Raw genomic sequence first — 870,320 nt, forward strand, 5'->3', positions numbered from 1 at the left:
GGGAATTATGCTGGGAAAAGCAGAACAGGAATTTTTAGAATTTGCTGAAAAATCAGGGATTCCCGTTGCCTGGACGGTATTGGGAATGGGGGTAATCCCTACGGATCATCCACAGGCGGTTGGGATGGTAGGGATGCACGGAAATTATGGTCCCAATGTCCTTACCAATGAATGCGATGTCCTGATTGCAGTGGGAATGCGTTTCGATGACCGTGTTACGGGAAGGTTGGATGAATATGCTAAACAGGCAAAAATTATTCACCTGGATATTGATAAGGCTGAGATCAATAAGAATGTAAAGGCAGATGTGCCTGTTCTTGGAAATTGTAAACATACAATGCCGCTTCTCACAGCATTAGTTCAAAAGAAGGAACATCCGCAATGGCACAAAAGATTTAAAGATTACTATGTAATTGAAAACTCCAATCTGATTCATTATGAATTGTATCCTGAAGAAGGGGAGATTACCATGGGAGAAGTCATCCGGTATCTTAATGAGATAACAGCCGGTGAGGCTATTATTGTAACCGATGTAGGACAGCATCAGATGATCACCTGCAGATATTCCCGGTTTAATCATCCCCGGACTAATATTACCAGTGGGGGATTGGGAACGATGGGATTTTGTCTTCCGGCTGCCATAGGAGCTACCTATGCTGTAAACAAGCGCCCCGTTATCGCAGTAATGGGAGATGGAGGGGCGCAGATGAATATCCAGGAGTTGGGAACCATTATGCAGTACCATTCTGATGTGAAAATTTTAATTCTTAATAATGGTTACCTGGGAATGGTAAGGCAATGGCAGGAGCTGTTTCATGAAGAAAGATATTCGTCTGTTGATATCCAGAGTCCGGATTTTGTTCAGGTAGCAAAGGGATATGAAATTCAGGGAAGGAAAGTAGCTCAGAGGGAAGAGCTGAAAGAGGCGCTTCATGAGATGCTTGATCATAAAGGTGCTTTCCTTCTGGAGGTAATAACTAAAAAGGAACACAATGTATTTCCAATGATTCCCCAGGGGAAAAGTATTTCAGAAATTGTATTAAGTGCTACGTTTTAAAAAGGAAAAAATGAGAACAGAACATAAAGAATATACCATAACGGCATATACGGAGGATTATTTAGGTCTGATCGGCAGGATCAACGCTATTTTTTCAAGAAGAAGGATTTCTATGGTGACTTTTCATGTAGGACCCAGTGAAATAGAAAAAGTAAAAAAGTTTGTTATCATTATCAGGGAAACGGAAGAATCGGTTCAGAAGATTACCCGGCAAATGGAGAAACAAGTAGATGTATTGGAGGTTTATTATCATAAGAATCCATATCTGACGGTGATAGAATATGCCAGCTGATGGCGGAAGTTGGTTTGAAGGAAGTGCAGAGTTCTATTTTCCTGTTAAATGGTATGATTACATAAGGCTTCTAAAATAATACACTTATTAACAAAATAGCTACACCTGTTAATTAAAGCTTTGTTTTGAATAAAGAGAAGTTCATTTTTGAATATAAAAAAAATACTTATCTAATTCTATTATTATGAAAAATTTTAAAAAGCTTTCTAGAGTAGAAAAGATGAATATTAATGGTGGATTCACTGATATTCAGATTGAAGCATGCGGTGGTGCAGCTTATGTATGTTTCCGTGGAGGAGGAGCCTGGGGATGCTGGAGAAAACCGGGAGGCACTTGTTATGCTCCTTTACTTTAATCATGAATCAAAATAAAAAAGCACTGTCAAGCAGTGCTTTTTGTCTATTTTATGCTTTTTGAAAGATCAAGCATGGCTTCAATCGGTTTCAATGCTTTTAATCTTAAATCTTCATCAATAAGGATTTCAGGAAGCTCATATTTCATACATAAATACAATTTTTCCATGGTATTGCGTTTCATATAAAAACACTCTGAGCAGTTACAGCTTTCATCAAAAACCAGTGCCGGAATTAATTCTTTGTGTGGAGCCCGTTTTTTCATTTCATGCAGAATCCCTTCTTCTGTTGCGATAATGAATTTCTGACAATCATCTTTTTCCACATAGTTCAACAAAGCAGATGTGGAACCGATAAAGTGGGCCAGTTTCAAGACTGCTTCTTCACTTTCAGGATGTGCAATCAGTTTGGCATCAGGGTTATCAGCCAATTGTTTGGCAATTCTCTCCATTGAAAATGCTTCGTGTACTATACAGCTTCCGTCCCATAAGATCATATCACGTCCGGTTTTTTTTTGATAAATACCTTCCTAAGTTTTTATCCGGTGCAAAAATGATTGGTCTGTCTTTAGGTAGTGCTTCAATCACTGTTTCAGCATTTGAACTGGTTACAATGATGTCACTTTCAGCTTTAGTTTCAGCATTACAGTTGATGTAGGTAGCTACTAAAGCGTTGGGATATTGCTCACGCATTTTCCTTAATCCTTCTCCGGAGCATCCGTCTGCCAGGGAGCATCCGGCCATCGTATCCGGAAGAACTACTTTTTTAGTTGGATTCAGGATTTTGGCAGCTTCTGCCATAAAGTGAACGCCACAGAATACAATCATATCTGCGTTCGTTTCTTTAGCCTGTCTTGCCAGTTGTAAAGAATCACCAAGGAAATCAGCGATGTCCTGGATTTCTCCCGGCTGATAATAATGGGCAAGAATGACAGCATTCTTTTCTTCTTTAAGTTTCAGAATGGCTTTCACCAGTTCTTCCCCTTGAGGAATTGCAATATCTTTGATATCCAGAAATCCTTTTACAGGAATGGCAGATTTAGCTTTTTCTAATGTTTCGGTACTCATATCAACCTCAATTTTTTATGATCAGTTAGAGGTTAGAGATCAGAAGTTAGATTTTGAGAGTATTTATTACTTTCATCTTCCGGCTTCCATCTTCCAGCCGTTAGTTACTGATAAAATTTTTTATTAAACTTTCTATTTCTTTTTTGGCTACATCAAGATCTGTATTAATAACAACCTTGTCAAACTCTCCCGCATAAGACATTTCTTCTTCTGCTTTCTCTACACGGGTTTTAATGGTTTCCGCATCATCTGTATTTCTTGAAATCAATCTTCGTTCCAATTCTTCGATGGAAGGCGGCTCTATAAAAATGGACAAGGCCTTTTCACCAAAATATTTTTTCAAAGAAATTCCTCCTTTTACATCAACATCAAAAATAACAACTTTTCCCTGATTCCAGATTTTTTCTACTTCAGATTTTAAAGTACCGTAGTATTTGTCAGTATACACTTCTTCATATTCTACAAAAGCACCTTCTGAAATTTTTTGTCTGAATTGTTCGGGTGTTAAAAAATGATAATCTACTGCATGCACTTCATTTCCTCTTGGCTGTCTTGTTGTACAGGAAATTGAAAAAGCAAGTTCAGGAAATGTTTCCAGAGAATGTTTTACCAATGTCGTTTTTCCGCTCCCTGATGGCGCTGAAAATATAATTACTTTATCCATTTAGATTAGAGATTTTCAGATAAAAGAGCCAGGAAGGATCTCTTATCCTGAGGTCTATGGGCTATAATACGTTTAATGTTTGCTCTTTAATTTTTTCCAGATCATCTTTCATCATTACTACCAGCTTCTGGATCTCTGCATGATTGGCCTTGGAACCTAAAGTATTAATTTCCCTTCCGATCTCCTGAGAAATGAAGCCCAGCTTTTTACCGTTGAAAGATTCATTGTCCATTACTTCTTTATAGTATTTTAAATGTTGGGCAAGTCTTACCTTTTCTTCTGAAATGTCAAGTTTTTCCGTAAAGTAAGCCATTTCCTGGTAAAAACGGGTTTCATCAACATTTTCAAATTCCTTCAGGGACTTTTGATAGCGTTCTTTCACACTGATGATCCTTTCTTCTTCAAAAGGAATTACCTCTCCCAGATATTTATCAATATTCTGAATGTTTCTGTTCAGTTCCTCATGAAGGATACTTCCTTCGGTTCTTCTGAATTCCTCAAAGCGATCAATAGCCGTATTCACTATGGAAGCCAGCATTTCCCATTCGCCTTCCGTCAGTTCATCAGGTCTTGAGGTTATGGCATCAGGCAGTCTTACCGCCATTTTCAGATATTCGAAATCAGGACCGTCAGCGGCAATGGCCCGAAGTTCATTGATGTATGAATCAATCAGAGTCTTGTTAATTTTTACATCAGTGGATTCTTCCAGATTCTCCAGATTGATATAGCAATCTACCTTTCCACGGATAATTCTATCGTTAAGAATTTTTCTGATTTCAAATTCTTTCTCTTTATAACGTAAAGGAATTTTAATATTCAAATCAAAGCTCTTGCTGTTCAATGATTTAATATCTATAGTTATTTTTTTTCCTTCAAAAAACGTTTTCGGCTCTACCAAAGCCGGTCATTGATAAAATCATAGTTTTTTATTGTTCTACAAAGATAAACATTTAAATTAGCACTGTGAAATCTGTAAATATTACACCTGACCGATAAAAAATGAACGTGAACTGATGAAAAACCTGATTTCAGTAGTAGGGCCCACCGGGATTGGTAAAACGAGATTGGCAATTGATCTGGCTCAGCATTTCAATACAGAAATTATTTCCTGTGATTCCCGCCAGTTTTTTAAAGAAATGAAAATAGGAACAGCCGCACCTTCTGAAGAAGAACTGGCTGAAGCACCTCATCATTTTATCGGAAATCTTTCTGTAAAGGAATATTATTCTATCGGGCAATATGAAGAAGACGCCCTGCAAAAAATCAACGGACTTTTCAAGAATCATGATACAGTTATTCTCGTGGGGGGGAAGCATGATGTACGAAAAAGCTGTGATTGAAGGACTGCATGATCTGCCTGAAGCTAATGCCGGAAATCAGGAAAAACTTCAGAAAATCATGGAAGAAGAGGGAATTGAAAAACTTCAGGAAATACTGAAAGAACTTGATCCCGAATATTATAGTGTAGTGGATATTCATAACCACCGAAGGCTGTTAAGGGCAATCGATATTATCTGGCAGACGGATAAAAAATATTCTGAGCATATTGCTGTTTCGCAGGATGGCAGGGACTTTAATGTAATCCGGATCGGAATTGAAGCCCCGAGAGAAGAACTGTATGACAGGATCAACCGCCGGGTAGATATGATGATGGAAAAAGGATTATTGGATGAGGTAAAAGGTCTTGAAAAATTCAAAGGGCTAACTGCTTTAAATACGGTAGGGTACTCCGAACTATTTAAATATTTTGAAGGGGAATGGGATCTTGATTTCGCAGTTTCCGAAATTAAAAAAAACAGCCGCAGATATGCTAAGCGTCAGTTGACCTGGTATCGTAAGGCCAATGATATTCACTATTTGCAGCTAGGCTATTCCCAAAAGGATTTTGAAGAGCTGATTCAATGGATTACGGAACAGCTTCCGAAATAATGATCACATTAAAAATGCGGCCCAAACGAACCGCATTCAAACAATATAATTTAATTTACTACTTCCAACCGCCACCCAGCGCTCTGTATAAATCTACAATGCTGCTTAATCTCTGTCTTTTAATGGAAGCAAGGTTCAATTCCGCCTGAAGAGAATTTCCCTGTGCGGTAATCACCTCCAGATAATTGGCTGAACCTCCTTTGTAAAGAAGTTGGGCACTTTTAATCCCTTCTTTCAACGTTGCTGCCTGTTCGGAAGCTTTTTGTTCCTGGACTTTCAGATTTTCATTAGAAACCAAAGCATCAGAAACTTCACCTACAGCATTTAAAACAGACTGACGAAAAGCCAGTACATTTTTTTCTCTTTGTATTTTGGCTACCTCCAGATCCGTTTTCAACTGTCTTTTTTGAAAAATAGGTTGTGTGATTCCTCCTAAAACCGAACCGAATAATGAGGCGGGAATCTGGAACCAGTTGTCAAATTTAAATGAATTGACCCCTCCATTGGCCGTAATCTTTAAAGCAGGATACATATTGGCCTGGGCAATTCCTACCATCGCATTTGATTCAAGTAAGACCAGTTCTTGCTGACGTACATCAGGTCTTCTGCTGACCATAGCTGCCGGAAGTCCTGCAGAAATATTCCGGGGTAGGGAAGTGTCGGACATCTCAATTGTCCTGTTGATCTTGTTAGGGGTCTCACCCACTAAAATACTTAATGCATTTTCCTGAATCGCAATATTCTGCTCCAATTGCGAAATCAGGAGCTCGGTAGCCTGCTTTTGAGCAGAAGCTTGTTGGACCCCCAAGGAAGTGGTATCTCCGCTTTCCCACATTTTTTGTGTGATCAGTAGTGTATTGCTGCTCAGCTCAAGGTTAGATTTGGCAATGGCTAATTGTCTGTCAAGCATCAACAGATTATAATATCCCTGGGCAATTGCAGCCACCACCTGAGTCTGAACTGCCTTTGAACCTTCATAAGTCTGAAGATACTGCATTCTTGAAACTTCCTGCTGATTTTTAATCTTTCCCCAAATATCAGCTTCCCAGGAGAGGTTGAAAGCAGCATTATAATCTTCAACATGATTTTGCCCTAAAAACAGATTTAAACTTTGCCCGTTCATACTGTTTTTGGAAGGTTTTGAAATCTGTCCTGAAACTCCGAAACCTACATCGGGATATTGCATATATTTGGCCTGCTTCAGTTTTTCCTGGGAAGCAGCCACTTGTTTCAAAGCAATCTGAAGATCATAATTGTTTCTGATTCCTTTTTCAATCAACTCCTGTAAAATAGGGTCGCTGAAAAATTGTTTCCACTCCAGATTGGCAATACTTGCTGTATCTGCTGTTGCCGTATACTGGAATTTTTCAGGAAGCGGAAGCTCAGGTTCCGTGTATGCCAGTTTTGACACACACGAAACGGAACCTATAGCCAGTGCAAATGTTATAATAATATTTTTTACTCTTTTCATAGTTTTTGTTTGATAGACCTTTAATTATGCAAAAAATTGAGATTTTAACCACAGTTAACCTAAGTAACATTCAAGTTTTGTGACCTTTTTGTTTTCTTTCTTTAACCACAGATTACACAGATTTGCATAGATGTTTGTGGATAAGAAAACTGTGATTTTCTAAAGTTATGTGTACTTTTTTGTTCAAGCTTTTAGCGTAAAAAATAACTTAAGTGTTATAAAAATCTTTATGTTTTTTGGATATAAATTTCTTTTTCTTATTTAATTAATAGTAGAAGCTAAAAGTTCTTCTTCCATTTGTTTTTTCAGAAGTCTTTTTCTTTTTTTCTGCTCGGCATTTTTTTCATGCAGATACTGGAAGATTACGTACATTACGGGAATAATGAAAATTCCGAATAATACTCCTGTAAGCATTCCTCCCACAGTACTGTATCCAATGGAATGATTTCCTTTTGCTGATGCACCTTGTGTCCATACCAATGGAAGCATCCCTACGATAAAGGCAAAAGAAGTCATCAGGATAGGTCTTAAACGTAATCTTGAAGCCTGAAGGGCTGACTCAATTAACGATTTTCCTGCTTTTCTTCTCTGAACAGCAAATTCTACAATCAGGATGGCATTTTTGGCCAATAACCCAACAAGCATAATCAACCCGACCTGTACATAGATATTGTTATCTATTCCTGCCAGGCCTGTGAAAGCAAATACCCCAAAGATCCCTGTCGGAATGGTAAGAATAATGGCAAACGGAAGGATATAACTTTCATATTGAGCTGCCAGCAGGAAGTATACAAACAAAATACTCAACAGGAAGATAAACACGGTTTGTCCGCCTGTTTTGATTTCCTCGCGGGTAATTCCTGTCCATTCATAACCATAACCTCTCGGAAGGGACTGTTTGGCCACTTCTTCTACTGCTTTAATGGCATCCCCGGTGCTATATCCCGGTTTAGGAGTTCCGTTGATGGTTACGGCATTAAACAGGTTATTCCGGGTCACTGTTTCAGGTCCAAAAGTTCTTTTTAAGGTAACCAGTGTTTTAGCGGGAACCATCTCTCCGGATTTGTTCTTTACATAGATTCCTTCCAGGGAGTTAATATCCGTACGATAAGGAATATCAGCCTGGGCCATTACCCTGTAATATTTACCAAACCTGTTGAAATCTGAAACAAAGCTACTTCCGTAATAAATCTGCATTGTCTGCATCAGTTCTGTTACAGAAACTCCCAGCTGATTAGCTTTATCTGCATCTACATCAATGGTATATTGGGGATTTCCTGCAGCATAAGTGGTAAAGGCAAACGCAATCTCCGGACGTTTCATCAATTCACCGATGAATGCCTGGGTGGTGGTACCCAATTGTTCAAAAGAGCCATTGGTTTTATCCTGAAGCATGAATTCAAAACCGGAAACGTTACCGAATCCCTGTACAGTAGGGAAGTTGAAAAAGAATGCATTGGCATCTTTTACCTGGCTTACCTTTCCAGTAAGCGTTGCAGCGATTTGATCAGGATCTTTCATCTCACCGCGTTTATCATAATCTTTAAGCTTAATAAAACCTGCAGAATAAGGAGACGCGTTGGCGTTACTGATGAAGTTCATTCCGTCCGCTACCCACAAGTGGTTGGTTGCCTTTTCGCCATTAATAATTTTATCAATCTGTTCTGTCGCTCTGTGTGTTCTTTCCAGTGAGCTTCCCGGAGGAGTGTTTACCGCATACAATACAAATCCCTGATCTTCTGTAGGAATAAATCCTGAAGGGGCTTTTTTGATCATAAAAATACTTGCAGCAGTAATCACAACAAGACCACCAATAGCCACCCATTTATTTTTAATTAAAAACTTAAGGCTGTAAATATATTTTTTGGTCATGCTATTGAAGCTTGCATTAAATGCATTGAAAAATCTTGCTCCAAAACCTTTTTTGTGGCCGTGTTCACCATGTTCTCCCTGAGGATCATTCAGAAAAATGGCACATAAAGCCGGGCTTAATGTTAATGCATTAATGGCTGAAATCATAATGGCAATAGCCAGTGTAAAGGCAAACTGTCTGTAGAAAACTCCTGCAGGTCCCTGCATAAAACCTACCGGAATGAATACCGCACACATCACCAGCGTAATGGAAATGATCGCCCCGGAAATTTCACTCATCGAATTCATGGTAGCGTGTTCTACAGGCATTCCCGTTTGCTCCATCTTGGAATGAACTGCTTCTACGACTACAATGGCATCATCTACCACGATACCAATTGCCAGTACCAGGGCAAATAAGGTCAACATATTAATGCTGAATCCAAACAGCTGAAGGAAGAAGAACGTACCGATAATAGCTACCGGAACCGCAATGGCCGGAATCAATGTAGATCTGAAATCCTGAAGGAAAATAAATACCACAATGAATACCAGAATGAAAGCAATAACAAGCGTTTCCACCACCTGATGAATGGAGGCATCCAGGAAATCTTTCGAGTTATACATGATAATAGGTTCCACGCCTTTAGGCAGGGTAGTAGAGAGTACATCCACCTGTTTTTCAATTTCAGTAAGGATTTCATTCGCATTGGATCCTGCCGTTTGTAGAATGGCAAAACCAGCAACGGGTTTTCCGTCTACCCTGTTTGTCGCAGTATACGTATAAGAACCGAATTCTACCCTTGCCACATCTTTTAACCTTAAAAATGAACCGTCATTATTGGCTTTAATGGCTATATTCTCATAATCCTCACCTTTGTTCAGTTTTCCTTTATATTTAAGAATATACTCATAAGTTTCCTTACTTCCTTGCCCTAGGCGGCCGGGAGCTGCTTCAAGGTTGTGATCCTTGATAGCGTTAAGAACTTCCTGGGGAGAAAGGTTATTGGCAGCCAGACGGTCAGGCTTTAACCAGATTCTCATAGAGTAATCTCTTGTTCCGAATACCTGGGCCTGTGCTACTCCGGGAATACGTTGTATCTGAGGAATAACGTTAATTTTCAGGTAATTCTGTAAAAACAGTTCATCATATTGTTTAGGATCATTGCTGGTTAGACCCATAAACATAATCATACTGTTCTGGACTTTCTGTGTTGAAATTCCTGCCTGTACCACCTCCTGGGGAAGCTGGCTCATTGCCTTCGATACACGGTTCTGTACATTAACGGCAGCATTGTCAGGATCAGATCCTTGTTTGAAGTATACGCTTAGCGTCATGGTACCGTCATTACTGGAGTTGGAGGTCATATAAGTCATATTCTCAACTCCGTTCACGGCTTCTTCAATAGGGGTTGCCACAGAACGGGCCACTACCTCTGCATTAGCTCCCGGATAAAAAGCGGTTACCTGTACACTCGGCGGAGCAATGTCCGGGAAGAGAGCAATCGGCAGATTAAAGAGAGACAGTGCTCCCAATAATAGAAGGATTATGGAGATGACCGTTGAAAGTACCGGTCTTTCTATAAATTGTTTTAACATAAGAAGTTTATTTTTTTTATGTTGTCTGAACTTTTTTAAACATTAGAATCCGAATCCATCAGCATCTGGGAAGTTTTCACAAACTTACCTGAACTGAACGAACAGGTGCTGATCCCTTCCAATACCTTAAGGGTAAGAAATAATTAAAGTTCAGACTGTTTTTAAATAGTGTATTAAAATCTATTACAAAGGTTTTGCTCTTAATAAACTATCAGAAGAAATGGTCTTGGGACGGATAGATGCTCCGTCTTTGAGATTTCCTATTCCGGTGTAAACGATTTTCTCTCCCGGAGCCAGCCCTTCAGAAATAAAGTAATAACTGTCCGTTTTTCCTGAAATTTTAATCGGTTTACTTGTTACTTTCTGATCTTTTCCTAAGACGTAAACATAGGTTTTATCCTGAATTTCAAAGGTAGACTCCTGAGGAATAACCACTGCATTGGAAATCAGCTGCGGCATACGTACTCTTCCTGTATTTCCGGTTCTTAAAGTTCCGTGAGCATTAGGAAAAACCGCACGTACACTGATCGCTCCGGTGGTTTTATCAAACTGTCCGTCTACAATGCTCATTTTTCCTTTTTCAGGATAAATACTGTTATCAGCGATTACCAGCTCTACCATTGGCATATTTTTCAGCTTCTCCTCTAAGGATGCTCCAGGATATTTATTCTGGAAAGCAATGAAATCAAGTTCACTCAAAGAGAAATACGCATAAATTTCACTGATGTCAGACAGTAATGTCAATGGATTAGGATCTGTTCTGGAAATCAGACTCCCTTTTTTATAAGGAATTCTTCCGATGTATCCGCTTACAGGAGCTGTAATGGTTGTAAACCCTACATTGATCCTTGCATTTCCTACAGAAGCTCTTGCCTGGGATGCGGCGGCAACTGCTGCTGCATAATTGGCTTTTGCCGTTTTAAGCTGCACATCCGAAACGACTTTAGCAGACACTAAGGGCTGAAGCCTGTCCACTTCCACTCTTGCTTTCTCAATATTGGCATTGGCAACCTGAAGATTAGCCTGAGCCATATTCATCTGTTCACCATAGCTTCTTGAGTCTATTTTAAATAAGGGCTGTCCGGCTCTTACATACGCTCCTTCTTCTACGTAGATTTTATCCAGATATCCGTCTACCTGAGATCTGATTTCCACATTGTTTTTTCCTTCCAGTGCAGTAGGAAATTCCTGATAGGTAGTTGCAGGAGATGTGATAACGGTATAAACCGGAAGTTCAGGAGCTGGTGGCGCGGCATTGGAACCTTCCGCAGCCTTGGTGCAGCTTTGTAAAAGAATTATACTTGCAATAAGTACAATAAACCTTGTTTTTCCTGGTATTTTCATTTTGGTTTAATTTTTTTAATAAAGTGTTAGAGATAAGTAATGTTTCTTTCTAATAAATGCTGTTTTTTTTCCTAACAGTGTTAATAATTTGTTCAAAAAAAATTATAAAATCTTTAATGTCCGGTCAAATCACTAGTTTTCATAATTGAAGTCATTTTTTTAATGTTGATATATGTATAAAAGATAAGGTGTATCTGCGTTATATTTCCTAACGGTGTTAATTTATAAAAGAAAAATGTTTACCTTTACCTTTTGAATTGGTAAAAAAAAGTTGTGCATACCTGCTTTTATTTTAATTGTTTTAACTGAATATTTTAATTAACCATGTGTTAATTTTCCTAACGCTGTTAATTTTTAGTTCAAAAAAAAATTTATAAAGACTTAATAAAAGATGAAACTGTTTCATCCAAAGCCGTTTTATTCATTGTAGAAGGAATATCTGCAGTACGCATCATCATAATCGAAATCATACCGTGTACAGCAGAAAACAGGGCGTGGGACATATGACATGCATTATCTGTATTAGACCCGTTTTTCTTAATGATCTCGTAGGTGCATTCATAAATCAGTTCCTGGAAGGATGAAAATTCCTTTTTCATCTGGCCTTTTCCACAGCATTGCATCCCCAATCCAAACATCAACTGGTAATATTCCTTGTTTTTAAAGGCGAAATTCCAGTACGCATCTACAATAGCTACAAGTTGCTCTTCCGGAGTATCATATTTCCGCTGAGCTTTTAATAATTCTATATGTAATTTATGAAAGCCATCCAGAGAAATTTCAAATAAAATAGCTTCCTTATTTTCAAAATAATCATATACTACCGGTGCGCTGTATTCAATAGCGTCTGCTATTTTACGCATAGAAAGAGATCCCCAGCCCTCAGTTTTAGCCAAAGAAAAGGCAGCCTGCAAAATATTTGCACGGATGGATTCTTTTTCTCTTTGACGGCGTTCATGTAGACCCATGATATTTTTTACTAACGGTGTTAGCAAAACTACAAACTTTTTTAAGATATCTTCCAAATGATATTGAGACTTTAACATTTAATGAAAGGTAATAAAAAGATAAAAGTAAATGTTTGGAGCCTGGGAAAAGGAGTGGGGAAGCTATTTTGGAGTATTGAGCCTGGATTGAAAATTAAACAGCTGAAGTATAAAAAAATGAAAGCCGTATCATAGTTGCTTTTTGATAATTGGATAACTAATATCATCTTACCATATAAAACCAAAGAAATTTTTATCTTTGTAACCAAAGAAAATAGGATATGAACACCCCCTCTAATATGTTGGCACTGGGAACAAAAGCTCCCTTTTTTGAGCTTCCTAACCCGTCAAAAATGAATGAACTTCAGTCGTTGGAAGAACTGAAAGGAGAAAAAGGAACATTGGTTATCTTCATGTGCAACCATTGTCCGTTTGTTCTTCACGTGATTGATAAAATTAATGAACTGTACGAAGATTATAACGATAAAGGAATAGAGTTCATTGCCATCAATTCCAATGACATCGAAAAATACCCGGCCGATTCTCCTGAAAAAATGATTGAATTTCAAATCGAAAGAAGATTTGATTTCCCATACCTATTTGATGAAAGCCAGGCAATAGCAAAAGCATATGATGCAGCTTGTACCCCTGATTTTTATTTCTTTGATGATAAATTAGACCTTATCTATAGGGGACAGATGGACGATTCAAGACCCGGAAACAATAAGGATGTAACCGGAGAAGATTTGATTATTGCTTTTGAAAACCTTCTGGCAGGTGAGCCTCAGGAAGAAATTCAGAGACCAAGCATGGGATGTAATATAAAATGGAAATAATTTTACATTGAAAACGGAGAGTTAAAGTTAAAATTATTTTTACATTCTCTCATTTTCAATGAATATTATAAAGCTGTTCCTTCGCGAACAGCTTTTTACATTAGGTTTAATTACATTCAGGAAGCGATAGTAAATTGTTTTTTGTTGAATGATCAGCTTCAGTTTTTAAATATTGAGTACCATTGTACGTTTCAGCAGTGATAACTTTTGCTCTGTTTCCGTAGATGTCAGCAACATAAGCTTCTCCTTTTTTGTTTTTGATCCAATTGTAAATTTCTAACCTTGTGCTTTTACCTGTATTTCCATCTTCACCAATCCATCCTAAATAAGTAATTGCTAAGTTTGGGTTTTCATGAAAACCATTGTCTTTGTTGATACATGTGATTCTAATTGCCATCATTGTAATTTTAAATTGTTAGTAAATTATTTTTTTCGAAAATAATCTATGTTAGTTTCATACCCTTACGGTTTTCCATAAAATTACTTTTATAGATGGGATTCATTAAAAATTAGCTTTATTTTTAACTTCACTATCAATTTTCAAATCAACATTTATCTTGTCATCAGAATAGTTTTTAATAAATTCTGATGGTGTTTTTCCTGTATACTTTTTAAACATTCGGTTGAAATAAGTCACATTATTGAAACCACAACTATAACTGCACTCTGAAATGGTTTTATCCTGTGCCATCAGCAGACAGGCTTTGTTGATCCGGTAGCGGTTGACAAATTCTGTAAAAGTGATTTGTGTAGCCTTTTTAAAAAAAATTACAAAAAGCAGGAAGAGTAAGATTAGCCAGCCTGGCCACCTCTTCAATATTAATTTCCTTATCATAATGATGCTCCACATAGGTGAAAATATTCTCAAGACGGGTTTTATTTTTTGAAATAATGGTGTAAGGCATAATTTCTTTATTCAGAAGTTCATAATCTTTACATTGTGACAGTTCGAAAAGAATCTCAAGAAGGAGCAAATATCTTTTATATCCTTCCGTTTCCAGCATAAGCTTTAGTTTGGGAAGCATTGCTTTTTTTACCTTGTGGTGAAAATGGAGCCCGAATTTTGAAAGCTCCAATAAATTTTTGATGGATCTTGCTTCTACCTCTTGCTGGGGAAACTGAAGGATTTCTTCTTTAAACTGAAGTACGATTTCCTCATGCGGATCAATAGAATTGAGCCCGAATCCCGAGTGGGGAATATTGCTGCCGATTAATACCAGGTCTCCATGCGTATAATTACTTTTATGGTATCCTACATGACGTGTTCCGCTCCCAGAAATGACACATACCAGCTCAATTTCAGGATGATAATGATATTCCCATTTAAATTCTGAAATGGGAGAGTTGTTATGGATCATACGGAAAGAGCTTTTTTCATCAGGAATAACCCTTTCAAAAGTAACTTTCATTTAGTTAATCATATTTATTCACTAAAAATAGTAATTATATTAATATAGTTCAAAGATTCATTTATTGTGTTAAATTATTGTTAAGCCAAATGCCTCTATCTTAGCCGGTAAGAAATACTCTGAATGAACAATTTCAATATAAAGGCAGTTTTATTTTTAAATTATTTTGTTTTCGCCATCCTTCTGAATTCTGTAGGAACGGTTATTTTACAGGTACAGCAGAATTTTGGAATTTCAAAATCTTCTGCAAGTGTATTGGAAGGATTTAAAGATCTTCCGATTGCCATATGTTCTTTCATTCTTGCTTCATTTCTCCCTAAAATAGGCATTAAAAATTCCATGCTGATTGCTTTGCTGCTGGTAAGCTGTATGTGCTTTGTGATGCCATTTGCCAATGATTTTTGGTTTTTCAAACTATTATTTACCATTGTGGGAATTTCTTTTGCCCTGATTAAAATTTCAGTATTTACCTCGATTGGTTTAGTGACAGGTACGGATAAAGAACATTCCAGTTTTATGGGGTTTTTGGAAGGCTTTTTCATGATCGGAGTTTTAGCCGGAAATGTTTTATTCAGCCTATACATTGATGACCATAATCCGAAATCTACTCATTGGTTAAATGTATATTGGGTTTTGGGAGCGCTTTCCACATTGTCATTTTTATTCTTATTCTTTTCCAGGTTGAATGAAAAAGAAGCAAAAAGCGGGAAAACTGATCTGTTGGGAGATTTAAAAAACAGTGCAAGCCTGTTCAGTTATAAAAAAGTACTTTGCTTTCTGTTATGTGCTTTTCTTTTTGTGCTGGTAGAGCAAAGTTTCCAGACATGGACACCTACCTTCTACAAAGAAATTTTAAAACTACCGACTTCAATGAGTATTCAGGCCGGGGCTGTGCTGGCAGGAGCTTTTGCATTGGGAAGATTCTTATCCGGTTTTTTTTCCAAAAAATTCAGTTGGATCTATGTGGTTTCCTTTTGTGTGGCAGGCTTTGCTATTAGTTTACTTTTGGTTTTACCATTGACTCACAATATTCATATAGACATCAATACCAATTGGCTGAATGCCCCTTTGGTTGTGTATTTATTTCCTTTGATGGGAGGTTTGCTGGCCCCTATTTATCCCAGTATCAATTCTGTGATTCTGGCCTCAATCCCCAAATATTTACACAGCGCCATGTCCGGACTGATTGTTGTTTTTTTCTGCCATCGGAGGAACCATAGGCTCTGTTATTACCGGTTTTGTGTTTCAGGAATTTAGCGGGCAGCAGGCGTTTTTACCTTTCGCTGATCCCTCTTTCATTACTCATCACATCAGCCATTTTCATGAACAAATTAAAAATCAATCCTGAAAAATAAAATGAATAATCAATTTTATATCAACGAAATCCAAACTCTTTTTGATGATGTACAAAGATCAGAAATCTTTGAAGATCAAAAAATGATGACCGATGCCGTCCCGTTATTTCCGGTTGCTGAAATCAATGCCAAATATGAAGAAAGTAAAGTGACAGAAGGATTTGACCTGAAAGATTTTGTAATGGCCCATTTTGATTTTTTAGGAGCAAAAGTTTTTATCCAGAAACAGGATCACCTTCCTATTGAAGAGCATATTGAGAAGCTATGGGATGAACTGACCCGTACGGCTTACAAAGAAAAAGGAACCCTTTTAAAATTACCTAAACCCTATATTGTTCCGGGAGGACGTTTCAATGAGTTTTTTTTATTGGGACAGTTATTTTATCATGCTGGGATTACAGGTTTCAGGAAGAATAGAAATGATGGAAAATATTGTGGAAAACTGTTCTTATCTGATCCAAAATATAGGCTTTGTTCCTAATGCAAGCAGAACTCATTTTTTAAGCCGTTCACAACCCCCTTATTTTTCTTTGATGCTGGATCTGCTTTCTGAAACTACAGAAGACCAAAACGTCTATACCAGATATTATGATACGCTGGAGAAGGAATATGATTTCTGGATGAATGGAGAAGAATGGCTTACCAATGATGCAAGCATTAAAAGAGTAGTAAAAACCAAAGAAGGAGATCTTTTGAACCGGTATTATGATGCTGAAAATACCCCGCGTCCTGAAAGTTACCTGATTGATATTGAAGATGGCGGAAATACATCAGGAGAAGAGTTTTACAGAAATATAAGAAGTGCCTGTGAATCAGGCTGGGATTTTTCCAGCAGATGGTTTGCAGACGGAAAAAATATACAGACGATAGAAACGCTGAATCTGGCGGAAGTAGATCTGAATTGCCTTTTATGGCATTTAGAGACCACTTTGGCAAAATCTTCAGCTCTTTTACGTCTTCATGAAAAAGAAAAATATTTTACTGAAAGAGCAGCAAAGCGCAGACAGATGATCAACAAATACTTCTGGGATGAAAAAACAGAGAATTACAAAGATTATCACCTCAAAAAAAACACAAACACCCCGTCTGAACATATTGCTGCTCTTTATCCTTTATTCCTGAAGCTTGCAGATGAAAAACAGGCAGCAGCCGTAGCAAAAGTCATTTCCGAAAAATTTTTATACCAGGGAGGCCTTGTAACAACAACCCAAAAAACCGGTCAGCAATGGGATTTACCCAACGCCTGGGCCCCTTATCAATGGCTGGGTTTTAAAGCCATGAAAAATTATGGATTTGATGAGCTGGCAAAAAAAATCAAAAATAACTGGTGCCTGAACGTAGAAAGAGTCTACAAAAATACCGGAAAACTGATGGAAAAATACAACGCATTAGACACCGAAACAATAGCAGGCGGCGGGGAGTACCCTAATCAGGATGGATTTGGCTGGACCAATGGAGTGTATTTAAAACTGAAACATAACTGAAAACTAACAAAAAAATAGGGCTATGAAAAAAAAATCAATCTTTTTAATTGCCGCTACAGCTACATTGTATTTCAATAACGCTTATGCCCAGGAAACGCCACAGGATTCTGTGAAGGTTTCATCTATCGATCAGATTGTGATTACGGGAAACTCTAATCCAAAGAAAAAAATAGAATCCAGTACTGCTATTTCAACCTTTAATGCTAAGGAAATCCAAAAACAAAATCCAATCAGTGCCGCCGCATTGCTGCAGAGGGTTCCGGGATTTGCTGTGGAAACTTCAGGAGGTGAAGTAGGAAACAACCTTTTTGCCAGGGGAATTCCTTCAGCCGGAGCTTATGAATTTGTACAGGTACAGGAGGATGGTCTTCCGGTTTTCGAAGACGGAGCGCTTCAGTTTGCCAATGCAGACAATTTTTTCCGTGTAGATAATACGGTAAGCCGCCTTGAAGCATTACGGGGAGGTTCAGGTTCCATCTATGCAACCAATTCTCCGGGAGGGCTTATCAATTTTATTTCGAAAGAAGGGACCAACGATTTTAAAGGAACTGCCAAGCTTGAGACCGGTACCTATGGGCTCATGCGAACAGATCTTAATCTTGGAGGAGCGCTGATGAAAGATAAACTGTTTTTCAATGTTGGAGGTTTCTTCAGAACCGATAGCGGAATCAGAAAAACAGGTTTTAGAGCCAATAATGGAGGGCAGATCAGAATGAACCTGAAATATGTTTTTGATAAAGGATATGCAAAGGTTTATTATAAAAAGCTGGATGACAGGAATACATTTTACCTGCCTGTTCCTCTCCTGCAGGACGGGGATAAGCTGAAAGAATTCCCGGGATTTGATGCCAATTACGGTACCTACAGCTACAGGGCAATCGGTCAGCTTACTATTCCACAGGCAGGAGGAGGTTTCTTCAGCCGGGATCTTGAAAATGGAATTCATCCCAAAATGGATGTTCTGGGAGCAGAATTCAAATATGACCTGGGTAATAATTTCACCGTTGTAAACAAAACACGATATACCAATATTGATATGAACTATACGGGAATTTTCCCGGCCGGCGCACCCAAAACAGCTGCTGAATTTGCCAAAGGGATGGGAATGACCAATTATCAGTATTCATTGGTTAGCAATGGAGCAGTTGTAGACCCTGCCTATGTTCAGAAATTAGGTTTCTGGGCTATAGATAAGCAGATGAATAACTTTGTCAATGATTTACAATTCAATTATAAATTTGATAAAGGGAACGTAACCGCAGGTTTCTATAAATCAAACTGGAAGTCTCATCAATACTGGAACTGGAGCAATATCCTGACAACGGCTACGGACCGCCCGCAGCTGTTGAATTTAGTTGATACTTCACTTAATCCTTCTGATACCGGCTATTCTAAAACGTATAATGGAGTTACGGATATGTCTTTTCTGATCAGAGATTCCCAAATTCAGGGAAGCCTGAACGATTTGTATGTGAATGTGGACTATACTATTACGGATGACTGGAGTGTTAACGGAGGTATGCGCTATAGCAGGGATTACTATAAAGGATATGGTGTAAATACCACCGCTGCTAATCTTAATAATTCGGGTCTTACAGTTGATGGTACCCATAGCTTTGCAACTACTACGGCAGATGATAATATGGCTGTTCTGGGAAACAGGTATACATACTGGTATTATGATGTGAATAAAGTTTCTTATACATTGGCTTCCAATTATAAAATCAACAGGGAAAATGCATTGTATGCCCGTTTTTCCCATGGTTTCAGATCGCCGAATGAGGAAGCTTATTATAATAATATGTCAGATCTGAGCCAGATTAAACCGGTGCAGACCAATCAGCTGGAGATAGGATATAAATATTATTCCCGGACCTTTGATATTGCGGTGATTCCTTTTTATTCCACTCTTAAAAACCTTTCATTTACAGATGTATTCTCTGACGGAACTTCAGAAAACAAATTTGCCAATACTACCAACCTTGGGGTAGAGATTGAAGGGTATACCAGATTATTCAATAACATTCTTGAAGTCACTTTCAATGGAACCATTCAGAATCCAAAATATAAAGACTTCAGGGGAAGGAATCCGGATGGCTCCACATTTGATTATGATGGAAATACAGTAAGAAGAATGCCTAAATTTTATTTTAATATTTCTCCGGCAGTGAATATCACTAAAGAATGGAGGGCATATGTAAGTATGAATTATTATGGGAAACGATTCCAGAATGAAGGAAATACGGAAGATAATATTCTGCCGTCCTTTACAGAATTTGGGGCGGGGATGTCTTACCAGCTGGGAAAAATACGTTTTGCAGTTGATGGAACCAATATTTTCAATACCATTGGGATTACAGAAGGGGATCCAAGATCTCAAACCATGGGCGGAAGCAACATAAGAATGGCAAGGCCTATTATGGGAGCGGCTGCAAGAGCTTCTATTACTTTAGATTTTTAAAACTCTATTTCTTTATAACAATGAAACCGCCGGAATTTTCCTGGCGGTTTCTTTTTATGTTTTTCTTATAAAATCTGCGTTATCTGCTAAATCTGCGTGAGCATAATCTTTCGCTTGAAATCTGTGAAATCTTTACAATCTATGAACAATAAAATTACAGTACATCAAACTCTCTTTTATTTAAAAAACGGATTATACTGTTTTTCAAAACCAATGGTTGTAGGATTCCCATGGCCGGAAAATACCTGCGTATCTCCATCCAATATGAAAAGTTTTGTTTTTATGCCTTCTATCAGCTGTTCATAATTTCCTTTGTACAGATCTGTACGGCCAATACTTCCTTCAAAAAGAACATCTCCGGAAATCATGAATTTCTGGTTTTCATGATGATACACTACACTTCCGGGTGAGTGTCCCGGAACATGATAGATTTTAAATTTTTTCTCCATCCAGATCGAGTTCATCTCCTTCTTTTACATATTCAATATCTACTTTTACAGGATTTATATTCATCCCGAACCTTATTCCGCTGGCCTGCAGCATATCCAGGACTTCCTGATCTTCCGGATGCATATTTACAGGGACTTTGAATGTGTCAAAAGCCCATTGAAGTCCGAAGACATGGTCAATATGAGCATGAGTGAGAAGGATTTTCTGAATTTTCAGACCATTTTCTGTAATAAAGTTACTAATGGCCTGGGTTTCCTGTGCATTCATATTACCCGGATCAATCAACCAGGCATTTTTGTTTTCGTTGTAAATAATATAGGTGTTTTCGCTCGCAAAGTTAAATACGAAGCCTTGAATCTGAAGCATATCCGATATTTTTTATTCAAAAATACGATATTATTGAGAAAATGCTGATTTTTCGTTATCTTCGTCATAATGAAAACTTTGCGAATACTTTTACTTTCTTTTGGTGGGATGGTTTTTGGACAAAATATCCAGAGCATCCAGCTGTTTAATCCACAGACGAACGATGAAACTCCTGTTATCAAGTTCGGTGAACAACTGGTTTTAAGCTTTGATGATCTTACTAATGGCAGTGAGATTTACCGGTACACTATTAAACACTATGACAGGAACTGGAATGATGATAATCTGTTTTTTACTGAATTTGCCAATGGAAGTATGAACGGACTCCTTGATAAATTTCAATATTCATTTAACACACTGCAGGCTTATACCCATTACAAGCTGGTTTTTCCCAATGATAAAATACAGCCGAAAATTTCAGGAAATTTTGAACTCATTGTGTATAAAGACTCAGCAGATAAGCCTCTTTTTAAAAGAAGATTCTATATGGTGGAAAATGGGGCTTCTATGGCTTTGAATGTTTCAAGGATTTCCGATGCCAAAAAGCCTAATCTTAACCAAAGAGTAGAAGTAAAAGCTGTTTCAGCCGGAGGAGATCTTTCCTCTAATGTTAATTCTGTCAGCTTAAACCTGATGCAGAATAATAATCCGAATATGGTTATTTTTAATCAGAAGCCGAGCTCTGTTTTGGGGAATCAGCTGCTTTTTCAGCAAATGAACCTTACTTTCCCGGGAGATAATGAATTTTATTATTTCGATAATAAGAATATGAATATGGCAGCAGATATGGTTCGCTCAACAGAAATAAAAGATGGAGTTAACCAGACATATTTGCATCCGGTATGGGCTTTTCCGCTGAATTACCAGTATCAGCCTGACGTTAACGGGGCGTGGTATTACAGGAGGAATGACTTAGGAAGAGAGCGTGATGCAGAGCGTGAAGCAGATTATTCATGGGTACATTTTTATCTTGATTCGGAACCCGTGGATAAAGAAATTTATATTCTGGGAGGATTTAATGATTTTAAACCGGGTAAAGAAAACCAGATGCAGTATGATGCAGCCAATAAGCAGTATGTAGCCAGAATCTTTCTGAAACAAGGTTTTTATAACTATATTCTCGCTACGAAGGAAGCTGACGGGCCTATTAATTTTGGTGAGATAAACGGTAACTTCTGGCAAACGGAAAACTTATACCAGGCCTTTTTATATTATGCTCCGTTTGGAAGGAATTATGATGGACTGATTGGCTACGGAGAATTCAGAACACCTGTCAGAAAATAAATTATAACTTAAAATATAAAAATAAGTGAACAGACTGTCTTAAAAAGATGGTCTGTTTTTTTTATGAATACTGATAAAATGATTGTTAAGACAGCTATTTTAGGTTTATAAATGTAATGCATTACATAACGAAAAAAATAATTCACAAAGTGCTGATTAAAGTTGATTTTATTAATTGAAATTATTTTTATAAATTAAAATTTTATTTAATTATTTTATTTCTTTTTAAAATCATCATTGTGTTTTGTTTAATAATTTAAGCAATGTGTTTATTTTTATTTAAAATTTAAGTGTTTTCATTGTGGAAAATTTATAAATTCGTTATAATAATTAACAGGTATTTTATGAAAACAAAATTTATTTTACTAGCTGGTATTGCTGTCAGCTCTTTTGTCTTTGGGCAAGACAGACCATCCAAACTGATTCCGGGTAAAAGCGGATTACATTCAGATTTTATGAGATTCGATAAAAACGGTCCTGTTTTTCAGGGAAGTCCGGTTTTATTTGATGAGGTTTCTCAGAGACTTTCTCCCGGGCAAGCCCGTAAATTGGGGACAGAAAAAGATAAATTAGGCTTTGAGACGCATCGATTTCAGCAAACTGTTAACGGCATTCCTGTAGAATATGGAATGATGGCGGTACAGACGAAAGGAGGGAAAATAGTAGGACAATCGGGTAAATGGATCCTCAATACTCCTAAAGCTGTAGAGAAAGCAGCCAATATTTCTGAAGATATAGCATTACAAAATGCCTTATCATTTGTAGGAGCAGAAGCTTATAAATGGCAAAATAAAACGGAAGAAGATTTTATTAAAAAAGAAGCAGGCAACTCTGATGCTACTTTTGCTCCCAAAGGAGAATTAGTATATTATTCAGATCCTTCAGATGAGAATATGGCCGATTTAAAGCTGGCTTATAAATTTGACATCTATGCAGAAAAACCATTAAGCAGGCAATACGTTTTTGTAGATGCTAAAAATGGGAAAGTATTGGGAACAGACGCTATTATTCATGAAGTAAATACACCGGGAACAGCAACAACAGTGTATAGCGGCAGCAGAAGTATTATAACAGATTCATATAACGGAAGTTACAGGCTAAGAGAAACCGGAAGAAACGGCGGAACAGCAGTCGAAACTTATAATATGAAGAAAGGGACCAATTTTGCAAATGCAGTAGATTTCACAGATGCAGACAATAATTGGAACAATATAAATACCAATAAAGACGAATATGCTACCGATGCCCATTGGGGTGCTGAGATGACATTGGATTATTACTATACGAAATATGGCAGAAAGAGTATTGATAATAATAATTTTGCCATCAAATCATATGTTCATTATTCAACCAATTTATTCAATGCCTATTGGGATGGATCAAGAATGTTGTATGGTGACGGAAGTTCTACAACCAATGGTGGTAAACCGTTAACAGCTATTGATGTTTGTGGGCATGAAATTACTCATGGGATGACTTCCAAAACGGCCAATCTTGCTTATCAGAGAGAATCAGGAGCGTTAAATGAAGGCTTTTCTGATATTTTTGGAAACACTATTGAACGCTGGGCAAGACCTGCCAAAGCAAGCTGGACAATAGGAGAAGACTTCAATTACGTGATCCGGGATATGTCTAATCCTAATGCTTACAGACAGCCTGATACCTATATGGGAACCTATTGGAAAACAGCAACCACTTCTGGTTGTTCCTTTCCAAGTCAAGCTAACGATTATTGTGGTGTTCATACCAATTCCGGAGTGCTTAACTTCTGGTATTACCTTCTGGTAACAGGAGGATCAGGTACCAACGATAAAGGCTTTGCCTATAATGTGTCGGGAATCGGGCTCGACAAAGCAGCAGCTATTGCTTATAGAACCCTGACTACTTATCTTACTTCTTCTTCTACTTACGCCAATACAAGAACTTATTCTCTTCAGGCAGCAGCAGATCTGTATGGAGCAGGAAGTAATGAAGTGACTCAGGTTACAAACGCCTGGAATGCGGTAGGTGTTGGTGGAGGTACTTCACCGGCAGGAAAAACTGCAATTGCAGCAGATGCTCCGCTTTATACTATCAGTCCAAACCCGGCAACAGATAGATTTACAGTAGCATTTGAAGGGAAATCCGGAAAAGGAACTGTGGAATTAATCGGGTTAACGGGAAAAAGAGAGGTTTCTGAAAAAGTCAATATTGCTGACGGAATTAATAAACTGGAAATACAACTTCCATCAAATATTCTTCCTGGAGTATATGTTGTAATGGTAAATGGACAGAAAGCAGGAAACTTAATCAAAAAGTAAATTACTGTATTCACTAATAGAAAGGCCACACGATACTGTAGTATTTGTGGCCTTTTTTATTTTTATATGGGATGGTTTACACCAGGTAAAAGTCGTTTAGTTTTTCTTCGCAAAGTGTTTTTACCACTTCAATCCATCGGTCTTCATCATTCAGACAGGGAATGTAATGGAAATTCTCACCGCCACCGTGCAGGAACTGTTCTTTACCTTCTACAGAGATTTCCTCCAGTGTTTCCAGGCAGTCTGAAACAAATGCCGGGCAGACTATGGCCAGGTTTTTTATTCCTTTTTTACCAATTGTTTCCAGTGTTTCATCTGTATAAGGTTCAATCCACTTATCTTTTCCTAATCTTGACTGGAAAGAAACGATGGTTTTTTCTTTAGGTAAATTCAGTTTTTCAATGACAAGTTGTGTTGTTTTATAACATTGGTGACGGTAGCAAAACTGATGACTTGGATTCTCATCTCTGGAACAGCAATCGTTAAGATTACAGGTTTTGGTAGGATCTGTTTTATAAATATGTCTCTCCGGAACCCCATGATAAGAAAACTGCAGCGCATCAAAATTTTCCGGAAGCTTTTCCTTAATACTTTCTGCCAGACAATTGATATAAATATCCCTGTTGTAAAAAGGCTGAATATAATTGATCTTAACCTGTGGAAATTTCTTTTTCCTTACTTCTTCTGCTTTTTCAATAACGGTTTCCGTTGTACTCATGGCATATTGAGGATACAATGGAAAAAGAACGATTTCGGAAACTCCCTGATCTACCAGTTTCTGAATACCGGTTTCAATACTTGGTTCAGCATATCTCATCCCTATTTCTACAGGGACATCCACCAGTTTTTGAAGCTTTTTCTGAATTTTTTCAGTAATGACAATTAAGGGAGAGCCTTCTTCCGTCCATACCGTTTTATAGGCTTCGGCAGATTGGGCAGGTCTTGTTTTTAAGATAATTCCCCGAACCAGAAGTGCACGGAAAATCCAACGGTAATCAATTACCCTTTCGTCCATTAAAAATTCGTCAAGATATTCTTTTACATCATTTACAGCCGTGGATCTTGGAGAGCCAAGATTGACCAGTAAAATTCCTTTTTTATTCAATATTTTTATTTTTAATTATGACACGGATTCTGAAAAATCCGTTACCAATTGCAGTACTTTAGCAAAGGTATTGTTTTCAACTGAGCCATCAGGCTTTATTTTACCTTTTATCCCTTTTATCAAAAGCTGATGTTTGTCATTTATTTTTGCTCCCAACGTTGTTAAAAGCAATAATAACTCTTCATGCCCCTTCTCTCCACTGGCCGAACCCGTAATACATGCAACAGGTTTATCTGTAAAGACATTTGTGGAAACACACCATTCCAATACATTCTTTAATCTGCTCGGAATACTGAAAATATATTCCGGTGTAGAAAATATGACTCCCGCTGAATGTTGGATATCCTCTCTGATTTTCACTATCTCTTTGGGGATATTGACATCAGTGCATGAAGTATCAAAATGCGGAAAAGCAGACAGGTCATCATACATCTGGAAATGAATACCGGGATTTTTTTCCAACACCTGCTCCATAAGCTTCTGATTGCTGGAATTCTTTGTTGCACTTCCAATGATAACCAGGATCTTTCCGGGAGAATTCATAAAAATGTATTATCCGTTGACTGCCTCAACTCTTTCTACTAAATCCGGAACGAATTGTTTTAAAATATTCTCAATTCCGTTTTTCAGAGTCGCTGTAGAGCTCGGGCATCCTGAACAGGCTCCCTGTAAAAGCATTTTCGCAGTTTTGCTCGCTTCATCATATTCCATTAAGGAAATCTTTCCTCCGTCATTTTCTACTGCAGGAGCTACGTATTCATTTAAAATATCGGAAATTTTCTGTTCATCCTCAGTATAATCTCTGTTAATGATTTTTTCAACAGGACTTTCATGTTTCTGAGGCTCAAGGTTGGATATTGTGCCCCCGTTTTGCAGGTAATCAGCAATAAGAGAACGAACTGTCATCATTACCTGATGCCACTCCACGGAGTTATCTCTGGTAACCGCTACAAAGTTATCGGAAATGAAAACTTCCGTTGCGAAATCAAACTCATTGAAAATAGCTTGCGCCAAAGGTACTTCTTCCGCAGCATCCCTCGATTTCACTTCTACAAAACCATCTATCAGTAATTTGTTTGAAACAAACTTCATGACATTAGGATTCGGAGTCATTTCAGCATAAATCTGATACATTTCTTTTTTCTTCTGAAGATAAATTCTTGGATTTGCCAACAATTCATCTTCAATCACATTCTTCAGGCTTTCAGCTACATGTTCCCATTCGATGGTATCCTGTTTGGCTACTGCTACAAAATTGGCAGTAATGAAAATCCTTTCTACAAAAGGATAATTGAAAAGTTCCTGAGCTAAAGGAATTTCTGAGATATCTGAATTTCTGTCCAACTCCAAAGAACCCGGAATGAGATTATAATCAGCAACAAATTTCATTACTTTCGGGTTTTCGGTTGGTTCTATAAGTACGGTACGCATTTTTTCGTTAAATTTGAGATACAAAAATACGCATTAGAAGTTAGAAGCTGAAAATTGGGAGTTAGATTTTTGCTATCACTATAATTTAGAAGGTAGATATTGGAAATACAGTCTAGCAATTCACAATTTTCAAATTAGCTTAGTTTCAAATTTTCAAATTAAAATTATGGCACTTGTAAAAGAACTTTTAGGAAAAATACCTCAGATCGGGGAAAACACATTTTTAGCTGAGACGGCTACAATTATCGGAGATGTTACCATGGGAAAAGACTGCAGTGTTTGGTATAATGCTGTGATCAGAGGAGATGTTCATTACATCAAAATGGGTAATAAAGTAAATGTTCAGGATAATGCAATGCTTCACTGTACCTATCAGAAACATCCTTTAAATATCGGGAATAATGTTTCCATAGGACATAATGCCATTGTTCATGGATGTACAATTCATGATAATGTACTGATCGGGATGGGAGCTATCGTAATGGATGACTGCCTGGTAGAAGAAAATTCTATTGTAGGAGCCGGCTCTGTAGTGACTCAGGGGACTCATATCAAATCCGGGGAAGTATGGGGAGGCGTTCCGGCCAAAAAGATTAAAGATATTAACGCTCAGTTACTGGAAGGAGAAGTTAACCGGATTGCGGATAACTATGTAAAATATTCCTCATGGTACAAAGAAAATGCGAAGAATTACGAATTGTAATTGCTGGACAAGCCAATGTTGTCTACGGAATATCAATATAAAAAAGCTCCATCGGAAGATGGAGCTCTGTATATCAAGTCTTTATTGATTTGATATAGAACCTTTGCTGTTTTTTTTCGTCACCGTCCGGAGTTATCATCCGTATTTTTTCCTTCACACATTTAAGGGAAGTCGGAACCGGAACCACCGTACAGTCAGACGTGATATTATATTTTTCATTAAAAATTCTTACCCTGTCCGTATAGTCGTTAATTCTTGGCAGAATAGAATTCTCTATCTTTTTAGGATAGGCAATATATTGCTGAGGTCCGCCACAGGACTTTACCCCCATCGCTACAAATACCCAGTCGGAGGCGTCTGTACATTTTTCGCCTGAAGCTTCAGATTCTATAGATGCCTTTAGTTTATCGAGCTGTGCCTGATCATATTTCTGACTGTCTTCATCTGCAGGACGATCTGCGATATCTACAGGAAGATTGGTATTAAGATTTTTTGAAGTATTACAAGAAACAAGAATAAGTGTAGAACACAATACTACTGCCGGAATATGAAGTAAAATTTTTTTTTCACAATAAGTTTTTTTTCTTTTTTAAGAATTTTCAAAACTTATGCCAAGGTAAGAATTTCAAATTCATTTTCCGTATTTTTGAGGACGATGAATAATCATTTTTTTGACTTAATAGAGTACACCAACAGAAGTGTTTTCCTGACCGGAAAAGCCGGAACAGGAAAAACCACCTTTCTTAATGATTTTGTAAGGCGGACAAGAAAAAAACATATTGTTATAGCTCCTACGGGAATTGCAGCTATCAATGCGGGAGGGGTTACCATCCATTCCATGTTTGGTTTGCCCTTAAGAACCTTCCTGCCCACTACGGAAAGAATAGATACCAGTTTGGCCAATAATATTGCCGACCTGATGCCTCATTTCAAATACAGAAAAGACAAGCTTAAACTTTTGCGGGAAGTTGAGATTATCATTATTGATGAGGTTTCTATGCTGAGAGCAGACGTACTGGACATGATGGATTTCTCCTTACGTTTTATCAGAAGAAACAATCAGAGGTTTGGTGGGGTACAGATGCTGTTTATCGGGGATTTATATCAGCTTCCTCCGGTAGTAAGGGATGAACATGTTTTAAAGATGTATTATGACTCACCCTTCTTTTTCGATAGCCATGCCATTAAAGAAATTCCTTTGGTTACTATTGAATTAACCAAGGTTTACCGGCAATCTGACCAGGAATTCCTTAAAGTTTTAAATGCTATCCGGGACGGAGATACAGACAATATAGATTTTGATCATCTTAATGAAAGGTATGACCCGGATTTTGATATGGGCAAAGAATCTTATGTATATCTGTGTTCTCACAATAAAATGGCAGATGAAATCAACCAGGAAAAACTGGCAGAAATAAAAGCAGATGCCAGGACATATGAAGCAAAACTTGTAGGAGATTTTAAAGAAAACCAGTTTCCTAACGACCAGTTTTTAGAGCTGAAGGTAGGAGCGCAGATCATGTTTATCAGAAACGATGTTTCCGGAGAAAAAAAATATTTTAACGGAAAGCTTGGTGAAATTATTAGCCTGGATGAAGATGAGATACGTGTTGTTCTGGACGGCAGCGAAATGGAAATTACAGTAAAAAGGGAAACCTGGGAACAGAAAAAATATTTCCTGGACACCGAAAAAAATATTAAAGAAGAGGTTCTGGGAAGTTTTGAACAGTTTCCCATTAAACTAGCCTGGGCTGTTACCATTCACAAAAGCCAGGGATTAACATTTGATAAAGTGATTATCGATGCGGGTAAAAGCTTTACTGCCGGTCAGGTGTATGTTGCTTTATCGCGTTGCAGAACATTGGAAGGAATTGTTTTAAAATCAAAAATTACTCCGGAAGTCATTTTTAAAGATAACAGGATTCTTCATTTTCATACCGGCACCGTTGCCAATGATCATGTCGAGGAAATCCTGAATAGAGAAAAGTATGATTATAGTATCAGGAAAGTGCTTAGGACATTGGATTGCTTATGGTTTCTAAAAGAAGTTGAAAACTGGAATAACCTGTCAATTGTTACAAAAAATATCGACCACGTTAAAACCAACCAGTTGTATCTTCAGTTGAAGCATGAAGCAGTAACCCTCGGAAAGATTTTTGAAAAACTGGAAAGGATTATTTTCCAAAAGGTAAATAATTTTATCGGTGAAAAAGAGGAGTGGTCCGAAATAGAAAATAAAACAAAAGGTGCCGTTAATTTTTTCTTTACTGAAACCAGAAACAAGATTTTCGATCCTTTAAAAGATTTTTATGCTGAGATCAAAGGAGCTAAAGGATTGAAACAGTACAATGAAGAACTCAGAGACTGGCTTGAAGATATTGAAGAATACCTTAACAGTCTGAAAGAAATTCATTTGCTGGATACTAAACTGCTGGATGAAAAGAACGATAAAGAAGTCAGTCTCAAAATTGCTAAAGTTCCTTCACAGGTTTTAACCTTCCAATTATTTGAACAAGGAAAAACCATTGGTGAAATTGCTTTGGAAAGAGGGCTGGTAAAGGAAACGGTCATCGGACACCTTGCAAAATTTGCAGAACAGGGATTGCTGGATATTTCAAGAGTGATTACTTCGGATAAAATAAAAGCCTTTGAAACGGAGTTTTACAAGAAATCACACGAGACCTTAACGGAATGGAAAAATGCACTTCCCAGTCATTTTGAATTTAATGAAATCAGGATTCTTTTGAATCATTACAACTATAAAAAGGGGAAGAATTCATAAGAATTCTTCCCCTTTTTTGAAGTATATTAAGGGTACATTGCATTGATGGTATTGATATCACCGGTCGTGAAGCCTGTTCTGGTATAGGTAAAACTACTGCCATTGGCCCTGGTTATGGTAGGCTGTCCGTTTCTGGAATAAGAAGTTGGCCAGTACATCATCACCGAATTGATATTAAAAGGGCCAATATCCACTCCTGAAGTATACTTATCAAAGTTGTAGCTTTGTCCGCTTTGAATATTATCCCATAGGATCCGGACATACTGATCCCTGTCCTGACGGGTATGCTCATGATAAAGCCCTACGGTATGTCCCATCTCATGAATGACTGATCCTACAGAAATATACTGGTCCAATGAAATGGTTTGTACACCACCTCTGTATCCTATATGAGCCCACCCGTCTGATCCTGTCTGGCTTCCGAAAATAAACTGTACATAATTGCTCTGGTTAGTGCGGGCAATCCATTTGGTATTGGTATAAGAGTTATATTGATTGATCGCATTAATAATTTTGTCTCTGTTAATGGAGCCCATATTGCTGGCAATGGTATAGTAAATATTTCCTGAAGGCCACCGGGAGTAGCTTGCCCCGCCTTTTTTTTGAGAACCATCCTGCAGCTGTTCATCAGTCAATACAATATCACCCTGGAAGAAGTTTTTGCCGTCTTTTCTGACATAGGTAATTGGCTGGCCGTTTAATTGCCCTTTTCTAATCTCTTCTTTTTGCGACTGAACAGTGTTGATAACCGGATCATCATTGTTTTTATCACACGAGGATAAAAAGGCTACAGCCATATAACCCATGAAGATTATTGGGGAAATCAGTACTTTTGGTTTTGTTTTCATGATATTATTTTAAGATTTGTTGTTGAATACGAATGTAGTGATTAATTCCCTTATAAATGATTTATAGAGGTTGTTTATTTTTTATTTCTTTTACATTTGAATCCAACATACATCTGAGATAAGGTGCTGCCATAGTAAATATCATCATTTCTTAATAGTTTTTCTCTGAACTCATTCATCAATCCTATCAATTACAAAAAGTAACTAATGCGGTTTTTATATTTTAAATTTGCTTGGTTTTTCAAACCTAAAAAATAAGATTATGAAAAATTTTGAAATATCGGTTTTGGATCTGGCTCCCGTAAAGCAAGGGAAAAGTATCCACGATACGTTTCAGGACAGTTTATCTTTAGCAAACCATACTGAAAATTTACATTATAAAAGATTCTGGCTGGCAGAGCATCACAATATGGAAAGCATTGCCAGTTCTGCCACTTCAGTTTTAATTGGTTTTATAGCCAATGGAACCCAAAAAATAAGAGTAGGCTCCGGAGGGGTTATGCTGCCCAATCACAGTTCTCTGATCATTGCCGAACAATTTGGAACACTGGAGTCCCTGTTTCCCGGAAGAATTGACCTTGGATTGGGAAGAGCGCCCGGAACAGACGGGCTGACGGCCCAGGCGCTGGGAAGAAATCCGGCAACCATCAACGAAAAATTTCCTAGACAGATTCTTGAGCTTCAGCGGTACTTTTCCAAAGAAAATGCTGAATCGATGGTCCGGGCTATTCCTGGAGAAGGCCTGGATATTCCGCTTTACATTCTGGGATCAAGTACGGATAGTGCATGGCTGGCTGCTGAACTCGGTTTACCATACGCCTTTGCAGGACATTTTGCCCCGGAACAGATGGAAATGGCATTTAAGATTTATACTGAGCATTTTGAACCTTCCAAACAGCTGGATAAACCTTATATTATAGCTTGCGTGAATGGAGTGGCAGCAGATACTTCTGAGGAAGCTCATAGAATTTCAACAACCTTATTCCAGGCCTTTATCAATATTGTAAGAAACGACAGGAAGCCTTTTGCCCCGCCGGTGGATGATATGGATGAAATCTGGTCACCTATGGAAAAATCAATGGTGCTGCAAAAGCTGAGATATACTTTCATCGGCGATCAGGCAGAGATTACAGAAAAGCTTAAAGATTTCCAGGAAAGATTCAATGTGGATGAATTAATGATCAATTCACATATTTATGATCATCAGAAAAGGTTAAGATCTTATGAGATTTTCAGAAACTCCGTAAACTCTTTACCCAAAGCGTAATAAACCATTCATATTAATTGGCACATGCTTATTTTTATAAGTATCTTTGCAAAAATTTAAAAAGTAAAAATGTCTGATATTAAATTAAATACTATTCCGGAGGCGATAGAAGACCTTAGAAATGGTAAAATAATCATAGTAGTAGATGATGAAGACAGAGAAAATGAAGGTGACTTTCTTTGTGCTGCAGAGCTGACAACACCTGAAATTATCAACTTTATGGCACTGCATGGGAGAGGCTTAATCTGTATGCCGCTTCCTGAGAAAAGATGCGATGAATTAGGATTAGAAGTAATGGTAAGCCGAAGCAGCGATCCTAAGGAAACAGCATTTACCGTATCTGTAGACCTTCTGGGGAACGGTACTTCTACCGGTATTTCTGCAGGAGACAGGGCAAAAACAATTTTAGCTTTGATGGATGAGAAGTCTAAGCCTACAGATTTCATGAGACCCGGGCATATTTTCCCGCTTCGTGCAAGAAAAGGAGGGGTGCTGAAAAGAGCCGGACATACAGAGGCCGCTATTGACCTGACCCATCTGGCAGGATTGAAGGAAGGAGGAGTGATTTGTGAAATCATGAATGAAGACGGAACCATGTCCCGTTTACCTGAACTTCATGCTTTTGCTCAGAAACATGATATGAAAATTGTTTCCATCGAAGATTTGATCCATTATCAGCTTAAGAAAGGAAATCTTGTGGAAAGACTTGAAGAGAAAAAAGTAAAAACGTACTACGGTGATTTCGACTTTTATGCCTTCAGAGAGACTTCCAATGACCAGATTCATTTTGCTTTAACCAAAGGAACATGGACAGTAGATGAGCCGGTTTTGGTAAGAGTACAGTCGTCCGATTCTTATTTTGATGTATTAACAAGACTGAATAACGGTGAGAAACCTTTATTGGAAAAAGTAACCAATATGGTGAACGAAGCCGGAAAAGGAGCAATTATTTTCATCAACAATGTTTCCAATTCTGAAAATACATTGAGAAAATTACAGCAGTTCCTGAACTATCAGGATGGCCAGGAGCAGCATCCTACTTTAGCTTATAATTATAGAGATTACGGTATAGGCACACAGATTCTGAAGAATTTAGGAATCAACAAGTTTAAGGTAATCACCCAAAACCCTAATATCAAACCTCAGGTTGGGGGATACGATGTAGAGGTTACCGAGATGGTTCAGTTATAATATTTGCTAGTCAGTAGAAGCTCCGTAATGCAGTGAATAATATTGGCAAGAATATAAATAAAGGTTTAGGAGTTTTTCTAAACCTTTTTTTATTTTTAAACTATGATTGAGTCCTTAAAAAAGCATATCAGAGAATATGTAGACATTAGCGAAGAAAAACTGGATAAATATTGCAGCGCTTTCAGGCTTCAGAAGATGAAAAAGAAAGACTTCCTTTTAAAAGAAGGTGATATTTGCCAGTTTGAAGGATTTGTGGTGAAAGGTTGTTTTAAAGTATTTCATACTGATCATCATGGAGCGGAACAAATATTATATTTCGGTATAGAAAACTGGTGGGTTTCTGATATAGACAGTTTTATTAATCTGATTCCATCAAAACTCAATATACAGGCAATAGAAGACAGTGAGATTTTTCTTATTCCAAAAGAAAAGAAAGAAAGATTTTATTTTGAAATGCCTGAAGTGGAAAGATTGATGAGGCTCAAGTTTCAAATGTCAATTATTGCTTTACAGCGCAGAATTATTGATAACCTGAGCAAGCCTTCAGAAGAACGTTATCTTGATTTTCTGAAAGAGTATCCTCAAACGGCTCATCGTCTTACCAATATCCAGATTGCTGCATATCTTGGAGTTACCCCTGAATTTATCAGCAGAATCCGCAGAAAAATAGTAAAGAGCTGATGACAGACCGGCTTTCTGCATTTTTAAAATAAAAGTCACAAAGGATTTTGTATCTTTTGTGACCTTTATTTTTATAGTGAATTCTAAAGCGATATTTCGTCAAAATTTCTGAAACCATTCAGGAAATCCTTTACAGTCATTCTTTTTTTGCCTTCAAGTTGGAGCTCTTGTGGGAAATAAATACCATCTTCCGTATAGATTTTAAATTCGTTTTTTGAAATATCCAATGTTCCGGCTGGTTTTCCATGATTGGCAATTTCAAATTTACCCCCGAATATTTTCAATCCTTTTTCTTCCGCACCGATTTTTAAAGTGGTAAAAGCTGCGGGATAAGGCGACATCCCAAGGATAAACTGATGGATCTTTTTTGAAGGCGCCTGCCAATTGATTTTGGTATCTTCTTTAAAGATTTTGTAGGCATTTTTTGGATGTTCAACCTGTGGCTGAGGTTTTTCTTCGATGGCATTTTCTGCCAGCCCGTCCAAGGTTCTGACAACTAATTTTGAGCCCATTTCCATGAGCCTGTCGTGCAGACTCCCTGCATTTTCATCCGGTAAGATGATAAGCTCTTCCTGCAGGAGAATATTTCCTTCATCTATTTTTTCATTAATAAAAAAAGTGGTTGCGCCTGTTTTCTCTTCTCCGTTGATGATGGCATAGTTGATGGGAGCAGCACCTCTGTAGTCGGGTAGTAAAGAGGCGTGCAGATTAAAGGTTCCCATTTTAGGCATTTCAAAAAGAACTTTAGGCATCATTCTGAATGCCACGACTACAAAAACATCAGCATCTAATTTTCTGAGCTCTTCTAAAAACTCAGGATTCCTTAATTTTTCAGGTTGAAAAACGGGTATATTGTTTTCTGAAGCATAGATCTTTACAGGAGATTGATTTATTTTCTGGCCACGTCCACTCGCTTTATCTGCTACGGTTACAACGCCTACAACATGATGATGCGATTGATGAATAGCCTCCAGGCAAGTTTTGGCAAATTCAGGTGTTCCTAAAAAAAACGACTTTCAATGATTTCATGCTACAAAGATAAGTTTTTAGTTAATAGTTAAAAATTAAGAAGAAGGTGGCAAACGGTTTTTATTGTTTCGAATAGCGGAGTATCAGTGACTTGTTTTGAGCTTATGGTTGATGAGAAATAAGTAAATTTCATCAATCATTTATCAAAGATATCTTCATTGATTACCATTACTCATGGTTAAGCGCATAAGTCCTGAAGTTCAGCATTTTCACCTTCCCGGAATCCAGAAGAAAGATAAGGTTTTCTAAAATATTATTTTTAGAATGGTAGCTCAGCTGTACGGAAAGTTCTTCAATGGTAGAAGGTTTTTTTGCCAGTAAATTGATGATTTGCTGCGAAATATTCTTTCCGAAAATAGATTGTTTATTTTTTTCACATACCGAGCATTGGCCGCAATTTTTAGGATTTTTTTCACCAAAATAAGCGAGAATAAGTTTCATTTTACAATAATCATTGTTTTCTACATAAAACTTCATTTCTTCCCATTTCTGAATTTTATTTCTCTGAATATGTTCAAAGAGTTTCCAGTAAGCATTATTTACGGCTCTTTCGTCACGCGGTTTTAAAAATTTTACACTGGATAATGCACCATCAATATATTCAAGGTAATTTTTTTTGCTGAAGCTCTTTCAGACGTTCTTTGATCAAAGGAACGCTTACCTCGGTTTTGTTGCTTACCTGTTGCTCACTGAACATCACCTTATGCGTAGTAATTCCGGATACGGTGCGAAGAAGCAGTTCAATAAAATGAGCATCTTTTCTGGGTAATTGGTCTATTTCATCAGGTTTGATAAGCAATTCCAGAGAAGACAGGCTTTTGTTGTCATTGTAATATATGATTTCCTGGTTATGCAGAAAGTTTAATACATTGTTGATCTTCGCTTTTGAAAGCCTGGTGAAGTTTTGTATTCCTATAGAATGTAATTGAAATGTTTTTTCAGGCAATTCAAATTCGGCTACCTGAAAAATAGAGTAGAGGTAATTGATAATCTTTAAAAATTCTGCCTTATTAGGAATCTGGTTCTTTAAAATCTGGTCAAAATTCAGAAGTTCCTGTTTGTTCCAAAGCAGAAAGGCAAAACTATCCTTACCATCTCTTCCCGATCTTCCAATTTCCTGATAATAATTTTCAAGAGATGCCGCTGGAGAATAGTGGATAACAAAACGGACATTATCTTTATCGATACCCATTCCGAAGGCATTTGTGGAAATCAGGACATGGCTGTCACTATTGTTCCAGATCGCTTGTCTGGTATTTTTTTCCTTTGTTGTTAAACCTGCATGAAAATAATCTACATTTTTCAATTGATTTTTTTTTTAGGAACTCAGCCAATAATTCAGCTTCTTTCCTGGTTCTCACATATACAATCCCGGAATCGTTGGTATATTTTAAAATATCAAAGACACGCTGAAACTTGTCAGAAACCTCTTCTGTGAAAATTTTGATATTATCTCTTTTAAAGCTTTTCTGGAATATTGAAGGTTTTTTAAGTTCCAGTTTATTTCTGATTTCTTCAAGGACTTTGGGCGTTGCTGTTGCTGTTAAAGCCAGGCAGGGGATTTCGGGATTGTTTTTTCTGAAATCTTTAATATTCTGGTAGCTTGGCCTGAAATCCTGTCCCCATTCTGAAATACAATGGGCTTCATCAACGGCAATAAACGATAACGGAATATCCTGGATGTTTTGAATAAACTGAGTATTGGTAAGCCTTTCAGGGGAAATGTATAATAGTTTCGTAAGACCTTCCTTACAGCGTCCATAAATGGTTTCGGCATCATATTCATCCAGTTCCGAGGAAAGGTATTCCGCTTCTATGCCACGAGATTTAAGCTGATTAACCTGATCTTTCATCAAGGCCAGCAAAGGGGAAATAACGAGGCATGTTCCTTCTTTCAGCAAGGCAGGAAGCTGATAGCATAAAGACTTTCCGGCACCAGTAGGAAGTAAAACCAGGGTGTCTTTCTCATTGATAATTGAATTGATAATTTCTTCCTGAGCATCTCTGAAGCCGGTATGGCCCCAGAAATACTTAAGAGTATCATATTTTAGCTTTTGAAAATCCTGCGGAGAAATCATGTTGTAAAAATAAGGAAAGTATGATGACAAAAAAAGTCACGCAGGGCGTGACTTTCATATAATAGTTTAATAAGTTTATTATTTAGCTTCGAAATAAACTCTTCTGTTGGCTCTGTTTTTCCATTCAGGACATTTAGTAGCCGGTTCACATTCAGGATATTTAAGGTCTTTTTCACCTTTACCTATAGCTTTCAGTTTATCAGATTGAACTCCGTTCTTAATTAAATAATTTTTAACGTTATTCGCTCTTCTTTCAGAAAGTTTTTGGTTGTAAGCGTCAGTACCTCTTGTATCTGTAGCTCCGATTACGTTATAAGCTCCGCTTGAAGAATTGATATAGTTCACAGCATTGTTCAGAATTGGAGTATTGGATGGTAAAATTCTGTCAGAATTTAAATCAAACTCGATTCCTTCCAATTTCGTTTCTGTTTCTACTACAGGTCCTGTGGTAGTGGTAGGGCATCCGTTGTTTTCAACAGGTCCCGGAACCGTTACACACTTATCATAAAGGTCGATAACACCATCAAGGTCAGTATCAAGGGCAACTCCGGCTCCATCTACTCTTGCTCCTGCAGGAGTATCAAGCTGTCTGTCCCAATCGTCGCATACTCCATCATTATCAGCATCTCCTTTTTTACATACTTCGATATCCTGGTTTTTGTTGGCCAGAACGTCAAGTTTGTAATAGATTTCCTGAAGCGGATCATGCCACATTAAGTGAGATTCGTGTTTTCCTAATTTTAGTGAAAGACCTAAAGTTGCATTGAAGAAATTGTCGGAAACTTGCTCTGAACGCTTGTTGATTGCACTGTATGCATCTCCTCCGCCATCGAATTCATCATCACCGGTTACCACATACATCAATCTACCTTCGATGTCAATTCTTCTGTTAACTTTGAATTTCAACCCGGCACCTGCCTGCATAAACATAGATCCCAACTTGAAAGGCTTGACTTCCGTCATTAATCTTTGTCCTTTGATGTCTTTCTGATAAGCTCTGTAAGCAAGCGTACCAACACCTGCATATCCATGAAGTGCCCATCTGTAAGGAGAGTGGTTATCAACTCTTCTTAAAAGATTAGAGAAATTAACATCTCCCAAAATAGAGATTGCATCATACTGGGTTCTTGCTCCTACTGCCGTGGCATCAGGTGCAGTATCCTTAGTATTGAACCATCCTTGTCTGGTTTCTCCTCTGTCATATTGCAGCTTCAGGCCAAAAGCATGGGTGATGGCTTTATCAATACTTACATAGGCAGAATAGCCAAAAAGGTTTTTACCGTTCCCGTTTTTAATAGAGGTTAAATCAGATGATTGAAGAAGAGGAACTCCTGCTCCTACTGAAATAGACCAGTCATTAAATCTTTTTGATTGATTAGTAAAAGGGGAAACATTGGCAGATCCGGAAGAAAATGTGTTCGGATATTCTCCCTTTGAAACTGCCGTTGAGTCTTGTGCATAGCTGGCAGTAGGTAAAGCTAGAGCTAATGCAACAATTGCTAAACTTAATTTCATAGTGTTATTTTTTTAAGTTAAGTTATTTTAAATGATTTTTTTTCTTAATAATTATATTTGTATGAATTTTTTTCAGTTGGCAATACTAATCCTCCAATACTTTTGGAACATATTCCCTCTAAAATGATATAAAGGTATGTAAAATATTCCGTAATTGAAAAAAAAAAACCGAAAAGAACTATTCTTTTCGGTTTATATTATAAGAAATTATTTTTTCTTTTTCTTAGCGGAAGCTTTTTTTGCTGGCTTTTTAACCGGAGCATCTTCATAGTCTTTTTTCTTAATAGAATTCCATTCAGAGCTCTCCACAAATCTTACTGTAACTTTTCTGTCTGCTAATCTTTCTGCGTCTGAAGCAGTGGCAGGAACCGTAGCTTCTGCTGATCCTACACCTCTTGATTTTAAAACATCCTGACTAACTCCTCTGCTTTCTAAAGCAGCTACCACAGCAGCAGCTCTCTCTTTAGATAATCTAAGGTTGTAAGCAGCACTTCCTTTAATATCAGTATGCCCAGTCAGTAAATAATTACCTCCATTTTCCTTGATTATGGAAGCTGCCAGATCTAATTTACTATTAGATTCAGGTCTGATGGTCGCTTTATTAAAATTAAAGTAAATATCCTTAAGGGTTTTTTCTACTTCTACAGCAGTCTGGTTATTGTCTTTTTTTACCGGACATCCGTTGTTTTCAACAGGTCCCGGAACCGTTACACACTTATCATAAAGGTCAATAACACCATCAAGGTCAGTATCAAGGGCAACTCCGGCTCCATCTACTCTTGCTCCTGCAGGAGTATCAAGCTGTCTGTCCCAATCGTCGCATACTCCATCATTATCAGCATCTCCTTTTTTACATACTTCGATATCCTGGTTTTTGTTGGCCAGAACGTCAAGTTTGTAATAAATTTCCTGAAGCGGATCATGCCACATTAAGTGAGAATCATGTTTTCCTAATTTGAAGGAAAGACCTAAAGTTGCATTGAAGAAATTGTCAGAAACTTGCTCTGAACGCTTGTTGATTGCACTGTATGCATCTCCTCCGCCATCAAATTCATCATCACCGGTTACCACATACATCAATCTACCTTCAAGATCAATTCTTTTGTTAACTTTGAACTTCAACCCGGCACCTGCCTGCATAAACATAGATCCTAACTTGAAAGGCTTGACTTCCGTCATTAGTCTTTGCCCTTTGATGTCTTTCTGATAAGCTCTGTAAGCAAGCGTACCAAGACCTGCATATCCATGAAGTGCCCATCTGTAAGGAGAGTGGTTATCAACTCTTCTTAAAAGATTAGAGAAGTTAATGTCTCCCAAAATGGAGATTGCATCATACTGGGTTCTTGCTCCTACTGCCGTGGCATCAGGTGCAGCATCCTTGGTATTGAACCATCCTTGTCTGGTTTCCCCTCTGTCATATTGCAGCTTCAAGCCAAAAGCATGGGTGATGGCTTTATCAATACTTACATAGGCAGAATAGCCAAAAAGGTTTTTACCGTTCCCGTTTTTAATAGAGGTTAAATCAGATGATTGAAGAAGAGGAACCCCTGCTCCTACTGAAATAGACCAGTCATTAAATCTTTTTGATTGGTTGGTAAATGGGGAAACGTTAGCAGATCCGGAAGAAAATGTGTTAGGATATTCTCCACCCGAAGCTGCCATAGTGTCTTGTGCATAGCCGGCAGTGGGAACCGCCAATGCTAATGCAGCAATTGCTAAACTTAATTTCATCGTGTATTTATTATATGATTTTTCTTGCTGAAAAGTTTTTCAACTTTTTATTATGTTATTATTTAACCGGACATCCGTTATTTTCCACAGGCCCTGGAACGGTTACACACTTATCGTATAAGTCGATAACTCCGTCAAGATCCATATCCAACGCTACTCCGGCACCATCTACTCTTGCTCCTGCAGGAGTATCAAGCTGTCTGTCCCAATCATCACATACCCCGTCATTATCAGCATCTCCTTTTTCACACACTACAAAATCCGTAGATGCATTTTCCAATACATTGGTTTTGTAATAAGCTTCCTGCAGAGGGTCATGCCATGCCAGGTGAGATAAATGTTTCCCTAGTTTGAAAGATACCCCTAAAGTAACTGTCCATGCATTATCAGATCTTTTGTCATTGATCATATTATATTTTGATCCTGGAGTAGAAGGGTCGTAGTTATTAGCATCACCCCATCCGCCACCGTCGAAAGAGTCGTCTCCACTGATGAAGTACATGGTTCTTGCTTCTACGTCAATAAGTTTTGAAACATTATATTTCAAGCCTAAACCTCCCTGGTAGTAAACAGAGTTGATATCAAGATCTTGTTTGATAAATAACGGAACTCTTTTAGGGTTAGTGCTCCATCTGTTTTCATCATTGTCATGTAATGATGTTCTGTACCCCATAAGGCCAATTCCCATATAACCATGGAAAGACCATCTGTAAGGAGAATGATTATCCACTCTTCTCAATAAGTTAGAAAAGTTGATGTCTCCTAATAAGGAAATGGCATCAAATTGAGTAGTAGCGGTAGCTATTCCTGCCAATTGCCCTGCGGCACCCGGTAGTTGTCCTGTTTGTTTCGTTTCTCCTCTTGTATACATAAGGCTTAAACCGAATGTATGTGAAATTTGCTTATCCACACTGATGTAGGCATTATACCCCCATTTGGTATTATCCTTACGAAGTGATGTAAGGTCAGCATGAGCCATAAATGCCGGACCGCCTCCAACTGATATTGACCAGTCTCTGAAGCGTCTGGATTTATTGTCGAAAGGTTGTACATTAGCGGAGCCTGAAGAAAAAGTATTAGGATACTCAGTGGAAGAGTTTACTGCGGTACTGCTGTTTTGAGCCTGTGCGTAAACCGCGATTGGCAGTGTTGCCAATAATAATAAACCTAATTTCATACTATATGTTTTATGTTTTAAATAAAATCCTTTAATAATATTCTGGAAAACTCCCTTTCAAAAAGATGCTTTTTATGAGGGATTTCTAATCTTTCTGATTTAAAATTTAATTCATTATATTTAATGATATCAATATCTATTATTCTGTCGCTATAGCCACCAGATACTTTTGAATCATTAACTCTTCCCATTTCAGCTTCAATATTCTTTATACAATCAAGCAGTTCAATTGGTGAAAGATGCGTGAATATTATTGCTGCAATATTACAAAAAATATTGGAACTGACAAATTCTACAGGATCAGATATTAAAAATTCGCTGATTTGTGAAATTTCATTTCCTGCCGCACTTATTTTGTCTAATGCAAGCTCTAAATTTTTTTTTTTTGATCCCCAAGGTTACTTCCTAGTAACAAAACTACCTTTTGCTGCGACATATTGGAAAATTGATTGATTTATGAGAAGTTTCTTTAAAAATGTTTTGGCAAATATAGTAGCAATAATCATACTTTGCGCTGTATTTTTCATCTTTTTCATTATGATGCTTGTGTTCAGTGCTATGGGCAATGATAAATCGGTGGTGGTGAAAAAGAATTCTGTCCTTACGATTAATCTTAAAACAAATATTATAGATAGTCCTACTGAAGAGGAAGTAGGGTTATTTGGTCTTAATGCACAGAACAAAAGTGTTCTTCTTTATGATGCGTTGGAAGCTATTAATAAAGCAAAAACGGATGATCATATTAAGGGGATCAGTATTGAAGCGGATGATTTAAATGCAGGGCTTACACAAATTGATGATCTCAGGAATGCCATAGAAGATTTTAAAAAGAGTGGCAAATTTGTATATGCTTATGGGAACGGGGTTTCTCAATCATCTTATTATCTGGGATCCGTAGCGGATCAATATTATCTTAATCCTGCGGGAGGTATTGAACTAAAAGGTCTTTCTACAGAAGTTACATTTTTTAAAGACTTTGCAGATAAATATGGAATCGGTATTGAAGTGATCCGTCACGGTAAATTTAAATCAGCGGTGGAACCTTTTTTAAGGAATGATATTTCTCCTGAAAATAAGGAACAGCTAAGTACTCTTCTGAACGATCTCTGGAAAAACACTTCTAATAAAATAGCCGCTTCAAGAAAAATTGATACTGTACAGTTCAGAACAGTAGTGGATAGCTTATATGGAATGATTCCTGAGCTTGGATTGAAATATAAGCTTGCGGATAAGCTTATTCAAAAGACTGAATATGACAATCTGATCAAGTCTAAATTAAGTCTGAAAGAAAAAGAAAAATTAAATAAAATTTCACTGGCCAATTATATCAGCTCTTATGCCGATGATGAGAAGTCGGGGGAGAAAGTGGCGGTTTTATATGCTTCGGGGTCTATCAACAATGGGGATGGCTATAGTGATATCTATTCTGAACAATATATAAAATACATTAAAAAGCTTCAGGATGATGATAAAGTAAAGGCCGTTGTCTTCAGAATCAATTCCCCGGGAGGAAGTGCCAATGCTTCAGATGAAATTTTATTTGAACTTCAGCAATTAAAAAAGAAAAAGCCGTTGGTGGTTTCCTTCGGAGACTATGCTGCTTCGGGGGGATATTATGTAGCCATGGCCGCTGATAAAATTTATTCAGAGCCTAATACACTTACAGGGTCTATCGGAGTTTTTGGGGTAATTCCTTACTTTAAAGATATTGCCAATAAAAACGGGATCCGTTCAGATATTGTAGCAACCAACGCTAACTCTATGTACTATTCCGGGCTAAACGGGGTGACACCTTATGGCGTGAATATGATCACAAGAGGAGTAGAAGGAACATATAAAAGGTTTGTACATTTTGTAACGCAAAACAGAAAGCAGACTTTTGAGCAGATTGATAATGTAGGAGGCGGAAGAGTATGGAGTGGTACCCGTGCAAAGCAGATCGGTCTGGTAGATGAACTGGGTACTCTGAATGATGCCATAAAGTTTGCCGCACAGAAGGCAGGCCTGAAATCTTATAATGTAGATTCATTCCCTAAAAAAAATGTCTCCTTTTGAGCAGATATTCAAAGACCTGAATGAGGATGATGTTTCTGCAAGAATCATTAAAAATAAAATAGGGAAGGCCAACTATGAGATCCTGGAGCAGATTACAGACAAGAAGCTTCAGTCTGAAATCAAGATGTCCATGCCTTACCAGATTAAAATCGACTAACTAAATTATATTGTACACAAAAATCCCGGATCTGAATTTCAGATCCGGGATTTTATTTTTTTAATATTTAGCTTTTCTTCGTGGCCATTCCGTAAATCCAGAGGATAATTAAAGCTCCTCCGATAGAGAGAATCCAGCTTCTTGGATTCCAGAATGAGGTGACATCTCCCCAATGTAAAATGTAGACTCCTATAGCTCCTCCTATAAACGCTCCCAGAATTCCCAGGATGATAGTGATAAGCCATCCGCCTCCCTGAGTTCCGGGCATGATCATTTTAGCGATTGCACCTGCAATAAGACCGAATAAGATCCATGTTAATATTCCCATAGTTGCAAATTTTTTTAATTGTTAATATTTAAATTGATTTGTTTACTAATATAAGGGAAAACATGATATAAATCATCTTTTCTTGAAGAATGAGTCTACAAATTCCGTACCATTAAAAAGTTGCAGATCCTGCATTTTCTCGCCTACACCGATATATTTTACCGGAATCTGGAACTGGTCAGAGATTCCAATCACGACTCCGCCTTTAGCTGTTCCATCCAGTTTTGTTACAGCCAGGGCATTCACTTCAGTAGCTGCAGTAAATTGCTTGGCCTGTTCAAATGCATTCTGACCTGTAGAACCATCCAGCACTAATAAAATCTCATGAGGGGCATCAGGAATCACCTTTTGCATAACTCTTTTGATTTTAGAAAGCTCGTTCATGAGGTTGATTTTATTGTGAAGTCTTCCTGCTGTATCAATAATAACAACATCTGCATTTTGAGCTACAGCACTTTGCACCGTATCAAAAGCAACCGAAGCAGGATCGGAACCCATTCCTTGTTTTACGATAGGTACATCCACTCTTTCGCTCCAGATGGTAAGCTGGTCTACGGCTGCAGCTCTGAAAGTATCAGCAGCACCTAAAAACGACTTTTTTACCTTCAGATTTGAATTGGTGTGCCAGTTTCCCGATAGTAGTGGTTTTCCCAACCCCGTTTACTCCTACTACCATGATTACATATGGCTTTTTAGAAGTATCGATATTGCCGGTTCCTGCATGAGGATTTTCAAGTAACAGTCCGGAGATCTCCTCACGAAGAATTTTATCCAGCTCGCTCACTCCCACGTATTTGTCGCGGGCAACACGCTCCTCAATTCTTTCTATGATTTTGATCGTAGTAGAGGCCCCCACGTCGGAAGCAATAAGTACTTCTTCAAGGTCATCCAGCACTTCGTCATCTACTTTGCTTTTACCGACTACGGCTTTTGTCATTTTTTCAAAGAATCCCTGGCTGGATTTTTCCAATCCTTTGTCCAGTGTTTCTTTTTCTTCTTTTTTGAAAATATTTTTAAACCAACTCATAGTTTTAGTTTATTCTTATTTATTTTTAATCACTGCTGTGGCTTCCACTTCTATCAATACATCATTTCTGAAAAGAGAACTTACTTCTACAAGGCTGCTTACAGGAGGGTGTTGAATATTTACATATAAATCCCTTACCTTTCTGAAGCCTGCAGTCTGGGAAATATCTTTAATAAAAATTCCCAGTTTTACAATATCTTTTCCGGTTCCTCCATATTCTTTCAGAATGTTCTCTATATTTCTGAAGATCTGATGAGACTGCTCTTCTACAGTATTTCCTACCAGATTACCTTCTGCATTTAAAGGCACCTGGCCGGATAATAAAATCATCCTGGAGTTTCCGCAGTCGATACTTACGGACTGTGATAATCCCTGGATATTGAAAACTTCTGATGAATTTTTATATTCTATAGGGTTCATTGTTTTCTGACCGAATGAAAATAGAAAAATTACTGTGCACAACAGAGCAAGAATATTTTTCATATTTTACTGATTAATAATCTGGTGAGCAAAGATAACAAAAAAACTACCCAAAAGTTGAGTAGTTTTTTATATTGTAAATAAAGTGGAGATTATTTTTTCAAATAACCATCAACTTCGTCTGCATTCATTACTTTTTCTTCGAAAACGTAAGCTCCTGATTTAGAAGACTTCACCATTTTCACCACTTTAGTCATCTTTTTAGACTGACCGCTTTGTAGGGTTGCTACTACTTTCTTTGCCATGGTAAATTATATTTATAAATTACTTGATTTCTTTATGAACAGTATATTTCTTAAGAACAGGATTGTACTTTTTTAAGCTCTAATCTCTCTGTAGTGTTCTTTTTTATTTTTTTGTAGAAATGTATCTGGACATTCCTGGCATACCGCTTTCTTTGTGCTCTGTACATTCAAGGATTACTTGAACTCTGTTTCCTTTTTTTGCCATGATTCAATTACTTTTTAATCAATCCGTTTCTTACAGCTCTTTCCAGAGCCTCTTCGATTCCAATCTTGTTAATCACTCTCAATCCATGAGCTGATACTTTCAGTGTTACGTGCTTATCTTGCTCCGGAAGGTAAAACTTCTTCTCCAATAAGTTAATTTCAAAACGACGCTTCGTTTTGTTATTAGCGTGAGAAACGTTGTTACCAACCATTGCACGCTTTCCTGTTATTTGGCAAATTCTTGACATATCTCGATGTTCTTATTTGTATAATATTTGAGAGTGCAAAATAACGAAGAATTTTTTAGATAGACAAATCTTTTGGAATTTTTTTATAAATAAGTAACTGATTGATACTATTGATTTTTAAAATAACCCAATTGCCGTAATAAAGCGTCCCAGCAGGACTGATATATTTCATGCAGGCTTTTTCCGGAGAAAATAACTTTAAATTATATCTTTGTTTTTAATTAATCTAAATAAAAATAATATGAAAAGAATTTATATTTTTTTATCCATGCTTCCCGTTGGATTATCTGCGCAAAGCTTTACTGAAATACAGACCGGCATGAACAACTTCTATTATTCTGCAGCAGATGTTGCAGATATAGATAATAACGGGACATTGGATATTGTATTTAACGGGGCAATAGATTCTGATGGAGACGGAAATGTAGACACCAGCTATAACGAGGTGTATCAGAATAACGGCTCATCATGGTCCGGATATGCGGATCTCGGAAGCTATGCCACCCATCTGGGAGACATCAGGTTTATTGATTATAATAATGACGGACTTCCGGATATTATTTCTACCGGCCTCAGCTATATGGACATTGTTAATTACAAGCATTACAGATTTAAAAATACAGGAACCGGTTTTGTAAAAGAAGAAACGCTTCCGGGAAAGGTGTATGGTTCTATGGAAGTTTTTGATTTTAATCACGATGGGAAACCTGACTATGCCATTAACGGAGCTCAATATATCAACGGAGCAGGCTTTAAAAATACATTGGATCTGTACCAAAATACCGGGCAGGATTTTAATCAGATCGGTAATTGGATGGAAGGCACCCAGAATGGAAGCTTTAAAGTGGTAGACCTTAATAATGATCATCTGCTGGATCTTGTGATCATAGGAGCGGATGTGAACGGAGGACCTGTTTCTAAAGTTTACATCAACCAGGCGGGAGTATTGACTCATACACAGGACCTGAAGCCTCTGGCAAGTGGAAAGATAGATGTTGCAGATTTCAATGCCGATGGATTCCAGGATCTTGTTATAGTAGGAAAAGACGAAAATGACGACGGATATTTTGCTGTTCTGATGAATGACGGGACGGGAACATTCTCAACACAAGTGTTTGACGGACATGATATGTCTGATGTTTCGATAAGTACAGGAGATTTGAATAATGACGGATATTATGATTTTATCATTTCCGGAAATAAAAATTATAATGCCTTTGTAAAGACCTATATATATGACAGGGTAGGCCAGGAATTTACGGAAAGTTCGGCAACAGGAATATATGCACTGGGTGGCCCGGGACTTGTGCAATTATTTGATTTTAATAATGATCATCATCTTGATGTATTGCTGGGTGGATTCGACTGGGCAGATCCCGGGATGCCATCCCTCACCAGATTGTTTCAGAATACTTCGGCAGAAGTTAACTTAAAACCTATGCCTCCTGCTCAGCTGAATCTCACCAGAAACGGAAATCGATTTAATTTTACATGGAGTGGGGCTTCTGATGATAAAACTCCGGTTAATGCATTACGATACGAAATCAAGGTAGGTTCAGCACCGGGAGCAAAAGATATTGCCCAATATGTGGTAACAACCCCGTCATGGTTTCTTGATTTGGATCCGTCTGTCCAGAATATATACTGGAGTGTAAGATCAATTGATGCTTCAAAAGTATATTCTGATGAATCTATACAGGGAACTCTCGGGACGAAAGATATGAAACCTGTTGAAAGCCTGCTGGCAATATATCCCAACCCTGCCTCTGAAAAAGTGTATATTAAAGGTGAAAAGGTGCTGGAGGCTGAAATGTATTCAATGGATGGCAGGAAACTGGATATTATATGGAATGCAGACCAATCTATTGATGTTTCTCACCTGGCTAAAGGAATATATTTACTAAAACTGAAGATAAAAAACGAAATAACCACTAAAAAACTTACGATTAAATAGTTGAATTACTCTATCTTCTATCAATGAGAAAAGCCAGACGTCCAGCTGGCTTTTCTCTTTTTTTCAGGTGATTTTATTTTTGTTCGATGAGACGTTATCAATTTCTTGCCAATCAAACTAAATTTTCTTTGTCCTGTTTCTGAATTTTTCAATGAGGAAATAAAACAGTAAAAACCCTAAGGCAAATATGGAAAACCTTGAAAGAAGGTCCCCTGCTCTTGTATAAAAGGTCATTGTATCATATAAATTTATTTTTGCAAATAGAGCAGTCTGATCACCATAAAAAGTATCTGCTTCTATTTCCCCTTTGGCATTGATATGCGCTGAGATACCACTATTGGCAGCACGGGCAATTTCTCTCCGTGTTTCAATCGCTCTTAATTTGGCATAGGATAAAAGCTGTTTATGGCCTTCGGTAACGCCCCACCAGGAGTCATTGGTCATGATTCCTAAGAAATTGGCGCCTTTTTTAACATAATCAGTGACAAATTCACCATAAATGCTTTCGTAGCAAATAATAGGGGCCAATTTCCCTTTGTTATAAGGATTGGAGAAGGCCATTCTTTCTTTGTCTATCCCTAAAGAGGCGACTGTTCCTCCAAGATTGAGCATAGCATCCCCCAAAACAGGCTTCAGAACGCTCATATAAGGAAATATTTCAACACCCGGAACCAGTTTGCCCTTGTGATATACCTGAACTTTTTGATCAGGAGCAAGCTGAACTGCCGTATTGTAGCTACTCACCCAAACGCCATTGTTGACCTGGTAGGCTTCTTTAGGTAAGCTGGCCTGATCAAAATATAAACGGTGCGATGAAATTCCGGTAGCAAATACTGAACCCGGGTGTTTTGATAGAAAGTCTTTGAGATTATTTAACAACAAACTCTTTTCAAAACCCGTTTCAGAAATAGAGCCCCGTCCCGGAAGAGCTGTTTCAGGGGCAATATAGTAATCTATTTTGGTGGTTGAATTTTTTTCTGCCAGCGAAAGAAGATCCTGCTCTATCGTTAAGCTGTCCTTGGAATATTTCTCAGCATAAGGATCAAGATCAGGTTGTAGCAATAGGACATTTACCTGTCCGGAAGGCTTTTCATTAAAGTTGTTATACTTAACGATGGAAATGATCATAGGAACAGCGATCAAAGCTGCTATAACAGATGAATTTTTAATGAGCTCTTTTCTCTTTCTTCCTGCCTCCCATGTTCTTAAAGTATAAAAAATAAAAACGTTAGTCAGTAGAATCCAGAAACTACCCCCGGTGGCTCCTAAGGTATCATACCATTGAATCAGTTTCGGATAATCGGAGAATACGTTTCCTAAGTTCAGCCATGGCCAGGTAAGCTCCCAGCTCATGTGAAATTTTTCAAAACTCATCCAGATGGCGATAAGAAATCCTAATCCCCAATAGGTTCCCTGTGCGTTTTTATACCAATGATAACATTGAAACATCAATGCATATAACAGCGAATTGACAAGTACGGGAAATAAAACGGCCATTAAAGAATGACTTCCGTCAGGATTCTTTGAGCCATACAGCCATCCTGTGGTGACTACATTCCAGATTACAAAACAGAGATAGGAAAGGCCGAAAACAGCCCAGCTTTTTCTTTTGTAACCTGAGAATTTTGAAATCCCATGTTCCATCATGAGCAGAGGAACAAGAGCGAAAAATATAAAAAACGGAACTCCGTAAGTAGGCCATGAAACCGACAGCAGCATTGCTGAAATAAGTGTAAGCAGAACGTATTTCATTAAATTATTTTAACATACAAATTTAATGTTTTTGAAATGAATATATTAGCACTCCATGTTAAAGAAAATATATAAAATTGTTATTATTCCTTATACCCTGTTTTTGCTTTATCTGATGTTTCTGGGTATGGGCAGGTTTCAGTATGAAGATAACCTGATCAGGGTGGAACCGGTGTTTTCAACGATAGACTTTATTCAGAATTCCATTAGCTGGAAAAATGTCATCATGATTGTACTGGGGAATATTGTTATGTTTATTCCTTTCGGTTTTCTTGGCTGGATTGTTCCGGAACTAAAAAAATTTGAAAAGCTTACTTTTTGCTTTTATCTCATCCATTGTCATAGCAGAAGCGCTCCAATACTTTACAAGAATGGGGATATTTGAGGTGGATGATATTATTTTAAATACTTTTGGAGTCTATTTGGGATGGCTCCTGTGCAGGTATACTGAAAAACGGTTTAGCTGTTGAGCTCTTTAGCCCTTTTTTCAGCATTCAGAATTCCCAGTTTTAGAATTTCTTTAAATTGATTATCCTCAAATGTTTTTAAAGCAGCTTCAGTGGTTCCGCCTTTGGATGCAACATCTTTTATCAGTTCCTCAAGGTTTTTTTCCGAGTTATTGATGAGATGATAAGCTCCCAGCATGGTTTGCTTTACAAACAGTTTAGACAGGTTTTCTTCAATTCCCATTTCGATTCCCGCTTTGATCATGGCATCAATAATGTAATAGAAGTAAGCAGGGCCACTGCCCGAAAGGGCGGTAACTCCATCCAGGAGTTCTTCATTTTCCAGGTAAACAGATCTGCCGGTACTGTTCAGTAATCGTTCAATATTAATAAGTTGGCTGAAAGAGATCCCGTCTGCAGCAGTGTATCCGGTGATTCCCATTCCCAGAAGGGTAGGAGAGTTTGGCATTGCTCTTACAACAAGCGGATGATTCAGTGATTTTTGAATTTTCTCAATATTGATTCCTGCCATGATGGATAGAACCATTTGGCTTTCTTTTAAGGTAAATGATAAGTTTTGAGCCACTGTCTGAAAATCCTGAGGCTTTACAGCAATGATGATCAGGTCTGCATCAAGTTCCTTTACCATTTCAAAAGTGGAGATTTTTGATTTTGGGAACTCTTCTGCTATTTTGGCTGTTTTCGCTTGATTTCTGATGATCAGATGAAGATTTTCAGGTTTGATAAGCTCGTATTTCAAAAATGATTTTGAAAAAGAAAGTCCCATATTTCCGGCTCCAAGAATCGCTATTTTCATATTGTGCTTTTATTTTTTAGCTAAAATAAGAATTTATAGGGACAGGATATGGATTAAAATGAATGATTTGTTGTTAAAGGTCTTAAGAGTATTTTGTCCGAAGACCTTTCTCAATGTGATGACTTTCAGAAAAACCACAAGTGTACAAGTGAGTTCATCGGTATATTAATAGCGATTAAAAATAAAGTGTCCCGCAGGTTTCCATAAGTATCCCATCTCGTTATCTGTGAAATCATCGAGACAATAATTTTAGAATAAATAAATCTAACGTCTTACCGGTCAACTTAAGAATAAAAAAGGCTGAATTCAAATTGAATCAGCCTGTATGTTATATTATATTGACTTCCCGTTCCAGTTCTATTCCAAATTTTTCTTTTACGGAATTGATGATTTCTGTAGAAAAATCGAAAATTTCTTTCCCTGTGGCGTTTCCTGTAGCATTGATGATCACCAGGGATTGTAGTTGATGCGAGGCTACATTTCCGATCTGTTTTCCTTTCCAGCCGCATTGTTCAATCAGCCATCCGGCAGGAACTTTTACCTTATCTCCGTTAGGATATCCCTGAATATTTTCAAATTTTTGTTGCAAACTTTCAAATTGAGTTAAAGGAATAGTGGGGTTTTTGAAAAAACTTCCGGCATTTCCGATGATTTTAGGGTCGGGTAGTTTACTTTGCCTGATGCTGATCACAGCTTTGGAAACATCCTGGATGGTAGGATTGGTAATTCCTGATTTCTCCAGTTCAGATTGAATAGCTCCATATTCTGTTTTTATATGATGATCTTTCAGGGTAAGTTTAAAAGTAACTTCCAGAATAACATATCTGCCTTTTCCTTCTTGTTTGAATATGGAGTCTCTATATCCAAACCTGCATTCCTCAAGGTTGAATGTTGTAATCATCATATTGTCTAAATCCAGCACCTGGCAACTGACAAAAGTATCTTTGATTTCAGTGCCGTAAGCGCCGATGTTTTGCATGGGAGAGGTGCCTACGTTGCCGGGAATTAAGGAAAGGTTCTCGAGTCCGCCATAGTTTTTCTGAAGGCAGTAGCTTACAAATTCGTGCCAGTTTTCTCCTGCCTTTGCGGTGACAAGGATTTCGTTTTCATTGATGTTTTGTTCAGAAATTCCTTTTAAATCAAGTTTAATGGCAAGACCATTAAAATCTTTTGTAAGCAGGATGTTGCTTCCTCCTCCTAAAAAAAGAAGCTGAAGAGAATGAGATTTTGAGAAAGTAATGGCCTCTTTTAATTCTTCAATGTTGTTTACCTCAGTAAAATATTGTGCTTTAGCATCAACACTGAATGTATTATAAGGTTTTAAGGAAAAATTTTCTTGCATGTTTTATTGGTATTCTTTAGGAAGAATCAGGACTAACTGTTCTTTAAACTGTTGAAGTTGTCTGTAATGTACGGTATCTGCAAAAGAATTGACGTAGATATGAGACTTTGCCGGAGTACGTATCTGAAAAGTTTCATCAATTCCGTCTACCGGTTGTTGGCTTGGAGAGCTTTTGATATCGTCAAGATCATTCACATTGATTGGAGAGATAAGCCGTTTCCAGGTATCAATATTGATGGACGAAGCCCATTCTTTATGTGTTTTATTGGCTGTAGCCCCTTTTTCTGCGAAAACAGAATCTTTTGTGACTTTAACAATGGTATATTCGCCTAATGTACCACCGATATGGGACATACTGATAAAAGTTATTTCGTTTGAAGTCCTGTTGCCGGTAACCGGTACTGTTTCTTTTTTATCACAAGAGAAAAATGCCGACAGCAAAAGGATCGAAAACAGAATTTTCAGATATAATTTTTTTGTTGTCGGCATCATCTGTATTACAGGCTAAATTCTTCTCTGTATTTTTTTAGGGCATCTTTAAGGATTTCAGCACTTCTCTTCAGATCTTCTTCTTTCAGGACGTACGCAATTCTTACCTGTTTTTTACCTAGCTCGGGATCACTATAGAATCCTCCGGCCGGAGCCACCATGATGGTTTCGTTATTAAGGGAATATTTTTCCAGCAGCCATTGTGCGAATTTTTCAGTATCATCCACCGGAAGCTCTGCCACACAATAGAAAGCTCCTCTTGGTTTAGGACATATTACTCCCGGAATAGCATTCAGAAGATCAACTAAAATATTTCTTCTGTGGGTATATTCTTCCCTAACAGCCCTGATATAGGCACCATCGTTCTGGTGTGCTGCAGTAGCTGCAATCTGACCTAAAAGAACCGGGCTTAATCTTGCCTGGGCAAAAAGCATAGCGGCATTACGGATTTTTTTGGAACGGGTCACCATACACCCGATTCTTACTCCACACATGGAGTAACGCTTCGATTCTGAATCAATAACGATGCAGTTTTCGCTTAGCTCGGGAAAGTCAAGGATAGACACCTGTTGTTTTCCATCATAGACATATTCCCTGTATACTTCGTCAGAGATGATGACGATATCATATTTTAAGGCAATTTCGGCAAGCTTTTGAAGCTCTTCACGGGTGTAAAGGTATCCTGTAGGATTGCCCGGATTGCAAATGATAATTGCCCTTGTCTTTTCTGTTATTTTTTTCTCGAATTCTTCAATAGGAGGTAGTGCAAAGCCTGTATCAATGGTAGATGATACCGCTACTACATTTACATCAAAAGTGCTGGTAAAACCGTTATAGTTTGCATAGTACGGCTCAGGGATGATGACTTCATCACCTTCATCACATAAAGTGGAGATGGCAAAGTTAAGTGCTTCAGAACCCCCATTGGTTACAATGAAATGATCCGGTGTTATATCTGCAAAACCTAATGACTGGTAATACTCTGTAAGGGCTTTCCTGTATTCCAGATTACCCTCAGAAAGTGCATATTCCAATACTTTTAAATCGATGTTTTTTAAAGCATTTAAAGCTGTTTCCGGAGTTTCAATATCAGGCTGCCCGATATTAAGATGATATACTTTTATTCCTTTCTGTTTTGCTTGTAATGCAAAAGGAACCAGTTTTCTTACCGGCGATGGCGGCATGTGCAGTGCTCTGTTTGAAATGTTCGGCATTGTTCAAAAAATTTGTATGACAAAAATAAGATTTAATTTCTCAATAAGGAAATTAAGAAACAAGAAGAAGCCTGTGTTGCTTGTAATATTGCTTTTAATACACTAAAATATTTAATATTCGGAATACTGATGTTAGTTTATTTTTAATCATTAATTAAATATTTATTAATATTATTGTTTTTATATTGATATTTTTCTTAATTTCCAACACAAATGTAAATAATATGATAATAAATTTATTTTCCAGAGTTTTGCCTGTCATTACTCTTTTTCCGGCTTCTGTTTTGATGGCCCAGAATTATCAAACCATGCCTGTTGCTTCAGGATATACGGCTGATGTGATTGCCAACGGGGTAGGTTCTTCAGTAGTTTCTACCAATAATGACGTAGATGGAGTTTCTTACGCCTTTGTTGCTAAAGATTTTCAGCTGACATCCACAAGTCCAGCTATTACCTATGGTATTCCTGTTGATGGAGTTATTAATTCTGTGGTAACAGCAACGCCCGGATTGAGTTTTCAGTTAGGAAGTCTAAGTTCCAATAATTCCTTGAGACTAGCTGCAGTAAATGATTCAGGAACTTTAACATTTACAGCAGCAAAAGCAGCAATTAAATTGTATATGCTTGCTGTTAGCGGAAGTGGTACTTCTACAGTCAGTGTAGCAGTGAATTTTACGGATGGCACATCACAAACATTTTCAAATATCAGCCTTGCGGACTGGTATAACGGTCCTAACTTTGCCATCCAGGGAATAGGAAGGATTAAGAAACCGGGTGCAACTCCTGCCAGTGGTGATGACGTTCCATCCCCTGAAGGAGGAACAAATCCAAGATTATATCAGGCCGAGTTAGCTATAGATGCTGCGAACCAGGCGAAACCAATACAAAGTATAACGGTAACCAAAACAGGCGGCTCCGGTATACCGAATATTTTTGCATTTTCAGCAGATGCCTATTCAGATTGCGCTCCTCCTGTATTGCAGGCGGTTTCAGGGATAACAGCAAATTCTGCATTTGTTTCATGGACCGCTCCGGCCAGTGCTGTAAGTTATGATGTATATCACAGTACTTCCGGTACCGTGCCTGCAAGTACGGTAACACCTACCTATCCGGGAATAGCAGGTACAAATACCACTATAGATGGTCTTACTCCGAATACAACCTATTATTATTGGGTAAGAACGAACTGTAATTCAACAACGGGGCAAAGTGCCTGGTCTTTTGCCGGTACATTCAAAACGGCCTGTTCCACTTTTTCTGTACCTTATACGGAAAATTTTGATACGACCAGTACAGGTTCTTCCACGAATAGTAATGCCCCAAGTTGCTGGAGCTATCTGGAAAGTCCATCATTTACAGGGTATGGTTATGTAACGACATCTAATAATTTTTCAGCACCTAATGCTTATTATCTCAATAATTCAACAGCTACTACCGGGAGTCAGATGTTAGTTTCACCTCCTACTGTAAATCTTTCAGATGGTACCAAACGCGTAAGATTTTATGCCAAAGGAGGAACGAATGGAAATACGCTGTTAGTGGGAACTTTATCAAACCCTGCTGATCCGGCTTCTTTTACTCAGATTGGCTCCCCTGTTACTTTAACAACTACTCATACACAATATACTATTAATATTCCTGTGGGTACTGATTTGCAACTGGCATTTAAAAATGGTATGGGAGGTACATCCCGTTCTATTTATATTGATAATATTACCGTTCAGCAAATTCCTTCTTGTATTGAACCTACTGCTGTTACACCTTCGAATGTTACAATGAACTCTGCAACGATTGATTGGACAGCACCTACTTCAGCTCCGGCAAACGGATATGAAGTATATTACAGCACCAACAACACTGCGCCTACTGCTACAACTGTTTTAGATGCTACGAACTCAGTAACTTCTGCCACAACTTCTGCTCCATTAAATTCGTTAGCTTCCGATTCAAACTATTATGTATGGGTAAGATCTGTATGTAGTGCTACGGACAAAAGTATCTGGAGTGAAGCTGTAGCTACATTCAGAACAGGTTATTGTGTCCCTACATCTACCAATCAGAATTCCTGGATTTCTGCCTTCACCTCTACAGGAGCAATTACGGATATGGCTTATACATCTGCTTCCGGTGCGGCAGGAGGATATCAGAATTTAACTACATCCAGCAATAAAATTACCAATACCGCAGGAACCAGTACTTCAATATCTTTAACAGCAGGAGGTCCTACATGCGGATTCGGGGTTTGGATAGACTGGAATAATAATTTAACTTTTGAAGCTTCGGAAAGAATGTTTGTTACTTCCAACTATACAACAACTATTTCCGGATCTATTACCCCGCCGGCTGGAACACCTGCCGGAAATTACAGAATGAGGGTTTTGGCTGATTATAATTCTTCAGTGCCTTCAAACCCTTGTGCAGCGATGACGAGAGGAGAGGCTATTGATTTTATATTCGAAGTGGCTGCATCACTGGCAACTTCAGAAGTAAATGCAAAGAAAAAAGAAGCCGATTTATATCCTAATCCGTTTAAGGATATTCTGCATATCGGGAATACAAAAGATATGAAATCTGTAACCATTACGGATGTAGCGGGAAGAGTAGTAAAAGTGATAGATTACCCGGAAAAAGAACTTTATTTAGGAGATCTGAATGCCGGCCTATACTTAGTGACAGTGTATTTCAAAGACGGATCCCAATCTACAGGAAAAGCGATAAAGAAATAATTGTATTTGATCAATAATTCCAGGAGGTAGCTATATTGTATGTAGCTGCCTTTTTTATGAAAAATAAAATTTTTAACAAAATGAATTGTTGTTAATATCACCTCAACAGAAATTATAAGGTAAGGTTAAACAAAAAATGGTGTTTTTAAAACAATGCGTTTTGACAAGTAAATAATATTGTGAAATAATTGTATTTTAGAAAAAAATAAAATATGCAGATTCAGGCGGTTTCTATAGAAGATTATATTTCCAGGATTCCTGAAGAAAGACAGGAATCTTTCAGAAAACTTTTTGATACGATCAGTAATAATTTACCTGAGGGTTTTGAAGAAAACACAGGGTATGGTATGGTAGGCTGGGGTGTTCCCCTGAAAACTTATCCGGCCGGTTATCATTGTACACCGGGATCACCATTGCCGTTTATTAACCTGGCTTCTCAAAAGAATTTTATAGCGTTGTATCATATGGGGCTTTATTCCACACCGGAACTGTTAGACTGGTTTGTCTCAGAATACCCTAAATATTCCAGGAAAAAGCTGGATATGGGCAAATCCTGCGTCCGTTTCAAAAAAGTGGAAGATATACCTTTTGAGCTAATTGCCGAACTGAGTAAAAAAATGACTGTCCAGGACTGGATCAGTGTTTATGAATCCCAATAATAAAAAATAAAAAAATCCCTGAAATCTATACGATTTCAGGGATTCGTTTTGAATGAGGGAGACTAAAAGGGAAGCTGGAAGGAAAAGGCGGGAATAATTGTTCATTTCTCATGTCTTAAAAGGAAAATATTATAATTTTAAAAGGTTATTAATTGGCTCCTTAGTTATTTCCTGCTTTAAAACTTTTCTCTTCCAGCTTCCTTTCTTTCCGCTGTTTACAGCTCAATATCCCAGATTCCCGCTTTACGCTCAAGCTCAATTAAAGCTGCTGCATTATCGGCAAGGGCCTGATAGTAATCTTTTCTTATTCCGTTATAAGTTCTCTGTGCATTCAGGACTTCGAGGATGGAGCTTTCCCCTCTTTTATAGCTATACGTAATGCCTTCCAGAATGTTTTCTGCTTCCGTCAGCATTCCGTTGTGGAATTGTTTTACCTGCTTTTGGGTAGCTCTATATTGCTGATAAGCCTGCATCACTTCGGCTCGTATCCCCTGTTCGATCTGCTGATATTCAACTTCGGCACGGGAATGGACCATTTCTGCTATTTTCAGACCTGCATTTCTCCGGTTGGAAAATTTCAACGGGATACTAATGCCTAATTTTACAGCATTTACGGTAGGAGAAGGCGCTATTTCATTGGTAGCTTCAGTGTGGTGCTCGGCTCCCGCACTGATTCCAAGATCTATGACGCGGTTGGCCCTTTCAAGATTAATCTGGCTTTTGGTGACTTGTATATTTTGTTTGGCTGCCAATACATCTGCCCTTTCGTTCAATGCATGAAGAATTAAATCATCAAGGTTAAAATCCCTGTTAAAAGCGTTAAAATCTCCGGAAACATCCCTGTCTGCTATTTTCTGATCACTAAGAAAAACCGACAGATAGGTGAGAGCCTGTTGCCCGGCACTTTCGGCCTGATATACTTCATTGAGAAGGGAAGCTGCTTCTAATTTACTTTGTTTTGAAGTAATCAATGAAATTGTTCCCAGACGATACCGTATGCTGTCTGATTTTGCGAGCCGCACAATATTTTGATATGAATCCTGTTGTACCTCAAGTAACGCTTTTGCCTTTAATACTTCCACATATGCTAAACTGGCATCAGCCCGGAGGTTTCTGAAAAAATCCTGTAACTGTATTTTACTCAGCTCCCATTGGGTTTCAGCCAGGTTGATTCTGGCTTTTCTTTTTCCTCCCAACTCAAGAGTCCATCCGATGGAAGTTCCGTAAACGTGTCCCATATTTTTATTTACCCCGTTATTGGTAGTTTCCAGTTCCCATTGAGGATCAGGAAACATACCTGCAGACTGAACTGAAGCTTCTGCGATGCTTACATTGTACTTTTGAGAAGCATATCCAAGATTTTGCTTTCTGACGAGACTCAGGTATTCTTCAAAACGTAGAACTTCTTTCTCCTGTGCCTTTACTGTACCTGCCATGCTTAATATTGCAGCAGATATGATGATAAAATAAATACTAATCTTCATTGGATACCAGGTTTTGATTTTCATTGCGACGCTCAGCCATAAAATAAATAGCAGGCAAAATGAATAATGTTAAAACAGTAGAGAACATCAGTCCATAAACAATTACCGTTGCCAGCGGCCGTTGTACATCAGAACCGATACCTGTTGCCAGCGATGCCGGAAACAATCCGATGACAGCAACCGTTGCGGTCATCAATACGGGTCGGAAACGATCTTTTGCCCCTTGGGTTACGGCAGGTCTGAGAGCATATCCTTTTTTGCGCAGATCATTGATGTGAGAAATCATAATCACCCCGTTCTGAATGGCAACTCCAAATAACGCAATAAAGCCTACAGCTGAAGATACATTCAGAGACATGCCCCGTATATTGAGTGCCAGCATACCTCCAAATAGGGCCAAAGGGACAATAGAGATCAGTACCAATGCCTGCCTGAAATCACCAAATGCCCCATACAATAACAGAAACATAACAGCTAATGCCAATGGAACGATAAATGCCAGCCTGGAGTATGCCCTGCTCTGGTTTTCGAATTGACCTCCCCATTTGATGTGGTATTTTTCGTGGTCATACTGAATATCTTTTTCAATTGTATCCTGAGCTTTTTTCAGGAAAGAGGAAAGATCCATACCTCTTAGGTTGAGCTTTACAGTAAGGTGACGCTTATTCATTTCTCTTGTGATGGTACTTTCCCCGGTGCTTAATTTTACTTCGGCTACCTGTGATAATGGAATTTTAGCTCCGGAAGCTGAAGTCAGCATCAGGTTCCCGATTTTATCAGGAGTGTTGCGGCTATTTTCAGTATATCGGCAGGAAATATCATAAACCTTATTTCCGATAAAAATCTGGGAAATGGCTTTTCCACCCAATGCTACCTCGATGAGGTCTGCCACATCCGCTACATTCAGGCCGTATTGGGCAATTTTATCCCTGTTTGCAATAATCTGCAACTGAGGCAAAGGAGGCTCCTGGTCAATGGCAAGATCGGCTGATCCGGGAATTTTGTCCAATGTGTACAACACGTTTTCTGCAATTCTCCGGGTTTCTTTGAAATCTTCTCCATACACTTTAACTACCAATTCACTATGTGCCCCGGAGATTTTGTCCATGACCCCGTCAATCATCGGCTGAGAGAATCCCACGGTAAATCCGGGCATTTCTTTATAATCTTCAGCCAGTTCTCTGATCAAATCCGCTTTTGTTTTTCCGGAAGGCCACTCGCTGTAAGGTTTTATCCCGATAGAAACTTCGAAATGGGAGGCTGTCCACGGATCGGTACCGTCATCATTCCGCCCGGCCTGTATCATCATATAGGTAATTTCTTTATGTTTCAATGTCCTGGCACGCAGAGTGTCACTCATTTCCTTTGATTGGGCTAAAGAAATGCCGGGAGGTAATTGTACCTGTAGCCATATGGAGCCTTCATCCAGTTCCGGAAGAAAGTCTTTTCCTACCGTGTAGGACAGAACTCCTGCAGATAGCAACACAATACCTATGGGTAACATTACTTTCTTAGGAGCCTGGAGTATTTTTTCGATTCTCTTTCCATAAGCATTCCCTGTTTTTTCCAGCCATTTGTTGTGGTATAGCTTTCTGGGTTTCCGATAAATCACATAAGCCAATCCGGGAATGAGCAGTAATGCCACGGCAAGAGCTCCTAATAAAGCATAGCCTACTGTAAAAGCCATTGGGGTAAAAAGTTTTTTCTCTACCCTTTCAAAGGCAAACAACGGCAAATAAGCAGTCATGATAATAATCGTGGAAAAGAAGATCGGTTTGGCTACTTCAATCACTCTTTGGGTAATACTTTTTTCCTCCAGTATTTCTTCCGGGTTTTCCTCCCTCTTTTTTAAGATGGTTTCCAGCATCACAATAGCTCCGTCTACGATAATCCCAAAGTCTATAGCTCCAAGGGAAAGAAGGTTGGCCGGAATATCGGTAAAATACATCAAGATAAATGCAAACAATAAAGAAAGGGGGATTGTGATGGCCACCAATAATGCTCCTCTCCAGCTTCCAAGGAAGACAATCAGCACAATAATGACCAGTACAATGCCTTCAGTCAGGGTATGAGAGACCGTGCTGAGAGTGGTCTTTACAAGGTCGGTTCTGTCCAGGAAAGGATGGATTTTTACACCGGCCGGAAGAATTTCATTGTTTAATTCATCTACCGCCTGGTGAATTCCTTCAAGAACCTGTGACGGATTTTGCCCCCTTAATAAAAGTACGATGCCTTCAATACTTTCAGAGTAATTACGTTCCCTGTCTGTATATCCCAAAATTCCTTTTCTTTCCAGGTTCCCATACTTTAATGTTCCTATATCATTCAGGAAAACCGGAACTCCATTTTCGGTTTTTACAACAATCTTTCCAAGATCATTTAAATCCTTCACAAGGCCTATTCCGCGGATAACATATGCTAAATTTCCATGGGGTAGCATGCTTCCCCCGGCACTTACATTATTTCTGGAAATAGTTTCCGTAACTTCAGACAGGGCCAAACCGTATTGTTCAAGTTTATGAGGATCTAATTCTACCTGGAACTGGGTGGTAATTCCTCCGAAATTGGTAACATCTGCAATTCCTGAGACCTGTTTGATACGCGGAATAATGACAAACTTCTGTAAATCTGTCAGTTCCCGGAGGCCATGGTTATTACTTTCAATGATATAGCGGTAGACTTCGCCGATGGGAGAGGTAAGGGGATCAAGTCCGGGCTGTGCATCATAAGGCAGGGTAACATCTGACAACCTTTCCTGAATACGTTGCCTGGCCCAGTAATCGTCTACACCGTCATCAAAAACCATAGTAATAATGGAAAGCCCGAATGTACTTTTACTTCGCATGACATGCATACCCGGAAGGCCGTTTAGGGAACGTTCCAGTGGAATGGTGATTTGTTGCTCTACCTCTTCAGCAGCAAGTCCGGGTACCTGTGTGACAACCTGTGAGGTAACGTCTGCAATATCGGGATAGGCTTCAACGGATAATCTGGTCCATGAGTAATACCCGAAAAAGCCCAGTAGAAGGAAGAGGGCCAGCATCAGCCATCTCTTCTGTATAGAGAGTGTAAGTAATTGCTTCATAATTTTTGATTTTTGCTACAAAAAGCCTATCTCGCATCCGGTAGGTAGATCCCTCCTTCAGTTATTATGATTTCCCCGATCTTTAAGCCTGAGATAATCCTTGTCGTTTTCTGATCCGTTTCTCCGGTGGCTACCATACGTTTGGTAAATTGGTTTTTCCCTGTTTTTACCCATACATACTGTGAGCCGTCGCTTTGCATTAAGGCTGTTACAGGGATCATAATTGTTTTTTCAGGAGCTGTTGAGAAATTAACGGTAGCATACATTCCTGGTTTTAGCTTTCTGCCGGGGTTATCACATTCAATAAGAACCTTGATACTCCGGGTATTTTCATCTACCATTTCGTTAATATGATATACTTTTCCGGTAATATTTGTATCAGGATAGGCGCTTACTTTTACAGAAACATGGTCGCCGGTATTCACGAAACGGATATCTTTTTCCTTTACATCTCCGGAAATCCATACCCTGGAAAGTTCAGCAATAATAATAACAGGGTCGGCATCACTTTTCAGGTATTGCCCGTTTACGATTGTATTGGAAATAATTTCACCGTTAATGGGAGCTCTTACAATAAGAGGTTTTCCTAAACCGCCACCTTTACTGTTGTAGACTTTCAAGGCTGCAGACGCATTGGAAAGAGCGGTCTTCTTATTTTTAAAATCAGTTTCCGTCTCATCCAGCTCTTTCTGAATACCCACACCATGTCTTACAAGATCCTGTTGTCTTTTGTAATTTTTTTCTGCAAGCTGTACCTCGTTTAAAGCATCCGTATAATCTTTCTGGACTGAGAAATAGTCTGAAGAAAGAATTTCAAAAAGAGGGCTGCCTGCGGAAACATTCTGTCCCAGCTGAATAAACGATTTTGTAATTCTTCCTGAAAAAGGACTGGCGATTTCAGCATAATGATTGGGAATAGCCTGAATGGTCCCTGCAGACAGGATACCATCACTATGCTCTTGGCTGGTAACGACTGCCGTTTTAATCTTTTTGAAAACAGGGTTGCTTTCCGGTACAATAACATGTCCGTGTTTAAGGATAATTTCCTGTGTGTTATTTTTCCGGGATACTTCATCCTTACAGGAAGCTGTAAAAAGAATGATAATGCTTAAGAGTATTTTTTTCATGATCTTAATAAAGTTGAGTGCTGTTGCTGATTTTTTTGTTTTGCTTTTTTTTCTTTGCGATGACCAGCTTTTTAGTCCGTGCCTTTTTTTGAGAGGATAAAGAAGGCCTTAAAAATATATTTGTGGAAACAATAAAGAAAACGGTGATGACAGCTTCTTTGGGGTAGCCCAGGGCACATAATGCTCCTATTGAAGCAGAACACCATAAAGTAGCAGCCGTATTTAATCCGCGTACCGTAAGGCCATCTTTCATGATCACACCGCCGCCGAGGAAACCTATTCCACTGACGATATAAGAGGTGATTCTTCCGGCAGCATCACCGCCAATCTTAAGGGCAACCAGTACAAATGCTGCGGAGCCTATACAAACCAGGGTATTGGTACGTAAACCTGCATTTTTTTTTACGCCACTGTCTCTCGAAACCTATTCCGGCACCTAAACAGAATGCAGTTAATAAGCGAAGTGTAAATTCAAATGTATTCATAACTTTTCCTTTGAAAGCTTTAAGCTGTACTGGAAAAGTCGGTACAACTAAAGCATTAAGATTGATAATTACTGTAAGGATCTGTGTCCATGTGCTTTATTTTTTTACTGTGCAAAAGTAATGAGAGCGTCTTTTTTTTTACCGTTAGAAAAGCTTTAGAATAGTATTAGAAAAGTATTAGAAAAATGATATTGTGATTTTTTGATAGTATCATTTAATACGATTAATGTTATAAAATGAGATCTCCTTGCAGACTAAAGAATAAGGTGATCTCTGTATCCATTATAAAAGGCAAAATTTCAATACATTTGGAGCAAACTATTATAATGGTAAGTCGTGACTGTAATTTATAGAATAAAGTTCACTTACATCGGGAAATTTCTTCCCAAAGGTTGGTTTATGAATGTTAAATTTTAGAAATGAAAAATTCAAATATAGCGATACCCGCAACGCTTTTAGCAATTATCTGCGTACAGGGAGGTGCTTCTATAGCTAAACAGCTCTTTCCCCTTATAGGACCTATTGGAACCGTTACTTTAAGGATTGTACTTTCGGCTATTTTGCTTACTTTAATTAATCGTCCGAAATTTTTGCAGTTTACCGCGCAAAAATGGAAATATTGTGCACTGTATGGAATGGGTCTAGCTGCTATGAATCTTATTTTTTATATGGCCATTCAGCGGATTCCATTGGGACTGGCTGTTACAGTGGAATTTGCGGGCCCTTTATTTCTGGCGCTTGCCCTGTCCCGTAAATTGCTGGATGTCATCTGGGCATTACTGGCTTGTGCCGGAATATTGCTGATTGTTCCATGGCAGAGTAATAATGTAGATTTAACAGGTCTTGGGCTGGCTTTCCTCGCGGGAATGTTTTGGGCGGTTTATATTGTGATGGGCGGGAAAGTTTCAAAAATTATGGATGGGAAAGATGCTGTCACAACAGGAATGTTATTTGCAAGTTTGTTGATAATACCCTTTACCATATGGGATGGAGCGGTATTCAATCTTACCCCTGCGATCTTTATGAAAGGACTGGGAGTGGCCATTTTATCCAGTGCATTGCCGTTTTCATTGGAAATTTTGGCATTGAAAAGGTTACCTGCAAAGACGTTCAGTATTCTGATGAGCTTAGAACCTGCCTTTGCAGCCCTTTCAGGATTGGTATTCCTGGCAGAAGATTTAAGTTTCTTACAATGGATTTCCATTATTTGTGTAATTGCAGCCAGCATAGGAACTACTGTTTTCGGTAAAAGGGTCAGTCATTGATCAAAAACTTCCGGATTTTCAAAAACATAGTTCTTTTTACGGCCTGTATATAGCTTCAATTTTGCAATTGGAAAATAAAGCTATATACTAAACTCCACTGTAAAAACCGTGGCTTTATCATCCGATGCCACTGTGATAACGGCGTGATGAAGATGAATGATTTTTTCTGTGAGAAAAAGCCCGATTCCGTATCCTTTTTCTTTTTTTGAATTTTTCGCTTCTGTAAAAAGGTTCAAAAATATGTTCCAGATCTTCCTGCGAAATGATGATTCCCCTGTTGCTGAACCTGATGTGCAGTTTTCCCGAAAGTATTTTAACGTCAATTGAGCAGGTATGTTCGGGGGAATATTTGCATGCGTTATCTATAAGATTATTAAAAGCTACCTGAAGCAGGTATTCATTTCCTTGTATGATAAGCTGGCGTTCCTCTACAGTATCTTCAATATTCAATGAAACTTTATATCCGGTATTTTCTTTGATAATTTTGGCATAAGACTCCAAAAGGATTTCATCAAGGCGTATTTCAGAGAAGCTGATTTCATTGGGATCATAGCTTGCCTTGGCCAGATCCATGAGGCTATTGGATAATTTTGCCATATTCCGGGCATCTTCCAACACACGCTGTATGGTTTGCTGATATTCTTCGTGGGTTTGCTTTTTTTCAGAAGCCAGTTCCAGCTCTGTAATAATGGCTGATAAAGGAGTCCGCAGTTCATGGGAAATATTAGAAACGAAATATTTCTGAGCATCAAAAGAATTTTCCAGGCGTTCCAGCATGCCATTGAAACTCTGAGCCAGTTCATTGAGCTCATCGTTTTCTTTTGTTGTTTTTAATCTCCATTGTAACCTTCCGGCTGTAATTTTTTTAATCTGGCCCACCATTTCGCTCAACGGGCTTAGAGTTTTCTTGGAGAGGAATATTCCGGCAAGGTAAATGAGAACCAAAATACTGATGAAAGCCAAGACGCTGATGGTAAGAAGATGGGTAAGGTATTCATAGCCATATTGGTCATACGAGGCAGCTGTTACTGCATAAGATTTTCCGGAATGATGATACACTATCCCGATTACCTGCAGTTTTCCTGAAAAAAAGGTAATTTTCTTTTTCTGAAATATTTCGGAAAGCATTTCCCGGTCCTCTTTTACATAATCTACTTTGGCATCATCATGGTAAACAAGCCGGTTGTTGGAATCATAGATTGCCACCTGTACCTCATTCAGGGTTCTGTTGTTATTTTTGTACAATTTATGCATTTCCTGCTCAGGCAGTGAGCTTTGAAAAAAAAAGATCTGCTTTGGCTATAGCTTCATTTTGCAGCTCGCTGTAAAAAGACTTTTCCCGGGCTTCTTTTGATGAATAATAGATGGATACACTGTAAATACTTAAAAGCATTGCAGTGATCAGGGTAAAAAGCAGCGTAAGCCTGGTTCTTATTTTCATCTTTGTATTATACCTGTTCGTAATTTTTCTTTAAAATAAATCCCATTCCCGGCTTGGTGTGAATCAGTTTATCTTCAAAATCCCTGTCAATTTTTTTCCGGAGATAATTAATGTATACATCAATAAAGTTGGTTCCCGTATCAAAATGAGTTTCCCATACCTTTTCGGCAATTTCACTTCGTGGTAACACCCTTTCGGAATTTTCAAGCATAAATTTAAGGAGGTTAAACTCCTTCGGAGTTAATTGTATCGGAACCTGATTCCTGCTCACCAGTTTCTGCTCCAGGTTCATCTCAATACCTTCATAGGTGAGTACGGAGATTTTTTGCTGCCTTTGCTGCGAAAAAACGTTTCAGGAGAACCCTGATTCTTGCGGTCAGTTCCCGCATTTCAAAAGGCTTGGTCATATAATCGTCAGCTCCGGCATCAAACCCTTCCAGTTTATCATCCGTAGTTCCAAGAGCCGTAAGCATGATCATCGGAAGGTCCGGTTTTAAAGCTTTTATTTCACTGCAAAATTCAAGACCGTTTTTTTGAGGAAGGATAATATCCGTTATTATCAGATCGAAATCTTTCTGCAAGGCAAGCTTTAGGGCTGCTATTCCGTCATAGGCCATGCTTACTTCAAATCCGGATTCCTGAAGTCCTTTGGTAATAAGTCTGGAAAGCCTGTCGTCGTCTTCTACTAATAAAATATGTGGCATAAGAATATTCGGAATATTGGTTGGTATGAAAACATATCAATATACCAGACAAATGTAATGAATTCTATTTTGTAATTTTGACACTGAAATCATTATGAATGCAGGAATTTAAATTACTTTTTAATAGAGAAAGCCTACTGACAGGAATATTTTTTTGTTTGATTTTTCTGTTGGCTCATTGTAGCTCATACCAGAAATTATCCCTTCAGAACGGAGATTTACTTTTTGTAACAGCAAAAGGAACCGGACTTTCCGGAGCCATTAATAATGTTACCCAAAGACAGGAAACAATATCTTTTGATCATATCGGCATTCTTGAAAAAGAGGGCAATGAACTGTTTGTATTGCATGCAGTTCCAAAAGGAGGTTCTCAAAAACAACAGATAAAAGAATTTCTTAATGATCAGAAAGAAGAAGGACAGAAAGTGATAGTATACCGTCTGAAGCCTGAATTTCAGAAATCAATTCCACAGGCGATTCAAAAAGCGCATCAAATGCTTGGGAAACCATATAACTTTAATTATATACTGGATGAAAACTCGTTCTATTGTTCAGACTTTGTAGAAAGGGCTTTCCGGGAAGATCATATTTTCAAATTGGAACCCATGACTTTTATTGATCCTAAAACAGGAACTATCAATGCATTCTGGGAAGATTTTTATAAAAAGAAAAACCTGAAGGTTCCTGAAGGAGAACCGGGCTGTAATCCTAATGGCCTGGCTGGTTCAGAAAAGTTGGAAAGAATAAGGGAACTGTAAAATTCAAATGAAAGAAGCTGGAAAAAGCTTCTTTTTTTAGTTAAAATTCAAAAAATATTAGTCTACTAATTTGGTGGACTAATATTTTTTTTATATTTTTGTCACAGATTTAACGCAGAAAGCAGATAATCTGAAAGAGTTTAACCAAAAATGTTTAACGATGATTACACCTAATCCTAATCTGCAGGTTTTACAAAATAAAATAAACCTGCCTAAAAAAGAATTGTTATTGGAAATAGAGTTGAATGGCAAAATGAAATTTGAACATTTAATGCATATGATCTATAACCAATTAGGAATTTGTCACAGAGTGTTATCAGCAAATGTGGAATATGTGAACGGATACAGTTTTGGTTCGGTGCAGTTATACATCAATGTCAATTCAGAAGATTATCAGCAACTTGAATTCTACCTGAATAAAAATAAACTTTTGAGTACAACGGTGGAATATGTCTGCCGGAAATATTCTTGAGAGAGATTCATATAGTTTTAATTACTCAAAGTGTCTGGTATTTATTTACCGGACACTTTTTATACTTAAAAAACAAAGGCCTTCTACTGTAGCTACTATTTGATGTGTAATCCATCTCTTCCTCACGGGGGGATGATAATATTCGAAGATAAAAAAAGCGCCCGGATCACTCCGGACGCTCTATAGTAATAAAAATAAGTTTTAGATTCTTTCAATATCGGCACCAATGGCTCTCAATCTTCCATCGATATTTTCATATCCCCTGTCAATTTGTTCGATATTATGAATAATGGATTTTCCTTCTGCAGAAAGTGCTGCGATAAGGAGGGCGTTTCCGGCTCTGATATCCGGGGAAACCATGGTGGTCCCTCTTAAAGGGGTTTCCTGGTTTAATCCGATTACCGTTGCTCTGTGTGGATCACACAGAATGATCTGTGCTCCCATATCAATTAATTTATCTACGAAGAATAATCTGGACTCAAACATTTTCTGATGAACCAAAATGCTTCCTTTTGCCTGAGTAGCTACCACCAGGATGATAGATAACAAATCCGGAGTGAATCCGGGCCATGGAGCATCTGAGATGGTCAGGATAGATCCGTCAATGAATTTCTGGATTTTATAATGATCCTGGGCAGGAATATAAATATCATCGTTACGCTGCTCAAGTTCAATCCCTAATTTTCTGAAGGTGTTGGGGATCACTCCCAGCTGATTCCAGTTTACATTTTTGATGGTAATTTCAGATTTTGTCATGGCGGCAAGACCAATCCAGGATCCGATTTCCACCATATCAGGAAGCATGGTATGCTCAGTTCCTCTCAGGGAATCTACTCCTTCAATGGTTAAGAGATTGGAACCAATTCCTGAAATATTAGCCCCCATTCTGTTTAGCATTTTACATAATTGCTGAAGATATGGTTCACAAGCGGCATTGTAAATTCTTGTTTTTCCTTTTGCCAGTACGGCAGCCATGACAATATTGGCTGTTCCGGTAACGGAAGCCTCTTCCAGCAAAATAAATTTTCCTTTGAGTTCAGTAGCTTTTAAAGAATAAAAGTATTCCTCTTCATCGTAATTGAATTCTGCACCCAGCTCTACCAATCCCTGGAAATGGGTGTCCAGTCTTCTTCTTCCGATTTTATCACCACCCGGAGTCGGCATATAAGCTTCGCCATAACGGGCCAGCATAGGTCCCATCAGCATGATGGAGCCACGCAATTTAGCGCCGTCCTTTTTGAATTCGTTGGATTTTATATAATCAAAATTAACCTGATCAGCCTTGAAAGTATAATCTCCCTGTCCGTTTTTGGTAATTTTTACCCCGAAGTCCCCTAAAATTTCAATCAGTCTGTTCACATCATGAATATCAGGGATATTTTTAATTCTTACCTCATCATCGGTCAGCAAAACCGCACATAAAATTTGTAGGGCTTCGTTTTTTGCCCCTTGTGGAGTTATTTCACCCTGCAGTTTTTTTCCTCCTCTTATTTGAAATGTTCCACTCATTATTTTCTGTTTTTATGATTATGCTTTCGTTTGTTATTATTGTTGTTGTTGTTACTTTGATTTTTATTGCCGCTGCTGTTTTTGTTGTTTCGGTTATTATTATTTGTGTAATAAATTTTACTTTTTTCAAGAGAATCAATTCCGGTAAGATCTAACCTGTTTTCCGACAATTCCTTGAGATGCCTGAAAATAACATCGTCCGTTACGTGTTCCTTATTATAGACATTGTAAGACTTCTTCATATTGTTGGCAATCACCTCGATAAGGGCTTCTTTTTCATCGCCGGTTTCCAGTTCAATTGCTTTATCAATCAATTGAAGAATACTTTTTCCGTAAAATTTAAAATCTCCCTGAAGTTTTGGATATTCCATTTTTTTAGGCTTTTCTGCCAATTGTTCCCTGGTTGGAAAAGGATATGGGGATTCTACATCCAGATCATAATCTGCCAGAATAAAAAGATGGTCCCAAAGTTTATGTTTATAATTTTCTTCGTCGCGAAGTTGTGGGTTTCTCTGACCCATAAAATCGATAATGGCCATAGCCATTTCACTTCTTTCCTCTTTGGTAGGAAGTTCTTTACAGCGCTCAACCAATTGTTGTATAATCCTGCCGTATTCCGGCATATGAAGCTGAGTTTTTTGGGTATTGTATTCCATAGTATGCAAATATATGCATTAAAAGAAAAATTGTTTCGGGAATCTTAAAAATTTATGATTTTTTAATGAAAATTTCATCCATCCTTTCTGAATGTTTATTGGAGAAAATGAAAATATTTCTCAACGATTGGAGTTTATTTTTGATAAAAGTGTAAATTGGTTAATGAATTACTAATCAGATATTGATATGAAAAAAACACATTTCCTTCTTTCTTTACTGGCTTTAACCGTGATGAGCTCTTGCCGGAATAATGATGAATCAACAATCGAAGCTCCGGGGAAACAAGAGGTTCACAATAAAACAATTAATGTGACCCATCATGATGGGAGACCATTTAGTACAGGAAAAGAGTCTGTACAGGGAAAATTTGTATCCGGGCCCGGTGGAGGAGTTCTGATGCAGGGTTTTTATTGGGATGTTCCGGAAGGGGGTAATTGGTGGAATACCGTTAAAGATAAACTGACAGCCTGGTCGGATGCAGGCATTGGGGCAGTATGGCTTCCTCCTGCTTCAAAAGCTCAGAACGGAGCTTATTCCATGGGCTATGATCCCACAGATTATTATGATTTTGGAAATTTCAATCAAAATGGAAGTATCGAAACCCGCTTCGGATCCAGAACAGAGCTGGAGGCATTGATTACAAAAGCGCATGCAGAAAATATGCAGGTATATGCGGATATTGTCATCAATCATAACAGTGGAGGAAAATCGGAAGCCAATCCTTTTACGGGAACAAATACCTGGACGGATTTTTCCGGAATCGCTTCGGGAAAGTTTCAAAGAAATTACAATGACTTTTATAAAAATGCCTACGGAAATAATGATGAAGGTTCTTTTGGTGGATTTCCGGATCTGTGTCATGCCAATCCTCATGTACAGGACTGGCTCTGGGGCCGGGACGACTCTGTCGCAAAATACTATAAAAATGTAATGAAGTTCGATGGCTGGAGATTTGATTATGTCAAAGGCTTCGGACCGTGGGTAGTCAATACGTGGAACTCCAAGGTAGGAGGATTTTCCGTGGGAGAGCTTTGGGACTCCAATGTCAATACACTGGAATGGTGGGCTAATAATGCAAACAGTTCCGTGTTTGACTTTGCTGCTTACTATAAAATGGATGAAGCTTTTGATAATGGCAATTTAAACGCCCTGAATGACGATATGATGTGGAAAAGAAATCCTTATAAGGCAGTAACTTTTGTAGCCAATCATGATACGGATATCATTTATAATAAAATGCCTGCCTATGCCTATATTCTGACTCATGAAGGCTATCCTACCATTTTCTACAGGGATTATGAAGAATGGCTGAATAAAGAAAGAATGAACAACCTGATCTGGATCCATAATAATAAGGCAACAGGAACTACATCTATTCTTTATACGGATAATGACGAATACATTGCAAGACGTAACGGATATAACGGGAATCCCGGACTTGTAGTGTATATCAATACCTCTTCAAGCTGGCAGGAAAGATGGGTTGAAACCAATTGGAGCAGCCAACAGATTAAAGATTTTACCGGACACTCAAGCTGGTATCCTACAACTCAGGGGGATAAATGGGTAAAAATCCAATGCCCGCCGAATAGCTATTCCATATGGTCGGTTAATTTATAAGTAAAGGACAGATTCTATTGATATTGATTCCGCAGATGTTGCTGACAAACGTGGATCTCTTTTGTAAGAATAACATTTGCGGAATTTGTGAATATGCGGGATTATCAAACCTGGATAAACTTTTTCTTCTGATGCTCATCAGGGAGAAAGCACTTTTGATTGGCCAGTTTCATTCTGTTTTTTGAAATGATATCATAAAGTTGGTCACTCAGAAAGGCGGGTATAATTTTTCCAATAATTGAAAGTCTGTAAATTCCTCCCAGCATATTGGCAATTTCCAGGACAGCTTTTGACTTGATTAAATAATACTGATGCGGCTTCCAAAGATAAAGCGTGTTAAATACCTTCGTTTCTAATCCTCTTTCCGATAAAAATTGCTGTCCGAAACCGGATTGCAATGAAGCAAACATAAATTTGTCTTTTTTATCCCTTTCCAGAATCCACTGGACCCAGAAATTGCAGACACCACAATTCCCGTCAAAAAATACAATATGTTTATTTTCCCAGTTTTCCACAATTTCTATTTATTAAACATAATTCCTCTTTCAGTATCTTCTTTTATCTTATTAAAGTATTTAACCAAATCAGCACGCTGTTCATCCGTTAACTTTGCATTTTGATGTCCTATATAATAAGATTCAAGAGGCATTTCTTTTTTTTCAATCATTTCTATACACTCTTCTAATTTTTTGAGTTGCCTCTGAGGCTCATATACAGCAAAGGTAGAAAAAATTAAGATGTTTTCTGCCCTCATTAATGTGGTTTTTCAAAAACCATGAAGCCGGTGAAATATTTGCATACCAGGGATATCTGGTTTCATTGGAGTGGCAATCATAGCAGGAAGTACGGATGGTTTTGGCAATTTTATCAGGAGTTTTTTTTAATCTTCAGAAAATCCATACCCGGAGTTAAGGGAGGATTGGTTTTATCGATAGGAAAAAACTGGATCATAATAAAGGCTACCAGAATGACAACTAATACTTTTTTCATAGATGTTCATGCTTCTTATATAAATATAAAGATAGCTAATTTATTTTAAGATTGTATACCCGAAACAGGAAGAAGGAAGAATTGTTTTATAGCAATCATCAGATAAAACTTTTATAAATTAAGAATGTTGTTACTGTAAGTTTAATACTTTCAAACTTCTGGCTTTCAGGTTTGTCCGAAATTCTTTGAGTCATTCTAAATAGAGTGAGGTAATGATGTTTTCACTCAATTGATACAAAAAAAATCGCTAACTTAATACCACAATAATGTCTTTGAGAAAATGCCGCGGAAGTATCTAATTATAGTTTTTTACTATCATTGAAATAATAATTAATAGATTGTATTTATTGGATAAGGGTTGTAAGTTTGTCATGTCTTACAACAGAAAAGTTACTTAATCTGCATTAATCAATATAAAAATAAATAAACAACAATGGAAAAAGATTTGAATGACATCAGTAAATGTCCGTTTCACAACGGGACGATGAAAAAGAATGTAGCGGGAGGAGGAACTCAAAATCAGGATTGGTGGCCTGATCAGTTGAGAGTAGATATCCTGCGTCAGCATTCATCACTGTCTAATCCTATGGATGAAGACTTTGATTATGCCGAGGCTTTTAAAAGCCTGGATCTTGAGGCAGTTAAAAGGGACCTCCATGCATTAATGACGGATTCACAAGACTGGTGGCCTGCTGATTTCGGACATTACGGGCCTCTGTTTATCCGTATGGCGTGGCACAGTGCCGGAACGTATCGTGTAGGAGATGGCAGAGGAGGTGCCGGATCGGGACAGCAGCGTTTTGCCCCGTTAAACAGCTGGCCGGATAACGTCAGCCTGGATAAGGCAAGAAGGTTATTGTGGCCGATCAAACAAAAGTATGGAAGAAATATATCCTGGGCAGACCTTTTAATCCTTACGGGAAATGTTGCCCTGGAATCTATGGGTTTCAAAACATTCGGATTTGCAGGCGGGCGTGAAGACGTTTGGGAACCGGATATGGATGTGTATTGGGGATCGGAAAAGACATGGTTAGGTGGAGATGTGCGTTATGCTCACGGTTCCGAAGGAGTAGCAGAGGGACAGTCGGCGGTTCTTCCGACAGATGATAATGCAGATGGCGATATCCATTCCAGAAACCTGGAGAAACCACTGGCAGCTGTGCAGATGGGACTTATTTATGTAAATCCTGAAGGGCCGGATGGAAATCCTGATCCGATTGCTGCTGCTAAAGATATCCGTGATACCTTCGGACGTATGGCAATGAATGATGAAGAAACGGTTGCCTTGATTGCCGGAGGACATACTTTTGGTAAAACCCACGGAGCAGGTCCGGCTGATCATGTTGGCAAAGAACCTGAAGGTGCAGGAATTGAGCTGCAAGGATTGGGATGGGCGAGTACCTATAAATCCGGAAGCGGAAGAGATGCCATCTCCAGTGGTCTGGAAGTAACATGGACGGAAACCCCGACTCAATGGAGTAATTATTTTTTCAAAAATTTATTTGAAAATGAATGGGAATTAACGAAAAGCCCGGCAGGAGCTCATCAATGGGTTGCAAAAAATGGTGCTGAAATTATTCCCGATGCTTTTGATTCTTCTAAAAAACATAGACCTACAATGTTAACTACGGACCTTTCACTGAGACTGGATCCGGTATATGAAAAAATTTCAAGACATTTTTATGAAAACCCCGATGCCTTTGCAGATGCCTTTGCGAGAGCATGGTTTAAACTTACTCACAGGGATATGGGGCCACGTGCCCGTTATCTGGGGCCCGATGTTCCACAGGAAGAATTAATATGGCAGGACCCGATTCCTGAAGTAGATCATGAGCTGGTAAACGATTCAGATGTGGAAATTCTTAAATCGAAAGTTTTACATTCAGGATTAAGTATTTCCGAATTGGTATCTACTGCCTGGGCTTCAGCTTCAACTTTCAGAGGAAGTGATAAACGTGGTGGTGCGAACGGAGCCAGAATCAGGCTGGAGCCACAAAAAAACTGGGAAGTCAATAATCCGGTGCAGTTACAGAAAGTATTGGATGTGTTGCAGGGAATCCAAAACGATTTTAACGCTTCCCAAAACGATGGTAAGAAAATTTCTTTGGCAGATCTTATTGTTTTAGCAGGAAATGCAGCCGTGGAAGCAGCTGCCAAAAATGCCGGACATGATGTTAAAGTTTCTTTTGCCCCTGGAAGAATGGATGCCTCACAGGAACAAACGGATGTAGAATCTATGGGATATCTTGAGCCTGTTGCTGACGGTTTCCGGAATTACCTGAAAAGAAAATTCTCAGTATCCACAGAATCATTACTGATTGATAAAGCGCAGTTACTAACCCTTACAGCTCCGGAATTAACGGTGTTGATAGGAGGTATGCGTGCCCTGGATACTAATTTTGATGGTTCAAAACATGGAGTGTTTACCAATCGTCCGGGAGTTTTAACCAATGATTTCTTTGTGAATCTATTGGATATGAGAACACAATGGAAAGCGATGTCAGAAGATCAGGAATTGTATATAGGCAGCGACCGGTCAACAGGTCAGCCAAGATGGACGGCCACTCGTGCAGACCTTGTTTTCGGATCTAATTCTGAATTAAGAGCAGTAGCTGAAGTTTACGGAAGTGCTGATGCGCAAGGCAAATTTGTCAAGGACTTTGTAGCAGCCTGGACAAAAGTGATGAATCTGGACAGGTTTGATCTGATTTAACAGATGACCTTATTTATAAAAACTTAGAGACAGCAGGAATGCTGTCTTTTTATTTATCTTTCTGAAGAAAAAACTGGGTTTTATTTTCCAGGGTTAAGACCCCATGATCTTTCCCTTTTAATGTAATAGATCCGGTATGATTATCAAATCTGATGAATACACTGTCTTTTTTTGGCGGTAGGAGTGAAAAACAATTTCGCCTTTTCAGTAGCAATTCCTTTTTTATACATAATGATACTGTCAGGTCTTACTACAATATGGATATTCTCTTCCCGGATTTTTTCTTTTACCAATTGGTGTAATGCTAATTCTTTAAACTCACTTTTATCACTTAAATTGATAATATCATCCACTTTCCAGTTACCCAGAAACTGATCATTGGTTTGTTTCATGAAAGATAAACAGATAACGGGAATTAATAAGTAAGATATTTTTTTCATGTGGTAATACAGGTTAAAAATGGCAAGGGTTTACCCCTTGCCATCTGTTATATTTAAGAATTGTTCTTGATCACATCGTCATTTATCTGGATAAGTAAAGTCTTCATATCGCCATCGATATCTATAGTTTTTTTATTAATAACATCCTCTAAAAGGCCGTCAATATCTGTGCTTCCATTACCTTGTGTTGACATTTTTCCAACAAAGTGATAGTGATTACCACCACCTACTAAATGAACATCATAGTGGTTGATTGAGATTCCACCTAAACCTATTGAAACATCAACCCATCCGTAGATGTGCCAGGTCGTTCCATTAACGTCTTTTATGGTGTAATCCAATTCAATTTTTTTATAAGCATTGGCTGCAGTATAGTTTTCTTTTTCTGGTGTTGGAATTGTGGTATTCGCATATAATGATGCTACACTTAAAACGGTTGTTAATAATAAGATCTTTTTCATAGTAATTAGTTTTGTCCTCATTTTGTTCAGGCTAAGGTGAGAACTTTTTCTTAACCTGTTTTTAAAATTATTGAATTGGTGATACATTTTTTGAGTTGTTGTATAATCAACTTTTGTATTCAATTTTTTTTTACCGGTGTCTTTTACTTTTTGTTTCAAAGAGTTTTCGTCTGTTTTTTCTTTTGTCAATCGTACTTATTGTTGCAAAACAAATATTCTGAAAACCTACTTTCAAAAAAATATCCTACCCTACAATGAAAAAAGTATTTGCTTACTATATACTCGATCGGATTTGCTGTTAGCCGAGTATAGTACGTGCCAATGTGATATTGGCAAGAACTCGTTTTCATGGTAGTTTTTTTAATAATGATTGAATAAATATATAAAATATTTCATTATGTATGGATAAAAAATAATAAAAAAATAATTAAATATTGTAAAAAAATTAATTGTTTTTTTTATTTTATGCGGAATAAAATATAATGAAGGTTAGTGTTTTGAGGTAAATATGATATAGTCAATTATTCGTGGGAAGTAGAAACAGTAAATCATCCAGCTGTTATTATGATCTAACAAAATATAGTAACTACTAAGAAAGTATAACCCAGATACCATAAAATTAGAGTTACGGGATTTGTTTGTTAGATAAGTTTAGAACTTTGATAGGCGGTAGTAGGGAGAAGGTAGGTTTGAGTTTGAGAGTTTTTGGAGAGGTAAGAAAAGACCATACCCTTCTTTAAATGAAAAAATGCCTTGGGAAAAATTACAGTCGCTGGAACATGTTATCCCTATTTAGTCTGATGTTACTGCAAAATTTTGGGACTCGAATGAAGTAATATTGCTCAGAAATTATACTTACTTAAGTTATATCCTCTTTTATTTCTGGTATCTTCTATGGCTAAAAAAAAAACTCTCTTAATTTGTAGCGAATCTATTGTTATAGCACAATTAAGTGCAAAAATAAAATGATTGGCTTTACCTGTTTGTAGTAGAACCAATCATTTTTAGTTGAAGATATTGAGCGTGATTATTGTTTTGTAAAAATCAAATCTTTTGTTTCAGGAAGATAAATGGTTGTATCCAAAGTGGAAGGGCATTTACTTTCTGTTGTTGTAATATCATTTGGACGATATTCCCAGGAAAGTTGTGTGGTATTAACTTTTTTTTAATATTATTTTACCCCATCCAACATGACAGTTTGTGCCAGCATAGTTAAATAATACCTTAATTCCATTCTCAATAGCCCATTGACTATAAATTGTATGTAATAAATCAGCGTTAAATACTTTATTTTGAGTGTCTTGTAGAATTACTCCAAATGAATTTTTTAACAGTATAACGTATGGAGAGAGCGTCTATATAAATTTGTTTATCTCCAAAATCAAATAACTTATCATTTTCTTTAGAAATAAAAAGAGTAATTTGGTTACCATTATATGTAGCTGAGTACGTACCTGTAAAGGATTGAAGTTCATTATTTGTATCCTTTAAGTGTGATAAATTAGGAATATTATCGATTGACGTTATTAATGGAAAAGCCTGCTGAGCTTTACAAGAAATAATGTTTAGCATTGTTAATATAAGAGCTATTTTATATATTGTTTTCATATTTCATCATTGTGAAAAAGACTGTCATTAAAACAGTCTCTATCATTATTGTTTTGTAAATATTAAATCTTTTGTTACAGGTAAATAAATGGTTGTATCCAAAGTGGAAGGGCATTTACTTTCTGTTGTTGTAATATCATTTGGACGATATTCCCAGGAAAGTTGTGTGGTATTAACTTTTTTTTAATATTATTTTACCCCATCCAACATAACAGTTTGTACCAGAATATACAAAAATTATTTCATTTTTAGTGGGTTTTGTTCCAATACTATACAATTCTATCTTAGATGAAGTATCATTTTGTGTATCTTGTAAGATATTTCCAGATGAGTTTTTGACAATATATTTTACGATTAAAGCATCCATATAATAATTTTTCTGACCAAACTTTTCTAATTTATTATCTTGTTTGGTAATGTATAAGATAATTTCATTACCTTCAAAACTTGTCTTATAAGTCCCAATATAGGGAGCTAATTCATTGTTTAAATCTTTCAGATAAGAGTTTTGTGGAATTTCTTCATAATCTGAATTTAAGGGGAATGTTTGTTGTGCTTTGCAAGATATAAGACTTAAAAATAAAATTAGAATTACTACTATTTTGTTATATGTTGTTTTCATATTTAAATTTATTATTTTGATTAGTATTAAGGACAAGGAGTTGCTGTAATTGAACCAGTAATATCTTTTGTTACATTATATACTGTTCCATTAGGCTCTACACGCTGAAGGACTACCTTGTTGTCAAGTCCCATATTTGTCAAAGTATCAAAAAACAATTTTTCTAATCCTTTTTCATTTAAATCGCCTGCTGAATTGATATATGAAGTTCCACTAATGCTTGTGTTGGTTAATTTAGCCTCTTTTTTTTGATAATCTATTAAAATTTGTTTCATTTGTTCAGGTGAATATACAAAATTTGCTAATTCTGTTCCTGTACCTACATAACGTATTACATAATGTATATATTTAACGTTGTCAGGACAAGTGTTACAAGGTTCACCGGCAATCATACCAAAATAAGCATTTCCCACACCATCATATACGCTTTGTGCTGCTGCAAATCCAAATAAAGTATCCACGATATCAGGAGGCGAAAACATGTGAATTCCTGTAGCTGTATGATTGTGATAACCTCCATAACCATCTGTTATATCTTTAAATACAACCTGATGAGCAGAATTAATATCAGCAAGCACTACAGTTCCGTCTTTCTTTTCTTTAAATCCTAATTCTCCGATATTTGGATTAGTAACAGACAACTTTGCATTCCCTTTTACATTGTTAATGCCTTGTTGCACATTAGGTCTATTCAACATTACTTTTGTTTTTTCGCATGGTGATGCTTTGCTGGCTAGTGAAAATGTTGGTATTGTAGGAGTTCCTTCATTAGGTCCGCTTCCTAAGCCTCTTGTGTCACCAACGCTAGTACCTCCTCCGTTTCCTGTTCCGTCATCTAGACTTGTATCTGCTCCACAAACTAATGCTACTACAGTAAGATGTTGAGCAGGATAACCTCCTTGACTTTGCCAGTTGCAACTGCCCCAAGTACTTTCATTAGTTTGGTTATGGTCTCCAGTATAACAAGAAAAGTACATATCTACAGTTTGGTAAGAGCAGGATTCGGTACCTCCCATGCTTCTATTAGAAATTACTCCTCCGTATGTTCCTTTTGCGAGTTCAATAGCTGTGGTTTTACCTGCTGTTTTTACTCCTTTACCTGCAAGTAAATCAAATTTTTCCTGTGGTGTAAAATTGTAAGTTACTAAAAGTTCTTTATAAGTTCCATCAGGTAGTGAAGATAATACTAAATTTTCTAATGGCGCATTTTCAGGAGTATTTTCTCTAACCAGATTAAATGTGTAGGTATGGAAAGTTGGTCCGTATTCAATGTAAGTTACGTTGTCTGTGGCAATCGAAACTCCATTTGTGAAATCAACTGTTTTGCCTGATGAATTAGTTTTGATTTCTGTTAGATTGTTTTGTACTTTTTGTAATTCAGTTTTAAGAACTAATTTATGTTTACTTTGTTCCAAACGAATTGTTTGGGATGTTGGCCTGAATTGACCACTGTTGTTGTACGTTTCTTGTTCTGGTGTTAGTTCATTTCTACAGGAATATAACAAGAGCATAATGGTTACTAAGAAAAGTAACTTCGCAATAAATTTGTTTTTCATTATTTGTATAAAATTAAAATGTTATTTAGTTTTCTTGGCGACAAAGATATAAAAAGCACTCAATCACTTAATACGGGAAACCATATATTGTTTAATACAAATATATACCGTCAAAGCGACAAAATATGTCGTATTTAATTTATGATGTATCTTTCATTTTCTCAGCATTTTCCCGATTAGAGAGTTTGAGCTGATTAAGTGTAATTAGAGGATGATTAATTATGAAATAAACTTGTAGTATGTATTGGTACTATGTGGCAGTTTACATACAATCCCGTTCATCGGTATTGCAGAGATAAAATAAGCCTCAACCCAATAAGGTCCGGGCTCTGTTTTTTGCTATATTTTTACTAATTAACCCATGTCCGTTACTATTGTCTTTCCACTGAATCTGAGTTTCTGATACTTTTCTAAATTCAAAACCTTGTGTTGGCGGGATGATGCCGTATTTTTTACCTGATCCTGAAGCAAGCTATGATTTAAAACAAAAAACCACCCTTTAAAAAGGATGGTTTGTAGACCCACAGGGATTCGAACCCCAGATGACTGAACCAAAATCAGTAGTGTTACCGCTACACCATGGGTCTGTTTTGATGCCGCGAAATTAGAAAATTAATTTTAAATATGAAAATTTAAATTAAAAATTAATGCGTATAACAGCAGTATAAACGGCTTTAGGTATTGATATCCAAATAATTATTTTTAATAAAAAAATCAAAATAAATGAGACTTTTAATACTCAATAGCCTGAATTCGGATTAAGAAAGGTAATTATACAGGCTGGAAGCTGAAAAAGGCGTTGGAAGCTGTTTTCAGTTAATTAATAAAAGTTAAACGAATATTTACTTTTAAAGAAGAAATAACTTCCAGCTTCTATCTCCCGGCTTCAATTGATTAAACCAGAAATCCTTATACTGGGCATTAAATAATAAACCTTATCTTTGCAAAAAAATTGGGCTCCAAAAGTTGGAGTAACCCATTAATAACATATCCTGAGTAATAAAGGATTATTAAACATTTTTTTTTATGTCAAATATTGTCGCAATCGTTGGGCGTCCCAACGTAGGAAAATCCACGCTTTTTAATCGTTTATTGGAAAGAAGGGAAGCCATTGTAGATTCTACAGCAGGTGTAACCAGAGACCGTCACTACGGGAAATCCGACTGGAATGGTGTAGACTTTACCGTAATTGATACCGGAGGATACGATGTAGGAACTGATGATATCTTTGAGGAAGAGATCCGTAAGCAGGTACAGCTGGCGGTGGACGAAGCCACATCTATTATTTTTATGATGAATGTAGAAGAGGGGCTTACTGATACAGACCACGAAATTTACAGATTGCTGAGAAGATCCAATAAACCTATTTATATTGTTGTCAACAAAGTTGATTCAGCGAAGGAAGAACTCCCGGCAACAGAATTCTATCAGTTGGGTATTGAAAAATATTATACACTTTCTTCGGCTACAGGATCAGGAACCGGTGATTTGCTGGATGATATTGTGAAAGATTTCCCGACTACAGAATATAAAGATCCTTTTGAAGGATTGCCTAAGATTACAATAGCTGGTCGTCCGAATGTAGGAAAATCTACGTTGACCAACGCATTGTTGGATGTAGAAAGAAATATTGTTACTGACATTGCAGGAACAACAAGAGACAGCATCCAGACCCTGTATAACAAATTCGGACACGAGTTTGTATTGGTAGATACGGCCGGAATGAGAAAAAAATCCAAGGTGAATGAAGATCTTGAATTCTATTCCGTTATGAGATCTATCCGCTCTATTGAATATTCTGATGTAGTGATCATCATGGTAGATGCTACCCAGGGATGGGAATCCCAGGATATGAATATTTTCGGACTGGCTCAGAAAAACAGAAAAGGAATTGTTATTCTGGTAAACAAGTGGGATTTGATTGAAGACAAGCAAACGAACACAATGCGGGATTTTGAAAAATCTATCAAAGACAAAATAGGCCAGTTTCAGGATATTCCGATTCTATTCATCTCAGCTTTAACGAAGCAAAGAATTTTGAAAGCAGTAGAAGTAGCAATGGAAGTGTATGAAGACCGTAAGAAAAAAATCAAAACCTCAAAACTGAACGAGGTAATGCTTCCGATTTTTGAGCAAACACCTCCACCGGCCAATAAAGGGAAATACATTAAAATTAAATACTGTGTTCAGCTTCCTACACCTTCACCACAATTCGTATTCTTCTGTAATCTTCCGCAGTATGTGAAAGAACCTTATAAAAGATTTACTGAAAATCAGTTGAGAAAAGAGTTCGGATTTACCGGAGTCCCAATTGAAGTATATTTCAGACAAAAATAAAATGACTTTTCATAAAAACCTGGTGGGATATTCTTATCAGGTTTTTTTTATGCTCATACCTTATTCTTATTGACATCAACCTGCAAATTCGTTTTTTTAGTTGTAATTTTGCAGAATTAAAAATTAAGATCTTCATGCTTACTATTTTATCGCAACAATTTTCTCTTGTTAATGAATGGATTAATGAACTTCGAAACGTGGAAGTTCAGCACGATCGGATGAGGTTCCGGAGAAATATGGAAAGAATCGGAGAAATTGCGGCCTTTGAGATCAGTAAAGGATTAGAGCATAGAGAAGTTGAAATTCAAACTCCTTTAGATACCATCAAAAGCAGGGAGATTGCGGTACAACCTGTTATTACAACTATTTTAAGAGCCGGAGTACCCTTATTCGAAGGAATACTGAATTACCTGGACAGGGCAGATTGTGGTTTCGTAGCCGCTTACAGAAAACATGATGCCAACGATTATTTTTCCATTAAACAGGATTATCTCACCTGCCCAAGCATTGAAGGAAGACCGTTAATTGTTGCAGATCCGATGCTGGCAACAGGAGCCTCCCTGATTGAAGCCATCAAAGACTTATTGACGAACGGAAACCCTACCCAACTTCATATCGTAGCAGCAATTGCTTCGAGGCAAGGGGTAGAAACGGTTCAGAATGCTTATCCTGACGCTCAGATATGGGTAGGAGCTATTGATGAACAATTAACTTCAAAAGGATATATCACTCCCGGATTAGGTGATGCAGGAGATTTGAGCTACGGAGAAAAACTTCAGCGATAATTAAAGATCCGGATTGTATATAAAATCAATAATAAACTAGATCTTACTTTATCCATTGCGTGTTTTTATACCGGAAGTACGATCAGGGTATACATGAACCGATAAAGACTTCAGTTATCACTGATTATTTTAAAGATCCATCGCCATTACCAGAACACTTACTTTATTGTTTCCGGCATTTAAAAGCTCCCATGCGATAGATGAAACCGTATTCCCGGTTGTAAAAACATCATCAATCAAAAGGATATGTTTCCCTGTAACAGCCTGGGTAAGTGAGAAAGCGTTAGCTGTACTTAAACGATGCTCCCTGTCTTTCAATGCCTGTGCTTTTGAATAATGATTTCTTTTAATAAGTTCATGGTGGTACGGAATACCATATAATATTGATAATGTCTCTGTAAATAAATGAAGCTGGTTATATCCTCTTTCCTTTAATTTTTTCGGATGTAGCGGGACACTTACCATAAGATCCGGTGTTTTGTCTCTAAAATCCAGTCGTTCCGCCGTCCATTCCGCGAGTGTTTTTCCTGCCTTTTCTCTGCTTCTGTATTTAAGTTCATGAATGATTTTACGGCTTAAACCTTGTTCCTCAAACTGCATCAAAGCATAAGTGTTTTCAACAGGGAACAGCAATTTACACTTTTCCCTGACCGGATTATTGCCGGAAAAATCATAATGGGTAAAATGAATCTGATCAAAACATACATTACAAACCAGAAGTTCAGGGCTGATAATTCTATTGCAGTGAATGCAGCGGTTAGGGAAAAGTAAGTCAAGTATCATTGTGTGTTTTTGCTAAAGTTATGAAATACTTTCCTGCCGGAAAATACCTTTATCCATAGCTTGATATTCTTCAAATCTTTTTAAGGCTTATTTCTCAAACTCCTTCCGGATCTTTTCTATTGAATTTTTCATACTGAGATTAAAATGCTCTTTATCCAGTCTTACCGGAGGTGCCTGCCTTACTTCACAATCAGGTATACTGCAGGATTCACAGGTAACTCCTACATTAATGGTTTGAAGAGACGGTGATTTGATAAAACCTATCTTCTTGATGGTGTGCGGATTTAACAAAATGCCCAGACAATAGCTTCTGTTGCTTCCGTCTGAAAAAGGGTTTTTCTGAGAAGTGGAAATCACCAGGTAGCTGATGCCTTGATCTTTATAATGAGAGATCTGAGCACCGGTCAGGGTTTCATTTTCCTTCAGGTAATGAAGATTCTTTACAGCAATCCATCTTCTGCAATAGTGTTCATTGGTTGCATTGGCATGGGGAGCTTGCTGATGGTTGAGATGAAGTTCTTTTAAAATCTGGATTTTGTCCGAATCTTTCTTTTTTACCAGGCATAAGTAGAAAAGATCTTTAATTCCCATTTCAGCAGAAAGGATATTTGTAAGCCGGTAGTAAAAAGTTTCAGGGGAGTGGGTAAAACTGCTGATAAGTTCTTCAAAGTTTTGGGGCTCCCATTTATTGTGAAGAAAAAAGTCTGCGGTTTTTTCGATGACGGGTTCTTTTGATATTAACAAAGCTCCCGCAAAATAAGACGCATAAAAATTATTCAGAATTTCTTCAAAACTTCCGAAGTCAAGCCATGAATATGTGGTAGGACGAACTTTTAATTCCAACACATTAAACCCGATTTCTTTAGCCAGAATAAAGGTTTTCTGATCCTTTTCAAGTTTCCTGTTCAGAAGCAATAGTTTTTTTTCAGGCATAAACAGGGAACGGAGATGATCCAGGGTTCCGTATTTTTCAAAATCTTCAGACTGGATGCTGTAATTGAATTTTTCTGAAAGTATTTTTTCCAGAATGTCAGATTGTAAATTTTTATCAGTTGTAAGGTTGTTTTCCCGGGTAAAAAGACTTACTTTTTCTTCTATTTCAGGAAAATAATTATCATAAAGCTCCTGGAAAGATCTCAGTACCGCGAAGTAAAATCTTTCTTTTCCGAGATTATAATTTTGGGAAATTTCAATCAGGGCATTGATGAAAGCCGTTACTTTTTTGGGGGCATCACTGATGATGCTGATGAGGTTGTTTTTATTAATCCCGAATAGCTCTAAAGGGACCTCTTTAAAAAAATCAGACTGCAGGATTTCGTTAAACGGAGCGAGACTCTTATCCAGCTTTGTGGAAACGAGGTCGTCAAAAGTACATTGCAAAGCTTCGGAAAGCTGGATGATTTTGTCATGCTTGGGGTATTTTTTTCCGTTCTCGATTTCGTTGAGATAAGATTTTGAAAGTCCGGTTTTTACGGCAAGATCCTGTAATGACCAGTTTTTCTTTTGTCTCTGTTGTTTCAGTTTCAGTCCGAAAACCGTTTTGATAAAGTCGCTTTCTGAATTCATACTCAAAGATAAATAATAGATGCGATTATTCGCATAATAATTTTTTAATAAAAACAGCGAACGTTCGCTATTTGTGAAAATTTTTGTTTATGTTTGTAATATTAAATCACAAAATCAACAAGTTATGGAAACTAAGACTCAACTGAAAATAAAGGCAGGCAGGCAGTTTGAAGAAATTTTCACTCAGGATCTGATAGATTTCCTGGTAGCTCTTCATCAGAATTTTGATCGCCAAAGAACAGAACTTTTAGAAGAACGGAAAAAAACTCAGCAAAAGTTTGATCAGGGAATACTGCCCGGGTTTTTAAAAGAAACAGAAGAAATCAGAGCCGGAAGCTGGGTCTGTGCACCATTGCCGGAAGATTTATTAGACAGAAGAGTAGAAATCACCGGACCTGTTGACCGTAAAATGATTATCAATGCTCTCAATTCCGGGGCAATGACATTTATGGCTGATTTTGAAGACAGCAATTCGCCTACATGGGAGAATTGTATGGAAGGACAACTGAACCTTACGGATGCCGTGAACAGGACAATTGATTTTGTAAATGAAAAAGGAAAAGCTTATCAGCTTAATGAAAATACAGCAGTTCTGATTGTTCGTCCCCGTGGATTGCATCTTCCTGAAAAGAACATTGAAATCAATGGAGAAGAATCTTCAGGATCATTGATTGATTTTGGAATTTATTTTTTCAGAAACGCAAAAAGGCTTCTGGAAAGAGGAAGTGGTCCTTACTTTTACCTTCCCAAATTAGAACATTATAAAGAGGCCCGCTGGTGGAACGAAGTATTTGTTTTTGCCCAGAATTACCTGGGAATTCCTGAAGGAACAATTAAGGCAACTGTTTTGATAGAAACGATTACCGCTTCATTTCAGATTGATGAAATTTTATACGAATTAAAAGAACATAGCGCAGGTCTGAATTGTGGCAGGTGGGATTATATTTTTTCATACATCAAAAAATTCAGAAACCTTCCGGAATTTATTGTGCCGGACAGGGATCAGGTAACCATGGTCTCACCTTTTATGAATGCTTATTCAAAAAGAGTGATTGAGGGCTGCCATAAAAGGAATGTTCATGCTATGGGAGGAATGGCTGCACAGATCCCTGTGAAAGATAACGATGAGGCAAATGCCCTGGCTTTCGAAAAAGTAAGAAATGATAAAGAAAGGGAAGTAAAAAACGGGCATGATGGCACCTGGGTAGCACATCCTGCATTGGTTTCCGTTGCAAAAGCAGTTTTTGACGAGTATATGCCCGGCAAAAACCAGATTGATAAAAAATTTGAATACCATATACAAGAAGCTGATCTGCTTGAAATTCCCAAAGGTGAAATTACAGAAAAAGGAGTAAGGAAAAATATTAATGTGGGAATCCTTTACCTGGAAAGCTGGCTAATGGGAGTAGGAGCGGCCGCAATTTATAATCTGATGGAAGATGCAGCTACGGCAGAAATTTCAAGGACCCAGATCTGGCAATGGCTGAAAAACGAAGCCGTCTTAAGTGACGACAGGACCCTCACCCGGAATATGGTCCTTCAATGGGAGTCGGAAGAAATGTACAATATTGAAAAATATGTGGGAGAAGAACGTTTTAAAAACGGAAAATTCAACCTGGCTAAAGAACTTTTCAATGAACTGGTTTTCTCCGAGAACTTTGAGGAATTTTTAACCCTTAAAGCCTATCCGTTTATCTAATTATCCAATAGAAATACCAACCAAAAAAAACGCAATCAAACAGCTAATGACCAGCAATTGGTTAACATCAACAACTATTACATAACCTTAATCTAACAAATCCAAATATTATGAAAACAAAACAAGAACAAATCCAGGCTATAGAGCAAGATTGGCTGACTAACCCTCGTTGGAACGGAGTGAAAAGACCTTACACGGCAGAAGAAGTTTTAAAACTGAGAGGCTCTTATAAAATAGATTATACCATCGCAACGGAAATGTCTAAAAAGCTTTGGGAAAAATTAAATTCCCAGGACTATGTGGCGGGGCTTGGTGCATTAACCGGTAATCAGGCTGTACAGGAAGTGGATGCAGGACTGGAAGCAATATACCTTTCAGGGTGGCAGGTAGCTGCAGATGCAAATTTGTCCGGAGAAATGTATCCGGATCAATCTTTATACCCTGCGAATTCCGTGCCTTCCGTCGTAAAGAAAATTAACAATGCCTTATTAAGGGCAGACCAGGTTCAGTCAGTAAGCGGAACAGGAAATAAAGAATACCTGGTACCGATTATTGCTGATGCAGAAGCAGGCTTTGGTGGAAACCTGAACGCTTTCGAACTGATGAAGCAGATGATCGAGGCAGGAGCTGCCGGGGTACATTTTGAAGATCAGCTTTCTTCTGCAAAAAAATGCGGACACCTGGGAGGAAAAGTATTGGTCCCTACCCAGGAAGCAGTGAATAAACTGATTGCAGCACGTCTTGCAGCAGATGTATCAGGAGTTCCGAGCCTTATCATTGCAAGAACGGATGCTGATGCCGCAGACTTGCTAACCTCAGATATTGATGACAGGGACAAAAAATTTGTCACCGGTGAGAGAACTTCCGAAGGATTTTATGTAGTAAGAAACGGAGTAGAGCAGGGAATAGACAGAGGATTGTCCTATGCGCCTTATGCAGATTTAATCTGGATGGAAACTTCTAACCCTGATCTGGAACAGGCAAGAAAATTTGCAGAAGGAATCCATGCCAAATTCCCGGGAAAGATGCTTGCTTATAACTGCTCACCTTCGTTTAACTGGGCTGCAAAACTGAGTGTTGAAGAGATGTCTACTTTCCGTGAGGAGCTTGCCAAAATGGGGTATAAATTCCAGTTTATCACATTAGCAGGTTTCCACGCTTTGAACACAGCTATGTTCGAATTGGCTTTAGCTTATAAAGAAAGAGGAATGGCAGGATATTCAGAATTGCAGGAACGTGAGTTTGCCCTGCAGCAAAAAGGGTTCCGAGCGGTAAAACACCAGTCTTTTGTAGGAACAGGATATTTTGATGAAATCCAGAATATTGTTACAAATGGTTCATCTGCAACAGTTGCCATGAAAGATTCTACGGAAACTGCACAGTTTCATTAGTCATTTTTTCCATATTTTTTTGATGTAAACCTTCTCATTCTTTGAGAGGGTTTTCTCATAGGAGGCAATTCAAAAGTTACTATATTTGATGATCAATAGAATATGAAATAATGAAGTTAGTACATCAAAAGCAGATACAGGTGACTGAAGAACATATCGATCAGAATAATCACGTCAATAATGTGCAATATGTGCACTGGGTGGAAGAAATAGCAGCAGAGCACTGGGACCTTCTGAAACAGAAAACAGAATATGCAAATGATGCCTGGATGCTTTTAGACCACCATATTCAATATAAAAAGCAGGCTTACCTGAATGATATTATTACCATCAAAACATACCCGGAATCACCGGAAGGAGCAAAACAGCCCAGAAAAGTTGAGTTTTATTGTAATGACCGGTTGCTGGTGAATTCCAGTACCCTATGGGTTCTATTTGATCCGGAAACAAAGAAAATCAAGCGCCTGGAAAATGACTGGCTGGAAAAACTGACCTGATATTGTCATCCAAAAAATCATTGGGTAGCGGCTACTTTGCTTTTTGCTATCGTTAATCAAAAATAAAACTAATAACATGAAATTCTATTATTCAATTCTTGTACTATTTTTCGGCTTTTCGGGTTATGCCCAGGAGAGTTTCTATCGGTTTTCAGAGGATGTGAAAAAGACCATAGTAGAAGATACTACAAAACCAGGATCCTGGAGAAGTCAGATGGGAGCTACCTACTACTCAATAAGCGGGCAATATAAAAAGGCTCTGGAGAGCTGGGATATCACTTTCGGAAGGGTTAAAAAACTGAGTGCTGCCGATAGCCTGAAGTTAACAAAACTCATCCCGGTCAATGCAAAAGATTATATTATGGACCGGGCCTCCCATGAAAAAATAATCATTATTAACGAAGCCCATCACAATGCAAGTCATAGGAATTTTGTATCCTCGTTGCTCAAAGGGTTGTATGAACGTGGCTACAGATACCTGGGAATTGAAACATTACAGAATGACTCTTTAAACATTACAAAATTTGCAGATAGTAATAGCGGGTTTTATTCTCAGGAACCCGAATTCGGAAACTTTATTTACCATGCACTGAAAACCGGTTTTAAGCTTTTTCCCTATGAGAGTGAAGGAAATGGAAAGGAAAGGGAAATCGGGCAGGCTAAAAACATTTATGATTTTATGCAAAAAAACAAGGAAGGAAAATATCTGATTTACTGTGGTTATGAGCATGTCTATGAAGGAGTTCATACATCATGGGAGAAAACAATGGCAGGGAGACTTTCTGATCTGACGGGACTTAATCCTTTCACTATTGACCAGGTTCAGTTTTCTGAAAAAAGCCTTCCGAAATATAACGAGCCATTGCTGAGATGGATGAAAAATGCAGAATCTGTTATCCTGACCAATCCTGATCAGTCGGTATATAATGGAGAAGATAAAGAACTATTTACCGATGTTAAAATTATTCATCCCGTTACAAAATATATAAAAGGAAGACCCGGCTGGATGCTTAATGAAAATCGAAAATTTGTAGAAATTCCGGCTTCTGCAGTTACTCAATATCCGGCTTTGGTTTTTGCCTATCGTAAAGGAGAGTTTGAAAAAAAAGGTATTCCCGCTGATATCCTGGAACTTAAAGATTCAAAGGATAGCCATTTTCTGATTTTGAATAAAGGAAAGTACGAAATGATTATTAAAGACAGGAATTACAAAGTGATCAGCCGTTTTGAAAAAGTTGTACAATAAGCCTTGGTTATCGTTAAAATCCGGATTGGCTTATGTGATATATTAAAGCCCTGTTGAAATCGTTACAATAGAAACTGTCTTTTCTTTGTTAAACTGTTTTGTCATATCTTTGCATTATGATACGTATTACAAAAATTTTTTACATTCGAAACAGCTCACGTACTGTACAACTACGATGGGAAATGTAAAAATATGCATGGGCATTCCTATAAGCTGTTTGTGACAGTAAAAGGAAGACCCATTAATGATATAGAAAACCCTAAAAACGGGATGGTGGTTGATTTTGGAGATATCAAAAGTATCGTAAAATCTGAAATTGTAGATGTATGGGACCATGCGGTTCTTGTGAATGCTTTGTCTCCACATAAAGAGTTGGGTGATGATCTTGAAACCAGAGGACATAAAGTGATCTACTGCAGTTTCCAGCCAACCTGCGAAAATATGTTGTACGCTATAGCAGCCAAAATAAAATCAAAACTTCCGGACGGAATTTCTTTAGCTTATCTTAAACTTCATGAGACTGAGAATTCTTATGGAGAATGGTTTGCAGAAGATAACCAATAATTTTATCCTACAAAATTCAGGCGGTGTTAAAAACAACAATCAATCTAGAACCCGGAAAAAAAGTCTATTTTGCTTCAGACCAGCATTTTGGAGCGCCAACTCCTCAGGCAAGCAAAGTGCGTGAAGAAAAATTTATACGCTGGATGGATGAAATCAAAGAAGATGCCCAGGTTTTGTTTTTAATGGGTGATCTCTTTGACTTTTGGCATGAATGGAAGCATGTAGTTCCAAAGGGATATGTTCGTGTTCTGGGAAAAATTGCAGAACTGAAAGACCGGGGAATTCATATTTATTTCTTCGTAGGAAATCATGATCTGTGGATGAAGGATTATCTGGAAGAAGAAATAGGATGTACTGTTTTTTATCAGAAGCAATATTTCGAAATGGGAGGAAAGCAGTTTTTGCTGGCCCATGGTGATGGATTAGGCCCCGGGGACAAAGGATATAAAAGGATGAAAAAATTATTCACCAATCCTGTGGCCCAGTGGCTTTTTAAATGGCTTCACCCGGATATTGCCATGAAGATCGCATTGTATCTTTCCCAAAAAAATAAAATGATTTCAGGGGAAGAAGACAAGGCTTTCTTGGGAGAAGAAAAAGAATTTTTAATTATTTATTCCAAAGAAAAGCTGAAGACGGAAAAAATTGATTATTTCATCTATGGGCACCGTCATCTTCCAATGGTGTTGGATCTGGAGCCCGGCTCAAAGTACATTAATCTCGGTGACTGGATTTCTTACTTTACTTACGGGGTTTTCGACGAAGATTTTGAGCTGAAGGTGTTCGGAAAATAACATAAAAAAATTACCTCTGAAAAGAGGTAATTTCGAATGAGCCGAAGCCCATTCTGTTTTTAATCCATATTCCGAATAAATAATTGCAAAATTGTTACCAAAGTATGACTTCAATATTAAAAAAATATTAAATAAAAAATATTTTTATAGATAATTGTCTTATAATGAAGTTATAAGATGATAAAAAAATTATACCATTGAAAAATATATTCAATATACAGACAGAACAGGACTTCTTAGCTGAATCACTGAAAACGTTTCGTTATCAGTATGATCATGTTGAAATATACAGGAAGTTTGTTGATTTTTTGAAAATTAATCCTGATGAGGTAGATGGTTTGGAAAAAATACCGTTTCTCCCGATAGAAATGTTTAAAAATCATCAGATTCTGGATAAAAATGTAACAGCTGATCTTTTCTTTCAGAGTTCGGGAACGACCCGGATGAATCTTTCCAGACATTTCATTGCGGACCAGGGCTTATATGAAGAAAGTATTTATAAAAGTTTTGAACGGTTTATCGGCAAACCTGAAGACTTTATTTTCCTTGGGCTGCTTCCAAGTTACCTGGAGAGACAAAATTCATCATTGATTTACATGGTAGACTATCTGATGAAAAAAGTCTGACAGGCCGGAGAACGGATATTTTCTTTATAATCATGCCGATCTTTTTGACCTTTTAAATTCCCTGCGGGGTCAAAAGGTTATTCTTTTCGGGGTTTCTTTTGCGCTGTTAGACTTTTTGGATTATTGTCTGCAAAGTGATAAATCATTCAGTTTTCTGGAAAATTTAGTAGTTATTGAAACCGGTGGAATGAAAGGCAGAAAAGAGGAGATGACAAAAGATGAGCTTCTGAAGATTCTTCAGGATGGTTTTAAAACCCATAGGATTTATTCCGAATATTCTATGACAGAGCTTTTATCACAAGCCTATTCCCTTGGAAATAACGAATACGAATGTCCTGCCTGGATGAGAATCATGATCAGGAACGCAGAAGATCCTTTTTCATACGAAAAAGAAGGAAGAACGGGAGCTATTAATATTATTGACCTGGCCAATATCCATTCCTGTGCTTTTATTGCGACTCAGGATCTGGGGAAAATAACAGGAAATAAATTCCAGGTATTAGGAAGAATAGATCACTCGGATATCAGGGGTTGCAGCCTTCTGGTGAGTTGAAAGTGTATTGGAATACCAGGAAAGCCTGACATTTATTGTTAACTCTAAACAAATATTATACAACCTGTAAACAATGATCAAAATTGAAGAACTTGTTCACGCCTATATTTATTCCCATTGTGATTTTGAAAGAGAAATTGTATTGACGAATTATTTTCAGGGTGATTGGGAGGCAGACATGCTGATCATTGATGCTGCCGGATTCAGCCATGAAATTGAAATCAAGCTTTCAAAAAGTGATTTTAAAAATGATTTTAAAAAATCATATATCAATAAGGAAACCGGCGATCAGTTTTTAAAACATGATAAAATTTCCTGCGGGGATTATGTCTGTAATGCCTTCAGTTTTTTGCTTCCTATGGGTATGGTAGACCCGGCAATGATTCCCGGGCATTGCGGAATTATTGAATTTTATCACAATGCAGATACCTGGGAAACAGAATTTTACCCTGTTCGTGAGCCCAAAAGACTTCACGAAGATTCATACTGGAAGCTGAATGATAAAGATCTTTTCATCAGGAAAATGGCTCTTAATCTGCTTCAGCGGAAAATGGAAATTAAGGGGAAACATGAGGAACTTATTTTCAAAAATCCTTTTGACATTAAAAAGATAAAATAAAATCCTGCCGAAGACAGGATTTTTTAGTTGTTATTATTTTTTTATTTAATCTGTTATTTCAGCGGTATCTCTTTGAAGTAAGAATTTGTAAATCAATCCACCTACTACTCCCCCTAAAATAGGAGCTGCCCAGAACAGCCAAAGCTGCGACATGGCAAGCCCGCCTGTGAAAACTGCCTGTGACAGAGATCTTGCGGGGTTTACAGAAGTGTTGGTAATCGGGATGGAGATCAGGTGAATTAAAGTAAGTGCAAGCCCGATAGCAATACCGGCAAACTTACCATTAGCCCATCTGTCTGTTGCCCCCATAATCACAATAAGGAAAAAGGCTGTTAATAAAAACTCAGCAAGGAATGCTGCTCCCATACTGAACGCCTTTCCGTTGTAAACAGCTTCTCCGTAAAAATTGGTTGCAAACGCTCCCGGTTGTGAGAAGTCAACTGCTCCGGCACCATTAAGGATGGTGTATAGGCAAGCCGCTGCAACGATAGCTCCCAGACACTGGGCTACAATATAAGGGATAAGGTCTTTTGCCGGAAATCTGCCGCCTGCCAGAAGTCCGAAAGAAACAGCGGGATTGAAATGGCCTCCGGAAATGTGCCCTACAGCATAAGCCATTGTAAGAACAGTGAGACCAAAAGCTAAGGCAACTCCCAAAAGTCCAATGCCAATGTCGGGAACGCCGGCTGCAAAGACAGCACTTCCACAACCTCCGAAAACAAGCCAAAATGTGCCGAAAAATTCAGCAAAAAGTTTTTTTATCATATTGTTTATTTTTAAAATGTATCTCAAATGTAGAATTTATATCTTAAAATAAAAAGATAAATCTGAAAAAATATTTCAAAAATAAGAGAACAAAGATTGTAAATTCAATAAATTGGTTTAATGTTTGTTTGGGATTTGTTCAGATAATATTATGATAGAAACTGAAAGATACAACATAAATGTTTTATCTTTCGTTAGTAATTTAAAAGGATGGTTAATGAGAAAGTTGCTTTGTGTGGTCTTTGTGCCTTTTATTTATAACTTACATTATTCGCAGACAGCCAAAAAAGCTTTTCCCTGCTATGATCTTACATCGGTATTGAAAGTGGAACCAACAGCTTTATATAGGCCTCATATTGATGCATCGAAGAGCTTTGGGGTGCAATTGTTGAAAGATTCTAAAACAGTTCAGAAATATATCAATAACGGGAAGTTTCACAAGATTAAAAAGACCGGAAAGGGATACCGTGTTCTGAAGCTTGATTACAGCAGAGCTTATATGGTTTCTAAAGCTAAAGCTACCCTCGAAAAGATGGGGGCCAGATTCAGCAAAGACACGAAAGGCGGAACATTTACAGTTTCTTCCATTACGCGGACTCTTGAAGACCAGTGCAGGCTGAGAAAGGTGAATTCGAATGCTTCACTGGGAATAAGCTCACATAACTATGGAAATTCATTTGATATTTCCTATATAAGATTCAATAATGTTCTTAAATATAATCCGAAAATGGAAGCGGCGTTGGAGAAAGTTTTAAAGTATTATGTGAATGCTGGTAGAATTTATTACATAAAAGAAAAGCAACAAAGTTGTTATCATATTACTGTAAGGAATTATTAATTAAAATCTTACTTGCGTAGGATTTTTAGTTTATTTATTTTTATAAAACTAAAAACTACCTACATGACAACATTAAACATCGTAGATTCTATGCTTTCTGCAAAAGATTGTCAGGATGCAGCAGATGAATGGAGCAAATGCTGCTCTGATTTTCTCAGAATGAAAAATCTGATTCCCACCCATTATGTTTTTGAGATTTCCGCAGAACACCTTCAATGGATGACCGGATTTAAAGAATATCCGGAGTTTTGTGCTGCAATGGGTATATATAGTAATAAGCTGATCCTGATTCTTTATCCGATGGATGAAAAAGGAGTAAGAATTCCGCTGGAAAGCTATCCGTATAACAACCTTTGTGAACTAGGGCAAGATCTGAAACTGCAGGAAACCCAGCAATATACGATTGTTAAAAATGCAATCCTTTCCAAAGATCTTCAGAATATTAATAAAAATGCAGATATGGCCTTTCCTGTTTCTGCGCAACCTGTTTTGCCGCAGGATAAAGCGATAGAAGCGATTGAAAAATGGAGATATGAAGGACTGGACTGGCTTTACAGAGAATATAAAGAGAATAATGGTGAAGGAATATTTAAAAAATTCTATGTTCCTACAGCTGATTTATGCCTTTCGGATTCAACATTAACAGGGATTACATGTTCTTTTGGACTAAGATACAATGATATTTATGGGAAAATGCTGGTTACCCTGATTTTTATCTCCTTCCGTGTGGATCTTCAAAATGCTGAGAGTGCAGAAATCATCTCCAATACATATGACTGGGCAAAACCATGTCCGCCTGTATGCCGTATACCGGATGCAGGAATGAATAATTGGTAATTAGAGTGTAAGGATGGCTGATCTTTATAGGGCAATCTTATTCCTGAACTATGGACTGCTCCTGTCTGTTATACTACTGGGAGCAGTGAAGTATCGCATTTTAAACAATAAGGAGAAGCCCTATTTTCATTATATTGCTTTTCTTTTTTTTTATTGAATTGCTGAACCTTATTTTGCCTTATATTTTCAACCTTAATGATACTTCATTTATTTATCCTTTTTACATTGCCGGAGAATTTTTCTTATTGACAGCCTTATTTATCAGGAAACTGAACGTGCCTAAATACTACCTTCTTCTGGCCGCCGCCCTTGCTTCAGGTTTTATGATTTTAAAATATGGAGCAGGCATCCCTGCGAATGCAGACATTGTAAAAGTAATTTCCAACATCATCATCATTTGTCTTTCAGGAGCCATTTTAATCAGGGAAATTAAAGACAGTCCTTCTCAAAACCGGTTTTTACCGGCAGATGCCTGTATTTTTTTCTATTACTCTGTTTCTGTATTCTTTTTTATTGTTCAGCATCAGATTGCCCATCTGTCTGAAGATGATTATCTTATTATTCTCAGTGCCAATAATGTTCTTTCAAGTATTTTGTACTGTTCATTTTTATATATTTTTATCAAATTAAAGAAGTAACTTTAAATATTAACCTGCTGATACTTATAATTGTTACCATAGCAATTATAGTGTCTTTTATTTTGCTCGCCTACAGGGCTTTTATCAGCAGGATCATACAAGAGAAAAATACCCGGCATGAGGCTGAGGTCCTTCATCAGAAAAAGCTGGTACTGGAAAATATAAGGGCCCAGGAAGAAGAGCGAAAGAGAATAGCGGTGATGATTCATGATGATATCGGAAACCGGCTAAACATTCTTTCTTTATGGCTCAATAACCTGGATACAAAAGGAGATGAACTGATTAAGAAAAATATTTATACCCAGATGTCTTCCCTGATTGATGCAGCCAGAAGCATTTCCCATACCCTGTATCCCGTCAACCTCGAATCTGTAGGGCTGGTATTGTATGTGGAAGAACTGATCGCTAACCTTTCCCATAAAATCAATATTTCTTTACAGGTAATGCCCGGATACGAAAAGAAAGATCTTTTTATAGAAGTACAGCTATACCGGATTATCCAGGAGTTTACTACAAATGTTATCAGGCATTCCACAGCAACAGATGTATGGATCTATATAAAAGATTACCCGCAGAATATGGCGGTTGTAATCTCAGATAACGGCCAGGGCTTCGATTATGAACAGGTGAAAAAAGGAATGGGAATCAAGAATATTGAATCCCGTATCAAGTCTATGAATGCTGCCCATAAATGGAAAAATACTTTTTTAAATAAAGGAAGCCGTCTAATCATAAAAATTCCCAAAACATAATGAGTTCCCAAATTAAAATAGCCCTGATTGATGATGAACAGCTGATCCTGGAAGGAGTGAAAATGCTGCTGTCAAATGAAAAAAATATATCAGTATGCCTCACCTCAGATAACGGGTCCAGTTTTATAGAATCACTGGACAAACTTTCAAAACATGATTTCCCGGATATTGCCCTTGTAGATGTTCAGATGAAACCAATGAACGGCTTTGAGCTGGTAGAGATTCTGAAAGAAAAATATCCGGATCTTAAAATCATTATCCTTTCTTCCCACTATAAGACATCTATTCTTGGTTATATGGTGAAGCTGGGAGTCTCTGCCTTCCTTCCTAAAAATTCAAACAGGAAAACTTTTATTGATGCGATCACAATGGTAGATAAAAACGGTGTGTTTTTTACAGCGGAAGACCATCAGATGCTGTTTACTTATATGAATGGTTCTGCCAAGAAAAACTCACTCTTTGAAAGCGAAGATGAATTGTCTGAGCGTGAAAAAGACGTAGTAAAATTAATCTGCCAGGAATTTACCAACAATGAAATCGGAGAAAAATTATTTATCAGTCCCAGAACTGTAGAAAGCCACCGGCAGCGTATTCTTGAAAAAATTGGTGCCAGAAATACAGTAGGCATTGTTATTTATGCTATCGTTAATAATATCCATCCTTTAGAAAAAATATAATGGAGATTCCGTAGAAATACGGAATTTTTTATTTAGTACTTTTCACTCTAGCCTGGCTTTTTTTTTCTTCAGTTATTTTGAACGTTTTCCCTATAGGGGAATTTTAAATAGAATTGATCTATAAAAACACAAGCAGGATATGAATAAAAATAGTGATGGTAACAGTGTGATTTCTGTAGGTATTTTTTTTGATGATACAGGCAACAATGGCATGAACGTCCTGTCTCCGGATAAACTATTGGATAATAATGAAAGCTATTATGGTGCTTTTACTAATATTTACAAGTTATACAGTTTATTTATTGGAGATGAAAGATTATATATTGAAGGAATTGGAACGGTAACAGGAAGCGAAGATAATAATTTTGCCATGGCAACCTGTGCTAATCCACCTTATGGTAATGGCTATTCTTCTGATGATAAACTCCAGAAAGCAGAAAATTTTGTGCAGGAAATATTCAGCAGGGGCCATGGGGAATATCATTTTTATCTCTATGGATTTGGCAGGGGAGGAATGCTGGTGAGAACTTTTTGTAACCGGTTGTTAGCTCATTATTCTACAGAATATATCAAAATCAGGTTTTTGGGAGTTTTCGATACAGTAGAATCCAAGCCTTTCAATACCTATGATCTGAGCCTGTCTCAGAAGGTAGAACGTTCACTGCATCTTTGTGCCGTTAATGAATCCAGGTTCTTTTTTCCACTCACCGGTTTTTTTGAAAATTCAAAAGCCATGCTGGATCAGCAATACCGAAGTGGTGATGTCGTATGGAAAGAAATCTTTGTTCCCGGTGCTCATGCTGACGTAGGCGGAGGATACCTGGATGGGCCGCAATCAGTGTTTATTTCAACAGATTTTATCAATGCTGAAGATGTGAGGAACTATATTTCGGATATCAGAAATGCCAAAACCGATGCAGGAGGAATCCGGATCTGGGATGCCTTGCTTTCCGGTTACCGGATTAAGAAAGGAGACACCTATTCTCAGGCTTATATTACCAGGGATAAAGTTTACCATGATCTCTCGAAGGTATATGGAAAACTCATGCTTGAAGAAACCAATGACACATCAGTAGTTTTTAGTACAGATACTGGTCTGTACTTTGAACAGGGCAGTGGAAAACATGCCTTTCTTAGCCATTTTTATACAGAGCTCAGAAACTATGCAAAATACCTGTTGCCGGAAATGAAACCTGTATACGACTATGAAAAATTTACAAATTATATCCATATTTCTTCCAATTTCGGACTGTATAGTGAAGCTTTGCTGAAGAAATCTCATCAGGAAATTAATGCAGAACTGATCAATAACGGACTGAATGTTTCCAGCAGCACGGTTCTGAACAAAGATAACCAGACAAGACTTTCTGTAGAGCTTCACTTACCCGAAGATAGTTTTGTTGCAGATTTCCTGTATGGAACCAATGTTCCTAATAACGATATCTGGATCCGTTCTATTGTAAAAAGTACGGTTACCCAAAAAGTAATCCAATAAATATGTGTTAGTACTTTTCAATTTTAAATTTAGGTTATGAGGGGCACCTTTTTAAGGGTGTCTCTTTTTTTAGCCTTGGCCTCTGGTTTAATATCTATAAAAAAACGGCTCCATCCTAGAACCGTTTTGTGATATTTTTACAACGCAACTATGATTTTTTTTGAACCAGTTTATTTCCGATAATTGACGTCGTTCTTTAAATCTGTAATAAAAGAATCTATCATATCTTTTGTGATTCCCGGTCTGATAATGAGGTGGCTGAATGCACCATGAGCTGCCAATTGCCATTTATACTGGAGTGCCTTGCTTACGCGGGGAAAAATTATTGTAAGGGCGTTCGGATTGCGCAAGGCTTTAATTCCAAGATGGTTTATTTTGATCTGGGTATACGCCGCTAAATTAAGACACTCATTAAGCTGATGATGAATTCCTTCTGTACCAACGGTTCTGATCATATACCATATTATCAGAGGAGTAATGGCATTACGTGATCCGGTAATCGTATCATCTAAACTGTCCAGAACATCCACATAATTTGAAATTCTTTCTTTATTGTGCTTTAGTACAATGATTATTCCACAGGGAATAGGGGACCCTAGAAATTTATGTCCGCTTACAATAATAGAATCCGCTCCTTCACTAAAATCAAAATGCGGTTTTGGAGATAAAAAATTGGGCATAACTCCCACAAAATGCAGCATCACAGTGGATATAATATTTTTTTTACTTTGCATTTGCCTAAAATGTCCTGGATAGGTTTGATATCATCCTTTGCCTCCTTGAAGGTGGTCCCAATATTGGCAATGATGATTGCAGGCTGATCCTGATGGAGCAAGATTTTCTCTTCAAAATCTTTATAATCTATCTCTCCGTGAGGCTGGGATTTTACTTTTTGATAATTTAAGCCTAATATATCAATATTTTTTTCAATACTGTAATGGGATTCTTCAGAAAAGTAAACCACCCCTCCGGGATATAAACGCTTGGCTAAATAAAGTGCATAAAGATTACCTTCTGAGCTGCCATTGGTAACGTACCCCCAATAATTATTTTCCGGCGCCTTTAGTAAATTGGCAAAAAAATGGATGACCTCTCTTTCTATAGAATGCGTATTCATATGGTGAGACCCGTCCATATAAAACGGATCTCCGGCGTTGTTTACAGGATATTGAAGGAATTTATAAAGCAAAGAATAATCAAAGTTAAGTGTTACAGGATATCCCAATAGATGATTTTTTCTTTCTTGCAAATGATTTTTTAATTCATCAATTCTGTTTTTGTCTTCTGGTGTCAAGTTTTTCATGATATAGATATTTGTGTATCCTATAAAGATAATTGATAATTATTGTTTTTTCACTAAAATGAGAATAAAATTTATTAATATTGCCAGGATGCTGATGGATGACAGGTAAATAATTGGAGGTAATGAATAAATTCTGAATTAAAGATATATATCCGTCAGATTCTCCTATTCATTTCTTTTTCCGTATTTTTGCACCCGGAAATTCATACTCAGTATTAACTATTAATTAAAAAAATGCTTTCGGTTCAAGGTTTAGGATTACATCATTCGGGAAATTATTTATTTCAAAATGTAAATTTCACCATCAAAAAGGATGATAAAGTAGGTTTGGTGGGGAAAAATGGAGCAGGAAAATCTACTTTGTTGAAGATGCTTTCCGGGGAAATCAATTTCTACGAAGGGGATGTGGTAACCGAAGGAAGTATTACCATCGGTTTCCTGAAACAGGACCTTGATTTTGTAAAAGGGAGGACTGTCTGGGATGAAACCATGCAGGCCTTTGAGCAGATCAATGCATGGAAAAATGAACTTGAGGAGGTTAACCATCAAATGGCAACAAGAACCGACTATGAAAGTGATTCTTATACCGATCTGATTAATAAAATGACCGAGCTGAATGATCTTTTAATGAACCATGATGCCTACAATCTGGAAGGAGACATGGAAAAAGTTTTGTTTGGGCTAGGATTTAAGGCTGATGACTTTCATAAAATTACTGATGAGTTTTCAGGAGGTTGGAGAATGAGAATTGAACTGGCAAAATTACTTCTTCAAAAGAATGACATCATGCTTCTCGATGAGCCTACCAACCACCTTGATATGGAATCTATCATCTGGCTGGAAAACTTCCTGAAAGACTATCCGGGGGCTATTGTCCTGGTAAGCCACGATAAGCAGTTTATGACGGCAGTATGTAACCGTACTTTTGATATCAACAACAAAAAGGTGGATGACTACAAAGCCAATTATTCAAAATATTTGATCATGAGAGAAGATCGCCGCGAAAAACTGATTCAGGCTAAAAAGAACCAGGATGCGGAGATCAAACAAATGGAAGATAATATCAATAAATTCCGTGCAAGTGCTACCAAAGCATCATTTGCCCAGTCCCTGATCAAAAAATTAGATAAAATTGAACGTATCGAAGTGGATAATGAAGATGTTTCAAAATTCAATATCCGTTTTGTACAATCTATGGTTCCGGGGAAGGTGATTTTTGAAGCGGAAAACCTTGGAAAAGCTTATGGTAATAAGCAAATTTTTGATAATGTGGACTTTATTGTTCAAAGAGGAGACAGAATTGCACTTTTAGGGCAGAACGGGCAGGGAAAAACAACACTGGCCAAAATTTTGGCGGGAGATATTAAAGATTACTCAGGAACCTGGAATCTTGGACATAACGTAAACATCGGATATTTTGCCCAGAATCAGGAAGAAGTACTGACCCCGAATAAAACAGTTTTGGAAGAAGCAGAAGATGCTGCAACCGAAGAAACGAGACCCAGAGTAAGGGATTTATTAGGATCTTTCCTGTTCCAGGGAGATGCCGTTTCCAAGAAAACAAAAGTTCTTTCCGGAGGAGAAAGGAACCGTCTGGCCCTTTGTAAATTATTGCTTCGTCCTTTTAATACACTGATTATGGACGAACCTACCAACCACCTGGATATTCAGTCTAAAGAAATCATTAAGCTGGCATTACAGAATTTTGAAGGCACATTAATTGTGATTTCTCACGACAGGGAATTCCTTCAGGGGCTTTGTGATAAAATATATGAATTCCGTGATGGAAAAATGAAAGAATTCCTAGGGGATATCAATGAGTATCTTGAATACAGACAAAAGGAAACCATCAGAGAAATTTCTGCTGAAAAAGCTAAACTTCATCATGAAGAAGTAAAGGCAGAGCCAAAGAAAGCTGAAGAAAAACCTGTTGTCAGCAGTAACCAGACTTCTGGTATCATCAGTAAAGAACAAAAAAATATTCAGAATAAAATAAAAAAAGTTGAAGAAAGAATTTCCGATCTCGAAATTAAAATAGAAGAGATGGAAGCTTCTTTTGCCAAAGAGAATCCTTCCGAAGAAACTTTAGAGAAATACAATAAAGCCAAAGAAGAGCTGGATACAGCTTTACAGGAATGGGAATATCTTGGAACCCAATTAGATTAATGATATCAATGCTTCATACTCAATTATGAAGCATTTTTTGTAACTTGTTATGAATCATTTATACATATTGTCCGTAATCATATAAGTAATTTAATACAAGTTTGGCCTGACAATTAAATTATTTTCATAATTTTGAAGCATGATTAAAGAAAGCAGAAATTTTAAGAGTTTTATCTCCAGGCTATTGTTTGGAGTGTATTTCCTTGCGCTGCTTTCTCAAAGCTTTCACCATCATGACTCTGTGGATTATTTTAAGGCTTTTAACCTTAAAAAAACAGAGAACACAATGACGAAAGCCGCTACTAAAGAGAAAGCCGGCGACTGTCTGGCCTGCCACTTTTTGGCTACCGGACATTCATTAGCTCCTGAAGATTTCAGTTTTACTTTAGAGCACTATACTCATGAAGTAAAGCAGATTATTGCTATTCAGGAGAAAATCTGGTCTCAGACCAAATTCACTTTTCAGCTTCGGGGGCCTCCCGCAATTTCATAATTCATAGTTTCTACAGGGTTTAAGGTGCAGTGCCTTAAGTTTAATGTTACAAGTTTAAGGTTTAAAGCTGTTGGCAACACGATTGCTTTTTAGCTGCTAGTTGGTATTTATATAATAAAAACCTCAATCAGCTCTAATTCTAGCTCCTAATTCCTCATACTTTGTATAATTAACACCCCTTTCATAAATTTTAACGAAAATGTACCTGTTGAAAAGGTACGCAATCAATCTATTTACAATGAAATTGATATATTGCCTGTTGCTGATCTTTTGTGGATCAGTATTTACAAGCGCACAAAAAAACGTATACTGTAGAGGGAACCGTCCAGGACTTTCACGATAAGGCCATGTTGGAAAATGCAGTTATTAAAATCGGAAGCTTTACATCCAGAACCAATAAGGAAGGTAAATTTTCTTTTGATAAAATCCCTGCAGGAAAGTATACCCTCATTGCACAGCATCCTGATTGCAATGATTATACTGAAAATATAGGAGTTGATCGGGATATCCACTTAGCCATCACCTTAGAGCACCATACCGGTGATATCGAAACCATTACCTTGCATGGAAGCCACAAATCTAAAGGCTCTGTGGTAATGAAAACACTGGATAAAGCTGATATTGAAAGGAATTCTACAGAAAATCTGGGAAATATTCTTTCTAAAATTTCAGGAGTAGCTGTGCTGAAGACAGGGAATAACATTACTAAACCTGTAATTCATGGTCTCTACGGAAGCCGTATCTCCATTATGAATAATGGGGTGAAAATGGCAGAACAGGAATGGGGTGCTGAACATGCTCCTAATGTGGATGTCAATGATTTTGAACATATAGATGTTATTAAAGGTGCATCTGCATTGAAATACGGGAACGATGGAGTGGCCGGAGTAGTCCTTTTGGAGCCGTTACTGCCTCCTAAGAAAGATACTTTAATGGGAAATGTGAAGCTTTCCGGTATTTCTAATGGAAGAGGAGGGGAAATCTCGGCAAATGCCTTGAAGGCCTGGAAAAACCAATGGTTTGTTAAAGCCGGAGGAAGCTATAAAAAGCTCGGAGACCTTTATATTCCGCATCATACGCTCCAGAATACCGGAGCAGAAGTAAATTCCTTTAATTTTTCTTTTGGAAATCATAGCTTTATGCAAGGATTTGATATCTCTTACAATGGTATTAACCAGGAGTTCGGAATTTATAAGGGAGCACATTTAGGAAATAACTATGATGCTTATATGGCGATGAACTTCGGACAACCTTATTTTCTGGATGATTTCAGTTACGATATTGGTAATCCCAAACAAAATGTAGAGCATCACATTATAAAACTTTCCGCCTACAAGCGTTTTGCAGATTTTGGGAAAATTACATTCCAATATAGCTTTCAGCTGAACAGACGTAAGGAATATGACATCAGAAAAGGTGATCTGAAAGATATTCCTTCCATGGATTTGAGGCTGATAACACATTCAGCTTCTTTAACTCATCTTCTGGAACGGGCAAACTGGAGTCTGGAAAGTGGAATTTCTGCCGGATTTCAGGATAACTATCCCAATCCTGCTACGAAAGCAAGGCGTTTAATCCCTGACTACTACCGGTATGATGCAGGAGTATTTTCTGTATTTAAATATCGTTTCAGCCCTGTGTTGAATGCAGAAGCCGGAATAAGATATGATTTCAGCAGATATGACGCTTACAAATATTATGATGCCAAAGAATGGAATGATAAGTACGCCTCTGTATTTCTGCAGTTCTATGTACAGAAGAATGACAGCAGAATTTTAGCGCGTCCTATATTTGATTATCATAATTTTTCAGCCAATATCGGTTTGAATTATAAACCTTCTAAAGATTTTGATCTTAAATTTAATTTTTCAAGAATCAGCAGAACCCCGAATCCCGCAGAGTTATTTGCAGACGGGCTTCACCATTCTGCCGCAATTATTGAAAAAGGAGATCTAAGAATCAGACAGGAAGAAGTATATAATGCCAACCTGTCGCTTACAGGAAGATTGAATGTACTGAAAGGATTACAGATAGAAGCCAATCCGTACATTATGTTTTCGGATGGATTTATTAATCAAATGCCGGTAGACTTTCAGAATACAACCAGGGGAAGTTTTGCGGTATGGGAGTACCAGCAGGTAAAAGCCAGAATTTACGGAATTGATGCAGATGCACAGCTTAACATTCTGGATAACTTGAAATGGACAACCGGGTTCAGTGCGTTAAGGGGGGACGACCTTACAAAAAATGAACCATTGATCCTGATGATGCCGATGAACCTGAGAAATTCATTAGAATTTAAACTGAACAAACCTTACAATTTCTACGTTAGACTGGAAAATGAAAATGTATTTAAGCAGAATCGTTTCCCAATCAGGGACCAAACGGTGCAGTTTATCGAGGATAAAGAATTGGTGACGAGAGTCATTGATTATAGTTCCACACCGGCAGCTTATTCCATATTTAATGCGTCCATAGGTGCAGACCTATTCAAAAATCTGAATCTGAATTTCAGAATCAATAATATTTTCAATAAAGAGTACAGGGAATATCTTAACAGATTGAGATATTATATGCCGGAATCGGGAAGAAATGTAGTGCTTACTCTTAAATACAATTTCTAATTATTAATATTTAAAATTAAATTAAAATGAAAAAATTTTTCAACATATCACTATTATTATTGGCAGCCATTTTATTATTCTCATGTCGTGACGGAAGCAGCGATATTCCTGAAGATATCCACGAACATGAAGAAATAGGAAAAGTGGTGGTAACCGTAACCAATAAAGCGGATGGAAATGTACAGACGGTCAATGTAGTCAATGGAGAAACGGCCGACCATCTTCACCTTGATCAGGGCCAAACCTATACGGTAGCTCTTGATTTTCAAATCAAACATGATGACCACTATCATAGTTCAGATGAGATACTGGAAGAAAAAGATATGCACTTTATCACCTATAAATTTTCAGGTGCTGATATAAAAGTAAAAAGAACGGCGGATGACATTATAAGAACAGATGGTAAAAAACTAGGGCTTAAAACTGAATGGACAGTAGCAGCTGCGGCCACTGGTAAAGCTAATATTACCCTTGTACACGGGCCTTCCTCTGTGAATGATAATTCCCCTTCAGCAGACAATCAGCTTGGAAGTACTGTAGGCGGTGAGAGTGATGTGGATATCTTTATAGATTTTCACTAATATTTATCAAAAATAAGCTACACTGTCAATAGAACATATGTAGTTATATGTAATGTGGAAAGCCACTGATTTATTCAGTGGTTTTTTATTTAACAATTTTTGACGTTTTTAAGTTGATTTTAAATGAGTGATTTTCATAAAAATTTCCTATTTTTGCAACCTAAAATTTTAATCAATAATGAAGGTTACCGCACAAAACCATGATAACGTAAGTGCATTACTTACAGTAACATTGGAGAAATCTGACTACAAAGAAAGAGTAGAAAAGCAATTGATTAATTATGCTAAAAATGCGCAAGTTCCTGGATTCAGAAAAGGGAAAGTGCCTTTGAGTATGGTTAAAAAACAATATGAAGCTGGTATTGCATTTGAAGAAATCAACAAACAGGTTTCTGATGCTTTGAACAACTATGTTAATGAAAACAAATTAAGATTAGTTGGTCAGCCAATTCCTCAGCCCGTAAACGAATTCGATTACAATGCTGATCAGCTGGAAGTTGCTTTTGAAGTTGGGTATGAGCCTGAATTCACTATAGATTTAGCTAAATATGAAGCCCCTCACTATAAAGTAGAAGCTTCTGAAAAAAGAAATCAACAAGAGCATTGAAAACATGCAGAAGCGTTTCGCAGAGCAGGTTCCTCAAGATAAAATCACTAAAGATTCTTATATCGCTTTAGAAGTTTCCCAGGTTGTAGAAGAAGATGCTGAAGGGGAACACCACCACCATCCAAAAAACATTACCATTACAGCTGAAAACAAAGAAGCTTTCAAATTGGTAAAAGGTTTGAAAATGGACGGATCTGTAAAAGTGTCTAAAGAAACTCTAGCCGGAGATGAAGAATTAGCTAAGGAATTAGGATTCAGCAAAGAAGAAGTAGAGCACCTGCACCACAATGAAGTAGAAGTAAAAGTAAAAGATTTCTATTCATTAAACTTAGCTGAACTAAACGAAGAATTATTCGATAAAGTATACGGAGAAGGAAACATCAAGACTGAAGAAGAACTTAAAGAAAAAGTAAAATCAGAACTGGATGAATACTTCCAGCAAAATGCTGATGTTCACTTTGTGAATAAAGTATTGGAGCAGATTACAGAAAAAGAAGAAGTAACACTTCCTGAAGCTTTCCTTGTAAAATGGTTAATGTTCTCTAACCAGAATATCCAGTCTGAAGAACAGGCTAAAGAAATTCTTGAAGCAGAGAAAAACCAGTTGAGATATCAGATCATCGAAGGTAAGCTAATGACGGATAACGAAATCCAGTTAGATTATGCTGATGTATTGGCACAGGCTGAGCAATTGGTGAAAAACCAATTGGCCATCTATGGAATTCACCACCTGGGAGATGAAGAAATTCAGAAATATGCTGTTGAAATGCTGAAAGATCAGGAGCAGGTGAGACAAATCTCTTCAGAAGTAGCTATGGCTAAATTAAAAGATGTAATTCTTGAAAAAGCAAGCAAAAAAGAAACTAAAATTTCCCACGACGAATTTTTAGAAGAGCTTAAAAAATAATTATACACAGATATAATATTAAACCGTCAATATTGACGGTTTTTTTATTTTAATAAACGTAGGTATATATGTCAGCCAATATTCATATATTTATCCCCTAAACTATTATGTATATGAAAAAGATCATCATTCCATTTTTCTGCGCTGTACTTTTTTCCGTTCCGGCAGCTGCTCAGAAAAAAAGAAGCTGTTTCTGCTAAGACAGAAGCCGTAAAATCAAAATTAACGGCTAAAGAAGTTATTGATAATTACTTCAAAGCTTTAGGAGGAAAAGATAAATTGGAAGCTGTAAAGTCTATCGTTACAGATAACACGCTAAGCGTACAGGGAATGGAAATTACAATGACCACTAAAAAGATGGGAAATAAATTCAAATCTGTACAGTCGGTAATGGGACAGCAGATGGTTCAGCTTTTTGACGGGGAAAAAGGATATTTTGAACAGATGGGAAATAAGACAGATATTCCTGCTGACAAAATAGCTGATTTGAAAAAAGCAAAACCCATAGAAGCATTGGCCTTTGATCCTGCTAATTTCCAGAACGTAACCGTTGAAAAACTAGACGGAAAAGATTATAATGTACTTTCTTCTGATAAAGGGAAGTTTTATTTCGATGCGGCTACAGGACTTTTATATAAAACAATGGCTGGCGAAGGTAATGTAATAGTGAAAAGTTATATGACCGTAGACGGATTACAGTTTCCGGCAGAAGTAGATGCAGAAGGAGGAGGTCAGAAAGTAAATATCAAAACCACTAAAGTGGTCATCAACTCCGGAGTTACGGACGCTGATTTTAAATAAAATTACTTTTTTAAGATATAAAAACCGGGCATTACCCGGTTTTTTTAATATATTAATAACTTTTAACTCAACTTTAACTATAAAAATAGATTCGGTGATTTCCTTACCTTATGAATAATTGGTAGTTTTAAGCCGTAAATAATTAATACCATGAAAAACGTTTTTATCCTCATTTGCAGTCATTGTTTTGATGTCTTCAAATGTCTTTGCACAGAATATCCCTGTAGATCCTTCTGTAAGAATCGGTACCCTTTCCAACGGAATGAAGTACTACATTAAGAAAAATACATTACCTGAAAAGAAAGTGGATTTTCGCCTGGCTATTAATGCCGGATCTATTCTTGAAGACGAAAATCAAAGAGGTCTGGCCCATTTTATGGAGCATATGAACTTCAATGGGACGAAAAATTTTCCTGACAATAAACTAGTTGACTTCCTGCAATCTATCGGTGTAAAATTCGGACAACACCTTAACGCTTATACCAGCTTTGATGAAACGGTTTATATGCTTCCCGTTCCTCTGGATAAACCCGGTAATCTGGATGCAGGGCTGAAAGTGATGGAAGACTGGGCGTTTAATGCTACACTTTCGGATGAACAAATCAATAAAGAAAGAGGCGTTGTTTTGGAAGAATTAAGGCTTGGCTTAGGAGCTGATAAAAGAATGGCGGATAAGTATCTTCCGAAACTTTTGTACAACTCTCAATATGCCAACAGGCTTCCAATCGGAAAAAAAGAAGTGCTCGAAAACTTTAAACCGGATGTTATCAGGAAGTTTCACCAGGATTGGTACAGACCGGATCTGATGGCCATTGTAGTGGTAGGAGATATCAATGTGGATGAAGTTGAAAAGAAAATCAAAGATAACTTCAGTAAATATAAAAACCCGTCAAAGCCCAGAGAAAGAAAGACTTTTGACCTTCCTAACCATAAAGAAACATTAGTGGCCATTGAAACTGATCCGGACGCTACCAACTCTATGGTGCAGTTTATCATGAAAGATGCAGAGGCTTATAAACCCGATGTAACCATTGAGCAATATAATCAAAGTATTGTGGAAGGGCTTTCCACCACTATGCTGAATAACAGGCTGAAAGAACTTATCAATTCTACCAATCCTCCTTTTACTTTCGGATCCGTATATCATGGCGGAACGTATGCCAGAAGTAAAGAAGCGTTTCAGGGATTTGCCATGGTGAAAGAAGGGAATCAGCTTAATGCACTGAAAGTGTTACTGGAAGAAGTGGAAAGGGCAAAGAGATTCGGGTTTACACAATCTGAGCTTGACAGGGCAAAGGCGCAGATGCTTTCCAATCTGGAAAGATCTTATAATAACAGGGATAAAACGGAAAGCGATATGTTGGTAGATGAATATGTAAGAAATTTCCTGGAGCAGGAACCTATGCCGGGGATTGCCTGGGAATATGAAGATACCAAATCCTTCCTTCCAACAGTAACGCTTGCACAAACCAATGAGGTCATCAAGAAAATGGTAAAAGATGACAGCAGGGTAATTGTCATCACCGGTCCTAAGAAAGATAATATCTCTATGCCAACAGAAGCCATGGTTCTTAATACCTTTGAAACCGTGAAAATGGCAGATCTTAAGCCATATGAAGAGAAAGCAACTATTAAAAATTTAGTGAAACCTTTCAAATCAGAAGGGAAAATTGCTAAAACAGAGACAGATGACAAGCTGGGAACAACCACCTGGACATTGAGCAACGGCGCTAAAGTAACCTTCAAAAAAACTGATTTCAAAGATGATGAAATCGTGTTTACAGCAAGAAGCTTGGGAGGAAGTTCTCTGATTCCGGATGCAGATTTTAATAAAACCCAGTTCGCTTTTTCAGCTTTGACAGAAGCAGGAGTAGGAGGATTCTCTAAAGCTGATCTTACCAACTATCTGGCAGGAAAGCAGGTGAGCGTGAACCCTTCAGTAGGAACCCTGTATGAAGGAATTTCAGGGAGAACGAACCAAAAGGACTTAGGAACGGCAATGGAACTGATGTATGCCTATTTTACCAGCCTGAACTATAACCCCGCGGCTTTCAATGCTTACAAGGATAAGCAATCTGCCATGCTTAACAATCTATTGTCTAACCCACAAGCCTACTTTTCTAATGAGCATGCCAAGTTCATGAATCAGAAAAATCCAAGATTTATCGGATTATTCCCGATGGAAAAGGACTGGGCGAATACAGATTACAAAAAAGCATATGATATTTATAAAGAAAAATTTGCCAATGCCGGAAACTTCCAGTTTTATTTTGTGGGAAATATAGATGAAGCGAAATTTAAAAAATGAAGTCTTACAGTATATTGCAAGCTTGCCATCATCAGGAAAGACTACAGCTTTTAAGGATACCGGATACAGACAGTTGACCGGAGACTATACAAAAGTGTATAAAAAAAGGAAAAGATCCTAAGAGTATGGTGACTATCTCTTACAGTGGAGAAGCTCCTTATAATGAGAAGGAAGCACTTGCTTTATCAGCTCTTGGGGAAGTGGCAACCATCAAAGTGATCGAAAAACTGAGAGAAGATGAAAGCGGTATCTACGGTGGTGGAGCAAGAGGAGGCATGAGTAAAGTTCCTTACAGCAACTATAATTTCAGTATCAGTTTCCCATGTGGTCCTGAAAATGCTGAAAAACTGACAAAGAGCGCTATTGCCGAACTTCAGAAATTAATTGATAAAGGACCTGAGCAGAAGGACCTGGATAAATATAAAGAAGGAGAATATAACGACAATAAAACCGAGCTTAAAGATAATATGTTCTGGCTGAATTCTATCGCCAGGAACCAGTTAGATGGAAGTGATAAATATGATATCCTGAACTATCAGGATAAAGTTAAAGCTCTTACGGTAAAAGATCTTCAGGATGTGGCTAAAAAGTATCTTTCCAAAGGAAAAGTAATCGCAATGCTTATGCCGGAAGATGGCTGGGAAAAAGTTAAGAAAACTGATGCAAAAGCAGAAGTTACAGGAGCAACGGTTGTGAAACAATAGTTTTTAGCCTTGTTTATAATAAAAAACCGCAGCATATGCTGTGGTTTTTTATTTCATTCAAATCCTGACTGGTTAAGAACCATACTCTTTTTTCCATTCATCGGCAGCTTCGCTCAGAACGGTATAAAATTCTTCTCCATATTTTCTGATCAATGGTGTTTTTAAGAATTTATAAACCGGAACCTGAAGTTCTTTTCCAAGAGTGCAGGCATCACTGCATACGTTCCATTCATGGTAGTTTAAAGCCGTGAATGCAGAATATTCTGTAACTCTGATAGGATAAAGATGGCACGAAATAGGCTTTTGCCAGTCTACAGCACCGTCTTCATATGCTTTTTCAATACCACATTTGGTAATTCCTTTCTCATCGAAAGTCACATAAGCACACTCCCGGTCTTCCACCATGGGAGTAACATACATTCCGTCGTGTGGATCAGTAGTCCATGTCCCTTGTTCTTCAAGGGCTTTAATACCTTCCTGGGTCAGATAAGGTTTTATTTTGTCGAAAATACTGTCCAGTATTTCCAGCTCGTTTTTATCCAACGGAGCCCCTACATCTCCTTCCACACAACATGCACCTTTACACTTGGTAAGGTTGCAAACAAATTCTTCGGAAAAGATTTCCTCAGAAATCAATTTATCGTCTATCTGAATCATAATTTTTTAAAATAAGTCAAAAACGGTACCGGCCTTGAAGGTCAGCAAGCTGATAATGATAAGCCATAGGCTGGCTTCCTGCATCCAGTACTTCGGTAAAAATCTCATCATTCTGCTCAGGATAATACTCGATGGAAAAGCCAACAGCAGCAAATATTCATAGTTTTTATTCATATACAGAATAATCGTGATCAGCTGAGCAACAGAAAATACAAGCAGAAAGGTGTATTTATATCTGCTGATCGGGCTTTTCTTGTTGTAATTTTTAAAATGATCATATACTGCATAGATCAGCATCAGGACTACAGGAATCAAAGGTAGTAATTCTGTATAATCTGTCACAGGTTTCATTTTTCCGAATGGGAAATAATCTATATTCCAGGAAGTAAACTGTACAAAATACATCACGGAGAAATAGCTGAATGTGATCAGAATAATCCCCAAAAGAAACCTGAAAAGGTTCAGCCCTATTCTGGCAGAAGTAGCCACTACGTGAATGATCACAAAAACGGCCATAGGCCAGGTGGTAGGAAGGAAGATAAAATTCAGGGCAACAATAGCTCCCACCAGTACATATGACTTCTTCCTGATATCTTCATCTGCACTCGTCAAAAGAAGAATAAGAAAAGAATTGGTAAGCAGGGAAACCGCAATTCCTATATCTAAATTCCCCGGATACAGCCCAAAAATAAAAAAAGGTGTACAGGAACAAAGGAAGATGGGTCTGATAATTAAGCGCAATACTGTGAAAACAAAAATATCCCAAAGCAATTCCCAGAAAAGTAATCCCGGCAACAATTGCTTCGTAAGTATTGAAATTCAGTATGTTAAATATTACGACTACTAAAAGAAGGCAACCAATATAAACAGGGATTGAAAAAATATTGCTTTCTTTTGAAAGTAATTTAAACATTTTTTTATAAATTTGTACAAAGTTAATTTAAAAAAGGAAAATAATGACGTCTTTCTTTCTATTCTTAAGCAAAGTTTTCAAATGGTCTTTCGGTTTCTTTGATGCTTTCGGTAATGTTTTAAACTGGATCCTATTTATTGTTTGCTGTGTATTATTTACATATTGGTGCTATGTTCTGGTGGTTACACTAGGTGGTGACAAGGATAAAGACTATTATTCTCCAACGGAAGGTAAGCATCCTTACTATGATCCGAATATCTATAAAAAAGAAGGTTAATTAATTGGTTATATAGTAAAAAACCGATCAAATAATTTATTTGATCGGTTTTTTTATTACTAACGATTAAAATTTTCTGTTTTTAAGCATGAATAGGCAGTACTAACACCGGAACAGGCGAACTTTTGGTCAGCCCTTTAGTTAAGCTTCCGACAAATACATCATAAATTCCGCTTCTTCCGTGTGATCCCATCACAATATAATCTGCATTTTTTGCTTTGGCATATTCCAGAATGATATCTTTGGCAAGACCTTGTTTTAAAAGGTGCTCACAATCAATATCATGGGCAATTATCCTCTGCTCAATTTTATTAAGCTGAATAAGTTCCTCTCTGATCTCGTTGGCTTCCACTTCCGGAAAATACTGGAATCCCATATCACCGATAGCAAAGCCAATGTCTGATGGTGCTACATGGATCAGATAGATTCTGCCGTTAATCTGTTTTGCAAATTTTATGGCACCATCTACCAATTGGTCTGTTTTGTCCCCAAAATCTACGGGTAATATAATATTGATCATAACCTTTCATTTTGTTACCTAAAGATAGGAAAAATTTACCAGACTTTTGTGTTAAATACTTATAATATTCGGATATCAAGAATTTTTTCATCCTGAAGGTAAGCTTCCAGGATATCATTTTCATTTACTTTTCCTACTCCTTTCGGAGTTCCCGTGAAAATAAGATCACCTACCCTTAAGGTAAAATACTGAGAAGCAAAGGCAATAATATCATCAATATTAAATATCATATCTTTTGTATTTCCATCCTGCACCTTTTCTTTGTTTTTCAAGAGTGAAAAAGACAGTTTTTCAAGGTCATAATTTTCTTTTTTGAAGAAATTACCTACCACAGCTGAGCCGTCAAAACCCTTGGCAAGCTCCCACGGAAGTCCTTTGGACTTTAATTCACTTTGAAGATCCCGTGCTGTAAAATCGATTCCAAGGCTAAGTTCTTCATAATGTTTGTGAGCGGTTTCTTTCCGGATATATTTTCCGCCTTTTGAAATCTTAACCACAACTTCCAGCTCATAGTGGATATCATTGGAAAATTCGGGAAGGTAAAAATCATTTCCTTTTAAAACTGCTGTATCAGGCTTTATAAAAATGACAGGCTGTTCCGGAATCTCGTTTCCTAATTCTTTGGCATGTTCACTGTAGTTTCTTCCTATGCAGATAATTTTCATAATTTTTTATTTTATTTCAGATATTGACCATCTGATCGAAACACTTATATTTAAAAACAGACTCATATAATTTTTGAGGACTAACGGGTAAATTCATTTCCACAATAATAACATTTAAATGTATGGCTTGTCAGAAAGGAAATCCCAAAGAAGCTGGTTGCACTGTCGTCCCTGTAAATATGATTGGAGCCGCATCGGGGACATACAAAATCAAATCCGGGATGATCAATGGTGTGTTCTACCTCCAGGGCAAATTTTTCATTATCATGGTATTCCTGAAGGACTTTTTTTGCCTGCTCTATATCATCTTCAAAAACCTGAAGCTGGATGCCGCCTACAGCTTGAGAAAGCAGCCAATCCGATTGGATAAGCTGTTCATTCGCAATGAAACTGTTGATTCCGTTTTCAGCCAGTATCTGTTTGTCCCTGTTGGCTTCAAGGGCAGTTTCATAAAATTTAAAACGGACAAGATCAGACATTCTTAAAATTTAGCAGATAATTGAATTTTAGTAAATACTTTCTTAGTATACAGCGGGAAATCGGCATTCTGAAGCCACCCGAAATATCCTAAATCTTTCTGGAATATTACCTTTACACATTGTCCCTTATATTTTCCAAAATTAAAAACTTCTTCAAGTTTCTCATTGTATCCGATAAATCCGGCAAGGTCCGCATGTTTATTATGGAAGGTAAATTCACTTAAAGGGCCTATTTCATTAGGAATATCATCATATTTTCCCACCTGGGCATCCAATACCTCAAATGTGGCCATCACATCAGCTTCTGCAGAATGGGCATTTTCCAATGTTTTTCCACAATAGAACTGGTAGGCCGCTCCCAGGTTTCTGGGTTCTTTTTTGTGGAAAATAGTCTGCGCGTCCACTAATCTGAATTTGCTAAGATCGAAATCCATTCCCACCCGTAACAGCTCTTCTGCCAAAAGAGGAACATCAAACCTGTTTGAATTAAAGCCTCCCAGATCACTTCCGGTAATCATTTCCATGATTTTGGGAGCAATTTCTTTGAAGGTAGGAGCATCCTTTACATCTTCATCATAAATTCCGTGAATTTCGCTGCATTCTTTTGGAATGGGCATTTCCGGATTTATACGCCATGTCTTGCTCTCCCTGGAAGCATCAGGATTTACCTTTAAGATACAGATCTCAACGATTCTGTCTTTTCCGATATTTGTACCTGTAGTTTCCAGGTCAAAAATACAAAGCGGTTTATGGAGTTTTAAATTCATGTTGTTGATTAATAATTTGAAATGTGTTTTAATTTGAAAATGAGATTGTGTATTTATTTTAGTCTCATATGTATTTTTTATCTTCCGATACCTGAAGCTTTTATTTTAACTGGTTTTGAAAAACTAATGATACCAGCATATAATAAAGGACTAGTATCGGTATTCCCACCACTTTAAATAAGGCAATAATAATAATGCCGCCTATCAATAAAACAAGTTTGGGGTAATTATCTTTTAATTGCCTGGATTTGAATTTTATAGCCATCATTTTTATCGGACTGATCAAAAGCCAGGAGGTAAGGATGGTGAGTAAAATCAATAACAAGGCATTCTCAAACAGAAAGCTGAAGTTACCGGTTTCTTTAAAAGCGTAATACAAACCGAAAAGTAAAACGGTGTTGGTAGGAGTATTTAGACCTTTGAAATAATAACGCTGTTCTTCATCAAGGTTAAAAATGGCAAGTCTCAGACAGGAAAATACGGTAACCAGTAAACCTGTATATTTGATTTCAAAAGGTAAATGCATTCCCAGCAGCTCAGTTCCGAAAGGCTCCAGGGCTTTATACATCGTAAGGCCGGGAATCAATCCAAAACTCACCATATCCGCAAGAGAATCAAGCTGAAGCCCGAGGTTAGAGTTTGATTTCAGGGCTCTGGCAACAAAACCGTCAAAAAAGTCAAAAACTGCGGAGAGAACAAGACAAAGGGCTGTGGTCTGATAGTCTCCTGAAATAAGATGTATAGCACCTATGGAACCTGCAAATAAATTAGCTAGGGTCAAAGCGTTGGCCAGATTATTCTTTATAAAATCCATAACCACAAAATTACAGTTTTTAAAAATTACAGCTCAAAATAATATGGACTAAAAAATGCATTATAGTGATTTTGATGTAAATTTGCGGCATGAAATTTTTAAAAGGATTTAGAAAACAGGAAGTTCTGGTATTGCTTTACAGAATTTTTTTTAGCATATGTTTTTTATCAGATTGCCAGACTTTTGTTCTGGTATTTTAATAAAGACCTTATTAAAGTGGATTCCGTTTCGGAATATATAAAATTAGCCTATCACGGTACAGCTTTCGATACAACGGCTATTTTATATGTGAATGCCTTATTTATCCTTCTCAGCCTGCTGCCATTGGTGATCAATACTAAAAAAGGCTTTCAGAAAGTTCTTTTCTGGCTTTATTTTTTGACCAACGGATTGGCCTATGCAATGAACTTCGGGGATTTTATTTATTATAAATTTTCCCAGGCAAGGCTTACTTCAGCAGTATTTCAGGTGGCAGAGCATGAGTCAAACGTTTCAAAAACATTAATGATTTCCATCGGGCAACATCCTTTTGTACTGATCTGGTATATTGTTTTAATGGTGGTATGGGTTTTCCTTTATAAAAAAGTAAAGGTTGAAGATAAAAAACCGGTAAAACTGCTTCCTTACTTTTTGTATTCGATTGTTACCTTATGCATTACGGCCGTTTTGGTTGTAGGAGGGATCAGAGGGGACTTCAAGCATAGCACAAGACCTATCAATATGGTGGATGCTACCCGTTTTGTAACAAATCCGTTACAGGGGAACATGGTTCTCAATAGTACATTTTCTTTTTTCAGAACTTTAAATACGAATAATTTTAAAGAAGTTCATTTTGTAGATGAAAAATATATTGAAGATCATGTATTTCCCTACAAGGTATATGAAAGAAAAGTTGAAAATCGTCCTAATATTGTTATTTTCATCGTAGAATCTTTCGGAAGAGAATATTCCGGAGCTTTTAATAAAGATAAGAATATTAAAGATTACGTTTCCTACACTCCGTTTATAGATAGTCTGGCCACTCAAAGTCTTATTTTTCCCAACACTTTTGCCAATGGAAGACAGTCTATTCACGGAATGAGCAGTGTACTGGCAGGAATTCCGAGCCTTACAGATGCTTTTACAGGATCTCCGTATTCCAATCAGAAAATTCAGTCTATTGTTTCCGTTTGTAATGATCTGGGGTATGATACCTCTTTTTACCACGGGGCACCCAACGGATCGATGGGTTTCCTCGGATTCGGAAATATCCTGGGATTCAAACATTATTTTGGAAAAACAGAATATAATCATGATGAGGATTTTGATGGAATGTGGGCAATATGGGATGAGCCCTTCCTTCAGTATTTTGCTAAAAATGTGGGAAAAAAACAACCTTTCATGGCTACAGTATTTACCGCTTCCTCACATCATCCTTTTAAAATCCCTGCAAAATACAACGGGAAATTTAAAAAAGGCAGAATAGAAATGCATGAGCCGATCCAGTACACGGACTATGCCATTAAAAAGTATTTTGAGACCGCTGAAAAGCAGCCCTGGTTCCACAATACGATTTTCGTTTTCACCGGGGATCATACCAACCAGGTGTATTATTCTGAATATGAACGGGCAATGAACCGGTATGCTGTTCCTTTGATTTTTTATTCCCCCAACCCTGATTATCAGCTCAAAGGAATCAGCCAGGAAACAGCACAACAGGCAGATATTTATCCGACACTGGCAGACCTTATCGGCTATAATAAACCTATCAGAAGCTGGGGGAGAAGCCTGGTAAGCAACAAAAACTATCCCTCTATTGTTGTAAATTCTGATGGAAGCACCGAACAGTTTATTATCGGAAACTATATGTACCGTTTTGACGGAAAACAAATCCTCGGAGTCTATGATAAAAGTGATCTGGGACTTGAAAAAAATCTGATAGACCAGCTGAAAACTGCCGAAGTTGAAAAAGGAAAACAGGTAGCGAAAGCCTGGTATCAGGATTATATGGATAGGGTAATCAACAGGAAATTGAATTAGAAAGAGGAGGAAGAATGAGGATGACAACTTTTTGATAAAATGTCTGACTGTTTATCATCCGGAATTTGGATTTTTTATCACTGCTTTTCCTGCCTTCTTTGCTTCCTTATGCTTTGTATAATAAAAGTTTTTGTTTGTTGAAAATTAATTTATATTTTTATCAATACTTATAAAAGAATATTGTATAAAATTAAAACGATAAGAAATATGAAAAAAATAATGTTAACATTCGTCCTTTCCCTGTTCAGTGTGCTTACCTTTGCACAGATAGAAGGAAAGTGGAAGACTATAGATGATGAAACAAAGCAGGCTAAATCCATTGTTGAGATATTTAAAAAATCAGACGGAAAATATTACGGAAAAGTTTCACAGTTACTGATAAAGCCGGCTGATCCTAATTGTACAGCCTGTAAAGATGACAGAAAAGGGAAACCGATTGTAGGATTGGAAATCATCAGAGGGCTGAAAAAAGAAGGGGATGAATTTACCGGGGGTAGTATTACCGATCCTAAAACAGGGAAAACCTACAAATGCACGATTACAAGAAGCGGTGATAAGCTTAATGTAAGAGGATATCTGGGATTATCATTATTAGGAAGAACCCAGGTTTGGGAAAAAGCAAACTAATCAAGTTTAAATAGAATTTTAAAGATGGCATTTCAGCAATGAAATGTCATTTTTTTATGAAAACTACAAAGAACTACGCTGCAAGGAAATTTCTAAAAATAATAGAAGTATAGGTTAACGTTCTTTATGCTTCAATAACTTGTCTGTTTTAAACATCACGTCTTGAATTATTCTTAATATTGGAGCGTCTTGTTCAAATGAGATGCCTTTTTGTTATGTGTATAATAAAAAAAACACTATTTTTGTACTCTAAATTTTTCAAGAAAATATGGCAGAATATACTTTTCGTGAGGTAATTGCACAGGCAATGAGCGAGGAAATGCGTAAAGACGAATCCATCTACCTGATGGGGGAGGAAGTTGCAGAATATAATGGTGCATATAAAGCTTCAAAAGGAATGCTGGATGAATTTGGTCCGAAAAGAGTAATCGATACTCCGATTGCAGAGCTTGGATTTGCAGGAATCTCCGTGGGAGCTGCAATGAATGGAAACAGACCGATCGTAGAATTTATGACATTCAATTTTTCACTAGTAGGAATTGATCAGATTATCAATAATGCAGCGAAAATCCGTCAGATGAGTGGTGGACAGTGGAACTGTCCGATCGTTTTCCGTGGTCCTACCGCTTCAGCAGGACAATTGGGAGCTACACACTCTCAGGCCTTTGAAAGTTGGTATGCCAACTGCCCGGGGCTTAAAGTAGTGGTACCTTCCAACCCTTATGATGCAAAAGGATTATTGAAAACAGCAATCCAGGATAATGACCCTGTTATTTTCATGGAATCTGAGCAGATGTATGGAGATAAAATGGAAATTCCTGAAGAAGAATATTACTTACCAATAGGAAAAGCAGATATCAAAAAAGAAGGTACAGATGTTACCTTGGTTTCTTTCGGTAAAATCATGAAGCTGGCTATCCAGGCTGCTGAAGATATGGCTAAAGAAGGTATCTCTGTAGAAGTGATCGACCTTAGAACAGTTCGCCCTCTTGATTTCGATACAATTTTAGAATCAGTGAAGAAAACAAACAGACTGGTTATCCTGGAAGAAGCATGGCCGTTTGGTTCAGTATCTTCAGAAATTACTTATATGGTACAGCAAAAAGCATTTGATTATTTAGATGCTCCTATCAAGAGAATTACTACTCCTGATGCGCCTGCACCTTACTCAGCAGCATTGTTTGCAGAATGGTTCCCAAAACTTGAAAAAGTAAAAGAAGAAATCAAAAAAGCGATGTACGTGAAATAATTATAGAGAAAAACTTCCGAAAGGAAGTTTTTTCATTTATTATATTCATGAAGAAAAGTTCTTAGGGTCATAAAATTGATATAAATTTGCGCTTTTAAAAAAATAAATTGGCTGATATGGCAGAAGTTACAGAAGGCGGTCATCATTTTGACTTAAAGAAGCTTTCATTTGTAGGCGTTATAGTTTCTCTTGGAATCGTTTTCGGAGATATTGGTACGTCACCGCTTTACGTAATGAAAGCAATTGTGAACGCAAGAAAAGAAGGCGCCGCTATGCCGTTTGATGAATACATTGAAGGAGCTTTATCGTGTATCATCTGGACGTTGACGCTTCAGACTACCCTCAAATATGTAATCATTGCTCTTAAAGCAGATAACAAAGGGGAAGGTGGAATCCTTGCTCTTTATTCATTAGTAAAAAAACTGAAGAAAAAATGGCTGTATGTGGTCGCCATTATAGGAGCATCCACATTGGTAGCCGATAGTGTTATCACTCCTTCCTTAACGGTGATGTCCGCTATTGAAGGTCTGAAAATCTACAATCCCGAAACGCCTGTTGTTCTTATTACATTGGTGATTTTATTTGTGATTTTTGTCGTACAGCAGTTTGGAACCGCTTCCATCGGAAAGTTTTTCGGCCCTGTTATGGTGACGTGGTTCCTGGTTTTAGGAGTTTCCGGATCTCTTCATATATTTGATCACATTGAAATTCTTAGAGCATTCAACCCGATATATGCCTATAACCTGATCACCCACTCTTCAAGTGCCATTGTTATTATGGGGGCTGTTTTCCTTTGTACAACGGGAGCAGAAGCTTTGTATTCGGATCTGGGGCATTGTGGTGCAAAGAATATCAGAATCAGCTGGGTATTTGTTAAGCTGATGCTTATTTTAAACTATTTGGGACAAGGTTCATGGCTGCTTGATAATTATCACCAGGTGCACAACGGAGTAAATCCTTTCTTTGGAATAATGCCTGAATGGGCCGTTTTACCAAGTGTAATCCTGGCCACAGCAGCAGCTATTATTGCGAGTCAGGCGGTTATCACCGGGTCATTTACCATGTTCTCGGAGGCAATGTCTATTTCTTTCTGGCCTAATCAGCATATTGAATATCCTTCAGGGATTAAAGGACAGATGTATATTCCAAGAATCAACTGGGGATTAATGGCTTTTTGTTTTATCGTCGTTGTATTCTTCCAGAAGTCAGAACGCATGGAAGCCGCTTATGGATTGACGATTACCATTACCATGCTCATGACAACCATTCTCCTTTTATTCTGGCTGAGCAGAACAAGGGTGAGCAAAATTTTTTATTATAGGTTTTGCCATTGTTTATCTGTTCCTTGAATCAGGTTTCTTCTACGCAAATGTGATCAAATTTGTAGACGGAGGTTGGCTGACAATGGTGTTAGGAGGATTTATTGCAGTTTGTATGTATGCCTGGTATAACGGACGATTAATTAAGGCCAACTTTATCCAGTATGTGAAAATAGAAAAGTATGTTTCTATTCTTAAAGATATGAAGCTGGACGAAACCATTCCTAAATATGCAACAAATCTTGCTTACCTGAGCAGGGCGAAAAGAAATGATGAAGTGGAATCTAAAATTATTTATTCCATTATTAAAAAACAGCCGAAAAGAGCAGATCATTACTTTATCCTAAGTATTGTAAACCAGGAAGATCCGTACACCTTTAAATATACTGTAGATGAAATTCTTCCCGGAACTGTTTATAAAATAAACTTCCTTCTTGGATTTAAAGTAGACCGGAGAATTAACGATTACTTCAATATGGTTTTAAAAGATTTAATGGCTGATGGGACCATTCCGTCAAGAAGCAGCCATCCGTCTTTAAGAGCTCACAATATCCCGCCGGATCTTAAGTATGTGATTATAGATAATACCTATATCAACGATATTCTTTTGACGGTTAAACAGAAAATTACCCTTAATATTTACAATTTTGTGAAGTATATCGGAAGTGATGATTTTAAAGCCTGGGGAGTATCTTCGCATAACGTTGAGGTAGAGTCTGCTCCTATTACGGAACTTACCGTTTATGATAATAAGATCGAGCAATCCGGGTATTTCCGTCACAACTCCTAGAGTATCTGAGCATGATATCTATTTAAATAAAAAATCAATAAATTTGTAGATAATTTTTTTTAATGGATACAATACAAAAAGAAAAAAATATAGCTTTGATCAAGGATGTTTTAAGAAACTACTTACTGGAAAAAGGGTTTAGAAACACCCCTGAAAGATATACGATATTAGAAGAGATTTATAATATGGATCATCACTTCAATGTTGATGATCTGTACCTTCTGATGATGCAGAAAAAAATATCATGTTTCCAAAGCTACAATTTACAACACTATTGAAATTTTCCTGGATGCGGGCCTGATCCGTAAACATCAGTTCGGAGAAAAAACACTGACCTCTTCATCTTATGAAAAGTCTTATTTTGATAAACAGCATGACCATCTGGTAATCTACAAAAAAAGACTCCGATAAAGAAATTGAAGAAATTATTGAATTCTGTGACCCCAGAATTCAAGGAATCAAAGAAGCCATTGAAGATGCATTTGGCGTAAAAATTGATTCTCATTCGCTATATTTTTATGGCACTAAGAATGACTAATTAATGAGAATAATCCTTTTTCTGTTACTTTTTTATCTCTACGCTCAGTTTTGCGCAGGATAAAAACTCCCGTGAAGAGAGATCCCTATCTGCAGACTCCTTCATCGGCCCGGCCTGTCCAGACAAAGCCTGAAGATAAAGTAAAAATCATCCACGCAGATAAAATTATAAAAGACCCTGAAAAATATGACGGCAATCAGTACTTCACAGGAAATGTTCAGATTGAACACCAGGGCTCTGTTCTTACAGCAGATGAAGTCATCCTGTATAATGAGGAAAACTTTGTAAAAGCAATCGGAAATACAAGACTTCAGAATACCGACGGCTCCGTAATTACTGCAGGAGAGATGGAATATGACGGGAATACCCAGAAAGGGGTTGCCCGGAAAAATGTAGTGCTTACAGATCCGAAACAAACCATTAAGACAGATATCCTGTATTATGACAGGATCTCCAATCAGGCCTATTTTAATACCGGAGGTACAATCTCGGACGGACAGAATATAACCTATACCAAATCGGCTACGTATTTTCTCAATACCAAAATAGTAGATCTTACCGGAAACGTAAAGATAGATACTCCGCAGTACATTATTGAAGGACCTAATATCAAACAGAATCAAAATACAAAGGTTGCCGACTTTACCGGACCAACAACCATTACCAACAAGGCTAATCCAAAAAACAGGGTATACACGGAAAGAGGAACTTATAAGATGGAAACCAAGGAAGCCTTCCTTAATAAAAATTCCAAGATTTTTTATAATGATAAAATCCTTACAGGGGACGATATGTATTATAATCAGCTGAGTGGCTTTGGAAAAGCAACCGGAAATGTAATGCTGGATGACCCGAAAGAAAAAAGGTATATCAAAGGAGGCTATGGAGAGGTTTTTGAGAAAAAAGACTCTGCCATGATGACTAAAAATCCTTATGCGGTAAAAGTAATGGAAAAAGATTCCATCTATTTTGCTGCAGAAAAAATTATCTCTTATCAAAGACCGGATTCATCAGATATCAAGGTGAAAAAAAAGCTATTTGAGAGCATATAAAAAAAGCGCGTGTCTATAAATCCAATGCTCAGGGAAGAGCAGATTCCATTGCCTTTAATGAAACAGATGGAATCATGCATATGTATACCCAGCCCATTCTGTGGAGTGGAGAAAAACAAGTGACCGGAGACAAAGTAGAAGCTTATTTCAATACCAAAACTGAAGACATAGACTCTTTAAAAGTTATTGGTAATGCCTTTGCGATCAGCAAAGTGGATTCTTTAACATTAAAAGATGAATTCAACCAGGTGAAAGGAAAATTCATGACGGTTTACTATGAGAAAAATGCGATCAAAGAAGCGAAGGTTATCGGAAATGCGCAATCTATCGTGTATGTAGATGATACGGATCAGGAAACAAAGAAGCCCGAAAGAATCGGGATTACCCTGTCTGCTTGCGGGATTATAGGTGCCTTGTTTGAAGAAAGGGCTCTGCAGATTATTTCCTGTAGTATAGGTGCAACTTCAGATACCTATCCGATGAGCAAAATAGAACCGGCCAGAAGAAAATTCCCGGATTTTAACTGGAATACCAAAGATAGAATCAGAAAATGGCAGGATATTCTTGTCGATAGTCCTAATTACGAAGAAATAAAATACTCTGCCGATACCGAGCTCTATGATAAAGCCCAGGAAGCTGTGGAAAAAGAAAGAGCGAAAGAAGAGGCTAAAAAGCCGAAGAGAGTAAGAAAATAATAAAAGAACCGCTGTATCAAGCGGTTCTTTTTATAATCATGCGTTGTTGTCCCGTATTAAAATTGTATAAGTTTAAATGAATCAGCAATTATATTCTAATTTCCTTGCTTCTATGTAGTTGCTCCTTTATTCCTTACTGAATGTATGGGTATGGTTCCGGTCTTTGATTTTTAAATAATAAACTCCTTTTAACAGGTTCTGAACAGATATTTTGCTGTCCTTGATATTTCCTGACTGTATCAGTTGGCCTGTAGTATTGTAAATTTCATATTTTTGATCTTTCATCCCCTTAATGCTGATAACATCTTTGGCAGGGTTAGGATAAATAATATCTGATAACTGGTTTCCTTGGGTTTCTTGGGTGTTAAGGGCTGAAAACTTAAAATTCTGAGCATAAATGCTTTCTTCTGAATCCGAAGCCTTTTTTTCATGGAATACAATTACATTTTGTCCGTTAACAGGGGCAAGACTGGTAATGCCGGATTTTGCGGCAGGATAGGTTGCCATTGGGAAATGTTCCTGGGCCCAGCTGAAATCACCGGAGTTATTCAATGATACCACATTCAGGGAAATTGCATTAGAGTTGGGATCTGTATTTTTTTGTATGATAAAAAACGGATTGTCATTGATCAGGTATAAATTTCCTGCGTGATGCCTGAGGCTACTATCTATCGGATATATCTGTTTTGCGGTATTGGTCAGGAGTCTTGCCCCGGTATTCTTATCAAATTTCTGAACAAATTCACCACCTAGATTCTGGCTTGGATTAGCATAATGTGCAATAGCCCATACATGTGGTGCGCCGGGAGTCATTGCAGCTTTGATTCCTAGCTGGAAATTAGAAGGGTCGGTCGTGAAATTAACTCCATCCGCACCCCATGGAAGAGTTCCGTCGGAATTGATCTTTTGAAGGTAACCATACAAGGCATTATTATCTGATCCGATATAAGCACAGTAAACAGTTGTTCCGTCAACAACAATGCTATTATATTCCCCGACTGACGACGTTACTTTTGTTGAAACCTGTTTAGGAGCGTTCCAAAGAATAGTACCTTCATGATTGATTTTTTGGGCAAATAAGTAAGCATTTGTTCCACCGATTGATTGATTAAAAATGATTTCATATTCATTGTCAGAGACTTTAAAAAGACCTACCGGATTGGTTTCTTTAGAGAGATCATCAGACTTGATGTCAACGGGTGCTTGCCATACAGCTTGTCCGTTTGAATTAAAGCGTTGTACTTTTGTATATTTTTGAGTTATGGGAGCGTAAGCTACCATAATATCCCCTCCTGATAAAGGCAGAATCTTGGGCAGGGCAGCTTCTCCCAGCATAATACCGTTAGGCCATACCGAATTTCCTTGCGGGGTTATTTTAAATACATATCCGGCGTTTCCTGCTCCCGTTCCCGTTACCCCAATATATAAATTGTCGGAAGAATCGATCGCGGTTCCTTCTACAGCAAAATACGTAGACATCGGAATTTGATTGCTGATCATGATGCCGTTATTTCCCAGCTGCTTATTTCCGTTCTGGTCCAGAATCTGAAGCCATAATTCATAATTTACAGGAGCATTTACTTTCTTCCAGTAGGTCACATATGTTTTCCCGTCGCTCATTGCCGTTGGAAATCCAAAAACTTCGGAGTTGGTATCAACTACCTTTACATTCTGACCAGTATCAGGATTCCATTGAGATCTTGCCGTTATCATACCGGCCAATACTAAAATACTTAAGAATAGATTTTTCATAATATGTGATTTTTTTATATTACTAAGTTAGAGAATTAACTATTGCCTCTAAATGCTCCGGCGTGTTAAATAATGTCAATTCTAGTTGGTGTTTTATAATTCAGATTAATTTTAAAAAATAATTTACTTATATCTATGTATGGTGATTAAATATTAATAGAAATGCTTTTTAAGGTAAATTATAATCAATAGAAAATTTTCATTTGAAGCTTATTCAAGGTTATTATTTCGGGATTTGCAGAATCTTTTATAGCTTTGCTGAAATTTTTTGAAGACGATGGAAATGCAAAAAGATTTCTTTATATATCAGGCACAAACCACAAAATTTGCAGCCGGCTTTGAAGTTGAAAAAAGCTGAAGGAAGCTATATCTATGGGACAGACGGTAAACAATATCTGGATTTTGTAGCCGGAGTTTCAGCCAATACATTGGGACACTCGCATCCGAAGGTTGTTAATGCTATCAAAGAACAGGCAGATAAATATCTTCACGTTATGGTATATGGCGAATATGCACAGGAAAAGCCTGTTGCATTGTGTAAGCTGCTGGCGGAAGCAACACCGGATCCTTTAGAAATTACTTACCTGGTGAACAGTGGGGCAGAAGCAATCGACGGAAGTTTAAAGCTGGCAAAAAGATATACGGGAAGAGAAGAAATTGTTTCTTTTAAAAATTCATATCATGGAAATACCCACGGGGCACTAAGTGTGTCCGGAAACGAAACTCATAAACGGGAATTCCGTCCCCTACTGCCTATGGTTACATTTATTGAATTCAATAATGAACATGATTTTGATAAAATTACAGAGAAGACAGCATGTGTTATCCTGGAAACCATTCAGGGAGCGGCAGGATTTCTGGTGCCTGATAATGACTATCTGATTAAACTGAAAAAAAGATGTGAAGAAGTAGGTGCCCTTTTAATTCTTGATGAAATTCAGCCGGGATTCGGAAGAACCGGAAAGCTGTTTTCTTTTGAACATTTCGGAATCGTTCCGGATATTTTGGTGATGGGGAAAGGAATGGGAGGTGGAGTGCCTGTGGGGGCTTTTATGAGTTCCCGGGAAATTATGGAGACCCTGTCCCATTCTCCGAAGCTCGGACACATTACTACCTTTGGTGGAAACCCTCTAATTGCAGCGGCAAGCTATGCTACCTTAAAAGAAGTTATAGAAAGCGGTTTAATGGATGAAGTTGCAGAAAAAGAAAAATTATTCAGGGAATTACTGATCCATCCAAAGATTAAAAACATTAACGGGAAAGGATTGATGCTGGCCGTAAATCTCGGAAGTCCTGAATATACTTTAGACGTTGCAAAAAAATGCATGGATAAAGGACTGATCGTATTCTGGCAGCTTTATCGAAATGAATATCTGAGAATCTCTCCCCCGCTTACCATATCCCTGGAGGAAATCAGACAAGGTTGTCAAATCATCCTTGATATTCTTAACGAAAATTAAATATAAAATCTCTCCCCACCGGAGAGATTTTTTTATGTATTGCATGCTTGTTTTAATGGTTCATACTTAACATAATACATATTTAAAATCTCTGATAAATATCATGCAGATCCCTTAAAAAAATAATTGCTTTTTTGTGTAATAAAAAAATTAATTTATATATTGCGGGACGATAAAAACAAAGATTATATGGCGAAACATAAAGTCCATTACGAATTTCCAATGCATTGTTTATCAGAGATTTTGTATGAATATCTGGCCACTGCGGAGGGATTGTCTGAATGGTTTGCGGATGAGGTAACAGAGAAAGGCGATGATTTCTTTTTTAGCTGGGGGGGAGGCCCTGCTGAAAAGGCCACTTTGATCAGATATAAGCCTGAAGGTTTCGTGCGTTTCAGATGGGAAGAAGACGAAGGCACTAAGAACTTCTTTGAAATGACTATCGTAATAGATGATATTACAGAAGACTTGTCTCTTAATATTACAGATTTCTGTGAAGATGGAGATGAAGAAGAAAACGCAATGTATTGGGAAAATCTTATTGAGAATCTCAGAATAAAATTAGGTGCAGCATAATGCTGGTCTGTATTAAATGATAAAACTGATGAACGATTTATCGTTCATTATTTTTTTGTAAATAAATTGCATCAAAAATTGGAAAATCAATATTTTACATCGGACGAATTAAATGTAAAGAACAGATCCTTTCTTTGGGGAGACTCAGTGAAGGTATCTTTCTTTGTGAGAAACGGAGAATTAATCATGGATGAAGAATGTTATTTCTTCCTGATGGCTTCCATGAGAAAGATGAGAATGAATATCCCCCTGACTTATACCCTGGAGTTTTTTCAATCACTTTTCCAAAAAGAAAGTATAGAAGGGAAAGGAATAAAAAACGGAATTATCAATTTCCTGGTTTTCAGAAATAATGATGGGCCTACCCTGGCAAAATCTTCAGTTTCCTATTTTTATGAAATAACGGAAATGGAAGATGTGCTTACTGTTCACCAGAGGCCACTGGAATTGGATTTGATTAAAGAAATCAATGTAAACAATAACCTGTTGAGTAATATCAGGGTTCATTGTCCGGAAAATATTTATGGAGGGATCTATGCTCAGGAAAATGATCTGGATGATGTTATCCTGCTTAACCCTAACAAAAGGATTGCCCGTACTACCACAGGAAATTTATTGTTTCTCGAAGGAGATGTTATTAAAATTCCAAAGCAGACAGAAGGGGCCTACATTTCTCCGTTAATGGAAAATTTTTGTGACTTTCCTGCATAAAAATAACCTTGCAGACATACAGGAACACGAGATTATTGCATTTGAATCTCAAAAAGCAGAAGAAATTTTATTGATTTCTGATGAGAAAGGCATATTTTCTGTTGGTAAAATTAGAAATAAAACTTTTGACAATACCCGTTTCTTGAAACTCGTAGAAAGCTGGAAGAAAAGTTTTAATTAAAATTGACAAACCCGGTAAACAACAAAGTTCCGAAAGTCCTTTACCGGGTTTTATTCTGAGTAAATCAGAAATTGTTTCTTATTTAGTTTTCATTGATAATCTCAACGAATTTTTGTGCAATTTCCTGTTGCCCTTTTTTACTGGTAATATAGGCTCTGTCTGAAGAATTATTGATAAATCCAAGCTCTACCAGTACGGCAGGTGCCTTGGTTTCTCTCAGTATATGGAGATTACGCTCTTCAATTTTACGGACGTTGAATTTTTTTATAGATTTTTCCTGCAAGCTTCTTTGAGTCTTCAGAATTTTGAACAAATACTTCAACTCCATGGTTAGGAGTTTCTTCCTGTGGAGACCTGTTCACATGAAGGGAAATAACCATCTCAGGATTCAGTTTATTGATTTGATCAGTCCTTTCAGAAAGGGTTGGATGGCTATCACCATCCCGGGTTAAAATAATCTCATATGCATCCTGATTTCGATTGATCTTCTGAATTTCCCTGGCAATATCCAATGAAATATCTTTTTCAGAGAATTGACCAAATACAACTCCATGATCGTTACCGCCATGACCAGCATCTATGACAATATATTTTTTGTTTACAGGAACAAATGAAGATAAAAGAACCGTAGAAAACACTGATAAAGTAAGTAGTTTAATCCCTTTCATTTTATTAGTAATTTGGTTTTTCAAATAACGGGAAAACTTTCTTTAAAATTGGTTAAGATAATCTTAAATTTTGTTAATTATGTTGCGGAATTTTGAACGAAATAATTAGTTTAATGAAATATCCTCAGGAGAATTGGCCCAGAGAAGAAATTCGCCGCCAAGATTCTGCATAATTGATTTCCAAAGGGTTTGGTCATTGGGAAGCGTATAGTCAAGATTATAAACATCCACTACTGTCCACATTTTTCGCTGAACTTCAGCATCCAGTTGATTAGAAGCCCATCCTGAATATCCTGAGAATATTTTCACCTGGTGTATGTCGAGATCATTACTTAAAACGGCATTAATGATATGCTCAATATCTTCGGTAAGATAGTATTCATCGGTGATTTCAGTGTAAATATCAGTCACTTTTTTCCCTTTTACAATAAAAAAAACTTTATCATTTTCCACTGGCCCACCATCATATACTTCAATTTTGAAATCAAAAAAATCTTTGAATTTATTACTCATCTGGCTGTTTTTTTTTATTCAGTATCAAACCAAATGCACCACTTTCATTATGTTCAATGACCAATACTACCGATCTTGAAAAAATATCACCGGAAATGTCAGGGGTGGAGATTAATATTTTACCTTTGTATGAGTGATTCATACTCAAATTTAATAAAAAATATTTATGGAAAACCTGCATGATAAAAGAAAAGTTTACGGTAAAGCCCAACTTATTGAAAGTGAGATCAAACAGAATCCGATTGAGCAGTTTAGAGACTGGTTTTTGGAAGCAAGTGAAAGCGATATGATTTCCGAAGCAAATGCAATGGCCGTTTCTACAATAGAAGAAGATGGGTGTCCGAGAACCAGAATGGTTTTGCTTAAAGCCTATACCCATGAAGGTTTTATTTTTTATACCAATTATAACAGCAGGAAGGGGAAGGCTATTGAAAACAATCATAAAGCCTGTCTTCACTTTTTCTGGCCGAATCTGGAAAGACAAATTATTATTAAAGCTAACCTGGAAAAAGTTGCTGATAATCTGAGCGATGGCTATTTTCACTCAAGACCTAAAGGGAGCCAGCTTGGAGCTGTGGTTTCTCCGCAAAGTGAAGTGATTCCTGACAGGGATTTTTTAGAAAAAAAGCTGAAAGAACTCGAAAAAGAATATGAAAATACTGAAGTTCCAAGACCCGGGCACTGGGGAGGATATATAGCAAAACCATACGAAATCGAATTCTGGCAGGGAAGACCTAATCGGTTACATGACAGAATTATCTATCAACTGGAAGACCTGGATTGGAAAATCTCCAGATTGGCACCTTAATCCGGATTTGAAGGTTAAAAGAATCATGTTTTAAAAACACTATATCAATAAAAGCAGGCTTTTGCCGGATCAGAGGTAAAAGTTGGGGACATAATAAATTGGGTCTGAATATAAGAAATTCTGTTCATTATTGATGAGTGTCAAAATTATTGAGATCTTTTTCACGTAAAGTTTAAAAAAATAATGTTCTATTTCAAGTAGGCAAAGAAGGCAGCATAGCTGCTGACTAAGCGCATGCAAAGTCTTCGCTTCATCAGAATCGATTGAAGATCGATTCATTTCTTAGCGTACTTAAAATAAAGAATAATCAAAAAGAAATCTTTGCGTGAATTTTAAAATTAAATAGATCTAAATATTATATGCCCCCAACTTTTGCGCTTGATCTAAAAAAAGATTAATAAACAATAGCGGATCAGTCTCAAAAATTGGATATAATAAATTGGGGTCTGAATATAAGAAATTCTTTCATTATTGATTAGCATCAAAATTATTGAGATCGTTTTTCACGCAAAGTTTTAAAAAAAATAATGTTCCATTTTAAGTAGGCAAAGAAGGCAGCATAGCTGCTGACTAAGCGCATGCAAAGTCTTCGCTTCATCAGAATCGATTGAAGATCGATTCATTCTTAGCTTACTTAAAATAAAGAGTAATCAAAAAGAGGTCTTTGCGTGAATTTTAAAATTAAATAGCTCTAAATAGTATAAGCCCTCAGATTTTGCGCTTGATCCCTTTTACCTGCTTATTGTATTTTGTGTATTAATACTGTATTGCTAGTTGTTATGTACATAAAAAGGCTGTTTCTTAGAAACAGCCTTTTGAATTTTTGTAATCTGAATGATTATTTTTTCTTAGCTCCGGAAACTGCATTGGATAAATCAGCTCCAGCTTTGAATTTAGCAACTTTTTTTAGCAGCAATTTTTAATTGGTTTTTTTAGTTGCAGGGTTGATACCTTGTCTGGCAGCTCTCTCAGCTACTGAGAAAGTACCGAATCCTACTAAAGAAACTTTTCCGTCTTTTTTCTTTAAAGTAGAAGTTACGTTAGAAATAAAGGATTCTAAAGCAGCTTTTGCTGCAACTTTAGTGATTCCTGCATCTTTTGCGATTGCGTCGATTAATTCAGACTTGTTCATAATTTTTAATATTAAAGTTAGTTCGTAATTATAGCAAATATAATACTATTTTCTAATTGTGCAATTTTTTTTATTAAAACTTATACAATTTTTTTTACTTTTCAGTGAAAACAGTTAAAATATGATAATTCCGTTTTTCACGAAAAATCTACGTTACGGGTTACTAAAATCATGCCAAATGCTTATGTGTATTGACTTTAGCGAAAAGTTAATATTGTTTCCTGTATTTATTAAATCCTAAATTGTGTATAAAGTATTAATGTTTTTAAGGATATGGTTGTTAATTTTATAAGTAAAATTCAAAATTTTTTATGTTTCGCAAAATTAAACTGCTGTGTTGATGGGAGTTTATAAATAATAGCGAAAGTCTGTTTTATGAATTTTTATTAATAAATTTGCAGTATGTTAATAGAAGTTTTCAAATCCAAAATCCACAGGGTAAGAGTAACAGCCTCAGACCTTAATTATATAGGAAGTATAACGATTGATGAAGATCTTATAGAAGCTGCCGGATTGGTAGTGGGAGAAAGAGTCTATATCGTGAACGTAAATAACGGAGAACGTTTTGATACCTATGTTATCAAAGGAAAAAGAAAATCAGGAGAAGTATGTCTGAACGGACCTGCAGCAAGAAAGGTACAGAAAGATGATATTATTATCATTATTGCTTATGCACAGATGACTCCTGAAGAGGCGAAGGATTTCCAGCCTAAAATAGTTTTCCCGGACGAAAAAACAAACCTTCTTACCTGATCCATGGAGAAAACATCAAAAAGTCCTTTAAAGTCAATACTTACAATCGTAATATCGCTTGCTTTTGCAGGCTTTTTTTTATGGCTTGCTTTAAAGGGACTGGATTTTAAAGTAATCCGGGCGTCATTAGCTAAGGCCAACTATCTCTGGGTATTGTTTGCTGCAGTATTCGGGCTTCTGGCCTATTGGTTCAGGGCGATCCGCTGGAATCTGATGCTGGAACCTATGGGGCATAAAATTTCCGATTCCAATGCACTCTGGTCTATATCATTCGGGTATCTGATGAACCTTACCATTCCCAGAAGTGGGGAGGTGGCAAGGGCAACCGCTTTATATGGGGTAGAAAAAGTCCCTGTAGATAAATCTTTCGGAACAATTATTCTGGAAAGAGTGGTAGATTTAGTTTGTATGTTGGGGTTCTTAGGGCTGACCTTGCTGTTTAAATATGATGCTATTTTGTCTTTTTATAAAAACTCCGGTATTCAGATCAATCCTAATAAGATTTTGCTGGTACTTTTGACCCTGGCAGTAGGGAGTGTTCTTTTTTTCGTGTATAAAAAGAAACTTGCAGGTGTTCCCTTTTTAGGTAAAATAGTAGGGTTTATCGATGGAATTTTCCAGGGACTGGCTACAATTTTTAAGCTGAAGGAGAAAGGAAAGTTCATACTGTACACACTAGCCATCTGGATTTCTTATTATTTTGCAGCCTATCTGGTATGCTTTGCACTTCCTGAAACGTCACAATTTACCCTGGCAGATGGTTTTTTTTATCATTGTAGTGGGTACCTTAGGGATGATTATCCCGGCAAGTGGAGGGATTGGAGCTTATAACCTGGCCATGAAATATGGCTTTATGGCACTATTCCTCTCGGTGGGTAAAAGCGCTGATCTGGGAGGAGAAATGGGACTTACCTATTCATTTATTTCTTTACCGCTTCAGATTGTAATCATGCTGGTAATGGGACTTATTTCTATCCCTATGCTGGCAAAGGCACGTAATGCCGCTGTTGCAGATAAAGATTTTTAATTACTGAAGCAATACATTATATTTTTTAAGTCCGGTTTTGTGACCGGACTTTTTTTATTGCAATTTTTTAATTCCCGGGAAATATAGTATTGATGATATTTTTAATAAATGATTTGGTTAATTCATAAATCGGATTTATCTTAAGGCAAAAAAATAATTTATAGCATAAACAATATGGCAATTAATTTACAAAAAGGACAAAAGATTGAAATAGGGTTGACTAAAATGACAATAGGGCTTGGCTGGGATCCTAATGAAGGAACGGGCTATGATTTTGACCTGGATGCTTCTGCTATTATGATCGGTTCCGACAGGAAATTAGTGGGTGAAGAATATTTTGTTTTTTTATAATAACCTGAACTCTCCGGATGGTGCACTTATCCATACAGGAGATGACCCTAACGGAAAAAATAGTGACGGTGATGATGATGAAGCCATTATTGTAGACCTGGATAAAGTAGATCCAAGAGTACAGGAAATCCTTTTTGTAGTCACTATAGAAGATTTTGAAAGAAGACGACAGAATTTCGGACAGGTAAGAAATTCATACATCAGAGTAGTGGATAACCAGACCAACCAGGAAATTGCAAAATATGAACTGGATGAAGACTTTTCTATTGAAACAGGAGTAGAGTTTGGAAGATTGTACAAAAGAAACGGAAACTGGAAGTTTGAAGCTTCGGGAATAGGATACAGGGCAGACCTGGGTTTTTTCCTTGAAAAATATTATAAAGGACAGATCATTAAATAACCATTCACAAAACGATAATTATGGCAATTAATTTACAGAAAGGACAGACGATAGATTTAAGAAAAAACGATCGTGGAGAAAGTGTTTATGATCTTTCCAAGGTAACAATCGGTTTGGGATGGGATGTAAGAAAGCAAGGAGGAGGATTCTTTGGGAAATTATTCAGTAAAGAAGCCGAATATGATCTGGATGCAGTAGCATTTCTTTTGGATGGCAATGGAAAAGTAGCCAATCTGGGAAAAACAGTACAAACCAGCGATGGAAGGCAAGTAGGACTGTATCAGGGGGACATTGTTTTCTTCAATTCGATGCAGCACCCAAGCGGAAATATATGGCTAACAGGAGATAACAGAACCGGTGCCGGAGAGGGAGATGATGAACAAATTATTGTTAAATTGGACCAGCTGGACCAAAGCTACCAGAGAATAGTGTTTCTGGTGACCATTTATCAGGGGAGAAGGAATAACCAGCATTTTGGAATGATTGAAAATGCATTTATCCGTGCTGTAGATGCCCGGGGAAAAGAAATTACAAAATACAGCCTTTCAGGTGGTGCCGGCATGAACGGAATGTGTGCCTTGGTTTTTGCAGAAGCATACCGTCACAACGGGGACTGGAAATTCCGCGCACTAGGCGAACCTCATTCTACAGATAATTTCATTGATATTCTGAAACAGCACTACACATACTCAAATTAATGTAAGCCGGTTGCACCTTTTTAATCCCTTTACTATTTATTTAATAATTTATAAACCTGAAAATTCCATAAAGTAGGAATGTTCATCTTCTCCCACTATCCTGAATCCCAGTCTGGTATATAAATTTTGGGCTTTATTAGTCTTTAAAACACTTAAGGTTACTATTCTTCCGGTTTCAGATGCTTCACGGAGGATTTGGATTAAAATATTTCTTCCCAGTCCTTTACCCTGTTGACCGGGATCTATCTGGAGTTGCAGAATATCGATATTGGTATCGGCCCTGTTCACTTTCAGAAGGCCAATGGGACGGTTGTCCAGAAAGATAATACTCGCCTTGTCAAACTGATAAAGAATCCTTTGGAGAGCTGTTTCCCGGTCTGTAGGAAGATTGGATTCGGCATAATGCGGAACCATGGTTTTTATCCTGAGGTCAAGAAGGTAATCGATGTCTTTTTCTGTAGCTTTTTGATAGGTAACGGGTGCTTTCATAGTTTTTTTGAATTCGAATTTCAGGCCATACTTTCCCTGTTGAGAAGAAAAATCAATAAGAATCTACAATGACAATTCTGGAATTTTTTTCAATATCAATCTTTAACTTCATTTCTATGGCTTTGCTTAGAAAAACATTAGCATAGTAAATGGTTTGTGAATAAGGCCCATCATTATCATTAGAGGCCATATCGATAAGGAAGTTTAATTCATTTTCAACGACTTCAAAGAGGTGAGAATTGTCTTTATTTTCAATCTTAATGGCCTCAATAATTTTTTCTTCTTCATCAGTCAGTTGATCATCATTGTCATTAAGCTTACTTTCAATGATCCTTTTCATAACGAGAATGACATAATCATTGAACCGTAGAAAATCTTCGGAAAGTATATTAGCACCACCATCATCTCCCTTTATTTCATCAAGAGGAAAATACTCAGTATAATTTCCATATTGAAACATATAAGCAGTACATACTGTTTTAGTGGGAAGTTTAAAAAGTTCAATAATTCCATAATGATTGTATAAGCTTTCAATCTGTTTCATTGAGGTATTCCAGTCTTCCTGTTTAGAAAGGTTATAGATATGATTGCTCAAAAATAGAGTGATTTCAAACAAATCATCAGGTGTAAGAAGGTTAGCATCGGTTCTGATGATTTCCAGAATACTGCTGAAGCTCATATTATAGGTATTGAATTCCTTATTTCGGTCTTCAATAAACTTTTTAAATGTTCCGGCGTGATAAGTTCTGTGCTGAAGATCCTCATAAAGATTAGCCGCTGCTTTTTCTTTATTGAACATATAAATTGAAGTATGTCTTCCCATGAATTAGTTTGATATATATTGGAAATTTCTTTACTTTCTATGGTTTTTCTTAATCAAATGTAATATTTCTTTGCTGAAGATAAGTTTCATCAATATTTTCTCTTTCAATATGATCCGGATGCATTGTAATTTTTATCAACTCTTCATCACTGTAAAAGCCTGCCAGAAATAATTCATTCCCTATTATTTTTACCCGTATGGTAAGGGCATCGATCAAGATCTCTTCGTTCCGCAACGTGTGGATATTAAAAATAAACAACCTTTGATAATGCTTATCCTTGTATTTTATAATCAGATAATTTTCATAAAAGTATAAAAGACAGCCCCGGAAAGTTGGCTGCTCCAGCGTACTTACGGGAGGTTTCCAGGTAAGGATTTTTTTATCCCTGAGCCTGATCTGAACTTGCTCTTTTCCCGCTTCATTGCATTGCCACCACGCAGTATCTCCATGGTTATTGGTCGTTGTTTGGTGAGGGAATACAGTGTTTTCCACAGACTCAGGATGGGGCCGGATCATTGTCTGCTCGCTCAGTTCCATATTCATAGGATCTTCCAATAGCTCTTCGTTGATCTGCTTAGGGATTTCAGTTTTCGCCATTATTTTAAGTTTACAGGGACGAATATATAGATTTAATTGGACTAAAGCATATAAAGAAAAGCTTAAATAAAAACCGGAAGTACTCAATAGTATTCTTCCGGTTTCATATCCTTTTATACCAGCTGAAAGAAGTTTCTTCTGCCAAGTTTTATTTTAATCCCTTTTAAAAGTTCAATTTTCTGGTCGGGATCTGAGACTTTCACCGAATTGATCTGAACTCCTCCGCTTTGGATGAGTCTTCTGACAGCTGATTTGCTGAGGTCATTCTTCAGTTGATGGCAAAGTTCAAGAACAGTCATTGTATGTTGAGCATGTTTCAGTGTACTGATTGAAACAGGTTCAAAACTTTTCTCATCAAAATTTTTATTCTGAAACTGATTATTGAAGAACAGTTCTGCACTTTCAGCCGATTCATCATCATGGTATTGGCTGATAATATTTTTGGCAATCAGTTTTTTGATGTTCATCGGATTTTCCCCATTCTCTATTTTAGATTTTAAACTGTTTTTCTCTTCAGCAGAAAAGTTTGTAGTAAGATCTATAAACTCCTCAATCAGAGCATCCGGAATAGACATTGTTTTACCAAACATTTCATTAGGCTCATCAGTAAGCCCGATGATGTTGTTCAAAGATTTGCTCATTTTTTCTTTTCCGTCAAGACCCTTCAACAAAGGCATACACATCACGATCTGGGCAGGCCGTTCATAGATTTCCTGCAGCTGCCTGCCTATCGTACAGTTGAACAGCTGGTCTGTACCTCCCATTTCAATATCGCATTCAATTTTCACAGAATCGAACCCCTGGAGAATCGGGTATACCAGTTCATGCATGGCAATAGGTGTATTTTCTGTAAATCTTTTATTAAAATCATTACGGTGCATCAGCTGGGCGACGGTCACTTTTGAAAGCAGCTGAATAACTTCTGAAAAGTCAAGGGCATCCAGCCAATCGGAATTGAATACAATTTCTGTTCTTTCAATATCAAGCACCCTGGAAAGCTGATTGATATAAGTCTGTGCATTATGATGTACTTCCTCTGCACTTAAAGGTTTTCTTGCTTTATTTTTTCCGGTAGGATCACCGATTCTTGCAGTAAAGCTTCCTACGACAATAATGATTGTATGGCCAAGGTCCTGAAACTGTTTCAGCTTTTTGAGAACCACGGCATGACCCAGATGAAGATCAGGTGCAGTAGGATCAAAACCTAGTTTGATGGATAATTTTCTGTTTTCTTTTTGGGCCTGTGCTAATTTTTTCTTCCAGCCCGTTTTCCGGCAGGATGATAGCAACATTTTCTTGTAATGTATGGATCATGATGAATAATTTAAAATGAAAAAGCCCGGACATGTACTGTTCGGGCTCTATATATAATGTTAGATGATTTTAATGGATTACAGATATAGAAAGTCTTCCCGAACGATAGCCCGGAGTATAATATTCACTGAAGAATGGAAGACGCAATATGCTGTTGAGATGTTTCATTGCAGTTGCAAATATAAAAAGTTTTTTCGGGGAGATCCAATATTTAAACCATTAAGATATTAATTTGAACATATCCGGTAAGTTGACTTAATCAATTTACCTTTTATGAATCTTAATGGTTTAAAATAAAGGTTCAAAACAATTTTACTTACGATTTTGAAGCGAATACCATGCCATATAATCCTTAAATAATAAAATAATCCCTGAAGAAGGTATCATACTATTTCTTTTTTAAAAATGGGTTCCACTTACTTTGTTCATAACGGATTGATCATAGGTATTCTGAATTTGCGCTTTCCATATTTCCAGGTTTTCAGAAGTTGCTCTATCGGCCTTGTCAAAAAAGAAATGTTGTATAATTTCAAAACCCGAATATAGGAAGATTCCTTTGTCAGAAGTTAATGACAGAGCTTTATCCATTCCGGAGGATTCATACTCTTCCCGGGATTTCCCGTGGGTATTGATAATAACTGCTTTTTTTCCTTTTAAAAGACCTTTTTGTATCCCCTGATCATACCGGTAGGCAAACCCATAGCTGAAAACCCGGTCAATATATCCTTTCATCATGGCAGGCATCCCGGTCCACCAGATGGGGTAAATAAAGGTAACATAATCAGCCCATGCAATATGAGCCTGTTCAATACCAACGTCTTCCGTTACTTTTCCTGCATATTGGCCCTGCATGTCTGCCAGAGATAGTACCGGATCAAAAAGAATCTGATATAAATCCCGGACTATAATCTCATGCTTTTCAGATTCAAGGACTTTGATGACATGATGTAAAAGATGGTGATTTAAGCTGCTTTCATTAGGGTGAGCATAAATTATTAAATGTTTCATTGTGCTGTTTTTAAAATTAACAGAACAAATGTAGAACAGCAGGTTGTTTAAAAATTGTAAGAAAACGAAAAGCTGTTATTCAATTCCCGGATTGCAGATTGCCTGCTGGAACTTCAGGTATTGGGCGGGGGAAATATGTAAGAAGTGTTTGAAATCATGAATGAGCTGGCTTTGATCGTAATAGCCGCATTGTTCAATAATATAAAACCATTGGATTTTATTTTGCTTCCCCGTTTCTTCTTCTATGATCTTTATAGCTTTTAAAAAACGGTAATAACGATTGATCTCTTTCACAGAATACCCAAATTGCTCTTTCTGCTTTCGTTGAATATTCCTTTCAGTCTGTTGGGTTTGCTCAGCAATTACCTTAATAGGATTCAGCTGGTTATTTCCGAAATGGCTCAGAAGGAGCCCTGTTGGGTCCTGTGCCTGCAGATAAGGTCTGCAGAAGTCTAAGATATGATGCACCCGGTCCTGGGGAGAGGAAATGTCCGCCAGTTGATGCCATAAATCTGTAAAGCAATTTTCTTTCAGCAATTGATCCGGATGTACCGCAGATTTGTTTTCAGGAGGAAACTTCCCAAAAAACCTGAAAAATGCATCCTGTTTAAAGTTGGCAACCAGAATTGAGGTTTTCGAAGGAAGCGTATAGTCAAAAGCTTGCCTTACCGGTCCGAAAACCATGCATTGATCAACATGCAGGTTAATGTTTTCACGGGTAGTCATCATTGCTTTTTCTCCAAAACAGAACAATAAAATAGTCTGGTAGGTAGGAAGCAGCGTTTTGGTCACCGGATTCGGGGAAATATTTTCAGCAAAATAAAAATGAGTGAAGATATTTTCAAACTCTTCAGGAACAGTGATTTTACATTCATGATATTCTGAAGGCAGATCCTGCATAAGCTATATTTTAGATTAACGTTTACTATTTACTGATGGTGAAATAAGAAACTGCCGGACTTCCCGCAGATATGTTCCTGTTCTGGTGCTCATGTGTTATTGAATGTATTTCTGTTGGTAAATGTCCTGCTGTTCAGTAGTGAGCAGGGGGTAGAAAAGATTCATCTGCAGTAAGGTATAATGCTGTATAGCTTCTTTTTCTGTGAGTTTGGAAATCAATCTGTTATGGGTGATCCAATTATCTGCTATCAAAAACACCTGCGCCGTCAGACTGTCCATAATGAAATCCGGAATATCATCTCTCATAATATTGTTTTTTTGAAAGCTTGAGAAAATCTCCTGAAACTCCTCTTTTCTGCTTGCATTAATAGCCTCATAATGACTTTCGATCTCTGGGATCTTCTTTAAAATATCCACAAAATTCATGAAAATGAACCGGTAAGCATAGAAGATCTCAAAAGTGGAAAAAGTAAACTGGTAAAGATTGTCCAAAGTTTTATGCCCGGTTTCTTTCATCTTTTTCATTTGGTCATTCATTTTAAGGGTAAGGGCTGAAAAGAGAATTTTAATAATATCCTCAGAATGTTTAAAATGATAATGCAGGTTTCCTGCACTTATATTAAGTTCAGCCGCAATATGGCGTGTGGTAGTGGTATTGTAGCCTCTTTCATTAAATAGTTCCAATGCCTTAGACAGAATCTTTTCCTTGGTTTTCATGTTCCAAATATAAGAGACTTTTAAATACTATTCCTAAAATTAGAACAATTGTTCTAATTTATTTATATTTGTATCAGAAAATCTAATCAGAATGGAAGTGAAAAGAAAATTTGACTATGAGTCTGCAGAAAAAAACGAAAGGGAAAATGAAAATACAACGCAGGACATGATGGCAAAAATCCTGCAGGTAATCATAGGCTTTATCATGGCAGTGCTGCATATGTAATGAAAAAAGGAATCTCATATTGGTTTTTACTGGGTCTGGCAATTTGGATTGCTGTTCTGCTGCTGAGAAAATATGGCGTCTATATTCCGGTTATCAATGATCATTGTACAGATCTTATTTCGGTCCCCATGTATTGTTACCTGATAGAATACCTCATGAATAACACCATGGGATACCAGTGGAAACCTGATCTGAAGTTTGTACTGACTTCTTGTGTTTATCTTTCTTTTTTGTTTGAAATATTATGTCCTCTGTTATCAGATGTTTTTACAGGAGATGTTTTGGATGTATTGGCCTATTTTGCTGGGGGAATGGCTTATTATCAAAAAAGAATGAAGTCAAAACCACATTTAAATGAGTAACGATCTTCGGTTCATACTTGGTTTTATACAAGACAGTTTTAAAATTTTTTATGATAGATGAACTTGTCTCCCCGAAAATGTTAAACAAGCGGAAGCAACACAAGCTGATAAAAGCCTTACGGTTCTCCTATTGGTTTTCCAACCGGATAATAGAGCCTTTATAAAATTTTGTAAGATCATACAAATCGGTGAAATAAAGCTGAAGCTCAGGGCTGGTCTTTTCCACGATATTTTTGGTGCTGAGCTGGTTTTCAGCTAATCGGTATAAAGATTCATAATCCGTTTTAAGGTAGCTTGAAAGAACATTTTCACCCTGTTGCTTATTCGCCATTTCTGTAAGAAATATGCCATAGATCAAAAATTGATTGAAATGTTGAGCATTTACAATAAATCCCAGGTCTTGATGCATATTTTTTTCATAATCTGAAAGAATCTCCAGAAAGCTGTTTACATGTATCGTTGAAGGAATCTCATAAAAAAGATCAATTCCATTGATAAAAAGCTGTGTTTTGATTTCTTCACGATCCGATGGGTAAAGAGTGCTGAACCAGGAAAAAATATGTAGGAGCTCTTCTTTGGTCAGCTCTTCCACCGAATCTTTTACCTTATCCTTAATAATTTCAAGATTCGTATTTCGATCCGTTTGTAAAAACTTCAGAATATTTTCTTCTTCACGACACAATTTATTGTACAAATTAATTTTGGCAACAGTAGGATTTGTTTTGATGAAATAAAGTTCTTCTGGCATAGCTTTTTACAGAATATTTTTTTTATGAATCGTAATTAAAGATACAAAAATATGTACAGACTTACTTTTAAAGTATTATGCACTGAATTGTACTTGATTGCCGGCTATTGATCAAATGGTTTGATTGACATGCTTAAAAAAGCTTTTTAAGAAAATTAAACGGAAATAATTTAAAAATAGATAGATCTATCTATTTTTTATACCTTTGTTAAAATTTTCTGTTATGAAAAAAGAAAAGGCAAAAGAGAGAATTCTAAGGGTAGCCTCTGAATTATTTTACAAACAAGGATATAATTCCACAGGAATCAATCAGATCATCGCTGAAGCAGATATTGCGATCGGGTCATTGTACAATCATTTCCCTTCTAAAAATGAGCTGCTTCAGGCTTATCTTATCAGGGAAGAACAGCATTGGTTTGAAGGATTTGAGAACAGTGTTGTCAATAGCTCCGGTCCGAGGGAAAAAAATTTTCAGTCTTATAGAATACAGGAAAAAGCTTCAGCGGTCTTCTGACTTTTCAGGATGTCACTTTATTAAAATTATTTCTGAATTAGGAGAAAGTAATCCTGCTATTGCTGGTTTTGTAAAAAAGCATAAAGAAAAACAAAAAGAACTGATCTTTACTCTCGTGAAAGAATATGGAGAATTAAAAGAAAATTTTGATCCGGCTTTGATTACTGAAAATATATTCCTGTTAATGGAAGGCGCAGTAGTGACTTCCACTATAACCAGGAAAAATGACTCTTTTGATCAGATCAAAAAAATAATTCAGGGTTTATTACCCTAATTTTTTTTAAAATTAAAAAATAGATATATCTATATAGAAATGAATTCTAAATTACTGAAACTGTTCGTGGTGCTGTCCGGCCAGTTGCTTACGATAATGGATATCTTTATCCTTAATGTTTCCATTCCCTCCATTCAGAGGGACCTTCACGCTTCCAACGGAGAAATGCAGATGATGATTACCTCTTACCTGATTGGTTTTGCTTCTTTTCTGATCACCGGCGGAAGATTGGGGGATGTGTACGGGCGCAAAAAAATATTTATCACCGGAATGCTTTTTTTTTATGCTTAGCTCGTTAGCATGCGGACTTTCATCCGGAGCTGTTCTGCTTGTTGTTTCAAGATTTGTACAGGGAATCAGTGCTGCAATAATGGCACCGCAGGTTTTGTCGATCATCCAGGTTTTATTTCCGGATCATGAAGAGAGAACAAAAGCCATGGGCTGGTATGGAATTACGATTGGGATTGGAACGATCCTGGGACAATTTCTGGGTGGATATTTTTCTTCACTAAAAGGTTGGGAAGAACCATGGAGACTTATTTTCCTTATCAATATTCCTATTTGTCTGATTGCCGTTTTCTGCAGTTTCAGGCAGTTGGAAGAATCCACGGTGAGGAACAAAAAGTCCTTTGATATTTGGGGTGTTCTTGTACTTTCAGCAGGACTTTTCCTTATAACGTATGCGTTGACAGCTTCTGAGGAGAAGGGAATGGATCTTCAAAATGGAATAATGATGACTGTTTCAGCGGGAATATTAATATACTTTGTGAAAGAACAAAAAAATAAGATGAAAAAAGACAGATCCTATCTGATTGATTTTGAACTCTTCAGTCTTAAAAATTTCAATCTGGGCATCATCGCTGTTTCTTTCTTTTTCATTATGCTGGATTCTTATTTTTATATTCTGTCCGTATTTTTTCAGGATGGATTAAAGATCAGTCCGTTAATGGCTGGTGAGATAATTGTTTTTCAGGGGCTGGGATTTATACTGGCATCAGTATTTTCAGTACAGCTGATTTTAAAATATGGAAAAAATGCTCTGATAGCAGGGCTTATAGTCATTATTGCTGTTCTTGTTCTTCAGGTGTTTCTTTTCAGGGTATCAACCGGCTTCTATATGTTTTGCCTGCTTTTATTCTTACATGGATTGGGAATAGGTACTGTTATTCCTTCACTGGCCAATATTGCGTTATCCGGGATGTCTGAAAAACTGACAGGAAATGCATCAGGCGTTTACAATACCTTCCAGCAGATTGCAGCCATCATTGGTATTGTAGCCGTAGGAGGCCTCTTTTATTATTCTCTCGGAGATCAGCCTTTAACCGGAAATTATCATCATGCCTTTTCCATTGCTGTATTAATTAATGTGCTCTGCCTGCTTTTTGTAATCGTTGCCGTTCTCAGAGTTCCGGATAATGTATTGCCTAAAAGAAAAACTTGAAATAAGCGCTGTGTTTGGGATAAAAACAGTTATTTCTTAAGGCTTTTTACTGGATTTTAAATTCATTCAGCGTTATTCTGGCAATATTTCTGGTGATTTCAGTAGGAGAGTGGCAATCACAGTTACTGAGTCCTATAACGTAAATATCTTCTCCGGGAATATAAACGCCCATACTTTTGAATCCGAAAACACTTCCGCCATGTTCACGGTCCGGAGCTCCATCCATTTCTTTCAGATGCCATCCGTATCCATAGGTAAACTCTTCACCGTTGTTCAGTCTATATTTCTGAAAGGCTTTTTGGGTTTCCACAGGGTTGAGCAGGAGATTCTGATTTAAAGCCTGTTGCCATTTCCAAAGATCATCCACTGTAGACATCAATGAGCCGGAAGCATAAGGAATACTGAAACTGATAACTGTCCTATTGACAAATCCCTGTTCTTTTTTATGGTAACCATAGGCTCTTTTAGGAATAACCTTTCTGTCAGAAGCATAATATGAATGAGTCATTCCTGCCTTGTCAAAAATATTTTTTTGAATGAAATTCTCATAGGTATCCCCGGAAACGAGCTCTATAATATAACCGAGCAACACGTATCCCGAATTGTTGTAATCAAACTTTTCACCCGGAGCAAAATCAACAGGCTCATTTTTGAAAAAATCTACCATCGCTTCAGGTTTCATTTCTTTTTGAGCAATGGAAGAAAGTGCTTTCATTTTGGTAAAATCCTTTATTCCTGAAGTATGGGTAAGCAAATGATGAATCGTAATTTTGTCACCATTGGGATAATCTTTACTATATTTTGAAACAGGATCATTCACATTCAGTTTCCCCTGTTGTTCCAGCATTAAAATAGCCACAGCTGTAAACTGTTTGGTCATGGAACCTATCTGAAAAACCTGGTCCGGGGTCATATCAGTATCAAGTTCCAGATTTGCTTTTCCAAAGGCCTTTTTGTAAATACTTTTACCTTTTCTGGTAATCATAAAAACACCTCCGGGTTCATTTTTATTTCCAAATTCAGTCAGGATCAGGCTGTCTATTTTCTTTTCATAGCTTTTGGCAAGTTGCTGTGCATCCATTGTATTTATAAAAAATGGAAGTACAATAAGGGCGGTGATCAGTTTTTTTTAAAATCATATTTATACTTTGTTATGCAAAGATATAATTTATTTTAATTACTATGTTATACAATATAGTAGTTTGTATTGTTAATAATAACGAAGAATATTTATTATTAAAATATTACGATTACTATTAAAGCAGATACCCTCACAGAAACCTTACCATTTGCAGACCATCCGTACGTTGCTGAAATAAAGAAGTTTGATGTTGAGAATTTTTATAATGAGACCCTTGTCACTATAGTATAGGGGAAGTACATCTGTATTTCAATAAAAGTTATTTTTCGGCAGAGATAATTAACATCATCGGGCGTCGGAGTTCTTCTTTCATCTCAGGAATTTCCTTCAGCATTTCCGGACCTGGTTGAGGTTCGACAATTTCTTTGATTCTGAAACCATGTTTTAATAAGGTATTTAAATAAGAAGTCAGCGTTCTGTGGTATTTGATTACATTTTCACCCAGGAATGTGGTGTTTCTTTTCCCTTCAAGAAAATAGCGGTCAACGGGCCAGCATGTTTTCTGTCCGTCTTTGTCATAAACCCAGTCCTGCCCACCTTCAGCTGTAAACACGGGATGCTCTACTGAAAACACAAGATGTCCGCCGGCAGTCAGCCATTGATAAATATTTCCTGCAATCGTTTCAAAGGACTCTATATAATGAAGCGTTAGTGAACTCAAAACCAGGTCAAAGCTATTGCTTGGATAAGTAACATCCTCCAGGGCCATTCTTTCATATTGAATACCTTCAAGCTGATTGATATCTTTTGCTTTGGCCAGCATTTTTTCTGACAGATCAATTCCGATAACAGATGTAGCTCTATTTTCTATGGCATAGCGGCAATGCCAACCAAAGCCGCAGCCGAGATCAAGAACTTTCTTTCCTTTAAAATCCGGCAGCATAGTTCTCAAAGTATGCCATTCTCCGGCACCTTCCAGACCCAGCTGTGACCGGAGCATTTTTTCATATTGATCAAAAAAAGAAGGATCATCGTATTTATTTTCTTTCATAATACAGTAAATCTGTTGTTTTTAATTAGCAGATAAACTCTTTAAAAATTAAAGATTATCGTATCAGGAGTAAGCATATTTACTTTTGATTTTCCTGCATCGCTTTAATTAACCTGTTAGTTCTTTTGTCTGCTCTTGCATTATTCAATGATAAGACAGCCCAGATAGCAGCCGGAAGCCACCCGATCAATGTGATCTGTAAAATCAGGCAAATAATTCCTGTGATGATTTTTCCACGAACCATAAAAGACAGGAACGGAAGTAAAATGGCTAGTAACATACTTTATTATTTTAAAATATAAATATACTGATTTTCAGTGATATCTGAATTGCCTGATCAGGTCTTTCATTGTCTTGTCGGTTTTCATCAGCTCTCCTTGCGGAATCTGGCCATTAAGGTAAGTGAACAACAAATCGGTGACCCAGCTGTTGTCCATATGATGAACATAATAGGCACATATCAGCCCTATGTCATCAGAAATATAAGCCGGCAAATCTGATGAACCTGTTATTTTGAAAGTTAAAACAAATATTTCCTTTCGGATCTCACTGATCTTATCTTCAGTTTTAAGGTCCATTATCCGGTCTTCAACAGCTTGATAAGCTTTCATCCACAAGTCTGAAAATCCGGCATCATCCCTGTTATCTAAAATAGTATCAATATTTTCGGAAGGAATATTGCGAAGAGCAGTTTTTAACGACTCGTTAAAAAACTGCTTCTAATGTATTAAGTTCTTGTATAATCATTACAGGAAGTATTTTACCCAAAGGCTCTTTTCAATAAGCTTTCCACTTTCGGTTCACTTCCTCTGAAGCTTTTATAGAGTTTCATAGGATCTTTGGTTCCTCCTGAAGAAAGCAGTACTTTATATTTTGCAGCAATCTCAGGATTAAAAATGCCATTTTCTTTAAAATACTGGAATGCATCAGCATCTAAAACCTCAGCCCATTTATAGGAATAATATCCTGCAGAATATCCGCCCTGGAAAATATGGGAGAAACTCGGGCTCATGGCAGTTTCAGGGTTGATGGGATAAAGGGTGGTGGCTTTGGTGTACTTATCCTCGAACTCTTTTATACTCTCATTTTCTAATTCTGCTACTTTCGTATGGTAGTTCATATCCAGAAGGCCAAAACCCAACTGTCTTAAGGTCTGATATCCTTCCATGAAATTCTTAGACTGTTCTATTTTTTCAATTTTTTCGTCGGGAAGAACTTCTCCCGTCTTATAATGTTTTGCAAATGTTTTTAAGAATTCAGGTTCGTAGCAGAAGTTTTCCAGGAACTGGGAAGGAAGTTCCACGAAATCCCATTTCACAGAAGTTCCGGAAAGGGTTGGATATTGAGTATCTGCCATCATTCCGTGAAGTGCATGCCCGAACTCATGGAACAATGTGGTAACTTCCTGGAAAGTCAGCAAGCTTGGAGTATCTTTTGTCGGTTTGCTGAAGTTGCAAACAATAGAAATATGCGGACGTGAATTTTCACCGTTCTGTTTGTACTGATTTTTATAGCTGGTCATCCATGCGCCAGCTCTCTTTCCTTTTCTGGGAAAATAATCAACATACAGGAGCGATTTGTAAGTTCCGTTTTCTTTCACTTCATAGACTTTTACATCCTCGTGGTATTTAGGAATATCTGTTCTTTCTTCAAAAGTCAGTCCGAACAGTTTCCCTGCCAGTCCAAAAACGGCATCCTGAACCTGGTTTAGCGGGAAATAAGGTTTCAGTTCCTCATCGTTAAGGTCAAATTTCTGTTTACGGAGCTTTTCAGCATAGTAGGCATGGTCATAGCTTTGCATGTCTTCAATTCCGTCAGCTTTGGCTAAAGATTTTAATTCTTCAATTTCTTTATCAGCATATGGCTTTGCTTTGGTTAAAAGCTCATTTAAAAAATCAAAAACTTTTGCCGGGGATTTTGCCATTCTTTCTTCAAGAACGAAATCTGCATAATTGGTATATCCTAACAGCTCTGCTTTTTGCTGTTTTAAATCAAGAAGTTCTTTGATGAGGCTTTGGTTGTCATATTCTCCGCCATCAAAAGATTTTTTACCATTGGCTAATGCCAGTTCTTTCCTTAATTCACGGTTTTCAGCATAGGTCATGAAAGGGAGGTAGCTCGGATATTGCAGGGTAATAACCCATCCATCCAGGTTTCTTTCTTTGGCTTCTTCAGCGTACTGATCAATAATCGCTTCCGGAATCCCTGCCAGATCTTCCTTACGGGTGATATGTTTGAAATAAGCATTGGTTGAAGCCAGCACATTCTGTCCGAATTGTAAAGATTTTAAAGAAAGATCCATGTTGATTTTCTTTAATTTTTCCTTGTCTTCTTCATTCAATAATGCCCCGCTTCTCACAAAACCTTTATACGTTTCATCCAGAAGCATTTTTTGCTCCTCATTAAGGTTATATTTCTCCCTTTCATCATATACTTTTTTGATTTTGTTGAAAAGGGCTTCGTTCTGGGAAATTTTTGAGGAGTGCTCTGTCAGGATAGGAGAAACCTCCTGTGCAATCTGCTGAATTTCATCGCTGGTTTCAGCCGAATTTAAATTGAAAAAAATATTGGAAACCACGTCCAGCTGCTCACCCGAATAGGCTAATGCTTCAATGACGTTTTGAAAAGTAGGGGCTTCCGGATTATTAACAATAGCATTGATTTCTTCTTCTGATTGTTGAATTAATTCCTTGAAAGCAGGAAGATAATCTTCGTTTTTAATATGGGTAAAAGGAGCTGCGTGGTATGGAGTATTAAATTTTTCAATTAAAATATTCATTTTTTTCAAATTTTATTTAGAGTAAATGTAAGGATTCATCGTGAATCAGAACTGCAAAGCTCAAAAATAATGCCTGAATATCCTGATGTGACAAAAATGCCTTACCTTTAATTAATCTTGTCATATGGAAAGAGAGTATGCAGAGTGAATATTTAATTTTGGAAACAGATTGGAGACATCGTCATTACGAGTAATAATTTTAAATAGATAAACTATGAAAACATTCTTGAAAATTATCGGTATCATTATCCTGCTGGTTGTAGTATACGCTGTAATTGCCATACTATTCTTCAGCAAAGATTATCATTATGAGAAATCTGTTGTCATTAATGCTCCAAAAGAAAAAGTATGGCAGCATGTAGGTTCTTTAAAGGCATACAATAGCTGGGACCCATTTTCGAAGGAGATCAAAAACTTTTCTGTTACTTATTCGGGAGAAGGAGATAAAGTAGGTGATTCTTACCATTGGAAAGGAGAGGGTAGTGAGGGAGAGCAATCTGTTACCGAAATTGTGCCCAATGAAAAATTGGGTACACAGCTTCACTTTATCAAACCTTTTGACGGAAAGGCGAAAAGCAATATTGTATTAACCCCGGACGGGAACGGAACAAAAGTGACCTGGATGATTGATAATGAATTAACCACCATGATGAAACCGATGAAGCCGATGATGGACAGTAATATGGATAAAATGTTTGGCCAGGGATTAGAAGAACTTAAGAAACTGACAGAAAAATAAAAATAGAAGCCTTGTTATTTTGCAAGGCTTTTTTTTATGGACAAATACGGATATTCTTTTTGTTTTTGCATAAAAAAATTGATTGTTTTATAAAAAAGTAAAAAATTATAGATATTATTTCAAAAAAATATTATCTTTATATAAAGAATCGATTGTATGGAGAAGATTGTATTTGAAAAAAGCGATATCAGGAATTTTGTAAAAAATGACGATCGCTGAAAAAAATTGAAAAACTTAAAAAATTTTATTGAATTCACTCTGGAAGCGAGCCGTGATATTAAAAAGACTCCGAAATATGATAGCATGAGAGAAGAAATGCAGGAGGAAATTTATCAGATGCAGCGGCAACTGGGTGCACTGAATGACCTTAAAAGGAACATGGCAAAAGTTTTAAACACTGCTACAGACAGGGTTCAGCTGGGTTCCCTGGTGATCACCAATAAGGCCCGGTTCTATATTTCAGTTTCGTTAGGAGAATTTTTCTTTGAAGGTGACAGATTCTATGCAATATCTCCGGAGAGTCCTATGGCGAAAAAGATGATGGGCATGAAACCAGGGGCTGCTTTCACCTTAAATAATATTCACCAGGAAATTGTAGAGGTGTTATAATATGGCGTGAGAAAGCTATAATGCAGCAGGATGAGCAGAAGGTCTGTTAATTTCAGTTTTTGCTTACCGGTTTTCACTTTTCATACCGCTTTTTTTTAATTTTGCATCTATGAACAAAGCAGACGTTTTAAAAGAAATCATAGAGCAACGAAGAAGTATTTTTCCAAAAGATTATACAGACGCAGAAATTTCCCAGGAAGTCATTGATGAAATTTTACATTCAGCCACATTAGCTCCCAATCATAAACGTACAAAACCATGGCGTTTTAAAATATTCAAGGGAGAAGAAAAAGCTCAGCTGGCTTTGGAAATGCAGGCCATCTATAAATCTACTCAACCCGAACAACTTTTTCTGGAAAAAAAATATAACGATATAGGCTTTAAAATTAATAAGGCTAATGTTGTTGTGTCTATTGTTGTTAATTTTAGCGGAATGGTTCCGGAATGGGAAGAAATTGCAGCGACTTCCATGGCGGTACAGAATATGTATCTTACTTGTACAGCCAATAATATCGGATGTTACTGGAGCTCTCCGGGAATCGTCAGTCATCTGAAAGATTCTTTAACGATAGAAGAAAATCAGAAATGTCTGGGACTTTTTTATATGGGAAATCTGGTTTAATAGCCCTGATTGAGCGGCCTGTCTGAGCTCTTTTTCTTTGCAAAAGAAAAAAGCGAGTAGCGAAAGCAGGTTCCCGGCTTCTGGGAAAAATAATTTGAATATATAAAACTTTTTACCTGAAGCTTTTTACTTCAAACTTTTTTATTATCTTTGCACTCTTAAATATTTAACTGGGACGAGTTCCCGTAAAATTCAAACATTATGTCAGTAAAAATCAGATTACAAAGACACGGTAAAAAAGGAAAACCTTTTTTCCACATCGTGGTTGCAGATTCAAGAGCTAGAAGAGATGGTAGATTCATCGAAAAACTAGGAACTTACAACCCAATTACTAACCCGGCAACTATCGAATTGAACGTTGATTCTGCTGTGAAGTGGTTAAACAACGGTGCTCAGCCTACTGATACTGCTAGAGCTATCCTTTCTTACAAAGGTGCCCTTTACAAAAAACACTTACAAGGTGGTGTAGCTAAAGGAGCTTTTGACGAAGCTGAAGCTGAAAAAAGATTCAATGCTTGGGTAGAAGCTAAAGATGCTAAAGTACAAGGTAAAGTAGAAGGATTATCTAAAGCACAGGCTGATGCTAAAAAAAGCTGCTTTAGAAGCTGAAGCAAAAGTAAACGAAGCCAGAATTGCTGCAGCTGCACAAGCTGAAGCTGATGCTAAAGCTGCTGAAGAAGCTGCAAATGCACCTGCTGAAGAAGTTACTGAAGCTACAGAAGGAGAAGCTCCTGCTGCTGAAACTGAAGAAAACACTGAAGCTTAAGAACAAAACCTTGTTATGCGTAAAGAAGATTGCTATTTTTTAGGTAAAATCACACGCAGACATGGACTTGCGGGTAATGTGATCCTTAAACTGGATACCGACCAACCCGAGCTTTACAATAAACTGGAATCAATATTCGTTGAAATCAACGGATTATTGGTTCCATTTTTTATTGAAAGATCATCATGGAGCAAACTAGATGCTCTGAATATTGCATTCAAAAATTCCTCTGAAGCAATGGTAGACCAGGTTTTAGGTAAAAGCGTTTACCTACCTCTCTCTACATTGCCTAAACTTTCAGGAAAACAATTCTACTACCACGAGATTATAGGGTATAATATCCTTGATGAAAATAATAATGACTGTGGTGTTATCCGATCTGTAAACGATCAAACTGCTCAAAATTATTTCATTCTGGGATTTGAAGGCAGGGAAATTGTTATTCCATTGATCAAAGACTGGATTCTGGAAGTCAACAGGGAAGAACGATTCATTAAAATGCAGCTGCCGGAAGGCCTGATGGACGTATTCCTGGTTCCATCTAAAAAAGACGAATAATTGTCTTCTTGCTCTGCTAACTTTTGACTTAGTTCTTCAATCTGTATATATCCTTATTAATTAAAGAGCACCTTCTTTTTCCGGTTTCCGAATTCATTCAATGGTTTTGAATTTTTTTGACCTGGTGCTTAAAATAGCTTAGGAAATCTTCTCGTTATATATCGGAACAAAAAAGAGTATTATTGCTTACTTTTAAACAAAATATTGTTGTTTAAAATGACACAATCATTACTATATAATATTGTAAAATTTTTTCTTCAGTTCTTTTTTTTAACAATCCCATTTTATAGTAAAAGGAATTATCCTGTGAGAATATGATGTCCCACGCTGTCATCACGGATAGAATATTAAGGAAACAAAAATAATGGAAAAAACCGATTTTCTTTAAATAAATTGGAATAACTGAGGGGGAATACTGCTTTAATGATGCTGATTTTCTTACTTTGATATCAATTGAAAATTTAAATGTATAATTATATAATGTGTTTATTATTAATATTTTGTGTTTTGTTGAGTGAAAAATATACATCTATAAATTTATGAATCTATAGAACATTCATTTGCAGATGTCTTCTTCTTACTGCATCTTTGCTTCAAGGTAGAAACACAAAAATTTATCATCTTGTTGTAGGTGGACTATACTAAGAAGAGGAAGTAATTAATGTTCAGCAAAAAAGAAAAATATGAAAGCAATTATTTAAAAAAGTTAGGTATAAAATGTATTGATCATTAAAAATCATAATCGAGTAAAGGAGAAAAAATTGAAACCATTAGAAAGGTCTGTGGAAATATTCATATGATGATTGAATAAGACAAAACTAAAATTTGAAATTATCACTTAAAAACTAATAACTATTTCCATACATCAGAAATGATGAAACCTAAGAATAAGTAAATCTATTCTTTCTTAAAGTGATAAAAGCAATATGTTGAGTGCAGATCAAAACGGATTTTTCAAAATTCAGAAAAAGTATATAGAGCCATAGAATTATACCTTAAATGAAGAGTAAGGGATAGAATAAGAAGGTAATTTTCTGAAAAAAGTACAATACTTAGATAAGTGATTTAAATGCAGTATAACAATCAGGTTATGCTGCATTTTTGTAATATTGTCAGTATTATTTTATGCGGAAGTTTTATCATCCACGGATGAAAATGCCAGCGATTTATAATATCTAAATAAATAATCATATATTATCATCTCAAACAATCTTTGATTTGAAATAAACATTCTGTTGATATTCATATGAAATATACTTTGAAATAAATTCTTTAAAGGTATATTTAGCGATTGATTTTCATTGTGATGGATGATGTGCTGCAAAGCATGAGCGGATTCTTCAATATAAGAAATAATTGTATTTCTTTCTTCTGAAAAATCTTCTGACTGAATAAAATCTAAAAATATGGGTTTAAAATTCCTGTATTTTTTATCTAATTGTGAATTAAGATGTTTATCTGCTCTGAATTCTTTTTTGAAATGAATATTGAAATCCTTAATCCAGGACAATTTTTCCTGTACAGAGAAATGAATTTTATTGAAGATTTGATCAATATAGAACATCGTGATCATAATTTTTTCTTCATCGTTATACGAGAGGCACTCTAATGTAAATTCACTATTAATGCAGAATAATGTTTCTACATCCTCAATGGTATTTTGTCCATATCTCTCTATTTCTCTCTGATAAGAGTCTATTAAAATATTTGAGATTTCCCCACTGTCTACATACTGCTGTAATGCTGTCTTGGTTTTATCAAACACCTCATTGTTGTTGATTTCAAATCTTATCCTTAGGTGAGGGTTAGGGTCATTGTACCGAACGAAAAACCATTTTGAAATAGACTGTTGTTGACGAAAATATTCTGTTAAAGGCTGTATCACTTCTTCCAGAATGATATCAGCCGTTTTTACTCCTGTATAAATTTTAAGATATAACCATTTATCTCCGGGAGCGAATTTTCTCTCTATCATGATTTTCTGTTCTTATATTTCGGTCATTATACATTGAAAAAATAAACTGATGCATAAAATCATTATTTTCATTATAGAGAAACTCTTCAATGACTATTGTGTTCAGTTTTTTTAATCGTATCGATAAAGATTTTTACCAGATCGTAATTTTCAAGATTAATGGTAAGTTTATTATCAGATTGTACCCATTGTATCCATTGCGGGATTTGTCTTTTACGTCTCCAGTTTCTTATTTCCGATAATAACTTTTCCTTATTTTCTGCTTCATAATGTTTGAATATAGAAGATTGAGCCATCTCTTTTTCTGTAATTTTCCAGGATGCTTTTGAGAGGACTATATTTTTATATTCAACGCGTGGTAAAAAATTGATATATTTTTTTCAGATCTCCCCAGTCAAAATAAAGATTTGATCTTATGTTTTGGGAATGCAGATCACATAAAAAATGATAGGCAGGTAAAGGGTTAGAGGAGTAATTGTGAGAGTTTGTTAAATAAGGCTTAACTTCTTTGTTGAGCTTTTTAGACCTTAAAATAATTTTATCATTTAGTAAAGAGATGTATAAATCCTCCAAAGGGATCTGATTTTCTTCAGGTAAAACAGACTGTGCGAGAAAAGGGATTTCATATCGGCGTAGTGTAGGTCTTCTGATTACATTTCCTATTCTTGCTTCCGGTAAATGAATAACTTCAGCTAATATATAGTCTGTATTGAGCTTTTCTTCTTTTTTTGTAATTTTTTTTTGTTAAGTTTTGTACTTCCGACTTTTCTGAGCAAAATCTGGCTAAAAGATTGGCAGCACTGCTTCCAAGTCCGCCATTTAAAAAAAGTTTTTCCTGATTGTTTTCTGAAATAATTTCAGCTACAAAAGAGATGGTATCTGGAAGATCATCCCAGCTTTCTTTAAAATCTTCAAGATCATCATGGCATAATTCTATTTTATGCGCATTGTCTAATAAAGCTTCCTGAATTTTTTTTATTTAAAATCTGCTGAAACGGATTAAGTTCAATCTTGAGATTATTTTTTTCCTGAGCTAAAAAAGGTTCTATATCTTCAAGATAAGGATGTAATCCTTTGGCGGGAATATCTTGTCTGTAGCCAATTCCTATTTCGGTATCTAGAACATAAGCTAAAGAAACTTCTTGTTTTTCAAATCTTTTGTGGAAGGCATTCTTAAACCTTTCCAGATAAGTATCCTGTTGATATAAAGAGATTTTATTTAAAAAGCTGATTGCTTCTTTTAATTGTTTTTTCCAATATGATGCTAAAGAGAATCTATCTTTAAAGTAGAGGTCGGTTTGAAACAGATATTTTTGATCGTATTCGGCGTTGAATGATCGTATGGATTTTTCAATTTCAGAATATAAAGAAAAGGAATTTCCGATTTTTCGGTCTGCTTTAGTCAGGTTATTTTTTATAGAAATGAGAGTTGCTGCTTCATCAGTTGCTTCTATTCGGTTCAAGATACTGATAATATGATCCAAAAAGTCATGGCCTGAAACAACAGGTTCCAGTTCACTTACCAGAATCTGGTGGTCTATAAGTTCTTCAATAAAGTCCCTTGCTTCTTTTTCCGTGATTTCTTCATTGACCAGGATTTCTGAAATTTGCTTTATGGTCTTACCCGATTTTGAAAAGCACAATATACTCTGTAACTCTTCAGAAAGGTGAGCCGAAGAAATAATATAGTCCCTCTTTCCATTGGTGTATTCATATTCCACATACCGGATTCTGTTTCTGATTTTATAGATGCTGTTATTGGGGGTAAAACAGCAAACGATTTCTTATTTTAGGTGTTTTAACGAAATGCCCCGATAAACTAAACAGGAAATGCATATCCAGTTTAGTATCCCTAATAAGATTGTTGCTGATAAGTTCATCTTTTTTTAAGAAAGAACCTGAAGATCCAAATTTCCCTAGTCCAACTTCAGTAAATAAGCCAAAAGGAATTGAGCGGGTGCTCATCCTGCTATAGTATTTTAATAAGCTGTTTTTAAGCTTTTGATTTTTATGGAGTAACAATTCTTTTTCTGAGCTGAGCCATTTATTAAGTTCCCCATGGAGATAAGGTGAGGCCAGATAGATTGCTTCCTGAAAAATAGGATCAGAGTAGATTGTTTTTAATTCGGTATTTAAGATCTCATCCTTACCTGTTATTTCCTGAAAGTCTTTTCGTGAAAACAATGGAGTACGGAAAACATACTCATCAAAAAACTGATAAGGAAAACGGGACATCTATTTTGCTGGATTTTTTTTAGGTTGATAATCCGGATGACCTAGCTGCCAAAACATAAATGCGAAGATATCTGATAAATTAGAATATCTTTGAGCTACAGGAATATCACCACCATGACCTCCTTCATAATCAATGTTTAAAAGGATAGGATTTTTGGAGACATTGTCAGCTAACAACTTAGCTGCAAACTTAGTAGACTGCCATGGAGAAACTCTCGGATCATTCATTCCGGCGCAAACTAACGTAGCAGGGTATTTTTTCCCTTTTTTAATATGCTGATAAGAATCCATTTCTAATAATCCCTTAAACTCTATTGAATCATTTGGATTGCCATATTCTTTGATACTGGTTGCCTGAATACCATTATTCTCAAATCGGGTTGTATTCAGTACTCCCGATTCTATTACTGCTGCTTTAAATAATTCAGGTCTTTCCGTTATTGCCCTTCCTATGGCAATTCCCCCGGCACTGGCTCCCCAGATAGCAATTTTTTCTGGTGAGGTAAACTTCCTGTCAATTAAATATTCAGCACTGGCAATCAAATCTTTCCAGGTATTAGGTTTTTTATTTTTTTTGCCGTCTATATGCCATTGAGCCCCTTTTTCTCCTCCTCCTCTTACATGTGGAACAGCGACGATACCTCCCTGGTTTACCCACAACAGATAGCTTTTTGCAAAGAAAGGTATTGCAGACTCTCCAAATGCACCATAACAGTCCATAAGTAATGGATTTTGTCCGTCTCGTTTACTGTTTTTATTGTAGATTAAAGAAAGTGGTACTTCTGTTCCATCATAAGATTTTATGGAAAGCTCTTCTACAATGATGTCTTTAAATTCCGGGAATTCTATAATTGGCAGAAGGTTTTCTTGTGTAAAGGTTCTGGTAGATAAATCATACTTAAATCGTTGCTCGTCATTTGCCCATCCTGAACAGCTTATCCATACATCAGAGAAATCCTTTCCTTTTGATTGCAAATCTATACTCCCAGATACATAGGGTAATTGGATTGGAACCTCTTTACCATTTCGATATAAATATAATTTAGCTTCTACCCCGTTTTTTGTGGTCACATAATAAATGCCATCTTTTGTAAGGACGTACTGATTGATAACCTCATCCTTTTTTTCAGGAACCAATACTTCAGGTTCCTTAAAGTTTCTATTGGTAAAATTGGTTTTACACAATTTGTAATTAGGAGAATTATATCCTGATAAAAAAGTAAATATCATTTCCTGATACTCTTATTGTAAATGCCTTACTATCTTTATCATACAGCAACTTCCAATCCTTTTTGTGCTGTAACAGGTCCTTTTTTTCAATATAAAATGCCTTTCTGAACTTTTCTGCATCCACAAGGATTCCTATATAATACTGATCTTCCGGATTGAAAGTTAATATAGCAGGATATTCGGTTTTACTGATGTTTAAATCGGGATTGTTGGTGCTTGAAAATACATCATGCAGTACTTTAGGGTCTTCTCCTATCTTATAAAGGATAGCCTGCGTATTTTTTCTGAAATCCGGTGATTGTAAGTCAACAACCGGATAATAAACATAAAAAAAGCCATTATTGTCATCCAACCATTTAATACCACCAATATTGGCAGGGTTGGTATTGATAATAGTTTGCGGATAGATACTTTTTTTATCTACATTCATTACAATGACCTCCGACAGTTCTTTTCCTCCCTGAGTCAATGAAATAGCTACTTTGTTTCCATCCCAGCTTGGACTTACAAGGTTAATAACAAAGTCTTTTTTAGAAGCATCTGTCATTTTTTGGGAGGAAGTAAAATTTGCCGGATCAAAAATCAGAATTTCCTTTCCGGCAAATCCATTTCTATAGTAGACTTTTGCCGTTTTCTCTCCGACATTTCTTTTCAAATAAAAATATTTATTATTTCCGGTTATTTTTAGGTCGGATAAAGTATAGCCTTCTCTTTTATCAAACTCTAACCTTTTATTTAAATAATAGTTTCTATTAGGTATTGCGTTTAATACAGAGATGGTGAAATCAGATTGAGATTTCATCCAGCTTATTACTTTAGGGTCTTGTAGATTTTCTAAGTTTCTGTAATCATCAATTATTTTTATACCAAAATGATTATCTGTAACAGGAACTGGCTGAAATAAATTGTTGGATTGGGCACCTAAAAATACACTCGAAAAAATAGTAATAAATATTTTATATTGCATGTAAAGACTATTTAGTTTTAGGTCTTGGTTGACCTATTCCGTCATCAATGCCAAGACTTCCATCGTCACCATTTGCACAGCCATCCAGATTTTGTCTACCATGGCCACCGTGTATTTTGTGAAGATTATGAATTTTTGCCATTTGTAACTTTTTCAAAGATAATTTTTTTTCAGGGAAATTTTTATTTTTCATTTTCGAAATAATTTAAATTAGTTCACAAAGAAAATAATATTATCTCGATTTTATAAGAAACATATTAATGAATTCATGAATTTACCGATAGTTTTCTTGATTTAAAGTACTTAATTTCAATATGTTGTATTTAAAATATTTTATTTTTACCTATACCTTATTTTTTTAGTAAATAAACAATATTTTTGTAAAAAAATGTGGGGCAAAATGTTGAAAATAAAATTGTTTCTCCTATTTAGCATTGTATGCAATTTCTTATATGCACAAACAAAGAATATTGAGGATATCGAAAAAGGTATTTCAAAAAATTACACCTATGAGGAATTGGAAAATGAATTCTATGATGGTAGAACAGGAGATGTTAACAGTAAAATAAGTATAGCAAAATACTATCTTAAAAAAAGCTAAAGCTGAAAAAAATAATACTCAAATTGCGGAAGGGTATGTAATGTCACATTATGATGAAACTTTTCCGAACGCATTAAAGTATCTTGATAGCTTACAGGCTATCACAAAAAAATTCCAGGGAAAATTATTACCCTGCCAGAACTTACTTATTAAGAGGAAACTTATATTTTAAGGCTGATAACCTTCAGGCAGCACTAAATAATTATGTGCTCGGGTTAAAATATGCAAAAGCAAAAGAAAATAAAAAGACAGATTGCCATTGCAGAGATTAGTATTGCCTATTTAAATAATTTTATCGGAAAGCATACAGAAACAGCCAAAACTCTTAAACATTATTTGTACAATGTTGATTATCTTGATGAAGGTGAGCGTGAACATCTTAAATTAAATTTAGCAGATGCCTATATAGAAATTAATAATATGGATTCTGCCTATGCATTAATACAGGACGGTCTGATTTCTTCTAAAAAAAATAAAGATATTTACAGGTATCATCAAAATCTTGGGCTACTTGGATTTTATAATTTAAAGTTAAAGAAATATAATATTGCAGTAGAAGACCTGTTACAGTGTAAAAATTATTTTTTTGCAACGAAGGATCAAAGTAAGAGAAATCAAAATTATACGCTCTTAAATCTGGGAAAGGCTTATGCAGGGTTAGAGAATAAAGCTAAAGCAATAGAAAATTTCACTAAAATTGACTCTTTGGTTCTTAAAACAAATTATGTTTTTCCTGAACTTAGAGAAGTCTATACCTACCTCATTGATTATTATAAGGAGGCAAAAGATAAAGAGAAGCAATTATATTTTGTTGAGAGGTTTTTAAAGGTTGATCATATATTGGATTCTCAATTCAGATATATATCCAGGGAGCTACCAAGACGATATGACACGCCTAAACTACTTCAGGAAAAAGAGCTCATTACAGATGAGCTTAAAAAAGAAAAGAACGTTCTTTTATATTGCTCTGGGTTTTCTGATAGTAGTTCTTTTATTGTTTATCAATTTTTATTTTAAGTATAAAAAATGCTGATAAAAAATACAGAAAAAATTGCTCAGGATCTGATTCAGTCTGTGCATGAACATAAGCTTGAAAGTGAGACTGAGATAAAAAAAGAGGAATTACCGGATGATCTTTTACCACAAAATATAGCAATCACGGAAGAGAAAACCAGTAAGACTATTTCTGAAGATATTGTTCAGACCATATTAAAAGAGCTTGACACATTCGAACGTAAAGAGCAGTTTTTAACCAAAGGGATTACTTTGAGCAGTCTTGCAAAGAAACTAAAGACGAATTCTAAATATTTATCAGAGGTTATTAATACGTACAAAGAGAAAAATTTTGCTGCTTATCTCAATGATCTTCGCATTGATTATGCGATCAGCAGATTGGCAACAGATCGAAAATTTCGCTCATATAAAATACCTTTTATCGCAGAAGAGTTAGGGTATAATAATGAACAGGCATTTACGATGGCTTTCAAAAGAAGGACCGGAACTCCGCTTTCTATTTATCTTAAAGAAATTGAAAAATTAGCTAATTGATATTTTAATCAGCTGATTTTCATTTGTTTGTTTTTATGGATTCATGGATTTATAAATATAATTTCATGAATCTATAAAGTATTCGTTTGTATAGTCATTCACCTTGCTGCATCTTTGTTCCAGGTAAAAACACAAAATTTATGTTTTTGTATGTGTACAGTACAAAAAGTAAATATAAAAACTGCTGATCAGCAATCCCATGTCAGGGCTTATATGACAAGAATATGTATTAAACTAATAAATTCAGAAATGACAAACAGATTAGAAAAGTTCAAAGGACATGAGTTAACTAAAAATCAATATGCTCAGGTTCATGGTTCGAGATCAAAAAGTGTTCAGATGCTTGATATGGGAGGACCAATGTGTGCAGAAGTTACTACCATTGACAGAAATAATGGTACCATTGTTCAAAAAAATTAGATACGTAGAAAGCAACGGAAATTAAAAAAACATTAATTATGGAAAAATTAAAGCAAAATCAATTAAATTCACTGGCAATGTCTAAAGTAGTGGGAGCCAGATCTAAAACTGTAGTACAAGGCACTGCTGATGATGGTACTTGCCTTTCTATTACTTATATTGATAATAATGACGGTTCTCTTCGTAAGATAAAGGTACAAGAGTGCTAAAAAATAGCTGTTGAAATGAAAAAAAATAATCTTATTTTTCTGTACCCTTAGTGTAGGGTTGCTGTATTCTCAAAAAAATACTTCTGATGATTTTACATGTTCTCCTTACTATGGGAATTTCAACAGCGCTAAACTTAAATATCATCAAGGATCAACAGACTTTGTACTTTTGGATTCTTTAATTCAGAAGGCGTTGTCAACAAACAGCAAACCATTGTCTGTTGATCTCTTTTTTTCATTGAAAGTGTATGCGAAAAATTGTAGAGAAGATCATTTTGTAGCTGTTTCTGAAATGCTGCTGAAAAACGGATTGAATATTAATACTATTCTGAATGAAGTACCTTCCTGCATTAGTAAGAACGGGATCAAAGAAAAGCTGAAAAATATTATTCCTTATAATAAGGACAATGCCATTGCAAAGCTGCTTAATGAAATACATGATGATGATAAAAAAATCGCAATCTGTACTCACGAGTAATAAGAAAAGAGAAGAAATCAATAATAAGAATTATACTAAGCTTATTGGTATTATTAATCAGGTAAAAAAATGGCCCGGAATTTCGGTAAGTGGTCAGGACCTAAATATATATCACGTGGATATATCTTATGATTTTACACAAGCATTGCTTCACTTTAATCAGAATCAAATTGAAACTTTAATGCCTTACTTAAAAGAGGCTATAAAGAATCAGGAGCTTAGTCCATACCATTTTGCAAGAATCTATGATTATTATTATATCAAAAAAGACTACGGATGAGTCATTAAAAGAGGCTCTTAAAAAAAAATCCGAAAGACCTGTTAGGAAACTCGAAACAACAACTACCGGGTATTATTTCCAAACAATTTTATGGAATTTATAAAAGTAATGACCGCAAAGAAATTTATCCAGCTGTTATTGATCCGGATAAACTGAAAGAAAGGCGGGAAAAAATATGTATGATTGGCGATGATTTAGAACTAGATTAAAATCATCTGCCGTAAAAAGCTAAACACAGATGGTTCTAATCTTTAATCCTGAAAATAATTTTACCAATTACAAACTTTTTGATTTATTTATAGCTCACCATATTTGTTTTGAAGTTATAGATCCCACAAAGATTTATTCTATTTCAATAGAACAGAATCACGAAAGTCCTACCGTTTTGATTATAAATGAAAAAAGGATTTTTTTAGATTCAATCAGTTGTATATTCTCTTCATCCTCCAACCTTAATTTATGCATGGACTTTGATGATTCTGATTTTAAAGAATTCAGCAAAGAAGAAGTGTTATTGTTCTTAAATTCAGAATGGCGCAAAATAAATGAATTTATCGCTTTTATATTACAAAAAATACCTCATTTATCTATTCCATACGATAATGAAAATAAGCTGAAAACAAATGAAATAGCAAAAAAAATAGGGTTTAGGATACCTGATTCAATTATTACAACTCATAAAAGAGATATTGAAAAATATTTCTCTGAGAGGGCTCAGAAAACCTTTGTAGCAAAACGTGTCAATGATTTTTTATCGGGGACAACTCAAAAGGGTGAATATTTTCAACACGAAAGTATTGTTCTGAGCGATAAAAGTATGGATTACTTCCAGGAGGTTTTATTCCCTTCTACATCACAAGTGCTTGTTGACTATATAATTGAGGTTCGCAGTGTATATATTGATGGGGGTATCTTTTCTGTAGCCAGACATCTGAAAAGCTCTGATGTTGATATGCCGTTTGTTCTGGATACATCTATTCAATCAAAAATCATAGTACTTATGAGGGAATTGGGGCTTACGTTTGGTTCTATAGATCTGCTTATTGATGATTCCAATAACTATTATTTTTTAGAAATTAACCCTCATGGCCAATATGATATCATCGAGGTTCTAGGGGACTTTGATGTTTACAACAAAATATTTGAATTTATTTATGAAAGAGAAAAGTCTGCTCTTTGCAACAGTTAAAAAAGTATCAAACTCTAAAAAATAATGAGGAAACAGAAAAAAATACTCATTAAACAAAAAAAAAATTACTGTGAAAAAAATATGGAAACCAGTCTGTGCTTCCATTAAACTATCATAAAAATATCTCTCAAATAATAGATCTGTAATGAAATACTTTTTAAGAGCTGATGTAATACCCTGTAAAGGATTTACCAGAACAGCTTTAATTGATATCGTCAATTCCGAAGTTTCTTTTTTAGATAATAGCCATTATGATACTGTACACCAATTGTATAATATGGGGGTAGAGCTGATGGATGAAAATTTGTTATCCCTTTTACAAGCAGACAATTATGTAATAAAGGCGGAAAATATAGATCATTTTCCAAGAATTTCATTAAAAAAAACAGAATCTGTATTTTCAATAGACAATTGTATTATAGATTATAATAACCATTCTACATATAATGTTGTTCATATATTGCAGCAACTGGACGATCTTAACTGCAAATATGTCCAACTAAGATATTTCGATTATTCTGATGAAATTTATAAAGTAGTTGATTATTTGAATGAAACAAAAAGTTTCATTCAGAATGTCGAAATTATCATTAAAAAGACTCATAACCATTTCCAGAAACTGGAAAAATTATTTCATGAAAACCTGAGAATAAATAAACTTATTCTTTTTAAAAGTGAGAATACAGGAGTATTAAGTTTAAGTCAAGGGCGGATTTTCATTGAAGTTCAGGATGATATAGCTGATTGTAAATCCTGCGGGATAATATCAACAAACGGTTTTTTCATTAATAAGTATCATGTTAAAGAGGCAAATAATTTTAATACTTGCTTGGCAAAAAAAATAAGTATTGATGTGACAGGAAATATTAAGAATTGTCCTTCTATGCCAGAATCCTTTGGATGTATTGAAGATACCACCTTAAAACAAGCGCTGGGTAAGGCTTCTTTTAAAAAAATACTGGAATCTTACAAAAGATCAAGTAACGATCTGTAAAGATTGTGAATTCAGGTACATTTGTACAGACTGCAGAGCATATACAGAACGTAGCCATTTTAATGATGAAGGACTGGATATCTCAAAACCATTAAAATGTGGATACAATCCCTATTCGGGGGAATGGGAGGAATGGAGCCAAAATCCATTGAAACAAGGAGCTGTTGAATATTACGGAATGCAGAGGCTGAGAAAGATATGAAGCTTAGAAAAACTTTTCCCTTTTATCGTCAACCGGGAGCCAAAGACTGTGGACCTACCTGTCTTCGAATCATTTCAAAATTTTATGGTAAAAATATACCTTTACAAAAGATCCGTAATCTTTCAGAAACGAATCGTGAAGGAAGTTCTCTGCTGGGTTTAAGTGAAGCCTCAGAAAAGATAGGTTTTCGATCTATTGGAGTTCAGATAAATTTCAATATTCTGATCGAAGAAGCTCCATTGCCATGTATTGTCCACTGGGAGAATGAACATTTTGTAGTTGTCTATAAAATAGATAAAAAGACAGATCGGATTTATATTTCAGATCCCAGCTATGGACTGATTAATTATACGAAGGAAGAATTTATCAAATCGTGGATTGGTGAAAATGCCAATGAAGAAACAAAAGAAGGAATTGCCCTCATCTTAGAAACGACACCCGAATTTTTTCAATCAGAATTTGATGAGAAAGAAAGCAAAGCCAGTTTTTCTTTCCTGTCCAGGTATTTATTAAAATACAGGTTGCTTGTGATACAGCTTGCATTAGGGCTCTTGGCAGGAAGTTTACTATCTCTGATTTTTCCTTTTCTTACTCAAAGTATTGTGGATGTAGGAATTCAAAATCAGGATATTCATTTTATCTATTTGGTCCTGCTTGCCCAGGTTATGCTTTTTATAGGAAAGATGGGGATAGAGATGATCCGGAGCTGGATTTTACTTCATCTTTCAGCACGAATTAATATTTCCATTATTTCTGATTTCTTTATCAAGCTCATGAAACTTCCTATCAGTTTTTTTTGATACAAGAATGACCGGAGATATTATGCAGAGGATAGAAGACCATCACAGAATAGAACAGCTGCTGACGAATTCTTCGCTTAACACCTTGTTTTCTTTGGTTAATCTTGTAATTTTCAGTATCGTCCTTTTATTTTACGATTATCGTTTATTTCTTGTTTATATCATCGGTTCAGTTCTTTATATTGGGTGGATTACCTTTTTTTTTAAAGAAAAGAAAAGAGCTCGATTATAAAAGATTTTCGCAGGTTTCTGAAGAGCAGAGCAAAGTGATCGAGCTTATCAATGGAATGCAGGAAATTAAAATGCATAATGCTGAAAAGCAAAAACGCTGGGATTGGGAATTCTTACAGATAAAATTATTTAAAATCCGGATAAAGTCTCTATCATTGGAACAATGGCAATCTGTGGGAGGAAATTTTATTAATCAGATAAAGGATATTGTTGTAAGTTTTCTTTCTGCAAAACTGGTACTTAGCGGTAATCTGACTTTGGGAATGATGCTATCTGTACAGTATATTATTGGCCAGCTTAACGCACCATTGCTGCAACTGATCGACTTTATTAAACAAACTCAGGATGCTAAAATATCACTTGAACGATTAGGTGAAATCCATGATAAAGAGGATGAAGAGAAAAAAGATGAGGATTATATCTCCGAAATTCCCCAAAAAGATATTGAAATTCAGAATCTGTCATTTAGATATGTAGGATCTGACTCTTATATATTCGAAGATTTAAATCTATCAATTCCTTATCACAAGACAACTGCGATTGTAGGAGCCAGCGGAAGTGGTAAAACTACACTTCTAAAGCTCTTAATGAAGTTTTATGATCCTAACGAAGGTGAAATTAAAATAGGGAATACCAATCTGAAAAATATTTCACCACGTGCGTGGAGAAATCATTGTGGTGTAGTAATGCAGGAAGGGTATGTATTTAATGATACGGTGGCCAATAATATTGCTGTGGGGGAAGATTATGTGGATAAAACCAAATTACGAAAAGCAGTAGAAATTGCTAATATTAAAGATTTTATTGAAAGTTTACCTTTAAGTTATAATACAAAAATAGGGAATGAAGGAATAGGAGTAAGCGGAGGGCAAAAACAGAGAATGTTTATTGCAAGAGCTGTATATAAATCTCCGGAAGTCATTTTATTTGATGAGGCAACATCTGCTCTTGATGCCAACAATGAAAAAGTAATCATGGAAAATCTGGAACAGTTCTTTAAAGGAAAAACAGCGATTGTCATTGCTCATAGATTATCTACGGTAAAACATGCGGACAAAATTGTTGTCCTGGATCATGGAGAAGTGGTGGAAGAGGGTAATCATGCACAATTAGTGGCCTTGAAAGGCGAATACTACCGACTTGTAAAAAATCAATTGGAACTTGGAAACTAAAAAAGATATATTAGATGATCTGGAACTCCGTTCTGAAAATGTTCAGGATGTTCTTTCGCAGCCACCACATTGGATGATCCGCTGGGGAAATACAGTTATATTTATTATCCTGCTGCTTATTTTAGCAATGAGTTATCTCATTAAGTATCCCGAGTTTGTACCGGCACCCATTATTGTAACATCTCAGAATCCACCAGAAAAGCTGGAGGCTAGGGAAAATACCAAAATTGAAAAAATTTTTGTTAAAGATCATCAAAAGGTGCAAAAAGGACAAAAACTAATGGTTTTGCAATCCGCGGCGAACTATCAGGATATATTGAAATTACAGGAAATAATTGACTCTTATACTGCTACTAGTATGAATTCTTTTCCTATCAATGAAACCTCTCATTTTAAATTGGGTGAATTGCAGGGGGATTATAATAGTTTCGCAAAAGCTCTTCAGGATGAAAAATTATTTATAAAATTGCAACCGTATCAACCAGAGAATATTGCTGCTGATCAGAATATTGCTGAATACAGAAAAAGAATAAATACCCTTAAACAGCAGAAAAGCCTTGAGCTTTCGAAGTATGAACTGGCTAAAAAGAACTATGGACGATTTCAGGACCTATTTAATCAGGGAGTAATTTCAGCAATGGAACTTGAAAATGAAAAAATAAAGTTTTTACAGGCTCAACAGAATCTGCAGAATATTAATATTTCTTTATCCCAAACAGAAGAAGGAATCTCTAATTCTAATAAGGCCAAAAGCGGAACGTCCATCAATACAGAAAAAGATAAGATTAATTATTCTTCGCAAACATTGCAGCTATTTGAACAATTAAGAAAATCCTTACGAAAATGGGAGCAGAGCTATTTAATCACTTCATCTACGGATGGGATCGTAAGCTTTCAGAAATTTTTTGGAGAAAATCAGTTTGTAAAAACCGGAGAGGCCATATTATCTGTTTTACCTGATGATAAACAGGCATTAGTGGGGAGAATGTCTATTCCTTCCGTTAATTCAGGGAAAGTAAATGTAAACCAAAAAGTATTGATTAAGCTTGATAACTATCGTTTTCAGGAATATGGCATTGTGGAAGGGAAGGTCCTTCATGTTTCTTTAATTCCAAATGCTGATGACAAAGGAAATTATTCTTATTATGTGGACGTTATCCTTCCTAAAGGACTGAAAACAACTTATAATAAAAAATTTACCTTTTGATAAGGAGCTAAGGGGGAACGCTGAAATTGTTACTCAGGATTTGAGATTGATTGAACGATTTTTTTTATCAGATAAGAAAATTACTGGGCTATCAGACTTAAATGCGGTATATAAAAAAATGGTTTAACCATCATTTTACCTATACCTAAATAGACGAAGATAGCTTTGCAGCTCAAAGATATATATTGAGAATAATAATCTGATTGTTTAAATACCAGATAAATGATTTTTTAAAGACGGCACAACCATGAAGTTGCGCTGTTTTTTTGTAACTTTGCCAACATTAATTTTTATATAAAAAAATTTATCATCAACAAATGAAAAAGCAAACGATCAAAGAAATCCTGAAGGATTACAAGAAAGTATTACATCATGACATTACAGTTTACGGATGGGTAAGAACCTTCCGTGCTAATCGCTTTATTGCACTTAATGATGGTTCTACGATTAATAATTTGCAGATAGTTGTTGATTTCGAAAATTTTTGATGAAGAACTTATCAAAAAAATCAGTACGGCTTCTTCCCTTAAAGTAGTAGGTGAAGTAGTGGAAAGCCAGGGAGCAGGTCAATCTGTAGAGATTATTGCTAAAAAGATTATCATTTTAGGGGATAACTTTACCGACGATCTTCAAAGTACCATTCTTCAGCCTAAAAAACATAGCCTGGAAAAACTTCGTGAGCAGGCCCACTTAAGATTCAGAACCAACTTATTCGGTGCTGTTTTCAGAGTGCGCCACGCTGTTAGTTTTGCCGTTCATTCATTCTTTAACCAAAACCAGTTTTTCTATATCAATACGCCGGTAATCACGGGGGCTGATGCGGAAGGAGCTGGAGAAATGTTTGGAGTAACCAATTTTGATCTGAACAATATGCCAAGAACGGAAGATGGCGGAATTGATTTTACACAGGATTTCTTTGGAAGAAAGACCAACCTTACGGTTTCAGGTCAGCTTGAGGGAGAAACAGCAGCCATGGGATTGGGAAGAATTTATACTTTCGGACCTACCTTCCGTGCTGAAAATTCAAACACAACGAGACATCTTGCCGAGTTCTGGATGATTGAACCGGAGGTTGCCTTCAATAACCTGGAAGATAACATCGACCTTGCCGAAGATTTCTTAAAATATGTGATCCAGTATGTATTGGATAATTGTAAAGACGACCTTGAGTTCCTGGATAAACGTTTTGCAGAAGAGCAGAAAACAAAGCCTGAAAAAGAAAGAGCAAAAGAAGGTCTTATTGAAAAGCTTCAGAATGTTGTAGCTAAGCGTTTCAAGCGTGTAAGTTATACAGAAGCCATTGAGATTTTATTAAATTCAAAAGAAAATAAAAAAGGAAAATTCGCTTATCCGGTGGAGGCCTGGGGAGCAGATCTTCAGTCTGAGCATGAAAGATATCTGGTTGAAAAGCACTTTGAAAGCCCGGTAGTATTATTTGACTATCCGAAGGAAATCAAGGCTTTTTATATGAAACTGAATGATGACAACAAAACCGTTGCCGCAATGGATGTTTTATTCCCGGGTATCGGTGAGATTATCGGAGGATCTGAAAGAGAGGCCAGATTAGATGTATTGAAACAGAAAATGGCAGATATGCATGTAGATGAGCATGAGCTTTGGTGGTATCTTGATACCAGAAAATTCGGTTCTGTACCTCATGCAGGCTTTGGATTAGGATTAGAAAGACTTGTTCTTTTTGTAACGGGAATGACTAATATCAGAGATGTAATTCCTTTCCCAAGAACACCGAAAAGCGCTGAATTCTAGAACAATAAAAAAAGCCTTAATGAGAAATTAAGGCTTTTTTTATTCTTTAATAGTTTATTATGTTGAGATGTATAATGCAAAAATCATGCTAAATATACTTTTTATCAAATAAATTTATTAAATTCGTAGAATATGTTATGTTAAAACGCAAATACGAATATGCTTAAACAACACTTACAACTCAAATTAGGACAAAAGCTGGCCCCTCAGCAGATCCAGTTGATGAAGCTTATCCAGCTTCATACTCTTGAATTTGAAGAGGAGTTGGAGAGAGAGTTAGAAGAAAACCCTGCTTTGGAAATTGTAAAGGAGGATTCTAAAGAAGATGATTTTTCTTCTCTGGAAGACGCTTATCAGGATGAGGGTACAGAAAGCATCGAAACAGATTTTGACGTCAATGAGTATCTCTATGACGATGAACCAAGCTATAAAACTGCATCCAGCAACTATTCTCCGGACGATGAGGAATTTGATAATGAAAGCCTTTTAACAGAAGGACAGTCGTTATATGATTATTTAATGGAACAAATCCATCTTGTCAATATCAATGATGAAGACCTGAAGATTGCGGAATATCTTATTGGAAACCTGGATACCGACGGTTATCTGAGAAGGGAAATCAAATCTATTGTTGATGATCTCGCTTTCTCACAAGGAATCTATACTACCAAAGAAAAAGTAGAGGATGTCCTCGAAAACTATGTTCAGAAGTTGGATCCGCCTGGTGTAGGTGCCAGAGGCCTTCAGGAGTGTTTATTGTTACAGATAGAGAAGAAGGTAAGTTCGGACAAAGCAGTGTCCCTGGCAGCTAATATTCTGAGAAACCAGTTTGAAGCTCTTACCAATAAGCATTATAATAAAATCATCCAGAAATATGATATCGAAGAGGATGACCTGAAAGATGCACTGGATGAAATTTCAAAATTATCCCCGAAAGTAGGAGGAAACTTTGATACACAAACCATTACTATCAATCAGGAAATCATCCCGGATTTTGTAATCCAGGTGAAAGACGGACAGGTAATTCCTATGCTTAACAGCAAAAATGCACCTACTTTAAGAGTATCTGAAGAGTATAAAGATATTCTTACTACTTATTCGCATGATAAGAATTCATCTGAACATAAACAGGCTGCATTGTTTATTAAGCAGAAGCTGGACGCTGCCAAATGGTATATTGATGCTATTAACCAGCGTCAGAATACCTTGCTGCAAACCATTACGGCAATTGTCAAATTCCAGAAAGATTATTTCATCACAGGAGACGAAAAATCCCTGAAGCCGATGATTTTAAAGGATATCGCAGATATTACGGGATTTGATATTTCTACGATCTCAAGGGTAGTGAAAAGCAAATATGCCGATACTCCTAACGGAATCATATACCTTAAAGATTTATTCTCAGATAGTCTGACTAATGATGATGGAGAAGAAGTTTCCACAAAAGAGATTAAAACCCATCTTCAGGAAGTGATCAACAAAGAGAATAAGAGAAAACCGCTGACAGATGATGCGCTGGTGGTGATCTTAAAAGAACAAGGCTATAATATTGCCAGAAGAACAATTGCGAAATATCGTGAACAGCTCAATATCCCCGTAGCTAGATTAAGAAAAGAACTTTAATAATAAAAAAGCATTTCAAACCGAAATGCTTTTTGTTTTTTTACTTTGTTTAAAAGTGAAGTTGCTTTTAATACTCTTAACTTTAAGGATAAAATTAAGCCTTATGACTTTCCAGCCCTAATTCTCTTATGGAAATTTCCCGCATTTCAACCTTTCGTATCTTGCCGGAAATAGTCATTGGAAACTCGTCAACAAACTTCCAGTATTTTGGTATTTTATAATGGGCAATCCTGCCTTTACAGTATTCCAGCAGTTCCTCTTCAGTAATATTGAATCCTTTTCTTACTTTTACCCATGCCATCACTTCTTCACCAAATTTTTCACTGGGCACTCCAATGATCTGAACATCCAGAATATGAGTATAGGTATATAAGAAATCTTCAATTTCTTTAGGTGAAATGTTTTCGCCACCACGGATAATAAGATCTTTAATTCTGCCGGAAATGGTAATATATCCGTCTTTATCCATTACTGCCATATCTCCGGTATGCATCCATCGGGCATCATCCAGTACCTTTTTGGTATTTTCAGGATCATTCCAGTATTTAAGCATGACAGAATAGCCTCTTGTACAAAGCTCACCGTGTTCTCCACGGTTAACTATTCTTCCGTTTTCATCGATGATTTTTATCTCAAGATGATCCTGCACCGTTCCCACTGTACTGATTTGTTTTTCCAACGGGGTGCCGATCAGGGTTTGAGTAGAGACGGGAGATGTTTCCGTCATTCCATAACAGATACTCATTTCTTTAATATTCATCAGGTTTTCCACCTTTTTCATAATTTCAGGAGGACATACTGATCCTGCCATAACACCGGTTCTTAAGCTTGAAAAATCATAGGTTTCAAAATTTTTTTACTGCTAATTCTGCAATGAACATGGTAGGCACTCCGTACAGAGAGGTGCATTTTTCATCAGAAACAGTTTTCAATGTGATATCCGGATCAAAACTGTCATTAGGAATCACCATGCAGGCACCATGGGAAGTACAGCATATATTCCCGATGACCATTCCGAAGCAATGATAAAATGGTACAGGAATGCAGACCCTGTCTTTTTCCGTATATTTTAACCGTACCCCGATAAAATAACCATTATTCAAAATATTATGATGGGAGAGAGTGACTCCTTTGGGAAATCCTGTAGTTCCTGAAGTGTATTGGATATTAACGGGATCATCAAACTGAACATGTTCCTCAAAGCTGTGGAGGACTTCATCAGAAATATCCTGTCCTTTGTTGACAAATTCTTCCCAGTTGTCGTCGAAGAAAATTTCATGCTCAAGGGAAGGACATACTTCTTTGGCATATTCCACCATCTCTTTATAATTGCTGGTTTTAAAATGTAAAGCCGAAAAAATAAACCTGATTTCAGACTGGTTGATCACATAAGTAAGTTCGTGTGTCCTATAGGCCGGATTGATATTCACAAGAATGACACCTATCCTGGCAGTAGCATATTGTAAAAGTACCCACTCATATCGGTTTGAGGACCATATTCCGATACGATCCCCTGCCTTTGCTCCCAGGAATATCAATGCTTTTGAAACAGCGGTTGTCTGATTGTAAAATTCCTGATAGGTAGCTCTGTAGTTTTGATGTACACAAACCAGGGCTTCTTGATGGGGGTATTTTTCTACAGTATTTTTAAGGTTTTTTCCGATCGTTTGTCCTAACAATGGAACCTCGGATGCTCCATAGACATAAGATAAAGGCATAGTATAAGATTTGGTTAACTAAAATTAACAAATATATCTTTAACTACGAACAATATACATTAATTTTCCTGTGAATCAATCTCCTTAAGCTGTTTCAGATTTTTATCAAGCTTTTTAATAATACTGCCATAAACAAGTCTGTAATATAACCAGATCATGGATACAGCCAGCAAAGTACTGACAACAATACCAACAATAATAATGGTAAGATTGGAGTTGGTAGGCTGAATATTCTGAGAATTTAAAGTATAAAATATAAATGCTATCAATACAAAGGTAAACGTAAGAAGCAAAACGATACTGATCAGGATAAATGCATTCACTGTTTTTTTGAACTTGATGATTCTCGTAATGAATCCTTTCAGGTTTTCTTCAATTTTGATTTTACGATAATTCTGATAAAATTTCAGCACAAAATACGCTGTAATTAATAAACTCAGAATTTTTATTGCTAAATAAACATGGCCAAAATTACTTTCCACCTCAGGAGCCTCCTGCGCTCCCAGCCTTTCCAGCACATTTCGGAAACTGTCAGATTCTTCTTCCTGAAAGAAATAGAATAATCCCAGTACGGAAAAGAATAAAAATTCAACAACACTGATCCAGAAAATATATTTCACATAATTACGTGACTTCTTATTCAACATCTGAAGAATCTCACGGTTGTCATATTTCGGCTGGACAGGCTGCTCCTGCCATGTTTTCTTAAAGCTATCTAAATCAAATTCAGGCATATTTTTCCATCTGTTCTTTAAGGGTTTTCTTTAATCTGTTCATTTTTACACGTGCATTAACCTCAGTGATCCCAAGGTTTTCTGCAATATCCTTGTAAGGCAGATCGTCAAGATACATCATGACAATGGCTCTTTCTATATTGGGAAGAGTCTTGATTACAGTATATAAAAGTGATATTTGTTGTTGTTTTTCATCATCGTCTTCCACAAAATCTCTGTGGTTAATGTCCAGTTCATTCGTTGGAAGGCTTTTGCTTTTTTTTTCTGAAGAGGGTAATGGCAGTATTAAGTGCAACACGGTACATCCAGGTAGAAATTTTGGAATTTCCTTTAAAAGAATCATAGCTTCTCCAAAGCTGTAATACGATTTCCTGAAAAAGGTCCTCTTCATCTTCAAGAGAATTCGTATATAAGCGCGAAACTTTGATAATCAGACCCTGATTATCTTTGATAAGCTGCGCAAACTCTTTTTCTCTGGAATTCATAGAAATATAATGCACGAAGATAATAATAATGCGGTAATTGGTGAAGAATAATTATGGCAAAATAGTAAAATGGCGAAAAAGCTTAATGCTAAAGAAATTAAGCAAATTTTTTAAACATAAGAATCCATAAAAAGCTTTTAGTATCCGATCACTACAATTTATTTGATTTATTGTCTTTTTGTTCTTTCTTTTTTCCGCCTCTCCAAAATTCCGTATCTTTGCATCCGCGAGAAAGTCGGCCTGTTGATTTCCCGTTCTACGGGAGGTAGGAAAGTCCGGACACCATAGAGCAGCAAAGCGGATAACATCCGTCACCCGCGAGGGTAGGACAAGTGCAACAGAAAGCAGGTACAGTTCGGCTGTAGTGAAACCAGGTAAACTCTTTGCGGTGCAATGGTAAGTATATCGGTTCTTTTCAGTAATGGAAATAGGGGCGGCTCGTCCTGAAAGCCGAGGGGTAATCAGCTCAAGTCTTGCAGTAATGTAAGGCGTAGATAAATAACAGGCACTTCTTCGGAAGTACAGAATCCGGCTTATAGATTTTCTCGTGTTTTTAAGTTATTTAGAGATAAATATGATCAAAGCTTCCTGATTCGATTGGGAAGCTTTGATTATTTATTCATTTTCAAGAGTACTTTTAGCATCAATGAGGCCTTGCTTTTCTTTGTCGGAAAGTTGCGGATATTTCAGGTTCATTTTTTCCAGCGTATCTATAATGATCTGTATTGCTGCTACTCTGGCAAACCATTTATTGTCAGCAGGAAGTACATACCACGGAGCATAATCTTTGGCGGTTTCGTTGATTGCGGTCTCATAACAATCCATGTATTTGTCAAATAAAGCTCTTTCAGGAAGGTCTCCTGTAGAGAATTTCCAGTTTTTTTCCTGTTCGTTGATCCTGTCAAGAAGCCTTTTCTTTTGTTCATCCTTCGAGACATTCAGGAATATTTTAATAATAGTGGTCCCGTTTTGTGAAAGATGCTTTTCAAAATTTCGGATGCTCTCATACCGGTTTTCCCAGAATGTATTGTCAAAATCTTTTACAGAAGACCATGTTTTTTCACTTAAATTATATTCAGGGTGTACTTTGCAGACTAATACACTTTCATAATGGGAGCGGTTAAAGATTCCTATCATTCCTTTCTGTGGCAGTGCAAGGTAATGCCTCCATAAAAAATCGTGGGAATATTCTTTGGAGCTAGGTGTTTTAAAGCTGGTGACATTACATCCTTGTGGATTTACTCCGCCGAAAACATGTTCTATCATACTATCTTTTCCGGCTGCATCCATCGCCTGCAATACCACTAAAAGAGACTGGCTTCCGTCAGCATAAAGCTTCTCCTGCAATTCACGGAGTTTTTCCTTTTCCTTAATTAATAACTGAGCTCCTTCTTCCTTGGTAAGCTTTCCTTTATATGAGGTAGGTGTTTTTTTAAATTGAAAATTTTCCATTTTAATTTTAAAATCATCTGAGAAATTGGTGTCCATATGTTTTTTTATTTAAAGATAAAAGATAAAAAGATAAAAAAGATAAAAAGATAAAAAAGATAAAAAGATCTTATTGTTAAATAACTATTATCCATCCGGATATCAACATCAATAGGAGGGCTTCAGCCCAGCCCAATAATTATTTAAATATAACAAAAAACCGCCTCAATAGAGACGGTTCCTTTATTTTTTTTAGTAAAGATTACTTCGCGGCAGCTTTTTTTAGCTAGTTTCGCAGCTTTTTTTCTCTGCTTTTGCAGCTTCTTTCTGCTCTGCAGGAGTCAGTACTTTTGGCTCAGGAGCATTAGGGTCTACATTACCTTTAATGTAGATTACGCTTCTGCTGTTAGCAGGGTCATTAGAGAAAACTTCAATCATTTTGTTGAAAGGTCCGTTAAGAGCAGTGTTGTATCCAACTTTGATCTTAGCAGATTTTCCCGGCATGATCGGATCCTGACTAAATTCTGGTGTAGTACATCCGCAAGATGGTTTTACATTAGAAAGGATTAAAGGCTTATCACCTGTGTTCGTTACCGTAAAGAATCTTGTACCATCGGCATTAGGTTTAATATTACCGTAGTCGAAAGTAGTTTTATCAAACGTAATCGTTTGTGCAGATGCAAAGGCAAATGTTCCGAATAATGCAATTCCTGCGATTAATTTCTTCATATTCTTGAATGTTAATATGTTTGTTAGATAAGTTTTGTGAAACAAAGTTAAAAATTATTTTAATTCATGCTTAAAAATTTTTTTCTTTAGACTATTTTTGCAAATTGTAAGCCAAAGAAATAGAATTTATGCAGATTTCAGAAAAATATAATCCACAGGAAACAGAACAAAAATGGTATAACTACTGGTTGGAAAACAAATATTTCCATTCAGAGCCTAATGACAAACCACCATATACCGTGGTAATTCCTCCGCCAAATGTTACAGGGATTTTACACATGGGACATATGCTGAACAATACCATTCAAGATGTTCTGGTCCGTCGTGCAAGAATGCGAGGGTTTAATGCCTGCTGGATTCCGGGAACAGATCATGCTTCCATTGCTACCGAAGCTAAAGTTGTTGCTAAACTGAAGTCTGAAGGAGTCAATAAGTCAGATATTACCCGTGAACAATTCCTGGAGCACGCCTGGGAATGGACCCATAAGTATGGGGGAACTATTCTTGAACAGCTAAAAAAAATTAGGATGTTCATGTGATTGGGACAGAACCCGTTTTACCATGGAGGATAAGCTTTCTCAGCAGGTGATCAGGAGCTTTGTAGACCTTTATAATAAAGGACTGATCTATAGAGGCTACAGGATGGTAAACTGGGATCCTGAGGCGAAAACCAATATTTCTGACGAAGAGGTTATTTTTAAAGAACAAAACGGAAAACTGTATTTCCTTAAATATAAAATTGAAGGGTCAGAAGAGTTTCTTTCAGTTGCAACGACGCGTCCTGAGACTATTTTTGGAGATACGGCAGTATGTATCAACCCTAATGATGAGAGATACGCCCATCTGAAAGGTAAGAACGTAATTGTCCCGATTGTCAACAGAGTAATTCCTATTATTGAGGACGAATATGTAGATATTGAGTTCGGAACGGGAGCTTTGAAAATCACTCCGGCACACGATACCAATGACTACGAGATCGGACAGAAGCATCAGCTCAAAATGATTGATGCGCTAGATGATGATGGAAATCTGAACGAACATGGTTTACATTATGCAGGGAAAAACAGATTTGAAGTCAGAAAACAAATCGCTAAAGAACTGGAAGAAAAAGATCTTTTGTTAAAGTCAGAAGATTATGTGAATAAAGTGGGAACTTCTGAAAGAACAGGGGCTGTTATTGAGCCTAAGGTTTCCGTTCAATGGTTCTTGAAAATGTCTGAAATTGCTCAGCCTGCACTGGATGTCGTGATGAATGACGAAGTGAAATTCTATCCTGAGAAATTTAAAAATACCTACAAACACTGGATGGAAAACATCCGTGACTGGAATATTTCCCGTCAGCTTTGGTGGGGACAGCAGATTCCTGCCTACTATTATGGCACAGGAGATGAAGATTTTGTAGTGGCTGAGACTAAAGAAGAAGCTTTGGAACTGGCAAAACAAAAAACAGGAAATCCGGAATTATCAGCAGAGAACCTCACTCAGGATAATGATGCATTAGACACCTGGTTCTCTTCATGGTTATGGCCGATGTCTGTATTTGATGGGGTGCTTGATCCTGATAATAAAGATATCAATTATTATTATCCGACTTCAGATCTGGTTACGGCACCTGATATTATTTTCTTCTGGGTAGCAAGAATGATCATGGCCGGACTGGAATACAGAAAAGAAGTTCCGTTCAAAAATGTATATTTTACAGGAATTGTAAGAGATAAGCAGAGAAGGAAGATGTCAAAATCTTTAGGAAACTCTCCGGATCCGCTTGAACTGATGGAAAAATATGGTGCAGACGGGGTGCGAGTAGGTATTCTGTTGAGCTCTGCTGCTGGAAATGATCTCCTTTTTGATGAAGATCTGATGCTTCAGGGAAGAAACTTCATGACGAAGATCTGGAATGCTTTCCGTTTGATCAATATGTGGGATCATGAAGACAAAACGGCTAATTTAACGGAGAACCAGACAATAGAATGGTTTGAAAATAAATTAAATAAAACAATTGCAGAAATCAACGACCAGTTTGAGAAATTCAGAATTTCTGATGCACTGCATCTGATTTATAAATTAATTTGGGACGATTTTTGCGGATGGTACCTTGAAGCAATTAAGCCTAATTACGGAGAAGGTATTTCCAAGGAAGTTTACCATAAAACAATATATTTCTTTGAAGAGCTGATGAAACTGCTGCATCCTTTCATGCCTTTCTTAACGGAAGAATTGTGGCAGACTATTTCGGAGAGAAATATTGAGGAAGCTTTGGTGATTGCCCAACAGAAAGAAGCCGGTGAGTATGATGAGGCTATTATTAAAAACTTTGAAACCGCGTCAGAACTGATTTCAGGAGTTAGAAATTACCGCCAGACAAAAGGAATTTCCCCGAGAGAAGCGGCTGAGGTTTATACCAATGCATCAGAATTTGCGAATGAGGCGATAGTAAGAAAACTGGCTAATATTTCTGAAATCCATTTCGGACAGAAAACAGATAAGCCAAGCTTTACATTCCTGGTAGGAGCTACTGAAGTTTCTATTCCTTTAAGCGAAAACCTGGACCTTGGTGAAGAAAAAGCCAAAACGGAGGAAGAATTAAAATATTTAAAAGGATTTTTAGTTTCTGTAGAAAAGAAACTTTCAAACGAAAAGTTTGTTGCCAATGCCAAACCTGAAATCGTGGAGGTAGAACGTAAGAAACAAAAAGATGCTCTTGACAAGATTGCGATCCTGGAAGAGAAGCTGAAAAGTTTGTAATTAAAAAATCAATCAGGTAAATTTCCTGAAAGTATACATATAAAAGAAGGCCGGTTGAACTAGTCTTCTTTTATATGTTTAATGATATCAATCAAGCGGTAACGATTGAGAAACAAGTGAAAGGCTGGTGTACAAAGAAGCAATTATAAATGATAATTGGGATAAATTAAAAGAATTGTCTATTTGTCAAAATGAATTCATTCTGATATTTTTAGTAAAGAAGATCAGGAAGACCCGGGCTCTACTCAGCCTGACATAGAGAACAAATAATAAATTAAATGACACATATAGAAAACATACAAAAATTATTTTCAAAAGACTTTGTGGAAAGTCCGTTGCTGGAGAGTTTTGAGGTGGGGAAGATTTACCTTTCCAGTGGGAAACTGGTAGCTTGTGATCCCCTGATCACCAATGATATGCTGCCTTTTTCTACAGAATTTCCAAAAGGAGATTTTCCTGTTATTTTGCATAAAGAGAGAGACAGCAACTGTGTTGCCTACTCGGAAATTATTTTCAATACAGGAGAAATCACAGAATGGAAACTGGCAACTACTGCAGGGCAGCATGTAAAAGATTTAGCGGAAGGAGAAGTCTTCGGATATCCTGTAGAAAGTGGAATGGGTTGTTTTATGGATGTGGAGACCCAGGCTAAGCTTAATGAACTGGAGCAAAAACTGTATCATAACAAAGGAGTGGATTTTATGGGAATCTACGAGGAATTTTTCCATGAGCACTTTTTTGATGAGAACGGGGCGATAGATCAATATGCCTTCCTGAAGCCTTCAGAATCACACCCTGGAACCATATTTGCTTTTGAAACCGGGTATGGGGAAGGTTTTTATGCAAGCTATATCGCTTACGGTAAAGATCAGACCCCGGTAAAGATAATTACTGAATTTATTGAAATAAGTTAATTAAAAATAGTTATTTTTGAGAAACCATTTTGGAGTGTTATAAACTTAAACCAATATAAAACACAATGAAATTTTCATCAGAGCAACCCAAAATTATTGTTGTAGGAAGTTCCTCAATAGACCTGGTTTTGGAAACCGAAAAACTTCCTTTACCTAATGAAACTGTTTTAGCTGTTAATTCAGACAGTTATTTTGGAGGTAAAGGAGCCAATCAGGCAGTAGGTACCGCAAGACTGGGCGCGAGTGTCTATTTTATCGGCTGCGTGGGAATGGATCCTTTAGGACAGCAGATTATGAGAAACCTCGTGGGTGAAAATGTCAACGTGGGGTTTGTTCATGAAACCGATAAAGAATCTACAGGAACTGCTTATGTGACAACTTCCAACGGAAATGCTGCTATTGTAGTGGTTCCTGCGGCTAATAAATATCTGAGTAAGGCACATATAGATGAGGCAGACCGGTACTTTCATACGGCAGATATGGTTTTGGTACAGCTTGAGGTTTCAATGGATGTTGTAGAATATACCGTTAAAAAAGCCAAGAAATATGGTATAAAAGTAGGCTTGTATGCTTCACCTGCGATGAGAATCAGCAATGATATTATTGAAAATGTTGATTTTATTGTAGCAAAAAGCAGTGAGCTTTATATCATTTTTGGAGAAGAGAAAAGAGAGGAGATTCTTACCAGATATTTTAATAAGGTGTTTGTGAGAGATGATACCAATTCTACTATTTATTTTGATGGGACAGAAATGAAATATTACAGAAATGATAGGGATGAAACCGTTTATAAGATGGGAATGGGAGACGCTTTTACTTCAGGATTTGCCATTGCATTGTGTCATGGAAATTCTGTAGAAGATTGTGTGAAGTTCGGAAACGAAGTTTCATCACGGGTTTCAGGAGGTAAAGGATCACAGACAGGACTACCCAGAATATCAGATTTCCTTTCTTAAAGCTATTTACAACATATCAAAAGTCTGAAACTTAACATAAAAATATAGGTAAAATGTCCACTTTTATAGTGGATTTTTTTCTTTTATACTATGGAAAAGCTAATACTCACCACTGAAGACCATGTTCCGTTAACAGCCCACCTTTTCCGTCCGGAAAAAAGCAATGGAAAACTACTGCTTATCAATTCGGCTACCGGAGTGAAACAGCAGGTCTATTTCTCATTTGCCCAATATTTTTCAGAGCAGGGATTTACGGTACTTACTTATGATTATAGAGGAATAGGGCTTTCCAAACCCAAAAATATGAGAGGCTTCCGGGGCTCTATGAGAGTATGGGGAGCGAAGGATTATAAAGAGCTCACCCGGTATATTAAAGTAAAGTTCCCGGATTACAGGAAGTATTGTCTGGGCCATTCTGTAGGAGCATTGATCTTAGGCATGAATAAGGATTCTGAAATGTTTGAGAAGTTTATCTTTGTGGGAACCCAAAAAGCTTTCGTGGGAAATCTGAAACTGAGGACAAAAATTGAGGCTTACCTGGGATTCGGGGTCGTTCAGCCGATAACAACTTCACTGCTGGGATATTTTCCGGCACATTGGTTCGGACTTGGAGAAAGTCTCCCTAAAAATTGTGCATATGACTGGAGAACCTTAATTTTAAATAAAAAATCTACCAACCGGTTGTTGGAGAAAACTGATAATTATTCTAAAAATTTAACACAGAAGGTATTGGTACTTAGAGCAGAAGATGATGTATGGGTGACGGAGAAAGGAGTTGAAAGTTTATTAAACGAAACGTATCCTAATATGAACCCGACATACAGGCTCGTGAAAATTTCAGAATCTGAAAAAAGAGAAATCGGACATGTTAATTTTTTTAGAAGCTACAATAAAAAACTTTGGGATATTATTTTAAATGAATTGATAGATACATGAAAAGTACAATTGACAACACTATAGAGTTTGTAAAAGAAAAATTAGAAGGGGCAGAAGCCGGACATGACTGGTTTCATATCGAAAGGGTCTGGAAGCTTTCCAGGAAAATTGCGGAAACTGAAGATTGTGATCATGATGTGGTAGAGCTTTCGGCACTTCTTCATGATATTGCCGATCCTAAATTTCATAATGGAGACGAGACCATTGCACCAAAAATATCCAGAGAATTTTTAGAACAACAAAATGTGCCTGACGAAACTATTGAAAAGATATTGTTTGTGATCAACAATATTTCGTTTAAAAACCGGGATCAGGCTCCCCAAAATCCCCCTATTGAACTTAAAATTGTTCAGGATGCCGACCGTATTGATGCCATTGGGGCAATTGGTATCGCCAGAACATTTAATTTCGGAGGATTTAAAAATAATCTGATGTATGATCCTGAAACACCGCCTAACCCGGGTATGACGAAGGAGCAGTATAAGAAATCTAACGGAACGACTATCAATCATTTTTATGAAAAGCTGTTGCTTCTTAAAGATTTAATGAATACTGAAAAAGGAAAAAAGTTAGCAGAGGAAAGGCATGATTATATGCTGAATTTTCTGGACCAGTTTTATAGAGAATGGAATGTAGATTAACATTCTCCTGAAAATTCTGAAATCAGTATCTTTGCAGTATGGTATTTATCATTTTGGTTATCTTCTGGGCTTGTGTACTTTCTCTGATTTTATATAAAGTAAAATCGGGAAGGGCGGCAAAATGGGCCAAGCTGTTCCGTATTCTGACCGTTGTTTTCTCAATTTCAATTTTTACCTACTGGTTTATCAAGAAAAGCGCTGTGGCATTTGTAGATAATTCGGTAGGGCTCCAGGTAGTAAATAAACTTCCGCAGACACTGGATTTTTATCTGATCATTGTGGAGAAAGTAGATAATAATGTTGTTCTTAATCCTAAACATATCGGAAAAATACGTCCCGAATATTATAGGATTGAATACCTGAAAATGGATAAATCTGATGAGTACTGGGTAGCAGGGTATCTGGGGAAAAAGAATCTTGTTTATTTTTCTCAACATTCTGTTCCTAATAAAAATATTGATCAGATTGTGGAAGCTCAGAATTATATCAATCAAAGTGTGAAACTTTCAGAAGCAGCAAAAAAGCAGGTGGATGCCTATAATTATGAAAATACAAAAGTGGGCATCTGGATTACGCTGGATTTTCTGCTTTTATTCCTGAACCTGGTATTGCTCCTGAAGAAAAATAAATGATAAGATCATCCTTTACATAATAAGCAACGGGTAGTCTATAATGGATTACCCGTTGCTTATTATTAGGGATAGTCCAGAATCTGCATAATTTCTTCTTTATGTTCCTCCGGACAGTTTTTAACCAGTTTATCCTTATTTTGTTTACTTATCTGTTCAGGTTTGAGCCATTCTACGTTATTAGAATTAAGGCTATGGTGGTCATATATTCTTTTTATACGGTGATCTTCATAAAAAGTATATTCATCGGCAAGCCAGCTGGTGGCGATACTGATTCTGCAAATTTCCTTTTCCATGATGTTTTTATTTTAAAATATCTTATTGGGTAAATAGGATATTTTTAAATGTATAAAAAAATATGATATGAAAGGGTGAATGATCAGTTTAATTTACCGTCAGGCAACCTGAAAGGATTCTATGCTCTATTTTAATTGACAGCTTTAGCAGACAATAATCATTAAAATTAAAAAAGTGTCCCTGTACTTTCGGTTGCCATTTGTGGAATATGGATATCGGTTTTCCATTCCTCATTCATTTTTTTGATAAAATAAGCCGATAAAAGAGGAGACGCCTTTTCAATATTCTGGTGTACAAAAAAGTAGAGGTTCTGAAGTCCTTCATTTTTCCATTTTGTCAAATGCTTCAGCCAATCATCCAGTCTTTCATAGTCACTTTCTGCATTGGCCCCTACATACCGGATAAATGCATTGGGAGTGGTAAGGCGCATATGAAGCATATCTCTTCTTCCGGCAGTATCTACGATGATATTGGTAATATGATGGGCTTCAAAGAGTTCACACGTTGTGTTGAGGATTTCTTCGTCTGTAAACCATTCTGTATTTCGGAGTTCTATTGCCAAAGGGACTTCTTTTGGCCATTCTTTTACAAATTTTTCCAGCCTGTCATAATCTTTCGGTTTAAAATTATCATGAAGCTGAAGAAAAGCCATTCCCAGTTTTTCATCAAAGTTCATAACTGCCGAAGCGAAATGAGTGACGGGATCCGTAACGTCAATCAATCTTCTGAAGTGGGAAACCGTATTGGTAATCTTGGGGAAGAATTTGAAATGGTCCGGAGTTTTTTCTTTCCATGTTTTTACCTGGTCCGGAGTTGGCATTCCGTAAAATGTAGCGTTCAATTCAATTGAATTAAACTGGGTTGCATAGTAAGTAAGTTCGTCTTTTGTTCCTTTGGGATAGAATCCTTTGAGATCCGTTTTGTTCCATTTGGCACATCCTATAGAGATGTTTTCCAATCCCTTTTTATTAAGATTTAAAATTTCTTTGGTTCGGGGATGGTCTTCAGGTAGGGTAAAATCTATTATTGAGGGATCTTCTACTTGTCCGAATTTCATATCTGTAACTTTTAAGGTTAAACTCTTAACACAAATATAACCCAAAACCATAGAGAAGACTATGGTTTTAGGACAAAAAAATATCTGATGTTGTTTATTCCTTGATTATTTTTTTGATGAGGTGTGTTTTTTCCGTTTTTATTTTCATGATATACAGGGCGTTGGAATAGACAGAGAAATCTATGGTAACAATATTCCGGTCAAAGTCCTGATTGAAAATGAGTTTTCCCTGGGGGTCAAATATTTTTATATTTTCTATGCGCTCGTCAGACTGGATCTGCAGAACATTTTTTACCGGATTGGGAAAAACTTTGATGCCGGCCTTAAGCGCAGTTTCCGGATTTTTTTCACGTTTTGTATTTCCGCAATTGGTAGTAAAACTAATATCCGGATACATAGATTGCAGGTCATTGAACTCAGCATCATCTACACACATGGATAAATTGAAATTGTACCCTGAAAAATCATAAAGTTCTGCTATAGAACCATTCCTTATATTGACATTGGTTAAGCCGGGCATGTTTGATAATGAAAGTGCTGCTATATCCGGTGAATTGGAAAAATCAAGCTGTGTAATCAGCGGGCAATGGCTGAAATTTACATTTTTAAGATGAGTATTGTTTGAAGTATCTGCGTGTGCCAACAAAGGGTGTCCGCTAACATTAAGATTTTCAAGATTGGTATTGGCCGGCATGTTTACCGTAGTAAGCAGATTATTCCATAAGAGGTCCAATGACTTCAGGGCTGTGCACTCAGAAACATCCAGGCTTGTTATCCCGGTCATTTGTATAATGACTTCTTTAAGACCGGAACATTGTTGTATAATGATCTTATTTAATTCGGGAAAGGATCCTCCGTTTACATAATAATTTCCGATGGTCAGTGATTGCAGCCCCTGACAGTTCTGCAGATCCAGTTCTTTCAGTCCGGAATTATTTTTGAACTCAAAATTTGTGAGAGCAATACAGTTTTCAGTAATAATTTTTTGGAGATTGTCATTTCCAGGCGTCCCAGTAGTTTCGGATCTGTCCGCTTTCAATGTATGAAGGTTCGGGAGATTACTGACGTTCACCGTATTCATATATCCGCAGGAATTGGTAATGTCTATATGCTCCAGTGCTGTGGCTGTACTGAAATTGATCGTATTGGTGATGGGTTGATTAAACGCTTTTACTATTTTAAGTTGGGGAAGTCCTGCGAGGTTTAATGAAGTAACATTTCCAAAATACACCCCGGATGTAGTTGTATAACCATTTCTATTATAAAAAGAACAATCAAGCTCTTCCAGACGGGTTAGTCCTGCATTCGAAAAATCGATGGTGGTGGCGTTGATTCCTTTTAATTTTTTCAGGTTGCTGCACCCATTGATATTGATTGCCGTAAAATAAGCACCCTGGCTGTAGTAATGATCAGTGTCTGCTATAATTTCTTCCAGATTGCTACAGTTATTGGCTATGAGTTGGATTCCGTTCTGACTATAGGTTTGATTGCCGGCTGAACCACTGATTAGAATAGAAGTCAGTGAACCTAGATTAGGAAGATACAATTTTTCAAGCCGATAACATGAATTAAAACGGATAGAAGTAATGGTTGCATTTTCAATATAAAGTTCTTTGACCGCTTTGGAGTCCAGGACGATGTCTCCTGTAAGTTGCGGACAATTTTTTAAACTTCAATATGGTTTCATTGGTGAGATAAGGGTTAATAGCAGGAAGAAACTGATTAATGTCCTGTACTGCCGCACAGCTATCAAATGAAAAGTCAACAGGGACGGCCTGCCAGGTTCCTGTATGATCAATATATCCACCACTTCCTGTATACAGGACTTTTTTGATTTTTTGATTATTGGTAAAGCTTATAACAGCAGATTGGGTATCCCGTACATAGAGCTCTTCGAGGTTGGTAAACAGGAGGGCATCAGTAATGTGCCCGGGAAGAGCACCGGGTGGGGGATTTCCACCGGCATCTATATTCAGAATCTTTACCTGGAGGGCTTCAGAATATTGAATTTCACCGTCTCCATTGGCATCTATGGCAATAGGATTTCCGTTGATGTCTTTGGCAATCTGATTACCGGGGGTAGAGCTTAATAGTAAAGTCTTAAACTTTGAATCGGTAAAATGAAGGGTCTGGGAGTAAGCTAATGAAGATAAGCCTACAGACAGGGTAAGTAAAAATTTTTTTTCATGGCTTGTATTTTTTAAATTATCTTAATTTATATTCTTGGGAACTGTATAACAATAAGATAGTGCTAATTTAATTCTTTTTTTTTTGTTTCAAAGACTAAAATGCTGATATTGTTTTTTTTATTGTCATTTTAGCTGGTGTGATTATGTAAGCTGGTATTATTTTGCGATTAAGTTTTTTTTTAAGAAAATGTTAACCATTGTGTTACGTAATGTTAATTTTATGTTACCACACTTCTTTGATGTGAAATCTAATTTTACACCAGATTTCGTAGCAATAAAAAATATGAAGAAAAAATTGATCTGTGCTTTTGCATTATTATCTTTTGGATTTGCATTTTCACAGGAAACCAGTTCAAAAATCTTTGGAAGATTAAAAGGTGTTTCTTCCGAAGTTGTGGTAAAAGTAGTACACGTTCCTACCAACAGTACTTTTGAAACCAGAAGTAATAGCAAAGGACAGTTTAGTCTGGATAATCTACAGCCGGGAGGCCCTTATACCATTGAAATTCTGGATGGCTCAAAGGTTATTTATGAAAATACCAATCTTCAGCTCTCATTGGGCAATAATGACTTACCTGTGGTAGAAATTGACGGTAAGGAAAAAACAATTGATGAGGTAAAGATTACTTCTAAAAAAACAGCTGTAAAATATGGAGTAGGGATCAATCAGGCACAGATTTCAGGATTACCCAATATCAACAGAGGGATCCAGGATGTAACCAAGCTGGTTCCGCAAAGTGCCAATAATTCTTTTAACGGAACCAATTTCCGTTATAATAATGTGACAATAGACGGCTCTATTAATAATGACGCAATTGGATTTAGCCCATCTTTGGGAGGGCAGACCGGAACTTCAGGAATGCCGGGAAGCAGTACCCGCTCCAATTCTATAAGCCTGGATGCGATTCAGGATGTACAGGTGTATATTGCTCCTTATGATGTGAAACTTGGGAATTTTCTGGGCGGAAGCATCAATGCAGTTACACGAAGCGGAAGTAACGATGTAACCGGGTCATTATATGTGTATGGAAGAAATGCATCAATTACGGGGAGTAACCGGGTTGGGGATAATTCTAAAATGCCTAAAGATTTTTCTGATTTTATTTACGGGGGAAGGGTAGGCTTGCCGGTGGTAAGAGATAAAGTATTTTTATTTACCAATCTGGAATACACAAAAAGAACAGATCCGGTATTCTATAATGCCAATGATCCTAACGCGCTGGTTAATGAAACCGTGGCACAGCAGATTTCAGATTTTGTACGGAGTAAATATGGATTTAATGCAGGAACCTTCAATCAGTATAATAATTTCTCGGAAAGTTCTAAACTCTTCAACAAGCTGGACTGGAAGATTAATGATAAACACACCTTATCGATTAAAAACAATACTGTATTTTCACAGGCTTCCAATCTTGAGAGAGATGGTGCCAACTTCAGATTCTCAAGTATGGATTTTGTGCAGAAAAATACTGCCTCTACAACGACTCTTGAGCTGAAAAGCCGTTTTAATGATAAATGGAGCAATAATTTGGTGCTGGGTTACTCTTCGATTCATGATTACAGGGACCCTACCTCCAGTAATCCTATGTTTCCACAGGTGGAAATTGCTTACAATGGAGGAACCATTTTGTTAGGAAATGACAGGGAGGCTACAGTCTTCAATATGAAACAGAAAACGTTTGAAATTACCAATAATCTTACCTACAAAACAGGACATCATACCTTTTTGCTGGGAACCCATAATGAGTTATATGCTATCAATTACGGTTTTGTAAATGCTTTAAATGGGAGAATTTCTTACAAAAGCCTTTCGGATTTCTATAATTCTAATCCGGCAAGGATAAGAGGAACCTATCCGTTCAACGGGGACAGCCGGGGAACCCTTTTTGACAACCCGTACGCCCAATATAAGGTCAATCTCCTTTCCTTGTATCTGCAGGATGAAATTAACTGGGGCAGGCTAAGATTATCACCGGGTGTGAGAGTTGATTATACGGATTTACCGGATAAGCCACAATTAAGCCCATTGGTAAACAATTCTCCACAGGATCCTAATTATGGGAAAACCTATAGCTATACTCCGTTAAGTCAGCTTACCAATACTTATCTCAATAAACCGACCTTATCACCAAGACTCGGATTCACAATTGACCTTACGGAGAACAGATCTATGGTATTAAGAGGAGGTTCAGGTATTTTTGTCGGCCGGATTCCGTTTGCCTGGTTAGGATATGCTTATTATAATGACGGGGTAGGTTTTGGAAGCTATGATTATAATGCGCCTACAGCAGCACAGCTGGCGGCCAACGGAGATCCGTTGGTAGGAGCTAATTTCCCGAAATGGCAGAATTCTTCAAAAGTACAGGTAGACCTTATTGATAACAACTTTAAAATGCCTCGGGTATGGAGGAGCTCTCTAGCGTACGACTATACTCTGGCAGGATATAAACTTACATTAGAAGGGATTTATACCAAGGTACTGTATGATCTGAAATTCCAGCAGGTGAATAAAACGGATAATGTGACGTATTACAGCTATGATGTCAATCACGAAATGCCGGTCTATACCACCAATATCAACAGCAATTTTTCTAATGCTTATCTTTTATCCAATACTAAAGAAGGATACCGTTACAATTTGACGGCACAGCTTTCAAAATCTTATAATTTCGGATTCAATTTCTTTGTAGCATACACCTATGGTGATGCCAAAGATATTACGAATGGTATCCGGAATTCTATGGAAAGTAACTGGCAGATGAACCAGTCTCTGACTCCTAACGATCCTAAGCTGACCACCTCTAACTTTGCAATCAAAAACAGAGTGGTGGCAAACCTTGGGTATGCCTTTACTATTTCTAAATCCAACAGGCTGTATACCAATGTATATTTCAATGCCCAGTCAGGTAACCCATTCACTTGGGGATTTGTAAACAGTACGATTGCCAATACGGGACAGGCAGCCGGACTTGCTTATATCTTTAAAGATGCTGCTGAAGCTGCAAAATATATCGTTCCAATAAAAGATGCCGCAGGGAATGTGCTGGTAACAGCTCAACAACAGGTAGCAGATTATGAAAATTTTGTAAATAGCAATAACTACCTGAGATCAAGAAGAGGAACTTTTACAGAAAGAAACGGAGATTTTACCCCTTGGAATATTCAGGCTGATATCAGGATTATGGACGAAATCAGACTGAGTGAGAAGTCGAAGAATACATTACAGATTTCTTTAAGTATCATCAATTTTACCAATCTTCTGAATAAGGATTGGGGAAAAGTGTATTTTGTTCCTAATACCTTCAATTCTACAGCGAGCGTAGGGCTTACCAAAACAGGGAATATTGCTGCCGGACAGCCTTCGGCCGGTGATCCTACCTATAATTTCAGAACACCGGGACTTCCCTATACGATTGATCAGTTTGCATCAAGATTTCAGGCACAGCTTGGAGTGAGATATAATTTCTAATTACTGTTTTTTACTTTATACTATTCTTTTCAAAGGTCCGGATTTTCTTTCCGGGCCTTTTTTTTCATTGAAAGATATCACCTTTTTCTTAGGAGGATTTATACAGTAGACATTTGATGATAATATTTGGAAAACTCTCAAAAACTGTGATTAGGCATAATTATGGAATAATAGAATATGGAAATAACAAAAGCATGCCAGCCAGGCATGCTTTTGTCGATATGTTTATTTATTATTTGAAGTTTAAGCTTCGCAGCTTGAACATGATACAAAATTCACCATCATTTCTTTAGATACTGAAGAGCTTCTTTGATAGTACAAAGTTTTTACTCCCTTTTTCCAGGCTTCTATATAAAGATAGTTTACATCTTTTACAGGCATTGTGGAAGGAATCTGAAGATTCAATGATTGTGCCTGGTCAATATATTGCTGTCTCTGTGCCGCCTGGGAAATGATTTCCATCGGAGAGATCTCTTTAAAGGTTTTGAAAACAGCTTTTTCTTCCGGAGTAAGCTCATTCAGGTGCTGTACAGATCCATGGTTCAGCATGATGGTTCTCCATGTTTCCTCATTATCCAGCCCTTTTTCTTCTAATAATTTTGCCAGGTATTTATTCTTACGCATAAAGTTTCCTTTAGCCAGACCTGCTTTATAGTAGTTGGAAGAGAAAGGTTCGATCCCCGGGGAAGTTTGTCCCAAAATAGCTGAACTGGAAGTTGTAGGAGCAATAGCCATTGTTGTGGTATTTCTCAATCCGTACCCTTTCAGTACTTCCGGTTCTCCATAGATATTGGCAAGTTCACGGGAAGCTTGTTCAGCCTGTTCTTTAATGTGTCTGAATGCTCTCGCATTAAACTGAGTCGCTTCAAAGCTTTCAAACGGAATCATATTCTTTTGCAGGTAAGAATGGTACCCTAAAACTCCTAATCCAAGAGCTCTGTGACGCATAGCAAAGTTTCTTGCTCCCTGCAGATAGTAGTTTCCTTCAGTCTTATCGATAAATTCTGATAAAACAGCATCCAGGAAGTAAACAGCCAGTTTTACGGCATCTGTATCTTTCCATTCATCATACAGTTCAAGGTTCATTGAGGACAAGCAGCAGATAAAAGACTCTTCCATAGTGGATGGAAGCATGATTTCAGAACAAAGGTTACTTGCGTTTACCGTCATTCCCAAATCTTTATATACCTGTGGCTTATTTCTGTTAACATTATCTGTAAAGAAAATATAAGGAAGTCCTTTTTGCTGGCGGCTTTCAAGAACCCTAGCCCATATTTTACGCTTATCCATATCACCGTCAATCATATCCTGCATCCAATAGTCCGGCACACATACTCCGGTAAACAGGTTCTGAATAGGGCTACCGATATCTTTAATGGATAAAAATTCTTCAATATCTCCGTGGTCAATGTCCAGATAAGCAGCAAAAGCTCCTCTTCTCACACCTCCCTGGGAAACGACATCCATTGCTGTATCAAATAACTTCATGAATGAAACCGCTCCTGAAGATTTTCCATTGTCTGTTACTGCAGTACCTCTGTTTCTCAGTTCTCCAAAATATCCTGAAGTACCTCCACCGATTTTTGTCTGCATGATCACTTCACCCATTTTGTGGGTAATCCCTTCAATACTGTCCGGAATATGAACATTGAAGCATGAGATGGGAAGACCTCTCTGAGTTCCCATATTAGCCCATACAGGGGATGAGAAGCTGATCCATCCTTTTGTAATCATTTCTTTGAATGCCGGCTGAAGCTCAGGTTTGTATAACCTTTTTGCAGCAGCAGTGGTGATTCTGTCGATTGCTCCGTCTACCGTTTCTCCTTTCAACAGATATCCTCTGTTCAGCATCTGCTCAGACTCTTCATTGAGCCACCATATATTTGAATTTTGCTCTTCCATAGATGTTATATTTTCGAATACCGGAGAGATAATAACCCCACTCCGGTATTTTGTTTTTTTATAGTATTGGTTGTAAAATTTCTACTTTATGGGAACCGTTCAGCCCGCTTTCATCTCTTAGTTTCTGAAACTCTTTAAAAGAGGGTATATTCAAAACCTCACGCTGAGCTTCTTCATTGATGTAGTTTGAGTAATGTACAAACGTAACGCCGTCTTCTTTTACAAAAACCTTATATTCAAATGCGGATTGATCCAGGTTTTTAAAATCGTTCAAAAACTTTTGAATATTCGCTTTGTTTTCAGAAACAAATTCAGGTTTCACGGTGTAGCTTACGATTACATTAATCATCTTTTTTATTTGTGCATTAAATTCATTGTACGGGAAATGGAACTATCCCTAATACCATCTGTTTTGACGCTCGCTTCGCTCGCGCTTTTTTTAAAACAAATCGTTCGCTGTAATACTTTTATCGTGTTTTGTATAGTCCACAGGTCTTTTAGCGAAGAAATCATCTAATGAATTGGCAAAAACTTCTTCCTCGAACCATACCATTGGTCTGTATTGCTCAGGAGTAATGTTGTATCTTGTTTTCATGTTGATTTTCTTCAGGCTGTCATCTACACGGTATTTCATGAAATTTAACAGGTCTTCTTTAGAAACATTGTCGATTTCACCCAATTCAAAGATCCAGCTAAGGATATCTCCTTCTCTTGCGATGGATTCGTCAACAAGGGTGTAGATATCTTCAATATCGCTGTCTGTTAATAAATCAGGTTGTTCCTCGCGGATTTTGTTGATGAGGTAGATTCCTGCATTGGCATGGATCTGTTCATCTACAGAGGTCCATGCAATAATGTTGGAAACATTTTTCATGAATCCTTTAAATCTTGTGAAAGAAAGGATGATGGCAAACTGAGAGAAAAGAGAAACGTTTTCTACCAGGATACTGAATAACAACAATGCTGAAACGTACTCTTTGGGAGTGGCAGAATTCGCATGTTTCAGGGCGTTCCCTAAAAACTCGATTCTTCCTTTAACGGCAGGAATTTCTATAACGTTAAGGAATTCATCATTATATCCCAGTACTTCTAATAAACGGGAATAAGCTTCAGAATGACGGAATTCACATTCTGCAAAAGTAGACCCTAATCCATTGAATTCCGGTTTTGGAAGGTGGTTGTATAAATTTCCCCAGAATGTCTTTACAGACACCTCGATCTGTGCAATGGCTAAAAGCGCATTTTTCACAGCATGTTTTTCATGTGGTTCCAACTGCGAATGAAAATCCTGAACATCTGCAGTAAAATCCACTTCTGAATGTACCCAGAACGATTTGTTGATGGCTTCCACAAATTGAAGAACCTCCGGGTATTCAAATGGCTTATAGCTTACTCTTTTATCAAAAATTCCCATATTAAAATATCTTTATAATTAAATAACTCAGACCTCTGTGGATAACGTTCAGAAAACATATAACTTATTGTTTTTGTGTTGGTTGTGAATAAAAGTTATTCACATTGTAAGTTTGTGTTTCCGATCAGAATCTAAATACAAAGTTCGAAAAAAAGAACTGATTTTAAAAGAGGTAAATACTAATTGACTGACTTTTAGCTGTAAAAGTTTTCCACATTTACATGAAACAGGCTCGAATAATAGGCTGGAGAGCAATCTAAGGCCGAAATGACTGGAAAATTAAAGTTAGAGTTAAACACTTTTATATAATATATTGTAAATAAAGGGCTAATTGGTTAAACAAAAAAATATTTGAATAAATTTTTAATCTTGTAACAATTTGAAAATAAGATCTACTTATTGGGTATAAAACATACATCACTTAATGTTAGTAATTCAGGATTTACATAAATCATACGATACGGGGAAAAGCAAGCTCCATGTTCTTAAGGGGATTAATCTGAATATTTCAGAGGGCGAGTTTGTTTCTATTATGGGAAGTTCCGGTTCGGGAAAGTCTACACTTCTTAATATTATCGGTATTCTGGACGAAAAAGATTCAGGGACTTACGAATTGGACGGGGTGCCGATTGAGCATCTCTCAGAAGTAAAGGCAGCGGAGTACAGAAGTCGGTTTTTGGGGTTTATTTTTCAGTCATTTAACCTGATAAATTATAAAACAGCTTTAGAAAATGTAGCCCTTCCTTTGTATTACCAGAATGTACCCAGGAAAGAACGTAATCAGAAAGCATTGGAGTACCTGGAAAAAGTAGGCCTGGCACAATGGGCGAATCACCTTCCGAGTGAGCTTTCGGGAGGGCAGAAACAGAGAGTGGCAATTGCAAGGGCTTTGATCACCAACCCTAAAGTAGTATTGGCGGATGAGCCCACCGGTGCCCTGGATTCAAAAACAACTCATGATATTATGAAGCTCCTTCAGGATATTAACAATGAAGGAAAAACAATTATCGTAGTAACCCATGAGCCTGATGTGGCAGCACAAACCAAAAGAAATGTTGTGTTGAAAGACGGTATCATTGAAAGTGATGAGTTTATCAAGCAGGTTGTACTGTAGGCAATTTGATAATTTGAAATGAGATAATCTGAAAATTTAAGGTTTTAATTTTTCAATCTTTTAATATTAATAAAAATGTTTGACCTAGATCGTTGGCAGGAAATATTCAGTTCTATCCGTAGTAATATACTCCGGACGGTGCTTTCGGGATTTACGGTAGCCCTGGGATTGTTTATTTTCATTGTGCTTTTCGGGATCGGAAAAGGACTGCAGAACGCATTTTCCGAGGGATTTGCAGGAGATGCCAAGAACCTGATATCCATTACTACAGGAAAAACAACTTTAGCTTACAAAGGATTACAGTCTGACAGGAGTGTAACATTGAATAATGCTGACTACGATTTCCTGATCAATACAGATAAAGAAAAAGTAGGCTCTTCAAGTCCGAGATATAGTGCCAGTTTAATGGTGAAATACGGAAAAGAGAGTGGTATTTATCAGGTTCATGGAGCAGAGCCGGGCGAACAGGTTATTGAAAACAGAACAATCATTGACGGCCGTTATCTTACTCCCAGGGATCTAACCAATAAGCAGAATGTAGCGGTCATCGGAAGAATGGTCCAGAGAGATTTGATCAAGAACGGAAGTCCGGTAGGAAAAGAGCTGGACATTAACGGGACAATGTTTAAGGTAGTGGGCGTTTTTTCAGATGAAGGAGGAGACTGGGATGAAAGACACATCACAGTTCCTATTACTACCTTACAGCAGATGAAAAAAGGATCTGATACGGTAAGTATCGCTTATATATCATATAGTGATAAGCTGACCCCTCAGGAAGCCATTACGTATGGTGATGAGTTAAAAGATAAATTAAAATCAAGAAAGAATGTTTCCCCCGATGATGAAAATGGAGTACGCGTTTGGAATAATGCAAAAAACATGAACGATACCTTTACATTTATGGCGGTCCTTACGGCGATAGTTGGCTTTATAGGTCTGGGAACATTGCTGGCCGGAATTATCGGGATCAGTAACATTATGGTGTATATCGTAAAAGAAAGAACCAAAGAAATCGGTGTGCGGAAAGCCATCGGAGCAAAGCCCCGCGGGATTGTAGCGTTAATTGTTCAGGAAAGTGTTGTGATTACGGTTATTTCAGGATTCGTTGGCGTTGGTATTGGTGTTTTGGCTTTGAATTTAATTGGAGACAGTCTCGAACAGTTCTTTATTAAAAATCCAAGCGTAGGCTGGGGAACCATATTAATGGCATTTATTGCACTGATTTTCTCAGGATTGGTTGCTGGATTTGTTCCTGCATACAGGGCTTCAAAAATTAAACCGATAGAAGCATTGAGAACGGAATAATTAAGATAAAAGAAAAAAGTTCAGAAAGACAAATAGAAGAATGATTGAATATACTATATAACTCATAATTCAAAAAGGTGAATATCATATTTAAAAAAGATACTTGGCAGGAGATCTATTATTCATTGAGGAATAATAAACTTCGGACATTCCTTACCATGATTGGGGTAGGATGGGGAATGTTTTTGTATGTAAGCCTTCTTGGAGCTGCAAAAGGAATGGAAAACGGATTTGATAAACTGTTTTCCGGGTTCGCTACCAATTCCATTTTTCTCTGGGCACAGAAAACTTCTATTCCCTATGAAGGATTTCCCAAAGGAAGAGAAGTCCATTTACAGTTGTCTGATATGGAAATGCTGAAAAGAAAAGTGACAGCAATTGACTATATCTCTCCCCAAAATGCAAGAGGAAGTTTTACCGGGACTCCGGGGGAAGCGATGTCAAGAAACGGTAAAAACGGCACCTATTCTCTTACCGGGGACTATGCTGTAGGAAATAAAATTTCAGAAAAGAAACTCATTTTCGGACGTTACATCAATGATGCGGATGTTTCCGGAAATAAAAATGTGGTGGTCATTGGTGAAGAAATTTATAAAAACTTTTTTGATTCCAAGAAAAAAGAGAACCCGATTGGAAAATCTATTAATATCAAAGGTCTTTTCTTTAATGTAATCGGGGTTTTCAGAGTAAAGAAAGGAGGAGGTTTTGAAAATGATCAGACAGCGTTTATTCCACTGTCAACATATACAAAAATGTATAACGCCGGAGAGCAGATTGATCTGTTTGCTATTGTAAGTAAACCCAATGCTAACGTAGGCTCTGTAGAACAGGACGTAAAACAGGTATTAAAATCTAAAAATAAAATTTCCCCTGAAGATACCAATGCTTTTGGTAGTTTCAATTTAGGAAAAGAATTTAAAAAGCTGACAGGTTTCCTTACCGGAATGCAGCTGCTCACCATTATTGTAGGTACATTAACCATTCTTGCCGGGGTAATTGCCATCTCGAATATCCTGCTGATTACCGTGAAAGAAAGAACAAAAGAAATAGGTATCAGAAGAGCACTGGGTGCAAAGCCGTCTGAGGTGAGAAATCAGATTTTATTGGAAAGTGTAGTGATCACGCTTTCTTCAGGATTACTGGGGTTTATGTTCGGGATCTTTGTTTTAATGATATTAAATGCTGTCACTCAAGGGCAGGACTCTTTCCCCTTCTATAATCCGACGGTGAATTATGGGAATGTTTTCGCAGCAATGGCAGTGATGGTTATTTTAGGATTGGTGATCGGAATGATTCCCGCACAAAGAGCCGTAAAAATCCGGCCAATTGAAGCGTTAAGGACAGAGTAATTAATTTGAAAATACAATTATTTGAAAAATTTAAAAATGAAAAATCAACTACAAAAGATTGAGTAATGTTAAATCTTTCAAACTTAAAATAAAAAATAAACTATACATATGAAAAAGAAATTCACTTGGAAAAAAGCCATTTATATAGTGTTGGGGCTTTTATTTGCAGTGGCATTGTTCTCAGGGATTGGCTATCTTATCAAATCGAATTCTCAGGAAGGAGAAGCTTTCCTTACGCGTAAGCCTAATGTTCAGAATATGGATGACAAGGTAATGGCTACAGGAAAAATTGTTCCAAAAGAAGAAATTGAAATCAAACCGAATATTACAGGAATTATTGATAAAATTTTAGTGAAGGAAGGAGATAAGGTAGAAATCGGACAATTGATTGCTACGGTGAGAATTGTTCCCAGTATTTCTGAAGTAAATGCCGCACAACAGGAAGTTCAGAATGCCCAGCTTCAAATCAATAATGCCCAGATGAATGTGAGTAATATGCAGAAGCAGTTTGATATGCAGGACAGGCTTTATAAACAGGGTGTGATTTCTAAACAGGATTTCCTCAACTCACAACAGCAATTGTTTACGCAACAGCAGAATCTTAAAAACGCTCAACAGCAACTGAATACGGCACAAAAAAGATTGCAGATTGCAAAAACCGGAGCCACTCCAGAACTTCAGGGACAAGGTCTGGCAACAACACAGATCCGTTCAAAAGCTTCAGGAACCGTTCTTGAAGTACCTGTAAAAGTAGGGAGTCAGGTGATTGAAGCCAATAACTTTAACGCCGGAACAACTATTTGTTCAGTAGCTGATTTGAATTCTTTGATTTTTAAAGGAGAAATAGACGAAGCCCAGGCCGGGAAACTAAGCCAGGGAATGGATATGAATATTGTAATCGGAGCTTTACAGAATAAAACTTTCCCGGGCAAGCTAACAATGATTGCCCCTAAAGGGAAAGATAATGCAGGAACAATCAAATTTCCTGTAGAAGGGAATGTGGAAAATCCCAATAATGAATATATCAGGGCCGGATTCTCTGCCAATGGAGAGATTGTATTGAGCTCTCAGAAAAATGCATTATTATTGGATGAGTCTTTGGTTCAGTATGAAAAGAAACAAGGAAAAGATGTTCCTTTTGTGGAAGTAAAACAAAAAGACGGGAAATTTAAAAAAGTATACGTAAAACTTGGTGCCAGTGACGGAATTAATGTTCAGATATTACCAGGCTCAGGAATTGATAAAGATTCTGAAGTAAAAGTTTGGAATCCATCCGATAAAGACAAGGAAGAATTAAAAGAAAAGTCAAAGAAAAAATAATAAACTAACACTATAAGTTTAAACTGTTGAGTCCCGGAATTCTTTTTCCGGGATTTTTTGTTGCTGTACCAGGTATCTGCGCTATTAAAAGGAGCCAGATCCATATTGATATAAGGATTCAGGATGAAATTAATGAATTGAAAAGCAGGTATTAACGGATAATTAACTACCATTAGATCGAAAAGATTTAAGGTTAAAGAAAAAATATTTACCTGGGAAATCTGATTATGATTGAATTATTTATACGGTATTTTATTGTTAATGGATGTTGTTGTAAATTTTTACTTTTTACAGCTGTTTTTTTCTTTAATTAAACTATTGTTTAGTAAAGGTCAAGGTTGGCTTTGGTTTTTCTTATCTGTAATTTTACGTAAAAACACACTGATATGAAAAACACAATGTTAATACTTGTGCTCTTTTTGTTATCTTCATGCAAGGGTAACAAAGATAAGCAAGGAACTGATATACCGTTAATTCCGGTTTTTACTGAATTGCAAAATAAAGCGAAAGCAATATTTGGGGTCTTACCTGGTTGGGTAGACAGTCCGATCAGCCCTATAACGGATGAAAAGATACAATTAGGAAAAACTTTATACTTTGATCCTGTTCTTTCTAAAAACGGGACTCAAAGTTGTAATACATGTCATAACCTGAGTACCTATGGCGTTGATAATAAAGCTTTCTCTCCCGGAGATGCCGAGGGTACGATCGGAGTAAGAAATTCCCCTTCCACTTTAAACGCCGCACTTCATACCGCCCAGTTTTGGGATGGAAGAGCAAAAACTCTCGAAGAACAGGCGGGTAAACCTATTTTGAACCCTATAGAAATGGGTATTCCGGACGAGAAGTTTGCTGTTGAAAGGCTTAAGAACAGCGAAAAATATAGAAAAATGTTTGCCAGTGCTTTTCCTGAAGACAAAGATCCTGTCAACTGGAATAACCTTACCATAGCTATTGGAGCCTTTGAAAGAAAACTGATTACTCCTTCCCGTTTTGATAAGTATATTGCGGGAGATGATAAAGCCATAACTGATAAAGAAAAGCAGGGTCTTCAGGATTTTATTGATGTAGGATGTATTACCTGCCATACCGGTCCTGCATTAGGAGGCAACTCTTTCCAGAAATTCAGAGTGTATAAGGAGTATTGGAAAGAAACCAAAAGTGCTAAAATAGACGCTGGTAAATCAGATATCAGTAAAAATGATGCGGAAAAATATATGTTTAAAGTTCCTTCGTTGAGAAATATTGCTAAGACCGCTCCTTATTTTCATGATGGAAGTGTTAAAGATTTAAAAGAAGCAATCAGGATTATGGGTAAGATACAATTGGATAAAGAATTAACACCGGACCAGGTAGATAATATATTTGCATTTTTTGGTTCGTTGACAGGAGAATTAAATCCGGAATTAGCAAAAGCACCTCAATATCCTTAATTCTCATGTAATATGAAGATATTTTAAGTTATATACATCTTTTTAAATTAGTAAACCGGTTCTTGAACTTATAGTTTAAGAACCTTTTTTATATGTTAAATGTTAATGCAATTATGTTGCGTTATTTAAATTTATACTAACTTTGTCACTTAAATTGATTTAACATGGAAAATAAAAATTTTGAGGTCATTATTATAGGAGGAAGCTATTCCGGGTTATCGGCAGGCATGGCTTTAGGAAGATCACTAAGAAATGTATTGATTATTGATAACGGAAAACCATGTAACAGGCAGACTCCTTATTCTCATAACTTCATTACTCATGATGGAAAAGCACCGGGAGTTATTGCTGAAGAGGCAAAAGAGCAGGTGAAAAAGTATAGTACCGTTAAGTTTCATCACGGGACTGTTGTTGAGATTAAAAAAGTCTCTTCCGGTTTTGAAGTAAAAACGTCAGGTAATGAAGTATTTTTTGCTAAAAAACTGATTCTGGCGTCAGGAATAAAGGATATAATGCCCGATATCCCCGGTTTTTCAGAATGTTGGGGAATTTCTGTATTACATTGTCCCTATTGTCATGGATACGAAGTGAGAAATGAAAAAACGGGAATTCTTGCCAATGGAGAAATGGCTTTTGAATTTTCAAAGCTGATTTTTAATATGACTAAAGATCTGGCTTTATTTACCAACGGGCGATCCCTTTTAACAGATGAGCAGACTGGAAGACTTGCAAAAAATACTATAGATGTATTTGAAGATGAAATTGAAAGAATTGAACATACAAACGGATTTATTCGGGAGATTATTTTTAAAAGTGGTAAAGCCCATTCATTAAAGGTGTTGTACGCAAAAGTTTCCTTTGAACAAAATATTAATGTCACGGATCTAGGTTGTGAATTGACTGATCAAGGGTTTATTAAAGTGGATTTTATGCAGAAAACCAACATCCCGGGAGTTTTTTGCTTGTGGAGATAATGTGACAATGATGCGCTCTGTTGCTAATGCTGTTGCTCAAGGGAATTTTACCGGAGCAGTAGTCAATAAAGAGCTTTCAGAAGAAAATTTTTAGTATGCGTAATATAGATTATTATAACATGAGAGATATTGCTGATGAAACTTTATAAATAATAGAAGTCCGCTTTTATAAAAAAACAGACTTAAAATCATATTTCTCCATACCAACATCTCAATGAAAATTCCGTACATTTGGGGTGGAAAATTTCAAAAACTAAAAGTAAAATGGATATTATTTTCGACCTGATTGAAAAGGAAAGACAAAGACAAACCCACGGATTAGAGCTTATTGCATCAGAAAATTTTGTTTCTGAAAATGTAATGAAGGCAATGGGAAGTGTACTGACAAATAAATATGCTGAAGGATATCCCGGGAAAAGATATTACGGGGGATGCGAAGTCGTAGATGAGGTCGAAACGTTGGCAATCAACAGAGCTAAAGAACTTTTCGGAGTAGACTATGTAAATGTTCAGCCACATTCCGGATCTCAGGCGAATGCTGCCATTTATCTTGCTGTTTTGAAACCGGGAGATAAAATTATGGGAATGGACCTTTCTATGGGAGGCCACCTTACCCATGGTTCTGCTGTCAACTTTTCAGGGATTCAATATGAAGTAGTTTCTTACGGGGTAGAAAGAGAAACCGGTCTTATCGACTATAACCAAATGAGGGAAGTAGCGTTAAGAGAAAAACCTAAAATGATGATTGCAGGTTTTTCAGCCTATTCAAGAGATCTTGATTACGCTAAATTCAGAGAAATTGCTGATGAAATAGGGGCAACCCTTTGGGCGGATATTGCTCACCCGGCAGGTTTGGTAGCCAAAGGATTATTAAACTCTCCGTTTGAACACTGTCATGTAGTGACAACCACTACCCATAAAACATTGAGAGGGCCAAGAGGGGGTATGATCATGATGGGAAAAGATTTTGAAAATACCTACGGTCATAAAACTCCAAAAGGAGAAATTAAAATGATGAGTCAGGTATTGGATGGCGCTGTATTTCCTGGTATACAGGGTGGTCCTCTAGAACATGTAATTGCCGGTAAAGCAGTGGCTTTTGGGGAGGCTTTGGATCATCAGTTCGAAACGTATGCAAAGCAGGTTAAGTCCAATGCTCAGGCATTATCAAAGGCAATGATTGACAGAGGTTTTGATATCGTGAGCGGTGGTACCGATAATCACCTGATGCTTGTAGACCTTAGAAACAAAGGGGTTAATGGTAAAGAAACAGAAAAAGCACTGGTTCTTGCCGATATTACGTGTAACAAAAATATGGTTCCTTTTGATGATAAGTCGCCGTTTACAACGTCAGGGATCAGATTAGGAACTGCTGCCATTACAACAAGAGGTCTTAAAGAAAATGATATGGATACTATTGCAGGGTTAATCTCTGAAGTGGTAGATAACATCAAAAATGAAGAAGTACTTGCTTCTGTAAAAAAGAAAGTTAATGAGTTGATGGAAGGAAAAGCATTATTTAACTACTAATATTCATTACTATATTATATAGAGAATGAGCCTTGGCTCATTCTTTTTTTATCCACATGGAAAAGAAATCATTTACATTTGATGAGATTAAGCAGAAACTGGTGAACTACTGTGTTTACCAGGATCGTTGTCATGCAGAAGTGGAGCAGAAAATGAAAGAGTTTCTGCTGATTGATGAAGCAAAGGAAGAAATTTTGCTTTATCTGATGAAGGAAAATTATTTAAATGAAGAACGTTTTACCCGGAGCTATATCAGGGGGAAATTTTATATCAAGCATTGGGGTAAGACTAAGATAAAAATGCATCTCAGACAAAAACAGATTTCAGAGAAAATGATCAGCTCCTGTTTTGATGAAATAGATGAGGATGATTACAGGAAAACCATTGTGAGGATCTATGAGGATTATTCTTCCAAACAGAAAGGACTTAAAGAATATCAGAAAAAATCGAAAACGATAAAATATTTGATAAGCAGAGGCTTTGAATATGAGAAAATAAATGATATTTTTGACTGATCATTTAAAAATTCTAAACACATACAGATTGGAAGAAAAGAAAATTTGGTTGTCCCCTCCTCACATGGGAGGAAATGAGTTGAAATATATACAGGACGCATTTGATTCAAACTGGATTTCCCAGTATGGTTTGAATATTGATGAGTTTGAAAAAAAAAATTGAAGACTATCTGGGAAGCAACTCTTTTGTTACAGCCTTATCTTCCGGTACAGCTGCAATACATCTGGCTTTGAAGTTATTGAATGTCGGAGAAAATGATTTTGTTATTTGCCAGTCCTTCACTTTTGTTGCCTCTGCCAATCCCATTCTTTACGAAAAAGCAATACCTGTTTTTATTGATAGTGAAGCATCTACCTGGAACATGTGCCCGAATGCTTTGGAAGACGCTGTTAAATATTGTTTACAACAGGGAAAAAAGCCTAAAGCAATCATCACTGTTTCTCTATATGGAATGCCATTTATGGTGGATGAGATTCTTGAAATATCAAGACGGTATGAGATACCAATTATTGAAGATAGTGCGGAAGCTCTGGGAAGCCAATACAAGAATAAGCTTTGCGGTACTTTTGGAGACCTCTCCATTATCAGTTTTAATGGAAATAAGATCATTACCACTTCCGGAGGAGGAATTCTGATCTCCCGGACCTCATTTGACAAAACCAGGGCACTTTATCTTGCTACCCAGGCAAAAGAAAAGAAAGATTATTATCATCATTCAGAAATAGGCTATAATTACAGAATGAGCAATATTTCTGCTGGGATAGGAATAGGACAATTGGAAGTTCTGGAAGATAGAATTCAAAGAAGGAGGAATAATCATGATTTTTATCAATGTGTTTTTGAAAATTTTGATGAAATAAAACTTTTTGAAGAACCTAATGAAGATTTCTTTTCCAATTACTGGCTTAATACAGTCACCATTGAAGGAAATAATTGTATAATAACAAAAGAAAAGTTAAAGAAAATATTTTCTGAAAATAATATAGAAACCAGATATTTATGGAAGCCTATGCACTTTCAGCCGTTATATAAGAAATATAAATTCTTTGGAAGGGATCTCTCTGGTACGCTTTTTGGTAGTGGGTTATGTTTACCGTCAGGGTCTGATTTAACTGATGAAGACAAGGATAAAATAATGGATATTTTGATGAAAATTAAAATTTAAATTATTTTTAATTTTAAAACGATAGAAAGAATTTTATTTTAATTTTGCATTTGCTTTTAAGGCCAATTTTAATCTTGTACCAAAATATAAATATGAATACAAATAAAGACAATGTACAATTCTCTTAGAAAAAAAATATTTGGAGGAGATAATGTTGTCAATCTCTCAGACGTAAGATATTTGCCTAGATGGATAATACTTGTAATAGATATTATTATTCTGGTTATATCTTTATTCCTATCAACTTATATCATAGAAAAAATTACCCAAAGGGAATTTATTTATCATAATGACAAAAGTATCATTTTTGCTTTTATTATATTGATAAATACCATTTTTATGTATGTGTTCAAGACATACGCCGGAATTATCAGACACTCTACCTTTATAGACCTGTTTAAACTTTTTTGTTTCTTGTTTTTGTACTATGTTTGTTATTGGCACAATAAACATTGTATATTTCTGGATCACCGGAGGAAAGTTTATTCTTACACCTTATCTTGTACTATATTTTGTCATTTCCTTTATGGGATTATTTCTCTTTAGATTATATGTTAAAGAGTTTTTCCATATCGTAAGGGAATATAGAAGAAGTGCATTGAAAAAAAAGAATTCTGGTATTAGGAATAGACGAGCAATCTATTGCCATAGCAAGAGCCATTCTGGATAACCCGAATCTGCCATATCAGGTTGTAGGATTTTTAACACAAAGAACAGACTCTAAGAGAGCTTCACTTCTTGGGAAGCCAATTTATGCTAAAGAAAAAATTGAGCATAGTACTAAAGAGGATCTCGTTGTTGATGGTATTATCATTGTCAAGGAAATGATGGCTAAAGATGAAATGAATTCCTGGGTCAATTTATTTTTAGAAAAGGATCTTAATATCTTTAAAGCACCTTCCGTGCAAAAATTAAGAGATAGTGATCTGGGAGGTTCAATCAGAAATCTTCAGATTGAAGATTTGTTGAATAGAAAACCAATAAAAATAGAAAATGAAGAGGTTAAAAGCCGTCATTATGGCAAAACTGTATTAGTAACAGGTGGAGCGGGCTCTATTGGAAGTGAGATCGTAAGACAGGTTGCACAATTTACACCCTCACTAATTGTAGTATTAGATCAGGCTGAAACACCATTATATGATATTGAGCTTGAAATGAAAGACAAGTTTCCTCATATCAGGTTTAAGTTTGTTTTGGCAGATGTATCCAATATACATAGAGTAGAACCTTTATTTCAGACCTATAATTTTTCAATGGTTTATCATGCAGCAGCCTATAAGCATGTTCCATTGGTTGAAGAGAATCCTAATGAAGCAATACGTGTCAATGTTTTAGGATCGAAAAATATTGCACTTTTGTCTAGCCGATACAAAGTTAACAGATTTGTGATGGTTTCTACAGATAAGGCGGTAAACCCTACGAACGTAATGGGAGCTTCTAAACGGGCTGCGGAATTATTTGTTCAATCATTACAACATGTAGAAGGAAATACTACTAAATTTATTACTACCAGATTTGGAAATGTATTAGGGTCTAACGGTTCTGTTATTCCCTATTTCAAAAAACAAATTGAAGCAGGAGGACCGGTTACCATTACTCATCCGGATATTGTTCGGTATTTTATGACCATACCGGAAGCCTGTGAATTAGTTTTACAGGCCGGGACTATGGGAACAGGTGGGGAAATTTTTGTTTTTGATATGGGGGAGCCTGTAAAAATTTTAGATCTGGCAAGAAGAATGATAAAGCTATCAGGCTTTGAACCTAATATAGATATCAAAATTATTTACACGGGTTTAAGGCCAGGAGAGAAACTGTATGAAGAGTTACTAAGCGATAATGCGAAAACACTTCCTACTCATAACGAGAAAATTATGGTTTCTAAAGACCCTACAATGTCTTTTTCAGAAATAGATAATCTCGTTAATCAAATTACAGAAGCTTCTATAAAAAAAAGAAAAAGTAGAGGTCGTAAGAATATTGAAAACGATTGTTCCGGAATTCAGAAGTAATAATTCCATTTACGAAGCACTGGACAAATAGAAAAATAATAAATGTATATTTGTACAATTTTTAAAATACAATGAAAGGTAAAATATTAGCCATATCACTAGCTTTTTTGCTGGTTTCTTGTAAAACTAATCAGAATGCTCAGAATGATTTAAACTATATGCAAAATATAGAGCAAATTGCTATTGAATCATCTGCCAAGAATTCTGGTAATACAATACAGACGGGTGATCAATTGGTCATTATGATCACAGCAAAAGATATGGACGTTGTAAAGCCGTTTAATCAAAATTATTCTTCTTCTGAAGTAATTAATGGAAATAATTTTGCCGGGGGAAATACGCCCGGACAAGGGACTTCTACTATATCAGGACCTACATACATTGTGGATAGTAATGGAAACATAGATTTCCCGGTTATTGGTTCTTTAAATACAACAGGGAAATCTCTGGTAGAGTTTAAAGATGAATTAAAAGATAAAATAAGCCAATATGTTATTAATCCAACAATAAGTGTAAGGCTTGCTAATTTTAAAGTTACGGTTTTAGGTGAAGTAAACAAACAGGGAGATTATACAATTGCTAATGGACAGGCAACAATTCTGAATGCATTGGGACTTGCTGGAGATCTGACAATGTATGGTAAAAGAACAGATGTTTTGGTAATAAGAACTGAAAATGGTACCGTTACTCATGGTAGAGTTAATTTACAGGATGCCAACCTGATTAATTCTCCATACTATCATTTAAAACAAGGAGACGCTATTATTGTTTCATCAAATAAATCAAGGGATTTAACAGCTAAGCAGAATCCCAATACAGGACTTTATCTGACAGCCATCTCTATTGGAGTTACAGCTATTGCTGTCGTTATAAGTTTATTTAAAAAATAAAAATTAATTATACGTTCCCATTATATTTACAAAATTCTTAATTTTTTAATAGAATCACAAAAGAATGAAATCATATAGAATAGCTGTTATTGGACAAGGATATGTAGGGCTACCTTTGTCATTAGAGTTCGCAGAACATTATCCTGTTCTAGGTTTTGATATTAATGCAGAAAGAATTAATCAGCTTAATAACGGTTATGATATAACATTAGAAGCAGATACTGAAAAATTAAATGAGAGATTAAATCATTATAAAAAGTCAGATGGGAAAATTGGATATAAAGGAACAAATGACTTACACGAAATTTCAGATTGCAATATATTTATAGTAACAGTTCCGACCCCTATAGATAAATATAATGCTCCAGATTTAAAACCTTTACTGTCAGCTTCTAAAATGTTAGGGGAAGTTATTAAAAAAGGAGATATTATAATTTATGAATCTACTGTTTTTCCGGGATGTACTGAAGAAGAATGCGTTCCTATTTTAGAGAAATATTCTGGATTACAATTTAATAAAGATTTTTATGTAGGATATTCTCCTGAAAGAATTAATCCGGGAGATAAAATAAACACTTTGACAAGTGTAAAAAAGGTAACATCAGGATCCACCTGTGAAGTAGCAAATGAGGTAGACAATTTATATAAAAAGATTATTATAGCAGGAACTCACAAAGCGCCTAGTATTAAAGTTGCTGAGGCTTCTAAAGCTATTGAGAATGCCCAAAGAGATGTAAATATATCTTTTGTGAATGAGCTGGCTTTAATATTTGACAGAATGGGAATTGATACTAATGACGTTCTTGAGGCAGCAGGAACAAAATATAATTTCTTAAAATATAAGCCAGGTTTAGTCGGCGGACATTGTATTTCTGTAGATCCTTATTATTTAGCTCATAAAGCTGAGCAATTGGGATATCATCCGGATGTTATTTTATCAGGGAGAAGAGTGAATGATTCTATCGCAAAATTTATAGCCTCCAAAGTGGTAAAATTATTAATAGCCAAAAGTAATATTATCAAGAATTCACAGGCTTTAATTCTTGGGATAACTTTTAAAGAGAACTGTCCTGATGTCAGAAATACAAAAGTAATAGATATTTATAATGAATTGGTAGATTATGGAATTGAAGTCGATATTTTTTGATCCATGGGCCAATAAAATAGAAGTCAAACATGAATTCGGAGTTGATATTCTTGATCAGCTTCCGGAAAATAAAAAAATATGACTCTATTATCATTGCAGTATCTCATAAAGAATTTCTCACCTTAGATTTTGAGAAATTGAAAAAAGAAGATAGTGTTATTTTTGATACGAAAGCCTGTGTGGATAGAAGTTTGGTAGATGCAAGGCTCTAATATTTTGATTATAAAAACTAATTAAAACCTGTTGTTAAATATAACAACATAAAAAAATTGTAAAATTTAAAACTAAATAATGGATAATCCAGTTATTGACGAATCAGAAAAAGAAATTAATATCCAGGAAATTATAAAACCCTATTTAAGAAACTGGGTATGGTTTATTATTGTTCCACTCATATGTTTAGTGGCAACTTACTTTTATTTAAAATTTGTAACTCCTATATACAATATTCAGTCATCAGTATTGATAAAAGATGCCCAAAAAAATTCTCCCGTAAGTGGAGATTTTGGCGTTTTAAAGGATTTGTCCGGATTTGGTGGGATGGGAACGAATAGCATTGATAATGAGATTGAGATTTTCAAATCTAAAAAACTTATGTATGAAGTTGTAAAGCAGAATAATCTGCAGACCTCAATATATACAAAAGCTAAGATAAATGATAAAGAACTTTATAAAGATACTTCACCGATAATTATCCAGGTTATCAATGAAAAAGATTATGCAGAAAAAATCAATCCTGTGGGCATTAAAATTTCCGGACAGACTATTGTTTTAACAAGTGATAATTTCCCGGAAATTAAGGCACAGTTCAATAAAATGATTAGTCTTCCTTACGCAAATTTATTAATTATCAGGAATAAATCATATAAGCCTAAGTCTGCAGATGTGAGTAATATGTATTTTACTTATGCCCCCTTGGAAGATGCAGTGAATTATTTTCAAAAAATAGTAAATGTAAGCTTAGTCAATAAGGATGCAACAGTTATAGGATTATCATTAAAATACCCCAATATAGATAAAGCCAAAGATATCGTTAATACTTTGGTGAAAGTATATAACAATGATGCGATTAATGATAAAAATTCAGAGTCGCAAAAAACCAAAGACTTTATTGATGATAGAATAAATATTATATCAAAAGAACTGGGACAGGTTGAAAACGAAAAGGAACGTTTCAAGTCCAGTAATCAAATTACTGACTTGACTACAGAAGCTAAGATTAATCTTGAAACTTCTGCTGGGGCAAGAGCTAAACAGCTTGATTTGGAATCACAACTTGAGTTAACCAATGCTTTGATTGATTTTATGGGAAGACAGGGCAGTACTCAGATTTTGCCTGCTAATGTAGGTTTAAATAATCCAACTGCATCTGCAAATATTACAGCCTATAATCAGCTCGTTTTAGAAAGAAACAGATTGCTTGAAAATGCTACGCCGCAAAACCCTATAATCATTGATCTTAATAAACAAATCACTTCACTCAGAAGTTCCGTATTGGAAAACTTGGTGAAAAGTAGAACAGGATTGCAACTAGCTAAAAATCAATATCAAGGTGAACAGGACAAAATCAGTTCAAAAATCACCAAAATTCCTGTTCAGGAAAAAATGTTCAGGAGTATAGAAAGACAGCAGCAAATCAAAGAGAATTTGTATTTGCTTCTTCTGCAAAAAAGAGAAGAAACAGCAATTTCGCTAGCAGTTACAGCAAGTAAGGCTAGAATTATAGACTATGCTTATGCATCTCCTGGTCCTGTTGCTCCTAAAAAAATGCTTTTTCTGGGAGGCGCGTTGGTATTTGGACTTATTCTACCTTTTGCTTTTATTTACCTTAAAGAAATACTTAACAATAAAGTCAAAAGTAAACATGATCTGGAAAGGCTTTCTCATGCCCCTGTATTAGGAGAATTACCAAGTGTTTTAAAAGGGGAACCGGATATCGTACAGGTTAACGATATTTCACCAATGGCAGAGGCTTTTCGTATTTTAATTACAAATATGAACTTTCTATTACCTAAAAAGGATAAAGGAAAGGTTGTTTTTGTTACTTCTACAGTAAAAGGAGAAGGAAAAACCTTTATTTCTGTTAATTTGGCTTTAACCCTGGCAACTCCTAATAAAAAAGTGATCATTATTGGTTCTGATATACGTAATCCTCAGCTTCAGCGTTATAATACTGCTCGAAGAGGTCTGGTGGGTCTTACCGAATATTTGTATTCAGATCAGACAAAATTAGAAGATATAATACATGTCACTTCATTCAATCCGCATTGCGATGTAATTTATTCAGGAATGATTCCTCCAAATCCTACAGATCTACTGAGCAATGGAAGATATGAAAAGCTATTAGATGATTTGAAAACTAAATATGACTATATCATTATAGATACGGCTCCTTTGTTATTAGTTACAGATACGTTCTTATTTGCAGATTTGGCAGATGCTACAGTATATGTTACAAGGTCTAGATACACAGAGAAATCTCTTATTGAATTTGCCAATAGCAATATTGATAGTCATAAAATTAAAAATGTTGGTTTTGTTCTTAATGATGTAGATAAAAATTATTATGGATATGGGAATAAATATGGTTATGGTTACTCAGCTAAGGAAAAAAAACTGGCTGGAAAAAATTAAAGAGAGATTGTAATGCATAAAATTATTAATGTAATACTTTCAGGAGGAGTTGGTAGCAGACTTTGGCCTTTATCCAGAAAGCACAGGCCTAAACAATATCTGAATATTTTTGGAGATAAATCCCTTTTTCAGTTAACAGCTATTAGAAATATTAACCTATGTGATAATTTAATTGTAATAGGTAATACAGACAATTTTGAATTGTCTTCTGAGGCCTTAAAAGAGATTAATATAGACCGGTATGGTCAGATAATAGAAGCATCACCAAGAAATACTGCTGCAGCAATTGCTTTTGCTGCATTTTCTGCTGATAGAGATGATATTTTGCTCATTACACCATCAGATCATTTGATAGAAGATGAAGATGAATATGAAAGATCTGTTAATGAGGCAATTAATCTGGCAAAAAAAGATTCAATTGTCACCTTTGGATTAATTCCAACTAAGCCTGAAACTGGGTTTGGCTATATTCAGGTAAAAGGAAATAATGTATTAGGATTCAGAGAAAAACCTAACAAAGAAACCGCTCAGGAGTTTATATTGAATGGGAATTTTTTATGGAATTCTGGGATGTTTTGTTTTAAAGCCGGAATTTTTTTAGAAGAACTTAAAAAGTATCAGCCTGATGTTTATGCAAAATCAGAAATTGCTTTTAATGCAAAAAACGGAGATAGCCTTCCTCTTGAAGAGAGTATGGACATTCCGTCCATATCTGTAGATTATGCAGTAATGGAAAAGACAGATCGGCTTAAGGTTGTTAAATCAAATTTTAAATGGTCGGACATGGGATCTTTTGAATCTCTGTACAACTATTTAAAAATCAATGGTCATTCAACAGATGAGCATGGTAATATGGTGATAGGAACAAATATTCATACAGAATTTTTTAGGGATCAAAAAAAAGCATTCTGGTTGTTACACATGATGCTATTTTAGTTCTGAAAAGAGAAAAAGCTCAAAAAGTAAAAGATATTTATGAAACCATAGAAAATCAAAAATTGAAATAATATGGAGGCAAAAATTATCAATCTTCCAAAGATTATAGACAAAAGGGGTAATTTATCTTTTTTTGAGGGAGATAATCAGCTTCCTTTTAAAATTGCCCGAACGTATTGGCTATATGATGTCCCAGGAGGAGAAACCAGGGGCGGCCATGCTTTTAAAGAACAGCAAGAGTTTATTATAGCTCTTTCCGGAAGTTTTGATGTTATTATTCATAATGGAATTTCAGAACAGAGATTCTCTTTGAATAGATCATATTATGGACTATATATTCCTAATATGTATTGGAGGAAATTAGAAAATTTTTCGACTAATTCATTGGCTTTAATTGTGTCAGACAGATTATTTGATGATAGCGATTATATAAGAGATTTTGTTGAATTTAAAAACTTAGTCAATGGAGAGGTATAAAAAAAGCATCAGTATTTGATTGTGAAATAATTGATTTGCCTATTGTTCACAACGAATCCGGTAACATTACAGTGCTTGAAAATAAAAAAAAATATTCCTTTTGATATTAGGAGAATATATTACTTATATGATGTTCCAATGGGGGCAGAGCGGGGAGGCCATGCACACTATGAGCTTCATCAATATATTGTTGCGGCAAGTGGGTCGTTTAAATTTCTTTTAGATGATGGTGAAAATAAAAAAGAATTTTTTTTAAATCACCCTAATAAAGCTTTATATATTAAGCCGGGTATCTGGCGTGAAATGAAAGATTTTTCTAGTGGGAGTATTTGCCTTGTACTTGCCTCTATTGAGTACACTGAAGAGGATTATATTAGAAATTATAACGATTTTTTAAATTATAGAACAAATGGTTAAAATTCACCCACTCTCAGATGTTCAGTCCGAAAATATAGGGGATAACACTTCGGTTTGGCAATTTTCTGTAATTTTTTCAGGCGCAAGAATTGGGGAAAATTGTAATATTAATTGCCACGTATTTATTGAAAATGATGTGGTTATCGGAAATAATGTTACTATAAAATCTGGAGTTCAAATTTGGGATGGAATTACATTAGAAGATAATGTTTTTATAGGCCCAAATGTAACTTTTACTAATGATTTGGTTCCCCGTTCAAAACAATATCCGAAAGCATTTGAGAAGACATTCATCAAAAAAGGAGCTTCTGTTGGAGCTAATTCTACAATTATAGCTGGAAATGTTATTGGTGAAAATGCAATGATAGGTGCAGGAAGTGTTGTTACTAAAAAACATACCTCCGAATACCGTATGGTTTGGTAATCCGGCAAAACAGAAAGGAACAATTGATCAGAATGGTGTAATTACTTATTCTTAAAAAAATACGAAAAATGATTAAATTCTTAGATTTACAAAAAATAAATCTGGCTCATCAAGCCGAAATTGAAAATAGAATGCTTAATGCATTCCGTTCAGGATGGTATTTACAAGGTAATGAACTAAAAGCCTTTGAAAATAATCTGGCTCAATATATTGGTGTGAAGCATGCAATTGGCGTTGCAAATGGACTAGATGCACTTCGTTTAATTTTAAGAGGGTACATCGAACTTGGCATTATGAAACAAGGCGATGAAATTTTAGTGCCTTCTAATACTTATATTGCCTCTATTTTAGCTATTTCGGATAATGGTTTAATTCCTGTTCTTATAGAACCTTCAATAGATACTTATAACATTGATATTGACAAGGTTGAAGAGAAAATTACTGAAAGAACCAAAGGGATTTTAATTGTTCACTTGTATGGTCGGGTAGTTTATTCATCAAAATTAAAAGATATTGCAAAGAAACACAGCCTAAAAATTATTGAAGATAATGCACAGGCTATTGGTGCAAAATGGGAGGATACCAAAACAGGAAATTTAGGGGATGCTTCAGGCTTTAGTTTTTATCCTGGGAAAAATCTTGGTGCTTTAGGAGATGCTGGCGCAGTGACAACAAATGATGATGATCTTGCTGTAACTGTCAGAGCAATAGCTAATTATGGGTCTAATAAGAAATATGTGAATATTTATAAGGGCTTAAATAGCAGACTAGATGAGATTCAAGCCGCTGTTTTAGATGTGAAGCTACAATATATTGATGCTGAGAATGAAATAAGGAGAAGTATTGCCCAAAGATATGTTTCTGATATCCAGAATCCAAAGATTATTTTGCCTGACTTTCCTTCGAATAAAGAGGAGCACGTTTGGCATCTTTTTGTTATAAGAACAGAAAACAGAAACCTTTTACAAGAATATTTATTAGAAAATGGTATTCAAACCATTATTCATTATCCAATTCCTCCCCATAAACAGGAAGCGTATAAAGAATGGGAAGGATTATCATTCCCCATTTCCGAGAAAATTCATGAAGAGGTGTTAAGCCTTCCAATAAGCCCGGTCATGAGTAGTGATGACGTGAATAAAGTAATAAGTGTTCTTAATGCATTTTAATGTCAGAAGACAAATCATCATATAAACAGATTTTTAAAGCTACTTCAATTTTTGGAGGGGTGCAGGTTTTTAATATCCTAATTTCTATCATCCGTTCCAAATTCATTGCTGTATTGTTAGGTCCAACAGGGATGGGAATCGCTGGATTATTATTATCAACAGTTACATTAATGTCTTCTTTAACCTCTTTTGGCTTAGGAGTTAGTAGTGTTAAAGATATTGCAGCTGCCCATGAGAGCAAAAAGAACGAAGAGCTATTAAAAAATTTCCGCTATTTTAAATAAATTAGTTTGGATAACAGGTCTTTTAGGTACCGTCCTAACTTTAGTTTTATCACCTCTTTTATCCAAGCTTACTTTTAATAATTATGAATATACCTGGTCATTTATTCTATTATCAGGTACCTTGTTTTTGGGCCAACTTACTTTAGGAAAAGATGCCGTATTACAGGGAACAAGACAGCTAAAATGGCTGGCTTCAGCTAATATGGTAAGCTCAATTGTTTCATTAATAATCACCTTACCCTTATATTATTTTTACGGATTAAAGGGAATCGTTCCAGGGATGATCGTAATTTCCTGTTGTACATTAGTAATTACCCAATTTTTTTACGGTAAGCTCAAATTAGTTCTGCCACAGGTTTCAAAAAAAGAAACCTGGGAAAAAGGTAAATCTATGTTAAAAATGGGTTTCTTTTTGAGTTTAAGTGGTTTAATTATAACCGGATGTGCCTATATAATGAGAATTTTTATTACAAAAGTTGGAGGTTTAGCCGATGTTGGTTTTTACAATGCAGGTTTTGGAATTCTCAATTCTTATGTAGGAATTATTTTTACTGCAATGGCTACAGATTATTATCCACGTTTATCAGGAGTAATAAATGATAAGGTAAAATTTATTTCTGTTGTTAATCAACAGGGAAATGTAGCCTTGCTTATACTAGGTCCAATTCTCACCGCCTTTATAGTCTTTATTAATATTGCTATTATTATTTTATATAGTAAAGAATTCTTATCCATCAATCTGATGATACAATATTCAGCTATAGGATTTTTTTTTTAAAACTGCTTCATGGTTGTTGGGATTTGTTGTTTTAGCTAAAGGATCAACAAAATTATTTTTTAGATGTGAACTTGTGGCCAATCTTTACATTACCATCATGAATTGTGTGGGATATTACTATTGGGGATTACAAGGGTTAGGTATTTCATTTATTGTAGGCTACATTTTGTATTTATTACAAATGCTATATGTAACACAGAAATTTTATGGCTTTTATTTTGAGCCTTATTTTATAAAAGTATTTATAATTCAACTAGCTATTGCTTGTTTAGCACTCTGTTGCATAAGGTTAATTGATAATACTCTTGTTTCTTATATTTTAGGTAGTATATTGATTGCGATAACAATGGTTTTTTTCTTTATATTCTATAAATAAAATTATTAATGTTAAGGAGCTAATATCAAAAATAAAAAGAAAATAATTAATGATCCTTTTTGTAAATCAGAATTAATAGAAAATAGTAAAAAATGAATCCACTCGTTAGCATATTAATACCATCCTATAATCACTCAAGGTTTATAACAGAAACATTAAATTCCGTTAAAAAAGATACCTATACCAATAAGGAAATTGTTATAATAGATGATGGGTCTAAAGATGATTCTGTACAAGTTATACGCGAATGGATTAAAAATAATCCCGATAATAAGATTACCTTTATAAATAGGGAAAACAGGGGATTATGCGCTACTCTTAATGAATTATTAGAAAATGCTAAAGGAGATTATGTAGTGCTTGTTGCCAGTGATGATCTCCTTATAAATAATACAATTGCTGAAAGAGTGGATATTCTGCGCAATAGTGATAAAATGGTTCTTTTATCTGATGCTGAAGTTATAGATAGTCATGGAAATATAAGCCATCAAAGCGCATTATCAGATTTTCATAAAGCTGACAAGGACAAATATCGTGATGAACAAAATCTCTTAGATGAAATTATTTTCAATTTTTCAATTTCCGGAGCTGTTTTAATGGTTGATGTTAATATTTTTAAACTGATCGGAAAATATCCTGAAGATTTAAGAGCAGAAGATTTATATTTTTATATAAGTGCAGCAGCTAAAAATAAAATATTATTTTATGATAAAATAGTTTCAAAATACAGGATTCATGAAAGTAACACATCGGGAGTAAATCCGGAATTACTGCTTGCTGTATTAAAAACATATAAAAGATTATTTTTTAAAATTCCAGGTTTTACAAGAAAATTAAAACTCTTGAAACGTATGGCAGGGCTTTTTATAAAGACGCCAAATATTGCTAAAAAGTTATAAATTGAATAATATGATAAAGTTCTTGAGAATTATCAATTCATATAGATTGAAAATAATTTCGGACCTACGGGCTACCAAGAGGCAGATAGAATGGCGTTTCAATAATAAACATAATTCTACAACGCTTTCCCATAAGGTTAAAAATTCTGATATAATTAAAGTAGGAAATGAATCATATGGAGAAATTATAACAGAATCTTATGAAAATTCTCATGAGGGATTGCAAATAGGAAACTATGTCAGTATAGCAAGTAATGTAATATTTGTTTTAGGAGGTAATCACCAATTAAGTACTTTTACTTCTTATCCGCTAAAATCAATGTTTATAAAAAAACTCGCCGGAAGATGATGCCCAATCTAAAGGAACGATTATTGTTGAAGATGAAGTTTGGATTGGCAGTAATGTTATAATACTTTCAGGTGTAACATTAGGTAAAGGATCAATAATTGCAGCGGGGAGTGTTGTCACAAAGAGTGTGGAGCCATTTAGCATTGTAGGAGGGAATCCTGCTAAGATAATAAAGTTTCGTTTAAGCGAAAATTTGATTGAAAAAAGAAAGAAAAATTGATCTGTTGAAAATATCTAAAAAGGATATCATAGCGAATATAGATTTATTTTATTCAGAATTAACAGAAACTAACCTACAAGAAATAATAAACTTAGAGAAGGAATGATTTCAATAATTATAGTTAATTATAATACAATGCAACTCACCATTAATTGCATTGCAAGTATTTATAATTATACAAAAAATATAAATTTTGAAATAATTGTTGTTGATAATGCATCTTCAGATAATTCAGTACCCCAAATACGAGAAAAATTTCCTGATGTAAGAATTGTTGAGGCTGCTGAAAATTTAGGTTTTGGTAGAGCTAATAATTTGGGAGCTTCATTAGCAAAAGGAGAATATCTTTTTTTTCTTAATTCAGATACTGTTTTTGTTGAAAATTCTTTATTTAAAATATTAGATTTTTTTAATAAGAATGAAAATGATTTGAATATTGGGGTCTTAGGATGTTTGATGATCGATGAGAATAATGAAGTTAATGGTTTTGGGAGCACCTTCCCCAGTGTAGCGTCTTTCAACCGGGAAATTATAAAAAGTATCCCTATTGTAGGCAAATTTATAGAAAATAGTACAACTGACTACAATCTTAACCAAGAATACTTTGAAGTTGAATATGTCCTAGGTGCTGATATGTTCATGCGAAAAGCTTTATTTGATACAGTATCAGGTTTTGATCCTAACTATTTTATGTATTATGAAGAAAGTGATTTACAACTCATAATTTCCAGATCTCAATATAAAAACTATATTTTTACTGGTACGAAAATAATTCACTTAGAGGGAGGTTCTTTTACTGAAAAAAAGAAGATTTCAAATTTTAAAAGAATAATTGTCCATACAAGTAGGGTTTACTATGCTAAGAAAAATTTCCCTAAAGATTATTATAAGTTTAAAATACTGGATATTAGTAAGTTACTTTTGAGTATTTTTAATTATAAATATAGGTTTACAGAAAATTTAAAGTATATCACAGATATAATTAAGAAATATTAATTTATGAAAATAGCAATATTAGGAAGTAAGGATTATGATAGCTTAGAGTTTCATATTCATGATTCACTTAAACATTTAGGGCATCAGATTTTCCACATTGATATTAAAGATGTGGTGAAAATTCCTTATCGTTATAATTATTGGGGAAGAAAGTTATTTATTAAATACGATGAATATGTGTTTGGAAAAATAGCAAAGCGTATTGTAGACGAAACTCCTGATTTAGTTATTTGTACATATAGGTTTATCCATCCAAAATGTATAGAATTTATCAAAAAGCAGCTTAAAAGCACATTGGTAATACATATCAATCCGGATCAATTAACAACTTTAGAACATCAGCAGATTTTTATATCTCCATATGATGCTTATTTTACAAAGGATCCGTTTATGATAAATTTTATGAAAAATAAAATGGGACTAAATACTTTTTATTTTCCTGAAGCATTTAATGAGCGGGTACATAATTTCGATGTTAAAAGTAAAAAAGACTTAGAAGAAAGAATAAATATTGATGTCGTGTGCTTTGGAACAATGTATCCCTACAGAGCCAGAATGGTGGAAAAATTGATTGATGCAAAAATAAATGTTAAGCTTTTTGGAACACCAGACAGAAGATTTCCTCTGAATAAAATAAATGCCAAATTTCAAAATGAATTTATTACCGGAAGTAGGAAAGCTGAAGTTCTGTTAGGATCCAAGATTGTATTTAATAATTTTCATTATGCTGAAGTTCAGTCCGTGAATGCTAAATTTTTTGAAATTGCCGGTATTGGTGCTTTTCAGATTTGTGATTATAAACCTACATTAGAAGAATACTCAATTATTCCTCGTGAAAAATTTACTTTCAATACAATTGATGAATCTATCGAATTGATTAAATATTATTTGAATCATCAAGAAGAAAGACACACATTGGCTGATATACAGAAAAAACATTTTCTGCAGAACCACACTTATGATATAAGGATGAAACAATTGTTTGATTTACTAGGAGTTTAATGGAGGTTTATATTATATTTTCAATAATTCTTTTTATATTTTCCTTTTTAGAAATTTTTAAATTAACAAAAGGAAAACTAAAAAACGTATTTCTATTTGTTTCATTTTTAGGGGCCGTTTTAATTATTGGTGGTCGGTGGTATACAGGAACGGATTGGTTTGTTTATGAATATTTGTTCCACGAATCTAAGTCGATAGATGATGTACTTGAAATATGGAGTACTGAAATTGGTTACGGAATTTTAACCTGGCTTGTAAGATCTGTTACAGATAATTACTCAGTCTTTTTGTTTATCCATGCGATTATTTTTTATGGATTATTAATTACTTCATTTAAAAAGATTGTACCCTATCCACAAACCGCTTTTTTTTACTACTTTTTATCAAATCTGGGTTTTGTAGGCTCAAACAGACAATTATTAGGTGTTGTTTTCTTGCTTTTTGGAATAAGCTTTTTACTTAATGAAAACAAGAAAAAGTTTATTATATTATTGATAAGCAGTTTTAGTTTTCATGCAACAGCTTATTTGGGAAGTGTTTACTTCTTTTTAAATAGGTATCTTTCAAAGATAACTATTATTTTAGGTATCTTGCTTGCCTTTGCTTTTGGTATCTCACCAATCCCTTTAAAAGTCTTTGGTTCGTTAGGGGCTCTTAGTGATCATTTTATGACTAAAACTGAAGACTATTTAAGCAGTGCTAAGTCTGATGCAGCCTCCTATGGATTAACTGTTATGGGAGCGTTTAAAAGACTTTTATTTTTCTTTCTTTTTTTTGCTCTCAGAGAAAAGCTCATTCCCCGGTTTAAAAACTATAATTTATTCTTTAATGGATATTGGGTTGGAATTTTAATTTATTTATTTTTCTCCAATTCATTAACTGTAATGGTAAGTAGAGGAAGTTTATATTTTAATCTCATGGAGTGCTTGTTAATTTCTTCTATTTTTATTATTCTGAAAAAACCAACAAACAAGTTTCTGTTTTTAATAATTGTATATATCCTTGGAATAGTATTAATGTACCAGTCAATTGGGGGATACCCTGACTTATTTGATCCATATAAAGGTATTTGGTATAATACAGATTATTTTAGAAAAATGCATTAAAAATAAAATATGAAAGTAGTATTTTTAGATAGAAAATTTAATCCTAATGAAATAAGTCTTGAAAAGCTTTTTGGTTTTATTAAGAAGAGTATTTCAAGCAAAGGAATATATATACAAAATATAGAAAATCCCTTTGGAAATGGCATTATTAATTTATTTAAAAGTATTTTATTTTATAGGAAATCAGTTAAGAATGATTCTATAGTTCATATTACAGGACAAATACATTTTGCTGCAATAGGTCTAAGAACGAAAAAAATAATAATAACTGTACACGATTTAGGACTTTATAAAAACTGGTCCTTTATGAGGTTTTTAATTTTTAAAATTTTTTGGATATATCTTCCATTTCGAAGGGCCAAAGTAATTGTTGCAATATCGGAAAAAACAAAGCAGGAAATTGCACAGATTATGCCGTCTGTGTTAAAAAAAAGTAGTTGTCGTTCCCAATTGCGTTACAATAGACATAGCAAAAGATATTGTAATAAATAGGGAAACAGTAGCGAAAGTACTTATAGTAGGTACACGCGAAAATAAAAATATAAAAAAATTCAATTAGTGCGTTGCATAATTTACAGGTCGAAGTTTTTATCGTAGGTAAATTAGAAAAAGAATATGAAGACCTGTTGCATTCAAATAAGATCAGGTATAAGAATTATTTCAATATCAGTGATGAAGAGCTAAAAATTTTATATCAAAAAGCAGATGTTTTATTGTTTGCCTCTATTTATGAAGGTTTTGGTCTGCCTATTCTGGAAGCCCAGGCACAAAACACTCTTGTCGTAACATCTAACATATTACCCATGAATGATGTTGCTGGTGAAGGTGCAATTTTGGTCGATCCTAATTCTATTGATGATATTAAAAAAGGACTCAATATTGCATTAACTCTTTCTAACGAAGAAAAAAATAGAAATGATCAGGAAAGGCAAAGAGAACCTAAAACGATTTAGTGTTGAAAATATTTCTAATCAATACATTAATATTTATGAGAAACTATAGCAATTTAATTCTGGGATTCCTATTGTTATTTTCAGTCTTAATTTTAGGACAGAATAAGACATCAATTATTGGAAATCAAAAATGGGTAGTTTCTTTAAAGGATTTCGGAGCAAAGGGTGATGGTATTTCAGATGACAGTGATGCTTTTCAAAAAGCAATCGATTTTTGCGAAACAAATAAAAGAAAAACATTGTTTATACCATTTGGTAGATATTTGCTGAAGAATAGTGTTAGTTTTAAAAATGGAGGAGTACAGCTTATAGGTGAAGGTGCTTTATTAAGAGAGGAAAGTTGGGTTAATGTGGAAAATAAAGCTAATAATACTGATAATATAAATAGCAGTGAATTTATCATTCCTAAAAATAGTACAGGAATCATTTTTGATAAAAATGTAAGAGATCCTATTAGAATAGCGGATATTCAGTTTAGAACTTTACAAAGTAGACAAACCGGGAATACTACAGCAATATTATTCAAATCCGAATGGGGAGGACCTACATGGCCTTTTATTATCGAAAGATGTCACTTTACAGGGTTTAACTTTGCCATAAAGTTTAGTGCACAGAATCAATATTTAGTTGCGTTTATACAACTTAGACAAAATGCATTTAATCAAAATGATGAATGTGTGTTTTTTTCAGATATTCAATCTAAAGGCGGTCCGGTTGGAATTAGAAACCTGGCTTGGGGGTTTATCTTTGAAAATAATATGTGCCATGATAATTCTAGAATTATCAGAGGAACTTTTGCTAAAGGAGAGGTAAATATCCGGAATAATAATATGGAAGGGAATATAAAATATGCTGACGGCAAATCTCCAGATTACATTGTAGATATGGAAATAAGCAACGCAACTGTAAATTTTGAAGGGAATCACTTTGAATCTGTTATTTCGGATGCAGTATATGTTTCCTCTGTTTTTAAAGATGGCAAAGGAATATATCTTCCTTTCAACAATACGACCGCTTTAAATCCGAAAAATAAAATTTTTATAAAAGGAAATAATTTTGATGGGATTTCAAATAATTATAAAGCATTTACATTAAAAGGAATTTTGGTTTATAATTATGATCAGGTAGATTTATTTTTAGATCAATGTGATTTGCGTATAAATGAAAGCAATGAAAAAAATATTTTTTTAACAGAATTTGCAAAAGAGAATGGTACAGTAATTAAAATCCCAATTAATACTAAAAAAGATACAGATAATAATCCTAGCAACAAAAAAGAAACATTGGCTAAGTATTTAAATGCAAATAGGCAATTTAAAAAAGTTACTGCATTTAATTTAAACGAAAAATTAACGAATGTAAAACCAGTAAAAGCTGAAGATAAATACTTAGTTGCTAATATTGAAGTAATAAATGAAATCGGGACTATGTTTTTAGGTTGGTCAACTACATTTGTAATTACTTATGAATTAAATAATGTAAAAAAAACTATCTCTAAATCAGTAAATGGTAATTATGGATTTAAACAAGGTAAGAATTTTAATATGGCAATAATCCCTAATTTTCTTCCTAAAAATGCACAAAATGCTTATTTTACTGCAATGATGGATTATAATAAAGATGTTTTAGCGAATACACATTTTTATTATAGTACAACTTCGGAATTATTTGTATCCCAGAATCCTGTTTTTGCATCAACAAGATAGAAAATGAAAAAAAATATAATTGTTTCAGGCGTTAATTTCTCAGAAGGCGGTCCATTAACTGTTATGAAGTCAGCACTAGAATTTTTAGATACTAGCCCCATTATAGCAGAGTATAATGTAATTGCACTTGTACATTCAAAAAAACTATATGATAACCTGAGGAATATTGAACTTTTAGAATTTCCCCATGTAAAAGAAGCATGGAAAAACAGAATTAAATTTGAATATTTTGAATGCAGAAGTTTATCGCAAAAACTAGATAGCCACCTCTGGTTGAGTCTACATGATATTACTCCAAATGTAATTTCAGAAAAACGTGCGGTGTATTGTCATAATGCTTCACCATTTTACAAACAGAATTTGTCTAACTTTTTAAATAATCCCAAGAGGTTTCTATATACAAAATTTTATAAACAACTTTATAGAATAAATATTCATAAAAAATGATTATGTAGTTGTTCAACAAAAATGGATAAAAGATGCGTTTTTAAGGCTTTTCAATCTTAAAAATGAAAAAGTAGTTGTAGCTTTACCTAATCAGGGAAAAGGAAATACTGAAAATGTAATTAAAAATTTTGCAGATGTAAAATCAAATGATTTTGTTTTTTTTTTACCCTGCTTTTCCTCGTGAATTTAAAAATTTTGAAATTATTTGTAAAGCAGTTGAAATATTAAAAGCAAAAGGAAAACAGAAGTTTAAGGTTAAATTAACAATTGATGGCTCAGAAAATCCCTATTCTAAAAATATTGTTGACCGGTTTTCTAAAAATAAAGAAATTGAATTTGCAGGATTATTGCCTAAAGATGAAGTTGAGGATAATTACGCTTTAGCAGATTGTTTAGTTTTTCCGTCAAAATTAGAAACCTGGGGTTTACCTATTTCAGAATTCAAAAAATATCATAAACCAATGCTGGTTGCTAACCTGCCCTATGCCTATGAAACTGTTGGGAACTATAGCAAAGTTCATTACTTTGATGTATTAAACGAACAAAAATTAGCAGAAAGTATGTTAGCTGTAATGGATGGAAGTATAAAAATATACTAACAAGGGAGATGTAAAATACGAAGAACCACTTTGTAGAAGCTGGGATGAGTTATTCAAATTATTATTAAAATGAATTTATTTAAAAGATATAGCATAATTGGATTGCTCCAAGTAATTATTTTTTAAAATAAGAAGCTTTTTTGTTTTTAAAAACGCAAGGTTAATAAGGTTTCCGATAGACATCAGAGGTAGAAAATATATATCAGTATCTAAAGGATTCACTACTGGAGTAGGGTGTAGAATTGAAGCTTATCCTGAAGACAACAAAACAACTTTATTCTTTGGAGAAAATTTTCAAATGAATGATTATGTGCATATTACGGCGATGGAAAAAGTTCAGATAGGAAATAATGTGCTTTTTGCAAGTAAAATCTATGTGTCTGATTGTTCACATGGTAGCTATGCAGGTGATAACAATGATTCTTCTCCTGACTCTATTCCGCATGAAAGGAAATTATTTTCAAAGCCAGTTATTATAGAAGATAATGTTTGGCTGGGAGAGTTTGTTTCCGTATTACCTGGTGTAACTATTGGTAAAGGTACAATAGTGGGTGCTAATTCTTTGGTTTCCAAAAGTCTGCCTCCATATGTTATAGCGGTAGGAATACCTGCAAAACCGATAAAAAAAATTTAATTTTATTACTAACAATTGGGAAAAAATATAAATACAATGAAAAATATACTGATTACAGGGGGAAGTGGTTTTATTGGAAGCAATCTGGCACTTAAGTTAATAGAAAAAGGGTACAATATCACAATTTTAGACAATCTTTCACCTCAAATTCATGGTGAAAACCCTGAAGTCACATCACCTTTATACCAAAGTATCAAAGATAAAGTGAATTTTATTAAAGGAACCGTAACTTCAAGGGAAGATTGGGAAAAAGCACTTACCGGGCAGCACGTTGTCGTACATCTGGCAGCTGAAACAGGAACGGGACAGTCTATGTATTGTATAGAAAAATATACCGAAGTAAATATACAAGGAACTGCCATTATGCTTGATTTATTGGCTAATCATAAAAACACAATTGAAAAAGTGGTCATCGCTTCTTCCAGATCTATTTACGGGGAAGGGAAATATCGTCATCCTGAACTGGGGATTGTTTATCCTTCCCATAGAAAGGAAAAAGATATGCTAAACGGAGACTTTGAAGTGAAATATCATGATGGTAAAATACTGGAATTGCTTGCTACAGATGAAAATTCAAAGATTCATCCTTCTTCCGTCTATGGAATTACCAAGCAAAACCAGGAACAAATGATTATGACGGTTTGTCCTACTATTGGAATTGCACCTGTAGCATTCAGATATCAGAATGTGTATGGCCCCGGACAGTCTCTTTCCAATCCATATACAGGTATTTTGTCTATATTTTCCACACAGATCAGAAATGGAAATGGAATCAAAATCTTTGAAGATGGAAAAGAAACAAGAGACTTTGTTTATATTGATGATGTGGTAAATGCCACTATTCTTGGGATTGAAAAAGAAGAAGCGAATGGGGAAGTTTTCAATGTAGGAACAGGTGTACCTACTGATGTCCTGACTGTTGCTAAAACCTTAATCAGTTCTTACGGAATAGAAGTTCCTGTTAGCATTACAGGAAACTTCAGATTAGGGGATATACGCCATAATTTTGCTGATCTTTCTAAAATAAATTCTAAACTAGGATTTGAACCTTCTGTATATTTTGAGGAAGGGATAAAAAATTTTTCAAGCTGGGTGCTTAAACAGGAAATTCAGGAGGACAAACTTAACAGTTCTTTAGAGGAGATGAAAGCAAAAGGTTTGTATAAATAACGAAAGTAAAAGATAAATGCTTCAGGGAAAAAATATTTTATTAATCTCCATCAAATTTTTTAATTACGAAAATTTAATAAAAAATCAGTTGGAAAGCATGGGCGCAAAGGTGGATCTGTTTGATGAAACGTCCATCAAATTCCTTTTTTAGCAAAGCTATAATTCGTATAAAGAAAGAAATATATTTCACTAAAATACATCAATATTTTAAGGAAATTATTGAAAAGATCAGAGATACGAAGTATGATTATTTTCTTTTAATCAAAGGAGAAGCTACCCCTAAATTTTTTCTGGATTTTCTAAAGGAAAATAATCCGGGGATTAAGTTCATCTTTTATACCTATGATTCCTTTAAAAACAATTCCAATGGGCTTGATATTCTGAATTATTTTGATAGCCGGTTTACATTTGATAATCTGGATGCCGTTGAATATAAAATGAGCTTTAGACCTTTATTTTTTGCTCAGGATTATGGAGAACTTAACGGGAAAGATGAGAACAATAAGTACGATCTGGCTTTTATAGGAACTGCTCATTCTGATCGTTATTCGATTAGCGAGCAGGCAAAAGCATGGTGCAGCAAACACCAGTTAAAAATGTTTACATTTTATTATTCACCCAGTAAAATTCTTTTTAAATATAAAAAGGCTACCGATAAGAATTTTAAAAATTTTGACTATAAAAATATTTCATTTAATAGCTTGTCTCACCATGAAATTATTGATGTTTACCGTAATACAAAAGTGATTCTGGATATCAATCATCCGGGACAGAATGGATTGACAATGAGGACGTTTGAGACTTTGGGAGCAGGTAGGAAATTAATTACCACCAACCCTAAAATCAAAGAATATCCTTTTTACGACCCTCAGAATATTTATGTCATCGAAAGAGGAAATATTGTATTGGAGGAAAATTTTTTTAAATCAGACTTTAAAAATATTAATTCTGAGATCAGAGAAAGTATGTCATTAAAAGGATGGGTAAATGAAGTATTCGGTCTCTCATCTATTAAACATTGGGAACAGGTCTTAAAAAAATAATATGAATATATCCGTTTTAGGAGCTTCAGGCTTCGTCGGTAAGAATCTTATTAAAGCCGGTCTACTGGATCATAACTTTCAAGGAGCGTCTCTTAGGGATCCTTCCTGGAAGAAAAATGTGGAAACTTCAGAAGTGGTGATTAATTTAATCGGTAAAGCACACGATCATCAGGGAACAGCTTCTGAAAATGATTATTATTTTGCTAATGTGGAGCTCGTTAAAGAAATATTTAATGTGTTTATATATTCCAAGGCTAAACTTTTTATACATATAAGCTCAATAGCTGCATTAGAAGAATTTGAATCTCAAATACCATTACAGGAACAAAGAGATTGTAACCCTGTTTCTGTATATGGTAAAACAAAAAGAGAGGCGGAGAAATGGCTTTTAGAACAAAAACTTCCAGAGGATAAAAAAGTAATTATATTAAGACCACCTATGATCCATGGGCCAGGAGATAAAGGAAACCTGGGACTACTATACAAGATCATTTCAAAAGGTATCCCATATCCGTTGGAATCATTTGATAATAACAGGTCATTTTTATCGATTGATAATTTTAATTTTTATATCTCGGAAATTATTAAAAATAATGATAAAATGATATCCGGAATTTATCATATTTGCGATGATGAGCCAATTTCAACTAAAAGTATTATCACCATCATCAAGAACGTAACCCATAAAAAAAACAATCAGCTTATCCATCCCTAAATCTGTAATATTAGGAATAGCAAAAATAGGAGATATTCTTCCTCTCCCTATTAATACAAAAAGAGTGAAGAAAATGACAAGTAATCTATTAGTCTCCAATCAGAAAATAAAATCAATATTAAAGATTGATAAAATGCCTATAACGGCCGAACAGGGACTTGTTAAAACCATAAAAAGCTTTCACTCAAAATAATGGAATATATCTTAGTTACAATCATACTGTTTATTTCAATTCTGATATACTTCAGAATTGCTGACAAATATAACATTATAGATAAGCCGAACCACAGAAGTGCACATACACAAATCACACTAAGAGGAGGAGGAATCATTTTTCCGATAGCTTTTATTGTTTTTTGTCTATTCAACATCAAAGAATCTGTTGAGGAATACTGGGCTTTTGGTTTGGGTTTACTGGCAATTTGTACCATAAGTTTTATAGATGATATCAGAACATTATCTAATAAAATAAGGCTTTCTGTTCACCTTGTTTCGGTCATTTTGTTATTATATTTTACAGGGGCATTCAGTTTGATGCCTTTTTGGGTATGGCCAATTCTATTTATATTGATTATCGGAACTCTTAATGCTTATAATTTTATGGATGGAATTAATGGTATGACGGGTACCTATAGCCTTGTGACATTAAGTTCACTAGCTTACATTAACAGAGAAGTGATTCAGTTTACGGACAATAATTTTATTTACTACCCTCTATTAGCTTGTTTGGTTTTCTTGTTTTTTTAATTTCAGAAAAAAAGCAAAATGCTTTGCAGGGGATGTCGGAAGTATGGGAATAGGATTTTGGGTTATAGGGTTGATCACTTTGCTCATTATGAGAACAGGAGAATATAAATATATACTCCTTTTAGCTATTTATGGGATGGAAGTGGTGCTTACCATCATTGAAAGAATATTGTTGAAAGAAAATATTTTTGAAGCTCATAGAAGACATTTATATCAGCTTTTCGCCAATGAAAAAAAAGTTTCTCATTTAGTGATTAGTAGCGTTTATTCGATTTTACAATTGATGATCAATGTCTTTTTAATCCAGTCACAACTTCCTATTTGGGCTATTGTCCTGACTATTTTTATCCCTACTGGAGCTTTATATCTGGGATTGAAATTAAATTTAAAAAAGAAATATAGTTTATAAAATAAATAACACTTAATATGAAAATAAGAGAAACTCCTTTAAAGGACTGTTATGTAATAGAACCAACAATCTTTGAAGATGACAGAGGTTACTTCTTTGAAAAATATAATGAAAAAAAAATTTGAAGAATTAACAGGTATGAATGGTCATTTTGTACAGGATAATATTTCAAAATCGTCCTATGGAGTATTAAGAGGATTACATCTGCAAAAAGGTGAACATGCGCAGGCAAAATTAGTATCTTGTCTGGAAGGTAAGGTTTTTGACGTTGCTGTAGATCTTCGCAGAAATTCTCCAACTTTTGGAAAATGGTATGGAATTGAGCTTACCCCTGAAAATAAATTGCAGTTATATGTTCCAAGAGGCTTTGGACATGGTTTTTCTGTATTAAGCGAAACCGCCATTTTTTCTTATAAATGTGATAACTTTTATAACAAAGAATCGGAAGGAAGTGTAATCTGGAATGATCCGGATCTTAATATAGACTGGAAGCTACCTTTAGATATTGTACAGCTATCAGATAAAGATAGGGGTTTGCCAACATTTGCCGAAGGAAACTTTTAATTAAAATATTGAAAACCACTTTTCTGAAGTGGTTTTTTATTTTTTTTGATTTCTGCTCTGTCAATATTTCGTATCTTTGCAGACTCAAAATCAAAAAGATGCGTACAAAATCTGTAGGGAAGAAGAAAATCAATGTAGTTACTCTTGGATGCTCCAAGAATGTCTATGATTCTGAAGTATTAATGAGCCAGCTGAAAGCCAATGGTAAAGAAGTGGTTCATGAAGATCGTGGTGATATTGTTGTGATCAATACCTGCGGATTTATAGATAATGCTAAAGAAGAATCCATTAATACTATCCTTGATTATGTAGAAGCCAAAAACAGGGGAGAGGTAGAAAAAGTATTTGTTACAGGATGCCTTTCCGAAAGATATAAGCCGGATCTGGTAAAAGAAATTCCGGATGTAGATCAATATTTTGGGACCAGAGATTTACCCGTTCTGCTTAAACATCTTGGAGCAGATTACAAACACGAACTGGTGGGAGAAAGACTTACAACAACTCCCAAGCATTACGCATATCTTAAAATCTCAGAAGGATGTGACAGGCCATGCTCTTTTTGCGCTATTCCCTTAATGAGAGGAGGACACGTTTCCACGCCTATTGAAAAATTGGTCTCTGAAGCTCAGAAGTTGGCTAAGAAAGGAACAAAAGAACTGATTCTGATTGCTCAGGATCTTACTTATTACGGGTTGGATCTTTATAAAAAAAGAGCCCTCGGAGATCTTCTGAAAGAATTGGTAAAAGTAGAAGGAGTAGAGTGGATTCGTCTTCATTATGCATTTCCAAGCGGTTTTCCGGAAGATGTATTAGATATCATCCGTGAAGAACCAAAAGTATGTAATTACATAGATATTCCGCTTCAGCATATCAATTCCGATCTTTTGAAATCGATGAAGAGAGGAACAACTCATGAAAAAACAAATGCTCTTCTGGCTAAATTCAGAGAAAAAGTTCCGGATATGGCTATCAGGACTACCCTGATTGTAGGGTATCCCGGAGAAACAGAAGAGAGGTTCCAGGAATTAAAAAATTGGGTAAAAGAACAAAAATTTGACAGATTGGGATGCTTTACCTATTCCCATGAAGAAAATACAACAGCTCATGTACTGGATGATGATATCCCGCAGGAAGTAAAAGAGGCCAGGGTAGAAGAGATTATGGAGCTGCAATCACAAATCTCTTGGGAAAAGAATCAGGAAAAAATAGGGAAAACATTCAGGTGTATCTTTGACCGTAAAGAAGGAAACTACTTTATAGGAAGAACGGAATATGACTCTCCTGATGTGGATAATACGGTTTTGGTTTCGGCAGAAGATACCTATATTTCTATAGGTGAATTTGCCAATGTTATCATCACTTCAGCTGAGGAGTTCGACTTATATGGAGAATTAGTATAAAAAAAGAACAATAATTGCTAATTATAAGACAATATACTTCATTGCTTCACATATACTAAAAAAATATGAATAAAATTTAATATATGTGTTTTTATTTAATTTGAATTTATATTGTTGTTTATCAGGTTTTTATGTGATATTGTTGTTTGTATTTTTTAATTTTCTTTCATGAAAGTATAAAAAATTAAAAAATTATATCTTAAATTTGCGCCTGAAGCAATGTTTTTAAATCATGTGCTTTCAACAAGTTATTTATTAATTTGATGCTGAATACACAATAAGTTGAATTATTTTTGTGTATCTTAGCTCCAAGATGATAAGCGCAAGTTGATATGCATCTTCCTTTTTGGAAATATTGATGGAAAATAATGTAATTAAAATCTTTAAAAACTTATGAAAAAATTTTTATTAACAGCAACTATGCTGGTTTGCCTTTCGGCACTTTCCAAGGCTCAGCAAGGGCGTGTAGGGATTAACACAACCACACCCGCCGCAACATTAGATGTAGTAGCTAATACTGCAGATAATACAAAACCTGATGCCGTATTGGTCCCTCGTATGACAAGAGCTCAGCTGGCTGCTAAAGATGCTGCCTATGTAGCTGAACAAAACGGTGCTCTTACTTTTGTTACCACTATTGATGGTACTGCTACTGCTAAAACTACAAACGTAACAGCAGTAGGGTTCTATTACTATGATGCTCCATCTTCCACATGGAAAACATTAGGAGGAGGTGCTGCACTTCCTACTCCAACTTACAGAACTGTAGCTGGAGCAGCGCTGGTTACACTTTTACCAAGTGATGTTGGGAATGTAGTTTTATTCTCAGGAGGAGTTTCAGGTGATATCAAATTACCAACTCCGGATGCTTCTATGGTAGGGAAAAAACTGACAATTGTTGAATTATCAGGTATTTCACAGAACTTAACAAATCAAAACGCAAACTACAAGACTAATACTTTCTCTAGTCTTCAGCAGTTTGGTTCTGAATTTATTACAGACGGAACAAACTGGTATTCCCTTGCTGGTCAATAATCAAAATACAATAATTTATTAAATTAATTAAAGATGAAAAATTTAAAATATATCGCTGTAGCTTTGATTATTTCTTCTGTTGGAAATACGCTTTCAGCACAAATTAAAGGTAACCAGGCATATTCAGGTTCAAGTATTCCCGTATCATCAGCTTTCATTGATGCTTCAGTTACAAATACAGTTAATAACGCGAACTTAGGTAAAGGTTTTATTTTCCCTAGAGCAGATCTTACCCAATTGGTTTTAGCTAACCAGGGTACTTTATATAATGCATCGAACAACCCGAACAGATTTGACGGGATGATTGTATATAACACAACAGCGGGTAATACTCCTGCTACAGGTTCAGGTGTAGGAAATCAGGCAGTAACTCCAGGGTTCTATTATTTCTCAAACCCAGGAAGCCCTACTTCCACTACAGGTGGACAATGGTTGCCAATGGGTGGAAACAATAGCAGTGCGAAAGTAAACATTCTTCCTACTGAAACTGTTACCAATACATTAGTAAATAATGCACAGGTATATGCTATCAAAGGAACTTTTACTACAACAGGTAACTCTACGGCAGTAAATATTCCTGCCCCTGCCGGAATGACGTCTCTGTATGGTATTACAATTTACAAAGCCGGTACTAATGTAGTGTATGATAGAAGCTTGTATTCTTATACCGTAGCAACTACTGCAGGAAACGCTATTACAGGATCTCCAAGTATGTCTGTCGTTTATCCGGCTGATACTTATGATTACGTATTAGAATATTTAAAATAAAAGAATTTATTTAATTACATAAAAAAAACCAATGAGTCTCTCATTGGTTTTTGTTTTTTATTATTAGAGATCAAGAGTTTGGATCAGTTTCAAAAATTGGAAGCTAAGCAAAGTTTAGTTAATGAATAGAAAAATGTTTGAAGTTAAGAATTAGAATTTACTGATGAATATTCAATAGAAACGGACTTAGTCCGTTTTTGAAAATTATATCTTCCATTAGCTTAAGCCAAAACTTAATGAGAAACCCCTGTTATTGGGAAAATCTCCTATGTTGTGGCAGCATCATTGAGCTCTCATAAATGTGATAGATTAAATTTACCAATGGTATAAACACAAAGAGCATTTTTTGTAAATGAGCTAGAAAGTAATAAAGTCACTAGAAAGATTAAATGAAGCAGGTTCTATTTTTTGTAACCCTTACAATATAACACAGAAATTCTTTGTGTGAAAAGTAAAAGATACAAAGTACAAATATTCTAATTCCCCCAACCTTGCATCTAATCCGGAATTTAGCAATAATGTATGCTTTTATATACTGGCTGATTCATTTCAAATGTGTACTGATCAGTGTCGGCCATACATTATAAACAGACAAAACTAAACGGTTTTTAACGAAATTATGTTGTATTTAACTTATTGTTATTCAAATGTTTATAAAAGTTAATTTTTTAAATTATGCACAAAGTAGTTAATTATGTTAACTTTTAAGCTGTTTTTTTAACGTTTTTTAACAATACACCTGAAAACGGCTATTAAAAGGAGATTACAAGGATTGTTAACATATAATTTGGTTTTTATTAACGCTTTTTAACTTTTCGGCTGTGGACTTTAGCAGATTCCTGATACTTTTGCTCTGTCAAAAACCAATAAAAGTTCAAAGTGATGAAAAGATTCATTCTCGTAATCATAATGATGATTTCAACCTTAGGTATTTACTCATTTACGAATAATGCCTTAGATGCGAAAAAAACAAGTTATGCATCGTACTACCACGATAAATTTAACGGTAGAAAAACCGCCAGCGGAGAAATCTTTGATAACTCAAAGTTTACCGCAGCCAACAGAACGCTTCCATTTGGAACAAACATTAAGGTAACCAACCTTAGGAATGGTAAAGAAGTGATAGTAAGAATTAATGACAGAGGACCTTTCCATTCATCAAGATCTTTAGACATGTCTAAAGCTGCGTTCGACGAAATCGGAGATATCAGTAGAGGTACAATTCCGGTGGAGTATGAAATTGTCGATTAATTTTATGATTTAAATTAATAAAAACCAGCTGAAAAGCTGGTTTTTTGTATTTATGATTATTATTTGTTTTAAATGTCTAGTTCCAATAGTGCAGGGCAATGATCAGAATGTACCGCTTCTTTTAAAATAGCGGCTCTGCTTAATTTATCCTTCAAACTATAAGAGGTGAAATTATAATCCAGTCTCCAGCCTTTATTCTTGGCTCTGGAATTCTGACGGTAGCTCCACCAGGTATAATTATCAGGTTCATTATTAAAATATCTGAAGCTGTCAATCAGTTCGCATTCGTTGATGAAATTGGTCATCCATTCTCTTTCCATAGGAAGAAACCCTGATACATTTTTTAAGCGGACAGGATCATGGATATCAATTGCCTCATGACAGATATTAAAATCTCCGGATATGATTAGGTTGGGAATCTCTTTTTTCAGATTTTTTATATACTCTAAAAAGTCATGGCAAAACTGCATTTTAAAATCCAGTCTTTCAATATTGGTGGCAGAAGGTACATAAACTGAAATAGCAGAATAGCCGTCAAAATCAGCACGGATAATTCTTCCTTCGCTATCGTAGCTTTCAATACCACAACCATACTCTATATGATTAGGTTTGATTTTTGAAGCAATTCCCACCCCGCTGTAGCCTTTTCTTATTGCAGAATGCCAATAACTGTGATATCCTAGTTTTTCCAGGCTTTCAATATCAATCTGATCATTTCCGGCTTTACTTTCCTGGATGCAGATGATGTCAGGGTCGGCAGCTTTTAACCAGCCCAGGAAATCTTTGGTGAAAGCAGCCCGGATTCCGTTAACGTTGTATGTAATTAATTTCATGAGTCTTTTATAAAGAATTTAAAAATTTTCATTGTAAGGCACTCTACTTGGCATAAGTAAGTGAAATAACAAGCATGACTTATTTTTTACGAAGATATGAACTCTTGAAGACTATAAAAAAAGAAGCGGAAAAAATCGATCGATTTTTTCCGCTCCAAACCCAATATTAAATAAACTATGAAAAAAACTACTTGGGTTCTAAAATGCTTATAGGAATAATACACTCTTCCAGTGAAATTCCTCCATGTTGATATGTTTCTTTATAATAATTTACAAAGTGATTGTAATTCTTCGGATAGGCAAGGAAAATATTATTTTTGGCAAAAATATATTTAGAGCTGAGATTTCCTTTTGGCAGGAACAGTTTTTCCGGGTTGGTGATAGCCCATACATCACTATCATCATAGGTTAAGCTTTTACCGGTTTTATAACGGATATTGGTAGAGGTTTCCCTGTCTCCTACCACTTTGCTTGGCTTTTTTACATAAACAGTTCCATGATCTGTTGTGATCACCAATTTATATCCGTTTTCAGCCGCTGTTTTGATAATTTTCATCAATGAAGAATTTTCAAACCAGTTGAAGGTAAGGGACCGGAAAGTTTTATCATCACGGATAAGCTGGTCTACAATATGATTGTCCGTTTTAGCATGGGACAGGATATCAATAAAGTTATAGACAATAACCAACAGATCATTGTTCTTATGCTGATTAAAATCGTCGTAGATTTTTCTTTCAAAATCAGCATTCAATACTTTAAGATATTTCATGGATTTGGATCCAAGACCGATCCTTTTCATCTGGTCTTCCAGAAAATCCCGCTCAAATTCATTTTTGTTTCCTTCCTCATTATCATTAAACCATTTTTCAGGAAAACGCTTCTCAATTTCTGATGGCATCAGGCCGGCAAAGAATGAGTTTCTTGCATATTGCGTAGCAGTAGGAAGAATACTGTAATAGTAGTCTTCTGATATTTTATTGTAATATTTTGTAAATAAAGGTTCAATAACTTTCCATTGATCATAACGAAGATTGTCAACCATCAATAAAAGCACTTTTTCTTTTTCAACCTCAGGTTTTACTTTCTCTTTGAAAAGAGTGTGACTCATGATAGGTTTATCTGAATCTGTAAGCCAGTTTTCGTAATTCTTTTCAATGAACTTGGCAAACTGGATATTGGCTTCCTCCTTTTGTGATTGTAAAAGATCAGCGAATTCATTGTCTGCAACCTTATCAAATTTGATTTCCCAACTGAGAATTTTCTTATAATACTCTGCCCAATCCTGGTATGTTCTCAGGTAAGAAAGTTCCATCGAAAGGTTTCTGAATTCCTGCTGATACTGCAAAATTGTTTTTTGTTCAACAAGGTTTTCCTGTTGGAGATTTTTCTTTAATGAAAGAAGGATCTGATTCGGATTTACCGGTTTCAGGATATAATCGGCAATTTGGGAGCCTATTGCTTCTTCCATAATGTGCTCCTCCTCGCTTTTGGTAACCATTACTATTTTTAAGGAATTATCTTTTTCCTTAATCATAGGAATTGCTTCCAGTCCGGAAATGCCCGGCATATTCTCATCAATTAATGTTAATGCAAACTTCTCAGAATCCATAAGCTCTAAAGCTTCATTCACATTATTAACAGGGGTTACCTGGTAACCCTTTTTTTCTAAAAAATACGATATGAGGTTTAAGTAAATCTATTTCATCATCGATCCATAATATCTTTTCTGACATAATTTATTTTTTACATGGTTATTGTATCAAAATGTTGACCAAATCCTTTTAAAATCTCACAAATTAGGAAGATTAAAAGTTAAATATTAGTTAAATGAAAATCCATATCAGGACATCCTGTATCTGCACTATTATTCATTGGTTTTTATGTAATGCAAAGCTCTTTCCAGAACTTCGTCTTTACCTTCTTTAAGCCCCTCTATAGTCGGTCTTACAATGATATCCGGAATAATGCCGATTCTTTGTGTTTCCCTGCCATCGGGGTAATAAGCCCCGAGACCTGTAAAGCGGGTGTCAAGACCTGCAATTTTAAAAGTAATGACATCTCCGTTAGCTCCGGAAGTATTGCTGCCAATCACTTTGGCTTTCGGATGCTGCTTTAGCATCATTACGGTTGTTTCAGCCTGGCTTTGGGTACTCTCGTTTACCAAACGACTACATTTCCTTTATAGTATTCAGGATTATTCCTCCCGATACTGTTGGTGATGCTATAAAACTTCCCGGGATAATTGGTTTCAGGAAAATTAAACCGGTAATAAGGGACGGTTGCGGGTAGCAGTAATCTGCTTAAAGGAATAATGGTCTGTCTGGGATAATTTCTGAGATCAAATATAATAGATTGGGCAGACTTCAGACTCCCGTACATTTCATCCAGATCTTCCTTTTCAATGATCCCCATATCCACGTAGCCGGTTTTCTTTTCAGGATCAATGAATTTCCACTTGGCGGGAGCTATACTTTTTTCAGTGATAATATCCTTACTATAATAGGTTTTCGCAGTTACCATCAAGTTTTGCCCGCTCCTTTCGATTTTCATGGCCACGGAATCTTTAGGACTCATAAGAAAAAAGTTTTTTACTTTATGGAGTTTCCCCCACGAATTGGATGCAGGTACATATTGTGCAAAACTGTTAACCATTTCCGGGATGGTTTTACCTTCAATATCATAAATCACATCTCCAATGTTCAGCAGGCTTTTTTCGCGAAAACGGGTAGAATTGATTTTCGTAACCAGCAATTTCCCTTCCGCATAAGAATATTCTACAGGAACTTTTCTGTTTCCATAAAGAGAAAGACTGATATGTTTTGAGTAAAGATAAGCATGGGAATCATCAGTTTTTGCAACTAATTCGGCTAAAGCCAGATGGTAACTTTCATCATTGTTTGCCAGAAGGAATTTAGGGATCATTTCCGTAAGGACATCATTCCAAGGCTGGTCCGTTTCGTATTTATAAGGGAAAAAATACTCAATATAATTCCAGTATCTGAATAGCTCCAGCAGAGCAATTGACTTAGAAGTATACCCAGCTCCGTAAGACTTTTCATTCCGGAAATATATTTTTCTGTTTCCTACACCGAAATAATAATGATCTCCGGTATTCCTGTTGTTTTCGATATAGTGGAGTTTTTCAGAAATTTTTTTTACTAAAAACATCAGAATTGTCGATCCAGCCCAGGTCGAAGTTTTTTAAAAAATAGGACTTTCCCTCAATTACTTTACATTTTTTGCAGGCCGGAACATTTCCCAGGCTTTCAATCCATTGGGAATACAATTTATTTAAAGCTTTTTTATCATTAATCTCTTTAAGTTCATCTATTTTATGGAGCAGTTGTCTGTCCCATTCAAGGTTGCCCTTTGCCACACTGGGATGATAATATTTGAATGTTTTTAAACTCCATTTCTTCTCAAAAATTTAATAACCACTCAAATTTAAAATGCCTAACTTTGTTTACTAATTATGACGTTGCAATGCAGAATAAGCTAAAGATCATCAACGATCCTGTTCACGGATTTATCAAGATCCCACACGAAATTTTATTTGATATCATTGAACATCCTTACTTTCAGAGATTGAGAAGAATCGGGCAGACCGGACTTTTAAACCTGATTTTTCCGGGAGCCACCCACACAAGGTTTCATCATGCACTGGGAGCGATGCATTTGATGTTTACAGCATTGGAAACATTAAAGCAGAAAGGAGTAAAAATTTCCGAAGAAGAAGAAAAAGGGGCAATGCTGGCTATTCTGATGCATGATATTGGTCATGGTCCCTTTTCCCATGCCTTGGAAAGTATGCTGATGGATGACTGGCATCATGAAAACCTTTCGTTATTATTGATGAATAAGCTGAATGATGAATTTCAGGGACAATTATCTGTCGCTATTGAAATGTTTCAGGGGAAATACCATAGAAAGTTTTTTAATCAGCTGATTTCATCTCAATTGGATGTAGACCGGTTGGATTATTTGAAAAGAGACAGTTTTTTTACAGGCGTATCGGAAGGGAACATCAACACACAAAGGATTATTTCAATGATGAATGTCTGCGAAGAAGGAGAGCTGGTTATTGATGCAAAAGGAATTTATTCTATTGAAAACTTTCTAACGGCCAGAATGTTTATGTATTGGCAGGTATACTATCATAAAACCTCTGCTCTGGCGGAATACCTTTTGGTAAAAATTCTGGAAAGAGCCAAGCTTCTGGTTTCCCAGGGAATAAACCTTCCGGCTACTGAAAATCTGAAATACTTTTTATATCGTGAAAAAAGCGCTGCAACAGATGAAGACATCGAAAGATTTACCAGGCTTGATGATAATGATATTATTCATGCGATGAAAGAATGGCAGCATTCGGATGATTTTATTTTATCATATTGGTGTGCTTGTGTGATCGGGAGAAACCTTCCGAAAACTATCATTTCATCCCATCCGTTTGATAAGGAGGTGATTGCTGAAAAAATAAAAAAGACTAATGAATTTTTCGGAATCGGCAATGGTGAAGCACTGGTACATGAAATTAAAAGAAAACTGCTGCCTTACAATACCGAAAAACAGCCCATTTATTTACTACAGAAAAATGGAAAAAAAACACGGCTGCATGAGTCGGAAGATCAGCTTTTATCAGGTTTAATGGTGCATAAGACCACAAGATATATCCTCATGTTTCCAAGGGATATTTCCCGGTAAGATTCTTAAAAATTATTAAAATTTACGATCTGAAATTAAAACATGTTTGCAAATTCTAGAATTTCTTATCTTTGCAGAATATGGAATTTACAGCTTCGCAAATTGCAAGTTTTATTGACGGAAAAATAATAGGTGACGAGAACGCACTTATTAAAGGGGTTTCACCAATCGAAAATGGGGAATCAGGACATCTTTCTTTTATAGCACAAGATCGTTTTTCTCATTTTTTAGATACCTCAAAATGTTCCGTTATTATTGTTTCGGAAAAACTTCTGGTTAAAGATACTTATACTCCTACCTTAATCGTTGTAAAAGATGCCTATCTGTCTTTCCAGGTTCTGATGAATTTATATCAGGAGATGAAAGGAAGAAAAGAAGGTATTGAAAACGGATCATCTATTCACGATACAGCCGTAATAGGTGATAAAGCTTATATCGGGGCGTTTACCTATGTTTCGGAAAAGGCTAAAATAGGAGAAGGATCACAGATTTATCCTCATGTATATATAGGAAAGGGAGTGAAAATCGGTAAAAACTGTAAAATAGACAGTGGAGCCAGAATTTATGATTACTGTGTCATCGGAGACAATTGTGTCATCCATTCCAATACGGTAGTAGGAGGGGATGGATTTGGTTTTCAACCAACAGCGGAAGGGTTTAAGAAAATCCCTCAATTAGGAAATGTCATTATTGAAGATGATGTTGAAATAGGGTCAAACTGCAGTATAGACCGGGCTACAATCGGTTCTACAATTATTGGGAAAGGAACCAAAATTGATAACCTGATCCAGATTGCCCATAATGTGAAAATCGGTCAGAATAACGTGATTGCAGCACAGGCGGGAATCGCAGGTTCCACTACAATAGGAGACTGGAATCAGATTGGAGGTCAGGTAGGAATTGTGGGACATATTAAAATAGGAAATCAGGTGAAAATTCAGGCTCAGAGTGGTGTGAATTCCAGCGTTAATGATAAAGAAACACTGTATGGATCTCCGGCAATTAGTTATAATGACTATTTGAGAAGCTATGTTCATTTTAGAAGTTTCCCTGAAATTGTAAGCAGAATAAATAATCTTGAGAATAACTCAAAAGATAATACTAATGAGTGATATGCAAAAAACACTCCAGCAAGAGGTAACTCTTTCTGGAATTGGTCTTCATACGGGTAGAGAAGTAAAACTTACCATTAAGCCTGCAAAAGAAAATACAGGTTTTGTATTTGTAAGAACAGACCTGGAGGGAAGTCCCCAGGTGGAAGCAGATGTAAATTATGTTGTAGCAACAGAGAGAGGAACAACATTAGAGAAACTGGGAGTAAAGATTACAACTTGTGAACATCTCCTGGCAGCTTTAGTAGGTTGCGATATTGATAACGCAATTTTAGAAATGGATGCTTCCGAACCCCCGATTTTAGACGGATCCTCGAAATTCTTCGTAGAAGCGATCGAAAGCGTTGGGGTAGTGGATCAAAATGTAGCCAGAGAATATCTGGTAATTAAAGAAGTTCTTACGTACAGTGACCCGGCAACCGGTTCGGAGATCACAATTATTCCTTCAGATACTTACGAAGTAACAACAATGGTAGATTTTGGCACTAAAGTGCTGGGAACCCAAAATGCCACCCTAAAAAATATTTCCGAATTTAAAGACGAAATTTCTTCTGCAAGAACCTTTAGTTTCCTGCACGAGTTGGAAATGCTTTTAGATCACGGATTAATCAAAGGAGGAGATATTTCCAATGCCATTGTCTATGTAGATAAAGACCTTACTCCGGAAACTACAGAAAAACTGAAAAAAGCATTTGGGAAAGATAATGTTTCTATCAGGCCTAACGGGATATTGGATAATTTAAATTTAAACTATCCGAATGAAGCGGCAAGACATAAATTACTTGATGTAATCGGTGATTTAGCTCTGGCCGGAGTGAAAATAAAAGGAAAGGTTATTGCCAACAAACCCGGGCATTATGTAAATACTCAGTTTGCAAAAAAATTAAACCGTCAGTGGAAATTGCAGAAAAAGAAAAAACGTTCCGGACTTTGATTTAACCAAAGAGCCGGTATTTGATATCAACGGCATTATGAAGCTTATGCCTCACAGGCCTCCATTCTTATTGATTGATAAAGTCCTTGAACTTTCTGATTCTCATGTTGTAGGTTTGAAAAATGTGACAATGAATGAACCTTTCTTCGTAGGACATTTTCCTAAGGAGCCTGTAATGCCTGGTGTTCTTCAGGTGGAAGCGCTGGCACAGACCGGAGGTATTCTGGTACTGGCAAGTGTTCCGGATCCTGAAAACTATTCTACTTATTTTATTAAAATCGATAAAGTAAAATTCAAAAGAAAAGTAGTTCCGGGAGATACCATTATTTTCAAAATTGAATTGATAGAGCCGATCAGAAGAGGTATCGTTCATATGCAGGGATACGGATATGTAGGAGATACAGTAGCAGTAGAAGCAGAGCTAATGGCTCAAGTTGCAAAAAATAAAGTTGATTAAATGATTCATCAATTAGCAGCCGTAGATAAAACGCGCAAAAATCAGCAAAAATGTAATTGTAGAACCTTTTACAACAATTGCAGGGGACGTAGAAATTGGAGAAGGAACATGGATAGGCCCCAACGTTACCATCATGGACGGAGCGAGAATTGGAAGAGATTGCAAAATCTTTCCGGGAACAGTTATTTCTGCCATTCCTCAGGACTTAAAATTTGATGGAGAAGATACACAGACAATCATTGGTGATAATACAACTCTGAGAGAATGTGTAACGGTAAACAGAGGAACCAAGGCATTAGGATATACAAAAGTAGGAAGCAATTGCCTTATCATGGCAACTTCGCATGTCGCTCACGACTGTATCATAGGAGATAACGTGATTATTGCGAATGGCTGCGGTATTGCCGGACATGTGGAAATCGGGGATTTTACCGTAATGGGCGGATTATCTGCCGTTCAGCAGTTTGGTAAAATCGGAAAACATACCATGATATCCGGCGGATCTTTGATCAGAAAAGATATTCCTCCTTATGTGAAAGTCGCCAGAGATCCTATCTCTTATGCAGGAATCAATTCTGTTGGTTTAAGAAGAAGAGGTTTTTCCAATGAGAAAATTTTTGAAATTCAAAAGATTTACAGGGCTATTTTCCAAATGAAAATGAACGTTTCCCAGGCTTTGGCATACATTGAAAAAGAAATGTTACCTACTGCTGAGAGAGACGAGATTCTTCAGTTTATCCAGAACTCACCGAGAGGTATTGTAAAAGGATACGGGACAAGTAAAGACAGCAACTAAAGAAATACCAAGGCAAAAGGCAAAGAAAGTTGAAAATGCAGATTCTGCAAATTTGGTATTCACCATGGCCGGTTAAAATTTAATAAAAACAAGATAATATAATTAATGGCAACAAGTAACGATATCAGAAAAGGGCTGTGCATAGAGTATAGCAATGATATTTATAAAGTAATCGAGTTTCTTCACGTAAAACCGGGTAAAGGACCTGCTTTCGTAAGAACAAAATTAAAGTCAGTGACTAACGGTAAAGTAATTGATAATACTTTCTCTGCCGGGCACAAAATTGATGAAGTAAAAGTAATCACCAGAAAATTTCAGTATCTGTATGATGATGAGAACGGATTCCATTTTATGAACAATGATGATTTCTCTCAGTTATATATCAACAAAGAAATGATCGAAAACTCCCAGTTTATGAAAGCCGGGGAAGAAGTAACAATCATTCTGAAAGAAGCTGATGAAACTCCGCTTTCCGCTGAACTTCCGCAATCAGTATACCTGGATGTGATTGAGGCTGATCCGGGAGTAAAAGGAAATACAGCAACCAATGCTCTTAAAAATGCAATCGTTGAGACAGGAGCAAGAGTAATGGTTCCTTTGTTTATTGAGCCGGGAGACAGAATTAAAGTAAATACTGAGGACGGTAGCTACCTGGAAAGGGTAAAAGAATAAATAAAATTTACATAAATTCGGTTTGCATTAGCAGTCCGAATTTTGTTTTATAAGAAAATCTATTGTTATGAGATTTCATTCTCCACAAAAGCTTAAAACGATAGCTGATTTAATAGGCTCAAAATATATTGGCCCGGAAGACTTTGAAGTACTGGGAACCAATGAAATTCATAGGGTAAAACCCGGGGATATTGTTTTTGTTAATCATCCCAAATATTATGATAAAGCATTAAACTCTGCAGCAACTGTTATTCTCATTGATAAAGAAGTAGAATGCCCGGAAGGCAAAGCGCTTCTGGTTTCTGATGATCCTTTCAGGGACTTTAATGCAATCAATACCCATTTTACCAGAATATACAATTTTACGGAAGAACTTCACGATGTTGAAATAGGCGAAGGGACAAAAATTCATTCTTCAGCCGTCATTGGTAATAATGTGAAAATTGGAAAGAATACCCTTATTTTCCCAAATGTTGTCATAGGGGACCGTACGGAAATCGGGGATAATGTCATTATTCAGTCCAACACGGTGTTAGGAGGCGACGCATTTTATTACAGAAAATTAAACGGAAACTTTGACCGACTGATCTCTGTAGGAAATGTAATCATTGAAAATAATGTGGAAATCGGAAATGGCTGCACGATAGACCGGGGAGTTACAGACTCTACCATCATAGGAGAAGGCTCTGTTTTGGATAATCAGATTCAGATCGGACATGATACCGTTATCGGTAAAAAATGTCTGATAGCCTCTCAGGTAGGAATTGCAGGATGCTGTATCATAGAGGATGAAGTTACTATATGGGGACAGGTAGGCATTGCTTCCGGTAATAAAGTCGAGAAAGGATCTGTACTTCTGGGAAAAACAGGAGTGAACAGGGATCTGGAAAAAGGTACCTATATCGGAATGTTTGCAGAAGATTTTAAAACATATCTGAAAAAAGAAGTAAAGCTGAGAAATCTCAAATAAACAATTCCAAAGGTTTTATCCGAAATCAAAGAAATTTGAGTAAATTTGTGAGCATTAATAAAATAATAAATAAATTAAAACAACAATAAAATGTCAATTTTAGTAAACAAAGATTCTAAAGTAATTGTACAAGGATTTACTGGAAACGAAGGTACTTTCCATGCAGGTCAGATGATTGAATACGGAACCAACGTAGTAGGTGGTGTTACTCCGGGGAAAGGAGGTAGCGAGCACCTTGGAAAACCGGTATTTAATACAGTAGCTGACGCTGTTCAAAAAGCAGGAGCAAACGTAAGTATCATTTTCGTACCACCGGCATTCGCAGCAGATGCTATCATGGAAGCTGCTGAAGCAGGGATCAAAGTAATCGTATGTATTACTGAAGGAATTCCTGTAGCTGATATGGTAAAAGTAAAGTCTTATATCGCAGACAGAGACTGCAGATTAATCGGACCGAACTGCCCTGGAATCATTACTTCTGAAGAAGCTAAAATTGGTATTATGCCAGGTTTCGTTTTCAAAAAAGGTAAAGTAGGTATCGTTTCAAAATCAGGTACTCTTACTTACGAAGCTGCTGACCAGGTAGTAAGAGCAGGTTATGGTATTTCTACTGCAATCGGTATCGGAGGGGACCCAATCATCGGAACTACTACAAGAGAAGCATTAGAGCTATTTATTAACGACCCTGAAACTGATGCTGTTGTAATGATTGGTGAAATCGGTGGAGGATTAGAAGCTGAAGCAGCAAGATGGTACAAAGCAAGCGGATCTACTAAACCGGTTGTAGGATTCATCGCCGGACAAACAGCTCCAAAAGGAAGAACAATGGGACATGCCGGTGCTATCGTAGGAGGTGCAGAAGATACAGCTCAGGCTAAAATGGAAATCATGAGAGAAAACGGTATCAACGTTGTAGACTCTCCTGCTGATATTGGTGCTACTGTAGCAAAAGTTCTAGGATAATTTTATAAAACCAAACCATATATGAAAAAACTTTTATTAGCCTCAGCTTTGACTTTTTCCGCTTTATCATTTGCTCAAATTCAATGGAAAAGCACACGATTTGGTCTTACCGGAGGTTTAAACTATTCCAGAGTAGCAAATGCCCACAATCCCTCCGGCCCTAGATACACTGCACAAGGTGGAGCTTTGGCCATGATCCCGGTAGGGAAGGCAAACCAATTCTTTATACAACCGGAAGTATTGTACTATGGTGCAGGAGAAACCGGGAAGGATAAAGATGCAAAAGGAAAAGACGGTTATGATGCGGTGTATGCCAATAACTATCTGAGTGTACCTTTATACTTTAAAGGGTATTTTTCAGAAGCTGAATCGGAATTCTTTGGGTTATTAGGCCCTAGATTTAATTTTTTATTAAGTCAGAATGTTAAAAATGCTCCTGTAAGCAGACCTTATTATGACCCGGATGTTGCGGATCCTACCAACCCGGCTGTGAATGGAAAAGCGAAAAGCTTTAACTGGGGAATAGGATTGGGAGTAGGATATAGCTATAAGAGACAATTGGAACTTGCTGTTAAATATGATCTTGGTCTTTCAGATACTTTCCCTGGCCTTGCAAAAGAAAAAGGAGGAACTGATAAGAAGAAATCAGAACAGGTTTTAGCACTTACTCTAAGCTACATATTCAAGTAAATACTGTATTCAGAATATAAAAAATCCCGGAAATTCAATTTCCGGGATTTTATTTTATATGTATTTCTAAGAATGAGCGGTTATTTTTACAATAACTAGCCATTATTTTAGCCTCTGATCCACTTCCAGAGCTCTTTTAACGTTGCTTTGTTCCCATACATCAAAATACCTACCCGGTAAATTTTCCCTGCCAGGAAGATCATGAAAATAGTAGTCCCCAATAATAGGGCTATAGAAAGAACAAGCTGCCATACCGGAACCCCGAATGGTATTCTTGCAATCATGGCAACAGGTGATGTAAAAGGAATGATAGACAGCCAAAAGCCGAGTGGACCGTCAGGATTATTCATCAGTGAAAAGCTGCCATACATACCCAGCATCAGAGGCAAAATAGCAAATAAAGTAAACTGTTGCGTTTCTGTTTCGTTGTCTACAGCCGAACCAATAGCGGCATAAATTGAACTGTAAAAAATATATCCTAAAAGGAAAAAGACAATAAATACAAAAATAATCAACGGAAAATTCATTTCCAGTAAGCTATGAGAGATCTGGGTTGCAAGCTGGGTAATATCCAGTTTATCGGCTAATTGTTCGTTTCCGCCCGGAATATTCTTCTGAATAGATGAAAAACCGGTATTTAAAACCAAGGCTCCGATAACAGACATGGTGATCCAGATAATAAACTGCGTAAGGGCAACGAAAGTTACCCCCAGGATTTTTCCCATCATCAGCTCAAAAGGTTTAACAGACGAAATAATGATTTCCACCACACGATTGTTCTTTTCTTCCAGAACACTTCGCATCACCCGTACCCCATAAATAATGATGAACATAAAAGTTACATACATCAGAATCATGCTGAGTCCTGTTTTTACCCCGAAAGCAAGATCAGAATCCTCCTTGTTATTATCTGAAACATTAATCGTTTTCAAACTGAATCCTTTATCAAGATCAATCAGCTGAGCCTCCTGGATGCCTAGTTGTTTGATTTTTTCTTTTTTAATAACATTGCTGATATCAGAAACGATCTTCTGTTTCGTATCCAATCCTATTTTGCTGTTGATAACCAGTCTTGTTCCGGTTTCCAGCTCATTGAAGTCCTGATTTTTCAGTTCCGGCAAAATAAGGATGCCATCTAAAGACTCATTTCCTTTTAAATTATTGATCTTTGACTTTTCGTCTGCAGCAGAAACAAATACATAATTGAGCTTGTCGTTAGACTGGAGTTGGTTGGTAAACAGTCCGCTTTTATCAACAACTTCTATAATGCTGTGGGATTCATTGGCTTTAAACATAAGCCCGATTACTGCTCCGAAAGCAATGATTAAGATAGGAGCAAGTAAAGTTAAGATGATGAAAGACTTCTTCTTAACCTGTGTAAGAAATTCCCTTTTGGTAATTAAAAAAATATTATTCATAAATTAAGAATGGTTACTTACGGCATTAATAAACACTTCATTCATACTCGGAATTCTTTCGTCGAATGACCGCACTTTCCCTACATGGATAAGATCCAGAAGAATATGGTTCTGATCAGTTTCATTCTTCAGATCAAAAGAGACAAGATTGTTCTCATGAGCAAGATTGAAAATTTCATATTTATTCTTAAAACTTTCAAGATGATCATGATTTACTTCAGAAAGAGTAATTCCAAAAATATTTTTTTTAAATTTTTCCCTTACGTCAAAAACTCTTCCATCTATGATTTTTTTTGAATGATTAATCAGGGCGACATAATCACACATTTCTTCCACGCTTTCCATTCTGTGGGTAGAAAGGATAATGGTGGTTCCGTTGTTTTTGAGGTCAATAATCTGATCTTTAATTAAATTTGCATTTACGGGATCAAAACCGGAGAAAGGTTCATCCAGAATCAAAAGATGCGGACGGTGGAGAACAGTCACTACAAACTGAATCTTCTGCGCCATCCCCTTGGAAAGTTCAGAGAGCTTTTTTTTCCACCATTGATCAATATGAAGTTTGTCAAACCATTTTTTAGCCTCATTCAGAGCCTCATTTTTACTCATACCTTTAAGCTCCCCGAAATAAAGGATCTGGTCTCCCACACTCATATTCTTGTATAAGCCCCTTTCTTCAGGCATATAGCCGATATCTTTAATATGAGCGGGATTCAGCTTTTCTCCATTGATAAAAATATCTCCGGAGTCGGCCTGGGTAATCTGATTGATGATACGGATGAAAGAAGTTTTCCCGGCCCCGTTGGGTCCTAAAAGGCCATAGATGCTGCCTTTGGGAACATGGATGCTGAAATCATCCAGGGCGACCTTTTTTCCGGCATTATAGGTCTTTTTAATATGTTCAGCTTTTAACATTAAATTGTTCTTTTACAATTGGTATAAAAAAGTCCTGAAAGTTACGGAAATATTAAACAGGATCAATGTAAAAGAAAAAATCCTGATGATTATCAGGATTCTGTTTTATTGTTTTACGATTTGAGTTACCTTTTGCGTGTTGTCACTTAAAATATATCGGATCAGATATTTTCCCGGTTTCAATTTTTCAATATTGATCTCCCCGGAATTCATATTGACAGTATAACTGGCAACCTGCATACCCAAAATGGAATAAAAAGTCACACTTTTGATTCTTAAAGAAGAATCCTTTGCCTTTATGATAAGATAATCCTTTGCAGGGTTTGGATAGGCAATCATTACTCCATCATCAGATTTCTGTGAGATGGAACCCGGCTCTTTCAGCTGAGCTTGTAAATTGTTGGAAAACCCAACAAAAGTGCCTGCAAATAAAATTAAAAGTAAAAATTTTTTCATCAAATTTATAATTTCTCGAATATATATAACAAATGTAATAAATTCTACAATTTCATACAATAGTTTTTTATAGAACTTGTAGTAAATTTGTAAAAACTTATTCAAAAAGTATTCCAAAATGATACATTCAAGAAATAGAAGACTTAGAGTTAATGAATCTATCAGAAGTCTGGTAAGAGAAAATGTGCTTACAACTGATGATTTTGTAATGCCGATCTTCGTAATGGAGGGCGAAAACAAGCAGGAACCGATTCCGTCGATGCCGGGAATTTTTAGGAGGAGTATAGATCTGACGGTAAAAGAATGTAAGGAATTATTTTCTTTGGGCGTAAAAGCTGTCAATTTGTACATGAAAGTGTCAGATCATCTGAAAGATAATACCGGAAAAGAAGCATGGAACAAAAACGGTTTGATGCAGAATACGATTCGGGCAATCAAAGATGCGGTTCCGGGAATGGTGGTTATGCCGGATGTTGCGTTGGATCCTTATTCTGTTTATGGTCATGATGGAATCATTGAAAATGGGAAAATTCTAAATGATGCAACTAATGATGCACTGGCCAGAATGTCTGTATCTCATGCAGAAGCAGGAGCTGACATGGTGGCACCCAGTGATATGATGGATGGCCGGATTTTGGTCATCCGTGAAGCATTGGAAGAAAGCGGATTTACCGATGTAGGGATTGTAAGTTATGCTGCAAAATATGCGAGTTCTTTCTATGGACCATTCAGAAGCGCTTTAGACAGTGCTCCGAAAGATGATATGGAGATTCCGAAAGATAAAAAAACTTATCAGATGGATTTTCACAATTCCCGTGAAGCATTAAATGAAGTATATAAAGATATTGAAGAAGGTGCAGATGTGATCATGATCAAACCGGGACTTCCTTATCTGGACATTGTTGCCAAAGTACGTGAGGCGATTGATCTTCCGATTGCTGTTTATAATGTAAGCGGAGAATATGCCATGGTAAAAGCTGCCGCTCAGAACGGATGGCTGGATAATGATAAAACAATTATTGAAAACCTGACGTGTTTCAAAAGGGCAGGAGCAGATATGATCTTTACCTATTTTGCCAAAGAAGCGGCCATGATTTTAAACAAATAATTCATAAGAAAATAAAAAACACCTCCGGATTGAGGTGTTTTTTTATAAATTATACATGGGATTTATAACCAGCCTTTTCTTCCATAAACATAAGTGTCATCAAATTGCTTGTCACTCATAAAAAGATAAAGAATCCCTTCTATAAATGGAATAATAGAGGCTGCTCCCAATGTTACAATATTAAGGATGATCTGAATAATACCTTCTTTGGTATACCCCAGATAGAATTTATTTAAAGCCAGCCAACCTACAAGAATTCCCAAAATTGCCGCAGGAATTTTCTTTTCCGAACGATAGGGAATACCATTTTGTTGGTTTGGGTTGTTTTCTGTTTTTGTATAACCGTAATTTTCCATTTCTTGCTATTTTGTAAATGATTGATATGTTTCACGATAAGTAGCCTGAAACGATAAAAAGTTACAGAAGCTAAAAGACAGAAATGAATTGCCATTTTGTTTTATGCCGGCATGGAGTATCAGGCTGAAAAACTGATAGGATTTTACCTGGAACCGAAATTATAAACCCGCTTATTTACGATTTTGCTATTTTACCTTTTCCTTATTTTGCCTCTCATTAAGTTTATATTTTTGATATATTTGCTCCATGATTTTACGAGGAGAAAATTTAATCAAGGAATACGGTCCTAAAAAAGTTGTAAAAGGTGTTTCCGTACAGGTTCAACAAGGAGAAATCGTTGGTTTGCTGGGACCTAACGGGGCAGGAAAAACCACATCGTTTTATATGATCGTAGGGTTGGTTAAGCCTACTTCAGGGAAAATTTTTCTGGATAAGCAGGAGATTACCACTGATGCCATGTACCGCAGGGCCCAGAAGGGAATCGGTTACCTGGCACAGGAAGCTTCAGTTTTCAGAAAACTATCCGTAGAAGAAAACATTATGGGAGTTTTACAGCTGACCAAACTTTCAAAACGTGAGCAGCAGATCAAATGTGACGAGCTGATCGAAGAGTTTTCTTTACAGCATGTCCGTAAAAACAGGGGAGATCTCCTCTCCGGTGGAGAAAGGCGTAGGACGGAAATTGCCCGTTGTCTTGCTACCAATCCCAACTTTATCTTGTTGGATGAACCTTTTGCCGGGGTAGACCCGATCGCGGTAGAAGATATCCAGAAAATTGTAAGAAGCCTGGTAGATAAAAATATCGGTATTCTGATTACCGATCACAACGTTCAGCAGACTTTAGCCATTACCAATAAAACATATATCATGTTTGAAGGGAAAATCCTTAAAGAAGGACTTCCGGAAGATCTTGCCAACGATCCGCAGGTAAGAGAAGCGTATCTTGGTGAAAACTTTGTGTATCAGAGTATTTTGGATAAGCCGAAAAAGAAGAAATATGCCTATAACATCTGGGCAGGTAATTTTGATTCAAAAGCCCAGCTACAGGGTTTTGTAAGTGAACATTTCAAACAGTTTGATGACCTGAGGCTGATGTATGGTTTTGAAGATATCAGTTTTGCTTCATTGGCCAACTCCGAAATTGAACATATCTTTAATGAAGTGGTCGATAAGAATGCCAACAATTCTTTTGTTTTCCAGAAGAAAGAGATCAACAGCCAATATTCTATGGAACAGGCAGAAGCTGAATCCAAAGGGGCAAGTAAGCCGGAATTACATTATCTGACTACGTATATGTATGAAGGGTAATGATAAATTTCAATATTCTTTCGGGATATTGAGATGGAAATTAAAAAATAAAAACTGAAATTAAGCAACTTATTTAGCTGAAAATAATAATAAAAACGTACCTTTTCTCTTGAAAACGGTACGTTTTTTAGTTTAAATAATGCTATGGCAAAACCTTTCAACAGAACAGTTACTTTATTCGGAATTTACAAACAGCTGGTCCCATTTATCAGACCTTACCGGTTAATGATTTATGGAACATTATTTTTAACCTTTCTGGGAGCATTGGCTGCCCAGGTCAACCCGATTGTTCTGAAGTATACGGTGGATGAAGTAACCGAGCTTACCCATCTTCCTCATCCGATGTCAGAAGGAATTCATATCCTCATCATTATTTCCATTATTTTATTAGGAAAGGAGCTTCTCAATATTTTTATTAATTTCGGACAGAAATTCTATGGTGAAAAGATCAGGATTAATGTAAGCTCTGTGCTGGCACAATCAGCCATTGATAAAATCCTGACCTATCGGGTAGCTTATTTTAATGATGAGAATCATGAGTCCGGGAAGCTGCAGATCAGGATTGACCGTGGAATTGAAAGCCTGACCAAGCTGGTCCAGAATTTTTTTTATTGATATTCTTCCTCTTTTTTCCAATGCCATTATTGCGCTGGTTATTATGTATATGCAGAATATCTATGTAGGAGCAGTATCCACAATCATTGTTCCTATTTATTTTTATATAAGTTCACTACAGGCCGGAAAATTAAGCGGGGTTCGCCGGCAGCTCAGAAACCAGAGGGAAAAGAAAACATCAGGACTTTTAAACCTTATCAACTCCATTATGGTCATTAAGAGTTTCGTAAGGGAAAAGTTTGAAGGTAAAAAGCAATATGACCTTCAGATGCAGCTGATGGAAAGCCAGATGTTTACAAGGAAAACAAACTTTATTTATGATGGGCTGAAAACTTTTATTGAGCAGTTCGGAGTCGTTTTAATCATTCTGTTGACCGTATACCTTGTGCTTGATCAGCAGATGACCATTGGGGCAATTATGCTTCATATTATGCTTTTTAATAATGTTTCGGCACCCATCCGCCAATTGCACAGGATCTATGATGATATGAATGATGCCATGATCTATGCCGAAGGATACTTTGACATTCTTAATGATGATGATGAAACAGAGCCTAACGGAAAATTTGTAGAGCAGAAAATAAAGGGAACTTTTGAACTGAAAAATATTGACTTTACCTATCCTAATGGTACAAAAGCACTCCACAATGTATCGATGAAAATTGAAAACGGGAAAACAACCGCACTGGTTGGATTGAGTGGTGCAGGAAAGTCAACGGTGATTAACCTTTTATGCAAATTCTATCTGCCGGACTCCGGGGATATTTTGCTGGATGGTGTCAACCTGAATGAATATAACAATACTTTTCTCAGAAGTGATCTGGGATTGGTGTTGCAGAGAAACCATATTTTCCAGGGAAGTATTGAAGACAATATCCGTTATGGAGATATGAATGCCAGCTTTAAAGAAATTGAGGAAGCGGCCAAAAAAGCATATCTGCACGAACAGATTATGGACCTTCCCGATGGATACCAACATGATGCTACGCAGCTGTCAGGCGGTCAGCAGCAAAGAATTGCCATTGCAAGGCTGTTTCTCAAAAATCCACCTATTATTTTTCTGGATGAACCTACAGCAAGTCTGGACGCGATTGCCACAGAACAGATTAAAAATTCCCTGGATGCTATTAAAGAGGGAAGGACGGTAGTAATTATTTCTCATTCCCTGTCCCAGATCCTGGATTCGGATACCATCTATGTTATGAAAAAAGGACGTGTGGTAGAAAATGGAACGCACGATGAACTATATGGCAAAGACGGAGTGTATCGTGAAATTTTTGATGCTTCCGCACGGAGCCTGAATCTGGATAAATTGGTCAATACATATAAAGAAAATTAAATAAGCTCAACTGTACAGATGAGCTCATTATTTAACGTCAGTTCGGAATAAGAATTTCTGATTTAGTTAGGTGGAAGATGGAAGCTATGAAGGTCATAAAAACAAAGCCATTCATCTTTTTTGTTTAATGTAAAATCAATTGGGGGGGCCTGTCAATAATTAAAACTGAAAGTCACTTCCAGTATCCCTCTTTCAACTCCGGCCCTTTATACTTAATTTTCTTAACCTCAAGTTATTTAGTTAGTTTTTTCAGAAACCTGATATGCTCCCACATCTGCTCCAAAAGCAATATTGATTCTGTTGTAACTGTTAATGGCAATAACAGCCATTGTCAGATCTACCATTTCCGTTTCTGAGAAATGCAGGCTTACTTTTGAGTAGATTTCATCCGGAACTTCTTTACCATGTAAAGCTGTTAATGTTTCCGCCCACAGTAATCCTGCTTTTTCTTTGTCTGTATAAAACGAGCATTCCCTCCAGGCACTTACCAGGTAGATTCTTTGCTCGGTTTCCCCTTTAGCCCTTAATTCTTTAGAATGCATATCCAGGCAAAAAGCACATCCGTTCATTTGGGAAACCCGGAAATATAACAGTTCCAGAAATGAATTGTCCAAGGAAGAATGTTGTACCTGAAAACCCATGTTGTGAAGTGCATTTACAGCTTTGTTCCCCATTGCAAATGCGTTGATTCTTTGTGACATACTATTGTTTTTTAATTATTATGTGACAAATGTAAAACTGAATTTTCCGCATTTTTTTTACAAATGATAAATAATATGAAGAAAGAATTTGGAAGCTGAGCTGGAAGATATTATGGGACAAATTATATATATTCAGCTTACAATAGTTTTGCTCTTCCAGCTTTCGTTTTCTTTTCCCTCAAAGTTTCCGGGCTCTGATCCTGCTTAATGAAACCTGGGTAATTCCGATATAATCGGCAAGATCTCCAAGACTGATCCGTTGAATAAGGTCAGGTCTTTGCTTTAAAAAATTGATGTACCGTTTTTTACCATCATCCTCCAGCATTTCACTGATCCTTCCCATCATATTCACGGGAGCTTTTGAGTAAAGCTTGCTGAAAAGTGTTTCTGCAGAATGATTGTTTTTACAAAGCCTTACCACAACATCTTTATGGATACGGAGAACCTGAGTGGGTTCCAGGGCAACAATCATATATTTGGAAGGATTACCCGTTAGAAAACCGCTTAATTCTGTAAAAAATGAGTTTTCCGAAAAAAATGTCATGATAAAATCCTTATCCCCATTGTCAAAGAATAATTTGACCAGCCCTTTTTCGATAAAATAAAAATAACGGCAGGTTTCATCAGCCTTCAACAAATAATCTCCCTTTCTGTAATTCCTGAGTTCTAAATGGGAGACCAGCTCATCCATAACAGTCTGATCCGGCTTAAAAATATTCTCAATAGTTTGAATGAATGGAAGGTGGTGCATAAACAATGAAGTCAGGTTCAAAAAATAAATTTAACAAAAAAGCTGATACTTTTATAAGTCATACCTCAAAAAAGAATTTTAGTTTTGTTGACAGAAATGAATGATCACTACCTTAAGAAACTCGATCGGGTAACCGCTATTCTTACCCAGTTACAGTCTAAACCTGTTGTGAGAGCACAGGATCTGGCTGAAAAATTTGATGTGAGTATCAGAACCATTTACCGCGATGTAAAAACATTGGAAAACGCAGGTATTCCTATTGTAGGAGAAGCTGGAAACGGTTATTCTTTAATGGACGGATATAAACTTCCTCCCGTGATGTTTACCAAGGAAGAAGTGCTAAGCTTTATTACTGCCGAAAAGCTTATGCAGAAGTTTTCTCATCAAAGCCTGGGGGAGCATTACCAGACTGCTATGGAAAAAGTACGTTCAGTATTGAGATATTCAGACAAAAACCTGATCAGTAATATTGAAAAGCAGATTGATGTTTTTAATGTGCATGCGCAACCCGGGGATTCCCTGAAAAATGTGATCCCTATTATTCTGGAGAGTATTGCAGAGAAAACCCAGTTGACGATAGAGTACCAGACGGTAGATTCCAGGGTGACGACCAGGACAATTGAAACTGTAGGGGTCTTCTTTGAATTTAATTTTTGGTATATCATGGCCTATTGTACCCTGAGGAATGATTTCAGACAATTCAGAATCGATAGGATTTTAAAAATTTCCAAAACACAAAACCCTTTTCTGCAGGAATACGGACAGGTAAATGATTATCGGAAAAAATCCCACGGCCAAAAGGAAAAAGCCAGAATTTTGGTAGATAAAAAAATCATGGCCCATCTCGTAAATTCTAAAAGATATTATGGATTAATCGAAGAAGTAGAAACCGCTGAAGGAGTAGAACTGATCTTTGAAACAGAATGGATTAATGATGGATTTCCACGCTGGCTGGTCACTTTTGCAGATTATGCAACGGTCTTAGAGCCGGAAAGCCTTCGTATAAGACTGAGCGAGCTTCTGATAAAGATGTCTGAGAGGCATAAATAAACCCCAACAGAGTAATTGTTGAGGTTTAAAGACTTAATTGAGACAAATAAATGAAATGGTTTGTGAAGTAAAAAGACCCTTACTAGAATCTCTCCCAGAAAAATGGCGGCTCAATACCTAAGGCTCTCAGGTAAACATACCCCTGTCCACGGTGATGGATCTCATTATCTATGAAATAAAGGATGTTCTGATATACGGGAAACTCGTACTGCCCGAACAGGTTGAAAGTTTCCTGGAAGCGTTCTGCAGAAATCTGGTTGAAATAATGGTTGATTACCTCCGTTTCCTCATCCCATTTTTTTAAGATCTCTTCCTTTGTTTTGGGATTAAAGCTCTCTTCATTATAGGCTTCCATATTATTTTCAATAATTCCTTTTAGTGCAGGTCCTGCAATACTGATTAATTCTACTGCCAGTTTTGCAAAAGGTCTCATGCCGGCTACTGAAAATTCAAATAACTCTTTTTTCAGGAAAGCTCTCAATCACTCTCCTTGTCAGGTTTCTGTGGCCTTGCCAGTGCTCTAATAACTGTTCTGTGGACATGAATTGTTTAGTGGCTGTTGCTGTAGTTGTCATAATTGTATGGTTTTTGTTTGTTATTGTTGATACAAAGATAAAATGGGGTTATGACAACAGTTTGTCAGCAGGATTTTTAGAGATTAAAAAAAAATATTTTTTCTGTTAAAATATCTGCATCTGCTTTTCCGTTAAAAGAAAAGTGAATTAATAAAAAAGAAATTGACCATTAACTGAATTGCATTATGAAGAAGTATATTTTGCCCGTTATAACGGCATTTTTATTAATATCATGTAATAAAATCGAAGAGAAAATAGATCAGACTGTACAAAAAACAAAAGAAACAGTGCAGCAGAAAGCCCAGCAGGTAGTAGAAGAAAGCGTTAAAAAAACAGTGAACGAATCTATTAATTCTCTAACCAACTCTAAAGATGTTAAATTTAACACGGTTTTTCCTGGTACAGGAGCACCCGTAATTTCTGATGAAAAAGGAAAAAAGTTCAAATTTCCTACTGGTTCTGAAGGATATGTCTTTAAATATAAAGCGGATATTGCAGCGCTGCTTCCTTTTTTGGAAAGTCAGCCTACTACCGATGAAAGTAAATCGGATAAAAAAGCCCGTAAGATTGATGGGCAAAGTATCATAGATAAAATAAGTCTTGCTTCAAAATTTCTTCCCGAAAATACTTTTGACACCCGTTTCCTGGATGAAATTAAAACCGATAAAAGCATTCAGTATTATAAGCTGAAGAGGTTTCCAAACAGCAGTACACTGATCTACAGCCCCACCAGTCAGACCATCATACAATACGTAGAGGTAAATAAATAATTTGGATATGGCCGGTTTTTCCCGGCCATTTTTTGGACATTGTAAGTGGGGAGGAAGTATCTCAATGTAATATTTTGTAAGAAACTTTTGTGGCCTTTTGTGGTTAATCTTCTCCAAAATGATTGTGTGCACATCATGCGAACATTTTTACTTTTTACATTGTACAAAAAAAAAGTATTTTAGTAGTATGAAAATTTATACAAAAACAGGCGACAAAGGGCAAACGGCATTGTACGGTGGAACGAGAGTTTCCAAAGCCAGCGCAAGAGTTGACAGTTATGGAAATATAGATGAACTGAATTCATTTATTGGAATTGCCAAAAGTCATATTGAGGATGAAGAAGTTTTAAAGCAATTAAAAAAAATACAGTTTGATCTGTTTACAGTAGGCTCGGAAGCTGCAACACCGGTGGATAAACTGATGTTGGCAAACGGGAAGTCACGTCTTCCTTTAATTATTTCCGAAGCAGAGATTGAGGAACTGGAACAATGGATGGATGCTTTTGATGAAAAACTGGAACCCCTTCAGTATTTCATTCTCCCCGGAGGCGGAAAACCAGCAACGTTTCTACATGCAGCAAGAACCATTTGCAGAAGGGCAGAACGCTCTTTGGTATTTCTGAATGAATCTGAGGAAGTACGTCCTGAATTGATCAAATATTTAAACAGGCTTTCAGATTATCTTTTTGTGCTGGCAAGATACGTTTCCAAATTGAATAATGAACCGGAAGAATACTGGAATCCGAATGAAAGATAAAGTATTGCTTTTCATCAATGGAGATGCACCGGAATCCTTTCCGGATCCGGAGAATTATGACCTGATCGCCTGTACGGACGGTGCCTTTCATTATTTAAAAAGAATAGGGTTCCCGCTGGATAAACTGGATTTTATTTCAGGCGATTTCGATTCTCATTCAGGTACAGATGAAAATATTTATCAGGAAAAATTTATTCATACCCCGGATCAGGATAAAACGGATTTCCATAAGGCTTTGGATATTATTGCTGAAAAAGGAGGTAAAGCAGTCGATATTTTGGGAGGTAGTGGCGGAGAGCAGGACCACTTTTTAGGAAATCTGACGGTAGCCTATGCTTTTAAAGATAAAATGAATTTGAAATTTTACGACGAATTTTCAGAATATTATTTTATCCCCAAAAGCTTTACCATCAATGGAGTTCAGGATAAAATGATTTCATTATATCCATTCCCTTCTGTAGAAAATGTAACCACAAAAGGATTAAACTGGCCTTTACATAACGGAAGCTTAAGTATTACCTCAAGAATCGGAACAAGAAATTTTGCGATTGAAGATGAGGTTTCCATCGAATATGAAAAAGGGGACCTGTTGATTTTTATCGGAAAAAATTATTTGTGATAGGATTTAATAACCCAACAAGTAATTCAAATAGAAACGGGCTTTAGCCCGTTCAATAAAAAAATAAATTCCATTGGCTTTAGCCAAAACTTAAAATAAGAAGCACACTTAAGTTTGCTGAAAATCTTTTCCTGCTTAAGTGTACTTTTAAGCTTACTTAAGTAAACTAAAGTGTTATTATAAAAACTTTCGTACCTTTTGTGTTAAATCCCAAAAACTTTTGAATACATTAATCAAAATATCAGTTCTCAGCATATCACTATGCTGTATATTCTCATGCAAAACACAGCATTTTGAAACCCCGGAATATGGTAAAAATGAAACGGAAAAAGTTCTTAACATCAAAAAGGTTTATAATTTCCGTACAGTAGGCAATATTAAAAATACGGAAGGGAGAGCTTTAAAAGAAGGTATGCTCTACAGAAGTGCCCATCTTCATCAACTTAAAAAGAAGTCTTTTGATGAGTTTGGAAAACTGGGAATTGCTGAAATTATAGATTTAAGAAATTCAAAAGAGATTTTTGAAAAACCGGATCATCTTCCAAATGGGATCACTTATAAAAAATACTCAGCCTTTGAAGATCGGGGAGATCAGCTTGCCCAGGCAAGAAAACTGGTACTTAAGGGAAAGGTTAAGGCTTCGGATGCGGATAAAAGAATGGTGGATTTCTATCGTGAGTACGTAACCGAAAATCCGGAAACCATAAAAACAATTATTGCAGAGATCCTGGAAGCAGATCATCCGGTATTGTATCACTGCACGGCAGGAAAAGACAGGACAGGAATAATCACAGCCCTGATTTTAGCCATTCTGAAGTTTGACGAAGAAACAATTTACAACGAATATCTTTTATCCAATAACTACAGAAAGAATCTCGTCCGGAAAAGACTCCACCTTGCCGGAAACTTACATTTTCTATATCCCAAAATGGATTTGCAGGTACTGGAAAAACTGAGCTGGGTGGAAAAACGATATCTTGATGCTGCTTTTGGGGAAATCAATAAAAAATATGGTTCTACGGATGCTTATATCCAGAAGGTATTGGGTATTTCAGATGCCAAAAGAACTGAATATATCCAAAAGTTTACCTATTGATTATCAGAGATAAATTTTTGTAAGATTCAATATTAGGAGCTAATTTAAAATTATAATAATTTTAACACCTAAAAATGAAACTTTTTTAGCAATTTTGCATTTCTTAATTCACTTGTTTAGAAATGAAAATAAAATACTCGGAACTTATTGATCAGACATTATATTTTCCTACAGAGGAATTTAATGTTTCTGAGAACAATTTGTTGTTTCACGACATTCCTTTGATGGATGTTGTTGAACAATTTGGCACTCCGCTAAAGATTAGCTACCTGCCGAGAATTTCTCAAAATATTCAGAAAGCGAAAGGCTGGTTTAAAGAAGCTTTTGAGAAAACCGAATATAAAAAGAATTATACCTACTGCTACTGTACAAAATCCAGTCATTTTAACTTCGTATTGGAAGAAGCCCTGAAGAATGATATTTCCATAGAAACATCATCTGCGTATGACATGGATATTGTAAAATCCCTTTATGAAAAAGGTAAGGTAGATAAGAATATTGAAGTGATCTGTAATGGTTTTAAAACCGATGATTATCTGGCTAAAATTTCAGATATGATCAATAACGGATTTGAAAATATTACCCCGATTCTTGATAATTACAGAGAGCTGGATAAGCTTACAGAAAGTATTGATTCTACTTTTGATATAGGAATCAGAATTGCATCAGAGGAAGAGCCGAAGTTTGAATTCTATACCTCAAGATTAGGGATCGGATATAAAGATATTATTCCTTATTACAGCCAGAAAATTGCAGAACATCCGAATGCAAGGTTGAAAATGCTTCATTTCTTTATCAATACAGGAATTAAGGATACGGCATATTACTGGAACGAATTGTATAAATGTCTTCGTGTATATGCGCGTCTGAAAAAAATTGCTCCTGAAGTGGATTCTCTGAACATCGGGGGTGGTTTCCCAATCAAAACCTCTTTGAACTTCGATTACGATTATCAGTACATGGTAGAAGAGATCGTTTCCCAAATCAAGAAGTTCTGTGAAGAAGAAGGAGTAGAAGAACCTAATATCTATACGGAATTCGGAAGCTTTACCGTAGGAGAGAGCGGAGCCAACCTGTATAAAATTATTTCTCAGAAACGCCAGAATGACAGAGAAAAGTGGAATATGATCGACTCTTCTTTCATGACGACTCTTCCTGATACGTGGGCCATATCAAGACATTTTATCATGCTTCCGCTGAACCGTTGGGAAGATACCTATGAACGGGTATTTTTAGGTGGTCTCACATGCGATTCGGACGATTATTATAACTCTGAACAGCATACCAACGCAATCTATCTGCCGGTTTTCAGTGATACCAAGCCTTTGTACATCGGATTCTTCCACACGGGCGCATATCAGGAAACAATCGGTGGTTATGGTGGGGTACATCATTGCCTTATGCCTCAGCCAAGACACATCCTGATCCAGAAGGATGAGAACGGTGAGCTTCAGTATGAAATTTTCCGTGAAAAACAAGAACCGGAAGATGTATTGAAGCTTCTTGGGTATAAATAATCCTGTAATCAGTAGGAACGGGCTTTAGCCCGTTTAATTAAAAATTAAAAATTCGATTGGCTTTAGCCAAAACTTATACAAAACAAAAGCTCTCAGATTCTGAGAGCTTCTTTATTTAAAAAATATTTTGAAATCTTGTCCAATACTAATTCTTCATAATCCATCACAACCGTATCCGCGAGTGTATAATCCTGATTTTTGGAATGTGGACTTCTGTATGCAGCACAGAAAATCCTGGCTCTGTGGGCAGCAAGAATTCCATTGGTGGAATCTTCGATGACCATACAGCTTTCAGGAGCTTCACCAGCCAGTTCTGCGGCCAGAAGGAAAACTTCAGGGTGAGGCTTGGATTCTTTCAAATCAGCACCACTGATTTTTCCGCTGAAATATTTCTCCAGTCCGAACTTCTCAAAGACCATATTGATTGTCGTCATGGTGGCTGAAGAGGCAAGTACCAGCTTTATCCCGTTTTCATGATAATGTTCAATCAGTTTTCTGACCCCCGGAATTAAATCAAACTCATCGTCATTATAGAAATAATCTTTGAAATGAGCTCTTTTGATATCAGCAATGGCCTCATAGGTATGGCTTAGATTATATTGCTGAATTAATGTTTCACAAACTCTTTTAGTAGAAGCGCCTGTAAAAGAGGTGTATAAATCTTCGGAAACTGTAATTTCCAATTCATCAAAACGTTTTTGAAATAAGCTTTTCTATGCAATGGTTCTGTGTCTACAATAACTCCATCCATATCGAAAAGAACAGCTTTTAAAGACATATTCTAAGTTTTTCACAAAAATAGGAATTTGAGTTGAAAGAGGAAAGTGAACAGATCGTTAGGGAAATATCAGTTCGTAATTGTTTAGTTTTTAAATAGAAAAAAGTAGGAAGCCAGAAGAGGGAAGCTGGAAGTTATGGTAGAATAAGTTTTACTGTAACTATGATAAATAAATTGAAAAATGCTGATAAAATTGAATTCAAATTGTTTTTTTGCTCTTTATGACTTCCTTATTCCAGCCTCCAGCTTCCTAACATATATATATCATTCACAAACTCTCCACACTCTTTCTCTCCAACTCGTAAACTCTTCGTATCTTTGCTGTCAATTACAATATTAAAAATATTAAAATAAAGCATGAGAACATACGCAGGAATTCCAGAAGAAAACGCAACGTTGGAGAATTCAAAAGTAATGTTGCTGACAGTTCCTTACGATGGAACTTCAACATGGGGAAAAGGAGCTGATAAAGGCCCTGAATTATTCCTTGACGCTTCTGAAAATATGGAGCTTTATGACATTGAAACGCAAACAGAACCCTATCTTGACGGAGTATACCTGGCAGGAGAAATTACTGAAGACTCAAGTCCGGAAGCAATGACAGAGGCTGTTTATCAAAAAACAAAGGAGCTCTTGGAAAATGAAGGAAAGGTGTTTACCTTATTTGGAGGAGAACATTCTGTTTCTATTGGTTCTATTCGTGCAGTAGGGGAAAAGTTTGAAAACCTTACCGTTCTTCAGTTAGATGCTCACACAGATTTACGTCCTGAGTTCCATGGTTCTACTTCTAATCATGCTTGTGCTGTTTTTGAAGCCAATCAGAAACACAACCTGGTACAGGTTGGAATTCGTTCTATGGATGCTGAAGAAGCCCAATATCTTCCGGAAGGAAGAGTGTTTTTTGCCCATGAAATTGCGAATAATGAAAATTGGGTGAATGATGTGTTGGAAAAAGTTTCAGGAAATGTTTATATCACGATTGACCTGGATGCTTTTGACCCTGCTATTGCTCCATCTACAGGAACTCCTGAACCAGGAGGATTACAATGGTATCCTACTCTGGAATTATTAAGAAAAGTATTTGAAAAATGTAATGTAGTAGCATTCGACATTGTAGAGCTGATGGATTCGCCAATGGCAAAACCTACCGCTTTCCTTGCGGCTAAGCTATATTATAAAATGCTTGCCTATAACCATATTTATAATAACAACTAAGATTCCGCAAGAATCGGATTTTTTCTGCCGTATATTCTTTGGAAATTTGTGAGGTAAAACAAAAGTAAAATGTCCACACAAAATCAAATAGATTATAACAGGATTGCCAAAGCGATAGAATATATCCGGAGCAATTTCAGGCTTCAGCCAAGTTTGGAAGAAGTGGCAGAGAATATTCACTTGAGTCCCGCTCATTTTCAGAAGATTTTCACAGATTGGGCAGGAACAAGTCCGAAAAAATTTTTACAGTTCATCAGTCTTGAACATGCTAAAAATTTATTGAAGGAAGAAAAAGCAAGTATTTTTGATACCGCTTATGAGACAGGACTTTCCAGTACCAGCAGATTACATGATCTGTTTGTAAAAATAGAAGGAATGTCTCCGGCGGAATATAAAAACGGTGGAAAAAGCCTCAGCATTCATTACAGCTTCTCCGAAAGTCCTTTTGGAACTCTATTGGTAGCCTCTACCGAAAAAGGAATCTGCTATATGGCTTTTGAAGACGATAAAAATAGAGCATTAGGGAATCTTAAAGGTAAATTCCCTAATGCATCTTTTTCAGAGAAACAAGATGCTCTTCAGCAAAACGCATTGTCTATATTCAATAAGGACTGGACAAAGCTCAATACCATCAAACTTCACTTAAAAGGTACTGATTTTCAGCTTAAGGTATGGGAAAGCTTATTAAAGATTCCTATGGGAAAACTATCCACCTATGGTAACCTGGCAGAAAAGATAGGAAGTCCGAAAGCGTCAAGAGCCGTAGGAACTGCCATTGGAAGCAATCCCGTAGCCTTTCTTATTCCTTGTCACCGTGTCATTCAGTCTACAGGACATCTTGGCGGATACCGGTGGGGTAATGACAGAAAGCAGATGATTGTGGGCTGGGAAAGTTCACAGGTTTACTCTTAAGGTATTTTTTTAATCATAAAATCACGAAGAATTATAACACTTAAGTTATTTTTAGCAATTGCTAACTGTTTTAGAAGTACACAAAAATTTTCTGAAAATCTATGGTTTTCAATTATTTTATTAAACAGGAAAAATCCCTTGGGATGGCGGAATCTTTTTGCCGGGTGGTCTTATTATAATTTCAGACCTTTCCAAAAACATTACGTAATTTGTAATACTCAAAACAAAAACAATGCTGAGTCTGTTTGATGAAATACCAGAGTATTCTTTAAGCCTTCTTCCGCATGACGGGATGGTGTTGTACTATGGCAAAATCTTCTCAAAAGAAGAGTCTGATATCTATTATGATTACCTGTTCAATCATATTCCATGGGAAAATGATGAGGCTGTCATTTTTGGAAAATTAATACTGACCAGGAGAAAGGTAGCCTGGTTCGGAGAAAAGCCATTTGAATATACGTATTCAAAACGGACAAAGTATGCAAAATTATGGACTCCGGAATTATTGGAATTAAAGAAAAAATGTGAAGAAGTTTCAGGTGAAACTTACAACTCCTGCCTGCTTAATTTATACCACGATGGAAGTGAGGGAATGGCTTATCACAGTGATGGAGAAACTGATCTGAAAAAGCACGGCGCCATTGCTTCTCTCTCCTTTGGAGCAGAAAGAAAATTTTTATTCAAACATAAGCAGACTAAAGAAAAAGTAGAAATATTCCTGGAAAATGGAAGCTTACTGATTATGAAAGGAACAACCCAGGACAACTGGCTTCACAGACTTCCACCAACAACCAAAGTGAAAACTCCAAGAGTGAACCTTACTTTCAGAACAATTGAAGAATAAAGACTCTCGCAGATTATGCAAATCACGCAGATTCTAACGCAGTCACCTGTGAAAATCTATGCCATCTGCGGGAAATACTCTTCTTTATTTAAAGAATAAAAATTCTCGCAGATTACACAAATCACGCAGATGTTTAACGCAATCATCTGCAAAATCTGCTCAATCCGCGAGAGTATAAATAAAAACATTGACAAGGCTGCGTTACCTGTTAAATCAACGAGAGATAAAAACAAAAAAGCTGTTCTTTTGAACAGCTTTTCAATTTATTTTAAGATATCAGCTTCAATAGAACTGTCACCATACACTTTAATAAATGCTTTAGTATAATCTTCCTTGGAAGCGAAATTTGGATTTTCCAAAAACTTTTGTGGGTTAACAGCAAATAACGGGAACCATGTGCTGCTGATCTGGATCTGGATTTTATGTCCTTTTTTGAAAGTATGAACTACATCCTGTAGCCTGAAGTTTACTGCTGTTTTCTGGTCAGGAATTAGTGCTTCTCCTTTCTCTCTGGTATTTCTGAATCTGGCAGGCATAATTTCACTTCTTACCATCTGATGATAATTTCCGTAAATAACACCTTCTTTCTTTTCAATAGGTTTAAAATCTTCAGGGTAAACATCAATAAGCTTCACGGCGAAGTCAGCATCGGTAGAAGAGGATGCGATATTCAGTTTTGCCATGATTTCTCCGGCAAACGTAATGTCTTCTGTCAGAACATCCGTGGTAAATGTTAATACATCAGGTCTTCCCACAGCAAAACGCTGATCTTCTGACATATAGTTTCTGGGAGTGAAACCATTAAAATCTTTAAGATGATCCGAACTCAGAACCGGATTTCCGGGATCACTGTAATATTCGGAATACCCTTGCCCCGCAGTCTTTTTTAATGTTTTATCCGATAAATAAAAATTGATTTTCTGAGTATTTTTAGGAGGATAAGAAGCAAATTCTTTCCATACTTTAGCTCCGGTATCATACATCAAAGCTTCAGGAAGCCCGGCATCTTCTTTGGTGTTTCCCTTCAGATAATGGGTAAAGAACTTTGTTTCTACGTTTTTCTGATAATAGGTCGCGATACTGTCTCCGAAATACGTCTCACTGTGGAAATGTTTCCCTTGTTCCTGAGACCATCCGCCATGAGAGAAAGGGCCCATTACAATAGTATTTTTTTGCTTTAGGGCTGGTTTTTTCAATCGTTTTATAAATATTTAAAGGGCCGGAAAGGTCTTCAGCATCAAACCAGCCTCCTACAGTCATTACAGCATGATTAATATTTTTAAGATGTGGAAGAAGGCCTCTTTTTTGCCAGAATTCATCATAGTTAGTATGATTCATAATTTCCGTCATAAAGAAATTATTTTTGTAATATTTTTCATAGCCATCCTTTAAGGTACCAAGCTCCCTGTAGAACTTCAAACCGTCTTCAGAAGTTTGTTTAATGAAAGAATCCATATACCACGCTTTGTTTTCCGGTTTGGTTTTTTGAACGCCAAAAACAGGAAATGTTCTGAAATACCCCAGCATAAATCTTCCATTGTGCAGAAAATCATCATTCCAGAAATCAGAAATGGGGGCCTGGGGAGAAGAGGCGACAAGTGCAGGATGCTGTGCCAATGTTCCTACAGCAGTATAAAAACCAGGATAAGAAGTACCAAACTGGCCTACCTTACCATTGTTATCTTTGATGTTTTTCAATAACCATTCGATGGTGTCATAAGTATCAGTACTTTCATCCACATCTTTTTTTGTTTTGTGCTCCACCTGCGGGGTCATATTGGTAAAAGTTCCTTCACTCATATACCTTCCCCGTACATCCTGATATACAAAAATATATTTGTCCTTCATCAGATAGGGGTTAGGTCCTATTTTCGTCTTATATTCATTTTCACCATAAGGAGCAATGCTGTAGCAGGTTCTCTGCATCAGGAAAGGATATTTATTTTTATTGGAAATATCTTTTGGAATATAAACTGCTGTGAAAAGCTTAACGCCATCCCGCATTGGGATATAAAATTCTTTTTTAGTAAAATTATCTTTAACAAAATTATCCTTTTGCTCGGTATTTTGGGCTCTCCCGAAAAAGAAAAATAGAATAAATAAAACTGAAATTTGGGTTTTCATAAATAAAATTTACGGCTAATTTAAAAATAAAAATACTCTTTTCGTAGTTTACCATATGAATCTTCTTTTAAAAAGAGAATATGATTGAATTTCTATCGGATAAACATAGTTTAGCAACTTATTTGGCTAAAAAAGTTCAGGTTTTCAGAGAACTTTTGTATACTTATCAAATAGTTAGAGTAACTTAAAAATAACTTAAGTGTTTAAATCTTTTGTGGTTAAAAAAACATTTGCCTAGAATGATTAGTAAAATAGCCGGGGAAATTCCCGGCCATATCTGAAAAATATATAAAAGTATGGTGTTTACATTTTTTTGCCGGCAAATTTATTCAGCTTCATGCTAAGTGAAAACATAATATACCGTCTCAGGATGAGATCTTCACGGTCTTCAAAATAGGAGTCTGTAATTGTTCTTCTTACACTCTGGTTTTGATTCAGTACATCATAAATTTTCACCTTTGCAGTAAATTGTTTTTTGAAGAAAGAATAGCCCAGACTGGTATTCCAGAAATAAAAATCCTTTTTGAAACCGGGAGCAATATTGGAGCTGGTATTGTATTCAAAATCATTACCTAATACAAACCTGCTTTGGAACAGGTAATTGGTTAATTCAAGCTTTAACGACTGGTTTGCCGTATTGATCTTGTCAATACTATAGTTGGTATAATTGGAAAAGCTGTATCCAAGGCGGTACGACGGTTTAATGGTCATTTTATCCCTGATTTCATAAATAAGATTTAATCCGGGGTTAAGATTATAGGAGTTGCTTGTGAATGACTGTCCGTTGATAAAACCATTATTGTAAGCATACGTCATATTGAATCTCGGGCTAATGGTCAGTTTATTTTGTTTCCATTTAAAAGTTTTGCTGAAACCACCACCGGCATTGAAATTTTTTATTTCCACTTACATTGTCATAGGTAACAATCTGCTTTCCGGCGTCGTCATATTTGGTATAGTTGATAATATCATTATTTCGATAAGTAAAACCAATATTGATATAATAATTGATATTTTTGATTTTATTGAAATTGTTGAAATACAAATACATACTGTTGGTCCACGTATTTTTCAAATCCGGATTTCCAGTATAGGTGATCAACGGATTAGATTCATCCTTATAAGGTGTTAATTGTTCCGCGCCGGGGATTGTAAAATTGGAATAATTATACAGGCTTATATTTTTACCTTCTGCCAGCTGATAGTAAATATTGATGTTATATCCGGGTAAGGCAAAATTTTTCTGAAGATTATATTGCTGTCCGTTGAAAATGGAATTTACTTTCATATCTGTAATATCCAGATTCATGGAAGCCCAGAAATTAAATTTTGTTTTGCTGACCTGGAAGGTAAGTTCAGGAGTAACCTGATTTATCCTTTGTTTCATGTTATTCGAAAGCAGCTGGTTATACTTTGAGTATTGGCCCGTTGCATCATCAAAATCATTAACATCTCTCAAATCATGGGATGATCGCGTTCCGTACTTTAATTGAAGACTTATGGTCGCTGAATCAGAAACAGGCTCTGTGTAATCTGCACTGAAATTGAAATTATTATTCTGGCTTTTATTTTTCGTCAACTGGTCCCGGTTATCCATCGTATTTCCTGAATTCTGATAAAATGTATTCTGGGATTGATTTAAATTATTCCTTTGAGACTCAGCAATAGAACTGTTGATATTGGCAGAAACAACACGGCCTTTCTTCCTGAATCTTCGGGTAAAATAAATAGAAGGAGTAAATGAATTGTTTTCCGACTGATTATTTGAGTAGGAACTGCTCTCGTTTACAAGAATGTTGTCTCTTAATGTAGAAGACTGTGAAATATTACTGTTAAAACTGCTTGATTTGGTAAATCTCGGGGAAACATAAATATTGGTTAAAGAATCCAGCTTAACCCTTGCTGAAGTATCAAAATTATATTGTTTGGATTCACTTTTTCCATTATTTTCAGATCTGGTCTGAAGAGAATATTCAGGAAGAAGGGTCGTTCTTGAGACCTTTGATTGTGTTTCCGAATCGGAATCGGAAAACATCAGGCTGAAGGAATCAAGATCGGCATCTTTCCCTAATTTATCACTGTAGTTCAAACCTACGGTAGTAGAGGTTTGTATTCCTTTTGTACCTCCCTGACCCCCGCCGGAAGATGAGCCTCCCTGCATCATCCATGAATTCCTGCCGCTTCCCATACTGTCAAAAACTTCATCCCGGGAAAAACCCTGTGAGTTGATATTATTGGAAGAAGCCAGAAGGCTTATTTTGGTATCTCCCTTGAAATAGCTGACCAGTCCGCTGGCTTCATAACGTTTATCTGAACCATAGCCAACAGTAAGTCTTGAAAGCAATCCCTTGTTTTTCTTTTCATCAATATTGAAATTAATGGTGGTTTTTTGAGATTTTGGAGTTTTTCCGCTAAGTTCTTCTTCCTTTGTTTTGGTTGTTGTAAACTGAATATTTTTGATAATATCTGCAGGAAGATTTTGTAAAGCAATTTTCCCGTCTTTGTCAAAGAATGGTTTGCCGTTGATCATAATCTGGTCCACATCTTTTCCATTGACGGTTATTTTCCCGTCATTGTTGATTTCCACACCCGGGATCTGTTTCAGAAGCTCTTCAATTTTGCTGTCAGGACGTACCTTAATGGACGAGGCATTAAATTCTATGGTGTCTTTCTTTATTTTTACCGGTGATACGGTGATTTTTACTTCATCAATAGTAGTCACCCTGTTTTTTTTATCCAGTTCAATATCTCCTAAAGACAATTGCTGGCTGATCTTTTCAAATTTTTTAGAGTAGGAAGATAATTTTTCAGCATCAATTTTAAGAATGGAAGGTTCCTTTACTTCATCAATTTTTAGCGAAAATTTGCCTTCTTTATTGGTTGCAGTATAGTTGATAATAGATGAATCTTTCTCCTTCAGCAGATATACCGTAGCATTTTCTACTGGCTTTTTTTCAAAGTCAGAAACTTTTCCGTCGATATATAATTTTTGAGCATGTATGATCAGGACATTGAAAAGCAATACCAGGAGTGCTAAGAATTTCTTCATTGAATCTTTTTTCAAAAGGCTAAAAATATAAAAAACATCCCCAAATAGGGATGTTTCTATAAAAATATTTTAAAAAAAAATGCTTTTTTATTGAATTATGCTCTCAAATATCTTGAATAAGCGTACCCTTCCTGACCGTCAGCAGTTTTTACTTTCCACCAGTCATCAGATGTCTGTTCAATTAAGGTTACAGAAGACCCTTTTGCTGCTTTACCTACAACGGCAGCTTCAGTGGAAGGCTCTTGTCTGATATTCAGGTTAGACTCATCAGTAGCTACTGTTAAAGAAGCTCCTGAAGCAAGACCTGCTACCTGTACATCAATGTTGATATCTGAAGCAGAATACGTAGAATCGATAGCTCCTAAAGCATTCCATACAGCATCTTTAGCCGCAGTATTGGAAGCATTTCCGGAAACGTAAAGAATTCCGTCCTGCTCCTGAACCTGAAGATTTGAAATTCCTGCAGATTGTGCTGCAGAAACCACACTTGAATATTTATCTTGTAATTCGCTCATTTTAAATTATTTTACAATTAGGTTATTGTTATACTTCCCGATTTTCAAAGCATCTACAGATTCTTTGATTTTTCTGGCCTGCTGACCTGAAACATTTCCTGTAAGCGTAAGCTGTCCGTTTACTACTTCTACTTTTACAGAAGGGAAATCTTTTACAGCATCCTGAACTTTTTTTCTGAACTGCAGGATCTACAGCAGAAGTAGTCTCAACTGGGGCAGGAGCTGCAGCAATAGTCGACATATCCATTACATCTTTTACTCCGTTGATCGCTTTTAATTTAGCAATCATCGCATCCTTAGACTGTTGATCTGCGAAAGTTCCGCTTAAGTGTGCTACACCTTCTTTTACTTCAACAGAAGCATTGGGATTAGAAGTTACTACAGTTGTAGCCTGAGTCTGAAGATCGGCATCAGAAACTTTCTTTTTACAAGAAACTGCCCCGAAAGATACAGCTACAGCTAATGCAGCCATTGCGATAGTTTTTTTCATATTGTATATTTATTAATGTTGTTATACAATCAAATGTAATAATAAAATTTGTACCAAAGGAATAAAAATTCAATAAATGTTTCTTAATTTTTTTACAATATTTTCTAAACCAGGGATTTAATTTTTATGTTTCAGAAACTTAATATACTATTCATCTGATTTGAAGGAAAATCTCCTGCCAATTGAAAAACCATTATATTTGCGCAAATTGAACTATATATATGAAAGGACAAAATAAACTTTTTATAGCAATTATCATTGCTCTTATCCTGGGAGTAGGAATCGGAGGGATTGTACACGTGAAATATCCGGAAAGTGCCGAACCCTTCTCCAAGAATATAAAATTGCTGGGAACTGTTTTCATCAGATTGGTACAGATGATTATTGCCCCTTTGGTTTTTACTACTTTGGTGGTGGGAATTGCCAAAATGAGTGATATCAAAATGATCGGAAGAGTGGGTACAAAAGCGATGCTTTGGTTTATTTCAGCTTCTTTGATTTCCCTTTTTATCGGGTTGATCCTTGTGAACTGGCTGGAACCGGGGCATGTTACCAAATTACCGATTCAGGATGTTGCCTCAGCTGATGAATTGCTTAAAAGCAGTAAAAGTTTTTCCCTGGAAGACTTTGTAAAGCATATGATTCCAAAAAGTTTATTTGAAGCCTTTGCAACCAATGAGGTACTGCAAATTGTCGTATTTGCCATTATGTTCGGTGTAGCATTAGCCAATTTAGGAGAAGAATATGCCCAGCCTGTGGTAAAACTTTTTGATATTATCGCCCATGCTATTCTTAAAATGGTGGGATACATCATGTGGTTTGCCCCATTTGGGGTATTGGGAGCTATTGCAGCCGTGGTGGCGACCAATGGTTTTGAAATCTTTAAAGTCTATGCCATTTATTTAAGAGATTTTTTCTTTGCCATAGGAGTACTCTGGGTGGTTCTTTTAATAGTAGGATATTTTATTTTAGGAAACCGTCTTTTTGATCTGTTAAAGAGAATCAAAGAGCCTTTATTGATCGCTTTCTCTACCACCAGCTCAGAAGCCGTATTCCCGAAATTGGTGGAAGAGCTAGAAAAATTCGGATGTAACAGCAGGGTAGTATCATTTATTCTGCCTTTGGGATATTCCTTTAACCTGGATGGAAGTATGATGTATATGACGTTTGCTTCGATCTTTATAGCTCAGATCTATGGAATTGAAATGACCCTTGGGCAGCAGATCACCATGCTTCTGGTGTTAATGCTTACCTCAAAAGGAATTGCAGGAGTTCCGAGAGCATCACTGGTAATCATTGTAGCCACATGTTCCATGTTCGGAATTCCACCGGAAGGAATTGCCCTGATTTTACCGATTGACCATTTCTGCGATATGGGAAGAAGTATGACCAACGTGTTGGGAAATACATTGGCAACTTCTGCCGTTTCCAAATGGGAAGGACAGTTAACCGAACCTTTAGATAAAGTTTAAAATTTATGAGTTTAACAGACTTATCATCATACAAAAGCCATATTGAAAAATATGGCTTTTCAGTTATTAATGCAGTGTTTTCTGAGGAAGAAGTTGCTCAGATTATCCATGTTCTGGATAACATCGATACTTCAAAAGAAAATTTCAGGAAGTCTGAAGATCTATTTGCAATCAGACAGTTTTTAAAAGAAGTTCCGGAAATTAAAAACCTCATCTTCAATGATAATATTAAAACAATCATTACAGAGATCTTTGGTGACCGGTATTTTGTAGTAAAAAGTATCTATTTTGATAAGCCGGAAACCTCTAACTGGTATGTTGCCTATCATCAGGATCTGACGATTTCTGTAGATAAAAAATTTGAATTATCCGGTTTTGGCCCCTGGACTACGAAGCAGAATCAATTTGCTGTACAACCGCCATTAGATATTTTAGAAAACATCTATACGATCAGAATCCATCTGGATGAGACAGATGAAAATAACGGAGCTTTAAAAGTGGTTCCCGAATCTCATGCTAAAGGAATTTACAGACCCGAAACAATAGACTGGACGGTAGAGACTGAAGAAATCTGTAAAGTAGAAAAAGGAGGGGTAATGCTTATGAAACCTCTTACATTACATGGTTCAAACAGAACAACCAATGGAAAGAAAAGAAGAGTGATCCATATCGAATTTTCAGATAAAGAACTTCCGGAAGTCCTGCAATGGGCAGAAAGAATGATTTAAGAAATTTTATTGTACTAATATTCTTTGTTCGCAAAGGCGTTTTACTCAGCTATGATAGTATTTTTGCTGAGCGAAGTTCCTTTGCGAATTTTTTTTATAATCAATGATTTACTTTTTATCTGACAGAAATTTCATCCACAAAAATAAAGGTTTCACCACCGGTTTTCTGATGCCATCCCGGATGTTTTCCGAAATAATAAGCCTTTACTTTAAGATACCTTGCTTCGGTAGGAAGAATTTCAGTGGTAAAATCCTTGGTCTGTACTTTTTCATCTTTAGGATCAAGATTATTGTCGATTTTATCTAATAGAAAGAAATCTTTTCCGTTCATAGAAGCATAATATTCCACTTTTTTAGGCATCAGGATCAAGGCTTTGCTATCCTGAAGATAAGTAGACGTAATTTGAGTGATTTGCAAAGGGGACTGAAAGTCAATTACCGCTTCAAAATTCTGCCCCAGATATCCCTGCCATTCTCCTTTTTTCCAATCTAAATCACCTCTTATTCCGTCGATTAATGCAAATTTTCCGGTAGCTGCATATTGAGGAGTAACTTTTGAAAGGGTAGTGATCTCCCAATAATTGGGTCTTCTGTTGAAATTAGCTGTTGCTATTGAGCTTTTTTTTCTTTTCCTTTCTGTATAAGCTTGAATCTGTGTCGTTCTGCTAATGATGAAAGGCTTCTTGTAGGCTGTAAATTTCTTTTTTTTTATTGACATCACCTGCATCCAAAGTCATATAATAGATTTTGTCACCTGGGTTCTGTGAAGTGATCTCAACTTTGGTAGAAAAATCAAAAATTCTGTCTGCTTTAATGATTGGGGAAGCAACGGCCTCCTGAGAAGTAGGTGTCAGAATTTCGGTTCCTTTCAAAGAATCCGCAGGTTGAGAATGATGTTGAGCATTCAGAATCTGGATAAGCAGTAAAGACAATGCAAGCAGTCCTTTTTTCATGTTTTATATTATAATGGATGAGTAAATCAAGTACAGTACCAAATAGGAAATGAAAGGGTGTGAAATTGAAATGGTGAGGCTGGAAGCCGGAAGAAGGAAGCTGGAAGTACTGTTGGGTTATGGAGAAATGGTAGTGAGTAGATTGTATTTAACTGATAAGTTTAAATATAGTTTTTCTTTATTGGACTGGAAGCCGGGAGAGGGAGGCTGGAAGTAGTGTTGGGTTATGCATAGCTTACAGTCTGTGGATTGTAATTAATTGCAAGGTTGGTAAAATCTGGTTAAAAAAATATTATTTGCCTGTCGGCTTCAATAACTCCCATCTTCCAGCCTCCATTTTCCTTGCTCTTCTTGTAATAAAAACCATTTACCACTTGTCTTATATAAAACTATGATTATCAAACTACATGAAGAAGATTTTACTTTCAGCAGTTATTCTGTTACCGGCAGCACTTTTTTTCTCAAACGATCACAGGGAAAATTACTCAAACCGGGAAGGCTGTTTCCTATGTTGAAGTGATCGCTGTAAAGGATCAGAAAAAGCAGACTGCCATTTCTGATGAACAAGGAAATTACTCAATGAAGCTTTCCGAGAACGGGAATTATAATATTAAACTGATACAGGACGGAACTGAAGTTTCTGTTATGGACATTGCTATACAAGGTGACGTGAAACAGGATTTTTTTTATTGAAGAGAAAAAGGAAAAGCAAATTGAAGGAGTAACCCTCACGGCCAGAAAAAAAACTGATTGAAAGAAAGGCAGACAGGCTGGTTTTTAATGTTTCCAATTCTGTAGCTTCTCAGGGAATGGATGGTGCAGATGCGCTTGCTACAACACCATTAGTGAAAGTAGATGAAAATGCCGGAGTTTCTATTGCAGGAAAAAGTGGAGTATCAGTGATGATCAATGACAGGGTATTAAACCTTTCCTCAACAGAACTTGTTACTTATCTCAAGAGTTTAAGATCCGAAAATATTGAAAAAATTGAAGTGATTACTGCTCCACCTTCAAAATACGAGGCTCAGGGAAACAGCGGCCTTATTAATATTATTCTGAAGAAAAATCAAAATTTGGGTTGGAACGGAAGTCTTACTACCAGTTTTCAGCAGCAGACCTATTCCGGGTTTTCTAATAGTGCTACCATCAATTATCAGAATGAAAAACTGCGTTCTTCTTTGAAATTAAGACAAAGTAAATATGAAAAGCATTCTTTTGAAAATTATAGGATGACAGGAATAGAGGGACTTAAAAGTCATGATGACAGAAGGGATTTTGGAGACGGCCTTGGAGCGAATCTGAGCGTTGACTATCAGTTAGGAAAGAAATCCAATGCAGGTTTTATCTATGATTATGGATTCGGACATTCCAATATGGATATTGAAAATACTTCGGATTATTTTCAGCATGATCAGTATACCAATACTTTGTTTACTGATGCAGAACACAGAGGAAAATCAATCCAGCAGACCATCAGTGCTTATTATGACATTACATTTGGAAAACAGGATAATAAATTAAGTATTACAGGAAATTATTTTTCAAATCTTCCCAAGACCACTATTGATTTTGCAACTATAGAAAATTCCGGAGATGAATTTATTGTACGATCACCATCGGTCGTAGATTATAAAATTTATTCAGGACAGGCAGATCTTACCTTTCCTTATGAGTTTGCAAAGACTGAAGCGGGGGTAAAGTTTACTAATTTTGATAATAATTCCAGTATTTTTTATCAGAATCTTGAAAATGGAAACTATGTGACCGATGCTTTGAAGAGTAATGAGTTTAAGTACAATGAAAAAAATTATGCTGCTTATTTCAGTCTCGAAAAATCATTTAATGAAAAATGGTCAGCAAAAGCAGGACTTCGCTATGAATATTCTACAGTCAACGGAAATTCCCTGACTTCCGGACAGCAATCGGAAAGTTCCTACGGGAAATTTTTCCCAATCGCTTATGTGATGTACAAAAGTGATGAAAGCAATACTTTCAGCCTCAATTATTCCAAAAGGATCAACAGGCCCGGATTTCGTGCAATCAATCCTTATCGCTGGTATATTAATGTAAACTCTTATTTTACAGGGAATCCTTTTTTGCAGCCTTCTATCAACCATAATTTTGAATTTTCCCATGTGTATAAAGGGAAATTATCCACTACATTGTATTTCCAGAGAACATTGGATGGTTTTGGGCAGCTGGCTAGTTTATCCGGAGAAAGCAGAACAAGTACTTTTTTTAATTATTACAATCAAAACAGTATAGGTGCAACCATAAATTATTCAGACACCTTTTTTAAACGTTGGGAAGCTAATTACTCTGCAGATTTATCTTATATGGATATGAGAGTTTTTACTACTGATGCTTCTTCTAAAAAAGGATATGGATATGATTTTGACATTCAGAATAATATCTCACTTAATGAAAAGAAAACGGTTCAGCTTATTGCCAATTACTGGTTCCGCCTACCTTCTAATTCAGGAAATATTCGTTGGGATTTTGTAGGAAATTTTACAGCAGGAGTAAAGATGAGTCTGATGGATAAAAATCTCCAGGTTAATGTCATTGTGTCGGATATCTTTAAGCAATCAAGAAGTAAAGGGGAAATATTTTATACTACCGGCTCTCACTATTTTAATAATTATTACGATGCGAGAAGGCTTACTGTATCTGCAACTTATTCATTCGGGAATAAAAAGGTAAAAGGAACGAATCGCAATGTCAATTTTGATGAAAAGAACAGAGCGAATTAATATGAAAAGATGGAAATCATGATTAATTGTAAACGCTTAATAAGAGTAATCAGAGGAAGGTAATTTATGATAATTATGTTTATTAAATTTGACGCAAAGATCTTACAGTATAACTGTAATATTTTGAGGAAGCAAAGAGTGGAATCAATTTCATTGATTCTTTCCAAGCGAGCGCATGACGACATAGCTTCATCAGCGACAAAGTCGTTGTCTCAGCTCCCTTACAAATAATACATAATCTAAATAAAAAGCTTTGCGTTTAAAAAATATAATGCAAATTATGTAACATTTTTATAGTCATCTGGTTAATTGAAAGGTTGAACATAACTTCCGACTTCCTTACTTCTACACTTCACCCTCAAACAAGTCATTAAGATATTCCACCTTATGATTCTCCTGCCTTGTAGTTCCCAGGTATTTTTTCCATGCCTGAGATTCATGGTAAACAATGCCCATTTCCCAAACGCAGTACGTAGGGAGGTGGGTTTTATTTCTGTCCCAGATCTCGAATTTTCCGGTTCCGTCATAATAAACACTTTCCCATAATTCATTTTCACTTCGCCAGGTACAGATTAACAGAAGGTAGTTTTCACCACATCTATGCATAATGACGAATCCAAGATCTTCAATATTCTGAAAGTTTTCATTGGCGTTTTCAATACACATTTTAGCATTTTGAATGTCTTGTGAAGAAACTTCAGCAGGATCTTGAGCCAGATCATACCATTTGAATCTGGTCTTCCCTACAGTGAATATTTCTTTTGGCAATGCATATTTAGATGGGTAAGCAGTAGTTTTCATAGATTTTGTTTTGGTGATGGGCGATTCCTCATGATGAAAAAACAGGATAAACAAAATTTTTTAATGATCTGATTTATCACCTGAGGTTATAGATTTTATTGATTCTAAATTATTAAAAAAATCCGTAAATTTGTGAACAATTTATATTTAGTATGTTGACGAAAGAAAAGGTTCAGGATTTCCTTAAAGAAATAGAAGTAGACGACTTGGTGAATAATCTTCAGATCATGGGCAATGATGTATATATTGACATGACAGCTCATTCGCCTGCTATGCACGAAAAGAAAAAGCTGGAGGCAGCAATGAAACAGGCTTTTGCCAGTGAGTTTGGAGAAAATGTTCATTTAAAACTTAAAATCGTTTCTCCGGAACCTAGCGAAATTCAGCAAAGTCAGATTAAAGGGAAACAAATTCCCGGTATTCAGAATATTATTGCCATAGCTTCCGGAAAAGGAGGGGTAGGTAAATCTACGGTTTCTGCAAATATGGCAGTGACATTGGCTAAAATGGGTTTTAAAGTAGGATTATTGGATGCCGATATTTATGGACCATCTGTTCCTACCATGTTCGATACAGAAGGAGAAAAACCAATTTCTGTAGAAGTGAATGGGAAAAATTTAATGAAGCCTATCGAAAATTATGGTGTGAAAATGCTTTCAATAGGATATTTTTCCGGGGCCAATCAGGCGGTAGTCTGGAGAGGTCCTATGGCTTCAAAAGCTTTGAACCAGATGATCAGAGATGCAGCCTGGGGAGAATTGGATTTCTTATTAATAGACCTTCCTCCGGGAACGGGAGATATTCATTTGTCTATTATTCAGGAAGTTCCTGTAACAGGAGCGGTGATTGTAAGTACCCCTCAGCATGTTGCCCTGGCAGATGTAAGAAAAGGTATCGCGATGTTCCAGATGGAAAGCATTAATATTCCGGTGCTTGGATTAATAGAAAATATGGCGTATTTTACTCCGGAAGAACTCCCTGAAAATAAATATTATATCTTCGGGAATCAGGGCGCACAATATCTGGCGGAAGATTTAGGAATTCCGGTACTGGGAGAGATTCCTTTGATCCAGAGTATCAGGGAAGCAGGAGATGTAGGAAGACCGGCAGCATTGCAGGAAGGTTCCAAGATTGAAGAAATCTATACTGAAACGGCCAGAAGAATGGTGGAGAGCTTAGTTGAAAGAAATAAAAACCTGCCTCCTACTGAAGCTGTGAAAATTACGACGATGGCAGGATGCTCGCCAAAGGCAAAATAATAAAGATTTTCAATTAATTTTGAAAAAAACCGAATTGAACTGAAAAAATATGGAAACAAATATAACGCACGAAGATACAGTAACAAGAGTAATGGAAGCTCTGGAAAGCATCAGGCCGTTTTTGAATAAAGATGGAGGTGATATAGAGCTTATTGACGTGAAAGATAATCAGGTTTTTGTAAAACTTTTGGGTAACTGTTCCGGATGTTCACTGAATTTTTCAACCCTGAAGTTGGGGGTTGAAAATACCATCAAGCAACATGCCCCGGAAATTGAAAGAGTCATCAATGTAGAGTAAAAATTATATCTGATATATTTTAAAACAGGTGTTCATTTATGGATACCTGTTTTTTTATTGGTAGATTCGTGCAGAAAAGAATCTCCTGTGGTTTCCCGTCTGATAAGGAATAAAGGAGGTCCTATCTGTAGAGTAGGACCATGTTTGTCGTTGCTGAAATACTGTCCGGTACCGTTTACAAAATCTAGGCAGATGACAGACCTTTTTAGCCGGTAGCTGTTAATCATTTTTTATTTCAACGAGATGAATACAAAAATGAACTTATGTTTGACAACTATTTTAATGGAATTAAGAAATGTTTAAAAAACAGGTTCTTTTTAAGAAAAAAAATAAAATACGATACAGATAAAAAAAGTTTGAGTTTATTATTGAGCATGTTTACCTGAAAAATTTAAAATCTTCCCGGACTTATTCCCTTCCAGAGGATGTTTCTGCATATAGAAAAATCCTGAAACGGCAGTCAGAAGCAAGAGTACAAAAATAACCAGAACAATTCTTTTTACCATATCTCTCATATCGCTAAATTTTTAATGTCTCTAATTTCTAAAGTAGATGTAGGATATCCTTTTTGTGTGGCATTGATCATAGCTCTACCTACTTCGTGTAAAGTTAATAATTTTGACGGTAAAAAAATAGGAAAAAGATAAATAAAAGGTTTGAAAAACCATTTTATATTCAATTGACCGTCAACAGGTTTCATAAATCCGGGTCGGAAATTGTAGACTCCCTTAAAATTCATCTTTTTTAAGGCATTCTCTGTTCTGCCTTTAACCCTGGCCCACATCATTTTTCCACTTTCCGTACTGTCTGTGCCTGCCCCGGAAATATAATTGAAAACCATTCCGGGATTTTGGTTCAGCATAGCTTTTGCTACATGCAGGGTCATATCATAGGTAATTTTTGTATAGTCTTCTTCGTTCATGCCTATACTGCTGATTCCGGCACAGAAAAAGCAGGCATCATACCCTTTTAGCTTTTCATCATTGATATTGATAGATGCAAAGTCAGGAACAAGGTATTCCTTAAGTTTGGGATGGTTCTTGCCGGAAGGTCTTCTGCTTATACTTAAAATTTCAGAGACATCGGGATTCTCAAGGCATTCCATTAAAACACCTTCTCCCACCATTCCCGTGGCCCCTGTAATCATTATTTTGATTGAGTTCATAGTTGTATTTTGATACTCGTATGACGACCGGCGAAGAGTTTTTACTTTAAATTATTGTAATTTTTTTGATAAAAGATAAAAGATAAAAGATAAAAGATAAAAGATAAAAGATAAAAGATCTTGTTACTAAAACTCAAATACTGACCCTATCTTCCTGATGGGTTAATGGGGGAGTAAGCGCAATCTGTTCGCAGAATAAAACCCGGACAAAGATTTGCCCGGGCTTGAATTATTAAAGTTATTTTTTATGCTGTAACTGGCTGTAGATATTCTGAATCAAGCCGTCGGCTACAGAAATTTTAGGAACAAAGATCCTGTTGATGTCAGACCAGGACATGATATTATTGAAGATGCTCAGAGCATGCACCAATACATCAGCTCTATCCTCCCTGAGGCTGTATTTGGTCATTCTTTCTTCTACTGAAAGCTCATTGAATTCTTTGTAAACTTTTTTAAGATGAGAAAGAGTCATTGGTTTTCCGTCTTTGGTTTTGCTCATAGAGAATACCTTATTGATATTTCCTCCGGAACCAATAGCTACAATCGGCTTTTTACTGACAATATTCTTTTTGACCTCATCTTTCATTTCTTGCCAGTTATCCGTTGTAACCAGGTTATTCAGTAAACGGATGGTTCCTATATTGAATGATTTTTCATACACCATTTTGCCGTTCTCATAGAAAGTAAGTTCGGTAGATCCGCCTCCCACATCAATGTAAAGGTATGCAAATTCCTTGTCAAGTCCTTCTGCTACATGGTTTTCATAGATCAAAGTAGCCTCTTCATCCCCGGAAATGATTTCTATATTGATCCCCGAAGTCTCCTGAACCTGTTTAATGATGTCATTTCCATTGATGGCATCCCGCATGGCACTTGTGGCACAGGCTCTGTAATGGTCTACCTTGTAGATTTTCATCAGATCACTGAATATTTTCATGGAATCGATCACCATTTTTTCTCTTTCGCTTCCTATTTTCCCAATGGTGAAAACATCCATTCCCAGCCTCAGGGGGATTCTCAGAAGGTTTAGTTTAATGAATTCCGGTTTTTTGTTATTTATTTTTACTTCATTAATAAGAAGCCGGGCTGCGTTACTTCCTATGTCTATCGCTGCTATCTTCATTTCGGTGGGTTTTGGCTTTTAAATATATATAGGTTTCTATTTGGGATCGACACTCTTTTTTATCATTTCTTATGTATTCATTACTCAGCTTTTTGTCTAAAATTCTTGCCTTTACATTATCTCTGAGCTGAATATCAAGAATGTCTTTCAGTTCTTTTTTAAGGTTTTTATCGGTAATTTTTGCGGCAGCTTCAATTCTGTAATCAAGGTTCCTGGTCATCCAGTCAGCGGAAGATATATACATGTCTTCAGATCCTTTATTATAGAAATACATAACTCTGGCGTGTTCCAGGTATTCATCCACAATACTTATAGCTTTGATTTTTTCTTTAAAATCCTTTTGATTAACAGCACAATAAATTCCTCTTACAATCAGTTTGATGACCACTCCTGCTTTGGCAGCGTCATACAATTTTTCAATCAATGACCTGTCGCTTAAAGAATTTACTTTGACAATAATTTCCGCTTTTCTTCCGGCTTTGGCTTCTTCAATTTCTTTATCGATGTGATGAACAATTTTTTCACGCATAAATTGAGGACATACCCATAAATTTTTGCATGTTTTCAACACCGGAAGATAATCGTCTTTTGGTTTTTTCAGGACATTGAATACCTTATTGATGTCTGCCATAATGCCACGGTCAGAAGTCAGTAGCAAATGATCCCCGTATATTCTTGCTGTCTTTTCGTTGAAATTTCCGGTGCTTACAAATCCATATTGAATGGTCTTGCTGTGGGCCCTCTTTTTAATAACACAAAGCTTGGCATGTACTTTTTTGTTGGGAAGGCCTACCAATACCGTAATTCCTTCAGGTTCCAGCATTTCTTTCCACTCGAGGTTGGATTCTTCATCAAATCTTGCCTGAAGTTCCAGCATGACAGTAACTTCTTTACCATTTCTTGCGGCATAAATCAATGCATTAATGATTTTAGAATTACTTGCCAGGCGGTACGCTGTTATTTGTATGGATTTTACATCCGGATCCATGGCAGCTTCCCGGAGAAGATCAATTACAGGATTGTATTTGTGATAGGGGAAGGTCAGCAGTACATCCTCCTTTAAAATAACGTCAGTCACTCTTTCCCCATGTTCAAATGCCTGGTGTGTGAAAGAAGTTCTTTCTACAGGCCTTTCATAAGCTTCGAAAACCTCCGGGAAATCCATAAAATGCTTGAAATTATGAATTTTCCCTCCCGGAATAATGCTGTCTTTTTTTAGTCAGGTTCAGCTTTCTGATAAGAAGCTCCAGAAGAGCTTTATCCATATCTTTATCAAATACAAAGCGGGTCGGTTTTCCTTTTCTCCGGTTTTTAAGGCCTTTTTCTATTTTTTCGGCAAAAATTGGTACGGATATCATTGTCCAGATCCAGCTCTGCATCTTTGGTTACCTTGAAAGCGTTAGCTGCAAAATCATCATATCCGAAGTAAGAGAAAATATGTGGCAGATTAAAAGTGATGACATCTTCCAGCAGCATTACATTTTTCTCCTCCGGATCTTCAGTAGGAAGTAATACAAACCTCCCTACAAAGCGGGAAGGAATTTCAATAATGGCATAATTACTGGAATACTGCCAGTCTTTTTTTCTCATGGCCACACCCAGATAAAGACTTTTATCCCTTAAATAAGGCATTGGCGTATTTTCATGAAGCAGAATAGGAATAACATTGGATTCCACTACTTCATCAAAATATTTTCTGACAAAGTCTTTTTGCTTCGCTGATAAATTCCTGGAATTTTTAATGAATACTTTATGGTCAGCCATCTCAGCCTGGATTTTTTTCCAGGTTTTATCGAAATTCAGCTGTTGTTTCATCACAATTTCATTGATGCGCTGCAAGATTTTGGAAGGCGGCTGATAAAATGACTCAGCGATTACTTTTTCTTTAAAATCCATAGCACGCTTTAATCCGGCAACACGTACCCTGAAAAACTCATCCAGATTATTGGAAAAAATTCCGAGAAAGCGTATTCTTAAATGTAAAGGGACTTTTTCATCCATGGCTTCCTGTAAAACCCTTTCATTAAAGGCCAGCCATGTAATATCTCGTGGATTAAAGTGTAATGACATTCTTAAATGTATATATTTTATCAAAATTAATAATTCAGAAAGTTTCTATCCCTATTTATAAGATTAAACTTTGATTAATTTTAAAAGACCGTGGATATTTCTATGGTTGTAATATGGCTGTTTTTGGAATGTGATTGAAAATCAGGGCTTTTTTTGTATTTTTAATAGATAAAACTTATACCATGATAAAAAACAGTTTCTTACTACTATGTTGTGTCATTTTTGTCCAGGCCTGTGCCCAGACGAGAAAACTGGAAGATGGCAGAAAAGTATTGACCAAAAAATATAAAAATAGTAAAAGGTTCGATCGGTCAATATATAACGATATTCATACAGATTATTTTTATCAGAAAATAGACTATTATATGGCTGATAAAAATTACAGTAAAATAAGAGATATCGGAAAGGATGTAGACCGGAGAATTCAATTTTATGATAACGGACGCATGAGATTTTTAAGTTTTAAAATGGATGAACCGGATCCGGAAAAAACGGGGATGCGCGGCGTCATTTATCTTAAAAATGGAAAACTGAAAATTGATACCCAGGAAGCTGATCAGGGCGGTCGTGTTTTTAAAGGAACCTATAGCGCTAAGGTAGAAGGTGACAAATTGTATATCCTTCACGATAATTTTTTAATTCCTCCATCAGAATATGTCTGCTATGTCTACCAGAAATCGGAAAAAATCCCTGAAAATTGGAAACAATATAAGGCAGACTGGTAAGCTTCCCGGTAAGATGTTTATTAAAATGATCTGAATCTAAAAAAAATAAAATGAAAAAAATTATTCTAGTATATACATTATTATTATCATTTTCAGGATACGGACAATATGTAGAGGTTATAGAAAAAGGTAAAAAAGAAAATCTTAGCCCGAAAGACTTTATGATTCCGCTCAAGGAAACGGAAGAATATCAGTCAGCTTTTGTAGGACGATATAGAGCCTATTATCCGGATACGTATATCGGACATTTGTTTACGGCCATTGCAGAAGAGGCAGAAAGGAAAGGGGCCAATGCCTATCATATTGTCAGCTATAAAGAAGGAGGCCAGCAGAATGATTCTGAACTTGTATTGGATACTTATTCTATTGAAGAAACTGAAATAGATAAAGTGAGCGGATCTCTTGAAAAAAATGTGATTTATATTTTTGGGGATCCTTCTACAAAAGAGAACAGTGCTTCAAATTTTAAAATAAACGGAGAAAAGAGAGAAGTGAAAAATAATGCGCTTGTAAAAGTGGTATTGAAAGAAAATGAAGAAGTAAAAATAACCAAAGGAGGCATTACGGGAATGTCTATATGGGTAAAATGGAAACCTGAACAGTTTAATAAATTTTATAGTTTTTCAGGCTTAGGCGTGGATGGAGCAGGATTTGGCAGCAATGGAGCGTCCATAGTATTCAATACGGGCAGAATATTTCCGGTAGACAGGGATTTAGGATATTTCCTGATACAGGTTTTAAAGGAAAGCAAATAAAGCATACGGGATCTGTAAACAAACTGACACATCCGGTCTTCAAAAAAAGAAGTTTTTTCCTGATTATAATTCCAAAAACCTCGCTATACAGGGGTTTTTATTTTTGTACTGTCATTTTGTCACAAATCTTTGAATGGTATAGATATTGAGAAATTGAGAGTGTAAAATAAATTAAAAATAGAAAAAATATAAAATATTATGAGTAAAATAATTGGAATTGACTTAGGAACAACCAACTCTTGTGTTGCTGTGATGGAGGGAAAAGACCCTGTTGTTATCCCTAACGCAGAAGGTAAAAGAACAACTCCTTCTATTGTAGCTTTCACAGAAGATGGTGAGAGAAAAGTAGGTGATCCTGCAAAAAGACAGGCTGTAACGAATCCAAAGAAAACTGTATACTCAATCAAAAGATTTATCGGTACTCATTTTAAAGATGATGGAAGTGAGATTGCAAGAGTACCTTACGAAGTTGTAAAAGGTCCTAATGATACTGTAAAAGTAAAAATCGACGATAGAGAATATACACCACAGGAAATTTCTGCAATGATTCTTCAGAAAATGAAGAAAACAGCTGAAGATTATCTTGGACAGGAGGTAACAAGAGCGGTAATTACTGTTCCTGCCTACTTCAATGATGCACAAAGACAAGCTACTAAAGAGGCTGGAGAAATTGCAGGACTTAAAGTAGAAAGAATTATCAATGAGCCTACTGCTGCAGCATTGGCATATGGTCTTGATAAAAACCATAAAGATCAAAAAAATTGCAGTGTATGACCTTGGGGGTGGTACTTTTGATATTTCCATCCTTGATCTGGGTGATGGTGTATTCGAAGTATTGTCTACAAACGGTGATACCCACTTAGGAGGTGATGATTTTGATGATGTGATCATTAACTGGATGGCAGATGAATTCAAAGCTGAAGAAGGAGTAGACTTAAAAGCAGATGCTATTGCTCTTCAAAGATTGAAAGAAGCAGCTGAAAAAGCAAAAATCGAATTATCTTCTTCTCCTCAGACAGAAATCAACTTACCTTATATTACGGCTACAGCTACAGGTCCTAAACACTTAGTAAAGACCTTAACCAAAGCTAAATTCGAGCAACTTTCTGCTGATCTTGTAAGAAGATCCATGGAGCCTTGTAAAAAAGCTCTTCAGGATGCAGGCTTATCAACTTCTGATATTGATGAGGTAATTCTGGTAGGTGGTTCTACAAGAATCCCGATCATCCAGGAAGAAGTAGAAAAATTCTTCGGTAAAAAGCCTTCTAAAGGAGTTAATCCTGATGAGGTAGTAGCAGTAGGAGCTGCAATTCAGGGAGGTGTATTAACAGGAGATGTGAAAGATGTATTACTTCTTGACGTTACCCCACTTTCTTTAGGTATTGAAACTATGGGTTCTGTATTCACTAAATTAATTGAAGCGAACACTACAATCCCAACTAAGAAATCTGAAGTATTCTCTACTGCTTCAGACAACCAGCCGGCTGTAAGCATCAGGGTAGGACAAGGAGAAAGACCAATGTTCAACGACAACAAAGAAATCGGTAGATTCGATCTTACAGATATTCCACCGGCACCAAGGGGAGTTCCTCAGATTGAAGTAACCTTCGATATTGATGCTAACGGTATCCTGAGCGTATCGGCTAAAGATAAAGGAACCGGTAAAGAGCAGTCTATCAAAATCCAGGCTTCTTCAGGTCTTTCTGACGAAGAAATCGAAAGAATGAAAAAAGAAGCTCAGGAAAACTCTGCAGCAGATGCCAAAAGAAAAGAAGAAGTTGAAATCTTCAATAAAGCAGACGGATTGATCTTCCAGACTGAAAAACAATTGAAAGAATTCGGTGATAAACTTTCTGCAGATAAAAAAGCAGCAATTGAAGCAGCTCACGGAGAATTGAAAACCGCTTTCGAAGCTAAGAATGCTGATGATGTAAAAGCTAAAACAGAAGCTTTAGATGCAGCATGGATGGCAGCTTCAGAAGAATTGTATGCAGCAGGCCAGCAAGCTGAAGGAGCAGGAGCACAGAACCCTGGAGGTAACAATGCAGGAGGTGCCGATGATGTACAGGATGCAGACTTCGAAGAAGTAAAGTAATTATTGACTAACAACAGTTAATAAAATATATAAGAAATCGCCTTAGATAGCTATCTAAGGCGATTTTGTTTTTGATATCCTGACCTTATGTTTTTATTGGTGTCGTCTGCCAGGTTCATAGAAGGCTTTTTATAATTGCTCAGGCATTTTTTTTAATTATAAGGTGGCTAATGAAAACTGATAATAAATAGTATATTTGAGAATTGGGCATAAAAATATACATATGAAAATAAAGTTTATCTTTTTTTCTTTATTACTATTCAGTTTTGCAAATTCTCAGATTATTTCTGGAAAAATTATTTCTAAAGAAAATAATCAAGTGATTCCTTATGCGAGAATTGGAATTGAAAATGAAAACAGGGGAGCACTTACAGATGAAAATGGAAATTACAGCATTGACTTATCCAATATTGATACATCTAAGAAAATAATCGTTCAGTTAGGAGGTTATCTTTCTTTTGAACAAATTGTCAAAGATTTTATCAATTCAAACAATCATACTATTATTCTTAAAGAAAAAGTCAACGAAATTGCTGAATTAAAAATAAGCCCAAAAACTTTTGAAAGTAAAAATATTGGAGTCAAATCAAAAGCAAAAAAAATGCTTTACGGGTTTAGCTCGAATGGTTCTAATCAGGCAGTTTATAGGGAATTTGCAATCCCATTTTCAAATAAAAAAAGGTTGAAAATTGAGAAAATCCATCTTAATATAGCAAAGTTTAAAACCGATAAGCCTATAGTTCTCAATTTCAATGTTTACTCTAATAAAAAATAAACAACCTGCAGAGTCTATTCTTTTGGAAAACCTTACCACAGAAATAACGGAAGATAAAATTATAGACGGGACATTTACTTTTGACCTAAATAATTATTCTGTTTGGGTTGATAAAGAAGATTTTTATGTCTCTGTACAGGTTATGAGTGGGTTTAAAGGTGATTTTGGCTTTAGTGCGGCATTATTGAGAACTGTTTTTGAAAGAACTTTTTACAGCAATTGGGAAAAAATAACGGCAGGAAGCCCGGCCATTAATATTGATGTAAGGATTGAAAAAGAAAAACGGCCTGCAACATAATATACTAGATATAGAAATGTATTTTTAATTGCCGGAGCTATAAGCTTTTTCTACTTGTATTCTGCTGTTTTGTCTGTTGAGAACCTGGATTACAATTTCCATTTTAAAGAAAGATTAACCACCCTTCCGTCTATAGGAGCCCATAGCGGATTAAAGGTAGGGTTACTGATATTTCCCGTATACAATGCTTCTTTACGGCTTTGTCTGTAGTCTAAAAGGTTCTCACAATTGAGAACAACAGTAATATGATTTCCGATCTCTTTAGAAACCATCGCTGCCATAAACAGGTAAGAAGGTGTTTTGGTATAATCCATCCTGTATTGCTGCCCTGTAAAAGAAGCCTCCACTCCAATTTTCCATCCGTCTTCAAGTTCCTTTATCGTAGTCATGGCAAATCTGTGTTTCGGTGTAAGTGGAATGAACTGGTTATCCTGAAGAAACGTATATTTTGCCATCGTGAAAGTGTAGCCTATATAAAACTCCCACTCATCAATATCTCCTTTGATATAGGTATCAAATCCTTTCGATACAACGGGAGAAGCTTCGTTGATAAAGAAAACCTGGTTATTCTGATCAGTATGCCCTATAACCGGACGGTTGATATAGGTTAAAAAGAAGGCCTGATTGATAAACAGTGCATCCCCATTGTCCAGTTTCTTTTTATAATTAAATTCCAGATTGTAGCCCACAGATTTTTCAGCCCGGGTATTTTTCATATCAATTGGACGGATATTTTCCAGGGAATAATCTATCATTTGTGGTGCTAGAGCATTGGGTACTTTGTATCCCAGCCCGATTCCTCCTCTTGCTGCCCAATGGCTGTCAAAGTGATAAATAGCTGCAATACTTGGCAGAAAGAAGCTTCCGTAATTGTTGGTGAAATCATTACGAAGTCCGGTTTCTACAGTCATTTTATTAAATTTCAGCGTATTCTGCAGAAAAAGCCCAAAACTGTTGTTCTCAAATTGCGGAACCTGGAAATACATAAAGTTTTGAGGAACAAATTTGCTTCCCTGAAAATCAGCACCCAGCACCCAATTCATATTTTTCATAGGCCGGATGTAAGTAAGCTCTGAAAAATAGCTGTTTTGTTTAGCGTTCAGAAAATTATCATTGCTGCTGAACTTCCTGTTGAAATTGCTTAAACTGTTTTTAAACTCAATTTTAGAATCGTCATTCAGTTTTTGCTGGTACAATATTTCATAGGTATTTCTTTGCAGCTTATTTTGTTCAAAATATTGATGGATATTATCAGAATTTTCTTTAATAACCTGCATATCACCACCTACATTTTTATCAAAACTTCCACTCCAGCCCAGGCTGATAACGGCGTTTTCAGATGGATAAAAAAACAGTTTGGGATGAATTACTAAGGAACGTACCTGTGGTACATCCGAAAAGCCGTCTTTATCCACATCCTTTGCATTTTGATGAGTAACACCGCCAAAGAATGTATAGCCGATCCAATGGTGCCTTTTTGAAGCGAAGAAATTAAGATTTTTTTCATCAAGAGTAGAGTAGTTGACAAGAGCAGTCAATTCCTGTTTTGCAGCCGGTTTTCTTGAAATCATGTTAACCAGTCCACCAATAGCCCCACCACCATATAATGTGGAAGCTGATCCTTTTATTAATTCGATCTGCTGTAAATCAAGAGGAGGAATGTTCAGTAAACCTAATCCGCCGCTGAATCCGTCAAACAGAGGCATTCCGTCGCGCAATACCTGGGTGTAACGACCATCAAGACCCTGGATCCTGACATTAGAGTTTCCTGATACCGCACTGCTTTGCTGGATCTGAACTCCGCTGATATCACCAATGAGACTTCCGATACCTGCAGGTTTAATCCCGCTTTCCTCAGCCATTTCTTCTTTTCCTAATATTTCTACTTTTTGCGGCGAATTTTCTGCCTTTTGCGTAGTTCGGGTAGAAGCAATAATAGTAACTTCCTCAATGGCATTTTCCTGAGTTTTAAGAGTGTCCGTTTTCTGTTGGCCAAATGCCGGTACAGTGCTTGCCAGGGCAATAGGCAAGATGAGCTTTTTCATTGGATAATTTTGTGTAAAATTAAAATTATTCAAAACTCTTTTTTTCAAAAGGACTTAAAATTTGCTTAAAATTAAGAATTCATATATGTGATGTTTATATAAGCTTGATTTTTACTCACTTTTTTGTATAAAAAAACGTTTAATCTCAATGTTTACCGGCTTTTTAATTGCCTGATTTTATCATATTGATGTATATTTATCCCTTCAATTTTATCCTCGGAAATACAAAATATATGAAAAAGGTTATCGGTATAATAGGTCTGGCAGTATTGGCGAGTTGTAACAATTCTGGCAGCAAAGAACATCAAAAAGATGAGCTGAAAGAAGAAAAAGCTTTATCCAAAGAAAGAGAATCAGAATCTTCCCAGGGCAGGATTTCTAAAGAAGAAGCTGTAAAGTTGGCAATGAAACAATTTGATGCCTATTTACCCAAAATTCTTAAGACTTATGATGGAGTCATTGATCTTCAGGATCCTCATGTTGGGGATTTTACCGGGGATGGGATAGAAGATGTAGCGATTTACTGGAATATTGCACCTGAAGGTGGAAATGCTCTGATAGGACAGGGATTATCATTATATAAAAATGATGGACATAAAGTGAAGGTGATCGCCGGATATGAACCGGATTACCTGTTTGCCTTCGATACTATCAAAAATGGAAAAATCATTGTAGAAAAACTGGAGTATGCTGAAGATGACGGGAGATGCTGCCCTTCGATAAAGACTAAACATGCCCTTACCATTTCGGGGAGTAAAGCGTATTAAATGGAAGCGATAATCTGGATAAGATCATTTTTGATAATTAAAACATAATTTAGCTGATTATGAAAGATCAGCAAAAGCAGGTTAAAAACAAATGAAAGACAGATATCTGGCTCTTCTGGCTATTGCCGGAATCGTATGTTTACTGAGTTATACTTCTAATGATCCTACAGGATATACAATGGAAGAACTTCGTGATTTATATAGCAGTGGAGACCCGTCCAAATGGCCGGCACCACACTTATTTAATGAAGCTAAAGAAGGTTTTCAGGATATAGGTCCTTTACCTGAAATGAAATTTCCTGATGATAATCCTTATTCCGAAAATAAAATGGAGCTTGGAAAAATGTTGTTTTTTGATCCGAGATTGTCCGGAAGCGGAAAGATTTCCTGTGCCAGCTGCCATAATCCGGAAACCGGCTGGTCTGACGGAAATCGTGTTTCTTTTGGCCATGGCCGGCAAACCGGCACCAGAAATGCTCCTACTATAGTCAATATTGGATATGCCAGAACTTTTTTTCTGGGACGGACGTGCTGCAACACTGGAAGAGCAGGTAAAAGGACCCATAGAAAATCCTGTAGAGATGAATTTTCACATGTCATTGGCAACGAAAAATATTAAGGATATTAAAGGATATAAACCTTTTTTTGTGAAAGCTTTCGGAAACGAAGAAGTGACTGAAGAAAAGATTACCAAAGCAATAGCCACCTTTGAACGTTCTTTGAAAAGTCCGCCCTCGCAATTTGATCAACTGGTTTCCGGGAAAAAAGATGCCTTGACAGACTCCGAATTGAACGGCCTTCATTTGTTCCGTACCAAGGCCAATTGCATAAATTGCCATAACACACCCTACTTCTCTGATCAGAAATTCCACAATTTGGGTCTTACCCATTACGGCAAAAAGTATCAAGACCTTGGCAGGTATCTGGTTACCCAAAAAAATGAAGATGTGGGAAGGTTTAAAACACCGACACTCAGGGAAGTGTCTGGAAACAAGCCGTATATGCATAACGGGCTTTTTCCTGAACTGGCTAATGTTATCATGATGTATAATGCAGGAATGGGTCAAGAAATACCGGAAGGACACCAGATCAACGATCCAAAGTTTCCTCATAAATCTGCAATGATTGAAAGGCTTAATTTAACGGATGAGGAAGTTTTTGATATTGTAGCCTTTTTAAAGACCTTAAACAGTTACAAATACAAAATGCCCCCTCCGGTGTTACCTAAGTCATAAAAACCACAGTAACTTTTACTGTGGTTTTATAATCGTCTTAAAGAATTTCCACTTCTTCCGGTACTACAAAAAGAATGATACAGCCGTGCTCAGATTTTACAGAATGCTTAAAATTTGGCGGAGTATACAAGTAATCTCCTTTTTCAAGCCGGGCTCCGGCAATAGCAGCATCACCTTCCATAATAAATAGCTCCTCTCCGGCAGGATGATTGAGGGCAATTAAAAAATATTGCTTGGAGGTATGGTGTCTTGTGGGGCATCTTGTTCAAATGGTGGCTCTGTTGCTGTAGACTCGTGTACTCGATGTATTAGCTATTCAGATGGAGCAGCTTGTTACAATTCACATGATCAAAGTATACATGTACAAGATTGTTATTTGATATTAATATCTTATTAAGAAAGCAACGATTTTATAAGTCGTTGCTTTTTTATTATAATTTGAGAAATTGTTATATTTAAAATTAAGCTCTTGAAAATGAAATTATATTAAATAAAAAAACAGCCTTTTTTGAATGGAATATCAAGAATTTAATTTTGAATCTTATGTAAAGCTATATTATAAAGCTTTATAATAATATTCAATATTACTCCATAAAACCTGATCTCCCGATTTTATCATTTCAGAAGGAGTGGTAAACAGGATTCCAAACATATTGTCATATTGTGTCATACCGAAAGATACGTTCTGAACAACTGTAAGGCCATTACCGTTATCTCTCGGTTCACGTTTCATGTACTGCAATGTTCTCTTTAAAGTAAAAGTGGAGCTCTTTTTTATTAAAATCACCTATATACCTACTCTTCGAAGCTTTATCATTAATCAATACGGAATCGTTGCTGATTCTGATATTATAGACCGCATCAGCAGAATTTCCGGCAATCATTTGTATAGAGCTGTTTTTAAGATCAAGAACAATTCTCTTCCATGCCGGTTGCTGATAGGTACTCCAGTAACTGCTCAAGAAAGATTCCTGAGGAAGAGTCTTACTCCCGGATGTCCCTGTATAAAGAATAGTTTCCTTTACTGCATAACTTTTGAAATCAAAATTGGTACACCTCTTTTTCAATCGGTCTCGGATCTTCAATCACATTGTCATTATTTCCACATGAGATCAGCGACAGTGATATCAACGCAGCATAAAATGGGTATTTCATCGGTACTTTTTTACAAAAATAGGGGTTTTGCACGTAATAGTGAAATAGAATAAAGTGAAAGCTGCCTGTAATACAGCAAAGGCGGAAAAGTAAAAAAGGCGAAAGGTAAATTTAATTACCTTTTCGCCTTTTGTTTTTAAATTATTTCCCAAAGTACATCTGATCCTGTTTCTGCTGTTCATTATAAATAATCTGAAAGCTTACAGGCATATACTGGTAAAGAAGTTTCCAATGTTGGATCTTGGCATGTTTTTTAAAACTTTCAAAAGATCTTACAAAGAGATTTTCAATCACGGTTCTTACATAGGAATTCCCATTTCTGTAGATCCAGTCCATCAGTTTGATATGATGGGCAATAATATTGATCTTGGATTCCTGCAGCAGGTCTTTCAGATAATTAATGGTAGCCTGTATGACACCCGCAAAATTGTCCTGAACAGACAGCTGCGTGATTTCATTGCGAAGTGGCGGATAGAAAAATTTTAAGTATTCAACAGCTATTTTTTGATTAATAGTTTGCATTTGTACTTTCATCATAATTAAGAATTTTTCAAACACTTTTTATTGCAGCGAAATGTATACCAAAATTTACAGACAGGCTGCAAAAATAAATACACCGGCAATCACGGCGAGATGAATAAGTAACACCTCTGTATTATGCCTGTTAGTCGTGTTTTTCCATGTTTTCCAGTCTGAAATTCTTCTGATTTTCGTTTTCATAATCTATTGATTGTGAGTTATTTTTAATTTTGTTTAATTTAAACACTTTGTAATGAAACGGGTGAAAAATGTAACAAAACGTTTATATGCCATGACTGTAAATTTGTCTTGAATAGGTGTTCCTGAGATTATCAGAAATATGGCTGAAAATCATTTTCCTGTATTCTTTACTGCAAAATACGGTACAATTGTCCAGTGAACAGATAAAAGTATTTTCAATTGCATTCTTTAATACAGGGTCTCCGTCAGTATAAATTTTGTCCATTTTTTGTAAACTTCTGAACAGAAGATTCCTGTCATTCTGGCGGATCATATTTTTAATACGGTCCGTAAAAGTCCGGATGATACTGTACGAGTTTTGAATTGTAATGTTTTTTACTTCATTTTCAAAATCGGGAACCACTTCTGTGATTTCCTGTACGGCTTGTAAATAGTTCATAGTATATTAAATATGGTTTTGTTCCAACAGTTTGATGAAGGCTCCAAATAGGAAGATGATTAAAAAGGCGATAAAGAGAAGATGATAAGGTTTCAGCCATTTTGGGGTTTGTGGACCTCTGCTTTTTAATCTTCCTAATTTGTCTATGCGGTTCAATGTCTTCAAGTCCATTTTTTTATGTTTTGAAAATGATGATGCCAATGGTATACCTTTGAATTTGATTGTTGTTTAATATATTGATATTCAATTATTTTTATACTTTTTGATAATGGTTTTAATTGGAAAAAGCATTTCAAAATGATAAGGATTTTATCAAAATGAATATGAAATATGAAGAGGTAGTAAGGTATGCTTCAGAAGAAACAATTCATTGTTTCCATTCTTTGCTCACTTACAATGAATTATATTTCTTTGCGTCTATTTTGAAGGAACTCCCAATAAGATTTTAACATAAAGATTAGGAACCTTTTTGATGAACCACAAAAGAATTATAACACTTAAGTTATTGATCAGCTTAGTGAACTTTTCAGCTGTATTATTTTCAACTTGTAAGGTGAAAGTGTTTAAGAAAATAAAAACTTTTGTGTCTTTTGACTTCGTCGAATCTTCGATTTGTAGTTTAAAAAAATTCAGTTTCATGGGAAGGATAGAATGAATATCTTTGCAGTCCAAATATTCAGAAAATGTTTTCAAAAATAATAGTACACAGAGTAGGTAATAAGATCAACGGAGATTCTTTAACGCTTTCCCAGGAGGAATTGAAGCTGGAGGAAGGAATGGCAGAACTGCTGGAGGATTACTTTTTAGGATCATTCAAATCAGAAGAGACTTTTCATTTTTATAGTGATACCTATCTGGTGAACAATCCGGTTTACAGTGCTGTATCTGAAATTTTTGATGATAAATCCAAATTTATATGGGAATCTGAAAATATCGCAAAACACCTTTTCGAAGCGGCTGAAAATCCCAGGGTTCAGAGTGGGGAGTTGTTTATTGTACTTTTTGAGGATGAAAGTGACCGTCCGGATAAAGTAGATAAAATCGGGATTTTCAAAACTGAAAAAAGGGAATCCTTCCTTAAGATTAATCCTACAGAGGAATCTTTTGACATTGAAAAAGATCAGGGAATCGGTTTGTCTAAAATAGATAAGGCAGCATTAATCTACAACAATAATAAAGAAACAGGATATGTACTTTCCGTAGTGGATAACAACAAAAACGGGGATATGTATTACTGGTTTGAAGATTTCTTAAAAGTAAAACAGCGTGACGACGAATATTTCCATACCCAGGAAGCTTTAATGGTGTATAAAGATTACATCACCAAGCAACTTCCCCAGGAATTTGAGGTTTCAAAGGCTGATCAGGCAGATTTCCTGAATAAATCAATTAACTTCTTCAAAGAAAAAGAAGAATTTAAACTGGATGAATTTGCTAACGAAGTATTGGGTGACGAGCATGTAATTGAAAGTTTTGTGAATTTCAAAACAGATTATGAACAGGATATGCAGGTGAATATTGCTGAAGAATTCCCAATTAGTGAAGCTGCGGTAAAAAAGACTCAGAGACACTTTAAAAGTATCATCAAATTAGATAAAAATTTCCATATTTACATCCATGGAGACCGGCAGAAAATTGAAATGGGAGAGGATGATAAAGGGAAATATTACAGGCTTTACTTCGAGAAAGAAGTATAATTGAAGAGCTTTAGAGAGTTGGAGGCAGGAGGCTGGAAGTTATGAAGGCCATAAGGACTGCTATTTATTTTTTTTATCTTCTTTTAGGTAATATTAATAAGGTTGTTGACGGTCAGTCATGATAACGGAAAGTAACTTCCGGCTTCCATCTTCCAGCCCATAATTAATAAATAATATCATAACTTTATTGCTGTTTACAAAACAGGAGTTATGAAATTTATGATCATTTTCTGGGGAATTTTCCTTTTCTTTTTCTGCGTACCCTTCCCGATTTTCATTTATATGATGACGGAGGATCTTGCAACAGAACCGAGAAATTCATTGGCTGTGAGCTATGGATACCTCGGTTTTTCTTTATTGATATGGTTGTATATTCTTGCGTTTTTCGTTAATAATCTTTTTATTAAAACTTTTAAACAGAAAAATACCATTCACTCTATTCTGAGAAACGGAATCCCGAGGGAAGCAAAAGTTATCCGTTATCAGCTTCTGAAATACATTCCCAAAACCAATATGAATGTCATTCAGATTGTTCTTTCATTTCCCAATCTTAGAAATACGATGATTGAGCATGAAATGATGTTTCACGATTCCAAGCCTCAGGAGAAAAGATTCGATGCTGGTAATACCGTAAAGGTGTTGCTGAACCCCGATGTATCCCAGGAACCCTATTTTATTTTAAATGATCAGAAAGTAGGATTCAATACTTCAGGGATGATATTAAGAACAGCTTTTATCATATTATTAATTGCTTATATTATCGGATTATACTATTATTTCTACATGCGGGAATCTTTTGATTTTGGCTGGAGGTTTCTTACTTTCATGCATCCGATTATTTTCAGTGGAGTAATGACAATTATTTATGTATTGGTTTTCCAGCTGATTGCAGGAAAGTTTTTTTAAGAATAAAAAAGAAGAACAAATTCTGTTTTCCGGAAGAAATGCTGAGGCTGAAATCATTAGTGTAAGCCAAACCGGCTTAATGGTAAATGATCAGCCGGAAATTAAAATCCAGGTCAGTTTCAAAGATTTCAGAGGGAAGGAACATATTGCCGTATATAAAAAGATCGTAAGTCTTTTGAATCTTTCTTCAGTACCTAAATATGGCAGGATAGAGATACTTTATGATGAAAATGATCCCGGTAAAATTATGATTCCGAAAATATTTTAAAAGGTCAGAAGCTGGAAGCTGGAAGAGGGAAGTTATTTTCCATTATAATTACTGATCATTCACATTATCAATTTAAAATTTAAAAAAGAGAAAAAGCTATGCTTTATGACTTCCATAACTTCCAGCCTCCCTCTTCTAACTCAGAAATCTTTATTCAAAACGAGCATTATTTGTATCTTTATTCCCAAAGCCGATCCTATGAAAACAACTATTATCGATTTATCCAAACCTATTCAGTACAATGCAGGAGATCCTTGGTTTATGAGAGTGAAAATTAAACATAAACCTCACAGGAAATCCCATTGGCTGATCCGTTTGGCTTTGAATCTTCCTTTCAGGCTTTTTCCTAAAAACTGGACAGGATGGGCAGATGATACGATTAAAAATATGGGACTTCATGCCACCACTCATATTGATGCACCTTGGCATTACGGACCTTTGGTGGAAGGAAAACCTGCGAAAACGATCGATCAGATTCCATTAGAATGGTGCTATGGAGATGGTATTGTCATAGATTGCAGCCACAAGGAAGATTTTGTCGCCATTACAGTAGATGACCTTAAAAAAGATCTCCACAAAAACGGAATTACTATTCAGGAAGGAAATATTGTTTTAATCAGAACTGATCGGGACAAGTTAATGGGAACTTCAGACTTTGTAGAAAGGGGCACCGGAATGAGCCGTGAAGCTACGGAATGGCTGATTGATCAAGGGGTAAAAGTAATGGGAATCGATCAGTGGGGTTGGGATCTTCCCTTGAAATTTATGGCTAAAAAAGCAAAAGAACTGAATGACCCTGAATATTTCTGGGAAGGTCATCGCGTAGGAATAGAAAAAGAATATCTGCATATAGAACAGCTTACCAATCTCAAGGCACTGCCACCTTCAGGCTTCAAAGTCTGTGTATTTCCGTTAAAGATTGTGGGTGGTTCTGCAGCTCCGACAAGAGTAGTGGCCATGATGGATTAACAAAAATCGATCATGGACAAAACTTGGTGATATTTTAGGAGATGTAGTGGATATGCATTTACTTAGAAAGAATCAATGAAATTGATTCCATCTTTTGCGCCCTTGAAAATATAAGACAATGTGCTAAAAACTTTGCATTACATTAAATTTCACAAATTTTAGCAATATTTTCCTCAGCTTTTGAGACTGATCCATAAAAATTCATTATAAAAATAGAAAGAGCAAACCTGCATTTGCAAATTCGCTCTTTCACATAGCATCATTTTTAGCATTCTTCCTTTACTTATCCTTTTTTATTGAAAAATAGGGCTCTGTTGTATTCAAAATTCATCCTGGCTATATTCAGTACGGAAATTCCCTGAGGACATTCCACTTCACAGGCTTCGGTATTGGAACAGTGGCCAAATAATTCGGCATCCATCTGGGCGACCATGTCCAGAACACGTTTGCTTCTTTCTTCCTTTCCCTGAGGCAGGAGCGCCATATGGGTGATTTTGGCAGAGGTAAATAAAGCTGCACTTCCGTTTTTGCAGGTGGCAACACAAGCGCCACAACCAATACAGGCTGCGGAATCAAATGCTTCTTCTGCGGTTTGATGAGTAACAGGAATGGCTGTAGCATCAGGGGCCTGGCCGGTATTTACCGATACAAAACCTCCGGAAGATATAATCCTGTCAAAAGCAGAACGATCCACCTTTAAATCTTTTTTTACCGGGAAAGCTTCAGCTCTAAATGGCTCTATCAGAATAGTTTCACCATCTTTAAAAGACCTGAGGTGAAGCTGGCAGGTTGTTGTATGCTTTAAAGGACCATGGGCAATGCCGTTGATCATCATTCCGCACTGTCCGCAGATTCCCTCGCGGCAGTCGTGATCAAACTCTACGGGTTCATCACCTTCAATGATCAGTTTTTCATTCAACGTATCCAGCATTTCCAGAAAAGACATGTGAGGGTTCAATCCTTTGAGGTCGTAATTCACCAGCTTTCCTTCACTTTTTCTATCTTTCTGTCTCCATATTTTAAGATGTAAATCCATAATTTTTGTTTTTCTATTTATAACTTCTTACCGTTGGCTGAATTTCTTCAAAGATTAAAGGTTCCCTGATCAGTTCAGGTTCGCCATTTTCACATGTCCATTTCCATGCAGAGATGAATTGATATTCCGCATCATTTCTCATGGCCTCGCCATCGGGGGTCTGAAATTCTTCCCGGAAATGTGCACCACAGGATTCATTACGGGTTAGCGCATCATAGCACATTAGTTCACCTATCTCAAAATAATCGGCAACGCGGCCTGCTTTTTCCAGTTCAGCATTCATTGTATTGCCCTGTCCGGAAACCCTTACGTCTTTGTGGAATTCCTGTTTTAGTTTTCTGATCTCCTGAATGGCATATTGTAATCCTTTTTCATTTCTGGCCAGCCCGCAATAATCATACAGTAACTTTCCTAATGTTTTATGGAAATAATCAACGGTTTTGGTTCCTTTGATATTCATTAAATCCTGAATCTGCTTTTTAACCGCATTTTCAGCCTGTTCAAACTCAGGGGTATCCGGGGAAATTTTTCCGGTGTGAATCTCATCTGCTAAATAATTGGCAATAGTATAAGGGGCAATAAAATACCCATCTACAGAAGCCTGTAAAAGAGAGTTAGCTCCCAACCTGTTGGCTCCGTGATCTGCAAAATTGGCTTCACCTAAAGCAAACAGTCCCGGAATGGTAGTCATTAATTCATAATCTACCCAGAGTCCACCCATAGAAAAATGGGCAGAAGGAGAGATCATCATCGGTTCTTTATACGCATCATATCCGGTAATTTTGAGATACATATCGAATAAATTTCCATATTTTTCTTTGATTTTTTCTTTTCCCTGTTCCTTAATAGCCTTTGAAAAATCAAGATACACGGCATTTTTCAATGGGCCGGTTCCGTAGCCTGCATCTATTCTTTCTTTTGCTGCACGGGATGAAATATCTCTGGGAGCTAAGTTCCCGAACGCAGGATACCTTCTTTCCAGATAGTAATCTCTTTCATTTTCCGGAATGTCATTCGGGGCTCTGTTTTCATCCTGTTTCGCAGGTACCCAGATTCTTCCGTCATTACGCAATGATTCGGACATCAATGTTAATTTGGATTGATAATCTCCGGATTGCGGAAGGGAAGTAGGGTGTACCTGGATCCAGCTTGGAGAGGCCATTAAGGCTCCTTTTTTTATGAGCTCTCCATATCGCAGAGCCGTTACATCCCATGGCTAATGTCGACAGATAATAAATCTTTCCATAGCCTCCGGTTGCTAATATGACAGCATGGGCGGCATGTCTTTCAATTTCTCCGGTATCTAAATTTCTTACGATAATTCCTCTTGCTTTGCCGTCAATAGTGACTAAATCGAGCATTTCATGTCTTGAAAACAGCTGTACGGAACCTTTTCCGACCTGTCTCATTAAAGCCTGATAGGCTCCCAGAAGCAATTGTTGTCCGGTCTGTCCTCTGGCATAGAAAGTACGGCTTACCTGAACTCCGCCGAAAGACCGGTTATTAAGATAGCCACCATATTCCCGGCCAAAAGGTACGCCTTGCGCTACGGCCTGATCGATGAGGTTTAAAGAACATTCTGCCATCCGGTATACATTGGCTTCACGGGCACGGAAATCTCCGCCTTTTAAGGTGTCTGCGAACATACGGTAAACACTGTCCCCATCATTTTTATAATTTTTGGCAGCGTTTACACCTCCCTGTGCCGCTACAGAATGGGCTCTTCTGGGGCTGTCCTGAAAGCAGAACGATTTGACGTTATATCCCATTTCCCCCAATGAAGCTGCTGCAGAACTTCCTGCCAGGCCTGTTCCTACTACAATAATATCAAGTTTTTTGCGGTTGGCAGGATTGACCAGTTTAGCTTTCTTTTTATAGTTATCCCATTTTTGTTCCAACGGGCCTTGTGGTATTTTTGAATCTAAAATCATAATGAGGTTTTTATTGGTAAGTAAAAAATACATAAACAGGCATCAGGGCAAAACCTAAGCTGATGATGATTGAATAAGCAATTCCTACGGTTTTGAACCACTTTACAAATTTAGGATGGTATAACCCGAGTGTCCTTACGGCACTGTGTATCCCGTGGATCAGGTGATAACATAGGGCAACCATGGATATTACATAAATAATCACATACCACCATTCTTTAAACACCGTTACAACAAGGATATACAGGTCCTTGTTTCCATTTTCATCAAGGGGTGGATTTCCAAATTTGTAGATATACCAGAAATTTTGGAAATGGATGACCAGAAAGATCAGGATCAATGTTCCAAGAATACCCATATTCCTGGAAGCCCATTGGCTGGCTCTTCCGCGCTTGTCATTCTGGTAAACGCCACCGGATTTTTTATTTTTCAGGGTAATCACCAGTCCATCTACAGCATGAAGAATGATACTGGCATACAAAATATAAGAAACTATTTTGATGATGATATTTCCTGATAAAAAATGCGAATAGGCATTGAATTGCAGATGAGCCTGATCCCGGGGAAGAAAAAGTTGAAGATTTCCGAGGAAATGAATCAACAAAAAGAATCCCAAAAAGAGCCCTGTAAGGCACATCAGCATTTTTCTTGACAATGTTGATAACATAGATTTGATTTAATAATTAATAATATCCTAAAACTTTCATCCATAGACCTCCTACAACCATATAGATGATTAATAATACAATTCCTATTTCAAGCCCCCGAAGCCACCAGGCTTTCAGGTCAACGTATCCGCTTCCGAAGAATACCGGGGCAGGACCATGGCCGTAATGGGTAAGCACCCCATAGATTGACCCCATGAAACCGAGCATCATAGCTAATAACATAGGCGGTATCCCAAGAGAAACTCCCACCCCAAGTAATGCTGCATACATGGCCGCTACGTGAGCAGTAGCACTTGCGAAAATATAGTGACTGAAGAAATAGACCACAATAATAACCGGGAAGGCCACCTGCCAGTTCAATCCTCCGATCTGAACTTTAATAAGGTTACTGAACCAGCCAATGAAGCCCAATTCATTCAGAGAGCTTGCCATCATTACTAAAACAGCAAACCAGACAATGGTATCCCAGGCCCCTTTTTCACCTTTTACATCTTCCCAGGTTAACACAGAGGTTAATAGCAATAAAGTTAATCCGATGAATGCTGTAGTGGTGGCATCAATAGAAAGCGCTCCCCCAAAGATCCATAGGAATAAAAGAATGAAGAAAGCCAAAAGCATCAACCATTCATTTCTGGAAATAGGTCCCATTTCTTTTAATTTCTGAGCTGCCATTTTCGGAGCATCTCCTGTTTTTTTCAATTCAGGCGGATACAGTTTGTATAAAACCAAAGGAACGACGAAGAATGCAACCAGCCCCGGAAGAAATCCCGCTGCAGCCCAGGACATCCAGGTAATATCAATACCAAGGTTGGCAGCAAATTTCTGACACATGGGATTACTCGCTGTTCCTGTAAGAAACATGGAAGAAGCGATGAGGTTCATATAATAGCTGTTCAAAGTTAAAAATGAACCGAGTTTTCTATGGGTTTCAGGCTTTTCCGGAACGGAATCAAAGCTGATAGCCATAGATTTCATAATAGGATAGATGATTCCTCCCCCTCTTGCGGTATTACTTGGAATAGCAGGTGCCAGGCAAACATCAGCAAGTCCTAATCCGTAGGCTAATCCCAATGAACTTTTACCGAAAACCCTGATAAATAAAAAGGCAATGCGGTTTCCTAATCCTGTTTTAATAAATCCTCTGGCAATAAAGAATGAAATTCCGATCAACCAGATCACCTTATCTCCAAATCCGGAAAGTGCTTTGGTGATTGATTTTCCGGCATCTCCGGGAGCCACAACCTGTGTAAGCGCCGTAAATCCTATGGCCATCATACACATGGTGCCCATGGGAGCTGCCTTTAAAATAATTCCTAGAATGGTTGCTGCAAAGATGGCGAACAGGTGCCATGCATTCTGGGCAACTCCTTCCGGTGCAGGAATGAACCAGATGATTAATGCAACGACAAATGTAATCGCAACGTTTTTGATATTAATTTCTTTCATGATAGTAACTATTTATCGGTTAAAATCTACTTTGTACCTGGACGATGAATAGATTATTGTTGTATTGTGATGTGTTTTCTACCTGATGTTTGTAACGGTCAAACTGCACTCCCAACTGAATTCTTGCCCCATAATTTTTCAGGAATTCCAGTCCGAACATGGGAGTAATGGTTTGCCTTGGATTTGAATTCATTCTGAAATTGGTATCCAGGTATTCATACCGGCAAGACAGTTCGAAAGCGCTGAGGTTTTTGTGATTGATCTCATACCTGATATTTGGAAGGAAATAAACTCCCCGGATCAGATACTGATCAGGATTATCAGGACGTAGCTCCGGAGCAATGGAATTGTACAGGACATGATTAGTAGCCTGTTTGGCTTCCAGCTGCATATCCAGACTCCATCTTGGATCAAATCTGACCAATGAGCTTAGATCAATTCCCAGAGCATATACCTTTTTACTGAAAACCTCGCCAATACCTCCATTTAATCCGACATTAAAATTATATTTCTTAGATAAACCGAAAACCAGCCTTGTGGAGTATTGCTTTCCATTGTCATTATCATTAATCTGATTTTTTCCGTTTCCGTTGACTACAGAAACCGCATATTGAAAAGGAATTTCACCCAGCTGAAGCTGTCCAGTCGCAGACATTCCGATCTGAAAACTTGTCCAGCCCAGTTTCCCGAATTCCGTATACTGATTAGACCAGTCTAAAGATTTAATGATGTCGATAGGATATGTTTCCTCAATACCGAACCAGGGCCTGAACTGTCCTGCCGTCAAAGCCAGTTTGGGACTGAAAGTATATTTCAGGTAAGCATTTTCAAGAACCCTGCTTTTAGGGTCATTTTTAAAATCTGCAAGATTAGCCAAAACGACAACTTCCGTACGTTTGCTGATCTGTGCCCGTACCTGGACCCGCATGTATTTAAGCATGAAATTGTTATCGGTTCCTGAACCATCAGAATGATGGAGACCGTTCACATCAACATCTTTACTCATCCCTACCAGGTAACGTGCCTGGAAGAGCCCTTTGATCTGGAGCTGCGGATATTTTATATTGTCTTCCGGTGGTTGTGGTTTGATTTGCATAGAGTCCTGTATCTGTGCATGGGCTGATAACCAGCAAATAAGAATGCAGAGTATCAGGCTTTTCTTTTTTGAATGAAAAAAAGGCCATATCTTTTGTTTTTAATGAGTGTTTTAGCTTAGTCCTGAAGACTGAATGCTGCAGATGAGTGTGTTCCCACAAGTTGACGGGAATTTTGTAAACCGGGTGGTGAAAACGGTATTTTGTGAGCTTTTGAGGAAACACGGCCGCCGGTTTGTAATGGCTTCCATAATCCTGGAATAAACATTAATGGGAACTTTTTCATAGTAGTATTATTTGAATTGTAAAATTATATTGAAATTATTGTGAATATTTCAATTTATTTTCAATTATATCTGTTATTTGATGATATAAATTTAGCAAAAAAGGTTTGAATAACATAGATATGTAAACCAATAATATTAAATTTATGTTATGAATCATAGTTAAATGGTTAAAACACTATTATTGGGAAATTTTTTGTATATTTTAGAAAAACAGTATTAAAATAAGTTAAAAATAAAAAATGTTTTAACGCGATTTTTATCTTTTGTATTCCATAATTGACAGGAGAATAGAAGTAAGAAAAATGTTAAAAATTGATTTTATAAAATAGAAAGCTGTTCAAAAAAGAGTTATCTTTGATTAATATACTGAAGAGATATATGAATTTTGTAGAATGCCATGAAGAACCTATCCATATTCCGGGCCACATACAGAGTTTTGGTTATTTGATTGGCATTGATGCGGAATCCCATTCCATTACTTTTTTTTAGCAGGAATATATCGGATATATTTACCATCAGGAGTTCAGATGAGCTGTTTGACAAAAAAACTTACGGACTTCCCCGAAAGTTTTCAGACTATCATAGATTCCGATATCTATACTTCATTGAATAAATTTACCAGAAGAGAAAATGAGACTTATTTCGACAAGATTTTTATTGGAGGCAAGGAATATCATTTCTCGGTTTTTAAAAGTGGACAATATATCTTCCTGGAATTTGAAGAAGTTTTGATCAACCCCGATAAAAGAATTTCCAATAAATATGATAATTTTTATGCTATAGATAATGAACAGGATCTTTGGAACCATTTACTGGAAACCCTTTCAAAGGTAGTGAACTATGATCGTATGATGGTGTATAAGTTTATGATGGATGGTTCGGGAAAAGTGATTGCCGAAAAGAAAAATGAAGATATGGAAAGTTTTCTGGGGCTTCATTATCCTGAATCGGATATTCCTAAACAAGCAAGGGAGCTTTATTTGAAAAAAAGGAAAAGAATATTCAGTAATATTGATGCTGATAGGATTCCCATTCTAAGCAAAGCAAAAGTAGAAATAGATCTTACATTTGCTGCATCAAGGGCCATGTCTCCTGTGCATGGGCAATACCTCCGGAATCTAGGAGTTTCTTCCAGTTTTAGTGTTTCAATTATTATTGATAATCATCTTTGGGGGCTGGTAACCTGCCAGAACATAAAACCTAAGCATATTGATCTTGAAGACAGGGTGCAGGCAGGGATTTTTACAGCTTTGGCTGCGAATGCTTTTTCATCATTTAAATCTAAAAGTGAGTTAAATTATCGTGTGGAACTCAACGGGAAATTATCCCAACTAAAGACAAATTTCCTAAAGCATAATTACTTATTTGATTCCTTGGTAGAGAATAAGACGGAGATTAAAAATTTACCGGAGGCAAACGGTCTTGCTATTATTTCGGATGAAAATATTGTAACAGAAGGAATAACACCCGCTTCCCCGGTTATTAATACTATTGCCCAATGGGCCTTGGAAAATACGGAAGGTCCTGTTTATGTGAACCGTAGTTTTCTTAAACACCACGGTGAAGAGCTGGACCTGCCCGATAATGCTGCGGGAATTATTATTTATTTTATTGAAAGAGAAAAAAAGGAAATGCTGATCTGGTTCCGTAAAGAATTTGATGAACACATCAACTGGGCGGGAAATCCGGAAAAAAAGGTTGAGGTGTTTTCTCAAAACGGAGAAGACAGGCAGATGATCTCACCAAGAACATCGTTCCATATTTTTACAGAAAATATCAAAGGGCATTCAAAGAGATGGAATTCCAGAAATATTCAGGCAGTACAGGCAGTGAGGGACCTTATTCTGGAAACATCGCACAAGAATTATATTACTATTAAAAGGCTAAATGATGAGCTCAAAAAAGTGAACGAAGAGCTGGATAGTTTTTCTTACACCATTTCTCATGATCTGGGTACTCCGTTAACGGTGATGAAACTTAATGCTCAAATGCTTTTAGGAAATCTTGCCGAAGACTCTGAGAAGAGCAAAAAAAAGATCAATGCAATTATTGAAGAAATCGACAATATGGCAGAGATGATGCAGGATGTTTTACAGCTTAGCCGTGCCAAGCACAGTGAATTGCAGCTCGAAAATCTAAGAACGGCAACTACTATTCAAAAGATTTCTGAAAATGCAAAAATCACCTACGGCAATCCGAAAAGTGAAATTATCATTAAAGAATGTCCGGATGTATTGGCTGATAAAACCATGCTTCATCAGGTATTTTTAAATATTATCAACAATGCTGTAAAATATTCTTCCCACAGGGAACAGCCTAAAGTGGAAATTGAGGGTACTGAAGAAGGGCAGATCATTATCTACAGAATTTCGGATAACGGAATCGGAATTCCGGAAGAGGATAAGCCTAAAATGTTTAAAATCTTCAACAGGATGGATAATGCAAAGAAATTTAAGGGAAATGGAGTAGGGCTTTCTATAGTTCACAGGGTTATGAAAAGGATAGGGGGAAGTGTGGATTATGAAAGTAATAAAGAAGGTACCTCTTTCATTTTAACGTTTAAAAAGCCTTACATTTGAGAAACTTTTAAAACGTTATTATGGTATCAGAATATCTTAAACAAAATACAGCAGATTATCACGATGCTGCGGAGAAACTCTTTAATTCCGAAAAAATTTTTAACAAGACCTTCACGCTGGAAGATTATAAAAAAATCATCCATACCAACTACCTGATGCTTCTTCACAGTGAAGACCAGATATTCAGCAGACTTTCCGGTACATATGCCGAAAAGTTACAGCTTGATGACAGAAAAAAGCTTGCTCTTATTGAAAAAGACCTTGAAAGCCTGTCTTTGAAAAGTCAGTCAGTTTCCCATGATCTTGAATTTAATAATGTACATGAGGCTTTAGGAGCAATGTATGTCATCGAAGGATCTACTTTGGGAGGGAATGTGATTGCTAAACAGCTTTCCAAAACAGAAGGTTTTGATGAAGTTACCTTCAATTTTTTCGGATGTTACGAGGAAAATACCGGCCCTATGTGGAAAAATTTTAAAGAGGTTCTGGATACTGAAGTGACTGAAGAAAACTACAATGAGGTGTTATCAGGAGCCCGAAAACTGTATATGTTTTTGCTGAACGTCAACTAATCTGGTTTAATTCTAATTAAGTTTCTGAAAAATTGCGCATTTTTTCAGGAATTGTTAAATTTGGGGGATTTCAAATTTAAACTTAACTAACAAAAAATAATTTAAAAAGTAACAATATGAAAGTAACTGTAGTAGGTGCAGGCGCTGTAGGAGCAAGCTGTGCAGAATACATCGCAATGAAGAACTTCTGTTCAGAAGTAGTTTTGGTAGACATTAAAGAAGGGTTTGCTGAAGGTAAAGCTATGGATTTGATGCAGACTGCATCGCTTAACGGATTTGATACAAAAATTACAGGAACAACAGGAGATTATAGCAAAACTGCAGGCTCTCATGTGGCGGTAATCACGTCAGGTATTCCAAGAAAACCAGGAATGACAAGAGAAGAGTTGATTGGTATCAACGCAGGTATCGTAAAAGAAGTTACTGAAAACTTAGTGAAACATTCTCCTGAAGTAATCATTATCGTGGTTTCTAACCCAATGGATACTATGGCTTATCTTGTTCACAAAACTTCAGGTCTTCCTAAACACAAAATCATCGGGATGGGAGGTGCATTAGACTCTGCAAGGTTCAAATACAGATTAGCTGAAGCATTAGAAGCTCCAATTTCTGATGTGGACGGAATGGTAATCGCTGCTCACAGTGATACAGGAATGCTTCCATTATTAAGCAAAGCGACAAGAAACGGAGTTCCTGTAACGGAATTCCTTGATGAAGAGCAACAAAAATACGTAATCGAAGAAACTAAAGTAGGAGGGGCTACCCTTACAAAACTATTAGGAACTTCTGCCTGGTATGCGCCGGGTGCTGCAGTTTCTGTAATGGTTCAGGCAATTGCATGCGACCAGAAGAAAATGATTCCTTGTTCTTTGATGCTTGAAGGAGAATATGGTCAAAATGATATTTGTTTAGGGGTTCCTGCAATCATCGGAGCAAACGGAGTAGAGAAAATCATCAACGTAACATTGACTGCTGAAGAACAATTGAAATTTGCTGAAGCTGCTAATGCAGTGAGAGAAGTGAATGGAGATCTTAAATTCTGATTCATCTAATTTTATATAAAAAAACGGTATCCCTTCGATACCGTTTTTTTTATGTTTCGGCGCAGCCAAAGGCTGCGCCGAAACAATTTTTATTATAAAAAGCATACACCAAGAGATCGCACGCTATCTTTTTTATATCCCTTGTAAAGTGTTAAGCAAGCTTTGCAATTTTTTCAAATAATTCAGGATAACTGACAACCAGGCCATCTGCATCAACCAGAATATCAGCTTTAAAATCAGTCTGGAGATTGTCATAGTGATAAGTATCAGGGGCAATTCTTGTATATTGTTGCGATACAGGTTTTATAATATTATTCAGAACATCAATATAAATGACTTTGATTTCCTGTGAACCGTTTACCGGAAGTTTTAAGTTATTGATGGGTAGCGTATTGGTGAAGGGTGTCAATGAAATGTCGATGTAGATAAAGCCTTTTAAATCAGGATTTATACTATTATTGATTTCCCATTCATCCTGTATCTTTTTTCCTTTTAACGTATGTTTTACTGTATTGATTTCAGATTCAATGAGGAAATCCAGAGTATTCCAGTCTTTATCAATAGTAATATGATAATCTATAGTGTAGATTGAATCATGGTAACGGCCTATGATTCTTGAGTTTGCAATATGATTCCCATTTTCTTCCTTCAGTTTGAAATATTCAAGTGACTGGAAGGCAATTCCTTGCCAGATTAATGTTTTCATTGTATTTTAATAGTTAAAAAATTTTTTATTAATAAAATTCTTTGTTTTATGAATTTGCTTAAGGTTTCTGGTTTTCCGTATAAAGTGTTTATACTTTTTTATTTTTAGGAATTTTTTAAAAGAAGTATCACTACCCAGGTTTGGAGAATCAATTGGATAATGTTTATTATTCCGAGAACAGGATTGGTGCTTAAATGGTTTACTAATGTTGGAATTCCGATGAGACCTAAGATAAAAAAAATGATAAACAGATACCTGGCTACTTCATTTCCTTTTCCTATTATATATCCTATTCCGAAAACAAAGGCAGTTATGGCTATAGAAATAACAATAGCCAGACCTGAATTCAATTGTTCCGATGTCCAGATCAGGCTTGCAATTCCTGCAGCTCCCGATAAGTAGATGAGATTGGAGGCTTTCGTATAGTTAGGATGTATTGTTATTGTTTTATTTCCTTCAGTTATAGAAAGTATGGTATTGATGTGTTCCTGCTCGTCATGGGTAAATGATCTTCCTCTGGATTGTAAAATTTCATAAGCATATTGAATGGCTTGTGGAACAAATTTACTGTCTGGCTTTATATATTGTTCAAGCTCCTGATCCGACATTTTTTCTAACACATTTTTTCTGGTATCCATCTGTAAAGATTATTTTTTCCGAAATTACTGAAATTGTATCAAAAAAAATAAGAGAATACTGAGGAAAGTAGTAATTAAAAGAATTTATTTGCCGTCTTTTTTCCTAATTTTATTGATCTAAAACATATTACAAAAGATTAATTGATACTATATTATGAAAAAAATAATTTTCACTTTGTCTCTCATTCCCATCGCATTTCAAGCTCAACAAATTGTTCGTCAGGATCCAGAAATTGTAAAATATGTATCACAAGTTAATACAGATTCACTAAAGGCACATATTAATGCTTTGGTAAGCTTTGGAACCAGGCATACCATGAGTTCTGCCACAGATCCTAAAAGGGGGATCGGAGCCGCAAAAAAATGGGTATTGAAAAAGTTCAGGAATTATTCGAAAAATGCGGAAGGAAGAATGGAAATTTTTATGCAAAGCCAGCTGATCCAGCCTGACGGCAAAAGAATCGATCGTCCTACCGATTTAGGAAATGTTATCGCTATCATTCATGGGACCAATCCCGATGATAAACGGTTGTTTATGATGAGCGGACACCTGGATTCGAGAGTAACCGATGTCATGAATATAAAAGATAATGCCCCCGGTGCCAATGATGACGGCAGCGGAGTAGCCGCCCTTATAGAAAGCGCAAGGATATTGAGTACTTCTAAATTTCCGGCAAGTATTGTATTGGTGGCTTTTTCAGGGGAAGAACAAGGCTTATTAGGATCAAAAATGCTGGCAGAAAAAGCGAAAAATGAAGGCTGGCAATTAGAAGCCCTGCTCAATAATGATATGATTTCAAACAATCTGAGCAGTGAAACAAATCTTATCAATGGATATCAGCTGAGAGTCTTTTCAGAAGGACTACCTCAGTATGAACTGGATACAAAGGCTTCCGAAATCAGAAAATTCGGTTTAGAGAACGACGGAGATTCCAGGCAACTGGCAAGGTACATTAAAGAAGTGGGGGAGCGTTATACAGATAATTTCCAGGTGAAATTGATTTACAGAAATGATCGGTTTCTGAGAGGCGGCGACCATACTCCTTTTGTGGAAAAAGGATTCCCCGCAGTACGGCTGACGGAGTTTAACGAAAACTTCAATCACCAGCACCAGGATATCAGAAAAGAGAATGGCGTTCAGTATGGAGATTTACCGCAATTTATGGATTTTGATTATTTTAAAAAGAATGTCGGGATCAATATTGCCGTTCTGGCCAATCTGGCAAAGTCACCTTCAAAACCTGAAAATGTAAAGATTGAAGCGGATAAACTTACCAACTTTACAACTCTTTCCTGGGAAAAACCTCGATCGGTAGAAGTAGCAGGATATTATGTGCTGATGCGTGAAACAGATGCCTCAATATGGCAGAAAAAAACCTTTACCAAAGAAAATTCCATCAGTTTGCCTTATTCTAAAGATAATTATTTCTTTGCAGTACAAGCGGTAACCATTTCTGGAAATGAAAGCCTGATTGTAGTGCCGAAAGTGAAGTGAATAAAAAAAATGTTATGAAATATCAACAGGGAGTGGCTTTAGCCGCTTCCAATATACATACATTATCCGCGCTATAGCCAAAACTATTCTATATCTAACGTCATGAAAAGCGCTATTTCTTCCGCATTGTCATAAAGCCTTGTATTCACCCCCGTAATATTGAAACCCATCCTTCTGTAAAACTGTATGGCAGGGTAATTGGTGTTTTGGGTTTCGAGTTCTATAACCCGGCAGTTTAATTTCCTGGCTTCTTTCACGGCATTTTTAATCAGCTGTATTCCTACTCCCAGTCTCCTGTATTTTTCGTCAATCAGGATGTTTTCAATATAGAAACTGTTATTCCATGTTCTTTGCTCACAGATGATCCAGCCTATCAGTTCATTATTAATAAAAGCACCAAAAGAATGACCTTTTTCAATGATAAGATTAAGCTCTTCAATATCTTCACTACCGGTTTCCCAGACTTTGGTGTAAGGGAAAGATTTTTCTCTTAATGAAAATTCAAAAGACCCTGCATATTCGATGGAAGAAACTGAATATATCCTGTCTGTTGTATAACCGTTATGTCCCCATGTGAGGCTGGGATTATCGGTCAGTTTCAGTAGTTTTTTTTATATCCATAGAAAAGGTATTATTGATTTTACCAATAGTTTAACAACATTATTGGCATGTTATCTATATCTTGTAAAAAAAACTGTGATGACAGTCATCTTCAGGAAATCTAGGCTCAGGATACTTCTGAATCACAGCTGTAGATTGATAAATTTATATAATAATCAAAATTAAGTAAAATTTCATACTCTAAAACTTTCAAAACCCCTAAATTTGTGGTCAATAAAAATTTACTTGGATGCTTAGGAATATTTCAATTGCGGCAGCTACTTTCTTGTCCGTAATTACAATCAATGCGCAGAAGAACAAAAATTCTCAATTAGAAAGACCTAAATTGGTAGTAGGCCTGGTTGTAGACCAGATGCGTTGGGACTATTTATACCGTTTTTATGGTAAATACGGGAACGACGGTTTCAAAAGACTCTTGAATACAGGATATTCTTTAAATAATGTACACATTCCTTATGTTCCTACCATTACCGCTTTAGGACATACATGTATCTATACGGGATCTGTTCCGGCAATCCACGGTATTGCAGGAAATGACTGGACAGATAAGGAAACAGGTAAAGGGGTATACTGTACTGCTGATGAGAGCGTTCAGCCGGTAGGAACTACCAATACCAAAACCGGAAGCCACTCTCCGAAAAACCTTTGGTCTACAACGGTAACCGATGAGTTGAGGTTGGCAACCAATTTCCAGGGAAAAGTAATCGGGGTTTCCTTGAAAGACCGGGCTTCTATTCTTCCGGCAGGACACACTCCTAACGGGGCTTTCTGGTTTGATGACAGCACCGGAAACTTTATCACCAGTACATGGTATATGAATGATCTGCCTCAGTGGGTAAAATCATTCAACGCTCAGAACTTACCTGAGAAATTAGTTGCAAACGGCTGGAATACCTTGCTTCCGATTAATCAGTATACGGAAAGCGCACCAGACAATTCCCCTTGGGAAGGATTATTGGGAAGTGCGAAAACCCCTACATTCCCTTACAATGATCTAGCCAAAGATTATCAGGCTAAAAAAGATAATATCCGTTATACCCCTTTTGGAAATACATTGACGTTGAAGCTGGCGGAAGCTTCTGTAGAAGGTGAAAAACTGGGTGGAGATGCTATTACTGACTTTTTAGCTATCAACCTGGCTTCAACAGATTATGCCGGGCATAAATTCGGGCCTAATTCAATCGAAGTAGAAGATGTTTATATCAGATTGGATCAGGACCTGGCAGAGTTTTTCAAATACCTGGATTCTAAAGTGGGTAAAGGAGAGTACACCGTTTTCCTTTCTGCTGATCATGGAGGGGCTCATTCTGTAGGATTCCTTAAAGAACATAAAATTCCTACAGGTTTTTTCGGAGAAGGAGCTGAAAAAAATCTAAACCAGAAACTTAAAGATAAATTTGGAGCCGATAAACTGATCAATGCAATTGATAATTATCAGATTTATTTTGACAGGAAAGTTTTGGCAGATTCTAAACTTGAGTTGGATGATGTAAGAAACTTCACTGTTAAGGAACTCGAAAAAGACCCAACTGTTCTATACGCTGTTTCGGTAGACAAGGTTCAGGAATCCAGTATTCCGGAGCCTATCAGGCAGAGAATTATCAACGGGATCAACAGACAGAGAAGTGGGGATATCCAGCTGATTTCCCACGATTCTATGCTTCCTCCATATTCTAAAACCGGAACCACACACAGTGTATGGAATTCTTATGACTCACACATTCCATTGATCTTTATGGGGTGGGGAGTTCAGCATGGAGAAAGTAATAAAGCGTATCATATGACGGATATTGCCCCTACAGTTTCTTCATTGTTAAAAATCCAGTTCCCGAGTGGAAATGTTGGAAATCCTATTACAGAGGTTATGGGAAAATAATCAACTGTATTATCATACGGCAAAAGCAGCTTTCAATACCGGAAGCTGCTTTTTTATTAAAAGACCTTTTTGCAGCAATTCCGGTTTTTGTGCAATACATTTAAAAAGCTATCTTTGCAAAAAATTTTGGTTTCCAGTATATTGGAATGAAAAGGGAATCGGGTGTAACTCCCGGACTGTCCCCGCAACTGTAAATCGCAATAAAAGTTTCTGCTTTGAACCACTGTGTAATAACGGGAAGGTGCAGAAAGCGAAAGTCAGGAGACCTGCCAGAATGATAATCAAAATATAATGCTTTCGGAGGAAAAGTAAAAAGTATGGGTATAAAACGATCTTTAGTACTGCTTTTTTCGTCTTATGGTTGCCTTCTTCTGGCACAGGAAAAAAGTATTGATACTATTTATGTCTTCGACAACCAAATGAACAGGGTGAAGCTTTTTCATCCGGTAAATACCATCTCAGCTGAAGAGGTGGATAGAAATTCTACCAACCTTTCAGAATTATTAAGGTTTCAATCACAGGTTTATATCAAAGAAAACGGACGTGGTGCGGTTTCTTCTCCGGCGTTCAGAGGAACTTCTGCCCAGCAGACTGCTTTTGTATGGAACGGAATCAATATCAATTCTAATTTTCTGGGACAGGGAGATATCAATAATATACCCCTGTTCGGATATGACCAGATTGGTATAAAAGCAGGTGGCGGTAGTGTAGTCTATGGAAGTGGAGCAATCGGAGGGAGTATTCACCTGAATAATATCCTGGATTTTAATAAAGGTTTTCATGGTTCGGTATTTTCAGAAGTAGCATCCTTTAATACCTTTAATAATTTTGTGAAAGGTTCTTACAGCAATGAAAGATTCAGCTTTAAGGCATCCGGAAACTATTCTGTAAGCCAGAACGATTATGAAGTCAGTGATCTGGATTATATCAACAGAAACGGTAATTACTATAATACAACCTTCAATGTAGGTGCGTCCTATAAAATAACGGATGATCACAAGATTTCGTGGCAAAGTCAGTTTTTTGACTCTTCACAGCATTATCCCGTATTTGAAGAAACCGCAACAAAGACAAAATATAAGACCCAAAGCATAAGGAGCCTGATCGCCTGGGACTGGAATGCAATAAAGTTCAGCAACGCCTTCAAAGCAGCCTATACAGAAGAAAACTTTCAGTATTTCGGAGCGTTGGACCTTCCCAAATCCAGTGGTGGTACAGGAAAAAATTATATTTTGAAAAATGATTTTAATTATTTTCTGAATTCAAAATGGAACATTAACCTTATCGGGGAATTTCAGGTGAACAAAGGAGAAGGCTATAAAAGCGGAATTGCTGATGTAAGCAGAAACGTAGGTTCCGTTTCCGGATTATTAAGGTATTTTGCTACAAAGAACCTGCGTTTTGAAGGAGGATTTAAAAAAGATTTTGTGGAAAATGTCACATCTCCGGTCATGTATTCATTTTCAGGGAAATGGAATACCTCTCACTGGTATAATCTGGGACTTAACTTTTCAAAAAATTTCAGGTATCCTTCCTTTAATGATATTTATTATGAGCCGGGAGGTAATAAAGATTTAAGACCGGAAATTTCTACCCAGGTGGATATGAACAATGAGTTTAAAATTGGAAGTTTTAAGCTTAATGTGACGCCTTATTATATGAACATTACGGATCTCATTGTCTGGCTGCCTACTGCCAATGGATATTGGCAGGCCTTTAATGTTAATAAAGCAGAATCTTACGGACTGGAATCCCATCTGTCTTTTTATCAGCAATTTGGTAAGCATAGGATCAAAGCCAACGCAGGCTATTATTATGCAAGATCAATTGATAAGGAAACTCAGAAACAGAGACCTTATATCCCAATGCACAGGGGAATGGCGGGTATTGATTATGAGTATGGTTTCTTCAGATTTTTTGCACAGGGATTAATAAATGGTCTTACCTATACAACCAGTGATGAAGAGCGGAAAACAGCGATTGACCCCTATTTTATTTTAAATGCGGGAATGTCAGCAACGATTTCTAAGAAATATACTTTAGGGTTCAAAGTGAATAATGTTACCGATACTTATTATAAAACGGTTTCTTTTTACCCTTTGCCTAAAAGAAATTACAGTGTGTATGCCGCAATAAATTTTTAAAATTAAAATTGAATATATATGAAACTAACCAGACTTTTAACTGTATTTTTTGCATTTGTACTATTGTTCAACATTTCATGTAGCAGCGATAGTAATGAGATTCCGGTACCTCAGTTAACGTATCAGAACGGATACTTTATTGCCAACGAAGGAAATTTTAACAGCAATGGTGCTAACGTAATGTTTCTTACAAGAGACTTGGCGTTAAAGCAGGATGATATTTATGGTTTTAACAACAAGACCGGGAACAATTCCAATGAAATATTGGGAGATGTTCTTCAAACGATAGCTATTAATGGAAAATACGCTTATCTGGTTGTCAACAATTCAAACAAAATTGTGGTGGTAGACCGTATCACTTTTAAAAAGGTAGCCGTAATCACTGATCAAATCAATAATCCAAGAGGAATTACTTTTGCCAATGGATTTATCTACGTTTCCAATACGAATTTCTCGACAGGAGTATATAGTGTAACGAAATATAAAATCTCTGACTTTTCATTTGTAAGCAAGATGGATTTCACCGAGGTGGCTGATAAAATTGTAGAAGCGGGAGGTAATGTTTTCGTTCAGAATGCTTCATCAGGATATGGAAACAAAATTACCTATATCAATACTTCCAATGATGCTAAAACGGAAATTACCATTCCAAACGGGCAGATTGGTAGAACAGTTTCCTATAATTCTGATGTGTATACGATTTCAGGAACAGCAACAGATTCTTATATCTATAAGATCTCAAGCACAGGAGCTCTTAGCCCGGTGATCACATTAACAGGTATTGCAAACGGGACAAATCTTCAGATTGATAATGGTAAATTCTATTTCAGTTCAGGAAATAAGATTTATACAACAAGCGTAACGGCTCCAACAGTTCCTGCTAATGCGTTTATTACAGTTCAGGATAATGGACCTGCTTATTTTGTATTATATGGTTTTTCAGTTGTTGATGGCAGAATTTTTACCTCAGATGTTAAAGGCTTTAAAGCCAATAGCGAAATGTCAGTATATTCCGCAGCTACAGGAGCTAAAATATCCTCTTTTAACACAGGCGGTTTAGGAGCTAATAGTGCTGTAGTAAATCCATAGCATAAGGTACAATACAGTATAAAAATATAATTTTTTATTTTTTTCATCATTTGTGTTTTTTTCCGGCCGGCTTCGTAGAAGCCGGCCGGCTTTGTTTCTTACTTGGATGAAAGCCTCAATACAACTGCCGGATGTTCTCATCCGGCAGTTGTATATTTCGTTATAATGTTAAAGATTATATGGTCAATCCTAATTTTTCAGCTTCAGCAATCACAAATTTTTGTAGCTTCTTCCTTTTCATTAGGAATTTCTCCTTCAAGAATGGCTTCTTTTACTTTCTCTTTTAAAATACCGATCTCGCGTCCCGGTTTAAGATTAAACATCTCCATAATCTCTTCCCCGGAGATAGGAGGCTGAAAGTTCCTTACCTGGTCTTTTTCCTCAACCTCTCTGATTTTTACTGCTACGTATTCGAAATTCTTTTTAAATTTCTCCTGTTTCTTAGAGTTTTTGGTGGTGATATCTGCTTTGCAAAGAGTAAATAAATCCTCAAGGTTTTCTCCGGCATCAAAAAGCAATCTCCTTAATGCTGAATCTGAAGCGTCATCCGTGATAAGGGCAATAGGGCGGGATGAAAGCTTTACCATTTTCTGGACATATTTCATATCACTTCCCAGTGGCAGTTTCAATCTTTGAAAAAGTGTTTTTACCATTTTTGAGCCCAGAAATTCATGTCCGTGGAATGTCCATCCGGTTCCTTCAACAAATTTCTTTGTGGGAGCTTTCCCTATGTCGTGGAGAAGTGCAGCCCAGCGCAACCAAAGATTGTCTGTATTTTCAGAAATATTATCTACAACTTCCAGAGTGTGGTAAAAATTATCTTTATGGGTTTGCCCTTCCACTTCTTCTACTCCTTTAAGGTCTATCAGTTCAGGAATAATCAGTTTTAAAAGACCGGTTTGTTCCATCAGCTTTAATCCTGCAGAAGGTTTTTCAGACAACATGATTTTATTGAATTCAACCATGATTCTTTCCATGGAGACAATTTTGATTCTTTCTGCTTCCTGCCGAATGGCCTGTAGTGACTTTTCTTCAATATTAAAATGTAAGGTCGAAGCAAAACGAACGGCTCTCATCATCCTCAAAGGATCATCAGAATAAGTCTGTGCAGGTTCCAAAGGTGTTCTCAGGATTTCTTTTTCCAGGTCTTCAACACCATTGAACGGATCAATTAATTCGCCGAAATTATCCTTATTCAGAGAAATAGCCATCGCATTAATGGTGAAGTCTCTTCTTTTCTGGTCATCTTCCAGTGTTCCGCCTTCTACCTCCGGTTTCCTGCTATTTTCAGTATAACTTTCTTTTCTTGCCCCTACAAATTCAAGATCAAGTTCCTTGTATTTGATCATAGCCGTTCCATAGGTTTTGAATACGGAAACTTTTAACTTGGGATCAATATCATGGGCAACAGCCTGGGCCAGTTCAATACCGTTTTGCTCGGTTACAAAATCAATATCCGTAGAAGCTTTTCTTTTCATCAGAAGATCCCGTACGTAGCCTCCAACAATATATACAGACTGGTTATTCCTGTCTGCAGCCTCAGAAATTATTTTGAAAAGTTTTAAATTTTTGTTTTGATTAAGATTAATTTTCATCGTTAGTAATAGCGTCAATTTCTATCTTGCTGCTCATTTAATCGTAATGGGCATACATTCTGTTAATTTTACCTTCTTCATTAAAAAACATAACTTCAACAGCATGTTTATCCATAATAGATTTATAAAATAATGCAACTGAACCTACTCCTGCTGTTGATTGTATCAATTCGAAATGGAGATCCGGAAATTTATCCAAAGCTTTCTGCCAGTAATCACGAACAGTATTTTTTCCCTTTAATGAACTTTCTTTACCTCCCGTTGCCATCGCAATCATAGGAGTTGTAATTTCAATATCATCAGAATAGTGAGAGAGGATACTTTCCAAATCATGAGAATTCCAGACAGAAATCCACTCACGGGCAAAATCTTGATGGTTCATAACATCTGTTTTATAGTTGAAGTTTTGCAAAGATAGAACTAAAAAAAAGAAATCCTGCCGATATGAACTGACAAGACCTCAAAAATGCAAGAATCAATGTAGAATTTTTATTCCCGAAGAACTTTAATCCTGTTATCACTCCATATTTTAATCACCGAAGAGCCTGAATACTTTGAAACTTTATCCCTGTCTTCTTCTACGGCATAGTCAACAAGTTTAATCATTTCAGGGGAAATGTCAGAAAATCGTAACGGACTTTTTTCACCGCTGAAATTAGCTGATGTTGAAACCAAAGGCTTATTCAGTTTGGTTATCAGTTTTTTGCAGAAATCATTCTTTACCAGACGGATTCCGATACTGCCGTCTTCTGCAAGTAATTCTTTAGGAAGGCCTCTCGGATTTTCGTAAACAATAGTTACCGGTTTTTCACTAAGGTCAATAATCTCCCACGCCATTTCAGGGACATCCACCAAATCCTGAAGCCTCTTCTCAGACTCCACCAAAATGATCATGGATTTGTTTTTTTCACGTTTTTTTAATGTCAAAGATTTTTATTGACAGCCTCTGTATTGGTAGCATCACAGCCAATTCCCCAGATGGTATCTGTAGGGTAAAGAATAGTTCCGCCGGATTTTAATATCTCGATAATATGTTCCATAATTGTATTGGTTCAAACGAATGGATAAAGGTAGAGAATCTGTGTTTTTCAGGCAAAAAATTAAGATATAAATGTCGGTGTTTTTAAGTTTTGGCTAAAGCCAATGGATGGTTATTTAAATGAAAAGCGGACTAAAGCCCGCTTCTATTGATAGTTAATATTGTTGGTGTAGATACATAAAAAAATAAATGAATAATTGTGTTATTCGTATCAATAGAAATGGGCTTTAGCCCATTAAATAAAAATCATATATGCATTTGGCTTTAGCCAAAACTTATTATATTTTGAAATTGTATTTTTCAATAAATTCCTTGTATTCGTCCATAAAACTTTTCCTTTGATGATGTTTTTCCTGATTTTTAATATAATTCCTCACGGAACCTATCATCGACTCTGAAACAGAAACAGCAAAATATTCATCCTGCCAAGAAAATTTTCCTCTTGTCAATTGATTTTTATTGATCCAATAAGAAGATTCACCTTTTAATAACTGTACAACTTTTTCTATATTTTGATCAGACCTTAAAGAAATCAAACAATGACAATGATCTGAGTAACCATTAATCATATCCAGAAAAATTCCTTTTTCCGTAGCATATTCCTTAATGTGTTTCCAAACTTTTATTCTTAAGTTAGAAGTAGAAAGTAGTGATTCTCTGTTTTTCGTTGAGAAAACAAGATGGATATAAATTTTGATAAAAGACATTTGTGTTGTTTTTATCAAAAATAACAACTTTTAAGTTTTGGCTGAAGCCAATGGATGGTTAATTTAATGAAAAGCGGGCTAAAGCCCGCTCCTAATAATGTTTAATATATTGATTTATATCAAGAATAATGAATAATTGTGTTATCATAACAATAGAAATGGCCTTTAGCCAAAACTTATTTTGATTCTCACATCCATCCCAATTTTGATAAATATCTTTCCTCAATAATATTCAGGTGGTGATAATTGTGGCCTATAATCAACTTTGCAATGGTTTCTACGGAAATTTCATGACCATTGGCAATACCCGTATTTTGTAAAGCAGAAGGGTGAAGGGTTTCCAGGAGAATCCGAGAGGATTTTCTTACAAGCTTATATTCTTCCAGCAAAGATTCTAAAGTTCTTTCATCAGCAAAAGAATGGTTTGCATATTCATTTTCATCAAATCCCGGCAGATTGTTTTTGTCACCTCTTGCAAAGGCTAATATTCTGTACTGAAATACCCTTTCCGTATCTGATAGATGTAGCAACAGTCCTTTAAGGGTCCATTTCCCTTCAGCATAAGCGAATCTGGATTGTTCTTCAGTAAGGTTGGAGTAAATTCCTACTGTTTTTTCTTCTGAAATTTTTAATTCAGCTAGCCAATCTCCGGATGGAATCTGGTCTAAATATCTTTGGATATATTTTTGAAAATCTGTCATGTTGTTTTAGGGGGTAAGTTAAAAATACAAGGGAAATTTGCGCTTATGAATTGCTCCACTCGTAAAAATTTACAGAATCATAAAGTTCAAAGCCACAAGCCGGATATAGTTGGTTTCCGACCTCATTGCTTTTAGCTGTTTCCAGTAAAATACCGCAGGCTTTGGATGATCTGCACAATTCTTTAGATTCGTTAATTAGTTCTTTAGAATAGCCTTTGCCTCTATAATTCTCATTGACATACAAGTCATTGAGCAGCCAGTAACGCTGCATTCTGGTAGATGAAAATATAGGGTATAACTGTACAAAACCTGTCAGCTTTCCATTTTCTTCCGCAACAAAAATTTCGGAATCTTTATTTTCAATTCTTTCCCGGATAAAATTCTCTGCAGCAGGGATATCAGATGGCTTATGGTAAAAAACTCTGTATTGGTCGAAGAGTTTTGCGAGTTCCGGCAAATCGGAAAGGATTGCCTTCCTTGTATTTTTCATGTAATTGGTGGTATGATAAAAGAGAAGGGATATTTTATTAATCCCCCTCTCATTATTTTTGTTTTTTAAGAAAAAGCTTTTTTCTAAATCTGCAATAAGATCTTCAGCGTCTTCAATACCTACACTTAAACGAACCAAATCATCAGTAATACCAAGCTCGGCACGTTTTTCAGCAGGGATGGAAGCGTGAGTCATTAAAGCAGGGTGATTGGCTAAGGATTCCACACCTCCTAAAGATTCAGCTAAAGTAAATACTCTTACCTTTTCTAAGAATTTAATAGCATCTTCTTTTTTTCCGGATTTGAAAGTGAAAGATACCATTCCTCCGGACTCCTTCATCTGGGATTTCGCCAATTCATATTGAGGGTGAGATTCTAATCCGGGATAGATTACTTTATCTACTGCAGGGTGGGTTTCAAGATATTGGGCTACTGCAAGGCCATTGTCGGAATGTCTTTGCATTCTTAATGCCAATGTTTTGATTCCTCTCAGTACAAGATAAGAATCATGAGGTCCTAAAATACCGCCACTTGCAAACTGTATAAAGTGAAGTTTTTCTCCCAGTTCAGCATCTTTAGCAATTAATGCACCTGCAATAACGTCAGAATGTCCTCCTAAATATTTTGTCGCAGAATGCATCACAATATCAGCGCCCAGATCAATAGGCCTTTGAATATAAGGTGTTGCAAAAGTATTATCCACTGCCACTAAAATATCTTTTCCTTTAGCAACCTCTACTACGGCTTTGATATCTACAAGTTTCATCAATGGATTCGTAGGGGTTTCTACCCAGATCAGTTTGGTTTTATCTGTGATTACCTCGGCAATTTTGGAAGCATCATCAAAATTAACAAACGTAAATTTCAGCTGATACTTTTCAAAAAGGCGGGTAAACATTCTGTATGTTCCTCCGTAAAGGTCATCTACAGCAATCACTTCATCACCGGGATTTAATAATTTCAAAACACAGTCAATAGCGGCAAGACCAGACCCGAAAGCTAATCCTCTGGCTCCGTTTTCAATGCTTGCCAGGGAATCTTCCAACGCCTGTCTTGTAGGGTTGGCAGCTCTTGAATATTCGTATCCGGAATGTACTCCCGGGCTTTTTTGTGCAAATGTAGAGGTCAAAAATACAGGAACATTTACAGAACCTGTTGCAGACTCATGATGCTGCCCTCCGTGAATTACTTTGGTATTAAAGTTCATAATATTTTATAATTTTTCAATGTAAGAATGTACCAAGTTACCAATATTTCAGGATTGTTACATCGGTAAATTGATACCCCGTTACATTTTTATTTTATTGCTGATTTTACCGCAAACTCTTCTGCAATTTCTTCCATCCACTGTGCCACATCTTCTTCACCGGTAGCTCTCTGATAGGTGTTTCCTAAAGAAATTAAGATCTGGTGAATAAACATTTTCATTTGATCTACAGGCATTTCCTTTGTCCAAAGGTCAATTCTTAAGGCTTCCATTGCTTTATCATCCCATACAGAGATCATCGTTGCTTTTGTTTCTTCCTTTTCAATTCCCCCGTCCTGTGCATTCCAGGTAATATTTTCAGGAATGTGATTTTCATCCAGCTCTACATCTATCGTAATCTGAGTTTTTCTCATATCAATCTAAAATTTTCCGCAAAGTTAATACTTCTTAAGCTTATCTAAAATTTCTGTGAAGTTATCTTTGTCAGGAAGTGGAGTATTAAAGTTGGAAATTTTGATCTCAGTGCTCACCATAACACAATTGGAATAGACTGAATTGCACAGTGTGTATAACTGTATTATCGTCCCGTAGTCTGAATTACAGGATTTTGGAATTTTTTGTTTCCGGATCATTAAGTATATTTGGATGGAATGTTATCCGGACTGATTGATATGATTGAATATTACTATAATGACGATATTGATTACTCCTGGTGTCGTTTATGGAACCTTTCAGAATGGAAAGCTGTAGATTGAAAATAGTAATGGTAAGGATTTTTTGTTTCGCAGGCTCAGAAATCTCAAAAATCTCTTCGCCAGGCTTTGCTAATGATATTAAAAGAAGAAGACCTTTGTAAAGTACAAAGGCCTTCTGGTATGAGATTTATTATTTTGCTATAGTGGGTTTATATCCGGACTGGTTAAAGATAGTTGTTGCATCCATTTTCAGGAAGTCCGTCAATTTTGTTTCCGGTTTTTCTTTCAGGTAAGCTTTACAAATCTGCCATCCGGTAAAAATTCCGATCTGTGGTGAAGATTCATTATCAATTTCGGTATAAAACTTAGAGAACGGTCCCGGAGTAATAAAGCGTTCACCTAATCTCGGGTCATCTCCGAAAATAAGATTGTTTTCTACAAAATAGTTCCAGATATTAGCTTCATTGGATTTTGCCCATTCATATTGCTTCTGGGTGTAATTCATCTTTAGATAATCAGGAAAATCCGGTAAAAAAGCATCCTGGAGAATCATTACTTTCCCGTTCAGTATCATCTGATCAAGAAATTTTTGGTGATCAGCCGATTCTGTGACAATGTTTTCAGCAAAAATCTGAGAAACCTTGGGTACAATATTCTGAGGATTCATAGATTTTTGAAAATACAGTTCCAGCCCTTTGTAATAGGAATTTCCATCTCCCATAAATCCAGATACGTCAATAAACAAAAGATTGCCCTTCTGATCATAAAAAACGGGATCCTGAGCCATCTGTAAAGCTGATGAAAACAGATAAACTTTAGGATTTTTAAACTGAGGAAAATAATACTGGATGTGAGAAAATAATCCCTGCAGCTCTTTTTGCAGCTTGGTCTGATCTATTTTTCCAATGGCTTCTCTATAAATTTTGATTTCGTCTGCATCCGCCCTTCTTTTTTCAAAATCTGTATCTGAAACTGTTCCCTGGAACCATGGGAACCGGGCTTTAAACTGATCCAAAGGTACTTCAGTATTGTAAAACTCTTTGGATATATCAGTTATCTGAACTTTTTCAGGAGAATTTTTTATTTCTACCTTCCATTGGTTTTCAGGTTCTTTTTTACAGGAAGACAGTCCTAAAACTAAAATAGAATAAAGCGTAACAAATCTAAAAATCTTCATTATTTTTACATGGAAATTAAACACACAAAAATAAGGATTAAAACCACAATCCATGATGAAAATTAAAATATTTGCCGGGCTTTTTTTTTATTTCAGCTTTTTCTTCCGGTTACGGGCAAAAGCTTGATTTTAAAGATAAAAACTTTGAAAAGGCTGTTCTTGAAAATTTTGATGTGAATAAAAACGGAGTACTTGAGCAGGTGGAAGCCGGAATGGTTACGAATTTATTTCTCGTTCAGAAAGGAATTGCATCTGCGGATGACCTTCACTTTTTCAGGAATGTTAAAATGATTGTGCTGGATGAGAATACGATTTCTGATATAGCGGTAGAAAATCTGGAAAAACTGGAATTGTTTTCGTGTACAGGCTGTAAAATAACCTCATTCAAGGCAGGAAATTTAAAAAATCTGGCATCACTGTATCTGGACAACAACCTTTTGCAGGGAATTTCATTGAAAGAAACTCCAAGAATTGATCAATTAACATTATCTTTAAATCAGCTAAAGACGATTGATGTGTCTCAGCTTAAAAACTTAAGAAAATTAAATATTGAACATAATAGTATCCGGAAAATCGATATCTCCGGAAATCCTGCCCTGCAAACCCTGAATGTAGGAGGGAATAAAATGAAGGAAACAGACATCAGAAAAGGAATGAAAACAGATGTCACGATTTTTGGAACAGGAGAATGAGAAGTATCATGAAGATAGAAACTAAAAGACTTATTTTAAGGGAGCTCGAAGAACCCGATTTTGAACGGATGTTTCTCATGGATTCCGATCCTGAAGTGATGAAATATCTTGGTAAACCCGTAACGAGCGTTGAAGAATCAAAAGAAGCCATCAGGATGATCAGGAAACAATATGTAAAAAACGGAGTTGGAAGATTAGCGGTCATTGAAAAAGAAAGCGGGCTGATGATAGGGTGGAGTGGATTAAAATTATTAAAACAGCCTGTTAACGGGTATGTTAATACTTTAGATCTCGGGTATCGGTTTATACCTGAGTTCTGGGGTAAAGGCTACGCAATGGAAACAGCAATAGCATCCCTTGATTATGGATTTAACGAATTGGAGGCAGATACTATTTATGCCTATGCTGATTCAGAAAATACAGGATCTGATTATATTTTAACAAAATTAGGCTTTGAAAATACTGGAGAATTTGAAGATGCCGGTGTAAAGTGTTTCTGGTATGAATTAAAACGTGAAAAATTTTTAACTAATGATTACAATACGACAGGAAGAAAAAAAAGATGAGCAGCAAGTTTTTCAACTTATAGAAGAAGCTTTCAGAAATATTGAACATACCGATCATCAGGAACATTTTCTTGTTGAAAAATTAAGAAACTCTGAAGCTTTTATCCCGCAATTGTCATTGGTGGCAGAAGATGAAAACGGAGAAATTGCCGGCCATATTTTATTTACAAAAATTAAAATTGAAAACGGTACATCATCCTTTGAATCACTGGCTCTAGCCCCTGTTTCCGTAAAACCGGATTTCCAAAATCAGGGAGTTGGAGGAAAATTAATTGTTCATGGCCATCAGATAGCCAGAGAATTAGGGTATACATCAGTAATTCTTATCGGACATGAAAATTATTATCCGCGGTTTGGTTACGAAAAAACAAGTAATTTTGGGATTTCTTTTTCATTTGAAATTCCGGAAGAAAACGGGATGGCAATAGAATTGGTAAAAGACGGGTTGAAAAATGTAAAAGGTGTAGTAAAATACCCTAAAGAATTTGGAATAGATTAAAAAAATAAACAATAATGCAGACACAAAAAGTTATAGATCATATAGTGGCATGGCTAAAGGACTATGCAACAAAGGCCAAAGTAAACGGATATGTAATAGGTGTTTCAGGAGGAGTCGATTCCGGTGTGGTTTCTACCTTAGCAGCCATGACAGGTTTAAAAACATTACTGATCGAAATGCCGATCCGCCAGAAAGCAGATCAGGTAGATCGTGCAAAGGATCATATGAACGACCTGAAGGCAAGATTCTCCAATGTAGAAATGATGTCTGTAGATCTGACACCGGCTTTTGAAGAACTCTATAAAACTTTTGATGTGAAAGATGATGTATATCCAAATGAGAAACTGGCTTTTGCCAATACCAGATCCCGTTTGAGAATGCTGACCCTTTATTATTATGGACAATTAAACGGGCTTTTAGTGTGTGGAACAGGCAATAAAGTAGAAGATTTCGGCATTGGTTTTTATACCAAATATGGAGACGGCGGGGTAGATGTTTCTCCAATTGCAGACCTGTATAAAACTGAAGTATATACTCTTGCCAAAGGCTTGAATCTGATTAAAAGCATCCAGGAAGCCATCCCTACAGACGGGCTGTGGGATGTGGACAGAACAGACGAACAACAGATTGGGGCATCCTATCCGGAGTTGGAAAAAATTCAAAAAGAATACGGAACTAAAGCTGCTGAAGATTATGAAGGCAGAGACAAAGAAGTCTTTTTAATCTTCGACAGAATGCATAAAGCAGCAAAGCATAAAATGGAGCCTATTCCGGTTTGTGATATTCCGGAAGAATGGAGAGATTAGGATAAACAGATCAATGTACAGTTTACACCATGACTGTTATATTAATAAATTGTTATTATGAACAATAAAATAAGAGCAGTACTTTTTATGTCTCTCGGGCTTCTTTTCGGGATGTCTGTGATGTATGTCTATAAAAACTTTATTGAAGATAGAAATAGCCGGACCAATACTGTAAAAACAGAAACAGTGAACTATGGAAGTACAGCGGCTTCAGATCAGCATACCGCAGAAAATACGGATTCCATTGAAAAACTGACGGAAGAAAAGACCGTGATCAATTATGTAAAGCAAAACCGCAGATTACCGGATTATTATATCACAAAAGGGGAGGCCAGAAGACAAGGGTGGAACCCGTCAAGAGGGAACCTTTGTGAGGTACTTCCCGGAAAAGCTATCGGTGGCGACAGATTCGGAAACAGGGAAAAGAGATTGCCGGAGGGAGAAAAATATTTTGAGGCAGATGTCAATTATCATTGTGGCAGCAGACAGGCAGACAGAATAATCTTTACTAAAAACGGAGATGTTTACCTTACTAAAAATCATTATAAAACTTTTGAAAAGCAGTAAATTATTGTGAATGACTATAAGGCTTTGAACATAGCTGAGTAAAGATGAAGCAATCTCAAATGAGACTATAATTAAATATAAGAGATATGAAGACAATATATATAGATTTTACAGACATAGGTGATTATGAAGATTTTTATACCCAATTAAAGGAAAAAATTCAGCTTCCTGAACATTTTGGTGATAATCTTGATGCACTTTTTGATACCATTACTGGGGATCTGGAAATGCCCCTCCACCTTGAATTCGTTAATATGACCGTAGATCAGCTTGAAATTTTTGAAGACCTGCTGACAACTCTGGAAGATGCTGAAGAGGAGGTGGAAGATTTTAGCTTCAGCTATTATCTGGAACAGTACGAAGACGATGATGAAGATGCGGAAACTGAGGATTAATTAGTAACAGATAAATAAAATAGAGAGATTGTTTGAAAATGAAACAATCTCTTTTTATGTTTGCCACAAATGCCTGATGGAATGATTCGTGAGTTACAAATTAAAAAAAAACAGTAGAATTTCCGCTGATTTGATCAGATGGTATTCGTTTTTTATAATTTGTTTTTCACGCTGTTATAGAAAGGTCGAATCAAAATAAAAAGGTAACAGATCCTTCACAGCATGTACCTTTACCACTTCTTCATTCATGCTTGAAAAATAAAGGTCGATATTCTCATTCTGCTTCGTTTCATACTCAATTAAGCTTTGACGGCATGCTCCGCAGGGTGGAATTGGTGGCGTTTTTTTCGTGAGAAGATTTCGGACCACCTACGACAAAGATCTTTTTCACCTTTACATTAGGAAAATTGGCTGCTACCCAAAAGAGAGTCGTCCTTTCTGCACAAAGACCCGAAGGAAAAGCTGCATTTTCCTGATTGTTGCCAGAGTATATTTCTCCGTTTTCAAGCAATACGGAACATCCTACCAGAAACTGTGAGTAAGGAGCATACGCATTTTCACGGGCTTCCTTTGCTCTTTTGAATAATTGATTTTCAATATCATTCAGTTCACTGCTATTTTTAAAATATTCGTAACTGATCTGTATGTCTTTTTTCATATATTGTAGACTAAAAAAAGGGGGGGTAAAATTACTTCTTTTTAATGAAGTAGGCAATTATTTTATTCTTCTGAAAATCATGTTGAATTTTTTTAAAAAAAATAAAAATGCTATATACACCAATACAATTCAGGAATGTAGAGTTGAAAAACCGTTGGGTAATGTCTCCTATGTGTATGTATTCCTGTGAAAACGGCCTGGCTAACGACTTTCATTTTGTACATTACGGAAGCAGGGCACAAGGGGGAACAGGATTAATCATGGTAGAAGCAACAGGTGTAGAGCCCAAAGGAAGGATTACTAACCATTGTATGGGAATCTGGAATGATGAACAAGCTCAGGAACTGCAGAGAATTGTAGATTTTGTGCATGCACATTCAGAAAGTAAAATAGGAATCCAGCTGGCCCACGCCGGAAGGAAAGGTTCTACCTGGAATAATAAGCAAATCTCCGTTGAAGAGGGCTGGGAAACCATCGCTCCGAGTTCTATCCCTTATCATCCGGCAGAAAGGATTCCACACGCGTTAAGTACCGATGAGGTAAAAGAGCAGATCCTGAATTTTAAAAGAGCAGCCGGAAGAGCTGTAAAAGCCGGTTTTGATATTATTGAAATCCATGCAGCACACGGATATCTTATCCACCAGTTTCTATCACCATTATCCAATATCAGAACGGATGAATATGGCGGAAGTTTTGAAAACAGAATCAGGTTTCTGATTGAAATTGTAGATGCCGTCAATGAAGAACTGAATGAAAATACAGCACTCTTTGTAAGAATTTCGGGAACAGAATATGCGGAGAATGGCTGGGACCTTGAAAGTAGTGTAACATTGGCTAAAGTTTTAAAAGAACATGGCGTAGACCTGGTAGATGTATCAAGTGGAGGAAATATACATGGAGCGAAAATTTCTGTTTTTGATGGATATCAGGTTCCTTTTTCTTCACAGGTAAAAAATGAAGCTTCCGTTAAAACAGGAGCGGTAGGTTTAATTACCACAGCAGAACAGGCAGAAGAAATTCTTCAAAACGGAGAGGCCGATTTGATCTTCGTGGCAAGGGAAATTCTAAGAAATCCCTACCTTGCCGTACAAGGCTCATTTGAAATGAAAGAAAACTGCTTTTTCCCTCATCAGTATACCAGAGCTAAAATTTCTTCATAATGGAATAAAACAGTATAGAAATGGAGATTGAAGATTTCATGCTGACCTGCCCCAGTAAGAAATATCTGGGGATAGAATGTCTTGGGTGTGGTGCTCAGAGAGCCATTCTGCTGGTCTTTGAAGGAAAGTTTTATGAAGCGTTTAAAATGTATCCCGCAGTGTATACATTATTACTGTTCTTCGGAATATTGGCGTTAAGCTTCATTGACAGGAAAAGGAAATATGGCTCCGTTTTATGGATAATAATTACCATCAATCTTGTTATTATGATAACTTCTTATTTTTATAAGCATTACTGACCATGCTTTTTTTAATTTTTCACATGACTCAGCACTGGAATAATCGTAGAATTACGACAATTTATAAAACAATGGTCTGAAAATTTTAAAAACCGGATCCTGAAGTCTATCTTTGTTAGATAACACTTTATAATCTATACAGGAAGAAATCATTAAGAAATATGGCAGGAAATTCAAGAGGAATCTTAAAATTCAATGGAGGAGAAGGTCAGAAGTTATTAAAGCTTAATTACAGTGTTTCAAGAGCTACAGATGTTTCAGGACGTGTAGCATCTGACCCGTCAAACGCACTTATTAAAATAACAATTGAAGCAACAGAGAAATCTGATATTCTGGAAACCTTACTCAACAGTAAATACAAACCGACTACCGGAGAAATTAATTTCAATAAATCCCACGAAGAAGGAACATTGATCTCCCTGAAATGGGAAAACGGATATGTAATCCAACATGAAGTGGATTTTGATGCTATCGATAGCAATAATATGCTGATCAGCTTTGTGGTGAGTGCAGAAAGCATCCGTTACGGGAGTTCCTATTATGAAGGGTTTTGGCCATTAGGCTAAGCCTCTTATTATAAAGAATAAAAAAGACTGGTCCTTACTCAGAGACCAGTCTTTTTTTATTAAAATGCTTATTTATTTTACGATAAACTGCATTGTAGCATTATCCAGTTTCAAAATATAAATTCCCTGTTCAAGATTTTTAATTTTGATGGAATTTCCATTCCTGAAAGGTCTGTCGATAGATTGAAGCGCCTTTCCCTGCAGATTGTAGATCTCTGCTTTTTTGATACCCTGAACATCACCTTTTACAAAAATTTCCTGGTTTGAGATCGGATTGGGAGAGATTTTATAAGTAGCCGTTTCCGGGGCAATTGTCTGAGCCTGTCTTGCAGCCGTTCCTGAGTAGCAGGTCCATTTAAGATCATCAATAGCCACCCTGTTGCTTGTGGAATTATTAACCAGGCTTACCGTTACATTACCGGAAACATTTATATTATTAATTGTAGTTGTTGTTACTGTTGCACTGTAAGGAATGGTTCCTACTGTCGTCCCATTTACTTTCACGTCGAAAGTTCCGTTATTACCGGAAAACTTCAGTTGAGTGGTAACAGTTAAAGAACCGATTCCATTGCCGGAATTGCCTGAAGTTAAAGAACCGCTTCTCACAGTGATTGCTTTATTGCTGATCGTCTGATCGGTTCTGGCATCTGTTGCTGTCCATGAAATTCCTCCGTTGCTCCATGTTCTTGTTAAATATGAAGAAGTGCTGGCTGTAGGAATGGTTTCAAAAGTTTCATTCACACAACCTGTAGACGGAAACGTCGTTCCTGAATCAGTAGTTGCTGAAACGGAAGAACTGTTCGGAGACGAATTTCCAGCAGCATCTTTTGCTACAACATAGAAATTATAAGTTGTAGAAGGGGCTAGGCCAGAAATGGTTGCAGAAGGAGAACTTACCGTAGTTTTCAGACTGCCATTCATGTAGACGGCATAAGAAGTAACTCCTACATTATCCGTAGCGGCAGTCCAGGAAAGGGAAATGCTGCTTGATGTCTTTCCGGTTACATGTAAAGCGGTAGCTGCAGTTGGAGCCTGTGTATCATTGCTTGGTTGCTGAGAACCCCAGATCAGATTTACATAGCCTGGATTATCAATAAAAGGATTCCGGTTACCCTGATAAGTATATGATGCATTATTTCTATTGATCTCTGCCTGAGAAACAGGATCCTGATTATGCCATGCCAAAAGAACATTCAGCTCCCATGTCTGTAATCCCGGGAAGGCTGTGCTTCCCAGCATATTTCCTGAAGAAAAGCTTGAAAGTTTACTCTGGTAGCGGGTTACGAAATAAAAAATCATACGGGCTACATCTCCTTTAAACTCATCAATCGGCTCAAAAACCGTTCCTGAATATCCCGAAGAAGCAGAAGTACCAAGTTTTGAACCATTCATTGACGTAAATGTGGCTGATCCTACTTTTCCAAAAGGATAATTGCTTCTCATGCCATTCACCTTTCCGTCGGTAGCTCTGATAAAATGAATGTCGGAGACCATTGGAGCGGCCTTGCTGAAAAAACTTTGAGGGATAATATGTTCTCTGTTGTAGCAGTTTCCTTCCGTGGAATAAGTCCCGCATTGATTACTTCCCGGAGTATATTGGTAAGGATCAGGCCCTGTAGGCTTTTCTGAATAGATATCAAGAATAGAACCGTCGTTTTCGTAATTCTTATCAATATCAGTTGTTTTATAAGCGGTCCACAAACCATTGTAGCCTTTATCTATATGACCGTTGGTAATGATAGTACTTAATGCTGTTTTGAGTGCCGCACCACTTAGTCCGTTTGCAGAATTATAATAACCTGCCGGAGCCTGTGCATTGGCAAGTCCCGTAAGTCCCGCAAACACAGAGAATAAGATAATTTTTTTCATATTAATATACTTTTTAGCAAGAATACTACATTTTTATGAATAAAAAATTACATTATGGTTAATTTTAAATGTAGGACACTTCGGTTGATCTATTATAAATGATATTTTTGTTAAACATCAATAGGGGTGAGCTTCAGTCCTATAGATAGAGCCTGAATTTATTTTACAGCATCTTTGCCGGTTTTCAGCATAATGTAGATGATCAATAGGAGAGGGCTTTAGCCCGCTCAAATAAATAGATCAAAATTCCATTGGCTTTAGCTAAAGCTTACAACAATATTCATAACACATCAAAGTTTGGCATAGCTATTTTAGGCAAATAAAAAATGCCGATACAAATTGCATCGGCATCTATAATAATGGTCAATTTTATTTTCTTTGAGGCGGATAATTTTTCATAATTTCGGCCATGATTTCGGGAATCTGTCTTTGTTTCGCTCTTGGTGAATCTACGGAGATCCCGCTTCCGATGCCCTGCCATACCAATTTGTTGGTTTTCGCATCGATAAGATCTACAACCAATGCCCCTTCATTATAATTGCTGGTCCAGGTTCTGTTCATACCAATACCCCATCCGAAAGGACCACCCCAGCCCCACATTCCATAAGGAGAACTGGAAGTGATATCTGTGATTTTTTTTATGATTAGCTTTTACGTTAACAATAAGATCCGGGTTTTCTCCGGACTGCAGTCCTTTACTTTGAAGTTGTCTTGAAAGCTCATTCAAAACCCTGTCTTTATCAATATCATTCAATTTTAAATCATCAATTCTTATTTTATACGTTTTATAAGAATTGAAATTGGCTGTTTCAGCATAATCTGAACGTACCTGAAAAGGGCTACATGACGTTAAACCTAATGTAGCTGCTGCCAACAAAATAAAAATATATTTTTTCATTTTATTTATTTTTTTTTATCATTTTTAATGAATGTATCAGTCTTTTTGTCGTACCCGTAAGGACAGTGCCTGCAGCCGCTTTTACAGCAATATCCTCTTTTCAGATGGAATTTTTCCGTAAAAACTTTATATCCCTGTTCATTATAGTAAAAGTCCTCACCTTCTTTGATGTCAAAATGGGCCATAAGTTAAACGTAAGTCAAAAAACTTTTTATATTTGTTAGTATGATAATTGTATGCCAAAAGCCATTAAAAAAGCTAAAAATTAATGGCATTGCTCTCTTTCCCTTTATCTTCGTTAGGAAACCCGAAGATAAGGAAAATAAAATACTTATCAATCATGAAAAAATCCATTTGAGACAACAGCTCGAGATGCTTATTATTTTCTTCTACATTTTTTATGTTATTGAATATTATTATTGGTTTTTCAAACTTAAAAACGCAGATAGGGCTTATCAAAGAATTTCTTTTGAAAGAGAAGCCTATGCCAAAGAACGAGATTTGAGCTACCTCAGGAAAAGAAAATTCTGGAACTTCAGAAAATACCTTTAGACTGACAGATAATATTTTTGATGAACGTCAATAGGAGTGGCTTTAGCCCGCTCAAATAAATAAAAATATGAAAATACTTCTGGCTTTAGCAAAACCTGAACTTAACCCAAAATTCATCATCATAAAATCATTATAATAAGCAATATTTTCCGCAAATAATCTTTTGTTAATTTTGCAATAATAATTATCAGCAGACAAAGTTACAATGCTATTACAACTCCCGACAGAAACCATTCCCATCCAGGAAATACCCATCGACAAAAATGTGAGGCTCTTTATGAAAAGGGAAGACCTTATTCATCCCAGTATTTCAGGGAATAAATATTGGAAACTGTTTTATAATGTCAATAATTATCTGAATCAAAATCCTGAAAGCCCTTATATAATTACTTTCGGAGGGGCATTTTCCAATCATATTGCAGCTGTTTCAGCAGTAGGGAATCTGGCACATATTCCCACCTTGGGAATTATCAGGGGAGAAGAGCTACAGCATAAATGGCGCGATAATCCAACCTTGCTTTTTGCCAAGAGAAACGGGATGAACCTGAAATTTGTCACCCGGGAAGAATACCGCCATAAAGAAAAGTTAACCGAATTTTTACAACACGAATTCCCTGAGGCACTGATCATTCCGGAAGGGGGAACCAACCCGGAGGCCGTGGAAGGCGTCAAAATGATGCTCAATGAGCAAACAAAAGATTTTGACTATCTTTGCACTGCAGTCGGAACGGGAGGAACTATTGCCGGAATTTCAAAATTTTGTGAAGAAAATCAGAAAGTTATAGGGTTTAAGGCAGTTGATGACTCATCATTGGAAAATAAAATATTTGAATTAACTTTGAAACGGAATTTCAATCTAATAGATTCAGGTTTTGGCGGTTACGGTAAAATAAGTGATGAGAATGTTAGTTTTATCAACGATTTCAAAGAGAAATATAACATTCCTTTAGAACCGGTTTATACAGGAAAAATGATGCAAAAGGTTTTTGAGATGATTGATGAAAATTATTTTCCTGAAAACAGCAGGATTTTATGCTTTCATACAGGTGGATTACAAGGGATTGAGGGGGCTAATCTGCTTTTAGAAAAACAATATAGAAATTTAATTATATAAGTAAATTGAAAAACATGAAAAGACTTTTCCTATCAATAAGCCTTTTAGTTTTATCAAAATTTTCAGCCCAAAACGTGGGCAACTGAAGATCAGTATATCCAAAAATTTGCAAAGTACGCTGTAGAAGAAATGGAAAAATACAAGATTCCTGCTTCTATTACCCTTGCACAAGGTCTTTTGGAGACCGGCGGCGGGCAAAGCAGACTAGCTCTGGAAGGGAAAAACCACTTCGGTATAAAATGTAAAGAAGACTGGACGGGGAAAACAATGAAGCATACGGATGATGCCCCTAATGAATGCTTCCGTGTATATGAAGACCCAAGGCAGTCTTATGAAGATCATTCTATATTTTTAACCACCAGAAAATACTATGCTAATCTTTTTAAGCTTGATATGAAAGATTACAAGGCATGGGCCCATGGTTTGAAAAAAGCGGGATATGCAACCAATCCGCGTTACGCTTCCATTCTGATTTCCAAAATTGAAAAATACAGACTATACGAATTCGACAATACCAGTTCTAATGAAGTACTATATGCTGTTCTTAAAATGTATCCTGATCTGAAGGATGACAGGACTTTCATGGCGCAGTTAGACCCGTCAAAAACGGTGAAAAAAAACTAAAGAACCTGTAACGGTGGAAGTTCCTTACAAACAGACTTCTTATGCACAACAGCAGAAAAGAGTGGAAAGGATCAAAACAAAAGCTGAGATTCTCAATTCCATTCTTATCAAAAGCCATCCGAACGATGGTTTGAAATATATCATCATTCCTGAAGATACCAACGTACAGTTTATTGCCAATAAATTCAAAGTAAGCGAAAGCAGACTGATCAAATGGAATGAACTGCAGGGAAATATCCTGAAGAAAAACGATATTATTTTCCTTGAATCTAAAAACTCTTCAGGAAATACGGCTACTTACAAAGCGGAATCAGGCGAAAATATGCATGATATCGCTCAAAAATTCGGAATCAAATTACATAAATTATATGCCAAAAACAGAATGGATGAAGGACAACAGCCTTCTGCAGGGCAATTGATTTATTTAATAGATAAAAAACCAAGAAACTAATTTTTTGTTGAGAGTTTTGTTGACAGTTAGCTGCCAACTACAACTGTCAATCCACAACTAAAGTATATATGAAATACCAAAGAAGTTCGGCTTTATTTGATGAAGCCTACAAATACATTCCGGGTGGAGTAAATTCCCCGGTTCGGGCGTTTAAATCAGTAGGGGGAGTCCCTGTTTTTATGAAATCAGCAAAAGGGGCTTACCTTACCGATGCGGATGATAACACTTATATTGATTACATCAATTCCTGGGGGCCAGCCATCTTGGGGCATACGCATCCTGAAGTTCTGGAAGAACTGAAAATCCAGGCTGAAAAAGGGTTCTCTTTCGGTGCTCCTACAGAACTGGAAACTGAAATTGCTAAGTTCATTATCGAAAATGTTCCGAATATCGACCAGATCAGAATGGTTTCTTCCGGTACAGAAGCATGTATGAGCGCTATCAGATTGGCAAGGGGATATACGGGAAGAGATAAAATTGTAAAATTTGAGGGATGTTATCATGGGCATTCAGATTCATTCCTGATTAAAGCAGGAAGTGGAGCGGCAACATTTGGTAATCCGAATTCTCCGGGGGTAACACAGGGAACAGCTAAAGATACATTATTAGCCCGTTATAACGATTTTGAACAGGTGGAAGATTTGTTCCGGCATAATCCGGGAGAGATTGCAGCAGTAATCATTGAGCCTGTAGCCGGAAACATGGGATGTGTGCTTCCTGAGAACAATTTCCTGCAAAACCTGAGAAAAATCTGTGATGAAAACGGGGCTTTATTGATTTTCGATGAGGTAATGACAGGTTTCAGATTAGCATTCGGAGGAGCACAGGAGCTTTTCAATGTAAAGGCTGATTTGGTAACTTATGGAAAAGTAATTGGTGGAGGACTCCCGGTAGGAGCTTTTGCCGGAAGAAATGAAATTATGGATCACCTGGCTCCCAAAGGAGGAGTATACCAGGCCGGAACTTTAAGTGGAAATCCATTGGCGATGAGAGCAGGATTAAAAACCCTCCAATTGATTAAAAATGATCCTGAATTTTTCAACAGATTGAATAAAACTACAGAAACTCTGGATTTTGAAATCGGAAAAATTTTAAATGAAAAAGGAATTGCTCATAAAATCAATAGAAAAGGATCAATGATGTCTGTATTCTTCCATATCAACAGAGTTTCCAACTTTGATGAAGCCCAGGAAGCCAACCATTCATTGTTCAATAATTTCTTCCATCAGATGCTGACCAACGGAGTGTATCTTCCGCCAAGCGGCTATGAAACATACTTCATCAGTGATGCTATCAAAGATAAAGAAATTGATATGACACTGGAAGCCGTAAGAAAATTTGAATATTCAAATAAATAATAAAATATTGAGAACTATAATGGCTGTATCTTCTTCGATACAGCCATTATTTATTATTGGTCTGTAAAACTATTATAAAGTACCATAGCAAAACAGGCACATCCATCGTCCTTCTCCATTGGCCGCCTCAGCATCGAAGATATAAAGCCCTTTGCTTTCAATATACTCTCTTTGACTTAGCTTGTCTCCTCCGGAAGTATTCGTGATATAGAGTATTATACCATCCTGTTCCATTCCATATAAATGATTACCTTTCATTGTAAGTTCTGCAAGTGTCAATCTCGGGGGCAATAATCCGTCAATAGTTAAAACTTCTTTTTTGGCAGTAATGTCAAGGGTAGCTTTAGGTTTATCCGTATTAATGCCTGTTTGTGCAGATAAAAAAGAGAATGTACATATTGAAATAATGCTTAAAATGTTTTTCATAGAATTTTTTTTGCAAAAATAAAGATTATGTAAAATATCTTAAATCCTGAACAGCTACTTTTATGGAATAAAGAAATATAAATCATACAGATTTTGTAATAAACCGTACACTTTGTTGATGGCAGTTCTTTTTAATTTTGTCATAAATAGTTTGGAAATGAAGACCTCAGACAATAGCATATCACGTAAGGATTTTATCAAACATTCAGCGTTGGCAATGGCCGGATTGACTTTAATGCCTGGTATTATGACAGCATCACCACTTTTTAATGAGAAAAATAGTTTGACAAAAGGAAAATTAAGCCTTAAGAATGTTCGTCTTGAGACGGGATTTGAATATGAGGAAGGAGAAGTTACAGCAACGAAAACCGGTCTGTTTTATATAGAAGTTGATAATGGAAAAATTACAAAGGTTTCTCCTAATGAACCTGATGCAAAAGCAATAGACGCAAAAGGTTTCCTGATGCTTCCGGCATTTAAAGATATGCATATTCACCTGGATAAAACCTTTTATGGAGATAAATGGCAGGCTGTGAGAAAAAGAACAGGAGGGGTAAAGGGGATGATAGAGCTGGAACAGAAAATGCTTCCCGAAATGCTGAAAAATTCAACATTCAAAGCTGAAAAAATGATTGAACTATTGCAGTCAAAAGGAACTTCCTACGCCAGAAGCCATGTGAATATTGAGCCTACTTCAAAACTGCAGTCATTAAAAAATCTTCAAAAGGCTTTAGAAAATAAAAAGAAAGGTTTCGAAGCTGAACTGGTGGCTTTTCCACAACACGGAGTTTTTTATACAGATTCAGTACCTTATCTGAAAGAGGCTGCAAAAATGGATATTGACTTCATTGGCGGAGTAGATCCATTCAATGTGGATGGTACTATTGAAAAAGTAATAGACTTTACAATCCAACTGGCTTTAGATCATAAAAAAGGAATAGATATCCATTTGCATGAGACAGGGGATTCAGGATTGAAAACCGTAGAATACCTGATTAAAAAAGTCAGTGAGAATCCTTCTTTGAAGGGGAAAACATACTTAAGCCACTGTTTTATTTTAGCCAAATTAGAAGCGGCAAAGCAAGAAGAAATTGCTGAAAAATTAGGAGAATCCCAGATCGGAGTTGTTTCTACGATTCCTTTCGGGAGATTGATCATGCCGATCCCAACCTTATATAAACATAATGTAACGGTATTAACAGGGAATGACAGTATTGTAGACCATTGGAATACCTTCGGAACGGGGAGTGTCCTTCAGAAAGCTAACCTGATGGCACAGTTGTATGGGTATTCAACAGAGTTTTTATTGTCAAGAAGCCTCAAGCTGGCAACGGGAAATATACTTCCGCTGGATGATAAAGGAACGCAGAAGTGGCCTAAGGCAGGTGATCAGGCCAATTTTGTGTTATTGGATGCAAGCTGCTCTGCTGAAGCAGTATCCAGAATTTCAAATGTGGAATCATTGGTGCATAACGGAAATATTGTCTTTTAATTCAAATGGAAAAATGATGAAAGTCTTATTGTTTCTCCTGGCATTTGGAAGCCTGGGTGCCTGTGAAAAGAAGTCCGCTAACCACTCAAAAGTAAATAGGATGCAGGAAAAAGATATTGTCAATCTGGTAAAGAAAAATGATATTGTTGCCGTAAAATCTGCTTTGAATACTGGTGCAGACATCAATACCCAGGATAAAAGAGGACGTTCTTTACTGCTGATTGCAACAATAGGAAAACAGGTCGAAATGGTAAAGCTGCTTGTATCTCATAAAGCAGATGTGAACCTTCAGGACAATCAACTGGATAGTCCGTTTTTATACGCCGGGGCAAGTGGGCAGACGGAATTGGTGAAATTATTTCTGGAAAACGGGGCCCGTTTTGATGTGTTCAACCGATACAATGGTACCGCTTTGATTCCGGCATGTGAACGCGGACATGTGGAAACGGTGAAAGTTTTAGTGAAAACAAAAGGTTTTCCGGTTAATCATGTAAACCGTTTGGGATGGACTGCCTTAATGGAAGCGGTCATTCTTGGAAACGGGACGCAAAAATATCAGGATATCGTACGGATTTTAAAAGACAACGGAGCGGATATCAATATCCCGGATCATTCGGGGAAAACTCCCTTGCAGCATGCGGAAGAATTAGGATTTAAGGAGATTGCCAGGATTTTAAAATCATAAAGAGACCTCTATTGTAAATATTGGGAAGCAAATGTATTCAGTAAGATTAAAAAATTCTCGCAGATCCAGGACATAAGGCCGATAAATATAAAATCTATGTAAGCTGCAAAATCAGCGGGACAACATAAAATAATATGGTACCACAAATGAAATTTTTATTTTCAAACCATATTTGAATAGGATATAATTCAGAGATATAATTTAGTTGTGTTTTTTAACCACAAAAGATTCAATATTGTTTCTTTTGTGGTTGTTTTAATTTTTTCTCCCGGGAATTTATTAATTTTAGGAGAAATTCAGGTAGCGTGAGTTATCATACAGATTATTTTCCCATTTTAGGAATCCAGGAGTTTAGTGAGAACCAGCTTAGCGGCTGTCATTTGCTGTTTAACGAACTTCACGGAGCGCGTTCTATTGATGATCCCCATAAACATGACTTTTTTATTATCAATCTTTTTGAACACGGAGTAGGTTCCCATACCATAGATTTCACCGAATATCAGGTGAAAGACCATCAGATTCATCTCGTTTTTCCTGATCAGGTTCATCAATGGATCATTGAAAAAGAAACGGTAGGCTACCAGCTGATGATCAGCAGGGATTGGTTTGAAAGTTTTTTACCCTCATTACGCTTTTCGGCATCTTATTATCAAAACCATCCTGTAATTAATCTTTCCAGAGAAGTTTTTGAAACCTTTTTATATGAGTTCCGGGCGATTCAAAAGGAATTAAAAGGCGGGAAAATCTTTTGGGAACTGATTCAGAAAAGAAGCGAACTGATAGGTTTGCTGGTAAGCCAATCTGTAGAAGGCGCTTTTAAGGATTTTGAAGTATACAATTCGAATCCTATTATTTCCAAATTTTTACATCTTATTGATGAACACTTTAAAACAGAAAGATCAGTCTCCTTCTATGCGGATAAACTCAATATATCTGCCAATTATCTGAATATTGTCTGCAAAAAGAACCTTAATACTTCTGCATCCTCACTGATTCAGGATCGTATTTTGCTGGAAGCCAAGCGCCTTTTGAAGGTTTCCGAGATGTCGGTAAAAGATATTGTCTATGACCTCGGCTTTTATGATCATGCCAGCTTTTCAAAATTCTTTAAGGCCCAAACAGGAATGACCCCGTCTCAGTTCAAGGAATAATTTATACAACACAAGACATAATTGATACACCGGTTTTGAACAGAAGCCGATGTAATTTTGTATAGTTAAAAAATTAAATCATGCAATTTCCCTATCAATTAACTGCAAAAGGAAAATACTCCCTGAAAAATGTACGCCTGGAAACAGGTTTTGAATACGAAAATGAAGAGGTAACCGGAACAAAAACAGGCCTTTTCAGTATTGAAATTGAAGACGGAAAAATCAAATCGGTAAAAGTAAACGACCCCGCTTCCAATGCAATAGATGCTAAAGGCTTTTTAATGCTTCCGGCGTTCAGAGATATGCATATCCATCTGGATAAAACTTTATACGGTCTTCCATGGCAGGCACTTTCTCCCAAAAGAAAAACGGTGAAAGATATGATCGCTTATGAACAGGAAATCATTCCTGAACTGTTAAAAACATCAGTAGAAAGGGCAGAGCAGCTGATCAGCCTCCAACAACATTACGGGACCCATTTTGCAAGAACCCATTTCAATATTGATCCTACTTCAGGATTGAAATCGCTTGAACATCTTGAACAGGCCCTTGAAAATAAGAAGGATTCTTTCAAAGCAGAGCTTGTTGCCTTTCCTCAGCATGGAGTTTACTATACAGAATCGGCACCTTTGATGAAAGAGGCTGCAAAACTGAAAAGCGTAAGTTTTATCGGTGGACTGGATCCGTTAAGCATCGATGGAAGTATCGAAAAAGTAATGGATTTTACGGTTCAGCTGGCTTTAGACCATAAAAAAGGAATTGATATACACCTGCATGAGATAGGTGAATCCGGGATGAAAACGATTAACTATCTGATTGATAAAACCATTGAAAATCCGGAACTTCAGGGGAAAACCTTTGTAAGCCATGCTTTTGCCCTAGCGCATCTTACTCCAAAAGAAACAGAGCAGATCGCTGAAAGACTGGCACAAGGAAAAGTAGGTATTGTCTCTTCCGTACCATTTAAAAAAACTATAATGCCTGTTCCTGTGTTGAAAAAATATGGGGTAAATGTTCTGATCGGAAATGATAATGTACAGGATTACTGGAGTACTTTCGGGTCAGGAAATATGCTGCAGAAAGCCAATCTTATTGCTGAATTGTATGGTTATGCAACAGAATTTGCATTATCAAGAGCTTTACAGTTTGCGACTCAAAGCATTCTTCCTCTGGATGATAAAGGAAACCAACAATGGCCAAAAGCGGGAGATGAAGCTGCTGTTGTTTTAGCAGATGCCTCATGTTCAGCAGAAGCAGTTTCCAGAATGTCTGAAATAAAGGCCCTGATGCATGACGGGAACCTGTTCTGGAGAAAGTAAATCATATAGTATATTTTTTTATACACTTGTTTTTTGTAATTGCCATCGGTATTTCCGGTGGCTTTTTAATTCCAGATAAAATCAAAAAAGCCATCAGAAACGTTCTGATGGCTTTTCTATTGAAATAAAGAAACTAGTTATTGTAAAGCTGCTAAAAGATTTACTCCGTCTACGGTAGCCCAGGCTCCCGGTACCAGAGAAACTTTGGTAACTGTTGCAGTGTTTGTGAATGTTTTTACACTGGCAGGTGTATACGCATATCCCCAAACTCCAGCATTATCAGAATTTAAGTAGGTAAGCGGTTCCACTTTTATTTTTCCTGTATTAAACTGGCTGGTCTCTGTAGGAGCATCCTGAATTAATACAGAATATGCTTTTTGAGTACCAATATTTTTATATCCACTGATGTAAACATTGGAGAAAATACCCGTTCCCTGCTTTTTAAACTGAATGGCTGAAATTTCTGGAGAATTGGCTACTTCCGGATTTGTATTAGCATCTCTGATCAATGTAATATTGGAAATTTTCGGAGCTGTATTATCTACGTTGCTGGAAGCTTCAATTTCCATTCCGAAGTTTCCAACACCTGTTTGAAATGCATACCAATTTGTATTGTTTTGTCCGCTCCATGCATCCTGCCAATCGAATGAATCATCATAATTACCATAAGATACAATGTTTTTGGCACTTACAGTTCCTCCGAAGAATTCATACCCGTCATCTGTTCCTTTATAAGTAACAAGGTTTTCTAAAGTTGTTCCTGCACCTACAGCATAGAATGTCATAGAGTTAGTCTCAGAAGTACCGTCCCCTATTTTTTTACCTGCATATTCTACTCGTACAAACTTCATTGTTCCTGAATTGGAATTTGGATCTGTTCCTCCATAATATACATTATTACCATCTTCAGAAAGTGCTTGTGTATTTCCATTGATTGCCTTGATTGGAGCATTTCCATATAATGTGATACCTCCCCAATCACCAGGAGTCTTAGTAGAAGTTGTGAATACAATTGGTTCAGATGCAGTACCAACAGCGTTGATTTTTCCGTCCTGAAGAACTACAAGACCACTTGTTTTAGAAGTAGAAACATTGAAAGTTGCTCCTGCCTCAATAGTGATGGTAGCATTATTTGTTATTTTTACAATTCCGTCCAGGGTGTAATTTCCTTTCTTAATAAGAATATCCTTTGTAATAGTTCCTGATAAAGTTCCACTTCCGCTTAATACGCTTTCAGTAGTTCCGGGAGTAACGGGAGTACCATCTCCTAATCCATCATTAACATCAATAGTACATGAATTTAAGGCTAATGTTAACATAGCAGTTAACGATAGTAATGATAAAACTCTTCTTTTCATTTTTATACTTTTTATACTTTATTTTTTAATTAATTTTTAGAACGTATATCCTACAGTCATATTAAAGGTCACCCCTCTGAAATAGTCTGTATACGTATTGATTCCGTTCGTTTGTACATTATAATAGCTCTTGTCTCCTAAAAGAATTCGGTATCTGTTATTTAAAATATTTCGGACACCTAATTTTATGTTCCAGTTTTTAGTAATTTGTTCCTGGTAGACGAAATCAAGCTGATGGAAAGGTTTTTCATAGAAATTATCAGATCCTGATGTTCCTACAGCATAGATTTTGGAGCCGGAAACATTATATACAAGAGATAAAGTTCTGCTTAAATTATTTTTGGTTTTTGTTTCATATTTTAAGTCTGCATTGATGGTGTAAGGTGAAGCACCCTGAAGTCCTCTTTTTTCCAGCTTTCCTGTATAAAAATTCGGATTGGGTTGTTCGAGTTTTAATTGGTCTTCACTTCTTTCAACATTGGTATACATAAAGGTGGCGTTTGCACCTAATGTAAATTTATCCAGAGACTCAGATATTCTTCCCAGGCTTACGATTCCTTCCAATTCAATTCCGGCCAGATCAGCCTTTTTAGCATTATAGAAAGTAACGGTAACTCCGTTTGCATCTCCCGAAGAAACAAAAGATCTTTCGATAGCGTTGTTAATTCTTTTTGCAAATAAGTTTACTGCAAACAACTCCTTGTTTGTAGGGAAGTATTCCCATTTTAAATCAAAATTATAGTTGTCACTCAGTTTAATATCCGGATTACCTTTGATAGTTTCGTTATCAGGGTTGATATATGAAATTTCCATCGTTTCAATTAAGACAGGACGGGTTACTGTTTTACTGAAAGAAAATCTTAAATTGTTCTTTGTATTAAGTGCTTTTTTGATGGAAAGAGAGGGTAAGAAAAGGTTTCTTTCTTTATCCAAGTTTGTTTTTCGGGCCGCTCCCTGCTCAGAGAAACGAATTAACGTCATATCGTTTTCATATCTTCCTCCGATGAGAATGTCCCATGTTTCCGAAGGCTTGTAGTTAAAGTTAATATATCCTGCATTAACAAACTGATACATACTTGTGAAGAAGCTGGAGGCATCAGTTTCTTCCTGGAAAAAGAATCTGTTGTTTGCCAAATCCTGATTAAACTTGGCCTGTGGAGAGTCTTTATCAATGATAAAACTTTGTCCCGCAGTACCATTAGGTTTTCCGAAAAGGAATCGGTAAGACGTTTTTTCTAAGATCTGCAAAACCGTTATATCCAATGGATAGCTGCATTGGGAAGTCTTTTTTGTCCCCTTTTTCTCCCAGGAATACAGAGTACTCGCCATATGCCGAGCCATAGAATCTTGAATTTACATCCAGGTACTGTCGGATAATGTTATTCCCTCCATAGGCTAAAAGTAGTTGATTATCTGGTAAGGCATTCCCATTCAAGTCTAAACGGCTTCCTTCCAGAATTTTTCTGTCAGGCTGCTGATAATTATTGATTACATAACTTCCTCCGGCTTTTACCTGATGTCTTTCACCAATTTTCTGGGAACCGGTTAGCTGTATATTAAGAAATCTGGATAAATCCTGTTGGTTGGTACGGAAAAACCCGATGTTTTTATTCTGAACCTGATTATTTTTATATCCGTAATAATCTTCAATAATATTATTAACATTCTGAAGATACATGGCGTTCAAATTAATTGCTGTACCTCTGTTCTTATAGCCTATCCCTAATAATGCGGATGATTCTATCTGATAGTTATATTGCTTTCTTAACAGGTCGTTATTCAGATTGATGATACCTCCGAAGTCTTTAAATTGATTTTTTGCTCCTTCTTTATAGGAAAATTCCGAACTTTGATTTAATGAAAATAAGAATCCAAGATTTCCGTTTTCCCCGGCTTTCATTTTTTGCACTGTAGTGAAACCAATACTTGTATTAGGCATTGATTTTACATTGTCTACATTCCAGCTATCTTTAAACTGAGATAATGATTCTTCTCCTGAGAATCTGTAGTTACTAGGTCTTGAATCTCTAATAGCTGAAGGAAGTTTTTTGTCCCTGGAGTTCAGTCCAAGATAACCAGTAAATCCATCTGCTCCTTCTGAAACCTTAAATCCGTCTTTGAAAGTACTTACGGTATTTACTCCAATACCAAATTCCACCTTTGTAAACGGTTTATCAATCGTAAGCGTTTCAATATCAAAACGTAGCACCTGCAAAATCTCCGTAAAGGTTGGAGTTGAAAGTCTTGTAAATATTCAATTTACCTACAACATCCGTTGGAAACTGCTTTAAAGCAATAATTTTCTGGAAAGGGTTGTTGGAAGGGGAGCCAAGGCCATTAATTAATAAATAGTTGTATCGCTCTTCAAGCCCTCTTACGAAAAGCCCTCTTCCTTCTACCGTAGTGATTCCCGTTACTTTGGTAAGTCCCTGCTCTACGTTGGAGATCCCTTTTCTGGAAATCTCTTCAGCACTCACAGCCTGTTTCTGAATAATCGCTTTCTTTTGTTCTCCTAATACGGCAGTTTCCGTTTTCTTATTACTGCTTCCCTGGATAACAACACCATCAATTTTTTTTCTCCTTAGTGATCGTGTCCTGCTTCGTTTCCTGAGCATAAAACACTGATCCAGATAAAAATAAGACTGCAATGCTAAGTTTATTAATTTTCATTCTTTTACTTACTTTATTTACTAGATTCTTTCGGTGCAAAGGAATAAAAGATTGATGGGGTAAATGGTTTAGTAAAATTTAATTTTTTTTTTAACTAAACATTAAGAATGAGCTATTATTGTTAACTTTATGTGAACGATAATTAAATTATTAATCTATCATTCAAAAATGATTAACTTTGAAACCGTAAAAATTTGAAATGAGCCAAAAGAAAATACTCTTAATAGACGATGAACTGGATATTTTAGAGATTCTGTCTTACAATTTAGAAAAAGAAGGTTATGATATTTATACGGCTACCAATGGTAATGAAGGTATAGAAAAAGCGAAGGAAATTATTCCGGATCTTATCTTACTGGATGTCATGATGCCGGAGAAAGATGGTATTGAAACCTGTCAGGAACTTCGTAAAGTGAAAGAGCTACAAAAAACACTTATCGTTTTCCTTTCTGCAAGAAGCGAAGAGTTTTCCCAATTGGCAGGATTTCAGGCAGGTGCCAACGACTATATCGTAAAGCTGATCAAACCGAAAATCCTTATTTCCAAAGTAAATGCTTTGTTACAGCTGACCTCTCAGGTCTCTGATAATGCGAAACTGATTGAGATCGGTGACCTGGTAATCGATAAAGATAACTTCAGGGTATCTAAAAGCGGGCAACAGTTTCTCCTGCCTAAAAAAGAATTTGATTTACTTTATCTTCTGGCCTCCAATACGGAAAAAGTTTTCAAAAGAGAAGAAATCCTGGAGAAAGTCTGGGGTAACGATGTGATTGTAGGAGAGAGAACTATTGATGTCCACATCAGGAGATTGAGGGAAAAGCTGGGGATCAATACTATTCAGACCTTAAAAGGAATAGGATATAAGCTTATCGTTTAATCATTTTAAAATCCTAACTTTACGTTCAATAATTAAAACTTTGTAAAATTGAAATTTTACAGGCTTACTCTCGTTGCCTCTTGTCTGCTGACATTGGTAATGCTTTTTCTGGTGGTCATTTTTGACTCACTAAAAGATATCTATTACGAAACTCCCCAGTTTAAAACAGGACTTTTAATCTGCGTTATCCTGATCTTTATTATCAATTGTGTCGTATTGGAGCTCCTCTTCAATTATTACGGCAGAAAACAGGTTAAAGGACTTTCAGAAATTCTTCCCCAGGGAATCGTTAATAACAGCGATGAGAATATTACTATCAAAGAATTGGGAGAGCGCTTCTCAGACCTGAACCAGCAGAAAGTAACGGAAATTGATATGATGAAGGAGATGGAAAGTTACCGTAAAGAATATATCGGAAACGTTTCCCATGAGCTTAAAACCCCTTTATTTTCTATCCAGGGATACGTGGAAACCTTAAGAGACGGAGGAGTAGATAACCTTACCATCAGGGATAAATACCTGGAAAGGATTGACAAGTCCGTTGAAAGGCTTATTGCCATTGTTACCGATCTTGATATGATCAACAGGCTGGAAGCGGGAGAAATCAATCTTACTATTTCAAAATTTGATGTCAACCTGCTGATTAAAGAAATTTTTGACCTTCTTGACCTTGAGGCTGAAAAACGCAATACTACACTACAGATTCAGACCCTCCATCCGCAGATTTTTGTAGAAGCCGATAAACAAAAGATTTCCCAGGTTTTTATTAATCTTATTTCCAATGCGATTCATTATGCCAACAGGCAGGAAGCTAAGGTGATCGTAAAAACCAGTGTTTTGAAAAATAAAGTTCTGATAGAAGTTATAGACAACGGGATGGGAATAAAACCTGAAATCCTGCCAAGAATTTTCGAAAGGTTTTATCGTGTGGAAACCAGCCGGAGCAGGAGGGAAGGCGGTTCCGGGTTAGGATTGGCTATTGTGAAGCATATCCTTGAAGCTCATAACGAAAACATTACCGTAGAAAGTGTTTACCTTGAAGGTACCAAGTTCAGTTTTATGCTTGAAAAAAGTAAATAATTCCGGCAAAATGTAAGAAAAAAAAATATTTTAAAAAATTCAGAAATATTTTTTTGTCACATGTCATTTATTATATATTTGCACCAGAGATTTATCATAATTATAAAGGCAAAAAAGTAATTTAAGAAACTGATATGGTTTACAAAATCCGCGTAATATTAGATGCGAAAGAGGATATTTTCCGTGATATTGAAGTCAAGGGAAAACAAACGTTATGGAACTTACATTTAGGAATTAAAAGCGCATTCAGTCTGCAGGGAGACGAGCTTTCTACTTTTAATCTGTTAGAGGATGACGGAACAATAGTGAAAAGCGTGCCATTGGAAGATATGAGTGATGATGGTGATGGGGAGATTATGTCGGATATTTATATTGATGAGGCTTTTGAAAGTGTAGGTAACAAAGCACAGTTTCAATATGGACTTCTTGATCTTTGGGAGTTCTTCTGTGAGCTTGTAGAAGTAATTGAAGAAACTAAAGGAGTTAATTATCCAATTACGGTATACAGGTTTGGAAATGTCCCTTTAAAGGCTCCTAGCAAAAACGGAAGTGCCGGCGGAGGTAAAAAGAAGTCAGCAATGCCTTTGGTAGATGATGAGTTTGGTTTCGACGATGACTTTGTAACAGGAGGAAATTTTGTAGATGAAGATGACAGCTTCGATGATGAGGAAGAAGAAGACTACAATGATGATGTCTTTGATGATGAAGATGACAATGATGATGAAAGATAATCAACCAAATATTGGCCCCGGGTTTTTAACCCGGGGCTTTTTTATGGTGCAAGGTGAATATAGAAAGTTGAAAGATTTTTGCTTTTTGCCTGAAAAACAATCCTTACTTTTGTTAAAAATAGATTAATGAAAAAATTAATTTTATTAGCTATCATTGGTCTGGGAATTGTTTCCTGTACCACTCAGAAAAAAAGAAGGAAAATGACAGAGTTGCCAAAAGAATGGAAACATACTACTAATATCTATGAAGTAAACATAAGACAATATACTCAGGAAGGAACTTTCAAAGCTTTTGCAAAAGAAATGCCCCGGCTGAAATCGATGGGAGTGAAAACCCTTTGGTTTATGCCTATTACTCCTATTGCCCAGCAGAATAAAAAAGGAAGCTTAGGAAGCCCGTATGCAGCAGCTGATTATACTTCTATTAATCCGGAATTCGGGACATTAGAGGATTTTAAAGCCATGGTTAACGAAGCTCATCGCCTGGGCTTTAAAGTGATTATTGACTGGGTTGCCAATCATACCGGCTGGGACCATATTTGGACCAGGACACATCCGGAGTTTTATTTAAAAGATCCGGACGGAAGCTTCCACAGGGCGTCCGGAATGGACGATATCATCGAATTGGACTATAAAAACCAGGAAATGCGTCAGGAGATGATAGACGCTATGAAGTTTTGGGTAAAAGAAACCGATATTGATGGCTTCAGGTGTGATCTTGCTTCTTGGGTGGAAGTAGACTTCTGGGAACAGGCCCGTCCTGAGGTGGAACAACTAAAACCCCTTTTCTGGTTAGGAGAATTCGATGAATTGGAAAGTCCTGAATATGGGAAAGTTTTTGATGCTAGCTATTCCTGGAAATGGATGCATAAATCCGAAGATTATTACAAAAAGAATGAACCTCTTCAGGAGTTAAAAGATTTACTGGTGCAATATTCCAATATCGGAGATGCCTCTATGAGAGCATGGTTTACAACGAATCATGATGAAAATTCCTGGAATGGTACCGAATATGAAAAATATGGGGTCATTACAAAACCTATGGCTGTATTTTCTGCAACATGGAATGGGGTTCCGCTACTTTACTCAGGTCAGGAACTTCCCAATATGAAACGGCTGGAGTTCTTTGAAAAAGATGCTATTAAATGGAGCAATACTTACCAGATGGCAGCATTCTATAAAACATTGCTGGACCTGAAGGCATGTAACCCGGCTTTAAGAGGAGGTGATATCAATGTTACCACTTATCTGCTGAATACAACAGCTAATGATAAGATTCTGGCTTATGTGAGAAAGAACGGGAAAGATGAAGTACTGGTTGTCCTGAATATGTCGAAAGAAGCTGTCAGCTTTAGCATTGAAGATGAGCATGTATCAGGAACCTTCAGGAATGTTTTTGAAAAAACTAAAAGAAATTTCAACGAAGGAAAAGATTTCAACTTCCAGGTTTCAGATTATGCCGTATTTGAAAAATAAATTCAAAATTATTACAATTTTGGCTCTATGATAGTTAGGCTAATTCTGCCGAAATAAAACCACAGCTGCAATGAACAAACAGGACATATTAAACATTGTTACCATAAAAATCAGGGATAAAATTCATTACTTTGAAAATCTCATTGCCGGAACCCGGGCTTCCAATAATGATACAAAAAGCTCAATGGGAGATAAGTATGAAACAGGGCGTGAAATGCTTCAACAGGAAATCAATAATCTTCAGCGTCAGCTTAATGAGGTTTTGAGTCAATATGCTGTGTTGCAAAAAATAAATGCAGGCCCCGCTGAGAAAGTTCAGAATGGGGCTATCGTGAAAACCAATAAAGGATTGTTTTATGTTTCCGCTTCTATGGGAGAAATTATGTTTGAAAACCAAAAGATCATGACCGTTTCTGCAGAATCCCCTCTTATTAAAGCCATGTTTGGCAAGAAAATGGGAGAGACATTTACCATCAACAATATGACTCAGAATATTGAGAATATCTGGTAAATCTCAGAAATATGAAACTTAAAAATTTACTTCTTTTTGCCTTTGTATTGGGCAGTCTCGCAATCAATGCCCAGGTTCGTGCTACCGTTTCAGGAAAAACCTACGATCTGGAAATGGTAAAGCTTACTGTAGAAGGTTTTGTTATTACCCTGAATGCTGACGGATCAATTTCCGATTTCAGCGCTCCCGATCTGAACGGGAAAGTTGAATATTATGACGATGCCGTTTTTGATAAAATTAAATACGGGAAGCTTAAAAGTATAGGTGGTGTAAAAATAGATTATTGGGAGGATTCAGCTTTTAATAATGAACGAGCCGGCAAACTGAAAAGCATAGGAAATATTACTGTTGACTATTGGGATGATTCGGCGTTTACCAGGGAAAAGGCTGGTAAGGTGAAGAAAATAGGAACCCTTAATGTAGATTACTGGGGTGACGATATCATGGATAACAGCAGGTGGGGGAAATTAAAAACAATAGGTGATATTTCCATAGATTACGGAACGAAGGATATCATTGATCAAAGCAGATTCAAGAAGCTTATAAAATTTGGTCCGGTGAAGCTGGATTACTCGGATGATAAGTTTATAGATAAAAACAAATACGGACAGCTAAAGTTGATTCAGGGAAATAGTAAAGATGTGAGTGTATCTGTACTGTAGATATATTATTATCGGGAACTTTCCCGCAGGGATCAGATACTCAGACATCTAATAGAAAATGAGTATCCCTTGCATATAAAGCATTCATAAAAAGGGATGCTTTTTTTGATCCTTTTTAGTAAATTTGGACCATAAAATTTCCTTACATGCAAAACTACTTAGATCTTTTACAACATATCTTAGACAACGGAACCGATAAAACAGACAGAACCGGTACCGGTACAAGAAGTGTATTCGGATATCAGTTGAGATATGACCTGTCAAAAGGGTTTCCTCTGGTAACCACTAAGAAAGTGCATTTGAAATCGATTATCTATGAGTTGCTTTGGTTTCTGAAAGGAGACACCAACATCAAATATCTTAAAGACAACGGAGTAAGTATCTGGGACGAATGGGCAGATGAAAACGGGGACTTAGGCCCTGTATATGGAGCGCAATGGAGAAGCTGGACCGGAGCTGACGGGAAAATTGTAGACCAGATTACGGAAGTTATTGACCAGATTAAAAAAAATCCGGATTCAAGAAGACTTATTGTTTCAGCATGGAATGTAGCTGAAATTCCGAATATGGCCCTGGCTCCTTGCCACGCCTTATTCCAGTTTTATGTAGCCGATGGAAAATTGTCTTTACAGTTGTATCAGAGAAGTGCAGACGTCTTCCTTGGAGTTCCGTTCAATATTGCAAGCTATGCTTTATTACTGATGATGGTAGCACAGGTTTGTGAGCTGGAAGTTGGAGATTATGTTCACAGCTTTGGAGATGTTCACATTTATAACAATCATTTTGAACAGGTAAAAAAACAACTTTCAAGAGAGCCTAAACCGCTTCCGGTAATGAAGTTGAATCCTGAGGTTAAAAATATCTTCGATTTCGGTTTTGAAGATTTTACGTTGGAGAATTATGATCCGTATCCGGGGATTAAAGCTCCTGTAGCGGTCTAATATCAATATATAATATAAGGAAGTGGAGCTATAAACTCCACTTTTTTTGTAACTTTAAGAACGAATTTTCTACCTATTTATCATGAAATCACTTAAAATTAGTATTGAAGAAAATACAGATGCAGAAAAACTGAAAGAAATTTTACTTCAGATTAAAGGAATTGCTTCTGTAGACATTATAGACGAAGAAAATCCTGAAAGTGAACTGAAAAAAGCTTTTGCCAAAACAAAAGAACAGTTGAAAAAAGGAGATTACGAAACCCTTGTTAACGATATTTTTGATATCATCATAAAAAAATAATTTAAAAATAATAAAGTAGACAGATGAGAAAGGCCATTTTATCGATTGCAATCCTTGGAATTTTATTTTCCGCCAACGTAGCAGCACAAACCGAAACTTCAGGAAGAGAGAAAATATACAGAGCTACTCATACCAAAGTAACGGAACTAAAGCATACCAAGCTGAAAGTAAGTTTTGACTATCAGAAAGAGCAGATGAATGGGGAAGAATGGCTTACCGCCTCACCCTATTTTTACCCTGCCAATGAACTGATACTGGATGCCAAAGGCATGCTTATCCATGAGGTGGCTCTTGAAAGCAATGGCAAAAAATCTCCCTTGAAGTACGACTATAAAGACGAAACTTTAAAGATCAGTCTTGATAAAACCTATCAGAAAAATCAGGATTATACTGTATATATTAAATATACGGCCCGCCCGAATGAAGTGAAGCAAAAAGGAAGTATGGCAATTAATGATGCAAAAGGACTTTAATTTATTAATGCTCAGGGAAAAGAACCTGACATGCCTACACAAATCTGGACCCAGGGAGAAACGGAATCTTCTTCTGCATGGTTCCCGACTATTGATAAACCAAACCAGAAGACAACCCAGGAAATCTATATGACCGTTCCTGACAAATATGTGACCCTTTCTAACGGGGTTTTGAAAGGGTCACAGAAAGAACCAAACGGACTTAGAACAGACCACTGGGTGATGGATAAAAGACATTCCACCTATCTTTTCTTCATGGGAGTAGGAGAGTATGCTATTGTAAAAGATAAATGGAGAAATATTCCGGTTGACTATTATATAGAAAAGGAATACGAGCCTTATGCAAAGCAGATTTATGGAAATACTCCGGAAATGATTGAATTCTTTTCTAAAAAACTGAACTATGATTATCCATGGCCCAAGTATGCACAGATTTCAGGAAGAAATTATGTGAGTGGAGCTATGGAGAATACAACGGCAACACTCCACGGAAGTGATATTCTTCAAAAACCGGGACAGCTTATTGATGAAAATACATGGGAAGATACCATTGCCCACGAATTGTTCCATCATTGGTTTGGAGATCTGGTTACCGCAGAAAGCTGGAGCAACCTTACCGTAAATGAATCTTTTGCCAACTATTCCGAATATCTATGGAACGAATATAAATATGGGAAAGATCAGGCAGATTATCACCTGATGTCTGATGTGAACTCATACATTCATAATCCATCTGATTTCAAGAAAAACCTGGTAAGATTCAACTATGATTCCCGGGAAGATGTGTTTGATCTGGTGACTTACCAGAAAGGAGGAGGAATCCTGAATATGTTGAGAAACTATCTGGGTGATGATGCCTTCTTTGCCGGAATGAATGATTATCTCAAAACCTATGAGTATCAGAATGCAGAGGCTCATCAATTGAGACTTTCTTTTGAGAAAGTTTCCGGAAAAGACCTGAACTGGTTCTTTAACCAATGGTATTTTGGAAGTGGAAATCCAAAGATCAATTACTCATTTACTTTTGAACCGGTGAAAAAGCAGGTTGCAGTAACGATTAACCAAACCCAGGATCAGCTGTTCGAGTTTCCTTTGGCTATTGATGTATATGATAATGGAAAACCGAAGAGGTACAATGTATGGGTAAATGCAGAAGCCAGAAATACATTTAATTTTGACGTTTCGAAAGCTCCGGATCTGGTGAACATTAATGCAGATGGAGTTTTACTGGCAGATATTACAGATACCAAAACTCCTGAACAGAATTTACTGCAGTTTACAAATTCTAAAGAGTTTAAGAGCAGGTATAAAGCCTTAACAGGAATAAAAGATCAGGTTGGAAAAAGCCCTGCTGCTACAAAGTTATTAGCAGCAGCATTGAAGGATCCATTCTTTAGGATAAGAATTAAAGCACTGGAACTGACGGATCTTACCAATTCCGAGCAGATGAAAGCACTGGGAGCAGAAGTAGAAAAGCTGGCAGCCAATGATCCCAAAACATTGGTACAGGCAGCTGCTATCGGAGCTCTGGCGAAAACAAAAGATAAAAAATACCTTCCGGTCTTTGAAAAAGGAGTCAATGCCGTTTCCAATGCTGTGAGAGGAAATTCTTTAAGTGCAATATTGGGTATCGATCCATCAAGAGCCAATAGCCTGGCAGATAAGATTGATTTGAATGGAGCGTCAGATGAATTACTGGCACTTTTCCTTCCCGTTGTTGTTAAAAATAAAATTACTTCCCAGATGACCTATATTGCGCCTTTAGCTGCATTTTATCCCTTTGTTAAATTCCAGAATCCTGAATTGGGAAAAACGGCAGAAGAAGGATATAACTGGATTATGAGTTCAGATAACCTGAAAGCGGTTGAAAGCATTACTAAAATGCTAGGTTATGCCAAAAACCAGATGGCAGATAATCCACAGGCCAAAATGATGATTGTCCAGATGCTGAAAGACGGATTAAGCAAAAAAATGGAATTACTGAAACAAAATCCACAGAAAGCAGAAAGTATCAACAAACAAATCGATGCTTTGAATAAGGCGATTGAAAATTTTAAATAAGCTGGAAGTTATGAAGATCAAAGATAATTTTTATCTTCTTTAGGAGTAAAATCAATTGTAGCATGACTGTCAATAATTAACTAAAGTAACTTCAACCTCTTTGTTGATCTTCCACAGTCTTACTTTGTTAACCCAGGCACAGATAAATAAAAACAGCATTGCAGACTTGTAATGCTGTTTTTTGTTGTTGAAAAAGTAGAGTTATTAACAAGGACTTAAAAAGTGGTCATATTAAAAGGTTATTCAGGCTACATTTTATAAATTCGTATAAAAATTTATATAGAATGACTTTTGGAATTGAGGCAGCAAGCTATTATGTGCCTGGTTTGTATTTGGAGATCAATGATTTGGCAGAGAAAAGAGGAATAGAACCGGCGAAATTGGAAAAAGGATTGGGATTGCATAAAATGGGATTACCGGATGTACATGAAGATGCAGCAACCTTTGCAGCGGAAGCATTACTGAAACTTATTAAAGATTATAACATCAATCCGAAAGAAATTGCAAGGGTGTATCTGGGAACGGAAAGTGCGCTGGATGCAGCAAAACCTACAGCATCTTATGCTGTACAAATGGTGGAAAAAGTCCTGGAGAAAGAGTTTGGAGAAAGATGCTTTAAAAATTGTGATGTTGTGGATATGACTTTTGCCTGTGTAGGAGGGGTAGATGCTTTGCACAACTCCCTGGATTTTGTAAGGGTAAATCCGGATAAAAAAAGCTGTGGTCATCGCCAGTGATTATGCAAAATACGAACTGGCTTCCTCAGGTGAGTATACACAGGGAGGCGGAGCTGTAGCTTTGCTGGTTTCTTCAAAACCGGATTTATTGGAAATTGAAAATAATTGGGGAGTAGCATCAGAAAGTGTTTTTGACTTTTTTAAGCCAAGAAGATCATATAAAAAAGACGATTTAAAAAATGCTCCGGCCACCTATCCGGATAGCATTGAAATTTTTACCGATGAGCCTGTTTTTGATGGTCAGTATTCCAACCAATGTTACCAGGATAGAATAAGGGAAGCTTACAATCATTATAAAGAAATAACGGGAAAAGTAAAACCTTATGAAACCTGGAGATACCTGATCTTTCATCTTCCCTATGCTTTTCATGGGAAAAGAGTTTTTACAGAGATCTACAGCCTTGAAAACGGACTTTCTTATGAGTCTCCGGATGAGCAGAAAGCTATAGCCAAATCCGAAGATTACCTTCAGCTGATTCAGCATAAAATTGAAAAGACACAAAGAGCTTCTTCTGAAATAGGGAATATGTATACTGCTTCTATTTTTATGGCATTACTTTCTGCTTTACAGATTTCTTTTAATGAAAATGAAGAATTGTCCGGAGAAGAAATAGGATTCTTTGGCTATGGGAGCGGTTCAAAATCTAAGGTTTTTTCTGGGAAAATCTCTCCGGACTGGAAAAAGGTAGTTGAAAAATGGAACTTATTTGAAAATTTAAACAAGAGAATAGCCATCAATTTTGAGACCTATGAAAGATTGTATAGAAAGCAGCTGAAGCAATCTGTAAATCCGGATTATAAAGGATTTGGGTTAACTTCTATAGAAATGGAAAATCCTGTTTTAACGGGCGCCAGATATTATCACTGTAAAGGTTGATATTATTACTTAAAAATGATTAAAAGCACTTCTCATGTTGAAGTGCTTTATTTTTTTTATGTTTTTGTGGCTCATTTGTTACTGAATTGATATAATTTTTGCTGTTTATTTGTGGTTTTATGATATTGAGTTAAGGATTTTATTTATTAAGATTTCTATTATTTGTTATTTTTTTTTCATATTTTTTTTCGAGTTCTATGATACTTCTTAAAATTTTTTAAAAACTTTCTTAAAAATTCTGTTAATATCTTTTAACGAAGAAATTTTTTTGTTTTTTTTACAATATATCACTTCTTTGTTGAGCATTCTTGTTGATTTTTAACGGAAATCATACTGTTTAATTAATTGTATTTCAATGCTTTGTAAATTGAAATTGTTAATATTAATTAACATATTTGTTTCTGAATATATTAAAATCTGTTAATTATGAATGTGAAATTAAAAGTACTAAGTGTCGGTGCCTTGTTCTTTATTGGGCAGGCTGCATGGGCGCAGAAGGCTGGTAATGATACTATTCCTAAAGAAAATAAAATTGATGAGGTAATTATTACCGGTTCTTATGGAATAAAAATGACCCCTGAGCAGTCCTCTGGCTCTTTGGTTAAAGTATCGGGAAATATTTTAAATAAACCTTCTGCAGTATCAATTGATAATGTTTTGCAAGGAACGGTGGCAGGGTTAATGTCAAGTGCTAGTTCTGGGCAACCGGGAGCATCTACAATTACATTGATTCGGGGAATCTCTTCATTGACTTCTGGAAACGATCCTTTGTATATTATTGACGGGGTGCCGGTGCAATCCGGCGATGTTTCCGGAGCTTTAACAACTCAGAATGCTTTATCTTTAATCAATCCAGCTGATATTGAGGATGTACAAGTTTTAAAAGACGGCGTTGCAACAGCTATTTATGGGTCAAGAGGTGCAAATGGGGTTATAATCATCACTACCAAATCAGGTAAAAAAGGAAAATCCAACCTACAGTTCGTTAGCGAAATAGGGACTGCAAATATTGCTTTTGACAAATTAAATATGTTAAATGCTCAGGAGCATGTTAACTATCTGGGACAAGCCTTATATAACAGGTACCCCAATACAGATCCAGTAAATGGATTTGCAGATCTCCAGGAAGCTACTGATTATGGTAAAACCCAGATATTAAAGTGGGATGGCGTTACTGATACTAATTGGAGAAAATTAACCAGAAGAAACTCTCCAATCATGAATAGGTATAATTTAAGTTTTTCAGGAGGTTTTCAGGATTTTACAATATATACTTCATTAGGATACTTAAAACAAGAAGGTCTTTCTTATGATGCTGTTTTTGACAGATATACAGGCACTATTAAAGCAAATTGGAAAGCTACTGATAAATTAAATATAACGCTGTCGACCAATTTGTCAAGAACTATACAGGCAGGTCCATCTGATGCATCATCGTATGCGAACCCGATTTTCTCTGGATTATTGCTGTCACCAACGCAAAATCCTTATTTAGATGATGGTAATTATAACTTAAATTTAGTATATCTGAATCCGCAGTTTAATCCATTGGCATTAACTGGAACAAATTTGACAAAAGGAACATTTGATAAAGTACTTACATCATTAAATATTGATTATAAAATATTACCTTATTTAACATTTAATTCAAACTTTGGTATTGATAATACATCAGGAAACGAGTTTATCTATTGGAATCCGGATTTTGGTGATGGGTATGAGCCTTCAAATACTAATGGAAATGGATATTACTTTAAAAGCATAAGGAATTTCTTTACCTGGAACTGGTATAACTTTTTGAATTTCAATAAGACATTTGCAGGAGTACATGATATTTCGGCTTCCTTTGGTATGGAGTCTACCAAAAGAACGCTGGAATATAATACTTTTACAAAAAGAGGTTTTCCTGCAGGTTCAAGAATTCGATATGCGGATGCTGCTGCAAATGTAACAGCTGCAACCGGCCGAACTGACGCCTGGACGCTTGTAGGATATATTGCAAGGGCATCATACACATATAATAAGTTTGCCACCATCACAGGGTCTGCCAGAAGAGATACATATTCGGGATATACAAAGGCAGGGAATTTCTTTGGTGTGGGAATCAGTTTTGATTTAGGAAAGATGAATTTTTTACCATCTTTTATTAATACATTGAAGTTAAGAGCAAGTTATGGAGAAAATGGAAATCAAGCTGCAACTCCATATGCTAAATATCCTCAATATAGCCTATCTGGAAATTATCTTCAAACAAATGCCGGATTTATATCAACTCCTGGAGCTCCAGATGGATTGATATGGGAAAAATCTAAGAAAAGAAATATAGGACTAGACTTTTCATTAGGCAAAAAAGGAAGCTTTTATGGAACATTTGATGTTTATTCCAATATAAATCCAGATCAGGTTTACGATGTTCCAATTTCTCCATCTACAGGTTTCAGTTCAGTCATTAAAAACCAGGCAGAAGTTAAATCTAATGGATTTGAAGTTTTGTTAGGATATCGGATAAATACTGAATCATTCTCTTGGGATATCAAGGGGAATTATTCTTATAATGATTCTAAAGTAACTTACATAAAAGGAGATCCTACTCCGACTGTCATTCCCGGCTTAAAGGCTTTTTTTCCAGGACACAATCCCTCTGAATTTTACACCAGATTATGGGCTGGTGTAGATCCATCTAATGGTGATCCATTATGGTATGTTGATGAAACAAGAACTGCTACTACGAATGACCTAAACAAAGCAAAACTGTCTTTTACCGGTCAAAAAGCTTTGCCAACGCATGTTGCTAGTTTAATCAATGAGTTTACTTATAAAGATTTTAAGTTTTCATTTATGATTAACTATCAGGGAGATTATTCAGTATGGGACAGATGGGGATTTGTTTATGAGTCAGATGGAGCTTTTCCAACAGTAAATACAACTACTGCAGCATTATATGATTCATGGAGTCCTTCTAATCCCAATGCTTCAATGCCCAAACAAATGTATAACGGTAATAGATCTTCAAACACAAATTCTACAAGATATTTATATAAAGGAGATCATATCAGATTAAGAAATGTGGAGCTAGGATATACATTCAAAGGCTCTATGCTTAATATACCAAATATTAGAGGCATTTATACTTACGTAAGGGGAGTGAATTTATATACGTATGCGTTTGATAAAAGACTTCGTTTTGATCCTGAAGCAAACTCGAACGCATATGATTATACTGTGTCTAATTTGGGTGTTTTTGATATGACACAACCCAATATGAGACAGTTCGTTTTCGGTGTACAAGTTGATTTTTAATTATTTAAGGTGTAAAAATGAAAAAAATAAAAATTTTATTAATATTATTATCTGCAATTATAGTAAGTTCTTGTAAAAGTGATTTTTCTGAGGAGCTTCCCCCAGTAACACTTCCTCTTGATCAGGCAATTACTAATGAGATGATATTAAATACAGCAGTTAACGGTTTATACGGTCTTTGCCAGACTAATGGGGATGGAACACTTAATTCTTATGGTGCTTTATTGCCAACATTACAGGAACTACTTGGTGATAATGCTTTTGTAGCGCTAGTAAATTCAAATAGGTTTTCAACTACAAGAGATCCTAATCTTACCTTTTATACTCAAAATAATGGAGACATAGGAACGTTGTGGAATTCATTGTATAAAATTATTGCAAATACTAATTTTGTTATTAGTTATGAAGGTAAAATTCCCGATGATCCTAATACTCCAGGAACACCTGGTAATTTGTTTGGACAGGCGTATGCTATAAGGGCTATGGCGTTTCAGACATTAGTAACATTGTATAGTGATAACTTTAATGGCTCAAATCCTGACCTTGGAGTTCCGCTACCTTTACAATTTAAGCCTGGAACAAATTTACCTAGATCAAGTGTAAAGCAGGTATATGATCAGATTTTTTCAGATCTTACGAAGGCAAGCACCTTAATTGGAACTAATAATGGCAATAAAAAGCTCAATGGAATAGCTGTTGACTTACTATTTTCAAGATATTATCTGGCGGTCAAAAATTATGGTCAGGCCAATATATACTCTCAAAAAGTTTTAGATAATGCGGCTTATACTTTATTGCCTTCTTCAGGCGTCGCAGAATTTTTTACGGTAGCAGGTGAAACTAGTAAAGAAATAATTTTCCAAGTTGATTATAATGCACTGGATTTGCCTGGTGCCAATGATGGAATTACTTCAACCTGGACTTCTACAGGAAGATATAAACAAAATTATGCTACCCAAACATTCTTTGCTAAATTAGGAGGGAATGATGTTAGAAAGGGAACATGGTACAGAAATACAGGATATGTGCAGACTTTGAATGATAATCCAAAACCTGTAGATGTAATGAAATATACCGTAAGTGATAGGGATGTTGTTGTATTAAGAAAAACAGAAGCAGTTTTTAATCAATTGGAGGCACTTTATTATATAAATCCTACGGAAGCTTTAACCAAATTGAACGTGTGGATGAAAACTTACAGGGATCCCGATTATACTTATGCCGGTACAGGAACAGATTTGTTAAAAGAGATTTTAATGCAAAAAAATCTTGAAATGTTTTTAGAAGGTTTTAGATACAGTGATTTGAAAAGAAATGGAATTGATTTTAAAAACCCGCAAACACAAGTTGAACTTACCACTTCAAAAGTACAGTTTAAATCTTTTCCTTTACCACAATCTGAACTTAACACTAATACCCTGCTGTCACAGTATCCCGGTTATTAATTAAATAATTTTAATACATATTGCATAAGAGAGAATATATTTAAAGGTATTCTCTCTTTTTTTATTTAAATATTTTTATCGATAGCAATAATGAAACTAATGATAAATACTGAATTATTCTGTTATTTAAGAAGAAAAAAATACTTTTCCATTTCACAATCAAAAACAATTATAATCAAAGCCTTAAAACTGTCAATCTTGTTGTTAAATTTAATGGAAAATTAATTTTAATTTTATGGAGCAAGTTAAAAGAGAGCTTTTTTTAGGTTATTATCCTCTTTTTTTAACAAAAATTTAGTGTTGTTTTCCTTGTTTTTAGTTTAAAAACAGAAAAAAATATTTTGAAATTTTTCTTTAAAATAAGAAATAAGGTTTAAATTATTCTATATTTTTAATTAATTAATGTACTTTGGTTTTAATTTTACTTTTTCTTAAAATTCTATTAATATTCCAAATGCTTTATTTTTTGTTAATTTTTTTAAATATAATAAAATGTATTCTTTACGTTTTTTTTTGAGATCGTTGTGAATATTCCCTTTGTAGATGCGGGTTTTGGGCTTTTAATAAATTGATGTTGTAGATATTTATTAACATATTTGTCACTTGAATATATTAAAATGTGTTAATATGAATGTGAAGTTACGTGTTTTGACAGCCGGAGTTTTGTTTTTTACAGGACAGGCTGCATTCGCTCAGGAAAAAGACTCTAAGAAAGACAAGGAGACTAAAATTGAGGAAGTAGTGGTGTTAGGATATAGCAAAACGGCTACGAAAGCTAAAACTACAACATCTTCGGTAACAGTGGGTGCTGAAACTTTAGAAAACAGACCGAATATCTCTGTGCTAAACTCAATCCAGGGTACTGCTCCGGGGATTGTAGTGAATTCAGCATCAGGGTCTCCGGGTTCTGGTAAATTCAATATCCTGATCAGAGGTGCCAGTTCCCTGAATGGTTCTACAGATCCTTTGTATGTTGTGGATGGGGTGATCACTTCCGGATCTCAGTTTAGAAACTTAAACTCTTATGATATTGAAACATTCAGTATCCTGAAAGATGCTCAGGCAACAGCAATATATGGAAACAGAGCTGCGAATGGAGTAGTGGTTATTACAACAAAAGGTGGGAAGTTTAATTCCGGGCTAAAAGTTTCTTATGACGCTTTGAGTTCTTTCAGTAAGCTACCTAATGCGGACTACAATATGGCAAATGCTCAGCAATTGTTACATCTTCAAAAGAACTTACAAACCGGTTTAGGTAAAACCTTATCTCGTGATGAGATTAACAACTGGGGAGTAGATACAGACTGGAACAAACAGTTTACCCGTATTGGTATTTCCCAACAACATAACTTGTCAATTACCGGAGGTGGCGAAAACATCAATAACTTTTTATCTTTAGGATATCTTGATAGTGAAGGTACGGTAAGGTCTACAGACTTCAAAAGGTTTACCATGAGAAACAACCTTAACGGTAAGTCTAAAGATGGAAAATTATCCTTCGGGGCTATCATGGGGTTAGGATATTCGAAAAGAAACCAGCTGGATGATGAAACCAATACAGGTATTGCCAATAACACGCTTCAGAACCCTTTATTCGGGGGAGTTCTTTCAAGACCATATATCGGACCATCTCCCTATGCTAATGGACAGGAGTTATATAACGCTATCAAAGGAGATGCGTCTAACAACAGACAGTGGATTCTTCAGGATAACATCAATGGTGGAATCAGAAACAGGTTTACAGAATTAAGTATCTCTGCTAACGCTAACGTAAACTATAAAATTACAGACTACTTGAGCGTTGGAAACAGAACAGGAATCGAGTATAAACAGTATGAGAGAATTTTTGCAAGATCTCCACTAGGATACCTTTCTATCAGTGTTGCTAATTCAGATGGATCCAGATATGGAGGGAATGAAGACTTCACTACAACAAGAGATTTAACATTCAACAGTATTACGAATATTACATTCAATAAATCTTTTGGAGATCATACCATTACTGCTGCTGCGTACTTGGATTATATCAAAGCTCATGTCAGTACAACTTCTCAGAGACAAAATGGTCTGAATCCATTACAGTGGGAGTTTGGTGCAGGAACAGGTTATATTCCTTTTAATCCCGATACACCAAACATTTACAGACCTTCTAACAGTGCTTCAAAAGTAACAGCCGGTACATTAGCTTACTTTGCAACAGTGGACTATGACTTCCAAGATAAATATGGGGTAAGTGGAGTTGTAAGAAGAGATGGTTCTTACCGTTTCCTTCCTACCAACAGATGGGAGACTTTCTGGTCAGTAGCAGCAAGATGGAATATCGACAAAGAAGATTTCATGGCGAATTCAGGATTCAGATTGCTTAAGTTAAGAGCATCGATCGGTACTACCGGTAACCAGAATTTAGGAATTGCTACGGATAACGGTAACCCGTTAGCTTTACTTCCAAATAACTTCCTTGACTTATATAACGGTTTCTCAGGATATCAGAATATGTTAGGGTATAATTTTGTTAACTTATCAAACCCTTACTTAGAGTGGGAGCAGGTGAAACAAAGCAATATTGGATTAGATTTCAACTATAAAGGATTGATTGAAGGTAGTGTTGATTACTATCAGAAAAGAACATCAAGAATGTTCAATGATCTTCAGAAATCATCAGTTACTGGATACTACTCAATCAGAGGTAACGACGGAGTCCTTGATAACAAAGGGATTGAAGGATTGATCAAATATAATGTGATCAGAAACCAGGATACCAAACTATCTATTTTCGCCAACGCAGCATACAACTCGAACAAGATTGTTTCCATGAATAGCGAAAACCTTGCAGGAGATGTGGTAAATGCTATTGGTGGACCTGCCGGACAATATCAGTTATATACCTATGTTGGGGTAAATCGTGATAACGGAAACTTACAGTTCCTTGACAAAAACGGAAACATTACTGAAGCTCCAACCTCTGCAGACAGAGTGTTAACAGGAAAATCAAGATATGCTAAGTTTACAGGAGGTTTCGGATTCAATTTCCAACATAAAGGATGGTTCCTTGACACATTATTCTCTTTCCAGCAAGGAGGATGGATCTATGACAACTTACAATCATGGATTATGGACCCAAGTGCTGCTGCCAACAGAAACCTTTCTGCTGACTTACTGAATGCCTGGACTCCTGATAACAGAGACACGGATGTACCTGCCTTGAAAGCGAGTAACCTAAGCTTAGGTTCTTCAGACAGATTCTTACACAGATCAGATTTCATAAGACTGAAGAATATTACAGTAGGATATAACTTTAGCAAAGATCAATTAGGTAAATTGCCGGTAAGAGGTATTAAAGTATTCGTTCAGGCAGAAAACCTTTATACATGGACAGATTGGAAAGGATTTGATCCGGAGCCGATTACTTCGTATTCACTAAATGTTTATCCTAACCCAAGAACCGTATCTGTAGGTTTAAATGTTGATTTTTAATTGAGAAGAATTATGAAAAGAATTATAAACACAATATTAGTTGTAGCCACCTTATCCTCTGCATCATTTGCATTAACCAGCTGTCAGGATGCATTGGATATAAAGCAGCCGGGAGAGTTACAGGAACAAGACCTGTATACCAGTGTTGCTAACCTTAATGAAGTTTTAAACGGATCTGTATACGCTCAGTTGGATCCGATTGATGAAATTTATTTTACCGCTGTATTTACAGACGAAGTAAAGCCGGGATCTGGTAGTGGAGGACAGGAATATACATTGCACAGACATTTCCTTGATCCTTCCAGCCCTGTTATAACAGGAGGTACAGTAGGTACCGTTGCAAGTGATGGAATCTGGTTGAACAATTACAGAGTAATCAACAGAGTGAACAGACTACTGGAAGGGGCAAAGAAAATTACACCTGCTTCTGCAACAGAGCAAAAACAATATAATGAAATTCTTGCGCAGGCAAGAGCAATCAGAGCATATTGCTATGTACAGTTAGAGGCATATTTTTCTAGTGATATGAAAAACCCTAATGCTTTAGGAGTTATTCTTCTGAAAGATATACCATCTACAGAAGCTCAGTTACCAAGAGCGAAAAACCAGGAAGTATATGACTTCATTAATGCTGATTTAGATTATGCAAGAGAGATCTTAAGCAACGCTACAACTCCAAGAAGATATTTTGCTGATAAGAGTTTTGTAAATGCTGTTGCTGCTCGTTTTAACCTTTACAGAGGAGAGATGGCGTTAGCAAAGAAATATGCAGAATTGGTAATCAGCGGCTCAGGCCTTTCTCTTACGGCAGCAGGACCAATTACAGGAACCAATGCTCAAGTTCCAGTTACTGAAGCTGATGGTTCTGTTTTCCAATCCGGAGATTTTACTGAACCGGAGACTACTGACAAATGGGATATTGCATTCTACGGAGGAATTGATGAAAAAACTGGAAATGGTATTGTAGGAGGATCTTTCAACCCATACAGAAGAATGTGGGCTGATTCGGATAACGGTGAGACTATCTTCTCTCTTAACAGACTTCCTCTAGGAGCCGGTGCTGCTATTGGTGGGAAGTGGAATACAAACCAGTCCAACATTAAGGGATCTCCAATGTGGTTCTGGGGAAGAAATTTATATAACTTGTTCCAGAATATTCCTGGTGATATCAGAAAGTATGCCTACGTTGATCCTTCATCAAAACCAAATACTGATTACGCTAATGCAGCAGCGGGAGCTACCAGAGATGATGCATTGGTGATTGACAAGTACCCGGGAAAACTAAGTACATCAACCAGAAATGACATTAAAGTTTTCAGATTGTCAGAGATGTATTTCATTATAGCAGAAGCTGAGGTGGCAGCAGGAAACCTTACGGCAGCTCATGATAAAATCCAACAAGTGAGAGAGGCAAGAAATTTCAAGGGAGCAGCGATAACACCTGCTTATTCAACTGCACAATTAGCTTATGCTGATATCTTGAAAGAGCGTAGAATTGAATTGGCACTTGAAGGACATCGTTTCATTGACCTTAAGAGACTTGGGGGATTGGCTAATGCTAGCATGGACAGAAATGACACGGATGATATCATCCCGGTTAAAAACCTTGTAAATGGTGATTACCGATATACATTACCTATTCCAATTAAGGAAATTTCGGCTAACCCGAATGTAAAACAAAATGATGGTTACTAATCATTATTAAAAATAACCCCGGAGTTTTACTTCGGGGCTTTTTTATATCCGTTTTCTAACGGATTACCCCAGGGTTATTCTCTGAAAATCCCGTCAGAAAAACAGTTTCCTTGATGGTGTTTTTACTGGTAAGTAATTCTTTCGCTCGGTTTATCCTCATTTTACTCTGGATGTGACCGACGGATTTTCACTGGAAACTCCTTTAGGCAAAACATTTAAGATTCATTACAGACTTTTTACGCCTAAAGAATATAAAAACCTGGAACCTATGCAGCGAAGCGAATAAGCAATAGAGTTTCCGTTAAACAATCAAGAGAAGTCAGACCTTCACAAACCGGTTGACAAACATAGCGGCAACAACATCTCCTACCGCATTCAAAACTGTAGCCAGGGGATCTACCAAGGTTCCGATGATCATAACTGCGGGAATTGCCTCCTGAGGGAGCTTATACACTGAGATCATTAACATTTCCCCAATATAACCTCCATTAGGAATACCACCGGCTACGATGCTCACAAAAACCGTAATTCCTAAAGCTAAAAGCAGGTTGGCCGGATCAAAAAAATCTTTCCCTATAATTAAAAATGCCACATAAATTTTAATAATGGAAGACATGGAAGATCCGTTTTTATGAAGTGTTGTCCCGATAGGAATAACCAGATTGGCTATTGAACTTGGAATACCTATTTTTGAGGCAGCTTGCAGGTTTGCAGGCATTGTGGCAAAGCTGCTGCAGGTACTGATAGCTGTAAGGGTAGGGTAGATCGCATTTGTCCAGAAACTTTTAACCCCTTTCTGACCGTTCGCCATGAATGCATAAATAGAAAAAAAAGACAATGAAGTAGATAATTCCTGCAATATAATATAACCCCAGCGGTTTAGCATAAAACCCAAAAAGCTGCGGACCTAATGTAGCAACCTGATAAGCAAAATAAGCTCCCAAACCAATAGGCGCAAGCTTCATAACCAATAAAAGCAGTTCCTTCATAACTTCATATCCTGAAGCAATAAAAACCCTGAAAGGTTCTCCTCTCTCCCCGGTTTTTCTGGCTGCAAAACCTGTTAAAAAAGCAAATACCAAAAGAGCCAGCATGTTTCTCCTTGAGAACAGTTCCGTGAATTCTCCTACCGTAAAGAAACTTACAATCCGGTTTCCCCACGTATCATTGTCGGCAGCTTCTGCTATTAACTCTGAACTGCCGGAAACTCCCGAAACAGGAAACAGGTAGACAGCACAAATTGTAAAAATAGCAGCCGTCAGAATAAAGAATAAAAATGTAAGAGCCATCACAAGGATGATTTTTCCAAACTTAGATTGCTGTTCCAGCGAAGCGATAGAATTGGAAACGGCAAAAAATACCAGAGGAACTACACTTACAAAAAGAAGATTAAGAAAAATGTCTCCCAATGGCTTAATGTATTCTACAAAACCTGGGGCTACAATACCAATAATGCTTCCAACGATAATTCCTAATAGTAAAAATATAATTCCGGAATAGTTTTTTAATACCTCTTTCATGCAGGGCTTTTTATCAAAGATAGGTTTATTTTTAACATTTCTTTATACAATTTTCAGACCTAAAATTCATAAATTTGAGTAAACATCGTTTCTATGGCTTATATAGATTACTATAAGATTTTAGGCGTAGATAAAAGCGCAACCCAGGATGACATTAAAAAAAGCCTACCGAAAACTGGCAAGAAAACTGCATCCGGACCTTAATCCTGACGACAAAGAAGCTGAAAGAAAATTTAAGGAACTCAACGAAGCTAATGAAGTACTCAGCAATCCCGAAAACCGTGCTAAATATGATAAGTACGGAGAACATTGGAAACACGGTGAGGAATATGAAAAAGCCCAGCAACAACAAAGACAGTACCAGCAGCAAAGCCACTATGACTATGGAGGAGGATTCTCAGGAGCGGATTTTGGAGAAGGTGAAGATTTTTCAGATTTCTTCCAGAATATGTTTGGGGGTGCGGGCGGAGGCTTTGGCAGAAGTTCCCGGGGAAGTGCCTCAGGGAAATTCAAAGGACAGGATATACATGCTGAATTGAATTTAAATTTAAGAGATGCCGCAAAAACTCATCCGCAAACTTTTGAGATCAATGGCAAAAAGGTAAGAATCACAATTCCTGCGGGAGTTTACGATGGCCAGCAGATCAAATTGAAAGGCCACGGAAATCCGGGAGTAAATGGTGGCCCGAACGGAGACCTCTATATCACATTTAACATTCCGGTAGATCCCAATTTTGAAAGGATTGGTGATGATCTGAAAACGAAAGTATCCATAGATTTATATACAGCGGTTTTAGGAGGTGAGGTTAAAGTCAATACTTTGGAAGGAAGTGTTAATCTTAAAGTGAAGCCGGAAACCCAATCCGGGATTACGGTAAGATTGAAAGGAAAAGGGTTTCCTGTCTATAAAAAAGAAGGACAGTATGGTGATTTATTTGTAACCTATGAAGTAAAGCTGCCTACCAACCTTACAGAAAAGCAGAAAGAACTTTTTGAACAATTGAAAAAATTCCTAGGTCATGAGCGAAAGAATATCACGGGAAGAACTCGTAAGAATATATAATATAGAAGTCACTTTTTTTGACGAATTGGTAGATTACGGCCTGCTTCATGTACAGACAGAAGATAACATCCGTTATTTAATGTATGAAGATTTACCTGAGCTGGAGAAGTTTGCGAATTGGTACTATGATCTTGAAATTAACCTGCCTGGTTTAGAAGTAATTCATAATATGCTGAAAAAGCTGGAAGCTCTCAAACGAAGAAACAGAGAGCTGATGAATAAACTTTCTGCCATAAATAATGAATATGAAGATATTTAGTTTAGTTTTGTAGCTTTTACAACAAACTATATACAAACTATGAGCGAGGAAAAGGTGATCAGACTAAAATCAGACAGAAAGAATTTTGAAGATATTTATTTTAATGGTAATCAGGGCAGTCTGCTTTTTTCGCCTACCACAAAAAGCAAGACGATAACAACTATTGCTGCAGCTGTTGTTGTACTGGTCGTCTTTCTATTTAAAGATAGTTTAGGTAAAGATAATGTAGGTATTTTATACTTTTTAAGTTTTATACTTTTACTTTGCGCTGTTTTTCTTTCTGTAAGCATCAACAAAGTTTCAAGATGGAAAAAGCAGGTTAATCATTACCTGAACCTCATTGAAAACTGTACAATATATGAGATCAGGTTTGATCAGAAATTTTTTTACCATCAACATTGATGGAGAAAAAGAAACCAGTGAGTGGAAAGATTTTGAGCATTTTGAGGTTAATGAAAAATTTATTTCCCTCGATGGAAAATACAGTTACATGTTTCCAAAGAAATCAATGAGTGATAAGGAATACAGTTTTCTCAAGAAAACATTGAAAGAAAATATCAGACAATAAAAATAAAAACGGAACAAAATTTTGTCCCGTTTTTTATTATATACGAATGGCTTTTTGCCTATAATAATTCGTTATCTGCTTTCTTAGGCTTCCTTGCTTTCTTCCAGCCAGCCCATTTCCTTCATCCACTCATCATTGTAGATTTTTCCTACGTATCTGGAACCATGGTCATGAAGCAAAACCACAATGACATCATCTTTGGTAAACTGCTCTTTCATCTGAACAAGAGAAGCAATAGCACTACCGGCAGAATATCCACAGAAAATTCCTTCTTCTTTTGCCAGCTTTCTTGCATAGATAGCTCCGTCTTTATCCGTTACCTTTTCAAAATGATCAATCACCGACATATCATAGTTCTCAGGGATAATATCTTCCCCGATTCCTTCTGTAATATAGGTATAGGCATGATCATAATGCAGTTCCCCGGTTTCATGGAATTCTTTCAGAATAGAACCATAAGTGTCTACTCCAATTACCTTAATATCCGGATTTTTTTTCTTTGAAAAAAAAGTCCCACATCCCGTAATGGTACCTCCGGTTCCGGCACCTACCACAAAATGAGTCAGCTTGCCTTCTGTCTGTTCCCAGATTTCAGGTGCTGTAGATTCATAATGAGCCGCTCTGTTGGATAAATTATCATATTGATTTACATACCATCCGTTTTCCGTTTCTTTAGCCAGTCTTTTGGAAACTGAATAATAAGAACGCGGATCAGTTGGTTTTACATCAGTAGGACAAACGATTACTTCAGCTCCTACGGCACGAAGAATATCACATTTTTCTTTTGATTGCTTAGAATTGGTCACAAAAATACATTTGTATCCTTTGATGATAGCAGCCAGTGCCAGTCCCATTCCTGTATTTCCGGAAGTTCCTTCAATGATGGTTCCTCCCGGTTTTAGTCTGCCATCTTTCTCGGCATCTTCTATCATTTTAAGAGCCATTCTGTCCTTTACGGAATTCCCGGGATTGAATGTTTCTACCTTTGCTAAAACCAGTGCAGGAAAATCTTCTCCCAATACTTTGTTAAGTTGTACTAAGGGTGTATTTCCTATAGTTTCAAGAATATTTTTTGCGTATTTCATAAATGTTTTATATGCGGTGCAAAGATAATGCTTTTAAAATTATCCATACCTTAGACTGATAGATGGATGCTATATATTGAAGAGGATTGATCAACAATATTTAACAGCAGCCTGTTTTTAATTTCTAATTATATTTAATGGCTTTTACCGGTGAAATCTTACTGATCAGATAGCTGGGAATGATCAAAGCCAGCCCGGAAATAATCAGGATCCCTACGGAAATAGAAATAATAGCGATTGGGTTGAGGTCCACAGGAACCGTACTCACATAATAATTTTCAGGATTGAGTTTGATTATTCCAAAGAATTTCTGAATCAGGATAAGTCCCAGTCCAATGGCGTTTCCGTATAAAAGCCCCGGAATCATGATGATCAGCGTATAATTGATGAAGGTCGCCCTAATCTGGGAATTGCTTGCCCCTAAAGTTTTAAGAAGACCAATAGAATTAGTTCTTTCAATAATAAGAATTAAAAGAACCATAATAATATTAATTACCACAACAATCAGCATAATAATGATAATCAAAGCAATATTGGTATCGAAAATACTGATCCAATCAGTAATTTGAGGGAATTTTTCAGTGGCTTTCTCTGCATAGTTTTTATAACCGATCAGTTTCTCAATTTCAGGGAAGTCTTTATCAATGTCATTGACATTTTTAAGGAAGATATCAACACCTCCGATTTCATCAGGTTTCATATCCTGGATTTTTCTTACGTGATTGATACCACCAATGACAAATTGATCATCTATCATTTTGATGTCGGTCTTGAAAATTCCGATAACCCTGAATTTCCGGTAGATAGGTTTCTGGTCGGTTTTTGAAAATACGGTAACAATACTGTCGTTAAGTTTAAGATGAAGATCATTGGCCACCTTTTGTGAAATGGTAACATTGTTATTGAATCCTTTTTCAGTCACCTTAGGAGTAGTTCCTGCAATGAGAAATTTTTTAAATCTTGCGCTGTCAAAATCTTTCCCGATTCCTTTAAAAATAATTCCGGCAAAGCTATGCTCATTCCGCATAATTCCCGTTACTGTTGCATACTTCTGAACACTTTCCACATCCGGAAGCTCTTTTATTTTAGGAAGATTTAACCCCTGATTATCAAGAACGGAAGTGTTGTATGAAGAATTGGATCGGGTAGATCTTACAGTAATATGACCGCTGAAATCTGCAAGTCTTTCCTTAATAGCTTTTTTAGAACCAAAACCGGTAGCCACCGTGATTAAGGATACAATGATCCCTAAAGCTACAGAAAGTCTGCCAATGAAGATGATAACCCTCGAAAGGTTATTTTTGTTATCTTTGGAAAATGCTATTTTTCTAGAGAAATATAAAGGAAATTTCAAGCTTATGAATTTAGATTTCAAAATTAAAAATTTACTTCTGATTTGCCTAATTTTTTTAGGAGTATTCAACCAATATTATTCTCAAATTCAATCTGATTTTAAAACCGGAGCAGATCAACCAGAGTTGTATTTACCATTGTTAAAGGGTAAAACAGTAGGGGTGGTTACCAATCAGACGGGGTTGATGAGTGACAAAACCCATGTAGTAGATTTTTTAGTTAAAAATAATATTAAGGTTAAAGCTATTTTTGCCCCCGAACATGGTTTCAGAGGAGATGCTGATGCCGGTGCAAAAGTGAAAAATGGCGTGGATGTGAAAACAGGAATCCCGATTGTTTCTTTATATGCCAGCAACAAAAAGCCGAAACCCGAGCAATTAAAGGATATCGATATAGTTGTTTTTGATATCCAGGATGTAGGGGTAAGATTCTATACTTATATTTCTACTTTGTCTTATTTAATGGAAGCCGGTGCTGAAAATAATGTTGAAATTATGGTTTTTGACCGCCCTAATCCGCATGATGGTTATACGGATGGGCCGGTTCTGAAGAAAAAGTGGTCCAGCTTTGTGGGAATGCATGAAGTTCCTGTAGTATATGGGTTAACGATAGGGGAATATGGGAAAATGGTGAACGGAGAAAAATGGCTGAAAAATGGAGTACAGGCAAAATACACCCTTATTCCGATGAAGAATTATCATAAAAAAGAGCGTTACGCAATGTCAGACAGGCCATCACCAAATTTGCCTAACGATAAATCGATTAACTTATATCCAAGTTTATGCTTCTTTGAAGGTACCCAGGTTTCTGTAGGAAGAGGTACAGATTTGCCTTTCCAGGTTTATGGTTCTCCATGGACACAAAGTTTGCCTTATCAGTTTACGCCAAGGCCTAATTTTGGAGCTAAGGATCCTTTCCTGAACGGAAAATTATGTTTTGGAGAAAATCTTTCCAACTATCCCGGGGATTTAAGAGAATTAAACCTTGAGTGGGTAATAAAAGCTTATAAAGCCTATAAAAACCCTCAACAGGATTTCTTTTTGAAAAACCTATGGTTTGATACATTAGCCGGAACCGATGAGCTCAGGAAACAAATTATTGCTGGCAAATCGATTCCGGAAATTAAATCTTCATGGAAAAAAGATCTGGAAAATTTTGAAAAAATAAGAACCCGATACGTTATTTATAAAGACTGATTAATCAAAATTTTGAGGCGGGTTTTTATCATTTTTTCCTTTATTTAAAATGAAAAGCCCAACTGTTAGCCCAATCACCCCTGCAAAAGCAGTAAGCAGGGCTCGTTGTAATTTATCAGGCAGATCATTCCCTATATAATTCATTAAAAAAAGGATCACAAATGTGATCACTGAAATGATAATATGATTTCTTCCTAATAACTTCATTGTATTATTTTAATTTATAAGAGATCATTATGCCTCCCCTGTAAGGAATGATTTCTCCGCTTCTGTTAACACCATCTGTTCCATCATAGCGTTTTCCGGTAGTGCTATCATATCCTTTGTAAAAACCTTGAGATGTACCTATTGTGGCGTAAACGTCAAGATTCCAACGGTCAGATAACTGGAATTGGTAACCTCCTGTTACCCCCAGCATAATTGAAAATCCTTTTTGATAAAGATTAGAACTATCAAGGAATTCTCCTTCATTGGTAACATAGGTGCCGCTCCAATAATTCCATTTTTGAAGATTAAAAGCAGAAAGACCAATATTAGCTCCTATATACCAATGTTTAAAAGCTTCCTTGAAATAATATCTTCCTTCTATGGAGGCGGAATAAATCTGTAATTTATGCCCTGCAAAAGATTTCCATGGTGAGATAAAGATATCTCCCTGAAGGGTGTACTTAGGCTTTATTTGTTTTTCTATCCCAATATTTAGTATTCCTATTGGTGCAAATAATGCATTCCCTTTTATGTATAAGCTCTTTTGATTTTCCTGTTCCTGAGCAGTTAGGGTTCCTATTGTTAAAAGGGTCAGGATACTTCCTGTTAATAATTTGTATTTCATCAATGTGTTATTTTATTTAATAGTTCTTCCGCCAGTTTGGAGTCCTTGTTGCTCTGAACAGCTATATTTTTTGCCATTTCTGCGTAATTTTTTGCCATTTCTTTATTGCCGGTAAGAAAATAAAGCTTTGCAAGAATATAAGTGTTTTCAGATGTCTCTCCCCTCATAACAGATTTTTCTGCCCATTCTGTAGCTTTCTTTAATGAAGCTGGTGTTTTGATATGATCAACGAATACCCAAGCAGCTCTTAAAAGTTCATTAGGTTCGAATGCATCAGCGTTTTTATAATACTCTAAGGCTGCCTTTTCATATTCCGGGAAATTGGCGTTTTGCTCATAATACGCAAGCTTTGTCTGATTAAGTTTTGTTGTGGCTGCCTGTTGTCCTACCAATGGTATGGCAGATTTCATGAAATATTCTTCATTGATCCTTTTGTTTTTTTCATCAATGGATTGCTCCACTATTTTGGATAACTTCAGCTGTGCGTCAAATTCTTTATAGGTTTCTTCCGGAAGGTATTTAATAATTTCAGCCTTTCTGGAAGTGAAGGCAGCATAATTACTGTCTTCAGTTGATTTTAAAAAATATAAAAGAAAACCAATTTCCTCTTTTGAAAGCTCTTCCGTCTTTTTTTTTGTTTTCGAAATATCTTTCAGAAGCTTTCTTGGCAAAATCATAGTCTGAAGAAGAGTTTAACTTCATAATATTGATCAGAAACTCAGGATCTTTTTCTCCGCTGGTAAACCGGTCTCTCAGAGATCCTTTCTTGTTACCCGGGGAATTGATGTCCTGCGCCATAGCGATGAACATACTTTCTTCCATATAACCGGTATTTCGTGACACCAGCTCGCCTTCACCATTTAGAAAAAGATAAGTAGGATAGGATCGCACCCCGAATTTTGCAGCAATATCCCTTCCTTCTCCTTTTTCCATATCAAATCTTGCATTGATAAAGTTGGTATTATAATACTCTCCGACAGATTTCTGAGTGAAAACATTTTTTTCCATCAGTTTGCACGGTCCGCACCAGGAAGCATAGGCGTCAATAAAGACCAGTTTTTTTTCCTTTTTAGCCTTTGCAATGATATCCTTGAATGGTAATTCCTGAAATTGGATGGACTCTTGGGCAGAGACGATTACAGTACAAAAAATAGATATCCCGGAGATGAGCTTCTTCATTTTTCAAATAAGATTTGTAGGCGAAGATAATTAATTTTCAAAATATAAAAAGATCAATCTGCAATTGATACCGCTATATTAACTAATTTTAAGACTATCAAACAGCAATTGTTGTAAATGAGTAATGTTTACAGTGATAAAAAATAATTCACTTTATAGTCCTCAATACTTTGTTATAATTTTGCAACTGCTTATTTATATGTGGAAGTAATACAACAATTTAGAGAATCTTGACGATTAATTTTAAACACGCCTTATCCCGGAAATCTATTTATATTACTGCTTTATCTGCCTGCTTAATTGCTGTGGCAGCATTGGCTATTCTGAGTTTTTTAATCACCCGTGATAGCCAGAAAAATACAGAAGACTTTGCTAAGAAGACGTTCTTCCGGAAATATGAATCTATAGAAAAAGAATTCAAAAATATTGAAGACTATCAATATCTGTTACGGGCACTGATCCGGAAAGATGGTTTACAAAATTATAAAGACTATTCCTCGGTATTGAATGACCTGAATAAAAAAACGCAATCTATTAACGGATAGCTGGTATTACTATGAAAATAAAGCAGCTGGAAAATCTGAAAGAGATGGTTTTTTATCAGACATTTTCAGGAACAAGAAGGATATAGAAAAAACAATTACTTTAGAAAATGATGGGGCTGGAGATTTCAGGGATATTTTGGTTACCCATAAAGACAGTTTGTTTTGGGTGAGCTATGATTCTCTGATTTTACCTGATAAAAATGTCCTGTATTATGGATCTACAGTAAGTTTGGATGACCTTCACCAGTATTTTATCAATGTAGATAAAAATTCTAATACCTATGCGTATGTTTTCACCAAAGAAGGCATTTGCATTACCCATCCTGAGAAGAAATATTTAGGAAAGAATATTTTTGAATTTACAGATATTAACCCAAAAGACACTGTATGCAGTACAAGCAGGACCGGATATACCCAGGGAACTGCCACTTCTGAATATCTTGGGGTAGAAGTCACCCGCTTCATAAAACCATTAAAAACGGATAATTTTGAAGGATATACAGTAGTGAACCATGTCAATTTCATCATCGATGAAAATGTATATAAGATTAAAACCTATACAACCTATATTTTTCTGGCGGCTTTATTTCTTATTGTAACCGTTTTTATTTTATTTCAAAGAGCTGCCAATGTTGCTTACCAGGAAAAAGAAAAAATTCAATCAGAAAAGAATCTGTTATTGATTGAAAATGAAAAAATGCATAAAGCGGAAATAATCAACCAGCTTCAGCAGCTTAAAAATAATATCAATCCGCATTTTCTGTTCAATTCCCTGAATTCTTTATATATGCTCATTGGAATTAATAAGGAGAATGCTCAGAAGTTTACCATGAATCTTTCCAAGATCTACAGATATCTTATTGTACCTCCAAAAGAAAATATTGTTTTGGTTTCGAAAGAAATTGATTTTATCCGGAAATATATGGAGCTTTTGAAAAGCAGGTTTGATGAGGAACTGAGATTCGAAGTCATTATTAATGATTCCAAAAGCCTGGAAAAACGTATTCCTTATCTGTCACTTCAAATCGTTACGGAAAATGCAATAAAACATAATGTTGCCACCATAGATCACCCGCTGGAAATCATCATTAGTATTGAAGAAAACGGGATTGTTGTGAAAAATACCTGGCAGCCTAAAACAGAACTTGTGCAAGGAGAGAAGTTTGGAATTAATTATTTAACTCAAATTTATGAATATTTTAGGATTAATTCTCTTAATATTTCTGTAGATGGTGAATATTTCATATGTTTTTTGCCGCTAATGAAGTGAAATTGAAAATCCACTCACTCCCGAAAAATCACCTTTCACTCCCTAATATGATCTATATGATTTTGTATACCTATAGCTTTGCCCGCTGAAACTAAGATATTTACTATTTGGAATGAATCGGATTATTGTAATGAAGAATTACAGACTGGCTCTGTATTTAGGACTTGCTATGGCATCGCCGGCAGTTCTGGCACAGAAAAAGGACACTGTAAAAACAACGAAGGAAAAAACTGAAAAGACAGAACTTTCATCATCAAAAAAAACAAAAAAAATTGAAGACCTGATCAAGAAAGGTACCTATAAAAAAGGGCTTTTCAATACAATTCAGGTAAAAACAGATGTTTATTTTGAAATTCCTGATACTTTAATGGGACGTCAGTTTTTGGTTGTCAACAAACTCTCCCAGGTCCCTATGCAGGTGAATGAAGCAGGGTTGAATAAAGGGATGAATTACGAAAATAAAGTGATTTCCTTTCACCGGGATACGGTAGCCAGAAAAGTTTGGGTTAAAACTTCAGTGGCAAAAGTGTCTTCTCCTAAAAATGATGCTATTACAAAATCTGTAAAAGACAATTTTTCAGAATCTGTCATTGAAGTTTTTGATATTGAAGCTCAAAACAATGATTCTACGTCGGTAGCCATTAAAGTGAATAAAGTCTTTGATGGTAACCAGAAAAGCTTTAATGACGTTCTGGCGAACGTAGGTCTTGGTGGATCAGTGAAATCAAGCCTTTCTTATATCGAAGGCGTAAAGACATTTCCTAAGAACCTTGTTGTTAAATCCCAATTAACCACTTCTGTAAACGAAGGAGGTGTTGATCTGCCGGTGACCTTAGGAGTAACCACTAATCTTGTACTGCTTTCTGAAACCCCGATGAAACCGAGAATAGCCGATCCGAGAGTGGGATTTTTCAGCGAAAAACACTGGGCCTTTAATGATCAGCAGCAAAGAATGGATGAAAAGTTCTTTATTACCAGATGGAACCTGGAACCTAAAGATGAAGACCGTGAAAGATACTTAAAAGGAGAACTTGTTGAGCCTAAAAAGCCGATTGTCTATTATATTGACCCGGCAACCCCAAAACAATGGCGTGAAAAAATCATTGCGGGAGTCCACGACTGGCAGGTCGCTTTTGAGCAGGCAGGTTTCAAAAATGCCATAATAGCCAGAATGCCGGATGAAAAAGACGAAGATTTTGATATTGATGATGTAAGATATTCGGTAATCACGTATGCTGCTTCTCCTAAATCAAATGCGATGGGGCCTTCAGTAGTGGATCCGAGGAGTGGTGAAATTATCGAAGCGGATATCATCTGGTGGCACAATGTGATGACTTCCCTCCAGGAATGGATGAGGATCCAGACAGGGCCTATAGATCCCAAAGCAAGAGGAAATATATTCAGCAATGAGCATATGGGAGAGGCTATCCGGTTTGTATCATCCCACGAAGTAGGACATACATTCGGATTGAAACACAATATGGGAGCCTCCTTTGCCTTTCCGGTAGAGTCCCTTCGTTCAAAAGAATTTACAGATAAAATGGGGGGAACGGCTCCTTCCATCATGGACTATGCACGTTATAATTATGTGGCTCAACCAGAAGATGGTGTTACTGCCATTACCCCTAAAATCGGTATTTATGACAAATATGCCATAGAATGGGGATATAGGTGGTATCCGGATGAATTTTCCGAAAAAAAAGCATTAAGAAGCCTCATCGAAAAGCACCAGGATGATCCTATGTATTTCTATGGTGAACAGCAAAACTACCTGGAAACAATCGATCCGCGTTCACAATCGGAAGATTTGGGTGATGATGCAATGAAAGCCAGTGAATACGGAATGAAAAACCTGAAGGTAGTAGTCAATAACCTTTTAAAATGGGCTTATGAAGACGGTAAAGATTATACAGATGCGGGCAAACTGTATTTGGGGGCTATCGGGCAATGGGATCTGTATACAGGTCATGTCATGGCGAATGTAGGAGGAATTTACCTGAATAACACGGTTTTTGGTAATAAGAAAAAAGCATATGAAGCAGTGCCTGCTGAAACCCAGAGAAGGGCAGTAGATTATCTGATTACAAATTCAATTAATCTTCCGGAGTGGTTATTCTTCAATCCGATTACTGAGAAAACCTATCCTGTTAAAAATTCACCAATGGGGCCATTTGAGCAGACTCCATACACTTTAGCAAGAGGAATGCAGTATGCCAATATCTATTCTTTGTTTGTGGACGACAGGCTATTGAGATTACTTGAAAATGAATTGAAACATGAAGTCTCAGGTTCAAAAGAAGAAATCTATACGGTGGAAAACCTATTTGACCAGGTAAGAAGTGCCATTTTTAATAAAAGAGGAAGCCTTACAATTCTTGAAAGGATGACACAGAAAAATTATGTGGATGCCCTGATTGTTTCAGTGAATAAACTATTTGAAAAAACAGCTGTGAAAAGCCTGAAAACCAGTGAAACACTGAATATGCCGTTGATCTGCAATTATCACGAAGCAGATAAGAATCTCAGAAATATTAATTATTCATCCATGAAAAGGGTTTCTGAAGTAACCACTTATAAAAGGGCAGAGCTGCAAAAAGTACTGGACTTGCTGAACAGGACCAGATACAAAGGAGATGAGGCTTCCAGGGCTCATTACACAGACTTAATCATTCGAATTGAAGAGGCTTTAAAAAAATAATCAACTATGAAGAAATCTCTAATACTTTTACCTCTTTTGGCGGCTCAGGTTGCACTGGCCCAGGAAAAGAGAACCATTACCGGAAAAATAGAAGATGGAAATACCTCTGCTGTCATTACAGGAGCATCTATAAAGATTGAAACACAATCTGTGTCTACTAAAACCGAGCTGGACGGGATTATTGAAAGCGTATCTGTGGGTACTGTAACCGATAAGGACGGGAAATTTATTCTGGAAGTTCCTGCAGATACCAGATCAGTATTGGTGAGTTATCCGGGATATGAGTCCAGGACCATTCAGATCAGTGAAGGGAAAACCAATTATATGATAAGGCTGACTCCTGAAGTTTCAGATAAAAATAAAATACAGGAAGTTATCATCACCGGATATCAGAAGATTGAAAAGCGTAAGCAGACTTCAGCAGTTTCTACCGTTAAAATGGATGCAATTACCCAGGCCGGGGTTGCAAGTGTAGATCAGATGCTGTCAGGCCAGATCGCGGGGGTAGCGGTTACTCCTGAAACAGGATCCCCGGGGAGTCCTGCAAAAATCAGAATCCGTGGAACAGCTTCTTTATCCGGTCCGCAGGATCCGTTATGGGTGATTGACGGGCTTCCTTTAGAAGGAAACGATGTTCCTAATTTCAGTGATAAAGATAATATTGACCAGCTTCAGAATTTTTCTATTGCAGGACTGAATCCTAATGATATTGAAGATATAACCATCCTTAAAGATGCTGCAGCTACTGCAATCTATGGAGCAAGAGCAGCAAACGGGGTTATTTCAATTACAACCAAAAAAGGGAAAAAAGGAAGTCTAAAATTGAATTTCTCCGCAGATACCTTTGTAACTGCCCGCCCTGATTTTGGCAAGCTTAATCTCCTAAATGCATCGGAGAAAGTTGATCTTGAACTGATGCTTGCCAGACGTACCGATTTAACCTATCGCGCTGATAAAGGGGAAGTGATGAGAATTTTAACTCAAAACGGGCAACTTGATGCCTTCAGAAATGGTGGTTTGGATGCATTGAATTCAATGACCCGCCAGCAGATAGATGGTTTAAGGAATAGCAATACGGATTGGGGAAAATTATTGTATAGAAACGCCATCAACAGGCAGTACGGTTTGAGTGTTTCAGGAGGTAGTGACCGTGCAGACTATTACTTCTCATTAGGATATTATGATGAAGAAGGTACAACGATAGGAACAGGTTTTAAGCGTTATAATCTGACCCTGAAAAACAACTATAAATTAAGCGATAAACTAAACGCAGGAATCTCTGTTTTTGGGACCCAAAGTGAGCGTGAGTCATTTGTTACGGATGCTGATGCGTCTATTAATCCTGTAAATTATTCAAGGAATGCCAATCCTTACCTGACTCCTTTCAATGCGGACGGAAGCTACAGGTATGACAGAGATATGGATGGTTTTGATGACCGGTATATTCCTTTTAATTTCCTGGAAGAAAGGGAAAATACCAGCTATACCCTGAAAAACAACTCATTGAAGGCAATATTGGATTTAGAATATAAGGCTTCAAAAAATTTGAGATTCACTTCTCAGTTAGGTATTCAGTATGATGCCAATAAAACCGAAAAGTATGCTGCTGAGAATACGTATTTTACCAGGAAAATGAAGGAAAATACCCGCTATTATAAAGATGGGGGATACCACTATTTCTTACCTGCCGGTGCGGTAAAACAGAACTGGGATAATGATTTCTTCCAGTATAACTGGAAATTACAGGGAACATACAGTACCAAAATTAATTCAAAGCATGAAATTGATTTAATGGCAGGAACTGAAATCCGTAAAACAGAAGATAATACTACGGTTACAAGAGCATTCGGGTATGATCCTGCAACGAGAAGGGCTACAGCAATTGTTTTTCCGAATTCAAGCTTTGCAGCGGACAAAAGGTATGAAACCTATCGTGAAAACCCGCCAATAGAGAATGCATATGCTTCTATGTTTGCTACTGCTTCTTACACCTATGATCAGAAGTATACATTTTTCGGAAGTGTAAGATATGATGGAACCAACCTATTCGGGGTTAATAAAAAGTATAAATACCTGCCAATATGGGCTGTTTCAGGATCGTGGCTGGTGACCAAAGAGAATTTTATGAAAAATATTTCTGCAATTTCTAATCTTAGATTCAGGGCTTCCTATGGTCTTCAGGGAAATATTGACCGTAATACTTCACCTTTCTTTATTGGAGAATATAATGACGCAACGATTCTCCCGGGGATGAAAGAAGGAATTATCAATGTAATCAGCCCTCCGAACGATAAGCTTCGCTGGGAAAAAACAACCAACGTCAATTTTGGTGTTGACTTAGGATTGTTCCAAAACCGTATCAATCTTACCGCAGATATTTACAATAGAAAGGGAACGGATATGATCAGTATGAAAGAAACCCCGCTTGAAACAGGATTTGAATATACAATGATGAACTGGGGGAGTTTAACGAACAAAGGTTTTGAGTTGGCATTGTCTACAAGAAATATCAATAAGGATCATTTCAAATGGACCACTACTATTAACTTTGCCCATAATAAAAGTACAGTATTAAGTGAACAGCCTCGTGACAATTCTTTGCTTCCTTCCAGGGAAGGTCTTCCGGTAAATGCTGTTTTCGCTTTGAAAACAGCGGGAATGGATGAATTCGGAAATCCAATGTTCTGGAAAGGGGATGAAAAAGTATCGGCAGCAGAGTTTTTCAAATTATATGATGTATACGAAGATTTTCTTCCGGGGCAGCTTGTAGATACAAAACTTTCAAATGCTGAACTGAGAAATCTTTTTACATACGTGGGAGATAGAGACCCGAAATTTACAGGAGGGATCATCAATACCTTTAAAATACACAATTTTGACCTGACTGTTTCTGCAACGGTCAATCTGAAGCAGACTGTAATGAGAACACCTTCCTACCGCGGAATGGAATTAGACAGAGGGCGAAATTACACACGGGATATCTACGAAGCTGGTTCTTCTCTTCCGGGAATTACAAGCCCGGATATGGAGACTAACCCAAATGGATGGATGGCAAACAAATGGTTTGCGGGAAACCGTTCCAATGCTTACAGCCTGCTTGATGTTTGGGCAAAGGAAATCAGCTATGTAAGAATCAGCAGTATCCGTTTGGGATATACCCTCCCGAAGGAATTTACAAGTCCTATGGGGATCAGCAGTCTTAGGCTGAGTATTGAAGGACGTAACCTGTTTGTATTCAGTAACGGGTACAAAGGATATTTTGATCCGGAAACCTATGGTAATATTTATGCACAGCCTATTACCAAATCAGTTACAGTAGGCTTTAATGTTTCTTTTTAAAACTTGAAAAATGAGAAAAATAACTACATTCATAGCATTAGCAGTCATTAGCTTTACTCATATAGGTTGTGACCGTTTTTTGGATATTCAGCCTGAAGGGAAAATCATTCCTGCTACTGTTGAAGATTACCGTAAAGTACTTACATCAGCTTACTCAAAATACCCGGTTCATAAATCATTGACAGCACTTCGTACTGATGAAGTGAATCTTGATGAAAACGGAATGGATTTTATTTCTTACCGTGAAATTGCGATGTGGAAAGACTCCAATAACGATTCCTCATCCACGGAGTTTCCCTGGGTAAGTTTTTATGCCGTGAATTTTTATCTGAATCAGATCATCAATGAAGGCAGTAAGACGATGAAAGAATCTCCCGAAAAAAATCAAATTCTTGCAGAAGCCTATGCACTCCGGGCTTATTTATATTTTGATATGGTTAACCTCTACGGGAAGCCATACAACAGTGCTACAGCTTCTACAGACAGGGGAGTGCCTGTCAGTCTGGAAATTGACCTTGAGCAGGTGCTAAAGCCTTCTTCTGTACAGGAAGTCTATCAGCAGGTTCATGCGGATATTCAAAAAGCGGAGGGGCTTATGGTAGAGCAAAAACAGTCAGTGGGTGTCAACTATAGATTTTCAAAAACAGCATTAATGGCTTTCCAGGCACGGATTGCTCTCTATGAAGGAGACTGGAGCAAGGCGTTATACTATGCTGATGAGGTATTGGTTGTAAAAGGAGACCTGACGGATTTGAATACAGCGAATACAGTTCCCAACCATTATGCCTCTCCCGAATCTATTATGGCTTTGGATAATACATGGGATAATTCTATTAAGAACCTATGTTTTGTGTCTCAGGATCTGCTATCATCATACAATAGCTCTACAGACAAAAGGTTTGGAATCTATTTTGAAAAAAATGGGAATAAATACAAGGTCATTAAAGGAGGAAGCTCGGATTTCAGGGTGTCTTTCAGAACGGCAGAACAGTATTTTATAAAATCTGAAGCATTAGTAAAGCTGAATAAAATGAGCGAAGCTAAAGAAACACTTCTTAAAGTTTTGAAGAACAGATATACACCGGACGGTTTTACTGCTGTGCAAAATGCAATGTCTTCAATGAATTCGGAAGCGTTCATGAATTTCATCATGGATGAGAGATACAGGGAATTCGCCTTAGAAGGACAACGCTGGTTCGATTTAAGAAGGACAAACCAGAAAAAAATAAGCCATATGATTAATGGTAAGGAATATATTCTCCAGCAAAATGATCCAAGATATACCATAGAATATCCGATGAGTGCGAAAAAGAACAATCCTAATTTATAAAATTTCATATTAACATTCCTGAAACCGCCAGAATTTAACCGGTCTGGCGGTTTTTTTGTATTTTTGTAAGGTTATGAAAATTGCCATTATAGAAGACGAATTGCTGGCTGTTAATTATCTGAAAGGCCTTTTAGATAAACAAGACATTGTCCCCGTCACTGAAATCGTAATTCTTCGTTCTAAAAAGCAGGCAATAGAATTCTTCGGGAACAGCTCCGCTGATCTTATTTTTATGGATATTCATTTAGGGGATGGGATGAGTCTGGAAATCTTTGAGCAGGTAGAATTGTTTACCCCTGTTATTTTTATTACGGCATTTGATGAATATGCAATGAGGGTTTTCAAACATTTTACAATCGATTATCTCCTGAAACCTTTTGAAGAGGAAGATCTCCATCAGGCGTTACAGAAATTTGTTTCCATCAGGAATAATTTTGATCCGGAACTTACCCTGAAATCAATATCTACCTTACAGAATAGGAGCTCTGAAATCATGAAACGGTTCATGGTAAGAGAAGGCAATAAGCTTAAATCTATAGACGAACATCATACCGCTTATTTCTTTGCTTCCGGAAAATACCTTTTCCTTACTACAATGGATAATCAGACCTATATTTATGATGATACAATTAAGGATATTATTCAGAAACTGAATCCACAGGTCTTTTTTTAAGGTAAACCGGAAGTTTATCATCAATAAAGAAGCAATTGCAGAAATTATCAAACACTCAAGCCAAAAAGTAGAATTAAAACTTTCTCCCAAGCCTGAAGTGAGCGATGAGGTGTTTATCAGTAAAATGCAGATTACTGAATGTCTGAACTGGCTGAAAAATTAAAAAAGGCCTGAAACGGTCTTCGGGATTTTATCATCAATACAAAACTAACATTTACTTCAATTTTAGGTATATTTAAAATAATGAATATACTGATAATTATAATATTAACTTTACAATAAAATTATACATTTAATCCTGTTCGGAAATACAATGTTAAGATAGCTAATCATAATGTTAGTGATGGTTTTAGAAAATATATTGTACAAATTATAAATTTATGAAGTTTATTTTGAGCAATTTAATTATTCAATAACATTGATGGATTAGTAAAAGAGATTAACTAATATATAACCTTAATGAAAATAAACGAAGACTTTATAAAAGAACTGTTGGTCTTTAAAGCCCAGAAAAATCCCGATATGAATGGTGGTCCCAGCAATATCCTTTTGTTTAAGAATTATCTGAATACCATGAAACAATGGTGCGAAACATTAAATTTTGATTTTTCATACAACCTCATGCGGTATAAAGATCGAAATGATCTGATCCGGATCTTATTTCCTGAACTTAGAAAAGAATTACTGGATATAGATTTTTACAGGCTCAACCTGCTTGAAGGAGTTTCCATCAATATAGATCATAGATCCTTTGATTATTTATATCTGTATTATTACATTTACTGGAATATATTAAGGGCAGAATATCCAACTGTTTTTGAACCTTATTTTCATTTGCCCCACCCATATGAATCTGCTTACAGACTTTTGTCAAAGGGTAGTGTGCAGTGTTTTGAAGGATACTTAAGTGTAAGCGTAGATAAATTTTTATTACGAAGTAAGCAAAGATCCCGCTAGTGTAGATTTTAGTTTACCATCTATGGATGATGGGTTTATGGAATATATTGATGCCCAATATAAATTACTGGTACCCGAAGGGAGATACGTAACTGATATATTTGATCAGGAAAAAGTTAATGCAATGTGGGCAGAGTATCAGTCATTATCAGAGAATTCATAAGTTGATTTTTCTTTGAAAACATCCCGTACAGATTAAATATAAGGAATAAAAAATGGAAATTAAAGTTTTCCTATCTGAGAAATAACCTGGGATATCTGTAAATATGGGATATGTGGGAAAAGTCTAGAGTAAATTTTGAGACATTGAATGGGTAATTTTGATTCATCCAAAAGTTTCTTTTGAAAGTCTAAAAATGAGAACAAGAAAAATATATTTTGAATTAAAAAATAATTCATTTGTTGAATCGATTTTGGAACATACTCTTTAATGATGTATTATTCTACACAGATTGATAATCAACGAAATAAAAAAGTTTTTGATGCCACCCTTTCTGAATGGGCATATCGGGTTAGTTACAATATTTCCGAAGGAATTTATACTAGTGATAATGATATAGCTCATTTTGTAACTGCAGATATTCAAGAGGCAATAAACTTTATTGATAGTCAGGTTATTCCTACACTGGAAAATGAATTCTTTAATTCTATTCTTCAAAAATATGGTGGACAGAATAACTTTGAAAATACTGTTTATTACCAAAGTACAGAGTATTTAAAAATATTAAGTATCGGAGGTGAATTTTATGATGATAATAAAGAAGTTTTAAAATACTACTTTATAGAATTAAGAAATTTATTTCAAAATGCTCTTAATTTAAATATGCCATTTGAAACTTGGGTAGATTAGTGATAGAGGAGTATAGGTTAATAATTGATAACCTATTCATCTTCCTGAAACATTACAACACCACAAGAAACTAAGTAAATGCCGAAAGTAAAGTAAAGGCGGAAGTTATTAAATGAAACGACTAAATTAAATGTTGATAGAGGAATTAATATTCCTACTGTGATAATGTTGCTATCCAGGGTAAGTTGGAAGCCGAAAATGTAGTAATTATCCTATAACAAAAAAACCTCTGACTAATCAGAGGTTTTCAAGTGGTTTCTCCAGGAATCGAACCAGGGACACATGGATTTTCAATCCATTGCTCTACCAACTGAGCTAAGAAACCATTATATTTTTGTTTGTCTTACTTCGTTGTTTTAAAGTGATGCAAAAGTAGCAAGTTTTAGTATACAAAGCAAGTATTCATCGCACTTTTTTTGAGTAAAGCTAAAACTTACTGATTCTCAGTTGTATTATTTTCCTGTTCTTTTCTGATTTGTTCGCTCATCTCTTCCAATACCGGTTTAATGGTGTTTTCCGGAAGATCACTGATCCGGATATACATCAATCCATCGATTGCATCATTGAAATTAGGATCTACATTAAAAGCAATCACTTTTGCATTTTGCTTGATGTATTTTTTGATCAGAACAGGCAATCTTAATTCCGGTTCAAGATCATCAATAATCTTGTCAAGTTTATTCAGGTCGGATTCCATTTCTTCAAAGAAGATATTTTTATCCCTGTCGCGCAATTTGACCTTGTATTCATTCCTTGGGGTAATGTATTGAGCCACTGCGGAATCAAAATAATTGGAACGCATAAATTCAATCATCAGCGATTTTGAAAACTCTGAAAATTTGTTGGAGATGCTTACTCCTCCCATCAGAAATTTATGGTCAGGATTTCTCAGGCAGACATGTACAATTCCTCTCCATAACAGGAAAAGCGGAAGAGGTTTCTGCTGATATTCCTGACAGATGTAGGCACGGCCCATTTCGATTACCTTTTTAAAGAAAGGATGGATGTCCTGTTCAAATTCAAATAAAGAACTTGTATAGAAACCTTTGATGCCGTATCTTTTCATTACCTCTCTGCCCAGTGCCATTCTGTAGGCTCCTGCCAGTTTTTTCTCGCCATTGTCCCAAAGGAAAAGATGGTGGTAATGCTTGTCATATTCATCCAGGTCGAACGGAAGGTTACTTCCTTCACCTACTGCACGGAAGGTAAGTTCCCTCTGGCGTCCGATTTCCCTCATAATAGAAGGGATTTCTTCATAAGTAGTAAAGTAAATTTCATAATTTCCGTTGCTGAACAACATTTTATCCGTTCCTCTCAGTTTATCAACGTCTTTGATAATGTCTTCTACAGGAGTTTCATCAATAATGTTCTGAACAATATTTTCTTCTTTTAATAAAGGAAACTTTACGGATAGATTCTGAAGATTAATGCTTTGCGCAAGGGATTTTCTCTTTTCATAATAAGATTTCATCATATATACCTTACGTTTCAGGAATTCTCCGAGCTCCTCAATGGTTTCCATTTCGTCCATTGCCTTTACGGCGATTGGTCGCCCGATTCTGATTCTGATGGGTTTTTCCCTGTCATTCATCATTTCTGCAGGAAGCATCAGGGTCTGTAAATTCGGATGCAGTTTAGCAACCTGATAAAACAAACGGCTGTTTTTGGCATGGAAATACATAGGAACTACCGGCACTTTAGCCATTCTGATGAGCTTAAGTGCCGTTTTTTCCCATTCTTTATCTAAGATTTCCCCATAAGGATTGTTTTTGTTGGAAACTTCTCCTGCAGGGAAAATACCTACGCAGCCTCCGTTTTGTAAATGCTTGAGGGTTTCGCGCATGCCCGAAGAACTGCTGTAAGCTTCTTTTCTGTTTTCAAACGGATTTACAGCGATTACGTATGGAGCCATGGGCTTGATTTTATCCAAAAGGAAATTACCCATTACCTTGAAATCAGGACGAACCTCTGTAAGAATTTTGCACATCAGGATCCCGTCAATAGCACCCAGCGGATGATTGGAAACCAAAACAAACGGTCCTGTTTTAGGAATCTTCGCTAAATCTTCTTCAAAAGCTACATAGCTTAGATTTCTTTCTCTCACAAATGAGTCGAAAAAGTCTTTACCTTCCTTGTCTTTTAGTTTATCGTATAATTTATTTACTTCATTTATTTTAGCAACGCTCATCACAGCAGATGCTACAGGATTCTTTAGGAACCCCAGTTTACTTAAGCCGGAAGCTTTGATCAGATCGTTTTTCGAAATTAAACTCATGTGTGTTTAGTCGCAATTAATATTATTGTGTTACCATTTGAAGTGTATTCTTGGAAATTTGTTCCAATAATACATTTTTTTCCTGGTAAAATCTATCAATATGATCCATCTTCGCATTTCTTACTGTGAATAAAGATACATTTTTTAATTGCTTCAGTTTTAAAAAATTTCTGAAGCTCCTCGTTAAGTTCCTCAAGGTGATTAAACTTATCCTCCAGGCATAAGGCCAGGGAGATAGCAGAGTTCTGCATCAGGGAAACTTTGATTTTATATTTGGATAAATACCCGAAAATTAAGCTCATATGATCCTCTGCAATGAAAGAAAAATCCCTTGTAGAAATTTTTAACAGAGCCTGGTTTTCTTTTAAAATATAAGTTTCTTCCTGTTGATTCTTTTCTGAAGCCCCTACTTTAGTTCCCTCTTTCGTAGGATCTACAAAAGACTTTACATAAAAAGGAATGTTTTTTTGCTGTAAGGGCTGTAATGTTTTCGGGTGGATGACGCTTGCTCCGTAATAAGCCATTTCAATTGCCTCTTCATAAGATATATGGGAGAGAAGAGATACATCATTAAATTTTCTCGGATCTCCTGTCATTACTCCCGGTACATCTTTCCAGATCGTCATGGCTTCTGCATTTAAGCAATACGCAAAAATAGCCGCAGAATAATCTGATCCTTCCCTTCCTAATGTTACAGTGAAATTATTATCATCCGAACCGATGAAACCTTGAGTAACATAGCAAATCTCGGGATTTAAACTGGAAATAAACTCTTCGGTCTTCACCCAATCCACAATCCCTTCTCTGTATGCACTGTCTGTTTTTACATAATCCCGGGCATCCAGCCACTGATTGGTAAACTGAATTTCATTCAGGTATTCACTCACAATCTTTGTTGAAATCATTTCTCCGCAACTCACCACTTGGTCATACACGAAGTTATAATTAGGAGATTTATTTCTCCTTAAAAATGAGTCGATATCATCAAAAAAGAGATTGATTTCCGCAAAAACCGCATGATTTTCAGGGAATAGTCCTTCCGCAATCTCAATGTGTTTTCGTTTTATCTTTTCAATCTCAGCTTGATAGTTATCCTTCTTGAAATAAAGTTCTACAACTTTTTCCAACTCATTTGTCGTTTTGCCCATTGCCGAAATTACCAGCAAACACTTGGCAAATCCCTGGCTTTTTAAAACCATGGACACATTTTTCACACTGTCAGCGTCCTTTACAGACGCTCCACCAAACTTGAAAATTTTCATTAAATTGTTAAAAATAAAATTGTTAGATAAAAATTACATGAGTTTTTTACGGACGTCAAAATTATAAATTTACAACGAGATATGAAATAGCCTGATAATCCGATGAAATTAAGATTTCCTTAAAATCCAATAATTCCTCACATAATCTGAGGTTTTGCTAACCTCAGACAACAAATCTGAAGATATCTTTATCTGTCTTTATTCAACATAATGAGAATTTTTTATATGTATTGTGTTGATATACAGTCTTTAATCTCTTTTATAATTAAATTTTCCTAATGTGATAAATTTTCCGAAATTTGGGGAAAACATAAAAAGTAAAATATGTCAGATCAATCATTACAGACGCTAGGAGAATTTATTATTGATAAACAGGAAGATTTTCAGTATTCCACAGGGGAACTCTCCCGTCTTCTAAGTGCTATAAGGTTGGCTTCAAAAGTGGTAAACAGAGAAGTAAATAAAGCCGGGCTTGCCGATATTTTAGGTAAATCCGGAAATGAAAACATTCAGGGAGAAGAGCAGCAGAAACTGGATGTTCTTGCCAACGAAATATTTATTACTGCGCTTTCCCAAAGAGAAGTGGTGTGTGGTATCGCATCAGAAGAAAATGATGACTTTATCGATATCAAATGCGGAGAAAACGGGCATTTAAGTAAATATGTCGTATTGATTGACCCTTTGGATGGCTCTTCAAATATTGATGTCAATGTTTCCGTAGGAACGATTTTCTCCATTTATAGGAGAGTTACTGAACCGGGAACTCCGGTACAGCTGGAAGACTTCTTACAGAAAGGAGTGAATCAGATTGCCGCAGGATATGTTATCTATGGTTCTTCAACAATGATCGTGTATACAACGGGTAACGGAGTAAACGGATTTACGCTGGATCCTTCCTTGGGAACCTACTATCTTTCTCACCCGAATTTAAAGTTTCCGGCAAGCGGAAAAATTTATTCCATCAATGAAGGAAACTATATCAAGTTCCCTCAGGGAGTAAAGAATTACCTTAAATACTGCCAGATGGAAGAAGGTGACCGCCCTTATACTTCCCGATATATTGGTTCCTTAGTAGCGGATTTCCATAGAAATATGCTGAAGGGAGGAATTTATATCTATCCTTCTTATTCGCAGGCTCCGAACGGTAAACTAAGATTATTATATGAATGTAATCCTATGGCATTCCTTGCAGAGCAGGCTGGTGGAAAAGCAACAGACGGATTCAGACGGATTTTGGAAGTAGAACCTACAGAACTTCACCAGAGAATTCCGTTTTTCTGCGGCAGCATTGAAATGGTAGAGAAAGCAGAAGAATTTATGCGTATTGACAGCGTAAAATAATGAAAGCATCATATTTTAAATACTTATTACAATTTAAGCGCCCGAGTGGAACATCTCGCGGCGTTTTTGTTTGATAAGGAAACTTTCATTCTGGAAATTTCAGAAGAGGGTAAGAAAGGAACAGGAGAGTGTGCAATTTTCAGAGGGTTGAGTTTTGATGACAGACCAGACTATGAAGACCGGTTAAAATGGCTTTGTAACAATATTACACAAGATTCTGCCTACTTAAAAGAGGAATTAAAGGATTTCCCATCAATATGGTTTGGATATGAACAGGCTCTTTTAAATTTAAAAAACGGAGGCAACCTATATTTTCCGAGCGAATTTACGGAGGGAAAATCCGCCATTACCATCAATGGTCTGATCTGGATGGGTGATGCCGGATATATGGAAGAACAGATTCAGGACAAACTGGAAAAAGGGTTCCATTGTATTAAATTAAAAATAGGAGTCAATTGGCAAGAAGAACATATTATCCTTCAGAAATTAAGGAAAAAGTTTTCTAAAGATCAGTTGGAATTGCGTGTTGATGCCAATGGAGGTTTCAGCAAAGATGAAGCGGTAATTGTTTTGCAGCAACTGGCAGATTTGGATATTCACTCCATTGAACAGCCTGTTAAAGCTGGACGTTGGGATGATATGGCCGGATTATGTGCTACCACGCCTACGCCGATTGCTCTGGATGAAGAATTGATCGGTATAGTTGATGCAGAAGAAAAGAAAAGGCTTTTAGAATGTATAAAACCGCAGTATATTATCTTAAAACCAGCTTTAGTGGGTGGGTTTTCCGGTTCAGATGAATGGATTTCTTTAGCCGAAAAACAGAATATTGGCTGGTGGATCACCTCTGCACTGGAAAGTAATATAGGATTGAATGCTATTGCCCAGTATACTTTTACCAAAAAAAAATCCGATGCCTCAGGGATTAGGTACCGGAGCTTTATTTGTCAATAACTTTGAATCACATCTTGAACTCAGAAACGAGCTGTTGTGGTTCAGAAAATAAGCAACATAACCAGGATTAAAGATTATTCCAATGTCCAGCACTCTGTTGCCTGATCCGGCTTCAGTTCATACAGCTAATCAAACATTTATCATGGAATGAGCATTAGGAACTAATTCCTGCAATAGAATTGTAGGAATTAATCTCCGGTACGGTAATAAGCTGAAGTAGTAATGCTAGGCTCGGATATCTATAATTTTATAAGTTATTGTCCCTTATTTAAATCACATCTTTTACGAAAATCGCTTTCTTGATATATTTTACGATATGAGAAAGCTTTTTTTTAATCTGTTTCATGATAAAAAAATTGTAATTCCCTTGTTTATGAATTGGCAATCTCTGTGCCAGTCTCATAGGCAAGAATAAATTTAACATACGGTTAACTTTATTAAGCTAATTTTACGTCATTGTTAAGCAATAATTGTGAAAATGTTTTCGTTATTTTTGATTCTATTGGTGATTAAATTCCTATCTATTCCGTATAAATTTTGGAAAATATCACTTTGAACCTGCGAACTTGAAAGGTATCCCCAATGATTTCCCACTTCAAATTTAAAGCTGTTTAAAAGGTCGTCTTTTACAAACGTACAATCAATAATGGAAACAATATCTTTAAATGGCTCAATATTGCTGGGTCCGTTTTTACCAAGTCTTGGGGTAAGGATATTTTTGGTAAACTGTGAAATCCCCAGAATAACATCCTGCCTGTTCAGATAAACAGAAATCCGGTTAGCCAATAAAGGTAGTTTATTAAATGAATTTTCGGAGTCTTCAAATACTTTATAGGTAACATCGGCATTCAGCAGAATGACCTGATCAATTACCCGTAGGATGTTTTCGCTTTTAAGACTGTACAGCATGCTTTGAAGTACCCTGTTTCCCATAGAATGAGCCATAATATGGATCCTTTGATTGCATGGGGCCAGGTCGCGGCTGGAAAAAATATCTTTTAGGAACTGAGTGTAGAAATAGAATAATCTTAATAATGAGGTTCCGGAATTAATGCTTGATGCCTTGTCATCAAAATAAGTCAGCGGAACAAGGCTGCTGGAGGCCGGCCAGCTTACAAAAAGGATATGTTCTACGGGAGAAGCTGGATTGTCAATGAAGAGTTTTTTCAGATCAATTATAGCTTTTAACTCATCATCGAACGTATAGGCATAGCCATGAATGAAAATTAATACATCACTTCTGTCCTTTGCTGACGACATATTTTTGTATAATTCATAGAACATCCGTTGTGTTCCACCTAAATTATTGGCTGTTAATACTGATGGTTTTATGCCTTTTTCACTGAGTAAAACGTCAAGTACTTCCTGGTATCCTTGTTTTTCGGGTTCGGAGAAAAGTTTGTAATCTAGAATATTCCTGTTGGTGTAATCTTTCTTTTTTTTTTGCCTGGGCACTGGGTTCTTTGTAATTGTCGAAATTACATTTAGCAATCCTGAAATTGGGGATTGAGTATTCGTCGTTGGAAAAAGAATCGACCCTTTCTCCTTTATAACGTACAATCTTCCGATTGCTTAGTATATAAACAGCCATGATTTTTAATTTGTTACAGTGGTTTTTAGTTTTGCTCTAAATTAATGAAAAATACTGAATTAGCAATTAATAAGCTTTTAAATTATGACTTTCATAAAGATTTATTTTTCCGTAACTTTGTACCACTTTTTTTGCATAAAATAAAAGCAACTTTAATGGAAGAAGAAAAAAAATCACTCAATTTTATTGAGCAAATTATAGAAGATGATTTGGCAAACGGACTGAAAAGAGATCAGATTCGTTTCCGTTTTCCCCCTGAACCGAATGGATATCTGCATGTAGGGCACACAAAAGCCATCTGCATCAATTTTGGTTTGGGTGAAAAATACAATGCTCCCGTAAACCTTCGTTTCGACGATACGAATCCTGAAAAAGAAGAACAGGAATTCGTAGATTCTATCAAAAAAGACGTTGAATGGCTTGGGTTCAAGTGGGATAAGGAATTGTATGCATCAGACTACTTCCAGCAGCTTTACGAATGGGCAGTGCAATTGATTAAAGAAGGAAAAGCTTACGTAGATGAGCAGCCGTCTGAAGTTATTACAGAGCAAAGAAAGAATCCTACAGAGCCGGGAATAGAATCTCCATATAGAAACCGTCCTGTTGAAGAATCCCTTGATTTATTCGAAAGAATGAAAAACGGTGAATTCGAGGAAGGGGCAATGTCACTTCGTGCAAAAATCGATATGGTATCGCCTAATATGAATATGCGTGACCCTGTGATGTACAGAATACTGAAAAGGCCCCACCACAGAACAGGTACCGCGTGGAAGATCTATCCTATGTATGATTGGGCTCATGGTGAATCGGATTACCTGGAGCAGGTATCTCATTCGCTATGTTCATTGGAGTTTGAAAATCATAGACCTCTTTATAACTGGTATCTGGAGCAGGTGTATGACGAATCCAAAGTCGCTCCAAAACAAAGGGAGTTTGCAAGGATGAATGTTTCCTATATGATCACTTCCAAAAGAAAGCTGCAAAGGCTTGTAGCAGAAGGAGTAGTGACAGGATGGGATGATCCGAGAATGCCTACGATTTCGGGAATGAGAAGAAAAGGCTTTACTCCCACGGCTATCAGGAACTTTATTGAAAAAGTAGGTGTAGCAAAAAGAGAAAACCTGATCGAAATCCAGTTGCTCGATTTCTGCGTACGGGAAGACCTGAATAAAGTAGCAAAACGTGTAATGACGGTTGTAGATCCTGTTAAATTAATAATAGAGAACTATCCTGAAGATAAGGAAGAATGGCTGGAGACCGAAAATAATCCGGAACAGGAAGATGCAGGAACAAGGGAAATCCCTTTTTCCAGAGAATTATATATTGAACGTGAAGACTTCAAAGAAGAAGCGAACAATAAATTCTTCAGACTGAAACTGGGTGGGGAAGTCCGTCTAAAATCAGCATATATCATTAAGGCGGAAAGGGTAGAGAAAGATGAAAACGGAGAAATCACGACCATCTATGCTACTTATGATGAAAAAAGTAAGTCAGGAAGTGGTACAGAAGAAAGTTTAAGAAAAGTAAAAGGAACTTTACACTGGGTATCCGCAAAACATGCGATTCCGGTGGAAGTAAGAATTTACGATAAACTGTTTACCGTTGAACAACCGGATGCGGAAAAAGATGTAGACTTCTTAAACTTTATTAATCCTGAATCTGTAACAACAGTTCAGGGCTTTGCTGAACCGTCTTTAAAAGATGTTGCGGTAGGGGAACCTCTTCAGTTCCAGAGAATAGGATATTTTACGAAGGATCAGGATTCTACGGATACAAATTTTGTATTCAACAGAACTGTGACCTTAAAAGACTCTTATAAGCCGGAGTAAAAATATTTATATAGATAAATAGGACAGGGCTTAATTTTTAAGTCCTGTTTTTTATTTAAGCAAGAAAGTACAAATATTTTACAGATCTCACGGGCCGGTTTGGGGAGATTAGTGAGGAAAATATATCAGATTGCTACAACATACAACAAATACAAATTATTAATAAACTTAAATTGTGAAAATAATAAACATATATACGAACTCATTCAAGGGACTCTCACAAGAGAGCTGGATGCTGGCACTGGTAATGCTTATCAACAGGGCCGGTTCTATGGTACTGCCGTTTCTGGGAGTTTATATGACAGATCATTTACATTTTAGTATTGAAAATTCGGGGATTGTACTCAGCTTTTTTGGGATTGGATCTGTTATTGGCTCCTGGCTGGGAGGAATGATTACCGATAAAATAGGAGAGTACAGGGTGCAGAGTCTGAGCTTGCTATTAAGTGTACCTTTATTTTGTTTGATTCCGCTTTTTACAACAGAAGCAGGACTGGCGGGGATCATTTTAGCCCAGAGTATTGTAAGCGAAACCTTTCGTCCTGCCAATTCGGTAGCGATCACCAAATATGCAAAACCTGAAAATATAACACGAGCTTTTTCATTAAACCGTATGGCTGTCAATCTGGGTTTTTCTATAGGTCCGGCACTTGGAGGGATATTATCGGCTATTTCCTATGAATTTTTATTCTTTAGCAATGCCTTGGCTGCTTTATTGGCGGGATTGATGTACATCTGGTTTTTCAGAAAACGTACGAGACTGGCAAGGCAGGAAGCAAGAGAAGTAAAACAGATGATCATTATTAAAAAGGAAAACTCTCCATATAAGGATGGAAAATTTTTTAGTTTACAGCCTGTGTTGTATGCTGTTTGCCATTTGCTTTTTTCAGCTATTCAGTACATTAACTATCTTCTATAAAGATACAGCACATTTAAGCCAGCAGAATATCGGGTATATACTCGGATACAGTGGCTTCCTGATTGTATTGCTTGAAATGGGATTTGTACAGCTGGCAGAAAAGTATTTTACATTGGCCTTTACTATGTTGACCGGAACTTTTTTTATGTGGATTTTCATATGCTATGCTTGCCTTTGATCATAGTATGGTTGTTCTTTTACTATCAATGACTTTGCTTTGTATCGGAGAAATCTGGACATTGCCCTTTATGTCAACCATCACTGCATTACGTTCGGGAGAAAACAATAAAGGAGCCTATATGGGTTTAAACGGAATGTCTTTTTCACTGGCATTTATTGTTACTCCCTACGTCGGAACTTTGATTGCCGATACATTTGGATTTAATATACTATGGATAGGGACAGGAGTACTGGCTGTTATTATTGCAATTGCTTTTTATTTTATCATTCCCTGGATGCTGAAAGATAAAACCAATGCTGGAACCCAGGAAGGGCTGATATAAAATACTTGTTATGCATACATAAACTCCGGCTGGGCATGCCCAGCCGGAGTTCTTTGATTAATAATTAATGTGAAGATGAAATTATTTAATAATGATTTTTTTTGTAATTTTTTTGTCACCGGTACTGAATACCATGATATAATTCCCTTTAGCAAAGTTTGTCAGGTTTATTTGAGAGGCATTTGTAATGCCGGCCTGGCTATGAACCAATCTTCCTGCAATATCAAATATATTTACCTCTGTAGTCGTATTCTTCTTCATTAGAATATTGAACTTTCCATTGGAAGGATTAGGATATACCTGGAATTCATCGTTTTCCAGGGTAAGATCATTTACTGCTAGTGTAGAGACCGTTTCCCTGCTACAAAGTTCGATCGCGGCTGAATTTACCATTCCTGATGAAGTCGTATTAGATGATACATCTACAGCTCTTATAATCCAGTTTCCACTTGGATTTTGGCCATAATATTTGCTTAAGTCCAATCTTATGGGTTCTATTCTTACGGGTATAGCAGCATTAAGGTTGTTACAATTTATGGCTGAAGACTCTCCCTCCTGATCGAACGTTGCTTTAAGAATATTTTTTCCCGGACAGTTTGAATACCAGAAAATCTGATTTTTTTGATCGCTGGGTGCTTTAAGTGTTAATGCAATATTTTCTAAATCCGTATAGGAAAGATCCATGACTACATTTATATCTTCAATACTATTATTTGTGGAAGGAATAGTAACATTCATGGTTGCCGGTGCATTAGGAGCTATAGGAATCGGGCCGTTTACGGGATAGCGTGTACAGTTCATGGTTACATTATAATTGATAGCAAATGCAGGGCTTGCCGCATAATAAATATTTCCGACAGATTCTACAATAATGTAAGCTTTTTGTGAAGGGGTAGAAGGAATGGTGATCATTTCTTCTCCATCGTTAGCTGTATTGGAAACAAGTGGGGTAAAGGTATTTCCACCGTCTGTTGAAATCAGGATATTAACAGACTGAGTGCTAATAGGAGCCGCATTGGTTCCGGCTACATCCCATTTCAGGAGATGAGAAGAACCTGAAGAATAATTCTGATTTAAAGAAATGGAAGTAATCTTGAACGGGCCGGCATTTTCATTTATACTTACGATAGCTTCATCAGATGCCGTTTGTCCTCCTTCTGGAGCGTTATCCCTTACCAGGCTTATAAACTTCATATTCCGGGCAACATCAGACACCATATTCCAGGTGCTGTATAAGCTGCCGTCCAATACTTCTTTAAAAGGCGGGAAATGGCGTGTCGGGCTTGTAACAGGTGGGTATACTCTGAAGTTGGGAGTAGTTGCAGATGTACGGTCCGGGAAAGTATAGCTCCCAATGAGCACAAACGGGGGATTAGGGGCGGAGATATCAGCCTCTTCCCAGGAATATGTGAGATTATTATTATCAGGATCGCTGGCTGTGGCGGTAAGTTTAAAGGCAGTTCCCTTAGGAATAGTGTAATCTTGTCCGGCATTTACCGTCGGAGGATTATTGGAAATGTTCACCGTTGTAGCACAGCTGGTCGTTTTAATGTATTTATTGATTTGGCTGATACTGTAATGCAAAAACTGATTACTGTGTTTATCTGCTACATCGTAGGTACCTGTAACTCCGGGATAGCCCATAATTGTTGTACCACTTCCAGGCTCTCTGTTGGCCCCGGTTTCAGGACTGTTAAAAAAAATACTAAAGTCAATATTCTCCGGTCTGGAAAAAGTGTGATTAGCTCCATATTGATGTCCCATTTCATGGGCAATTACCATAGCATAGATAAATCCCTGCGGTCCTGTACCGTTTACGGGACCGGCATAAGCACTTCCCTTCTTCTGGTCTACCTTTCCATTGACAATTCCCTGGCTGTTTTGACATACCGAGGCGATCATCCCTGCATTTCCTCCTCCTGTCTGATTGGTAAAGATAATGCCTATATCATAATTAGCTTCTCCGATAACATTGGTAAGTGTGGTTTGTACCTGATCATTAAGCGTGTTGGTAGAGGTGGGATTGTAGGGGTCTGTATTTTTATCAAGATAAATAATCTGCTCATTATTAGGGATCAGATTCATGTGGATGGAAAGATCGTTTTCATAAACCGGATTAATGTAGCTCATCAGGTCATTGATGGCCGCCAGGGAATTAGCTACAGTGCTTCCATGATATTCACTGAATTCTCCATCTACGGATACTGCCAGACGAAAAGTCCTGAATTTCTTATCATCGGTATTATCAGTAGGAAAATTATTCTTCTGGGCATTGTTTTTTCCTTGGGTAGTACAACCAATATTGTTGCTGTTCGGAAGCAGGTCGGGAACAGCCGGGCTTACCAGATAAACGGATTTATCTGTTGTAGCCGGTTCTATAACCACAGGCTTTTTATCCTGGTAAAACAGGATCATTTTTATGCCTGCCGGAGAGAGCCCGAAACTAATGGTGTTGCCCGGATTTTTAACGGATATCCCCCTATATGATTTGATATCCGGAAATTTCTTCGCCAGTTCCGGTGACATATTTGAGGTTTCATAAACGCGGTATCTTTCAAAACCTCCATCTAATGCAGGGATGTCAATCACCACCTGAGAAATAATTTTCATGCCCGTTTCCGAAACAGGAGCCGATTGTAATACGGTTTTTAACCGATTGAGTTCTAATATATAGGCGTTCGAATAATCAACTCCTATATTCCTTTTTGCCTCAATCAGATTTCTTTCATCAATCTTCGTTTTTTTCCAGAAATTTTGTCCGGATATACTTTGAAGTCCTGTCAAAGCAAACGCCAGAAATAAGTAGATTTTTTTTTTCATGTTTTTGATCTTTAGTGTTTTTTTGTTAAAAGTAAAAAAAATATCTCTTACCTATGAAATATATTTTTTTATGTTAAATAGTTGATTGTTAATGTTTTATTGCTATTTTTTTAGCGTCTTGATAAATTAGATTTAAAAACACATGGTTAAGTTTTTTTTAAGTTTTAATTTTTCTTATAAATGATATTTAATGGCTAAAAAAATAAACAGCCTTATGTAGACTGTTTAATTGCTTATGGTAATAGCTCCTCTTCCTGTATTGGAAATAGAAGAGATAAAAACGATCAGAAAAAAGCTTATTTTTTATTGAGAAGAATATTGTTAATGATCATTTTTGCATGAATTCTGGAGTTTTCTATAAACCAGAGATGGGTGTCTTTTCCTCCACATACCACTCCTGCAAGATAAAGATTAGAGATATTGGTTTCCATAGTTTCAGGATTATAAAATGGATTAAGGCCGTCACCCTGCAGTTCAATTCCTGAATTTTTCAGAAATTCAAAATCAGGAAGATACCCTGTCATGGCCAATACAAAATCATTGTCAATCTCATGAATCTCATGATTCTGATCTTTAAAAACCACTGTGTTTTCTTTTATTTCAATCATATCCGAGTTGAAATGGGCGATAATGCTTCCTTCTGCAATCCGGTTTTCTATGTCCGGCTTTACCCAATATTTAACACTTTTTGAAATTTCCGAATGCCGGATGATCATTGTTACTTCCGCACCTTTTCTATATGTTTCGAGGGCTGCATCCACCGCAGAATTGCTTGCACCTATTACGACAACTTTTTGCCTGGCATAAGGATAAGGTTCCGTATAATAATGCTTTACTTTGGAAAGATTTTCACCGGGTATATTCATCAGGTTGGGAATGTCGTAAAAACCGGTGGCTATGATTACATTTCTGGCCCGGTACTGAGCTTTTGTAGTACCAACAGTAAACAAGTTATCTTTTTTTGAAACACCCAGCACTTTTTCATACAGGCGAATATTTAATTCTTTTTGCCGGGCAATACCCTGATAGTATTCCAAAGCTTCCTGTCTGCCAGGTTTAGGTGCTGTAGAGATAAAAGGAATTCCGTCAATTTCCAGTTTGTCTGCCGTTGAGAAGAACCTCATATATAAAGGGTAGTTGTATAGGGAATTGACAATAGTTCCCTTTTCAATGATGATATAGCTGAGGTTATTTTTTTGAGCCTCAATAGCACAGTTTAATCCGATCGGTCCTGCTCCTATGATGAGAATATCCAATACTTCCATAAAACAAAGGTACGATGTAATTTGTATGTATGGTAGCTATGGCATCAGTTTTGGTGTTTTTTGACCCATTACAAAAATTAATTATGAAAAAATTACTTATTTCAATGTTAATCCTCGGGACGCTTGCAGCCTGTAAAAAAAAGTGAAACAAAACCTGCCGTTCAAACAGTTGATTCTACAGTTCAGGCTGGTACAGACAGTACCAATGTCACACAGAATAAAGTAAATAAGGAAGAATCCTTGAAGAAAGCCAATGATGAGGTGTTACAGGCTTTAAAGAATAAAGATTATAAAACTTTCGCTTCTTTTATCCATCCGGAAAAAGGAGTCCGGTTTTCGATGTATGCTTTTATAGCTCCCAAAGAAGATAAAAATTTTTCAAAAGCAGATTTTGAAAAATACCAGCCTGCTAAAACCTTATTTACCTGGGGCTCTCAGGATGGCTCCGGTGACGCATATAAGGCAACGATTAACGATTACCTGGCAAAGTGGGTTTTCTCTAAAGATTATACCCAATCCCAATATTCTGTGAATAAATTTATAGGAAAAGGTAATTCCCTGAATAATTTAAAGGAAATATATCCTAAAGCAGACTTTACAGAAAATTATATCAAAGGAACGGAAAAATATGGTGATATGGACTGGAAAGCATTACGGCTTGTATTTGAAGAGTTCCACGGGAAATATTACCTGATTGCAGTGGTGAATGATCAGTGGACAATATAAAAGCTGAAAGCTGAGTGTGGGAAGCTGGAAGAATTTTCAATGCTAGAAAACATTTGTAGTCCTCAATTACAATTATTTTTCGTGGTTCATATCTTTCTGCCTCCAGCTTCCAACTTCCTTTCTTATAAAATGTTACTTAGCTGCTTTGTTAGATTTTTTCTTGAAAACTGTTCGATATGTTGAGTGTTTTCAGAAAGATCACCGTTTTTCCAAAGTTCAAATTTTTCCAGGATAAATTTTTTAACCGATTCCGTATCATTGTAGCTGAAATGTTTACCGGCATTGGTTTCCTCCAGAATTTTGGCAACATCTGCCTGATCAGGCCCAAATGATAAAATTTGTTTTCCCGAAACGAGGTATTCAAATATTTTCCCGGGAATAATCCCTTTTGAAGACTCATTAGGGAAGTTGGTGATCAGCAGCATATCCGAATTCCGCATTTCTTCAACAGCTTTGCCGTGTGAAAGATATCCGAGATTCAGAATATGATCTCTCAACCCTGAATTTTCAATAGAGCTCAGGATCTTATCATCAATTCTTCCCGCAAATTTTAATTTGAACTGAGCTGCAAACTCTTCATTCTCTTTTACCATTTCATCAAGAACTTTCCAAAGATTTTCCGGGTTCCGGAGCTGCTCCAGTACGCCAATATAACTTAAAGTAAAAGCCTCCGGATGACTCTTCAAACTTACAGCTTCATCTTTTCTGCCCGCCTTTTCACCAGCATCACTTTCATCAAAGCCGTTGGTGATACAAACTGCATTAGCTCCTGCTTTCCGGAAGTTTTCTGCATCGGTATAGCTTGTGGCTAAAGTGATATCTGCATTTTTAAATACTGTGCTTTCGAGCTGTCTGTGTTTTTTATCAGAGCCTTTCGTTAATTTTAAATGCTTATAATAAGAAATCTCCGTCCATGGATCCCGAAAATCTGCAATCCATTTCAGGCCTGGAAGTTTGTTTTTCAGTCCCAGCCCGATCAAATGTAATGAATGTGGTGGACCTGAAGTGACAACAACGTCTATTTTGTTTTCTTTCAGGTATTTTTCTAAAAAACGGATAGAAGGTTTTACCCAGAAAACCCGGGCATCAGGAATGAAAAAGTTCCCCCTTACCCAAATGGATAACCTGGATTTCCAGCTTTGATTTTTGCCTACGTCAAATTGTCCTGCCTTAAATTTTTTATTGCTCTTGTTCAGTTTTTCAGCAAGCTGATAAGGTTCCCATATTTTGGTCCTTACTATTTCTATATTCCCGGGAATGTCCTTCATTAAACTTTCGTCCAGCAACGGATAGTTCGGATTTTCCGGAGTGTAAATAACAGGCTTCCATCCAAAATCAGGCAGATATTTGGCAAACTTCAGCCATCTTTGAACACCAGGGCCTCCCGCAGGAGGCCAGTAATAGGTGATAATTAATATTTTCTTCTGTTCCATTTTCTGAGTCATCTGTCATCCTGAATGACATGATGCAATATTGGATTAAACTTTTTATTCTGCTAATGTTTCCTTTTTCTTTTTCCTGTTCATCCAGAAGATTCCCAAAGCGGCCAGTGCAATGAATAATCCGAAGCTTAAAAGGGAAATCCATTTTCCTTTTTCAATTACTTCAGGTTCAAATATCATTCTGATATGATGGTTTCCTGCCGGAACATGTACAGCACGAAGCAGGTAATCTGCTTTGATATAAGGAACTTCTTTTTCGTCTACCAGTACTTTCCATCCGTGAGGATAATAAATTTCAGAGAATACCGCCAGTTGAGGAGTCTTAGACTGGGATTTAAATTCTAATTCATTAGGCTGATACCGGGTAAGGTTGATAAATGCTGTAGAATCTGCCTGAACCGGTTTATTGTCAAAATAAGACTTATCCGAAGAGGCAATAACAGCAGTTTTCTTACTGTTTATTATTCCAATGGATTTTATTTCTTCATTAGGAGTATTGACAAATTTCAGGTCGCTTACAAACCATGCGTTCCCGTTGGCTTTTGGATTCGGAACAGCCTGGGGTTGTTCAGGTCCGCCTACTACCCAATATTTGGCATTCAAAAGATTAAGGATGTTAGGAACTTTTACAGAATCCATTACCTGGAAATATTCGTTGATCACATCATCATATCTTCTCAGTTTCACCGCATGATATCCTCCGATTGAAGATTTGAAGTAAGAAGTATTGGTCTCACTGAATGTTCCCAGAATGTTATTGAAAATCCGGTAATGTGTTTTATCTTTTTCAGCAATGGTTTCCAATGTTTTGTTGACATTTACATCCGATAATACTGATGAAAGAGCAGGATTAGCCTGGACTTTTTCAACCAGAAGATCTGAACTTTCCGTCTGGAAGGGATTTTCAGCAAAGATTTTGTCAACATAATTTTCATCGTTCAGATAACGTCTGTTTACCGTCCATAAGTCAAATAAGCTTACCATTCCAATAATGATCAGCACAACATTCTGACTTAGTTTTTTCTTCAAACTTAAGAATAGGGCCGCCGCCGCAATGGCAACGTATAAGAAAGCCTTTATCGCATCTGTTCTGAAAAGTTTATACCTTTCATCTACAAGATAATCGAGCAGGAAAGGAGGGAAATAGGTCTTTTCATTGTCAGTAGCAAATCCCAGCAGTGATTTTCCGAAGATTAAAAGGATTATTAATATCCCTAATGTTCCGGCACTTACGTAAGTGAGTATTTTTTGTTTGTATTCCTCTGTTAATTTTTCATCCGTAAAGAAATTGTATAAGCCCAGAATGGCAATCAAAGGAAATAATAATTCCACTACCACTAAAATAGAAGAAGGAGCTCTGAATTTATTGTAAAACGGTACGTAATCAATAAAGAAGTCCGATAACGGCATAAAGTTGCTTCCCCAGGCCAGTAAAATAGTTAATATTGAAGCCCCGAGAATCCAGTAACGGTACTTTTTGTAGGCAAAGAAGAATCCTAGTACAGCAAGGAAGCATACGATCGCTCCCTGATAGGCGGGTCCTGAGGTTCCCGGCTGGTCTCCCCAGTAGGTCATGGCACTGAATCCTTTGGAGATCCTGTCCATTTCAGCTTGTGAGCCTACATTTTCCTGAACGAGTTCCTGCACCCTGTTCATCATTTCCTTTCCTTCCGGCTCCTGGCTTCCTCCTCCCATCAATCTTGGGATAAACAGGTTTAGGGTTTCCAGTTTTCCATAACTCCACAACAGCATACTTTCTTTATCCATTCCGGATTTCCCGGAGGTATGGCTGTCATTCGTTAAAATCTGTTTCCCACGGACCGTCTCTTTTACATACTCGGAATTGGCCATAATTCTTTGAGAATTCATTCCCACTCCTATGATGCATGAAGCAGCAACAATTCCCGAGGAAATCAGAAAATGTCTCATCGACGTTTTTTTTTTCTGTATCGCCCTGATCAGTTCAGAAAGGAATAGAAATCCTAAAGCAATAAACAGGTAATACGTCATCTGAGGGTGATTGGCGGCAATCTGAAGACCCATGAAAAGGGTAGTTACAATGAATCCCCAGATATATTGTTTCCGGATATAAACCAGTAAAATACCGGCTAATAAAGGGGCAAAGTATTCAATGGTATTGACTTTACCATTGTGCCCTGCTGCAATAATAATATAAAAATACGTGGAAAGACCGAAGAACGTAGCTCCTAATAAAGCATACTTCCAGTTTCGGACTACAACCATTCCTAAAAGGAAAAAACCTGCAAAAAGCAGGAATAGATAATTAACCGGCCTTGGCAGGAAATTGAGATTGCTGTCGATTTTTTTGATGATATCGCCTTTAAACTGGCTTCCCATCTGGTAAGTAGGCATTCCTCCAAACATGGAATCACTCCAATAGGTTTCGTTGCCGGTATTAGCTCTATAATCGAGCAATTCTTTTGCTCCTCCTCTGTACTGCACGATATCATGCTGGAAAAGCTGTTTTCCTGTAAATACAGGGGTGGAATATAAAAATGCCAAAACTATAAATACAACTAATGAAATTGCAATATAAATTATGTTTTTATTTTTCGCCATGCTGGTTATTATCTTTTATTTCTTGGAAATTTTACCTTTTGTCATTACTCTCTTTCACCTCCTCATAGTCTACGGTCTCCGCATCCCAATTAAGGCTTTGCTTCTTATTCTTATTTGAGTTATGGATATCCTGATGCCCGTTATTCTGGTTGTTATGATTGTTGAACCGGTAACTGTAAAAAGTCTTGAAGAAAATCCTTTTCAGAATATTCCAGACAAAGAATAGAATAATCGCAGTGAGTATTAACTCAAGAATGTACTTCATAATGTTAAAATTTAAAGTTGAAAGATTAAGGTTTAAAGTTGGAGATTTTTTAATTTTTCTCAGCCCTCAGCCTTTAAACCTTTCTCATTCAAATTGTCTCAATTATTTTGCAGAAGGATTTACCATCACTGAAGAGTTTGAAACACTTTTCATAGACTGGGACTGTTTCCCGTCTGAAATGGTTTCAATCTGCGTTGTTTTTACATTGATATTTTGGTTGGTAATCCATCCCGTATTTTCATCAAATTTAATGGTTCCGTTCTGAACAAGTTCACTGCTCAGGCTATGAGTGATAGGTCCCTGGGCTTTCTTTTCAGTTTTCTTAGGGATTCCTCCCGTTACGCCGATTTCTGCAGTTCCGTTACCTAAGCTTTTTAATACATAGTTTGAAGTTACTTTTACACTTCCGCTTGGATCGGCATTTTCGGAAGTCGTCCATTTTTCACCTACTTTTACTCCTTTTTTAGGAATAATGGTTAAATTTTTATTGAACTGATCTTTCAATACCTTTTCATTAAAAGATTCTTTAAGGCTTGCCACTACACTGGCTTTCTCGTTGGCATCTTTAATAATAGTCCCTACAGCGTTGGAAACTTTGGTGTAAACCGCATCGAAACCTGTGATAGAAAGGACATTTCCTTTTGTATCCATTTTCATGGCCAGTTTATTTCCGGTAAGGGCCCTGTTGACGTTCCAGATCATTTTAAGCTCATCTTCCTTCGGGACAGGCAATTTGGTATCTACCACAATGGTTTTTCCCTGAGCAGACTGAGAGCTTCTTTTTGCTACAAGGTTAAGGGTCATGTCATATACATTTCCTTTGATATCATCAACGGTAAAGTTCATCTCGTCTGTAGATTCGCTGGTTGCGGTGATGGATTTTCCCTGAGGATCCGTCATTGTTTTTACATCCCTCTGGTAGGTTGTAAGAGGGTATGTTTTTCCTTTTTCAAGCTTAAAAGATTGCTTAATAATTCCAGCTGAATCTCTGATAGCCGGATTTTCCGCAACTTTTGCTACAGAGTCGGCAGGCACTTCCACCGTTACTGTTTTACCGGTTTTAGGATCTACTTTTGTTATTTTAGCGGTTTCTTTTTTACAAGATACAAGAGCTATAGATGAGATTAGCGCTAATGCTGCTATGTTTTTCATTTTCTAATTTTTTTAATTTTACTACTATTTTATAGGTCTTCCAGAATTTTTTTTGATTTCGGGGATACCATATTTGACTTCAAGTTCAAAGGTATTATCCCTCTTTTTGTTCATAACAAGTCATTAGGCGTGCAGAATCTGTACCAAATTCTGTTTCCGGCATATTTTCAATTGTATCCGGTAAAGATCGTCATAAAATTTATTTTTTAATCAAAGATTGGAGAGAGCAGTCATTTTCTGCCTCACCGCCTCATATAATATTGCTCCACAGGCAACTGAAACATTCAGCGATTGAGTTTTCCCCTCAATAGGAAGCTTTATTTTTTCATCTGAATGATGCAGAACTTCTTTTGAAATCCCCGTTTCTTCATTCCCCATAACAATGGCACATGGTTCAGTGAAATTAACATCATAAATTAACTTCTGGGCTTTCTCGCTGGCAGCATACACGGAAATTCCGCTCTGTTGCAAGAAGTCTACCGTGTGGGCAAGATTGTTTTCTTTGCAGATTTTAATATTATAAATAGCTCCTGCCGATGTTTTAATAGCATCGGAATTGATAGGTGCAGCTCCTTTTTCAGGAATAACCACAGCATCGATGCCTACACATTCTGCAGTTCTGCATATCGCTCCGAAATTCCTTACATCTGTCAGTCTGTCCAGGATCAGCAGGAAAGGAGTTTTTCCTTCCTCAAATAATTGCGGAACAATATCCTCCACTTTATGAAACGGAACATCTGAGATGAAAGCCACTACTCCCTGGTGGTTTTTTCTCGTGAAGCGGTTAAGTTTTTCAACCGGAACATAATTGGGACGGATTTTATTTTTCGCTAAAATCGCTTTCAATTCAGCATAAATAGGACCCTGAAGTGCATTTTGCACAAAGATCTTGTCAATCGTTTTTCCCGCTTCAATTGCTTCAATTACGGGACGCAGCCCGAAAATAAAATCGTCTTTCATTGAGTTGTTTAAAATTTATGTTTAAGGTTTTTGGGTTCAGGAGTGGAAGGTTCATAGTGTGTGAGGACTACAAACTCCCAGCCTCCTTTCTTCCAGCTTCCTTTTTAATATTTTTCTCCTAAAATAGCTCTTTTCTGTGCCATCGCATATCCATAATGCAGGCTTTCATGCATATTGTTAAAGATGATGGCATCCTGGATGCTTTTCAGATCCATTCCAAAACTTGTGGTGTAAGGCGTATAATCCGAAAAGAAATCACTGTCATAATCTTTCATTAAAATTTTTGAAGTTTCAGTGAGTAAAAATTCCAGGTCTTCCACCTCAGATTTTTGTACATTCAGATTCGGTAAAGTTCCTTTCTTATAGGTTTCAATCCAGTATTTATCAATTCTGAAAGGATTTCCGCTAAGGTAATAATGCAAAAGCTGCTGGGTGGCAACAGTGTGTGCAATATTCCAGTAAATATTGTTGTTGAAACCATCCGGAATCAGCAACAAATCCTCGTGGGAGGTATTTTGCAGAATATCCAGGAGGTTTCTCCTTACTTGTCTGTGGGCTTGAAAATGATAATTCATTTTGCAGAAATTTTAATCACCAAAAATAGTTTAATAAACTGGAAACGACAATTTTTTGGCTAAAGGATTAAAATAAACGCTGTTAATCCGTGAAAAATACACTATGGATCATTTCTTCTTTTTAGATAATTTTGAAGTTGAAAAGCTATTTTTAAGCACTTTAGAATTGATAAAATATAAAAAATATACTGACAGTCTCAAACATGAACTTACCTGTAAGATACTGACAAGAGGGTGGATGTTGTTTGTAGACTTCTATACTCTTACGGTGTGACGATGTGTTATTTCTTTATGATTTTGTGTTTAAAAGAAGTTCCGTCTTTCAGGACGATGTTCAAAAGGTAGACTCCCGGGCTGTACGCTGAAAAATCGATTTTGTTTTTTCCGGAATTCCCGGTCAGTTTTCTTCCGTCTATGCTGAAAATGGTTATTGAGGAAACTTCTTCTTTTGATGCTATATTCACAAAGTCAGAAGTAGGATTGGGATATATATTGATATCTATTGTTTTCACATCTTTTACGTGTAAAGAGGCATTGCTTTTTCCCTGCATATAGACGGACAGGTAAACCTCTCCCTGCTGTTGGTTAAAAACGGCGGCAGGAATTGTATGTTTTAACGTATGGTTTCCGGCGGTCATATTGGCTAAGGTAAAACTTCTTATAGGAACAGAATTGCCCGGGCACCAGTTGTTCCATGAGGTCCAGTTGTCAAAAGTCTTTGGAGCGGCTCCGTAGATTCCGTTTCCCTGGGTATTATAAACCCTGAATGGTTCACAGGAAATTCCTCCCGGAGTATAGGTCAGTACCTGCACATCATCTATGTAAGTGTAATTTTGTCTTCTGATATATTCTTCACCACCGGCATTCGCACCATGCGGAGTGGATATTATAAAGAAACGGGCATCGGTAACCGGAGCAGGAATATTAAACGTTACCAGCCTGACTGTTTCTCCGGTAACATCAGTGCTGTTGTAATTATTAAGTTTATTATAACTTAGCAGGGGAACCAGGTTGTTAAAATCTGTAGGGGTAGCTCCTGTGTCAGTTGAGAAAAAGGTAAGTGTTCCGGAAAAAACATCAATTCTTCCCGCGCATCCTGCCACCTGGCTTTGAGCTGCATACGGAACCCCGAATACATCCAGTTCCACATACAGGTCATAAGCGCTGCGTAATCCGGTATCGTGAAACACACTGTACAAATTACTGATGTCATAGGTGTATGGAACTTCCGACGGGGTACGGTTTTTATTCATAAAAGGAGTAATGTACCTGCCTATTTCGATTCTTTTTACATTAGGATCATTCAGGGTATAAGCAGATTGGTTTTTAGGAACCATGGCTAAAAAAACTTCTCCCAAGCGATCATAATTATCACATAAAGCACCTATGGTTACCCTCATGGCAATTTTTGCTTTAAAAGAGTCCAGTTCGGCATCTGTAAGTTTCCTTGCATATCTTGCATTGTTTAGCCTGATCAAACCATTAGGTACAGGGTTGGATACTGTAGCGGCATAACCGTCATAATAGACTGCATCCGAAATCACATTGGTCATGGTAGTTTGTGACAGAACAGTATTTACAATGAAAATGCTTATAAAAAATAGCCTTTTATACATATTGTGTGTATTTAGTGTAAATATATTAAATATGTATCAAAATTACCTTTAATTTATTTTATTTTTATATTTAAAGTATTTTTGTTATTAAGTGTTTAAAAATGCAGTTAATTGTGTAGGTTTTGATTTAAATTATTTTATGATTTAAATTAAATACATGTAAAATATTCTTTTATTAGCCGGATATCTATATTTATTATTAAATTAGCATGATATTCACGGCTAATGTTATTAATAATGAAAAGAATTTTACTTTTGTGTTTGTTTTTTGCAGTGATGGGGCTGAGGGCTCAGATCAACATCAATATCGGAAGCTCCGAAGTTGGTACTGCACCGGTAAGCAGCTTTTTTTCCTATTCTTATGTACAGCAGATTTATCCTAAACAGGAAATCAATGCCGGCACACCAGGGAGTATTACAGGTCTTACATTTTATATAGATCCTTCATCAACTATTACAGAGTCCTCAGACTGGACGGTTTATCTTGGTCATACTACAAAAATGGCTTTTGCCTCCGGTACAGACTGGATTCCGGTATCTCAGCTTACACAGGTATTTGCAGGAACAGTGACTAAAAGTAATAATAAAGTTCAGGTAAACTTTACAACCCCTTTTGCTTATAACAATATTGATAATTTAGTTATTGCAGCCAGAGAAAATGCATCTAATATTGATATTAATAACTTTGATGAAGCTTTCCATGTTTATTCACACCTTCCGAATTCAACACTGTATTACAAAGGAGATAGAGCCGTGGTAGATCCTGCTGCTCCACCTGGCGGAATAAGAGCGGGTTATAAATCTGCTGTTACCCTTTCAGGACTTACAGCAAATGCTACTCCCGCCTGTCCCTTTATTACGTATCCGGCCAATAATACACAGAATGTTGCCCTGTCTCCCGGTATAGCCTGGCTTCCTGTTTCCGGAGCTGATTCTTACAAAATTTCATTGGGAACCAATCCCGGAGGGACTGATATTCTTAATCAGCAGGTAGTATCCGGAAATAGCTTTTCACCTTCCACAGCCCTTGTGCCGGGGATGAGCTATTATCTGAAAATTACATCGGTTGCAGCCAATGTGACCTCTTCGGGTTGTTCTGAATTAACCTTTAAAACCGTTCCTCCCGTACCTGCAAATGATGCTTGCTCAGGGGCTTTTCTGGCTTCTGCATTTCCTTATACCTATACACAGGATGATGCTGTATCTGCAACGAACAATGCAGGAAATATAAGCGTTTGTTCAGTGTCCGGGAATACAGGGATGAATGATGGTACCTGGTTTAAGTTCACGGGAGATGGAAGTCAGTACACCATTACGGTTACAATGCCTTCAGGAAGTAGCTTTGATCCTGAGGTAGGTGTATACAGCGGTAGTTGCAGCAATTTATCTTGTGTAGACACCGTGGATAATGCCGGAGGAGGTGGTGCGGAAAATATAACGGTTACCACCACTGCAGGTGCTGAATATTTTGTGAATGTAGGTGCTTACGATGATACAACTGATGCTCCTGAAGGTACATTTACGATTACCATAACTAAAATTTAGACGTTTCATTGCTATTTCAGCCTTACTGCAAATTCAACATTATAAAAGTAGTTTGCAGCATTTTTTATGCTGATGATAAAGAAACACAGGCAAATAACAGAGGTTTGAAATTTATTTATTGACAAGAGATTCATGACTATAGGCTGAATACATTGTCAAACAGGGAATATTTAACAAACTTTAACTCAAAAATGGCATTGATTGTGTTGATTAATGCAAGTATTTATCAGAAATTTACCACCTATTTTAAATCAAGCTATGTCAGATACATATCAAGCTGAAGATATCCGCCAATTGACGGAAAAAGTAAAAGAAAAAAACTACTTATTTTCTCTTCTGAGACAGGAAATCAACAAAGTTATTATTGGGCAGGAGTATATGGTAGACCGCCTTTTGGTAGGACTTCTGGGAAACGGGCATGTTCTTCTGGAAGGAGTGCCCGGACTGGCTAAAACTTTAGCGATAAAAACGTTGGCAGATGCTGTTCATGGGGAATTTTCAAGAATCCAGTTTACACCGGATCTTCTTCCTGCAGACGTTGTGGGAACAATGATCTATAACATCAAAGACAATGATTTCTCTATAAAAAAAAGGGCCTGTATTTGCTAATTTTGTCCTTGCAGATGAGATCAACCGTGCTCCGGCAAAGGTTCAGTCTGCTCTTTTGGAAGTGATGCAGGAAAAGCAGGTGACAATAGGCGATGAAACGATGAAGCTTCCCAAACCATTTTTGGTATTGGCAACGCAGAACCCGATTGACCAGGAAGGAACTTACTTGCTACCTGAAGCGCAGAGTGACCGTTTTATGCTGAAATGTACCATAGATTATCCCGCCTTTGAAGATGAAAGACAGGTAATGAGGATGGTGTCTACCTCACATCAGCCGGAAGTAAAGCCCGTTATTTCACTTCAGGACATTGTAGATGCAAAAGAATTGATCAACCAGATTTACCTGGACGAGAAAATTGAGAAATATATCCTGGATATGGTTTTTGCAACACGTTATCCTGAAAATTACGGACTTTCCGATCTTAAAAACTATATCAGTTTTGGAGCGTCTCCGAGAGCATCAATTAATCTTGCCATTGCTTCAAGGGCATATGCTTTTCTTAAAGGAAGAGCCTTTGTAATTCCTGAAGATGTAAAAGCGTTGGCAAAAGATGTATTGAGGCATAGAATGGGTTTAACCTTTGAAGCAGAGGCCGAAGAAATTTCAACAGAAGAGATTATCAATAGAATATTAGCAAAAATTCAGGCACCATAATGAGTGAAGTTGTTATCAGAAAAGCGGTTCGGGAGGATTGCGCTTCCATGCTGAAGCTGATCAGGGAACTTGCGGAATATGAAAAAGCATTACATGAGGTCACTATAACACTGGAAGAATTTACAGAAGATGGATTCGGTGGATCGCCGGTCTGGGGAGCGTTTGTGGCAGAACTGGATAACGAAATTGTTGGGATTTCACTATATTATGACCGGTATTCAACCTGGAAGGGAAGAAGACTGTATCTGGAAGATCTGGTAGTCACGGAAAGAATGAGAGGAAGGCAGATCGGAAAACTTTTATTTGACGCCACTTTGGAATATGGAAAATCCAATCATTACAGTGGAATGGTATTCCAGGTATTGAACTGGAATGAGCCGGCGATCAACTTCTATAAAAAGTACAGTCCGAAATTTGATGACGAATGGCTGAATGTTTCCATTGAGCTTAAAAATGAAAAGTCAGAAACTATAAGTTAGAGCGGAGATATATCAGTTTAGATCTACAACCCGGGATTTATAAACCACATACCGGATCCGCAACTTAACATTCAGTATTAAATTTGAAATTTAAACTCATCTATGCAGATAAAAGATATTGTAAAAAAAGTAAAGCAGATAGAAATCCGTACCAGAAAAAAGACGGAGGCTGCTTTGATGGGACAATATCACAGTGCCTTTAAAGGGCAGGGAATGACTTTCTCTGAAGTACGCCCTTATCAGTTCGGAGACGAAATCCGGAGAATAGACTGGAATAAGACGGCGCGTTTCCGTGAACCGTTTGTAAAAGTAATGGAGGAGGAGAGAGAACTGACAATGATGATTCTTGTAGATATTTCTGCTTCGATGGATTATGGGACAAAAAACCAGCTGAAAAGAGAATATGTGGCTGAAATTGCTGCCAGTCTTGGATTTTCGGCGGCAGGAAATAACGATAAGGTAGGATTGATCCTGTTTGCCGATAAAGTGTATAAGGTGATACCACCTCAAAAAGGGAGGAAGCACATTCTTTCGATCATCAGTAATATTTTGACAGCAGATTATGTTCCGGCAGAATCCAAAATAGATAAGGCGCTGGAATATATGATGGGAATCTTTAAAAGAAAATCTCTGGTTTTCCTGTTTTCAGATTTTGAAGATGAATATGATTCCAAGATGCTGAGAGTTGCTTCCAAAAAACATCAGCTGCTGGGTATGAGGGTATATGATGAAAAAGATAATGAAATTCCTGATGTGGGATATATACGCTTGTACGATGCAGAAACAGGAAAACAAATATGGGCCAATACCTCCAGCGCCAGATGGAGATATACTTTTGCAGAAGCACAGAAACAAAAGCTGAGAGCATTGGAAGAAGATTTTGCAACCAGTTCGGCCAGTTTTATGAATGTAAATACAGGTACCGATTATTCAAAACTATTATATAATTATTTTCAAAAGAAGTAATCAAAAGGATTTATACTAATTGAAACTTAAATTGGGAAACAAAACGCAGGCATTGAGAAAAATACTTTTAATATTATCTTTTTTAATCTGTTCGAATGCTTTTTCACAGATATTATCTTCCAATATTGAGAAGAAAACAATTGCTTTAGGAGAAGTGAATCGTCTTGTGATAAAGATTGATAACCTTCATGAGCAGCAGGTGATTTCTGCCCCTAAAAATGAGTTGCTTCCGTTTCATTTTGAAGAAATCAAAGACAGCATCGGGCAAAATGCCAATACCTACGAAAGGAAAATAGAATTTGCGGTGTTTGAAGAAGGAAAATTTACTATTCCCGAACTGGAGTTTAAAGTAGATGGCAAAATCCTTAAGACAATCCCTTATGAGCTTGATGTTATTAACACTGCCCAGAAAGCAGATCAGATTAATGATATCATGAAAAACAAAGAGGTAAAACTTGATGTGAAAGATTATTGGGAGCTGTATAAATTCTATATTCTGGCTGCTATAGCCCTTATCGCTCTGATCATTGCCATTATCATGGTGGTGAAATGGGGCAAGAAATCAAAAAAATCCCCTGCTGTGGCAACTAATCAGACACTCAAGGAGTTGGATTCACTCAAAAAGAAACGGTATATTGAAGAAGGTAACTATCGCTCATTCTACGTTGAGCTGATTGATATTTCCAGAAAATTTATTACCCGACAGTATCGTCTTCCGGCAGATGTGCTTCTTACCGATGATCTTATAGAGGTAATGAAAAAGAATAATACGATTTCTCTGGATAATGAGAAAGTGGTGGAAGAAGTATTCCTGAGAGGGGATTTGGTAAAATTTGCCAAAACCTTTCCGGATCAGCAGACCATGGAAAAAGATTTTGCAGACATCAGGGAGTTTGTGAAAAAATCGTCAAAAGATTTAGAATTCGAAAACTTAAGAAAGGATGTTTAATTTTGAGTTTTACAGTCCATGGTTTTTATTGCTTTTCTTGCTGTTTATCCCCTTGCTTATTAAAGATGCAGGCAGACAGAAAAGAAAAGGGGTAAAGGTTCCCACGATTAAAAATATGGATCATGACGGAGGCATCCAGGTTGTTCTTTTTTTACTGAAGATCTCAAAATATATTATCCTTTCAGCATTGATCATTGCCATGGCCAGGCCAAGGACATTTACGGTTTCACAGGACAGAGACGACACGAAAGGAGTGGATATTATGCTGTCGATAGATGTTTCGCTGAGTATGCTGGCGAAAGATCTTAATCCGGACCGTATTACTGCGCTTAAAGATATTGCGATAAAGTTTGTTCAGAAACGTCCGAATGACAGGATCGGGGTGGTGGCTTATGCGGCTGAAGCCTTTACAAAAGTTCCTGTTACATCAGACCATCAGGTTGTGATAGATGAAATTAAAAATCTGAGTTCTGATGGGCTGGAGCCGGGAACCGCTATCGGGGAAGGCCTTTCCGTAGCCGTAAATCATCTGATTAAGAGCAAAGCCAAAAGTAAGGTGATCATCCTGATGACGGATGGGGTAAGTAATATTCAGAATGCCATTCCGCCCCAGATAGCTGCGGAACTGGCGAAAAATAACAATATCAGGGTATATGCAATTGGTATCGGGACCAATGGATATGCATTGATGCCTACTTCACAGGATATTTTTGGAGATCTTATCTTTACGGAAACAGAAGTGACGATTGATGAAAATACGTTGAGAGAAGTAGCGCAAACTACCGGAGGAAAGTATTTCAGGGCTACTTCAAACAGCAGTCTTGAAGAAATATATAATGAAATCAACCAGCTTGAAAAATCTGATGTAAAGGTATCCAAACTTTACAATTATGAAGAATATTTCAAAATCTTCCTTTGGATTGCCTTAGCGATGCTGGTTTTAGATGCATTATTAAGATGGGTGTTTTATAAAATTGTAAGCTGATGAGTTGGTCGTTAGGAAATTATTGGTATTTATTTTTACTGTTGCTTCTGCCGCTGTTAGCGTTTTTTCTGATCCGTTTTTTAAAATGGAGGCATAAAAGAAAGGAAATTTTTGCAGACAGCCAGTTTCATGATGATTTATTTGAAAAAAAGTCAGGATTTACAAAGTTTTTTCCGGCACTTTACCTATTGGGAACCTTATTTCTGATCTTTTCCATTATTGATCTTTTAAACGGTTCTGAAGAAGTGAAAAGCACCCAGAAGCTGAATAATGTGATCTTTATGCTGGATGTTTCCAATTCAATGAATGCGGAAGATATTGATCCGAGTCGTCTTGCAGAGGCTAAAAATCTGATGATAAGCACCATGCAGAAGATGAAAAATGATAAAATCGGAATCGTCATTTTTGCCGGACAGGCTACTTCAATAATGCCCCTGACGACGGATTATAATTCAGCTGAAACCTATATCAGCGGGATTGAAACCAATTCTATGCAGATCCAGGGTACGGATTTTCTAAAAGGTATGCAGGCTGCTGTAGAGAAATTTAAAAATGTAAGTAAAGGATCAAGAAAAGTCATTTTATTAAGTGACGGCGAAGATAATGAAGGGAATGATAATGCTGCCATAAGGCTCGCCAACAAAGAAGGAATCAGTATTACCTCCGTAGGAGTGGGTTCTGATGAAGGAGCACCGGTTCCGGAGTATGTTTTTGGACAGCTGATGGGATATAAAACCGATGTTAACGGTGGAACGGTGATCTCTAAAAGACAGACGGAAGCTTTGAGAAAAATGGCAGAATCTACGGGAGGAAGCTATATTGATGGAAATAATATCAATGAAGCTCCGGATAAAATTATTGATGCTGTTAACAGAAAGTCTTCCGGTGCTGAAACCCTGGTAAAATCACAGAATGCCAATCACTATTACCAATATTTTTTAGCTGTTTCTATTTTATTTTTCTTTTTAATTTATATTTTTAATCCTAAAAAAGATTTTAATGTGTAGTTTTCTTTATTGTTAATCGGTATTATAAGGCGGTACTTTAACCCAATTTTAACAAATAAAGCTCTGTTTATTAACATATAAAGGAATAATTTTGCAAGTAATGAATACTAAAATCATATTTTTGTCGTTTATTGTTGTCTTTTCTTTCTCAAACTTCTTGTTCGGGCAGGAAAATTATAGAACGCTGGTTCATGAAGGCAATCAAAAATTTGACGGTAAAGATTATGATGGAGCATCCTCAAAATATATGGAAGCGGTAAAGTCTAATGACAAAGATTTTACAGCCCATTACAATCTGGGGAATGCTTTGTATAAAAGTAAAAAATATGAAGAGGCCAAAGCTGAGTTTGAAAAGGCTCAACAGCTTTCACAAACTCTTCCGGATAAGGCAGCAGCTCTTCACAATCTGGGGAATACCTATATGCAGATGAATCAGCCCGAAAAAGCCGCAGACTATTATAAAAAGGCGCTGAAACAAGACCCATACAGTGAGGCAACCAGAAAAAATTATGAAATTGCCAAGCTGAAAGAAAAAGAGCAGCAGCAAAAAAAACAACAAAATAACTCAGGAAAAGGCGGCGGCGGTAGTGACCAGAATAAAGGTGATGATCAGAAAGGTGACCAGAAAGATCAGAAGGATCAGGGAAACGGTCAGCAGAACGAAGGAAAAAGTGACCAGGGAAATAATCCTCAGCAAAATCAGAATGAGGGAAAAATGCCGAAGAACCTTGAAAATGCAATCTTAGATAAAATCAACGAAAAAGAAAAAGAAACCGCCAGAAGGATTTTAAATAAAAATTCTTATTCGATGCCTCAGAGCAACGAGAAAGATTGGTGATGAAGAATAAACTGATTTACATATTGCTTACTCTGGCGTCCGTAATTGCTTACGGACAGGTAAATCTTAGTATGGAAGCTGATAAAAACGAATACGGAGGTAAAGATATTGTCAACCTTACGATTGTTTTAGAGCTTAACGGAACTGATCTTGAACAGCAGACAAAATTCCAGTTACCGGACCTTTCAAAATTTAATATTATCGGAAGCGGATCTTTTACCAATACCTTTATAGATCCCGCTACCAATACCCAGATTATCCAGAAAATATCCAGAATAGCCCTTGAACCGAAGAAAAAAGGTAAAATAAAAATAGGGTCAGTACTGGTTACGGTTAATAATAAAATTTATAAGACAGAACCTTTCGATGTTTCCATTAAGGATATTGCTGATAAAAGGTCACTGGCAGGCAATACTTCCAACGAAGTTTACCTGAATATGGAAATAGAAGACAGGGAAGTTTATCAGGACCAGCCTACCGTAGCTGTTTTAAAAGTTTATTCCAGAAGTATTGATAACCTTAGAAAGGTAAAGAACATCCGTCTTCCGCAGCAGGATAATATCAATGTACATCCTATCAATTTTAATAAATCTGAAATAGATCCCTCTGGTTATGGAAATATGGCTTCCCAGGTTTTGGCGATGTTTATGGTATTTCCCAATGAAGCAGGATATGTAGAAGTACCTTCCGTATCTGCATCGGTAAGCACTTATTCCAGTAAGAACAAAATTGTTTCCAATAAAGTAAAACTGAATGTTAAAAAGCTGCCGGAAGGAGCTCCCGATTATTTTAAAAACGCTGTAGGAAACTTCAAAGTAAATGTTTATAATGCTTCCAAAGAAAAAGCAGAAGCTAAAAAACCTTTAAACATTGTTATAAAAGTTTCGGGAGAAGGAAACCTTCCGGATATGGAGCTTCCGAAGATTGAGCCGTCTCCGGACTATGAGATTTTTACCCCAAAAATCACTTCCAGGGTTTCACCGGGAACTACAGGAATGAAAGGCGAGATTCTGGCCAGCTATGTGGTGATTCCTAAAAAGACCGGAACTATTTCTATCAGGACCGAAAAATTTGCTTTTTTTGACCCTGAAAACAAAGAATATGTAGATCTGGGTCAGAAAACACTGGCTCTGGATGCCCTTTCCCACGAACAGGTGATGGAGGCCCGCTCTACAGTGGAAAAAGTAAATGAATATACCAATAACCTTCTTGAAACGGTTAATACTCCTGTTTTAACCACCACTTCATTTAAAGTGAAAGAAAAAAGTAAATTCCACTGGAGTATTCTTTTAATTAATATAGGGATTCTTTTAGGCTTATTTGCTGTTTATCTGTTATTTAAGACTTGGCAAAAAAAACGAACATTAGTTAGAGAAACCGTACCTTCAAAATCTTTGGGTTCTGTGGCCGAAACAGAAAAAGAAATCAGGGAATTGCTGAAAACGGATATGAATGATTATTTCAGCTATCTTGAAAATCTTAAAGATAACGGGGAGTTTGAAAAGTTTTTTGTAACGCTGGAAGAACTTGACCACGAAGTAAGAAAAGAGTATTCCAAAGCTACTCCTGCCGAGTTTAAGGCTTTTCTGGAAAGCTATAAAGGTGCTTCGGTTGCAGAAGACTATGCAAAACTTCAGCAGAAAATCCAGATAGAAAAATATGCTCCTGTGAAATCCGATGAAGGAATTGAGGAACTTTTGAAAGCAATTGTTAATTTATATTCACAAATTAGCAAATAATCAGTTTATTTTCATATTTTTGCGAAATTTTTAATTACAAAGAGATGGAAATTTTTGATGGTTTCTCTTTTAAAGAGATTGTTACCAGTTTTATGGTTCTTTTTGCCGTTATCGATATTATCGGCTCGGTTCCTGTTATCGTAAGCCTTCAGCAGAAGTTCGGGCAGATTGAGGCCGGTAAGGCTGCCATTACTGCGGGAGCAATCATGATTGTATTTTTATTTGTAGGAAATAAAATCTTAAAGCTGATCGGCGTAGATGTTAATTCATTTGCCATTGCCGGAGCTTTTGTGATTTTTGTCATAGCGTTGGAAATGATTTTAGGAATTGAAATCAATAAAACCACGGAAGCAAAGGCCGCATCTATTGTTCCCATCGCGTTTCCTCTGGTAGCAGGCGCCGGAACTTTAACAACAGCCCTGTCTCTTAGAGCTGAATTTCATGATATTAATATTATTTGCGGAATTATTCTTAATACAATTTTCGTATATTTGGTGCTGAAATCAGCGAAATGGCTGGAAAGAAAAATAGGGGATGCTACTTTAATGATCCTTCAGAAAGTTTTCGGAATCATCCTACTAGCGATTTCAATTAAATTATTTACCGCAAACTTTGCCCAATTGGTGCAGAATTATATTAATTTTTAAGAGTCATGAAGAAGTTTTATAAAGTATTTTTAGTAATATTTATTGTATTCGTCGCCATCAACCTTTATGCTATCAACTGGCAGACTGATATCTTAGCCGATGAAGATAACCTGAAATTTGTATTCTCAGCAGCAGCAGGAATTATTGGCCTTATCCTTCTTTTTGTAATGGATGCATGGAGCAGGATAGGAGTGAAGAAATAACTAAGCAATTCAACTAGTCAATATAGCCTTTTTCATCATCTGGAAAAGGTTTTTTTATGCTATAAAGTGCCAAGGCTATGAAATTACAAGGTTTTTTAATATGGCTTCAGATTTGAGCTCAGTTTCAATCCATTCTTTTTCAGGATTGCTTTGAGCAGTAATTCCTCCTCCTACAAAAATGTGAATAGCATCTTTATAAAGTCTGGCACACCGGAGGTTAACAAAATACTGAATATTTTCTTCTGTTTCCACCTTAATATATCCGGCATAAAACTCACGCGGGAACTTCTCGTACAGTTCGATGCTTTTTTTGCAAAAGTCTTTAGGAATACCACACACAGCAGGAGTGGGGTGCAAATCCTGAATAAGGTTATCAAGATCTTCAGGTTTTATACTTGTTTTGAAATCTGTACGTAGATGCTTGATATTTCCGGAAATATGGTCATAGGTTTCCGATTGGTAGACATGGTCGGAATAATTCCTAAGAATATCCAGAATATAGGTGGTAACAGGTTTTTGTTCTTCAATTTCTTTTTCAGACCATTCTTCTGAAACGGGAAGGGTGCCGGCCAGAGCCATCGTTTCAAATTCGTGAGTTGTTTTATGAAACTTCCCCAAAACTTCGGAAAATGCTCCCATCCAGGCATTTTCTCCATCATTGAATACATATCTGAATGCATTTGGATACGAGGAACATACATTTTTAAAGCTTTCATTCAGATCAATCCCGTTAAAATTCCTGAAAATTTTTCTTCTGGAATAAACCAGTTTAGGAAGGCGGTTTTCTTTAATAACATTGATAACCTCCTGTAGGGTCCGGATATATTCGGTTTGAGTCTCCTCATTAAAATGATTTTCATCCTTCAGCAGATCGTTGGTCATAAGACCGGTTACCAGATTCTGTTCCGGTACATCAATAATTTTTCCCTCAAAATGAATCTGAGACAGTGTGTCAAAAGAGTGAAAACTTACGGATTGTACAGATGAATCTTGGTCTGTGGAATATAATTGTTCGTCGAATGGAAGTTTGAAATAAATCATTAGCTATGGATGGATTTTGAAAACCACTGTCCGGATATATAAAGGAAACTCCGGGTTGATTTTCCTTCTGCAAAGGTATTACTAGTCTTAAAAATGTCAAAATTAAATGGCCTTTTTTTAAGCATAAATTTTGAAATCAAGAGATTGAAAATAAAAAAAGACTCAAAAATTTGAGCCTTCTGTTTTATTCTTAGGATTTATTATCTGTTGATGATATTGTTGGTCATCGTTGTATGATTAATGAGAATTCCTTTTTCATCCCTGATTTCTATTTCAGAAACATGCATGGTTTTACCTTTCCTGATAAAGCGGGCAGTAGCCGTTACGATTCCGTCTTTTTTACTTCTAAGGTGATTGGAATTGATATTGGTACCTACACCATAGTATTTGTCTCCGTCGATAAAGATATTAGACAGGCTTGAACCTAATGTTTCCGCCAATACACAGCTTGCTCCTCCGTGCATAATCCCGAAAGGCTGATGGGTTCTTGGCAAAACGGGCATTGTAGCGGTAAGGGTTTCATTTTCGAGATCAATATCAATGAATTTTATTTCGAGGGTTTTTGCCAGGGTAACATCTCCCCAGTTATTAATAAATGCCAATATTTCTTCTTTTGTCTGACCTTTCATTTTTTTATAATTGATAAATGTTAATAACGTGTGCAGATTATTCCCCTGTACCCGTGATATTAGGATTCCAGTTGGCCGGAACCTTTGGAACGATATCATTTTTTATATAATAATCCTGGATCTCCTGCATTATCTCTGCAAAAGGAACTGAAGCTATTCTCTCATAAGGAATGGTATAACCCAGGTAGACGATTTTTCTTTTAAAGTCTCCTGCTGCCAGTACAATAGGAACTTTTGCCGCCAGCGCCATATGATAAAAACCTTTTCTCCACTTCGGAACCCAGCTTCTTGTCCCTTCAGGAGTGATAACAAGGCTGAAGTCTTCTTTAGCGAATTGATGAGCAACGAAGTTCACAAGGTCATTTTTCTGGCTTCTGTCGATGCCGATACCGCCAAGTCCTTTTACAATTCCACCGTACCATGCTTTGGTATGGGCATCTTTAATGATGATTTTCAGGGGTTTTTGTAGTGACCAATAAGCAAAGTTACCCAGAATGTATTCCATATTATGGGTATGAGGTGCTACCACGAGAATACATCTGTTCAGGTTGTTGACATCGCCCTGGAGAACGACTTTCCAGCCTAATAATTTTAACATCAGTTTGCCTATCAGCTTTTTCATAAATTTCAGGGGTTAAAAACAAAAAAGTATAACCAAATATTGGTTATACTTTACAAATATATTGAAATATTATTGCTCTTAAAACAAACCGTTAATTAAATCTACGATTTTCATTACGAATTCTAGTGCAAACTGTATCATAATAATGGTGTTTTTTGTTGATTGGTTATTAAATTTTTAACAGTACGAAATTAAAACAATTTTTTCACATAGAGAATTAAATAGTATGATTTCTTTCAGTTTCTGAGAGAAGAAGAGTGTGAATTTCAAACGGTTGCTTTCCATTCACACCTTCTGCCACTCTCTGAAGTTAATTATTTAGTCTGTATGGAAATTTCGTTTTTTCCGTCCTTGATTTTGATGTCCACATCTTTATTGATTTTCTTGATGTCGGATGCTACAGAATCAATTACTTTCTTAGCCTTATTATTAGGAACTTTTTTTACCATTGATAATAATACTGTCTCTGTCATTAGAGTCGTATTCTATGCTGGAGCCGTTTACAGTAATTTTATTTTTTTCGATCCTGATACCGTTATGGTTTTCCTCTTCGTTCTGATCTTCATCATCGATGCCATCTCCATTTAAATCCCCATTGAAATGAATCCCATTTTTCTTTAACGGAATTACCACCGCTTTTTGAGGAACTACAAGTTCATAATCTACCCTGTAATCTCTGAATCTTTGCTCATAAGGATATTTAAAATAGTTAGGAAGCAATACCTTATTGTTTACGATTTCTACCGGTACATTCAGCTGAATTGGATAGTTGTAGCCGTTTCCTTCTTTCCTGATGATCAGATAAGGGGTTTTGATATCAGCTTTTCTTGTTACATCCACAGAAATATAATCTTCTTCATACACTGATTTTTTATCAGAATAGATGTCATTATCGTAAGCTTTAAAACTTTGTGGGATGCTTACCTGTTTCACGTCTACATATACAGTGTCAGAAGTAGTGTTGATGGCTACATTTTCAATATCCTCTTTGTTGCCTTTATAGATCAGGTTTTTCTTGGCCATACTGATTCCGAAATAAGTTCCCAGTCCGATCAGAAGAAGGAATAACCCGCCAACTAACCAACCAAGATTTCTCAGTTTTGTTTTTGGAGAAAATATCTTAATGCTTAATAGGCTGAAAAGGATAGCAGGAATTAAACTTCCTATAATCATGATAGCAGCCAGTACTTTATCCAGACCGTTATCATCCATATAGAATCTGATCTGATTGGCTCCAGGAAAATCGGTATCCATCCCGAAAAGGGCAAATAATACAAATACTCCGATGATACTTCCTACTGCCATCAATACTGAGAATGCACCGATGATATATTTGAATACATTCCAGATTCCGCTTCCGGCATTGCTGATGTAAGGTTTGTTTTCGTTATATATTTCTCCGACCCTCTGAGTAGATTCATTGGCAAACTGCACCAATTTATTAGACTCATTCTTAAGATTGTCGAAGTTCATAGGCTTTCCCTGCATTTTCAGGAAATCAGATGCGGTTTGTGCTTTTGGCAGTACAAGCCACAGGATAAGATAGAGCAGTAAAATGACCAAAGCACTTCCGGCGGCCGGGATCATGATAAGGAAAACAACCACCCAGATAATTCTCATAGCAGTAATATCCATACCAATATACTGGGCTAATCCTGCGCAAACACCGGCGATTTTTTGTTTTTCCGGATCACGGAACAGTTGCTTTTTACCTGAATAGGCGCTATCTGCATTATTATTTTTACTTGTTGCTTTTTCAGAAAAATAGGCTTCTTCCTGTTCTTCGATCTTTTCAGGACTTCCGATCTGTGCGATCACTTTTTTCTACGTCGGTATCGTTGATTACTTCACGTTTTCCCAGAGAATCTCTGAAAATTTCCACCATTCTGATTTCTATGTCATGCATTACCTCATCTGCTTCGGAAGCGTCCAATGAGCTTCTCAGAGCGTTCAGGTAATCGCTGAGCTTTATATATGCGTGTTCTTCTATTGTAAAAGAAAAACCTGCGAGTCCTATTGAGAGTGTCTTGTTCATAGCTTTTTTTAATTTTGTTGAGTGATTTGGTTGACTGAGGCAGTCAGTTCATTCCATGTATTGAGAAGTTCATCCAGAAAAAGTTTTCCTTTTTCTGTGATCTGGTAATATTTTCTGGGTGGTCCTCCAGTGGATTCTTCCCATCGGTAAGAGAGAAATTCTCCATTTTTAAGTCTTGTGAGAAGGGGGTAGAGGGTGCCTTCCACTACATCCAGTTTTCCTTTTTTCAGTTCATCGATAAGGTCGGAAACATACATTTCGCGATGGTTGATGAGACTTAAAATACAGAATTCCAGAATTCCTTTTCGCATTTGCGCTTTGGTATTTTCAGTATTCATCTTTGATAAGTTTGTTAATTAGTTATATTTTCAGAGTAGCTCCTAGCTAGACGAGCTTATTCTGATTCTACATTACAAAGATATGTAAATAAAATGGTATTATGCAATACAAAGTAGTGTATTTTTTCAAAATAAAAATTTAAAATACTGATAATCAGAAAGATAATTTTTAGTTTAAATTATGGATTAATGACCGAATGCTCGAAAAAGATAAAAATAATGTGGAAATGGAGCGGGCTAGTTGTGGATTTTTGAAAATAAGAATAGTATATAAAATTCAAAAAGGTGAATTCCAATAGAGGTGAGGAACATATTTTGAAATCGGTAGCGGTATTCGTATTTTTGTCAGGAAGCATTACATAAAATAGAATTCATGTTTGCCACCGGGAAAATTCGGGTTGTTGCAGGATTTTTACTACAGAATATGCCGTAATCGCTAATAATGGGTTGGATGCAGTCTTTGAAAAGGAAGACTCATGAAGATCAGATAAAGGTAACAGTCAAAGAAAAGATCAATAATAAATGGATGACCAGAACAAAGGTATATCCGGCAGATCAATATAACAGAAAATAAAAAGTAAGATGAAGATTCAGAAAGAAATCGATTTTATCCTGGCAGTAGATGCTTTGAAAAATGTACAGCGAAGAAATTACAATGCGGATGATTCCCGGAGAGAAAATACAGCAGAACATTCCTGGCAGATCATCATCCTTGCCCAGATACTGTATCCGTATGCAAAAAACCGTGCAGACATTGACTTATTAAGGGTGATAAGAATGCTTTCTATTCATGATCTGGTAGAAATAGAAGCAGGAGATACTTTTCTGTTTGATGAAAAAGCAATGGCAGGAAAGTTTGAAAGAGAAAAAATATCTGCCCGGAAAATCTTCGGAATTCTGGACGAACCGCTACGAACGGAGTTTTTTAACTTGTGGCTGGAATTTGAAGAAGAGAAAACCCCGGATGCTATTTTTGCCTGTTCTATTGACAGGATCATGCCCTTTATTCTGAATTCCCATACTTCAGGTAAAAGCTGGACGGAAGCAGGTGTTACCGAAAGACAAATCAGGAATATGCTTGAAAATGCAATCACCAGGGCTTCGGATGAAATGGGAGAGGCTTTTGAATTGCTGTTAAGCAAAAATCTGGAAACAGAAAAAGTACTGAAATAGGACTTATCTATTATAAGATGATGAAGACTCGGGCGCCTTTGGCCTGCCCGAGTCTCTCTGGATTATTATAGTATTTGAATTGGTTTCTTGAATTCGTCAATAGCAACAAAAGTAAAATCCCCTACAATTGCTTTTTCTCTTTCGTAAGAATACATCTGTTCCGTAAAGATTTCAACATTTACTTTCATACTTGTTTTTCCAACGTGAGTTACCTTACCGATCAGTTCTACAATCGTTCCTGCAGGAATAGGCTTTTTAAAATCGATTTTATCGCTGCTTACGGTAACCACTCTTTTTCTGGCAAAACGGGTAGCGGTGATAAAAGCCACTTCATCCATCAGCTGCATAGCCGTACCTCCGAAAAGGGTATCATAATGATTGGTTGTGTTGGGGAAAACTGCCTTGAAGATTTTGGTCTCTGATGCTTCAATTCTTTCTTCTGTTGTCATATTTCATTATTAATTAAGGCGAAATGAAATCGGATTAAAACAACAGAATAATAACAGGAACAGATATATTCCTGAAAAAATCCATCAGATCAATCAACTTCAGATCGCGAAAGTTTCTTGTTTACAGAAATAGGCAGGTCTCCTGACTTGTAACATCTTTTATCCCCTTCCCATGCCTCGCATAGTGGATCTCTTGATAAAGACCTTAGTTACTTACAGTTGCGCGACAGTCCGTGATTTTCACACGGTTCCCTATTAATCTGCGGTTAGGCAGAACCCATTTCTTTGATGAATAAGCGGTAAAGCTTTTTCGGGACAAAAATACTGAAATTATTCCGGACTGTGATAAATAATCTGACTGATCACTCTTCCTTTCTTGATCGTCCAAAGACTGGTGTATCTGTTTTCCCCGGAGCCATTAATCATATAAAGAAAAATATTGTCATTGTCCAGAGCCGTTACGCCTACATTTTCAAAATCCATGGTAGGCTGGAACATATTTTTAATCGCTTCCCTCACAAAAACAGAACCCCGTCCCGGTTGCTGAACTCTGATAGACTTGATTTCAGTCATACCTTCCGGGATATCATTGCCGATTCCCCAGGGCTTTACCTTATCAATGGTGAGAAGTTTTCCCTCCGCATCCTTTTCTTTTTTGCGGTAACCGGCATTGGAAGGATAAATGTCGATAACTACCTTACTTCTTTGGGAAATAGGGATTTTAGGGTCGGAATTGTCTGTGAAAATAAGGGATCTTCCGTTTTTCGATTTGGAAGGGGTGTATTGGGGGAGCTGATCCACAAAGGCAATACGCTCTTTATTCACCATTCCTTCTTTGTCTAATGTTTCATACCGTACAAATGGTTTATCCTCATCCTGCTTTTCAGGATATTTAATCCATATCCACTCTGTTTCTCCGGGAGCCGGCTTTACATAAACAAAAACATCACCTTTACGCATACGGATCTTGTCAACAATCTTCCTGTAGTTGTCTTTATGTACACGGACATTGGCATATCCTTCCTCAGCCTTTACCACTCCGAAAGGAACTTTATTCTGGCCTTTAACGAATGCTAAAGAAAAAAGACTGAAAGCAGATAGACAGAATGCTTTGTTTATTGAAATCATTATTACAAACTTTTGATTTTCCAAATATATAAATTAAATGCTTTTGGGAAGATAATTATACTGCTGCAGTTCTTTTAAATCTTGTATTTGTTTAAGATAGCCGGCTGAAAGAAGATAGATTTTGTCTGAAATATCCAGAACATCCCGGTAATGATGATCAGAAATTATAAAGCCTTTATTGGTCTGCTGACGTATTATTTTTTTCAATTCTTCAATAATTTTAGGAGAAAGACTGTGAAAGGGCTCGTCAAGCAATATAAAATCTGCTTCCGAGTGGATGATTAATAAAGCTTCAACTGCTCTTAGTTCACCTCCGGAAAGATTTTTGGGTTTTTCATCAAGGAAATTCCGGATCAGGTCTGATGCAGAAAGAAGATCAGCATTTTCTTTATTACAGAAAAGATGGATGAGTTTCTTTACGCTTTCATTTTTAGGTAAAAAGGAAAATTGTGGGAGATAGGCGATTTTGTTTTTTCTGTCAGATAAGGTTTTCAAAACCTTTCCGTTGCACCTGATATATTGGGAATCGCTGCCGGTAACTCCGGCAATAATTTTTAATAAAGTAGATTTTCCGGTTCCGTTTCTTCCCAAAATGCCGGCAATGTTACCGATTTTGCACTCCAGGTATATATCCTGCAGGACTTTTTTATCAGTAAAGGATTTTGTAACGCTATCAATATGGAGTGTGTTCATAGAAATCCGATTAAAAATTTTTACAGCTACACTGAATGATAAAGTAATACCCCAGAGGAATATCCTGGAAAATCCGAAATGAGCATAAAAGTGGTATTCGTTTTTAAGTCTTAGCTCGTAAATGAAATAATGAAGAAGAGGGAATATCAGAACAATGCTTAATCCGAAAGTCTGAACGTTAAGTGAAAATAAAAAAAACGAGCAGAAAAGAAAAAAGTATCGTTGGAATGATCAGCTTTTTATAAAAAATCCAAAGAACAGAAAAGTTTTTGCCCATAGCTGTGAAACGTAAATTTTGATAAAAATAAGAAATAGGAGATAAAGAGCAAAAAGAAAGAGAGCATCCTTAGAAACTCTCTTCATTATTGGTACCAATTCATTTTTAAAGTGGATTAAATTCTCTCAAGCTCATCCGCATCAATGGTTGTTTTGAAAGTTCCGTAATTGACGATGACTTTGTTTCTTGAAATCTTTTCAATAGTGCCTACACTCGTACTGCCTGTAATACGAACACGCTGGCCTACTTTCATCCATAGGGCACGGTCACTTTTACGCTGTTCTTCCAGCTTTTCGTTGGTCTCCGCAATCTTTTCAATCACTTCCTCCTTTTTCAGCTGCTGTGTGATCTTTCTCTTCACAACCTGCAGGCGTTTCGATTCATCTTTATCAGCTCCCAACTTTCTGAATTTCTCCTGTTCCAGCAATTTCACAAAATCCTTCACTACATCTTTTCTTGACTTCCCTTTGGTATAGCTGTCAATAAATGCTTCAATTTTGTTCCCGAACTGAAGCTTGCGGTGTTCCTCTTCATACAATTTCTGAAAGTTGAAAAGCTTCTGCTGAAGCTGGTCATTAAGCTTTTGAAGGTTATCACGCTTATCTTCCACAGACTCCTTTCTTTCGGCAAGATCGGATTTTAGTTTTTCAACTTCAAATTTCTCCTGCTGTAGTTTTACAATGGTTTTATCAAGATTGACAATGTCATGTTCTACTTTTTTCTTGGCAGAATGGATGATAAATCTTGGGATCCTGTTCTTTTCGGCAACTTCAAAGGTAAACGAGCTTCCTGCCTGTCCTACTTCCAGCTTGTACATTGGTTCCAATGTTTCTTCATTGAAAAGCATCGCTGCATTCTGGGCATTAGGAAGTTGCTCTACAACCAGCTTAATATTGGTGTAATGCGTTGTAATAATGGCAAAACTCTTTTTATCATAAAAGTATTCCATGAAGCTTTCCGCCAGGGCGCCTCCCAATTCCGGATCAGATCCCGTTCCGAACTCATCAATCAGTAAAAGCGTATTGGCGTCTGCCTCCCGGATAATTCCCGACATCTTTTTCAGCCTGGATGAATAGGTTGATAAATGATTTTCAATAGATTGGTTGTCACCAATATCGGTCATTACTTTATCAAAGAAAAACATCTCGGATTTAGGATGCACAGGTACTAAAATACCACTCTGGATCATCAGCTGTAATAGTCCTACCGTTTTCAGGGTAATTGATTTTCCACCGGCATTAGGTCCGGAGATACAGATGATCCTGTTGTGTTCCGTTAAAGTCAGGCTTTGTGGGAAAATAGTTTTGTTTTCAGCTTTGTTTCTCAGCCATAGAAGTGGGTGAAAGGCATCTTTTAATCTCAAGGTTTTGTGACGGTTGATCTTGGGAAGAACTCCATTGATCAATTCAGAAAACTTAGCCTTGGCCCTGGTAAGATCAAGATCAAAAATATAGACCTGATACCTCCAAAGCTGGGGCTGGAATTCTGCCAGCTCTGCAGTGAGTTTCCTGAGGACCTTGTCAATTTCCTTTTTCTCTTCCTCTTCATTTTCCCGGAGCTTAAAATAATGTTTAACAACACTGTCCGGCTGGATATAAGTAATAGAGCCGGTTTTTGAAATTCCCAGTGTCCTGCCCGGAACCCTTTTCTTAAACCCTGATTTTACCGCTAAAACTCTCTGATCATCAATAATCGTTTCCCGTATATCATCCAAAAAATCACTTTGTCCGTAAGTGGTAAGAGCACGGTTGAAATTCTCCTGGATGGCTTTTTTAGCATGCTGGATTTCTGTTCTTAAGCCTTTCAATGCGGGTGAAGCTTCATTTTTTACTTCACCAAACCGATTGAATACTTTGTCTACCTTATCAATAATCTCTTTCCTGAATTCCAATACAGAAACTTCCTCCATTAAAGTAGGAAAAGTTTCAGGCATGGTAGGAAAGAACTTTTGTAATCTTCCGATTTGTTCCGTGATGGCTTTTATTTTGATGAAAGCATTGTTTTCCAGACGGTAATTTTCAATCAGCATCAGTTTCAGCTCACTTTCAATATCTTCATATTCATCAAACGGAATCGCATTTGAACTTTCAAAACTCGACAGGTATTCCGACGTTTTTTTTTAATGAAAGCTCCGCTTCGTCTATTTCCATCGGACGAAGTTGAAGAATCTTTTCCCTTGTTTTCGGAGAATACGCAAATGGTGAGATTTCCGCGAGCAATTGCGAAAACTCTAATTCGTCTAAATCTTCTTTATCTATATACACAATTGCAAATTTAGTGAGAAAATGTGAATGTTAAGGAGGTGGATGTTTGAAAATGAGTTAATTTGAAAGTCAGGAAATAAAGAGATACAGGAATTCGATGTGTTTTCAAACAAATGATTTTGGTTTTATTACATTTGAAAGATGAAACTTGAAAGTGAGCGACTGATTTTAAAAGAAGTTAATGAGGCACATACAGAAGATATTTTACGGATCAGAAGCAATGATCTCATTAATCAATATGTTAAAAGAAAGTCCCCGGTATCTAATTATGATGCCCTGGAATTTATTTTACACATTAAAAGGAAAGCCCGGGATAATGAAATGATATTTTGGGGTATTTCCTATAAGGATCAGCAGGATCTTATCGGAACCATTTGCCTGTGGAATTTTTCAGAAGACAGGAAAATAGCAGAAACAGGATATGAACTGCTTCCTGAACATCATAAAAAAGGAATCATGTCTGAAGCACTGGCATCGGTTTTACATTTTGGATTTAATGCCTTACATTTACAGGAAATTTTGGCTTTTACCCATAAGTGTAATAAGGCTTCTCAGGCTTTACTTTTAAAACACAGGTTCGTTTTAGAGGAAAACAGAACAGATGAGAAGAACCTTGAAAATGCCATTTTTAGTTTAAAAAAAGATGCGTTAATTTGTTAAAACTTTTTTATTTTCAAATTAATCTCATTTCTAAATTTTCAAATTGAAGTTATGACCTGGACAGAAGTGTTAGCCCCGATCAAGAAGACAGAATACTTTAAAACCCTTTGGGAGAAAGTAAAAAATGAATATGAAACCACGAAAGTTTTTCCACCGAAAAACCAGATTTTCAGAGCACTGGAACTCACACCTTTTGATGATGTTGAGGTAGTGATTATCGGACAGGATCCTTACCATAATGACCATCAGGCAAACGGATTGTGTTTCTCTGTTTCTGAGCAGGTAGCGGCACCGCCATCCCTTAAAAATATTTTTATTGAGCTGAAAGATGATGTAGGTGTGGTGCGCACTTCTAAAGAATTGGACGACTGGGCAAGACAGGGCGTTTTGCTGTTGAATGCCACTTTAACGGTTCGTGCCCATTCCCCGAACTCCCACAAAGACCTTGGATGGGAGAAATTTACAGATTTTATTATCAAGGAAATATCAGATAAAAAAGAAAATGTAGTGTTTGTGCTGTGGGGGGCTTTTGCACAAAAAAAAGCCGAACTCATTGATCCGGCTAAACATTTTATTTTGAAATCAGCGCATCCGTCGCCATTTTCCGTTCACAGGGGCTTTTTTGGAAGCAAGCCTTTTTCAAAAATTAATGAATATCTTATTTCCAAAGGAAAGAAACCTATTTCCTGGTAGGGTCTGAAGCATCCCTGGCAGAAGTGATGGTAATTCCGATTTTATATTTTCCGGCAAGTGCTTTTGTTCCTTCTGATTTCGGATATGGAGCCACTTCCTGCAAAGTGAATTTTAACCCGTTGAAGTTGGCGGATTGATGATAGTTTTTCGCAGGAAAGTCCGTGCTGGCCAGATTTAACGTCACGGGTCTGGTTGCTATTCCCATAACTTCAACCTGGGCAAGGGCTGCACCGGCCCAGATACAGTTTACTCCTTCCGGGCACCGGCTGTCTTCAGAAACACCTTTGAAAGTCACATTCATCTGATATTCTTTCAGGAATTTATTTTCTCCCTCATTGAAGTAGATGATTCCTTCATTACGATCGGCAGTTTTTATGTCAGTGGTCATTCCGGAAGATGTGGTATTTGTTTTTACTTTCTTTTGGGCATCACAGCCTGTTAATGCTAAAATGCCCAGACTCAATATAATGGCTTTATGGAACATCATTTCTTTTTTATTATATAATATTAAACATATTAAGAAGTACTACCAAAAACATTGCCACGCCTACTACGAAGCTGAAGCCGGTGCCATAAATAAATCCGATGAATGCTCCTTTTGTAGATCGTAATGCTTTATTCATATCTTTACTGTCATGAAGAAGCTCACCGATAAATACACCGGCAAACATTCCAATCAAAAAGCCCAGCGGAATGGGAAGAAAGATTCCTACAATGGTTCCGACTACAGAACCGATGCTTCCCCAGCGGGTTCCTCCGTATTTCCTGTTAGTTTTTGCAGGAATAACATAACTTAACACCACAGATGCTGCCGTAAGAATACTGAACGCCCAGACATAGATCATTGGCAGATCAGCATCCGTCCCGAATTTATAAATCAGCAATCCACAGATGCTTAGCAAAAGCCCGGGCAAAACAGGAAGAAATGTACCCAGTATTCCTACAAACAATAAAATAAGGCATAGAATATTAATAATCGTTGTATCCATTCTTTTAAATATAAACGAATATATGAAACCTTAACCATTCAACAAATAGGCCTAAATATGAAAATACAGCAGATTTTTTAAATGATTTAAGGAAAATTTATAATCAGCTTAAAGTTTTGGGATGAAAATTGATAGCGAATAGTAACATCATCATCCTTAATTTTATAAATTTGCTGTAATGAAAGATGAAATACAAGATACCAGAGATTTTCTGCAGAATATCAGCGATCAGATCCATTATTTTGTGAGGGATCACGTATATCCTGATCTGGCACTTCCTATTCAGATTTTGCTGAAATTTATATTTCTGGCAGGAATGATCTATATTCTGGATTTCGTTTTTAAACTCATTGTCAATACTATTTTCAAATTCTTTTTTGATAAAGAAGAATACCCTGTTTTAAAATCAATCTATGATTCAAGGATTACTAATTCTGTAGTACACTTAGGAGCCTTGAACTTTGCGGGGTATGCCTTGTTTTCCGTCTTCTACAGGCACCCGAAAAGCTTTGCATTACTGGAAATAATTGTGGGAGTATCTACTATTTTTGTGATAGCAGGATTATTATTTAGAGCATTAACAGCTTTTAGAAATTACTTTGTAATTAAGCAGGATTATTACAAAATCATGACGCTTAATGCTATTTCGGAAACTGTAAAAATATTTGGGATCTTTGTACTTTCCGTAATTGGAATCTGTCTGATTTTTGGAATTAAAGGTGGGACAATTTTAGGAAGTCTTGGGGCAATAACGGCGGTTTTGGTTCTTGTTTTCAGGGATACTATTCTGGGATTTGTTACCGGGATTCACGTAGCTACTTCTAAGAATCTGAAAGTAGGAGACTGGATCAGCATTCCCAAATACAGTATAGAAGGAAATATTACAGAAATAAGCCTTCTCACTACAAAAATCACCAATTTTTGATAAAACGGTTTCCACCATTCCTACCTATGATTTCCTGACTACGGAGATCAAAAATATGCAGGTAATGTCCGAATCCAATACCCGTAGAATTAAAAAATCCATTTACTTTAATATCAATTCTTTTAAATTTCTTACGGACGAAGATATTGAACGGTTAAAGGAAATTAATTTAATTTCAGATTACCTGGAAGAAAGAACATCTGAGATTAAAAAAGAAAAAGAAAGCCTGATTCATAAAGATAAAGTCATCAACGGGAGACAGCTTACCAATATCGGGGTTTTCAGATATTATGCACAACGGTACATAGAAAATGATCCGGATGTCGAAAAAAATGCAACCAGAATGGTTCGTCAGCTGGAAATCACTCCACAGGGTCTTCCGCTTGAGGTGTATTGTTTTACCAATGATTCCCAATGGGAGCGTTTTGAGCAGATCCAGGCAGATATTTTCGATCATTTGCTGGTGGCATCAAAGGAATTTGATCTTCAGGTGATGCAGGTGAGTGTAAAAGTGTAGAATTAGAAACCAGATGTAGTGAGAGACAGGCTCTTAACATCTGATAAAAGACATAATAAATATAAAAAATTTAATAGTGATAGAGAAGTGAAATATTGAAATAATGGCTAATTGGTCAAACTAATTTCTAACTTCTCATATCTAACATCTCAATAAAAATGACAAAACTAAGCGTAAACATTAATAAAATTGCGACATTAAGAAATGCAAGAGGAGGGGATACACCCAGTGTTACAGAAGCGGCTGTAAGGATTCAGGAATTTGGGGGACAAGGAATTACCATTCATCCAAGACCTGATGAAAGACATATTACCAGAAAAGATGTCTATGATTTGAAACCATTGGTTACGACTGAATTCAATATTGAAGGAAACCCACATCAATCCTTTATTGATATGGTGCTGGAAGTAAAACCGGAGCAGGTGACGCTGGTTCCGGATGCAGATGATGCCATTACGTCCAATGCGGGATGGGATACAAAAAAGCACCTGGACTATCTTACTGAAATCATCAGTGAATTCAAAAATGCAGGAATCCGTACTTCTATTTTCCTTGATCCACTGCCTGAACTGGTAGAATATGCAGCGAAAACAGGAGCTGACAGGATTGAGCTGTATACTGAAGCTTATGCAAAAAATTATCCCATCAATAAAGAACAGGCTATAAAAGCTTACTATGATACAGCGGTGGCTGCCGGCAATGCGGGATTGGGTATTAATGCGGGACATGATTTAAGTTTAGATAATTTAAAATATTTTGCAGATACAATTCCTAATCTGCTTGAGGTTTCCATAGGGCACGCTTTGATATCGGAAGCCCTTTATATGGGATTGGAAAATACAGTCCAGGCTTATCTGAAGAGACTGGCAAAATGGTAAACGGGAGGCCGGAAATTGCTACTAATAAGCTACAGTCTGTAATTTTACAGCCAGTTCTAAAACAAAACTTCATTAGCTTTTACTATCTGCTTTCCGGTTCTAATTCTAACTTTTATTAAAAATATGGAAATTTTAAATTCAAAAATATTCGGTGAAAATATAACGTCCACACCCCTATTAGTATTTCACGGATTGTTTGGTATGCTCGATAACTGGGGAAGTTTTGGGAAAGACCTGGGAGAATATCTTCCTGTACACCTGATTGATCTCAGAAATCACGGAAGAAGCTTCCATTCTGAAAATATGAGCCATGACGATCTTGCAGATGATATAGCCCGGTATATGGATCATTATGGGATTCAGAAAGCTCATGTGCTGGGGCATTCGCTGGGAGGAAAAGCGGTAATGCAGTTTGCATTACAATATCCGGAAAGAGTAGACAAACTTATTGTGGTGGATATTTCACCAAAAGCTTACCCTCCGCATCATCAGGGTATCATTAAAGCATTGGAAACAGTAGATTTCAATACCGCAGGATCCAGGAATGATGTGGAAGCTATTCTGAGCCAATATATTCCTGAAAAATCTACCATTCAATTTTTAACTAAAAATCTGTATTGGGATGACAATAAAAAATTAAACTGGAGATTTAATCTGAAAACCCTTTCTGAAAAATATAACGAATTTGTTTCCAATGCTGTTAAATTCGGGGTTTTTGAAGGAGATGCATTATTTATTGCAGGAGACCGCTCCAATTATATTTTGCCTCAGGACGAATACGGGATCAAACAGCAATTTCCCAAAGCAAGGATCGTGACCATAAAAAATGCAGGACATTGGGTTCAGGCTGAAAATCCGGCGGATTTTGCTAATGTTGTAAAGGAATTTCTTGGTTTGATTTAATTTTTTACTTTGATATTTGGTTTTGTGTTAAAATTTTATTAAAATTTGTTTTTATTTCCCTATAAGTTGAAAATTTTGTACTTTGGATTACCAAAAAAATAAAAATATTAACTTATGAAAAACGGAAACTCAAAAAAGAAGCCTTTTTTTGCTACTTTCTTAGAAAAACAGATTAAAGATCCTGAAACTGTAAAAGGAGGAGACGCTACTTCTGTACTTTTAGATGACGTTACTTCAGTGATTAAAGATTCAATTACCACTTCAGCTCTTGAAGATAGTGTTTCGCGTCCCGGAAGTGAAAATGTAACGATGAAATTTCCGTCGGACAGCGACGAAGCAGGAGACGTAGTATAATTCAGACCTAAATTAAATCATTATATCAAATTAAAACTAAATCATTATGAAAAACAAGAATTCAAAGAAGAAGCCGTTTTTTGCATCATTTTTAGAAAAGCAGCTTAAAGATCCTCAAACCGTAAAAGGAGGTACAGACATCTCAATTCCTGAAAGGGACGTGATCACAAAACCTGAAATCGACAGTGTAACATCTCCGAAAGATGATATGATGCATACCATGAAATACCCGTCTGATGGCGATGATGATGTTCAATACGTATAATAATCTTTTATATTAAGTATAATAACTCAATCATAGAAAGGGAAACTTAATGTTAAGTTTCCCTTTTTTATAAAGCCCGGCAAATGATTCTCTGCATTACCCACTCAAAAGATTTTTACAATATTGACCTCTTTTTTGCCTATCTCAGCTCTAAAAATATTCCTTATTTCAGATTGAATTCTGACCACCTGAACCATCTTCAGAACATAAGTGTTAATGAAGATTCATTTGAACTGACAGATGAATCAGGTAACCGGATCCATTCTGATGATATCAAAGGGGTATGGCACCGGAAAGCGTGGAATATAAGCGTTCCCGAAGAACTGGATGGAGAATACGAAAAAATTTTCATCAAAGAATACGGGAGTCTCCGGTATAATCTGATGACCATTCTAGAAAATATTCCATGGGTAAACCCCTATGAAAAGGAAAGAAAAGTGGATGGAAATAAAATGTTTCAGCTGAAAATCGCCAAAAAAAATAACCTGACCGTTCCTAAAACCATCTTTTCGAACGATGAAAAAAAGATTATTGCTTTCTTTCATCAGCATTGTCAGGGGAAAGCAGTGGCCAAGCTTCATAGTGTTGTTGCCAAAACGATGAATGGAGAAAGCCAGGTTTCCACCATGGTGATTGAAAAAGAAACTTTAGGCTATCTCTCGGATATTGAATATTGTCCGATGATTTTTCAACCCTACATTGATAAAGAATACGAGCTGAGGATCATCTATGTGGACGGAGAATTTTTCACAGGTAAAATCAATAACAGTGAAAATGCAGACTGGAGAGTGACCCGGGACGGCTATTTTTGGTCTGCCTATGAATTGCCTGACGATATAAAAAACAGTCTGGCTTCTATGATGAAAGAAATGGGACTTTATATCGGGGCTATTGATATGATAAAAGGAAAAGACGGAGGCTATTATTTTCTGGAAGTCAATCCACAGGGAGAATGGGGAATGCTGCAGAAAGAACTGGGCTTTCCGATAGCAGAAAGAATTGCTGATAATCTTATAAAAAGAATCAACTTCAATGAATAAAATATTAATTATAACACATACTGCGGATAACTTTTCAATTGAAAAAGTAACGGAGTATATTGAAAAAAATAACTGCCAGGTAATCCGTTTTGATGTGGATCTGTATCCTTTGCAAAATAAACTGTCAACAACTTTTCAAAACGGGGAATGGGTTAGTATTCTTGAAACTCCCGAAGCCCAATATCGTTTAGATGATATTTCGGCAATATGGTACAGGAGAGCCTATAATATCGGGAGCGGCCTGAAAGAAGAACTGGATGCCAAATTTTACGGGGCTGCCATGGGGGAAATCCGGAATACCCTTTTTGGCTTTATTGAATCGGTGGATACGTATTCACTGGGTAAGCCGGGCATTTACAGAAGACTGGACAGTAAAGAAGAACAATTGAAAGTAGCAGATAAATTGGGACTTACTATTCCGGATACCTGTATAACCAATAATCCTGATGTGGCAAAAAAATTTATTCTTCAGCACCGGAATGTCGTCGCCAAAATGCAGACCGGTTTTGCCATCACTGAAGATGGGGTGGAAAGTGTTGTTTTCACCAATGTAGTGAGCGAAGATAAGCTGGAAGAACTGGATACGCTTTTATATTGCCCGATGCAGTTTCAGAAAATGATTGAAAAGAAAAAAGAACTTCGTATAACCATTGTAGGGAGGGATGTGTATGCCTTTGAAATTGATTCACAGCAATTTGAAGATGCTAAGGTAGATTGGAGGAAAGATGGAGTAAACCTGCTTGATAAATGGGTAAGAACCGAATTGCCGGGAGATATTGAAGAAAAACTGCTGGAACTTCTGGATATTTATAACGTGGATTACGGGGCTATAGATATGATTGTTTCTCCTGAAAATGAATATTATTTCATCGAGATCAATGCCGCAGGAGAGTTTTTCTGGCTGGATAACCTTACGGAAGGGAATTTAATTTCTAAAAGTATTGCAGATGTCCTTTGTGACAAAGCACCAAGAAGAAATAATATGGTGATGGCCTGATCACAGAATATTTTAACCTTAAAGTCCTGAAAGTTTTATACTTAATTCTTTCAGGACTTTTATATTTTACGGTGGTAAGAAAGCAATGGGCTCTAAGTTTACTCAGAGTGATAATATTGGTTAAATAAAGTTGAATTCTGCTTTAAAAATCGCAAAATTTGCAGAAGCAGTTTTTCAGAGAACTTTTACAAGGAAAATGAATCATTGCCGGATAGAAAATATTGTCATATTTTAGTCAGCAATCAAGTAAAATAATTAATGATTTTTGTAACGGGTGCAACCGGAATCCTGGGGAGGGTCATCGTCCTGGAACTTCTTAAAAGAGGTAAACATGTACGGGCTTCCAAAAGACCGGGCAGCAATTTAAACGAAGTAAAGCATTCCTATAGCTTTTATACAGAAAATCCTGATGATTTTTTTAATAAAATCGAATGGATGGATGTGGATTTTGATGATCCTGATTCTTTACAGAATGCTTTAAAAGGTGTGGAGGATGTATATCACTGCGCCGCAAAAGTAAGCTTTCATCCTAAAGATGAGAAGGAAATGTACCATACCAACATTAAAGGTACGGAAAATCTTTTGTATGCCTGTGAAGGATCCTCAGTTAAAAAATTTCTGCATGTAAGTTCTGTTGCTGTTTTAGACAATTTTAATGAGAAGGGGGAGCTGGACGAGGATTCAGATTTCAATCCCAAGCTGGAACATTCCGCGTATGCTATTTCCAAACACTTGTCAGAAATGGAAGCCTGGAGAGCCTCAGCCGAGGGATTAAACGTAGTGATTATCAATCCGGGAATGATTGTCGGAAGCGGAAACTGGAACCAGAGCAGCGGAGAGCTTTTTTCTACCTTTGAAGATAATAGTTTTACATTTTCGGGCGGATCAGCTTACGTGGATGTAAGGGATGTTGCCAAAACGGCTGTAGAACTGATGGAAAATAATATTTTCGGGGAACGGTTTATTATCGTTGCTGAAAATAACAGGTATGCAGATCTCGCCCAACAGATCAGAACAAGATTAGGTCTTAAAGAGGCGAAAATACTATCCGGATTCCAATTGAATATCGGAAGGTTGGCCAATGCCCTTTTCGGATGGTTTATTCCGAAGCTGAGGATGATCACCAAATCGAATATTGAGGCAATATCTTCATTCAACACCATTTCCAACCAAAAAATTAAAGAAAAGCTGGGGTATCAGTTCATTCCTGTGAAAGAAAGTATAGACTTCCATCTTAACAATTATATTAACGACAAAAAGCTGAAGAAATGAATCTTGCAGAGGCAATTATCCTTAAAAATGTAGAAAAGCATCCTGTAAAAGCCGCCATTGGTTTTAAAAAGAAAGATGAAGCCTGGAAAGAGCTGAGCTGGAAAAAATTCAGTGAGATTATTTTCAAAACAGCAAATGCGTTAAGAGATGCAGGTGTACAGGAAAATGACAGAGTAGCCATCTATTCTGACAATTCTTCAGAATGGATGATTTTTGATCTGGCTTCCATGGCTATAGGAGCGATCACAGTTCCGATATACTCAACCAATAATGGGGAACAGGCAGAATATATCATTAATGATTCAGGATCTAAGATTGTTTTGGTAGGAAACCAAATGCAGTATGATATATGCCTGGAACTTTTGGCTAAAGAAGAAAATAACCTTGAAACCATTGTTGTTTCTAAAAAAGCAGTATGGATCAAAAAGGAATTCAATAGCTTTTATCTTGAAGACTTTATCGCAAAAGCTTCTCCTAAACTGGAATTTTGCAAAAAAGAATATGAAGATACTGCAACATTGATTTATACTTCCGGAACCACCGGAACCCCGAAAGGAGTAATGCTTACCCATGGTAACTTTATCAAAGCTTTCGATTCTCATTTTGAATTTTTTAAATTTAAAAACTTCGAGGAAGAGCTTTCGCTGGCATTCCTTCCCTTGAGCCATGTTTTTGAAAGAAGCTGGAGCTTATTGTCTTTATATGGAGGAGCAAGAGTCTACTTCCTGGAAGACCCCAAAAACGTAGCAAAAGCATTGGAGGAAGTAAAACCTACAGCAATGTGTGCCGTACCGAGGTTTTTCCAGAAGGTATATGCCGGAGTCCTGGAAAAAGCGGAAGAAGGTTCCTCATTAAAGAAAAAGATTTTTAACTGGGCATTGAAAACAGGATGGGAGACCGCGGAGCTAAGAAGAAATGAAAAGCCGGTTCCTTTCGGATTAAAAATTAAAGAATCTGTAGCAGACATGCTGGTCTTCAGCAAAATTAAAGAAAAAATGGGGGGAAGATTATGGTTTTTACCTTGTGGAGGGGCCTCTTTGTCGCCTGAAGTCACCCGCTTTTTTGAATCTGTGGGAATTCACGTAACAGTAGGGTATGGCTTGACAGAAACTACGGCAACGCTGACCCTTTTTCCTTTAACCCACTTTGAACATGCTACCAGTGGAAAACCACTTCCCGGGGTAGAAATCCGTATCGGAGAAAATGATGAGATTCAGGCAAAAGGAAATGGAATCATGAAAGGGTATTACAATAAACCTGAAGAAACCCGGAAAGTATTCACGGAAGATGGTTGGTTTAAAACCGGTGATGCCGGAAAATTTGACGAACACGGAAACCTGATTATTACGGATAGGATCAAAGATCTGATGAAAACTTCCAATGGAAAATATATTGCCCCGCAACAGATTGAAAACCTCCTGACCAACAATAATTTTATTCAGCAGATTATGCTGGTAGCTGAAGGAAGGCAGTTTGTTTCTGCATTAATTGTTCCGAATTTTGAATTTTTACAGGATTATATTAGGAAGAACAATATTCCTTTCACGAATTGGGAAGATGCGGTGAAAAATGATACCGTGAACAGCTTTTATAAAGAAAAAATTAAAGAATTGCAAAGCCATCTGGCAGATTACGAAAAAGTGAAGAAATTTACTTTAATGCCGGCAGAATTTGACATCAATACAGGAGAGATTACTCCTACATTGAAGGTGAAGAGAAACGTGGTTTTGAAGAAATATGCAGATATTATTGAAAAGATGTATTAACTGACTTGTAAACTACAAAAGTTACAAAAATTTTTGAACTCTTAAGTTTTTGTAAAAACCTTCAACTTTACGAATATCACAATTGAAGACGTTACAACTCTCCTCTTCCGGAGCAGGCGAAAATTCGAAGAATTTTTGGCGGAGTAGCCAAGTCTCAATCACTTAAATATATTATGACAACACAGGAATTTATAGGAAATCCCAACTTTACTATTCAGACACAAACGGTCTCAGAGAGCTGTCCGTCTAATATTGCCCTTATCAAATATTGGGGAAAATATGCAAATCAGATCCCTGCCAATCCAAGTATCAGCTATACTTTGAATCATTGCAAAACCAATACATCAATGGAGTTTTTGGCTGATGAACCATTTTCGGTACAGACTTTTCTGGCAGGAAATGAAGAGGTAAAATTTGCTGAAAAAATTGAAAAGTATTTTAGAAATATTGAACAATACCTTCCATGGATTCTGAAAGGAAAATATATCATCAGAACAGAAAATACCTTTCCACACAGTTCAGGAATTGCCAGTTCAGCCTCAGGATTTGGAGCCATTGCAAAATGCCTGATGAAGCTTGATGAAACATTTGCGGGAACATCTTCAGCTGAAGAATCTTTGAAAAAAGCTTCATTTTTAGCAAGACTTGGAAGCGGAAGCGCCTGCAGAAGTTTGTATAACGGACTTATTGTCTGGGGAAAAACAGATGAGGTAGAAGGAAGTTCCGATCTTTTTGCGGTGCCTTATCCGGAAACTGAAATTCATGGAATATTCAAAAATTTCAATGACTGGGTTTTATTGATCCATGAAGGTCAGAAAAGCGTCTCTTCTACTGTTGGACATGGCCTGATGAAAACCAATCCTTATGCGGAAAGAAGGTTTCAGGAAGCAAGGGAGAACTTCGTTCCGATGAAAGAGATCCTCAAGACAGGAGATATGGAACAGTTTATCAAGCTGGTAGAACATGAAGCCCTTACCCTGCATGCGATGATGATGATGAGTGATCCTGCTTTTATCCTGATGAAAACAGGAACACTGGAAGTCATCAATAAAATCTGGGATTTCAGAAAGGAAACAGGATTGCCTTTATTCTTTACACTGGATGCCGGTGCTAATGTTCACCTTTTATTTCCCAATGATGGTTCCGAAGAACAGATTAAAATATTCATCGAAACTACATTATTACAGCACACCCAGAAAAATGGGGTGGTAAAGGATGTAATGATATTTTAAAAAATTAAAAGTGGGTTTTGACCCACTTTTTTATGTTTACTCTTTAACGATCGCTTCCCGATTGCCATCTTCCTGCTTTCCTTCCTCTATCATTATTTCTGCTTCTGCTTTTTCTTCGGAAGTTGCCGTTTCTATTAGCTCTTCCTGTTCGTCATTGTGATGGTCTATGAAAAATTCACAGTACACCGGCAGATGATCCGATCCAAAATTTTCCAATGTCTTCAGCTGTTTAATAAAAATATCTTCGCTGTGAAACATCAGGTCAATAGGAAACCTCAAAAGCCGGTATCTGGCATGAAAAGTGGAAACAAAAGAATGCCCGACCCTCGGGTCGATCAGATGACTTGTTTTTCTGAAGAGTATTGATGATCTTGACCAGGCAACATTATTGAAGTCTCCTACTACAATGACCGGTTTTTTGATATCCTTTACACGCTTGGCGGTACTCAGCAGGTCACCATCCCTTTCCTTGGAGGTTTCTTCCTCTGTAGGACTTGGCGGTGGTGGGTGCACGCCAAAGAAAACAAAAGAAAATCCATCGCTTGTTTTCATGTGAATTTCAATACTCGGAATGTCGTCTGCCACAAAATAATGAGTTCTGGCTTCCTTAATTTCAATCCTGGAATAGAAATGCATTCCATAGGTGTTTTCAAGAGTTACTTTATGCTGGTAGGGATATTCTTTTTCCAAAGGTGTCATTGCCTTTTCCCAATCGCTGTTGCTTTCCATTGTCAGGAAGAAATCCGGGCTGTACTTTTCAATAAGTTTACAAAACCTGTCATATTCCTTATTGAACTGATATACATTGGCAGAAATAAAATGTAGCTTTCCGGAGGATTTGTAACGCTGTTTATGTTTTTTTTACAGGATACAGACGGGTGTACCTGATGAGAATGTGGCTGTGATGAACAAACAAGGCAAGCAGAAACCCCTGATAATACCATATATATTCTTTAGAATCAATGATAAATCCTAGCAGAAAAGTGAAAAATATAAGATAAGTGACCTGTATTTTAGCAAATTCGGGGACCCGGAATATCCAGTGGGAATGCTGAATTTTTGGAAGGATGGTCAGTACGAGTAAAAGGATGACCAGAATTATATAAATAATCCACATACTAAATTCTTTGGATGAAATAATTTTGTTACAATTTATGAAAAATGATTTTTAAAATTTAATAATCCATTTAAATTTTATTTTACCTATTTTTATTTGTTTAAATGTATCTTATGAATAAAATAGCAGGACTCTTTATCCTGATGAGTATTTCAGGTTTCGGTCAGCAGAATCAGGATGTTGAGAAGCCCATACGAAACCTGTTTCTTGGTATGAAAAATGCAGATGCTGAACTGGTAAAGTCAGCCTTTACAGAACATGCAGTCCTTCAGACAATAACGAAAGATGGAAGTGTAAAAGGGGATAGCCTGCAGGATTTCATTACTTCGGTTTCCAAATTTTCAAAGGGAGACCTTGAGGAAAGAATTACAATAGAGGCTATTCATACAGATGGAAACCTTGCCAGTGTATTTACGCCTTATTCTTTCTACTTAAAAGGAAAACTCTCTCATTGCGGAGCCAATAGTTTTCAGTTGGTGAAACAGAATAATGAGTGGAAGATTCAATACATTATCGATACGAGAAGGAAAGATAACTGCAAGGAAATAAAATAAATAAAAATTCTTACATGAAAATCCATCATATTGCAATTATTTGCTCTGATTATCAGGTTTCTAAAAAGTTTTACACAGAGGTTTTAGGGTTGGATATCATCCGCGAAGTATATCGTAAAGAACGTCAGTCTTATAAGCTGGACCTGGCTATTGGTGAGCATTATGTGATTGAGCTGTTTTCTTTTCCCGATCCTCCTGCACGCCCTTCCCGTCCGGAAGCCTGTGGCCTGAGGCATCTTGCTTTCTCTGTGGAAAATGTAGCAGAAAAACGAAACGAGTTGCTTGCTAAAGGGCTGGAGTGTGAGGAAATCCGCATAGATGAATTCACAGGAAAAGAGTTTTTCTTTACCCAGGATCCTGATCAGCTGCCGCTGGAGTTTTATGAAATGTAAAGTTAATGCGCGTACCCTGCAAAAAAGCTCACAGCCATAATTGCGAGAACAATTGAGGAAATGACTACATAGACGTAGTCTTTTTCTTTTAAATAGCCTATTAAAGCAAAAACAATCCTCATTAACGGAGTGAAAATCAACAACAGGATTCCCAGTTGGATAATAGCCATCCCTTCTCCTTTACATAAAGACTCCCAGAAATGGGTCCATACTTTTTCTGAAGAGCTTCCCATATCCAGGGAAGTGTATTTTTTTGGCATTTCAAAGCCTTCGGTAAACAGCTTGATAAACCCGATCAAAGAAGTAGCTACAGACAGGATAACGCCTAATCTTAGAAGATTTCCTACAGAGCGGTTCAGATCTACATCTGTAAAATTCTTTTTCATTATCTGAAGCTTTTGGTAATACCGTTATACATCATATATACAGACAGGATGGTAATGACAATAGCAAAAAATACTTTCAGCTTTTTTGTTTTTGAAACCATCAGGGTTTTGGAACCGATAAAACTTCCTACTACCACTCCAATCAATACAGGAGCTACAATAACAGGAATAATTTCTCCCCTCTGGAAATAAATCAACGCACTGGCTACAGCGGTTACCCCAATCATAAAGTTACTGGTTGTGGTAGATACTTTGAAAGGTAATTTCATCATATTATCCATCGCCAATACTTTCAGTGCTCCCGAGCCTATTCCTAAAAGTCCGGACATCGCTCCGGCAAACATCATCATCAAAAATCCCGGAACGGTATTTCTTGCAGAATAGTTTTTCAATATTCCCTTATCAGGAAAGGTACCGTAAAGTTTTAGTTTATCTTCCAGACTGCCTTTTATCAAAGGTTCCTGATGATCAGGCTTTCCTTTTAAATTTAAAATCACCGTTAACAGAAGAATGCTCGCAAAAATAATCCCGATGGTATTCGGATTAAGCATTCCTGAAACCAAGGCTCCGATAATAGCTCCGGCTGTAGTGGCTATTTCAAGGAACATTCCGATTCTCATATTGGTAAATCCTTCTTTCACAAATGCTACTGCCGCACCTGAGGAAGTTCCGATAACAGAAATAAGTGAAGCTCCGATAGCATAATGCATAGGAACACCAAAGCCCAGTGTTAATAAAGGAATAATGATAACTCCTCCTCCTAAACCTGTAAGTGAGCCTAAAAGACCTGCTGAAATGGCGCCAAGGAAGAGAATGATAATTTCTGACATGATACAAATAATGTTACAAATATAAAATTATTGTAGTAGTCTTCCAAACATTTGAAAAAGATAAATTTAACGTATTTTTGTATGCATGAAAAGTGAAATGAAATTATTTTATGTGATCCTTGGAGCAACACCCAAGGGGAGAAACATCGAGCAGCACGATGTGTTTTTTGGAATTGCGGAAAGCCTGAAAGACCTGGTTCCCGATATGAAAGAGTTTTGGAAGGAAGCAGAAGGTAAAATCCATGTGGACTGTTATCAGGAAGTGAGGTTTGCAGACGGATATGAAGTAAAGATCGTAGAGAAAGGAGAGGAAACATCAGAACATCAGCTGTACTTTCTTAATCTTGGAGGGTATAAAAAAGGTTTTTTTGAAGAGTTTCATGAGCAGCATTTAATGGTGGGACAATCCATGGGGGAAATTGTGAAGAGGGCAAAAGAAACTGAATTCTATCAGACAATGGGATTTGAAGGAGCCGTAAGCCATATTGATGATAAACATGGAGTAGACATTGATGATATTTTCAATGTTAATGATATCCTTCCTCAAAAAATGAAAGAAAAATATTCCATCGTCCTTCAGAAGTCTGATGCAGGCAATCAGGGAAACCTGATGGGGCTGGGATACTTAAAAATTGATAAAATTCAATAAGAATACAATCTAATATAAAAATAGAAAATGAAAATAGGAATTCTGGGAGGCGGACAGCTGGGAAGAATGCTGATACAAACTGCGTTGAAGTATGATGATGAGTTTTACACACTGGACCCTGCTTCTGACGCTCCGTGTCATAATATCTCATATTTTACACAGGGAAATTTCAACGACTATGAGACGGTGCTGAACTTTGGAAAAGATAAAGATGTGGTAACCATTGAAATAGAACATGTAAATGCAGATGCATTGGCTGAGCTTGAAAAACAGGGCGTAAAAGTAGTACCCAATGCCAGTATCATCAAGACCATCCAGCAAAAAATTCTACAGAAAGAGTTCTATAAAACCCATGATATCCCAAGTCCGGAATTTCAGGTAGTATGGAATAGTGAAGAAAAAATCATCATGCCATTGCCTTTTGTTCAAAAAATGAATACGGGAGGCTATGACGGAAAAGGCGTTCAGGTCATTAAAACAGAAGAAGATTACCAACATTTATGGAAAGAAGCTTCAGTAATAGAAAGTCTTGTAGACATAGATAAAGAACTTTCCGTGATTGTTGCCAGAAACGAAAGAGGAGAAACCAATACCTTCCCGGTTACGGAAATGGTTGCCGACCCCAAACTGAACCTGCTTGATTTTAACGTGTGCCCGGTACTCCTGACTGAAGATGTTCAGCGCCAGATAGACTCTATTACAGAAAAATTCCTGAATGCGGTCAATTCTCCGGGATTGTTTGCCATCGAACTGTTCCTGGATAAACAAGGAAAGGTATGGGTGAATGAAACCGCTCCGAGATTACACAATTCCGGACACCAAAGCCAGGAAGGGAATACGAATTCACAATTTGAGCAGATGTACCGTGTAGTGAAGAATCTTCCTTTGGCAGATACGGATGCAATCACTTATAGTGGGATGCTGAACCTTGTAGGAGCAGAGGGCTATGCCGGTAAAGTAGTATATGAAGGCATGGAGGAAGTACTTAAACTTCCGGAAACCTATGTGCATTTGTATGGAAAAACCGAAACCAAACCAGGCAGAAAAATGGGACACATTAACGTGCTGGCTGATTCCAGAGAAGAACTGATGGAGAAATTGGTGATGGTAAAAGGAATGGTGCGGGTAATTTCAAAATAATGGATTAAAAAAATATAAAAAGGCAGCTGTTCCATAGGAGAAGCTGCCTTTTTACTTTGAATATCATTCTGTTTTCTTGCAGGTTGAAGATGATATGGATGTGTTGGAACCCCTGAAAGAAATATGAAATACATTCAATAGACACGGGCTTTAGCCCGCGTATCAATAATATCCATTCAATTTGGCTGTAGCCAAAGCTTATAGCAATATTTTTGTATTCGTATTTTACAGAGCAGGAACTCATCCTTTTAACAGGCCAGTCTGTCTAAAAAGGTATAGCCAGTATTCTGCCTTTATATTCTCCCTTTTCAATAATAAAAAGAGCAGCATAAGCTCCGGCACCTTCCGAATTATTCATCATAATGTAGAGTGTATCATTATGAAGATCAACATAACACCGGGTGGATTCATTGTTTACATTAAATAAATTTTCGATATCCTTTTGAGGAATTTGAATCGTTTTGTTTCCTGTCTGTATTGTAATGGATTTATAATAGGTCTGAGGCACCAGACCATCGGTACCCCAGATTTCCTGACCTTTATACTTCTCTAATAACCGGTCATTACCGGCTGTTACAGAAGAAAAATCCTTTTTATGTCCCGGATAATCAAACGGTCCGGAAAGGATACTTACTGTACGGTTTCCGGATTTAAATACAGCATTATCTGTATTTTTTACTGTTGATGGAACTTCAGTATAAGATTCAATAAATTTTACTCTCGAGCGGTGAATATACCCGGTAAGAGGTTTTTCTTTTTTATGGCTGTAATCAATATTAAGCCAGCTTTCATCGGGATCTTCGGAAAAGATGTAAAGAATCTCTTCCGAGTTGATTTTCCCTATGATATTACTTTTGGCATCTGCATTTTTCCTTACGTTGACATAACCGTCTTTATCTACAACTTTTGCAAACTGGGCAAAGGAGAGCTGTGTACTTAAAGCTGCCAGGAGAAGGAATATTTTCTTCGTTTTCAATGTTACGGATTTTATTCGGCAAAAATACTTGTTAATGATTATTTGAAGATCTTCTGAATCACATTTCCGATTTCTACAAAATCTCCATGATTTCCTACGGAACGTATTTCCGGGCTGTTTTTATCATATTCGGAGAAGGGGAAGATCAGCAGGTAATTGTTATCATTCAGGTATCTGTTCAGGAGTTCAGGGATCAGTCTCATCCTTGGAATGTAGGATTGCATTCCGCGTTTTGCCATAAAAATAATCAGGGCTTCATCTGCCTTAAGCTGGGTAGCGGTTTTTTCACCATCCTGCCAGGTATTCATAATGATAAATTCTGCTTCTATATTGGCTTTTTTAATGATTTTCTGAAGGATGTCCACAATATTTTCAGGAGCATAAAAAACCATGGTTGCACCGGAGTTTCTGGCAATATTCCATACCCGCAGGAGAGCATGGAAAAAACCTGCTTCCTTATGGGCGTTTTCAGGAATCATTACAGCATATTTTTTTTATTGTAGACAAGGGTTGTGCTGCATGGTATACCAATACATTCACGTCATCATTCTGGAGGTATCCGTTGTATAAATTATATACGAAAGAAGGGGAGAAGCCCTTTTCATCTTCCAATCCGATAATAAGATCGGTAATATTCTGTTCTTTGATAACGTTATTTACCCCGTTGATCACGTCATTATCATATCTTTTAAGAGGCTGTAGCTTTACATCGGCAGCTGCGGCAGTATCTGTTGCCTGATGAAGAAGTTTTTCAGCATTTTTTACTGAAGATTCATTTTTATCTTCATTGATCACGTTCAAAGCAAACAGATCTTCCGTATTGGAATGGGCTTTTATCAGTATTCCCAGGTTTACCATCCTCTCTACAGTTTCCTCATGATTAATAGCGAGAAGGATATTTTCTTCTTCATGGCTATCCCCGGAAACAGTATCTTCATTATCACTTTCTGCAATTTTCTGGGCACTTGCCATGGAAATAAAGGATGAAATGGTACAGGAAATCAGGATAAGTAAAATACTTCCGTTCAGGACATGTTCATTCAATAATCTTACCGGTTCTCCGGTTTCTGTTTCAGAAAGAATAATATTATAACCTACCATTACAGAGGCCAGTGTAGCAGCAGCAGAGGCGGAGCTTAATCCGAAAATCAGTTTTCCTTCCTCTTTGGTAAGGCGGAAAGTTTTTTGGGTAGCTACTGCAGAAAGATATTTTCCGCCAATAGAAGCAACAAGCATAATTGCGGCTACCTCAAGTGTTTCCCAGCTTTTAAAAAATACTTTAAAATCAATCAGCATTCCCACACTGATCAGGAAGAAAGGAATAAAGATTGCGTTTCCCACAAATTCTACCCTGTTCATTAAGGAAGAGGTATGCGGGATGAGCCTGTTTAAAGCAAGTCCTGCAAAGAAGGCTCCAATGATGGCTTCTACACCTGCCAGTTCGGCAAGCAGTGCTGCCAGATAGATCATGACCAGCACAAAAATATATTGTGAGATTTTATCATCTACTTTTTTGAAAAACCACCGCCCTATTATCGGGAATACTATAAGTACAATTAAAGCAAAAAGTACAAAAGAAACGGATAAAGTAACCCAAAACTCTGTTCCTACATCTCCCTGCGACATACCAACAATCACAGCAAGTACCAATAATGCCAGGATATCAGTAATCATGGTACCGCCCACAGTGATATTTACTGCTTTATTTTTGGCAATTCCCAGCTTGCTTACTAAAGGATAGGCAATCAGGGTATGGGATGAAAAGAGGCTGGCAAACAGGATAGAAGTAAGCATTGAAAAATGGAGCAGGTAGTATCCTCCCAAATATCCTAAAACAAAAGGAACAGTAAAAGTATAGATTCCAAAAGTAAGGCTTTTCCATTTGTTTTTCTTGAAATCTCCCATATCAATTTCCAGCCCTGCCAGGAACATAATATAAAGAAGTCCCGTAGTTCCCGTCACTACAATACTGCTGTCTCTGGAGAGTACATTGAAACCGTTGGGTCCTATAACAGCACCGGCGATAATGAGTCCCAGTAAATGAGGGACTTTAATTTTATTCAATAGCAGGGGAGCCGCAAGAATGATAACCAATACTAACAGGAATTTCAGTACCGGATCTTCTATGGGAAAACTCAGATTGTGTATACTCAGTAAAATCATATGTGTTTATTTGGTGGAACGTACTAGTTCAACAGAGAATTTAGCATTACAGCCATCAGAAGTAATGGTTCGGATCCCTTTGATTTTGTTATCGGAAATGTCATTAAGAACAACATTCATTTCTACATTCTTTTTAGCAGTAGAGTCCGTTTTAAAAGAAAGTCTGATCTCATTATTTTCAAATTTACCGGAATATAACCTTACCAGGTTATTGTTATTGATAATCTTGGTAACAGGCTGTGTGGAATCATTATCGAATTCCCAGATATCGGTTCGCTGATCACCTACTGCATAATCGCTGCAATTGGATTCCGTACAGATTACTTTTCCGTTCCAGGAACCTACAATCTCGGACGGCCATGCAGCAGCAATTATTACAGAATCTTTTTTAGCAAAGATACTGTCCTTCATTTTCAGGAGGGCCTGGTATTCGGATTCTTTCTTTGCAAATAATTTTTCTTTTTCAAGTAATTGTTTCTCCCTCTCTGTCAGGTTTTTCTCTTTTTCTTTGTAATCACAGCTTATCAAAAGAAAAGAAACCGCAGAAAGAATAAAAAAATGTGTTTTTCAGCATGTCGTATAGGTTGGGTATACAAGATAAGAAAAATAGAAGAAATATGAAAATTCAAGGCAGGAAAACGCCATATATTAAGACATTCCGGTCTTTGATGCTTACAATATCCATATGATAATAAGGATATTGTAAGACCAGTTTCCGTTTCATTTTATTGGGGCAGTTTTTGTTTCTTAAACATTTCAGGAGTATAGTTAATAATAAAAACACCCAGGATAATGAGTAAAGCCGCGATAATAAATTTAAAGGAAATGTGTTCTCCAAGGATCAGCCAGCTTAAGAATATTGAAATGACAGTATTGATATAGGCCAATATCGAAACCTGGACAGGTGAAACTTTGGTGAGTGCATAATGAAATGCAAAGAAAGCTGCGACAGAGCCAAATATGGATAAATAGAGCATCGCAGAAATACTTTTAAGACTCCAATTACCAAAATTATAATTTTCCGAAAACAAAAAAGCAAAAATAAGCTGAACAATTCCGGCAAACAGGAACTGATAAAATAAATTCAAAGAAATATTTCCGCTATGGAGATTTAGTTTTTTGGTAAAAATGGTTCCTGAGGCCCATCCTGCGATGGCTATAAAAAGAAACAGAATTCCCATGGCATAATCCGGGTTTTTAAGATCATGAATACCATCCCAGAATATAAAAACAATACCTCCGAAACACATCATAACTCCTGCAAAAGCCCTCCAGCTGAATTTTTGAAGACCTAATGCCAAACTGCCTAAAAATACAAGGATAGGAGAGCAGGCGCTTATCAGGGAAGTCAGGCTGCTGGTTACTTCCTCCTCCGCTACCGTGGTCATTCCATTAGCGATTACCAGCATGAGCAGGGAGAATATAATCTGGTACCTGAGGTTTTTCCATCCGATCCATTTAAATTCTTTCCTGTAAACAAGAATAGAGAACATAATAAGAGAAGCAAGAAACTGACGGATTCCTGCTACAAACCATGCGGGAATAGTCTCTACCGCAACCCGTATCGATAAAAAAGTAGTACCCCAGACAATAGCTACGGTACATACAGCCAGTGTAAGTTTATAATCTTTCAAAATTTAATGTGGTGTAACAGCAAATATATCCCTTTTAACAGGAATTATTATGGATACAGATGCTATAATTTATAGGAGTACAGATGAAAAATCTACGCCAAAAAAATATGTATTAATTATTTAAATTTTAAGAAGTAAGTCTATTGAAAAAATAAATTCTTTAAGTAGTGTAATCATGAAACCGGTGGTGATGTTTTTGTAGTTCATCTTTACATATTTATTTTTTATCTTTGAGACCTCTAATAAATTGAAGAATGGTAGGAATTATTATGGGCAGTCAGAGTGATCTGCCGATCATGGAACAGGCTGCGAATTTTCTTAAAAGTCTTGATATTCCATATGAGCTGACAGTGGTTTCAGCCCACAGAACACCGGAAAGAATGTTTGATTATGCAAAAACAGCTAAAGAAAGAGGACTGAAGGTAATTATTGCAGGAGCAGGAGGCGCAGCACACCTTCCGGGAATGGTGGCCAGCTGTACAACCCTTCCTGTGATCGGGGTTCCTATTTTGTCCAGTAATTCTATTGACGGATGGGATTCGGTTTTATCAATTCTTCAGATGCCGGGGGGAATTCCGGTGGCTACAGTAGCTTTAAACGGTGCTTTGAATGCCGGTATCCTGGCTGCCAAGATTCTGGGAAGTGCTGATCAAAATGTAGCCGGAAACCTGCAAAAATACCAGGATTCTTTAAAAGATAAAGTATTAGGAACTGTTGATGACATTAAGGCACAGCATCCGAATCATTTTGATCAATAATGTAAACTGAATATGTAAAAAGCCTCACTATTACTTAGATGAGGCTTTTTTATTGTTTTGATCAGTGTTCTAAAAAAATTCCAGCCCGGATAGATCAGTATTATTCCTGGATCATATTGTCTCGTGTATTTTTTTGCACGGCAATAGCTCCAAAAAGTGCCAATAGAAATGCGAAAGCATAAAATCCTTTTTCACTGGGAAGGATGGTGGCATTCCAAAGACCGATGGCCAGCAGCACAATGGATGATAACGTGGCAAACCAGCAAATCCCATAATAAATGTCTGTTACCTGGATATTTTCTAACCGGTCCCGAACCGCTTTTTGCAGAGATACAACAGCAAATAAGCCATACAATAGGATAGTAAAATAATATCCTTTTTCATTAAGCTCCATTTCAGCTCTGGCAAGGCCTGTAATGAAACCAATCATTCCTGCTGCCAATGCTACCCATGATGCTGCGACAAACGCATTTGATACTCTTTGTTTTTTCATGTATTAATGTTTGTTTAAAGGGGGTAAATATATTCAATTTTTAGGAATATCAATAGGTGAAAGTAAAATTATGGGTAAAATACGGATGATAGACACCGTTGAATATATTGCATTCCATGTAATTTAGAATGACAAGTTTCGGCTAAATCCAAGATGTTTTTTATTATATTTTAAGCGGACTTTAGTCCGCTTCTATTGAATGGATTCTCACCTTAACTCAAAATTCAAAAAGGTTATATCTAGCCTCGATAGCAGCGGTTACCCCACAGCAGGTATGGATTTTAGCGTTGGAGCGAGGAGTATGAGCGGATAGCGAGAATAGCTCCTAAAAAATAAAAGACCTTCCAAAATATTGAAAAGTCTTTTATTTATAATTAAGATTAAAATCTTAGTATCTGTAGTACTCAGGCTTGAATGGACCTTTTACATCTACTCCGATGTACTCAGCCTGCTCAGGGGAAAGAGTTTCAAGCTCTACGCTTAATTTTTTAAGGTGTAAAGCTGCTACTTTTTCATCTAAGTGCTTAGGAAGCATGTATACTTCGTTTTTGTAAGCTGCGGAATTGGTCCAAAGCTCGATTTGCGCCAAAGTCTGGTTAGAAAAAGAGTTAGACATTACGAAGCTTGGATGTCCTGTAGCACATCCTAAGTTAACCAATCTTCCTTCTGCAAGGATGATTACTTCTTTACCTTCAATGGTGTAGATGTCTACCTGAGGCTTCACTTCAGATTTCGTGTGACCATAGTTTTTGTTTAACCAGGCCATATCAATTTCGTTATCGAAGTGTCCGATGTTACAAACGATTGCCTTATCTTTCATCTTAAGGAAGTGTTCTCCCCTTACGATATTGAAGTTACCGGTAGTGGTAATGATGATGTCTGCATTGTCTACTACGGTATCCAGTCTTTTTACTTCATATCCGTCCATAGCAGCCTGAAGCGCACAGATCGGGTCGATTTCTGTAACGGTAACGATAGAGCCCGCTCCTCTGAATGAAGCAGCAGTACCTTTACCTACGTCTCCGTATCCGCAAACTACCACTCTTTTTCCTGCCAGCATTACGTCTGTAGCTCTTCTTACAGCATCTACTGCAGATTCTTTACATCCGTATTTGTTGTCGAATTTAGACTTGGTTACAGAGTCGTTTACGTTGATAGCAGGAATTACTAAAAGTTCCGTTCTTCATTCTCTCATATAATCTGTGTACTCCTGTAGTTGTTTCTTCAGAAAGTCCTTTAATATCTTTTGTGAATTCAGGATATCTGTCAAACACCATGTTGGTTAAGTCTCCGCCATCATCCAAGATCATGTTCAATGGTTTTCTTTCTTCCCCAAAGAATAACGTCTGCTCAATACACCAGTCAAATTCCTCTTCAGTCAGACCTTTCCATGCATACACAGGAATTCCTGCAGCAGCAATGGCAGCGGCAGCGTGATCCTGAGTGGAGAAGATATTACAGGAAGACCATGTAACCTCTGCTCCTAAAGCTACTAGTGTTTCGATAAGCACAGCTGTCTGGATGGTCATGTGAAGACATCCTGCGATTCTTGCTCCTTTGAGGGGTTGGGATGGTCCGTATTCTTCACGGATAGCCATCAAGCCCGGCATTTCTGCTTCTGCCAGGGTAATTTCTTTTCTTCCCCATTCTGCCAGGGTGATATCCTTTACTTTATAAGGAACGTATTGTGTTGTAGTACTCATATGTAATGAATAGTTTTTAAATTCAATTGATAACGAACTGCAAAATTACAATTAAAAATTAAGATAAAAAAACGACAATCGGGTTCTGCTTTAAGAGATTATACATAGATTAAGAATCGCCTGTTGGTTAGGATTGTTTTTGCAGATAAATAAAAACAAGCCTCTTTCGGTTTCAGACTTCCGGTTTTTCTTACCGTTTTCTCTTTCCACATCTTTTTACTACTTTTATCGAATAAAAAAACAATGCCCCTTTACCGAGATTTTTCTGATGATAATGCCACTATCCTTGTCTGGAAGTATGACGAAAGTGAAAACCTTGATATCCATGAACTTCTGGAACCTGAAAATGCCGAAAAGGTAAAAGATTATCATCCCAAAAAACTTCTTGAAGTATTGATGGTGCGCAAACTTCTGAAAGGGTTAAAACCAGATTCCAAAATTCTGTATAAAGAAAGAGAGCCTTTTCTTTCACCTAAGGATGCTGAAATCTCCATTACCCATTCTTTTCCTTTTGCTGCTATTGCTATTTCTAAGAATAAAATAGGAATAGACGTGGAGAAATTCAACCCTAAAATTTTAAGGGTCATTGATAAATTTACCTACGAAAATGAAAGAGGATTTATCCCGGAAGATAAGGCTGATACTTTTTACACCATTATCTGGAGCGTAAAGGAAAGTATGTACAAGATCCATCATTCAAAATACTGGTCTTTGAAAAAAAATTATGAAGTAAAACCCTTTGAATTAAAGCATCTTCATAAAATAAGCTGTCGTGTATATGACGACCAATTTTCAGATGAATTCAAAGCCAGAGTAGAGTTTTTTGATGACTACTGTTTTACGATTGTGGAGGAGTAGATGGTTTCTGTTTTAATAACTGCCGTATGGAAACAAGGTGTCCAAAAAGAACGACAGGAACAATAAATGTAGGGAGCCAGCTAAATGGAAAGTAAAGTATGGCAATATTAGGCTGGTGAAATGCAATCTTTTGTAACGGAGATGGCGCTGAAAGAAACGCAATTAATACTATATTGAGCAGTAGTGCAAGACTTAGAATATTCCAGCATACAATAAAATTTCTACTTATTTTTGATATTCTTATTCCATAATAAGCAATAAACGGAGCCGAAATACCTGCGAGAATATCAAAGTTAATTCCTTTAAATGTCATAAGTTCAGGCACCGTTTTGTATAGGAATAGCTCATATAGAATTATTTCAACAAAAATTCTTATTGTATTTAGATAAGTAATATGCAAAAGTGACAGGTGATCAATAAACAATTTTCCTTTTTCCAGATTAAAAATAAAAATCATAACAAACACCGGCGGAAGGATCCCAAACAATACAATTTTTGGGGGCAGTGAATTTAAATCACTATTATATACACCATTCAAAGATAAAGCTGCCTGAATCATCAGCCAACAGAACAGGATAAGAAAGATTATTCCTGCTTTTGACTGTATAATTTTTGAATCAGAATTTTTGACTGACCAGCAAAATAGCAGTAAGGTCACGAAAGTGATGATTCCAAAAAATAATGAAATGTGAATTGGCAGTTTTTCCATGGTTTATTTTTAACTAAGATATTACAATTAGCCAAAAACCGGATTGCCATAGGACAATTAACAAAATATAAAGTATTAGGATTCTCCTACCTTTTCAGCCCTGTATTTTTCAATTACTTTTCTCTGTTCTTTGGCAACATCATAGATCAGTTCAAGAATATCATGGATGTTTTTAAGCTCCGTAAGATGAGAAATCTTGTCGGGATCCCTCCTGTCGATGATATCATTTTCCTCAATTTCAGTTTTTCTTTTCAGAAGCATATCTTCAATGGAAGAATCTTCAGGTTCAAGACGGCTTTCCATCCTAAGAGCTTCAGTAATATTCTCCCCGTTCAGTAAAGTTGAGGTTTGCTGCATTTCGGCTTCAATTTTTCTGCTCCAGCTTTCAGCGTCTATTTCAGGATATTGCTCATTGCTTTTAGAATATTGAGACAAAGAAGCCGTATAAGCTGTGATAAGATGGGAGGTGGCTACAAACTGATGAACGACTTCCAGTTTTTTCTGCTGGTTCTTGGGATCGGAAATCATTCTTTGAAAATTATCGGAAAGGTTGGCCAGGGAAATGATCGCATTTTTCCGCTTTACCTTATAATCTTCAAGGTCAAAATCACCCTGTAAAAACTTAGAAATAACACTTTGGAAATAGATGAGGTTATCTGCAGCAGATTTTTTCATCAGATCCAGGTTTTGGGTATGCTCCCAGACAGGCAATATAATATATGATACAGCAAAAGCGATGATTCCTGCAATTGCAGTATCTAAAACCCTGTCTTTGAATATAATGTCTATTTTTCCGGGGTTTAAAAAATTGAAACTCAGGAAAACATAAATGGTCATAAATAATACGGCCCAATAATAACGTCCTTTCAAAAAGCTGAAACACATGATCATGCTGATCAGTAATATGGCGAACAATATTCCGTTAATATGGATAAAATGCAGAATTATATAAGCTATGACAGCCCCTGTAATAGTTCCGTAAAGACGCAGAAGATTTCGCTTCTTGGTAATGGAATAAGCCGGCTTTAAAATGGCGGTAATCGTAATTAATATCCAGTAGGTATGCCCCAGTCCCAGAAAATCGAACATAGAGAAAAGGTAGCCCAGCAGTAAAGCGGTTGTAATCCTTATGGCATGACGAAAATGGGAAGAAGATAAAGAGATATTATTCCTTAAAACCTTAGCATTAAGTTTGGGCTCATTGGGCATGAACTTCTTTAAGTCTAATCCGGTGGATAAACTTTTTGCCAGTTTTACATTCTGGGAAAATACTTTATAAATTTCGTTGATCTCTTTGGTAATTTCATTGATGCGCATCAGGATCTGGCGCAGGATCATGAAATTTTCCAGGTTGTCGGGAGATAATTGTTTATTTCTGAGCTCGAAATAGTGATAATTGAGGTTTTTTAGTTCAAGCTCAAGATTGAACATCGGCTTTGCGCGGGTACCGCTCTGAAGAGCAATCCCGATATTGGTAATTTCTTCAGCCAGAAGGTTGAGATAATCATGAATATTGACCAGGATCATGCTGTCTTCAAAGCTTTGCTGCAGTTTCTGATAATCACTTTCAGAAGTCATCAGCTTTTCATGAAGGTCCATAGAATTCAGGAACATCAGCATCAGCAAACGGCTGGTGGTAGTAGATTCATTAACAATTGTCCTTGTTTTGAAAACCGTTTCCCTGGTGTCTTCCTGCAGGTTTTTGATTTCAATCTGTTTGGCAATAACCTGGGTAGTAAGCTTATTAAAATCAGGATTTTTCTGGTAATAATTGGCTTTTATCTTTAAAAATTCAGCCAGCTGAAGGTAGTTTTCTCCAATCATCTGACCTGCCAGCTTATAAGGACGAATGGTTGTTACAACAAGAAATATAAGCAAAAACCAGATACATCCGCAGGCAAAGATAAGCAAGCTCTTTAAGATATTGCTTCCGGTAAGATGTCCGTCAATAAAGATGGCGAGTACCACCAATGATAACGAACCTACGGCAGCCAGCCTTTGCCCGTATACTCCAATCAGGGAAAAAAACATTCCGAATACAATAATCTCAAGAAGTACCAGGATTTTGAAGTTCATCACCAAACTGGCAATAAGTGCCACAAAAACAAAGCAGCAGATGGCAAAGGCAAGAGCGTTTCTCCTCCGGATAAAAGGTCCTGGCTGATCGGTAAGCGCTACGAAGCTGGTCCCCAGAGGAAATAAGAAGTATTCTTTTAAAATGCCGAAGTGGGCAAGGACCAGGCAAGGCAGAACAGTAGCTAATGTAATTCTGATTGCAGAATATACATATTGACTGGTTACAAATTTTTTAAGCTCCGCCGAATAGTTCATACTACAAAAATAGCCATTGGATTTAAAAAATCGCCATAAAGAAGAAACTTTTGTACACTTAAATGTTATTTTTTTACCTTGTTAATAGTTAGTTTTCAAAGTGGATATAAGTGAAATCAGGTATTGCGAATATACAGTGGTAAAAAACATTAGACCGGAGATTATTTTATATTGTTCAAAAGATATTGTAATCCTGCTGACGACCTTTGTTTATGCCCTGGGATAGGGATTATCAGCCGGGTAACTGATTATTGGATAGTCTTAAACTCATATTCCACCATATGCCCTTGCCAGTCTTTTTTATATCCTGTAAGCTGTTTTCCTTTGTATTGTAACCGGAATCCTTCTAAAAAATGATCTTCCGGAAGTTTTCCGGGATAGAATAGAATGATCTTGCCATCTGGTTTTTGTTTCCAATTGGCCTTGATTTGGTATTTGACAGATTCACTGCATGACCTTACATTTTTTTCTGTGATGGAAACCTGGTTGTTTTTAAAGTTCAATAGGAGATAGATCGTATATCCGGCACAGGGGTCAGGTTCGCTCGTCTCTTCACAGACATTTCCTATGACGGTTTGAAAATTTTTTATTGATAAGATTAGTTTGTGAGAAACAAACGGGGCTGCTTAGTATTGTCAAAAATATCAGGATATTTTTTTTTCATCTTTGGTATTCTTTAACAAAAAAGCCTCATGATCATGAGGCTTTGTATGATTGATGTTATCTTAACGATCATTGTTTGATGTTTCGTCTCCTATATTCCAGGTAAGACCAAAACGTAAGGTATTATCTAAAGCTGTATTGATTTTAGACATGTTGATCAGGTAAGACAGATCAAGGGCAAACGAACGGTATTTTAACCCAATACCGGCAGTGGCAAACTGTCTTGCTCCCTGCTCTTCACTTTCATGGAAGTAACCTCCTCTTACGGAGAAAGCATTATCATATGAATATTCCAGGGCGCCACTATACATGATGCTGTTTTTATTTTTGAAAGATTTCCCGATACCTGCCATTACACCCACATTCGGAATTTCGTATCTGGGTTGTCTTGTATTAGGGTCTATACCTACATACTCAGATCCCGGAACTAAAAGTTTCGAACCTTCCACACTGATTCCGATTCTGTTCAGGTCATCCAGGTACATATCATATCCAACTCCTAATCTTGCCATTGTCGGCAGGTAGGATCTTGATTCTTCATTTCCTGTATAATCAAGTTTAGGACCCAGGTTCTGGACAGCAAAACCTGCGTTTACTTTACCATCATAACCTCCGATACTGGAGAATCTTGGAGAAGTATAGTATCCTGAAATATCTACTGCAAAAGAGTTGGCCGCTTTAAGAGTGGTGTCGGTGTTGAATCCGCCGGCTAAGTCAGAACGAATGAATCTACCTGTCACTGCCATGGAATAGGAGTCGGAAAGCTTCATGCCGTAAGCCACATCAATGGAGAATTCATTGGGTTTTGATGTACCCATCGAAGCTACTTCCGTACCTACCAATTGAGTAAGATCTACCTGCCCCATATTGAAGTAATAGATACTTGCAGAAATGGTAGATCTTTCTTCCTGTCCCAGGAATTTATGAAATGCAGCGTATAATAAGAATACATCATTGGTAAGTTTCCCCATGTATGGCGTATAGTTAAGACCAATGGAAGAACTTGAGCTGCTAAAAGGATATTTTGCGGCGTTCCAGAATTGAGAAAAAGCATCCGAAGAGGTTACTACCCCCTGGTCTCCCATACCTCCTGATCTTGCATCCGGTGCAATTCTTAGGAAAGGAGCTCCGGTCAATACTGGGCCTACTTTACCTAAATCTTGCGAATAGCCTAGAAAACCAGCACTTAAACCAAATCCTAAAAGCAGTTTAGTAGTTAAATTCATATGTTGTCTTTTATATATTATCAGTTTTTTATTAATTTTATTGTCTATGTATTATTTAATTATTTCAAAAGTACCATTTTTTCTACAGCTGTAGCACTTCCTTTGCATTTTTCTTGATTTTGACTTTTTGCAAATATCTTAAAAATATACGTACCTTTTGCTACTGTAGAACCAAAATCATCTCTTCCGTCCCATTCTATAGCCTGGCGAGGAGTTCTAAAGCCTTGCAGGAACGGTTCCGCAACTACCGCCTGTGATAATGTTCTTACCAATCTTCCGGTAATTGTATAAATCTGTACATTCACATTTAAGATGTCATCACAGTTGTGTTCAAACTGAATGTACGTTTTATTGGTAAAAGGATTAGGCCAGTTCAGCGGACGGTTAATAGTCAGATGCTGATCAGATTCATCCTTAACTTCAAAATTTAACGTAGCAGTTGTTGAATTATTGTTTATGTCCCAAACTTTAAATGTGAGCTGGTGTTGTCCAATAGCTAAATTTTTAAATGGATAGGTTACATTTCCTTTTTGATAATCGGCAAGCCCCGGATTCAGGCATCCGTTTCCTTCTCCTGCAGCATAGAAATCATTTAAAACAACAGTATTAATAATTTGCCCGTCCAGATACACTGTAATATCGTGCCCCACACCGGATCCTGTAGAATTAATTCCCGTGTCATCCGTAAGGCAGGCAAGAAGCATTGGATTCTGATTGGTAATTCCTCCGTCTGCAAAATTGGTATTGTTCATATATAATTTTACTTTCGGAGGCTGGTTGTCATTCACTCCGTTAGGATTGATATCACCTACCTGTACTGCCTGGTTATTGAAAACATCGGTAACCTTATTGTCTGCATAGGTCAATATTCTTCCTTCTCCAACAGCATAATTGATGTCTTTAGGAACATAGAACTCTGCAGTGAATACGCCGTTTACGGCAGTACCTGCAGCTTTTACAATAGGACTTCCTTCCTCTGTATAATTTAAGACAGGAGATAGGGCCCCGTTGTTATTTAAGGTTTTTTTATTTAATCTCTTATCAAAGATATTAATGGAGACTCTCCCGTTAAAAGTATTGTTTAACGTACCATTCGGATTGTTGATATGACCTTTGATTTTTACAAAGTCCAATCCACGGATTAATCCCGGAACGGGAGTTTCAATATTATCAATCACCAAAAGCCTTTGCGGTCTGCTTAGCTTCATGGCAGGATCCCCCAGAAGGTTGACCTTTAAATGATTACTGTTGGCTCCTTTTTGTTTTTTAGCAATTAAATGGGCATATCCCAGGGTATCAAAATCATCATTGGTTAATTTAAAGATATTTTTAGTATAAATATCCGTAAAATCACGTCCGTAATCTACCCCGATGGCACGGCTGGAAGTAATCATGGCGGCAGCTCCTCCCTGTTTTAATTTAATAAACTGTTCGCCTGCAGAATAAGTGGCAGGGTCATCCCATAACGTAAACTCACAGGTAATGGTAGAAACAAAAGGGAATCTGCTGTAAATATTTGAAAAATTATTGGAATTCTGAATTTCCGTACTGGTCAGTACTCTCTCCTGGGCCCAGCCATTGATTCCTCCATGTCCGAAATAGAATAAATATAAGCTGTTTCCGATTGCATTGGTAATCCCCTGGGTGACCTGAGGGAATCTTGGTCCTGCCGCAGTACTTTGAGCAGGGAAGGCGTCCATATATAATTTTCTTACATTGTATTCCTTAAGATCCTGCTGCCCCGGTTGTTCAAAAATATTGACCAACGTATTATTCATTACATCATGGAAAGGACTTCCTCCATCCCGGTCATCATCCACCACAAAATCAAGTTTCATCCGCCATTCCCCAAAAGGACTGGATTGCCCGGAATGGGAATTATAATAGGCAAGAGTTTTGCTGATCATATCACCGGCTTCAGAGACATTGGCTGCGGGAATCCTTCCCACAGGAATATCCGGAAGGTTATTTTCAATAACGGATGCCGTTTGGGGCTGGGTCATTACAATATAGTCGTCGGTCACAAAAGAGGAAATAACATCTGAGGAATATTCACTCTGGTAGGAGGGAACTACATTGGTATTATTGGGAACCCTGTTTTTATAATCAAAAGAAGCGTCCCCGAGGATAAACACATACTTTAATTTTCCTTGTGTGGTATTGAGCTTCGTTACGAAATCCCTTATTGCAGTAAGATCTTTGCTTCCGCTTCCAAACTCTTCATAGATTTTATTGACATCTACTATTTCTACTTTATAATTATTTTTCGTCTGATGATAACTTGCCAGTCTCTGAGCTTGCCCCATCATTTCAGGAACCGTCAGGATCAGGTAATCTACATTCTGTAACGCAGAGAGGTTTTGATTGTTGACCCTTCCTACAAACTGGGGAGTGAAAGCAGCATCAGAACGGAATGCTACAAATTCATTATTGAAATACTGGTCGGAAGCAATATAACCAAAACTAAAAGTACCCGCTCCCGCTTTATTTACCTTCCTGCTGGCATTGGTGATATCGGTAACATCCCAAACCTGTTCTATATTGGAAGCATTGGAAATGCTGAAACCATAGTTGTTGTTGCTTCCGCTTACAATTGAGTAATCCCTGAAGTTCATTTGTGAACCGTTAAAGGTCAGGTTTTCCTTATATTGTACTTCTACATAATCCAGGTAGAAGACTCCGTTGGGGTTTACAGAAATATTGGGGTTATATGTAAAGGTAATCTGATTTCCTGTCAGGTTGGATATAGTCCCGAAATATTTTATTGGGAAAAAAACATATCCGTAAGTAGGCGTATCTGCAGGAACCGTATAGACTGACGGGTTTTTATCATTGATTTTGATTTCAATCGTATTCTGCTGTGCAGTGGAACCTATGACCCTGGTACCGTACCTGATGACATCTGTTGCCTGTATAGGAGAATTGGTCGTAAGTGTAATGGTCTTTTCCGTGCTGAAAGGAGCATCTTCCACCCAGGTTCTTCCTACTTTCATAAGATTCTTCTGATCATTATTGATTACCTGATAGCTGTCATATCTTGTAATCAGTTGGGCAGGAAGGTTGACATCCATGTTCTGAACTCTTTTTCCGGCACCTTTATCGAAATTAATATAATAGTAAGAAAAATCTTCGTATATATTTTTTACATTCTGGCTCCGGTCGGATCTGGTATCTGTTCTTTTAAATCCATTTCCATTGCTGGTACTGTATAAATTGTATCCGTCAGGACCCTGTGCATAGAAGAGAGCATAATCCTGATCATTCCATACCCCGTCATCTTCTCCCACTACCTGAATGGCATTTTCCTGCAGGGCATCATACCGTGGATCCTGGTTAAATTCAGGAAGCATAATTCCTCCGTTTCCATAAATTCTGAAATTTTTAGGATTAACAGATGCTGGATTAATTCCGTTATCCCTTAAAAACTGTGATGTAATTTTAAATATGCCGGACTTGTCAACCTTTATTTTATAAAAGTTTCCGCTGGATAAAGGATTATTGGTGGTTCCTATTTTGTTGACACCGCCTGTCATATTTAGCGGAGCTGAAGCTTCTGAAACATTGAAAGAAGATAATCTCTGAACACGCCCGTTCACATTTTTAAATAGAGCAACGTTGATGCTGGCATACCTTTCACCATCTACCGTATAATAGGAAACATCAGCAATATCATAATCCGGTAACGTGCTTTTTTCCAATTCGAACAAGTCTCTGTTGGAAACACTTTCCCATGCCAGATCAGAAACTTTCAACTGCTTTTCTCCAATTTTTTGTTTAGTTACTATAAAAACGTTATTTTGGCTAAACGAAAACCCCTCATTTTTAAAAATAGGGAGATTTAATTTTGTATCGCCAAAATCCTGAATTTTAGAGCCATTCCATTCTATGGTGTTTCTTTGAGCGTAAAGTGTTGATGCAAAAGCGATTAAAGATAAAAGCGTAATTTTTCGTTTCATGTTTACTATTGAAATTGCTAAATTACAAAATAAATGAAAAATTTAGAATTAAATTGTGATACAATAAAATTAATTTGTTAACGTTTTTCAAAAAAATCAAATCTTTATTTGATTTATTGAATAATTTATTTTTTCTTTGTACTTTGAAAATATTTATATCGACTATGAAAAAACTAAAGTTGTTTTCATTAATAGCATTGAGTTCTACACTTGCATTAACCAGCTGTGGCGGATCAGGGACCAGCAAAGGTGGCGGTACCAAAAAATTTGTCAGTAAAACAGGTTGGAAACCAAACGAAAAACAGGGTTGGTTTTTTGCAGGAAAGCAACAGAAGCAGAAAGGTTGGCCGGGAATGGTATATGTAGAAGGTGGAACTTTTACAATGGGATTAGTGAAAGATGATGTTATGCACGATTGGAATAATACACCACGCAGAATGCAGGTAAGTTCATTCTTTATCGGAGAAACTGAGATTACTAACTACGAATACCGCGAATACCTTACATGGTTGAAGTATGTATTCCCTCCAAGCGACCCTAGCTTCAAGGAAATCTATAACGGTGCTTTACCGGATACCTTGCTATGGGACAACAAATTATCTAGAAACGATTATAATGAAACTTATCTGCGCTCCCCGGAATTTGATTACTATCCGGTAGTGGGGGTTTCCTGGACCCAGGCAAACAGATACTGTGAATGGTTGACAGACAGAGCCAACGAAAAGGCTTTGATGCAGGCAGGTGTCATTGCAAAGGATCTATACATCAATGAATCCAACAACCAGGGAGGAACCGCATTCAATATGGATAAATTCAAATCGAATGATCCTGAGATGCAGGGATATATCAACGAAAAAAGATTGCAGCAAAAATCCGGTATGAAAACTACCAACCAGAGATTATTAGCTGCCAACAGAGCTCCGAACGCTGCAATGGTTCAGAAATTCAGACTTCCTACCGAAGTTGAATGGGAATATGCAGCTCTGGGAATGGCTAAAAATAGAGAATATAACCAGTACCTGGGTAAAAAACCTCAAATCGAAAGATTAAGAGGAACCAAAGGAAGAGACAGGGGAATGTTCCTTGAAAACTTCAAAATGGGTAAGGGTGATTATTCAGGAATCGCAGGATGGAAGAATGACGGATCTGCACAAACTTCAGATGTAAGACAATATCCATCTAATGATTTAGGAATCTATGGTATGTACGGTAACGTTGCAGAATGGACTGCTGATGTATACAGACCTATCATCGATGAAGATTACAACGACTTCAACTACTACAGAGGAAACATGCCTCAGGCTATTGTAAGAAACGGAGACGGAACTTACAAAATGATTGATGAGGGAACGATCAAATATGATACCCTTGCTGATGGCAGATTAGTATACAAAGGTCTTCCGGGACAATTCGAAAGAGAAACAATTGCTGATTACAGAAACTTCAGAGATGGTGACAGACAATCTTCTTTAGAGTACTACAGAGCTTCAGATTCTACTTCTTCTTTCGATATGTATAACTCTCCTAAAAAGAGATTTATTGTTGACGGAAACGGTAGGGTAAAAATGATGAAGGATACCAAAGACAGAACTTCAACAATTTCTAACGACATCAGGGTAGTAAAAGGAGGTTCATGGCAGGATACTGCATATTGGCTGGATCCGGGACAAAGAAGATATAAAAACCAAGGAAAAGCTTTCGGATGGATTGGCTTCCGTGTAGCACAAGATGCAAGGACTAACGACAAGAGTAGAACTCGAAGATAATATTTATCAAAAAATACTTACAAAAAACCTTCTGAACTTTCAGAAGGTTTTTTTATTTTTGAGCCATGAAATCGCTTTGGACTAAAAAGTATTATACACTCGTATAGCGATTGCATCAGACCTCTTAATAATATATATTTCCACATGAATATAGAACAGTTTTATCCTTTATTCTTACAGGCCAATAAAGTGACTATCGATAGCAGAAAAATCGCACAGAATGATATTTTCTTTGCCTTTTCGGGGGAAAATTTCAATGCCGCTACTTTAGCAGAAAAGGCGATCATTGACGGAGCTTTGGCAGTAATTGTCGAACAGCCTGAATATGAAAACAAGGATAAAAATATTTTCTGTGTAAGCTCTACCCTTGAGTTTTTACAGCAACTGGCAGTTTACCATAGAAACCGGCTTACGATTCCTTTCATCGGACTGACAGGAAGTAACGGGAAAACAACGACAAAAGAACTGATCCATGCTGTGCTTTCAGAAAAGTTTAATGTTCAGTATACCTTCGGAAATTTAAATAACCATATCGGAGTTCCCTTAACAATTCTTTCTGTTAAGCCTGAGCATGAGATAGCCGTAATAGAAATGGGTGCCAATCATCAAAAGGAAATCGAATTTTTATGTACCCTGTCACGACCTGATTTCGGGTATATAACAAACTTCGGAAAGGCACATCTGGAAGGATTTGGTGGTTTTGAAGGGGTTATCAAAGGTAAATCCGAATTGTATGATTACCTTAAAAACAACAATAAAACGATTATCGTTAATGAAAATGATCCTATTCAAGTTGAGAAAACCGCAAACTACCAGCCTGTAATTACTTTCGGGAAAGAAGGATCGGATTATAATTTTGAGTCTTTTACCGATGAACATTTTGTAGGGTTGGTGTATCAGGGAACCAGAGCCGTATCAAAATTAACGGGAGAATATAATTTTACCAACCTTTGTGCTGCAGCAAGCCTCGGCCTGTATTTCGATATCAGCTTTGAAAAAATAAAACATGCCATAGAGCAGTATGTTCCAACAAACATGCGTTCACAGGTAGTGAAAAAAGAAGGAAAAACAATGGTGCTGGATACGTATAACGCCAATCCGAGTTCAATGGCTGCATCTTTAAAGAATTTTATCACTTTTGAGGGCCGTAAAACCATTATTATCGGTGATATGCTGGAACTGGGCTCTGAAAGCGAAAAAGAACATCAGGATATACTAAAACTGGCTCAGGAACTGGGTTTTGATGAAATCATTACAGTAGGAAAACATTTTAAGGCTGTTCATCATTCAGATCTTGCTTTTGAGGATACTATGGCTTTAACCGAATATTTAAAACTGAATACCATTCAATCCGATAATATCCTGCTAAAAGGATCCAGGGGAGTAGCATTGGAGAAGGTGATTGAGTTTGTTTAGAGAAAGGAAGCTGGAAGCTGGGAGAGGGAAGTTATTGAAGTTGAGAGTATAGCTGGATTTCTTTCTAATTTAATTATCGGTTTTTGTTTGGAGAAAGGAAGCTGGAAGCTGGAAGAGGGAAGTTATGGAAGTGGAGTATAGCTGGATTTCTTTTTTTGATTTAATTATAGATTTTGCTGAAGATTGGAATTCTTGAAGATGGATGAAGAGCATCCCTGTTGATACATACAACAACCTTAAGAATTTTCGTTAAATAACCGCCAGAACTTAACCGGCGGACAGTACTTCCATCTTCATTCTTCCAGCTCCCCGCCAAAAAAATACCAGAGTTCCCTGTGCTTGAATTTTTTCATTAAATGTCCCTCAGAGCTAACCGCTGGACAGTACTCCCATCTTCATTCTTCCAGCTCCCGCCAAAAAATTACCGTTACTTGTGTTTGAATTTTTTCGTTAAATGACCGCCAGAACTTAACCGTCGGACAGTACTTCCATCTTCATTCTTCCAGCTCCCCGCCTAAACTATTTCTCCGAATCCCAAAATTCTTTGACAATAAGCTTAATATTCTGGAATGTACTTGGAAAAACCTCGCTCTCAATTTGTGGAATGGTTTTCCAGGCAACTTCAGTAATGCCTTCTTCTATTTGTGGTTTTGAAGTATCTTCACCATTAAAGTTCATTTCAAACCAGTGTGTGCATTTTAAGATTTTCTCACCATTTCTTTCTATATAAATATGGTAGGTTGTATTGATGAACTGTACCAGTTCTACATCCTTTAGTCCTGTTTCTTCTTCAATTTCCCTTACGGCAGACTCTTCCCGCGATTCTCCTTTTTCCATTTTCCCTTTGGGAAGATCCCATTTGCCCAGTCTCCTGATAAATAAGATTTTTCCTTCAGGATTATTGACAACTCCTCCTGCGGCTTCTATAATCCTGAACATCTTCTGGAATTCCTGCCATATTTCATCAATATTCTCACCGAAAACGTTTAAGTTCCTTCACCGAAGTATTCTCTAAAAGATCCAATGCAATCTCTAAAGTCATGTAACTTTCATACCTAAGCTTCTTTTCAAGGTCCTCAGGATGCTTAGATAGTAATAATTTTTTTTTCGTTGACAAAAACTTTATACATTTGTAAGAATTAAGAATTTAAATACAAAAATAAAAAATGAATTTAGAAGGACGAAAAATTATTGTCAATAAATCATCGAAAGAACTGGTTGAGCTGCTGAAGTCACCTGAAAATTATAAAGAATTTATGCCGGATGGTCTTCAAAAGTTTGAAACCAGAGATAACGGATTTAAATTTGGATTACAGGGAATGCCTGAAATTGCATTAAAAATAGATGAAGTTGATGATCAGAAAGCAGTATTAAAATCAGCAAGTTCAAGTTTGGATTTTTCATTGACAGCTACATTAAATCCTATCAGTGAAAATCAGACGGAAGTTCAGATGTTGTTTGAAGGAAAATTCAACCCATTCATTAAAATGATGGTAGAAAAACCATTACAGAACTTTATCAATACCCTGACAGATAAGATCGAAGCCTATAAATAATATATTAAAAAACCTTCAGCAATGAAGGTTTTTTTTGATTATGAGTTACCACACTTTGTGGCCTCTATGGTAGTTTTAACGGCTGTTCATTTGTTCCTGAATTTCTCAACTTTGCGCCTGATCCCGGAATTGTTGAAAAATAATTACAGCATAATTCCCGAGCAATGATCTGCGATACTTCCTGTGGCCGAAGAAAGAACATTGATTTCGTTATTCATTCTTAAAACGCCCATGAAGGCGAAAACTAAAGCCTCTTTATGTTCTATAATTTCTTTCACTGGAACAATAACTTCCGCAGATGTTTTACCCTTTATTTTTTCAATTAAAAAAGTATTGTAAGCTCCTCCGCCGGTAAAAAGAATATTCCTGATATTATAACGGTTGATCACGGTTGAAATTTGCTGGGCAATATGTTCTGTAAATGTTGCCAGTGAATTCTGGGTTTCTATATTTTCAAGTATGGGGAAAATATACTGGTTACACCATTCTATTCCCAGGGATTTTGGATGGTGCTGCCCATAGAAATCCAGTGAATTTAGCTTAGCTAACAAAACCTCGTCCACTTTTCCCTTCCGGGCAAGATCGCCTTGTTCGTCAAAGCTTTTACCCAGCTGCTGGGCCAGTTTATTTAAAACAATATTGACGGGTACAATATCAAAAGCTATTCTTTTGCCATTGCATGTCAGAGATATATTTGAAAAGCCGCCTAAGTTAAGACAGGCATGATATTCGGGGAAAAGCAATTCATCCCCTATAGGAACCAGCGGAGCCCCGTTTCCATTCATCAGTATATCCTGACTCCTGAAGTCATAAACTACAGGTAATCCGGTGGTGATTTTGATGGCACGGCCATCCCCGATCTGAAGGGTGAATTTTCTTTGAGGTTGATGAAAAACGGTATGGCCATGTGAGGCAATCAGACTGATGTTTTCAAGCTGGTACTTTTCTATAAACTGTAAAACCTGTTTTCCAAGATAGAATCCATATTCTGAGTGAAGCTCCAGTAATTCTTCTGCAGAAAGATGAATGGCATTTCTGAGCTTGCTTTCCCAACTTTCGGAGTAGGGGATAGTCTCTGTTTTCAGGATCTGAAATGTCCATTGTTCTTGCTTTTCAAATTCAGCAAGGCAAATGTCTAATCCGTCTAAGCTCGTTCCGGACATCAATCCTATAGCCAGGGTTTTCATAAATCGGGATTTATTTTTTATTTTCAGAAATTCTTTTTGAGCTGAAATCTCCGGAATTGTTGTAGAAGGTATATTCAGAAAAGTCATCCTTGGCAGTCATTCCATTGGCACCTACCAGAGTAGAACCGTCTTCCATCGTTACATACACCGTATCTTTAGTATAAATCCTGTTTTTTCTCTGGTCCCAGTAAATACTTTGCATGGCAAATTTTTGTCCTTCATTTGTGGTAATCCTCACATCCCCTTTTGCCTCGTAAAACTTTTTATAATCATAGAATTTAGCATACTTAGCTTTAATGGTTCCCGGGACGTTGGGCTTTTTCTTATCAAAAAACTGAATATCGATTCCTTTTCTGGCTACGGTATAAGCACTGTCTATTAGCTCATACTTTTCAATAATCGGAGCCTTGGCCTTTAATGTTACAAAACCGGAATCCCGTTGTACAATATTGGCATTGTTAATGATTTGTGAAGGGAAATTCTTACTTTGGTTTCCTTTGGCTTTGGTAAGATCTTCTTCACAGGATGTCAATATAAAAAATATAGCACAACTAAAAAGGCATGCTATATTTTTATATGATATTTTTTTAAAGAACTTCATTCTAGTTGTAAAGGGCTTTTCTGAACCACTTATCGGCAAAGTTAAAGCCAATTTTCAGATTGATGAAATTCTGGTTAATCAGGTTGTTTTTAAGAGTTCCCCTTTTACCAACTTCCACTCCAATTTCCAGTCCGCTCATCCTCGTAATACTACTGTTTTTGAATGGCAGCATCACACCGGCAGAAATACCGAATTTATTGATACTGGTTCCATTAGGATCAAGTTGTCCGTTTCCATTGATTGCCAGGTTACCTCTTTCATAGAAAGCACCATATCTGTAGATTACTCTTGAGAAGTAGCTTCTGAAGTTGTTGTAGTTTGGCAGGTACCATCCTCCGGCAGAAATTCTGTATGTATCCTGGAAGTCCCTGGTCTGGCCGAAATAAGTAATACTTTCTCCTTTTTTATAATCAAGCTGTCCTGAAACGAACCAATGGTTTTCACTTCCATATCCTACCCCCACAGATGCCTGTAGCGGAAGAAGGTTTTTAGAACTTACGCTTTTTTGCTCTATAATACTTTCATTTGCTTTTGTTCCGGCTGCATCAGTATACCTGTATGTGCTGTTGGTATATTCGGTGGTCATATTACTGGTGTTCCCGAAGGTTGCAGTAGCACCTATTGTAAATTTTTTGTCGGTACGGGTATTTAAAGTCTGATAGCTTGTACCCAGGGTAAAATTAAAATTTCTAACCCTGTTTTTGGTTTCATAACCATTAATGAATTCTGCATTTGCAGCACGGAACTCATTAAGATCATATAAATCCCCAAAATATAAATTGGCTCTCGCCCCTACTGAGAATTCCTGATTGATTTTGTAGGAAACTGCTACCTGAGCCGTATTCAGAGTACCGCTTCCTTTAAACGCATTCTGGTAAGCATTACCATCTACCGTTTGATTGGTTGTTATATCATAACTTTTGGAACTGTATGGTTGATAGGAAAGCCCCATCTTAACCTTTGAAGATAAAGGAAATGCCAAAGCAATATTAGAAAGATAAGTAGAATGCTTTGTAGATTTCATATCGTTGTAATTCGATTTGAAATAATTGTTTTCATTGGTAGCTTCCAGCCTGATGCTTGTAAGTTCAAAGTTGGCATTATTTGCAGGGTTTGCAAAGTTGAAACTACTGGTGAAATCACTTATAAAAGCCGTTGAGATACCTCCCATGGAAGCAGTTTCTATCGTATTATCATATTTTACATCCCCGATTCCGTATGCCGCATAAGGAGAGTTACTTAGACTCTGTGCATTTAGAAAATATCCAACTGATATGAATGATACTACAAAGATTTTTTTCATTCTTTATTTTTAAAACAATGCGCAAATATCTTAAATATTAATGAATTGTAAAAATTATATGTGGTTAAAGTTTGTTAAGGCTTGTTATAATGGGAAATTTTGAACGTTTAGGCGATTATGAACATGAATTTTTATTCAGGGAATTGTGAATGGTCCAAGAGCTTTGCCAGTGAACTGACGAACCGGCTCGTTTAAGAGAATAAAAGGCTGGAAGCAGGATGAAGAGGGCAGAAAGTTACTTTATCATTACTGAAAGTCTGCAATACGTTTAAACTTACTTTGAATAAGATAAACTGATGAATAGTTATCCTTTATGGCTTTTATAACTTCTATCTTTTAACTCCCGGCTTCCAACCTGATTAATTTATTCACTATTGATTTTCTATAGCAAAAATTGAGCATTGTATGGTCTCTTCTTCTCCAGTTTTTTTATCTTTGGGACATGAATTGGGAGAATATCGCCGGACAAGATTATCTTAAAAAACTTCTCAGGGACAGCATTGCTGAAAACCGGGTAAGCCATGCCCAGCTTTTCGTAGGAAAAGAAGGATATGGAACATTACCTATTGTATTAGCTTATGCACGCGAAATTTTAAATCAGGAGAATGAGCATGCTGCCTCAAAGGTGGAACATCTTAACCATCTGGACCTGCATTTTAGCTTTCCTGTTTTTACAGATAATAAAAACTCATTAAGCAAAAATAAATTTGAAGAATTCAGGGAAATGATTCTGGCAACTCCATATGCAAGTTATGATGACTGGGCTGCCTTTCTGGAATCTGAAAATAAACAGCTTTTTATTTCTGCAGATGAAATTGATGATCAGAACCAAAAATTCTCCCTGAAAAGTTTCGAAGGAGGAACTAAAATCCTTATCGTCTGGAGGGCTGATAAGATGAATGTGGCAGCTTCCAACAAATTTTTAAAATTTTTGGAAGAACCTCCGGCAAAAACAGTCATTCTCCTGACAGCAGAAAGTACCAATGATATTCTTCCCACCATTCTTTCCAGAACACAGGTAGTTGAAGTTCCGAGAATTAAAGATGAGGATCTCGAAAATTACCTTACAAAGAATTTCTCCGTTTCCGGAGAAAAAGTGCGGGAAATTGTTCATGAAGCTCAGGGAAATCTTAATGATGCCGTTAAACTATTGAATTCAGGAGATAAAACGAATGAGTTTGAACAGCTGTTTGTACAATGGGTCCGGGACGCGTTTATGGTAAAAAAGAAACCGGAATACCTTAAAAGCATCATTTTCTGGGCCAGGGAAATTGCAGGATGGAACAGGGAAAAACAGAAAAATTTCTTAAATTATTGCTCTGAAATTTTCAGGCTGGCATTGCTTCAGAATTACCAGTCAGAAGGCTTGGTGTATAAAAAAATCAATGCCAATGGATTCAACTGGACGGGGTTTTCAAAATTCATCAGTGGAGCGAATATCGAAAGTATCCTGGAGGAAATAAATACTGCTGACCTTCATTTAACCCGGAATGGCAATCCTAAGATCGTTTGGACAGATCTCGGAATAAAGCTGTCAAGATACATTCATAAAAACGTATAAAATTTTCACCAGGGAGGGAGCTATCTGCTGAATTTTAAAATATTCATAAAAGTCCGGGTAACAACCGGACTTTCTGATTTCTATACATTTCGGAAACTTTTGAGTTTACATTTGTCCTTTACAATAAGCTGTTTCCATTTATTTCTAAAATGATCACAGTTACAGCCAGAACCTTAACACTTATTGATTGGTTATTTCTTTGTCCTTGAGGCTTTAGTATATTTAAACAGGACTGAAGGATTTCTATGAAACTTCCGGGTCATTATTCAACATTATTAAACAAAACTATAGTATGAAAACAATCAAAACTTTTGCAAGTCTGCTTCTTTTATCAGGAGTGGGTTTTTCCGTTTCTGCTCAGAATGTATGGACAGGTACCACTATACCGACGACTACTTCCGGAAATGTGGGAATAGCCAATGCAACTCCGGCTTCACGCCTGGATATCAATAGCAATTCTTCGGTTTCTGCATTGAAAATAACGCACGGATATAAAGCCATAGTTGGCAGTAACGTCCCCAATATTACGGAAATTTATACCTATCCCACTAATCTGCTTCCAACTCCCAGTCCGTCATTGATCAACTGGCTGACCTACGGTGGTGTTTTCGGATTGCGTTCTTTATCTAATACAGTGAATGAAGACAGAATGATGTATAATGATAAAGACGGGAACTTAAAATCATCCAACCTGATTATGTATTCAAGTCCTTCTTTTGGTAATGGGACACTTATCAATTCTATCAGAGGAGTTGCCTATTTAAATTTCCTGAATGGAGGTAATGGCTCAGGATGCGGTTTTTGTACCATATCAGGAGGCAACAATGGAATTTATATAGCCGGGTTGGGAGTAGGTACTGATGCCTCTTCTACCTTTGCATTGGATGTGTACGGTACTGTTCGGGGGCAAGCCTTTGTTACCACTTCTGATAAAAGGTTAAAAGATAATATCAGACCTTTAAAAGAAGGGCCTTCCGGCTTATTGAATATCAGTTCGTATTCATACACTTTAAAAAATAAAAATCAGAATGGAAATACCTACAGAAATACAGACACTGAAAAACTGCATTTTGGTTTTATGGCACAGGAAGTGGAAAAGGAGTTTCCTAACCTTGTCAGCAAAGATGAAGAAGGAAATTATGCGCTTAATTACATTGAATTTATACCATTATTACTTAATGAACTGAAAGATCAGAAAAAAGAAATTAATGAATTAAAAACTAAAATGGAAGCCATGGAAGCGAAGATCAGTACTCTTTCAGAAGGAAAAGCGACGCGGGCATTGAATGAAAAAACTCCGGTACCATATTCATTAGAGCAAAATGTTCCCAATCCTTTTAACCAGGAGACCGTTATTAAGTTTAATGCTGAGGGTACAGATCTTAAAATCGGCATATACGATCTCGGAGGGAGACAGCTTCAGACTATTCCCGTCAAAAAAGGGGAAAGGCAGATCAGTGTTTCTGCCCGTATATTGACTCCGGGAACCTATATTTATAACCTGATAGCAGATGGTAAAGTTGTAGATTCTAAAAAAATGATTGTTACAAATTAAATCCTTTTATCTTAATTTCTAAGCAAGACTCCGGCAAACGCCGGAGTTTTTATTTAAAGTCTCGTTTTCTCGTTGCGGCTGACTTTCTAACAGCTTTAATAAGATGTCAACAATATTTATTTTTTTCATAGAAAACGTCTTCTGTCAGTAATATATTAAATCTATATTAAAAAATCAATCAATCGTTTGATTTTCTTTAAAACTTGTGTAAATTTGCGCCCTGAAAATAGAAGTGATATGATTTCAAAAGAAGAAAATATATTATTTGCAGCTGAAAAACTTTTTGCAGAAAAAGGTTTTGACGGGACTTCCACCAGGGAAATTTCCAGGGCGGCAAATGTAAATATCTCTATGATCTCTTACTATTTTGGGTCAAAAGAAAAACTTTATGAGAAGCTGGTAGAATACAGGATGAATGAAGGGCAGTTTTTCTCAAGGGATATTGTTGAAAGAACAGATCTGAACGAATGGCAGAAGATTGAAAAAATAATAGATCAGTTTTCCAATAGAATAAGAAACCAGAAATGTTTTTACAGGATTATGCAACGGGAACAGCTTCATACTGACAACCCGCAGATCGTAGCATTTTTGAAAGAAACCAAAATGTCATTCCTTTCCATGTACTCCCGGATACTGGAGAGTGGATTGAAAAGCGGTGTTTTTACAAAGAATCCCCCTATTTATCTGCTGCATTCCACAATAAGCGGAACATTATTTTATGCGTTCAATGCCAAAGAAATGTACAAGGAATTCCTGAATAATACAGAAGATGAGGAGGTTTTTGATGCAAAATTTTATACAGAGCTTAATAAACATATAAAACATTTACTAAAAGACCTTTTAGGTTATGAAGAGAATAAATAACTCAGTGATTGCATTGGCACTATTCATAGGAATAGCCAATGTAAATGCTCAGGAGAAAAGAATCCTTTCTCTTGACGAAGCTGTGCGGCTGGGAATCCAGAACAGCAAGAATCTTAAGATCGATGCAGCCAAAATTGAAGAGGCTACTGCTGATCTTTTGGAAGCTAAAAACAGACAGTTGCCGGAATTGAAAGTCTCCGGAAGCTATATGTATCTTCCGATAAAACCCAATGTGGATATTAAATTACCCGGTGTTTCAGGCGGAGCAGGAGGGCCTGAAATCCATCAGGTCCTTTACGGATCTGCCAACTTAAGCGTTCCTATTTACAGTGGCGGCCGGATTAAATATGGGATCCAGTCTGCAAAATACCTGGTGGAGGCAGCAAAGCTTAGTACAGAAAACGATAAAACAGCAATTGCCTATAATGTAGCTCAGGCTTACAACAATTTGTTCAAAGCAAACCAGTCTATCAAGGTTTTTGAAGAAAACCTGGCTGCTTCCCAAAAAAGAGATGAAACTTTCCTTAAAATGGAAAACAACGGATTAATTGCCAGAAACGACAGGTTAAAAGCAAACCTTCAGACTTCAAATATTGAACTTCAGCTGTTGGAAGCAAGAAATAACTACAATATTGCCAATATCAATATGGATTTGCTGCTGGGACTTCCTGAAACAACTGAAATAGAAGTGGATCAGAATTATATTGAAGAAGGAGCAGATATCAAACCCGTAGATTTTTACGTAAATCAGGCCAGAGAAAACCGCAAGGATTTACAGGCTTTGGCCCAGCAAAGAAAAGCAGCAGAATTGGGAACAAGGGCTGCAAAAGCTGAAAATCTACCATCCATAGCCTTTACAGGAGGATATGTAGCAGCAGACATTCCGAAATTTCTTACCGTATATAATGCTGTGAACGTGGGAGTCGGAATATCTTATAACCTGTCCAATATCTGGAAAGAAAATTCATCATTGAGGCAGTCCCAGGCCAGAGAAAAACAATTGGCGGCTACGGATGAATTACTGAATGATAATATTAAGCTTGACGTCAACAGGGAATATCAGAATAATGATTATTCAAAAAAGAGAATTTCAGTTTTTGAAAAATCTGCGGAACAGGCTAATGAAAATTACAGAATTACCAAAAATAAATACGACAACGGCCTTGCTACGATGACCGAGTTATTGGATGCAGATGCAGCTCAGATTGCTGCCAATATCGGGGTAATCAATGCAAAAGCAGACGCTGCATTGGCGTACAGAAAACTATTACAGACAACAGGAACTTTAACAATTAAATAATCAGATCGAAATCAACATGGAAAATAATAATACACAGGCAGCTGAACCTAAAAAGAAAAAAAGCTTAGTTTTTCCTATCATTTTAGCAGCTGTAGTAATCGGAGGAGGAATCTATGGTTACAGAGCCTATACTTACGGGCAGTACCATGAAGAAACCGATGACGCTCAGATTGCTTCGAATATGGCCCCGGTAATTTCTAAAATATCCGGATATGTGGCAGAAGTAAAGGTAAAAGACAACCAGTTCGTTAAAAAAGGCGATACCCTGGTAATTCTGGATAACAGGGACCAGAAGATGGCTCTTGAACAGGCACAGGCAGCTTTGACTACAGCCAGAAGCAATATTTCTACTGCGGAAGCTACCACTACTGCTACTTCTAAAAATATCAACAGTTCAGAGGCAGCTGTAGCAACGGCTAACGCCCAGATTGAAGCGGCAAAGGTAAACGTATGGAAAACTTCACAGGACCTGAAAAGATATGCCAACCTTGTAAAAGATCATTCTATAACGGAGCAGCAATATGAGCAGGCTCTGGCGGCAAAACAATCTGCAGATAAACAGCTTCAGGTGTTGGTTGAGCAAAGAAACCAGATCGCTCAGCAGACCACTATTGCATCTTCTCAGACTGCAGCTAGTTCACAACAGATCAGTGTAGCCAATTCTGTAGCCAAACAAAGAGAGGTGGATGTGGAAAATGCCAGATTAAATTTGTCATATACTGTAATCTTGGCTCCTGAGGATGGATACGTGGGAAAAGTACCAACACAGGCAGGTCAGTATCTGCAGGCAGGAGCCCAATTGTTTGCTTTGGTTAAAAATGACCAGAAATGGGTAGTTGCCAATTTTAAAGAAACCCAGGTAGATAAAATGGTGGAGGGACAAAAAGTGAAAATTGAAATTGATGCTTTCCCAGATAAAGAATTTGAAGGAGTGGTAAGCTCATTCTCTCCGGCAACGGGAGCTACATTTTCAATATTGCCTCCGGATAATGCGAGTGGTAACTTTGTAAAAGTTGTTCAGAGGCTTCCTGTAAAAATTGATTTTGTAAACCTTGATAAGAATATTGCAAAAAGATTGAGAACAGGAATGAATGTGAAAGCAGAAGTTTCGCTTAAATAGTCTTCATGTACTTATGTAGTGTATTAATAGCTGATTTGAAATAAAATCAGAAAGGTTGATCAATAGAACTTCGCTTAAAATAGCTAAAGCCAAGTCTATTAAGATCATTAATACATCGTACATTTTACATTCATACAAACACTCGTACAAAACTTATGCAAGAATCATTAGTAGAATATGGAGCCAGGAGGGTAATCATTACGATTACGGCGATCCTTTGTGCTTTGCTTGAAATTGTGGACTCCACGATTGTAAACGTTGCCCTTAACGAAATGAAGGGTAACCTGGGGGCCACTCTTTCCGAGGTAGGCTGGGTAATTACCGCTTATGCCATTGGGAACGTAATTATTGTACCGATGACGAGCTGGCTTTCCCAGCAATTCGGACGTAGAAATTACTTTGCGGCCTCCATTATCATATTTACCGTATTTTCATTTTTATGTGGAAATGCTACCAACATCTGGGAACTGGTATTCTTCAGATTGATGCAGGGAATCGGTGGAGGAGCCTTATTGGTTACCTCGCAGACGATTATTACAGAGTCTTATCCGATTGAAAAAAGAAGTATGGCTCAGGCTATTTATGGTTTGGGGGTGATTATCGGGCCTACGTTAGGGCCACCCCTTGGAGGATATATCGTGGATAACTATAGCTGGCCGTATATTTTTTATATCAATATTCCTATCGGGATTGCAGCAACTCTGATGACACTGCAATTTGTAAGAAGTCCGAAATATGCTGAAAAACGTAAAGTTTCGGATGTTGACTGGATTGGGATTGCCTTACTGGCTGTGACCGTAGGATCACTGCAGTTCATTTTGGAAAGAGGCCATGAAGAAGACTGGTTTGCCAGCGGAATGATTGTAGCCTTTACCGTAGCAGCTGTGCTGGGATTTATATTATTCCTATGGAGGGAGCTTACTTTCAAGTATCCGATCGTAGAGCTCAGGGTATTGAAAAATGGTAATTTAAGAATCGGAACGGTGATGTCATTTGTGTTAGGGTTTGGATTGTATGGTTCCACATTCATCGTTCCGCTTTATACACAGAGTATCCTGGGCTGGACGGCACTTCAGTCCGGAGCGTTAATGATTCCTGCCGCCCTCACGACAGCTTTCATGATGCCTATTATCGGAAAATTGCTGACAAAAGGTGCCAAACAGCAGATTTTAGTTTCCTTGGGATTGTTTATCTTCTTTATCTATAGTTTCTGGGGGTATAAAATTCTGACCCCTGACACCAGTAAAGATGCTTTCTTCTGGATGTTGATCGTACGGGGGGCAGGCCTTGGGTTATTGTTCATTCCGATTACCTCTTTGTCATTGAGTACCCTGAAAGGTCAGGAAATTGGTCAGGGAGCAGCCTTTACAGGAATGATGAGACAGCTGGGCGGATCATTTGGTATTGCAGCAATTACTACTTTTATTGCCAATGCCGGCCAGAAATACAGGAATAACTTAATTTCCCACCTGGACGAAAACAGTTTTGATGTTCAGCAAAGACTGAATGCACTGAAAGCAAGTTTTGTAGCTAAGGGAATGACCCCTGATGCAGCAATGAACGCTGCTTATAAAATGCTGGATCTATCCGTAACCAAACAGGCAACAGTATTGTCGTATATGGATGTATTTCTTTACCTCGGCGTAATATTTTTAATATGCATTCCGTTTATCTTGTTTATTAAAGAAAGAAAAAGTAAAGAAAAAATAGATTTGAGTGAAGCCATGCACTAAATTATAAAACCTTCGGAAGTTTTCGAAGGTTTTTTTATGCTGCAATATTAACGATGTGTTATTTTGCATTAATAAATTGTAGATTTTTCAATAAAGCAATATCACCTGTTGGAGAATTTATTTATTTTTTTTAAATTTACAGTACCAAATGCAAAAATATGAATAGATTCCCTCACCTTCAGCATACCTTTTCAAAAGGTAAATACCGGCGTTTTTCCAACGGCGTTTTTTAAGGCATACCAATTGATAACATTATTGATAATATCTACCTCTGTACCGGATAAAATATTATCTGCTGTCTGCAACCCTATACCATATGCTTGGCAGGTTTTATTATAAAAAACATTTATTTTTTACAAGATAATGAATGGATAGCAGGGAAGTCACAGCTTAGGAAATTAACCCTGTATTCCTTTTAAAAACTATAAACTAACGACATCATGAAAACCAATCATAACAGTTATGATACTCCTGGGCAGAGCTCTGTCAGCATAGAAACTTTTCCTATGAATGCAGGGAAACTACCAGAAACGTTTGTTGCCTTATCAGACTTCCGGAAAAATGATATTTACCTTCCCGGAATGGACAAGGAGCAGATCATTTCAGATTTTTTTCCTGGGACTTTCACAGAACTGGTTCAGCGTCTCTCAGATATAACAGGCGGATTCTATGGAGGATTGCTGAAAGAAGTTGAAAAAAATATGGGCAGTGAAGCGGTTGACAAACTTTCGAGTGCTTTCATGTATAATCTGGGGTCTACAATGGCTTCACGGAACTTAGCCGCAAAACCCCATCTCAAACCCGGTATTCCTGCGGTAGCAAAAATATTAATAGGAGCAGTTTTTACATCCAGTCCCGAATATAGTTTCGAGTTTAAAGAATTAAATGATCACAAAGTTGAATTGTTGATACAAGGAGTAGACCGCTACCACAAAATTGCTCAAAGTCTTGACATTGACAGACTGTTAAAATGGCCGGTCATAAAACCTTTTGTACAAGGTGTTTGCGATACTATGGGGCTGGATGTTTTACTTGAAATGAAAGTATTGAAACTTCATTCAGATAGCTCCTGCTGTTACTTAACTACCATATCCGGGAAATAACAGATTCTTGATTTTAAAATTCAGTAATGGCGGACTTTAGCCCGCCATTACTCTATTATAATCCGTTATTGGCTTTAGCCAACACTTAAAAATGATAATTTACTGGATGTTTTCAGTCCATTCAACACCACTGATATCAACCAGTTTTATCGCATGTATTTTATCTTTTTGAAGAATGTCATCAATATTCACTGTGATATCTGCTCTGGCACCAAGTGGAACAACAAGACTGTATTTTCCCGGCTTTATTTTAGCAACATACTGATTACGGATATTTCCTTCAGGAAACTTTGAGAGTTGCCGGTAATCCCATTCTTTTAAAATATTTCCGTCTTTATCCAGGATATGGATTCCTATCACAAAAGATCCGTATACATCAGCTCCTTCAGTTCTATAAACCTGAAATTGCAAATCCGGATGGTGAAGTGAGATATTGGAAATCTCAAGTTCAGGTTTTACAGATTTATTATGCAATGTTCCCCACACGCCTCCATGAAAGTATTGATTGGTATACAAAGTAAGGGCAAAGATGAGAAGGGAACCTGCCAGCACAAAATGTTTCAGATTAGGAACAGGCAAAATCCCTGAGCCCAGCCAGCAAAACCATTTTTTCTGAGTAAATTTCCTGTTGGTTCTGATAAAATAATGATCCATAGAGTAGGGCCCGCTTCCTGTGAGGAATAAAACAAAGCCTCCTGCAATCCCAAGAACACCTATTTGCCATTCATCCAGACAAGTGGTTCCCAACCACCCGGAGCCAAGCAGAATTCCTAATGCCAGGCTGAAAATCCCTATACTCATCAGCCGGGTAAAGAAGCCTAAAATGATAAACAATCCCACAATGGCTTCAATTATGGTAAAGATCATCATAGACCGCTGTAAAGCATCAGGATGGGTTACCAGATATTCAATAACAGGTTTTATTCCTAAAGCGTTAGGCAAAAAGTGATTGAATTTTTCTCCGATATATCCCTTTTCGTCGGGGATAAGTTTGTTTTCAAGGACAAGTCTGCGCCAGAATGCTGAAAAATAGGTCCACCCGATTACCATGCGGAGGGATAAAGTATATAATCCTGCCAGATCATAAGACCGGCTGTTTGTAGTATGTTTCATTGAAATTAATATTGTATTGTAAAAAAACTGATTTTAAATTGGCTTAAAAAAATTAAACCAGATTAAGCTTCAGTCTTTTATATAAAATATATTTCGGTGGGCTGTTTCCGGTAGAACGGCCTGAGTATTTATTGAAATTGAGATTTTCTTCCTCTATATTTTTTACTGTAGCATTAAGGTCTGGAAGAGATCCTTTGTATTTGTATTTTGCTTTAGCTTTTGAAATAGTTACGGTGGAGGAAGTGGTAGGAGTATCACAGGTTAAGGAAAGTCCTGTGGTGGTTTTTACTTTATTAAGGCCACTGATGTACTGGATGTCAAAAATATCAAGAAGATCTCTTTTTAAAGAGCATGGCGATAATGAAAACGCCAATATAAGCATCGTGATGATTGCTTTATACGTCCTGATATGGATACTGGTACCTGGCATTATTACAAAACTACACTTTATTTTAATTTGAGTTCAATAAATCTTAAAAATTCTCAACACATAAACAGTGGGAACAGGTATCAATGAGCTTAAAGATTTCCGGAGAATACTCTGTGATTTTTTCCATAGAAAAACACCGCGGCAAAAATTCTTTGAATTTTTGCCGCCCCTTCGAGAGGAGGAAAATTTTCTTACTTTCATAGGTAATTTCATGCCTATATAACTCCCATCTTCCAGCCTCCCGCTTCCTTTCTTTAAAAATAAACCCTACTGACTAACAGTTGTCACAATCCCGGCTTATCTTTATGCCATTATTTTAAACTTTAAAACAGCATACTGAGATGAGTTATTGTTTAGCTATTGAAGCAATGAAGCCTGAAAGCAGAAAAGAGCTGCATAAAAATTACCACGATAACTATTATGGATTCCCGATCCATGATGATAATGAATTATTTGGCAGACTGATCCTGGAGATCAACCAGGCAGGTTTGAGCTGGGAAACGGTTTTGAAAAAAGAGGAGAGTTTCAGGAAGGCCTATGATAACTTCGATATTCACAAGATTGCTGCGTACACAGAAGAGGATCGTGAAAGGTTGCTGAATGACAGTGGTATTATCAGGAATAAGTTAAAAGTGAATGCAGCAATTGAAAATGCGAAAACTATTATTGAACTTCAGAAAGAATTCGGGTCATTTGAAAAATGGCTGGAGTATCATCACCCTAAAACTTTACCCGAATGGATGAAAATTTTCAAAAAAACATTCAAATTTACCGGTGGGGAGATTGTAAATGAATTCCTGATGAGTACCGGATATCTGGAAGGTGCCCATGCTGAAAATTGCCCCATTCACTCAAAAGTTTTGGCTCAGAAACCTTTGTGGAAAATAATAAGCAACAGATAACTTAGACTTATGGAATGATAAATGGAATCTCATACAATAACAGGCTCACTTGTCATTTCATATAGTTTTAGCTTTTAGACAGGTCTTCTTTATGGGTTATTTCTTTGTGCTCTTTTCCCCATTTTTCAAATTCCTGTATAATGGGTCTCAGTTTATACCCGATTTCGGTAAGCTCATATTCTACTCTTGGAGGTACTTCAGCAAAAACCGTCCTGGTAATAATTTTGTCTGCTTCCAGCCTACGGAGCTGTAAGGTAAGCATACGCTCAGTAATATTGTGAAGCTTTTTTTTGAGCTCCCCGAATCTCATTTTCCCATTAATCAGATAACAGCAGATGGCAAGCGCCCACTGACCACCGATGATGTTGGATGCATAAACTTCCGGACATTCGTCTGCAAGAGCTTTTTTATTGGCAAAATTGGTTGAGGTTTCCTTTATTTTGGTCATTACTTACATTTTTTATAGTACCATACAATTGGTTGCTAATGTACGAAATGTAGGTTATGTACCGTAATTTTGCTGTAGAAATTTAAATATAATGAAGACTTTAGTGATTGTAACACACCCTGACATTGAAAAATCTGTCATCAACAAAAGATGGATTGAAGAACTGAAAAAATACCCTGAAAAATATACCGTTCACCAGCTGTACGAAGCTTATCCTGATGGTAAAATTGATGTAGCGAAGGAACAGACACTTATGGAAGCTCATGATACGATTGTGTTCCAGTTTCCATTTTACTGGTTCAGCAGTCCGCCACTTCTGAAACAATGGTTAGATGAAGTTATTTTGCATGGCTGGGCTTACGGAAGCAACAGCGGCTATAAACTGGCCGGAAAAAGAATGACTTTGGCTGTGACTGCAGGAATTGATGAAGAAGGATATTCTGCTTCAGGAAAATATAAATATACAATGAAGGAACTTTTCAGGCCTTATGAGCTGACCTTTGATTATATAAAGGCAGAATATAAAGAACCATTTGTTTATTACGGGATAGAACGTCACTCTTCGGATAAATGGATTGAAAAGAGTGTTCCTATGTATCTTGATTTTTTGAATACACTTTCGACTAGTAGCTTTGGTCAAGGTAAATTGGCCCTTCATAACTGCCAAGATTCTCTTTAATGTTCATCATGATTCCGGGAATATATTCATAACCTCCTTCAAGGAGATGTGTCATTTCATTACGGTACATGTAATCATGGTCCTGAAGATAGGTATTTAAATGTTTTTCTGTACTGATATGAAGATTAAAAGACGTGTCAAACTTTGAGATTTCAAGTGATTGTCTCATTAGCTCTACATCCGGAGAATCCATATAAACAGCTACTTTAAAGGAAAGAAGAATAAGGTAATCAACCATAAGCAGAAGATCATTACTGCTTAAGATCCTGTCAATTGTCAGTTCCTGAGCATGATCAAGAAGCGGAATATAAAATTCTTCAATTCCCATTGCTGTAACTGAAAAGAGAAGCGGAACTTCATAGCGGGTAGTCAGATGCCAGATGCTGATGAATCCATGATGGGCAAATATTTCTTCATCTCCTTCATGATCATTTTGATAATACCAGGTAAACCAATCAAAAAGAGCAGTAAATTCTTCGTTTTCTAAAGTATAATTTTCTTGCTGAAGTTTTTTCAGAATACTTTCATAGGATATAGCAGAAAATTCAGGTTCGCTCTTCAGAAAGTCACGAAAGCTTCCAAACCTTTTATCAATGGTCTCCAGAAACACATCAGGAAGACTTGTATCTGAAATTTTTGGATACAGGTTTTCTTTGATTTTAACTTTATCAATCTTGTATAATTCTATAAACCCACCCATAATTGCCGTTATTTTGATTTGAAAAAAGAGTCGGTTTCGTAAGAATATTTGTACGCGGGCAGCACTTTTAACATTCTTTTGAAATCTTTTTGCCTATACGCCAATATTCCGGCTTTGGTTTTGAAACGTTCCAGGCTTTTTGAGCTGGGAGACTCAATGAAACTTATTTTATTTCTGCAAATGAGACATTGGTCGTCAAACACCGATTTTCGATGACAGACCATACATTTTTCAAAATGATTGCAAATATTATGGATTTCCCTGTATTGATGCTCCGTAAGCAGTTCTTTTGGAATCTTTGTCACCAGCTTGAAGAAATTACAGGAATCACTATGGAATGAGATTGTATCATGTTCATCGTATTCTTTTTCCAGCTCTTCCTTCTCGGTTAATTTGCTCAAGGTAATACCAAAAGAATGATCATCAGTGACCACAAATTCTATTCTTTTGATTTCTGTCCATAAAACATGTTGAAACTTGTTACGATAATAAGTGAAACCAAACTTATTGATATTTTTGATTCGTCTCTTTTTTAGTATTTTAAGTTCGCATTTTCTGCATAAAGGTTCTTCCAATGATCCGGACACTTGTTTTTTGCTTCCACAGGAAGAGCAGGTTTCCCCGTATATATTCAAATATTTGTTCAGAATGGAATGCAATAGCTCATGAGCATCCGTATGGAATCCTTTCATGGTAAAAGAACCCCATGAATATTTATAATATATCGGCTGTTGATAGGTCCATCCATTGGCGGAAAGTTCTGCAAACATTCTTTTTGCTTCCTTTCTCCAGCCTATATACAGATCTTCCATGAAATATCGGATGTATAAATGTTCATTCAGGTTATTGAAATTGTAATTCCTGTCCTGTAATTCTTCCCGGACTGCTTGTAGGTATTCTTTTGAGTAATAATACTGGTCCATGAAAAAAAGATAAGCAAGCCTTTCAGTTGTTTCTTTTTTCAATGAATTTTGTATCTCCATGGTGTGTAAGTTTTCGTGAATCCAGATTTGTTCCGAATTTTTTGTGAACGGTTCACGTCATTATTCAAACCTCTGTTGATTCTTTGGGCTAAAATACTTAAAAAAAACTTACCCCACCGTCGGTGTATCCTCTTCCTTCAGTATTTTTTTCTCCTTCATGGTAAGCATCATGCGTTCATCTTTGTATTTTTCCCAGTCAAATTGATTAAGGAAGTCAAGGGCTGCCTGAAAGCCTCTGTTGAAAAGATCCTCTTTCTCTTCCTGCTTCATAAAGAAATTCAGCCAGCTGCTGGTGCCACAATTGACGGTTTGTATACTGTATAAACGATAGAAACTATGCTTGGTAAGAAAGGTTTTATCATTAAACCCTTTTAAAGTACTGATAATATTTCCGGCGTAGCTGAAAGGAGTTTTAAGGATTTCCCCGCTGGTTTTTCCCTTTTCAGAAAGAAGATCAGAATCACTTGTCAGCTGTACCCCGAAAAGAGGCATTCTGGGATAAAAAACTTCATCAGCATGAAACAGATCAATAGGAAAATTGGAAATGCTGCCACCGTCAATAAAAACTCCCACAGGATTAATGTTTTCCTGTTGGGTATTCATCCAGAATTTCCAGGCATACTTCACAGAATCTTCATCCTTATTAATTCTTTTCTGAAAAGGCTCAAAGAAAAAAGGAACAGACATGGATGCCCTCACAAATTCTGCCGGGCTTATGTGTTTCAGTTCCTCTTCAGACCAGTATAAATTAGCCATAGTAGGCAGCTCTACCTTTATTTTGGCATTGATATCCGTAGTAATGATAACATATTCCGACCGGAGGAGATAAAATGGATTGTTTTTATAATAATCATTATTAACTGCACTGTCATAAAAAATCTTATATCTTGTCTGATCAATATGTTCCAGATTTTTAGCTTTGATTTTTTCAATACCCGCTAAAGTAAGGTTATAATATTCCTGTCCGTTCCCATACCGGTAGCTGAGGTTGAGGCCATACTCTTTTTGTATAAACTTTTCATTGAGATTTGCTACCGTTTTGATTCCAAAGCTATCCAGAGCTGTTTTCATCGTATTCAGAAAAACATTTCCCGGGTTAAGCCCGCTGTTCTCTTTTCTGAAATTGTTGTATAATTTTTTGATGCAGAAAAAAAGAATAACTGCCGGAATCAAAGGGATTAAAAACATTAGTTTTGCACTCAGAATGCTTTCTGAGGGAGCAGCAAAGGGGATGCTGATAAGAATAATGAACAAAATAACTGCAATGATAGCATTGATCCTGAAGAAATTTTTATTGTTGAGCATCGCATGCAGCGTTGTTTTTACATACGTTTTCCCATCCATAAAATCAGCAAAATCCCAGCTGAACAGAATTTCTTTGATTAGCTCACTTTTAGGCTCTTCCTTTGTTTTGCAGGCTGCAATAAGCATGGTATTGATGGCTCCGGCACTGGTTCCCGCTACTTTCAAAAATCGGATCCCGAAGATTTCCAATCCATAAAGATAACCTACCAGGGCGCTTCCCCAGACACCGCCTCCTTCCTGTACAAATTCTATATACTGATTGCCCTCCGCATCCAACAGATCAGAAAATTCTTTGGCAGAAATATTCCCGTGCAAAGCAGCAAGCTTGTCTTTAGACGCCTGTGAAAGGGAATCATCTTCCAGAATTTTATTAAGGGTTTCAGTTTTCATAGGCTTAAGTTTTTTGCTTGTAATCGTTTTTACAGGTCATTACGAACCATAGGAGAAGCAATCTCTAAATTACTATTTATTTGGACACCCTAAACCTGTTTATTAAAGATTGTTAATAGCCAGGATTGATGACAAAGAAAAAATCAGAGATTGTTACTTAAGATCAATAAGATTAGGCACGATATTCAATAATCATCTGCGTAATCAGTGAATCTGCGAGAAATATAGAATCTATCTGTAAAAATCACCATTGTCTGCGTCTCACATAAATAAACGTACTGATAACAACCAGTGCCATACCTCCTAACGTAAAGTAATAGCCATATTTGTGATGAAGCTCAGGCATATTATCAAAATTCATCCCGTAAACCCCGGCGATGAATGTTATCGGTAAAAAATATACTGAATAAATAGCCAAAACTTTCATCACCTGATTGGCTTTCTGATCAGAGAGTGCAAGAAACATGGAAATAAGGTTGGTAATCTGGGCGTTTAAATGGTCAAAATCCGCAACTACATCTTTATGCTTGTCTTTTAAGTCAACAATCTGGGAATCCTGTAAATTTAATAATTTGAATTTATCAATGGCATCCGTAGAAATAACCAGAACCCGGGAATTGAGTCCCGATTTTCGTTTCAGCTTGTACAACCTTCTGATCTGGCTGGTATGATTGGTGTTTTTCAGGAAGATTTCATTTTCAATATTATCCATAGTTTCCAGCAGGCTGATAGATTCATCATCAAAACTTTTCATAATTAAGATGGCAATCATTAACGCAACTTTTTCCGGAGTTGTTTCTTCCTGTGATCCTGTAAGCTTTTTTTTTCGTTTCAGAAATACTCCTGGTTTTCATCCTGTGAATGGTGATAATCGTTTTGTCCAGCAAAAAAATCGCAATTTTTGTACTGATATCACTGATTGTGTTGAGGTTTTTTTCGTTCCAGTTCCGTGCTTTCACGAAGAAGGAAAAATTTCACACTACCATCTTCTTCATATTTCGGAAGGTGATTGGGATCTATGGTGTCTTCCAGAAGAAGATTGTTGATTTCATATCGTTCATGAAGGAATTTCAGGTCTTCTGCAGTAGGAGCCTCTACATCTACCCATTCGCAGTGGGTGCTTCTGTATATTGTATCAATTGGCATAAAGTAAAAATACTAATATTTTGAAATACTATGTGTTAAATAAGTTCTATCTTTGCCAAAATTATAAAACTATATGATTAAAAGTACAATAAAAGGTGTGGGATTTTATGTTCCAGATAACGTTGTTACAAATGATGATTTAGCCAAACTAATGACTACTAATGATGAATGGATTACAGAGAGAACAGGCATCAAGGAACGAAGACACAGAAAAAACAGAAATGATTCCCAGGAGACCACTGCATATTTAGGTTGTAAGGCTGCTGAAAAAGCGCTTGAGAATGCAGGTCTTACTCCCAAAGATATAGATTATATTGTGTTTGCAACCCTTTCTCCCGATTACTATTTTCCCGGATGTGGAGTATTGCTGCAGGATATGTTAGGCTGTGATACCATCGGAGCATTAGATGTAAGAAACCAGTGTTCCGGGTTTGTATATTCTATGAGTGTCGCCAATGCATTCATTAAATCCGGGACTTATAAAAATATACTTGTTGTAGGAGCAGAAGTTCATTCTTTCGGATTAGATTTTTCTGACGAAGGAAGAGGGGTTTCTGTAATTTTCGGAGATGGGGCAGGAGCCGTTGTACTTTCTGCAACTGAAGATGAAAATGCAGGAGATATTCTGGCTGTAAATATGCATTCTGAGGGAAAATATGCAGATGAGTTGTGCACGCAGTTCCCTGGTTCTAAATTCGGATGGAGTGACAGAATGAGAAAAGAACCTGAACATGTGACGAATAAAGAAGTTTACCCGATTATGAATGGAAACTTTGTCTTCAAGCATGCAGTCACAAGATTCCCGGAAACGATGATGGAAGCGCTTAATAAAGCCGGAAAGACTGTTGAGGATCTGGATATGTTTATTCCACATCAGGCTAACCTGAGAATTGCACAGTTTGTTCAGGAGAAGTTTGGTTTACCGAATGATAAAATATTTAATAATATCCAGAAATACGGGAATACTACAGCTGCTTCTATTCCAATTGCTTTAAGCGAGGCGATCGAACAGGGAAAAATTAAGAGAGGGGATCTGGTGCTTCTTTCTGCTTTCGGAAGCGGGTTTACATGGGGAAGTGTCCTTTTTGAATATTAATAGAAGACAACGAATCACTGTATTTGCTTTATTTGTGTACTAAAAGCTATCCGTAAACATCTGTGTCAATCTGTGTCATCAGTGGTTAGAACTCCACCACAAAGTCTCAAAAGTTTTGAACACTTTAGTATTTTAAGTTAAAAGCATTGTGTTGAAGACAGAATCATTTTCCGATATCTTAAAATTAGAAACAAAATCTAAGAGCTAAGGGGATTTATACAATAAAAAAACCGCAGAGTCTCCTGCGGTTTTTGCTTTTTATATTATTATAAGCTTTTCAGTAATTTTTCAGTGTCTGAAAAATCCTCTCCGGTGCTTTTTGCCAACTCAATAGACTTTTCAGCCCATAGTTTGGCATTTTTCTTATCCCCGATTTTATTGTAAAGATTAGCCAGTGTATCTGTATTGGCGTAGTTCTGGTCTTTCTTTACAGATTCCTGCGCCCAGGCAATAGCTTTTTCCAAAGAAGCCTTATTGTTTACATTTTCAAAGAAGTTCCATGCAAGGGAATTCAATTCTTCAGAGCTTGCAGCAGAAGTATCTTTATACAACTCAAGGATCAGTTTTTCGTACGCAGGAATATCCTTATTCTTTAATGCCCTGTTAGCCTTCATTCTTTTATAGATCTTCTCAGCTTCTTCTTTGCTTAAGAATTTCTGGGCTTCAGTCATAAAATAATTATCATTCCAGGTTTTTGTATCCGCGTTATAGGCCTTTTTGGCAACAGTATTCAGCTTTATGTTCTTATCGAATTTTTCATACTTATCTTCAGGAAGAAACTTTATGATATCGGCTTTCTTTTCATGGAAAATGGTATACAGAGGACTGTCTGTACTTTGGGTACCTGAAAGCAACATCTGAATATCTTCCTGATCAAGTGTTGTTTTTTGCTGGAAATAACGGTTCATGACTTTTCCTGCAAAATCAGCATCATTGTACATGGTAAGTCCTGCAAGATTTTTCAAAAATTTCAGGATCTTTTTCACCGTTTTCAAATTTTTGCTTTAAAGCAGTAAGCCTTTTGTTAGGATCTTCTGCATCCTTTGCAAACTGGATAAAGTCTTTTTCCTCCACGTATCCTAATGTTCTGTGGACAGCTTCACCATCTCCATTGATAAATAAATAAGTTGGGAATGCCTTTACATTATATTTTTTTGCAAGGGCTATTCCTTCTCCTTTTTCCATATCAATTTTAGCATTAATGAAATGTGAGTTGTAATAATCACCCACACTCTGAAGGGGGAAAATATTTTTTACCATCAGTTTACATGGTCCGCACCAGGAGGCATAGGCATCTACAAATACCAGTTTGTTTTCTTTTTTTGCTTTCGCCAGGATAGTGGCAAAGTTACTGTCTTCAAATTTGATTCCCTGTGCCAGCGCCAGGGCTCCTATCAATAAAGAAGAAAATAATGCTATTTTTTTCATAAAAACTTTTTATTCATTCACTACAAATGTAATAAATATGATGACAATTAAGTTGATCAGATTAAAAATAATTCTTTGGGAAGGTTGATTTTATGACAGAGTATATCTGATAGGAAAGATGATCATTTATTATTTTGAGCTTATTATTAAAATTAACATAAATGGCTATTTTAGTTTAAATGATTAAATTACAGTTGAATATTTTAATAAAAAATAAAATATTAGTAGTTTTGTAAAAAACAAAAAGACACCCAGAGAAGAAATGATGAATTATTATAAAAATAATAATTTGTTTTTTTATGTCTAAAAATTTACTGCAGCTTTTGTTTTTGCTTGTCACAGCAAACTCCTTATTAGGACAAAAAAAGAATAATTTCGATCAGATCTGTGAAAGAACCTCTGTTGTTACTTCCCATAAAGATTTACCAAAAGCAATCAGAACTGCTGATTCTCTCTATATATCGGCACAAGAACCATTGGAAAAGGTAAAGAGTCTTATACTTTCTTCAGAATTGTACCATTTTGGCGGAGATTTTAAAAAAGCAATCTGTTATAGTGAAAATGCGTACTCTCTCATCAATCAGATGAATGACCAGGAGTGGATGGCTTATGTGAGCAGGCTCCTGGCCAGGCAGTACCGCCAGGTAGGTCTTCATGAAAGATCAAAAAAATATATTGTAAAAGGATTAGAAGCTTCCCAAAAGATCAGTGATAGACACAAGAGTCATGAGATGGCAGGGCTGCTCAACCAGGAAATGGCTTACTATGAAATGGAGCAGGGAAACTATTCAGAGGCTATACGGTATATTGAAGTTTCATTGAAGTGTTTTGAGAAAATAAACACCCAGAATGAAGACAGGACCGAAGCGGCTTCCTATCAGTTGTTGGGCGATGTGTATTTTAAGCTTAATGATTATGCTGTTTCTGAAAACTATTACCGGAAAGCTGAAAGACTTCTTACAAAGGGAAGCTGCATTCTGGGCCTGGTTTATAATGGTTTGGGGGGAATCCGCCTGAAACAAAAAAACTGGGAAGATGCTGAACTATATCTTAAAAAAGCTGAGAAAATTGCTGATACATCCAGAAGCATCAAACTGAAAAAAGCTGTTTATTCTAATATTAATGATTACTATGAAGGAACCGGTGATAATTTTAAAGCTTCCTTATATGCTGTGAAATATGTAAGGGCCTACGATAGTATTTCGGCCCGTAACCACGGATTTGTATTGAAAAACCTGGAGCCTTCAGAAAATAAGAATAACAAAAAGAGCAGACTCAATATCGTTAAAAATACAACCATTATAGTTTTGTTGGTATCCTTAGTTGGTTTGATCACTTTCTTTAGAACCAGGCAGAAAAGACAATACTCAAAATTCAGGAATATTATAAGAGCCCGTTTACAACCCATAGCCAATAGCGGACAGGTGCTGAAAAAAGCAGATAACCTGGAATTTTCCAATATTTCAGTAGAGGAAATAGATGAAAAAGACAGTGAGGATGACCGAAAAAGAAACGAATCCCTGATGACCTCCGAAACAGAATCCAAATTGCTTGAACTTCTCGAAAGCTTTGAAAAAGGAAACCTTTATAACAGTAAAGGAATGTCTCTTTCTTTTCTGGCCGGTGAACTCAGCACCAATACCAAATATCTTTCCTATGTGATTAATAAGCATAAAAATGCTGACTTTAAAACGTACATCAACCGGTTAAGAATCAATTATATTGTAGATAAATTGATTAATGATGAAAAATACAGACAATATAAAATAAGTATTCTGGCTGATGAATGTGGTTTTTCTTCCCACAGCAAGTTTGCAACCGTATTTAAAGCTGTTACTGATTTCTCTCCTTCAGCCTATATTAAATACCTTGAAGCTGAAAATCAATCAGCTAAAAATGGTTAATTTCCTGAAAATAATTAAAAAATTAGTTATTTTTTTTAACTCTATCTTACTATTTTCATGAAAATGGATAACCTATTATTTCTCTTAAGCAGTCTGCTAACCTATCTTTGCGCCAATCTTACGGAACTATGATCATCATCACTCTCTTGGTATTTCCTTATTTGAAGAATAGCTATTTCTGAGATAGCAGAACAAGGGAATCAGCTATAAATTTAATAAGGAGCTGGTAATTATTCATTATTTTGAGATATAATACCTTTTGTATATCTGAATTATACCAAGGGAAACATCATACAATCGGGGCTGATTGCCCGGTTTTTTTTCAGTCAAGTTTTTTTTAAGTGCAAATCCACAGAATATCTGTGGATTTGTGGTTTATTTATGACGGGCACTGTCTGTTTTTGTTTTTAAGGTATCGGCAGCGATGGGTGCCGGTTCAGAATTAGCTACAGCTGAATCTCCCATTTTGTTTCGCAAAGATTCTTTATTGTGTTCATCTTTAAACTCTTCTCTCTTTTCTTTATTTTGAGCACAGCTTCCCAAGAAAAGAAGACCTGATACAGCTACTATCCAGATTTTTTTTCATACTATTTTTATTTTTTTTGATGTTAGTCTAATCAAATATAGTAAAATATTAATATTTTTATTGATGATCAGATCCATATTATGATAAAATTGTTTTTAATGTAATAAGAGGAGTGAAAAAATATGATGCTATGCATATCAAATCATCAATGAAAAAATAAAGAGAACAATACTCAGTTGATCTTAAAAAATAAAACCATGAAAAAAATACTTTACCTGCTGCCCCTGCTATTATACACTTTTACGTTGAGCCAGGAGCCAAAAGAAAACCTTAAGGGAATTGATGAAGAGATCAATGCCATCATGAAAGATTATCAGGCTGTAGGAATATCCATAGTAATTGTCAAAAATAATGAGGTCACTTATTCTAAAGGTTATGGATACAGGGATTATGAAAATAAACTTCCCGTAACTCCCAATACCGTTTTTAGCATCGGAAGCAATACCAAATCATTTACATCCGCCTTAATAGGTATGTTGGAAAGTGAAAAGAAAATATCCATTCAGGATAAACCTTCACGATATATTCCTTACCTGACATTTTCTACAGATAGAATGAACAATCTCATCACAATCGAAGATTTACTGGAACACAGAAGCGGATTGGGGAGTATAGATGGAACCTACATTTTCTTTCCCGCATCTAAACGTATAGATCTGATGCAAAGACTTCCCTTTATCAAAGAAAATGGAGAACCTAAAAATAGCTGGAAATACAGCAATTTTGGATATCTCATGCTGGGAGCTATTGCAGAGCAGGTAAATGGTAAAAGCTGGGATGATCTTATCAGACAGAAAATCTTTGTTCCTTTAAAGATGGATCATAGTAGCACATCTGTCGATGAAATGATAACACAGCCTGATTTTTCCTACCCGTATGGACTTTACCAAAAAAATATTGAGAAAGTACTGTTTCAGAGACCTGAAAATGATAAACCGGGAGCTGCGGTTAACAGTTCTGCAGCTGATTTGGCCAACTGGATCAGACTTTGGTTAAACTATGGAAGTTTTGAAAAACAAGAGCTTATTTCAAAAGAATACATAAGAAATGCAATGAGTGCCAAAGTCATGATTGATGGCGCTCCTCCGGCCAGTCCGGATGCCAAAAATTACCTGTTTGGTTGCGGGTATGGTTGGCTTACTCAGGTTTTCAAAGGTCATTATAAGGTGTGGCATGCTGGAGGAGTATCAGGCTTCAATTCTAATATTTTTCTATTTCCGGCTGAAAAACTGGGGATAGCCGTTTTAAGCAATCAGCAGAATTCCGATATATCCAATACCATTGCCAATATGATTTCAATCCGTATGCTTGGGTTAGATCATGGCAAACCTTATTCCTATGAAAAGAGTATAGGTGATATTGCCAAGCCGCATAAAAGAATCCGGACGGCTATCAATGAAAAGAAAAAGCCAACCCATGATCTTGATTTATATTGCGGTGAGTATTTTAATAAAGGATATGGAACATTAACGATTGTTAAAGGAGGAAATAACCTGTACGTCCGTTTTCCAACTTTCAAATTTCTATTGATGCACCGGCAGTATGACCTTTTTGCTTCAGAATTAACAGAAGAAGTTCCACAGCAAATGAATCCTGATTTCGATTTTAATTTTACCCTGGATGATAAAGGAGACATCAATGGAGTTACTATGGATATGCACGGTGGAATTACATTCAGGAAAATAAAATAGTACTGTAGATGCTTTATGTTGTAAGCCTACTATAAAAAAACTAAAATAAATAAAAAATCCGCAGAGCTTTCATCTGCGGATTTTCCATTTTAAGTTAAACGTTTATATTAATTATTTGACAGGAGTCTGTGCCATGGAATCTATTTTTGTCTTGATGGTATCAGGAAGGACCTGTTTTGTATTCATCGTATCAGTGGTAGCAGGTGCTTTTCTCGCTTGCTCTGCTGCTGCTGAATCACGGTTACCCGTTGACATTGTCGATTCTTTGGTTCCACAACTCACTGCAAATATTCCTATTCCAATGGCTGTCAGCAAAAACTTTTTCATAACTATTTTATTTTGGGGTGTGTTAGAAAAAAATCAACAATTATTCCTAATAAGGTTTATAAATGGTAAAAAAAAGGTAAAGTTTGTTAAAATATGTTAGGCTTAGTTCTGTTTATTATTGAACACATGTCAATGTCATTAGATTTCTAATCTATACTTTTCTTTTGTTCAAATTCTTTAAGAGAATGGAAATAATAGTTATTCTTGTTTTTGAAATAAAGTTATCAACTACATAATAAGTCCAAAACCCTTTATTATTCTAGATTTTGCTTTGAACATTTTATAATATATTTTTTATTATCCAATAACTTTTCCTGAACTTCATCGAAGTTGCTGTTTTTTAAAGATACATTCATTTTTCTAGGTATCTTGTATTGGCATTTTTCAGTCATTAGTTTTTCACTTAAGGGATTCGTTCTTGAACTTAAAAGATAAGTTAAAAACCAATCCATTTTAACTTTATCATAGCTAAAATACAATATATCAAAGTCAAGATACTTTGGTGCATATGTAAATTTAATATGGATAACATTTTTTATTACGTTGATATTTACGCTCCCTGACTCTGCTTTATAATTTGAGAAAAAAGATATTGTATCATTTTTCTTGTTCTTATTATTTTTTGCATATTCAAATACCAAGTTATTGGTTATAGAATCTTTATAAATAACATCCTGAGATTTATCTAAATTTAAATCCTTTTTAGCAATAATCTGATATTGTGCATTACTAAATAAGGATAATAGTAGGAGCACAAGTATTTTACTTTTTAGAAGTATACAGTTCATTCTTTTTCACTAAGTGAATATACATTTCATTACATTCCTTAAAACGTACAAAAGGATTCATAGAATTTCCTGAGTTTTGAATAGAGATGGTATCCTTATCAAACATTGCACTTATGCCATTTCCCAAATCCAGATAAGTTACATGATCTTCTTTGGAAAGTTTTACAATTCCTTTTATTCTTTTATTTTTACTTGTATTAAAGGAGAAATGATTGTTAGATTCTATTTTTAAGCTGAGTTTGCATTTAGATTCACTACAAGAATAATTGCCTACAATATTTTGAGAATAGGTAAAATGAAAAGCCAGTAAAAATAGAGCAATGAATGCTTTAATCATCATGTTTTCAATTTTGGAATGTTTTTTCCAGTTCTAATTTCTGATTTCAGTCTATATTTTTCTTTTGTTCAAATTCTTTAAGAGAATGGAAATAATATTTATTCTTGTTTTTTCTGAAATAGAGTTTATCACCCACAATACTATTCCCTAAAAAAGTTCGTTTAATTACTAAAATATTTGTCTTACAATTGGCGGTGATGTCTATTGGGGCGTTATTCCAGTAATTTACAGTTTTTATATTTACATCTTTCCCCAGCCATTTATTTTCTTTTTTATCTATGAGTAACCATGTACTATCGTTACTTACTTTCTGGTGTAATATGATATTTTTGTTTAATTTTTTATTCCATATCTGTATCTTTTGGGCATTAGTAATAATTCCAATCAGAATAAAAATCAGAAAATAAAAAAGTTTAATTTTTCTTATTGCTACAATTTTCATATTTCATAATTTCTTTAAGGTCTGCTACATATTTAATTCGTTCTTTTAAACCATTAGGCGATCTTACTTTTCCATTAATTCCTTGAGATACATATAAGGTGTTATCTTGATCTGCAGCTAGATTCATATTAACTCCGATAGCATTAACTTCATCATCGTTTTTCCAATACCATCCGGCAGAATCAAATGCATATTCAATATTTGTTACCAATAATTTAGCAAAAGGAATAAGTTTCTCGGTATAAAATTTTTTTATTTTTTAAATTTTCTTTGGTGCCATAAACCTTATTGTAATATTTTACATAATTATAATCATGAGTGAGTTGCATAAAACCTCTTCCTTGAAAATGATAACCACCACTATAATTTGATGGAGTATTTGCTTCTGTCCTTCCTTCAAATGTAGCCCTAAATCTATGAGACTCATGATAGGCTTGGGCAATAAAATGAATTTTTCTAATACAACTATTTATATCATAGGTTTTAAGCAATTTGTTTATGATATCTGTAACTTTTTCATAAGTTGAATCATCCACTGATAAATGTTCCGCTCTTTTTATGTCTGATTGATTTGCAAATAATAAATCTTTAGTGTTAATCATGTCATAAACACTTAAAGAAACTTTTTTGAAAACAGTTTTCTTTATACCATTTACTTCTTCAATTGTTTTCCTGACTGTACTGCCTATAATTTCCCCCTTTCTTAATGCAATGACAATGTCCTTTATTTCATTAGGTGTAAAATCCCTATTACAATAACATTTTTTTTCATTTTTTTCTGTATTTCCATCATCTGTTGTTCCGTCTTTTCCAAAACCTTGTAATATGGTCTTTTTTTGACTGGATAATTCCAGGTTTTGTTTGGTAGCTTCAATGATTACCTTTTCTGATTCTTCATGAGATACTTTGCTTATTGAAGTATAATTATTGGTAACTTGTATATTGATATTTTTTTGCTTTTTTTTATAATAGCCATACTAATAGTTTTAATAGATTAAATTTTTTCATCATGATATATTCTTATTAAGATTATATTACAACAAAAGCTGTCTAAAACTTCATTATGCGCTATATAAGCCTCCAGCTCCTTTCAGAGTTTGAAACTTTTTTTTCCATCATATATTTGTGTAATATTGAGTATATATCACTAAATATAGATAAAAAAATAATATCAAAGGTCAAATTTTAATAGAAATGTCATGGATTATTTGATATTAAAAAGCCCCGGAATCGAAATTCCGAGGCTGTATTGAAAAATAGGTAATCATTATTCATTACCTGTTTTATTACTTATGATTATCCCAGATATGGATATTTGTAATCTTTTGGAGAAACAAAAGTTTCTTTGATACTTCTTACGGAAGTCCATCTGAGAAGGTTCATTTTAGAACCTGCCTTGTCATTTGTTCCTGAAGCTCTGCCACCACCGAAAGGCTGTTGTCCTACTACAGCACCTGTAGGTTTATCATTGATGTAGAAGTTTCCTGAAGCATTTTCCAATGCTTTAAAAGCTTCATTAATTGCATAACGGTCTTGTGCAAACACAGAACCTGTCAATGAATAAGGAGAAGAAGAATCAACAAGTTTTAAGGTTTCTTTCCAGTCCTGATCTTCATATACATAAACAGATAAAATAGGTCCGAAGATCTCTTCTATCATACTCTCATATTGTGGGTTTGTTGTTTCAATAACTGTTGGGTGTACAAACCATCCTTTAGAATCATCATATTTACCGCCAATAGCTACAGTAGCTTCACCGGAAGCGTTAGCCCTGTCGATATATCCTTTACATTTTTCGAAAGAATTTTTATCGATTACAGCGTTTATGAAATTAGACGGATCTTCAGGAGAACCAATTTTGATCGTGCTCATCTGAGCTTCCATTACTTTTTTCACATCAGCCCAAAGCGACTTAGGAATATAAGCTCTTGAAGCAGCAGAACATTTTTGTCCCTGGTACTCGAAAGCTCCTCTTACCAATGCAGTAGCTACTGCTTCTACGTTGGCAGACGGGTGAGCGATGACAAAGTCTTTACCACCGGTTTCTCCAACGATTCTTGGATAGGTTCTGTAGTTATGGATATTATCACCGATCATTTTCCACATTCCCTGGAATACTCTTGTGGAACCTGTGAAGTGAAGACCTGCAAAATCAGGGTGAGCCAATACTTTTTCAGCCGTTTCTTTTCCGTCTGTAAAGATCATGTTGATAACCCCTGCAGGAAGACCTGCTTCAGTTAACACATCCATGATTACTTTTGCGGAATAGATCTGCTTATCAGAAGGCTTCCAAACCACCACGTTTCCTAACATGGCCATACAGGTAGGAAGGTTCCCTGAAATCGCTGTAAAGTTGAACGGAGTAACTGCAAAACAGAATCCTTCTAATGGTCTGTATTCTACACGGTTCCAGATACCATTGTCAGAAACAGGCTGTTCAGCATACATTTCTGTCATAAACTCTACATTGAATCTTAAGAAATCAATGAACTCGCAGGCAGAATCAATTTCAGCCTGGTGTACGTTTTTAGATTGTCCGATCATCGTTGCTGCATTAATCACATCTCTGTAAGGGCCAGCTAAAAGGTCAGCTGCCTTTAGGAAAATGGCTGCACGTTGTTCCCAACCTAGTTCATTCCATTCTTTTTTAGCTGCCAATGCCGCATTGATTGCGTCATCCACATGCTGCATACCACCCTGGTAATAGAATCCGAAGTCGTGAGCATGATCCTGAGGAGACTGAAGCTGTACTTTTTTTATCGGTCTTTACTTCCTTTCCGTTGATGATCATTGGAATTTCCACTTTTTCAGCCCACATCTTTTTATAAGTACTGATAAGGCTTTTAACTTCCGGAGATCCCGGCTCATAAGAATTTACCGGCTCGTTTACCGCTAATGGTACTTGCGAAATTGCTTTTGACATATTACGTTGTATTATTTTTTAATTAAAGTATATACAAATTTACGATATTTATAAGGAAAGAAAAAATGCAGCGTATTTTTGTAAATAAACTTATTATTGAGCTGATTAAGAATGTAAAATGCTTTTTTAATGGTAAAATGTTATAAATATTTAATACATCCGTTCAATCCTTTGCACAAAAGAAAAGTAATGTTGTGCTGATATAATTACAGGAATAAGGACAATGTAATATTTGTCATAGTTCATAAATAGCTGTTAAGTGCTGTAAATAAGGTATTTATGATGAAATGTAAAATTTAGTTAAAATTATATTTGTTGCGATTTTGAACATTTTAAATAATTTTTTTGATAGCCTGTGATTACAGATTAGTCTAATTTTACACATTATTAACAGTATGAAAAAAAGAGTCCTATTTTTCTCTTTTGTGATATTTTTCTCAGCGTTGTGTACAGGTCTTTTTGTACATAAGGTAAAGGCTCAACCATACTCCGATCTTTTATCAAAAATCCATCTTCTTCAGCAAAAATCGGATCAGCAGACCCAGCCTGAAATCTATAGTTTTTCAGATGGGCAGGATGTACAGGATTCCAATGACTGGGAGAAAGTGAAATTTGATTATTCAATACTTGCACAGCAGTGGCTCAATTACTTCTTTGCGAAATATACTTTTAATACTCCGGTTGCGGTCGTTCAAAACCGTATTTATATTACAGCACCAAGGTACATTCTGTATCATGCCCTGCAAATAGCGGGTTGCTAAACTCATTTTTCAGTTTTTAATGATTCGTTATGGTTTGTATTCTGTAATACTGATCCGTAAACATCATTTCCCTTTTTACATTTTTTTGAACCGATCTATTTGTCTTTTCAGAAAGGCAAACAGAATATAGTTTGTCCAATTTTTAAATAAAATACTATGCACTTAACACCTCGAGAAACAGAGAAGCTTATGCTATTTCTGGCAGGAGAACTCGCTCTGAAAAGAAAAGCGAGAGGCCTTAAATTAAATTATCCGGAATCAATCGCATTAATCAGTCACTTTTTGCTTGAAGGAGCAAGAGATGGAAAAAAAGTAGCCGAACTGATGCAGGAAGGAGCTAATCTTTTGACAAAAGATGATGTAATGCCCGGCGTGGCAGAAATGATCCACGATGTTCAGATCGAAGCTACATTCCCTGACGGGACAAAGCTGGTAACCGTACACAACCCAATCCGTTAATCCTATTTTATCATGATACCAGGAGAAATTTTTGTAAAAGAAGGCACTATTATCTGCAATGACGGCAGAGAAACTGTCAAAATCAAAGTAACCAATACAGGAGACCGTCCCATTCAGGTAGGTTCCCACTTTCATTTTTTTTGAAGTTAACAAGGCGATGAGTTTTGACCGCGGGAAAGCTTTCGGAAAGAGACTGAATATTGTAGCAAGTACTGCAGTACGTTTCGAGCCGGGAGAAGAAAAAGAAGTGGAATTGGTAGAAATAGGAGGAACCAAAAAAGCAATGGGCTTCAATAACCTTGTTGATGGACAGGTAGATTCTGAAGATCAGAAAAAAATAAGCCTTGCAAAAGTTCAGGAGTTAAATTTTAAAAATCAGTAAGATGAGCTTACACGTAGACAGAAAACAATACGCCAATATATTAGGTCCTACAGCCGGAGACAAAATCAGACTGGGAGACACTGAAATTATTATTGAAATTGAAAAAGATTTCACCCATTACGGAGACGAAGCCGTTTTTGGAGGAGGGAAAACCGTACGTGATGGTATGGGACAGAATGTTACCGCCAAAAGAGATGAAGGGGTTCTTGATCTTTGTATCACAGGAGCCGTAATCATCGATCACTGGGGAATTGTAAAAGGAGATATAGGGATTAAAGACGGTAAAATCGTAGGAATCGGTAAAGCCGGTAACCCTGATACGATGGATGGAGTATCTCCTAACATGATCATTGGTGCTTCTACTGAAGTCCACGGTGGAAAAGGATATATCGTAACTGCCGGAGGAATTGATACCCACATCCACTACATCTGTCCACAACAAATTGAAACCTCTCTATACAGCGGAATTACTACCATGATCGGAGGAGGAACAGGTCCAAACGATGGAACGAATGCCACAACAGTAACTCCGGGGAAATTCAACATGCAGAAAATGCTTGAAGCAGCAGAAGAATATCCAATGAACTTAGGTTTTTTTGGAAAAGGAAACTGTTCAGCAGAAGAACCTATCGAAGAGCAGGTTGAAGCCGGAGCATTAGGGGTGAAAATCCACGAAGACTGGGGAGCAACACCCGCAACCATTGATGCTGCTTTGAAAGTAGCAGATAAATATGATGTTCAGGTTGCCATCCACACCGATACTTTAAATGAAGGTGGATTTCTTGAAGATACCATGAGAGCCATCAACGGAAGAGTAATCCACACTTTCCACACGGAAGGAGCTGGTGGAGGCCACGCGCCGGACATCATTAAAGCTGCCATGTATCCAAACGTATTACCCGCGTCTACTAACCCTACACGCCCTTACACAGTCAATACTATCGATGAGCACCTGGATATGCTGATGGTTTGTCACCATTTGAGCAAAAATATTCCTGAAGACGTGGCATTCGCAGATTCTCGTATTCGTCCTGAAACCATTGCAGCAGAAGATATCCTGCATGATATGGGAGTTTTCAGTATCATGAGTTCTGACTCTCAGGCAATGGGCAGACCAGGGGAAGTTATCACAAGAACCTGGCAGACGGCAAGCAAAATGAAGGAGCAGAGAGGTGATTTAGCTGAAGATAAAGATAGTGGAAACGATAACTACCGTGCAAAAAGATATGTGGCTAAATATACCATCAACCCGGCCATCGCACATGGTATTTCAGAATATGTAGGATCTGTAGAAGAAGGAAAATTAGCGGATTTGGTAATCTGGAAACCAGCATTATTCGGGGTTAAACCTGAAATGATTGTAAAAGGAGGATTTGTAATTGCTGCTAAAATGGGAGATCCTAATGCATCTATTCCAACGCCACAGCCCATCATCTACAGAAATATGTTTGGAGCCCACGGAAAAGCCAAGTATGGTATTTGTGCCAACTTCGTATCTCAGATCTCTATAGATAATGGAACTATCGCTTCTTACGGATTAGAAAAAATGATCCTTCCGGTGAAAAATTGTAGAAATATTGGTAAAAAAGACCTTATCCATAACGATAAGACACCTTTAATTGAAGTGAATCCTGAAAATTATAAAGTAACAGTGGATGGTGAATACATCACTTGTGAACCGGCGGAAAAACTTCCCTTAACACAGTTGTATTACCTGTTCTAAGATAAATCTTATCCATAAAACCTAACAGGTTTTTAAAACCTGTTAGGTTTATTTAACAACAAAAAAAGATTTACCAGGCAATATTTAAAAATAATTATAGAACTAAGTTTAGAATGAAATACTTTAATAAAACAGTTTTTTCCTTTGCCATAGCCGGAATTACTGTGCTTTCAGGAAATCTGAGCGCTCAGTTTTTAGGAGGGCATAGGCTGAAGAGTGATGAAGACGGGCCCAAAGGACAATTTATGTTGTATGGTTCATTGGATTACTCAAAAGTGACTACTCCAACAAACAGCAGCAGTACCGTTTCGAGTGCACCGCTTGGGGTTGGATATTTTATCAATAATAATGATCTTATCGGGGTTAATTATGCTTATTCTCAAAATTCTGTGAATCATGATGTTGTATATAAACAGAATGAAGCCGGAATTTGGTACAGTCCCTCATTAATGTTGGGGAAATACTTTGTATTGATCGGGCAGGTAGATGCTCATTATGTTTGGGGACAGCAACAGGCAACAACTGCTGATGAGATGCAGAACTTTAACGGGTTCCGTCTTCGTGCTTATCCTTTGATCGGGATATTATTAGGTGGGGGTTGGGCCTTGAAATTCAAGTTTGCAGAACTTTCAATGCTTCAGACCAAAACCAAAGAAGAAGGTTGGACAAAAAGCTATGTGGCTGGAATCAGTGGTTCAACATTCGGAGTTGGTATTTCTAAAAACTTAGACTTCAGAAAAAAAACAGCTAAAAATGATCATTAATCAAACCATAGGAAATCTTACCGAAAACACTACGGGAAAATATATAGATTATCTGGATCTTGAATGGTTTGAAACCACCAAAAGAATTCAGCGTAAAAAAACCAGAAATGGTGTAGATGTAGCCATCAAATTTCTAAAAGAAGGCCAGCGTCTGCGTGAGGGAGATATTCTTTTTGAGGATGCAGAAAAAGTGATAGCCATTAATGTTCTGGAAACAGATGCTATCGTAATGACACCGGGTTCTCTATTGGAAATGGGAACCGTATGTTATGAAATCGGAAACAAACATATTCCGCTTTTTATTCAGGATGATAAAGTATTGCTTCCATTTGAAATGCCTATGTTCAGATGGCTGGAAGCAAGTGGTTTTAAACCGGAAAAACAATCCGTAAAACTGCTTAATCTTCTGAAATCCAATGTAGAACCTCACGGACATGGAAGTCTGGGCTCCACAATTTTTACTAAAATCTTAAAAATGGCCGCTCCGAAAAATGAATAATCATATGAACATCAGTTTTTTATCAGGATTACTGCATCTTGCAGATCCCACACTTCCGATCGGTGGTTATACCCATTCCAACGGACTTGAAACTTATGTACAGGAAAGAATTGTTCATAATGTAGAGACTGCCAGGGAGTTTGTACAAAACATGCTTCAGTATAACCTTAAATTCAACGACGGAGCTTTCGTAAAATTGGCTTATGAAGCAGCGGAAAAAGGTGATTTGCAGGCTCTTTTGACACTTGACAATGAGTGCAATGCCGTAAAATGTCCAAAAGAAATCCGCCAGGCGAGCCAGAAATTAGGCTTAAGACTGATCAAAATTTTCAAAAGAAGAGAAAGCTTTCCTTTCATGGAAGCATTTGAAAAAGCCATTCGGAATAAAGAAGCTAATTCTCATTACTGTATCGTATTTGGAGTCTATGCATATTTGATGGAAATTCCTTTATACGAGGCCTTACTGGGATTCTATTATACTTCAGTGGCAGGAATGATAACCAATGCCGTAAAGCTGGTTCCGCTGGGGCAACTTGACGGGCAGGACATCTTATTCGCTTTATATCCTGTCATGGAAAAAACAGTTTGGGAAACAATGGAAATGGACCGGGATATGGTAGGCCTTTGTAATACAGCTTTTGATATCAGATGTATGCAGCATGAAAGGTTATATTCAAGACTTTATATGTCATAAAAAATGAAGAGATGAAAGGCAAATGACCAGAACGTAAAATCCTTTGCTGATTGCAATACCCTTGTGATCTCGAAATATTCTCAATCAGTTAAATCTTAGCACTACCAGCGTTAAAAAAATAAAAACAAAGTAAAATTTAAATAAAATGGAAAATAGAAAATATATAAAAGTAGGAGTGGCAGGCCCTGTAGGATCAGGAAAAACTGCCTTACTGGAACGTTTAAGCAGAAAATTATTCGGGACTTACGACCTTGGAGTGATAACCAATGATATTTATACCAAAGAAGATGCTGAATTCATGGCTAAAAACAGCCTTCTTCCCCATGACAGGATTATCGGGGTAGAAACAGGAGGCTGTCCTCACACTGCAATCCGTGAAGATGCCAGTATGAACCTTGAGGCGGTAGATGAACTGGCAGCGCGTTTTCCGGATATTGAATTGGTGCTTATAGAAAGTGGTGGTGATAACCTTTCTGCAACTTTCAGCCCCGACCTTGCCGATGTAACCATTTTCATCATTGACGTTGCAGAAGGAGAGAAGATTCCCAGGAAAGGAGGTCCCGGTATTACAAGATCAGACTTATTAATCATCAATAAAATTGACCTTGCCCCACATGTAGGTGCCAGCCTTGAAGTAATGGAAAATGATGCCAGAAGAATGAGAAAAGGAAATCCTTTCGTCTTTACCAACCTTAAAACCGATGAAGGACTGGATAAAGTAATAGGGTGGATCAAAAAATATGCACTCCTTGAGGAGATTGAAGAACCGAACCTGGTAAGATAAATGGACAGTCGTTTGAGTATAATTGCAGGATTCAAAGGTGGAGAATCCTATGTGAAAGATCTTTATGTCTCACTTCCTTTCAGGGTTGTTTCTGTTGGGCAGAGAAAAAATGACAAAAAACTCTATCAGATGGTCATGAGCTCCTCTCCGGGAATCCTGGACGGTGACCGTTATCATCTGGATATTACCTTGGAAAAAGGTTCTTCCCTTCAACTGCAATCACAGTCGTATCAACGACTCTTCAATATGAAGGATAAGGCACTTCAGGAACTGAATGTAACCATGGAGGAGGAGACTTCTTTCGCTTATGTTCCTCATCCTATCGTTCCCCATGAAGATTCTAATTTTAAAAGTAAAGCCCATGTTCATATCGGCAAAAACAGCCAGATCATCATCAGTGAGATCATTACCTGTGGAAGAAAACATTATGGCGAGGTTTTCAAACTGAAACGTTTCCAGAATCTCATGGAAATTTACCATAACCACAAACTTGTGGTGAAAGATAATGTGGTGATTCAACCGGATATGATCCCGATCAGCAGTATCGGCAACCTTGAACAGTATACCCATCAGGGAACTTTAATCTTCTACAGTACCAAAGAAAATGTAGATAAAAACGGATTGATTGAAGAGATCGTTGAAGCAGCCGCTCCGCATCATGAAGATATGGAGGTCGGAGTCTCAGCGATGGAAGACAACGGATTTGTAGTAAGAGCTTTAGGCCATGGGGGAGAGTTGATGTACAACTTTTTCCTGCATGTTCAGGAAATCCTTTGGGCTTTGGAATAAAAAATATCAAAAGTTTCATTCGATTTGAAGATTAGGATGAAACCTTATAGGTTTTTAAAACCTATAAGGTTTAGATGGTGCCTTATCACCCAAAGAGGTTGATTATCAGCGTAATCTTCAAAATCTGAGAGAGCAATATTCAGTAGAAGCGGGCTTTAGCCCGCGTCAATAAAAAATCTTCCATTGGCTTTAGCCAAAACATAAAAAAGGAATTAAAAATAGAAAATGGATAGTACAGTTTGGGCACTTCTTTTGAGTGCCGTTTCAATAAGTTTCATACATACCGCATCAGGGCCAGATCATTATCTGCCTTTCATCGTCATCTCAAAATCCAAGAAATGGAGCGGAATGAAAACCGCAATATTAACGGTGGTTTGTGGACTTGGACACGTTCTGAGTTCCCTGATTCTCGGTTTTATTGGAGTGTTTTTGGGCTGGCAGCTTAATAAAATTTCCTGGTTTCAGGATATCAGAGGAAATTTCTCGGGATGGGCATTGCTGATTTTTGGTGGAGTTTACCTGGTGTACGGCCTTATTCAGGCGATCAGAAATAAACCTCACAAACATTTTGATGTGATGGGTGATGATGTTTATGTGTATGAACATAACCACAGTGAAGTGGTAATGCCTCAGAAAAGAATAAAAGTAACACCTCTTGTCCTCTTTATGATTTTTGTAATGGGACCAAGTGAACCTTTAATTCCTTTATTATTCTACTCAGGAGTAAAACATTCTATGTCTGAAATTGCTGTTTTGGTTATTTCCTTTACTGCAACTACAGTCCTTACAATGTTGGGAATGGTGCTTTTAGGGCGCTATGGTTATTCAACCTTATTCAATACGGAGAAACTGGAAAGATATATGGGCGTGGTAAGCGGTGCTGTGGTAACAGTCTGCGGAGTCGGGATGGTTTTTCTGGGGTGGTAAACAAGTAGGAGGATCCGGAGCTTGAGAGTGGAATATTTAAAGTTCACGATTACTATCCTTATTATTTATCATTCACATATAAAACAAAATTGCTATTGGTCTCTAAGCTCTATAATGTCTTTCATCTCCAGGCCTTTTGTCTCTTTACTACCAGCTAACTACAATCATTAATACAATTAAAAAAAACTATGAACGAATTTTTTAAAAAAATCCCTTTTATCGATAACATTTTAAAAGGAGTCGGGCAGATTATGCTTCAGGAAAACAGATGGACCGGACTTCTGTTTCTTATCGGTATTTTTATGGGAAGCTGGCAATGCGGTGTTGCAGTATTAATTTCAACAGCAGCCGGGACCTTTATAGCCATGAAGCTGAAATATGACAGTTCTGAAATCAATGCCGGGTTATATGGTTTCAGTGCTGCCCTTGTAGGAGTAGCATTGGCTTTTCTATTTGAAACAACCTTGCTGATCTGGGTTCTTATCGTATTGGGAGGGGCGTTGGCAGCCATTATTCAGCATTTCTTTATCAGGAATAAAATTCCGGTATTTACTTTTCCTTTTATTGTGATTACATGGGTACTGGTATTTGCACTGCATCATTTTACCCATATTCCACCGTCTGCACTGCTGAGTGCCGAAGTAGTATCTTCAGAATATGATGACTTTCTTACCTGTACCAATGGTTTTGGTGAAGTAATATTCCAGGGAGGAGTACTTTCGGGAATGATTTTCTTTGTTGCTGTATTTATCAGTTCACCGATAGCCGCTTTGTATGGTTTGGCAGCATCTATTCTTGGTGCCGGATTATCACAGCTGAACGGAGAGCCTGTTAAGGAGATTCACATGGGATTATTTGGCTTTAATGCCGTTCTTTCTGCTATTGTATTTTCAGGGATAAAAAAAACGGACGGTTTATGGGTGCTTATTGCCGTTCTTTTAACAACAGTCATTGATGACTTTCTGATTGATCATCATTGTCTGGATGCTGTGGGAGGTGTATTTACTTTCCCATTTGTAGCAGGAACCTGGATCACCCTTTTAATCCGGAAGATACTTCTTAAAGCAAAAAGATAGCGTTTGAAGGCAGGGATTGTCAAGCCAAATTAAAGTTCAGATATGGGATTTAAAAGTCTTTCACGAATGATTGACAATTCATTTTTTAAATGTCTTATTTCTTCAATCTAATCTAACCATTAATACATTTTACATTGTTCATTTTACAAATGACAATACAATTCTATAAAAAATAAAATGAAAATAACTAAAATAGCAGCCGCTTTTCTTATTATGACATTCAGTGGAAAAATGATGGCACAGGAAACAGAAAAACAATTGTTAATCAAAGATGCTGATGATAAATTCCCCATTGCAGATGCATTGGTAAAATATGACCACGGAAACAGCCATACACATACCGGAACAGATGGTACTTTTGCCATTCCTGCTACATCACTTCCCGATACACTGGTGATCAACCGCCAGGGATACGATGAGGTAAAATGGGTAGTGACCAACGATGAAGATAAAAATAAAGTTATTTTTTTACAGCATAAGCCTTTTCAGATTTCTGAAGTAGCCATTAATCACAGTTCGTTTTTATCAGCGATTACAAAAGTGGATTTGAATAAACTTCCGGTTAATTCAGCGCAGGATCTTTTGAGAAAAGTGCCGGGATTATTTATAGCGCAGCATGCAGGAGGTGGAAAAGCCGAGCAGCTTTTTTTAAGGGGATTTGATGCCGATCACGGTACCGATGTAAGTGTGAATGTAGACGGGATGCCGGTAAATATTGTATCCCATGCTCATGGACAGGGATATTCCGATCTGCATTTTGTGATTCCTGAAACAGTCAATAATATTGATTTCGGAAAAGGAGCGTATTATATGGAACGCGGAGACTTCAATACAGCAGGCTATGTTGATTTTCAAACTTATAATGGATTGAAAAACAGTATGGTAAAATTGGAGGGAGGATCATTTAATTCAAAAAGAGTATTGGGAATGTTTAATATTTTGCATGACGATCTTGGCAGAAAAAATGCCTATGTCGCAGCAGAATACAATTATACAGATGGTCCTTTTGATGTAAAACAGAATTTTAACAGGGTCAATATTTTCGGGAAATACAACCAATGGCTGACGGATAATGATTATTTTAATATCCAGTTTTCAACATTCAGTTCTTCATGGAATGCTTCAGGGCAAATTCCGGAACGCGCGGTAGATGAAGGAATCATCAGCAGATGGGGAAGTATTGATCCTACTGAAGGCGGGAAAACTTCCAGAACAAATATTCAAATGAATTTTAAGCATATTATTTCTCCTACCGAGCAGATAGATGCTATGGCTTTTTACTCAAAATATAATTTCAACCTGTATTCTGATTTTACCTTCTACCTGAAAGATAAAGACCATGGCGATGAAATCCAGCAGACAGATGGTAGAAATATTTATGGAGCCGAAATAAAATACACCAAAACCTTTTCTTTACCGGATAGCTCCCTGAACTGGTCTTCAGGGGTCGGGCTAAGAAATGACGATATCAATACCTTACAGTTAAACCATGTTTATCACCGGGATTTATTATTAGATAAGATGTCTGATGTGAACGGAACGGAAACCAACCTTCATGCGTATTCAGGCCTGATCTGGAAAACAGGTAAATGGACGATTAATCCGGCGGTAAGAGTAGATCATTTTATCTTTAATATACACAATCTGCTGGATCCTGAACAATTACCTTCCGGGCAGTCAAAAGAAGCAACAAGAGTAAGTCCAAAACTGAATTTCTCTTATGCCCAGAGTGATAATGTAATGTGGTTCCTGAAAACCGGGATGGGATTTCATTCCAATGACCTGAGGGTTGTGGTTCCCAATAAAAATGACAATACCCTTCCATATTCTATCGGAGCAGATTTCGGAGTAAGATTACACCCGTTCAGCTCATTAATTATTACCCCGGCAGTATGGTGGATGGACCTGCAGCAGGAATTTGTCTATGTAGGAGATGATGCAGTGGTAGAGCCCTCCGGAAAATCAAGACGTTTCGGTGCTGATCTGGGAATCCGTTTCCAGCCATTGGAAAATTTTTACCTGAATGCGGATATCAATTATTCTCATGCAAGATTTATTGAAGAAGAAAAAGGACAGGATTATATTCCGTTAGCACCAGTAGTTACAAGTACAGGATCTGTAAACTGGGATTTCCTGAATGGATTTTCATTAGGACTTCAATACCGTTATCTTGGAGAAAGACCGGCAGTAGAAGATAACAGCATTAAAACAAAATCGTACTTTGTTAATGACTTGATGCTTTCTTATAACCGTCAAAAATGGGGGGCAAATATTCAGCTGAACAATCTTTTCAATGTAAAATGGAATGAGGCCCAGTTTGCCACAGAAACCCAATTGAAAGGGGAAGCAGAACCTATTACAGATCTTACCTATACACCGGGAAGTCCATTTGGAGTAAGAGTTGGAGTGTACTATAAGTTTTAGAGTGAGAGAGTGGGAGAGTAAGAGGGTTTGAGAGTAAAGCGATTTTCAAATTAACACATTCTCAAATTTTCAAATTCTCTCCCCTTTACATTATAAATTTTGTCTAATTTTAATTAATCATAATAACGGATATGGAAGTATTATCCAATTTTCAATACAAAAAGCTTTTTCTCCCGAATATCACGGAGAAAATATTAGCTAATAATGCGGATATACAGCTTTACCGGATAGAGAATTATCTTAAAGGAATCCTGATGCCGGTGATTCCGTACCGGACAACTTTTAACTTTATTATTTTCGTTACCAACGGGCATATCAAACAATATCTGGAAAATAAAGAATACCACGCTGAAAAAGGAGGTGTCATTTTTATCAAACAGGGAACCATAACGGCTACTGTTGAGCTGTCTGATGACATTGAAGGTTTTTTCCTTGCTTACGAAAATAATATTCTGTCTGAACAGGAATTGCCCAAGCATAAAAGCAGCATTTTCTTTATGACCCCTTTCCTGAATCTTGATAGTCTGACTTATGAAACCATTATGCAACTTCTTCCCATCATGGAGCAGGAATTATGGCTGAACAATCTCAATATAAATGATGTAGTGGTTACTATGCTTCATCTGATCCTGATTAAAATGCTGAGTACAGACTCCGATACCCATCATAAATCTGCAACACGGCCTATGGAACTTTCCCTGCAGTTCCGGGATCTTTTATTCAAATTCCATGTAGGAGAAAAGAGAGTTGCTTTTTATGCAGATAAATTATCGGTAACAGAAAGTTACCTGAATAAATGTGTGAAAAGTGTAACACAAAAGTCCCCGAAACAGTGGATTAATGAAATTGACATCAATTATAGTAAGGCATTGCTGCATTCAAGTAAAGACATTGCAGAAATTGCCTACGAATTGAATTTTCATACCGCATCCCATTTTACCCAGCTTTTTAAAAAAATAGCGGGGATTACACCGAAGGAATACAGGACACAATTTTTGAGTAATAGGGTGATGGGGTAGGCAAATGGGCTGGAAGCCGGGAGAAGGAAAGCTGGAAGTTCCTGAGAGCTTGAAAAAGCGATTGTTGTTTTTTAACAGATTTATATTTGTCTATCATTTATTCATGCCATCTGTCATTCTGACGAAGGAAGAATTCCATATATACTAAATTTCCCTTTTGTTAGAAATCAAAAATCCAATGATCATAATAACATGAATAATTAAAATAGCATCCGGTTAATACTCGTCCACTAGCACTTCCAGCCTCCAACTTCCCTCTTCCAGCCAAAGTTCTACATCTTCTCATTTTCCAAAATCTTAATCACCAGTTTTTCCTCCTTCGTCAGGTCAGCTTTCCCATCGTTTTCCTCAATAACTTCCAGTTCATCAAGGTATTTTTTGATCGTATTGTTCTCATAAAGATTGATGACTAAAGGATGCACATAATACTTTTTACAGACTGCTGTGGTATTACCCAGATGTTCGGCGACAATATCCAAAGCTTCCTTTACTTTCTTTTTATATTCGGTGTTGTTTTCGGCATATCCGATCTCCTTAAAAGCGATCAGCGCACTCACCGTTCCGGACCATGTCCTGAAATCTTTAGCAGTAAAATCCTCTCCGCTGATTTCCTTGATGTATTCATTCACCATCCCCGAGTCTATAGAATGACGGTTTCCTTCATCATCAAGATATTGGAAAAGCTCTTTTCCCGGGATATCTTTACATTTCTGAACAAGCCTTGCCAATCTTTTACTTCTGAGATCAATATGATGTACAATGCCTTTCTTTCCTTTAAATGAAAATGTGATTTTCTGACCTTTAACTTCAACGTGTTTATCTTTTAAAGTAGTCAGCCCAAAGGAGCCATACAGTTTTTCGTAGATATTATTACCAATACGGATATTGGTTCTTTGCATAAGGCTGACGATGAGGGCCAGGATTTTCCGTTTTTCAAAATTTCTCAGAGCAAGATCCTGTTCTATATGGAGCCTGATTTTAGGTAATGCATACCCGAACTGAAGCATTCTGTAGAATTTTGTATGATTTCTCAGAGCACTCCACAAAGGATGATAACGGTACTGCTTTCTTTTTTTAGCGTCAAAACCGGTGGCCTGAAGATGTCCGTTTTCCAGGGCACAAATCCATACATTTTCCCACGCCGGAGGAATAACAAGTTTGTTGATTCTTGTAATCTCATCTTTGTCTTTGATTTTTTCACCATCCTTATAGTAGGAATATTTTTTTCCTGTCTTTTTCCGGGTAATTCCGGCCGTTTCTGCATCGGTGGTATATACAAGATGTACCGCCTTTGCAGAAGCCTCCGGGTCCTTCATTATTTTAACAATTTTTGCCGGCTTTAAATGCGTAATAATTTCTATCTCTGTATTCTTCTCCATAAAACATGGTTAAGAGTTTTTACCCTTCGAAAAAATAAGTAAAAGAATCACTACTATCACACAGACCAGAAAAATTCCCCACCACATTCCGGCTTTAAAAATTGTTTCTACTGCTTCACAGCTCGTTAATGTCAACAAGCTTACTATCATAATACTGTAAATGCTCCATTTTTTCATAGCTTAATATTTTTGTGTGAGTATCAAATTCTGAGTCGGTCGGCTCTCCAGTTTTTAATCGATCTTTTGATCTCGTCTCCTGAAATGTTTTCGTGAAGAGCTCTATACAAAAGTTCTTTGAATTCTTCATCATCAGCAAATCTCAGAGCTGCTATCTGATCAAATTTTAATTTTCCAACAGTTTCTTCAGATCTGTTATTAAAAATTTCAAAATATCGTTGCCTGAATTCAAGGATGACAATACGGTTCTGAAGTCCCAATGCATAATGCTGTCTTGTCATGAATGTCAGATAGAAAAGCAGAAAAATAACAATAGAAAATAATATCCATGTCAGCTTATTGGCCGGATCATCCCATACTTTATAAATCCCATAAACTTCCAATACAATTAATAGAGGAAGGTATATAAAATGGTGAGGCGGATAAAATTTTCTGTGATTGTGGTAATTCTGCTGTTTCATGAGATGAAATACAGCAATAATCTTTCCAAAAAATGTTAATTAATAATTTAATAGGTTTTATGGTGTGAAAAAATGTTCTGTTTTTATAAATTTGATGGAAATTTTATAATTCAACACGTGAATGAGCAGGTTTTACATAAAAAATATTTTATTTTATTGTAACCACAGATTTCTCAGATTTTCACAGATGTTTTATGCATAACTTTGGCACGCAGATTATGCAGATCCCGCAGATTAGTAATAAAATCTTGGTTTTTTACTTCTGTGTAATTCTCACGTTATGCTTTAACTTAAAAAACTAAAGTGTTCAAAACTTTTTATGCTTTGTAGTTTAGCTTTAAGTATAAAATCCATACTATTGATTCAAAACTTTATGGCCTTGCACTTTTCGAATGATCATTAATGAAAAAAAATAACAGATTATTAAGGAAAATAGGCAGTATATTTAATTTTTGACTTTAAATTTTTTGTAACTTTCGGTGTTTAAAAAAGAAAAGAATGACTTCAAAGGAAAAAGTTGCTGCGCTTCGTGAAGAAATGCAGAAAAATAATGTTGATGCATTTATAATATATTCTGCGGATCCGCATATGAGTGAATATCTTCCTGAAGAATGGCAGGAAAGAGCATGGCTTTCAGGATTTCTGGGCTCTGCCGGTTTTGTGGTAGTGACCAAAGACAAAGCAGGGCTTTGGACAGACGGAAGATATTTTACACAAGCAGCCATTGAATTGGAAGATTCAGGAATCGACCTTTTCAAAGACGGAATGGAAGGAACGCCTCATTATATCGATTGGATTATTTCTGAAATTCCTGCCGGAGGTAAGGTGGCTGTAAATGCTTTAGCCGCATCTCATGCCAATTGGGAACTGCTTTCCCAAAAACTGAATTCGAAAAATATTACACTGGTAGATATTCCACTTTTAAAAGAAGTATGGAAAGAAAGAGGTACCCCGTCTGCTAATCCTATATTTATACATCCTGTAGAAAGAGCCGGTAAGCCGGTGGTTGATAAAATTTCTGCAATCCGCCAGAAAATGGAAGAGCAGGAAGCAACGGTTCATATCATTTCGAGCCTGGATGATGTAGCATGGACCTTAAACCTAAGAGGAAGTGATGTACAAAGTAATCCTGTATTTTTGGGTTATATTGTCATCACCAAAAATGATGCTGTTTTATTCACGGGATTAGAAAAACTGGATGTGGAAGCCAGAAAGCAAATGGATGATTCTTTCGTCAAGATGATGCCTTACGAAGAGTTTTACCATTACCTAAAAGGGTTTAAAAATGAAAAAATACTGGTTTCTCCCAACAGTAACCAGCAGATTTTTGAAACGTTAAAATCAGACAACCAGTTTATTAAAGCCCCGGTTCCGGGAAACCTGATGAAAGCGCAGAAAAATGAGACTGAGCTGGAAGGCTTCAGGAAAGTAATGGTAAGGGATGGTGTGGCGATGGTAAAATTCCTTTACTGGCTGACTCATAATGCAGGAAAAGAAGCTATGACCGAATATTCTATCGGAGAAAAACTAAGAGATTTCCGGGCACAAGGCGAGAACTTTGTGGGAGAAAGCTTTGGTTCCATCGTAGGATATAAAGATAATGGTGCCATTATGCACTATTCTGCTAAGAAAGAAGGAAGTAAAGAAGTAACCAATGAGGATACAATCCTGGTAGATTCAGGAGGTCAGTATCTTGAAGGAACTACCGATATTACAAGAACTTTTGCGTTAGGTACTCCTTCTGAAGAGTTCAAAAGAAATTCTACTTTGGTGTTACAGGGATTGATCCGTTTATCCATGGTAAAATTCCCTAAAGGAACAAAAGGAGTACATCTTGATGCTATTGCAAGGCTTCCGCTATGGATGGAAGGTAAAGATTTCAACCATGGTACAGGACATGGGGTAGGAAGTTTTATGAACGTACATGAAGGACCTCAGAATATCAGAAAAGACCTGAACCCGCAGGAACTTCTTCCGGGAATGGTACTGTCCAACGAACCTGGATACTATCTTGAAGGACATTACGGAATCCGTCATGAAAACCTTATTGCCGTAAAAGAAGCGGAAAAAACTATCCACGGAACATTCTATGAATTTGAAACTTTGACATACTGCCCGTTCTTCAAGGATACAATAGTGAAAGAAATGTTGTCGGAAAAGGAAATCGACTGGCTTAACTCTTACCATAAGGCTTGTGAAGAAAAATTAGCCCCTTACCTGGAAGGGGAAGTGAAAGAATGGTTCCTGCAATTGGTAAGTCCTCTTTAATAGAGGGTAAGTAACAATCAGTTTACTACTCTAAAGATCGGACCTTAAACGAATAATTGTTAGATAAATTAAAAGTCCTGTAAGTGTATCTTGCAGGGCTTTTTTTATCATGCAACCGTATTTTTACGGATAAATTTTCAGTGATTACCCTGAGGTACGGGAAAAAGAGGCTTATTATCTTTGAACAACAAAAAACATCATTTCATATCTTCATATATAACTTAGTAAATTCAAAACGGTAGTAAGATCATCTCGTCCTGAGATGGTCTTTTTTATTTTCATTCTGGAAATATAATTGTAATAAGGAGATAATGGATCAGATGCAAAAGTTGGAGAATCAGACTATTTATACCTTACCTTTAAAACTTAATGCAAAGGGTTTTTGTATTCCTATTATATGGTAAGAATGCAAAGGTAGAATCAATGAAATACAGTTTATTCCAATGATTAATTTTTATGAGAGCCGGGAAAACTGAAATAAATATTCTTACAGCAAAAAGACCGGAAATTGCTGAGACTTTTTAATCTTCAAAAAAATATTCAGCAATTTCCGGTTTTTATAGCCCTTTCCTGCCTTCTATCCAATATGCCTGTGATTTGATGCACCTCGGAGAAACTCCTTTAGCCTTAAGAAATTTTCTGATTAATGACATCCGGCCTCCGTTTCCGGTAAGATAAAAAGTAACACTATCATGAAAAACGGCTTCTTTTTCTTCTCTCAGAAAATCGGTAAGGGCTTCTATTACTCTTATGGTACTGTTTTTAGCACTATGATACCCGTACAAATTCAGCTTTTCAAGAGCAGAGCATTCTTTCAGCTCGTGGAGGCATATAAACAAAGCTTTGGATTCTTCTGCCGCTTCTTTAATGGAAAGTGAGCTTCCCAGTGAAGTTTCATCTCCTATTGAAAAGTGAATTTTGGCATCGTGTTCAAAAAATCTCTTTCCTCTGGGCATTAACATTTTTATAGAATCTCCTGCAGATAGTCCATTTACAAAAACGTGTGCCCACAGAAGTAGTGTCGTGAAGATGGAATAAAACATCAAAAGTTCCTTCTGCTCTGTTGAAATTAAAAGGAGAATAATTACGGAAATCCCTTTCATTGATTCTTATACCTATTGCATAGGCTGGTTCAACATGAATATCCTGAAGATCACCTGCGAAACGTATACGGCGAAGGTTATTAGTGATGTTTTCTATATGGATGACGGTACATTCTTTAAATTTTGAGGACCAGATATTTTCTACAGTATCATTGATCCATTTTGGTAAACTTGGCATAACTAATTTTTATTGCAAAGGAAGCTTCAAAATTAGAATATTGCTATAGCGGGTTCAGGGTATTAATTGGACATTTCGTGGTTTTAGTATAAACTGAAATCAACAATGGGGACTGGAGACATTGAGCCGGAAGAAAGAAGTTGTGTTTTTTTACAACACATCTGAGGATAATAAAAATATAGTGGTTGTGATGGTATTCCAGCTTCAGTTTTTGTTCTGATTGTACCTGTTTTGGTTCGCATTCCTGAAGGCCAAAGGCGATTGGTCTTCCAGTTTCGAAAATAAACGGCTAAAATATGTATGGTCACTATATCCCAGTTCATAAGCGATCTCTTTTACGGTAAGATGAGTAAATGCCAGTAGACGTTTGGCTTCAATTAAAATTTCCTGATGAATCCAGTGCTGGGCGGGCTTACCTGTTACTTCACGGATCGCTTCTGTAAGGTATCCTCTGGAAATAGCAAGCATTTCAGCATAGTCAGATGGACTTTTCAGGGTTTTATAGTTTTGCCTTACCATGATTTTAAACTCCCGTGTCAGTTGTAAAGAACGATTTTCAGAGGCAGCCTGAGAATTGTTTTCTTTTGAATAAATAAAGGCAAACATCCCTATAAAAGTATGAAGCAGAGACTGAATCACAGAAAAACCTTCTTTGGAAGCCAACATCTCTTCCGTATAAAAGGAATGGAGGATAGCGGCAGCGTTATTGAATTTTTCTACCCATGCTGATTCTACTTTCAGAGGACGTATTTCTTCCAGAAATTCTTCAAAAACAGAACGTACAGCATCCGGAACCATATCAGATTTTACAGCCACAAACCACCCGTTCACATTATCCATTAAAAGCCCCTGGTGTACCTGTCCCGGTAATACACAGAAGATAGTAGAGTTTTTAGCTTCAATGATGTTGAAGTCTACCATCATTTTTACATGTCCGCTTTCCATGAAGGTAAATATATAATGGCTGTCACGGTGTATTCCTTTATCCATAAGGATATTTTCCGCATAATACGTATGCTGATCTATTCTTTTTATATGGAACCGATGCCTGGAAATATCACTCAGATCATAGGTGGGAATGGTGTGCTTCATTTTTTTGAAACTGATTTACAAAACTACAATAATACATAAGATCTGTTTTAATTTACAACATAAAAATTCCTGTGGTAACAGTATTATTTGTCATGTTTTATTAATTGTGTCCGTTGTTTGCACAGGCGGAATACCGATCAATACAATCCCCAATATTGAAAAAAACGTAAATTAGCCAGTACAATTAAAGCAAATTTTCCAATACGCCATGTCCAGACTAAGAGCTGCAAGAGAACATAAGAATCTGACTCAGGAAGAACTTTCAGAAAAGTCCAGAATTTCTGTAAGAACCATTCAAAGGATTGAAGCATTGGAAATAGAAGAAACGGCATTACAGAATGTTACTGTAGCTCCTGAAGTTAATGATGAGGTAGGCAGTAAAGTCATTTCTGAGGTCGAGGAAGAGCAGGTGTCTGAGGTCAATTACTACCCGTTAAAATCATCAACCTTTCTTCGTTATTGTTATCAGCTAAAATATAATCTTTAATATTATGGTATACCGAGGAAAATTACATGTAATTATTTTTTTTATTTCTGTTTATCAATCTTTTTTCCCAAAACCAGAGGTTCATTTATGAATATGAATATATTGCAGACTCTACTAACATTCAGGATAAAAGGAACGAGCTGATGTATCTTGACATTACTCCCGGATTTTCCAGATTCTATAGCGGTGCAACCTTTAAAAATGATTCTATTGCCAAGGCAATTCTGGACAAACAGATGAAAGCAACAGGAAAAAATTGAAAATACGCAGCAATCGGCAACCTCTAAGAGTAATACCATTAAATATACTGTCATTAAGGATTATTCTGAGAATAAACAGTTTTTTATCACCAGAATGGGGCGCACAAAATATAATGTATCAGATAACCGGATTATACAATGGACAGTTCATCCCGAAAAAGATAAGGTTAAAGAATATAATGTCCAGAAAGCAACAGCCGATTTTGGAGGCAGAAAATGGACGGCATGGTTTTCAGCCGATATTCCGGTTCAGGATGGTCCTTATAAATTCAGAGGACTTCCGGGTTTGATCCTGAAAATACAGGATGCTACAGGAAGCCATTCTTTTACGTTAGCCGGAATAAGAAAGCTTTCAGACCAGGAAATTGAAAATATGACTCCTACAGGAAATTTTGTTTTTGATTTCGGTGATAAAGCAGATATTGATTTTCCCAAATATAAACAGCTTTTTTCAGAAAGCAGGAATGATCCGGCCAAATCATTACGGGTAACTCTTCATGATTTGGATAAAGTAAATGTGAATGGAACAATGGTAGATAAAAACGCCTATATCCGGGAGAGAGAAATGGAGATGAAGAAAGCAATAAAAGAAGATAATAATAGCATAGAGATAGATATGCTCCGGAAATAACTTTAAGATAGTATTATACCGGAAGAGCCTTTTTCTGCAAGAAAAAGCTCTTCCGGTATTTTATGCCAATATCCTATTTTACTTTTTCCAGAAGATATAATTTGGCTCCGGAAAATGCCAGCTTAGGCATCAGGTTACCTTCCAGCACCATAGTTTTACTGTTGACATCAATCACTGATATATAATTATTGGAATTGTATTCAATATAGTTTTCCCTTTCCTTAGTGATAGGGTTTTTCCCGAATTCCATTTTGTATTTTACCCAATCTTCATCCTGTGAGCTGCAGTGTACCGGCTTGAATTTTGATTTTTTAGCTTTAAAAATAATCTGGTCAAAGCTATCCACACAATCTGAGGTAAATGAAGCTTCCGGATTCTGATCTTTGGTAAAATCTTCAAAAGAGCCTTTGTAAACCCCTACTACCTTCCAGGTTCCATCAATACGGTCTTCATCTATTTTTCCTTTTGCTTTACTTACCGCCCAGCTGATGCCATTCACGGTTCCTTTTACTGCCTTATAACCTAAATTTACAGCACCGGACACTACTTTAGTGGCAGTTCTTACCACACAAGAATTTAACACCAGAACAGTTGAAGCCAGAAATATTATTTTTCTCATATTGTCAAATTTTTTACGAAGATAATATTTTAACTTTTAATAAAGCTGTGAATCTGGCGAGGGTGTGAAGTGGAAAAATAGGCCGGAAAGTATATTCTACTGGGAAAATACTGTTAAATATTTTTCCGGCATCCACATAAAGCATAAAACTAACGTCCCGATCAGTAGTAATGATAAAATGAATGTAGCAACTTTGAAGCCATCCAGTCGGAATTCTTTATCCTGATTTCTTCCGGAACTGTGAAATCCGGCAAGTGCATCAGCACCGGCATACGGCTGATTTCCCATCCCATACATCCTTTCATTGGGTGAAGATAGAGCAGAGAGGGATTCTATATTTTTATTTTGACGGATACTATCTGCAAATGACTGTTTATTTTCCTGATGCCTTTTTTTGGCTACTTCTACTTTGCCATCAGATTTAAGATACCGGATAACTTCTTCTATTTTTCCTGAATACTGGTTATATTCTTTATTAATGATTTCAATACCGTTTTTGGACTCTTTTATCCTGGCTTCGTTTTCCTGATGGCGTTTTTCATTTTGTGCGATCTGCCTGTTGAGCTCCTCAACCAGTTTTGTTCTTTCATCTTTTAATTCTTCTCTTTCCTTTTCCAGGCCAGTGATAGCATTTTGAAGAGCTCTGCGTCTTTCTTCTTCAAGAAGATCAAGTTCCTTTTTAAAACCATTGGCATCTACAATTTTAAAAATCCTTTTCTGCTTTACAAACTCTCCGATTTCATGGCTCTGGGTAAAATAAATAGTATCATAAACGTTTAAAAGATCAATGGCTTTGCTGAAAAAGATCTGCAGTTGCGCAATGTTGGTTTCACAATATACAACAAGGTAATTATTGCCGGATTGACTGAAATCAACTTCATTCACCTCCCGGACATTAAAACCTATTTTATCAAAATCTTTGGGTTTTTGAATGGAAAAATGATCAGAATGATTGACGGTAATAGTTCCCTCTGAAAGGTTATTTTTCTCAAGATGCCTCTGAAAGTCATTCAAAGCATTAATGATAAGCCCTTCGGAAGCAATTTTATTAACAAAAAGTAAGCTTGAGCCTATAAATGTACCGCCTCTGTCAGAATTCTGTTCCTTAGCAAAGGTGTAAACAGAATAGGAGATGAGGTTACATCCGGCGGCATAATCCTTCCGGATAGAGTAGATGTTGCTTTGAGGAAACAACTTAATAGCATCGGTTTTTAAATCAAAAGTCCTGATTTCCCTGGCAATATTCTGGTTTCCCCCCAGAAAAAAGGTTTGCCTGAACCCATTCGGATTGCCGAAAGTTCCGAATGCAGAGAAAAAATAAGTATTATCCATTAATTTGTAAAACTAAATTTTATACGTTCCCAGAATGTTCCTTCGTAATCCAGATCATAGCCCACAATGCTTCTGTACAGCCATTTTGCAAGGACTTCAGCCGTGGAAAGGTTCAATAAATTGATTCTCTCACTTCCTGTGGTATTCTGAATGCTTCCTATGGTATAATAGGTCTTGCTCAATCCATAAGTATCTATGCGTTGTGAGGTCATCGGAAGGTGTTCAGAAATAAAAGCATCAAGAGCTTCAGCACTTTCCACATCCATTCTTCCGGATTTATCCCATTTGGAAATGACCAGAATAGCATTCACGGATTTTAAATTTTTGCCTTTTCTTTCCAGTTCATCCAGGAATTCATTGATTAAAGAATCGTCTTTATAGGCTGTTTCATAACTGGTAACAATGATGAATGTAAGAGGAATATTGGCATTAAGAAAAGTTTCTATACTGCTGTGGTAGCTTCCGCCCCTGCGGATGTCATTGTGATTTTCCCCGGAAGTTTCCAGGAAAGTAAGATCTATCGGAACTACTCTTTTTGATCGGTTATTCGGTTCAAAAACAAGATCCAAACGGGTTACCTGATCCCTTGTGGTTCTGTTGGGAAGCACGCCCTGTCGGATATTTTCAAAAAAATCAGAAAGAAGGACATTTGCTTCCCTGGAGTTCGGAGTTCCCAGTTTGGGTCTCAAAACACCTGCGTAAGACCGGAGATAATACAACATGGAAGACAGAATTACAGACTTTCCGGATTCTGCTGTTCCGAAGAAAAAAACAAAATTACTCTCTTTATTTCTGATGTCGTTGGAAATGGTTTTGGCAATTGGCACGAAGTCTTCTTTTGTGTCATTTTGAAAGTCAAAAGATAACGGTTTCAGCGTTTCTTCCGTTTCAAAAGACAAAGGCTTTAAATGATCATTAGTTTCCATGGTTTAGTTGTTAGGGATGATGGTTTTACCGCTTCTTTTATTTGAAAATACGCTTCTGCCGCTGTTTCCGTTATAGCTTCCCGAATCTGTTACCAGTAAAATGATAATAACGATCACGAAATCAAGTAAAATACAGCCGGCGAGTACTACAAACTGGTACATTCCGAAGTTTTTAATGGCATGTTCAAAGGCAAAACCGATTTTGCCAACCTGTTGGGTCTTTGAAACGATGGGTTCAAAATGTATTTTATCATTTCCAAGAACCGTCTGTGCGCGGCTTCCCAGTTTATTGTAATCAGAAAGAGATTCGTCAATTAACCCCTGAGACAGGCCGTCTTTTTCTTTTTTGGATAAAAGCAGAAGATCCTGGATATTTTTATTCCATTTAAAGGCGGCATTATTAATGTCGGTTTTCAAGGCTCTTTCTTCAGGAGAAAGATCTGAAATGATGTTATCAATCTGTTTTCCCATTCTTTCGGCAAGATCCTCATAGTCTTCACCTACAGGAGTCAGGAGATCTACCTTTTGGCCGGTTAATCTTTCAATATCCTTAATTAACAGCTGGGCACGCGTTCCGATTCCCTTATTTCCGGGATCTTTGATCTGCTCCATCATTTGTTTTTTCTTGATCTCGATATTTTGAGTGGTTGCTTTATTGTATTTATAGCTCAGCTTGGATTCCACATCATTTTCAAGAGCCGTAAAATTTTTATTGATGTCCCGAAGTTCATCTGTATAAATATCCGTTTTCATAAACCTTGTATAGAGGGCATTAAAATTCGCAATGAAGCAAAATGAGGCTATAAAAATATAAATACCTACAAGGCTTCCGGTAGGTTTCCCGGCAAGTTTAGCGTTTCTCAGCATCCAGCACAGGAATAAAAGAAGCAGTGATAAAACCAGGGCAATCACAAAGGATGCCGGGCCAAAAATCTGTTGCAGTCCAATCCAGGTCTGGTAAAAGCTTACGCTGATGAGTAATAATGCAAGAATTCCCAGAAAAAGATCTGCAGGGGTCATTTTTTTATTCATAATGTTATTCGTTGTTTTTTGAATGAGGTTAGATAAAAAACATTTTGTTTTATAATGCCGAAACTACAAACAACAGGTTAAAGAAAATTACGGGAAACCGTAAGGGGAAGGGCTTCTGATATAGCCGGAATGGTATTTATGAATTTATTCTCACGCAGATTTTACAGATATCGCAGATTTTTAAGATCAAAATGCTTAATACTGTGATTTTACGGAAAAGCTAAAGAAGGATGTAAATAGAATTGCTGTAAAGATTTTTTAGACGCAAAGATATAGTGATTCGGGAGGTTTATTTTTAAGGAGGCTAAGATTGCGGTAAACCGCCGATGAAGCGTGAGGATATTATGCATACGCTTAGTAAGAATCAATGAAATTGATTCAACTCTTTGCCCCCTTGAAATAGTACAGTACTAATATAAAATCTTTGCGTTTATAAAACCTCTCAAAATTTTAGCTACGAATTCACGGATTTTTTATCCATTCGTGCATTAGTGGGCAAAAAATATTTTCAACTATTTCTAAGTTTTTGTATTAAAACCTGTACATATCTGTAGTTTTAAATTATTTTTTTTAAAAACGCAAAGGTTTAAGGGGAATAATGGATATTTTAAGGAAGCTAAGAAGCGCGACTTTGTCGCTGACGAAGCTTTATATCTATTCGTATGCTTAGTAAGAATCAATGAAATTGATTCAACTCTTTACTCTCTTGAAATAATACGGTATGAATATAAAATCTTTGCGTTTATAAAACCTCTCAAAATTTTAGCCACGAATTCACGAATTTTTTATCCATTCGTGCATTAGTGGCCAAAAAATATCTTAAACTATTTCTAAGTTTTTGTATTAAAACCTGTGCATATCTGTGGTTTTAAATTATTTTTTTTAAAAACGCAAAGGTTTAAGGGGAATAATGGATATTTTAAGGAAGCTAAGAAGCGCGACTTTGTCGCTGACGAAGCTTTATATCTATTCGTATACTTAGTAAGAATCAATGAAATTGATTCAATTCTTTGCTCCCTTAAACTTTTACGGAATGAATATAAAATCTTTGCGTTTATAAAACCTCTCAAAAAAATATCTGTGCAGATCTGTGGGTAAAGAAATTATTTCTCTTCAGCCTTTAATTTATTCACCAAAGGGTTAGCATACATCGCCAGGAAATACTCTTTAGAAACAGGATCAGACGGATCAATACGCATTTCTAATCTTCGGATGAACAATTGTTTTTCCTGTTCTGTATATTGAGAAGCATAGGCGTTTGTATTGTTGAGCAGATCGTAGGCTATATATTTTGTAGGCCAAAGCTTGTAATTCTTAATGATGGAATCATCAATCAACTGTGCAATAGCCTGCAGCTGCTTGTTTTTATTCTCAATCGTAGCGGCAATATGATCCAATTCAGTATTAATAACATCACCGGCATGGATATGAATTCTTTTCTTTTGCCCTAAAATTCCGCTGAGTATGGTATTAAAATCCTCGTTTTTTCCTTTGATGTATTCCTCATCCCTGTGTTGTGCCAGGAGTTGAGGCATTTTTAAAGAATCTGTAGGATCGTACTCATAGGAAATGGAGATAGGAACGATCTTTAATGTTTTAAAATAATCTATCAAAGGCTGGTCTCCGACTGCCATAGCCAGCATTTTTAAAACTCCTTGCTGAGTGGCATCATTCCCGTCTTTAGCACGGCCTTCACGCTGGGCAATCCATACAGAGCGGTTTTCCTGAAACAGCTGTTCCTTAATATACTCAGACATCGTCTGTGAGCTTGTAAGCTGCTCACGAAGCGGCAGGCCTCTTTGTACCAAAAAAGTTTCGGTTCAGTTTAGCCAGAACGTTTAAGAAGTTTTTGCGAACCAGGTTATCTCCGATGGCAGAAGCGGTCATAATATATCCTCCTTCCAACAGTACAAGATTAAGCAGTGAAGTATCCAGTACAATATCCCTGTGGTTTGAAATGTAAAGATAAGGGGTATTTTTATCCAGTTTATCAAATCCGGAAGTAGTTAGGCCTTCAGAACTTTTCGCAAGAATCTGGCGAACGGCATAGGCTACAAATTGATGCTGGAAATCACTAATGGAATGCACATTTTTAAACTGTTCCAGCCAAACCTGCTCATCCACGCCGGGAAAAGTAAAGGTCATCAGTGCTTTCATCATCGGATCACGGGCTACACTCTGCAATCTTTCATTCACTTCATGATCATGAAAATACCGGATTTCATCAAACTTCGACATGCGGTTACTTAATAAATTAAAACTTTGCAAAAGAACGAAAATTTATCGAGGGATGGGCATAAAGGATGTTAAAGTATTATGAGGGGCGTAGGAGTTGGGAGGATAGAAGCATTGAGGATAATGAGTTTGATTTCATTAACAAGAAATTGTAGTAAAATCCCCTCAAATTATTATTTGAAGGGATGATATTATTACACTTGCAAATTGGTTAACTGAATCCCCTGTTCGTTTTTCCATTCTAAAGGACCGCTTGCTGATCTCGCTAATGTAGCGGCAGCTGCCCTCGAAGAGGATGTAAAAATGTAATCTTTTGTTAATTTATAAAAGCCATTTTCCGGTTCAAGTATTCCTTCTGAAAGCATTTTATTCCGTTCCAGTACAATGCCTTCAGATAATGATGGTTGTTCTGTTACCATAAAAAGCGAGTCTTTATATACGATAAAGCCTTCAGTGGAAGGGCTGCCTTTACTGCTGGCCCCAGCTCCGTTTTTACAGAATAAAATCAGTTGGTTGGCTTTATCCTGCTCAATAGTTTCTTCCACAGATTCAAATATTTTATGCCCTAGTGAAGCCGTTAATATTTTGATATTGGATAAAAATTCTTCCAATTCTGCCTGTTCTGCTTCAGAGAGTTCTGGTCGGGTAGGGATATTCTGATTAATAGTATAACGTTCTGCGTGGATAGCCAGTTCATACAAACGGTTCTCCAGGTATTTAACACCTGCTTTGTTCAGATATTGATCCTTGCTTCCAAAGAATAGTACTTCATTCCAAAATTCTTTATTGGCAATATGGCTTGCAAGGCGATCTGCAATTACTTCTGCTTCGCCAATATAGGCAGCATCTTCATTATTATCTCCTTTACCAATCAGAATATAAACGCCAGGCTTTCTAAATTCTGTACGGCTGCTGAATTCTCTTACTTTGATACGGGGAACTCTGATGCCTATTCCCGTCCAGTTGCTGAGTTCTGCTGTAGTAAGACTGTTTGGGGTGCCATCTACAAAGAACAGGCGTATAGTTTTTCCGAAGGTGTTCATGGATATAGTGATAGCGAATGTTTTTGTTGTTCTAAATTTAAAAGTAATTTCTTCGTGTAAATATAATCAAAGTAAAGGTTTTAATTAAAATAATAAACTGTAAAAGTTGCTTTAATAAAAAGAATTTATTGATTTAATTGTGTGATTTTAGAGATTATCTTTATAAATATTTTTCTATATTTAAAACTTCATAAATGTTGATTTATCATGGAACATAAAATACATCAGGGCCGCAATGTAAAACGATTCAGGGAAATGCTGGGCATCAAGCAGGAAGCATTGGCTCTTGACCTTGGGGACGACTGGAACCAGAAGAAAGTTTCTCTGCTGGAACAGAAAGAAATTATTGAAGACCCTTTACTGAAAAGAATTTCTGAAGTATTGAAAATTCCGGTGGAAGCGTTTCAGAATTTTGATGAGGAGCAGGCAGTGAATATTATTTCTAATACGTTTGGGGAGAATGCTTTCAGTAATTCATTTAATTACGGTACAATTAATTTTCACCCTATTGAAAAAATATTGCAGTTGCATGATGAGAAGATTGCTCTTTATGAGAGGATGCTGAAGGAGAAGGAGGAGATGATGGGGAGATTGGAGAGGTTAATTGAGAAAGGATAAACTAGACAAATATTATAAATAAAAAGCTCAACTAGAAATGTTGAGCTTTTTTCTATTGTTTTAATCTTCTACTTTTATTTGTCCGTTCATTAACATAGGCAATAACCAATCTCGGAGAGTCGCAATCTCTTTGTTTTGTATAATATTATTTAGAATTTTATCATAAAATGTTTCAATTCTTCTATTGAAATTTTTTGCGACAGAATTATCAGGTAAAACTATATTAGCTTCTTTTAAAAACTTAAAATGTCTTGCATAGCCATAATTTGATAAATCAATTTTATTTAAAGTGTAATAAAACAAAAATTGAGGCATTCTTGAATTATTACTAAATAATATCTGTGTACCGTCTGCACCTCTTGCAAAATCAAAATTAATTAATTTTAAGATTCTTGTATGATCACCAAATACTATTGCTGGTTCTTTTAAAATTGAGATTTTACTCTGAATGTTATTGGTATAGCCTGCGATGAAATGTGTACTTTGGTCAATTATAGGAATTTTACCAGCTTCTAAATAATCCTTTGTATTAATTTTAACATTAAATCCATGATTTTTTAATACTGAGCTTACAGAAGTTACCTCCCAGTTTTCAGGAATTTCTCTTTTCAATAACTCGTTATAAACCATTTTTCCACCTGAAGATTTATAAGGTTTTCCATCTTCATTAGGGAAATCAAACTGTATAAACCAGTAGTCATATAGTGTTTTGGCTATTTGTTCTAGTTCTGCATTGATGCTGTTGTTGAGCTCTATTTTATCGTCTAATGCAGATAAAACAGAGGCAATTTTTTTGTTGTTCTGTTTTTGTTGTGGGTACTAATATCTCTTGTCTTTTTAAAGCACCTTCATTTACTCTTTTTCTTCCAGATGTGCCTTCCATACAGCTAATTGCACGTTCTCTAAATAAAGGACTTCTAGCTAAATAATAAATGAATTTAGAATCAGAGTTTTCATTTTCTCTTAGTACAATAAATTCAGAAGAGCCAAATGCAACTTCGCCTTCATTTAAATTATCAACATACGCTGTTTTTCCATTTTCAAGACAGGGTGTAATTTTAGCGACTAATGTATCTTTGTTACGGAATTTTGGTCCAGCAGAATATTCTAGATTTTCAGATCCATTAATTTTTCTTTGAAATATACCTAGTTTATCCATTCCAATTTTCCTTGCAATTGAGCCTTTTTTTATAGATTCATGAGGATTAAAATCAATGAATTCACCAATAGAAATCTGTTTCCAATTACTCATATTTCAATGTTTTTAACTGATTCTGAATTTCAACATCTAATTCATTTCCTCGCCTAAATAATGAGGTCAATCGGTTTTCAAAACCATTCATTTTTTCAGCAAATTCATTTGGTGTAATATCTATATATTCAATCTTTACTTCAAAATATTGTCCCGCTGAGAAAGAATAGTTTTTAGCTTTTATGTCTTCAGTTTTTACAACAATAGAAAAATCTTCTATAGCCATTTTATCATTCATAGCAGAGATTATCTTTTGTTCTTCTTTCTTGGTTAAAACAGTGCGCTGATTTTTACCTTCTTTCACAATCTCGCCTAGTTTAGAGGCGTCTACTAAAACTATGTGCTCATTATCTGCATTTTTTATCAAAAAAATAGAATAGAAACATTAGTTCCAGTACTTGCAAAAATATTACTAGGCATACTTACTACACCACGTAACCAACCTCGTTCAATTAAAGCTTCACGTATTTTCTTTTCAATACCACTTTGGGCTGTGATAAAACCTGTTGGAACAACAATTGCCGCTTTCCCTTTTTCCGAAAGGCTATGCATAATATGTTGTATAAATAAAAGATAAATTGCCATTTTATCTTTGTCTTTTGCTGGTATTTTTGGTACACCCGCAAAAAAGCGAGTTTTGTAGGTATCTGTTAATAATTTTGCTTGATAATCTGAGAAATCCAATTTAAACGGTGGATTTGAGACGATATAGTCAAATTTTTCAGTCAAATAAGAAGAACTTAAAATAGTATTTCCTTTTATGATATTCGGAATAGAATGCGAAAGATTGTTAATGATAAGATTTAATCTCAACATGTTTGCTGATTTCTGAGAGATATCCTCAGAATAAATGCTACAGTTTTTTTTCTCCAATAGCGTGTGCTATATTCATAAGAAGTGTTCCTGATCCTGCACTGGGATCATATACTTTCACACCATTATCTTTTTCAGTAACTAAAATTGCAGCCATAATTCTTGCAACTGCATGTGGAGTATAATATTCTGCGTATTTTCCTCCAGAATCTGAGTTATAATCTTTGATCAAGTATTCGAAAATAGTAGAGAAAAAGTCGTATTTCTCAGAAAACATCTTCTCAAAACTTACATCAACAATTTTGTTAAGTAAAGCTTTACAAAATGCATCTCTTTGCGAAACATCACGGATATATTGACTCAAATCGTCAAACATTTTTTCTTTTCCCCCGCCTTCAGATTTTACAGCGTATAAATGCTCGTTATCTGCATTTAAGCTCCGTAAAGTTCCATCAAAATGAATTTCTGCAAAATTTTCTGCTCCATTTTTATTATAGATATAAGAAATCATTTGTTCAGGCTTCATTTTAGCAGCTTTTGTCCCAATTCTTCCCAACAAAAACTTCTGTTCAGATTCAGATAAAGCTTGATATGCTTCCTGAAAATTTTCAGCCTTTGCTAATTTGGGATTTGCTTTCTTTGCTTCATATATAAATTTATCATTCAAATATTTATATAAAAATACTTGAGTAATAATATTAAATTCGCTTGCATCATTTCCTAAACCATAATTTGCACAAACACTCTTTAGCCCATCAATCAGTGATTTGGTTTTGGTTACAAATTCTTGCTCTGTCATTTCTCTTATTGGTAATTAAACTGGTAAAGATACTCGTTTACAATTAAGTGATTAATTTTTTCTGTGGTATCAAAATCTAATTTTAGATTCTGCTCATCTATAAATTGTTGAATAACAATACTTAAAACTTCTTCTTTAAAATAACTCATCATTTTGCATTAAGTTGATATTTTTTTAAGAAAATTCCATCTACAACACTTCTCGTTTCCATAAGTGCGTTATAAAATTTGTATTTCTTTAGCAGATATAGCCTTATTCTCTAATAATCGTTTATGTAATCTCACATATTTTTCATCTCCTTCATATTTATCTTTCAAATTATTGTTCTTTCGATTAAGTTCTTTAACTTCATCATAAATCCTGGATAAAATAGCAATGTTTTCCCTCATATCTTCCTGCGAGACTTCATCTAAATTTTTTATTTTTTAAAAATACGCTCGAGCTCTTCTCTAAGAGAAACAAATTCGGGAGAAGCCTGATCAAAATTTCGTTGTAATTCTTCTCTTGTTTTTCTTAATTGATCTTTTAATTTATCCGCCAAAATCATTTCTTCTTCAGAAATTTTCTCAAACTGAAAGAAAATATCTTCCAACGCTAAATTTATAATATTAGAGGTATCTGAATCCGAATTAATATCTTCAACTAAATTGAGCATGTCCAATCTACTTTGAGCCACTTTCAATAATTGATTTAGCTTATAAAAATCTAAAGCTTTTAATAAATCTGCTTCATCTTGGAAGCGAATGATATTCTTTAGCTCTCTTGCATCATTAAGTACTTTGATTAATTCAATAAGCCTCGTTTTATCCTTAATTTCATCCGTTTGCAATCTGAAATTTTCAGCATTGTTGATATCAAAATGAAATAATTTTTCTTTAATATTTATTATATCTGTTTCAATTTCTTCACGTGTTTTAAATAAGTCACTATATGACTGCATATCATCACCAAGTTCTTGTTGCAGTTCTTCAAAATAATTCTGATTGGTTTCTTTAAATTCTTTAGTGATGTCTGCAAAATCTACAACATGCCCAAACCTATACTTTTTATATGGACGATTTACGCGAGTAAGTGTTTGCAAAAGATTATGATTTTTAACAACACGCGCGAGATACAGCTTTTTTAACCGTTTGGAATCAAAACCTGTTAAAAGCATATTGTATACAAAGAGCAAGTCAATTTTACCTAATTTATAAGCAGAAATTAAATCTTTTCGTATTGACTTATCATTTTCATCATGTAAGATTAAAGAAGCTGTTAAATTTTGTCGATTGGTAATTTTATAAGACGCTCTTGGCTCAGCCACTATTTTTTCAGACTCAGTTTCTTGTTTTCCAAATTTATTTTCAAAAAAATGAAATAATTCTCTTGCTTGATCTGCACTATCACAAACTACCATACCTCCTAAAGTATCATCTTGCCAATATTCTCTAAAAGAATATAAGTCCTCTAAAATATACTCCAACATAGGCTCAACGAACTTTGGATGCGCAAAAATTTCACTTTTTGAAATATCGCCTTTTAAAACTTTAATTTGCTCTATAATATCCTTCATTTGCATACTATATTTGGTCGCAATAGCTTCACGAATTAATCGCAAAGTATATCCATCCGCTATTGAAGCATTGTAATAGTACTTATGGATGTAATCTCCAAAAATTAATTTAGAATCATATTGTTTCGCCACCTCTCTTAAAAGTGGAGTTCCCGTAAGTGCAATCTTTACTGCATCTTGATCAGATTTCAATAAATTTAATAAATAACTTCCTTTAGGATTGTAACTTCTATGAGCTTCATCAATGAAAAAAAACTCGCTGAATATTGAGATCATAGTCAATTTTTTCAATAGCAGTACTATCTTCTGTAAATTTCTGAATATTAACTATTGTAATTTCTAATTCTCCTGAATTATTTTGCAATGCAGCCACTTTCTTCATATCAGCAACAAAATCTGCACGTGAAGCAATCATTTTCGAAAACAAGCCTCTTTTTGAAAATTCGTTATTAGCTTGAATAGCAAGATCTAAACGATCTACGATAAAATAGAATTTTGGGATTGTATTTTTTTTCTGGTAATAATCTGTCAGAAACCTAACATTGTAAAAAGCTAAAGCTGTTTTTCCAGAACCCTGTGTATGCCAAATAATACCTTTTTTGATACCATCATCCAACTTTTTTGCAATGGCTTTCGTTGCAAAAAATTTGTGGATAACGCATAATATGTTTTTGAATTTCTTTAGAACCATCTGGCTTTTCTTCCTCAACGTATGCAATGGCATACCGAAGAATAAATGCAAGTCTGTCTTTGGAAAGTAATGAAGTTAAAATTCTATTGGTAGGTTTATTATAATCCTTATTTGTAATAAACTCATCCGTATGTTTAATTGCAACTATATTATTATCTTTAAGAATCAGGTTCTCTAAATCCTGATTTTCGGGAACTAATATTCTTGTTAAATCTAAATTTTCTTCTTCCCTGAAATAATTAAAATAAACATCCTCTTTGGACGGCGTTCCATAATAAGCGCCCATAATAGGCTCTATTACACCATCTTCATATTCCATGTTATTGGAAAATATCATGAGCTGTGTAATATTGGTGAATGCATTAAATGCTTTTAAAGAAAATCGCTTATTTATTCTTTTTCTTTCAGCTAAAATGCCTTCCTTATTATTAGGTTTTTTTACTTCAATAAATATCAAAGGTAATCCGTTAACAAGAACTGTAATATCAGGACGGAATTCTTCATCACCATTTTTGTATGCTAATTCTGTAGTAACATGAAAAAAGTTATTGTTAAAATTTTCGAAATCAATTAGTTTTGTACCTGAAGTGTTTATTAAAGACTTATAAAACCCCTTTCCAAAGTCATCATATTTTAGTTTTAGAATTGTTTCATCTAAAATTTTTTGAACTTCGTGCTCTGAAAGTGACCTATTAATCTTGCTAATACTTTCTTTAAATATATCTGGAAAAATATTATTTTCCTCAAGTCTATTTTGTTTATTTCTAGGAATATATTGATAACCAAGTCTACAAAGATGTAGTATTGCTGGGATTTTTACTCTTGAATCTTCGTTAAATGCCATTAGAAACTTTCTCTGTTATTGTTTTGTGTCAACAAAGATAAGATTCCGTCTTTCTTAAATGAAGAAATATGGCAAGGAATTTCTATTTTTCCAATGTTAAAGTTTTATTATCAATATTTAAGAACTTAGAGTATTTATTAAGTGTCCAAATTAACTAAATTCACCCTCCTACACATCCACCTCCTCAACCTCCACACTGGCAAATACACAAATACCACAGACAGCACTCCTGCCAATATCCCCACAACAACAGCCATCGCAGTAGCATCCAGCTTATAATCCTTAGAAAAATTATACTGTCCTAAGAAAAGCATCGCTAATACCAGAGAACAGGTAATCACACCATGCAGAATACTCAGCTTGGTCATTAACTTTTTAATATTTAACTGTTCATCTACGGTAAACTCAATAGCGCCTTGTCCGGCGGCATCGGTTACTCTTTTGATGATGTCTATGGTGAGGACAACGGGGAGAAACAGGGCCATGGGTAGGGTAAGGCGGGCCAGATTTTGTTCGCCGGAGAAAAAATGGGTGTAGCCTAATTCTTTGAAGCTGGCATAGGCAATGATGAAATTGAAAAATACATTCGGAAGGACATAGTAAATTGTACGCTTGATGAGAAAGCGTTTAAGGGTGGTTTTTTTGAGCTTTTTGGGCGGCTTCGGCTTAAATTTCAATTTCATGAGGTGGTCATTAGCGCTATGGCTTTCTCTTTTATTTTCGCGGCTTCCGTTTTGGGAAGGAAATCTTCGTTGGACAAAAATATAAAATCCATCTGATGGTTGTAGGTACTCGTCACCAAAGTGTTGGAGTTCAGCCACGGGAAGGCTACCGTAGGGCTGAAAATGGTTTCAATGCTGAAGTTTTTGTACTCGTTCGGGATGTTGATCCTGCCCATATTGGAGAGGGTTACATCATGGCCGCCATTGCTTGATTTAAGCATGGAGATCATCCGGTCTACGATCGGGTGCATCTGTTCACCCATCCACAGCAGTTCGCGGGCTTCCATTTTTCCTATTTTCTGAACAAGGTCTTCTTTAATCTGCTTGGCATTGTTCAACAGATCGGAGCTTCCTTTTTTAATAGCAAGGTCCACCGTTGGGGCAAAGGCAAATAAATGATCCTCTTTAATCTCCGGAATAAAATGGCGAACATCTACCGGGCTGATGACTTTCCCTTTGGCTTCTTTCCCTTTTACTTCCCGGAATGCCTGCATGAAGGCAGAACAAAGCAAAGCATGTACGGAAATGCCATTGGCTTTACATCTTTCAGTGATTTGAGTCGTAGTTGCCGGATCCAGTTTTTGGTGAAGAACATAGTCTTTTCCAAGGTTTCTCTTCTTACTTTTTTGTTGCAGCATAAAGAAGAACCTGGCAAAGGTCAGATAAAGTCTGGCTTTGAATTTTTTACTTTTGACATTAAAGTGGGAAGGAAGAAATTCATCCACAGAAGAGAAAGGCTCATAAGGTTCCAATTCCAAAGAAGGATTATCCAAAAGCTGAAGAAGTTCCTTCATTAAGGTCACTCCGGTGGTTCCGTCTGAAATGCAATGAGGGATGGCCCAAAAGACTTCAGAAACATTCTGTCCTCTTACCCATACTACACGGGCAAGCGGTGTTTTCTCTTCCTCAAACAAGATTTTCCATTCTTTCTGAGACTCGGTAAGCCAGTCTTCATCTGTTTTTCTTTCTACAATGCGGAGTGGGATAGGAGCGATGTCTTTTTCTTCTATAAAAAAGGGGTATTTCTCACTTTTAGAGTCTATAACCACTCTTAATAGCGCATGTTTCTGCTGGATTTTTTCCAGAGCAGTTTTAAAATTCTGCTCCGGAATTTCTCCTTTTATTTTCGCTGCAAATACGCAGTTTACAGGGGTTTCGGGATCTACATACATGATCCTTTCCACCATCATTAGTTTTCTTTTGATCATGATACGGCGATATATTCCAGTTGCAGCTTAATAATCTTCATGATTTCATCACGGATGGCCAGGGCATCGGTATACGGCAAATAGCCTTCACTTCCTACAAATGAAAAATCCATTTTCCCACGGTAGGTAGAAACGACCAGTGTAGTGGTATTTCCCAGCGGACCAATCACAGACGGACTGAAAATAGTATCTACCGAGAATTCTTTATACTCATGAGGAATCTGAATGCGTCCTAGGTTGGAAAACATACAGTCATTAGATGATTTTCCGTTCTTTAAAAGTTTGGTGAAATTATTCAGCGCATCATGGCCGGATTCCATCACCATCATGGTAATATAAGGGTCAAGCTTAGAAGTTTTACGTTCTACAGAAGCCTGTATCGCATGTAAATTCTCTATAAAGCTCAGCTTTTCATTGGCAGAAACTACGATCATCAATCCAAAAGCAAAAATATGATCGTTTTTGATCTGGGTAGCAAAACGTCTGATGTCTACAGGGCAGGACACTTTATTGAAAGCTCCGGCTCCTTTTACTTTTTTGAAAGCCTGAAGTAAAGCAGCACTTAAAAACGTATTCACGGTAGCGCCATTGGCTTTGCAATAGGAAATCAGTTGCCGGCTTACGGTTTCATCTACTTTCCAATTGATTAAATAGTCATTTTGACGGTCAATAGATTTTTTACCGGTAGGAATAACCTTAATGGCTGTAGCCGCTAATCTTCCGATGAATTTGGCTTTTAATTTTTTCTTCCGGCTGTTTAAAATATTAGCAGGAACTACATCCTGAATACCTAAAATTGGTTTTTCTACCCCAATGTCAGCCTTTGGATCATCCAATACTTTTAAAAACTCATAAAGGAAAGCCATTGCAGAACCACCATCACATAAACAATGGTGGAACGCAAAAAGCATGTCAGAAACGTCTTCCCCCTTGATCCAGACAAACCGGATAAGAGGTGATTTTTTAGGATCGAATAAGGTATTCCATTCCCTTCTGGATTCTTCCTGCCACTGATCTTCTCCTTGTCTGGCAATAATTCGCACCGGAATGGAGATCGGGTTTTCAGGAACATCAAACCAGGGGATATTTTGATCATCGTGAGCAATAAGCGCTCTTAACCACGGATGTTTTTGCTGGATCTGAGCCAAAGCCTGCTGGATATCCTTCAAAGTAAAGGTACCCCTGAGCCTGAAAGGGATCACCGCATTGAACGGTTCTGTTCCGTCTCCCAGTAACATTCGCTCACCAAATAATAATCTTCTTTTAATAGGTTGGTTCATAGGCTATACAGACGCTAATGTGGAATGTTCCTGTACAAAGTTTTCCAGTAATTCTACCGCTTTATCATTACCTCCGGCAAGATTGAACGTGTTTTGAACTTCCTTCGCGGCAGCTCTGTATTTAGGATTTTCCAGTAATTCAAAAACGGTTTCACGAAGCGCTTCTACACGCAGTCTCTTGTATCGGATGCTGATTCCACAGCCTGCCTGCTCAATTAATTTCGCAATATGGAAATGGTCATAAGCAATAGGTGTGATCAACATCGGTAATCCGTTACGGAAGGTATCATTCACCGTATTGAAACCACCGTGGCAGATCACCATATCCATTCTCTGCATCACTGCTGATTGAGGTACGAAGCTGTTCACAATAAAGTTCTCCGGCCATTCTTCAAAGATTTCCGGTGGAGTAGCGGCAACAATGGTAACCGGCTGGTCTTTAAATGCTGCGATGATCTTTTCGAAGAAAGCTTTTCTGATGTCTACCAACAAAGTTCCCAATGATACGAAGATCTTTGGTGTGGTAGAAGCATTTAATTTATCCCAGTCAAACGGAGCATCGTTGGGACGGCCTTTTACCGGGCCCACAAATTTCATGTGCGATGGTACGGTATCAAAACCTGCAAAAGCCTGTGAAGTAAAGACCATATTCAGTTTATGGGAATGGATGTAAATCCCTTCCTCATAAATACCTACTTCTTTTTGTAGATCTTTGATCAGGTTTTGCTGCCATTCCCAGATTTTAGGAGCACTTTTTTCAGTATCTCCCATTACATCCGGTGGAACAGGCGTTGTGGTTACACAAGGAATATTATGTTTATGAGCGAAAAGGGCACCTCCGAAAGTAATACAGTCATTCACGATCACATCGGGCATCCAGCTTTCTGTTAATCGCGTTAATCCCGGCATCATCATTTTAGCAAAAGGAACATACGTTTCTTCCAGTGCTAACTTCATCACTTCAGGACCTGAACAGGCCGGACCATCATCCTGTCTTTTTAAAATACGGGCGATTTCGTCCTGATAAGGAATAAGATCTTCTTCCGGATAGTAGTAAGAACCACCTTCCGGAATATGTTTGCTGTCTAAAGGGGTAATTCCGAACCATTTTACTTCGTGGCCACGGGCAATCAGACTGGCTCCCACACTTAACGTAGGACTCACATGTCCGAAAAACGGGGGAACAACGAATAAAAATTTAGACGGTTTTTCCGGTTTTGAAGCCTTTGTGATGGCTTCTTCCAATAAATTAGCTGCGGTAGATGCTCCTCCTGCTTCCATAAAAGATTGTCCTACTTTTTGAGCCGCCTCACGGTAGCTTGGGTTATTTAAAATTTGTTGTACTGCTTCTCTCAGGTGATTGGCTTTAAATCTGTTGAAATTAAGTCTTTCCCCTGCTTCCGTACGCACCACACGTCCTGCAACGTGCGACTGGTCATACGCAATCGGAATCACTACTAAAGGAATCCCGTTGGATAAGGTTTCAGAAACGGTATTGTGACCGCCATGGCAAACCACCCCATCAAGATGAGGTAACAGATCCAGTTGCGGAACCTGCTGATACACCATAAAGTTGTCCGGCCACTGCTCGAAAAGCTGCGGATCTGAAACCACGACAACCGTTAAATCTTCGTCTTTAAAAGCATCTACTACCTTTTGGAAGAATGCTTTTTTATGATCGTGATCGAAAGTAGTTCCGATGCTTACTAAAATCTTTTTGTTGGTGGCACTTTTCAATCTGTCCCAATCAAATTCACATGAGATACGACGCTCTGTAAGAACTGGTCCCGTAAATTTATATTGAGAAGGCAGATCCTCCATGTCCCCAAAGAAATACGTTGAAGTTAAAACAAGAGTCAGAAGATCTGAAGTGGCCAGAGAGCGCTCTTCATGAAAACCTAGTTCTTTCTGTAAATCGATGATTTGATTCACTTCCCATTCGTGAACTTTAGGCAGCTCATTCATGATTTTAATGGCAGCCGGAGCGGTAACGGAAGTTGCACAAGGAATTCCTAATGCTTTTGCAGCTACCGGAGCCGCAAATAACTGATGGTCACCGATAATCAAATCGGGTTGGTAGGTCTTTAGTAAAGCCACAATTCCATTATAGCAATGTCTGTTCAGTGGAATAAGAACTTCTTCGTAAAGGAACTTCACGCTGTCGATTCCGTAGACTACTTTTTTGGAAATTATATCGAGATATTGTTCGCTTTCTTTCTTTTCTTCATCGGTCTGATCGTATTGGATCAGTAATAATTTTCCGCCCTCCGGAAGTTTAGCCTCTAAAGTTGGGTCAAGGCTGATCCATGCTACTTCATGCCCTCTTTCCAACAAGGTAGCACCGATGCTTAGGGTAGGATTCACATGTCCTGTTAAGGGGGGAACTATAAATGCAAATTTAGCCATGGTTCTTCGTTAAAATATTAGATAAAAACTGGGCGATCGTCTCTGCAATAAGCTGAGGTTCCTGAATCGGAATGTTGTGATCGCCGGAAATCAATTCAAGTTCGGATGAACCGATTTGAGCCTGCAGCCATTCTCCTGTAGGTCTGCAGTTGGAATCCGCACCGTAAAGCAATAACGTAGAAGCTTTCAGTTGATTGAAATCTGCTTCCCCAAGGAAATGTTTTTCCTTAATCATATCTGCTTTGATGCTGGTTTGATTAAACAGAAACTCATACATACGATGGTTCTTTTCCATTTGTCGTTTGCCCATCTGGACTTTGGTGGTATCTGTAAAATTGGCTACATAATGTTCAAGGAATTCCTTGCTGTATTCATCAATGATGTTACGGGCTTTTTCGTCCTGAGGATCCGGAGCTTCCATCACCACCAGTTGATTAACACGTTCAGGATATGTTAATGCTGTTTTCAAAGCAATAAGACCGCCGAAGCTATAGCCTGCAAGATGTACTTTTTCCAGTTGAAGGTGATCTATTAAACCTATCAGATCGGATGACATGTTGTCAAGGTCGTATCCATCCAAAAAGCGTTCACTCATACCGTGACTTTTCAGATCGTACATCACCACATGGAAATGTTTTGCCAGAATGGGGGCAATATTAAAATAATAAATGGACAGGTTACTGAACATACCGTGGATTAAGACCACGGTTTGTTCGGCTCCTTTATTGAGTTCCTGTATATGAACTTGCCTGTTATTGACAGTGATTATTGGCATTCGTAGATATAATTGATGATCATACTAAGGTCAAGATTAATAAGCTGGTCAAGATCCATAGAAGATAACCAACCTGTAAAGTCGATCTGATCGCCAAAATGCGCCTTGATCTTTTCAGAGAAAGAGACAATCTCGATGCTGTCCATTTCAAGATCTTTGGTGAATGAACTTTCCGGAGTAATATCCATCTCCTCTACAAATTCAGCCCCTATCACTTCAGTAATAAAACCTTTTAATAAAGTAAAAAGTTCTTCGTGGTTCATTTTTAATGTTGCGTTTACAGTGTCCATCCGATAATATAATTTTTATGTTTAACAGTTTTGATTTCAATGTTGTTGATCCACAAGTGATCGTCTTTTATGTGTTCGACTTCGAAGGCTTTTGGATTCCCTTTCAATCCGGTTCCTAAGAACTTTCCGTAGGCTTCCTTCGCTACCCAGAAACGGGTGGTCCATTCTGCCTGGTCTTTTCCTTTTAATAAGGCTAATTCATGGTCTGTAAATACCAGATCATAGAATCCTTCGCTGCGTTCTTCCATGATTTCCATATCGATTCCTACAGATTTGCCGTATCTCGCAATTCCCACAGCATCTTTTCCTTTGTGAGCCAGTGAAATATGGATGTTTTCTGTAAAATCACTGATGAGGTAAGGTTTCCCCACTTCATCGGAACGGATCTCAAAGGTGATCGGGAAGCAGGCATGATTTTTTTCCTTGCGGAGAAGATTTCTCACGGCATCTTTCACCGCAACACGGCTTACCATCCAGTTTTTCTTCTTGTTGGGTAGCAGTTGCTGGTGATGCTGTTTTTCTGTCTGGTTGAAATATCTTTTCAGGATAAAATCCCATGAAGCCACTCTGGTATACGCCTGGTGGAAGAAAAATACTTCAGGAGCAATCTCTTCAGAAAGACGGTTATGCAGTGGCGACATGGAAACATTCCATAAAGCGGCATCAATTTCCAGTCTTCTGTTCTGCCAGCCTGTGATGGCGCACCATACTTGTCCGTCTCTTTTCAGAATGATATCTGCAATGGCAAATTCATCATTAAGCTCAGTCAGCATACAGGTACATTCAAAAATGCCATCCTGATCGTGCATATCTCCAAAGAATTCAATGTCTCTGATCTTCACCGGGAAGGCGATACGGTCTTTCACTAAAGTAAGCTGCAGCCAAAGCCCGAATAACTGTCCGGCATTATCCAATAGAGATCCTTTTCCACCATTTCCTTTGATTTTTCCAACGATTCCTTTGGTTCCAACCGCTGAAACTTCAGTAATTCCCTGGTATTTTTCTCCATGGAACATGTGGGCGTCATAGATTTCTTCAGGGGTTCTTTCAATCGGTAAAAGATCACCAATGGAAAGGTTGAATGTTGGAGTAGGAACAGCTGAAGATTTTAAGATCACTTCAGCATTGGCGAAGTTTTCAATATCCAGATACGCATGATTTTCACCGCGCCATTGCCCTTTCACGGTTTTCTCAAAAGGCTGGGCAACGTTCATCCATTGGAATACACTTACATTCATGATTTTATGAACCTGTGTTCCCGGGATTTCTGCTTCTGCAATTTCTGCAAGCTGCTCAAAGATCATGGTCATCGGGATTACCGGTTCCATATCCGCTACATGAGTCCATCCTTTTGGCTGTCTCAATAAGCTGTGGTCAATCAGGTATGGATGACTTTCAAGCGTAACATACAGATCTTTTGAGAAGGTTGTACTTCTCGGCGCTTGTGGAGCGGCATATTGTGCTACAGGAGCAACCTGAGCAGGACGTGGTATCGTAATTTCCGGACGGTTCTGGAATAAAGTAAGAACTTCTTCCTGCATACGGATCATATCGTTAACATTATCCTGGAATGCCTGTACGAGCGGATGACCACTTTTCGCAGTCATGGCTGAAGCCGAAGCAGTATATTGTTTTGGTGTTTCAAAGGCTTGAGCTAAAGCTTTTACTTCTTTAAAGTTTCGGATAATAGGGGAGCCTAATTCCAGTTTAATGCCTTTTCCTGATACTTTTTTTGATTGCTGCTGAACTTCTAAGAAATCAAGAGCAACGGTTTTCCCTTCTACAAATAATGAAGCGACAACACGTTGTAACTGTGCTAATGCAGAACGGGTAGGAACACTGGAAGGAATGGTGCTGAATGCTTTTCCTTTTAACGTATCATCAATAAATCCGATAAGTCCGCCGGTACCTACCTGGATGAATACTCTGGCACCTTCTTCATATAATTTATCTGTCAGTTCACGGAAACGAACAGGCTCTACCAAATGCTCTGCACTCAGTTTTCTGATCGCTGCCTGATCTGCCGGATAAGGTTCTAAAGTCGTAGCAGACCATAACGGAATTTTTGTTTTCTGGAACTGTGCTTTTTCCATTCCGGCAAGGATCACATCCAGTTTATCTGCGATAAAAGGAGAGTGAAATCCGGATTGAAACGGCAGTAACTGATGGAAAATCTGTTTTGATTTTAGCAACGGAATCAATTCATCCAATGCCGCATTGCTACCGCAAAGAATGACCTGATTAGGACAATTGTCATTAGAAATATACAGGTCTGAAATTTCTGAAATAAAAGGCTGTACCACATCAATTCCGGCACCGATGGCAATGAATTTGGAATCTTTTAATTCAAAAGTTTCCGGATTCAGCACATCGATTAGCGCTTTTACAGAATTGGCTTCTGCCAGCTCTGAGGAATATCCTGCCAACCATTCTCCTAAACTGTGTCCTGCATTCATATCCGGGATGATGCCCAGTTTTTTCAATGAATTGTCAAGGATACTGCAGTTGTTGAAGATGTTTAAAGCATCGGTTAAAAGCCCTTCACCTTCGGTTTCTATAGGTGCTGCTAATCCGAAATAGCGGCTTACACTTTCCACTTCACCTTTTGCGAGTCCATCCAAACCAGGGAATACAAAGGCTACTTTCCCGCCATCTTTTAATAATGGGGTAGAAGTGTACCAGATGTCCTGCTTGTTTTTCCAGATCAGGTTTTTAGAAACAATTTTAAGGGCTTTTTCTATTCTTGCAGGCGTAGGATCGAATATGGCTACTCTGAAATCTCCTTCTCCTAAAGTGGTATCATTATTTTGTAATGCAGAAACCAATTCTTCATGCGTAGGTCTGGCCAATAGCAATACCTTGTCTTTTTTAGGCATATCATAGCCTTCAAGAACAACATGAGCATTGATTCCTCCAAATCCGAAGGCATTAACGGCTGCTACTTTTGGAAGTCCAGTTTTTGACCAGTTTTTGGCTTCCTGTACCGGTTCAAATCTTGTATTCTGCATTTCCGCAGTAGGATTCTCACAGTACAATGTTGGTGGTAAGGTATCATGGTATAAAGCAAGACAGGTTTTAATCAATCCTGCGATTCCTGCAGCCGGCATGGCATGCCCGATATTAGATTTTACAGAACCGATTCCAGCCACTGGAGCTGCTTCTTCTTTTCCAAAGAACTGAGCTAAGGTCTGAAGTTCTGTTTTATCTCCAAGCGGAGTTCCTGTACCATGGGCTTCAAGATACCCTACTTTATTTTTATCCAGATCAGCATTGATCCAGGCTTGTTCTAAAGCTTTCAGCTGACCTTTTACGGATGGACTCATTACACTGGTTCCGTTACCGTCACTACTTACGCCCACTCCTTTAATCACAGCATAGATTTTATCCTGATCGCGAACAGCGTCTTCCAATCGCTTTAACACGACGAAACCACATCCTTCGCCAATCAGTAATCCATCAGCATCCCTACTGAAGGGCTTGATCTGCTGTTGACGGGACATGGCTCCCAATTGAGCAAAAATACTCCAGAACGCAGCATTTTGTCCGGTGTGAACACCTCCGGCGATCATCATATCGGAACGTCCTCTCTGAAGTTCCTGTACAGCGTGATCTACAGCGATTAAAGCACTGGCACAAGCAGCATCCACGGTAAAAGCAACGCCTCCAAGGTCAAAACGGTTGGCTACCAATGACGCTACCAGATTGGGAATTAATCCCATGGCAGTATCAGCTGCGAAACGTCCTTTGCGTTCCTGGAAAGCATGTTTTACTTTTTCAATATCAGCAGAAGATACCTGAGGCAGCAATTCCTGCAATAAGGAGGAAATCTGTTCTCCGGTTCTTACAATTTCAATGGCACGGGTAGCTCCCGGCCCGGTATAGTTTCCTTTCCCGATGACAATTCCGGTCTTTTCAAGGGAAGTATTCTTTTGAAATACTCCGGCATCTTCCAAAGCTTTCTGAACTAAATCAAGGGTCAGTAAATGATCAGGTTCTGTTCCTTCCACCGCTAGGGGTAAAATCCCAAAAGTGGTAGGATTAAACTCATAATCAGGAATAAACCCGCCCCGTTTGCAATAGAAACGATCGACAGGGTTGGTGGCGTCACTAAAATGCACCGGATCTATCCTATCTGCCGGAGCGGATTGGGTAGAGTCTACTTTATTGACAATATTCTGCCAGAAAGTATGGGCATCCTGCGCCCCGGGAAAGACGCAGGATAGTCCAACTACAGCAACATCTGTTTTTTTCATGTTTAGTGTATACAGAGGGTTACCAATTATTTCCTGACATGATAAGCACCTGGCTTTCAGTTCCGTATTTTATTTCGTTAAGGAAGATTTCTTTTCCTTCATCCAATGGGATCATGGAAATTCCTCTGCGTTCGTATTCAGATTCAAGGGTGGAAGAAACCATTCCGGCACCTTTCCAAGGTCCCCAGTTGATAGAGATTACTTTTCCTTGCAGTCTTTTATTCAGAGCGTTAGCGTAATCATCCAGTACACTGTTGGCCGCCGCATAATCTGTCTGGCCTTTGTTACCATATACGGATGCGATACTTGAGAATAAAACAACGAACTGGCAGTCTGTGCGAAGTTGTTCAGCCAATACACGAAGTGGTTTTACTTTGGTATCGAATACACGTCCGAAAGAAGAAGTTGTCTTTTGTTTGAATAATTTATCTTCCAAAAGACCTGCTCCGTGGATCACTCCATCTAAACGGTTGTATTTTTCGTAAATACTGCTGATTAAATTACTTAATCCTTCTTCGTCACAAAGGTCTAGAGATTGATAAATAATAGTGTTTCCAAGCGCTTCCATATCACGGATTGTGCGTAGGATCTGGTTGTTTTTGAAAATTTTCGTGGTTTCTTTTTCGATTTCAGCTGGAGAGGTGAATTTTCCGGACTTAATCAAATAAGCTCTGATTTCTTCCTTAGTCTTCATTCCTTCAAATTCTTTAGCAGAAGCTTCATTTCTTGGATCTGCTGATCTTCCTACCAAAATATAAGTACATGGATACGCCTGAGACATATGTTTCACCAATTCTGCTGTGATTCCCTGTGCTCCGCCTAATACCAGTACTACTGATTTCTGATCTAACTGAATGTGAGCTTCGTTTAAACTCGTTGACAATGGAGAAGGGATGATATCGACCTTATGTCTTTGCTCGTTTTTTATAGATTACCTCAGCAGGTTTATCGTTTGTTAAGATTTCCTTTAAAGTAATATCAGCGATCTGATCTACTTCCTGAGGAGTGCTTAAGCTGATGAATCTGCAAGTAGTATGATCGAATTCTCTTGCTAAGCTTTTGAAAAGTCCAGGATAACCTTGGTGATGACGCAATACACTTACATCATTGATTTCCTGGATATGAGCTGCAATATCAGAGATTAAATACACCCATTTTGCTTTATCAAAATCAAGTTTTTTAATTAAATCAACATGATCGATGATGCTTGGTTTATCGGTTGCTGAGAACAGGTCTAACATAATTAATCCATCAACATGTGAAAGATCTTTGTCTGCATCTACCAATTCTACTATAGCTCCGTGTTTTTCCAGTTCAGCTTTAATGGCTGAGGTTTGTTGAGTGTCATCCTGAGTGATGGCAAACTGTTTCCCCTGAAGGATTTCTGTATTTTGTACAGAAGAAGCATCTGTAGGCGTGATGTCAAAACGCAGACGTGATAATACATTATTGGTTGCTTCAGGGGTATTAACTTCCTTTGCTTCATTTTTTGTTTCGTTGGTGTCACCGCTCATTTCACTGATCCAGCTTGCCAATCCGCGAAGGGTTTTAATGGCTGCCAGTTTTTCCATTACATCATCAGCCTGTTCAAGGTTTTCACCGAAACCGATCTTGTTTTTAAGATCAGCAATGATTTCCATACGCTTGATAGAATCGATGCTAAGGTCTGCTTCCAAATCTAAATCTAATCCTAACATTTCTTTTGGATACCCTGTTTTTTCGCTTACGATATTCAGGATAGCATTTTGAAGGTCTTCCAGTGATAAAGCAGATTTTGCTTGTGGTTTTGAAGAGACCTCAGGTGCAGTTCCGTTTTTTTCAGGAGTTGCTGCAGCTGTATCTGCTCCTGAGAATTCAGTAAGCCATGATACTAATCCGCTTAGAGTTTTGATGGCTGCCAATTGCTCCATCACCATATCTTCATTGGTATTTCCGTTGGCTAATGTTCCTAATTCGCTGCGAAGCGTTCCGATGATTTCCACTCTTTTGATAGAGTCGATACTTAAGTCTGCTTCAAGATCCATTTCCATACCCAGCATTTCCTGCGGATATCCTGTTTTATCACTTACAACCTGTAGTAATAATGCTTTGATATCTTTTGTTGGAGCAGTTTTTACAGCAACAGCAGTAGCAGCCACAGCAACGGTTCTTTCCTGTTGAACTGCTTGTACAGGAATTGTACGTTCAGGAGCAGGAGCCGGCATTGGAGTATTGTAAACAGGCATTGGATTCACCTGAGGATTCTGTCCCATAAAGGAAAGCATCACATCACGTTGTGCCTGTATCATTAATTTCATGCTGTTTAAATATTCCTGCAGCATACGTTCTGCCGTAGATAGGCTTTCCGGTGCAGGAGCTTGCGTATTATGAGTAGTAAAATTGTTCATGGGAATAGGGTTTATGATAGGGAGTGCACCATTAGCAGGCAATGAACCTGTTGTCGGATGTGCAGCTTGTCCGTTAACACGCCAGATGGCTGGGCTTTTCTTATACAGTTCAGGCTGATTGATATCCACAAGCTGAACGAAACGGCCATCGAAAAGTTTCTCAATATTGAAGCTTCGGCCTGTTCCTAAATACTGTGCTAACATGCACAATAAATGAGTGAACTTATTACGGCTGCTGTCTTCAACATATAAAGTCAACTGGTCTTTTTCAAGACATGATTTTGCCAATCCTGTAAGGACTTTTCCAGGTCCTACCTCGATGAAGATTCTTGCTCCGTCGTTATACATCGCCTGCATCTGTTCTACGAATCTTACAGGCTGTACCAAATGGTCAGTCAGTCTTTCTTTAATGTCTGCAGGATTCGAAGGATATACATCTGCCGTTGTATTAGACCATACAGGGATCTGCATTTCCTGGAAAGGAACGTCTTTTAATACATCAGCATATAATTCTTTTGATTTTGCCAATAACGGGCTGTGGAATGCACAGGCAACTTCCAGTTTTTTAGCAGAAATACCTTCCTGTTTAAGCACTTCCAATAGTTTATTAATCGCTGGTGTACTTCCTGCAATAACACATTGAGTAGGGGCATTGAAATTAACCGGATAGCATCCTTCCACTTTAGCAATAATCGGTTGTAAACGTTCGTGAGTAGCACTTGCTGCTAACATCGAACCCGGATCTCCGCCTTCTACTGAATTTAGGATAGATTGTGCCCTCTGGATACTTAAATCAACCAATTGATCTTCTGGAAATACACCTGAGAAACATAAAGCCGGTAATTCACCATAGCTGTGACCTGTCAGCATATCAGGAATAATTCCCAATGATTCTAAGAATTTGGCTAATGCAAGATCAACAATTCCTAAAAGAGGTTGTGCTAAACGGGTATCTTTAATGGTTTCTTTTTGTTGCTTTAAATCTGCTTCATTGAAGGTTGTAGAAGGGAAAACAACTTTTTCAAGCTCAGGATAATTGTCGATAATCTTACGCATAGCCGGGAAGACTACGAACAGATCGCGGGCCATATTGATTCTCTGGCTTCCCTGTCCTGGGAACGTAAAGGCTACTTTTCCTTCTTTTTTACTGACAGTGAAAGTATCTTTAGTTTCTATTCCTAATAATACCAACTCAATCTTCATCATCAGATCTACAGCAGTATCAGCTACGATACTGAACTGGATTGGTTTCTCTGAAACAATACTTAAACTGTAAGCAATATCTTTTAATGGAATCTCATCATTGATTTCCAATAATGTTTTGATCTGGCTTGATTGTCCTTTTGCTTCTTCATAAGTATCCCCTCGGAATACAAATAGTTCTGAAGGCCAGGATTGCATCGCAATAGAATCATCTTTTTTCGGATGGTTGGCAATGACGGTGTGGAAGTTGGTTCCTCCAAATCCGAAAGCACTGATCCCCGCATATCTGTTTTTTTCCGTCCATAATCCTGTTTCAGCGTGGAAAGAGAATGGACTTGTCTGTGCATTATAATAAGCGTTTGGTTGTTTAAGGTGAAGGGTAGGAGGTTTCACCCCATGGTAAACGGCAAGAGAAGCTTTGATTAAGCCTGCTAATCCTGCAGCACACTTGGTATGTCCGATCTGGGTTTTCACAGAACCTAAATGAGTCTGTCCCGGTAAAGCCCCTGAACGGCTGAATAAGTTAGTCAAAGCACTTAATTCTGTTCTGTCTCCAACAACAGTTCCGGTACCGTGAGCCTCTACCAGTCCTACGGCAGCCGGACTGATTCCCGCCTGGGTATAAGCGCGTTCAAGGGCTCTTACCTGGCCTACTTTTCTAGGGGCTGTTAGTCCAAGAGCTTTACCGTCACTGGATCCGCCAACACCTTTGATGACAGAGTAAATACGGTCGCCATCGTTGACGGCATCTTCATATCTTTTCAAAACAAGGATGGCGATTCCTTCTCCAAGGGCAATTCCGTCTGCTTCACTGTCAAATGTGGCACATCTTCCTTTTCTGGAAAGGGCATGAGTACTGGAGAACATCAGGTAATCGTTGATTCCGTTATGTAAATCCGCACCTCCGGCAAGAACCATATCAGATTTTCCTAATACAAGTTCCTGACAAGCCAAATCCAGTGCTGCCAAAGAAGAAGCACACGCTGCATCTACCGTAAAGTTTCTACCGCCTAAATCAAGACGGTTCGTAATCCTACCTGCGATCACATTGGCCAGAATACCCGGGAAAGAATCCTCTGTGGTATGGGGGAAGGCTTCTTTTACTTCTTCGTGAAGTTCTCCGAAGACTTGTTTATAATATCCTCTGAAACTATAGCTGTTGGCAAGGTCATTACCGCCTTCGGCTCCGATAATTACAGAGATGTTTTCTCTATTAATGTGTTTTTCACCATATCCGGCATCTTCCATAGCACGTTTTGCTACCAATAAAGTAAGCAATTGTGTAGGCTCAATAGCAGCAAGAGATTGTGGCGGAATTCCGAATGCAAGCGGATCAAAATCAATTTTCGGGATGAAACCGCCCCATTTGGAGTGAGATACATCCGCTTCATCTGAATCCGGTTTGTAATAAAGGTCTTTATTCCATCTTTCATCCGGAACTTCGGTAACGCTGTCTTTTCCTAAGATGATATTTCTCCAGAATTCATCCAGGTTTTTAGCACCCGGGAAAATACATTCCATTCCTACGATAGCGATATCCAATGGTTTTTCGCTGGATGCAGGTAATCCCGGTAATTCAGCATTCTGAATATATTCGTTGTTATTGATACTAACGTTTTGGTGAAGTTCTTCAAGGGTAAGCACTTTGTTGTGCATGGTGGCAATCTGCCCGATCATGTACATTCCAAGATCCAGCTGATCCTCTTTAGGAATGTTGACCAACTGATCTCCCTGACGTTCGATTCCTTTAGCAGCAATTCTTAAACGGCCTACGTTAAGTTTTTCCAGCTTTTCCCAAACTTCTTTTTTATCTGTTCCGGCTGCTAAAAGCTTAGCTTTCTCAGTATTGAAATGGTTAGCAAAGGCTGTATTTAAACAACGGGTTTCGTGGCCCGGAGCTGTTTCTAATAAAACGGTATCCTTAGCCTGCATCGCCTGTAACTGGAACTCTTCCTGGATGGCACCTGTTTGTACAGCTTCCTTTGTGTACAGATAAGCGGTTCCCATCAATACCCCCACTTTTACGCCTCTGGCAGCTAGTGGAGCGGCCATGATAGAAACGAATGCTGTTGAAAAATCATTATGGATTCCACCCGCGAAAAATACACTGATGTTTTCCGGATGATCTTCTTTTAATATACGTTCAATCTGTTTTTCCCAAAGAACCATGCTGGATAGCGGACCTACGTGCCCACCGCATTCACGGCCTTCAAATATAAAGCTCTTAGCTCCTTCTTTAAGGAAAATGTCTAAAAGGGCAGGAGACGGAACATGTAAGAATGTCTTTATACCTGCTTTTTCAAATATTTTAGCCTGTGCCGGTCTTCCTCCTGCGATTAACACTACAGGTGGCTGGGCTTCAAGGATGTAAGAGGTTTGTTCATCCCTTAATTCCTGAGGGGCAAACCCTAGAATTCCTACTCCCCATGTTTTATTACCTGCAAGTTCTTTGGTTTCCATTACCAGAGACTTTGCAGAATTTCCTTTCAATAAAGATAAGGCAACAAACGGTAAGGCTCCCGCTTCTGCTACTGCATTGGCAAATCCGGGAACATCACTTACGCGGGTCATTGGTCCCTGTGCAATTGGATATTGTAATCCAAGTTCCTGTGCTAATGGATTGTTCTGATCGATCACCTGAAGGGCTTTTGCCTGTTTCAGGTGGCCATGCATGGCTTCTTTCAATCCAAAAGCAAGCCTTTTCAATGTTCTGAACTCTTCATACAGGTCTGTTGCCAGGGAAATATCCTGACCCATTGGAATGTAGCTTTTGCTGATGTCAAGATCTGTAAAATACTGTTGAAGATCTTCAGCGGTAATATCATCCGGTAATGAAGGTGAATTGGGCCTTACCAATACTCTGTGATCGGCAATGATTTTAGTTTCAGTTCCGTTAAGTTTTGAACATAAATCTTTGATGTCCTTTGGAACAGAACTTTCGGGGAATAAGGCCAGTTGGCTGTCCAGTACAACACCTGTTGCTCCCAAAGCTTTTACGGCTGCGGCAGTATGGAGTCCTATTCCCCCCTGTACCCACACCGGAATGCTTTTGATTTCATTGATAATGCGCTGGAACAGTACAAAAGTTGATTCATAGCCGATGTGACCTCCTGCTTCATTTCCTTTGATGATGATTCCTTGAGCTCCTGATTCTTCAGCCTTTTTTGCCTCCTCTAGGCTGGTTACCTGATAAATAATATCCAGATTTAAGTTTTGAGGAACGGTCATTCCGAATGGTAAGATCGCAAATCGTACATTCTCCGGAAGTTGAAGTGCTGAAAGTTTTTCATTAGAAACATAAACACCGTAAGAAGGTAAGTTCGTTTCTCCAAGTTGACTGAGGGCTGCCTGGGCGGTCATTAACTCTTGGCCTAAGCTGAGGACAGGAAATATACCCGCCTGATGCAATTTAGGCATAAGGTTGACATCCGGCTTTTCAAAAGGCGTTAGTCCAATAATGGTTAAGTTTTTCATGGCGTGATATGTTAGTAAAATTTTATAAAATTCATAACCCTTTGAAATAAAGAGCAATGGCTGTTATAAAATCATAAAATTGGTTTTTATTATATTTTTAATTGTAAAGGCTGTTTGTTGATAATTTTTCAACAGTATGTGGTTGGCTCTAAAGTGATTAGAGTTAGGATTGGTGTCCGGCTTTTCAAGAGGCATCAGCCTTATAATGGTCAAGTTTTTCATTGCATTTAGTATTAAAATAATAATATGCGGGTTGTAACAAAAAAAATCAATATAATGAGCATAAAGAGACTTTGTTTGTTACGGGTGAATAAAAATAATAAAATTATAATACATCTTTAACCATAAATGAAATTTTGGTAATAATTTTTTAACAAAAAAATATTGATTATTCAAACTTTATTAAAGTATATAGTTTATTCTCTTATTCATCAGAAATAGGTCGGCACAATCCATGTAACTATAAATATAACTAATTATAGTTAAAGAAATGTTAAGCAAATATAGAAATAAAAAAATAAAATATTTCAATATTAAGAGATTTGTTTTTTTGTATATTACGAAATGATAATATATCTGTACAGGTAAATAAATCGTTAAAAGACCTCATTTAATTCATTAAAAATACTTGCTTTTTTTTGAATAAAATGAAATAAAGAAAGGGAGAGTTACGGACCGAAAGTGGTGATTTTAAATGAGAAAAGCCAAAGAAAAATGAGCCGGAAAATAGGAGTTATTATGAAAATAAAAATTCAATGTAAAGATAAATTACTTGTTAATTATTTACTATAATAATAACAATTATCAATAAAATTATTTTATAGTTTCAATAACTTGAATAAATAAGAGCTATTGTTAATTTTTCATAAAAAAACAAGCCGGATATATAAAATCCGACCTGTTTTATAGAAAAGCTTTTACTATTTAGCCTGTAAATATGAGATTAAACTTTAAGAAAAATTAAAATATACTTAAACTATATTGTTTAACCAGATCCAGAATCATATGATATCCTGCCAGTGAATTTCCATGTTGGTCCAGGGCAGGACTGAAAACACCAATACCCATTTTTCCCGGAACACTTACCGTAATTCCTCCTCCAACACCCGACTTACTCGGAAGTCCTACCATTCTGGAATATTCACCACTGAACTCATACATACCGGCAGTAAGCATTTGTGATTCTATCAGTTGGGCGATATCTGCATTTTTATATTGGGAATCTCCGTCGAACCTGACGCATTGGTTGGCAAAGAAATAGCCTATTTTAGCCAGGTCTTCAGCTGTTAATTCAATAGAACATTGTTTGAAGTAATTGTCCAGCTGATCTTCATTTCCTGAAATCAATCCATTATTTTTCATCAGGTAAAACATTCCGCGGTTACGGTGTCCCGTTGCTTTTTCAGATTCATAAACAGACTTGCTGTAATCAATGCCCGGATTTTTGGTAATGTACCGAACCATATCCAGTACCTTAAGAAAAGGCTTTTCACCCTCTCCGGAGATTAAGGAAGTGGTAAGAATTGCCCCTGCATTCATCATGGGGTTTAGCGGCTTACCGGTGGTTTCAAGATTGGAAAAATGGTTAAAAGGCTTTTCAGATCCAAAATACCCCATTTTATCGAAAACATTCGCTTCACCTTTCTCATTTACTGCGATCATCAGGGCAATGATCTTTGAAATGCTCTGCATGGTGAATTTCTTATGTACGTCTCCGGTATTCAGTATTTTGCCATTTTTATCTACAACCGAGAAAGCAATAGCTCTGGCATCCATTTTTCCCAGCTCAGGAATATAATCAGCAACTTTACCCTGGGTATAATATCCCCTGTTTTTTTCCAGGATACTGCTTAATGTTTTTTTCTGACAAGGTTGAAATATCAGCCGTTTTCTGGGCATACATTACAGTGTTTAAAGAAAGAAAAGCGGCTATGCACAATCCTTTTGCAGAAAATAAAAAACTATTTTTTCTCATAGTGAAGATCTTCGAATACATATTGATAATTACATCGGAAAACAAAGATAAAGTATTTCACCTTCGTTGGCAATTTCCTTTACCTATTCATTTTAAAATGTCGGGCAAAAGAGATTTGAGCTTACTGATACACCGGTTAACAGGAGGTTTAAATCTATAATAACCGGATTTCGTTTTCATACTGACATGCTGTTGTCATTACTTCTTTTTATATTTGAGCAATACAACAATAAATAAAATACCATGAAAACTGTGGTAAAAAGACAAACTATACATGTCAATAAAAGAGCAGATTGGCGGGAATGGCTGGAGCATAATCATTTATCGGAGCAATCAGTCTGGGTGATTTGTAATACCAAAAAATCCGGTCTTCCTACAGTAGATTGGACGGTACTGGTAGATGAGGCGCTTTGTTTTGGCTGGATAGACAGTACAAGAAAAACGATTGATGAAGGATCTTTTATGCAGTTGTTCAGCAGGCGCAAGCCTCACAGTACCTGGTCAAAAATCAATAAAGAAAAGATTCAAAAGCTTATAGATAGTAAACTGATGACAGAAGCGGGGTATAAAGTGATTGAAACTGCAAAACAAAATGGTTCCTGGGTGATTTTAGACAGTGTTGAAGAACTGATCATTCCTGATGACCTGAACGAGGCATTTAAAAAATACTGTGGTTCAGAAGAATATTTTTTAAGTTTGAGTAAATCGGTGAAAAAGATGTTGCTGCAATGGATTGTCCTGGCTAAAAGACCGGAAACGCGTAAGAAACGTATTGAAGAAATAGCAGAACTGGCGGGACAAAAGAACAGACCTAAGCAATTCAGGTAGCTGCTTACCGGCGATTTCTTATTTTTGTGGAACAAAACGGACGGAACTTCTCAAATATGGACAATATATTTTCTGACAACACTCAAATTGGAACAGTTTCTACCTTTTCTGAGCTGGTGAATACTCATTTCCAGGGGATGATAAATGCCCTTTGCTGGTACAGGACTTTAGATGGGGATTTTAAAGAAATTGTTTCTAAACTCCGGTTAGAAGATACGATCACAGAAATTTCCGTGGAAGACCTCTTGACACTGGAATTATCAGAAAAAGGGGAGAGGGCAAGAGAGGTTATATTGAATGATATACAGGCATTGACGGATTTCGGGGCAGCTCCTTCCCTGAACCTGCTTAAATGTTATGAACGGGATCAGGAATTTGATTTTATTTCAACTGATGTGTATTCCTATCATGTTGATCGTTCGCCTGTTGGTACGGACACTTTTTTTATGTACCTATTATGGGGCTGCAAGCGATATTCTTCCCAACCATCAGGCAGAGCAAAAGATTCTGATTCCGGAAATCCGTGAAAAGCTTAAAGAATTACATGATGGTCCGGAAGAAGAATTTGAAGACTTCCTGAAAGACGGCTTCTTTGATCTGCATTATCAGCCTAAGCCCGGTGCGGAGCCTGTTAATTTAGGATTAGGACATCTTTGGAGGTTAGCTGTGGACCATCCTGAACAAAAAGTTTTACCTTGCGTGCATCGCGCTCCTGTTGAGAATGAAGGTGAATACAGGTTGCTTTTGATTTGTTAAGTATTTTTTGATTGGTATCTCCTACTTTTACTCAAAGGTAGTATTTGATGAATATTCTCCTGCTTTTTGAGTCTGTTGGCTTATAAATTGTTGCTATACCTGCATTGAATTTGATAACCAATGACTAGATCGATTGTAATTTTAATTTTCTGTTTAAGTGGTTTCTTTTGTTTACATGCACAGGAAAAGAAAGATTCACTGTATTATAAAATAGAAGAATTTTCAGATAAAAGAAAAGTCACGAGATTTATTCATCGTTTGATATTCCGGAGAGAAGCAGATTCCACTTCTGTGAAATCCAGGATGGAAAAACTGACGCAGGTGGCCTATAATAAGAAATATATCAGAAATGTCAGGATAGAAACAATAGATCCTTTTGGATACGGCTCGAAAGATCAGAAAGAAAAATTAAAATGGTATGATTGGCTGGCAGATCATCTTCATCCTACTACAAGGGTTTCTACTGTTGACCATTATTTGCTTTTTAAGAAAGGGGAAGAATATAATGCTCAGAAGATCTATGAGTCTGAACGTTTGCTGAGGGCAATGCCTTTTGTAAACAGGGTTCATATCAGTGTTTCCGACAGTACTTCCGGCAAAGATTCAATTGATGTTGTGGTAAGGGTTCTTGATTCCTGGAGCCTGAAACCAAGGCTGAGCTATTCAGGGAGTACAATGGGCCTGGGACTTACCGAAGAAAATGTACTAGGTTTAGGGCATACCTTTGATTTCCTTTACAGAAATGATTCCAAAGAAAAGCAGAACTATCTTTTAGGAAGTTATACTGCTTATAATCTTTTTGGTTCTTACATTAATGCCCAGGTTCTTGGAGAACGGGATTTTTTCAGGAATGAAAGGGTTAATTTCAATGTCAGAAGAGATTTTTTCTCTCCTTTAACAAAGTGGGCGGGAGGTTTTACTTTCGAATATTTTATGCGGCATGTTTTGCTTCCGACAGAAGCTGATACTCACTTTCCTGAAGTTCAGATCAAAGTGTATAATCAGGATTTGTGGGGTGGTTACCAGATACCGGTTTCATCTGATCCCGGTGAGAAAATTTTCAGCAATATTGCCATCATAGGGAGGTTTCAGAATTACAGGTATAAAGACAGTCCCGGAATTGATCAGTATAAGTATTTCAGCTCTTACAACAGTTTCCTGATTTCTGTGGGATTGATTAACAGAAAATTTTCCGTTCAGAAGAATATTTTTCAATATGACCTACCGGAGGATATTGCTTATGGCAATTCATTAAGTTTTACTGCAGGAGGTTTATCAAGGGATAAAGTAGTGAACCCCTATGTGGGAGTTTCCGCATCTTACGGTAATTTTACAAAGCTGGGGTATTTTACTGTAAAGGCCCAGTTCGGAAGATTTTTTAATGAAGACAGCCGGAACCGTGAATCTTTCCGTCTGGATGGAACGTACTTCACGCCTCTTATGGATTGGAAATTTGCCAAAGCGAGGCATTTCTTTTCCCCGACTTTAGCGTTAGGGAATCCACAGCACAACTATTCCTATAAAGACAGGATCAATCTTTCTTCTCCGGATGAATTTCCCGTTTACAATTCAGATTTTATCGGAACAAAAAAACTGGTATTGAGATACCAGCTTCAGCTTTTTATCAATAAAACCTGGAAGAATTTTCATTTTAGTCCGTATCTGACAATGGCGGCTGGCTGGCTGGGGATGCCTGATGATAAACTCTTGAAAACAAAGACCAATACAAAAATAGGTATTGGAGTTTTAATTAATAATCCTTTTCTGGTTTTCAACAGAATTCAGATTTCATTCATGTATTATCCTAAGGTTCCTTTTGATAATCATTCGGTTTTTGACTTTAACAGTAACAGGAATAATCTTTTACCGATGAACAGTTTTGCGACGGAGGTTCCTCACTTCGTGAATTTTGGTAATTAATTGTATTCTGGAAAATAATTGTTTTATGGACTCACCGGAATATCTGTTTAAAATGTCAGAAATTTTGTTATTCATGGATAATGTTCGCTAGTCTGAATTTTAAACTGTAAATAAGGCCATCTTATAAAAGACAGCCTTAACTCATCGGTGTGTTAATAGAACCTTATTACTATTGATCTTTAATTTTAAAACATTACAAACCTATTTTCTTTTTAATCTGTTCAATTTCGTTCATTAAATTCTTGTTCTCAATGTTTTGTTTATCAATTATATCCTGTTGTCTGAGGATCATGTTTTGCTGTTCCTGTATTGCTCTCGTCAGAACAGGAATCAGTTGGTTATAATTCATTCCATAGTTCTCTTCGTTTCCTTTTGGTTTTTCTACAGCTTCAGGAATAATTTTTTCCATTTCCTGGGCTATAAAGCCAACCATATGTTTTCCTTTACCGTCTCTCCAGTTGTATTCAACCGGTCTCATTTTCATAACTGCTTCCAAACCATACTGAGTGTTCTGAATATCCTTTTTAAGACGCAAATCAGAAGTTTGTATCACTCCGTTTACGGCATAAATTGCACTCCAGCGGTTTGTGGGTACTCCGCTTGAAAAGATCCCGTCCAGAGATGGAACAATATGATCAGTAAATCCAATGTATCCCTCACCGGAAAAATCCAATGTAACACATGTTCCACAAGGCGTGGAATGTAAATAGCCAGGAGTTATAGTAAATATTGCTGCATTGGCTCCGGAAGTGTCTTCAATTCTTAAACCATTATAAGCTCCGAAATCCGGACTGGCTAGGTGGAACCTGCCTACAGGAGAGGAAGTCCCAATGCCTACAGCACCAGAGGAAGAAAATGTAGTTCCAAATGCAGTACCATTGATATTTAATGCATTTCCGTTATTAGTAATTGTTGTTCCCTGAGAAAGCAGACCACCCAGTCTGACATCAGCGCCGGAAATTGTTAACCCGTTACTTGCGGTTATACTATTATTAGTTATAGTACCTTCCCATGTTGTTGCAGAACCCGTAAGGCCGGTATTAATAAGCTGTAAACTTTGATTCGCAGCGATAGTTATATTTGTACTCCCATTAATCTTTTCTGATCCTGCAGGAGTTACTGTAATATTAAAGGGTGTATTGTTTTTTATTGTGTAGACACGTCCTTTAAAACTGCCGGTTCCGGTAACAGATGCAGGAAGAGTAAATACACCATCGGATGTTCCATTATACGAAATAAAAAAAATCTGAAGGGCTTACCGCATAATTAGGAAGTGAAACTACATTGTATGTGGCAGCAAATGATCCATTGACATCCAAAGTAGAACCAGGTGCCGAAGTATTGATTCCTACATTTCCTGCCTGTGCTGAAACTACAGTGCATTTTAGACCCGCTAATAATGCAATAAAAAGAATGCTTTTTTTCATTAATACTTTTTTTATTTAACGTTAATTTAAGATAGCTGAATAAGAAGTAAGTTCTTAACTATTGGGATTAAGTTTGTTGTGCAGCATACTGTTCTTACTCAATGCGAATTTAGTTACCCCTGTGATGGCAACAAAAGATTATTTGTACACATTTTTTTTACAATGTTGTGCAGACTTGTTTACAAATTAAAGATGGACACAGCAACTTGGCTATTATTAACAAGTGATGGTTTGGCTACATGGTCTTCCACAGTGACAGCGGCATTTGCCACTAACTGGACTTCATACGGAGGAGCAGCTGGTGAATCCATCACGGGTGGATCCGAACTTTTATCTTGATTTTGTGAAATTTCAGAACTGATTTTAAGATCCCTCTGATGAATATTGATTCTCAAAGCATGTAATGAAAAAAAGAGGCTGTCTCATTTTTAGAGACAGCCTCTTTTTTTTAATTGATGAAATATATTTCCCAAAGTGGGTTTGTTACAATGCTTTACTATTCAGACCTGTATCAGCAACTTTTGTCAGCAACTTATCGCATTTTTTTTCCTCATTCAGGGTTGCCAGAAGATTTTTCAGGCATGTATTTTCCTTAAGGACCTTTGCGTAGGCTGCAAGTGTTCCATAGGTTGCGATTTCATAGTGTTCCACTTTTTGTGCAGCAGCTATTATCCCTGCATCCCTTACAGTTCCCGGCTCTGTTTCTTCCATGATACTTTTTCCTTCATCAAGAAGTCCTTGCATGGCGTCACACTTTTTTGCCTGAGCTCTTTTTTTCAAGGATTTAAAACATTCCTCAAGTCTTTTTACATGGATTTCGGTTTCCATAAGATGATTTTCAATAGCCTGCTTAAGTTTTTTATCGGTTGCATTCTTATGCATTTTAGGTAATGTTTTAACCAAGGCTTTTTCCGCCCAATAAATGTCTTTCAGACCATCTTCAAATAAATCTTTCAGGCCTTTTGCAGCGTCCTTTTTGGCTGGAGTTTTTTGTTGTTTTTTTTAGCTGAAACTGATTTTGCAGGTGCTTTTTTTGTTGTTTTCTTTGTTACGGTTTTAGTTGCCATAATATTTTGGATTTAGTGTAATTATTTTAATTGCTGCAATTCTAGGGCCATTTGTGTCAAAGGTTCACGGTCAGAATGGGTATATATCACTTTGATCAGCATAAAAATGTTGTAATATGAAAAGTATTTGGCCAACTTTTAATTAGCTGTTTTTTCATCCTTAGATAAGACAGGGGCTTTTAGATGTCGTTTGTCATTGACTTTCAGGCTGATGGTCAATTTTTTCTGAGGAGGGATAATAGTTGAAAATTACAATGATAATTTTAATAGTGCTTCTAGGGGAGATTTACCATTATTCTTGATTTTATCATTATTTTTCAAAACTTATTTTAATTAAATACATAATTATATTTGTATATTTTTATGAATTTATTTTTATTTTTAAATTTAATTTATTAACTTTATATCAAACTAATCCAAAAACTATTTACTATGAAAACCTTTAAGCTTTCTGTATGCTTATTGCTATTAAGCATCTTCATTCTTGTAGTTAAATCGTGTTCAACAACCGAAGAAAGGGAATCTGTTACCAATCAAAATGAGATTAATAAAGAATTTGTAGGAAAAACTTCTCCGGGCATTACCGAAGACGAGTATCAGCAAATGATGCGGAACTTAAGAAGTGATATCGATGATATTCTTAATGAAACAAAGCCAGACAACTTAACCCTACAGGAGTATAAAATCAAACTCATTGATGGCAAGTTGTTTTTGCCTCAAAGTGCTCAGGAGCGAATCCTTAGCAGTTCCCAAAATCTGGCCAATTATGGAAGAGAATTAGCTTCCATAAATGATATTGATATAGATGTGAATGATGATTCTGAAGTTTTAGCGTTAGGCGGTTTATATTCTCCTGACGATGATCTTGGCAAGACATTTACTGGATTTGCCCGTATAGTTTCACAAACAGGCAGTACAATCCAAAAAAGTACGAATACTTTAACATGGGGTGAAGTTGGAGAATGTGCCGCTGTGGCAATTGGTGCTGATGCTTTATGGGCATTGGGAGGCTCTTCAGCAGCTACATGGGGTGCGGCAGCGTTAACAAGAGCATTTACTGCTGTTGCTAAAAGATTTTTAGGACCTATTGGTGTCGCCATTGCTGTGGTATCTTTCGGAGTTTGTATCGCCCAACAGGCAAATGATTAAAAGATGGAAATAGCATTATTACCATTGATATTTTATATTCTTAGTATAAGAATCAGAAACCTGCAGGAGGCTATTAAAAGAAAGCAAAATGTAGGATATGAAGCTATGCTTTTGCTTACAATAACTTTTTTAATACTTGGTCTGTTATTCTATATCAGGTACATCATAAAATAATATATTGCTATACTTATCAATCATAAAACAGAAGGCTGGGAAATTTTTCCAACCTTCTGTTTTTTCTTACTGTTTGATAAGGAAAATGAACTTTCCACTTACAGATTATAAAAAAGGATCGTAAAATCTGTTGTGCTGCAACTATTGGATTGCATTTCTTTTTATAAAGTTCAAAGTGTCAGGGAGTAATGGCTTTTTTATTCTTTCTCCACTGAATAAATCAAATACAGAGCCTTCGGTGAGGATGTGTCCTCTCAGATTTTTTTTATAGACAGAGGTTCTTTTTTTTTGCGCATTTGTTATTAACATTTCTTGCATTCACCACCATCACGGAGCTGTTGCCCATACAAGATGCTCTGTATCCTTTTTCAATAATGAATGCCATACCGGCATTTATTCCTATCGCCAAACATTCCTGATGCTGAATAACGGCATCCACTAAATATGTAAATCTTGTTCCATGCCTGAATTTCGTATCAATAATGCAGTTATTAACTAATCCCAAACCTGTTACCAGGTTTCCTTTATCATGGAGTACCAATCCCGGAAGGTACATTCCTCCTGCATTAATTCCGGCAATGGTAAAGTTTTCTTCGTGCAGATATTTTTTGACCAGCAGATCCGGTATTGATGAATCTTTTAGGATTTCAGAAAAATGCGGATTATCAAAAACAATTATTTTAGCCTCTGAAATTCTTGAATAATAAATGCCTAAATCTTCCTTTTCCCGGAGAAAAATACAACCAATATTATTGTAGCCTTCTTTTTTTAATGCTGCATCTTTACCACCATTTTCTAAATGATCTGAAGTTGTCAAAATTTCAATGCGTACAGTTTTTTGTTCTGACGACCGGGTAAGAATTTTCAGTAACAGATCATATGGTGTCAGCCTGCCCTCTGATTCTTCATCAGTTTCTTTATCATTGCCGCGAATGATAATGATTCTGCCTTTAGGTGTTATTGTACTTTCCATTTTATGTAAATGATGGTATTGTTCGACATGATTCATCGCCTCTCACACATGAGTTTAATAATGTATCCGGAATTTTCCGGATACCTTTCTTACTGATGAATGTTGCTGATGAATTTTTATAATGATTATGTTTGGTTACATCAAACTTAGTTACGAAAAAACCTAAAATTTATGATGCTAATCACAATGGCTGACTAAAGATTACTTAAAAAATAATGAACAATGACAATAATTTTGTAATTTTAAATATATAATCTCACAGTATGCTTAAAAAATTCAATCTTGCATTCCTGGTTTTCCTTTTGTTGATTTCTTGTGAGAGAGACAGTGAGTTCAGCAATGGCTCAGGCAATTATAACCATACCCGTTCTGTAGGTTCGTCTGCTAATGATTTGCTGAATAATAGTACCTATAATGCATTGGTCATTGAAATACTGTATATGCCCGGGTATGCACCTGATGCCAATGCCATAGAGTTGGTTAAGAACTTCCTGTCAACATTCCTTAAAAAGGAGGGAGGAATAAGCATTATACAAAAAAGAAATTGCAGGAGCAACTTCTGCCAGTTTATCAGTGGAAGATATCAGATCAATTGAAAATTCAAGCCGGACGGCTTTTACCAATGGATCTACAATGGCTGTGAGCATAATTTATACAAATGGGCAATACTATGCTAATGCCAGTACACTGGGAATAGCCTATCGTAATACCTCTATCGCTTTGTTAGGAAAAACAATTCATGATCATTCAGGAGGCTTTGGACAAGTTAGCCGGACAAAACTTGAAGCTACTGTATTGGAACATGAGTTAGGTCATTTACTGGGACTTGTTGATCTGGGATCCCAAATGCAGGTCAATCATAAAGACGCAGCCAATGGCAATCATTGTGATAATAAGAATTGCCTGATGTACTATGCTTCAGAAACTACAGATATCCTGGGCTTCCTTAACACCAACAATATTCCTCAGCTTGATACGAACTGTAAGGGTGATTTGACGGCAAACGGAGGAAAATAACCGCTATTTGTTTAATTTAATGAGAAGGATATGCACTACTCAGGTTTTTATTTTTACCGGTAATAAATGAGAATCAGAAGACGTAGTTTGTCGTGAAGTTGTAATGGGTTGAAAAGTAATAGATTATAGAATTAATTACTGACCTGATACAATGGAAAACACAACTAATAGTCTAAATTTTGCTCATCATAAATATCATTTTTCCAATAAATTTGGAAAGCTGTGTTAAAATATTTACAGTATGATTATCGATGAAAATCTTTTACTGCAAAATGGAGCTGTGTACGCGGATTATTCCGCAAGGGAATTTATTTTTCAAATGGGGGACAGGCGCATTATTATTTTCAGATTGTAAACGGAATTGTAGAGGTGAATAATTATCATACGGACGGTAAAGAATTTACCCTCAATATTTTAACAGAGGGGCAGAGTATCGGAGGGAGAATCATTACTTTTTAATGAGAAAACCTATCCTATGAATGCTGTTGCGAAAACAGACACCAGAATTTTGAAATTGGCAAGACCGGATTTTCTTGCCATGCTGGCTCAAAATGAGAAACTGATCTTTACATTTTTTCAGCGCCTTTCTGACAGGCTATACTATAAATATATCATGCTTTTCAATAATTCTTCGGCTGATCCTATGGTTAAGATAAGGTCCCTGATGGATTATTATCGGTTTCCGTTAACGACATTGGATGAACAAGCATTGTCACTTTGACATTATCATGAAATTTTGACAGTTTTTATGAAAAAAATTCACCTTTCTTGAATTGGTATTTTTTTTGAACCCGATCTGTTAGCAGCTGGCCAGCTGATGTTTAAATAATACATTGTTTAACTTTAAAAGAGCATTATTATGAATCTTATTAAAAGAAATTGGAGCAACATGCCAGGAGTTCCCAATCTTTTCGATGATTTTTTTTAATCGCGAGCTTTTTAATTGGGGAAACAATAATTATTCATCTACAAGTACGACCGTTCCTTCAGTGAATATTATGGAAAATGCTGACGCATACGAAGTACAGGTAGCAGCTCCGGGCATGGAAAAAAACGATTTTCAGATTAAGCTTGATGGAAACCTTTTGACAATCTCTTCATCTAAACAGGATAGTTCTGAAACCAAAGAAAAAAACTTTACCCGCCGGGAATTCAGTTATCAGTCATTCCAGAGAAGTTTCGAATTGCCTAAAGATGTTGTTGATCAGGAGAATATTCAGGCAAAATATGAAAACGGCTTATTGAAGCTCACCATTCCAAAGAAGGAAGAAGCGAAACAAAAGCCTCCTCGTTTGATTGAAATTACATAATGTGTGATAGTATAGATGAAACAAGCCCCGAACGGGGCTTGTTTCATCATCAAAATGAGCCTGTAACCAGTGCCGGGAACCCACATCTGTTATGGGTTTATACTTTAGTCAGATGCTCGCAGTAATGATTTCGTGGAAGTATTCAGGCATGGATCCGGCATACAGTAAATAGCCTAAACTTCAGTTTATAGCACTTTTTTTTCAAAAATGGTAACCTTCTACAATTAAAACTAATGCTATAGTACAGAGAATATGCTTTGGTCAGTATGTATTTTGTGTATAACAACATTGGGAATGATGTTTTTGCTGAAAAAGCTGAAACAGCCCTATCTTATTGCTTATCTTATAGCAGGGATATTGCTTGGTCCCTATGCATTAAAACTCTTTACCCGGCCGGAAGAAATAGAAATGGTTGGCGAAATAGGAATATTGCTGCTTATGTTTTTTGTGGGCATGGAAATTAATATTCCGAATAAAAAGAGCTTAATAATCAAGCCGTTATTGGCACAAGGTATTAAAATACTCCTGAGCCTTCTTTTTGCCTATTTCATTGGTAGGTTCCTTGGGCTTGATTATAAAAGTATTGTACTTATTGCCATGCTTTTTACATTTAACAGTACTGCTGTTGTTGTCGAATTTTTGAAGAAGCATGGAACAATACATACCGCATTCGGGATTGTTATCCTGAATATTTTATTGTTGCAGGATCTTCTTCTGGCTCCGGCTTTAACAGTATTGAAATTCTGGAATGGTGAAGATTTCAGCCTTTTAAACCTTATATTTCCTCTTGCGATCTGCTTGGCTATTTTCTTTATATTCAGAAAAATCAGACATTTCAGGGAAATCAGGTTTTCATCTTCATTTTTAGAGAATGATCATGATTTACAGGTTTTTTCCGGGCTTTTTATTTGCCTCGGATTCGGTTTATTAGCCGAAGTAATGGGGATGAGTGCCGCATTGGGGAGTTTCATGGCTGGAGTTTTGGTAGGGAAAATGAAAGTGTTTCATTGGCTTGAACATTCACTGTTGCCCTTTAAAATTTTCTTCGTTTCATTATTTTTTGTATCCATAGGGCTGCGTATGGATATTCCTTATCTTTTGTCTAACTATAAACTTATTATTTTAGGTACCTTGGTTGTGCTGGTCAGTAATAGTATTATGTCCGCTATTTTTTTCCGGGCATTAAACTTTAAATGGAAAGATAGCCTGTATGGAGGGGCATTGCTGTCACAAACGGGAGAATTTGGAATTCTTGCACTTTCCATTGCCTATAAGACTAATATCGTGGAATATGAACTTTATAAGGCCGGATTAGGAATCACGTGCCTGTCATTGCTGTTTTCAACCCTATGGATTAATCTTGGAACAACTTTTAAAGGACATAAAAAGAATAGTATTAAAGACAAGGCTTAATCATACAATTAAAAATATGGGACCGAACATATAAAAATTCTTTGCTGCATAGTACAATAATATCTTCATTGTGAGTTCAATCATAAGTCTATATAATTTCAGGCTGTATTTTTGTAACACCATAATAGTTGTAGTTTCCTTCTACTCCTACAACTTTAACCCTCCTTAATAAGAGGGTTTTATTTTCATAAGATTTTAATGATTAAGAATAATCTTACTCATTATGATCTGTTGCAAATCATTACTATTCAGCATATACCGTCAGATTTTGTGGGGAGATTTTACTTTAAGGCTGCAATTTCAGTAATATTTGTGCACATAAAACTCATGACCAGGGTCATAAAATGACAAATTACAGATCTGTAATTTAGAAAAAAATTGTAGTATTATGAAAAAGAATTTATTTGACCGATTTGCGGATTGGGCTGTATGCTTCACAGGAAGTGCAGGGGCTTTTATAGGAGCCAGTTTATTGGTTATCATCTGGGCGGCTACGGGGCCGATGTTCAGATTTTCTGAAGTCTGGCAAATGGTGATCAATACCGGAACTACTATTATTACTTTTCTGATGGTATTTCTGATTCAGAAAGGGCAAAACAAGGATTCCAAGGCTATCCAGATTAAACTTAATGAGCTTATTGCCAGCCATAAGCAAGCCAGCAATAAAATTGTAGATATTGAAGACCTTACTGAAGAAGAACTTGATGAACTTCATAAGTTTTATGAAAGAATTGGAAAGACTCCTAAAAAAAGATCAGAATTATCCATAAACCACTCTGATGATGAATATAATAAAACCCGTTATAAATAAATCCTGATATGAGGGATATTAAACGGTTTTAAAATGTAAGGTGGCAAAATTTTAAATGAACAAGCATGCATACTTATTTAAAATAAATTTTTTTATAGTATAATTCATTTCTAATCAACTACCTTTAGTACCTGAATGGAACTTATGAAAAATATTATAATACTTCAATATCAACGTAACCATAAACTCCGTTTAATAGAATAGCGATAGTATTAACATTCCAATGTCTTAATTATTTATTTAAAGAACATTAAAGTTAGAGCAAATTGATGTTCATAAGCCTCTTGTTAAAATAACAGGAGGTTTTGTTGAATAGCTGATTTAAAATTGAAGTATATTCTAAGCATAAAAAAACAAAAGCAAACATTTCATGAATAGTAAGATCATAGGTGTGGGTAACTGCATTCCGTCAGAAACAATAACCAATCTATATTTTGACAAGCATGTTTTCCTGGATGACAAGGGTATCCTCTTAAAAGATGATAACTTTTCCCTTAGTGAGAAGTTAAAGAAAATAACAGGTATCGAGGAGAGAAGATATGCCAGTGGTGATCAGGTAACATCTGATCTCGGACTCATTGCTGCCCAGGCTGCAATAGAAGATTCTAAGATAGATCCTGAAACGTTAGATTATATAATTTTTGCCCATAATTTTGGAGATGTCCGCTTTGGGACAGTACAATCTGATATGGTGCCGAGTCTTGCCGCAAGAATTAAACATTCGTTGAAAATTAAGAACAATTTTTGTGTAGCTTATGATGTAATATTTGGATGTCCCGGCTGGATTGAGGGAATAATCCAGGCAAATGCCTTCATAAAATCCGGGATTGCCAAACGATGTCTGGTAATAGGGGCTGAAACACTTTCCCGCGTGGTAGATATCCATGATAGAGACAGTATGATTTATGCAGACGGGGCCGGAGCAGTGATTCTGGAAGGGAATTCTGATGATGATTCCGGCATAAAAGCCCATTTATCTTCGTCTCACACCTACAAGGAAAAAGATTTTTTTATATTTCGGGAAGTCTTATAACGGAGACCGTTGCTCGGATACCCGGTATATTAAGATGGATGGACGGAAAATCTATGAATTTGCCCTGCTCCATGTACCCGAAGCTATGAAACAGTGTCTGGATAGTAGTGGTTATTCTATCCATCAATTAAATAAAATAATTATTCATCAGGCCAATGAAAAAATGGATGAAGCAATTGTTGAAAGATTTTATCGGTTGTATAATGAAGCCGTTCCCCAGGATATTATGCCGATGGTAATACAAAAGCTTGGTAATAGCAGCGTGGCAACTATCCCGTCTTTACTTACTAAGATTTTAAAAGGTGAATTACAACAACACAAAATAAAGAATGGTGATATTGTATTGTTTGCTTCGGTAGGAGCGGGAATGAATATCAATGCGTTTGTTTACAAATTCTAAAAAGCTTTTTAATCAATTATTTTGACGGCTGTTTCTTTTGAGCTCCCTTTCAATTTCGTTGCATCTTTGGTATTTGAATAAAAACAATTATCTAAAGCTTCCTGCTAAAGGCTGATGTATTTGTTTTTATTTTCCTGAAAATCCCGCGATGGTCTGAATTTTGCACTCGGTAACACGCCAATTTTACTAAGATTTTTCATACAAACTACATCAAAAAAATATAATATGATTATCGATGAAAATCTTTTGCTCGAAAATGGAGCTGTTTATGAAGATTATCCCGCAAAGGAAATTATCTACCAGATTGGTGATACACCTCATTTCTATTTCCAGATTGTGCGGGGGACGGTAGAATTGAACAATTACCATGAGGATGGTAAAGAGTTTACGCTAAACATTCTGTCTGCCGGTCAAAGCATAGGGGAGTCTCTTCTCTTTGGAGATAAAAAATATCCCATGAATGCGGTAGCGAAGACTGAATGTAAGATCTTAAAGCTGGCGAAATCTAATTTTCTTTCGCTGATCTCAGAGAACCGGGAAATTATGTTTGACATGTTCCGGCATCTTTCGGATCGCTTGTTTTACAAGTATATGATGCTTTTCAACAATTCGGCTACAGAACCGTGCACAAAAATCAGATCCCTGATGGATTATTACAAGGAATGTTCACGCTTTCAGGATCAATATACCTATGCTGTACCTCTTACACGACAACAAATTGCAAATCTGACCGGTCTGCGTGTTGAGACTGTCATCCGCGCTGTAAAAAAAAATGGAGCAGGAAAATCTTCTCAAGCTTGAAGGACGGCAGATATTATATTAATTTTAAGTTTGTATTCCCCGATAAGCCTGCCATTGGCAGGCTTATCGGGGAATTATCAGTAGAGAGAGGGTCATAATACTTTGTTAGCTGTAATTGCCACCATTACTACTTTCTGATTATTTTCCTCGTTTCAGTTTTTCCATCTTTGAATGTAATTGTAAGAAAATAGATTCCGGAAGGAAATACTGAAATATTTATTTTATCGGTTTTTTTAAATGTAGCAATCTTTTTCCCTTCTGTATCGTTCATTTCTATTTTTGTTACTTTATCTCCATTTTTTATGTTCACATAACCTGAGCTGGGGTTAGGATAAATATCAACTTTCTTATCGGCTGTCACATCTGCAGTGCCTAATGTAAGTGTATTTTTACCGTAACTAAGAGCACGGCTATAAACCACGGGAAGCCCTGCAATGGCAGTCTCTGAAAAACCGATGGTTAATAAAGCTCCTGCATAATCTGATGAAATCCAGGTATAACCAACGAAGGTTGTATTGGCTGTTGGACCACCTGCCGTATTACTGGTTATATTTTTTTCCACTTTCACTCTCAATGTATTGGGAAATGTTCCCAGAGCCGTTTTGAGTGTTCCGTAAGCATCTACAGTAACGGTATGTGCTCCCGTCTCTGTCACTGATGCCGGAGTACTGTGCCCTGCCCAAGAATCTGTAAAGGTTTGTAAATAAGTAACCGGGAATTTTAGTTCCAGCGATGGATCGGTATAGGTATAATAAGTAGTTACTCCATTATTTATGGATTTAGTTCCAAGAGTTGAAAGTTCATTATTAGCATACTTGAAATAGGCATAATTTTCCGCCCCGCCTGATGCAACAGATGCAATAATTTTGTTAGCCTGATCGAAATCAGAACAGTTGGTATTACCGGCCGGGCAGTCATATCGTGTCTGTGTAGTTGTGATGGCAGATGTATACTGAGAAAAGTCCCATGAGACATTAGTACCGGATGGTCCGGGAGTTAAACTACCCAATTGCGTGAAATCTACCGCATAATAGGTAAGAGAGCCAGGCTGTACAGCATGGGCAGCTGAAATAACCGGTTGTGCACCCATTTTTGCCATGATAAAAATTAAAAGAGTGAAATATAACTTTCTCATAATGTTTTTGTTTTCATAATTATAGGATTCAATGATCAATGCTTACTTTACAGTTTTGGCTTGCTGTTATATCTTTTCAAATAAATGAACAAAAGCCTCTTGACTAATGAAACATCCATGTGGTACAAATGCACAAACAAGTATAAAAACACTCTGGATATTCCATTTGACTGTTTTCTTTTATATTATTCTGCTTTATTTATTTTCTGTTCCCAAAGAAGATTATCCTTTTTGTCAAAATACTTTATGCCTACAAATTTTAAACTATCTTTATTTTTAAATAAATCGCTATTGGGTTTTCCAAATCCAAGTACAAGTTTCCCATTGGCGTCCTGAAGGATTAAAGCTCGTGTACCGTCAGAGAGTACTGCAGCATGCAAGGCCTCCCTGCCATTGCCTGGATCATCTAAACCCAATGCAACTCCGCTTCTTCCGTCTTCAAATGTGTGAGTACCAAAACCACCCACTTCCATTCCCTTATTGTTATTTAAAAGAATACCTGTAGGTAAAAAAATTCTCCTCCCAACATTCGGGTCTGATAATTGCTCACCGAGTTGCATTACATCTATTCCCTTGTCATTCAGGAACACTATTCCATAAGCAGAATGTCTATATTTTTTATACCATTCCATGTATTTGTTTGGGTCTTTGGGGTAAATGTCGTTTGCAAAATATTTTCTTACTAAACTGGTATCTGTCCTGACTCTATCTACTGAATGCGGTATAGGGGCTCCAATCAATATTCTATCTTTACCATTTTCGTCTTCAATGATAATCCCTTTAGTTCTAATTAAATTAACTTTATAAGCTTCGGTAAATCCTAAGCAGAAAACAGCAATAAATACCAGGCTTACAAACCCTATAAAAAGCTGTTTCATCCTTTTATACCGCTTTTCAATCTCTTTTAATTGTTTTAATATTTCGTTTTCCATTTTTAGTTTTTTTTGTGGGCAGATTTATCTTATAACAAAATTATTATTGCATACGAAGACAAGCAATCCCAATAGTTGGCTATTTTTCATATCACTGAAAACAGGGATTTTATAGTTATGTGTATTAATTCTTTTTATCGAAAGTTGTAAACTTGTACATAATAAAAATAATGTTCCGAGCTTTATTACTTATTTTCCTGCTACCGTTGTATAGCATGGCACAGCTGCAGTGGACCGATTCGGGCTACGCCGATAGTTTGCAAAATGTCTTAAACAGCCGCACCACGAATAGTGTAAAAGCAGAAACTAATTATCTGCTTTGCCAGCATTGGTCATACCGCGATACCATAAAAGCCAAACAGTATTTGCAGGCTGGTCAAAAAGCTGCAAAAGAGTCTACATTCTTAACAGCGCTTTATTATTTTTATGAAGGCAGCCTTTATCACAGCCTTAATCCTGAAAAAGCGGCTTTTGATTATTTAAGGTCCGACTCGTTATTGGCCAAAGAAGCCATACCTAAAGCACACTATTTTAGGGCAAAAGCACTATTTAATTATGCCTTGCTTTATGAGGACAAAGACAATACAGGTGCTGCTGTGGATATTGTTTTGAACAAGGTTATACCCATAGCAAAAAAAGCTGGAGATCCGACATTGCTCGGAGAGAACTATATGTATGCCGGGCAGTTTTTTCAAGGTGCAGGACAGCATAAAGTAGCGGCACAGTATTATATGCAGGCAATACAACAACTGCAAACTACTTATAAAAAAGTCGATTCTCTTCAGAGTGTATGTATATGCCGCCCAAAATTACTGCCAACTGAAAAGAATGAACGATACACAGGCAACGCTTGAAAAGGCAAAAGAACTTCTTCCGTTTTTTACCAATACGAAAATGCTGGCAGAATACTACGAGGTGGAAGCCCTGTATCTATGGAAAGGAGAAAAACAATTTTTGCGAGCTCACCAAAGCCTTGACAAAGGAATGGCAATAGCAAAAAAACTGGATGAAGAATATATCTATAACAGCCTGCTATTTTCAAAATACAACCTATATATGGCCGAGGGTAAAAATAGTCAAGCCATCCAAGTATTACACATGCTAGCAAAGTCTGCGTTATACCTGCTTAAAGCAGAAAACAGGAAATCTGTTTATAATGGCCTTGCTCAAAACTATGCCGCCATTAACAACATGACACAGGCTTATCGATGGCAAAAGAAATATGCTGAAACAAGTGATAGTCTTGCTGAGAATAGATTGACCAAAAATATTAATGAACTGGAAATAAAATACCGGACGACAGAAAACCAAAAGCGCATATTTGCTTTGGAAGCAGAAAAAAAACAGGCGATCCTTGCCAATAAAAATAACCGGCTTACTAATGGGCTACTTACCGCAGGTTGCTTTTTACTTGTTTGTATTGCAGCCTACTCTATAATACTGTATCGTAAAAACAAAAAAAATTTCGGTACAACAACTAAAAGATATTCGACAGCAACAGGAAATAAAGCTATCTCAGGCTATGTTACAATTGCAAGAAGAGGAGCGGAGTCGTATAGCGCGTGATTTACACGATGGCGTAGGTAGCATGCTTGCAGGGATTAAAATAAATCTTTCGGGCATTGCTGCCAAAGTAGATAAACCCTATATCCAGTGCATCAATGATACGATGCGTCAGTTGGACAATTCGGTAACGGAACTACGCCGTATTGCCCACAATTTGGTGCCGGATATATTACTACGCTACGGATTGGAAGAGGCTTTACAAGAATTGGCAGAAACCCTTATCTCTCCAAAGACCTCCATTGATTTGCAGTGCCTCAATATAAAGACAGATATAGCTATTGGCATTCAGCTTTCCATCTACCGAATTATACAGGAGCTGCTCTCCAACGCCGTTAAGCACGCTGACGCTAGCAACATACTGGTGCAATGTAGTCAGAACGAGCATATTTTTATGATTGCAGTGGAAGATGATGGAAAAGGACTTGATACCGAAGATACAGGTGCCCACAGGGGTATTGGTATTTCTAATATTAAAAACAGAGTGGCATACCTGAACGGCACCGTCAGCTACTCTCGTGGAAAAAACCGAACAGGAACCATTGTAAATATTGAACTGTATGTTACAGCATAAAATAAAAATAGCATTAGTGGATGATCATCCGATGGTGGCAGAAGGCTTGGGCAAGGTATTGTCATCGGTGGAAAACATAGAAATTACAGGCTGTTTTTTTGATGGACACAGCCTGCTTCGGTTTTTAAGGCATACTGCCGTAGATATGGTGCTACAGGATATTACGCTGCCAGATATAGACGGCATTGTGCTTTGCAAAACTATAAAACATAACTCTCCTAAAACGATCGTGCTGGCCTTTAGTCATCACCACAACCGTAAAATTATTATGGATATGCTCAACAACGGCGCTAACGGTTACCTGCTCAAAAATGCCTCTTTGGAAGAACTGATAAATTGTATTGATGCCGCACTACGGGGAGAAATAGTATTTAGCCGGGACGTGAAGGAAATTATTGCCTCGCCACAATTGTCAAGTGATCAGAAATCCATACGCCTTACCAACCGGGAAAAAGAAGTACTGGGCCTGATTGCCGCCGGTAAAACAACCATGCAAATGGCGGATCAATTATTCATAAGTAAATTTACGATAGAAAGCCACCGCAAAAACCTGCTGCAAAAATTTGAAGCCAAAAATGTCGCTGAATTAATAAGGATAGCTGCGGATAAAGGATTTTTGTAATGGATATATGTTTCTATTCAATTAAACCTACACTAAGAAAACAGAACATATTCACATACAAGACACCCGCTGCTGTTTTGGACTACCGTTTAGCTAGGTATAAATATTTTATCTTTAAAATCAACTAAATTGACATCATTATTAATTGTTACAATTAACGGATAATATTTGCTAATAGGAGGGTTGACGTGGCCAATAGAATCTATCACAAATTCTAGATCACCTTCTTTATTGATAAATTTTTGTCCAATTACAATTGTATCTCCTTCAATAATCTGAATATCCATAATAGTTTTTGGAGGTGTAGTTAATTTAAAAATGTTAGTTACCTTTATTTTCATAATTTACTATTCTAAGTTCTTCATTAAAAAATTCAAGCCTTTCTTGGCTAGATCAATTTCTTCCTATGGAAGCTTCCATTCTGCTCTTTCTATCAATTCTTCCGCAGCTTCTTTTTCCATTAGGTTTTTAGCCCATGCCCATGCATTTACCTGTTCTATATTGAGCAGCATAAATCAATTCTTCATAAACTGCAGAGACAGTAGCATTTTTATCTAAAAGATCAATTTCCATTAAGTAATGTATTGAATTTTAATCCTATCTGTTTTCTTGAAGCAATATGCTCAAAAGATTCATTGTCATATAAGAGCCATATAAATTTAGTGGAGGACAGCATAATATCAAAGACTTGCAATTATTTTTTTTCTCAAGGATAGTTGCAAAAATGTATTGAGGATTATTCGGCTTCAGGACAGGGAGCAAACCGTTTCAATATTGATTAATCTCTCAGCTTGCATACATCCTCTCCAACAGCAATACTGCCCACATTATGTATTATTACTCAATCCCAATTTTAATTTTTCTGAAAGCTCTTTGTCAATCATCAATACTACCAAATGTCTTGGGAAGTACAGATGTCTAATGAAATTAAAAATGTCGAAAATTCAATTCTTCAGACAAACTGATTCTCTTGCAAATTATAATATAATGGACAGAATGGAAAACTTAATGTAAAAAGAGTTAGCATTACAGTTATTAAGGACTTTAAAATTCGTTGGGTAAACTGTCTATGAATAGAACAAAATGACCAGTTTTTCTTAATAGTTCAAATCGAAATATTTACCATAAATTTGTTTGGACCATGAATAGGGTTCAACTAAGAAGCATACAGATTAAATTTATAACAAATTTTATATGACAATAGAAGAAGTGTTTCAGGATAAAACCATTAAGGCAAAAGGCAAGGTATCAATCATTGGAGATTGGTTGATTAATAAGGAATTGCCTGTTGATGAATTGATTGTATATGCCGAAAAACAAAAAGCAATCGATAAAGCCACATGCATAGAAGCGTTGGAATATGCAACGAAGAAAAATCCAGAAATTGCTGATGAAAATACCTTTTTATACGTGACTCAATCACTTAAGAATGATGAACCACGTATAAAATGGGAAAGTGCAAAAGTAATCGGAAATGTGGCGAAATTATTTCCGGATGAACTGACAAAAGCCATTAAAAACCTGCTTCCAAACGCAGAAAGTACGGGAACTGTGGTTCGTTGGGCAACTGCTTATGCACTTGCTGAAATACTAAAGCTTAAAACGGACAATAATAAAACACTGCTTTCAAAAATCGAAAAGCTTTCAGAAAAGGAAGAAGATAACGGAGTAAAGAAAAAGTACTTGGATGCTTTGAAAAAAGTAAACAAATAAAATTTCGACTTACAGGCCATGACTGGTAATTTGAGAGGAGTCCTGTGATCTGTGCAAACCTAAATGAAGAATCAGGTTTCAAATTTCAGGTTATGTTTGGTGAAAACTCTCAACAGTGAACTATAAATAACGATTCTAATTATACCTTGTTAATTAGACATTTAAAAAAAATTGTGAGTGGGCTGTTCTTCTCACCATTCTCTATGATGATGGCAGAAACAGGAATAATCGATAATCCGAAGGATACTTCTATATACAAATAAATGAGGCCGTCTCACAGCTCGTGAAAACGGCCTTTTTTGTGAAATTTTCATGTATCCCCTGTACGAGAAAGGTTTTCGTTTAAACGATTCTCAGCTCACATTATCTAGTTGTGATACACTTTCATTGTTATACGATAAGAATTAGAATTAGCTGGTTGCTAATAATTCTATTGTAAGTAAACAATGTGGGATGTGGCTATCATCTTTGATAAAAATCTCATTGATAAACTGGTAGGTGTTTTTTGAACTTTGGATGATAGATACTTTTACGGAACAGGAGATATCGATTGGGATCGCTTTTGATACGGTGATATCAATATTTTCTACACGCAGTATTTCCATCTGGTGTTTGTTTAGCCATTCAATATTTCCTTTGAGGATGCATTTATACAGGTATGCTACCGCAACCAGTGGATAGTCAGGGAAATGACCTAGACAATGTTCATAAGAGAAGGGAGTTACTTCCATTGTGAAAGTGCGGTTATGCTCCGAATCGAATACTTTAATCCCAGGCAGGCTATCTAAGGCGGTTGCCGATGCATTGGCAGTTTTTTTGAAGGCGGCAAAGCGGGTTTCAAAAAAAGGTGCCGGAAGTATATAAAAAGTATGGTTGAAACTATATAATAACTGATCATTTTCATCAACAATTTCAGCTAGTGCAGAACCTGCGCGTTCGGAAGCGATATGAGAACGGATATGCATGGTTAAGTTTGAGGCATCCTCCATCATGCCATAGCGGATTGTCCGGATCTTATCGCCAAGTAAGTATTTTCCGCGTACCTCTGGAAATAACCTGGCCAGGTTGTATTGGCCGAAACATGCCGAAATCCTGATCAGTTCGCCCATTTCGGATAGCATATACTCATTACCGGAACCCAAGGGAATGGACAGTACTTCTCCTGAAATGGAAAATGGTGTTGCTTCGGGTTCAAAAAAAGGGGGTGTCATAAGCGTTAAAATGTCTTTGATCATAGTATAGATTTTGAAATTTGTTTAGAAATAGACCGTTCACTTAAAGTCATTTTAATTTCATTGACACAGTAAAGTAATGCGGATGAAATTTTTTCTTGATCTACTTGATTGGATGGACTATAGGCTTTAAGTGCGGTAATGGCAAATATTCTAGTAAGAATTTTTCCTGATAGGACAAGTTCCAGGTTACCAGAAGGACAATAATTCAGTTCATTTCTTAGATCCTCAAGATGTATGGCTGCGGCATGTGTATATCCTGACTCGTTAATCAATGTCCAAAAACTTTTATTTTTTTCTACTTCTGTTTTGTGCAGAAACTCCTTTGCTAGATAAAGTGAGAGTACATCATTAGGAAAAGATAGCATCACGAATGCCTGCGCATCATCCGCTGCTATTGCTGCGATATTGTTGTCAGCAGCATATCGGTAGCCATTGGCGCCACAGATGGTTTGGTAGTGCATGGCTCCGGTGAGCATTGCATCCGATGCCATAACTTTTATGCACTGTGCCGGAAATATCTCTCTTTTTCCTTTGGGATAAGTCGAGAAAGAATTGAGGACATAATTGAAAAGTGCTTCACAAATGGTCCTGCATGCAGCAATATTGCCCAGCCTATAACGCACAAAATCAATATCCTTTAAGTGGCCATCTGGGGATGCTCTCGAAGAAACATACTTTTCAGATTCCTCATATATCCTGGAAAGAAATCCTTTTCCAAGGGATGCAAACTGCTGCCATGTTGGGATGACCAGCTGGTAAATTTGAGGAATTCCTGTGCCAGAGAGATTCAATCTCCGATATTCGGGAATGAAAACATCCAGCTTGTTAGCACCAAAATCAATTTGATGAAGACCTTTAGAGGCATAGGTTTCGACAGTACGGAATCCTCCTTCCTGGTTCTTATGAATATAGAAGCCAAAAGCTCCCGCTGCAACGGGCTGATCTTTATTTTTTGCTGTTATTAACCACCAGTCCGCATGTCTGCTAAAACACTGCCAGTGCTTGCTGCCCCTTATCCTGAATCCGCCATCTACTTTTTCAGCGACAGTCTGCATAAGACTCAATCCAGATCCTGCTTTGGGTTCGATTATAGCTATTCCTCCCTGGCCGTTATTATTCAAAAGGTCATGTATGACTTCATTTTTTAGATCCTGGGAGCCATATTCGATCACATTGTCCGCGAAAAGTAACGTCGATACAATAAGTGACATGGCAAGCCCCAGATTGTGATATGCAGCTCTGTTTATCATCATAGTCAGATCTGCTTTACTTTCCAGACCATTATGGCTTTTTGGGATAACAGGAAGATAAATGCCGGCTGTTACCAGCTTGTTCCATTGGTCTTTTGAGATACTTTCCTTTTGATGATGAACATAATCAAATAAATGGAAATGGGAACAGATTTTTTTCGACGTTGTCGTGTGATTTGAGCGTAAATTGTTGCATTATATTTTTTTTGGTAGTTGTATTATTTTCACCGTATCGTAGTTAGCTTGCACGCAATTTGAAGCTTAATATACAGCCTATTGAAAAAGAATAATTTTTAATAGGTTTCATGGTGTTTGTCTTTATATGGTGAATTATTTGGTAAAAGTATAAAACCGGTCTATAAAAAAAATTATCATATATCATATTTTAAATAAATTATTTTCAATATTTTTTTTATATTTATATAATAAAATATATTTATAAAACAATATGTTAAAAAATTTTAATATTATAATGATGTTGATTTGAAAATTCAATAATTCAAAATGAAAAATTGCTGGACTTAGGTTGTGTAATAGTAGAACAGTATCTTTCGGTCAGGGTAGGAGATAGCTGATAATACGCCAGGGTGGAGGAGTAAAAATTACCGGCCCTGGTAAGAACTATTGGTAAAAGCTTGTCTTGCCCAATTCTGACAGGTTCAGTACTTGCAATAGGATTATATAATAGCTAATCGAGGGTTTTCAGTTCAAAATAGTGCTCAGCAGTAGTAGGGCAGGAAGGAACAAAATTTGCGGTTCTGAATGGAATCGCCCATTGGTAGTTTGTACGCTTTTTTTGCGTAATCATAGTTGCATTTAAGGGGTGATAGAGATATAAATGCATTAGGATAAGTGAAGTTATCTCCGTGATAAAAAATGTTATGAATCGGTTTTGGGAGACAAATGGAGGACAAAACAGACCAAAACAAACCAATTTTTGCTAAATTACAATCAAAAACATATTTTTTAATTATTGATTTTAGCTGTTTGGATTGTTTTGGTTTACTCCGTTTTAATATTTATTTCCCAATGCAGAATTTCGAGAAGATATTTCCTAAAATTTCGTTATTTGTCACTTCACCTGAAATTGTCCCGAGGTGCTCTAATGCATTTCTCAATTCATAGGCCAGCAATTCTGTAGAGATCTGGAAAGAAATAGCTTCTTTTACTTTGTTGACGGCATCCAGGGATTTTTGTAAGGCTTCAAAATGACGTTGGTTAGTAATTACCACATTGCTTTCTTCAGATTGTAGCTGTTCTACATAAGAGGATAGTTCATTTTTTAGATCCTGGATATTCTGGTTCTCAACCGCGGAAATTTTAATAAAATCAAATTCATGAGCAATGGCATCTCTGAAAACGTCTTCTATAGCTTCGTATTGAGTAGGGATAACTTCATCAATCTTTGTAGCACAAATGATTAACTTCAGGTCTTCTCTCAATAAAGATCGGATCATTTCGATATCGTCCGAAAAATCTCTGGTAGCAGCATCTGCCAGATAAACCAGAATATTGGCATTTTCAACTTTTTCTTTGGCCTTTTTTACACCGATAGCCTCTATTTCATCTGCCGTTTCACGAAGTCCGGCCGTATCAATCAATCGGAAAGCATGACCCTTGATGTGTAAGACTTCCTCAATAGTATCCCTGGTGGTTCCGGCAATACTGCTTACAATAGCTCTTTCTTCTTTGAGAAGAGCATTCAGAAGTGTGGATTTGCCTGCATTGGGTTTTCCGATGATGGCAACGGCTGTTCCATTTTTAATGGCATTTCCGTATTGGAAACTTTCAATAAGAGAATTGAGCTTCAACTCAATTTTATTCAATAAGCTGTTTAAGGCAGTTCTGTCTGCAAATTCTACATCTTCTTCTGCAAAATCCAGCTCAAGCTCAATGAGGGAGACGAAATTAAGGAGGTCTGTTCTTAATAACGAAATTTCATTGGTAATACCACCTTTCAATTGATTAATGGCCACTTTTCTGGAAGCCTCATTTTCGGAGGCTATTACATCAGCAATTGCTTCTGCCTGGGATAGGTCGATTCTTCCGTTGATAAAAGCGCGAAGAGTAAACTCTCCTGCTTTAGCCATTCTGGCTCCGTTTTTAATCAGGGTTTCAAGAATACGCTTTCCAATATGCGGTGAGCCGTGGAAAGCAATTTCCACAGAATTTTCTGTAGTAAAACTTTTAGGGGCCAGAAAAATTGATAACATGATTTCATCGATAGCTTCATCCCCATCCATAAAATATCCGTAATGAATGGTGTGGGATTTTTGTTTTTCCAGTTTTTTTTGCCGGAAAACTTTTCTGTACTATGGGTAATGCATCATCGCCGGAAATCCTGATAATGCCTAAAGCACCTATTCCATTGGCTGTAGCCAGTGCACAAATAGTATCGTTATTCATGCTGCAAATTTACGTTTTTTAAACCTAATTTACAGTCTTGGATTATATACATTATCTATTGTACCGATGAGCAATAATAAAAGATTATATATAGAAGTTTATTTTACTTAATAAAGCCGTTGAGGATCATAGTGTAGTATATGTGTAGAATAGGTGTATTCATTGAAAATATTTTAATTTCTATGAATTATTACAAAATTTCTAATCAATAGCTCTTTTCTATTAAGTTATATTTTAATGCTGAAAAGTAAATATTATATTGTTTTTTTAAATAATAGTTTATTTTTAACAATATAATTGAATTATTTGTATTTTTATTATAATGTTATTGTGTTGATTGTATTTGTTTTAATCTCAACCTGGTGAATTTTATTTTTTTCACAAAAATAAAGATTGCTATCATATTTTAAGAATATTTAAAAATTAAACACCAGTTTGGTATATAAATTGTTTATTAGGCCCTCGGTAAATATAATAATGCTATGTAATTATTATTAAAATACGAATAAATTGTTAATTTAGTCTAAAACAATATGAATAACTTAATTTTTTCTAATATTAATAAGAAATTTATTTTTTTATTAATCCTTGCATTCTACAATGTTATAAGCGCTCAATGTATTCCGTATACCGGGCAGGTTATGGTCACCGGAAATACATATTGTCTGAATGGAAACCTTAGTGTAGGAACTACAATTGACATTCCTTTTGGAGCAACTCTTATAATTCAGTCTGGTCAACTGCAGTCTGTAAATATAGGTGTGAACGGAGTATTGGATATTAGTGATGGTGCCAGTGTAAGATCCACTGGTTCTATTACCATTGGGACATTTGGAACTCAGCAAAGCTCAAAAGTTAAGCTGGGTACGAAATCATTTTTATCGCTTACCGGGTCTGTTAACCAGGGAGATCCGTCTTTTATGGGAGCATTCCCGGGAACAACCTCTACACTGGAAATGGGAACAAATAGTGTGGTGGAGATTTGTGGTACTTTCAGTCAGCAATCTACGACCTATCCGTTTGTAAATTATGTAGGACTTCCTACCGGAAAAGCTTATTGCATTGCAAAAGCTGATGTAAGTGGTGGTGGCGCAGGATCCGTTCTCAGTAATGACAGTCAGATTATAGCTATTGCAATGGGACCTGTAACAAATCTTGGTCCCGGTAATGCCAGTTTCTGTGGCCCGAATGCAACAAAATCAATGTGTCCCGCTTTATGGCCTGAAGGTTTATCAGAAGACAAAAAACGCGTGTGGTAATGCTCCTGTTATCATTGATGATATAGATGGAGTGTGTACAAAGCCGGCCGCTTCAGGAACACCGGATAGCTTTACTAAATTCGGAATTACTGTGCAGGAAAAGAGCAGTGTATGGCCGGAAAATATTCCCAATGGCTTTCTTGCTATGGAAGCTAAAGGAAAAGGGTTCGTTGTTACCAGGGTGCAGCATGTAAGCCAGACACCGCAACCCGGAGATGCTATTGCTGAACCAAAAGAAGGGATGCTTCTTTATGATATCCAGGATAAATGCATTAAGTTGTATAATGGAACTGAATGGAAGTGTATTCAAAGAAGCTGTAACGATTAATCTCATAATTTGTATACGATGAAAAATATAAAAAATATAAGTATAGCAGTTGCCTTGGTTGTTTTCAATTTTTCCTTTGCTCAGGTGGCTATCGGAAAAGATGTTGTGGAAGGAAGCAGCACTGTTTTGGATTTTAACAATGTTCCAGGAAACACAAAAGGATTGATTCTTCCGGCAACATCAGGGCTTCCTGCGGGAGCTTTGGTAAATGGAACATTTATTTTTGATGTGACCGATAATAAAGTAAAAGTTTACGAAAATGACACATGGGTGCTTTTATCTGATGCAGGAAACTCAAGTGCGGTTGTAATTAATAATTCAGCTGAAACAGGAAACGGGGTGATCGTTGGAGCCTCGTCTGCCAGTGCGGATGGAGTATTGGTGTTGGAATCACCGGATAAAGCAATGGTGCTTCCAAAGGTGGCAGCGCCTCACGTTAATGTTAAAAACCCTTATCCGGGTATGATGTGTTATGATACTTCCAGTAAAACACTCGCTATATTTGATGGGGTGGTTTGGAATTACTGGAAATAAAACAGAAATATCAGTAAATAATCCAAAGATAATATTGTTGAGCAGCTATAGTTATGTATAGCTGTTTTTTTTTATGTGTCATGACCTGTCTGATAAAGTATTTTAAGCTTAGGGGATAAAAAAGAGAGATTACACAGGGATGGATGTAATCTCTCAGAATAAAACAAATAACGTAAGTTTATATCTTAAGTGGTGAATGAATGAAAATATTCTGGTTATGATATACGGCTTAAGATATATTTCATCGTAAAAATTGTGTTAATAGGCCTCTTTTGTTGTGTGTTTGTTATTGTTATTTGTTAGCTTGTAAATAAATCCCGCCCCTCCTGATTTCATCATTTGTGTTTTGTTTTCATTTGTGTTGTTAATACTCTTTGTTAATCTGAAGTGTAGAGGGGCAGATTTAAAAAAAATTAAAAGTTTTAAGGGTTTTGTTTTTTTTTCAGTTTTATTTTTTGTTTCAATATTTATACGGCAAACATATTCTTAATGCTGAAAATTTCCAAAAAAACACATACGACATATCTATACTACATCTACATCCTTCAATGTAATTATTTGATTTAAAGTGTTTTAAAATTTATTTTATTCTGATCTTGTAACCAGTGTAGTGTAATGAAAAAGTAAAATTCCATTAAATAATATTATTTTTTGTCTAAAACAAATGCTCCTTTTTAAATAGAAATTGAAGTTTAGGAGTATATTTTTATATTTATTGTTGTGACCGGAAATGGATTTTCAAACTTTTTTTATTTTGGCTGTTGACGAATTGTGCTGCACAACAATGTATATTGGATATAATAAAAAACCTGCTGTTAGGCAGGAATATAAGAGAGGTCAGTATATTAATAATAGTTATAGAGAGGTGAAAAAACTGTAAAGGTCTGTTTCTGAAGGGATATTGAGTTTTTTTCTAAGTCTGCCTTTCTTGGTTTGTACAGATCTGTGCTGGATATAGGTGATATCAGCAATGTCCTTTGATGAAAATCCAAGCCAGATCATTGCACACAAAGATAATTCGGATTTTGTAAGCTGTGGATTGATGTTTAAAATACTTTGAAATAAATCAGGGTTAACTTCTTCAACCCTTTTAACAAAATCAGGGTCATTGGTCTTTGCCAGCTGTAATAACTCTGTGAAATCTTCTTTGGAAATTCTTCCTTTTGTTTCTGCTTCTGTGTCACACTTCTGTAAGTTCCTGCTTTCAGATTTTTGTTTTTTATTTCTCATATATAGGAAAATGGAAACTCCCAGAATAACCGTTATAAAACCTATGGAAATGAAGATGATATTGAAATTGTTTTTATTTTTCTTGTTAATGATTTCGCTTAAAGAAAGGTCTATTGCTTCGTTGCCAGATGATTTAAGGGTATTGTCTATCTGTTCAGCCTTTGAAGAATAAAATTCCTCCATGTCTTTATTGTTCAGCTTTTGATAGTTAGCTGCAATTTTTTGATAAATGAAAGGAAGTTTATTGATTCTTTTGGTTTTGACCAGGATTTCAGCTGCTTTTTTTATAAAATTCAGCTGCTTTTTCATATTCTTTTTTTCTCAGAAAGAAGGTCAGCATAATAAGAATACACAGTACCTTGTCTTACTGTACCAAACTCTGAAGATTTAAGAAGAGATAATGCCTTAGTGTTGTAAAATGTAGCGGAATCAATATTCCTGGTCTGCAGTAAATGATAATGGCCAAGCAACGAGCAGTTGAGGGCAGACGGGTCTATACTGAATCCTTTGTGGTAGTAGATTAATGCAGAATCTTTATTGATAGAGAAGATGAAATCAGCTCTCTGTTCATATGAGTTACTTAATAACCAGCTTCTTTCATTTAATTTTTCTCCATAATAAATAGCCTTTGCATTGTAACTTAAAGCGGTATTTTCCAGACCGGTGACGTAATTGAGCTGCCCATATTCATGGTAAAGTTTAGCATAAAGAAAATTATCATTAAGGTGATTGATGATGTTGCTTGCAGATTTGAGGTAATTGTGGCTGGTTTTGTATTGGCCCATGGTGGCATACATATTGGCAAGGTTGATATAGCCTAATGCTTCCCCTTTTTTATACCCTCTTTCTTTTGACTGTTTAATCGCTTCAATATTCAGGGCTATAAGTTCTGCATCTTTTCCTTCCAATCTTAGTTTTTCATTTTTATTGAGCAGTGTATTGTTGATTTCGTTGATATCTGTTTTTTTTGTTACAGCTCCAAAGAAAAATTGCAATACAGCATAATAAAAGTACGCTGCGCTGGTCACTTACATATTTCATATTGTTAGTAAGGATTTGTTTTTTTGAGGCAGGACAAATGGGCATAAATTGGATTTTATGCAAAGGGTAATGTAAAATGCCGGCAACTGATCCCAATTGCCTGAAGTAATAAATTTAATACTCATCATCTTTTTGTTGTTAGTAAATCTGCCGGTATTGGCAAATAAGTCCTACTAAGATAGTAAAAAAAAATAATGAGTCAATAGTATAAATGATTAATTAAGACTGCAGATAAATGATTTTCGTGAAAATGATTTATATAATCTGAGGGCTTTCTTTAATACTGTTCATAACGAAAATACTTTTTGTCTGTCCGATACCGTCAATCTCTGAAAGTTTGTTGACAAAAAACTCATGGAATTCATCCATATTAGGTGAAAGGATTTTAAGCATAAAATCGAAATCTCCGCTAATATTATAGAATTCAACAACCTCTTTTAATTTACCTACTTCCTCAATAAATTGACCGGCTGTTTTTTTATTGTGAACATGTAAAGCAATCATGCAGATAACCATCATTCCTTTATTGACCTTTTTACGGTCTACAATAGTGGTGTACTCTTTAATAATGCCTGACTTTTCCATCCGCTTTATCCGTTCGTGGGTAGGAGTGGGGCTGAGATTAATTCTGGCTGAAATATCACGGACGCTCATTTTTGCATTTTTTTGAAGGAGACGGAGGATAGAGAGATCTTTTTCATCCGGATGGTAGTTTTCTGTTGCCATTTGTTCTGTTTTTATTGAATTAATTCGATAATTAAGTGTATTTGTTCTTTTGGACTAATATCATTTTTGATTTTGTTCCAAATTTAAAGTAAAATTTTCACATACGTCCTGTTAATATTAATTTTGCAGGAAATTTGAATATATGGATACAAGGAAGAATATAATATTAATTTTAGCATCGGTAGGAACTTTTGTAGAGGCTTTGGATATTGCCATTATTAATTTAACAATTCCTCCTATTCAGGAGCAGTTTCATATTGACGCCGGAACAGTTCAGTGGTTGCAGACGTTGTATGTATTATTTTTCGGAGGATTTCTGATTATCGGTGGAAAGCTAGCTGACCAGATCGGACGAAAAAAGATATTCCTTCTGGGAGCTTTTATCTTTATGTTGACATCATTAGGGGCCGGTTTATCCGCGAATTTTGAAGTGCTGGCTGTATTTCGCGCCTTACAGGGATTGGGGGCAGCATTTGTAATGCCGGCAGCCTTATCCATTGTAACCAATACTTTCAGAGAAGAGCAGGAAAGAAACCGTGCAATCGGTATTTTTAGTTCTTTTGCAGCAATTGGCTCGGGGAGCGGTCTTTCCGTAGGAGGAATTATCAGTACTTACTTAAGCTGGCATTGGGTATTCCTGATTAATGTTCCTATTCTTTTGATAACATTAATTTTATCATACTATTATCTGCCGGCAGACGAGAGCAATGAAAAGGCCCAGAAAACTGATGTGGTCTCTGGTATATTAATGGTGTTGGGACTATTAAGTCTTACCTATGGAACGCATGAGCTTATCCATATTAAAGAACACCCTTTTCTGATAGCTGGGTCATTGATCATAGCGGTGGTTCTTTTGATTATGACTTTCTACCGATTGAAAACCGTAGCTGAGCCATTATTTGATTTGAAGCTGTTTAAACACAGATCTTTAGTGGTTTCTAATGCTGCTTTTTTTACACTGGGGGCATTTTTTTATCGGCTTTTTGTTTCTGATTTCATTAATGCTGCAAAAAGATATGGGCTATAGTGCTGCATCTGCAGGATTGATGCTCGTTCCGTTTAGTATCTTGTCTGCTTTGATGGCTAAATTTATATTACCTCATATTTCAAAGAGATTAAACTCTTCACAAATGGGAGTTCTGGGGTGGCTTTTCATGTTAACGGGAGGTTTGTTATTGCTGATATCTGTGTATGTGGGGCATCCGTTGGCAGTCGTCTTGCTGGGTGCGGCTTGTATTTCAGGAATTGGGATGACATTTTGTTTTACGGCGCTTTCTGTATTGGGAATTCAGGATGTTGAACCGGCAAATTATGGATTGGCATCAAGTTTGAGTTCTACAAGCTACTTTCTGGGTGCCGGAATAGGATTGTCTTTCATGACATTAATGAGTCAGATTTTTCCATCGGAATTTTCGGTAGGAAGCCTGAATATTGTTATTTTGATCGGCTACGCTGTTGTAGCACTTGGAATATTATTCTATTTTATATTAAAAAGCTTAAAAATGGAACAGGCAAAAATAGCTGTTTCATCATAAGCGGCCTTAAAATTACACAAACTATATGAGGAAAGAATCGGCACGGGTGCCGGTTCTTTTTTTATAAAGAAAATCGCAAAAAAAGCGGAAGGAGCCAATAAGTAGGATGAATTCTTTGTATACTTTTCTTATTACTTTCCACTATTTCGCTTTCCTTTTCTACTTTTGTGTCATGAAAATTCAAATCATCAGTGATCTTCATCAGGAATTTGGAAATACTGAATTATATTTCGGTAACTCAGATGTTGTAGTATTGGCTGGAGATATAAATCTTGGGACAAAAGGGATAGATTGGATTAAATCTAAAATCTCTAATAAACCGGTAGTATATATTTTGGGTAATCATGAATACTATAAAGGCTCATACCCAAAAACACTTAATAAAATTAAAGATGCTGCCCAGGGTTCATCTATTTTTGTGCTTGAAAATTCCTTTGTAGATATTGATAAAGTACGGTTTCATGGAGCTACATTGTGGACAGATTTTTCCATTTTTGGAAATCCGGTTCAATATGGTATGTTATGTCAATCGAAAATGAATGATTATAAAATGATCAGGAGGGATCCATCTTATTCTAAAATGAGAACCCTGGATACTTTTAAAATTCATCAGCTTTCAAAATTATGGCTGGAAGAAAGTCTTGAAAATTCAAAAGAATTTAAAAATATAGTGATTACCCATCATGCTCCAAGTATTCAATCTGTTCCGGATCAATATAAGGAGGATCCGCTAACGGCAGCGTATGCATCCTGCCTTGAAGATTTGGTGATAAAATATCAGCCATTATACTGGATTCATGGACATATTCATACGCCATGCAGGTATAGTATTGGAACAACGGAGGTGATTTGTAATCCCCATGGCTATATTGATGAAAAATACAATGGTTATGAGAAGGAACTTATTATTGAAGTTATCTAAGGAGTTGAGCAAAAGCCTAAGTATAACAATTGATTTGTCTTTGAAGTTTATTGTGCATTACGGAGCTTTTTAAGCATATTTTGAAGACTTTTGGTAATCTATTGATAAGTGTTTATATACTGGCAGTAAAATATTCGTATATTTTGTAATAAGTATTTTAAATTTTAGATAAATTTTAATTTCATAATAAATGTTTTTTTTAAGAATTTTTATTATGAAAGTAATTCATATTACATTGCTTTATTGAAAAATTTGCATTGTTTTGGATTTATGTTTGCGTTGTATGTTTGTATCTTGTTGGGAATTAAGTATTTATTTTATTTTTTTTTCACATTTTGGTGTAACAAATTCCTTATGATAGTGGTCTTATAGAATAAACTATAATTTCATGAGACTAATATTATTTCCCATAGCATTATTAACCGGCTTTTTGACTTTGGCCCAAACTCAGGAGAAGAAAGATACTGCAACAAAGCAGAAGGAAATTGAAGCTGTTACCCTTGTTGCAAGGAAGCCTACCGTAGAATCTAAAGTAGACAGAACGGTTTTTAATGTTGCAAACAGTGCTATTCTCGCAGGGAATACAACATGGGATGTTCTTAGGATGACCCCTTTGATAAGCATTGATAATAATGATGCTGTAAAAAGCGGAAGGACAGAACGTTACAGTATATATTAATGATAGAAAATCAGTCTTTACCGGTAAAGAATTAAAAGAATACCTGAAGACAATTCCGGCAGATAACCTGTTGAAAATCGAAGTAATTACGAGCCCGTCGTCGCGCTATGAAACTTCAGGATCAGTAATTAATATTGTTCTTAAAAAAAGGGATGATGAAGGATTGAAAGGGAGTATATCCCTCAACAACAGGCAAAGTACCAAAAATTCACAATACACGAATTTTAACCTGAATTATCACAAAAAGCGTTTTACCCAGACTTTTATAGGAAGCTATAATGACGGTGCATATGTCAATAAGAATGAGATTCTTAATAGCCGGTATGAAAATGACAGGGTATCCCGATTAAGTCTTGAAACAGTATCCCGAAACGAAAGTCCGTCCCTTTCCTCAACTTCTGAATTTGAAATCAATGATAAAAATAATATCGGACTTGTTCTGGAATATTATCAAAACCGAAGCTTGTCATTTGGAGAGTCGGAGGGGTCAGAATCGATGAATGGTACCCTGAAAGATGCTTTTAATCAGACTCAGAATACATGGGGCTTTGGCCGGAATTTAGGGACCAATCTTTTCTATAAATATTATGATAAAGAAAAGAATAAAATCTTGGATATCAATGTCGGAACAAATTACTCGGGGAATAATGGTGATAATCTGATTAATAAAACAGGATTGTCAAATGTTCAGGAGTTGGGGGTAATCAGCAATAATGAAATGCGGAACTACTATCTGAAGATAGATTATACCCAGCCATTGGGGAAATCGGGAGGAACTCTTGAGGTAGGAGGGAAAACTGATTTTAATAACCACGCTATCCTTAATAACCTTTATGGGTTAAGTATGAATGACCAGAATTCAGAATATTATAATCTTGCGAGAAACGACAGGTTCCATTATGAGGATAATATCAGTTCTCTGTATGCCAATTATAGTAAAACATTTTTCGAAAAACTGGAAACGAGAATCGGCCTCCGGTATGAGTATATTGATTTTAAAGTAAGGCAGGATGTGGCAGGCACTGAGAGGAGGGATTCATACGGAACTTTTCTTCCTAATCTCTTGCTGAAATATACTTTTTCGGATAAATATGATGTGAGTCTTACTTATAACCGCAGTATCTGGCGACCATGGTATTCGGAATTCAATCCGTTCCTTGTTCCTGATATCAACGGAACGTATTCCAGAGGAAACTTATACCTTAATCCCAATCCGAATGACAGACTTTATCTGAAATTTGGAATTTTGAAAAAATATTTTATTTCTGCAAGGTATATGTACACGAATCAGGATTACTGGACAACCTATGTAACAGAGAATGGAAGAACGGTTTCTCTTCCGGGGAATTTTGATGGGAAAGTTCAGAAATATTACCTTTTTGCCAATACCAATCAGAATTTCCTGAAAAATAAGCTGAACGTGAATGTGGGATTTGGATGGTATTATATCGATAATAAAGACTTCAATGAAAAGAATCAGCTGGGAGCTAAAAACTATATCAGTTACTGGGGTGGATCCGCAAATGTATCTTATACCAATCTTTTCAATAAGAACATTAACATAAGTGCATGGATGGAGATTGCGAATCAGAACAATGGGAATTCATATGCCAATAATACCAATGTTTTTCATAATATTTCAGTTACTAAAATATTCCCTAAAACACAAATGGAGCTCAGTATGCAGCTGATGAATATCTTTAAAAGGCCTTATGGTGATACCACAACGTACAGCCCGGATGGAACTTTTAGAGAATATTCAAAATGGGATTGGTATGGGGTTGCCCTTACTTTTGTAAAGCGTTTCGGGAACCAGAAAGTGAAAGAGAATACCAAAACAGATGTGGAAAAGAATTCCGGAGGTGGAAAATAAACAGAATTTTGTAAAATATAAAGCAGGTTCTGTTTGGAATCTGCTTTTGTTTTGAGCTTTAACCCCACGCAATTAAAAAGATTTCGCAGATGTTTAAATGTCAGGCTAATAAATAAAAAAACAGATTCTCATTCAGGAATCTGTTTTTTGAATTTTCAATTATGAAAAATTATTGTAATGTAAATTTCACTTTTGTTTTAATTGCATCTGAAGAATTACCAATATGAGCTTCAAAATCACCAGGCTCAGCTATCCAATCATGTTTGCCGGCATCAAAAAAGCTTAGAGCTGTTTTATCAATTGTGAAAGTAACCTCCTTCTGCTCTCCGGGGTTCAAATATACTTTTTCAAAACCTTTCAGTTCTTTTACAGGGCGGGGAACAGAAGATTTTAAATCACTGATATAAAGCTGGACAACTTCAGCGCCTGCCTTTTTGCCGGTATTTTTTACGTTCACTGTAAAGGTAATGGTATCATTCCGGGAAATGGTTGTTTTATCTGCTTTTGCTTTTCCAAATTCAAATGTGGTATAGCTCAATCCATGTCCGAAACTGAACAATGGCTTTATATTTTTAGTGTCATGCCAACGGTAGCCTACAAAAATACCTTCATTATAAGTAATATTGATTGGGTTTTTCTGATCTTTCCCTTTTCCTGCTGCCAACTCATCCTTTTGTCCGGGATATTCTCCAAGTTGATGGGCTGAATTGTCTTCAAGTTTTACAGGGAATGTGAAAGGAAGTTTTCCTGACGGGTTGGTATCACCTGCTAAAACGGAAGCGATAGAATTGCCTGCTTCAGAACCTAAATACCAGGCCTGAACAACTGTGGGAACTTCCCTGATCCAGGGCATAGCTACTGCATTTCCTGATACTAAAACTACAGCCAGATTTTTATTCACTTTGGCCAGTGCTGAAATAAGCTGATCCTGATTGTAAGGTAATCCGTAACTTTTCCTGTCATTTCCTTCACTGTCCTGGAAATCTGCCTTATTAAGACCTCCCACGAAGATGACATAATCCGATTTTTTTGCCAATTCTACAGCTTCATTGAGCAATTCAGCCTCAGAGCGGGTATCTTTCAAATCCTGCCCGGATTTCACACCATTATATTCACCTCCCGTATCCCCTACATAGCCTCTCGCATACTGTACCTGTACCTGCTTACCAAACCTTGATCTGATTCCATCTAAAGGTAGAGTTTCATATTTAACCTTTAATGAAGACGAACCTCCACCTACAGTCATTATTTTAATGGCATTTTCTCCGATAACTGCTATTGTTTTTGCTTTATTGATATCGATCGGAAGAACATTTCCCTGGTTTTTTAATAAAACAATACCTTCTTCGCCAATTTCTCTGGCAACAGCTCTATGCTCTTCAGAAGCAATGTTTCCGAAAGGCTTGTTTCGATTCATTGTGGTTTTATAGGCAAGGTGGAGCAGTCTTGTTACTTTGTCATCAAGTTCCTTGGTTCCTACTTTTCCTGCTTTGATCAGGTCAAGATACGGTTTTGCGAGATAATAGTTGTCGTAGGCATTTTTAGTTCCCGCAGAAAGTCCGTTGGTCCATGATCCGAACTCAAGGTCAAGGCCATTGTGAATGGCTTGTTCTGTATTGTTTACAGCACCCCAGTCGGATACCACAACGCCTTTATAGTTCCATTCCTTTTTTAAAATGTCATTTAAAAGATACTGATTCTGGCTTGCATATTGACCTTTGTACATATCATAAGCCCCCATAATTGTCCAGGAATCTCCCTCAGTAACAGCTGCTTTAAACGGCGGAAGATAAATTTCATACAGTGTTCTGTCATCCACATTGACATTGCTGGTGTGACGGAACATTTCCTGATTGTTAAGGGCAAAATGTTTTACAGAAGTTGCTACCCCGTTAGATTGCACTCCTTTGATATAGGGAACAACCATCTTTGAAGTGAGATAAGGATCTTCCCCCATATATTCAAAATTCCTCCCGTTCAAGGGGGTTCTGTAAATATTAACCCCTGGTCCCAGAAGGATATCTTTTTTTCTGTAGCGGGCTTCCTCGCCTAAGGCTTTTCCATAATTCCATGACATTTTTTTTATTCCATGTGGCAGATAAGGCGGTCAGGGCAGGATAGGCGATAATAGAGTCATTGGTCCATCCGGCCTGATCCCATTCATCCCACATGACTTCAGGTCGTACCCCATGAGGACCGTCTGTAGTCCAGAATTCCGGAATCCCTAATCTTGGTACGCCGGGGGAGCTAAATTTAGACTGCGCATGAAGCATGGCTATTTTCTCCTCCAGTGTCATTCGGGAAAGAGCATCCTGGACACGCTGTTCTACAGGCTTTGATTCATCTAAATAAACGGGTAGGGTAGTGCTCTGAGCCATATAAGAAACAGAAATAAAGGTGAATATACTTACGATGGCGGTTTTCTTTAACATAATGCCTTTTTATTTTGATTGAAAACAAAAATAAAGAAAATTTTTTATTTTCTCAATTTGAGATAATAAAAAATACCAATAAAAAAACTACTTCCAATCCGGAAGCAGCTTTTATATTAAAGTTGTAAGTGCAAAGAAAGTGAACAGGTAGCAGGGACTTCGCTACTACCAACCTTTCACCGCACCTCCTTTGAAAATTTCTTTTGCTTTCTTTTCTACGGCATCAGATTCATAGGCCTTGACGAAATTCTTTACTTTCTGGCTGTTTTTGTTGTCTTGCCTTGCAACGATCACATTCACATATGGTGAATCTTTATCTTCAATGAGAATTCCTTGTTTTTCAGAATCCAGACCGGCCTGGGCTGCAAAATTGTTATTGATAATTCCTACTATAACATCCCTGTCATCCAGAACTCTTGGGATCTGTGCACCTTCAATCTCCATGATTCTTAGTTGTTTCGGATTTTCAATAATATCAGTAACTTTAGGTAGTAAACCGACACCATCTTTTAGTTTCAACAATCCGCTTTTTTGCAATAAAAGTAAAGAACGTCCTCCATTAGTGGGGTCATTGGGAATTACGATTGTGTTTCCTTCTTTTAGCTCTCCAATATTTTTAATCTTTTTTGAATAGGCCACAATTGGGTATACAAAGGTATTTCCTACAGGTGCAAGGTTGTACCCCCGCTGTTTTGACTGCTCGGTTAAATAAGGAATGTGCTGAAAGGCATTGGCATCAATATCCCCATTGGTCAGGGCTTCATTAGGAACCACATAGTCATTGAAAGGAATAAGTTCCACTTCAAGATTGTATTTTTCTTTAGCCACTTTTTTGGCTACTTCTGCAATTTCCTGTTCAGGTCCATAAGTGATGCCTACCCTGATAAAGTTGGGATCATCTTTTCTTCCGGAGCAGGCACTGAATAACAATACTCCTGCAGCTAATATTCCTAAGATTTTTATTTTTTTCATTCTTTTTATTTTAATGTTTTCTCAAACCCTCATAAATGCTATCTGTGATCAAACCGCTTTGAAAATTTATCTCCGGCAAATTGTATGATAAAAACCAAAAGAACAAGTAATATCAATACCGTATTCATAATCACAATATCATAGCCAATATAGCCATACTGATAACCAACCTGGCCTAATCCACCGGCACCTACAGCTCCTCCCATAGCAGAATATCCAACCAGGGTAATTAACGTAATCGTTGCATTGTTGATTAATGAGGGAAGAGCTTCGGGAAGAAGTACTTTCCTGATAATCTGGAAAGGGGAAGCTCCCATTGCCCTTGCTGTTTCGATTAAACCATGTGGAACTTCAATTAAGCTGTTTTCTACCAGCCTTGCAATAAACGGGGCTGCACCTATACTGAGAGGAACCAATGCCGCGTTGACCCCGATGGATGTTCCAGCCAGAATTCTTGTGAAAGGAATCATCCAAACGATCAGAATGATAAAAGGAATGGCACGGAAAATATTCACGATAACAGATAAAATCCTGTGGTACAACACATTTTCCAGAAGTTGTCCTTTTCTTGTTAAAAACAGCAGGATCCCAACCGGAAGGCCTAAAACAAATCCAAAAAAACCGGAAACAAATGTCATATAAACCGTTTCCCATGTCCCTTTTGCCAAAAGGGCAATTACCGTATCACTAAGCATATCCTTTTACTGTATTTTGAATTTTATTTTGATTGAAATAATAAATAGCCTGCTGGTTTTCCTCAGTCTTCCCCTGGAGCTGTAGCAACAGCTTTCCAAAGTTCGAATTCCCGAAATATTCTACCTCGGCTTTCAGAAGTTTACAAGGAATTTTATATTGATGATGTAATGTTGACAGGATTTCTTCAACACTGATGTTTGCGTTAAGCTCTAATTCAACAAGAGGAAACAGTCCGTCTTGGGGTTCCTTTTGTATTCTGCGGGTAAGCTCTTGGGGCAGGATCATAATGTCTGAATTTATAAATTGGCGGATCACAGGATTTTCCCTGTTGGAAATGATCTCACTTAAAGTTCCTTTAGCTAATAATTTTCCGTGGTCTATCACAGCAACATGGTTGCATACTGTTTTGATGACCTCCATTTCGTGAGTAATCAGAAGAATGGTAATGCCCAGCCTTTGATTGATATCTCTCAACAATTGCAGGATAGATTGTGTAGTTACCGGGTCAAGGGCACTGGTAGCTTCGTCACAAAGAAGCAGGTGAGGGTCATTGGCTAATGCCCTGGCGATGGCTACTCTCTGCTTCTGACCTCCGGAAAGGCTTTTGGGATAATCGTTGGCTTTATCTTCAAGACCTACAATTTTCAGCAGTTCGTATACTTTTTTATGAATCTGTTCCTTGCTGAGACGGTCAAGCTCCAAAGGAAGGGCTACATTATCAAAAACAGTCCTTGAGGAAAGCAGGTTGAAATGCTGGAAGATCATTCCTATTTTTTTGCGTTCTTCCGCCAGTTGTTTTGAACTTAATTGGGTAAAGTCTTTTCCATTAATGATAATCTGACCTTCATCAGGTCTTTCCAGTAGATTTACCGTACGGATTAGCGTACTTTTTCCGGCACCGGAAAAGCCGATGATTCCTACAATATCACCCTTTTCTATATTGAGGCTTACCTGATCCAGCGCTTTGAAGGATTGCTTTTTCTGATAAAATGTTTTTGAAATGTTCCTGATTTCTATCATTTTGTTGTTTATGCTATATTAAACAGGCTGATATCGTTTGCCTGGCTTATTAAAAAATCTTCTTAATCTTCTTAGTTTAACTTTTGACCGTTTTGAAAGCTTGAAGTACTTGGTAACATTCGTCAGAAGTACTCCCAGCAATATAATTGATAAACCATATAGCTGGCTTCCATTGATGCTTTGATGGGCTACAATCCAGCCTGCAATCACCGTGACAATAGGATTAATATAGGTATGGGTGCTTACCAGCGCAGCGGGTTTTACGGACAAGAGCCAAATGTACGACAAATAAGCGATTATAGATCCAAAGAATATCAAAAATAGAACTCCCAGCCATGCCGGTAACGGAATTGCTGAAACTGTAAAACCAACCCATTCTTTTCTTAAAAAAGCAATCAAAAAGGAAGCTAAACCCGCTATGATAAGCTGTTGAGCGATGTTCATAAAAGTAGACTGTGAAGCCGGATTTTTTTTCGAATACAAAGAACCCAATACCCATGCTACGGAGCTTAATCCCAACACAACAAATGCCGTAATACGGAGTTGGCCGTTCGCTACAATATGAGCTGCATTAGAGTTCACACTTCCCTTTAGAAATAATACCAATCCTACAAATCCAATGACCAACCCGATCGGGATAAATTTATCTGAAAAATAATATTTCCAATTCTTTTTATCAATTGCAATAAACCAGAACGGCCCGGTAGCAATAGAAATGGCAGCTTCTGACGCTGTCACATACTGCTCCCCCCAGGCCACAAGCCCGGTTCCGCCTGTAAGAATCAGAATTCCGGTAATAGCATTCTTTTTCCAGTTGATCAAAGAATTTGCTTTTTCCCCTTTCGACAGGAGATATCCAATCATCAAGATTCCAGCGACCAGAAATCTCAATCCTGAAAGAATGAATGGTGGAAAACCCTTCAAGCCAAATGAAATAGCTAAAAACGTAATTCCCCATATTACATAGATGTTCGTAAATGCCAATGGAACCAGCCATTTGTTTTTAGAATTGCTCATTTTTATTTTTTTAATGTTGTTCAGTTCAATAAAAAAGACCCTGCGTTATTGCAGAGCCTTTTAAAATATGTCATATAAAAGTAAGGTCATCCACAATATTCCCGATGTATAGGCATACAGATACACATCATTATATTTTTGATGCTGTGTTTATGTTTTGAATTATTTTTAAATTCTAATGCCATTTTATTTTTTTCCGGAATATGTTTGCAAATATATAATTTAATTTTTATTAGTCCACTAAAAAAGTAGGCTTTTTGTATATTAAATTACCGTTAATATTGTTTTGTGTTGATTTTGAATGTTTTAAATTTTATTTTTATTTAAAGTATTATATGTTTCAAATAGTAAATTAAAAATTGTAGTGTGGTAATGATTCATTTTTAAATAAATGAGCATTGTGAAAAAGATAAAATTAATTTAAATTTTTAAGAATTATTTAATGTGGTAGGGCTTGTTTTTTTAGAGCCAGATTTTGAATAAATCTAAAAATGAGGCTTAATTGTTTGCTACCATAAAGGGAGTATTATTTGATAGGATAATCAGGGGAATTTTTTGTAATCTTCAGCTATCGGCTTTAGGAAAGTGAACTCTTAACTAAATTAGCTTAAGTCAAAAAAAATCCCGATTTTTGCACTCCTTCAATAAACCTGAGTTCATGAAATTATGTATTGCCGAAAAACCAAGTGTTGCCAGAGATATTGCCAAAGTATTAGGTGCTACTACACCTAAACAAGGCTATATGGAAGGAAACGGCTATTGTGTGACATGGACCTTCGGACATCTTTGTACCCTCAAAGAGCCTCATGATTACGGACCACAGTTCAAATCATGGAATTTGTTTTCACTGCCGATTATTCCTAGCAGTTTCGGAATAAAGCTGATTCCCAATAAAGGCGTTGAAAACCAGTTTAAGGTGATTGAAAAATTAGTTGAAAACTGTGACGAGGTTATCAATTGTGGGGATGCCGGGCAAGAGGGAGAATTGATTCAGCGTTGGGTATTGCAAAAGGCAAAGTGTAACAAACCAATACAGCGTTTATGGATTTCTTCCCTGACGGAAGAAGCTATCAAAGAAGGTTTTGCCAATCTGAAGCCTGCTGAAGATTATAAAAATCTTTATCTGGCCGGAAATGCCAGAGCCATAGGAGACTGGCTGCTGGGAATTAACGCAACCAGGCTTTTCACCAAAAAATTCGGGGGGAATAAGGCGGTGCTTTCCATCGGGAGAGTGCAGACTCCCACTTTAGCCATGCTGGTTCAGCGTCAGAAAGAAATAGATGCCTTTACCGTAGAAGAATACTGGGAACTGAAAACCAAATACCGGGATGTTATTTTTAATGCCGCTATTGATCGGTTAAAGACCCTGGAACGTGCAGAAAAAGGACTGGAATATCTTAAAGTAAATCCTTTTGAAATCGTTTCTTTTGAAATTAAAGAAGGAAAAGAAAAAAATCCGCGACTTTTTGACCTAACCGGGCTCCAGGTGGAAGCTAACAAAAAATACGGATATTCGGCGGAGAATACACTTAATTATATTCAGAGTCTCTACGAAAAGAAACATGTAACCTATCCACGTGTAGACACCACCTATCTATCCGAGAGCTTATATCCGAAAATAGAAGGAATTCTACAAAAAATGTACCCTTACCAGGATCTGATTGCTCCATTGCTGGAAGCTCCTATTCCAAAGTCTAAAGCTGTTTTTGACGATACAAAAGTAACCGATCACCATGCCATCATCCCTACAGAAGTTCCGCCGTCTCAAAACCTGAGCAGAGAAGAAAAACTGATTTATGATCTGATTGCCAAACGTTTCATTGCTGTTTTCTATCCGGAATGTAAAATCTCAAATACCCTGGTAGAAGGAAAGGTAGGGACTATTCCTTTTAAAACCAGCGGAAGGCAGGTCCTGGAGCCGGGATGGAGAGCTGTTTATGCAAAGGAACCCAAAGAAGAGTCTGCAGATAAGGAAAAGGAAAAAGAAGAAGAACAAACCATTCCTGAATTTGTAGTGGGAGAAACCGGTCCACACGACCCTATGATCCACCAGGGAAAAACATCACCTCCGAAACCTTACACTGAAGCAACCTTACTGAGGGCTATGGAAACGGCGGGAAAGCAGGTAGAAGATGAAGAACTGCGCGAATTACTGAAAAACAATGGGATCGGAAGACCATCCACCCGTGCCAATATTATTGAAACCCTTTTCAAAAGAAAATACATCGAAAAGAAAAGAAAAAACCTGTTTGCCACCCAAACCGGAATCCAGCTGATCGATACCATCGAAGACGAGCTTTTAAAAAGCCCGGAACTGACCGGTGAATGGGAATTAAAACTTCGTAAGATTGAAAAAGGCGAATATGAGGCCAATCTTTTTAAAGAAGAACTTATTCAGATGGTAACAGAACTTACTGAAAAAGTGGTGTATGGAAAAGGAAAAGTTATTACATTACAGGAAGAAGAGAAAGAACAGGTAAAGGAAAAGAAAAAAAGAGAACCTGCCCAGAAAAAAGAACTTCAACCCTGGGAAGAAACTCAATGTCCGAAATGTAAAACACACAATCTACTCAAAGGAAAAACAGCTGTCGGATGCTCCGATTTTAAGAATTGTGGTTTTAAAATCAATTTTGAAATCTTTGGAAAGAAACTTTCTGATAAACAGTTGATGGATCTCATTTTAAAAGGAAAAACTTCAAAACTGAAAGGCTTTAATGCACATCCCGACACATTGACAGAAGGAGTTCTGGTTCTGAGTGATGATTTCCTGATATCACTTTCTTAGTTTAATCAGACAATTTTAAAGCTTAAACATTTACGTTTTTTGTGGTTAATAAAAGCATAAACATCTTTGTTAATCTGGGACATCTGTGGTTAAAATTAAAACCACAAAAGTCACAAAAGTTTTAAACACTTAAGTTTTTAGAGTTAAAATGATAACGCTGAAAAAGTACACATAAGTTTTAAAAATCAAAGGTTTTTATAAAATCTGCTGTATCGTCATCCGAACCCAATACCAGGAAACTTTCCTGCATTAACTGACTTTCTTAATCTTTCATTTTTTCCTTGTTAAATCAATCTTTACCTTTACCTTCAAATTGAAGAAAAATGACCCCAGAAAAAAAGAAACTCATTACAGACAGCTTCCATCGGTCCGAAACATTAAAATTTTACAGGGCAGAATTACTGGAAGTGGAAACCGATTTCATTTCCATGAAAATTCCTAAAATGGAATTGATGACCAGAAAAGCCGGAATGTTTAATGGAGCTATGATTGCCTCCCTGGTGGATGTTTCCTCAGGATATGCCGCAGTAAGTCACTATGAAGAAGATTGTTATGTAGTGACGGTAGAATTAAAGGTTAATTATCTTCGTCCCGCGATGGGAGATGCACTGGTTTCAAAATCTTATGTGGTTAAAGGAGGAGCAAAAATTAGTGTGGTCAGAACAGAAATTTATGTTTTGGATGAAAAATCCGGGTCGGAAAGTCATTGTGCTACTTCTTTGGTGACGATGATGAAAATAAAATAATGAAAGAGCTGTAAATATTAACTGAACAGATAAATTAGTTAAAAATAATTTCTTGAAAATGGAATGGCTTTTGCTCCATATACCCCATCACTATTAAAAAATTAAAAAAATGAACTTACTTATCCGATTGTTTATTACGGCAATAGTTGCGTACCTTTTAACTAAAATTTTACCGGGAGTCCAATTTGAAAGCTTTTCTTCAGCTATTATTTTTGCGATTGTACTGGGAATCCTGAATATCTTTGTAAAACCGATTTTAAGTCTGTTTGGCCTTCCGCTTACTATTATTACAGTTTGGGCCTTTTGCCTGGTGATTAATGCAGCCATTATCCTGATTGCAGATTATTTTATAGATAGCATGGTGGTAAATGGTTTCTGGTGGGCACTTATTTTTAGTATACTTTTGTCAATTGTAACTTCTTTGGCCAATTCAATGTTTTCAGACGGAGATTAATTAACTCACATACACTTACAGAAGCCCGTTGGTAATATACCAGCGGGCTTTTTTTGTTGATAATTTTTAGAGGAAACCCGGATTCGGAGAGTACAATAAGAAAGCTTGTACGTTTATGAATTAACTTCACCTTCTTTATCCGATTTCTTCACCTTTCTTTCAACTTTAATGTTAATTCTTTCGGTAATTTTTATTTTAAACACTAACTTTGGCAATCTTTGAATTTAATAAAGGAATTATGAATCCGGAATGATTTATAATTCCGCTAAAAATGAATAGTAACATATGAAACTTAAGTACAGTCTGCTGGCTCTGGCAGCTCCGCTTTTAATGAATGCACAACAAGTAATGACGCCTGAAATTCTTTGGACTTTGAAAAAAGTAGGAGTACAGGCAGTTTCACCGGATCAGGCTTCTCTTATCTATAAAGTAGGACAGGTGGATCTGAAAACAGAAAAAACAAAAAACGAGAACTATTTCCTGAATGTTCTTAATCATCAATCCACGAAAATTGATTTTGGTAAAAAATCTCTCATCCAATGGGATAAAAATGGGATTTATGCTCAGGAAGGAGATAAAATTTATCTTTCCAGAGATACAGGAAAAACCTGGAACGATTTTTATACCATCGGGGAAGCTGATAATATCGTGATTTCTCCGGATGGAAAAAGAATTGCTTTCAGCAAACAGGTGCTGGTAGAAAAACTAATGGGGAAAGATAAATATGCAGACACTCCAAAAACTACAGCCCAGGTCTATACTGATCTGAATCACAGACACTGGGATTACTTTAATGAAGGAAAATACAACCATATATTTGTTGTGAATACAGCAGATAAAGTAGAGGCTGCAAAAGATCTTCTCGAAGGTAAAACTTGGGATTCTCCTCAGAGACCTTTTGGTGGAACGGAAGATTTTATCTGGAGCCCGGATTCTTCACAGCTTTTATATGTTACAAAACCTAAAAGCGGAAAAGAGTATGCAATAAGTACCAACACGGATATTTTTGCTTACGACATGGCTTCAGGAACTACAAAAAACCTTACAGAATCAAATAAAGGTTACGATGTAAACCCTAAATTCAGCCCGGATGGAAAGTCTTTGGTTTGGCAAAGTATGGCCAGAGATGGTTATGAAGCGGATAAAAATGATATAAAAATCATGGATTGGAAGAGCGGAAAGACCACTAACCTTACAGCCGGCTGGGATGATAGTGTTTCCGGGGATGTTCTTTGGGGAGCCGATTCAAAAACAATTTATTTTACGGCAGCCTACAGAGGAACAAAGCAGCTTTTCTCCCTGGATTCAAAATCAGCAAAAGTACAACAGATTACAAAAGGGGATTTCGATGTTAACGAAATTTTCACCGATAATAAAACCTCACTCTTAGTAGGAAGAACAGATGTAAACCATGCTACGGAATTATTTTCTGTGAATCTTAAAAATGGGGAAATGAAACAGGTTACCGAAGTGAATAAAGATACCTATGCCAAGCTGGCGCAGGGAAAATCTGAACTTAAAATGGTAAAAACTTCGGACGGTAAAGAAATGGGAGTATGGTTCCATTATCCACCTAACTTTGATCCGAATAAAAAGTACCCGACTTTAGTTTACTGCCAGGGAGGCCCGCAATCTGCATTGACACAGTATTTCAGTACCAGATGGAATTTTGCTTTAATGACGGCAAACGGATATATCGTAGTAGCACCTAACAGAAGAGGAATGCCAGGCTGGGGGACAAAATGGAATGAAGATATTTCCAGAGATTGGGGAGGACAGCCGATGAGAGATTATCTTGCCGCTACAGATTACGCCAAGACCCTTCCTTACGTAGACGGAGACAGGGTAGCAGCTGTAGGAGCAAGCTATGGTGGGTACAGTGTGTTTATGTTAGCAGGGATCCACGAAAACAGATTCAAAAACGTTTATCGCACACGATGGATTGTTTGATATGAAATCATGGTATCTGACCACTGAAGAACTTTGGTTTGCAAACTGGGATATCGGTTCTCCGTGGGAAAAGCCTCAACCAAAAGCCTATACAGAGTTCAATCCGAGCAATTTTGTAGAAAAATGGAACAAACCGATTATGATTGTTCAGGGAGGAATTGATTTCCGTGTTCCTTATGAACAAGGGCAGGAGGCATTCCAGGCTGCCAAATTAAGAGGATTGAAATCTAAACTGGTCTATTTCCCGAACGAAAACCACTGGGTACTTCATCCGCAGAACGGGTTGGTATGGCAGAGAGAATTCTTCGATTGGCTGAAAGAAACATTATAAAAAACATCAATAGAGCGGGCTTTAGCCCGCTTTTTTATGGTAGAAATTCCATTGGCCTTAGCCAAAATACATATATTTGAATATGCAAAACCGTATTTTTTCATTTCCTCCCATTATCGACTCTCAATCTCAAATTCTGATCCTGGGTTCCATGCCGGGAGGCAAATCACTGGAAAAACAGCAATATTATGCACATCCCCAGAACACATTCTGGAGGATTATATTGACATTGGTAAACGAAGAATTTACGGAAGACTATGCCCAAAGAATTGAAACATTAAGAAAGCATCATATTGCCCTCTGGGATGTCATAGATTCCTGCGAAAGAAAAGGAAGCCTGGATTCTGAAATTAAAAATGAAGAGGCCAATCAGATTGCCGGCCTGCTGAAAGCACATCCGAATATCAAAGCGATTTTTTGTAACGGCGGAAAGTCTTATAAAAACCTGGTCAAATTGTTGGGAAAGGATAATGATTTACCTGTTTTTTTACTGCCGTCAACCAGTCCGGCTTATACCATTCCATTTGAAAAGAAATTAGAGGAATGGAAAAAGATTCTTGGTTTTCTAAAATAAAACTCTCCAGATTAGTGTCAAAGCTTTTTTATGATTAAATTTTAACCACAGATGACTCAGATTAACACAGATGTTTACGGATAATTTTTTATCGCTGATTATCCGGGTATAGCTGATTACAAAAAATCTTCGATTTTTAAACTTCTGTGCCCTTTCAACGCAATGCTTTTAACTTCAAAAACTGGGTGCTTCAAAAATCTTTTGTAGTTTTATTAAGTACCCAAATACTCCCTTAATCCTTTTAATAGCTCCAATTGATTTTTTGTTCTGTCCAGATTATGGTCCGGATGGGTGATAGAATAGTAGGTGCTTCCATTCAGGTAATCAGTTAAAAAACGAACTTCCTGGATATAAATGGCCACCTGAGCAGCATAATCAAGATGGGCAGATTCTTCCGGGGTTAATTTTTCTTTCAGATAAAATAGGAATCCTTCTTTTACAGCCTCATACATTTCAGGATTAAAATTGTTTTTGGCGCTTCCGTCATCTTCATGGGTAGTATTGGTATAGGACTGGATCATCGTTCCAAAATCATATAAAAGCGTAGAAATCATCATCGTATCCAGATCAATGACAGCTAACGGATTATGGTTCTGATCGAAGAGGATATTGCTGATTTTTACATCTGCATGAATGATTCTTTTGGGAATCTGATTGCTTTTCTCCATTTCTATCCATTGATCAGGTAAGGAAAGAAGCTGATTGGTAATCTCTATTTCAGCCTTTGCACTTTGTTTTAAATGAGGAGCCGCACTTTCCAGTGAGCTTTTATAATCCGCAATTCTTTTTTCAAAATTGAGAAAATCAGGAAGGGGAGCTTCTATAGCAGGCAGCTTTTCAGTATTTACAGTGGTAAGGAAGTAACTGAAGGTTTTAGCCGCCTCAAAAGCAGTCTGTAAAGAGGGAGCGGTAAGAAAGGTAATGCTGTTTTCTACAAAATTCAGCATGCGCCATGACTGATCATTGGCATCTTTTACCAGAAATTTATGGGAAAGAGAGGGAATTGGTTCTATAATCTGAAATTGATAATTATTTGACCTGAGAAGTTCATTAATTATTAAATGATTGTTGATCACAACTTCCGGCTGTTTAAAAACATTATGATTAATTTTTTGCAGGATAAATTTTCTTCTCCGGTCCTTATCTTCCAAAAGGTAAGTTGTATTGATCAGTCCATCTGTAATAGGAGAAAGACTGTAATTCTCTGTACCGATAAATTCAGCGACAATATCTTTTATTTCCATAAGTCTTCCGGATATCTGTTCTTTTGAATTTCTGTAATAAGGAAATTTTTAATCACTTTTTTATCATCAGCATACGTAACACCCATCCATTGGGAGGGGGAAGCTTTTACCAATACTTTTATTTTGTTTTCGTCTATCATTCTCTGTACGGCAGAAGGAATATAAAATTCCTGTTCAGGCATTGGAAGAGACTCTATGAAATCATAAAAATAGGCTTCCAGGGCACAGAAAATATTGGGGTGAAAAATAAAAAAATTCATAGATACTAAGGTCCCGGGATCTAATCTGATGTTCTTTCCATTTTCAGAATAAATGATCGAATCGTTGATTTTCTGGATGGAAGTTTGTTCCTCAACCTTGATCAGAAAGTTGTCAGAATCTAATGTACATATTCCTCTTGCTACAGCTCCATGTCCGCTCAGGGTTGTATTTACAGGATAAGCAATCATTCCAAACTGCGATTCTGAAATATGTTGGTGGTCAATTTCATGTGCTGCCAGCTGATAAGCTTCTTTACCATAAAAATCATCGGCATTGATCATGACAAAAGGCTCCTGTATTGCATACTTGGCACAAAGAACGGCATGAGCGGTTCCCCATGGTTTTTCACGTTCCAGGTAATCAAAGCCTTGTATCGGGATACTATTCATTTCCTGATAAATCCATTGCAATTCAAATTCTTTTTCTTTGGCTATACCGTTCAGCCGCTCAATATAGCTCTGGGGAATTAATGAATTGACAATAATGACTACTTTACCAAAGCCTGCTTCCAATGCATCAAAGATAGAATACTCCAGGATCGGGGATCCGTTGTCAAGTATTCCATCTATTTGTTTTAATCCTTTATACCGGCTTCCTAATCCGCCTGCCAATATGAGTAATGTTTTCTTAGAACTCATCGGTCATTCCAAATACAGGTTTACGGGTTTTCCATTTTCCATTGGTAAAATCAGGGATATCTACAACCTGTCCGCCTTTAGCAATAGATTCTTCACTCAGCGGGGTGATGGAATACCATAAAGCAAGGTCATACACATCCATAGGGAATTCTATATTTCGTTTGATGCATTCAATAAAAGTATTCATCACAAAGAAATCCATTCCTCCGTGTCCTGCTCCTGCTGCAGTATTTTCAAATTTTTTCCACATCGGATGATCATATTCTTTCATCCATTTTTCAGTATTCTCCCAGCGATGGGTATGGTTCATTGTTTTTTCAAAATAGATATGTCCCTGGTTGAAATCTCCCCAGCCGAAATCCTGCCATAATCCTTCAGTTCCCTGTACTCTGAATCCTAAATCATAAGGTCTCTGCAAGCTGGTATCATGTGTTAAAAGAATGGTTTCCCCGTTGGCACACGCAATCTGAGTGGTTACAATATCTCCCTGATTAAATTTCACTTTCGCATTCGGATGATTTTCTCCTCCTTTAGGATGTTCTACGATATATTTATGAAGCCCTACAGATTTTGAAGAGAAAGAAGACAGTCTCGTGAGACGGTTCCCACGGTTGATATCCATCATCATAGCAACCGGTCCCAGCCCATGAGTAGGATATAATTCTCCATTTCGTTTTACATAATGCTCCGTTCTCCATTTGGCTTCACTGAAACCTTTATCACCAAACTCTGCTCCTGAGTTATAAGGGGTGATTCCGTCATTGAAAAGTACTCCTCTCAGGTCATGCTGATAACCGCCTCTTCCATGGACTAGTTCTCCAAACATTCCTTTGCGCACCATGTTCAGGATTGCCATAATATCCCTGCGGTAGCAGACATTTTCCATCATGAAAATAGGAACTTTGGTTTCCTCGTATACTTTGACAAACTCCCAGCAGTCCTGCAGTTTTATAGCTCCCGAAACTTCCATTCCCACAATCTTTCTGGCGCGCATGGCTTCCACACCCTGAGGAAGATGCCATTCCCATGGAGTAGCAATGACCACAGCATCTATTGTTTTGAGTTTTAAAAGATTTCGATAATCATATTCACCGTTAGAAAATTCCTGGGCAGCCGGCTTACTGTTGTCTTTTAATATCTTTTGTGAAGCAGCCAGCATTCTTTTATCCGGATCTGCAAAAGCTACGATTTCCACATCACTGCGTTTGGCAAGCAACTTTACGTGTTCCTGTCCACGAAGTCCGACACCGATAAATCCTACCCGGACTTTTTTTATCAGTTTTAAAATCATTTGAATATGCGAATAATGAATTGGGTAAAACCAGAGCACCAAAACCTGCCAGGGCAGCAGTTTTAATAAAATTTCTACGGGAAGTATTATTGTCCATCTAATTTTTTTTCTAAATATATTAAAACTTTTGCAAACTGTGATGTAATGGGCGCTGAGAGTTCAATGTAAGGAGAGTAAATGAGTGATCCCACTTTCCGGTTGCTGATGATTACCGTATCGTATTGCCAAATAGGCATGCCCCTTGATTACTGATTAATCCATGCTCTTCTCAGAGCCAGCTGTTTCGGGTTGGGATTCGGTGACAGACTTATTTTTTCCTGGTTTTCGTCATAGGTAAAACCCACTTTGGCCAGATATTCCTTTAGAGGAACAGGCTGAGAACCTTCTATGAAGTCTTTGAAAAACGCCCGGATTTCAGGGAAGGTCATTTTTGTAATTTCGTCAAAAAGTTCATCATCGTTAAAATACTTGCCTTCGCCATATTTTTGCATCAGTTTCAGCATCAGGTCCTGGGTACCTGTTTTTCCCCCGGAAAGTTCCCGTAATCTGATATCCAGGCACAAACCCAGTAATGCTCCTTTCTGGTAAAAATTCATATATTGATCCTGTTTTTCCATTGCATTTTTACTGAGCTCTGTAAAAGATAATGTGTTATCAAATTCTTTCATATTACGGATCTTTTTCTTCAATACTTCTTTCAAAATCATCCAGGCTGATCATTTTTTTGTTTTATGGGCATATGAACCGTGGCATATTCAGTCATTCCTTCATAGAGCCACAAATGTCTGGACAGGGTAGGGTTCAGAAAATCATAATGTTGGATTTCTCCCGAATGGATGTTGAGAGGAGTAATGATATGGAAAAATTCATGTGATGCAACCCTGCGCAGGGCATCGGAAAGGAAATTCATGCTTCCGGAACGGTACAGGCAGACGGTGGATTTGGAATGTTCCAGCCCGTCTCCCAAATAACCCTCTTCCCGGGAAGCTTCATAGTAGATCAGAAATGCATATTTGTCTACCGGCAATTTTCCCCCCAGATAAGCCTGCTGATTTTTTTAAGATATTCTGGATTTCATCAGCTATCTTTTTTGAATAATGCCTTTCCTTTTTATTATAGAAAGACACCAGTACTTCGGTATTGCCTACTTTGAGCCAGGTGGTATCAGGGATACAATAGAGAACAGGAGAGTCTACCAATTGCCGATAATCCTTGGCCCAGACTCTGTCTGTAATTTCATTTATCTTTTGATAATCCAATGCAGAAGAGGCGTAGAGATCCTTATTTTTGATGATGTTGAGATGGTAGGGGTTTTCCTTTATTTCTTCAAAATAGCCTATCAGAGAATTATAATTGATGACGAAGACACTATCTTTTATAAACATACTGCCGGCAGATCTGGCTTCGTGCGTATCTTTTTCCAGAGAGTCCCAGCCGTCCGCCACCTGGTAAGATATTTTGTTGACGTTTTTCAGATCATGCACCATCCAGCTGTTTGTATCCAGGCGTTCTGTCTGTACTTTCTTGCCATTTTTTATCCGTGGCGACAAACTGGGAAATGTATTGTCCGAAATTCATCGCCTGGTAAAATCCGGGAATCAGCTTAGGGATGATAAACTTACCTTGTTTAAGATTGTTTTTAGGTGGAGTAAGAGAAACTGTAACTTTATCATCGGTCATATGAAGAAGGTCTATGGTATACTCATAATTTTTTTCCCGAAGATTGGGCAATCATTGTATTAGGGAATATAACGAGTACAAAAAGTAACTTTATAAAGTTATTCATTGGTTGTTATTTAGTTATTACGAAAATACAAAATTGCCCATAGTGAAGTTGCCTTATTTTTCTGTAAAATAAACTTCTTCATAAGGTTGGATGAGTACCCATCCGTTTCCTGAGAATTTCATCTGGAACTCTTCTCCGCTTCCTCTTCCGATAAGGCTTTTAAAAGATACATTGGTTTTAAGTTCAGGGCTGAGGTTTCCGGACCATGCCACCGTAGCATTGGGATCTGTAAATACAGGGGTGTCAGGAGTTACAAGCAATGTCAGGGGATCCCCGTGAGTGGTAATTGCAATATGTCCGGTTCCTGAAAGCTTTACCTGGAAGAGTCCTCCTGACATCATTCCTGCAATACTTTTCAGCATAGTAATGTCGCTTTTCACACTCTGTTCATGAGCCAGAACATCATTCCCGTTTACACATACAGACTCATTATTCAGATAAAGAATACGTACTTTCTTCCCTGAATCTGCCACATACAGTTTTCCTGTTCCCTCGGCCTTCATCAGTTTGGCACCTTCTCCGCTGATTGCTTTTTTCAAAAGATTCCCTATACCGCCTGCCAGCATGCCCTGTCTTTCAAAATTGATATTACCTACATAACTTACCATACTTCCTCTTTTGGTCCATACGGCCTGGTTGTTCAGGTTAATTTCTAAAAGATGCTTGGTTTCCAGTTCAAAATAATCTCTCTGCTGTGGATTCTCTTTTGTCTCATTGATAAATGCTTCTATTGAATACTTGCTCATAATTATATTTTTTGATGTGTTGCTTTAATAACGATTGATGATCTGGTTTGCAGAAAGCTAAAATAAGCCTTTTTTCTTACCCCGGAGCCCCGTAAAAATACGGTTTTATGTTTCATTGTAAATAATACTTGACAAAGGGGGTATGAATATCGTATATTTGCACTCCGAAAATTACACCATGTAATTTCAATAATTTTTAAACCGTAATTTAAAAAATGAAAACATCAGATTTTAATTTTGATCTTCCTGCAGAATTATTGGCAGAACACCCATCAGAACACAGAGACGAAGCCAGATTAATGGTACTTGATAGAAAAACACAGACTATTGAGCATAAATTATTCAAGGATGTAGTGGACTATTTTGATGAGGATGATTTGTTTATCTTCAATAATACGAAAGTTTTCCCTGCACGTCTATATGGAAATAAAGAAAAGACAGGTGCTAAAATTGAAGTTTTCCTTTTAAGGGAGCTTGATAAAGAAACCAGAGTATGGGATGTATTGGTAGATCCTGCAAGAAAAATCAGAATTGGTAACAAATTATTCTTCACTGAAGATGAATCTTTGGTAGCTGAAGTAATTGATAACACTACTTCAAGAGGGAGAACATTAAGATTCTTATTCGATGGTTCTTACGAAGAATTCAGAGCAAAACTTAAAGAATTAGGAGAAACCCCACTTCCAAAATATATCAAAAGAGCAGTAGAGCCTGAAGATGCAGAAAGATACCAAACCATTTATGCCAAAGTAGAAGGAGCGGTAGCTGCCCCTACAGCGGGGTTGCATTTCTCTAAGCATTTGATGAAAAGATTGGAAATCAAAGGAATCAATTTTGCAGAAGTTACCCTTCACGTGGGATTGGGAACTTTTAACCCGATCGAGGTAGAAGACCTTTCTAAGCACAAAATGGAGTCTGAAGAGATCATCATCGATGAGAAAAACGCTGAAATCATCAATAAAGCGGTGGATGCTCACAGAAGAGTCTGTGCAGTAGGTACTACGACCATGAGAGCCTTGGAAACTTCAGTTTCTTCAAATAAAAAAATATCAGCTTTCAACGGATGGACTAACAAGTTCATTTATCCTCCTCACGAATTCGGAGTTGCGAATTCAATGATCACGAACTTCCACACACCGAAGTCAACTCTGATCATGATGATTGCTGCATTTGCCGGAAGAGACTTCGTCATGCATGCTTATGAAGAAGCCGTAAAAGAAAAATATAAATTCTATTCTTACGGTGACGCAATGTTAATCCTATAAAAAAGTAAAAAGAGCCAGGTTAAAAGTAGTACACGTCGAAATATCAGACTTAAAAACTTTTCACTTTAACCTGGCTCTTCAATATTATGAAAGATATCCGTACATTATCACTAGACCAGCTTAAAGACTATTTTGTGTCTTTAGGAGAAAAGCCGTTTCGTGCGAAACAGGTCTATGACTGGCTATGGAGTAAAAACCTCCATTCGATTGATGAAATGACGAATCTTTCGAAAAATCTTCGTGAAAGAATTTCCGAAGAATACACCATTAATCCTGTTTCTGTCGATCTTCTTCAGAAAAGCTCAGACGGAACCATCAAAAACGGAGTGAAACTTCACGACGGATTACTGGTAGAATCTGTTCTTATTCCTACAGAAACAAGAACTACAGCTTGTGTTTCCTCTCAGGTTGGCTGCTCATTAAACTGCGAATTCTGCGCTACAGCAAGACTGAAAAGGATGAGAAACCTTGAAGTGGCTGAAATTGTAGACCAGGTTGCCCTGATTGACAGCCAGAGTAAAATGTATTTTGACAGGCCACTTTCCAATATCGTATTTATGGGAATGGGAGAGCCGATGATGAATTACAAAAATGTAGTGGAAGCGATCAGGAAAATTACCCAGCCGGAGGGGTTGGGGATGTCTCCAAGAAGAATTACCGTTTCCACATCAGGGATTCCGAAGATGATGAAAATGCTTGCTGATGAAGAATTGCGCGTGAAGCTGGCCTTGTCACTTCATTCTGCTATCGAATCCAAACGTAATGAGATCATGCCTTTTTCAGATAAGTTTCCGTTGACGGATATTATGGAAGCTCTTCAATACTGGTATCAGAAAACAGGTTCCGTAATTACTTTTGAATATTGTGTATGGAAGGGTATCAATGATGGAGATGAAGATATCAAAGCACTTATCAGATATTGCAAACAGGTTCCGTCTAAAGTGAATCTTATTCAGTATAACCCTATCGGTGACGGGAAATATGACCAGTGCAACAAACAGGCTGAAGAAAATTATATCAGACAGCTTGAAAGTGCAGGAATAACAGTGATGGTCAGAAGAAGCCGTGGAGGAGATATTGACGCTGCCTGCGGGCAGTTGGCCAACAAAACAGCGGATTAAAATTTCCTTAAAAAAAACTTAAAACTCTCTTAAAACATTCCTTAAAATCCTACCTTTGCATAAAATTATGTATGATGATGGATTTTCTTATGAGCGAGGATGGGCTGGAAAATGTGTATGCGTGGGCCATTCCGCTACATGCAACGGTTATTTTAGCTGAAATGATTTATAGCCATGTTTCCGAAGCCAAATTGTATAGTGGTAAAGATCTTGCAACAAACATTTATCTGGCTTTGATGAATTTCGGCCTGGACCTTATCATGAAGGCTTTCGCCATGGGGGTAATGTTTTTCTTTTATCACCATAGGATTTTCTCATGGGATCTTAGCATCTGGTATCTGCTGGCTTGTTTTGTTATTACAGACTTCGCCTATTATGTGTTGCATTATGTAGATCACCGTTCCCGGGCATTCTGGGCGGTTCATATTACCCACCACAGTTCAGAATTTTTTTAATCTTACAACAGGCTTCAGAAGCCCTGTGCTGCAGCCGCTTTACCGGTATTTATACTTTTCACCGCTGGCATTCCTGGGGTTCAATCCTTGGCATATTATGGTAGCCTATGCGATCGGACAGGTATATGGAACATGGGTACATACACAAACTGTGAAAAGTATGGGTTTCCTGGAACATATTTTAGTCACACCTTCTCACCACCGTGTGCATCATGCATGTAATGTTAAATATCTTGATAAAAACATGGGCATGTGTCTCATCATCTGGGACAAGATATTCGGAACCTTTGAAAAAGAAGACCCTAACGTTCCCGTAAAATATGGAATCTATCCTAAAATGCCGGATAACAGACCGGATACCGTGCTTTTTTATGAATGGAGGAAGATCTGGAAAGACCTTAAACAGCCGGGATTGACATTCAGTGACCGCATTAATTACATTTTTAATTCTCCGGGATGGAGACATGATGGAACCGGGAAAACGGTCAGACAATATCAGAAAGAATATTTTGCAAGACAGGCAAAAAAGAAAGAACAAAAGGAAAATCTTGAAAAGCAGGTATCTGCCTAATTCAATATTTATATCAATAGAAATCTATAGGACGGGCTTTAGCCCGTTTTTTTGTGGAAAGAAGAGACTGCAAAGGCAAACAGGTAAGCGTACAAATGGTTCCTGCTAATAAAAATTTTTTTATAGATTATTTACAGCCACTAAATAAAAGAAACGTGGTTTGCGGCTGAGCATTTTTTGTCCGTTGAATCTGAACACCGTCTCCTCATACTTCCATTTAAACAGAATGCTTATTTTTGCCTTATGAAAAAAACTCTTCTGCTTTTTAGCTGTATTGTTTTCCAAACTGTATTTTCACAACAACTTGACTTCCTGAAAATAGGAAAGTACAGGCTCGGTTATCTGGATGATAAAGTCCGGGAAACTTCCGGCCTGACTATTTTTAACGGAAAAATCTACACCTTTAATGACAGTGGGAATGCTCCGGAACTTTTTGAAATCAGTAAAACATCAGGAGAAGTGGTAAAAACTTTACCTGTAAAAGGCAAAAATACAGATTGGGAAGCGTTAGCCAATGACGGAGCGAATTTCTATATTGGAGACTTTGGAAACAATGACGGAAGCAGGAGACACCTTAAGATCTTTAAAGTTCCTGTTCAAAATGACAGCCTGCGAAATGATCAGATTAAGGAGATCTTGTTCCATTATCCGGAACAAACCGATTATATTTCCAATTACTTTAACACGGACTTTGATGCTGAGGCAATGATTTTTGCCCACGGAAAACTTCATCTCTTTACCAAAGAATGGGCATCAAAAGGAACAGTACACTATGTGTTAGATCCTGAAATTTATGAAAAGCAGGAAGCTGTAAAAACAGAATCCTATAGAACCCAATATATGGTAACGGATGCGGCCTATTTTGACAAAAAGCTTTATCTGGTAGGATATACAAAGAAAACAGAAGTGTTTTTATATATTTTTACAGAGACTGAGCCGGGTGTATTTTTTAAAGAAAGCCCCAGAAAGTATTATCTGGGAAGTGCTACGGCAATCGGTCAGATTGAAGGAATAGCTGTGGATGAAAAAGGAGTGTATTTTTCAGGAGAAAAGTTTAAATATTCAATGATCCGGGTAAAACCATCTTTCTATTTTGTTCCCAAAGAAAAACTAGGAGATTAATTTTCCCTTAAAATTGGCCGAAAAAAATTATCTTTGTGATATTAATAATTATTCATCCAGCATTCGCAGATTGTGGCAAAAAACATTGTAGAAGAAATCAAGCAACCGATTAACGAAGAAATGAAACTTTTCGAGCAGAAGTTTTATGAATCGATGCAGAGTAAAGTGCCTTTACTAGACAAAGTAACCCGTTTTATTGTTACAACCAAGGGAAAGCAAATGCGTCCTATGTTTGTCTTCCTTTGTGCCAAAACTGGTAGGAGATGTTACGGAAAAAACCTATCGCGGTGCTTCAATGATTGAGCTGATTCATACCGCTACTTTAGTACATGATGATGTGGTGGATGAAAGCTTTAAAAGAAGAAATTTTTTTTTCTATCAACGCGTTATGGAAGAATAAGATTGCCGTATTGGTGGGAGATTATCTTTTGTCAAAATCAGTATTGTTATCTACAGATCACAAAGATTACGATTTGCTTGGAGTGATTTCGAGAACCATCCGTGAAATGTCGGAAGGAGAGCTGCTTCAGTTGGAAAAAGCAAGGAAACTGGATATTACGGAGGATGTTTATTATGAAATCATCCGCCAGAAAACTGCTACTTTAATTGCGGCTTGTTGTGAAATCGGGGTACTTTCTAACAGTACCGATGAAAATCTTGCCAAAAAGATGATGGACTTCGGAACCTATACCGGAATGGCTTTTCAGATTAAGGATGACCTCTTTGATTATCTGAGCTCTAACGTGATTGGTAAGCCGGTGGGGATTGATATCAAAGAACAAAAAATGACACTGCCTCTGATCTATACTTTAAAAAAAGCCGATGAAAAGGACAGGAAATATTATTTTAATACAATAAAGCGATATAATAACAATCCCAAAAGAGTTAAAGAGCTGATAGAGTTTGTAAAAAGTTCCGGAGGATTGGAATATGCAATTACAGTCATGAAAGATTTTCAACAAAAAGCGAAAAATATTCTGAATGAATTTCCGGATTCTCAAGCAAGAAAATCGCTCCACAGTATGCTTGATTACGTAATAGAACGAAAATTTTAAATACAATCATTATATAAATCGGAATAGATCATATTCCGATTTTCTTTTATAGAGAAGTATTTAGAATTTCAAAAGTTATTAATTTCAATTACAAGTGAGATAAATAATGATTTTATACTATTATATATTGCAAAAACAGAATAAAATTAATTAGAGTATTTTCAGCGTTACAATAATAACAGCTAAAACTATACAAAATAAGGCGATTAAAAAATAAATAATCTGCAATAGACTCAAACGTATATTCCCGCTTTTCACTTTTTGTTCTAATGGCCAGAAATGAAAAAAAACAGCTGAAGGCAAAAAGGATGCTGGCAAAACCGGCAAATTCGTCTAAATATGTACCCTGACTGATTTTAGTGATCTTCAGGGAGGTGATGATAATCAGGGAAAAGCCCAAAAGATTGCTGGATGCGTTCAGAATATGAGGCGACTTTTTTTCCATCTTTACAATTTTTTTTCAAAATAAAGTACAATTTTTTTTATTATCAAATTTTTAAAAAAGATTATTAAAAATTAAAATTAATTTAAAAAGTGTATATTAGCAAAATACTTGAAGAATAAAAACTTTTATACTTAGCTATGCAAACAACTTATATTGAAACACAGCAAATTTCCTTTCAAGATTTTAAAAATCAGATACTTGAGGATTACAAGTTGGGAAGGGTTTCTCGTGAAATGTCGTATCTTGGAAGAAGAGAAGTACTTACAGGAAAAGCTAAATTTGGAATTTTTGGCGATGGTAAGGAGCTGCCTCAGTTGGCAATGGCGAAGGTTTTCAGAAATGGAGATTTCCGTTCAGGGTATTACAGGGATCAGACTTTTGCATTGGCAGTAGGTGCTTTAACGGTGGAAAGCTTCTTTGCACAGATGTATGCAGATACAAATGTGGAAAGAGAGCCCGCTTCAGCTGGAAGACAGATGAACGGTCACTTTGCAACAAGAAGTTTGAATGAAGATGGAAGCTGGAAAGATCTTACGGCACAGAAGAATATTTCTTCCGATATATCCCCTACGGCAGGACAAATGCCGAGATTGTTGGGATTGGCACAGGCTTCTACCATTTATAAAAGTGTAACATTTGAAGGATCTGAAAAGTTTTCGAAAGGAGGAAATGAGGTTGCTTTTGGTACCATTGGAGATGCTTCTACAGCAGAAGGTCATTTCTGGGAAACATTAAATGCAGCCTGTGCACTTCAGGTACCTATGATTGTTTCTATATGGGATGACGGATATGGGATTTCGGTTCCTACGAAAAATCAAAGAGCAAAGGCAGATATAAGCGAAATGCTAAGCGGTTTCCAGAGAAAAGAAGGGGAAAAACAGGGATGTGAGATTATCCAGGTAAAGGCCTGGGATTATCCTGCATTATTGGATGCTTATGCTAAAGCAGAACATTTTGCAAGAACAGAAAGCATTCCTGTAGTGGTTCACGTGGTGGATGTTACCCAGCCTCAAGGCCACTCTACATCAGGGTCTCACGAAAGATACAAAAATGAAGAACGTCTTGCCTGGGAAGCAGAATTCGACGGATTGGCAAAATTCAAGGAATGGATTCTGAATTATTCTATTGAAATTGACGGAAAAGAAGAAGTTATCGCTACAGCTGAAGAACTGGATGCAATAGATGAAGAAGCGAAAAAAACAGCAAAAGCAGGACAAAAAGCTGCCTGGGACAACTATCAGAAAACTATTACAGACTTAATTCAATCCATTTTACCTTTAGTGGAAAACCTTAAAGGTCAGAATGCTGAAGTAGAAACTTATATTAACCAGTTTAATAAATTGGTTTCCAAAGCTAAAAAAGATGTCTTCCATTTGGCAAGAAAAGTGTTATTGGCTACAAGGGGAACTAATTCTGCGGAAAGAAACCAGCTGATGCAGAAATACAATGAGGTAGCTGAAATTGAAAAAGATAACTATTCTTCTCACCTGTATTCAGAATCTCAATGGAAAGCTGAAAATATCAAAGAAATCAAGCCGGTATATTCTGACAGTTCTGAAGAGGTAGACGGAAGAGTAGTGATCAGAAACAATTTCGACAAAATTTTCTCAAAATATCCTGAAACCTTAATCTTTGGTGAAGATACCGGAAACATCGGTGATGTAAACCAGGGATTGGAAGGAATGCAGGAGAAATACGGTGCATTGCGCGTCGCTGATACAGGGATTCGTGAAGCTACTATTTTAGGCCAGGGTATTGGTATGGCGATGAGAGGTCTGAGACCGATTGCTGAAATCCAGTACCTGGATTATGTTCTTTACTGTTTACAGGGAATGAGTGATGACCTGGCCACTGTACAATATAGAACTAAAGGAGGTCAGAAAGCTCCTCTGATCATCAGAACAAGAGGACACAGATTAGAAGGGATCTGGCATTCAGGTTCTCCGATGGCAGGAATCCTGAACCTTTCAAAAGGTATTTTAGTATTGGTTCCAAGAAACCTTACGAAAGCAGCAGGTTTCTATAATACAATGCTTCAGGCGGATGAGCCGGCCATTATCGTGGAATGTCTGAACGGATACAGATTGAAGGAGAAGCAACCTGATAACCTAGGTGAATTTACAGTTCCTGTAGGAAAAATTGAAGTGACCAAAGAAGGTACAGATGTTACTTTGGTAACTTATGGCTCTACATGGAGAATTGTAACGGAAGCAGCCAACGAACTGGAGAAATTAGGAATTTCTGCAGAGGTCATTGATATTCAGTCATTGATTCCTTTCGATTTATCTCATGAAATTGCTGAAAGTGTGAAGAAAACAAACAGACTGGTAGTAATTGATGAAGATGTGGAAGGAGGAACTACAGGATTTATTTTACAACAAATCTTAGAAAAGCAAAAAGCATTCAGATATCTTGATTCAGATCCATTAACCATTTCTGCTAATGATCACAGACCGGCGTATGCAAGTGATGGTGATTACTTCAGTAAACCATCTGCAGATGATATGGTAGAAAAGATTTACGCGATGTTTAACGAAGCTAATCCTCAGAAATATCCTGCGATATTCTAATTGAAATAAAAACAAACACCCGGGCTTCTAGAGTTTCTGAAAGCCCGGGATGTTTTAAGGAGTTCCTATAAAATAATCTAATGATCAGGTTAAAAAAATAAGACTATCAAATATTGACAGCCTTATTCATTTCTTTTTTTAATATAGCACAATCTCTCGAATGTACTCCTTTCACCTGATATTTTGCTTCCCATTCTTCCAGTAAATATAAAATAGGCAATAAAGCCAATCCTTTTTCTGTAAGAGAATATTCCACTCGTGGAGGGAGTTCTTTAAATTCTTCACGGATAACAAGTCCGTCCGTTTCCATTTCCCTAAGCTGATCGGTCAGTACCTTTCTGGAAATGACATTAATACGTACTGCTAATTCTCCGAAGCGCAGCTTCCGATCCTTGATCACCAGTACAATAATAGGTTTCCATTTGCTTCCCAATGCGGCCATTGCCTTGCCTAAAGGACAGCTGTATTGCATTAATTCATTCTTTTTCATAGGAAGATGTTCATTTTTAGCTTATACCAAACGGGATTTCATCCGTTACTTTGATGTTACTAATGTAAGTTACTGCAAAGTTACCACTATTTTTTTTATTAAGAGATACAAAAACGAACTATTATTAGTTACTTTGTGTAACAATTATAAAACATACATTTAAATATGAGCACATCATCATTATTTAAACCGTTTCAATATAAAAATTTACAACTTAAAAATAGAATCGTAATGGCTCCGATGACCAGAGCACAATCTGATAACGGAGTCCCTACTCAGAAAATTGCAGATTACTATGGTAGAAGAGCTGCTTCAGAAGTAGGTTTAATTCTTTCAGAAGGTACCGTAATCAACAGGCCAGGGTCAAAAAACCTCCGGAATATTCCTGATTTCTACGGGCAGGAAGCTTTAAACGGCTGGAAAAATGTAATTGATACCGTTCACCGGAATGGTGGTAAAATGGGACCACAAATCTGGCACGTGGGAGATACCAGAATGTCTGAAGAATATCCTCTTGTGGCAATGGAAAAGGCTTCTACCATGACGATCGAAGATATCCAGGATACCATAGCACAGTTTGCAGCTTCTGCAAAATCTGCAAAAGACCTTGGTTTTGACTGCCTTGAAATTCATGGAGCACATGGATACCTGATTGACCAGTTTTTCTGGGAAGTAACCAATACCAGAACGGATGAATACGGTGGTAAAACCCTGAAAGAAAGAAGCAGATTTGCCGTAGATGTAGTGAAAGCAATCAGGGCTGCAGTAGGAGAAGACTTTACTATTATCATCCGTCTTTCACAATGGAAACAACAGGATTATACAACTAAATTAGCGCTTACTCCAAACGAAATGGAAGACTGGCTACTGCCACTGAAAGAAGCAGGAGTAGATATTTTCCACTGCTCACAGCGTCGTTTCTGGGAACCGGAATTTGAAGGCTCTGATTTAAACTTTGCAGGATGGGCCAAAAAAGTTACCGGCCAGCCGACAATTACTGTAGGATCTGTTGGCTTGAACGGTGATTTCCTGAATGCCTTTGCGGGCCAGGGAACTGAAAAAAAGGACTTATCTGAGCTGATTAGAAGGCTGGACAATGAAGAGTTTGATCTTGTTGCGGTAGGAAGAGCCATCTTGCAGGATTACGAATGGGTAAAGAAGATCAAAGATGGGAATACTGAAGCCTTACTCGATTTTTCAGCGGAAAGTATGGGGGTATTATTTTAAGGTAAATATTTATTATTTCCATTTATTAGCATAATTCACTTTATTTTATATTTAATTTTCACCTATTTATTAAGAAACCCGGTTTCAGAATCCTGAAACCGGGTTTTATTTTTAGTCCCTGCATTGTATGCGGCTCCTAACTGCATTTTCACAGTGTAAGTAAGCAAAAAAACGCTAAAGAGCTTTGCAGAGTCCTTAGAAAATAGTAATCTGTAAGAATACAAAAAACAAACGCGCTCCCGGATTTTCCGGGAGCGCGTTCTTAACAGATTTAAATATCTAAAACTACCATCTCAGAAATGGCAGAAGTGATTTCTTATAAACCAATATTTTTAGTAGGTTTCAATTGCTTCAGAATGCTTTTTGGAATTGCATTTTTGTGAACCAGAATCGCTGTTGATTTATATTCCACATATGGTCTGGTTACATAAAGATATCCTGCAAAATCATTGGTAACTCCCCATGAATTTTTCACCATATAATATTCTTTACCGGTCTGGTCTTTTGCCAATCCTACGATATGCATGCCGTGATCATCAGTTGTAGAAAGGTTGTTAAGTGCCTTCTGGCGCATATCTTCAGTGATGGTTTTATCTTTTTTGGGCTCTGTGAATAAAGTTTGCTTGTTTTCAGCTGTGATCTGGTCCAAATCCATATCAGGAACATAAGCAACCCCGTTTTTGTAAGAGAAGTAGGGTTCAGAAACATCAGTAGCCCAACCTACAGAATAGCCTTTGGTTACTGCATTATCAATAATAGCCGTAAGGTCTTTCATCGGAACGTTCCAGTCAGAATCATGGCTCCAGTTATCAGGAATCGGAACTACAAATTTTTGATAATACGGATAATCCTTGTAAGAAGAGATTTCTACATAATCTTCAGGATTAATCCCTACAACTTCTTTGGCAAATGTTTTCGGAGTATAATTTTTTCCTTCATACGTAAAGTTGGCAGGCACTTTTCCTAAATACTCATCAAGAATAGCATCTACGGAATCCATCCAGTTGTCGGTTAGTTTTCCTTTCGATGAAGCCTGAACAAGGCTGTCCAGGACCGGTTTCAATTTACCCTGCATTTCTTTGAAGTTATTCGTAGTCTGGCCAGGTTTTAACCCTGAATATACATCCTGCGGAACCGCTCCGTATTTTTTATACATGTTGATGACATCATGAAGTTCACCACCGTCACCCCAGCTGATAGCGCCGTTATTTAAAACATAAAGCTTGGCTTTATCATGGTATGAATTTCTTGCAGTGAAAATTTCAGCAAGATCTACAGGTTTTTTGCCCATTCTCTGCATTTCAGATTCAAGGAAAGAGTTTCCTGAATAGCTCCAGCAGGTTCCTGATGAACCCTGGTTCTTTACTGAAGTCGCTCCAACGTCCTTTAGCGTAGTGAATTGGAAATTAGCATTTTGAGAGTGATTGTTTTTTTAATTTGTTGATGAGGTCATCCTGGGCAAACATCATACTTCCTGCAGACAAAACAAAAAGTAATGACGCAATTTTTACATTTTTCATTACTATAAAAAGATTATTTGTATTAATAGTCGTTATGTATAGAGATTTGTTACAAAAGGAAAAGTTAAATCTGAAATTGAAATTTTTTGTAAAAAATGCAGGAAAGATAAACCTTCAAATAAAATTTAAAAAGTAAATAATTGAAATTGGTAATGGTTCTGGAAAGTGACATATTATTTTCATCTTCATTTTGGGTTTTCTCAGCCTTATTATCTTTCTTTGTCTTTTATTGAAAAAGTTAACCATGTTTCCAACCCATCTGAACGTTTTTTGCATCTATACAAGTATAACGCCTCACTATGGAAAGAGAATTACTATTAGAATGTCAACGTAACAACCGCAATGCGCAGCGGAAAGTTTACGAAAAAATGGCGGGCAGACTGTACTCTGTCTGTAGACGCTATTTAAAAAGAGATGAGGATATTGAAGAGGTATTGGCTGATACCTTCTATAAAATCTTTATGAAAATCGGCCAGCTCCGGAATCTTGATACATTTGATGCATGGGCAAGGAAGATTGCCGTCAATGAATGCCTGCAGAAACTGAGAACAGATAAAGCATTATTTATTCCTTTGGAAGAAAGCCTTGTGAATGCTCCGGAAGGGAGTACAGAGCATATTTCTTTTGAAAAAGACATACTGAATCTTCTCAATTTCCTACCTGAAGGCTGCCGCGCTATTTTTAACCTTTTTGCCATAGAAGGATACCCTCATAAAGAAATTGCAGCGATGCTTTCCATTAGTGAAGGAACATCGAAATCCCAACTCAATTTTGCAAGGAAAAAATTACAGGAACTTTTGATCAACCAGAACGTTTAAACTTTTACAACAATGGAAAATAATCATAATATAGATCAACAATTCAATGAAGCTTCGAAGCTTTCAGAAGAGCCGACAGTATTTCCCGGTTTTGAAAAAGTTTGGACTGCAGTTGAAGAAAAGCTCGATAAGAAAGAAGAAAAAAAGAAGAGTATTCCTTTCTGGCTTCCCTATGGAATAGCTGCAAGTTTGCTGATAGGGTTAGGAACGTTTTATTTTCTGGATAAAAATGATAAGACAGAACCTGTACAGCCGGCAATAACTGGGAACGATAAGAACTCCATGCCTGCAGAACAAGTTAAAAAGATTGATAGCACAATAAAATATCATCTTCAGGATAAAACTATTTCCCCTTCAGTACCGGTCATTGCCTATGAACCTGCTTCTGTTACAATAAAAGAACCTCTTTCTTTTTCTTCAAAACCGGTTTTACCGGAAGTTCAGGAAAATAGTTCCGGAGATGAAAAGATGTTGCATGAAGATACTTTAAAAAGGCAAAACATTGAGGAAGTTGCCATGGTTGCTCCCCGAATGTCAATTCGGAAAGAAACAGTTGTCACCAATGCATCAACAATGCTGATTGCTTCTACAGACAAGGAAGTAATGAGACCTTCAGCATCAGTAGCTCCTCTGAGAGGAAGTATAGCCGGAATAGAAACCTCTTCCGCTACCAGGGGAAAAGAAGAAATACGCATCCGGGGAGCGGCGGGTATTGATGGCAGGTTTACAGGTCCCTTATATGTTATCGATGGAATTCCCGTAGGGCAAAAAGGAGGAGTTCTTTCCATGCTGGAATCTGAAAAAATTAAAGAGGTAAAAGTAATCAAAGGGACAGAAGCTGCAGCTTTGTATGGAAGCCGGGCTCATAATGGAGTGGTAATCATTACCACAACAGGATTGTCTCAATCAGAAGTGGAAGTATTGAAGAAAATGGCTTCAGAAAGCAGTGGGGAAACTATAAAAGAACCTGAAGAACCGGAAAAAGAACTTCCGGAAGCAGGTCAGCTGACCGCCGGAGAAGTCAATGATTTTTCTAAATGGGATTATTGGAAGGATATTGCAGCCCCTTCTCTTGACCTGTATAAACAGACATGGAAGTTGTTTCCGGACAGGAGGGCGTCTGTTCAACTGGTGAATAAAGACGGTAAACCGGTAGCAGGAGAAAGCCTTACATTACTGGATGACAGGAAAAACGTGATCTGGGAGTCTGTTTCGGATAATCTTGGAAATGCGGAACTATGGATTGGGGCCATGATGAATGAAAACCTTTTGAAAATGAAGCCAAGGAAGTATTATATAGCTGATGAAACAGGACAAATTATAAGCACGAATGTTAAGGAATTTAAAAACGGCCAAAATCTGATTGTACTAAACAGACCTTGTTTGGAAAAACGTACATTGGATCTTGCTTTTGTAGTAGATGCCACAGGCTCTATGGGAGACGAGATTTCTTATCTTCAGTCTGAGCTTTTGGATGTTTTGAAAAAAGTGGAAAGCAAGCTTAAAGGGACAAAAGTAAGATATGGTTCAGTTTTTTACAGAGACCAGGGTGATGAGTATGTAACGCGTAAATTTGATTTTTCAGATAACGCTGAAGAACTGGTGAGCTTTATTAAAAAACAAAAAGCAGCAGGTGGGGGAGATACTCCTGAAGCTGTGACAGAAGCACTTCAGATTTCTATTGATGAATTGAAATGGAGCAGTGAAAATTCAACTAAAATCATGTTTTTAATTCTGGATGCACCACCTCATCAATCGGAAGAAAATACAAAAAAGCTGTATGATAAAATAAAAATGGCAGCTCAAAAAGGAATTACTATTATCCCGCTGGCTGCCAGTGATACAGATAAAGAAACAGAATACCTGATGAGGACTTTTGCTTTGCTGACCAACGGAACCTATACTTTCCTTACCAATGACAGCGGAATTGGAAATCATCATATAAAGCCCTCAGCAGATTCTTATGAAGTGGAAAAACTGAATGATTTATTATTGAGGCTGATTCTCCAGAGAGCCACTTTACCGAAATGTGGACCAGGAATTTCCAATGAAAACATCAATAAGAAAATGGAAACTGAAATACATAATCAGAAGAATACCCAAACTGTAGTGTTCCCTAATCCGACAAAAGGGCCTCTACAAATAAAGACAAAAAACAGGATTGAAGAACTTTTCGTCTATGATGTGGCGGGTAAAATTATCATGAGAAGAGAAAACCTTGAAGCAGATAAGAACACCATTGATCTGACCTCTTATCCGCAGGGGGTTTACCTGGTCCGGGTGAAAACCAATGCAGAATGGGAAACGTTTAAGATCATTAAAAATTAGGATATAAAGCAGGCATTCACAGGATGTCTGTTTTATTTTAAAATTTATTTTCAAAAATTATTGAAAATTCAAAAAATATAATTACATTTGTATCAGACATTAATTATATACAGATGCAGCTTTCAGAGGCAAAAGAAAAATACATTCAGACCTGGGGTACTTTTGCGACCAATTGGGGAATCAACCGTACAATGGCACAGGTACATGCATTGCTTTTGGCAAGCGGTAAGCCTTTATCTACTGACGAAGTAATGGATGAGCTGGAAATTTCAAGAGGAAATGCCAATATGAATCTTCGTGCTTTAATCGATTGGGGTATTGTAAGAAAAGAATTTATAAAAGGGGACCGGAAAGAATATTTTGTAGCTGAAAAAGATGTGTGGTACCTCTTTAAACAGATTACCAAAGAACGAAGAAAGAGAGAGATAGAACCGGTAATTTCCTTCTTGGAAGAATTAAAAGATATTGAAGACAAAGATTCAGAGGAAGCAAAAGAGTTTATCAAATTGATGAACGATTTTAGTTCTGTAACCGGAAAGATCAATAATATTATGGATCTTGCAATCAAAAGTGATGATCACTGGCTGGTAGGGAAAATTACCAATTTATTAAAATAGAAAGGGGATGTAAATCCTTTTTTATTTCAAATAAATTTTCAAAAATTATTGAAAATACAAAATATTTAAAATGTTCAATATTCTTTCATATATCATTTTTCTGGGGATCACTTCCTACATCACCATCCATGTGGGAAAGAGATGCTACTGTGAAGGAAAAGCTTATCTGAAATACCTGCTCCACGATGAAAGCCTTTGTCTCACTATTAACAGGATCCTTCTTGGGAGTTATTATCTGCTGAATCTTGGTTATATCGCAATAAGCCTCGCCTCCTGGGAAAAGATCAGCAGTCTGGAAGAAGTGGTGACAATAACTGCAGTCCGGACCGGAAATATAATCCTTATTCTTTGTATTCTGCATTATCTGAACCTACTGGCACTCTATTTTTTGAGAAAAAAAATAACCTTAAAATAATATAATTATGACAGCTACAGTTTTAACCGCCACGTACAACTTTTCAGCGTACATGATTTATTTACCCATTGTCATTACCCTTACGATTCTGGTATCACAGTTTTTGTTTAAAAATTCCAAAGCATTTATGATCGATATTTTTCACCAGAAGAAAGATATTGCCATGGCTACAAATTCACTTTTTAAAATTGGCTTTTACCTTTTAAACATCGGTTTTGCTTTATGTATTATTGAGTTTTTTCAGATCGAAACCGTAGAAAGGCTGGTAGTGGCTTTAAGTAAAAAGATCGGAGGTTTTTCCATTTATCTCGGACTGATGATGATTTTGAATTTGTTATTGTTTCTGAAAGGCCGTAAACATGCTTTAAACAAAGAAAAACAAATCAATATAAAATATGAAAACCCTGATATTTAAAATCTGGATGTATGTTACTTTCAGATTGCAGCACAAAAGAACAAAAGGTGATTTCCTGAATTTATAAAATGAAACACAGTGGGAACCTTAAGTAATTTTTTTAGGTTAATGATTATCTGTTCAAGCAAAATAAATGTTAAAATATGCCTCGGATTTATTTAGAAACCCTGATTAATGCCGATATAAACATCGTTTTTGATCTTGCCCGGAATATTGATTTACATCAGAAATCAACAGCAAGAACCAATGAAAAGGCAATTGCAGGACGTACCTCAGGACTGATTGAAGAGAATGAGACCGTAACCTGGAGAGCCAGACATCTGGGAGTATATCAGCAACTGACTACTAAGATTACCAGCATGAAAAAACCGGAACAATTCACCGATGAAATGCTGAAAGGAGCTTTTAAATCAATGCATCATCAGCATATCTTTAGAAAAAAGGAGGACAAAACCATAATGATTGACATTTTTGATTTTGAATCTCCATTGGGTATCATAGGAAGTTGTTTCAATGCAGTTTTTCTTACCGGTTATCTGAAGAAATTTCTGTTAGAACGGAATGAATTAATAAAAACCACAGCAGAAGCCGGAAATTCTAAAGTGAATAACTAAAACACGACAAATGAATTTTTTAAAAGCAGAATGGCGCAAATTAGCCATTATCAATTACGAGATTAACCCAGAAATCCTGATGAAATATCTTCCTGCAGGAACAGAACCGGATTTTTATAAAGGAAAATGCTACCTCAGTGTAGTTGGTTTTATGTTCTTAAATACAAAGCTGTTAGGAATTCCTATTCCTTTTCACCGGAATTTTGAAGAGGTAAACCTCAGGTTTTATGTAAAGAAAAAAGAAAACGGGACCTGGAAAAGAGGAGTGGTTTTTATCAAAGAAGTTGTTCCCAAACCAGCTTTAAGTTTTGTAGCTAACGCTGTCTATAAAGAAAATTATCATACCATGCCGATGAAGAACCTCATTCATGAAAAAGAAAATGAACTGCTGATCAGATATTCATGGAAGGATAAAACCTGGCACTCCATTCAGATCACTGCAGAAAATGAAGCAAAAACTATGGAAGCCGGTTCAGAATTCGAATTTATTACAGAACATTACTGGGGATTTACGAAGAAAGAAAACCAGACTTCCACTTATGAAGTCTGCCACCCGAAATGGAAAAGTTATCCGGTGAAAGATTATCAATTGACACTTGATTTTGCTACAATGTACGGAAAAGACTTTGAATGTCTGAACTATCAGGAACCCATTTCTGTAATGCTTGCAGAAGGTTCTGAAATTGAAGTGAAAACAAAGAAAAGTACTTTATAAAATTAAAAGAAAACTTAAATTTTAAAACCCCTGAAAGATGAAAATAATCATAGCAGGCGGTACAGGCTTCCTTGGTGAAAATCTGGAAAAATATTTTACAGAAAAAGGAAATCAGGTATATATCCTCAGCCGGAACCCTAAACGTCATAACGAAATCTGTTGGAATGCAAAAACAACAGGAAAATGGGTAGATATTCTTGAAAATGCAGATGTTTTGATCAACCTTACCGGGAAATCTGTCGATTGCAGGTATCATGAGAAAAACAAACAGGAAATCTATTCTTCAAGAATAGACAGTACCCAGATATTGCAGGAAGCTGTTAACCGTTGTCTGCATAAACCAAGAATCTGGCTGAATGCCAGTTCGGCAACAATTTATGTGCATTCCGAAAAACATTTGAATACAGAAGCAAACGGCATTATAGGAGATGATTTTTCAATGAATATCTGTAAGAGTTGGGAAGAAGCTTTTTTTACAACAAAACACAGCGAAGTAAGAAAAGTGGCATTAAGAACTTCCATTGTGTTCGGTAATAACGGTGGAGCCCTTCCCAAGCTGAAAATGATTACTAAAATCGGTCTGGGAGGAAAGCAGGGACGGGGAAATCAGATGGTAAGCTGGATTCATATTGATGATTTTTGTAAAGCCGTAGAATGGATAATCAATAATGATCACATTTCAGGAGCAATCAATATCACAGCTCCCGGTCCTGTAACCAATGAAACATTGATGATGACACTCAGGAAAAAGTTACAAATTCCGTTTGGACTGAATGCTCGGGTATGGCAGCTGGAAATAGCTTCTCTGTTTTTGAACACGGAAACCGAATTATTACTGAAAAGCCGTCACGTTTATCCTGAAAAACTTCTGCAAAGCGGATTCCTGTTTTCTTATCCCGATCTGGAATCTGCGATGGAAAACCTGCTGAAATCATAATACTTGCGGATCTGTAAAAGGATAATTAAATTAGCGGAAACTATTTCCGTAATGCCTGTAAGACAAAACTCCAAAAAACTGTTCTTTTTACCGCTTTTGATAAGCTCTGCTCTGTTTTCTCAGGCACATAATGTATCGGACGGATATCAGAAACCGGAAGATCCTCTTGTTATCAGAAATCTGGAAGAATGGCAGGACCTGAAGTTCGGACTGTTTATGCATTGGGGAACCTATAGCCAATGGGGGATTGTTGAAAGCTGGAGCCTCTGCCCGGAAGATGAATCGTGGACCCGGAGAAATCCTGAACACGGAAAGTCGTATTATGAATATGTGAAAAATTATGAAAATCTTCAGAGCACTTTCAATCCGACTCAGTTTGATCCCCAGAAATGGGCAGACGCCGTAAAGAAGGCCGGAATGAAATATGTGGTTTTTACAACAAAGCATCATGATGGTTTTGCGATGTTTAATACCAGGGAGTCGGATTATAAAATAACCTCATCCAAAACACCGTTCTCAAAAAATCCTAAAGCGGATGTCACCAAAGAGATTTTCAATACTTTCAGGAAAGAAGGTTTTAAAATTGGAGCATATTTTTCAAAACCCGATTGGCATTCCGATGAATACTGGTGGTCTTATTTTCCTCCCAAAGACAGAAACGTGAATTACGATCCCACAAAATATCCTGAAAAATGGGATCGCTTTAAAAAAGTTTACGTTCAATCAGCTGAATGAAATTACATCCAATTATGGTAAAATAGATATTCTCTGGCTGGACGGAGGATGGGTCCGTCCTTTCCGTACCATTGATCCGAAAGTAGAATGGCAGCGCACCATCAAAGTAGAACAGGATATTGATATGGACAAAATCGGGAATATGGCCCGTAAGAATCAGCCGGGAATTATTATTGTGGACCGTACCGTTCCCGGGAAATGGGAAAATTATGTCACACCTGAGCAGGCCGTTCCCGAACATGCACTTTCTATCCCATGGGAAAGCTGTATTACCATGGGAGATTCCTTTTCTTATGTTCCCAATGACCATTATAAATCGTCTCAGAAAATTATAGAAACCCTTATTAAAATTATTTCAAGAGGGGGAAATTATCTGATGAATATAGCTCCCGGACCCGGCGGGGATTTTGATGCCATTGTCTATAACCGGTTGAAAGAAATCTCCGGTTGGATGAAGATTAATCAATCTGCTGTTTTTGCAACAAGGACTTTGCCTCCTTATCATGAAGGTGATTTTTATTATACCCAAAGTAAAGACGGTAATACACTCAATATATTCCATCTGGATGAAAAAGCGGAATATCAGGCACCGGCGGATCTTTCCTTTTTACTCCCCGCAAAATGGACACCAAAGTCATTAACAATTCTGGGAGTTTCATCCAAAGTTCAATGGGAAAGAAAAGGAAACAGGATCTATGTGAAGCTTCCGGAAGAGAGAGCAGCACTAAAATATGCCACAGTGATCCGGATCAGACGGTAACCGGAAAGTAAAAAAGAGCAGGAATACACCTGCTCTTATGAAAAAGAAGCTGATTAATTTAATACTTTCGGGCTAATAACAGGTTGAGAAGGAAAGTTCCGGCCCAGTTACTGTTGTTTCCATTAATTCCGATAAAATCAATACGGGCAACAGATACCGTTAGCCTGGTTTTTCCCCCGGTTCCGTTGTTGGCAAGGCTTACAAACGATGCTGTAAATACATCAGGAAAGCTGGAATTATTTCCTGCTGTGAGAATCGGATACATATTATTGACATTGAAAGGAGCACCTTGATATTCATACACAATCATCATTCTGCTGGCATTCGCATAATTGGCGGTATGGGCATATGTTGTAGAAGATTTGCTCACTACCCACCATGTATCTGTTCCTGTTCCGGTATCATAAGCGGTATTGGTATGATTGGTCCAGTCTGCAACCGGTGAGGAAGCATTGGCATGAGGCGGTATGGAAAGCTGTGCCCCATAGATTTCCACATTACTTGGCTTAGGAAGAACCGTGAAAGACATATCCCAGGTTCCGCCAGCAGTGTTACTGTTGTTCACCACTTCAGCATAGGCTCCCGTAGGAATTACAAAGCTGGCAACGGGAGTATTATCGATTCTTAAAGTATTACCACTTGAAGCCTGAAGAGTAATGCCGGACGCAGATATATTTTTGATTTTGTAAATTCTTCCGGTATAACTTGTTGTTCCGGTTCCGATAACAGGAAGCGTAAATGTAGTATTTCCGGTTCCGTTGTAAGTTATATAATGATCTGTTGCCAGGATAGAGTAGGTGGTTGCTGTAACTTCTTTGTAGCCGGCTCCCAGTGATCCATTAATTGCTAAAGTACTGTTGGGTGTTAAAGTATTAATACCAACCTGGGCATTTAAAAACAGTCCCCAAATCAAAAAAATTGAAAAGATTTTTTTCATATTATTTGTTTTAAATTGTTATTAATATAAAATTATGAAAAATCAGTTATATGTAATCTTTGCTTAAGATTTTTATTGCACTTGAATAAATCATAATTTAGTGATATTTGTAATTGAAACTCCAAAGGATAGAAACTTTTGAACATTCTGTAATATATTCGTATAAATTAGTGGGTATTACCAATAATTTTAACTTTTTAAATATAAATCATAAATAGAGTTAAATAAGATAAGTTGGCAGAGAGATGTAATTATTGGTATGATCTATGCATTTAATTATTAAACCGAATGAATTCAATTAATTCATTATCATTAATTGAATTCATTTTAAAATATGAACATTATGAAAAAGTTATTTATTTCAACATTGTTGTTATTAGGTTTATCATCCACTATTTTTGCCCAGAAACATCCTCCGGTTCCTCCACATCCGTCAAAAAACGAGATGATTAACCTTAAGATGAAGGAACTGGATAAAAAGTACAATACGGAAAAGAAACTGATCCTGAATCATCCGCTTGCAACCAAACAAATGAAGAGAGATCAGATGAAAGCTTTGAATGAAAGGTATAAAAGAGAGAAACAATTGTTAAGAAAGGTAAGATAGAATAAAAAAAAGAGCATATTAATTTGCTCTTTTTTATTTTAAAGTAAGCATTGTCTTTTCATTATGATATTGAATAAGAATATACTCTCAGTTATTGGGTCGGAACAGCCGTTTCTCTACATTTTATACGGCAGTAGACAGAGGAAATCAGGTGTTTTTCTATTGAATAATAATTTATAGTGAGCATGGACAGAAAATCAGAACAAACATCCCTGTGCCATATTAACAATGAAAAAATAAGGTTTGGTATTCAGTAAATATGAAAACAGAGAAGCATCAAACATCCAATATTTTTCCTTAAATTCGCATAAAAATTTTTAAAGTAATGAATTACGATATTATTGTCATTGGAAGTGGTCCTGGTGGATATGTTACTGCGATCAGAGCAGCACAATTGGGTTTCAAAACCGCAATTATCGAAAAAGAAAACTTAGGAGGAATCTGTCTGAACTGGGGATGTATTCCAACAAAAGCTTTGTTGAAATCTGCTCAGGTTTTTCATTATATCAACCATGCTGAAGATTATGGTTTGAATAAGGTTGAAGCAAGTTTTGAGTTCCCGAACGTTATTCAGAGAAGCCGTGGGGTTGCCAGCAAAATGAGCAAAGGGATCGAGTTCTTAATGAAAAAGAATAAAATTGACGTAATTCTGGGTACTGCAACAGTACAGAAAGGTAAAAAGGTTTCTGTTACTGATAAAGATGGTAAAGTAACTGAATATTCAGGAAACCATATTATCATCGCTACAGGAGCGCGTTCAAGAGAATTACCCAACCTACCACAGGATGGTAAAAAAGTAATCGGATACAGACAGGCACTTTCTCTTCCTGAGCAGCCGAAATCTATGATTGTTGTGGGTTCAGGAGCGATTGGAGTAGAATTTGCCGATTTCTATAATACAATGGGAACAAAAGTAACGATTGTAGAATTTATGCCAAATATTGTTCCTGTAGAAGATGAAGAAATTTCTAAGCATTTAGAAAAATCCCTGAAAAAATCAGGAATCGAAATTATGACCAATGCTTCAGTAGAAAGTGTTGATACAAGCGGGGAAGGCGTAAAAGCTACCGTAAAAACAGCGAACGGAAACATTACGCTTGAAGCTGATATCCTGTTATCTGCTGTAGGTATTGCTGCCAATATCGAAAACATTGGTTTGGAAGAAGTAGGAATCCAGACAGACAAAGGAAGAGTATTGGTCAACGAGTGGTATGAAACTTCTGTACCGGGTTACTATGCAATCGGTGATATCATCCCGACTCAGGCCTTGGCTCACGTTGCTTCTGCAGAAGGAATCACTTGTGTTGAGAAAATCAAAGGAATGCACGTAGAAAAAATCGACTATGGTAATATCCCTGGATGTACATATTGCCACCCTGAAGTAGCATCTGTAGGTCTTACCGAAAAACAAGCTAAGGAAAAAGGATACGAAATCAAAGTTGGTAAATTCCCTCTTTCTGCAAGTGGAAAAGCTACGGCAAACGGAAATACAGATGGATTCATCAAAGTAATCTTTGATGCTAAATATGGAGAGTGGTTAGGATGCCACATGATTGGTGAAGGCGTAACGGATATGGTGGCTGAAGCTGTTGTAGCAAGAAAGCTGGAAACTACAGGCCACGAGATCATCAAGTCTATCCACCCGCACCCAACCGTTTCTGAAGCTATTATGGAAGCTGCTGCCGCTGCTTACGGTGAGGTAATTCATATTTAATTCTGATACAATATTATATAAAACAAAAGCTCAGTTTTCTGAGCTTTTTTAATTAATCACATAAAAAAAAATAATCTTTTCAGTAGGGATCTTTTGCTTTACTTCTGTTTTTTCCCAGGAAAAAGAAAACAAAAGATATTTCCCGGCAGAATATGTTTTGAAAAGTGCCGGTGACACCATCAAGGCTAAAGTCCGGAATACCGGCATGTATACCAACAAAAAATACTCATTTGCTACCATCTTATTCAAAATGAAAATGATGGATGAAAATGGAAATACAACCTGGGTTCCCATAGATAAGGTGAGGTATATAAAAATTGTAGATGAGAATAAGCTGCCTCATGAATATTTTGCCTCAACGGATAAATTTATTCAGGAAAAAGGATTGGTTGAGGTGGTTTATGAAGGAAAAAACATCAACTGGTATAAAGCGTTTGATAATTCGATTCTATCACCAGGTGTTCAAATTATTTATTATCTGGTAGATAAAAATAAAAATATTCTCTACCAGGAAAAGCCTTTCAGTGACTTCAGAAACAATTTAAAAAAGCTGTTTAAAGATCGTCCGGATCTTCAGGAAAAACTCAAATCGGCGAAGACTGAAAAAGAACATGCAGAGCTTTTACAACTGTATGACGAAGCATTAGAGTAATTTTCAGGATGAAATTAAGCACTTTGTAGTCTTCTGTTCAAAGGAGAAAGCAAAGGCTGACTCTTGTTTTTGTTAAAATAATTTTAAAATCGGCATATTTATAAAAATTAATCTGATTATCTCACTCTGTTTTCTTAAATTTATTCTATGAATTTTGATAAAGTAGGGCTTGTATTATCAGGAGGCGGTACCAAAGGGATCGCTCACGCTGGAGTATTAAAATTCTTGGAAGAAAAAAATATAGAAATTGACATTCTGGCCTGCTGTAGCGCAGGTTCTATTGTAGGTTGCCTCCATGCAATAGGAAAAACGCCAAATGAAATCATGGATTTTTTCAATTCTGTGTATTTTTTTAACTGGAAACATTTTACATTTAATCAACCGGGTCTTGTTTCTTCTATTATATTCAGGAATTATCTTAAGCCTATCTTTCATGATATGAAATTGGGTGATTTGGATATAAAAGTGAAAATTGTAGCCACCGAACTGGTTTCAGGAACACAGAAAATTTTTGATGACAACTTTGAAATTGTGGACGCAATTATAGCGTCATGTTCTATTCCGGGAGTTACCACTCCTTATATAATCGGGGATGAAATGTATTGTGATGGAGGAGTACTGAACAATTTTCCGGCAGATATCATCAGAGACGAATGTGACCGGCTGATCGGTGTATTTGTATCCCCCCCGAATGAAGCGAAAATTCAGGACCTGAATTCAATCAAAGCTATTGTATCCCGTTCCTATGACCTGCTTTCTTACCGGGTTGAGAAAGTGAAATTTGATTATTGCGACTGGTTTATTTCCTCTCAGAAATTAGCAGGCTACGGAACCTTTGAACGGAAAAAGGACAGGCTGGAACAGATTTTTAATATCGGATATAAAGCGGCAAAAGAAAGTTATGAGAGTAGCCGTTTCCTGACCCACCTGAGACAATCCGGAACATAAAAATAAAACCTGCACATCGCAGGTTTTAATTTTTAATTCTTAACAATCTGTCCGTCTTCCCTTACCACTTCACGGTCGTTTTCATCTGTTACGGTTAATGTATAAGGGGCTTTTTTAGCAGAATCTGTAAGATAATTTCTCCATACTTGATAAGTGTGGCCGGCATTACTAAAGCTGATATAATAATTGCCTCCGCTGCCATCAGGGATAAGTTCTCCATCACTGATAATCATACTGGGTTTCGCTGTAATTTTTGAATTGGCATTCCAGGATTGATACAGGTATTTACCGTTTGGCTGTTTATCGATTCTTATTTTAAACTTTTTAGTTTTAATAATCACTGTCTTAGGTACTTTTTGGAAAGTAGCATGAGAGACGGTGGTATTGGAGTTATCCGGAATCTCTTTGGCGTAGGCAAAAGAAAATTGCGCTAAACAGAAAGTTCCTAATAAAAGCTGTCTGATCATGATATTGGTTATTGGTTAACAGTTCAGATTCCATCAAATATGAAGCCATTGTCCTGTGAGAAATAAAATTATATGTTCACTGAGTAGTGCTTTCAAAATTTCACACAGATGACGCAGATTGACACAGATGTTTGGGGGTATTTTTTGCTCTCGCTTTTGGTAGTTTAAATCAAAGGCAGATCCTTTAGTGTTAGTTTGAAATTGCAGTATAGCTTGCAAAAGCCTCTTCCAGACTGTTGAATTTCCCTTTAAATTCATCAATAGGGCAGTCCTGGAGAATATTTCCTTTATGGATAAGAATAACCCTTGAACAAAGCGCTTCTACTTCCTGCATAATGTGTGTGGAAAGTAAAACTGTCTTCTGCTGGCCAATTTGCTTCACCACATTTCTGATTTCAAGAATCTGATTCGGGTCTAATCCATTGGTCGGTTCATCCAGGATCAACAGATCCGGCTGATGGATGATGGCTTGTGCCAGGCCTACACGTTGTTTGTACCCTTTTGATAATTGGCCGATTTTTTTTGATTTCTCAGGAGTAATTCCTACCAGTTCAATAACTTCTTCTACTCTGGATTCAGGAATTTTATGAATGTTGGCTACAAACTGAAGGTATTCTTTTACATACATCTCCAGATAGAGCGGATTGTTTTCAGGAAGAAAGCCTATTTTTTTCTTGGCTTCAATCTCGTGTTCCGTAATATTTTGCCCGTTAAAGATAATCTCACCCTGATCAATTTTTAAAGCCCCAACAATAGATTTCATTAGGGTTGACTTTCCGGCACCGTTAGGGCCCAGCAGTCCAATGATCTCATTTTTGTCAATGGTAATATTGATGTTGTCAAGAGCTGTCTGTTCACCAAATTTTTTAGTTAAATCGATTATCTGAAGCGGCATAATTGTAATGTCTTTCTGCAAAAATAAAATAAAAAAACTCATCCTATAGAATGAGTTTCGCAATATTTATAAAATAAAATTATTTTCTTGATTTTTTCCCATTGCTACCTGAAGCCGGTGCAGCGGTAGAGGCCGTATTTGAGCCCGATTTAGCAGGATTGTGGTTCATACTGGCAGGTTTATCATACAAAGCATATTTACCATTGGTTCTGCCGAAGATTTTCTCCACTTGTTTTTGTGTTAAAAACTGTGATTTTCCTATATATTTCCGGTTTTTGTTGATGATCTGGATAAACTGTACCGTTTGTTGACCATAATTTCTTTCGTAATGAAGCTCAATGATATCATTAGGAAGCTCCAGGATAATATTTTCAGTTGGAGCAGATATAAATCCATCCATAATCAGTTTATATAATCCTGATACATCTCCGTTCAGGTTTTGAAATGAAAAAGATCTGATGGTATTCAGGTTACTGGTATTCCGATCCTGATAGTTGATTGTAAATTTATCTTCCTTTTTATAGAGACCAACGGAATTATCTTTACCAATTTCTACTAAACTTTCATTTTTCAACACTTTAATCTGTGAGAAAACTGAAATACTGAACATGCATGTAATAAGTAGAATTATTTTTCTCATGGAATGAATTTTAAACGTTTTAATAAATTGGTGCACATAAACTTACTAATAAAAAAAGCTAAAAAACAAATTTTATTCGTTCAAACAAAAGTAATACTTTTTTTTTAATATCCATCAGGAATAAGCCGTAGTTGTTATGCTGAACTGATAAGATTTAATATTTTGAAAATTAGCTAATTATAAATTCGCATCAAAGAACTGCAGTGATAAGTGACCAAAGGTAATATAATATTAATATCGTATAAGGTATTGAAAAACAGGTTGAAATAACTAAAAATTAGTTTTAAATTAATAATTGTTGACAAAAAAGGTTAAAAATTTACCTGAAAGCGATAAGCTGCTATAACACAGTTTTATATTAACTTATTTTTTGACAGTCCTGAAATAAATACATCAAACCCTTTTTTATAGCTTCTCCCTACGGGAATCCGGTACTTGTCTATAAGTATTTCATGATGATTGAAGGCTTTTACATAATGAGAATTGATGATAAAAGACCTGTGGATCCTAACAAAACCTTTAGACGTAAGAGTGACCTCCAGATCGGTTATTTTTGTTTTTGAAACAAGACACTCATTAGTGTGTAAAAATATTTTGATATCATTCCCGCAACTTTCAAAATATACAATTTCCGGAAGGGCAATCTTCCGGTACATAGCATTTGTCCTGATAATGATATAATCTTCATCAGGATCGGTTTTATTCCTTAAAACACGCTCTACAGCTTTGAAAAAGCGATCAAAAGTAATGGGTTTCAAAATATAATCTACTGCCTCCAGTTCGAAACCCTCAATGGCAAAATCACGATAGGCTGTGGTAAAAACAGTTTTTGGCTTTTGTGACAGGGATTTTAAAAAATCGATTCCATTGAGATGGGGCATCTGGATATCCAGGAACATCAGGTCAATATTCTGGTTATGAAGTATTTTATAGGCTTCTATGGCGTTTTCAGCTTTTCCCACCAATTTTTAGGTGATCTATTTTGGAAATATGATTCTCAAGCAATGCTGATGCCAGAGGCTCATCATCCACAATAATACAATTAATCATAATGTGACGGTGTCGTTATTTCTACTTTAAAAATATTGTTTTTTTGCGAAACCTGGAATGTGAATTGTTCATGATAATAATGTTCCAGCTGTTTTCTGATATTCTTCAATCCGATGCCATTTTTAGGGTCTTTGTCCTGATGATCGGTATATGTATTTTCAATACTGAAAAATGAATGGGCAGTATGGGTTTCTATATTGATCTGGATGACTGTCTGATCAGTATTCATTCCTGCACCGTGTTTGAAAGCATTTTCTACCAGGGTGAGGTAAAGAAGCGGAGGTATGGTATTGTAAGAATTGAATACGGTTTGTTTGTTTATTTTTAACCTTTCATGCGTATATCTGAGGCTTTCCAAAGCAATATAATTATCAATGATATTGAGTTCATCAGAAACCGGAACCCATTTTTTCTGTCCCTGATATAAAATGTAATCTAAAATATCCGAAAGCTGGCTGATGGATTGAGAAGTTTTTTCTGAATGGCTCAATGAAAGAGCATAAATATTATTTAAAGTATTAAACAAGAAGTGCGGATGCAGCTGAGATTTGAGAGCTTGCAGTTCCAATTCTGCCTTTTCTTTCTGTAATTGTACGCTGCTTTCCTTTTCATTCCTGTATCTGATGAAAAACATGACTGAAATAAAAATAAATGCTCCACTGATAACAGGAAATGTATAATGAAGTAAAAGGTACCCGATATCGGTAAAAATACTGGTAAGACTATCTTTTGGCTGATTGATAAACAAAGGCTCAGCTAAATAGACTATGAAAATCCTGTTAATGACGGAAATAATATAAAGGCAGAGAAGAAGATATGCTGAAAATTCTATATACTTTTTCCTGTCCAGGAAATATCTGATGAGGATAAAATAAATGATATTCGCTCCCAGGATTTGGAATATCCAATGGCAGAAATGATAGATGGTAAGCGTTATAAAATTTTCGTTCTCATATTCACTGTAGCTGCGTACTGTTCCAAATAAAAATAAAGCTATCCAAAAAAATAGCTGGAAATAGAACATTTGTCTGAAATAAGCTTTCGTCATCCTCAAAAATATAAAATCTTAAAGCATAACAGATGTAAAATATGCCAAATAACATTATGTAGTGATCAACAGCAATGTTCTGTATTCAAACGACTTGGTTTGTCATTGACAGGGGATAACTGGTTTTCCGCATTATGTATTCAAAAGTAATCTTGCTTTTAAAGAATATTTGCAGTAAAAAATAATATGGCAATACAATGTTCTGAAAGATTGTATGGATTAGATCATCTCAGGTCCCTGGCAATTATATTGGTTTTAATGTACCATTATCGTGCATTTAAGCATCCGGACTGGATTGATCACATAGGGCAGTTTGGGTGGACGGGAGTTGATCTGTTTTTTGTGTTAAGTGGCTTTTTAATTTCCAGTCAATTATTTAAAGAAATGGAAGACAAAGGAAACCTTCATTTGAAAACCTTTTATATAAAACGTTTTTTTCAGGATTATCCCTCCTTTCCTTTTCACTCTTTTCCTGTATTTTACATTTCCTTTCTTTCGGGAACGGGAATCTTTACCACCCTTATGGAAATTTATCACGTTTACTCAAAATTATGGATTAGACGTTATTCATAAAGGAACCTTTTCACATGCATGGTCATTGTGTATCGAAGAGCAGTTTTATTTGTTTCTTCCTATGCTGCTTTGGATGTTAAGAAAAGTAAAAATGTTTCAATATATGGTGGTTTTTACCCTGGGTATTATTCTCTTCTCTCTGATAATCAGAATGATAACATGGAATGAATTAATGAAGATTCCTGATCGGAATTCTCTGGATTTTTGGAAATTATGGTATATGAAAATTTATTATCCGACTCACTCACGGCTGGATGGCCTTGGGGTAGGGGTTTTAACAGGATATACAATGCAATACTTATCAGGAATTAAAAAGAGTATTCACCGTAACGGAAATATACTTTTTCTGGCTGGACTGACCTTATTGGGGATTTCATTTTGGATGTGCCGGGAACAAGCTTCAAAGGAAGCATCAACATTTGGATTTATATTAGTTGCTGTAAGTTACGGTATTATTGTCCTGGCTGCAGTTTCAGAATCTTCATTTCTTTACCGATGGAAATCCTCTGTTACTTTGCAGCTGGCAGGTTTGTCTTATGCGATCTATCTATCCCACAAGGGAATTATTCATATGGTACAGGATCTCCTGGAGTATTTTAATATTCAGACCTCAGGTAATGGCAGCCTTTTATTATCCCTGCTGGCTTGCGTCGTTGGTGCGGTTTTCTATAGATGGGTTATTGAAAAGCCAATGGAAAAAATTAAATACAGGATCTTAAGAGATGAAAATAAAGTATTTCCAAAGAAAATCAATTAAAATAATACAAGTCTTCCGGAGAGGAAAAGAGCAGGTAATGTTGAATTTCAAAATAAAACACAGATGACCCCGGGTATCTGTGTTTTCATTTCTTATAGCTGAAATGCTATGAAATATGTTTTAGAACGTTATTTTGAAACAATACTTTTCAAAACGATATTTTTGATGGATGCTTCCTTAAAGCTCCAGTACTCACGGCTTTCGGGCATTTGATTTTCAAGAATGATCAGACTGGTATCTGTGGAAGGAAAGTATACATTTAGACAGGTAAAGCCGTCTCCCAGACCTGTAACCCCGTAATAATCAAGACCTGCTTCCCTGATAATCCTTACATTATAGCCAAATCCCATACTTTCCTTCCCAAAAACATTATGCTGCGAGGTGGTGGATGCTGTGAGCATCTGCTTCTGAAACCTGGATGAAAGAAGTTTACCTTTAAACAATGCCTGGTTCCATTTTGACAGGTCCTGTACAGTAGAGATAATACCTGCCGCAGGAGCTATGTCCTCACTTAAAAATGTTTCTTCCACTTTTGTGAATTGATTTTGATTGTTCATAAAACCGGGTACAAGAGATTGATTATCCGAACTGTTGAATACGAACGTTTTTTTCCATGTTGATCTTTTTGAAGAGAGCGTTGGCTAGTTCCGTAAAACTTTTCCCCGTAGTATTTTTTAATATTTGCCCTAAAAGGATATAGGAAAGGTTACCATATTTAAACTGCGAACCCGCTTTGAAGGCAGAAGGTTTATGAGTATCCACAATACCATGGGTATGGTTCAGAAGGTGGTGGATCGTCACCGAGTCAGCCCAAGGCATTGTAAGTGAAGGAAGGTATTTTTTGATGGGAGTTTGCAGGTCAAGCAGCCCTTTTTCAGCGGCCTGCAGAACTAGGACAGCAGTGACCTGCTTTGAATTGGACATAATCTCAAACTGATCATCAGTTTTTAAAGGAATCTTTTTTTCAAAATCTTTGTAGCCATTGGATTTTAGATACTGAATTTTACCATGTTGGGAAATCAGGACAACCCCATTGAACTGTATAGGGACGGAAGCCGTTATAATACTATCAATTTTTTTTGTATAAGAGGCAGTTTCCTGGGCTTTTGCAATAAAAGAAAGCAGTAATGAAATGGCAAGGGTAAAATATAGTTTTGTTTTGTTCATAGGTTTTTCTATTAATAATACTTGTTTTGGGAGTATAATAAGTTATTAAATGTCTGGTAAATGTTACAATTGCCAGAAAGTTTACTATTTCCCCCAGGCTAAGATTTTTCCGATTGAAGTATGTATTAATCAGTTCGTTCACAAGAGAGGTATAAAAAAATCATATACTACATCTTTGGATTTAAGTTTAGTTTATTTATTAATCCTGTATGAAATTTTGATTATTAAATGATTGATTATTATTGGTTTTATTCTGTATTCTTTTTGTTGAGGGATATTTGTAGGATGTGTTTTTTCTGTAGTACGTATCTGTTTTATTATTTTAGTCAAAGTTTTTTTATGTAAAATATAGTATTGGTTTATTTATTATGGTTAAATTTTTTATTAGTAATTAATTTATGGGTATTAATTTCCTGAAGAGTGTATATTTTATTATAAGTATATCCTGTTTATTTCTTTTAAACAGCTGTACGGGAAATAATCTGTCGGTAACCAATTTTGATTATCCGCTACTTCATGAAAATGAGGTATTACGTCTTGCCGGTAATTATAGCAAATGCATGCTTCTGAATGAAGAATACCTGCAAAAAGCCCGGAAATATGAATATCATGACGGTGAAGCCCTGTGCTATATCAATATGTCTAATATATCTGTGAGTATCGGAAATTATAAAAAGGGTCTTGTGTTTCTGAAAAAGGCAGAAACGGCTCTCCAGAATTCACAAAATGAAGCACTTAAGGCAAAGCTTTTTCAGGAGTATGGACAGCTGAGTAAAGTTACCGGTTTATATAAAAATGCCCTGAAATACAATTCTAAAGCTCTTTATTACACTAAAAAATGTGCTCTCAGGGATAAAAGAAACTATTTCCTGAACAGGGTATTTTCAAACCGGGGAGATTTTTTATATGATGCCGGAAGAAATGATTCGGCGCTGATCTATTTTCACCGGGCAAAAAGTGTTATCAATACACCGCTGGTTAATTGTCTGATTGCCAAACATCACTTACTTTATACCGGGCTTGCGGATTCGTCAAAAGTCTATGTCGACAGATCATTGGAGCTTATAAAAAAAAGATACCATCTCACCGGATTCCCAACAGGGAATGGTATACAGGGTAGCAGGTGACTATTATAAAAGCCAGGGACATTATGAGGAAGCGCAGGACTTTTTATCAAAAGGCTCTTCATGTATTTTTACAAACCAAAAAGGCATATAATATTCCTTTCATTTACCAGTCGATAGCTGAGGCTTATAAAGGAACGGGAAATAAGGAAAAGGAAATTGAGTTTGAAAATAAGTACCTGGATGCAAAAGCAAAGTTATCTGATGACCAGAATGAAACAGTAAATCTTCTGATTGATAAGGTGTTGGCAGAGAAAGAAAATGATGTTGAAGTGTTCAAACTAAAATTATTTGTGGGTTCGGCAGTATTAATATTGATTCTTATCATTGTGTTTACCCTGAAATATAGAAAAATGATGAACAAAAAGAGCCGGCTGAGAGAACAGACCACCATTTTAAAGAATCAGACTGAGCTTTTAACCAATGAAACGGAACTGCTTGCCAGTAAGGTAAATGAAAGCTTCAATGCTCTTGTTCAGCTTGCTAAAAGAAATGATTCTGCTTTTCTTACCCGCTTTCAGGAGGTATATCCTGATTTTATAGAGAAGCTGTTGAATATTAATGAAGATTTATCAGGGGCAGATCTGCACTTGTGTGCAATGATCAAGCTTAACTTCAGTTCAAAGGAAATTGCCACCTATATGTCTATCCTGCACAAATCTGCCCAGCAAAAAAAATACAGGCTGAGAAAAAAGCTTAATGTTCCCAGTGGACAGGATCTTTATGTTTTCTTCCAGGGATTGGATTCCTGAAGATTCCTGTATTGCTGATAATAAAATAGAATATATTTTTAATGTTTGTAACCTGGAGCTGTCTTTTACAGGCGGTTTTCTTTGTAATATACTGCGAGTACTTCCTTTTTACTGATAGAGCTTTATTAAAAGTAGAAAATGAATATTATTATCTTTTAATCTGTAATCATAATGATTCCTCATGTAGATTTTTTTTTAATTACAGGGATGTATATTCGCGAATTTCCTTATACTACAAAAACCAGTTTTCAATAAATTTTTCAAGTATAAAAGAGTTTAAATCGAATGATTATGTTCATTTTAAGATTTCTTTAAGAAAATAATTAATTGTTAATCAGTGTATTGTATGTATTGAAGGGTATTTGTAGAATGTTCTTTTTTGGTCGCTTGATTTCATTTTTTTGAAATTTATACTAAAGATTAAGAAGTGTTTTAATGAAAATAATAATGTTGCTTTGCTTCTGATCTTTTAATCTAAACTGTTTTAATTGACTACACCAACTATTAATATTAAATTATGAGAAAAAATTTAGCAATATTGCTCCCGGCATTGTTTTCCTGTAGACCCCCTGCTGCCAATCCCCAATCAACAGATATCAGAAGTAAAACTCATTCTGGAATAACCTCTGCAATGCAACTGTCTGGCGGAGACACATTGGAAGTCCTTTACAAAAGGTACCAGGCTTAATCAGATTCTAAAAACACATTACTACGAGTTGTTATTCTTCAATCTGAGCCTGTGTACATTCCCTCTTACAGGGTGATGAGATTGAGTTTTTACAATAATCTATAAGCCAGAGTATAGCATTTAAATACTCCGGCATTTTTTAAAACTGAGAAAAATATGTTATACAAAGAGATTCATATAGGTGAGCTTATTAAAAGTAAAACAGAGGAAATGGAAGTTACTATAAGGCATATTGCCGAAGTTTTCAGAATTCCTGAGCATACCGTTTTAGAAACGTTTGGAAAAAAAGAGATTTCTACCGGAGAACTTCTCAAATGGTCTAAACTGTTGAGATATGATTTTTTCAGGATATATTCCCAGCATTTGATTCTTTATACACCACAATATGCCAATCCGGTTAGAAAGAAAGAAAAATCCCAGCTTATGCAGTTCAGAAAAAATATTTATTCTGATGAACTTATCGAATTTGTATTGGAACTGGTCCGGACAGGGAAAAAGACAAAACAGGAGATTATAGATGATTACAGAATTCCCAGGACAACACTTTACAAGTGGATCGCAAAACATCAGGTAACATCTGATCTGTAAATAATACTGAAAAAATAATTAGGAAGATGAAAGATACATTAAGACCCAATTATAAACAACTTTATATGGATATGCTGGATTGGAAATATCCTGAAAAAAAAAGAGATTTGTGAACAGGTTCTCAAGAAAAGAAAACTGGAAGCCCTGGATATTATTACGCTGAATGAGATCATTTTCGGAAATAACAAAAGCAATCAGAAGCGTAAATCCTATGATAAAAAATTCTATTATTGAAATTTTAAATTATCAGAAAAAAAAATCCCTGCAGTAATAAAGAACTCTCACTCTTATTTAAGATGAGCAGAAATACCATTACCAGATGGAAACGGATGTATCCCTGATTTCAGATTTCAGTTCCCTCCCAATAATTAATACTTGTTAATTGATCTCAGAATGCATATTCTGAGATTTTTTTTTGAATACTATCTGACATTACTGTAGACGTTTTTAGTGACAAGTTCAGAGTAACGTTTATGATTGTAATCATATAATACATTAAACAATTGTTTGTATTTTTATAATGATTCTACAGGATCCGTAGCGTATTCATGTGCAATTGAACAGAATAAATACAATTTCTTGACATGGAAAAAATACATAATAAACACGAGATGTCCCATTCATCAGAAAATACAAAATCTTCTTCAATGTATATGCGTTTTGTTGTGATGGCTGCAGCTATGTTTGTCGCTATGTATTTTATTATGTATGCTATGATAGACGGTTGGCAAAATCTGATCCTGAATATCAACAATCTTTATATGACCCTCCTGATGATCTCTGCAATGCTGCTTATCGAATTGCTGGTGATGAACCCCATGTATGTGAATAAGAAAATGAACAGGATCATCATACTCATTTCTGTAGTGATTGGAATCTTTTCCTGGTTTGGAATCAGAGAACAGATGTTTGTGGGGGACAAAGAATTTGTGAAAGGAATGATACCTCATCACGCTGCCGCCCTGTTAATGTCTGAGAAAACAAAGCTTACGGACCCGGAATTGATAGAACTGCAAAAGAATATCCTTGAATCGCAGGCTAAAGAAATAGAGTTGATGAAGCGGAAACTTGATGAATTTAAAAAAACAGGCAGATAATTACAGTAATAATATCATTTTAAACCCCGGTTTTATTTCCTTATCCTGTCAGATTTAATAAATTAGCGGCTAAAACGGTTTAAAATCCGGGCCACTAATAATATACCTATGAAGAACTCCCGTACTGAAATTATTAAAGGTAACATAAAACATCTGAATGCAGGATCATTTTTGATGAAGAAAACGCTAAACGCCATTGTGCTATTTATGATGATGCTGGTATCGGTTACCGGCTCCGGACAGGCCCGTAATGCAGCATTTGGCAATATATACCGCCAGATAAAGCAAAAGAATTTTTTCAAAGCCCGTGATCTTTTTGCCGGATCCCGGCAAGGCCTTACTACGGAATATCAGTATTTTACTGAAGCAATACTTGATAATGCTTTTAACAAACCTGAATTATCCAATGATAAAATTTTACAACTGGAAAAGTCAAAAGTGGTACTGCCGGATTCATTGATGCTTAAAATATGGCATATAAAGGAAGACAACTGCATGAAGCAATATGATTATTCCGGGGCAAAAAATGCGGTAAAGACTGTCCTTAGCCGGTATAGCAATCTGCTTTCGGAAGGAGAGATAAAGGACCTGAAAAATAACCTTAAAATCTGGACTGCGCTTGAAAATGAACCGCGTCAGAGAATTTCCATTAATGGAGGAATCCGCATTAAGATGGAAAAAGATGTAGCCGGATTAAAAAATCTGAAAATAAAGGTAGGAGAGGACGCAATGAACTTTATTTTTGATACGGGAGCTAATATTTCTACTGTTTCGGTTTCCACTGCCAGGCGCTTGAACATGAAAATTATTCCTGCAGGTATTGATGTAGATGCTATTACCGGTATCTCAGTAAAAGCAGATCTTGCCGTTTGCAAAAAGCTGGTATTGGGAAATGCAGTCATAGAAAATGCCGTATTCCTTGTATTTGCAGATAATGCGCTTAGTTTCCCGCAGATTAATTATCAGATTAATGGCATTCTGGGATTTCCTGTGATTGAGGCATTGAAGGAAGTACAGATTACCCGGGATGATTATTTTACAGTACCTGAAAATGAAACAAAGATAAATACACCGGCTAATATGGCTATTGATGGTCTGTCTCCTCTGGTTTTTATAGATGGCATGCATTTTACATTTGACACCGGAGCAGATCACACGATTTTATATGCTCCCTTTTATGAGGAAAATAAAAAGGAAATAGATAAAAAATACAAGATTACCAAAATCGGTATGGGGGGAGCAGGAGGAAAAATTGAACATGAAGGTTTTAAAGTAGATCATATATTCCATATTTTGGGAAAACAGGTTCCTCTCAGAGATATCAGCTTATTAAAAACCCGGATTAATAAAGAAACAGTGTATGGAAATATTGGTCAGGATGTAATCCGTCAGTTCAATACCATGACCTTGAATTTTGAGCAGATGTTTATCAAGTTTGATTAGGAGCTTTACCACAATATGTGGAAAGGAGTCTGAATCAACTTTTTTTTATTCTGAATTAATCTTTGCAGATAAAATCTAAATTATCAGGCCCTGGAAAGTTGAACAACGGATCAAGCGCAAAAGTTGGGGGCATATAACATTTAGATGTATTTAATTATTAAAATTCACGCAAAGATTTTTTTTTGTATTACTCTTTATTTTAAGTAAGCTAAGAAATGAATCGATCTTTAATCGATTCTGATGAAGCGAAGACTTTGCATGCGCTTAGTCAGCAGCTATGCTGCCTTCTTTGCCTACTTGAAATAGAACATTATTTTTTTTTTAAAAAACTTTGCGTGAAAAACGAGCTCAATAATTTTGATGCTAATCAATAATGGACAGAATTTTTTATATTCAAGACCCAATTTATGTCCCCAATTTTTGAGACTGATCCTGAACAACTCTATTGGTTTCTGGGTTTCATTAAAAAAAGGCACCATTTTAAGCAAATGGCGCCTTACATAGAATATATTAAAATAATTGTAAAGGTTTTCAGCGTTCTATCTAGTCATTCTGTTGGATTTGTGGGTTATTATTAATCTCTTTATTAGGAATCTGGAATTTAAATTTATCAGGTGTCAGGTTAAACCTGCCAAAAGTATGATTGGTTCCGGTGTACACTCTTTCTAAAGGAAAATTTAACCTCTTCATATCAAACCATGCATACCCTTCACCCCAAAGTTCTATTCTTTTTTGAAGGATAATTTCATTAATCAGTTCGTTTCCTGATTTTACAGACAGGATATAGGCTTTATCCCTTTTGGACGAAATATCAAATAATACCTGTCTGGCTTCGGTTTCCCTTCCTTGTCTGGCCAATGCTTCAGCTTCTATATAATACAGTGAGGAAGCCCTGATGTAGATATAATCTCCTTCAAAAAGGCTTGGATCCTTAAATTTCCAGCTTACATAGGCCGGATAATTTTTAGTTTTTCCGTTGAATGTGTATTGGGCACTCTGGCTTCCGTTGAATACCTTTTTACGGTAATCCGTTGCTGGAATAGCTTCGTAAAGACGTTTATCAATCAACTTACGGATTTGTGCCGCACCGGCATACCCTTCATTGGTATTGTCAAACATTGAAAAGAAAGAAGCATAATAATTCCCGATACTCATGGTGGAAATGGTATTATGGAAGCCCCATATCACTTCAGGGTTATTGATATTGGAAAATCCGGTAGTGGTATATTCACTCTCAGTCATCAAAGCGATGCCTTCTTTACTTTCTGCAGCATACTGAGCTGCTTTTTGGTAGTTTCCGGTTTGTAAATATACCTCAGCAGCAATAGCTTTAGCTGTTCTCTGATCGATCTGGGCTTTCGTTGGCCGTGCAAAGCTGTCCAGAAGCTGGATAGATTCTTCAATATCCCTGGTAATCTGTCCGTATACTTCCGATACAGTGGACCTGGGCAATCCCTGGCTAGGGTTGCTGCTTGTAAGAACCAATGGAAGCCCCGGGTCAGATGGATGCCCCTGGTAATCATTAGCATAAAAACGAACCAGATAAAAATAGGAATAAGCCCTTAGCGCAAGCAATTGCCCTTTGATAGCCCTGTTTTTTGAACCCGTATCTTTCTGTAAATCGTCAAGTAATTTATTAATAACAAATATCCTGGCATAAAAAGTAGTCCATACAATCTCTGAAGCTAAATTACTGGCATTGGTTGCTTCATAATTATAAAACATTCCCAAATGCTGGTTGGTAGACTGTATCACGTCATTAGACATCAGGTCTGCACCGGCTTTTATAGCCATGATTCCAAAATCAGAGTGAGAGGTAGTGCCTCCGGCGCCATTGCTGCGAAGATCAAGGTAGATTCCTCCTAATATTTTTTCAGGGCTCGATGAATCGTTATTCAATTGCTCTCCGGAAATATCCCCGTCCGGCAAAGTATTCAGATCATTGGCGCAGCTTGAAGTAAGAAGGCCAATAGCTATGGTTGCTATAAAGTATTTTATTGTTTTCATAAATTTTTTTAAAAAGTTAATTTAAAGCCTAACGAGACACTTGATAACAGGGAATATTTGTAAGAATCAGAAACCCCGGTTAATGATGCTCTCGGATCATATCCTTTCCTCTTTGACCATAAATAAAGGTTGTTTCCTGTCAGATATACTTTTAAACCTGATAATCCTGCCTGCTTTGCAAATTCATCAGATAACTGGTATGATAAAGTGACGTCCTGAAGGCTGATGTAATCTGATTTTATCAGATATAATGTTGAATTCCCGTTTTGATTGGTAGAAGTTAAATCTACCCGCGGTAAGGCTGCATTGGGATTTTCCGGTGTCCAGGTTTTATCCAGGTCAGTAGAATAGTTGGACCCATACGTATCCGAATGGAATAAACTTCTGTAAATATCATCATACCCATATCCGCCCAACTGATACGCAAAATTAACGGAAAGGTTTAGCCTTTTATAGGTAATATCCGTTCCGAATCCGCCATATACTTTAGGAATAGCGGATTTTCCCGTGTTATAATCAGTGGCTTCCTTATAGTTGTTGGTAATCGTTCTTTCCTCTTTCAGAGTGGCAGGGTTGATCGAAGTCCGGTACCATAGGGCATCTCCGTTTTCCGGATTTATCCCTGCAAATTCTTTAAGGTAATAGGTATACCGGTCTCCGCCTTCCGTCAGGATAAACAATCCTGTAACGAGTCCTGTACCTCTCTGTTCTGCAGGTAATCTTGTGATTTTATTTTTATAGTGAGTAGCATTGGCATAGAAGCTCCATTGTACATTTTCATTGCGGAGAATATCCACATTGACATTTGCCTGTACTCCGCGGTTGGTCATGTCACCTATATTTCCATATTTCACATAAGAACCGGAATTGGACGGTGGAAGAGGAAGGGTGTAAATCATGTCTGATACTTTTCGTTCAAAATAATCAGCATTTAATGACACCCTGTTGTTTAAAAGAGAAATTTCAAAGCCGGCATTCAGGTTTTTGGACGTTTCCCATTTTAAATCCTTATTCCCTTGTTTTTTAAGGGATAAAACAGGCTTGCCATCACCGAAATTGTTAATTCCATATATATCCTGATACGCATAATAATCTCTTGTGGAGTTATTCAACAGAATATTATCATTTCCCTGCTGGCCATAAGAAACTTTTAATTTTAAAGCATTGATGACGGTATTGTCTTTAAGGAAATCTTCCTTAGCCACATTCCATGCTGCTCCTAACCCGTAAAAATTTCCCCATCTGCTCTCAGGAGAAAATACAGATGAACCGTCTCTTCTGACATTGGCATTAAAGAAATATTTACCATCATAATTATAAAGCAGTCTTGAGAAATAACCTTCTACTGCATATTCGTAACCACTTCCGGACAGGTCTGTTATTTTCACGGCATTGTCAAAAGACCATGAATCCGGTAATAAAAGTTGTTGCTTTGTTCCTGATATTCCTTCGTTTTTAATTTTATTTAATTCATGACCGATCAGGATATTGAAGCTATGCTTGTTGAATCTCTTCTGATAGGTGAGCAATTGCTGGTGGTTCAGGGTATATCTGAACTGTGAGCCTCTGGTAATTGTACCGCCTACTGATGATGAGGTGCCTCCTTCCGTATTTCCGAACTGAAGGTTTCTCAGATTTTCCAGATACGCTCCAAAATTATAGGTAAAATCCAATCCTTTGATGATCTCATAATTCAAACCAAGATTGGCATTGGCAATATTACTTGTAGTCCGGGACTTATCTTTTTGCAGATTGCCAACAGGGTTCTCAAAAACGGCATAGGATCTTGTGGCTCCGTTAGGACCTTGTCCGTCTCCATAATCATACAGGGCGTTTCCGTAACTGTCATACAATCTTTGGTAGTTATCGTCCCTTAAGAAGACAGGGTAAAACGGTGAGATATTTCTGGCAAACTGAAATGGGTTGGAAAAGCCTCCTGTCTCCCCAAAATCCTGTTTGCTATAAGTATAAGACAGCGCGGTGGTTAATTTTAATTTAGGAGTAATGGTATAATCCAGGTTGGATCTGATTCCGAATCTTTCAAACCCGGAAGAGATAAGGTAACCTTTATCATCCAGATAATTTAAGGACGTATAGGATTTTACCTGATCACCGCTGGCATTAATCCCCACATTGGCTTCTCTTCTCAAGGCCGGTTTGAAAAGAAGCTTCTTCCAGTTATCCTGATATAATAATTTTGCATCAGGATTAAAAGAACCGTCCTGCCTGATCAATTGACTGAAAGGAACATTATAAACATTATAGCCTAGTTTGCTTAATGCAGCAAGTCCCACATCATGGGGTGCAGGGCCGGAAGGAACAGCTCCAGGTTGCTTTAACCTGGCAATTTCACCAATTCTCGCCCTGTTGTAGAAAGCGGTATAATAATCCTGTGGTGAGGTATACACCGGATAATCCTCAATGGATCTGAAATTAACCCCGGTTTTCACATCCACATCCACACTCAGTTTTTTATTTTTACCTCGTTTGGTATTGACAATAATGACGCCGTTGGCACCTCTGGAACCATATAGAGCGTTGGAAGAAGCATCTTCAAGGAAAGAAATACTTTCAATATCTGATCCTGCAATACTGTTCAGGTTTCCACTATAGGGAATCCCGTCCAAAACGATCAACGGATCACTGGAAGCGTTAATGGAGCCAATTCCCCTCATTCTTATTGTAGGCTGTGAACCGGGCTGCCCGGAGGAAACTACCTGTACTCCTGCTACCTTACCTCCGATTCCCTGAAGGACGTTTCCGTTTTGAAGATTAGACAGGTCTTTTGCCTTTAATGATTGTACTGATCCGGTGATCTCTTCTTTCTTCTGTTTCCCAAAAGCTACCACCACCACTTCTTTGATGGCATTTTCCTTTGAAAGGCTGTCTTTACTTTGTGCAAAGCCATATTCAGCGAATAAAAGCAGGGCCAATACACCAAGTTTGCATTGTTTTTTTCTCATTATATTATCATCTTTAAGGTTTAAATTGAAAGGGTGTATTACTGTTGACCTCTCCGGTTAAGGATAAAGAATTCCCTGCCTCCTTTTTCAGGAGGTTTATAATGCGTGGGAATGTTAAAATTTACAGGAGATGTGCCCGGATTAAATCAGGATTTGAATAATGGGCTTTAATTCCTACAGTAATGTGTATTTCTTGAAATTATGACATTATCATAGTACACATACACATCATAGATTCATAACACATGTTTTTAGAAATGACAGGGTGTTGTGAAAAGCTATTCTTTGTGCAACCTTCAGGCTGAACAGCTGCAATAGCTATGATGGTGAACTGGTAAGAATCAAAGTCGTTCTTATTCATGAGAATAAAGTTTTATTTTTTTTAACTGTTTCAAAATTATTTAATAATTCACAAACGCAGCCCAAAAGAGGATATGAGATAAATCATATTAGTCTACTAAATTAGTGGGTTAATTATTGTTGAAACTTTTCTTTGTTATTATTCGTTTGATAATCAATATTTTGATGTTTTGTTTGAAGTGCTGATAATTATTAACAAAATTAAATTCTGTACTGTGAATTAAAATTAACAATACAAGTCTATTGTTTTTATAGACTTTTTGTTTATTTTATAACCTCAATAGAATGGACTTCAGCCTGCTCTAAAGTATAAAATAACTTCGGATACAGCAGTCCGGAATTCCAGTTTCCTGATAAAAAAAGCCATGGTATTATTTTACCATGACTTATAAAAAAACCTGACTTATAAAACCGGTGTTTCCGGATTATTTTTGATTATTATCTATTGGGCAAATTTATTTTGTGGCGGGTACTTATAACAACAAAACAGGGAAAGATTATTGAATTTATGCCATCATAGTTGGGCGAGAAATAAACTCGCTGATATTTTTATAAAATTGTTACTAGTAATTGTTAATCAGTGTAATGTGTTTAATTGCTTAGTGAATAATTTCAGTAATTATTTCATTAAATTAAGAATTTTTAAGGAATTTTTTTTAATTTTAACATCATAATGAATTGACTTCTGATGATCAAAAGTTTTTCCCTGATATCTTTATTATTGTCAATATTTACTTTCTATCAATTTCCTGCTCAGACTTCGAATCTGAAGAATGAAGAAAAGCTGATTATGGGGCAATATGATAAAATTGAGTACAATGATGTCGGCCGGATCACCAATATGGATGATATCCGCAAGGTAGTTGACCAATCAAAAAAAATCAATTTCAAGCCGGGAGAAATCAGAGGGCTGGTTCTTTTACAACGGAACGCGTTGCGAAGAGGAAATTATACCCTTTCGGAGAAGTACGGCGATGAAGCAGAATCTTTGGCTTACGCTGAAAATGATAACTATTCGCTAAGCCTTATTCAACTTAACAGGGCATGTGTAGCAATAGAGCTCGGATTATATCCTGAAGCTAAAACTATTCTGGAAAAAAAAGAATATGGAGAAAAAAATTGGTAATAAGGCCAACAGGAATATTTATTTCTCCAATTCCTATATGCTTCTTGCCGGGATATATTCGAGGACAGGAGCTAAAGATTCCATGCTGTATTATACCAGGAAAAGCCTTGATGCCATTGAGGCAACACCTTTGGCTGGTCTGACAGATTATCAGAAGGTCAGGTATTATTATCTTGAGATATTTCAGCTGATGAATATGGGAATTGCTTATGCCTTTCATCCTGAAAAGCCCAGAGTAGATCTTGCAGAATCTTACTTCCGGAAAGCACTGGCATATTCGGTAACACACCCGCAGTATTTCAAGCTATGTGATATTGAGGTATATGAATCTGTAAGCGCATTTTATTATAAAAAAAAGGAGTATGAGAAAAGCATAGAATTCTCAAAAAAAAGTTTTGGAACTGGAAAGGATAAAGAAGAAACCGGAAGAAAGGCTGGCAGCTTATGAAGGGATTAAAGATGCCTATAATGCGCTGGGAAATTCAACGCAGGAGCTTAAATACCTGAAATTATATACCGGTTTGAACGACAGTATTAAAAATGCACAGAAAGTCACGGTGATCAATCAATCCAGGAAAAAAATAAAAACTTTTAGAGATGCATATAACGAGAACCGGCTTATTATTGCTTTGACAGCTTTAGGGATTATATTACTGATCATTGCCATAGCATGGAAGTATAACAGAAAAAAAGAATATGAATACCGTAAAAAATATGATGAGCTGATCCATGGCCTTAACCGTGAAAAGAATCAGCCCGATGAGGTTGATGGTAATAAGGATCAGGGTATTTCCAATATTTCTTCTGAAACGGAAAAAAAACTTTTAAAGAAGCTGGCGGCATTTGAGAACTCAGACAAATTCCTTAAGAAAGGTATCAATATTGCGTATTTGTCCCATTTTCTCAATACCAATCCCAAATACCTGTCAGAGATTATCAGAGAACATAAATCCCGGAATTTTAATACCTATATCAATAGTTTAAGAATCAATTATATTGTTCATCAATTATACAATAATCCCAAATACAGAGAATATAAAATAAGCTATCTGGCAGAAGAATGCGGATATGCTTCACCCCAGGTTTTTGTCATTGCTTTTAAAAAAGAAAAGGGGGTGACGCCTTCTTATTTCATTAATCAGCTGAATGGCAGTACAGTAAATATAGGGCTCGGAACATAATATAAGGCACATCGTTACTTGCGTACACGCAGGAGTTTCCCTCAATAAAAATTTATTACAAGCTTAATAACCCTCTAAAAATATATTTGAACATGAATAAAAAAAATTTAACAATCCTCGGATTGTTATTGTATTCCCTGCTTTTTTCCCAGTCTGTAAATACTAAACCGGAATTAGCTGCTAATAATTCTTCTTCAATAACGGCCAGGTTAACAGATACCGATGGAGATGGAATAGCAGATGATGATGACAGGGATGATGACAATGATGGTATTCCTGATGCATTGGAATGTCCCGGACAGTTTTATTGGACAGGGCCTGTTACGTTTTCTGCCATAGATAATAATATTGCTACAGGAACAATCAACGGCGTCGGTTATACCTACACATCAAGCCAGCCACTGGGCTCAACCGGAAATGTTTTTGGTTATGGTAATTTTCCCGCTTCGTATGGTGTGCCTAATAATAACCCCACGATTAAAAATACACAGGCTACCACCAACACATTAACGTTTGCCTCACCGATGACAGATCCCGTATTGGTTTTTTCATCGATTGGGAGCGGGGTTCTGTCTGTACCTATTATATTTGATAAACCTATAGAGATTATATGGGCTTCTGCAGGAAATACTTTAATTGTAAATTCCCCTACCCAGATAACCGGGCGGGAAGGCTATGTTATTCTCAGGATTCCCGGAGTGCATACCAGTGTTTCCTTTAATTATACGGTAGCAGAAAACTGGGCCAATTTTACTTTTGGAGCCACTTTACCGTTGCCTTGTGACTATGACGGTGACGGTATTCCCAATCATCTGGACCTTGATTCTGATAATGATGGTTGTGTGGATGCATGGGAAGGAGATGAAAATGTTACGGTGGCACAATTGGTGGATGCAGGAGGAACCGCAACAGTAGGACCCGGTTCTATTGCGCCTGATAAGAATATCTGTGCCAATGCTTCGTGTGTCGACTCACAAGGGATTCCGCTTCTTGTTAATGCCGGAGGAGCTGCTGATAGCGGAGGAGACCAGGGACAAGGGATAGGAAGCTCTCAAAATATCAATGCATGCAGCAGTTGCTATAAGCCTGGTATCACAGGAGGAGCTGCCCTTGATACAAAGTTGGGAATAACCGTTTTGGGAAGGGCCGGAAGTGGGAATACAGACAACTGGCCGATGGTAAGAAAAGGAGGCTGGCTGGCTTTGGAAGCCAAAACTAAAGGATTTGTTTTAAACAGGGTACCTTTTGATACGTCTGGTAATCCTGTTGGAATTTCTCCTTTAAATTTTGTTGAAGGAATGACCGTTTATGATGCTACAAACAATTGCCTGAAAATTTATACTACTAAAGATAACGGTACGAGTTTCGGGTGGCATTGCATTAATATTCAAACCTGTCCGGATTAATAATAAGGTCTTATTTATTTTAATAGCTCTGATTTAAATTATTTGAAATGAAAAAAACAATTACAATACTGTCATTATTCCTTCTTAACCAATATTTTGCACAAGTTGCGATTGGTAAAGATTCGATAAGCAATTCCTCGGTGTCTCTTGAGTTCTCCAATGGTAGCCGGGGGCTTATTCTTCCCTGGATTACTTCTGCTGCTTCTGCGATAGGAGCTGTAGATGGTACATTTATTTATGATGTTTCAGATAAAAAAGTAAAATACCGTCAGGCCGGTACCTGGAAAGATTTAAGCATAGATACTACAGGAACCGTTAATACTGTTTTACAAAATTCTAAAACAGAATTAGCGGGAGCTAAAATAGTTATCGGAGGCAATGGAAATACAGATACCACCGCCGGTATTCTCGTTCTGGCAGACCAGGATAAAGCGATGATCCTCCCCAAAATGGATACCCCGCATCTGAATATTATCAATCCTGCAGCCGGAATGATGGCTTATGATACAGCCACCCATCAGCTTGCTGTTTTTAACGGAACGGTTTGGACTTTTTGGAAACCCTGATTATTGGGGATAAAAATTGATAATGCAATAGAGCTGTCTCCCTATGAGATAGCTTTTATTTTAGCCATTGTTGTTGGTTTTTAGGATTGAAATTCTTTTTACCAGAAAAAATAATTATATTTTTGAAGATTATTGTGAGTTGCACCTTTCTTTATTCAAAGTGATACATATCACCATGTGCAACGTGAATCCTACTATTATGATGAGAAAATATTTTACTTACGCTCTGCTTTTAGGTCCTCTTTTGGGAGCGCAGAATAAAGAGACTGAAAATTCCGTTTACCAGCAAAACTGGGTGGTCTCAGAGAAGGAGAATGAAGCATTGGCATTTGATGCTGACATCCGTTTATCTGAGTCTGAACTTACATTAGATAAAAAAACTGTTCCGGTTAAGAAAACAATTCCTTGGCGAAACAGAAAAACAAAAAATCCCTTTATATAATCTTTCTTTTAATGAAATAAAACCGTTAATAGAAAGTAGTACACTGTTTAAGATTATCCAGGACATGCCCAAAGGAGGTTTGCTGCATACCCATAGTGGGGGAGTAACCGATGTAAAATGGGTAATTGCAACGGCAAGGAAATACAAAGAATGCTACGTTTATGATCAGAAAGACAATGACCGGTTTATTTTTGGGCAGCTGGCTTTTTTTGAAAGCGGGAAAGTGCCGGAAGGGTTTGTAAACCTCGATAAAAAATTAACTTCAGATGCTCACTTTGAGAAGGAATTACAAGAGCTTCTTATTCTGAAACGGGATAATCTTTGCAATTATAACAATTATTGGATTGAATTTGAAAAACGCTTTAAAAGAATCAGCTTGTTATTGCCTTACCGTCCGTTTTTTAAAGAATATTATATAAAAGGATTTCAGGATTTAGCCAAAGATAAAGTACAGCACGTGGAAATCAGGTTTATCTTTGATGAACTTTACGATTTTCAGCATGGAAAATATCCCGTAAAGACTTCCGTCACCGATTTGCAGGAGATTGTTAAAGAAGTCCGTAGGTCTAATCCCCGGTTCAGTCTGAAGTTAATTTACTCCAGCTTTAAATTCCTGGATCCGACAGCGATTGATAAACAACTCGAAATGGCTTTTCAACTTAAAAAAGAATTCCCGGACATGATTTCAGGTTTTGATCTTGTTGCTGATGAAGCGGCCGGGCATAGTATCAATTCTTTCCGGAACAATTGGGCAAAGCTGAATGAGCTTAATAAAAAATATGGGATAGAGCTTCCTCTTTTCCTTCATGCCGGTGAAAGCAACTCTGTCTTTAATAAAAATGTGGTGGATATTTCATTGTTGGATAACCAAAGAATCGGACATGGCCTGAACCTGATTTATTTTCCAAAAACCATGGAGCGTATCCGGAAGCAGGGAAAATTGGTTGAAGTAAGCCCGATCAGCAACCAGATCCTGGGCTATGTCAGTGATTTAAGGAACCATCCGGCAAGGGTTTTATTAAGCAACGGCATACAGTGTTCTATCAATAGTGATGATCCGGGTGTTTATGGGTATGAAGGCCTGAGTTACGACTTCTGGATGGCTTTTGTATATTAGGAGCTTGATGTGAAGGCCCTGAAAAAACTGGTTTTCAATTCAATAAATTATTCTTCGCTCAATGATGGGGAAAAAAAGGAATCTGTTGATTATCTGAATAAAGAGTGGAATGAGTTTGTTCAAAAAATTAATTTAACGGTAAACTAATGCATCATAAGAGGCAGTATCAGGTACAACAAAGAAATTTGTAGTAAGAAGACCTGATCATTTTAAAGCACTCTGAATATCTCCCTTCATTATTCTGAAGGAAAGTATTTTGTGAAAGAGCAGGCACAGTATCGCGTAAGCAGCTTATTTTCAGATCAACGTGAAGGCATGTATTGTGTAGCTGGTCTGAAATTTGTATTCAAAATCGTTACATTGGATTTTGTAAACCATAATAATTGATGTTTTAAAATGGTGTTACAATAGGTAAAATGTACTGCATTGATAAATAAATTTATTTTAAATGCATTTACAATAACGAACACTTACCACATAAAAATAGTATTATGAGAAATTCCATTTTAACAGTTTTTGCAGCAACAATGCTTATGGTTGGCTGCAAAAAAAATGAAAGTACGGCTGGCTACCAGTCGACAGACACTCAGACAGTAAGTCCTGCAGTTACCGATAAGGACTCGATCAAACCAGCCGATAGTGCAGCTACTAATACAGCTACAACGGTTTCCCTTAGTGAACAAGATAAAAAGTTTGCCGATGCTGCAGCAAAAGGAGGGATCATGGAAGTCATGATGGGACAGCTTGCAGAAACCAATGCTTCTAATCCGGCCGTAAAAGCATTAGGTCAGATGATGGTAAAAGATCATACCAAGGCCAATGATGAGCTTAAACAATGGGCATCCAAGGCAGGTTATACCTTACCAAGTGGATTAGATGCAGATAAACAAAAGAAATATGATGAGCTGAAAACTAAAAAAGGAACAGAGTTCGACCGCAAGTACACCGAGCTTATGGTTGATGACCACAAAAAAGACATAGAAGAATTTAAAAAACAAAGTGCTGACGGTACAGAAACATCCCTTAAATCTTTTGCCAGTAATACACTTCCAACTCTGGAACATCATTTGAAAGAGTCGGAAAAAGCGAAGGCTGCGGTGAAATAGGATATGATCAATGAGTATGTATTAAGACGCATACAATTCATTTACAGAGTAAGCTCTTCTTATCATAAGAAGAGTTTTTTTTATAATCTGTAAACAGGGATTTCAACGTCTGTTTAAAACCGCATCGCCTTGTCTCCTTTGGAATTTAAGAGTACCATACTTACTTCTGAATTAGTTATCAAGCCTGTAAATAAACTCCTCAATTTCCATTTGCCTTGCATTGGCGAAACCCGTATCAGAACCGATTCTGTTAAAACCACATTTTTCCATGACCTTCTGAGAACCAAAGTTGTCAAAAGCTACCCGTCCAAAAATTGGCCTGGCAGTCTCTATCTTGAGAAAGTCTTTCAATGCTGTTGTGGCGATACCTTTCCCCCAGAAATTTTTATCAATCCAATAGGTGATTTCCGCATTACCTTCCATGACAAACTTTGCGATACTTCCGGCGATAGCATTATCAACCATAATAGTCTGGTTGTTGATGGTTGGATCATTCAGAAATTTAGTGTACTTAGCCAGATAGGATTCTTTATTCTGGGATTCCTTTGAGGTAAATGCAGCCAGATGATTGGCTTCCTCATCAAGCTGAAATTGAAAAAGAACCTCTAAATCAGCAACGACTGTTGGCCTGAGTTGTATTTCATGTTGGATATCTTTCATGTTATGAGATTGGTTAGTCTAACTTCAAATATAGAACATGTTTAATTTTTTACCCTATGTTTCTAATTAAAATTTAAAAATATTTTATTTTTAAACATTAAGATACTTGATCATTGCTCTTATTCCTTAATTCTGAAAGTAAAATAGTACCGGAATCAGAAATTTAATACAGACTTAACACTGAAGTTACCCAAATAAAACCGGAATCCGGTAGTTTCGCAAGCAATTCACAATATTGGTAAGCCGTACCATATCTTATTAAATGTATAAAAACCATGATTAAAAAACAACTACCAGGATGGATACTTATGCTTGCAATGACAGGCATCGGATGTCAGAATAATCAATTGACTTCAGCCTCAATGGAAGAAGAATTACCGGCAAAGTCTACTACCAGCAAGGCCGCTGCATCAGAGGTCAGTGTCAATCCTTATGTAGACACCAGCGCTTATATCAATTCGGGTTTTAGCTTTTTAAATCCTTCGCAGGTCAATAAAAACCGGCAGGCCATTGGCGGAAATGCCTATACCGAAGTCTACGGTTTCAATATTCCGGAAGAAAACAGAGTGAGGGGAATCCGCTGGAACACCGATGACGAAACCACCTCCATCTGGCGGCCACAGGGAATTGCAGGATTTACCAAAGATGGCGTTCGCTACCTGCTGGTGAGCTGGTATGCAAAAGATGATGCTGAATATAAAGGTTCCCGCATTACCCTGATTGACATCAGCCCGAGTTCAAGCACCTATCTCACGTACCGGCATATCCTGCTGGTACAGCCTGATATTCCGGCAGGTACTACAACCTATACGCAATATAGCTCTTTCGCTCCCTTGAAAGTACACGCTGGTGGAATTGCTTATTTTAATGGGAAAATATATCTCAGCAGTACCAATCTGGGCGTCCGGATATTTGATCTGAATAAAATTATTGAAGTCAGTACAGGGGACACTACCAATGACAAATGTGGTAAAGATGCGAACGGTAATCTGTTTGCCTTCAATTACCGGTATGTATTGCCTCAGACAGGGTATCAGAAAATCAACAATGCCAGTCCTTTTTCTACCATACAGGTTAATGATGAAGGGACCCAGCTATGGACCGGGCAATACTATGCGGGCAGCGCTGATGCTTCCATTGTTCCTAAAGTCTTTGGTTTTCCTATTAACGCAAGTGGAACGATTCAAAATTCAGGAATTGTTACCATAGCGCCCAAAAACAGTCTTTTTGCGGATAATCATGCTCATGGCATCCAGGGAGTATTCCGGAAAGGCAACAGGACATGGCTTTCCTGTACCGGATCTCCAAGCAATTCCTATGGTTCCAATGCAAGGCTGGCAAGGTATACCGATGGAGCCGATGATACGGTACGTTACCGTTGGCCTTATGGAGCAGAATCCCTCTACTACGAAGCCCAATATGGCTATTTGTGGAGCCTGACGGAATATGAACCCAATGCCGGAGCCCAGAATGGTAGCCAGGTCAACCGGTGCATATTTGCCGTTGATTTTTCAAAGTATGAGTAATGCAGAAGAAGCAGCTTCTTGGGATTATAAGGAATTTATGTAGGGGTGGTCTGGTTTGTCAGAATTGTTTTTAAAAAAACTCTCCGAAATCAGTGACTTCGGAGAGTAGTTAACTTTATTACCGGTTTCTATTTCACTGCAAGCTGCCAGGTTTCCTGTATTCTGCCTCTGCTTTTCAGAAGTTCCAGCTGCTTGGGTGTGCCTGTCTCGAGTAATTTAGGTAAGCTGCTGAGCTTTTCAAATTCCGGTTCATACTTTTCAATAATCCTGAATCCGTTATCATGAAAGAATTGCTCAGCCTGACCAAAAGATTCAAAATAATTTTCATGAACATTGTTCTTTTTGAAAAAGGTATTCCATTTTTTATCGCGATCGCTTCCAAGGGTATGGGTTTCGTGTTTCAGGTAAATATCTGCGGTTACCCATGTTCCTCCGTTCTTGTTCAATAGGGAATGGATATTTCTTAAAATACGGCGTTGGGATTCACGGTTAAAATACATCAGTAAGCCTTCATTAATGATCAGTACTTCACTGCTAACTGCCGGAAATGATTTTTCATCCAATGCATTCAGATCCAGAAACTGCAGATTGGAGGGCACGGTTTCCCCCATATTTTCCAGCATGCCGGTTTTTGCTGTGATGATGGAATTCAAATCAGTATCAAGATATGTTGTATTGATATTACGGTGTGCATATTCCAATCCTCTTAAGGAAAAACCCGCTGATAGTTCCAATACAGTAGAGGCAGAGGTTTTTTCGAGGAAATAGTCCAAAGAACGCGAGCGCATTTCAAAGTGAAGTACACTTGCCTGGAATCCGAAATCCTCCTTCAGTGCTGCCGGAGTATCAATATTGAAGTAATCTGCTATCTTTTTTGCATAAGGTATGGTGTCCGTTTCTGCTTTAAATGCCATGAGTGCTTTGGCGGTGTCTGTTACTTTTTCTAACATAATCATTGAATTTTTCTGCAAAGTAACGGCAACCGGATGCCGGAAAATAGGAAAAAACAGACCTCATTTATTTCCTGATAAACTGGTTTCCCAGTTTGTTGACCTTTTTCATGAATTGATGAGGTTTTGTAAGCAGAATCTTACGGAAGTTCATGATGAAATGAGACTCATCATAAAAAAAGTCATAAAGTTCACTTTTATTTTCCCGTTCCTCATTTCTGATATAGCGGTTGTAAATTTCATGAAACCTTATTATAGATACATATTCCTTTGGAGTAATGCCCACCTGTGCTTTGAAAAGCTTATTGAGATGACGTTGTGATCCCGGAATATGTCCGAATAGCTCTTTAATGAGGATATTGCCATTGCAGGCATTGATTTGGTTTATGATTTCTACCACGCGCTGATCCGGGGTATATCGTATCCTTTCAATGATCAGACCGGTAATTTCGGCTACTGCCTCATGCAGGTTTCCCGTGAAGGAGGCTAGGAGCTCTTTTCCGTCAAGATTCCTTTTAGATAGGGATTGTACTTTATTGACAAGTAACGGGAGTTCCTTTCCTTCTATAGCATAATATCCGTATGGCTTGAAACTGATGCCTATTGAGTGAACAGGCTCAGTTCCTTTGAGTTCAATTTTTGAATTGTGCTGGCCCACCAAATGTAAATCATAGAGTGGATGGTGGTAGGAAGTGTTTTGAATAATATGCTCATACTGTCCCTGGTAATTCCAGATCAGTATCCAGCGTCCGGTGGGAATGACTGCTGCCTGTTCACAATAGTCCAGCCGATCCGGGCTCTCAAAAGACCAGATGGATTCCACATAGGGTTTCAGGGGATCCGGTATAGGATAATATTGCATCATTATCAATATGGGTGTTAAACCCGGATAGGCTTTATTCGAGACAAATTTAGGATTATTTGCCTTATTTGATATTATGACTCTTGAAGGGCGGCAGTTTTGAGAAGGCAGCTTTATAAACTAACGGAGAAGAAACCAGATTGAAGCAGCAATTCCGGCATAAGCAGTAACCGTAATAATATCTGCTATGGGTTGTGAAAATCGTTTTTCTGCAATTTTCTCTCCATTGATCTGGTTTTTATGGAATTTCAGAATTTTTTTAGGATTATGAACCGGGTGTGCCACCAGGCTGTCGCTTTCCCACTTGTCAACTATTATTTTATAGCTCCTGCCTTCAACGTTAATTTTAACGTTTTTATTAGGGGTCAGCTTCTCCTGGATGTTGACAGGAACAGGCATTTGCTGTGCGTTCAGGTTCTGGGATTCAGCTGTTGTACTTTTCATTGGCGCAGATACACTATTAACAGGAGCTGAACCATTTTTAGATTCTTGCTGATTGCCGGTTGTTGTATCCACCTGTTTTTTTACCTGGTAGGTATAGCAACTGGTAAGAGAAAATAATATAATGATGAGATAAAGATTCTTTCGCATTAGCCAAATTTAATAATTAAACGGAAAATTTAGTATTTTCTTTTGAAAGATATTGTTAAAAATAACCTCCCGCTGTCGAACAATTGTATTGTGGTCTTATTCAATCACTTTTCATACAGTTGTTTTTATAGTGTCTGATTTTATAATACAAAAACCACATGAAGGATTCATGTGGCAGCGAGGTAGCCAATACAGCTATATCATTGGTTTGTTGTTTCTTTATTTTAACTTAAAAAAAGCTTATTCTATCCATAGGTGTCCCATAGAATAAGTCCTGGCTTTCCCTGCCACAATCACTCTCTCGTTTTTGTTTTCACAATAGAGTTCGCCACCTCTTTCTGATAGCTGGCGGGCAAAAAGTTTATTTTTCCCTAATCTTGATGACCAGAACGGAATAAGTGAGCAGTGTGCGGAGCCGGTGACAGGATCTTCAAGAATTGAGGACTGCGGCGTAAAATACCTTGAAACAAAATCACTGTCAGTGCCTGTTGCTGTTACCACAACACCACCCGGGTCCAGATTGATAAGATCAAAAATAGATCTTTCAAGCCTGATTTTTTTAATGTCTTCTTCAGACTCATATACCAGGACGTAATCCCTTGATTTGAAAACTTCCTTAGGTTGTATATTGAGGGATCTGGATATGATATCCGGAAGAGCTGATGCTTCAGGCATTCTCGATGGGAAATCCATGTAATAAAATCCATCTTTAACCTCAACGGTTAGTTCACCGCTTTTGGTCTCAAAAACGATTCTGCTGTTTTGATAATGTAAGATGGAAGCCAGGCAATGAGCCGTGGCAAGGGTAGCATGTCCGCATAGGTCCATTTCTATTTCCGGGGTAAACCATCTCAGGTGAACGCTATTGCCGGTATCAATAAAAAAAGCTGTTTCTGCCACAGCATTTTCACGGGCTATTTTTAAGAGAACCTCGTCTGGTAACCAGGTCTTCAATGGAACAACACAGGCTGAATTTCCCTGGAAAATATTTTCTGTAAAAGTATCTATTTGAAATAATTCTAACTTCATAATGAGAGTTTTTAGTATATATTTATTTTTCGGTTAGCTTTTGGGATGATTGCTTTTGTTTTTTAAACGCTGAAAAACCTTCTGAAGACTCACTTTTTTTCTTTTGTTTTTGAAGAAAATAAAGGATGCTTATTCAATAATTTTAGGGTAGGTGATTCAAAGTCCCAGCCCATACTTTTTTCAAGAAAATAAAAAACAGCCCCATCATGGGTTGTAATTTCAATGAAATACGCTGGAAATTTGTTCAAAGCATGTCTTACGGGTATAAAGGCTACTTCTTTTATCTGTTCAGCAGGATAGAGGAGTTCATTAATGATGAGACCATTACCGGTTAGAAAAACATTGGCAAGAGAAAGGTTTTTTCTCAGTATCCAATAATCTGATGAACATACAAAAACCAGAAACAGCAAACATATAATACCTGTACAGGCCAAATAAAAAGGCTCTTTTTGTTCGGTAAAAAAATAAAGTGATATTGAAACTATTTGAATAAAGATAACAATGAATCCATACCTGAAAAAGAAGAATTCGAAATAACCTGGATTTAATTTTTTCATGAATAATAGTGTTGGTTTTTGCTGCATTGAGCTGTCAGAAAATGCATTTAATTCATAAAAATACGAAAGTTTAGAGGAATATATACTCTGATATTTCTCAAGGCTTGCAGAAAAGTCTGTTTTATAGATAAAAAGTCTGCTTGCGGGAGCAATTTATTGAATAACATCCATTATGGGTCTGTAGAGTTACATCTAATTTGTTTTCGAATTATATCTATAAGGTTAAGGTCTTATATATGAGGTATATATGATAATTTTGACCTTATTTAATATGAAAAAACAAAATTGATATATGAAGCTTAAAATGCATCGAAAAACTATTTTTTATAATAGCTTGCCAAGCATTTTAAGTTCACCGAAAATATTATAATCCACGAATACCGGTTTTATTTGGGAAATTATTCCCGATTGAGACTGTATCATATTGCTGATTTAGTATTAAGGCCTTACTTACCATAATTCAAACCTAAAAAACAAACAAATGAAAGAAAAAATACGTTTTCTGATATTCTCCTGCGGAGTGTTTTATTCTTGTGTTAATCCATTATTCTCTCAAGTAGGGATTGGATTAAAAAATCCTCAAGGGGCTTTACATGTAGATGGTGCTAAAGACAATGCCGTTACGGGAACTCCAACAGCAGCACAGGCAGCCAATGATGTTATTATTAACAAAACAACAGGCTTTGTTGGTGTGGGAGTGTTTAATCCTCAGGTAAAAATGGATATGAGATCTGCAGGAACCGAAAATGCCTTAGGTCTCAGCACTACTACAATGAGTGCTGTAGATGCCGGTGCAGGAGCAGTGAGGTATGATGTTGCCAATATCCCTGTAGGGCCCAAAATTGAAGTTTCGGATGGAATGGTTTGGCATAAAGCTTATATAGCTCCTCAAAAAGCAGTAGTAGTAGCCCGTAAAATATCGACTCAATCCATAATACCAAATTCAGCTACCAATATCAACAATTGGAATGTGGTGCGGGACATGAGTAATAGCTTTGATGCTTCTTCAGGTATTTTTACCGCTCCCCGTGATGGTACCTATACCTTTCTATTAACATTTAACTTTAATGGAGCCGTAATTAATGACGGATCCAGAGTAGAATCACAATTTTACAATACTACAACCAACACAGTACTGGCATCTGTTTACAAAACTTTCGGACAATCTATGACCGGTACTGCCGATGATGCCAATTCTACCCGATCTACCCAGGCCGGAGGATCAAGTACCGTAACTCTTACTTTACTTGCAGGGACAAAAGTAGCAACCAGGCTTTGGCATAATCTTGTATCAAGTGGTTCTGTGGAACTCAGAGTGACTACTAACCCTGCAGACCCTACAAATCCTGATGATGGATTTAACAACTTAACCATTATAGAACATTAAAAAATAGATGATTATGAAATTGAAAATTCGTTTTGCATATCAGGTAATGACCTGTATTCTATTTTTTTCTTCGGTTAAGATATCAGCCCAGGTAGGCTTTTTTACCGATAAGCCTGTGAAATCATTGCAGATTGATGCTGCAAAGGATAATGGATCCACCCCTGATGCTTTAAAATTGTCTAATGATGTAGTGGTAGATTCAAACGGGAACCTTGGCGTAGGGATTTTAAACCCTGTAACCAAAGTAGATCTCCGTTCACCGGATAATAAAGGGCTTATTGGTTTAGGAACCGGTACACAAACGCCTGCTGAGGCTGGTGGCGGCGCAATACGCTATAATGTAAATGGCTTTTTAGAATATTCTGATGGTGAACAATGGATTGCTTTACCTCTTACAGCACCTACCAAAGCCCTTGTAAATGCCAGTAAGAGTACTGTTCAGAGTATCGGTAGCGGTTCTACAGTTTATATATCAGACTGGACCGAAACTGTAGACCTGGGAACAACACCCAATGGAGATTTTAATTCTTTAACCGGTATATTTACGGCTCCTCGTGATGGTTTTTATCTGGTATCTTTCAATATCACTTTAGCGAATGGTACTATTCCAAAAAATACTTTTATAGAGACCGCAATAGAAAGCAATCGCAATACCGAGAATATTCAGACTTTTAAAACAGTCAATTCTTATCCTGCATTCCAGGCTGGGGCAGTCAGTAATTTTATAAGTGGTAACTGCAATGCGATCTTTAATCTTAAAGCAGGAAATACCATTAAGTTTAGTGTCAGGCACAATATAGGTTCTGCGAGAAATACCCTGAATGACGGGAAATTAAATAATCTCAGCATTAGTGAATTATAAAAAACACAATCATGATACAATATAATAAAATAAAGAGCCTGACAATTGTTTTTGTTCCTCTGCTTTTCTGGGTCCAGGCTAGTGCCCAAATTGGGATAGGAGTAGATAACCCGACAAATCCTGTTGAAGTAAAAACGGATGCCGGCAAAGTGATAATTGATAAATCAGGTAAGATAGGAGTACTGGTTGCCAATCCGAAAGTTGCAATAGATTTACGAAGCGGAAACAATGGGGCGGTTGCAATAGGGAACACAGATAAAACAGCGGTACAGGCTGGTGCCGGTGCTTTACGTTATGTAGCAAGTCCTGCCATTGGGGTAAAAGGATATCTGGAGTTTTCTGATGGTACAAATTGGGTAAGTTTTTTCCCAAAAGGTAAACCCCGCATTGTTGTTATGGCAAATAAGGTAACCCAGGATACTTATGTGTTTGAAAGTGGAACTCCCTCAGAAATAGGAACCAAATCCGGAATTGTACAAAGAAGGTCCTCATATTTAACCAACTGGACTGAAAAACTGGATTCCGATTCTGGTGTCCCTACCGATAATTTCAATCCATCTACAGGGGAGTTTATTGCTCCCAGAACCGGGGTGTATTTTGCCACTTTTACTTTTGCATTACAATCAAGCCAGGTAAATACCGGGGGAAATAACCAGACGGAAGCCATATGGGAAGTAAGAAATCCAGCAGGAGTAATTACCCAAAGGATAAAAACCAACAACGGATATGCATCTGATACCGGGGCAAGCCCTAACGCTGTACCTGTAGGCTCAGCCTGTACTGTAAGCGTTTATCTGAATAAAGGAGATAAATTAAGACCATTCACCTGGATTACGGTAGCATTTGATGGGACGGTAAGTCAGTTTGATGTTTCAGGCAGCGGAGTATACAATTCATTAACCATTGTGGAGCAGTAGAAATCAATCTTACTTATTATACCATTTGAATATTATAAAATGCCGAATACGAAAATATCCGGCATTTTTTCGTGGAAAATTTCTTTAATAATAGAGAATTGTAGGTTGTTTTGCTTAAAAATCCCAACGAAAGCTGGAATTTTTTTGTTTTGATTTTCGCTTGTTGAGTAGTCAATAAGATTATTTCCTTTAAACTTGCTCCGAAGTCGGGAGACTTCGGAGAGCGGGGAAAATTCCAATTTCATGATTGAGAAAATTTTTGTCTGTAACAAAGATAATTTATTTCCTGGACAGACCTCGGTTTTAATTTTATTGTTGTGAGCTGCTGTTCCGTTTCTCAAGGTAGAGGCCATTATCTGGCTTGTTTCCGATACAGAAATCTTGTTGATTTGCAAATAATTGATATTCTAATGGGTTTTAAAAATTGAATTGTATTTCCTGATTTGCCATAGTCCTGACCCCTTTGAAAATAACGGCCTTCGTTGTTTACGCCTCTTACTTCGGCATGAACGGGATAATAGTCAGCATTGAATAGATTATTAATGGAAAACAGGAAAGTGAATTTCTGATATTTGTATTTTGCAGATATACAAGGTTATATCCTGAAACGGATATTTTCCATAGTTATATGCTTCAGTGGGAAACACATCATTCTGAATGTGCCTTTATATAGTTTCAATATCAAACAGCTATTATTGTCAGAAACTGGTCCTAGATTTCATCTTCTTGTTCATTTTAAGAAAATTGATAACCGACTATCATATTGGCCTAAGAACCTCTTGCGGCTTATACGTAAGCAAAGCCACACCATTTGAAAATATCTTGTGGTCAGAAAGTGCCAAATGGAAAAGTTTAAAATCTTCAGGGAAGAGAGAATACCCTTTACCAATAGCTACAGGAACTACCACCAGTTGTATTTCATCGATGAGATTTGCTTTTAGTAAGGATTGTGCCAAAGAAATACTACCCCACATGATCATGTTTTTTTCTTCTTTCTGTTTTAATGATGTGATATAGGTTATCGCATCTTCTGTAACTAACGAAATATTTCCATGATTTCCCCATTGTACTTCCTGTAATGAACCGGAAAAAACAATTTTTGGTAACCGGTTCATTGCTTCTGCAATCTTGCTATCTTCCCCACCGGCATCCGGCCAGTAGTTGGTAAACATTTTATAGGTTTCTTTCCCAAGAAGAATAAGGTCAATACTTTCCATTAGTTTTTCCTGATGCGGAGTTATTTCATTGCCTATGTTATTATAGGTCCCATCAAAAAAGCCTGTTGTTTTCTCTCTGTCAGCACAGAAACCATCTGCGGATATAAATTCTTGTAGAATGAGCTTTTTCATATTCAATTTTTAAAACTGTTTTTTTTTTAAAAGATCAATATCATTACATATTAAGTAGAAAATTAAAAAGACTTTCTGTCATTAAAGTTTTCCTATGGCAAGAAATAGCGTTTTAAGCAAAAAAATGGAGTTATATCTTATTGATGTAAAAAAGTATAATGTACAGGTTTTAATCGGAATTACGATGATGCATGCTTTCCAGATAAATAAAGACGTTAAGTGATTGGTGGATCTTTACATTTTTACATAATGGATACATTTAATCTTGTAAAAACAAATATGCGCAAATTGTCTTGAATTTGCGCATATTGTTCAACTTGCTCTAAATTCAGTAACTCCGGAGAGTAAGTGATGCGAATATCATTGATGATTTCACATCCATAAATGTATTGTCAACTTCGTAGATGATAAAAAAATGCCCCTTTTTTTAGGGGTATTATATTATTGTGCTCTTACTTGCTCTATCTTTATGAATATTTTAGAAAGGTTGGGCTGGGCGCTGCCTGAAGTGGGTGCTCCTACCATAATGGTTGCGGTATAAGCGGTTTTTGAAGAAGGATTACTGTCTATCCAGGTATATCTTCTATGCTCAGGTCCACCACCGGATCCGTCTATAATCCCTATATTCCCCCAGTAAGCGTTTCCTATTGCCCCTGTGCCCTGAGGATACCAGGTAGCTGATGAATCTGCCATACCGCCCCATACTCCTGAAGTAATATTGTTTGTTGTTACAGCTGAACCGATATAACCACCATATTCCGTATTATAATTCCAATACAGATTAACGGTAGAACCTGTATTATTATACAATTGCACATTAGGAACTGCAGCGGTTGTACCACTTGTGGTGTCAAATATTACCCTGATCGAATACTTACCATCCGGAGTAGTAAGGGGTAAAGTATAAGCTTGCTTCCCGTTGGAATCGGTTGTTAGGGTAGGATATCCCATCACAGCGACAGGTGAGATGTCTGCACGGCTGGTATTTCCCACTGTAGCAGTACAGTTTTGTCCTGCTGTTAAGAAAGGAACTGCAGCACTAGTCAGGGGAAGGGCCATATCATTACCGGTGGTGGGAGTTCCGGTTACTGAAAATACCAATTCTCCATCACCAAACTCCAGTGTTCCGGGTCTTAGTTGGAAGGTTAATCCGTTCACTGTAAAAGGAGCGCCTGAATTATACGAGCCTCCGTTTCCCTGGCTGTAGGTCACTCTCAGGTTTCCGTTGAAAGGAGTACCGGGAGTATACGTAGAAGGATTTAAGTAAGCTGTAGTACATTGTAATGCGGTAATCGCCGGAGAAATGGCATTTGTTGCTTGTGTAAGTCTTTGCCATACTGCTCCGTCAAAATAATAATAGCCCATAGCAGTAACATTGATACGTTGTCCTGTAGCATCTCCGCCAGTAACGTCCGTAATATAAATTAATGCTCCTCTTTGATCGCTGCCATAAGTAGCCGTATTGGCTGTAAGCTCAGCTCTTGTAAGCCTCGGAGCCTGTAATCCGAATGTTTGTGTGTTATCCGTAATCAGCCCTGAAGTATCTCTTTTAGCAGATACATCCATCGTTGTTTTTGGTAAAGTTGTATTAAAACCTACTTGGGCACATGAGAATCCAGTAATAAGAACAGCACTGAATAGTGTAAATTTTGTTTTCATATTAAGATGTTATTTGGGTAAATCAAATATAACTTTTTTTATGAAAAAATAAAAATAATTCCTTTATTGTTGAAAAAAATTAATTAATTAGTAATACATAATTAAAATGTGGAGATTTTGAATCGTTTTGTAATATGCTGAATTTCAAATTTTTTATATTGTTTGAAACTAATTTATATAAATTCTATTTTTCTCTAAGATAAGATGATTTTTGTTCAATGTATAGATATTTGTACTCATTATTTATTCTAATATATTAAAGATATAACCGAATATATTATAGTCAGATATAAATGATTATAAGTAGAAATAATAAATTTATTGATAAACTCTAATTGTAAACCCCTTTGGGGCAAGAGAACTTGGCGGGATATTACTCAAAATTTTTTTAATGTTACACTTTTAGTACACTTTAGAAAGTAGAAAGTTTAAGGTAAGACCGCAGCAATAAGTTCACATAAGCTGAAAATCTTTGATTTTCAAAAAAACTTTAGTGTACTTATTATGCGCAAAGTATATAACTTAAATAACTTAAGTGTTTAAAAAGCTTTGTGCCATTTTGGTTTAATAAAAAAGTTTAAAAAGTTTTTTGTAAAATTCACAGTCCAATTCTTTTAAGGTGGAAAGAAAAACGATTTACTTATATTTGCCGCAAAGCAAATTTAAATGTTTAAAAAAGTAAGCACTGTATTTATTCTTGGCTTTTATACGGTTTTCTGTTCGGCCCAGCAGGTCCGGCCTTCCAAATCATCTGAAATTTACCGCGAACTCAAAACCCTTAAACAGCTGCCTAAAGTTTTATACCTTGCAGCTCATCCCGATGATGAGAATACAGGATTGCTCTCCTGGTTAATCAACGATCAGAATGTAGAAACAGGCTACTTGTCTTTAACCAGAGGAGATGGTGGGCAGAATTTACTAGGCACAGAGCAAGGTGCAGCATTGGGGTTAATCAGAACGCATGAGCTTTTAGAGGCAAGAAAGTTAGATGGTGCCCAGCAGTTTTTTACCCGTGCGATTGATTTCGGGTTCTCTAAAAATACGACTGATACCTTTAAACAATGGGATGAAAATAGCATTACAGCGGACGTTGTCTGGGTTATCCGTCAATTCCGTCCTGATGTTATCATTTGCCGTTTTCCTCCTACGGCTGCGGCAGGTCATGGACAACATGCAGCTTCGGCTGTGGTAGCAGAAAAAGCTTTTAGGCTGGCAGGCGATAAAACCGCTTTTCCGGATCAACTGAAATATGTTAATGTATGGCAACCGAAACGTGTACTATGGAATACTTTCCGCTTTGGTGGAGTCAATACGACCGCTGAAAATCAACTGAAAGTTACCGTTGGACAATATGATGCGCAATTGGGAATGGGGTATGGCGAATTGGCAGGATTAAGCAGAAGTTTACATAAAAGCCAGGGTGCGGGAACACAGTCTGTAGCCGGTATCAGAACTGAATACTTTGCCCACGTTGCCGGCGAGCCTGCAAAAGCAACACTTTTTGACGGAATCATTAAAACCTGGACTTCACAAGGAAATGCTGATATTGATCAATCATTGGATAAAATTATTTCCGCTTTCAATTTCAATAATCCGGAGCTTAGCTTGCCTGCTTTACTTGCTTTGCGAAAAAAGGTTATGGTAATCCAGGATTCAGCCCTAAGAAAGGATAAAATTAAATCACTTGACCGTATCATTTTAAGCTGTGCCGGCTTTATGGGCGAGGTGGTTACCAGTCAACCTGAGGCGGTTGCCGGCGATCATTACCTTTTCAGGTTAAATCTGATTGCAAGAGCTGTAAATCCTGTTGTTTTAGAAAATGTAAAATGGCTCAGTCAATCAGAAAGCTTCAACAGAAAACTATCAAAAGATTCTTTAATTACCATTGAGCATGATATTCAGATTCCTGCAGATGCAGCACTTACCGAACCTTACTGGTTGTCCAAACCAGCTACGAATGCAGCAACTTTCTCTGTTCCGGATGATACTTTAATCGGTTTGCCTGAGGCAGAATCGCCGCTTAATATTTTACTTGATCTAAAAATCGGTTCGGAAAAATTTCAGGTTAAACTTCCTTTATCTTTCAAAAAATTAGATCCGGTGCGTGGTGATGTGGTCGAAGCCCTGCGCATTGTTCCTGCATTGGAACTGAAATTTACACAACCTCTTTATTTGGTCAAAGATAATGAAGATTTACATTTAAGTTTAAATGTTAAGGTTAATTCTAACAAACAGTTTACTAAAGGAGTTCTCAACCTAATGTATAACGGAGAACGGTTAGGCGGCACTGATGTAAGTTCTCTCAATGGGAAAGATACTACCATTGATTACATTATTCCAAAAGATAAGCTTGCCACAATACACTCATCCCGCCTGCCATTGGATGCCAGTTTTGTTGCAGATGGAGTCACGTATAATAAAAAACAGGTATTAATTCAGTACCCGCATTTACCCTCCTTACAATATTTTGCGCCTGCCACGGTAACGGTAATGAAGGGTGATATCCAGGCAAAAGTTAAAAAAGTAGGTTACATAGAAGGTGCGGGTGATTTCATTCCTGATTTTCTGCGCATTGCAGGTATTCAGGTAGATGTCCTGAAAGACGAAGATTTTTATGGAAACATAGATGAATCTGCTGGAAATGGGAGTCAAAACAAGCTGTCACAATATGATGCTATCGTACTTGGTGTTCGAGCCAACAACACAGAGAAAAAGCTGGGTCGCTGGATACCTTTTTTATGGTCTTATGTGAAAGCCGGGGGCAATCTGGTGATGCAGTATAACACCAACCAGGATACAACCGTTAATCAATTGGGAATGTACAGTTTCAGTATTGCCAATAAGAGGGTTACCGAAGAAAATGCCGCGGTTAGGTTTTTAAATCCCAATCATAAATTACTGAACTTTCCGAATAAAATTACTGCGGATGACTTTAAAGGCTGGGTACAGGAACGGGGTGCCTATTTCCCTTCTCAATGGGATGCAGCGTATGAACCGCTTTTTGAAATGCACGATACAGACGAAGAGCCACTGCAGGGATCCACTTTATATGCCCGATACGGGAAGGGTAATTTTATTTACACCCCATTGGCCTTTTTCAGACAGCTGCCTGCGGGAAATGTGGGGGCGGCACGTTTATTTTTTAACTTTTTATCTGCACAGAAAAACTGATGAACAAGCAACTTAAAAATTGGAATATCTGGTACGTACTATTAGCTGTTGCATTAGTATTGCAGATCGCATTTTATTATTGGTTTACTAAATTCTGGGCATGAGTAATATAGATTGGACAGTTCTTATTTTTACACTTGTTGTAGTGGTGGTTTACGGTGTATTCACCGGTCGTGGCCAGAAAAACAACAAATCCTACCTGAAAGCAGATAATAAAATGCCCTGGTACATTGTCCTTTTAGGTATTATGGCTACCCAGGCAAGTGCCATTACCTTTCTTTCAGCGCCGGGCCAGGCGTACACAGACGGCATGCGTTTCGTTCAGTATTACTTTGGTTTGCCTTTGGCAATGATTGTGATCTGTATCACTTTCATCCCGATTTTTCAACGCTTGAATGTTTATACCGCCTACGAATATTTGGAGAACCGTTTTGATAAGAAAACAAGGGTGCTCACTTCTCTACTTTTCCTTTTTTCCAGAGGCTTGTCAACGGGTATCAGTATTTACGCTCCGAGTATCATCTTGTCAAGCGTTTTAAACTGGAATATTTATGTAACCAATGTTTTAACAGGTGGGATCCTGTTGATTTATACCTATATTGGCGGTGCAAAAGCGATTGCTCATACCCAGAAGCTACAGTTTCTCATTATCCTGGGAACAATGGCATTTGCAGGATATCTGCTTATTCAGAATATGCCGGATGGAATTGGTTTTAATGATGCGCTGTATCTGGCAGGAAAATCCGGAAAGCTCAATGTCATCACCACAGAATTCGATTGGAAAGATAAATACAATATCTGGAGCGGGCTGATTGGCGGTTTTTTTCTGGCACTTTCTTACTTTGGTACGGACCAGAGCCAGGTAGGAAGGTATATTACTGCAAAGGATAATACCAATGCAAAAATGGGCTTGCTGCTGAACGGATTGGTTAAAATTCCGATGCAGTTTGCTATTCTCCTGATTGGTGGTTTGCTTTTCGCATTCTTTTCTCTGAAACCGGCCCCGATTTATTTTAACGAACGCTCTTATCAATATTTAAAAGAAACAAAACCTGAACAGGCTGCGGTTTTTGAAAAAGAACATCAGGATTTACAAATACAATTTAATGAAGAATCGAAGGAAATTCTAAAGTTGAAAGAAACCCATTCTCCCCAACTCCGAAAAGCAATTCAGGATTTTAAAAACACACAAAGCCAGGTAAAAGCACTTCACGGCAGGGTAGAGGAAGCGATCAATAATTCAGACTATAATGCGGAAAAGACGGATACGAATTACATTTTCCTGTATTTCGTAAAAAATACATTGCCTGCAGGGATGATCGGTTTGCTGTTTGCCGTCATCTTTCTGGCTAGCTGGGGTTCCATTTCGGCAGCGCTGAATTCCCTTGCCGCCTGCTCATTAAAAGATGTTCATTTGATATTCAGAAAAGAAATTCCTGATGATGCCACCGAATTGAAGTATAGCCGTCTGCATACTTTAGCCTGGGGGATTTTCTCAATCGGTGTAGCTATGTTTGCCACGCAAATGGGGTCCCTTATTGAAGCGGTTAATATATTAGGTTCTCTTTTCTACGGCCCGATATTGGGGATTTTTCTGGTCGCATTTTACTATAAAAAAATCACCGGTTCCAATGTATTTATTGCTGCAATACTATCAGAAATTGCGGTTATTGCCGTTTATCAGTTCAATATCGTTTCTTTTCTTTGGCTTAATGTAATTGGGGCAGCAGCAGTCATTATATTTTCTGCAATAGGGTTGTTGTTTTATAAGCCGAAAGTAGTAAATTCGTAAACAAACAATCGCAAAAACAAACAAATAAAAATAATATGAAAACCATCATTAAATCTGCTGCTGTCCTTGTTGCGACAATGACAATCTCCTTGAATGCCTTTGCACAGGACACTAAAAAACCTGCCAGCCCTCCGGCTACTGCTACAGGAAAAATTAAAGATGCAACCATTACAATAAACTATAGCAGTCCTTCCGTTAAAGGACGTACCATCTGGGGTGGTTTAGAAGCTTACGATAAAGTCTGGCGTGCGGGTGCCAATGAAGCAACTACTTTCGAAACGGATAAGGATATTACCGTTCAGGGTAAAAAGCTGCCTAAAGGTAAATATAGCTTTTTCCTAATCCCCAAAGAAAGCGGAACCTGGACTGCAATTTTTAATAAAGAATCCAAACAATGGGGCGCTTATAAGTATGATCAAGCTAAAGATGCTTTACGCGTTGATGTAAAAACAAAAGCCTTACCGGCAACACAGGAAACTTTAGTTTATAAAATAAACAGTAATGGATTCACAATGGATTGGGATAAAATCTCAGTACCTGTAGAGATCAAATAAATTTAATAGAAGAAATTAAATCCCGGAACTCCATTTTGGAATGCCCCCAAAAAGTATCTAACTTTTTGGGGGCATTTTTCATATATAGAAGAGAAAATTTTAGCGTTGCTTCCGAATTGGAATGCATTGAGCTTTGCAAAAGTTATCATAGAAATATCTTTGCTACAGAAGTTCTTTAATTAAATCTGAATGAAATACAATTCGTGGGCTATAGATTGATGGATATCTTTTATTTTCTACGTCTACAACTTGTCACGGCACTCATCATCCTTCTCTGACTGAGCTTCGGCCGGAGCAAAATTAACTATTCGGCTTTGTATGAATTAAAGCTATCTTCTGATATGGGCTTCAGTCAATAAATTTGGACTAATAGTCTGTTAACTGCCTCTTTACTGCACTGCATTTACACGTTATTCAATTTTATATATCTGAAAATCAACATGAAATAAAATGAAGTATAAATGCAGTGCGCATATTTTTTTTGCAACATAAGTATGTTTGTGATTCAATTTCCTTTAAAATCAATTCAACTAGGAATATTTTAAACCAAATTGACAAATGAAAATTAGCTACATGAAAGTTTGTTTTATCATGAGAAAAATAATTCCGTTGCCGGGTAATACTTGTCTTTATGCTCTTATGTTTAAAAGAGGTAAGGTAGAATACGGAATATGCAACAGGACAGATGACCGGAACATCATTAAATTATACCCGAACTTACTGCATCAGCCCCTCAATTTATTTTAATAGTAGCAGTTCCCAATGGTTCTATTACACACTTGGTGAATAAAGGTATAATTCATAACACTTATGGATTATACCTATTTTAACCGATAAACCAACACTAATAAACACATTTTATATTTTTTAACTAAAACATTTAATTATGAAGAATTTTTTATTAACCACAGCTTTATTCTTTTCGTCAATGGCTTTTTCCCAAGTAGGAATAAATACGGCATCACCAAAATCTACATTGGATGTGAGCGCAAAAGAAATGCATCAGGAATTGCAGACAATACGCAGGTATATGGCTTAATACCGCCTCGCGTTACCAGGGCAGAGCTAACGGATAATACAGCCGTTTATAATGCAGATCAGACGGGGGCTATGATTTATATCAGTGATGTATCGGGAGGAGATACCAACCCACCTAGAAGCAATGTCAATACTGTAGGTTACTATTATTTTGACGGTACACTCTGGCAGAAAATATCAGTACCGTATACAGCAACCAATGGTGTAACGATGTCTGGTGATAATTTGAAATTGGGAGGAAGCCTTACGGAACCAACCAATATATCAGGTCTAACCGGTGTGAATAAACTTGCGATCACAGGAACCGGAATTGATGCTATTAATTTTGACAACAATACTTTAAGCATTGATGCATCTAATGACAGAGTTGGGATTGGAACTAATAATCCTACTGAAAAATTAGATGTTGCAGGTAACATTTCACTTAACACTAATCCGTCCGGTACAGCTTCGTCATTAAAGTTTTATGAAGATGCGGCAAACGGAGCTAATTCCATATCAATACAATCGCCTGCTAATCTTCCTGCGAATAGGACTCTGATTCTTCCTTCAAATGCACCGGCTAACGGATATGTCCTTACAACCAATGCTTCTGGGGTAACCCAATGGGGAGCAATGAACCCGGCCTCTGCAACCTTAGCCTCCATATCCCTAACGAATGAAGCATTAGGCTCTACTAACATCACAAATGGTGGAGTTGATGGCGGAAGTGTAAACCAGAGGTTTTTCCAAAAATTTGATACCACAGTCACCGACCCAAATGGCCGCTTTAATCTGAGTAACGGAACATACACAGTTGCACAGTCAGGTATTTATTTAATTTCTGCTTACATCATGCCCAATTCTACCCCAGCCAGAAATCTCACAGGCTTTTTCTATCCTGTAAACCTTGAAATAAGAAAGAACGCAGGTGGAAATCCTTCTGGGGGAACTATTATTATGGATAATGCTACAATAAGATGGGCAACACCTCAGCAACCAGCATTACGTTATTCTGTGGTTGTTACCGGAATGGTTTCCTTAAATGCAGGAGATACCCTTAATGCTGTAGTTTACCTTACCGGAACGAATGCTGCCGCCAGCGCAAGTAGTGGAATTTCATATCCTACCAGTTTTAACTACGCAAACTTTGCTGAATTTAAAGCATTGTTTAGTGTTACAGCATTATAGGAAAAAGCTTATAATCTTGTAAAATATATTTCATTAGGATTCATTATAGGACTGCTGACGTCAGTCATTACTAAGCTTCCATTTTGTAATCATTTATTTACAATATGACACGGTATATCATAGCTGATGTATATTTAAAGGTTTAACTAATAAATAACTATGGAAAAATAATTTGCACACCATATCAAGTTTATGTGGTTTAAATTCTTAAAATTAAATTGTAAAAGGTTTCATTTTAAAGAAAAGTACTTAGTGAAAATGAATTTTATAATTCTTGCTTAATTTGGCTTAAAAGAATAATCATAGACAAAGGTGCCTGTATAGCTCTCGTCAAGATCACAAATTTGCCAAATGGCGTCAACTAAAGACAGTTGGTGCCATTTATTTTATTTATTTTATTTTTGAGAAAGTGATTAAAAATATTGACTTTCTGTAACGGTAAATAGATCTTCAATTCCTTACTTGCTATCATTCATAAAATGTCTCAATGTTTTATTCCGGATTCGCTTTATTCTACAGATAAATAAAAATCATTGAAAGTTCGGAACAATCTGCCAAGATGAATTGCAGAGCCTTCTTTTTCATCACAAAAGACTTTTGTTTACTGGTTTTATGTTATCTTTAGAAAAGAATTGTGCCACATCTTGTTAAAAACTTTAATTCAAAAACTCAATATTATGATTATTGATCAAAATCTTTTGCAATTATACGGTGCAGAAACAACACAATTTAAACCCCATGAAACAATATTCCAAGAGGGGGAGATTCCGAAACGTTATTATCAAATAGTAAAAGGAAGAGTTAAATTAAATCACTATGACGAAGACGGGAAAGAGATTATTCAAAGTATTTTGTTTTCAGGACAGAGTGTTTGTGAATTACTTCTTTTCATAACCGAAAAATATCCTGTAAATGCAATAACATTAACTTCTTGTGAAATCATTACCATCACTAAAGTAAACTTTTTTAAATTACTTAATGACCATCCCAATGTTTCTCTTGACATCAACAAATTCATATCTGAAAGATTGTATCAAAAATTTGTTATGATGCAGCATAATTTATCATTGAGACCGGAGGTGAGGCTTTTGGGTATTCTTGATTACTTTAAAAGCTACAGTAATAACAAAGAAAAATACTCATTTGAGCTTTATTTAACGAGAAAACAGATGGCATCCATAACAGGTTTACGAATTGAAACTGTGATTAGAACTATTAAGAAAATGGAAAGCGATCATATATTGAAATTGATTAACAGTAAAATATTCTATTAAATACTATCTATGATTCCTATTGGACAGAGTAACCTTTCGAAGAAATAATTTATATACTATGAAATTCTAATTTTTATCTATTTATATCATAAAGTGAGTTCGGCCATGTTGCTCTATTTTAATTTACCGGCAATTATGGAAGTAGCTCAATTAGTACTCTAATATCGGATAAGATTAATTAACTTATTTAGATTATAAAGATTAAAATAAGTGTATCAGTTTTGTTGTTAGAGTGTTTTCTATTTTGCAATAAATTAAATTTATGATTAAGAAAATATAAAAATATAATATAGTATGATTTAAAGCATATCATTTAAATCGTACTTACAATATATTTGCTGTATATTAATTATAGATAAGTGATACTGTCTCTTAACAATCCACTTTACGATTCTTCTACCGTCCTAATTTAGGACGAAAGATGATAGTATGTCTAAACTCCCATTGATAAAATATCCAAAAATATTTTTAGTAACCAAAAACTTAAAAAATGAAACATCAAATCAATCAAGAAAATCTTACTACTGATTTTCTCATTCAGAACAATCAGCTTAAAAATGTAATTTCAATTTTTAAAGCTATAAGCAAATCTATTCCTGACAAAACGGCTATAATATCTGAGACCGAAAGTATTTCTTACGGTGAGTTGGACAGACGCTCTGACCTTTTAGCCTCTTACTTGCATACTCTGGAACTGAAGGCAGGAACTTCTGTAGCTGTATGCATGCCACAATCTGTAGACCGGATTATATCCTTTTTGGCCGTACTTAAAATAGGTGCAGCATATATTCCTCTTGATGGACAGCTGCCCGAAAACAGAATGAAAATGATGCTTGATGATTCTCATACAGAGCTGATTATCACAGGTAGTACTTATATCGATAAGTTTGCCGGAATGGATCTTAAGCTCCTCACTATGGGCAACCATGTGTATGAGACTTCGGAGGACAATAAGCAGATCATACAACCTGATGAGATAGATCCTATGCAGACGGCATATATTATCTATACTTCAGGCAGCACCGGAGTGCCAAAAGGTGTTGAAATCCATCATGAAGCATTTTATACTTTTGTGCATTCGTTTACAAAGCTGTGGGGATTCTCAGCGAAAGACAGAACACTTCAGTTTAGTTCAACCGGATTTGATGTTTCAATCATCGATATCTGGATTCCTTTATTTAGCGGAGCCACTATATTTTTATATCCGGATAACAAAATAGTAGGAAAACCATTATTGGATTTTATTGTTGATCATAATATTGATGTTGTACCTTATCTTCCTCCGGCTGTATTGAGTACTCTTCCGACAGATACTCCTATTGGCTGCCTTCATACATTATCAATAGCCGGAGAAGTTCCTTCTGAACAGACCGTAAAAAAACTGGTGTAATCGTGTACGTCTTATTAATGTATATGGACCAACAGAAACAACAGTAAGTGTTGTGAGCCATCAGTTTAAAGATGATGATACAAATCCCCATATAATTGGCAAGCCGTTGGAAAGCGCAGATATACATATACTTAATAAAGATCTTGAGTATGTAAATAGTGGGATCACAGGTGAAATTTATATTGGTGGTAAGCAAGTGGCTAAAGGGTATATAAATAAACCTAATGAGACGGCAGAAGTCTTTATTGAAGCTCCGGAATGGATGAAATCAAAATATGGATCTGATTATCGGCTTTACAAATCCGGAGACCGCGGATTTTGGAGGCAGGACGGTAATATAGAGTTTGTCGGAAGGCTTGACGATCAGGTGAAACTAAGAGGATTTAGAATTGAATTAAAAGAAATTGAGCATCATATATCACAGCTGGCGCAAGTTGCCAATGTAGCTGTAAAAGTTCATCGTCCACAGACGGGATTACCCATACTTATAGCATTTTTAGAATTGTATGATAATGACAAAGAACGGATTTCACTGGAAGATATCCGTGTGAGGTTAAAACAAAGTTTACCTACGTATATGCTTCCTGAAAAAATTATCTTATATGATAAGCTTCCTTTGACATTGACAGGAAAAATTGACAAAAGCAAGCTGCATATCCCATTACAGAAGACGGAAAGAAAAGCAAAAGCAAAAGTTGAGGCACGGGATCTTAAACAAGAATTGACTGAAATATGGTTGGATTTGCTGAATCTTGAGCATATAGATGAAAATGATAACTTTTTTGATCTTGGAGGACATTCTTTAATGTTAGCTCAGCTGCATGAGCGTTTGCCTTTAAACGTTCAGAAAAAAGTTTCGCTTCCAGAATTATATCGTTATCCTACAATCAGTCTTTTTGTAAGAGAGGCAGAAAACAGATTGTCTCAAAATGAAGCCAGCCAGCAGCAAAAAGCCCGACTTGTAGAGCAGCAGCTATTAAAAGATGCAGAGCTACCCTTCGATTTTGAAATAACGGTACAGCCTGATCCACAGATTTTAGCTAACCCTTCTCATATTTTTCTTACAGGAGTTACAGGTTTTGTTGGTTCACACTTATTGGAAGAGCTTATTCCAAAAAACCCTGAAGCCCTGATCTATTGTCTTGTGCGTGCTGAAAATGAAGAGTTAGCTTTAGAACGGATTAAAAGTACATTCTTAAAATTCAAATTGGTTTGGAAGATTGAATACGAAAATAGAATAAAGATTATTTTAGGAGATCTGACCGAGCCTAAATTGGGCCTTGATGAAAGTACATATGAAAAACTTCTCAAAGACATTGAGGTTATTTATCATATGGCAAGCGATGTAAGTTACGTAAAACCATATGAATATATTAAAAAGCCTAATGTTGATGGTATGGCTAATATACTTCATCTTGCTGTTAACGAAAAAACTAAATTTTTGATCATTTCTTCTTCAATGGGTGTGTATAGCTGGGGAAGGAGCTTTACAGGGAAAACCTGGATGACAGAAGATGAACCTATAGAGCAGAATCTGCCTGCAGTTTGCCGCGATATGGGGTATATCCGAAGTAAATGGGTAATGGAAAGTATGGCCTCAAAAGCGCGTGAAAAAGGGCTGCCTCTGATCAATTTCCGTTTAGGTTTTGTTGTATGTCATGGAAAAACTGGTGCAACACCTTTAAATCAATGGTGGAGTTCTCTGATGCGTTCATGTATTGAACTGAAAGCATTTCCATTGGTAATGGGGCTGAAAGACGAAGTAGTAACAGTTGATTATGTTTGTAAAGCGATGGTGCATATCAGCCGGAAACCAGAAGCTGTAGGATTAAATTTCAATCTGAACCCGCTGCCGGAGCATGATTTATCTCTTACTGATTTCTGCGTCCGGATAAGTGATTATTGTGGATTGGAAATGCGAGGTTTGGATTTCCAGAATTGGTTTGAGCAATGGAGGAGAAATCAAGAGCTGCCAATCTACTCTTTGCTTTATTTGTTTACCGATGATGTACATGAAGGCAAGTCCCTCGTTGAGGCATATGAAAATACCTATTATTTTAAAAGCAGCAATACAGAATACTTTTTAAAAGACACAGATATCAGGCCTGCGGTTTTTAATAAAAATGTGATTGAAGCTTATCTCAGGTTTATGAAAATGATTTAATGTTTTCAAAAAAGATGGCTATTACATATTTTCTGTAATAGCCGCCTTTTCAATAGTAATAAATGTAAAAATAAAGTCAAAGCTAATGTGCTTTAACATCTTGATTTAGCTACTAATATTTAGTAATACATACTAAAGTTAAACTATGAACATCAAATATTTTTTTTGAAAAAGCAGCTATTTGTCTGCTTCTTTTTTTTAGGGGTGCTGAGCAGTGGCAGATCTGCAATATGGGGAATTGATAGCCTACGGAAGGAGATACATAATAAATGGCGGTACGAAGGGGATTTTAACAATATCATTTTAGCAGAAAAAAAAACTGATCATCAAATGTAAAAAACTGGGTTATGTGCCAGGTGAAATAAAAGGGTATATCAATATTGCCCATGCACTCAGCGGTATCAATAGAAACAAGGAAAGCCTACAATTTCTGGATTTCGCGCGAAAAAAGCTCTCGAAATATGATGACGCAGAACTTGAAGCTCATATGAATCATGTATATGGAATAAACTACTTTTCACTCGGGCTTCATAAAAGAGCATTGCAAAGGTTTAATAAAGCTTTGGAAGCTGCCAAAAGAATTTCAAATGAAAAAGAAAAGCAGAGCGTGCAATACTCTGTTTATGATTGGAAACGTTCTTGTTTTGGGTTTTTAGGGTTGGTAGATTCGGTTTACAGTAATGAAAAAAAATGTATGAAGTCACCAATGCCGATGCTTTACATAACCATTGCAAATAGGCATTTCAAAAACGGGAATATTGATTCTGCGGAATATTATATCAATAAGGCTAACCAATTATTATTGATAAAAAATATTCCTGTAGAAGGAAAAGCTAATGTACTAAGAGCTTATGGAAAGCTGAATATAGAAAAAAAAGAATATAGTAAATCTTTGCAGTATTTGCTTGAATCATTGGCTATTACTCAGAGGTCAGGGTTCAGAAAAAGAACTTTAGAAACGTATAAGCTTTTGGCAACAGCGTATAAGCATCTCAATAATATGCAAAAAGAAAACGAATATCTAATGAAATATTCTCGGTTAAACGACAGTTTGAGAGAAAATGAAAGGGTGGCTTTAAATACATCTGTAGAAGATATATTGACAAGTCAGGAAGAGATTTTTGCAGCAAGCAGCCAGAATTTCTATTATGGTTTTGCCGGTATTATATTAGTGAGTACAGTCATCATTTTAGTCATTAATAATGTTCATAAAGTAAGATATAAAAAAGCAAGATAAAATGTTAAGCGAAAAAAAAACTTGAAACTGACATTCTCCGAAGAAAACTTGAAAATCTTTATGAAGAAGTCGTTCAGCTTGCTATAAAATCAGACCCGTCTTTTATTCATAAATTCAGGGAAGCTTATTCAGACTTTTACAATAATTTGACAAAAGAAAATCCCGCTCTTACTGCAAATGATATTCTTTTCTGTGCTTATATAAAATTAAATTTTTCCAATAAAGAGATTGCAGAGTATGCACATCTTTCGATAAGAACTGTAGAATCAAAAAAAGTACCGTTTAAAGAAAAAAACTTGGTATATCTTCAGAATCTGATTTTAATAAATGGATCACAAAATATTGATATTCCGTTCATGAAATTTTATAATATATTGCTGTTATCAATGGTATATTTAAAGGGCGCAAATGCAATATAAATGCAGTGTAAATGATAGAAGGGCTTTAACATCTTCCACGGAATGTGAAGAGTAAAAAAGGGGGGCGGTTAATGTGAATCGCTCCTTGCGGATATATCAACAAAAGTCGTGACGACGGTAAAAGTATTTTGTCATAAAAGAACCGGAGCCTTCGAATCTTATCCGGGCATTAATGAGATTTCCAAATGACTTATTCACGCTGAAGTACCAATGTTTCGGGGAATCTTTTAATGCCAAATCAAAAACTTCAGAATTCAGCTTAGATGTAAAAGATAAGTCGTTTTTCTATTTAGGTTGGCTAAGCTTTTTGCCTAGTCGCCCAGATTTTGCGCTTGATCCCTAAAAGTTTGATATAGAGATTTTTATGCACAAAAAAAAAGAGAGACAACTATTTAATAGTTGTCTCCTTAAGTGAACTTGCTGGTTGGAACATCGAACCAATTTTTTAAAGATCTAGAATGTATTTTAAGTGTATTTAGTTGGTAATTAATATTTTATAAAGTTTTGTTTTGGTTTGAATCCTGTTGAGTTGTTTTAGAGTTTTCCCAACAACTGATTACGATATTGAGTCTGAGTACAGCCGGTACTACGTTTAAAAAAAATGATAAAGGCTCTGACTGTCTGCAAATCCTAAATTATCAGCGATATACGTAATGGTTTTATTTGTATCAGCAAGAAGTGTCATAGTGGCAATATTATTTAATTTTGGGATTGGGCTTAGTATTCCTTTCATTGGTTATATTTACCTTCTGTAATACAATGATATTTTTTTAAAAATGGAGAGAAAGCTATCGCAACTTGTATCGGCCTTAACCGTTACGAATCGGATGTTGAAGTATTTGCGCCCGTCCTCATTTTTCATACAAAAGATAACCAGTTAATAACTTATGAAAATTAGCATGATGCTACATTTACAGTTAGTTTAAATTAACTGCCATGATTCTGCTTATAAACCTTGTGTTAGGGGGTTCAATATTTTCTTTAACATCTGGAATGTCCAATCCAGGTGCTAGTATGTCCTGTTTAACTATTTTGTCCTTATTTAACTTGTGTGATTGATCTAAGTTTGCTTTATAATCATTCTTAAAAAGATAATAATGAAAACAATTAGAAAATTTACAATCGCAGGTGCATTATGTGCATCCCTATTTTCCGCTGTAACAATTTCATGTAGTGATGACAACGAATTTCCGACAGAACAGTCGTCGTCGCCAGTAAATCATAACAATGCAAAAACTAACTTTATCAGCGTGAAAGGAGTAGAGTTTGCTTATCGCAGCTGGGGTAAGGAAGGAGGAATACCTTTAGTGTTATTGCCAGGAACTGGTGGTTCTATGGACGACTGGGATCCCGCGGTGACCAATGGACTCGCAAAACAATATAAAATAATCATTTTTGATAACAAGGGAGTAGCTTCATCCAAAGGGACAACTCCTAATTCTGTCCAAGCAATGGCTAATGACGCTATTGATTTTATCAAAGCAATGAACCTTGGAAGAGTAAATATCATGGGATTCTCAATGGGAGGATTTGTTGCCCAAAGAATTGTGTTAACAGAGCCAGCGATAGTTAATAAGATTATTTTGGCCGATAGTGGACCTAAAGGAGCAATCGGTCTTGCCAATCTTCCAAATATTGTTGCAGGAACTGCTGGACTTAGCGCAGAAGAATCCTACTTAAAATTCGGATTTACTGATTCGCAAACAAGCATTGCGGCAGGAAAAGCGTCGTTTGCCCGTGTATATCTACGTGCTGTTGATCGAGATCCCGCACTAAGTGATGCTACTTCAACCGCTCAATTTACTGCAGTACTAGCATGGGCGCAACCTGATGCAAATGCACTTGAGGAAATTAAAACCATTAAAAAACCTGTTCTAATCGTTCATGGCGATAAGGATCTTCCAATTTCTGTACAAAATGCATATAGTATGAAACAAAATTTAGGGAACGCTATATTAGTTGAGTTCTCAGATTCTGGACATGCGGCTTTTTATCAGAATCATGAAGCATTTATAACAAAAGCACTCGCATTTTTTAGCTCAATAACATACTAAATATCAAAAAGCTTTAATTCCGGGGCAGATCAACACTAAAGTTGATCTGCCCATTTTTATTTAAATAATACCCGGGAATATAATTTTTTAAGTAGAGAACTGTTTAAGGTTGAATGGGAAAAAAGGAAAAGTATCTTTTCGAATTAAAAGCAAACATCATTTTGTAATGACCTTACCATTTAGACTTCCTTGAGCTGATCTATTTATAATATCGTGAAGATTTTCAAATTTATAGAAGACATTTTAATGCCTAGTGGAAATGATCGATGAGAAGTTTATGAATGGTTTTCTATTGACGGTCATTGCTGAGGTAAATTGCTTGTGATTATTATATGCTGGCTATAGATAAAACATTAATGCAAAAATGCCCGATAAAACTACCGGGCATTCTTACTGAAATAATTTACCTAAACTTATTTCAAAATGGATAAAATTAAACTATTGGATCAGGGATAAAACACAGCTTATTTGGAGGCTGATATAATCACGTTAGCGACTTCCTGCGGGCGGGAAATGAACACGGCATGGCTCGCTCCCTCAATCTCGGTGATCTTCGTACCTGACCTTTTGTACATATTTCTTAATATAATAGGATTGATGCTCTTATCCGCCGTTGGAACAATTGCGAATGTCGGTTTTGTATGCCAGTCTGCAGCTGTTACTGCTGTGGTAAATGATGAGGCAAGGATCGGTTTTTGGGCATGTGCCATAAAAGTTGCTTGTTCATGGCTAAGATCAGCGGCGAATCCTGCATGGAATTTTTCTATATCGTAATAAGCAAATCCTTCATTATCCGGAGGTAAAATACCAGCTTCCGGAAGCCCCGGTTGGGACGAATACCATTTATCTGTTGTTTCTCCTTTATCAGGTTGAAATGCAGTTACGTAAACTAGAGAAGCAACATTGGCATGTGAACTTGATTCCGTAATTACTGTACCGCCCCATGAATGGCCTACAAGTACAGCCGGTCCATCAAGTTTATCCAATATTCTACGTACAGTTGCATTATCATCTTTTAGTGAAGTCAATGGAATCTGGGCAATTGCTACATTGTAGCCATTTTTTGAAAGGATATCATAAACGCCTCTCCATCCTGATCCATCAACAAAAGCACCATGTACAAGGACGATGTTTTTAATTTTGGTATTGGTGTTCTTTTTCTGAGCTTGTGCATTACCTAAGCCCAAAAATATAGTTACTAAAAGTAAAGTTGCAAAGTGGATTTTTTTAAGCATGACTGTTTAGATTAGAGTTGTTGAAATATTGATGTTTCCTTTTATTGCTTTGGAATAAGGACAGGTTTGGTGTGCAAGTTCAATAAGCTGTTCGGCGATTTCTTTGTCAATTCCTGGAAGACCGACAGATAATCTGGCTTGCAGAAGAAATGCATCACCTGTCATTCCCAAGTCGACTTCAGCATCGACGAATGCATCTTTTGGTAGTATTGCACCAAGTTTTTTTGCTGCTAAACCAAGAGCTCCAATATAGCAGGCCGACCAACCTGCGGCAAAAAGTTGTTCAGGATTAGTTCCTTTTCCATTGGATCCAGGAGCGGAGAGTATTATATCCAATTTTTCGTCACTACTTTTAGCTTTCCCTTCTCTACCTCCAACCGTATGGGTTTTTGCTGTGTAGAGTACTTTTTCGATGTTACTCATTTTCTTATTTATTTTATTGTTTGACATTTATTTTTTTGTTTTTTTGATGTGTTTTAACTTAATTAATAGTACAAAGAGACTATAAAATTTCCTGTCAAAATAGTGTAAAGTACCCTAGATGGACATAATAATGGTTAAAGTGGACAAATAAAATAATGAAATGGACAATGAGGATTCGCAGCAATACCATATATCTTATTGCAAAAATATTTAGCTATCTTTATGCCTTGATAAACTATATTTTTAACACCGGATTGGATCAATTGTGTAGTATCAATAAATTCTTGGCGGATATTTTGATGACGTTAAGCAGCAAGTTTTAGGTTAACAGGCTGCTGAAAAGTGAATTGATAAAGATCGTGTGTACTGCGCAGGCAATTTCTGGCGATGAATAAATAATCAAAACCTAACAGGACATCATCGCCTGTTAGGTTTGAGAATTGTATTTTTTAATAGGATACCTTTTGATGAAAAACTTTATCGTTGGATATCTCCAATAAGGAGCCTTTGTCATCTTTTATCGATTTGGTCAAAACTTTAATTTTCCTGATGCCAAAGTCGTTTTGCTTATCAAGATTAATTATATCGGAACTTTATAGCAGATAAAAAGCACGTAAATGGGAAGCTGTATCCGTTCATTGCTGTATAAAATATGCCGTTTCTTATCCCATTTACGTACCTGGTTTAGCGGTCTTCTAACCAATTCAGGAACATGGCGGTTTTATCTTTGCCGATCAAAAGTTTTTCTTCTGTTGGAACGGTTAGTTTTACAAAAAGCTTTCTTCCAAAATAATGCTCAACTTCCTTTACGGCAGAAAAATTGATGAGGTACTGTCTGTTGAGCCTAAAAAACTGTTTATCGGAAAGGATGCTTCCCAAATGATCCAAAGATTGGTTCATATCATATTGTTCGCCTTTAAAGGTTACAAGGGAAGGGGAGGTATAATTGATATAAATATAAGCGATATCATCCGTTTTGACTGTAAGGTATTTGTTGTTTTTAAAAACCAGGAAACTCGTTTTCTTACTTTCTTGATCATTGATCCGACTGATTATATCTACAAGATCATTGGCAGAGGCTTTCTGGAAAATATTTCTAAAATTATGCACTTTCTCAAAAGCATTTTTTTAAATCATCTTCCGAAAATGGTTTGAGCAGATAATCAATCCCGTTTTCTTTAATTGCTTCCATGGCGTATTCACCGAAGGCTGTGCAAAAAATTACTGGACATACGATTTTGACGGCTTTAAAGATGTCAAAGCTAATACCATCGGAAAGCTGGATATCCATAAAGATCAGCTCTGGCGATGGGTTATTGGACAAATAGTCTATAGCGCCCTCGACACTTTGGATCTTTGCCAGAATCCGGGAACCTGGCTGCAAATGCAATATCAGATTTTCAAGTGAACGAGCAGCTTTAATTTCGTCTTCAATTATTAGGATGTTCATATAATATAGGAAGTTTTATGGTGAATTTTTCGTCAGTTGCCGTGATGATAATATTTTTCTGGCTAAGATGGAGGTACCGTTGATTGATATTTTTGAGCCCTAGTCCGGTGGAAGGTTCTGGAATTTTCCTTTCCTGCAGATTATTCTCAATGACCAAATAGTCTTCTTCCTGATAGATCGCAATGTAAAGCGGTTTCTCCAACGAAACAATATTATGTTTGATGCAGTTTTCTACTAATAGCTGCAGGGTAAAAGGCGGAATGTAAGTGTCATGGCTATCACTTCCAAGATTTTGTGTCACAAAAAGGCCTTCTTCAAAACGGGCTTTCAATAGATATACGTACGATTCCATAATGGCCAGTTCTTCTTTTAATGTTAGCACTTTAAGCTTTAGACTTCCAAGAGTAAATCTGTAGAAGTCAGCAAGTTTTATGATAAATTCCGAAGATTGCTCATCATGGCTCTCTACCATATATTTTAGGGTGTTGAGACTATTAAAAAGAAAATGGGGATTTACCTGTTGTTTTAAAAGCTCATATTGTGCTTCAAGATTTGCAGCCATCGAACGTTCTAGTTCCCTTACGTATTGTTGGTTAAGATAAGTCTGGTATAATATATGGATAAACATATAAAATGTTAGGTTGATCAATATACCTCTTACCTCGTACATCAATATTTGGGGGCCGAAATTTAGGTGAGATAAAATGTAGTATTGAATGGAAGAAAGGAAAAACATCAGTATTAAACCCACTCCCAATCCCCTGAACAGCTGACCTGATAGTACTTTTTTACTGCCTGTTTTCTTTGTATAAGCAGGTATCGAATAGATATTATAATACCAGATCAATAATGCAAAACCGGATGTTACAGCGAAATCGGCTATACCTTCGGCCACAACAAAGTGATGGTCTACAATTTTAGGGATTGAGGTTAATATTCCCAATGAAATTGAACTAATCCATATCAGGCGACCTGAAATTTCAAAAGGTATTTGCTTTTTGGGTTTAAACATTTTAATGAAGGTTATTTTCTGTTTGAAGTTATGCTTTTTATGGGTTATTTAAATCAAAACGCATAAAAAATGATTTTTTAATCTTGAGAGAAATTTTCAGTGTAATCAATAAAGTGGAGTTTGTTAAACGCGTAGTATGTAGTGGCCAGGACTATAAATGCGATTATCGCATCGATTGTAGAAGGTAAGCCAAGCAGAACAATCTTTGAGAAGAAAGCGAAAAGTGATGTCAAAAAACATCCCTGCGAAGATCCATTCCTTTATTCTATTGAAACGATGTGGAATAAGGAAAATGATACTGCCTACAATTTTAAATATACCTAGTATATAAATGAAATGTGGAGGATATCCAAGTTGTAGAGTAATATTCCAGACCACCGGATTCCTTGTGAGTTCAAAGAAACCACTTGCGGCGAACCATAATGACATAAAGATGCGTCCGCCAAGATAAATTTTTGTGTAAGTTGAATGTTGCATGATCAATTATTTTTTGCGTTTTAAGCGTGTTATTAAAATTATTTTATAATGTTATGATGAATAATCGTTGTTTACTGTGCCATCAGGTCAGCTTCGATAATCGCGTCGGCGAAAGCCTCTGGTGCTTCCTGTGGCAGGTTATGGCCAATACCACCGTTTAAAGTATGATGCTTATACTTACCTTTATATTTTGATGCATAACTTGCTGGCGGCGGAAAGGCTGCCCCATTTGCATCACCTTCAAGGGTTACCGTAGGAACAATAATATCCGGAGCTTTGGCAAGCTTTTCTTCAAGTTCGTCGTATTGTTTTTCGCCTTTGGCCAATCCCAATCGCCAACGGTAATTATGGATGACTATATCCGTATGATCAGGGTTATCGAATGATTTTGACGAACGTTTATAGGTCTGGTCATCAAAGTTCCATTTTGGTGAAGCTGTTTTCCAGATCAGTTTATTGAATTCCTGTGTATTTGCTTTGTAGCCTTTATAGCCCCGTTCAGTGGCGAAATAATATTGATACCACCATAAAAATTCGGCATTTGGTGGAAGCGGGTTTTCGTTCGCTTTGGGGCTACCAATAAGATATCCACTTACAGCGACCAATGCCGAACAACGTTCAGGCCACAATGCAGCGATAATATCTGCGGTTCTGGCCCCCCAGTCGAACCCACCGATAATCGCCTTTTCAATTTTCAGTGCATCCATAAATTTGATGATATCAAGTGCGACCGCAGACTGTTGCCCGTTTCGCATGGTTTTGTCAGAAAGGAACGTCGTGGTTCCATACCCCCGAAGATAAGGTACCAGTACACGGTATCCCTTTTTGGCAAGGATAGCGGAGGACTGTTCAAAGCTGTGGATGTCGTATGGCCATCCATGAAGAAGGATAACCGGCTTACCTTTACTTGGTCCGATTTCAGCATATCCTACGTTTAGAAGCCCCGCTTGTATAGTTTTAGTCTGCTGAAAATTGATCGTATCTTCTGTTTCGCTCTTTTTCTCATTAACCGACGTTTGTGCATTTAACCTGGAGATTCCAGTACCCATTATCATGATGATGGAAAATGTGAGCATCTTTATCATTGTATTTAGTTGGATTTTCATTATTTCAATATTTAAGTTGATTTAAAATTTTAAGGTCGGAGAATTATTGAGGTAATTTTATGGGCTGGTATTCAAGGATGGAACTCATACGTTGCTTGCTGGATTCATTAGAAGAAACCTTTCCGAATTCGATTCCATATTTGAGATTTCCCATTTGATCGGTTTTAACGGTCTCGACACTTAACAACTCACCATTGACCTTACTTCCAAAATAATTTGGGTCATCCTGCATTTTATAAGTCACGAGCTTAAGATCTACTCCTATGATTCCTTTTTTTGTTTCCAGTGCTGAAATTCCCTTTTGATTGCCGTAAAGCGCAGACATGGTCTGTAAGTTTGGATTAAAGGAAGATGAAATAAACTTCAAGCTTCCCGGATCAAACATAAAGCGGATTTTTCCAGTTTCTTTTTCGGGATTTTTGGCACATGAGCCAAAAATTAAACTAGTTAATAGAAGTATGGATAAGACTTTTTTCATTTTGAGCGGTTTTTAAATAGTGTTCAATTAATTTTCTGGAATTTACTTTTGGCGGTACATTGAAAAGAAAGCCTGTCGATTCCGCTAGCTGCCTGTGGCAACTGATACAGGACTGTTGCGCGAACAATGCTGTTTTTCCTGTTGGTTTCAATTTCTGTCCATTGAATTTTGCAAATCCCCAGCCTTCAGTTTCCGTATATTCTTTCCCGTCTTTGACCATGTATTGCATGTTCACGAAGTCACCTGGTACAATTTCACCGTTCGCTTTTTTTTGTCTGCTTGAAAACTGCCTTTGCTACTGCGCTTCCATCTGGCCAAGGATGAAAATTTTCTTCCTGAATCGCTTGTACAGCGATGTCATTTCCGTAGATTACCCGTATGCTATTGTCAATGAGTGTACTCATGCCAATCACTTTCCAATTTTTGAATTCGGCATTGTAGCTGATCCCATTAGGAGAAACTGGAACTGCAGCTTGTATGGCAGTGGTCAAAGTCTCCACTTTACGACCAGCTTCCGCAGGGCTCGTATGTACAGGAATAAAACTGTCTTTTTCTGAAAGAGACAAAGCAAACTGCTTAATGGTCTCAATCTCATTTTGTGAGAGTTTAGCTCCCGTGTGTGTCATGGCATAGGAGGGAAGAGGCATTTTTTGGGCACGAACCATATTGAATATTGCGTAGAATTTCCCCTTTTGCTCAGCTGCGGATAATTTGTCCCATTCCGAAAAATTCATTACTTCCCGGGCTCTCCTGATATCTTTGTTGACGATCCATGAAATCGGAGCGAGCTTATCTAAGAAAGTGAGATGCTGAGCATTTGAATGACAGTCATAGCAGGAACGTTCTAAAATCCGAGTGACCTCTTTCGGTACATTTTTTATAGGTCCGGTTACCGGTCTTTGTTCGATCGGCGCATTGAAAAACTGTAAGGCTATAAAAGCTGCTAAGATACAGAGGAATACAATGGGTAATATTCTTATTTGTTTTACGTGTTTCATGATATTTTCTCTTTTGTTTCGATAAAATTATAGTAAACAATGCCCGCCGAAAAGATCAAAGACGTTGAACCGGACATATTGAAAGTTGAATAAAGAATTTTTGGTTTTGAGCAGGACAGGGTTTCCTTATAAGCTTACGCTGGTTGCATCAATGATTTCTCCAGAGTTTTGGTTCTGTTCAAAAGCGATAATTTCCCAATCTTCTTTGGTATCCGGAAGTTTGAATGAGAAGCTGCCATTGGCTTGAAGTGTTCGGCTTTGCAAGTCCCGTACAATTTGTACATGTGATAGCGCTTTTCCCGCGTTTTCACCTGCTGACACCTGCGAGGAGGCTTTCTTTTGAACTAGTGCCATGAGAATTGTTGAGTTTTTCGATGCTGATTTCGAGGTGTAGCTGATCTGAATAGATTTACCTTCGGATTTTTCTATTTTTACAATCAGGTTTTCCGCATGGGTCTCCAGCATTGCCGATTGAATGCTGCGTAATACTTTGGTGGATTCGGAGCCAACTGTTTCTGTCTTGCCATTGATTATCATCTGGGGCGTGTATAAGGTCTCTAGGTTCATCCACGTTGTATATTGTTTCTGTCTTTCTGTGAACCTGGCTTTGCTAAAACGGTCTTTCCATCCCTGATGATCCCAATAATCTACATGGTAGGCCAGAATAAAAAGTTTCTTGTTTTCGTTATCCTTTTCGAGCTTAGCGATCAGTTCGTCTGCCGCAGGGCAGCTCCAGCAACCTTCGGAAGTAAACAGTTCGACGACGGCGAAGCTTTTACCCGAATTTTTTGCTTTGATGTTTTCTAATTTCTGGTCATCTGCAAATCCTTTGAAAGCCATAATCAATGTGATGATCAAAGGAAGACTTAAGACGTATAATATTTCTTTTATCGATTTCATGCTATTGATTTTTATTTTATTGATAAAAAGATGAATTAAGGATTTTGATACGATAATTATAAACTGAAGATTTTGAGGGCAAAACCGAAATCTTGAGGCGGGATGCAGATTTCATCGCTGCATTGCATAAACTGAATTGTCCCCCTGATGGTGCCATTCTTTCCTTTTATTTTGATTCTTTGACTAAACTCAACATCGTTCTCAAAATAGGTTACAGGAATACCCAATACTTTTTCGAACTTTCGGAGTGGTGTAGGTTGGGTCACTTTCCCTACCAGTTCATAAGATTTACCATGCTGGAATTTAAAGTTCATTTTAATGGGGCTTTGGGGACTATTGCCCAGCGCATACATATGCCACCCTTGGGGTATTTTTGCTTTCATTGAAATTTCCCCTTCGTCAGGGGATTTTCTTTTGAGAATACATTCCCATGTAACCTGACCATTGGAAGTCTGGCCTTTGGAATAACCGCAGAACATCATTAGGACTGTGATCATTAAAATTGCTAGCTTGTTCATTTTTCTTATTTTTTTGTTAAAAACTGTTGTTTTGTTATGCAAATAGATCGTAAATAACAGGTTCATAACAGTAGAATGTGGTTAGAATGGACTTTTTTCCCATTGAAGCCGGCACTTATGGGCATCGAAGATCTTGGGGAATGCGATAAAAAAGTCCACTTTTTCAAAACCCTAATTATAGATCTGATCTTAAAGCTTTGAAGGCATTTCTCATTTCTTTTGTAAAGAGTTCCGGTTGCTCCCAAGCAGCGAAATGTCCGCCCTTTTCCAATTTATTGAAGTAGATCAGGTTCGGATAGGCGCGTTGGGCCCAGGTTTTTGGAACAGCATAGATTTCATCGGGGAAAGCACTTACCGCTACCGGAATCTTTAATCCCCTTGGATCAAAAAATCCAGCTGTGGACCCTTGGGATGCCTCCCAGTACAGACGCGCTGAAGATATTCCGGTATTTGTAAACCAATACAAGGATATATTGTCAAGAATGTCATCCTTGGACAGTCCTTCCTGCTGACCTGCAAATACACGTGTAATCAATTTTTGGCTCCGGTCGTCATGGTCAAGCATCCAGGCTGCTAGTCCGATCGGTGAATCATCAATTGCATAAAGGGTTTGAGGGCGTAGACTCATTTCATTGGCGTAGCCCAAACCTTTTTTATAGAAAAAGTCCAGTTGTGTGAACGCATTCTTTTCATCTGGACTTAAATCCGTAGGTATAACACCTTTTGCCAAGGCCTGCGATATCTCACTTGGTACTGTGGCTGCCATATTGGTATGAATTCCAAGTAATGATTTGGGAGCAATAAGTGCCATATTTTCGGAGATTGCATTTCCCCAGTCACCACCTTGAGCAACATACTTGTTATAACCCAGTCTGCCCATTAGTGTGATCCATGCTTTGGCCACCCGTACAGGGTTCCAGCCAAGTTCTGTGGGTTTTCCCGAAAAACCATGCCCGGGAATGGACGGAATTACAACATCGAAAGCATCTTCTTTTTTTCCTCCGAATTTCTCCGGATTGGTAAGCGGTTCAATAATCTTTAATTGCTCGATAACCGATCCTGGCCAGCCATGGGTAATAATTATTGGAAGTGCATTTTTATTCTTTGAGCGGACATGAATAAAATGAATATCCACTCCGTCAATATTTGTAGTGAACTGCGGGTAAGAATTTAGTTTTGATTCTATTTTTCGCCAGTCATATTTTGTCAACCAATAGTCCGCAAGTGACTTCATGGTAGTAAGTTCGACTCCTTGTGTTTCGTTATTGACAAGTTCCTTATCCGGCCACTTTGTATTCCGTAGTCGTGCTTTCAGATCCGTGATCTTTGCATCCGGTATTCGGATGTGAAATGGACGAATGCTCTGATCTGGCTGAACGGTATTATTAGAGGCAATTTGTGCGTAGGTAGGTACAGTTCCTAATACAAACATCGCTAAAAATGTGGCTGTTATTATGATCTTTTTCATTGTTGGAATTTTATAAAGGATTAAACTATATTATTACCTAAGGGATTTGAATGCAGCTCTAAGTTCTTCAGTAAAAATCTGAGGTTGCTCCCATGCCGCAAAGTGTCCTCCTTTTTTCGCTTTATGATAATAATATAGGGTGGGATAAGCGGCTTTTGACCAGCTTTCAGGTGCCTGGTAGATTTCATGTGGGAATACGGAAATAGCCACAGGAACTTTTATAGTCTTTGTTTTTTGATGATCTGAACTGAAATTATTGTTATTGTTTTCCCAATAGAACCGTGACGAGGAAGCACCGGTATTCGTCAACCAATACAAGGTAATATCATCTAGTATTGCATCTCTAGGGATTACTTTTTCTGGTTGTAGGTCACTTTCTGTCCATTCTGCAATTTTTTTCGTACAAGAATGCCGCAAGTGCACTTGGAGAATCAGACAGAAGATAACCTGTTGTCTGTGGTCTTGTAACCATCATTCCACCATAAGCTGCATTTCTTCCAAAGAATGTACTTAGAGAATTATATGCTTTAGCTTCGTCTTCTGAAAGTCCGATAGGAGTAGGGTCACCAGCGTTAATCGGTTTTACCAATTCAGCGGGAATTGTTGCGGGCATCGTAAGGTGTATTCCAAGAAGCCCGGCTGGAGCCTGTCGCGCCAGCGCATCGGAGATCACTGAACCATGATCACCACCTTCCGATACATATTTTGTGTAGCCAAGGCGTTTTACCAATACATCCCAAGCTTTGGCAACGCGGTCTGGATTCCAACCTGTTTCTTTGGGAATTTCTGAAAAGCCATATCCTGGGATTGCGGGGATAATCACATCGAATGCATCTTCCGCTTTTCCACCATATTTTACAGGGTCAGTCAGCGGGCCAATGGCATCTATGAATTCTAGCGGTGATCCTGGCCAACCGTGGGTAAGGATTACCGGAAGTGCATTGGATTCTTTTGAGCGGACATGAATGAACTGGATATCCAAACCGTCAATTTTTGTTATGTATTGCGGAAGAGCATTTAATTTTTTTTCAAGTTTTCTCCAGTCATATCCTTTCCCCCAATAGGCTACCAGTTCTTTCAACTGTGCTAATTGAATGCCCTGAGATTCATCATTCACAGTTTCTTTATCGGGAAAGCGAGTTTCTGCGATACGTCTTTTAAGCTCATCAAGCTTTGACTGTGGAATGTTGATCTTAAAAGGACGAATGCTGGTGTCTGTTTTTGAAACAGTATTGGTTGTTTTGTTGATTTGAGCACTGGCAATTGTAGGTATACTTAGAGAGAATGCAGCTGCTAAAAGAAGTGTTGTAAGTTTTGTTTTCATTGTTTCTTGTTTTAAATTTTTGTTCTGATTTCCTTTTTGTTGAGACAAATGTAGACCAGGCCAAAGGCTATAGAAAGAAACAATCGGTTGAAGCGGACATATTAGCTGTCGAGTTGGTTATTTTAATCCGCGAACAAGATGATGCTATAGCTGATCGTTTTGAATAATATATCTGTAAATTGCGTATAAATTAGACAAATATTCGAACAGGTGGTAACTGTGGTGTTTGCAGCACATCTTCGATGAAAAGGTGAGGAAGATCTTAGATTGGTCTACAGAGCAGATGCAGTTATAGTAAATATGAAAACAAAAAGTTTCAAAAACAGAAAAACAGCGGTAAATAAACCGCTGTTTCACTTTGTTGGTCTGATTTTATAAACAACGGATTGTCCCTCCGTCGACCCGTAGTACAGAACCGCTGATATAGTCAGCAAAACGACTACAGAGGTAGACAACGGCACCCGCAATTTCTTCAGGTGCACCAAACCTACCGGTATCATTGGGGATAAGCTCCTGAACTGCTTTGTACTTAATCTCTTCCATATCCGTTCCCCAGCCAAATTTAGGTGCTGCCTGCTCGAGCCATTGCTCTACCATTGGATTGATGATAGCTCCGGGAGATACGATATTAGAGGTAATACCCGTCTCTTTAAGCTGCCTAGCGAGCGATACAGACATATTATGCCGCGCAGCAAGGGTAGCATTATAATGTGGCTGTTCCTTTATGGGCTGTATAGCCAGTCCACCACCGATATGTATTAACCTGCCCCAACCAAGCTCCTTCATCTGTGGAACGATGCGTTGTATCATCCGTACATATGAAACCACATTAGTATTGTACAGCGCTAACCAGTCTTCCGAACTTGCTTCGCCCCATGATTTGTGGGAAGTAACTCCGGCATTATTAACCAGTATATCCACCGGTCCGGAGGAGAGTGCCGCTACAGCTACAGCATCGGCGCCTTCATCTGTCGCAAGGTCTCCGATCGCTACTGTGGCAGATCCACCGGAAGCGTTAATCTCTGCAGCTACATCATTGGCCCGTTTAAGGTTACGCCCATGTATGATTACCATGGCGCCCTCACTTGCGAGCATTTTGGCAATAGCTTCGCCCAATCCGGAACTAGATCCGGTTACCAGGGCACGTTTACCCTTTAATTGTATGTCCATTTTAATTGATTTTTATGTTATGAATGTTTTTTATTTGGCGCATAACCAAATTCTTTTTTGTAGGCAAAGGAAAAGTGGGAGAGATCCTCGAAACCCAGATCCAAGTATACATCGGATGGCTTCTCTTTTTGCTGTTCGATCAGGAAGCGGGCTGTATCCAGACGCTTCCGCAACAACCATCTGCCCGGGCTGGTATTAAACTGCTTTTCAAAATCACGTTTAAAACCGGAAAGGCTGCGACCCGTAAGAAAAGCAAAACGTTCCATTGGTACATTGTAGCGGTAATGGCTGTTCATAAAAGCTTCGAGGTCGATCTTACCCGGTTCATTAAAATCAAACAACACATTTTTAAATGCCGGATTATGCTGAATAAGCAGTAAAACAAGTTCTCTAGCCTTAAGCGCCACAATGCGGTCATCCATTTGCTGCTGCAAATAGGGAACCAAGGAATCTACAAAACCTTTCAGCAATGCCCCCGAGTGGATCAGCAGTGCAGCATGGGGATCAATTATGCTGTCGGTTTTCAGTCCGTACTGCTCGCTCATTTCCTTTAAGGTGCACTGATCGATATGCACTGCTATAGATCTGAAACTTCCATCGGTGGTACTTTTTACGTATTTGGTCAGCTGATTGCGTCGAAAAAAGCGGAAGTCACCTTCCCGATAAGAGTGTTTTTGATCAGCAAGCCAGACATCCTGCTTACCCTGGAGAATATAACTGAAGATATGATCTGCTACAAAAGCTTCGCCTTCAATCGTGTTCCCGGAATACGTATTTAGTACTATTCTGGGGCCTGTAGCGGCATCTTTTGCTTTTTTGGAAATATCATTTTTGCATTCCATAACGATTAGCTTATAATTACTTTTGGTTCTAATTGTTCCTCGAGGCCATATAGGCCACCTTCTCGGCCCAAGCCAGATTGTTTAAATCCGCCGAATGGAGCCAATGCATCGTGATAGATCGTATTGATCGAAACCCTTCCTGCATTGATCTGTGCAGCCACTCGTTGCGCCCGCTCCATGTCTGAACTGCTTACATAAGCATGCAGTCCATATATGGTATCGTTGGCAATGGCAATGGCTTCTTCTTCAGTTTTGTAGGTAATAACAGATAATACAGGCCCGAAAATTTCTTCCTGCGCAATTGTCATTTCATTACTTACACCTGTAAATATAGTGGGTTTGACGTAAAATCCGTTCTCTAGTCCTTCCGGCTTGCCCAGACCGCCAACTAAAAGTTCCGCGCCCTCGTTGATACCCAGCCTGATATAATGTTGTATCCGGTCAAACTGTTTCTGACTGGCCATTGGCCCAATGACCGTCTGCCCATCTCTTGGATTACCAACTTTTTGTGTAGCCATCGTTTTAAGCAAGATATCTTTAACCTCTTGCAGTTTAGCTTCCGGCACCAGCAGTCGTGTACCAGCAATACAAGCCTGACCACTATTCATAAAGGCCGCATTTATCGCCATCGGTATTGCAGTATCGAAATCCGCATCATCGAGAATAATATTCGGTGATTTTCCACTGAGTTCCAGCGTGACGCGTTTCATGGTGTCCACTGCATTACGCGCAATGATCTTGCCAACCACTGTAGAACCTGTGAACAGAATTTTGGCCACAGCAGGGTGGGTAGACAATACCGTGCCCAAAATGTCTCCGCGTCCATGCACCATATTGATTACGCCAGCTGGAAGTCCAGCTCGGTCGAAGCACTCTGCCAAAACCTGCGACTGCATCGCACTCATTTCACTGGGTTTGATCACTACGGTACAGCCAGCTGCTATCGCAGCAGCCAGCTTCACACATATGGAACCTGAATTGGCATTCCAGGCCGTCATGATTCCAGTTACACCAACTGGCACCATAGAAACTACTGATTGGCCTATGCGGCGTTCGAAAGAAAAATCCTTAAGGATTTCCTTGAAGTAGAGGAAGGTCTCTGCGGCATACTGGTTTGACCAGCGAGACCGTTGTATCGTTGCACCATACTCTGTAGTGGTTACTTCCTGCAGATCGTCGAGCCGCTCCATTAGCGCATCATGTAATTGCTGTAGGTAATCCATGCGCTGTACTCTGCTTGTCTGTGAAAAAGAAGGTAAAGCTGCTGATGCAGCAACTATTGCAGCCTCCATATCTTGCTCATTACCCAATAAGACATGGCCGATGAGGCTTTCATCCGAAGGATTAATGATATCCATTTTCTCACTACCTGTCGAAGGCCGAAATTGACCATCGACATAATGTTGGTTAATTATTTTCATTTTATTGTCTTTTAAAACTTCGCTCAATTGCATCGTTATTATTGACACAAAATTACATCGATGCTGTCCTTTAGGGTTTGTTAGAAAGTCCAGATTACTTTGTTGAAAGGCTCAAGTATAATGATTTGGAAGAGTTTTGTTATTAAGAGGAGCGGGACGATCAGACTTGATAGAATGAAGCTACTACCATCAAGAAACATATTGTATGAAAGATATTGATTATAAAACAGGAGATCTCTCTTTGGACTTGAATCAAGCATTTTCAAAAATATTATTAAAAAAAAATTAACCGAGAATCTAATAAGAAAAATGAATTTCATTGATAAAAAACGTTTCAGTTGAGCAAGCAATTATTCTTCTAGCTAAGAATGGAATTTAGGTAAATGAGAAGGAAGCTAAAATTATATTAGTATCAAAAAATTATGATAAGCCAAAAGAGAAAAAAATACTAGAACCTTAATGGGATTTCAAACCACGCTTCAATGCTGCTGAAATCACTGTTATAGCACTTTTAGACTGACAATTTCAGACAGACTCAGGTTTTTATACGTAAAAATTCAAACCATAACATATCAGATTGTAAAAGTTTGATATATAGATTTTTATGCACAAAAAAGAAGAGAGACAACTATTTAATAGTTGTCTCCTTAAGTGACCTCGACAGGATTCAAACCTGTAACCTTCTGAGCCGTAATCAGATGCGCTATTCAGTTGCGCCACGAGGCCGTTGTTTCCTTATTGTTTAAAGGTTTGCAAATATAGCACTTTTTTCCGTTCTTTGAAAGATGAAAAAGAAAATTTTACTTTTATTTACGGTTTTTTCGCTAATTACCTGTAAAAGAGAATCAAAAATTTCGTCCTCAGACTGGACTCATATTTCAAGCCGTACCCAATTTAAGGAGCATGATGGAACATTGGAGCTGAAATCAGGAAATTTCACCTATAATTTTAATAAAAATCAGACTCCTTTTAAGAAAATCATTCTTCTGAACGCAAGTATGGCAGGGTATATTTCAGAGCTTGGAGCCGAAAATCTGATTATCGGAGTCTCTAGTCCGGAGTATATTTATTCAGAAAAAATTCAAAACCTTATTAAAGAAGGGAAAATCCAAAATGTAGGAAGTGATCAGAAATATGATGTCGAGAAAATTATCGCATTGAAACCTGACGCTATTTTCACCAATCATATTGCCAGTTTTGAGAATACCTACGAATTACTGAAAAATAACGGAATTCAGGTTATATTCCTGGATGAGTATATGGAACAGAAGCCATTAGAGAAAACAGCCTATATAAAGCTTTTTGGAGAGTTGTTAGGAAAAGAAAAAGAAGCGGAAGCCAAATATGAGGAAATAGCTGAAAATTATAATGAATTAAAAAAACTGGCCCTTACTTCTAAAGAAAAACCTTTGGTTTTAGCCAATGAAATGTATGGTGATGTATGGTATCTTCCTGGTGGAAATACCTCTGTTGCCCACTATATTGCTGATGCCAATGCTTCATATATACTGAAAGATAATAAGGATGAAAAAGCACTAACCATGGGGTTTGAAGAAGTGTTTGCAAAAACTAACGGCGTACAGTACTGGGTAAATGCAGGAAACTATACCTCTAAAAAAGAAATGCAGAAAGTAAATTCCTTATATGGAAAACTAGAAGTCTTCAATAAAGGGAAAATCTATACATTATCAGGGAAAGAAAAACAAAGAGCCAATGACTTCTTTGAAAGCGGAGTGGTAAGAGCCGATTTGATCCTCAAAGATTATATTAAAATTTTTCATCCCGAACTATTGCCCGGTTATCAGCTGACTTATATGAAAGAGTTGCAGTAACCCGGGCGATTGCTTATTTTTGCCTTTCTTTTTATAGAAGTTATGTGGAAAAAAATTAAACAGCTTATCTTCATCATTCTTGTAATGAATGTTGTATTTATTATCTGGGGCAGGTTTTTTAATCCGCCGATTACCATTACCCAGATAGGAGGGCTTTTTGAATATGGGAAACTTCACAGAGATTATATCTCTTATGATGATATGGGGAACAATGTGAAAAAAGCAGTGATCGCTTCTGAAGATCAAAAGTTTTTTAACCATAACGGCTTCGATTATACAGCTATTGAAAAGGCAATGAAGTATAATGAAAAAGGGAAAAAAATAAGAGGAGGAAGTACCATTTCCCAACAGACGGCCAAAAATGTTTTTCTTTGGCAAGGCAGAAGCTGGATCAGAAAAGGATTGGAAGCTATTTATACTTTCATTATTGAGAAAGTATGGAGTAAGGATATTATTCTTGAAAGATATCTGAACTCTATCGAGATGGGACAGGGAGTATTTGGAGTAGAAGCTGCTGCCCGGTATTATTTTGGAAAATCATCTAAAGATTTAAGTGCTTCGGATGCAGCCTGGATTGCCGCTGTATTGCCCAATCCGAAGAAATACGATCCTAAAAATCCATCCCCTTATCTGAGGAAGAAACACAATTGGATCATGAGACAGATGAGGAATGTGAGTTTGAAATAGTATCTTTGTACTAATGAAATTCTTTAATTCCAGCACAAATTTTGAGTCAGTTCTTAAAAAATATTTTTCTTTTAAGAACGAAACCCTTTCTTTAGAACCCTTTGCAGAATTTCTGGAAAGTATAAAAAAGGCGGACTTTACAGATGTGCTCAATTTTCTCAGAAGCAATCCCAATTTTGCGGATAACTTTAAACATTATATCCATAATATTTTTAAAGGAAGGCCTTTCAACCTGTCTCTCACAGAAGCCAATATCCTTTCAGAAAACGCCTTTTTCCCGGAATTGAAAAAAAGGATTCTGAATAAGGTATTACCTTCGGTAGAGAATGAGAAAACGGTTTGGTATATGATCGATAATGTAAGTCTGAGACCTAAAACGGATCTGAAATACCTACACAACCTTCCCGAAAATGAGATCAATGAGTTTTTAACCCTTCTGGGAGCTTCAGATTTTATTATCAGGCCAAATGTAAAGAAAGAACTTATCTTTTCAATGAATATTCTTTCCTGGCGGGTAACCGGAATGGCGATGGAAGTGGAAGTTGTAAGGATGGCTCCCCAATACAGAAACCTTGATAACCCGTTTTTAGCCCTTCAGAATGAGCTGGAAACACTGGCAGAAGATCTGGTTAATGATCCTGAACTGCAACTGCATTCCAAAGACAGCAGGTACAAGCAAATTAAGATCTATGCAGAACAATGCCTTGAATTTGTAAACATTGCTTTTAAAAATTCTGCCAAATATGGTATTTCGGGAAAGATCAACCAGTCTTTACTGAAAATCCGTCAGCAGACAAAGAGGATCTATGAGATTGTCCAGCTGCTGGTGATTGATTCTGAAGAAGATGTGCTGATCAAGTCAAAACAGTTGATTTTCAATATCCTGAACTATAAATCTCATAAAAATAATATTGCTGACCTCATCAACGATAGTACGAGGCTGATCTCCCACCTTATTACCAATCACACAGCGGAAACAGGAGCTCACTATATCACATCCACGCGCAGGGAATATATGACTATGTTTTACAAGGCGAGTGGAGGAGGAATCATCGTGGGAGCACTTTGTGTTTTGAAAATGCTGTATGGCTATATTCCCGGCAGTGACTTTTCACATGCATTTTTGTATTCCATGAACTATGCGATGGGATTTATCATGATTTACCTCATGGGATTTACGCTGGCAACGAAGCAACCGGCTATGACTGCAGCTACGATGACCAAAGTATTATCCGAGGAAGGAAACAGCAAAAGAAACAATACTGAATTTGCACACCTTGTGTCCAAACTTTTCAGGAGTCAGTTTATTGCCTTTGTAGGGAATGTTTTGCTTGCTTTTCCGGTGGCATTGGCCATCATCTATGGTCTGGATGTCTTTTTCTCACAGAACCTGGCTGTTGACAGATCGGATAAATTATTAAAAGATCTGGATCCTTTTAAATCTAAGGCTATTCTGCATGCCAGTATTGCTGGTTTTTATCTTTTTATTTCAGGAATTATTTCAGGAAATATCGGAAACAACTCCGTGTTTTATCAGATCCCGGAGAGGATTGCTAAAAACCTTTCGATCAGAAGCTTTTTCGGGAAGAAATTTGCAAAAGGACTTTCAAAATATTATGCTAAAAACTGGCCGGGGATTGTTTCCAATTTCTGGTTTGGGGTTTTCCTGGGAGCTACGGCACCAATAGGCTTGTTTTTTGGACTGGATCTGGATATCAGGCATATCACCTTTGCTGCAGGAAACTTTGCATTAGGCCTTTATGGTAAAGATTTTTCAGTAGATTCCTATACCTTCTGGATTTCCTTCTTCACCGTATTTTTAATAGGTTTTTTCAACTTCCTGGTAAGTTTCAGCTTGTCAATGTTCCTGGCTTTCAGGTCAAGGAAAATGAATTTTGGGCAGGTGAGTGAAATCTATAAAGAGATCTTCAGTTATTTTGTAAAACATCCGTTAAAATTTTTCTTCCCATTACGCTCAGGGTTGGATAAACAGGCTAATGATCTGATGAGCAGTACGATTTCCAATAAATCGGAAGAACAGGATCATTAAAATAGGAATAAATAAAGGTTGCCTCATAAGTAATGGAGCAACCTTTTTATTTTAGACTATATTACGATTATACATTCATGATGCCAGAATTTGCTGCTGGAGGAATACTCCGAGGTATCTGAAAAATCAGCGTGAAATTTAAAATACAGCATCAAAGATACATTTCTGATCCTTTACATGATAACGAAAATTAAAGTATCTGCAGATCCTCAAATTTTTCCATACCGAATTTATCCTGAAATTTTTTCAGATAAAAACTTTTACGCATCTGAAAATCATGTTTCAGCAATGGAGAATCTATTTTAATGATGATGCAGCCTTTTTCTATGTTGACACTCCGGATCTCATTGAACAGGCTTTCATCGAGGTAATCTTCTAGAAAATCTTTGATATCAAAAGCCACAAGCTTATCTTCAAAACCATATATTCTGGCAAAGGATTTTACAAGTTCGGAGGATTGGTATTCACGTTTTTTTCTTCTTCATAATCGGGAGGAGGAGGTGTGTGGTTCTTAGTTGGTTTGTAAGGTAACCTTACATTGTGAAATTTAAGATTTAAAGTTTAGAATCCAAGGTTAAAGTTGTACTTTTTTCCATATTGGTGAGAATCCTGAATTTTTATAGACTACACTTCAAAAATGATACTTTCTTCATTGATTTTTTTTACAACACTTTCCGTACGTTCCCGGTGTGTATCCGTGATGAATATCTGGCCAAAGCTTTCCCTGTTCACCAATTCGATCAATTGGGAAACACGGGTATCATCAAGCTTATCAAATATATCATCCAGTAAGAGAATAGGGGTCTTTTTAGTTAACTCTTTGACAAGGCTCATCTGGGCAAGCTTTAAGGAGATAAGGAAAGATTTCTGTTGTCCCTGGGAACCGGTTTTTTTGATCAGAACATGATCCATTTCAAAAAGGAGGTCATCCTTATGAATACCTTTCGAAGTGTAGGTAAGCATGCGGTCCCTTTCAAGGCTTTCTTTTAAAAGATTCTCAAAAGTATTTTCCAGTAAGTGAGATTCGTAAATCACTGAAACCGTTTCTTTTCCTCCGGAGATGATCTGGTAAAAATTCTGAACAATAGGGTTGAGCTGTTCCACAAACTCTTTTCTTTTATTAAAAATCTTAGTCCCGAACCGGCTAATCGGATCATCATAAATCTCCAGGGAATCCCTGTCCCAGGTTCTGTTTTTGGCAAAATATTTCAATAGGGCATTCCGTTGCTGAATGGCTTTCTGGTATTGGATCAGGTCAAAAAGATACTCAGAATCTGTCTGGGAAATCATCGAATCCAGAAACCTGCGTCTGCTTTCCCCTGAATCCGAAATTAAGTTGGAATCATAAGGTGAAATCATAACACTTGGCAGGTATCCGATGTGATCTGCAAGCCTGTCATAGCTTTTATCATTCTTTTTGATGACCTTTTTAGCTTCTTTAGGCTGGGAAACTCTGATTATATCATCACTGTCCTCATTTTGAATTTCAGCATCAATAGTAAAGAAATCTTCTTCTTTTTTAATATTGTTAACGTCAGTATTTCCCAGAAAGCTTTTTCCCACGGACAAATAATGCAGTGCGTCCAGGATATTGGTCTTTCCCACACCATTATTACCTACAAAGCAGTTGATCTGCGGGGAAAACTCAAATTTTTTCTCCGAATGGTTTTTGAAATTGTACAGGGAAAGTTTCTTGATAATCATTCGTCAAAAATACTCCATTATTAGCAAAAATAAAAAAGGAAGTGCCGAGCAGGTCTCCACCCCGAATGAAAAATAAGCGTCATCTCTTTTATTTTCAGAGAAATAAATCAAGAAAAAAGTGACAATACAGGAAAGGAAAAAAGAAACCGCATACAGAGGTTTCAGGGTAAAAATTCCGATGATGCAACTTATAAAAACAAGGATGTATGCAATGTATTTTGTATTCTGAACTCCTACCAGCATGGGAAAAGTTTTTACCCTGTCACTGTTCATGTCCCGGATGTCGAACGGAAGCACCAATGCCGTGATATAAAAAAAACTGATCAGAAAAATAGGAATGCTGAATTCCGGAAGCGTCAGCCAGCAATTCACCAGGGCCCAGATCAATCCCACATAAAAAAACTTTTAAAAAAAGGAATTTTACGGATATACACGTCCAGAAAAAAAACTATTGTACAATAGCCCCAGTACTACAATGATAAACCATTTCAGGAGCCTCACCTCATTATGATTATAAATAATTAAAAGAGCACATACTATTCCGGCCACTGCATTCAGAACCAATATCTTAAAAAAAATGTCTCGTATATTGGTATTTAGTGTACAGATAGCCACTGAAATACGTAATGAAAATAAAGACTATAGTGGGCAAACGGAATGTGTTTTGCTCTTTCATGAAAAATACTGCAAAAAGAGTTCCCATCAGAGAGACATAAATTTGGCTGTCTATGACAGATTTTTTCAGTATTTTTAATAGGTTCATTTATCAAAAATAATATATATGAAAAGATTTTCCAAGATATTTATGCTTTTGCTTTTAATGCTGGGGTTTTCAAAGGTTTTTGCACAGAAATACTATGATGACCAATGGAAAAAAATTGTAGAAAACAGCAAGAAGGGAGCTTATAAATCTAATCTTCCCGTTATTTTAGACATACAAAATCAGGCGATGAAAGAAAATAATACCCTGCAGCTGATCCGTGCACTGAAAGCGGAATTCAGTATTGTCAACCGGACCGTGGATGATGATCAGAACGATGCCGCGTCGAAATTTTTCAGTAAGCTTCAGCAAACAGAAGGGAAACTGAAAGGAGAAGGGAAACTGGTATTCAAAGTGTTACTCAGTAGCTTTTTCCTGGATTATTACAACCAGAATTCCTGGAAGATCAACGGGAGGACCAATATCAATTCACAAGACCTGTCACAGATTGAAACCTGGAGCAAACTTGATTTTAAAAACTATTTAACCAAAACCTATCAGGAGCTGGATCAGCAGAAGCCTGAAATGAAGGCGGTTGCCCTGGAGAAATATAAAGAAGTGTTTTCGGGTACCAAAGATATCGCTTATTTCCCAACTCTTTTTGATTGGTATTCCTTAAAGAAAATCAGTTTTTTAGCAGATAACGCCCTTTTTACTAAAAATGAACTTGCTGAAAATCGTGTTTCTGTGAATACCATTTTTGATGAGTTAATTGCGAAAAACGAAGGAAACTCCAGGCTGTATTTCATGAAAGAAAAGCTGGTAGAAAACTGCAATTTCAACCAGTGTAAAGACAGGCTTGAGCAACTTCAGAATCTGTTAAAATCAAATGTAGAAGGCGATTATAAAGTACTCATCATGGAAGATATCATGAATGAGCTGATTACCCAAAAGAAAAATAAAGAAGCCATTGCAGTGGCTGCACAGGCAAAAAGCCAATACCCCAAATCCCCTTTTCTGGGAAATATCAGAAATAAAGAGGAGCAGATTATCACTCCGTTGCTCAATATCAGATATGAACAGCAGACTCAGAGCAATATGCCGGTTCATCTGGTGGCAGAATATAAAAATGTATCTGAGTTTTCTTTAAACATTTATGAAGTAAAAGAGGATTTTACTTCTCTGCTGCAGTATATTCAAAACTCGTATGCCGATATTTTCGGACGGATCAAAAAAGAACCTGGTGCGAAAGGAGACCTATCAGCTTTCCGATCCTAAAGATTACCAGGTTCATAAAACTTCATTGGAAATACAACCCCTTCCTGCCGGAGCGTATGTTGTAGAATATTCTGTGGCGGGTGACGGTACAAAGGAGAATAATTCCAGACAGAATTTTTATTTTTTGGTTTCCGGGAATACAGTCATTTATCAGACCAAAACAGACAATAACCCATTGTCCAATGAACTGAAATTAGTAAACAGCGAAAACGGGAAGCCTGTAAGCAATGAAAACCTTATTTTCTACGAGTTTGTTTCTAATAAAACTTTGAACAAAGTGGATGGAAAAACTAACGAAAAAGGGATTTTCAAATTTCCTTCCACCGCCAATAAAGAATATTACAGGACCTTTTTGATCCGTCAGCCAAAAACCAATGACTTCCAGATGATGCAGGTATATGGAAGCAATGGTGTGGAAAATTTTAATCCTAACAAAGATTCTCGTAAAACAATACAGATATTTACAGACAGGGCTATTTACAGACCAGGCCAGACCGTCTATTTTAAAGTCATCAATACTCAGCTGAATAAGGAGGTAGAATCTGTATTACCGGGCCTTAAGCAGAAAATTACTTTATTGGATGCCAACAGCCAGGAAGTTTCTTCACAAGATTTTACCACCAATGAATTTGGTTCTTACCATGGAAGTTTTATCCTGCCAAAAGGTCAGCTGAACGGTACCTTTTATCTGAAAACAGAAGGCGATCCGCAGGGATATAAGGATTTCAGAGTGGAAGAGTACAAAAGACCTAAATTTGAGGTTACTTTTGAACCTGTAAAAGAAGAATATAAATATGGCCAGACGATAGAGCTGAAAGGAAAAGCAATGATGTTTTCCGGAGTGGCCTTAAATAATACAACCGTTCATTACGAAATCAAAAAGCATAACATCAGATGGAAATATTTCTGGTGGTATCCACAAGACGATGATGACAATGAAAATTCAATTCTGGGAGAGGTGAAAACCAACGAAAAAGGAGAATTTGTAATCCGTCTTGATCTTAAAAAGGATGAAAAGCTGGAAGGTATTCAGGTTGATAACTATGAAATCAATGCTTCAGTTACCGATATCAACGGAGAAACGCAATCTGCCGATACTCAGCTTAAAGTAGCTTCTGTCTCCCATTACATCAAAGCAGATGAGATTAAGAATACCTTTAGCGACGAAAATGTAAAGCTAAAAGTAGAAACAAAAAATTATAATGAACAAATCCTCAGGAAGCCTTATCAGGTAAAATTATCCAAACTGACAGCCCCGGACAGAATTTTCAGGGATAATTTCAAATCTGCAGTTCAGGATCTTCCGAAATATTCAAAAGAAGAATTTATCAGAAGGTTTCCTCATGATTTATTTGATAAAAATGATGATATCAAAAACTGGAAGACCGAAAAAGTGATTGTAGAAAGACAACAACAGCCAACAGCAGATAATCTTGATTTGGGAAAACTGGAGGCAGGAGATTACCGGCTGGAACTGTTCAATATTGAAGGAAAAGATACGATCAGGACTTCACAAAATTTCAGTGTCTGGGATAAAAGCACATTGAAACCGGGACAAAAAACGTTCCTGACCGTTATTGCCCCGAAAGAGGAAGTTTCAAGGGGAGAAAAAGTGAAAATCTATGTGTATTCAGCCATTCCGGATGCATTAGTGAATGTTTTTGTTCAGGATGGTTCAGGAAAAACAATTTCTGAAACTCACCAGCTGAAAAAAGGAATATTGGAATATACAGCTGATATTCCAAAAGATAAAAGCGTCTCAGAACTGAATATCCAGTTTCAGGTAGTTGCATTTAATGATGTGAATACACAGCCTGTTTCTTTAAAAATAAAAGATACTGAGAAACCTTTGAAAATTGAAACCATTACCTTCAGGGATAAACTGGAACCTAACTCTAAGGAAAAATGGACCGTGAAAGTAACCGGAAATGATAAAGAAAAGATCAATGCTGAAGTATTGGCCAATATGTACGATATGTCGCTGGATCAGTTTGCAGAAAATACATATAGCTGGGATAAATTATATGTGCCGTTTAAGATCATTACCTCTTATGCTATCAGAAATTATCTTTTGCAGAAGGGGTACCAGAAAAGATTTAAGTATTTCAACGGTTCGTATGTAGAGGTTCCAAGCTTTAATTGGTTTGATGGCAACCTGCTTTCTTCACTCCAAGGAAGAGCAGCAGGAATTACTGTTGCATATGATAGCGTTATGCCGGCACCTTCTGCTATGGCAAGAAATAAAAATATTGAGGAAGTTGTGGTGACAGGATATAGTAAAAGAGCTGTATCAAAAGAAGCTGGAGAAGTACAACAGGTTGAAGCAGATGTTGAAAACCAGGCGGAGCAAAAAGAAAACCTGGAAAAAGTCCCTGTTCGCCAAAACCTGAACGAGACTGCTTTCTTCTATCCTGATCTTAAAACAGATGCTGAAGGCAATGTCAACTTTGAATTCACCTCTCCTGAAGCCCTTACAAAATGGAAACTGATGTTCCTGGCTCATACCAAAGATGCCAGAGCTGCTACCCTGGAAAAAGAAGTAGTGACCCAAAAAGAATTCTCAGTAACACCGAATTATCCAAGGTTCTTAAGAGAAGGAGATGAGCTGAACCTACAGTCAAAGCTATCCAACCTTAGCAGCAAAAAACTAAGCGGTTCTGCCGAATTGAAGATATTAGATGCCTTTACCAATGAAGACATTTCTTCAAAATTCGGAGTAACCTCAGGAATACAGAACTTTGATATCGCTGAAAACGGAAACGGAGCATTAACCTGGAAACTGAAAGTTCCTGATAATGTTTCTTCCATTATTTTGAAAATAGTGGCCAAAGCCGGAGCCTTTTCCGATGGAGAACAACAGGCAGTAGCAGTACTGCCCAACAGAATGCTGGTTACGGATGCCGTTCCTGTTTTTGTAAAAGAAGGAGAAACGAAGACCTTTGTTCTGGACCATCTTAAAAATAATACTTCCACAACGGCTTCTAATGTTTCCAACACCTTAGAATTAACCACCAACCCGATCTGGGAGATTATGTTTGCGCTTCCAAGCCTGAAAAATGATCCAAACAGATCTGCAGATGTAATTTTCAATAAATGGTTTGCCGATGTACTGGCTGCTGAAATATTCAAGGCCAATCCGAAAATGAAAACTGTTTTTGAAGAATATCAAAATAAAGGACTACTCAACTCAAACCTTGAAAAGAACCAGGAACTGAAACAGCTATTGCTGGAAGAAACGCCCTGGGTGCTTCAAAGTAAAAATGAAGAAGAGCAGATGCAGAAATTAGCATTACTCTTTGATGCAAATACGATGAAAAACTCCATTCAGCAGGATTGGGATGAATTAAAAAAACTTCAGAATCCTGATGGCGGATTCTCATGGTATTCAGGATACCCGAGTTCTTACGGGACTTCTTTGTATATCCTTAAAAACTTAGGGAAAATCAACTTCTGGTTAAAGGATAATGTGAAAGACTATCAAAGCTCTGAACAAAAAAATCCTGGTAGCAAAACTGATTCAGTATGTTGATAATGAGATCAGCAAATACTGGGATGTAAAGAAAGATAATGTCTGGAGCAACTGGGCACTGGATTATCTGGATACCCGGAACTATTGGGAAAAAGAACACCCGTTGAAAGGAAGTGGGGCAAATTTGAAAACCTTGGTAAAACAAAAGGCAAAAACAGCAAAAATCACAGACTTTACTTTCTTCGGATTACATCGTGCAGCATTGCTGATGAACGACTACGGTCTGAAAGATGTATCTGATAAATTGATGACCTATCTGAAAGAAACTTCTACAGATACCAAAACACAAGGAGTCTACTGGAAGCAAAACTTTAATGACTGGGGATGGTTTGGTTCAAAAGTAGTGAATCATGCCGGTGCATTGGAAGCATTCAACAAATTAAAAGCCAATGACCAGCAGTTTATCGAAGAGATGAAGATCTGGCTGGTGACCCAGAAAGAAGTCAACGCATGGGGAAGCTCGAGAGGAACTGCTGAGGTTATCTTTACGATACTTAATACAGGAAAATCCTGGACAGGAGGAGAGAGTGACAAAGCTACTGTTGTCTGGGGTGGAAAAGAATTGTCAACGCAAACACAGGCTACGGGCTATGTGAAATCTACCGTGAAAACAGACATAATCAATAAAGATCTGGGAACCGTTACCGTAACAAAACCGGGGCCGGGAATTGTACAGGGCGGACTGTTCTGGCAGTATTATGAAGACCTGGATAAAATTAAATCCTCTGAAAACTATATCTCTGTGACGAAAGAACTTTATAAAAAAGTGAAAACTGTAAACGGTGAAGAACTTCAGAAAATATCCTCCGGAACTCCATTAAAAGTAGGAGATAAGGTGACGGTAAGAATGATTTTAAATACAGATCGTCCGATGGAATTTATTCATATTAAAGATATGAGCGCCGCAGGATTTGAACCATTAGATGCTTTATCGGGGTACCAGTGGAAAAATAATTTAGGCTATTATCAGTCTACAAAAGATGCTTCCACTAATTTCTATATTCAATACATGCCAAAAGGAAAATATGTGTTTGAGTATGACGTGGTTGCCAATGCTTCCGGTAAATTTTCCAACGGGATTACCACTATGCAGAACTATTATGCCCCACAGATGAATGCCCACACAAAAGGTACAGGGGTTCAGATTTTGGAATGATTTTTGGCTATAGGGTAGTAATTAAAATTTTAAACCCAATAAAATGAAATTTTCAAAAACTTTAATTACAGGATTGGTATTGATGGCGGGTGTAACTGCTTTCGCTCAAAAGAAAGCTGAAAAGTTTGAAAAACTGCAGATTGAAATGTTCCCGAAAGCTAAAGAAGGTTATAAGCAAGTATATATTCAGCTTCCGATAGCAAAAAATGAAAATGATTTAAAAGTAGAAGTTTTCGTTGGAACCGAAAAAATGTTAGACTGCAATAAATACTCCTTAATGGGAGAAATGAAAAGCCAGGATCTTCAGGGATGGGGGTACAACTATTATGAAGTGGAATCCAAAGGAGAAACAGCAGGAACATTGATGGCCTGCCCGGAACAAAAGCTGACTAAAAAGTTTGTTACCTTAAAACCGGAAATCGTAAGGTACAACAGTAAACTTCCATTAGTGTTTTATGTGCCTAAAGATATTGAAGTCCGCTACAGGGTTTTACGCCCTGATGCCGCAATGAAAAAGGCAGTTCAGAAGTAAAAATATGCTTATTATAAACGAAAGGCTCTCTGCAGTGATGTGGAGGGCCTTTTTTGTGTAAAATATGGATGTTTCCATCTGTTGGTTTTCTTTAAAGTAAATGAATAGTACCATTGGTTGTAGTAATTACAGCTGAAAAGTAACTTCCGGCTTCTCGCCACAAAGGACGAGACGTTTCTGAAAAATTTTATATTTTTTGTTTTTACATTGTTTATCCTCCGTCATTTTTTTAAACAGAACACAGCATCAATGAAAATTAAGTCAACATTTTTTACAATAAAACTTCTTTTAAATTAAACTTAAACAAACGGGATATATCCATGATCAATAGTGTATAATGATTAAACATATTTTAAACTTGCTTTAAATTCACAGCTTTGTTGAATTATCTATGATGAATTAAACAATTTTTGCATTATATTTGTTATAAACATAAACCATGAAAAACAATTTATTGATTTTTGCGTTTAGTTTTTTTGCTTTTCCTGCTGTAGGCTGGGCACAGTCTGCGCCGGATTTTAAAGAACTTTTTAGATAGTGCACTGGTTCGGGACTCGAGCCTTAAAATGCAGATTACCCAGAATAAACTTACCGATCTTGATGAACACAAGCTGAAAGATATCTTTCTCCCTACATTGGAACTAAGCGGTAAAGCCGGCTATCTGAATGGAACAGCAAGACTGACGTCACCGGAAATTAACTTAGCCCCTTTCATCAATATCCCGGAAGGTGCCTTCAACAATAACTTTAACGTATCAGGATTTTCAGGTGTTGCCAAAGCAGATGCCAAAATGCTGCTGTATTCCGGAGGAAAAGTGAAGTATCTGAAAAAAGCAGTGGAAGAAAAGAAAAAGTCTGAAGATATTTTACTGGAAAAAACAAGGGATGAAGTGGTGGCTACTATTTCTAAAGCTTACGACCAGCTGGCCCTGATTCATCAGTCCAGAAAAGTACTGGACGAAAGTACAAAAAGGCTTGACATCAATAAAAAGACTGCTGATAAAGCCTTGGGGTATGGATTGATTACCCCATATGATCACAAGAAAATTGAACTGGCTCAGGCTACTCTGAATGCAAAAGTAGTGGAATATGAAGGAAAAAAAGAACTCCTTCTGACACAGTTGTATATCCTGACAGGAATCAGCAAGGAAAGACTAAGGCTGATAGATCCTGTTTTATCTCCGGTAGAACTATTGGCTGCGGAAAAAGGAATCGAGCAGAGAGCCGAAATCCGGGCGCTGGAACATGGGATCAACGCTGCCGATTATAAAATAAAGGCCGAGAGAACATGGATGATCCCTAAAGTGCAGCTGATGGCTTCAGCTTATTATATCGGATTATATGGAAACAGGATCAAGAGTTCAGAAAATATTATTCCGGCTGTTCCATTGCTTGGTTATGAAGGAAAGAAGCTGGACTGGAGTCCGAATAATGTCAATATCTTTCCATTACTTACTGCAGGAATAGGCTTTAAATGGGAAATCTTTGACGGAAAAGAAGGAAAACATGCTGAAGAAACAGCAAAAGTGGGAAAAGAAGTCCTTCAGAATCAAAAAGAAGATGCCCTGAAAAAATTATCCCTGAACCTGGCCAATAATCAGACCAATTATGATATTGCTACTGCACAGATCGCCTTGAAAGCCAAAGAAAAAGAACTGGCAAAAAATGCTTTGGTACAAGCTGAAAAAGAATTCCGGTATGGGATGAGCAAATCATCCCAGCTTATTGATGCAGAAAATGATCTGGAAGTTGCCGAACTGGAATATCAAAATGCCATTTTCAATCAGAGAAGAGCGGGAATAGAACTGATGAGATCTACCCAGGAACTGGATATCACCAAACTTTATTTAATCCCTTAAAAAATTAAAATGATGCCTAAAAATATATCTATACTCTTTGCTGCTCTGTTTTTTTTAGGGAGCTGTAATCAGAAAAATGAAAAAATAAAAAGAACCGGAAGGAAAAACAAAAAAAAGACGTTATCTCGTTTGCTCCGAAAGTAACCGGAAGAATCTTAAAAATATTTGTCTCTGAAGGGCAAACTGTGAAAAAAGGGGATACCCTTGCACAGCTGGATGTTCCGGAGGTTTCTGCAAAAATAGCGCAGGCACAGGGAGCGGTAAATGCAGCAACGGCTCAGGAGCAGATGGCGAAAAACGGCGCTACGGCAGATCAGATGAGACAGCTTCAGGCAAAATACAAAGGCCTGAAAGAACAATATGAATTTGCTCAAAAATCGTACAGAAGGGCAAACAATATGTTCCGTGACAGCCTCATGTCTCCACAGGCCCATGATGAGGTCTATGCCAAACTGCAAGGAGCAAAAGCACAATACGATGCTGTAGTGGCAGAACTGGATGATGTGAAAAGAGGTACCCGCTTCGAAAAAGTGGAAATGGCGGCAGGGCAGGCTTCCCAGGCTAAGGGTGCGCTGCAGGAGGCTAATGTGGCCTATTCTGAGAGATATATTATTGCCACCAATGATATGGAAATAGAAACCATCAGCCTGAATACAGGAGAACTGGCAACAGCGGGGTTTGCATTGTTTAACGGATATATTCCTGAAAGTACCTATTTCAGGTTTACCATTCCTGAAAGTGCTATTTCAAAATATAAAAAAGGACAGGAAGTTAATATGCAGGTGGTTTATAATAAAGAAAACCTGACAGGAACTATCGTATATATCAAACAGCTGACAAAATATGCGGACATTACAACAGCTTATCCTGATTATCAGCTGCAGGATGCAATCTACGAGATCAAGGTAAAACCAAAAGATATGAATAAGACTAAAAATATTTTAGTCAATGCAAATGTTATTTTGAAATAAAATAGAGTCGGGATTTAATTATAGCTATATTCTCTTCAGGCTTTACAACAATAAATATAAACAGATGAAAGAATTTTTCCGTCTTTTAAAACGTGAGTTCAAACTTTTTATCGGCAATTCTACCTTAAGGACAGTGTTCTTTCTGGCACCGGTCTTTTATGCCACTTTGCTGGGGTTTGTTTACAAAAGCGGAAAAGTTGAAAATACCCCTGTGCTGGTTATTGACAGGGATAATACTCCGTTGTCCAATCAGCTGACTGAGATGCTGGATGACAATAAAAGCATCAAAATTATCAGATACCTGCAGGAACCTCTGAGTATTAAAGATGAGGTGATCAGGCATGAAGCGGCAGCAGTTGTCATTATTCCTTCCCGGTTTGAAGGAGATATGCTTCAGAAAAAATATCCTGAACTGAATGTGTATATCAATACAGGAAACGTTTTGACGGCAAATTTTGCTTCCAAAGCTCTTCAGCTTACGATAGGAACGTTTTCCGCCGGAGCTTCAATCAAGGCATTGCAAAAAGCAGGAATGCCGGCAGCAAAAGCCGCTACACAATATGAGCCTTTTAAAGCCAATTATATTACATTATTCAATACCACAGGAAACTACCTGATCTTTATGTGGCCTGCCATGCTGGCCGTTGTTTTGCAGCAGGTTATCCTGTTGGCGATGGCAGTAAGCTTTGCAGCAGAATTTGAAAGAGGATCATTTGTAAAAGAATATATAAAAATGAAAAGATGGGCGTTTCCTACAATGCTGATCAAAGTAATTCCGATCTGGGTATTTTCAATTCTTATCGTAAGTATCTATTACTTTATGCATATGATTTTCAGGGTTCCGATGCCCGAAGGAATACTCAATTTTATCCTTCTTACCTCTGTTTTTGTAGGATCAGCTTCATTTTTGGGAGTATTCATCAGTATACTGATACCGAATGCCTTGAAGGCAACCCAGATTCTTATGGTAATTGCTTCCCCTGCATTTATCATCAGTGGTTTTACCTGGCCGCTAAGTGCAATGCCTGCCTTCGTTCAGTTTATTGCCAATATAATTCCGTTAACTCCCTTTTTACAGGCCTTTAAAATTTTTATTGATTCAGAAAGGTTCTGTAGAACTCACCTTTCCTTACCTGGAACACCTGAGCGTTCTGGTAGTAGTCTATGCTATTCTGGGCTGGATCGCACTAAAGATTAAGCTGTGGTTTATTTTTAAAAATGCTGCTCCTCAGGAAATAGCAGTTGAGAATGTTTCTCATGAGGATGGAGAGTAGGAGTGCTGACTTCTGCTTTTCCGGCTGTTTGTTGCCGGTTTTCTGGTTGCTGGTTTTGTGATGAAGATATGGTTACAGGAGATTTGTCAGGATACCAAATGTTAGGCTACAACAGATAATTATACCATTTGCTGAAACTCTAATCATTTTTGTCGTCATTTTACTCTTTCAGTTACTATTTTGGTATTATACTTAATCACCAGCCGGTCCCGTAATGCATCACTGTAATTTTTAACAGACTTATACAATCAAACAAAAAAAACTGATATATTTGTCAACAGTTAATTAGAAAAAATATGGAAAACGTATTTGATGCAAAAGATGCTCAAAGCTATATTGATAGAATACATAAGCTTGTGGAAGATACCCATGGATTATGGGGGAAAATGACGGTAGACCAGATGCTGGCGCATTGTTGTGTAACCTATGAAATGGTATACGAACCGGAAAAACATAAAAAACCGGGAACCATAGCAAAATTTATATTAAAAACTTTTGTGAAACCTAAAGTGGTGGGTGAAAAAGCATATCCGAGAGATTCTCCTACAGCACCCCAGTTTTTGGTTACGGGAAGAAAAAACTTTGAAGAAGAAAAAACCAGGTTGATCGGATTTATTCAAAAAACCCAGCAGCTTGGTGCTGAAGCCTTTGATGGTAAGGAATCTTTTTCCTTCGGAAAATTAAGCGCACAGGAATGGAATAATATGTTTGCCAAACATTTGAACCACCACCTGTCACAATTCGGAGTTTAAAATAATCGGATGGAGTATCTGCAACTATTCAATTGTTATGATACTCCATCTGTTTTAAAAATAAAAATAAGAATGAATAAACTTGTATTCTTTTTCATCCTCGCAACCCACCTGGTTTGGGGACAAATGCCGGATATCTCCAATGTATGGCTGAATAACAGCAAACCCTATATCGGTACCATCGGAAGCAAAGGACAGGAACTGAAACTTAAAATCAATACTTCCGAACAGAATAAGAAAAATGATCAGGAATACTTTGTATCAGGATATTCTCTTGTAGATACCAATTATACCAGATTCGAAGGGAAGATCACCATTCTGAAGTATAAAGATGCCAAGAGACAGGGAACTGTTTTCGGTGAATATGAGCTGGCGGAAGAGAATAAAGGGAAACATTCGGGGCTGTTTAAAGGAAAATTCGTGTATAACCTCAAATGGAATAAGAAAACCGAAAAGGTAGAAGGACAATATATTGAACTCACCGGTGACTGGAGAAGCTATGACGGTACACTAGATTTTAAAACCCGTTTAAAAAACCAATAGCCATGTTGAGACGCATTTTGGCAGTAGTCGCAGGGCTTATTACGGGCTCTGTCTGTATCACAGCAACTGAAAATATAGGACATTACTTTTATCCGCCTCCTGCAGAATCCATGAACGGAGACATGGAAGCATTGAAAAAGTATGTTGCTGAGGCCCCTTTCATGGCTTTATTTTTTGTCATTCTGGCATATGCAGCAGCTGCCTTTGTTTCGGGATTTACCGCTTCAAAAATTGCCAATAATGGAAAACCGGTTGCAGCCATCATCTGTGGAATTATTTTTTTACTGATGTCTATTTATATGATGTCTATTGTACCCACTCCCATCTGGTTCTGGATTTTGGGAATACTTGTTTGGGGACTGGTTTTCGCAGGACATTCATTCGCTTTAAAAACAAAAAGAATATGAAATTAGGTGCATTCTCAATTAGCTTAAGTGTGAAAGACCTTCAAAAGTCTAAAGATTTTTATGAAAAATTGGGCTTTACTACAATGGGTGGAGGTATGGAGCAAAATTACCTGATTATGAAAAACGGAAGTACCCTGATCGGTTTATTTCAGGCTATGTTTGACGGAAATATGCTGACTTTCAACCCTGGTTGGGATGAAAATGCCCAAAACCTGGACGCTTTCGATGATGTACGAAGTATACAGAAACATTTGAAGGAAAACGGAATAGAGCTGGATAAAGAGGCTGATGAAAATACTTCAGGCCCTGAACATATCTACCTGAAAGATCCCGATGGAAATATGATTCTAATAGATCAGCACAGGTAATTCTATATAAATCATCTGAAAGCTTATTAAAACTTAACTTATAAAAAAACAATCATGGCAACAGTAAACGTTTATTTAACATTTAACGGAAATTGCAGAGAAGCATTTGATTTTTACAAATCTGTTTTTGGAGGAGAATATCCTTATATCGGAACTTTTGGAGAAATGCCTCCAGTGGAAGGTAAAGAAACTTCCGAAGAAGATAAAAACAAAATCATGCACGTCTCTCTTCCGATTTCGAAAGAAACAATCCTGATGGGTAGCGATACCGCCGGAGAATGGGCATCCCGGTTTAAACCGGGAAACAATTATTCAATTTCCATTAATGCAGAATCCAGAGAAGAAGCAGATAAGCTGTTTAACGGACTTTCTGCAGGAGGACAGGTAACCATGCCAATGGAAAATACTTTCTGGGGAGCTTACTTCGGTATGTTTACCGATAAGTTTGGCATCAACTGGATGGTCAATTATGATGATCCTGCGAAAATGCAGCAGCAACCATAATTTTTAATGTGGAATTATAATACACGCCGGCAGTTATTCTGCCGGTTTTTTAATCCTAGCATATGGAAGACAGCTCTCTATGAAATATTACTTGTTATTATTGATTTAAATTATTAATTTTGTTAAAACGATAGATAATAGTAATTGACAAACATGAGAAAGGTTTTTACAAAGTGGGCGGTTACCTTATTGAGTCTGGGATCAGTATCTCTCTATGCTCAGAAAAATGAGCTGGGAGCCTGGTATATGTATTTTGGAAATAACAAAATCAGCAAGAAACTGAACTGGCATAATGAAATCCAGTATCGTAATTTTGATGCCATCGGGGATCTGGAACAGCTTTTAATCCGTACCGGGATAGGATATGACCTTACGGAAAACAATAATAACGTTTTGCTGGGATATGGTTTTATTCTGAGCCAGCCTTATGTAAATGGTGAAAAGAAAGAGAATATTGAACACCGGATTTTTCAACAGTATATTACCAAACAGAAATTCGGGCGTTTTTAATCTTCAGCATCGGTATCGTTTGGAAGAACGTTTTCTGGAAGATGATTTTAGAATGAGGTTCAGGTATATGCTGGGACTGAATATTCCGATTACTCAAAAAGAGATGCTGCCGAAAACATTTTATGCATCCGTTTATAATGAAATCTTCCTGCACTTCGACAGTCCTGTTTTCGATCGTAACAGGGTATATGGCGCATTAGGATATGTTATCAATAAAAATATGCGGATTGAAGCGGGCTATATGAATCAGCTCCAGGAAAACAGAAACCGCGGGCAGATCCAGATTGGTTTTTATAACAATATCCCATTTACCAGAAATTAATAAAAACCGTACTTTGCTGAATGCCCGGATGATGGAAAAACGGTTTTGTAAAAAATCAATACATTAATACAATAAAATAAACACATATGCATTCAGGAAAGAGATTTGGAGCACGCGAATTTGCGAAATGGACGCGCCACAGTATTTATGCCTTAACATTCTTATCAGCCATTCCTACTGTTTTATACTTTTTAGGCTGGAAATTTCTTTCAGTGCCCTGGCAGCCTATAGCCATCATGGGAACGGCAGTAGCCTTTATCGTGGGGTTTAAAAACAATGCCAGCTATAGCAGGCTTTGGGAAGCAAGGCAGATTTATGGAGCCATTATCAATGATAGCCGTAGTTTCGGTTATATTCTGAGAGATGCCCTTGCCTCAAAAAATCCCCAAAAGGTAAAAGAAATGTTTCTTCGCCATTACGCATGGCTTACAGCACTCAGATTTCAGCTTCGGGAACCCAGGGCATGGGAAAATATGGGAACTGTCCAGTTTGATGAATACTCCAGGAAATATGATATTCCGGAAAGACTGACCCGGTTGGACGAAGAGTTGAAAAAATATTTATCAGAGCATGAGCTTCAATATATTTTAAGCAAAAAAAACAGGGCAACACAGCTGATGGCAAGCCAGAGTAAAGAACTATCTGAAGCGTATGAAAAGGGAGAGATCAACGATTTTCAATGGACACAGATCAATCAGCAGTTGGTGAAATTTACTGACGACCAGGGAAAAGCCGAAAGAATTAAGAATTTTCCTTATCCGAGGAACTTTTCTTCTATCACAACGTACCTTCTCTTACTGTTTATTCTCTTTGTACCGTTCGGACTATTAAAAGAACTGGATAAGCTGGGTGACGGTACGGCTTTAGAAGGATGGACATTATGGTTTAATATTCCGTTTTCATTACTGGTAACGTGGTGTTTTCATACATTAGACAGTGTAGGCGAAGCTTCTGTAAACCCCTTTGAAGGCAGCCCGAACGATGTTCCGATCACCCAGATCAGCCGGACGATCGAAATTGATATGAGAGATATGCTGGATGAGTCTGATCTTCCGCCGGCTATTGCTCCGAAAAATAATATTGTACTTTAAGATTAAAAAATAACGAAGTCAGAATTTAAATCTGCGCTATCTGCAAAATCTGCATAAGATAAAAAAGAAACCTTATAGGTTTTTAAAACCTATAAGGTTTAGATAACCAGCTAGTAAATCAGCAAGCTTTGCCTCGTATTTTCTGTCTTAATAAATAAAAAATGATACTTAAAAAAACTAAAACGAAATGATTCACAGTTATGTTATAATATCCATTGTAGTCTTACTGTCTGTAATGATATTAGTAATGATCGGGCAAAAGCTCAGAGTGGCCTATCCGATTTTTCTTGTGATTGCAGGATTACTGATAAGCCTTGTTCCGGGAATGCCGCGTGTTGAAATAGAACCGGATCTGGTTTTTCTTATATTTTTGCCACCTATTTTATTTGAAGCTGCCTGGTTTACCTCATGGCAGGATTTTCATAAATGGAAAAAACAGATTTTTTCCATGGCTTTTGGGTTGGTATTTTTAACATCTGTGGTAGTGGCTTACCTTTCATCCTCTATCATCCCCGGGCTTACAGTAGCTATGGGATTTTTGTTGGGAGGCGTCAATTCACCACCGGATGCTGTGGCAGCCACTTCCGTACTGAAACATATGAAAATTCCCAAAAAGATCACCAGTATTCTGGAAGGAGAAAGCCTGATCAACGATGCATCCAGTTTAATTGTATTCAAGTTTGCATTGGCAGCCGTTATTTCCGGTCAGTTTATATGGAGGGATGCTATTCAGGATTTCTTTACCATGGCGATTGGAGGAATTGCGGTAGGAGTAGCGGTAGGCTTTTTGTTTGGAGCATTATTAAAGATTATTCCTTCCAATTCCAATATAGATACGGTCATTACCCTTATCGTTCCTTACATTATGTATGTGGGGGCTGAGCATTTCCATTTTTCGGGAGTACTGGCTGTAGTGGCCGGAGGATTGCTGATGTCATACAATTCTCACTGTTATCTGAGCCATACCTCAAGAATTCAGTCTGGGAATGTATGGAGTGTACTGATCTTTTTAATGAATACTATTATTTTTATTTTAATTGGCCTTGAACTGCCTGTTGTGGTAGAAGCCATGAAAGACTATACCATTTCAGAAGGGATTTTCTATAGTATTGTGATCGGAGGTGCTATTATCGGAACAAGAATATTGTACAGTTATGCATTGATGTATTTTCCGCGGCTCTGTTCCAAAGAATTAAGGCTTAAAGCTCCAAAACCGGATTGGAGGGAACCTTTTATCATCAGTTTCGCTGCCATGAGAGGAGTAGTTTCTTTAGCTGCAGCATTGTCTATTCCTGCATTTTTACCGAACGGTGAAGCTTTTCCACACCGGAACATTATTCTGTTTGTAACTTTCGTTATTATACTGATTACTTTAGTAGGGCAAGGGTTGTTATTGGCTCCGATTCTGAAATTATTAAATATACAGGATGCCGGAAGTGAGTTGCCTGAAGAAAAACAGGAAGTTATCCTTATGCGTAAGCTGAAAGAAACGGCCCTTCACAAACTGAAAAATGATTTTTCAGAACTTGCAGAAACCAACAGCCTGGTACGCCATCAAAGGCATAAACTGGAAAATGAAATGATGCTGATGGCAGATAAAGCCCAATGTATGGCTTCCACAGGCGACTATGTAACTGCCATCAATGAAAATAAAGATGTGCTGAGGCAAATCATCCAGGCGCAGAGGAACGAACTGCATAAAATGAAAAAAGAAAAGATTTTTGATGATCATGTAATGAGAGCCATAGAAATGCAGCTGGATTTTGATGAAGCAAAAATTACCGGATTCTCACATGGATAACAGAAGATTTTTACGATAAAGTAAAATAAACTGCAAAAGTCATAAAAAGGATTTAAGCCAAGTCTAAAATTAAGGTTAACTTGCATAAGATTCACAAAGTAAATAAAAACTTAAGTGCTTTTCAATAGTAAATATTAACTTTAAAATACCTTAAGTATTAAATTTCTTTTGTGACTTTTGTGGTTAAAAATAATTGAGTAGTTCATTCAAACTTTAATAATATGAATACGCCAATCATCATTCAATACAAGATAAATGCTCCTATCGATAAGGTTTGGAAAGCATTGACTGATAAAAATGAAATGAAATCCTGGTATTTTGATATTCAGGATTTTGAATCGGAAGTAGGAAAAGTATTTAATTTCTATGAACCCGGGGGTGAAAATAAATACCATCATCAATGCCAGATTTTGGAAATTATTCCCGGCCGGTTATTAAAGCATTCCTGGTCTTATCCTGATTTTTCTCCATTGAAGACCATTGTGACCTGGGAATTATCTCCGGAAGACCATAGTGTGCAAGTAAAATTAACCCATGAAGGAATTGAAAATTTCAAAGATCTTGGAGAAAATTTTTCAAGAGAAAGCTTCACCGGAGGTTGGAATAGCATTATAGGGGAAAGCCTGAAAAAATATTTAGAAAAATAAAAGATGATAGAATTACAGCTTTTTACCATTGACGATTCTTCCGAATTGATTTCAAAAATAAAAAATGAAAGAATGCTGTTGCAGTTTGCAGGACCTGCATATCATTTTCCTCTGACTGAAAAGCAATTGGAAGAAGATCTCGCTAATGAAAACAGGACACTGTTTAAAATTGTTGATGGAACAGGCGGAAATACCATTGGACATGCCCAGATATTTCTTAAAGAAGAGACCTTTTTGCTTGGACGCATATTGATTTGGGACGAAAATAACAGGGGGAAAGGCTATGGAAAAAAAGTGATGCAGCAACTGCTAAGGTATGGATTTGGTCATTTTGATAAAGAAACGGCAGAGTTAAATGTTTATGATTGGAATACCGGAGCTATTGAATGTTACAAAAAAGTGGGCTTTACCATTGACCCTGCAGTCAGAAATGAAGCACAGATTGATCAGGAAACATGGATTTCTTTAAACATGAAAATCCACAGGAAAACTTTTGAATTGCAGTAATGATAAAATATACCGGGCTTCGACCTGTTCTCTGGACGGAAAATATTGATGAGACTATCGCATTCTATATCCATATTCTGGGCTTTATTTTAATGGGTAGAAATGATGACTGGCAATGGGCTTCACTCCGGAAAGATGACGTTTATATTATGCTTTCTCAGCCCAACGAAAATGAAAAAGTTGATAAAATAGGTTTTACAGGATCATTGTATTTCAATGTAAATGAGGTGGATGAGCTATGGGAAGATCTTAAAACAAAAGCTAAAATCTGCTATGAAATAGAAACTTTTGAATGGGGAATGAGGGAATTTGGCATCTATGATAATAATGGCTATATACTACAATTTGGTGAAACTGTGGATAATATTGGCAGTACGGAATAAAATTTGCTATTTTTGGGGAAATATTTAGAAAATCAATGAAAAGAAATATAATAGCGGGTTTCGCAGCGATTTTATTACTGGCTTCTTGTAATAAGGATAAAGAGATTCTTGATACATTGAGCACCTATAATAACTCAATGGAAGCAAAAGGATATCACTTCGGAGATAAGCTTACACTTCCTAAAGAAGTGACAGAGAATGCAGAAAGCGTAACCATCAGTTTCGGGGATAAAGAAACTAAAGATTTAACGATTGACCCTAAATTTTTCACATTAGGGGATAATGCCGTAACTTTTAATATCAAAACAAAAGGAGGCGAAGTATTGAATCAGGATGCAACGATCAATGTGTTTGCAAAGAATCCTGAAAAGAATATTTCATACCAGATTATTGCAGAATATCCGCATGATCCTAAAAACTTTGTCCAGGGGTTCCAGATCGAAGGAAACACGATTTATGAGAGTGACGGTCAGAACGGTTCTTCACAGATTTTAAAATATACACTTGGGACAACAACCCCGCTTGCTTCTACCAAACAGGCACCAGAGGACTTTTCTGAAGGAAGCACCATTGTAGGGGATAAAGTGTATCAGCTGACATGGCAGAGTAAGAAAGGATATATCTATGATAAAAACTCATTGAAGTTGATTTCCGAATTTGCATACCCTAATGTATTGGGTGAAGGCTGGGGATTGACATACGACGGTAAAAACCTGATTGCATCGGATGGAAGTAAACTGCTGTATTTCCTTGATCCGAATGATCCGTCAAAACTGATTAAATACATTGCTGTAGCGGGAAGCACTCAGGCTTATGATCAGCTGAACGAACTGGAATATCACAACGGGTTTATCTATGCCAATGTATGGCAAAAACCTATTATCTTGAAAATTAATCCTGCAACCGGTGAAGTAGTGGGAACATTTGACTTTACTGATATTGCAAAGCAAAATACCAAAGGGAGCGATGATGTATTGAATGGAATTGCTTTTAAAGGAGACAATATGCTGGTGACGGGCAAAAACTGGCCGAAAATCTATGAAGTTACCATTAAATAGGAAAGAAGATTTCTATTTGAATAAATAAAGTATGTAAATTGGTAGCGTTCCTCAGGAGCGCTATCTTAGTAAAAAGAATTTTGAGAATATTCTATTTGATACTGATGTTTGTTTTCTGTTCTTCTGCAGCACAGAAAGCTTTTCCTTTAGACACTTTGAAGCTGAAGGAGGCAAAAGATATGCTCGCTGATGATTACGGCAACCTGTATATCTATAGAAACAAAGACTTCAGTTTTACCAAATATGATTCCTTAGGCAAACAGATCGGAAAAATGATGCTTACGGTTCCCTACAAAGTACAAAGCGTACAAAATCCGTTGAATGTCTTTTTATTTTCTGAAAATGCCCAGGAGATGAAATTTGTAGATCAGAACCTGAACGAAATCCAGCGTATTGACTTTAAACAAAAATTCGGGTTCATCAGAATGGCTTATGCTGAAGACCTGCAACAGCTTTGGCTATTGGATGACAGCACAAAAAGATTGATACAGTATAATTTCAGAAATGATACCACCATCAATTCATACCCTTTTGATATCAGCTTTGATGACCTGACGGATCTTTTGGTCTACGAAAATAAAGTGTATATCCTGACAGGGAAGCAGATCAGAATTTACAATCTGAAATTTGAAAAGCTTTTTGAAGCGCCGCTGGATAACGGAAAGCGTTTTAGAAGGGAAAATGATGCAATTCTGGTCATTGCCAATAATTCCATTTGGAAATATGTTCCTGAAAAAGGTATGGTGATTATTTTTGAAGATCAGGATGCACAAATTGTGGATAAAAACATCCTTTCTTATTTTGAAATCAATGGGAACAAGCTCTATCTTTACAGCCTTGAAAAAGGAAAGATACATAAGCCGCAAAATGAGCATACATCCCAGGAAGAAAATCTACAACAATCTGCTGAAAAACCGGTAGAAAAAGCAGAAGGGAAGTCAGATGCAGGAGATGCAGAAGGAAAACCTTCAGACCATACTTTGGAAAAGTTGATTGAAGATATTTCTGAAGCTCAGGAGGCAGACATAGGAAAGCTTATCAATTAATCAGTAAATACAAGGAAAAAAATATGCATATTGCAGTTACAGGAAATATTGGAGCAGGAAAAACAACTTTGACGACAATGCTCTCCAAGCATTACGGATGGGATGCACAATTTGAAGATGTAGATCATAATCCTTATCTGGAGGATTTTTATTCAGATATGAGCAAATGGAGTTTTGCATTGCAGGTATATTTTCTGGGAAGCAGGTTCCGCCAGGTAAAGGAAATCAGAGAAAGTGGTAAAAATATTATTCAGGATCGTACCATTTATGAGGATGCACACATTTTTGCAGAAAACTTAAATGACATGAATCTCCTTTCGGACAGGGATTTCAATAACTATTCATCTGTTTTTGATTTGATGAAGTCTTTTGTTTCCGCTCCGGACCTGTTGATTTACCTGAAATCGGATGTTCCGAATCTGGTAAAAAAAATCTATAAAAGAGGACGGGAATATGAGACATCTATCAGTATTGAGTATCTTTCGAAGCTGAACCAGAAATATGAAAAATGGATTTCCAATTACACAGAAGGCAAGCTGTTGATTATCGAAGTGGATGACCTGGATTTTGTAGAAAAACCGGAAGACTTCGGATTTATCCTGGAGAAGATTGAAGCGGAACTTCATGGGTTATTTTAACAAATATTTATCAAAGAATTAAGAGTTTCCCGGTTAAATTCTTGGTAAATTTATTAAGAGTAATTTTTTTAATAATTAAAATGTTAGTTAAAGTTTTACATAACGGAAACTGTTCGAAATCAAATGCCGTATTAGAGTATCTTGATGAAAACGGAGTGCCATTTGAGATTATCAATATCATTGAAGATCCTTTGAGTGTTTTGGAGATTAAAACTGTATTGAAGAAGCTGAATCAAAGTGTTTTTTCATATTATTCGTAAAACGGATAAACTGTATATTGAAAACTATGCCGATAAAAATCTTTCCGAAGAAGAGTGGATCAAGGTTCTGGCTGAAAACCCTTCTTTAATCCAAAGACCTATTCTGGTGAAAGGTTCTGTAGCCATGTTGGGAAGACCTATTGAAAACGTAAAATTCTTTATCGAGAAATAAAGAATATATGAATAGCAAACAATTGGCTGCCTCAAACATTGAGGCAGCCAATTTTTATTGAAAGGTAATCCTATTTTATAATAATACGAGTTTGGGCTAAAGCCAGTGGAAAATTTTATTCATTAAATGGGCTAAAGCCCATTTTTGGATGATCAGGTTCTGTCTGATAAAAAAAGACTGTCTAGTCTGACAGTCTTAATTTTACAATAGAATAACGCCTTCTATTTTGGCTACTTCTTTATAAATATTGACGACCTGATCGGCATCCAGAACAAATGCATTGATATTGCAGGCGGTGTATTTCCCATTTTTGCTTTCACGGTTTCCCAATGTAAATTTGATCCCATCAAAAACCCTGTATATTTCAGTAAGTTTTGCCTGGTCTGTAGGAATAATAAATTTAAATAAATAATCTTCCGGAAAATCGTGATGACCTTCCAGTTTTTCCCTTAAAGATTTGTAGAAATCTTCAGGACTTGCGTGTTGATTTCCTTGTAATATATCCATCTGCAATTATTAATATAGTATATAAATATAACGAAATTTTTCCTATTTTCCAAATGGTCCCAGAAGGGATTTGGAGTTCTGGTGTTCATAATCTTCGATAATGTTAAAGAGTCCGTTCACCAGTTGTTCAGAAGCAAGCTGGCTGAGTCCTCCTGCATTCACTGTATTTTTGTTTCCTCCCAGAAGATTGCCCAGGAAATTACTTCCGGATAATGCTGTATTGATGGTTTTGACGATACCATATTCATTCAGTTTTTCATCTACTTTAGGAGCAATAGCAGCAATAAGCTGCTGTGATGTTTTTTCTTTCAGGATCTGGGTAGCTGTGGTCCCCTGGATTATTCGTGTTACATCTTGTGCATTTAAGCTGTTTACCGCACCTTGTAAAATCGGTCTGGAAGTATTCACGGTATAGGCTGCTGCCTGAGCAATATAATCCCTTTCTTTAGCAACGAGTGATGGAGCTATTTTTTCCAGTACGGAATTGATGTCCCTAAGTTCTTTCGGAAGTGCCTTATCTACCATATTATTCTGTAGAAAAGCTTCTTTGTTTCCGTAGATTCCCATTCCTTTATCAATGCCGTTAAGCAGGATTCTTTTAATGATCGAAAGCCCCATGTCGGAAGTGGCTAAAGTGGTACAAGATTGTACTGTTGTCGTAATAGCAGTACCGGTTCCTATGATAAGGGCTGCTGCAATGATATATTTTTTCATTGATCTTTTTCTTGGTTTTTTCAAAAACTGCACCAAAGGTAAATACTATTCTCATATTAACAAAATATTAAATTTTGATACGGTATTTGGTGAATTATTTTCTGAAAACATAGATTTTATCATTAAGGAAATGATTGTTATTTGAACAGTATTTTGCTGTTAAAGTTTATGAATTTTATTTTTTAATAGTTTTTATATAAAATATTACATTGTTTTTTAAATTTTTAAGATGTTTTAACATTGTTCAATATTTTTTATATTTTTGGTTAATGTCTTCTTTTGAGAAATTAATTGTTTCCACTGAAGCCGTTTACCGAAATTGATTGTACGAATAAAATTGAAACTATATGAAACAAAGTAATTTAAAGTATTCATGTCTCATCGCTGTTTTATACTTTGGGATGAACGTGGATGCGCAGGTTACAAATGACTCTGCTAAGGTCCAGAAAATTGACGAAGTAGTCATGATTGGATATGGTAGCCGTAAGAAAGTAGATAACACCACATCTATCAGCTCTATCAGCGCAGAAGAAGTAACCAAGACCAAAGTATTGAATGCCTCACAGGCTATTCAGGGGAAAGCAGCAGGGGTACAGATAATAGCATCAGATGCACCTGGTTCTACACCAAGTGTCATGATCAGAGGTCTGGGTACCGTGTTAGGAGGAAGAACTCCATTATACGTAGTAGATGGAATGTTTACTGATAACATTAATAACATCAATTCAAATGATATCCTTACCTATGACGTATTGAAAGATGCAGCAGCATTAGCAATCTATGGGAACAGAGCTGCGAACGGGGTTATTATTATTACTACAAAGTCAGGCCGGGGAAAATTAAGTGTTACTTATGATGGCCTGGTAGGTTTCAGAAGCCCGCTGAAAACAATCAGGATGGCCAATGCCTCAGAATTTGCAAATTATAATAATGCGGGTAAAACAAGCACCCATTTAAATCCAAATCAGCCCTATAATACGGATTGGTTTAAAGAAATTACCAGGACGGGAATTTATAATCAACATAATATCTCTATTTCTGGATCTTCTGAAGCTGCAAAATATTTCTTAAGCTTAGGAAATTACGATGAGCAATCTATTCTTAAAGGAACTAACTATAACAGGACTACAGTAAGAACAAATAACGAGTTCAGAATATCCAAAGGAATCAGATTATCTCAGACTTTAAGTGCTACTTTTACTAACGATACCCCTAAATCATTTGGTGTCTTTACCAATGCATATAAACAATCACCGTTAGTTCCTGTGTATTATCCAAATGGCAAATATGGCCAGCCAATTTACGATTCCAATGGTAATATCAGTTATACAGGAGGCCGTTTTAATAATGTAGGAAATCCGGTAATGCAGCTTGCCTATGATAATCAAAAAGGAAAGAACTTTTTATTGCAGGGAGGGTTAAAATTAGATATAGATATTTATAAGGATTTAAAATTTACTTCTCAGTTTAGTGGAGAGTATAATACTTATAAATACTATAATTTTGTAAACTCTAAAGCATTCTGGCTGGATAGTGACCCGACAAGAGTAGATAGTGGTTATGACTCTTCTCTGCCACTAACAAGATTGACCAATAAGAATCAGAATTACTACAATTGGCTACTAAATAACTATTTAACTTACACAAAAAAAAATAGGAAATCACGATATCGAAATTGTAGCCGGCACAGAAACTTCAGTAGCCAATGGTCTTGAAACCTTAGTGATTAACAGAAAAAATGTACCTGTTTCACAGGATTACTGGAATCTGGATGGTGTTGACTATTATGGTAATTTATTTAGTGATAATACAACAAAAGCGATTGAATCTATAAAAGGAAACCGAAATACAACTGTTTCTTATTTCGGAAGACTTCAATATAAATTTATGAACCGCTATTTATTAAGCGGAACTATCAGAAGAGATGGGTCATCCCAGTTTGCTGAAGGTCACAGATGGGGGACATTCCCATCTTTTGGTGCCGGCTGGATTATCTCTGAAGAAAGCTTTATGCAGGATGGATTCTTTAATCTTTTAAAATTGAGAGGAGGTTGGGGTAAATTAGGTAACCAGAAGGTCCCGTTAAATTATTTGCCACTCTCATCAGGGGCAACCTATAACTATGGATTCGGGACATCACCTGTAAGCAACGGGGTTACCATTAATCAGGGATACGACCCGAATTTAGGATGGGAAGTTACAGAAGAAACCTCTTTGGGGTTAGATTTTGGAATATTGGATAAACGATTAACCGGTAGCTTTGATGTTTATAACAGAAAGACCAATAACCTTATTTTAGGAGTTATTCCTTATTTGGCAACAGGGATTTCGGATGTGAATTATTCACACATGGGAAGTGTTGTGAACAAAGGTGCTGAGGTAAGTCTAAACTGGTCAGATAAAGTAGGTGAAGACTTTACTTATTCCATTGGAGCCAATTACTCTTATAACAAAAATAAACTTGCTAGAATTGATCTTTCAAAACCTGTTTCTCAGATTGTAGGAGGAAATCTTGGTAACGGAGTGGATACCAAGATTTTCAATGCTTCAGCGGTAGGTTATGCTTTAGGAAGTTTCTATTTGTATGAAACAGACGGATATAATGAGAAGGGTGATCTGAAATTCAAAGATTTAAATGGTAACGGTATTATGGACGGAGGAGATAGACGTTTCTTTGATTCCTATATTCCAAAATCAACACTAGGAGTGAATATTTCCATGTCCTACAAGAACTGGGATTTTGCTCTTAACGGTTATGGAGCCTTTGGGTTTAAAGTGTATAATGGTAAAAAAGCACAAAGAAATGGTGGTGAAAATGTTGAAGCTTCTGTAGCGAATAATTTCTGGACACCATCAAATACTAACGCCGAAAATCCTGTGAATCCATCAAGTATTCCCGTAGCATCTAATTTCTATTTAGAAAGCGGAGATTATTTCAGAATCAATAATATTTCAGTAGGATATACCTTTAAGAATGTAACGGATTATATGAAGTCCATTAAGCTTTATGTTAGCGCAATCAATCCGATAGTATTCCAAAAGTATTCCGGATATTCTTCCGAATTATCAGGATACAATCCGGCAGATCCTACAGCAGAGGGAGATCCATACAAACGTGCCGGGATAGAGCTGGATGCTTATCCTACGTTGAGATCTTTTATATTTGGTGTTAACCTAAACTTTTAAAAAATGAATAAGAAATATATCATAGCAGCCGCATTTTTAATTTTAGGAGCTGTTAACCAGAGCTGCAGTAATGACTTTATTGATGTATCACCTACAGAGAAAATCCCTGAATCTGCTTTAGGTGAAATATATAATAATAATGAAGGAGCCAATAGTTTAGTGACAGCTATTTATGCTAAATTTTTAGATTGGAACATGAGTACTTTTGCGTGGATTGGGGTGACATCTATAGTTTCAGACGATGCTGATAAAGGTTCCAGTCCAAGTGATTCCGGTTCTGATAAAGACATCTTGGATGCTCTGAATTTTAATCCGGCCACCCCATCATTTAAAGAATTATTTGCTTCTAATTATCAGGGGATTAATAGATGTAATCAAGCTTTAAAATATCTGCCCCTACTGGATAAGGCAGATGCACAATTACGGCAGAGATTAACCGGAGAAGCTAAATTTTTAAGAGCATTTATGTACTTCACGTTGGTGAGATCTTTTGGAGGCGTTCCGTTAGTAGACCATGTTCCTGTAACAGGAGTTGAAGCAGATAAACAGATGACGCTTACCAGAAAAAGCAAAGAAGAAATTTATGCATTCATCGAGCAAGACCTTAAAGATGCTATAGCAGTCCTTCCCAATAAGTCAGCTTATGGTGGTAGTGATGTGGGAAGAGCATCTGTGGGAGCAGCTCATGCTTTATTGGCCAAAGTGTATTTATATCAGAAAAAATGGCAGCTAGCTGTGGATGAAGCCAATTTGGTGACTGGTTATTCACTAACGCCTGTCTTCCAGGATATTTATAAAGTCTCCGGGGAAAACAATGCTGAATCTATTTTTGAAATTAATGGTACCGGAGGAACAGCCGGCAGAGCTATCCAGCAATATAGCCAAGTACAGGGTGCCAGAGGTACTACTGGATGGGGATGGGGATTTGCTACACCTACTCAAGGACTATACGATGCTTATTCCGCAACAGATACAAGAAGAGATGCTACCATTATCCACAGAGATATGACGCTATATGATGGATATTATGTAGGGCCAAATACGGAAAATAAATTCTATAACTATAAAGCCTATTCATCTAACTATAGAGACCAGGCTTCAACAGATGTAAACATCCGTTATCTAAGATATGCTGAAGTTTTATTAATCAAAGCTGAAGCAATGAATGAGCTGGGTCAGACCTCTGCAGCAATTCCTTTCCTGAACCAGGTAAGAAACAGAGCGAATATCGGAGATACTCCGGCTGTCTCTCAAGCTGAAGTGAGAGCGGATATTTGGAAGCAAAGAAGACTGGAATTAGCATTCGAGCACGATAGATGGTTCGATTTAGTAAGAACAGGGCAGGCAGAAGCTGCCATGGCTGCAGATGGTGGTAAAAAGTTCATTGTTGGGAAACATGAATTATTCCCGCTTCCTCAGGACTTTATCACGGAGGCCGGAGGACTTTCTGCACAAAACCCCGGATATTAAAATGAAATGATAAGCTTAGAGGAGAATGTAAGTTCTCCTCTTCTTTTAGAAATCAATTGTAAAATAGTTTGAATTATGAAAAAGACCCTACTGTCAATAGCTTTAATTTCTTTATTAGCAATATCTTGTAAAAATCCCCAGGCGGCGGCACAGGGAACCGTACAAAAAACAGCAGTAAAAAGTGATATCACAGATGAGCAGCTGATGGATAAAGTGCAAAAAGATGCCTTAAAATATTTTTGGGATTATGCAGAGCCACATTCATTGTTGGGAAGGGAACGTTATCACGAAGATAATATTTATCCCGATAACGATAAACATGTGATTACTACCGGAGGTTCAGGATTCGGATTGGCAACAATCCTGGTCGGGGTGGAAAGAGGATTTGTACCACGCGGGGAAGCGGTAAAAAGACTGACCCATATTATGGATTTCCTGGCAAAAGCTGACAGGCATAAAGGAGCCTGGTCTCACTGGATCAATGGAGAAACAGGGAAAACCGTTCCTTTTGGAAAAAAGGATAATGGAGGAGATCTGGTAGAAACAGCATTCCTTACCTCAGGAATACTGATGGTCCGCGAATATTTTAAAAACGGAAATGCCGAAGAAAAAGCCCTGGCAGCAAAATGTGATGAGCTGTGGAAAGGAATTCAATGGAACTGGTATACGAAAGGAGGCGAAAAAGTATTGTATTGGCACTGGTCTCCGGATTATCAGTGGGAAATGAATTTTCCTCTTGAAGGATATAATGAGTGTCTTATTACCTATATTTTAGCAGCATCTTCACCTACCTATTCCATAGATGCCGAAACGTATTATAAAGGTTGGACAAGGAACGGAACTTATCTTACCGATAAAACAAAATACGGATTACCCCTTTATGTAAAGCATAACTATGCTGAAGAATATGGAGGTCCGCTTTTCTGGGCTCAGTATTCATATATCGGACTTGATCCTACAGGATTATCCGATAAACTTGTGAAAAACTATTTTGATATTAATAAGAATCAGACCCTTATTGATTATAAATACTGCGTTGAAAATCCGAAACAATGGAAAGGCTATGGCCCGAACTATTGGGGACTGACAGCAGGATATACAAGAAATGAAGACGGAAGTACAGGCTACACGGCTCATATGCCGGGCAATGATAACGGTGTAATCACTCCTACGGCTGCGTTGAGTAGTTTTCCGTATACTCCGGAGGAATCAATGGCTTTTTTAAGATTTATCTATACACAGAAGCCTGAGTTTATAGGAAGTGCAGGACCTTATGATGCGACTTCCATTCATTATAACAATTGGTTCACACCAAGATATCTGGCCATTGATCAAGGAACAATAGCTCCCATGATTGAAAATTATAGAACTGGCTTTTTATGGAAGTTGTTTATGAATGCTCCCGAAATCCAACAAGGATTGAAAAAACTGAGCTTTCAATCTACTAAATATGGAATAAAATAATTGATTGGAAGAGGTTCGTAAAGACTATTCCAAACAATGATAAAAAATATAACTCGCTGATTTAACCGGTAATGCAGATTTTGAATCGGAGTCACACACACAATAATCTGCTCGATCTGCATAATCACGAGAGAAAAAAACAACTATAAATCACGTGGATTCAGAAGAAATAGAATATTATGCTGAGCTTAAAAGGAAATCCATTGAAAATAAATAAAAACCAAATCCAAAGGCTTTAGCCAAAAACCTGATAGTATTATGAAATTAAAACATATTCCCCTTTTATTGCTTCCGTTTTCGTTGCAGCTCAATGCACAGGAAATAAAAGCCGAATTGAATAAAGAAATCAAACGCTCCGAGAAAATTTCCTACATTTTGGATTATCCTCAAAAAGCCAAAGGAAATGTACCATTGATTGTTTTTCTTCATGGATCCGGAGAGCGGGGAAATAATCTGGAAGCAGTAAAAGCCCACAGCCCGTTTACCTATAAAAACCTGATCAAAGAACCGGTGGCTATTCTGGCTCCGCAATGTCCTTCCGGTACCTGGTGGGATACGGTGACTGTTTATCATCTCATCAAGGAAATTCAGAAGAAATATAAAATTGATGCTTCCAGGATTTATCTCACGGGGCTTTCCATGGGAGGATGGGGAACTCTGAAGCTGGCTATGGAGCATCCTGAAATGTTTGCAGCAGTAGCTTCAGTCTGTGCTCCAACTGATCAGGTGATGACCGCCAATATTCAGCAATACAAAAACCTGAATATGAAAATTTTTCATGGAGGCATGGATGATATTGTGCTGCCGGAAAATGCTTTTAAATTTTACCAAAAATTGCATCCGGTAAACCCCACGGCAGAACTGATAATTTTCCCGAATGATAACCATAACTCTTGGGATTCTGCCTATTCTGATCCTGGATTATATGAGTGGATGCTTTCAAAAAGAAAAAATTAAATGTTTACCAATAAAATAAGCTTTTTATACGGAAAGCTTTGAATTGATTATATTACCGTATAGAATAAATTTCATATTTTTGAATATTGTCTTTTTTAGAGACAATAATGAGGTTTGAAATAAATTGAATTAAAAATAACGTTCTCACCTTAAAAACAGAGAACAATAAGAAGTTAGACTTATGAAAAAACTAATCGTACTTGCTACCTTGGCGTTGTCCCCGGTGTTTTCAGCACAGGAAATGGTAGATAAACCCGTACAATCTTATCAGACAGCCCAATATCAGGCAAAAAAGAAAGCCTTTGTAGATAAGCTTTTAGCTAAAATGACATTGGATGAGAAAATCGGCCAGCTTAATCTGCCGACTTCCGGAGATTTTACAACAGGCCAGGCCCAGAGTTCCGATATCGGAAAAAAAGTGGAGCAAGGATTGGTTGGAGGATTGTTCAATATAAAAGGAGCCGATAAAATCAAAGCGGTTCAGAAAGTGGCCATAGAAAAAAGCCGTTTGAAAATTCCTTTGATCTTTGGAATGGATGTCATCCATGGGTACGAAACCACTTTTCCAATTCCATTAGGACTTGCAGCTTCCTGGGATATGAACCTGGTGCAGCAGTCTGCAAGAGTTGCTGCCAGGGAAGCCGCATCAGATGGGATCAACTGGACCTTCTCCCCGATGGTAGATATTTCCCGTGAACCAAGATGGGGAAGGGTTTCCGAAGGATCCGGGGAAGATCCGTATCTGGGGAGTGAAATCGCCAGGAATATGGTATATGGCTATCAGGGAAAAGATTTATCCTTAAACAATACGATCCTGGCCTGTGTGAAACACTTTGCCTTATATGGGGCATCAGAAGCGGGAAGAGATTATAATACCGTGGATATGAGCCATGTAAGGATGTTCAATGAATACTTTCCTCCCTATAAAGCAGCGGTAGATGCAGGAGTAGCTTCCGTAATGGCTTCCTTCAATGAAGTAGACGGAGTTCCTGCTACAGCCAATAAATGGCTTCAAACCGACGTATTAAGAAAAATGTGGAATTTTAAAGGCTTCGTCGTAACCGATTATACCGGAATCAATGAAATGGTAGACCACGGATTAGGCGACATCCAGCATGTTTCGGCGCTAGCTTTAAAAGCAGGAATTGATATGGATATGGTAGGCGAAGGTTTCCTTACTACACTTAAAAAATCATTAGCCGAAGGAAAAGTGACCCAGGCTGAAATTGATACGGCTACCAGAAGAATTCTTGAAGCCAAATATGATCTGGGATTATTTGAAGATCCTTATCGTTATGGAGATGCCAGATTGGCGGCAAAAGAAGTCTATAACATGGAAAACCGTACAGTTGCAAGAAATGTGGCTGCCCAGTCTATGGTATTGCTGAAAAATGATCGTCAGGTATTGCCTTTGAAAAAATCAGGAACAGTAGCTGTAATTGGCCCATTGGTAAACAATTCCATGAATATGGGAGGAACATGGAGTGTTGCTACCAAACATGGCTCTTCAGTTTCTTTAATGCAGGGACTACAGGAAAACTATGGAAAAGAAGTCAGGTTTATTTCTGCAAAAGGAGCTAATATAGACTATGATGCGAAGCTGGAAGAAATTTATGCCGCCCACGGTAAAAAAACAGACAGGGACAACCGTTCAAAAGAAGCCCTTTTAAAAGAAGCGGTGGAAGTTGCCAATAAAGCAGATGTAATTGTGCTGGCTATCGGGGAATCTGCAGAAATGAGTGGTGAGTCTTCTTCCAGGACAGAAATTACCATTCCTCAATCCCAGGTAGACTTGCTGAATGAGTTGAAAAAAACCGGGAAGCCGATTGCCATGGTTCTTTTTACAGGTCGCCCTTTAGCCCTTACCAATGTGAAAGATACTCCTGATGCTATATTGAATGCATGGTTTGCCGGGTCAGAAGCGGGAAGTGCAATTGCCGATGTTTTATTCGGGAAGGTAAATCCATCAGGAAAACTTCCGATGACTTTTCCCAGAAGCCTCGGACAGGTGCCTATTTATTATAATGCTAAGAATACAGGCCGTCCATTGGATCAGAAGCTGGTAGAAAAATGCGAATACCAGAGATTCCGTTCCAACTATATGGATGAATGTAATACACCGTTGTATTCTTTTGGATACGGATTGAGCTATACAAAATTCAATTATTCAGATATCAGCATCTCTAATGCAAATCCGAAAGGAAACCAAACTATCCAGGCATCTGTAACGATAACCAATACCGGAGATTATGATGGAGCAGAGGTTGTACAATTGTATATCAGAGATATGGTAGGAAGTATTACAAGACCGGTGAAAGAATTAAAAGGTTTCCAAAAAATATTTTTGAAAAAGGGAGAATCCAGAAAAGTAACGTTTGATGTAACCCCTGAACATCTGAAATTTTATAACGGAGACCTGAAATATGATTGGGAACCAGGTGAATTCGATATTATGATCGGAACCAATTCAGATGAGGTAAAGCATTCAAAAATCAACTGGTCAAAATAAATAAGTAAAAAAATATTCACAGCAATGTGTTTTATGTTTTTTTGGCATGATTTTTTATAGTAACCTGCGTAGCTATAATAATACAAACAACATGAAAAAAACAATTTTACTTAGCGCGATGTTCCTTGGTACTTTAGTATTTGCACAAAAAACACCTGTATTGGGTGGTGATAAAGATGCGCACGGATGCATTGGTTCGGCAGGGTATACGTACTCTCAGATCAAAAAAGACTGTGTAAGAACATTTGAAGAAAAGATCAAATTGAAAGAAGTAGCCTCAAAAGGAGACTATATTGCTGCGGTTATTTTCAGCAAAGACATGAAAAAAGCTGAAGTTTTCGTTAAAGATGCTGAAGGTGGAAGTGTAATTCTTACCAGAGCAGGGAAAGCAAAGGCATGGAAAAAAGATGGTTATGTACTGGTTCCTTTTAAAAAAGGCGGATATCAGCTTAAAAAGGACAATGTCGTGATTTATCAATAAAATCAAATTTTCAAAAAAATGAAGTCACTCGAAAGAGTGGCTTTTTTTGTAGTCTGAAATAAATTATTTCCTTATTTTAGATATACTTTACCAGACTGAAAACATTAATAAATTAAATATGAAAAAAACAATTTTATTGAGCACATTGTTCCTGGGATTTTTAACTTTTGCACAGCAAAATACTCCGGCTTTAGGAGGAGACAGGGATGTTCATGGTTGTAAAGGCTCTGCAGGTTATACCTATTCACAAATCAGAAATAACTGCGTGAAAGTCTTTGAGCAAAAGATTAAGCTAAAAGAAGTGAATTCGGATAAAAGCTATCATACAATGACTGCTGTTATCTTTAGCAAAGACATGAAACGGGCAGAAATTTTTATTCCGGACGGAGCTGCAAAGAGCATTATTCTTGAAAAAGAAGGAAAAGATAAAATCTGGAAAAGCGGAAGCTATATTAAAGATAGTTATGTTTTAATTCCCTACAAGAAAAAAGGATATCAGATTAAAAAGAATGATATTATAATTTACCAGTAAAAATCATCTGAATTATCCATTTTTACCTCACATCTAATGTGTGGATATTCAACGCTTTTTGTGTACCACGGCATAACAAAAATAAAACTGTTTCATTTCTGAGGCAGTTTTATTCTATTATTAATAGCAGCATACTCGATTTAATGTATAGCTCTTTTAATTTGCAGGGTTTGAAGATTGCCGATTGTATAATAATATTAAGATATAACGTTAAAATAGGACCGGGGGCAGGAAAATTTTTAGCATAAAAAATCATAAAAACAGAATTTTCATCTCTCACCGAAAAACCGTATTTTTGTACATCTAAAAAGTAAAAGAACGAATGAATTCCTACAAAAATCCATTGGAAGAGCGCTATTCCAGTGAAGAAATGTTGTTTAACTTCTCACATAATAACAAATTCCGTACCTGGAGAAAGCTTTGGATCGCTTTGGCTGAAATCGAAAAAGATTTAGGGCTGGAAATTACAGACGAACAGATTGCAGAGCTTAAAGCGAATGCTGAAAACATCGATTTTGATAAAGCAGCAGAATATGAAAAAAAAATTCCGTCATGATGTAATGGCTCACGTTCACACCTATGGAGATGTGGCGCCTTCAGCAAAAGGAATCATCCATTTGGGAGCTACTTCAGCTTTTGTAGGAGATAATACGGACTTAATTCAGATCCGTGACGGACTTTTAATCCTGAAGAAAAAGCTGGTAAACGTAATGAAAAACCTAGCAGATTTTGCAATTCAGTACAAAGACCTTCCGACTTTAGGATTTACTCACTTCCAGCCGGCTCAGTTAACAACAGTTGGAAAAAGGGCAACCCTTTGGTTACAGAGTTTGGTTCTTGACATCGAAGAATTGGATTTCTTCCTTGAAACCCTTCGTTTCAGAGGTGTAAAAGGAACTACAGGAACTGCTGCAAGTTTCCTGGAGCTTTTTAACGGAGATTATTCCAAAGTAAAACATTTAGATAAAGAACTTTCAAAAAGATTCGGATTCGAAAAAGTATTCGGAGTTTCAGGACAGACTTACGATAGAAAAATTGATGCTAAAGTAGTGGCTTTATTAGGAAATATTGCTCAATCTGCTCATAAATTCACCAACGATTTACGTTTGCTTCAGAATCTTAAGGAAATTGAAGAACCATTCGAGAAAAACCAGATCGGTTCATCGGCAATGGCATACAAGCGTAACCCGATGAGAAGTGAAAGAATCGGTGCATTGGCAAAATATGTAATGTCTCTTACAACAAGTTCTGCCATGGTAGCTTCTACCCAATGGTTCGAAAGAACATTGGATGACTCTGCGAACAAGAGATTAACCATTCCCCAGGCATTCTTAGCGGTGGATGCTATCTTATTGATCTGGAACAATATCCTGAACGGAATCGTAGTATATCCGAACAGAATCAACAAGCATATTGAAGAAGAACTTCCTTTCATGGCAACAGAATACATCATCATGGAAGAAGTGAAGGCGGGGGGAGACCGTCAGGAAATTCACGAAGTAATCAGAGTTCATTCTATGGAAGCTTCCAAGAAAGTAAAGGAAGAAGGAAAAGAAAATGACCTTATTGAAAGAATCTTAAATGATAACTCTTTAAAATTAGACAAATCAAAATTAAAAGAAGTTTTAGATCCGAAAAACTTTATCGGGTTCGCCCCGATTCAGACGGAGGAATTCATTAAGAATGAGGTACAACCGATTCTGGACCAGAATAAAGACTTAATAGGATTGGAAGCTGATCTTAAAGTATAAAATATATGCAGTCTTTTGGGCTGCATATTTTATTTAATCCAACCATGAAAAAGACGCTTCTATTCGTTGTAATGATTCCTGTACTTTCTTTTTCTCAGGGAAAAGATGTATTAAAGTATTTTATTTCCAAAGATAATTTAGTTGGAGTAAAAAATAAAAAGGGAGAAATCATTATTCCTGCACAGTTTATCAATCTTACCGGAATGAAAAATGGTGAATTGGTTAAAAGTGTAAATAATACAATTTTTTTTTGACTCTTCATTAGCTAACAAAAGTGAAGTGGAGAAAAATGCTTGGGGAGTTGTTTTTGATGAAAAGGGAAAGCTTCTTTATCAACCTTATTCTTATGATAATGGAGCGGATTATTTTTCCGAAGGTGTAAGAAGATTTGTTAAAAACGGTAAAATAGGTTTTGTAGATAGAAACGCAAAGACAGTTATAGAACCGGAACATGATTTCGTCTCACCGTTTAATTATGGCTATGCCTCTTTTTGCGATGGGTGTGACTGGGAGAAAACCAATGATGAGCACAAAGCAATTGTAGGTGGAAAATGGGGCGTGATGAATACCAGAGGGCAAACCGTTCAGCCGCTTGCAAAACAATCAGGGGAAGACATTGAGATTGATGGGAAATATTATCCATATCCGTTTTCCTACAGCGGGAAAGAAAAAAATATTCTTCAATTTTTTGAAAAACAGAATAAAAAGCTCTCAGATATTTATTATGTCAATGTTTATAACACATTTTCTGATGATGAAAAGAAACTGTTTTTTGAAATCGTAGAAAGACCTAAAGAAAATTTTCCATATTACCAGGTAAACACGTATGATTACAGGAAAAAAGATCTGGGTACACTGTATCGTTTTAAATTCCTGGTTTCAGAAGATGGTAAAACATTTTATGCCATTGAGGATTTTAACGAAAAAAAAAGTTCCTTTTGAAAACTGGCTGAAAGAAGAAATAAAAAATGCAGAAGACTTTCAGAAAGAGCATAAGGACAATCCGAATAAATTTATCAATAAATAATATAAATTGGAAATTCGGCAGTTCAAATTTGAAGAACATATGACTTATTCCTTTAAATTTGTAAAGAATAATAGTTGTAGGAAATTTTTGAAAAAGAATTTCCAATATACATGGGTTTAAAGAAAGAAACTTTAACCCAAAAAAGTAAAAAGAAAATATTAAAATCTGACATTTAATTTTTAATAATGTTACAGAATCAGGATCATCAACAATTAATTACCGATTTAAAAGAACTGGTTGATAAGACAAAAAGTCAGGTCGCCGTTCAGGTAAATTCGGCAATGGTGGTTTTGTACTGGAAAATTGGACAGAGAATAAATGAAGATGTTCTGGGGAATAAAAGGGCAGAGTATGGTAAAGAAGTAATTTTACAAATTGCTCAACATCTTACCGTAGAATTTGGAAGTTCCTTTTCTGAAAAAAATATTCGAAAAATGATGCAGTTTGCATCAGTCTTTAATAACTTTGAGATTGTCGCATCAGCGATGCGACAATTATCATGGACACATTTTTTACTTCTTATTCCCATTTCGGAAGATACTAAGAGAAACTTCTATCTCGAAGTTTGTAAAATTGAAAATTGGAGTGTCAGAACTTTGAAAGAAAAAATAAATTCTTTGCTTTTTGAACGTACTGCAATAAGTAAAAAGCCCGAAGAAATCATTAACAAGGAACTTAAAAATTGGTCTGAAAATAATATTTTAAATCCTGATCTGGTTTTTAAAGATCCTTATTTCCTTGATTTTTTAGAATTGAAAGACACTTTTTCTGAGAAAGATTTAGAAGAATCTATTATTGTGGAACTTCAAAAATTTATTTCTGAATTAGGAAGCGATTTTGCATTTCTTTCAAGGCAAAAAAGAATCACGATTGATAACAGAGATTATTACATAGATTTGCTTTTCTATCATAGAAAACTGAAATCTCTGGTTGTTATCGAACTGAAATTAGGAGAATTTGAGGCTGGCCATAAAGGACAAATGGAGCTGTATCTTTCCTATCTTAACAAATATGAAAAAGTAGAAGGGGAAAACCCACCGATTGGTTTAATTCTTTGCTCCGGAAAAAATACCGAACATATAGAACTGATGAATCTCGAAGGAGATAATATAAAAAATTGCAGAATATTTACTTATCTTACCTCCGGAAAGAATTTTGCTTGAAAAATTGAATCGTTCAATAGAGATAGCAAGAAATAAATTTGAATATAAATCTAATATTAAATAAAATCTGACATCTAATGTCTAATAACAAAAGAATTTTCGTAGAAAAAAGAGGAATTTTCGATGTTGAAAGTCCAAAAATTTTTGATGAAGTAAAAGCAGTTGTTCCGGCAATTCAAAGTGTGAAAGTCTACAATGTGTATGATATTTTTAACTTGAATGACGGGGAATTCGAAAAAGTAGTGAACAACACTTTCGTAGATCCTGTGACTGATATTTTACATACAGAAAACCCTGCAAAAAGCATCCACTTCGCAATGGAGTTCCTGCCTGGTCAGTACGATCAGAGAGCAGACTCTGCACAACAGTGTATCGCTTTATTAACAGAGAATGAAAAGTCAAAAGTAAGAAGTGGAAAGCTGATCGAATTTGAAGGAGTTACAGAAGCTGATTTGGTGAAAATCAAAGATCTTTTGATCAATAAAGTAGAATCTCAGGAAAAAGACTTATCCGTACTGGATATTCCTGCTGATGAAACCCCTTCAAAAGTAATTATCCACGAAAATTTCATCAATTTCAACGATGCTGAACTTGAAAATTTCTATAATAATCACGGTTTTGCATTAGGATTAGATGACCTGAAATTTATCCAGGAATATTTTAAAACTGAAGAAAGAAACCCTACAGAAACTGAACTGAAAGTATTAGATACTTACTGGAGCGATCACTGTCGTCACACGACTTTCGAAACAGAATTGTCAGACATTCAGTTTGAAGGAAAATTCAAACATACATTGGAAACTATTTTCAATGACTATATCGAAAAAAGAAAATTCTTAGGCCGTGAGCTGAAGCCAATCTCTTTAATGGACCTGGCAACAGTATGTGGTAAATATTTCCATAAAACAGGCAATCTGGATAACCTTGTGATTTCTGATGAGATCAACGCTTGTACCATCCAGATTGAAGCAGAATACGACGGTAAAAAAAGAACCTTGGTATTTATTATTCAAAAACGAAACACACAATCACCCAACGGAAATTGAACCCTTTGGCGGAGCATCAACGTGTTTAGGAGGTGCGATCAGGGATCCATTGTCCGGAAGATCTTTTGTATTTCAGGCCATGAGATTAACAGGGGCTGCAGATGTTTTAGAATCAGTAGATAAAACATTACCAGGGAAGTTACCTCAAAAAACAATCACGAAACAAGCTGCGAACGGATATTCATCTTACGGGAACCAGATTGGTCTTGCAACCACGATGGTTTCTGAAATCTATGATGAAGGTTACAAGGCAAAGAGAATGGAAGTTGGTTTCGTAACCGGAGCTGTTCCTGTAGATTGGGTAAGACGTGAAAAGCCGGCCAACGGTGATTCAATTATCATTTTAGGAGGTGCAACAGGCCGTGACGGAGTTGGAGGAGCAAGCGGAAGTTCAAAAGAACAGGACGAGACTTCTATCCATACCATGAGCTCAGAAGTTCAGAAAGGAAATGCCGTAGAAGAACGTAAAATCCAGAGACTGTTCAGAAACCCTGAACTGACAAGACTTATCAAAAAGTCAAACGATTTTGGTGCTGGAGGAGTTTCCGTAGCGATTGGTGAAATTGCAGACTCTTTAGAAGTAAATCTTGATGTATTACCATTAAAATATGAAGGATTAAACGGAACAGAACTGGCTATCTCCGAATCTCAGGAAAGAATGGCCGTTGTAGTAGATCCGAAAGACAAAGAAAAGTTTATCAAATTCTGTGAAGCTGAAAACATTGTAGCCGTAGAAGTAGCAAAAGTGACAGACTCAGGAAGAATGCAGATGTTCTGGAAAGGAGACAAAATTGTTGACCTTTCAAGAGCATTCCTTGATACCAACGGATGTTCAAAATCCCAGGAGGTAAAAATCAATCATCTTGAAGAAGTAAAAGCAGAAACTAAGGCATTCAACGAAGAAAACTTCCTGAATACTTTAAAAGATAAAAATGTAGCTTCCCAAAAAGGACTATTGGAAATGTTTGACTCTTCCGTAGGAGGAACAACTGTTGCGATGCCTTTAGGAGGAAAATATCAGCAAACCCTGATGGAAGGAAGTGTACAGACACTTCCGGTCTTAGGCGCAAAAGATATCAAAACGGTTTCCTTAGCAAGCTGGGGATTCGATGCTGAAATCTCAAAACAAAACTCATTATTGGGAGCATCTTACGCAGTAGTAGAAAGTGTGGCGAAGATTGTTGCCATGGGAGGTGATTATAAAAACATCAGATTAAGCTTCCAGGAATATTTTGAAAAACTTGGTCAGGCTCCTGAAAAATGGGGTAAACCTTTAGCTTCCCTCCTGGGTGCTTATGATGCACAGATCAACCTTGGATTAGCGGCAATCGGAGGTAAAGATTCCATGAGTGGTACTTATCAGGATCTGAATGTACCGCCAACGTTGATTTCTTTTGCATGTGCCAACGGTGAGAAACAAAATATCATTTCTCCTGAATTTAAAGCTGCAGGAAACAAAGTATATTTCTTCAACCATATCGCTCAGGAAAACGGTCTTCCGAACTATGATGCTTTAAAAGATATTTATGAATTCATCTTTGAAAACATCAAATCAGGAAAAATCGTTTCTGTAAAAACAGTAAAAGACGGTGGAGTAGCTGTAGCACTGGCAAAAATGAGTTTCGGAAACAGATTGGGAGCTGAAATCAATGCTGATGAAAAATTTTTGTTAGCTAAAAATATCGGTAGCCTGATCATCGAAGCTACGGAAGAACTAAGTAATGTATCTCTTCAATTAATAGGGGAAGTAAAAGATTCAGGGATCTTAAAGATCAATGGTCTTGAGTCTAGCATCTTGAATCTAGTGTCTGCTTATACAAGTACATTCGAAAACCTTTTCCCAACAGTAGAAAAAGAAAAGATAACAGTGGAAATTGATGAAAAATCAAACTCCATCAATCCAAGAAATATCATCATCAAAAAACACGGAATTGCACATCCTAAAGTATTTGCTCCGGTATTCCCGGGAACCAACTGCGAGTACGACACTTTAAATGCATTCCAGAAAGAAGGCGCTGTAGTAAGCAGCTTACCTTTAATCAATATCAGTCACCAATTGCTGGATGAAAGCATTGATGCATGGGTAGAAGAGATCAGAACTTCACAGATTCTTGCCTTCTCAGGAGGTTTCTCAGCAGGTGATGAGCCGGATGGTTCTGCGAAATTCATTGTCAACGTTTTTAAAGAACGACAAAATGAGAAATGCAGTTCATGAACTATTAGACAGAGACGGTATGATCATCGGGATCTGTAACGGTTTCCAGGCTTTGGTTAAATCAGGATTATTGCCTTACGGAAGAATCAAGGATCTGGATGAAAATTCTCCGACCCTGGCTCACAACGCTATCAGAAGACATATTTCTCAGATGGTAACGGTAAAGGTAGTGAATGACGAAAGCCCATGGTTAAAGGGAATGAAAGATCAGATTTTCACCATTCCGATTTCTCACGGAGAAGGACGTTTCATGGCTTCGGAAGAAGAAATCAAAAAGTTATATGAAAACGGGCAGATCGCAACGCAGTACATCGATTTTGATGGAAATATTGCTCACGGAATGCCGTTCAACCCGAACAATTCATTATTCGGAATTGAAGGAGTTACCAGCCCATGCGGAAAGATCTACGGAAGAATGGGACACCCGGAACGATTTACGGAAGGTCTTATGAGAAACATACCAACCGCGAATTATCACAACATATTCAAAAACGGTGTTGAATACTTCAAATAACAATACAAGAAAAAATGATCGTCATTCATGGCGGTCATTTTTCGTCTTTAGAGGGTTTTTACGAAGAAATTTCAAAGGTCTTAATGAAAGACACCGATTGGAAAGTAGGAACCTTAGATGGGTTTGATGATATCCTTTATGGAGGTTTTGGTATATTTGAAAGTCATGAGGAAATTGAGATCCTGTGGGAAGAGTCAGAAAAATCAAGAAAGGATTTAGGGCTCATAGCAACTAAAGAATTTTACGAAAATAAAATCAGGAAAGGTAAGCCTTTCAATATAGAATTGGTCCGGCAAAAGCTAAAGGATCTAACGGAAGGAAAAGGGCAAACATTATTTGAAATTCTGGTGGAAATTATCGAATCGCACAGGAATATTATCCTGAAATTAGATTGATGAATCATCAATACTCCTTAATTAAACCTTATAGGTTTCAAAAACCTATAAGGTTTGAAATACCACCAATTTATCCAATCAACTTGTTGATTCTATCTTAGTATCTAAAATCTAAAGAATCATCAACATAGAAATCTTAATGGTTTAAAATCTTATCAATACATCCTGTCATAAAAAATCTCTCGCAGATTAGGCTGATTTAGCAGATTTTTATCTTACTTTGAAAAATAATTAGAAGCTTTGGGTAAGAAGCAAAAATCAATAAACAAAGAATTAATTGAATGAAGAAAATAGTATATGGACTGTTCTTTGGAGACAGTATAACGTATGGAGAATATGATGGCGTTTTTGGAGGTTGGGTAGATATTTTAAAGAGATATGCCCTTCAGAAATTTCATGAAGGAAATGGGGATGAACTGATCTTATTCAATTTGGGAATCGGTGGAGAAACAACAGAAGGTTTATTGAAGCGGATGCCTGCAGAATTAAGTGCAAGAAATTCTGCAGACGGAAATCTGGTTTTCATAAGCTACGGAGCCAATGATCTGGCTATAAAAGACGGAGTACAGGTAGTAGATCCTGGAAAATTTAAAAATAATATCATCACTGCTGTTCAGCAGGCCAGACAATTTTCAAGCGATATTTACCTGGTAAGTATTCTTCCTGTTTCTAAAAATATTGATGGAGTAGTGACGGGCTCGGGAAAATTAAGGTCAAATGAAGAGGTGATTGCTTATAATGAAATTCTTAAAAGTATTGCTGCAGATTACTCTTTGGGGTATATTGATTTTTATTCAGCATTGATAAGGGATAAAGAAATTCTGCTTTCTGCAGATGGAGTCCATCCCAATGAAAAAGGATACGGAATGATGGCTGAAGTAGCCATACCCATTATTGAAAGATATATATAACGGTTCATTTTTTTATTACGAACCCGTGCAGAAATAACAAGTTGCATGGGGCTGTATTTTAAAATACTCAATAAGCGGCGGTCTCAAGAAGGACAATCTTTTTGTAAATATAAAAGATTATCTCACTTTTGGGACTGCTTCTATTAATTATAATAATTATAAGCTAAAAAGATTATTCATTAAAATAATTACCAAAACAATTGCTATTTCATAGAGGTTGTGTTTTTATATTCTATTTTATTGATATTTAGATTTATATTTTACATTATAAATAAATTTTTATTTAATTTTTTTCTTATTAGTAAAGAAGTGTTATTTTTAGGGTCAACTAATAAAATAATGATCATGAAAAAAACATTTTTATTTGTCTTGATGACATTTTTTATGTCGTGCGGTACTTTAAGTGCACAGCTTGACTATATTTTTATGCTGGATAATGGAGGTTCCCTGGATAAGTCCGAATATTTAGTGATGAGGCGTGGCGCTATTAAATTAATGGAACAGCTTATCGCCTGTAATCCTGAAAACAGGGTAGCAGTGGTACAATATGGGACTGGGGTATTTGATAATGACACAGGAGTGTATAAACCCTTAATTTATATAGAATCTGATTTTACCAATGATTTTTTTACAGCACAGAATTTTGAACGCCGGTTGGATTTCGGAGATTATTTTCAACAATCTATGGGCCTGGTGGGAGATGCCTTAGACGGAATTCCAAATCCTGATATTATAAGCCCCCAGAAAACATTGAATTCATTGCAGCAAACAAGGGTTGTTGTATTTACTGATGCAGAAAGAGCTTCAACTGGCCTTAATTCTTATCTTGTAAATCCTGCTTTTGCTGCCAATTATGGTTCTTATGAGGCATTTGCAAATGTGATGGATTTTAAAATTAACAGAGGGATAAGGTTTACGGTTATTCATGCTAATACAAACAATGATGCAATCCTGGCTGCCGCATCTATTGCCAGTCCTAACGGATCGTATACCGGGCCACTTGAAACTGTTGCCCAAGATCCAAGTAATGGTCATGCTAGGTCTTATTTTAATAGAACTAACGGATTTCATATGATGGCAGGAGAAACGAATTACTGGAAAGATTTAGCAGAAACCATATGTGTTTCTTCGGACAGAAATATAGATTTTCTTTATGAGCCAGGGCAATGTATACATGCTACTTCAGACCTTCAGGGATATTATCATCTTCCGGCTGGAATCACTTTGAAGGAGCTTAAATTGGACCTGATTAATTTGCAGACCGGCGCAGTATATCCAGTGAATGCTTATCCTGTGTTATCTGGAAACTTTTTTACTTTTAATTTTGTTACCTATAGCTTTGATGATGCATTGTCTGCTGGATCAACAGGTCCGCATAAATTCAGGCTGACGATGATTGACTCTTATGGGAATGTTGCTTATAGCTGGAACAAATACCCGTATTTTGACTTTGACATTGATATGAGCTGCCAGACACCGTTGAATGCAAGGTCTTCCGTGGAAGAAAAGTTTATCACACTAACCCCAAATCCTACCCATGGACTATTTAAAGCAATTCTGAACAAAGAAATTACATCAGGAACATTGGAAGTAAGCGATATGACCGGAAATACAGTTTTTAATAAAATAGTACGTGGAGAAAAAGAAATAGAAATAGACCTGACAGCTCGTAAAGAAGGAGTTTACATGGTAAGAGTAACAACTGATAAAAACGAAATATACTCAGAAAAAGTCATTAAAAAATAACAATAGGAAAAAGAGTCTGTCTCACTTTTGAGACAGACTCTTTTATTAAAATATATAAGTCCATTGGCTTAAGTCAAAACTTAAAACACAATTGCAGCAGATTTTTTTTTAGCTCCTGACATACCCTTGTCACAATTCCTCTATACCTTTGACATCCAACAAAAATAAAGAAATGATTAAAACGAAAATGGAGCCTTTCAAGGTAATTGGCATTACAGTAAGAACAACTAATGAAAACAATCAGGCAGCCAAAGATATTGAAGCATTATGGGAAAAATTCATCACTGAAAATATTCAGGGGAAGATACCCAACAAGGTAGACAATGAGGTTTACTCAATATACACAGATTATGAAAAAGATCATACAAAGCCATATACTACACTATTAGGATGTAAAGTAGAACATCTTGATCATATTCCGGAGGGAATGACCGGAAAATCTTTTGATGGTGGAGATTATATCAAATTTACAGCAAAAGGAGATCTGGCAGAAGGCCTGGTCATTAATGAATGGTTTAAAATATGGAGTATGGAACTGGGAAGAAGCTTCACGGCTGATTTTGAAATATATGGAGAAAAAGCGCAGGATGCATCAGATGCAGAAGTAGATATTTTTATTGCTGTCAAATAACATGCAGTGATGAAGCTGGAAGAGGGAAGTGTCTGAAGTCTGGGAAGATGGAAATATGCAACCTAAAATAAGATTTAGCAGGTTGCAGGTCAATAAATTTTCGGGTTTTCTTCTTCCGGTCTAAATAAAAATATATTTCCAGTATACAAGAATTCCGACGATTACTGAAACGATAGCCATAAGAACCACAGCTCCTGCAGCAATATCTTTAATAAAGCCTATTCGTTTATCGAAATCGGGTTGAATGATATCACAGATCCTTTCAATGGCGGTATTGAAAATTTCAGCACTTAATAACGGCAAAAGAAACAATGAGAATAAGGGCTGCATCGGTGCCGGAAAGCTGCAAATAAAAAATTAAAAACAGGTTGATGAAAAATGCCATCAGTTCAACCTGAAAATTCCGTTCTGTTTTTATCATCACAAAAACACCCCGGAAAGCATTGAGAAAGCTGATATGTACAGGTGGTTTTCGCATTTTTATTTTTTACAAAGATAAGCTTTGCACTTTTATAATGGCAGATTTGCTGTCATCTTTGGAAATAGAGGAGACAAAACGCAACGCCAAGCCAGTAAACGAATTAATGATCTTTGTTAAAAACTCCTCAAGATTATTTTTTTCTTTGTTATATCTATTTATTATATTTGTAGAAACTTATTTTTAAATCTATGAAATTTATTATTTCAAGTGGTGAACTGCAGAAGGCTTTGCAAACTGTAAGTGGCGTAATATCAAGCTCTCAATCGAGACCTATTTTAGAAAACTATCTTTTTGAATTAGACGGAAATAATGTTACCATTACAGCATCAGATGGCGAAACGACTCTTGTTACTTCTTTGGAGGTAAAGTCTGATGATACGGGTAAATTTGCTGTTCCTGCTAAAATTTTTCAGGATTTTATCAAGACGTATGGTGAGCAACCTTTAACATTTGTTGTAAAAGACAATGCTGAAGGAACCGGAAGCCAGCTTGAGATTTTAGACGAAAAAGATAATTTTGCGGTAGCATTGGACAATGCTGACGATTATCCGGAATTGCCGGAATTTGATGCTTCCCAAAGCGTAACAATGCCGGCGGGAGTTTTATCTGAGGCGCTTACCAATACCCTTTTTGCAACCAGTAACGACTCTCTTCGACCGGTAATGACAGGAGTACTATTCCAGTTTGGGGAAAACGAAACGAACTTCGTTTCTACAGATTCTCACAGATTGGTTGTTTATAAAAGGGCAGACCTGATGAATGCAGAGCCTATGGAATTCATCATGCCTAAAAAACCTTTAAACATTTTCAAAAATATTTTAGCAAGTTCGAACGAAGAGGTTAAAATCGACTTCAATGAAAACATGGCTAAATTTACATTTGATAAGCATATCTGGATCTGTAGACTGATCGATGGAAAATATCCTAACTATACCGCGGTGATTCCAAAAGAAAATCCAAATGTATTGACCATCAACAGAAATCTTTTGCTGGGGGCTATCAAAAGAGCGTCAATCATGTCTAATAAATCCACCAACCAGGTACGATTTAAACTTTCAGGGAATATCCTTCATCTTCACGCCGAAGATACCGAATATGCAAACAAGGCAGATATGCAGATACCTTGCGATTACAACGGAGAAGATATTAACATCGGTTTCAGCTCTAAGTTTTTAACTGAAATGCTGACCATACTGGGATCTGATGATATCACCATGAAAATGTCTCAGCCCAACAGGCCCGGAATCATTGAACCACTTGATGGTCTTGAAGACAACGAAAATATTTTAATGTTATCAATGCCGGTTATCGGATTGTAATTAAGAATAGAAAAACAGTAAAGCCGGAATTTTCCGGCTTTTACTGTTTATGGGAATTGTTTTACTCATTATTTCACAATATATTAGTGAAAAAATAATATTCTTGCATCCCACCGGTTTATGAAAAACATCTATGATCCCAATTATGTTAAAAAACTTTTCAATCATATGGCAGGATCATATGAAAGGATGAATTATATTACTTCTTTTGGTTTTTCTATCAGATGGCGAAAACAGTTTTTAAAAAAATTAGGAAATTCTAATAATGATTTAAAAGTTATTGATTTACTTTCAGGTCTGGGAGAAAACTGGGTTTATTTACATAAGAATTTTCCTAATGCTCAATTTTCTGCTCTTGACTTTTCTGAAAAAATGGTTGATAACTCCAGAAATAAAGCAAAAAAGATTTTCCAGGGAAATCTGCATCTGATTTGTGAAAATATTCTTCATCATCATCTTCCGTCAGACTATTATGATATTGTTTCTTGTGCCTATGGATTAAAAACATTTAATGCAGAACAACTTGAAATATTAGCAAAAGAAATAACAAGAATTCTTAAAAAAGATGGAAAATTTAGTTTCGTAGAAGTATCCAGACCTGAAAATAAATGGATTTACTTTTTTTATAAATTCTATTTGGGTAAAGTGATCCCTGTTCTGGGAAAACTATTTTTGGGTGATCCTGATGACTATAAAATGCTTTGGGTTTATACGGAGCAATTTCAAAATAGCCGATCTGTAAAGGATATTTTTGAAAAGAATGGCCTGATAGTATCCTATGACAGATATTTTCTGGGGTGCGCATCCGGGATCAGCGGATGGAAAGAATAAATGAAAATCCTAAACTTGTTCTTCAATCTTGAAATAAAAATATGCCTATACACATACAATCATACTATTCCGGTTTCCCTTCAGAATTTACTACTGAAAACTATAGTGTAATAGTATGGAAAGGTTCCGGCTTTTTCTCTGTAGATGAAATAAACTATGCTTATAAAGGTTATAATATATTATTTCTTTCTCCTTATCAAAAATTAAAGCTGTTTTCAGAAACAGGGGAAAATATTTCTATTCTCCTATTTCATGGTGATTATTATTGCATAGAATATCATAAAGAAGAAGTGGCCTGTAATGGTTTACTTTTTAATAATATTTATTTAAATCCTGCTATAGAACTTTCCAAAGAGAGCTATGAATATATTCTCGGACTTTTTTAATCACATTAAAAAAAGAAGAATCAGAACAACATCCGTTTTCAGAATCGATAATCAAAACCTATATTCAGTTGATCCTTGCCTTAGCAAGTAAACAAAAAAGCAATATTGATCACAACATAACTTCTAGTGGAAAATTAGTCAATAAAAATGCCTCGAAATTTCAAAAACTGTTGGAAACCCATTATAAAAATGAAAAAGAACTTTCATTTTACAGTGATAAACTGAGTATTACAAATAATACATTAAGCAAAGCTGTTAAGAAAGAATTTAATAAAACACCGACCCGGCTTATCAATGAAAGAATCATTCTGGAGTCTAAGAAACTGCTGCACCTTACGTATAGTTCTGTAAAAGAAATAGCATCAGAGCTGGGGTTTACCGATGAATTCTACTTCAGCAGGTATTTCAAAAAATCAGTAGGCTGTTCTCCCAAAAATTACAGAAAAAAGGTAGGAGTTTCTGTGGTGGCGAAAATGTCCATATAATGTCATGAAATATCTATGTTAATACATCTTACATGAGGATACCTTTGTAAAAAAAAGTAAACCACATGCAAAACATTAGCGTATACAACCGTTTATTAAAATTGGATACTTATTTTCTCAATTTTCTTAGAATTTCAATTTTTGTTGTTATGGCCTGGATCGGCGGGCTTAAAGCTTTTCAATATGAAGCGGACGGGATTGTTCCCTTTGTTGCTAACAGTCCTTTGATGAGCTTTTTTTTATAAAAATGCAGAAAATAAGGTGGAGAATAAAGATAAAAAAAATCGTTGCCGAATACAGTTTATATAAAAATCCGGAGGGAAAAATAGTACAGAAAAATATTAACTGGCATAAGGAGAACGGAACCTATATATTTTCCTATGGTTTGGGCACAATGATTTTTCTGATAGGAGTATTGGTTCTGTCAGGTATTTGGTTTCCTAAAGCAGGTACTGTGGGAGGAATGTTAACGTTTTTAATGTCGTTGGTAACACTTTCTTTTTTAATCACTACCCCGGAGGCCTATGTTCCTAAGCTGGATGGAGATTATCCTACCCCTCAGTATGGGTTTCCGTATCTGTCAGGAGCAGGTCGCTTGGTTTTAAAAGACATTATTATGATGGCTTCAGGCTTGGTATTGTTTTCCGACAGCTTAAAAAAAGCGGTAAATCCTTCCAATGATCTACCCGGAATTAGATGAGAAATTTTACTATTGTTTTGAAAATCTTTTAAATAGAGCAATGAGCACACAGACAGAATTGGGACGGTTCGTAAAGGACCAATTAATGAAAATTTATTATCTTAAAGTTGCCCCTAAATTTCTCTATTTCTCAAAAAAACACGACATTTGTACGTTTAAAATAGTACAATGGTAATTGTACAAATTCAAATCAATTTTGAAAATACACCGGATACATTCATAGGCAGTATCCGGCTTTAGAAAAAATAAAATTATCAGATGAAAATATCAAACAATTGGCTGAAAGACTTTGTAAAAACGGAATTAAAAACTGAAAGAATCGGTGAGTTCCTTACAGATATAGGTCTTGAAGTTGAAGGGATAGAAAAATTTGAAAGTGTAAAAGGCAGTCTGGAAGGAATTGTTGTAGGTAAAGTATTAACCTGTGAAAAACATCCGAATGCTGATAAACTTAAGAAGACAACAGTAGATGTAGGGAACGGAAAAGTGTTGAACATCGTTTGCGGGGCTCCTAACGTAGAAGCCGGCCAAACGGTTCCTGTAGCGGTTGTCGGAACTAAAATTTATGATAAAACCGGAAACTTTTTTGAAATTAAAGAAGCAAAGATCAGAGGAGAGGTTTCCCAGGGAATGATTTGCGCAGAAGATGAGCTGGGCCTTAGCGATGATCACGGCGGAATTATGGTACTGGATGAGACAAAATATGAAGTGGGAAAAAACTTTGCCGATTATTTTGAACTGGCCAATGATGAGGTTTTTGAAATCGGGTTAACGCCAAACAGAACTGACGCAATGTCTCACTATGGTGTTGCCAGGGATCTTCATGCTTATCTTTCTACCAATCAATTGAAATCACAGTTTAATAAAGTGGCTTCAGAAGCTTTGAATAGTGAGGGCTCAAATGATTTTAGCATCGAAATTGAAGATGCTGAATTATGTCCAAGGTACATCGGAGCAGTGATTGAAGATGTAAAAGTGGCAGAATCACCATCCTGGTTGAAAGACAGGTTAAGAGCCATCGGACTAAGCCCGATCAATAATGTGGTAGACATTACCAACTATATTCTTCATGGGTACGGTCAGCCTCTTCACGCATTTGATGCTGATAAAATTGCTGACAAAAAAGTGAAAATAGGACTGGTAAAGCCAGGAACAAAGTTTACAACTTTGGATGGGGTGGAAAGAACATTGAATGGTTCTGAAATCATAATCAAAGACGGTAAAGATAACCCGATGGGTATTGCCGGAGTATTCGGAGGAGAACATTCAGGAGTGACTGAAACTACAAAAACAATATTCCTGGAAAGTGCTTATTTCAACCCTGTAGCGGTAAGAAAAGGTGCGAAATTACATAGTCTGAATACAGACGCTTCTTTCAGATTTGAAAGAGGGGTGGATCCCAATATTACAAGAACAGCTATTACCCATGCTATTAAAATGATTCAGGAGATAGCAGAAGGTAAATTGAAGGGAGACCTGTTGGAAGAATACCCTAAGAAAATTGAAGATAACTATGTGATCTTAAGGTTCTCAAAAATTGAACAGATTTTAGGAACAAAAATTCACAGGGAAAAAGTAAAAGAAATTTTAAAGGCGCTGGAAATCCAGGTGTTAAATGAGATTCCTAACGGTTTCGAAATTTCTGTTCCTGCTTACAGGGCAGATGTGACAAGAGAAATTGATGTGATTGAAGAGATTCTCAGAATCTACGGATACAACAAAATCGACGCTCCACAAAAAATTTCATTTACCCCTGTTAAACTAAGCGCCAATGATCAGGATGAACTGGAAAATAGCTGGGCAAGAACTTTACAGGGGCTTGGTTTCAATGAAGTAATGAATAATTCACTGACTTCTGTAAAAGATGAAACGGATGCCGTAAAACTATTGAACCCTTTAAGCGGTGATCTTGCTTTCATGAGAAAATCTTTATTGGAAGGGCTTCTTCAGAATACAGTGTATAATATCAACAGGAAAAATCAGGATATTAAATTCTTTGAGTTCGGGAAGATCTATCTTAAAAAAGATCAATACGAAGAAAGAAAACAATTAGCTATTCTGGTTTCAGGGAGAGATGTTGCTGAGAATTGGCTGCAACCTAAATCGGCAGTAAGTTTCTATAATCTTAAAGCCTATGTAAAAGTATTGCTGGAAAGATTAGCCGTAGACTATAAAGAAGTAGCTTTATCAGACGAAAGATTCTCTGATGCATTAGCGTATGAGGCAGACGGTAAAGTCTTGGTAAGAATCGGAAAAGTAGCGCCGGTATTGTTGAAAGACTTTGATATTGATCAGGATTGCTTCTATGCTGAAATCGAGATTGAATTAGCTCAGGAATTACGTTCTAAAAATGAATTGAAGTTTAAAGACATTCCGAAATTCAACAAAATCAGAAGAGACTTAGCTTTATTGATTGATAAGACTGTTAACTATCAGGATTTATATCAGATTGCAAAGAAAAATAAATCCCCCTTCATTAAGAGCATCAACCTATTCGATGTTTATGAAGGGAAAAATCTGCCGGAAGGGAAGAAGTCGTACGCAATGAGCTTCGAGCTGTTAAACGAGGAAAAAACACTGGAAGAAAAGGAAATCACAGAAGTAATGGATTCCCTAATTAAATCTTTCCAGAAAGAATTCAATGCTGAATTGAGATCTTAAATGTAAAAAACAATTATATAGAAACGGACTTTGTAAGGTCCGTTTTTTTATTGATGTAGGTCCCAGATAAATCTTGGGATCAGTCTCAAAAATTGGGGATATAATAAATTGGGTCTGTATGTAAAAATTCTGTCCATTATTGATTAGCATCAAAATTATTGAGCCCTCACGCAAGTTTAAAAAAAAAATGTTCCATTTCAAGTAGGCAAAGAAGGCAGCATAGCTGCTGACTAAGCGCATGCAAAGTCTTCGCTTCATCAGAATCGATTAAAGATCGATTCATTTCTTAGCTTACTTAAAATAAAGAGTAATCAAAAAGAGGTCTTTGCGTGAATTTTGAAAATTAAATAGATCTAAATGTTACAAGACCCCAACTTTAGGGTTTGATCCAAATCTTGGGCTAAACCAGTTTCAATGACACACGAAGGAGTCCGGTGACAGATTATAGACAAAGATGGTATTTGTGCTTGAAAACTATTCAAAATGCAAGGTGTTAATGAATAATAAAATTTACAGGAACCCGTTTAAATAATATAATTTCCGTAAATTTGGTTAATTCAAAAAGAAAAAAAATGAAAAATCTTTTTTTTAAGTATATGTACAGCAGCGGTTTTGGCTTCATGTGGAACCATGACCAGTCCATCGGCTTCTAAGGTAGGAAAAGCTCAGCCTGCACTTGCAAATACAAAATGGACGTTGGCAGAAAATGTAAAAGGTAAAATCCCAACGCTGAATATTGAAGGAGAGAAAATCACCGGAAATGCCGGTTGTAATAACTATTTTGGAACGGCTAAAGTAGATCCGTCTACAGGAAGTTTTTCTGCCGGGCAAATGGGATCTACAAAGATGATGTGTAATAATATCGGTGTAGAGCAGAACTTTATGGATATGATGGGAAAAGCCAACAAGTATGTGATTTCCGGAAATACCCTGGAATTGTATAAAGACAATCTTTTATTATTGAAGTTTAACAAATCAGAATAAAACAAAAGGAACTCTTTGGAGTTCCTTTTTTATGTTTGGATTGTTATTAATCTTCCTCTTCTTCGTCGTACTTAGCCAACTCTTCATCGCACCATTTAAATGCTGCTTCTACCACTTTCGTAGCTTCATCTGCCATCGTTTCTTCATCATCACCCTCAAGATCATCCAACCACTCAACTTCTTCTTCCTCAACGTTTAAGATAAATCTTGGATATTCTGTGTGGACTACGAATAAATCTTCTGGAAACTCCGAATTATCTGCTAATAAAAACTTTGGTAATTTCATTTTTTTAATGTTTTAACTTTCTCAAAGATAAATAAAATTATTGACTTAAAATGAGTTCAAAAACATTTTTGAAACTTTTTTCAGCTTTTTTACTTTCAGAATAATCATAGAAGCCTTCCCCTGATTTTACACCCAGTTTTCCGGCTGTTACCATGTTTACCAGCAACGGATTCGGGGCGTATTTCGGATTTTTGAATCCGTCGTACATCACGTTCAGGATAGCAAGGCATACATCGAGACCAATAAAGTCTGCCAGCTGAAGCGGACCCATCGGATGAGCCATACCCAATTTCATTACTGTGTCTATTTCTTCAACTCCGGCAACACCGTTGTAAAGTGTTTCAATAGACTCATTGATCATTGGCATTAAGATTCTGTTGGCTACGAATCCTGGATAATCGTTAACTTCCACCGGAACTTTTCCTAATGTTTTACTCATTTCATAGATGGAATCAAACGTTTCTTTAGAAGTAGAATATCCTTTGATGATTTCAACAAGCTTCATAATCGGTACCGGATTCATAAAGTGCATTCCGATTACTTTATCAGCTCTTTTTGTAGCGGCAGCAATTTTAGTAATGGAAATTGATGATGTATTCGTCGCCAAAATGCAGTTTTCCGGTGCAAATTCATCCATCTGACCGAAGATTTTTAATTTTAAATCCTGGTTTTCAGTAGCTGCTTCTACGATAAGATCAGCACTTCCTACAGCTTCATTAAGGGCTGTAAAAGTAGTAATGTTTCCTAATGTTTCTGTTTTTTGTTCTTCCGTAAGGTTTCCCTTTGCAATTATTCTGTCAAGATTGGTGGTAATGGTCTTTATTCCTCTGTCCAAAGCTTCCTGGGATACATCTACCAGGTTTACTTTAAAACCGCTTTGTGCAAAAGTATGTGCAATACCATTCCCCATGGTTCCCGCTCCGATAACTACAATGTTTTTGATCATTTTTCTTTATTTTTATAGATAGTTAAATTTCTTGCATTCATAAGATCCGGCTGAGACACGGTGACTGTCGGATCAAAGTTGACAAATCCGCTGCTGTTTTCCTTTCTTTTTCTATTTTGAAGAGCGGTTACAGCGCTAAGATTTTGGATCAGTTGTTTTTTTTGTTTAGCATTAAGTTTATCCGTTCCCACATACAGATTAAATTCACCTTCCCTTCCCAGGCCGCTCTGAATAAGAATTTCCATTCCTTTGATCTTATTCTTTTTTTCAAACTGTCTCAGGGAAGAAATTACCGGTTCTTCCGAAGGCGTCCCACAGCATACACTTGAATAACTGATCTCTAGATAGTTTTGACTCTTTTGTGAAAAAAAAGAATGCAAAACAGAATGTACAGATTGATAGTAATACCTTTTTCATATTAATACAAGAATTGAAAATATGTTCAATTCTCAGCTCTAAAATTAAGCTTAATATTTTACTTATTAAAATAATCCCATACAGCCTTGGAAACATCAGAGATAATTTTGCAATTTATGACATCTGATTCGTAGGAGTTGTTTACAAAAACGGCAATGGCATAGTGCTTTCCATCAGGTAGCGTTATAATTCCCATATCGTTTTCTGCCACCGTAAGATCATTGTCGTACTTCCCTGAAGCTCCTGTCTTGTGGGCAACCGGAGTTCCTTTTGGCAGTTGTTCTACAATTTTATTGGTTCCTGTTTTGGTTCCCAGCATGATCTGCATCAGATAATCCGTAGATGGTCTGGAAAGTATTTTACCGTCATAAAACTTTTTTAGCAGCTGCACAGCAGAATTGGTGGTGCTGTAGTTTCCGTATTGGTTTTTCCAGTTCTTATGCATATCATCCTCATTGTGCTTAATCCGGAATCCTTTCACTCCTTTGGAATCCATGAATTGCTGGACGGTTTGTGTACCTCCGATAAGTCTTAAAAGAAGATCGCAGCCGTTATTGTCACTCAAAGCGACTGTGTAATCAATCACTTCATTCAGACTTAGTTCAACGTTCCCATCAGGATATTTCTCCCGGATCGGAGACCAGGTGTTTTCCGGTAAATCAGTTTTTTTGATAAATATTTTTTGATCCAGAGACAGTTTCCCCTGATCTACAAGATTCAGGACAGCACAGGCAATATGGAACTTAAAAACACTCAACGTGGGAAGCTTTGCCTCACCATTTTTGCTGTATTTGAAATGATTTTCAAAACCCAGAACGGAAATTCCGACAGTCGCTTTTTTATCTTTGGTAATGGCATTAATTTTTTGTTCCAATGTTGTTTGTTGAGCTGACATGAATACAGCAATAAAAAAGAAAAAGAAAAGTGATTTTTTTCATGATAATAAGGTTAAAAAAAAAACTCCCTTTTATAGACTAAAAGAGAGTGACAATTTAAGACAATTATCTTTATTTAACTTCAAAATAATTCAGATTGACTCCATCATTTTCAAAAATAATCCTGATCTTATTTTCTCCCTTTCTCAGGTGAATATTTTTAACCGAAACAGTGTTCCAATGTTCTTTCTTTCCTGTAGGACTTAAAGAAACAGTGGCTAAAGGCTTACCTGAGGCTGTTTCCAGCTTTATTTTAGAGGCTTTTCTCGAAGAGTACCTGATCTGAAAAAGATAGTTCTTGTCAGCTTTTGCCGTAATGGTATATTGAAGCCATTCCCCGGCTTCTGTTTTTCCTACATAATACCGGTTCGTTATCTTGTCATTACAAAGGTAAATATCAACTCCGTCATTTCTCATCTGCTGACCTGAATTCCATTCCGATCTTTTGTCCGGATCACTTACCCAAAGGTTGATAAAATCTTTATCCACATAGGCTGATCCCATTCTTCCTAAATCATATTCCGAAGCAAATACTCTTCCCGGAACGATATGTTCTTTAAAAGGCTTTGTGTTAGCATCAGTTACCTGCCTGAACATTGCATCGATAACATCCTTTTTAATTTCAACATTACCGAACCTATAATGATCTGCAATCTGCATCAGGGCTTTTTGTGCATATTCCTTTGAGGGCCTTTCACCTCCGTTTTTCCAGTATTGTAAAAGCTTTTCATACTCCGGAGTGGTTTTTACATTGGCGATGCCTGCTATATTATCAATTTTTTTTCATGGGCCAGAAAGCATAGCCAATAGTATGCTTATCCAACAGTTGTATTAATTCCGTAAACCAGACATTGGAATTTTCACCGGTTTCTCCAAGCCAGATCGGCATATTATGCTTTTTCCTCAGATCTAAGGCAAACTGTATGGTTTTATCATCATTGTAATTCCAGTATTTATGAAAGCTGAAAGCCATATTGTCATCCCAGATGGAGGGTAATCCATTATAATTGTTGCCCCAGCCATTTCCTTCTATGAAGATGATGTGGTTTTTATCAACCTCACGAATAGCAGCAGTAATTTCTTTTTGCAGTTTCCAAAGAGGAGCATTTGACATTTCGTCGGTTCCATTAGGGTTTTTCCCTGTGAAATTGATATTGGGCTCATTGATGATATCATAGCCGCCAATCCATGCTTCATCTTTATACCTTTCAGCCAGTTTCCTCCAGAGAGCAATGGTTTTCCTTTGATTTTCCTCACTTTCCCAGAGAGAGGGCTTCGAAGTATCGTTATCTGAAATATTGGCATCATTTCCTTGTCCTCCCGGGGCAGCATGAAGATCAAGAATCAGATATATTTTATTCTCTCTGCACCATTGCAGCAGGTTGTCGGTCATTGTAAAGCCCTCTTCCAACCAGGTATCTTTACCTTTTACCGGTTCCTTTTCTATAGGTAATGTATATAAATTATAATGCATGGGAAGCCTTATAGAATTAAAGCCTGCTTTAGCCAGAAAATCAATATCCTGTTTTGTAATTCCGTTTTTCAGGTAAGCCTTATAAAACTCTTTCATCCCGTCTTCCCCAATAAGGCCTGCTATTTTTTCTTTGATTTTATATTGAGGGCCTGCAAAATCTGCTGTCTTTAGCATATATCCTTCCTGAAGCATCCATCCTCCTAATCCAAGACCTCTCAACTGGATGTTTTCGCCTTTGTCATTAACAATTTTTGATCCGGATGTTTTTAATAATTGTGATGTCCCAAATTGAGACAATATTAAAGCGGATATTAAGAGAGTCCTTTTCATAGTTGTTTTTTGAATATTAAATAAAATAAGAGGAATATTTAGAATTTATTGGTAATGGATAATCCAACCATAAGAATTCTGCCTTATGATGGCTTATTTTGCCGGAAGTCCACGGGATATATAAAATAAAATCTTTCAATTGTTTATTGAATTATTTTCAAATATATCGCTTTTTTTGTTGTAAAAAATGAGTTTGCAAGAATAAATCTTTATTTATTCAATTTTCGTAAATATTGAATTGACGGAATTATAAGAGTTTTCTTTGCTGAATAATCAGAATCCTATCTTGTAGCTTTAAAAGGTACGAGATAGGATTCTGATTTTGCCATAGATGATACAGCAGATTATTTTGTTATCAGCTGATCAGCTTCATAATTTCCAATGCTACTTTCAGCGCTTCAGTTCCGTCCTCTAAGGAGACTTCCACATTTTTACCATCGGTAATGGCATCAGCAAAAGAATTTAATTCATCCAGAATAGCATTATTGGGTTCAATGTTCGGATATTCAAACAGGATCTGATTTTTCTCTCCATCTGCATTTTCAATGATCATATCAAATGGAGTAGGGTTTTCCGGAGCATCTTTCATTCTGATTACTTCTGCCTTTTTCTCCAGAAAGTCAACGGAGATATAAGCGTCTTTCTGGAAAAACCTGCTTTTCCTCATGGCTTTCATAGAGATCCTGGATGTAGTAAGATTGGCAACACAGCCATTTTCAAACTCTATTCTGGCGTTAGCGATATCCGGTGTTTTGCTGACCACGCAAAACGCCGCTGGCATGGATATTTTTCACTTTAGATTTTACCATGCTCAACAGAATATCCAGGTCATGGATCATCAGATCCAGGACTACAGAAACATCAGTTCCGCGTGGATTGAACTCAGCGAGTCTGTGGATCTCAATAAACATTGGATTTTTGATATATTCTTTGGTGGCAATAAAAGCCGGATTATATCTCTCAACGTGACCTACCTGAGCTTTAATCCCGTTTTCCTGACATAATTTCAGGATTTCTTCAGCCTGTTCAAGCGTTTGGGTAACCGGTTTCTCAATGAAAAAATGAAGTCCTTTTTCGATGCCTTTTAAAGCATAATCATAATGATAAACTGTTGGCGTTACAATATCCAGCATATCAATCTGGCTCAGCAATTCATCAAAATTTTCAAAATATTTGTATCCGAATTCTGCTTCCAGTTTCTTTCCATTTTCAACATCTTTATCATGGAATCCTATCAATTCATATCTATCTGATTGATTAAGAAGCTTTAAATGTATTTTTCCCAAGTGTCCGGCACCTACCAAACCTGCTTTTAACATACCTGTATTAAATTTTTGTAAATATAGTGAATGTCCTTATATAATGATACATGACTTTTCCCGTGGAAACATTTCAGATGATCAGTACAGTTAAGAGAAAAGATCCGCCAGCAATTTTATTGAAGGAATACAGAACGGGAAAGGCTTTTGAGTTGATCAGTATAGATTGTTTTGTTACTTTTGTAAAAACTAATACAGGTACCTAATAACTATTATTTAAATAATGATGCGTGATTCGTTTGTACATAAAGGAAAAAGAAAAATTTTAGTCGATTATCTCCGGCAGAGAATTGGGATCTCAGATGAAAATGTACTTTCGGCAATGAATGAAGTTCCGAGACACCTTTTTATTGAAAGTATTTTTGAAGATTTTGCCTATGAAGACCGGGCTTTCCCTATTCTGGCTCATCAGACTATTTCCCATCCGTCAACGGTGGCTGAACAGTCGGAGTTATTGCAGGTAAAACCTGGAGAGAAGGTATTGGAAATCGGGACAGGTTGCGGGTATCAGACTGCTGTGTTATTGGCAATGAGAGCACACGTTTATACTGTGGAAAGACAAAAGGATTTGTTTGATTTCTCAAAGAAAAAATTAAGAGAACTCCATCTTTATCCAAAATTTCAGAGTTTCGGAGACGGTTTTGCCGGGTTGCCGACTTTTGCTCCTTTCGATAAAATTATCGTGACGTGTGGTGCTTCCACCTTACCTGCTGAACTGCTGAAACAACTTAATATAGGAGGAAAAATGGTAATTCCATTGGGACCGACGGATGAACAGGTATTGTACAGATTTACCAAAGTAGGACCTACAGAATTTGAAAAGGAAGAATTCGGAGCCTATAAATTCGTCCCTATGCTGGGAAGTACCAATCAGTAATTTAATCAAACTCATATTGCCTGGCGGCTCAAAGCCTGCTCCTTATACTTGTTTTAAAAACAAAATCTTATTGTCTTTTAAAGTTAAATAAATTAATAGGATTTAATCTTTTTTAATAAATTTTAAATCTGTTTCGGAATGAAAATTGGACTCATATAAGAACCCAATCACTAAAATCTTATTATTATGGATACGAACAGATTTAAGGCGTCGCATGATTTTAGTAATCTTCAGAAAAACCTGCATAACAATCCCGGATATAGTGTAGAAAGCTATTCCCAGCAGGTGAAAGATTATATCAATGACATGAAAAGCAAGAATCAGGAAGCCACCAAGCAGGGTTTTATGGCTCAGGCTCAGAAGTCAGCAAAAGAAGTTTGGACGGAAATTCAGGAAATTGCTTCAGAAGCCTGGGAGAAAAACAAAAACCATTCAGATGAAAAGAAATAATTTTTAATATTAAAGTTCAGGAACCTTACTTTTGCGAGTGAGGTTTTTTGTTTAAAAAATCATCCAGACAATGAAAGTTTTTATTAATAAGAATATTCCTGAAACAGGAATTACAATGCTGAACGAAGCAGGCCTTGAAATTATTTTGCCGGAAGAAGAAAGTCTTTCCTATGAAGAATGGCTGAATTACTGTAAGAATACCGACACAATTTTAAGTATTGGTGCAGAATTTAAATATGATAAAAACTTCTTTGAAGCCTGCCCGGACGTCAGGGCAATTGCTTTGTATTCTGTAGGATTTGATCATGTAGACATTAAAGAAGCTAACAGCAGGAATATTCCAGTCGGCAATACTCCCGATGTTTTAAGCAAGGCAACTTCAGATGTTGCGTTTTTACTGATGCAGTCGGTGGCAAGAAGGGCAAGCTATAATTTTCAGAAAGTAAAAGATGGCAATTGGGGAGCATTCGATCCTTTACATGCTTTGGGACAGGAGCTTTATGGAAAAACACTAGGCATTTATGGGCTGGGTAGAATTGGTTTTGAAATGGCTAAAAAATCCCGGAAAGCTTTTGATATGAATATCCTTTATCATAACCGGCATCGGAATGATGAAGCGGAAAGGGAATTGGGCGCAACCTATGTTTCGTTTGAAGAACTGGTTGCAAATTCAGATATATTGAGTATTCATGCCAATTATACTCCCGGACAGAAAGAACTTTTCGATCGTTTCGTGTTTGAAAAAATGAAGTCCGGTGCTATTTTTATCAACACGGCAAGGGGCGGTTTCCAGAATGAGAAGGATTTGTATGATGCACTGGTTTCAAAACAGATCTGGGGCGCCGGTCTTGATGTTACCAATCCGGAACCTATGTTGCAGGACAATCCGCTTTTAGAGCTTTCAAATGTTTGTGTACTGCCTCATATCGGGTCTGCAACCATGGAAGCCAGAAACGGTATGGCAAGACGGGCAGCAGAAAATATCATTGCCTTTTCAAAAGATGAAAAAAATGCCATATTGCGTCAATCCTGAAGTCTATGATCAGCATTCATGAAAACTTGGAATTATTTTTGTTCTAAACCAGTAAACCTTAAACACCAAATGTTATGATACCAGAAGACAATATTAATCAGCAAAACAGAAGGTTGGAAGAAATGGATTATAATCCCAACGAAGATATATTTAAAAAAGAGAAGCATATTCCCCTTGACGGAGACGGCAATCCTATCTGGAATGAAAATGAAGATGAAGATAAAATAGACGGAGGTCTGGATATTCCCGGAGGAGAAGAAGATGATGATATGGAGGAAATAGGTGCAGAAGATGAAGAAAATAATTACTGGAGCCTGAGTGATAATAACGACGATCATGAAGAGGAAAACGATGATGTTTTAACTTAAACTTTTACAAACAAAACCGACCTTGCTGAATTCAGTAAGGTTTATTTTTGAAAGGTAATCTTATCCGGCAAGAAGAAAATTCCCGTTCCCTGGAAGGAGAGGAATTAAGGTGCTTTTCAAACATAGTATTCAAAACAGGATTCTGGTTTGTAAAAATGCGGAATAATGAACTGTAAATAAGCAATTGCCTTTTTCGTTTTTCTCCCCTTGTCTATATTTTCTAATTTGAATATCTTTAAAACTTCAAACATTGTTTAAAACATAGACCGTTAAATAGCAATATGACATTTCAAGAACAGATACAGCAGGGGATTCCTGATCAGCTGCCACAACCAAAACCATACGAAGCGAATATCAACCATGCGCCGAAGCGTAAAGAAATTTTAGGAGAAGAAGAAAAAAAGCTGGCATTAAAGAATGCCTTACGTTATTTTGATCCTCAGTTTCATGCCGCCTTGATTCCTGAATTCAAGCAGGAACTGGAAGATTATGGAAGAATTTATATGTACCGCTTCCGTCCGGATTATGAAATGAAGGCAAGGCCTATCACAGATTATCCGGGAAAATCCGAACAGGCAAAAGCGATTATGCTGATGATTCAGAATAACCTGGATTATGCAGTAGCTCAGCATCCACATGAGCTGATCACTTATGGTGGAAACGGTGCCGTATTTTCCAACTGGGCACAGTACCTTTTGACCATGAAATATCTGTCTGAAATGACGGACGAGCAGACATTAGTGATGTATTCAGGACACCCGATGGGATTGTTCCCTTCTCATAAGGATGCACCAAGAGTGGTGGTAACCAACGGAATGATGATTCCCAATTATTCAAAACCGGATGACTGGGAAAAATTCAATGCTCTGGGAGTGACGCAGTATGGGCAAATGACTGCGGGAAGTTATATGTATATCGGGCCCCAGGGTATCGTTCACGGAACAACCATTACCGTATTGAATGCTTTCAGAAAGATCAATAAAGAACCCAAAGGAGGCCTTTTCGTAACTTCCGGATTAGGGGGAATGAGTGGAGCTCAGCCAAAAGCCGGAAATATTGCCGGTTGTGTTACTGTGTGTGCAGAAGTAAATCCAAAAATCACAAAAATTCGCCATGATCAGAAGTGGGTCAATGAAATTCATGAAAATCTGGATGAATTGGTAAAGAGAGTGAGAGAAGCACAGGAAAATAAAGAAACTGTTTCTTTGGCTTACCTTGGGAATATTGTAGAAGTTTGGGAAAAATTTGATCAGGAAGATTTAAGAATTGATATCGGATCAGATCAGACGTCTCTTCATAATCCATGGGCAGGTGGATATTATCCTGTAGGACAGAGTTTTGAAGAATCCAATAAGATGATGGCTGAAGACCCTGAATTATTCAAAGAAAAGGTTCAGGAAACTTTAAGGAGACATGCGGCAGCCATTAATAAACATACACAGAAAGGAACGTACTTCTTCGACTACGGAAATGCCTTTTTATTGGAAGCATCCAGGGCCGGGGCAGATGTGATGGCAGAAAACCCGACACTGGGCAGGGAATTCAGATATCCAAGCTATGTACAGGATATTATGGGGCCAATGTGTTTTGATTATGGTTTCGGGCCGTTCCGTTGGGTATGTACAAGCGGAAAACCTGAAGACTTACAAAAGACCGATGATATTGCGTGTGCTGTTTTGGAGGAAATGATTAAAAATTCACCTGAAGAAATTCAACAGCAGATGAAAGACAATATCCAGTGGATTAAAGGAGCACAGGAAAATAAACTGGTAGTAGGCTCACAGGCTAGAATCCTGTATGCAGATGCTGAGGGAAGAATGAAAATTGCAGAAGCTTTCAATAAAGCTATTAGAAACGGGGAGATCGGACCTGTTGTATTGGGAAGAGATCATCATGACGTTTCGGGAACGGATTCTCCTTACAGAGAAACTTCCAATATCTATGACGGCTCAAGGTTTACAGCAGATATGGCTATTCATAACGTGATTGGCGACAGTTTCCGTGGAGCCACCTGGGTTTCTATCCACAATGGAGGTGGCGTAGGCTGGGGAGAAGTAATCAACGGAGGTTTCGGAATGCTGCTGGATGGAAGTGATGACGCAGACAGAAGATTAAAGTCTATGCTGTTCTGGGATGTAAATAATGGAATTTCAAGAAGAAGCTGGGCAAGAAACGAAGGCGCTATCTTTGCTATTAAAAGAGCAATGGAGGCTGAACCTAATTTAAAGGTGACCCTGCCTAACCTTGTAGATGAAAATTTATTGTAAATAATAAGATTTTGGCTTCAGTAACCATTAATAAAAAGCTATTTTCCCACCTCAATGTTGAGGAGACTGACCCTGTCTGGGAAAAATTTACTGAAGTATCATTTTCAAAGAAAAATATATTTCCGGACAATAAGGCTTATCTTGTTGAAGATGGGGTTGTCCGGAAATATTATATCAATACGGTATCGGATATTGAGGTAGAAATATCAGCAGATTTTTATTTTCCCGGAGATATCTTTAGTGTCGGGAGAGAAGAGCCCGATGCAATCTATGAATCCCTGGAGAATGGGCTGGCATGGGAAATAACTTTGGATGAGGTAAAAAAAATGTTTGCTGACAATCCCCACTGCCGGTTTGTACAAAACTATTATCTGAGCCGGAAATTGAACGCCGCCATGAAACGCGAAATGCTTCTGCTTAAAAATACGCCTCAGGACCTCTATGAATACTTACTCAAAAACAAACCTCATTATATTCAGAATATTCCTTTAAAATATCTGGCTTCCTATATTGGGATCACTCCTATTTCTTTAAGCAGGATCAGAAAGAGGATTACTTAAAGGCAAGAGTTATCCATAAACCGACGGTTTTTTCGCCATCTTCTTCCTTATAAGCTGCGGTTAATAAATAAAAACTTGACGCTTACAATGATCTGCATTACTCATCAATTCAAAAAAGCAATCACAAATTAGAACAACCGTTATTTCCATCTTCGTGCTTCCATCTTTCAACCTTAATTAATTATCTTTTGTTTATTGTCTCGCCTTCCGTAACTCTTTTTCTTTGTGAAAAAAGAAATTATGGAAATACAAAAATTAAACTGGGCAGGAGTAAAGCTGATCTCCAATGGCAAAACCATCTTAATAGACGCAGCAGAGGATTTTTCCTATTACAAACCCGTTCTGGGAGATGCTGTAGAGCAGGTGATGCAGTTCTCAGATCATGTACAGGCAGATTACATTCTGTTTACACATATGCATCTCGATCATTTTGATAAAGGAGTCATCAGGAAATGTTTAAAAAAAGACGGAAAGCTGATCGTATACAAAGGGCTTGAAGCTGTGGTAAGAAAAATTTTGGATGAGGTGGAGATCATTGTTCTTGATCTTAATGAAACCTTTACAGAAAACAATATGACCTTCAAACCTGTATTTGCCATGGATGGAGTGGGAGAAATACAGTCTTCCTGGATTGTAGATGACGGAGAAACAAAGATCTTCCATGGCGGAGATACCATCTGGCACAATCAGTTCTGGAAACTTGGAAAAGAAAACAAGGATATCGATTATGCCTTTTTACCTGTGAATGGAGTGGTTGTCAATTTTGAAATCATTGGACTGGAATACAGCCCGGTTCCAGCTTCTCTTAATTTGAAAGAAGCTTTTGCCGCAGCTCATCTTTTACATGCTGAAAAGCTGGTTCCTATACATTATGGGTTGTTTGCACATGAGAAATGCTATATCCCGCAATTGTTTGATGAGAATGATCTGAAAAAAGTTTCTGAGGAAATAGGGCAGGAATATATGGTTTTGAAGGATGGGGAAGTGTTGACAGAGGCTTAACTTTTGTTTGAAGTTCTCGCGAGAAGAATATTGTTTCCAACCTTTTTCACCAATAAAGCATCTTTATAGATAAAATGCCCGCTATGAAAATTACCATCCTCAAATCCTGTCATAAAACCCGGGATAACATGACTGCCGGTGAAAAAGGAAAATTCGGCTCCGTTTGTTCCAAAGCCGTTCATGATTTCACATCTTTTTCAGATGAAGAACCCATCAACATTTTTGATCCTGATAAAGATATTGGCGGAAGGTTTCGGAAAAATAAGCTTGGGGGAAGCCTTACTTTTTCATTAACGAGTAAACTGGTTTTCGGGATATTGCTTTTCATTGGTTTTACAGCTTTGCATTCACAGGAAACAAAACCGGAGATCGAAAAAGTACAGAATGTAATATCCACTGATCCTTTCAATAGGAATCCGTCTTTAAAAATTGGCACTCCCGTTTTAACACCGGAAAAAAGGCCATTGGTATTATTAAATGATAAAAAGATTTCTATAGAAGAATTACGTGCGATAAAACCGGAGAGTATTGAAACTGTTAATACTTTTATTGCTAAGGAAGCCATAGAAAAGTATGGCGAAGATGCTAAAAACGGTGCAATTGTGTTTACCACCAAGAAGAAAGGAAAAAGAAGATAAGAATAATAAAACCTCCGGAACGCAAGATGACCGGAGGTTTTTATTTATTGTTTCACAGCCCGGATCGCTGCTTCATAGTTAGGTTCCTGGGAAATGTCGGGAACCTGTTCTTCATAAATAATTTTCCCCGAAGGATCAATTACTACAACAGCTCTGCTGAGAAGTCCTTTCATGGGTGAATCAATCATTTCCACCCCGTAGTTCCATCCGAAATCGGAACGGAAATCCGATAGCATGACCACTCTGTCTATCCCCTCGGCACCACAGAATCTTTTCTGAGCAAAAGGCAGATCTTTAGAAATGCAGAGAACTACCGTGTTAGGAAGATTGGCTGCTTCTTCATTGAAATGGTGAACTGAAGCGGAGCAAACTCCTGTGTCTACACTCGGAAAGATATTAAGGATGATATACCTTCCTTTGTAAGCGTCCAGGCTCTGATCGTTCATATTTACATCCGTAAGAATAAACCTGGGAGCGGGTTTATTTACTTCGGGTAATCTGGAGTAGGTGTGTACAGGTTGTCCTTTCATCAAAACAGTATTGGCAGTTTGGGTATTTTGAGCAAAACCACATGCCGAGAAAAAAAAATAATGTACTGAAAACTATTTTTGAAAACATTTGAAAATTTATTTTTACAAAATTATCCTTTTTTTCAGTTGGCTGGGCTAATTTTCGTTCGAATAGCTTTTAAATAGAGCGAATCTATTGAATCATTATTCTGAAAATGAATTTTTACCTCTACCTTTATTCTTCAAAAGTTCAGATTCAAATTATTAAATATTAAAAATATGAGTTCAGCAAATGCATCATTTCAAGATATTTTTAAAAGCGAAGGCAAAATCCCGGAAGAATATAAAGTACCCGAAATTCATCAGAAAGTCTATCTCCTGAATGGTGAGCTGGTAGAATGGAAAGGAGCAACACAGAATATCTATTCCCCGGTTTGTATCCCTACTGAAAACGGACTGGAAAGAAAACTCTTGGGCAGTATCCCGGATATCGGCCCCGAAGAAGCCATGGAGGTTCTTGAAGCCTGTGTAAAAGCTTATGACAATGGTCTTGGTGAATGGCCCACCATGTCGGTAGAAGGTAGAATCAAATGCATGCAGAAATTTGTATACCTGATGATTCAGCAGCGGGATCTGATTATCAGATTGCTGATGTGGGAAATAGGAAAAACACTGGCAGATTCCACCAAGGAATTTGACCGTACCGTAGATTATATCAATCAGACTATTGATGCACTTAAAGATTTAGACAGGGAATCTTCCCGTTTCCAGCAGGCGGAAGGAACGATAGCGCAGATCCGAAGGGCTCCGTTGGGGGTTGTGTTGAGTATGGGACCATTCAATTACCCGTTGAATGAAATCTTTACCACTTTGATTCCTGCATTGATTATGGGAAATACCATTTTATTTAAATTACCTAAGCACGGGGTATTGGCACATTATCCTTTATTAGATGCATTCAGGGAGGCTTTTCCTAAGGGAACCGTAAATACCCTGTATGGGAAAGGTTCGGAAATTATTACTCCTATTATGGAAAGTGGAAAAGTCAATGTGCTGGCTTTTATCGGGTCCAGTAAAGTAGCCAATGGCCTGAAAAAGCTGCATCCGAAAGTGAACCGTTTAAGAGCCATCCTGAGTCTGGACGCTAAAAATGCCGCGATTGTAACCAGACATGCCAATCTTGATGTGGCTGTAAGTGAGTGTATCCTTGGTGCCCTTTCTTTTAATGGGCAGCGTTGCACAGCATTAAAATTAATTTTTGTTCAAAAAGAAATTGCAGCAGAATTTACAACCAGATTGAGTGAAGCGGTTTCTGCACTGAAGCCGGGATTACCATGGGAAAAAGATGTGAAAATAACTCCTCTTCCTGAAGTGAACAAACCTCCTTATTTAAAAGAATGTATTGACGATGCATTGGCTAAAGGAGCTGCCGTTTTAAATAAAGAAGGAGGATATACGGAAGAATCTTTTGTGTTCCCTGCGGTGGTTTATCCCGTTAACAGTGATATGAAACTATATCATGAAGAGCAGTTTGGCCCGGTCATTCCGGTGGTCCCGTTTGAAAATATTGAGGAACCTATCGATTATCAGGTGAATGCTTCACATGGGATGCAGGTAAGTATTTTCAGTGAAGATCCGCAGGAAATAGCAAAACTGATTGATCCTTTCGTAAATCTTGTAAGCCGTGTGAATATCAATTGTCAGGCACAAAGAGGTCCGGATGTATTTCCTTTTACCGGCAGAAAAGACAGTGCCGAAGGTACCCTTTCTGTTTTTGATGCCCTCCGTTCCTTTTCAATCAGGTCCTTAGTGGCTGCAAAATTGACGGAATCCAATAAAGAACTACTGAATACCATTGTTAGGGATCATGATTCCAACTTTTTAAGTACCGATTATATTTTCTAATCTCCATAGCAGAAGGACTGGCTTTGAAAATGCTGGAATGTATAGAAGAAAGAGGTTCTTAAACAGATAATAGAGCATAAAAGGTATCGGCGGGCTGAAAGCCCGCCGATACCTTTTACTTTTGTTTTTGCTTCTCTTTATCGATTTCGGCTTTTATCCAATCTAATTGCGGATCTTTTTGATCAATAATATCCTGCATACTTTCCTTAATGGAAATATCAGGAGAAACTCCTTTTTTGGTATCTGAAAAATTGATATTAGGCTGTACAAGAAGCAGCCCGATAGGAAATTTGATCTGGCTGTTGGGCAGCTGCTGATAAGAATAAAACCCTGCAACTGTTCCATCATTAGCTCCTCCGGTTTCTTCTCCCACAAGGGTAGCTCTTTTATCATCTTTAAGCTTTGCCGTTATAATGGAAGAGGCCGAAAAACTTCCACCATTGATCAGAACATAAACTTTTCCGTGGAAAGCATTTTTATTAGGCTTCGTAGGCTTATCTACTTTCATTTTATAGAAAACCTTACCGTCTTTTTTATAGGTGCTGAATGCCTGGGCAAAAAAATAGCTTGGATAGGCAATACTTTTAAATGCATATTCCAGAGGGCTACTTTTTCTAAAGTAATTTGTACGCAGCGGAATATCCCTGGAGGTTACCTGGGAAGGCTTGATCAACGTAAAAGGTTTATCTGCCAGGTAGGAATACAAATTATTAATCTCGTGTAGTGAGCCTCCGTAATTGTTGCGGATATCAATGATAAGATAAGAAGACCCGGCCTCCTTAATTTTAGAAAATGTCTCTTTATAAAACTGATCAGAATATTCCCTGGAGAAGCTTTTTACTTTTATATAGGCAATAGTGCTGTCCTTATCCAGAAATTTAAAACTCCGGTTGTAGGAATTGCTGGAAGCAACATAATCATTGACTTTCTTTTCAAGTGTCCGTTTTTTCATTTCCTTATCTTTTTCAAGATCAGTTTCCGATTTGTGCTCCCTGCTTAATTTATAGGTTCGTTTTTCACCATGATAAAGGGTCTCTATCATTGCAGTATTGGAAAGACCATTTTCTGCGGTATAAAAATTAAAAAACAGATCCTTCAGAAAATAAGGCTGAAAAGTATCATTATATCCGTCACTACTGATCAGTTTTCTGTATTTTATGATATAATCTGCTACAGGAACATTATTGATGCTTATCAGTTCGGTTCCGGGTTTTATACTTTCAATGGAATCCGGATTCTGAATAATATACATCCGGTTGCCGGATATATAATATTCAAAGCGGCTGAATAAACCTTTTGTATGTTCCAGTTTTTTGATTTCTTTTTTGCTGAATTTTCTTCTCGGAATCCTTAAAGAAAGATGCCCTTCACGAACGCCGGCAATAATGGGCTGAAGTTTAAAATAAAACTGAAGAGGAGTAAGGGGCTCTGTAATCGTTTGCTTAAGACTGTCAAATTTGTGATCCAATTCGGGTTTGGAAATGTACCAGTAAAGCTGCGGATGCATTTGTTGAAGCTTTGAATAAGCATAGTCTACATCCTCTTTGAGCAGCTCAGGGGGAATACATGAATCTCGCTGGGCATTATGCTTTTTAACAGAAGCACATGATGAAAGCAAGGCGAGAATAAATATTACCGAATAATTTTTCAATGTCTTTTTGAGTTTTTTTAAGCTGCTAAATTAAAGAGTTTTAAATAAATGATCACTCAAATGAATAATAATTTTTTTTAAAGCATGATAAATTTAGTTAAAAAGGCATTGCAGACGGCTCAGATTTTCATGTAAAGATAAAAGTCAATACATTTGATATCCATTTTTTTTTTGCAAATGATATATTGGATCATTACGATTATAACCCTATTAATTGTTGTTTATTTTATAGTAATTAACAGAAAAGCTTTCGGTGCTGTTCCGAAAGGAAAGCGGCTGGAACGTATTAAACGCTCAGAGCTTTATTACAAAAAGCAGTTTCAGAATCTCAGTCATACCCCATCTATTGCTGAAGGTTACAAAATGTCAAAAGTGACTTATGATTTCTTTTTTGGCAAAAAAGATCCGTTGCTGAAACCGATGCATCCCATTCCTTCTGTCCACACGGATTTGAAAAGACTGGATAAAACTGCAGATGTATTCATCTGGCTGGGGCATTCCTCTTATTATTTGCAGACGGACGGAATTTCATTTCTGATAGACCCGGTGCTGAGTAGGTACGGCTCACCTTTTAAATATTTCAATAAGGCGTTCAAAGGATCGGATATTTTTAAGCCTGAAGATATGCCGGATATTGATTACCTGGTGATTACCCATGATCATTTCGATCATTTGGATTATCCAACTGTAAAGGCAATAGAAAAACGGACCGGGATGGCTATTGTGCCATTAGGTGTGGGAGCACATTTAGAAAGATGGGGATATGCTGAACGTAAACTGATTGAAGAAGAATGGGGCACAGAAATTTTACTAAAAAATAATATAAAAATCATTTTTACACCGGCAAGGCACTTTTCGGGAAGAAGAATAAGACAAAATGATACCCTTTGGACTTCATATGTGCTGGAAACCCCAACGAAGAAAATATTCCTGGGTGGTGACAGCGGCTATGATTCTCATTTTAAAAAGATCGGAGAACAATATGGACCGTTTGATTATGCCATTCTTGAAAACGGACAATATGGTGAGGCCTGGAGATACATTCATACCTTACCTGAAGATGTCATCCAGGCAGCTGTTGATCTTAAAGCAAAATATATTTTGCCTGTGCATTCTTCAAAATTTGCGCTGGCACTTCACCCCTGGAATGAACCCTTGCAGAAGATTACAAGTCTGGGAAAAGATAAAGGATTACATATCCTTACTCCCATGATAGGAGAGGTTGTACAGCTGAATCTTTCAAATCAGGAATTTAAAGTCTGGTGGGAAAACTGATTCAGGCATGCCAGATGCCTTTATATCTTCTGGGATGATTTTCAAACTGCTGGCGTACAAATTCACATTCCGGGTCTACCAGCAAATCTTTTTCTTCCGCATAACGTACCAGCTCATCCAGCAATAACTTGGCATACCCTTGTCCTTCCATTTCTTCATTAAGTTTGGTGTAATACACAATGAGCAGCCTTCCGTCAACCTCTATGGACATATAGCCTGCTTTATTACCGTCAATGAGCAGTTGTAATTCATCCTGATATGGAGATACTTCAAATTTTATATTTTCCATAATTTCTGAGATTTGATTGATAAAAATAAAATGCAGAGGATCCTCAAAAGCATTCTCCTTTAAAATTACAAATTTTAACCATATGAAATATAGTTTTTAAGAATCTTAACGAATTTTATAAGATAATAGAGTTAGGTATTGGCCTCTTACCATAAAGATAAGTGATTATGCATAATTTTAGAAATTATTTAAAAGATAATCAATAGTTTATGATTTTTTTTAACAAATCTTAAGAATTGTGATGAATAATTGGCACTTTAATTGACTGTATCACCATGTTTAATTCAAAAGTGGAATGAAATGAAAAAGTTATTGTTGACTGCATTTTTTTATCGGGACTTTCAGCCTGAGTTATGCTCAGTCAGATTATTATAATGATTATAGAAGAAGTATTACGGATATCAACTGGCAGACTGTAGTGGCAGATCTGTTACTTTCTACTGCTCAGGCCAACCAGGTCTATGCTTTAAACAACAGATACAGGGACTATGATTCCTGGAACCGGGTGTATGTAGTAGATCCGGGAAGATGGAGAGGAGACCGGTATTCAGAGCTGGAAAGGATTCTGGGAAGAGAAAAGTATATCATTTTTAAAAAAAAGATACTATAGAGGACAAAATCCTGTGATCATATATGGAAGGAATAAAAATGATTATAAAAAATACCGTAAAGAACAGGAAAAATATTATAAAGAGCAAAGAAAGTATTATAAGAAACAAAATAAACACCGTCATCACGGGCATGACGGAGATTGGGATTAAACCATTATCAACTATATATATCACTATTAACATGGCCGGCAGTTTTGCCGGTCATTTTTGTTGGAAGTGCTGTCTGTCGTATTCATTTTTAGGCAGATTCAGATAATAATATCCATTTTAAATGTCAGAATTTTATCATTTAATTTGTTTGAATTTTATAACTTTGATTTATGGAACCCAACGAATCACTAAAAGGCTTTTATGAAAGAAATGCTCCCAATCTGGGATTACAATGCCCCGGAACAAATGGCATGGGGCACTTTAATGTTTTCTCACGTGAGCACTGCTCGCTTTTAAGTCCCTATAGCCGGCGGGATTATTATAAAATTTCACTTATTATAGGAAAAGGCAAGCTTCATTATGCCAATAAATGGATTCATGTAGACCGTCCCGCACTGATGTTTTCCAACCCCATAGTTCCTTATTCCTGGGAGGCCGAGGATGTAGATCAGAAAGGCTGGTTTTGCCTTTTTACAGAAGAATTTCTGCAGAACGGAAGCCGGTTGGGCAATCTTCAGGATTCTCCGCTATTTAAAATTGGAGGAACTCCTGTTTTCTTTTTAGATGAAGAACAGCAGAAAATACTCTCAGATGTTTATATAAAGATGATGACGGAAATTCAGTCGGATTATATTCACAAATATGATATGCTCAGGGCATATCTTTATCTGATGATCCACGAAACTATGAAAATGCATCCGGCAGAAAGCTTTGAACCGTATCAGAACGCTTCCCAAAGAATAGCTTCCTTATTTATGGAACTTCTGGAAAGGCAATTTCCTATTGATAGCCCTGAAGCATCCCTTAAATTAAAAACACCGAATGACTATGCGCAGAGCCTGTCCATTCATGTGAATTCCCTGAACCGTTCCGTCAAAGAAATGACCGGCAAAACAACCAGTCAGCAAATCACAGCAAGAATTATCCGGGAAGCTTATGCTTTACTTAAACATACAGATTGGAATATTACTGAAATTGCTTATGGATTAGGCTTTGAAGAACCAGCCTATTTCACCAATTATTTTAAAAAACAAACAGGGATGACTCCCAATGCTCTAAGGATGAATCTTGTTTGAATTTTATAATTCTTAGTTTGAATTCTATATGGCAGCCTGCCGTTACATATTCTAATTTTGTCTTATACAATTAAAATCCAACCATCATGAAATTTAGAAAATTAGGAAGTACGGGAGAGCAGCTGTCTGCAGTAGGCTTAGGCTGTATGGGAATGAGTTTTGCTTATGGACCTGCAGATGAACAGGAAAGCATTAACACCTTACATAGGGCATTAGATTTAGGGGTGAATTTTTGGGATACAGCAGATATGTATGCCAATGGTGAAAACGAAAAATTAATCTCTAAGGTGCTGGTCCCGAACAGAGATAAGATCTTTATTGCCACCAAATTCGGTTTCAGGTTTAAAGATGGAAAAGCCAGCCATAGCGGAGCTCCGGGCACTTATTTTGACGGCTCCCCGGAATGGATCAGGCAAGCAGTAGATCTTAGTCTTCAAAGGTTAAAGATAGATACCATCGATTTATATTACGCCCATAGAGTAGATCCTAATGTTCCGGTAGAAGAAACAGTAGGAGCAATGGCAGAATTGGTAAAAGCCGGGAAGGTGAAGTATATCGGGCTTTCTGAAGCTTCCGCGGAATCAATCAGAAAAGCACATAAAATACATCCTGTTACCGCCCTGCAGTCAGAATATTCCATCCTTACCAAAGATATTGAAAAAGAAGTGTTGCCAACCATCAGGGAACTTGGAATTACGTTGGTTCCTTATTCACCTTTAGCAAGAGGACTTTTTGCAAATATCAACGAAGTTCAGAATTTTGGAGATGATGACTTCAGAAAATCACTGCCCCGTTATCAAAAGGAATATATAGATAACAATACAAAGCTGGCAAAAGAAATCAATGACTTTGCCGCCTCCAAAGGAGTGAAAGGGACCCAGCTGGCATTGGCGTGGGTACTGAATCAGGGTGATGATATTATTCCGATCCCCGGAACTAAGAGAATCAAATACCTGGAAGAGAATGTTGCAGCCGCCAGTATCCACCTTTCTGAATCTGATCTGGCTACAATTGATTCCATACTTAAAAAATATCCAAACGTAGGGGAAAGATATAACGAAGGCTCTATGAAACTGGTAAACAATTAAACGATATTTAAAACTGAGTTTCTGAATAATAATCAGGAGCTCAGTTTTCTTATCTGAACCTGTCGTGGCTGAACTTAAGACAACGACAGAAGGGAGAAATAACAGGACATCAAAATTAAAAGACATATCTGATATGAATAGAAGAGAACTTTTAAAAAACGGAATATTGGCAGGAACATTGGGATTGGTTCCTTTTTCTACTGTTTTTGCAGAAACAAAACTCCCTGTGGAGAAAGAGCAGGATGATTTTTCAGGATCTAAAAAAATAAAGCTCGGGGAATTGGAGCTATTTATCCTTACCGATGGATACATTCATGAAGAAAATATCAATACATTTGCTCCCAGAGGAAACGTTCCTGAATTGAAAACCATCCTTAAAGATCATTTCCGGCCTGATCATTATATTGATATGGCAATGAATATCCTGCTTGTAAAAACCCGGAACAAACTGATTCTGATGGATTCAGGTATGGGAATCTTTGCAGATGGGAAAACAGGATTTCTGTTAAAAAGCCTTCAAAAAACCGGATTTTCTCCAAAAGATATTACGGATGTTTTCATTTCCCATGCCCACCCCGACCATATCGGAGGAGTGATTGATAAACAGGACAATTTTATTTTTCCCAATGCCAATATCTTTATCTCAAAAACAGAACATGATTTTTGGATGCAGGCTACCATAAAAGATTTTAATAACAGCGCTTTACAAGCACAACCTGAATTACTGAAACAGATAATTCCGGCTATACAGCATATTCTGAAAACGATTCAACCTAAAATAAAATACTATAACCTGGATACCACTCTGTACGATACGTTCAACTTTCAGTTAGCTCCGGGGCATACTCCGGGTTTAACCGTAACAACCATTTCTTCAGGGAATGAAAAGCTTATTTATATTGCGGATCTGGTCCATTCCGATGTTATTTTGTTTCCACATCCCGACTGGGGTTTTTCCGGAGATACAGATCTGGATATTGCAACGGCATCAAGAAAGAAATTCCTTCAGCAGCTAGCCGATACCAGAACCAGGGCTTTAGCCAGTCATTTACCGTGGCCTGGCCTGGGATTTACCAAGAAAAAAAGCTCCGGATTTGAATGGATTCCCGAAAGTTTTATGAATTGATAATCACTATTTCAGTATTATTAATAGGAGCGGGCTTTAGCCCGCTCTCATCATATAAAATTCCACCGGCTTTAGCCAATCAATGGATTAAAAAACAATAAAAAAAGCCCTAAAAAAGGATTAACTTTTTGGGGCTATAAAAGAAACTTTTTTATTTTATATCAAAAGTCAGGAATTAAATTCCGTCAATGATTTCATTTAAAACAGTGCTTGGTCTCATGGCTGCATACGTCTTATACGTGTCCGTTTTGTAGTAACCGTCAATATTCTGAGGTTTACCCTGGGCACCAATTAATTCTGCATTGATGACTTCTTCATTTTCCTTCATTGCTTGCGCAACAGGAGCAAACTTAGCGGCTAATTCAGCATCAGCAGTTTGATTTGCCAAAGCTTCTGCCCAGTACATTGCCAGGTAGAAGTGAGAGCCTCTGTTATCTATTTGTCCTACCTTTCTTGCAGGAGATTTATCGGTAGCCAGGAACTTAGCGTTTGCTTCGTCCAATGCATCAGCTAACACCTGGGATTTTGTATTTCCTTGTGTTTGAGCTAAATGCTCTAAAGAAGCCTGCAATGCCAGGAATTCCCCGAGAGAATCCCATCTTAAATAACCTTCTTCAAGGAATTGCTCAACGTGTTTTGGAGCAGAACCTCCGGCACCTGTTTCAAATAAACCCCCACCATTCATCAACGGAACAATAGAAAGCATTTTTGCGGAAGTACCAAGCTCAAGAATCGGGAAAAGATCAGTTAAGTAATCTCTCAATACATTTCCTGAAACAGAGATCGTATCTTTACCTTCTCTTGCTCTTCTTAATGTTTCAGTCATTGCATCTTTTACATCCAGGATTCTGATGTCAAGCCCTGCTGTATCATGATCTGCAAGGTATTTTTCTACTTTTTTGATGATCTCTCTATCGTGGGCTCTTCCTTTATCTAACCAGAAAATAGCTGGCGTATCAGAAAGCCTTGATCTGTTGACTGCTAATTTTACCCAGTCCTGGATAGGAGCATCTTTAGTCTGGCACATTCTGAAAATGTCATCTTTTTCTACTTTTTGAGAAAGAAGAACTTTTCCCGCTTCATCCTGAACTTCTACAGTTCCGTCAGCAGATAACTGGAATGTCTTATCGTGAGAACCATATTCTTCAGCCTTTTGAGCCATTAACCCAACGTTTGGAACAGAACCCATAGTTGTAGGATCCAGTTTTCCGTGTGCTTTCATATCGTCAATCACAGCCTGGTAGAAACCTGCGTAAGAACGATCCGGAATAATGGCTACAGTATCTTCTTCATTCCCGTCTTTGTTCCACATTTTACCTCCTCCTCTTACAAGGGCAGCCATAGAAGCGTCAACGATGATATCGGAAGGTACGTGGAAGTTGGTAATGCCTTTATCAGAATTTACCATTGCCACTCTTGGTCCTTCAGCAAGCGCTTTTTCTATGTCAGCTTTGATATCAGCCTCCTGCGCATTTCCTTTGATTTTTTCAAAAAGATCAGCAAGGCCATTGTTTGGGTTGATATCCAAAGACTTGAACGTCTCAGCGTATTTAGTAAATACATCTTTAAAGAAAGTTTCTACAATAGCCCCAAAAATGATAGGGTCAGAAATTTTCATCATTGTAGCCTTAAGGTGCGCAGAAAGAAGTACATTTCTCTTCTTTGCCTCCTCAATAGCCTCCTGAACGAATACTTTCAGTGCATTAAGATTCATTACCGAAGAATCAATCACTTCACCGGCCTCAAGGCCTGCAAAATCTTTTAATACGGTTTCAGAACCATCATTTCCTTTGAAAACGATTCTGTATTTTGTAGCATTTTCTACAGTAGTGGATGTTTCTGTACCGTAGAAATCGCCATTATTCATGTGAGCTACATCTGTTTTGCTATCAGAAGCCCAGTTACCCATTCTGTGAGGGTTTGCTTTTGCATAGTTTTTAACAGCTTTTGGAGCACGTCTGTCAGAATTTCCTTCTCTCAATACAGGGTTTACAGCACTACCTAATACTTTGGCATACTTCGCTTTGATGGCTTTTTCTTCATCATTTTTAGGCTCAGCAGGGTAATTTGGAACAGCAAATCCTTTTTCCTGCAGCTCAGCAATCGCTGCATCCAATTGAGGTACCGAAGCAGAGATGTTAGGCAATTTGATAATGTTCGCATCAGGTTGGGTAGCCAGTTGCCCTAGTTCCGCCAAAGCATCACCGATTTTTTGATCGTCCTTTAAAAATTCAGGGAAATTGGCTAAAATTCTTCCAGCCAAAGAAATATCCGGAACTGCGATCTCAATATCTGCTGATTTTGTGAAAGCTTTTACAATAGGTAAAAACGAATGTGTAGCCAGCATTGGAGCTTCATCAGTAAGGGTGTAGTAGATTTTTGATTTTTCTGACATTATACTGTTATTTTTTATTTGAAATTTTAAGTCCCACAAATTTAGTTAAAATTTAATTTTTTGCAGGGATCCGGCACTGAGTTTTTTTACTTTAAGATTAATTTAACCTTTATTCAATAGAAAAAAATCTATTTTTGATTAAATTTGAAAAACTTTAAAAACAAAATTATGTCAACGATCACTTTAAAAGGAAACGAAGTACACACTATAGGAACATTGCCATCAATAGGAACTACCGTTAAAGATTTTGCTTTGGTAGATTCAGGATTAAATGTAAAAACGCTTGAAAACTATGAAGGAAAGAAAAAAGTATTCAATATTTTTCCCAGTATTGATACTCCTACTTGTGCAGCATCTTCAAGAAGGTTCAATGAAGAAGCTTCCAAACTGGATGATACCGTGGTGATTAATATTTCAAAAGACCTTCCTTTCGCATTAGGCAGATTCTGTGCGGCAGAAGGATTGAATAATGTTGAGACACTTTCCGATTTCAGAAGCAGTTTTGGGGATGATTATGAAGTAACCATTACAGATTCTCCTCTGAAAGGATTGTTGAGCCGTGCAGTAATTGTGACAGACGAAAATAATAAAGTAGTTTATACTGAGCAGGTTTCAGAGATTGCCAATGAGCCTGATTACGAAGCGGCACTTGCAGCATTGAAATAAAAACAGTAGAAATAAATTTTTGTAAACGGCCTTGTAAACTCATTTTGCAAGGCTTTTTGATAAAAAATATTCAAAATGGTAAAAAGAATAGTAGCCAATATAAAAACAAATGACCTTTCAAAAGCAGGGCATTTTTATCATGACATCTTAAAACTTGATGTTTTGATGGATCATGGATGGATCCGGACACTGGGAAACGAACAACAGGCAAAAGTTCAGATAAGTTTCGCCGAACAGGGAGGAAATGATACCGAAGTTCCCGAATTTTCAATAGAAGTGGATGATGTGGATGAAATATATAATGCAATGAAAACAGCAGGTTATGAGATAATATACGAGCTGACCAATGAAGATTGGGGTGTTCGCAGATTCTTTGTAAAAGACCCGTTTGGGAAATTGATCAATATTCTTTCTCACCTGTAAAATTACAACATGAAAGCAGAACGCATCATCCCTATACTCAGAATCTTCGATTACGAAAAGGCAAAAGAATTTTATATTGGTTGGTTGGGATTTGAAATGGTATGGGAACATTATTTCGATGACAATGCTCCGGTTTATATGGAGGTAAAAAGAGAAAACATTATTTTTCATTTAAGTGAGCATCATGGTGACGGAACCCCCGGCACAAGAGTTTCCATATGGGGTGAAGGAGTAGCACAGTATCATAAGGAATTAATAGATAAAAAATACAAATACAACCGGCCGGGACTTGAAAAAACATTTTATGGGGCTGTCTCTTTTACAGTAATTGATCCTTTCGGAAATAGAATTACTTTCGAAGAAAAATTTGATGAAGAAAAACATAAAAATTTAGAATTTTTCTCCATTCACTGATCCTTAAATGGTGATCCAGATCATGAAAATTTCAGAATATTAAGACTACCTTTGTTCTTTAAATTTAAATATGAAACGTTCAGGAACCGCAGATTTACCACTTCATTATGGCAAAGTACCGCCTTGGCTCTATGAACGTATGTCCATTCTCGGGCTTTCTATTGTGGAAGTCATTCTGATGGATTATGGTAAAGATGAAGTTCTGCGCCGTTTGGCAGATCCGTTCTGGTTTCAGAGTTTCGGAGCCGTGATGGGAATGGACTGGCATTCTTCGGGGATTACTACTTCCGTTATGGGAGCTTTAAAAAGGTCTATCAATCCGAATTCCCAATCTTTAGGGCTATACATTTGCGGTGGAAAAGGAAAATTTTCGAGAGAAACTCCCTCAGAATTAATTCAGATTGCTGACAAAACAGGTTTGGACGGAACCGCACTGGTAAGAGCGAGTAAACTTTCAGCCAAGGTAGATAACACAGCTATTCAGGACGGTTATCAGTTGTACCTGCATAACTTTGTTCTGTCCGACAATGGAAACTGGAGCGTCATTCAGCAGGGAATGCATGAATCTGACGGTACTGCAAGACGCTACCATTGGCATTCAGAAAATATAACCTCATTTGTAGAAGAACCGCATACAGGAATTAAAGGGATTTCAAGAGGAAGAATTCTGAATCTTACGGACGCTGAAGCTTCAGAAAATAGAAAAGGGATTTTAGATATTTCCCATACGGATTCTATGGAGGTAATGAAAGATTTTTCAAAACTGATCCTTCCTGCCCATCATGATGTACGGGCCTCCGATGTAGACCTGAAACGGTTAGGAGCCCTTTTGTATGTTACCCGTGAACAACAACCCCAAAACTTTGAAGATTTATTGATGCTGGAAGGAGTAGGTCCCCGCACTATGCAGTCGCTGGCCTTAGTGAGTGAGGTTATTCACGGAGCTCCTTCAAGATTTAAAGATCCGGCAAGGTTTTCTTTTGCTCACGGAGGTAAAGACGGGCATCCTTTTCCTGTACCAACGAAAACTTATGATGAAAGTATTTTCATTCTCCGGAAAGGAATCGAAAAGTCAAAACTGGGAAATTCAGATAAACTGAATACCCTTAATAAACTTCATCAGGTTATCACCACTGCTGAAAAAGACTTTACACCTGATTTTGATATTCAGGAGGTCATTGAAGAAGAAAGACAAAATTCATGGCGATTTGGTGGAAAAACGGTTTTTGGTGATGCGCAGAAACCTGGTCCTCCAAAACCTATTCAGCTGACTTTATTTTAAAAAAAGGTTTCTACCTTTAACTTCTTAATCCATATAACAACATTTACGGGTGTGTATTACCTTTGAAGGTGTCAGATCTTAATTTTTACGGGATTACTAAGCATAATGATTATAAAAATATCACCGTTTAACTTTTATTGCTTGTAAAATATCTTAGTTACAATGTAGTATATAATGTTTTAGGCAATTTGTTTAATATTCTTTGCCTTTAATTCAATAAAAAATTTTAATTTTAAAATCTTAAAAAGATTTGACCTGATGACCAATAAAGCCTTAGAAACGTGCTATGATTTTCCTTTTTTTCTCAGAGAAGAGCTTGATGAAATATTCCGTGCCCATGAAAAAGTATCGTTCCAGAAAGGTGATAGTATTCTTGATGAAGGAAAGACTTCCAACGAATATTATATCCTTGAAAAAGGTCTTGCCCGCTCATATGTCAATGACTTCAATGGTAATGAGGTAACAACACATTTTTTTTGCAGATAATGAAATTATTATCGAAGTGCTGTCTATCTTCCAGAGAATTCCTTCCCAGGAAAATATCGTATGCATTACAGATTGCGAATGCTGGAAAATGGATTATGAAACATTCCAGGAATTATTCCATAAAATTCCCAATCTCAGAGAATGGGGAAGATCCTGGATGTCTAAAGAACTTTTTGATTACAAGCAGCGATCTGTAGAAATGTTTACGCTTTCTGCCACCAAAAGATATCTTAACCTTCTTGAGCAGAAATCGAAAGTGATTCAATTTGCCCCCTTGAAACAGGTTGCTTCTTATCTGGGTGTTACAGATACCTCCCTAAGCCGCATCCGTAAGGAATTGGTTTCCCATCCTAAGAAAAAATAAATTTATTCTATGACAAAGCTGTCAGAATGAGAACCTCAGTATGGATATCTCCCGGATGCCTGTACAATAGTTTATAGCAGTTAGCTGCCCTCGGTCATTTAATAACAGGTACTCCCTGGTAAAATGAAATTTTATTCACATAAAATCAAATCTTGTCCTAAGACAAGACGATTTTCCTCTCTCCTTGGTAATTTTGGTTAAAAGTTTAACACTAAAAATTACAAAATGAAAATCAATCAGATTTATGTCAATTTACCTGTAAAAGACGTACAAAAAAACAGAGCATTCTGGACAGAGCTTGGCTTTTCTATCAATGAGCAGTTTTCTGATGAGAAAGCCATATGTGTAGTGATGAAGGAAGATCATATTTATACGATGTTTCTGAAAGAAGAGTTTTTCCAGACATTTACAAACAGACCATTTGCTAAAGGAGATACCACACAGGTACTTCTGGCCATCGGAGTAAACAGTAGGGATGAAGTAGACCATATGGTAAAGACAGCCATCGAAAACGGAGGATCAAAATATAGTGAACCTATGGATCATGGATGGATGTATCAAAGCAGTTTTGCTGATATTGACGGACATCAGTGGGAAGTAATGTATGGGGATGTTTCTCAGATACCTTCAGAATAGTCTGGTATTCACAATTATTATACTTGCAAGATGGAAACCCTATCAAACGAAATAGAATTTGTTAAAAATCAGGTATTCAGTACCGGTAAAGTAATCTCTTTAAACATAGACGGGATTACCCATGAAGAATCAATGATCTTTCCTAATGGTGAAGCCAATTGTATGAACTGGATCTTTGGACATTTAATTTATATCAGAAATTTTTTTTCTGAATACGCTGGGAGAAGAGCCAGTCTGGGATAGTGAAAAATTCTCTTTTTATAACAGAGGTGAAATTGCATTGGACCGAAAGGATGAATTCATCAGTTTTGAGGAACTAAAATCTTATTTCAACCAATCTCAGGACAGGCTGGAAACCAGGCTTAATAACCTTGACCGGTTTAATCCTGAAAACAGTAAAGATATTTCCACTTTCTGCCTTCATGAAATATATCACAGCGGACAGCTTGGCTATCTCAGAAGAATTTTGGGAAAACCGGGAGCTATAAAGTAATCTGCCATTGATACAGATCTGCACAAATCATTACAAAAACAAAAAAAATCTGCAAAAATTAAAATATGGACACACCAAAATCAAAAAAAATAGAACTCATTATTCCGGCCTATAGAATGCATACCCAAAGTTTTATGAATGTTTTGGAAGGCATTTCGGAAGAAGATGCATTGAAAAGAATTGAAAATAAAACCAATCATATTATCTGGATGGCAGGGAATTTTGTCAATATGCGTTATGGATTGGGTGGGGTATTGGGATTACAGACCGAAGATCCTTATAATGACCTTTTTTTCCAAGGGAAAGCATTGAATGAAAGTAGTCAATACCCAAGTCTGGCAGAGCTGCAAAAAAGTTTCCACGAAATATCTCCTAAAGTCTATCAAAAATTATTGGAAGTTACGGATGAAGAGCTGGATGAAATTTTTGAAATCGGCATGAACATTCCTTTTGTCAAAGAAACCAAGCTTACTTTTGTGGGAATGTGCCTGGGACGTGAAGATTACCTGTGTGGCCAAATAGGACTGATGCGCAGAATACTGAATTATCCGGGGATGAAATATGAGATGAACGAAAATATCAGCTATTAACCATGAGCCCGATAGAAAAAGGATATAAACAGGTGAACGGTATTAAGCTGTACTATGAAATATATGGAACGGGGAAGCCTTTGGTTTTGATTCATGGCGGAGGCTCTTCTATTCTATATGATTTTAAAGAAGTCATTGCAAGGCTTGAAGATAAATTTCAACTTATTGGTATCGATTTACAAAATCACGGCAGAAGTGAGCACCGGTATATTCCTGAAACATTTGAACAGGATGCAGATGATATCGCTGCCCTTTTAGCAGAACTTCAAAATTGGTAAAGCCTCTTTCTGGGGATTCAGTAATGGGGGAAACACAGTGATGCAGGTGGCTCACCGGCATCCGCAATTAGTAGAAAAACTGATAGTAGCCTCGGCTTTTTATAAAAGGAACGGGATGATAGATGGTTTTTTTGAAGCAATGAACGAAGCTACTTTCGAATCGATGCCGGAAGCTTTTAAAATCAATTTTTTGGCTCTCAATCCGGACTTCTCAAAACTGGAGAACCTTTTTGATAAAGACAGCAAAAGAATGCAGACATTTGAAGATTGGGATGATGAGATCCTGAGAAATATACAGTCTCCTACATTGTTTATTACCGGAGACAGGGATGTAATGAAGCCTGAACACACGGTAGCCATGTGGCGTTTGGTGGAAGGTTCACGGTTAATAATCCTGCCGGCAACGCATGGAGTTTATATGATGGCTGATTTTGATGGCAGCCTGAATACTCATATGATAGACTTCACCACCAGGGAAGTAGAACAATTTTTAAATAATTAACTATAATAATACCGATAAGGAATGCTACAGCAAAATATTCCTGTCATTAGCCAATCATCAGTATTATTGGAGTTTAAAAAATATTAACATTATAAAATTAGAAATCATGCCTAAATTAAACCCGTACTTAAATTTTAATGGAACAGCTGAAGAAGCTTTCAATTTTTACAAATCCATTTTTGGAGGAGAATTCGCAGGAGAAATCCATAAAATGGGGAATGCCCCCGGAACTGAAAATTTATCAGAAGAAGAAAAAAACAGGGTAATGCATATTGCGCTGCCTGTGGGAAATGACCTGTTGATGGCTTCAGATATTGTCCCTGGATTCGGACAGACCCTGACGGTCGGAAACAATAATTATGTTTCAATCTTTCCCGATTCAAGAGAGGAAGCAGAGAGAATTTTTAAAGGCCTTTCCGAAGGTGGGAATATAGAAATGCCGCTTGAAGACCAGTTTTGGGGAGACTATTTCGGAAGTTTTCAAGATAAATATGGTGTTCATTGGATGGTGAACTATAATGAGGAATACGGAAAATAATCTTATATTTAACTAATTATAAAAGGGGGATGCTTACAAAAGTGCCCCTTTTTCCCTCATTATAAAAATAAGAACTATGGATCCGATAAAAATAGACATTACGATTTTAGCCCCGGTAGAAAAAGTTTGGAACTATTTCAATGAACCTAAACACATTATGAAGTGGAATTTTGCTCATGAAACATGGCAATGTCCCAGTTCAGAGAATGACCTTAGAGTAGGGGGGAAATTCAAAAACAGGATGGAGGCAAAAGACAAAAGCTTCGGTTTTGATTTTGAAGGTACTTATGATGAAATTATCCCCAACGAAAAAATAAAATATCATATTACAGACGGACGTAAAGTAGAAGTAATTTTCGATAAAATCGATGAAAATACAACGAAAGTTACTGAAATTTTTGATCCTGAAAAACAGAATTCTATGGAAATGCAGAGAGATGGCTGGTATGCGATCCTTAATAATTTTCATAAGTATGTTGAGAATCATTAAAATTTTTTGTAGCCATGATCAACTTAGTCATCATGTCAAAGAGTTTAAATTCCATTTATACCGTTAATTATGACTCAGAGAATACTTTTCTTCAGGGTGTTATTGCAATGCCGGCAAGGCGGGCTCTTGAAAAAGAAAAGATAGACTCTCTGGAAAAGCTGTCGGATTATTCTGAAAAAGAAATTTTACAGCTGCATGGCTTCGGTAAAAATACAGTAATGAAGCTGAAAAATCATATGAAAGAACACCAGGTGTTTTTTAAGGAATTGTAAAATATACGACGACAAATATTCATTATCATACCATTGCAGGAATGAGGATTTTTTTATAGGCAATGGCCTGATAAGGTCTTATCCCGTTTATGATCAATAAAAAAATTAACGATTAATAAAATCTAAAATTATGAATAACGATATTTTTCCATGTCTTTGGTATGACGGAGATGCCAAACAAGCTGCTGAATTTTACTGTAAGGTTTTTAACGGTGAAATTACTGCTGATACACCGGTTGTTATGAACATTGATGTATTCGGGCAGAGACTGATGTTGCTGAATGGAGGCCCTCAATTCAAGAAAAATCCTTCCATTTCTTTCATGGTTATCTGTGAAACAGAAGATGAAGTTCAGAAATATTGGGATCAGCTATTGGAAGGGGGGATTGCTCTGATGGATCTGGGATCTTATTCCTGGAGTAAGAAATATGGCTGGGTACAGGATAAATATGGAGTAACATGGCAGTTGTTTTTCGGAGAAAAAGCAAGTGATCAGACAATAGTTCCTACGCTGATGTTTATCCATGGTAATAATGGTAAAGCTAAAGAAGCTATGGAGCTTTATACACAGATTTTTCCCAATTCCAGAATCGGAAATGTTTTAAAATATGGAGATAGTGGCGAAGGTCATCCTATTCCTGAACCTGCGGAAAATGTTCAGCATGCTCATTTTGTATTGGATAATTACAGTTTTTTCTGTATGGATAACTCTTATGATCACCAGTTTGATTTCAATGAAGGAATCTCAATGGTGGTTATGACGGATGATCAGAAACAAACGGATGACTATTGGAATGCCCTTACTTCGGATGGAGGCAAAGAAAGTATGTGCGGCTGGCTGAAAGATAAATACGGACTCAGCTGGCAAATCGTTCCTAAAAGACTCATCCAGCTGATGAATGCTTCTGACCGGGAAAAAGCGCAAAAAGTAGTAGAGGCTATGATGAAAATGCAGAAAATTATCATACAGGATCTTGAAGACGCTTATAACTCTTAAAGTTATTTCGGCTTATTGTTTGATGCTATTTAGAGAAAGATTTGCTTATGAAAACACAGAACAAATCCCAATCTAAATCGAAAGTCCCTAAGGATGGGATTTTTCCTGAAATTATCAGGAATGATTATCAGGGAAGCAGGAAGCTGCTAGGTAAAAAAGCGGTTATTTCCGGAGGTGACAGCGGTATAGGACAGGCTGTAGCCGTCCACTTTGCCAGAGAAGGGGCCGATGTTGCCATTGTTTACAAAGAAAGCGTTGATGACGCGAAAGAAACTCAAAGGCTGGTTGAACAGGAAGGGCAGAAGTGCCTTTTACTGAAAGGAGATCTTACCCGGAAGTCTTTCAGAACCCAATGTGCTGAAAAGATCAAATCAGAATGGAAAGGCCTGGATATTCTTGTTAATAATGCGGGGATACATACTTCAAAAGATCACCTGGAGACGATCTCTGATGAACAGATTCAGGAAACATTTGATACCAATATCATTTCAATGATCTCTTTCACCAGGAGTTTTCTTCCATTGATGGGAAAAGGAGCCAGAATTATCTGTACAACATCGGTTACAGCCTACCGGGGAAGCGATCATCTGATTGATTATGCTGCTACCAAAGGAGCTATTTTATCCTTTATCCGTTCTTTGTCTGCTAATCTTGCGGAAAAAGGAATTCTTGTGAACGGGGTTGCCCCGGGACCTATATGGACGCCCCTTGTAAAGGAAGCCTTTGATGATCTTTCCACGTTTGGAAAAGATACACCGCTGAAAAGAGCAGGTCAACCCTCTGAAGTGGCTCCGGCTTATGTTTTTCTTGCTTCTGAAGATGCCAGTTATATTACCGGGGAAGTAATTCATATCAACGGAGGGGATTTTGTAGGAGGTTAACAAGTTGTTGTTGTATATTGTTGCAGTAACGGGTGTTTGAAATTAATATCTTTAAAACCGTAAATTTTCATTGACAATAAATTTAAAAAATATGGAACTATTGACGTACGAGGTTGAAATCAATGCAGAACCGGAAAAAGTATGGAGTGTTCTCTGGGGAGATATTACTTACAGACAATGGACAACTGCTTTTACAGAAGGTTCCTTCTACGAAGGGACATTGGAAGAAGGTAATATCATCAGGTTTTTTGATCCTAAACAGAACGGAATGTATAGCAGGGTTGAAAAAGTTATTCCCAATCAGGAAATAAAATTCCTGCATCTGGGAGAAATTTATGAAGGTATCGAAGTGCCTCAGGATTGGGGAGAAGCAACAGAATCTTATGTTCTGGAGGAAAATGATACCGGAACGCTGTTGAAAACAATTATCCAGACTCCGGCAGAATTTAAAGATTTTTTTGAAGAGAAATTCCCTAAAGCACTCGGGATTATAAAACATCTCTCAGAAAATCAACTATAATACAAACCTATCACACTACAAATTTAAAAATATGGAAACATTATCTTACGAAACAGTAATCAATGCTCCTAAGCAAAAGGTCTGGGACATTCTTTGGGGGCCGGAAACGTATACTGAATGGACAAAACATTTCGGAGCAGGTTCCGTCATGAAATCTGATTGGAAAGTAGGAGGAAAAACTTACTTTATGAATGCTCAGGGCGAGGGAATGGTATCTACTATAGACAGCCTTGATGAGCCCAACCAGATAGTTTTTAAACATTTGGGAATGGTAGACAAAGACGGTCATGAAGATACTCAAAGCAAGGAGGTTATGGAGTGGAGTGGTGCTTTTGAAAAGTATTTTCTGACCGATTTCGATGGAAAAACAAAACTTCATACTGAAGTTCAGGTTGATAAAGAATGGAAAGACCACATGGATACGGGTTTTACGAAAGGGTTGATGGTGGTGAAAAGCCTGGCGGAAGGAGTGAGCCTGGATGCGGTGTAATAACTCCTGATCTTTAAAAATATCTCCTGTTTACATATGAAATTATTAATCATTCTTTTTGCTACATTCATTCTGGCTTTGCTGGGAACAACAGTGTTTCATGGAAAGCCGGATTTTTTATTTTCAGGAAATCTGGGGATGGCTATCTTTATCATTTTTACCGGATTTTCCCATTTTAAATTTCAGAAAGGAATGGCAATGATGATTCCCGATTTTATTCCGGGTAAAATGTTCTGGGTGTATTGTACGGGATTTCTGGAAATAGCAGCGGGAATAGGGCTGATGATTCCGGCAATCCGGGAAATTACAGCTATTTTGCTTATTGTTTTTTATCTGTTGGTTTTTGTAGCCAATATCCACTCGTCCCGGAGAAATGTTAATATTTTCAAAGCAGATTATACGGGGCCGGGAATGAAATATCTTTACACTCAAAGAATTCCCATGCAGGTTATATTAATCGTATGGACCTGGTATTTTGGGATTTATTTACATTAAAGAATTACGTTTTGTCTGTTACAGTCACGCTGTTTTTATAAATAACGTGATAAACAGGCATTGCATGATTTTAAAGTATCGTTTGCTTTTACACGGCTTTTAACAATCCCGGATATTTCTATTATCAGATGATATTGGAATTTTTGTTTAAAGAGAAGTTTAAATCCATTTGCTTTAAAATTTCTATCTCAAACTGAGAAGTAATTTTAAACAAAAATGCGATGGATAAAAGAAAACCGGATTATAAGAAAAATATTTTAAATTTATTAAAGTAAAACCAAAAGCATAACCGTCATGTCAATATGGAGGTTGTCGAAAAAATAACAATGCCACAGAAGGAGAAAGAAAGCATCATCTCACAAACCGTTTCCAACTACGGCGGGAAGCTGATGTCTTACATTCGTCCTAAAGTGAAAAACACGGAGGATGCGGAAGATATTCTGCAGGAAGTGTGGTATCAGTTCAGCAGTCTTACCAATCTCTCAGAGATTGTAAATATAGGAGGCTGGCTGTACAGGGTGACGGCAAATAAGATTACGGACCGTTACCGTAAAAAGAAAACAGAAAATCTTGAAGATTTTGTCTATGAAGACGAAGACGGTGATTTTTCCATCAAAGATATTCTATTGATGGATGAAAGCGCAGGTCCTGAAGTTAAGATGTTTCAGGATGAGATCTGGAAAAAACTGTTTGAAGCTCTTGATGAACTTCCCGAAAAACAAAGGCTGGTGTACGTAGAAAATGAACTGAACGACAAAACCCTCCAGGAAATAGCCGATGAACAGGGAGAAAATATTAAGACCATCATCAGCAGAAAAAATTATGCTGTGAAGCATTTAAGGAACAGATTGAGAAAGTTATATGAAGATTTAAAAAGTTAGAAAAAGAAAGTATGAATCATAAACACAAAAAAGGCTGGATTTTCTTATTGTTATGTCCACCATTGATCTTCGCCGCAGTTACATGGATTGTGATGTGGCTTTGGAATTGGCTTCTTCCTGAGATTTTAGGAGTTAAGGCTATTACATTCTGGCAGGCAATGGGGATTCTTGTTCTGAGTAAAATTCTTTTCGGAGGTTTCCATTTTGGAAAAGGAGTGAGGGATTTCAAAGAAAGAAAGATGAGACAAAAAATGGAGTCCTGGTCCCCTGAAGAAAGAGAAAAATTTAAAGAAGTCTGGAAAAACAAATGTTCCGGAGGGTTCTTCACCAGAAATAACGAATAATTTTAAAATTGTAAAGAAGTAGTAAAGTAAAATTAAAATTGATTCGTCTCTATAAAAAACAAGAAGTAGTAAAATTTAAAATTTTGAAAAAATGAAAAATTCAGCATTAAAAGGTGCTCTTGGAGCACTAGCCGTAGTAGGTGTAGCCTTCATTGCAAAAAAAGCAGCACAAAGAAAAAGATTTATCAAAGGTATTTTTGACGAATATGGAATTAAAGAAAGGTCCCCTTTCGGATTAGCCGATAAAATCAGAGAAATGAATGATGAAGAATATCAGGAACTGAAAGGGAAATTCAAAAAGGAATTCCATTCAGGATGTTGCAGGAAAGATAATACCTGTGAAGCATAAGAAGTAAAAACTCAATTGAAATTGTTAGTTCCGGCGCGGGAAGCAAAGCTTCCCGCGCCGGAATCTTTTTACCCTACGGCAAAGAAAGGATCTATACATTAATCCAATTAAAATCTGCATGTTTTTACCATAAACATCCGACGCAAAGAAAAATAAATCCTTATTTTTGTATTGTTCAATGAAAGATTACTATTATTTTCTCGGGATTTCTCAGGATGCTTCAGAAGAAGACATCAAAAAGGCTTATCGGAAGCTGTCTTTGAAATACCATCCCGATAAAAATGACAATGATGACTTTTTTGCAGACCGATTCCGTGAGATTCAGGAGGCGTATGAAACATTGAGTGATCCGGGCAGGAGGCATGCCTATGATCAGAATTTGGAAAACCATCAGCGAAGTTTCAGGTATAATATTCCACCTGCAATCAAAACTTTTACAGCGAATAAAATTCATGCGAAAAAAGGGGAGGAAATCATTATCAGCTGGCAGACAAGTAATGCTGATGTGGTGAAGGTTCTGCCTTTCGGATTGGAAAAGCCGTACGGAGAAAGGATCTTTAAGATTACAGAATTTAAGGATGGAAAATTCCAGCTTTTGCTTCATGCTACCAACTCGCTTTTACATAAAACAGTTGTTCAGGGAATTACCATTACAGAAGTTTTCGAAAATGACACCGAGAAATTCAAAAGTAACGTTGAGGACATGTTCAAGCCACAGCCCAGGACAGTTGTAAACCGGTCGGGTCAGCCTAAAATTGTAGTATTGTTTTGGGGACTTATTATATTGGCGTTAGCTATTTATTTTTTGCTAAAAACTTTTAGCTAGCTTAAGCCATTTTTTTTCTCCCCGGGCATTTTTTACATCTTTTGCCTTTCTTGAATTTTTTACAGCATGATTTCTTTTCGCAGAACATCTCTTCATTGTTGAATGAGTATACAGGGGCCAAAGGCGGAACTTTAAATGGGACAATCATATTCATGCTGCAAATATATTAATTTAGAATAAATATAATTAATAAAATTTCTTAAAATTCTTATAACCTGATGAATAGCAGTATATGTCTTGTTTTATATTCCTGAAAATTAAATGAGCTGGAGCTAAGTAGAGTTCTCCGGGTTGTAAAAGTTTTTTTTTCATAATAGGCTTCCCGTTCTAGTAAGGATAAATTTCTTTCTGAGGGCTTATTAAGCAAAATTGTTAAATCATTTACATAATTAAATCAATTCAGTTTTTTACATGGTTTTTAATAAATAGTTTAATGTTTATTTAATAACTGTTTTTTAATATTGTTATCTATTATTTATAAAATCAATGTAATTGTTGTGTAAAATGAATAGATGCTGCTATTCCCGGCTAAAAGTGAATTACATTGCCGCAGTAATGATTTTCTTTAAATAATCAGGCATTTCAGGCTATTGTACAATCGTGCAAAAAAGTGTAATTTTAGCCATCTTTTTTACAAACAAAATCTAATAAAAAAAATGAATACAGAACAGTTTGTGAGCCGTCACATTTCCCTTAATGAAGCCGATAAACAGGCGATGTTGGAAAAACTTGGCGTTTCTAGTATTGAAGAGTTAATTTCTCAGACCATCCCTTCTTCTATCCGTTTAGAAAAAGATCTTGAGATCTCTGAACCCCTTTCGGAATATGAAATGTTGAATCACTCGAAAGAGTTGGCCTCAAAAAATGTTGATTATACGAGCTATATCGGGTTCGGGTACCATAATACACTTTTACCATCAGCAATTCAAAGAAATATTTTTGAAAACCCAAGCTGGTATACAGCGTATACGCCTTATCAGGCGGAAATTGCGCAGGGAAGACTGGAGGCTCTTCTTAATTTCCAGACTGTTGTATGTGATCTTACAGGCTTTGCCCTGGCAAATGCATCGCTATTGGATGAATCTACTGCAGCTGCAGAAGCTATGCATATGTTCTTCAACAACAGAACTAAAGATCAGAAAAAAAGCAGGGGCTAATAAATTCTTTATTTCTGATTTAGTATTGCCTCAAACGATTTCTGTATTAAAAACAAAAGCGGAAGGTTTGGCCATTGAAGTAGTAATTGGTGATCATAAAACCCATCAGTTGGATGCTTCTTATTATGGAGTACTGTTACAGTATCCGGGGAAAAACGGAATTGTATTGGATTATACTGAAGATATTGCAGAATATAAAAAAACTTGATCTTCAGGTAGCAGTAGCTTGTGATCCTATGGCATTGGTAAAACTGAAGTCTCCTGCTGAAATGGGAGCCGACTGTGCTGTGGGGACAACACAAAGATTCGGAATTCCATTGGGATATGGAGGACCTCACGCGGCATTCTTTGCTTGTAGAGAAGATTATAAAAGGGATATTCCGGGAAGAATTATCGGGGTGTCTCAGGATATGTACGGAAAACGTGCATTGAGAATGGCTTTACAAACCAGGGAACAACATATTAAAAGAGAAAAAGCAACTTCCAATATTTGTACTGCACAGGTTCTCTTGGCGGTAATGGCGGGTATGTATGCTGTTTATCACGGTCCGAAAGGATTAAACTATATCGCAGATCAGATCCACTTCAAAGCCAATGCTTTAAAAAATGGTCTGAAAGCTTTAGGATACCAGACTGCAGAAGAGCCGATTTTCGATACAGTGAAAATTATAATGGCCGAAGATGAAAAAGGAAGATTGATGAGAATGATGCAGGATCACAGAATCAATCTGAACTATTTCACAGAAGGAGTGGTAAGCATTGCGATCAATGAAAGTACAACATTGGAGAAATTGAATTATCTGATGACTTCTTTCGCACAATTTAAAGATAAGCAAAGCTTCAAATTAGAAATAAAAGAAGGATATAGCATCCCTGAAGAAAACCTGAGAAAAGACGAAATTCTTACAGAAGAAGTATTCAATAAATACCATACTGAAACAGAATTAATGCGTTATATCAAACGTCTTGAAAGAAAAGACCTGTCATTGACGCACTCGATGATTTCTTTAGGATCCTGTACGATGAAACTGAATGCAGCTACTGAAATGTTACCTTTGTCATGGGCAGATTGGGGTAGCGTACACCCGTTTGTACCGGTTGATCAGGCAGGCGGTTACCAGCAAATGATCGCTGAGCTTGAAAAAGACCTTGCTGAGATTACAGGCTTTGCAGGAACTTCTTTACAGCCTAATTCAGGGGCTCAGGGAGAATACGCAGGATTGATGGTAATCAGGGAATATCATATTTCAAGAGGTGACCACCACAGAAATGTAGTATTGATTCCTCAGTCAGCTCACGGAACAAACCCGGCTTCTGCAGCAATGGCAGGAATGAAGATTGTGGTAGTGAAAAATCTTGAAAACGGAGAAATCGACTTCGAAGATCTTAAAGCTAAGACAGAACAGCATTCAGAGAACTTATCGGCTGTAATGATCACTTACCCGTCTACTTATGGATTCTTTGATGCCAATATTAAAGAAATTACCAACCTGATTCACGAGCATGGAGGACAGGTATACATGGATGGTGCCAACATGAACGCTCAGGTAGGATTTACAAGTCCGGGAAATATCGGAGCAGACGTTTGTCACCTGAATCTTCACAAAACTTTCGCCATTCCTCATGGAGGAGGAGGTCCTGGTGTAGGTCCTATCTGTGTTGCCAAACATTTGGTTCCTTTCCTTCCTTCCAATGCGAATATCAGAATCGGGGCTAAAGAAGCTATTGATGGTATCTCTGCAGCCCCTTACGGCTCAGGTCTTATTCTTAATATTTCTTATGCCTATATTAAAATGTTAGGAGCAGAAGGCCTTAAAAAGGCTACAGGGCACGCTATTCTGAATGCCAATTATCTGAAAGAAATATTATCCGAACACTTCCCGATTTTATATTCAAATGAAAATGGAAGAGTAGCTCACGAATGTATCGTAGACTTCCGTCAGTTCAAGTCTTTAGGAATTGAAGTAGCGGATGTAGCGAAGAGATTGATGGATTATGGTTTCCATGCTCCTACAGTTTCCTTCCCGGTTGCAGGAACATTGATGATTGAGCCTACAGAATCTGAAAGTAAAGCTGAAATCGACCGTTTCGCAGAAGCGTTAATTTCTATCAAAAAAGAAATTGATGAAATTGCAAACGGAGAGGCAGATGCAACAAACAACGTATTGAAAAATGCCCCTCATACCGAGCAAATGGTTATCTCTGATTCCTGGGATAAACCATACAGCAGAGAAAAAGCAGCGTATCCGCTGGAGTGGGTAAGAGACCACAAATTCTTTGCTTCCGTATCCAGGGTAGATGAAGCTTACGGAGACAGAAACTTAGTATGTACTTGTGAGCCGATTGAAGCTTATATGTAATCAATACTGAATCAATAACAAATAACGAGGCTGCCTTAAAGGCAGCCTCGTTTTATTTTAGTAATTCTCTTAGTTATCTCCTTTTGTAGGTGTAGGCAATCAGGATGGCTACTCCCATAGTAAGTACGGTTATCATTGAAATTGTTTCAATTGAGATTCCACTTTTCATCTGTGTGTTTTCTTTTTCACATGAGTAAAAGAATAATACTGTCATCAGAAGACAGTCCGATAGTAGTTTTTTAATCATAAATGTATTGGTTTGGTTATTAATTTTTTATGATCAAAAAGTATACCGGATTTGTAGACTAGTATAATGCAGTTTTTATAGAGAAAAATAATTAACCGGATTCTTTATGAGGAAATAATTTTTTTTAGCTTCTAATTTTTTTGATTAAAGCAGCTTTTACAGCCGTAAGGGCATGATCTTTAGCTTCAGCAAAAGAAATGGCATATTTCCTTTCTATAGTCGTCATCTCTGCCGGGAACTGACTCAGCAGCTGATCGTAAAAAGCATCCAGGAATTCAGAAGAAGGCATTTCATAATTAATTTTTAATTGAAAACGCCTCAGGATAGCTGTATCAATAATCTCAGGATGATTGGTGGCACATAATAAAAGCGCATTTTCCGGATAGTAGTCAATCAACTGAATTAATGTATTCACAAGCCTTCTCATTTCGCCTACATCCTTATCGTCACTGCCTCTTGCTTTTCCAATCTGATCCAGTTCATCAAGAAAAAGAACGGATCTTTCCCTTGCGGCTTTATCAAATATCATTTTAATATTCTGGGAAGTTTCTCCGATACGTGATGAAACAATATTGCTCAGGTTTAAAATAATGATATTCTTGCCTAATGCATGGGCCAGCGCTTTAGCAGTCATGGTTTTTCCACATCCCGAGCTGCCCTGGAGGAGAATCTTATTATTTACAGGAAGACCATATTCCTGAAGTTCCTTAATGTAAGTGTGCTCCCTGATCAGCTGTACAAGGATTTCTTTGTTTCCTTCATTAAGGAACACATCATTGAAGTTGATCTGTTCTTTGTCCTGGATAATAAGATTATAAAGATTCATGATAATAATTCAAATAAGATTCTAGCAATCGCAAAGATAAGGCATTATAAAGTTTTGTCAGATATCCTGAAAATAATAAGCCGATAGATAGGCTGGGAAGAAGTGATGAATAAATTGTAAATGTATCAATAAGGATGAGAGGCCCGTTCAAATTTAAGATCCTTGATTCACCTTCAGTTCCTTATATTATTGTAAAAGAAAAACCGGACATAAGCCCGGTTTTCCTTTTGGATATTAAAATTTGTTATGAAACTAAGATCTTTTTGTTATGTTTTTGGGCCCTTTTACCCAGCGAGTAAAAGAGCGGATCTGAAATTCAGACTAAAAACATAAAACAATATAATTAGTATAGATTTTCTATAGGCTGTCTTGTTATAAGAATTAGTTTCTTTCTCTTTTTGCTGTCATGAAATATGAAGTAAACACTACTACGCAAGTTGCAATACCGATGTAAGTTATCATTTTGTATTATTTTTAATTATTTGACTTTTTTTTTATCAATTTTTCAATTGCAATATTACAGTTTTCAAATCACGTGCCAAAGTAAAATACTATGATGTATATCAGTATGTTATAGGTGTTATATGTAACATATAAGTAGTTTTTTGTTTACGATTTGTTAATATATTATTGTGAATTTATTGATAATTTTATATTCTATGTGTAAAAAAATGTAAAAATATTAACTGTTTTTCTGCTTCTATATTGGACTTGATAAAACAAAGAATAAATAATGCTTTGCATAACATTGTTTTTTTATACTATTTCTTACATAAAATTTTAGTCAGAATCATTCTTTATGTTAATGAAATTTATTTTTAACGGTATTTTTTATGCTGGAATTTTTGTCAGCTATCCTGTTTTTGTGACATTGATGATGTTATGATGTCACAGACCAGAGACGATAAGATCTTGGTCAAATGAACCCTTTTGGAATTCCTTTGGAAATACGAAATCAGTTTTATTATTTTTGCATAAAGAATGATCGTATGGGACGCAGTTATATTTTTCTTGCTTTGGCAATTGTATTCGAAATTATAGCCACTTCTTTCCTAAAGAAATCAGAAGAATTTTCAAAATTGCTACCTTCCGTTGTTACCATTGCAGGGTACGCCTGTGCTTTTTATTTCTTAAGTCTGACGCTTCGCCAGATTCCGGTGGGAATTACCTATGCAATTTGGTCCGGAGTAGGAATTGTATTTATTACCGTGATTGGAGTCATCGCTTTTAAGCAGGTTCCGGATCTGCCTGCTATTATCGGTATTGCCCTGATTGTCCTTGGGGTGATTATTATTAATGTGTTTTCAAAGATGGGAACCCATTAAGCAATAATATCCTGTTTCATTTGCAGCTTTTTCCAGTGTAATGATTTGCTTTTGTATAAAAAGAATTTTCCCAGCTTATATTTGAATTGTAAATAGCCTCGAAATTCGATACCCTCAAATAAAGTATAGGGAATGTCGGGATGTTCTTGTAAAGCTTGTCTGATCCCTTCACTGAATACGGTGGGGCCTGTAGTGGCATGGATATTATTCGGATAACGGTGGTTTTGTATATTATCAAGCATCAGTTCCAGGGTATATTTCAAAAAAGGATGGTTTTTATTAAAAATGAGCCCCCATTGTACATATAAATTTTCGTGTCTTTCCGCACTGATCACAGCTTCATCGTCTTCTTTAATAAGCTGTCTCAGCGGTTTGGTTATTGCACTGTCTATATCCAGGTATATCCCTCCCTTTTTATAGAGGATAGCATATCTGAAGAAATCAGCTTTGGCGGCTCCAATGGTTAGTTTCCGGTAGCTTTCAATGTATTCAGGCGGAAATTCTTCAGAGATAAATTTTTTCAATATCATGATCGTCATAGAAAAAATAGCGGTATTCTGGATTTCTCCTTTTTATATTCCAGATGTGAAATCTTGTAATCAAGGGTAGCTTTTTTGTTTTAAAAGTCTGAAATATCTGTTTCGGTATAGCCATATTCTTTCGTTTTTAATGATACATGTTTATCCACCCACTAAATTTTATAGCAGGGAATAATATTTTTTAATAAAAAGAGGGGGAACAATGTTACGTTACCGAATAATGTATTCGATGTAGAACTAGTCTTTTGATTATATTTTCAAAGAATGGTTAAATACGTTTGGGTAGAAATTTTAATTTTTTTTTTAATTTCGTACAGGATATATATTGTTTAAAAAAAATATATCTTATAAAGTTTTAATATGTTGTCAACAAAGCATTTCTAATCGTTATTTTGTGAGGTTACAGTGAATGATTGAATGACCGACTGGAAAAAATTGAAAAGGAATATTTTATCATAGAATATATCCAGACCATTTTCAATAATACAATCAAGATGATGAGCAGTATTGGTGACAGCTCCTTCTTCTACGAATACAAACCAAAGCTCTGAAAGCCCGTTTCTTTTTTTAAACTCTTCAGAAGCATTACAGTCCGGCAATGTGCAATGGTTCCTGTCATAAAACAAAATGCCCTTTGTACTTCCGTTATGCTTTATAATGTTAATAGGATGGTGGATGTAGCTGAGGATCTCTATTGTGGAATCAAAACACTCAATAAAATGATGAAGATCGATAAGTTGTATTACTTTTTCTTCCTGTTGCGATTCTGTCATAAAAAAAACATTCCGAAGTTATTTCCTGAGTTAATTCCTGAAAAACGGCTAATTCCATATGCATCAATTATACAGCGCAAAGAAAGCCAGAATAACAGTGATGAAATTTATTTTTATACAAAACGGCGGTTATTTTATACGAAATCCGGATCTATAATTGGTATAATAAAATAAGGATTTTGTATAATAGTATAGATCTGAGCAACGGTATTACCTATTTTTGTAACACTAAAGAATCTGAGCCGTATGAATTTCAGCCCATGGAAGTTTAAGGAAACACTTGTAATGGACTTTCTGATAGAAAGCCGCTACAAAACCCGCAGGCATCTGCTATTCCTTATTTTCTTTTTTTTCCTGTTGTATAGTGCCAGGTTTTGGCATTCCTATTCCGGGGTATATCAATACTATGTCCTGTTTTTCGTATATGCTATACTCATTGCTATGGTTTATATTAATATTTATATTCTGGTCCCACGGTTCTTTTTTTAAGACACAATATGTTACCTATCTTGTAGTACTGGTGCTTATGGGGGTAATAGGACTTAATATCATCGGATATGGTTTTAAATGTATTTTTGCCGATTTCAGGATTGGAAATACCCATAGGGCAAACGAAAAGGGGGGAATCTATGAAGGCGTGCTGATGTGTATTCCAATTATTTTAACTACAACAACTGTGAAGCTTTTACAGAAATGGATCAGTGATAATAAACGGATCAATGAGCTGAGTAATCTCACCCTGAATATGGAGTTGAATGAGCTTAGAAACCAGATCAATCCTCATTTCCTGTTTAATATGCTGAATAATGTGAAGGCACTTATCAGAACAGATCCTGATAAAGCCTCTGTGGTAATTGTCAAGCTTTCAGAGTTTCTCAGATACCAGCTTTATGAGAATAGCGAAGAAAAAACCTTGCTGACTTCAGAAATCGATTTTCTCTCTAATTTTTTGAACCTTGAAAAAATAAGGCGTGAGAATTTTAATTTTGATATTCATACGGAAGCAGATAAAAGAACCATCAACGGAATCTTTGTCCCCCCGAATTTATTTACCACCTTTGTTGAAAATGCGGTGAAACATAGTGTGGATATCAGTGGGAAAGAATCTTATGTACGGATTCTGATAAAAGTTGAAGGAAAAGAGCTTAGTTTTACCTGTATCAACTCCAGGAACCCGGATTATTCCGTTTCAGACAAAAAGAACAGCGGGCTGGGACTGGCCAATATTAAAAGAAGGCTTGAACTTCTTTATAACGATGAATTTGAGTTGAATATCATTTCAGAGAATAAAGAATTTTCTGTTATTTTAAAAATTGCGGTATGAATTGTATTATTATAGATGATGAGCCTCTGGCAAGAGCGGAAATGCGATCATTGATCCATGAAACCTCAAAAATTGATATCCTTGGTGAGTTTTCCAATGCGCCTTCAGCACTGGAATTTCTCAAAGATAACGATGCGGATCTTATTTTCCTGGATATTGAAATGCCTTTAGTGACAGGCCTGGAATTTGCAGAAATGTTACCTAAAAAATCATTAATCATTTTTACAACGGCCTATGCCCAATATGCGCTGAAAAGTTATGAACTGGAAGCGGTAGATTATCTGCTGAAGCCTATCGATCCGCAAAGGCTGGAAAAAGCTATTGATAAAGCAGTATTGTATACGGAACTTTTTGTCCAGGGATACCGTAAAGAGCACGGTAGAGTCAAATACAAAAGACTTTTTTATTTATCAAAGCAGAGCGGAGATTTTATAAAATCAGTTTTTCAGAGATTAAATTTATTGAAGGACTGAAAGATTATGTTGTGATCCACACTAAACAACAAAAACTGATCACAGCAATGAATCTAAAAACCATTCATCAGAAGATTTCAGGGGAAACTTTTTTAAGAGTCAGTAAATCTTTTGTAGTGAATACAGATTATATTGATTCATTTGACAACCACAGTATTTATATTGATGAATCGGAAATTCCTCTCGGGGAAGTCTACAGGTCAGATTTTTTCACAAGATTTGCGGGGGGACTTCTTAATTCAGACTGATCAAAATATTCTTTATATTAATACAGTTCCTGATCCTGCTCACAATAGAAACTTCTCCTTTTTCCTTTACCGGTTTGCTTTTTAATAAGCTTCTGACCACACGTCGGACATATGGATTTTGTATGAACAAGCCAATGTTTTTTTAGCGTAAATTCCCTCTTCCATTTCAGGAAATCAAAACTGTAATTTCTGGATTCGGCAATAAGTTCTTTTCTTTTTTGAGCAGGAAGATTACCGACCAGGCTTTCAGGCTGCACTCCGATTCTGAAAAGCACTTCATTTTTAATAATATTTCCGACACCTGAAAAAATATCCTGGTTCATCAAAGCATCACAAACCATCATTTCAGGATTGGCCTTCAATTTTTTTTCTGCCTTTGAAGGATCCCACCGATCGCTCATCACATCAGCTTCCCAGTCGATTTCAGATAAATATTCAGTTCCAACAGCTTTTACAGAACACGTGTAAAAATACATTCCACCTGCAGGAAAAATGAGGGCTAACCGCAAACTCTGATCCGGCTTTGTCTGTTCATCAATACTGTAAGAACCAAACATTAATAGATGAATACGAATCGCAGTTTTTTCAAAAACCAGATAAGTTTGCTTTCCGAATGTACGGATTTCCATAAGAGTCTGACCGACAAACGGATCTTTGTCAAATTTAGCATTGCCTGAAGCTTCTGTTACTTGCTTTCCAACAAAAGGCTGCAGGCTTTCTTTCATTAAAATTATTGAGGGACCTTCAGGCATAGCATTACTATTTAAGAAGGAAAGTCCAAATATTATTCCGTAAAAGCATATAGTAAATTAAAGTGAGTGGATTACTACTTTTGTTCTGTTTTTAGAATCACCTTTTTCATCTTTTGAGAAATATAGATGACTTTTGCTGAATGCCGAAAGAAATAATCCGCCTTTTAAATGATGATTCTGTGTAATAAAATTTAAATAGTATTCCGTAAAACTAAAATTTGAAGTAATTTTGAAAAATGATGAATTTAAACCAGATTTTCACCAATCAGCGTACAGGAAACAATCCACATACCAAAGCTTCGAGAACTGATTTTCAGAGGGATTTTGATAGAATTATTTTTTCTTCAGCCTTCAGGAGGCTGCAAAATAAAACCCAGGTTTTTCCGCTTCCCGGAAGTGTATTTGTTCATAACAGGCTGACACATTCTTTAGAAGTATCGTCGGTAGGGCGAAGCTTAGGAAGTATTATCGGTGAATTTATTGCTGAAGATTTTAAAAACGAGCTTACAGAAGAATCCAGAAATTTTTACTTATATAATTTAGGAAATGTTATTGCTGCAGCGTGCTTATGCCATGATGTGGGAAATCCGGCTTTCGGGCATTCCGGTGAAGATGCTATTGCCAGTTATTTTGAAAGAAACGAAAAAGACCTGAAAGCTAAATTCAATGAAAAGGAATGGGCAGATCTGGTTAATTTTGAGGGAAATGCAAATGCAATCCGGGTATTGGCACAACAGCAGCAGGGAAAAGATGCAGGTGGCATTCAGTTGACCTTTTCTACACTGTCCAGCATTGCAAAATATCCGTGTGAAGCCGTAGCCAAGAAAAAAGGAATTATTCACAGGAAAAAGTTCGGTTTTTTTCAGAATGAAAAAGATATTTTCCTTGAGATAGCCCAGGGAACACAGCTTATTGCAGAAAGTGAAGAACCTTATATCTTCAAAAGGCATCCTTTTGTATGGCTGGTGGAAGCAGCCGATGATATCTGTTATAATATTATCGATATGGAAGATGCCCACAGACTGGGAATTGTATCAACTTCCGACTGTGAAAACCTGTTTTTCGAATTGGTAAAATCTGAAAGTAATGATATCGACAGGGTAAAAAACAAATTGGCTTCCATCTCCAATGAAAATGAAAAGATTTCTTACCTGAGAGCAAAGGCTATCAATGCCCTTATCAATAAATCTCTGGAAATTTATAAGCAGAATTTTGAAACCATCCTCCAGGGGAATCTTGATATGGCTCTTCTGGACAGTTATAAATCTGAAAACAGGGCATTACAGGATATTGAATCCTTTTCTATTGAAAAAATCTACAATCACAAAGCAGTGGTAGAAATTGAAAATGCAGGATATAACGTAATGTATGAATTACTGGACCATTTTATTCCTTCTATTCTAAAACCTGAAGACGAAAGAAAATCTTATGATAAAAAAGCACTGAAACTTTTACCAAGACAATTTGTTTATGAAAATGGAACAGATTATCAAAAAGTACTTGGTATCATTGATTTTGTTTCCGGAATGACGGATAATTATGCAACAGATCTGTATAGAAAGATCAAAGGAATAGATATCGGAATGACAGTTTAGTTTGAAAATAAGTAGTATATTTATAAAAACGGTTTATAGCTTGGCTAATGCTGAAACTTAAAAAGTTTTAACAAAAGCCGGCTTATGACTACTTATTATTAAAAACTGAAACTATGGGGATTTTTCTAGCGCCCGTTATTGTCTTTGGGCTTATTATTTTATTTGCTTCGTTTTTTGTGGTGAAACAGGAAACAGCAGCCATTATTGAACGCTTTGGTAAATTCCAGGCGGTGAAACATTCCGGACTTCACCTGAAGCTTCCGATTATCGATCAGATTGCCAAAAGGCTCAATCTTAGAATTCAACAGCTTGATGTAATGATCGATACCAAAACCCTGGATAATGTATTTATCAAAATGAAGATTTCTGTACAGTACCAGGTGATCAGAAATCAGGTAGGGGATGCCTATTATCGCCTGGAGAATCCGGAAAATCAGATTACATCTTTTGTTTTTGATGTGGTACGTGCTGAAGTGCCGAAGCTGAAACTGGACGATGTTTTTGTAAGAAAAGACGACATTGCTGTAGCTGTAAAAAGCGAATTGCAGGAAGCGATGAACAGCTACGGGTATGATATTATCAAAGCACTGGTGACGGATATTGATCCGGACGAACAGGTAAAGCATGCCATGAACAGGATTAATGCAGCGGAAAGAGAAAAAACAGCAGCTGAATATGAATCCGAAGCGCAAAGAATCAGAATTGTAGCGGTAGCAAAAGCTGAAGCAGAGTCTAAAAAGCTACAGGGTCAGGGGATTGCCGATCAAAGAAGAGAAATTGCCAAGGGCCTTGAAGAATCGGTAAGAATGCTAAACAATGTAGATATTAATTCTCATGAAGCTTCTGCGCTTATCGTAGTGACCCAGCATTATGATACATTACATTCTGTAGGCGCCAGTAACAGGAGTAATCTGGTTTTACTGCCTAACTCACCTACAGCAGCCAGCAATATGCTCAATGATCTGGTTGTTGCCATGACTACGGCAAACACAGTAGGCGAAGTAAGTAAAGGAAAATATCCGGACCCGCCTAAAAAAGAAACGGATTTTTAAAGTGATCCTTATTGAAATAAAAAGCTCCCGAATTTTTTGGGAGCTTTTATTGTTATTTCTTTGTTTTAGAAACCTGTTCTGTTAATATATATTTAATGGAAGAGGCATCTGCGGGAGGGTTCGCTATTTTTTCAGTTTTTACCTTCAAAACATATTCATATCCCGGTTCATAGGTAAATCCTTCGATATTGCTATAGAAATTCGTCCAGTTTTCAGAAGCATTTTCTTTTACCTGCAGGCATTTCATGCGGCCTGCCCCTGCAGAACAGTCTGCAGTTTGTGCCCCTACGATAAGTGTTTTTTCGTTGGCATCAGCCGTTTCTTTTTTAGTTTTGGAAACCTGTTTTACCAAAGTATATTTAATGGAAGATCCGTCAGCCGGAGGATTGGCGATTTTCTCAGTTTTTACTTTCAAAACATATTCATATCCCGGTTCATAGGTAAATCCTTCGATATTGGTGTAAAGGTTGGTCCAGTTTTCGGAAGCTTTTTCTTTTACCTGCAGACATTTCATAGGAGCTACCCCTGTACAGTCTGCGGTTTGTGGTCCTACAATGAAAGTTTTTTCATCAGCTGGGGAACCTCCCGGAATGGTTGTACATTGTGTCATTGCGAATAATGCTAATGCGGGAGCTGTCCCTTTTAGAATTGTTGCTATACTTTTCATAAACTTGATTTTAGCGCATACCTCGCAATTACCATGCCGAAATCTGTTTCTTCAATTGTCACAGTTCTTCTATTGTTTTTTACTTTTTTTAATTATTTAATTTGAACTTTGTAACAATCATAACCAAAAACGTAATTCATAAATATGGATAATCAAATTCAAATTGAAAACTACAAGATTCAAAAACCTGAAGAGTGGGCTGAAAATATCGGGGACCAGGAAATTATAGAAAGAATCAAGGATTCCGAATTTGCCAGAAAACAGATTGATGAAGGAAGAGACTACTGTTACTTTTTAGATAAAAAAATATTATACAAGCAATAAAGAAAACGGTGAATACGCCTGCATGGCTTATACACTGAATGAGCCGGGAAACCTGGAGAGGGCTTCCGTGTCTGATGTTGTAGTAGAAGAGAATGAAGTCTATCAGATTCATAGGATCAGTGTGTTAAGGGATGGAGTGCTGATTGATAAAATTCCGGATACAAAGATCAAAGTCCTGGATAGCGAAAATCAAAGCAGTGGAGGAGTATTGAGCAGCAATAAGAAAATCAATATTACCATTAAAGACCTCAGATTGTATGATGTACTGATTTTAGAAGATTCCAGGGTTAAAGTTTTTACCGATCGTGATTTCCTTAGAAAGGAATTTTCGAAATATGTCTGGGTGAGTCCGGATAATTACTGGGCATATGGCAGTTTTAGATTTACTTTTATTAATGAACGTGAACAGACCATTGCTTATAAAAAGACCTTTTTCAGAGATGAACAGGGAAATGTTCTGGAACCGGAAATCAATTATTTAAAGAAAGGAGACCGGTTTGTATTTGAAGAACAAAATTATATCAATCCGGTAGACGCGGGGCGTGAAATTTTCCCTTATATAGATTTTGCTACGGAAAGTACCTGGAAAGACCTTTCAAATTATATCGTTCCTATTTACGATGAAATTTTCAGCAAATCTTCTTTACAGGAATTTGCTCCCCATCTTGTTGAAAAATTAGATGCTATTGCAGATCAGGATGAGAAGCTTCAGTTTGCAATTGAATATGTGCAGAATCATATCTATTATATTTTCAATGCTGATGAAATGAACGGCCATAAGCCACAGGAACCTTCCATCACCTATGAAAACAAGCAGGGGGACTGCAAAGCTAAATCTGTATTATTGAAGGTTATTCTGGATTATATCGGCGTAGAAGCATCTGTGGTACTGGTTAACTTTCATACAGACTATTATATTAAATATTACCTTCCTTCATTATTAAGTTTTAATCATGTGGTGGTTAAAATAAATTATAAGGGAGAGGAATATTTTGTAGATGCTACTATCAGGGATGAGTTTGGTCTGATCGAAAACAGAGGTTTCATGTATTTTATGCATTACCTTGAAGTTAAAAAAGATCAGCAGCTACAGGTAAGAAAGGCTTTTAAGTTTCCTTACTATTGTGTGGATGAAAAAGTTGATTTTACCACCCAGGGAAATACCGGAAACCTGAAACTGGTCACTACCTATAAAGGAAACAGGGCCAATGCCATGAGAAGGTATTTTAAAAGTACCAATAAAAGAGAGATTATAGACAGCTGGAACAGTTTTCTCTTTTATAGCCTGAACTATTCCGGCGACAGGAACGGGACTGATGTAAGGAATATATTTAAAGATGCAGCCATTGATGTCATAAGTGATAACAAAAAAATTAAATGAAGTAAAGATTCAATATACGGCTGTAGTGGAAAACCCCTATTATACAGATCCGCAGAAAAACCGTTTCCTGATGTATTTTGACAGAAACGTAGTGAAAGCCAGTGCAAGAGATTTTATGCATAAAGACCTTCCTTTCTGGCATAATTTCGACAGTGAAAAGTATGAAATCAATTTATATACGGATCAGAAAATTGATACTGAAGAAAAGTATACCGTTCAGGAAAGTACAATAAACAATCCTTATTTTGATTATAAAAGCCGTAAGAAAATTACAAAAAACGGAGCCAGCGTGTATATCGAGCACAATCCTTTAGTTAACCTGGAAATTCCACAGGATGAGTTTGAAAGATTCAGAACAGATCATCATACGGTAGCCGACAGCAATTTTGGCTTGGGAGTTGATGTCATAGAGCCTGGGCTGATGAACAGGCTTAAATTCAGCTTTAAGAAAAAATTTAAGTAACGGGATTAAGATTGTAAGAGGCCCCGGGCAGGGCGGCGAAGCCGCACCCTGCCCGGGGCCAATATGATATCTAAAAGAAAGAATTAATGAAAAAATTGTTCATACTCACTTCTGCTGTTTTTATTACCGGAATTACGTCTGCTCAAAAAGCAGACAATGCATTGCAGGGTTACTTTGAAGAGCAGGGGGATGAGACTTTTTATAAAAGTTTTAATTTTGATGGAAATGGTAAAATAGCGGGTGGATTTAAAAGCAGCTATTACTTTACCAGAAATGATAGCCTGGTGATACTTCCGGATAAAGATGTATTCATTTTTAAAATCAAAAAAGATAAGTTAATTGGTATTTCCGATTGGGTTAAAAACGGTGTGTGGATCCGTAAAAAAGACAGTACTGAGATTAATAACAGAAAAAGTCCTGAAGAGTCTCAGAAAAGAGCAGCTTTATTGGCAGCATATTATGATAAGACTAAAAATATGTCTGGGCTGGATGCCTTGTTTTCGAATGCAAACGACTTTACTAAGATCAGTGAAGACTTTTGCAATCAAGGGGTAGCTAAGGCTTGTCTCAATGCTTTCGGATTAAAGATGATGGAATATACTCCCGGCTTTTTTGATGATCTTGAAAAAATTAAAGATAAGAAACTAAAGCCTCATCCTGAGCTGATTGAGCTTTCTCAGAAAATAATCAACCTTGGGGAAACAGAAGGGTATAATGTTTTGGGAGCCTATTATCACCTTTTAGGACTTAGGGAAAAGGCTTTTGAGGTCTGGAAAGAAGGTGAAAAGCAAGGAGATCCGGCTTCTATGATCTCTATGGGACTTATTGAAGTCGCGGAAGAGATGGAAAAGACGCCTGAAAGCCCGGATATAAAAAAGAAAATGAAAAAGAAAAAATAGATGAAGAAATTATTATTTTCTTCTGCCTTAGTTTTTGCCTCTTTTGTGAGTGCCCAGAAACTAAAGAAGGAAGACGTTACAGGGTTTTGGAAGCTGAAAGAATCAGGTTTTTATGAAAATAAGAAGAAAGTTATTAAAGACTTCGATAATTGTCGCCTGATGAGAAACTATGCAATACGGGAGGATGGTTTTGCCATTTATAATTATGTGGAAGGAAGTGTGGGAAATTGTTCTCCATCTGAACCGAGACTTTCATTCTGGCGGATTGCAGGTAACAGGATTCAGTTTTTTACGGATGATCAGAATATTCTTGAAGAGGTTGTGGTGACCTTGAATAAAGATAAAACCATGACATTTTCAGACTATATTCCAGAAAAGATCAAGATAGATGGGGATGCCCTGGCTGAAAAGGTAATGAATACTGTGCATTACAGCATTCTTGAAAAACAATAACAATCATACATCCAAATTTTTTGTCTCATGAATTATGTTACGATAGTTTATCTTATCAACTTATTTTTGTATTCCTTCTATTTCTTTGGGCGAATCGGCAGTGAAGGAGATACTTCAGGCCTGGATGTGGGTGTTTCAGGAGTCTTATCTCTTTTTCTGATGGGAGCCGGATATCTGAATGCAAAGAAGGGAATGGCTTACAGGTCCGTATTGTGGATGTTTTTTTATTAATCTTTTGCTATTTGTTATGGCTGGTGTATTCGATCAGTTTGGAAAAGACTTTAATATTCTTTCAACGGGGGGAAGTGATAGCTTTTTTATTTACTCTGGCATTAATTGCCTATAACGGGTATCTCTTTCCTTTAACGGTATTGCTTGACGGATCAGGATTGGCAATTATAATTCCTGTGATGTTGTCTTTTATCCTGCCTTCTTTAGGGTATTTAATAGGAATAAAAAGGTATTCCGCAAAAGAAGATGCTGATAAAGTTGCTAATGAAGTTAAAAAGTAGACGTGTAAGGATTTTATTTTGGCCAATTGGTTGTCATATTATAATGATATGATTTCCATGAATATACTTAAAGAATCTGTGTATTCGAGGTAAAGCAGATATTCTACTGATATATTTTAACGTTTTACAGCCTGTTTAAAGCAGGGGAATACTAATGTTCTTCTGTTGTACGGCTGGAAGGTGTAGTTTCTCTGAATTTCTGTTTGCCCGTCAACAGTTCAAAGAAGAGCCTGAAATCCGAAACTAATGACCATAAAGGGTATTTAAAAGTGGCAGGCTTGTTTCTTTCTATAACGGCGTGACTGAACCATGCAAAACCATACCCGAAAATCGGGATGTACCATAAAAATCTTTCTTTTCCTGAGCTGATTACATAGCCTATTACTACAAATACAAGCAATGTGCCTATGAAATGAAAAATTCGTGTTCCTGTTTTACTGTGTTCGGTAAGGTAAAATTGATAAAATTCCCGGTATGTTTTTATTCTTTTAGACATGGCAAGTAGTTTATTGATTCTATTTATGTTATAGCAATAATTTTGCCGATTTTATAGGAACTAATAAAAAAGCGAAAAGGCAAAACAGCAAATCAGTCACATAAATAGATAGACCTTTTGTCATTTTGCCTTTCCGCAGTTTTACTTTGAGTTTAATTATTCTTTAATTCCTTTCCCAGCTTACTGTTCTTATATCCGTAACAAAAATAAATTACCATGCCTATCAGGAACCAGATTCCAAACCAGAACCAGTTTTCATGGCTCATTCCGGTAAGCAGATACAGGCATGAGCTTAAGCCCACCAGCGGAATCAACGAAAGGTTCCTGATGAAAGCTATCACACACATGACCAGGTTGATCAGAATAAAGAAGAAGATAGAAGCTCTGAATTCTCCTTCTTGCGGATCTGCCCAATCCATCAGATTTTGGAAAAAATCGGGCTGCAAATAATAGAATGCAACCAATCCCCCGATAAAAGCAACCGGGAAGATAATTTTACCATTCACGTAAGGAAGGTGAAATCTGCCTTTTATTTTCTCTTTTGCCGGAAGAAGCAGTACTCCGGCACAAACCAATACAAAGGCGAAAATAGTACCGATACTGGTGAAATCCAATATAAAGGTTTTATCCGTGAACAGAATAGGAATACCTACCACAATCCCCGTTACAATAGTTGCATAGGAAGGAGTTTTATATTTAGGATGTATTTTCTGGAATCTCTGAGGCATCAGCCCGTCACGGCTCATTGCGTACCAGATTCTTGGCTGGCCCATCTGGAATACCAGTAATACGGTAGTGATTGCTACAATAGCCACAAAAGATACAATAAGCTCCATCCAGGCAACATTGGCATTTGTTTTTTCAAATATAAATGAAAGAGGATCTCCCACACCATCAAATTTTTTGTAATCTACCATTCCTGTTAATACCAATGTAAGGGCAATGTAGATCACGGTACATAAAACAAGAGAGATGATCATCCCTTTCGGAAGTGTCTTCTGAGGATCTTTTGTTTCTTCTGATAGTACACTTAAAGCATCGAATCCGATATAAGCAAAAAAGACACCCGATACGGCACTCATCACCCCTGCAAATCCATTGGGCATAAATGATGGTATTCCCGTAGCCGGACTTACCGGAGTCCAGTTATCCGTATTGATATACGCAAAACCAACCAGGATAACCAATATAATAACTCCTAGTTTCAGAAGAACCAGTGAGTTGTTGAAATTTTTACTTTCTTTCACTCCTACATAGCAGAGCCATGTAATTAACCCATTAATAACCAGGGCCGGAATATCTACAATGAATTTCAGATTTCCGATCAGGGGAGCATTTTTCCAGGCATTCAGCAGTTCTTTATTTTCTGAACCATTTTGAAACGCCTTTCTTGCTTCCGTATAGCTGCAGGTGAGGTAATCAGGAATATGCATGCCCAGACGGCTCAGGAAACTGGTGAAATAATCTGACCAGGAAAAAGCAACATAGATATTCCCGAAAGAATATTCCATAATCAAAGCCCAGCCGATCACCCAGGCAATTAACTCTCCAAAACTTGCATATGCATAAGTATATGCGGAGCCTGCTGTAGGAATTCTGCTGGCAAATTCAGCATAGCATAAAGCCGTGAAACCACAGGCAAAACCACAAATCAAATATAGAAGGATAACACCGGGGCCACCTCTAAAAACGGCTTCTCCCAAACTGCTGAAACTTCCAGCTCCGATAATGGCCGCAATACCAAAAAATACGATGTCCCATACTCCAAGAACCCTTAAAAGCCCTGTCGAAGTATCTGTATCTGAATAGATTTTTCTTCTAAAAAGTTGACTCATTCAATAACTATATTTGATTTGAAAAAAAGCAAATGTAATGATTTTTTATTTTGATGTTAACAGTTGTTAAGAACATTTAGGCAAAAAAAGCACAGCGGAATTCCTTGAATCTTTATCAACAGGTATTCCCACATAGTTGCTGTTGTACCATTTAATTTCCAAAGGGTCTCCGGAATCCTGTATGATTTCATCACTTACATCTTTACCGGTTCCGTAATTGATCTGCCAGTTGGGATTTTTATTGACACAACCAATAGCAGGAACTTACTTCCTTTTTCTATTTTTTACTGATGTATACAGAATTTTTGATAGGTATCTGATACTCTTTACCGGGCTCCAGAAGCTGCCGCACTACATTGTCTTTTGCATAACTGGCCCTTGCCATATGGGTGGAGAGTAAAAAGATTTGCCATCAGGCTGTATCTGGTATAAATAGGTATCTGTATCAAAATCTTTTTTATTAATGGAAACATTGAAAAAACCGGATAAATTTCCACTTATGATCAGGTCTTTATCCAGTACCTCGCATTCAAAATATAATTTGCAGAGCCAGTTCAGGCATTTGATTTTCTAAAATAAGTGAGTCTTTTACGGCTGTTTTAGGAAAATAAAACTTTTGAGCCTGAAGAAGGTTGATAAAAATTAATGCTAAAAGTATCTTAAATTTCATGTCAGAGTGTATTTATGGTATGTTTTTAGCTGCTGTTGAAAAAGTATCAAATAGAAAAAAAATCAAACCTGATGCTGAAATTGTTTACGTTTTTTCAGACTAAAGTAAGAAATTTTATCATGAAGTTGTGAAATGATTTCATTTTTGTAAAATTGATACTTTAGAATTATTAAATCTGTTAAAACTTGCTTAAACAATAAGTTTTTAATATTTTCGTTAACTTATGTAGACTAATTTTCTTATATCGAGAAGAATGAAATCAAAAAAAATACTTTTAGCGGCTGCCGTGTTTTATTTCGGAATCTCCGAAGCTCAACAGTCCCAATATTTTACCCAGAAAGAAAATTATAGATTCAATCTAGCAGAAAATCTTTACCAGACCAAAATATACAACGCTTCCCAATACGAATATGCCAGGCAATATTTCTACAATCAGAATCTGACACGTTCCAAAAAGGAAGCGGCTCAGTTTTTTGACAATGTGATAGGAGTCATTCTTCAGAAAAATCATGCAGAGGAAGGATTGACTGCTTTCATGAAAGAATACCCGAATTCCGCTTATTTTGCCCAGGCCAATCTTCCTTTAGCGGATTATTACTTAGCTAAAAAAGACTTTGATAAAGCATTGGAAACTTTGAAAAAAGTAAACCAATATCAACTGTCAAAGGAAGAAAACACTCAATATATCCTTAAGCTGGGATATGCAAAATTTATGACCGGGGATTCTAAAGGAGCTATTGATGCACTGGAAGAAGCCTACAAGTCTGCTGATACCTCTCAGAAAGGAGATATTGCCTATATGCTGGGACACTTGTATTACAGCAACAGACAGAACGATAAGGCTTTCCAGTATTTTGATTCCATCAAAGACCAGGATAAATTCTCCAAACTGGTACGTCCTTACTATGTACAGATGTATTACAATGACAAGAATTATGATCAGGCAATTTCAGAAGGGAATGCTTTGCTGAATGAGAATATTTCAGATGCTTATAAAGCTGAGGTTCATAAGATCATAGGGGAGAGTTATTTCATGAAAAATGATTATACTTCTGCGTATCCGCATTTAAAAGACTATCTTAATGTACAGCAGAACCCTTCTGAAAATGATTTATATGAGATGGGATTTGTGGCCGCTCAATTGAAAAAATATGACGAAGCGGTTTCTTACTATAACCAGCTTGTCAACAGCAATTCAGCGTTGGCTCAGAATGCCTATTATCAGCTGGGAAATGCTTATCTCGCTGTAGATAAAAAAACAGGAAGCGCTTTCAGCCTTCCGTTCTTCTTACCAGATGGACTATGATGCCAAGGTGAAAAAACTGGCTCATGAACAGTATGCAAAGCTGAGCTATGATATCGGGAACCCATTTGAAAATCCTTCTGCGGTTATCCAGAGCTATATTAATGACAACCAGAATGCAGCCAATGCCTCAGAAATGAGATCATTATTGGTAAAGTCTTATTTGTATTCAGGGAACTATAAAGAAACTCTAAATGCGATAGACAGACTGCAAAGTTCTACGCCGGAGATCAATAAAGTAGACCAGGAGGTATCTTATTTGCTGGGAACGGAAGAATTCAACAAAGGAAATTATGATGAAGCTGAGAAATATTTCTTAAGAAGTCTTGGTTTTAATATTAATAAAGAATTTAATAGCAGAGCTCTATACTGGCTGGCCCAGGTCTATTACCAAAAAGGAAACTATCCGTCAGCCATTGTTCGTTACGAAAAGCTCCTGGGGGAAAGTTTTCCTGAAAAGCAGCAATTGCCTTATGATTTAGGGTATGCTTATTTTAAATCTAAAAAATTCGATCAGGCTGCTACCTATTTCAAACAATATCTGACAAACCCGAAGCCTGAATTTAAAAATGATGCGGAGCTGCGTCTTGCAGATATTCACTATGCCAATAATGACCTGAACGAAGCGATTGCCATTTATGATAAAAATGATGATGCTACAGATTATACCCTGTACCAGAAAGCAATGGCTTTAGGTTTCAAAGGAGATACGCAGGCTAAGATCAACAACTTAAAAAATCTTTTATCAAAATATCCGGATTCTGAATATTACGATGATGCGCAATATGAAATAGGAACAGCATATGCTGCTCAGGATGATTTTGCAAATTCCAATGATTATTTCGGAAAAGTAATTAAAGGCTCTTCTGATAAGGATCTGATCGCTAATGCTTCTATCTACAGAGCTCAGAATTATATAGACCAGAATCAGAACGATAAAGCACTTTCTGAACTGAAATCCCTGGGCGAGCAGTATAAAAAATACCGCTTATGCACAAAAAATCGTTCAGGCTGCCAAACCTCTTTTCACCAAAAACGGGGACGTGTCAGGATATGAAAATTTTGCAAGAAATATCGGTGTGAACGTAGATGCTTCGGAAATTGATGAGATCAACTTATCTACCGGAAAACAGTATTTCTCTAAGAAAGATTATAAAAATGCAATTTCCTATTATGAGAAGTATCTGACTCAAAATCCTACAGGAGAAGGTCTGTATCAGGCTAAATATGAGCTGGGAGAGAGCTATTACCAGACCAATAATCCTACCAAAGCTCTCCTTGTTTTACAGGAGGTAGCTGCTGTTCAGAATGATTATCAGGACGATGCCCAGACCCGTTTAGCCCAGATTTTTATTGCACAGGGAAATACAGCTGAAGCCAAAAAGTATCTTGAGGGAATTAAAAACTCTTCTGATATCAGTATTAAAAACTATGCAAATGTAGAACTGATGAAACTGTATGCTGAGGAGAAAAATTTTTCAGAAGCCGAAAAACTGGCCAATGCAGTGATTGCCAATTCCAAGAATTCAGCAGCAGTAATGGAAACAGCAAAAGTAATCAAGGCAAGAAGCCTGATGAATTCCGGAAAAGATAAGGATGCACAATCTGCCTATGCTTCTCTTGAAAAATCATCCAACACTTCAGTGGCTGCAGAAGCTTTATATGCGAAAGCTTACTATCAAAACAAAGGGAAAGCCTTTAAGTCTTCCAATGAAACGATCTTTAAGCTTGCCAACAATTATGCATCAGAAGAATACTGGGGAGCAAAAGCCCTGGTACTGATGGCGAAGAATTATGTAGGATTAAAAGATACCTATCAGGCAAGCTATACATGTGACCAGATTATTGCCAACTATAAAGACTTCCCAGAGATTGTTGCCGAAGCAAAAGAAGTAAAAAAGCAGATTAAAAAGTAAAAATGAGTATCATGTTCAGTAAATCATTGATAGATTTTATCTGAATACATAAATACAATAATAGTAATGAACAGAAAAATTCAATTATTATCCATATTATTTTTAGGAGTTTCGCAGTTTGCGTTTTCCCAGATCAAGGAGGAGAAACTGGTTCTTAATAAGAAAAGAGAACCGGAAGTGAAGAAGATCGAAAAAAAGAAGACTTCTGTAGAAACCATCAAAAATTATCCGCCGGAAGAGAAATCCCAGAATCCTGTAAAATATACCATTACGGATGTTCCAGCGGTTTCAGACTTCAAAACCTCAACGATTCAGGGAGAAGATGTCGCTCCAAAATTCGATGGGACGGCCCAGAATAATTATTTCCAGTTTGGGATGGGGAATTATGGGAAAATCTTGGCAGATGGAAATATTTCCAAAACCTTGGAAAATAAGTTTGAAGTAGGAGCGGATGTGCATGTTCTTTCTACAAATGGTCTCAAAAAGGACTACGACTGGAAATCCGGACAGACTTCTGCAACAATTGGTGCTTTCCTTAACTCCTATGGGGAGAAAGGAAAATTCAATATCAATGCGGAATATGGTTTAGACAGCTATAATTATTACGGGATCTATGCACTTCAGCCTGCCGGAGATGTCGACCTGAAGCAGAAAGTGAATCAGTTTAAAGTAAACGGATACTATGATTTCTATTCTAACGAAATTTTAAATGATGTAAGGGTGAAATCATCCTTCCTGAAAGATCATTTTGATGCTCAGGAAAACCAGGTCTCCATTCTTGCAAATTTATCCAAACATGCTGTAGAATTAGGAAAATCCGGTATTAATCTGAATGCGGATTTAGGCGTAGGATTGGAAGCGGTAAAAACAGATTTTGCAATCAGAGATAAAAACTCAGCCAATTTTTTCAATACGAATTTAGCTCCGAAAGTGACCTTCAAAAAAGGAGATTCCTATTTGATGATTGGTTCTTCATTTTCATTCCTGAATGCTAAGAATTCAAATGACCTGATGGCTGAAAGGATGAAAAACAACAAAACGTATTGGTTCCCCCAGGCTGAATTCCAGTTTGCTGCCGCTAAAGAGTTTAAATTCTATGGAGGAGTAGACGGAGGTCTGAAGCTGAATACCTATGGAGACCTTTTACAGGCGAATCCATTTATCCTTTCTGATCAGTATCTAAAGCCTACAGAAACTAAATACCATTTTTATGTAGGTTTGAGAGGGGATATTGATGAAATGTTCAAGTATGATTTTTCTGCAGGTTTTGGAAAGATGAAAGATATCATGTTCTTTAAAGCGAATGACCTTTTCGATAATGCATACACACTGAACCGTTCTGCATATAATTTTGCAAACACTTTCTCAGCGATATATGATGATGGAAATGTAAGCGATATCAAAGGAAGCCTTCAGTATTTCCCATTGGAAAACCTTGTTGTGGATGGAGAATTAAGGTTTACCAAGTACAATCTTAAGAACTATGACAATATTTATAATGTTCCATTGTTCAATGCAAGCATCGGAGCAAAATATACCATGCTTGACAAGAAATTGCTACTTGGCTTCAAAGGAATCTTTGCAAGTGACAGAACCACAAACTCTTATGCGATAGAAGGAGTAGGCGCACCCAATATGATTTTCCAGTCTACGGAGAACACTAATGATAAAGTTGGGGGGTATGCTGATTTAAATCTTTCCGCAGAGTATAAAATTCACAAAAATTTCAGTATTTTTGCACTCGGAAATAATCTTCTAAGCTCAAAATACCAGACGTACAAAGGATACAAAGTCCTGGGTGCCCAGATTCTGGGAGGAGTGAAGATTACTTTCTAATATCAATAAGCAATGGATACAGGCATTTTGAACTGCCATTACTTATTATTCATAATTCATGAATATGGCTGCATAGTTTAATGGATAGAACTTCGGATTTCGGCTCCGACAGTGAGGGTTCGAATCCTTCTGCGGTCACAAATCGCCCCTTTTTAGGGGCTTTTTTGTTTCTTATCCACATGAAGTACTCTATTTGCAACCTGTTAAAACATATAGGAAGATTTGAATAAGTTGGGAATCATGTGTAAAAGTTGAGGAATTAGACTATTTATCTTTGTGTTTTAAATGTAATGCAAAAAATGTCGGTCTATGTTCCCGCTCTAAAGCGCAGAATGTCCATTGTGAAATCATTTTTCCAGCTTATGAATACTTCCTTCCGAAATAGTGATCTGGACGCGGAACCTATCATTACTCCATACATTATTAATAACGAGGCCCAACTGTGGAGAGATTTAATGGAAGTAAACGGAGGTCAGCCATTATTCAGCCAGAAAGCAACAATGGAGAAAGTAGGAATCAAGGATGTGGATAAGATGCAAGAGGAGATCAAGAAAGAAATGCCAGTTCAAGCAAAAGAAATTGAAAAAAATAATGTCTAACTATTGTGTAACTAAAATAATTTCAACATATTAGAGATAGAGCTCTAATGCTCCGAGATGAAATTATGGAGAAGGTTTTTTATGATCACATTAAGAAAGTGATCGAAGCGGAGGGACGAGAGAGTTTCCCCTATGAGGAAATGGCTGAATTATTTGGTTTAAGTTTACAACAATACTAAAAATTAGCGAAAAATGCAGGAGGATATAATTTAAGGTCGCGCTTATCAAAACAAACAATATTCTTCTACAAAATTTAAATTTAACAGCCTTCTCATTGAGAGGGCTTTTAGTTATATTTGTAAAAACAATTAACATGAAAGACTTATTAATTTCTTATAAAAATGTAGAATTATGGGAAAAGCTCAATGAAAACTTTGCTATAGAAATAGTTCCAAATACTGAAAAAGAGTATAGAGTATTTACTAGGAATAAAAATGCAACTTGATCATTTAAAAATGTTCAATCTATATTTAAAAATGGGATATGATCCTGCAAAATTTATCTATGATTATTCGGATAAGAAAATCAATGATGGTATAATCAATAATATCAAGAGAAATTTTAGAATAGGAAAAAAAATAAATTCTAACGCCGTTCATTATTTTGCAGGAAAATTAAGCGCTATTCTGGGAGATGTAAATAGTCAACACGACTATCATAATGCCGAAATAGAATTTCAAAACATAGATCAAGAATTATATAATGTTTTTGCTTCTCTTTTTGTGGAGGTGATCAATCATGATTATGAAAAGGCAGATTTCATGTATAATTATAGAGATATGGCGGGTAAATTTCATGAACAATTAGTCGATTGGAAAAATAATAACGAATTTGTTTGAATTGAATTGTAAAAGCCCCTTAATTGGGGCCTTTTTGTTGTACATAAGTAAAAGAATTAATAGGCTTTGGCGTTCGTAGCTTTTGATAATATTGTTTAAATATTTCATGAAGACATGATGGCTTAAAAACTCTTCCTATCTCTATATCATTGCCTATTCTTCCGGAATAGATTCCTAAAAAGTTGATTGGTGCTTCACTAAGGCCTATTGCTATATTATTACCGATTACTGTTTGTCCTTTACTTATACAATAGACAGGTGATCCACTCATGCCCTCTCTTGTAGATGCATCTACAAGAAAAATCGGTCTGTCGTCGTGATCAATTTCTAATTCGCTTGCAATAGTACCACTTTTCCATATTGGCAATTTCCCGGCTGTACTGATGCCTTTAGGAAAACCTACTATACTACACATGTCTGTTACTTGTTTTTCAAATTCCTCGGGAATTAACGCATCAAAAGCATTGTGAATGTCCACGTCGTCATAAGTTGGCAGCTTGATTGCAACAACATCAATAGCCCTTCCTCGAGGATGCTCAATGTAAGTGATTTGAAAATTTTCGTCTATAAGAGGTATTCGCTTTTCAATCCATTGATTAGTACACCCCTTTTTTTAGAAAATGGACATTTAAAATTTCTGGATTTGTATGCCCATTGCGAGAGAGCGGTGTATTTGTTTCGGAGTTTATACCGGTTACACAGTGCCAATTTGTAATAAGAAAATTCTCTCCTGTTTTCACTTTTAAAGTAAACGCAGTTCCAATTGCTAATGGTTCAGTGGAGCTTTCGTTTAAAAAGCATTCGATGAATAAAGAACATTTTGTTAAATGATGCATTAATTAGTTTTATTTCAAAGTTAACGCTTTTCCTTTAAGTGCGAAGAATATTGACAAGTGCTTTTGATTGTTTTTCCCTGAGATTGTAAAATAATCCGCCTTTGCTTGTAATAATTTTGCAACAATTGTGAATAAGAAGAAGTTAACCTTTCCTTCTTTGATCATCTTGTTTACAGTTTGAGGGCTATCAAACACTAATTCAGCAAATGTATTGGTAAAAGGAAGACTAAAATCAGTTAACTGTCGTAAATCATCACCATCCATTCGGTCTTTAGACTTTATTTGATCGACAATAAGTTTCAGTCTTTCCACAGGAACCGACAAACCGGCTGCTATATCCTCTAATTTTTCTTCTATACTTTTCATTTTATTTGGGTTTAAAGAATTTTTCAATTTGTTCGAACCCAATCAAGGAAATAAGCTTCATGCTCATCATTGTTTACATCTAACATAATTCCTCTATCTCAGAATACAAGATTAACAATGTGCTTTGCTTCATGAGCTATAACGCTATTTATGGGAATAGAATTAAAAGCAACTATGTATTCAGAATTCCCGGATTTAGTATAGTTGGCTAGTATAGTTCCACAAGTTCTGACAATCAGCGGATTGCCAAGTGAATACTTTTGATTGATTGTCCCCCAAACTTCAACCTGGTATAAAATCAGCCTGCCATCATAAATGGGAATCTTAATCTTTTTACACCTCATCAGGTAGCTGTTTTATTTGAATTAATAATTGTTCTGTTTCCTCTTTTGTATTTGGCTGAGGAATAGCAGCCCATTTTTAGGAGATGCTCCGGAGATTTTCTTGTCTTTATGAAAAGTAAGACAATTCCATGTATTCTCAGTTAATTCCCTTTGGTAATTGTAGCAGAATGTTTCTCCGTTCGCTTTATGGGTTTAACATTTAGATAGTTCCGGATCCGAAAGACAGATTGCTAGCAACACAGGAAATTGAAGATAAAATGGTTCATACAGGCCGAACGATTGCTGCAGCCGCCAGAGCTAATGGAAACTACAGGGATATTTCCGGGGACCTTAGAAATGCAAATTATTTCTGTGACTTTGAAATTGAATTACACAAAGCTATTTATGAATACACTGTATACTATATTAGCAATAATGTTTTCTATAGGTTTTGGTTTGTTAGTCACTTTCAATTCAGGTGGAATTAAAAATAGAGAGTTTATTACAAGAATAAGAAAAAGCTTGAAATTGATCAGATCTTTATATATCGGTTACTTCGTAATTGCAACTATATTTTATTTATTTGAATCACAACTCAAATCATTGGAAATAAATAGATTTTTAATTTACGACAGTGATAATTTCGCCTGCAATTCGATTTTAGCGCTTTTACTGTCTGTGTTTTATTATATAGTATTGTTTACTGTATTGTAAATTTGATTGATTTACAGAGGTTAAGTGAAAAAATATTTGATGAAACGAATTAAATAAACAATCCCCACCTCAGACGTGGGGATTCATTTTTCCTTTCTTCTATTTTACATAATAAAAAGTTTTAAAAATTACAGTTTCCCATAATTGTGATAAAAAAAATATTGGTATACTTGTAACGATTACAATCACAAATAGTTAATAATTAAAATTTACAAAACCATGAAAAAATTAATTTTATTGGCAGCTTTCGGAGCGCTAAAGGTGCATTAGAAAACGAAATGGAAGCTAAAAGTGTTACAGTTGCTTTCCAATTATGCGGTGTTATGGTAACGTATTTTGATGCACAAGGAAAGCCATACGATCAAAAATGGTTTACATCCGATCAACCTACTCTAACTGCCTGTCAATCATATCAAGATGGAGTTATTGCAAATTTGCAAAGTCAAGGATTTAGAGTTCAAAAAGCAACAACCGAAGTAAGCACAGATTTAAATTAAGTTACATGAAAAATTACTTTCTTTTTATAGTTTTACTAACAGGAAGCTTGTTTGCACAAAAACAGATACATATAAAATATTTGAATGTTCGATCTACAATAGCTAATGTTTATGAGGACTTATATACTGATGGTACGAACGTAATTTCTAAGCAGGATGGAAACATCATGTATACAGATCCTCAATATAATTCAAAAAAGAAAGGAAAGGATTATTTCTTTATTTCAAAAACTGATAATACAAAAGATTTCAAAGATTTTCTGTTTACCGAAAGCATTGGATATTCTTCTGATAATGATTATTTTGTTCATGATGAAGTTCCAAAAATAGATTGGATAATAGATGAAAATGCTACTAAAACTATCTTAGGATATAAATGCACGAAAGCTACTGCTGTTTTTCGTGGTTCTCCAATAACTGCTTATTTTACCAAAGAAATTCCTTATTCTGTAGGCCCATTTAAATTTTATGGATTACCTGGAGCAATTCTTGATGTAAGAGCTGATGGTAAAGATTATGATCTATGGAAGGCTATTAAAGTGGATCTTAATGATAAATCGAAAATTGACTATCAACCTCAATTTCCCAATCTTGAAAAAGTTCAAATGAAAAAACTTATTGAGTTGAAGGATAAAGATCATGAACAGTTTTCCAATAAAGTATCGGTTCCGGGAAGTACTGGCAAAAGTGTAGCAAAAAGATTTGGAATTGAAAAAGTATTTGAATGGGAGAATACATCTAAATAATCGATATTATCGGCAATAAACAGGCCGCCTCACTTTTAGAGGCGGTTTTTTGTGGATAACTTTTTAACGCGTCAAGTTCTGTCGTGTAATATTATTTGCTTTGCCAGAATAATTGTAAATTTTAAATGAAAGTTACTGGCCGAATTCAGAGAATAAGTGATTTAGATGTTTTTTCCAATGGGAAGCATAAGCAGTCTATCATTATTCTACTTTTGAGACAAAAAGCCGGGAATTTGAAATTCATTTTTATGATGAAAATATTAATATTTAAATGAGGTAAAAAAGTCCAATACAGTAACAATTCGTTTTATTTTAGACTCTGGCTCGTAGAAAAATCTTTTATACCTTTCATTATGTTAATATAAAGTTGTTTTCTGGTATGGTTTTACGGGTTCCCATAAATTTTTCAAATTTTATTCTACGTTTGTAGAGTATTTTCTATATTTGTAGTGCAACAATAAAATATTATTACCATGAAAAATCTAAAGAAAATCTCAAAAGAGAAATTGCGAAGCATTAACGGTGGGCAGAAAGTGTGCTTACCAGGACAAATTGAGGCTCATTGCCCAAACAGTCCTATTCCTCAATGTTATTGGAGAGAAAACACGTTTGAGTGTCCAGATTTTTAACTTCCAATCCCTCAGTCCGAGGGATTTTTTAGTTGCGGCTTTTATAGTAATCTTTTCCAACAAAATATCTTAACGTGAAAAAGTCAATTGGCTTTACATGTTTGCCATCTTTCCGTGAGAACTCTAAACGTTACACTTTGATGGAAAGGTAGAGGACTAAGTGAAAAAGTGAAATAATATTGATAGAAAATGCCACAAAAAATCACAGATACCGCTCAATTATCCTGTAATCAGGGAACAATGCCAAGTACCCTAAGTGTCGTCAGCCAGAACTTTTCTACGGCTGAAGGAAAATATATTGCTACAGAGCAGGATAAACAGGTAAATACAAACATAAAACCATTTGGACTATGTAAATTAAAGCCTACATCAGGTGGTTATTTACCTTGTATCCCTGCACCGACTATGTGGCAGAAAACAACAGAAAAAGATACTATCAATAATTACAAAATCCTTACAGAAGATTCATTTTGTATGTGTGGAACAGGCGGTAAAATTGAAGTAGTGGACAAAGGGCATGGAGAAAAACATGAGGTACAATGACTTTGATAATTCAGCCATAAACAAACCCATATCAGATTGAAATGAGATAATAAATTGCCATTCTCATTGCCTGATGAAGGGTTTATATTGAATGCTGTATCTCCAGAATGTAAGGATTTGGAAACCTTTCCTATACGGCCATTTGCTCCCTTTCATATAATTTAAAAATAAACCTTCCTTTGCGGGAAGGTTTATTAATTCTAGAACAAAAAATAAGGATGAAAATTTTAGTACTATCAAATTTATGAATGTAATTCTGTATGCGTTATGATTGCAGTCATATCAATACAATCTTATAGAAAAATATATAACATTAATGGAATAATACTAAGTATAAGGCTGGCTGCTATTTTAAATCAGTTAAAAAAAAGATAAGAATAAAGCTTTATTATGATACTAGTCATAAAATACGGCAAAATAAGTTTATACCTTTGACTTGCACCCCTTAAAAATATTATTATGAAATTAATTATGATGTTAATGTTATTTACCGGATTTTTAATTATCAGCTGTAAAAAAACAACCTCAAACCGAACAGACTCATATCGATACTCTGAATACAGGAGACAGCATTGTTTCCGGAACAGCTCAAATCACACCGGATTCAGGAGACAATACGCTGCCTATGGACAGTACGGCTTACGATGTAGACTCCATTAAAAACAGCAAATAGTTTTATACTTTCAGCCTGGAATGTTCCATTCTAGTGAGGCTGAACCGGGACCATTCCACAGACATGTAATACGGGTATAACCTGTAGAATTTACAATTACACTCACATTAATCCATACCTATTTTGTTATGGCAGAATCATCATTGTTTAATCAGACTGGTATTCAGCTCACCTTGCTTTTAATGTTAATCATTATTGTAGCAGGTTTAATTGTACTTGTCTTTAAGTTTTTATCTGTTTATTCCTATATTTTAAGGCGTAGAGAATATCTTGAAGCACAGAAAAAGATCAAAGAACTAAGTCTTTCAGAAATAGAGGAATATCAGAAAAGAGAAGAAGAACTGGAATTTGAGCTACCTGAGAATGAACTTTCCGGAACCTTGCCATCTTCTGATGAAAAAGGGATGGTCCGCAATATTAATTCGGTAGAAGAATTCAGGTTTTTTCCCAGCAAAAGAAGGACCTCCTCTTTTCTGAATTATGTATCACCCCAGCTCACCAGGCTTATTTTGTTATTTATGGGCACTGCCATATTCTGGCTCCTTATCGGGACGTCGTTCGGACTGTATGCAGGAATAAAGTATGTGGCACCAGACATAGATCATACAAGCTGGCTGAGCTTCGGAAGGCTGAGACCTGCCCATACCAATGCCGTATTCTGGGGATGGGCGTCTCTTGCTATGGTAGGATTATCCTATTATGTGGTTACAAGGGTAAGTAATGTAGAGAACTATAATATAAAATTCGGGTATATCTCATTGATTCTTATGAATGTCGCTGTTCTTTCGGGAACCATATCTTTATTGGCGGGAATCAATAATGGAGGAGGAGAATATCGTGAATATATCTGGCCTATTATGGGAACTTTCGGAATAGGAGTAGCTTTTTCAACATACAATTTGTTTAAGCCCGTTGCCAAAAGAGTGGTGAAAGAGATTTATATCTCAAACTGGTACATTATTGCTGGTTTTATGTTTATTGTCATCGTAATTATAGTAGGATATTCACCTATTTGGCAGGATGGAGTCGGAGAAACCATTACCCAGGGTTACTATATGCATCAGGCAATAGGGATGTGGTTTATGATGATCAACCTGGGGCTCATGTATTATTTTCTTCCCCAGCAGCTCAATAAGCCTATTTATTCTTACAGTTTGGGAGCGTTGGCATTCTGGACCCATATCCTTTTTTATACCTTAATAGGAACCCATCATTTTATTTTCAGTGCTATCCCATGGAGGTTACAGACTACGGCTATTATTGCAAGTATGGGGATGCTTATTCCGGTAGCGGCAGGAACAACCAACTTTCTGCTGACTTTCAATAATGCCTGGTATCAGCTAAAGACAAGCTATACACTTCCTTTTTATTTCATGGCGATTATTTTTTATTTCACAGGCTCATTTCAGGGAACGGTAGAAGCGTTCAGGTATACCAACTTACTGTGGCATTTTACAGACTTTACCGTTTCCCATTCCCACCTCACAATGTACGGAATCATTACGTTTATGCTCTGGGGATTTTCTTATACTCTGATTCCCAGGCTTACAGGAAAAGAACCCCCGAAATTGCTGGTAGGGATACACTTTTGGTTTGCTCTGCTGGGGCTGCTGATGTATGTCATTGCCTTAATGATTGGTGGTACGCAAACCGGACTGATGTGGATGAAGAAAAAGCCTTTTATTGACGGAGTCATCAACATGTTTCCTTTCTGGTTATGGAGAGCTATCGGAGGGCTGTTTATGTGGATTTCGCATTTGATTTTTGCCTATAATTTTTACAGGATGGTAAGAACAAAGGAAAGCTTCAGGATTCCCCGGACGCCTTCCGAAATTCTGGCAGCAAAAAAACAGTTCAGAAATACAGAGTTCAATTCTTAAAAAAAAACAATTATGGTACTATTAAATGATCATAGAATATTATTTGGATCAGCTCTTTGCCTCTTTGTTTTCCTTACCCTATACATTGCAGTATTGCCTGCACTGGATAATCAGAGAATTAATAAACCGCTGCCAAGGCAATCAAAAGTATTGACGAAAGAGGAAAGAGCCGGGAAAATGGTATACATAGAAAATGGCTGTGTGGCATGTCACACCCAGCAAGTCAGGAATGTTGAAATGGATAATGTTTTTGGAAAGAGACCCAGTATTCCTGCTGATTTTGCGATTAACAGGAGAACAGATTTCTGGAGAAATACAGCCAATCTGATGGGAACACAAAGGGCAGGGCCGGATCTTACCAATGTCGGAGAACGGCAGCCCAGCGCCGAATGGCATCTGATCCATTTGTACCAGCCCCGTGCTGCTGTAGAAGCCTCTATAATGCCGTCCTATGAATTTCTTTTTATAGAAAGAGACTATCTGCAGCCCGGAGATGTAGAGGTGAAGGTACCTGAAAAATTTTTGAAAAATAAAAAGAAAAAAAATCGTAGCAACGCCTAAAGCCCTCCAGTTGGTTGCTTATTTAAAATCTTTAAAGCAGGCCGATTTTACAGATAAGTCAATTGTACCTGCATTTTTGTATAAGCAACAGAAAAAAGAAGGCGGGAATGAGCAGGGAGGCGCTAATCTTCCTGATGGCGCAGAACTCTTTACCACAAATTGTGCATCCTGCCATCAGGCTAATGGAGAAGGGGTGCCCGGTGCATTTCCGCCACTGAAAGGCAGCCCTGTGGTGACAGGAGGAGATCTGGAGCTATATGTTACCATAATCATGAAAGGATACGATCCAAGACCGGAATTTGCAACAATGCCGCCGGTTGGAATGAATGCTAATTTTACCCCGGAAGATGTTACTGCCATTATGAACCATGAGAGAACTAGCTGGGGAAATAACGCTAAGAAAGTAACGGTTGAAGAAGTAAAAGTGATAATGGATAAGATTAAATAATATGAAAGTTTCGTTAAAATATACAATTACAGCGGCTGCTCTGTTTTTTACGGTATATGCTTTTGCGTGTGATGCCTGCAAACTCAGACAGCCTGAGGTTACCCGGGATTTTACCCATGGAACAGGCCCTGAAAGTGATTGGGACTGGTTTATTGTGGGAATTGTTATTGTTATAACGGTATTGGCTTTTGTGTATTCTCTTAAATACCTCATTAAACCAGGTGAAAAGAATACCAATCACATTAAGTATTATTTTTTAAAATAAGATTCATGACAAAAGATAAAAGTAAGGTTTTTCTGTTCATTGACGACGGACCAGCGCCTATTGCGGAGCTTGAAACCCCGATTGTCTTTGATCTGGATACGAAAAAACTGACTGATGGGGAACACATTTTAAAAATAGTAAGCCACTCCCCGTCAGGGAAAGAAGGAATCCGGAAAATAAGCTTTACGGTAGCCAATGGCCCGGCAATCAGAGTGGAAGGACTTAAAAATAAAGATGTCGTAGACGGAACCCTGTCATTAATGATCAACGCTTATGATAAAGGAAATCAGAAAAGTTTTCTGATTAATGGAAGTGAGACACCCCAAACGATTCCTTTCTGGATCTGGATCATCATTATTTTATTTAGCGGGTGGGCCCTGTATTATGAAATCACAAGTGCTAATATGCAATAAACCATAAGTGGTATGGTAATTAGTGAAAGTTCTGGAAGAGCGCCGGTACAGAAATAAAAGAACATTACCAGCAACAATAAGGACCATTAAAAAATGAGAGAAATCACTCTCTGATGAAATCAAAGATCATAAGATTTTCTTTTCAATATAAAACTTAACTGGATTCTGTGTTGAAAAGTTAACTATATATGATTATAGTTGAAAATAATTAACTTCTTTTTAAGATAAATTTAATAAAAATAAAAGCCTAATATGATTCAGATCATACCTTTCCCAATGATTGATGAGTAACTTTGGTAAACATTAAATCATACCTTTCAAACGATCTTTTTGAAGAGCATCACCGGATCAGGGTGCTGTATAATAATTACAATATAAATAACTGTTATTGCTGTCTAATACTAGTCACGGCCAGCAATAATTATCACTAAATATTAATATAAAAAAATTTCAATTATGAACACTAGAAATTCAAGAAACCGCAGTTCAAGAGGAGGTTCACATTCATCAGATAACCTGGAAGAAGTTTACCAATTAGGATACGATCATGGTTATAATGATGCATCTCAGGATGAAGACTATGATGATGATTTTTCAGAGTATGAAGACTACTTTGATGATGAGTATGACGATGATTATGATGACGATGATTATGATGATGAAGATTATGACGATGAAGATTATGATGAAGATTATGACGACGATGATGAAGATTATGACGACGACGATGATGAAGATGATAATAGAGGAAGAAGAGGTCGTGGAAATAGTGGAAACAGAAATCAGCAAAGAGATAGCCAGGGAAGATTTACTTCCGGAGGCAGCAGAGGCGGTTCGCGTGGACGTTCAGGTTCAGGTTCTAGATCAGGCTCCGGTTCTGGCTCACGTTCAGGTGGAAGAGGCAGATCTTCATCATCAGGAAGCGGAAGCGGTACCTCAAGACGAGGTTTTGCATCTATGAGTAAAGCAGAGCGTACAAGAATCGCCAGAATGGGCGGTGAAGCTTCTCATGGAGGAGGCAGATCATCAGGTTCTGGCTCTAGATCCAGATCAAATTCAGGTTCAGATTCAGGAAGATCAGGATCCGGTAGAGGTTCAAGATCAGGATCTGGTAACAGCAGCTCCGGACGTGGTTCAAGCTCAGGAAATGGAACTTCAAGACGAGGTTTTGCATCCATGAGTAAAGCAGAACGTACAAGAATTGCCAGAATGGGAGGCCAGGCATCTCACGGTGGAGGCAGATCATCAGGTTCTGGGAGATCAGGCTTTGGAGGCAGACGTAATAATTCATAATTCATTTTCAAGATTACCTCTTTATAAACAATAAAGAGGTAATCTTTCTAAATCAAAATAATATTTAGTAAAATGGCAACGAAAATCTTAGATACCAATAGTATAAAAGGAGCTTCTGAAAGCACTTCAGGAGCAACCAAGAAACCATCAGCAAGCACAAAGGTTAATGAAGATGGAAAAGAAGACTCTAATCTTCACAAATTTTTTTGTATCAGCACTTAAAGATATTTATTATGCTGAAAATGCAATTATAGAGGCTTTGGACAAAATGCAGGAAGCCGCTACTACAGAAGAATTAAAAGATGCTTTTGAAGATCATCAGCTTCAGACAAAAAAACATGTAAGCAGACTGGAAAAAAGTCTTTAAATTACTTGACGAAACACCTGAAAAAAAAGAATGTGAAGCCATCAAAGGTATCATTAAAGAAGGTGAAGAAGTGATAAAATCTACTGAGGACGGGTCTATGACACGCGATGCAGCATTAATAATAGCTGCACAAAAAGTAGAACATTATGAAATTGCAACATATGGAGGACTGGTTCAGCTCGCTCTTACCATGGGACATGATAAAGCAGCAGATCTTCTTGAAAAAACATTACAGGAAGAAGAAGATACAGACTATAATCTTACAGAAATTGCTGAAAATTATATCAATTTTGACGCAGAACAAGAAGATTAATGCTTAAACCGGTAAATCATATGCTTTTTAGGCATATGGTTTACTTTTTTTTAAAAAATCTTTTACGTAAGAATGAAAACTCAAAAACTGATAAAACTGCTTCAATCACGAAATTTCTCCGAGATAAAAAATAACTGGAGCGGATTCGAAGGCGGATCTGTAATTTTTTCAAAACCAATAGAGGGAAATATTTATCTGTTATTTATAATATGGGAAGATCATAGTAAGGCACTGATCGCTAAATTTTACGACCAGAGGTTTATAGGAAGGAAAGAACCTGCCGAAGTGATGTTCAGCATGTCGGTAAAAGATAAAAAAGATGTTGATTACCTTGAGAAATTTTTACAGGTTCCGATAGGATAATAATTTTCCGATCCCCGGAGTAACTACGCTATAAAACAGCAAGCAGATTGACAGCCCGTCAAAAAAACATCATTCACCTAAATATTTAAATATGAAAGCAGCAGTCATACACTCGCCGGGAACTATTACTTGTGATACCGTAGAAGATCCGGGTATAAAAAAATCCCACCGATATTATTTTAAAAGTCACTTCAACAGCAATTTGCGGAAGCGACCTCCATATGTATTCAGGAGCGATCCCCCAACTGCGTCCTATGGTGATGGGCCACGAATTTATGGGGATTGTTGAGGAGGCCGGTAAAGACATCACTCATTTAAAGGTGGGAGATAGAGTAGTGGTACCTTTTCCTATTTCATGTGGCAGCTGTTTTTTTTGCCGGCATGATTTACCGACAGCCTGTGAACATAGTAATCCAGACCATTACGGGCCGGAAGGAGGCCTCATTACAGAAAAAGGAGGAGCATTATTTGGTTATACAGATCTGTATGGCGGGTATGACGGCGGTCAGGCACAGTATGTAAGGGTTCCTTATGCCCATGTCGGGCCCAGAAAAGTCCCTGAAAACCTTACCGATGAGCAGGTCTTATTCCTTACAGATATTTTTCCCACGGGATATACAGGAGTAATGTGGGGGAATTTAAAAGGAGGCGAAACGGTTGCCATTTTTGGTGCCGGACCGGTAGGATCAATGTCTGCTAAAAGTTCCATTCTGCATGGGGCAAAAAAAATAATAGTTATTGATACCCAGCAATACCGGTTAAATCAGATTAAAAACCTTACAGGATGTGATACGATTCTATGGGAAGACGGCAAGGAAGTCATTCAGCAGATCAGGGATCTTACTGACGGAAGAGGGGCAGATCTGTGCATTGATGCAGTAGGATTCGAACCCGATAGAAATTTTTTAGACAGAGCAAAAGCGGTGCTAAATCTGGAAAAAGGCTCTATTAAAGTGCTTGAAGCTTGTATGAGCTCTGTACGAAGGGGTGGAACGGTTTCCATATTGGGAGTTTATCCCGTGAATTATGATAATTTTAAACTGGGGCAGATATTTGACAAAGGTATCACCATTAAAGCAGGACAATGTAATGTTCATACTATTATTGATAAATTACTGGACTATGTACAAAGTGGACAGGTCGTTTTAGATGATATTATTACCCACAGACTCTCATTAGAAGACGTGGCGAAGGGGTATGATATTTTCGACAAGAAACTTGACGATTGTGTAAAAGTTGTCCTCGATCCCTGGAAGCCTTCAGCACTTTAAAAACTGATAGTATACCAAAAAATAGTACCCATGAAAAGTAAATCTAATTTTGTTTTAATAATCGGAGCAACGGAAGACCTGAGCTATAAAATAGCCAGACAATTAGCCATAAATGGTTACAATCTTATTTTAGTAGCACAAAATATTGACGAACTGGAAGAAAAATCAAACAGGTTAAAAAAATTAGGGGCAGAAGTGATTGCTATCACAAAAAACCTTTTAAGGCAAGAAGAGGTCTATTCTTTATATTCCGAATTGAAATTAAATGGAATAAGCCCCGAAATTCTCATTAATAATACGGGACGGGAGTTGTACGGAAAATTAAAAAATTCGGATGTATACAGGGAAATAGATATTGTTAATCTCAATATTATATCCACAATGTTATTAAATGACCTGTTTTTGAAAGAACGTATGCAGGAGGGTTCCGGAAAAATCTTGAATATAATACATGCTGCCCATACTTCAGATCCGGGATATTGGATTTTTCATGGAGTGCAGTGTTTTATCCTGTCATGGTGTCATGCCTTTAAGGATAAGCTTGCCCATACAGGAATTACTCTGTTTACACACGTTGAAGAAGCCGCTGATACAGATAATACAGATGAAGAAAGCATAATACACGCTTTACTTAAGATAAATGCATCCAAAGAACGGAATAGTTTTCCGGATCAGAATACTAAGAATTCAGCAGAATACAGGACTGTTTTATAATCAATTATCAACAGGAATGAAATATAATGTTTCCCGCCGGGAATGTAAAGGTAATTGAATGTAATTAACCCAAATAATCAGTTTAACCAATAAATTTAATATATGTCTGTAACACCTTGCGGAAAACTCCTGCTCATAGGAGGAAAGGAAAATAAAGAGGATGGAGGTAATGAGGAAATGAGAGAAAAAAATAATAATTTTCGTCCGGGCGAAATTCTTAAGCTCCTGGCCGGTTCAAAGGATGACAGGATAGAAGTGATTACTACAGCCAGTGCTGAACCGGAAAGCTTACAAAAAACATATACCGAAGCATTTGAAAAAATAGGGTATTCCAATTTCGGATTTTTAGATATTTGTGATGAGCAGCTCCATACCGACTATCAGATTAAGCGGGCATCAGCAGCCAAAACTATTTTTTTTGCAGGAGGAGATCAAAACAGGATTTGTGATGTTTTGAAACAATCCGCTTTGAAATATATCTTAAAAGAAAAATATATCAACGAAAAAGATTTTACCCTTGCCGGTACCAGTGCAGGTGCTATGTGTATTCCCGATATTGTCATTCTTGAAGCAAATAATGGAGAAGCCATTTTAGAACATGATATTAAATTAGATTCAGGATGGGGTTTTATAGGAAATTGCATTGTAGATACCCACTTTGTTCACAGAGGTAGGTTCGGCAGGCTTGCGCATGCCGTTATTCTGAATCAGGATTGCTGGGGTTTAGGATTGGGGGAAGATACGGCATTAGTAATTGAAGAAGGCAGTACCGCGACCTGTAAAGGATCCGGTATGACCTGGCTTCTTAATGCGGAAGAAATAGGCCAGACTAATAGTAAAACGGTAAAAAAGGGAGAACCCATTTTTGCGGAAAATCTTAAAGTACATATCTTAACAGATAACTGTAAAATAAATCTCAGGAAAGGTATATTTACAGGAGCATCCTATTCATAATGCCTGGCGAATACGGCTATCCATCTTAATATGACCAGAAAACCTCTTATGGAATTAACAATATAATGATTTCATGAGGTATCAGCTTCTTACTTTTCATACAAATGAAATCAGGAGAAACAACCAGTAATAAAGTCCTGTACTCCCATTGTATATAAGGAGCTTAAAACACAATAGACAAGCGAAAGGCAATATTGAAAAATCATAGTATTCGCAATATGTTCAATTCTATCTGTAAGAAACTGTCTATCTTATTGTATATGCCTTCTAACCTTTTAAAGTACTAATATGAATAGCATCAGAAACTTAAACCTCACATTAAAAATATGGAGGCAAAAAAATAGAAAAGCAAAAGGTAGGTTTGAGCTATATAAAATTAATAATATCTCAACTAATTTATCATTTCTTGAAATGCTGGATATTCTCAACGAACAGTTAATTGATGAGGATAAAGAACCGGTTGCTTTTGATCACGATTGCAGGGAAGGTATCTGTGGAATGTGTTCCCTCTATATTAACGGAAGAGCTCATGGCCCGGACACCGGAATAACTACCTGCCAGTTGCATATGAGAATGTTTAAGGATGGAGAAGTAATTACTATTGAACCATGGCGTAGCATAGCCTTCCCGGTGATAAAAGATCTTATTACGGACCGCAGTGCTTTTGACAGGATAATGGCCGCGGGAGGATTTATTTCTGTGAATACATCCGGAAAAACATTGGACGCCAATGCTATAGCCGTTCCAAAAGAAGATGCCGATAAAGCAATGGATGCGGCAGCCTGCATCAGCTGTGGAGCATGTGTAGCTTGTTGCCCCAATGGTGCAGCTATGCTTTTTGTAGGTGCCAAAGTATCCCATTTTGCCTTGCTTCCCCAAGGGAGAGTGGAAGCCAAAAGAAGAGTTCTCAATATGGTTAAGGCTATGGATGATGAAGGATTTGGTAACTGTTCTGTAATTGGCGCTTGTGAGATAGAATGCCCTAAGCACATATCTTTAGATACAATTGCCAGAATGAACAGAGAATACATGTCTGCCTGGATAAACGAAAAAGAATAGAAGGATTATTAAATAACTACTGTTAATATGGTTTTTATTACCGGAGCCACCGGAATTCTTGGTAGAGTGATTACTTTGGAATTGCTGAAGCAGGGGAAAACTGTTATCGGATCAAAAAGAAAGAGCAGTAATCTTGAAGAAGTAAAAAGCTCATATCAATATTATACCCGGGATTATGAGCTCTTCTTTGATAGAATTCAGTGGATTGATGTAGACTTTGATAGTGTCGAAAGCATCAGGAATGCACTGGCAGACGTAGATGAGGTGTATCACTGTGCTGCAATTGTAAGTTATGATCCTGAAAAAGAGGATGAGGTGAGCTATTTTAATATTAATGCAACGAAAAAATATTTTAGAAGCCTGTCAATATTGCAAGATAAAAAAAAATCCTTTACGTGAGTTCATCTGTTATTTTTAAAGATAACTGTCAAAGCCAACTCATCCATGAAAATTCTGAATTCATCCCGGACTACGATAATACGGTATATGCCTTGTCAAAACTTAAGGCAGACAAGGTCGCTGCTAGGGAAATGGAAAATGGCTTGCCTGTAATCATTATAAATCCGGGTATGATCATAGGTACCGGAAACATAAAAAAAAAGCAGCTCCGGCTTCTTACACTTTCTTACAAATAATTTTTATACATTCTCCGGAGGAACAGCCTGCGTTGATGTAAGAGATGTTGCCAGAACCGGTATTAAACTCATGGAGAAAAATAAGTTTGGGGAGCGATTTTTAATAGCATCAGAAAATAAAACCTATGAAGAACTGTTTATAATGGCAGGACTGCATACGGGAAGAAGAAGGGTACCCCTGGTTTTGGGCCCCTTTATTTTAAATATCGGGAGAATAGCCGCTATATTTGTATCCTGGCTGTTTCCATCATTAAGACTCCTCACAAAACAAAATATCCGGTTTCTTACCACCTTTCCAAAGGTATCTAATAAGAAAATTACAGATGAATTGAATTATACGTTTATTCCCATTGAAAAAAGCCTGGCTTTCCATCTGGGTCATCTGGAAAACTGATTGTTTTTCTTCAAAGAATTGATAATGTAAAAGAGCCAGTATATCAGGAATATAGTCTGAATAAAGGCGTCTATCAGGTATACCCACTTGATAACATTGCTGAAATAATAATAAACATCTATAACAGCGAGGCTAAGACCACCAAGAAAAACGGCAGCAACAATAATGAGGTTCTTTTTTGAATTCAATGAAAGCAATAATAAAAGAATACAATAAGGTAAAAGTAATACGCTGACTGTTTTTACGAGCCATAGATCTGTTTTATCCCCCGTAATGTCCAAAAAGCTCTTCATATGAATAAGGGGCCATACTGCCGTAATAAAATAATAAAGCAACTGGATTAACGGAAATATTCTGGGCTTGTGAACAGGCATGTTTAATTTTACAATGGATATACATTCTACAGCAGAGGTTGTCTGATATTATAGTAGCCTATTTTGCAGGCCGTGCACTGTCTGATACCGCAGCATTGATATTACCCGTACCATTACCGGTATTGTTATTGCTGGTTCTCCGTCCCCCTATATGGGTTTTTGTGTTAATACTGTCCCGGCTGCTTAAACTATCCTTTGGATTCTGTTTTGTAGAAGTAGCTGTGTCGGAATAGGTTCTTTGTACTTCAACAGAATCGGTGGCAGGCATATCCTTTTGGGTATCGTTTTTCTTGCAGGCTGCCATGAAACTTATGGCAATGATTGTTAAGAATAAATTTTTCATAAGATATTCAGAGTATTATTTTAAATGCTCTGAATCAAAATTCGATATTTAATCCCCAATAAAATATGAGTAAGATCATAATGCGGAGAACTGATGAAATCCGGATGGATGATTGCAGAAATATTATAATATCCTTGCCAATTCAATAGTGAATGTTAATCCGGAATAATATATCCGGATGTCTATAAAGAGCTAATGAAACTCCATTGATTGATTTTGCAGAATGCTCTCAGGCTCTTTTGCCGCTTTTACATGTTAATTACAGACAAAAACAATCATCTAAATTGTGATCTTTCTCGTATAACAATACAGCGAACGATCTCCATCTTATTAAAGACGGATCGTGAAAGACTCCTTTCTGGCTCCGGATAGTCCGGCTTTAAGAATATGAATTTTAGATTTTTAAGATAATCTATACACATCACTCCGGTATTGAAAACTATTGTTTATTACCTGAAAGCCGGTGCCCGAATTTAATTACGTACTATAAGCCTTTATACCAGGGAAAACCGGAAACTAAAGATTGTAGTTCTTGTCCATATTCTTCTGATGGTGCAATATACAATTCCCTAATTAAGATCATAGTTAGCAATCACCAAGCTCAGAACAAAATGAACATAGTTCTGTTCAACCTCTTTTCTGTTGATCAGCTTGTTTTTATATTCGTAAGAGTTCAGATCTTTTATTAATTTCTGATAAACTTCAAAATCATTACCCTTAATCTTTACCCTGGTATTCCCATCTCTTCTCGGGATAAGCTGGTCATCTAAAGTTCTTACTTTAAATAGCGCTTCACATAATACCGGACGAGCTTTCATAGATCCCATATACCTTTCAACTATATTAATCTTGAACACATCAAATAGTATTGTATTAAAAAACAACTTTAGAGTTGGGCTCCTGTGTATTGAGCTCAAGTTTATAGTTCATAAATTTAAATTTTCGCAAATATATGCTTAATTGTGCCAAAATGCAGCTCATTTTTGATAGATTGTTCCCATAATTTAATTATGACATATCATTGATTAGTTATAATTCACTATTAAAGAGATAATTTTTTATTGATAACAAGGTAAAAATAAATTTTTAATTATATGGTATAACAGGTTAATCTTGAATGGATTGGTGGTATTTGCTGCAAGTGTATAAAGAGAAAAGCAACAGTAGGTTATCATTTATATGGTAACAATAAATTAATACGACAATAGATTTTTTTAGCAGGTTTTATTTTTTTCCTCCTAAGCATTTATGTAATTTTATTCTTTAGATCATAAATTCATATTAATGGAGAAATACAACTATGGAATGATTGGCCTTGGAGTAATGGGGCGGAATCTTCTTTATAATATTGCCGATAACGGTTTTTCAGTGGCGGGCTTTGACCTTGATGAAGAAAAAATAAAAGAATTACAAAACAATGCCGGTCCGGCGATGAAGATAAAAGGTACAGGATCTTTGGAAGACTTTGTATCTGCATTGGAAACCCCCAGGAAAATCATTCTTATGGTTCCCGCCGGGAAACCAGTAGATGCAGTATTGAATAATATCTGTCCTCTCCTTACTAAAGGTGACATTGTTGTAGACGCAGGGAATTCTTATTTTGAAGATACCAATAGACGTATCGCTGATTTAGCCTCAAAAAAATTTGCATTTTATGGGAATGGGGGTTTCCGGAGGTGAAAAAGGAGCCAGAACAGGTCCAAGCATTATGCCGGGTGGAGATCTGGAGGCTTTCCGTCTTCTAAAGCCGATGTTGGAAGCAATTGCTGCAAAGGTAGATAATGAGCCCTGTACGGCGTATATGGGAAAAGGCTCTGCCGGAAACTATGTGAAGATGGTACACAATGGAATTGAATATGCCATTATGCAGCTCATCAGCGAAGCATATGACCTGCTAAAGAAAGGAGCCCGTCTGAATAATGACCAGCTGTACGAAGTTTTTAAAGAATGGAATAATGGGGAAATGAATTCTTTCCTGATTGAAATTACCAGGGATATTTTCCGGCAGAAAGATTCACTTACCGACAATTACCTTGTAGATCAGATTTTAGACAAGGCAGGAGCAAAAGGAACCGGAAAATGGACTTCTGAGCAGGCAATGGAAATAGGTGTTTCAATCCCGACTATTGATATTGCCGTCACTTCCAGAATCTTATCTGCCTATAAGGAAGAAAGAATTCAGGCCGCTCAATTGTATGGTAAAAAAGAGGTGACAAGTCCGGAAGATATCGATTCATTTATCCGCGAAGTAGGGGAAGCCCTGTATTTGGCTACCCTGATCAGCTATGCACAAGGTCTGGCGTTACTGGTAAAAGCGTCTGAAGAATATGCTTTTGAAATCCCATTACAGGATGTCGTGAAAATCTGGAGGGGCGGCTGTATTATCCGTTCAGTTGTACTGGAGAAATTCTATGCAGCATATACCAAAGATCCGCAATTGTCTAATATTTTACTGGATCATGATATTTCAGACCTTGTAAAAGATAAAATAAATGCATTACGTAAAATTGCTGCTTTTGCTGTTTCAAACGGAATACCAGGCTTAGGCCTTCAAACCGCTTTAGGATATTTTGATGCCTATACAACAGAATCCCTGCCGGTCAATCTGATTCAGGCTCAGCGTGATTACTTTGGCGCTCATACTTACCAGCGAACCGACAGAGAGGGAACTTTTCATACCCTATGGCAAAACACAAATCATTAAAACCCGGAGCAATGAACGAACACAGAAGCCTGAAACCTACCAGTATCATTATTTTTGGTGCTACAGGAGATCTGGCAAAAAGGAAACTTTTTCCGGCATTTTATAATTTATACATCGATGGCAGAATGCCGGAACAGTTCACCATTATTGCCCTGGGAAGAGCAGATAATACTGATGAACATTTTAAAAATTATATCAAGGAAAACCTCGAACAATTTTCGAGAAGAAAAATGAAGCCCGAAGACTGGGAAGGATTCCAGACCCATATCGTATATTTCCAGCACCAGCTGGACCAGGAAAACTCTTACCAGGAACTGTATCATAAATTACAGGATTTTGATACAGCATACGGAGTAAGAGCTAACAGGTTATTCTATCTCTCAATAGGGCCTGATTTTATTACAACAATTTCGAATCATATCAAAAAGACGGCATTGGCTTCCGATGCCGGAAAAGACCGTATCATTATCGAGAAGCCTTTTGGTCGCAATAAGCAGTCTGCTATTGAACTTAATCACCTCCTGTCGCAGACATTTGAAGAAGAACAGATTTATCGTATCGACCATTACCTGGGTAAAGAAACAGTACAAAATATATTGGCATTCAGATTCGGGAATTCCATTTTTGAACCTTTATGGGATCATAAACATATAGAATCGATACAGATCACGGTAGCAGAAGAAGTAGGCGTTGAAACAAGAGGTGCTTTTTACGAACAGACAGGAGCATTAAGGGATATGATTCAAAATCATTTGTTGCAGATTTTATGTATGGTCGCCATGGAACCGCCGGCATCATTGAAAGCGGGCGAAATCAGGGACCGTAAAGTAGATGTGCTGAGGTCAATCCGGAGGATTACGGCTGATCAGGTAGAGCATTATGCCGTAAGAGGTCAATATGGAAAAGGTATAATCAATGGAGTAGAAGTTAAAGGATACCGCCAGGAAAACGGCATTGCCGAAGATTCGAATACGGAGACTTTCGCAGCGGTAAAATTCTACCTGGATAACAAAAGATGGCAGAATGTTCCTTTTTATGTACGGACAGGAAAGAAAATGAAGGAAAAACACTCTTACATTACCATCCAGTTCAAGCCGCTTCCTCATTCTACTTTTTCAGACAGTCCACACCTTTTATCAGCGAACAGGCTTATTATCAATATTCAGCCGCTGATGGATATCCGGCTACAGTTTATGACAAAAAAGCCGGGACTGTCATTGGTCCTGGAACCTGTAGAAATGATTTTTGATTATTTTGCTTGTCAGGAAGATACCCCTGAAGCCTATGAAACCTTATTGCTGGATGCTCTTTTGGGTGATCTTACCTTATTTATGCGTTCTGACCAGGTAGAAGAAGCATGGGATGTAGTTACTACCATACAGGAAGCCTGGCAGAATAATAAAGATATTTCTTTCCCCAATTATGAAGCCGGAAGCTGGGGACCGGAAGAAAGCAATGCTTTGGTGGAAAGACAAGGCCATAAGTGGGTGTAAACAGGAAAAATAAAATCAGAAGAAAAAAATGGATATTATCGTATTTGAGGATTTAGATATTTTATATAGAAAAGCAGCGGATACCTTCGCTGATCTTTCAAAAAAAGCAATTCAGGAAAAAGACCGCTTTGTAGTGGCATTAAGTGGAGGCTCTTCACCGAAAGCTATTTTTAGTTTACTGGCCACTCAGGAATATGCCGCAAAAATAGAATGGAGTAAAGTGTATTTTTTTTGGGTAGATGAACGATGGGTGCCTTTGGATGATGAGAAAAGCAATGCAAAAATGACTTTCGGAACCCTTCTCAATCAAGTGCCTGTCAATAAGGAACATATCTTCCCCATGTATCAGGAGGGTGTTGTTCCGGAGGAATATGCAGAAGCATATGAAAAGCAGATCAGAACTGTCCTCGGAAATGAGGGTGTCTTCGATTTTATCCTTTTAGGAATGGGAGATGATGGTCACACTGCTTCTTTATTCCCGGGTGAAAACGTGTTGAATGAACAAGAAAAATGGGTGGTAGCTTATTATCTTAAACCCCAGGAAATGTACAGGATTACTCTGACTGCCCCATTAATTAATAAAGCGGAAAATATCCTGGTTGTTACTTTCGGGGAATCTAAAAAACATGCATTGGGCGAAGTGCTGAATGGGGAATATAATCCGGAACTGTATCCTTTGCAACTTATTGAAAAGAAAAAAGGCCTTCAGTTTTTCACTGATGAAAAAGCCGGAGGAAGAATAGTGACTAAATAATAATGCAGCCATCATAAAAACTGAGAAATAAAGCGGAAGAGCATCACAGGTACATTTAACTGGTCCGAAGTCTTATAAGGCTTTGTAAGTGAGCTGTCTGATCTACATAAGCTAATCCCGATAAATAAAAAACAACACCGTTAGATTCTAGCGGTGTTGTTGGTAAGTAACGCTTAACTTAATCACTTAATGTCCGAACTAACATGGTAAGCTGGCTCAATTGAATGGCCGGTTATTTCACTTACCTCATGGTTTGTTTATGTAGAATGGTTCTTAGTTTTTGCGAATATACAAAAATAAGACACTACAAAGTGTTTAATATGATGAAAAATAAATATTTTTTTTTTATCTGATGATGATCATGGAAAGAAACCCAGTAACAGAAGCCATTCGTACAACATCTACAGGATAAATTTTTTTTTTTTTACCGATCAGGAATTATCCATTATCAGGTTTTTAATTACAGAATATTTTATTTTTTTAATAAAAACAGCATCACTAAAATATAATGATGCTGTGCTTTCAGTGTTTTTACCTTAGCTGTTAATGTTCAGATTGATTTTACAATCAGCAAGAACATTATTAAAAAAGAGAGGATCATTCAGAATGAGTTAACCTTTATACCGCTTGTTAGGATGAGTAAGCTTGGGCTTCTGAATGATCCTGCTCGAAATTCTGGTGTGGTGATTGCTTATCTTTAAGGTACAAGTCATTATTTTGGAAATCAGGCCGGAAGCTTATTTTCCTTGGATCTGACCGTTGTTTTATCCTTAAACAAGCATAATGCAACCGGAATCGTCATAATTTTTTATGATCATACATAGTGTTTTGCATATTTGAAATGGTTATTAGTTTTTGCAAATATACAAAATAAGACACTATGTGGTGTTTAAAATAATAAAATTTTTCATAAACTTGTATAATGAATCTTTAATTATGGAAAGAAAATCAGCAGCAGGCAGTATCCGTAACAAGGAACGCAGTAAAAAAAAAAATTTTTTAGATGCAGTTGGAGAAATTCTGAAAACGAAAGGTTATGCCGCATTAAAGATAAATGATATTGCGGCTACAGCCGGAGTAGATAAAAAAATGATCTATACATATTTTGGTGGAATGGATGGCCTGATGGATGAATATATTCGTTCACAGGATTATTGGAGCAAAATGACACCGGGAGATACAGCCCCGAATTTTGATGACCATGGAAGAGCCTTTGCTAAAGAATTATTATTGGCACAATATGATTATGTACATAAAAATAAAGAGGCACAAAAACTGTTATTATGGCGCTTGTCCGAGCCCAGAAAATCATTAAAAAAAATGACCGATACGCAGGAAGAAAACGGAGAAGCGCTTTTTAAATTTGTAGCAGATCCTTTTTTTGGTGAGCGTGCAAAGGAATATCGGGCAATTATGTCGATTTTAGTTTCCGGATTATATTACCTGAACATGTATGCCTCTTTAAATGGCAGCATCTTTTGTGGTATTGATCTCAATACTCCTGAAGGACGTGATACAGTAAAGAAAGCAATTTCTTTTTTAGTTGATCAGACTTATGATAATCTGAATACTAAACAAGAGTAAGAAGGCCATTTGTAACGGGGCTTCTTAATTTCAACTGCCGGATATTTGAGAATGAGCGCTATTTCAAAACCAGAACAGGCAGATTCGTGTTTTGATAGATTCCTTCGGAAATGCTTCTGCTGGCCAAATAATATAAAAAACTGTGCCTGCCCGGCAAAGCGATAATAAGATCGGTTGCATGGGAAGAGGCAAAGTTCAGAATTCCGCTGATAATATTTTCATCATAAGAATAATGGATACTGCTTGGAAATTCAGTCAGATGCTGATGAATATAGTCTTCGAGTTCCTGCTTTTTCTCATCACTTGTATCATCTCCTTTATGAGTGTCTATATTTAAAAACTGTAAACGGACATCCTCCCTCTGAATGACAGATTTGTGATGGAATAACCTTTCAAGTTTGGTGATTCCATTTATATCACAAGGGATGAGTATATTTTTGATGGGACTGTAGCGGTAATGATGAGGAACAATCAAGGTTTTTACGCGGCTCGTCCTTGCAATACTGATAATATTACCGGAAACATAGCTGTCATTGGAAGAAGCATGGTCATCACTTCCCAGAACAATCAGTTCTATGGAGGGCTGGTTCTTTATTACTTCATTAATGCTTCTTGTCAGTGACCAGTCGCTTAAAATCTTTGAAACCTGTATCTGGGGATACTTTTCCGTTATAACATTGATTAGCTGAGTAAACAATGATTCTGTTCTTGCCAGCAAATTGTTGACATTTTCTTCATTCACAAATGAATGGCCTTCAGCAATATGCAGAATTTCGAATTCAGATTCTCCGGCAGTTTTTAACAGGATAATATGCTGGTAATCGTAATGATTGGCCCATTCTGCTGCAAGTTGTACTGCATTTTCTGTAGTTGATGTAAAATCAACAGGGACAAGGATTGTTCTCATACTATAAAAATTTTTAATCCTGATTTTCGAGATTGGAAGTCATTCTTTTTATCAAAAGCAGGGCATTGTTGATCTCATTTCCAGTGATGTCACCTGCAGCCTTTTTATATAATTCCAATGCCCATGGATATACGGTTTCTATAATCTCTTTCCCTTTGGAAGTAAGAAAGACCTGTTTATTCCTCCTGTCATTTTTATCTTCGGTCCGTTCTACCAGACCCCGCTTCACAAGGCTGTTGATAAGATAGGTGATACTGGATTTATCCTTACTTACCTTATTACTGATTTCCTGCTGGTTAATCCCGTTATCCCGGGATAAAATTCCCAGGACCTCAATCAGCTCAAAAGAAAGATCCGGATCATATTCATTAATTCTGGTCTGGATTTTCTGCCGCAAACGGCTTTTCATCTCACTCATTGCAAGACCCAACTCTAAAGCCACTACTGAAATGGTATTTCCTTCTCCAGGCATATTGCTAATATAAAACCGTTAAAATCTGAATCCGGTTCTAACAAATATACGGAAAATTAGTTTAAATTAAAACTAATTAAGTGTTGAGGTTCTTAAAAAAAAGTGTGTCCTCTGTACAGATCAGAAAATATTGATCAGTTTGGATAAGTAAGGTTCAGTTTTACTACAGGAACAATATTTGCTGCTTTACTCAAACAGTGAAGAGATACGGTAAGAATGTTATTTTAATTTAAAAAGAATCCTATGTCTGCAATTGTATTGAAACGTGTATATGAAACTCCTTTACCTACAGATGGGTACCGTGTCTTGGTAGACCGCCTCTGGCCGCGGGGACTTTCTAAAGAACATGCAGAAATTGATGAATGGAACAAAGACCTGGCTCCTTCTTCCGAACTCAGGAAGTGGTTTCACCATGACCCTGAATTATGGAAAGAGTTTTCTGAAAAATACTGGCAAGAGCTTCAAAAGAATGATTTCGGGAAGAAATTTCTGGAACATCACAAAGATCAGGAAAAAATAACACTCGTATATGCTGCAAAAGACCAGGAACATTGTCATCCGGTTATTTTGAAAGAATACCTGGAAAGTTTACAATAGAGATACAGGTATGCAATAAAAAAGCAGAGATTAATTCCCTGCTTTTTCTTTTTGTACGGCCCGATGCATAATGAGGATGATCCCCAGAAGGAAAAGCGCAATGATCAGGTATCGCCATGCCAGACCTGTTTGTTCTGTGACGGTTCCTGTGACGGAGATAATAAAACTGCTGACAGAGGTGATTACATAAACCAGGCCTCCCATCAGTCCACCGGCTGTTCCTGCATTTTTAGGAAAATACAGCATACTTGTTGTGAAAAAAGAGGTAAACAGGATTCCTGAACAAATATGAATAAAAAAAGCAAAAGGAATCATGATGAAAAGACTTTGTGCAAAATTGCTGATAATAATTAATGCAGCAATCAAAGCAAGCTGTAACAAGATTGGCAGCAAAATTCTGGGTTTGAAGTCCAATGCAAGCCTGCGTTTTCCTATAAACCCGCCAATCATCCATGAGAACCCTAAGATAAGAGTACAATACCCGATAACAACAGGCGTAAAATGAAAGGTGTTTTCAATAATAAACGGTCCGGTGATATTGAACAGCATTACAATAGAATAACTTAATCCTAAAATAAATATACCTAGCATAAAGATTCTGTTTTTCAGCATCATTTTATACAGGCTGATATTTTCAGAAAGATTAAGCTTTTTCTTTTCCGGAAGGCTTTCCCCACTGAAAAACCATTCAAATAAAAATAAAAATCCGGCATAAAAAGCAAGGAAGTAAAAGTTGGCATGCCAGTTAAAAAGTTTCTCAAGGTATCCTCCGAGGAACGGAGCCAGAATAGGACCACAAGACCATACGATCGTAAAGTAGCTCAGGTAATGCTTTACCTTTTCAGCATCATAAATATCTACAAAAATGGCACGGGTGGCTACTACCAGTACGGAAACCGCTGCTCCCTGAAGTATACGCAGCAGGCAGATTATTGCTATGCTGTTTGTCATGGTAATCAGGATACTGCTTATGACCAAAAGAAATAAGGCAAGTAGTTTGGGTCGGTATCTTCCGATACTGTCCAGGATTCCTCCTACAAACAACTGGGAAATTCCATAGCTCAGCAGGTAAGAGGTTAAGGTGATCTGGATGTCTTTTTCCGAAACCATCATTTCTTTGGCCATAGAAGGAAAGGATGGCAAATAAATATCAGTGACAAACCCCGAAAGAGGGATAGACACAAAGGCCATAATGGTTATTAATCTGATGCGTTGTTCAGATGCTGCTCTCAACATATTCTTCATTTTTACCATGCAAAAATAGGTCAAGAAATGCTAAATTCAATTTTAAAAGACAAAGTAAAAATTACAAAAATCAAATATTAGAATGATTTTTAAACTTTAAAGGAGAAGTTTGTGCATGTTTTTTAAAAAAATTATTAAAATGAGAAGGTTGTTCAAAGCCTAAAGTATAGCCTACCTCGGCAATATCCCAATTGGTGTATTTCAGCAGGTTTTTAGATTCTTCAAACATTCTTTCCTTAATAATCTGCGTTGTGGTCAGGTTGGTGACGGATTTTACCGAAGAATTTAGATGATTGACATGTACGTTAAGGTGTGCGGCAAAATCAGCAGGAGTTCTCAATACCAGAGGATAAGCCGGAGAATCTAAAGGAAACTGCTTATTGAGCAGTTCATCGAATAATCTGTACAGCCGGACATTAGCAGGGAGCTCATCAGGATGAATATCTTCCACCCGGTTTTCCAGGCCGAGGTGCAGGACGGATGCCAGGTGGCTTTTAATGCTGCTGCAACGGAACGGATAAGTTGAATTATTGAGCTTATACATTTGCTCAAAATATAGAGTGGCAAGCTGGGTTTGTTCTTCCGTCAGAAATACAACCGGCTTGCTCCATTCTTTGAAAAGGGAAGTTTTTTTAAACAGATTGAATTCCGGATTTCCATGAAAAAACTCCTGATTGAATAAGCAGAAGTAGCCTTCCTGTTCCCCGTCACATTCCCACGAATAAGGAATATTGGGAGAAGGGAAAAACAGGGTAGGGCGGTCTATATAGATCTGGTGGGAACCATATTGGAAGGTGCCTTTTCCTAGGATAAAGCTTACTTTATAATAATCACGACGGTTGTAGGGACTTTTAAAACTGCAATACTTCCGCATTGAAATATTGAAATGGGACTTTCCCGTTTCAAAATCATCGGAATCAAATACCTTTACCTGATTCTTACGGATGCGGTTATAATAATCTTCAATGGTTTCCAGTTGATCACTCATGAGATAAAAATTATAAAAATCAAAGATACGGAATATAATTTTTATTGCATGAAACAGATTGGTTTTCTCATGGCCATTTAAATTTCCATTTTTAAAATGCAGGAAGGAAGACTGAAAGGTCCGGTTTGTGCAGTATCAATTTGGGTAAAGCCGTTTTCCTTTAAAAATTCCAGGAGAGGATCATGGGTCAGCATATTGATCCAGATCTCATCTGTAAAGCTTACTGCTGCCCTGCACTTTTTCCATAACGACTGCCTGATTTCCGGGGTATTAAAATCGGGAATAATCACAAAACTAATCTCTGTAGCTCTTTTTCCTGCAACAATGCCCGGATATACAGAGCCGCTTTTGATCAAGCTGTATCCTGCGGGCTGCTGATCAGCGTAGGTCATGACCAGCTGGTTGGAAAGATTGTTCAGTTCATTGATCATCTTTCTCGGATCTATTTCGTTATTGATATATTGCCTGATATCTTCTTCAGAGATAAAATCCTTATGCAGGGCATACACTGAAGAATCGATGATGGTGATAAGATCAGAGATTCCTTCTTCGGAACCGATCATAAATTTTGAAATGATTTCCATTCTTTTTTTCTGCAAAATTATGACATTAATTCATGCAGAAAGGATACAGATGGTTAAGAATTTCGGAATCAGCTTCTTTTAGTACAGCCGTTCCCGGAGACCTTTTAATTCCGCAAAAATTAATCTTAAGAACAATGCGGAAGTAATCCGTGAAAACATTTTCCTTTACAGGTAAATATGATCATCATTTCCGGGTTGTTTTTGCAGAAAGAATTACTCCGGAAAGTATTCATCTGTTAGAATAAACAGGAAAAAAACTATGGATTTATATAGGATGAAAAATATGATGAAAGAGTTCTGATAAAATATAGAATCCTTCATTATTCAATCAGGTACTTCTCATTTTTACTGTGATCAATTTCCAGCTGTGGAACTCCATCAGTAACCCGGAAAGCAAAACCTTCTATCCATTTTTCTTTAGGAAGATCAATATCTTCACCGTTGAGAATATGTTTCTGAAAGAAATAAGAGATGTCCTGATCCAGGTACTTTTGAACAAACTCAATAAAAAGCTCGTCTGTAAACTTTATTTTCTTCTCTTTACAGGTTTTCAGCAAATCTCGCATCAAATCATCTAAAGATTTTTTATAGCGGGTTTTCAGTATGATTTGATTATCAAGCCAAAGGGCAAAAATAGCGCCTCGTCTGTAAGGGATTTTTTCTACATTTCTGCTTTTCCAGAAATCATCCTTTATTTTATAATTAGGAATATTTCTCTCAGGATTCTTCCAATGGGCCTTAAGGATTTCATGATTAAACAATTTTTGCCACTCATCCATTGAGAGGTCCTTTATTCTTAACCTGTTTTTGTAGGTATAATAATCAGTAAAGCCTTCACTGAACCAATAATTCAGTTCTTCATGTTTGTTTTGAATCGTATTTCCGATCCACTCATGCATTAACTCATGATGAAAGAGATACAGATAAGAATCCTTGTCATTGAAAGGATTATTGGTTCCTTGGATTATAAATGCATTTTTAATAGCGGAACCTGTAGTGCTGTAACCTTTATATAAACTGTCTTTTTGTGAAACAGTGGGAGTCATGATAACAGTAAAATAATCCTGATCATAGTCTTTCCAGAAATCCCTTTGAGAATGTATGGCCTTCTTCAGGTTAGAAAACAGGAAATCATCGGTGAAACCGTTACTCCATTCATCTCTCAAAGCAAAATAGACAGGCTTATCATGTATTGTAAAAGAATAAAACCTGTAATCACCACCAATAAATAAAGAATTATAAAAGCCGCTCCAAAGAGCAGTCTTAATTTTCTGTTGTTGAACTTGAGATGCAAAATTATTATGGAGTGTGAATTTTTTTGGGAAAGCTATCCATTCAATAACGAATTGAAATTCCTGCTCATCCGGCATCTCTGTAAAAGAGACCGGAACCATAAAAAGATTCTTACCTAAAACATGAAAGAAAGTGTTGTTGATTCTCGGTCGGTTAAAGATTTTATAGCTGGGATCAGTAAAATCCTGCTTAATATGATACACCAGAGAAAAGTGAGTTCCTTTTTTCTGACGGATCTTTATTTTGTTGTCTTTAGGTTTACTCTCAAATATAATATCAGGATTGTCCTCCTTTAACAAAACAAGGTTTTTAAAAAGCTCATTCTCGCCCCAGTTTTCATTTGCATAATAGAAAGATAATGTATCTGATGCTTTTTTTAATGTATAATCTACCCGCACTTTTAAACCATTTTTTGAAAGGTCTTCATCATAATATACTTTATAGCTGATTTTATTTTGAGAATAAGCAATAAGCGGAAGTATAAATATCAGGAAAATTAATTTTTTGAACATGGATTAAGTCGTTTTCCCAAATTTAACACAAAAATCTATAGCTGAGATTCCGTTTTGAAGTAGAAAAGATAAAACCGTCAGTACAGGTTATCCATACAATAGCAATTAATACAAAAAATGAATGAAGGAGGAAGGGGATAAAATTTGGTTTATTAAGGCTTACAACGGTTTTTTTATGAAAATTATAGGGCAAAAATCGATAAAAATCGGTTCAAGGATAGAAATATGCTAAAATTTCAGTCATTTTGCCCAAACTTTTTTCTTTGCTACTAGGCTGGAATTACCATAAAACCTATATTTGCAGCCTAAATTTTTAAATATAATGAAAGAACTAATTGAAAAAATCAACGCAGAATTTGAAGCGTTCACTACTGAGGCAAACCAACAAGCGGAAAAAGGGAACAAAGCAGCAGGAACAAGAGCTCGTAAAGCAGCTTTGGAACTAAGCAAACTGTTCAAGGATTTCAGAAAAGTTTCTGTAGAAGAATCTAAGAAGTAATTCACCTTTAGCCGGCTTTTGGAGCCGGTTTTTTTGTGCATTGAATTGAGGTCCTTTATACTGAATCCAAAATTAGCGTTAAATAGTATTAAATTATTTTAAAAATTTATCTTTCTTTATACTTCTGGTATATATTTGCGCTGTTTATTTTAAAAACTAATAATACCAATAACCATGAAGTTCTTTTATTTTTTATTTATTTTCTTTTTTTATGCTGTTTCTGCACAGAAAATAAGAATTGTAGATGCCGAAAACGGAAACCCGGTTTCAAATGCCAGGATCATACTCCGGGATCAGATCATTTATTCCAATGAAGATGGTTTTGCACCTCTTGGCCAGGATGCAGGAGATTTTGAAGTTTCAGCCTCAGGATTTCAAACAGAAAAAGTTCCGGTTTTCATTGCGGAGATAAAGCTTAAACCTATTTATAAAAATATTGATGAAATAAAGATCATCAATGTGGATATCAGAAAAATCTTTGATGATGTAAGCAAGAACTACGATAAACGTTACTACAGCGGACCTTCCCTTTACGATATCGTTTATAAAGAAAAAAAATCTTGATAATGATAAGCTGTTTTTTCTGGTAATTGCAGAAGCCAAATTATGGAGTAAAAGTAATCGCTATAATTTTAAAGATGGTATCCGCAAGAATTATGATGATATCCTTCAGATGCAGCTCAATAATGTAAAATATTTTAAAAATGATAAATCCGGTACTGTGCTTTCAGGAAGAACAGATGAATTTTCTCACGAACAACTGGGCAATTTTTTTCTTGAATTATGAGCTTTACAGAATGCAGCAGCACCTGAAAATGAAAGAGTGTAAATACTCAGGAAGGCTGCTCTTTGAAGAAGGAGATGAGCAGGTGATTGCCTTTAAGATTCAATCCGGGAACGGTGCGCAGATGGAAGGGGAATTTAAATATAACAAGGCGGATAAGGTGATTACTTATTTTGAAAATCATTATTTCCAGAGCGATTATCCTACCATGAAAAAAACGGGAACAGATGGCCGGGAATTTATGTATAAGTTGGGTGATGGCATCCTTATCTTTGACTTCTACAAGAAAGACGGAGTATATGTTCCTGCACTTACCAGACTTGAAGGAGATAAATTTACCATTTTCTACAAGGATGAAACCCATGTCAGAAAGTTCAGCCGTGAAATCATCTATAACACTTTTAACAAAACCGATAAAGGACTCGATCCGAAAGTGAATTTTAAAGTGAGCATCTGGGAAAATGTACCTGTGAAAGAAGAAAAAACAGAAACAATATTACTTTCTGCGGAAGAACAGGCATTTGTTAATCAAAAATAATTTTTCCTCAGAGATATACGGTGAACTTCACAAAGGGATTGATAATTTAATTTATAAATGAGGAAAGTGTTCAGAATATCCTTCTGTACGTACTTTTTTATGTCTGATTTTTCATTATCTCCTTAAATTCTTTTATCTTTAAGCAATCAATATATATTATGAGGTTAAATAGATTTTTTGCAGTGCCTGCAATAATGCTGGCTGCCCAGTTTTCATGGGCTCAGGTAAAGGTAGACCCGAATGAGAGGCTTGATCCTATCGTAAAAAGTTTTGTAGATGAAGTAAACAACAATTCACAGTTGGAAAAAATGGCTTACGAGCTGCTGGACGGGATAGGTCCCCGGCTTGTAGGAACCCCTGAAATGTTGGCCGCCAACGAATGGAGTGCGGCTAAACTCCGCTCCTGGGGAGTAGATGCCCATCTTCAGCAGTTTGGAACATGGAAAGGATGGCAAAGAGGAACTACCCATGTAGATATGGTGTATCCAAGGGTAAAATCATTAGCTGCAACGCAGCTTGCCTGGAGTCCGTCAACTAAAAAAGCGGTAGAAGCAGAGGTAATCATTCTTCCTAAGGTTTCTACTAAAGCGGAGTTTGATAAGTGGCTTCCTTCTGTAAAAGGAAAAATAGTGCTGATGGCACAATACCAGAAAATCGGACGTTCTGATGAGCAGATCAAGGAATTTGCAACCCCTGAACTCTACGAAAAACTGAAAGCAGAAAAAGAACAGGCAGCTAAAGATTTCAGTTCCTATATCAAGAATATCGGCTATGATAATAACACCCTTCCTGAAGCTTTAGAAAAATCCGGAGCTGCAGGAATTGCTATTTCAAACTGGACAGGAATTATGGGAGCCAACAGGATTTTCGGAGCCAAAACAACCAAGATTCCGATGATTGATATCGATGTTGAAGACTATGGAATGCTTTACAGAATGGCTGAGAACGGGGCACAGCCCAAAATTAAAATTGATGCACAGTCTAAAGTTCTTCCGGAGGCTAAAAGCTTCAACACCATTGGGATGATCAAAGGGAAAGAGAAGCCGGAGGAATACGTCATCCTTTCTGCTCACCTTGATTCATGGGATGGAGCACAAGGAGCTACAGATAACGGAACCGGAACAATTACCATGCTTGAAGCCATGAGAATCCTGAAAAAATATTATCCCAATAATAAAAGAACAATTGTTATCGGGCTTTGGGGAAGCGAAGAGCAGGGACTAAACGGCTCCAGAGGATTTGTAGCAGATAATCCTCAGATCATAAAAGGGGTACAGGCCGCTTTCAACCAGGATAACGGGACGGGTCGTGTCGTAAACATAAGCGGCCAGGGATTTGTAAAAGCATATGATTATATAGGAAGATGGCTGGACGGGGTTCCGAAGGCGGTAAGAAGTCATATCAAAACAGATTTCCCCGGAATGCCTGGCGGTGGAGGTTCTGACCATGCCTCATTTGTAGCGGCTGGAGTACCGGGAATTTCTTTAGGTTCTTTGAACTGGGGATATTTCGGCTATACATGGCATACTACAAAAGATACCTATGATAAAATTGTTTTCGACGAGGTAAAAAACAATGTGGTTTTGACTGCAGCATTGGCTTATATGGCTTCTGAAGATCCGGAATTTGCCAATAGAGAGAAAAGAGTAATGCCTCAGGATGATAAAGGGGAAACAATAAAATGGCCGGAAGCTAAAGAGCCGAGAAGAAGCTCAAAAGATTATAAATAACAATTAAATAGTAATGATTCATGTCCGCGGTGCTGATCAGAAGCAGCCGCGGTCACTTTAAGTATATTTTTACAGTAAAAATCCGTGTTACAATTAAAA

805 protein-coding genes, 4 tRNA genes, 1 other RNA gene, 83 pseudogenes and 2 riboswitches are annotated in these 870,320 nt (G+C 36.9%); of the genes and pseudogenes, 523 read left to right on the forward strand and 370 right to left on the reverse strand.

Annotation, left to right across the window (positions count from 1 at the left end):
- The 3 genes from HX13_RS02750 to HX13_RS22380 all read left to right on the forward strand — a co-directional run.
- On the forward strand, nt 1-1,057 hold a 1,057-nt coding region (locus HX13_RS02750), incomplete at its 5' end, for a thiamine pyrophosphate-binding protein (RefSeq protein WP_238554981.1).
- A 10-nt stretch (nt 1,058-1,067) separates the two neighbouring features.
- Nucleotides 1,068-1,349 carry an ACT domain-containing protein gene (locus HX13_RS02755; RefSeq protein WP_050019822.1) on the forward strand — a complete coding sequence of 94 codons (282 nt, stop codon included), beginning with the start codon at nt 1,068-1,070 and terminating at the stop codon, nt 1,347-1,349.
- Between the two features lie 184 nt (nt 1,350-1,533).
- Nucleotides 1,534-1,704, forward strand: a complete 171-nt coding sequence (locus tag HX13_RS22380) for a bacteriocin-like protein (protein WP_157837399.1) — start codon at nt 1,534-1,536, stop codon at nt 1,702-1,704.
- A gap of 44 nt (nt 1,705-1,748) precedes the next feature.
- On the opposite strand, the pseudogene nadA reads toward HX13_RS22380, so the two are convergent.
- The 3 genes and pseudogenes from nadA to HX13_RS02770 form a co-directional block, all read right to left on the reverse strand.
- Nucleotides 1,749-2,769: pseudogene (gene nadA / locus HX13_RS02760) on the reverse strand (quinolinate synthase NadA).
- Nucleotides 2,770-2,869: 100 nt separating this feature from the next.
- Entirely contained in the window at nt 2,870-3,433 is a 564-nt protein-coding gene (gene gmk / locus HX13_RS02765; RefSeq protein WP_050019823.1) for a guanylate kinase, read from the reverse strand.
- Nucleotides 3,434-3,494: 61 nt separating this feature from the next.
- Nucleotides 3,495-4,353: pseudogene (locus HX13_RS02770) on the reverse strand (YicC family protein).
- 93 nt (nt 4,354-4,446) lie between these two features.
- On the opposite strand from HX13_RS02770, the pseudogene miaA reads away from it, so the two are divergent.
- Nucleotides 4,447-5,362, forward strand: a pseudogene (miaA, locus tag HX13_RS02775) (tRNA (adenosine(37)-N6)-dimethylallyltransferase MiaA).
- A 58-nt stretch (nt 5,363-5,420) separates the two neighbouring features.
- Here miaA and HX13_RS02780 read toward each other — a convergent pair.
- The 4 genes from HX13_RS02780 to HX13_RS02795 all read right to left on the reverse strand — a co-directional run bounded on the left by HX13_RS02780 (nt 5,421) and on the right by HX13_RS02795 (nt 12,622).
- On the reverse strand, nt 5,421-6,833 hold the full coding sequence (locus HX13_RS02780; protein ID WP_050019824.1) for an efflux transporter outer membrane subunit: 1,413 nt from the start codon (nt 6,831-6,833) through the stop codon (nt 5,421-5,423).
- A 261-nt stretch (nt 6,834-7,094) separates the two neighbouring features.
- A complete protein-coding gene (locus tag HX13_RS02785; protein WP_050019825.1) occupies nt 7,095-10,283 on the reverse strand; it encodes an efflux RND transporter permease subunit in 3,189 nt (1,062 codons plus the stop codon).
- Nucleotides 10,284-10,466: 183 nt separating this feature from the next.
- Complete coding sequence (locus HX13_RS02790; protein WP_050019826.1) at nt 10,467-11,627, reverse strand: efflux RND transporter periplasmic adaptor subunit; 1,161 nt, start codon at nt 11,625-11,627, stop codon at nt 10,467-10,469.
- 371 nt (nt 11,628-11,998) lie between these two features.
- Nucleotides 11,999-12,622, reverse strand: coding sequence for a TetR/AcrR family transcriptional regulator (locus HX13_RS02795; RefSeq protein WP_238554982.1), 624 nt, complete (start codon nt 12,620-12,622; stop codon nt 11,999-12,001).
- 272 nt (nt 12,623-12,894) lie between these two features.
- Here HX13_RS02795 and HX13_RS02800 point away from each other — a divergent pair, with 272 nt between their 5' ends.
- Entirely contained in the window at nt 12,895-13,449 is a 555-nt protein-coding gene (locus tag HX13_RS02800) for a thioredoxin family protein (protein ID WP_050019828.1), read from the forward strand.
- Between the two features lie 106 nt (nt 13,450-13,555).
- Here the strand turns inward: HX13_RS02800 and HX13_RS02805 are convergent, their stop codons facing one another.
- The 3 genes from HX13_RS02805 to HX13_RS02810 all read right to left on the reverse strand — a co-directional run bounded on the left by HX13_RS02805 (nt 13,556) and on the right by HX13_RS02810 (nt 14,858).
- A complete protein-coding gene (locus tag HX13_RS02805) occupies nt 13,556-13,849 on the reverse strand; it encodes a DUF3892 domain-containing protein (RefSeq protein ID WP_050019829.1) in 294 nt (97 codons plus the stop codon).
- A gap of 102 nt (nt 13,850-13,951) precedes the next feature.
- A complete protein-coding gene (locus HX13_RS23220; protein ID WP_316931223.1) occupies nt 13,952-14,299 on the reverse strand; it encodes a helix-turn-helix transcriptional regulator in 348 nt (115 codons plus the stop codon).
- Complete coding sequence (locus HX13_RS02810; RefSeq protein WP_238554984.1) at nt 14,208-14,858, reverse strand: AraC family ligand binding domain-containing protein; 651 nt, start codon at nt 14,856-14,858, stop codon at nt 14,208-14,210. Before HX13_RS02810 ends, HX13_RS23220 begins: the two co-directional genes overlap by 92 nt.
- Nucleotides 14,859-14,981: 123 nt before the next feature.
- Here HX13_RS02810 and HX13_RS02815 point away from each other — a divergent pair, with 123 nt between their 5' ends.
- The 4 genes from HX13_RS02815 to HX13_RS02825 all read left to right on the forward strand — a co-directional run bounded on the left by HX13_RS02815 (nt 14,982) and on the right by HX13_RS02825 (nt 20,158).
- The gene (locus HX13_RS02815; protein ID WP_238554985.1) at nt 14,982-16,115 is read left to right on the forward strand and encodes an MFS transporter; all 1,134 of its coding nucleotides are present in this window, start codon (nt 14,982-14,984) and stop codon (nt 16,113-16,115) included.
- 99 nt (nt 16,116-16,214) lie between these two features.
- The gene (locus tag HX13_RS25285) at nt 16,215-16,694 is read left to right on the forward strand and encodes a trehalase family glycosidase (RefSeq protein ID WP_262483475.1); all 480 of its coding nucleotides are present in this window, start codon (nt 16,215-16,217) and stop codon (nt 16,692-16,694) included.
- Nucleotides 16,600-17,697: an alpha,alpha-trehalase gene (locus tag HX13_RS02820; protein ID WP_262483476.1), complete on the forward strand. Its 1,098-nt coding sequence runs from the start codon at nt 16,600-16,602 to the stop codon at nt 17,695-17,697. The genes HX13_RS25285 and HX13_RS02820 overlap by 95 nt, the downstream gene beginning before the upstream one ends.
- A 22-nt stretch (nt 17,698-17,719) precedes the next feature.
- On the forward strand, nt 17,720-20,158 hold the full coding sequence (locus tag HX13_RS02825; protein WP_050019830.1) for a TonB-dependent receptor: 2,439 nt from the start codon (nt 17,720-17,722) through the stop codon (nt 20,156-20,158).
- 176 nt (nt 20,159-20,334) lie between these two features.
- Here the strand turns inward: HX13_RS02825 and HX13_RS02830 are convergent.
- Nucleotides 20,335-20,974: pseudogene (locus tag HX13_RS02830) on the reverse strand (MBL fold metallo-hydrolase).
- A gap of 69 nt (nt 20,975-21,043) precedes the next feature.
- Here HX13_RS02830 and HX13_RS02835 point away from each other — a divergent pair.
- Nucleotides 21,044-22,258 (forward strand): DUF5103 domain-containing protein, encoded by a 1,215-nt coding sequence (locus tag HX13_RS02835; RefSeq protein ID WP_050019831.1) that lies wholly within the window; start codon nt 21,044-21,046, stop codon nt 22,256-22,258.
- 344 nt (nt 22,259-22,602) lie between these two features.
- Nucleotides 22,603-24,558: a M4 family metallopeptidase gene (locus tag HX13_RS02840; RefSeq protein WP_050019832.1), complete on the forward strand. Its 1,956-nt coding sequence runs from the start codon at nt 22,603-22,605 to the stop codon at nt 24,556-24,558.
- A 76-nt stretch (nt 24,559-24,634) separates the two neighbouring features.
- Here HX13_RS02840 and hemH read toward each other — a convergent pair whose 3' ends face one another.
- From hemH to HX13_RS02855, 3 genes are read right to left on the reverse strand one after another with little or no spacing between them, the layout of a single operon-like run.
- Nucleotides 24,635-25,663 (reverse strand): ferrochelatase, encoded by a 1,029-nt coding sequence (gene hemH / locus HX13_RS02845; RefSeq protein ID WP_050019833.1) that lies wholly within the window; start codon nt 25,661-25,663, stop codon nt 24,635-24,637.
- A gap of 15 nt (nt 25,664-25,678) precedes the next feature.
- Nucleotides 25,679-26,206, reverse strand: a complete 528-nt coding sequence (locus HX13_RS02850; RefSeq protein WP_050019834.1) for an NADPH-dependent FMN reductase — start codon at nt 26,204-26,206, stop codon at nt 25,679-25,681.
- A gap of 9 nt (nt 26,207-26,215) precedes the next feature.
- Nucleotides 26,216-27,094, reverse strand: a complete 879-nt coding sequence (locus HX13_RS02855; RefSeq protein WP_050019835.1) for a NifU family protein — start codon at nt 27,092-27,094, stop codon at nt 26,216-26,218.
- Between the two features lie 166 nt (nt 27,095-27,260).
- Here HX13_RS02855 and HX13_RS02860 point away from each other — a divergent pair, with 166 nt between their 5' ends.
- Nucleotides 27,261-27,797 (forward strand): gamma carbonic anhydrase family protein, encoded by a 537-nt coding sequence (locus tag HX13_RS02860; protein WP_050019836.1) that lies wholly within the window; start codon nt 27,261-27,263, stop codon nt 27,795-27,797.
- 73 nt (nt 27,798-27,870) lie between these two features.
- On the opposite strand, the gene HX13_RS02865 is transcribed toward HX13_RS02860, so the two are convergent.
- Nucleotides 27,871-28,329 carry a hypothetical protein gene (locus HX13_RS02865; RefSeq protein ID WP_238554986.1) on the reverse strand — a complete coding sequence of 153 codons (459 nt, stop codon included), beginning with the start codon at nt 28,327-28,329 and terminating at the stop codon, nt 27,871-27,873.
- A gap of 123 nt (nt 28,330-28,452) precedes the next feature.
- On the opposite strand from HX13_RS02865, the gene HX13_RS02870 reads away from it, so the two are divergent.
- Complete coding sequence (locus HX13_RS02870; RefSeq protein WP_050019838.1) at nt 28,453-30,579, forward strand: helix-turn-helix domain-containing protein; 2,127 nt, start codon at nt 28,453-28,455, stop codon at nt 30,577-30,579.
- A 26-nt stretch (nt 30,580-30,605) separates the two neighbouring features.
- Here HX13_RS02870 and HX13_RS02875 read toward each other — a convergent pair whose 3' ends face one another.
- A complete protein-coding gene (locus HX13_RS02875) occupies nt 30,606-31,427 on the reverse strand; it encodes a M12 family metallopeptidase (RefSeq protein ID WP_128572165.1) in 822 nt (273 codons plus the stop codon).
- A 262-nt stretch (nt 31,428-31,689) separates the two neighbouring features.
- Here HX13_RS02875 and HX13_RS02880 point away from each other — a divergent pair, with 262 nt between their 5' ends.
- From HX13_RS02880 to HX13_RS02890, 3 genes are all read left to right on the forward strand, one after another.
- The gene (locus HX13_RS02880) at nt 31,690-32,694 is read left to right on the forward strand and encodes an LLM class flavin-dependent oxidoreductase (protein ID WP_128572166.1); all 1,005 of its coding nucleotides are present in this window, start codon (nt 31,690-31,692) and stop codon (nt 32,692-32,694) included.
- A gap of 69 nt (nt 32,695-32,763) precedes the next feature.
- A complete protein-coding gene (gene ribB / locus HX13_RS02885; RefSeq protein WP_050019840.1) occupies nt 32,764-33,885 on the forward strand; it encodes a 3,4-dihydroxy-2-butanone-4-phosphate synthase in 1,122 nt (373 codons plus the stop codon).
- 102 nt (nt 33,886-33,987) lie between these two features.
- Entirely contained in the window at nt 33,988-34,566 is a 579-nt protein-coding gene (locus HX13_RS02890) for a Crp/Fnr family transcriptional regulator (RefSeq protein ID WP_050019841.1), read from the forward strand.
- An 83-nt stretch (nt 34,567-34,649) separates the two neighbouring features.
- Here the strand turns inward: HX13_RS02890 and fmt are convergent.
- The 8 genes and pseudogenes from fmt to folK all read right to left on the reverse strand — a co-directional run bounded on the left by fmt (nt 34,650) and on the right by folK (nt 42,449).
- Nucleotides 34,650-35,595: pseudogene (fmt, locus tag HX13_RS02895) on the reverse strand (methionyl-tRNA formyltransferase).
- A gap of 168 nt (nt 35,596-35,763) precedes the next feature.
- A complete protein-coding gene (locus tag HX13_RS23225; RefSeq protein WP_238554987.1) occupies nt 35,764-36,072 on the reverse strand; it encodes a RecQ family zinc-binding domain-containing protein in 309 nt (102 codons plus the stop codon).
- A gap of 124 nt (nt 36,073-36,196) precedes the next feature.
- Complete coding sequence (locus HX13_RS23230) at nt 36,197-36,901, reverse strand: helicase-related protein (RefSeq protein WP_238554988.1); 705 nt, start codon at nt 36,899-36,901, stop codon at nt 36,197-36,199.
- Complete coding sequence (locus tag HX13_RS23235) at nt 36,825-37,673, reverse strand: RecQ family ATP-dependent DNA helicase (protein ID WP_238554989.1); 849 nt, start codon at nt 37,671-37,673, stop codon at nt 36,825-36,827. Before HX13_RS23235 ends, HX13_RS23230 begins: the two co-directional genes overlap by 77 nt.
- Before the next feature lie 78 nt (nt 37,674-37,751).
- Nucleotides 37,752-39,188, reverse strand: coding sequence for an OmpA family protein (locus HX13_RS02905; RefSeq protein WP_050019843.1), 1,437 nt, complete (start codon nt 39,186-39,188; stop codon nt 37,752-37,754).
- A 207-nt stretch (nt 39,189-39,395) separates the two neighbouring features.
- Nucleotides 39,396-40,919 (reverse strand): OmpA family protein, encoded by a 1,524-nt coding sequence (locus HX13_RS02910; protein WP_050019844.1) that lies wholly within the window; start codon nt 40,917-40,919, stop codon nt 39,396-39,398.
- Nucleotides 40,920-40,977: 58 nt separating this feature from the next.
- Nucleotides 40,978-42,096, reverse strand: a complete 1,119-nt coding sequence (locus HX13_RS02915; protein WP_050019845.1) for a hypothetical protein — start codon at nt 42,094-42,096, stop codon at nt 40,978-40,980.
- A gap of 17 nt (nt 42,097-42,113) precedes the next feature.
- Nucleotides 42,114-42,449, reverse strand: a complete 336-nt coding sequence (gene folK / locus HX13_RS02920; protein WP_316931251.1) for a 2-amino-4-hydroxy-6-hydroxymethyldihydropteridine diphosphokinase — start codon at nt 42,447-42,449, stop codon at nt 42,114-42,116.
- A gap of 103 nt (nt 42,450-42,552) precedes the next feature.
- Between folK and sppA the strand changes: the two are divergent.
- A pseudogene (sppA, locus tag HX13_RS02925) lies at nt 42,553-44,308 on the forward strand (signal peptide peptidase SppA).
- A gap of 67 nt (nt 44,309-44,375) precedes the next feature.
- On the opposite strand, the gene HX13_RS02930 reads toward sppA, so the two are convergent.
- The 6 genes and pseudogenes from HX13_RS02930 to rpmB all read right to left on the reverse strand — a co-directional run bounded on the left by HX13_RS02930 (nt 44,376) and on the right by rpmB (nt 46,840).
- On the reverse strand, nt 44,376-44,636 hold the full coding sequence (locus HX13_RS02930) for a GlsB/YeaQ/YmgE family stress response membrane protein (RefSeq protein WP_050019846.1): 261 nt from the start codon (nt 44,634-44,636) through the stop codon (nt 44,376-44,378).
- Between the two features lie 72 nt (nt 44,637-44,708).
- Nucleotides 44,709-45,663: pseudogene (gene ftsY, locus HX13_RS26240) on the reverse strand (signal recognition particle-docking protein FtsY).
- Nucleotides 45,664-45,678: 15 nt separating this feature from the next.
- Nucleotides 45,679-46,083, reverse strand: coding sequence for a RidA family protein (locus tag HX13_RS02940; protein ID WP_238554992.1), 405 nt, complete (start codon nt 46,081-46,083; stop codon nt 45,679-45,681).
- Between the two features lie 152 nt (nt 46,084-46,235).
- Nucleotides 46,236-46,388, reverse strand: a complete 153-nt coding sequence (locus HX13_RS21810) for a DUF4295 domain-containing protein (RefSeq protein ID WP_002976755.1) — start codon at nt 46,386-46,388, stop codon at nt 46,236-46,238.
- 19 nt (nt 46,389-46,407) lie between these two features.
- A pseudogene (locus tag HX13_RS26245) lies at nt 46,408-46,467 on the reverse strand (50S ribosomal protein L33); the annotation flags it as partial.
- A 133-nt stretch (nt 46,468-46,600) separates the two neighbouring features.
- The gene (gene rpmB / locus HX13_RS02945) at nt 46,601-46,840 is read right to left on the reverse strand and encodes a 50S ribosomal protein L28 (protein ID WP_007841810.1); all 240 of its coding nucleotides are present in this window, start codon (nt 46,838-46,840) and stop codon (nt 46,601-46,603) included.
- Nucleotides 46,841-47,081: 241 nt separating this feature from the next.
- On the opposite strand from rpmB, the gene HX13_RS02950 reads away from it, so the two are divergent.
- Entirely contained in the window at nt 47,082-48,794 is a 1,713-nt protein-coding gene (locus tag HX13_RS02950; RefSeq protein ID WP_050019848.1) for a T9SS type A sorting domain-containing protein, read from the forward strand.
- 117 nt (nt 48,795-48,911) lie between these two features.
- Here the strand turns inward: HX13_RS02950 and lnt are convergent, their stop codons facing one another.
- Nucleotides 48,912-50,546: an apolipoprotein N-acyltransferase gene (lnt, locus tag HX13_RS02955; protein WP_050019849.1), complete on the reverse strand. Its 1,635-nt coding sequence runs from the start codon at nt 50,544-50,546 to the stop codon at nt 48,912-48,914.
- 55 nt (nt 50,547-50,601) lie between these two features.
- On the opposite strand from lnt, the gene HX13_RS02960 reads away from it, so the two are divergent.
- Together HX13_RS02960 and HX13_RS25900 are read left to right on the forward strand one after the other, a co-directional pair.
- Nucleotides 50,602-50,931 (forward strand): hypothetical protein, encoded by a 330-nt coding sequence (locus tag HX13_RS02960; RefSeq protein WP_316931267.1) that lies wholly within the window; start codon nt 50,602-50,604, stop codon nt 50,929-50,931.
- On the forward strand, nt 50,888-51,016 hold the full coding sequence (locus HX13_RS25900; RefSeq protein ID WP_316931252.1) for a VanZ family protein: 129 nt from the start codon (nt 50,888-50,890) through the stop codon (nt 51,014-51,016). The genes HX13_RS02960 and HX13_RS25900 overlap by 44 nt, the downstream gene beginning before the upstream one ends.
- On the opposite strand, the gene proC is transcribed toward HX13_RS25900, so the two are convergent.
- From proC to HX13_RS02980, 4 genes are all read right to left on the reverse strand, one after another.
- Nucleotides 51,006-51,809 (reverse strand): pyrroline-5-carboxylate reductase, encoded by an 804-nt coding sequence (gene proC / locus HX13_RS02965; protein ID WP_050019850.1) that lies wholly within the window; start codon nt 51,807-51,809, stop codon nt 51,006-51,008. The genes HX13_RS25900 and proC overlap by 11 nt on opposite strands.
- A gap of 328 nt (nt 51,810-52,137) precedes the next feature.
- On the reverse strand, nt 52,138-53,151 hold the full coding sequence (gene murB / locus HX13_RS02970) for a UDP-N-acetylmuramate dehydrogenase (protein WP_050019851.1): 1,014 nt from the start codon (nt 53,149-53,151) through the stop codon (nt 52,138-52,140).
- Between the two features lie 3 nt (nt 53,152-53,154).
- A complete protein-coding gene (locus tag HX13_RS02975) occupies nt 53,155-53,643 on the reverse strand; it encodes a hypothetical protein (RefSeq protein ID WP_228377684.1) in 489 nt (162 codons plus the stop codon).
- Between the two features lie 5 nt (nt 53,644-53,648).
- A complete protein-coding gene (locus HX13_RS02980; protein ID WP_050019853.1) occupies nt 53,649-54,854 on the reverse strand; it encodes a pyridoxal phosphate-dependent aminotransferase in 1,206 nt (401 codons plus the stop codon).
- Between the two features lie 224 nt (nt 54,855-55,078).
- On the opposite strand from HX13_RS02980, the gene HX13_RS02985 reads away from it, so the two are divergent.
- Both HX13_RS02985 and HX13_RS02990 read left to right on the forward strand, forming a co-directional pair.
- Nucleotides 55,079-57,580: a fibronectin type III domain-containing protein gene (locus HX13_RS02985; protein ID WP_050019854.1), complete on the forward strand. Its 2,502-nt coding sequence runs from the start codon at nt 55,079-55,081 to the stop codon at nt 57,578-57,580.
- 212 nt (nt 57,581-57,792) lie between these two features.
- Nucleotides 57,793-58,239 carry a DUF1801 domain-containing protein gene (locus HX13_RS02990; RefSeq protein WP_050019855.1) on the forward strand — a complete coding sequence of 149 codons (447 nt, stop codon included), beginning with the start codon at nt 57,793-57,795 and terminating at the stop codon, nt 58,237-58,239.
- A 215-nt stretch (nt 58,240-58,454) separates the two neighbouring features.
- Here HX13_RS02990 and HX13_RS02995 read toward each other — a convergent pair whose 3' ends face one another.
- From HX13_RS02995 to HX13_RS26250, 4 genes are read right to left on the reverse strand one after another with little or no spacing between them, the layout of a single operon-like run.
- Nucleotides 58,455-59,723, reverse strand: a complete 1,269-nt coding sequence (locus tag HX13_RS02995) for a TolC family protein (protein WP_128572167.1) — start codon at nt 59,721-59,723, stop codon at nt 58,455-58,457.
- A complete protein-coding gene (locus HX13_RS03000; protein ID WP_185113592.1) occupies nt 59,713-62,808 on the reverse strand; it encodes an efflux RND transporter permease subunit in 3,096 nt (1,031 codons plus the stop codon). The genes HX13_RS02995 and HX13_RS03000 overlap by 11 nt, the downstream gene beginning before the upstream one ends.
- A gap of 26 nt (nt 62,809-62,834) precedes the next feature.
- Nucleotides 62,835-63,935 carry an efflux RND transporter periplasmic adaptor subunit gene (locus HX13_RS03005; protein WP_050019858.1) on the reverse strand — a complete coding sequence of 367 codons (1,101 nt, stop codon included), beginning with the start codon at nt 63,933-63,935 and terminating at the stop codon, nt 62,835-62,837.
- A gap of 4 nt (nt 63,936-63,939) precedes the next feature.
- Nucleotides 63,940-64,308 carry an MgtC/SapB family protein gene (locus HX13_RS26250; protein ID WP_410493109.1) on the reverse strand — a complete coding sequence of 123 codons (369 nt, stop codon included), beginning with the start codon at nt 64,306-64,308 and terminating at the stop codon, nt 63,940-63,942.
- 531 nt (nt 64,309-64,839) lie between these two features.
- Here HX13_RS26250 and HX13_RS03015 point away from each other — a divergent pair.
- Nucleotides 64,840-65,685, forward strand: coding sequence for an EamA family transporter (locus HX13_RS03015; protein ID WP_050019859.1), 846 nt, complete (start codon nt 64,840-64,842; stop codon nt 65,683-65,685).
- Nucleotides 65,686-65,802: 117 nt separating this feature from the next.
- Here HX13_RS03015 and HX13_RS03020 read toward each other — a convergent pair whose 3' ends face one another.
- The 3 genes and pseudogenes from HX13_RS03020 to HX13_RS03025 all read right to left on the reverse strand — a co-directional run bounded on the left by HX13_RS03020 (nt 65,803) and on the right by HX13_RS03025 (nt 67,830).
- Nucleotides 65,803-66,939: a histidine kinase dimerization/phospho-acceptor domain-containing protein gene (locus HX13_RS03020; protein ID WP_238554993.1), complete on the reverse strand. Its 1,137-nt coding sequence runs from the start codon at nt 66,937-66,939 to the stop codon at nt 65,803-65,805.
- Between the two features lie 7 nt (nt 66,940-66,946).
- Nucleotides 66,947-67,126: a hypothetical protein gene (locus tag HX13_RS23255; RefSeq protein ID WP_238554994.1), complete on the reverse strand. Its 180-nt coding sequence runs from the start codon at nt 67,124-67,126 to the stop codon at nt 66,947-66,949.
- A gap of 7 nt (nt 67,127-67,133) precedes the next feature.
- Nucleotides 67,134-67,830: pseudogene (locus HX13_RS03025) on the reverse strand (response regulator transcription factor).
- Between the two features lie 158 nt (nt 67,831-67,988).
- Between HX13_RS03025 and HX13_RS03030 the strand changes: the two are divergent.
- Nucleotides 67,989-68,588 (forward strand): YiiX/YebB-like N1pC/P60 family cysteine hydrolase, encoded by a 600-nt coding sequence (locus tag HX13_RS03030; protein WP_238554995.1) that lies wholly within the window; start codon nt 67,989-67,991, stop codon nt 68,586-68,588.
- Between the two features lie 160 nt (nt 68,589-68,748).
- A complete protein-coding gene (locus HX13_RS03035; protein WP_050019860.1) occupies nt 68,749-69,060 on the forward strand; it encodes a cysteine methyltransferase in 312 nt (103 codons plus the stop codon).
- A 201-nt stretch (nt 69,061-69,261) separates the two neighbouring features.
- Here the strand turns inward: HX13_RS03035 and murA are convergent, their stop codons facing one another.
- On the reverse strand, nt 69,262-70,569 hold the full coding sequence (gene murA / locus HX13_RS03040) for a UDP-N-acetylglucosamine 1-carboxyvinyltransferase (protein ID WP_050019861.1): 1,308 nt from the start codon (nt 70,567-70,569) through the stop codon (nt 69,262-69,264).
- Nucleotides 70,569-71,225: a DUF4290 domain-containing protein gene (locus HX13_RS03045; RefSeq protein ID WP_050019862.1), complete on the reverse strand. Its 657-nt coding sequence runs from the start codon at nt 71,223-71,225 to the stop codon at nt 70,569-70,571. The genes murA and HX13_RS03045 overlap by 1 nt, the downstream gene beginning before the upstream one ends.
- A gap of 187 nt (nt 71,226-71,412) precedes the next feature.
- Here HX13_RS03045 and HX13_RS03050 point away from each other — a divergent pair, with 187 nt between their 5' ends.
- Entirely contained in the window at nt 71,413-72,846 is a 1,434-nt protein-coding gene (locus HX13_RS03050; RefSeq protein WP_050019863.1) for an alpha-amylase, read from the forward strand.
- A gap of 104 nt (nt 72,847-72,950) precedes the next feature.
- Here HX13_RS03050 and HX13_RS03055 read toward each other — a convergent pair whose 3' ends face one another.
- From HX13_RS03055 to HX13_RS25920, 4 genes are read right to left on the reverse strand one after another with little or no spacing between them, the layout of a single operon-like run.
- Complete coding sequence (locus HX13_RS03055; protein WP_050019864.1) at nt 72,951-73,361, reverse strand: thiol-disulfide oxidoreductase DCC family protein; 411 nt, start codon at nt 73,359-73,361, stop codon at nt 72,951-72,953.
- 5 nt (nt 73,362-73,366) lie between these two features.
- Nucleotides 73,367-73,600 carry a heme-binding domain-containing protein gene (locus HX13_RS25910; RefSeq protein WP_316931224.1) on the reverse strand — a complete coding sequence of 78 codons (234 nt, stop codon included), beginning with the start codon at nt 73,598-73,600 and terminating at the stop codon, nt 73,367-73,369.
- Entirely contained in the window at nt 73,554-73,709 is a 156-nt protein-coding gene (locus HX13_RS25915; protein ID WP_316931253.1) for a heme-binding domain-containing protein, read from the reverse strand. The genes HX13_RS25910 and HX13_RS25915 overlap by 47 nt, the downstream gene beginning before the upstream one ends.
- A 4-nt stretch (nt 73,710-73,713) precedes the next feature.
- On the reverse strand, nt 73,714-73,836 hold the full coding sequence (locus HX13_RS25920; protein ID WP_316931225.1) for a hypothetical protein: 123 nt from the start codon (nt 73,834-73,836) through the stop codon (nt 73,714-73,716).
- Between the two features lie 433 nt (nt 73,837-74,269).
- On the opposite strand from HX13_RS25920, the gene katG reads away from it, so the two are divergent.
- Nucleotides 74,270-76,549: a catalase/peroxidase HPI gene (katG, locus tag HX13_RS03065; RefSeq protein WP_050019865.1), complete on the forward strand. Its 2,280-nt coding sequence runs from the start codon at nt 74,270-74,272 to the stop codon at nt 76,547-76,549.
- A 143-nt stretch (nt 76,550-76,692) separates the two neighbouring features.
- Here the strand turns inward: katG and HX13_RS03070 are convergent, their stop codons facing one another.
- The 6 genes from HX13_RS03070 to HX13_RS03095 form a co-directional block, all read right to left on the reverse strand.
- Nucleotides 76,693-76,989, reverse strand: a complete 297-nt coding sequence (locus HX13_RS03070) for a hypothetical protein (RefSeq protein WP_050019866.1) — start codon at nt 76,987-76,989, stop codon at nt 76,693-76,695.
- Nucleotides 76,990-77,042: 53 nt separating this feature from the next.
- Nucleotides 77,043-77,639 (reverse strand): hypothetical protein, encoded by a 597-nt coding sequence (locus HX13_RS03075; protein ID WP_050019867.1) that lies wholly within the window; start codon nt 77,637-77,639, stop codon nt 77,043-77,045.
- 1,098 nt (nt 77,640-78,737) lie between these two features.
- Entirely contained in the window at nt 78,738-79,058 is a 321-nt protein-coding gene (locus HX13_RS03080) for a DUF6705 family protein (RefSeq protein WP_050019868.1), read from the reverse strand.
- A 172-nt stretch (nt 79,059-79,230) separates the two neighbouring features.
- A complete protein-coding gene (locus HX13_RS03085; protein WP_128572169.1) occupies nt 79,231-79,680 on the reverse strand; it encodes a DUF6705 family protein in 450 nt (149 codons plus the stop codon).
- A gap of 26 nt (nt 79,681-79,706) precedes the next feature.
- Nucleotides 79,707-81,236, reverse strand: a complete 1,530-nt coding sequence (locus HX13_RS03090; RefSeq protein ID WP_050019870.1) for a hypothetical protein — start codon at nt 81,234-81,236, stop codon at nt 79,707-79,709.
- A gap of 516 nt (nt 81,237-81,752) precedes the next feature.
- Nucleotides 81,753-81,823, reverse strand: a tRNA-Gln gene (locus HX13_RS03095).
- Nucleotides 81,824-82,262: 439 nt separating this feature from the next.
- Here HX13_RS03095 and der point away from each other — a divergent pair.
- Both der and upp read left to right on the forward strand, forming a co-directional pair.
- On the forward strand, nt 82,263-83,573 hold the full coding sequence (gene der, locus HX13_RS03100) for a ribosome biogenesis GTPase Der (RefSeq protein ID WP_050019871.1): 1,311 nt from the start codon (nt 82,263-82,265) through the stop codon (nt 83,571-83,573).
- A gap of 134 nt (nt 83,574-83,707) precedes the next feature.
- Entirely contained in the window at nt 83,708-84,358 is a 651-nt protein-coding gene (gene upp, locus HX13_RS03105) for a uracil phosphoribosyltransferase (protein WP_050019872.1), read from the forward strand.
- 129 nt (nt 84,359-84,487) lie between these two features.
- Here the strand turns inward: upp and HX13_RS03110 are convergent, their stop codons facing one another.
- Both HX13_RS03110 and HX13_RS03115 read right to left on the reverse strand, forming a co-directional pair.
- Nucleotides 84,488-85,141, reverse strand: coding sequence for a ComF family protein (locus HX13_RS03110; protein WP_050019873.1), 654 nt, complete (start codon nt 85,139-85,141; stop codon nt 84,488-84,490).
- 87 nt (nt 85,142-85,228) lie between these two features.
- Nucleotides 85,229-86,707, reverse strand: coding sequence for a helix-turn-helix domain-containing protein (locus HX13_RS03115; RefSeq protein ID WP_050019874.1), 1,479 nt, complete (start codon nt 86,705-86,707; stop codon nt 85,229-85,231).
- Nucleotides 86,708-86,831: 124 nt separating this feature from the next.
- Between HX13_RS03115 and aceB the strand changes: the two genes are divergently transcribed.
- The 8 genes and pseudogenes from aceB (at nt 86,832) to HX13_RS03155 (ending at nt 94,696) form a co-directional block, all read left to right on the forward strand.
- The gene (gene aceB, locus HX13_RS03120) at nt 86,832-88,406 is read left to right on the forward strand and encodes a malate synthase A (RefSeq protein ID WP_050019875.1); all 1,575 of its coding nucleotides are present in this window, start codon (nt 86,832-86,834) and stop codon (nt 88,404-88,406) included.
- A gap of 110 nt (nt 88,407-88,516) precedes the next feature.
- Nucleotides 88,517-89,797, forward strand: coding sequence for an isocitrate lyase (aceA, locus tag HX13_RS03125; RefSeq protein ID WP_050019876.1), 1,281 nt, complete (start codon nt 88,517-88,519; stop codon nt 89,795-89,797).
- Nucleotides 89,798-89,907: 110 nt separating this feature from the next.
- Nucleotides 89,908-90,294 (forward strand): acyl-CoA thioesterase, encoded by a 387-nt coding sequence (locus HX13_RS03130; RefSeq protein ID WP_050019877.1) that lies wholly within the window; start codon nt 89,908-89,910, stop codon nt 90,292-90,294.
- A 76-nt stretch (nt 90,295-90,370) separates the two neighbouring features.
- A complete protein-coding gene (locus tag HX13_RS03135; protein ID WP_050019878.1) occupies nt 90,371-91,540 on the forward strand; it encodes a hypothetical protein in 1,170 nt (389 codons plus the stop codon).
- Between the two features lie 116 nt (nt 91,541-91,656).
- Nucleotides 91,657-92,104: pseudogene (locus HX13_RS03140) on the forward strand (6-pyruvoyl trahydropterin synthase family protein).
- A 23-nt stretch (nt 92,105-92,127) separates the two neighbouring features.
- Nucleotides 92,128-92,898, forward strand: a complete 771-nt coding sequence (locus HX13_RS03145; RefSeq protein WP_050019880.1) for a UDP-2,3-diacylglucosamine diphosphatase — start codon at nt 92,128-92,130, stop codon at nt 92,896-92,898.
- A 197-nt stretch (nt 92,899-93,095) separates the two neighbouring features.
- A pseudogene (locus tag HX13_RS03150) lies at nt 93,096-94,077 on the forward strand (acyl transferase).
- A 73-nt stretch (nt 94,078-94,150) separates the two neighbouring features.
- Nucleotides 94,151-94,696, forward strand: a complete 546-nt coding sequence (locus HX13_RS03155; protein WP_050019881.1) for a hypothetical protein — start codon at nt 94,151-94,153, stop codon at nt 94,694-94,696.
- A 45-nt stretch (nt 94,697-94,741) separates the two neighbouring features.
- Here HX13_RS03155 and aqpZ read toward each other — a convergent pair whose 3' ends face one another.
- Nucleotides 94,742-95,458: an aquaporin Z gene (gene aqpZ, locus HX13_RS03160; protein WP_050020443.1), complete on the reverse strand. Its 717-nt coding sequence runs from the start codon at nt 95,456-95,458 to the stop codon at nt 94,742-94,744.
- Nucleotides 95,459-95,678: 220 nt separating this feature from the next.
- Here aqpZ and HX13_RS03165 point away from each other — a divergent pair, with 220 nt between their 5' ends.
- From HX13_RS03165 to HX13_RS03190, 6 genes are all read left to right on the forward strand, one after another.
- Nucleotides 95,679-96,299, forward strand: coding sequence for a DUF5715 family protein (locus HX13_RS03165; protein ID WP_050020444.1), 621 nt, complete (start codon nt 95,679-95,681; stop codon nt 96,297-96,299).
- 63 nt (nt 96,300-96,362) lie between these two features.
- On the forward strand, nt 96,363-97,136 hold the full coding sequence (locus HX13_RS03170; protein WP_050019882.1) for a hypothetical protein: 774 nt from the start codon (nt 96,363-96,365) through the stop codon (nt 97,134-97,136).
- 158 nt (nt 97,137-97,294) lie between these two features.
- Nucleotides 97,295-97,774 (forward strand): hypothetical protein, encoded by a 480-nt coding sequence (locus HX13_RS03175; RefSeq protein WP_157837400.1) that lies wholly within the window; start codon nt 97,295-97,297, stop codon nt 97,772-97,774.
- A gap of 50 nt (nt 97,775-97,824) precedes the next feature.
- On the forward strand, nt 97,825-98,526 hold the full coding sequence (locus tag HX13_RS03180; protein WP_238554996.1) for a sensor histidine kinase: 702 nt from the start codon (nt 97,825-97,827) through the stop codon (nt 98,524-98,526).
- Nucleotides 98,526-99,203 (forward strand): response regulator transcription factor, encoded by a 678-nt coding sequence (locus HX13_RS03185; RefSeq protein ID WP_050019884.1) that lies wholly within the window; start codon nt 98,526-98,528, stop codon nt 99,201-99,203. The genes HX13_RS03180 and HX13_RS03185 overlap by 1 nt, the downstream gene beginning before the upstream one ends.
- A 139-nt stretch (nt 99,204-99,342) precedes the next feature.
- A complete protein-coding gene (locus HX13_RS03190) occupies nt 99,343-100,698 on the forward strand; it encodes a T6SS phospholipase effector Tle1-like catalytic domain-containing protein (RefSeq protein ID WP_050019885.1) in 1,356 nt (451 codons plus the stop codon).
- A gap of 170 nt (nt 100,699-100,868) precedes the next feature.
- On the opposite strand, the gene HX13_RS25290 is transcribed toward HX13_RS03190, so the two are convergent.
- Together HX13_RS25290 and HX13_RS25295 are read right to left on the reverse strand one after the other, a co-directional pair.
- Nucleotides 100,869-101,399, reverse strand: coding sequence for a pyridoxal-dependent decarboxylase (locus HX13_RS25290; protein ID WP_262483499.1), 531 nt, complete (start codon nt 101,397-101,399; stop codon nt 100,869-100,871).
- Nucleotides 101,399-102,001, reverse strand: a complete 603-nt coding sequence (locus HX13_RS25295) for a pyridoxal-dependent decarboxylase (RefSeq protein ID WP_202962902.1) — start codon at nt 101,999-102,001, stop codon at nt 101,399-101,401. The genes HX13_RS25290 and HX13_RS25295 overlap by 1 nt, the downstream gene beginning before the upstream one ends.
- A gap of 234 nt (nt 102,002-102,235) precedes the next feature.
- On the opposite strand from HX13_RS25295, the gene HX13_RS03200 reads away from it, so the two are divergent.
- From HX13_RS03200 to HX13_RS23270, 8 genes and pseudogenes are all read left to right on the forward strand, one after another.
- A complete protein-coding gene (locus tag HX13_RS03200) occupies nt 102,236-104,167 on the forward strand; it encodes an ABC-F family ATP-binding cassette domain-containing protein (protein WP_050019886.1) in 1,932 nt (643 codons plus the stop codon).
- A gap of 139 nt (nt 104,168-104,306) precedes the next feature.
- On the forward strand, nt 104,307-104,660 hold the full coding sequence (locus HX13_RS03205) for a hypothetical protein (protein WP_050019887.1): 354 nt from the start codon (nt 104,307-104,309) through the stop codon (nt 104,658-104,660).
- Nucleotides 104,661-104,932: 272 nt separating this feature from the next.
- On the forward strand, nt 104,933-107,284 hold the full coding sequence (locus HX13_RS03210) for a TonB-dependent receptor (protein ID WP_050019888.1): 2,352 nt from the start codon (nt 104,933-104,935) through the stop codon (nt 107,282-107,284).
- A gap of 26 nt (nt 107,285-107,310) precedes the next feature.
- On the forward strand, nt 107,311-107,865 hold the full coding sequence (locus HX13_RS03215; protein ID WP_128572172.1) for a hypothetical protein: 555 nt from the start codon (nt 107,311-107,313) through the stop codon (nt 107,863-107,865).
- 178 nt (nt 107,866-108,043) lie between these two features.
- A pseudogene (locus HX13_RS03220) lies at nt 108,044-109,379 on the forward strand (trigger factor).
- A gap of 279 nt (nt 109,380-109,658) precedes the next feature.
- Complete coding sequence (locus HX13_RS03225) at nt 109,659-110,180, forward strand: hypothetical protein (protein WP_238554999.1); 522 nt, start codon at nt 109,659-109,661, stop codon at nt 110,178-110,180.
- 190 nt (nt 110,181-110,370) lie between these two features.
- Complete coding sequence (locus tag HX13_RS03230; protein ID WP_238555000.1) at nt 110,371-112,488, forward strand: M16 family metallopeptidase; 2,118 nt, start codon at nt 110,371-110,373, stop codon at nt 112,486-112,488.
- A gap of 125 nt (nt 112,489-112,613) precedes the next feature.
- The gene (locus tag HX13_RS23270; protein WP_238555001.1) at nt 112,614-113,192 is read left to right on the forward strand and encodes an insulinase family protein; all 579 of its coding nucleotides are present in this window, start codon (nt 112,614-112,616) and stop codon (nt 113,190-113,192) included.
- Between the two features lie 72 nt (nt 113,193-113,264).
- Here the strand turns inward: HX13_RS23270 and HX13_RS03235 are convergent, their stop codons facing one another.
- Genes HX13_RS03235 through HX13_RS23275 form a run of 3 tightly spaced genes read right to left on the reverse strand, consistent with a single transcriptional unit; the run spans nt 113,265 to nt 114,762 of the window.
- Nucleotides 113,265-113,849, reverse strand: a complete 585-nt coding sequence (locus tag HX13_RS03235; protein WP_050019890.1) for a DUF3109 family protein — start codon at nt 113,847-113,849, stop codon at nt 113,265-113,267.
- 6 nt (nt 113,850-113,855) lie between these two features.
- Nucleotides 113,856-114,461 carry a DUF6427 family protein gene (locus HX13_RS03240; protein WP_410493102.1) on the reverse strand — a complete coding sequence of 202 codons (606 nt, stop codon included), beginning with the start codon at nt 114,459-114,461 and terminating at the stop codon, nt 113,856-113,858.
- Entirely contained in the window at nt 114,445-114,762 is a 318-nt protein-coding gene (locus HX13_RS23275; protein ID WP_238555002.1) for a DUF6427 family protein, read from the reverse strand. The genes HX13_RS03240 and HX13_RS23275 overlap by 17 nt, the downstream gene beginning before the upstream one ends.
- A gap of 43 nt (nt 114,763-114,805) precedes the next feature.
- Here HX13_RS23275 and HX13_RS03245 point away from each other — a divergent pair, with 43 nt between their 5' ends.
- A complete protein-coding gene (locus HX13_RS03245; protein WP_002976854.1) occupies nt 114,806-115,039 on the forward strand; it encodes a DUF6341 family protein in 234 nt (77 codons plus the stop codon).
- Nucleotides 115,040-115,121: 82 nt separating this feature from the next.
- Here the strand turns inward: HX13_RS03245 and HX13_RS03250 are convergent, their stop codons facing one another.
- From HX13_RS03250 to HX13_RS03270, 5 genes are all read right to left on the reverse strand, one after another.
- Complete coding sequence (locus HX13_RS03250; protein WP_050019891.1) at nt 115,122-115,559, reverse strand: universal stress protein; 438 nt, start codon at nt 115,557-115,559, stop codon at nt 115,122-115,124.
- 59 nt (nt 115,560-115,618) lie between these two features.
- Nucleotides 115,619-116,224, reverse strand: a complete 606-nt coding sequence (locus HX13_RS03255) for a fumarylacetoacetate hydrolase family protein (protein ID WP_050019892.1) — start codon at nt 116,222-116,224, stop codon at nt 115,619-115,621.
- Between the two features lie 80 nt (nt 116,225-116,304).
- On the reverse strand, nt 116,305-116,703 hold the full coding sequence (locus HX13_RS03260) for a DUF2007 domain-containing protein (RefSeq protein WP_050019893.1): 399 nt from the start codon (nt 116,701-116,703) through the stop codon (nt 116,305-116,307).
- Between the two features lie 2 nt (nt 116,704-116,705).
- Nucleotides 116,706-117,470, reverse strand: a complete 765-nt coding sequence (locus tag HX13_RS03265; protein WP_050019894.1) for a 3'-5' exonuclease — start codon at nt 117,468-117,470, stop codon at nt 116,706-116,708.
- A gap of 100 nt (nt 117,471-117,570) precedes the next feature.
- Nucleotides 117,571-118,284: a CDP-alcohol phosphatidyltransferase family protein gene (locus HX13_RS03270; protein WP_050019895.1), complete on the reverse strand. Its 714-nt coding sequence runs from the start codon at nt 118,282-118,284 to the stop codon at nt 117,571-117,573.
- A gap of 89 nt (nt 118,285-118,373) precedes the next feature.
- On the opposite strand from HX13_RS03270, the pseudogene HX13_RS03275 reads away from it, so the two are divergent.
- The 8 genes and pseudogenes from HX13_RS03275 (at nt 118,374) to HX13_RS23285 (ending at nt 126,573) form a co-directional block, all read left to right on the forward strand.
- Nucleotides 118,374-120,303, forward strand: a pseudogene (locus HX13_RS03275) (LTA synthase family protein).
- Nucleotides 120,304-120,510: 207 nt separating this feature from the next.
- The gene (locus HX13_RS03280; RefSeq protein WP_050019896.1) at nt 120,511-120,930 is read left to right on the forward strand and encodes a DUF2147 domain-containing protein; all 420 of its coding nucleotides are present in this window, start codon (nt 120,511-120,513) and stop codon (nt 120,928-120,930) included.
- 268 nt (nt 120,931-121,198) lie between these two features.
- On the forward strand, nt 121,199-122,179 hold the full coding sequence (locus HX13_RS03285; protein WP_050019897.1) for a pyruvate dehydrogenase complex E1 component subunit beta: 981 nt from the start codon (nt 121,199-121,201) through the stop codon (nt 122,177-122,179).
- 116 nt (nt 122,180-122,295) lie between these two features.
- Nucleotides 122,296-123,528 (forward strand): KUP/HAK/KT family potassium transporter, encoded by a 1,233-nt coding sequence (locus HX13_RS25300; RefSeq protein ID WP_262483477.1) that lies wholly within the window; start codon nt 122,296-122,298, stop codon nt 123,526-123,528.
- Nucleotides 123,518-124,288: a KUP/HAK/KT family potassium transporter gene (locus HX13_RS25305; protein ID WP_316931254.1), complete on the forward strand. Its 771-nt coding sequence runs from the start codon at nt 123,518-123,520 to the stop codon at nt 124,286-124,288. The genes HX13_RS25300 and HX13_RS25305 overlap by 11 nt, the downstream gene beginning before the upstream one ends.
- A gap of 62 nt (nt 124,289-124,350) precedes the next feature.
- Nucleotides 124,351-124,826 (forward strand): annotated as a pseudogene (locus tag HX13_RS03295) (Fur family transcriptional regulator).
- A gap of 71 nt (nt 124,827-124,897) precedes the next feature.
- Complete coding sequence (locus HX13_RS23280; RefSeq protein ID WP_238555003.1) at nt 124,898-125,878, forward strand: OstA-like protein; 981 nt, start codon at nt 124,898-124,900, stop codon at nt 125,876-125,878.
- A 74-nt stretch (nt 125,879-125,952) separates the two neighbouring features.
- Nucleotides 125,953-126,573, forward strand: a complete 621-nt coding sequence (locus HX13_RS23285; protein ID WP_238555004.1) for a hypothetical protein — start codon at nt 125,953-125,955, stop codon at nt 126,571-126,573.
- Between the two features lie 126 nt (nt 126,574-126,699).
- Here HX13_RS23285 and HX13_RS03305 read toward each other — a convergent pair whose 3' ends face one another.
- Nucleotides 126,700-128,325, reverse strand: a complete 1,626-nt coding sequence (locus HX13_RS03305; protein WP_050019898.1) for a T9SS type A sorting domain-containing protein — start codon at nt 128,323-128,325, stop codon at nt 126,700-126,702.
- 283 nt (nt 128,326-128,608) lie between these two features.
- On the opposite strand from HX13_RS03305, the pseudogene HX13_RS03310 reads away from it, so the two are divergent.
- The 3 genes and pseudogenes from HX13_RS03310 (at nt 128,609) to HX13_RS03320 (ending at nt 131,253) form a co-directional block, all read left to right on the forward strand.
- Nucleotides 128,609-129,785, forward strand: a pseudogene (locus HX13_RS03310) (aspartate aminotransferase family protein).
- 189 nt (nt 129,786-129,974) lie between these two features.
- On the forward strand, nt 129,975-130,361 hold the full coding sequence (locus HX13_RS03315) for an START-like domain-containing protein (protein ID WP_047097383.1): 387 nt from the start codon (nt 129,975-129,977) through the stop codon (nt 130,359-130,361).
- Nucleotides 130,362-130,439: 78 nt separating this feature from the next.
- Nucleotides 130,440-131,253 (forward strand): annotated as a pseudogene (locus HX13_RS03320) (aminotransferase class IV).
- A gap of 82 nt (nt 131,254-131,335) precedes the next feature.
- Here the strand turns inward: HX13_RS03320 and HX13_RS03330 are convergent.
- Both HX13_RS03330 and HX13_RS03335 read right to left on the reverse strand, forming a co-directional pair.
- Nucleotides 131,336-131,921: pseudogene (locus tag HX13_RS03330) on the reverse strand (N-acetylmuramoyl-L-alanine amidase family protein).
- A gap of 105 nt (nt 131,922-132,026) precedes the next feature.
- Nucleotides 132,027-132,576, reverse strand: a pseudogene (locus tag HX13_RS03335) (YqgE/AlgH family protein).
- Nucleotides 132,577-132,600: 24 nt separating this feature from the next.
- Between HX13_RS03335 and pdxH the strand changes: the two are divergent.
- Nucleotides 132,601-133,242, forward strand: coding sequence for a pyridoxamine 5'-phosphate oxidase (gene pdxH / locus HX13_RS03340; RefSeq protein WP_050019901.1), 642 nt, complete (start codon nt 132,601-132,603; stop codon nt 133,240-133,242).
- A gap of 838 nt (nt 133,243-134,080) precedes the next feature.
- Here the strand turns inward: pdxH and HX13_RS03345 are convergent.
- Nucleotides 134,081-134,374: pseudogene (locus tag HX13_RS03345) on the reverse strand (HU family DNA-binding protein).
- A 402-nt stretch (nt 134,375-134,776) separates the two neighbouring features.
- Between HX13_RS03345 and panD the strand changes: the two are divergent.
- The 4 genes and pseudogenes from panD to HX13_RS03365 all read left to right on the forward strand — a co-directional run bounded on the left by panD (nt 134,777) and on the right by HX13_RS03365 (nt 137,603).
- Complete coding sequence (gene panD, locus HX13_RS03350; RefSeq protein WP_002976902.1) at nt 134,777-135,127, forward strand: aspartate 1-decarboxylase; 351 nt, start codon at nt 134,777-134,779, stop codon at nt 135,125-135,127.
- Between the two features lie 3 nt (nt 135,128-135,130).
- Nucleotides 135,131-136,154, forward strand: a pseudogene (locus HX13_RS03355) (lysylphosphatidylglycerol synthase transmembrane domain-containing protein).
- Nucleotides 136,155-136,328: 174 nt separating this feature from the next.
- A pseudogene (locus HX13_RS03360) lies at nt 136,329-136,905 on the forward strand (TerD family protein).
- Between the two features lie 20 nt (nt 136,906-136,925).
- The gene (locus tag HX13_RS03365; protein ID WP_050019902.1) at nt 136,926-137,603 is read left to right on the forward strand and encodes a TerD family protein; all 678 of its coding nucleotides are present in this window, start codon (nt 136,926-136,928) and stop codon (nt 137,601-137,603) included.
- A gap of 48 nt (nt 137,604-137,651) precedes the next feature.
- Here the strand turns inward: HX13_RS03365 and HX13_RS03370 are convergent, their stop codons facing one another.
- From HX13_RS03370 to HX13_RS03400, 7 genes are all read right to left on the reverse strand, one after another.
- Nucleotides 137,652-138,092 carry a GNAT family N-acetyltransferase gene (locus HX13_RS03370; protein WP_050019903.1) on the reverse strand — a complete coding sequence of 147 codons (441 nt, stop codon included), beginning with the start codon at nt 138,090-138,092 and terminating at the stop codon, nt 137,652-137,654.
- A gap of 52 nt (nt 138,093-138,144) precedes the next feature.
- Complete coding sequence (locus HX13_RS03375) at nt 138,145-138,915, reverse strand: hypothetical protein (protein WP_050019904.1); 771 nt, start codon at nt 138,913-138,915, stop codon at nt 138,145-138,147.
- A gap of 49 nt (nt 138,916-138,964) precedes the next feature.
- The gene (locus HX13_RS03380; RefSeq protein ID WP_050019905.1) at nt 138,965-139,513 is read right to left on the reverse strand and encodes a hypothetical protein; all 549 of its coding nucleotides are present in this window, start codon (nt 139,511-139,513) and stop codon (nt 138,965-138,967) included.
- 113 nt (nt 139,514-139,626) lie between these two features.
- Nucleotides 139,627-140,805 (reverse strand): tyrosine--tRNA ligase, encoded by a 1,179-nt coding sequence (tyrS, locus tag HX13_RS03385; protein ID WP_238555005.1) that lies wholly within the window; start codon nt 140,803-140,805, stop codon nt 139,627-139,629.
- A gap of 421 nt (nt 140,806-141,226) precedes the next feature.
- Nucleotides 141,227-141,835 (reverse strand): NAD(P)H-dependent oxidoreductase, encoded by a 609-nt coding sequence (locus HX13_RS03390; RefSeq protein WP_050019906.1) that lies wholly within the window; start codon nt 141,833-141,835, stop codon nt 141,227-141,229.
- 75 nt (nt 141,836-141,910) lie between these two features.
- Complete coding sequence (locus HX13_RS03395) at nt 141,911-142,735, reverse strand: helix-turn-helix domain-containing protein (protein ID WP_050019907.1); 825 nt, start codon at nt 142,733-142,735, stop codon at nt 141,911-141,913.
- Between the two features lie 96 nt (nt 142,736-142,831).
- A complete protein-coding gene (locus HX13_RS03400; RefSeq protein WP_050019908.1) occupies nt 142,832-143,452 on the reverse strand; it encodes a TetR/AcrR family transcriptional regulator in 621 nt (206 codons plus the stop codon).
- A gap of 91 nt (nt 143,453-143,543) precedes the next feature.
- On the opposite strand from HX13_RS03400, the gene HX13_RS25310 reads away from it, so the two are divergent.
- Both HX13_RS25310 and HX13_RS03405 read left to right on the forward strand, forming a co-directional pair.
- Nucleotides 143,544-143,678, forward strand: coding sequence for a hypothetical protein (locus HX13_RS25310; RefSeq protein ID WP_262483479.1), 135 nt, complete (start codon nt 143,544-143,546; stop codon nt 143,676-143,678).
- On the forward strand, nt 143,678-144,040 hold the full coding sequence (locus HX13_RS03405; RefSeq protein WP_050019909.1) for a hypothetical protein: 363 nt from the start codon (nt 143,678-143,680) through the stop codon (nt 144,038-144,040). The genes HX13_RS25310 and HX13_RS03405 overlap by 1 nt, the downstream gene beginning before the upstream one ends.
- Nucleotides 144,041-144,167: 127 nt before the next feature.
- Here the strand turns inward: HX13_RS03405 and HX13_RS03410 are convergent, their stop codons facing one another.
- Nucleotides 144,168-144,788 (reverse strand): hypothetical protein, encoded by a 621-nt coding sequence (locus HX13_RS03410; RefSeq protein ID WP_050019910.1) that lies wholly within the window; start codon nt 144,786-144,788, stop codon nt 144,168-144,170.
- A gap of 223 nt (nt 144,789-145,011) precedes the next feature.
- Here HX13_RS03410 and HX13_RS23295 point away from each other — a divergent pair, with 223 nt between their 5' ends.
- From HX13_RS23295 to HX13_RS03420, 4 genes are read left to right on the forward strand one after another with little or no spacing between them, the layout of a single operon-like run.
- Nucleotides 145,012-145,302 carry a TetR/AcrR family transcriptional regulator gene (locus HX13_RS23295; protein WP_050019911.1) on the forward strand — a complete coding sequence of 97 codons (291 nt, stop codon included), beginning with the start codon at nt 145,012-145,014 and terminating at the stop codon, nt 145,300-145,302.
- On the forward strand, nt 145,223-145,576 hold the full coding sequence (locus HX13_RS23300; RefSeq protein WP_238555006.1) for a hypothetical protein: 354 nt from the start codon (nt 145,223-145,225) through the stop codon (nt 145,574-145,576). The genes HX13_RS23295 and HX13_RS23300 overlap by 80 nt, the downstream gene beginning before the upstream one ends.
- 39 nt (nt 145,577-145,615) lie before the next feature.
- Nucleotides 145,616-145,867, forward strand: coding sequence for an MFS transporter (locus HX13_RS25315; protein ID WP_262483480.1), 252 nt, complete (start codon nt 145,616-145,618; stop codon nt 145,865-145,867).
- Nucleotides 145,860-147,017: an MFS transporter gene (locus HX13_RS03420; protein WP_262483481.1), complete on the forward strand. Its 1,158-nt coding sequence runs from the start codon at nt 145,860-145,862 to the stop codon at nt 147,015-147,017. Before HX13_RS25315 ends, HX13_RS03420 begins: the two co-directional genes overlap by 8 nt.
- Nucleotides 147,018-147,063: 46 nt before the next feature.
- Here the strand turns inward: HX13_RS03420 and HX13_RS03425 are convergent, their stop codons facing one another.
- The 5 genes from HX13_RS03425 to HX13_RS03445 form a co-directional block, all read right to left on the reverse strand.
- Complete coding sequence (locus HX13_RS03425) at nt 147,064-148,098, reverse strand: serine hydrolase domain-containing protein (protein ID WP_050019912.1); 1,035 nt, start codon at nt 148,096-148,098, stop codon at nt 147,064-147,066.
- Between the two features lie 319 nt (nt 148,099-148,417).
- Nucleotides 148,418-149,149 (reverse strand): class I SAM-dependent DNA methyltransferase, encoded by a 732-nt coding sequence (locus HX13_RS03430; protein ID WP_050019913.1) that lies wholly within the window; start codon nt 149,147-149,149, stop codon nt 148,418-148,420.
- A 79-nt stretch (nt 149,150-149,228) separates the two neighbouring features.
- The gene (locus tag HX13_RS03435) at nt 149,229-149,429 is read right to left on the reverse strand and encodes a YqaE/Pmp3 family membrane protein (protein WP_050019914.1); all 201 of its coding nucleotides are present in this window, start codon (nt 149,427-149,429) and stop codon (nt 149,229-149,231) included.
- 34 nt (nt 149,430-149,463) lie between these two features.
- Entirely contained in the window at nt 149,464-149,760 is a 297-nt protein-coding gene (locus HX13_RS03440; protein ID WP_050019915.1) for a hypothetical protein, read from the reverse strand.
- A gap of 149 nt (nt 149,761-149,909) precedes the next feature.
- Nucleotides 149,910-151,928 carry a M3 family metallopeptidase gene (locus HX13_RS03445; RefSeq protein ID WP_050019916.1) on the reverse strand — a complete coding sequence of 673 codons (2,019 nt, stop codon included), beginning with the start codon at nt 151,926-151,928 and terminating at the stop codon, nt 149,910-149,912.
- A 214-nt stretch (nt 151,929-152,142) separates the two neighbouring features.
- Between HX13_RS03445 and HX13_RS03450 the strand changes: the two genes are divergently transcribed.
- From HX13_RS03450 to rimM, 5 genes and pseudogenes are all read left to right on the forward strand, one after another.
- Nucleotides 152,143-152,667, forward strand: a complete 525-nt coding sequence (locus HX13_RS03450; RefSeq protein WP_050019917.1) for an SRPBCC family protein — start codon at nt 152,143-152,145, stop codon at nt 152,665-152,667.
- A 225-nt stretch (nt 152,668-152,892) separates the two neighbouring features.
- Nucleotides 152,893-153,276: a hypothetical protein gene (locus HX13_RS03455; protein ID WP_238555007.1), complete on the forward strand. Its 384-nt coding sequence runs from the start codon at nt 152,893-152,895 to the stop codon at nt 153,274-153,276.
- A gap of 109 nt (nt 153,277-153,385) precedes the next feature.
- Nucleotides 153,386-153,898: a nitroreductase gene (locus tag HX13_RS03460; protein WP_050019918.1), complete on the forward strand. Its 513-nt coding sequence runs from the start codon at nt 153,386-153,388 to the stop codon at nt 153,896-153,898.
- Nucleotides 153,899-154,099: 201 nt separating this feature from the next.
- Nucleotides 154,100-154,664 (forward strand): annotated as a pseudogene (locus HX13_RS03465) (30S ribosomal protein S16).
- A 15-nt stretch (nt 154,665-154,679) separates the two neighbouring features.
- A complete protein-coding gene (gene rimM / locus HX13_RS03470) occupies nt 154,680-155,222 on the forward strand; it encodes a ribosome maturation factor RimM (RefSeq protein WP_050019919.1) in 543 nt (180 codons plus the stop codon).
- A 1,123-nt stretch (nt 155,223-156,345) separates the two neighbouring features.
- On the opposite strand, the gene HX13_RS03480 is transcribed toward rimM, so the two are convergent.
- From HX13_RS03480 to HX13_RS03495, 9 genes are all read right to left on the reverse strand, one after another.
- Entirely contained in the window at nt 156,346-157,197 is an 852-nt protein-coding gene (locus tag HX13_RS03480; protein ID WP_238555008.1) for a thiopeptide-type bacteriocin biosynthesis protein, read from the reverse strand.
- Between the two features lie 86 nt (nt 157,198-157,283).
- The gene (locus HX13_RS23305; RefSeq protein ID WP_316931255.1) at nt 157,284-157,568 is read right to left on the reverse strand and encodes a lantibiotic dehydratase; all 285 of its coding nucleotides are present in this window, start codon (nt 157,566-157,568) and stop codon (nt 157,284-157,286) included.
- A complete protein-coding gene (locus HX13_RS23310; RefSeq protein ID WP_316931256.1) occupies nt 157,546-157,932 on the reverse strand; it encodes a lantibiotic dehydratase in 387 nt (128 codons plus the stop codon). The genes HX13_RS23305 and HX13_RS23310 overlap by 23 nt, the downstream gene beginning before the upstream one ends.
- Entirely contained in the window at nt 157,886-158,176 is a 291-nt protein-coding gene (locus HX13_RS23315; RefSeq protein WP_316931258.1) for a lantibiotic dehydratase, read from the reverse strand. Before HX13_RS23315 ends, HX13_RS23310 begins: the two co-directional genes overlap by 47 nt.
- The gene (locus HX13_RS23320; protein WP_238555009.1) at nt 158,136-158,918 is read right to left on the reverse strand and encodes a lantibiotic dehydratase; all 783 of its coding nucleotides are present in this window, start codon (nt 158,916-158,918) and stop codon (nt 158,136-158,138) included. Before HX13_RS23320 ends, HX13_RS23315 begins: the two co-directional genes overlap by 41 nt.
- Before the next feature lie 34 nt (nt 158,919-158,952).
- Nucleotides 158,953-159,432 carry a lantibiotic dehydratase gene (locus tag HX13_RS23325; protein ID WP_238555010.1) on the reverse strand — a complete coding sequence of 160 codons (480 nt, stop codon included), beginning with the start codon at nt 159,430-159,432 and terminating at the stop codon, nt 158,953-158,955.
- Entirely contained in the window at nt 159,433-160,662 is a 1,230-nt protein-coding gene (locus HX13_RS21830) for a prolyl oligopeptidase family serine peptidase (protein ID WP_128572173.1), read from the reverse strand.
- Nucleotides 160,634-161,629: a hypothetical protein gene (locus HX13_RS21835; RefSeq protein WP_128572174.1), complete on the reverse strand. Its 996-nt coding sequence runs from the start codon at nt 161,627-161,629 to the stop codon at nt 160,634-160,636. Before HX13_RS21835 ends, HX13_RS21830 begins: the two co-directional genes overlap by 29 nt.
- Before the next feature lie 7 nt (nt 161,630-161,636).
- Nucleotides 161,637-161,822 carry a hypothetical protein gene (locus HX13_RS03495; protein ID WP_050019922.1) on the reverse strand — a complete coding sequence of 62 codons (186 nt, stop codon included), beginning with the start codon at nt 161,820-161,822 and terminating at the stop codon, nt 161,637-161,639.
- A 207-nt stretch (nt 161,823-162,029) separates the two neighbouring features.
- Between HX13_RS03495 and HX13_RS03500 the strand changes: the two genes are divergently transcribed.
- The 13 genes and pseudogenes from HX13_RS03500 to rpoN all read left to right on the forward strand — a co-directional run bounded on the left by HX13_RS03500 (nt 162,030) and on the right by rpoN (nt 174,350).
- Nucleotides 162,030-162,230 carry a hypothetical protein gene (locus HX13_RS03500; RefSeq protein WP_128572175.1) on the forward strand — a complete coding sequence of 67 codons (201 nt, stop codon included), beginning with the start codon at nt 162,030-162,032 and terminating at the stop codon, nt 162,228-162,230.
- Nucleotides 162,231-162,452: 222 nt separating this feature from the next.
- Complete coding sequence (locus HX13_RS03505) at nt 162,453-163,247, forward strand: hypothetical protein (protein ID WP_050019924.1); 795 nt, start codon at nt 162,453-162,455, stop codon at nt 163,245-163,247.
- A 9-nt stretch (nt 163,248-163,256) separates the two neighbouring features.
- Nucleotides 163,257-163,778, forward strand: coding sequence for a helix-turn-helix domain-containing protein (locus HX13_RS03510; protein WP_050019925.1), 522 nt, complete (start codon nt 163,257-163,259; stop codon nt 163,776-163,778).
- A gap of 249 nt (nt 163,779-164,027) precedes the next feature.
- Nucleotides 164,028-164,198 (forward strand): hypothetical protein, encoded by a 171-nt coding sequence (locus HX13_RS22385; protein WP_157837401.1) that lies wholly within the window; start codon nt 164,028-164,030, stop codon nt 164,196-164,198.
- Nucleotides 164,199-164,236: 38 nt separating this feature from the next.
- A complete protein-coding gene (locus tag HX13_RS22390; RefSeq protein ID WP_157837402.1) occupies nt 164,237-164,407 on the forward strand; it encodes a hypothetical protein in 171 nt (56 codons plus the stop codon).
- A gap of 169 nt (nt 164,408-164,576) precedes the next feature.
- Entirely contained in the window at nt 164,577-164,885 is a 309-nt protein-coding gene (locus HX13_RS03520) for a hypothetical protein (RefSeq protein ID WP_128572176.1), read from the forward strand.
- Nucleotides 164,845-165,165: a hypothetical protein gene (locus HX13_RS03525; protein ID WP_128572177.1), complete on the forward strand. Its 321-nt coding sequence runs from the start codon at nt 164,845-164,847 to the stop codon at nt 165,163-165,165. Before HX13_RS03520 ends, HX13_RS03525 begins: the two co-directional genes overlap by 41 nt.
- Before the next feature lie 238 nt (nt 165,166-165,403).
- Nucleotides 165,404-166,354, forward strand: a complete 951-nt coding sequence (locus HX13_RS03530) for a hypothetical protein (protein ID WP_050019929.1) — start codon at nt 165,404-165,406, stop codon at nt 166,352-166,354.
- Between the two features lie 145 nt (nt 166,355-166,499).
- Nucleotides 166,500-167,348, forward strand: a complete 849-nt coding sequence (locus HX13_RS03535) for a hypothetical protein (RefSeq protein ID WP_050019930.1) — start codon at nt 166,500-166,502, stop codon at nt 167,346-167,348.
- A gap of 198 nt (nt 167,349-167,546) precedes the next feature.
- Nucleotides 167,547-169,753, forward strand: a pseudogene (locus tag HX13_RS03540) (peptidase domain-containing ABC transporter).
- Entirely contained in the window at nt 169,743-170,960 is a 1,218-nt protein-coding gene (locus HX13_RS03545) for an HlyD family secretion protein (protein WP_238555011.1), read from the forward strand. Before HX13_RS03540 ends, HX13_RS03545 begins: the two are co-directional and overlap by 11 nt.
- 317 nt (nt 170,961-171,277) lie before the next feature.
- A pseudogene (gene asnS, locus HX13_RS03550) lies at nt 171,278-172,727 on the forward strand (asparagine--tRNA ligase).
- 159 nt (nt 172,728-172,886) lie between these two features.
- The gene (rpoN, locus tag HX13_RS03555; RefSeq protein ID WP_050019931.1) at nt 172,887-174,350 is read left to right on the forward strand and encodes an RNA polymerase factor sigma-54; all 1,464 of its coding nucleotides are present in this window, start codon (nt 172,887-172,889) and stop codon (nt 174,348-174,350) included.
- 94 nt (nt 174,351-174,444) lie between these two features.
- Here the strand turns inward: rpoN and HX13_RS03560 are convergent.
- From HX13_RS03560 to HX13_RS03570, 3 genes and pseudogenes are all read right to left on the reverse strand, one after another.
- A pseudogene (locus HX13_RS03560) lies at nt 174,445-176,068 on the reverse strand (AMP-binding protein).
- A gap of 59 nt (nt 176,069-176,127) precedes the next feature.
- Entirely contained in the window at nt 176,128-176,802 is a 675-nt protein-coding gene (locus tag HX13_RS03565; RefSeq protein ID WP_050019932.1) for a hypothetical protein, read from the reverse strand.
- A pseudogene (locus HX13_RS03570) lies at nt 176,795-177,287 on the reverse strand (RNA polymerase sigma factor). Before HX13_RS03570 ends, HX13_RS03565 begins: the two are co-directional and overlap by 8 nt.
- Nucleotides 177,288-177,514: 227 nt before the next feature.
- Between HX13_RS03570 and rnpB the strand changes: the two are divergent.
- An RNA gene (gene rnpB, locus HX13_RS06825) (RNase P RNA component class A) lies at nt 177,515-177,839 on the forward strand.
- Between the two features lie 63 nt (nt 177,840-177,902).
- Here the strand turns inward: rnpB and HX13_RS03580 are convergent.
- Nucleotides 177,903-178,775 (reverse strand): polyphosphate kinase 2 family protein, encoded by an 873-nt coding sequence (locus tag HX13_RS03580; protein WP_050019934.1) that lies wholly within the window; start codon nt 178,773-178,775, stop codon nt 177,903-177,905.
- Between the two features lie 222 nt (nt 178,776-178,997).
- On the reverse strand, nt 178,998-179,444 hold the full coding sequence (locus tag HX13_RS03585; RefSeq protein WP_050019935.1) for a DUF1573 domain-containing protein: 447 nt from the start codon (nt 179,442-179,444) through the stop codon (nt 178,998-179,000).
- Between the two features lie 128 nt (nt 179,445-179,572).
- Between HX13_RS03585 and HX13_RS03590 the strand changes: the two are divergent.
- The 6 genes and pseudogenes from HX13_RS03590 to HX13_RS03615 all read left to right on the forward strand — a co-directional run bounded on the left by HX13_RS03590 (nt 179,573) and on the right by HX13_RS03615 (nt 186,268).
- A pseudogene (locus tag HX13_RS03590) lies at nt 179,573-182,189 on the forward strand (valine--tRNA ligase).
- 278 nt (nt 182,190-182,467) lie between these two features.
- Nucleotides 182,468-183,103: a DUF4241 domain-containing protein gene (locus HX13_RS03595; RefSeq protein ID WP_050019936.1), complete on the forward strand. Its 636-nt coding sequence runs from the start codon at nt 182,468-182,470 to the stop codon at nt 183,101-183,103.
- A gap of 65 nt (nt 183,104-183,168) precedes the next feature.
- Nucleotides 183,169-184,059, forward strand: a complete 891-nt coding sequence (locus HX13_RS03600; protein ID WP_050019937.1) for a ribokinase — start codon at nt 183,169-183,171, stop codon at nt 184,057-184,059.
- 90 nt (nt 184,060-184,149) lie between these two features.
- Complete coding sequence (locus tag HX13_RS03605) at nt 184,150-184,995, forward strand: serine aminopeptidase domain-containing protein (protein ID WP_050019938.1); 846 nt, start codon at nt 184,150-184,152, stop codon at nt 184,993-184,995.
- The gene (locus tag HX13_RS03610) at nt 184,992-185,636 is read left to right on the forward strand and encodes an HD domain-containing protein (protein WP_050019939.1); all 645 of its coding nucleotides are present in this window, start codon (nt 184,992-184,994) and stop codon (nt 185,634-185,636) included. Before HX13_RS03605 ends, HX13_RS03610 begins: the two co-directional genes overlap by 4 nt.
- Nucleotides 185,637-185,674: 38 nt before the next feature.
- Nucleotides 185,675-186,268 carry a hypothetical protein gene (locus tag HX13_RS03615; RefSeq protein ID WP_082129121.1) on the forward strand — a complete coding sequence of 198 codons (594 nt, stop codon included), beginning with the start codon at nt 185,675-185,677 and terminating at the stop codon, nt 186,266-186,268.
- A 62-nt stretch (nt 186,269-186,330) separates the two neighbouring features.
- Here the strand turns inward: HX13_RS03615 and HX13_RS22395 are convergent, their stop codons facing one another.
- The 3 genes from HX13_RS22395 to HX13_RS03630 all read right to left on the reverse strand — a co-directional run bounded on the left by HX13_RS22395 (nt 186,331) and on the right by HX13_RS03630 (nt 189,165).
- Nucleotides 186,331-186,561 (reverse strand): hypothetical protein, encoded by a 231-nt coding sequence (locus HX13_RS22395; RefSeq protein ID WP_050019940.1) that lies wholly within the window; start codon nt 186,559-186,561, stop codon nt 186,331-186,333.
- Between the two features lie 167 nt (nt 186,562-186,728).
- On the reverse strand, nt 186,729-187,619 hold the full coding sequence (locus HX13_RS03625; protein ID WP_050020446.1) for a DUF72 domain-containing protein: 891 nt from the start codon (nt 187,617-187,619) through the stop codon (nt 186,729-186,731).
- A 94-nt stretch (nt 187,620-187,713) separates the two neighbouring features.
- The gene (locus HX13_RS03630; RefSeq protein ID WP_050019941.1) at nt 187,714-189,165 is read right to left on the reverse strand and encodes a T9SS type A sorting domain-containing protein; all 1,452 of its coding nucleotides are present in this window, start codon (nt 189,163-189,165) and stop codon (nt 187,714-187,716) included.
- Nucleotides 189,166-189,409: 244 nt separating this feature from the next.
- Here HX13_RS03630 and HX13_RS03635 point away from each other — a divergent pair, with 244 nt between their 5' ends.
- Together HX13_RS03635 and HX13_RS03640 are read left to right on the forward strand one after the other, a co-directional pair.
- The gene (locus tag HX13_RS03635; RefSeq protein WP_128572178.1) at nt 189,410-189,709 is read left to right on the forward strand and encodes a hypothetical protein; all 300 of its coding nucleotides are present in this window, start codon (nt 189,410-189,412) and stop codon (nt 189,707-189,709) included.
- Between the two features lie 382 nt (nt 189,710-190,091).
- Nucleotides 190,092-193,277 carry a TonB-dependent receptor gene (locus tag HX13_RS03640; protein WP_050020447.1) on the forward strand — a complete coding sequence of 1,062 codons (3,186 nt, stop codon included), beginning with the start codon at nt 190,092-190,094 and terminating at the stop codon, nt 193,275-193,277.
- 243 nt (nt 193,278-193,520) lie between these two features.
- Here HX13_RS03640 and HX13_RS03645 read toward each other — a convergent pair whose 3' ends face one another.
- From HX13_RS03645 to HX13_RS03655, 3 genes are all read right to left on the reverse strand, one after another.
- On the reverse strand, nt 193,521-195,179 hold the full coding sequence (locus HX13_RS03645; RefSeq protein WP_050019943.1) for a ribonucleoside-diphosphate reductase subunit alpha: 1,659 nt from the start codon (nt 195,177-195,179) through the stop codon (nt 193,521-193,523).
- 58 nt (nt 195,180-195,237) lie between these two features.
- On the reverse strand, nt 195,238-195,528 hold the full coding sequence (locus HX13_RS03650; RefSeq protein ID WP_050019944.1) for a hypothetical protein: 291 nt from the start codon (nt 195,526-195,528) through the stop codon (nt 195,238-195,240).
- Nucleotides 195,529-195,618: 90 nt separating this feature from the next.
- Nucleotides 195,619-196,593: a ribonucleotide-diphosphate reductase subunit beta gene (locus HX13_RS03655; protein WP_041461620.1), complete on the reverse strand. Its 975-nt coding sequence runs from the start codon at nt 196,591-196,593 to the stop codon at nt 195,619-195,621.
- A gap of 424 nt (nt 196,594-197,017) precedes the next feature.
- Between HX13_RS03655 and HX13_RS03660 the strand changes: the two genes are divergently transcribed.
- The 42 genes and pseudogenes from HX13_RS03660 (at nt 197,018) to HX13_RS03855 (ending at nt 236,856) form a co-directional block, all read left to right on the forward strand.
- Complete coding sequence (locus HX13_RS03660) at nt 197,018-197,707, forward strand: ABC transporter ATP-binding protein (protein WP_050019945.1); 690 nt, start codon at nt 197,018-197,020, stop codon at nt 197,705-197,707.
- 75 nt (nt 197,708-197,782) lie between these two features.
- Nucleotides 197,783-199,012 (forward strand): ABC transporter permease, encoded by a 1,230-nt coding sequence (locus tag HX13_RS03665; RefSeq protein ID WP_050019946.1) that lies wholly within the window; start codon nt 197,783-197,785, stop codon nt 199,010-199,012.
- Nucleotides 199,013-199,089: 77 nt separating this feature from the next.
- Nucleotides 199,090-200,361, forward strand: coding sequence for an ABC transporter permease (locus tag HX13_RS03670; RefSeq protein ID WP_050019947.1), 1,272 nt, complete (start codon nt 199,090-199,092; stop codon nt 200,359-200,361).
- A 108-nt stretch (nt 200,362-200,469) separates the two neighbouring features.
- Nucleotides 200,470-201,681, forward strand: coding sequence for an efflux RND transporter periplasmic adaptor subunit (locus HX13_RS03675; protein ID WP_050019948.1), 1,212 nt, complete (start codon nt 200,470-200,472; stop codon nt 201,679-201,681).
- Between the two features lie 386 nt (nt 201,682-202,067).
- Complete coding sequence (locus HX13_RS03680; RefSeq protein WP_050019949.1) at nt 202,068-203,114, forward strand: cytochrome-c peroxidase; 1,047 nt, start codon at nt 202,068-202,070, stop codon at nt 203,112-203,114.
- Nucleotides 203,115-203,278: 164 nt separating this feature from the next.
- The gene (locus HX13_RS03685) at nt 203,279-204,088 is read left to right on the forward strand and encodes an NAD(P)/FAD-dependent oxidoreductase (protein WP_316931229.1); all 810 of its coding nucleotides are present in this window, start codon (nt 203,279-203,281) and stop codon (nt 204,086-204,088) included.
- Between the two features lie 264 nt (nt 204,089-204,352).
- Nucleotides 204,353-205,618, forward strand: coding sequence for a serine hydroxymethyltransferase (gene glyA, locus HX13_RS03690; protein WP_050019950.1), 1,266 nt, complete (start codon nt 204,353-204,355; stop codon nt 205,616-205,618).
- Nucleotides 205,619-205,668: 50 nt separating this feature from the next.
- Nucleotides 205,669-206,133, forward strand: a complete 465-nt coding sequence (locus HX13_RS03695) for a regulatory protein RecX (RefSeq protein ID WP_394331972.1) — start codon at nt 205,669-205,671, stop codon at nt 206,131-206,133.
- Nucleotides 206,117-207,299, forward strand: a pseudogene (locus HX13_RS03700) (DegT/DnrJ/EryC1/StrS family aminotransferase). The gene HX13_RS03695 and the pseudogene HX13_RS03700 overlap by 17 nt, the downstream one beginning before the upstream one ends.
- Nucleotides 207,300-207,410: 111 nt before the next feature.
- A pseudogene (locus HX13_RS03705) lies at nt 207,411-209,342 on the forward strand (polysaccharide biosynthesis protein).
- 40 nt (nt 209,343-209,382) lie between these two features.
- The gene (locus HX13_RS03710) at nt 209,383-210,201 is read left to right on the forward strand and encodes a polysaccharide biosynthesis/export family protein (RefSeq protein ID WP_050019951.1); all 819 of its coding nucleotides are present in this window, start codon (nt 209,383-209,385) and stop codon (nt 210,199-210,201) included.
- Between the two features lie 64 nt (nt 210,202-210,265).
- Nucleotides 210,266-211,560, forward strand: a pseudogene (locus HX13_RS03715) (nucleotide sugar dehydrogenase).
- Nucleotides 211,561-211,639: 79 nt separating this feature from the next.
- Nucleotides 211,640-213,982, forward strand: a complete 2,343-nt coding sequence (locus tag HX13_RS03720; RefSeq protein ID WP_050019952.1) for a GumC family protein — start codon at nt 211,640-211,642, stop codon at nt 213,980-213,982.
- A 12-nt stretch (nt 213,983-213,994) separates the two neighbouring features.
- Nucleotides 213,995-214,918, forward strand: a complete 924-nt coding sequence (locus HX13_RS03725; RefSeq protein WP_316931231.1) for a mannose-1-phosphate guanylyltransferase — start codon at nt 213,995-213,997, stop codon at nt 214,916-214,918.
- 72 nt (nt 214,919-214,990) lie between these two features.
- On the forward strand, nt 214,991-215,395 hold the full coding sequence (locus tag HX13_RS03730; RefSeq protein ID WP_050019953.1) for a sugar 3,4-ketoisomerase: 405 nt from the start codon (nt 214,991-214,993) through the stop codon (nt 215,393-215,395).
- 75 nt (nt 215,396-215,470) lie between these two features.
- On the forward strand, nt 215,471-215,812 hold the full coding sequence (locus tag HX13_RS03735) for an FdtA/QdtA family cupin domain-containing protein (protein ID WP_316931232.1): 342 nt from the start codon (nt 215,471-215,473) through the stop codon (nt 215,810-215,812).
- Nucleotides 215,805-216,236, forward strand: coding sequence for an acyltransferase (locus tag HX13_RS03740; RefSeq protein WP_050019954.1), 432 nt, complete (start codon nt 215,805-215,807; stop codon nt 216,234-216,236). The genes HX13_RS03735 and HX13_RS03740 overlap by 8 nt, the downstream gene beginning before the upstream one ends.
- A 68-nt stretch (nt 216,237-216,304) precedes the next feature.
- A complete protein-coding gene (locus HX13_RS03745) occupies nt 216,305-217,405 on the forward strand; it encodes a DegT/DnrJ/EryC1/StrS family aminotransferase (protein ID WP_050019955.1) in 1,101 nt (366 codons plus the stop codon).
- Nucleotides 217,405-217,689: an oligosaccharide flippase family protein gene (locus HX13_RS03750; RefSeq protein WP_050019956.1), complete on the forward strand. Its 285-nt coding sequence runs from the start codon at nt 217,405-217,407 to the stop codon at nt 217,687-217,689. Before HX13_RS03745 ends, HX13_RS03750 begins: the two co-directional genes overlap by 1 nt.
- A 10-nt stretch (nt 217,690-217,699) precedes the next feature.
- Entirely contained in the window at nt 217,700-218,467 is a 768-nt protein-coding gene (locus HX13_RS03755) for an oligosaccharide flippase family protein (RefSeq protein WP_238555116.1), read from the forward strand.
- Between the two features lie 468 nt (nt 218,468-218,935).
- Nucleotides 218,936-219,742 carry a glycosyltransferase gene (locus HX13_RS03765; protein WP_050019959.1) on the forward strand — a complete coding sequence of 269 codons (807 nt, stop codon included), beginning with the start codon at nt 218,936-218,938 and terminating at the stop codon, nt 219,740-219,742.
- 10 nt (nt 219,743-219,752) lie between these two features.
- The gene (locus HX13_RS03770; protein ID WP_128572181.1) at nt 219,753-220,091 is read left to right on the forward strand and encodes a hypothetical protein; all 339 of its coding nucleotides are present in this window, start codon (nt 219,753-219,755) and stop codon (nt 220,089-220,091) included.
- Between the two features lie 22 nt (nt 220,092-220,113).
- Entirely contained in the window at nt 220,114-220,311 is a 198-nt protein-coding gene (locus tag HX13_RS21850; protein ID WP_316931260.1) for a DapH/DapD/GlmU-related protein, read from the forward strand.
- A gap of 102 nt (nt 220,312-220,413) precedes the next feature.
- Nucleotides 220,414-221,307 carry a glycosyltransferase family 2 protein gene (locus tag HX13_RS03775; RefSeq protein ID WP_050019961.1) on the forward strand — a complete coding sequence of 298 codons (894 nt, stop codon included), beginning with the start codon at nt 220,414-220,416 and terminating at the stop codon, nt 221,305-221,307.
- Nucleotides 221,308-221,310: 3 nt separating this feature from the next.
- Nucleotides 221,311-222,309 (forward strand): glycosyltransferase, encoded by a 999-nt coding sequence (locus HX13_RS03780; RefSeq protein ID WP_050019963.1) that lies wholly within the window; start codon nt 221,311-221,313, stop codon nt 222,307-222,309.
- Nucleotides 222,309-223,415, forward strand: coding sequence for an EpsG family protein (locus HX13_RS03785; protein ID WP_050019964.1), 1,107 nt, complete (start codon nt 222,309-222,311; stop codon nt 223,413-223,415). The genes HX13_RS03780 and HX13_RS03785 overlap by 1 nt, the downstream gene beginning before the upstream one ends.
- A gap of 9 nt (nt 223,416-223,424) precedes the next feature.
- On the forward strand, nt 223,425-223,907 hold the full coding sequence (locus HX13_RS23330) for a hypothetical protein (RefSeq protein ID WP_238555013.1): 483 nt from the start codon (nt 223,425-223,427) through the stop codon (nt 223,905-223,907).
- Between the two features lie 71 nt (nt 223,908-223,978).
- Nucleotides 223,979-224,368: a glycosyltransferase gene (locus HX13_RS23335; RefSeq protein WP_238555014.1), complete on the forward strand. Its 390-nt coding sequence runs from the start codon at nt 223,979-223,981 to the stop codon at nt 224,366-224,368.
- Nucleotides 224,369-224,403: 35 nt separating this feature from the next.
- Nucleotides 224,404-226,074 carry a glycosyl hydrolase family 28-related protein gene (locus tag HX13_RS03795; protein ID WP_050019965.1) on the forward strand — a complete coding sequence of 557 codons (1,671 nt, stop codon included), beginning with the start codon at nt 224,404-224,406 and terminating at the stop codon, nt 226,072-226,074.
- Nucleotides 226,075-226,077: 3 nt separating this feature from the next.
- A complete protein-coding gene (locus HX13_RS03800; protein ID WP_050019966.1) occupies nt 226,078-226,521 on the forward strand; it encodes a hypothetical protein in 444 nt (147 codons plus the stop codon).
- Nucleotides 226,522-226,667: 146 nt separating this feature from the next.
- Nucleotides 226,668-227,120 (forward strand): glycosyltransferase, encoded by a 453-nt coding sequence (locus HX13_RS03805; protein ID WP_050019967.1) that lies wholly within the window; start codon nt 226,668-226,670, stop codon nt 227,118-227,120.
- 298 nt (nt 227,121-227,418) lie between these two features.
- Nucleotides 227,419-227,754, forward strand: a complete 336-nt coding sequence (locus HX13_RS23340) for a DapH/DapD/GlmU-related protein (protein WP_238555015.1) — start codon at nt 227,419-227,421, stop codon at nt 227,752-227,754.
- A gap of 36 nt (nt 227,755-227,790) precedes the next feature.
- Nucleotides 227,791-228,924 (forward strand): NAD-dependent epimerase/dehydratase family protein, encoded by a 1,134-nt coding sequence (locus HX13_RS03815; RefSeq protein ID WP_050020449.1) that lies wholly within the window; start codon nt 227,791-227,793, stop codon nt 228,922-228,924.
- A gap of 122 nt (nt 228,925-229,046) precedes the next feature.
- Nucleotides 229,047-229,967, forward strand: a complete 921-nt coding sequence (locus HX13_RS03820) for a hypothetical protein (protein WP_050019968.1) — start codon at nt 229,047-229,049, stop codon at nt 229,965-229,967.
- 1 nt (nt 229,968) lies between these two features.
- Complete coding sequence (locus HX13_RS03825; RefSeq protein WP_202962903.1) at nt 229,969-230,682, forward strand: NAD-dependent epimerase/dehydratase family protein; 714 nt, start codon at nt 229,969-229,971, stop codon at nt 230,680-230,682.
- A gap of 192 nt (nt 230,683-230,874) precedes the next feature.
- Nucleotides 230,875-231,429, forward strand: a complete 555-nt coding sequence (locus HX13_RS23345) for a hypothetical protein (RefSeq protein ID WP_238555016.1) — start codon at nt 230,875-230,877, stop codon at nt 231,427-231,429.
- Nucleotides 231,430-231,472: 43 nt separating this feature from the next.
- A complete protein-coding gene (locus HX13_RS23350; protein ID WP_238555017.1) occupies nt 231,473-231,838 on the forward strand; it encodes a hypothetical protein in 366 nt (121 codons plus the stop codon).
- 17 nt (nt 231,839-231,855) lie between these two features.
- Nucleotides 231,856-232,402: pseudogene (gene rfbC / locus HX13_RS03835) on the forward strand (dTDP-4-dehydrorhamnose 3,5-epimerase).
- Between the two features lie 98 nt (nt 232,403-232,500).
- Entirely contained in the window at nt 232,501-233,802 is a 1,302-nt protein-coding gene (rimO, locus tag HX13_RS03840; RefSeq protein WP_050020450.1) for a 30S ribosomal protein S12 methylthiotransferase RimO, read from the forward strand.
- Nucleotides 233,803-234,195: 393 nt separating this feature from the next.
- On the forward strand, nt 234,196-234,837 hold the full coding sequence (locus HX13_RS03845) for a hypothetical protein (RefSeq protein ID WP_050019969.1): 642 nt from the start codon (nt 234,196-234,198) through the stop codon (nt 234,835-234,837).
- A gap of 33 nt (nt 234,838-234,870) precedes the next feature.
- Complete coding sequence (locus tag HX13_RS03850; RefSeq protein ID WP_050019970.1) at nt 234,871-235,605, forward strand: hypothetical protein; 735 nt, start codon at nt 234,871-234,873, stop codon at nt 235,603-235,605.
- 879 nt (nt 235,606-236,484) lie between these two features.
- Nucleotides 236,485-236,856, forward strand: a complete 372-nt coding sequence (locus HX13_RS03855; RefSeq protein ID WP_050019971.1) for a septal ring lytic transglycosylase RlpA family protein — start codon at nt 236,485-236,487, stop codon at nt 236,854-236,856.
- A gap of 68 nt (nt 236,857-236,924) precedes the next feature.
- Here HX13_RS03855 and HX13_RS03860 read toward each other — a convergent pair whose 3' ends face one another.
- The 5 genes and pseudogenes from HX13_RS03860 to HX13_RS03880 form a co-directional block, all read right to left on the reverse strand.
- Nucleotides 236,925-237,689, reverse strand: a complete 765-nt coding sequence (locus HX13_RS03860; protein WP_050019972.1) for an exodeoxyribonuclease III — start codon at nt 237,687-237,689, stop codon at nt 236,925-236,927.
- A 187-nt stretch (nt 237,690-237,876) separates the two neighbouring features.
- Nucleotides 237,877-239,422: pseudogene (locus HX13_RS03865) on the reverse strand (PglZ domain-containing protein).
- A gap of 131 nt (nt 239,423-239,553) precedes the next feature.
- On the reverse strand, nt 239,554-239,853 hold the full coding sequence (locus tag HX13_RS03870; protein WP_050019973.1) for a S41 family peptidase: 300 nt from the start codon (nt 239,851-239,853) through the stop codon (nt 239,554-239,556).
- On the reverse strand, nt 239,847-240,857 hold the full coding sequence (locus tag HX13_RS03875) for a hypothetical protein (RefSeq protein ID WP_050019974.1): 1,011 nt from the start codon (nt 240,855-240,857) through the stop codon (nt 239,847-239,849). The genes HX13_RS03870 and HX13_RS03875 overlap by 7 nt, the downstream gene beginning before the upstream one ends.
- Nucleotides 240,832-241,065: a hypothetical protein gene (locus tag HX13_RS03880; RefSeq protein WP_050019975.1), complete on the reverse strand. Its 234-nt coding sequence runs from the start codon at nt 241,063-241,065 to the stop codon at nt 240,832-240,834. Before HX13_RS03880 ends, HX13_RS03875 begins: the two co-directional genes overlap by 26 nt.
- A gap of 107 nt (nt 241,066-241,172) precedes the next feature.
- Between HX13_RS03880 and HX13_RS03885 the strand changes: the two genes are divergently transcribed.
- The 8 genes and pseudogenes from HX13_RS03885 to HX13_RS03920 all read left to right on the forward strand — a co-directional run bounded on the left by HX13_RS03885 (nt 241,173) and on the right by HX13_RS03920 (nt 248,984).
- Nucleotides 241,173-242,390 carry an HD domain-containing protein gene (locus tag HX13_RS03885; RefSeq protein ID WP_050020451.1) on the forward strand — a complete coding sequence of 406 codons (1,218 nt, stop codon included), beginning with the start codon at nt 241,173-241,175 and terminating at the stop codon, nt 242,388-242,390.
- An 80-nt stretch (nt 242,391-242,470) separates the two neighbouring features.
- Nucleotides 242,471-243,502: a UDP-3-O-(3-hydroxymyristoyl)glucosamine N-acyltransferase gene (gene lpxD / locus HX13_RS03890; RefSeq protein ID WP_050019976.1), complete on the forward strand. Its 1,032-nt coding sequence runs from the start codon at nt 242,471-242,473 to the stop codon at nt 243,500-243,502.
- Nucleotides 243,495-244,893 (forward strand): annotated as a pseudogene (locus HX13_RS03895) (bifunctional UDP-3-O-[3-hydroxymyristoyl] N-acetylglucosamine deacetylase/3-hydroxyacyl-ACP dehydratase). The gene lpxD and the pseudogene HX13_RS03895 overlap by 8 nt, the downstream one beginning before the upstream one ends.
- Nucleotides 244,894-245,689 (forward strand): annotated as a pseudogene (lpxA, locus tag HX13_RS03900) (acyl-ACP--UDP-N-acetylglucosamine O-acyltransferase).
- Between the two features lie 105 nt (nt 245,690-245,794).
- The gene (gene efp / locus HX13_RS03905; protein WP_050019977.1) at nt 245,795-246,361 is read left to right on the forward strand and encodes an elongation factor P; all 567 of its coding nucleotides are present in this window, start codon (nt 245,795-245,797) and stop codon (nt 246,359-246,361) included.
- 67 nt (nt 246,362-246,428) lie between these two features.
- A complete protein-coding gene (locus tag HX13_RS03910; RefSeq protein ID WP_050019978.1) occupies nt 246,429-247,331 on the forward strand; it encodes an LpxD N-terminal domain-containing protein in 903 nt (300 codons plus the stop codon).
- Between the two features lie 90 nt (nt 247,332-247,421).
- Nucleotides 247,422-248,294, forward strand: coding sequence for a succinate--CoA ligase subunit alpha (sucD, locus tag HX13_RS03915; protein ID WP_050019979.1), 873 nt, complete (start codon nt 247,422-247,424; stop codon nt 248,292-248,294).
- Nucleotides 248,295-248,315: 21 nt separating this feature from the next.
- Nucleotides 248,316-248,984, forward strand: a complete 669-nt coding sequence (locus tag HX13_RS03920; RefSeq protein WP_050019980.1) for a porin family protein — start codon at nt 248,316-248,318, stop codon at nt 248,982-248,984.
- A gap of 107 nt (nt 248,985-249,091) precedes the next feature.
- Here the strand turns inward: HX13_RS03920 and HX13_RS03925 are convergent, their stop codons facing one another.
- The 3 genes from HX13_RS03925 to HX13_RS03935 all read right to left on the reverse strand — a co-directional run bounded on the left by HX13_RS03925 (nt 249,092) and on the right by HX13_RS03935 (nt 251,773).
- Nucleotides 249,092-250,402 carry an ABC transporter permease gene (locus tag HX13_RS03925; RefSeq protein WP_050019981.1) on the reverse strand — a complete coding sequence of 437 codons (1,311 nt, stop codon included), beginning with the start codon at nt 250,400-250,402 and terminating at the stop codon, nt 249,092-249,094.
- A 3-nt stretch (nt 250,403-250,405) separates the two neighbouring features.
- Nucleotides 250,406-251,317, reverse strand: coding sequence for an ABC transporter ATP-binding protein (locus tag HX13_RS03930; RefSeq protein ID WP_050019982.1), 912 nt, complete (start codon nt 251,315-251,317; stop codon nt 250,406-250,408).
- 105 nt (nt 251,318-251,422) lie between these two features.
- A complete protein-coding gene (locus HX13_RS03935; protein ID WP_050019983.1) occupies nt 251,423-251,773 on the reverse strand; it encodes a T9SS type A sorting domain-containing protein in 351 nt (116 codons plus the stop codon).
- 118 nt (nt 251,774-251,891) lie between these two features.
- Between HX13_RS03935 and hemB the strand changes: the two genes are divergently transcribed.
- Nucleotides 251,892-252,881, forward strand: a complete 990-nt coding sequence (hemB, locus tag HX13_RS03940) for a porphobilinogen synthase (protein ID WP_050019984.1) — start codon at nt 251,892-251,894, stop codon at nt 252,879-252,881.
- Nucleotides 252,882-252,943: 62 nt separating this feature from the next.
- On the opposite strand, the gene HX13_RS03945 is transcribed toward hemB, so the two are convergent.
- Nucleotides 252,944-253,237, reverse strand: a complete 294-nt coding sequence (locus tag HX13_RS03945) for a TM2 domain-containing protein (RefSeq protein WP_050019985.1) — start codon at nt 253,235-253,237, stop codon at nt 252,944-252,946.
- A 247-nt stretch (nt 253,238-253,484) separates the two neighbouring features.
- Here HX13_RS03945 and lptB point away from each other — a divergent pair.
- Nucleotides 253,485-254,210, forward strand: a pseudogene (gene lptB, locus HX13_RS03950) (LPS export ABC transporter ATP-binding protein); the annotation flags it as partial.
- 561 nt (nt 254,211-254,771) lie between these two features.
- A pseudogene (locus HX13_RS03955) lies at nt 254,772-256,500 on the forward strand (ABC transporter ATP-binding protein).
- 236 nt (nt 256,501-256,736) lie between these two features.
- Here HX13_RS03955 and HX13_RS03960 read toward each other — a convergent pair.
- Nucleotides 256,737-257,201 carry a carboxymuconolactone decarboxylase family protein gene (locus tag HX13_RS03960; RefSeq protein ID WP_050019986.1) on the reverse strand — a complete coding sequence of 155 codons (465 nt, stop codon included), beginning with the start codon at nt 257,199-257,201 and terminating at the stop codon, nt 256,737-256,739.
- Between the two features lie 178 nt (nt 257,202-257,379).
- Complete coding sequence (locus HX13_RS03965) at nt 257,380-257,973, reverse strand: Crp/Fnr family transcriptional regulator (protein ID WP_128572183.1); 594 nt, start codon at nt 257,971-257,973, stop codon at nt 257,380-257,382.
- 75 nt (nt 257,974-258,048) lie between these two features.
- On the opposite strand from HX13_RS03965, the gene HX13_RS03970 reads away from it, so the two are divergent.
- Nucleotides 258,049-259,002: a helix-turn-helix transcriptional regulator gene (locus HX13_RS03970; RefSeq protein ID WP_050019988.1), complete on the forward strand. Its 954-nt coding sequence runs from the start codon at nt 258,049-258,051 to the stop codon at nt 259,000-259,002.
- Between the two features lie 82 nt (nt 259,003-259,084).
- On the opposite strand, the pseudogene HX13_RS03975 reads toward HX13_RS03970, so the two are convergent.
- Nucleotides 259,085-259,577 (reverse strand): annotated as a pseudogene (locus HX13_RS03975) (DinB family protein).
- Between the two features lie 185 nt (nt 259,578-259,762).
- On the opposite strand from HX13_RS03975, the gene HX13_RS03980 reads away from it, so the two are divergent.
- The 5 genes from HX13_RS03980 to HX13_RS04000 all read left to right on the forward strand — a co-directional run bounded on the left by HX13_RS03980 (nt 259,763) and on the right by HX13_RS04000 (nt 264,336).
- Entirely contained in the window at nt 259,763-260,347 is a 585-nt protein-coding gene (locus HX13_RS03980; protein ID WP_050019989.1) for a hypothetical protein, read from the forward strand.
- A gap of 187 nt (nt 260,348-260,534) precedes the next feature.
- Nucleotides 260,535-261,104 carry a cob(I)yrinic acid a,c-diamide adenosyltransferase gene (locus HX13_RS03985; RefSeq protein ID WP_050019990.1) on the forward strand — a complete coding sequence of 190 codons (570 nt, stop codon included), beginning with the start codon at nt 260,535-260,537 and terminating at the stop codon, nt 261,102-261,104.
- A complete protein-coding gene (locus tag HX13_RS03990; RefSeq protein ID WP_050019991.1) occupies nt 261,094-261,723 on the forward strand; it encodes a thiamine diphosphokinase in 630 nt (209 codons plus the stop codon). Before HX13_RS03985 ends, HX13_RS03990 begins: the two co-directional genes overlap by 11 nt.
- 220 nt (nt 261,724-261,943) lie before the next feature.
- Nucleotides 261,944-262,819: a tyrosine-protein phosphatase gene (locus tag HX13_RS03995; RefSeq protein ID WP_050019992.1), complete on the forward strand. Its 876-nt coding sequence runs from the start codon at nt 261,944-261,946 to the stop codon at nt 262,817-262,819.
- A 122-nt stretch (nt 262,820-262,941) separates the two neighbouring features.
- Nucleotides 262,942-264,336, forward strand: a complete 1,395-nt coding sequence (locus HX13_RS04000) for a decarboxylase (protein WP_050019993.1) — start codon at nt 262,942-262,944, stop codon at nt 264,334-264,336.
- Nucleotides 264,337-264,428: 92 nt separating this feature from the next.
- Here HX13_RS04000 and HX13_RS04005 read toward each other — a convergent pair.
- A pseudogene (locus HX13_RS04005) lies at nt 264,429-265,114 on the reverse strand (HAD family hydrolase).
- 357 nt (nt 265,115-265,471) lie between these two features.
- Here HX13_RS04005 and speB point away from each other — a divergent pair.
- The 3 genes from speB (at nt 265,472) to HX13_RS04020 (ending at nt 268,085) form a co-directional block, all read left to right on the forward strand.
- The gene (speB, locus tag HX13_RS04010; RefSeq protein WP_050019994.1) at nt 265,472-266,329 is read left to right on the forward strand and encodes an agmatinase; all 858 of its coding nucleotides are present in this window, start codon (nt 265,472-265,474) and stop codon (nt 266,327-266,329) included.
- A 69-nt stretch (nt 266,330-266,398) separates the two neighbouring features.
- Nucleotides 266,399-267,241: a bifunctional helix-turn-helix domain-containing protein/methylated-DNA--[protein]-cysteine S-methyltransferase gene (locus tag HX13_RS04015; RefSeq protein WP_050019995.1), complete on the forward strand. Its 843-nt coding sequence runs from the start codon at nt 266,399-266,401 to the stop codon at nt 267,239-267,241.
- A 232-nt stretch (nt 267,242-267,473) separates the two neighbouring features.
- Entirely contained in the window at nt 267,474-268,085 is a 612-nt protein-coding gene (locus tag HX13_RS04020; protein WP_050019997.1) for an alpha-ketoglutarate-dependent dioxygenase AlkB family protein, read from the forward strand.
- A gap of 263 nt (nt 268,086-268,348) precedes the next feature.
- Here HX13_RS04020 and HX13_RS26255 read toward each other — a convergent pair.
- From HX13_RS26255 to HX13_RS04040, 5 genes and pseudogenes are all read right to left on the reverse strand, one after another.
- Nucleotides 268,349-270,209: pseudogene (locus tag HX13_RS26255) on the reverse strand (CocE/NonD family hydrolase).
- Nucleotides 270,210-270,512: 303 nt separating this feature from the next.
- Nucleotides 270,513-271,115: an outer membrane beta-barrel protein gene (locus tag HX13_RS23355; protein WP_238555018.1), complete on the reverse strand. Its 603-nt coding sequence runs from the start codon at nt 271,113-271,115 to the stop codon at nt 270,513-270,515.
- Entirely contained in the window at nt 271,066-273,258 is a 2,193-nt protein-coding gene (locus HX13_RS04030; protein WP_238555019.1) for a TonB-dependent receptor, read from the reverse strand. Before HX13_RS04030 ends, HX13_RS23355 begins: the two co-directional genes overlap by 50 nt.
- Before the next feature lie 95 nt (nt 273,259-273,353).
- Complete coding sequence (locus HX13_RS04035) at nt 273,354-273,773, reverse strand: SH3 domain-containing protein (protein ID WP_050019998.1); 420 nt, start codon at nt 273,771-273,773, stop codon at nt 273,354-273,356.
- 6 nt (nt 273,774-273,779) lie between these two features.
- A pseudogene (locus HX13_RS04040) lies at nt 273,780-274,263 on the reverse strand (BON domain-containing protein).
- Nucleotides 274,264-274,484: 221 nt separating this feature from the next.
- Here HX13_RS04040 and HX13_RS04045 point away from each other — a divergent pair.
- Together HX13_RS04045 and HX13_RS04050 are read left to right on the forward strand one after the other, a co-directional pair.
- Nucleotides 274,485-275,735, forward strand: coding sequence for a dicarboxylate/amino acid:cation symporter (locus tag HX13_RS04045; protein WP_050019999.1), 1,251 nt, complete (start codon nt 274,485-274,487; stop codon nt 275,733-275,735).
- 5 nt (nt 275,736-275,740) lie between these two features.
- Nucleotides 275,741-276,463: a phytanoyl-CoA dioxygenase family protein gene (locus HX13_RS04050; protein WP_050020000.1), complete on the forward strand. Its 723-nt coding sequence runs from the start codon at nt 275,741-275,743 to the stop codon at nt 276,461-276,463.
- Between the two features lie 115 nt (nt 276,464-276,578).
- On the opposite strand, the gene HX13_RS04055 is transcribed toward HX13_RS04050, so the two are convergent.
- Both HX13_RS04055 and HX13_RS22740 read right to left on the reverse strand, forming a co-directional pair.
- A complete protein-coding gene (locus tag HX13_RS04055) occupies nt 276,579-277,181 on the reverse strand; it encodes a discoidin domain-containing protein (protein WP_050020001.1) in 603 nt (200 codons plus the stop codon).
- On the reverse strand, nt 277,129-277,416 hold the full coding sequence (locus HX13_RS22740) for a hypothetical protein (RefSeq protein ID WP_050020002.1): 288 nt from the start codon (nt 277,414-277,416) through the stop codon (nt 277,129-277,131). The genes HX13_RS04055 and HX13_RS22740 overlap by 53 nt, the downstream gene beginning before the upstream one ends.
- A 49-nt stretch (nt 277,417-277,465) precedes the next feature.
- Here HX13_RS22740 and HX13_RS22400 point away from each other — a divergent pair, with 49 nt between their 5' ends.
- The 3 genes from HX13_RS22400 (at nt 277,466) to HX13_RS04065 (ending at nt 280,169) form a co-directional block, all read left to right on the forward strand.
- On the forward strand, nt 277,466-277,633 hold the full coding sequence (locus HX13_RS22400; RefSeq protein ID WP_156173211.1) for a hypothetical protein: 168 nt from the start codon (nt 277,466-277,468) through the stop codon (nt 277,631-277,633).
- Nucleotides 277,634-277,932: 299 nt separating this feature from the next.
- Nucleotides 277,933-278,109 (forward strand): hypothetical protein, encoded by a 177-nt coding sequence (locus HX13_RS21855; protein ID WP_157837405.1) that lies wholly within the window; start codon nt 277,933-277,935, stop codon nt 278,107-278,109.
- A 116-nt stretch (nt 278,110-278,225) separates the two neighbouring features.
- Complete coding sequence (locus tag HX13_RS04065; RefSeq protein ID WP_050020003.1) at nt 278,226-280,169, forward strand: outer membrane beta-barrel family protein; 1,944 nt, start codon at nt 278,226-278,228, stop codon at nt 280,167-280,169.
- A 345-nt stretch (nt 280,170-280,514) separates the two neighbouring features.
- Here the strand turns inward: HX13_RS04065 and HX13_RS04070 are convergent, their stop codons facing one another.
- Nucleotides 280,515-280,970 (reverse strand): hypothetical protein, encoded by a 456-nt coding sequence (locus HX13_RS04070; protein WP_050020452.1) that lies wholly within the window; start codon nt 280,968-280,970, stop codon nt 280,515-280,517.
- 152 nt (nt 280,971-281,122) lie between these two features.
- Between HX13_RS04070 and HX13_RS04075 the strand changes: the two genes are divergently transcribed.
- Both HX13_RS04075 and HX13_RS04080 read left to right on the forward strand, forming a co-directional pair.
- Complete coding sequence (locus HX13_RS04075) at nt 281,123-282,229, forward strand: Mrp/NBP35 family ATP-binding protein (RefSeq protein WP_050020004.1); 1,107 nt, start codon at nt 281,123-281,125, stop codon at nt 282,227-282,229.
- 49 nt (nt 282,230-282,278) lie between these two features.
- Nucleotides 282,279-282,527, forward strand: coding sequence for a NifU family protein (locus HX13_RS04080; RefSeq protein ID WP_050020005.1), 249 nt, complete (start codon nt 282,279-282,281; stop codon nt 282,525-282,527).
- A 32-nt stretch (nt 282,528-282,559) separates the two neighbouring features.
- Here HX13_RS04080 and HX13_RS04085 read toward each other — a convergent pair whose 3' ends face one another.
- The 5 genes and pseudogenes from HX13_RS04085 to ppk1 form a co-directional block, all read right to left on the reverse strand.
- A complete protein-coding gene (locus HX13_RS04085; protein ID WP_050020006.1) occupies nt 282,560-282,754 on the reverse strand; it encodes a hypothetical protein in 195 nt (64 codons plus the stop codon).
- A 138-nt stretch (nt 282,755-282,892) separates the two neighbouring features.
- Nucleotides 282,893-283,042 (reverse strand): hypothetical protein, encoded by a 150-nt coding sequence (locus tag HX13_RS22405; RefSeq protein ID WP_156173207.1) that lies wholly within the window; start codon nt 283,040-283,042, stop codon nt 282,893-282,895.
- Entirely contained in the window at nt 283,039-283,692 is a 654-nt protein-coding gene (locus HX13_RS04090; protein ID WP_050020007.1) for an NAD-dependent epimerase/dehydratase family protein, read from the reverse strand. Before HX13_RS04090 ends, HX13_RS22405 begins: the two co-directional genes overlap by 4 nt.
- 238 nt (nt 283,693-283,930) lie before the next feature.
- A complete protein-coding gene (locus tag HX13_RS04095; RefSeq protein ID WP_050020008.1) occupies nt 283,931-284,815 on the reverse strand; it encodes an exopolyphosphatase in 885 nt (294 codons plus the stop codon).
- Nucleotides 284,784-286,885, reverse strand: a pseudogene (gene ppk1 / locus HX13_RS04100) (polyphosphate kinase 1). The gene HX13_RS04095 and the pseudogene ppk1 overlap by 32 nt, the downstream one beginning before the upstream one ends.
- A gap of 182 nt (nt 286,886-287,067) precedes the next feature.
- Here ppk1 and HX13_RS04105 point away from each other — a divergent pair.
- The 5 genes and pseudogenes from HX13_RS04105 to HX13_RS04125 all read left to right on the forward strand — a co-directional run bounded on the left by HX13_RS04105 (nt 287,068) and on the right by HX13_RS04125 (nt 291,533).
- On the forward strand, nt 287,068-287,610 hold the full coding sequence (locus HX13_RS04105; protein WP_050020453.1) for a hypothetical protein: 543 nt from the start codon (nt 287,068-287,070) through the stop codon (nt 287,608-287,610).
- A gap of 50 nt (nt 287,611-287,660) precedes the next feature.
- Complete coding sequence (locus tag HX13_RS04110) at nt 287,661-288,365, forward strand: hypothetical protein (protein WP_050020009.1); 705 nt, start codon at nt 287,661-287,663, stop codon at nt 288,363-288,365.
- Nucleotides 288,366-288,563: 198 nt separating this feature from the next.
- Nucleotides 288,564-290,460: pseudogene (gene dnaK, locus HX13_RS04115) on the forward strand (molecular chaperone DnaK).
- 223 nt (nt 290,461-290,683) lie between these two features.
- On the forward strand, nt 290,684-291,235 hold the full coding sequence (locus HX13_RS04120; RefSeq protein ID WP_050020010.1) for a carboxypeptidase-like regulatory domain-containing protein: 552 nt from the start codon (nt 290,684-290,686) through the stop codon (nt 291,233-291,235).
- Entirely contained in the window at nt 291,213-291,533 is a 321-nt protein-coding gene (locus HX13_RS04125; RefSeq protein WP_050020012.1) for a hypothetical protein, read from the forward strand. The genes HX13_RS04120 and HX13_RS04125 overlap by 23 nt, the downstream gene beginning before the upstream one ends.
- Before the next feature lie 89 nt (nt 291,534-291,622).
- Here the strand turns inward: HX13_RS04125 and HX13_RS04130 are convergent, their stop codons facing one another.
- Entirely contained in the window at nt 291,623-293,578 is a 1,956-nt protein-coding gene (locus HX13_RS04130; protein ID WP_050020013.1) for a TonB-dependent receptor plug domain-containing protein, read from the reverse strand.
- A 233-nt stretch (nt 293,579-293,811) separates the two neighbouring features.
- Between HX13_RS04130 and HX13_RS04135 the strand changes: the two genes are divergently transcribed.
- The 3 genes from HX13_RS04135 to HX13_RS25945 all read left to right on the forward strand — a co-directional run bounded on the left by HX13_RS04135 (nt 293,812) and on the right by HX13_RS25945 (nt 295,580).
- Nucleotides 293,812-294,345, forward strand: coding sequence for a hypothetical protein (locus tag HX13_RS04135; RefSeq protein ID WP_050020454.1), 534 nt, complete (start codon nt 293,812-293,814; stop codon nt 294,343-294,345).
- A 91-nt stretch (nt 294,346-294,436) separates the two neighbouring features.
- Nucleotides 294,437-294,964 carry a cytochrome-c peroxidase gene (locus HX13_RS25940; RefSeq protein ID WP_316931235.1) on the forward strand — a complete coding sequence of 176 codons (528 nt, stop codon included), beginning with the start codon at nt 294,437-294,439 and terminating at the stop codon, nt 294,962-294,964.
- Nucleotides 294,846-295,580, forward strand: coding sequence for a cytochrome-c peroxidase (locus tag HX13_RS25945; protein WP_316931236.1), 735 nt, complete (start codon nt 294,846-294,848; stop codon nt 295,578-295,580). The genes HX13_RS25940 and HX13_RS25945 overlap by 119 nt, the downstream gene beginning before the upstream one ends.
- 37 nt (nt 295,581-295,617) lie before the next feature.
- Here the strand turns inward: HX13_RS25945 and HX13_RS04145 are convergent, their stop codons facing one another.
- The 7 genes from HX13_RS04145 to HX13_RS22745 form a co-directional block, all read right to left on the reverse strand.
- Nucleotides 295,618-295,800: a cupin domain-containing protein gene (locus tag HX13_RS04145; protein ID WP_128572185.1), complete on the reverse strand. Its 183-nt coding sequence runs from the start codon at nt 295,798-295,800 to the stop codon at nt 295,618-295,620.
- Nucleotides 295,801-296,136: 336 nt separating this feature from the next.
- Nucleotides 296,137-296,313 carry a hypothetical protein gene (locus tag HX13_RS22410; RefSeq protein ID WP_157837406.1) on the reverse strand — a complete coding sequence of 59 codons (177 nt, stop codon included), beginning with the start codon at nt 296,311-296,313 and terminating at the stop codon, nt 296,137-296,139.
- A complete protein-coding gene (locus HX13_RS04150; RefSeq protein ID WP_050020014.1) occupies nt 296,303-296,647 on the reverse strand; it encodes a hypothetical protein in 345 nt (114 codons plus the stop codon). Before HX13_RS04150 ends, HX13_RS22410 begins: the two co-directional genes overlap by 11 nt.
- A gap of 229 nt (nt 296,648-296,876) precedes the next feature.
- On the reverse strand, nt 296,877-297,272 hold the full coding sequence (locus HX13_RS04155; protein ID WP_050020455.1) for a hypothetical protein: 396 nt from the start codon (nt 297,270-297,272) through the stop codon (nt 296,877-296,879).
- Nucleotides 297,273-297,323: 51 nt separating this feature from the next.
- Entirely contained in the window at nt 297,324-297,455 is a 132-nt protein-coding gene (locus tag HX13_RS25320) for a hypothetical protein (protein WP_262483483.1), read from the reverse strand.
- A gap of 82 nt (nt 297,456-297,537) precedes the next feature.
- On the reverse strand, nt 297,538-297,894 hold the full coding sequence (locus HX13_RS04160; protein ID WP_050020015.1) for a hypothetical protein: 357 nt from the start codon (nt 297,892-297,894) through the stop codon (nt 297,538-297,540).
- A gap of 6 nt (nt 297,895-297,900) precedes the next feature.
- Complete coding sequence (locus tag HX13_RS22745) at nt 297,901-298,065, reverse strand: hypothetical protein (protein ID WP_167336347.1); 165 nt, start codon at nt 298,063-298,065, stop codon at nt 297,901-297,903.
- Between the two features lie 512 nt (nt 298,066-298,577).
- Here HX13_RS22745 and HX13_RS04170 point away from each other — a divergent pair.
- The 4 genes from HX13_RS04170 (at nt 298,578) to HX13_RS04185 (ending at nt 301,734) form a co-directional block, all read left to right on the forward strand.
- Entirely contained in the window at nt 298,578-299,591 is a 1,014-nt protein-coding gene (locus tag HX13_RS04170; protein ID WP_050020017.1) for a nucleoid-associated protein, read from the forward strand.
- Between the two features lie 210 nt (nt 299,592-299,801).
- A complete protein-coding gene (locus HX13_RS04175) occupies nt 299,802-300,497 on the forward strand; it encodes a hypothetical protein (RefSeq protein WP_050020018.1) in 696 nt (231 codons plus the stop codon).
- Nucleotides 300,478-300,765 (forward strand): hypothetical protein, encoded by a 288-nt coding sequence (locus HX13_RS04180; RefSeq protein ID WP_050020019.1) that lies wholly within the window; start codon nt 300,478-300,480, stop codon nt 300,763-300,765. The genes HX13_RS04175 and HX13_RS04180 overlap by 20 nt, the downstream gene beginning before the upstream one ends.
- 198 nt (nt 300,766-300,963) lie before the next feature.
- A complete protein-coding gene (locus HX13_RS04185) occupies nt 300,964-301,734 on the forward strand; it encodes a cyclase family protein (RefSeq protein WP_050020456.1) in 771 nt (256 codons plus the stop codon).
- Nucleotides 301,735-302,017: 283 nt separating this feature from the next.
- Here HX13_RS04185 and HX13_RS04190 read toward each other — a convergent pair whose 3' ends face one another.
- From HX13_RS04190 to HX13_RS23360, 6 genes and pseudogenes are all read right to left on the reverse strand, one after another.
- Nucleotides 302,018-302,770 carry a succinate dehydrogenase/fumarate reductase iron-sulfur subunit gene (locus HX13_RS04190; protein ID WP_050020020.1) on the reverse strand — a complete coding sequence of 251 codons (753 nt, stop codon included), beginning with the start codon at nt 302,768-302,770 and terminating at the stop codon, nt 302,018-302,020.
- 13 nt (nt 302,771-302,783) lie between these two features.
- A pseudogene (locus HX13_RS04195) lies at nt 302,784-304,701 on the reverse strand (fumarate reductase/succinate dehydrogenase flavoprotein subunit).
- Nucleotides 304,702-304,711: 10 nt separating this feature from the next.
- Entirely contained in the window at nt 304,712-305,368 is a 657-nt protein-coding gene (locus HX13_RS04200) for a succinate dehydrogenase cytochrome b subunit (RefSeq protein ID WP_050020021.1), read from the reverse strand.
- A gap of 16 nt (nt 305,369-305,384) precedes the next feature.
- The gene (locus tag HX13_RS04205; RefSeq protein ID WP_050020022.1) at nt 305,385-306,815 is read right to left on the reverse strand and encodes an anion permease; all 1,431 of its coding nucleotides are present in this window, start codon (nt 306,813-306,815) and stop codon (nt 305,385-305,387) included.
- Nucleotides 306,816-306,834: 19 nt separating this feature from the next.
- Entirely contained in the window at nt 306,835-307,911 is a 1,077-nt protein-coding gene (locus HX13_RS04210) for a porin (protein ID WP_238555022.1), read from the reverse strand.
- A gap of 116 nt (nt 307,912-308,027) precedes the next feature.
- Nucleotides 308,028-308,195 (reverse strand): hypothetical protein, encoded by a 168-nt coding sequence (locus HX13_RS23360; protein ID WP_157837407.1) that lies wholly within the window; start codon nt 308,193-308,195, stop codon nt 308,028-308,030.
- 379 nt (nt 308,196-308,574) lie between these two features.
- On the opposite strand from HX13_RS23360, the gene HX13_RS23365 reads away from it, so the two are divergent.
- The 4 genes from HX13_RS23365 (at nt 308,575) to HX13_RS04225 (ending at nt 312,390) form a co-directional block, all read left to right on the forward strand.
- On the forward strand, nt 308,575-308,685 hold the full coding sequence (locus tag HX13_RS23365) for a hypothetical protein (RefSeq protein WP_238555117.1): 111 nt from the start codon (nt 308,575-308,577) through the stop codon (nt 308,683-308,685).
- 47 nt (nt 308,686-308,732) lie between these two features.
- On the forward strand, nt 308,733-310,775 hold the full coding sequence (locus HX13_RS04215; protein ID WP_238555023.1) for an ATP-binding protein: 2,043 nt from the start codon (nt 308,733-308,735) through the stop codon (nt 310,773-310,775).
- Between the two features lie 20 nt (nt 310,776-310,795).
- Complete coding sequence (locus HX13_RS04220) at nt 310,796-311,347, forward strand: biliverdin-producing heme oxygenase (protein ID WP_050020024.1); 552 nt, start codon at nt 310,796-310,798, stop codon at nt 311,345-311,347.
- A 116-nt stretch (nt 311,348-311,463) separates the two neighbouring features.
- Nucleotides 311,464-312,390, forward strand: coding sequence for a malate dehydrogenase (locus tag HX13_RS04225; protein WP_050020025.1), 927 nt, complete (start codon nt 311,464-311,466; stop codon nt 312,388-312,390).
- Nucleotides 312,391-312,541: 151 nt separating this feature from the next.
- Here the strand turns inward: HX13_RS04225 and HX13_RS04230 are convergent, their stop codons facing one another.
- Together HX13_RS04230 and HX13_RS04235 are read right to left on the reverse strand one after the other, a co-directional pair.
- Complete coding sequence (locus tag HX13_RS04230) at nt 312,542-313,096, reverse strand: putative glycolipid-binding domain-containing protein (protein WP_050020026.1); 555 nt, start codon at nt 313,094-313,096, stop codon at nt 312,542-312,544.
- 104 nt (nt 313,097-313,200) lie between these two features.
- On the reverse strand, nt 313,201-313,734 hold the full coding sequence (locus tag HX13_RS04235) for a hypothetical protein (protein ID WP_050020027.1): 534 nt from the start codon (nt 313,732-313,734) through the stop codon (nt 313,201-313,203).
- A 154-nt stretch (nt 313,735-313,888) separates the two neighbouring features.
- Here HX13_RS04235 and HX13_RS04240 point away from each other — a divergent pair, with 154 nt between their 5' ends.
- The gene (locus HX13_RS04240; protein WP_050020028.1) at nt 313,889-315,229 is read left to right on the forward strand and encodes a M28 family metallopeptidase; all 1,341 of its coding nucleotides are present in this window, start codon (nt 313,889-313,891) and stop codon (nt 315,227-315,229) included.
- An 83-nt stretch (nt 315,230-315,312) separates the two neighbouring features.
- Here HX13_RS04240 and HX13_RS23370 read toward each other — a convergent pair whose 3' ends face one another.
- Nucleotides 315,313-315,831 carry a GNAT family N-acetyltransferase gene (locus tag HX13_RS23370; protein WP_050020029.1) on the reverse strand — a complete coding sequence of 173 codons (519 nt, stop codon included), beginning with the start codon at nt 315,829-315,831 and terminating at the stop codon, nt 315,313-315,315.
- Nucleotides 315,832-316,079: 248 nt separating this feature from the next.
- On the opposite strand from HX13_RS23370, the gene pafA reads away from it, so the two are divergent.
- The 3 genes from pafA (at nt 316,080) to HX13_RS04265 (ending at nt 320,959) form a co-directional block, all read left to right on the forward strand.
- The gene (gene pafA, locus HX13_RS04250) at nt 316,080-317,726 is read left to right on the forward strand and encodes an alkaline phosphatase PafA (protein WP_050020030.1); all 1,647 of its coding nucleotides are present in this window, start codon (nt 316,080-316,082) and stop codon (nt 317,724-317,726) included.
- Between the two features lie 110 nt (nt 317,727-317,836).
- Nucleotides 317,837-318,015: riboswitch (cobalamin riboswitch) on the forward strand.
- Nucleotides 318,016-318,043: 28 nt separating this feature from the next.
- The gene (locus HX13_RS04260) at nt 318,044-319,870 is read left to right on the forward strand and encodes a TonB-dependent receptor plug domain-containing protein (protein WP_050020032.1); all 1,827 of its coding nucleotides are present in this window, start codon (nt 318,044-318,046) and stop codon (nt 319,868-319,870) included.
- 18 nt (nt 319,871-319,888) lie between these two features.
- A complete protein-coding gene (locus tag HX13_RS04265; protein WP_050020033.1) occupies nt 319,889-320,959 on the forward strand; it encodes a DUF5074 domain-containing protein in 1,071 nt (356 codons plus the stop codon).
- A 175-nt stretch (nt 320,960-321,134) separates the two neighbouring features.
- Here the strand turns inward: HX13_RS04265 and HX13_RS04270 are convergent.
- From HX13_RS04270 to HX13_RS04305, 9 genes and pseudogenes are all read right to left on the reverse strand, one after another.
- Nucleotides 321,135-322,554, reverse strand: a pseudogene (locus tag HX13_RS04270) (CCA tRNA nucleotidyltransferase).
- A 37-nt stretch (nt 322,555-322,591) separates the two neighbouring features.
- Nucleotides 322,592-322,936: a nuclear transport factor 2 family protein gene (locus HX13_RS04275; protein ID WP_050020034.1), complete on the reverse strand. Its 345-nt coding sequence runs from the start codon at nt 322,934-322,936 to the stop codon at nt 322,592-322,594.
- 107 nt (nt 322,937-323,043) lie between these two features.
- Nucleotides 323,044-323,594, reverse strand: a pseudogene (locus HX13_RS04280) (L-threonylcarbamoyladenylate synthase).
- A gap of 277 nt (nt 323,595-323,871) precedes the next feature.
- Complete coding sequence (gene tnpA / locus HX13_RS04285) at nt 323,872-324,300, reverse strand: IS200/IS605 family transposase (protein ID WP_050020035.1); 429 nt, start codon at nt 324,298-324,300, stop codon at nt 323,872-323,874.
- A 188-nt stretch (nt 324,301-324,488) separates the two neighbouring features.
- Nucleotides 324,489-325,001 carry a DinB family protein gene (locus tag HX13_RS04290; RefSeq protein WP_050020036.1) on the reverse strand — a complete coding sequence of 171 codons (513 nt, stop codon included), beginning with the start codon at nt 324,999-325,001 and terminating at the stop codon, nt 324,489-324,491.
- A 43-nt stretch (nt 325,002-325,044) separates the two neighbouring features.
- Nucleotides 325,045-325,491: a GNAT family N-acetyltransferase gene (locus tag HX13_RS23375; RefSeq protein WP_238555119.1), complete on the reverse strand. Its 447-nt coding sequence runs from the start codon at nt 325,489-325,491 to the stop codon at nt 325,045-325,047.
- A 72-nt stretch (nt 325,492-325,563) separates the two neighbouring features.
- Nucleotides 325,564-326,697, reverse strand: a pseudogene (locus HX13_RS04295) (cystathionine gamma-synthase); the annotation flags it as partial.
- Between the two features lie 89 nt (nt 326,698-326,786).
- Entirely contained in the window at nt 326,787-327,110 is a 324-nt protein-coding gene (gldC, locus tag HX13_RS04300) for a gliding motility protein GldC (RefSeq protein ID WP_050020037.1), read from the reverse strand.
- 472 nt (nt 327,111-327,582) lie between these two features.
- Nucleotides 327,583-328,569 (reverse strand): gliding motility protein GldB, encoded by a 987-nt coding sequence (locus HX13_RS04305; RefSeq protein WP_082129249.1) that lies wholly within the window; start codon nt 328,567-328,569, stop codon nt 327,583-327,585.
- 71 nt (nt 328,570-328,640) lie between these two features.
- On the opposite strand from HX13_RS04305, the gene HX13_RS04310 reads away from it, so the two are divergent.
- From HX13_RS04310 to HX13_RS04335, 6 genes are all read left to right on the forward strand, one after another.
- On the forward strand, nt 328,641-329,261 hold the full coding sequence (locus HX13_RS04310; RefSeq protein ID WP_238555024.1) for a leucine-rich repeat domain-containing protein: 621 nt from the start codon (nt 328,641-328,643) through the stop codon (nt 329,259-329,261).
- Nucleotides 329,262-329,269: 8 nt separating this feature from the next.
- Nucleotides 329,270-329,827, forward strand: coding sequence for a GNAT family N-acetyltransferase (locus HX13_RS04315; RefSeq protein WP_050020458.1), 558 nt, complete (start codon nt 329,270-329,272; stop codon nt 329,825-329,827).
- Entirely contained in the window at nt 329,793-330,326 is a 534-nt protein-coding gene (locus tag HX13_RS04320; RefSeq protein WP_050020038.1) for a GNAT family N-acetyltransferase, read from the forward strand. Before HX13_RS04315 ends, HX13_RS04320 begins: the two co-directional genes overlap by 35 nt.
- A 14-nt stretch (nt 330,327-330,340) precedes the next feature.
- Complete coding sequence (gene nadE, locus HX13_RS04325; protein ID WP_050020040.1) at nt 330,341-331,132, forward strand: NAD(+) synthase; 792 nt, start codon at nt 330,341-330,343, stop codon at nt 331,130-331,132.
- A gap of 57 nt (nt 331,133-331,189) precedes the next feature.
- A complete protein-coding gene (locus HX13_RS04330; RefSeq protein WP_050020041.1) occupies nt 331,190-331,699 on the forward strand; it encodes a ribonuclease domain-containing protein in 510 nt (169 codons plus the stop codon).
- 86 nt (nt 331,700-331,785) lie between these two features.
- Nucleotides 331,786-332,094, forward strand: a complete 309-nt coding sequence (locus HX13_RS04335) for a barstar family protein (RefSeq protein ID WP_050020042.1) — start codon at nt 331,786-331,788, stop codon at nt 332,092-332,094.
- A gap of 174 nt (nt 332,095-332,268) precedes the next feature.
- On the opposite strand, the pseudogene HX13_RS04340 reads toward HX13_RS04335, so the two are convergent.
- Nucleotides 332,269-332,752, reverse strand: a pseudogene (locus tag HX13_RS04340) (cytidine deaminase).
- A gap of 107 nt (nt 332,753-332,859) precedes the next feature.
- Between HX13_RS04340 and namA the strand changes: the two are divergent.
- From namA to tssD, 3 genes are all read left to right on the forward strand, one after another.
- A complete protein-coding gene (namA, locus tag HX13_RS04345) occupies nt 332,860-333,912 on the forward strand; it encodes an NADPH dehydrogenase NamA (RefSeq protein WP_050020043.1) in 1,053 nt (350 codons plus the stop codon).
- A gap of 20 nt (nt 333,913-333,932) precedes the next feature.
- Nucleotides 333,933-334,211: a DUF2752 domain-containing protein gene (locus HX13_RS04350; protein ID WP_050020044.1), complete on the forward strand. Its 279-nt coding sequence runs from the start codon at nt 333,933-333,935 to the stop codon at nt 334,209-334,211.
- 161 nt (nt 334,212-334,372) lie between these two features.
- Entirely contained in the window at nt 334,373-334,777 is a 405-nt protein-coding gene (gene tssD / locus HX13_RS04355) for a type VI secretion system tube protein TssD (protein ID WP_050020045.1), read from the forward strand.
- Between the two features lie 72 nt (nt 334,778-334,849).
- Here the strand turns inward: tssD and HX13_RS04360 are convergent, their stop codons facing one another.
- From HX13_RS04360 to HX13_RS04370, 4 genes are all read right to left on the reverse strand, one after another.
- A complete protein-coding gene (locus HX13_RS04360) occupies nt 334,850-336,646 on the reverse strand; it encodes an endonuclease (RefSeq protein ID WP_050020046.1) in 1,797 nt (598 codons plus the stop codon).
- Between the two features lie 369 nt (nt 336,647-337,015).
- Nucleotides 337,016-337,207, reverse strand: a complete 192-nt coding sequence (locus HX13_RS25325; RefSeq protein WP_262483484.1) for a DUF4136 domain-containing protein — start codon at nt 337,205-337,207, stop codon at nt 337,016-337,018.
- A complete protein-coding gene (locus tag HX13_RS04365) occupies nt 337,179-337,544 on the reverse strand; it encodes a DUF4136 domain-containing protein (protein WP_262483485.1) in 366 nt (121 codons plus the stop codon). The genes HX13_RS25325 and HX13_RS04365 overlap by 29 nt, the downstream gene beginning before the upstream one ends.
- 5 nt (nt 337,545-337,549) lie before the next feature.
- Nucleotides 337,550-337,729, reverse strand: coding sequence for a DUF5522 domain-containing protein (locus tag HX13_RS04370; protein WP_050020047.1), 180 nt, complete (start codon nt 337,727-337,729; stop codon nt 337,550-337,552).
- Between the two features lie 40 nt (nt 337,730-337,769).
- Between HX13_RS04370 and HX13_RS04375 the strand changes: the two genes are divergently transcribed.
- From HX13_RS04375 to hemL, 4 genes and pseudogenes are all read left to right on the forward strand, one after another.
- Nucleotides 337,770-338,096, forward strand: a complete 327-nt coding sequence (locus HX13_RS04375) for a hypothetical protein (protein ID WP_050020048.1) — start codon at nt 337,770-337,772, stop codon at nt 338,094-338,096.
- A gap of 205 nt (nt 338,097-338,301) precedes the next feature.
- The gene (locus tag HX13_RS04380; protein ID WP_050020049.1) at nt 338,302-339,210 is read left to right on the forward strand and encodes a 1-aminocyclopropane-1-carboxylate deaminase/D-cysteine desulfhydrase; all 909 of its coding nucleotides are present in this window, start codon (nt 338,302-338,304) and stop codon (nt 339,208-339,210) included.
- A gap of 14 nt (nt 339,211-339,224) precedes the next feature.
- Nucleotides 339,225-340,285, forward strand: a pseudogene (locus HX13_RS04385) (glucosaminidase domain-containing protein).
- Nucleotides 340,286-340,353: 68 nt separating this feature from the next.
- A complete protein-coding gene (gene hemL, locus HX13_RS04390) occupies nt 340,354-341,643 on the forward strand; it encodes a glutamate-1-semialdehyde 2,1-aminomutase (RefSeq protein WP_050020050.1) in 1,290 nt (429 codons plus the stop codon).
- Between the two features lie 72 nt (nt 341,644-341,715).
- Here the strand turns inward: hemL and HX13_RS04395 are convergent, their stop codons facing one another.
- Nucleotides 341,716-342,069 carry a hypothetical protein gene (locus HX13_RS04395; RefSeq protein ID WP_050020051.1) on the reverse strand — a complete coding sequence of 118 codons (354 nt, stop codon included), beginning with the start codon at nt 342,067-342,069 and terminating at the stop codon, nt 341,716-341,718.
- A 157-nt stretch (nt 342,070-342,226) separates the two neighbouring features.
- On the opposite strand from HX13_RS04395, the gene HX13_RS04400 reads away from it, so the two are divergent.
- The 4 genes from HX13_RS04400 (at nt 342,227) to HX13_RS04415 (ending at nt 346,716) form a co-directional block, all read left to right on the forward strand.
- Nucleotides 342,227-343,561: an amidohydrolase gene (locus HX13_RS04400; protein WP_050020459.1), complete on the forward strand. Its 1,335-nt coding sequence runs from the start codon at nt 342,227-342,229 to the stop codon at nt 343,559-343,561.
- Nucleotides 343,562-343,574: 13 nt separating this feature from the next.
- A complete protein-coding gene (locus HX13_RS04405; protein WP_228377678.1) occupies nt 343,575-344,246 on the forward strand; it encodes an ankyrin repeat domain-containing protein in 672 nt (223 codons plus the stop codon).
- A 305-nt stretch (nt 344,247-344,551) separates the two neighbouring features.
- Entirely contained in the window at nt 344,552-345,397 is an 846-nt protein-coding gene (locus HX13_RS04410) for an AraC family transcriptional regulator (RefSeq protein WP_050020052.1), read from the forward strand.
- 80 nt (nt 345,398-345,477) lie between these two features.
- Nucleotides 345,478-346,716, forward strand: a complete 1,239-nt coding sequence (locus tag HX13_RS04415; protein ID WP_050020053.1) for an amidohydrolase — start codon at nt 345,478-345,480, stop codon at nt 346,714-346,716.
- A 137-nt stretch (nt 346,717-346,853) separates the two neighbouring features.
- Here HX13_RS04415 and HX13_RS04420 read toward each other — a convergent pair whose 3' ends face one another.
- From HX13_RS04420 to HX13_RS23390, 4 genes are read right to left on the reverse strand one after another with little or no spacing between them, the layout of a single operon-like run.
- A complete protein-coding gene (locus HX13_RS04420) occupies nt 346,854-348,074 on the reverse strand; it encodes a hypothetical protein (protein ID WP_050020054.1) in 1,221 nt (406 codons plus the stop codon).
- A 36-nt stretch (nt 348,075-348,110) separates the two neighbouring features.
- Entirely contained in the window at nt 348,111-349,322 is a 1,212-nt protein-coding gene (locus HX13_RS23380) for a TonB-dependent receptor (protein WP_238555025.1), read from the reverse strand.
- A complete protein-coding gene (locus HX13_RS23385; RefSeq protein WP_238555026.1) occupies nt 349,273-350,283 on the reverse strand; it encodes a hypothetical protein in 1,011 nt (336 codons plus the stop codon). The genes HX13_RS23380 and HX13_RS23385 overlap by 50 nt, the downstream gene beginning before the upstream one ends.
- Nucleotides 350,270-350,722: a TonB-dependent receptor plug domain-containing protein gene (locus HX13_RS23390; RefSeq protein WP_238555027.1), complete on the reverse strand. Its 453-nt coding sequence runs from the start codon at nt 350,720-350,722 to the stop codon at nt 350,270-350,272. Before HX13_RS23390 ends, HX13_RS23385 begins: the two co-directional genes overlap by 14 nt.
- Before the next feature lie 221 nt (nt 350,723-350,943).
- On the opposite strand from HX13_RS23390, the gene HX13_RS04430 reads away from it, so the two are divergent.
- From HX13_RS04430 to HX13_RS23395, 15 genes and pseudogenes are all read left to right on the forward strand, one after another.
- On the forward strand, nt 350,944-351,621 hold the full coding sequence (locus HX13_RS04430) for a response regulator transcription factor (RefSeq protein ID WP_050020056.1): 678 nt from the start codon (nt 350,944-350,946) through the stop codon (nt 351,619-351,621).
- A gap of 48 nt (nt 351,622-351,669) precedes the next feature.
- On the forward strand, nt 351,670-352,701 hold the full coding sequence (locus HX13_RS04435; RefSeq protein ID WP_050020058.1) for a sensor histidine kinase: 1,032 nt from the start codon (nt 351,670-351,672) through the stop codon (nt 352,699-352,701).
- 134 nt (nt 352,702-352,835) lie between these two features.
- Nucleotides 352,836-353,432, forward strand: coding sequence for an IS1096 element passenger TnpR family protein (locus tag HX13_RS04440; RefSeq protein ID WP_050020060.1), 597 nt, complete (start codon nt 352,836-352,838; stop codon nt 353,430-353,432).
- A 126-nt stretch (nt 353,433-353,558) separates the two neighbouring features.
- The gene (locus HX13_RS04445; protein ID WP_050020061.1) at nt 353,559-354,908 is read left to right on the forward strand and encodes an alpha-amylase family glycosyl hydrolase; all 1,350 of its coding nucleotides are present in this window, start codon (nt 353,559-353,561) and stop codon (nt 354,906-354,908) included.
- Nucleotides 354,909-354,978: 70 nt separating this feature from the next.
- On the forward strand, nt 354,979-355,419 hold the full coding sequence (locus HX13_RS04450) for a hypothetical protein (protein WP_050020062.1): 441 nt from the start codon (nt 354,979-354,981) through the stop codon (nt 355,417-355,419).
- An 11-nt stretch (nt 355,420-355,430) separates the two neighbouring features.
- A complete protein-coding gene (locus HX13_RS04455; RefSeq protein ID WP_050020063.1) occupies nt 355,431-356,081 on the forward strand; it encodes a hypothetical protein in 651 nt (216 codons plus the stop codon).
- A gap of 146 nt (nt 356,082-356,227) precedes the next feature.
- A complete protein-coding gene (locus HX13_RS04460; protein WP_050020064.1) occupies nt 356,228-357,022 on the forward strand; it encodes a thymidylate synthase in 795 nt (264 codons plus the stop codon).
- Between the two features lie 82 nt (nt 357,023-357,104).
- The gene (locus HX13_RS04465) at nt 357,105-357,323 is read left to right on the forward strand and encodes a hypothetical protein (protein ID WP_050020066.1); all 219 of its coding nucleotides are present in this window, start codon (nt 357,105-357,107) and stop codon (nt 357,321-357,323) included.
- 23 nt (nt 357,324-357,346) lie between these two features.
- A pseudogene (locus tag HX13_RS04470) lies at nt 357,347-359,857 on the forward strand (M1 family metallopeptidase).
- Between the two features lie 284 nt (nt 359,858-360,141).
- A pseudogene (locus tag HX13_RS04475) lies at nt 360,142-361,471 on the forward strand (hydroxymethylglutaryl-CoA synthase family protein).
- Nucleotides 361,472-361,897: 426 nt separating this feature from the next.
- Nucleotides 361,898-364,771, forward strand: a complete 2,874-nt coding sequence (locus HX13_RS04480) for a SusC/RagA family TonB-linked outer membrane protein (RefSeq protein WP_050020067.1) — start codon at nt 361,898-361,900, stop codon at nt 364,769-364,771.
- A 17-nt stretch (nt 364,772-364,788) separates the two neighbouring features.
- Entirely contained in the window at nt 364,789-366,216 is a 1,428-nt protein-coding gene (locus HX13_RS04485) for a RagB/SusD family nutrient uptake outer membrane protein (protein ID WP_050020069.1), read from the forward strand.
- Between the two features lie 627 nt (nt 366,217-366,843).
- Nucleotides 366,844-369,690 carry a SusC/RagA family TonB-linked outer membrane protein gene (locus tag HX13_RS04490; protein WP_050020070.1) on the forward strand — a complete coding sequence of 949 codons (2,847 nt, stop codon included), beginning with the start codon at nt 366,844-366,846 and terminating at the stop codon, nt 369,688-369,690.
- Between the two features lie 12 nt (nt 369,691-369,702).
- Nucleotides 369,703-371,385, forward strand: coding sequence for a RagB/SusD family nutrient uptake outer membrane protein (locus HX13_RS04495; protein ID WP_050020461.1), 1,683 nt, complete (start codon nt 369,703-369,705; stop codon nt 371,383-371,385).
- A 151-nt stretch (nt 371,386-371,536) separates the two neighbouring features.
- Nucleotides 371,537-371,671: pseudogene (locus HX13_RS23395) on the forward strand (DUF779 domain-containing protein); the annotation flags it as partial.
- 33 nt (nt 371,672-371,704) lie between these two features.
- On the opposite strand, the pseudogene HX13_RS04500 reads toward HX13_RS23395, so the two are convergent.
- A pseudogene (locus tag HX13_RS04500) lies at nt 371,705-372,905 on the reverse strand (dicarboxylate/amino acid:cation symporter).
- Nucleotides 372,906-372,998: 93 nt separating this feature from the next.
- Between HX13_RS04500 and HX13_RS04505 the strand changes: the two are divergent.
- From HX13_RS04505 to HX13_RS23400, 4 genes and pseudogenes are all read left to right on the forward strand, one after another.
- Nucleotides 372,999-373,968 (forward strand): annotated as a pseudogene (locus HX13_RS04505) (DnaJ C-terminal domain-containing protein).
- Nucleotides 373,925-374,227 (forward strand): chaperone modulator CbpM, encoded by a 303-nt coding sequence (locus HX13_RS04510; RefSeq protein WP_050020072.1) that lies wholly within the window; start codon nt 373,925-373,927, stop codon nt 374,225-374,227. Before HX13_RS04505 ends, HX13_RS04510 begins: the two are co-directional and overlap by 44 nt.
- A gap of 39 nt (nt 374,228-374,266) precedes the next feature.
- Nucleotides 374,267-374,629, forward strand: coding sequence for a hypothetical protein (locus HX13_RS04515; protein ID WP_050020073.1), 363 nt, complete (start codon nt 374,267-374,269; stop codon nt 374,627-374,629).
- Nucleotides 374,598-374,795 (forward strand): hypothetical protein, encoded by a 198-nt coding sequence (locus HX13_RS23400; protein WP_050020075.1) that lies wholly within the window; start codon nt 374,598-374,600, stop codon nt 374,793-374,795. The genes HX13_RS04515 and HX13_RS23400 overlap by 32 nt, the downstream gene beginning before the upstream one ends.
- An 83-nt stretch (nt 374,796-374,878) precedes the next feature.
- Here HX13_RS23400 and HX13_RS04525 read toward each other — a convergent pair whose 3' ends face one another.
- Nucleotides 374,879-375,880 (reverse strand): PLP-dependent cysteine synthase family protein, encoded by a 1,002-nt coding sequence (locus HX13_RS04525; protein WP_050020076.1) that lies wholly within the window; start codon nt 375,878-375,880, stop codon nt 374,879-374,881.
- Nucleotides 375,881-376,004: 124 nt separating this feature from the next.
- Complete coding sequence (locus HX13_RS04530; RefSeq protein ID WP_050020077.1) at nt 376,005-377,234, reverse strand: ABC transporter permease; 1,230 nt, start codon at nt 377,232-377,234, stop codon at nt 376,005-376,007.
- A gap of 4 nt (nt 377,235-377,238) precedes the next feature.
- On the opposite strand from HX13_RS04530, the gene HX13_RS04535 reads away from it, so the two are divergent.
- Entirely contained in the window at nt 377,239-378,429 is a 1,191-nt protein-coding gene (locus tag HX13_RS04535) for an exo-beta-N-acetylmuramidase NamZ domain-containing protein (RefSeq protein ID WP_050020462.1), read from the forward strand.
- On the opposite strand, the gene HX13_RS04540 is transcribed toward HX13_RS04535, so the two are convergent.
- Genes HX13_RS04540 through HX13_RS23410 form a run of 4 tightly spaced genes read right to left on the reverse strand, consistent with a single transcriptional unit; the run spans nt 378,430 to nt 380,440 of the window.
- Nucleotides 378,430-378,636 carry a hypothetical protein gene (locus HX13_RS04540; protein WP_050020078.1) on the reverse strand — a complete coding sequence of 69 codons (207 nt, stop codon included), beginning with the start codon at nt 378,634-378,636 and terminating at the stop codon, nt 378,430-378,432. It lies immediately after the preceding gene.
- Nucleotides 378,637-378,640: 4 nt separating this feature from the next.
- On the reverse strand, nt 378,641-379,261 hold the full coding sequence (locus HX13_RS04545; protein ID WP_050020079.1) for a DUF3575 domain-containing protein: 621 nt from the start codon (nt 379,259-379,261) through the stop codon (nt 378,641-378,643).
- The gene (locus tag HX13_RS23405; RefSeq protein ID WP_238555028.1) at nt 379,261-379,932 is read right to left on the reverse strand and encodes a hypothetical protein; all 672 of its coding nucleotides are present in this window, start codon (nt 379,930-379,932) and stop codon (nt 379,261-379,263) included. The genes HX13_RS04545 and HX13_RS23405 overlap by 1 nt, the downstream gene beginning before the upstream one ends.
- Entirely contained in the window at nt 379,829-380,440 is a 612-nt protein-coding gene (locus HX13_RS23410) for a thioredoxin family protein (protein ID WP_238555029.1), read from the reverse strand. Before HX13_RS23410 ends, HX13_RS23405 begins: the two co-directional genes overlap by 104 nt.
- 230 nt (nt 380,441-380,670) lie before the next feature.
- On the opposite strand from HX13_RS23410, the gene HX13_RS23415 reads away from it, so the two are divergent.
- From HX13_RS23415 to HX13_RS04585, 10 genes are all read left to right on the forward strand, one after another.
- On the forward strand, nt 380,671-380,985 hold the full coding sequence (locus HX13_RS23415; protein WP_238555030.1) for a hypothetical protein: 315 nt from the start codon (nt 380,671-380,673) through the stop codon (nt 380,983-380,985).
- A gap of 166 nt (nt 380,986-381,151) precedes the next feature.
- Nucleotides 381,152-382,255, forward strand: a complete 1,104-nt coding sequence (locus tag HX13_RS04555) for a histidine kinase (protein WP_238555031.1) — start codon at nt 381,152-381,154, stop codon at nt 382,253-382,255.
- A gap of 112 nt (nt 382,256-382,367) precedes the next feature.
- A complete protein-coding gene (locus tag HX13_RS04560) occupies nt 382,368-384,953 on the forward strand; it encodes a zinc-dependent metalloprotease (protein ID WP_050020080.1) in 2,586 nt (861 codons plus the stop codon).
- A gap of 6 nt (nt 384,954-384,959) precedes the next feature.
- On the forward strand, nt 384,960-388,292 hold the full coding sequence (locus tag HX13_RS04565; protein ID WP_050020081.1) for a SusC/RagA family TonB-linked outer membrane protein: 3,333 nt from the start codon (nt 384,960-384,962) through the stop codon (nt 388,290-388,292).
- A gap of 10 nt (nt 388,293-388,302) precedes the next feature.
- Nucleotides 388,303-389,622 carry a RagB/SusD family nutrient uptake outer membrane protein gene (locus tag HX13_RS04570; RefSeq protein WP_050020082.1) on the forward strand — a complete coding sequence of 440 codons (1,320 nt, stop codon included), beginning with the start codon at nt 388,303-388,305 and terminating at the stop codon, nt 389,620-389,622.
- A 73-nt stretch (nt 389,623-389,695) separates the two neighbouring features.
- Complete coding sequence (locus HX13_RS04575; protein WP_316931237.1) at nt 389,696-390,295, forward strand: LytTR family DNA-binding domain-containing protein; 600 nt, start codon at nt 389,696-389,698, stop codon at nt 390,293-390,295.
- A gap of 46 nt (nt 390,296-390,341) precedes the next feature.
- A complete protein-coding gene (locus tag HX13_RS25950; protein ID WP_316931261.1) occupies nt 390,342-390,458 on the forward strand; it encodes a hypothetical protein in 117 nt (38 codons plus the stop codon).
- Nucleotides 390,459-390,754: 296 nt separating this feature from the next.
- Nucleotides 390,755-391,252, forward strand: coding sequence for a hypothetical protein (locus tag HX13_RS04580; RefSeq protein ID WP_050020083.1), 498 nt, complete (start codon nt 390,755-390,757; stop codon nt 391,250-391,252).
- Nucleotides 391,253-391,274: 22 nt separating this feature from the next.
- Nucleotides 391,275-391,415, forward strand: coding sequence for a hypothetical protein (locus HX13_RS22420; protein ID WP_157837408.1), 141 nt, complete (start codon nt 391,275-391,277; stop codon nt 391,413-391,415).
- A 267-nt stretch (nt 391,416-391,682) separates the two neighbouring features.
- Nucleotides 391,683-392,102: a hypothetical protein gene (locus tag HX13_RS04585; protein ID WP_050020084.1), complete on the forward strand. Its 420-nt coding sequence runs from the start codon at nt 391,683-391,685 to the stop codon at nt 392,100-392,102.
- 252 nt (nt 392,103-392,354) lie between these two features.
- On the opposite strand, the gene HX13_RS04590 is transcribed toward HX13_RS04585, so the two are convergent.
- The 3 genes and pseudogenes from HX13_RS04590 to HX13_RS04600 form a co-directional block, all read right to left on the reverse strand.
- Nucleotides 392,355-392,427: transfer RNA gene (locus HX13_RS04590), tRNA-Phe, on the reverse strand.
- 108 nt (nt 392,428-392,535) lie between these two features.
- Nucleotides 392,536-394,377: a lysophospholipid acyltransferase family protein gene (locus HX13_RS04595; RefSeq protein WP_050020085.1), complete on the reverse strand. Its 1,842-nt coding sequence runs from the start codon at nt 394,375-394,377 to the stop codon at nt 392,536-392,538.
- Nucleotides 394,378-394,399: 22 nt separating this feature from the next.
- A pseudogene (locus HX13_RS04600) lies at nt 394,400-395,639 on the reverse strand (aspartate kinase).
- A 324-nt stretch (nt 395,640-395,963) separates the two neighbouring features.
- Here HX13_RS04600 and fbp point away from each other — a divergent pair.
- Both fbp and menC read left to right on the forward strand, forming a co-directional pair.
- Nucleotides 395,964-396,980, forward strand: a complete 1,017-nt coding sequence (gene fbp, locus HX13_RS04605) for a class 1 fructose-bisphosphatase (RefSeq protein ID WP_050020086.1) — start codon at nt 395,964-395,966, stop codon at nt 396,978-396,980.
- Nucleotides 396,980-397,986 (forward strand): annotated as a pseudogene (gene menC / locus HX13_RS04610) (o-succinylbenzoate synthase). Before fbp ends, menC begins: the two are co-directional and overlap by 1 nt.
- 407 nt (nt 397,987-398,393) lie before the next feature.
- Here the strand turns inward: menC and HX13_RS04615 are convergent.
- On the reverse strand, nt 398,394-399,389 hold the full coding sequence (locus HX13_RS04615; RefSeq protein WP_050020087.1) for an alpha/beta hydrolase: 996 nt from the start codon (nt 399,387-399,389) through the stop codon (nt 398,394-398,396).
- A 291-nt stretch (nt 399,390-399,680) separates the two neighbouring features.
- Between HX13_RS04615 and HX13_RS04620 the strand changes: the two genes are divergently transcribed.
- Together HX13_RS04620 and HX13_RS04625 are read left to right on the forward strand one after the other, a co-directional pair.
- Nucleotides 399,681-401,354 (forward strand): glutamine--tRNA ligase/YqeY domain fusion protein, encoded by a 1,674-nt coding sequence (locus HX13_RS04620; RefSeq protein ID WP_050020463.1) that lies wholly within the window; start codon nt 399,681-399,683, stop codon nt 401,352-401,354.
- A 232-nt stretch (nt 401,355-401,586) separates the two neighbouring features.
- Nucleotides 401,587-402,776: pseudogene (locus HX13_RS04625) on the forward strand (MFS transporter).
- 81 nt (nt 402,777-402,857) lie between these two features.
- Here HX13_RS04625 and HX13_RS04630 read toward each other — a convergent pair.
- Together HX13_RS04630 and HX13_RS04635 are read right to left on the reverse strand one after the other, a co-directional pair.
- Nucleotides 402,858-405,596 (reverse strand): reprolysin-like metallopeptidase, encoded by a 2,739-nt coding sequence (locus HX13_RS04630; protein WP_050020088.1) that lies wholly within the window; start codon nt 405,594-405,596, stop codon nt 402,858-402,860.
- A 296-nt stretch (nt 405,597-405,892) separates the two neighbouring features.
- Nucleotides 405,893-406,861 carry a YpdA family putative bacillithiol disulfide reductase gene (locus HX13_RS04635; protein ID WP_050020089.1) on the reverse strand — a complete coding sequence of 323 codons (969 nt, stop codon included), beginning with the start codon at nt 406,859-406,861 and terminating at the stop codon, nt 405,893-405,895.
- A gap of 123 nt (nt 406,862-406,984) precedes the next feature.
- Between HX13_RS04635 and HX13_RS04640 the strand changes: the two genes are divergently transcribed.
- Entirely contained in the window at nt 406,985-407,587 is a 603-nt protein-coding gene (locus HX13_RS04640) for a hypothetical protein (RefSeq protein ID WP_238555033.1), read from the forward strand.
- Nucleotides 407,588-407,709: 122 nt separating this feature from the next.
- Here HX13_RS04640 and HX13_RS04645 read toward each other — a convergent pair whose 3' ends face one another.
- The 7 genes from HX13_RS04645 to HX13_RS04670 form a co-directional block, all read right to left on the reverse strand.
- Nucleotides 407,710-409,020, reverse strand: a complete 1,311-nt coding sequence (locus tag HX13_RS04645; RefSeq protein ID WP_050020464.1) for a glycosyl transferase family 1 — start codon at nt 409,018-409,020, stop codon at nt 407,710-407,712.
- A gap of 54 nt (nt 409,021-409,074) precedes the next feature.
- Nucleotides 409,075-411,609 carry a YfhO family protein gene (locus tag HX13_RS04650; RefSeq protein ID WP_050020090.1) on the reverse strand — a complete coding sequence of 845 codons (2,535 nt, stop codon included), beginning with the start codon at nt 411,607-411,609 and terminating at the stop codon, nt 409,075-409,077.
- 31 nt (nt 411,610-411,640) lie between these two features.
- Complete coding sequence (locus HX13_RS21865) at nt 411,641-411,874, reverse strand: hypothetical protein (RefSeq protein WP_082129112.1); 234 nt, start codon at nt 411,872-411,874, stop codon at nt 411,641-411,643.
- Between the two features lie 102 nt (nt 411,875-411,976).
- Nucleotides 411,977-413,026 carry a DUF6263 family protein gene (locus tag HX13_RS04655; RefSeq protein WP_050020091.1) on the reverse strand — a complete coding sequence of 350 codons (1,050 nt, stop codon included), beginning with the start codon at nt 413,024-413,026 and terminating at the stop codon, nt 411,977-411,979.
- 210 nt (nt 413,027-413,236) lie between these two features.
- Complete coding sequence (gene rlmB, locus HX13_RS04660) at nt 413,237-413,986, reverse strand: 23S rRNA (guanosine(2251)-2'-O)-methyltransferase RlmB (RefSeq protein WP_050020092.1); 750 nt, start codon at nt 413,984-413,986, stop codon at nt 413,237-413,239.
- Between the two features lie 104 nt (nt 413,987-414,090).
- Complete coding sequence (locus HX13_RS04665; RefSeq protein ID WP_047487264.1) at nt 414,091-414,561, reverse strand: DinB family protein; 471 nt, start codon at nt 414,559-414,561, stop codon at nt 414,091-414,093.
- 281 nt (nt 414,562-414,842) lie between these two features.
- Nucleotides 414,843-416,177, reverse strand: a complete 1,335-nt coding sequence (locus HX13_RS04670; protein WP_128572189.1) for a peptide-N-glycosidase F-related protein — start codon at nt 416,175-416,177, stop codon at nt 414,843-414,845.
- A 237-nt stretch (nt 416,178-416,414) separates the two neighbouring features.
- Between HX13_RS04670 and HX13_RS04675 the strand changes: the two genes are divergently transcribed.
- From HX13_RS04675 to HX13_RS04725, 11 genes and pseudogenes are all read left to right on the forward strand, one after another.
- Nucleotides 416,415-417,722 carry a hypothetical protein gene (locus HX13_RS04675; protein WP_128572190.1) on the forward strand — a complete coding sequence of 436 codons (1,308 nt, stop codon included), beginning with the start codon at nt 416,415-416,417 and terminating at the stop codon, nt 417,720-417,722.
- Nucleotides 417,723-417,980: 258 nt separating this feature from the next.
- Nucleotides 417,981-418,986 (forward strand): annotated as a pseudogene (locus HX13_RS04680) (AAA family ATPase).
- Entirely contained in the window at nt 418,986-419,465 is a 480-nt protein-coding gene (locus tag HX13_RS04685; protein ID WP_050020096.1) for a GNAT family N-acetyltransferase, read from the forward strand. The pseudogene HX13_RS04680 and the gene HX13_RS04685 overlap by 1 nt, the downstream one beginning before the upstream one ends.
- A 102-nt stretch (nt 419,466-419,567) precedes the next feature.
- Entirely contained in the window at nt 419,568-420,431 is an 864-nt protein-coding gene (locus HX13_RS04690) for a DUF58 domain-containing protein (RefSeq protein WP_050020097.1), read from the forward strand.
- Between the two features lie 52 nt (nt 420,432-420,483).
- The gene (locus tag HX13_RS04695; protein ID WP_050020465.1) at nt 420,484-421,380 is read left to right on the forward strand and encodes a BatD family protein; all 897 of its coding nucleotides are present in this window, start codon (nt 420,484-420,486) and stop codon (nt 421,378-421,380) included.
- Nucleotides 421,373-422,365 carry a VWA domain-containing protein gene (locus tag HX13_RS04700; RefSeq protein ID WP_050020098.1) on the forward strand — a complete coding sequence of 331 codons (993 nt, stop codon included), beginning with the start codon at nt 421,373-421,375 and terminating at the stop codon, nt 422,363-422,365. The genes HX13_RS04695 and HX13_RS04700 overlap by 8 nt, the downstream gene beginning before the upstream one ends.
- Nucleotides 422,365-423,372, forward strand: a complete 1,008-nt coding sequence (locus tag HX13_RS04705; protein ID WP_050020099.1) for a vWA domain-containing protein — start codon at nt 422,365-422,367, stop codon at nt 423,370-423,372. Before HX13_RS04700 ends, HX13_RS04705 begins: the two co-directional genes overlap by 1 nt.
- A gap of 121 nt (nt 423,373-423,493) precedes the next feature.
- A complete protein-coding gene (locus HX13_RS04710; protein WP_238555034.1) occupies nt 423,494-424,210 on the forward strand; it encodes a tetratricopeptide repeat protein in 717 nt (238 codons plus the stop codon).
- Complete coding sequence (locus HX13_RS04715; protein WP_050020101.1) at nt 424,210-425,949, forward strand: BatD family protein; 1,740 nt, start codon at nt 424,210-424,212, stop codon at nt 425,947-425,949. Before HX13_RS04710 ends, HX13_RS04715 begins: the two co-directional genes overlap by 1 nt.
- Nucleotides 425,950-425,993: 44 nt before the next feature.
- Entirely contained in the window at nt 425,994-426,596 is a 603-nt protein-coding gene (locus tag HX13_RS04720) for a MarC family protein (protein WP_050020102.1), read from the forward strand.
- A 5-nt stretch (nt 426,597-426,601) separates the two neighbouring features.
- Nucleotides 426,602-426,799, forward strand: coding sequence for a hypothetical protein (locus HX13_RS04725; protein ID WP_050020103.1), 198 nt, complete (start codon nt 426,602-426,604; stop codon nt 426,797-426,799).
- 75 nt (nt 426,800-426,874) lie between these two features.
- Here HX13_RS04725 and HX13_RS04730 read toward each other — a convergent pair whose 3' ends face one another.
- The 7 genes from HX13_RS04730 to HX13_RS04750 form a co-directional block, all read right to left on the reverse strand.
- Nucleotides 426,875-427,840: a chorismate-binding protein gene (locus HX13_RS04730; protein WP_050020105.1), complete on the reverse strand. Its 966-nt coding sequence runs from the start codon at nt 427,838-427,840 to the stop codon at nt 426,875-426,877.
- A 200-nt stretch (nt 427,841-428,040) separates the two neighbouring features.
- Entirely contained in the window at nt 428,041-428,469 is a 429-nt protein-coding gene (locus tag HX13_RS04735; protein WP_050020106.1) for a PaaI family thioesterase, read from the reverse strand.
- A 37-nt stretch (nt 428,470-428,506) separates the two neighbouring features.
- Nucleotides 428,507-429,091: a 1-acyl-sn-glycerol-3-phosphate acyltransferase gene (locus HX13_RS04740; RefSeq protein WP_050020107.1), complete on the reverse strand. Its 585-nt coding sequence runs from the start codon at nt 429,089-429,091 to the stop codon at nt 428,507-428,509.
- A 314-nt stretch (nt 429,092-429,405) separates the two neighbouring features.
- A complete protein-coding gene (locus HX13_RS25330) occupies nt 429,406-429,540 on the reverse strand; it encodes a hypothetical protein (protein ID WP_262483486.1) in 135 nt (44 codons plus the stop codon).
- Entirely contained in the window at nt 429,521-430,909 is a 1,389-nt protein-coding gene (locus tag HX13_RS04745) for a PspC domain-containing protein (RefSeq protein ID WP_238555035.1), read from the reverse strand. Before HX13_RS04745 ends, HX13_RS25330 begins: the two co-directional genes overlap by 20 nt.
- A complete protein-coding gene (locus tag HX13_RS23420) occupies nt 430,884-431,126 on the reverse strand; it encodes a hypothetical protein (RefSeq protein WP_238555036.1) in 243 nt (80 codons plus the stop codon). Before HX13_RS23420 ends, HX13_RS04745 begins: the two co-directional genes overlap by 26 nt.
- Before the next feature lie 8 nt (nt 431,127-431,134).
- Nucleotides 431,135-431,464, reverse strand: a complete 330-nt coding sequence (locus HX13_RS04750) for a PadR family transcriptional regulator (RefSeq protein ID WP_050020108.1) — start codon at nt 431,462-431,464, stop codon at nt 431,135-431,137.
- A gap of 451 nt (nt 431,465-431,915) precedes the next feature.
- Between HX13_RS04750 and HX13_RS25335 the strand changes: the two genes are divergently transcribed.
- A complete protein-coding gene (locus HX13_RS25335) occupies nt 431,916-432,038 on the forward strand; it encodes a hypothetical protein (RefSeq protein ID WP_262483487.1) in 123 nt (40 codons plus the stop codon).
- An 8-nt stretch (nt 432,039-432,046) separates the two neighbouring features.
- A complete protein-coding gene (locus HX13_RS04755; RefSeq protein ID WP_050020109.1) occupies nt 432,047-432,637 on the forward strand; it encodes an HD domain-containing protein in 591 nt (196 codons plus the stop codon).
- A gap of 65 nt (nt 432,638-432,702) precedes the next feature.
- Here the strand turns inward: HX13_RS04755 and HX13_RS04760 are convergent, their stop codons facing one another.
- The 4 genes and pseudogenes from HX13_RS04760 to HX13_RS04775 all read right to left on the reverse strand — a co-directional run bounded on the left by HX13_RS04760 (nt 432,703) and on the right by HX13_RS04775 (nt 437,448).
- A complete protein-coding gene (locus tag HX13_RS04760) occupies nt 432,703-433,086 on the reverse strand; it encodes an acyl-CoA thioesterase (protein ID WP_050020110.1) in 384 nt (127 codons plus the stop codon).
- Nucleotides 433,087-433,200: 114 nt separating this feature from the next.
- Nucleotides 433,201-433,382: riboswitch (cobalamin riboswitch) on the reverse strand.
- A gap of 34 nt (nt 433,383-433,416) precedes the next feature.
- Nucleotides 433,417-434,214 carry a hypothetical protein gene (locus tag HX13_RS04765; protein ID WP_228377676.1) on the reverse strand — a complete coding sequence of 266 codons (798 nt, stop codon included), beginning with the start codon at nt 434,212-434,214 and terminating at the stop codon, nt 433,417-433,419.
- Nucleotides 434,215-434,247: 33 nt separating this feature from the next.
- Nucleotides 434,248-434,907, reverse strand: coding sequence for an ATP-binding cassette domain-containing protein (locus HX13_RS04770; RefSeq protein WP_050020111.1), 660 nt, complete (start codon nt 434,905-434,907; stop codon nt 434,248-434,250).
- A gap of 392 nt (nt 434,908-435,299) precedes the next feature.
- Nucleotides 435,300-437,448: pseudogene (locus HX13_RS04775) on the reverse strand (endonuclease MutS2).
- 141 nt (nt 437,449-437,589) lie between these two features.
- On the opposite strand from HX13_RS04775, the gene HX13_RS04780 reads away from it, so the two are divergent.
- Together HX13_RS04780 and HX13_RS04785 are read left to right on the forward strand one after the other, a co-directional pair.
- Nucleotides 437,590-438,108 (forward strand): GNAT family N-acetyltransferase, encoded by a 519-nt coding sequence (locus HX13_RS04780; RefSeq protein ID WP_050020112.1) that lies wholly within the window; start codon nt 437,590-437,592, stop codon nt 438,106-438,108.
- A 51-nt stretch (nt 438,109-438,159) separates the two neighbouring features.
- Nucleotides 438,160-438,801 carry a uracil-DNA glycosylase gene (locus HX13_RS04785; RefSeq protein ID WP_050020113.1) on the forward strand — a complete coding sequence of 214 codons (642 nt, stop codon included), beginning with the start codon at nt 438,160-438,162 and terminating at the stop codon, nt 438,799-438,801.
- Here the strand turns inward: HX13_RS04785 and HX13_RS04790 are convergent.
- Nucleotides 438,788-439,288: a hypothetical protein gene (locus HX13_RS04790; RefSeq protein ID WP_238555037.1), complete on the reverse strand. Its 501-nt coding sequence runs from the start codon at nt 439,286-439,288 to the stop codon at nt 438,788-438,790. The two genes, HX13_RS04785 and HX13_RS04790, sit on opposite strands and share 14 nt — an antisense overlap.
- A 10-nt stretch (nt 439,289-439,298) precedes the next feature.
- Complete coding sequence (locus HX13_RS04795) at nt 439,299-439,790, reverse strand: DUF456 domain-containing protein (protein ID WP_050020115.1); 492 nt, start codon at nt 439,788-439,790, stop codon at nt 439,299-439,301.
- A 178-nt stretch (nt 439,791-439,968) separates the two neighbouring features.
- On the opposite strand from HX13_RS04795, the pseudogene HX13_RS04800 reads away from it, so the two are divergent.
- The 10 genes and pseudogenes from HX13_RS04800 to HX13_RS04845 all read left to right on the forward strand — a co-directional run bounded on the left by HX13_RS04800 (nt 439,969) and on the right by HX13_RS04845 (nt 449,939).
- Nucleotides 439,969-441,232: pseudogene (locus tag HX13_RS04800) on the forward strand (mechanosensitive ion channel family protein).
- Nucleotides 441,233-441,390: 158 nt separating this feature from the next.
- Nucleotides 441,391-442,110 (forward strand): pyridoxine 5'-phosphate synthase, encoded by a 720-nt coding sequence (locus tag HX13_RS04805; protein WP_050020116.1) that lies wholly within the window; start codon nt 441,391-441,393, stop codon nt 442,108-442,110.
- Nucleotides 442,111-442,233: 123 nt separating this feature from the next.
- The gene (locus tag HX13_RS04810; RefSeq protein WP_050020117.1) at nt 442,234-443,013 is read left to right on the forward strand and encodes an alpha/beta fold hydrolase; all 780 of its coding nucleotides are present in this window, start codon (nt 442,234-442,236) and stop codon (nt 443,011-443,013) included.
- Nucleotides 443,014-443,127: 114 nt separating this feature from the next.
- A complete protein-coding gene (locus HX13_RS04815; protein ID WP_050020118.1) occupies nt 443,128-443,367 on the forward strand; it encodes a microviridin/marinostatin family tricyclic proteinase inhibitor in 240 nt (79 codons plus the stop codon).
- A 46-nt stretch (nt 443,368-443,413) separates the two neighbouring features.
- Entirely contained in the window at nt 443,414-443,632 is a 219-nt protein-coding gene (locus HX13_RS04820) for a microviridin/marinostatin family tricyclic proteinase inhibitor (protein WP_050020119.1), read from the forward strand.
- Between the two features lie 83 nt (nt 443,633-443,715).
- Nucleotides 443,716-444,672 carry an MvdC/MvdD family ATP grasp protein gene (locus HX13_RS04825; protein WP_050020120.1) on the forward strand — a complete coding sequence of 319 codons (957 nt, stop codon included), beginning with the start codon at nt 443,716-443,718 and terminating at the stop codon, nt 444,670-444,672.
- Nucleotides 444,665-445,669, forward strand: coding sequence for an MvdD family ATP-grasp ribosomal peptide maturase (locus HX13_RS04830; RefSeq protein WP_050020121.1), 1,005 nt, complete (start codon nt 444,665-444,667; stop codon nt 445,667-445,669). The genes HX13_RS04825 and HX13_RS04830 overlap by 8 nt, the downstream gene beginning before the upstream one ends.
- A gap of 258 nt (nt 445,670-445,927) precedes the next feature.
- Nucleotides 445,928-446,941: an NAD-dependent epimerase/dehydratase family protein gene (locus HX13_RS04835; protein ID WP_050020122.1), complete on the forward strand. Its 1,014-nt coding sequence runs from the start codon at nt 445,928-445,930 to the stop codon at nt 446,939-446,941.
- On the forward strand, nt 446,938-448,707 hold the full coding sequence (locus HX13_RS04840) for an AMP-dependent synthetase/ligase (RefSeq protein WP_050020123.1): 1,770 nt from the start codon (nt 446,938-446,940) through the stop codon (nt 448,705-448,707). The genes HX13_RS04835 and HX13_RS04840 overlap by 4 nt, the downstream gene beginning before the upstream one ends.
- Nucleotides 448,708-448,880: 173 nt before the next feature.
- A complete protein-coding gene (locus HX13_RS04845; RefSeq protein WP_050020124.1) occupies nt 448,881-449,939 on the forward strand; it encodes a diphosphomevalonate/mevalonate 3,5-bisphosphate decarboxylase family protein in 1,059 nt (352 codons plus the stop codon).
- Nucleotides 449,940-449,975: 36 nt separating this feature from the next.
- Here HX13_RS04845 and HX13_RS04850 read toward each other — a convergent pair whose 3' ends face one another.
- The gene (locus HX13_RS04850) at nt 449,976-450,755 is read right to left on the reverse strand and encodes an endonuclease/exonuclease/phosphatase family protein (RefSeq protein WP_316931262.1); all 780 of its coding nucleotides are present in this window, start codon (nt 450,753-450,755) and stop codon (nt 449,976-449,978) included.
- 414 nt (nt 450,756-451,169) lie between these two features.
- Here HX13_RS04850 and HX13_RS04855 point away from each other — a divergent pair, with 414 nt between their 5' ends.
- A complete protein-coding gene (locus HX13_RS04855; protein WP_050020467.1) occupies nt 451,170-451,610 on the forward strand; it encodes a nuclear transport factor 2 family protein in 441 nt (146 codons plus the stop codon).
- Nucleotides 451,611-451,624: 14 nt separating this feature from the next.
- Nucleotides 451,625-452,002, forward strand: a complete 378-nt coding sequence (locus tag HX13_RS04860; protein WP_050020125.1) for a VOC family protein — start codon at nt 451,625-451,627, stop codon at nt 452,000-452,002.
- A gap of 2 nt (nt 452,003-452,004) precedes the next feature.
- On the opposite strand, the gene HX13_RS04865 is transcribed toward HX13_RS04860, so the two are convergent.
- Nucleotides 452,005-452,388 (reverse strand): DUF1634 domain-containing protein, encoded by a 384-nt coding sequence (locus HX13_RS04865; RefSeq protein ID WP_050020126.1) that lies wholly within the window; start codon nt 452,386-452,388, stop codon nt 452,005-452,007.
- Nucleotides 452,388-453,218 carry a sulfite exporter TauE/SafE family protein gene (locus HX13_RS04870; protein ID WP_050020127.1) on the reverse strand — a complete coding sequence of 277 codons (831 nt, stop codon included), beginning with the start codon at nt 453,216-453,218 and terminating at the stop codon, nt 452,388-452,390. The genes HX13_RS04865 and HX13_RS04870 overlap by 1 nt, the downstream gene beginning before the upstream one ends.
- Nucleotides 453,219-453,315: 97 nt before the next feature.
- On the opposite strand from HX13_RS04870, the gene HX13_RS04875 reads away from it, so the two are divergent.
- Both HX13_RS04875 and HX13_RS04880 read left to right on the forward strand, forming a co-directional pair.
- On the forward strand, nt 453,316-453,867 hold the full coding sequence (locus HX13_RS04875) for a DUF1543 domain-containing protein (protein ID WP_050020468.1): 552 nt from the start codon (nt 453,316-453,318) through the stop codon (nt 453,865-453,867).
- A gap of 27 nt (nt 453,868-453,894) precedes the next feature.
- Nucleotides 453,895-455,007 (forward strand): 5-(carboxyamino)imidazole ribonucleotide synthase, encoded by a 1,113-nt coding sequence (locus HX13_RS04880; protein ID WP_050020128.1) that lies wholly within the window; start codon nt 453,895-453,897, stop codon nt 455,005-455,007.
- Nucleotides 455,008-455,272: 265 nt separating this feature from the next.
- Here the strand turns inward: HX13_RS04880 and HX13_RS04885 are convergent, their stop codons facing one another.
- From HX13_RS04885 to HX13_RS04900, 5 genes are all read right to left on the reverse strand, one after another.
- The gene (locus tag HX13_RS04885) at nt 455,273-455,983 is read right to left on the reverse strand and encodes an SH3 domain-containing protein (RefSeq protein WP_050020129.1); all 711 of its coding nucleotides are present in this window, start codon (nt 455,981-455,983) and stop codon (nt 455,273-455,275) included.
- Nucleotides 455,984-456,021: 38 nt separating this feature from the next.
- Nucleotides 456,022-456,462: a hypothetical protein gene (locus HX13_RS23425; RefSeq protein WP_238555038.1), complete on the reverse strand. Its 441-nt coding sequence runs from the start codon at nt 456,460-456,462 to the stop codon at nt 456,022-456,024.
- Nucleotides 456,452-458,146, reverse strand: a complete 1,695-nt coding sequence (locus tag HX13_RS04890) for a cation:proton antiporter (protein WP_238555039.1) — start codon at nt 458,144-458,146, stop codon at nt 456,452-456,454. The genes HX13_RS23425 and HX13_RS04890 overlap by 11 nt, the downstream gene beginning before the upstream one ends.
- Nucleotides 458,147-458,152: 6 nt before the next feature.
- Nucleotides 458,153-458,674 carry a hypothetical protein gene (locus tag HX13_RS04895; RefSeq protein ID WP_238555040.1) on the reverse strand — a complete coding sequence of 174 codons (522 nt, stop codon included), beginning with the start codon at nt 458,672-458,674 and terminating at the stop codon, nt 458,153-458,155.
- Nucleotides 458,675-458,871: 197 nt separating this feature from the next.
- On the reverse strand, nt 458,872-459,780 hold the full coding sequence (locus HX13_RS04900; RefSeq protein WP_050020131.1) for a DMT family transporter: 909 nt from the start codon (nt 459,778-459,780) through the stop codon (nt 458,872-458,874).
- A gap of 254 nt (nt 459,781-460,034) precedes the next feature.
- Here HX13_RS04900 and purE point away from each other — a divergent pair, with 254 nt between their 5' ends.
- Nucleotides 460,035-460,538, forward strand: coding sequence for a 5-(carboxyamino)imidazole ribonucleotide mutase (gene purE, locus HX13_RS04905; RefSeq protein WP_050020132.1), 504 nt, complete (start codon nt 460,035-460,037; stop codon nt 460,536-460,538).
- A 100-nt stretch (nt 460,539-460,638) separates the two neighbouring features.
- Here the strand turns inward: purE and yiaA are convergent, their stop codons facing one another.
- Nucleotides 460,639-461,031 carry an inner membrane protein YiaA gene (gene yiaA / locus HX13_RS04910; protein ID WP_050020133.1) on the reverse strand — a complete coding sequence of 131 codons (393 nt, stop codon included), beginning with the start codon at nt 461,029-461,031 and terminating at the stop codon, nt 460,639-460,641.
- A 388-nt stretch (nt 461,032-461,419) separates the two neighbouring features.
- A pseudogene (gene ahcY, locus HX13_RS04915) lies at nt 461,420-462,734 on the reverse strand (adenosylhomocysteinase).
- A 243-nt stretch (nt 462,735-462,977) separates the two neighbouring features.
- Between ahcY and HX13_RS04920 the strand changes: the two are divergent.
- The gene (locus HX13_RS04920; protein WP_050020134.1) at nt 462,978-463,592 is read left to right on the forward strand and encodes a 4'-phosphopantetheinyl transferase family protein; all 615 of its coding nucleotides are present in this window, start codon (nt 462,978-462,980) and stop codon (nt 463,590-463,592) included.
- On the opposite strand, the gene HX13_RS23430 is transcribed toward HX13_RS04920, so the two are convergent.
- From HX13_RS23430 to porU, 5 genes are all read right to left on the reverse strand, one after another.
- The gene (locus HX13_RS23430) at nt 463,573-463,905 is read right to left on the reverse strand and encodes a hypothetical protein (protein WP_228460436.1); all 333 of its coding nucleotides are present in this window, start codon (nt 463,903-463,905) and stop codon (nt 463,573-463,575) included. The genes HX13_RS04920 and HX13_RS23430 overlap by 20 nt on opposite strands.
- A 471-nt stretch (nt 463,906-464,376) precedes the next feature.
- A complete protein-coding gene (locus tag HX13_RS04930) occupies nt 464,377-466,632 on the reverse strand; it encodes an FUSC family protein (RefSeq protein WP_050020136.1) in 2,256 nt (751 codons plus the stop codon).
- A gap of 248 nt (nt 466,633-466,880) precedes the next feature.
- Nucleotides 466,881-467,135, reverse strand: coding sequence for a hypothetical protein (locus HX13_RS04935; protein ID WP_050020137.1), 255 nt, complete (start codon nt 467,133-467,135; stop codon nt 466,881-466,883).
- 222 nt (nt 467,136-467,357) lie between these two features.
- Nucleotides 467,358-468,521, reverse strand: a complete 1,164-nt coding sequence (gene porV / locus HX13_RS04940) for a type IX secretion system outer membrane channel protein PorV (RefSeq protein ID WP_050020138.1) — start codon at nt 468,519-468,521, stop codon at nt 467,358-467,360.
- A gap of 59 nt (nt 468,522-468,580) precedes the next feature.
- The gene (gene porU / locus HX13_RS04945) at nt 468,581-472,477 is read right to left on the reverse strand and encodes a type IX secretion system sortase PorU (RefSeq protein ID WP_050020139.1); all 3,897 of its coding nucleotides are present in this window, start codon (nt 472,475-472,477) and stop codon (nt 468,581-468,583) included.
- 164 nt (nt 472,478-472,641) lie between these two features.
- Between porU and gldJ the strand changes: the two genes are divergently transcribed.
- The gene (gene gldJ / locus HX13_RS04950; protein ID WP_050020140.1) at nt 472,642-474,243 is read left to right on the forward strand and encodes a gliding motility lipoprotein GldJ; all 1,602 of its coding nucleotides are present in this window, start codon (nt 472,642-472,644) and stop codon (nt 474,241-474,243) included.
- Between the two features lie 144 nt (nt 474,244-474,387).
- A complete protein-coding gene (locus tag HX13_RS04955) occupies nt 474,388-475,659 on the forward strand; it encodes a UDP-N-acetylmuramoyl-tripeptide--D-alanyl-D-alanine ligase (protein WP_050020141.1) in 1,272 nt (423 codons plus the stop codon).
- 519 nt (nt 475,660-476,178) lie between these two features.
- Here the strand turns inward: HX13_RS04955 and HX13_RS04960 are convergent.
- Nucleotides 476,179-476,598, reverse strand: coding sequence for an NUDIX hydrolase (locus tag HX13_RS04960; protein WP_238555041.1), 420 nt, complete (start codon nt 476,596-476,598; stop codon nt 476,179-476,181).
- A 227-nt stretch (nt 476,599-476,825) separates the two neighbouring features.
- On the opposite strand from HX13_RS04960, the gene HX13_RS04965 reads away from it, so the two are divergent.
- A complete protein-coding gene (locus tag HX13_RS04965) occupies nt 476,826-477,215 on the forward strand; it encodes an SRPBCC domain-containing protein (RefSeq protein WP_050020142.1) in 390 nt (129 codons plus the stop codon).
- Nucleotides 477,216-477,358: 143 nt separating this feature from the next.
- On the opposite strand, the gene HX13_RS04970 is transcribed toward HX13_RS04965, so the two are convergent.
- From HX13_RS04970 to HX13_RS04980, 3 genes are read right to left on the reverse strand one after another with little or no spacing between them, the layout of a single operon-like run.
- The gene (locus HX13_RS04970) at nt 477,359-478,402 is read right to left on the reverse strand and encodes an anhydro-N-acetylmuramic acid kinase (protein WP_050020469.1); all 1,044 of its coding nucleotides are present in this window, start codon (nt 478,400-478,402) and stop codon (nt 477,359-477,361) included.
- A 10-nt stretch (nt 478,403-478,412) separates the two neighbouring features.
- On the reverse strand, nt 478,413-479,003 hold the full coding sequence (lptC, locus tag HX13_RS04975; protein ID WP_050020143.1) for an LPS export ABC transporter periplasmic protein LptC: 591 nt from the start codon (nt 479,001-479,003) through the stop codon (nt 478,413-478,415).
- A gap of 1 nt (nt 479,004) precedes the next feature.
- Nucleotides 479,005-480,306, reverse strand: a complete 1,302-nt coding sequence (locus HX13_RS04980; RefSeq protein ID WP_050020144.1) for a hypothetical protein — start codon at nt 480,304-480,306, stop codon at nt 479,005-479,007.
- A gap of 442 nt (nt 480,307-480,748) precedes the next feature.
- Between HX13_RS04980 and HX13_RS04985 the strand changes: the two genes are divergently transcribed.
- The 7 genes from HX13_RS04985 (at nt 480,749) to HX13_RS05015 (ending at nt 489,542) form a co-directional block, all read left to right on the forward strand.
- Nucleotides 480,749-481,867, forward strand: coding sequence for an ATP-binding protein (locus HX13_RS04985; protein ID WP_050020145.1), 1,119 nt, complete (start codon nt 480,749-480,751; stop codon nt 481,865-481,867).
- Nucleotides 481,868-482,159: 292 nt separating this feature from the next.
- Nucleotides 482,160-483,422, forward strand: a complete 1,263-nt coding sequence (locus HX13_RS04990; RefSeq protein WP_050020146.1) for a tail fiber domain-containing protein — start codon at nt 482,160-482,162, stop codon at nt 483,420-483,422.
- Between the two features lie 237 nt (nt 483,423-483,659).
- Nucleotides 483,660-484,286, forward strand: a complete 627-nt coding sequence (locus HX13_RS04995) for a TetR/AcrR family transcriptional regulator (RefSeq protein ID WP_050020147.1) — start codon at nt 483,660-483,662, stop codon at nt 484,284-484,286.
- The gene (locus HX13_RS05000) at nt 484,270-485,586 is read left to right on the forward strand and encodes a TolC family protein (protein ID WP_050020148.1); all 1,317 of its coding nucleotides are present in this window, start codon (nt 484,270-484,272) and stop codon (nt 485,584-485,586) included. Before HX13_RS04995 ends, HX13_RS05000 begins: the two co-directional genes overlap by 17 nt.
- A 16-nt stretch (nt 485,587-485,602) precedes the next feature.
- Nucleotides 485,603-486,706, forward strand: coding sequence for an HlyD family secretion protein (locus HX13_RS05005; RefSeq protein WP_050020149.1), 1,104 nt, complete (start codon nt 485,603-485,605; stop codon nt 486,704-486,706).
- Nucleotides 486,707-486,861: 155 nt separating this feature from the next.
- Nucleotides 486,862-488,439 carry a DHA2 family efflux MFS transporter permease subunit gene (locus tag HX13_RS05010; RefSeq protein WP_050020150.1) on the forward strand — a complete coding sequence of 526 codons (1,578 nt, stop codon included), beginning with the start codon at nt 486,862-486,864 and terminating at the stop codon, nt 488,437-488,439.
- Nucleotides 488,440-488,879: 440 nt separating this feature from the next.
- Nucleotides 488,880-489,542: a hypothetical protein gene (locus HX13_RS05015; RefSeq protein WP_050020151.1), complete on the forward strand. Its 663-nt coding sequence runs from the start codon at nt 488,880-488,882 to the stop codon at nt 489,540-489,542.
- Nucleotides 489,543-489,641: 99 nt separating this feature from the next.
- Here the strand turns inward: HX13_RS05015 and HX13_RS05020 are convergent, their stop codons facing one another.
- Both HX13_RS05020 and HX13_RS05025 read right to left on the reverse strand, forming a co-directional pair.
- On the reverse strand, nt 489,642-490,655 hold the full coding sequence (locus HX13_RS05020; RefSeq protein ID WP_050020152.1) for a TQO small subunit DoxD: 1,014 nt from the start codon (nt 490,653-490,655) through the stop codon (nt 489,642-489,644).
- A gap of 52 nt (nt 490,656-490,707) precedes the next feature.
- A complete protein-coding gene (locus HX13_RS05025; protein WP_050020154.1) occupies nt 490,708-491,085 on the reverse strand; it encodes a hypothetical protein in 378 nt (125 codons plus the stop codon).
- A 341-nt stretch (nt 491,086-491,426) separates the two neighbouring features.
- On the opposite strand from HX13_RS05025, the gene HX13_RS05030 reads away from it, so the two are divergent.
- Nucleotides 491,427-491,987 (forward strand): DNA-3-methyladenine glycosylase I, encoded by a 561-nt coding sequence (locus tag HX13_RS05030; RefSeq protein WP_050020156.1) that lies wholly within the window; start codon nt 491,427-491,429, stop codon nt 491,985-491,987.
- A 67-nt stretch (nt 491,988-492,054) separates the two neighbouring features.
- On the opposite strand, the gene HX13_RS05035 is transcribed toward HX13_RS05030, so the two are convergent.
- The gene (locus HX13_RS05035; RefSeq protein ID WP_050020157.1) at nt 492,055-492,435 is read right to left on the reverse strand and encodes a winged helix-turn-helix transcriptional regulator; all 381 of its coding nucleotides are present in this window, start codon (nt 492,433-492,435) and stop codon (nt 492,055-492,057) included.
- 91 nt (nt 492,436-492,526) lie between these two features.
- On the opposite strand from HX13_RS05035, the gene HX13_RS05040 reads away from it, so the two are divergent.
- Complete coding sequence (locus HX13_RS05040) at nt 492,527-493,114, forward strand: NAD(P)H-dependent oxidoreductase (RefSeq protein WP_050020159.1); 588 nt, start codon at nt 492,527-492,529, stop codon at nt 493,112-493,114.
- Here HX13_RS05040 and HX13_RS05045 read toward each other — a convergent pair.
- The 5 genes from HX13_RS05045 to HX13_RS25345 form a co-directional block, all read right to left on the reverse strand.
- Nucleotides 493,059-493,814, reverse strand: coding sequence for a hypothetical protein (locus HX13_RS05045; RefSeq protein ID WP_050020160.1), 756 nt, complete (start codon nt 493,812-493,814; stop codon nt 493,059-493,061). The two genes, HX13_RS05040 and HX13_RS05045, sit on opposite strands and share 56 nt — an antisense overlap.
- 8 nt (nt 493,815-493,822) lie before the next feature.
- A complete protein-coding gene (locus HX13_RS05050; protein WP_050020162.1) occupies nt 493,823-494,797 on the reverse strand; it encodes a hypothetical protein in 975 nt (324 codons plus the stop codon).
- Nucleotides 494,798-494,905: 108 nt separating this feature from the next.
- Nucleotides 494,906-496,492 (reverse strand): patatin-like phospholipase family protein, encoded by a 1,587-nt coding sequence (locus HX13_RS05055; RefSeq protein ID WP_050020163.1) that lies wholly within the window; start codon nt 496,490-496,492, stop codon nt 494,906-494,908.
- Between the two features lie 244 nt (nt 496,493-496,736).
- Nucleotides 496,737-497,264, reverse strand: coding sequence for a CorA family divalent cation transporter (locus HX13_RS25340; RefSeq protein WP_262483488.1), 528 nt, complete (start codon nt 497,262-497,264; stop codon nt 496,737-496,739).
- A 140-nt stretch (nt 497,265-497,404) separates the two neighbouring features.
- Nucleotides 497,405-497,638, reverse strand: a complete 234-nt coding sequence (locus tag HX13_RS25345) for a CorA family divalent cation transporter (RefSeq protein WP_262483489.1) — start codon at nt 497,636-497,638, stop codon at nt 497,405-497,407.
- A gap of 73 nt (nt 497,639-497,711) precedes the next feature.
- On the opposite strand from HX13_RS25345, the gene HX13_RS05065 reads away from it, so the two are divergent.
- Nucleotides 497,712-498,734 (forward strand): 3-oxoacyl-ACP synthase III family protein, encoded by a 1,023-nt coding sequence (locus tag HX13_RS05065; RefSeq protein ID WP_050020164.1) that lies wholly within the window; start codon nt 497,712-497,714, stop codon nt 498,732-498,734.
- A 266-nt stretch (nt 498,735-499,000) separates the two neighbouring features.
- Here the strand turns inward: HX13_RS05065 and HX13_RS23435 are convergent, their stop codons facing one another.
- On the reverse strand, nt 499,001-499,699 hold the full coding sequence (locus HX13_RS23435) for a hypothetical protein (RefSeq protein ID WP_238555042.1): 699 nt from the start codon (nt 499,697-499,699) through the stop codon (nt 499,001-499,003).
- The gene (locus tag HX13_RS23440; protein WP_238555043.1) at nt 499,665-500,162 is read right to left on the reverse strand and encodes a thioredoxin family protein; all 498 of its coding nucleotides are present in this window, start codon (nt 500,160-500,162) and stop codon (nt 499,665-499,667) included. The genes HX13_RS23435 and HX13_RS23440 overlap by 35 nt, the downstream gene beginning before the upstream one ends.
- A 299-nt stretch (nt 500,163-500,461) precedes the next feature.
- On the opposite strand from HX13_RS23440, the gene HX13_RS05075 reads away from it, so the two are divergent.
- Nucleotides 500,462-502,066 carry an AraC family transcriptional regulator gene (locus tag HX13_RS05075; protein WP_050020165.1) on the forward strand — a complete coding sequence of 535 codons (1,605 nt, stop codon included), beginning with the start codon at nt 500,462-500,464 and terminating at the stop codon, nt 502,064-502,066.
- Between the two features lie 375 nt (nt 502,067-502,441).
- On the opposite strand, the gene HX13_RS05080 is transcribed toward HX13_RS05075, so the two are convergent.
- Complete coding sequence (locus tag HX13_RS05080) at nt 502,442-502,609, reverse strand: hypothetical protein (RefSeq protein WP_238555044.1); 168 nt, start codon at nt 502,607-502,609, stop codon at nt 502,442-502,444.
- Nucleotides 502,610-502,849: 240 nt separating this feature from the next.
- Between HX13_RS05080 and HX13_RS05085 the strand changes: the two genes are divergently transcribed.
- Nucleotides 502,850-504,343, forward strand: coding sequence for a serine hydrolase (locus HX13_RS05085; protein WP_128572192.1), 1,494 nt, complete (start codon nt 502,850-502,852; stop codon nt 504,341-504,343).
- Between the two features lie 111 nt (nt 504,344-504,454).
- Here HX13_RS05085 and HX13_RS05090 read toward each other — a convergent pair whose 3' ends face one another.
- The 7 genes and pseudogenes from HX13_RS05090 to pruA all read right to left on the reverse strand — a co-directional run bounded on the left by HX13_RS05090 (nt 504,455) and on the right by pruA (nt 509,160).
- The gene (locus HX13_RS05090; protein WP_050020168.1) at nt 504,455-504,670 is read right to left on the reverse strand and encodes a hypothetical protein; all 216 of its coding nucleotides are present in this window, start codon (nt 504,668-504,670) and stop codon (nt 504,455-504,457) included.
- Between the two features lie 254 nt (nt 504,671-504,924).
- Nucleotides 504,925-505,458: a hypothetical protein gene (locus tag HX13_RS05095; RefSeq protein WP_050020169.1), complete on the reverse strand. Its 534-nt coding sequence runs from the start codon at nt 505,456-505,458 to the stop codon at nt 504,925-504,927.
- On the reverse strand, nt 505,433-505,798 hold the full coding sequence (locus HX13_RS05100) for a hypothetical protein (RefSeq protein WP_050020170.1): 366 nt from the start codon (nt 505,796-505,798) through the stop codon (nt 505,433-505,435). The genes HX13_RS05095 and HX13_RS05100 overlap by 26 nt, the downstream gene beginning before the upstream one ends.
- 43 nt (nt 505,799-505,841) lie before the next feature.
- The gene (locus HX13_RS05105; protein WP_050020171.1) at nt 505,842-506,237 is read right to left on the reverse strand and encodes a hypothetical protein; all 396 of its coding nucleotides are present in this window, start codon (nt 506,235-506,237) and stop codon (nt 505,842-505,844) included.
- The gene (locus HX13_RS05110) at nt 506,209-506,448 is read right to left on the reverse strand and encodes a hypothetical protein (RefSeq protein WP_050020172.1); all 240 of its coding nucleotides are present in this window, start codon (nt 506,446-506,448) and stop codon (nt 506,209-506,211) included. The genes HX13_RS05105 and HX13_RS05110 overlap by 29 nt, the downstream gene beginning before the upstream one ends.
- Before the next feature lie 4 nt (nt 506,449-506,452).
- Nucleotides 506,453-506,839, reverse strand: a complete 387-nt coding sequence (locus HX13_RS05115; protein WP_050020173.1) for a hypothetical protein — start codon at nt 506,837-506,839, stop codon at nt 506,453-506,455.
- A gap of 694 nt (nt 506,840-507,533) precedes the next feature.
- Nucleotides 507,534-509,160 (reverse strand): annotated as a pseudogene (pruA, locus tag HX13_RS05120) (L-glutamate gamma-semialdehyde dehydrogenase).
- A 395-nt stretch (nt 509,161-509,555) separates the two neighbouring features.
- On the opposite strand from pruA, the gene HX13_RS05125 reads away from it, so the two are divergent.
- The 13 genes and pseudogenes from HX13_RS05125 to HX13_RS05185 all read left to right on the forward strand — a co-directional run bounded on the left by HX13_RS05125 (nt 509,556) and on the right by HX13_RS05185 (nt 521,461).
- Nucleotides 509,556-509,921: a hypothetical protein gene (locus tag HX13_RS05125; RefSeq protein WP_050020175.1), complete on the forward strand. Its 366-nt coding sequence runs from the start codon at nt 509,556-509,558 to the stop codon at nt 509,919-509,921.
- Nucleotides 509,922-510,077: 156 nt separating this feature from the next.
- Nucleotides 510,078-510,380 (forward strand): urease subunit gamma, encoded by a 303-nt coding sequence (gene ureA, locus HX13_RS05130; RefSeq protein WP_045499458.1) that lies wholly within the window; start codon nt 510,078-510,080, stop codon nt 510,378-510,380.
- Nucleotides 510,381-510,392: 12 nt separating this feature from the next.
- Nucleotides 510,393-510,762 (forward strand): annotated as a pseudogene (gene ureB / locus HX13_RS05135) (urease subunit beta).
- Nucleotide 510,763: 1 nt separating this feature from the next.
- Nucleotides 510,764-512,485: an urease subunit alpha gene (gene ureC / locus HX13_RS05140; RefSeq protein ID WP_050020176.1), complete on the forward strand. Its 1,722-nt coding sequence runs from the start codon at nt 510,764-510,766 to the stop codon at nt 512,483-512,485.
- Nucleotides 512,486-512,598: 113 nt separating this feature from the next.
- Nucleotides 512,599-513,249 carry a hypothetical protein gene (locus HX13_RS05145; protein WP_050020177.1) on the forward strand — a complete coding sequence of 217 codons (651 nt, stop codon included), beginning with the start codon at nt 512,599-512,601 and terminating at the stop codon, nt 513,247-513,249.
- Nucleotides 513,239-513,748: an urease accessory protein UreE gene (gene ureE, locus HX13_RS05150; RefSeq protein WP_050020178.1), complete on the forward strand. Its 510-nt coding sequence runs from the start codon at nt 513,239-513,241 to the stop codon at nt 513,746-513,748. The genes HX13_RS05145 and ureE overlap by 11 nt, the downstream gene beginning before the upstream one ends.
- 4 nt (nt 513,749-513,752) lie before the next feature.
- Complete coding sequence (locus HX13_RS05155; RefSeq protein WP_050020470.1) at nt 513,753-514,442, forward strand: urease accessory protein UreF; 690 nt, start codon at nt 513,753-513,755, stop codon at nt 514,440-514,442.
- A 145-nt stretch (nt 514,443-514,587) separates the two neighbouring features.
- Nucleotides 514,588-515,226 carry an urease accessory protein UreG gene (gene ureG / locus HX13_RS05160; protein WP_050020179.1) on the forward strand — a complete coding sequence of 213 codons (639 nt, stop codon included), beginning with the start codon at nt 514,588-514,590 and terminating at the stop codon, nt 515,224-515,226.
- Between the two features lie 12 nt (nt 515,227-515,238).
- Nucleotides 515,239-516,015, forward strand: coding sequence for an urease accessory protein UreD (locus tag HX13_RS05165; protein ID WP_238555045.1), 777 nt, complete (start codon nt 515,239-515,241; stop codon nt 516,013-516,015).
- Nucleotides 516,016-516,240: 225 nt separating this feature from the next.
- Complete coding sequence (locus HX13_RS05170) at nt 516,241-516,942, forward strand: hypothetical protein (protein WP_050020181.1); 702 nt, start codon at nt 516,241-516,243, stop codon at nt 516,940-516,942.
- A 188-nt stretch (nt 516,943-517,130) separates the two neighbouring features.
- Nucleotides 517,131-518,018, forward strand: coding sequence for an urea transporter (locus tag HX13_RS05175; RefSeq protein ID WP_050020182.1), 888 nt, complete (start codon nt 517,131-517,133; stop codon nt 518,016-518,018).
- Between the two features lie 177 nt (nt 518,019-518,195).
- Nucleotides 518,196-520,442, forward strand: coding sequence for a TonB-dependent receptor (locus HX13_RS05180; RefSeq protein WP_050020183.1), 2,247 nt, complete (start codon nt 518,196-518,198; stop codon nt 520,440-520,442).
- A 131-nt stretch (nt 520,443-520,573) separates the two neighbouring features.
- Complete coding sequence (locus tag HX13_RS05185) at nt 520,574-521,461, forward strand: helix-turn-helix domain-containing protein (protein ID WP_050020184.1); 888 nt, start codon at nt 520,574-520,576, stop codon at nt 521,459-521,461.
- 272 nt (nt 521,462-521,733) lie between these two features.
- Here the strand turns inward: HX13_RS05185 and HX13_RS05190 are convergent, their stop codons facing one another.
- Genes HX13_RS05190 through HX13_RS05200 form a run of 3 tightly spaced genes read right to left on the reverse strand, consistent with a single transcriptional unit; the run spans nt 521,734 to nt 523,478 of the window.
- Complete coding sequence (locus HX13_RS05190) at nt 521,734-522,840, reverse strand: DNA topoisomerase IB (RefSeq protein WP_050020185.1); 1,107 nt, start codon at nt 522,838-522,840, stop codon at nt 521,734-521,736.
- A 9-nt stretch (nt 522,841-522,849) separates the two neighbouring features.
- Nucleotides 522,850-523,017 carry a hypothetical protein gene (locus HX13_RS05195; RefSeq protein WP_050020186.1) on the reverse strand — a complete coding sequence of 56 codons (168 nt, stop codon included), beginning with the start codon at nt 523,015-523,017 and terminating at the stop codon, nt 522,850-522,852.
- Nucleotides 523,018-523,040: 23 nt separating this feature from the next.
- The gene (locus HX13_RS05200; protein WP_050020187.1) at nt 523,041-523,478 is read right to left on the reverse strand and encodes a DUF6526 family protein; all 438 of its coding nucleotides are present in this window, start codon (nt 523,476-523,478) and stop codon (nt 523,041-523,043) included.
- 498 nt (nt 523,479-523,976) lie between these two features.
- Between HX13_RS05200 and HX13_RS05205 the strand changes: the two genes are divergently transcribed.
- Entirely contained in the window at nt 523,977-525,746 is a 1,770-nt protein-coding gene (locus HX13_RS05205; protein WP_050020188.1) for an aminopeptidase P family protein, read from the forward strand.
- A gap of 557 nt (nt 525,747-526,303) precedes the next feature.
- Here the strand turns inward: HX13_RS05205 and HX13_RS23445 are convergent.
- The 3 genes from HX13_RS23445 to HX13_RS05215 all read right to left on the reverse strand — a co-directional run bounded on the left by HX13_RS23445 (nt 526,304) and on the right by HX13_RS05215 (nt 528,119).
- Entirely contained in the window at nt 526,304-526,702 is a 399-nt protein-coding gene (locus HX13_RS23445) for a hypothetical protein (RefSeq protein WP_238555046.1), read from the reverse strand.
- Nucleotides 526,677-527,027 (reverse strand): hypothetical protein, encoded by a 351-nt coding sequence (locus tag HX13_RS23450; RefSeq protein ID WP_238555047.1) that lies wholly within the window; start codon nt 527,025-527,027, stop codon nt 526,677-526,679. Before HX13_RS23450 ends, HX13_RS23445 begins: the two co-directional genes overlap by 26 nt.
- 204 nt (nt 527,028-527,231) lie before the next feature.
- The gene (locus tag HX13_RS05215; protein ID WP_050020189.1) at nt 527,232-528,119 is read right to left on the reverse strand and encodes a helix-turn-helix domain-containing protein; all 888 of its coding nucleotides are present in this window, start codon (nt 528,117-528,119) and stop codon (nt 527,232-527,234) included.
- 208 nt (nt 528,120-528,327) lie between these two features.
- On the opposite strand from HX13_RS05215, the gene HX13_RS23455 reads away from it, so the two are divergent.
- Nucleotides 528,328-528,606, forward strand: a complete 279-nt coding sequence (locus tag HX13_RS23455) for a helix-turn-helix domain-containing protein (RefSeq protein ID WP_050020191.1) — start codon at nt 528,328-528,330, stop codon at nt 528,604-528,606.
- 297 nt (nt 528,607-528,903) lie between these two features.
- Nucleotides 528,904-529,497 (forward strand): GLPGLI family protein, encoded by a 594-nt coding sequence (locus HX13_RS05225; protein WP_238555121.1) that lies wholly within the window; start codon nt 528,904-528,906, stop codon nt 529,495-529,497.
- Between the two features lie 73 nt (nt 529,498-529,570).
- Here HX13_RS05225 and HX13_RS05230 read toward each other — a convergent pair whose 3' ends face one another.
- The 6 genes and pseudogenes from HX13_RS05230 to HX13_RS05260 form a co-directional block, all read right to left on the reverse strand.
- Nucleotides 529,571-530,116, reverse strand: a complete 546-nt coding sequence (locus HX13_RS05230; protein WP_050020195.1) for a hypothetical protein — start codon at nt 530,114-530,116, stop codon at nt 529,571-529,573.
- Between the two features lie 96 nt (nt 530,117-530,212).
- The gene (locus HX13_RS05235; RefSeq protein WP_050020196.1) at nt 530,213-531,448 is read right to left on the reverse strand and encodes a hypothetical protein; all 1,236 of its coding nucleotides are present in this window, start codon (nt 531,446-531,448) and stop codon (nt 530,213-530,215) included.
- Complete coding sequence (locus tag HX13_RS05240) at nt 531,448-532,374, reverse strand: hypothetical protein (RefSeq protein ID WP_050020197.1); 927 nt, start codon at nt 532,372-532,374, stop codon at nt 531,448-531,450. Before HX13_RS05240 ends, HX13_RS05235 begins: the two co-directional genes overlap by 1 nt.
- 3 nt (nt 532,375-532,377) lie before the next feature.
- Complete coding sequence (locus HX13_RS05245; protein ID WP_050020198.1) at nt 532,378-533,406, reverse strand: hypothetical protein; 1,029 nt, start codon at nt 533,404-533,406, stop codon at nt 532,378-532,380.
- Nucleotides 533,407-534,509: 1,103 nt separating this feature from the next.
- Nucleotides 534,510-535,644, reverse strand: a pseudogene (locus HX13_RS05255) (1-acyl-sn-glycerol-3-phosphate acyltransferase).
- Nucleotides 535,645-535,835: 191 nt separating this feature from the next.
- Nucleotides 535,836-536,684, reverse strand: coding sequence for a GIY-YIG nuclease family protein (locus tag HX13_RS05260; protein WP_050020200.1), 849 nt, complete (start codon nt 536,682-536,684; stop codon nt 535,836-535,838).
- 207 nt (nt 536,685-536,891) lie between these two features.
- Here HX13_RS05260 and HX13_RS05265 point away from each other — a divergent pair, with 207 nt between their 5' ends.
- Nucleotides 536,892-537,302: a helix-turn-helix domain-containing protein gene (locus HX13_RS05265; protein ID WP_050020201.1), complete on the forward strand. Its 411-nt coding sequence runs from the start codon at nt 536,892-536,894 to the stop codon at nt 537,300-537,302.
- Nucleotides 537,303-537,362: 60 nt separating this feature from the next.
- Here HX13_RS05265 and HX13_RS22910 read toward each other — a convergent pair whose 3' ends face one another.
- The 18 genes and pseudogenes from HX13_RS22910 to glsA form a co-directional block, all read right to left on the reverse strand.
- The gene (locus tag HX13_RS22910) at nt 537,363-537,932 is read right to left on the reverse strand and encodes a hypothetical protein (protein ID WP_202962904.1); all 570 of its coding nucleotides are present in this window, start codon (nt 537,930-537,932) and stop codon (nt 537,363-537,365) included.
- A gap of 127 nt (nt 537,933-538,059) precedes the next feature.
- Nucleotides 538,060-538,554: a restriction endonuclease subunit S gene (locus tag HX13_RS22915; RefSeq protein WP_202962905.1), complete on the reverse strand. Its 495-nt coding sequence runs from the start codon at nt 538,552-538,554 to the stop codon at nt 538,060-538,062.
- Nucleotides 538,547-538,921 (reverse strand): N-6 DNA methylase, encoded by a 375-nt coding sequence (locus tag HX13_RS23460; RefSeq protein WP_238555048.1) that lies wholly within the window; start codon nt 538,919-538,921, stop codon nt 538,547-538,549. The genes HX13_RS22915 and HX13_RS23460 overlap by 8 nt, the downstream gene beginning before the upstream one ends.
- Nucleotides 538,918-540,166: pseudogene (locus tag HX13_RS25955) on the reverse strand (class I SAM-dependent DNA methyltransferase). Before HX13_RS25955 ends, HX13_RS23460 begins: the two are co-directional and overlap by 4 nt.
- Nucleotides 540,167-540,384: 218 nt before the next feature.
- A complete protein-coding gene (locus tag HX13_RS23470) occupies nt 540,385-540,555 on the reverse strand; it encodes a hypothetical protein (RefSeq protein ID WP_238555049.1) in 171 nt (56 codons plus the stop codon).
- 29 nt (nt 540,556-540,584) lie between these two features.
- On the reverse strand, nt 540,585-541,997 hold the full coding sequence (locus HX13_RS23475) for a UvrB domain 3-containing protein (protein WP_262483490.1): 1,413 nt from the start codon (nt 541,995-541,997) through the stop codon (nt 540,585-540,587).
- Entirely contained in the window at nt 541,963-542,337 is a 375-nt protein-coding gene (locus tag HX13_RS25350; protein WP_262483491.1) for a DEAD/DEAH box helicase family protein, read from the reverse strand. Before HX13_RS25350 ends, HX13_RS23475 begins: the two co-directional genes overlap by 35 nt.
- Nucleotides 542,330-543,256 (reverse strand): type I restriction endonuclease, encoded by a 927-nt coding sequence (locus HX13_RS23480; RefSeq protein WP_238555050.1) that lies wholly within the window; start codon nt 543,254-543,256, stop codon nt 542,330-542,332. Before HX13_RS23480 ends, HX13_RS25350 begins: the two co-directional genes overlap by 8 nt.
- 137 nt (nt 543,257-543,393) lie before the next feature.
- Entirely contained in the window at nt 543,394-543,939 is a 546-nt protein-coding gene (locus HX13_RS05285; protein WP_050020202.1) for a hypothetical protein, read from the reverse strand.
- Entirely contained in the window at nt 543,936-545,186 is a 1,251-nt protein-coding gene (locus HX13_RS05290; protein ID WP_050020203.1) for a condensation domain-containing protein, read from the reverse strand. The genes HX13_RS05285 and HX13_RS05290 overlap by 4 nt, the downstream gene beginning before the upstream one ends.
- Nucleotides 545,183-546,466 carry a condensation domain-containing protein gene (locus tag HX13_RS05295; RefSeq protein ID WP_050020204.1) on the reverse strand — a complete coding sequence of 428 codons (1,284 nt, stop codon included), beginning with the start codon at nt 546,464-546,466 and terminating at the stop codon, nt 545,183-545,185. The genes HX13_RS05290 and HX13_RS05295 overlap by 4 nt, the downstream gene beginning before the upstream one ends.
- Nucleotides 546,467-546,469: 3 nt before the next feature.
- Nucleotides 546,470-548,872 (reverse strand): glycosyltransferase, encoded by a 2,403-nt coding sequence (locus tag HX13_RS05300; RefSeq protein WP_050020205.1) that lies wholly within the window; start codon nt 548,870-548,872, stop codon nt 546,470-546,472.
- Nucleotides 548,865-549,647 (reverse strand): alpha/beta fold hydrolase, encoded by a 783-nt coding sequence (locus HX13_RS05305; RefSeq protein ID WP_050020206.1) that lies wholly within the window; start codon nt 549,645-549,647, stop codon nt 548,865-548,867. The genes HX13_RS05300 and HX13_RS05305 overlap by 8 nt, the downstream gene beginning before the upstream one ends.
- Nucleotides 549,638-549,937: an acyl carrier protein gene (locus HX13_RS05310; protein ID WP_002977699.1), complete on the reverse strand. Its 300-nt coding sequence runs from the start codon at nt 549,935-549,937 to the stop codon at nt 549,638-549,640. Before HX13_RS05310 ends, HX13_RS05305 begins: the two co-directional genes overlap by 10 nt.
- The gene (locus tag HX13_RS05315) at nt 549,925-554,190 is read right to left on the reverse strand and encodes a type I polyketide synthase (RefSeq protein ID WP_050020207.1); all 4,266 of its coding nucleotides are present in this window, start codon (nt 554,188-554,190) and stop codon (nt 549,925-549,927) included. The genes HX13_RS05310 and HX13_RS05315 overlap by 13 nt, the downstream gene beginning before the upstream one ends.
- Before the next feature lie 19 nt (nt 554,191-554,209).
- A complete protein-coding gene (locus HX13_RS23485; protein WP_238555051.1) occupies nt 554,210-555,073 on the reverse strand; it encodes an SDR family NAD(P)-dependent oxidoreductase in 864 nt (287 codons plus the stop codon).
- A gap of 22 nt (nt 555,074-555,095) precedes the next feature.
- A complete protein-coding gene (locus HX13_RS05320; RefSeq protein ID WP_238555052.1) occupies nt 555,096-561,254 on the reverse strand; it encodes a type I polyketide synthase in 6,159 nt (2,052 codons plus the stop codon).
- 960 nt (nt 561,255-562,214) lie between these two features.
- The gene (glsA, locus tag HX13_RS05325; protein ID WP_050020208.1) at nt 562,215-563,153 is read right to left on the reverse strand and encodes a glutaminase A; all 939 of its coding nucleotides are present in this window, start codon (nt 563,151-563,153) and stop codon (nt 562,215-562,217) included.
- A 319-nt stretch (nt 563,154-563,472) separates the two neighbouring features.
- Between glsA and HX13_RS05335 the strand changes: the two genes are divergently transcribed.
- From HX13_RS05335 to HX13_RS05345, 3 genes and pseudogenes are all read left to right on the forward strand, one after another.
- Nucleotides 563,473-564,057 (forward strand): YdeI/OmpD-associated family protein, encoded by a 585-nt coding sequence (locus HX13_RS05335; protein WP_050020210.1) that lies wholly within the window; start codon nt 563,473-563,475, stop codon nt 564,055-564,057.
- Between the two features lie 56 nt (nt 564,058-564,113).
- Nucleotides 564,114-564,813 (forward strand): annotated as a pseudogene (locus HX13_RS05340) (DUF1826 domain-containing protein).
- Between the two features lie 120 nt (nt 564,814-564,933).
- Complete coding sequence (locus tag HX13_RS05345; protein ID WP_050020211.1) at nt 564,934-566,733, forward strand: hypothetical protein; 1,800 nt, start codon at nt 564,934-564,936, stop codon at nt 566,731-566,733.
- A 193-nt stretch (nt 566,734-566,926) separates the two neighbouring features.
- Here HX13_RS05345 and HX13_RS22425 read toward each other — a convergent pair whose 3' ends face one another.
- On the reverse strand, nt 566,927-567,406 hold the full coding sequence (locus HX13_RS22425; protein ID WP_050020212.1) for a tail fiber domain-containing protein: 480 nt from the start codon (nt 567,404-567,406) through the stop codon (nt 566,927-566,929).
- Nucleotides 567,407-567,959: 553 nt separating this feature from the next.
- Nucleotides 567,960-568,160 carry a hypothetical protein gene (locus tag HX13_RS05355; protein ID WP_050020213.1) on the reverse strand — a complete coding sequence of 67 codons (201 nt, stop codon included), beginning with the start codon at nt 568,158-568,160 and terminating at the stop codon, nt 567,960-567,962.
- A 192-nt stretch (nt 568,161-568,352) separates the two neighbouring features.
- Here HX13_RS05355 and HX13_RS22750 point away from each other — a divergent pair, with 192 nt between their 5' ends.
- Entirely contained in the window at nt 568,353-568,499 is a 147-nt protein-coding gene (locus tag HX13_RS22750) for a hypothetical protein (RefSeq protein ID WP_167336341.1), read from the forward strand.
- Nucleotides 568,500-568,643: 144 nt separating this feature from the next.
- On the opposite strand, the gene HX13_RS05365 is transcribed toward HX13_RS22750, so the two are convergent.
- Complete coding sequence (locus HX13_RS05365) at nt 568,644-569,063, reverse strand: ferritin-like domain-containing protein (protein WP_316931239.1); 420 nt, start codon at nt 569,061-569,063, stop codon at nt 568,644-568,646.
- 596 nt (nt 569,064-569,659) lie between these two features.
- Here HX13_RS05365 and HX13_RS05370 point away from each other — a divergent pair.
- Nucleotides 569,660-570,376: a hypothetical protein gene (locus HX13_RS05370; protein WP_050020215.1), complete on the forward strand. Its 717-nt coding sequence runs from the start codon at nt 569,660-569,662 to the stop codon at nt 570,374-570,376.
- Nucleotides 570,377-570,815: 439 nt separating this feature from the next.
- On the opposite strand, the gene HX13_RS05375 is transcribed toward HX13_RS05370, so the two are convergent.
- Nucleotides 570,816-571,523 (reverse strand): hypothetical protein, encoded by a 708-nt coding sequence (locus HX13_RS05375; RefSeq protein WP_050020216.1) that lies wholly within the window; start codon nt 571,521-571,523, stop codon nt 570,816-570,818.
- A 263-nt stretch (nt 571,524-571,786) separates the two neighbouring features.
- Here HX13_RS05375 and HX13_RS23490 point away from each other — a divergent pair, with 263 nt between their 5' ends.
- The 8 genes and pseudogenes from HX13_RS23490 to HX13_RS05410 all read left to right on the forward strand — a co-directional run bounded on the left by HX13_RS23490 (nt 571,787) and on the right by HX13_RS05410 (nt 578,308).
- Nucleotides 571,787-572,119 carry a transposase gene (locus HX13_RS23490; RefSeq protein WP_238555053.1) on the forward strand — a complete coding sequence of 111 codons (333 nt, stop codon included), beginning with the start codon at nt 571,787-571,789 and terminating at the stop codon, nt 572,117-572,119.
- A complete protein-coding gene (locus HX13_RS23495; protein ID WP_238555054.1) occupies nt 572,097-572,540 on the forward strand; it encodes a M12 family metallo-peptidase in 444 nt (147 codons plus the stop codon). Before HX13_RS23490 ends, HX13_RS23495 begins: the two co-directional genes overlap by 23 nt.
- 475 nt (nt 572,541-573,015) lie before the next feature.
- A complete protein-coding gene (locus tag HX13_RS22755) occupies nt 573,016-573,261 on the forward strand; it encodes a hypothetical protein (RefSeq protein ID WP_050020217.1) in 246 nt (81 codons plus the stop codon).
- Nucleotides 573,262-573,454: 193 nt separating this feature from the next.
- The gene (locus tag HX13_RS05390) at nt 573,455-573,850 is read left to right on the forward strand and encodes an Hsp20/alpha crystallin family protein (protein WP_238555055.1); all 396 of its coding nucleotides are present in this window, start codon (nt 573,455-573,457) and stop codon (nt 573,848-573,850) included.
- A gap of 294 nt (nt 573,851-574,144) precedes the next feature.
- The gene (locus HX13_RS05395) at nt 574,145-575,263 is read left to right on the forward strand and encodes a cation:proton antiporter (protein WP_238555056.1); all 1,119 of its coding nucleotides are present in this window, start codon (nt 574,145-574,147) and stop codon (nt 575,261-575,263) included.
- Between the two features lie 388 nt (nt 575,264-575,651).
- Nucleotides 575,652-576,074 (forward strand): low affinity iron permease family protein, encoded by a 423-nt coding sequence (locus HX13_RS05400; RefSeq protein WP_050020218.1) that lies wholly within the window; start codon nt 575,652-575,654, stop codon nt 576,072-576,074.
- A 370-nt stretch (nt 576,075-576,444) separates the two neighbouring features.
- Nucleotides 576,445-577,507 (forward strand): annotated as a pseudogene (locus tag HX13_RS05405) (3-oxoacyl-ACP synthase III family protein).
- A gap of 225 nt (nt 577,508-577,732) precedes the next feature.
- Nucleotides 577,733-578,308, forward strand: coding sequence for a Crp/Fnr family transcriptional regulator (locus HX13_RS05410; protein WP_050020219.1), 576 nt, complete (start codon nt 577,733-577,735; stop codon nt 578,306-578,308).
- Between the two features lie 127 nt (nt 578,309-578,435).
- On the opposite strand, the gene HX13_RS05415 is transcribed toward HX13_RS05410, so the two are convergent.
- Both HX13_RS05415 and HX13_RS05420 read right to left on the reverse strand, forming a co-directional pair.
- Nucleotides 578,436-579,443 carry a T9SS type A sorting domain-containing protein gene (locus HX13_RS05415; RefSeq protein WP_128572195.1) on the reverse strand — a complete coding sequence of 336 codons (1,008 nt, stop codon included), beginning with the start codon at nt 579,441-579,443 and terminating at the stop codon, nt 578,436-578,438.
- 185 nt (nt 579,444-579,628) lie between these two features.
- Nucleotides 579,629-580,375, reverse strand: a complete 747-nt coding sequence (locus tag HX13_RS05420; protein WP_050020221.1) for a hypothetical protein — start codon at nt 580,373-580,375, stop codon at nt 579,629-579,631.
- Nucleotides 580,376-580,590: 215 nt separating this feature from the next.
- Between HX13_RS05420 and HX13_RS05425 the strand changes: the two genes are divergently transcribed.
- The 4 genes from HX13_RS05425 to HX13_RS05440 are packed head-to-tail and all read left to right on the forward strand — an operon-like array spanning nt 580,591 to nt 583,134.
- Nucleotides 580,591-581,229 carry a hypothetical protein gene (locus HX13_RS05425; protein WP_050020222.1) on the forward strand — a complete coding sequence of 213 codons (639 nt, stop codon included), beginning with the start codon at nt 580,591-580,593 and terminating at the stop codon, nt 581,227-581,229.
- Nucleotides 581,204-581,941: a hypothetical protein gene (locus HX13_RS05430; RefSeq protein WP_050020223.1), complete on the forward strand. Its 738-nt coding sequence runs from the start codon at nt 581,204-581,206 to the stop codon at nt 581,939-581,941. The genes HX13_RS05425 and HX13_RS05430 overlap by 26 nt, the downstream gene beginning before the upstream one ends.
- A complete protein-coding gene (locus HX13_RS05435) occupies nt 581,898-582,512 on the forward strand; it encodes a sensor histidine kinase (RefSeq protein ID WP_128572196.1) in 615 nt (204 codons plus the stop codon). Before HX13_RS05430 ends, HX13_RS05435 begins: the two co-directional genes overlap by 44 nt.
- A complete protein-coding gene (locus HX13_RS05440) occupies nt 582,499-583,134 on the forward strand; it encodes a response regulator (protein ID WP_050020225.1) in 636 nt (211 codons plus the stop codon). The genes HX13_RS05435 and HX13_RS05440 overlap by 14 nt, the downstream gene beginning before the upstream one ends.
- An 89-nt stretch (nt 583,135-583,223) precedes the next feature.
- Here the strand turns inward: HX13_RS05440 and HX13_RS05445 are convergent, their stop codons facing one another.
- Entirely contained in the window at nt 583,224-583,475 is a 252-nt protein-coding gene (locus HX13_RS05445; RefSeq protein WP_050020226.1) for a hypothetical protein, read from the reverse strand.
- An 853-nt stretch (nt 583,476-584,328) separates the two neighbouring features.
- Between HX13_RS05445 and HX13_RS05450 the strand changes: the two genes are divergently transcribed.
- Nucleotides 584,329-584,847, forward strand: coding sequence for a HEAT repeat domain-containing protein (locus HX13_RS05450; RefSeq protein WP_050020227.1), 519 nt, complete (start codon nt 584,329-584,331; stop codon nt 584,845-584,847).
- 410 nt (nt 584,848-585,257) lie between these two features.
- Here the strand turns inward: HX13_RS05450 and HX13_RS05455 are convergent, their stop codons facing one another.
- The 4 genes from HX13_RS05455 to HX13_RS26260 form a co-directional block, all read right to left on the reverse strand.
- Entirely contained in the window at nt 585,258-586,082 is an 825-nt protein-coding gene (locus HX13_RS05455; protein WP_050020228.1) for a hypothetical protein, read from the reverse strand.
- Complete coding sequence (locus HX13_RS05460) at nt 586,079-587,485, reverse strand: acyl-CoA dehydrogenase family protein (RefSeq protein ID WP_316931263.1); 1,407 nt, start codon at nt 587,483-587,485, stop codon at nt 586,079-586,081. Before HX13_RS05460 ends, HX13_RS05455 begins: the two co-directional genes overlap by 4 nt.
- 866 nt (nt 587,486-588,351) lie before the next feature.
- On the reverse strand, nt 588,352-589,617 hold the full coding sequence (mnmE, locus tag HX13_RS05465; protein ID WP_410493110.1) for a tRNA uridine-5-carboxymethylaminomethyl(34) synthesis GTPase MnmE: 1,266 nt from the start codon (nt 589,615-589,617) through the stop codon (nt 588,352-588,354).
- The gene (locus HX13_RS26260) at nt 589,562-589,738 is read right to left on the reverse strand and encodes a hypothetical protein (RefSeq protein ID WP_410493105.1); all 177 of its coding nucleotides are present in this window, start codon (nt 589,736-589,738) and stop codon (nt 589,562-589,564) included. The genes mnmE and HX13_RS26260 overlap by 56 nt, the downstream gene beginning before the upstream one ends.
- A 533-nt stretch (nt 589,739-590,271) precedes the next feature.
- Here HX13_RS26260 and HX13_RS05470 point away from each other — a divergent pair.
- Genes HX13_RS05470 through HX13_RS05480 form a run of 3 tightly spaced genes read left to right on the forward strand, consistent with a single transcriptional unit; the run spans nt 590,272 to nt 591,859 of the window.
- Entirely contained in the window at nt 590,272-590,997 is a 726-nt protein-coding gene (locus HX13_RS05470; RefSeq protein WP_050020230.1) for a hypothetical protein, read from the forward strand.
- A 31-nt stretch (nt 590,998-591,028) separates the two neighbouring features.
- Nucleotides 591,029-591,325, forward strand: coding sequence for a hypothetical protein (locus HX13_RS05475; protein ID WP_050020231.1), 297 nt, complete (start codon nt 591,029-591,031; stop codon nt 591,323-591,325).
- Nucleotides 591,326-591,343: 18 nt separating this feature from the next.
- Nucleotides 591,344-591,859 (forward strand): hypothetical protein, encoded by a 516-nt coding sequence (locus HX13_RS05480; RefSeq protein ID WP_050020232.1) that lies wholly within the window; start codon nt 591,344-591,346, stop codon nt 591,857-591,859.
- Between the two features lie 855 nt (nt 591,860-592,714).
- Here HX13_RS05480 and HX13_RS05485 read toward each other — a convergent pair.
- The 3 genes from HX13_RS05485 to HX13_RS05495 form a co-directional block, all read right to left on the reverse strand.
- Complete coding sequence (locus HX13_RS05485; RefSeq protein WP_050020233.1) at nt 592,715-593,398, reverse strand: helix-turn-helix transcriptional regulator; 684 nt, start codon at nt 593,396-593,398, stop codon at nt 592,715-592,717.
- Nucleotides 593,395-594,117, reverse strand: coding sequence for a hypothetical protein (locus HX13_RS05490; protein WP_050020235.1), 723 nt, complete (start codon nt 594,115-594,117; stop codon nt 593,395-593,397). The genes HX13_RS05485 and HX13_RS05490 overlap by 4 nt, the downstream gene beginning before the upstream one ends.
- A gap of 268 nt (nt 594,118-594,385) precedes the next feature.
- The gene (locus HX13_RS05495) at nt 594,386-594,856 is read right to left on the reverse strand and encodes an Lrp/AsnC family transcriptional regulator (protein ID WP_050020236.1); all 471 of its coding nucleotides are present in this window, start codon (nt 594,854-594,856) and stop codon (nt 594,386-594,388) included.
- 142 nt (nt 594,857-594,998) lie between these two features.
- Between HX13_RS05495 and HX13_RS25355 the strand changes: the two genes are divergently transcribed.
- From HX13_RS25355 to HX13_RS05510, 5 genes are all read left to right on the forward strand, one after another.
- On the forward strand, nt 594,999-595,883 hold the full coding sequence (locus tag HX13_RS25355; RefSeq protein WP_262483492.1) for an MFS transporter: 885 nt from the start codon (nt 594,999-595,001) through the stop codon (nt 595,881-595,883).
- Complete coding sequence (locus HX13_RS25360) at nt 595,798-596,391, forward strand: MFS transporter (protein WP_262483494.1); 594 nt, start codon at nt 595,798-595,800, stop codon at nt 596,389-596,391. The genes HX13_RS25355 and HX13_RS25360 overlap by 86 nt, the downstream gene beginning before the upstream one ends.
- Before the next feature lie 172 nt (nt 596,392-596,563).
- Nucleotides 596,564-597,313: a metallophosphoesterase gene (locus HX13_RS05505; protein WP_050020237.1), complete on the forward strand. Its 750-nt coding sequence runs from the start codon at nt 596,564-596,566 to the stop codon at nt 597,311-597,313.
- A 388-nt stretch (nt 597,314-597,701) separates the two neighbouring features.
- A complete protein-coding gene (locus HX13_RS23500) occupies nt 597,702-597,992 on the forward strand; it encodes a hypothetical protein (RefSeq protein WP_238555057.1) in 291 nt (96 codons plus the stop codon).
- A gap of 70 nt (nt 597,993-598,062) precedes the next feature.
- Nucleotides 598,063-599,865: an outer membrane beta-barrel family protein gene (locus tag HX13_RS05510; protein WP_238555058.1), complete on the forward strand. Its 1,803-nt coding sequence runs from the start codon at nt 598,063-598,065 to the stop codon at nt 599,863-599,865.
- 169 nt (nt 599,866-600,034) lie between these two features.
- Here the strand turns inward: HX13_RS05510 and HX13_RS05515 are convergent.
- From HX13_RS05515 to HX13_RS05535, 5 genes and pseudogenes are all read right to left on the reverse strand, one after another.
- Nucleotides 600,035-602,297, reverse strand: a pseudogene (locus tag HX13_RS05515) (glycoside hydrolase family 3 C-terminal domain-containing protein).
- Between the two features lie 165 nt (nt 602,298-602,462).
- Nucleotides 602,463-603,269: a methionine ABC transporter substrate-binding lipoprotein MetQ gene (gene metQ, locus HX13_RS05520; RefSeq protein WP_050020238.1), complete on the reverse strand. Its 807-nt coding sequence runs from the start codon at nt 603,267-603,269 to the stop codon at nt 602,463-602,465.
- 38 nt (nt 603,270-603,307) lie between these two features.
- Entirely contained in the window at nt 603,308-603,964 is a 657-nt protein-coding gene (metI, locus tag HX13_RS05525) for a methionine ABC transporter permease MetI (RefSeq protein WP_050020239.1), read from the reverse strand.
- Nucleotides 603,957-604,985: a methionine ABC transporter ATP-binding protein gene (locus tag HX13_RS05530; protein WP_050020240.1), complete on the reverse strand. Its 1,029-nt coding sequence runs from the start codon at nt 604,983-604,985 to the stop codon at nt 603,957-603,959. The genes metI and HX13_RS05530 overlap by 8 nt, the downstream gene beginning before the upstream one ends.
- 18 nt (nt 604,986-605,003) lie before the next feature.
- A complete protein-coding gene (locus tag HX13_RS05535) occupies nt 605,004-606,002 on the reverse strand; it encodes an EamA family transporter (RefSeq protein WP_050020241.1) in 999 nt (332 codons plus the stop codon).
- Between the two features lie 658 nt (nt 606,003-606,660).
- Between HX13_RS05535 and HX13_RS05540 the strand changes: the two genes are divergently transcribed.
- The 5 genes and pseudogenes from HX13_RS05540 (at nt 606,661) to HX13_RS05560 (ending at nt 612,842) form a co-directional block, all read left to right on the forward strand.
- A complete protein-coding gene (locus HX13_RS05540) occupies nt 606,661-608,787 on the forward strand; it encodes a type IA DNA topoisomerase (RefSeq protein ID WP_050020242.1) in 2,127 nt (708 codons plus the stop codon).
- Nucleotides 608,788-609,110: 323 nt separating this feature from the next.
- On the forward strand, nt 609,111-609,533 hold the full coding sequence (locus HX13_RS05545) for a PaaI family thioesterase (protein WP_050020243.1): 423 nt from the start codon (nt 609,111-609,113) through the stop codon (nt 609,531-609,533).
- A gap of 109 nt (nt 609,534-609,642) precedes the next feature.
- On the forward strand, nt 609,643-609,987 hold the full coding sequence (locus HX13_RS05550) for a phage holin family protein (RefSeq protein ID WP_050020244.1): 345 nt from the start codon (nt 609,643-609,645) through the stop codon (nt 609,985-609,987).
- A gap of 285 nt (nt 609,988-610,272) precedes the next feature.
- A pseudogene (locus HX13_RS05555) lies at nt 610,273-612,268 on the forward strand (prolyl oligopeptidase family serine peptidase).
- 82 nt (nt 612,269-612,350) lie between these two features.
- The gene (locus tag HX13_RS05560) at nt 612,351-612,842 is read left to right on the forward strand and encodes a DNA-deoxyinosine glycosylase (protein WP_050020245.1); all 492 of its coding nucleotides are present in this window, start codon (nt 612,351-612,353) and stop codon (nt 612,840-612,842) included.
- 212 nt (nt 612,843-613,054) lie between these two features.
- On the opposite strand, the gene HX13_RS05565 is transcribed toward HX13_RS05560, so the two are convergent.
- The 8 genes and pseudogenes from HX13_RS05565 to HX13_RS05600 form a co-directional block, all read right to left on the reverse strand.
- Entirely contained in the window at nt 613,055-614,086 is a 1,032-nt protein-coding gene (locus HX13_RS05565) for a phosphotransferase enzyme family protein (RefSeq protein WP_050020246.1), read from the reverse strand.
- Nucleotides 614,077-614,985 carry a sugar phosphate nucleotidyltransferase gene (locus HX13_RS05570; protein WP_050020248.1) on the reverse strand — a complete coding sequence of 303 codons (909 nt, stop codon included), beginning with the start codon at nt 614,983-614,985 and terminating at the stop codon, nt 614,077-614,079. Before HX13_RS05570 ends, HX13_RS05565 begins: the two co-directional genes overlap by 10 nt.
- A pseudogene (locus HX13_RS05575) lies at nt 614,975-616,373 on the reverse strand (Gfo/Idh/MocA family protein). Before HX13_RS05575 ends, HX13_RS05570 begins: the two are co-directional and overlap by 11 nt.
- Before the next feature lie 148 nt (nt 616,374-616,521).
- Entirely contained in the window at nt 616,522-616,983 is a 462-nt protein-coding gene (locus tag HX13_RS05580) for a hypothetical protein (RefSeq protein ID WP_050020249.1), read from the reverse strand.
- Nucleotides 616,980-617,303, reverse strand: a complete 324-nt coding sequence (locus tag HX13_RS05585) for a hypothetical protein (RefSeq protein ID WP_050020251.1) — start codon at nt 617,301-617,303, stop codon at nt 616,980-616,982. Before HX13_RS05585 ends, HX13_RS05580 begins: the two co-directional genes overlap by 4 nt.
- Nucleotides 617,266-617,763: a hypothetical protein gene (locus HX13_RS05590; RefSeq protein WP_050020252.1), complete on the reverse strand. Its 498-nt coding sequence runs from the start codon at nt 617,761-617,763 to the stop codon at nt 617,266-617,268. Before HX13_RS05590 ends, HX13_RS05585 begins: the two co-directional genes overlap by 38 nt.
- On the reverse strand, nt 617,753-618,007 hold the full coding sequence (locus HX13_RS05595) for a hypothetical protein (RefSeq protein WP_050020254.1): 255 nt from the start codon (nt 618,005-618,007) through the stop codon (nt 617,753-617,755). Before HX13_RS05595 ends, HX13_RS05590 begins: the two co-directional genes overlap by 11 nt.
- Nucleotides 618,008-618,115: 108 nt before the next feature.
- Nucleotides 618,116-618,808, reverse strand: coding sequence for an AIM24 family protein (locus HX13_RS05600; RefSeq protein WP_050020255.1), 693 nt, complete (start codon nt 618,806-618,808; stop codon nt 618,116-618,118).
- Nucleotides 618,809-619,023: 215 nt separating this feature from the next.
- Between HX13_RS05600 and queA the strand changes: the two genes are divergently transcribed.
- From queA to HX13_RS05635, 7 genes and pseudogenes are all read left to right on the forward strand, one after another.
- Complete coding sequence (queA, locus tag HX13_RS05605) at nt 619,024-620,073, forward strand: tRNA preQ1(34) S-adenosylmethionine ribosyltransferase-isomerase QueA (protein WP_050020256.1); 1,050 nt, start codon at nt 619,024-619,026, stop codon at nt 620,071-620,073.
- Between the two features lie 86 nt (nt 620,074-620,159).
- On the forward strand, nt 620,160-621,194 hold the full coding sequence (gene rlmN, locus HX13_RS05610; protein ID WP_050020257.1) for a 23S rRNA (adenine(2503)-C(2))-methyltransferase RlmN: 1,035 nt from the start codon (nt 620,160-620,162) through the stop codon (nt 621,192-621,194).
- Nucleotides 621,195-621,265: 71 nt separating this feature from the next.
- A complete protein-coding gene (locus tag HX13_RS23505; RefSeq protein ID WP_238555059.1) occupies nt 621,266-621,649 on the forward strand; it encodes a sterol desaturase family protein in 384 nt (127 codons plus the stop codon).
- A 25-nt stretch (nt 621,650-621,674) separates the two neighbouring features.
- Nucleotides 621,675-622,220, forward strand: coding sequence for a sterol desaturase family protein (locus HX13_RS23510; RefSeq protein ID WP_238555060.1), 546 nt, complete (start codon nt 621,675-621,677; stop codon nt 622,218-622,220).
- Nucleotides 622,221-622,463: 243 nt separating this feature from the next.
- Nucleotides 622,464-623,342, forward strand: a complete 879-nt coding sequence (locus tag HX13_RS05620) for a hypothetical protein (protein WP_050020258.1) — start codon at nt 622,464-622,466, stop codon at nt 623,340-623,342.
- A 120-nt stretch (nt 623,343-623,462) separates the two neighbouring features.
- A pseudogene (locus HX13_RS05625) lies at nt 623,463-624,397 on the forward strand (polyprenyl synthetase family protein).
- 582 nt (nt 624,398-624,979) lie between these two features.
- Complete coding sequence (locus HX13_RS05635) at nt 624,980-627,412, forward strand: thiamine pyrophosphate-dependent enzyme (RefSeq protein ID WP_050020259.1); 2,433 nt, start codon at nt 624,980-624,982, stop codon at nt 627,410-627,412.
- 106 nt (nt 627,413-627,518) lie between these two features.
- Here HX13_RS05635 and HX13_RS05640 read toward each other — a convergent pair whose 3' ends face one another.
- Nucleotides 627,519-627,902 carry a winged helix-turn-helix transcriptional regulator gene (locus HX13_RS05640; protein ID WP_050020260.1) on the reverse strand — a complete coding sequence of 128 codons (384 nt, stop codon included), beginning with the start codon at nt 627,900-627,902 and terminating at the stop codon, nt 627,519-627,521.
- Nucleotides 627,903-628,067: 165 nt separating this feature from the next.
- On the opposite strand from HX13_RS05640, the gene HX13_RS05645 reads away from it, so the two are divergent.
- Nucleotides 628,068-629,129, forward strand: a complete 1,062-nt coding sequence (locus tag HX13_RS05645; RefSeq protein ID WP_050020261.1) for an NADH:flavin oxidoreductase — start codon at nt 628,068-628,070, stop codon at nt 629,127-629,129.
- Nucleotides 629,130-629,445: 316 nt separating this feature from the next.
- Here HX13_RS05645 and HX13_RS05650 read toward each other — a convergent pair.
- Nucleotides 629,446-630,649: pseudogene (locus HX13_RS05650) on the reverse strand (aminopeptidase C).
- 299 nt (nt 630,650-630,948) lie between these two features.
- Between HX13_RS05650 and HX13_RS05655 the strand changes: the two are divergent.
- The 10 genes from HX13_RS05655 to HX13_RS25370 all read left to right on the forward strand — a co-directional run bounded on the left by HX13_RS05655 (nt 630,949) and on the right by HX13_RS25370 (nt 639,003).
- Nucleotides 630,949-631,467 (forward strand): RNA polymerase sigma factor, encoded by a 519-nt coding sequence (locus HX13_RS05655; protein WP_050020262.1) that lies wholly within the window; start codon nt 630,949-630,951, stop codon nt 631,465-631,467.
- Between the two features lie 12 nt (nt 631,468-631,479).
- Nucleotides 631,480-633,795 carry a T9SS type A sorting domain-containing protein gene (locus tag HX13_RS05660; RefSeq protein WP_050020263.1) on the forward strand — a complete coding sequence of 772 codons (2,316 nt, stop codon included), beginning with the start codon at nt 631,480-631,482 and terminating at the stop codon, nt 633,793-633,795.
- Between the two features lie 113 nt (nt 633,796-633,908).
- On the forward strand, nt 633,909-634,412 hold the full coding sequence (locus tag HX13_RS05665; RefSeq protein WP_050020264.1) for a GbsR/MarR family transcriptional regulator: 504 nt from the start codon (nt 633,909-633,911) through the stop codon (nt 634,410-634,412).
- 70 nt (nt 634,413-634,482) lie between these two features.
- Complete coding sequence (locus tag HX13_RS05670; RefSeq protein WP_050020265.1) at nt 634,483-634,827, forward strand: hypothetical protein; 345 nt, start codon at nt 634,483-634,485, stop codon at nt 634,825-634,827.
- Between the two features lie 7 nt (nt 634,828-634,834).
- On the forward strand, nt 634,835-635,242 hold the full coding sequence (locus HX13_RS05675) for a hypothetical protein (protein WP_050020266.1): 408 nt from the start codon (nt 634,835-634,837) through the stop codon (nt 635,240-635,242).
- 143 nt (nt 635,243-635,385) lie between these two features.
- Nucleotides 635,386-635,856, forward strand: a complete 471-nt coding sequence (locus HX13_RS05680; protein ID WP_050020267.1) for an SRPBCC family protein — start codon at nt 635,386-635,388, stop codon at nt 635,854-635,856.
- Between the two features lie 10 nt (nt 635,857-635,866).
- The gene (locus HX13_RS05685; protein ID WP_050020268.1) at nt 635,867-636,571 is read left to right on the forward strand and encodes a YqjF family protein; all 705 of its coding nucleotides are present in this window, start codon (nt 635,867-635,869) and stop codon (nt 636,569-636,571) included.
- 37 nt (nt 636,572-636,608) lie between these two features.
- A complete protein-coding gene (locus HX13_RS05690; RefSeq protein WP_050020269.1) occupies nt 636,609-637,508 on the forward strand; it encodes a TIGR01777 family oxidoreductase in 900 nt (299 codons plus the stop codon).
- 51 nt (nt 637,509-637,559) lie between these two features.
- A complete protein-coding gene (locus HX13_RS25365; protein ID WP_262483495.1) occupies nt 637,560-638,243 on the forward strand; it encodes an alpha-L-fucosidase in 684 nt (227 codons plus the stop codon).
- 28 nt (nt 638,244-638,271) lie between these two features.
- The gene (locus tag HX13_RS25370) at nt 638,272-639,003 is read left to right on the forward strand and encodes an alpha-L-fucosidase (RefSeq protein WP_262483502.1); all 732 of its coding nucleotides are present in this window, start codon (nt 638,272-638,274) and stop codon (nt 639,001-639,003) included.
- Nucleotides 639,004-639,061: 58 nt separating this feature from the next.
- On the opposite strand, the gene HX13_RS05700 is transcribed toward HX13_RS25370, so the two are convergent.
- Complete coding sequence (locus HX13_RS05700; protein ID WP_050020270.1) at nt 639,062-639,940, reverse strand: hypothetical protein; 879 nt, start codon at nt 639,938-639,940, stop codon at nt 639,062-639,064.
- A gap of 343 nt (nt 639,941-640,283) precedes the next feature.
- Between HX13_RS05700 and HX13_RS05705 the strand changes: the two genes are divergently transcribed.
- From HX13_RS05705 to HX13_RS05725, 4 genes are all read left to right on the forward strand, one after another.
- The gene (locus tag HX13_RS05705) at nt 640,284-640,547 is read left to right on the forward strand and encodes a hypothetical protein (protein ID WP_238555061.1); all 264 of its coding nucleotides are present in this window, start codon (nt 640,284-640,286) and stop codon (nt 640,545-640,547) included.
- A 325-nt stretch (nt 640,548-640,872) separates the two neighbouring features.
- A complete protein-coding gene (lpdA, locus tag HX13_RS05710; protein ID WP_050020272.1) occupies nt 640,873-642,261 on the forward strand; it encodes a dihydrolipoyl dehydrogenase in 1,389 nt (462 codons plus the stop codon).
- A 157-nt stretch (nt 642,262-642,418) separates the two neighbouring features.
- Nucleotides 642,419-642,913, forward strand: coding sequence for a hypothetical protein (locus HX13_RS05720; protein ID WP_128572198.1), 495 nt, complete (start codon nt 642,419-642,421; stop codon nt 642,911-642,913).
- 147 nt (nt 642,914-643,060) lie between these two features.
- Entirely contained in the window at nt 643,061-643,861 is an 801-nt protein-coding gene (locus HX13_RS05725) for a patatin-like phospholipase family protein (RefSeq protein WP_050020275.1), read from the forward strand.
- Nucleotides 643,862-643,893: 32 nt separating this feature from the next.
- Here HX13_RS05725 and HX13_RS05730 read toward each other — a convergent pair whose 3' ends face one another.
- The 5 genes from HX13_RS05730 to HX13_RS05750 all read right to left on the reverse strand — a co-directional run bounded on the left by HX13_RS05730 (nt 643,894) and on the right by HX13_RS05750 (nt 647,961).
- Nucleotides 643,894-644,328, reverse strand: coding sequence for a hypothetical protein (locus HX13_RS05730; RefSeq protein ID WP_050020276.1), 435 nt, complete (start codon nt 644,326-644,328; stop codon nt 643,894-643,896).
- A 190-nt stretch (nt 644,329-644,518) separates the two neighbouring features.
- Nucleotides 644,519-645,223: an ABC transporter ATP-binding protein gene (locus tag HX13_RS05735; RefSeq protein ID WP_050020472.1), complete on the reverse strand. Its 705-nt coding sequence runs from the start codon at nt 645,221-645,223 to the stop codon at nt 644,519-644,521.
- Nucleotides 645,224-645,302: 79 nt separating this feature from the next.
- Nucleotides 645,303-645,863, reverse strand: coding sequence for a hypothetical protein (locus tag HX13_RS05740; protein ID WP_050020277.1), 561 nt, complete (start codon nt 645,861-645,863; stop codon nt 645,303-645,305).
- Nucleotides 645,864-646,216: 353 nt separating this feature from the next.
- Complete coding sequence (locus tag HX13_RS05745; RefSeq protein WP_238555123.1) at nt 646,217-646,825, reverse strand: LytR/AlgR family response regulator transcription factor; 609 nt, start codon at nt 646,823-646,825, stop codon at nt 646,217-646,219.
- A gap of 80 nt (nt 646,826-646,905) precedes the next feature.
- Entirely contained in the window at nt 646,906-647,961 is a 1,056-nt protein-coding gene (locus HX13_RS05750; RefSeq protein WP_050020278.1) for a sensor histidine kinase, read from the reverse strand.
- A 186-nt stretch (nt 647,962-648,147) separates the two neighbouring features.
- Between HX13_RS05750 and HX13_RS26265 the strand changes: the two genes are divergently transcribed.
- Nucleotides 648,148-648,534 (forward strand): acyltransferase family protein, encoded by a 387-nt coding sequence (locus tag HX13_RS26265; protein WP_410493106.1) that lies wholly within the window; start codon nt 648,148-648,150, stop codon nt 648,532-648,534.
- Nucleotides 648,434-649,291: an acyltransferase family protein gene (locus HX13_RS05755; RefSeq protein ID WP_410493111.1), complete on the forward strand. Its 858-nt coding sequence runs from the start codon at nt 648,434-648,436 to the stop codon at nt 649,289-649,291. Before HX13_RS26265 ends, HX13_RS05755 begins: the two co-directional genes overlap by 101 nt.
- 128 nt (nt 649,292-649,419) lie before the next feature.
- Here the strand turns inward: HX13_RS05755 and HX13_RS25375 are convergent, their stop codons facing one another.
- Together HX13_RS25375 and HX13_RS25380 are read right to left on the reverse strand one after the other, a co-directional pair.
- Nucleotides 649,420-649,821 (reverse strand): serine hydrolase, encoded by a 402-nt coding sequence (locus tag HX13_RS25375; RefSeq protein WP_157837410.1) that lies wholly within the window; start codon nt 649,819-649,821, stop codon nt 649,420-649,422.
- A gap of 49 nt (nt 649,822-649,870) precedes the next feature.
- On the reverse strand, nt 649,871-650,458 hold the full coding sequence (locus tag HX13_RS25380; RefSeq protein WP_128572202.1) for a serine hydrolase domain-containing protein: 588 nt from the start codon (nt 650,456-650,458) through the stop codon (nt 649,871-649,873).
- Between the two features lie 398 nt (nt 650,459-650,856).
- Here HX13_RS25380 and HX13_RS05765 point away from each other — a divergent pair, with 398 nt between their 5' ends.
- The 5 genes from HX13_RS05765 to HX13_RS05785 all read left to right on the forward strand — a co-directional run bounded on the left by HX13_RS05765 (nt 650,857) and on the right by HX13_RS05785 (nt 656,150).
- A complete protein-coding gene (locus HX13_RS05765; protein ID WP_050020279.1) occupies nt 650,857-651,585 on the forward strand; it encodes a hypothetical protein in 729 nt (242 codons plus the stop codon).
- Nucleotides 651,582-652,334 (forward strand): helix-turn-helix transcriptional regulator, encoded by a 753-nt coding sequence (locus HX13_RS05770; RefSeq protein ID WP_128572203.1) that lies wholly within the window; start codon nt 651,582-651,584, stop codon nt 652,332-652,334. Before HX13_RS05765 ends, HX13_RS05770 begins: the two co-directional genes overlap by 4 nt.
- 844 nt (nt 652,335-653,178) lie before the next feature.
- Nucleotides 653,179-653,610, forward strand: coding sequence for a transposase (locus HX13_RS05775; protein ID WP_050020281.1), 432 nt, complete (start codon nt 653,179-653,181; stop codon nt 653,608-653,610).
- A 584-nt stretch (nt 653,611-654,194) separates the two neighbouring features.
- Nucleotides 654,195-654,707 (forward strand): DUF305 domain-containing protein, encoded by a 513-nt coding sequence (locus HX13_RS05780; RefSeq protein WP_050020282.1) that lies wholly within the window; start codon nt 654,195-654,197, stop codon nt 654,705-654,707.
- Nucleotides 654,708-654,881: 174 nt separating this feature from the next.
- Nucleotides 654,882-656,150: a retropepsin-like aspartic protease gene (locus tag HX13_RS05785; RefSeq protein ID WP_157837412.1), complete on the forward strand. Its 1,269-nt coding sequence runs from the start codon at nt 654,882-654,884 to the stop codon at nt 656,148-656,150.
- Between the two features lie 543 nt (nt 656,151-656,693).
- Here HX13_RS05785 and HX13_RS05795 read toward each other — a convergent pair.
- The gene (locus HX13_RS05795) at nt 656,694-658,157 is read right to left on the reverse strand and encodes a RagB/SusD family nutrient uptake outer membrane protein (protein ID WP_050020285.1); all 1,464 of its coding nucleotides are present in this window, start codon (nt 658,155-658,157) and stop codon (nt 656,694-656,696) included.
- Between the two features lie 8 nt (nt 658,158-658,165).
- The gene (locus HX13_RS05800) at nt 658,166-661,120 is read right to left on the reverse strand and encodes a SusC/RagA family TonB-linked outer membrane protein (RefSeq protein WP_050020286.1); all 2,955 of its coding nucleotides are present in this window, start codon (nt 661,118-661,120) and stop codon (nt 658,166-658,168) included.
- 1,048 nt (nt 661,121-662,168) lie between these two features.
- On the opposite strand from HX13_RS05800, the gene HX13_RS05805 reads away from it, so the two are divergent.
- The 8 genes from HX13_RS05805 (at nt 662,169) to HX13_RS05835 (ending at nt 668,424) form a co-directional block, all read left to right on the forward strand.
- Complete coding sequence (locus tag HX13_RS05805; RefSeq protein WP_050020287.1) at nt 662,169-662,606, forward strand: hypothetical protein; 438 nt, start codon at nt 662,169-662,171, stop codon at nt 662,604-662,606.
- The gene (locus HX13_RS05810) at nt 662,587-663,054 is read left to right on the forward strand and encodes a hypothetical protein (RefSeq protein ID WP_050020288.1); all 468 of its coding nucleotides are present in this window, start codon (nt 662,587-662,589) and stop codon (nt 663,052-663,054) included. Before HX13_RS05805 ends, HX13_RS05810 begins: the two co-directional genes overlap by 20 nt.
- Nucleotides 663,002-663,787 carry a helix-turn-helix domain-containing protein gene (locus HX13_RS23520; RefSeq protein WP_238555062.1) on the forward strand — a complete coding sequence of 262 codons (786 nt, stop codon included), beginning with the start codon at nt 663,002-663,004 and terminating at the stop codon, nt 663,785-663,787. Before HX13_RS05810 ends, HX13_RS23520 begins: the two co-directional genes overlap by 53 nt.
- 92 nt (nt 663,788-663,879) lie before the next feature.
- Nucleotides 663,880-665,193, forward strand: coding sequence for a hypothetical protein (locus HX13_RS05820; RefSeq protein ID WP_050020289.1), 1,314 nt, complete (start codon nt 663,880-663,882; stop codon nt 665,191-665,193).
- Nucleotides 665,194-665,240: 47 nt separating this feature from the next.
- Nucleotides 665,241-665,759 carry a hypothetical protein gene (locus HX13_RS05825; RefSeq protein WP_050020290.1) on the forward strand — a complete coding sequence of 173 codons (519 nt, stop codon included), beginning with the start codon at nt 665,241-665,243 and terminating at the stop codon, nt 665,757-665,759.
- A gap of 160 nt (nt 665,760-665,919) precedes the next feature.
- Complete coding sequence (locus HX13_RS23525) at nt 665,920-666,201, forward strand: hypothetical protein (RefSeq protein ID WP_238555063.1); 282 nt, start codon at nt 665,920-665,922, stop codon at nt 666,199-666,201.
- A gap of 64 nt (nt 666,202-666,265) precedes the next feature.
- Entirely contained in the window at nt 666,266-667,318 is a 1,053-nt protein-coding gene (locus HX13_RS05830; RefSeq protein ID WP_238555064.1) for a hypothetical protein, read from the forward strand.
- Between the two features lie 491 nt (nt 667,319-667,809).
- On the forward strand, nt 667,810-668,424 hold the full coding sequence (locus HX13_RS05835) for a DUF4142 domain-containing protein (protein WP_050020291.1): 615 nt from the start codon (nt 667,810-667,812) through the stop codon (nt 668,422-668,424).
- Nucleotides 668,425-668,595: 171 nt separating this feature from the next.
- Here HX13_RS05835 and HX13_RS05840 read toward each other — a convergent pair whose 3' ends face one another.
- On the reverse strand, nt 668,596-669,084 hold the full coding sequence (locus HX13_RS05840; protein ID WP_050020292.1) for a GNAT family N-acetyltransferase: 489 nt from the start codon (nt 669,082-669,084) through the stop codon (nt 668,596-668,598).
- 275 nt (nt 669,085-669,359) lie between these two features.
- Between HX13_RS05840 and HX13_RS05845 the strand changes: the two genes are divergently transcribed.
- Entirely contained in the window at nt 669,360-670,610 is a 1,251-nt protein-coding gene (locus tag HX13_RS05845) for a hypothetical protein (RefSeq protein ID WP_050020293.1), read from the forward strand.
- A 128-nt stretch (nt 670,611-670,738) separates the two neighbouring features.
- Here HX13_RS05845 and HX13_RS05850 read toward each other — a convergent pair whose 3' ends face one another.
- The 5 genes from HX13_RS05850 to HX13_RS05870 all read right to left on the reverse strand — a co-directional run bounded on the left by HX13_RS05850 (nt 670,739) and on the right by HX13_RS05870 (nt 674,599).
- On the reverse strand, nt 670,739-671,560 hold the full coding sequence (locus HX13_RS05850) for a class I SAM-dependent methyltransferase (RefSeq protein ID WP_050020294.1): 822 nt from the start codon (nt 671,558-671,560) through the stop codon (nt 670,739-670,741).
- A gap of 67 nt (nt 671,561-671,627) precedes the next feature.
- Entirely contained in the window at nt 671,628-672,425 is a 798-nt protein-coding gene (locus tag HX13_RS05855; protein WP_050020295.1) for a helix-turn-helix domain-containing protein, read from the reverse strand.
- A 117-nt stretch (nt 672,426-672,542) separates the two neighbouring features.
- The gene (locus HX13_RS05860) at nt 672,543-673,013 is read right to left on the reverse strand and encodes a hypothetical protein (protein ID WP_050020296.1); all 471 of its coding nucleotides are present in this window, start codon (nt 673,011-673,013) and stop codon (nt 672,543-672,545) included.
- A 240-nt stretch (nt 673,014-673,253) separates the two neighbouring features.
- Nucleotides 673,254-674,042 (reverse strand): PhzF family phenazine biosynthesis protein, encoded by a 789-nt coding sequence (locus tag HX13_RS05865; RefSeq protein ID WP_050020297.1) that lies wholly within the window; start codon nt 674,040-674,042, stop codon nt 673,254-673,256.
- An 89-nt stretch (nt 674,043-674,131) separates the two neighbouring features.
- Entirely contained in the window at nt 674,132-674,599 is a 468-nt protein-coding gene (locus HX13_RS05870) for a hypothetical protein (RefSeq protein ID WP_128572209.1), read from the reverse strand.
- Between the two features lie 481 nt (nt 674,600-675,080).
- Between HX13_RS05870 and HX13_RS05875 the strand changes: the two genes are divergently transcribed.
- From HX13_RS05875 to HX13_RS05885, 3 genes are read left to right on the forward strand one after another with little or no spacing between them, the layout of a single operon-like run.
- Nucleotides 675,081-675,986, forward strand: coding sequence for a hypothetical protein (locus tag HX13_RS05875; RefSeq protein WP_050020299.1), 906 nt, complete (start codon nt 675,081-675,083; stop codon nt 675,984-675,986).
- Between the two features lie 13 nt (nt 675,987-675,999).
- Nucleotides 676,000-676,848, forward strand: a complete 849-nt coding sequence (locus tag HX13_RS05880; protein WP_050020474.1) for a hypothetical protein — start codon at nt 676,000-676,002, stop codon at nt 676,846-676,848.
- A gap of 11 nt (nt 676,849-676,859) precedes the next feature.
- Nucleotides 676,860-677,765, forward strand: a complete 906-nt coding sequence (locus HX13_RS05885; RefSeq protein WP_238555065.1) for a hypothetical protein — start codon at nt 676,860-676,862, stop codon at nt 677,763-677,765.
- A gap of 32 nt (nt 677,766-677,797) precedes the next feature.
- Here HX13_RS05885 and HX13_RS21905 read toward each other — a convergent pair whose 3' ends face one another.
- From HX13_RS21905 to HX13_RS05900, 3 genes are all read right to left on the reverse strand, one after another.
- Entirely contained in the window at nt 677,798-678,010 is a 213-nt protein-coding gene (locus HX13_RS21905; RefSeq protein WP_128572211.1) for a hypothetical protein, read from the reverse strand.
- A 513-nt stretch (nt 678,011-678,523) separates the two neighbouring features.
- Nucleotides 678,524-679,114 (reverse strand): dihydrofolate reductase family protein, encoded by a 591-nt coding sequence (locus tag HX13_RS05895; protein ID WP_050020302.1) that lies wholly within the window; start codon nt 679,112-679,114, stop codon nt 678,524-678,526.
- Between the two features lie 441 nt (nt 679,115-679,555).
- The gene (locus tag HX13_RS05900; protein WP_050020303.1) at nt 679,556-680,773 is read right to left on the reverse strand and encodes a hypothetical protein; all 1,218 of its coding nucleotides are present in this window, start codon (nt 680,771-680,773) and stop codon (nt 679,556-679,558) included.
- Nucleotides 680,774-681,439: 666 nt separating this feature from the next.
- Between HX13_RS05900 and HX13_RS05905 the strand changes: the two genes are divergently transcribed.
- The 9 genes from HX13_RS05905 (at nt 681,440) to HX13_RS05940 (ending at nt 694,563) form a co-directional block, all read left to right on the forward strand.
- Nucleotides 681,440-683,944, forward strand: a complete 2,505-nt coding sequence (locus HX13_RS05905) for a PIG-L family deacetylase (protein WP_050020304.1) — start codon at nt 681,440-681,442, stop codon at nt 683,942-683,944.
- A gap of 100 nt (nt 683,945-684,044) precedes the next feature.
- Nucleotides 684,045-685,736, forward strand: a complete 1,692-nt coding sequence (locus HX13_RS05910) for a sodium:solute symporter (protein WP_050020305.1) — start codon at nt 684,045-684,047, stop codon at nt 685,734-685,736.
- Between the two features lie 35 nt (nt 685,737-685,771).
- On the forward strand, nt 685,772-686,290 hold the full coding sequence (locus tag HX13_RS05915) for a DUF2911 domain-containing protein (protein ID WP_050020306.1): 519 nt from the start codon (nt 685,772-685,774) through the stop codon (nt 686,288-686,290).
- Between the two features lie 886 nt (nt 686,291-687,176).
- Nucleotides 687,177-687,329: a hypothetical protein gene (locus HX13_RS22430; RefSeq protein WP_157837413.1), complete on the forward strand. Its 153-nt coding sequence runs from the start codon at nt 687,177-687,179 to the stop codon at nt 687,327-687,329.
- Between the two features lie 71 nt (nt 687,330-687,400).
- The gene (locus HX13_RS05920; protein WP_050020307.1) at nt 687,401-688,498 is read left to right on the forward strand and encodes a hypothetical protein; all 1,098 of its coding nucleotides are present in this window, start codon (nt 687,401-687,403) and stop codon (nt 688,496-688,498) included.
- A 677-nt stretch (nt 688,499-689,175) separates the two neighbouring features.
- Nucleotides 689,176-689,772 (forward strand): Crp/Fnr family transcriptional regulator, encoded by a 597-nt coding sequence (locus HX13_RS05925; RefSeq protein ID WP_050020308.1) that lies wholly within the window; start codon nt 689,176-689,178, stop codon nt 689,770-689,772.
- Nucleotides 689,773-690,262: 490 nt separating this feature from the next.
- Entirely contained in the window at nt 690,263-691,162 is a 900-nt protein-coding gene (locus tag HX13_RS25385; RefSeq protein ID WP_050020309.1) for an AMP-binding protein, read from the forward strand.
- A 52-nt stretch (nt 691,163-691,214) separates the two neighbouring features.
- On the forward strand, nt 691,215-693,326 hold the full coding sequence (locus HX13_RS05935; protein ID WP_050020310.1) for a thioester reductase domain-containing protein: 2,112 nt from the start codon (nt 691,215-691,217) through the stop codon (nt 693,324-693,326).
- Nucleotides 693,327-693,675: 349 nt separating this feature from the next.
- Entirely contained in the window at nt 693,676-694,563 is an 888-nt protein-coding gene (locus tag HX13_RS05940; RefSeq protein WP_050020311.1) for a tetratricopeptide repeat protein, read from the forward strand.
- A gap of 1,011 nt (nt 694,564-695,574) precedes the next feature.
- On the opposite strand, the gene HX13_RS23535 is transcribed toward HX13_RS05940, so the two are convergent.
- Entirely contained in the window at nt 695,575-695,715 is a 141-nt protein-coding gene (locus HX13_RS23535; protein ID WP_157837414.1) for a hypothetical protein, read from the reverse strand.
- A gap of 364 nt (nt 695,716-696,079) precedes the next feature.
- On the opposite strand from HX13_RS23535, the gene HX13_RS05950 reads away from it, so the two are divergent.
- A complete protein-coding gene (locus HX13_RS05950; RefSeq protein ID WP_050020314.1) occupies nt 696,080-697,036 on the forward strand; it encodes an alpha/beta fold hydrolase in 957 nt (318 codons plus the stop codon).
- A 464-nt stretch (nt 697,037-697,500) separates the two neighbouring features.
- Here the strand turns inward: HX13_RS05950 and HX13_RS05955 are convergent, their stop codons facing one another.
- The 18 genes and pseudogenes from HX13_RS05955 to HX13_RS06030 all read right to left on the reverse strand — a co-directional run bounded on the left by HX13_RS05955 (nt 697,501) and on the right by HX13_RS06030 (nt 712,584).
- Nucleotides 697,501-698,223, reverse strand: coding sequence for an alpha/beta hydrolase (locus HX13_RS05955; RefSeq protein WP_238555066.1), 723 nt, complete (start codon nt 698,221-698,223; stop codon nt 697,501-697,503).
- Between the two features lie 54 nt (nt 698,224-698,277).
- A complete protein-coding gene (locus HX13_RS05960) occupies nt 698,278-698,721 on the reverse strand; it encodes an organic hydroperoxide resistance protein (protein ID WP_284347466.1) in 444 nt (147 codons plus the stop codon).
- Nucleotides 698,722-699,378: 657 nt separating this feature from the next.
- Nucleotides 699,379-699,804, reverse strand: a complete 426-nt coding sequence (locus HX13_RS23540; protein WP_238555067.1) for a LytR/AlgR family response regulator transcription factor — start codon at nt 699,802-699,804, stop codon at nt 699,379-699,381.
- A 4-nt stretch (nt 699,805-699,808) separates the two neighbouring features.
- A complete protein-coding gene (locus tag HX13_RS23545) occupies nt 699,809-700,144 on the reverse strand; it encodes a LytR/AlgR family response regulator transcription factor (protein ID WP_238555068.1) in 336 nt (111 codons plus the stop codon).
- Nucleotides 700,125-701,156 carry a sensor histidine kinase gene (locus HX13_RS05970; protein ID WP_050020316.1) on the reverse strand — a complete coding sequence of 344 codons (1,032 nt, stop codon included), beginning with the start codon at nt 701,154-701,156 and terminating at the stop codon, nt 700,125-700,127. Before HX13_RS05970 ends, HX13_RS23545 begins: the two co-directional genes overlap by 20 nt.
- 123 nt (nt 701,157-701,279) lie before the next feature.
- A complete protein-coding gene (locus HX13_RS21910) occupies nt 701,280-701,633 on the reverse strand; it encodes a DoxX family protein (RefSeq protein ID WP_316931244.1) in 354 nt (117 codons plus the stop codon).
- A gap of 71 nt (nt 701,634-701,704) precedes the next feature.
- Nucleotides 701,705-702,739 (reverse strand): alpha/beta fold hydrolase, encoded by a 1,035-nt coding sequence (locus HX13_RS05980; protein WP_050020318.1) that lies wholly within the window; start codon nt 702,737-702,739, stop codon nt 701,705-701,707.
- 43 nt (nt 702,740-702,782) lie between these two features.
- Nucleotides 702,783-703,217, reverse strand: a complete 435-nt coding sequence (locus tag HX13_RS05985) for a hypothetical protein (protein ID WP_050020319.1) — start codon at nt 703,215-703,217, stop codon at nt 702,783-702,785.
- Nucleotides 703,183-704,215, reverse strand: a pseudogene (locus HX13_RS05990) (heme-binding domain-containing protein). Before HX13_RS05990 ends, HX13_RS05985 begins: the two are co-directional and overlap by 35 nt.
- A 126-nt stretch (nt 704,216-704,341) precedes the next feature.
- On the reverse strand, nt 704,342-705,115 hold the full coding sequence (locus HX13_RS05995) for a DUF1223 domain-containing protein (RefSeq protein ID WP_128572212.1): 774 nt from the start codon (nt 705,113-705,115) through the stop codon (nt 704,342-704,344).
- Nucleotides 705,116-705,171: 56 nt separating this feature from the next.
- Nucleotides 705,172-705,633 carry a protein-disulfide reductase DsbD domain-containing protein gene (locus HX13_RS06000; protein WP_157837415.1) on the reverse strand — a complete coding sequence of 154 codons (462 nt, stop codon included), beginning with the start codon at nt 705,631-705,633 and terminating at the stop codon, nt 705,172-705,174.
- 175 nt (nt 705,634-705,808) lie between these two features.
- Entirely contained in the window at nt 705,809-707,101 is a 1,293-nt protein-coding gene (locus tag HX13_RS06005; RefSeq protein WP_050020322.1) for an epoxide hydrolase family protein, read from the reverse strand.
- Between the two features lie 33 nt (nt 707,102-707,134).
- On the reverse strand, nt 707,135-707,410 hold the full coding sequence (locus HX13_RS23555) for a hypothetical protein (protein WP_238555071.1): 276 nt from the start codon (nt 707,408-707,410) through the stop codon (nt 707,135-707,137).
- Between the two features lie 61 nt (nt 707,411-707,471).
- Complete coding sequence (locus tag HX13_RS06010; RefSeq protein ID WP_238555072.1) at nt 707,472-708,425, reverse strand: epoxide hydrolase family protein; 954 nt, start codon at nt 708,423-708,425, stop codon at nt 707,472-707,474.
- A 372-nt stretch (nt 708,426-708,797) separates the two neighbouring features.
- Complete coding sequence (locus tag HX13_RS06015) at nt 708,798-709,595, reverse strand: SDR family NAD(P)-dependent oxidoreductase (RefSeq protein ID WP_050020324.1); 798 nt, start codon at nt 709,593-709,595, stop codon at nt 708,798-708,800.
- Between the two features lie 17 nt (nt 709,596-709,612).
- Complete coding sequence (locus HX13_RS06020) at nt 709,613-710,437, reverse strand: helix-turn-helix domain-containing protein (protein WP_050020325.1); 825 nt, start codon at nt 710,435-710,437, stop codon at nt 709,613-709,615.
- Between the two features lie 5 nt (nt 710,438-710,442).
- A complete protein-coding gene (locus tag HX13_RS06025) occupies nt 710,443-711,885 on the reverse strand; it encodes an aldehyde dehydrogenase family protein (RefSeq protein ID WP_238555073.1) in 1,443 nt (480 codons plus the stop codon).
- A 625-nt stretch (nt 711,886-712,510) separates the two neighbouring features.
- A tRNA-Arg gene (locus HX13_RS06030) sits at nt 712,511-712,584 on the reverse strand.
- A gap of 59 nt (nt 712,585-712,643) precedes the next feature.
- Here HX13_RS06030 and HX13_RS06035 point away from each other — a divergent pair.
- The 3 genes from HX13_RS06035 to HX13_RS06045 are packed head-to-tail and all read left to right on the forward strand — an operon-like array spanning nt 712,644 to nt 716,427.
- Nucleotides 712,644-713,690: an ABC transporter substrate-binding protein gene (locus HX13_RS06035; protein ID WP_050020326.1), complete on the forward strand. Its 1,047-nt coding sequence runs from the start codon at nt 712,644-712,646 to the stop codon at nt 713,688-713,690.
- 42 nt (nt 713,691-713,732) lie between these two features.
- Entirely contained in the window at nt 713,733-714,377 is a 645-nt protein-coding gene (gene mtgA / locus HX13_RS06040) for a monofunctional biosynthetic peptidoglycan transglycosylase (RefSeq protein ID WP_050020327.1), read from the forward strand.
- Between the two features lie 13 nt (nt 714,378-714,390).
- A complete protein-coding gene (locus tag HX13_RS06045; protein ID WP_050020328.1) occupies nt 714,391-716,427 on the forward strand; it encodes a recombinase in 2,037 nt (678 codons plus the stop codon).
- Nucleotides 716,428-716,617: 190 nt separating this feature from the next.
- Here the strand turns inward: HX13_RS06045 and HX13_RS06050 are convergent, their stop codons facing one another.
- The 3 genes from HX13_RS06050 to HX13_RS23560 all read right to left on the reverse strand — a co-directional run bounded on the left by HX13_RS06050 (nt 716,618) and on the right by HX13_RS23560 (nt 718,524).
- On the reverse strand, nt 716,618-716,854 hold the full coding sequence (locus tag HX13_RS06050; protein WP_050020329.1) for a hypothetical protein: 237 nt from the start codon (nt 716,852-716,854) through the stop codon (nt 716,618-716,620).
- A 197-nt stretch (nt 716,855-717,051) separates the two neighbouring features.
- The gene (gene recF, locus HX13_RS06055) at nt 717,052-718,131 is read right to left on the reverse strand and encodes a DNA replication/repair protein RecF (protein WP_050020330.1); all 1,080 of its coding nucleotides are present in this window, start codon (nt 718,129-718,131) and stop codon (nt 717,052-717,054) included.
- Nucleotides 718,132-718,134: 3 nt separating this feature from the next.
- Nucleotides 718,135-718,524, reverse strand: a complete 390-nt coding sequence (locus HX13_RS23560) for a hypothetical protein (protein WP_238555074.1) — start codon at nt 718,522-718,524, stop codon at nt 718,135-718,137.
- A gap of 388 nt (nt 718,525-718,912) precedes the next feature.
- Between HX13_RS23560 and HX13_RS23565 the strand changes: the two genes are divergently transcribed.
- The 23 genes and pseudogenes from HX13_RS23565 (at nt 718,913) to HX13_RS23585 (ending at nt 740,439) form a co-directional block, all read left to right on the forward strand.
- Nucleotides 718,913-720,109, forward strand: a complete 1,197-nt coding sequence (locus tag HX13_RS23565; RefSeq protein ID WP_238555075.1) for a hypothetical protein — start codon at nt 718,913-718,915, stop codon at nt 720,107-720,109.
- Complete coding sequence (locus HX13_RS23570; RefSeq protein WP_238555076.1) at nt 720,039-723,638, forward strand: MG2 domain-containing protein; 3,600 nt, start codon at nt 720,039-720,041, stop codon at nt 723,636-723,638. Before HX13_RS23565 ends, HX13_RS23570 begins: the two co-directional genes overlap by 71 nt.
- A gap of 124 nt (nt 723,639-723,762) precedes the next feature.
- The gene (locus HX13_RS23575) at nt 723,763-724,794 is read left to right on the forward strand and encodes a hypothetical protein (RefSeq protein WP_238555077.1); all 1,032 of its coding nucleotides are present in this window, start codon (nt 723,763-723,765) and stop codon (nt 724,792-724,794) included.
- 43 nt (nt 724,795-724,837) lie between these two features.
- Nucleotides 724,838-725,326, forward strand: coding sequence for a serine protease inhibitor ecotin (gene eco, locus HX13_RS06070; RefSeq protein WP_050020331.1), 489 nt, complete (start codon nt 724,838-724,840; stop codon nt 725,324-725,326).
- A gap of 566 nt (nt 725,327-725,892) precedes the next feature.
- The gene (locus HX13_RS06075; RefSeq protein ID WP_238555078.1) at nt 725,893-727,185 is read left to right on the forward strand and encodes a TolC family protein; all 1,293 of its coding nucleotides are present in this window, start codon (nt 725,893-725,895) and stop codon (nt 727,183-727,185) included.
- A 161-nt stretch (nt 727,186-727,346) separates the two neighbouring features.
- Nucleotides 727,347-728,156 (forward strand): HlyD family secretion protein, encoded by an 810-nt coding sequence (locus HX13_RS06080; protein ID WP_238555126.1) that lies wholly within the window; start codon nt 727,347-727,349, stop codon nt 728,154-728,156.
- A 64-nt stretch (nt 728,157-728,220) separates the two neighbouring features.
- Complete coding sequence (locus HX13_RS06085) at nt 728,221-729,354, forward strand: ABC transporter permease (protein WP_238555079.1); 1,134 nt, start codon at nt 728,221-728,223, stop codon at nt 729,352-729,354.
- Nucleotides 729,355-729,726: 372 nt separating this feature from the next.
- Nucleotides 729,727-730,182: a DUF1569 domain-containing protein gene (locus tag HX13_RS06090; RefSeq protein WP_050020332.1), complete on the forward strand. Its 456-nt coding sequence runs from the start codon at nt 729,727-729,729 to the stop codon at nt 730,180-730,182.
- A 72-nt stretch (nt 730,183-730,254) separates the two neighbouring features.
- Complete coding sequence (locus HX13_RS06095) at nt 730,255-730,725, forward strand: hypothetical protein (protein ID WP_050020333.1); 471 nt, start codon at nt 730,255-730,257, stop codon at nt 730,723-730,725.
- Between the two features lie 2 nt (nt 730,726-730,727).
- A complete protein-coding gene (locus tag HX13_RS06100) occupies nt 730,728-731,132 on the forward strand; it encodes a hypothetical protein (RefSeq protein ID WP_050020334.1) in 405 nt (134 codons plus the stop codon).
- On the forward strand, nt 731,129-731,500 hold the full coding sequence (locus HX13_RS06105) for a VOC family protein (protein WP_050020335.1): 372 nt from the start codon (nt 731,129-731,131) through the stop codon (nt 731,498-731,500). Before HX13_RS06100 ends, HX13_RS06105 begins: the two co-directional genes overlap by 4 nt.
- A gap of 54 nt (nt 731,501-731,554) precedes the next feature.
- Entirely contained in the window at nt 731,555-732,004 is a 450-nt protein-coding gene (locus tag HX13_RS06110; RefSeq protein WP_050020336.1) for a VOC family protein, read from the forward strand.
- Nucleotides 732,005-732,157: 153 nt separating this feature from the next.
- A pseudogene (locus HX13_RS06115) lies at nt 732,158-732,836 on the forward strand (DUF2490 domain-containing protein).
- An 86-nt stretch (nt 732,837-732,922) separates the two neighbouring features.
- On the forward strand, nt 732,923-733,927 hold the full coding sequence (locus tag HX13_RS06120; protein WP_050020337.1) for a bestrophin family protein: 1,005 nt from the start codon (nt 732,923-732,925) through the stop codon (nt 733,925-733,927).
- 187 nt (nt 733,928-734,114) lie between these two features.
- Nucleotides 734,115-735,728 (forward strand): Na+/H+ antiporter, encoded by a 1,614-nt coding sequence (locus HX13_RS06125; RefSeq protein ID WP_050020338.1) that lies wholly within the window; start codon nt 734,115-734,117, stop codon nt 735,726-735,728.
- A 221-nt stretch (nt 735,729-735,949) separates the two neighbouring features.
- Nucleotides 735,950-736,375 (forward strand): SRPBCC family protein, encoded by a 426-nt coding sequence (locus tag HX13_RS06130; RefSeq protein ID WP_050020339.1) that lies wholly within the window; start codon nt 735,950-735,952, stop codon nt 736,373-736,375.
- Between the two features lie 3 nt (nt 736,376-736,378).
- Nucleotides 736,379-736,882 (forward strand): GNAT family N-acetyltransferase, encoded by a 504-nt coding sequence (locus tag HX13_RS06135; protein ID WP_050020340.1) that lies wholly within the window; start codon nt 736,379-736,381, stop codon nt 736,880-736,882.
- The gene (locus tag HX13_RS06140) at nt 736,882-737,265 is read left to right on the forward strand and encodes a VOC family protein (RefSeq protein ID WP_050020341.1); all 384 of its coding nucleotides are present in this window, start codon (nt 736,882-736,884) and stop codon (nt 737,263-737,265) included. The genes HX13_RS06135 and HX13_RS06140 overlap by 1 nt, the downstream gene beginning before the upstream one ends.
- A 35-nt stretch (nt 737,266-737,300) precedes the next feature.
- Nucleotides 737,301-738,323, forward strand: a complete 1,023-nt coding sequence (locus HX13_RS06145) for a glutaminyl-peptide cyclotransferase (protein ID WP_050020342.1) — start codon at nt 737,301-737,303, stop codon at nt 738,321-738,323.
- A gap of 80 nt (nt 738,324-738,403) precedes the next feature.
- A complete protein-coding gene (locus HX13_RS06150; protein WP_050020477.1) occupies nt 738,404-739,369 on the forward strand; it encodes a hypothetical protein in 966 nt (321 codons plus the stop codon).
- A 23-nt stretch (nt 739,370-739,392) separates the two neighbouring features.
- Complete coding sequence (locus HX13_RS06155) at nt 739,393-740,007, forward strand: deoxynucleoside kinase (protein ID WP_050020343.1); 615 nt, start codon at nt 739,393-739,395, stop codon at nt 740,005-740,007.
- Between the two features lie 80 nt (nt 740,008-740,087).
- Nucleotides 740,088-740,267, forward strand: a complete 180-nt coding sequence (locus tag HX13_RS23580) for a glutaredoxin domain-containing protein (RefSeq protein WP_238555080.1) — start codon at nt 740,088-740,090, stop codon at nt 740,265-740,267.
- The gene (locus HX13_RS23585; protein WP_238555081.1) at nt 740,245-740,439 is read left to right on the forward strand and encodes an ArsC/Spx/MgsR family protein; all 195 of its coding nucleotides are present in this window, start codon (nt 740,245-740,247) and stop codon (nt 740,437-740,439) included. Before HX13_RS23580 ends, HX13_RS23585 begins: the two co-directional genes overlap by 23 nt.
- A 201-nt stretch (nt 740,440-740,640) precedes the next feature.
- Here the strand turns inward: HX13_RS23585 and HX13_RS06165 are convergent, their stop codons facing one another.
- Nucleotides 740,641-740,946: a DUF493 family protein gene (locus HX13_RS06165; RefSeq protein WP_050020344.1), complete on the reverse strand. Its 306-nt coding sequence runs from the start codon at nt 740,944-740,946 to the stop codon at nt 740,641-740,643.
- A 42-nt stretch (nt 740,947-740,988) separates the two neighbouring features.
- A complete protein-coding gene (locus tag HX13_RS06170) occupies nt 740,989-741,660 on the reverse strand; it encodes a DUF4197 family protein (protein WP_050020345.1) in 672 nt (223 codons plus the stop codon).
- A 347-nt stretch (nt 741,661-742,007) separates the two neighbouring features.
- Here HX13_RS06170 and HX13_RS23590 point away from each other — a divergent pair, with 347 nt between their 5' ends.
- The 17 genes and pseudogenes from HX13_RS23590 (at nt 742,008) to HX13_RS06250 (ending at nt 763,658) form a co-directional block, all read left to right on the forward strand.
- Nucleotides 742,008-743,375, forward strand: coding sequence for a TonB-dependent receptor plug domain-containing protein (locus tag HX13_RS23590; protein ID WP_238555082.1), 1,368 nt, complete (start codon nt 742,008-742,010; stop codon nt 743,373-743,375).
- A 7-nt stretch (nt 743,376-743,382) separates the two neighbouring features.
- Nucleotides 743,383-744,846 carry a TonB-dependent receptor domain-containing protein gene (locus HX13_RS23595; protein WP_238555083.1) on the forward strand — a complete coding sequence of 488 codons (1,464 nt, stop codon included), beginning with the start codon at nt 743,383-743,385 and terminating at the stop codon, nt 744,844-744,846.
- 3 nt (nt 744,847-744,849) lie between these two features.
- Nucleotides 744,850-746,316, forward strand: coding sequence for a RagB/SusD family nutrient uptake outer membrane protein (locus HX13_RS06180; protein ID WP_050020346.1), 1,467 nt, complete (start codon nt 744,850-744,852; stop codon nt 746,314-746,316).
- A gap of 75 nt (nt 746,317-746,391) precedes the next feature.
- Nucleotides 746,392-747,780: a glucoamylase family protein gene (locus HX13_RS06185; protein ID WP_050020347.1), complete on the forward strand. Its 1,389-nt coding sequence runs from the start codon at nt 746,392-746,394 to the stop codon at nt 747,778-747,780.
- A gap of 258 nt (nt 747,781-748,038) precedes the next feature.
- Entirely contained in the window at nt 748,039-748,737 is a 699-nt protein-coding gene (locus HX13_RS06190) for a prolyl oligopeptidase family serine peptidase (protein WP_050020348.1), read from the forward strand.
- Between the two features lie 181 nt (nt 748,738-748,918).
- Nucleotides 748,919-751,246, forward strand: a complete 2,328-nt coding sequence (gene bglX / locus HX13_RS06195) for a beta-glucosidase BglX (RefSeq protein WP_050020349.1) — start codon at nt 748,919-748,921, stop codon at nt 751,244-751,246.
- A gap of 91 nt (nt 751,247-751,337) precedes the next feature.
- A complete protein-coding gene (locus HX13_RS06200) occupies nt 751,338-751,727 on the forward strand; it encodes a hypothetical protein (protein ID WP_050020350.1) in 390 nt (129 codons plus the stop codon).
- A gap of 118 nt (nt 751,728-751,845) precedes the next feature.
- A complete protein-coding gene (locus HX13_RS06205; protein WP_050020351.1) occupies nt 751,846-752,259 on the forward strand; it encodes a hypothetical protein in 414 nt (137 codons plus the stop codon).
- Nucleotides 752,260-752,581: 322 nt separating this feature from the next.
- Nucleotides 752,582-754,010: pseudogene (gene purB / locus HX13_RS06210) on the forward strand (adenylosuccinate lyase).
- A gap of 44 nt (nt 754,011-754,054) precedes the next feature.
- On the forward strand, nt 754,055-754,264 hold the full coding sequence (locus HX13_RS23600) for a hypothetical protein (RefSeq protein WP_238555084.1): 210 nt from the start codon (nt 754,055-754,057) through the stop codon (nt 754,262-754,264).
- Nucleotides 754,265-754,289: 25 nt separating this feature from the next.
- Nucleotides 754,290-754,952, forward strand: coding sequence for a WG repeat-containing protein (locus tag HX13_RS23605; protein WP_050020353.1), 663 nt, complete (start codon nt 754,290-754,292; stop codon nt 754,950-754,952).
- Nucleotides 754,953-755,222: 270 nt separating this feature from the next.
- Complete coding sequence (locus tag HX13_RS06225; protein ID WP_238555085.1) at nt 755,223-756,200, forward strand: YhcG family protein; 978 nt, start codon at nt 755,223-755,225, stop codon at nt 756,198-756,200.
- A gap of 77 nt (nt 756,201-756,277) precedes the next feature.
- Nucleotides 756,278-759,975, forward strand: a pseudogene (locus tag HX13_RS06230) (phosphoribosylformylglycinamidine synthase).
- A 14-nt stretch (nt 759,976-759,989) separates the two neighbouring features.
- Nucleotides 759,990-760,370, forward strand: coding sequence for a ribonuclease inhibitor (locus HX13_RS06235; RefSeq protein ID WP_238555086.1), 381 nt, complete (start codon nt 759,990-759,992; stop codon nt 760,368-760,370).
- A 281-nt stretch (nt 760,371-760,651) separates the two neighbouring features.
- Nucleotides 760,652-761,281 carry an SGNH/GDSL hydrolase family protein gene (locus tag HX13_RS06240; protein ID WP_128572213.1) on the forward strand — a complete coding sequence of 210 codons (630 nt, stop codon included), beginning with the start codon at nt 760,652-760,654 and terminating at the stop codon, nt 761,279-761,281.
- Between the two features lie 345 nt (nt 761,282-761,626).
- Complete coding sequence (locus HX13_RS06245; RefSeq protein WP_157837416.1) at nt 761,627-763,027, forward strand: T9SS type A sorting domain-containing protein; 1,401 nt, start codon at nt 761,627-761,629, stop codon at nt 763,025-763,027.
- 172 nt (nt 763,028-763,199) lie between these two features.
- Nucleotides 763,200-763,658: a GyrI-like domain-containing protein gene (locus tag HX13_RS06250; RefSeq protein ID WP_050020356.1), complete on the forward strand. Its 459-nt coding sequence runs from the start codon at nt 763,200-763,202 to the stop codon at nt 763,656-763,658.
- A gap of 120 nt (nt 763,659-763,778) precedes the next feature.
- Here HX13_RS06250 and HX13_RS23610 read toward each other — a convergent pair whose 3' ends face one another.
- Nucleotides 763,779-763,988, reverse strand: coding sequence for a diacylglycerol kinase family protein (locus HX13_RS23610; RefSeq protein WP_238555087.1), 210 nt, complete (start codon nt 763,986-763,988; stop codon nt 763,779-763,781).
- The gene (locus HX13_RS25960; RefSeq protein ID WP_316931245.1) at nt 763,942-764,136 is read right to left on the reverse strand and encodes a diacylglycerol kinase; all 195 of its coding nucleotides are present in this window, start codon (nt 764,134-764,136) and stop codon (nt 763,942-763,944) included. The genes HX13_RS23610 and HX13_RS25960 overlap by 47 nt, the downstream gene beginning before the upstream one ends.
- Nucleotides 764,137-764,327: 191 nt before the next feature.
- Here HX13_RS25960 and dnaN point away from each other — a divergent pair, with 191 nt between their 5' ends.
- The 7 genes and pseudogenes from dnaN (at nt 764,328) to HX13_RS06285 (ending at nt 771,505) form a co-directional block, all read left to right on the forward strand.
- Complete coding sequence (gene dnaN / locus HX13_RS06260) at nt 764,328-765,458, forward strand: DNA polymerase III subunit beta (protein ID WP_050020357.1); 1,131 nt, start codon at nt 764,328-764,330, stop codon at nt 765,456-765,458.
- A gap of 120 nt (nt 765,459-765,578) precedes the next feature.
- Nucleotides 765,579-766,289 (forward strand): class I SAM-dependent methyltransferase, encoded by a 711-nt coding sequence (locus HX13_RS06265; RefSeq protein WP_050020358.1) that lies wholly within the window; start codon nt 765,579-765,581, stop codon nt 766,287-766,289.
- A gap of 41 nt (nt 766,290-766,330) precedes the next feature.
- Complete coding sequence (locus tag HX13_RS25965; protein ID WP_316931246.1) at nt 766,331-766,675, forward strand: hypothetical protein; 345 nt, start codon at nt 766,331-766,333, stop codon at nt 766,673-766,675.
- Between the two features lie 68 nt (nt 766,676-766,743).
- Nucleotides 766,744-767,160 carry a helix-turn-helix domain-containing protein gene (locus HX13_RS25970; RefSeq protein ID WP_316931247.1) on the forward strand — a complete coding sequence of 139 codons (417 nt, stop codon included), beginning with the start codon at nt 766,744-766,746 and terminating at the stop codon, nt 767,158-767,160.
- A gap of 65 nt (nt 767,161-767,225) precedes the next feature.
- Nucleotides 767,226-767,860, forward strand: a pseudogene (locus HX13_RS06275) (DUF417 family protein).
- Between the two features lie 258 nt (nt 767,861-768,118).
- Nucleotides 768,119-770,521 (forward strand): phenylalanine--tRNA ligase subunit beta, encoded by a 2,403-nt coding sequence (pheT, locus tag HX13_RS06280; protein WP_050020359.1) that lies wholly within the window; start codon nt 768,119-768,121, stop codon nt 770,519-770,521.
- Between the two features lie 630 nt (nt 770,522-771,151).
- Nucleotides 771,152-771,505 (forward strand): META domain-containing protein, encoded by a 354-nt coding sequence (locus HX13_RS06285; RefSeq protein WP_050020360.1) that lies wholly within the window; start codon nt 771,152-771,154, stop codon nt 771,503-771,505.
- Between the two features lie 46 nt (nt 771,506-771,551).
- Here HX13_RS06285 and HX13_RS06290 read toward each other — a convergent pair whose 3' ends face one another.
- The 7 genes and pseudogenes from HX13_RS06290 to HX13_RS06315 form a co-directional block, all read right to left on the reverse strand.
- A complete protein-coding gene (locus tag HX13_RS06290) occupies nt 771,552-771,791 on the reverse strand; it encodes a hypothetical protein (RefSeq protein WP_002977986.1) in 240 nt (79 codons plus the stop codon).
- A gap of 37 nt (nt 771,792-771,828) precedes the next feature.
- Entirely contained in the window at nt 771,829-772,734 is a 906-nt protein-coding gene (locus HX13_RS06295) for a 3-hydroxybutyryl-CoA dehydrogenase (RefSeq protein WP_185113597.1), read from the reverse strand.
- Complete coding sequence (locus HX13_RS23620) at nt 772,734-772,982, reverse strand: hypothetical protein (protein WP_238555088.1); 249 nt, start codon at nt 772,980-772,982, stop codon at nt 772,734-772,736. Before HX13_RS23620 ends, HX13_RS06295 begins: the two co-directional genes overlap by 1 nt.
- Nucleotides 772,983-773,212: 230 nt before the next feature.
- Nucleotides 773,213-774,092: pseudogene (gene bla-A / locus HX13_RS06305) on the reverse strand (CGA/CIA family class A beta-lactamase).
- 69 nt (nt 774,093-774,161) lie between these two features.
- Entirely contained in the window at nt 774,162-774,749 is a 588-nt protein-coding gene (locus tag HX13_RS23625) for a carbohydrate-binding protein (RefSeq protein ID WP_238555089.1), read from the reverse strand.
- A 112-nt stretch (nt 774,750-774,861) separates the two neighbouring features.
- Nucleotides 774,862-775,893, reverse strand: a complete 1,032-nt coding sequence (locus tag HX13_RS23630) for a glycoside hydrolase family 5 protein (protein WP_238555090.1) — start codon at nt 775,891-775,893, stop codon at nt 774,862-774,864.
- A 355-nt stretch (nt 775,894-776,248) separates the two neighbouring features.
- A pseudogene (locus HX13_RS06315) lies at nt 776,249-777,212 on the reverse strand (Gfo/Idh/MocA family protein).
- A 226-nt stretch (nt 777,213-777,438) separates the two neighbouring features.
- Between HX13_RS06315 and HX13_RS06320 the strand changes: the two are divergent.
- The 8 genes from HX13_RS06320 to HX13_RS06355 all read left to right on the forward strand — a co-directional run bounded on the left by HX13_RS06320 (nt 777,439) and on the right by HX13_RS06355 (nt 784,407).
- Nucleotides 777,439-778,089, forward strand: a complete 651-nt coding sequence (locus HX13_RS06320) for a protein-L-isoaspartate(D-aspartate) O-methyltransferase (protein ID WP_050020479.1) — start codon at nt 777,439-777,441, stop codon at nt 778,087-778,089.
- Nucleotides 778,090-778,275: 186 nt separating this feature from the next.
- On the forward strand, nt 778,276-778,539 hold the full coding sequence (locus HX13_RS06325) for a hypothetical protein (protein ID WP_050020364.1): 264 nt from the start codon (nt 778,276-778,278) through the stop codon (nt 778,537-778,539).
- Nucleotides 778,540-778,609: 70 nt separating this feature from the next.
- Entirely contained in the window at nt 778,610-779,572 is a 963-nt protein-coding gene (locus tag HX13_RS06330; RefSeq protein WP_128572214.1) for a 2-hydroxyacid dehydrogenase, read from the forward strand.
- 74 nt (nt 779,573-779,646) lie between these two features.
- Nucleotides 779,647-779,940, forward strand: coding sequence for a hypothetical protein (locus tag HX13_RS06335; RefSeq protein ID WP_050020365.1), 294 nt, complete (start codon nt 779,647-779,649; stop codon nt 779,938-779,940).
- A 281-nt stretch (nt 779,941-780,221) separates the two neighbouring features.
- On the forward strand, nt 780,222-782,207 hold the full coding sequence (locus HX13_RS06340) for a urocanate hydratase (protein ID WP_050020366.1): 1,986 nt from the start codon (nt 780,222-780,224) through the stop codon (nt 782,205-782,207).
- Between the two features lie 11 nt (nt 782,208-782,218).
- Nucleotides 782,219-782,767 (forward strand): Crp/Fnr family transcriptional regulator, encoded by a 549-nt coding sequence (locus HX13_RS06345; protein ID WP_050020367.1) that lies wholly within the window; start codon nt 782,219-782,221, stop codon nt 782,765-782,767.
- Between the two features lie 240 nt (nt 782,768-783,007).
- Nucleotides 783,008-783,769, forward strand: coding sequence for an MBL fold metallo-hydrolase (locus HX13_RS06350; RefSeq protein WP_053329169.1), 762 nt, complete (start codon nt 783,008-783,010; stop codon nt 783,767-783,769).
- A gap of 83 nt (nt 783,770-783,852) precedes the next feature.
- Complete coding sequence (locus HX13_RS06355) at nt 783,853-784,407, forward strand: hypothetical protein (protein WP_128572215.1); 555 nt, start codon at nt 783,853-783,855, stop codon at nt 784,405-784,407.
- A 44-nt stretch (nt 784,408-784,451) separates the two neighbouring features.
- Here HX13_RS06355 and tpx (HX13_RS06360) read toward each other — a convergent pair whose 3' ends face one another.
- Nucleotides 784,452-784,937, reverse strand: a complete 486-nt coding sequence (gene tpx / locus HX13_RS06360) for a thiol peroxidase (RefSeq protein WP_050020370.1) — start codon at nt 784,935-784,937, stop codon at nt 784,452-784,454.
- Nucleotides 784,938-785,195: 258 nt separating this feature from the next.
- Here tpx (HX13_RS06360) and HX13_RS06365 point away from each other — a divergent pair, with 258 nt between their 5' ends.
- The gene (locus HX13_RS06365) at nt 785,196-786,821 is read left to right on the forward strand and encodes an NADP-dependent glyceraldehyde-3-phosphate dehydrogenase (protein ID WP_050020371.1); all 1,626 of its coding nucleotides are present in this window, start codon (nt 785,196-785,198) and stop codon (nt 786,819-786,821) included.
- Nucleotides 786,822-786,936: 115 nt separating this feature from the next.
- On the opposite strand, the gene HX13_RS06370 is transcribed toward HX13_RS06365, so the two are convergent.
- Entirely contained in the window at nt 786,937-788,472 is a 1,536-nt protein-coding gene (locus HX13_RS06370; protein WP_050020372.1) for a S41 family peptidase, read from the reverse strand.
- 177 nt (nt 788,473-788,649) lie between these two features.
- Here HX13_RS06370 and HX13_RS06375 point away from each other — a divergent pair, with 177 nt between their 5' ends.
- Entirely contained in the window at nt 788,650-789,747 is a 1,098-nt protein-coding gene (locus HX13_RS06375) for an MBL fold metallo-hydrolase (protein ID WP_050020373.1), read from the forward strand.
- 1 nt (nt 789,748) lies between these two features.
- Here HX13_RS06375 and HX13_RS06380 read toward each other — a convergent pair whose 3' ends face one another.
- On the reverse strand, nt 789,749-790,036 hold the full coding sequence (locus HX13_RS06380; protein WP_050020374.1) for a GNAT family N-acetyltransferase: 288 nt from the start codon (nt 790,034-790,036) through the stop codon (nt 789,749-789,751).
- Nucleotides 790,037-790,454: 418 nt separating this feature from the next.
- On the opposite strand from HX13_RS06380, the gene HX13_RS23635 reads away from it, so the two are divergent.
- The 5 genes from HX13_RS23635 to HX13_RS06400 all read left to right on the forward strand — a co-directional run bounded on the left by HX13_RS23635 (nt 790,455) and on the right by HX13_RS06400 (nt 794,087).
- Entirely contained in the window at nt 790,455-790,646 is a 192-nt protein-coding gene (locus HX13_RS23635; RefSeq protein ID WP_238555091.1) for a hypothetical protein, read from the forward strand.
- A 13-nt stretch (nt 790,647-790,659) separates the two neighbouring features.
- Nucleotides 790,660-790,797, forward strand: coding sequence for a hypothetical protein (locus tag HX13_RS23640; protein WP_238555092.1), 138 nt, complete (start codon nt 790,660-790,662; stop codon nt 790,795-790,797).
- 170 nt (nt 790,798-790,967) lie between these two features.
- The gene (locus HX13_RS06390; protein WP_050020375.1) at nt 790,968-791,873 is read left to right on the forward strand and encodes a helix-turn-helix domain-containing protein; all 906 of its coding nucleotides are present in this window, start codon (nt 790,968-790,970) and stop codon (nt 791,871-791,873) included.
- An 86-nt stretch (nt 791,874-791,959) separates the two neighbouring features.
- The gene (locus tag HX13_RS06395) at nt 791,960-792,961 is read left to right on the forward strand and encodes an aldo/keto reductase (protein WP_050020376.1); all 1,002 of its coding nucleotides are present in this window, start codon (nt 791,960-791,962) and stop codon (nt 792,959-792,961) included.
- Between the two features lie 133 nt (nt 792,962-793,094).
- Nucleotides 793,095-794,087: an MBL fold metallo-hydrolase gene (locus HX13_RS06400; RefSeq protein WP_050020480.1), complete on the forward strand. Its 993-nt coding sequence runs from the start codon at nt 793,095-793,097 to the stop codon at nt 794,085-794,087.
- Nucleotides 794,088-794,262: 175 nt separating this feature from the next.
- Here HX13_RS06400 and HX13_RS06405 read toward each other — a convergent pair whose 3' ends face one another.
- Entirely contained in the window at nt 794,263-796,482 is a 2,220-nt protein-coding gene (locus tag HX13_RS06405) for an NADP-dependent isocitrate dehydrogenase (protein ID WP_050020377.1), read from the reverse strand.
- A 168-nt stretch (nt 796,483-796,650) separates the two neighbouring features.
- Here HX13_RS06405 and tpx (HX13_RS06410) point away from each other — a divergent pair, with 168 nt between their 5' ends.
- The 24 genes and pseudogenes from tpx (HX13_RS06410) to gcvP all read left to right on the forward strand — a co-directional run bounded on the left by tpx (HX13_RS06410) (nt 796,651) and on the right by gcvP (nt 813,216).
- Nucleotides 796,651-797,148: a thiol peroxidase gene (gene tpx / locus HX13_RS06410; RefSeq protein ID WP_050020378.1), complete on the forward strand. Its 498-nt coding sequence runs from the start codon at nt 796,651-796,653 to the stop codon at nt 797,146-797,148.
- A 75-nt stretch (nt 797,149-797,223) separates the two neighbouring features.
- Nucleotides 797,224-797,571: a VOC family protein gene (locus HX13_RS06415; protein WP_050020379.1), complete on the forward strand. Its 348-nt coding sequence runs from the start codon at nt 797,224-797,226 to the stop codon at nt 797,569-797,571.
- A gap of 9 nt (nt 797,572-797,580) precedes the next feature.
- Nucleotides 797,581-797,985, forward strand: coding sequence for a glyoxalase superfamily protein (locus HX13_RS06420; RefSeq protein WP_050020380.1), 405 nt, complete (start codon nt 797,581-797,583; stop codon nt 797,983-797,985).
- 70 nt (nt 797,986-798,055) lie between these two features.
- Nucleotides 798,056-799,267 carry a DUF763 domain-containing protein gene (locus tag HX13_RS06425; RefSeq protein WP_050020381.1) on the forward strand — a complete coding sequence of 404 codons (1,212 nt, stop codon included), beginning with the start codon at nt 798,056-798,058 and terminating at the stop codon, nt 799,265-799,267.
- Nucleotides 799,268-799,525: 258 nt separating this feature from the next.
- Nucleotides 799,526-800,117 (forward strand): annotated as a pseudogene (locus HX13_RS06430) (Crp/Fnr family transcriptional regulator).
- Between the two features lie 225 nt (nt 800,118-800,342).
- Nucleotides 800,343-800,753, forward strand: coding sequence for a VOC family protein (locus HX13_RS06435; protein WP_050020382.1), 411 nt, complete (start codon nt 800,343-800,345; stop codon nt 800,751-800,753).
- 30 nt (nt 800,754-800,783) lie between these two features.
- Entirely contained in the window at nt 800,784-800,996 is a 213-nt protein-coding gene (locus tag HX13_RS23645; RefSeq protein ID WP_238555093.1) for a hypothetical protein, read from the forward strand.
- A gap of 37 nt (nt 800,997-801,033) precedes the next feature.
- Entirely contained in the window at nt 801,034-801,246 is a 213-nt protein-coding gene (locus HX13_RS23650; protein ID WP_238555094.1) for a hypothetical protein, read from the forward strand.
- A 65-nt stretch (nt 801,247-801,311) separates the two neighbouring features.
- The gene (locus HX13_RS06445; protein WP_050020383.1) at nt 801,312-801,836 is read left to right on the forward strand and encodes a DinB family protein; all 525 of its coding nucleotides are present in this window, start codon (nt 801,312-801,314) and stop codon (nt 801,834-801,836) included.
- A 2-nt stretch (nt 801,837-801,838) separates the two neighbouring features.
- Nucleotides 801,839-802,114 (forward strand): alpha/beta fold hydrolase, encoded by a 276-nt coding sequence (locus HX13_RS23655; RefSeq protein ID WP_238555095.1) that lies wholly within the window; start codon nt 801,839-801,841, stop codon nt 802,112-802,114.
- 40 nt (nt 802,115-802,154) lie between these two features.
- Entirely contained in the window at nt 802,155-802,616 is a 462-nt protein-coding gene (locus tag HX13_RS23660) for an alpha/beta fold hydrolase (RefSeq protein ID WP_238555096.1), read from the forward strand.
- A gap of 106 nt (nt 802,617-802,722) precedes the next feature.
- Nucleotides 802,723-803,154 (forward strand): VOC family protein, encoded by a 432-nt coding sequence (locus tag HX13_RS06455; RefSeq protein WP_050020384.1) that lies wholly within the window; start codon nt 802,723-802,725, stop codon nt 803,152-803,154.
- Nucleotides 803,155-803,230: 76 nt separating this feature from the next.
- On the forward strand, nt 803,231-803,644 hold the full coding sequence (locus HX13_RS06460; RefSeq protein ID WP_050020385.1) for an SRPBCC family protein: 414 nt from the start codon (nt 803,231-803,233) through the stop codon (nt 803,642-803,644).
- A gap of 32 nt (nt 803,645-803,676) precedes the next feature.
- Entirely contained in the window at nt 803,677-803,916 is a 240-nt protein-coding gene (locus HX13_RS06465) for a hypothetical protein (protein ID WP_228460448.1), read from the forward strand.
- Between the two features lie 130 nt (nt 803,917-804,046).
- Nucleotides 804,047-804,913, forward strand: a complete 867-nt coding sequence (locus tag HX13_RS06470) for a VOC family protein (RefSeq protein ID WP_050020387.1) — start codon at nt 804,047-804,049, stop codon at nt 804,911-804,913.
- Nucleotides 804,914-804,960: 47 nt separating this feature from the next.
- A complete protein-coding gene (locus tag HX13_RS06475) occupies nt 804,961-805,794 on the forward strand; it encodes an SDR family oxidoreductase (RefSeq protein WP_050020388.1) in 834 nt (277 codons plus the stop codon).
- A gap of 91 nt (nt 805,795-805,885) precedes the next feature.
- Nucleotides 805,886-806,314 (forward strand): SRPBCC domain-containing protein, encoded by a 429-nt coding sequence (locus tag HX13_RS06480; RefSeq protein WP_050020389.1) that lies wholly within the window; start codon nt 805,886-805,888, stop codon nt 806,312-806,314.
- A gap of 31 nt (nt 806,315-806,345) precedes the next feature.
- Nucleotides 806,346-806,804 (forward strand): SRPBCC family protein, encoded by a 459-nt coding sequence (locus HX13_RS06485; protein WP_050020390.1) that lies wholly within the window; start codon nt 806,346-806,348, stop codon nt 806,802-806,804.
- A gap of 36 nt (nt 806,805-806,840) precedes the next feature.
- Nucleotides 806,841-807,299, forward strand: a complete 459-nt coding sequence (locus HX13_RS06490; protein WP_050020391.1) for a hypothetical protein — start codon at nt 806,841-806,843, stop codon at nt 807,297-807,299.
- A gap of 326 nt (nt 807,300-807,625) precedes the next feature.
- Complete coding sequence (locus HX13_RS06495) at nt 807,626-808,180, forward strand: RNA polymerase sigma factor (protein WP_228377658.1); 555 nt, start codon at nt 807,626-807,628, stop codon at nt 808,178-808,180.
- Nucleotides 808,181-808,191: 11 nt separating this feature from the next.
- Entirely contained in the window at nt 808,192-808,524 is a 333-nt protein-coding gene (locus HX13_RS06500; RefSeq protein WP_050020393.1) for a hypothetical protein, read from the forward strand.
- 91 nt (nt 808,525-808,615) lie between these two features.
- Nucleotides 808,616-808,873 (forward strand): hypothetical protein, encoded by a 258-nt coding sequence (locus HX13_RS06505; protein ID WP_050020394.1) that lies wholly within the window; start codon nt 808,616-808,618, stop codon nt 808,871-808,873.
- A 178-nt stretch (nt 808,874-809,051) separates the two neighbouring features.
- Complete coding sequence (locus HX13_RS06510; RefSeq protein ID WP_050020395.1) at nt 809,052-809,699, forward strand: J domain-containing protein; 648 nt, start codon at nt 809,052-809,054, stop codon at nt 809,697-809,699.
- A 656-nt stretch (nt 809,700-810,355) separates the two neighbouring features.
- Nucleotides 810,356-813,216, forward strand: a pseudogene (gene gcvP / locus HX13_RS06515) (aminomethyl-transferring glycine dehydrogenase).
- Between the two features lie 73 nt (nt 813,217-813,289).
- On the opposite strand, the gene HX13_RS23665 reads toward gcvP, so the two are convergent.
- Nucleotides 813,290-813,463, reverse strand: a complete 174-nt coding sequence (locus HX13_RS23665; protein WP_238555097.1) for a hypothetical protein — start codon at nt 813,461-813,463, stop codon at nt 813,290-813,292.
- 124 nt (nt 813,464-813,587) lie between these two features.
- Nucleotides 813,588-814,289 (reverse strand): AAA family ATPase, encoded by a 702-nt coding sequence (locus HX13_RS06520; protein WP_050020396.1) that lies wholly within the window; start codon nt 814,287-814,289, stop codon nt 813,588-813,590.
- A 989-nt stretch (nt 814,290-815,278) separates the two neighbouring features.
- On the opposite strand from HX13_RS06520, the gene HX13_RS06525 reads away from it, so the two are divergent.
- Entirely contained in the window at nt 815,279-815,614 is a 336-nt protein-coding gene (locus HX13_RS06525; RefSeq protein ID WP_050020397.1) for a DMT family transporter, read from the forward strand.
- Here the strand turns inward: HX13_RS06525 and HX13_RS06530 are convergent.
- A complete protein-coding gene (locus HX13_RS06530) occupies nt 815,611-816,138 on the reverse strand; it encodes a glycosyltransferase family 32 protein (protein WP_238555098.1) in 528 nt (175 codons plus the stop codon). The genes HX13_RS06525 and HX13_RS06530 overlap by 4 nt on opposite strands.
- A gap of 395 nt (nt 816,139-816,533) precedes the next feature.
- Entirely contained in the window at nt 816,534-816,926 is a 393-nt protein-coding gene (locus tag HX13_RS06535; RefSeq protein WP_238555099.1) for a DUF1073 domain-containing protein, read from the reverse strand.
- 526 nt (nt 816,927-817,452) lie between these two features.
- Here HX13_RS06535 and HX13_RS06540 point away from each other — a divergent pair.
- From HX13_RS06540 to HX13_RS23670, 3 genes are read left to right on the forward strand one after another with little or no spacing between them, the layout of a single operon-like run.
- On the forward strand, nt 817,453-818,250 hold the full coding sequence (locus HX13_RS06540; protein WP_238555100.1) for a sensor histidine kinase: 798 nt from the start codon (nt 817,453-817,455) through the stop codon (nt 818,248-818,250).
- Nucleotides 818,247-818,723, forward strand: coding sequence for a LytR/AlgR family response regulator transcription factor (locus HX13_RS06545; RefSeq protein ID WP_238555101.1), 477 nt, complete (start codon nt 818,247-818,249; stop codon nt 818,721-818,723). The genes HX13_RS06540 and HX13_RS06545 overlap by 4 nt, the downstream gene beginning before the upstream one ends.
- 11 nt (nt 818,724-818,734) lie before the next feature.
- The gene (locus HX13_RS23670) at nt 818,735-818,971 is read left to right on the forward strand and encodes a LytTR family DNA-binding domain-containing protein (RefSeq protein ID WP_238555102.1); all 237 of its coding nucleotides are present in this window, start codon (nt 818,735-818,737) and stop codon (nt 818,969-818,971) included.
- 17 nt (nt 818,972-818,988) lie between these two features.
- Here the strand turns inward: HX13_RS23670 and HX13_RS06550 are convergent, their stop codons facing one another.
- Nucleotides 818,989-819,723, reverse strand: coding sequence for a DNA-formamidopyrimidine glycosylase family protein (locus HX13_RS06550; RefSeq protein ID WP_050020398.1), 735 nt, complete (start codon nt 819,721-819,723; stop codon nt 818,989-818,991).
- A gap of 239 nt (nt 819,724-819,962) precedes the next feature.
- Here HX13_RS06550 and HX13_RS06555 point away from each other — a divergent pair, with 239 nt between their 5' ends.
- On the forward strand, nt 819,963-821,318 hold the full coding sequence (locus tag HX13_RS06555) for a deoxyguanosinetriphosphate triphosphohydrolase (protein ID WP_050020399.1): 1,356 nt from the start codon (nt 819,963-819,965) through the stop codon (nt 821,316-821,318).
- A gap of 113 nt (nt 821,319-821,431) precedes the next feature.
- Nucleotides 821,432-822,370 (forward strand): SPFH domain-containing protein, encoded by a 939-nt coding sequence (locus tag HX13_RS06560; protein WP_050020400.1) that lies wholly within the window; start codon nt 821,432-821,434, stop codon nt 822,368-822,370.
- Nucleotides 822,371-822,422: 52 nt separating this feature from the next.
- On the opposite strand, the gene HX13_RS23675 is transcribed toward HX13_RS06560, so the two are convergent.
- Nucleotides 822,423-823,037 (reverse strand): DUF4377 domain-containing protein, encoded by a 615-nt coding sequence (locus HX13_RS23675; protein WP_082129238.1) that lies wholly within the window; start codon nt 823,035-823,037, stop codon nt 822,423-822,425.
- Nucleotides 823,038-823,181: 144 nt separating this feature from the next.
- Here HX13_RS23675 and HX13_RS06570 point away from each other — a divergent pair.
- The 5 genes and pseudogenes from HX13_RS06570 to HX13_RS06590 all read left to right on the forward strand — a co-directional run bounded on the left by HX13_RS06570 (nt 823,182) and on the right by HX13_RS06590 (nt 827,069).
- A pseudogene (locus HX13_RS06570) lies at nt 823,182-825,205 on the forward strand (hypothetical protein).
- Nucleotides 825,206-825,291: 86 nt separating this feature from the next.
- Nucleotides 825,292-826,104: a hypothetical protein gene (locus tag HX13_RS06575; RefSeq protein ID WP_050020401.1), complete on the forward strand. Its 813-nt coding sequence runs from the start codon at nt 825,292-825,294 to the stop codon at nt 826,102-826,104.
- Nucleotides 826,105-826,557 (forward strand): lipocalin family protein, encoded by a 453-nt coding sequence (locus HX13_RS06580; RefSeq protein ID WP_050020402.1) that lies wholly within the window; start codon nt 826,105-826,107, stop codon nt 826,555-826,557. It begins immediately after the preceding gene.
- A 27-nt stretch (nt 826,558-826,584) separates the two neighbouring features.
- The gene (locus HX13_RS06585) at nt 826,585-826,788 is read left to right on the forward strand and encodes a hypothetical protein (RefSeq protein ID WP_050020403.1); all 204 of its coding nucleotides are present in this window, start codon (nt 826,585-826,587) and stop codon (nt 826,786-826,788) included.
- Nucleotides 826,789-826,862: 74 nt separating this feature from the next.
- Nucleotides 826,863-827,069, forward strand: coding sequence for a hypothetical protein (locus HX13_RS06590; protein WP_128572217.1), 207 nt, complete (start codon nt 826,863-826,865; stop codon nt 827,067-827,069).
- A gap of 151 nt (nt 827,070-827,220) precedes the next feature.
- Here the strand turns inward: HX13_RS06590 and HX13_RS06595 are convergent, their stop codons facing one another.
- The gene (locus HX13_RS06595; protein ID WP_050020405.1) at nt 827,221-827,565 is read right to left on the reverse strand and encodes a DUF962 domain-containing protein; all 345 of its coding nucleotides are present in this window, start codon (nt 827,563-827,565) and stop codon (nt 827,221-827,223) included.
- 152 nt (nt 827,566-827,717) lie between these two features.
- Nucleotides 827,718-829,400, reverse strand: a complete 1,683-nt coding sequence (locus tag HX13_RS06600; RefSeq protein ID WP_050020406.1) for an APC family permease — start codon at nt 829,398-829,400, stop codon at nt 827,718-827,720.
- Between the two features lie 923 nt (nt 829,401-830,323).
- On the opposite strand from HX13_RS06600, the pseudogene HX13_RS06605 reads away from it, so the two are divergent.
- From HX13_RS06605 to HX13_RS06625, 6 genes and pseudogenes are all read left to right on the forward strand, one after another.
- Nucleotides 830,324-833,289 (forward strand): annotated as a pseudogene (locus HX13_RS06605) (tetratricopeptide repeat protein).
- Between the two features lie 66 nt (nt 833,290-833,355).
- A complete protein-coding gene (locus HX13_RS06610; RefSeq protein WP_050020407.1) occupies nt 833,356-835,125 on the forward strand; it encodes a TonB-dependent receptor in 1,770 nt (589 codons plus the stop codon).
- Between the two features lie 66 nt (nt 835,126-835,191).
- Nucleotides 835,192-835,263: transfer RNA gene (locus tag HX13_RS06615), tRNA-Arg, on the forward strand.
- Nucleotides 835,264-835,424: 161 nt separating this feature from the next.
- The gene (locus HX13_RS06620) at nt 835,425-835,724 is read left to right on the forward strand and encodes a hypothetical protein (RefSeq protein WP_128572218.1); all 300 of its coding nucleotides are present in this window, start codon (nt 835,425-835,427) and stop codon (nt 835,722-835,724) included.
- 313 nt (nt 835,725-836,037) lie between these two features.
- Nucleotides 836,038-836,169, forward strand: a complete 132-nt coding sequence (locus HX13_RS25395) for a hypothetical protein (RefSeq protein WP_262483497.1) — start codon at nt 836,038-836,040, stop codon at nt 836,167-836,169.
- On the forward strand, nt 836,159-836,563 hold the full coding sequence (locus tag HX13_RS06625) for a hypothetical protein (RefSeq protein WP_050020409.1): 405 nt from the start codon (nt 836,159-836,161) through the stop codon (nt 836,561-836,563). Before HX13_RS25395 ends, HX13_RS06625 begins: the two co-directional genes overlap by 11 nt.
- A gap of 19 nt (nt 836,564-836,582) precedes the next feature.
- On the opposite strand, the gene HX13_RS06630 is transcribed toward HX13_RS06625, so the two are convergent.
- Entirely contained in the window at nt 836,583-837,152 is a 570-nt protein-coding gene (locus tag HX13_RS06630) for a trypsin-like peptidase domain-containing protein (protein WP_316931265.1), read from the reverse strand.
- Nucleotides 837,153-837,408: 256 nt separating this feature from the next.
- Nucleotides 837,409-837,765, reverse strand: coding sequence for a hypothetical protein (locus tag HX13_RS06635; protein WP_050020411.1), 357 nt, complete (start codon nt 837,763-837,765; stop codon nt 837,409-837,411).
- Nucleotides 837,766-839,080: 1,315 nt separating this feature from the next.
- Between HX13_RS06635 and HX13_RS06650 the strand changes: the two genes are divergently transcribed.
- The 21 genes from HX13_RS06650 (at nt 839,081) to HX13_RS06730 (ending at nt 852,820) form a co-directional block, all read left to right on the forward strand.
- Nucleotides 839,081-839,299 carry a hypothetical protein gene (locus HX13_RS06650; protein WP_050020414.1) on the forward strand — a complete coding sequence of 73 codons (219 nt, stop codon included), beginning with the start codon at nt 839,081-839,083 and terminating at the stop codon, nt 839,297-839,299.
- Between the two features lie 5 nt (nt 839,300-839,304).
- Entirely contained in the window at nt 839,305-840,045 is a 741-nt protein-coding gene (locus HX13_RS06655; protein WP_050020415.1) for a GLPGLI family protein, read from the forward strand.
- Nucleotides 840,046-840,518: 473 nt separating this feature from the next.
- Complete coding sequence (locus tag HX13_RS26270) at nt 840,519-840,674, forward strand: bacteriocin-like protein (protein ID WP_410493108.1); 156 nt, start codon at nt 840,519-840,521, stop codon at nt 840,672-840,674.
- A gap of 189 nt (nt 840,675-840,863) precedes the next feature.
- Complete coding sequence (locus HX13_RS06660; RefSeq protein ID WP_050020416.1) at nt 840,864-841,217, forward strand: DUF4280 domain-containing protein; 354 nt, start codon at nt 840,864-840,866, stop codon at nt 841,215-841,217.
- 801 nt (nt 841,218-842,018) lie between these two features.
- Entirely contained in the window at nt 842,019-843,770 is a 1,752-nt protein-coding gene (locus HX13_RS06665; protein ID WP_050020417.1) for a cbb3-type cytochrome c oxidase subunit I, read from the forward strand.
- A 12-nt stretch (nt 843,771-843,782) separates the two neighbouring features.
- Nucleotides 843,783-844,331 (forward strand): cbb3-type cytochrome c oxidase subunit II, encoded by a 549-nt coding sequence (locus tag HX13_RS23680; RefSeq protein WP_238555104.1) that lies wholly within the window; start codon nt 843,783-843,785, stop codon nt 844,329-844,331.
- Between the two features lie 10 nt (nt 844,332-844,341).
- Nucleotides 844,342-844,779 carry a c-type cytochrome gene (locus tag HX13_RS23685; RefSeq protein ID WP_238555105.1) on the forward strand — a complete coding sequence of 146 codons (438 nt, stop codon included), beginning with the start codon at nt 844,342-844,344 and terminating at the stop codon, nt 844,777-844,779.
- Nucleotide 844,780: 1 nt separating this feature from the next.
- A complete protein-coding gene (locus HX13_RS06675) occupies nt 844,781-845,044 on the forward strand; it encodes a hypothetical protein (protein ID WP_050020418.1) in 264 nt (87 codons plus the stop codon).
- Between the two features lie 5 nt (nt 845,045-845,049).
- On the forward strand, nt 845,050-845,457 hold the full coding sequence (locus HX13_RS06680) for a hypothetical protein (RefSeq protein ID WP_050020419.1): 408 nt from the start codon (nt 845,050-845,052) through the stop codon (nt 845,455-845,457).
- A gap of 456 nt (nt 845,458-845,913) precedes the next feature.
- Nucleotides 845,914-846,750 (forward strand): KGG domain-containing protein, encoded by an 837-nt coding sequence (locus tag HX13_RS06685; RefSeq protein WP_050020420.1) that lies wholly within the window; start codon nt 845,914-845,916, stop codon nt 846,748-846,750.
- Between the two features lie 72 nt (nt 846,751-846,822).
- Nucleotides 846,823-846,972 (forward strand): hypothetical protein, encoded by a 150-nt coding sequence (locus tag HX13_RS22935; RefSeq protein WP_202962906.1) that lies wholly within the window; start codon nt 846,823-846,825, stop codon nt 846,970-846,972.
- Nucleotides 846,973-847,009: 37 nt separating this feature from the next.
- On the forward strand, nt 847,010-847,117 hold the full coding sequence (locus tag HX13_RS25400) for a DUF892 family protein (RefSeq protein WP_262483498.1): 108 nt from the start codon (nt 847,010-847,012) through the stop codon (nt 847,115-847,117).
- 40 nt (nt 847,118-847,157) lie between these two features.
- Nucleotides 847,158-847,430 carry a ferritin-like domain-containing protein gene (locus HX13_RS25405; protein ID WP_316931266.1) on the forward strand — a complete coding sequence of 91 codons (273 nt, stop codon included), beginning with the start codon at nt 847,158-847,160 and terminating at the stop codon, nt 847,428-847,430.
- A 72-nt stretch (nt 847,431-847,502) separates the two neighbouring features.
- A complete protein-coding gene (locus HX13_RS06695) occupies nt 847,503-847,793 on the forward strand; it encodes a hypothetical protein (RefSeq protein ID WP_050020421.1) in 291 nt (96 codons plus the stop codon).
- Nucleotides 847,794-848,014: 221 nt separating this feature from the next.
- A complete protein-coding gene (locus HX13_RS06700) occupies nt 848,015-849,064 on the forward strand; it encodes an alcohol dehydrogenase catalytic domain-containing protein (RefSeq protein ID WP_238555106.1) in 1,050 nt (349 codons plus the stop codon).
- Between the two features lie 30 nt (nt 849,065-849,094).
- Complete coding sequence (locus tag HX13_RS06705) at nt 849,095-849,778, forward strand: SDR family NAD(P)-dependent oxidoreductase (protein ID WP_050020422.1); 684 nt, start codon at nt 849,095-849,097, stop codon at nt 849,776-849,778.
- A gap of 102 nt (nt 849,779-849,880) precedes the next feature.
- Nucleotides 849,881-850,732 (forward strand): cyanophycinase, encoded by an 852-nt coding sequence (locus tag HX13_RS06710; RefSeq protein ID WP_050020423.1) that lies wholly within the window; start codon nt 849,881-849,883, stop codon nt 850,730-850,732.
- Nucleotides 850,733-851,020: 288 nt separating this feature from the next.
- Nucleotides 851,021-851,791 carry a succinate dehydrogenase/fumarate reductase iron-sulfur subunit gene (locus HX13_RS06715; protein WP_050020424.1) on the forward strand — a complete coding sequence of 257 codons (771 nt, stop codon included), beginning with the start codon at nt 851,021-851,023 and terminating at the stop codon, nt 851,789-851,791.
- 27 nt (nt 851,792-851,818) lie between these two features.
- The gene (locus HX13_RS25410; protein ID WP_050020425.1) at nt 851,819-852,190 is read left to right on the forward strand and encodes an NAD-dependent epimerase/dehydratase family protein; all 372 of its coding nucleotides are present in this window, start codon (nt 851,819-851,821) and stop codon (nt 852,188-852,190) included.
- Nucleotides 852,187-852,426, forward strand: coding sequence for an SDR family oxidoreductase (locus tag HX13_RS25415; RefSeq protein WP_050020426.1), 240 nt, complete (start codon nt 852,187-852,189; stop codon nt 852,424-852,426). The genes HX13_RS25410 and HX13_RS25415 overlap by 4 nt, the downstream gene beginning before the upstream one ends.
- Nucleotides 852,427-852,496: 70 nt before the next feature.
- Entirely contained in the window at nt 852,497-852,820 is a 324-nt protein-coding gene (locus HX13_RS06730) for a hypothetical protein (RefSeq protein ID WP_050020427.1), read from the forward strand.
- Here HX13_RS06730 and HX13_RS06735 read toward each other — a convergent pair.
- The 3 genes from HX13_RS06735 to HX13_RS06745 all read right to left on the reverse strand — a co-directional run bounded on the left by HX13_RS06735 (nt 852,805) and on the right by HX13_RS06745 (nt 854,394).
- Nucleotides 852,805-853,194, reverse strand: a complete 390-nt coding sequence (locus tag HX13_RS06735) for a hypothetical protein (RefSeq protein WP_050020428.1) — start codon at nt 853,192-853,194, stop codon at nt 852,805-852,807. The genes HX13_RS06730 and HX13_RS06735 overlap by 16 nt on opposite strands.
- A gap of 58 nt (nt 853,195-853,252) precedes the next feature.
- Nucleotides 853,253-853,537, reverse strand: a complete 285-nt coding sequence (locus HX13_RS06740; RefSeq protein ID WP_050020429.1) for a hypothetical protein — start codon at nt 853,535-853,537, stop codon at nt 853,253-853,255.
- 569 nt (nt 853,538-854,106) lie between these two features.
- Entirely contained in the window at nt 854,107-854,394 is a 288-nt protein-coding gene (locus tag HX13_RS06745) for a prevent-host-death protein (protein ID WP_238555107.1), read from the reverse strand.
- 427 nt (nt 854,395-854,821) lie between these two features.
- On the opposite strand from HX13_RS06745, the pseudogene gndA reads away from it, so the two are divergent.
- The 4 genes and pseudogenes from gndA (at nt 854,822) to HX13_RS06765 (ending at nt 860,072) form a co-directional block, all read left to right on the forward strand.
- Nucleotides 854,822-856,241: pseudogene (gene gndA, locus HX13_RS06750) on the forward strand (NADP-dependent phosphogluconate dehydrogenase).
- A gap of 11 nt (nt 856,242-856,252) precedes the next feature.
- The gene (zwf, locus tag HX13_RS06755; RefSeq protein WP_050020481.1) at nt 856,253-857,734 is read left to right on the forward strand and encodes a glucose-6-phosphate dehydrogenase; all 1,482 of its coding nucleotides are present in this window, start codon (nt 856,253-856,255) and stop codon (nt 857,732-857,734) included.
- Between the two features lie 28 nt (nt 857,735-857,762).
- Nucleotides 857,763-858,488, forward strand: a complete 726-nt coding sequence (pgl, locus tag HX13_RS06760; protein ID WP_050020430.1) for a 6-phosphogluconolactonase — start codon at nt 857,763-857,765, stop codon at nt 858,486-858,488.
- A 936-nt stretch (nt 858,489-859,424) separates the two neighbouring features.
- Nucleotides 859,425-860,072, forward strand: coding sequence for a TetR/AcrR family transcriptional regulator (locus HX13_RS06765; RefSeq protein WP_050020431.1), 648 nt, complete (start codon nt 859,425-859,427; stop codon nt 860,070-860,072).
- Between the two features lie 58 nt (nt 860,073-860,130).
- Here the strand turns inward: HX13_RS06765 and HX13_RS06770 are convergent, their stop codons facing one another.
- Both HX13_RS06770 and HX13_RS06775 read right to left on the reverse strand, forming a co-directional pair.
- Nucleotides 860,131-860,979: a universal stress protein gene (locus HX13_RS06770; RefSeq protein ID WP_050020432.1), complete on the reverse strand. Its 849-nt coding sequence runs from the start codon at nt 860,977-860,979 to the stop codon at nt 860,131-860,133.
- A gap of 13 nt (nt 860,980-860,992) precedes the next feature.
- On the reverse strand, nt 860,993-861,451 hold the full coding sequence (locus tag HX13_RS06775; RefSeq protein ID WP_050020433.1) for a MarR family winged helix-turn-helix transcriptional regulator: 459 nt from the start codon (nt 861,449-861,451) through the stop codon (nt 860,993-860,995).
- A gap of 243 nt (nt 861,452-861,694) precedes the next feature.
- Between HX13_RS06775 and HX13_RS06780 the strand changes: the two genes are divergently transcribed.
- Nucleotides 861,695-862,048, forward strand: a complete 354-nt coding sequence (locus tag HX13_RS06780; RefSeq protein ID WP_050020434.1) for a DUF488 domain-containing protein — start codon at nt 861,695-861,697, stop codon at nt 862,046-862,048.
- Between the two features lie 30 nt (nt 862,049-862,078).
- On the opposite strand, the gene HX13_RS06785 is transcribed toward HX13_RS06780, so the two are convergent.
- The 4 genes from HX13_RS06785 to HX13_RS06800 form a co-directional block, all read right to left on the reverse strand.
- Complete coding sequence (locus HX13_RS06785; RefSeq protein WP_050020482.1) at nt 862,079-863,284, reverse strand: MFS transporter; 1,206 nt, start codon at nt 863,282-863,284, stop codon at nt 862,079-862,081.
- 79 nt (nt 863,285-863,363) lie between these two features.
- A complete protein-coding gene (locus HX13_RS06790; protein ID WP_050020435.1) occupies nt 863,364-864,281 on the reverse strand; it encodes a helix-turn-helix domain-containing protein in 918 nt (305 codons plus the stop codon).
- 77 nt (nt 864,282-864,358) lie between these two features.
- Nucleotides 864,359-864,865, reverse strand: a complete 507-nt coding sequence (locus tag HX13_RS06795; RefSeq protein ID WP_128572222.1) for a hypothetical protein — start codon at nt 864,863-864,865, stop codon at nt 864,359-864,361.
- A gap of 320 nt (nt 864,866-865,185) precedes the next feature.
- Nucleotides 865,186-866,670, reverse strand: a complete 1,485-nt coding sequence (locus HX13_RS06800) for a M1 family aminopeptidase (RefSeq protein ID WP_050020437.1) — start codon at nt 866,668-866,670, stop codon at nt 865,186-865,188.
- 322 nt (nt 866,671-866,992) lie between these two features.
- Between HX13_RS06800 and HX13_RS06805 the strand changes: the two genes are divergently transcribed.
- The 4 genes from HX13_RS06805 to HX13_RS06820 all read left to right on the forward strand — a co-directional run bounded on the left by HX13_RS06805 (nt 866,993) and on the right by HX13_RS06820 (nt 870,221).
- Nucleotides 866,993-867,169, forward strand: a complete 177-nt coding sequence (locus HX13_RS06805) for a histone H1 (protein WP_027381692.1) — start codon at nt 866,993-866,995, stop codon at nt 867,167-867,169.
- Between the two features lie 174 nt (nt 867,170-867,343).
- Nucleotides 867,344-867,733 (forward strand): hypothetical protein, encoded by a 390-nt coding sequence (locus HX13_RS06810; protein WP_050020438.1) that lies wholly within the window; start codon nt 867,344-867,346, stop codon nt 867,731-867,733.
- Between the two features lie 140 nt (nt 867,734-867,873).
- Nucleotides 867,874-868,491 (forward strand): hypothetical protein, encoded by a 618-nt coding sequence (locus tag HX13_RS06815; RefSeq protein WP_050020439.1) that lies wholly within the window; start codon nt 867,874-867,876, stop codon nt 868,489-868,491.
- Between the two features lie 158 nt (nt 868,492-868,649).
- Entirely contained in the window at nt 868,650-870,221 is a 1,572-nt protein-coding gene (locus HX13_RS06820; protein ID WP_050020440.1) for a M20/M25/M40 family metallo-hydrolase, read from the forward strand.
- The last annotated feature ends 99 nt before the right edge of the window (nt 870,222-870,320 follow it).

Origin of the sequence: Chryseobacterium sp. P1-3, from assembly GCF_000738495.1 — a bacterium.
GTDB lineage: Bacteria > Bacteroidota > Bacteroidia > Flavobacteriales > Weeksellaceae > Chryseobacterium > Chryseobacterium gallinarum.

What these genes read in the sequence shown, in the direction of transcription:
- HX13_RS02755 (WP_050019822.1), top strand. Translation starts at nt 1,068, where the DNA reads ATGAGAACAGAACATAAAGAATATACCATAACGGCATATACGGAGGAT.
- HX13_RS22380 (WP_157837399.1), top strand. Translation starts at nt 1,534, where the DNA reads ATGAAAAATTTTAAAAAGCTTTCTAGAGTAGAAAAGATGAATATTAAT.
- gmk (WP_050019823.1), bottom strand. Translation starts at nt 3,433, where the DNA reads ATGGATAAAGTAATTATATTTTCAGCGCCATCAGGGAGCGGAAAAACG.
- HX13_RS02780 (WP_050019824.1), bottom strand. Translation starts at nt 6,833, where the DNA reads ATGAAAAGAGTAAAAAATATTATTATAACATTTGCACTGGCTATAGGT.
- HX13_RS02785 (WP_050019825.1), bottom strand. Translation starts at nt 10,283, where the DNA reads ATGTTAAAACAATTTATAGAAAGACCGGTACTTTCAACGGTCATCTCC.
- HX13_RS02790 (WP_050019826.1), bottom strand. Translation starts at nt 11,627, where the DNA reads ATGAAAATACCAGGAAAAACAAGGTTTATTGTACTTATTGCAAGTATA.
- HX13_RS02800 (WP_050019828.1), top strand. Translation starts at nt 12,895, where the DNA reads ATGAACACCCCCTCTAATATGTTGGCACTGGGAACAAAAGCTCCCTTT.
- HX13_RS02805 (WP_050019829.1), bottom strand. Translation starts at nt 13,849, where the DNA reads ATGATGGCAATTAGAATCACATGTATCAACAAAGACAATGGTTTTCAT.
- HX13_RS23220 (WP_316931223.1), bottom strand. Translation starts at nt 14,299, where the DNA reads ATGTGGAGCATCATTATGATAAGGAAATTAATATTGAAGAGGTGGCCA.
- HX13_RS02810 (WP_238554984.1), bottom strand. Translation starts at nt 14,858, where the DNA reads ATGAAAGTTACTTTTGAAAGGGTTATTCCTGATGAAAAAAGCTCTTTC.
- HX13_RS02815 (WP_238554985.1), top strand. Translation starts at nt 14,982, where the DNA reads ATGAACAATTTCAATATAAAGGCAGTTTTATTTTTAAATTATTTTGTT.
- HX13_RS25285 (WP_262483475.1), top strand. Translation starts at nt 16,215, where the DNA reads ATGAATAATCAATTTTATATCAACGAAATCCAAACTCTTTTTGATGAT.
- HX13_RS02820 (WP_262483476.1), top strand. Translation starts at nt 16,600, where the DNA reads ATGCTGGGATTACAGGTTTCAGGAAGAATAGAAATGATGGAAAATATT.
- HX13_RS02825 (WP_050019830.1), top strand. Translation starts at nt 17,720, where the DNA reads ATGAAAAAAAAATCAATCTTTTTAATTGCCGCTACAGCTACATTGTAT.
- HX13_RS02835 (WP_050019831.1), top strand. Translation starts at nt 21,044, where the DNA reads ATGAAAACTTTGCGAATACTTTTACTTTCTTTTGGTGGGATGGTTTTT.
- HX13_RS02840 (WP_050019832.1), top strand. Translation starts at nt 22,603, where the DNA reads ATGAAAACAAAATTTATTTTACTAGCTGGTATTGCTGTCAGCTCTTTT.
- HX13_RS02850 (WP_050019834.1), bottom strand. Translation starts at nt 26,206, where the DNA reads ATGAATTCTCCCGGAAAGATCCTGGTTATCATTGGAAGTGCAACAAAG.
- HX13_RS02855 (WP_050019835.1), bottom strand. Translation starts at nt 27,094, where the DNA reads ATGCGTACCGTACTTATAGAACCAACCGAAAACCCGAAAGTAATGAAA.
- HX13_RS02860 (WP_050019836.1), top strand. Translation starts at nt 27,261, where the DNA reads ATGGCACTTGTAAAAGAACTTTTAGGAAAAATACCTCAGATCGGGGAA.
- HX13_RS02870 (WP_050019838.1), top strand. Translation starts at nt 28,453, where the DNA reads ATGAATAATCATTTTTTTGACTTAATAGAGTACACCAACAGAAGTGTT.
- HX13_RS02875 (WP_128572165.1), bottom strand. Translation starts at nt 31,427, where the DNA reads ATGAAAACAAAACCAAAAGTACTGATTTCCCCAATAATCTTCATGGGT.
- HX13_RS02880 (WP_128572166.1), top strand. Translation starts at nt 31,690, where the DNA reads ATGAAAAATTTTGAAATATCGGTTTTGGATCTGGCTCCCGTAAAGCAA.
- ribB (WP_050019840.1), top strand. Translation starts at nt 32,764, where the DNA reads ATGTCTGATATTAAATTAAATACTATTCCGGAGGCGATAGAAGACCTT.
- HX13_RS02890 (WP_050019841.1), top strand. Translation starts at nt 33,988, where the DNA reads ATGATTGAGTCCTTAAAAAAGCATATCAGAGAATATGTAGACATTAGC.
- HX13_RS23225 (WP_238554987.1), bottom strand. Translation starts at nt 36,072, where the DNA reads ATGAAGTTTTATGTAGAAAACAATGATTATTGTAAAATGAAACTTATT.
- HX13_RS23235 (WP_238554989.1), bottom strand. Translation starts at nt 37,673, where the DNA reads ATGATTTCTCCGCAGGATTTTCAAAAGCTAAAATATGATACTCTTAAG.
- HX13_RS02905 (WP_050019843.1), bottom strand. Translation starts at nt 39,188, where the DNA reads ATGAAATTAAGTTTAGCAATTGTTGCATTAGCTCTAGCTTTACCTACT.
- HX13_RS02910 (WP_050019844.1), bottom strand. Translation starts at nt 40,919, where the DNA reads ATGAAATTAAGTTTAGCAATTGCTGCATTAGCATTGGCGGTTCCCACT.
- HX13_RS02915 (WP_050019845.1), bottom strand. Translation starts at nt 42,096, where the DNA reads ATGAAATTAGGTTTATTATTATTGGCAACACTGCCAATCGCGGTTTAC.
- HX13_RS02930 (WP_050019846.1), bottom strand. Translation starts at nt 44,636, where the DNA reads ATGGGAATATTAACATGGATCTTATTCGGTCTTATTGCAGGTGCAATC.
- HX13_RS02940 (WP_238554992.1), bottom strand. Translation starts at nt 46,083, where the DNA reads ATGAACCCTATAGAATATAAAAATTCATCAGAAGTTTTCAATATCCAG.
- HX13_RS21810 (WP_002976755.1), bottom strand. Translation starts at nt 46,388, where the DNA reads ATGGCAAAGAAAGTAGTAGCAACCCTACAAAGCGGTCAGTCTAAAAAG.
- rpmB (WP_007841810.1), bottom strand. Translation starts at nt 46,840, where the DNA reads ATGTCAAGAATTTGCCAAATAACAGGAAAGCGTGCAATGGTTGGTAAC.
- HX13_RS02950 (WP_050019848.1), top strand. Translation starts at nt 47,082, where the DNA reads ATGAAAAGAATTTATATTTTTTTATCCATGCTTCCCGTTGGATTATCT.
- lnt (WP_050019849.1), bottom strand. Translation starts at nt 50,546, where the DNA reads ATGAAATACGTTCTGCTTACACTTATTTCAGCAATGCTGCTGTCGGTT.
- HX13_RS02960 (WP_316931267.1), top strand. Translation starts at nt 50,602, where the DNA reads ATGTTAAAGAAAATATATAAAATTGTTATTATTCCTTATACCCTGTTT.
- proC (WP_050019850.1), bottom strand. Translation starts at nt 51,809, where the DNA reads ATGAAAATAGCGATTCTTGGAGCCGGAAATATGGGACTTTCTTTTTCA.
- murB (WP_050019851.1), bottom strand. Translation starts at nt 53,151, where the DNA reads ATGCAAGAAAATTTTTCCTTAAAACCTTATAATACATTCAGTGTTGAT.
- HX13_RS02975 (WP_228377684.1), bottom strand. Translation starts at nt 53,643, where the DNA reads ATGATGCCGACAACAAAAAAATTATATCTGAAAATTCTGTTTTCGATC.
- HX13_RS02980 (WP_050019853.1), bottom strand. Translation starts at nt 54,854, where the DNA reads ATGCCGAACATTTCAAACAGAGCACTGCACATGCCGCCATCGCCGGTA.
- HX13_RS02985 (WP_050019854.1), top strand. Translation starts at nt 55,079, where the DNA reads ATGATAATAAATTTATTTTCCAGAGTTTTGCCTGTCATTACTCTTTTT.
- HX13_RS02990 (WP_050019855.1), top strand. Translation starts at nt 57,793, where the DNA reads ATGCAGATTCAGGCGGTTTCTATAGAAGATTATATTTCCAGGATTCCT.
- HX13_RS02995 (WP_128572167.1), bottom strand. Translation starts at nt 59,723, where the DNA reads ATGAAGATTAGTATTTATTTTATCATCATATCTGCTGCAATATTAAGC.
- HX13_RS03000 (WP_185113592.1), bottom strand. Translation starts at nt 62,808, where the DNA reads ATGAAGCAATTACTTACACTCTCTATACAGAAGAGATGGCTGATGCTG.
- HX13_RS03005 (WP_050019858.1), bottom strand. Translation starts at nt 63,935, where the DNA reads ATGAAAAAAATACTCTTAAGCATTATCATTCTTTTTACAGCTTCCTGT.
- HX13_RS03015 (WP_050019859.1), top strand. Translation starts at nt 64,840, where the DNA reads ATGAAAAATTCAAATATAGCGATACCCGCAACGCTTTTAGCAATTATC.
- HX13_RS03020 (WP_238554993.1), bottom strand. Translation starts at nt 66,939, where the DNA reads ATGCATAAATTGTACAAAAATAACAACAGAACCCTGAATGAGGTACAG.
- HX13_RS23255 (WP_238554994.1), bottom strand. Translation starts at nt 67,126, where the DNA reads ATGAAAATAAGAACCAGGCTTACGCTGCTTTTTACCCTGATCACTGCA.
- HX13_RS03035 (WP_050019860.1), top strand. Translation starts at nt 68,749, where the DNA reads ATGATTACACCTAATCCTAATCTGCAGGTTTTACAAAATAAAATAAAC.
- murA (WP_050019861.1), bottom strand. Translation starts at nt 70,569, where the DNA reads ATGAGTGGAACATTTCAAATAAGAGGAGGAAAAAAACTGCAGGGTGAA.
- HX13_RS03045 (WP_050019862.1), bottom strand. Translation starts at nt 71,225, where the DNA reads ATGGAATACAATACCCAAAAAACTCAGCTTCATATGCCGGAATACGGC.
- HX13_RS03050 (WP_050019863.1), top strand. Translation starts at nt 71,413, where the DNA reads ATGAAAAAAACACATTTCCTTCTTTCTTTACTGGCTTTAACCGTGATG.
- HX13_RS25910 (WP_316931224.1), bottom strand. Translation starts at nt 73,600, where the DNA reads ATGAGGGCAGAAAACATCTTAATTTTTTCTACCTTTGCTGTATATGAG.
- HX13_RS25920 (WP_316931225.1), bottom strand. Translation starts at nt 73,836, where the DNA reads ATGAAAAAAGTATTAGTTGTCATTCTGGTAGCCTTTATTATGATCCAG.
- katG (WP_050019865.1), top strand. Translation starts at nt 74,270, where the DNA reads ATGGAAAAAGATTTGAATGACATCAGTAAATGTCCGTTTCACAACGGG.
- HX13_RS03070 (WP_050019866.1), bottom strand. Translation starts at nt 76,989, where the DNA reads ATGAAAAAAATATCTTACTTATTAATTCCCGTTATCTGTTTATCTTTC.
- HX13_RS03080 (WP_050019868.1), bottom strand. Translation starts at nt 79,058, where the DNA reads ATGAAAACAATATATAAAATAGCTCTTATATTAACAATGCTAAACATT.
- HX13_RS03085 (WP_128572169.1), bottom strand. Translation starts at nt 79,680, where the DNA reads ATGAAAACAACATATAACAAAATAGTAGTAATTCTAATTTTATTTTTA.
- HX13_RS03090 (WP_050019870.1), bottom strand. Translation starts at nt 81,236, where the DNA reads ATGAAAAACAAATTTATTGCGAAGTTACTTTTCTTAGTAACCATTATG.
- der (WP_050019871.1), top strand. Translation starts at nt 82,263, where the DNA reads ATGTCAAATATTGTCGCAATCGTTGGGCGTCCCAACGTAGGAAAATCC.
- upp (WP_050019872.1), top strand. Translation starts at nt 83,708, where the DNA reads ATGCTTACTATTTTATCGCAACAATTTTCTCTTGTTAATGAATGGATT.
- HX13_RS03110 (WP_050019873.1), bottom strand. Translation starts at nt 85,141, where the DNA reads ATGATACTTGACTTACTTTTCCCTAACCGCTGCATTCACTGCAATAGA.
- HX13_RS03115 (WP_050019874.1), bottom strand. Translation starts at nt 86,707, where the DNA reads ATGAATTCAGAAAGCGACTTTATCAAAACGGTTTTCGGACTGAAACTG.
- aceB (WP_050019875.1), top strand. Translation starts at nt 86,832, where the DNA reads ATGGAAACTAAGACTCAACTGAAAATAAAGGCAGGCAGGCAGTTTGAA.
- aceA (WP_050019876.1), top strand. Translation starts at nt 88,517, where the DNA reads ATGAAAACAAAACAAGAACAAATCCAGGCTATAGAGCAAGATTGGCTG.
- HX13_RS03130 (WP_050019877.1), top strand. Translation starts at nt 89,908, where the DNA reads ATGAAGTTAGTACATCAAAAGCAGATACAGGTGACTGAAGAACATATC.
- HX13_RS03135 (WP_050019878.1), top strand. Translation starts at nt 90,371, where the DNA reads ATGAAATTCTATTATTCAATTCTTGTACTATTTTTCGGCTTTTCGGGT.
- HX13_RS03155 (WP_050019881.1), top strand. Translation starts at nt 94,151, where the DNA reads ATGATCAAAATTGAAGAACTTGTTCACGCCTATATTTATTCCCATTGT.
- HX13_RS03165 (WP_050020444.1), top strand. Translation starts at nt 95,679, where the DNA reads ATGAGAAAGTTGCTTTGTGTGGTCTTTGTGCCTTTTATTTATAACTTA.
- HX13_RS03170 (WP_050019882.1), top strand. Translation starts at nt 96,363, where the DNA reads ATGACAACATTAAACATCGTAGATTCTATGCTTTCTGCAAAAGATTGT.
- HX13_RS03185 (WP_050019884.1), top strand. Translation starts at nt 98,526, where the DNA reads ATGAGTTCCCAAATTAAAATAGCCCTGATTGATGATGAACAGCTGATC.
- HX13_RS03190 (WP_050019885.1), top strand. Translation starts at nt 99,343, where the DNA reads ATGAATAAAAATAGTGATGGTAACAGTGTGATTTCTGTAGGTATTTTT.
- HX13_RS25290 (WP_262483499.1), bottom strand. Translation starts at nt 101,399, where the DNA reads ATGCTGCATTTTGTGGGAGTTATGCCCAATTTTTTATCTCCAAAACCG.
- HX13_RS25295 (WP_202962902.1), bottom strand. Translation starts at nt 102,001, where the DNA reads ATGAAAAACTTGACACCAGAAGACAAAAACAGAATTGATGAATTAAAA.
- HX13_RS03200 (WP_050019886.1), top strand. Translation starts at nt 102,236, where the DNA reads ATGCTTTCGGTTCAAGGTTTAGGATTACATCATTCGGGAAATTATTTA.
- HX13_RS03205 (WP_050019887.1), top strand. Translation starts at nt 104,307, where the DNA reads ATGATTAAAGAAAGCAGAAATTTTAAGAGTTTTATCTCCAGGCTATTG.
- HX13_RS03215 (WP_128572172.1), top strand. Translation starts at nt 107,311, where the DNA reads ATGAAAAAATTTTTCAACATATCACTATTATTATTGGCAGCCATTTTA.
- HX13_RS03230 (WP_238555000.1), top strand. Translation starts at nt 110,371, where the DNA reads ATGTCTTCAAATGTCTTTGCACAGAATATCCCTGTAGATCCTTCTGTA.
- HX13_RS23270 (WP_238555001.1), top strand. Translation starts at nt 112,614, where the DNA reads ATGGTGACTATCTCTTACAGTGGAGAAGCTCCTTATAATGAGAAGGAA.
- HX13_RS03235 (WP_050019890.1), bottom strand. Translation starts at nt 113,849, where the DNA reads ATGATTCAGATAGACGATAAATTGATTTCTGAGGAAATCTTTTCCGAA.
- HX13_RS23275 (WP_238555002.1), bottom strand. Translation starts at nt 114,762, where the DNA reads ATGTTTAAATTACTTTCAAAAGAAAGCAATATTTTTTCAATCCCTGTT.
- HX13_RS03245 (WP_002976854.1), top strand. Translation starts at nt 114,806, where the DNA reads ATGACGTCTTTCTTTCTATTCTTAAGCAAAGTTTTCAAATGGTCTTTC.
- HX13_RS03250 (WP_050019891.1), bottom strand. Translation starts at nt 115,559, where the DNA reads ATGATCAATATTATATTACCCGTAGATTTTGGGGACAAAACAGACCAA.
- HX13_RS03255 (WP_050019892.1), bottom strand. Translation starts at nt 116,224, where the DNA reads ATGAAAATTATCTGCATAGGAAGAAACTACAGTGAACATGCCAAAGAA.
- HX13_RS03260 (WP_050019893.1), bottom strand. Translation starts at nt 116,703, where the DNA reads ATGTCTGATCTTGTCCGTTTTAAATTTTATGAAACTGCCCTTGAAGCC.
- HX13_RS03265 (WP_050019894.1), bottom strand. Translation starts at nt 117,470, where the DNA reads ATGAATTTAAAACTCCATAAACCGCTTTGTATTTTTGACCTGGAAACT.
- HX13_RS03270 (WP_050019895.1), bottom strand. Translation starts at nt 118,284, where the DNA reads ATGGATTTTATAAAGAATAATCTGGCCAACGCTTTGACCCTAGCTAAT.
- HX13_RS03280 (WP_050019896.1), top strand. Translation starts at nt 120,511, where the DNA reads ATGAAAAAAATAATGTTAACATTCGTCCTTTCCCTGTTCAGTGTGCTT.
- HX13_RS03285 (WP_050019897.1), top strand. Translation starts at nt 121,199, where the DNA reads ATGGCAGAATATACTTTTCGTGAGGTAATTGCACAGGCAATGAGCGAG.
- HX13_RS25300 (WP_262483477.1), top strand. Translation starts at nt 122,296, where the DNA reads ATGGCAGAAGTTACAGAAGGCGGTCATCATTTTGACTTAAAGAAGCTT.
- HX13_RS23285 (WP_238555004.1), top strand. Translation starts at nt 125,953, where the DNA reads ATGCATATGTATACCCAGCCCATTCTGTGGAGTGGAGAAAAACAAGTG.
- HX13_RS03305 (WP_050019898.1), bottom strand. Translation starts at nt 128,325, where the DNA reads ATGAAAAATCTATTCTTAAGTATTTTAGTATTGGCCGGTATGATAACG.
- HX13_RS03315 (WP_047097383.1), top strand. Translation starts at nt 129,975, where the DNA reads ATGGCGAAACATAAAGTCCATTACGAATTTCCAATGCATTGTTTATCA.
- pdxH (WP_050019901.1), top strand. Translation starts at nt 132,601, where the DNA reads ATGGAAAACCTGCATGATAAAAGAAAAGTTTACGGTAAAGCCCAACTT.
- panD (WP_002976902.1), top strand. Translation starts at nt 134,777, where the DNA reads ATGTTAATAGAAGTTTTCAAATCCAAAATCCACAGGGTAAGAGTAACA.
- HX13_RS03365 (WP_050019902.1), top strand. Translation starts at nt 136,926, where the DNA reads ATGGCAATTAATTTACAGAAAGGACAGACGATAGATTTAAGAAAAAAC.
- HX13_RS03370 (WP_050019903.1), bottom strand. Translation starts at nt 138,092, where the DNA reads ATGAAAGCACCCGTTACCTATCAAAAAGCTACAGAAAAAGACATCGAT.
- HX13_RS03375 (WP_050019904.1), bottom strand. Translation starts at nt 138,915, where the DNA reads ATGGGAAGACATACTTCAATTTATATGTTCAATAAAGAAAAAGCAGCG.
- HX13_RS03380 (WP_050019905.1), bottom strand. Translation starts at nt 139,513, where the DNA reads ATGGCGAAAACTGAAATCCCTAAGCAGATCAACGAAGAGCTATTGGAA.
- tyrS (WP_238555005.1), bottom strand. Translation starts at nt 140,805, where the DNA reads ATGTTGCTATCATCCTGCCGGAAAACGGGCTGGAAGAAAAAATTAGCA.
- HX13_RS03390 (WP_050019906.1), bottom strand. Translation starts at nt 141,835, where the DNA reads ATGAAACATTTAATAATTTATGCTCACCCTAATGAAAGCAGCTTAAAT.
- HX13_RS03395 (WP_050019907.1), bottom strand. Translation starts at nt 142,735, where the DNA reads ATGCAGGATCTGCCTTCAGAATATCATGAATGTAAAATCACTGTTCCT.
- HX13_RS03400 (WP_050019908.1), bottom strand. Translation starts at nt 143,452, where the DNA reads ATGAAAACCAAGGAAAAGATTCTGTCTAAGGCATTGGAACTATTTAAT.
- HX13_RS25310 (WP_262483479.1), top strand. Translation starts at nt 143,544, where the DNA reads ATGGAAGTGAAAAGAAAATTTGACTATGAGTCTGCAGAAAAAAACGAA.
- HX13_RS03405 (WP_050019909.1), top strand. Translation starts at nt 143,678, where the DNA reads ATGAAAAAAGGAATCTCATATTGGTTTTTACTGGGTCTGGCAATTTGG.
- HX13_RS03410 (WP_050019910.1), bottom strand. Translation starts at nt 144,788, where the DNA reads ATGCCAGAAGAACTTTATTTCATCAAAACAAATCCTACTGTTGCCAAA.
- HX13_RS23295 (WP_050019911.1), top strand. Translation starts at nt 145,012, where the DNA reads ATGAAAAAAGAAAAGGCAAAAGAGAGAATTCTAAGGGTAGCCTCTGAA.
- HX13_RS25315 (WP_262483480.1), top strand. Translation starts at nt 145,616, where the DNA reads ATGAATTCTAAATTACTGAAACTGTTCGTGGTGCTGTCCGGCCAGTTG.
- HX13_RS03420 (WP_262483481.1), top strand. Translation starts at nt 145,860, where the DNA reads ATGCTTAGCTCGTTAGCATGCGGACTTTCATCCGGAGCTGTTCTGCTT.
- HX13_RS03425 (WP_050019912.1), bottom strand. Translation starts at nt 148,098, where the DNA reads ATGGATGCACAGCAACTTGCCAAAAGCTATGAAAAGAAAATAGACAGC.
- HX13_RS03430 (WP_050019913.1), bottom strand. Translation starts at nt 149,149, where the DNA reads ATGAAAGAAAATAAATACGATGATCCTTCTTTTTTTGATCAATATGAA.
- HX13_RS03435 (WP_050019914.1), bottom strand. Translation starts at nt 149,429, where the DNA reads ATGTTACTAGCCATTTTACTTCCGTTCCTGTCTTTTATGGTTCGTGGA.
- HX13_RS03440 (WP_050019915.1), bottom strand. Translation starts at nt 149,760, where the DNA reads ATGAAAGCTTATCAAGCTGTTGAAGACCGGATAATGGACCTTAAAACT.
- HX13_RS03445 (WP_050019916.1), bottom strand. Translation starts at nt 151,928, where the DNA reads ATGAATATTTTAATTGAAAAATTTAATACTCCATACCACGCAGCTCCT.
- HX13_RS03450 (WP_050019917.1), top strand. Translation starts at nt 152,143, where the DNA reads ATGAAAACATTCTTGAAAATTATCGGTATCATTATCCTGCTGGTTGTA.
- HX13_RS03460 (WP_050019918.1), top strand. Translation starts at nt 153,386, where the DNA reads ATGAACAAAGCAGACGTTTTAAAAGAAATCATAGAGCAACGAAGAAGT.
- rimM (WP_050019919.1), top strand. Translation starts at nt 154,680, where the DNA reads ATGCGTAAAGAAGATTGCTATTTTTTAGGTAAAATCACACGCAGACAT.
- HX13_RS03480 (WP_238555008.1), bottom strand. Translation starts at nt 157,197, where the DNA reads ATGATAGAGAGAAAATTCGCTCCCGGAGATAAATGGTTATATCTTAAA.
- HX13_RS23325 (WP_238555010.1), bottom strand. Translation starts at nt 159,432, where the DNA reads ATGTCCCGTTTTCCTTATCAGTTTTTTGATGAGTATGTTTTCCGTACT.
- HX13_RS21830 (WP_128572173.1), bottom strand. Translation starts at nt 160,662, where the DNA reads ATGATATTTACTTTTTTATCAGGATATAATTCTCCTAATTACAAATTG.
- HX13_RS21835 (WP_128572174.1), bottom strand. Translation starts at nt 161,629, where the DNA reads ATGCAATATAAAATATTTATTACTATTTTTTCGAGTGTATTTTTAGGT.
- HX13_RS03495 (WP_050019922.1), bottom strand. Translation starts at nt 161,822, where the DNA reads ATGAAAAATAAAAATTTCCCTGAAAAAAAATTATCTTTGAAAAAGTTA.
- HX13_RS03500 (WP_128572175.1), top strand. Translation starts at nt 162,030, where the DNA reads ATGTTGAAAATAAAATTGTTTCTCCTATTTAGCATTGTATGCAATTTC.
- HX13_RS03505 (WP_050019924.1), top strand. Translation starts at nt 162,453, where the DNA reads ATGCAAAAGCAAAAGAAAATAAAAAGACAGATTGCCATTGCAGAGATT.
- HX13_RS03510 (WP_050019925.1), top strand. Translation starts at nt 163,257, where the DNA reads ATGCTGATAAAAAATACAGAAAAAATTGCTCAGGATCTGATTCAGTCT.
- HX13_RS22385 (WP_157837401.1), top strand. Translation starts at nt 164,028, where the DNA reads ATGACAAACAGATTAGAAAAGTTCAAAGGACATGAGTTAACTAAAAAT.
- HX13_RS22390 (WP_157837402.1), top strand. Translation starts at nt 164,237, where the DNA reads ATGGAAAAATTAAAGCAAAATCAATTAAATTCACTGGCAATGTCTAAA.
- HX13_RS03525 (WP_128572177.1), top strand. Translation starts at nt 164,845, where the DNA reads ATGATGATGATAAAAAAATCGCAATCTGTACTCACGAGTAATAAGAAA.
- HX13_RS03530 (WP_050019929.1), top strand. Translation starts at nt 165,404, where the DNA reads ATGGTTCTAATCTTTAATCCTGAAAATAATTTTACCAATTACAAACTT.
- HX13_RS03535 (WP_050019930.1), top strand. Translation starts at nt 166,500, where the DNA reads ATGAAATACTTTTTAAGAGCTGATGTAATACCCTGTAAAGGATTTACC.
- rpoN (WP_050019931.1), top strand. Translation starts at nt 172,887, where the DNA reads ATGCTTAAACAACACTTACAACTCAAATTAGGACAAAAGCTGGCCCCT.
- HX13_RS03565 (WP_050019932.1), bottom strand. Translation starts at nt 176,802, where the DNA reads ATGCCTGAATTTGATTTAGATAGCTTTAAGAAAACATGGCAGGAGCAG.
- HX13_RS03580 (WP_050019934.1), bottom strand. Translation starts at nt 178,775, where the DNA reads ATGGACACCAATTTCTCAGATGATTTTAAAATTAAAATGGAAAATTTT.
- HX13_RS03585 (WP_050019935.1), bottom strand. Translation starts at nt 179,444, where the DNA reads ATGAAGAAATTAATCGCAGGAATTGCATTATTCGGAACATTTGCCTTT.
- HX13_RS03595 (WP_050019936.1), top strand. Translation starts at nt 182,468, where the DNA reads ATGACACATATAGAAAACATACAAAAATTATTTTCAAAAGACTTTGTG.
- HX13_RS03600 (WP_050019937.1), top strand. Translation starts at nt 183,169, where the DNA reads ATGAAATTTTCATCAGAGCAACCCAAAATTATTGTTGTAGGAAGTTCC.
- HX13_RS03605 (WP_050019938.1), top strand. Translation starts at nt 184,150, where the DNA reads ATGGAAAAGCTAATACTCACCACTGAAGACCATGTTCCGTTAACAGCC.
- HX13_RS03610 (WP_050019939.1), top strand. Translation starts at nt 184,992, where the DNA reads ATGAAAAGTACAATTGACAACACTATAGAGTTTGTAAAAGAAAAATTA.
- HX13_RS03615 (WP_082129121.1), top strand. Translation starts at nt 185,675, where the DNA reads ATGGTATTTATCATTTTGGTTATCTTCTGGGCTTGTGTACTTTCTCTG.
- HX13_RS22395 (WP_050019940.1), bottom strand. Translation starts at nt 186,561, where the DNA reads ATGGAAAAGGAAATTTGCAGAATCAGTATCGCCACCAGCTGGCTTGCC.
- HX13_RS03625 (WP_050020446.1), bottom strand. Translation starts at nt 187,619, where the DNA reads ATGAAATTCGGACAAGTAGAAGATCCCTCAATAATAGATTTTACCCTA.
- HX13_RS03635 (WP_128572178.1), top strand. Translation starts at nt 189,410, where the DNA reads ATGATCAATATATCCACCACTTCCTGTATACAGGACTTTTTTGATTTT.
- HX13_RS03640 (WP_050020447.1), top strand. Translation starts at nt 190,092, where the DNA reads ATGAAGAAAAAATTGATCTGTGCTTTTGCATTATTATCTTTTGGATTT.
- HX13_RS03645 (WP_050019943.1), bottom strand. Translation starts at nt 195,179, where the DNA reads ATGGAAGAGCAAAATTCAAATATATGGTGGCTCAATGAAGAGTCTGAG.
- HX13_RS03650 (WP_050019944.1), bottom strand. Translation starts at nt 195,528, where the DNA reads ATGATTAATGTAATCGTAAGCTACACCGTGAAACCTGAATTTGTTTCT.
- HX13_RS03655 (WP_041461620.1), bottom strand. Translation starts at nt 196,593, where the DNA reads ATGGGAATTTTTGATAAAAGAGTAAGCTATAAGCCATTTGAATACCCG.
- HX13_RS03660 (WP_050019945.1), top strand. Translation starts at nt 197,018, where the DNA reads ATGTTAGTAATTCAGGATTTACATAAATCATACGATACGGGGAAAAGC.
- HX13_RS03665 (WP_050019946.1), top strand. Translation starts at nt 197,783, where the DNA reads ATGTTTGACCTAGATCGTTGGCAGGAAATATTCAGTTCTATCCGTAGT.
- HX13_RS03675 (WP_050019948.1), top strand. Translation starts at nt 200,470, where the DNA reads ATGAAAAAGAAATTCACTTGGAAAAAAGCCATTTATATAGTGTTGGGG.
- HX13_RS03680 (WP_050019949.1), top strand. Translation starts at nt 202,068, where the DNA reads ATGAAAAACACAATGTTAATACTTGTGCTCTTTTTGTTATCTTCATGC.
- HX13_RS03685 (WP_316931229.1), top strand. Translation starts at nt 203,279, where the DNA reads ATGGAAAATAAAAATTTTGAGGTCATTATTATAGGAGGAAGCTATTCC.
- glyA (WP_050019950.1), top strand. Translation starts at nt 204,353, where the DNA reads ATGGATATTATTTTCGACCTGATTGAAAAGGAAAGACAAAGACAAACC.
- HX13_RS03710 (WP_050019951.1), top strand. Translation starts at nt 209,383, where the DNA reads ATGAAAGGTAAAATATTAGCCATATCACTAGCTTTTTTGCTGGTTTCT.
- HX13_RS03720 (WP_050019952.1), top strand. Translation starts at nt 211,640, where the DNA reads ATGGATAATCCAGTTATTGACGAATCAGAAAAAGAAATTAATATCCAG.
- HX13_RS03725 (WP_316931231.1), top strand. Translation starts at nt 213,995, where the DNA reads ATGCATAAAATTATTAATGTAATACTTTCAGGAGGAGTTGGTAGCAGA.
- HX13_RS03730 (WP_050019953.1), top strand. Translation starts at nt 214,991, where the DNA reads ATGGAGGCAAAAATTATCAATCTTCCAAAGATTATAGACAAAAGGGGT.
- HX13_RS03740 (WP_050019954.1), top strand. Translation starts at nt 215,805, where the DNA reads ATGGTTAAAATTCACCCACTCTCAGATGTTCAGTCCGAAAATATAGGG.
- HX13_RS03745 (WP_050019955.1), top strand. Translation starts at nt 216,305, where the DNA reads ATGATTAAATTCTTAGATTTACAAAAAATAAATCTGGCTCATCAAGCC.
- HX13_RS03750 (WP_050019956.1), top strand. Translation starts at nt 217,405, where the DNA reads ATGTCAGAAGACAAATCATCATATAAACAGATTTTTAAAGCTACTTCA.
- HX13_RS03765 (WP_050019959.1), top strand. Translation starts at nt 218,936, where the DNA reads ATGAATCCACTCGTTAGCATATTAATACCATCCTATAATCACTCAAGG.
- HX13_RS03770 (WP_128572181.1), top strand. Translation starts at nt 219,753, where the DNA reads ATGATAAAGTTCTTGAGAATTATCAATTCATATAGATTGAAAATAATT.
- HX13_RS03775 (WP_050019961.1), top strand. Translation starts at nt 220,414, where the DNA reads ATGATTTCAATAATTATAGTTAATTATAATACAATGCAACTCACCATT.
- HX13_RS03780 (WP_050019963.1), top strand. Translation starts at nt 221,311, where the DNA reads ATGAAAATAGCAATATTAGGAAGTAAGGATTATGATAGCTTAGAGTTT.
- HX13_RS03785 (WP_050019964.1), top strand. Translation starts at nt 222,309, where the DNA reads ATGGAGGTTTATATTATATTTTCAATAATTCTTTTTATATTTTCCTTT.
- HX13_RS23330 (WP_238555013.1), top strand. Translation starts at nt 223,425, where the DNA reads ATGAAAGTAGTATTTTTAGATAGAAAATTTAATCCTAATGAAATAAGT.
- HX13_RS03795 (WP_050019965.1), top strand. Translation starts at nt 224,404, where the DNA reads ATGAGAAACTATAGCAATTTAATTCTGGGATTCCTATTGTTATTTTCA.
- HX13_RS03800 (WP_050019966.1), top strand. Translation starts at nt 226,078, where the DNA reads ATGAAAAAAAATATAATTGTTTCAGGCGTTAATTTCTCAGAAGGCGGT.
- HX13_RS03805 (WP_050019967.1), top strand. Translation starts at nt 226,668, where the DNA reads ATGATTTTGTTTTTTTTTTACCCTGCTTTTCCTCGTGAATTTAAAAAT.
- HX13_RS23340 (WP_238555015.1), top strand. Translation starts at nt 227,419, where the DNA reads ATGAATGATTATGTGCATATTACGGCGATGGAAAAAGTTCAGATAGGA.
- HX13_RS03815 (WP_050020449.1), top strand. Translation starts at nt 227,791, where the DNA reads ATGAAAAATATACTGATTACAGGGGGAAGTGGTTTTATTGGAAGCAAT.
- HX13_RS03820 (WP_050019968.1), top strand. Translation starts at nt 229,047, where the DNA reads ATGAAACGTCCATCAAATTCCTTTTTTAGCAAAGCTATAATTCGTATA.
- HX13_RS03825 (WP_202962903.1), top strand. Translation starts at nt 229,969, where the DNA reads ATGAATATATCCGTTTTAGGAGCTTCAGGCTTCGTCGGTAAGAATCTT.
- HX13_RS23345 (WP_238555016.1), top strand. Translation starts at nt 230,875, where the DNA reads ATGGAATATATCTTAGTTACAATCATACTGTTTATTTCAATTCTGATA.
- HX13_RS23350 (WP_238555017.1), top strand. Translation starts at nt 231,473, where the DNA reads ATGGGAATAGGATTTTGGGTTATAGGGTTGATCACTTTGCTCATTATG.
- rimO (WP_050020450.1), top strand. Translation starts at nt 232,501, where the DNA reads ATGCGTACAAAATCTGTAGGGAAGAAGAAAATCAATGTAGTTACTCTT.
- HX13_RS03845 (WP_050019969.1), top strand. Translation starts at nt 234,196, where the DNA reads ATGAAAAAATTTTTATTAACAGCAACTATGCTGGTTTGCCTTTCGGCA.
- HX13_RS03850 (WP_050019970.1), top strand. Translation starts at nt 234,871, where the DNA reads ATGAAAAATTTAAAATATATCGCTGTAGCTTTGATTATTTCTTCTGTT.
- HX13_RS03860 (WP_050019972.1), bottom strand. Translation starts at nt 237,689, where the DNA reads ATGAAATTAATTACATACAACGTTAACGGAATCCGGGCTGCTTTCACC.
- HX13_RS03875 (WP_050019974.1), bottom strand. Translation starts at nt 240,857, where the DNA reads ATGTTTTTAGTAAAAAAAATTTCTGAAAAACTCCACTATATCGAAAAC.
- HX13_RS03885 (WP_050020451.1), top strand. Translation starts at nt 241,173, where the DNA reads ATGCAGAATAAGCTAAAGATCATCAACGATCCTGTTCACGGATTTATC.
- lpxD (WP_050019976.1), top strand. Translation starts at nt 242,471, where the DNA reads ATGGAATTTACAGCTTCGCAAATTGCAAGTTTTATTGACGGAAAAATA.
- efp (WP_050019977.1), top strand. Translation starts at nt 245,795, where the DNA reads ATGGCAACAAGTAACGATATCAGAAAAGGGCTGTGCATAGAGTATAGC.
- HX13_RS03910 (WP_050019978.1), top strand. Translation starts at nt 246,429, where the DNA reads ATGAGATTTCATTCTCCACAAAAGCTTAAAACGATAGCTGATTTAATA.
- sucD (WP_050019979.1), top strand. Translation starts at nt 247,422, where the DNA reads ATGTCAATTTTAGTAAACAAAGATTCTAAAGTAATTGTACAAGGATTT.
- HX13_RS03920 (WP_050019980.1), top strand. Translation starts at nt 248,316, where the DNA reads ATGAAAAAACTTTTATTAGCCTCAGCTTTGACTTTTTCCGCTTTATCA.
- HX13_RS03925 (WP_050019981.1), bottom strand. Translation starts at nt 250,402, where the DNA reads ATGAATAATATTTTTTTAATTACCAAAAGGGAATTTCTTACACAGGTT.
- HX13_RS03930 (WP_050019982.1), bottom strand. Translation starts at nt 251,317, where the DNA reads ATGTTAAAAGCTGAACATATTAAAAAGACCTATAATGCCGGAAAAAAG.
- HX13_RS03935 (WP_050019983.1), bottom strand. Translation starts at nt 251,773, where the DNA reads ATGAAAAAATTTTTACTTTTAATTTTATTTGCAGGCACTTTTGTTGGG.
- hemB (WP_050019984.1), top strand. Translation starts at nt 251,892, where the DNA reads ATGATACATTCAAGAAATAGAAGACTTAGAGTTAATGAATCTATCAGA.
- HX13_RS03945 (WP_050019985.1), bottom strand. Translation starts at nt 253,237, where the DNA reads ATGGAAAATTACGGTTATACAAAAACAGAAAACAACCCAAACCAACAA.
- HX13_RS03960 (WP_050019986.1), bottom strand. Translation starts at nt 257,201, where the DNA reads ATGTCACAAAGAATCAACGCATTTGCAATGGGGAACAAAGCTGTAAAT.
- HX13_RS03970 (WP_050019988.1), top strand. Translation starts at nt 258,049, where the DNA reads ATGAATGATCACTACCTTAAGAAACTCGATCGGGTAACCGCTATTCTT.
- HX13_RS03980 (WP_050019989.1), top strand. Translation starts at nt 259,763, where the DNA reads ATGAAGAAGTATATTTTGCCCGTTATAACGGCATTTTTATTAATATCA.
- HX13_RS03985 (WP_050019990.1), top strand. Translation starts at nt 260,535, where the DNA reads ATGAAAATTTATACAAAAACAGGCGACAAAGGGCAAACGGCATTGTAC.
- HX13_RS03990 (WP_050019991.1), top strand. Translation starts at nt 261,094, where the DNA reads ATGAAAGATAAAGTATTGCTTTTCATCAATGGAGATGCACCGGAATCC.
- HX13_RS04000 (WP_050019993.1), top strand. Translation starts at nt 262,942, where the DNA reads ATGAAAATAAAATACTCGGAACTTATTGATCAGACATTATATTTTCCT.
- speB (WP_050019994.1), top strand. Translation starts at nt 265,472, where the DNA reads ATGAGAACATACGCAGGAATTCCAGAAGAAAACGCAACGTTGGAGAAT.
- HX13_RS04015 (WP_050019995.1), top strand. Translation starts at nt 266,399, where the DNA reads ATGTCCACACAAAATCAAATAGATTATAACAGGATTGCCAAAGCGATA.
- HX13_RS04020 (WP_050019997.1), top strand. Translation starts at nt 267,474, where the DNA reads ATGCTGAGTCTGTTTGATGAAATACCAGAGTATTCTTTAAGCCTTCTT.
- HX13_RS04030 (WP_238555019.1), bottom strand. Translation starts at nt 273,258, where the DNA reads ATGAAGAAATTCTTAGCACTCCTGGTATTGCTTTTCAATGTCCTGATC.
- HX13_RS04035 (WP_050019998.1), bottom strand. Translation starts at nt 273,773, where the DNA reads ATGAGCGAATTACAAGATAAATATTCAAGTGTGGTTTCTGCAGCACAA.
- HX13_RS04045 (WP_050019999.1), top strand. Translation starts at nt 274,485, where the DNA reads ATGAAAGGACAAAATAAACTTTTTATAGCAATTATCATTGCTCTTATC.
- HX13_RS04050 (WP_050020000.1), top strand. Translation starts at nt 275,741, where the DNA reads ATGAGTTTAACAGACTTATCATCATACAAAAGCCATATTGAAAAATAT.
- HX13_RS04055 (WP_050020001.1), bottom strand. Translation starts at nt 277,181, where the DNA reads ATGTCAATAAAAAAAAAGAAATTTACAGCCTACAAGAAGCCTTTCATC.
- HX13_RS22740 (WP_050020002.1), bottom strand. Translation starts at nt 277,416, where the DNA reads ATGAAAAAAGGACTGCTTGCATTGTCTTTACTGCTTATCCAGATTCTG.
- HX13_RS22400 (WP_156173211.1), top strand. Translation starts at nt 277,466, where the DNA reads ATGAAAGGGTGTGAAATTGAAATGGTGAGGCTGGAAGCCGGAAGAAGG.
- HX13_RS04065 (WP_050020003.1), top strand. Translation starts at nt 278,226, where the DNA reads ATGGATGGTGCAGATGCGCTTGCTACAACACCATTAGTGAAAGTAGAT.
- HX13_RS04070 (WP_050020452.1), bottom strand. Translation starts at nt 280,970, where the DNA reads ATGAAAACTACTGCTTACCCATCTAAATATGCATTGCCAAAAGAAATA.
- HX13_RS04075 (WP_050020004.1), top strand. Translation starts at nt 281,123, where the DNA reads ATGTTGACGAAAGAAAAGGTTCAGGATTTCCTTAAAGAAATAGAAGTA.
- HX13_RS04080 (WP_050020005.1), top strand. Translation starts at nt 282,279, where the DNA reads ATGGAAACAAATATAACGCACGAAGATACAGTAACAAGAGTAATGGAA.
- HX13_RS04085 (WP_050020006.1), bottom strand. Translation starts at nt 282,754, where the DNA reads ATGATTAACAGCTACCGGCTAAAAAGGTCTGTCATCTGCCTAGATTTT.
- HX13_RS22405 (WP_156173207.1), bottom strand. Translation starts at nt 283,042, where the DNA reads ATGAGAGATATGGTAAAAAGAATTGTTCTGGTTATTTTTGTACTCTTG.
- HX13_RS04090 (WP_050020007.1), bottom strand. Translation starts at nt 283,692, where the DNA reads ATGAACTCAATCAAAATAATGATTACAGGGGCCACGGGAATGGTGGGA.
- HX13_RS04095 (WP_050020008.1), bottom strand. Translation starts at nt 284,815, where the DNA reads ATGAAGATAGCAGCGATAGACATAGGAAGTAACGCAGCCCGGCTTCTT.
- HX13_RS04105 (WP_050020453.1), top strand. Translation starts at nt 287,068, where the DNA reads ATGATAAAAAACAGTTTCTTACTACTATGTTGTGTCATTTTTGTCCAG.
- HX13_RS04110 (WP_050020009.1), top strand. Translation starts at nt 287,661, where the DNA reads ATGAAAAAAATTATTCTAGTATATACATTATTATTATCATTTTCAGGA.
- HX13_RS04120 (WP_050020010.1), top strand. Translation starts at nt 290,684, where the DNA reads ATGAAAATAAAGTTTATCTTTTTTTCTTTATTACTATTCAGTTTTGCA.
- HX13_RS04125 (WP_050020012.1), top strand. Translation starts at nt 291,213, where the DNA reads ATGTTTACTCTAATAAAAAATAAACAACCTGCAGAGTCTATTCTTTTG.
- HX13_RS04130 (WP_050020013.1), bottom strand. Translation starts at nt 293,578, where the DNA reads ATGAAAAAGCTCATCTTGCCTATTGCCCTGGCAAGCACTGTACCGGCA.
- HX13_RS04135 (WP_050020454.1), top strand. Translation starts at nt 293,812, where the DNA reads ATGAAAAAGGTTATCGGTATAATAGGTCTGGCAGTATTGGCGAGTTGT.
- HX13_RS25940 (WP_316931235.1), top strand. Translation starts at nt 294,437, where the DNA reads ATGAAAGACAGATATCTGGCTCTTCTGGCTATTGCCGGAATCGTATGT.
- HX13_RS25945 (WP_316931236.1), top strand. Translation starts at nt 294,846, where the DNA reads ATGCCAGAACTTTTTTTCTGGGACGGACGTGCTGCAACACTGGAAGAG.
- HX13_RS22410 (WP_157837406.1), bottom strand. Translation starts at nt 296,313, where the DNA reads ATGAAACGTGAACCGAGAGATAACGGTAATGGCCTTACAGTTGTTCAG.
- HX13_RS04155 (WP_050020455.1), bottom strand. Translation starts at nt 297,272, where the DNA reads ATGATGAAAGTACAAATGCAAACTATTAATCAAAAAATAGCTGTTGAA.
- HX13_RS25320 (WP_262483483.1), bottom strand. Translation starts at nt 297,455, where the DNA reads ATGAAAACGAAAATCAGAAGAATTTCAGACTGGAAAACATGGAAAAAC.
- HX13_RS04160 (WP_050020015.1), bottom strand. Translation starts at nt 297,894, where the DNA reads ATGAACTATTTACAAGCCGTACAGGAAATCACAGAAGTGGTTCCCGAT.
- HX13_RS22745 (WP_167336347.1), bottom strand. Translation starts at nt 298,065, where the DNA reads ATGGACTTGAAGACATTGAACCGCATAGACAAATTAGGAAGATTAAAA.
- HX13_RS04170 (WP_050020017.1), top strand. Translation starts at nt 298,578, where the DNA reads ATGTTTTCAAAAATAATAGTACACAGAGTAGGTAATAAGATCAACGGA.
- HX13_RS04175 (WP_050020018.1), top strand. Translation starts at nt 299,802, where the DNA reads ATGAAATTTATGATCATTTTCTGGGGAATTTTCCTTTTCTTTTTCTGC.
- HX13_RS04185 (WP_050020456.1), top strand. Translation starts at nt 300,964, where the DNA reads ATGAAAACAACTATTATCGATTTATCCAAACCTATTCAGTACAATGCA.
- HX13_RS04190 (WP_050020020.1), bottom strand. Translation starts at nt 302,770, where the DNA reads ATGGATTTACATCTTAAAATATGGAGACAGAAAGATAGAAAAAGTGAA.
- HX13_RS04200 (WP_050020021.1), bottom strand. Translation starts at nt 305,368, where the DNA reads ATGTTATCAACATTGTCAAGAAAAATGCTGATGTGCCTTACAGGGCTC.
- HX13_RS04205 (WP_050020022.1), bottom strand. Translation starts at nt 306,815, where the DNA reads ATGAAAGAAATTAATATCAAAAACGTTGCGATTACATTTGTCGTTGCA.
- HX13_RS04210 (WP_238555022.1), bottom strand. Translation starts at nt 307,911, where the DNA reads ATGCAAATCAAACCACAACCACCGGAAGACAATATAAAATATCCGCAG.
- HX13_RS23360 (WP_157837407.1), bottom strand. Translation starts at nt 308,195, where the DNA reads ATGAAAAAGTTCCCATTAATGTTTATTCCAGGATTATGGAAGCCATTA.
- HX13_RS23365 (WP_238555117.1), top strand. Translation starts at nt 308,575, where the DNA reads ATGAATTTTGTAGAATGCCATGAAGAACCTATCCATATTCCGGGCCAC.
- HX13_RS04220 (WP_050020024.1), top strand. Translation starts at nt 310,796, where the DNA reads ATGGTATCAGAATATCTTAAACAAAATACAGCAGATTATCACGATGCT.
- HX13_RS04225 (WP_050020025.1), top strand. Translation starts at nt 311,464, where the DNA reads ATGAAAGTAACTGTAGTAGGTGCAGGCGCTGTAGGAGCAAGCTGTGCA.
- HX13_RS04230 (WP_050020026.1), bottom strand. Translation starts at nt 313,096, where the DNA reads ATGAAAACATTAATCTGGCAAGGAATTGCCTTCCAGTCACTTGAATAT.
- HX13_RS04235 (WP_050020027.1), bottom strand. Translation starts at nt 313,734, where the DNA reads ATGGATACCAGAAAAAATGTGTTAGAAAAAATGTCGGATCAGGAGCTT.
- HX13_RS04240 (WP_050020028.1), top strand. Translation starts at nt 313,889, where the DNA reads ATGAAAAAAATAATTTTCACTTTGTCTCTCATTCCCATCGCATTTCAA.
- pafA (WP_050020030.1), top strand. Translation starts at nt 316,080, where the DNA reads ATGCTTAGGAATATTTCAATTGCGGCAGCTACTTTCTTGTCCGTAATT.
- HX13_RS04260 (WP_050020032.1), top strand. Translation starts at nt 318,044, where the DNA reads ATGGGTATAAAACGATCTTTAGTACTGCTTTTTTCGTCTTATGGTTGC.
- HX13_RS04265 (WP_050020033.1), top strand. Translation starts at nt 319,889, where the DNA reads ATGAAACTAACCAGACTTTTAACTGTATTTTTTGCATTTGTACTATTG.
- HX13_RS04275 (WP_050020034.1), bottom strand. Translation starts at nt 322,936, where the DNA reads ATGAACCATCAAGATTTTGCCCGTGAGTGGATTTCTGTCTGGAATTCT.
- tnpA (WP_050020035.1), bottom strand. Translation starts at nt 324,300, where the DNA reads ATGTCTTTTATCAAAATTTATATCCATCTTGTTTTCTCAACGAAAAAC.
- HX13_RS04290 (WP_050020036.1), bottom strand. Translation starts at nt 325,001, where the DNA reads ATGACAGATTTTCAAAAATATATCCAAAGATATTTAGACCAGATTCCA.
- HX13_RS23375 (WP_238555119.1), bottom strand. Translation starts at nt 325,491, where the DNA reads ATGAAAAATACAAGGAAGGCAATCCTTTCCGATTTGCCGGAACTCGCA.
- gldC (WP_050020037.1), bottom strand. Translation starts at nt 327,110, where the DNA reads ATGAGAAAAACTCAGATTACGATAGATGTAGAGCTGGATGAAAATCAC.
- HX13_RS04305 (WP_082129249.1), bottom strand. Translation starts at nt 328,569, where the DNA reads ATGAAGATTTTTAGATTTGTTACGCTTTATTCTATTTTAGTTTTAGGA.
- HX13_RS04315 (WP_050020458.1), top strand. Translation starts at nt 329,270, where the DNA reads ATGAAGATAGAAACTAAAAGACTTATTTTAAGGGAGCTCGAAGAACCC.
- HX13_RS04320 (WP_050020038.1), top strand. Translation starts at nt 329,793, where the DNA reads ATGATTACAATACGACAGGAAGAAAAAAAAGATGAGCAGCAAGTTTTT.
- nadE (WP_050020040.1), top strand. Translation starts at nt 330,341, where the DNA reads ATGCAGACACAAAAAGTTATAGATCATATAGTGGCATGGCTAAAGGAC.
- HX13_RS04330 (WP_050020041.1), top strand. Translation starts at nt 331,190, where the DNA reads ATGAACAATAAAATAAGAGCAGTACTTTTTATGTCTCTCGGGCTTCTT.
- HX13_RS04335 (WP_050020042.1), top strand. Translation starts at nt 331,786, where the DNA reads ATGAAGACAATATATATAGATTTTACAGACATAGGTGATTATGAAGAT.
- namA (WP_050020043.1), top strand. Translation starts at nt 332,860, where the DNA reads ATGCTATATACACCAATACAATTCAGGAATGTAGAGTTGAAAAACCGT.
- HX13_RS04350 (WP_050020044.1), top strand. Translation starts at nt 333,933, where the DNA reads ATGGAGATTGAAGATTTCATGCTGACCTGCCCCAGTAAGAAATATCTG.
- tssD (WP_050020045.1), top strand. Translation starts at nt 334,373, where the DNA reads ATGGCAGGAAATTCAAGAGGAATCTTAAAATTCAATGGAGGAGAAGGT.
- HX13_RS04360 (WP_050020046.1), bottom strand. Translation starts at nt 336,646, where the DNA reads ATGAAAAAAATTATCTTATTCTCTGTGTTTGCGGGACTTACGGGACTT.
- HX13_RS25325 (WP_262483484.1), bottom strand. Translation starts at nt 337,207, where the DNA reads ATGAACAGAACCTGGACCAGCAATTATAATGAAGGGGCATTGGTTGTA.
- HX13_RS04365 (WP_262483485.1), bottom strand. Translation starts at nt 337,544, where the DNA reads ATGAAAAAATATATTTTTATTTTGTTGGCAGCAGCTACATTAGGTTTA.
- HX13_RS04370 (WP_050020047.1), bottom strand. Translation starts at nt 337,729, where the DNA reads ATGGCCCATTTTGACATCAAAGAAGGTGAGGACTTTTACTATAATGAA.
- HX13_RS04375 (WP_050020048.1), top strand. Translation starts at nt 337,770, where the DNA reads ATGATAATTGTATGCCAAAAGCCATTAAAAAAGCTAAAAATTAATGGC.
- HX13_RS04380 (WP_050020049.1), top strand. Translation starts at nt 338,302, where the DNA reads ATGCTATTACAACTCCCGACAGAAACCATTCCCATCCAGGAAATACCC.
- hemL (WP_050020050.1), top strand. Translation starts at nt 340,354, where the DNA reads ATGAAATACCAAAGAAGTTCGGCTTTATTTGATGAAGCCTACAAATAC.
- HX13_RS04395 (WP_050020051.1), bottom strand. Translation starts at nt 342,069, where the DNA reads ATGAAAAACATTTTAAGCATTATTTCAATATGTACATTCTCTTTTTTA.
- HX13_RS04400 (WP_050020459.1), top strand. Translation starts at nt 342,227, where the DNA reads ATGAAGACCTCAGACAATAGCATATCACGTAAGGATTTTATCAAACAT.
- HX13_RS04405 (WP_228377678.1), top strand. Translation starts at nt 343,575, where the DNA reads ATGATGAAAGTCTTATTGTTTCTCCTGGCATTTGGAAGCCTGGGTGCC.
- HX13_RS04415 (WP_050020053.1), top strand. Translation starts at nt 345,478, where the DNA reads ATGCAATTTCCCTATCAATTAACTGCAAAAGGAAAATACTCCCTGAAA.
- HX13_RS04420 (WP_050020054.1), bottom strand. Translation starts at nt 348,074, where the DNA reads ATGAAAAGAAGAGTTTTATCATTACTATCGTTAACTGCTATGTTAACA.
- HX13_RS04430 (WP_050020056.1), top strand. Translation starts at nt 350,944, where the DNA reads ATGAGCCAAAAGAAAATACTCTTAATAGACGATGAACTGGATATTTTA.
- HX13_RS04440 (WP_050020060.1), top strand. Translation starts at nt 352,836, where the DNA reads ATGGTTTACAAAATCCGCGTAATATTAGATGCGAAAGAGGATATTTTC.
- HX13_RS04445 (WP_050020061.1), top strand. Translation starts at nt 353,559, where the DNA reads ATGAAAAAATTAATTTTATTAGCTATCATTGGTCTGGGAATTGTTTCC.
- HX13_RS04450 (WP_050020062.1), top strand. Translation starts at nt 354,979, where the DNA reads ATGAACAAACAGGACATATTAAACATTGTTACCATAAAAATCAGGGAT.
- HX13_RS04455 (WP_050020063.1), top strand. Translation starts at nt 355,431, where the DNA reads ATGAAACTTAAAAATTTACTTCTTTTTGCCTTTGTATTGGGCAGTCTC.
- HX13_RS04460 (WP_050020064.1), top strand. Translation starts at nt 356,228, where the DNA reads ATGCAAAACTACTTAGATCTTTTACAACATATCTTAGACAACGGAACC.
- HX13_RS04465 (WP_050020066.1), top strand. Translation starts at nt 357,105, where the DNA reads ATGAAATCACTTAAAATTAGTATTGAAGAAAATACAGATGCAGAAAAA.
- HX13_RS04480 (WP_050020067.1), top strand. Translation starts at nt 361,898, where the DNA reads ATGAATGTGAAATTAAAAGTACTAAGTGTCGGTGCCTTGTTCTTTATT.
- HX13_RS04485 (WP_050020069.1), top strand. Translation starts at nt 364,789, where the DNA reads ATGAAAAAAATAAAAATTTTATTAATATTATTATCTGCAATTATAGTA.
- HX13_RS04490 (WP_050020070.1), top strand. Translation starts at nt 366,844, where the DNA reads ATGAATGTGAAGTTACGTGTTTTGACAGCCGGAGTTTTGTTTTTTACA.
- HX13_RS04495 (WP_050020461.1), top strand. Translation starts at nt 369,703, where the DNA reads ATGAAAAGAATTATAAACACAATATTAGTTGTAGCCACCTTATCCTCT.
- HX13_RS04510 (WP_050020072.1), top strand. Translation starts at nt 373,925, where the DNA reads ATGAGCGAAAGAATATCACGGGAAGAACTCGTAAGAATATATAATATA.
- HX13_RS04515 (WP_050020073.1), top strand. Translation starts at nt 374,267, where the DNA reads ATGAGCGAGGAAAAGGTGATCAGACTAAAATCAGACAGAAAGAATTTT.
- HX13_RS04525 (WP_050020076.1), bottom strand. Translation starts at nt 375,880, where the DNA reads ATGAAATACGCAAAAAATATTCTTGAAACTATAGGAAATACACCCTTA.
- HX13_RS04535 (WP_050020462.1), top strand. Translation starts at nt 377,239, where the DNA reads ATGAATTTAGATTTCAAAATTAAAAATTTACTTCTGATTTGCCTAATT.
- HX13_RS04540 (WP_050020078.1), bottom strand. Translation starts at nt 378,636, where the DNA reads ATGAAGTTATTAGGAAGAAATCATATTATCATTTCAGTGATCACATTT.
- HX13_RS04545 (WP_050020079.1), bottom strand. Translation starts at nt 379,261, where the DNA reads ATGAAATACAAATTATTAACAGGAAGTATCCTGACCCTTTTAACAATA.
- HX13_RS23410 (WP_238555029.1), bottom strand. Translation starts at nt 380,440, where the DNA reads ATGAAGAAGCTCATCTCCGGGATATCTATTTTTTGTACTGTAATCGTC.
- HX13_RS04560 (WP_050020080.1), top strand. Translation starts at nt 382,368, where the DNA reads ATGAATCGGATTATTGTAATGAAGAATTACAGACTGGCTCTGTATTTA.
- HX13_RS04565 (WP_050020081.1), top strand. Translation starts at nt 384,960, where the DNA reads ATGAAGAAATCTCTAATACTTTTACCTCTTTTGGCGGCTCAGGTTGCA.
- HX13_RS04570 (WP_050020082.1), top strand. Translation starts at nt 388,303, where the DNA reads ATGAGAAAAATAACTACATTCATAGCATTAGCAGTCATTAGCTTTACT.
- HX13_RS04575 (WP_316931237.1), top strand. Translation starts at nt 389,696, where the DNA reads ATGAAAATTGCCATTATAGAAGACGAATTGCTGGCTGTTAATTATCTG.
- HX13_RS04580 (WP_050020083.1), top strand. Translation starts at nt 390,755, where the DNA reads ATGAAAATAAACGAAGACTTTATAAAAGAACTGTTGGTCTTTAAAGCC.
- HX13_RS22420 (WP_157837408.1), top strand. Translation starts at nt 391,275, where the DNA reads ATGGATGATGGGTTTATGGAATATATTGATGCCCAATATAAATTACTG.
- HX13_RS04585 (WP_050020084.1), top strand. Translation starts at nt 391,683, where the DNA reads ATGATGTATTATTCTACACAGATTGATAATCAACGAAATAAAAAAGTT.
- HX13_RS04595 (WP_050020085.1), bottom strand. Translation starts at nt 394,377, where the DNA reads ATGAGTTTAATTTCGAAAAACGATCTGATCAAAGCTTCCGGCTTAAGT.
- fbp (WP_050020086.1), top strand. Translation starts at nt 395,964, where the DNA reads ATGTCAGATCAATCATTACAGACGCTAGGAGAATTTATTATTGATAAA.
- HX13_RS04620 (WP_050020463.1), top strand. Translation starts at nt 399,681, where the DNA reads ATGGAAGAAGAAAAAAAATCACTCAATTTTATTGAGCAAATTATAGAA.
- HX13_RS04630 (WP_050020088.1), bottom strand. Translation starts at nt 405,596, where the DNA reads ATGAAAAAAAAAATCTACTTATTTCTGGCGTTTGCTTTGACAGGACTT.
- HX13_RS04635 (WP_050020089.1), bottom strand. Translation starts at nt 406,861, where the DNA reads ATGGAAGTATTGGATATTCTCATCATAGGAGCAGGACCGATCGGATTA.
- HX13_RS04645 (WP_050020464.1), bottom strand. Translation starts at nt 409,020, where the DNA reads ATGGAACAGAAGAAAATATTAATTATCACCTATTACTGGCCTCCTGCG.
- HX13_RS04650 (WP_050020090.1), bottom strand. Translation starts at nt 411,609, where the DNA reads ATGGCGAAAAATAAAAACATAATTTATATTGCAATTTCATTAGTTGTA.
- HX13_RS21865 (WP_082129112.1), bottom strand. Translation starts at nt 411,874, where the DNA reads ATGAAGTACATTCTTGAGTTAATACTCACTGCGATTATTCTATTCTTT.
- HX13_RS04655 (WP_050020091.1), bottom strand. Translation starts at nt 413,026, where the DNA reads ATGAAAAACATAGCAGCATTAGCGCTAATCTCATCTATAGCTCTTGTA.
- rlmB (WP_050020092.1), bottom strand. Translation starts at nt 413,986, where the DNA reads ATGAAAGACGATTTTATTTTCGGGCTGCGTCCCGTAATTGAAGCAATT.
- HX13_RS04665 (WP_047487264.1), bottom strand. Translation starts at nt 414,561, where the DNA reads ATGAATTATCATTTTCAAGCCCACAGACAAGTAAGGAGAAACCTCCTG.
- HX13_RS04670 (WP_128572189.1), bottom strand. Translation starts at nt 416,177, where the DNA reads ATGTATAAAAGGCTATTTTTTATAAGCATTTTCATTGTAAATACTGTT.
- HX13_RS04675 (WP_128572190.1), top strand. Translation starts at nt 416,415, where the DNA reads ATGAAAAGAATTTTACTTTTGTGTTTGTTTTTTGCAGTGATGGGGCTG.
- HX13_RS04685 (WP_050020096.1), top strand. Translation starts at nt 418,986, where the DNA reads ATGAGTGAAGTTGTTATCAGAAAAGCGGTTCGGGAGGATTGCGCTTCC.
- HX13_RS04690 (WP_050020097.1), top strand. Translation starts at nt 419,568, where the DNA reads ATGCAGATAAAAGATATTGTAAAAAAAGTAAAGCAGATAGAAATCCGT.
- HX13_RS04700 (WP_050020098.1), top strand. Translation starts at nt 421,373, where the DNA reads ATGTTTAATTTTGAGTTTTACAGTCCATGGTTTTTATTGCTTTTCTTG.
- HX13_RS04705 (WP_050020099.1), top strand. Translation starts at nt 422,365, where the DNA reads ATGAGTTGGTCGTTAGGAAATTATTGGTATTTATTTTTACTGTTGCTT.
- HX13_RS04715 (WP_050020101.1), top strand. Translation starts at nt 424,210, where the DNA reads ATGAAGAATAAACTGATTTACATATTGCTTACTCTGGCGTCCGTAATT.
- HX13_RS04720 (WP_050020102.1), top strand. Translation starts at nt 425,994, where the DNA reads ATGGAAATTTTTGATGGTTTCTCTTTTAAAGAGATTGTTACCAGTTTT.
- HX13_RS04725 (WP_050020103.1), top strand. Translation starts at nt 426,602, where the DNA reads ATGAAGAAGTTTTATAAAGTATTTTTAGTAATATTTATTGTATTCGTC.
- HX13_RS04730 (WP_050020105.1), bottom strand. Translation starts at nt 427,840, where the DNA reads ATGATTTATTTCAAACTTCCATTCGACGAACAATTATATTCCACAGAC.
- HX13_RS04735 (WP_050020106.1), bottom strand. Translation starts at nt 428,469, where the DNA reads ATGAAAGGTCAGACAAAAGAAGAAATATTGGCATTTATTAATAACTGG.
- HX13_RS04740 (WP_050020107.1), bottom strand. Translation starts at nt 429,091, where the DNA reads ATGAAAAAGCTGATAGGCAAACTGATGTTAAAATTATTAGGCTGGAAA.
- HX13_RS25330 (WP_262483486.1), bottom strand. Translation starts at nt 429,540, where the DNA reads ATGGTAAAAAAAGTTCCTAATAATAAGGCTAAGAAAGTAATTGATTCT.
- HX13_RS23420 (WP_238555036.1), bottom strand. Translation starts at nt 431,126, where the DNA reads ATGAACAAGACACTCTCAATAGGACTCGCAGGTTTTTCTTTTACAATA.
- HX13_RS04750 (WP_050020108.1), bottom strand. Translation starts at nt 431,464, where the DNA reads ATGAATACTGAAAATACCAAAGCGCAAATGCGAAAAGGAATTCTGGAA.
- HX13_RS25335 (WP_262483487.1), top strand. Translation starts at nt 431,916, where the DNA reads ATGCAGTCTTTGAAAAGGAAGACTCATGAAGATCAGATAAAGGTAACA.
- HX13_RS04755 (WP_050020109.1), top strand. Translation starts at nt 432,047, where the DNA reads ATGAAGATTCAGAAAGAAATCGATTTTATCCTGGCAGTAGATGCTTTG.
- HX13_RS04760 (WP_050020110.1), bottom strand. Translation starts at nt 433,086, where the DNA reads ATGACAACAGAAGAAAGAATTGAAGCATCAGAGACCAAAATCTTCAAG.
- HX13_RS04765 (WP_228377676.1), bottom strand. Translation starts at nt 434,214, where the DNA reads ATGATTTCAATAAACAAAGCATTCTGTCTATCTGCTTTCAGTCTTTTT.
- HX13_RS04770 (WP_050020111.1), bottom strand. Translation starts at nt 434,907, where the DNA reads ATGAACACACTCCATATTGATAGCGTTACAAAATCCTTTACTGATAAA.
- HX13_RS04780 (WP_050020112.1), top strand. Translation starts at nt 437,590, where the DNA reads ATGAAACTTGAAAGTGAGCGACTGATTTTAAAAGAAGTTAATGAGGCA.
- HX13_RS04785 (WP_050020113.1), top strand. Translation starts at nt 438,160, where the DNA reads ATGACCTGGACAGAAGTGTTAGCCCCGATCAAGAAGACAGAATACTTT.
- HX13_RS04790 (WP_238555037.1), bottom strand. Translation starts at nt 439,288, where the DNA reads ATGATGTTCCATAAAGCCATTATATTGAGTCTGGGCATTTTAGCATTA.
- HX13_RS04795 (WP_050020115.1), bottom strand. Translation starts at nt 439,790, where the DNA reads ATGGATACAACGATTATTAATATTCTATGCCTTATTTTATTGTTTGTA.
- HX13_RS04805 (WP_050020116.1), top strand. Translation starts at nt 441,391, where the DNA reads ATGACAAAACTAAGCGTAAACATTAATAAAATTGCGACATTAAGAAAT.
- HX13_RS04810 (WP_050020117.1), top strand. Translation starts at nt 442,234, where the DNA reads ATGGAAATTTTAAATTCAAAAATATTCGGTGAAAATATAACGTCCACA.
- HX13_RS04815 (WP_050020118.1), top strand. Translation starts at nt 443,128, where the DNA reads ATGAAAAACGGAAACTCAAAAAAGAAGCCTTTTTTTGCTACTTTCTTA.
- HX13_RS04820 (WP_050020119.1), top strand. Translation starts at nt 443,414, where the DNA reads ATGAAAAACAAGAATTCAAAGAAGAAGCCGTTTTTTGCATCATTTTTA.
- HX13_RS04825 (WP_050020120.1), top strand. Translation starts at nt 443,716, where the DNA reads ATGATTCTCTGCATTACCCACTCAAAAGATTTTTACAATATTGACCTC.
- HX13_RS04830 (WP_050020121.1), top strand. Translation starts at nt 444,665, where the DNA reads ATGAATAAAATATTAATTATAACACATACTGCGGATAACTTTTCAATT.
- HX13_RS04835 (WP_050020122.1), top strand. Translation starts at nt 445,928, where the DNA reads ATGATTTTTGTAACGGGTGCAACCGGAATCCTGGGGAGGGTCATCGTC.
- HX13_RS04840 (WP_050020123.1), top strand. Translation starts at nt 446,938, where the DNA reads ATGAATCTTGCAGAGGCAATTATCCTTAAAAATGTAGAAAAGCATCCT.
- HX13_RS04845 (WP_050020124.1), top strand. Translation starts at nt 448,881, where the DNA reads ATGACAACACAGGAATTTATAGGAAATCCCAACTTTACTATTCAGACA.
- HX13_RS04855 (WP_050020467.1), top strand. Translation starts at nt 451,170, where the DNA reads ATGAATAAAATAGCAGGACTCTTTATCCTGATGAGTATTTCAGGTTTC.
- HX13_RS04860 (WP_050020125.1), top strand. Translation starts at nt 451,625, where the DNA reads ATGAAAATCCATCATATTGCAATTATTTGCTCTGATTATCAGGTTTCT.
- HX13_RS04865 (WP_050020126.1), bottom strand. Translation starts at nt 452,388, where the DNA reads ATGAAAAAGAATTTTACAGATGTAGATCTGAACCGCTCTGTAGGAAAT.
- HX13_RS04870 (WP_050020127.1), bottom strand. Translation starts at nt 453,218, where the DNA reads ATGTCAGAAATTATCATTCTCTTCCTTGGCGCCATTTCAGCAGGTCTT.
- HX13_RS04875 (WP_050020468.1), top strand. Translation starts at nt 453,316, where the DNA reads ATGAAATTATTTTATGTGATCCTTGGAGCAACACCCAAGGGGAGAAAC.
- HX13_RS04880 (WP_050020128.1), top strand. Translation starts at nt 453,895, where the DNA reads ATGAAAATAGGAATTCTGGGAGGCGGACAGCTGGGAAGAATGCTGATA.
- HX13_RS23425 (WP_238555038.1), bottom strand. Translation starts at nt 456,462, where the DNA reads ATGATTCCTGAAAACGCCCATAAGGAAGCAGGTTTTTTCCATGCTCTC.
- HX13_RS04890 (WP_238555039.1), bottom strand. Translation starts at nt 458,146, where the DNA reads ATGATTTTACTGAGTATACACAATCTGAGTTTTCCCATAGAAGATCCG.
- purE (WP_050020132.1), top strand. Translation starts at nt 460,035, where the DNA reads ATGGTAGGAATTATTATGGGCAGTCAGAGTGATCTGCCGATCATGGAA.
- yiaA (WP_050020133.1), bottom strand. Translation starts at nt 461,031, where the DNA reads ATGAAAAAACAAAGAGTATCAAATGCGTTTGTCGCAGCATCATGGGTA.
- HX13_RS04920 (WP_050020134.1), top strand. Translation starts at nt 462,978, where the DNA reads ATGCCCCTTTACCGAGATTTTTCTGATGATAATGCCACTATCCTTGTC.
- HX13_RS23430 (WP_228460436.1), bottom strand. Translation starts at nt 463,905, where the DNA reads ATGACATTTAAAGGAATTAACTTTGATATTCTCGCAGGTATTTCGGCT.
- HX13_RS04930 (WP_050020136.1), bottom strand. Translation starts at nt 466,632, where the DNA reads ATGAACTATTCGGCGGAGCTTAAAAAATTTGTAACCAGTCAATATGTA.
- porV (WP_050020138.1), bottom strand. Translation starts at nt 468,521, where the DNA reads ATGAATTTAACTACTAAACTGCTTTTAGGATTTGGTTTAAGTGCTGGT.
- porU (WP_050020139.1), bottom strand. Translation starts at nt 472,477, where the DNA reads ATGAAACGAAAAATTACGCTTTTATCTTTAATCGCTTTTGCATCAACA.
- gldJ (WP_050020140.1), top strand. Translation starts at nt 472,642, where the DNA reads ATGAAAAAACTAAAGTTGTTTTCATTAATAGCATTGAGTTCTACACTT.
- HX13_RS04955 (WP_050020141.1), top strand. Translation starts at nt 474,388, where the DNA reads ATGAATATAGAACAGTTTTATCCTTTATTCTTACAGGCCAATAAAGTG.
- HX13_RS04960 (WP_238555041.1), bottom strand. Translation starts at nt 476,598, where the DNA reads ATGTTCAGGATTATAGAAGCCGCAGGAGGAGTTGTCAATAATCCTGAA.
- HX13_RS04965 (WP_050020142.1), top strand. Translation starts at nt 476,826, where the DNA reads ATGAATTTAGAAGGACGAAAAATTATTGTCAATAAATCATCGAAAGAA.
- HX13_RS04970 (WP_050020469.1), bottom strand. Translation starts at nt 478,402, where the DNA reads ATGAAAACCCTGGCTATAGGATTGATGTCCGGAACGAGCTTAGACGGA.
- lptC (WP_050020143.1), bottom strand. Translation starts at nt 479,003, where the DNA reads ATGAAGTTCTTTAAAAAAATATCATATAAAAATATAGCATGCCTTTTT.
- HX13_RS04980 (WP_050020144.1), bottom strand. Translation starts at nt 480,306, where the DNA reads ATGAAAAAAATCTTTGTAGTATCATTCATATCAGTTGGATATTTTCTA.
- HX13_RS04985 (WP_050020145.1), top strand. Translation starts at nt 480,749, where the DNA reads ATGAATTGGGAGAATATCGCCGGACAAGATTATCTTAAAAAACTTCTC.
- HX13_RS04990 (WP_050020146.1), top strand. Translation starts at nt 482,160, where the DNA reads ATGAAAACAATCAAAACTTTTGCAAGTCTGCTTCTTTTATCAGGAGTG.
- HX13_RS04995 (WP_050020147.1), top strand. Translation starts at nt 483,660, where the DNA reads ATGATTTCAAAAGAAGAAAATATATTATTTGCAGCTGAAAAACTTTTT.
- HX13_RS05000 (WP_050020148.1), top strand. Translation starts at nt 484,270, where the DNA reads ATGAAGAGAATAAATAACTCAGTGATTGCATTGGCACTATTCATAGGA.
- HX13_RS05005 (WP_050020149.1), top strand. Translation starts at nt 485,603, where the DNA reads ATGGAAAATAATAATACACAGGCAGCTGAACCTAAAAAGAAAAAAAGC.
- HX13_RS05010 (WP_050020150.1), top strand. Translation starts at nt 486,862, where the DNA reads ATGCAAGAATCATTAGTAGAATATGGAGCCAGGAGGGTAATCATTACG.
- HX13_RS05015 (WP_050020151.1), top strand. Translation starts at nt 488,880, where the DNA reads ATGAAAACCAATCATAACAGTTATGATACTCCTGGGCAGAGCTCTGTC.
- HX13_RS05020 (WP_050020152.1), bottom strand. Translation starts at nt 490,655, where the DNA reads ATGAAACATACTACAAACAGCCGGTCTTATGATCTGGCAGGATTATAT.
- HX13_RS05025 (WP_050020154.1), bottom strand. Translation starts at nt 491,085, where the DNA reads ATGCCAGGTACCAGTATCCATATCAGGACGTATAAAGCAATCATCACG.
- HX13_RS05030 (WP_050020156.1), top strand. Translation starts at nt 491,427, where the DNA reads ATGAGTTATTGTTTAGCTATTGAAGCAATGAAGCCTGAAAGCAGAAAA.
- HX13_RS05035 (WP_050020157.1), bottom strand. Translation starts at nt 492,435, where the DNA reads ATGACCAAAATAAAGGAAACCTCAACCAATTTTGCCAATAAAAAAGCT.
- HX13_RS05040 (WP_050020159.1), top strand. Translation starts at nt 492,527, where the DNA reads ATGAAGACTTTAGTGATTGTAACACACCCTGACATTGAAAAATCTGTC.
- HX13_RS05045 (WP_050020160.1), bottom strand. Translation starts at nt 493,814, where the DNA reads ATGGGTGGGTTTATAGAATTATACAAGATTGATAAAGTTAAAATCAAA.
- HX13_RS05050 (WP_050020162.1), bottom strand. Translation starts at nt 494,797, where the DNA reads ATGGAGATACAAAATTCATTGAAAAAAGAAACAACTGAAAGGCTTGCT.
- HX13_RS05055 (WP_050020163.1), bottom strand. Translation starts at nt 496,492, where the DNA reads ATGAAAACTGAAACCCTTAATAAAATTCTGGAAGATGATTCCCTTTCA.
- HX13_RS25340 (WP_262483488.1), bottom strand. Translation starts at nt 497,264, where the DNA reads ATGATTGCCATCTTAATTATGAAAAGTTTTGATGATGAATCTATCAGC.
- HX13_RS25345 (WP_262483489.1), bottom strand. Translation starts at nt 497,638, where the DNA reads ATGCCAATTGATACAATATACAGAAGCACCCACTGCGAATGGGTAGAT.
- HX13_RS05065 (WP_050020164.1), top strand. Translation starts at nt 497,712, where the DNA reads ATGATTAAAAGTACAATAAAAGGTGTGGGATTTTATGTTCCAGATAAC.
- HX13_RS23440 (WP_238555043.1), bottom strand. Translation starts at nt 500,162, where the DNA reads ATGAAAAAAATAGCATTATTTTCTTCTTTATTGATAGGAGCCCTGGCG.
- HX13_RS05075 (WP_050020165.1), top strand. Translation starts at nt 500,462, where the DNA reads ATGTCTAAAAATTTACTGCAGCTTTTGTTTTTGCTTGTCACAGCAAAC.
- HX13_RS05085 (WP_128572192.1), top strand. Translation starts at nt 502,850, where the DNA reads ATGAAAAAAATACTTTACCTGCTGCCCCTGCTATTATACACTTTTACG.
- HX13_RS05090 (WP_050020168.1), bottom strand. Translation starts at nt 504,670, where the DNA reads ATGAAAAAGTTTTTGCTGACAGCCATTGGAATAGGAATATTTGCAGTG.
- HX13_RS05095 (WP_050020169.1), bottom strand. Translation starts at nt 505,458, where the DNA reads ATGAACTGTATACTTCTAAAAAGTAAAATACTTGTGCTCCTACTATTA.
- HX13_RS05100 (WP_050020170.1), bottom strand. Translation starts at nt 505,798, where the DNA reads ATGATGATTAAAGCATTCATTGCTCTATTTTTACTGGCTTTTCATTTT.
- HX13_RS05105 (WP_050020171.1), bottom strand. Translation starts at nt 506,237, where the DNA reads ATGAAAATTGTAGCAATAAGAAAAATTAAACTTTTTTATTTTCTGATT.
- HX13_RS05115 (WP_050020173.1), bottom strand. Translation starts at nt 506,839, where the DNA reads ATGATTAACACTAAAGATTTATTATTTGCAAATCAATCAGACATAAAA.
- HX13_RS05125 (WP_050020175.1), top strand. Translation starts at nt 509,556, where the DNA reads ATGAAAAAAAGAGTCCTATTTTTCTCTTTTGTGATATTTTTCTCAGCG.
- ureA (WP_045499458.1), top strand. Translation starts at nt 510,078, where the DNA reads ATGCACTTAACACCTCGAGAAACAGAGAAGCTTATGCTATTTCTGGCA.
- ureC (WP_050020176.1), top strand. Translation starts at nt 510,764, where the DNA reads ATGAGCTTACACGTAGACAGAAAACAATACGCCAATATATTAGGTCCT.
- HX13_RS05145 (WP_050020177.1), top strand. Translation starts at nt 512,599, where the DNA reads ATGAAATACTTTAATAAAACAGTTTTTTCCTTTGCCATAGCCGGAATT.
- ureE (WP_050020178.1), top strand. Translation starts at nt 513,239, where the DNA reads ATGATCATTAATCAAACCATAGGAAATCTTACCGAAAACACTACGGGA.
- HX13_RS05155 (WP_050020470.1), top strand. Translation starts at nt 513,753, where the DNA reads ATGAACATCAGTTTTTTATCAGGATTACTGCATCTTGCAGATCCCACA.
- ureG (WP_050020179.1), top strand. Translation starts at nt 514,588, where the DNA reads ATGGAAAATAGAAAATATATAAAAGTAGGAGTGGCAGGCCCTGTAGGA.
- HX13_RS05170 (WP_050020181.1), top strand. Translation starts at nt 516,241, where the DNA reads ATGGATAGTACAGTTTGGGCACTTCTTTTGAGTGCCGTTTCAATAAGT.
- HX13_RS05175 (WP_050020182.1), top strand. Translation starts at nt 517,131, where the DNA reads ATGAACGAATTTTTTAAAAAAATCCCTTTTATCGATAACATTTTAAAA.
- HX13_RS05180 (WP_050020183.1), top strand. Translation starts at nt 518,196, where the DNA reads ATGAAAATAACTAAAATAGCAGCCGCTTTTCTTATTATGACATTCAGT.
- HX13_RS05185 (WP_050020184.1), top strand. Translation starts at nt 520,574, where the DNA reads ATGGAAGTATTATCCAATTTTCAATACAAAAAGCTTTTTCTCCCGAAT.
- HX13_RS05190 (WP_050020185.1), bottom strand. Translation starts at nt 522,840, where the DNA reads ATGGAGAAGAATACAGAGATAGAAATTATTACGCATTTAAAGCCGGCA.
- HX13_RS05195 (WP_050020186.1), bottom strand. Translation starts at nt 523,017, where the DNA reads ATGAAAAAATGGAGCATTTACAGTATTATGATAGTAAGCTTGTTGACA.
- HX13_RS05200 (WP_050020187.1), bottom strand. Translation starts at nt 523,478, where the DNA reads ATGAAACAGCAGAATTACCACAATCACAGAAAATTTTATCCGCCTCAC.
- HX13_RS05205 (WP_050020188.1), top strand. Translation starts at nt 523,977, where the DNA reads ATGACTTCAAAGGAAAAAGTTGCTGCGCTTCGTGAAGAAATGCAGAAA.
- HX13_RS23445 (WP_238555046.1), bottom strand. Translation starts at nt 526,702, where the DNA reads ATGCCCAGAGGAAAGAGATTTTTTGAACACGATGCCAAAATTCACTTT.
- HX13_RS23450 (WP_238555047.1), bottom strand. Translation starts at nt 527,027, where the DNA reads ATGCCAAGTTTACCAAAATGGATCAATGATACTGTAGAAAATATCTGG.
- HX13_RS05215 (WP_050020189.1), bottom strand. Translation starts at nt 528,119, where the DNA reads ATGAAGCACACCATTCCCACCTATGATCTGAGTGATATTTCCAGGCAT.
- HX13_RS23455 (WP_050020191.1), top strand. Translation starts at nt 528,328, where the DNA reads ATGTCCAGACTAAGAGCTGCAAGAGAACATAAGAATCTGACTCAGGAA.
- HX13_RS05230 (WP_050020195.1), bottom strand. Translation starts at nt 530,116, where the DNA reads ATGAGAAAAATAATATTTCTGGCTTCAACTGTTCTGGTGTTAAATTCT.
- HX13_RS05235 (WP_050020196.1), bottom strand. Translation starts at nt 531,448, where the DNA reads ATGGATAATACTTATTTTTTCTCTGCATTCGGAACTTTCGGCAATCCG.
- HX13_RS05240 (WP_050020197.1), bottom strand. Translation starts at nt 532,374, where the DNA reads ATGGAAACTAATGATCATTTAAAGCCTTTGTCTTTTGAAACGGAAGAA.
- HX13_RS05245 (WP_050020198.1), bottom strand. Translation starts at nt 533,406, where the DNA reads ATGAATAAAAAAATGACCCCTGCAGATCTTTTTCTGGGAATTCTTGCA.
- HX13_RS05260 (WP_050020200.1), bottom strand. Translation starts at nt 536,684, where the DNA reads ATGAACACCTTCGGAAAAACTATACGCCTGTTCTTTGTAGATGGCACC.
- HX13_RS05265 (WP_050020201.1), top strand. Translation starts at nt 536,892, where the DNA reads ATGGAACATAAAATACATCAGGGCCGCAATGTAAAACGATTCAGGGAA.
- HX13_RS22910 (WP_202962904.1), bottom strand. Translation starts at nt 537,932, where the DNA reads ATGGTTTATAACGAGTTATTGAAAAGAGAAATTCCTGAAAACTGGGAG.
- HX13_RS22915 (WP_202962905.1), bottom strand. Translation starts at nt 538,554, where the DNA reads ATGAGTAATTGGAAACAGATTTCTATTGGTGAATTCATTGATTTTAAT.
- HX13_RS23470 (WP_238555049.1), bottom strand. Translation starts at nt 540,555, where the DNA reads ATGAGGGAAAACATTGCTATTTTATCCAGGATTTATGATGAAGTTAAA.
- HX13_RS23475 (WP_262483490.1), bottom strand. Translation starts at nt 541,997, where the DNA reads ATGATCTCAATATTCAGCGAGTTTTTTTTCATTGATGAAGCTCATAGA.
- HX13_RS23480 (WP_238555050.1), bottom strand. Translation starts at nt 543,256, where the DNA reads ATGGCATTTAACGAAGATTCAAGAGTAAAAATCCCAGCAATACTACAT.
- HX13_RS05285 (WP_050020202.1), bottom strand. Translation starts at nt 543,939, where the DNA reads ATGAAATTGAAATTTAAGCCGAAGCCGCCCAAAAAGCTCAAAAAAACC.
- HX13_RS05290 (WP_050020203.1), bottom strand. Translation starts at nt 545,186, where the DNA reads ATGATCAAAAGAAAACTAATGATGGTGGAAAGGATCATGTATGTAGAT.
- HX13_RS05295 (WP_050020204.1), bottom strand. Translation starts at nt 546,466, where the DNA reads ATGAACCAACCTATTAAAAGAAGATTATTATTTGGTGAGCGAATGTTA.
- HX13_RS05300 (WP_050020205.1), bottom strand. Translation starts at nt 548,872, where the DNA reads ATGGCTAAATTTGCATTTATAGTTCCCCCCTTAACAGGACATGTGAAT.
- HX13_RS05305 (WP_050020206.1), bottom strand. Translation starts at nt 549,647, where the DNA reads ATGCCAATAATCACTGTCAATAACAGGCAAGTTCATATACAGGAACTC.
- HX13_RS05310 (WP_002977699.1), bottom strand. Translation starts at nt 549,937, where the DNA reads ATGGACACTGTAAACGCAACATTAAAAATGAACCACGAAGAACTTTTT.
- HX13_RS05315 (WP_050020207.1), bottom strand. Translation starts at nt 554,190, where the DNA reads ATGAAAAAAACAGATGTTGCTGTAGTTGGACTATCCTGCGTCTTTCCC.
- HX13_RS05320 (WP_238555052.1), bottom strand. Translation starts at nt 561,254, where the DNA reads ATGAAAAACTTAACCATTATTGGACTAACGCCTTTTGAAAAGCCGGAT.
- glsA (WP_050020208.1), bottom strand. Translation starts at nt 563,153, where the DNA reads ATGCCCAGAAAACGGCTGATATTTCAACCTTGTCAGAAAAAAACATTA.
- HX13_RS05335 (WP_050020210.1), top strand. Translation starts at nt 563,473, where the DNA reads ATGAAAACTGTGGTAAAAAGACAAACTATACATGTCAATAAAAGAGCA.
- HX13_RS05345 (WP_050020211.1), top strand. Translation starts at nt 564,934, where the DNA reads ATGACTAGATCGATTGTAATTTTAATTTTCTGTTTAAGTGGTTTCTTT.
- HX13_RS05355 (WP_050020213.1), bottom strand. Translation starts at nt 568,160, where the DNA reads ATGAAAAAAAGCATTCTTTTTATTGCATTATTAGCGGGTCTAAAATGC.
- HX13_RS22750 (WP_167336341.1), top strand. Translation starts at nt 568,353, where the DNA reads ATGGACACAGCAACTTGGCTATTATTAACAAGTGATGGTTTGGCTACA.
- HX13_RS05370 (WP_050020215.1), top strand. Translation starts at nt 569,660, where the DNA reads ATGAAAACCTTTAAGCTTTCTGTATGCTTATTGCTATTAAGCATCTTC.
- HX13_RS05375 (WP_050020216.1), bottom strand. Translation starts at nt 571,523, where the DNA reads ATGGAAAGTACAATAACACCTAAAGGCAGAATCATTATCATTCGCGGC.
- HX13_RS23490 (WP_238555053.1), top strand. Translation starts at nt 571,787, where the DNA reads ATGCTTAAAAAATTCAATCTTGCATTCCTGGTTTTCCTTTTGTTGATT.
- HX13_RS22755 (WP_050020217.1), top strand. Translation starts at nt 573,016, where the DNA reads ATGAATGCTGTTGCGAAAACAGACACCAGAATTTTGAAATTGGCAAGA.
- HX13_RS05390 (WP_238555055.1), top strand. Translation starts at nt 573,455, where the DNA reads ATGATTTTTTTTAATCGCGAGCTTTTTAATTGGGGAAACAATAATTAT.
- HX13_RS05395 (WP_238555056.1), top strand. Translation starts at nt 574,145, where the DNA reads ATGATGTTTTTGCTGAAAAAGCTGAAACAGCCCTATCTTATTGCTTAT.
- HX13_RS05400 (WP_050020218.1), top strand. Translation starts at nt 575,652, where the DNA reads ATGAAAAAGAATTTATTTGACCGATTTGCGGATTGGGCTGTATGCTTC.
- HX13_RS05410 (WP_050020219.1), top strand. Translation starts at nt 577,733, where the DNA reads ATGATTATCGATGAAAATCTTTTGCTCGAAAATGGAGCTGTTTATGAA.
- HX13_RS05415 (WP_128572195.1), bottom strand. Translation starts at nt 579,443, where the DNA reads ATGAGAAAGTTATATTTCACTCTTTTAATTTTTATCATGGCAAAAATG.
- HX13_RS05420 (WP_050020221.1), bottom strand. Translation starts at nt 580,375, where the DNA reads ATGGAAAACGAAATATTAAAACAATTAAAAGAGATTGAAAAGCGGTAT.
- HX13_RS05425 (WP_050020222.1), top strand. Translation starts at nt 580,591, where the DNA reads ATGGCACAGCTGCAGTGGACCGATTCGGGCTACGCCGATAGTTTGCAA.
- HX13_RS05430 (WP_050020223.1), top strand. Translation starts at nt 581,204, where the DNA reads ATGAACGATACACAGGCAACGCTTGAAAAGGCAAAAGAACTTCTTCCG.
- HX13_RS05435 (WP_128572196.1), top strand. Translation starts at nt 581,898, where the DNA reads ATGTTACAATTGCAAGAAGAGGAGCGGAGTCGTATAGCGCGTGATTTA.
- HX13_RS05440 (WP_050020225.1), top strand. Translation starts at nt 582,499, where the DNA reads ATGTTACAGCATAAAATAAAAATAGCATTAGTGGATGATCATCCGATG.
- HX13_RS05445 (WP_050020226.1), bottom strand. Translation starts at nt 583,475, where the DNA reads ATGAAAATAAAGGTAACTAACATTTTTAAATTAACTACACCTCCAAAA.
- HX13_RS05450 (WP_050020227.1), top strand. Translation starts at nt 584,329, where the DNA reads ATGACAATAGAAGAAGTGTTTCAGGATAAAACCATTAAGGCAAAAGGC.
- HX13_RS05455 (WP_050020228.1), bottom strand. Translation starts at nt 586,082, where the DNA reads ATGATCAAAGACATTTTAACGCTTATGACACCCCCTTTTTTTGAACCC.
- HX13_RS26260 (WP_410493105.1), bottom strand. Translation starts at nt 589,738, where the DNA reads ATGAATAACGATACTATTTGTGCACTGGCTACAGCCAATGGAATAGGT.
- HX13_RS05470 (WP_050020230.1), top strand. Translation starts at nt 590,272, where the DNA reads ATGAATAACTTAATTTTTTCTAATATTAATAAGAAATTTATTTTTTTA.
- HX13_RS05480 (WP_050020232.1), top strand. Translation starts at nt 591,344, where the DNA reads ATGAAAAATATAAAAAATATAAGTATAGCAGTTGCCTTGGTTGTTTTC.
- HX13_RS05485 (WP_050020233.1), bottom strand. Translation starts at nt 593,398, where the DNA reads ATGAAAAAGCAGCTGAATTTTATAAAAAAAGCAGCTGAAATCCTGGTC.
- HX13_RS05495 (WP_050020236.1), bottom strand. Translation starts at nt 594,856, where the DNA reads ATGGCAACAGAAAACTACCATCCGGATGAAAAAGATCTCTCTATCCTC.
- HX13_RS25355 (WP_262483492.1), top strand. Translation starts at nt 594,999, where the DNA reads ATGGATACAAGGAAGAATATAATATTAATTTTAGCATCGGTAGGAACT.
- HX13_RS25360 (WP_262483494.1), top strand. Translation starts at nt 595,798, where the DNA reads ATGCTGCTTTTTTTACACTGGGGGCATTTTTTTATCGGCTTTTTGTTT.
- HX13_RS05505 (WP_050020237.1), top strand. Translation starts at nt 596,564, where the DNA reads ATGAAAATTCAAATCATCAGTGATCTTCATCAGGAATTTGGAAATACT.
- HX13_RS23500 (WP_238555057.1), top strand. Translation starts at nt 597,702, where the DNA reads ATGAGACTAATATTATTTCCCATAGCATTATTAACCGGCTTTTTGACT.
- metQ (WP_050020238.1), bottom strand. Translation starts at nt 603,269, where the DNA reads ATGAAAAAAATAAAAATCTTAGGAATATTAGCTGCAGGAGTATTGTTA.
- metI (WP_050020239.1), bottom strand. Translation starts at nt 603,964, where the DNA reads ATGCTTAGTGATACGGTAATTGCCCTTTTGGCAAAAGGGACATGGGAA.
- HX13_RS05530 (WP_050020240.1), bottom strand. Translation starts at nt 604,985, where the DNA reads ATGATAGAAATCAGGAACATTTCAAAAACATTTTATCAGAAAAAGCAA.
- HX13_RS05535 (WP_050020241.1), bottom strand. Translation starts at nt 606,002, where the DNA reads ATGAGCAATTCTAAAAACAAATGGCTGGTTCCATTGGCATTTACGAAC.
- HX13_RS05540 (WP_050020242.1), top strand. Translation starts at nt 606,661, where the DNA reads ATGAAATTATGTATTGCCGAAAAACCAAGTGTTGCCAGAGATATTGCC.
- HX13_RS05545 (WP_050020243.1), top strand. Translation starts at nt 609,111, where the DNA reads ATGACCCCAGAAAAAAAGAAACTCATTACAGACAGCTTCCATCGGTCC.
- HX13_RS05550 (WP_050020244.1), top strand. Translation starts at nt 609,643, where the DNA reads ATGAACTTACTTATCCGATTGTTTATTACGGCAATAGTTGCGTACCTT.
- HX13_RS05560 (WP_050020245.1), top strand. Translation starts at nt 612,351, where the DNA reads ATGCAAAACCGTATTTTTTCATTTCCTCCCATTATCGACTCTCAATCT.
- HX13_RS05565 (WP_050020246.1), bottom strand. Translation starts at nt 614,086, where the DNA reads ATGGAAATAAAAGATATTGTCGCTGAATTTATCGGTACAGAGAATTAC.
- HX13_RS05570 (WP_050020248.1), bottom strand. Translation starts at nt 614,985, where the DNA reads ATGAGTTCTAAGAAAACATTACTCATATTGGCAGGCGGATTAGGAAGC.
- HX13_RS05580 (WP_050020249.1), bottom strand. Translation starts at nt 616,983, where the DNA reads ATGATTTTGAAAGAAGTATTGAAGAAAAAGATCCGTAATATGAAAGAA.
- HX13_RS05590 (WP_050020252.1), bottom strand. Translation starts at nt 617,763, where the DNA reads ATGGTGCATGATCTGAAAAACGTCAACAAAATATCTTACCAGGTGGCG.
- HX13_RS05600 (WP_050020255.1), bottom strand. Translation starts at nt 618,808, where the DNA reads ATGAGCAAGTATTCAATAGAAGCATTTATCAATGAGACAAAAGAGAAT.
- queA (WP_050020256.1), top strand. Translation starts at nt 619,024, where the DNA reads ATGAAAACATCAGATTTTAATTTTGATCTTCCTGCAGAATTATTGGCA.
- rlmN (WP_050020257.1), top strand. Translation starts at nt 620,160, where the DNA reads ATGAAAGATATCCGTACATTATCACTAGACCAGCTTAAAGACTATTTT.
- HX13_RS23505 (WP_238555059.1), top strand. Translation starts at nt 621,266, where the DNA reads ATGATGATGGATTTTCTTATGAGCGAGGATGGGCTGGAAAATGTGTAT.
- HX13_RS05620 (WP_050020258.1), top strand. Translation starts at nt 622,464, where the DNA reads ATGAAAAAAACTCTTCTGCTTTTTAGCTGTATTGTTTTCCAAACTGTA.
- HX13_RS05635 (WP_050020259.1), top strand. Translation starts at nt 624,980, where the DNA reads ATGCAAACAACTTATATTGAAACACAGCAAATTTCCTTTCAAGATTTT.
- HX13_RS05640 (WP_050020260.1), bottom strand. Translation starts at nt 627,902, where the DNA reads ATGAAAAAGAATGAATTAATGCAATACAGCTGTCCTTTAGGCAAGGCA.
- HX13_RS05645 (WP_050020261.1), top strand. Translation starts at nt 628,068, where the DNA reads ATGAGCACATCATCATTATTTAAACCGTTTCAATATAAAAATTTACAA.
- HX13_RS05655 (WP_050020262.1), top strand. Translation starts at nt 630,949, where the DNA reads ATGGAAAGAGAATTACTATTAGAATGTCAACGTAACAACCGCAATGCG.
- HX13_RS05660 (WP_050020263.1), top strand. Translation starts at nt 631,480, where the DNA reads ATGGAAAATAATCATAATATAGATCAACAATTCAATGAAGCTTCGAAG.
- HX13_RS05665 (WP_050020264.1), top strand. Translation starts at nt 633,909, where the DNA reads ATGCAGCTTTCAGAGGCAAAAGAAAAATACATTCAGACCTGGGGTACT.
- HX13_RS05670 (WP_050020265.1), top strand. Translation starts at nt 634,483, where the DNA reads ATGTTCAATATTCTTTCATATATCATTTTTCTGGGGATCACTTCCTAC.
- HX13_RS05675 (WP_050020266.1), top strand. Translation starts at nt 634,835, where the DNA reads ATGACAGCTACAGTTTTAACCGCCACGTACAACTTTTCAGCGTACATG.
- HX13_RS05680 (WP_050020267.1), top strand. Translation starts at nt 635,386, where the DNA reads ATGCCTCGGATTTATTTAGAAACCCTGATTAATGCCGATATAAACATC.
- HX13_RS05685 (WP_050020268.1), top strand. Translation starts at nt 635,867, where the DNA reads ATGAATTTTTTAAAAGCAGAATGGCGCAAATTAGCCATTATCAATTAC.
- HX13_RS05690 (WP_050020269.1), top strand. Translation starts at nt 636,609, where the DNA reads ATGAAAATAATCATAGCAGGCGGTACAGGCTTCCTTGGTGAAAATCTG.
- HX13_RS25365 (WP_262483495.1), top strand. Translation starts at nt 637,560, where the DNA reads ATGCCTGTAAGACAAAACTCCAAAAAACTGTTCTTTTTACCGCTTTTG.
- HX13_RS05700 (WP_050020270.1), bottom strand. Translation starts at nt 639,940, where the DNA reads ATGAAAAAAATCTTTTCAATTTTTTTGATTTGGGGACTGTTTTTAAAT.
- HX13_RS05705 (WP_238555061.1), top strand. Translation starts at nt 640,284, where the DNA reads ATGAAAAAGTTATTTATTTCAACATTGTTGTTATTAGGTTTATCATCC.
- lpdA (WP_050020272.1), top strand. Translation starts at nt 640,873, where the DNA reads ATGAATTACGATATTATTGTCATTGGAAGTGGTCCTGGTGGATATGTT.
- HX13_RS05725 (WP_050020275.1), top strand. Translation starts at nt 643,061, where the DNA reads ATGAATTTTGATAAAGTAGGGCTTGTATTATCAGGAGGCGGTACCAAA.
- HX13_RS05730 (WP_050020276.1), bottom strand. Translation starts at nt 644,328, where the DNA reads ATGATCAGACAGCTTTTATTAGGAACTTTCTGTTTAGCGCAATTTTCT.
- HX13_RS05735 (WP_050020472.1), bottom strand. Translation starts at nt 645,223, where the DNA reads ATGCCGCTTCAGATAATCGATTTAACTAAAAAATTTGGTGAACAGACA.
- HX13_RS05740 (WP_050020277.1), bottom strand. Translation starts at nt 645,863, where the DNA reads ATGAGAAAAATAATTCTACTTATTACATGCATGTTCAGTATTTCAGTT.
- HX13_RS05750 (WP_050020278.1), bottom strand. Translation starts at nt 647,961, where the DNA reads ATGACGAAAGCTTATTTCAGACAAATGTTCTATTTCCAGCTATTTTTT.
- HX13_RS26265 (WP_410493106.1), top strand. Translation starts at nt 648,148, where the DNA reads ATGGCAATACAATGTTCTGAAAGATTGTATGGATTAGATCATCTCAGG.
- HX13_RS25380 (WP_128572202.1), bottom strand. Translation starts at nt 650,458, where the DNA reads ATGAACAAAACAAAACTATATTTTACCCTTGCCATTTCATTACTGCTT.
- HX13_RS05765 (WP_050020279.1), top strand. Translation starts at nt 650,857, where the DNA reads ATGGGTATTAATTTCCTGAAGAGTGTATATTTTATTATAAGTATATCC.
- HX13_RS05775 (WP_050020281.1), top strand. Translation starts at nt 653,179, where the DNA reads ATGTTATACAAAGAGATTCATATAGGTGAGCTTATTAAAAGTAAAACA.
- HX13_RS05780 (WP_050020282.1), top strand. Translation starts at nt 654,195, where the DNA reads ATGGAAAAAATACATAATAAACACGAGATGTCCCATTCATCAGAAAAT.
- HX13_RS05785 (WP_157837412.1), top strand. Translation starts at nt 654,882, where the DNA reads ATGAAGAAAACGCTAAACGCCATTGTGCTATTTATGATGATGCTGGTA.
- HX13_RS05795 (WP_050020285.1), bottom strand. Translation starts at nt 658,157, where the DNA reads ATGAAAACAATAAAATACTTTATAGCAACCATAGCTATTGGCCTTCTT.
- HX13_RS05800 (WP_050020286.1), bottom strand. Translation starts at nt 661,120, where the DNA reads ATGAGAAAAAAACAATGCAAACTTGGTGTATTGGCCCTGCTTTTATTC.
- HX13_RS05805 (WP_050020287.1), top strand. Translation starts at nt 662,169, where the DNA reads ATGATCAAAAGTTTTTCCCTGATATCTTTATTATTGTCAATATTTACT.
- HX13_RS05810 (WP_050020288.1), top strand. Translation starts at nt 662,587, where the DNA reads ATGGAGAAAAAAATTGGTAATAAGGCCAACAGGAATATTTATTTCTCC.
- HX13_RS05820 (WP_050020289.1), top strand. Translation starts at nt 663,880, where the DNA reads ATGAATAAAAAAAATTTAACAATCCTCGGATTGTTATTGTATTCCCTG.
- HX13_RS05825 (WP_050020290.1), top strand. Translation starts at nt 665,241, where the DNA reads ATGAAAAAAACAATTACAATACTGTCATTATTCCTTCTTAACCAATAT.
- HX13_RS05830 (WP_238555064.1), top strand. Translation starts at nt 666,266, where the DNA reads ATGCCCAAAGGAGGTTTGCTGCATACCCATAGTGGGGGAGTAACCGAT.
- HX13_RS05835 (WP_050020291.1), top strand. Translation starts at nt 667,810, where the DNA reads ATGAGAAATTCCATTTTAACAGTTTTTGCAGCAACAATGCTTATGGTT.
- HX13_RS05840 (WP_050020292.1), bottom strand. Translation starts at nt 669,084, where the DNA reads ATGAAAGATATCCAACATGAAATACAACTCAGGCCAACAGTCGTTGCT.
- HX13_RS05845 (WP_050020293.1), top strand. Translation starts at nt 669,360, where the DNA reads ATGATTAAAAAACAACTACCAGGATGGATACTTATGCTTGCAATGACA.
- HX13_RS05850 (WP_050020294.1), bottom strand. Translation starts at nt 671,560, where the DNA reads ATGTTAGAAAAAGTAACAGACACCGCCAAAGCACTCATGGCATTTAAA.
- HX13_RS05855 (WP_050020295.1), bottom strand. Translation starts at nt 672,425, where the DNA reads ATGATGCAATATTATCCTATACCGGATCCCCTGAAACCCTATGTGGAA.
- HX13_RS05860 (WP_050020296.1), bottom strand. Translation starts at nt 673,013, where the DNA reads ATGCGAAAGAATCTTTATCTCATCATTATATTATTTTCTCTTACCAGT.
- HX13_RS05865 (WP_050020297.1), bottom strand. Translation starts at nt 674,042, where the DNA reads ATGAAGTTAGAATTATTTCAAATAGATACTTTTACAGAAAATATTTTC.
- HX13_RS05870 (WP_128572209.1), bottom strand. Translation starts at nt 674,599, where the DNA reads ATGAAAAAATTAAATCCAGGTTATTTCGAATTCTTCTTTTTCAGGTAT.
- HX13_RS05875 (WP_050020299.1), top strand. Translation starts at nt 675,081, where the DNA reads ATGAAAGAAAAAATACGTTTTCTGATATTCTCCTGCGGAGTGTTTTAT.
- HX13_RS05880 (WP_050020474.1), top strand. Translation starts at nt 676,000, where the DNA reads ATGAAATTGAAAATTCGTTTTGCATATCAGGTAATGACCTGTATTCTA.
- HX13_RS05885 (WP_238555065.1), top strand. Translation starts at nt 676,860, where the DNA reads ATGATACAATATAATAAAATAAAGAGCCTGACAATTGTTTTTGTTCCT.
- HX13_RS21905 (WP_128572211.1), bottom strand. Translation starts at nt 678,010, where the DNA reads ATGAAATTGGAATTTTCCCCGCTCTCCGAAGTCTCCCGACTTCGGAGC.
- HX13_RS05895 (WP_050020302.1), bottom strand. Translation starts at nt 679,114, where the DNA reads ATGAAAAAGCTCATTCTACAAGAATTTATATCCGCAGATGGTTTCTGT.
- HX13_RS05900 (WP_050020303.1), bottom strand. Translation starts at nt 680,773, where the DNA reads ATGAAAACAAAATTTACACTATTCAGTGCTGTTCTTATTACTGGATTC.
- HX13_RS05905 (WP_050020304.1), top strand. Translation starts at nt 681,440, where the DNA reads ATGTTTAAAAAAGTAAGCACTGTATTTATTCTTGGCTTTTATACGGTT.
- HX13_RS05910 (WP_050020305.1), top strand. Translation starts at nt 684,045, where the DNA reads ATGAGTAATATAGATTGGACAGTTCTTATTTTTACACTTGTTGTAGTG.
- HX13_RS05915 (WP_050020306.1), top strand. Translation starts at nt 685,772, where the DNA reads ATGAAAACCATCATTAAATCTGCTGCTGTCCTTGTTGCGACAATGACA.
- HX13_RS22430 (WP_157837413.1), top strand. Translation starts at nt 687,177, where the DNA reads ATGAAGAATTTTTTATTAACCACAGCTTTATTCTTTTCGTCAATGGCT.
- HX13_RS05920 (WP_050020307.1), top strand. Translation starts at nt 687,401, where the DNA reads ATGATTTATATCAGTGATGTATCGGGAGGAGATACCAACCCACCTAGA.
- HX13_RS05925 (WP_050020308.1), top strand. Translation starts at nt 689,176, where the DNA reads ATGATTATTGATCAAAATCTTTTGCAATTATACGGTGCAGAAACAACA.
- HX13_RS25385 (WP_050020309.1), top strand. Translation starts at nt 690,263, where the DNA reads ATGAAACATCAAATCAATCAAGAAAATCTTACTACTGATTTTCTCATT.
- HX13_RS23535 (WP_157837414.1), bottom strand. Translation starts at nt 695,715, where the DNA reads ATGAAAGGAATACTAAGCCCAATCCCAAAATTAAATAATATTGCCACT.
- HX13_RS05950 (WP_050020314.1), top strand. Translation starts at nt 696,080, where the DNA reads ATGAAAACAATTAGAAAATTTACAATCGCAGGTGCATTATGTGCATCC.
- HX13_RS05960 (WP_284347466.1), bottom strand. Translation starts at nt 698,721, where the DNA reads ATGTCAAACAATAAAATAAATAAGAAAATGAGTAACATCGAAAAAGTA.
- HX13_RS23545 (WP_238555068.1), bottom strand. Translation starts at nt 700,144, where the DNA reads ATGAACATCCTAATAATTGAAGACGAAATTAAAGCTGCTCGTTCACTT.
- HX13_RS05970 (WP_050020316.1), bottom strand. Translation starts at nt 701,156, where the DNA reads ATGTTTAAACCCAAAAAGCAAATACCTTTTGAAATTTCAGGTCGCCTG.
- HX13_RS21910 (WP_316931244.1), bottom strand. Translation starts at nt 701,633, where the DNA reads ATGCAACATTCAACTTACACAAAAATTTATCTTGGCGGACGCATCTTT.
- HX13_RS05980 (WP_050020318.1), bottom strand. Translation starts at nt 702,739, where the DNA reads ATGAAAATCCAACTAAATACAATGATAAAGATGCTCACATTTTCCATC.
- HX13_RS05985 (WP_050020319.1), bottom strand. Translation starts at nt 703,217, where the DNA reads ATGAAAAAAGTCTTATCCATACTTCTATTAACTAGTTTAATTTTTGGC.
- HX13_RS05995 (WP_128572212.1), bottom strand. Translation starts at nt 705,115, where the DNA reads ATGAAATCGATAAAAGAAATATTATACGTCTTAAGTCTTCCTTTGATC.
- HX13_RS06000 (WP_157837415.1), bottom strand. Translation starts at nt 705,633, where the DNA reads ATGAACAAGCTAGCAATTTTAATGATCACAGTCCTAATGATGTTCTGC.
- HX13_RS06005 (WP_050020322.1), bottom strand. Translation starts at nt 707,101, where the DNA reads ATGAAAAAGATCATAATAACAGCCACATTTTTAGCGATGTTTGTATTA.
- HX13_RS06010 (WP_238555072.1), bottom strand. Translation starts at nt 708,425, where the DNA reads ATGAAAACAAAACTTACAACACTTCTTTTAGCAGCTGCATTCTCTCTA.
- HX13_RS06015 (WP_050020324.1), bottom strand. Translation starts at nt 709,595, where the DNA reads ATGGACATACAATTAAAGGGTAAACGTGCCCTGGTAACCGGATCTAGT.
- HX13_RS06020 (WP_050020325.1), bottom strand. Translation starts at nt 710,437, where the DNA reads ATGGAATGCAAAAATGATATTTCCAAAAAAGCAAAAGATGCCGCTACA.
- HX13_RS06035 (WP_050020326.1), top strand. Translation starts at nt 712,644, where the DNA reads ATGAAAAAGAAAATTTTACTTTTATTTACGGTTTTTTCGCTAATTACC.
- mtgA (WP_050020327.1), top strand. Translation starts at nt 713,733, where the DNA reads ATGTGGAAAAAAATTAAACAGCTTATCTTCATCATTCTTGTAATGAAT.
- HX13_RS06045 (WP_050020328.1), top strand. Translation starts at nt 714,391, where the DNA reads ATGAAATTCTTTAATTCCAGCACAAATTTTGAGTCAGTTCTTAAAAAA.
- recF (WP_050020330.1), bottom strand. Translation starts at nt 718,131, where the DNA reads ATGATTATCAAGAAACTTTCCCTGTACAATTTCAAAAACCATTCGGAG.
- HX13_RS23565 (WP_238555075.1), top strand. Translation starts at nt 718,913, where the DNA reads ATGAAAAGATTTTCCAAGATATTTATGCTTTTGCTTTTAATGCTGGGG.
- HX13_RS23570 (WP_238555076.1), top strand. Translation starts at nt 720,039, where the DNA reads ATGCCGATATTTTCGGACGGATCAAAAAAGAACCTGGTGCGAAAGGAG.
- eco (WP_050020331.1), top strand. Translation starts at nt 724,838, where the DNA reads ATGAAATTTTCAAAAACTTTAATTACAGGATTGGTATTGATGGCGGGT.
- HX13_RS06075 (WP_238555078.1), top strand. Translation starts at nt 725,893, where the DNA reads ATGCAGATTACCCAGAATAAACTTACCGATCTTGATGAACACAAGCTG.
- HX13_RS06085 (WP_238555079.1), top strand. Translation starts at nt 728,221, where the DNA reads ATGAAAGAATTTTTCCGTCTTTTAAAACGTGAGTTCAAACTTTTTATC.
- HX13_RS06090 (WP_050020332.1), top strand. Translation starts at nt 729,727, where the DNA reads ATGGAAAACGTATTTGATGCAAAAGATGCTCAAAGCTATATTGATAGA.
- HX13_RS06095 (WP_050020333.1), top strand. Translation starts at nt 730,255, where the DNA reads ATGAATAAACTTGTATTCTTTTTCATCCTCGCAACCCACCTGGTTTGG.
- HX13_RS06100 (WP_050020334.1), top strand. Translation starts at nt 730,728, where the DNA reads ATGTTGAGACGCATTTTGGCAGTAGTCGCAGGGCTTATTACGGGCTCT.
- HX13_RS06105 (WP_050020335.1), top strand. Translation starts at nt 731,129, where the DNA reads ATGAAATTAGGTGCATTCTCAATTAGCTTAAGTGTGAAAGACCTTCAA.
- HX13_RS06110 (WP_050020336.1), top strand. Translation starts at nt 731,555, where the DNA reads ATGGCAACAGTAAACGTTTATTTAACATTTAACGGAAATTGCAGAGAA.
- HX13_RS06120 (WP_050020337.1), top strand. Translation starts at nt 732,923, where the DNA reads ATGCATTCAGGAAAGAGATTTGGAGCACGCGAATTTGCGAAATGGACG.
- HX13_RS06125 (WP_050020338.1), top strand. Translation starts at nt 734,115, where the DNA reads ATGATTCACAGTTATGTTATAATATCCATTGTAGTCTTACTGTCTGTA.
- HX13_RS06130 (WP_050020339.1), top strand. Translation starts at nt 735,950, where the DNA reads ATGAATACGCCAATCATCATTCAATACAAGATAAATGCTCCTATCGAT.
- HX13_RS06135 (WP_050020340.1), top strand. Translation starts at nt 736,379, where the DNA reads ATGATAGAATTACAGCTTTTTACCATTGACGATTCTTCCGAATTGATT.
- HX13_RS06140 (WP_050020341.1), top strand. Translation starts at nt 736,882, where the DNA reads ATGATAAAATATACCGGGCTTCGACCTGTTCTCTGGACGGAAAATATT.
- HX13_RS06145 (WP_050020342.1), top strand. Translation starts at nt 737,301, where the DNA reads ATGAAAAGAAATATAATAGCGGGTTTCGCAGCGATTTTATTACTGGCT.
- HX13_RS06155 (WP_050020343.1), top strand. Translation starts at nt 739,393, where the DNA reads ATGCATATTGCAGTTACAGGAAATATTGGAGCAGGAAAAACAACTTTG.
- HX13_RS23580 (WP_238555080.1), top strand. Translation starts at nt 740,088, where the DNA reads ATGTTAGTTAAAGTTTTACATAACGGAAACTGTTCGAAATCAAATGCC.
- HX13_RS06165 (WP_050020344.1), bottom strand. Translation starts at nt 740,946, where the DNA reads ATGGATATATTACAAGGAAATCAACACGCAAGTCCTGAAGATTTCTAC.
- HX13_RS06170 (WP_050020345.1), bottom strand. Translation starts at nt 741,660, where the DNA reads ATGAAAAAATATATCATTGCAGCAGCCCTTATCATAGGAACCGGTACT.
- HX13_RS23590 (WP_238555082.1), top strand. Translation starts at nt 742,008, where the DNA reads ATGAAACAAAGTAATTTAAAGTATTCATGTCTCATCGCTGTTTTATAC.
- HX13_RS06180 (WP_050020346.1), top strand. Translation starts at nt 744,850, where the DNA reads ATGAATAAGAAATATATCATAGCAGCCGCATTTTTAATTTTAGGAGCT.
- HX13_RS06185 (WP_050020347.1), top strand. Translation starts at nt 746,392, where the DNA reads ATGAAAAAGACCCTACTGTCAATAGCTTTAATTTCTTTATTAGCAATA.
- HX13_RS06190 (WP_050020348.1), top strand. Translation starts at nt 748,039, where the DNA reads ATGAAATTAAAACATATTCCCCTTTTATTGCTTCCGTTTTCGTTGCAG.
- bglX (WP_050020349.1), top strand. Translation starts at nt 748,919, where the DNA reads ATGAAAAAACTAATCGTACTTGCTACCTTGGCGTTGTCCCCGGTGTTT.
- HX13_RS06200 (WP_050020350.1), top strand. Translation starts at nt 751,338, where the DNA reads ATGAAAAAAACAATTTTACTTAGCGCGATGTTCCTTGGTACTTTAGTA.
- HX13_RS06205 (WP_050020351.1), top strand. Translation starts at nt 751,846, where the DNA reads ATGAAAAAAACAATTTTATTGAGCACATTGTTCCTGGGATTTTTAACT.
- HX13_RS23600 (WP_238555084.1), top strand. Translation starts at nt 754,055, where the DNA reads ATGAAAAAGACGCTTCTATTCGTTGTAATGATTCCTGTACTTTCTTTT.
- HX13_RS06225 (WP_238555085.1), top strand. Translation starts at nt 755,223, where the DNA reads ATGTTACAGAATCAGGATCATCAACAATTAATTACCGATTTAAAAGAA.
- HX13_RS06235 (WP_238555086.1), top strand. Translation starts at nt 759,990, where the DNA reads ATGATCGTCATTCATGGCGGTCATTTTTCGTCTTTAGAGGGTTTTTAC.
- HX13_RS06240 (WP_128572213.1), top strand. Translation starts at nt 760,652, where the DNA reads ATGAAGAAAATAGTATATGGACTGTTCTTTGGAGACAGTATAACGTAT.
- HX13_RS06245 (WP_157837416.1), top strand. Translation starts at nt 761,627, where the DNA reads ATGAAAAAAACATTTTTATTTGTCTTGATGACATTTTTTATGTCGTGC.
- HX13_RS06250 (WP_050020356.1), top strand. Translation starts at nt 763,200, where the DNA reads ATGATTAAAACGAAAATGGAGCCTTTCAAGGTAATTGGCATTACAGTA.
- HX13_RS23610 (WP_238555087.1), bottom strand. Translation starts at nt 763,988, where the DNA reads ATGCAGCCCTTATTCTCATTGTTTCTTTTGCCGTTATTAAGTGCTGAA.
- HX13_RS25960 (WP_316931245.1), bottom strand. Translation starts at nt 764,136, where the DNA reads ATGCGAAAACCACCTGTACATATCAGCTTTCTCAATGCTTTCCGGGGT.
- dnaN (WP_050020357.1), top strand. Translation starts at nt 764,328, where the DNA reads ATGAAATTTATTATTTCAAGTGGTGAACTGCAGAAGGCTTTGCAAACT.
- HX13_RS06265 (WP_050020358.1), top strand. Translation starts at nt 765,579, where the DNA reads ATGAAAAACATCTATGATCCCAATTATGTTAAAAAACTTTTCAATCAT.
- HX13_RS25965 (WP_316931246.1), top strand. Translation starts at nt 766,331, where the DNA reads ATGCCTATACACATACAATCATACTATTCCGGTTTCCCTTCAGAATTT.
- pheT (WP_050020359.1), top strand. Translation starts at nt 768,119, where the DNA reads ATGAAAATATCAAACAATTGGCTGAAAGACTTTGTAAAAACGGAATTA.
- HX13_RS06285 (WP_050020360.1), top strand. Translation starts at nt 771,152, where the DNA reads ATGACCAGTCCATCGGCTTCTAAGGTAGGAAAAGCTCAGCCTGCACTT.
- HX13_RS06290 (WP_002977986.1), bottom strand. Translation starts at nt 771,791, where the DNA reads ATGAAATTACCAAAGTTTTTATTAGCAGATAATTCGGAGTTTCCAGAA.
- HX13_RS23620 (WP_238555088.1), bottom strand. Translation starts at nt 772,982, where the DNA reads ATGGAAATTCTTATTCAGAGCGGCCTGGGAAGGGAAGGTGAATTTAAT.
- HX13_RS23625 (WP_238555089.1), bottom strand. Translation starts at nt 774,749, where the DNA reads ATGCAGATTGCAGATCATTATAGGTTCGGTAATGTTGAAATTAAAAAG.
- HX13_RS23630 (WP_238555090.1), bottom strand. Translation starts at nt 775,893, where the DNA reads ATGAAAAGGACTCTCTTAATATCCGCTTTAATATTGTCTCAATTTGGG.
- HX13_RS06320 (WP_050020479.1), top strand. Translation starts at nt 777,439, where the DNA reads ATGCGTGATTCGTTTGTACATAAAGGAAAAAGAAAAATTTTAGTCGAT.
- HX13_RS06325 (WP_050020364.1), top strand. Translation starts at nt 778,276, where the DNA reads ATGGATACGAACAGATTTAAGGCGTCGCATGATTTTAGTAATCTTCAG.
- HX13_RS06330 (WP_128572214.1), top strand. Translation starts at nt 778,610, where the DNA reads ATGAAAGTTTTTATTAATAAGAATATTCCTGAAACAGGAATTACAATG.
- HX13_RS06335 (WP_050020365.1), top strand. Translation starts at nt 779,647, where the DNA reads ATGATACCAGAAGACAATATTAATCAGCAAAACAGAAGGTTGGAAGAA.
- HX13_RS06340 (WP_050020366.1), top strand. Translation starts at nt 780,222, where the DNA reads ATGACATTTCAAGAACAGATACAGCAGGGGATTCCTGATCAGCTGCCA.
- HX13_RS06350 (WP_053329169.1), top strand. Translation starts at nt 783,008, where the DNA reads ATGGAAATACAAAAATTAAACTGGGCAGGAGTAAAGCTGATCTCCAAT.
- HX13_RS06355 (WP_128572215.1), top strand. Translation starts at nt 783,853, where the DNA reads ATGAAAATTACCATCCTCAAATCCTGTCATAAAACCCGGGATAACATG.
- tpx (WP_050020370.1), bottom strand. Translation starts at nt 784,937, where the DNA reads ATGAAAGGACAACCTGTACACACCTACTCCAGATTACCCGAAGTAAAT.
- HX13_RS06365 (WP_050020371.1), top strand. Translation starts at nt 785,196, where the DNA reads ATGAGTTCAGCAAATGCATCATTTCAAGATATTTTTAAAAGCGAAGGC.
- HX13_RS06375 (WP_050020373.1), top strand. Translation starts at nt 788,650, where the DNA reads ATGATATATTGGATCATTACGATTATAACCCTATTAATTGTTGTTTAT.
- HX13_RS06380 (WP_050020374.1), bottom strand. Translation starts at nt 790,036, where the DNA reads ATGGAAAATATAAAATTTGAAGTATCTCCATATCAGGATGAATTACAA.
- HX13_RS06390 (WP_050020375.1), top strand. Translation starts at nt 790,968, where the DNA reads ATGGAACCCAACGAATCACTAAAAGGCTTTTATGAAAGAAATGCTCCC.
- HX13_RS06395 (WP_050020376.1), top strand. Translation starts at nt 791,960, where the DNA reads ATGAAATTTAGAAAATTAGGAAGTACGGGAGAGCAGCTGTCTGCAGTA.
- HX13_RS06400 (WP_050020480.1), top strand. Translation starts at nt 793,095, where the DNA reads ATGAATAGAAGAGAACTTTTAAAAAACGGAATATTGGCAGGAACATTG.
- HX13_RS06405 (WP_050020377.1), bottom strand. Translation starts at nt 796,482, where the DNA reads ATGTCAGAAAAATCAAAAATCTACTACACCCTTACTGATGAAGCTCCA.
- tpx (WP_050020378.1), top strand. Translation starts at nt 796,651, where the DNA reads ATGTCAACGATCACTTTAAAAGGAAACGAAGTACACACTATAGGAACA.
- HX13_RS06415 (WP_050020379.1), top strand. Translation starts at nt 797,224, where the DNA reads ATGGTAAAAAGAATAGTAGCCAATATAAAAACAAATGACCTTTCAAAA.
- HX13_RS06420 (WP_050020380.1), top strand. Translation starts at nt 797,581, where the DNA reads ATGAAAGCAGAACGCATCATCCCTATACTCAGAATCTTCGATTACGAA.
- HX13_RS06425 (WP_050020381.1), top strand. Translation starts at nt 798,056, where the DNA reads ATGAAACGTTCAGGAACCGCAGATTTACCACTTCATTATGGCAAAGTA.
- HX13_RS06435 (WP_050020382.1), top strand. Translation starts at nt 800,343, where the DNA reads ATGAAAATCAATCAGATTTATGTCAATTTACCTGTAAAAGACGTACAA.
- HX13_RS23645 (WP_238555093.1), top strand. Translation starts at nt 800,784, where the DNA reads ATGGAAACCCTATCAAACGAAATAGAATTTGTTAAAAATCAGGTATTC.
- HX13_RS06445 (WP_050020383.1), top strand. Translation starts at nt 801,312, where the DNA reads ATGGACACACCAAAATCAAAAAAAATAGAACTCATTATTCCGGCCTAT.
- HX13_RS23655 (WP_238555095.1), top strand. Translation starts at nt 801,839, where the DNA reads ATGAGCCCGATAGAAAAAGGATATAAACAGGTGAACGGTATTAAGCTG.
- HX13_RS23660 (WP_238555096.1), top strand. Translation starts at nt 802,155, where the DNA reads ATGCAGGTGGCTCACCGGCATCCGCAATTAGTAGAAAAACTGATAGTA.
- HX13_RS06455 (WP_050020384.1), top strand. Translation starts at nt 802,723, where the DNA reads ATGCCTAAATTAAACCCGTACTTAAATTTTAATGGAACAGCTGAAGAA.
- HX13_RS06460 (WP_050020385.1), top strand. Translation starts at nt 803,231, where the DNA reads ATGGATCCGATAAAAATAGACATTACGATTTTAGCCCCGGTAGAAAAA.
- HX13_RS06465 (WP_228460448.1), top strand. Translation starts at nt 803,677, where the DNA reads ATGTCAAAGAGTTTAAATTCCATTTATACCGTTAATTATGACTCAGAG.
- HX13_RS06470 (WP_050020387.1), top strand. Translation starts at nt 804,047, where the DNA reads ATGAATAACGATATTTTTCCATGTCTTTGGTATGACGGAGATGCCAAA.
- HX13_RS06475 (WP_050020388.1), top strand. Translation starts at nt 804,961, where the DNA reads ATGAAAACACAGAACAAATCCCAATCTAAATCGAAAGTCCCTAAGGAT.
- HX13_RS06480 (WP_050020389.1), top strand. Translation starts at nt 805,886, where the DNA reads ATGGAACTATTGACGTACGAGGTTGAAATCAATGCAGAACCGGAAAAA.
- HX13_RS06485 (WP_050020390.1), top strand. Translation starts at nt 806,346, where the DNA reads ATGGAAACATTATCTTACGAAACAGTAATCAATGCTCCTAAGCAAAAG.
- HX13_RS06490 (WP_050020391.1), top strand. Translation starts at nt 806,841, where the DNA reads ATGAAATTATTAATCATTCTTTTTGCTACATTCATTCTGGCTTTGCTG.
- HX13_RS06495 (WP_228377658.1), top strand. Translation starts at nt 807,626, where the DNA reads ATGCCACAGAAGGAGAAAGAAAGCATCATCTCACAAACCGTTTCCAAC.
- HX13_RS06500 (WP_050020393.1), top strand. Translation starts at nt 808,192, where the DNA reads ATGAATCATAAACACAAAAAAGGCTGGATTTTCTTATTGTTATGTCCA.
- HX13_RS06505 (WP_050020394.1), top strand. Translation starts at nt 808,616, where the DNA reads ATGAAAAATTCAGCATTAAAAGGTGCTCTTGGAGCACTAGCCGTAGTA.
- HX13_RS06510 (WP_050020395.1), top strand. Translation starts at nt 809,052, where the DNA reads ATGAAAGATTACTATTATTTTCTCGGGATTTCTCAGGATGCTTCAGAA.
- HX13_RS23665 (WP_238555097.1), bottom strand. Translation starts at nt 813,463, where the DNA reads ATGATTAAAAAACTACTATCGGACTGTCTTCTGATGACAGTATTATTC.
- HX13_RS06520 (WP_050020396.1), bottom strand. Translation starts at nt 814,289, where the DNA reads ATGAATCTTTATAATCTTATTATCCAGGACAAAGAACAGATCAACTTC.
- HX13_RS06525 (WP_050020397.1), top strand. Translation starts at nt 815,279, where the DNA reads ATGGGACGCAGTTATATTTTTCTTGCTTTGGCAATTGTATTCGAAATT.
- HX13_RS06535 (WP_238555099.1), bottom strand. Translation starts at nt 816,926, where the DNA reads ATGACAGAATCGCAACAGGAAGAAAAAGTAATACAACTTATCGATCTT.
- HX13_RS06540 (WP_238555100.1), top strand. Translation starts at nt 817,453, where the DNA reads ATGGGGGTAATAGGACTTAATATCATCGGATATGGTTTTAAATGTATT.
- HX13_RS06545 (WP_238555101.1), top strand. Translation starts at nt 818,247, where the DNA reads ATGAATTGTATTATTATAGATGATGAGCCTCTGGCAAGAGCGGAAATG.
- HX13_RS06550 (WP_050020398.1), bottom strand. Translation starts at nt 819,723, where the DNA reads ATGCCTGAAGGTCCCTCAATAATTTTAATGAAAGAAAGCCTGCAGCCT.
- HX13_RS06555 (WP_050020399.1), top strand. Translation starts at nt 819,963, where the DNA reads ATGAATTTAAACCAGATTTTCACCAATCAGCGTACAGGAAACAATCCA.
- HX13_RS06560 (WP_050020400.1), top strand. Translation starts at nt 821,432, where the DNA reads ATGGGGATTTTTCTAGCGCCCGTTATTGTCTTTGGGCTTATTATTTTA.
- HX13_RS23675 (WP_082129238.1), bottom strand. Translation starts at nt 823,037, where the DNA reads ATGAAAAGTATAGCAACAATTCTAAAAGGGACAGCTCCCGCATTAGCA.
- HX13_RS06575 (WP_050020401.1), top strand. Translation starts at nt 825,292, where the DNA reads ATGAAAAAATTGTTCATACTCACTTCTGCTGTTTTTATTACCGGAATT.
- HX13_RS06580 (WP_050020402.1), top strand. Translation starts at nt 826,105, where the DNA reads ATGAAGAAATTATTATTTTCTTCTGCCTTAGTTTTTGCCTCTTTTGTG.
- HX13_RS06585 (WP_050020403.1), top strand. Translation starts at nt 826,585, where the DNA reads ATGAATTATGTTACGATAGTTTATCTTATCAACTTATTTTTGTATTCC.
- HX13_RS06595 (WP_050020405.1), bottom strand. Translation starts at nt 827,565, where the DNA reads ATGTCTAAAAGAATAAAAACATACCGGGAATTTTATCAATTTTACCTT.
- HX13_RS06600 (WP_050020406.1), bottom strand. Translation starts at nt 829,400, where the DNA reads ATGAGTCAACTTTTTAGAAGAAAAATCTATTCAGATACAGATACTTCG.
- HX13_RS06610 (WP_050020407.1), top strand. Translation starts at nt 833,356, where the DNA reads ATGAACAGAAAAATTCAATTATTATCCATATTATTTTTAGGAGTTTCG.
- HX13_RS06620 (WP_128572218.1), top strand. Translation starts at nt 835,425, where the DNA reads ATGTCGGTCTATGTTCCCGCTCTAAAGCGCAGAATGTCCATTGTGAAA.
- HX13_RS25395 (WP_262483497.1), top strand. Translation starts at nt 836,038, where the DNA reads ATGAAAGACTTATTAATTTCTTATAAAAATGTAGAATTATGGGAAAAG.
- HX13_RS06625 (WP_050020409.1), top strand. Translation starts at nt 836,159, where the DNA reads ATGCAACTTGATCATTTAAAAATGTTCAATCTATATTTAAAAATGGGA.
- HX13_RS06635 (WP_050020411.1), bottom strand. Translation starts at nt 837,765, where the DNA reads ATGAAAAGTATAGAAGAAAAATTAGAGGATATAGCAGCCGGTTTGTCG.
- HX13_RS06650 (WP_050020414.1), top strand. Translation starts at nt 839,081, where the DNA reads ATGGAAGCTAAAAGTGTTACAGTTGCTTTCCAATTATGCGGTGTTATG.
- HX13_RS06655 (WP_050020415.1), top strand. Translation starts at nt 839,305, where the DNA reads ATGAAAAATTACTTTCTTTTTATAGTTTTACTAACAGGAAGCTTGTTT.
- HX13_RS26270 (WP_410493108.1), top strand. Translation starts at nt 840,519, where the DNA reads ATGAAAAATCTAAAGAAAATCTCAAAAGAGAAATTGCGAAGCATTAAC.
- HX13_RS06660 (WP_050020416.1), top strand. Translation starts at nt 840,864, where the DNA reads ATGCCACAAAAAATCACAGATACCGCTCAATTATCCTGTAATCAGGGA.
- HX13_RS06665 (WP_050020417.1), top strand. Translation starts at nt 842,019, where the DNA reads ATGGCAGAATCATCATTGTTTAATCAGACTGGTATTCAGCTCACCTTG.
- HX13_RS23680 (WP_238555104.1), top strand. Translation starts at nt 843,783, where the DNA reads ATGGTACTATTAAATGATCATAGAATATTATTTGGATCAGCTCTTTGC.
- HX13_RS06675 (WP_050020418.1), top strand. Translation starts at nt 844,781, where the DNA reads ATGAAAGTTTCGTTAAAATATACAATTACAGCGGCTGCTCTGTTTTTT.
- HX13_RS06680 (WP_050020419.1), top strand. Translation starts at nt 845,050, where the DNA reads ATGACAAAAGATAAAAGTAAGGTTTTTCTGTTCATTGACGACGGACCA.
- HX13_RS06685 (WP_050020420.1), top strand. Translation starts at nt 845,914, where the DNA reads ATGAACACTAGAAATTCAAGAAACCGCAGTTCAAGAGGAGGTTCACAT.
- HX13_RS22935 (WP_202962906.1), top strand. Translation starts at nt 846,823, where the DNA reads ATGGCAACGAAAATCTTAGATACCAATAGTATAAAAGGAGCTTCTGAA.
- HX13_RS06695 (WP_050020421.1), top strand. Translation starts at nt 847,503, where the DNA reads ATGAAAACTCAAAAACTGATAAAACTGCTTCAATCACGAAATTTCTCC.
- HX13_RS06700 (WP_238555106.1), top strand. Translation starts at nt 848,015, where the DNA reads ATGTATTCAGGAGCGATCCCCCAACTGCGTCCTATGGTGATGGGCCAC.
- HX13_RS06705 (WP_050020422.1), top strand. Translation starts at nt 849,095, where the DNA reads ATGAAAAGTAAATCTAATTTTGTTTTAATAATCGGAGCAACGGAAGAC.
- HX13_RS06710 (WP_050020423.1), top strand. Translation starts at nt 849,881, where the DNA reads ATGTCTGTAACACCTTGCGGAAAACTCCTGCTCATAGGAGGAAAGGAA.
- HX13_RS06715 (WP_050020424.1), top strand. Translation starts at nt 851,021, where the DNA reads ATGAATAGCATCAGAAACTTAAACCTCACATTAAAAATATGGAGGCAA.
- HX13_RS25410 (WP_050020425.1), top strand. Translation starts at nt 851,819, where the DNA reads ATGGTTTTTATTACCGGAGCCACCGGAATTCTTGGTAGAGTGATTACT.
- HX13_RS06730 (WP_050020427.1), top strand. Translation starts at nt 852,497, where the DNA reads ATGGAGAAAAATAAGTTTGGGGAGCGATTTTTAATAGCATCAGAAAAT.
- HX13_RS06735 (WP_050020428.1), bottom strand. Translation starts at nt 853,194, where the DNA reads ATGCCTGTTCACAAGCCCAGAATATTTCCGTTAATCCAGTTGCTTTAT.
- HX13_RS06740 (WP_050020429.1), bottom strand. Translation starts at nt 853,537, where the DNA reads ATGAAAAATTTATTCTTAACAATCATTGCCATAAGTTTCATGGCAGCC.
- zwf (WP_050020481.1), top strand. Translation starts at nt 856,253, where the DNA reads ATGAACGAACACAGAAGCCTGAAACCTACCAGTATCATTATTTTTGGT.
- pgl (WP_050020430.1), top strand. Translation starts at nt 857,763, where the DNA reads ATGGATATTATCGTATTTGAGGATTTAGATATTTTATATAGAAAAGCA.
- HX13_RS06765 (WP_050020431.1), top strand. Translation starts at nt 859,425, where the DNA reads ATGGAAAGAAAATCAGCAGCAGGCAGTATCCGTAACAAGGAACGCAGT.
- HX13_RS06770 (WP_050020432.1), bottom strand. Translation starts at nt 860,979, where the DNA reads ATGAGAACAATCCTTGTCCCTGTTGATTTTACATCAACTACAGAAAAT.
- HX13_RS06775 (WP_050020433.1), bottom strand. Translation starts at nt 861,451, where the DNA reads ATGCCTGGAGAAGGAAATACCATTTCAGTAGTGGCTTTAGAGTTGGGT.
- HX13_RS06780 (WP_050020434.1), top strand. Translation starts at nt 861,695, where the DNA reads ATGTCTGCAATTGTATTGAAACGTGTATATGAAACTCCTTTACCTACA.
- HX13_RS06785 (WP_050020482.1), bottom strand. Translation starts at nt 863,284, where the DNA reads ATGTTGAGAGCAGCATCTGAACAACGCATCAGATTAATAACCATTATG.
- HX13_RS06790 (WP_050020435.1), bottom strand. Translation starts at nt 864,281, where the DNA reads ATGAGTGATCAACTGGAAACCATTGAAGATTATTATAACCGCATCCGT.
- HX13_RS06795 (WP_128572222.1), bottom strand. Translation starts at nt 864,865, where the DNA reads ATGGAAATCATTTCAAAATTTATGATCGGTTCCGAAGAAGGAATCTCT.
- HX13_RS06800 (WP_050020437.1), bottom strand. Translation starts at nt 866,670, where the DNA reads ATGTTCAAAAAATTAATTTTCCTGATATTTATACTTCCGCTTATTGCT.
- HX13_RS06805 (WP_027381692.1), top strand. Translation starts at nt 866,993, where the DNA reads ATGAAAGAACTAATTGAAAAAATCAACGCAGAATTTGAAGCGTTCACT.
- HX13_RS06810 (WP_050020438.1), top strand. Translation starts at nt 867,344, where the DNA reads ATGAAGTTCTTTTATTTTTTATTTATTTTCTTTTTTTATGCTGTTTCT.
- HX13_RS06815 (WP_050020439.1), top strand. Translation starts at nt 867,874, where the DNA reads ATGATAAATCCGGTACTGTGCTTTCAGGAAGAACAGATGAATTTTCTC.
- HX13_RS06820 (WP_050020440.1), top strand. Translation starts at nt 868,650, where the DNA reads ATGAGGTTAAATAGATTTTTTGCAGTGCCTGCAATAATGCTGGCTGCC.